The organism is Streptococcus nasisuis (genome assembly GCF_040836615.1).
GTDB lineage: Bacteria > Bacillota > Bacilli > Lactobacillales > Streptococcaceae > Streptococcus > Streptococcus suis_V.
The window spans coordinates 1-922,746 of record NZ_CP162268.1 but is presented as its reverse complement, the minus strand read 5'-3'; the positions used below and the strand labels follow the sequence as shown (position 1 = coordinate 922,746).

At 42.3% G+C, this 922,746-nt stretch carries 845 protein-coding genes, 36 tRNA genes, 9 rRNA genes, 1 other RNA gene, 46 pseudogenes, 2 riboswitches and 1 other annotated feature (1 of these 940 only partly in view); of the genes and pseudogenes, 159 read left to right on the top strand and 778 right to left on the bottom strand.

Features of this window, described 5'->3' with window-relative positions:
- A protein-coding gene (gene gyrA / locus AB1F57_RS04685; protein ID WP_174853091.1) for a DNA gyrase subunit A crosses the window boundary here: on the bottom strand, window positions 1–1,777 show its 5' portion. 680 nt of this gene lie to the left of the window's left edge; the window shows 1,777 of its 2,457 coding nt (coding positions 1–1,777); the start codon lies at window positions 1,775–1,777; its stop codon lies off the left edge, out of view.
- Between the two features lie 192 nt (window positions 1,778–1,969).
- On the opposite strand from gyrA, the gene AB1F57_RS04680 reads away from it, so the two are divergent.
- Window positions 1,970–2,953 carry an L-lactate dehydrogenase gene (locus AB1F57_RS04680; protein ID WP_105110897.1) on the top strand — a complete coding sequence of 328 codons (984 nt, stop codon included), beginning with the start codon at window positions 1,970–1,972 and terminating at the stop codon, window positions 2,951–2,953.
- Between the two features lie 32 nt (window positions 2,954–2,985).
- Here the strand turns inward: AB1F57_RS04680 and AB1F57_RS04675 are convergent, their stop codons facing one another.
- The 9 genes from AB1F57_RS04675 to AB1F57_RS04635 all read right to left on the bottom strand — a co-directional run bounded on the left by AB1F57_RS04675 (window position 2,986) and on the right by AB1F57_RS04635 (window position 11,362).
- Window positions 2,986–3,519: a dihydrofolate reductase family protein gene (locus tag AB1F57_RS04675; RefSeq protein WP_105110898.1), complete on the bottom strand. Its 534-nt coding sequence runs from the start codon at window positions 3,517–3,519 to the stop codon at window positions 2,986–2,988.
- 55 nt (window positions 3,520–3,574) lie between these two features.
- Window positions 3,575–4,528: an ABC transporter permease gene (locus AB1F57_RS04670; protein WP_105122587.1), complete on the bottom strand. Its 954-nt coding sequence runs from the start codon at window positions 4,526–4,528 to the stop codon at window positions 3,575–3,577.
- A gap of 1 nt (window position 4,529) precedes the next feature.
- Window positions 4,530–5,591 carry an ABC transporter permease gene (locus AB1F57_RS04665; protein WP_105110900.1) on the bottom strand — a complete coding sequence of 354 codons (1,062 nt, stop codon included), beginning with the start codon at window positions 5,589–5,591 and terminating at the stop codon, window positions 4,530–4,532.
- On the bottom strand, window positions 5,584–7,119 hold the full coding sequence (locus AB1F57_RS04660) for an ABC transporter ATP-binding protein (RefSeq protein ID WP_105110901.1): 1,536 nt from the start codon (window positions 7,117–7,119) through the stop codon (window positions 5,584–5,586). Before AB1F57_RS04660 ends, AB1F57_RS04665 begins: the two co-directional genes overlap by 8 nt.
- A 174-nt stretch (window positions 7,120–7,293) precedes the next feature.
- Window positions 7,294–8,364 (bottom strand): BMP family protein, encoded by a 1,071-nt coding sequence (locus AB1F57_RS04655; RefSeq protein WP_367986166.1) that lies wholly within the window; start codon window positions 8,362–8,364, stop codon window positions 7,294–7,296.
- Between the two features lie 78 nt (window positions 8,365–8,442).
- Window positions 8,443–8,832 carry a cytidine deaminase gene (locus tag AB1F57_RS04650; RefSeq protein ID WP_105122586.1) on the bottom strand — a complete coding sequence of 130 codons (390 nt, stop codon included), beginning with the start codon at window positions 8,830–8,832 and terminating at the stop codon, window positions 8,443–8,445.
- Window positions 8,819–9,481, bottom strand: coding sequence for a deoxyribose-phosphate aldolase (deoC, locus tag AB1F57_RS04645; RefSeq protein WP_167785655.1), 663 nt, complete (start codon window positions 9,479–9,481; stop codon window positions 8,819–8,821). Before deoC ends, AB1F57_RS04650 begins: the two co-directional genes overlap by 14 nt.
- A 16-nt stretch (window positions 9,482–9,497) precedes the next feature.
- Window positions 9,498–10,775 carry a pyrimidine-nucleoside phosphorylase gene (locus AB1F57_RS04640; RefSeq protein ID WP_367986165.1) on the bottom strand — a complete coding sequence of 426 codons (1,278 nt, stop codon included), beginning with the start codon at window positions 10,773–10,775 and terminating at the stop codon, window positions 9,498–9,500.
- Window positions 10,772–11,362: a class I SAM-dependent methyltransferase gene (locus AB1F57_RS04635; protein WP_105138219.1), complete on the bottom strand. Its 591-nt coding sequence runs from the start codon at window positions 11,360–11,362 to the stop codon at window positions 10,772–10,774. Before AB1F57_RS04635 ends, AB1F57_RS04640 begins: the two co-directional genes overlap by 4 nt.
- 108 nt (window positions 11,363–11,470) lie before the next feature.
- On the opposite strand from AB1F57_RS04635, the gene coaA reads away from it, so the two are divergent.
- The gene (coaA, locus tag AB1F57_RS04630; RefSeq protein WP_105122582.1) at window positions 11,471–12,391 is read left to right on the top strand and encodes a type I pantothenate kinase; all 921 of its coding nucleotides are present in this window, start codon (window positions 11,471–11,473) and stop codon (window positions 12,389–12,391) included.
- A 58-nt stretch (window positions 12,392–12,449) separates the two neighbouring features.
- Entirely contained in the window at window positions 12,450–12,698 is a 249-nt protein-coding gene (gene rpsT / locus AB1F57_RS04625; RefSeq protein ID WP_170239180.1) for a 30S ribosomal protein S20, read from the top strand.
- A gap of 61 nt (window positions 12,699–12,759) precedes the next feature.
- Here the strand turns inward: rpsT and AB1F57_RS04620 are convergent, their stop codons facing one another.
- From AB1F57_RS04620 to AB1F57_RS04590, 7 genes are all read right to left on the bottom strand, one after another.
- Window positions 12,760–14,118, bottom strand: coding sequence for a sensor histidine kinase (locus AB1F57_RS04620; protein ID WP_367986164.1), 1,359 nt, complete (start codon window positions 14,116–14,118; stop codon window positions 12,760–12,762).
- A complete protein-coding gene (locus AB1F57_RS04615) occupies window positions 14,108–14,782 on the bottom strand; it encodes a response regulator transcription factor (RefSeq protein WP_105138222.1) in 675 nt (224 codons plus the stop codon). Before AB1F57_RS04615 ends, AB1F57_RS04620 begins: the two co-directional genes overlap by 11 nt.
- A gap of 522 nt (window positions 14,783–15,304) precedes the next feature.
- Entirely contained in the window at window positions 15,305–15,664 is a 360-nt protein-coding gene (gene rplT / locus AB1F57_RS04610) for a 50S ribosomal protein L20 (RefSeq protein ID WP_105110910.1), read from the bottom strand.
- Between the two features lie 52 nt (window positions 15,665–15,716).
- Window positions 15,717–15,917, bottom strand: a complete 201-nt coding sequence (rpmI, locus tag AB1F57_RS04605; RefSeq protein ID WP_024375714.1) for a 50S ribosomal protein L35 — start codon at window positions 15,915–15,917, stop codon at window positions 15,717–15,719.
- Window positions 15,918–15,944: 27 nt separating this feature from the next.
- On the bottom strand, window positions 15,945–16,466 hold the full coding sequence (gene infC / locus AB1F57_RS04600) for a translation initiation factor IF-3 (RefSeq protein ID WP_161943039.1): 522 nt from the start codon (window positions 16,464–16,466) through the stop codon (window positions 15,945–15,947).
- A 25-nt stretch (window positions 16,467–16,491) separates the two neighbouring features.
- Window positions 16,492–16,620, bottom strand: a sequence feature (ribosomal protein L20 leader region).
- 26 nt (window positions 16,621–16,646) lie between these two features.
- Window positions 16,647–17,324 carry a (d)CMP kinase gene (cmk, locus tag AB1F57_RS04595; protein WP_125265821.1) on the bottom strand — a complete coding sequence of 226 codons (678 nt, stop codon included), beginning with the start codon at window positions 17,322–17,324 and terminating at the stop codon, window positions 16,647–16,649.
- Window positions 17,325–17,332: 8 nt separating this feature from the next.
- A complete protein-coding gene (locus tag AB1F57_RS04590; RefSeq protein ID WP_105138224.1) occupies window positions 17,333–17,863 on the bottom strand; it encodes an SAG1386/EF1546 family surface-associated protein in 531 nt (176 codons plus the stop codon).
- Window positions 17,864–17,911: 48 nt separating this feature from the next.
- Between AB1F57_RS04590 and AB1F57_RS04585 the strand changes: the two genes are divergently transcribed.
- The gene (locus AB1F57_RS04585; protein ID WP_105110914.1) at window positions 17,912–18,106 is read left to right on the top strand and encodes a ferredoxin; all 195 of its coding nucleotides are present in this window, start codon (window positions 17,912–17,914) and stop codon (window positions 18,104–18,106) included.
- On the opposite strand, the gene AB1F57_RS04580 is transcribed toward AB1F57_RS04585, so the two are convergent.
- The 26 genes from AB1F57_RS04580 to trpX form a co-directional block, all read right to left on the bottom strand.
- On the bottom strand, window positions 18,074–18,583 hold the full coding sequence (locus AB1F57_RS04580; RefSeq protein ID WP_167785661.1) for an EbsA family protein: 510 nt from the start codon (window positions 18,581–18,583) through the stop codon (window positions 18,074–18,076). The two genes, AB1F57_RS04585 and AB1F57_RS04580, sit on opposite strands and share 33 nt — an antisense overlap.
- 156 nt (window positions 18,584–18,739) lie before the next feature.
- Entirely contained in the window at window positions 18,740–20,740 is a 2,001-nt protein-coding gene (locus tag AB1F57_RS04575; protein ID WP_167785662.1) for a hypothetical protein, read from the bottom strand.
- Window positions 20,741–20,797: 57 nt separating this feature from the next.
- Window positions 20,798–21,721, bottom strand: a complete 924-nt coding sequence (locus AB1F57_RS04570) for a glycosyltransferase family 2 protein (protein WP_167785663.1) — start codon at window positions 21,719–21,721, stop codon at window positions 20,798–20,800.
- A 2-nt stretch (window positions 21,722–21,723) separates the two neighbouring features.
- Window positions 21,724–24,078 (bottom strand): LTA synthase family protein, encoded by a 2,355-nt coding sequence (locus AB1F57_RS04565; RefSeq protein ID WP_367986161.1) that lies wholly within the window; start codon window positions 24,076–24,078, stop codon window positions 21,724–21,726.
- Window positions 24,062–25,813 carry a rhamnan synthesis F family protein gene (locus tag AB1F57_RS04560; RefSeq protein ID WP_167785665.1) on the bottom strand — a complete coding sequence of 584 codons (1,752 nt, stop codon included), beginning with the start codon at window positions 25,811–25,813 and terminating at the stop codon, window positions 24,062–24,064. The genes AB1F57_RS04565 and AB1F57_RS04560 overlap by 17 nt, the downstream gene beginning before the upstream one ends.
- Complete coding sequence (locus tag AB1F57_RS04555; protein WP_167785666.1) at window positions 25,810–27,081, bottom strand: glycosyltransferase family 2 protein; 1,272 nt, start codon at window positions 27,079–27,081, stop codon at window positions 25,810–25,812. Before AB1F57_RS04555 ends, AB1F57_RS04560 begins: the two co-directional genes overlap by 4 nt.
- A gap of 1 nt (window position 27,082) precedes the next feature.
- Window positions 27,083–28,279 (bottom strand): ABC transporter ATP-binding protein, encoded by a 1,197-nt coding sequence (locus AB1F57_RS04550; RefSeq protein ID WP_167785667.1) that lies wholly within the window; start codon window positions 28,277–28,279, stop codon window positions 27,083–27,085.
- A complete protein-coding gene (locus tag AB1F57_RS04545) occupies window positions 28,279–29,085 on the bottom strand; it encodes an ABC transporter permease (protein ID WP_167785668.1) in 807 nt (268 codons plus the stop codon). Before AB1F57_RS04545 ends, AB1F57_RS04550 begins: the two co-directional genes overlap by 1 nt.
- Window positions 29,086–29,087: 2 nt before the next feature.
- Window positions 29,088–30,017, bottom strand: coding sequence for a glycosyltransferase family 2 protein (locus tag AB1F57_RS04540; protein WP_167785669.1), 930 nt, complete (start codon window positions 30,015–30,017; stop codon window positions 29,088–29,090).
- Window positions 30,007–31,161: a beta 1-4 rhamnosyltransferase Cps2T gene (gene cps2T, locus AB1F57_RS04535; protein WP_367986160.1), complete on the bottom strand. Its 1,155-nt coding sequence runs from the start codon at window positions 31,159–31,161 to the stop codon at window positions 30,007–30,009. Before cps2T ends, AB1F57_RS04540 begins: the two co-directional genes overlap by 11 nt.
- Before the next feature lie 123 nt (window positions 31,162–31,284).
- A complete protein-coding gene (locus AB1F57_RS04530) occupies window positions 31,285–31,830 on the bottom strand; it encodes a glycoside hydrolase family 73 protein (RefSeq protein WP_367986159.1) in 546 nt (181 codons plus the stop codon).
- Window positions 31,803–35,069: an N-acetylmuramoyl-L-alanine amidase gene (locus tag AB1F57_RS04525; RefSeq protein WP_367986158.1), complete on the bottom strand. Its 3,267-nt coding sequence runs from the start codon at window positions 35,067–35,069 to the stop codon at window positions 31,803–31,805. The genes AB1F57_RS04530 and AB1F57_RS04525 overlap by 28 nt, the downstream gene beginning before the upstream one ends.
- 278 nt (window positions 35,070–35,347) lie before the next feature.
- Window positions 35,348–36,259, bottom strand: a complete 912-nt coding sequence (gene whiA, locus AB1F57_RS04520) for a DNA-binding protein WhiA (protein WP_105138242.1) — start codon at window positions 36,257–36,259, stop codon at window positions 35,348–35,350.
- On the bottom strand, window positions 36,256–37,230 hold the full coding sequence (locus AB1F57_RS04515) for a YvcK family protein (RefSeq protein ID WP_367986157.1): 975 nt from the start codon (window positions 37,228–37,230) through the stop codon (window positions 36,256–36,258). Before AB1F57_RS04515 ends, whiA begins: the two co-directional genes overlap by 4 nt.
- Window positions 37,227–38,114: an RNase adapter RapZ gene (gene rapZ / locus AB1F57_RS04510; protein WP_367986156.1), complete on the bottom strand. Its 888-nt coding sequence runs from the start codon at window positions 38,112–38,114 to the stop codon at window positions 37,227–37,229. The genes AB1F57_RS04515 and rapZ overlap by 4 nt, the downstream gene beginning before the upstream one ends.
- Window positions 38,115–38,136: 22 nt before the next feature.
- Window positions 38,137–38,514 (bottom strand): RidA family protein, encoded by a 378-nt coding sequence (locus AB1F57_RS04505; protein WP_167785672.1) that lies wholly within the window; start codon window positions 38,512–38,514, stop codon window positions 38,137–38,139.
- 385 nt (window positions 38,515–38,899) lie between these two features.
- Window positions 38,900–39,067, bottom strand: a complete 168-nt coding sequence (locus tag AB1F57_RS04500; RefSeq protein ID WP_367986155.1) for a GNAT family N-acetyltransferase — start codon at window positions 39,065–39,067, stop codon at window positions 38,900–38,902.
- 192 nt (window positions 39,068–39,259) lie between these two features.
- Complete coding sequence (locus AB1F57_RS04495; RefSeq protein WP_367986154.1) at window positions 39,260–40,591, bottom strand: DUF438 domain-containing protein; 1,332 nt, start codon at window positions 40,589–40,591, stop codon at window positions 39,260–39,262.
- Complete coding sequence (locus AB1F57_RS04490) at window positions 40,584–40,823, bottom strand: DUF1858 domain-containing protein (protein ID WP_105138247.1); 240 nt, start codon at window positions 40,821–40,823, stop codon at window positions 40,584–40,586. Before AB1F57_RS04490 ends, AB1F57_RS04495 begins: the two co-directional genes overlap by 8 nt.
- Window positions 40,816–41,262 carry an N-acetyltransferase family protein gene (locus AB1F57_RS04485; RefSeq protein WP_367986153.1) on the bottom strand — a complete coding sequence of 149 codons (447 nt, stop codon included), beginning with the start codon at window positions 41,260–41,262 and terminating at the stop codon, window positions 40,816–40,818. Before AB1F57_RS04485 ends, AB1F57_RS04490 begins: the two co-directional genes overlap by 8 nt.
- Before the next feature lie 280 nt (window positions 41,263–41,542).
- A complete protein-coding gene (locus tag AB1F57_RS04480) occupies window positions 41,543–42,889 on the bottom strand; it encodes a DUF2130 domain-containing protein (protein WP_367986152.1) in 1,347 nt (448 codons plus the stop codon).
- Between the two features lie 9 nt (window positions 42,890–42,898).
- Entirely contained in the window at window positions 42,899–43,360 is a 462-nt protein-coding gene (locus tag AB1F57_RS04475) for an ATPase (RefSeq protein ID WP_367986150.1), read from the bottom strand.
- A 57-nt stretch (window positions 43,361–43,417) separates the two neighbouring features.
- The gene (locus tag AB1F57_RS04470; protein ID WP_167785675.1) at window positions 43,418–43,858 is read right to left on the bottom strand and encodes a hypothetical protein; all 441 of its coding nucleotides are present in this window, start codon (window positions 43,856–43,858) and stop codon (window positions 43,418–43,420) included.
- A 99-nt stretch (window positions 43,859–43,957) separates the two neighbouring features.
- Window positions 43,958–44,716, bottom strand: coding sequence for an ABC transporter ATP-binding protein (locus tag AB1F57_RS04465; protein WP_125265804.1), 759 nt, complete (start codon window positions 44,714–44,716; stop codon window positions 43,958–43,960).
- Window positions 44,713–45,579: an ABC transporter permease gene (locus AB1F57_RS04460; RefSeq protein ID WP_367986149.1), complete on the bottom strand. Its 867-nt coding sequence runs from the start codon at window positions 45,577–45,579 to the stop codon at window positions 44,713–44,715. The genes AB1F57_RS04465 and AB1F57_RS04460 overlap by 4 nt, the downstream gene beginning before the upstream one ends.
- A 20-nt stretch (window positions 45,580–45,599) precedes the next feature.
- Window positions 45,600–46,607 (bottom strand): tryptophan ABC transporter substrate-binding protein, encoded by a 1,008-nt coding sequence (trpX, locus tag AB1F57_RS04455; protein ID WP_367986147.1) that lies wholly within the window; start codon window positions 46,605–46,607, stop codon window positions 45,600–45,602.
- A 649-nt stretch (window positions 46,608–47,256) separates the two neighbouring features.
- On the opposite strand from trpX, the gene AB1F57_RS04450 reads away from it, so the two are divergent.
- Window positions 47,257–48,915 carry an NFACT family protein gene (locus AB1F57_RS04450; protein WP_367986145.1) on the top strand — a complete coding sequence of 553 codons (1,659 nt, stop codon included), beginning with the start codon at window positions 47,257–47,259 and terminating at the stop codon, window positions 48,913–48,915.
- Window positions 48,916–49,096: 181 nt separating this feature from the next.
- Here AB1F57_RS04450 and AB1F57_RS04445 read toward each other — a convergent pair whose 3' ends face one another.
- The 10 genes from AB1F57_RS04445 to AB1F57_RS04400 form a co-directional block, all read right to left on the bottom strand.
- A complete protein-coding gene (locus tag AB1F57_RS04445) occupies window positions 49,097–50,746 on the bottom strand; it encodes an ATP-binding protein (protein ID WP_367986144.1) in 1,650 nt (549 codons plus the stop codon).
- Window positions 50,739–51,413 (bottom strand): winged helix-turn-helix domain-containing protein, encoded by a 675-nt coding sequence (locus AB1F57_RS04440; protein ID WP_367986143.1) that lies wholly within the window; start codon window positions 51,411–51,413, stop codon window positions 50,739–50,741. The genes AB1F57_RS04445 and AB1F57_RS04440 overlap by 8 nt, the downstream gene beginning before the upstream one ends.
- Window positions 51,414–51,417: 4 nt before the next feature.
- Window positions 51,418–52,059: a phosphate signaling complex protein PhoU gene (gene phoU, locus AB1F57_RS04435; RefSeq protein ID WP_367986142.1), complete on the bottom strand. Its 642-nt coding sequence runs from the start codon at window positions 52,057–52,059 to the stop codon at window positions 51,418–51,420.
- Entirely contained in the window at window positions 52,059–52,808 is a 750-nt protein-coding gene (gene pstB / locus AB1F57_RS04430) for a phosphate ABC transporter ATP-binding protein PstB (protein WP_105138260.1), read from the bottom strand. Before pstB (AB1F57_RS04430) ends, phoU (AB1F57_RS04435) begins: the two co-directional genes overlap by 1 nt.
- Window positions 52,801–53,652: a phosphate ABC transporter permease PstA gene (gene pstA, locus AB1F57_RS04425; RefSeq protein WP_367986141.1), complete on the bottom strand. Its 852-nt coding sequence runs from the start codon at window positions 53,650–53,652 to the stop codon at window positions 52,801–52,803. Before pstA (AB1F57_RS04425) ends, pstB (AB1F57_RS04430) begins: the two co-directional genes overlap by 8 nt.
- Window position 53,653: 1 nt before the next feature.
- Window positions 53,654–54,502 carry a phosphate ABC transporter permease subunit PstC gene (pstC, locus tag AB1F57_RS04420; RefSeq protein WP_167785682.1) on the bottom strand — a complete coding sequence of 283 codons (849 nt, stop codon included), beginning with the start codon at window positions 54,500–54,502 and terminating at the stop codon, window positions 53,654–53,656.
- A 9-nt stretch (window positions 54,503–54,511) separates the two neighbouring features.
- Window positions 54,512–55,393: a substrate-binding domain-containing protein gene (locus AB1F57_RS04415; RefSeq protein ID WP_167785683.1), complete on the bottom strand. Its 882-nt coding sequence runs from the start codon at window positions 55,391–55,393 to the stop codon at window positions 54,512–54,514.
- Between the two features lie 190 nt (window positions 55,394–55,583).
- Window positions 55,584–56,300 (bottom strand): acetolactate decarboxylase, encoded by a 717-nt coding sequence (gene budA / locus AB1F57_RS04410; RefSeq protein ID WP_167785684.1) that lies wholly within the window; start codon window positions 56,298–56,300, stop codon window positions 55,584–55,586.
- 3 nt (window positions 56,301–56,303) lie between these two features.
- On the bottom strand, window positions 56,304–57,533 hold the full coding sequence (locus AB1F57_RS04405; RefSeq protein WP_367986140.1) for a hypothetical protein: 1,230 nt from the start codon (window positions 57,531–57,533) through the stop codon (window positions 56,304–56,306).
- Window positions 57,523–58,698, bottom strand: coding sequence for an AI-2E family transporter (locus tag AB1F57_RS04400; protein ID WP_367986139.1), 1,176 nt, complete (start codon window positions 58,696–58,698; stop codon window positions 57,523–57,525). Before AB1F57_RS04400 ends, AB1F57_RS04405 begins: the two co-directional genes overlap by 11 nt.
- 134 nt (window positions 58,699–58,832) lie before the next feature.
- On the opposite strand from AB1F57_RS04400, the gene AB1F57_RS04395 reads away from it, so the two are divergent.
- Window positions 58,833–59,834 (top strand): lactonase family protein, encoded by a 1,002-nt coding sequence (locus tag AB1F57_RS04395; protein WP_174853114.1) that lies wholly within the window; start codon window positions 58,833–58,835, stop codon window positions 59,832–59,834.
- Between the two features lie 66 nt (window positions 59,835–59,900).
- Complete coding sequence (locus AB1F57_RS04390) at window positions 59,901–60,086, top strand: hypothetical protein (RefSeq protein WP_024390256.1); 186 nt, start codon at window positions 59,901–59,903, stop codon at window positions 60,084–60,086.
- Window positions 60,087–60,118: 32 nt separating this feature from the next.
- On the opposite strand, the gene AB1F57_RS04385 is transcribed toward AB1F57_RS04390, so the two are convergent.
- Window positions 60,119–60,760 (bottom strand): HAD family hydrolase, encoded by a 642-nt coding sequence (locus AB1F57_RS04385; protein WP_367986138.1) that lies wholly within the window; start codon window positions 60,758–60,760, stop codon window positions 60,119–60,121.
- A gap of 51 nt (window positions 60,761–60,811) precedes the next feature.
- Window positions 60,812–61,252: an arsenate reductase ArsC gene (locus tag AB1F57_RS04380; RefSeq protein ID WP_105138267.1), complete on the bottom strand. Its 441-nt coding sequence runs from the start codon at window positions 61,250–61,252 to the stop codon at window positions 60,812–60,814.
- A gap of 260 nt (window positions 61,253–61,512) precedes the next feature.
- Between AB1F57_RS04380 and AB1F57_RS04375 the strand changes: the two genes are divergently transcribed.
- A protein-coding gene (locus tag AB1F57_RS04375; RefSeq protein WP_367985658.1) for an IS630 family transposase occupies window positions 61,513–62,359 on the top strand; the annotation gives its coding sequence in 2 pieces (ribosomal slippage) (window positions 61,513–61,820 and window positions 61,819–62,359; 849 coding nt in all).
- A gap of 439 nt (window positions 62,360–62,798) precedes the next feature.
- Here the strand turns inward: AB1F57_RS04375 and eno are convergent.
- Window positions 62,799–64,106 (bottom strand): surface-displayed alpha-enolase, encoded by a 1,308-nt coding sequence (gene eno, locus AB1F57_RS04370; protein WP_099871461.1) that lies wholly within the window; start codon window positions 64,104–64,106, stop codon window positions 62,799–62,801.
- 151 nt (window positions 64,107–64,257) lie between these two features.
- Between eno and AB1F57_RS04365 the strand changes: the two genes are divergently transcribed.
- Complete coding sequence (locus AB1F57_RS04365; protein WP_105138268.1) at window positions 64,258–64,707, top strand: DUF1694 domain-containing protein; 450 nt, start codon at window positions 64,258–64,260, stop codon at window positions 64,705–64,707.
- Window positions 64,708–64,757: 50 nt separating this feature from the next.
- Here AB1F57_RS04365 and AB1F57_RS04360 read toward each other — a convergent pair whose 3' ends face one another.
- From AB1F57_RS04360 to AB1F57_RS04345, 4 genes are all read right to left on the bottom strand, one after another.
- Window positions 64,758–65,291 (bottom strand): DUF6630 family protein, encoded by a 534-nt coding sequence (locus AB1F57_RS04360; RefSeq protein ID WP_167785686.1) that lies wholly within the window; start codon window positions 65,289–65,291, stop codon window positions 64,758–64,760.
- A 12-nt stretch (window positions 65,292–65,303) separates the two neighbouring features.
- Window positions 65,304–65,750 (bottom strand): hypothetical protein, encoded by a 447-nt coding sequence (locus tag AB1F57_RS04355; protein WP_167785687.1) that lies wholly within the window; start codon window positions 65,748–65,750, stop codon window positions 65,304–65,306.
- A 1-nt stretch (window position 65,751) separates the two neighbouring features.
- Window positions 65,752–67,554, bottom strand: a complete 1,803-nt coding sequence (gene pepF / locus AB1F57_RS04350; RefSeq protein WP_167785688.1) for an oligoendopeptidase F — start codon at window positions 67,552–67,554, stop codon at window positions 65,752–65,754.
- Window positions 67,555–67,626: 72 nt separating this feature from the next.
- Entirely contained in the window at window positions 67,627–68,568 is a 942-nt protein-coding gene (locus tag AB1F57_RS04345) for a competence protein CoiA family protein (protein ID WP_170239501.1), read from the bottom strand.
- Between the two features lie 60 nt (window positions 68,569–68,628).
- On the opposite strand from AB1F57_RS04345, the gene AB1F57_RS04340 reads away from it, so the two are divergent.
- Window positions 68,629–68,919 carry a hypothetical protein gene (locus tag AB1F57_RS04340; RefSeq protein WP_367986137.1) on the top strand — a complete coding sequence of 97 codons (291 nt, stop codon included), beginning with the start codon at window positions 68,629–68,631 and terminating at the stop codon, window positions 68,917–68,919.
- Window positions 68,920–69,017: 98 nt separating this feature from the next.
- On the opposite strand, the pseudogene AB1F57_RS04335 reads toward AB1F57_RS04340, so the two are convergent.
- Window positions 69,018–70,796, bottom strand: a pseudogene (locus tag AB1F57_RS04335) (reverse transcriptase domain-containing protein).
- 412 nt (window positions 70,797–71,208) lie between these two features.
- Between AB1F57_RS04335 and AB1F57_RS04330 the strand changes: the two are divergent.
- Entirely contained in the window at window positions 71,209–71,589 is a 381-nt protein-coding gene (locus AB1F57_RS04330) for a GNAT family N-acetyltransferase (RefSeq protein ID WP_367986136.1), read from the top strand.
- Between the two features lie 32 nt (window positions 71,590–71,621).
- Here the strand turns inward: AB1F57_RS04330 and metG are convergent, their stop codons facing one another.
- Entirely contained in the window at window positions 71,622–73,625 is a 2,004-nt protein-coding gene (metG, locus tag AB1F57_RS04325) for a methionine--tRNA ligase (protein WP_367986135.1), read from the bottom strand.
- Window positions 73,626–73,777: 152 nt separating this feature from the next.
- Here metG and AB1F57_RS04320 point away from each other — a divergent pair, with 152 nt between their 5' ends.
- Both AB1F57_RS04320 and AB1F57_RS04315 read left to right on the top strand, forming a co-directional pair.
- Entirely contained in the window at window positions 73,778–74,365 is a 588-nt protein-coding gene (locus tag AB1F57_RS04320; RefSeq protein ID WP_367986134.1) for a DUF1361 domain-containing protein, read from the top strand.
- 157 nt (window positions 74,366–74,522) lie between these two features.
- Window positions 74,523–75,128 (top strand): DUF1361 domain-containing protein, encoded by a 606-nt coding sequence (locus tag AB1F57_RS04315; protein WP_167785692.1) that lies wholly within the window; start codon window positions 74,523–74,525, stop codon window positions 75,126–75,128.
- A 49-nt stretch (window positions 75,129–75,177) separates the two neighbouring features.
- Here AB1F57_RS04315 and ltrA (AB1F57_RS04310) read toward each other — a convergent pair.
- From ltrA (AB1F57_RS04310) to AB1F57_RS04245, 14 genes and pseudogenes are all read right to left on the bottom strand, one after another.
- A pseudogene (gene ltrA, locus AB1F57_RS04310) lies at window positions 75,178–76,454 on the bottom strand (group II intron reverse transcriptase/maturase).
- A 620-nt stretch (window positions 76,455–77,074) separates the two neighbouring features.
- Complete coding sequence (locus AB1F57_RS04305; protein ID WP_367986133.1) at window positions 77,075–77,821, bottom strand: hypothetical protein; 747 nt, start codon at window positions 77,819–77,821, stop codon at window positions 77,075–77,077.
- Between the two features lie 324 nt (window positions 77,822–78,145).
- Entirely contained in the window at window positions 78,146–81,244 is a 3,099-nt protein-coding gene (locus tag AB1F57_RS04300; RefSeq protein WP_367986132.1) for a type III restriction-modification system endonuclease, read from the bottom strand.
- A complete protein-coding gene (locus AB1F57_RS04295; RefSeq protein WP_367986131.1) occupies window positions 81,228–82,073 on the bottom strand; it encodes a hypothetical protein in 846 nt (281 codons plus the stop codon). The genes AB1F57_RS04300 and AB1F57_RS04295 overlap by 17 nt, the downstream gene beginning before the upstream one ends.
- A 2-nt stretch (window positions 82,074–82,075) precedes the next feature.
- Window positions 82,076–83,941, bottom strand: a complete 1,866-nt coding sequence (locus AB1F57_RS04290) for a site-specific DNA-methyltransferase (RefSeq protein ID WP_367986332.1) — start codon at window positions 83,939–83,941, stop codon at window positions 82,076–82,078.
- Between the two features lie 403 nt (window positions 83,942–84,344).
- Window positions 84,345–84,437, bottom strand: coding sequence for a putative holin-like toxin (locus AB1F57_RS04285; protein ID WP_221622108.1), 93 nt, complete (start codon window positions 84,435–84,437; stop codon window positions 84,345–84,347).
- Between the two features lie 239 nt (window positions 84,438–84,676).
- Window positions 84,677–85,387: a DUF4391 domain-containing protein gene (locus AB1F57_RS04280; RefSeq protein WP_174853148.1), complete on the bottom strand. Its 711-nt coding sequence runs from the start codon at window positions 85,385–85,387 to the stop codon at window positions 84,677–84,679.
- A 1-nt stretch (window position 85,388) separates the two neighbouring features.
- Window positions 85,389–88,625, bottom strand: coding sequence for a helicase-related protein (locus AB1F57_RS04275; RefSeq protein ID WP_367986130.1), 3,237 nt, complete (start codon window positions 88,623–88,625; stop codon window positions 85,389–85,391).
- A gap of 87 nt (window positions 88,626–88,712) precedes the next feature.
- Entirely contained in the window at window positions 88,713–89,336 is a 624-nt protein-coding gene (locus tag AB1F57_RS04270; RefSeq protein WP_367986129.1) for a DUF3885 domain-containing protein, read from the bottom strand.
- A 53-nt stretch (window positions 89,337–89,389) separates the two neighbouring features.
- The gene (locus tag AB1F57_RS04265; protein WP_105110968.1) at window positions 89,390–89,728 is read right to left on the bottom strand and encodes a YlbF/YmcA family competence regulator; all 339 of its coding nucleotides are present in this window, start codon (window positions 89,726–89,728) and stop codon (window positions 89,390–89,392) included.
- Window positions 89,729–89,737: 9 nt separating this feature from the next.
- Entirely contained in the window at window positions 89,738–90,841 is a 1,104-nt protein-coding gene (locus AB1F57_RS04260; protein WP_105137178.1) for a prephenate dehydrogenase, read from the bottom strand.
- Between the two features lie 7 nt (window positions 90,842–90,848).
- Window positions 90,849–92,015 (bottom strand): chorismate synthase, encoded by a 1,167-nt coding sequence (aroC, locus tag AB1F57_RS04255; RefSeq protein WP_367986128.1) that lies wholly within the window; start codon window positions 92,013–92,015, stop codon window positions 90,849–90,851.
- A 1-nt stretch (window position 92,016) separates the two neighbouring features.
- Window positions 92,017–92,691, bottom strand: coding sequence for a type I 3-dehydroquinate dehydratase (aroD, locus tag AB1F57_RS04250; RefSeq protein WP_105123240.1), 675 nt, complete (start codon window positions 92,689–92,691; stop codon window positions 92,017–92,019).
- Window positions 92,688–93,848, bottom strand: coding sequence for a class I SAM-dependent rRNA methyltransferase (locus AB1F57_RS04245; protein WP_172079446.1), 1,161 nt, complete (start codon window positions 93,846–93,848; stop codon window positions 92,688–92,690). The genes aroD and AB1F57_RS04245 overlap by 4 nt, the downstream gene beginning before the upstream one ends.
- 194 nt (window positions 93,849–94,042) lie before the next feature.
- On the opposite strand from AB1F57_RS04245, the gene AB1F57_RS04240 reads away from it, so the two are divergent.
- Entirely contained in the window at window positions 94,043–96,238 is a 2,196-nt protein-coding gene (locus AB1F57_RS04240; RefSeq protein WP_174853151.1) for an LTA synthase family protein, read from the top strand.
- Window positions 96,239–96,450: 212 nt separating this feature from the next.
- On the opposite strand, the gene ezrA is transcribed toward AB1F57_RS04240, so the two are convergent.
- The 25 genes from ezrA to AB1F57_RS04115 form a co-directional block, all read right to left on the bottom strand.
- Window positions 96,451–98,175, bottom strand: coding sequence for a septation ring formation regulator EzrA (ezrA, locus tag AB1F57_RS04235; RefSeq protein ID WP_167785553.1), 1,725 nt, complete (start codon window positions 98,173–98,175; stop codon window positions 96,451–96,453).
- Window positions 98,176–98,273: 98 nt separating this feature from the next.
- Window positions 98,274–100,226: a DNA topoisomerase (ATP-hydrolyzing) subunit B gene (gene gyrB, locus AB1F57_RS04230; protein ID WP_367986331.1), complete on the bottom strand. Its 1,953-nt coding sequence runs from the start codon at window positions 100,224–100,226 to the stop codon at window positions 98,274–98,276.
- A gap of 351 nt (window positions 100,227–100,577) precedes the next feature.
- Entirely contained in the window at window positions 100,578–101,234 is a 657-nt protein-coding gene (phoU, locus tag AB1F57_RS04225; RefSeq protein WP_105137174.1) for a phosphate signaling complex protein PhoU, read from the bottom strand.
- 30 nt (window positions 101,235–101,264) lie between these two features.
- Window positions 101,265–102,023, bottom strand: coding sequence for a phosphate ABC transporter ATP-binding protein PstB (pstB, locus tag AB1F57_RS04220; protein WP_105137173.1), 759 nt, complete (start codon window positions 102,021–102,023; stop codon window positions 101,265–101,267).
- 12 nt (window positions 102,024–102,035) lie between these two features.
- On the bottom strand, window positions 102,036–102,839 hold the full coding sequence (gene pstB, locus AB1F57_RS04215; RefSeq protein WP_170238925.1) for a phosphate ABC transporter ATP-binding protein PstB: 804 nt from the start codon (window positions 102,837–102,839) through the stop codon (window positions 102,036–102,038).
- A gap of 24 nt (window positions 102,840–102,863) precedes the next feature.
- Window positions 102,864–103,751 (bottom strand): phosphate ABC transporter permease PstA, encoded by an 888-nt coding sequence (gene pstA / locus AB1F57_RS04210; RefSeq protein ID WP_174852922.1) that lies wholly within the window; start codon window positions 103,749–103,751, stop codon window positions 102,864–102,866.
- Window positions 103,741–104,658, bottom strand: a complete 918-nt coding sequence (gene pstC, locus AB1F57_RS04205) for a phosphate ABC transporter permease subunit PstC (RefSeq protein ID WP_105137171.1) — start codon at window positions 104,656–104,658, stop codon at window positions 103,741–103,743. Before pstC (AB1F57_RS04205) ends, pstA (AB1F57_RS04210) begins: the two co-directional genes overlap by 11 nt.
- A 2-nt stretch (window positions 104,659–104,660) precedes the next feature.
- A complete protein-coding gene (locus AB1F57_RS04200; RefSeq protein ID WP_367986126.1) occupies window positions 104,661–105,530 on the bottom strand; it encodes a phosphate ABC transporter substrate-binding protein PstS family protein in 870 nt (289 codons plus the stop codon).
- Window positions 105,531–105,665: 135 nt separating this feature from the next.
- Window positions 105,666–106,967 (bottom strand): RsmF rRNA methyltransferase first C-terminal domain-containing protein, encoded by a 1,302-nt coding sequence (locus AB1F57_RS04195; protein WP_367986124.1) that lies wholly within the window; start codon window positions 106,965–106,967, stop codon window positions 105,666–105,668.
- Window positions 106,964–107,725: an inositol monophosphatase family protein gene (locus AB1F57_RS04190; protein ID WP_367986122.1), complete on the bottom strand. Its 762-nt coding sequence runs from the start codon at window positions 107,723–107,725 to the stop codon at window positions 106,964–106,966. The genes AB1F57_RS04195 and AB1F57_RS04190 overlap by 4 nt, the downstream gene beginning before the upstream one ends.
- The gene (locus tag AB1F57_RS04185; RefSeq protein WP_167785548.1) at window positions 107,715–107,993 is read right to left on the bottom strand and encodes a UPF0223 family protein; all 279 of its coding nucleotides are present in this window, start codon (window positions 107,991–107,993) and stop codon (window positions 107,715–107,717) included. Before AB1F57_RS04185 ends, AB1F57_RS04190 begins: the two co-directional genes overlap by 11 nt.
- A gap of 6 nt (window positions 107,994–107,999) precedes the next feature.
- Window positions 108,000–108,401, bottom strand: a complete 402-nt coding sequence (locus tag AB1F57_RS04180; protein ID WP_105137167.1) for a Spx/MgsR family RNA polymerase-binding regulatory protein — start codon at window positions 108,399–108,401, stop codon at window positions 108,000–108,002.
- Window positions 108,402–108,480: 79 nt separating this feature from the next.
- Window positions 108,481–109,212, bottom strand: coding sequence for a potassium channel family protein (locus AB1F57_RS04175; RefSeq protein ID WP_105137166.1), 732 nt, complete (start codon window positions 109,210–109,212; stop codon window positions 108,481–108,483).
- Complete coding sequence (locus AB1F57_RS04170; RefSeq protein WP_167785547.1) at window positions 109,205–110,128, bottom strand: bifunctional riboflavin kinase/FAD synthetase; 924 nt, start codon at window positions 110,126–110,128, stop codon at window positions 109,205–109,207. The genes AB1F57_RS04175 and AB1F57_RS04170 overlap by 8 nt, the downstream gene beginning before the upstream one ends.
- Before the next feature lie 33 nt (window positions 110,129–110,161).
- Entirely contained in the window at window positions 110,162–111,037 is an 876-nt protein-coding gene (gene truB, locus AB1F57_RS04165) for a tRNA pseudouridine(55) synthase TruB (RefSeq protein WP_167785566.1), read from the bottom strand.
- Window positions 111,038–111,185: 148 nt separating this feature from the next.
- Window positions 111,186–112,214, bottom strand: coding sequence for a YeiH family protein (locus tag AB1F57_RS04160; RefSeq protein ID WP_105137189.1), 1,029 nt, complete (start codon window positions 112,212–112,214; stop codon window positions 111,186–111,188).
- A gap of 138 nt (window positions 112,215–112,352) precedes the next feature.
- Window positions 112,353–113,698 (bottom strand): IS3 family transposase gene (locus tag AB1F57_RS04155; protein ID WP_367985732.1). Its coding sequence is split into 2 segments (ribosomal slippage): window positions 112,353–113,257 and window positions 113,257–113,698, totalling 1,347 coding nucleotides; the frame shifts between segments, so codons are not numbered across the junction.
- An 82-nt stretch (window positions 113,699–113,780) separates the two neighbouring features.
- Entirely contained in the window at window positions 113,781–115,142 is a 1,362-nt protein-coding gene (locus tag AB1F57_RS04150; RefSeq protein ID WP_367986120.1) for a glycoside hydrolase family 32 protein, read from the bottom strand.
- A 17-nt stretch (window positions 115,143–115,159) separates the two neighbouring features.
- Window positions 115,160–116,770: an ABC transporter substrate-binding protein gene (locus AB1F57_RS04145; protein ID WP_105123227.1), complete on the bottom strand. Its 1,611-nt coding sequence runs from the start codon at window positions 116,768–116,770 to the stop codon at window positions 115,160–115,162.
- A gap of 46 nt (window positions 116,771–116,816) precedes the next feature.
- Window positions 116,817–117,704 carry a carbohydrate ABC transporter permease gene (locus AB1F57_RS04140; protein ID WP_023369721.1) on the bottom strand — a complete coding sequence of 296 codons (888 nt, stop codon included), beginning with the start codon at window positions 117,702–117,704 and terminating at the stop codon, window positions 116,817–116,819.
- A 9-nt stretch (window positions 117,705–117,713) separates the two neighbouring features.
- Window positions 117,714–118,634 (bottom strand): sugar ABC transporter permease, encoded by a 921-nt coding sequence (locus AB1F57_RS04135; RefSeq protein ID WP_105123226.1) that lies wholly within the window; start codon window positions 118,632–118,634, stop codon window positions 117,714–117,716.
- 157 nt (window positions 118,635–118,791) lie between these two features.
- The gene (locus AB1F57_RS04130) at window positions 118,792–119,781 is read right to left on the bottom strand and encodes a LacI family DNA-binding transcriptional regulator (RefSeq protein WP_367986119.1); all 990 of its coding nucleotides are present in this window, start codon (window positions 119,779–119,781) and stop codon (window positions 118,792–118,794) included.
- A gap of 375 nt (window positions 119,782–120,156) precedes the next feature.
- Entirely contained in the window at window positions 120,157–120,705 is a 549-nt protein-coding gene (locus tag AB1F57_RS04125; protein WP_105137161.1) for a hypothetical protein, read from the bottom strand.
- 82 nt (window positions 120,706–120,787) lie between these two features.
- Complete coding sequence (locus tag AB1F57_RS04120) at window positions 120,788–121,198, bottom strand: VOC family protein (protein ID WP_170238917.1); 411 nt, start codon at window positions 121,196–121,198, stop codon at window positions 120,788–120,790.
- Window positions 121,199–121,456: 258 nt separating this feature from the next.
- Window positions 121,457–121,813, bottom strand: a complete 357-nt coding sequence (locus AB1F57_RS04115; RefSeq protein ID WP_170238916.1) for a DUF2500 domain-containing protein — start codon at window positions 121,811–121,813, stop codon at window positions 121,457–121,459.
- A 122-nt stretch (window positions 121,814–121,935) separates the two neighbouring features.
- Here AB1F57_RS04115 and AB1F57_RS04110 point away from each other — a divergent pair, with 122 nt between their 5' ends.
- Window positions 121,936–122,739: a peptidylprolyl isomerase gene (locus AB1F57_RS04110; protein ID WP_367986118.1), complete on the top strand. Its 804-nt coding sequence runs from the start codon at window positions 121,936–121,938 to the stop codon at window positions 122,737–122,739.
- A 90-nt stretch (window positions 122,740–122,829) separates the two neighbouring features.
- Here AB1F57_RS04110 and AB1F57_RS04105 read toward each other — a convergent pair.
- The 11 genes from AB1F57_RS04105 to AB1F57_RS04055 form a co-directional block, all read right to left on the bottom strand.
- A protein-coding gene (locus AB1F57_RS04105) for an IS3 family transposase (RefSeq protein ID WP_367986117.1) occupies window positions 122,830–124,174 on the bottom strand; the annotation gives its coding sequence in 2 pieces (ribosomal slippage) (window positions 122,830–123,730 and window positions 123,729–124,174; 1,347 coding nt in all).
- Window positions 124,175–124,243: 69 nt separating this feature from the next.
- Window positions 124,244–127,471, bottom strand: a complete 3,228-nt coding sequence (locus AB1F57_RS04100) for a MucBP domain-containing protein (RefSeq protein ID WP_367986115.1) — start codon at window positions 127,469–127,471, stop codon at window positions 124,244–124,246.
- Window positions 127,472–127,642: 171 nt separating this feature from the next.
- Window positions 127,643–128,332 carry a 5'-methylthioadenosine/adenosylhomocysteine nucleosidase gene (locus tag AB1F57_RS04095; RefSeq protein WP_105137793.1) on the bottom strand — a complete coding sequence of 230 codons (690 nt, stop codon included), beginning with the start codon at window positions 128,330–128,332 and terminating at the stop codon, window positions 127,643–127,645.
- Window positions 128,333–128,340: 8 nt separating this feature from the next.
- Window positions 128,341–128,664 carry a cell wall synthase accessory phosphoprotein MacP gene (macP, locus tag AB1F57_RS04090; protein ID WP_105123220.1) on the bottom strand — a complete coding sequence of 108 codons (324 nt, stop codon included), beginning with the start codon at window positions 128,662–128,664 and terminating at the stop codon, window positions 128,341–128,343.
- A gap of 8 nt (window positions 128,665–128,672) precedes the next feature.
- Window positions 128,673–129,218 (bottom strand): NUDIX hydrolase, encoded by a 546-nt coding sequence (locus AB1F57_RS04085; RefSeq protein WP_105160653.1) that lies wholly within the window; start codon window positions 129,216–129,218, stop codon window positions 128,673–128,675.
- Between the two features lie 9 nt (window positions 129,219–129,227).
- Entirely contained in the window at window positions 129,228–130,610 is a 1,383-nt protein-coding gene (glmU, locus tag AB1F57_RS04080) for a bifunctional UDP-N-acetylglucosamine diphosphorylase/glucosamine-1-phosphate N-acetyltransferase GlmU (RefSeq protein WP_167786169.1), read from the bottom strand.
- A 300-nt stretch (window positions 130,611–130,910) separates the two neighbouring features.
- Window positions 130,911–131,222: a hypothetical protein gene (locus tag AB1F57_RS04075; RefSeq protein ID WP_167786171.1), complete on the bottom strand. Its 312-nt coding sequence runs from the start codon at window positions 131,220–131,222 to the stop codon at window positions 130,911–130,913.
- Window positions 131,223–131,423: 201 nt separating this feature from the next.
- The gene (locus AB1F57_RS04070) at window positions 131,424–131,864 is read right to left on the bottom strand and encodes an ASCH domain-containing protein (RefSeq protein ID WP_167786173.1); all 441 of its coding nucleotides are present in this window, start codon (window positions 131,862–131,864) and stop codon (window positions 131,424–131,426) included.
- Window positions 131,864–132,409, bottom strand: coding sequence for a GNAT family N-acetyltransferase (locus tag AB1F57_RS04065; RefSeq protein WP_167786174.1), 546 nt, complete (start codon window positions 132,407–132,409; stop codon window positions 131,864–131,866). Before AB1F57_RS04065 ends, AB1F57_RS04070 begins: the two co-directional genes overlap by 1 nt.
- A gap of 127 nt (window positions 132,410–132,536) precedes the next feature.
- A complete protein-coding gene (locus AB1F57_RS04060) occupies window positions 132,537–133,127 on the bottom strand; it encodes a DJ-1/PfpI family protein (RefSeq protein ID WP_167786176.1) in 591 nt (196 codons plus the stop codon).
- On the bottom strand, window positions 133,124–133,219 hold the full coding sequence (locus AB1F57_RS04055) for an LPXTG cell wall anchor domain-containing protein (RefSeq protein ID WP_367986112.1): 96 nt from the start codon (window positions 133,217–133,219) through the stop codon (window positions 133,124–133,126). The genes AB1F57_RS04060 and AB1F57_RS04055 overlap by 4 nt, the downstream gene beginning before the upstream one ends.
- Before the next feature lie 139 nt (window positions 133,220–133,358).
- Between AB1F57_RS04055 and AB1F57_RS04050 the strand changes: the two genes are divergently transcribed.
- Window positions 133,359–134,615: an ISL3 family transposase gene (locus tag AB1F57_RS04050; protein WP_174853283.1), complete on the top strand. Its 1,257-nt coding sequence runs from the start codon at window positions 133,359–133,361 to the stop codon at window positions 134,613–134,615.
- Between the two features lie 4 nt (window positions 134,616–134,619).
- On the opposite strand, the gene AB1F57_RS04045 is transcribed toward AB1F57_RS04050, so the two are convergent.
- From AB1F57_RS04045 to AB1F57_RS04005, 9 genes are all read right to left on the bottom strand, one after another.
- Complete coding sequence (locus AB1F57_RS04045; RefSeq protein ID WP_367986111.1) at window positions 134,620–134,928, bottom strand: hypothetical protein; 309 nt, start codon at window positions 134,926–134,928, stop codon at window positions 134,620–134,622.
- Entirely contained in the window at window positions 134,925–135,623 is a 699-nt protein-coding gene (locus AB1F57_RS04040; protein WP_167786180.1) for a 3-oxoacyl-ACP reductase, read from the bottom strand. The genes AB1F57_RS04045 and AB1F57_RS04040 overlap by 4 nt, the downstream gene beginning before the upstream one ends.
- Window positions 135,616–135,852: a DUF2829 domain-containing protein gene (locus AB1F57_RS04035; RefSeq protein ID WP_004194840.1), complete on the bottom strand. Its 237-nt coding sequence runs from the start codon at window positions 135,850–135,852 to the stop codon at window positions 135,616–135,618. Before AB1F57_RS04035 ends, AB1F57_RS04040 begins: the two co-directional genes overlap by 8 nt.
- Window positions 135,853–135,899: 47 nt before the next feature.
- Window positions 135,900–136,694: a hypothetical protein gene (locus tag AB1F57_RS04030; protein ID WP_367986109.1), complete on the bottom strand. Its 795-nt coding sequence runs from the start codon at window positions 136,692–136,694 to the stop codon at window positions 135,900–135,902.
- Window position 136,695: 1 nt separating this feature from the next.
- A complete protein-coding gene (locus tag AB1F57_RS04025; protein WP_167786184.1) occupies window positions 136,696–137,013 on the bottom strand; it encodes a PadR family transcriptional regulator in 318 nt (105 codons plus the stop codon).
- Between the two features lie 288 nt (window positions 137,014–137,301).
- Complete coding sequence (locus AB1F57_RS04020; protein WP_105137781.1) at window positions 137,302–139,305, bottom strand: FtsX-like permease family protein; 2,004 nt, start codon at window positions 139,303–139,305, stop codon at window positions 137,302–137,304.
- 1 nt (window position 139,306) lies between these two features.
- Window positions 139,307–140,065, bottom strand: coding sequence for an ABC transporter ATP-binding protein (locus AB1F57_RS04015; protein ID WP_105137780.1), 759 nt, complete (start codon window positions 140,063–140,065; stop codon window positions 139,307–139,309).
- A 210-nt stretch (window positions 140,066–140,275) separates the two neighbouring features.
- Complete coding sequence (locus AB1F57_RS04010; RefSeq protein ID WP_105137779.1) at window positions 140,276–141,256, bottom strand: sensor histidine kinase; 981 nt, start codon at window positions 141,254–141,256, stop codon at window positions 140,276–140,278.
- Window positions 141,249–141,932: a response regulator transcription factor gene (locus AB1F57_RS04005; protein WP_105137778.1), complete on the bottom strand. Its 684-nt coding sequence runs from the start codon at window positions 141,930–141,932 to the stop codon at window positions 141,249–141,251. Before AB1F57_RS04005 ends, AB1F57_RS04010 begins: the two co-directional genes overlap by 8 nt.
- A gap of 98 nt (window positions 141,933–142,030) precedes the next feature.
- On the opposite strand from AB1F57_RS04005, the gene AB1F57_RS04000 reads away from it, so the two are divergent.
- Window positions 142,031–143,299 (top strand): DUF2974 domain-containing protein, encoded by a 1,269-nt coding sequence (locus AB1F57_RS04000; RefSeq protein ID WP_367986107.1) that lies wholly within the window; start codon window positions 142,031–142,033, stop codon window positions 143,297–143,299.
- Between the two features lie 98 nt (window positions 143,300–143,397).
- Here AB1F57_RS04000 and AB1F57_RS03995 read toward each other — a convergent pair whose 3' ends face one another.
- From AB1F57_RS03995 to pyrH, 39 genes and pseudogenes are all read right to left on the bottom strand, one after another.
- The gene (locus tag AB1F57_RS03995; protein WP_174852913.1) at window positions 143,398–144,363 is read right to left on the bottom strand and encodes an ABC transporter substrate-binding protein; all 966 of its coding nucleotides are present in this window, start codon (window positions 144,361–144,363) and stop codon (window positions 143,398–143,400) included.
- 12 nt (window positions 144,364–144,375) lie between these two features.
- Window positions 144,376–145,131, bottom strand: coding sequence for an ATP-binding cassette domain-containing protein (locus AB1F57_RS03990; RefSeq protein ID WP_105137776.1), 756 nt, complete (start codon window positions 145,129–145,131; stop codon window positions 144,376–144,378).
- Window positions 145,128–146,096, bottom strand: a complete 969-nt coding sequence (locus AB1F57_RS03985; RefSeq protein ID WP_174852912.1) for an iron chelate uptake ABC transporter family permease subunit — start codon at window positions 146,094–146,096, stop codon at window positions 145,128–145,130. Before AB1F57_RS03985 ends, AB1F57_RS03990 begins: the two co-directional genes overlap by 4 nt.
- The gene (locus tag AB1F57_RS03980; protein ID WP_367986105.1) at window positions 146,093–147,046 is read right to left on the bottom strand and encodes an ABC transporter permease; all 954 of its coding nucleotides are present in this window, start codon (window positions 147,044–147,046) and stop codon (window positions 146,093–146,095) included. Before AB1F57_RS03980 ends, AB1F57_RS03985 begins: the two co-directional genes overlap by 4 nt.
- Window positions 147,047–147,246: 200 nt before the next feature.
- Window positions 147,247–147,780, bottom strand: a complete 534-nt coding sequence (locus AB1F57_RS03975; RefSeq protein WP_367986104.1) for a hypothetical protein — start codon at window positions 147,778–147,780, stop codon at window positions 147,247–147,249.
- 393 nt (window positions 147,781–148,173) lie between these two features.
- Complete coding sequence (locus AB1F57_RS03970) at window positions 148,174–148,800, bottom strand: hypothetical protein (protein ID WP_367986103.1); 627 nt, start codon at window positions 148,798–148,800, stop codon at window positions 148,174–148,176.
- A 476-nt stretch (window positions 148,801–149,276) separates the two neighbouring features.
- Window positions 149,277–149,772: pseudogene (locus AB1F57_RS03965) on the bottom strand (phage tail protein).
- Window positions 149,773–149,817: 45 nt separating this feature from the next.
- Window positions 149,818–150,753: a manganese-dependent inorganic pyrophosphatase gene (locus tag AB1F57_RS03960; protein ID WP_367986102.1), complete on the bottom strand. Its 936-nt coding sequence runs from the start codon at window positions 150,751–150,753 to the stop codon at window positions 149,818–149,820.
- Window positions 150,754–150,870: 117 nt separating this feature from the next.
- Complete coding sequence (locus AB1F57_RS03955) at window positions 150,871–151,839, bottom strand: acetylxylan esterase (protein ID WP_170238644.1); 969 nt, start codon at window positions 151,837–151,839, stop codon at window positions 150,871–150,873.
- Window positions 151,840–151,843: 4 nt separating this feature from the next.
- The gene (locus AB1F57_RS03950; RefSeq protein ID WP_167786198.1) at window positions 151,844–152,740 is read right to left on the bottom strand and encodes an ROK family protein; all 897 of its coding nucleotides are present in this window, start codon (window positions 152,738–152,740) and stop codon (window positions 151,844–151,846) included.
- 12 nt (window positions 152,741–152,752) lie between these two features.
- Window positions 152,753–153,673, bottom strand: a complete 921-nt coding sequence (locus AB1F57_RS03945; protein ID WP_167786200.1) for a dihydrodipicolinate synthase family protein — start codon at window positions 153,671–153,673, stop codon at window positions 152,753–152,755.
- A gap of 43 nt (window positions 153,674–153,716) precedes the next feature.
- Complete coding sequence (locus tag AB1F57_RS03940; RefSeq protein WP_105137766.1) at window positions 153,717–154,343, bottom strand: DUF624 domain-containing protein; 627 nt, start codon at window positions 154,341–154,343, stop codon at window positions 153,717–153,719.
- 9 nt (window positions 154,344–154,352) lie between these two features.
- Window positions 154,353–154,802 (bottom strand): YhcH/YjgK/YiaL family protein, encoded by a 450-nt coding sequence (locus tag AB1F57_RS03935; protein ID WP_105137765.1) that lies wholly within the window; start codon window positions 154,800–154,802, stop codon window positions 154,353–154,355.
- Window positions 154,803–155,133: 331 nt separating this feature from the next.
- Window positions 155,134–155,964 carry a carbohydrate ABC transporter permease gene (locus AB1F57_RS03930; protein WP_105110344.1) on the bottom strand — a complete coding sequence of 277 codons (831 nt, stop codon included), beginning with the start codon at window positions 155,962–155,964 and terminating at the stop codon, window positions 155,134–155,136.
- Between the two features lie 13 nt (window positions 155,965–155,977).
- Complete coding sequence (locus AB1F57_RS03925) at window positions 155,978–156,865, bottom strand: carbohydrate ABC transporter permease (protein WP_367986101.1); 888 nt, start codon at window positions 156,863–156,865, stop codon at window positions 155,978–155,980.
- A gap of 94 nt (window positions 156,866–156,959) precedes the next feature.
- A complete protein-coding gene (locus AB1F57_RS03920) occupies window positions 156,960–158,273 on the bottom strand; it encodes an ABC transporter substrate-binding protein (RefSeq protein WP_105123192.1) in 1,314 nt (437 codons plus the stop codon).
- A gap of 53 nt (window positions 158,274–158,326) precedes the next feature.
- Window positions 158,327–159,028, bottom strand: a complete 702-nt coding sequence (locus AB1F57_RS03915; RefSeq protein ID WP_105137764.1) for an N-acetylmannosamine-6-phosphate 2-epimerase — start codon at window positions 159,026–159,028, stop codon at window positions 158,327–158,329.
- 198 nt (window positions 159,029–159,226) lie between these two features.
- A complete protein-coding gene (locus AB1F57_RS03910; RefSeq protein WP_367986099.1) occupies window positions 159,227–160,735 on the bottom strand; it encodes a PTS transporter subunit EIIC in 1,509 nt (502 codons plus the stop codon).
- Window positions 160,736–160,934: 199 nt separating this feature from the next.
- Window positions 160,935–161,636, bottom strand: coding sequence for an HAD family hydrolase (locus AB1F57_RS03905; RefSeq protein WP_174853243.1), 702 nt, complete (start codon window positions 161,634–161,636; stop codon window positions 160,935–160,937).
- Between the two features lie 16 nt (window positions 161,637–161,652).
- Complete coding sequence (locus AB1F57_RS03900) at window positions 161,653–162,279, bottom strand: TrkA C-terminal domain-containing protein (protein ID WP_367986098.1); 627 nt, start codon at window positions 162,277–162,279, stop codon at window positions 161,653–161,655.
- Window positions 162,280–162,416: 137 nt separating this feature from the next.
- Window positions 162,417–162,941, bottom strand: a complete 525-nt coding sequence (locus AB1F57_RS03895) for an Asp23/Gls24 family envelope stress response protein (RefSeq protein WP_105110349.1) — start codon at window positions 162,939–162,941, stop codon at window positions 162,417–162,419.
- A gap of 29 nt (window positions 162,942–162,970) precedes the next feature.
- Window positions 162,971–163,162, bottom strand: a complete 192-nt coding sequence (locus tag AB1F57_RS03890; RefSeq protein WP_105101041.1) for a CsbD family protein — start codon at window positions 163,160–163,162, stop codon at window positions 162,971–162,973.
- 24 nt (window positions 163,163–163,186) lie between these two features.
- Window positions 163,187–163,684, bottom strand: a complete 498-nt coding sequence (locus tag AB1F57_RS03885) for an Asp23/Gls24 family envelope stress response protein (protein ID WP_105137761.1) — start codon at window positions 163,682–163,684, stop codon at window positions 163,187–163,189.
- Window positions 163,685–163,718: 34 nt separating this feature from the next.
- The gene (locus AB1F57_RS03880; RefSeq protein WP_105137760.1) at window positions 163,719–163,910 is read right to left on the bottom strand and encodes a DUF2273 domain-containing protein; all 192 of its coding nucleotides are present in this window, start codon (window positions 163,908–163,910) and stop codon (window positions 163,719–163,721) included.
- 8 nt (window positions 163,911–163,918) lie between these two features.
- Window positions 163,919–164,494 carry an alkaline shock response membrane anchor protein AmaP gene (gene amaP, locus AB1F57_RS03875; protein WP_105137759.1) on the bottom strand — a complete coding sequence of 192 codons (576 nt, stop codon included), beginning with the start codon at window positions 164,492–164,494 and terminating at the stop codon, window positions 163,919–163,921.
- A 21-nt stretch (window positions 164,495–164,515) separates the two neighbouring features.
- Window positions 164,516–164,755 carry a GlsB/YeaQ/YmgE family stress response membrane protein gene (locus tag AB1F57_RS03870; RefSeq protein WP_105123187.1) on the bottom strand — a complete coding sequence of 80 codons (240 nt, stop codon included), beginning with the start codon at window positions 164,753–164,755 and terminating at the stop codon, window positions 164,516–164,518.
- 429 nt (window positions 164,756–165,184) lie between these two features.
- On the bottom strand, window positions 165,185–165,343 hold the full coding sequence (locus tag AB1F57_RS03865; RefSeq protein ID WP_161497992.1) for a hypothetical protein: 159 nt from the start codon (window positions 165,341–165,343) through the stop codon (window positions 165,185–165,187).
- A 34-nt stretch (window positions 165,344–165,377) separates the two neighbouring features.
- Window positions 165,378–166,224, bottom strand: a protein-coding gene (locus tag AB1F57_RS03860) for an IS630 family transposase (RefSeq protein WP_367985658.1) whose coding sequence is annotated in 2 segments (ribosomal slippage) — window positions 165,378–165,918 and window positions 165,917–166,224 — 849 coding nt in all. Because the reading frame shifts where the segments join, the coding sequence is not laid out codon by codon here.
- A 242-nt stretch (window positions 166,225–166,466) separates the two neighbouring features.
- Entirely contained in the window at window positions 166,467–168,206 is a 1,740-nt protein-coding gene (locus AB1F57_RS03855; protein ID WP_174853241.1) for an ABC transporter ATP-binding protein, read from the bottom strand.
- Entirely contained in the window at window positions 168,203–169,933 is a 1,731-nt protein-coding gene (locus AB1F57_RS03850; protein ID WP_367986097.1) for an ABC transporter ATP-binding protein, read from the bottom strand. Before AB1F57_RS03850 ends, AB1F57_RS03855 begins: the two co-directional genes overlap by 4 nt.
- Before the next feature lie 278 nt (window positions 169,934–170,211).
- Window positions 170,212–170,284: transfer RNA gene (locus AB1F57_RS03845), tRNA-Thr, on the bottom strand.
- 61 nt (window positions 170,285–170,345) lie between these two features.
- Window positions 170,346–170,669 (bottom strand): GNAT family N-acetyltransferase, encoded by a 324-nt coding sequence (locus AB1F57_RS03840; RefSeq protein ID WP_280921715.1) that lies wholly within the window; start codon window positions 170,667–170,669, stop codon window positions 170,346–170,348.
- A gap of 163 nt (window positions 170,670–170,832) precedes the next feature.
- On the bottom strand, window positions 170,833–171,855 hold the full coding sequence (locus AB1F57_RS03835; protein ID WP_167786407.1) for a PhoH family protein: 1,023 nt from the start codon (window positions 171,853–171,855) through the stop codon (window positions 170,833–170,835).
- A gap of 319 nt (window positions 171,856–172,174) precedes the next feature.
- Window positions 172,175–172,390 (bottom strand): YozE family protein, encoded by a 216-nt coding sequence (locus tag AB1F57_RS03830; RefSeq protein ID WP_170239546.1) that lies wholly within the window; start codon window positions 172,388–172,390, stop codon window positions 172,175–172,177.
- Window positions 172,391–173,006: 616 nt separating this feature from the next.
- On the bottom strand, window positions 173,007–174,353 hold the full coding sequence (locus AB1F57_RS03825) for a DUF1958 domain-containing protein (RefSeq protein ID WP_167786409.1): 1,347 nt from the start codon (window positions 174,351–174,353) through the stop codon (window positions 173,007–173,009).
- Between the two features lie 61 nt (window positions 174,354–174,414).
- The gene (locus AB1F57_RS03820) at window positions 174,415–175,335 is read right to left on the bottom strand and encodes a 2-dehydropantoate 2-reductase (protein ID WP_170239548.1); all 921 of its coding nucleotides are present in this window, start codon (window positions 175,333–175,335) and stop codon (window positions 174,415–174,417) included.
- Between the two features lie 10 nt (window positions 175,336–175,345).
- The gene (gene cvfB / locus AB1F57_RS03815) at window positions 175,346–176,200 is read right to left on the bottom strand and encodes an RNA-binding virulence regulatory protein CvfB (protein ID WP_167786411.1); all 855 of its coding nucleotides are present in this window, start codon (window positions 176,198–176,200) and stop codon (window positions 175,346–175,348) included.
- Window positions 176,201–176,362: 162 nt separating this feature from the next.
- Window positions 176,363–176,920 carry a ribosome recycling factor gene (frr, locus tag AB1F57_RS03810; protein ID WP_170239549.1) on the bottom strand — a complete coding sequence of 186 codons (558 nt, stop codon included), beginning with the start codon at window positions 176,918–176,920 and terminating at the stop codon, window positions 176,363–176,365.
- Window positions 176,921–176,943: 23 nt separating this feature from the next.
- Entirely contained in the window at window positions 176,944–177,672 is a 729-nt protein-coding gene (gene pyrH, locus AB1F57_RS03805) for a UMP kinase (RefSeq protein WP_105137096.1), read from the bottom strand.
- 448 nt (window positions 177,673–178,120) lie between these two features.
- On the opposite strand from pyrH, the gene AB1F57_RS03800 reads away from it, so the two are divergent.
- Window positions 178,121–179,377: an ISL3 family transposase gene (locus AB1F57_RS03800; protein ID WP_167785830.1), complete on the top strand. Its 1,257-nt coding sequence runs from the start codon at window positions 178,121–178,123 to the stop codon at window positions 179,375–179,377.
- Between the two features lie 8 nt (window positions 179,378–179,385).
- Here AB1F57_RS03800 and AB1F57_RS03795 read toward each other — a convergent pair whose 3' ends face one another.
- From AB1F57_RS03795 to rplK, 3 genes are all read right to left on the bottom strand, one after another.
- On the bottom strand, window positions 179,386–179,508 hold the full coding sequence (locus tag AB1F57_RS03795) for a hypothetical protein (protein ID WP_367986096.1): 123 nt from the start codon (window positions 179,506–179,508) through the stop codon (window positions 179,386–179,388).
- A 95-nt stretch (window positions 179,509–179,603) separates the two neighbouring features.
- Window positions 179,604–180,293: a 50S ribosomal protein L1 gene (gene rplA, locus AB1F57_RS03790; protein ID WP_167786339.1), complete on the bottom strand. Its 690-nt coding sequence runs from the start codon at window positions 180,291–180,293 to the stop codon at window positions 179,604–179,606.
- A 43-nt stretch (window positions 180,294–180,336) separates the two neighbouring features.
- Entirely contained in the window at window positions 180,337–180,762 is a 426-nt protein-coding gene (gene rplK / locus AB1F57_RS03785; protein WP_105137102.1) for a 50S ribosomal protein L11, read from the bottom strand.
- A gap of 155 nt (window positions 180,763–180,917) precedes the next feature.
- Between rplK and AB1F57_RS03780 the strand changes: the two genes are divergently transcribed.
- A complete protein-coding gene (locus AB1F57_RS03780) occupies window positions 180,918–181,271 on the top strand; it encodes a DUF3397 family protein (protein ID WP_105161054.1) in 354 nt (117 codons plus the stop codon).
- A 37-nt stretch (window positions 181,272–181,308) separates the two neighbouring features.
- Here AB1F57_RS03780 and AB1F57_RS03775 read toward each other — a convergent pair whose 3' ends face one another.
- The 8 genes and pseudogenes from AB1F57_RS03775 to yaaA all read right to left on the bottom strand — a co-directional run bounded on the left by AB1F57_RS03775 (window position 181,309) and on the right by yaaA (window position 190,013).
- Window positions 181,309–181,695: a VOC family protein gene (locus AB1F57_RS03775; protein ID WP_167786340.1), complete on the bottom strand. Its 387-nt coding sequence runs from the start codon at window positions 181,693–181,695 to the stop codon at window positions 181,309–181,311.
- Entirely contained in the window at window positions 181,695–184,043 is a 2,349-nt protein-coding gene (locus tag AB1F57_RS03770) for a DNA translocase FtsK (protein WP_174853139.1), read from the bottom strand. Before AB1F57_RS03770 ends, AB1F57_RS03775 begins: the two co-directional genes overlap by 1 nt.
- Window positions 184,044–184,160: 117 nt before the next feature.
- Entirely contained in the window at window positions 184,161–184,643 is a 483-nt protein-coding gene (greA, locus tag AB1F57_RS03765) for a transcription elongation factor GreA (protein ID WP_105123129.1), read from the bottom strand.
- Window positions 184,644–184,717: 74 nt separating this feature from the next.
- Window positions 184,718–186,538, bottom strand: a complete 1,821-nt coding sequence (gene mltG / locus AB1F57_RS03760) for an endolytic transglycosylase MltG (RefSeq protein WP_170239519.1) — start codon at window positions 186,536–186,538, stop codon at window positions 184,718–184,720.
- Between the two features lie 226 nt (window positions 186,539–186,764).
- Window positions 186,765–186,941: pseudogene (locus AB1F57_RS03755) on the bottom strand (UDP-glucose 6-dehydrogenase); the annotation flags it as partial.
- A 47-nt stretch (window positions 186,942–186,988) separates the two neighbouring features.
- Window positions 186,989–187,717: a CpsB/CapC family capsule biosynthesis tyrosine phosphatase gene (locus tag AB1F57_RS03750; RefSeq protein ID WP_167786343.1), complete on the bottom strand. Its 729-nt coding sequence runs from the start codon at window positions 187,715–187,717 to the stop codon at window positions 186,989–186,991.
- Window position 187,718: 1 nt separating this feature from the next.
- Window positions 187,719–189,159: pseudogene (locus AB1F57_RS03745) on the bottom strand (LCP family protein).
- Window positions 189,160–189,281: 122 nt separating this feature from the next.
- Complete coding sequence (gene yaaA / locus AB1F57_RS03740; RefSeq protein ID WP_174853138.1) at window positions 189,282–190,013, bottom strand: peroxide stress protein YaaA; 732 nt, start codon at window positions 190,011–190,013, stop codon at window positions 189,282–189,284.
- A gap of 110 nt (window positions 190,014–190,123) precedes the next feature.
- On the opposite strand from yaaA, the gene AB1F57_RS03735 reads away from it, so the two are divergent.
- Window positions 190,124–191,374, top strand: a complete 1,251-nt coding sequence (locus AB1F57_RS03735; protein ID WP_367986095.1) for a PLP-dependent aminotransferase family protein — start codon at window positions 190,124–190,126, stop codon at window positions 191,372–191,374.
- A gap of 126 nt (window positions 191,375–191,500) precedes the next feature.
- On the opposite strand, the gene AB1F57_RS03730 is transcribed toward AB1F57_RS03735, so the two are convergent.
- Window positions 191,501–192,346 (bottom strand): DegV family protein, encoded by an 846-nt coding sequence (locus tag AB1F57_RS03730; protein WP_174853136.1) that lies wholly within the window; start codon window positions 192,344–192,346, stop codon window positions 191,501–191,503.
- Between the two features lie 129 nt (window positions 192,347–192,475).
- Between AB1F57_RS03730 and AB1F57_RS03725 the strand changes: the two are divergent.
- A pseudogene (locus AB1F57_RS03725) lies at window positions 192,476–192,724 on the top strand (TetR/AcrR family transcriptional regulator); the annotation flags it as partial.
- A 297-nt stretch (window positions 192,725–193,021) separates the two neighbouring features.
- Here AB1F57_RS03725 and proC read toward each other — a convergent pair.
- The 4 genes from proC to AB1F57_RS03705 form a co-directional block, all read right to left on the bottom strand.
- A complete protein-coding gene (gene proC / locus AB1F57_RS03720; protein WP_167786348.1) occupies window positions 193,022–193,813 on the bottom strand; it encodes a pyrroline-5-carboxylate reductase in 792 nt (263 codons plus the stop codon).
- Window positions 193,814–193,822: 9 nt separating this feature from the next.
- The gene (locus AB1F57_RS03715; protein ID WP_167786349.1) at window positions 193,823–195,061 is read right to left on the bottom strand and encodes a glutamate-5-semialdehyde dehydrogenase; all 1,239 of its coding nucleotides are present in this window, start codon (window positions 195,059–195,061) and stop codon (window positions 193,823–193,825) included.
- Window positions 195,062–195,125: 64 nt separating this feature from the next.
- A complete protein-coding gene (gene proB, locus AB1F57_RS03710) occupies window positions 195,126–196,202 on the bottom strand; it encodes a glutamate 5-kinase (RefSeq protein WP_167786350.1) in 1,077 nt (358 codons plus the stop codon).
- Between the two features lie 90 nt (window positions 196,203–196,292).
- Complete coding sequence (locus AB1F57_RS03705) at window positions 196,293–198,755, bottom strand: bifunctional DnaQ family exonuclease/ATP-dependent helicase (RefSeq protein ID WP_245170003.1); 2,463 nt, start codon at window positions 198,753–198,755, stop codon at window positions 196,293–196,295.
- Window positions 198,756–198,858: 103 nt separating this feature from the next.
- On the opposite strand from AB1F57_RS03705, the gene AB1F57_RS03700 reads away from it, so the two are divergent.
- Window positions 198,859–199,494: an MBL fold metallo-hydrolase gene (locus AB1F57_RS03700; RefSeq protein ID WP_167786352.1), complete on the top strand. Its 636-nt coding sequence runs from the start codon at window positions 198,859–198,861 to the stop codon at window positions 199,492–199,494.
- A gap of 44 nt (window positions 199,495–199,538) precedes the next feature.
- On the opposite strand, the gene ftsX is transcribed toward AB1F57_RS03700, so the two are convergent.
- The 9 genes and pseudogenes from ftsX to AB1F57_RS03655 all read right to left on the bottom strand — a co-directional run bounded on the left by ftsX (window position 199,539) and on the right by AB1F57_RS03655 (window position 208,927).
- Complete coding sequence (gene ftsX / locus AB1F57_RS03695; RefSeq protein WP_167786353.1) at window positions 199,539–200,468, bottom strand: permease-like cell division protein FtsX; 930 nt, start codon at window positions 200,466–200,468, stop codon at window positions 199,539–199,541.
- Window positions 200,461–201,138, bottom strand: a complete 678-nt coding sequence (gene ftsE, locus AB1F57_RS03690) for a cell division ATP-binding protein FtsE (RefSeq protein WP_105110314.1) — start codon at window positions 201,136–201,138, stop codon at window positions 200,461–200,463. Before ftsE ends, ftsX begins: the two co-directional genes overlap by 8 nt.
- 125 nt (window positions 201,139–201,263) lie before the next feature.
- Window positions 201,264–202,359, bottom strand: a protein-coding gene (gene prfB / locus AB1F57_RS03685; RefSeq protein WP_105137132.1) for a peptide chain release factor 2 whose coding sequence is annotated in 2 segments (ribosomal slippage) — window positions 201,264–202,286 and window positions 202,288–202,359 — 1,095 coding nt in all. Because the reading frame shifts where the segments join, the coding sequence is not laid out codon by codon here.
- A gap of 41 nt (window positions 202,360–202,400) precedes the next feature.
- Window positions 202,401–203,522, bottom strand: coding sequence for a tRNA epoxyqueuosine(34) reductase QueG (gene queG, locus AB1F57_RS03680; RefSeq protein ID WP_170239120.1), 1,122 nt, complete (start codon window positions 203,520–203,522; stop codon window positions 202,401–202,403).
- A 38-nt stretch (window positions 203,523–203,560) separates the two neighbouring features.
- Window positions 203,561–204,052 (bottom strand): VanZ family protein, encoded by a 492-nt coding sequence (locus AB1F57_RS03675; RefSeq protein ID WP_170239119.1) that lies wholly within the window; start codon window positions 204,050–204,052, stop codon window positions 203,561–203,563.
- A 187-nt stretch (window positions 204,053–204,239) separates the two neighbouring features.
- The gene (locus AB1F57_RS03670; protein ID WP_170239118.1) at window positions 204,240–204,653 is read right to left on the bottom strand and encodes a TM2 domain-containing protein; all 414 of its coding nucleotides are present in this window, start codon (window positions 204,651–204,653) and stop codon (window positions 204,240–204,242) included.
- 91 nt (window positions 204,654–204,744) lie between these two features.
- Window positions 204,745–207,429: a cation-translocating P-type ATPase gene (locus tag AB1F57_RS03665; protein WP_367986094.1), complete on the bottom strand. Its 2,685-nt coding sequence runs from the start codon at window positions 207,427–207,429 to the stop codon at window positions 204,745–204,747.
- Between the two features lie 211 nt (window positions 207,430–207,640).
- Complete coding sequence (locus AB1F57_RS03660) at window positions 207,641–208,027, bottom strand: DUF1934 domain-containing protein (protein WP_105123100.1); 387 nt, start codon at window positions 208,025–208,027, stop codon at window positions 207,641–207,643.
- A pseudogene (locus AB1F57_RS03655) lies at window positions 208,005–208,927 on the bottom strand (TSUP family transporter). Before AB1F57_RS03655 ends, AB1F57_RS03660 begins: the two are co-directional and overlap by 23 nt.
- Window positions 208,928–209,027: 100 nt before the next feature.
- Here AB1F57_RS03655 and AB1F57_RS03650 point away from each other — a divergent pair.
- The 7 genes and pseudogenes from AB1F57_RS03650 (at window position 209,028) to AB1F57_RS03620 (ending at window position 217,746) form a co-directional block, all read left to right on the top strand.
- The gene (locus AB1F57_RS03650) at window positions 209,028–210,341 is read left to right on the top strand and encodes an HD domain-containing protein (protein ID WP_167786010.1); all 1,314 of its coding nucleotides are present in this window, start codon (window positions 209,028–209,030) and stop codon (window positions 210,339–210,341) included.
- A complete protein-coding gene (gene yidA, locus AB1F57_RS03645; protein WP_105123098.1) occupies window positions 210,331–211,140 on the top strand; it encodes a sugar-phosphatase in 810 nt (269 codons plus the stop codon). Before AB1F57_RS03650 ends, yidA begins: the two co-directional genes overlap by 11 nt.
- Window positions 211,140–212,354, top strand: a complete 1,215-nt coding sequence (locus AB1F57_RS03640; RefSeq protein WP_167786011.1) for an aminoacyltransferase — start codon at window positions 211,140–211,142, stop codon at window positions 212,352–212,354. Before yidA ends, AB1F57_RS03640 begins: the two co-directional genes overlap by 1 nt.
- Entirely contained in the window at window positions 212,354–213,589 is a 1,236-nt protein-coding gene (locus AB1F57_RS03635; RefSeq protein ID WP_167786012.1) for an aminoacyltransferase, read from the top strand. Before AB1F57_RS03640 ends, AB1F57_RS03635 begins: the two co-directional genes overlap by 1 nt.
- Before the next feature lie 9 nt (window positions 213,590–213,598).
- A complete protein-coding gene (locus AB1F57_RS03630) occupies window positions 213,599–214,828 on the top strand; it encodes an aminoacyltransferase (protein WP_167786013.1) in 1,230 nt (409 codons plus the stop codon).
- 19 nt (window positions 214,829–214,847) lie between these two features.
- Window positions 214,848–216,077: pseudogene (locus AB1F57_RS03625) on the top strand (peptidoglycan bridge formation glycyltransferase FemA/FemB family protein).
- A gap of 28 nt (window positions 216,078–216,105) precedes the next feature.
- Entirely contained in the window at window positions 216,106–217,746 is a 1,641-nt protein-coding gene (locus tag AB1F57_RS03620; protein WP_167786015.1) for a polysaccharide biosynthesis protein, read from the top strand.
- Between the two features lie 53 nt (window positions 217,747–217,799).
- On the opposite strand, the gene tpiA is transcribed toward AB1F57_RS03620, so the two are convergent.
- The 9 genes from tpiA to AB1F57_RS03575 form a co-directional block, all read right to left on the bottom strand.
- The gene (gene tpiA, locus AB1F57_RS03615) at window positions 217,800–218,552 is read right to left on the bottom strand and encodes a triose-phosphate isomerase (RefSeq protein WP_167786016.1); all 753 of its coding nucleotides are present in this window, start codon (window positions 218,550–218,552) and stop codon (window positions 217,800–217,802) included.
- Window positions 218,553–218,725: 173 nt separating this feature from the next.
- Window positions 218,726–219,922 (bottom strand): elongation factor Tu, encoded by a 1,197-nt coding sequence (tuf, locus tag AB1F57_RS03610; protein WP_167786017.1) that lies wholly within the window; start codon window positions 219,920–219,922, stop codon window positions 218,726–218,728.
- 123 nt (window positions 219,923–220,045) lie between these two features.
- The gene (locus tag AB1F57_RS03605) at window positions 220,046–220,846 is read right to left on the bottom strand and encodes an anti sigma factor C-terminal domain-containing protein (RefSeq protein ID WP_245169982.1); all 801 of its coding nucleotides are present in this window, start codon (window positions 220,844–220,846) and stop codon (window positions 220,046–220,048) included.
- Window positions 220,847–220,855: 9 nt separating this feature from the next.
- Window positions 220,856–221,014, bottom strand: a complete 159-nt coding sequence (locus AB1F57_RS03600; RefSeq protein ID WP_245169983.1) for a hypothetical protein — start codon at window positions 221,012–221,014, stop codon at window positions 220,856–220,858.
- A complete protein-coding gene (locus tag AB1F57_RS03595; RefSeq protein ID WP_167786093.1) occupies window positions 221,001–221,498 on the bottom strand; it encodes an RNA polymerase sigma factor in 498 nt (165 codons plus the stop codon). Before AB1F57_RS03595 ends, AB1F57_RS03600 begins: the two co-directional genes overlap by 14 nt.
- 122 nt (window positions 221,499–221,620) lie before the next feature.
- Entirely contained in the window at window positions 221,621–224,317 is a 2,697-nt protein-coding gene (gene ppc / locus AB1F57_RS03590) for a phosphoenolpyruvate carboxylase (protein WP_167786018.1), read from the bottom strand.
- An 8-nt stretch (window positions 224,318–224,325) separates the two neighbouring features.
- Window positions 224,326–225,558 (bottom strand): FtsW/RodA/SpoVE family cell cycle protein, encoded by a 1,233-nt coding sequence (locus AB1F57_RS03585; protein ID WP_167786019.1) that lies wholly within the window; start codon window positions 225,556–225,558, stop codon window positions 224,326–224,328.
- A 270-nt stretch (window positions 225,559–225,828) separates the two neighbouring features.
- Entirely contained in the window at window positions 225,829–226,221 is a 393-nt protein-coding gene (locus tag AB1F57_RS03580) for a DUF4430 domain-containing protein (protein ID WP_167786020.1), read from the bottom strand.
- Window positions 226,218–226,706, bottom strand: a complete 489-nt coding sequence (locus AB1F57_RS03575; RefSeq protein ID WP_105137152.1) for a hypothetical protein — start codon at window positions 226,704–226,706, stop codon at window positions 226,218–226,220. The genes AB1F57_RS03580 and AB1F57_RS03575 overlap by 4 nt, the downstream gene beginning before the upstream one ends.
- A 222-nt stretch (window positions 226,707–226,928) precedes the next feature.
- Between AB1F57_RS03575 and AB1F57_RS03570 the strand changes: the two genes are divergently transcribed.
- From AB1F57_RS03570 to lysS, 6 genes and pseudogenes are all read left to right on the top strand, one after another.
- On the top strand, window positions 226,929–227,774 hold the full coding sequence (locus tag AB1F57_RS03570) for a glycoside hydrolase family 25 protein (protein ID WP_167786021.1): 846 nt from the start codon (window positions 226,929–226,931) through the stop codon (window positions 227,772–227,774).
- 9 nt (window positions 227,775–227,783) lie between these two features.
- Window positions 227,784–227,879: riboswitch (TPP riboswitch) on the top strand.
- A gap of 48 nt (window positions 227,880–227,927) precedes the next feature.
- Entirely contained in the window at window positions 227,928–228,485 is a 558-nt protein-coding gene (thiT, locus tag AB1F57_RS03565) for an energy-coupled thiamine transporter ThiT (RefSeq protein WP_105138152.1), read from the top strand.
- An 82-nt stretch (window positions 228,486–228,567) separates the two neighbouring features.
- Window positions 228,568–229,410 carry a DUF368 domain-containing protein gene (locus AB1F57_RS03560; RefSeq protein WP_167786022.1) on the top strand — a complete coding sequence of 281 codons (843 nt, stop codon included), beginning with the start codon at window positions 228,568–228,570 and terminating at the stop codon, window positions 229,408–229,410.
- Between the two features lie 11 nt (window positions 229,411–229,421).
- Entirely contained in the window at window positions 229,422–229,901 is a 480-nt protein-coding gene (locus tag AB1F57_RS03555) for an aminoacyl-tRNA deacylase (RefSeq protein WP_167786023.1), read from the top strand.
- A gap of 43 nt (window positions 229,902–229,944) precedes the next feature.
- Window positions 229,945–230,266, top strand: a pseudogene (locus AB1F57_RS03550) (histidine phosphatase family protein).
- 101 nt (window positions 230,267–230,367) lie between these two features.
- On the top strand, window positions 230,368–231,858 hold the full coding sequence (lysS, locus tag AB1F57_RS03545) for a lysine--tRNA ligase (RefSeq protein ID WP_167786024.1): 1,491 nt from the start codon (window positions 230,368–230,370) through the stop codon (window positions 231,856–231,858).
- A gap of 208 nt (window positions 231,859–232,066) precedes the next feature.
- Here the strand turns inward: lysS and AB1F57_RS03540 are convergent, their stop codons facing one another.
- The 5 genes from AB1F57_RS03540 to AB1F57_RS03520 all read right to left on the bottom strand — a co-directional run bounded on the left by AB1F57_RS03540 (window position 232,067) and on the right by AB1F57_RS03520 (window position 237,018).
- Entirely contained in the window at window positions 232,067–232,651 is a 585-nt protein-coding gene (locus AB1F57_RS03540) for a 3'-5' exonuclease (RefSeq protein ID WP_105138148.1), read from the bottom strand.
- A 104-nt stretch (window positions 232,652–232,755) separates the two neighbouring features.
- Window positions 232,756–233,814, bottom strand: coding sequence for an LLM class flavin-dependent oxidoreductase (locus AB1F57_RS03535; protein WP_105138147.1), 1,059 nt, complete (start codon window positions 233,812–233,814; stop codon window positions 232,756–232,758).
- 111 nt (window positions 233,815–233,925) lie between these two features.
- Window positions 233,926–235,176 carry an ABC transporter permease gene (locus AB1F57_RS03530; protein WP_105138146.1) on the bottom strand — a complete coding sequence of 417 codons (1,251 nt, stop codon included), beginning with the start codon at window positions 235,174–235,176 and terminating at the stop codon, window positions 233,926–233,928.
- Window positions 235,176–235,871 carry an ABC transporter ATP-binding protein gene (locus AB1F57_RS03525; RefSeq protein ID WP_105123079.1) on the bottom strand — a complete coding sequence of 232 codons (696 nt, stop codon included), beginning with the start codon at window positions 235,869–235,871 and terminating at the stop codon, window positions 235,176–235,178. The genes AB1F57_RS03530 and AB1F57_RS03525 overlap by 1 nt, the downstream gene beginning before the upstream one ends.
- On the bottom strand, window positions 235,852–237,018 hold the full coding sequence (locus AB1F57_RS03520) for an efflux RND transporter periplasmic adaptor subunit (RefSeq protein WP_105138145.1): 1,167 nt from the start codon (window positions 237,016–237,018) through the stop codon (window positions 235,852–235,854). Before AB1F57_RS03520 ends, AB1F57_RS03525 begins: the two co-directional genes overlap by 20 nt.
- A gap of 286 nt (window positions 237,019–237,304) precedes the next feature.
- On the opposite strand from AB1F57_RS03520, the gene gorA reads away from it, so the two are divergent.
- Window positions 237,305–238,654, top strand: a complete 1,350-nt coding sequence (gorA, locus tag AB1F57_RS03515) for a glutathione-disulfide reductase (RefSeq protein WP_167786025.1) — start codon at window positions 237,305–237,307, stop codon at window positions 238,652–238,654.
- A 46-nt stretch (window positions 238,655–238,700) separates the two neighbouring features.
- On the opposite strand, the gene AB1F57_RS03510 is transcribed toward gorA, so the two are convergent.
- Window positions 238,701–239,438, bottom strand: coding sequence for a cyclase family protein (locus tag AB1F57_RS03510; protein ID WP_170239234.1), 738 nt, complete (start codon window positions 239,436–239,438; stop codon window positions 238,701–238,703).
- A gap of 207 nt (window positions 239,439–239,645) precedes the next feature.
- Here AB1F57_RS03510 and AB1F57_RS03505 point away from each other — a divergent pair, with 207 nt between their 5' ends.
- On the top strand, window positions 239,646–240,185 hold the full coding sequence (locus AB1F57_RS03505; RefSeq protein ID WP_167786026.1) for a biotin transporter BioY: 540 nt from the start codon (window positions 239,646–239,648) through the stop codon (window positions 240,183–240,185).
- Window positions 240,186–240,195: 10 nt separating this feature from the next.
- Here AB1F57_RS03505 and AB1F57_RS03500 read toward each other — a convergent pair whose 3' ends face one another.
- Window positions 240,196–240,411: a YdbC family protein gene (locus AB1F57_RS03500; RefSeq protein WP_105110677.1), complete on the bottom strand. Its 216-nt coding sequence runs from the start codon at window positions 240,409–240,411 to the stop codon at window positions 240,196–240,198.
- A 92-nt stretch (window positions 240,412–240,503) separates the two neighbouring features.
- On the opposite strand from AB1F57_RS03500, the gene AB1F57_RS03495 reads away from it, so the two are divergent.
- Entirely contained in the window at window positions 240,504–240,824 is a 321-nt protein-coding gene (locus AB1F57_RS03495; RefSeq protein ID WP_318829800.1) for a hypothetical protein, read from the top strand.
- An 18-nt stretch (window positions 240,825–240,842) separates the two neighbouring features.
- Here AB1F57_RS03495 and AB1F57_RS03490 read toward each other — a convergent pair whose 3' ends face one another.
- Together AB1F57_RS03490 and AB1F57_RS03485 are read right to left on the bottom strand one after the other, a co-directional pair.
- Window positions 240,843–242,129 (bottom strand): U32 family peptidase, encoded by a 1,287-nt coding sequence (locus AB1F57_RS03490; RefSeq protein WP_367986092.1) that lies wholly within the window; start codon window positions 242,127–242,129, stop codon window positions 240,843–240,845.
- 456 nt (window positions 242,130–242,585) lie between these two features.
- Complete coding sequence (locus AB1F57_RS03485; protein ID WP_367986091.1) at window positions 242,586–243,515, bottom strand: peptidase U32 family protein; 930 nt, start codon at window positions 243,513–243,515, stop codon at window positions 242,586–242,588.
- A gap of 159 nt (window positions 243,516–243,674) precedes the next feature.
- On the opposite strand from AB1F57_RS03485, the gene AB1F57_RS03480 reads away from it, so the two are divergent.
- Entirely contained in the window at window positions 243,675–243,974 is a 300-nt protein-coding gene (locus tag AB1F57_RS03480; protein WP_105110673.1) for a DUF3270 family protein, read from the top strand.
- An 80-nt stretch (window positions 243,975–244,054) separates the two neighbouring features.
- Here AB1F57_RS03480 and AB1F57_RS03475 read toward each other — a convergent pair whose 3' ends face one another.
- The 7 genes from AB1F57_RS03475 to AB1F57_RS03445 form a co-directional block, all read right to left on the bottom strand.
- Window positions 244,055–245,311 carry an ISL3 family transposase gene (locus tag AB1F57_RS03475; protein ID WP_167785830.1) on the bottom strand — a complete coding sequence of 419 codons (1,257 nt, stop codon included), beginning with the start codon at window positions 245,309–245,311 and terminating at the stop codon, window positions 244,055–244,057.
- Window positions 245,312–245,518: 207 nt separating this feature from the next.
- On the bottom strand, window positions 245,519–246,250 hold the full coding sequence (locus AB1F57_RS03470) for a GntR family transcriptional regulator (RefSeq protein WP_170239526.1): 732 nt from the start codon (window positions 246,248–246,250) through the stop codon (window positions 245,519–245,521).
- Between the two features lie 152 nt (window positions 246,251–246,402).
- On the bottom strand, window positions 246,403–248,076 hold the full coding sequence (locus AB1F57_RS03465) for a recombinase family protein (protein ID WP_367986090.1): 1,674 nt from the start codon (window positions 248,074–248,076) through the stop codon (window positions 246,403–246,405).
- Between the two features lie 505 nt (window positions 248,077–248,581).
- On the bottom strand, window positions 248,582–251,125 hold the full coding sequence (locus tag AB1F57_RS03460; protein ID WP_167786031.1) for a DEAD/DEAH box helicase family protein: 2,544 nt from the start codon (window positions 251,123–251,125) through the stop codon (window positions 248,582–248,584).
- Window positions 251,125–253,038, bottom strand: a complete 1,914-nt coding sequence (locus tag AB1F57_RS03455; RefSeq protein ID WP_367986089.1) for a site-specific DNA-methyltransferase — start codon at window positions 253,036–253,038, stop codon at window positions 251,125–251,127. The genes AB1F57_RS03460 and AB1F57_RS03455 overlap by 1 nt, the downstream gene beginning before the upstream one ends.
- Before the next feature lie 125 nt (window positions 253,039–253,163).
- Window positions 253,164–253,478, bottom strand: coding sequence for a type II toxin-antitoxin system RelE/ParE family toxin (locus tag AB1F57_RS03450; RefSeq protein WP_167786033.1), 315 nt, complete (start codon window positions 253,476–253,478; stop codon window positions 253,164–253,166).
- A complete protein-coding gene (locus AB1F57_RS03445) occupies window positions 253,468–253,731 on the bottom strand; it encodes a type II toxin-antitoxin system Phd/YefM family antitoxin (RefSeq protein ID WP_105109671.1) in 264 nt (87 codons plus the stop codon). The genes AB1F57_RS03450 and AB1F57_RS03445 overlap by 11 nt, the downstream gene beginning before the upstream one ends.
- A gap of 993 nt (window positions 253,732–254,724) precedes the next feature.
- On the opposite strand from AB1F57_RS03445, the gene AB1F57_RS03440 reads away from it, so the two are divergent.
- Window positions 254,725–256,197: a plasmid recombination protein gene (locus tag AB1F57_RS03440; protein ID WP_367986088.1), complete on the top strand. Its 1,473-nt coding sequence runs from the start codon at window positions 254,725–254,727 to the stop codon at window positions 256,195–256,197.
- Between the two features lie 42 nt (window positions 256,198–256,239).
- Here AB1F57_RS03440 and AB1F57_RS03435 read toward each other — a convergent pair whose 3' ends face one another.
- The 4 genes and pseudogenes from AB1F57_RS03435 to AB1F57_RS03420 form a co-directional block, all read right to left on the bottom strand.
- Window positions 256,240–256,533 (bottom strand): RNA methyltransferase, encoded by a 294-nt coding sequence (locus AB1F57_RS03435; protein ID WP_367986087.1) that lies wholly within the window; start codon window positions 256,531–256,533, stop codon window positions 256,240–256,242.
- Window position 256,534: 1 nt separating this feature from the next.
- A pseudogene (locus AB1F57_RS03430) lies at window positions 256,535–258,309 on the bottom strand (recombinase family protein).
- Window positions 258,310–258,394: 85 nt separating this feature from the next.
- Window positions 258,395–258,502 (bottom strand): hypothetical protein, encoded by a 108-nt coding sequence (locus AB1F57_RS03425; protein ID WP_367986326.1) that lies wholly within the window; start codon window positions 258,500–258,502, stop codon window positions 258,395–258,397.
- A gap of 285 nt (window positions 258,503–258,787) precedes the next feature.
- Complete coding sequence (locus tag AB1F57_RS03420) at window positions 258,788–258,991, bottom strand: helix-turn-helix domain-containing protein (RefSeq protein WP_143877629.1); 204 nt, start codon at window positions 258,989–258,991, stop codon at window positions 258,788–258,790.
- Between the two features lie 265 nt (window positions 258,992–259,256).
- Between AB1F57_RS03420 and AB1F57_RS03415 the strand changes: the two genes are divergently transcribed.
- Complete coding sequence (locus AB1F57_RS03415) at window positions 259,257–259,370, top strand: hypothetical protein (protein ID WP_333779916.1); 114 nt, start codon at window positions 259,257–259,259, stop codon at window positions 259,368–259,370.
- 11 nt (window positions 259,371–259,381) lie between these two features.
- Window positions 259,382–259,864: pseudogene (locus AB1F57_RS03410) on the top strand (IS5 family transposase); the annotation flags it as partial.
- A 751-nt stretch (window positions 259,865–260,615) separates the two neighbouring features.
- Here the strand turns inward: AB1F57_RS03410 and AB1F57_RS03405 are convergent.
- Window positions 260,616–261,744, bottom strand: a pseudogene (locus tag AB1F57_RS03405) (IS3 family transposase).
- A 499-nt stretch (window positions 261,745–262,243) separates the two neighbouring features.
- Here AB1F57_RS03405 and AB1F57_RS03400 point away from each other — a divergent pair.
- Both AB1F57_RS03400 and AB1F57_RS03395 read left to right on the top strand, forming a co-directional pair.
- Window positions 262,244–262,363 carry a class III lanthipeptide gene (locus tag AB1F57_RS03400; RefSeq protein ID WP_201448055.1) on the top strand — a complete coding sequence of 40 codons (120 nt, stop codon included), beginning with the start codon at window positions 262,244–262,246 and terminating at the stop codon, window positions 262,361–262,363.
- 58 nt (window positions 262,364–262,421) lie between these two features.
- The gene (locus tag AB1F57_RS03395; protein WP_159723574.1) at window positions 262,422–262,559 is read left to right on the top strand and encodes a class III lanthipeptide; all 138 of its coding nucleotides are present in this window, start codon (window positions 262,422–262,424) and stop codon (window positions 262,557–262,559) included.
- Between the two features lie 151 nt (window positions 262,560–262,710).
- Here AB1F57_RS03395 and AB1F57_RS03390 read toward each other — a convergent pair whose 3' ends face one another.
- From AB1F57_RS03390 to AB1F57_RS03380, 3 genes are read right to left on the bottom strand one after another with little or no spacing between them, the layout of a single operon-like run.
- The gene (locus AB1F57_RS03390) at window positions 262,711–263,163 is read right to left on the bottom strand and encodes a hypothetical protein (RefSeq protein ID WP_170242987.1); all 453 of its coding nucleotides are present in this window, start codon (window positions 263,161–263,163) and stop codon (window positions 262,711–262,713) included.
- Window positions 263,153–263,377: a helix-turn-helix transcriptional regulator gene (locus tag AB1F57_RS03385; RefSeq protein WP_117647129.1), complete on the bottom strand. Its 225-nt coding sequence runs from the start codon at window positions 263,375–263,377 to the stop codon at window positions 263,153–263,155. Before AB1F57_RS03385 ends, AB1F57_RS03390 begins: the two co-directional genes overlap by 11 nt.
- A gap of 4 nt (window positions 263,378–263,381) precedes the next feature.
- On the bottom strand, window positions 263,382–263,903 hold the full coding sequence (locus tag AB1F57_RS03380) for a DUF2975 domain-containing protein (protein ID WP_170242986.1): 522 nt from the start codon (window positions 263,901–263,903) through the stop codon (window positions 263,382–263,384).
- A 339-nt stretch (window positions 263,904–264,242) separates the two neighbouring features.
- Here AB1F57_RS03380 and AB1F57_RS03375 point away from each other — a divergent pair, with 339 nt between their 5' ends.
- The 5 genes and pseudogenes from AB1F57_RS03375 to AB1F57_RS03355 form a co-directional block, all read left to right on the top strand.
- Window positions 264,243–264,428, top strand: a complete 186-nt coding sequence (locus AB1F57_RS03375; protein WP_159723591.1) for a hypothetical protein — start codon at window positions 264,243–264,245, stop codon at window positions 264,426–264,428.
- Window positions 264,409–264,759, top strand: coding sequence for an IS66 family insertion sequence element accessory protein TnpB (tnpB, locus tag AB1F57_RS03370; protein ID WP_170242985.1), 351 nt, complete (start codon window positions 264,409–264,411; stop codon window positions 264,757–264,759). The genes AB1F57_RS03375 and tnpB overlap by 20 nt, the downstream gene beginning before the upstream one ends.
- 163 nt (window positions 264,760–264,922) lie before the next feature.
- A pseudogene (locus AB1F57_RS03365) lies at window positions 264,923–266,191 on the top strand (IS4 family transposase).
- 144 nt (window positions 266,192–266,335) lie between these two features.
- Window positions 266,336–266,562: pseudogene (locus tag AB1F57_RS03360) on the top strand (transposase).
- Window positions 266,477–267,732 (top strand): annotated as a pseudogene (locus tag AB1F57_RS03355) (IS66 family transposase); the annotation flags it as partial. The pseudogenes AB1F57_RS03360 and AB1F57_RS03355, both read left to right, overlap by 86 nt.
- 580 nt (window positions 267,733–268,312) lie before the next feature.
- Here AB1F57_RS03355 and AB1F57_RS03350 read toward each other — a convergent pair.
- The 46 genes and pseudogenes from AB1F57_RS03350 to AB1F57_RS03125 all read right to left on the bottom strand — a co-directional run bounded on the left by AB1F57_RS03350 (window position 268,313) and on the right by AB1F57_RS03125 (window position 321,176).
- Window positions 268,313–269,992, bottom strand: a complete 1,680-nt coding sequence (locus tag AB1F57_RS03350) for an ABC transporter ATP-binding protein (protein WP_249338958.1) — start codon at window positions 269,990–269,992, stop codon at window positions 268,313–268,315.
- Between the two features lie 134 nt (window positions 269,993–270,126).
- Window positions 270,127–270,240 (bottom strand): class III lanthipeptide, encoded by a 114-nt coding sequence (locus tag AB1F57_RS03345; protein WP_201448058.1) that lies wholly within the window; start codon window positions 270,238–270,240, stop codon window positions 270,127–270,129.
- Between the two features lie 58 nt (window positions 270,241–270,298).
- Window positions 270,299–270,418 carry a class III lanthipeptide gene (locus AB1F57_RS03340; RefSeq protein WP_201448057.1) on the bottom strand — a complete coding sequence of 40 codons (120 nt, stop codon included), beginning with the start codon at window positions 270,416–270,418 and terminating at the stop codon, window positions 270,299–270,301.
- 128 nt (window positions 270,419–270,546) lie between these two features.
- On the bottom strand, window positions 270,547–271,698 hold the full coding sequence (locus AB1F57_RS03335) for a lanthionine synthetase C family protein (protein WP_367986086.1): 1,152 nt from the start codon (window positions 271,696–271,698) through the stop codon (window positions 270,547–270,549).
- A gap of 8 nt (window positions 271,699–271,706) precedes the next feature.
- The gene (locus AB1F57_RS03330) at window positions 271,707–272,093 is read right to left on the bottom strand and encodes a hypothetical protein (RefSeq protein WP_367986085.1); all 387 of its coding nucleotides are present in this window, start codon (window positions 272,091–272,093) and stop codon (window positions 271,707–271,709) included.
- The gene (locus tag AB1F57_RS03325) at window positions 272,069–273,106 is read right to left on the bottom strand and encodes a hypothetical protein (protein WP_367986083.1); all 1,038 of its coding nucleotides are present in this window, start codon (window positions 273,104–273,106) and stop codon (window positions 272,069–272,071) included. Before AB1F57_RS03325 ends, AB1F57_RS03330 begins: the two co-directional genes overlap by 25 nt.
- 15 nt (window positions 273,107–273,121) lie before the next feature.
- A complete protein-coding gene (locus AB1F57_RS03320; protein ID WP_170242981.1) occupies window positions 273,122–273,805 on the bottom strand; it encodes a serine protease in 684 nt (227 codons plus the stop codon).
- Between the two features lie 169 nt (window positions 273,806–273,974).
- A pseudogene (locus tag AB1F57_RS03315) lies at window positions 273,975–275,077 on the bottom strand (ISAs1 family transposase).
- A gap of 117 nt (window positions 275,078–275,194) precedes the next feature.
- A complete protein-coding gene (locus AB1F57_RS03310; protein ID WP_170242980.1) occupies window positions 275,195–277,075 on the bottom strand; it encodes an SAG1250 family conjugative relaxase in 1,881 nt (626 codons plus the stop codon).
- Window positions 277,062–277,427, bottom strand: a complete 366-nt coding sequence (locus AB1F57_RS03305) for a MobC family plasmid mobilization relaxosome protein (RefSeq protein WP_170242979.1) — start codon at window positions 277,425–277,427, stop codon at window positions 277,062–277,064. Before AB1F57_RS03305 ends, AB1F57_RS03310 begins: the two co-directional genes overlap by 14 nt.
- Window positions 277,428–277,436: 9 nt before the next feature.
- A complete protein-coding gene (locus AB1F57_RS03300) occupies window positions 277,437–277,796 on the bottom strand; it encodes an SAG1252 family conjugative relaxosome accessory protein (RefSeq protein WP_170242978.1) in 360 nt (119 codons plus the stop codon).
- A 348-nt stretch (window positions 277,797–278,144) separates the two neighbouring features.
- Window positions 278,145–279,830 (bottom strand): ATP-binding protein, encoded by a 1,686-nt coding sequence (locus tag AB1F57_RS03295; protein WP_170243832.1) that lies wholly within the window; start codon window positions 279,828–279,830, stop codon window positions 278,145–278,147.
- Window positions 279,823–281,109 carry an SIR2 family protein gene (locus tag AB1F57_RS03290; RefSeq protein ID WP_170242976.1) on the bottom strand — a complete coding sequence of 429 codons (1,287 nt, stop codon included), beginning with the start codon at window positions 281,107–281,109 and terminating at the stop codon, window positions 279,823–279,825. Before AB1F57_RS03290 ends, AB1F57_RS03295 begins: the two co-directional genes overlap by 8 nt.
- A 49-nt stretch (window positions 281,110–281,158) precedes the next feature.
- Window positions 281,159–281,923, bottom strand: a complete 765-nt coding sequence (pezT, locus tag AB1F57_RS03285; protein ID WP_170242975.1) for a type II toxin-antitoxin system toxin PezT — start codon at window positions 281,921–281,923, stop codon at window positions 281,159–281,161.
- Window positions 281,923–282,399, bottom strand: a complete 477-nt coding sequence (gene pezA / locus AB1F57_RS03280; RefSeq protein ID WP_170242974.1) for a type II toxin-antitoxin system antitoxin PezA — start codon at window positions 282,397–282,399, stop codon at window positions 281,923–281,925. Before pezA (AB1F57_RS03280) ends, pezT (AB1F57_RS03285) begins: the two co-directional genes overlap by 1 nt.
- A gap of 70 nt (window positions 282,400–282,469) precedes the next feature.
- Entirely contained in the window at window positions 282,470–282,757 is a 288-nt protein-coding gene (locus AB1F57_RS03275; protein ID WP_170242973.1) for a hypothetical protein, read from the bottom strand.
- 44 nt (window positions 282,758–282,801) lie between these two features.
- A complete protein-coding gene (locus AB1F57_RS03270; protein ID WP_170242972.1) occupies window positions 282,802–283,197 on the bottom strand; it encodes a DUF5945 family protein in 396 nt (131 codons plus the stop codon).
- A gap of 3 nt (window positions 283,198–283,200) precedes the next feature.
- A complete protein-coding gene (locus AB1F57_RS03265) occupies window positions 283,201–283,428 on the bottom strand; it encodes a DUF5965 family protein (RefSeq protein ID WP_010730311.1) in 228 nt (75 codons plus the stop codon).
- 53 nt (window positions 283,429–283,481) lie between these two features.
- A complete protein-coding gene (locus tag AB1F57_RS03260; RefSeq protein WP_367986081.1) occupies window positions 283,482–284,570 on the bottom strand; it encodes a DNA primase in 1,089 nt (362 codons plus the stop codon).
- Between the two features lie 39 nt (window positions 284,571–284,609).
- Window positions 284,610–285,248 (bottom strand): peptidylprolyl isomerase, encoded by a 639-nt coding sequence (locus AB1F57_RS03255; RefSeq protein WP_174852716.1) that lies wholly within the window; start codon window positions 285,246–285,248, stop codon window positions 284,610–284,612.
- A gap of 139 nt (window positions 285,249–285,387) precedes the next feature.
- A complete protein-coding gene (locus tag AB1F57_RS03250; RefSeq protein WP_367986080.1) occupies window positions 285,388–287,901 on the bottom strand; it encodes a hypothetical protein in 2,514 nt (837 codons plus the stop codon).
- A 285-nt stretch (window positions 287,902–288,186) separates the two neighbouring features.
- Window positions 288,187–288,477: a DUF5966 family protein gene (locus AB1F57_RS03245; protein ID WP_174852714.1), complete on the bottom strand. Its 291-nt coding sequence runs from the start codon at window positions 288,475–288,477 to the stop codon at window positions 288,187–288,189.
- Window positions 288,478–288,491: 14 nt separating this feature from the next.
- Window positions 288,492–288,791 (bottom strand): DUF5962 family protein, encoded by a 300-nt coding sequence (locus AB1F57_RS03240; RefSeq protein ID WP_018165737.1) that lies wholly within the window; start codon window positions 288,789–288,791, stop codon window positions 288,492–288,494.
- Between the two features lie 69 nt (window positions 288,792–288,860).
- A pseudogene (locus AB1F57_RS03235) lies at window positions 288,861–289,808 on the bottom strand (hypothetical protein); the annotation flags it as partial.
- A 104-nt stretch (window positions 289,809–289,912) separates the two neighbouring features.
- Window positions 289,913–291,724, bottom strand: coding sequence for a group II intron reverse transcriptase/maturase (gene ltrA, locus AB1F57_RS03230; protein WP_367985634.1), 1,812 nt, complete (start codon window positions 291,722–291,724; stop codon window positions 289,913–289,915).
- Between the two features lie 564 nt (window positions 291,725–292,288).
- Window positions 292,289–292,711, bottom strand: coding sequence for a hypothetical protein (locus tag AB1F57_RS03225; RefSeq protein WP_367986007.1), 423 nt, complete (start codon window positions 292,709–292,711; stop codon window positions 292,289–292,291).
- 137 nt (window positions 292,712–292,848) lie between these two features.
- Complete coding sequence (locus AB1F57_RS03220) at window positions 292,849–294,627, bottom strand: reverse transcriptase domain-containing protein (RefSeq protein WP_367986006.1); 1,779 nt, start codon at window positions 294,625–294,627, stop codon at window positions 292,849–292,851.
- 498 nt (window positions 294,628–295,125) lie between these two features.
- A pseudogene (locus tag AB1F57_RS03215) lies at window positions 295,126–300,587 on the bottom strand (SNF2-related protein).
- Between the two features lie 51 nt (window positions 300,588–300,638).
- Window positions 300,639–301,190 carry a hypothetical protein gene (locus AB1F57_RS03210; RefSeq protein ID WP_170242177.1) on the bottom strand — a complete coding sequence of 184 codons (552 nt, stop codon included), beginning with the start codon at window positions 301,188–301,190 and terminating at the stop codon, window positions 300,639–300,641.
- A complete protein-coding gene (locus AB1F57_RS03205) occupies window positions 301,174–301,365 on the bottom strand; it encodes a thrombospondin type 3 repeat-containing protein (RefSeq protein ID WP_170242178.1) in 192 nt (63 codons plus the stop codon). Before AB1F57_RS03205 ends, AB1F57_RS03210 begins: the two co-directional genes overlap by 17 nt.
- Entirely contained in the window at window positions 301,366–306,270 is a 4,905-nt protein-coding gene (locus AB1F57_RS03200) for an SspB-related isopeptide-forming adhesin (RefSeq protein ID WP_318830190.1), read from the bottom strand.
- A 192-nt stretch (window positions 306,271–306,462) separates the two neighbouring features.
- Entirely contained in the window at window positions 306,463–307,857 is a 1,395-nt protein-coding gene (locus AB1F57_RS03195) for a HEPN domain-containing protein (RefSeq protein WP_174852709.1), read from the bottom strand.
- A 3-nt stretch (window positions 307,858–307,860) separates the two neighbouring features.
- A complete protein-coding gene (locus AB1F57_RS03190) occupies window positions 307,861–308,706 on the bottom strand; it encodes a nucleotidyl transferase AbiEii/AbiGii toxin family protein (protein ID WP_367986005.1) in 846 nt (281 codons plus the stop codon).
- Window positions 308,703–309,296, bottom strand: coding sequence for a type IV toxin-antitoxin system AbiEi family antitoxin domain-containing protein (locus AB1F57_RS03185; RefSeq protein WP_014294884.1), 594 nt, complete (start codon window positions 309,294–309,296; stop codon window positions 308,703–308,705). Before AB1F57_RS03185 ends, AB1F57_RS03190 begins: the two co-directional genes overlap by 4 nt.
- Window positions 309,297–309,528: 232 nt before the next feature.
- Complete coding sequence (locus AB1F57_RS03180; RefSeq protein ID WP_170242182.1) at window positions 309,529–310,164, bottom strand: hypothetical protein; 636 nt, start codon at window positions 310,162–310,164, stop codon at window positions 309,529–309,531.
- Between the two features lie 333 nt (window positions 310,165–310,497).
- Window positions 310,498–313,301: pseudogene (locus AB1F57_RS03175) on the bottom strand (phage tail tip lysozyme).
- Complete coding sequence (locus tag AB1F57_RS03170; RefSeq protein ID WP_367986079.1) at window positions 313,298–315,649, bottom strand: VirB4-like conjugal transfer ATPase, CD1110 family; 2,352 nt, start codon at window positions 315,647–315,649, stop codon at window positions 313,298–313,300. Before AB1F57_RS03170 ends, AB1F57_RS03175 begins: the two are co-directional and overlap by 4 nt.
- Window positions 315,606–315,959, bottom strand: coding sequence for a PrgI family protein (locus AB1F57_RS03165; RefSeq protein WP_001097593.1), 354 nt, complete (start codon window positions 315,957–315,959; stop codon window positions 315,606–315,608). Before AB1F57_RS03165 ends, AB1F57_RS03170 begins: the two co-directional genes overlap by 44 nt.
- A gap of 61 nt (window positions 315,960–316,020) precedes the next feature.
- Window positions 316,021–316,875: a type IV secretion system protein gene (locus AB1F57_RS03160; protein ID WP_174852706.1), complete on the bottom strand. Its 855-nt coding sequence runs from the start codon at window positions 316,873–316,875 to the stop codon at window positions 316,021–316,023.
- A 16-nt stretch (window positions 316,876–316,891) separates the two neighbouring features.
- Window positions 316,892–317,134 carry a hypothetical protein gene (locus tag AB1F57_RS03155; protein WP_174852705.1) on the bottom strand — a complete coding sequence of 81 codons (243 nt, stop codon included), beginning with the start codon at window positions 317,132–317,134 and terminating at the stop codon, window positions 316,892–316,894.
- A 17-nt stretch (window positions 317,135–317,151) separates the two neighbouring features.
- Complete coding sequence (locus tag AB1F57_RS03150; RefSeq protein ID WP_367986078.1) at window positions 317,152–318,972, bottom strand: VirD4-like conjugal transfer protein, CD1115 family; 1,821 nt, start codon at window positions 318,970–318,972, stop codon at window positions 317,152–317,154.
- The gene (locus AB1F57_RS03145) at window positions 318,972–319,460 is read right to left on the bottom strand and encodes a hypothetical protein (protein ID WP_170242187.1); all 489 of its coding nucleotides are present in this window, start codon (window positions 319,458–319,460) and stop codon (window positions 318,972–318,974) included. The genes AB1F57_RS03150 and AB1F57_RS03145 overlap by 1 nt, the downstream gene beginning before the upstream one ends.
- A gap of 46 nt (window positions 319,461–319,506) precedes the next feature.
- Window positions 319,507–320,118, bottom strand: coding sequence for a lysostaphin resistance A-like protein (locus AB1F57_RS03140; protein WP_367986077.1), 612 nt, complete (start codon window positions 320,116–320,118; stop codon window positions 319,507–319,509).
- Between the two features lie 2 nt (window positions 320,119–320,120).
- Window positions 320,121–320,354 (bottom strand): transcriptional regulator, encoded by a 234-nt coding sequence (locus AB1F57_RS03135; protein ID WP_170242189.1) that lies wholly within the window; start codon window positions 320,352–320,354, stop codon window positions 320,121–320,123.
- A gap of 9 nt (window positions 320,355–320,363) precedes the next feature.
- Window positions 320,364–320,747 (bottom strand): hypothetical protein, encoded by a 384-nt coding sequence (locus AB1F57_RS03130; protein ID WP_170242190.1) that lies wholly within the window; start codon window positions 320,745–320,747, stop codon window positions 320,364–320,366.
- A 9-nt stretch (window positions 320,748–320,756) separates the two neighbouring features.
- Window positions 320,757–321,176 carry a hypothetical protein gene (locus tag AB1F57_RS03125; protein ID WP_367986076.1) on the bottom strand — a complete coding sequence of 140 codons (420 nt, stop codon included), beginning with the start codon at window positions 321,174–321,176 and terminating at the stop codon, window positions 320,757–320,759.
- Window positions 321,177–321,213: 37 nt separating this feature from the next.
- Between AB1F57_RS03125 and AB1F57_RS03120 the strand changes: the two genes are divergently transcribed.
- Window positions 321,214–322,060, top strand: a protein-coding gene (locus tag AB1F57_RS03120; RefSeq protein ID WP_367985596.1) for an IS630 family transposase whose coding sequence is annotated in 2 segments (ribosomal slippage) — window positions 321,214–321,521 and window positions 321,520–322,060 — 849 coding nt in all. Because the reading frame shifts where the segments join, the coding sequence is not laid out codon by codon here.
- Window positions 322,061–322,065: 5 nt separating this feature from the next.
- Here the strand turns inward: AB1F57_RS03120 and dcm (AB1F57_RS03115) are convergent.
- The 4 genes from dcm (AB1F57_RS03115) to rlmD all read right to left on the bottom strand — a co-directional run bounded on the left by dcm (AB1F57_RS03115) (window position 322,066) and on the right by rlmD (window position 326,135).
- Entirely contained in the window at window positions 322,066–323,421 is a 1,356-nt protein-coding gene (gene dcm, locus AB1F57_RS03115; protein WP_367986075.1) for a DNA (cytosine-5-)-methyltransferase, read from the bottom strand.
- Window positions 323,422–323,578: 157 nt separating this feature from the next.
- Complete coding sequence (locus tag AB1F57_RS03110) at window positions 323,579–324,403, bottom strand: replication initiator protein A (RefSeq protein ID WP_174852702.1); 825 nt, start codon at window positions 324,401–324,403, stop codon at window positions 323,579–323,581.
- A complete protein-coding gene (locus AB1F57_RS03105) occupies window positions 324,400–324,573 on the bottom strand; it encodes a hypothetical protein (protein WP_174852701.1) in 174 nt (57 codons plus the stop codon). Before AB1F57_RS03105 ends, AB1F57_RS03110 begins: the two co-directional genes overlap by 4 nt.
- A gap of 203 nt (window positions 324,574–324,776) precedes the next feature.
- Window positions 324,777–326,135 carry a 23S rRNA (uracil(1939)-C(5))-methyltransferase RlmD gene (gene rlmD, locus AB1F57_RS03100; protein ID WP_367986074.1) on the bottom strand — a complete coding sequence of 453 codons (1,359 nt, stop codon included), beginning with the start codon at window positions 326,133–326,135 and terminating at the stop codon, window positions 324,777–324,779.
- Between the two features lie 37 nt (window positions 326,136–326,172).
- Here rlmD and recX point away from each other — a divergent pair, with 37 nt between their 5' ends.
- From recX to AB1F57_RS03085, 3 genes are all read left to right on the top strand, one after another.
- Window positions 326,173–326,949, top strand: a complete 777-nt coding sequence (gene recX / locus AB1F57_RS03095) for a recombination regulator RecX (protein WP_367986073.1) — start codon at window positions 326,173–326,175, stop codon at window positions 326,947–326,949.
- 76 nt (window positions 326,950–327,025) lie between these two features.
- Window positions 327,026–327,559, top strand: a complete 534-nt coding sequence (locus AB1F57_RS03090; RefSeq protein WP_105110663.1) for a DUF402 domain-containing protein — start codon at window positions 327,026–327,028, stop codon at window positions 327,557–327,559.
- A 60-nt stretch (window positions 327,560–327,619) separates the two neighbouring features.
- Entirely contained in the window at window positions 327,620–327,949 is a 330-nt protein-coding gene (locus AB1F57_RS03085) for a DUF960 domain-containing protein (protein ID WP_367986072.1), read from the top strand.
- 49 nt (window positions 327,950–327,998) lie between these two features.
- Here AB1F57_RS03085 and ltrA (AB1F57_RS03080) read toward each other — a convergent pair whose 3' ends face one another.
- From ltrA (AB1F57_RS03080) to rsmH, 22 genes are all read right to left on the bottom strand, one after another.
- Window positions 327,999–329,276, bottom strand: a complete 1,278-nt coding sequence (gene ltrA, locus AB1F57_RS03080; RefSeq protein ID WP_367986071.1) for a group II intron reverse transcriptase/maturase — start codon at window positions 329,274–329,276, stop codon at window positions 327,999–328,001.
- 557 nt (window positions 329,277–329,833) lie between these two features.
- Entirely contained in the window at window positions 329,834–330,091 is a 258-nt protein-coding gene (locus AB1F57_RS03075) for a DUF896 family protein (protein ID WP_044681104.1), read from the bottom strand.
- A gap of 18 nt (window positions 330,092–330,109) precedes the next feature.
- Window positions 330,110–330,523: a hypothetical protein gene (locus AB1F57_RS03070; protein ID WP_167786036.1), complete on the bottom strand. Its 414-nt coding sequence runs from the start codon at window positions 330,521–330,523 to the stop codon at window positions 330,110–330,112.
- 29 nt (window positions 330,524–330,552) lie between these two features.
- Entirely contained in the window at window positions 330,553–332,589 is a 2,037-nt protein-coding gene (glyS, locus tag AB1F57_RS03065) for a glycine--tRNA ligase subunit beta (RefSeq protein WP_367986069.1), read from the bottom strand.
- Window positions 332,589–333,506 carry a glycine--tRNA ligase subunit alpha gene (gene glyQ, locus AB1F57_RS03060; RefSeq protein WP_024403586.1) on the bottom strand — a complete coding sequence of 306 codons (918 nt, stop codon included), beginning with the start codon at window positions 333,504–333,506 and terminating at the stop codon, window positions 332,589–332,591. Before glyQ ends, glyS begins: the two co-directional genes overlap by 1 nt.
- A gap of 19 nt (window positions 333,507–333,525) precedes the next feature.
- Window positions 333,526–334,287, bottom strand: coding sequence for an elongation factor Tu (locus tag AB1F57_RS03055; RefSeq protein WP_367986068.1), 762 nt, complete (start codon window positions 334,285–334,287; stop codon window positions 333,526–333,528).
- A gap of 255 nt (window positions 334,288–334,542) precedes the next feature.
- A complete protein-coding gene (locus AB1F57_RS03050) occupies window positions 334,543–335,484 on the bottom strand; it encodes an L-lactate dehydrogenase (RefSeq protein ID WP_367986067.1) in 942 nt (313 codons plus the stop codon).
- The gene (locus tag AB1F57_RS03045; protein WP_170239086.1) at window positions 335,477–336,562 is read right to left on the bottom strand and encodes an iron-containing alcohol dehydrogenase family protein; all 1,086 of its coding nucleotides are present in this window, start codon (window positions 336,560–336,562) and stop codon (window positions 335,477–335,479) included. Before AB1F57_RS03045 ends, AB1F57_RS03050 begins: the two co-directional genes overlap by 8 nt.
- Before the next feature lie 81 nt (window positions 336,563–336,643).
- The gene (locus tag AB1F57_RS03040) at window positions 336,644–337,336 is read right to left on the bottom strand and encodes a methionine ABC transporter permease (RefSeq protein WP_105137974.1); all 693 of its coding nucleotides are present in this window, start codon (window positions 337,334–337,336) and stop codon (window positions 336,644–336,646) included.
- Window position 337,337: 1 nt separating this feature from the next.
- Complete coding sequence (locus AB1F57_RS03035) at window positions 337,338–338,399, bottom strand: methionine ABC transporter ATP-binding protein (RefSeq protein ID WP_170242202.1); 1,062 nt, start codon at window positions 338,397–338,399, stop codon at window positions 337,338–337,340.
- The gene (locus tag AB1F57_RS03030; RefSeq protein WP_105160330.1) at window positions 338,392–339,771 is read right to left on the bottom strand and encodes a M20/M25/M40 family metallo-hydrolase; all 1,380 of its coding nucleotides are present in this window, start codon (window positions 339,769–339,771) and stop codon (window positions 338,392–338,394) included. Before AB1F57_RS03030 ends, AB1F57_RS03035 begins: the two co-directional genes overlap by 8 nt.
- Window positions 339,772–339,844: 73 nt before the next feature.
- Window positions 339,845–340,726 (bottom strand): MetQ/NlpA family ABC transporter substrate-binding protein, encoded by an 882-nt coding sequence (locus AB1F57_RS03025; RefSeq protein WP_167786043.1) that lies wholly within the window; start codon window positions 340,724–340,726, stop codon window positions 339,845–339,847.
- 173 nt (window positions 340,727–340,899) lie between these two features.
- Complete coding sequence (locus AB1F57_RS03020; protein ID WP_105138513.1) at window positions 340,900–341,589, bottom strand: gamma-glutamyl-gamma-aminobutyrate hydrolase family protein; 690 nt, start codon at window positions 341,587–341,589, stop codon at window positions 340,900–340,902.
- An 85-nt stretch (window positions 341,590–341,674) separates the two neighbouring features.
- Window positions 341,675–342,556 carry an ABC transporter ATP-binding protein gene (locus tag AB1F57_RS03015; protein ID WP_105138512.1) on the bottom strand — a complete coding sequence of 294 codons (882 nt, stop codon included), beginning with the start codon at window positions 342,554–342,556 and terminating at the stop codon, window positions 341,675–341,677.
- A complete protein-coding gene (locus AB1F57_RS03010; protein WP_367986066.1) occupies window positions 342,549–343,409 on the bottom strand; it encodes an ABC transporter ATP-binding protein in 861 nt (286 codons plus the stop codon). The genes AB1F57_RS03015 and AB1F57_RS03010 overlap by 8 nt, the downstream gene beginning before the upstream one ends.
- A complete protein-coding gene (locus tag AB1F57_RS03005; protein ID WP_367986064.1) occupies window positions 343,409–344,242 on the bottom strand; it encodes an ABC transporter permease in 834 nt (277 codons plus the stop codon). The genes AB1F57_RS03010 and AB1F57_RS03005 overlap by 1 nt, the downstream gene beginning before the upstream one ends.
- Window positions 344,242–345,201, bottom strand: a complete 960-nt coding sequence (locus AB1F57_RS03000) for an ABC transporter permease (RefSeq protein WP_174852694.1) — start codon at window positions 345,199–345,201, stop codon at window positions 344,242–344,244. Before AB1F57_RS03000 ends, AB1F57_RS03005 begins: the two co-directional genes overlap by 1 nt.
- Before the next feature lie 292 nt (window positions 345,202–345,493).
- On the bottom strand, window positions 345,494–347,071 hold the full coding sequence (locus tag AB1F57_RS02995; protein WP_105138508.1) for an ABC transporter substrate-binding protein: 1,578 nt from the start codon (window positions 347,069–347,071) through the stop codon (window positions 345,494–345,496).
- A gap of 167 nt (window positions 347,072–347,238) precedes the next feature.
- On the bottom strand, window positions 347,239–348,237 hold the full coding sequence (gene mraY, locus AB1F57_RS02990; RefSeq protein ID WP_167786050.1) for a phospho-N-acetylmuramoyl-pentapeptide-transferase: 999 nt from the start codon (window positions 348,235–348,237) through the stop codon (window positions 347,239–347,241).
- A 7-nt stretch (window positions 348,238–348,244) separates the two neighbouring features.
- Entirely contained in the window at window positions 348,245–350,494 is a 2,250-nt protein-coding gene (gene pbp2X, locus AB1F57_RS02985; protein WP_170239077.1) for a penicillin-binding protein PBP2X, read from the bottom strand.
- Window positions 350,494–350,817 carry a cell division protein FtsL gene (gene ftsL / locus AB1F57_RS02980; protein WP_167786052.1) on the bottom strand — a complete coding sequence of 108 codons (324 nt, stop codon included), beginning with the start codon at window positions 350,815–350,817 and terminating at the stop codon, window positions 350,494–350,496. Before ftsL ends, pbp2X begins: the two co-directional genes overlap by 1 nt.
- 9 nt (window positions 350,818–350,826) lie before the next feature.
- A complete protein-coding gene (gene rsmH, locus AB1F57_RS02975; protein WP_367986063.1) occupies window positions 350,827–351,777 on the bottom strand; it encodes a 16S rRNA (cytosine(1402)-N(4))-methyltransferase RsmH in 951 nt (316 codons plus the stop codon).
- Between the two features lie 207 nt (window positions 351,778–351,984).
- Between rsmH and AB1F57_RS02970 the strand changes: the two genes are divergently transcribed.
- From AB1F57_RS02970 to AB1F57_RS02950, 5 genes and pseudogenes are all read left to right on the top strand, one after another.
- Window positions 351,985–352,173 carry a helix-turn-helix transcriptional regulator gene (locus AB1F57_RS02970; RefSeq protein WP_105122471.1) on the top strand — a complete coding sequence of 63 codons (189 nt, stop codon included), beginning with the start codon at window positions 351,985–351,987 and terminating at the stop codon, window positions 352,171–352,173.
- 15 nt (window positions 352,174–352,188) lie between these two features.
- Entirely contained in the window at window positions 352,189–352,407 is a 219-nt protein-coding gene (locus AB1F57_RS02965; protein WP_167786054.1) for a hypothetical protein, read from the top strand.
- Window positions 352,408–352,418: 11 nt separating this feature from the next.
- Entirely contained in the window at window positions 352,419–353,522 is a 1,104-nt protein-coding gene (locus tag AB1F57_RS02960) for a DUF3278 domain-containing protein (RefSeq protein WP_367986062.1), read from the top strand.
- A complete protein-coding gene (locus AB1F57_RS02955; protein ID WP_167786056.1) occupies window positions 353,519–353,845 on the top strand; it encodes a hypothetical protein in 327 nt (108 codons plus the stop codon). The genes AB1F57_RS02960 and AB1F57_RS02955 overlap by 4 nt, the downstream gene beginning before the upstream one ends.
- A 428-nt stretch (window positions 353,846–354,273) precedes the next feature.
- Window positions 354,274–355,382, top strand: a pseudogene (locus AB1F57_RS02950) (IS630 family transposase).
- A 76-nt stretch (window positions 355,383–355,458) separates the two neighbouring features.
- On the opposite strand, the gene AB1F57_RS02945 reads toward AB1F57_RS02950, so the two are convergent.
- The 13 genes from AB1F57_RS02945 to AB1F57_RS02885 form a co-directional block, all read right to left on the bottom strand.
- On the bottom strand, window positions 355,459–356,442 hold the full coding sequence (locus AB1F57_RS02945; RefSeq protein ID WP_105138498.1) for a rhodanese-related sulfurtransferase: 984 nt from the start codon (window positions 356,440–356,442) through the stop codon (window positions 355,459–355,461).
- Window positions 356,443–356,716: 274 nt separating this feature from the next.
- On the bottom strand, window positions 356,717–357,268 hold the full coding sequence (locus tag AB1F57_RS02940; protein ID WP_167786057.1) for an ECF-type riboflavin transporter substrate-binding protein: 552 nt from the start codon (window positions 357,266–357,268) through the stop codon (window positions 356,717–356,719).
- A gap of 24 nt (window positions 357,269–357,292) precedes the next feature.
- A complete protein-coding gene (locus AB1F57_RS02935) occupies window positions 357,293–358,141 on the bottom strand; it encodes an S-adenosyl-l-methionine hydroxide adenosyltransferase family protein (protein ID WP_105110865.1) in 849 nt (282 codons plus the stop codon).
- Between the two features lie 149 nt (window positions 358,142–358,290).
- Window positions 358,291–359,280: a lipoate--protein ligase gene (locus tag AB1F57_RS02930; RefSeq protein WP_105110864.1), complete on the bottom strand. Its 990-nt coding sequence runs from the start codon at window positions 359,278–359,280 to the stop codon at window positions 358,291–358,293.
- Window positions 359,281–359,367: 87 nt separating this feature from the next.
- Window positions 359,368–360,804, bottom strand: coding sequence for a 6-phospho-beta-glucosidase (locus AB1F57_RS02925; RefSeq protein ID WP_367986061.1), 1,437 nt, complete (start codon window positions 360,802–360,804; stop codon window positions 359,368–359,370).
- Window positions 360,801–361,418 carry a histidine phosphatase family protein gene (locus AB1F57_RS02920; protein WP_167786059.1) on the bottom strand — a complete coding sequence of 206 codons (618 nt, stop codon included), beginning with the start codon at window positions 361,416–361,418 and terminating at the stop codon, window positions 360,801–360,803. The genes AB1F57_RS02925 and AB1F57_RS02920 overlap by 4 nt, the downstream gene beginning before the upstream one ends.
- 11 nt (window positions 361,419–361,429) lie before the next feature.
- Entirely contained in the window at window positions 361,430–362,032 is a 603-nt protein-coding gene (locus AB1F57_RS02915) for a histidine phosphatase family protein (RefSeq protein WP_367986060.1), read from the bottom strand.
- Between the two features lie 8 nt (window positions 362,033–362,040).
- On the bottom strand, window positions 362,041–363,507 hold the full coding sequence (locus AB1F57_RS02910; protein ID WP_167786061.1) for a 6-phospho-beta-glucosidase: 1,467 nt from the start codon (window positions 363,505–363,507) through the stop codon (window positions 362,041–362,043).
- Window positions 363,508–363,933: 426 nt separating this feature from the next.
- Window positions 363,934–365,283 carry a PTS cellobiose transporter subunit IIC gene (gene celB, locus AB1F57_RS02905; RefSeq protein WP_167786062.1) on the bottom strand — a complete coding sequence of 450 codons (1,350 nt, stop codon included), beginning with the start codon at window positions 365,281–365,283 and terminating at the stop codon, window positions 363,934–363,936.
- Window positions 365,284–365,302: 19 nt separating this feature from the next.
- On the bottom strand, window positions 365,303–365,815 hold the full coding sequence (locus AB1F57_RS02900) for a hypothetical protein (RefSeq protein WP_167786063.1): 513 nt from the start codon (window positions 365,813–365,815) through the stop codon (window positions 365,303–365,305).
- Window positions 365,816–365,829: 14 nt separating this feature from the next.
- Window positions 365,830–366,144: a PTS cellobiose transporter subunit IIA gene (locus AB1F57_RS02895; RefSeq protein ID WP_167786064.1), complete on the bottom strand. Its 315-nt coding sequence runs from the start codon at window positions 366,142–366,144 to the stop codon at window positions 365,830–365,832.
- Between the two features lie 10 nt (window positions 366,145–366,154).
- A complete protein-coding gene (locus AB1F57_RS02890) occupies window positions 366,155–368,128 on the bottom strand; it encodes a PRD domain-containing protein (protein ID WP_167786065.1) in 1,974 nt (657 codons plus the stop codon).
- Window positions 368,129–368,174: 46 nt separating this feature from the next.
- Window positions 368,175–368,489, bottom strand: coding sequence for a PTS cellobiose transporter subunit IIB (locus AB1F57_RS02885; protein WP_024380438.1), 315 nt, complete (start codon window positions 368,487–368,489; stop codon window positions 368,175–368,177).
- Window positions 368,490–368,770: 281 nt separating this feature from the next.
- Between AB1F57_RS02885 and AB1F57_RS02880 the strand changes: the two genes are divergently transcribed.
- Window positions 368,771–370,026, top strand: a protein-coding gene (locus tag AB1F57_RS02880) for an ISL3 family transposase (RefSeq protein ID WP_167785830.1) whose coding sequence is annotated in 2 segments (ribosomal slippage) — window positions 368,771–369,296 and window positions 369,296–370,026 — 1,257 coding nt in all. Because the reading frame shifts where the segments join, the coding sequence is not laid out codon by codon here.
- 65 nt (window positions 370,027–370,091) lie between these two features.
- Here the strand turns inward: AB1F57_RS02880 and AB1F57_RS02875 are convergent.
- The 4 genes from AB1F57_RS02875 to AB1F57_RS02860 form a co-directional block, all read right to left on the bottom strand.
- Entirely contained in the window at window positions 370,092–370,433 is a 342-nt protein-coding gene (locus AB1F57_RS02875; RefSeq protein WP_245169987.1) for a hypothetical protein, read from the bottom strand.
- A gap of 226 nt (window positions 370,434–370,659) precedes the next feature.
- The gene (locus AB1F57_RS02870) at window positions 370,660–370,899 is read right to left on the bottom strand and encodes a SemiSWEET transporter (RefSeq protein WP_167786066.1); all 240 of its coding nucleotides are present in this window, start codon (window positions 370,897–370,899) and stop codon (window positions 370,660–370,662) included.
- A 71-nt stretch (window positions 370,900–370,970) separates the two neighbouring features.
- Window positions 370,971–372,404: a 6-phospho-beta-glucosidase gene (locus AB1F57_RS02865; protein ID WP_167786067.1), complete on the bottom strand. Its 1,434-nt coding sequence runs from the start codon at window positions 372,402–372,404 to the stop codon at window positions 370,971–370,973.
- Window positions 372,405–372,747: 343 nt separating this feature from the next.
- Entirely contained in the window at window positions 372,748–374,229 is a 1,482-nt protein-coding gene (locus AB1F57_RS02860) for a family 1 glycosylhydrolase (RefSeq protein WP_167786068.1), read from the bottom strand.
- Window positions 374,230–374,338: 109 nt separating this feature from the next.
- Between AB1F57_RS02860 and AB1F57_RS02855 the strand changes: the two genes are divergently transcribed.
- Complete coding sequence (locus AB1F57_RS02855) at window positions 374,339–375,262, top strand: AraC family transcriptional regulator (protein WP_167786069.1); 924 nt, start codon at window positions 374,339–374,341, stop codon at window positions 375,260–375,262.
- Window positions 375,263–375,377: 115 nt separating this feature from the next.
- Entirely contained in the window at window positions 375,378–375,707 is a 330-nt protein-coding gene (locus tag AB1F57_RS02850; RefSeq protein ID WP_367986058.1) for a putative quinol monooxygenase, read from the top strand.
- Between the two features lie 69 nt (window positions 375,708–375,776).
- Here AB1F57_RS02850 and ltrA (AB1F57_RS02845) read toward each other — a convergent pair whose 3' ends face one another.
- From ltrA (AB1F57_RS02845) to AB1F57_RS02825, 5 genes and pseudogenes are all read right to left on the bottom strand, one after another.
- Window positions 375,777–377,054, bottom strand: coding sequence for a group II intron reverse transcriptase/maturase (ltrA, locus tag AB1F57_RS02845; protein WP_367985804.1), 1,278 nt, complete (start codon window positions 377,052–377,054; stop codon window positions 375,777–375,779).
- 557 nt (window positions 377,055–377,611) lie between these two features.
- Window positions 377,612–379,521, bottom strand: a pseudogene (locus tag AB1F57_RS02840) (beta-glucoside-specific PTS transporter subunit IIABC).
- Window positions 379,522–379,730: 209 nt separating this feature from the next.
- Window positions 379,731–380,564 (bottom strand): BglG family transcription antiterminator LicT, encoded by an 834-nt coding sequence (gene licT / locus AB1F57_RS02835; RefSeq protein WP_167786095.1) that lies wholly within the window; start codon window positions 380,562–380,564, stop codon window positions 379,731–379,733.
- 293 nt (window positions 380,565–380,857) lie between these two features.
- The gene (locus tag AB1F57_RS02830) at window positions 380,858–381,700 is read right to left on the bottom strand and encodes an HAD family hydrolase (RefSeq protein ID WP_167786071.1); all 843 of its coding nucleotides are present in this window, start codon (window positions 381,698–381,700) and stop codon (window positions 380,858–380,860) included.
- A 112-nt stretch (window positions 381,701–381,812) separates the two neighbouring features.
- Window positions 381,813–382,712, bottom strand: a complete 900-nt coding sequence (locus tag AB1F57_RS02825) for an ROK family protein (protein ID WP_367986057.1) — start codon at window positions 382,710–382,712, stop codon at window positions 381,813–381,815.
- 197 nt (window positions 382,713–382,909) lie between these two features.
- Between AB1F57_RS02825 and AB1F57_RS02820 the strand changes: the two genes are divergently transcribed.
- Both AB1F57_RS02820 and AB1F57_RS02815 read left to right on the top strand, forming a co-directional pair.
- Entirely contained in the window at window positions 382,910–383,200 is a 291-nt protein-coding gene (locus tag AB1F57_RS02820; RefSeq protein ID WP_167786073.1) for a helix-turn-helix transcriptional regulator, read from the top strand.
- Window positions 383,201–383,672: 472 nt separating this feature from the next.
- Window positions 383,673–383,834 carry a hypothetical protein gene (locus AB1F57_RS02815; protein WP_228475248.1) on the top strand — a complete coding sequence of 54 codons (162 nt, stop codon included), beginning with the start codon at window positions 383,673–383,675 and terminating at the stop codon, window positions 383,832–383,834.
- Between the two features lie 173 nt (window positions 383,835–384,007).
- Here AB1F57_RS02815 and AB1F57_RS02810 read toward each other — a convergent pair.
- The 13 genes and pseudogenes from AB1F57_RS02810 to rlmB form a co-directional block, all read right to left on the bottom strand.
- Window positions 384,008–384,691: pseudogene (locus AB1F57_RS02810) on the bottom strand (ATP-binding protein); the annotation flags it as partial.
- A gap of 4 nt (window positions 384,692–384,695) precedes the next feature.
- Window positions 384,696–385,542, bottom strand: a protein-coding gene (locus tag AB1F57_RS02805; RefSeq protein WP_367985596.1) for an IS630 family transposase whose coding sequence is annotated in 2 segments (ribosomal slippage) — window positions 384,696–385,236 and window positions 385,235–385,542 — 849 coding nt in all. Because the reading frame shifts where the segments join, the coding sequence is not laid out codon by codon here.
- 150 nt (window positions 385,543–385,692) lie between these two features.
- Window positions 385,693–386,142 (bottom strand): protein-export chaperone SecB, encoded by a 450-nt coding sequence (locus AB1F57_RS02800; RefSeq protein WP_029177401.1) that lies wholly within the window; start codon window positions 386,140–386,142, stop codon window positions 385,693–385,695.
- Complete coding sequence (locus AB1F57_RS02795) at window positions 386,142–386,405, bottom strand: hypothetical protein (protein ID WP_029999081.1); 264 nt, start codon at window positions 386,403–386,405, stop codon at window positions 386,142–386,144. The genes AB1F57_RS02800 and AB1F57_RS02795 overlap by 1 nt, the downstream gene beginning before the upstream one ends.
- A complete protein-coding gene (locus tag AB1F57_RS02790) occupies window positions 386,405–386,992 on the bottom strand; it encodes a hypothetical protein (RefSeq protein WP_029177399.1) in 588 nt (195 codons plus the stop codon). Before AB1F57_RS02790 ends, AB1F57_RS02795 begins: the two co-directional genes overlap by 1 nt.
- A 124-nt stretch (window positions 386,993–387,116) precedes the next feature.
- Window positions 387,117–391,621: pseudogene (locus AB1F57_RS02785) on the bottom strand (Eco57I restriction-modification methylase domain-containing protein).
- Window positions 391,622–391,624: 3 nt separating this feature from the next.
- Window positions 391,625–392,320 carry a methylase gene (locus AB1F57_RS02780; RefSeq protein ID WP_167786076.1) on the bottom strand — a complete coding sequence of 232 codons (696 nt, stop codon included), beginning with the start codon at window positions 392,318–392,320 and terminating at the stop codon, window positions 391,625–391,627.
- 205 nt (window positions 392,321–392,525) lie between these two features.
- Window positions 392,526–392,918, bottom strand: coding sequence for a 30S ribosomal protein S9 (rpsI, locus tag AB1F57_RS02775; protein WP_002942223.1), 393 nt, complete (start codon window positions 392,916–392,918; stop codon window positions 392,526–392,528).
- Between the two features lie 19 nt (window positions 392,919–392,937).
- On the bottom strand, window positions 392,938–393,384 hold the full coding sequence (gene rplM / locus AB1F57_RS02770; protein WP_002876943.1) for a 50S ribosomal protein L13: 447 nt from the start codon (window positions 393,382–393,384) through the stop codon (window positions 392,938–392,940).
- Window positions 393,385–393,568: 184 nt separating this feature from the next.
- Window positions 393,569–394,374 (bottom strand): annotated as a pseudogene (locus AB1F57_RS02765) (haloacid dehalogenase-like hydrolase).
- Between the two features lie 54 nt (window positions 394,375–394,428).
- Window positions 394,429–395,292, bottom strand: coding sequence for a DegV family protein (locus AB1F57_RS02760; RefSeq protein ID WP_367986055.1), 864 nt, complete (start codon window positions 395,290–395,292; stop codon window positions 394,429–394,431).
- On the bottom strand, window positions 395,289–395,810 hold the full coding sequence (locus AB1F57_RS02755; RefSeq protein ID WP_105138472.1) for an NYN domain-containing protein: 522 nt from the start codon (window positions 395,808–395,810) through the stop codon (window positions 395,289–395,291). The genes AB1F57_RS02760 and AB1F57_RS02755 overlap by 4 nt, the downstream gene beginning before the upstream one ends.
- Window positions 395,810–396,538, bottom strand: a complete 729-nt coding sequence (rlmB, locus tag AB1F57_RS02750) for a 23S rRNA (guanosine(2251)-2'-O)-methyltransferase RlmB (RefSeq protein WP_105138520.1) — start codon at window positions 396,536–396,538, stop codon at window positions 395,810–395,812. Before rlmB ends, AB1F57_RS02755 begins: the two co-directional genes overlap by 1 nt.
- A 146-nt stretch (window positions 396,539–396,684) precedes the next feature.
- Between rlmB and AB1F57_RS02745 the strand changes: the two genes are divergently transcribed.
- A complete protein-coding gene (locus AB1F57_RS02745; RefSeq protein ID WP_367986053.1) occupies window positions 396,685–397,074 on the top strand; it encodes a DUF1761 domain-containing protein in 390 nt (129 codons plus the stop codon).
- A 181-nt stretch (window positions 397,075–397,255) separates the two neighbouring features.
- On the opposite strand, the gene AB1F57_RS02740 is transcribed toward AB1F57_RS02745, so the two are convergent.
- Window positions 397,256–397,528, bottom strand: a complete 273-nt coding sequence (locus tag AB1F57_RS02740) for a KUP/HAK/KT family potassium transporter (RefSeq protein ID WP_105138470.1) — start codon at window positions 397,526–397,528, stop codon at window positions 397,256–397,258.
- Window positions 397,529–397,654: 126 nt separating this feature from the next.
- On the opposite strand from AB1F57_RS02740, the gene AB1F57_RS02735 reads away from it, so the two are divergent.
- On the top strand, window positions 397,655–398,626 hold the full coding sequence (locus AB1F57_RS02735; RefSeq protein ID WP_167786084.1) for an aromatic acid exporter family protein: 972 nt from the start codon (window positions 397,655–397,657) through the stop codon (window positions 398,624–398,626).
- Between the two features lie 10 nt (window positions 398,627–398,636).
- On the opposite strand, the gene AB1F57_RS02730 is transcribed toward AB1F57_RS02735, so the two are convergent.
- The 4 genes from AB1F57_RS02730 to AB1F57_RS02715 form a co-directional block, all read right to left on the bottom strand.
- A complete protein-coding gene (locus tag AB1F57_RS02730; RefSeq protein WP_167786085.1) occupies window positions 398,637–398,852 on the bottom strand; it encodes a hypothetical protein in 216 nt (71 codons plus the stop codon).
- A gap of 135 nt (window positions 398,853–398,987) precedes the next feature.
- Window positions 398,988–400,118, bottom strand: coding sequence for a sn-glycerol-3-phosphate ABC transporter ATP-binding protein UgpC (locus AB1F57_RS02725; RefSeq protein WP_167786086.1), 1,131 nt, complete (start codon window positions 400,116–400,118; stop codon window positions 398,988–398,990).
- 149 nt (window positions 400,119–400,267) lie between these two features.
- A complete protein-coding gene (locus AB1F57_RS02720; RefSeq protein WP_349308165.1) occupies window positions 400,268–400,423 on the bottom strand; it encodes a helix-turn-helix domain-containing protein in 156 nt (51 codons plus the stop codon).
- A gap of 126 nt (window positions 400,424–400,549) precedes the next feature.
- Window positions 400,550–401,005 carry a hypothetical protein gene (locus AB1F57_RS02715; RefSeq protein ID WP_367986051.1) on the bottom strand — a complete coding sequence of 152 codons (456 nt, stop codon included), beginning with the start codon at window positions 401,003–401,005 and terminating at the stop codon, window positions 400,550–400,552.
- Between the two features lie 250 nt (window positions 401,006–401,255).
- Between AB1F57_RS02715 and AB1F57_RS02710 the strand changes: the two genes are divergently transcribed.
- A complete protein-coding gene (locus AB1F57_RS02710) occupies window positions 401,256–401,420 on the top strand; it encodes a glycoside hydrolase domain-containing protein (protein ID WP_105138466.1) in 165 nt (54 codons plus the stop codon).
- Window positions 401,421–401,572: 152 nt separating this feature from the next.
- Here AB1F57_RS02710 and tig read toward each other — a convergent pair whose 3' ends face one another.
- From tig to AB1F57_RS02695, 3 genes are all read right to left on the bottom strand, one after another.
- Window positions 401,573–402,856, bottom strand: coding sequence for a trigger factor (tig, locus tag AB1F57_RS02705; RefSeq protein ID WP_367986050.1), 1,284 nt, complete (start codon window positions 402,854–402,856; stop codon window positions 401,573–401,575).
- Window positions 402,857–402,958: 102 nt separating this feature from the next.
- Complete coding sequence (locus AB1F57_RS02700) at window positions 402,959–403,558, bottom strand: DUF1349 domain-containing protein (protein WP_254610597.1); 600 nt, start codon at window positions 403,556–403,558, stop codon at window positions 402,959–402,961.
- 1 nt (window position 403,559) lies between these two features.
- Entirely contained in the window at window positions 403,560–404,579 is a 1,020-nt protein-coding gene (locus tag AB1F57_RS02695) for an alpha/beta hydrolase (protein ID WP_167786090.1), read from the bottom strand.
- 119 nt (window positions 404,580–404,698) lie between these two features.
- Between AB1F57_RS02695 and AB1F57_RS02690 the strand changes: the two genes are divergently transcribed.
- The gene (locus AB1F57_RS02690; protein WP_170239247.1) at window positions 404,699–405,229 is read left to right on the top strand and encodes a TetR/AcrR family transcriptional regulator; all 531 of its coding nucleotides are present in this window, start codon (window positions 404,699–404,701) and stop codon (window positions 405,227–405,229) included.
- Between the two features lie 6 nt (window positions 405,230–405,235).
- Here the strand turns inward: AB1F57_RS02690 and AB1F57_RS02685 are convergent, their stop codons facing one another.
- The 8 genes from AB1F57_RS02685 to truA all read right to left on the bottom strand — a co-directional run bounded on the left by AB1F57_RS02685 (window position 405,236) and on the right by truA (window position 411,278).
- Window positions 405,236–406,072, bottom strand: a complete 837-nt coding sequence (locus AB1F57_RS02685) for an alpha/beta fold hydrolase (protein WP_170239248.1) — start codon at window positions 406,070–406,072, stop codon at window positions 405,236–405,238.
- Window positions 406,073–406,097: 25 nt separating this feature from the next.
- Entirely contained in the window at window positions 406,098–407,099 is a 1,002-nt protein-coding gene (locus AB1F57_RS02680) for an NADP-dependent oxidoreductase (protein WP_170239249.1), read from the bottom strand.
- Between the two features lie 79 nt (window positions 407,100–407,178).
- Window positions 407,179–407,610, bottom strand: a complete 432-nt coding sequence (locus tag AB1F57_RS02675; RefSeq protein ID WP_167785873.1) for an Rrf2 family transcriptional regulator — start codon at window positions 407,608–407,610, stop codon at window positions 407,179–407,181.
- A gap of 280 nt (window positions 407,611–407,890) precedes the next feature.
- Window positions 407,891–408,655 (bottom strand): hypothetical protein, encoded by a 765-nt coding sequence (locus AB1F57_RS02670; protein WP_170242862.1) that lies wholly within the window; start codon window positions 408,653–408,655, stop codon window positions 407,891–407,893.
- A 103-nt stretch (window positions 408,656–408,758) separates the two neighbouring features.
- Window positions 408,759–409,322, bottom strand: coding sequence for a TIGR01440 family protein (locus AB1F57_RS02665; RefSeq protein WP_167785874.1), 564 nt, complete (start codon window positions 409,320–409,322; stop codon window positions 408,759–408,761).
- Entirely contained in the window at window positions 409,309–409,788 is a 480-nt protein-coding gene (locus AB1F57_RS02660; protein ID WP_167785875.1) for an ECF transporter S component, read from the bottom strand. The genes AB1F57_RS02665 and AB1F57_RS02660 overlap by 14 nt, the downstream gene beginning before the upstream one ends.
- The gene (locus AB1F57_RS02655; RefSeq protein WP_167785876.1) at window positions 409,778–410,539 is read right to left on the bottom strand and encodes a bifunctional hydroxymethylpyrimidine kinase/phosphomethylpyrimidine kinase; all 762 of its coding nucleotides are present in this window, start codon (window positions 410,537–410,539) and stop codon (window positions 409,778–409,780) included. Before AB1F57_RS02655 ends, AB1F57_RS02660 begins: the two co-directional genes overlap by 11 nt.
- Window positions 410,529–411,278, bottom strand: coding sequence for a tRNA pseudouridine(38-40) synthase TruA (truA, locus tag AB1F57_RS02650; RefSeq protein WP_367986047.1), 750 nt, complete (start codon window positions 411,276–411,278; stop codon window positions 410,529–410,531). The genes AB1F57_RS02655 and truA overlap by 11 nt, the downstream gene beginning before the upstream one ends.
- A gap of 161 nt (window positions 411,279–411,439) precedes the next feature.
- On the opposite strand from truA, the gene AB1F57_RS02645 reads away from it, so the two are divergent.
- The 3 genes from AB1F57_RS02645 (at window position 411,440) to AB1F57_RS02635 (ending at window position 414,735) form a co-directional block, all read left to right on the top strand.
- A complete protein-coding gene (locus AB1F57_RS02645; protein ID WP_167785878.1) occupies window positions 411,440–412,147 on the top strand; it encodes a B3/4 domain-containing protein in 708 nt (235 codons plus the stop codon).
- Between the two features lie 114 nt (window positions 412,148–412,261).
- Entirely contained in the window at window positions 412,262–412,720 is a 459-nt protein-coding gene (locus AB1F57_RS02640; protein ID WP_105138449.1) for a Fur family transcriptional regulator, read from the top strand.
- A 149-nt stretch (window positions 412,721–412,869) separates the two neighbouring features.
- Window positions 412,870–414,735 carry a heavy metal translocating P-type ATPase gene (locus AB1F57_RS02635; RefSeq protein ID WP_167785879.1) on the top strand — a complete coding sequence of 622 codons (1,866 nt, stop codon included), beginning with the start codon at window positions 412,870–412,872 and terminating at the stop codon, window positions 414,733–414,735.
- Window positions 414,736–414,820: 85 nt separating this feature from the next.
- On the opposite strand, the gene AB1F57_RS02630 is transcribed toward AB1F57_RS02635, so the two are convergent.
- The 16 genes from AB1F57_RS02630 to AB1F57_RS02555 form a co-directional block, all read right to left on the bottom strand.
- The gene (locus AB1F57_RS02630; protein ID WP_367986046.1) at window positions 414,821–418,081 is read right to left on the bottom strand and encodes a DEAD/DEAH box helicase family protein; all 3,261 of its coding nucleotides are present in this window, start codon (window positions 418,079–418,081) and stop codon (window positions 414,821–414,823) included.
- Between the two features lie 19 nt (window positions 418,082–418,100).
- Window positions 418,101–419,405, bottom strand: a complete 1,305-nt coding sequence (locus AB1F57_RS02625; protein WP_170239258.1) for an AbiH family protein — start codon at window positions 419,403–419,405, stop codon at window positions 418,101–418,103.
- On the bottom strand, window positions 419,405–421,294 hold the full coding sequence (locus AB1F57_RS02620) for an Eco57I restriction-modification methylase domain-containing protein (protein WP_367986045.1): 1,890 nt from the start codon (window positions 421,292–421,294) through the stop codon (window positions 419,405–419,407). Before AB1F57_RS02620 ends, AB1F57_RS02625 begins: the two co-directional genes overlap by 1 nt.
- Before the next feature lie 160 nt (window positions 421,295–421,454).
- Window positions 421,455–422,126 (bottom strand): amino acid ABC transporter permease, encoded by a 672-nt coding sequence (locus AB1F57_RS02615; RefSeq protein ID WP_367986044.1) that lies wholly within the window; start codon window positions 422,124–422,126, stop codon window positions 421,455–421,457.
- Window positions 422,127–422,217: 91 nt separating this feature from the next.
- Window positions 422,218–423,093 carry a transporter substrate-binding domain-containing protein gene (locus AB1F57_RS02610; protein ID WP_105138445.1) on the bottom strand — a complete coding sequence of 292 codons (876 nt, stop codon included), beginning with the start codon at window positions 423,091–423,093 and terminating at the stop codon, window positions 422,218–422,220.
- Between the two features lie 123 nt (window positions 423,094–423,216).
- Complete coding sequence (locus AB1F57_RS02605) at window positions 423,217–424,665, bottom strand: amidase (RefSeq protein WP_174853282.1); 1,449 nt, start codon at window positions 424,663–424,665, stop codon at window positions 423,217–423,219.
- Between the two features lie 66 nt (window positions 424,666–424,731).
- Window positions 424,732–425,559 carry a lipoate--protein ligase family protein gene (locus AB1F57_RS02600; RefSeq protein WP_105138443.1) on the bottom strand — a complete coding sequence of 276 codons (828 nt, stop codon included), beginning with the start codon at window positions 425,557–425,559 and terminating at the stop codon, window positions 424,732–424,734.
- Window positions 425,560–425,740: 181 nt separating this feature from the next.
- Complete coding sequence (dnaJ, locus tag AB1F57_RS02595; RefSeq protein WP_170239381.1) at window positions 425,741–426,871, bottom strand: molecular chaperone DnaJ; 1,131 nt, start codon at window positions 426,869–426,871, stop codon at window positions 425,741–425,743.
- Window positions 426,872–427,346: 475 nt separating this feature from the next.
- Window positions 427,347–429,170 (bottom strand): molecular chaperone DnaK, encoded by a 1,824-nt coding sequence (gene dnaK, locus AB1F57_RS02590; RefSeq protein WP_105138440.1) that lies wholly within the window; start codon window positions 429,168–429,170, stop codon window positions 427,347–427,349.
- Between the two features lie 188 nt (window positions 429,171–429,358).
- Entirely contained in the window at window positions 429,359–429,790 is a 432-nt protein-coding gene (locus AB1F57_RS02585; protein ID WP_105138439.1) for a GNAT family N-acetyltransferase, read from the bottom strand.
- Window positions 429,791–430,303 carry a nucleotide exchange factor GrpE gene (grpE, locus tag AB1F57_RS02580; RefSeq protein WP_105138438.1) on the bottom strand — a complete coding sequence of 171 codons (513 nt, stop codon included), beginning with the start codon at window positions 430,301–430,303 and terminating at the stop codon, window positions 429,791–429,793. It lies immediately after the preceding gene.
- A gap of 12 nt (window positions 430,304–430,315) precedes the next feature.
- Window positions 430,316–431,350: a heat-inducible transcriptional repressor HrcA gene (hrcA, locus tag AB1F57_RS02575; protein WP_367986329.1), complete on the bottom strand. Its 1,035-nt coding sequence runs from the start codon at window positions 431,348–431,350 to the stop codon at window positions 430,316–430,318.
- A gap of 165 nt (window positions 431,351–431,515) precedes the next feature.
- Window positions 431,516–432,016 carry a DUF2812 domain-containing protein gene (locus AB1F57_RS02570; protein ID WP_167785890.1) on the bottom strand — a complete coding sequence of 167 codons (501 nt, stop codon included), beginning with the start codon at window positions 432,014–432,016 and terminating at the stop codon, window positions 431,516–431,518.
- Window positions 432,006–432,329: a PadR family transcriptional regulator gene (locus AB1F57_RS02565; protein ID WP_167785891.1), complete on the bottom strand. Its 324-nt coding sequence runs from the start codon at window positions 432,327–432,329 to the stop codon at window positions 432,006–432,008. Before AB1F57_RS02565 ends, AB1F57_RS02570 begins: the two co-directional genes overlap by 11 nt.
- Window positions 432,330–432,429: 100 nt before the next feature.
- Window positions 432,430–432,693, bottom strand: a complete 264-nt coding sequence (locus AB1F57_RS02560; RefSeq protein WP_167785892.1) for a hypothetical protein — start codon at window positions 432,691–432,693, stop codon at window positions 432,430–432,432.
- A 253-nt stretch (window positions 432,694–432,946) separates the two neighbouring features.
- Window positions 432,947–433,807: an Rgg/GadR/MutR family transcriptional regulator gene (locus tag AB1F57_RS02555; protein WP_167785893.1), complete on the bottom strand. Its 861-nt coding sequence runs from the start codon at window positions 433,805–433,807 to the stop codon at window positions 432,947–432,949.
- A 97-nt stretch (window positions 433,808–433,904) separates the two neighbouring features.
- On the opposite strand from AB1F57_RS02555, the gene AB1F57_RS02550 reads away from it, so the two are divergent.
- Both AB1F57_RS02550 and AB1F57_RS02545 read left to right on the top strand, forming a co-directional pair.
- Entirely contained in the window at window positions 433,905–434,801 is an 897-nt protein-coding gene (locus AB1F57_RS02550; RefSeq protein WP_167785894.1) for an ATP-binding cassette domain-containing protein, read from the top strand.
- Entirely contained in the window at window positions 434,785–435,477 is a 693-nt protein-coding gene (locus AB1F57_RS02545; protein WP_167785895.1) for an ABC transporter permease, read from the top strand. The genes AB1F57_RS02550 and AB1F57_RS02545 overlap by 17 nt, the downstream gene beginning before the upstream one ends.
- 81 nt (window positions 435,478–435,558) lie before the next feature.
- Here the strand turns inward: AB1F57_RS02545 and AB1F57_RS02540 are convergent, their stop codons facing one another.
- The 3 genes from AB1F57_RS02540 to AB1F57_RS02530 all read right to left on the bottom strand — a co-directional run bounded on the left by AB1F57_RS02540 (window position 435,559) and on the right by AB1F57_RS02530 (window position 437,942).
- Window positions 435,559–436,254, bottom strand: coding sequence for a histidine phosphatase family protein (locus AB1F57_RS02540; protein WP_167785896.1), 696 nt, complete (start codon window positions 436,252–436,254; stop codon window positions 435,559–435,561).
- A 73-nt stretch (window positions 436,255–436,327) separates the two neighbouring features.
- Entirely contained in the window at window positions 436,328–437,665 is a 1,338-nt protein-coding gene (locus tag AB1F57_RS02535; RefSeq protein WP_167785897.1) for a PFL family protein, read from the bottom strand.
- Window positions 437,666–437,675: 10 nt separating this feature from the next.
- On the bottom strand, window positions 437,676–437,942 hold the full coding sequence (locus tag AB1F57_RS02530) for an ACT domain-containing protein (RefSeq protein ID WP_167785898.1): 267 nt from the start codon (window positions 437,940–437,942) through the stop codon (window positions 437,676–437,678).
- Window positions 437,943–438,354: 412 nt separating this feature from the next.
- Between AB1F57_RS02530 and AB1F57_RS02525 the strand changes: the two genes are divergently transcribed.
- Window positions 438,355–440,112, top strand: a complete 1,758-nt coding sequence (locus AB1F57_RS02525; RefSeq protein WP_167785899.1) for an ABC transporter transmembrane domain-containing protein — start codon at window positions 438,355–438,357, stop codon at window positions 440,110–440,112.
- Window positions 440,102–441,847 carry an ABC transporter ATP-binding protein gene (locus AB1F57_RS02520; protein ID WP_167785900.1) on the top strand — a complete coding sequence of 582 codons (1,746 nt, stop codon included), beginning with the start codon at window positions 440,102–440,104 and terminating at the stop codon, window positions 441,845–441,847. Before AB1F57_RS02525 ends, AB1F57_RS02520 begins: the two co-directional genes overlap by 11 nt.
- A gap of 137 nt (window positions 441,848–441,984) precedes the next feature.
- Here the strand turns inward: AB1F57_RS02520 and fni are convergent, their stop codons facing one another.
- The 10 genes from fni to spxB form a co-directional block, all read right to left on the bottom strand.
- On the bottom strand, window positions 441,985–443,079 hold the full coding sequence (gene fni / locus AB1F57_RS02515; protein WP_167785901.1) for a type 2 isopentenyl-diphosphate Delta-isomerase: 1,095 nt from the start codon (window positions 443,077–443,079) through the stop codon (window positions 441,985–441,987).
- A gap of 9 nt (window positions 443,080–443,088) precedes the next feature.
- Window positions 443,089–444,168 carry a phosphomevalonate kinase gene (locus AB1F57_RS02510; RefSeq protein WP_367986041.1) on the bottom strand — a complete coding sequence of 360 codons (1,080 nt, stop codon included), beginning with the start codon at window positions 444,166–444,168 and terminating at the stop codon, window positions 443,089–443,091.
- 1 nt (window position 444,169) lies between these two features.
- On the bottom strand, window positions 444,170–445,195 hold the full coding sequence (gene mvaD, locus AB1F57_RS02505) for a diphosphomevalonate decarboxylase (RefSeq protein ID WP_167785903.1): 1,026 nt from the start codon (window positions 445,193–445,195) through the stop codon (window positions 444,170–444,172).
- Between the two features lies 1 nt (window position 445,196).
- Window positions 445,197–446,123, bottom strand: a complete 927-nt coding sequence (gene mvk, locus AB1F57_RS02500) for a mevalonate kinase (protein WP_167785904.1) — start codon at window positions 446,121–446,123, stop codon at window positions 445,197–445,199.
- Window positions 446,124–446,283: 160 nt separating this feature from the next.
- Complete coding sequence (locus AB1F57_RS02495; protein WP_170239513.1) at window positions 446,284–447,543, bottom strand: MATE family efflux transporter; 1,260 nt, start codon at window positions 447,541–447,543, stop codon at window positions 446,284–446,286.
- Window positions 447,544–447,851: 308 nt separating this feature from the next.
- Window positions 447,852–449,336 carry a threonine synthase gene (gene thrC, locus AB1F57_RS02490; RefSeq protein WP_170239512.1) on the bottom strand — a complete coding sequence of 495 codons (1,485 nt, stop codon included), beginning with the start codon at window positions 449,334–449,336 and terminating at the stop codon, window positions 447,852–447,854.
- A 121-nt stretch (window positions 449,337–449,457) separates the two neighbouring features.
- On the bottom strand, window positions 449,458–449,823 hold the full coding sequence (locus AB1F57_RS02485; protein ID WP_105138421.1) for a PH domain-containing protein: 366 nt from the start codon (window positions 449,821–449,823) through the stop codon (window positions 449,458–449,460).
- 121 nt (window positions 449,824–449,944) lie between these two features.
- Window positions 449,945–451,222, bottom strand: coding sequence for a group II intron reverse transcriptase/maturase (gene ltrA / locus AB1F57_RS02480; RefSeq protein ID WP_152953742.1), 1,278 nt, complete (start codon window positions 451,220–451,222; stop codon window positions 449,945–449,947).
- Between the two features lie 733 nt (window positions 451,223–451,955).
- Window positions 451,956–454,607 (bottom strand): bifunctional acetaldehyde-CoA/alcohol dehydrogenase, encoded by a 2,652-nt coding sequence (adhE, locus tag AB1F57_RS02475; RefSeq protein WP_367986040.1) that lies wholly within the window; start codon window positions 454,605–454,607, stop codon window positions 451,956–451,958.
- A 251-nt stretch (window positions 454,608–454,858) separates the two neighbouring features.
- A complete protein-coding gene (gene spxB, locus AB1F57_RS02470) occupies window positions 454,859–456,637 on the bottom strand; it encodes a pyruvate oxidase (RefSeq protein WP_167785634.1) in 1,779 nt (592 codons plus the stop codon).
- Window positions 456,638–457,157: 520 nt separating this feature from the next.
- On the opposite strand from spxB, the gene AB1F57_RS02465 reads away from it, so the two are divergent.
- Genes AB1F57_RS02465 through AB1F57_RS02450 form a run of 4 tightly spaced genes read left to right on the top strand, consistent with a single transcriptional unit; the run spans window position 457,158 to window position 459,771 of the window.
- Complete coding sequence (locus AB1F57_RS02465) at window positions 457,158–457,484, top strand: PadR family transcriptional regulator (RefSeq protein WP_170238689.1); 327 nt, start codon at window positions 457,158–457,160, stop codon at window positions 457,482–457,484.
- Window positions 457,471–458,226 (top strand): DUF1700 domain-containing protein, encoded by a 756-nt coding sequence (locus tag AB1F57_RS02460; protein ID WP_170238688.1) that lies wholly within the window; start codon window positions 457,471–457,473, stop codon window positions 458,224–458,226. Before AB1F57_RS02465 ends, AB1F57_RS02460 begins: the two co-directional genes overlap by 14 nt.
- The gene (locus AB1F57_RS02455) at window positions 458,223–459,278 is read left to right on the top strand and encodes a hypothetical protein (RefSeq protein WP_170238687.1); all 1,056 of its coding nucleotides are present in this window, start codon (window positions 458,223–458,225) and stop codon (window positions 459,276–459,278) included. Before AB1F57_RS02460 ends, AB1F57_RS02455 begins: the two co-directional genes overlap by 4 nt.
- 1 nt (window position 459,279) lies before the next feature.
- Window positions 459,280–459,771 carry a phosphatidylglycerophosphatase A gene (locus AB1F57_RS02450; RefSeq protein ID WP_167785630.1) on the top strand — a complete coding sequence of 164 codons (492 nt, stop codon included), beginning with the start codon at window positions 459,280–459,282 and terminating at the stop codon, window positions 459,769–459,771.
- A 68-nt stretch (window positions 459,772–459,839) separates the two neighbouring features.
- On the opposite strand, the gene AB1F57_RS02445 is transcribed toward AB1F57_RS02450, so the two are convergent.
- Window positions 459,840–462,317, bottom strand: coding sequence for a YhgE/Pip domain-containing protein (locus tag AB1F57_RS02445; RefSeq protein ID WP_167785629.1), 2,478 nt, complete (start codon window positions 462,315–462,317; stop codon window positions 459,840–459,842).
- Window positions 462,318–462,442: 125 nt separating this feature from the next.
- On the opposite strand from AB1F57_RS02445, the gene AB1F57_RS02440 reads away from it, so the two are divergent.
- The 4 genes from AB1F57_RS02440 to AB1F57_RS02425 all read left to right on the top strand — a co-directional run bounded on the left by AB1F57_RS02440 (window position 462,443) and on the right by AB1F57_RS02425 (window position 465,596).
- Window positions 462,443–462,976, top strand: a complete 534-nt coding sequence (locus AB1F57_RS02440; RefSeq protein WP_170238685.1) for a TetR/AcrR family transcriptional regulator — start codon at window positions 462,443–462,445, stop codon at window positions 462,974–462,976.
- 80 nt (window positions 462,977–463,056) lie between these two features.
- Window positions 463,057–464,040, top strand: a complete 984-nt coding sequence (locus AB1F57_RS02435) for an ATP-binding cassette domain-containing protein (protein ID WP_105138413.1) — start codon at window positions 463,057–463,059, stop codon at window positions 464,038–464,040.
- On the top strand, window positions 464,033–464,812 hold the full coding sequence (locus AB1F57_RS02430) for an ABC-2 family transporter protein (protein ID WP_167785626.1): 780 nt from the start codon (window positions 464,033–464,035) through the stop codon (window positions 464,810–464,812). The genes AB1F57_RS02435 and AB1F57_RS02430 overlap by 8 nt, the downstream gene beginning before the upstream one ends.
- A 1-nt stretch (window position 464,813) precedes the next feature.
- Window positions 464,814–465,596, top strand: a complete 783-nt coding sequence (locus AB1F57_RS02425; protein ID WP_024396967.1) for an ABC transporter permease — start codon at window positions 464,814–464,816, stop codon at window positions 465,594–465,596.
- Between the two features lie 349 nt (window positions 465,597–465,945).
- Here AB1F57_RS02425 and AB1F57_RS02420 read toward each other — a convergent pair whose 3' ends face one another.
- Window positions 465,946–466,752 (bottom strand): Cof-type HAD-IIB family hydrolase, encoded by an 807-nt coding sequence (locus tag AB1F57_RS02420; RefSeq protein ID WP_367986039.1) that lies wholly within the window; start codon window positions 466,750–466,752, stop codon window positions 465,946–465,948.
- 1 nt (window position 466,753) lies between these two features.
- Window positions 466,754–467,590: a Cof-type HAD-IIB family hydrolase gene (locus AB1F57_RS02415; protein ID WP_254610591.1), complete on the bottom strand. Its 837-nt coding sequence runs from the start codon at window positions 467,588–467,590 to the stop codon at window positions 466,754–466,756.
- Between the two features lie 178 nt (window positions 467,591–467,768).
- Here AB1F57_RS02415 and AB1F57_RS02410 point away from each other — a divergent pair, with 178 nt between their 5' ends.
- A complete protein-coding gene (locus AB1F57_RS02410; protein ID WP_367986038.1) occupies window positions 467,769–468,044 on the top strand; it encodes a type II toxin-antitoxin system RelB/DinJ family antitoxin in 276 nt (91 codons plus the stop codon).
- A complete protein-coding gene (locus AB1F57_RS02405) occupies window positions 468,034–468,315 on the top strand; it encodes a type II toxin-antitoxin system YafQ family toxin (RefSeq protein WP_367986037.1) in 282 nt (93 codons plus the stop codon). Before AB1F57_RS02410 ends, AB1F57_RS02405 begins: the two co-directional genes overlap by 11 nt.
- A gap of 51 nt (window positions 468,316–468,366) precedes the next feature.
- On the opposite strand, the gene AB1F57_RS02400 is transcribed toward AB1F57_RS02405, so the two are convergent.
- Complete coding sequence (locus AB1F57_RS02400) at window positions 468,367–468,741, bottom strand: hypothetical protein (RefSeq protein ID WP_174852580.1); 375 nt, start codon at window positions 468,739–468,741, stop codon at window positions 468,367–468,369.
- A 129-nt stretch (window positions 468,742–468,870) separates the two neighbouring features.
- On the bottom strand, window positions 468,871–470,097 hold the full coding sequence (locus AB1F57_RS02395; protein WP_172010415.1) for a CapA family protein: 1,227 nt from the start codon (window positions 470,095–470,097) through the stop codon (window positions 468,871–468,873).
- Between the two features lie 239 nt (window positions 470,098–470,336).
- Here AB1F57_RS02395 and AB1F57_RS02390 point away from each other — a divergent pair, with 239 nt between their 5' ends.
- Window positions 470,337–471,524 (top strand): chromate transporter, encoded by a 1,188-nt coding sequence (locus tag AB1F57_RS02390; protein WP_367986036.1) that lies wholly within the window; start codon window positions 470,337–470,339, stop codon window positions 471,522–471,524.
- Between the two features lie 97 nt (window positions 471,525–471,621).
- Window positions 471,622–471,834: a hypothetical protein gene (locus tag AB1F57_RS02385; RefSeq protein ID WP_174852578.1), complete on the top strand. Its 213-nt coding sequence runs from the start codon at window positions 471,622–471,624 to the stop codon at window positions 471,832–471,834.
- 45 nt (window positions 471,835–471,879) lie between these two features.
- Here the strand turns inward: AB1F57_RS02385 and AB1F57_RS02380 are convergent, their stop codons facing one another.
- Window positions 471,880–472,818, bottom strand: a complete 939-nt coding sequence (locus tag AB1F57_RS02380) for a dihydroorotate oxidase (RefSeq protein ID WP_174852577.1) — start codon at window positions 472,816–472,818, stop codon at window positions 471,880–471,882.
- Window positions 472,819–473,031: 213 nt separating this feature from the next.
- Here AB1F57_RS02380 and gdhA point away from each other — a divergent pair, with 213 nt between their 5' ends.
- From gdhA to AB1F57_RS02365, 3 genes are all read left to right on the top strand, one after another.
- The gene (gene gdhA / locus AB1F57_RS02375) at window positions 473,032–474,378 is read left to right on the top strand and encodes an NADP-specific glutamate dehydrogenase (protein WP_367986035.1); all 1,347 of its coding nucleotides are present in this window, start codon (window positions 473,032–473,034) and stop codon (window positions 474,376–474,378) included.
- A 528-nt stretch (window positions 474,379–474,906) separates the two neighbouring features.
- The gene (locus AB1F57_RS02370; protein WP_174852575.1) at window positions 474,907–475,245 is read left to right on the top strand and encodes a thioredoxin domain-containing protein; all 339 of its coding nucleotides are present in this window, start codon (window positions 474,907–474,909) and stop codon (window positions 475,243–475,245) included.
- Window positions 475,245–475,946 carry a GNAT family acetyltransferase gene (locus AB1F57_RS02365; protein WP_174852574.1) on the top strand — a complete coding sequence of 234 codons (702 nt, stop codon included), beginning with the start codon at window positions 475,245–475,247 and terminating at the stop codon, window positions 475,944–475,946. The genes AB1F57_RS02370 and AB1F57_RS02365 overlap by 1 nt, the downstream gene beginning before the upstream one ends.
- A 335-nt stretch (window positions 475,947–476,281) precedes the next feature.
- Here the strand turns inward: AB1F57_RS02365 and tsf are convergent, their stop codons facing one another.
- The 4 genes from tsf to AB1F57_RS02345 form a co-directional block, all read right to left on the bottom strand.
- Window positions 476,282–477,322 (bottom strand): translation elongation factor Ts, encoded by a 1,041-nt coding sequence (gene tsf, locus AB1F57_RS02360; protein ID WP_167785617.1) that lies wholly within the window; start codon window positions 477,320–477,322, stop codon window positions 476,282–476,284.
- A gap of 79 nt (window positions 477,323–477,401) precedes the next feature.
- Entirely contained in the window at window positions 477,402–478,184 is a 783-nt protein-coding gene (rpsB, locus tag AB1F57_RS02355) for a 30S ribosomal protein S2 (RefSeq protein ID WP_167785616.1), read from the bottom strand.
- Between the two features lie 438 nt (window positions 478,185–478,622).
- Window positions 478,623–479,384, bottom strand: coding sequence for a DUF4767 domain-containing protein (locus AB1F57_RS02350; RefSeq protein ID WP_167785615.1), 762 nt, complete (start codon window positions 479,382–479,384; stop codon window positions 478,623–478,625).
- A 10-nt stretch (window positions 479,385–479,394) separates the two neighbouring features.
- Window positions 479,395–480,522, bottom strand: a complete 1,128-nt coding sequence (locus AB1F57_RS02345) for a DUF6287 domain-containing protein (RefSeq protein WP_105138396.1) — start codon at window positions 480,520–480,522, stop codon at window positions 479,395–479,397.
- 173 nt (window positions 480,523–480,695) lie between these two features.
- Between AB1F57_RS02345 and AB1F57_RS02340 the strand changes: the two genes are divergently transcribed.
- Window positions 480,696–480,766, top strand: a tRNA-Cys gene (locus AB1F57_RS02340).
- A gap of 263 nt (window positions 480,767–481,029) precedes the next feature.
- Here AB1F57_RS02340 and AB1F57_RS02335 read toward each other — a convergent pair.
- The 19 genes from AB1F57_RS02335 to AB1F57_RS02245 form a co-directional block, all read right to left on the bottom strand.
- Window positions 481,030–481,890 carry a helix-turn-helix domain-containing protein gene (locus AB1F57_RS02335; protein ID WP_367986034.1) on the bottom strand — a complete coding sequence of 287 codons (861 nt, stop codon included), beginning with the start codon at window positions 481,888–481,890 and terminating at the stop codon, window positions 481,030–481,032.
- 22 nt (window positions 481,891–481,912) lie between these two features.
- Window positions 481,913–482,311 (bottom strand): Mini-ribonuclease 3, encoded by a 399-nt coding sequence (locus AB1F57_RS02330; protein ID WP_105138394.1) that lies wholly within the window; start codon window positions 482,309–482,311, stop codon window positions 481,913–481,915.
- Entirely contained in the window at window positions 482,304–483,647 is a 1,344-nt protein-coding gene (cysS, locus tag AB1F57_RS02325) for a cysteine--tRNA ligase (RefSeq protein WP_167785612.1), read from the bottom strand. Before cysS ends, AB1F57_RS02330 begins: the two co-directional genes overlap by 8 nt.
- A gap of 10 nt (window positions 483,648–483,657) precedes the next feature.
- Window positions 483,658–483,843: a hypothetical protein gene (locus AB1F57_RS02320; protein WP_170238677.1), complete on the bottom strand. Its 186-nt coding sequence runs from the start codon at window positions 483,841–483,843 to the stop codon at window positions 483,658–483,660.
- Between the two features lie 84 nt (window positions 483,844–483,927).
- A complete protein-coding gene (locus tag AB1F57_RS02315; protein WP_170238676.1) occupies window positions 483,928–484,788 on the bottom strand; it encodes a GNAT family N-acetyltransferase in 861 nt (286 codons plus the stop codon).
- Between the two features lie 55 nt (window positions 484,789–484,843).
- The gene (cysE, locus tag AB1F57_RS02310) at window positions 484,844–485,461 is read right to left on the bottom strand and encodes a serine O-acetyltransferase (protein WP_170238675.1); all 618 of its coding nucleotides are present in this window, start codon (window positions 485,459–485,461) and stop codon (window positions 484,844–484,846) included.
- Window positions 485,462–485,514: 53 nt separating this feature from the next.
- Window positions 485,515–487,749 carry a polyribonucleotide nucleotidyltransferase gene (gene pnp / locus AB1F57_RS02305; RefSeq protein WP_170238674.1) on the bottom strand — a complete coding sequence of 745 codons (2,235 nt, stop codon included), beginning with the start codon at window positions 487,747–487,749 and terminating at the stop codon, window positions 485,515–485,517.
- 427 nt (window positions 487,750–488,176) lie between these two features.
- Entirely contained in the window at window positions 488,177–488,446 is a 270-nt protein-coding gene (rpsO, locus tag AB1F57_RS02300) for a 30S ribosomal protein S15 (RefSeq protein WP_367986033.1), read from the bottom strand.
- 151 nt (window positions 488,447–488,597) lie between these two features.
- The gene (locus tag AB1F57_RS02295) at window positions 488,598–488,948 is read right to left on the bottom strand and encodes a hypothetical protein (RefSeq protein ID WP_167785568.1); all 351 of its coding nucleotides are present in this window, start codon (window positions 488,946–488,948) and stop codon (window positions 488,598–488,600) included.
- Window positions 488,949–489,025: 77 nt separating this feature from the next.
- Window positions 489,026–490,303, bottom strand: a complete 1,278-nt coding sequence (locus AB1F57_RS02290) for a uracil-xanthine permease family protein (protein ID WP_367986032.1) — start codon at window positions 490,301–490,303, stop codon at window positions 489,026–489,028.
- 282 nt (window positions 490,304–490,585) lie between these two features.
- The gene (locus AB1F57_RS02285) at window positions 490,586–491,182 is read right to left on the bottom strand and encodes a YetF domain-containing protein (RefSeq protein ID WP_245169961.1); all 597 of its coding nucleotides are present in this window, start codon (window positions 491,180–491,182) and stop codon (window positions 490,586–490,588) included.
- Between the two features lie 3 nt (window positions 491,183–491,185).
- Window positions 491,186–491,509: a DUF3290 family protein gene (locus AB1F57_RS02280; protein ID WP_349308151.1), complete on the bottom strand. Its 324-nt coding sequence runs from the start codon at window positions 491,507–491,509 to the stop codon at window positions 491,186–491,188.
- Between the two features lie 223 nt (window positions 491,510–491,732).
- Entirely contained in the window at window positions 491,733–492,449 is a 717-nt protein-coding gene (locus AB1F57_RS02275) for a nuclear transport factor 2 family protein (RefSeq protein ID WP_367986327.1), read from the bottom strand.
- Window positions 492,450–492,505: 56 nt separating this feature from the next.
- On the bottom strand, window positions 492,506–494,020 hold the full coding sequence (locus tag AB1F57_RS02270) for an ABC transporter permease/substrate-binding protein (RefSeq protein WP_367986031.1): 1,515 nt from the start codon (window positions 494,018–494,020) through the stop codon (window positions 492,506–492,508).
- Entirely contained in the window at window positions 494,020–494,751 is a 732-nt protein-coding gene (locus AB1F57_RS02265; RefSeq protein WP_367986030.1) for an ABC transporter ATP-binding protein, read from the bottom strand. The genes AB1F57_RS02270 and AB1F57_RS02265 overlap by 1 nt, the downstream gene beginning before the upstream one ends.
- Entirely contained in the window at window positions 494,744–495,193 is a 450-nt protein-coding gene (locus tag AB1F57_RS02260) for a MarR family winged helix-turn-helix transcriptional regulator (protein WP_367986029.1), read from the bottom strand. Before AB1F57_RS02260 ends, AB1F57_RS02265 begins: the two co-directional genes overlap by 8 nt.
- Window positions 495,168–496,145 carry a zinc-binding dehydrogenase gene (locus tag AB1F57_RS02255; RefSeq protein ID WP_367986028.1) on the bottom strand — a complete coding sequence of 326 codons (978 nt, stop codon included), beginning with the start codon at window positions 496,143–496,145 and terminating at the stop codon, window positions 495,168–495,170. Before AB1F57_RS02255 ends, AB1F57_RS02260 begins: the two co-directional genes overlap by 26 nt.
- A gap of 102 nt (window positions 496,146–496,247) precedes the next feature.
- Window positions 496,248–497,012, bottom strand: coding sequence for an aspartate/glutamate racemase family protein (locus AB1F57_RS02250; protein ID WP_167785605.1), 765 nt, complete (start codon window positions 497,010–497,012; stop codon window positions 496,248–496,250).
- A 170-nt stretch (window positions 497,013–497,182) separates the two neighbouring features.
- The gene (locus tag AB1F57_RS02245; protein ID WP_167785604.1) at window positions 497,183–498,490 is read right to left on the bottom strand and encodes a nucleobase:cation symporter-2 family protein; all 1,308 of its coding nucleotides are present in this window, start codon (window positions 498,488–498,490) and stop codon (window positions 497,183–497,185) included.
- Window positions 498,491–498,702: 212 nt separating this feature from the next.
- On the opposite strand from AB1F57_RS02245, the gene AB1F57_RS02240 reads away from it, so the two are divergent.
- From AB1F57_RS02240 to AB1F57_RS02225, 4 genes are all read left to right on the top strand, one after another.
- Window positions 498,703–499,284, top strand: coding sequence for a xanthine phosphoribosyltransferase (locus tag AB1F57_RS02240; RefSeq protein ID WP_367986027.1), 582 nt, complete (start codon window positions 498,703–498,705; stop codon window positions 499,282–499,284).
- 183 nt (window positions 499,285–499,467) lie between these two features.
- Window positions 499,468–499,941 carry a DUF2975 domain-containing protein gene (locus AB1F57_RS02235; protein WP_367986026.1) on the top strand — a complete coding sequence of 158 codons (474 nt, stop codon included), beginning with the start codon at window positions 499,468–499,470 and terminating at the stop codon, window positions 499,939–499,941.
- Window positions 499,942–499,950: 9 nt separating this feature from the next.
- Window positions 499,951–500,175: a helix-turn-helix transcriptional regulator gene (locus AB1F57_RS02230; RefSeq protein ID WP_105111283.1), complete on the top strand. Its 225-nt coding sequence runs from the start codon at window positions 499,951–499,953 to the stop codon at window positions 500,173–500,175.
- On the top strand, window positions 500,165–501,538 hold the full coding sequence (locus AB1F57_RS02225; protein WP_170238668.1) for a DUF4153 domain-containing protein: 1,374 nt from the start codon (window positions 500,165–500,167) through the stop codon (window positions 501,536–501,538). Before AB1F57_RS02230 ends, AB1F57_RS02225 begins: the two co-directional genes overlap by 11 nt.
- A gap of 65 nt (window positions 501,539–501,603) precedes the next feature.
- Here AB1F57_RS02225 and AB1F57_RS02220 read toward each other — a convergent pair whose 3' ends face one another.
- Window positions 501,604–502,332, bottom strand: coding sequence for a pseudouridine synthase (locus AB1F57_RS02220; RefSeq protein WP_105138375.1), 729 nt, complete (start codon window positions 502,330–502,332; stop codon window positions 501,604–501,606).
- Window positions 502,333–502,346: 14 nt separating this feature from the next.
- Window positions 502,347–503,507 carry an MFS transporter gene (locus AB1F57_RS02215; RefSeq protein WP_170238667.1) on the bottom strand — a complete coding sequence of 387 codons (1,161 nt, stop codon included), beginning with the start codon at window positions 503,505–503,507 and terminating at the stop codon, window positions 502,347–502,349.
- Between the two features lie 508 nt (window positions 503,508–504,015).
- Here AB1F57_RS02215 and def point away from each other — a divergent pair.
- The gene (gene def / locus AB1F57_RS02210) at window positions 504,016–504,630 is read left to right on the top strand and encodes a peptide deformylase (protein ID WP_105138373.1); all 615 of its coding nucleotides are present in this window, start codon (window positions 504,016–504,018) and stop codon (window positions 504,628–504,630) included.
- A gap of 43 nt (window positions 504,631–504,673) precedes the next feature.
- Here the strand turns inward: def and AB1F57_RS02205 are convergent, their stop codons facing one another.
- The 7 genes and pseudogenes from AB1F57_RS02205 to AB1F57_RS02175 form a co-directional block, all read right to left on the bottom strand.
- Window positions 504,674–507,016 (bottom strand): hypothetical protein, encoded by a 2,343-nt coding sequence (locus tag AB1F57_RS02205; protein ID WP_167785599.1) that lies wholly within the window; start codon window positions 507,014–507,016, stop codon window positions 504,674–504,676.
- Window positions 507,013–507,897, bottom strand: a complete 885-nt coding sequence (locus AB1F57_RS02200; protein ID WP_167785598.1) for an ATP-binding cassette domain-containing protein — start codon at window positions 507,895–507,897, stop codon at window positions 507,013–507,015. Before AB1F57_RS02200 ends, AB1F57_RS02205 begins: the two co-directional genes overlap by 4 nt.
- A 590-nt stretch (window positions 507,898–508,487) precedes the next feature.
- On the bottom strand, window positions 508,488–509,120 hold the full coding sequence (locus AB1F57_RS02195) for an ABC transporter ATP-binding protein (protein ID WP_105138370.1): 633 nt from the start codon (window positions 509,118–509,120) through the stop codon (window positions 508,488–508,490).
- Between the two features lies 1 nt (window position 509,121).
- Window positions 509,122–509,865 (bottom strand): DUF1430 domain-containing protein, encoded by a 744-nt coding sequence (locus AB1F57_RS02190; protein WP_367986025.1) that lies wholly within the window; start codon window positions 509,863–509,865, stop codon window positions 509,122–509,124.
- Window positions 509,862–511,633 (bottom strand): annotated as a pseudogene (locus tag AB1F57_RS02185) (recombinase family protein). Before AB1F57_RS02185 ends, AB1F57_RS02190 begins: the two are co-directional and overlap by 4 nt.
- Before the next feature lie 85 nt (window positions 511,634–511,718).
- Window positions 511,719–511,826 carry a hypothetical protein gene (locus tag AB1F57_RS02180; RefSeq protein ID WP_367986326.1) on the bottom strand — a complete coding sequence of 36 codons (108 nt, stop codon included), beginning with the start codon at window positions 511,824–511,826 and terminating at the stop codon, window positions 511,719–511,721.
- A gap of 283 nt (window positions 511,827–512,109) precedes the next feature.
- Entirely contained in the window at window positions 512,110–512,313 is a 204-nt protein-coding gene (locus tag AB1F57_RS02175; protein ID WP_143877629.1) for a helix-turn-helix domain-containing protein, read from the bottom strand.
- A 265-nt stretch (window positions 512,314–512,578) separates the two neighbouring features.
- Between AB1F57_RS02175 and AB1F57_RS02170 the strand changes: the two genes are divergently transcribed.
- Complete coding sequence (locus AB1F57_RS02170; protein WP_367986024.1) at window positions 512,579–512,701, top strand: transposase; 123 nt, start codon at window positions 512,579–512,581, stop codon at window positions 512,699–512,701.
- Window position 512,702: 1 nt separating this feature from the next.
- Window positions 512,703–513,185, top strand: a pseudogene (locus tag AB1F57_RS02165) (IS5 family transposase); the annotation flags it as partial.
- A 212-nt stretch (window positions 513,186–513,397) separates the two neighbouring features.
- Here the strand turns inward: AB1F57_RS02165 and AB1F57_RS02160 are convergent.
- The gene (locus AB1F57_RS02160; protein ID WP_367986023.1) at window positions 513,398–513,595 is read right to left on the bottom strand and encodes a transposase; all 198 of its coding nucleotides are present in this window, start codon (window positions 513,593–513,595) and stop codon (window positions 513,398–513,400) included.
- A gap of 169 nt (window positions 513,596–513,764) precedes the next feature.
- Here AB1F57_RS02160 and AB1F57_RS02155 point away from each other — a divergent pair.
- Window positions 513,765–514,063: pseudogene (locus AB1F57_RS02155) on the top strand (transposase); the annotation flags it as partial.
- Window positions 514,064–514,171: 108 nt separating this feature from the next.
- Window positions 514,172–514,825 (top strand): annotated as a pseudogene (locus AB1F57_RS02150) (transposase); the annotation flags it as partial.
- Between the two features lie 172 nt (window positions 514,826–514,997).
- On the opposite strand, the gene AB1F57_RS02145 reads toward AB1F57_RS02150, so the two are convergent.
- The 3 genes and pseudogenes from AB1F57_RS02145 to AB1F57_RS02135 form a co-directional block, all read right to left on the bottom strand.
- Window positions 514,998–515,792 (bottom strand): class I SAM-dependent methyltransferase, encoded by a 795-nt coding sequence (locus AB1F57_RS02145; protein ID WP_318829805.1) that lies wholly within the window; start codon window positions 515,790–515,792, stop codon window positions 514,998–515,000.
- On the bottom strand, window positions 515,792–516,667 hold the full coding sequence (locus tag AB1F57_RS02140; protein WP_318829806.1) for an ATP-binding protein: 876 nt from the start codon (window positions 516,665–516,667) through the stop codon (window positions 515,792–515,794). Before AB1F57_RS02140 ends, AB1F57_RS02145 begins: the two co-directional genes overlap by 1 nt.
- A gap of 78 nt (window positions 516,668–516,745) precedes the next feature.
- Window positions 516,746–517,206, bottom strand: a pseudogene (locus AB1F57_RS02135) (TipAS antibiotic-recognition domain-containing protein).
- A gap of 303 nt (window positions 517,207–517,509) precedes the next feature.
- Here AB1F57_RS02135 and AB1F57_RS02130 point away from each other — a divergent pair.
- Entirely contained in the window at window positions 517,510–518,724 is a 1,215-nt protein-coding gene (locus AB1F57_RS02130) for an IS110 family transposase (RefSeq protein WP_318829808.1), read from the top strand.
- 153 nt (window positions 518,725–518,877) lie between these two features.
- On the opposite strand, the gene AB1F57_RS02125 is transcribed toward AB1F57_RS02130, so the two are convergent.
- The 15 genes from AB1F57_RS02125 to AB1F57_RS02055 all read right to left on the bottom strand — a co-directional run bounded on the left by AB1F57_RS02125 (window position 518,878) and on the right by AB1F57_RS02055 (window position 537,796).
- Window positions 518,878–519,753, bottom strand: coding sequence for an alpha/beta hydrolase (locus tag AB1F57_RS02125; protein WP_318829809.1), 876 nt, complete (start codon window positions 519,751–519,753; stop codon window positions 518,878–518,880).
- Window position 519,754: 1 nt separating this feature from the next.
- Window positions 519,755–521,413, bottom strand: a complete 1,659-nt coding sequence (locus AB1F57_RS02120; protein ID WP_318829810.1) for an AMP-binding protein — start codon at window positions 521,411–521,413, stop codon at window positions 519,755–519,757.
- The gene (locus AB1F57_RS02115; RefSeq protein WP_318829811.1) at window positions 521,410–522,798 is read right to left on the bottom strand and encodes a hypothetical protein; all 1,389 of its coding nucleotides are present in this window, start codon (window positions 522,796–522,798) and stop codon (window positions 521,410–521,412) included. The genes AB1F57_RS02120 and AB1F57_RS02115 overlap by 4 nt, the downstream gene beginning before the upstream one ends.
- A gap of 225 nt (window positions 522,799–523,023) precedes the next feature.
- A complete protein-coding gene (locus tag AB1F57_RS02110; RefSeq protein WP_367986022.1) occupies window positions 523,024–523,560 on the bottom strand; it encodes a hypothetical protein in 537 nt (178 codons plus the stop codon).
- Window positions 523,544–524,395: a lantibiotic dehydratase C-terminal domain-containing protein gene (locus tag AB1F57_RS02105; protein WP_367986020.1), complete on the bottom strand. Its 852-nt coding sequence runs from the start codon at window positions 524,393–524,395 to the stop codon at window positions 523,544–523,546. The genes AB1F57_RS02110 and AB1F57_RS02105 overlap by 17 nt, the downstream gene beginning before the upstream one ends.
- Window positions 524,396–524,633: 238 nt before the next feature.
- Window positions 524,634–527,039 (bottom strand): hypothetical protein, encoded by a 2,406-nt coding sequence (locus tag AB1F57_RS02100; protein ID WP_367986019.1) that lies wholly within the window; start codon window positions 527,037–527,039, stop codon window positions 524,634–524,636.
- 9 nt (window positions 527,040–527,048) lie between these two features.
- Window positions 527,049–528,785, bottom strand: coding sequence for a YcaO-like family protein (locus AB1F57_RS02095; protein WP_318829815.1), 1,737 nt, complete (start codon window positions 528,783–528,785; stop codon window positions 527,049–527,051).
- Between the two features lie 15 nt (window positions 528,786–528,800).
- Complete coding sequence (locus tag AB1F57_RS02090) at window positions 528,801–529,517, bottom strand: hypothetical protein (RefSeq protein WP_318829816.1); 717 nt, start codon at window positions 529,515–529,517, stop codon at window positions 528,801–528,803.
- Between the two features lie 70 nt (window positions 529,518–529,587).
- Window positions 529,588–530,322, bottom strand: coding sequence for a thiocillin/thiostrepton family thiazolyl peptide (locus AB1F57_RS02085; protein ID WP_367986018.1), 735 nt, complete (start codon window positions 530,320–530,322; stop codon window positions 529,588–529,590).
- Between the two features lie 420 nt (window positions 530,323–530,742).
- Window positions 530,743–532,599: an SAG1250 family conjugative relaxase gene (locus tag AB1F57_RS02080; RefSeq protein ID WP_367986016.1), complete on the bottom strand. Its 1,857-nt coding sequence runs from the start codon at window positions 532,597–532,599 to the stop codon at window positions 530,743–530,745.
- Entirely contained in the window at window positions 532,586–532,951 is a 366-nt protein-coding gene (mobC, locus tag AB1F57_RS02075) for a plasmid mobilization relaxosome protein MobC (RefSeq protein ID WP_318829819.1), read from the bottom strand. Before mobC ends, AB1F57_RS02080 begins: the two co-directional genes overlap by 14 nt.
- A 6-nt stretch (window positions 532,952–532,957) precedes the next feature.
- Complete coding sequence (locus tag AB1F57_RS02070; RefSeq protein ID WP_318829820.1) at window positions 532,958–533,317, bottom strand: SAG1252 family conjugative relaxosome accessory protein; 360 nt, start codon at window positions 533,315–533,317, stop codon at window positions 532,958–532,960.
- 440 nt (window positions 533,318–533,757) lie between these two features.
- Window positions 533,758–535,014, bottom strand: a complete 1,257-nt coding sequence (locus AB1F57_RS02065) for an ISL3 family transposase (protein ID WP_174853283.1) — start codon at window positions 535,012–535,014, stop codon at window positions 533,758–533,760.
- Window positions 535,015–535,178: 164 nt separating this feature from the next.
- Window positions 535,179–536,225, bottom strand: coding sequence for an RNA helicase (locus AB1F57_RS02060; RefSeq protein ID WP_367986015.1), 1,047 nt, complete (start codon window positions 536,223–536,225; stop codon window positions 535,179–535,181).
- A complete protein-coding gene (locus AB1F57_RS02055) occupies window positions 536,207–537,796 on the bottom strand; it encodes an ATP-dependent endonuclease (RefSeq protein ID WP_367986014.1) in 1,590 nt (529 codons plus the stop codon). Before AB1F57_RS02055 ends, AB1F57_RS02060 begins: the two co-directional genes overlap by 19 nt.
- A 179-nt stretch (window positions 537,797–537,975) precedes the next feature.
- On the opposite strand from AB1F57_RS02055, the gene AB1F57_RS02050 reads away from it, so the two are divergent.
- The 5 genes from AB1F57_RS02050 to AB1F57_RS02030 are packed head-to-tail and all read left to right on the top strand — an operon-like array spanning window position 537,976 to window position 540,876.
- Window positions 537,976–538,668: a helix-turn-helix domain-containing protein gene (locus AB1F57_RS02050; RefSeq protein ID WP_367986013.1), complete on the top strand. Its 693-nt coding sequence runs from the start codon at window positions 537,976–537,978 to the stop codon at window positions 538,666–538,668.
- 2 nt (window positions 538,669–538,670) lie between these two features.
- Window positions 538,671–538,805 (top strand): hypothetical protein, encoded by a 135-nt coding sequence (locus AB1F57_RS02045; RefSeq protein WP_367986012.1) that lies wholly within the window; start codon window positions 538,671–538,673, stop codon window positions 538,803–538,805.
- Between the two features lie 4 nt (window positions 538,806–538,809).
- Entirely contained in the window at window positions 538,810–540,225 is a 1,416-nt protein-coding gene (locus AB1F57_RS02040) for a Y-family DNA polymerase (protein WP_367986325.1), read from the top strand.
- The gene (locus AB1F57_RS02035; protein ID WP_017285406.1) at window positions 540,222–540,590 is read left to right on the top strand and encodes a hypothetical protein; all 369 of its coding nucleotides are present in this window, start codon (window positions 540,222–540,224) and stop codon (window positions 540,588–540,590) included. Before AB1F57_RS02040 ends, AB1F57_RS02035 begins: the two co-directional genes overlap by 4 nt.
- The gene (locus tag AB1F57_RS02030; RefSeq protein WP_367986010.1) at window positions 540,577–540,876 is read left to right on the top strand and encodes a DUF5960 family protein; all 300 of its coding nucleotides are present in this window, start codon (window positions 540,577–540,579) and stop codon (window positions 540,874–540,876) included. The genes AB1F57_RS02035 and AB1F57_RS02030 overlap by 14 nt, the downstream gene beginning before the upstream one ends.
- A 26-nt stretch (window positions 540,877–540,902) precedes the next feature.
- Here AB1F57_RS02030 and AB1F57_RS02025 read toward each other — a convergent pair whose 3' ends face one another.
- The 36 genes and pseudogenes from AB1F57_RS02025 to AB1F57_RS01850 form a co-directional block, all read right to left on the bottom strand.
- Window positions 540,903–541,190, bottom strand: a complete 288-nt coding sequence (locus tag AB1F57_RS02025; RefSeq protein WP_318831085.1) for a hypothetical protein — start codon at window positions 541,188–541,190, stop codon at window positions 540,903–540,905.
- Between the two features lie 43 nt (window positions 541,191–541,233).
- Window positions 541,234–541,629 carry a DUF5945 family protein gene (locus AB1F57_RS02020; protein ID WP_318831086.1) on the bottom strand — a complete coding sequence of 132 codons (396 nt, stop codon included), beginning with the start codon at window positions 541,627–541,629 and terminating at the stop codon, window positions 541,234–541,236.
- A gap of 3 nt (window positions 541,630–541,632) precedes the next feature.
- On the bottom strand, window positions 541,633–541,860 hold the full coding sequence (locus tag AB1F57_RS02015) for a DUF5965 family protein (protein ID WP_318831087.1): 228 nt from the start codon (window positions 541,858–541,860) through the stop codon (window positions 541,633–541,635).
- 53 nt (window positions 541,861–541,913) lie between these two features.
- A pseudogene (locus AB1F57_RS02010) lies at window positions 541,914–543,001 on the bottom strand (DNA primase).
- Window positions 543,002–543,040: 39 nt separating this feature from the next.
- Window positions 543,041–543,679 carry a peptidylprolyl isomerase gene (locus AB1F57_RS02005; protein WP_170242971.1) on the bottom strand — a complete coding sequence of 213 codons (639 nt, stop codon included), beginning with the start codon at window positions 543,677–543,679 and terminating at the stop codon, window positions 543,041–543,043.
- A 110-nt stretch (window positions 543,680–543,789) separates the two neighbouring features.
- A complete protein-coding gene (locus AB1F57_RS02000; protein WP_024382152.1) occupies window positions 543,790–544,080 on the bottom strand; it encodes a DUF5966 family protein in 291 nt (96 codons plus the stop codon).
- Between the two features lie 14 nt (window positions 544,081–544,094).
- The gene (locus tag AB1F57_RS01995) at window positions 544,095–544,394 is read right to left on the bottom strand and encodes a DUF5962 family protein (protein ID WP_170242970.1); all 300 of its coding nucleotides are present in this window, start codon (window positions 544,392–544,394) and stop codon (window positions 544,095–544,097) included.
- A gap of 69 nt (window positions 544,395–544,463) precedes the next feature.
- Window positions 544,464–545,411: pseudogene (locus AB1F57_RS01990) on the bottom strand (hypothetical protein); the annotation flags it as partial.
- Between the two features lie 104 nt (window positions 545,412–545,515).
- Window positions 545,516–547,327 carry a group II intron reverse transcriptase/maturase gene (gene ltrA, locus AB1F57_RS01985; RefSeq protein ID WP_367986008.1) on the bottom strand — a complete coding sequence of 604 codons (1,812 nt, stop codon included), beginning with the start codon at window positions 547,325–547,327 and terminating at the stop codon, window positions 545,516–545,518.
- A 564-nt stretch (window positions 547,328–547,891) separates the two neighbouring features.
- Window positions 547,892–548,314, bottom strand: coding sequence for a hypothetical protein (locus AB1F57_RS01980; RefSeq protein WP_367986007.1), 423 nt, complete (start codon window positions 548,312–548,314; stop codon window positions 547,892–547,894).
- Window positions 548,315–548,451: 137 nt separating this feature from the next.
- A complete protein-coding gene (locus AB1F57_RS01975; RefSeq protein WP_367986006.1) occupies window positions 548,452–550,230 on the bottom strand; it encodes a reverse transcriptase domain-containing protein in 1,779 nt (592 codons plus the stop codon).
- Window positions 550,231–550,740: 510 nt separating this feature from the next.
- Window positions 550,741–556,189 (bottom strand): annotated as a pseudogene (locus AB1F57_RS01970) (SNF2-related protein); the annotation flags it as partial.
- Between the two features lie 50 nt (window positions 556,190–556,239).
- On the bottom strand, window positions 556,240–556,791 hold the full coding sequence (locus tag AB1F57_RS01965) for a hypothetical protein (protein WP_170242177.1): 552 nt from the start codon (window positions 556,789–556,791) through the stop codon (window positions 556,240–556,242).
- Complete coding sequence (locus AB1F57_RS01960; protein ID WP_170242178.1) at window positions 556,775–556,966, bottom strand: thrombospondin type 3 repeat-containing protein; 192 nt, start codon at window positions 556,964–556,966, stop codon at window positions 556,775–556,777. Before AB1F57_RS01960 ends, AB1F57_RS01965 begins: the two co-directional genes overlap by 17 nt.
- On the bottom strand, window positions 556,967–561,871 hold the full coding sequence (locus tag AB1F57_RS01955) for an SspB-related isopeptide-forming adhesin (RefSeq protein ID WP_318830190.1): 4,905 nt from the start codon (window positions 561,869–561,871) through the stop codon (window positions 556,967–556,969). It lies immediately after the preceding gene.
- 192 nt (window positions 561,872–562,063) lie between these two features.
- Window positions 562,064–563,457 (bottom strand): annotated as a pseudogene (locus tag AB1F57_RS01950) (HEPN domain-containing protein).
- A gap of 3 nt (window positions 563,458–563,460) precedes the next feature.
- Window positions 563,461–564,306 carry a nucleotidyl transferase AbiEii/AbiGii toxin family protein gene (locus AB1F57_RS01945; protein ID WP_367986005.1) on the bottom strand — a complete coding sequence of 282 codons (846 nt, stop codon included), beginning with the start codon at window positions 564,304–564,306 and terminating at the stop codon, window positions 563,461–563,463.
- Complete coding sequence (locus AB1F57_RS01940) at window positions 564,303–564,896, bottom strand: type IV toxin-antitoxin system AbiEi family antitoxin domain-containing protein (protein WP_014294884.1); 594 nt, start codon at window positions 564,894–564,896, stop codon at window positions 564,303–564,305. Before AB1F57_RS01940 ends, AB1F57_RS01945 begins: the two co-directional genes overlap by 4 nt.
- A 231-nt stretch (window positions 564,897–565,127) precedes the next feature.
- On the bottom strand, window positions 565,128–565,763 hold the full coding sequence (locus AB1F57_RS01935) for a hypothetical protein (RefSeq protein ID WP_170242182.1): 636 nt from the start codon (window positions 565,761–565,763) through the stop codon (window positions 565,128–565,130).
- 334 nt (window positions 565,764–566,097) lie between these two features.
- Window positions 566,098–568,902: a phage tail tip lysozyme gene (locus tag AB1F57_RS01930; RefSeq protein WP_367986004.1), complete on the bottom strand. Its 2,805-nt coding sequence runs from the start codon at window positions 568,900–568,902 to the stop codon at window positions 566,098–566,100.
- Window positions 568,899–571,249 (bottom strand): annotated as a pseudogene (locus AB1F57_RS01925) (VirB4-like conjugal transfer ATPase, CD1110 family). Before AB1F57_RS01925 ends, AB1F57_RS01930 begins: the two are co-directional and overlap by 4 nt.
- Complete coding sequence (locus tag AB1F57_RS01920; protein ID WP_001097593.1) at window positions 571,206–571,559, bottom strand: PrgI family protein; 354 nt, start codon at window positions 571,557–571,559, stop codon at window positions 571,206–571,208. The pseudogene AB1F57_RS01925 and the gene AB1F57_RS01920 overlap by 44 nt, the downstream one beginning before the upstream one ends.
- A 61-nt stretch (window positions 571,560–571,620) precedes the next feature.
- Window positions 571,621–572,475, bottom strand: a complete 855-nt coding sequence (locus AB1F57_RS01915; protein WP_174852706.1) for a type IV secretion system protein — start codon at window positions 572,473–572,475, stop codon at window positions 571,621–571,623.
- 16 nt (window positions 572,476–572,491) lie between these two features.
- Complete coding sequence (locus AB1F57_RS01910; protein WP_174852705.1) at window positions 572,492–572,734, bottom strand: hypothetical protein; 243 nt, start codon at window positions 572,732–572,734, stop codon at window positions 572,492–572,494.
- A 17-nt stretch (window positions 572,735–572,751) separates the two neighbouring features.
- The gene (locus AB1F57_RS01905) at window positions 572,752–574,548 is read right to left on the bottom strand and encodes a VirD4-like conjugal transfer protein, CD1115 family (RefSeq protein WP_367986324.1); all 1,797 of its coding nucleotides are present in this window, start codon (window positions 574,546–574,548) and stop codon (window positions 572,752–572,754) included.
- A gap of 22 nt (window positions 574,549–574,570) precedes the next feature.
- On the bottom strand, window positions 574,571–575,059 hold the full coding sequence (locus AB1F57_RS01900) for a hypothetical protein (RefSeq protein ID WP_170242187.1): 489 nt from the start codon (window positions 575,057–575,059) through the stop codon (window positions 574,571–574,573).
- Window positions 575,060–575,136: 77 nt separating this feature from the next.
- The gene (locus tag AB1F57_RS01895; RefSeq protein WP_170242188.1) at window positions 575,137–575,718 is read right to left on the bottom strand and encodes a CPBP family intramembrane glutamic endopeptidase; all 582 of its coding nucleotides are present in this window, start codon (window positions 575,716–575,718) and stop codon (window positions 575,137–575,139) included.
- 2 nt (window positions 575,719–575,720) lie between these two features.
- On the bottom strand, window positions 575,721–575,954 hold the full coding sequence (locus AB1F57_RS01890; protein WP_170242189.1) for a transcriptional regulator: 234 nt from the start codon (window positions 575,952–575,954) through the stop codon (window positions 575,721–575,723).
- Window positions 575,955–575,963: 9 nt separating this feature from the next.
- Window positions 575,964–576,347 carry a hypothetical protein gene (locus tag AB1F57_RS01885; protein WP_170242190.1) on the bottom strand — a complete coding sequence of 128 codons (384 nt, stop codon included), beginning with the start codon at window positions 576,345–576,347 and terminating at the stop codon, window positions 575,964–575,966.
- A gap of 9 nt (window positions 576,348–576,356) precedes the next feature.
- Window positions 576,357–576,785: a hypothetical protein gene (locus AB1F57_RS01880; protein WP_367986003.1), complete on the bottom strand. Its 429-nt coding sequence runs from the start codon at window positions 576,783–576,785 to the stop codon at window positions 576,357–576,359.
- The gene (gene dcm / locus AB1F57_RS01875) at window positions 576,769–578,124 is read right to left on the bottom strand and encodes a DNA (cytosine-5-)-methyltransferase (protein WP_318830185.1); all 1,356 of its coding nucleotides are present in this window, start codon (window positions 578,122–578,124) and stop codon (window positions 576,769–576,771) included. Before dcm (AB1F57_RS01875) ends, AB1F57_RS01880 begins: the two co-directional genes overlap by 17 nt.
- Window positions 578,125–578,281: 157 nt before the next feature.
- Window positions 578,282–579,106, bottom strand: a complete 825-nt coding sequence (locus tag AB1F57_RS01870; RefSeq protein ID WP_367986002.1) for a replication initiator protein A — start codon at window positions 579,104–579,106, stop codon at window positions 578,282–578,284.
- Window positions 579,103–579,276 (bottom strand): hypothetical protein, encoded by a 174-nt coding sequence (locus AB1F57_RS01865; protein WP_170242194.1) that lies wholly within the window; start codon window positions 579,274–579,276, stop codon window positions 579,103–579,105. Before AB1F57_RS01865 ends, AB1F57_RS01870 begins: the two co-directional genes overlap by 4 nt.
- 229 nt (window positions 579,277–579,505) lie before the next feature.
- Entirely contained in the window at window positions 579,506–580,786 is a 1,281-nt protein-coding gene (locus AB1F57_RS01860; RefSeq protein WP_367986001.1) for a bacteriocin-associated integral membrane family protein, read from the bottom strand.
- A gap of 68 nt (window positions 580,787–580,854) precedes the next feature.
- A complete protein-coding gene (locus AB1F57_RS01855) occupies window positions 580,855–581,103 on the bottom strand; it encodes a lactococcin 972 family bacteriocin (protein WP_170238690.1) in 249 nt (82 codons plus the stop codon).
- A gap of 81 nt (window positions 581,104–581,184) precedes the next feature.
- Window positions 581,185–581,310 (bottom strand): hypothetical protein, encoded by a 126-nt coding sequence (locus AB1F57_RS01850; RefSeq protein ID WP_280921705.1) that lies wholly within the window; start codon window positions 581,308–581,310, stop codon window positions 581,185–581,187.
- A 191-nt stretch (window positions 581,311–581,501) separates the two neighbouring features.
- On the opposite strand from AB1F57_RS01850, the gene AB1F57_RS01845 reads away from it, so the two are divergent.
- A complete protein-coding gene (locus AB1F57_RS01845) occupies window positions 581,502–582,362 on the top strand; it encodes a helix-turn-helix domain-containing protein (protein ID WP_367986000.1) in 861 nt (286 codons plus the stop codon).
- A gap of 284 nt (window positions 582,363–582,646) precedes the next feature.
- Here AB1F57_RS01845 and AB1F57_RS01840 read toward each other — a convergent pair whose 3' ends face one another.
- From AB1F57_RS01840 to dhaS, 11 genes are all read right to left on the bottom strand, one after another.
- A complete protein-coding gene (locus AB1F57_RS01840) occupies window positions 582,647–583,432 on the bottom strand; it encodes an L-threonylcarbamoyladenylate synthase (protein ID WP_014638675.1) in 786 nt (261 codons plus the stop codon).
- Window positions 583,433–583,709: 277 nt separating this feature from the next.
- On the bottom strand, window positions 583,710–584,303 hold the full coding sequence (gene leuD / locus AB1F57_RS01835) for a 3-isopropylmalate dehydratase small subunit (RefSeq protein WP_167785594.1): 594 nt from the start codon (window positions 584,301–584,303) through the stop codon (window positions 583,710–583,712).
- Window positions 584,303–585,682, bottom strand: a complete 1,380-nt coding sequence (gene leuC / locus AB1F57_RS01830; RefSeq protein ID WP_367985999.1) for a 3-isopropylmalate dehydratase large subunit — start codon at window positions 585,680–585,682, stop codon at window positions 584,303–584,305. The genes leuD and leuC overlap by 1 nt, the downstream gene beginning before the upstream one ends.
- The gene (gene leuB / locus AB1F57_RS01825; protein ID WP_367985997.1) at window positions 585,679–586,731 is read right to left on the bottom strand and encodes a 3-isopropylmalate dehydrogenase; all 1,053 of its coding nucleotides are present in this window, start codon (window positions 586,729–586,731) and stop codon (window positions 585,679–585,681) included. The genes leuC and leuB overlap by 4 nt, the downstream gene beginning before the upstream one ends.
- A gap of 8 nt (window positions 586,732–586,739) precedes the next feature.
- The gene (locus tag AB1F57_RS01820) at window positions 586,740–588,302 is read right to left on the bottom strand and encodes a 2-isopropylmalate synthase (protein WP_367985996.1); all 1,563 of its coding nucleotides are present in this window, start codon (window positions 588,300–588,302) and stop codon (window positions 586,740–586,742) included.
- Between the two features lie 328 nt (window positions 588,303–588,630).
- Window positions 588,631–588,864: a GlsB/YeaQ/YmgE family stress response membrane protein gene (locus tag AB1F57_RS01815; RefSeq protein WP_024378839.1), complete on the bottom strand. Its 234-nt coding sequence runs from the start codon at window positions 588,862–588,864 to the stop codon at window positions 588,631–588,633.
- Between the two features lie 90 nt (window positions 588,865–588,954).
- Complete coding sequence (locus tag AB1F57_RS01810) at window positions 588,955–590,196, bottom strand: aminopeptidase (protein WP_105138361.1); 1,242 nt, start codon at window positions 590,194–590,196, stop codon at window positions 588,955–588,957.
- Window positions 590,197–590,391: 195 nt separating this feature from the next.
- Window positions 590,392–590,994, bottom strand: coding sequence for a nitroreductase family protein (locus AB1F57_RS01805; RefSeq protein ID WP_105138360.1), 603 nt, complete (start codon window positions 590,992–590,994; stop codon window positions 590,392–590,394).
- Between the two features lie 146 nt (window positions 590,995–591,140).
- Window positions 591,141–595,535 (bottom strand): PolC-type DNA polymerase III, encoded by a 4,395-nt coding sequence (locus AB1F57_RS01800; protein ID WP_367985995.1) that lies wholly within the window; start codon window positions 595,533–595,535, stop codon window positions 591,141–591,143.
- Window positions 595,536–595,631: 96 nt separating this feature from the next.
- On the bottom strand, window positions 595,632–596,627 hold the full coding sequence (gene dhaQ / locus AB1F57_RS01795) for a DhaKLM operon coactivator DhaQ (protein WP_367985994.1): 996 nt from the start codon (window positions 596,625–596,627) through the stop codon (window positions 595,632–595,634).
- Window positions 596,624–597,178: a dihydroxyacetone kinase transcriptional activator DhaS gene (dhaS, locus tag AB1F57_RS01790; RefSeq protein ID WP_167785585.1), complete on the bottom strand. Its 555-nt coding sequence runs from the start codon at window positions 597,176–597,178 to the stop codon at window positions 596,624–596,626. Before dhaS ends, dhaQ begins: the two co-directional genes overlap by 4 nt.
- 147 nt (window positions 597,179–597,325) lie before the next feature.
- On the opposite strand from dhaS, the gene dhaK reads away from it, so the two are divergent.
- Genes dhaK through dhaM form a run of 3 tightly spaced genes read left to right on the top strand, consistent with a single transcriptional unit; the run spans window position 597,326 to window position 599,275 of the window.
- On the top strand, window positions 597,326–598,315 hold the full coding sequence (gene dhaK, locus AB1F57_RS01785) for a dihydroxyacetone kinase subunit DhaK (RefSeq protein WP_105122618.1): 990 nt from the start codon (window positions 597,326–597,328) through the stop codon (window positions 598,313–598,315).
- Between the two features lie 10 nt (window positions 598,316–598,325).
- Window positions 598,326–598,904 (top strand): dihydroxyacetone kinase subunit DhaL, encoded by a 579-nt coding sequence (gene dhaL, locus AB1F57_RS01780; protein ID WP_318830961.1) that lies wholly within the window; start codon window positions 598,326–598,328, stop codon window positions 598,902–598,904.
- Window positions 598,901–599,275, top strand: coding sequence for a dihydroxyacetone kinase phosphoryl donor subunit DhaM (gene dhaM, locus AB1F57_RS01775; RefSeq protein WP_105111702.1), 375 nt, complete (start codon window positions 598,901–598,903; stop codon window positions 599,273–599,275). The genes dhaL and dhaM overlap by 4 nt, the downstream gene beginning before the upstream one ends.
- A 356-nt stretch (window positions 599,276–599,631) precedes the next feature.
- On the opposite strand, the gene AB1F57_RS01770 is transcribed toward dhaM, so the two are convergent.
- The 7 genes from AB1F57_RS01770 to AB1F57_RS01740 form a co-directional block, all read right to left on the bottom strand.
- On the bottom strand, window positions 599,632–601,485 hold the full coding sequence (locus AB1F57_RS01770; protein ID WP_367985993.1) for a proline--tRNA ligase: 1,854 nt from the start codon (window positions 601,483–601,485) through the stop codon (window positions 599,632–599,634).
- 433 nt (window positions 601,486–601,918) lie between these two features.
- Window positions 601,919–603,178: an RIP metalloprotease RseP gene (gene rseP / locus AB1F57_RS01765; RefSeq protein WP_367985991.1), complete on the bottom strand. Its 1,260-nt coding sequence runs from the start codon at window positions 603,176–603,178 to the stop codon at window positions 601,919–601,921.
- A gap of 9 nt (window positions 603,179–603,187) precedes the next feature.
- A complete protein-coding gene (locus AB1F57_RS01760; RefSeq protein WP_367985990.1) occupies window positions 603,188–603,994 on the bottom strand; it encodes a phosphatidate cytidylyltransferase in 807 nt (268 codons plus the stop codon).
- Window positions 603,995–604,003: 9 nt separating this feature from the next.
- A complete protein-coding gene (locus AB1F57_RS01755) occupies window positions 604,004–604,759 on the bottom strand; it encodes an isoprenyl transferase (protein ID WP_367985989.1) in 756 nt (251 codons plus the stop codon).
- A gap of 112 nt (window positions 604,760–604,871) precedes the next feature.
- Entirely contained in the window at window positions 604,872–605,195 is a 324-nt protein-coding gene (gene yajC, locus AB1F57_RS01750; protein WP_170239030.1) for a preprotein translocase subunit YajC, read from the bottom strand.
- Window positions 605,196–605,288: 93 nt separating this feature from the next.
- Complete coding sequence (locus tag AB1F57_RS01745) at window positions 605,289–605,624, bottom strand: hypothetical protein (RefSeq protein ID WP_105122234.1); 336 nt, start codon at window positions 605,622–605,624, stop codon at window positions 605,289–605,291.
- Between the two features lie 44 nt (window positions 605,625–605,668).
- Window positions 605,669–606,961: an adenylosuccinate synthase gene (locus AB1F57_RS01740; protein WP_170239029.1), complete on the bottom strand. Its 1,293-nt coding sequence runs from the start codon at window positions 606,959–606,961 to the stop codon at window positions 605,669–605,671.
- 363 nt (window positions 606,962–607,324) lie between these two features.
- Here AB1F57_RS01740 and gshAB point away from each other — a divergent pair, with 363 nt between their 5' ends.
- The 4 genes from gshAB (at window position 607,325) to AB1F57_RS01720 (ending at window position 612,144) form a co-directional block, all read left to right on the top strand.
- Complete coding sequence (gene gshAB / locus AB1F57_RS01735) at window positions 607,325–609,556, top strand: bifunctional glutamate--cysteine ligase GshA/glutathione synthetase GshB (protein ID WP_367985987.1); 2,232 nt, start codon at window positions 607,325–607,327, stop codon at window positions 609,554–609,556.
- Between the two features lie 65 nt (window positions 609,557–609,621).
- Window positions 609,622–610,488: an Hsp33 family molecular chaperone HslO gene (gene hslO / locus AB1F57_RS01730; protein WP_367985986.1), complete on the top strand. Its 867-nt coding sequence runs from the start codon at window positions 609,622–609,624 to the stop codon at window positions 610,486–610,488.
- Window positions 610,481–611,485, top strand: coding sequence for a tRNA dihydrouridine synthase DusB (dusB, locus tag AB1F57_RS01725; RefSeq protein WP_167785577.1), 1,005 nt, complete (start codon window positions 610,481–610,483; stop codon window positions 611,483–611,485). Before hslO ends, dusB begins: the two co-directional genes overlap by 8 nt.
- Window positions 611,486–611,670: 185 nt before the next feature.
- Entirely contained in the window at window positions 611,671–612,144 is a 474-nt protein-coding gene (locus AB1F57_RS01720) for a C39 family peptidase (protein ID WP_170239020.1), read from the top strand.
- A 416-nt stretch (window positions 612,145–612,560) separates the two neighbouring features.
- Here the strand turns inward: AB1F57_RS01720 and ltrA (AB1F57_RS01715) are convergent, their stop codons facing one another.
- From ltrA (AB1F57_RS01715) to AB1F57_RS01635, 17 genes are all read right to left on the bottom strand, one after another.
- Window positions 612,561–613,838, bottom strand: a complete 1,278-nt coding sequence (ltrA, locus tag AB1F57_RS01715; protein ID WP_367985804.1) for a group II intron reverse transcriptase/maturase — start codon at window positions 613,836–613,838, stop codon at window positions 612,561–612,563.
- Window positions 613,839–614,412: 574 nt separating this feature from the next.
- On the bottom strand, window positions 614,413–615,216 hold the full coding sequence (gene pnuC, locus AB1F57_RS01710) for a nicotinamide riboside transporter PnuC (protein ID WP_105138347.1): 804 nt from the start codon (window positions 615,214–615,216) through the stop codon (window positions 614,413–614,415).
- A 15-nt stretch (window positions 615,217–615,231) separates the two neighbouring features.
- The gene (locus AB1F57_RS01705) at window positions 615,232–616,269 is read right to left on the bottom strand and encodes an AAA family ATPase (RefSeq protein WP_170238778.1); all 1,038 of its coding nucleotides are present in this window, start codon (window positions 616,267–616,269) and stop codon (window positions 615,232–615,234) included.
- Window positions 616,270–616,329: 60 nt separating this feature from the next.
- On the bottom strand, window positions 616,330–618,780 hold the full coding sequence (locus AB1F57_RS01700; RefSeq protein WP_170238777.1) for an ATP-dependent Clp protease ATP-binding subunit: 2,451 nt from the start codon (window positions 618,778–618,780) through the stop codon (window positions 616,330–616,332).
- 4 nt (window positions 618,781–618,784) lie between these two features.
- The gene (locus AB1F57_RS01695; protein ID WP_105111716.1) at window positions 618,785–619,243 is read right to left on the bottom strand and encodes a CtsR family transcriptional regulator; all 459 of its coding nucleotides are present in this window, start codon (window positions 619,241–619,243) and stop codon (window positions 618,785–618,787) included.
- A gap of 469 nt (window positions 619,244–619,712) precedes the next feature.
- On the bottom strand, window positions 619,713–620,015 hold the full coding sequence (locus AB1F57_RS01690; RefSeq protein ID WP_318829996.1) for a DUF4176 domain-containing protein: 303 nt from the start codon (window positions 620,013–620,015) through the stop codon (window positions 619,713–619,715).
- Window positions 620,012–620,560, bottom strand: a complete 549-nt coding sequence (locus AB1F57_RS01685) for a hypothetical protein (protein ID WP_367985985.1) — start codon at window positions 620,558–620,560, stop codon at window positions 620,012–620,014. The genes AB1F57_RS01690 and AB1F57_RS01685 overlap by 4 nt, the downstream gene beginning before the upstream one ends.
- Before the next feature lie 144 nt (window positions 620,561–620,704).
- Entirely contained in the window at window positions 620,705–621,256 is a 552-nt protein-coding gene (locus tag AB1F57_RS01680; RefSeq protein ID WP_367985984.1) for a hypothetical protein, read from the bottom strand.
- 17 nt (window positions 621,257–621,273) lie between these two features.
- Complete coding sequence (locus tag AB1F57_RS01675) at window positions 621,274–621,690, bottom strand: hypothetical protein (RefSeq protein ID WP_367985983.1); 417 nt, start codon at window positions 621,688–621,690, stop codon at window positions 621,274–621,276.
- A 133-nt stretch (window positions 621,691–621,823) separates the two neighbouring features.
- Complete coding sequence (purR, locus tag AB1F57_RS01670) at window positions 621,824–622,636, bottom strand: pur operon repressor (RefSeq protein ID WP_105136988.1); 813 nt, start codon at window positions 622,634–622,636, stop codon at window positions 621,824–621,826.
- Between the two features lie 91 nt (window positions 622,637–622,727).
- Window positions 622,728–623,618 (bottom strand): aminoglycoside phosphotransferase family protein, encoded by an 891-nt coding sequence (locus tag AB1F57_RS01665; RefSeq protein ID WP_367985982.1) that lies wholly within the window; start codon window positions 623,616–623,618, stop codon window positions 622,728–622,730.
- Window positions 623,608–624,552, bottom strand: coding sequence for a 3'-5' exoribonuclease YhaM family protein (locus AB1F57_RS01660; protein ID WP_105122241.1), 945 nt, complete (start codon window positions 624,550–624,552; stop codon window positions 623,608–623,610). Before AB1F57_RS01660 ends, AB1F57_RS01665 begins: the two co-directional genes overlap by 11 nt.
- Window positions 624,542–625,780, bottom strand: coding sequence for a DNA recombination protein RmuC (locus AB1F57_RS01655; protein ID WP_174853125.1), 1,239 nt, complete (start codon window positions 625,778–625,780; stop codon window positions 624,542–624,544). Before AB1F57_RS01655 ends, AB1F57_RS01660 begins: the two co-directional genes overlap by 11 nt.
- A complete protein-coding gene (locus AB1F57_RS01650; protein ID WP_367985981.1) occupies window positions 625,781–626,413 on the bottom strand; it encodes a thiamine diphosphokinase in 633 nt (210 codons plus the stop codon). It lies immediately after the preceding gene.
- A complete protein-coding gene (gene rpe / locus AB1F57_RS01645; RefSeq protein ID WP_105136984.1) occupies window positions 626,406–627,065 on the bottom strand; it encodes a ribulose-phosphate 3-epimerase in 660 nt (219 codons plus the stop codon). Before rpe ends, AB1F57_RS01650 begins: the two co-directional genes overlap by 8 nt.
- Before the next feature lie 13 nt (window positions 627,066–627,078).
- On the bottom strand, window positions 627,079–627,954 hold the full coding sequence (gene rsgA / locus AB1F57_RS01640; RefSeq protein WP_105136983.1) for a ribosome small subunit-dependent GTPase A: 876 nt from the start codon (window positions 627,952–627,954) through the stop codon (window positions 627,079–627,081).
- A 134-nt stretch (window positions 627,955–628,088) separates the two neighbouring features.
- Window positions 628,089–629,279, bottom strand: coding sequence for a cation:proton antiporter (locus tag AB1F57_RS01635; protein WP_367985980.1), 1,191 nt, complete (start codon window positions 629,277–629,279; stop codon window positions 628,089–628,091).
- Between the two features lie 263 nt (window positions 629,280–629,542).
- On the opposite strand from AB1F57_RS01635, the gene AB1F57_RS01630 reads away from it, so the two are divergent.
- A tRNA-Leu gene (locus AB1F57_RS01630) sits at window positions 629,543–629,624 on the top strand.
- Window positions 629,625–629,683: 59 nt separating this feature from the next.
- On the opposite strand, the gene AB1F57_RS01625 is transcribed toward AB1F57_RS01630, so the two are convergent.
- The 27 genes and pseudogenes from AB1F57_RS01625 to AB1F57_RS01495 form a co-directional block, all read right to left on the bottom strand.
- Window positions 629,684–631,255, bottom strand: a complete 1,572-nt coding sequence (locus tag AB1F57_RS01625) for an ABC transporter ATP-binding protein (protein ID WP_170238773.1) — start codon at window positions 631,253–631,255, stop codon at window positions 629,684–629,686.
- On the bottom strand, window positions 631,252–632,490 hold the full coding sequence (locus tag AB1F57_RS01620) for a radical SAM protein (RefSeq protein ID WP_249339096.1): 1,239 nt from the start codon (window positions 632,488–632,490) through the stop codon (window positions 631,252–631,254). Before AB1F57_RS01620 ends, AB1F57_RS01625 begins: the two co-directional genes overlap by 4 nt.
- Window positions 632,491–632,803: 313 nt before the next feature.
- Window positions 632,804–633,673: a helix-turn-helix domain-containing protein gene (locus tag AB1F57_RS01615; protein ID WP_367985979.1), complete on the bottom strand. Its 870-nt coding sequence runs from the start codon at window positions 633,671–633,673 to the stop codon at window positions 632,804–632,806.
- A 297-nt stretch (window positions 633,674–633,970) separates the two neighbouring features.
- Window positions 633,971–636,403, bottom strand: a complete 2,433-nt coding sequence (locus AB1F57_RS01610) for an LTA synthase family protein (protein WP_367985977.1) — start codon at window positions 636,401–636,403, stop codon at window positions 633,971–633,973.
- A 12-nt stretch (window positions 636,404–636,415) separates the two neighbouring features.
- Window positions 636,416–638,146, bottom strand: a complete 1,731-nt coding sequence (locus AB1F57_RS01605; RefSeq protein ID WP_367985975.1) for a hypothetical protein — start codon at window positions 638,144–638,146, stop codon at window positions 636,416–636,418.
- Window positions 638,147–638,348: 202 nt separating this feature from the next.
- Window positions 638,349–639,221: a 16S rRNA (adenine(1518)-N(6)/adenine(1519)-N(6))-dimethyltransferase RsmA gene (gene rsmA / locus AB1F57_RS01600; RefSeq protein ID WP_367985974.1), complete on the bottom strand. Its 873-nt coding sequence runs from the start codon at window positions 639,219–639,221 to the stop codon at window positions 638,349–638,351.
- 11 nt (window positions 639,222–639,232) lie between these two features.
- The gene (locus tag AB1F57_RS01595; protein ID WP_167785231.1) at window positions 639,233–639,865 is read right to left on the bottom strand and encodes a tetratricopeptide repeat protein; all 633 of its coding nucleotides are present in this window, start codon (window positions 639,863–639,865) and stop codon (window positions 639,233–639,235) included.
- Window positions 639,866–639,950: 85 nt separating this feature from the next.
- Entirely contained in the window at window positions 639,951–640,208 is a 258-nt protein-coding gene (locus tag AB1F57_RS01590) for a Txe/YoeB family addiction module toxin (RefSeq protein WP_024384464.1), read from the bottom strand.
- A gap of 1 nt (window position 640,209) precedes the next feature.
- The gene (locus AB1F57_RS01585; protein WP_029693536.1) at window positions 640,210–640,470 is read right to left on the bottom strand and encodes a type II toxin-antitoxin system Phd/YefM family antitoxin; all 261 of its coding nucleotides are present in this window, start codon (window positions 640,468–640,470) and stop codon (window positions 640,210–640,212) included.
- Between the two features lie 75 nt (window positions 640,471–640,545).
- Window positions 640,546–640,887 (bottom strand): annotated as a pseudogene (locus AB1F57_RS01580) (8-oxo-dGTP diphosphatase); the annotation flags it as partial.
- 109 nt (window positions 640,888–640,996) lie between these two features.
- Window positions 640,997–642,439, bottom strand: coding sequence for a recombinase family protein (locus AB1F57_RS01575; RefSeq protein WP_228475522.1), 1,443 nt, complete (start codon window positions 642,437–642,439; stop codon window positions 640,997–640,999).
- Window positions 642,426–644,042, bottom strand: a complete 1,617-nt coding sequence (locus tag AB1F57_RS01570; protein WP_044980247.1) for a recombinase family protein — start codon at window positions 644,040–644,042, stop codon at window positions 642,426–642,428. The genes AB1F57_RS01575 and AB1F57_RS01570 overlap by 14 nt, the downstream gene beginning before the upstream one ends.
- Entirely contained in the window at window positions 644,042–645,616 is a 1,575-nt protein-coding gene (locus AB1F57_RS01565) for a recombinase family protein (RefSeq protein WP_044980248.1), read from the bottom strand. The genes AB1F57_RS01570 and AB1F57_RS01565 overlap by 1 nt, the downstream gene beginning before the upstream one ends.
- 98 nt (window positions 645,617–645,714) lie before the next feature.
- Window positions 645,715–645,855 (bottom strand): hypothetical protein, encoded by a 141-nt coding sequence (locus tag AB1F57_RS01560; RefSeq protein ID WP_032499446.1) that lies wholly within the window; start codon window positions 645,853–645,855, stop codon window positions 645,715–645,717.
- 273 nt (window positions 645,856–646,128) lie between these two features.
- On the bottom strand, window positions 646,129–646,344 hold the full coding sequence (locus AB1F57_RS01555) for a helix-turn-helix domain-containing protein (RefSeq protein ID WP_044680671.1): 216 nt from the start codon (window positions 646,342–646,344) through the stop codon (window positions 646,129–646,131).
- Window positions 646,345–646,422: 78 nt separating this feature from the next.
- Window positions 646,423–646,512, bottom strand: coding sequence for a hypothetical protein (locus AB1F57_RS01550; RefSeq protein WP_367985973.1), 90 nt, complete (start codon window positions 646,510–646,512; stop codon window positions 646,423–646,425).
- Between the two features lie 23 nt (window positions 646,513–646,535).
- Complete coding sequence (locus AB1F57_RS01545; RefSeq protein ID WP_367985972.1) at window positions 646,536–647,021, bottom strand: response regulator transcription factor; 486 nt, start codon at window positions 647,019–647,021, stop codon at window positions 646,536–646,538.
- Window positions 647,002–647,793, bottom strand: a complete 792-nt coding sequence (locus AB1F57_RS01540; RefSeq protein ID WP_367985971.1) for a sensor histidine kinase — start codon at window positions 647,791–647,793, stop codon at window positions 647,002–647,004. Before AB1F57_RS01540 ends, AB1F57_RS01545 begins: the two co-directional genes overlap by 20 nt.
- Before the next feature lie 876 nt (window positions 647,794–648,669).
- Window positions 648,670–649,023 (bottom strand): FtsX-like permease family protein, encoded by a 354-nt coding sequence (locus tag AB1F57_RS01535; RefSeq protein WP_367985969.1) that lies wholly within the window; start codon window positions 649,021–649,023, stop codon window positions 648,670–648,672.
- Between the two features lie 339 nt (window positions 649,024–649,362).
- On the bottom strand, window positions 649,363–650,697 hold the full coding sequence (locus AB1F57_RS01530; protein ID WP_367985968.1) for an FtsX-like permease family protein: 1,335 nt from the start codon (window positions 650,695–650,697) through the stop codon (window positions 649,363–649,365).
- 11 nt (window positions 650,698–650,708) lie between these two features.
- Window positions 650,709–651,443: an ABC transporter ATP-binding protein gene (locus AB1F57_RS01525; protein ID WP_024394055.1), complete on the bottom strand. Its 735-nt coding sequence runs from the start codon at window positions 651,441–651,443 to the stop codon at window positions 650,709–650,711.
- Window positions 651,444–651,706: 263 nt separating this feature from the next.
- Window positions 651,707–651,883, bottom strand: a complete 177-nt coding sequence (gene slmA / locus AB1F57_RS01520; RefSeq protein WP_024394056.1) for a salivaricin M family lantibiotic — start codon at window positions 651,881–651,883, stop codon at window positions 651,707–651,709.
- 93 nt (window positions 651,884–651,976) lie between these two features.
- Window positions 651,977–652,159, bottom strand: a complete 183-nt coding sequence (gene slmA, locus AB1F57_RS01515) for a salivaricin M family lantibiotic (RefSeq protein WP_024394057.1) — start codon at window positions 652,157–652,159, stop codon at window positions 651,977–651,979.
- Window positions 652,160–652,239: 80 nt separating this feature from the next.
- Window positions 652,240–652,422 carry a salivaricin M family lantibiotic gene (gene slmA, locus AB1F57_RS01510; protein WP_024394058.1) on the bottom strand — a complete coding sequence of 61 codons (183 nt, stop codon included), beginning with the start codon at window positions 652,420–652,422 and terminating at the stop codon, window positions 652,240–652,242.
- 15 nt (window positions 652,423–652,437) lie between these two features.
- On the bottom strand, window positions 652,438–652,626 hold the full coding sequence (slmA, locus tag AB1F57_RS01505) for a salivaricin M family lantibiotic (RefSeq protein WP_024394059.1): 189 nt from the start codon (window positions 652,624–652,626) through the stop codon (window positions 652,438–652,440).
- Window positions 652,627–654,283: 1,657 nt separating this feature from the next.
- Window positions 654,284–655,204 carry a peptidase domain-containing ABC transporter gene (locus AB1F57_RS01500; protein ID WP_367985965.1) on the bottom strand — a complete coding sequence of 307 codons (921 nt, stop codon included), beginning with the start codon at window positions 655,202–655,204 and terminating at the stop codon, window positions 654,284–654,286.
- 159 nt (window positions 655,205–655,363) lie between these two features.
- Window positions 655,364–656,404 (bottom strand): cysteine peptidase family C39 domain-containing protein, encoded by a 1,041-nt coding sequence (locus AB1F57_RS01495; protein ID WP_367985964.1) that lies wholly within the window; start codon window positions 656,402–656,404, stop codon window positions 655,364–655,366.
- A gap of 366 nt (window positions 656,405–656,770) precedes the next feature.
- Between AB1F57_RS01495 and AB1F57_RS01490 the strand changes: the two are divergent.
- Window positions 656,771–658,011, top strand: a pseudogene (locus AB1F57_RS01490) (IS110 family transposase).
- Window positions 658,012–658,134: 123 nt separating this feature from the next.
- Here the strand turns inward: AB1F57_RS01490 and lanM are convergent.
- The 15 genes and pseudogenes from lanM to AB1F57_RS01415 all read right to left on the bottom strand — a co-directional run bounded on the left by lanM (window position 658,135) and on the right by AB1F57_RS01415 (window position 673,033).
- A complete protein-coding gene (lanM, locus tag AB1F57_RS01485) occupies window positions 658,135–661,080 on the bottom strand; it encodes a type 2 lanthipeptide synthetase LanM (RefSeq protein ID WP_024395818.1) in 2,946 nt (981 codons plus the stop codon).
- Between the two features lie 131 nt (window positions 661,081–661,211).
- A complete protein-coding gene (locus tag AB1F57_RS01480; protein ID WP_024395817.1) occupies window positions 661,212–663,077 on the bottom strand; it encodes an SAG1250 family conjugative relaxase in 1,866 nt (621 codons plus the stop codon).
- Complete coding sequence (locus AB1F57_RS01475) at window positions 663,064–663,429, bottom strand: MobC family plasmid mobilization relaxosome protein (protein ID WP_024394063.1); 366 nt, start codon at window positions 663,427–663,429, stop codon at window positions 663,064–663,066. Before AB1F57_RS01475 ends, AB1F57_RS01480 begins: the two co-directional genes overlap by 14 nt.
- A 9-nt stretch (window positions 663,430–663,438) precedes the next feature.
- Entirely contained in the window at window positions 663,439–663,798 is a 360-nt protein-coding gene (locus tag AB1F57_RS01470) for an SAG1252 family conjugative relaxosome accessory protein (RefSeq protein ID WP_024394064.1), read from the bottom strand.
- A 336-nt stretch (window positions 663,799–664,134) separates the two neighbouring features.
- Window positions 664,135–664,377, bottom strand: a complete 243-nt coding sequence (locus AB1F57_RS01465) for a hypothetical protein (protein WP_044980253.1) — start codon at window positions 664,375–664,377, stop codon at window positions 664,135–664,137.
- 53 nt (window positions 664,378–664,430) lie between these two features.
- On the bottom strand, window positions 664,431–665,498 hold the full coding sequence (locus AB1F57_RS01460) for an Abi family protein (protein ID WP_017768987.1): 1,068 nt from the start codon (window positions 665,496–665,498) through the stop codon (window positions 664,431–664,433).
- A 298-nt stretch (window positions 665,499–665,796) separates the two neighbouring features.
- Window positions 665,797–666,075: a helix-turn-helix transcriptional regulator gene (locus AB1F57_RS01455; RefSeq protein ID WP_024407057.1), complete on the bottom strand. Its 279-nt coding sequence runs from the start codon at window positions 666,073–666,075 to the stop codon at window positions 665,797–665,799.
- 300 nt (window positions 666,076–666,375) lie between these two features.
- Window positions 666,376–666,651: pseudogene (locus AB1F57_RS01450) on the bottom strand (LPXTG cell wall anchor domain-containing protein); the annotation flags it as partial.
- Window positions 666,652–666,832: 181 nt separating this feature from the next.
- Complete coding sequence (locus tag AB1F57_RS01445; protein WP_367985963.1) at window positions 666,833–667,588, bottom strand: zeta toxin family protein; 756 nt, start codon at window positions 667,586–667,588, stop codon at window positions 666,833–666,835.
- 137 nt (window positions 667,589–667,725) lie between these two features.
- Entirely contained in the window at window positions 667,726–668,190 is a 465-nt protein-coding gene (gene tnpA, locus AB1F57_RS01440) for an IS200/IS605-like element ISSsu4 family transposase (protein ID WP_367985962.1), read from the bottom strand.
- A 263-nt stretch (window positions 668,191–668,453) separates the two neighbouring features.
- Complete coding sequence (locus AB1F57_RS01435; RefSeq protein ID WP_000301765.1) at window positions 668,454–668,726, bottom strand: antitoxin; 273 nt, start codon at window positions 668,724–668,726, stop codon at window positions 668,454–668,456.
- 16 nt (window positions 668,727–668,742) lie between these two features.
- On the bottom strand, window positions 668,743–668,958 hold the full coding sequence (locus AB1F57_RS01430; RefSeq protein WP_002295735.1) for a peptide-binding protein: 216 nt from the start codon (window positions 668,956–668,958) through the stop codon (window positions 668,743–668,745).
- 91 nt (window positions 668,959–669,049) lie between these two features.
- Complete coding sequence (locus tag AB1F57_RS01425) at window positions 669,050–669,946, bottom strand: ParA family protein (RefSeq protein WP_002326827.1); 897 nt, start codon at window positions 669,944–669,946, stop codon at window positions 669,050–669,052.
- Window positions 669,947–670,027: 81 nt separating this feature from the next.
- Window positions 670,028–671,554, bottom strand: coding sequence for a DNA topoisomerase (locus tag AB1F57_RS01420; protein ID WP_367985960.1), 1,527 nt, complete (start codon window positions 671,552–671,554; stop codon window positions 670,028–670,030).
- Window positions 671,555–671,705: 151 nt separating this feature from the next.
- A pseudogene (locus tag AB1F57_RS01415) lies at window positions 671,706–673,033 on the bottom strand (IS1380 family transposase).
- Window positions 673,034–673,399: 366 nt separating this feature from the next.
- Between AB1F57_RS01415 and AB1F57_RS01410 the strand changes: the two are divergent.
- The gene (locus AB1F57_RS01410) at window positions 673,400–674,080 is read left to right on the top strand and encodes an IS6-like element IS1216 family transposase (RefSeq protein WP_001015311.1); all 681 of its coding nucleotides are present in this window, start codon (window positions 673,400–673,402) and stop codon (window positions 674,078–674,080) included.
- 54 nt (window positions 674,081–674,134) lie between these two features.
- On the opposite strand, the pseudogene AB1F57_RS01405 reads toward AB1F57_RS01410, so the two are convergent.
- From AB1F57_RS01405 to AB1F57_RS01315, 19 genes and pseudogenes are all read right to left on the bottom strand, one after another.
- Window positions 674,135–674,913 (bottom strand): annotated as a pseudogene (locus AB1F57_RS01405) (IS630 family transposase); the annotation flags it as partial.
- Between the two features lie 44 nt (window positions 674,914–674,957).
- Window positions 674,958–675,239 (bottom strand): annotated as a pseudogene (locus AB1F57_RS01400) (CHAP domain-containing protein); the annotation flags it as partial.
- Window position 675,240: 1 nt separating this feature from the next.
- A complete protein-coding gene (locus AB1F57_RS01395; protein WP_367985959.1) occupies window positions 675,241–677,592 on the bottom strand; it encodes a VirB4-like conjugal transfer ATPase, CD1110 family in 2,352 nt (783 codons plus the stop codon).
- On the bottom strand, window positions 677,549–677,902 hold the full coding sequence (locus AB1F57_RS01390) for a PrgI family mobile element protein (RefSeq protein ID WP_001097580.1): 354 nt from the start codon (window positions 677,900–677,902) through the stop codon (window positions 677,549–677,551). Before AB1F57_RS01390 ends, AB1F57_RS01395 begins: the two co-directional genes overlap by 44 nt.
- 61 nt (window positions 677,903–677,963) lie before the next feature.
- On the bottom strand, window positions 677,964–678,818 hold the full coding sequence (locus AB1F57_RS01385) for a conjugal transfer protein TrbL (protein WP_024380768.1): 855 nt from the start codon (window positions 678,816–678,818) through the stop codon (window positions 677,964–677,966).
- Between the two features lie 18 nt (window positions 678,819–678,836).
- Window positions 678,837–679,079, bottom strand: coding sequence for a hypothetical protein (locus AB1F57_RS01380; RefSeq protein WP_074415222.1), 243 nt, complete (start codon window positions 679,077–679,079; stop codon window positions 678,837–678,839).
- Between the two features lie 17 nt (window positions 679,080–679,096).
- Window positions 679,097–680,914 carry a VirD4-like conjugal transfer protein, CD1115 family gene (locus AB1F57_RS01375; RefSeq protein ID WP_367985957.1) on the bottom strand — a complete coding sequence of 606 codons (1,818 nt, stop codon included), beginning with the start codon at window positions 680,912–680,914 and terminating at the stop codon, window positions 679,097–679,099.
- On the bottom strand, window positions 680,914–681,402 hold the full coding sequence (locus AB1F57_RS01370) for a hypothetical protein (protein ID WP_002936460.1): 489 nt from the start codon (window positions 681,400–681,402) through the stop codon (window positions 680,914–680,916). The genes AB1F57_RS01375 and AB1F57_RS01370 overlap by 1 nt, the downstream gene beginning before the upstream one ends.
- 77 nt (window positions 681,403–681,479) lie before the next feature.
- Window positions 681,480–682,064: a CPBP family intramembrane glutamic endopeptidase gene (locus AB1F57_RS01365; protein ID WP_367985956.1), complete on the bottom strand. Its 585-nt coding sequence runs from the start codon at window positions 682,062–682,064 to the stop codon at window positions 681,480–681,482.
- 2 nt (window positions 682,065–682,066) lie between these two features.
- A complete protein-coding gene (locus tag AB1F57_RS01360; RefSeq protein WP_001005708.1) occupies window positions 682,067–682,300 on the bottom strand; it encodes a hypothetical protein in 234 nt (77 codons plus the stop codon).
- A gap of 8 nt (window positions 682,301–682,308) precedes the next feature.
- A complete protein-coding gene (locus AB1F57_RS01355) occupies window positions 682,309–682,692 on the bottom strand; it encodes a hypothetical protein (RefSeq protein ID WP_238712650.1) in 384 nt (127 codons plus the stop codon).
- A 10-nt stretch (window positions 682,693–682,702) separates the two neighbouring features.
- On the bottom strand, window positions 682,703–683,131 hold the full coding sequence (locus tag AB1F57_RS01350; RefSeq protein ID WP_011922469.1) for a hypothetical protein: 429 nt from the start codon (window positions 683,129–683,131) through the stop codon (window positions 682,703–682,705).
- Window positions 683,115–684,470, bottom strand: a complete 1,356-nt coding sequence (dcm, locus tag AB1F57_RS01345; protein WP_367985954.1) for a DNA (cytosine-5-)-methyltransferase — start codon at window positions 684,468–684,470, stop codon at window positions 683,115–683,117. The genes AB1F57_RS01350 and dcm (AB1F57_RS01345) overlap by 17 nt, the downstream gene beginning before the upstream one ends.
- Before the next feature lie 148 nt (window positions 684,471–684,618).
- Complete coding sequence (locus AB1F57_RS01340; RefSeq protein ID WP_367985952.1) at window positions 684,619–685,437, bottom strand: replication initiator protein A; 819 nt, start codon at window positions 685,435–685,437, stop codon at window positions 684,619–684,621.
- The gene (locus tag AB1F57_RS01335) at window positions 685,434–685,607 is read right to left on the bottom strand and encodes a hypothetical protein (RefSeq protein ID WP_367985951.1); all 174 of its coding nucleotides are present in this window, start codon (window positions 685,605–685,607) and stop codon (window positions 685,434–685,436) included. The genes AB1F57_RS01340 and AB1F57_RS01335 overlap by 4 nt, the downstream gene beginning before the upstream one ends.
- A gap of 256 nt (window positions 685,608–685,863) precedes the next feature.
- Complete coding sequence (locus AB1F57_RS01330) at window positions 685,864–686,262, bottom strand: hypothetical protein (RefSeq protein ID WP_167785229.1); 399 nt, start codon at window positions 686,260–686,262, stop codon at window positions 685,864–685,866.
- Window positions 686,255–686,824, bottom strand: coding sequence for a ribonuclease M5 (rnmV, locus tag AB1F57_RS01325; protein ID WP_174853181.1), 570 nt, complete (start codon window positions 686,822–686,824; stop codon window positions 686,255–686,257). The genes AB1F57_RS01330 and rnmV overlap by 8 nt, the downstream gene beginning before the upstream one ends.
- Window positions 686,808–687,590 (bottom strand): TatD family hydrolase, encoded by a 783-nt coding sequence (locus AB1F57_RS01320; protein WP_170238779.1) that lies wholly within the window; start codon window positions 687,588–687,590, stop codon window positions 686,808–686,810. Before AB1F57_RS01320 ends, rnmV begins: the two co-directional genes overlap by 17 nt.
- Window positions 687,591–687,819: 229 nt before the next feature.
- Window positions 687,820–689,046 (bottom strand): ArgE/DapE family deacylase, encoded by a 1,227-nt coding sequence (locus tag AB1F57_RS01315; protein WP_170238764.1) that lies wholly within the window; start codon window positions 689,044–689,046, stop codon window positions 687,820–687,822.
- A gap of 146 nt (window positions 689,047–689,192) precedes the next feature.
- Here AB1F57_RS01315 and AB1F57_RS01310 point away from each other — a divergent pair, with 146 nt between their 5' ends.
- Window positions 689,193–690,074: a diacylglycerol kinase family protein gene (locus AB1F57_RS01310; protein ID WP_170238763.1), complete on the top strand. Its 882-nt coding sequence runs from the start codon at window positions 689,193–689,195 to the stop codon at window positions 690,072–690,074.
- Window positions 690,075–690,124: 50 nt separating this feature from the next.
- Here AB1F57_RS01310 and rpmH read toward each other — a convergent pair whose 3' ends face one another.
- The 10 genes from rpmH to AB1F57_RS01260 form a co-directional block, all read right to left on the bottom strand.
- Window positions 690,125–690,262, bottom strand: a complete 138-nt coding sequence (rpmH, locus tag AB1F57_RS01305; protein WP_018368178.1) for a 50S ribosomal protein L34 — start codon at window positions 690,260–690,262, stop codon at window positions 690,125–690,127.
- Window positions 690,263–690,431: 169 nt separating this feature from the next.
- Entirely contained in the window at window positions 690,432–691,385 is a 954-nt protein-coding gene (locus AB1F57_RS01300) for an IS30 family transposase (RefSeq protein ID WP_367985950.1), read from the bottom strand.
- A 284-nt stretch (window positions 691,386–691,669) separates the two neighbouring features.
- Window positions 691,670–692,680, bottom strand: coding sequence for an RNA-binding cell elongation regulator Jag/EloR (jag, locus tag AB1F57_RS01295; protein WP_105136969.1), 1,011 nt, complete (start codon window positions 692,678–692,680; stop codon window positions 691,670–691,672).
- Between the two features lie 18 nt (window positions 692,681–692,698).
- Window positions 692,699–693,508, bottom strand: a complete 810-nt coding sequence (locus tag AB1F57_RS01290; protein ID WP_367985949.1) for a YidC/Oxa1 family membrane protein insertase — start codon at window positions 693,506–693,508, stop codon at window positions 692,699–692,701.
- Window positions 693,492–693,851: a ribonuclease P protein component gene (gene rnpA, locus AB1F57_RS01285; protein WP_105122258.1), complete on the bottom strand. Its 360-nt coding sequence runs from the start codon at window positions 693,849–693,851 to the stop codon at window positions 693,492–693,494. The genes AB1F57_RS01290 and rnpA overlap by 17 nt, the downstream gene beginning before the upstream one ends.
- 86 nt (window positions 693,852–693,937) lie before the next feature.
- On the bottom strand, window positions 693,938–695,326 hold the full coding sequence (gene argH, locus AB1F57_RS01280; protein WP_174853208.1) for an argininosuccinate lyase: 1,389 nt from the start codon (window positions 695,324–695,326) through the stop codon (window positions 693,938–693,940).
- A gap of 6 nt (window positions 695,327–695,332) precedes the next feature.
- Window positions 695,333–696,529 (bottom strand): argininosuccinate synthase, encoded by a 1,197-nt coding sequence (locus AB1F57_RS01275; protein ID WP_105136967.1) that lies wholly within the window; start codon window positions 696,527–696,529, stop codon window positions 695,333–695,335.
- Between the two features lie 191 nt (window positions 696,530–696,720).
- Complete coding sequence (locus tag AB1F57_RS01270) at window positions 696,721–697,269, bottom strand: hypothetical protein (RefSeq protein ID WP_256779405.1); 549 nt, start codon at window positions 697,267–697,269, stop codon at window positions 696,721–696,723.
- A 70-nt stretch (window positions 697,270–697,339) separates the two neighbouring features.
- Window positions 697,340–697,867, bottom strand: coding sequence for a transcription repressor NadR (locus AB1F57_RS01265; protein ID WP_367985948.1), 528 nt, complete (start codon window positions 697,865–697,867; stop codon window positions 697,340–697,342).
- A gap of 103 nt (window positions 697,868–697,970) precedes the next feature.
- Entirely contained in the window at window positions 697,971–698,846 is an 876-nt protein-coding gene (locus AB1F57_RS01260) for a VOC family protein (protein WP_367985947.1), read from the bottom strand.
- Between AB1F57_RS01260 and AB1F57_RS01255 the strand changes: the two genes are divergently transcribed.
- On the top strand, window positions 698,836–699,309 hold the full coding sequence (locus tag AB1F57_RS01255; protein WP_367985945.1) for an NUDIX domain-containing protein: 474 nt from the start codon (window positions 698,836–698,838) through the stop codon (window positions 699,307–699,309). The genes AB1F57_RS01260 and AB1F57_RS01255 overlap by 11 nt on opposite strands.
- 132 nt (window positions 699,310–699,441) lie before the next feature.
- Here AB1F57_RS01255 and AB1F57_RS01250 read toward each other — a convergent pair whose 3' ends face one another.
- Complete coding sequence (locus tag AB1F57_RS01250; RefSeq protein WP_105121716.1) at window positions 699,442–699,732, bottom strand: hypothetical protein; 291 nt, start codon at window positions 699,730–699,732, stop codon at window positions 699,442–699,444.
- Between the two features lie 75 nt (window positions 699,733–699,807).
- Here AB1F57_RS01250 and AB1F57_RS01245 point away from each other — a divergent pair, with 75 nt between their 5' ends.
- Window positions 699,808–700,170 (top strand): MerR family transcriptional regulator, encoded by a 363-nt coding sequence (locus tag AB1F57_RS01245; RefSeq protein WP_367985944.1) that lies wholly within the window; start codon window positions 699,808–699,810, stop codon window positions 700,168–700,170.
- A gap of 36 nt (window positions 700,171–700,206) precedes the next feature.
- Here the strand turns inward: AB1F57_RS01245 and mmuM are convergent, their stop codons facing one another.
- From mmuM to AB1F57_RS01190, 11 genes are all read right to left on the bottom strand, one after another.
- Complete coding sequence (gene mmuM / locus AB1F57_RS01240; protein ID WP_367985943.1) at window positions 700,207–701,154, bottom strand: homocysteine S-methyltransferase; 948 nt, start codon at window positions 701,152–701,154, stop codon at window positions 700,207–700,209.
- An 11-nt stretch (window positions 701,155–701,165) separates the two neighbouring features.
- Window positions 701,166–702,542, bottom strand: a complete 1,377-nt coding sequence (locus AB1F57_RS01235; RefSeq protein WP_367985942.1) for an amino acid permease — start codon at window positions 702,540–702,542, stop codon at window positions 701,166–701,168.
- Between the two features lie 135 nt (window positions 702,543–702,677).
- Complete coding sequence (gltX, locus tag AB1F57_RS01230) at window positions 702,678–704,132, bottom strand: glutamate--tRNA ligase (RefSeq protein WP_367985941.1); 1,455 nt, start codon at window positions 704,130–704,132, stop codon at window positions 702,678–702,680.
- 71 nt (window positions 704,133–704,203) lie between these two features.
- Window positions 704,204–705,475, bottom strand: a complete 1,272-nt coding sequence (locus AB1F57_RS01225) for an MFS transporter (protein WP_367985940.1) — start codon at window positions 705,473–705,475, stop codon at window positions 704,204–704,206.
- 81 nt (window positions 705,476–705,556) lie between these two features.
- Complete coding sequence (locus AB1F57_RS01220) at window positions 705,557–706,306, bottom strand: hypothetical protein (RefSeq protein ID WP_105136960.1); 750 nt, start codon at window positions 706,304–706,306, stop codon at window positions 705,557–705,559.
- 3 nt (window positions 706,307–706,309) lie between these two features.
- Window positions 706,310–706,756 (bottom strand): LytTR family DNA-binding domain-containing protein, encoded by a 447-nt coding sequence (locus tag AB1F57_RS01215; RefSeq protein ID WP_167785218.1) that lies wholly within the window; start codon window positions 706,754–706,756, stop codon window positions 706,310–706,312.
- Between the two features lie 130 nt (window positions 706,757–706,886).
- On the bottom strand, window positions 706,887–707,645 hold the full coding sequence (locus AB1F57_RS01210; protein ID WP_367985939.1) for a TIGR00266 family protein: 759 nt from the start codon (window positions 707,643–707,645) through the stop codon (window positions 706,887–706,889).
- Window positions 707,646–707,926: 281 nt separating this feature from the next.
- Window positions 707,927–708,421: a carbonic anhydrase gene (locus AB1F57_RS01205; protein ID WP_105122268.1), complete on the bottom strand. Its 495-nt coding sequence runs from the start codon at window positions 708,419–708,421 to the stop codon at window positions 707,927–707,929.
- 137 nt (window positions 708,422–708,558) lie between these two features.
- Complete coding sequence (locus tag AB1F57_RS01200) at window positions 708,559–709,053, bottom strand: DUF536 domain-containing protein (RefSeq protein ID WP_105111069.1); 495 nt, start codon at window positions 709,051–709,053, stop codon at window positions 708,559–708,561.
- Between the two features lie 155 nt (window positions 709,054–709,208).
- The gene (gene ltrA / locus AB1F57_RS01195; protein WP_367985804.1) at window positions 709,209–710,486 is read right to left on the bottom strand and encodes a group II intron reverse transcriptase/maturase; all 1,278 of its coding nucleotides are present in this window, start codon (window positions 710,484–710,486) and stop codon (window positions 709,209–709,211) included.
- Between the two features lie 549 nt (window positions 710,487–711,035).
- Complete coding sequence (locus tag AB1F57_RS01190; protein WP_105122269.1) at window positions 711,036–711,236, bottom strand: cold-shock protein; 201 nt, start codon at window positions 711,234–711,236, stop codon at window positions 711,036–711,038.
- A gap of 170 nt (window positions 711,237–711,406) precedes the next feature.
- Between AB1F57_RS01190 and AB1F57_RS01185 the strand changes: the two genes are divergently transcribed.
- The 4 genes from AB1F57_RS01185 to AB1F57_RS01170 all read left to right on the top strand — a co-directional run bounded on the left by AB1F57_RS01185 (window position 711,407) and on the right by AB1F57_RS01170 (window position 715,696).
- Entirely contained in the window at window positions 711,407–712,579 is a 1,173-nt protein-coding gene (locus tag AB1F57_RS01185) for an NAD(P)/FAD-dependent oxidoreductase (RefSeq protein WP_167785216.1), read from the top strand.
- A 9-nt stretch (window positions 712,580–712,588) separates the two neighbouring features.
- On the top strand, window positions 712,589–713,281 hold the full coding sequence (locus AB1F57_RS01180) for a GNAT family N-acetyltransferase (protein ID WP_367985938.1): 693 nt from the start codon (window positions 712,589–712,591) through the stop codon (window positions 713,279–713,281).
- 81 nt (window positions 713,282–713,362) lie between these two features.
- Complete coding sequence (locus AB1F57_RS01175; RefSeq protein ID WP_105136952.1) at window positions 713,363–714,061, top strand: ABC transporter ATP-binding protein; 699 nt, start codon at window positions 713,363–713,365, stop codon at window positions 714,059–714,061.
- Between the two features lie 9 nt (window positions 714,062–714,070).
- Window positions 714,071–715,696, top strand: coding sequence for a hypothetical protein (locus AB1F57_RS01170; protein WP_105136951.1), 1,626 nt, complete (start codon window positions 714,071–714,073; stop codon window positions 715,694–715,696).
- Between the two features lie 121 nt (window positions 715,697–715,817).
- Here the strand turns inward: AB1F57_RS01170 and ltrA (AB1F57_RS01165) are convergent, their stop codons facing one another.
- The 7 genes from ltrA (AB1F57_RS01165) to AB1F57_RS01135 form a co-directional block, all read right to left on the bottom strand.
- Window positions 715,818–717,095 (bottom strand): group II intron reverse transcriptase/maturase, encoded by a 1,278-nt coding sequence (gene ltrA, locus AB1F57_RS01165; protein ID WP_172006496.1) that lies wholly within the window; start codon window positions 717,093–717,095, stop codon window positions 715,818–715,820.
- Window positions 717,096–717,700: 605 nt separating this feature from the next.
- On the bottom strand, window positions 717,701–718,441 hold the full coding sequence (locus AB1F57_RS01160) for a metallophosphoesterase family protein (RefSeq protein ID WP_170239437.1): 741 nt from the start codon (window positions 718,439–718,441) through the stop codon (window positions 717,701–717,703).
- Between the two features lie 80 nt (window positions 718,442–718,521).
- Window positions 718,522–719,871: a glucose-6-phosphate isomerase gene (locus tag AB1F57_RS01155; protein ID WP_029944251.1), complete on the bottom strand. Its 1,350-nt coding sequence runs from the start codon at window positions 719,869–719,871 to the stop codon at window positions 718,522–718,524.
- Between the two features lie 81 nt (window positions 719,872–719,952).
- The gene (locus AB1F57_RS01150; RefSeq protein ID WP_170239439.1) at window positions 719,953–720,495 is read right to left on the bottom strand and encodes a hypothetical protein; all 543 of its coding nucleotides are present in this window, start codon (window positions 720,493–720,495) and stop codon (window positions 719,953–719,955) included.
- A 134-nt stretch (window positions 720,496–720,629) separates the two neighbouring features.
- Window positions 720,630–721,421, bottom strand: coding sequence for a formate/nitrite transporter family protein (locus AB1F57_RS01145; RefSeq protein ID WP_170239440.1), 792 nt, complete (start codon window positions 721,419–721,421; stop codon window positions 720,630–720,632).
- A 63-nt stretch (window positions 721,422–721,484) separates the two neighbouring features.
- Window positions 721,485–722,735: an NAD(P)H-dependent oxidoreductase gene (locus tag AB1F57_RS01140; protein WP_367985936.1), complete on the bottom strand. Its 1,251-nt coding sequence runs from the start codon at window positions 722,733–722,735 to the stop codon at window positions 721,485–721,487.
- A 15-nt stretch (window positions 722,736–722,750) separates the two neighbouring features.
- Window positions 722,751–723,353, bottom strand: a complete 603-nt coding sequence (locus tag AB1F57_RS01135) for an NADPH-dependent FMN reductase (protein ID WP_105136945.1) — start codon at window positions 723,351–723,353, stop codon at window positions 722,751–722,753.
- Between the two features lie 117 nt (window positions 723,354–723,470).
- Here AB1F57_RS01135 and AB1F57_RS01130 point away from each other — a divergent pair, with 117 nt between their 5' ends.
- Entirely contained in the window at window positions 723,471–723,833 is a 363-nt protein-coding gene (locus AB1F57_RS01130; RefSeq protein WP_105136944.1) for a DUF454 family protein, read from the top strand.
- Window positions 723,834–723,873: 40 nt separating this feature from the next.
- Here AB1F57_RS01130 and AB1F57_RS01125 read toward each other — a convergent pair whose 3' ends face one another.
- From AB1F57_RS01125 to AB1F57_RS01105, 5 genes are all read right to left on the bottom strand, one after another.
- Window positions 723,874–724,287, bottom strand: coding sequence for a DUF2871 domain-containing protein (locus AB1F57_RS01125; protein WP_167784953.1), 414 nt, complete (start codon window positions 724,285–724,287; stop codon window positions 723,874–723,876).
- Window positions 724,288–724,299: 12 nt separating this feature from the next.
- Complete coding sequence (gene hisS / locus AB1F57_RS01120; protein WP_170239442.1) at window positions 724,300–725,583, bottom strand: histidine--tRNA ligase; 1,284 nt, start codon at window positions 725,581–725,583, stop codon at window positions 724,300–724,302.
- 107 nt (window positions 725,584–725,690) lie between these two features.
- Entirely contained in the window at window positions 725,691–726,392 is a 702-nt protein-coding gene (locus AB1F57_RS01115) for a hypothetical protein (protein WP_172009831.1), read from the bottom strand.
- Window positions 726,393–726,711: 319 nt separating this feature from the next.
- On the bottom strand, window positions 726,712–728,082 hold the full coding sequence (locus AB1F57_RS01110; RefSeq protein WP_367985934.1) for a PTS transporter subunit EIIC: 1,371 nt from the start codon (window positions 728,080–728,082) through the stop codon (window positions 726,712–726,714).
- 19 nt (window positions 728,083–728,101) lie between these two features.
- Complete coding sequence (locus tag AB1F57_RS01105; protein ID WP_367985933.1) at window positions 728,102–729,217, bottom strand: vitamin B12 independent methionine synthase; 1,116 nt, start codon at window positions 729,215–729,217, stop codon at window positions 728,102–728,104.
- Between the two features lie 264 nt (window positions 729,218–729,481).
- On the opposite strand from AB1F57_RS01105, the gene rpmF reads away from it, so the two are divergent.
- Entirely contained in the window at window positions 729,482–729,667 is a 186-nt protein-coding gene (gene rpmF / locus AB1F57_RS01100; RefSeq protein ID WP_367985932.1) for a 50S ribosomal protein L32, read from the top strand.
- A 12-nt stretch (window positions 729,668–729,679) separates the two neighbouring features.
- Complete coding sequence (gene rpmG, locus AB1F57_RS01095; RefSeq protein WP_002262412.1) at window positions 729,680–729,829, top strand: 50S ribosomal protein L33; 150 nt, start codon at window positions 729,680–729,682, stop codon at window positions 729,827–729,829.
- Between the two features lie 78 nt (window positions 729,830–729,907).
- Here the strand turns inward: rpmG and AB1F57_RS01090 are convergent, their stop codons facing one another.
- Entirely contained in the window at window positions 729,908–730,093 is a 186-nt protein-coding gene (locus tag AB1F57_RS01090; RefSeq protein ID WP_367985931.1) for a FanG protein, read from the bottom strand.
- A gap of 28 nt (window positions 730,094–730,121) precedes the next feature.
- Here AB1F57_RS01090 and AB1F57_RS01085 point away from each other — a divergent pair, with 28 nt between their 5' ends.
- The 3 genes and pseudogenes from AB1F57_RS01085 to AB1F57_RS01075 form a co-directional block, all read left to right on the top strand.
- Window positions 730,122–730,736, top strand: coding sequence for a CadD family cadmium resistance transporter (locus AB1F57_RS01085; protein WP_044668935.1), 615 nt, complete (start codon window positions 730,122–730,124; stop codon window positions 730,734–730,736).
- An 11-nt stretch (window positions 730,737–730,747) separates the two neighbouring features.
- On the top strand, window positions 730,748–731,086 hold the full coding sequence (gene cadX / locus AB1F57_RS01080; RefSeq protein WP_000711078.1) for a Cd(II)/Zn(II)-sensing metalloregulatory transcriptional regulator CadX: 339 nt from the start codon (window positions 730,748–730,750) through the stop codon (window positions 731,084–731,086).
- A 1-nt stretch (window position 731,087) separates the two neighbouring features.
- Window positions 731,088–731,477 (top strand): annotated as a pseudogene (locus AB1F57_RS01075) (tyrosine-type recombinase/integrase); the annotation flags it as partial.
- Window positions 731,478–731,817: 340 nt separating this feature from the next.
- Here the strand turns inward: AB1F57_RS01075 and AB1F57_RS01070 are convergent.
- The 4 genes from AB1F57_RS01070 to AB1F57_RS01055 all read right to left on the bottom strand — a co-directional run bounded on the left by AB1F57_RS01070 (window position 731,818) and on the right by AB1F57_RS01055 (window position 736,262).
- On the bottom strand, window positions 731,818–733,287 hold the full coding sequence (locus AB1F57_RS01070; RefSeq protein ID WP_367985929.1) for a serine/threonine-protein kinase: 1,470 nt from the start codon (window positions 733,285–733,287) through the stop codon (window positions 731,818–731,820).
- A 231-nt stretch (window positions 733,288–733,518) separates the two neighbouring features.
- On the bottom strand, window positions 733,519–734,796 hold the full coding sequence (gene ltrA, locus AB1F57_RS01065) for a group II intron reverse transcriptase/maturase (RefSeq protein ID WP_172006496.1): 1,278 nt from the start codon (window positions 734,794–734,796) through the stop codon (window positions 733,519–733,521).
- A 556-nt stretch (window positions 734,797–735,352) separates the two neighbouring features.
- Window positions 735,353–735,781, bottom strand: coding sequence for a hypothetical protein (locus AB1F57_RS01060; RefSeq protein WP_076995185.1), 429 nt, complete (start codon window positions 735,779–735,781; stop codon window positions 735,353–735,355).
- Window positions 735,765–736,262, bottom strand: a complete 498-nt coding sequence (locus AB1F57_RS01055) for a hypothetical protein (RefSeq protein WP_367985928.1) — start codon at window positions 736,260–736,262, stop codon at window positions 735,765–735,767. Before AB1F57_RS01055 ends, AB1F57_RS01060 begins: the two co-directional genes overlap by 17 nt.
- A gap of 252 nt (window positions 736,263–736,514) precedes the next feature.
- Between AB1F57_RS01055 and AB1F57_RS01050 the strand changes: the two genes are divergently transcribed.
- Window positions 736,515–737,717, top strand: a complete 1,203-nt coding sequence (locus tag AB1F57_RS01050; RefSeq protein WP_367985527.1) for an IS110 family transposase — start codon at window positions 736,515–736,517, stop codon at window positions 737,715–737,717.
- 42 nt (window positions 737,718–737,759) lie between these two features.
- Here the strand turns inward: AB1F57_RS01050 and AB1F57_RS01045 are convergent, their stop codons facing one another.
- Complete coding sequence (locus tag AB1F57_RS01045; protein WP_367985927.1) at window positions 737,760–738,233, bottom strand: hypothetical protein; 474 nt, start codon at window positions 738,231–738,233, stop codon at window positions 737,760–737,762.
- Between the two features lie 55 nt (window positions 738,234–738,288).
- On the bottom strand, window positions 738,289–738,606 hold the full coding sequence (locus AB1F57_RS01040) for a helix-turn-helix domain-containing protein (RefSeq protein ID WP_367985926.1): 318 nt from the start codon (window positions 738,604–738,606) through the stop codon (window positions 738,289–738,291).
- Window positions 738,607–738,792: 186 nt separating this feature from the next.
- Here AB1F57_RS01040 and AB1F57_RS01035 point away from each other — a divergent pair, with 186 nt between their 5' ends.
- Both AB1F57_RS01035 and AB1F57_RS01030 read left to right on the top strand, forming a co-directional pair.
- Window positions 738,793–739,818 carry a hypothetical protein gene (locus AB1F57_RS01035; protein ID WP_367985925.1) on the top strand — a complete coding sequence of 342 codons (1,026 nt, stop codon included), beginning with the start codon at window positions 738,793–738,795 and terminating at the stop codon, window positions 739,816–739,818.
- A gap of 16 nt (window positions 739,819–739,834) precedes the next feature.
- Window positions 739,835–740,170 carry a lipoprotein gene (locus tag AB1F57_RS01030; protein ID WP_024389158.1) on the top strand — a complete coding sequence of 112 codons (336 nt, stop codon included), beginning with the start codon at window positions 739,835–739,837 and terminating at the stop codon, window positions 740,168–740,170.
- A 94-nt stretch (window positions 740,171–740,264) separates the two neighbouring features.
- Here AB1F57_RS01030 and AB1F57_RS01025 read toward each other — a convergent pair.
- Both AB1F57_RS01025 and AB1F57_RS01020 read right to left on the bottom strand, forming a co-directional pair.
- Window positions 740,265–741,112, bottom strand: a protein-coding gene (locus tag AB1F57_RS01025) for an IS630 family transposase (protein ID WP_367985924.1) whose coding sequence is annotated in 2 segments (ribosomal slippage) — window positions 740,265–740,794 and window positions 740,794–741,112 — 849 coding nt in all. Because the reading frame shifts where the segments join, the coding sequence is not laid out codon by codon here.
- 24 nt (window positions 741,113–741,136) lie between these two features.
- On the bottom strand, window positions 741,137–742,492 hold the full coding sequence (locus AB1F57_RS01020; RefSeq protein WP_367985923.1) for a hypothetical protein: 1,356 nt from the start codon (window positions 742,490–742,492) through the stop codon (window positions 741,137–741,139).
- Window positions 742,493–742,709: 217 nt separating this feature from the next.
- Between AB1F57_RS01020 and AB1F57_RS01015 the strand changes: the two genes are divergently transcribed.
- The 5 genes from AB1F57_RS01015 (at window position 742,710) to AB1F57_RS00995 (ending at window position 747,150) form a co-directional block, all read left to right on the top strand.
- Complete coding sequence (locus AB1F57_RS01015; RefSeq protein ID WP_018376547.1) at window positions 742,710–743,219, top strand: hypothetical protein; 510 nt, start codon at window positions 742,710–742,712, stop codon at window positions 743,217–743,219.
- Window positions 743,220–743,719: 500 nt separating this feature from the next.
- Window positions 743,720–743,998, top strand: coding sequence for a hypothetical protein (locus tag AB1F57_RS01010; RefSeq protein WP_076995190.1), 279 nt, complete (start codon window positions 743,720–743,722; stop codon window positions 743,996–743,998).
- 98 nt (window positions 743,999–744,096) lie between these two features.
- The gene (locus AB1F57_RS01005; protein WP_367985922.1) at window positions 744,097–745,476 is read left to right on the top strand and encodes a Rep family protein; all 1,380 of its coding nucleotides are present in this window, start codon (window positions 744,097–744,099) and stop codon (window positions 745,474–745,476) included.
- A gap of 70 nt (window positions 745,477–745,546) precedes the next feature.
- Entirely contained in the window at window positions 745,547–745,798 is a 252-nt protein-coding gene (locus AB1F57_RS01000; protein WP_018376544.1) for an AlpA family transcriptional regulator, read from the top strand.
- Between the two features lie 86 nt (window positions 745,799–745,884).
- Window positions 745,885–747,150 carry a site-specific integrase gene (locus tag AB1F57_RS00995; RefSeq protein WP_076995191.1) on the top strand — a complete coding sequence of 422 codons (1,266 nt, stop codon included), beginning with the start codon at window positions 745,885–745,887 and terminating at the stop codon, window positions 747,148–747,150.
- 307 nt (window positions 747,151–747,457) lie between these two features.
- On the opposite strand, the gene AB1F57_RS00990 is transcribed toward AB1F57_RS00995, so the two are convergent.
- The 18 genes and pseudogenes from AB1F57_RS00990 to AB1F57_RS00905 form a co-directional block, all read right to left on the bottom strand.
- The gene (locus AB1F57_RS00990; RefSeq protein ID WP_367985921.1) at window positions 747,458–748,297 is read right to left on the bottom strand and encodes a metallophosphoesterase; all 840 of its coding nucleotides are present in this window, start codon (window positions 748,295–748,297) and stop codon (window positions 747,458–747,460) included.
- A gap of 51 nt (window positions 748,298–748,348) precedes the next feature.
- Window positions 748,349–749,242 (bottom strand): aldose 1-epimerase family protein, encoded by an 894-nt coding sequence (locus AB1F57_RS00985; RefSeq protein WP_170239300.1) that lies wholly within the window; start codon window positions 749,240–749,242, stop codon window positions 748,349–748,351.
- 64 nt (window positions 749,243–749,306) lie between these two features.
- Window positions 749,307–750,713 carry a 6-phospho-beta-galactosidase gene (gene lacG, locus AB1F57_RS00980; protein ID WP_367985920.1) on the bottom strand — a complete coding sequence of 469 codons (1,407 nt, stop codon included), beginning with the start codon at window positions 750,711–750,713 and terminating at the stop codon, window positions 749,307–749,309.
- Between the two features lie 234 nt (window positions 750,714–750,947).
- Window positions 750,948–752,627 (bottom strand): lactose-specific PTS transporter subunit EIIC, encoded by a 1,680-nt coding sequence (locus AB1F57_RS00975; RefSeq protein WP_367985919.1) that lies wholly within the window; start codon window positions 752,625–752,627, stop codon window positions 750,948–750,950.
- Window positions 752,627–752,944, bottom strand: a complete 318-nt coding sequence (locus tag AB1F57_RS00970; RefSeq protein ID WP_003048451.1) for a PTS lactose/cellobiose transporter subunit IIA — start codon at window positions 752,942–752,944, stop codon at window positions 752,627–752,629. Before AB1F57_RS00970 ends, AB1F57_RS00975 begins: the two co-directional genes overlap by 1 nt.
- 131 nt (window positions 752,945–753,075) lie before the next feature.
- The gene (locus AB1F57_RS00965) at window positions 753,076–753,909 is read right to left on the bottom strand and encodes a PRD domain-containing protein (RefSeq protein WP_367985917.1); all 834 of its coding nucleotides are present in this window, start codon (window positions 753,907–753,909) and stop codon (window positions 753,076–753,078) included.
- Window positions 753,910–754,097: 188 nt separating this feature from the next.
- Window positions 754,098–755,075 carry a tagatose-bisphosphate aldolase gene (lacD, locus tag AB1F57_RS00960; protein ID WP_170239303.1) on the bottom strand — a complete coding sequence of 326 codons (978 nt, stop codon included), beginning with the start codon at window positions 755,073–755,075 and terminating at the stop codon, window positions 754,098–754,100.
- Window position 755,076: 1 nt separating this feature from the next.
- On the bottom strand, window positions 755,077–756,009 hold the full coding sequence (locus AB1F57_RS00955; protein WP_367985916.1) for a tagatose-6-phosphate kinase: 933 nt from the start codon (window positions 756,007–756,009) through the stop codon (window positions 755,077–755,079).
- Between the two features lie 9 nt (window positions 756,010–756,018).
- Window positions 756,019–756,534 carry a galactose-6-phosphate isomerase subunit LacB gene (gene lacB, locus AB1F57_RS00950; RefSeq protein ID WP_002941130.1) on the bottom strand — a complete coding sequence of 172 codons (516 nt, stop codon included), beginning with the start codon at window positions 756,532–756,534 and terminating at the stop codon, window positions 756,019–756,021.
- Window positions 756,535–756,560: 26 nt separating this feature from the next.
- On the bottom strand, window positions 756,561–756,983 hold the full coding sequence (gene lacA / locus AB1F57_RS00945) for a galactose-6-phosphate isomerase subunit LacA (RefSeq protein ID WP_367985915.1): 423 nt from the start codon (window positions 756,981–756,983) through the stop codon (window positions 756,561–756,563).
- A gap of 195 nt (window positions 756,984–757,178) precedes the next feature.
- Complete coding sequence (locus AB1F57_RS00940) at window positions 757,179–757,946, bottom strand: DeoR/GlpR family DNA-binding transcription regulator (RefSeq protein ID WP_367985914.1); 768 nt, start codon at window positions 757,944–757,946, stop codon at window positions 757,179–757,181.
- Window positions 757,947–758,108: 162 nt separating this feature from the next.
- Window positions 758,109–759,002, bottom strand: coding sequence for a restriction endonuclease (locus AB1F57_RS00935; protein WP_170239305.1), 894 nt, complete (start codon window positions 759,000–759,002; stop codon window positions 758,109–758,111).
- 228 nt (window positions 759,003–759,230) lie between these two features.
- Window positions 759,231–760,007, bottom strand: coding sequence for a type II toxin-antitoxin system toxin PezT (pezT, locus tag AB1F57_RS00930; RefSeq protein ID WP_105137743.1), 777 nt, complete (start codon window positions 760,005–760,007; stop codon window positions 759,231–759,233).
- The gene (pezA, locus tag AB1F57_RS00925) at window positions 760,007–760,483 is read right to left on the bottom strand and encodes a type II toxin-antitoxin system antitoxin PezA (RefSeq protein ID WP_367985912.1); all 477 of its coding nucleotides are present in this window, start codon (window positions 760,481–760,483) and stop codon (window positions 760,007–760,009) included. Before pezA (AB1F57_RS00925) ends, pezT (AB1F57_RS00930) begins: the two co-directional genes overlap by 1 nt.
- 972 nt (window positions 760,484–761,455) lie before the next feature.
- A complete protein-coding gene (locus tag AB1F57_RS00920) occupies window positions 761,456–762,238 on the bottom strand; it encodes a sulfite exporter TauE/SafE family protein (protein WP_170239308.1) in 783 nt (260 codons plus the stop codon).
- A gap of 12 nt (window positions 762,239–762,250) precedes the next feature.
- Window positions 762,251–762,598, bottom strand: a pseudogene (locus tag AB1F57_RS00915) (formylglycine-generating enzyme family protein); the annotation flags it as partial.
- Window positions 762,599–762,723: 125 nt separating this feature from the next.
- Entirely contained in the window at window positions 762,724–763,920 is a 1,197-nt protein-coding gene (locus AB1F57_RS00910; protein ID WP_172063054.1) for an iron-containing alcohol dehydrogenase, read from the bottom strand.
- A 137-nt stretch (window positions 763,921–764,057) separates the two neighbouring features.
- Window positions 764,058–764,648 carry a CHAP domain-containing protein gene (locus AB1F57_RS00905; protein ID WP_170239310.1) on the bottom strand — a complete coding sequence of 197 codons (591 nt, stop codon included), beginning with the start codon at window positions 764,646–764,648 and terminating at the stop codon, window positions 764,058–764,060.
- A 218-nt stretch (window positions 764,649–764,866) separates the two neighbouring features.
- On the opposite strand from AB1F57_RS00905, the gene AB1F57_RS00900 reads away from it, so the two are divergent.
- Window positions 764,867–765,631, top strand: coding sequence for an alpha/beta fold hydrolase (locus tag AB1F57_RS00900; protein ID WP_105137754.1), 765 nt, complete (start codon window positions 764,867–764,869; stop codon window positions 765,629–765,631).
- Window positions 765,632–765,734: 103 nt separating this feature from the next.
- Window positions 765,735–766,886, top strand: a complete 1,152-nt coding sequence (locus AB1F57_RS00895; protein WP_170239311.1) for a glycerophosphodiester phosphodiesterase family protein — start codon at window positions 765,735–765,737, stop codon at window positions 766,884–766,886.
- Window positions 766,887–766,966: 80 nt separating this feature from the next.
- Here the strand turns inward: AB1F57_RS00895 and AB1F57_RS00890 are convergent, their stop codons facing one another.
- From AB1F57_RS00890 to pbp1b, 4 genes are all read right to left on the bottom strand, one after another.
- A complete protein-coding gene (locus AB1F57_RS00890) occupies window positions 766,967–768,223 on the bottom strand; it encodes an ISL3 family transposase (RefSeq protein ID WP_174853283.1) in 1,257 nt (418 codons plus the stop codon).
- A 183-nt stretch (window positions 768,224–768,406) separates the two neighbouring features.
- Complete coding sequence (gene rpoC / locus AB1F57_RS00885; RefSeq protein WP_367986323.1) at window positions 768,407–772,054, bottom strand: DNA-directed RNA polymerase subunit beta'; 3,648 nt, start codon at window positions 772,052–772,054, stop codon at window positions 768,407–768,409.
- A 104-nt stretch (window positions 772,055–772,158) separates the two neighbouring features.
- On the bottom strand, window positions 772,159–775,737 hold the full coding sequence (gene rpoB / locus AB1F57_RS00880; RefSeq protein WP_367985911.1) for a DNA-directed RNA polymerase subunit beta: 3,579 nt from the start codon (window positions 775,735–775,737) through the stop codon (window positions 772,159–772,161).
- 666 nt (window positions 775,738–776,403) lie between these two features.
- Complete coding sequence (pbp1b, locus tag AB1F57_RS00875) at window positions 776,404–778,824, bottom strand: penicillin-binding protein PBP1B (protein ID WP_367985910.1); 2,421 nt, start codon at window positions 778,822–778,824, stop codon at window positions 776,404–776,406.
- A gap of 121 nt (window positions 778,825–778,945) precedes the next feature.
- Here pbp1b and tyrS point away from each other — a divergent pair, with 121 nt between their 5' ends.
- Window positions 778,946–780,202, top strand: coding sequence for a tyrosine--tRNA ligase (gene tyrS, locus AB1F57_RS00870; protein WP_167785706.1), 1,257 nt, complete (start codon window positions 778,946–778,948; stop codon window positions 780,200–780,202).
- Between the two features lie 57 nt (window positions 780,203–780,259).
- Complete coding sequence (locus tag AB1F57_RS00865; RefSeq protein WP_170238603.1) at window positions 780,260–780,637, top strand: HIT family protein; 378 nt, start codon at window positions 780,260–780,262, stop codon at window positions 780,635–780,637.
- 76 nt (window positions 780,638–780,713) lie between these two features.
- Here AB1F57_RS00865 and AB1F57_RS00860 read toward each other — a convergent pair.
- Window positions 780,714–781,560, bottom strand: a protein-coding gene (locus AB1F57_RS00860) for an IS630 family transposase (protein WP_367985596.1) whose coding sequence is annotated in 2 segments (ribosomal slippage) — window positions 780,714–781,254 and window positions 781,253–781,560 — 849 coding nt in all. Because the reading frame shifts where the segments join, the coding sequence is not laid out codon by codon here.
- Between the two features lie 46 nt (window positions 781,561–781,606).
- Here AB1F57_RS00860 and AB1F57_RS00855 point away from each other — a divergent pair.
- Window positions 781,607–781,767 (top strand): annotated as a pseudogene (locus AB1F57_RS00855) (transposase); the annotation flags it as partial.
- A gap of 8 nt (window positions 781,768–781,775) precedes the next feature.
- Here the strand turns inward: AB1F57_RS00855 and AB1F57_RS00850 are convergent.
- From AB1F57_RS00850 to AB1F57_RS00740, 23 genes are all read right to left on the bottom strand, one after another.
- Entirely contained in the window at window positions 781,776–783,032 is a 1,257-nt protein-coding gene (locus AB1F57_RS00850; protein ID WP_174853283.1) for an ISL3 family transposase, read from the bottom strand.
- A 265-nt stretch (window positions 783,033–783,297) separates the two neighbouring features.
- Window positions 783,298–783,381: transfer RNA gene (locus AB1F57_RS00845), tRNA-Leu, on the bottom strand.
- Between the two features lie 12 nt (window positions 783,382–783,393).
- A tRNA-Gln gene (locus AB1F57_RS00840) sits at window positions 783,394–783,465 on the bottom strand.
- Window positions 783,466–783,475: 10 nt separating this feature from the next.
- Window positions 783,476–783,548, bottom strand: a tRNA-His gene (locus AB1F57_RS00835).
- 7 nt (window positions 783,549–783,555) lie between these two features.
- Window positions 783,556–783,626, bottom strand: a tRNA-Trp gene (locus AB1F57_RS00830).
- Window positions 783,627–783,633: 7 nt separating this feature from the next.
- A tRNA-Tyr gene (locus tag AB1F57_RS00825) sits at window positions 783,634–783,714 on the bottom strand.
- A gap of 15 nt (window positions 783,715–783,729) precedes the next feature.
- Window positions 783,730–783,802: transfer RNA gene (locus tag AB1F57_RS00820), tRNA-Phe, on the bottom strand.
- A gap of 4 nt (window positions 783,803–783,806) precedes the next feature.
- Window positions 783,807–783,880, bottom strand: a tRNA-Met gene (locus AB1F57_RS00815).
- A 9-nt stretch (window positions 783,881–783,889) separates the two neighbouring features.
- Window positions 783,890–783,979, bottom strand: a tRNA-Ser gene (locus tag AB1F57_RS00810).
- A 7-nt stretch (window positions 783,980–783,986) separates the two neighbouring features.
- Window positions 783,987–784,058 (bottom strand) — tRNA-Glu (locus AB1F57_RS00805).
- A gap of 5 nt (window positions 784,059–784,063) precedes the next feature.
- Window positions 784,064–784,137, bottom strand: a tRNA-Ile gene (locus AB1F57_RS00800).
- Window positions 784,138–784,172: 35 nt separating this feature from the next.
- Window positions 784,173–784,243: transfer RNA gene (locus AB1F57_RS00795), tRNA-Gly, on the bottom strand.
- A gap of 6 nt (window positions 784,244–784,249) precedes the next feature.
- Window positions 784,250–784,322, bottom strand: a tRNA-Val gene (locus AB1F57_RS00790).
- 142 nt (window positions 784,323–784,464) lie between these two features.
- Window positions 784,465–784,580, bottom strand: a 5S ribosomal RNA gene (rrf, locus tag AB1F57_RS00785).
- Between the two features lie 320 nt (window positions 784,581–784,900).
- Window positions 784,901–787,804: ribosomal RNA gene (locus AB1F57_RS00780) — 23S ribosomal RNA — on the bottom strand.
- 341 nt (window positions 787,805–788,145) lie between these two features.
- Window positions 788,146–788,218: transfer RNA gene (locus AB1F57_RS00775), tRNA-Ala, on the bottom strand.
- Between the two features lie 83 nt (window positions 788,219–788,301).
- A 16S ribosomal RNA gene (locus AB1F57_RS00770) occupies window positions 788,302–789,850 on the bottom strand.
- The 16S, 23S and 5S rRNA genes sit together here with 13 tRNA genes alongside, the layout of an rRNA operon.
- A gap of 326 nt (window positions 789,851–790,176) precedes the next feature.
- On the bottom strand, window positions 790,177–790,686 hold the full coding sequence (tadA, locus tag AB1F57_RS00765) for a tRNA adenosine(34) deaminase TadA (protein WP_167785098.1): 510 nt from the start codon (window positions 790,684–790,686) through the stop codon (window positions 790,177–790,179).
- 56 nt (window positions 790,687–790,742) lie between these two features.
- The gene (locus AB1F57_RS00760; protein WP_167785097.1) at window positions 790,743–791,645 is read right to left on the bottom strand and encodes an ABC transporter permease; all 903 of its coding nucleotides are present in this window, start codon (window positions 791,643–791,645) and stop codon (window positions 790,743–790,745) included.
- A gap of 14 nt (window positions 791,646–791,659) precedes the next feature.
- On the bottom strand, window positions 791,660–792,616 hold the full coding sequence (opp4B, locus tag AB1F57_RS00755; protein ID WP_167785096.1) for an oligopeptide ABC transporter permease: 957 nt from the start codon (window positions 792,614–792,616) through the stop codon (window positions 791,660–791,662).
- A gap of 1 nt (window position 792,617) precedes the next feature.
- Window positions 792,618–793,559 carry an ATP-binding cassette domain-containing protein gene (locus AB1F57_RS00750; RefSeq protein WP_167785095.1) on the bottom strand — a complete coding sequence of 314 codons (942 nt, stop codon included), beginning with the start codon at window positions 793,557–793,559 and terminating at the stop codon, window positions 792,618–792,620.
- A 2-nt stretch (window positions 793,560–793,561) separates the two neighbouring features.
- Entirely contained in the window at window positions 793,562–794,557 is a 996-nt protein-coding gene (locus AB1F57_RS00745; protein ID WP_167785094.1) for an ABC transporter ATP-binding protein, read from the bottom strand.
- Between the two features lie 211 nt (window positions 794,558–794,768).
- Window positions 794,769–796,562 carry an oligopeptide ABC transporter substrate-binding protein gene (locus tag AB1F57_RS00740; RefSeq protein ID WP_167785093.1) on the bottom strand — a complete coding sequence of 598 codons (1,794 nt, stop codon included), beginning with the start codon at window positions 796,560–796,562 and terminating at the stop codon, window positions 794,769–794,771.
- Window positions 796,563–796,775: 213 nt separating this feature from the next.
- On the opposite strand from AB1F57_RS00740, the gene pbp3 reads away from it, so the two are divergent.
- Window positions 796,776–798,026, top strand: a complete 1,251-nt coding sequence (gene pbp3 / locus AB1F57_RS00735; RefSeq protein WP_167785092.1) for a D-alanyl-D-alanine carboxypeptidase PBP3 — start codon at window positions 796,776–796,778, stop codon at window positions 798,024–798,026.
- 248 nt (window positions 798,027–798,274) lie between these two features.
- Here pbp3 and leuS read toward each other — a convergent pair whose 3' ends face one another.
- A complete protein-coding gene (leuS, locus tag AB1F57_RS00730) occupies window positions 798,275–800,776 on the bottom strand; it encodes a leucine--tRNA ligase (protein ID WP_167785091.1) in 2,502 nt (833 codons plus the stop codon).
- A gap of 139 nt (window positions 800,777–800,915) precedes the next feature.
- Window positions 800,916–801,758 (bottom strand): patatin family protein, encoded by an 843-nt coding sequence (locus AB1F57_RS00725; protein ID WP_367985908.1) that lies wholly within the window; start codon window positions 801,756–801,758, stop codon window positions 800,916–800,918.
- Between the two features lie 146 nt (window positions 801,759–801,904).
- Here AB1F57_RS00725 and AB1F57_RS00720 point away from each other — a divergent pair, with 146 nt between their 5' ends.
- Window positions 801,905–802,351: a GNAT family N-acetyltransferase gene (locus AB1F57_RS00720; RefSeq protein ID WP_367985907.1), complete on the top strand. Its 447-nt coding sequence runs from the start codon at window positions 801,905–801,907 to the stop codon at window positions 802,349–802,351.
- A 106-nt stretch (window positions 802,352–802,457) separates the two neighbouring features.
- On the opposite strand, the gene groL is transcribed toward AB1F57_RS00720, so the two are convergent.
- From groL to groES, 3 genes are read right to left on the bottom strand one after another with little or no spacing between them, the layout of a single operon-like run.
- Entirely contained in the window at window positions 802,458–804,083 is a 1,626-nt protein-coding gene (gene groL / locus AB1F57_RS00715; RefSeq protein ID WP_167785088.1) for a chaperonin GroEL, read from the bottom strand.
- Window positions 804,084–804,123: 40 nt separating this feature from the next.
- Window positions 804,124–804,474, bottom strand: a complete 351-nt coding sequence (locus AB1F57_RS00710) for a hypothetical protein (protein ID WP_167785087.1) — start codon at window positions 804,472–804,474, stop codon at window positions 804,124–804,126.
- A gap of 7 nt (window positions 804,475–804,481) precedes the next feature.
- A complete protein-coding gene (gene groES / locus AB1F57_RS00705; protein ID WP_105110716.1) occupies window positions 804,482–804,763 on the bottom strand; it encodes a co-chaperone GroES in 282 nt (93 codons plus the stop codon).
- A 190-nt stretch (window positions 804,764–804,953) separates the two neighbouring features.
- On the opposite strand from groES, the gene AB1F57_RS00700 reads away from it, so the two are divergent.
- Window positions 804,954–805,208 carry a hypothetical protein gene (locus AB1F57_RS00700; protein ID WP_105137581.1) on the top strand — a complete coding sequence of 85 codons (255 nt, stop codon included), beginning with the start codon at window positions 804,954–804,956 and terminating at the stop codon, window positions 805,206–805,208.
- A gap of 325 nt (window positions 805,209–805,533) precedes the next feature.
- Here AB1F57_RS00700 and AB1F57_RS00695 read toward each other — a convergent pair whose 3' ends face one another.
- Window positions 805,534–805,929 (bottom strand): single-stranded DNA-binding protein, encoded by a 396-nt coding sequence (locus AB1F57_RS00695; RefSeq protein ID WP_105110718.1) that lies wholly within the window; start codon window positions 805,927–805,929, stop codon window positions 805,534–805,536.
- Window positions 805,930–805,980: 51 nt separating this feature from the next.
- Between AB1F57_RS00695 and AB1F57_RS00690 the strand changes: the two genes are divergently transcribed.
- Window positions 805,981–806,751, top strand: a complete 771-nt coding sequence (locus AB1F57_RS00690; protein ID WP_367985905.1) for a DUF2785 domain-containing protein — start codon at window positions 805,981–805,983, stop codon at window positions 806,749–806,751.
- A 189-nt stretch (window positions 806,752–806,940) separates the two neighbouring features.
- Here the strand turns inward: AB1F57_RS00690 and ytpR are convergent, their stop codons facing one another.
- The 4 genes from ytpR to AB1F57_RS00670 are packed head-to-tail and all read right to left on the bottom strand — an operon-like array spanning window position 806,941 to window position 809,137.
- Complete coding sequence (gene ytpR / locus AB1F57_RS00685; protein WP_105137579.1) at window positions 806,941–807,564, bottom strand: YtpR family tRNA-binding protein; 624 nt, start codon at window positions 807,562–807,564, stop codon at window positions 806,941–806,943.
- Between the two features lie 18 nt (window positions 807,565–807,582).
- Complete coding sequence (locus AB1F57_RS00680; protein WP_167785085.1) at window positions 807,583–808,539, bottom strand: DUF1002 domain-containing protein; 957 nt, start codon at window positions 808,537–808,539, stop codon at window positions 807,583–807,585.
- Entirely contained in the window at window positions 808,536–808,856 is a 321-nt protein-coding gene (locus tag AB1F57_RS00675) for a thioredoxin family protein (RefSeq protein WP_105110722.1), read from the bottom strand. Before AB1F57_RS00675 ends, AB1F57_RS00680 begins: the two co-directional genes overlap by 4 nt.
- Complete coding sequence (locus AB1F57_RS00670) at window positions 808,853–809,137, bottom strand: DUF4651 domain-containing protein (RefSeq protein WP_105137577.1); 285 nt, start codon at window positions 809,135–809,137, stop codon at window positions 808,853–808,855. The genes AB1F57_RS00675 and AB1F57_RS00670 overlap by 4 nt, the downstream gene beginning before the upstream one ends.
- A gap of 63 nt (window positions 809,138–809,200) precedes the next feature.
- Between AB1F57_RS00670 and pepA the strand changes: the two genes are divergently transcribed.
- Together pepA and AB1F57_RS00660 are read left to right on the top strand one after the other, a co-directional pair.
- Window positions 809,201–810,262, top strand: a complete 1,062-nt coding sequence (pepA, locus tag AB1F57_RS00665) for a glutamyl aminopeptidase (protein ID WP_367985903.1) — start codon at window positions 809,201–809,203, stop codon at window positions 810,260–810,262.
- Window positions 810,263–810,271: 9 nt separating this feature from the next.
- Window positions 810,272–810,658 (top strand): DUF6176 family protein, encoded by a 387-nt coding sequence (locus AB1F57_RS00660; protein WP_167785083.1) that lies wholly within the window; start codon window positions 810,272–810,274, stop codon window positions 810,656–810,658.
- A gap of 226 nt (window positions 810,659–810,884) precedes the next feature.
- On the opposite strand, the gene AB1F57_RS00655 is transcribed toward AB1F57_RS00660, so the two are convergent.
- The 13 genes from AB1F57_RS00655 to AB1F57_RS00595 all read right to left on the bottom strand — a co-directional run bounded on the left by AB1F57_RS00655 (window position 810,885) and on the right by AB1F57_RS00595 (window position 820,150).
- Complete coding sequence (locus AB1F57_RS00655; RefSeq protein WP_105137574.1) at window positions 810,885–812,147, bottom strand: folylpolyglutamate synthase/dihydrofolate synthase family protein; 1,263 nt, start codon at window positions 812,145–812,147, stop codon at window positions 810,885–810,887.
- Window positions 812,148–812,201: 54 nt separating this feature from the next.
- A complete protein-coding gene (locus AB1F57_RS00650; protein WP_105137573.1) occupies window positions 812,202–812,753 on the bottom strand; it encodes a folate family ECF transporter S component in 552 nt (183 codons plus the stop codon).
- Between the two features lie 41 nt (window positions 812,754–812,794).
- Window positions 812,795–812,884, bottom strand: a riboswitch (THF riboswitch).
- Between the two features lie 123 nt (window positions 812,885–813,007).
- Window positions 813,008–814,195 carry an acetate kinase gene (locus AB1F57_RS00645; RefSeq protein ID WP_367985902.1) on the bottom strand — a complete coding sequence of 396 codons (1,188 nt, stop codon included), beginning with the start codon at window positions 814,193–814,195 and terminating at the stop codon, window positions 813,008–813,010.
- A 48-nt stretch (window positions 814,196–814,243) separates the two neighbouring features.
- The gene (locus AB1F57_RS00640) at window positions 814,244–815,197 is read right to left on the bottom strand and encodes a class I SAM-dependent methyltransferase (protein ID WP_367985901.1); all 954 of its coding nucleotides are present in this window, start codon (window positions 815,195–815,197) and stop codon (window positions 814,244–814,246) included.
- Between the two features lie 50 nt (window positions 815,198–815,247).
- Window positions 815,248–815,850: a competence type IV pilus minor pilin ComGG gene (gene comGG / locus AB1F57_RS00635; RefSeq protein ID WP_167785080.1), complete on the bottom strand. Its 603-nt coding sequence runs from the start codon at window positions 815,848–815,850 to the stop codon at window positions 815,248–815,250.
- The gene (gene comGF, locus AB1F57_RS00630) at window positions 815,828–816,262 is read right to left on the bottom strand and encodes a competence type IV pilus minor pilin ComGF (RefSeq protein ID WP_170239292.1); all 435 of its coding nucleotides are present in this window, start codon (window positions 816,260–816,262) and stop codon (window positions 815,828–815,830) included. Before comGF ends, comGG begins: the two co-directional genes overlap by 23 nt.
- On the bottom strand, window positions 816,249–816,542 hold the full coding sequence (comGE, locus tag AB1F57_RS00625; protein ID WP_367985900.1) for a competence type IV pilus minor pilin ComGE: 294 nt from the start codon (window positions 816,540–816,542) through the stop codon (window positions 816,249–816,251). Before comGE ends, comGF begins: the two co-directional genes overlap by 14 nt.
- Window positions 816,514–816,939, bottom strand: coding sequence for a competence type IV pilus minor pilin ComGD (gene comGD / locus AB1F57_RS00620; protein WP_170239294.1), 426 nt, complete (start codon window positions 816,937–816,939; stop codon window positions 816,514–816,516). Before comGD ends, comGE begins: the two co-directional genes overlap by 29 nt.
- Window positions 816,905–817,201, bottom strand: a complete 297-nt coding sequence (comGC, locus tag AB1F57_RS00615) for a competence type IV pilus major pilin ComGC (protein ID WP_105137567.1) — start codon at window positions 817,199–817,201, stop codon at window positions 816,905–816,907. Before comGC ends, comGD begins: the two co-directional genes overlap by 35 nt.
- On the bottom strand, window positions 817,202–818,239 hold the full coding sequence (gene comGB, locus AB1F57_RS00610; protein ID WP_367986322.1) for a competence type IV pilus assembly protein ComGB: 1,038 nt from the start codon (window positions 818,237–818,239) through the stop codon (window positions 817,202–817,204). It abuts the gene before it with no gap.
- Window positions 818,151–819,101, bottom strand: a complete 951-nt coding sequence (comGA, locus tag AB1F57_RS00605) for a competence type IV pilus ATPase ComGA (RefSeq protein WP_170239295.1) — start codon at window positions 819,099–819,101, stop codon at window positions 818,151–818,153. Before comGA ends, comGB begins: the two co-directional genes overlap by 89 nt.
- Before the next feature lie 94 nt (window positions 819,102–819,195).
- Window positions 819,196–819,549, bottom strand: a complete 354-nt coding sequence (locus AB1F57_RS00600; protein WP_170239296.1) for a DUF1033 family protein — start codon at window positions 819,547–819,549, stop codon at window positions 819,196–819,198.
- Between the two features lie 130 nt (window positions 819,550–819,679).
- Window positions 819,680–820,150: a transcriptional regulator gene (locus AB1F57_RS00595; protein ID WP_105137563.1), complete on the bottom strand. Its 471-nt coding sequence runs from the start codon at window positions 820,148–820,150 to the stop codon at window positions 819,680–819,682.
- 518 nt (window positions 820,151–820,668) lie between these two features.
- Between AB1F57_RS00595 and AB1F57_RS00590 the strand changes: the two genes are divergently transcribed.
- Together AB1F57_RS00590 and AB1F57_RS00585 are read left to right on the top strand one after the other, a co-directional pair.
- Window positions 820,669–821,925: an ISL3 family transposase gene (locus tag AB1F57_RS00590; RefSeq protein ID WP_172022804.1), complete on the top strand. Its 1,257-nt coding sequence runs from the start codon at window positions 820,669–820,671 to the stop codon at window positions 821,923–821,925.
- Window positions 821,926–822,255: 330 nt separating this feature from the next.
- A complete protein-coding gene (locus AB1F57_RS00585) occupies window positions 822,256–823,512 on the top strand; it encodes an ISL3 family transposase (RefSeq protein ID WP_174853283.1) in 1,257 nt (418 codons plus the stop codon).
- A gap of 92 nt (window positions 823,513–823,604) precedes the next feature.
- Here AB1F57_RS00585 and AB1F57_RS00580 read toward each other — a convergent pair.
- The 14 genes from AB1F57_RS00580 to AB1F57_RS00515 all read right to left on the bottom strand — a co-directional run bounded on the left by AB1F57_RS00580 (window position 823,605) and on the right by AB1F57_RS00515 (window position 838,461).
- Window positions 823,605–823,676, bottom strand: a tRNA-Glu gene (locus AB1F57_RS00580).
- A gap of 6 nt (window positions 823,677–823,682) precedes the next feature.
- Window positions 823,683–823,755 (bottom strand) — tRNA-Asn (locus AB1F57_RS00575).
- Between the two features lie 5 nt (window positions 823,756–823,760).
- Window positions 823,761–823,876, bottom strand: a 5S ribosomal RNA gene (gene rrf, locus AB1F57_RS00570).
- Between the two features lie 318 nt (window positions 823,877–824,194).
- Window positions 824,195–827,097, bottom strand: a 23S ribosomal RNA gene (locus AB1F57_RS00565).
- Window positions 827,098–827,438: 341 nt separating this feature from the next.
- Window positions 827,439–827,511: transfer RNA gene (locus AB1F57_RS00560), tRNA-Ala, on the bottom strand.
- An 83-nt stretch (window positions 827,512–827,594) separates the two neighbouring features.
- Window positions 827,595–829,142: ribosomal RNA gene (locus AB1F57_RS00555) — 16S ribosomal RNA — on the bottom strand.
- Window positions 829,143–829,644: 502 nt separating this feature from the next.
- On the bottom strand, window positions 829,645–831,726 hold the full coding sequence (gene fusA, locus AB1F57_RS00550; protein WP_318830847.1) for an elongation factor G: 2,082 nt from the start codon (window positions 831,724–831,726) through the stop codon (window positions 829,645–829,647).
- 259 nt (window positions 831,727–831,985) lie between these two features.
- Window positions 831,986–832,456 carry a 30S ribosomal protein S7 gene (gene rpsG, locus AB1F57_RS00545; RefSeq protein WP_105128342.1) on the bottom strand — a complete coding sequence of 157 codons (471 nt, stop codon included), beginning with the start codon at window positions 832,454–832,456 and terminating at the stop codon, window positions 831,986–831,988.
- A 16-nt stretch (window positions 832,457–832,472) separates the two neighbouring features.
- Window positions 832,473–832,886 carry a 30S ribosomal protein S12 gene (gene rpsL, locus AB1F57_RS00540; RefSeq protein ID WP_002940030.1) on the bottom strand — a complete coding sequence of 138 codons (414 nt, stop codon included), beginning with the start codon at window positions 832,884–832,886 and terminating at the stop codon, window positions 832,473–832,475.
- A 237-nt stretch (window positions 832,887–833,123) separates the two neighbouring features.
- Window positions 833,124–835,016 (bottom strand): M13-type metalloendopeptidase, encoded by a 1,893-nt coding sequence (locus tag AB1F57_RS00535; RefSeq protein WP_167785985.1) that lies wholly within the window; start codon window positions 835,014–835,016, stop codon window positions 833,124–833,126.
- Window positions 835,017–835,085: 69 nt separating this feature from the next.
- The gene (locus AB1F57_RS00530; protein ID WP_167785986.1) at window positions 835,086–835,913 is read right to left on the bottom strand and encodes a metal ABC transporter permease; all 828 of its coding nucleotides are present in this window, start codon (window positions 835,911–835,913) and stop codon (window positions 835,086–835,088) included.
- Window positions 835,906–836,766: a metal ABC transporter permease gene (locus AB1F57_RS00525; protein ID WP_167785987.1), complete on the bottom strand. Its 861-nt coding sequence runs from the start codon at window positions 836,764–836,766 to the stop codon at window positions 835,906–835,908. Before AB1F57_RS00525 ends, AB1F57_RS00530 begins: the two co-directional genes overlap by 8 nt.
- Window positions 836,759–837,523 (bottom strand): metal ABC transporter ATP-binding protein, encoded by a 765-nt coding sequence (locus tag AB1F57_RS00520; protein WP_167785988.1) that lies wholly within the window; start codon window positions 837,521–837,523, stop codon window positions 836,759–836,761. Before AB1F57_RS00520 ends, AB1F57_RS00525 begins: the two co-directional genes overlap by 8 nt.
- 14 nt (window positions 837,524–837,537) lie before the next feature.
- Window positions 837,538–838,461 carry a metal ABC transporter solute-binding protein, Zn/Mn family gene (locus tag AB1F57_RS00515; protein ID WP_105138335.1) on the bottom strand — a complete coding sequence of 308 codons (924 nt, stop codon included), beginning with the start codon at window positions 838,459–838,461 and terminating at the stop codon, window positions 837,538–837,540.
- A gap of 128 nt (window positions 838,462–838,589) precedes the next feature.
- On the opposite strand from AB1F57_RS00515, the gene AB1F57_RS00510 reads away from it, so the two are divergent.
- Window positions 838,590–839,249 carry a metal-dependent transcriptional regulator gene (locus AB1F57_RS00510; RefSeq protein ID WP_105138334.1) on the top strand — a complete coding sequence of 220 codons (660 nt, stop codon included), beginning with the start codon at window positions 838,590–838,592 and terminating at the stop codon, window positions 839,247–839,249.
- Between the two features lie 12 nt (window positions 839,250–839,261).
- On the opposite strand, the pseudogene AB1F57_RS00505 reads toward AB1F57_RS00510, so the two are convergent.
- From AB1F57_RS00505 to AB1F57_RS00490, 4 genes and pseudogenes are all read right to left on the bottom strand, one after another.
- A pseudogene (locus AB1F57_RS00505) lies at window positions 839,262–839,536 on the bottom strand (hypothetical protein).
- 104 nt (window positions 839,537–839,640) lie between these two features.
- Entirely contained in the window at window positions 839,641–839,826 is a 186-nt protein-coding gene (locus AB1F57_RS00500; RefSeq protein ID WP_367985898.1) for a hypothetical protein, read from the bottom strand.
- Between the two features lie 59 nt (window positions 839,827–839,885).
- Window positions 839,886–840,329: a D-aminoacyl-tRNA deacylase gene (dtd, locus tag AB1F57_RS00495; protein WP_105138331.1), complete on the bottom strand. Its 444-nt coding sequence runs from the start codon at window positions 840,327–840,329 to the stop codon at window positions 839,886–839,888.
- Window positions 840,330–842,540: a bifunctional (p)ppGpp synthetase/guanosine-3',5'-bis(diphosphate) 3'-pyrophosphohydrolase gene (locus AB1F57_RS00490; RefSeq protein ID WP_367985897.1), complete on the bottom strand. Its 2,211-nt coding sequence runs from the start codon at window positions 842,538–842,540 to the stop codon at window positions 840,330–840,332.
- Window positions 842,541–842,797: 257 nt separating this feature from the next.
- On the opposite strand from AB1F57_RS00490, the gene AB1F57_RS00485 reads away from it, so the two are divergent.
- Window positions 842,798–845,200, top strand: a complete 2,403-nt coding sequence (locus AB1F57_RS00485; protein WP_367985896.1) for a bifunctional 2',3'-cyclic-nucleotide 2'-phosphodiesterase/3'-nucleotidase — start codon at window positions 842,798–842,800, stop codon at window positions 845,198–845,200.
- Window positions 845,201–845,353: 153 nt separating this feature from the next.
- Window positions 845,354–845,503 carry a hypothetical protein gene (locus AB1F57_RS00480; RefSeq protein WP_161498038.1) on the top strand — a complete coding sequence of 50 codons (150 nt, stop codon included), beginning with the start codon at window positions 845,354–845,356 and terminating at the stop codon, window positions 845,501–845,503.
- Between the two features lie 34 nt (window positions 845,504–845,537).
- Here the strand turns inward: AB1F57_RS00480 and AB1F57_RS00475 are convergent, their stop codons facing one another.
- The 8 genes and pseudogenes from AB1F57_RS00475 to AB1F57_RS00440 all read right to left on the bottom strand — a co-directional run bounded on the left by AB1F57_RS00475 (window position 845,538) and on the right by AB1F57_RS00440 (window position 850,483).
- Window positions 845,538–845,993 carry a hypothetical protein gene (locus tag AB1F57_RS00475; protein WP_367985895.1) on the bottom strand — a complete coding sequence of 152 codons (456 nt, stop codon included), beginning with the start codon at window positions 845,991–845,993 and terminating at the stop codon, window positions 845,538–845,540.
- Entirely contained in the window at window positions 845,947–846,345 is a 399-nt protein-coding gene (locus AB1F57_RS00470; protein WP_167785995.1) for a hypothetical protein, read from the bottom strand. The genes AB1F57_RS00475 and AB1F57_RS00470 overlap by 47 nt, the downstream gene beginning before the upstream one ends.
- A 78-nt stretch (window positions 846,346–846,423) precedes the next feature.
- Window positions 846,424–847,140 (bottom strand): DUF554 domain-containing protein, encoded by a 717-nt coding sequence (locus AB1F57_RS00465; RefSeq protein ID WP_367985894.1) that lies wholly within the window; start codon window positions 847,138–847,140, stop codon window positions 846,424–846,426.
- An 8-nt stretch (window positions 847,141–847,148) separates the two neighbouring features.
- Window positions 847,149–847,895, bottom strand: coding sequence for a 16S rRNA (uracil(1498)-N(3))-methyltransferase (locus AB1F57_RS00460; RefSeq protein WP_367985893.1), 747 nt, complete (start codon window positions 847,893–847,895; stop codon window positions 847,149–847,151).
- A gap of 1 nt (window position 847,896) precedes the next feature.
- Window positions 847,897–848,850: a 50S ribosomal protein L11 methyltransferase gene (gene prmA / locus AB1F57_RS00455; protein ID WP_367985891.1), complete on the bottom strand. Its 954-nt coding sequence runs from the start codon at window positions 848,848–848,850 to the stop codon at window positions 847,897–847,899.
- Window positions 848,851–849,320: 470 nt separating this feature from the next.
- Window positions 849,321–849,674: an ASCH domain-containing protein gene (locus AB1F57_RS00450; protein WP_167785999.1), complete on the bottom strand. Its 354-nt coding sequence runs from the start codon at window positions 849,672–849,674 to the stop codon at window positions 849,321–849,323.
- A gap of 1 nt (window position 849,675) precedes the next feature.
- Entirely contained in the window at window positions 849,676–850,146 is a 471-nt protein-coding gene (locus AB1F57_RS00445) for a DUF3013 family protein (protein ID WP_367985890.1), read from the bottom strand.
- Window position 850,147: 1 nt separating this feature from the next.
- A pseudogene (locus AB1F57_RS00440) lies at window positions 850,148–850,483 on the bottom strand (MazG nucleotide pyrophosphohydrolase domain-containing protein).
- A 69-nt stretch (window positions 850,484–850,552) separates the two neighbouring features.
- Here AB1F57_RS00440 and AB1F57_RS00435 point away from each other — a divergent pair.
- The 3 genes from AB1F57_RS00435 to AB1F57_RS00425 all read left to right on the top strand — a co-directional run bounded on the left by AB1F57_RS00435 (window position 850,553) and on the right by AB1F57_RS00425 (window position 852,179).
- A complete protein-coding gene (locus AB1F57_RS00435) occupies window positions 850,553–851,833 on the top strand; it encodes a replication-associated recombination protein A (protein WP_167786002.1) in 1,281 nt (426 codons plus the stop codon).
- A gap of 72 nt (window positions 851,834–851,905) precedes the next feature.
- Window positions 851,906–852,099, top strand: a non-coding RNA gene (ssrS, locus tag AB1F57_RS00430) — 6S RNA.
- A gap of 7 nt (window positions 852,100–852,106) precedes the next feature.
- Window positions 852,107–852,179, top strand: a tRNA-Lys gene (locus AB1F57_RS00425).
- A gap of 150 nt (window positions 852,180–852,329) precedes the next feature.
- On the opposite strand, the gene nrdG is transcribed toward AB1F57_RS00425, so the two are convergent.
- From nrdG to AB1F57_RS00395, 6 genes are read right to left on the bottom strand one after another with little or no spacing between them, the layout of a single operon-like run.
- Complete coding sequence (nrdG, locus tag AB1F57_RS00420) at window positions 852,330–852,887, bottom strand: anaerobic ribonucleoside-triphosphate reductase activating protein (protein ID WP_167786003.1); 558 nt, start codon at window positions 852,885–852,887, stop codon at window positions 852,330–852,332.
- Window position 852,888: 1 nt separating this feature from the next.
- Window positions 852,889–853,386: a GNAT family N-acetyltransferase gene (locus tag AB1F57_RS00415; RefSeq protein ID WP_105160537.1), complete on the bottom strand. Its 498-nt coding sequence runs from the start codon at window positions 853,384–853,386 to the stop codon at window positions 852,889–852,891.
- A complete protein-coding gene (locus AB1F57_RS00410) occupies window positions 853,355–854,320 on the bottom strand; it encodes a Gfo/Idh/MocA family oxidoreductase (RefSeq protein ID WP_172059556.1) in 966 nt (321 codons plus the stop codon). The genes AB1F57_RS00415 and AB1F57_RS00410 overlap by 32 nt, the downstream gene beginning before the upstream one ends.
- A gap of 14 nt (window positions 854,321–854,334) precedes the next feature.
- Window positions 854,335–855,165, bottom strand: a complete 831-nt coding sequence (locus AB1F57_RS00405; protein ID WP_367985889.1) for a bifunctional UDP-sugar hydrolase/5'-nucleotidase — start codon at window positions 855,163–855,165, stop codon at window positions 854,335–854,337.
- Window positions 855,166–855,189: 24 nt separating this feature from the next.
- The gene (locus tag AB1F57_RS00400; RefSeq protein WP_367985888.1) at window positions 855,190–855,678 is read right to left on the bottom strand and encodes a metallophosphoesterase; all 489 of its coding nucleotides are present in this window, start codon (window positions 855,676–855,678) and stop codon (window positions 855,190–855,192) included.
- Window positions 855,671–855,820: a hypothetical protein gene (locus tag AB1F57_RS00395; RefSeq protein ID WP_167786006.1), complete on the bottom strand. Its 150-nt coding sequence runs from the start codon at window positions 855,818–855,820 to the stop codon at window positions 855,671–855,673. The genes AB1F57_RS00400 and AB1F57_RS00395 overlap by 8 nt, the downstream gene beginning before the upstream one ends.
- Before the next feature lie 135 nt (window positions 855,821–855,955).
- Here AB1F57_RS00395 and AB1F57_RS00390 point away from each other — a divergent pair, with 135 nt between their 5' ends.
- Window positions 855,956–856,054 carry a type I toxin-antitoxin system Fst family toxin gene (locus AB1F57_RS00390; protein ID WP_209306960.1) on the top strand — a complete coding sequence of 33 codons (99 nt, stop codon included), beginning with the start codon at window positions 855,956–855,958 and terminating at the stop codon, window positions 856,052–856,054.
- 76 nt (window positions 856,055–856,130) lie between these two features.
- Here AB1F57_RS00390 and ltrA (AB1F57_RS00385) read toward each other — a convergent pair whose 3' ends face one another.
- From ltrA (AB1F57_RS00385) to ruvB, 8 genes are all read right to left on the bottom strand, one after another.
- Entirely contained in the window at window positions 856,131–857,408 is a 1,278-nt protein-coding gene (ltrA, locus tag AB1F57_RS00385; RefSeq protein WP_367985804.1) for a group II intron reverse transcriptase/maturase, read from the bottom strand.
- Between the two features lie 640 nt (window positions 857,409–858,048).
- Window positions 858,049–860,220, bottom strand: coding sequence for an anaerobic ribonucleoside-triphosphate reductase (nrdD, locus tag AB1F57_RS00380; protein WP_174852973.1), 2,172 nt, complete (start codon window positions 860,218–860,220; stop codon window positions 858,049–858,051).
- 137 nt (window positions 860,221–860,357) lie between these two features.
- Window positions 860,358–861,908 carry a quinol oxidase gene (locus AB1F57_RS00375; RefSeq protein WP_174852974.1) on the bottom strand — a complete coding sequence of 517 codons (1,551 nt, stop codon included), beginning with the start codon at window positions 861,906–861,908 and terminating at the stop codon, window positions 860,358–860,360.
- A 52-nt stretch (window positions 861,909–861,960) separates the two neighbouring features.
- Window positions 861,961–862,185 (bottom strand): hypothetical protein, encoded by a 225-nt coding sequence (locus AB1F57_RS00370; protein WP_167785834.1) that lies wholly within the window; start codon window positions 862,183–862,185, stop codon window positions 861,961–861,963.
- A 35-nt stretch (window positions 862,186–862,220) separates the two neighbouring features.
- Complete coding sequence (locus tag AB1F57_RS00365) at window positions 862,221–863,456, bottom strand: folylpolyglutamate synthase/dihydrofolate synthase family protein (protein WP_367985887.1); 1,236 nt, start codon at window positions 863,454–863,456, stop codon at window positions 862,221–862,223.
- Window positions 863,457–863,720: 264 nt separating this feature from the next.
- The gene (locus AB1F57_RS00360; RefSeq protein ID WP_170238944.1) at window positions 863,721–864,629 is read right to left on the bottom strand and encodes a helix-turn-helix domain-containing protein; all 909 of its coding nucleotides are present in this window, start codon (window positions 864,627–864,629) and stop codon (window positions 863,721–863,723) included.
- A 119-nt stretch (window positions 864,630–864,748) separates the two neighbouring features.
- Window positions 864,749–865,357: an HAD-IA family hydrolase gene (locus AB1F57_RS00355; protein WP_170238945.1), complete on the bottom strand. Its 609-nt coding sequence runs from the start codon at window positions 865,355–865,357 to the stop codon at window positions 864,749–864,751.
- Window positions 865,358–865,380: 23 nt separating this feature from the next.
- Window positions 865,381–866,382, bottom strand: a complete 1,002-nt coding sequence (gene ruvB / locus AB1F57_RS00350) for a Holliday junction branch migration DNA helicase RuvB (RefSeq protein WP_167785838.1) — start codon at window positions 866,380–866,382, stop codon at window positions 865,381–865,383.
- Between the two features lie 103 nt (window positions 866,383–866,485).
- On the opposite strand from ruvB, the pseudogene AB1F57_RS00345 reads away from it, so the two are divergent.
- A pseudogene (locus AB1F57_RS00345) lies at window positions 866,486–867,145 on the top strand (amino acid ABC transporter ATP-binding protein); the annotation flags it as partial.
- An 18-nt stretch (window positions 867,146–867,163) separates the two neighbouring features.
- Window positions 867,164–868,012: a cysteine ABC transporter substrate-binding protein gene (locus AB1F57_RS00340; RefSeq protein ID WP_367985886.1), complete on the top strand. Its 849-nt coding sequence runs from the start codon at window positions 867,164–867,166 to the stop codon at window positions 868,010–868,012.
- Between the two features lie 174 nt (window positions 868,013–868,186).
- On the opposite strand, the gene AB1F57_RS00335 is transcribed toward AB1F57_RS00340, so the two are convergent.
- The 67 genes from AB1F57_RS00335 to dnaA all read right to left on the bottom strand — a co-directional run bounded on the left by AB1F57_RS00335 (window position 868,187) and on the right by dnaA (window position 922,746).
- On the bottom strand, window positions 868,187–868,357 hold the full coding sequence (locus tag AB1F57_RS00335; protein ID WP_172074598.1) for a hypothetical protein: 171 nt from the start codon (window positions 868,355–868,357) through the stop codon (window positions 868,187–868,189).
- A gap of 73 nt (window positions 868,358–868,430) precedes the next feature.
- A complete protein-coding gene (purB, locus tag AB1F57_RS00330; protein ID WP_170238949.1) occupies window positions 868,431–869,723 on the bottom strand; it encodes an adenylosuccinate lyase in 1,293 nt (430 codons plus the stop codon).
- Between the two features lie 14 nt (window positions 869,724–869,737).
- Window positions 869,738–871,159 (bottom strand): hypothetical protein, encoded by a 1,422-nt coding sequence (locus AB1F57_RS00325; RefSeq protein WP_167785841.1) that lies wholly within the window; start codon window positions 871,157–871,159, stop codon window positions 869,738–869,740.
- Window positions 871,160–871,161: 2 nt separating this feature from the next.
- The gene (purK, locus tag AB1F57_RS00320) at window positions 871,162–872,235 is read right to left on the bottom strand and encodes a 5-(carboxyamino)imidazole ribonucleotide synthase (protein WP_167785842.1); all 1,074 of its coding nucleotides are present in this window, start codon (window positions 872,233–872,235) and stop codon (window positions 871,162–871,164) included.
- On the bottom strand, window positions 872,222–872,710 hold the full coding sequence (gene purE / locus AB1F57_RS00315; RefSeq protein ID WP_024383089.1) for a 5-(carboxyamino)imidazole ribonucleotide mutase: 489 nt from the start codon (window positions 872,708–872,710) through the stop codon (window positions 872,222–872,224). The genes purK and purE overlap by 14 nt, the downstream gene beginning before the upstream one ends.
- Before the next feature lie 27 nt (window positions 872,711–872,737).
- Complete coding sequence (gene purD, locus AB1F57_RS00310) at window positions 872,738–874,000, bottom strand: phosphoribosylamine--glycine ligase (RefSeq protein ID WP_167785843.1); 1,263 nt, start codon at window positions 873,998–874,000, stop codon at window positions 872,738–872,740.
- Window positions 874,001–874,138: 138 nt separating this feature from the next.
- Window positions 874,139–874,414, bottom strand: coding sequence for a hypothetical protein (locus AB1F57_RS00305; RefSeq protein ID WP_044682511.1), 276 nt, complete (start codon window positions 874,412–874,414; stop codon window positions 874,139–874,141).
- Between the two features lie 116 nt (window positions 874,415–874,530).
- Complete coding sequence (gene purH / locus AB1F57_RS00300; RefSeq protein ID WP_174852978.1) at window positions 874,531–876,081, bottom strand: bifunctional phosphoribosylaminoimidazolecarboxamide formyltransferase/IMP cyclohydrolase; 1,551 nt, start codon at window positions 876,079–876,081, stop codon at window positions 874,531–874,533.
- 24 nt (window positions 876,082–876,105) lie between these two features.
- A complete protein-coding gene (locus AB1F57_RS00295) occupies window positions 876,106–876,264 on the bottom strand; it encodes a phosphoribosylaminoimidazolecarboxamide formyltransferase (RefSeq protein ID WP_105138304.1) in 159 nt (52 codons plus the stop codon).
- Window positions 876,257–876,814 carry a phosphoribosylglycinamide formyltransferase gene (gene purN / locus AB1F57_RS00290; RefSeq protein ID WP_174852980.1) on the bottom strand — a complete coding sequence of 186 codons (558 nt, stop codon included), beginning with the start codon at window positions 876,812–876,814 and terminating at the stop codon, window positions 876,257–876,259. The genes AB1F57_RS00295 and purN overlap by 8 nt, the downstream gene beginning before the upstream one ends.
- A complete protein-coding gene (gene purM, locus AB1F57_RS00285; protein WP_367986320.1) occupies window positions 876,811–877,833 on the bottom strand; it encodes a phosphoribosylformylglycinamidine cyclo-ligase in 1,023 nt (340 codons plus the stop codon). The genes purN and purM overlap by 4 nt, the downstream gene beginning before the upstream one ends.
- A 60-nt stretch (window positions 877,834–877,893) precedes the next feature.
- Window positions 877,894–879,345: an amidophosphoribosyltransferase gene (gene purF, locus AB1F57_RS00280; RefSeq protein ID WP_174852982.1), complete on the bottom strand. Its 1,452-nt coding sequence runs from the start codon at window positions 879,343–879,345 to the stop codon at window positions 877,894–877,896.
- Window positions 879,346–879,358: 13 nt separating this feature from the next.
- Window positions 879,359–883,078, bottom strand: a complete 3,720-nt coding sequence (locus AB1F57_RS00275) for a phosphoribosylformylglycinamidine synthase (protein ID WP_367985885.1) — start codon at window positions 883,076–883,078, stop codon at window positions 879,359–879,361.
- An 18-nt stretch (window positions 883,079–883,096) separates the two neighbouring features.
- Window positions 883,097–883,804, bottom strand: coding sequence for a phosphoribosylaminoimidazolesuccinocarboxamide synthase (gene purC / locus AB1F57_RS00270; protein ID WP_105138299.1), 708 nt, complete (start codon window positions 883,802–883,804; stop codon window positions 883,097–883,099).
- A gap of 117 nt (window positions 883,805–883,921) precedes the next feature.
- Window positions 883,922–884,170, bottom strand: a complete 249-nt coding sequence (locus AB1F57_RS00265) for a phosphopantetheine-binding protein (RefSeq protein WP_105138298.1) — start codon at window positions 884,168–884,170, stop codon at window positions 883,922–883,924.
- Window positions 884,163–885,170, bottom strand: a complete 1,008-nt coding sequence (plsX, locus tag AB1F57_RS00260; RefSeq protein ID WP_167785850.1) for a phosphate acyltransferase PlsX — start codon at window positions 885,168–885,170, stop codon at window positions 884,163–884,165. The genes AB1F57_RS00265 and plsX overlap by 8 nt, the downstream gene beginning before the upstream one ends.
- 121 nt (window positions 885,171–885,291) lie before the next feature.
- Window positions 885,292–886,062 (bottom strand): hypothetical protein, encoded by a 771-nt coding sequence (locus tag AB1F57_RS00255; RefSeq protein WP_367985883.1) that lies wholly within the window; start codon window positions 886,060–886,062, stop codon window positions 885,292–885,294.
- Between the two features lies 1 nt (window position 886,063).
- A complete protein-coding gene (locus AB1F57_RS00250) occupies window positions 886,064–886,939 on the bottom strand; it encodes an ABC transporter ATP-binding protein (RefSeq protein ID WP_105128650.1) in 876 nt (291 codons plus the stop codon).
- Between the two features lie 27 nt (window positions 886,940–886,966).
- Entirely contained in the window at window positions 886,967–887,701 is a 735-nt protein-coding gene (locus AB1F57_RS00245) for a hypothetical protein (RefSeq protein WP_167785852.1), read from the bottom strand.
- Between the two features lie 322 nt (window positions 887,702–888,023).
- Window positions 888,024–889,388, bottom strand: coding sequence for a GHKL domain-containing protein (locus AB1F57_RS00240; protein WP_167785853.1), 1,365 nt, complete (start codon window positions 889,386–889,388; stop codon window positions 888,024–888,026).
- Window positions 889,385–890,119, bottom strand: a complete 735-nt coding sequence (locus AB1F57_RS00235) for a response regulator transcription factor (RefSeq protein WP_167785854.1) — start codon at window positions 890,117–890,119, stop codon at window positions 889,385–889,387. Before AB1F57_RS00235 ends, AB1F57_RS00240 begins: the two co-directional genes overlap by 4 nt.
- A 157-nt stretch (window positions 890,120–890,276) precedes the next feature.
- The gene (locus AB1F57_RS00230) at window positions 890,277–890,486 is read right to left on the bottom strand and encodes a hypothetical protein (protein WP_367985881.1); all 210 of its coding nucleotides are present in this window, start codon (window positions 890,484–890,486) and stop codon (window positions 890,277–890,279) included.
- A 191-nt stretch (window positions 890,487–890,677) separates the two neighbouring features.
- Entirely contained in the window at window positions 890,678–891,442 is a 765-nt protein-coding gene (gene recO / locus AB1F57_RS00225; RefSeq protein ID WP_367985880.1) for a DNA repair protein RecO, read from the bottom strand.
- Complete coding sequence (locus AB1F57_RS00220; protein WP_105111632.1) at window positions 891,429–892,607, bottom strand: pyridoxal phosphate-dependent aminotransferase; 1,179 nt, start codon at window positions 892,605–892,607, stop codon at window positions 891,429–891,431. Before AB1F57_RS00220 ends, recO begins: the two co-directional genes overlap by 14 nt.
- A 93-nt stretch (window positions 892,608–892,700) precedes the next feature.
- Window positions 892,701–893,666, bottom strand: coding sequence for a ribose-phosphate diphosphokinase (locus tag AB1F57_RS00215; RefSeq protein ID WP_105111631.1), 966 nt, complete (start codon window positions 893,664–893,666; stop codon window positions 892,701–892,703).
- Window positions 893,667–893,763: 97 nt separating this feature from the next.
- A complete protein-coding gene (gene pcsB, locus AB1F57_RS00210) occupies window positions 893,764–895,008 on the bottom strand; it encodes a peptidoglycan hydrolase PcsB (RefSeq protein ID WP_367985879.1) in 1,245 nt (414 codons plus the stop codon).
- Window positions 895,009–895,092: 84 nt separating this feature from the next.
- On the bottom strand, window positions 895,093–895,608 hold the full coding sequence (gene mreD, locus AB1F57_RS00205) for a rod shape-determining protein MreD (RefSeq protein ID WP_167785858.1): 516 nt from the start codon (window positions 895,606–895,608) through the stop codon (window positions 895,093–895,095).
- Between the two features lies 1 nt (window position 895,609).
- On the bottom strand, window positions 895,610–896,428 hold the full coding sequence (mreC, locus tag AB1F57_RS00200) for a rod shape-determining protein MreC (RefSeq protein ID WP_367985878.1): 819 nt from the start codon (window positions 896,426–896,428) through the stop codon (window positions 895,610–895,612).
- A 58-nt stretch (window positions 896,429–896,486) separates the two neighbouring features.
- Window positions 896,487–896,574 (bottom strand) — tRNA-Ser (locus AB1F57_RS00195).
- A 16-nt stretch (window positions 896,575–896,590) separates the two neighbouring features.
- Window positions 896,591–896,664, bottom strand: a tRNA-Ile gene (locus AB1F57_RS00190).
- A 17-nt stretch (window positions 896,665–896,681) separates the two neighbouring features.
- Window positions 896,682–896,754 (bottom strand) — tRNA-Phe (locus tag AB1F57_RS00185).
- A gap of 3 nt (window positions 896,755–896,757) precedes the next feature.
- A tRNA-Ser gene (locus AB1F57_RS00180) sits at window positions 896,758–896,847 on the bottom strand.
- A 7-nt stretch (window positions 896,848–896,854) separates the two neighbouring features.
- A tRNA-Ile gene (locus AB1F57_RS00175) sits at window positions 896,855–896,928 on the bottom strand.
- Between the two features lie 17 nt (window positions 896,929–896,945).
- Window positions 896,946–897,019: transfer RNA gene (locus AB1F57_RS00170), tRNA-Met, on the bottom strand.
- Window positions 897,020–897,028: 9 nt separating this feature from the next.
- A tRNA-Pro gene (locus AB1F57_RS00165) sits at window positions 897,029–897,102 on the bottom strand.
- A gap of 46 nt (window positions 897,103–897,148) precedes the next feature.
- Window positions 897,149–897,222 (bottom strand) — tRNA-Arg (locus AB1F57_RS00160).
- A gap of 17 nt (window positions 897,223–897,239) precedes the next feature.
- Window positions 897,240–897,323: transfer RNA gene (locus tag AB1F57_RS00155), tRNA-Leu, on the bottom strand.
- 7 nt (window positions 897,324–897,330) lie between these two features.
- Window positions 897,331–897,402: transfer RNA gene (locus AB1F57_RS00150), tRNA-Gly, on the bottom strand.
- 15 nt (window positions 897,403–897,417) lie between these two features.
- Window positions 897,418–897,490 (bottom strand) — tRNA-Thr (locus AB1F57_RS00145).
- 15 nt (window positions 897,491–897,505) lie between these two features.
- A tRNA-Leu gene (locus AB1F57_RS00140) sits at window positions 897,506–897,587 on the bottom strand.
- Window positions 897,588–897,590: 3 nt separating this feature from the next.
- Window positions 897,591–897,663 (bottom strand) — tRNA-Lys (locus tag AB1F57_RS00135).
- Between the two features lie 69 nt (window positions 897,664–897,732).
- A tRNA-Asp gene (locus AB1F57_RS00130) sits at window positions 897,733–897,805 on the bottom strand.
- 2 nt (window positions 897,806–897,807) lie between these two features.
- A tRNA-Val gene (locus tag AB1F57_RS00125) sits at window positions 897,808–897,880 on the bottom strand.
- Window positions 897,881–898,022: 142 nt separating this feature from the next.
- Window positions 898,023–898,138, bottom strand: a 5S ribosomal RNA gene (gene rrf / locus AB1F57_RS00120).
- 320 nt (window positions 898,139–898,458) lie between these two features.
- Window positions 898,459–901,360, bottom strand: a 23S ribosomal RNA gene (locus tag AB1F57_RS00115).
- 340 nt (window positions 901,361–901,700) lie between these two features.
- Window positions 901,701–901,773: transfer RNA gene (locus AB1F57_RS00110), tRNA-Ala, on the bottom strand.
- Window positions 901,774–901,856: 83 nt separating this feature from the next.
- A 16S ribosomal RNA gene (locus AB1F57_RS00105) occupies window positions 901,857–903,403 on the bottom strand.
- A 322-nt stretch (window positions 903,404–903,725) separates the two neighbouring features.
- A complete protein-coding gene (gene srtB / locus AB1F57_RS00100; RefSeq protein WP_170239589.1) occupies window positions 903,726–904,574 on the bottom strand; it encodes a class B sortase, LPKTxAVK-specific in 849 nt (282 codons plus the stop codon).
- 60 nt (window positions 904,575–904,634) lie between these two features.
- Window positions 904,635–905,126, bottom strand: a complete 492-nt coding sequence (locus AB1F57_RS00095) for a hypothetical protein (protein WP_167786157.1) — start codon at window positions 905,124–905,126, stop codon at window positions 904,635–904,637.
- Between the two features lie 251 nt (window positions 905,127–905,377).
- Window positions 905,378–905,605, bottom strand: a complete 228-nt coding sequence (locus AB1F57_RS00090) for a hypothetical protein (RefSeq protein WP_170239588.1) — start codon at window positions 905,603–905,605, stop codon at window positions 905,378–905,380.
- A 10-nt stretch (window positions 905,606–905,615) separates the two neighbouring features.
- Window positions 905,616–905,867, bottom strand: a complete 252-nt coding sequence (locus AB1F57_RS00085) for a hypothetical protein (protein ID WP_367985876.1) — start codon at window positions 905,865–905,867, stop codon at window positions 905,616–905,618.
- 10 nt (window positions 905,868–905,877) lie between these two features.
- Entirely contained in the window at window positions 905,878–906,816 is a 939-nt protein-coding gene (locus AB1F57_RS00080) for an Rpn family recombination-promoting nuclease/putative transposase (RefSeq protein ID WP_367985875.1), read from the bottom strand.
- Window positions 906,817–906,991: 175 nt separating this feature from the next.
- Complete coding sequence (gene ftsH / locus AB1F57_RS00075) at window positions 906,992–908,956, bottom strand: ATP-dependent zinc metalloprotease FtsH (RefSeq protein WP_105138538.1); 1,965 nt, start codon at window positions 908,954–908,956, stop codon at window positions 906,992–906,994.
- A 21-nt stretch (window positions 908,957–908,977) separates the two neighbouring features.
- Window positions 908,978–909,520 carry a hypoxanthine phosphoribosyltransferase gene (hpt, locus tag AB1F57_RS00070; RefSeq protein WP_105138539.1) on the bottom strand — a complete coding sequence of 181 codons (543 nt, stop codon included), beginning with the start codon at window positions 909,518–909,520 and terminating at the stop codon, window positions 908,978–908,980.
- Between the two features lie 6 nt (window positions 909,521–909,526).
- Window positions 909,527–910,795, bottom strand: a complete 1,269-nt coding sequence (tilS, locus tag AB1F57_RS00065; protein ID WP_367985873.1) for a tRNA lysidine(34) synthetase TilS — start codon at window positions 910,793–910,795, stop codon at window positions 909,527–909,529.
- Window positions 910,795–912,075, bottom strand: coding sequence for a serine hydrolase (locus AB1F57_RS00060; RefSeq protein ID WP_367985872.1), 1,281 nt, complete (start codon window positions 912,073–912,075; stop codon window positions 910,795–910,797). Before AB1F57_RS00060 ends, tilS begins: the two co-directional genes overlap by 1 nt.
- A gap of 12 nt (window positions 912,076–912,087) precedes the next feature.
- Window positions 912,088–912,216, bottom strand: coding sequence for an SP_0009 family protein (locus AB1F57_RS00055; RefSeq protein WP_254610581.1), 129 nt, complete (start codon window positions 912,214–912,216; stop codon window positions 912,088–912,090).
- Window positions 912,213–912,584 (bottom strand): septum formation initiator family protein, encoded by a 372-nt coding sequence (locus AB1F57_RS00050; RefSeq protein ID WP_105111350.1) that lies wholly within the window; start codon window positions 912,582–912,584, stop codon window positions 912,213–912,215. The genes AB1F57_RS00055 and AB1F57_RS00050 overlap by 4 nt, the downstream gene beginning before the upstream one ends.
- Window positions 912,571–912,843, bottom strand: a complete 273-nt coding sequence (locus AB1F57_RS00045; protein WP_105111349.1) for an RNA-binding S4 domain-containing protein — start codon at window positions 912,841–912,843, stop codon at window positions 912,571–912,573. Before AB1F57_RS00045 ends, AB1F57_RS00050 begins: the two co-directional genes overlap by 14 nt.
- A 184-nt stretch (window positions 912,844–913,027) precedes the next feature.
- Entirely contained in the window at window positions 913,028–916,519 is a 3,492-nt protein-coding gene (gene mfd, locus AB1F57_RS00040; protein WP_367985871.1) for a transcription-repair coupling factor, read from the bottom strand.
- Window positions 916,519–917,088, bottom strand: a complete 570-nt coding sequence (gene pth, locus AB1F57_RS00035; protein WP_167786141.1) for an aminoacyl-tRNA hydrolase — start codon at window positions 917,086–917,088, stop codon at window positions 916,519–916,521. The genes mfd and pth overlap by 1 nt, the downstream gene beginning before the upstream one ends.
- A 162-nt stretch (window positions 917,089–917,250) precedes the next feature.
- The gene (gene ychF / locus AB1F57_RS00030; protein WP_167786140.1) at window positions 917,251–918,366 is read right to left on the bottom strand and encodes a redox-regulated ATPase YchF; all 1,116 of its coding nucleotides are present in this window, start codon (window positions 918,364–918,366) and stop codon (window positions 917,251–917,253) included.
- A gap of 85 nt (window positions 918,367–918,451) precedes the next feature.
- On the bottom strand, window positions 918,452–918,808 hold the full coding sequence (locus AB1F57_RS00025) for a helix-turn-helix domain-containing protein (protein WP_044687198.1): 357 nt from the start codon (window positions 918,806–918,808) through the stop codon (window positions 918,452–918,454).
- A gap of 101 nt (window positions 918,809–918,909) precedes the next feature.
- The gene (locus AB1F57_RS00020; protein ID WP_105138548.1) at window positions 918,910–919,113 is read right to left on the bottom strand and encodes a DUF951 domain-containing protein; all 204 of its coding nucleotides are present in this window, start codon (window positions 919,111–919,113) and stop codon (window positions 918,910–918,912) included.
- Between the two features lie 9 nt (window positions 919,114–919,122).
- A complete protein-coding gene (locus tag AB1F57_RS00015; RefSeq protein ID WP_167786139.1) occupies window positions 919,123–920,001 on the bottom strand; it encodes a diacylglycerol kinase family protein in 879 nt (292 codons plus the stop codon).
- Between the two features lie 51 nt (window positions 920,002–920,052).
- Window positions 920,053–921,189 (bottom strand): DNA polymerase III subunit beta, encoded by a 1,137-nt coding sequence (gene dnaN / locus AB1F57_RS00010; protein WP_167786138.1) that lies wholly within the window; start codon window positions 921,187–921,189, stop codon window positions 920,053–920,055.
- A gap of 141 nt (window positions 921,190–921,330) precedes the next feature.
- Window positions 921,331–922,746, bottom strand: coding sequence for a chromosomal replication initiator protein DnaA (dnaA, locus tag AB1F57_RS00005; protein WP_167786137.1), 1,416 nt, complete (start codon window positions 922,744–922,746; stop codon window positions 921,331–921,333).

The window sequence follows — 922,746 nt, the reverse complement described above, 5'->3', positions numbered from 1 at the left end:
CATTTTCCTCCAGTTTGAGGAGATTGACCACTGGCAAGCCCTTAGCGGTCCGACCGTATTCAGGAATTTCGTAACCTTTCAGACGGTAAACACGGCCTTTGTTGGTAAAGAAGAGCAGACGGTCATGGGTGCTGGTTGACACCAGTTCACGGACAAAGTCGTCGTCCTTGACACCTGTCCCCTGAACACCGCGTCCACCACGTTTCTGAGCGTGGAATTCATCCTGGGCCAAACGCTTGATATAGCCCTGGTTTGACAAGGTAATCAAGACATCTGCCTCTTCAATCAAGTCCTCGTCTTCTAGTGACAAGACCTCACCGACCATCAATTCTGTCCGACGTTCATCCGCATACTTGCGCTTCACTTCGTCCAGCTCTTCCTTGATGATGAGAATCACACGCTCTGGCTTGGCCAAAATATCCGCCAAATCAGCTATCAAAGCTATCAATTCATCATATTCAGACTGAATCTTATCACGTTCCAATCCTGTCAGACGACGGAGACGCATATCCAGAATAGCCTGGCTCTGACGCTCTGAAAGATTGAATTTGGCCATCAATTCTGCTTGGGCAATAGCATCCGTTTCCGAATTGCGGATGATACGAATAACCTCGTCTATATGATCCAGCGCAATCAGCAAGCCTTCTAAAATATGGGCACGTGCCTCAGCCTTCTCCTTGTCAAACTGGGTCCGACGGGTTACTACTTCTTTTTGATGCTCGATATAGGATTCCAAAATCTGACGAACAGAAAGGATTTTCGGAACACCATTTTGAATAGCCAACATGTTGAAACTAAAGTTAGTTTGGAGCTGGGTCTGCTTGAAGAGATTGTTCAAAATCACATTGGCAGAGGCATCACGACGCACCTCAATGACGAAGCGAACACCCTCACGGTTGGACTCATCACGGACCGCGGTAATACCGTCAATCCGTTTTTCCTGCACCAAGCGAACGATATGTTCTTGAACCTTGGATTTGTTGACCATGTAAGGAAATTCCGTTACGACAATCCGCTCACGGCCATTGCCATATTCTTCAATCTCCGTGCGCGAGCGCAGGGTAATCGATCCCTTACCAGTCTCGTAAGCACGGTGAATACCTGATTTACCCATAACCAGGGCTCCCGTTGGAAAGTCAGGCCCCGGTAAAACCTCCATAATTTCACGAGTGGTGACTTCTGGATTGTCCATAACCAGCTTGACCGCATCAATGGTTTCACCCAGATTATGCGGCGGAATATTGGTCGCCATACCAACGGCGATACCTGTCGTCCCGTTGACCAAAAGGTTGGGGAATCGTGCTGGCAATACCTCTGGCTCACGCTCGCTGGAATCATAGTTGTCCGCGAAATTAACGGTATTTTTGTTAATATCACGCAGCATTTCTAGCGCAATCTTGCTCATCCGAGCTTCAGTGTAACGCTGGGCAGCGGCACCGTCCCCGTCCATGGAACCAAAGTTCCCGTGACCATCAACTAACATGTGGCGATAAGACCACCACTGGGCCATACGGACCATGGCCTCATAGATGGCAGAATCCCCATGCGGATGGTATTTACCCATAACATCACCCGTGATACGGGCAGATTTCTTATGGGGCTTGTCAGGAGTGATTCCCAATTCATTCATTCCATACAAAATACGGCGATGAACCGGCTTAAGACCGTCACGCACATCTGGCAGTGCACGAGAAACAATGACACTCATCGCATAGTCAATGAATGAGCTTTTCATTTCGTTGGTCAGATTCACCGTCACTAAGTTTTTATCTTGCATTCTATGCCTCATTTCAACTGCATTCTTACTACTATTATACCATATTCTGGGGCTCTTTTCTGACTTGGGAATTGCTATGTAAACATTTTCAAGTCCCTATTTCCAAGTGACAAACCACAGGAAAAGTGCTAGAATGGAATGTGGTCAGGGGACAACATGCCCCCTAAATAAAACTAAGGAGATGTTTAGAAGATGACTGCAACTAAACAACACAAAAAAGTGATCCTTGTCGGTGATGGTGCCGTAGGTTCAGCTTATGCTTATGCCCTTGTCAACCAAGGTATTGGTCAAGAATTGGGTATCATTGATATCAATAAGGACCGTACACAAGGTGACGCGGAAGATTTGAGCCACGCTTTGGCCTTCACTTCACCAAAGAAAATTTATTCTGCTGAGTACTCTGATGCTCACGATGCTGACCTTGTTGTATTGACAGCAGGTTTGCCACAAAAACCAGGTGAAACTCGCCTTGAATTGGTAGAGAAAAACCTCCGTATCAACCAACAAATCGTTTCTGAAATCGTTAAGTCTGGTTTCGACGGTATCTTCCTCGTCGCTGCTAACCCAGTTGATATCTTGACTTACTCAACTTGGAAATTCTCAGGCTTCCCTAAAGAGCGCGTTATCGGTTCAGGTACTTCACTTGACTCAGCTCGTTTCCGTCAAGCCTTGGCTGACAAGATTGGTATCGATGCTCGTTCCGTCCATGCCTACATCATGGGTGAGCACGGTGACTCTGAGTTCGCTGTATGGTCACACGCTAACGTTGCTGGTGTGAAATTGTACGACTGGTTGCAAGACAACCGCGATATCGATGAGCAAGGTCTTGTTGACTTGTTTGTATCCGTTCGTGATGCTGCTTACTCAATCATCAACAAAAAAGGTGCTACTTACTACGGTATCGGTGTTGCCCTTGCCCGTATCACTAAAGCAATCTTTGATGATGAAAATGCTGTACTTCCATTGTCAGTTTACCAAGCTGGTCAATACGAAGGTGTTGAAGATGTCTTCATCGGTCAACCAGCTATCATCGGCGCACATGGTATCGTTCGTCCAGTAAACATCCCATTGAACGAAGCTGAATTGCAAAAAATGCAAGCTTCTGCAAAACAATTGAAAGATATCATGGACGACGCATTTGCTAACCCTGAAATCGCAGCTGCAATCAAAAACTAAGATAAAAAAGATGAGTTGATTTAGCTCATCTTTTATTTATCTCGCACATCATAGCGGAGCATGGCGATGCCATCTGTCACAGTTGATTCGACCAAAGTCAATGTCTGCTCTTCTGCTAAAAAATCAAAGAGACGAATGCCATTTCCTAAAATAGTTGGTATAATCCCGATAATAAAATGATCAATCAATCTTTCCTTAAGACAAATTTGAACGAGTTGAGCTCCACCAAACAACCAGATATCTGAACCATCTTCTCCTTTCAACTTTTTGATTACATCAACAATATTTGAAACAAAGCGGACATTGTCATAGCTGGGCTGTTGATGGCGACTAGCAATGATAAACTCCTTCTCCTCATATCCCGCAATCATTTCCAGAGGACAATCTTCTAGTGATTTTCTGCCCATGATAACCGTATCACACGATTTGAAAAAAGCTTCATTATCAAACTGCAGACTCGTATCATAATCAGTTGTTCCATGCCCTTGTATCCAATCGTAAGAACCATCCGTTCTGGCGATGTAGCCGTCTAAACTCATGGCAATATTTAATACTAACCGACGCATAAATCTCCTTTCAAAAGGCAGAACCCTCAACAAATACTGAGGGTTCTTTGTATAGCTATTTTGATTTGATATAGTTGATACCGTCGGCTTTTGGTGCCACAGCTTTACCGAAGAAGGCAGACAGGGCAATAACGGTAATCAAGTAAGGTGCAATTTGCAGGTAAACGGTCGGAATATCTTTCAAGCCTGGCAACTGGCTACCTATAACCGCCAAACTTTGTGACAAACCAAAGAAGAGACTGGCTAACATAGCACCAAGCGGATTCCATTTACCAAAGATAACAGCGGCCAAGGCAATGAAACCTGAACCAACGATGGTTGTCGCTGAAAAGTTGATGTTTACCGATTGAGCACTTACTGCTCCTCCAACACCGCCAAGGAAACCGGCAATCAATACACCCGCGTAACGCATAGCATAAACGTTAATACCCAGTGTATCAGCCGCTTGTGGGTGCTCACCAACTGAACGGAGACGCAAACCGAATTTCGTTTTATACAGGACAAACCAAGATAGGAAGGCTGTTGCAATCGCGACGTAGCCCATCAAACTGGTGTTCTTGAAGAAGAGGTCCCCCAAGACCGGAATATCTGCCAACACTGGGAAAGAGAATTTACCAAATGATTGACGAATACTATCTGTCTGACCTTTATTGTAAATAACCTTAACCAGGAAGACACCGAGAGCTGGTGCTAAGAGGTTGAGTACCGTACCTGACACGACGTGGTCCGCGCGGAAGTTAATGGTCGCCATGGCATGGATTGCTGCAAAGACAACTCCAGCCAAGCCACCAACAATCACTGCTAATAGTGGGGTAGCTTTACCAAAGGTCTCAGCAAATTCAATATTGAAGACAACTCCAGCAAAGGCACCAATAACCATGATCCCTTCCAGACCGACGTTGACAATACCACCACGCTCAGAGAACACACCACCTAGACTGGTGAAAATCAATGGCGCTGAATAAATCAGCATTTGCGAAATGAGTAGCGTTAAAATAGTCAAGTTCATCTTATTTTACCCCTTTCGCTTTCTTTTTTGAGTTGAGTAACTGCTCAAAGATAAATTTCACACCGATGAAGAAGATGATAGATGCTGTTACAACGTTTATCAATTCTGGTGGAATCTGAGCACGAACCATACCTGGAGCACCTACAGATAGGGCACCGAAGAGGAAGGCCGCAAATGGAATACCAAGCGGTGAGTTAGTTGCTAGAAGAGCAACAGACATACCGTTGAAACCAATATCCAGGTTACCACTTTGAATATAGACATTCTGGAAGGTACCCAAACCTTGGATAGCTCCACCTAGGCCAGCAAGTGCACCTGAAATAATCATAGACAAGATGATAGTCCGTTTTGCCGACATACCTGCATAATCAGACGCTGTCGGGTTGATACCAACCGAACGGATTTCAAAACCAAGTGTCGTCTTGGTCAAGAGGAACCAGATAACAATAACAGCGATAATGGCAAAGAAGATACCGATATTCATACGCGAATTGTCTGTCAAAGCCCGCAACCACTCTGTTTGATAGGAAGCATTGGCCGAAACGTTGATAGACGAGTCCGTATTTTTCATTAAATCATCTGAGAAAATATCACGGATAATGTAGTTCCCAGAATAGAGTAAGATGTAGTTCATCATGATGGTCACGATGACCTCACTGGTTCCCAGATAGGCACGGAGAACACCAGGAATGGCTCCAGCAATACCACCAGCTAACATAGCAATGATTACCGTTGCCAAAATCAAGACTGGACGAGGTAAATCTGGATTAGCCAAGGCAAACCAGCCTGCAAAAATCCAGCCTACATAAGCTTGACCTGACAAACCGACGTTGAAGAAACCAGCACGACTCGCCACCGCAAAACCAAGGGCAGTGAAAATCAGCGGTGCCATAGCACGGAAAATTTCACCGACAGACTTGATAGTACCGAAGGCTGAGTAGAACAATTCCTCATAGCCCCAGATTGGGTCATAGCCAAAAATCAACATGACAATTGATCCCAATACAAGACCGCTCACAACAGCAAGTAAAGGAAGGATCAGATTTTGATATTTCTTAAGCATGTTCTTCTCCTTTCTCAATGTGACCACCTGCCATCAACACACCGAGCTCTTGCTTGTTGGTCTTAGCAGGGTCAACGATACCATGGATGACACCATCATGGATAACTGCAATACGGTCTGAAACATCCAAGATTTCATCCAATTCAAAGCTGACAACCAAAACAGCTTTCCCTTTATCACGCTCGGCAATGAGACGCTTACGGATGTATTCAATGGCACCAACGTCCAAACCACGGGTCGGTTGGCTAACAATCAAGAGATCAGGATTACGGTCCACTTCACGAGCGATAATAGCTTTCTGCTGGTTACCACCAGAAAGTGCCTTGGCAGGAACCAATTCACTGGCACCGCGAACATCGAATTCTTGCATCAATTGACGGGCTTTTTCATTGATAACGTTGTAGTTCAAAATACCATTCTTAGAAACGGGTTCTTTATAGTAGGTCTGTAGAGAAATATTTTCGGCTACCGTCATTGGAAGGACCAAACCATCACGGTGACGGTCTTCTGGTACGTGGCTGACCTGCATCTCTGTAATCTTACGAGGGGTCTTACCAACCACTTCTTCACCCTTAATCTTGATAGAACCAGATTTGACCTTCCGGAGACCTGTAATGGCCTGAATGAGCTCACTCTGACCATTTCCATCGATACCTGCGATACCGACGACTTCGCCAGCACGGACTTCCAAATTCAAGCCCTTAACAGCTGGAATTCCACGGTTCTCATTAACAACCAGATCCTTAATAGACAAAATGACTTCTTTTGGATTGGCAGGAATTTTCTCTGTTTTAAAGGAAACAGAACGGCCTACCATCCACTCAGCCAAGTCTTGGTTGGTTGCATCCCCGACAGGAACTGTCTCGATTGATTTACCACGCCGGATAACCGTAACCGTATCAGCAACCGCACGAATCTCATCCAGCTTATGGGTAATCAAGATGATGGATTTGCCTTCAGAAACCAGGGTCTTCATAATCTTCAAGAGCTCTGCAATTTCCGCAGGAGTCAAAACAGCCGTAGGTTCGTCGAAAATGAGCAAGTCAGCTCCGCGATAGAGAGTTTTCAAGATTTCAACACGCTGTTGGGCACCGACCGAAATATCCGCAACCTTGGCAGTTGGGTCAACTTCCAAACCATATTTCTGGGAAAGCTCTTTAATCTCAACAATAGCCTTCTTGAGGTCAATCACACCGCCCTTGGTTGTCTCGCTGCCGAGGATAATATTTTCCGCAACTGTAAAGGCATCCACCAACATAAAGTGCTGGTGAACCATCCCGATACCCAAGTGGGCTGCCCTAGAAGGTGAATCAATGTTAACTGGTTGACCATTGATAACAATTTCACCGCTAGTCGGTTCCAAGAGACCAGCCAGCATGTTCATCAATGTTGATTTACCGGCACCATTCTCACCGAGCAGGGCATGGATTTCACCACGTCTGACATTCAAATTAATGTGGTCATTCGCAACAAACTCACCAAAAATTTTGGTGATTTCACGCATCTCAATGACATAATCCTTAGTCATAATCTATTTCCTTTCTGACTACAATCGCTAAACGAAAAATCGTTTTCACATAACTATTGTACCATTTTTGTCAGTAAAACCTACCACCATTTGATAGGCTTTACTGAGAAAAATCTCAGCTCCGAAAAGGGCGACCGATAGGCCGCCACTTCGGAAAAATAACTGTTATTCAGCTTATTTTTCTGGTGTTTCTGGAACTTCAACTTTACCATCCAAGATTGCTTGTTTAGCGTCTGCGACAGCTTTAGAAGCATCTTCAGAAAGGTTTGTTTCAGCCAATTCTACACCTTTGTCAGCAAGTGAGAATTGAACAACTGTACCACCAGGGAATTCACCTTTAACTGCTTTTTCAGTGATGTCTTTAACTGAAGTACCAACTTCTTTGATGGTTGATGCCAATACGAAGTTAGATTCTTTACCGTCTTTAGAAGTGTAAACACCTTCAGCAGATTGGTCACGGTCAACACCGATTACCCAAACTTTATCTGCCTCATCACGAGTTTCGTTTTCAGCTTTAGCAGCAGCAAATACACCATTACCAGTACCACCAGATGCGTGGAAGATAATGTCTGCACCTGCAGCATATTGAGCAGCAGCGATTGTTTGACCTTTAGCAGCATCACCGAATGAACCTGCATAATCGATTGTGATTTTGATGTCTGGGTTTACAGACTTAGCACCAGCTACGAAACCAGCTTCAAAGCGGTCGATAACGACACCTTCCATACCACCGATGAAACCAACGTGGTTTGTTTTAGTAGATTTAGCAGCTGCAACACCTGCCAAGTAAGAAGCTTGGTGGTCTGCAAATCCAACGCTGACTACGTTCTCTTGATCTGGAACAACTGAGTCAACGATTACAAAGTGAGTTTCTGGGTTATTTGGAGCTACTTCAGCAATCGCAGTTTCCAAGGCGAAACCAATACCGAATACAAGGTTGTAGCCACCAGCAACAGCTGAGTCAAGGTTTGTTACGTAATCTGATTCACTTTGTGATTGAATGTAGTCATAGCCGCTACCTTTTGACAAACCATTTTCGTCACCCCAAGCAGTCAAACCTTCCCAAGCTGACTGGTTAAATGAACGGTCATCAACACCACCGATGTCTGTTACGATCATTGGCTTAACTGATATTTCTGATGAGTCTGTTGATGCTGCTTCTTTGTTTGCAGTACGGCTTCCACAGGCAGCCAATGTAAGAGCTGCAACAGTAGCTAGACCAAATCCGACAAGTTTCTTGTTCATTTCTGAACCCTCCTAAAAAATTCTTTTTGCAACTTTCGTTGCGGTGATAATACTACAGTCTAACGACTGCCTTACAGACTAGTTTAGGTCTGTAAAAGAATATGGAAGTAATTCCCCGACTGTCATCTCGACTGTCGATAGATCTTTGGCAACAAGTGTCACCTTTAAATCCTTATCAAAAAATTCAGCCATGACCTGGCGACAAGCACCACATGGTGAAACTGGTTTCTCTGTCTGACCATAAACAATCAACTCAGAAAAATCCAAGACGCCCTCTGAAACAGCTTTGAAAATAGCTGTTCGTTCGCCACAGTTGGTCAAGCCAAAGCTGGCGTTTTCAATGTTAACACCTGTAAAGACTTGCCCATCCTTGGCAACCAAGACAGCGCCAATTGGAAAATGAGAATAGGGAACGTAGGCTTTCTTACTCACTTCCTCAGATAATTTTATCAACTCAGTAGTCGCCATCTGCTACAGCTCCATTCATAATCGCTACACCTGAAGATGCACCAATACGGGTTGCACCAGCTTCGATAAAGGCAAGGGCGTCCTCATAGGTACGCGCACCACCAGATGCTTTGACACCCATATCTGGTCCTACTGTTTTGCGCATCAAGGCAACATCAACCACCGTCGCACCACCTGTAGAAAATCCAGTAGAAGTCTTAACAAAATCAGCACCGGCCTCTTGAGACAATTGACAAGCCTTTACCTTTTCCTCATCGGTCAAAAGACAGGTTTCGATAATGACTTTGACCAATTTATCACCACTGGCTTCCACAACCGCCTGTATATCTTCCAATACTAGGGCATAGTTCTGAGATTTGAGGGCACCAATATTGATGACCATATCAATCTCGTCTGCACCATTTGCAATCGCATCCTTGGTCTCAAAAGCCTTGACAGCTGGCGTGTTAGCTCCCAGAGGAAAACCAATCACTGTACAAACCTTGACCTCCGTTCCAGCTAACCCCTTTGCAGCGTAGGCAACCCAAGTTGGATTAACACAGACGCTAGCAAAGTCGTATTCTTTTGCCTCTTCGATAATCTTTGCAACCTGTTGCTCAGTTGATTCAGGTTTCAAAATGGTATGGTCGATATATTTATTTAATTTCATAAGTTTTCTCCGTACATTAGGAAATGATTTCAATGATTTCCTTCGTATTTACACTTACATCATCTATTTTAACATTTTTTTGGAAATTTGTAAGCATATTTTCCGAAATATTTTCATTTGCATAGATGGTTGCAATCGGCTGACCTTTTTCGACTGCGTCCCCCACTTTTTTGTGGAAAACAATACCAGTCTCATAGTCCAGTTCATCTGTTTTTACCGCTCGACCTGCTCCTAGTTTCATGGCAAATAGACCAAATTCTAGAGCTGGCAAACCAACAATATAGCCATCTCGCTCTGCCAATACGTCCACCTTGTGGGAAACATCTGCCGGTCGGTAGAGGTCTTCTAAATCGCCTCCTTGAGCCTGAACCATTTCCTCAAATTTCTTAAGGGCAGCTCCATTTTCAATATGCTGACGAACTTCCGCAACCGTCTTTTCAACACCAGCAAGTCCCAACATGATTTGAGCCAATTCACAGATAAACTCTGTCACGTCTTCCCTACCCTTGCCTTGTAAAATTTCCAAGGCCTCAAGGATTTCCAGGCGATTACCAATGCTGGTTCCTACCGGCTGAGACATATTTGTCAAAACTGCAACAGTCTTACGTCCGACAGCCTTACCAAGGTCCACCATGGTCTGAGCCAGCACACGCGCCTCTTCTACTGTCTTCATGAAGGCACCTTCGCCCACCGTGACATCTAGGAGAATGGCATCTGCACCAGCCGCAATCTTCTTAGACATAACCGAGCTTGCAATCAGGGGAATAATGTCCACCGTCGCTGTCACATCGCGCAGAGCATAGAGCAACTTATCAGCCTTGACCAAATTATCTGATTGGCCAATAACCGCAACTCCCGTCTCCTGAACCTGCTTGATAAAGTCTTCCTGAGTCACCTCAATCTGATACCCTTTAATGGACTCCAATTTGTCCAGAGTGCCACCTGTGTGACCCAAACCGCGTCCGCTCATCTTGGCAACTGGCACTTCAAAACTAGCTACCAAAGGAGCTAAAATCAAGGTTACTTTGTCACCCACACCACCAGTCGAGTGCTTGTCTACCTTGATACCAGGAATAGCAGATAAGTCAATCTGGTCACCTGATGCCACCATATTCATAGTTAAATCAGAAATCTCTCGCGTTGACATGCCTTTAAAGTAAATGGCCATCGCCAGGGCTGACATTTGGTAGTCAGGCACTGTTCCAGCCACGTAGCCCTCAATCAACCATTTAATTTCCTCAGAAGACAATTCCAAACCATCTCGTTTTTTCTGAATTAAATCAACTGCTCTCATTCTTTCACACTTTCTAAAATATAATATCCCTTATCCTTTTTCTTTATTTGACAATTACCAAACACTTCTTCCATCTTGGTCTTGGCACTTGGTGCGCCCTGTTTCTTTTGGATCACAATGGTCAAGGTTCCACCGTCCACTAAGTATGCATGGGCACCTGAAATGACTTCGTGCACCACCGCCTTGCCAGCACGGATAGGTGGATTGGAGATAATATAATCAAAATTTCCGCTGACATTTTCATAGATATTGGACTGGAAGATAGTTGCTGGAACACCGTTTTTCTCAGCATTTTTTTCAGCCAACTCAAGCGCTCTGCTATTGATATCAATCAAGGTCACATCAACATTAAAGACCTTTGCCAAGGTTAATCCAAGTGGACCATAGCCACAGCCAACATCCAAGAGGGTCTTCCCAGTTTCTAATTCTAGGGATTGTAAAAGCACCTGACTTCCATAATCAACCATTTTCTTACTAAATACACCTGCATCTGTCAAGAATGTCATGTGGGTATCTAATAAACGGACACGGAGTTCATGAATATCATGTGCTGTACTGGGATTTTTTTCGTAATACATCTCTGACATATCTTTATTATAACATTTCCTAAAAACGTTTTCAAGAGGTTTTACTTACCTGAAAAGATATGTTAAAATAAATAACAAGAAATAATTACTAGATATGGAAAACAAAAAATGAAACATGAATTTTTAAATTTTGAAGAAATCGATCGCTCCACCTGGCAGCAACTTCACCGTAAAACCACCATCCCCTTGACTCAGAGTGAACTCAATTCCATCAAAAGTTTCAATGATAAGATCCAACTTCATGAGGTATCAGACGTCTACCTCCCCTTGGTCAACCTCATTCACATCTATCGCAAGGCCAGAAAAGATTTAACCTTTACAAAGAGTCTCTTCCTCCAGAAATCCATTAAGTCTCAACCATTTATCATCGGTATTTCCGGAAGTGTTGCTGTTGGTAAATCCACTACCAGTCGCTTGCTCCAGATTTTGATTGCCCGTACTTTCAAGCATTCAACTGTAGAACTGGTTACCACCGACGGTTTTCTTTACCCCAATGCTACCCTAGAGGAAATGAATCTATTGGACAAAAAAGGCTTTCCTGAGTCTTATGATATGGAAAAACTGATTGGATTCTTAGACAATATCAAAAATGGCATCAATTGTGAAATTCCTGTCTATTCTCACGAAACCTACGATATTGTCCCTGATAAAAGTCAAAAAATTCAGGTCCCTGATTTTCTAATTGTCGAGGGAATCAATGTCTTCCAGAACCCTCAAAACCAGCGACTCTATGTCAGCGATTATTTTGATGTGTCTATCTATGTGGATGCCGAGGTGGAGAATATCGAAACCTGGTACTTAGAACGCTTCCAAAAATTGCTGAAGCTTGCAAAAAATGACTCTAGCAACTACTACCATCGCTACACCCGGCTCTCCTATCCAGAAATCATCGCAGTCGCTCAAAATACTTGGAAAAATATCAACCTTGCCAACCTCGAAAAATACATCGAACCGACGCGCAATCGGGCGGATATTATCTTGCACAAGGCTGAAAACCATGAAATTGATAAAATTTATCTAAAAAAATAAATAACACTTGTCAAAACCAGTCTTTTCAGATATAATGGTATGGTTAGTACAAGAAAGGGTGGAGGTGAAACCATTGGCAAACATTAAGTCAGCTATCAAACGCGCTGAATTGAACGTTAAACAAAACGCTAAAAACTCAGCACAAAAATCAGCTATGCGTACTGCAATCAAAGCATTTGAAGCTAACCCATCTGAAGAGCTTTACCGCGCTGCTAGCTCAGCAATCGATAAGGCAGAAACTAAAGGTTTGATTCACAAAAACAAAGCAAGCCGCGACAAAGCACGTCTTGCAGCAAAACTTGCGTAATAAAATCGAAGTCGTCAAGACTTCTTTTTTTATTTTAAAAATAGGACTGGCGCTGCCAATCCTATCTCGGTATCTTGATTTCAAAAATAGTTCCTGTTGGCTGGTTATCACGAATTGAAATTTCCCCCTTCAAGGAATCACTAATTTGTTTAGCCAAGGACAAGCCGAGTCCAAAACCACCTTTTTGTCGCGTTCTAGCCTTATCTACCCGATAAAAACGATCGAAGACCTTGGTCTTATCATCCTGACTAATTCCTATTCCATTGTCCGCGACTGTAAAGTACGCAAATTTATCCTTTACTATTGCCTGAATGCTAATTTGTCCATCGTCTCCTGTATATTTCAAGGCATTATCAAAAATAATGGTCAGGAGTTGTTTTAACAGGGCCTTATCTGTCCGAATAGGCTGCTTAATATGATTCGTAACAAGTAAATCCTTGCCACTCTCTTCAGCGATAATGTTAAAATTGTCAAAGATTTCCTCGAGATATTGTGGATCCAAATCATCCATCACAATCTGGAAACCATCATCTCGCCGAGCCAGATTCAGCAAATTACTGGTTAAAATCCGCATGTTCCGCACTTCATCAAGACTGGAGGCAATGCTTTCACTAGATTCAATGATGGTCGCATTGGGATGACGGAAGAGCCCCTCTAGGCGATTCTGTAGGACAGTCAGTGGTGTCCTGAGCTCATGACTAGCATTCTCCACAAAATCCTTCTGCTTTTGATAGCTTAACAAAATTGGCCGCATACTGAGTTGAGCTAAATAAAGACTGGCAAACAGCGAAATAAACCAGAAGGAGACCATGACAATTGCCACTGTTCGCTCATAGGTCTGAATAGACATTTTAATCTGACTGACATTGACACAGATAGTCGCGTATTTCAAGTCTAGCGACGAATATTTTTCCGTTACCTCACTCGGCAACTCCAGGGTGGTATAACGGAAATCATCATCACCAAATGGCCCTTCGACGCTGACTTCCTTTACATTTTTCAAACTTTCCTTATCAAAAGCCAATTCAGACAAACCACTGAAGACATCAGAATTGACTAGCTCACCCACAGAATTATACAAGAGTACATGGAAATTGGTTCCCAAACGAATGGGCTCACCGGGACCACCATCAGTATCATCTGGGAGAGTATTTGCACTCGCATTACCTTGATTGCTCTGGTCCTGAAGAATAATTTCCGAATCTGGATTCAGCATCCTAGCTGCCGCAAAATTCAAAACCAAGTCAGGATCTTGCTTGATTTTGTCAAACTTGATATCTGTACTACGATACATGGTAGACCGCATCAGTTGAAAAATAATGGCTGTCATGGATATGAAAATCAGCGTAAATACGGCAAAATAGCGGATAAAGTAGGAAAAATTGTCCGACTTGGTGAGCTTTCTCATCTTATTGATCATTTTTCAAAATATACCCTACACTTCTTAAGGTCTGTAAACGGTCTGCGAAAACCGTTCCCTTTAATTTCTTTCGGACTTTTGAAACATAGACCTCTACTACTGAGATGGTCGTATCGCTGTCAAAGCCCCAAATACGATCAAAAATTTGAGTTTTAGGAAGAATAACGTTCTGGTTTTGCAAGAAATAAACCAGTAAATCAAATTCTTTTCCTAGGAACTCAATTTCACTGCCGTCCACATAGGTCATATTAGTAGACAAATCAACAGTTACATTGCCAAATTCTAGCTGATTATCATTGAATTTACCAGCTCGCTTCAAAAGCGCCTGAATACGCATCTTCAACTCCTCTAGATAAAATGGCTTGGTCAGGTAATCATCCGCCCCCAATTCAAAACCGTGGCCCTTATCATCCAAGCTTTCTTTAGCCGTCATAATCAGGACCGGAGTAGAAATTCCTTTTTCGCGGATTTCTTTTAAGACCTGAAATCCATCCTTCTCTGGCAACATCAGGTCCAAGAGAATCAGATCATAGACACCTGATTCTGCCTCATAGAGGCCCTCATCGCCATCAAAAACCTGCATAACATCAGCAAAATCATCTAGAAAGTCGAACACCGAATTAGATAGGCTTACATCGTCTTCAACAAGCAATATTTTAATCATATCTGTCTCCTTTTTACTCATTATAACATCTTCACATTCATATTTCTATTTAGAAAAAGCAAACTAGCAACAATTCCTACTATTAAATACAGCAGGTGCACGAATAGATGTTAGAACCTGTAGTCACAAGTGCGATACATTTCGATAAGGGATAGCTTCTTGCTAATCAAGGCCGTTTGAGATGGAATACCGACTGTATTTCGAGAAAAACTAGAACCTATAGTCGCAAAGGGGAAGTTTTCAGATTTGCTCTGATTTTTGTAGCAATCTAGGCAGAAATTTTTACAATACTCTAGTATTACAAAAATTTCTAACGACGAGTGGGCTAAAATCAGAACTAAGGTGAGAATTTAACCTGTGACTGTAGGTTCTACCAATGAGTGGCAGAAAAATATCCTTAGCTCAGGTTCTGAGCTGTGAAGGCAGGTTCTTATACTCCTAGCTTGACCTCTCTAGTATAAACGATGTAACTTAAAAGAAACTAAAACACAAAAAGACTTCCAAAAGGAAGCCTCCTGATAATTACTTACCAAGTTTTGCTTTTGCAGCGTCTGCAAGAGCTGTGAAACCTGCTGCATCGTTTACTGCGATATCTGCAAGCATTTTACGGTTCACTTCGATTTCAGCCAATTTCAAACCGTGCATCAATTGTGAGTATGATAAACCGTTCATACGAGCTGCCGCGTTGATACGAGTGATCCACAATTTACGGAAATCACGTTTTTTCTGACGGCGGTCACGGTATGCATAGTAGTAAGAGTTCATTACTTGTTCTTTCGCAGTGCGGAACAAGAGGTGCTTAGCACCGTAGTAACCTTTAGCTAATTTTAAAATACGTTTACGGCGTTTACGAGAAACAACGCCACCTTTAACACGTGCCATTTAATTTTCCTCCAAATAATTCAAATAGTAATTATGCAATACTGATGCTATATTAGCGCATTTGTGTAAGCATTGACTTGATACGCTTAAAGTCACCAGCATGTACCATACCTGCTTTACGAAGGTGACGACGTTGTTTTTTAGTTTTACCGTGGAAACGGTGTGAAGTATAAGCGCGGAAGCGTTTCAATCCACCAGAACCTGTACGTTTAAAACGTTTAGCTGATGCGCGGTGAGTTTTTTGTTTTGGCATTTTAATTCTCCTTTTAGCGTAAAAAGCTTATTTTTTATCTGAAGCTGGGGCCAACTGCATAAACATTTGACGACCGTCCATCTTAGCGCGTTGTTCGATAATGGCAATATCTTGGGTTGCTTCGGCGAACTCAGCTAATACTTTCGCGCCAACTTCTTTGTGGGTAATCATACGACCCTTGAAACGGATCGAAACCTTGACCTTATTTCCTTTTTCAAGGAATTTACGGGCATTACGAAGTTTCGTCTCGAAATCCCCTTTGTCAATAACTGGACTTAGACGCACTTCTTTGACAGTGACAACACTTTGTTTCTTGCGTTGTTCTTTCTGTTTCTTCTGATACTCAAATTTGAACTTACCGTAGTCCATAATTTTAGCAACTGGCGGTTTAGCTTGCGGTTGAATCAATACTAAATCCACATTTGCCTGATCAGCGATGGCCTGAGCCTCATTGAGCGGTTTGATTCCCAACTGTTCACCCTCAAGACCGATAAGACGAACTTCACGCACTCGAATTTCATCATTGATGAACAAATCTTGCTTTGCTATGGCTTTTCACCTCATTTTATTTTTTTCGAGAAAAACGAAACGGACTTGCTACACAAGTCCGCACTACACCATTATTCTTTCCGAAGAAATCTTAATCCGTAGGGCCAGACAACGTTAGTCGCAAGGCGAGAAGCTCTCACTTCTGCTTTTCTCAATACGACCATTCTATCATGTCCTACACTACTTGTCAAGGATTTCTTTCGCTTTTTCTGAAATAAATTGCACAACACCTTCAATAGAAACACCAGTTGTATCAAAGGTAATGGCATCTTCTGCTGCTTTGAGTGGTGAAACTGCTCGTGTACTATCTTTCAAGTCACGGGCCGCAATCTCCTCTTTCAAGGTTTCCAAATCCGTCTCAATGCCACGCGCCTTATTTTCCTTAAAACGGCGAAGGGCACGCTCTTCAACAGAGGCAATCAGGAAAATTTTCAACTCTGCCTGAGGCAAAACAACTGTGCCAATATCACGACCATCCATGACAATACCACCTGCCTGGGCAATTTCTTGCTGGAGTTCGACCAGTCTTTCACGAATAGGAGCCAATGCTGCCACCCAAGAAACATTGTTGGTCACGTCGTTATCACGAATGGCAAGACTGACATCCCGTTGACCGAGGAACACCAGTTGCTGGCCGTCTTCCGAACGGCCGAATGAAATCGGATGCTGAGCCAAGAGAGCTAAAATATCGTCAACCTTGTCAGCTGTCAGTTTATTTTCCAGAGCTAACAGTGTAACGGCACGATACATAGCTCCAGTGTCCAAATAGGTATAGCCAAAATTTTTCGCAATAATTTTTGCCACAGTCGACTTTCCGCTCGAAGCAGGTCCGTCGATGGCGATTTGAATTGATTTCATAAATCCTCTTATCTAATACGTACTACATCTCCCGGGTTGGCCCACCAAGTACCACCAGGTCCCACCATTTTTTCTGGATTCAAACGTTCCAACTCAGCCATAGAAACCCCTGCTCGGTTGGCAATACTTGCAAGACCTTCGCCAGGTTGGACAGTTGTGGTTGTACCATCTCCACGATCTACCAAATCGGCAGCGGAGCTTGCCTCTGTTGATGATTCCTCAGTGGCTGCTTCTGTAGTCTCAGTCGTTTCAGTTGCGTTTGAATCTTGCTCAGATGAACTCGAAGTTGCAACCTGGGCATTTTCAGCATTATAAAAACCTTCTGTCGAATCAGTATTACTGCCACCTGTAGATAGGTAAATAGCCAAAATGATAATGGCCAAAAGGAAGAAAACAAAGATTGAAGCTAAAATAGTAAACAAACGACTACTCGCCATCATACCTACTTTTCGATTTCTACGACTTACTGACACTTGCTCATCCTCAACTTCTTCCAATTCTTCTTCAAAAAGTTCATCATTCCATGGTTCTTGTGACATTGATAGCTTCTCCTTGTATTTTTTTCCTATTATGTTTACAATTATTCTATGAATATTAGACTGATTCCTGAAAAATGTATCGCCTGTGGTCTATGTCAGACCTACTCGCCCTTGTTTGACTATGATGATGACGGTATCGTTATCTTTAGCCATACTGAGGCTTTAGAAACAAGCATTCCAGCTGATAATCAGGCTCTCCTGGCTGCAAAATCATGCCCCACCAAGGCTATTCTTGCGGAGTGATTTCGCTTCATCTGAATAGTAGACTTCAAAATAATCCTGCTTGACCAAATGGTCGACAAGCTCTATTTCGCCTTGAAATTTGGGATGAAGGGCTAAGGCATTGATGAAGTATTTCTTAGGCCACTTCCTCATGCAGAATGTTAGCTCCTCAGCTTCATTTCTCCTACAGATACTGATAGATAAATAATTGACCTTGACCTTGCTGATGGCAGCAATGTCAATTTTTTTATTCTTAAATAGATTTGCTGATGCGATATATAGATTTTCATCTTCGATGAGAAAGTACCGATGACTGCCTAAAATCGCTAAGACAATCGTCGTAAACAGCAAGAGAAAAATGATAAATACCTGGCGACTTCTCTCCAAAATGAGGGATAGCCCTAGAAAGAGAGGAACAAAGGACAGAGACCAATAGATCATCGAGGTCGCAAAATCCGGTTGCCAATGGTATCTTAATTTTCCAAATAGTCGGATCATTTTATACCTCCTTTTTCTATTTTAGCACAAAAATGAGGATTTTCCTATGGAAAATCCTTAAATTGTGTGAAATTATTACAACGAGATTGCGATTGTGTTACAAAGTAAAATAGAAAGAGTAAATTAATTAACTTTAGGTATTTGAAAAAAGTTAAACTATGTTCCATACATTTTAAAGATAATATTTCCATCTAAATCGGGACCATATATTTTTCTGAACTGATTTCCAAACTGCGCCTCTAAGTCTCTATTTGTTAAAACATATTTAACATCTAAATTTTTTATTTCGTCAACATTCAAATGTATTTTCAAATTATCCGGCGCAGGATTCTCCATATACGTTTCATCTTCAATCAAAATAAAATGTATATGAGCATACCTATTCCAATAATTTTCAAATTTGTTCTCAGAGTCAATCTTTCTCATTAAATTAATATCTGGATAAAACCTAACTCCTCCAATTGTCTTCGCTCCGAATATTTGTGGAAATTGATACAAATTATTAGAATCAGTTATCCACGTACCTTCCGAATCTTTAGAAACAATTTCTTTTATCTTAACTGATAAAGATTTATTTTCAAGTACTCCCAATCCATGTACAACAGGGTTGACAGTCATTCCAGTTAAACAAATGACTAACGTTAAAAGTCCCAATCCCAAACGACTTCTGTTAATAATCAATACAGCTACACAGAAGTAAAATAATACTAAGATGAATGAGATGGACAAACTAATGTAATCTTGATTCAATAAACTAACTTGAACAAGGAATAAAATTAATAATACAGAATAAACGAAAAATTTTTTTCTATCTAAAAAATTTTTTGATTGATTCCAAATTGCTCCAATTATCCAAACAGATATCATGACACCAAGAATTGACAATGCTTGCCAAGCCCTACTACTTGTAACAAAGCTAAAAAGTGTAATCTTAGCTAGAGTTGTTGGAATACCTACAATACTATAAAAAATCAAGAAAATGAAGTAGGCAACTAATCCAAGTTCAAAAAGATTGTCTCTATAATTCTCTTTCTTTATATAAAATGGGATGAGTACCAGTAATATCGGAGCAAAATGAATTGCACTTGATAATTCCACTTGATTACTAAAAGACGGAATTTTAAAAGGGATAATAAAGTTGTATAAAAATTCCGAAATCTGTGAAATTGATATTTCTCCTCCAGTCGAAACTCTACTTCCTGGATACACTGTATTCAACGTCAGTCTTATGGCATCTATACTTTCGATTAGGCAATAAAAGATTATTAAACTTGTTAATAGTACTGTAATTGAAATTATGAAAACATCCCTTTTCTGGAATCGTTTTTCTTTTATCGACTTTGTTAATTCTACAACAAAGAATAACAAAACTACATATGCAAATGGAACTTGAAAGGCTGGATAAATAACAAATACAAAGCCAATCATACCTATGCTAATCAGTAAGGCATGTAATACTTTATTAACCATTTTACTAGAATTAAAAAAATGATAAATGCTTACAATTAATAATAGTGAATTAAAGAGTATATCACCTAGATGTTGCATGAACCACCACTGAACTGCTGGTGTAAATGTAATCCAAAGGCTACCAATAGAAGAAATAAGTTTATTTTTTCGAGTCAGTATCATCGAAATTTCAAAACTCAATAAAATCAATCCTATTATTTTAAAACACCAATACCAAGACAGTCCTTTTGACGAATCTAAAAAAAGAAATCCCCAGTTAAAAGGCTTACCTAATGCGGAAATGTGAAATATAGGTGCATTATATGAAATCAACATATTTTGACCAGACTCTAGGTAATTTGGATTGACCAATTGATTTCCAACTTGAGATTGTGACAGGTAGAAGGGTGTTTGAACAAGCCATTCATCAGTCCGAATCATTCTTGGAGTTCCTATTATTGTTCCATCTGGTTTGGGAGGAATACTAATCCAATTATTGGCTGTATTTGTAATAGCTTTTATTCCGGATTCCCCTTCAGACAAATCATTTTTTGTAGTAGATTTTGTACCCCAAATAGTTTCACTCACCCCATAATTATTCCAATTTCCTATTGAACTTCCGTGCAGTTCGAAAACAAGACCGAATATCAAAAAGAATATCCCTATAAAATACCTGTATCCAATAATTAAATCAAAAAATTTTTTCATAACTATCCTAATATTTTTATATCGAAAATGAAAAACTAATAATTAAGCAAATTTCGATCATTTAAAATAATCATATACCTTCAATTCATATTGAATACGATGTTGACGCACAACTGTATCAAGTATGAACCCCGCAACGAAAGAAAGTGCAGATAAAATCATTAACCCGGTGGCTAATACGGCAGATGGTAATTTGTCAATCATGCCTGTTCTAGCAAACTCTCCAATTACAGGCAATCCAACTATTAAGCCCAGTATAAAAAATAATAATGTCAATAAACTAAAGAATATAAGAGGTTTATAATCTTTGAAAAGATAAAAAATCATTCTTAAAACTTTAAAGCCGTCAGAAAAGGTACTAAGTTTAGACTCGCTTCCCTCCGGGCGGTCTTTATAGGTGATGGGAACTTCTACTAGTTTGAAACGTTTATCTAATGAATGAATTGATAGTTCAGTCTCTATTTCAAATCCTGGAGATAAAACTGGAAAATTCTTTACGAAAAGACGGTTGAACCCACGATAACCTGTCATAATATCATTGTAATTCCCCTTGTATAGTTTGTTGACCAAGAGACGGACCAAATTATTTCCAAAATCATGGAATCCACGCTTGTTTTCTTCAGCATACGTTCCGTTAGATAGACGATCTCCAATCGTCATATCTGCCAAACCATCTCGTAGTGGTTGCAATAATGCCTCAACTTCAGCAGCTGGATACGTGTCATCAGCATCTGCCATAATGTAATAATCCGCGTCTATCTCTCTGAACATAGAACGAACAACATTTCCTTTTCCTTGTCGCGGTTCAAAGCGTACTATCGCACCTGCTTGCCGAGCCAGTTCATTAGTTTTATCCTTAGAGTTATTATCATAGACATAGATATCAGCTTCAGGTAGAGCCTTTCTAAAATCTTCGATAACTTTTACGATGGTAATTTCTTCATTATAAGCAGGTAATAAGACTGCAATTTTTTCTTTCATACTTAATCTCCTAATCTAAAAAAGTCACTATTTGATTTAAGAAATCCATTTTTACTTAGTAAGTCGTATTCAATTAACTTTAAATCGTTTTCAATTTCTTCTGCCTCTAAACTAGAAAACATTGAACTCTCAACTTTAATCTCCATAATCTTTGTCAATAATGCAAAATAAGGTGAGACCTTTGAATTCGTGGAAGTGAACAAAGTAGCAGAAAAGTCACTAGAATTTATTAAATCAATGTCTATTTTTTTACTGTCAAAATTACTCCAAATAAAGAAGTCGGTTTGATATTGAAGCAAAGGATTTTCAGCAAAATTTTCAGGCTTATATAAACCAGGCAAGTGATCTCCATAAAATACAACAGAAATTTTCTTATTAACTTTTGATAGCTTATCCAAAAAATCTTTAGTTGCACCATCGGTAACATTTAGTAATCTAGCATAACTAGTTAATATTTCATTTTCTTCATCAGAAAAGAATTTATTTTTCGCTATTAAATCTTCAGGATGTCCTAGTGACCAAGGCATATGGTTTTGCATAGTAATCACCGAAAAGAACTGAGGACTATTATTCAAATTCTCCAAAACTAAATCATAAGTACTCTTATCACTTGGATACAATCCTTCTTTTTGATAATCCACAATAATTTCATCAGCATTGGATGTTCCAATAAACTTATCATACCCAAATTTATTATATATCGATTGTCTTGAATAATTTGATCCAGACTCTAAATGTATTACTATTTTATTCTTTTCAAGATAAAAATTACTAATGGACGGTAAGTACCTCATTGAACTTGCAACTTCAGTATAAATTGTTGAAATACTGTCTGACATATTGTACATCGGTAAACCAGTCAATGCCTGAAATTCCATATTCGCTGTTCCACCACCATATCCATCCGAACTCATAGTGCCACTAGTAAATTCGTCCATAAGTAAAGAAATTTGAGGTATTGGTTCTTTAGTTAATTCGGTACCTGGTATCCTTTTTAAATTGAAAAAACTTTCACTTAATAAAAAAATTACAGTCTGCTCCCGAATATCTTCACTTCTATCTTTATTTATCTCTTCAGCAATTTTTTTATATTTAGATACAATATCATCAATGGTTTTCTTGTTATAATTTACTGGTTTAACCATCACAGGTGTAACAACTTGTTTAATCCAAACATATGAAAGAGACTTCAAGCTAGCATTAACAGAATTCCCCATCCAATCTGTATCGTATTCTGAATGTATTGTTGACACAATTGGAATATTCAAAATTGGCTTACCATCTGTACTTTGTTGAGCTGTAAAAAATATTATAATAAACGGAGCGGAAAAAAATAATACTAAAACTGACCTAATAACTACTCCTACATTTTGTTTTACTAAAATTACTCTTTTTGAGATTAGCAAATAACTACCAATAAAAATGACTATCAGAATAATTGTTAACAACAATATATCCGGGGTAATAAATTTAATAAGTGTATTCCATTCTTTCAACCAAACCAAATCACTCGGTAGAATCGGTTCAAATCTTGATTCATATTTCAAAGTATTTGAAAACAAAATAATAAAAGAAATCGCAGTACAAACGTAAATCTGTTTTAGTAAGTTAAAAATCAAAATAGATAAAATTGAAAAAATGAAAAAAAAGATTGTAAATTGGAATAAAAAAATGAAAAAACGATAAGATTCATTAGGTAAAAAAACATCTTTATTGGAAATTGTTGTTTGTAGAAAAGTATTTGTTAAGTAAGCAAAGAAAATGTTTAACAAAAAAATACTATACAGACTCGTTTTTTTATTTAATAAATCACGAATTGCGAATTCAAAGAACGATACGAAAACATAAATAAGAACATAATATAACAAGAATTTTAAATAATGATTACCATTCTGCATTCTCAATAAATCTACTGAGCATATAATAACAGACAATAAACGTGAGATAAATCTTTCTTGCTTTAAAAGTTCAAATGAGAAGGAATAGGTTAAATTCTTAGTAAACTTAACGAAATATAGCAACCATATACAAATCAATAGCGGAATGAATTGCAAAACTTGTATTTCTTTGAATTGTGAAAATTCAAAAATATTGAAATCTTTATTGTTGACATTAATCGCATATTCAACTGAATACACTACTATTTGAAAGAGAATGAACGATAAAATTGTATTTCCAACAATCCAATAATTCACTCGATTGAGTTCAGTGAAGATAAAGTATGAAATCACTAAAAAGAAAGTTGAAATATAAACTATATATTTATTAGCATCGGTCAAATATAGGAAATGAGAGAATGAGCCAACCAACAAAAACAAGATTGTTAGAATAAATAACTTTTTATTTTGCCAAGTCATTTTGAATCCTCTTTAAAATATACTTAATCGCTTTCAAAGGTCCAACAAAGATATATTTAATTGCTCCCTTAATACCACCCAAATGATCGAAATTAACATATGTATGTGGGAGTGCATCTCCACGTAAATTAAGTAATTTATTATCAATAAATGCCGTCAAATCAGTTGGATTTTTAGAAATTCGAAAATCATATTGTTGATTCCAAGCAATATATACCAAGAGACGTTCTATTGCATGTAAGACTGAGTTCTGTGGCAACGGCTCTGCGGGCACATCCGCGTCCGTCAAATTGAGGTCAAACAGTGGTTTTAATGCATCGTACTTGAACCACACAAAGGTTCCATAGGACATAACAAATGTATGCATTGAGTTAAAATCAATCGGTTTAGTCATTCCCATTTTTTTCCACAATTCATTCATAACTGGAGCAATCTTATTTTCATTATACGCATCAACTATCTTGTTAAAACGGAAGAAGGTTGGTATATCAGCAATAACCAAACCTACATCATCATTCGCTACCATATTGGCAAGTATTGTATTAGCAGGGATAACTAGCATTTCAATCAATTCTTTCCTCCAGGATTCTCCTGCCCAAAAATCTGCTTCCTTAGACTTTTTGGTGTGGAAATGACCAACATAATCATAACCCTGTAAGACTTCTTTTAACTTCAACATAGGCAGAACATCGCGACCGATATTACCAGTCACCACAATCTCAGATGATCTACTATTTTCCACCAATATTTTCTCTATCTCCACCACTTTCTCTTTTCGATCAGTGGTGATAAAGAGGTCGTAATCGAAAGCGAAATATGTAAAGGCTGTCAAAAACTCCTGCAACAAATCCACATAGAAAACATGAAGATGCACGGCGACTTTTTTTGTAATTGAAAATGGTTGAATAATTGAACGAACATACTTCCTTGCCAATAAATAGTTTAAATCAGGAGTATGAATATTCGACATATGAGATATGATTAATTCAAGCGGATAATTTGAAGTTTTCTCTAATTCCTGTAAGAAATAATGCGCAATATGTTGGTTAGCATCAATTGTTTTAACCTTAATGAATGGAACCTTATTCCTAATAATCGCTGTTGGATTATAGTATGAGAAATCCGGGTGTAACATACCTGTGGTATCGACGTTAACTGTATTAAAAACTGAACTATAATGATAACCTGCGTTAAGAAAATGCGTCGTTATTTGAGTTTCATACTGTTCAATTACGTCCTGAACATTTGAATAATCAATAACTCTGGACCAAAATTGATAAAACTCCTCTGATTGTACAACTCGTTGCTTAAAACTGATGAAATAACTTTGCAAATGCTCTTTGAATCTTTTTGTAGCTCTATGATTGGTCATTCCCCAGAAATCAATCATTTTTTGATTTTCAAAAGACTGATAAACTGATTCCATATCCCAAAGTGGACCAAAACATGTGTCGTTCATCAATGTCACCGAGTCATATCTTTTTAACTCATCAAAACCAATTTTAAACATGCCTTCACGCCATGCTAAGAAATCAAATCCAATATTTTCTCGTTGTAGATAATTAGTTATTAAGCCCTCCGTTTCCAAATAATCTAATTCGTTTGCTGAAAGTTGACTATTAGAAATGAAAAAAATAGTTGAAAATAAAGGGGCCAATTTTTGTAATTGGTAAATTACATGTGAACTTAGTTTATTATACTTATTATAATGAACATACAATAATAGACGATTCATTGCTTTCTCCTAAAGAAGTTGATTATTTTAGTCGTAATAGTCCAACGACGTGAATTTAACATTAACAAATATTGTTGTTCAATGGTCGTTAATCTACTGTTCAATTTATGCAGATCATCATTCGCAATTTGTAATTCTTTTATATATTTGTAAACTCTATCAGGTAATCTGTTTTGATCTGTATGCATTATATATTTCAAAGTTAAATCTTTTTGGTTATAAAACTCCAAATTATATACTATCTGAGGGTCACATAAAGGAAAAATAAATCCATCTCCTTTACGAAAACCATTCGTTGATTCTGGTTCTATGATTTCTCCAGTTGCGTTATTTTTTAGTTGCACTAACTCATAATCAGAGGGAATCTCTGTTAAATCTATTCTAATCCGCTTCGTTTGTGGATTAATTTTAATTGGAATTTCCTGCCCATTCAATGGATACTGTTCTTTGTCAATTTCTAAAAAACCTTCACCATTGTCAAAATAGATTGTAATTAAATTGGTTCGCATACCACCCGATACTAAATCAAACAATCGTAGATAATTGACTCTCATAGCATTTTTTGCAAATTCAGGATTTGCCAAATAATACTTACTAAGAATATATGAGTATACTTCATAGTAGTATCTTAAGTCATTTCTATTACTCATTGAATTTTCAAGAACACGATAATTCAAATGTGTGGTTTTGCAGGGGTGAGCAGTATAATTATTATTGACTATTAGATTCAAAAAAAAGTCATAATCTTCTAATTTTTTATAGTTTAAATAATAGTCATATTTTATATTTTTATTATTATGGTTCCTAACTAATGAGCAAGACTCTATATAATTTTCAATATACAATTGCTCCAAATTAAAGTCTCTTGCATCAAGAATCAATTTTTTAGTTTCTGCATCAATAACCTTGGGATATACAATTTCTGAACTATGAACCTGAGCAACATTAAGCATTTCATAGATATAATTTTGTTCTAAAAAGTTATCACTATCAACGAATAGAAAATAATCTCCAGAAATATACTCAAAAGCCTTATTTCGTGTAGCTACTAAACCGATATTCTCTTGCTGAATAAACTTGGTGTTTGAGAATGGACTTCTCATCAAAGTACACTCAATTATACTGCCCGAATTATCTAAGGAGCCATCGTTAAAAACAAACAATTCAATATTAGTGTAAGTCTGATTAAAGATGCTCTCTAAACATTGTTCAATATATTTTTCATGGTTGTAACAGGTCACTACAACCGAAACCAATGAATTAATCATATTAAAATTTCCATGTACCATTTCTCTGGATCATACCAGTTGCTGAATCTAAAGCAGAAGTATCCGTATGATGAATATCATTTCTAGATACCATAATTATTGGAGTGTTTTCTTGATTGGCAAAAGCAACCATCTTATCGTTACTATCACGGACAGAAACTTGCAATTTCATTTTTAAGTTATTGACATTATCAATAGAGCACGTATAACGCACACTCTTTTTCCCTTTACCATTAGTCATAAAATCTAATGAATTGTCATTATAAATCCAAAAATTTCTATCGACATCAGTTAATGAAAAAGCAATATAAGTCTGAATATCAGCAATAACTTTGTAACTAATTTCAAACGTAATCTCACCACCTGGCTGTATTTGACCATCCGTTAATAGATTAACTTTCAAATCACCTACTTGAATTTCCTCTACAAGCTCTCCTTCATCTGTTTTTACTTGATTAGCATTATCAAAACTGTATTGATTCGCAACTTGGTCTGGTTCCCCATATGCTTTCACCAAACCTTTTTCAATTAAAACAGCCTTGTTACAATACTTCTTGACTGCACCCATATCATGGGTTACCAATATCGTAGTTTTACCGCTTTTCTTACGCTCTAGGAAATAGTCATTACACTTGCGCTGGAAGGCTTCGTCACCAACGGCCAGGACCTCATCCAGAATCAGTATATCTCCCTGAGCCTTGATAGCCACTGAGAAGGCTAGACGAACCTGCATACCACTTGAGTAGTTTTTGAGTTTTTGATTCATAAACTCTTCCAACTCAGCAAAGTCTACAATATCATCATACATGGCGTCAATTTCTTCGGTAGTAAAACCGAGCATGGCACCATTCAGATAGACATTTTCCTTACCTGTTAGCTCTGGGTTAAATCCAACACCGAGTTCAATAAAGGAAACCAATTTCCCATTGACCGTTACCTTACCTGTCTCTGGAACATAAATCTGAGAAATAATCTTCAGAAGGGTTGATTTGCCAGAACCATTGCGGCCAACAATCCCAAAGAAATCACCTTCTTCTACTTCAAAGGTAATATCTTTGAGGACATGTTGCTCCTTGTAACCCTTAATTCCCTTAAATCGATTAACCAGTGCTGTACGCAAGCTCTGTGTGCTTTCTGTCGGGAGCTTAAAGTATTTCCCAACATGCTCCACCTTTACAGCTATTTTTTTATCAGTCATTATAAAATCTCCGCAAAACGCTTAGCATTTTTAGTAAAAATCGCATAACCAAGTATAAACACCACTACTGGCAGGACATACGGAATAGCTACAATCGCTGGATTGGCAACTAAATCACGAATGGTCATACTACCAGAATAGATGATATAGTGACGCAAATCTTGGATAATTTGTGCGATTGGATTGAGCATCATAAACTTGGCAACTGTTTCTTGCCCACGCTGGATAATGAAGGTCAGCGAATAGATAATCGGAGTCGCATACATTCCAGCCTGTAAAAAGACCTCCCAAATGGGGCCGATGTCTCTGTATTTTACAAACAAGGTAGACAAAATAAATGCAACACCCGTTGCAAGCAAGACCAGCTCAAAAAATAGTGGAATAATCACCAAGATAGACCAAGAAAATGGAACACCGCTGATGAGTGCGAAAGTCAACACAACTAAAAGGTTGATAGCATAATTAATCGATGCTCCTGCAACAGATGAAAAGACAATGATTTCCTTAGAGAAATTCAATTTACGTAATAGATCTCCACGAGAAACAATTGACATCATACCCATACTAGTCGCTTCTGTAAAAAAGTTCCATGTAACCATTCCGAGTAAAATACTTACTGCGTAATGCGGAGTTCCGTCATCAAAGCGAAGAAAACGTACAAAGACCAGATACATGATAGCAAATAAAAGTAATGGCTTCAATATCGACCACAAATGGCCAATTAACGAGCCCTGATACCGTAATTTGAAATCAGTCTTAACCATTTCTCTAAGTAGTATCTGATTTTCTTTTTTAAATAAATTCATATTTATTCCTTATAAGCAAATTTGGTTAGGATGAGGCTGGTAAATACCAGTGTGTGAAAGGCTTTGTTTTTCCTCAATCCATATGTTTTCAATATTCGGTAGCGTTCTGGCATAGGCTTATCCATTATAGTCACAAAGGCCTCGACCAGATTTCTATCGGTTGGCGCCAAGGGCAGAGCCAGCAGATGACTTGCTTGCTTTTGACTATTGTGAATCAAGTCCCAGTAAACGGAGAAAAGTACATGGGGCCGAATCCATTTTTTGAATCGCTTGGACAAGGTTCTAGCTCCCAAGACATTTTCAGCATGCTGCCGGTACAATTCCGTAGGCTGGTTGATGTAGACTAATTTTCCAAAAGCTGTGGCCAGCAAGGCTAGATACCAGTCGTGCATGAGAATGTCGTCTGTCACCGTCCACAGTTCAGCCAAAGCTTGGTTAATCATGCTAGTTCCGCCTGTCACTGTATTTTCAGTCAATTCTTGAACCAGCTCGGTATTGGCATGATGAGACTGGCTGCGAATCATACTTTCATTCATGACCTGCAAGTCTTGATTAACAACTTTTAAGTCTGTGTAAACCATGAGCGGTTGATCGGCTGGATAGGCTTGAGCCGCCTCCAAAGTCACCTGTAATTTATCTGGTAACCAGACATCATCCTGATCACTGAAAAAATACACATCAGCCCTCTGGTATTGCACCAAGGCGTGAAAACTTGTGATGACGCCTAGATTTTCGGTGCTGTCGGGATTGATGAAGTGAATTCGGTTATCCTGCTGGGCGAAATCAGCGATAATTTCGCGTGTCCTGTCCTTAGAACCATCGTCTCGTATCAAGAGCGTCCAGTCCGTAAAAGTCTGCGCCTGAATAGAGCGGATTTGCTCTGCTAAAAACTCCTGACCATTGTAGGTCGACATGAGTATGTTAACGTTCATGTAAAAATAATTCCTCATATTGTTGGACAATTTTCTCCCAAGTATAGTCCTTTCGCATGTGCTCTTTAGCAATCTGCCCTAGCTCGACTGCCTCTTCTTGTCCATCAATTTGATCGATTAGTTGAGCTAGATTTCCACTTTCCTTGGTCCAATAGCGAGCGCCATTTTGTGCGACTTTGCGATTGAAATCCACACCTAAAACAAGATTTTCATTCGTTTGAGCTAGCGCCTCTAAAAGACTTGGATTGGTTCCACCCACTTCATGCCCATGAATATAAGCGCGACATTCCTGCCGCAGATACTTGAGTAAATCCTGATCATAGACCGTCCCGATGAACTTGATTCGCGCATCTCTCTCAAAGCCCGTTTCTTCCTTTAGCTTTTGGAAATAGGCAGAGCCTTCATGATTGGCTACGATAACCAAATCACGCTGGGTGCTCGACTTCATGAACTCCTTGATAGCTGTCGCGTAATTATTTTCAGGAACAAAACGCCCAATAATCAAATAATAATCCTTTTCGCGGATGGACCAGTTGGCAAAAGCCTGCCGTACTTGCTCTGATTGGCTAGTCAGACTGGTCTGACTCAAATCAGTCCCGTAAGCGATAAATGTGGTCTTAGTCCCCGGATAGGCTGATTGAATATAGTCCTCTATGCCTTCATTATCTGCAATGATGAGATTGGCCTGCTTGGCCATCGCTTTCTCAGCATGTTTCAGATAAGCCTGTACAGGTTTGGGCCATTTGGCACGTTTCCATTCTAAACCATCAGGATTGACATATAAAACACCGCCAACATCCTTAATTTTCTTGGCAAAAGGAGTTATGAAACCACCTATGGTATTTCCCAAAATATAGAAAATCGGGGACTGCATCTGCTGGTCCTTGACCAGGCGCAGAGCGTAGGAAATGGCCATCATGTCATAGGCGATAACGCGGGCCGGACCTAATTTAGGAGGATTGATGGTAAAGCAATCCGCCCCCAAATAAGTCGAATGTTCCTGATGGCTGGTATCGGACAAACAAGCCACATGGTATTGTATATTTTTTGATCTTTGGTGACTGACCAGTTGCTGGACGAAGGTCTCAAAGCCACCATACTTTGCAGGCAAGCCACGGCTGCCTATAATAAAAACGTGTTGCATAACCCTCTCCATTTAACTGCAGTTCTTTCTATTATAGCATTTTTTCAGGTAATCCGCTATTTTGACATTAGGCAACACAGAAAAAGCCATCAAAAACGATGACTTATCCTACGGGTAAAATCCTTAGTTATCAAACTTATTCAATCCATATCTTTGAATCAAGGACAGCAATTTTTCTCCATATTTTGGGTCTGTTGCATAGCCTGATTTTTGCAAAGCAGCAATTGCCGTTTGATAATCTTTAGCCTGGGTATAGGCTCTGTAATTTTGTGTTCTCCAAGGTGATGATGTAAAGAATTTACTGTAATCTTGGATACTTTCTGATACGGTGTTATAGGCTCTAAAATGTGCCGTTTCTTGGACTGCTTTTCCATTACGGAACTCTGTCGTTTGTTTTGATACCGTCTTACCTTTCCAAGAGGCGTCTGCCTTGATTCCAAAAAGGTTTTTCCCTTGGGTAGCCAATTGAGATGTGCCCCATGCTGACTCAAGAATAGCCTGGGCCATTACCACACTCGGAACTAGACCCGTGGTTTTAGCAGCTGATACAAGGCTATTGATAAATAATTGTTGATTTTTTGATGTCTGAACAAGAGTGTCATTAGATGACTGACGGAGATTTGTGCCTTGTTCAGAAACAACTACTTTCCCCCAACTGCACCATACCATTCATTGATTCCTTGCGCTAAAGCTTTTGCCAATCGAACATGATAAGAATCTTGTTTGATTTTTTGAAGCTCTGTTGGGTTATCCATGAAGCCCATCTCAACAAGAACAGCAGGAATTGCTGTCTCGCGAAGTACAGCAAATGTATTTCGTTTGACACCTCGGTTTACCGCACCAGTCTCGCGAACCAGGTTGGCTTGAACCTTATTAGCAAGAACCTGACTCTCTGCTAATCGTGTTGGATCGTTATGCTTGGCTTGATTGATTTTTGGTTGGTACTCAGGATAAGCTTGATACCAGTAGGTCTCAATACCACTTGCATTAGTAATTCCCGCACCAGTGGCATTGAAGTGCAAGCTAACAAACAAGTCCGCATTACTTTGATTTGCACGGCGAGAACGTTCTGTAACAAAGTCAACATAAGCATCACCTGTACGCGACATCAAAACGTTGTATCCCATTTGCAATAGATTATTTTTCAACTTGTTTGCAACTGACATAACAAGATTTTTCTCATATACTCCGCCATAAGACGCCCCTGAATCTCGACCACCATGACCTGGATCAATAAAGATTGTCTTTGAGCGAGCAGTCGTTGTCGTTTGAGGAGTTGTTATTACAGGTGTCGTTGCAGGCGTAGAAGGTTGGGACGGTTTGGCTGGTTGCGATGCTTGCGAGGTCGTTGATTTGACATCATGTTTGGTAGTTAGAAGTGTGTCTAGCTTTCTAGTTTGGCTATTCTGTCCGTAGACAATCATATTGTAGGTACCAGTGTCGTTTTTATGGTCCTTAGTCGCTACTGCAAAGGTATATTGACCATTTGACTGACGGCTAGCACGGTAGACCTTCATATCATCCTGACCACCATTAACTGACCATACCGGAACTACAACACTGGAAACTGTTGATGGAACATTAGAAAGTGCCACGTTGAAACCTGTTGATGTATTGGTAACACTAGCCGACACCTTACCTGCGATAACGGTTGCTTTTGGCGTTTCGGCCGGCTTGGCTACTGCCGGTGTAGTTGCCGGTTTAGAAATTTCTGCTGGTTTGGCTACTGTTGGTGTAGAGACCGGTTTAGAAGCTTCGGCTGGTTTAGATACGGCTGGAGCAGTCGATGATTGACTGGTAGCTGAATAGTTATGACTGCCACTGAGGAGTGTATCCAGCTTTCTTGTTTGGCTATTCTGTCCGTAGACAATCATATTGTAGGTACCAGTGTCGTTTTTATGTTCCTTAGTCGCTACTGCAAAAGTGTATTGACCGTTTGACTGACGGTTAGCACGGTAGACCTTCATATCATCCTGACCACCGTTAGCTGACCAAACTGGAACTACAACACTGGAAACTGTTGATGGAACATTAGAAAGTGCCACGTTGAAACCTGTTGCTGTATTGGTAACACTTGCCGATACCTTACCTGCGACAACAGTTGCTTTTGGCGTTTCGGCCGGCTTGGCTACTGCCGGTGTAGTTGCCGGTTTAGAAGTTTTGGCTGGTTTGGCTACTGTTGGTGTAGAGACCGGTTTAGAAGCTTCGGCTGGTTTAGATACGGCTGGAGCAGTCGATGATTGACTGGTAGCTGAATAGCTATGACTGCCACTGAGGAGTGTATCCAGCTTCCTAGTCTGAACATTTTGTCCGTAAACAATCATATTGTAAGTGCCAGTGTCGTTTTTATGGTCCTTAGTCGCTACTGCAAAGGTATATTGACCGTTTGACTGACGGTTAGCACGGTAGACCTTCATATCATCCTGACCACCATTAGCTGACCAAACTGGAACTACAACACTGGAAACTGTTGATGGAACATTAGAAAGTGCCACGTTGAAACCTGTTGCTGAATTGGTAACACTAGCCGATACCTTACCTGCGATAACGGTTGCTTTTGGCGTTTCGGCCGGCTTGGGTACTGCCGGTGTAGTTGCCGGTTTAGAAGTTTCGGCTGGTTTTGGCGCTGGGGTCGTTGCTGGCAGACCTGCATGTTTCTTATAATAGTCAGAAATTCCTTTGACAATTCCATCAACCAATTTTTCCTGATAAGCTGCGGACGAGATTTTTGCTGACTCTGCACTATTGGACATATAGCCCAACTCTAGCAAGACCGCGGGAGCAGTCGTCTCACGCAAGACCTGGAAAGTTCTCCGCATCACTCCACCGTTTCGAGCACCAGTATTGGTAATTAGATTAGATTGGATGCTGTTTGCCAAACTTGCACTCAAATTTATGCGCTGAGCATCATTGTGATACTGGCTATTGATTCGCGCAGGATACTCTGGAAAATACTGATAATAGTAAGTCTCAATTCCATTAGCAGAAGGAGACGTCGAAGCATTAAAATGAATACTTACAAAAATATCTGAAGAAGTTCGATTGGCTTTTTCAGAACGCGGCAATAAACCAACAGAGCTATCTGCCGTTCGAGTCAATTCCACTCGGAAACCTTGCGCTTCAAGCTTTGATTTTACACGATTCTGAATCTGTAGGTTCAAATCCTTTTCATTTTTACCAAAATAAACGGCACCGGGATCACTACCACCATGTCCTGCATCTAAGTAGACAACTTTATTGAAGACATTGTACTGCCCTTGAGATGCTGAACCACCGGATACTGATGTCCTAGATGCAGATGGCTGAACAGGGGTATTTACGGGCGTTGTCGGCGCAACCGTTCCTACAGAAACATAGCGTCGATTTCCACCATAAGAAATGTAGCTTAACCATTTATGCTGGTCCGCAGTTACCACACTGTCATAGTTAACCGTTTGCCCCTTTTCATAGCGTGCCAAATCTGGACTTGAAATCTTTGGCTCACTCTTGACACCTGTAGCCTGAGTAAAGACATAACTACCTGAAGGTGCTACATTTGGGGCTACTGGTTCTGTTGATGCTACAGCTGGCGTCGTTTGGCTTGCTTGATTTGAAACAGCTTGGGTGCTCCCTGACTGTGGCATCGATCTCAAAGAGGTCGTTCCTGTCGTGTCAGTTGGTTGAGTCACTGCTTCCGCTGTCGCTTCTGTAGTTACCGTAGTTTCTGTGGCAGCAATAGGATCAACTGAAGGAGCTGTCGCTACCGTTGATGTTGAAGGCGTAATCACTGGACTAACATCTGACGAAACCGGCACTTCCTCAGCAGATGCTGTTTGAGCGGCCATAAAGGACACGGTTGCCAATAAAACAGAAGCAGCACCAAATGAATACTTCCGAATCGAAAAACATTGTTTTTGATCAAATTTCATATAAATCTCCTATGTGTACAAACATATCTTTCAACAATCACAAGCTAAATCTGGTCCCAAAACGTCCATATCAATTCGACACCACATTTTGTTGTGAGCACAAAAACTTCTGCCAACATTCTACCATATATAGGAAAAACTTGCAATGATAAACAACTATTCTGTAACTATTATTTCGTTTAAACATTCTACTACAAAATTTACTGCCTACAGAACCTCAGTTTGGTAAAGGGCTAATTTTTACATAAAAAATAGCCTGAATACAGGCTATCCACTCCCTACAATTCCTCAGCTATCTTATTAATTTTCCGCAGGCGGTGATTGACACCACTCTTGGTAATCGGGTTTGTCAAGCTATCCGCCAATTGCTGGATAGAATAGTCAGGATGCTGGATGCGGAGCTGGGCCACTTCCTGCAAATCTCCAGGCAACTGGTCCAGTCCAATAGTCTCCATAATCTTACTGATATTGTTAATGGTTTTCATGCTGGCAGTGACTGTCTTGGCAATATTGGCCGCCTCGGCATTGGTCGCACGATTGAGATCGTTTCTGGCCTCGCGCAGGAGCTTGACATTTTCAAACTCGGTCTTTGCCTCTTCTGCCCCAATGACTAGGAGGAAATCCATGATATCCTCGGCTCGTTGCAGATAGGTAATGGTCCCTTTTTTTCGTTCAATCACCTTGGCATCCAGCAGAAATTTCTGCATCAAGTCCGCCAAGTCATGGGCATGGTCGCTGTAGACCGAGGCAATTTCCAGCTGGTACTTGCCTTTTTCAGGGTCCTTGACAGAGCCCGCCGCCAAAAAGGCACCACGCAGATAGGCCTGGCTCCAGGAATCATTTTCCAATACCAGCGGTGAAATCCCCGTCTCCAAGCCGAAAAAGCTATCTGCCAGATAGAGGTCGTTGAGAATATCATTGACCCCGTCTTCGATATGAACAGAATAAATCCTATTCTTTCTAAGGTTTTGCCGTTGGTGGTGACGGATTTCCGCCTTAATCTGGTAAAAGGTCTGGAGCATTTCATAGACATGCCGAGCAATCTTGGCATTTTCAGTCGTAATGGACAGGGTCAAGCCTGATGATGCCAGACCTAGACTACCTGCCAGCTTGATCATGGCCGACAACTCTGACTTATTTTGGCTGGGCTGAATCAGCAATTCTTCCTTGACTTGTATCGTAAAACTCATGACCGCACCTGCAATATACTGAGTAATTCTTCTACTACAAGGTCCCCATCGTGAAAAGCTCCGCCATTTTCCAAACGAAGAAAATTCGACGAAATCACGCGCCGCGCCTGGTCCTGAAGCCCTGTAAAATCGTGCTTGACCTGGACCAGATACTCGTCAAACTGGTGGGTATCCATGTAGTCCTGCGGCACAGGCTCGATGTTGACCAGGACGGTGTCAATAAAACGACAGGCCAGATGGGCATTGAGGACCGCAGCGTGGTCAGCATCTGAGAAGAACTCCGTCTCCCCGCGCTGGGTCATGATGTTGCAGACATAGACCACCTCCGCCTTGGTCTCCTTGAGAGCTTGTCCAATCTCGGGAATCATCAGGTTAGGTAGTATAGAGGTGTAGAGGGAGCCAGGTCCCAGCACCACCAAATCGCTGTCCATAATGGCATCCACTACCTGCGGGCTGGCTGTTGGGGTTTGATCATTGTAGATATTGGTGACAAATACATGCCCAATCATGCCTGGATGCTTGGAAATTTTACTTTCACCGACCACCTCAGTCCCGTCAGTAAAGACGGCATGGAGGGTCAGCGGATGCTCACTGGAAGGGTAGATTTTCCCTGTCGTATGGAAAAAGCGGGTCAAGAGCCGCATGGCATTGTAGGTCGATCCCTGCATCTCAGAAATCCCAGCGATGATGAGATTGCCCAGCGGATGCCCTGCCAAGGGACCGTCGCTAGCATCAAATCGGTACTGGAAAATCTGCTCATAGAGCTTGGGCATATCCGACATAGCCAGGAGGACATTGCGCAAATCACCCGGCGGTGTAACCTGGAGGGCATGGCGAATCTCACCAGACGAGCCTCCGTCATCTGCCACCGTCACGATAGCTGTAATGTCCGCATCCTTGTTGCGCAGGCTTTTGAGAATCACAGGAATCCCCGTTCCTCCTCCGATAACCGTAATCTTTGGCTTTCTCATGACCGATTGACCGTCTCTTTCCGCTTGTCTTTGTCCCGATGACTCAGGTTGACAAGCCAGTTTTTCTCTAGGTCTTCTGCTAGGCGTTTGGCAAAGGCTACGCTGCGGTGTTGACCGCCCGTGCATCCGACGGCTATGGTCAGAACTGATTTACCTTCCTTCTGGTAACCTGGCAGAATTGGCTCGATCAAGCTTATCAAATGGCCGTAGAACTCTTCGGATTCCTGGTGGTCCATAACGTAATCGTAAACCGGCTGGTCCATCCCTGTCAGATTGCGCAGCTCGGGATTGTAATATGGATTTGGCAAGAAACGCACGTCAAAGACCAGGTCCGCATCCAGAGGTAGGCCATACTTAAATCCGAAGGATAGGACTTCCACCCTGAAAGACGGCTGATTGTCCTGGCTAGCGAATTGCTCAGAGATGGCCATACGTAGGTTTCTCGGTGTCAAATCCGAGGTATCAATCACATTCTGACTCATATTTTTCAAGGGAGCTAGAAGTTCGCGTTCTAGATTGATACCGTCAAGAACTCGGCCATCTGCAGCCAGAGGGTGAGAACGGCGGGTCTCCTTATAGCGGGCCACCAATTCACTATCCGTGGCATCCAGGAAGAGAATCTTGAAGTCCAGGTCTTCTGCGGTTTCCAGGTCATCTAGAACTTCACGGATTTCCGCAAAGAAGGACCGGCTCCGCATGTCGACAACCAGGGCAATCTTGTTATTGTCCTTGCTGGCATGGATCAGCTCGATAAATTTCGGCAATAGGGTCGGTGGCATATTGTCAATGGTAAAGTAGCCCAGGTCCTCAAAGGACTGGATAGCGACTGTCTTACCGGCTCCCGACATCCCGGTCACGATAACTAGTTGGAGTTTATCTGCCATGGCTAGACCTCCTTTTTCTGATTTATTCAACAACGGCGATGACTTCGATTTCAACCTTCACATCACGTGGCAGGCGAGCAACTTCTACAGCTGAGCGGGCTGGAAAATCGGATGAGAAGGCTGTTTTATAGACCTCATTAAAAACTACAAAATCATTCATATCCTTGAGGAAACAAGTCGTTTTGACAACGTGGTCAAAGTCTGTTCCAGCTTCTGCTAGGATGGCTGCAATATTTTTCAAGACTTGATCGGTCTGTTCTTGAATGGTCTCACCAACCACTTCACCCGTTTCTGGTGAAAGGGGGACTTGGCCTGATGCGAAGAGCAGATTGCCTACGACCTTACCCTGAACGTACGGGCCGATAGCTGCTGGTGCTTTGTCTGTGTGAATAGTTTTCATAGTATATCTCCTTTGGTTTTCTAAATCTATTATAGCATAGGTTGCTAGGATTGAGGTAGTTTTGGGAATTCTTTCCATGGACAATCCCTGAGATTTTATGTAACAAAAAAGGCTGGACATGGATTCCAACCTTATCTAGAGCTTCTCATTTTTTCTATTAACATCTCAATACAGCATGATATCATGTTTCCAGTGGCTTGATAAAATACAGAGCTAGGTTATCGTCGTTGTAAGCAGAAGCTCCAATTGCCATAGGGCTGCCCTCATACCAAACACCAGTCCTATCCGGAATAAATCCGTTTTGCACATAAAGTTTCTGAGCCTTGCCACAATGAGCATTCAGACCAACACCTATCCCTATCTGGGATGTAAAATCGGATACAAGTTAGCAGATAGCATCCAATAATCTGTAGCCACTTCCCTGACCCTGAAAATGTTCAAAGACATTAAAATCGACAATTTCAGGAATACCTGTCTGAGAAAATCGCCCCTTCTTGGGACATTTGACAAGAGTAATATAGCCCAGACAGGCCTGCTCATTTTCAGCTACCAAGACCTGGGCTCGCCTTCTTCCTGCTCCGTCAAATAACTTTCCAGGATTGCCTTCCGCGACGGCCAGCCCTGCTCTAAAAAAGCCTAATCTAGCTTCTCAATATGACAAGCCTCTAAATGAACCATTCTAATCATGTCACGCTCCTCTGTATAGATAAACACAAGACATCTTTAAGTAAAATGATAGGTGTAACTAAATCTCTCTAGAAAAATCACTGTCTAGTTCCCGATAGGGTTGGATATTTTGAACATATTCTAAGACGCCTTGAAATTGGTCTTCTTGGTCACGAACCGCCTTGTAAACGACATAAACAAAGGTTTCTTCATCCTTTTTGAACCACATAGTCACTTCATTTTTCTGTCCACTGCGCAGGAGTTCAAAGATTTTTTTGACCTTGTCAACAATTTTCGGTGGATGACAGAGTTCGACATTGCGTCCGATTTGACTAGGTGTCCGCTTGAAAATCATTTCCTCAACTGGATGGCTATCATTGTAATATTGGAAAATGTCATCCTTGTTCACGAAGGTTAATTCCAATGGTAAATGATTAAGGATGAGATTCGCTTGTTCAAGAGTCAAATATCCATTGCCAAAAGGCTGTGGACTAGCAGGGTCCAGAACTGATGGGGTCGGTTCTTTTGGTGTGAAGGAGATAGTAAACTGTCCCTCTGGCGTATCAATCACCCGGACATTGGGATCACTTGCCTGCGGTGCAGATGATGCGTCCTTCTGCTCTGCTATTTCTCCAAAAGAAACCCGATGGGGAACCCATTTTGCTGTAGGTTTCACAATTGCATAGCCATAAGCATCACTTTCAGCGGCAATCTGCAACCAATCATCTTGTGTAAAAGTCTCCAGCAAAATCATTAGCAAAATCGCTTCTTCCTTGAAAATCATCTCTTCAAACTCAGTGGCGAAACTTTCAAAAGTTTGACGAACAGTTTCTATATCTCCATCTGGCAAGGTATCTAAAGCCTTGCGGGCTTCCTTAAAGAGCAGACGAATATCATCATCTACGCCCCACATAACCTTGGGTGGCGCATCATGACCGTAGCGCTCCATGATTGGAAAGAAGAGTTTTTCCTTGCGCGTATAATGATGGTCAAACTGACCTAACAATTTATATTGACGTTGCAAACCTTGGAGAAGTTGGTCGCGCACTTCTTCCTCCTCCACTTGCTCATACTTCTCTAAAATCCGGCGAATGCGCAATAAAGCTCCACGAAGTGCAAGATTTTCTTGTTTAAAGACATAAACAGGATGACCTTCTTGATCCATGTCTGCCACTTGGACATCCGATATAGCTCCCTTGAAAAGATTGGCATGAACATTACATAAGCCCATAACATCTTCGAAGGTAATCCCCGTATCGCTGGACATGAGTTCGTGTTCCATCATCGAAATCTCCAGCGCTGACACACCTGTAAAATGCTGATTAAATTGTTCCTGAACGGACTCCGCGCTAGCTCCGTTATGCAGGTCCAAGAGGATATTTTTTAAAATATCAATTCGCTGTTCACTCATCATTGCCTCCTACTACCTGATACCCATTCCACTCTAAGGTTTGTTGGATTTGTTTCAACGAAATCTTGGTCATTTTAGAACCCATTTTCAGACTGGTCACCTTTCCAACTGTGTGAAGCATGGCAGGATTGGCCAGTGGGGAAAAACCAAGCTCAATCAGCAAATCTTTAACCTCCGGATATGCTTTAATCACTTCCGCTACAGGTGCATTTAAATCAATTAAATTATCCATTCTTATCTCCCTCTGTTAGTCTATAGGTAAAGCCAGCTGTCTGCATGGAAAAGCCATATTGCTTATAGAATTGGTGCGCTCCAGAACGTTGGTCAGTCAATCCAGAATTCAAGGCTAAGGCCCGACAGCCTTCTGCCCTAGCAAAATCCGAAACCGCATCTAATAACTTGGTCGCAAGTCCCTTTCGACGATGCTCAGACGATACAACCAAGGCAAGGATGCGACAATAAGCGCCGTCTGCTTCAAAGAAATACATTTTGTGAAAGCCAACAAATCCAAGGACTTGATGATTTTCCTCAACTACCAATAAATGGTAATCTGCTTGTTGCAGCAAATGCCTCCATCTAGTCTGCAAACTCCGCTCGTCTGTCGGATAACCCAAGTCTGCCATTAGCTGTACGCAAGGAGTAATATCCTTGTCTTTAAAGGCTCTAATCACGCTCTATACCTCCGATGCGCCTAGGCAAAAAGCTTAGGTTCGTTTTCTTTAGTTTGTGTCAACATCACAGCGCAGTGGTTGATTGACAGTTTCGTTCGCGTTTTACGCTCCGAACCAGGTGGGCAGACGAACTATTTATAAATTTGTCAAGTTCTTGTCCACTCCCCTTATTTCTAATTTATCAAAAACGTTTTGAAGCAATCAAAGTTCGCTCTATCCAACCCCAAAAAGAGCTATCCCCAGCCCTTTTGAGCCATACAGGCTCGGGGGGCGAATTGTTTCATTCCCGATCCCCTCTCAAGGCCTCAAACTTGGCTTTCATGGTTGGATTGTTACGGGTTAGCTTTTTGACGGTGACGTCATCCAGTTTATTATTAGCCAGTCGGAGCTGATTTTCACTGGTAGTCAGGGCTGCCTTGACCGCCTCCATTCGCTTGATGGCTTTGTCAATTTCATCAATAGCCTTTTGGAAATTGGTACTGGCTGACTGGTAGTTCTTGGCAAAGGCTGTTTTGAAGGTCGCCAAATCTTCTTCAAAATGGGTAATGTCGATATGCTGTTCTCTGACTAAAGCCAGCTCCTGCTTGTACTTCAAACTGTTGAGCGCCGCATTGCGTAAAAGTCCTATCAACTGTATAAAGAACTGAGGGCGAACCACATACATTTTCTCGTACTTGTGGCTGACATCAACAATCCCCGTATTGTAGTAATCGTTATCCGCCTCTAGCATGGTCACTAGCACCGCATATTCACAGTTCTTCTCACGACGATCCTTGTCCAATTCCTTGAAAAAGTCCTCATTCTTATGCTTTTTAACCGTGTCATCCGCCTCATTTTTCATCTCAAACATGATGGAAATGATTTCGACACCATTTTCATCCGTCTCGCGATAGATGTAGTCGCCCTTGGACCCACGCGCCGACACTTGATTATCTTTTTCAAAATAAGCATTAGGAAAGGCTAACTGTCGAACCTTATTGAACTCCGACTCAGCATACAATTCCAAACTTTCACCGATAGCCTTGGTCGATTGCTGGGCCTTGAAGTTCTTATAGAACTCCACCTGCTCGCTAGCCGCCTTGAGCTGAACCTCATACTCCTGCCGAGTTGTCGCCAGCGCCAATTCCTGCTTTTGCTCCTGCAAAACCAAGGCATTCTGGGCCGCATCCCGCTCCTTCTCAACCTGAGCCACTGCCTGCTGCAACTCCAAATCCTTGGACAGACCCACTTGCTCCAATTTTGCCTTTAGCTCTTGGATTTCTTGGTCTTTTTGGGAAATAGCAGAGCTAATTTCATGTTCCGTCTGACTAGACAGTTTGTCCAGCTGAGCCTGAAGTGCCAGCAGCTCCTTATCCTTTTGAGCAATAGCAGAGCTGACCTCATGTTCCGTCTGACTAGACACCTGCTCAACCTTAGCTGTCAGTTCTAAAATAGCCTTATCCTTGTCAGCCAATTTAGCCTGCAAGTCATTTTCAGCCTTCTGAGCCAGCAACTCTGTCTCACGCGCCAAACGATCATGAACTTCCTTATCAAACTCCACACCACGAACCTGAGCCAAAAGCTGGCTGTATTCTGTTTCATTAACTTGAAAAGCCGTCCCACAATGCGGGCAAGTAATATTGTGCATGATTTTCTCCTAAATCTGTTCTTGAACAAAGTGCGACCACTTTTCTTGCAAGGGTTTCTGTTCTGGCACTTCAGCCCCCTCAAGCAAGGCTTGAATACATTCATGCTGGACCAGCCAACCGGTCATATCTTTTTCAGCCGTCGCAAATTCATTGCCAAAATCCTTAGGGATGATTTCCTCAAAGGCAATGTGACTCCCACCTTCTTGCTCTGTCAGAATAAAACCAACCCGAGCAGTATCCCAAGTATAGACAATCTCATGCGGTTCGCGATAGGCCAACAAGTCCATCTCCTCACGGAAATCCTCCATTTCAAAGACCAACTTTTGTCCTTCAATATGGAGTTCTGGAAACCATTTGGCAAAACCAGCGTCTGTAGCCAGTAAATCCCATGCTTCTGTCAAAGATGCAGAAACGGAGTATGCCACATTTAATTGATAGTGTGTAGAGGTTGTAGTAATTGAAATTTTCATATGTCTAGTATAGCAAAAAATCTCTAAAAAATGAAAAAACACCAGCAAAGCCAGTGTCTAACTGTTCCTTTCCCTCACTGAGACTAGGATACGTCTCGCAAGAGGATTGACAATAAAATAACTTAAGGGAAGTGATAGAATAATATTTCTCAAAAAGCGGAAACCATAAATCGGTAGATGAAAGGGAAGATGACTCATATACATGCCAAATACTCCCATAATTAACCCCATTGCAACAGACCGAAAACTAATCATAGCAAAGGAAGTATGCTTTTCAGAAGGCAATTTCGGTCCGATGAAATTGATCCATCTGATGGCTAAAGGATTGACAAATTGCGATGCTATAAAGGCAACAACCACTCCCAACAAATAAGATGGTATCAAAATAGTTAATTGCAAGCGACCTGCCCACCATAAATTATAAACAGTCATTACAAATCCCATCATCATCGACATTAACATGCCAAAAAACAAGCGTTCCTTTCGATTTTGAGGCATAAGCTACTCCTCCTATACAGCTTCGTTAGTTATAGTATAACACAAATCACTAATTATCGGTATTTATTGATAAGAAAAGCCTGAATCGCTCCAGACTTATTACTCAAAGAATTTATAGTAATCTTCCAATTGCATTTCCGCTTTTTGCTGGCGATTGAGGTCTTGGATAATTTGACCATCCTTCATGACAATCAAGCGATTGCCAAAGTTAAGGGCATCCTCCATCTGGTGAGTAACCATAAGGGCAGTCAGCTCCTGGTCGGCAATCAGGCTATCCGTCAAATTCATGAGGGACTGGCTGGTCTTTGGATCAAGGGCCGCCGTGTGTTCATCCAAGAGCAACAGCTCTGGCTTGACGATAGAGGCCATTAAGAGGCTGAGGGCCTGACGCTGGCCACCCGATAATAAACCAGCTGGAGTGGCGATATGCTTTTCCAGACCATTGCCAATTTTTTCTAGGGTCGCCTCAAACTCTTCCAAATGCTGGGGAAGTTGCCGAGGAACCAACCCACGACCTTGGCCACGGTACTTGGCAATCAAAAGATTTTCCGCCACAGTCATCCGAGGTGCCGTTCCCATCTTGGGATCCTGAAAGACCCGGGACAGGTACTTGGCCCGCTTTTCCGCTGGCCACTTGGTCACATCCTCGCCCAAGATAGACACTGTTCCACTGGTTAAGGGCAGGGTACCTGCTATGACATTGAAGAGGGTGGACTTACCAGCACCATTGCCACCGAGAATAGTGATAAAATCCCCTTGATAGATAGTCAGATTAACATCCTTTAGAATCACGCGCTCCTGGTCCAGGCCATTGTTGACCACCACACGCGCATTTTTTAGTTCAACGATTGCATTCATTTGGTCAAGCTGGCTCCTTTCAGGATGTTATTTTTGATTTCAGGGACCATGAGACAGACTGCCAAGATGAGGGCTGAGAAAATGCGGAGGTAGCTGGTATTGATTCCCAGGGAAATCACACCCAAAATCAAGAACTGGTAGAAAATCGCTCCCACCACAATGGTGATAAAACGCTCTGCCATTGTCACATTATCAAACAAAACCTCACCGATGATGAGACTGGCCATGCCGACCACGATGACACCGATACCACGCGAAACGTCCGCGTAACCCTCCTGCTGGGCGATGAGGGCACCAGCAAGGGCGATGACCCCATTGGAGAGGATCAGACCCATAAGCTCCATACGGCTGGTATGAATGCCAAAACTGCGCGCCATGTCGGGATTGTCACCCGTAGCGATAAAGGCCTGACCCAGGCGGGTATTTAGGAAGAATAGCAGAGCAGAGATGACAGCCACAACTGCCACCAGGCCTAGTATCAATCCATTTGTCTCCCTTTCAAAAGGCAGGAGGTCCTGCAAACTCTTGATATTGAGCAAGCCCAGATTGGCCCGCCCCATGATGAAGAGCATAATGGAATGGCAGGAAGACATAACCAGAATCCCTGACAAGAGGGTTGGAATTCTCCCCTTGGTATACAGGAGACCGGTCACAAGCCCTGCCAAACAGCCTGCCGAAACAGCAGCTAAGGTCGCCAGAATCGGGTGGACACCCTGAGTAAGTAAGGTCACAACCACTGCTCCGCCCAAGGGAAAGGAACCCTCTGTCGTCATATCTGGAAAGTTCAAAATACGGAAGGTCATGAAGATACCAAGACCAAGAATGGCCCAAAGCAGGGCCTGGGAAATGGTGGAAAGGATCATAATTCTCTCTAAAATTTCGTTTATTTAATCACGCGGCTTGCTTTTTCAACAATCTCCGCTGGAAGGGTAAGGCCAAGTTCATCAGCTACTTTTTGGTTGACGACAACGGTACCTTGGTTAAAGACTTCAACTGGTGTGTCAGCTGTTTTGGCACCGTCAAGAACCTTGGCAGCCATTTTACCAGTAGCAACACCTAGGTCAAATTGGCTGAGGGTTACAGATGCGATACCGCCACCTTCGACCATATCCTCTACAGAAGTGTAGATTGGTTTTTTAGACTTGTTGGCTGCAGAAATGACTGTTGAGAAAGCCGATGCAATGGTATTGTCAACTGGTGTGAAGAAGGCGTCTACCTTGGTTGAGGCAACTTCTACTGTTGAGGCAATTTCGTTTGAAGAAGGAACTGCATACTCGATAACTTCATAGCCTGCTGCCTCAGCTGCCGCCTTAAATTCAGCAACTTGGGCCTTTGAGTTGTCCTCGTTTGATGAGAAGAGAGCACCGATTGTTTTTGCCTCTGGGGTGATTTGTTTAATCAAGTCAATAGTATCTGCTACTGGTGTTTGGTCAGAAACGCCAGTGATATTGCCACCAGGATTTTTCAAATCAGCAACCAAGTTGGCACCGACCGGATCGGTTACAGCTCCCATGATGATTGGCAGATCGCTAGTCGCATTAGCCAAGCCTTGGGCTGCTGGTGTCGCAATACCAATCAGCAATTCGTTGCCATTATCGACCAATTTTTTACTCATGGTTTGCACTTTAGATTGGTCGCCTTCAGCGTTCATAAAGTCGATTTGTATATTGGCATCCTTATCGTAGCCGCCTTCTTTGAGACCAGCTTCGATCCCTTTGTAAATTTCATCCAAGGAAGCGTGGGTCACATATTGGAGAACTCCGATTTTAACGGTTTGAGATTCCGTCCCAGTCTCTGTTGTGGTCTCTTGTTTATTCTGATTTGAAATCACTACAGCCACAATAATCGCAAAAAATGCAATCAACACACCCATTAATTTTTTATTTTTCATCATAAACCTCTTTCTTATTAAAACAATTGTATCTATTTCGTCAATTCAAGATCTGTAAGCTACGCCATCGTTTCATCATAATGTAATCTCCTTTGTATAGAAAAAGCCCACGCATACTAAAATCGTATGCGAGGGCGTCAATGACACGGTGCCACCTCACTTATGGGAATGTCTAGAATCCTCCCATATCTCATCTCCTCAAACAAGGAGTTGCACTGTAAGGTGTGCGGACCGAACTATCATTGTTTTAAGTTCATTTACGTGACTGTTTTGCCTGAGTACTTTGTTAGCTCTCCTTGCTATACCGCCAGTATAAGCTGCATCGACCTGCCTCGTACTCAGCCAAAACAGTCTACGCAAAGTATTTATGCCAAACAATCGTTTGTGCACCTAAGTCTGAAGACAGACAATTCTGCACATCAGCCCATTTCATAAAACTCCGCCACCCGTTCTCAGTACCACAGGCTCCCTGAAGACTTCTGCTTTACTACTTCTTCTGATTACAGATGATTATACGGTATCAAAATCACTTTGTCAATACTTTTGACGTAATTTTCTGAAAATTTTTCTACCTAGTCTGCCCTACATCAAAAAGTCACTGATTTATGATATACTAGACAGAGTTAGACCAGTTAGAAAGAGGAAAACCATGTCTTTTGACGGATTTTTTTTACATCACATGACGGCTGAATTAAAGGCCAATTTAGAAGGCGGGCGGATTCAAAAAATCAACCAGCCCTTTGAACAGGAGATTGTCCTCAACATCCGAAGCAACCGTCAGAGCCATAAATTGCTCTTGTCTTCACATTCCGTTTTTGCCCGTGTCCAGCTTACTCAAACAGAATTTACAAATCCTAAGGTACCTAATACCTTTACCATGATTCTGAGGAAGTATTTACAAGGTGCGGTTATCGAGGAAATAAAACAGCTAGAAAACGACCGCATTTTAGAATTTTCGGTGTCCAACAAGGACGAGATTGGCGACCATATCCAAGCAACCTTAATTGTGGAAATCATGGGCAAGCACAGCAATATCATCTTGGTGGATAAGTCTGAACAACGGATTATCGAAGCTATTAAGCACGTAGGTTTCTCGCAAAATTCCTACCGAACTATCTTGCCTGGTTCCACCTACATTCGACCACCGGAGACGCATTCTTTCAATCCTTATACGGTGTCTGACGAGAAATTGTTTGAAATCTTATCGACTCAGGAACTGAGTCCTAAAAATCTCCAACGGGTCTTTCAAGGTTTGGGGAGAGATACGGCTTCTGAACTGGCCAATCATTTGCAGACAGACCGCCTGAAGAACTTTCGTGCCTTTTTTGACCATGCCACACATCCTAGCCTGACAGACAAGTCCTATGCTGCTCTGCCATTTGCCAATGGCCCTGAAAATCAGCCACACTTTGAAAGCCTGAGCAGTCTGCTGGACTTCTACTATCAGGACAAGGCGGAGCGGGATCGGGTGGCCCAACAGGCCAATGAGCTGATCAAGCGGGTAGCCAGTGAGTTGGAGAAAAATCGCAAGAAACTGGTCAAGCAGGAGCAGGAATTGGCGGATACGGAGACGGCGGAGTTGGTGCGGCAAAAGGGCGAGCTCCTGACCACCTATCTGCATCAGGTACCCAACGACCAGCCGAGCGTGAGGTTAGACAACTACTATACGGGCCAGGAGCTGGAGATTGAGTTGGATGTGGCTTTGACTCCTAGCCAGAATGCCCAGCGCTACTTCAAGAAGTACCAGAAACTCAAGGAGGCGGTCAAGCATCTGACCAGCTTGATTGGGGAAACCAAGGCGACCATTGTCTATCTGGAGTCCGTTGACACCATGCTGGGACAGGCGAGTCTGGCAGAAATCGATGAAATCCGTGAGGAATTGATTGAAACAGGCTACCTCAAACGTCGCCACCGTGAGAAAATCCATAAGCGTCAGAAACCTGAACGATACTTGGCAACGGACGGGAAGACCATTATTCTGGTAGGAAAAAATAACCTGCAAAATGATGAGTTGACCTTCAAAATGGCAAAGAAAGGCGAACTCTGGTTCCATGCCAAAGACATTCCAGGCAGTCATGTGGTTATCACAGATAACTTGGACCCAAGTGACGAAGTCAAGACAGATGCTGCTGAATTGGCTGCCTACTTCTCCAAGGCAAGGCATTCTAACTTGGTTCAAGTCGATATGATTGAAGCTAAGAAACTGCATAAGCCAACAGGTGGCAAGCCTGGTTTTGTGACCTACCGCGGTCAGAAAACCCTGCGCGTGACACCGACAGAAGAGAAAATAAAAAGCATGAAAATCTGATGATTTTCATGCTTTTTAAAACCTGTGTTCACAAGTAAAGTATATTTAGAAAAGAGATAGTTTTTTACAAATCAAGGCTGTTGTTTGATGCAATACTGACTGTATTTCGAGAAAAACGAACGCTGAGTGGCAGAAAACTAGCCTTAGCTAAAGATGCTGAGCTGCGAATACAGGTTTTATTTTATTTCGGAAACTTCACCTTCATCACAGTTCCCTGACCTAACTGGCTTTGGACGTGGATGGTAGCGCCATGAACTTGAAGGGCGTGTTTGACAATGGAGAGACCGAGACCGGTACCGCCCACTTGTTTGGAACGGCTCTTGTCGGCCCGATAAAAGCGCTCAAACATGCGTTCCTGGTCTATCGGTGAGATGCCCAGACCAGTGTCTTCTACGACCAGGCTAATAGCCTCATCTGTCTGACTGAGGCTAACATGGACCTGTCCATGCTCGGTATTGTATTTAATGGCATTGTCACACAGATTAAAAATAATAGACTGGAGCAGGACAGGATTTCCATGATAGGAAATCTGGGGACCCGTAAAGCTCAAAGCGATATTTTTCTGCACCGCCTTGTCTTCCAGACCAGCCAAAACCTGCTGGACCAGGTCAGTCAATTGCACATCCTCTTTTCGGATATGTCTACCTTCATCCAACTGGGCCAATTGGAGAATATCCTCTACCAGTTGAATCATGCGCTGGGATTCCTGGTGAATCTTCTCGGCAAAGACGACAACATCATCTGGCGAGGCAATACGCGACTGCAGGATTTCAGAATAGCCAGATAGAATGTGGAGCGGTGTCCGCAATTCGTGGGAAACCGTCGCAGTAAACTCCCTCCGCAATTTTTCCAGATAATACTGCTCGGTCACATCGAAAAAGAGAAGAACGGCCCCTGATTGCTGCTCCGACCAAATCGGACGTCCGATGACCTTGTATTGGTGGTCCTGCAATTCGACAATGGTCTCTGTTTTCTGACCATCCAGTAACTCCGTCAGCAAGTCCTTCAAGGCCGATTGGCGCTGAAAAATAGCAATGGGTCTGGAGAGGGCTGACTCTTCCAATTCTAAAAGATTACGAGCCGCCTCATTGTAGATGACTAACCGGCCCTGGTCATCAACGATGACTAACCCCTCCTTCATCTTAGAAATGATAGTATCAAATTCATCCTGTTTCTGCCGCAGGAGACTCTCTTTTTCAGCCAATTGAGACTGGTGAAAATCCAGTCGCTTGAGCAGGGGATGCAATTCCTTATAAACATCATTTTTCAAGGGTCGCTCTAAGTCAATGGTTTCCAAAGGCCGGAGTAATTTTTGAGCCGTGTATTTGGCAAGGACGTAGGAAGTCAGAAGCGACACAAACCCCAAGACGGCAAACCAGGGAAACATCCGCTGCATCAAATCAAAGACCGTACTGTGGGAAACTGAAAGACGGACGATACTGGCGTCTTGCAAGAGCCGTGCCGAGTAAATGAGGGTTTCAGACAGGGTACTAGAATACCTGACCCGCTGGCCGATTCCATTTTTTTTAGCCTGAATAACTTCTTCACGCTGGCTGTGATTGTCCATTTGTGAGGCATCATTTTCGGAGTCATAGATGACACTGCCATCAGGAGCTATCCAGGTAAAACGGTATTCACCAGGAGCAATGTGCTGCAGATAGTCTATACCTTCATTTTCAACCGCCTCTGCCACCAACTGGGTTTCTTGAACTAAATGATCGACCAGTTGACCGTTAAAATAATTATAAAGGTAGACCTGGACAGTGAGGATAGTCAGCAGAAAGACCCCCATAGCTGTCATAAATACTGCTTGAAAAATCCGTTTAGTCATGGTCTTGCTCCAAGAGATAGCCTACTCCACGTACTGTTTTGACCAGGTGACCGGCTTGGCCCAATTTCTGGCGCAGGGTTCCCACATGGACATCGACCGTCTGCGTCTCGCCCATAAAATCTTGTCCCCAGACCTTGTCCAAGAGTTCCTGACGGGTAAAGACTTTTTGAGGCGACCGCATGAAGAGGTGCAGTAATTCAAATTCTTTCAAGGTCAATTCAACCTTACTGTCTTGGACATAGACCTTGTGACTGGCTAGATTGATACGAATCGTGGCAAAGGCCAGCTCTTGCTCCTCCTGCTTTTGAGTCCTGCGCAAAACAGCCTTGATACGGGAAATCATTTCCATCATACCAAAGGGCTTGACCAGGTAATCATCAGCCCCCATGTCCAAACTCTGAACCTTGTCAATCTCAGTCCCCTTGGCCGTTGCCATAATGACGGGTATAGCCAGCCACCTGGTCTGCCTACGCAGGTCCTGGAGGACTGAAATTCCGTCCTGGCCTGGCATCATAACATCCAAGACCACTAAATCAGGACTTGCTTCCTCCAATCCTTCCCAAAAACTAGCAGCCTCTGGAAAACCCTTAGCCTCAAAACCAGCAGTCTTGAGGCTATAGATCATCAATTCACGAATGGCATCATCATCTTCTACACAGTAGATCATTTTCTTACCCTTCTAATTGACCCGTGATAGAAAATTGTACCCACTTGGCAATATTGACGGCGTGGTCACCGATGCGCTCCAGGTACTTGGCAATCATCAAGAGATCAATGGCCTGGTCACCATTTGCAGAGTGGCTCCCGATATATGTGGCCAGTTTTTCTTTTATTGTACCAAAATATTGGTCAACTGTATCGTCTTTTGCAACGACTTGGCTGGCCAAATCGTGACTTTCTTTGATAAAGGCATCCAGGGCCCCCACCACCATCTGACTGACCTGCTCTGCCATTTTCTTAACCAAAGGAATCTCTTCCACCAGGTCAATGGGATTGTTGCGAATCAGGTCCGCCACTTCAGAGGATTGGGCGCCGATTCGCTTCATGTCATAGACCATTTTAAGGGCGGATGAAATGGTGCGCAGGTCCCGAGCAACTGGTTGCTGGCGCAGGAGCAATTTGAGGCAACGGGCTTCGATATCCCGCTCTAGCTCCTCAATCTTCTGGTAGGTCTGCTGAATTTTTTCGTAGTTCAACTGCTCTGGCCCATTGAGACCGTCGGCAGAGCCTGCGATAATCTCCTCACAGAGACCGCCCATGTAGACCATGTCCTTTTGCAATTCTTCTAATTGGCTTTCAAAACGTGAACGCATTAACCAAACCTCCCTGTGATATAGTCTTCCGTACGTGGATCTTTTGGCATACTAAAGAGACTGCTTGTCTTGTCAAATTCAACGACCTCACCCAAGAGGAAAAAGGCAGTCCGGTCAGACACCCGCAAGGCCTGTTGCATATTGTGGGTGACCATGACAATAGTATAGTCCTTCTTCAATTCCAGGACCAATTCTTCTATCTTGGCGGTTGAAATCGGGTCGAGGGCTGACGTCGGCTCGTCCATCAAGAGAACTTCCGGCTCGATAGCCAGGGCACGGGCAATACAGAGACGCTGCTGCTGACCGCCCGACAAGCCCAGAGCAGACTTATTGAGGCGATCCTTGACCTCATCCCAGATAGCTGCCTGACGAAGAGAACGCTCGACAATCTTATCCAGTTCCAGCTTATTATGAATGCCGTGGGTACGAGGTCCGTAGGCTACATTATCATAAATGCTCATTGGAAAAGGGTTTGGTTTTTGAAAAACCATTCCGACCTTCTTACGGAGGACTGTCGTCTTCATCTCCGCATAAATATCTTCTTGGTCCAGCAGAACTTTGCCCGTTAAACGGCAGTTCTTGACCAAATCATTCATACGGTTCAGACTTTTTAAGAGGGTTGATTTCCCGCAACCAGAAGGCCCAATAAAGGCTGTAATCTGATTGCCTGGAATTTCTAAATTGATATTCTTCAAAGCCTGAAAATCCCCGTAGAAGAGATCCAGACCTTGGATACTTAGTTTACTCATTTCTATTTCTTCCTAATTTTTCTGCAATCCATTCGGACAAGAGGTTCATGACAATGACCAGAATCAAGAGAATGACAGCTGTTGCGTAGGTCTGATTGACATAAATACCTTCACCCGAAATCAAATACATGTGGACAGCCAGGGTCCTACCTGAGCTGGTGAGATTGGTCGCCACTTCTGCTACTGTCCCTGCTGTGAAGATCAAGGCTGCTGACTCACCGATAACCCGGCCCAGGGCCAATACGACACCTGAAAAAATTCCCGGTAAGGCAGAGGGCAGAACCACCTGAAATATGGTCCGCAATTTACCAGCGCCAAGGGCAAAACTTCCTTCCCGATAGCCATCTTCAACGGACAAGAGAGCCTCCTCGGTTGTTCGCATAATCAAGGGCAGAATCATGATACTAAGGGTCATAGCCCCTGCAATGATTGACAGGCCCAAGCCAAGGAATTTGACAAAGAAGAGGGCGCCAAACAAACCATAGATGATAGACGGAATCCCTGATAGTGTCTCCGTTGCCAAGCGAACAATGGTCACTAGGGGATTGTCCGGCTGGGCATACTCTGTTAGGTAGATAGAGGCACCAATCCCGATTGGCAAGGCAATCAAAAGGGCCAGAAGAGCCATCAAAACAGTGTTGAGAAGGGCTGGTAGCATGGACACGTTGGTAGAATTGTAGGTCCATGAAAAGAGATCCAGATTGAGATAGGGCAAGCCCTTGATCAAAATATAGAGAACGATAAAGCTGGTTACAAGGCCTGCCAGACCAGCCGCTAGAAATACCAGCCACCTCAAGATAAGAGAGGTCCGGTCAGTCGAAGCTTGGTGTTTTACTAATGACATCCTAGGCCTCCTTCTTATTCATGCTATAGAAGAGCAAGTTAATGAGTAATATAAAGACAAAGAGCACAACTGCAGTTCCAATCAGGGCCTCACGGTGGAGATCTGTTGAATAACCCATTTCCATAACGATGTTGGTCGTCAGTGTCCGTACTCCCGAGGTCAAGGAACTTGGTATCAAGGCCTGGTTACCAGCCACCATGATAACTGCCATGGTTTCTCCCATTGCACGACCAAGACCCAGAATAACACTGGCCATAATCCCCCGCCTTGCTGCTGGTAGGATAATAAAGAAGATAGACCGTTCATGGGAGGCTCCCAGGGCCAAGCCACCCTGATAATAGGTTTCTGGAACCGCACGTAGGGCTGCCTCAGAGACACTGATAATAGTCGGCAAAATCATGATTCCCAACAAAATGGATGCTGTCAAAACCCCCATCCCGTGACCACCGACATTGCTACGGATAAAAGGCACCAAGACCACTAAACCAAAGAAACCATAAACAACTGAGGGAATTCCCGCCATGAGACTGACCGCACGCTTGAAAATTGGATACCATTTTTCTGAACAGAAGAAGGCCAGAAAGACAGCTGTCAGAATACCAATTGGTACACCGAGCACCAGGGCACCAAAGGTCACATAGACGGAGCCCACAATCATCGGCAAGATACCGAAAAGTTGATTAGACGGTCGCCAATCTAAGCCAAACAGGAAATTTCCCCAACCGATTTCTTGGATGGCTGGCAAACCAGCTGAAAATAGAAAGATACAAATAAATACTACGGATAAAACGGAAATGCAGGCAGCCAGAAAAAAGACTGCTTGCATGCCGGTTTCTCGGAACTGACGCATAAACTCCCCTTATTTAGAAATGTAGGATGACCACTCGGCTTCTTTACCAGTGTAAATATCCTGCACTTCTTGTACTGTCAAACCTGACAATGGATTTTCCTTATTGACAATTACTGCAATACCATCGATGGCAATTGGTGTAGCTGATACACCAGCTGAACTTTCTGAATCCTTCAATTCACGCGATGCCATACCAATATCAGCAGAGCCCTCAATGGCGCTTGTCACACCTGTTGAGGAATCACTTTGCTGGATTTCCACAGTTACATCTGGATTGACTGCTTGATAAGCTTCTTTTAATTTTTCCATAACTGGGTTAACAGAGCTTGAACCTGCTACCACGACCTTACCTGATTTTGTCTTAGCCTGGTAAGCTGCTTTGGCATCGACTGGGATATAGCCGGATTTTTCAACTACTGCTTGACCATCAGAACTCATAATAAAGCTGATGAAGTCTTGAGCAGCTTCGCTAATAGAATCCTTTGTAACGATATTAAATGGACGGGCAATCTTGTATTCACCAGATTTGATAGTATCAATACTTGGAGCGACACCATCGATTTCCAATGGTTTGCTGTTGCCGTCAAGCGCACCAAGTGAGGCATAGCCGATAGCCGCGGTATCTCCGGTTACTGTCTGTAACATAACCGCTGTAGAGTTGGTTACAATAGCTTGGTTAGTTGTATTGTCCACCTTTTCACCATTGGCATCCTTAGACTCAATTCCCACCAACTCAATAAAGGCACCACGGGTTCCTGACCCTTCCTCACGGGAAACCACTGTAATAGGCTGGTCTGCTGTGTCCTTAGCAGCCTGACCACAGGCAGTCAGAAGGCCGACACTGGCCAAACCAAGAACAGCAAATTTTGTAAGACGATTCGTTAAAGACATAATCAATTCTCCTTTTTGTTATGACTCCATCTTACACCGTCAATATCAAATCTATTAGAGGGCTTTTGTAAAGTTTGTGTAAAATTAGGAGAATCATCACTAGCTCCTCTCACATCACTGTACCTATCGCACGAAAAAAGAATTCCACCTGTAAGTCGAATTCTTTCCTTCGTATTCTCATTTAGAAACGTCACTCCGCCTTCTCTATATCCTCTCGCACTTCCTTGGCATTAAATTTCGCAAAGAGGTACTGGCGGTCTTGGATTGGGAAGCGTTGGTCCAGCTGATCGACTGCCCCCACTTCCACATTGCCCTGGGCGATAACATAGTCCATAACGTGGCCGCCAAAGGTCAAATCATCTGAGATAAAGTGCAGGTGGTAACCCGCTACGCTGACGCCATGGAAAATTTCCGGTGTCCAGATACCTACAATGGTGCCCGAAATATCCTCAGCCGTGTATTCAGGCTGGTGGCTGGCCACCTCCGCAAACCGAACGCTGGAGGCTGACTTGGGAATCATGCGGACGTGCATGCGAGAAAAGGTCCCCTTAATCTTAATCGAACGGAAAAGATTCTCCCCATCATAATAGGACTCAATCCTTGCCTGCAGCTCCTCACTGGTCATCTCAAAGCGCTGCTTGAAAATGACCTCAGCTTCGTGGAAAATAACCGCTGCATAGGGTACCTTCATATCAGAAGGAACCTCCACCACTTCCGGTTTATCCCCTGCTCCCTTGGCCTGATAGGCCTTGCCATCTAGAACAATCAATTCTCCGTCGATAGAGTCCAAGGTCCCCAGCCCCAAATCACCGTGTTCCAAGAGCTCACCGACCGTCAAGGAACCACCGTAAAGACCAGCCATGAGAGCCCCTAAGGTATTGTATTGAAATAATCGATTTACTTGCATATCCTACTCTTCATTCAAAAATTCTTGCATGGCCAAATCATCTGGCACCAGGCTCAAATACCGACCAGCCTGGACACGCGCATCCTCTGCCCGCCCCATAATCCGTAAAGCCTCCACATAATCCGCCAAAAATTCTGGATTGTCTGCCAAATCTGCAACCAAGTCATCAAAGATAGCCAAAGCCTGCTCCACTTCTTCCAAAGCCATATAGGCCTTGGCAATATTCCAACGGGCCAGGACATTGTCCAAGTCATCGGTCAAGAATGGCAATACTTCCTCATAGCGCTCCTGCTCCAAATAAAGATTGGTCAAGCGCAAGGCCACTTCATTCTCATCATCAATGACCTCCCGGGCCTGCAGCAGGAAGTCCTCTGCCGCCGCCTCATCATGCAATTCATAGGCATACTGGGAAGCCTGCAGGAGCAGATTGGCATCAAAGTCATTTTTGGCCAGGCCTTGCTGGGTCATGGCCAGAGCCTCCTCCAACTGGTGTTCCGCATGGAGAGACTGCCCATAGGCGTACTCATAGCCCTCAAAGTCAGGATTGATGGTATCTAGCTGCTTAAAGTAGAGATTAGCCTTCTGGTATTCTTCTTGTTCAAATAGCAGAGCTGCCAACTCAAAAACCGTCTGGTCATCATATTCCAGCTCCACAGCCTTTTCCAGAAATTCGACAGCCGCCTCGAACTTGCCCAGACTAGCATAGGCTAGACCAATCCGCTGATAGGTCGACACCCCAGTCAATTCGTAGATTTCCCGATTGTCCAGCTGGGCGTAGAGGGAAACAGCTTCCTTGAAATTTTCCAATTCCATCTCCAACTCAGCTAGTCCAAAAGTGATAATGGGCTCATCCGACAGGTGACTAGCCTCCAGCAATTTTTCACGGGCTACATCCGATAGGCCCTCTGCCTGGTACAAATCTGCCTTGACCAAGAGTGCCTCTAAGTAGGCAGGGTGGCGCTCAGGAATGGCCTCTAGATAACCAAAAGCCTCTTCAACCAAGCCATCTTCAAAGGCAATCTGAGCCAAATTGATAGCCACTTCTGGGTATTGGCTCTGCAATTTCCCATAAATCTCCGCCGCCTGGGGGAGAAATCCAATGGACTCCAGGTAGGCAGCCAGGGCCAAGAGCGTCTCTTCATCGTCCTGGACCAAGGCCCGCTTGAAATATTTATTGGCTTTCGCCAAATCCTGCTGGTCCAAGCAAGCCAGCATCTTTTCACTATTGTTCATTATTCACTTCTAAACTCTCTATTGTATCTTCTTCGTATAATTCGCTATAAACCTTGTACCATTCAAAGGCTACCTTGACCAAGACCTTGATAGAGGCATAGATAGGAATTCCCAAAAGAACGCCCAGCACCCCAAACATCTGCCCTGAAGTCAAAAGGACAAAGAGAATAGTAATAGGGTGGATGTTCAAGGAAGAACCTATGATCAAAGGCGTCACAAATCGGCCCTCAATGGTTTGCTCAATAATAAAGACAATCAAGACCTTGACCAGCATGAAGGGACCTGCAATCAAGCCCAAAATGACAGCCGGAATCATGGCCAAAAAGGAACCCAGATAAGGGATCAGGTTGAGAAAACCAGCCAAAATCCCCAGGGTCACAGGATAGCTGAGACCAATGATGGAGAACATGATGGAAAACATAAGAGCCACAATCATGGCCACCGTCACCTGACCGCGCACATAGTTGGACAGCTGGCTATTGACATCCGACAAAACGGTTCCAATGGGCGCCCGCCACTTGGTCGGCAAGTATTGGGTGATATAAGCATTGAGCCCCTTACCATCTCGCAGGAGATAGAAGAGGATAAAGGGCATAATCAAGACCGCCACAATAATCTGCGATGCCGTTGAAATCAAATGACTAGCCCAGTTGACCACGCTGGATGAAAATCGCTGAGCAAAGGAAATAATCTGATCATTGACCTGATTGATCACCTGAAGGGCCGTCGGTCGGAATTGTTCAAACTGCTTATCCTGCAACAAGGAGGTCAACTGTAGCTCCAGCTTTTGAATGTTTGCAGGCAGATTTTGCACAAATGAAACTACCTGTTCCTGGATATTTGGAATTGCTACTGCCAAGCCCCAAACTAAGAGCAGTCCAATCAGAACAAAAACAATGGAAATACCAATCGTTCTGGAAACCTTCCTCTTCTCTAACCAATCCACAATGGGATTTAGGAGATAATAAAGCAAGCCTGTCAACAGCATAGGCAAGAGAATAATCTCCACAAAACTACCTATCGGTTTTAGCAAAAAACTAATCTTAGAAAATACAAGAATGGTCAGACTAATCAGCAGGGTCACTAGGAAAAAAGTCACCGCCTGATTGTTAATAAACCATTTAAAAAACCAGGTCACACTAAACTTTTGCTCTTTCTCGTCCATCTCATTTCTACCTTTCCTTTTTCTACTATTGTACCATGTAAATGCCGAAAATTTATGCTGGAAATCATGTCCAAGAAATTTTTTCATGCAGAATTGTGGTATAATTTAAACAATCACTATATAAGGAGAAACAAATGAACATTTATTTCGGAACCTACACCAAAAGAGACTCAAAAGGGATTTATAAGGCTAACTTCAATCCTGAAACTGGCTCACTGGCTCAATTAGAATTGGTCGCTGAAGAGCCAAACCCAACTTACCTTGCTTTCGATGCAGAGGGACGACTTTACTCCGTTGGCTCAGAAAACGGTCAGGGAGGGATTGCTGCCTTTACAGCTGATTTCCAACCACTCAACCATGTCGTTGAAGAAGGGGCTCCCCATTGTTATGTTGCAGTTGACGAAGAGCGCAATTTGGTCTATGGTGCCAATTACCATAAGGGACAGGTCTTGGTCTACAAACGTTTAGAAGACGGTTCTCTGGAACTGGCAGACCAGGCGCAACATGAAGGGTCTGGTCCTCATGAAAACCAAGCATCTCCTCATGTTCACTTTGCGGATTTGACACCAGATAAGTTATTGGTAACCTGCGATTTGGGAACGGACCAGGTCATCAGCTACAAGGTATCTGACCAAGGTAAATTGGAACAAGTAGGTAGCTATTCTTCTGCTCCTGGGGCAGGACCACGGCACATTGTCTTCCACCACCACGCAAAAATTGCCTATCTAATCTGCGAACTCAATTCGACCATTGAAGTTTTGATTTACGACGGTCTTGGTCAATTTGAACACATGCAGACCATCTCGACCCTGCCAGCTGACCACACTGGTTTCAACGGCACAGCTGCTGTTCGCATCAGTAAGGACGGGAAATTTGTCTACGGTTCTAACCGCGGTCACGACTCCATTGCTGTCTACAAGACCTTGGGTGATGCCAGCCTTGAGCTAGTGGAAATTGTCCCAACCAATGGCAAGACGCCACGTGATTTTGCCCTCAGCCCAGATGAAAAATTCCTGGTTGCGGTCCACCAAGACTCTGACAATGCGACAGTCTTTGCGAGAGATACAGAGAGCGGTCGTTTAACAGAACTATATCATGATTTCTATGTTCCTGAAGCTGTTTGCGTCACGTTTTAATAAGACATATTAATTGTGAAATTGAGACCATTTTGGTTTAATAGTTCCATAGGAGGTGTATTCAACATGAATCCAGTAGATCTTTTCAATGAAGTAAAAGACTTAATCGCAAACAAAGACTTTGATGGTGCAAAACAATTTATCGAAGAAAACAAGGACCAATTCGGTGAATACTTGGAACAAGCAAAAGGCTTGTTATCAGGTTCTGAAGGTGTTAGCGGTCTTTTAGATAAAGTTAAAGGCTTGTTCTAATACATGTAAAAACTAGGCTGAGAATGTTCAGTCTAGTTTTTTGTTTGTTCAAAAATATTTGTTATCTCCTGCAATGAAGGAATGACCCAATTACTCATCAATTTTTCATTTTCACTGGCATGCTTCCTGAAACCTGTCAGTATCCGTACAGTCCACATTCCCAAAGATTTAGCAGGTAGAATATCATTATCATACCTATCACCAACATAGACAACTCTATCTGCAGGGATGTTTGCTTTTTGCAAGGCAAGTGTGAAAATAGTTGTATCTGGTTTAGATAGCCCAACCTCTTCAGAGAGGATGATGAGTTGAAAATAAGACTCAATTCCCCACTCTTTAAGCAGTCCTCTAATACTACTAGACTGATTGGCAATAATCCCCAATTGATAGTTTTGTGATAACTTCTCTAGAACATCTATTGTTTCAGGATACAGGCTCACACCCTTATTTGTCCATAAAGGACGTGGCTCGGTCGGTGCAAAATGGTTCCAAGTTGCTCGAATAGGGTCCAAGCCTTCCCGAGCAAACTCCTCCATCTTGCCACGATAAACAGAGACGGAAATGTCCATTCCAAGAGAGCCTAGCATTTTCACACACTCTTCAGTGTACTCACGATAGGCTAACTTTTCATCCAGCAAAGTAGAACCCAAATCAAAAAATATCCATTTTATCACTCTGTTCACTCATTTCTATTTTTCATTGACAAATAACAGATGAATTCCTATTTACACTATCGCACCTTGTTTGTTACTTAAGCTTCGGTTGCTATTTTCTAAAAAAGTCGCCAGTTGCTGCAATTTTTCTTCAATTTGATGCATGGTAGCAAGGTAAACTTGATCACTCTGGCCACTCGGGTCGTCCAGTCCCCAATCTTCTCGATGTCGACAAGGAAGATAGGGACAATCAACATTGCAGCCCATGGTAATAACAATATCAACCGTCGGCAATTCATCAATTAACTTGGAATACTGTGTTTCCTCCATATCAATCTGGTACTGTCTCTTCATTAAACGAACCGCATCTTGATTGATTTGCGGTTTGGTTTCAGTCCCTGCCGAGTAGGCATCGAAAACATGTGCATAGTTCGCCTTAGCTAAGGCCTCCGCAATCTGACTTCGACATGAATTATGTACACAAACAAATGCAACTTTGGTTTTTTCTTTCATTCATCTCCTCCTTTTATCGTCAACTAACAAGTATTTCCATTACCTATTTTAACCTGCTTTTCTTAGATATTATACAATTTCTCGTTCCATTTGTACAATATCGGAGATAGGTACCACAATCACCAACATAAGATAATCAAGACTGTAAATACAACCAACGATATTGCCATAAAAATTCCATGTAAAATAGTGACCCTTATTTGCCCCACTTTATATAGCACAATGAAACAAAAACAGTACATTTGTGGTATAATGTACTTATGGCATATTCATTAGATTTTCGTAAAAAAGTTCTCGCATACTGTCAGAAAACCGGCAGTATTACTGAAGCATCTGTTGTTTTCGATATTTCACGCAACACCATCTATCAATGGCTAAAATTAATGGAGACTACTGGCGAGCTTCATCACCAAGTTAAGGGAACCAAACCAAGAAAAGTTGATAGAGTAAAATTAAAGAACTATCTTGAAGCTCATCCAGATGCTTTTTTGACTGAAATAGCTTCTGAATTTGGCTGTCATCCAACAGCTATTCATTACGCTCTCAAAGCTATGGGATATACTCGAAAAAAAGAGCTGTACCTACTATGAACAAGACCCTGAGAAAGTAAATCAGTTCCTTAAAGAATTTAATAACTTAAGTCACTTGACACCTGTTTATATTGACGAGACAGGGTTTGAGACATATTTTCATCGAGAATATGGTCGATCTTTGAAAGGTCAGTTGATCACAGGTCAGGTCTCTGGAAGAAGATTCCAGCGGCTATCTTTAGTCGCAGGTCTTATAAACGGTGAGATTATAGCCCCAATGACCTACAGAGAAACCATGACTAGTGACTTTTTCGAAGCTTGGTTTAAAACATTCTTACTACCCACTTTAGATAGACCATCTGTTATCATTATGGACAATGCAAGGTTTCATCGGATGAGTAAGCTAAAAGAGTTATGCAAGGAGCAGGGTCATAGACTTTTACCACTTCCTCCTTACTCACCTGAGTATAATCCCATTGAGAAAACATGGGCTCAAATGAAAAAACACCTCAGAAAAGTATTGCCAAATTGTGATACTTTTCTTGAGGCACTTTTGTCCTGCTCTTGTTTCAATTGACTATAAAAATACTCCCAATTAAATCAGAGGGCATCTTCATATCCTTAAAACCTTGCTAGTTCGAGAGCCATAGGGATAAGTTGTACACTGCACGACAAAAAACAAGTCTGGATAATTCCGAACTGCTTTCATTATAATCTTCGCTATTCTAGCTCAGGGATAAAACTGTCCACCAGACATTGAAAAACAAGTCCAGATAATTCCGAACTTGTTTCCACTATAACCCTAGCTATCCTAGTTTGGGGGTAAATTAGTACACTGTACTATGAAAAACAAGTCTGGATAATTCCGAACTGCTTTCATTATAATCTTCGCTATTCTAGCTCAGGGATAAAACTGTCCACCAGACATTGAAAAACAAGTCTGGAAATTTCCAGACTTGTTCTTATTATGACCCTCGCTATGCTAGCTCGGGGATAAAACAGTCTCCCAGACTGTTTTATTTTTTCAAGTTGTAGAATGAGTTCAAGCCTTTGTAGACTGCAACTTCACCCAATTGATCTTCGATACGAAGCAATTGGTTGTATTTAGCAATACGGTCTGTACGTGACAATGAACCTGTCTTGATTTGGCCAGCGTTAGTTGCAACTGCGATGTCAGCGATTGTTGAATCTTCAGTTTCACCTGAACGGTGTGATACAACGGCAGTGTAGCCAGCTTCTTTAGCCATTTCGATAGCTTCGAATGTTTCAGTAAGAGTACCGATTTGGTTAACTTTGATAAGGATTGAGTTAGCAGCACCTTCTTTGATACCACGTGCAAGGTAGTCAGTGTTTGTTACGAAGAAGTCGTCACCAACCAATTGAACGCGTTTGCCAAGACGCTCAGTAAGAGCTTTCCAGCCATCCCAGTCGTTTTCATCCATACCATCTTCGATAGTGATGATTGGGTATTTGTTAACCAATTCTTCAAGGTAGTCGATTTGTTCTGCAGATGTACGAACAGCAGCGCCTTCACCTTCGAATTTAGTGTAGTCGTAAACTTTACGCTCTTTGTCGTAGAATTCAGATGACGCACAGTCGAAACCGATCATGATGCCGTTTTCACCAGCTTCGTAACCAGCAGCTTCGATAGCTTCAATGATTGTTTCAACACCGTCTTCAGTTCCTTCGAACTTAGGAGCGAAACCACCTTCGTCACCAACAGCTGTTACCAAACCACGAGCTTTCAAGATTTTCTTCAAAGCGTGGAATACTTCAGCACCCCAACGAAGACCTTCTTTGAATGAAGGAGCGCCAACTGGCAAGATCATGAATTCTTGGAAAGCGATTGGAGCGTCTGAGTGAGAACCACCGTTGATGATGTTCATCATTGGAGTTGGCAATACTTTAGTGTTGAATCCGCCAAGGTAAGTGTAAAGTGGCACTTCAAGGTAGTCAGCAGCTGCACGTGCAACAGCGATAGAAACACCGAGGATTGCGTTTGCACCTAATTTACCTTTGTTAGGAGTACCGTCAAGAGCGATCATAGCGCGGTCGATAGCTTGTTGATCACGAACGTCGTAACCGATGATAGCGTCAGCAATCACGTTATTTACGTTGTCAACAGCTTTTTGAGTACCAAGACCAAGGTAACGAGACTTGTCACCATCGCGAAGCTCAACTGCTTCGTGCTCACCAGTAGAAGCTCCTGAAGGAACCATACCACGTCCGAAAGCACCTGATTCAGTATAAACTTCAACTTCAAGTGTAGGGTTACCGCGTGAGTCAAGGACTTCGCGAGCGTAAACATCAGTAATAATTGACATTATATTACTCTCCTTATGAGTTTAAAATTGTTACAAAGCTATCATACCTTAAAAGCAGGGATTTTTCAAGAAAAAATAGGTTATTTTGCTGAAAGAAATAATGTAAGCGTCTTCCTTGGCGAACTTTTTCAACTATGTTATACTAATCAACATGACTGATTTACATTCTACCATTTTACAAAAAGCATCTGGCGAGACCAGACTGGACCCTGACCAACAGCGTAAATACATGGGAACCTTCCGCGAACGGGTGGTCCTCATTCTCAATTTTGAAGAGGCCAATCATCCTGACCTGGCAAAGAACTTTGCTTCTATCTGCCAAAAACTCCTGTCAGAAACCAGTCCTCTCTTTCTCAAGTTGTCCCCTTCCCTGTCCGATAGCCTGCAAATCGCATTGATGAAAATTGCTCAGCAGGGTAGCATCACAGCCAGCATTATTGATGAGAAAGTTGGCGCTTCTCCTTATGCTCTCCTATTCCACACGGACCATGCTGTCGATAAGGAGGATATTGCATTCGCAGCAAACTTTCCAGAATGGATGACAAAAACAGAAAAAAAGGAAGATACAAAACCTTCCTTCTGGAAAAAATTATTTGGGTAAGCAAGGCTTGCCTTTTTTATTCCCCAAAATAACACATTCATACTCAATGATTAGACAATCACAATATCAAGTCCTTGTGCCAGCCGCTGCAACCGGGCTACTTTTTCAATCTGATTAAAGAAAACATAAAGCTTGTCTTCTGTAACTGACAGCAAGCCCGCAGCCAAGCCTTCAGCTTCAAACTTGGCATTGATCGTTACGAGCCACTGGGCAAGATTGGCGCCTGGATTGAGTCCATCCGGATCCAATTTTAGTAAAATACCTGCAGCACGTACCTGTTTGAGCTGATCGAAACTATTGATAAAATCCGTCAAGTCAACTTCTATATCACAAGGGAAAATATAGTCCTGCCTGGTTAACAGCGTGACTAAAATCAACCATAAATTGTCTTTTTCTGACTCCGTCACCTGGTCCAAAAATTGGTCAAACTCCTCAGCTGACAAATAGGATTCGAACATATTCAAAATATGATTGGGATCCGTTGCAAAAACTGCCTCTTTCAACTGTGCGAACAGGTCTCTGTCGCTATTTGACAGGATTTCAGCTATTTCAAAAATATCCTGCAATTGATTTTCAGTTAGCATGCTTCCTCCTTCTTAATTCGTAGGAAAATCCCACTGGACATGGGGAGCGACTTCTTGCACAAAATGGTAAATGTCGTTAAAGTCCGCTCCAGCCAGGGCATTCAAATTCACTTCAACTAACAAATTTCCTGTATTTCCAACAATCCTCAGCTTATGCGACAAAAAATCCCGATAAATAGGCCGAACGATATAGCGTATCTCTCCAATTTCTTCCATTGAAAAATGCTGGCGCGGCGAGCCGATTTTTTCCTGAAAGTCCAAGCCTTCAGCTGTTAAGAGAAAGACTTCACCCTGCTGGCGCAAGACATACGCATAGACAGCCGATAGGATAGCGACCAGGAGAAAGACAAGTCCTAGTCCAACTGCAGGTTCTGTTTTGGTCATCACACCGATGCCAATCAGCGCCGCAAGGTTAGAACTGACAATCGGATAGACTAAAGATCGTTTGTAGGAAATCATCTTATAGGTGCACACCTTTCTCAACAAGAGCTTCCAACTCTGTCAAGCGGGCTTCAAAGACCTTGAAGGCATCATTGAGATAGTCTTCCTTGGTCATATCCACGCCAGCTTTTGCAATGACATTGAGTGGATAATCAGAGCTACCAGCCTTGAGATAGTTGAGGTAGTTTTCCTTGTCCTCTGGGCTACCATTGACAATCTTGTCTGCCAAAGCAGACGCTGCCGCAAAGCCAGTTGAATATTGGTAAACATAGAAATTGTAATAGAAATGTGGAATACGAGCCCACTCATACTGAATCAATGGATTTTCTTCAGCAGACAAGCCATAATACTTCTCATTGAGTTCACCGTAAAGCTGGTTGAGGAAATCAGCAGTCAAGACTTGGCCTTCCTGGTCAGCCTTGTAAATAGCCTGCTCAAACTCAGCAAATTGGGTTTGACGGAAGACCGTTCCACGGAAGCCGTCGAGGTAGTGATTGAGAATGGCAAAGCGGGTCTTGTCATCTTCCACTTCTGCCAAGAGTTTCTCTGTCAGTAGATTTTCGTTGGTTGTTGACGCAATCTCAGCCAAGAAAATAGAATAGTGCCCATAGACATAAGGCTGGTTCTGACGAGTCAACATAGAATGAAGTGAATGTCCTGTTTCGTGAATCAGGGTGTACATATTGTCCAAATTGTCCTGCCAGTTGAGGAGCATGAAGGCATTAGTATCGTAAGCACCACCTGAATAGGCACCTGAACGCTTGCCTTCGTTGACATGGACATCAATCCAACGGTTTTCAAAAGCTTCTTTGACGATAGCTGCGTACTCATCACCAAAAATAGTCAAGGTATCCGCACAGGTAGAAAGAGCTTCTTCGTAGCTTACTTTGGTCTCTGCGCTAGAAAGCGGTGTGTACATATCGTACATTCTCAGGTCATCGATACCCAAGAGTTTCTTACGCAAATTGATATAGCGGTGCAAGAGCGGGAGATGCTTGTTGACTGCTGATACTAATGTATCGTAAACGGACTCTGGGATAAAGTTAGCAGAAAGTGCTGCGTGACGGCCTGAATCGTACTTCCGCAAACGAGCTTTCAGGTTATTGACCTTAACGTTAGACTGCAAGGTCTTTGCGTAGGTATGTTGGAACTGCTCGTAGGTTTCGTAGAGAGCCTCGTAAGCTTCTTGACGCACTTCGCGGTTTTTGGACTCCATGAAGGAGATGTAGTTGCCGTGAGAGAGGGGCACCAACTTGCCATCCTCGTCTGCGATTTCTGGGAAACGCAGGCTGGCATTGTCCAAGACAGAGAAGGTTTCAGACGGTGCATCGAAAATCTCGCTGGTCGCTGCAAGGACTTCTTCTACTTCCTGTGACAAGATATGGTCCTTGGCTGCCAAGAGTTTTTCAAACTGGTGGCTGTACTGGTTAAGAGCTGGCTCTTCTGCCTTGAAAGCCTCTAGCTGCTCCTCGGTAATGGCCATAAATTCTGGCTCATAGAAGGCAAAGGCTTGTGAAAAGGCTGAATAAAGGGCCAAAGCCTTGGCTTGAAATTCCTGGTACTTACCTTCGCGAGTATCCTGATCGTTCTTCATAGACGCATAAACATAGAGTTTTTCAATGCGACGCATGAGGCCAAGCTGGGTTTCACTGATTTCCAAGAGGCTCTTAGCTGAGTCCAAGAGGTGACCTGCAAAGTCCTTTGTTTTTTCTGTTTCTGCTTGGAGTTCAGCTAATTCCGATTCCCAAGCCTCATCTGTTGGGAAAATGGTGGTCAAATCCCACTGGTACTTTTCTTCGATTTCATGACGTTGTTTTGACATATCTAATCCTCCGTTCCTACTATTTTACCACAAAAAAGCCCCGCTTTCCATTGGAAAGTGAGGGCTTACATACTAGTTTTTCCAATAAACCGCTGGTGGATAGACCGACTGCTGTCGCTTGTCCTTGACCCCTGCATAATACTGGTCAAAGGCTGGGTAGATGGAGCTTAAGTCTTGGCGGATTTGTGCAAAGCCAATAGCAGAGCGGGGCAGGCGGATTTGGGGATAGAAGTCAGCCAAGGACTGACTGAGCAAGTTTTTCCCTTGCTGGTAGGCCTCTGCCTGCAAGTTCATCCACTTGGGTACGCGGTAATAGAGCTGTTTGGCAACATAATCCAGCAAATCCTGATCACTCAAACAAGTAAAATGGGACAAGGCTTGCTTGGCAAATGGTGACCGCAGAATAGCCAACAAATTGCCTTGACCAATTGGAAAGACCTTGCTCAACTTGTGGACCTTGCCATACCAGTCCTCATGAATCAGGTAGTGCAACCGCAACTCCTCCTTCTCCGCATCCAACTCCCATAGATGAAAACCCATATTCCTACTAAAATACAGAAATTGCTTGTGGAGATTTGTCAATCGTTCTCCAAGCCAGAGGTCTTTGCCCAGAAGCCACAGAACAGCCATACCTGCCTGCTGATAGGCAGCAGTCCGCTCCTGCAAGCGTGAAATGGACAGACTGGAACACTGAACTTCCAGGGCCAGTTGCTGATTGACTAAAAGATCTGCCACCTGCTTGGTTGCAGGCAGATAGGCCTCCAACTCTACTTCTTCCTGACCCTGTAACCACTGATACAGACTGGACTTGAGGCTCAGGTGCTGGGCGGACTCATTCTCGGACCAGAAATCGCAATCCCGCAGGGTTTGATGGGCAAAATGCGAACGCAGAATTTTTCCAGACCGATAACGGACCTTTCCAGCACAGGCTGGGCAGAAATAATCTTCCTTCTTCACCTCTGGTTTTTCCAAAAGATTGACGGTTTGTCCTTTTTGATTGACGGCTACTAACATAGACTCTCCTTTCCTTATTAGTTCGGAATTTGTGGTATAATGGTGGAAAGGAGATGGAAAATGACCAAAAAAATTGCCAGATGGGAAAGGGATGGCTTTGTCTTGCAGTCCTTCCAACCGGGCTTTGCAGAGAAGTATTATGAGGACTGTTTTACCAAGCTTTCCGCTGAAATTGATCGCCTGACGGGGAGTTCGGGAACTTATAAAAAAGAGGAGGTTGTCAGCTACTACAACCGGATTGTCACTGATCCTGACCGGTTTGATTTTATGCTGATTGCGCCTGATGGGACCTTTATCGGTGAAGCGGTCATCAATGAACTGGATAAGGAGAACCGCTCTGCTGTAGGGTAGGATACTAGCGAGGTAGTCATTGCGACCCCTTTTCCATTATCCCCCCACCGAACCGGACATGATACTTTCGCATCATCCGGCTCTCCAGTAATTTCATTTCATAAACGTGTATTTATTGAACCATTATGTATCGCATGGTGACAATCCCGACAGGTCACTAGCGTTTTTCGACGTCTTGCTGACATGACTTCTTTCCACTTTGGAACTAATTTCCCATTGTGTTTGTTCAAGTCTGCTAATTTTCTGATATGATGTACCTCTATGTTCTCCTCACTTCCACATAGCTCACACTTATTTGCGAGTAATCGCTTGATAAGCTCTGTTCGACCACCATAAACTTGATACGGAGCATCTTCTATTACAGTTTTCTTTTTATAAGAAAGTGAAATGCCACCCCACGTTGCAACTAGAGGAGGTTTATCTTCTCGAGGCACAACTACCTGTAAACACGGCACAGTTCGGCCATTCGTGCTAGTTGTGGTAGTCTTATATTTAGCTAACATTTTATTAATGGATGACTTATGTTTAAATGCTAATGTTTTAAGGAGTGATGTTTCCATATACCAATAGACTTTTGAGAACCATGACAAATTTTGTGCCAATATATAATATTGAACCAGCCCTCTATATTCTTGTTGGTAAGTTTGAACGATACTAAAGTCATCATCCTGCAATAAGTTATTACGATGAATAGCTTTACCATTTTTCATGTATTGGCGGCATTTGCTTTCAATAACTGATGCAGGTACAAATAATGCGATAACACCATTGGCACTCCGTCTCCCTTTGTTATCAATATAATCATTGACACGTTGTGCTTTTATCTCATATCCCAGAAATTTAGCTGATTCTCCAGTCGCATGGGTAATCAAAGTCTTTTCTTGAGAAAGTTCCAAAGATAACTTAGTATTTAAAAAGTCTCCAATTTGCTTCTTTATAGCCTTTGCCTCAGCTTTTGAACCTGTAAAGCCTAGAATAAAGTCATCCGCATACCGAACATATCTTAATCTCCGATAGCTGGTATCATAAGTATCAACTGAAGGGAGATTTCTTCTCTCAACAATTAACTGATGAGCTTTTTTATAATCTCCTTTATCCTGATAGCATTTAATTCTTCTACTCAAACGATTATAGGCTGAGTTTGCTTTCTGCTTTTTTACCTCTTGTATATTGAGGTATCAGTTCTTCACCGACCCACTTATCAAATTGATGTAAATAGATATTAGCTAATAAAGGACTAATAACTCCACCTTGCGGTGTTCCACTAATAGTCTTGTGAAACTTCCAATCATCAAGATATCCTGCCTCAAGCATATTTTTGATAAGCCTAATAAACCGACCATCCTGAATTTGTCTAGACAACATAGTGATTAATACATCGTGGTCAATCGTGTCAAAATAACTAGAGATATCTCCTTCTATGAACCAACGTGTCCCTTTCCAAGTCTGAATTTCTTGTAAAGCTGTATGACACCCTCTTTTTGGTCTAAAACCATGAGAATGTTCACTAAATTGTGGCTCATAATAGGCTTCTAATATCATGCGAATCACTTCCTGAAGAAGTTTATCACTCCATACTGGTATTCCCAAAGGACGGTGTTTTCCATTCTTTTTAGGAATGTACTCTCTCCTAGCTGGTCTCCAGTAATAGGTTTCTCGTCTTAATTGTTCAATAATCCTATCTATTTTTTGAATAGACATACCATCAATCGTTTCCTCTGTAACACCTTTGTCATTGCTCCGTTATTCGGGTATAACTTTGCATAGGCTATTAGATACAATTCACGATTAAATAGTAATTTATAAACCCTTTCAAGTGGTTTATCTTGTTTTCCACGTTCATGAATGACTGTTAAAATAGTTTTGGCTGTACGCATCTCACGCACCTAATCCTTTCTAACTAATCGAAATTACCTGTCACCCTTCGCCATGTACAAGGTTTTCCCTTGCTCAAACTACTACGGTGACTCCGTTACCATAAGGGTCTCCCTCTTAGGCAATCCTGCTATTCGTTAAAAATGTACGTTCTAGTAACCCTTAGGTTCCTCACTCATTCCTTTATTCATACTTATCGTATGCTCTTTTACTGTAGAAAGTTATTCGTCCAAAATCACAACAACGAATATACAGTAACATCGGTCTCAGTTACTTTCCGATGGGCGATGCTTTGCACCTAGTCAGAATTGATGTTCAAGCAGTTTAGCCTTAACCATAGGTTACGGAACTTGCGGCACATCAAAGCGTTGTAACTCACTCCTTATCCGCTTTACTAACATGCTATTGTCCCCTTTGGGTTTCCCCGCTAGGTTAGTTAGTTGTTCCTATTATTTACTTTCAATAATATCCCTCTGCGAGGGAGATACATTTTTACGCTTAACAGCGCACAACTTTCGGATTGTCATCTTTGACGAGGGCTATCTGGGACAAGGTCTGGGCTCTTGGGCAGTTGAGAAAACCAGGGACTTTGCTTTTGAACAGGTCAGCCTGCATCGCTTGGAACTGGAAGTTTTTTCCTTTAATCCGCGTGCCAAGCGTGCCTATGAAAAAGCTGGCTTTCGTTTGGAGGGCATCAAACGTGACAGTCAAAAGACCGCAGACGGCTACGCCGACACCCTCATCATGTCTATCCTTGAAGACGAATGGAAAACACTCAAAAAACCAGCTGATTAGGCTGGTTTTTGCTCTGCAATTTTTAGGCAATCTTACCCAATCTGACTGCCGTTTGGCACAGCTGGATCTACTGTTAAGAGTGTCAAATTGCCGTCGTGTTCGGCTGAGAGGATCATGCCCTGGCTGAGCAAGCCCATCATCTTACGCGGCTTGAGGTTGGCAACGATTTGGACTTTCTTTCCGACCAACTCTTGCTCATTTGGATAGTATTTGGCGATACCAGACAGGATTTGGCGGTCCTGACCGTCACCTGCGTCCAAGCGGAATTTGAGTAACTTATCAGACCCCTCCACTTTGGCCACTTCCTTAACTTCAGCCACGCGGATTTCAACTGCATCAAAGTCCTCGAACTTAATTGCGGACTTCTCGTTTTTCAGCTCCACATCAGCTGGGTTCCATTCTTTTTCTTCCTCTTTGGTAATAGCAAAGCTGCCACCCATTTGAGCTTGGATATAGGCGATTTCTTCTTCCATATCCAATCGTGGGAAGATAGGTGTACCTTTTGCGACCACTGTCAAACCTGCTGGAAGACCTGGAAAGTCAAGGTTTTCAAGGTCAAATGCTGTTCCCAAACCAAGCTGTCCCATAATAGCATTAGACGTTGTCATCATAAATGGTTGAATGAGGTGTGCCACCACACGAAGACCTGCCGTTAAGTGAGCCATGACTGCTGCCAACTTGTCTCGGTCCGCTTCGTCCTTAGCCAAGACCCAAGGTGCAGTTTCATCGATGTACTTGTTGGTACGGGAGATGATATTCCAAACAGCTTCCAAAGCGCGTGGGTAATCAACTGCTTCCATATACTTGTGGTATCTTGCCAAGTTGTCAGCTACTACTGCCGCCAAGTCCGCATCAAAATCTGTCACGTTGGCAACAAAAGTCGGTACCTGACCGCCGAAATACTTGTTAATCATAGCAACCGTTCGGTTGAGCAAGTTTCCAAGGTCGTTGGCCAGTTCGTAGTTAATACGACCAACATAGTCTTCTGGCGTGAAAGTTCCGTCAGAGCCAACTGGCAGACTACGCATGAGGTAGTAACGAAGTGGGTCCAAGCCGAAACGCTCAACCAGCATTTCTGGATATACCACATTGCCCTTGGACTTGGACATCTTGCCATCTTTCATGACAAACCAGCCATGAGCAACCAAGCGGTCTGGCAGCTTCATATCCAACATCATAAGCATGATTGGCCAGTAAATGGAGTGGAAGCGAAGAATGTCTTTTCCAACCATGTGGTAAACAGTTCCATTCCAGAACTTGTCATAGTTGGCTGTTTCTTCCTGACCATAGCCCAAAGCTGTCGCATAGTTAAGCAGAGCATCAATCCAAACATAGACAACGTGTTTAGGATTGGACGGTACAGGCACACCCCAGGTAAATGAGGTACGGGATACTGCCAAGTCTTCCAATCCTGGCTCGATGAAGTTTTTCATGATTTCATTCATACGACCGTCAGGCTGGATAAAGTCTGGATGAGCCTTGAAGAACTCGACCAACTTATCCTGATACTTGCTGAGGCGGAGGAAGTAGGATTCTTCTGATACCCAAGCAACCTCGTGACCGCTCGGAGCGATACCACCTATTACCTTGCCGTTCTCATCTCGGAAGACCTCTTCTAATTGGCTCTCGGTGAAGAATTCCTCGTCTGATACGGAATACCAACCAGAATACTCTCCCAAGTAAATGTCGTCCTGCGCCAGCAATTTTTCAAAAACATCTGCCACCACTTGTTCATGGTAATCGTCTGTTGTGCGAATAAACTTATCATATGAAATATCAAGAAGTTTCCAAAGTTCTTTCACTCCGACCGCCATGCCGTCAACGTAGGCTTGCGGTGTCAGACCAGCCTCTTTTGCCTTCTCCTCAATCTTCTGCCCATGCTCATCAAGACCTGTCAGATAGAAGACCTCGTGGCCCATGAGACGCTTGTAGCGAGCCAAGACATCGCAGGCAATGGTCGTGTAGGCCGAGCCGATGTGGAGCTTGCCAGACGGATAATAAATCGGTGTGGTAATGTAAAACGGTGTTTTTGTCATGTTCTTTCCTTTCAAATCAGAGCAAATGAAACCCTGTTATTGATAACACTCCATTTTATCATATTTTTGTGTAAAAACAAAGCGACTTCCCGTCCACAAGCTATCAAGATATGGTATACTAGAAGAAGTTATGAAAAAGAATGGGGTTATCTATGTTTTCACCAAAAAATCTCTTGATTCATTTATTTTACGCATTGATAGTAGTCGGACTATTTCTATATGGTGCACAAGATTCACCCCTAATTGGAAATATTACGATGGCCCTGATTGCTTTGGATTTAGCTATTTTAGTCAAGGAAAATAGCCACGTGGCAAGCAAACTGCTCCTGACACCTTTTTGGCTCTTCTTCTATCCCAACACCTTCTTTATGGTGACCCAGCTAACCAATCTCCAGCTGGCCAGCAATACCCTTTGGGAACAAAGCAGCTTGATACTCTTCATGTTGACCATTCCTGCAATTTTATTTGGCATTATGGCTGGCGTAGAAAGCGTAGAACTGATTTTCAAGGGATACAATATCAGACATTACAGCTTGCGACTCCTAGTAATTGGCACCCTGGCTCTGACATCTAGCTACGCTATCTATATCGCCCATTTTGCCAATCTTCATTCTTGGGATATTTTCGTTCAGCCCTTCATCGTCTTAAATTCTATGTTGGCAGCTATTTCTTGGGGAAACCTTCCCCTTCATCATCGGCTTCACCTTCATACAAATCATGGTCTTGGTCTTTGCCGTTGATGAATAAATGAGTTGAAAGAAACAGGTCAGCTGTTTCTTTTTTGTTTCCTAGGACTTTATCCATTCTTAAACATGTTCAAACAATACAATGCCTACTCCCCCTTTTCTGCCTGAATGTGATATACTAGCATTTATATTCTACAGAAAGAGGTTTGTCATGCTTACAAAGAAAAATGTTTTTATTCATATTTTTTTCCTCATCATCGCTGCCGGTCTAAAGCGTTATGGTGTCACCGCACCAGACTTGACTTGGAATATGTTTTTGGCTTTGGTGGCACTTGATTTTGCCATCCTCACCAACTACAGTAAATCTAAATACATAAAGATTATTGCTGCCCTTCTCTGGCTCTTTTTCTATCCTAATACCTTTTATATGGTGACCGACATCGTCCATATGCATTTTGCAAACACTGTACTCTGGCAACGCGAAAGCATGATCCTTTTCATGCTCTATGTCCCAAGTATTTTCTATGGGGTCATGACTGGCGTGGAAAGCCTGAGGCTGATTTTCTCTGCCTTTTCTATCAAGTCCTACTGGATCAGGCTGTTTCTGATTGGTGGTCTTTCCCTCCTATCCAGCTTTGCCATTCACATCGGACGCTATGCACGGCTCAATTCATGGGACATCTTTACCAGACCAAGCCTGGTCGTCAGTGAAATGATTGAAGTCATTTCTTGGGCTGCCCTGCCTTTCATCCTGGGCTTTACCTTTATTCAAATCATGGTCTTGGTCTTTTCCATAGACGAATCGAGTAGGGACTAATTTCTAGTCCCTCTCACACCACCGTGCGTGCCGTTCGGCACACGGCGGTTCAACTAACTTTTAACGCATGTCGTTTTAGATAATAATCTAGGCAAGAAACCAGTCCACGTTTAGCGAGGACTGGTTTTGATATGGCACGTTTCAGTACAGACCTCTGAGCCACTAATTGATAATGGTCTCCCCAGCCAGATACTTTATCCGCTATCCACTTCGGTACTCCTAATTTGAGAAGTCCCCATAATCGCCTAGATTTCTTCTTCCATTGTTTCCAGATAATAACTCTTATTCGAGTTCTTAGTCGTTCATCAATGCTTTCCATGACTGATTTCATTTTCGTCATAGAAAAGTAGTTTATCCAACCTCGGATGACCCAGTTTAGTCGCTCAATTCGGCTGTCTAAGTCAATACTCCACTTACGGGCCGTTAGTTTCTTGAGTTTTCTCTTGAAACTCTGTACGCTATCCTGATGCGGACGACTTTTCCAGCCCTCAGATGATTTCCAGAACCCAAATCCTAGGTACTTTAATTTGCTCGGTCTCACAATCTTGGTCTTGGTCATGTTGACTTTCAAACCTAATCGTTTTTCAATATAACGACTAATTGAATGCATCACACGTTTAGCCGCCGCATCACTACCGACTGTGATGACGCAGTCATCTGCGTAGCGAACGAAGCGAAGTCCACGATTTTCCAACTCTTTATCTAGCTCATTAAGCATGATATTGGACAGGAGCGGTGATAGGTTTCCTCCTGTGGAGTTCCAACTAGTGTTTTATACCGTTGTCCGTTGATGACTACACCTGAATGAAGGTACTTACGAATTAAAGATTCTGTATCTCCATCTTGGATAATGTTATGAACAAGCGACATCAGTCTATCTTGAGGAACGGTATCAAAGAACTTCTCCAGGTCTATGTCTACTATCCACTCATAACCGTCATTAAGGTATTCTAATAACTGGATAATAGCTTGTTCGCATGACCGATTGGGTCTGAATCCGTAACTCCTCTCAGAGAAATAGGGTTCACAAATAGGACTAATGACTTGGACAATAGCTTGTTGTATCATTCTATCCATGACCGTTGGGATACCTAACTGACGGTCTCCGCCGTTAGGTTTGGGAATTTCAACTCGTAAGACTGGCTGAGGTTTGTACTTCCTCTGCTTTATGAGTTCTTTAGTTGAACGCCAGTGTTTGCGGAGATAGTCATCTATTTCGTCAATAGTTACGCCGTCAATTCCTGCTGAACCTTTATTGGCTCTAACTTGATTGTAGGCTTCAAGCATATTGGACCGAGATAGGATATTATCTAGTAACTGTGACATGTGCGTATTCCTTTCTTGTTTCGGTGTCTGAGGGACGTCTTATATTGGTGAACTTTCCTCTAGTCAATACGTGACCGCACCCAGTTCTATCAGACCGCTAGTTTTACAGACACAAGTGAAGTAGGTATACTTCGGTTAATTGTTCAGCCCTTCGCTCCACCTCTATTACAGAAGTTTCATCGCTACTATGGCCTCGGCTGAGAGTCTGCCCCAGCCATTGTTGGCCAACGAAGAATGAGTTGATGACAACAATAGGCAAGGGTACTTCTCATGATTCGTTGTTACTACGTCTTTGACGCTCATGAGACCTCACGGGATAAGTCGTACATCTTTCCTCGTTTACTCTCGTGATTTACGTCTATAGGTTACGACTACCTTTTTGGACTTTAGAGTTGTATGCCCCCTCATCCCCTATATACGCCTTGTTATCACGTTTCTGTTCGTAGAGCCACGATTTCGCTATCCCTTCCTCTCCCCGCTACCTCACGATAGTCAGGCTTGGGAGTCGCTTTGGGGTTCACCGGTAGCGGGTGTCCACGGAGGACTTTCACCTCAGATGTACGACATGCCCGTCGTACATAACAAAACCGGCAACAGCCTTGTACTGTTACCGGTTTTTCTTATCCAAAATGGAGTTGTTCAAATAGATCTTCCAAGTCGGAAATGATCTCCCGATGAAAATCCAAATAATAGGTTTTCTGGTCAGAATCCGGAAGTTTTTCAATATCTGCCAAAATATCCTGATAGCGTCGAAGAAGCTTCTCACCAGCCACTTTATCTATCTCATCCATTTCACCGATACCTGCTGCTATGTCATCTAAGTTGTCATATTTTGTCAGCATAGCCTCAGTCCACTCCCGCTTGTCCTTGTTGAGATTGACAATCTTTTCTGTCAACCAGTCTTCAAACCATCTCTCTTCTGTCAAAGATTGGCTATTAGCAGCCTTAATCACTTGGTCAGTTCTACTTGAACGAAGGTAATTCCGATAAAACCAAACGGCAAAAAGAATGACTAGAATGATATTGACGGGGAAGACAAAGCTAAGGGTGAACAGTACCGTCAGCCACAAGATCAACTTGATATTTCTGGTCGTTTTCTCTGCAGGTCTTTTTTTCTCTTCCCAATCATCCAGTATAGCCTGGGCTTGTGCAGTATAGGTTTCAACCAATTTTGCCAGTCGCAATTTTTTCTCTGGGTCATCTTCTAGTTCCATTGCCAGATAGGCTTGATTGGCCCTAGCCTTGGCTGCTTCATAGGTCTGAACTGTCCCCAAATAGGCCGCATTGCTATTCATCTGATTCAGCAAGCGGTCCGTCTGACCTTTGATAAAAGACCGATCTCTTGATGTTAATTTACGGTAAGGCATAGCAACCCCTTCCTGTATATCTGAAATATACTACCATTGTACGATAGGTTCCATTCTTTTGCAATGCTTCAATATCATTATTTCCTTCAGCCAAATAATAGACTTAAAATGACAAAGCCACCTGCCAATGCACCAATGATTACAGGGAAGCACAGTTTATGATAAAAACCAAGGCAACAGTTTGTCCTTCTCCTACTTCCTAGGTACGATTGAGTTGGTAATTGCTATGGCAATAATGCCCACCAGGAAACAGATCGCAAATGTAAAAAATAGAAATGCCCCCATATATTTCTCCTTCTCTTGTGAGAAGGATTACTTGGTGACCTATCCCCTCACGATTTCTAATAATTTTTCATAGGAATCCACCACATCGTACATGTGGTCGTCCGTAATCAAACCTTTTTCTTTCAAGGCTTTGAAGTGGGCCTTGGCACACTCAATTTTTGCAAGCTCTGCCCCTTTCAGTTGCAAACTAGACATGGAACCCTTGGTTTCGGCTACAAAATAAACATGCTTAACTGAACCATCTCGGAAGGCAATTGCCCAGTCAGGGTTGTAAGCACCCAGCGGGGTGGAAATCTTAAAATTGCTAGGTAATTTGGTGTAGACCATGACATCTTCAAATTGATCCAGCTCTTCTTTGAACTTCCGCTCTGTATCCGAATCAACCTTCACATAATTATACACGCCTTTTTGCGATTCCAGTATCCGTTTGTCCGATAATTTTCCGCTTTCTGGGTTATCCGTAAAAACAGAAGTGTCAAAGGTTTCTTCCAAGATATTGTAGCGGATATGCTCAATCACCTGACTGGCCTTTTGTTCATTGATCAGGCGGCTTGTTCGTTGGATAAATGCCTCAGGGTTATAGGCGAACATGTCAAACTTGCTTGGTGAGATCTGTTTCAGGATAGCGGCAACTGTTTTCCGTTTCAACTCTGTGCGACTGGCGATTTCACCCAACAAATCATAGCGGAGTTGGATAGATGACTTGTCCAATTCAGCCTGACGCTTGCCGTCTTTATTGACCTTGAAATCCAAACCTTGTTCAGCTTTCATTTCCCTTGCCTCAGCTTCTGTAATCATATAGCTTGGCTTTTTGACAAACAGAGACTCATTCAATGCCTTAACAGATTTTTCAATCAATTCCTCATCGTCAAACTCGACATAGTAGGTGGACTTGTGATGAATGCTTTCCCACAAGCGCTTAAACTCTTGACGGTTGTAGTTGTCAGGATTGATTTCTCTAGCAAAGACAACTTCCGAATCATTTTCACGCTCAATCTGGTAACGATTGACATCATAAATAGACTCCAAAATGTCTTTTACAGCCACTTCATAGCCAGCCAGATTTTCCGATAAAGTAAACTGACTTGTTTCTTTTTGTTCAAAGTAAGTGGTGGTCAGATTTCCCTTGCTGTCGATATAATCTTGCTTAATCAACTGATGTTCAATCTCTTTAGCTACTTCCTTGGTGACAGTCAGTTTTTGACCAGCTTCATTTTCCAAGACCTTATTGACAAAAAGATCCACTTCCACCTTGCTTGGTCGATCAGCCAAGATCTCCTTGAGTTCTCTTTGCAAGTTCTTAGCAAAATCTTCATAGCTTTCATTGGCAATGACGGTCAATTTGTTAATGTTATGAACATCAGCTCCTAAAAGTTCCTCATCCTGACGGACACCTTTTTGGTCAACAGCAAGACGCATCCCACGACCAATCTTTTGCCGTTTTTCTGTCTCCGTACCCGTATTTTTCAGAGTACAAATCTGGAAGACATTGGGATTGTCCCAGCCTTCTTTGAGGGCTGAGTGGGAGAAGATAAAGCGTACTGGCTCATCAAAGGACAGCAGACGCTCCTTGTCCTTCATAATCAAATCAAAGGCATCCTTGTCGTTGGACTGGTTGTTTTTCTTCTCCGTTGCCGATTTGTAATCCACAAACTTGACCTTGTCCGATTTTTTCACCTTATCAACGGAGAAATAACCTGCGTGAACGGGATTGCCTTCCTGATGATTATTTAGATAGTGCCAAAAATTGCTGCCATGAAGGTTTGGATCGGCCAACAAGGTCTTGACCTGAGCTTCGTATTCTTCTTCAAACATCTGGGCATAGGTACCATTGTAGGCATCATTTTGCTCGTCGTAGCACTTGTACTTGGCTACCTCATCAATGAAGAAAAGGGAAAGCACCTTGATACCTCGTTTATATAGGCCTTCTTCTTTTTGCAGGTGACTGGCAATGGTTTCCCGAATCTGGATACGACGAATGTCATCTTCGTTGGTTTCCCCAATCACTTCGCCCACATGGAGTTTGCGATTGGCACCGATTTGAATGGAATTTTCACCCTCACGCGCATCAAAATGGCTCAAAGTCCAACCATCTTGATAGGCTGGAAGATTCCCAGACTCTTCATAGAGGGCAAACGGTTCTTCAACCAGCTTGGTCACTCGTTTGACATCGCCTGACTTGGTCCGCACCTCAAACTCAATCCGAGCCTTTGGAGCTCCTGATTTTTGCGGAACCAGTTCTTGCAGATAAAGGTAGCCTTGTGTACCTGTGGTAGAAGTCTGCTCCACGGTCTTAACGGCAATCTTCTTGACCAGCTTTTTATTATAGGCATCCAAGGCATCCAGACGATAAATCATATCGTGCTTGTCCTTATGGGTGGCTGAGTAGCGGAGGGTAAATAGGGGCTTGAAGTCCTCCAAGCGTTCTTTGGTCTTTTTCCCCTCAACCGACTGAGGCTCATCAATGATCAAAATGGGATTGGTCGCCGCGATGACATCGATGGGCTTTCTCCAGCGGAAACTTTCCTGCTCGGTGTGAATGCGACGAGCATCCGCTCCAGTGGCATTAAAAGCCTGGGAGTTGATAATCATGACCTGAATGTCCGAGGAGTTGGCGAACTTGTCCAGCTCTCCCAAACGGCTAGAGTCATAGACAAAGTAACGTGGTTTCTTGCCGTACTCCATCTGGAAATGGTCTGCCATAATCTCAAAGGACTTGAGCACCCCCTCACGAATGGCGATGCTGGGCACCACAATGATAAACTTGAGCCAGCCATACTGCTTGTTGAGCTCCATCAGGGTGCGGATATAGGTATAGGTCTTCCCTGTCCCTGTCTCCATCTCAATGGTCAAATTGTAAGACGGACGACCATCCACTTTTTGGATGGATAGGTTTTCTGAAGGTTTAATTCCATAGCGGAGCTGCTGACTTCGTACCTGCTGGCTGATAGTCTCCTGTGAAAGCTGGATAGGCGCATTGCGAAAACCGATAAAATTCATATCCAGTTCCGCACCTGTCCCTTGTCCTTTATCCATGTGGTAGTCAAAACCGCTGTGTTTGCCCTGACCAGCAAAAACATCCACAACAGAGGCCACCGCATCTAACTGAAATTGCTGCTGCTTAAATTGAAGTTTCATTGGTTAACTCCTGTTCCTTGAAAAACTCTATCATTTCCTTGCCAAACTTCGAAATTACTATTTTGTCTCTGGCTTTCAATTTAGAAACCTTTGCCCGTGTCTTGTTTTTAATTGAAGTAATCTTACCTTTAGAGTTAGAAAGAAATTCTTGAAGTTCAATGATAGCTTTTCGTAGTTCTTCCAAAGTCGAATTTGTTTTTCCTAAATCCTCTCCTAAGTCTTTTTCAAATTTATTTTCAGCTAGTCCCAAACGATATAAGTTCGATTTTATCGCCGAGAATTGTTCATCTTTTATTGTCGTATCAGGTTGTTCATCTGGATTCAAGTAATAATAAAAATGTGACTTACTGATTTCAACCAATACTTTTATATCCAGAAATGTCAACTGCTCCAATGTATCAAAATAAATATACGAAATATCTACATCAATTTCACTATGTCCAGTAAGATTAATAAATGCATTTGTTAAATATTGAATTTTCTGTTCTTGCTTCTCATTAACTGTTTTTTCAAGCATGTACAGAAATAGTTTATCTAACTCCTTTCTTACCTCAACTGACATGATATTTAGGTTTTTCTGTATGACTTCTTGATATTCTGCAAGCTGATGTACCTGTATTTCAAGATTGCGGATAGCTCGGTTTGTCCTATAAGATGATACTGCTCCACCTAATGCTGGTACAAATGATAAAGCTGTCTCAAATCCAATTTCTGAAATCAGTGACAGACCTTGTTCTTTTATAAAATCTGTACCTTGTGACTGTAAAATATCTAAAAAAGTTTCAATCATTGTATCTTTAGAAACATCTTTTAGTTGCTGTTTATTCAATTTTACACCACCTTCACTTTGGTATTTGGTGCTTCTTCTTTGAAGATTTGACCCAGGTTGATTTTAGCTGCGGAGTTGGCGAAGGATTCATCCTTGAAGACCGCACGGAGAGGTTCTTCTTTGGCGATTTGACGGAGGACGCTTTCTGAAATCTCATCTGCAAAGCAGGCAATCAAGGCACCGTCTGCCACATTGTAAACAACTGTACCGTCAATTTGAGTTTTCGCAATCGGAAGAGATAATTTCATGCCCCAAGTCAGCATAATCTGGAAGAGGAGGTCAAGGTCTGTCCGACCGTCTTTGATGTTGGAAACACTGTCAAATAGGCTTTCTTGGCTAAAGCTGTCTGGTGTTTGGCTGACATCCTTGAAGTTTGAACTGTCTAGCTTATAAGCTCTAAAACCAAAGTCTTGCTTGCCGACAGTTTCAGGATGTTCTTCCTGAATCTTTTTCGCAGCCCGACGAATCCGCTCACGAGAAATCTGGTCAATGGTTTCATAGCCAGCCTCCTTGGCAGCTGATTTGTCTGCCACCTGCTCATCCAGCGTACAGAGAATGTACTTGCGGTTACCGCCGTCTTCAGCGTTCAACTGCATAACTGCGTGTGCAGTAGTTGCGGAACCAGCGAAGAAGTCAAGGATTTTCATATTTTTATTCCCAACAATCTTCAACATATTCTTAATTAACCTAACAGGTTTTTTCCCGTTTGAGAATTTCACATCTCCTTCTTTTCCTATATTCCCCATGTCCTCATTGAAGGATTTCCACAAATCACCAACCAAGACACTACTAGTTAATTCTGACTTGTAATCACTAGTTATATTAGTCAATTGAGAAAAAGGGTATAAATATAATAACTTTCCTTTTTCATTTTGATAAACATAATAATTATTTATCCTATGTTTTTTCCCATCTTTTAATAACTCTTTCTCATCATTAGAAATTTTTAGAGTATAGTCTCTTATACGATAAATATTTTCTCTCTCAGATAATATGAAGTTTTTAACATCAGGAAATACGGACATCATAAAATGTAGATTAGCAATATTATTCGTGATACCCAATCTATTAGCGTAACTATTAACTAATTCTGAGTTTTGTAAAAATTCATTAAATTGACATTCAAATTCTCCCTTTTTATAAAAAGTAAAGTGAGTATCAAACATCTTCTTGCTCTTAGTGTAGATTGGAGAAAATCTAATAATTTCATGCTGTTTAGAATAAACATGTACATAATCCTTAGATTTTACAATTGTTCTATCGACATGTTTAGCTTTCATACCAAAAACACCGCTACTAGTTTCGACGCATATGGTAGATATATAGTTCTCCTCCCCAAATATCTCATCACAGATAGCTTTGAGGTTGGCTTGTTCGTTGTCATCAATGGAGATAAAGATGACGCCACTATCTTTAAGTAGATTGCGGGCAAGGACTAGGCGAGGGTACATCATATTGAGCCAGTCGGAGTGATAGCGGGCAGAGAATTTTTCATTTTTCACCAGACGTTGCCCAGTCTCATCCAGACTATCGGTCGCCTCATCCATCTCTCCCTTACTTATCTGGAATTTATCCGAATAGACAAAGTCCTGACCTGTATTATAAGGTGGGTCAATGTAAATCATGTCAATCTTGCCCAGATAAGACTCCTGCAAGACCTTGAGGACTTCCAGATTGTCCCCTGTTATAAAGATATTCTCAGACTTGTCAAAATCAACACTTTCCTCAAGATCTGGGCGAAGGGTCTGGGTCGTCGGTTTACCTGCCTCCGCAATCGCTCCGCGTTTGCCGACCCAGGTAAACTCATAGGACTCCCGCCCCTCAACAATCTCTCTTGAAAGAAATTGGCGTAGCTTGTCAAAGTCAATGGCTGGTCGTAACCTGCCATTTTCATCACTACTTTCTGTTAGAACCTCAGGAAAAAGCTGACCAATTTTTGCAATATTGTCTGATAAAATATCTTTTGAAGTCAGGTCTAACTTTTCAACTTGAGTGTAGTCTCCAAGCTTTTGCTGTGCTGTGCTGTGCTGTGCTGTGCTGTGCTGTGCTGTGCTGTGCTCATGGTAATCTCCTTTTCTTAGGCTGTCAAGCCTTTTTTGATGATGTAGATAAAAAATTGTCAAACGATTTTAGTTTGTGATATAATAAGGGTGAAAAAGGGATTGAGCGCCAACTCAATCCCAGTAGAACCGTTTTAAAGACGGGACGAATGAAGATTACAGTCAACCTGCTAGTTCACTCGGTCAAAGTTTCGTAGCGGTTGGCTGTCTTTTATTTTTTACGATTGTTAAAAATAAATGTCAGTAGCACGATTAGTAACGTGCCAAACTGAAACATCAGCCCGAGGGCCTCTGCGACAGACATTGCGGCAAACCTCTCTAGTTCGGTACTGCATAGGCACCACCTCCCAAAATAGATTTCCGCCCCGCTTTTGGAACTTTTCTACTGTTCTATTATACCATATCGTCCACAGAATTTACTGTGGATTTTTTTGAACCTGTATTCACTTGTGAAGTACTTTCATATAAGTAATAGTTTTTAGCTAATCCAGGCAGTTTTTTGAAGAAATACCTGTATTTTGAAAAAAACGAACGATGAATATCTTAAAAACTAGCCTTAGATGAAGGTGCTGAACTGTGAATGCTGGTTCTCAACTGTTGGATTTCTTCTTCTAGGGCTTTGTAGGCCTTTCGAAGTTCCATTTGTTTGCGCATGGCTTTTTCGGCAAACATCTTTTTCTTGAGCTGAGTTGCTTTCTTTTCCATTGCTGCTATGCGTTCCGTCTGCTCAATCTGGTCTTTGATAGAAGCTCCGCCCCCGACCAGTTCTTTTTCCCCCGCTTGTTTGACCAAGTTTTCATAAAACTGGTCCAAGTCCCTTTCTTGGTAGGTCAACGCCAGAGGTTTGTCTGTTTGAAAGTGACGAACAATCTTAAAATTCCGACCCCCTCTCAATTGCGCCAGCTTTTCCTTAAAATGAATCAAATACTGGCTAGTCCCATCTGGAAATACCAGATGAAAGAGGGTGTAAAATCCCAGATAAGTGTCCAGCTCTGCTAGTAAGTGCAGGTCTAGTTGCTGACTCAAGAGGTCAATCCGAAGAACGATGATTTGCTGAATGGTCTTGCCCGCTGGAATGGGGAGGGTCTTGGCATCTAGTTGATGGGTAGCGGTAATCTGGCCGATTTGCTGCCGTAGGAGCTGTTTATCAGCTGTAGATAGGCCAAAATTATCTAGAAAGTCCTTGTTGCCTTTTTGATAAGGCTTGTAGAGGACTTTGGGGCTTGGAATCTGAGTAGATGGTAAAAATGGCATCTTAGTCTTCTCCTTTCAAAACGGCAAAGAAGGCCATTAGTTCAAAATCATCACTTCCGTCCACCCCGCTATCCATAAAGTCAATGGTATCAGATGTGAAGAGGGACTCATTGAAGGTCTCCTCATCGCTCTCCACGAGATTTTCAAGACTTCTTTGCAAGAGGTCGGAGTAATGCTCCATTTTGGCACCATCATCAGTGGCACGATTGTAGGTTGCCACCAAATCTTTCTCAGGCTGATTTTTGCCCTTGGTAATCATGCGTAGGTGCTCCAGCAATGCTTTGGTATCTGCAATGGAGTAGACCGTCTCTCCCTCGTCACTGATATAGACCAGATAGTAGGGATGAAGTCGATTTTTCTTACTGAGATGGGTCTGGTGGGCAATATTCTTCAAGAGGAAGATGGCTCCAGCTGATTGCCCTTGCCCTGCCTGCACCACTGCTTGAAGACCTTTAGGCATAGCTTCTAACTCTGGGTGTTTGGCTAAATAGCTGAGCAGGTCCATACGGTAGTCTTCCAAACCTAGATCCATAATGGAAATCCCCTCATTCATATCTTCCAAATCAACGACCTCTGTCTGGAGGCGTTCAAGCTGTTTCTTCCGATAATTATTGTCCTCGATTTCCTCGTTGGTCAAGACATTGTCATCAGCCGTTGAAGTCAGTACAGAGATTTTCATTCTGGATTCCACACGCGCCTTGAGATCGATATAAGTATCCAAAGCAATGTTGGGCCAAAAATTGACCAGCTGGATGTATTTGTTCTGACTACCGATACGATCTACCCGACCAAAGCGCTGGACAATACGGACAGGATTCCAGTGAATGTCATAGTTTATCATGGTATCAGCGTCTTGTAGGTTTTGACCTTCTGAGATAACATCTGTCGCAATCAAGACATCAATTTCTCGATGATCATCAGGATAAAGCAAGTCCTTCTGCTTGGATCTCGGAGAGAAATAGGTCAGAAGGGTGTTCAAGTCCTTATTTTTGAGTGGCAAAGTGGTCGAAAAACCTTTAGTCCCTGAAATCTGGGCTGTATGAAGTCCATACTTATCCAAGAGATAATGGCTAATATTTTTATAAAGATAGTCTGTAGTCGTCGCAAAGGCTGAGAAGATAATCACTTTCTTGTTATCTGGATTGATTGGCTGTGCCAATTTGTCATCAATCAAGTTAAACAAGGTCTGTAATTTCTGATCTTCCTGTGGTGTGATTAAATTGACCAGGTCCTCTAATTCTCTCAACACTGTTTGGTCAGCCTGTAAATCCCTCTTCCAAGATAGGTAGTCCATGTCAGACAGCTTGATAGGGAATTTCTTTCCAACAAAGAAATCCGTGTTGCTATCTTCGACATCAAAATCATCTTCAGCCAACTCTTGCAACTGAACATTCCCTTCACCACCTGCAACTTCAAACTCTTCTATGCTCAGAATTGTTTTGTCTACATAAGCCTTGACCACGTCAATCAAGGTATAGCGAAAGGCCTCAATAGAACTTTCCAAGCGTTTCAAGAGGTTGATCATCATCAGTTTCTTAATCCCGGTTTCCCGCCCAAGCTGGGTCAAACCTTGCCCTTCCGCTTTTTCATAGCGGGAACGTTTTGAGGGATGAATGAATAGACTTGGCTGATAGATTGTTAATTGAAGTTGGTCTAACAGAGCATAAATCCGTTCGTAAGTAATATCTCTTCGATTGACCGTCAAGTCTGGATAGAAGTTTTTAGGGGCCAGTCGTTCTGGAAAATCACCAATCACATTTCTATCATAAAATTGTCGGATATGCTTACGGCTTCGTGCAATGGTCACGCTATCAAGGACTTTGAAGAAGTCAAAGTCTAGTTTGTCAAGTAGAGCAGCTGTTGTACGGGATTCTGCTGGTAGCTCTGTCCATTGATTATAAGCAGTTTGTGCCATACGAAAGATATCATTGATGGAAGATTTGGTGTCTAATTTGGCATCGAATTGTGCCGCATCGCCTTCATAGGCTAGGGCAATTTGATTTTTCAAATCATTGAAACGGTTATTTACAGGGGTTGCAGACAACATAAGAACCTTTGTCGGTACACCGCTTTTGATAATCCGATTCATCAAGCGGGAGTAGCGATTTTCTCGTCCAGCTTCCGTCTCAACATCCGATGAACCACCGTTTCTAAAGTTATGCGATTCATCAATAACGACTAAATCATAGGTATCCCAACGGTTGAGCGCCAAGTCAATACCATTTGATATTCCCTTGTCACGGCTGAGGTCTGTATGATAGAGGACGTCATACTGGAGATAGCGGTCATAAATGGGATTGTTGACATAATCGTGGCGGTACATGTTCCAGTTATGCTCCAACTTTTTGGGACAAAGAACCAAGATTCGTTTGCCGCGATAGGCATAGTAGGTCATGACAGCAAGAGCTGTAAAAGTCTTTCCTAGACCGACCGAGTCCGCTAGAATACAGCCATTGTATCGTTCCAATTTTGAAATCAGCGACTTGACCGCATCCTTTTGAAAATCATACAAGAGATTCCAAATCTTGGTTTCCTTATATTGAACATGTTCATTTGGCAGTTGGTCTTGATTGACATCTTCTAAAAATTCACTAAAGATATTATAGAGCATGACATAGTAGAGAAACTCTGGCGAATGCTCCTTATGGGCCAAGGTCAGATTTTCTAAAACTTCCTCGGTCACATCACGGAAATATTCATCATTTTCCCAGTAATCTTCAAAGTTTCGCAGATAGGTCAAGCTTTGTGGCTCTGTATACAAATTACGGCTGGACTTAAAAAGTGAATTTTCATAGCCCAGTTCCTTACGGTCAAAATTTTTCAGCTTGTCTACTGTGATGATTTGACCGTTGTCAATCCGAATGCCGTTGTCAATTTCTTCATGGACATTGATAGACTTAAACTGAGCCTTTCGACGCACCCAGTCGGCACATTCTCTAGCCAGAGATTTTTGGGTTAGTTCATTCATCAATTTGAGCTCGTACTCAGCTCCAAATATAGATGATTCTCGCTGTTTCTTGGGTATAGTATATTCACGGTATTCTTTGGCGACTTCGTTGGTCGTGAAGGTTGGGCTGGTAAAAATAAATTTCAGCTCGTCAATTTGCTCAAGCTCTTCTTTTAAAGACTGATACGCAAACATAGAAAAGGTTGCCGCAGCCATCTTGACTGTGCTTCCCTTTGTTATATGCTCTTTTAACTGGTCCCCAAGCAAGACCGTTCGGTTATCAATTTCCATAGGAACCTCTCTATTCTTTCTATATAAACTAGTATATCATATCAAATGGATAAAAATATATCCCCAGCTGCTGCCAAGGATACCTTTCTACTCCATCAACCTCATCCGTCTCCTCATCTCCTCCATATCATAGTCAAAAAGAAGGTCATGGCAGTCCGTAAAAAGCTGGCGACGCTTGTCATCATCCACCACCGCGATATCTACCCCCCTATCGTCATAGCAATGATACAGAACCTTGTCCTTGCTAGATAGAAAGATAACTGAAGCAGAAAGATAGTTAAAGCCACCATGGTCGGCCTTGATAATCTCCCACAACAGAGCTTTCAAATCTTGGTCAGCGACCGGAAAAAGATAACGTTCATAGACCAGCACTTCTCCCGTCCAGTCCTCCACTTCAATCAAGTCAGGCTCAGGACACTTGTCAAAGTTAAATTTCGATGTAAAATGCCAAAGGTAAGAGTCGATATCCCTATCTTCCTGTCGAAGCAGTGAAAGAACCACATAGTCGTATGCTGAACTAGCCCGCTCCAACAGCTCTACCGCACGCGCATAAGCATGGTCAAGATAAACTTTTCTAGGAAGAGTTTCAGCCTCATCCACAGGTCCAATCTCAAAACGCAAGGCTTTTTCTGTACTATAAAAGAAGGGGCCAACTAAAGGATAATTGTCTATACATTCAAACTGCTCAAGCCATTCATTAATCAATTTCATCAATAATCACCTTTCAAAAAAGCATGCCATTTTCATGACATACTTGATTTCTCTTATAACAATTCATTCAGCGGTGTGAAGATAATCCGCTCCAAATCAGCTACGTAGGTTCCCAACTGCTGTTGCTTGCTGAAGTACTCTGTCAAAAGAGCGTTACCTTGAACCTGCTTATTGAAGTCCAACATCTTTTTCTGGTCCACTTCAGTCGGAATGTCACCAGCCTGCAATTTAGCCTGGATAGACTTTTGGAACTCAATATAGCCTTCCAAAATAGACTTGGCTTCTGGATTGGCTTCCACAGACACCTTAACCGCTTCAACCGCCTTGTATTCAGGCAAATTGCGGATAGCACGCTCCAACTCATTGGCAATATCATAGATATTTGTTGACATAATTTTCTCCTAATCTAGGTGGATTTGGTAGTCCGTCTGCTGACGCAACCGTCCAGCAGCATCCTCCAAATCTTCCTTATTTTTAAACGTAATTTGCAAGATACCGTAAATATCCTCACGGTTTTCCTCGTTGATACGGATATTGACGATCGAAATGCCTCGCAGGACCTCCAGCACCTTCAAGACCGTGTCTTCCTCATCCGGAACATTGATAAACAAATCATAGAAGGAATCCACACCAGCCCGCTTATGAATTTCCATAGCCTTGCGCATCTTCCGTCCATGGTCGAAAAACTCCCAGATAGCATCCTGGTCTTTTGTGGACAATAGCTGAGCCACTTGGTCCAACCTCGCCTTAAATTCCTCAATCCGTCCCAGAATCGGCTCTGGATTGGTCACCAAAATACTGGTCCACATGCCAGGCTCACTCTCAGCAATCCGCGTCATATCCCTGAAACCACCTGCCGCAAAATTATTAGTGAAAGGATGGTCCAGAGCATAGTCCCCAGCCTGATTCATCAGACTAGATGCCAAAACGTGAGGAAAATGGGAAACCTGACTGGTCACCCGGTCGTGCTCCTCCGCATCGATTTGCACAAAACGAGCACCGGTCCCCGACAACAAATCTGTCAATCGTGGCACTGCATCTGGCTTGGTCAGACTAGAAGGCGTCATGATAAAATAGGCATTTTCAAAGAGCAAGCTATCTGCCGCCTCAGCGCCCGATTTATGGCTACCTGCCATGGGATGTCCACCAATAAAGTTGATACCTTTGGGTGCCAGGTATTCCTCAGCCGCTGCCACAATGGCCACCTTGGTCGAACCTGCGTCAGTCACAAGGACATTTTCTTTTAAGCCCAATTGGCTCAGTTCTTTGATAAATTCGATAGTCTGCTGGATAGGCACACAGAGGATAATCACATCTGCCTGACCTGCATACTGGGTAAAATTGTCTGTCGCCAGGTCCACCATGCCCCGCTCCAGAGCCACGCGCCGCGATTGCTCACCGCGATTGTAGCCAATGATTCGGTAATCTGGGTGGGCCTTCCGAATACCCAGGGCCAAAGAGGCCCCAATCAGACCCAAGCCTGCAATATAAATCGTTTTTGTCATGAGACTCCTAGAAATTCTTCACATAGTCACGGTGGCTAGCCACAGCTGCCTTGAGTTCTTCCAGGTTATCAGATGAGAACTTGTCCAAGATTTCTGTCGCAAGAACTGTCGCCACAACAGCCTCCATGACCACTCCCGCCGCTGGCAACGCCGTCGGATCGGAACGCTCCACCGTCGCCTTGTAAGGCTCGTGAGTGTCAATATCCACTGACATAAGCGGCTTGTAGAGGGTCGGAATTGGTTTCATCACTCCCTTGATGACCAGGGGCTGACCATTGGTCATGCCACCCTCAAAACCACCGAGATTGTTGGTGCGGCGAGTGTAGCCCTCTTCTGCATTCCACAGGATTTCGTCCATGACCTGGCTACCTCTCAAATAACCTGCTTGGAATCCTACTCCAAATTCTGCTCCCTTGAAGGCATTGATAGATACAACGGCCTGGGCCAATTTTGCATCTAATTTTCTATCCCATTGCACATAGGAACCAAGACCAGCAGGCACTCCACCGACAACTGTCTCGACAACACCACCAATCGTGTCTCCGTCGCGTTTGATTTGATCAATGTAATCCTTGATTTCCTGCTCACGTTCCTGGTTGACAATAGACACTTCAGACTTAGCAGCCAATTCACGAATTTCTGCAACAGTCAGACCATCTGGAATGTCGATTTCCTTGCCACCGAAGACGACAACGTGGTTGGCAATTTCAATGTCCAACTCAGCCAAAATGCGCTTGGCAACGGCACCTACCGCCACCCGCATGGTCGTCTCACGCGCAGATGACCGCTCCAAGGAATTACGAAGGTCGTCAAAACGGTATTTCATCCCGCCGACCAAGTCCGCATGACCTGGACGAGGATGCTTGATCCGGCGTTTTGACTTGAGCTTGTCCTCAATATCTTCCACTGCCATAATGTCCAGCCACTTCTGGTGGTCTTTGTTGGTCACATTGAGCGTAATCGGTGCCCCAGTCGTCTTACCATGACGAACACCAGCCGTGATTTCCACACGGTCTGTCTCGATTTTCATCCGACTTCCGCGACCGTAACCGCCCTGACGGCGAATCAAGTCTGCATTGATGTCATCTGCAGTCAATGGAAGACCGGCAGGCACTCCCTCAATAATAGCCGTCAAACGTGGTCCATGGGACTCTCCAGCAGTTAAATATCTCATCCTAATTCTCCAAAATCTCTAAAAACTTGCGGGTATTGGCCAGGGACATTTGCCCAGGCGCAGAAACCTCATCTAAACTTGCAAAGGTCCAGCATGAACCAGTTATGTGACCAGCGATGCGAGTGAGTTTACCCAGCTCACCCATGGAAATCGTCGCAAAGGTCTGCTCTGCATTGAGGGTTTTGAAACCTCGTGTGTAGTTCATCACATCCAGAACATCCTGCTCTGACTTAGCCATCACAGCAATCTTAACAACAGCTGGCGATAGACTAGTCAATTCAGACATGATTTCCAGATAGTTGGCCGGTGTCTCCTCAAAGTTGTGGTAGCTCAGCACCAAATTTGGAAAGTCCAGCATCTGGTCGAAGACGGCCTTATATGAATAGTATTCAAAATCAATGTACTCAGGCTGATAAAGTCCAGCAACTTCCTTGATTAAGTCCACATATTCCTGGGCATCTAGGTCCAGATAGCCACCCTCACGCGTCGTACGAACTGTGAAAATCACTTCCTTACCGTTGCATTTTTCAAAAATAGCAGGCGCAAGAGTCAAGATAGCTTCTTTTTGCAGATAATCTGCCCGCCATTCAATCAAGTCCGCTTCGGCCAGACGCTCAACGTCTAAGGCTTCCACTTCCTCAAAATTTCTAGGCATAATCGGAATAACTATTTTCATTTTTTCACCTGTATTGTAAAGACCTTTAGGTAATTACTACTTTCATCTTTTTTATTGTATACAAAATCCGACGGAAGACGATAGGTCGTCACATAGCGATGCTTGACAGCACCGAATCCTTTTTCAATCTGGTCCTTGAATTTCTCCAGGGAAAGATTGGCCGCATTGGTTGACAAAATCAAATGACCATTTGGCTCTAAAATTTCCACCGCCTGGCTGACCAGCTTATGGTAGTCCTTGGCAACCGAAAAAGTTTGTTTTTTATTACGGGCAAAACTTGGTGGATCAATAACGATAACATCGTAGGTCAAGCCCTTACGCTTGGCATATTTGAAGTATTCAAAAACATCCATGACCACAAAGCTATGTTGGTCAACATCCACACCATTTGCCTCAAAATGCGCCTGGGACAGCTCCCGAGATCGCTTAGCCAAATCAACAGAGGTCGTCTGGCTGGCTCCGCCCATAGCCGCTGCAATCGAGAAGGCTGCCGTATAGGAAAACATATTGAGCAGGGATTTTCCAGCTGCGAGACCATCTATTAGTGAGCCACGGACCTCATGCTGGTCCAGAAAAATTCCCGTCATCAATCCATCGTTCATAAAAACTTGATAGCGGACACCATTTTCCAAAACCGTAAAGGTATCTGGAGCCTCCTGACCGTATAGATGTGCACTCTCATAATCCAATCCCTTAAAACGAATCTTTTCATAGGCACCAGCAAGCTCTTGATAAACCTGGCTAAAGGCAGAAATAATCACCTCTTTGATGCCATAAACAAAGGAATTATACCAGGAGAATACAGCATAGTCAGCATACAAATCCACTGTAAAACCACCAAAACCATCGCCATCTTGATTGAAGAGACGGAAGGCAGTCGTCTGCTCAGAATGGAAATAGGCCTGCCGCTTAGATTTGGCTGTCTCAAAGAGTTTGACAAACCATTCCTCTGTCACTGCCTGCTTGGTAGAACTAACCAACCAGCCATAGCCCTTATTCTCTTTGGAAATATAGGCCTGACCAATAAACTGATTGGCTTGATTATAGAGTTCCACCCACTTGTCCAGCTCCGGTTGAACCAAAAAATCGTGTTCCAGAAGGCCATGCAGTCCTCTTTTTAGCCTTTTTTCAGCTTTGGGATGTAAAATCAATTTCATGGAAATATTATACCAAAAAATTATTCGATTCACAAAAATACTCCTAGAATTCAAGCATGTTTTGAAAATGTGGTATAATGATGAGAACCTATATTCACAGACCGGAACTCTTATATAGAGCTAGTTTCTAAATCTGCCTTCGGTGTGAAGGGGCTTATAAAATTTTTTGAAAGGACAGAGAGGACTTTAGAATGGTGAAAAAGATTAGCCAATGGATGAAACAGCACCTGAGTGGCCGACTGGCTTTTATTCTTGCCCTCCTGACCAGCTATTGGCTCAAGGCCTTGTGGGCCTATTTTGTTGACTTTAACCTGGACCTATCCAACCCCTACCAGTTGCTGATTGCCATTATCAACCCTATTCCACTGGGGCTGCTGCTGCTGGGGCTGGCCCTCTATATCAAAAATAGCAAGCTCTTTTACGCAACTGCAGGGACAATTTACTTTCTCCTCTTTGCCTGGCTGTTCGCAAATGCCGTCTACTACCGAGAATTTTCAGATTTCTTCTCCGTCTCGACTATTTTGGCATCTTCCAGCGTTTCCGAAGGGTTTAAGGGACAAGCAGTGACCAAGTTATTTCGTCCCTGGGACCTGGTTTATTTCTTAGATTTTGTTGGCCTGATTTTCCTGATTCGTGCAAAAAAAATAAGATTAGAACGTTCAGTTTTCCCTCAGAACCAGGCTCTGGCCCTAACGTCACTATCTGTTCTACTTTTTTCGGTCAACCTATTCTTAGCAGAAATTGATCGCCCAGAGCTCTTGTCCCGCGGTTTTTCCAATATCTATATCGTTCGGGCCCTGGGCTTGCCAGCCTACTTAAGCTATAATGCCAACCAGACCTATTCTGCGGAGAAGGACCGTTCCGGTGCCAGCGCAGCCGATTTGGAGCCTGTGCAAAGCTTCATCCAAACCAATTATGCAGCACCAAATCCTGAATTTTTTGGCAAGGCCAAGGGGAAAAATGTCATCTACCTGCACCTGGAAAGTCTACAGCAGTTCATCATTGATTACAAACTAGAGGTCGACGGCCAGGAATACGAGGTTACTCCCTTCCTCAACTCCCTCTACCATTCCAACTCTACCCTTGCTTTCTCAAACTTCTTCCACCAGGTCAAGGCGGGGAAAACCTCCGATGCTGAGACCATGATGGATACATCCTTATTCGGACTCGACCAGGGTTCCTTTATGGTCCAGTATGGGGGAAGCAATAGCCAGCAAGCTGCTCCCTATATCCTATCCAAGTTGGCCGGTTACGACTCAGCTGTCTTCCACGGAAATAGCGGCACCTTCTGGAACCGAAACAACACTTACAAGCGCTGGGGATACAACAACTTCTTTGATATTTCCTACTTCTCAGAACCGACGGAAGAAAATTCCTTCCAATACGGGCTCAATGACAAGGTTGTCCTGGCTGATTCCATTCAGTATCTGGAGCTTCTCCAGCAACCATTCTACGCCAAATACATTCTCGTATCCAATCACTATCCATTCACAACCAGCTTGAGCGGCGACGAAGTCGGCTTCCCACTGGCCAAGGGAGAGGATGCGACCATCAATAGCTACTTTGCTACAGCAAACTATCTCGATGCAGCAGTCAAGGCTTTCTTTGACTACCTGAAAGAAAGTGGCCTCTACGAAAATTCTATCATTGTCCTCTACAGTGACCATTACGGTATTTCTAATTCCCGTAACCCGGATTTGGCTGCCCTCATTGGCAAGGACCCAGAAACCTGGTCCGAATACGACAACGCCATGTTACAACGGGTTCCCTACATGATTGTGGTACCTGGAATGACAGAGGGACGAATCATTGATACCTACGGTGGCGAGATAGACTCCTTGCCAACCATTGAGCACTTACTAGGCATTGAAACCAATCAATTCCTACAAGTTGGACAAGATTTACTGTCACCGCAGAAACAACAGATTGTTGCCATGCGAACAGCAGATACCTTTGTTACACCAGAATATACATCCTATGCCGGCAAGCTCTACTACACCGATAGTGGCATCGAACTCACCAATCCAGATGAAACGACTTTGGCTAAAATCGAAAATATAAAAAATCGGGTAGCTTCTCAGTTAGCAACTAGCGATGCCATTCAAACTGGCGATCTCTTCCGCTTCTTAAAAAACGATATAGGATTCCCAGATGTTTCAACTTATTCCTATCAAGATTCCCTGAAAAAACTGCTAGAAAGAGAAAAAGCACTTGGTCAAGAGTCAACCAGCCTCTGGGCACGAAAAAATAAACAATCGACCGTCAGTCTCTTTAAAGCACCGAGCTATCAGGAATTGCATAAAGAAACAGCTGAGACAAGTGCGACAACTTCCAGCAACACAGATGATTCTGACACAACAACGGAAACCAGCACCAGCGCAGGGAATTAGGAAATGGGAGATAAGCTAACTTCCTTTCCCTGTGTCATTAATTTGAAACCTGTTGACATATTTCACTACTCCTTAGAATGACCATTCTGAGGAGTTTTTCTATGCAGATTGCACCTATACAACTGTCCTTTCAACCTTAATCCAATTGCTTCACTGCTATCTCCAAAGCGCAAACAAAGACCGAAGCTACTGCTTCAGTCCTTAATCTTCTATTAATAACGAATGCTTTCGCGAGTCTTTTCGTATGAACGAACAAAACGTTCTGTAACGCCTGGTTCAACTGCTTCCAAGGCAAATGAGATTTCTTCAAATGATGCTTGATAATCAAAATCTTTTTCAAAAATTGCAAGCGAACGATTGAAGGCTTTTTGAACATTCTCGTCGAATGAACGGTAGCGGTTAGAATACTGAAGCAACTGCTCTGTCAGTGTAGAATACTGAACGATTGAATAGGCGATTTCTTCTAATTTTTCCATATCATAGGTTGCATTCTCCAACAATCGATTGATGATTTCAATATTGATTTTAGAATACTCTAACTCTGCTGCCAAAGCTTCCACCTGATCGCTGGTACGGAAGAAACTTGAAAGGAAATATTCTGGGATACCAGGAAGATTTCGTTTTTCCATAAAGCGTTTAAGGGTGTGCAGCTTATGAATGTAGAGATTTGCTTTGATACGAGCCGATTTTTCTGAATCCTCTTGGGTCTTGAGATAGTCTGCCAAGACTAGCTGCTCTTCTTCAATTTCTTTCAAACTTGCAAGGGCATGTTCCAAGCGCTCCTGAAGAATTGAATAGGCTACCTGAGGATTGTCCAAATCTTCAACACCTTCTGTCACAACAGCATCCAGTGATGTCAAGCGATTTGCCAATTGTTGAATACGAGAAACCTTGCTATCCGCCAAAACGTAGGTAGCTTGAAGAAGGTTAACCTCTTCTGTCAATTTGTCTGAATTGCTGCGGATATGCTCCAAATACTTGGGCAGGGTTTTGCTGATTTTAACTGTCTCTTTGTGAGCATCAATTTCCTTCTGGAATACATCATAGAGATGGTCAATGCGCTCTTGAATGTGGGTATTTTCAGCCTCAGCCACATCCAAATCAAATGACACGATGAGGGCTGAATTTTCACGAATAGCAACACGGATTTCCTGGAAAGTCGACTCAATGTCCGTCTCTGTGAACAGGTAATTCTGTTCAACCAACTTACGGTAACCAGACTCCAAATCTTCTAACTGCTCTGGGAAGTCTACATCCACTTTCTCCACCAAGGCAGGGATTCGATCCATGATTTGATTGAGGGCAATCATGTGCTCCTCTGTCTTGTTCAGAATTTCAGCTGCCTCAAGCGGGTCACCAGAAGAATTGAGCATAACGAATTCTGAAAATTCAACTTCGATATTCTTAACTTGCTTTTCAAGCTCTGGAAGTGTATCGCCGTACTTGCCTGAATTTTTCTGCAGAGTTGCCTGCAATTCTTCAAACATATCCAAGGCGTATTTGACGCGACCAGTATTCTTCTCTTCTTGTTCGGAGAGCTCTGCCAAGCCTTGACGGATTGATGTGATATCTTCTTCAATTAGGTCAATCTGGCTCTCAATGCTGTCAATAGCATTCTTTGTGCTGACAAAGCGGAAAGCATTGTTAAACCCTTCTGCTTCAAAAATATGGTTCTCAATATCTGCAAATGAATTGAGGGAAAGGTCCACCCATTTTTGATTCCACTCGCGGAAGGAAATTTGACTCTGACCAATCAAGTGCAAGGTCTTTACCTGCTCCACTTCATCATTCACAGGCAGGTTAAATAGCTCTTCCTTACGATCCTCCAACTGGAGCAACTTCTGCTCGTTTCTCTTACGGATGATGAGGCAGGCTACATAGGCAACAATTAAAATGACAACAATCGCTATGATTAAATAGATTGTTCCTCTAGACATGTAGTTCTCCTTAGATAGTATAGTTATTTACTAGAATATATCGCCTTATTATACCATATATTGCTAGCTAGTGCACAATTTTTTTCAGTGAATATGTTCTAAATATCCAATGTTGAGTAAACCGCATTTTCCTCGATAAACTCGCGACGGGGTTCAACCTTGTCTCCCATCAACATATCAAAGATTTTATCTGCCTCTGCAGCATCATCTACTGAAACTTGTGCCATAAGACGATTTTCAGGATTCATGGTTGTTTCCCAGAGCTGGTGATCGTCCATTTCTCCCAAACCTTTGTAACGCTGAATGGTTGGCTTGGAACGTCCTGTACTATGTCTTTCTAAGGCTGCCTGGAGTTCTTGTTCTTGATTGGCTCCTGGTTGGATGTATTCCTTAATCTCACTTCCGACCTTGACACCATAGATTGGTGGCTGGGCAATATAGACGTAACCCGCTTCGACAATCGGACGCATGTAACGGTAAAAGAGGGTCAAGAGAAGGGTTCGTATATGAGCTCCGTCGACATCGGCATCGGTCATGATGACCAATTTTTGGTAGCGTGCTTTCTCAACATCAAAATCTGCCCCAAAACCAGTCCCCATAGCTGTAAAGAGACTACGGATCTCTTCGTTGGCCAGGATTTTATCCATGCTAGCCTTTTCCACGTTCAAAATCTTACCACGGATAGGCAGAATGGCCTGGAACTCACGGTCACGACCGGATTTAGCCGAACCACCAGCCGAATCCCCTTCGACGATAAAGAGCTCTGCCTTAGTCGCGTCATTTGACGAACAATCCGCCAATTTACCAGGCAGGTTGGAAATCTCCAAACCTGACTTCTTACGGGTGACTTCACGCGCCCGTTTGGCAGCAATACGAGCCTTGCTGGCCAGAATGCCTTTTTCTACAATTCGACGGGCAATCTGTGGATTTTCCAAAAGAAACTCCGCAAAGGCGTCTGAGAAGAGACGATTGGTGATTTTAACAACTTCGCTGTTGCCCAGCTTGGTCTTGGTCTGACCTTCAAACTGCGGTCCAGGGTGCTTGACAGAGATAACAGCGGTCAGACCCTCACGAACATCCTCACCAGTCAGATTGTCCTCATTTTCCTTGAGGATTTTATTTTTCTTAGCATAGTCATTGATAACACGAGTCAGGGCCGTACGGAAACCTTGCTCATGGGTACCGCCTTCATGGGTATGGATATTGTTGGCAAAGCTGACCACATTTTCGTGGTAGCTGGTCGTGTACTGCATGGCCACTTCCACCGTAATATCATCCATCTCACCATCCGTATAAATCGGCATTTCAAAGATGACATCCTTATTTTCATTGAGATATTCCACGTAGGAGGCAATACCGCCCTCATAGTGGTACTCCTTGGTCTGCTCCTGCCCCTCACGCTTATCGCTGATGGTCAACTGCAAACCACGGTTGAGGAAGGCCAATTCCTGGATACGTTTATTGAGCTTAGCAAAGTCAAACTCGGTCGTTTCCGTGAAGATTTCTGGGTCTGGAATAAAGTGAACGGTAGTACCATTGCGGTCTGTCTCACCAATGACCTTCAAATCATCTACCACTTCACCACGACGGTATTCTTGATAATATACCTGACCATTTTTATAGACATGAACATCCAGCTGGGTAGACAGGGCATTGACGACCGATGAACCTACACCGTGCAAACCACCTGACACCTTGTAGCCGCCACCGCCAAATTTACCACCGGCGTGGAGAACGGTAAAGACTGTCTCAACGGCCGGACGACCTGTTTTTTCCTGAATATCAACCGGGATACCACGGCCATTGTCAACAACCGTAATCGAATTATCCGGCTCAATAAAGACTTCAATCTTGCTGGCAAAGCCTGCCAGTGCCTCGTCAATCGAGTTGTCGACGATTTCCCAAACCAGGTGGTGGAGGCCTTCTTTAGAAGTAGACCCGATATACATACCCGGACGCATGCGAACAGCCTCTAGTCCCTCTAGGACCTGAATTTGACTGGCATCATATTCCTGGGCTTTTTCTTGTAAATCTTTGATTTCTTCTGTCATGTTCATCCCTTATTTTTCTAGTTATACTCAATGAAAATCAATCTAGCCTAGGAAACGACGCCGAAAGTAGAACTCTGTCGTTCTCTCGTTTCAAGGCGACAGGCTGAAAACCTCCCACGAAGCTTTTCACTCACCAAGGCACTTGACGACGGATATTTTTGATTTTCGAAGAGTATTAAAACATTCTAACGAATACCCTTCATTATACCATATTTTAGCGCTAATTCCTACTAAAAGCAGACGATTCCCCTGAGAAGCAGACCCTAACTCTCACCCCAACAATCAAGACACAGAACCCAAGAAAAAAGCCTCTAGACGAATGCTAAAGACTTCAATAGTTTATGGCTATTCTTACAATTCTGTGATATCACCTGTGCGGAGATAGACCATCCACTCACAGATATTTTTCGCGTAATCCCCTACACGCTCCAGGTAGGTCAAGACTTGGAAGTAATCACGTCCGGCAATCAAAGCGTCCGGATTTTTCTTGATTTCTTCAGTGGTCAATTCCTGGATTGTCGCGTAGAAATTATTGATGATTTCATCACGAGCTGCCACTTCGTAGGCTGTTTCGATTTCTGATGCGTTCAAGTAGAGATCCAGAGCCGCTTCTACCAGATTACGGACTTCTTTACCCATCTTCTTGATTTCATCTTCAACAATCTGGATACGAACTTCACCCTTCATGCGGATAGTCGCCTTGGCGATAGAAACAGCATGGTCTCCCATACGCTCCAAGTCGCTGGTTGCCTTCAAGACAGTGATAACACGGCGCAAGTCTGTTGATACAGGCTGTTGCAAGGCAATGATTTCAAGTGACTTTTTCTCAAGTTTGACTTCAAATTCATTGATTTTGCTATCTGCCTCGATGACTTCCTTAGCCAATTCACGGTCATGAGTTGTAAAGGCACGGACTGCATTGTTGATTTGCGCCTGTACTTCGTTCCCCATAGCATAGAATTGATTATGCAATTTTCCTAATTCTTCTTCAAATTGTGCTCTTAACATATATATCTCTTTTCTATATCTAAATGAAGATTAACCGAATTTACCAGTAATATAGTCTTCAGTTTCCTTGTGAGCTGGATTCAAGAACATTTCCTTGGTCTTATTGTACTCAATCAAGTCGCCATCCAAGAAGAAACCAGTACGGTCTGAGATACGGGACGCCTGCTGCATAGAGCGGGTAACCAGAACCATGGTGTACTTTTCTTTCAAGCCATAGAGCGTATCTTCAATCTTACCAGCCGAAATCGGGTCAAGGGCCGAGGTAGGCTCATCCATCAAAATAATCTTAGGACTGGTTGCCAATACACGGGCCACACAAACACGTTGCTGCTGACCACCTGACAAACCCAAGGCCGAGTCATGGAGACGATCCTTGACCTCATCCCAGATAGAAGCACCTTTGAGCGAACGTTCTACTGCCTCATCCAAGACGGCCTTATCCTTGATACCATTGATACGAAGACCATAGACAACATTCTCATAAATGGTCATTGGGAATGGGTTGGGTTGCTGAAAGACCATCCCGATTTCCTTGCGCAAGTCAACAGTATCTGTGCGTGGACTATAAATATTCTTGCCGTTGTAATCAATAGCTCCTGTCAAGGTTACTTCTGGGTTCAAATCGCCCATACGGTTGATAGACCGCAAAAGCGTTGATTTACCAGAACCTGAAGGACCAATCAAGGCTGTAATCTCATTTGGGTAGAAATCAATAGAGACGTTGTTCAAAGCCTTTTTCTTATTGTAGTAAACAGACAAATCTTTTACTTGTAAAATAGGTGTTGTCATGGTGTCTCCTTTCTATCCGAAGTGTCCTGAAACGTAGTCGCTGGTTGACTTGAGTTTGGCATTTTGGAAGACGTTTGATGTCTTATCATACTCAATCAAATCACCCAGGTAGAAGAAGGCTGTATAATCGCTGGCACGGGCTGCTTGTTGCATGTTGTGAGTCACGATGATAATCGTATAATTCTTCTTGAGCTCAAACATGGTTTCTTCCAACTGCATCGTCGCAATTGGGTCCAGGGCTGAAGCTGGCTCATCCATAAGCAAAATCTGTGGTTTTACAGAGATAGCACGCGCGATACAGAGGCGTTGCTGCTGACCACCTGACAAGGTAAAGGCTGACTTGTGCAAATCGTCTTTGACCTGATCCCAGAGCGCCGCTTGCTTGAGTGAGGTTTCAACGATTTCGTCCAAGACTTGCTTGTCCTTGACACCTGCACGCTCATGGGCAAAGGTGATGTTTTTGTAGATGGACTTAGCAAATGGGTTGGGACGTTGGAAAACCATACCGATGTGCTTACGGATTTCGTAAACGTTTATGTTTGGCTTATTAATGTCAATTCCTTCATAGAGGATCTGGCCGGTTACCTTGGCAATATCAATGGTATCATTCATCCGATTGAGACTGCGAAGGTAAGTCGATTTCCCACAACCTGACGGACCAATCAAGGCTGTGATTTTATTTTTCTCGAACTGCATATCAATGCCCTTGATAGCCTCATTTTTACCGTAGTAAACGTGGACATCCTTTGTCGAAAGGGCAATTTTTTCTTCTGGGAAGGTAATGATATGGCGTTCATTCCAGTTATATTCTGCCATTTTTTCTCCTTATAAGTCGACTGCTTATGCTGCAGAAGTCATTTTCGCATGAAGTTTCTTACCGATATAACGGGCAGAAAGGTTGAAAATCAAGATAAATACCAAGAGGATGGCTGCAGAACCTGCAGATACTTGTGTCGCATCAGGAATCGTTCCCTCACTGTTGACCTTCCAGATATGAACCGCTAGGGTTTCTGACTGACGGAAAATCGAAATCGGGCTGGTTACGCTGAGCGGGTTCCAGTTGGACCAATCAAGAGCCGGAGCTGATTGACCTGCAGTATAGATTAGTGCTGCTGCTTCACCGAAGATACGACCGGATGCAAGGACAATACCAGTAACAATACCTGGCAAAGCCTCAGGAATGACCACGTGGAGAACTGTTTCCCAGCGTGACAACCCAAGGGCCAAACCGGCCTCACGTTGTGTATGGTGAACGTGGCGCAGGCTATCCTCAACGTTACGGGTCATCTGTGGCAGATTGAATACAGTCAGGGCCAAGGCACCTGACAAGATAGAGAAACCATATTCAAACTGGACAACGAAAATCAAGTAACCAAACAAACCAACGACTACTGATGGCAGAGAGGACAAGATTTCAATACAGGTACGGATAAAGTTGGTCAACGGACCTTTCTTAGCATATTCCGCTAGGTAGATACCAGCACCAGTTGACAGAGGAACTGAAATCAAAAGTGTTACAACCAAGAGGAAGAAGGAATTGTAGAGTTGGATACCAACACCACCACCTGCTTTGTAGGAAGATGACTTGCTGGTCAAGAAATGCCAGTCTACATGAGGCAAGCCTCTTAATAGGATAAAGAGGATAAGGGCTGTCAAAATAGCGACGATAACTGTGGCGATAGAGTAAAGAATACCAGTCGCCAGTTTATCCATTTTCTTAGCGTGCATAGTTTTTCTTACCCTCTCTCGTAATAAATTTCATAATCATATTGAAGACCAAGCTCATCAAGAGCAGGACAAGGGCCAGTGACCAGAGGACGTTGTTCTGGACCGTTCCCATTACCGTGTTACCTATACCCATGGTCAAGATAGAGGTCAGGGTCGCAGCAGGTGTTGTCAAGGACGTTGGGATAACCGCTGAGTTACCCACCACCATCTGAATAGCCAAGGCCTCACCAAATGCACGGGCCATACCGAAGATAACAGCTGTGAAAATACCTGGTTTAGCTGCGTTCAGAATAACGCGCCAGATAGTCTGCCAACGCGTCGCACCCATGGCCAAACTCGCCTCACGGTAGTGACGAGGAACGGCCTTTAAGCTGTCCACTGTCATAAAGGTTACCGTTGGCAAAATCATGACGAAGAGTACGAATACACCTGACAAGATACCAAAACCTGTCCCACCAAAGATGGAGCGGACAAAGGGTACCACTACCTGCAAACCGATGAAACCATAAACTACTGATGGAATACCGACCAGCAATTCGATAACTGGCTGGAGAACCTTAGCACCACGTTTTGGTGAAATCTCTGTCATAAAGACTGCTGCTCCGATAGCAATCGGCGTTGCAATCACTGCTGACAGGATGGTAACGATAAAGGAACCAGAAATCATTGGTAGGGCACCAAAGGTTTTGGATGCCGGTTCCCACTTGTCACCGAACAAGAAATCTACAATGCTAATGCCATCCACAAAGAAGGTCGAAAGTCCGCGTTGGGCCACGAAAATCAAAATCATGGCAACGATGAAGACAATCAAGCTCAAGCAAAGGAAGGTCAAAATTTGACCAAATTTCTCTAAACGAGAGTTCTTGGAAGGGGTTGACAATTCTTTTTCAAGTTGTTGATTTTTCATTTCTACTCCTTCTCTGTGACCACGCCATCAGCTGTTTTTTCAACCTTCATGGCATTCATCGAAATATAGCCCATGCTGACAACGATACCTTCTTGAACTTCTTCTGAATACATGTAGTCCAAGAATTCCTTGGTTAAACCTTCAGGCTCGCCCTTGGTGTACATGTGCTCGTAAGCCCAGATTGGCCAGTCGTTGGTCGCTACATTTTCAATCGTCGGTTCAAACCCGTTCAATTTAATGGTACGAACTGACTCATCTAGATAGGCAAAGGCCAAATAAGAAATCGCTCCTGGCGTTTGGGCTACAATGGACTTAACCATCCCGTTTGAATCCTGTTCCTGACTTTGAATGGCTTTTTCACCTTGCATGATGATGCCGTCAAAGGTCGCACGAGAACCCGAACTTGCTGCACGGTTGATAATGGAAATTGGAAGGTCTTTACCACCTAGATCCTTCCAGTTGGTAATCTCACCAGTGAAGATTTTACGCAAGTCCTCTGTCGAGATGTCGTCTACTGTCACCTCTTCGTTGACAATGACCGCTAGACCTGCAACTGCTACCTGATGGTCCACCAGCTGGCTGGCATCAATCCCATCCTTCTCCTCAGCAAATACGTCTGAGTTACCAATTTGGACAGCTCCTGACTGAACCTGTGACAAACCAGTACCCGAACCACCACCTTGAACATTGACAGACTTACCGATGTTGACAGAGCCAAATTCATCCGCTGCCGCCTCGACCAGGGGTTGGAGGGCTGTCGACCCTACTGCTGTAATGGATTCTCCACGATCAATCCATGACGAGCAAGCAGAAAGGGCCAAACTAGAAACTAAAAATAAAGCTGCAATACCTAGCTTATGCTTTTTTTTCATGTCGTTTTTTCCTTTACATTTTTCAGTGGAACTCCTCTATTTTATGTATTTTTTACATAGAATTTACAAGATTTTTCCACCATTCCACTATAACATATAACCGTATAAGTTGCAAAAATAATCTGCTTTCATCTCTTAAAAACGAAGGCCTTTGGGAAAGCTGTTTTTCAAGGTCCCATTGACAATTTTTGCAAATCCCAGACCATTGCCAGCAACCGCTACCTGATACCAACCATTAGGCAAATCCTTGGACACTTCAAGAGGCTGACCAGCCACATAGGCGGAGAAATTATCCAAGCTAATGTCCACTCGTTTTTTCACCTCATGGCTATGCAGGGCAAGACCAAGGGCAAAACTTGGCTCAAAACGTTTCTTCTTGAAAACGCCCAGATGAAGACCATTTCGGGCAATCTTAACCTTGGATAAGTCTGGCAGACCGGCAGGCAAGAGATAGAGATTATCGCCAAAGACCTGCAGGAGACCGTCCAACTGAACCCGCAACTGCTGTTCCGCAAACTCCTTCCAGAGCTGGCTTTGTTCCCGGTTGAGATTGGACTTGCCAGACTTGACTTTCTTGCGTCTTCCCTGACCGACATAGCGGAACTTGGCCACAAACTGCCCTTCCCCCTTGAAATGGTGCGGATACATACGAGCTGTCTCAGGATAACCAATACCCTCCACCATTCCATTTATTTTAGGAATATCCACCAACTCTAGATGAAATTCTTCTACTAACCAGGCTACAATTTCTTCGTTTTCCTCAGGCGACCAGGTGCAGGTTGAATAAATCAGTTGTCCCTGGGGAGCCAGCATCTCTATTGCAGACTCCAAGATTTCTCTCTGTAGAGCCGCACACTGGGCCGGGTAGTCTGCCGACCAGTACTGAATGGCATCCAGATCCTTGCGGAACATGCCTTCACCTGAGCAGGGGGCATCCAGAACAATCATATCGAAATAGGAAGGGAAAACCTTTGCCAAACGGTCGGCCGATTCGTTGGTCACGATAATATTTCTGGCACCAAACCGTTCAATATTTTCAGCTAAAATCTTGGAACGCTTGGTCGATATTTCGTTACTGACCAAGAGGCCAGCATTATCCAGATAGGAAAGCAGGTAGGTCGACTTGCCTCCTGGGGCTGCCGCCAAGTCCAGGACTTTCATCCCTTTTGCAGGCGCAGCTACTTGACCGACAATCTGAGCGGCCGGTTCCTGGGAATAGACCAGACCTATCACGTGCTCAGGGGATTTTCCTGAAACCTTGCCATAGTAAGACCAGGGCATGTCCGGAATGGCATCCGCAAATTCCACCTGGGTCTCTTTAAGCGGATTGGTCCGAAACCCTGAAACAGCTGGCTGGTCAAAACTCTCAAAAAATGCTTGGGCTTCTGGTCCAAGCAATTCACTATATTTCTCAATAAAATCTTGTGGTAAATTCATGATGTCAGATACCTTTTTACTTCTTCAACATTGGCGTCGGCCACCAAGAGAACATACTCCCGTCCCTGGTAAAGTGGCTGGTCATTTTCCAAACTCAGGAGACTGAACCCAAGGGCCTGACCAAGTATGGCTGCTGCCGCATAATCCCAGGGATAAATATAGGAGGCATAGGCCAGAAGACGCCCCTTCAATACCTGTGAAAAGCCAATTCCAGCACTTCCTACCGATCGCGTCCCCAGGGTTTGCTGGGCCAAATCCCGCAAACCATAGGCATTTTCTGCATAAATCTTAGCATTGAGCCCCAGCAAACTGTAGGCAAAATCCTTCTTCTGGGGAGCAGGCAAGAGTTGGTCATTGAGCTTAACAGGATAGTTAGCACCACCATGCAAAATCTCATCATTCATGAGGTCGTAAATGATCGCAAAAATCCCTTTTCCTTCTTCAAAATAAGCCAGCATAATGGCAAAGTCCGCCTTCTGCGCGATAAAATTCGTGGTCCCGTCAATAGGGTCGATGACCCAGACATGACCAGTATCAATGCTGGAAACATCGCCACCTTCTTCACCCAAGATATGGTCGTCAGAATAATGCGATAAAATAGCCTGACTGAGACGCTCCTGGATAGCCATATCCACATGGGTTACCAAGTCCTGGGGATTAGTCTTTGCAGTGATTTCCAACTGGTCGTCCAGATGTTCCAGGAGAAAGTCCCCGGCTTCCTTGACAATCGTCAGGGCAAACTGGTATTTAGCGTCCAAGTCTGACCACCCCCTTCTGCCTTTCTTGGGCAGCCTTGACTACACGGTAGCTAGAGTAGCCAGAAACATCCTCAAAATCACGGTCAATTTGCTTTTCTTGGGCCTTACTGGGAACCACTTCCTTGAAGGTACGGTAGGCTGTCAAAACCTGTCCTGCATCAGCTCCCTTTTCATAGGCCAGCTCCACCTGATTCAAAAAAGAAAGCACGGAGGAAATCTCCTCTGTGCTCCACGAAAAATCAAGTGGATATGAATAATTTTTGTTCATATCAATTTATCCTATTTCTGCTCGCAATGTAGCATTTTTTAATTCTTGTTTACGGTATTTTCTAGGAAGGAAAGCACGGATTTCATCTTCGTTAAACCCTATCTGCATCCGCTTTTCATCCAAGATAATGGGACGACGCAAGAGACTCGGATGGGTTTCTATTAATTGAATCAATTGACCAATGGACAGGTCATCGACATCCACATTCAACTTTTGAAAAACCTTAGAACGTGTTGAAATGAGGTCGTCCGTTCCATTTTCTGTCAAGGCTAAAATTTGCTTAAGCTCGACAGCAGTCAGCGGACTGGTCATAATATTGTGCTCAATAAAAGGGACTTCATGATTGGTCAACCATGCACGCGCCTTGCGACAACTAGTACAGCTTGGCGATAAAAACAAGGTAATCATCTGTTTCAGCTCCCTTCTACATTCCTAATCACTTATATTATATCGCAACTTTAGAACGTTTTCAAGGTTATTCCTGGATTTATTCCTCTTTCTTAATCAAAATGTCGATTTTTTTCTCCAGCTCCTGAATCTTCAGACCTTGTTCCTCGATTTTAGCAAGGAGAATATCCATCTTGGTATCGCGCTCATTGTCGGTAAAAAAGCGGGTAATGGTCGAGGTCACCATACCGAAGGTGCAGATGCCAACCAACATCAGGAGGATGGCCATAATTTTTGAAACAGTATCCGTAGGAACAATATCCCCGTAACCAACCGTTGTCATGGTCACAATAGACCACCAGAGGGCATCAAAGAAGGACTTCTTCTCTATGATAGACAGGACCCCACTGGCCACTAGGACAGCTGATACATTGAGCATCAGAACCTTGGACAGGCTATTGGTATGGAGGAGCTTATTGAGCGTGTCCCAGAAACGATTGGACAGGGCAAAAATGCGGGCAACCTTGACCAGGCGAAAAAGCCGCGCCAGCCGACCAATCTGCAGGAAACGAAAGACCGAATCGAAGGGAATAATGGCAATCAATTCCAAGATATGGTCCTGTATGTATTGCAGATTATCTTCTGCATAATAAAGCTGAACGAAATAGTCCACTACAAAAATGAACCAGAGGCACCAATCCAAGGTCTGAAAGCCAGAATTATACACAAGGCTGGTGTCCAGCAGTTCCAAAACAATCAAAAAAACGTAGGCCAGGGCCAGATAGGTCATGACCTTTTCATAAATAGGGTGTTGGACCCATTTTTTAATCATGCTGCCCCCAGTTGAGTGAATAGGCTTCATCACTCTTCATCTGCTCCATCAGAGCCTCAATGCCATCAAACTTAATCATGTCACGGATTTTTTCCAGCCAGAAAATAGTCATGCTTTCTCCGTAGATAAAGTCTTCAAAGTCAAAAATATGGGCCTCAATCCGCAGTTCAGTCCCATCAAAGGTAACATTTTTCCCTACGCTGGTCATGGCTCGGTAACATCGGCCACCGACCTCTACATCTGCTACATAAACACCGTCCGACGGCAGATGAACTCTGTCGTAAGGAGCCAGATTAGCGGTAGGATAGCCAATGGCTCGACCTCTAGCATCCCCATGAACAACCAGGCCTTGAGTCGTAAAGGTGTGACCCAACAATTGATTAGCAAGGGTGACATTCCCTTCTTTAATAGCTTGGCGAATGCGGGTGGAAGAAATTTTTTCACCGCCCATGGTCACTGCCTCCACAACCTCAACCCGACCATCAAACAGTTCTGCCAAAGCCGCAACATCTGCTCTGCAATTGCCAAAATGATAGTCGAAACCTGCCACCAAGACCTGAGCCTTGAGCCCCTTGATGTAGCGTTCTACAAATTGCTCCGGCTGATTGCTGGCAAATTCACTGGTAAAGGGCGTCAAAAATAGCCGGTCTACACCATGGTCTGCCAAGAGCTGGTAGCGTTGCTCCGGGCTGGTCAAATGAAGGAGTAAGTCCGGCGAGAAGCGGGCAAAAGCCAACTTTGGTGACTCAGGAAAGGTCAAAACCGTCACGGTCAACCCCTCTTGATCCGCAATTTTTCTGGCCCGCTGCAAGAGTGCCTGGTGGCCCAGGTGAATCCCATCAAAATAACCCAAAACCAGCACCGTAGGCTCCTGCTGGTTCAAATCCCTGTAATCATTTATCTCTATAATTTCCATAACAGTTTATTTTATCATATTTTTGGACGAAAACTAGGCAAAAACCTTGCTTGGTTTGTAGAGTTCGTCTCGTTTTTCAAAAACAGCAATCAACTTGTCCTCATATAAGCCAGCTACTCGGTCTGCACTGGCATCCAATTGGAGAAAACGGCCAAAGCCAGCATCTGCCACCTGCTCTTCATTCAAGGTCACAATCGGCAGGTCACCAATGCCTTGCTCAATAGGGCGAAGGAAGGAGAAATCATCTCTAGCAACCAAGGCCGCTATTTCCTCCAAGGTCAGGGCATCATCCAGGTACATGCCTGCTGAACCAGTCCGCTCCAATTTGGACATGTGGCTGGCATAACCTAGCTTGGCACCCAGGTCCACAGACAAGGTCCGAACATAGGTTCCCTTGCCGCATTTGACACGGAACGTAAATCTGGCACAGCTGTCTGACAGCTGAATAGGGCTAGTGCGTTCAAAGCTGTAAATGTCCACCTGGCGTTGGGGACGCTCTACCTGCTCTCCTGCTCGTGCATATTCATAGAGCTTGCGGCCATTGACCTTGACAGCTGAGTACATAGGCGGAATCTGGGTAATCCGACCGACAAAGCTAGCCATAGCCTCATCCACTGCCTGCTCTGCTATTTCCAAAACAGGCGTCGTCTCTAAAGTTTCCCCGGACACATCTTCTGTCGTAGTCGAGTAGCCAATGGTAATCTCTCCCTCGTAGACCTTGCCCTCCTCCTGCATGAACTCAATCATGCGAGTAGCCTTGCCAACCGCAATGGGTAGAACACCTGTCACATCTGGGTCCAGGGTCCCGCCATGGCCAATTTTCTTTTCCTGTAGGATTTTGCGGAGCTTGAAAACCGCATCATGACTGGTCATGCCAGCCTCTTTTTTCAAATTGATAATTCCTGAGATCATAGATTTAATTATACCATAAAAGGACCGCTCTTGTGAGCAAGTCCTCGCTTACTTTCTAAGAAGCTGTATTTACAAGTAAATGTCATTTAGAAAATTTCCTTAGTTAAAGGTGTTGAACCGTAAATACAGGTTCATAAATTCCTGACTAGCCAATCATCCCTAGCAGATACTGCAAGAGGAGGGAGATACAGGTAATGCTAATCCAGCAGCTGGCTCCCAGCAGAATGGCTCTTCCACCTGTCCTGAGCAGATGAAGCAGGTCTGTCTTGAGTCCAATCGCTGCCATGGCCATGGTGATGAAGAACTTAGACAAATCCTTGATGGGCGCAAAAATTGCTTGAGAATAGCCCAGACCAGTCCAAATCGTCGTAAAAAGACTGGCCCCAAGGAAAAAGAGGATAAAGGTTGGAAAGACCGTTTTGAGCGAGAAATCTGACTGGCTGGACCGAGCTTTTTTGGCTTGCAGAATGGCCAGAAAAAGAGTAACCGGTATGATGGCCAGAGTTCGTGTCAATTTGACTGTTACACCTGTATCTAGGGTCTGATTTCCCAGCTGGTAAAGATTATCCCAGGTGCTTGCTGCCGCTGTGACAGAGGAAGTATCATTGATGGCAGTTCCTACAAACAAGCCAAATTCTTGACCCGATTGGGTGGAAAATCCCAGGATTTGTCCTAAACTGGGAAATAGCAGTGCTGCCAAGAGATTAAAGAAAAAAATCACCGAGATGGCTTGGGCAACCTCTTCATCCTTGGCCTTGATAACAGGCGCTGTTGCTGCAATGGCAGAACCCCCACAAATCGAAGAACCAACTCCGACCAAGATTGCAATCGGCGCTTCAATCGCAAAATACTTGTGCCCAAGATAGGCCACTAGCAGGGCTGTTGAAATCGTCGCAATGATAACAGGCAAGGACTGCTTGCCAGTCTCCCAGATGACACCCAGATTGAGACCAAACCCTAGTAGAATAACCGCATATTGCAATATTTTTTTAGATGTAAAGGCCAATCCAGCATCCAAAACATAGCTATCCTTGATAAAAAATGCTAAGACCAGTCCTATTATCAAGGAAAAGACTGCTCCACCAACCAGCGGAAATTGACTTCCCAGCCACTGACTAGCCAAGGCAATAATGGCACAAACACCGATACCAGCTGCTTTTCTCCTAAATTCCATCCTAACCTCCCCCAAAGGAAACTTTTCAATCATTATACTCTTTTTCTGTAAAAAATGCCTGGGAGGGATGATAAACATCTCAGGCCCATTAGAAAAGACCCGCACAAGTGTACTGACCCCCAAAAGTTGGACAAATAATTATTGAAAGGATTTAGTTCTGTATTGGACAGGACTAAGTCCTTTTAATTTTGCTTTGATGCGTTTGTTGTTGTAGTAAAAAATATAGTCTGTAATGGCTTGCTCAAGCTCATCAAGCGACTGGTAAGATGTCTCAAATCCATAGAACATCTCTGATTTGAGTATCCCAAAGAAGGATTCCATCATGCCATTATCTGGACTATTTCCCTTGCGGGACATGGACGGACGAATGCCTTTGGTTTCCAAAAAGTAATGGTAAGATTGGTGCTGGTATTGCCAACCTTGATCGCTGTGAAGAATAGTCCCACTGTATAAATCTGCTGGAAAAGCCTTCGCAAGCATGGTTTGAACCTGTTTCAAGTCAGGTGACCGAGACAAGGTAAAATCAATAATCTCACTATTATAGCCATCAAGAACAGGTGATAAGTAAAGTTTACCCTCCGGCAAAGCAAACTCCGTCACATCGGTATAACACTTTTCATAAGGCTTAGAGCCTTCAAACTGACGTTTAATCAGATTATCAGCCTTCTTACCAACCTCACCTTTGTAAGAAGCATACTTGCGTTTACGACGAATACGAGCGGTCAAGCCCAACTCTTTCATCAAGCGCTGCACCTTCTTGTGGTTGATGATGAAACCACGATTTCGTAATTCTAAATGAATCCGACGATAGCCATAATTACCTTTATGGTAATCATAAATGGCTTGAATTTCAGCCTTAATTGCTTTGTTCTTGTCGGGTTTATCCAGTTGCTTGACTTGATAATAGTAAGTTGAGCGAGGCATTTTAGCTGTCGCAAGTAGGAGGTCTAGTCGGAATCCTCCTTGGACCATATCTCTAATTGTTTCTGCTGTTCGCGCACGAGTGTTTCGTCCCTCAAGCGAAGTTCTCTCAACTTTTTTAGGAAGGCCACCTCAGTTCGAAGACGTTCATTTTCCTCTTGAAGGCGCTCTAATTCCGTCATCTCTTCCCAGGTTTTCTTGCGTTTACGTCCCATCTTGCTCGGTCTCCCTCTTGGTTTTTCAAGAATAGTATACCCGTTTTTCTTGTATTGTGCTATCCAATTGGGAAGCATTCCTCGATTTGAAAGAGCATAATCAAGGGAAACTGAGAGTTGAGAACACCCATGAATCAAGACCTTATCCATTATTTCTTGCTTTAGTTCAGGTGAATAATACCTATTTTTACCTTTTTTAACGATTTCCACGCCATATCGATCCATGAGATTTATCATGTAGGTGAGATTGGCAATAGTGACCTTGTATATCTGGCTAAGGTTGACCCACGACACGCCACTCTTTCTCAGCTCATATATTTCTAGTTTATCTTCATAACTTAATTTCATAAGAAAAACACCCCAATCGTTAGATTTTGTGTCTAACTTTTGGGGTGCAGTTCAAAGCAGGTCTTAAATTTTAGAGGGGCAGTTAATCTAGATCGGCGACTTGGTAGTCACTCTCAATATAGAAAGTCGATGTCAAGGTTTCATGACCGTCGTTGACAAGGATTTCCACACAGTTGGTGTCAACCAAGACCAGCAAGTCTGTCGCTTGAACAGTAACTGCTCGACGAACAGTTGGCCATTCCTCTTCACCAGCTTGCTGGATCTTTAGGTGGCTACGGTCAATATAGACTTCTTGACTTTCCTTGTCATAACCAAATTGCAGGTAATCTTGGTCGCTTCCAAGTTTTAGTTCCAAACTGTCTTCCAGTTTCAGAGAAAGCTTGCTTGGACCTTGGATGCTTTGTCCAATTTCAATATCCTTGAAGGCTTCCAAGACACTTGTTGGCAGAACTTGGTGCAATCCGTTTTCAGTCTTCTTGAGAATGCGTGGAAGGGTCATCTGACCGTACCACTTATGGCCTAGGTCATTGGTCACCAACTTGCGACCCCAGGTGTGCATCCAGGCTACCATGACACGTTCGCCTTCTGGACCTTGGGTAGTCTGAGCTGCGTAGAAGTCATGTCCGTGGTCAATTTCTTTAAAGGAATCTGCCACAAAAATCTTCTTATCCCAGTCCACATGACCTGTCACAAAGATGTTGGAGTTGATATTGATAAAGTCATTCCCATCTTTTTGGTAACGCATTGGAGAGATAATCAGGTACTCTTGACCGTCCACTTCAAAGTAGTCAGGACATTCCCAGACAAAGCCTTGGTTGGCCTCACCTTTCAAGAAGATAGACTCAAATTTCCAATCCGTCAGGTTGGGAGAGCTGAGTAAGACGATACAGCCGACATTGTCCTTGTGCTTGGTTGCGACAACAGAGTAGTAGTGACCATCTTTCTCAAAAATCTTCGGATCGCGGAAGTCATTGGCAATCACTTCTTCTGGCAGTCCATCTGCGGTTGCGACTGGATTCTGCTCGATTTTTTCAAAGTGAATACCGTCAGTCGAGAAAGCCATGTTCTGAACTTGACTAACTGTCCCGTCTTCATTGACGATGTGACCTGTGTACATGAGCCAGAGGACATCATCTTTGACAATAGCAGAGCCCGAGAAACAGCCGTCTTTATCGTAAGCTTTATCAGGAGCTAGGGCAACTGGAAGCTGTTCCCAGTTGACCAAGTCCTTACTTTTCGCATGACCCCAGTGCATCGGTCCCCAAACACTTTCGTAAGGGTTGAATTGGTAGAACAAATGGTATTCTCCACGAAAGTAGATAAATCCATTGGGGTCGTTCATCCAGCCTGTTTCTGGTGTTAAATGGGCTTGCGGTTTGAAAATCGGATTGACCTTTCCTTTTTCTGTCTGAATAAATTGATTGGCTTCTACTACTGTTTTCACAGGCAGCCTCCTTTTGATTACTGATTTTCTTTGTACTGATCGTAGTATTTTTGCTTGATAGCTAACCAGTCAGAAAGACCATAGCTTTCCAATTCTTTCAAGTAGCTATCCCATTCTTCTTCGACACCGCCGTTAACAATCCATTCTGCACGTTTGCGGTAGATGAAGTCGTTCATGTCTGCTTCAACTTGAGCAATCTTATCTAAATCTTCTTGTTCCATGAAGACACGAGGGTAGATGTCATCGTTGGTCACATAGTCAAGATAGGTTGCGTGCATCAAATCCAAACGCCATTTGGCATCGTCTGGCATGGTTGTTACTGTACCATAGTATTCATCAAGAATAGCAAGCGGTCCACCTACTTCTGTCTTCTGACGCAATTCACCCGGTGCAGTACCATTCAACGGCAAGTGTTTCAAGCTATTTGTCGCTGCATCGTATTCGAAGATGTTTTGTTGGGTTTCATCACCATAGGTACCCCAGTTGTTTTGGACAGACTGGATTGGTTTGTATTGGGCATCGATCCATTTTGCGGTCAATTCCAAGTTTTTGTTAGCTGAGGTAATGACCATGCGGTCACGCTGGAAGCCCATACCGTTTGTACGTGTGATGTGTTTGGTTCCGTCAGGACCTGCCAACACAGGCAAGATGTCATAAGTATCGTTCATCCCTGTAATGTTCGCTTTATCCCAAGTGAAGTAAACACCGTAGAGATTTTCACTACCTTTAGCAAGATAAGTATTCCAGTCATGCTCGAAGGCTTCTGGGTCAATGAGGCCTTTTTCTTGAAGGGTACGCATAAATTCAACACCTTCTTTGTAGTTTTCATTGTCCGCTGTAAAGTCAACGGTACCATCATTGTTTACGACGATATGTTCATCGTTATCACCGACGCCAAAGGCACCAAAGAGAATCTTGAAGTCTTCGCCGCCGTTACCGTTGACAAAGGACATCGGAATTTCATCCGCCTTGCCGTTGCCGTTTGGATCCTGTGTCTTAAAGGCTTCCAAGACCTTGATCAAGTCATCTGTTGTTTTTGGCATGTCAAGTCCAAGCTTGTCCAACCATTCCTTGTTAATCCAAGCAATATCGCTGACAGTATGGATAGACTCCTTGCCTTCACCTAGCTCTTCAATCCATGGGAATGAGTAGATATGACCGTCTGGTGCTGTAATCATGGAGCGGTACTCTGGATTTTCATCCAAAATTTTCTTGAGGTTTGGCATATGCTCATCAATCAAGTCTTCAACTGGTACGATGACTCCTTGTTTTGCCCAGTTCATCAATTCCACATCAGAAGCCCCATCATTATGGATAGCGTCTGGCAAATCACCTGAAGCAATGTCCAAGTTCCGCTTTTCACCAAAGTCAGACTGATAGTTGGTCCATTCGATATGAACGCCTGTTTCTTCCTCAAGACGTTGGAAAATCAACTTATCATTCGGATCAGCTGGAGCTAGAGGGGAGCTAGCTGTCATGAACTTAAGCGTAACTGATTTTTCAAGCGGGAATTGAACATCTTTCAATTCATAATCAGGGCTTGATGCAGTATTTTTTGAACCACAAGCAGCCAATAAAACGGTACTTGCTAGAAGCGTAACAACTGTTTTTCCAAATGTGTGTTTCATCAGAAACAACCTCCTGTTTTGTTTTCTATAAAAATTTTGAACAATTTTAACCTTTTAATGAACCAGCCATGATACCCTTGTCAAAGTATTTCTGGAAGAATGGATACATGACAATGAGTGGCAAACTTGAGATGACAATGGTTGCATATTTAATCATTTCTGCAATCCGTTTCATTTCATTCATGGCAGCCTGAGCACCAATCATGTCCTTAGCAGGCTCGCTTTGAATGAGGATTTTACGAAGTACTAGTTGGAGTGGCTCCAAGTCTGGATCCTTAATGTAAATCATGGCATCAAAGTAAGAATTCCATTGACCGACAAAGGCATAGAGGAAAAGCACAAACATGATTGGTTTAGCTAGTGGAATCATGATTTTCCAGAAAATCTGAAATTCATTGGCACCGTCCATAACGGCTGCTTCTACCAACTCATCTGGCAAGCCTTGGAAATAGGTCCGTGCCAAGATGATATTCCAAACATTGACTGCACCAGGGATAATGATGGCCCAGACGGTGTTCAACATTCCCAAATCTTTAACCAAGAGATAGGTCGGAACAAGCCCACCACCGAAGAACATGGTGAAGACTAGGAAGGCATTAATCCATTTTTTCCCAACCAAATCCTTTTTTGAAAGAGGATAAGCAGTCATGACCGAAATGGCTACAGTCACAAAGGCAAAGGAGAAGGAATAAAAGAGGGAGTTGAAGAATCCACGTAGGATAGACTTGTCTGAAAATACCCGTTGGTAACCTTCTACTGTCCAGTCCTTTGGATCAAAGCTAATGCCCTTGCTGACCAAGGCCTGCGGATCCATAAAGGAAGCGACTAAGATATAGACCATAGGCACAACTGTTATGAGAACAAGAAATGCTAGCAAGATTTTATTGACAATCAGCATTCGCTTGTCAAATTTTGTGTACATTTGCGTATTCATACGAACCTCCTATAAGCCTTGTCCATCGTTGATTCGTTGAACGAATTTGTTCACTGCAATCAGGAGAATAATATTGATCAAGGCATTGAACAAGCCAACCGCTGTTGAGTAAGAGTAGTCCCCGGACACCAAACCGATTTTATAGACATAGGTTGAAATGATTTCAGAACTGGTCAGGTTGAGAGAAGTCTGCATCAAGAACGCTTTTTCATACCCAACATTCATAATCCCACCGGCAGCAAGTATAAACTGAATGACCATAACTGGTTTTAGGGCTGGTAAGTCAATATGCCAAATACGTTGGAAGATATTGGCACCGTCTAGTTTCGCTGCTTCAATCAAGGCTGGATCGACATTGACCAAGGTTGCTGTGTAAAGCGTTGAGGCCCAACCCATTCCCTGCCATATACCACTGAGAATATAGAGAGGTCTGAAGTAATCAGGATTCGTCAGGAAGTTGGCTTCTAACCCAAACATACCTAGGATTGAATTGACCGGTCCTCCTACTGAGAAGAAGAGGAAAATCATACCGACGATGACCACGACTGAGATAAAGTTTGGAGCGTAGAGCACCAACTGAATCCGTTTTTTAGCCTTATCGCTCAATAATTGATTGAGCATGATGGCCAAAATAATGGGTGGGAGAAATCCTAGGAGCAGGCCGTAGACACTCAATTTCAAGGTGTTGGCAAGCAAGGTACCAAAGTTTGGAGAAGAGAGAAACTTGGTAAACTCTTCAAACCCAATCCACTCACTGCCAAGTACGCCTTTTAAAGGATTGTAGTCTTTAAAGGCGATCAGCACTCCGTACATGGGAATGTAACGGAAGATGAAAGTCAAGACCAAGCCCGGTAGTAACATCAGTAACAAGAGCTTCTGTTGCTTGATTCTATCCAATAGACTAGCTTGTTGCAGTTTTGATGTTTTCATAAGAACTCCTTTTTGAAACGTTTCAAAATTTTCTGTTTTAGAAAGAGGATGAACTCCTCAATTTTTTGAAACGTTTCATTTTTCTTGTAAAAATAAAACCAACTGTTTATTGATGATTTTATTCTAACATTGTAACCGTTTTCTGTCAACTACCTTTTTAAAAATTTTTTGTCGTTTTTCCTTCTAGGTAAGAAATTGGTAATGTAACTTGGAGAGGGCGCTCCCTTTTCTCAATAATGTCGACTAAACAGGCAACTGCTTCTTGAGCCATTCTTTCTAACGGCTGACGAATGGTCGATAGGAACATCGGACGATCTCTTGCGATTTGGATACCATCATAGCCAATGACCTGGACATCTTCAGGAATTCGTTTACCCAGTTTCTCCAAAACTTCTACCGTTTCCAAAGCTACAAAGTCATTGATGGTGAAAATGGCATCAATTTGCGGGTTGGCAATCAAAAATTTCTCTACTTCTCCAACAAAATCATTATAGGGTTCTTCCAAATCGAGAACATGGCAGGGATAGCCAGCTTCTGTGATTCGTTTTTCAAAATAAATTCTGCGTTTTTTGGTTTCGTTGATGGTTTTATTGTGCCCACCGATAAAGGCAAAATGGCGGCCACCTTTTGCTATCAAGGTGTCCGCTGCTAATTCTGCACCAGCTTGGTTGTCCGAGCTGACACAGGCAATAGCCATGTTTTCATAGGTGCGATCGATACTGACAAAGGGGATATTGGACGATAGATAATCGTCAATCGGGCTATAGGTGATGGCGATAATGCCGTCCACTTTATTTTGTTGCAGCATAGTCAGATAATCCAGTTCCCTTTTTGGACCAGAAATATTGCAAAGGAGCAACTTGTAATTTTTCTTACTCAGCTCCACTTCGACATGATAGGCAAACTCTCCAAAAAAAGGATGCCAAACAGTCGGAATAATCAAGGCGATGGTTTCGGTCTTGTTCTTCTTCATGCCACGGGCATAGACATCTGGAATGTAATTCAATTCCTTAATGGCTGCATTGACTTTTTCAAGAGTAGCTTCCTTAATGCCTGGCTCATTGTTGATTACTCTTGAAACTGTTCCAACGCTAACACCGGCAAGCCGTGCAACATCTTTCATAGTAATTGATTTTTGTTTTTCCACAAACGGCTCCTTTCCAAAATGTTTTTTGAAACGTTTCAATATTTGATACTAGGATATCATTGATAGCGTTTTCTGTCAAGAAAAAATAAAATAGACCAGCTGAGCCAGTCCATTGAGTTTAACAAAGTCTAATTATTTCTTTTTCTTTCTTTTCAAATAATCAAATAAATCCAACAAACAATAAGGAATAAGATAAACAAAATAAGCTAGAAAGAACCATCTTGAATCAAGATCGCTAAAATACAAAACAACCAAAACTAGAAGAGATAATACTAAATAGAAATTCTTATTTTTAAATAGTTTGCTCATTGTTATTTACCCCTAAAGTCCGTGAAATGTTTATAGCCTTTTGTTTTAAATAGAGCCGTCCATTCCTTACGATTTATACATCTTCTTCATCGGGTGCTTGGCAATGACTTCTGGGTGATTGTCCAGTGCTGCCTGGCCTTTTTCGGTCAAGGCGTAGCCACGAACCTTGAAGTAAGGTGCCAATTGCTCCTCCGTCAAATGGTCTTTGAGGGCTTGATCAACTTCTGCCGCCTTCATTTTCGACAAACCTGTCACACCTTCTGCCTTAAGAATATTTTTCTTGGCCGTTGAAGTAATGTGATCCAGCGACTCAAATGCTGTTTCGACGCGGGCATAGCCATCCGCAATCAGTTGTTCCATATGGGCAGGACCGTCAATCCCATAGCTGTACTCAAAATACTTGGAATAGGGCGTCGTCGTTTCAAAAGAACCTAGACTAATGCGCCAAAGCAAGATAATATCGCCCGGCAAAATTCCCTCTTCCAGACGGACCATATTGCGCTTGGGAACCGGCTTGGGTTCTAGCAACCATTGACCCAAATCGCGTTCAGGAGAAATATAAGGCTTGACCTCATGGTCTTTATACATTTCCTCAATGCGTTTCTCAAATGACATGTTCTCTTCCTCACCAAACTTAAACTTCTACTCAATTATAGCCTATTTATGGGCATAGAACAAGAAGAAGAACTGTAGACTGTTAGGCACCAACCATAATCTGCCAGCAGATACCAAATTGGTCCTCAAGGTTGGCATAGGCAGGAGCCCAAGGTGTTTCCTGGTATTCAGCAATAATCTTCCGTGCATCCCGGCTCAATTTCTCGTAAATACGTCTAGCATTGTCCGCCGTATCTACCACAATAGAGGCCGAAACATTGTAGCCCTGTCGGTATTCAAAGGCAGGATTTTCATCCGAAATCATCAGTCGATGCTCTCCGACCATTAATTCAGCGCTCAAGAGCAAATGTTCGTGCTCCTTGGGACAAGGATGGATAAAGTCTGCCCATTTCTTCAGATTACAGACCTCAGCCTGCAGGGCATCTTGGTAAAACTGGACCGCTTCCACCCCATTTCCATTCGTTACTAGATTGATTTCTAGCGCTTGTATCATTTTAACATCCTCACATCGATAAATAAACACTCTGCAACTTCTTCATTATGCAAAACGGTAATTTTTATTATACAATTTTTGTAGAAAATTTTAAAAACAAACGAATTTCAGATAATTAAAGTCAATTTATAAATATTGAAATAATCAACTTTTTATCGATATTTATTCAAAGATTAACTTAAAATCATTTGTAAATATTTAGTTATTTTTAATCAAATAAAATTCCTGCTAGCCAGAAAATGACTGCAGGAACTTGGTCTAATCTTGTCTTTTAAACTGGAGCAAGCGGCTGCCTTGGAAGGTCAATTCTCCCTGGTCACCTTCAGCAAGCAGGGCATATTCCTCAGGCTTGACACGAAATTCCCTGCGCTCCTTCTGCCATTCAAAGGTCACATAGTAATTGGTCCTAGCCATTTCATTGCCAAAGACATGAGTGCGCTTGGACACTAGCTTAGCCTGCCGAATTTCCACCGGAGACTGGTTATTGCGATGCCATTCCAAAAAATTTCGGACGATTTGATAGACAACAATCCCCAAAATAATGGCGGCAATTGCATAAATGAATAGCATAATTACATCCACACTTCCACCTGGACCTAAAAGATTGTCAAACATAGTAGATACTCCTTTTACATTTATAAGAATAGTATATCATAATTTGAATGGCCAGGAAATTGAATATTGACTAAAATCATGATAAAATGAAGCATAATTTTGAAATGAAAGTGATGATACAGATGAAAAAACTACTTTTTCTAGGCCTTGCTAGCAGCCTCCTACTGACAGCCTGCGCCAACTCAACAACGATACCAAGCAGCACTGAAGAGGCTAATTCAAGCTCTACCCTGCAAACAACTTCTGACTCGACAGCAACCAGCAAATTCAAAAAAGACCTGGCCTACGCTGTCAACAATCCTGACGCCGTTTTTCCACAGTTGAGCCCAGAGGTTGCTGACAATGAGGCCCTGGTCAAGATAAAAACAACCGAGGGAGACATCACCATCAAGCTCTTCCCTGAATTAGCCCCTATGACGGTGGAAAACTTCCTGACCCACGCCAAAGAAGGCTACTACGATGGTACGATTTTCCACAGGGTTATCAAGGACTTTATGATTCAAGGCGGAGATCCCCTGGGCAATGGTACCGGTGGCGAGTCCATTTGGGCTGGCAAGGGGACGACCAAGGATGCCGGCTATGGTTTCAAGGATGAAATTTCTGCCTTCCTCTACAATATCCGTGGCTCTCTTTCCATGGCCAATGCTGGCGCGGGGACAAACGGCAGCCAGTTCTTCATCAACCAAAACACAACCGATATGTCCGGTCAATTGGCTGGCGCAGGCTATCCTGAAAAAATCCTACAAGCCTACAAAAACGGGGGCAATCCAAACCTGGATACCAAGCACACCGTCTTTGGTCAAGTTACCGAAGGCATGGACGTTGTGGATAAAATCGCCGCTGTAGAAACCGGCGAAAACGATAAGCCCAAACAAGATGTTACAATCGAGGCAGTTGAAATTGTCAAAGATTATACATTCAACTAGTAGAGAGGCTAAGCCTTGCCAAGTTTTTTCTTAACAATTTTACAGAAAAAAGAGAAGCTATGTACTGACCCCCAAAAGTTGGACAAATAATTATTGAAAGGATTTAGTTCTGTATTGGACAGGACTAAGTCCTTTTAATTTTGCTTTGATGCGTTTGTTGTTGTAGTAAAAAATATAGTCTGTAATGGCTTGCTCAAGCTCATCAAGCGACTGGTAAGATGTCTCAAATCCATAGAACATCTCTGATTTGAGTATCCCAAAGAAGGATTCCATCATGCCATTATCTGGACTATTTCCCTTGCGGGACATGGACGGACGAATGCCTTTGGTTTCCAAAAAGTAATGGTAAGATTGGTGCTGGTATTGCCAACCTTGATCGCTGTGAAGAATAGTCCCACTGTATAAATCTGCTGGAAAAGCCTTCGCAAGCATGGTTTGAACCTGTTTCAAGTCAGGTGACCGAGACAAGGTAAAATCAATAATCTCACTATTATAGCCATCAAGAACAGGTGATAAGTAAAGTTTACCCTCCGGCAAAGCAAACTCCGTCACATCGGTATAACACTTTTCATAAGGCTTAGAGCCTTCAAACTGACGTTTAATCAGATTATCAGCCTTCTTACCAACCTCACCTTTGTAAGAAGCATACTTGCGTTTACGACGAATACGAGCGGTCAAGCCCAACTCTTTCATCAAACGCTGCACCTTCTTGTGGTTGATGATGAAACCACGATTTCGTAATTCTAAATGAATCCGACGATAGCCATAATTACCTTTATGGTAATCATAAATGGCTTGAATTTCAGCCTTAATTGCTTTGTTCTTGTCGGGTTTATCCAGTTGCTTGACTTGATAATAGTAAGTTGAGCGAGGCATTTTAGCTGTCGCAAGTAGGAGGTCTAGTCGGAATCCTCCTTGGACCATATCTCTAATTGTTTCTGCTGTTCGCGCACGAGTGTTTCGTCCCTCAAGCGAAGTTCTCTCAACTTTTTAGGAAGGCCACCTCAGTTCGAAGACGTTCATTTTCCTCTTGAAGGCGCTCTAATTCAGTCATCTCTTCCCAGGTTTTCTTGCGTTTACGTCCCATCTTGCTCGGTCTCCCTCTTGGTTTTTCAAGAATAGTATACCCGTTTTTCTTGTATTGTGCTATCCAATTGGGAAGCATTCCTCGATTTGAAAGAGCATAATCAAGGGAAACTGAGAGTTGAGAACACCCATGAATCAAGACCTTATCCATTATTTCTTGCTTTAGTTCAGGTGAATAATACCTATTTTTACCTTTTTTAACGATTTCCACGCCATATCGATCCATGAGATTTATCATGTAGGTGAGATTGGCAATAGTGACCTTGTATATCTGGCTAAGGTTGACCCACGACACGCCACTCTTTCTCAGCTCATATATTTCTAGTTTATCTTCATAACTTAATTTCATAAGAAAAACACCCCAATCGTTAGATTTTGTGTCTAACTTTTGGGGTGCAGTTCACTATGCTCCTCTTTTTTATTTCTCTTTTTTCTCAGTTCTACGACGAGCGATCCAGATACCAGCTAGTCCTAAGAAAAGTGCTCCACCAGCTACTGTAAGAGCTGAGCTAGCCGTTTGACCTGTCTTCGGTAAAACTTTCTTAGAAATAGGGGCAGATTCTGATGATACATCAATCGGCCCTGAACCTGTATTCGATGATGAAGAAGAATCTTCGGTCGGACTTGTCGTACGTGTTACTGTTTCAACAAGTTTGTAGACATAGACAACTGTTGTTTCCCCTTCAACAACTGTACCAGAAGCGTTTGCTGGAACTGCAATAAGTTCATAATGATAACTTGTCGTGATGGTAGTCGAACCATCTTTTTCAACCTTATCAGCTGGAGCAACTAGCTCACTATCCGTCAAAGGCTTGGTTTCATAAGTAGTTCCCACTGTCGCATCAGCTACCACAGTTTCCTTATCCTTCAAGACTGTGCCATCCTCAAGAACGTACTCAACCGTTACAGAGCCGACTTTAGCTACGCTTGTAACTGTTTCGACCAATTTGTAGGTATAGGTTACATATGTTGTGCCTTCCGTTACTTGACCTGTTGCATTTGCTGGTGTTTCGACCAACTCATAGCTGTAGGTTGTGGTAACAGTTTTATCCGCGAACTCTTCCACCTTAGGAGCTGGAGTAAGAGCGGCAAGCTCAGCATCCGTCAAGGCTGTTGTAGAATAATCTGTACCTACTGTCGCATCGGTTACCACAGTTTCCTTATCCTTCAAGACTGTTCCATCCTCAAGAACGTATTCAACCGTTACAGAGCCGACTTTAGCTACGCTTGTAACTGTTTCGACCAATTTGTAGGTATAGGTTACATCTGTCGTGCCTTCCGTTACTTGACCTGTTGCATTTGCTGGTGTTTCGACCAACTCATAGCTGTAGGTTGTGGTAACAGTTTTATCCGCGAACTCTTCCACCTTAGGAGCTGGAGTAAGAGCGGCAAGCTCAGCATCCGTCAAGGCTGTTGTAGAATAATCTGTACCTACTGTCGCATCAGCTACCACAGTTTCCTTATCCTTCAAGACTGTGCCATCCTCAAGAACGTACTCAACCGTTACAGAGCCGACTTTAGCTACGCTTGTAACTGTTTCGACCAATTTGTAGGTATAGGTTACATCTGTCGTGCCTTCCGTTACTTGACCTGTTGCATTTGCTGGTGTTTCGACCAACTCATAGCTGTAGGTTGTGGTAACAGTTTTATCCGCGAACTCTTCCACCTTAGGAGCTGGAGTAAGAGCGGCAAGCTCAGCATCCGTCAAGGCTGTTGTAGAATAATCTGTACCTACTGTCGCATCAGCTACCACAGTTTCCTTATCCTTCAAGACTGTTCCATCCTCAAGAACGTATTCAACCGTTACAGAGCCCACTTTAGCTACGCTTGTAACTGTTTCGACCAATTTGTAGGTATAGGTTACATCTGTTGTGCCTTCCGTTACTTGACCTGTTGCATTTGCTGGTGTTTCGACCAACTCATAGCTGTAGGTTGTGGTAACAGTTTTATCCGCGAACTCTTCCACCTTAGGGGCAGGTACAAGTGCAGATAATTCTGCATCCGTCAAGGCTGTTGTAGTATAGTCTGTACCTACAAACTCATCTGTCGCAATATTATTACGTTCTTTCAGAACTGTACCGTCTTCAAGAACATGTTCAACTGTTACGGAACCAATCTTACGGTACTGGTACTTGACAACTGTTGAAGTTGGAGTTGTTGTCCCAGAAGCATTGTTAGGAATGGCTACCAATTTGTAACCTGCTGGTGGAGTAGCTAATCCAGCTGTTTCATATGTCACTCCGATTTCATAGTTGGTCACAACAGGATCTTCAAGTGGCAAACCTGTATCAGCATCCTCAAATGTGGAGATGACAGTAGTTTGTTGACTTGATGAGCTGTTTGTAAACTGGTAAGTGTTACGAGCCTTGATATCAGGACGAGCCAGTACACCATCAACATAGACATTCATGCGCGCATTGTAGTACTCCGTAAATTGTTCTGCAATAGCTTGGCTTGTCAAGTTGACAGGAATGCTACTACCATTAATTCCCATACCTTCCGGAAGATTTGGAATAGTTAATGTTACCTTTGTTCCCTCATCATTTACAGTCGCTGTAATTCCAAGGTCATTGTTCAAAGTATTGATAGAGACACGATTTGAACGGCTAATTCCCATCAAAAAATTATAACCTTGTGTACGGATAGCATCCACATCATAACGAACATAAGGCTGTGTATCTGGATCAATCGTATATTCTACGACCATTTCATGGGCAGCATTTCGATCTATAATAGCTACCTCTGACTGGTGTAGCATCTTGTAAAGTTCTGTTGCCTGCCACAAACGGTTTGATGTACCGAAGTTCACTGCTGGACTGACATAGATGGAAACATTAACACCAGAAGAGTAGGTTGTTCCCGCGCCATCCTCAGCGATAGCTGTTAGATCTAGTGGTACCAAAACATCATTGTTTGCAGCACTGACTCCGACAGTACGAGTGTTGAAGGTGAAGTAAAGATTGTTGTTGATAGTTGTAGACATAGCGTCCGTAAAGACCAGTTTAGCAGTCGTTCCATCTACAGTTAATGTGGCTACTACTTCTCCCTTAGCATTTGTAATATCTGTTGTCTGAGCAACACCTTTAACTGCTGTTGGTAACTGCAAGGTCATGGTATCACCTGCTTTGATGACTTGGTTTGGCAAGACCAAATTTACTCCAAAATTAACAACAGCATCTGCCATTACTTGTGAGCCATCTACGATAGCATTGCCATCGCGCGCTTGACCATTGATGGAAACTGTAACACTCTCTGGGACGATGACTGTGCTAGCTGCTGTTGCTGTGACTCCAGCGAGAGGGGTCGCAGTGGCTTCTGAGGAAGTAGATGTTGCGCTTGCAGCTGTTGTGTCAGTTGATGCAGTTGTTGTGCTAGCTGCTGTTGTATCAGTTGATGTAGTAGTCGAACTTGCAGTACTAGTTGCTGTAGCATCTGAACCACTAGCAACTGTCGAAGTTTCAGTAGTTTCAGTAGTTTCAGTTGTTGCAGTATTTGAAGCATCTGTGGTTGAACTTGCAGTTGTTTCTGCCGCAACACTTTGTGTCACAGGCCCTGCAATGAGCAAACCAACTAAGACTGAGGCTGCTCCTTGTTTAAACTTTTTAATGCTGAATCGTTGTTTGTTGTTTTCTGTATTGTATTTCACAAAAAAAACTAACTTTCTTATATTTTTAAAAATTCACACCATTATCTCTTTATTCCCGACTCTTGTCAAGTATCTCGACTTATGTTTTTTTGTAAAGATAAATAAAAAAACAGTCTTTAGAGTAGAAATTAAAGAAGACTGTTTTCATATTTCATTTCTTTGATTTGTCCGTTAGAACTGCTGAAGAAAAGTTAGTAGGGTCCTTGCAGACCGCTCCCCTGCTTGTACAATGAATTCATCAAAGGTAATATTAGCATCGCCTTGAGCCGTGTCGCTCATGGCACGAATGACCAAGAAAGGCTTGCTCAGATTGACTGCTGCCTGGGCAATGGCAGCTCCTTCCATTTCAACAGCAAGGACCTGTGGAAAATGTCCTTTGATGGCCGCAATCTTGTCAGCACCTGCAATAAAACTGTCTCCTGTTGCGATCAGACCCACATGACTGTCGATTTCCTGCTCTGCCAAAACGGCTGTCACCTTCTCAAGCAAGGCCTGGTCAGCCGGGAAATACAGTTCCTGCCCTGACATTTGCCCATAGGCATAGCCGAAGGCTGTCAAATCCACGTCATGGTAAGCTAGCTTGTCAGCCACTACCACATCACCGATTGAAATGCCCTCTGCCACTGCACCAGCCGATCCTGTATTGACAATGGCATCAACCGCAAAGCGGTCCACCAAAATGGCCACCGACATGGCTGACATGACCTTACCGATGCCTGACTGGACCAAAACTACCTCATGCTGGCCAAGTTTGCCTTGATAATAGGTTCTACCAAGCACTTCTGTCTCGACCGGCTCCTGCAAATAGTCCACCAAAACCTTGAGTTCCTGGGGCATGGCTGCGATAATTCCAAATTTCATAATCTCTCCTACCAAAAAATAACCGCTACGATAAACAGAAGAACAAGAATCACTACCCAAAACAAGATTGTATTGACCTTGCTGCGAAAAGCTTCGCGCTTATTGGTCTCAATCCGTCGGCTTTTAACAACCGAGGGTTGGACAGGGATGCGGATGGTCTGCCCTTCTACATAGCCCTCGTATCCTTCCTCGTCCAGATAGTCCTGAAAATCATCTGGTTCCAAATAGACTTCCTTATCCGGATTGTAATGGCCAAACTGACTGGTATCTTCCAGTTTCTGACCCTTCTTAAATCGTTTTAGTATTTCATCTGTCAACAGGGGCTTGCCCATGTTTAGACCTACTTTCTCATTAGTTGTGCATATTGAATGGCCATGATGGTCTTAGCGTCGCAAATGTCACCACTTGCCACCAAGTCCAGGGCCTGATCCAAGGTCACTTCATAGAGCTCGATGACCTCGTCCTCGTCCATGGGACGGGGATTTTCTACCTTGACTAGATTTTCAGCCAGATAAAGATAGATGCGCTCGTTACAAAAACCAATAGCAGAATAGAAGTCTGCCAAGAGGGTCAGCTTGTCTGTCCGATAGCCGGTCTCCTCTTCCAATTCCCGCAGGGCTGCATCTTCTTGTGTAAATTCTTCACCCAGTTCCAGCTTGCCAGCGGGGATTTCATAAATAGCGCGTTCAATGGCCTTGCGATACTGCTTGACCAGGATAATCTTACCTTCCGCTGTCAGAGCCAGCACACAGACTGCTCCCTTGTGGAAAACCAGCTCACGCTTGCTGGTTCCGCCATTTGGCAGGGCAACATCATCGACAACGACGTCAAAAATTTTGCCCTTAAAAATCTCTGTCCGCTCAATAGTTTTTTCTTCAAAGTTCATGAAAAACTCCTACTTTTGACTAGGGTGGAAAGGAAAACGTTTGGCAGAGCCTTCCTTATTTTCCTGGCGACCGCGACCGATTCCAATCGAATCCGTCGGAACATCTTTGGTAATGGTTGAACCTGCTGCTAGGAGGGCATTATCGCCAACAGCTACCGGTGCAATGATGGTTGAGTTTGAACCGACAAATACACCATCACCAATCACTGTCTGGTACTTGTGTTGCCCGTCGTAATTGGCTGTAATCGTACCAGCACCGACGTTGACATCTTTTCCGATGGTTGCATTACCGAGATAAGTCAGATGACCAACCTTGGACTGTTCACCGATTGTCGTAGCTTTAACTTCAACAAAGTTGCCGACGTGGGCATCTTTACCCAGAATGGACTGAGGACGGATATGGGCGAATGGCCCCACTGTCACGCCTGTTTCAATGACAGATTCTTCAATATCGGAGTTTGTAATAACCACATCCGCTGCAATCTTGGAATCACGAACTCGGGTGCCGTTGGTCAACACTGTCCGCTCACCGATGGTCGTTGCGCCCTTGAGGACAACATTGGCCTCGATGACTGCCTCCGCACCGATTTCTACGTCAATGTCAATGTAAGTCGCATCTGGATTGATAAAGGTTACGCCGTTAATCATGTGTTTTTCATTGATGCGCTTGCGCATAACAGCTTCTGCCGTCGCAAGAGCAATACGGTCATTGACCCCCAAACTCTCATCAAAATCACGGAGGATATAGGCCCCGACCTTCTCACCAGCCTGACGGAAAATAGAAATAACGTCGGTCAAATAGTATTCCCCTTGGGCATTGTCCGTGTTGATATCCTTGAGAGCCTCGAAGAGACGCTTGTTGTCAAAGAGATAGGTACCTGTATTGATTTCCTTGACCTGTTGCTCGAAATCGCTGGCATCCTTTTGCTCAACGATTTTCAGAACTTCGCCGTCAGCGTTACGGATAATGCGACCGTAGCCAAAAGGATTGTCCGCCTGAGCTGTCAAAATCGTCGCCACATTCTTATGACTGATGTGGAAGTTAATCAGATTTTTCAAGCTCTCACCCGTAATCAAAGGTGTGTCACCTGCGATAACCAAAGTCTGGCCCTCAAGACCTGCTAAAGCAGGCTCCGCCATCATGACTGCATGGCCTGTTCCCAACTGCTCTGATTGCAGGGCAAACTCGGACTGACCTTCAAGGACCGCTTGGACCAATTCTGCTTTGTGGCCCACAATCGTCACGGTCTTGGCAGGATTGACAGCATCCACAGCTCGCTTGACATGCTCCAACATGGTGATACCTGCCACCTTATGGAGAACTTTTGGCAGGTCTGACTTCATGCGGGTTCCCTTGCCCGCCGCTAGGATGATTGCATAGTTATCGCTCATGATTACTCTCTTTTCATTGATACTGCTACCATTATAGCAAATTTTGATTGTTTTGGAAAATGGCAGAGCAAAAATCAAGTCTGCATTGGATAAAGAAAAAGAGGTCGAAACCTCTTTAGAATTTATGGAGCCATTTTCTATAGGCCAGTTCGGATAACAAAGTGGCACTAAAAACTGCTAGTAACATAGTGAACCAATTATCTGGTAAATCGAGCAGTCCGAAAAACACACCAAAGACGAACAAAAATATAACTATCATCATCAATAATCGCTTCATCTGGTCATCCTCCTGGCCGACAGTCAAAACAAGTGGACACCTAGAAAAATATCTGTCCGTTCCTTATCTGTCAAGCTTTTTAATTCCTCCCAGACAGGTTTTTCCTCGTCTGTGAAACGCAGTTCTGTTCCCGGTAGACCAGCATTGGAAACAGCTTGAACCAAGCCCTGCAAACTTATTCCCAGAGCCACCCCCTCGCTCTGCATTACTTCAGCCCGAGTCTGGTCAAGGGTTGCAGTCAGCTGTTTTGCCGTTTCAGCACCGATTGACTCTGCCTTACCAGCCAGTATGGGTTTCAATTGGTCCAACAAACCAAGCACTTTTTCTTTGTCCATAAAGACCTCCTTGTGAATCTTTTATTTATATTTATTATATCAAATCAACAAAAAAAATACAAGGAAATACAGAATGTAGACAAACTAAACTCTGGATAAATAAACTGAGTAGCTCTGCTAAGAAAAAATAAAAATTAAGTTTATTTTGCGAGCGGAGTGAGCCCTAAGTCGGGACTTTGTTTACAAACTCGGAAATATTCTCTATTTTGGATAGACTAATTCAAATTCTTCGCAGACCACCAGCATATCTTCAGAGAAGGTCAGACCTGCCTCTTCCAGCCAAATGGTGAAGAGTTCCTCATGAACCTGACGCCAATAGGACAGACTACGATCACCCTCGCCCTCTCTCCAAGCATGTTCTTCCGAAACCTGCGAAAAAGGGGTGACATAAACTTTTGTCGTTTTAATAATACAAACGGCATTATCTTGGCTATCCAGAATGATATCATATCCACCAGCCTGAGGGATTTCTTCGCCCTCTAATTCATAGAGTGCGTAGGCAGAGCTGGTCGCTGTCTTGATACCGCGCGCTACTAGGTCTGCTAATTCATCTGGTACCGCACCAAAAGCCCAGGCTTCTGGTTCAGGTCCTGCCTGCGGATTAACTGCCAAATATTCTTGCCATAATTGTGTTGGAGTCATTATTTCTCCTTACTTTCTAGCCAACTAGCTCTGGTCAGACGGGTCACATGCTCCGTCCGAACCTCACCAATCAGCGCACACTCAACATTCTCTAGCTTGTGATGATAGGTAAAACCACACTTGACCTGGGCACGTTTGGATTGCTCATTGCCCTCAAAATAGCCGCACCAGATTGTCTCTAATCCTAGGGTTTCAAAGGCATAGCAGAGCAGTTTTCGGATTGCCTCTGGAACCAAACCTTGTCCCCAGTAATCACGTCCTAGCCAGTAGCCCAGCTCCGCTTCCTTGTCCGAAGTCGTCAGTTTACTAGCACCGCCAATCATCAAACCGATGGCACCGACAGGCTTGCCGGAAACCTTATCCACAAGAGCATAGGTTCCTGACTGAGCAAAGACCGTTTCGACGATATTCCGACTTTCTTCTAAGGATTGGTGGGCTGGCCAGCCTGCACGCGGTCCGATTTCTGGGTCCGAGGCCAGAACAAAGAGATCCTCCGCATCATCCACCGTCCAAGGACGGAGCAATAAACGCGCTGTTTCTAGCATAAATGTCTTCTCCTATTTCAAAACTCTAACTATTGATAATCTGCCCTCTACGCAGCAACCAGTTCATCCCAAATAAATCTCTACCTTCTCAAGACTGAGTTCAACGGCCAAGATGCTTGTTTCCAAATTACCCGGCAGGAGCAAAAGCATCCCTGTCTGGGTCATCCTGCCAATGATATTCTGCCTGTCGGGCAATCTGCTCAGCCAATTCCTGACCAAATTGGTCCCGCACAAAACCGAGCACCATATCCATTCCCGCGGAGACACCTGAAGAAGTATAATACTTCCCATCATGGACCCAGCGTGCCTGTCTCTTCCAGTTGACCGCTGGACCTTGACTGGTCACCCAGTCAAAAGCAAGTTTATTGCTGGTCGCCTCCTTAGCATCGAGCAGACCCGCTTTTGCTAAGAGGGCGCTGCCAGTGCAAACAGACAAAACAAATGATGCCTGCTCAGCCAGTTGTCCTAAACTGGTCAAGAAGGCTTCATTTTCAACCAAGGTACGGGTTCCCCGACCACCCGGTAGGAGCAAAACGTCAATAGGACTAGTCAAATCAAGAGGCTGAGTCAGTATTTCTACTCCTTGACGATTGCGGACCAGACCACCAGCTAGAGACTTATAGGAAAAGTTAATAGCTGGAATACCAGCCAACAATTCCACCGGACCAAATAAATCCAAGGTTTCAAAATCTTCGAATACCAAGGCGACACATTTCATGACTGACCTTCTTCCTTTTTCTTCCATAGGAGCAGACTGATGACGATGGCTACTGCCAAGCCGACGATTAGAAAATTGACAGGATGGGCCATTTGCCAAAAACTCTGGCTCTATAATTTCTGTAGTGGGTAAAACCACCATGGAAATTATGGAGCCTTTTTGAGTATATACAAAAAGTCCCATATGACCTATAATGAAAAGTGCTCAAACTATCATTTTAGAAAGACTCATATGGAACAACTAAATCTTATCACTAATTTTCTCAGAATTAAAGACAAAAATATTACTATCACTGATGAATATGATATGGGAACTCACTTAGAACTCCACGGTTACTTGGATTACATGGCTCCTAAATGTCCAGAATGCAAGGGACAAATGGCTAAGTACGACTACCAGAAAGCATCAAAAATCCCTTACCTAGAAACTGCTGGTTACCCACTCCTTATCCGCCTTAAAAAGCGTCGTTTCAAGTGTAAAGAATGTGGGAAAATGGCTGTCGCTGAAACTCCTCTTGTTAAGAAAAACCATCAAATATCTGTCGCTGTTAGTCAGAAGATCGCCCAGTTACTCATCGAAAATCAAGCAATGACACATATTGCACACAGGCTAGCTATCTCAACATCATCAGTTATGAGAAAGCTCAATGAGTTCAAGTTTGAAACGGATTGGAATACCCTACCTGAGGTGATGAGTTGGGACGAGTATGCCTTCAAGAAGGGGAAAATGAGCTTCATCGCTCAAGATTTCGACTCCCTAAATGTCATCACCATTCTCGACGGAAGAACTCAAGCAACCATCCGAAACCACTTTCTACGCTATCCTAGAAAGGTTAGAAATCGAGTCAAAGTGATTACCATGGATATGTTTAGTCCCTATTATCAACTTGCTAAACAGCTTTTTCCGAATGCAAAAATTGTACTCGACCGCTTTCATATTGTTCAACACCTTAGCCGTGCTATGAACCGTGTCCGTATTCAAATCATGAATCAATTCGACAGAAAATCGCAGGAATACCGTGCTTTGAAACGCTACTGGAAATTGATACAACAAGATAGCCGTAAAATCAATGATAAACGATTTTATCGCCCTATGTTTCGAATGCATTTGACTAACAAGGAAATCCTGGAAAAACTCTTGTCTTTCTCTGAGGAACTACGACAGCACTATGAACTCTATCAGCTTCTCTTATTCCATTTCCAAGAGAAGAACTCAGACCATTTCTTTGACCTAATTGAACAAGAAATAACCACTGTTAATCCTATTTTCCAGACGGTATTTAAGACATTTCTAAAGGATAAAGACAAGGTTTTGAATGCCCTAGAATTGCCTTATTCCAACGCCAAACTGGAAGCTACCAATAATCTCATCAAAGTCATTAAAAGAAATGCCTTTGGTTTCAGGAACTTTGAGAACTTTAAAAAACGCATTTTGATTGCTTTGAACATAAAGAAAGAGAGAACGAAGTTCGTCCTCTCTAGGTGTTAGCTTTTCATCTACCCACTACAGTTGACAAAGAGCCAAAACTCTCACTGGTCTGACCATGTCGATTGGGCAGACCAATGGTGAGAAAGAAAGCCAAGAAAATCAACTGACACCAGAGCGCCGATCGGATAAAGGCCAACTTCCTTTTCAACTGCTGCTTTGGCACTTCAAACAGATAAAATGACATCAGATAGGCATTCAAAATGAGCAAATAAACCAAGGCGCTGGGCCAGCCCCACCAGAATTTTGTAATTAGCAACAAGACTATGGGAACAAGCATGGTCTTGACCAAGCCTAGTAAAACATTTTTCATCATTTCAAACTCCAACCACCATCAATGGTGATAATCTGTCCCTGCATGGATGCTAGTTTGCCAGAGGCTAGCATGAAAGTCAGCTCTGCGATTTCCTCAGGCTGGGTCCAGCGACCAATCGGTGTCTGATCTGCTACCCAATCCGCCAAGCCTCCCGGTTCAAAATCGGCAGCCGTCATACCTGTCTGAACCGCGCCCGGTGCAATGCCGAACACCTGGACCTTGTCCTTGGCATAGTCCAATGCCAACTGCTTGGTAAAACCTGCCAAAGCGTGCTTGGAGGCTGTATAGGCAGAACCGCCGCCACCAGCCAGACTAGAGGCAATGGAGCACATGGTAATGATAGTCCCCGATTTTCTAGCCACCATTTTTTCTAGATAGGGGCGGGTCAGTCTAGTCACCGAGAAAAAATTAACCGCGAAAATGCGAGCGAATTCTTCCTCCTCAATATCGAGGTGGGGACGGTAATCATCTAGAATGCCTGCGGTGTTACAGAGGACGTCGACTGTCTGGCACCATGAAAAGACCGACGATAAATCGCTTGTCAGGTCAAGCTGTAGAAAGTGGAAATCGCCTACCAAATCAGGCTTGCTGGCCTGGTCAATCCCGTAGACACGCCAGCCATTTTCCAAAAAAATCTTCGCCTGTGCTAGACCAATGCCGCTGGAAACGCCGGTGATGAGGGCTGTCTTAGTCATGGACTTCTACCCAGTCGGTCGCTAGAACATCGCATGGGGTCGGGCTCCACATGGAGAAGCCCTCGCCCTCGCCCGTCACGTTGATGAGGAAGTAGGGCGTCGCCTCCAGCTTTTGCCCGTGGACCTCAATGGTGTCAAAGAGCTGGACGTAGTTCTCCGCCCCGCCCCAGCCTGTGCGAACGTACTTTTTCTTGGCTTTTAAGCCCGGTAAAATCTCTTCAAATGTCATGGTTTACTCCCTATATTTTTCATTATTATACCAAAAATATCAATCCTTTACTTTCTCTTTCTCACCAACAAAACCGCAGTTCCAATCCAAAAGGCCATAGCTGGCAGAATGAGCAAAATCAGATTAAGCCAAACCGGAACGGTCATAGTCATATGTACGACTCCGCTCAACACTATAAAAAGATAAGTCGGTAAAAAGACATAGCGGACCAACTTTTCCTTATGGAAGAATAGCAGAGCAAGACCGATGAGGAGGACCGGAATCAGGCTTGGCCAACCAGTCAAAGAGATGTCTGCACCATCCGACAATAGGATGAAACGACCGGCCAAAATTGCTACATAGACCAGTGGAAAGCCAATATAGGTCGCCCAAATTTTCGGCTTCGAAGTTTGGTAAATCAAATTCCGCAACAAGAGCATGATGCCAGCCGGCAATAGAAAGGCTAGCAAACTATCACACACCAAAGCTAACCAATTAAATTGGACTGTGCCTGATCCTGCGAATTCCATGAGAAATTGACTGCCGACATATATCAGCCAGACAAGCCCTGCCAGGCGACCAACTTCCTTGACTCCAATCGAAGGCAAATAATTCAACAAATCATCCGCCATCTGCTTGCTGTCTTTTCCTAAGAATTCCTCGGCCGAAAGTCCGGCTTCTTGAGCTTCAAGGACATCTTGGTAAATGGATAAAAGCTGGGCAGTCACAGCTTCTTCCTGCCTGTGGAAGATCGAGGTAATCATCATGTAGCCATTGATTCGGCCCATATACTCCTTATTTTCCTTGGTCAGTTGGTCTTCAATCACCTCAATTTGCTTACGGTATTCCATGTGCTTCAACATCCTACTCTCCTTTCAATCGCTGAACCTTTTGAACCAATTCCGTCCATTGGCTCCAGAAATCTTCTAAATAAACTTTGCCTTGGTCTGTCAGATAAAAATACTTCCTATCGGGCCCATCCGAAGATGGTTTTATCTCTCCAAGGATATAACCATGCTTCTCTAATTTTTGCAAGAGGGGATAAACTGTACCGCCAACCATGTTTTCAAAGCCCTGATTTCTCAACTCCTGAACCAATTCATAACCATAAATCTCCTTCTGGCTGATAATTTGTAAGACACAGCCATCCAAGACACCTTTTAATAATTGCGTTTCTCTCACAAGATTCTCCACTTTTTTTCATCATCTGAAACAAGGTCTGTTAGGTAACACAGACCAACGACCGCCATTGGAATACCTATAAGCCACGATTTCGTAAGAAAACCTACAACAAATGCATTCACAATAAAAATGATCCCAATTATTTGACTCGTTTTCACAATGCCCTACTAGTTTGTTTTACCTATTAGGTTGTATCTATAGTGTAACACAACTCAACTAGTATGTAAAGCAAATTAGTGAAGATTTTCAAAAAATTTAAAAATAAAAAACTTGAGGTTGCCCCCAAGTTTACAGGTGAATGATTTTCTTATAGGCTCCTGTGGTAATAGCATAGATTAGCAGATAAACCAGCAGATAGCCCACACAGATAGCCAGAGTCACTTGCAGTATCAGCTCTGCATTGACCACACCGATAGACAACAAGATAGACGATAGCATCTTGTAGGCAAAGGATAGATGGACAAAGGCAAGTAGGATAGGCAGGAAGAAAACTGTCAGCAATTGCTTGCGAATGGACTGTCTGGTTTGTAGCTCGTCAAGGCCGACCTTTTGCATGATGACAAAGCGACTTCTGTCCTCGTGAGCCTCTGAAATCTGCTTGAAGTAGATAACCAGGGTTGTCGCCATGAGAAAGACTAGTGACAGGAGCAGGCCGATAAAGAAGAGCGAACCCGCAAAGCTGAAGTAATTCCGTATGCTCCAAGCGCGATAACCTAAACTAATGGATGAAAAACCATCTGTTAAACTATCTGACCAAAGCTGATTTTCAAAAGTGCTTGAAAGGAATAATTCCTGGACTGCAACCTGCTCTTCTTCCGATAGACTAGATGTATAACCTAGATAGGTATGTTCAATCCCGTCAACCTCTATACTATTCCTGTCCTTGACGATTAGGATAAGAAATTTGGGCAGAACTTCTGAAAGATGAAATGGAATATGCCCCTCCACTGGGTTTTTGCTGAAAACCTGACCAACCTGCCAGTCTTTATTGGCAAAGGATAGTATTTGACCACTTGTAAAAGTAGTCATTGGGCTAAAGATAGCGATTTGGTCCGAACCTAGCCCCAGAGACTGGCCTGTCATTTCTTGATAGGTTGCTTCATCCAAAATAGCTGCATAGCCAAAATCATCCTCAAAACCAATCTGTGCAACCTCTTCTTCTGACAGGACCTGCAGGGTCTGGTCGGTCACCTTAGAAAGTTGAACTTCCTTGTAGTCGTAGCGCACACGGTCCTTGACTGCTATGCCTGTATTTTCCATCAGCTGATCTGCCAATGCCGGTACCTGGTCCTGTTCAAGCTGATTCACAATTCCTACATCCAAGGAGAAATCATGGGGATTTTGCTTGTTCACATAATCCTTCCCACCGATATAAATATTTAGTCCCCCAACCAGGGTCACTAGAAACATGGTAGATAGGATAGTAATGGTCGCAAGACCCATGGCATTCTTCTTCATGCGGAAGACCAGATTGGAAATCGAAATGAAGTTAGCCGGCTTGTAGTAATAGGTCTGGCGTTTTTTCAGCCAATGGAGCCAGCTGATGATGCCTGCATTAAAGAGCAGATAGGTGGCGAGAATGACCAGCAAAACCGCTCCAAAGAAACCTGGAATGGCACTGATCGGCGATGTCACTGTCTGTGCAATGGTATAACCTGCCACCAGCAAGCCCAAACCAACTAGGGTCTGAAGCCAGAGGAACTTGTTCTTCTTATCTCCGCTCTTTCTATCCTTGACCAGCTGGAGCGAATCGGTCATGCCGAGTTTGCCAGCGTTAAATAGGTTGACCAGGAAGAAGATAGCCAGGAGATAGGCTGTCACCAGAAAGACATTTGACAGCTGAAATGTGGACACAAGAATCACTGGCATTTGCATGGCTTTGAGGAGAATGGCATAAAATAGCTTGTCCAAGGCCATTCCCAAAAGTAAGCCTAGGAAGATGGACAGGAGGGAAAAGACTAGATTTTCCAGGAAATTCATGAAGAGCAGGTGCTTTTTCTCCAGACCTAGGATGCTGTAGAGACCCAGCTCCTTGGACCGCTGTTTCATGACAAAGCCGTTGGCGTAGATAATCATAATGGCTACAGCAATCATGACCACAATCATGCCAAAGCCCAGCACCTGGATGACTCCGTTGGCCCCCTTGACTTGGCCCAGTTGGGGATGAAAGGCCAGGGAGGCGAAGATATAGGAGATGGCGGTGGACAGGACGGTCATGATGGCATAGGGCAGGTAGATAGTGTGGTTTTTCCGCAGATTGGTCAGGGCCAATCGTAAACTTAGTCCCAGCATATTACTCACCTCGATTCGCCATTAGGGTCAGAGTATCTGAAATAACCTGATACATTTCCTGGCTAGTCCGGTCGCCACGATAGACTTGATTGTAGAGGATGCCGTCCTTGATAAAGAGGACCCGCTTGGCCCGGCTGGCTGCCGCAACGGAGTGTGTCACCATGAGAATGGTCTGCCCTGCCTGATTAATCTGCTCAAAAATGTCCAGCAAAGTGGCAGATGACTTGGAATCTAGGGCTCCTGTCGGCTCATCCGCCAGCAGTAAATCCGGTCGGGTAATAATGGCACGCGCCACCGCTACCCGCTGCTGCTGACCACCGGAAATCTCGTAGGGCATCTTGTCCTGCAAGGTCGCAATTTCCAGACTATTTAGGGTATGGACCAGCCGCTTATTCATCTCATCAATCGGGTACTGGGACAGGACCAAGGGCAGGAGGACATTGTCCTTGACAGACAAGGTATCCAGCAGGTTGAAATCCTGAAAGACAAAGCCCAGTTTCTCCCGACGAAAGGCAGACGCCTCCTTACTCTTGATAGCCTGGGTATCCACCCCCTTAAGCAGGACCTTCCCCTGAGTGGGCTTGTCCAGGGTTGCCAGGATATTGAGCAGGGTGGTCTTACCAGAACCTGACTCACCCATGATGGCCAGGTATTCGCCCTCCTCCACCGTAAAATGGATATCCTTGAGAGCCTCGACCTGCCCCGCCTTAAACCGAGAACTATAAATCTTTTGTACATGTTGCACGTCTAGTAGAACCATGATACTTCTCCTTTGGAAACTGTAGTCACAAGTGCGGTCATTGAGATAAGAAATAGTTTTTGCTAATCAAGGGCTATGAGGGGCAGCAAACTAGCCTTAAATCAGGTACCAAACTGTGAATACAAGTTCTTATTTTTATAATCCCATTTTACAGTTTCAACCCAAGGCCTGCCATAGCCCAAACTTTCATTTGCCTTACAAAATTGTCACTTAATCCAAGGCCAGTTCTGTCTCTTTTATCCCAATCCGAACTTCAGTGCCTTGGCCTAACTTGGATTTGAGGGTGAGGGAATAGCCCAGCTCCGCAGCGATTTTCTTAGAGAGATAAAGCCCAAGGCCCGAAGACTGTTGGGTTCTACGACCGTTGAAACCTGAAAAACCACGCTCAAATATCCGCTGCAGGTCACTCTCCGCAATCCCCAGACCCGTATCTCGAATGACCAGGTCATGACCGTCTAGGAAAATGGAAATGGTCCCATTCTCACAATATTTGAGGGCATTGGAGAGGACTTGTTCAATCAAGAGACCCAGCCAGCGTTTGTCTGTTTTTAGGACTCGCGATAGGTCTCCCAAATCCAGCTTGGTTCTGGCCTGGATGAAAAAGAGGGAATATTTTTTAATCAGGCTCTTGACCAGTTCTTCCAGGTCCACCCGCTCAATAACCAGGTCGTCATGGAAGGATTGCAGGCGGAGATAATTGAGGACCAGACCTGTGTATTGCTCGATTTTGAAAAGTTGATTTTCCAGCTGGTAACGGATGTCTGGCTGGTCGATTTCCTTGGCCAGGAGCTGACTGGCAGCGATAGGAATCTTCATCTGGTGGGCCCAGAGGGTATAGTAGTCGTCCAATTCGGTCTTGGCTTGAAGTTGCTGCTCCTGCAAGAGCTTGTTTTGGGCTTCTAACTGCTGGACCTTTTCCTGCAAATACCGCTCTGCTGGGCTGCCTGATGCCGCCTGCTGGCCACGCCAGTATTTACCAAAGCGAGAAACATCCGCCAACAGGTCCCAGCCTAATGCCAAGAGCCAGACCAGGCTCAGGAGCAAGAGACCATAGGAGATGAGGGGGCGGTCCAGCTCAAAGAGGTAACTGAGGCCGTAGATGAAGAGGGCCAGGGCCGGGTAGGCCAGGAGATAGGGCAGGCGGTGGCGGATCCAGCTGGTCAGAAAGAGCCGATAATCTTCTCTAGTCATGAGCTTTCACCAGGCCGTAGCCGACCCCTTTCTTGGTAGCAATCAAGCCCGGTAGCCCCAGTTCATCCAACTTTTTCCGAAGGCGGGCCATGTTGACAGACAGGGTATTGTCATCTACGAAAATATCGCTATTCCAGAGCTGGCGCATGAGCTCCTCCCGGCTGACCACTTCCTGACCATGCTCGAAAAGAACCCGCAAAATCTGAAATTCGTTCTTGGTCAACTCCTCCAACTGGTGGTCGTACTGAACCTGCATGGTCTTGAGGTCAAGGGAAATCTCTCCAAACCAGAGTAGGCTCTGCTCACCAACAAAATCATAGGTCCGACGGAGCAAGCCTTGTATCTTGGCCAAGAGGACCGTCATCTCAAAAGGCTTGGTCACATAATCATCAGCCCCCATGTTAATGGCCATGACAATGTCCATGGGCTGGTCATGAGAGGACAAAAACATAATCGGAATGCGGGAGGTCTTGCGAATTTCCTGGCACCAATAGTAACCGTTGAAAAAGGGCAAACCGATATCCAGGAGAATCAAGTGTGGCTGAAAGCGGTCAATCTGGCTGAGAATATCCTGAAAGTCAGCCACTTCCTCCACCTCATAGCTCCAATTTCGTAAATTCTTGGCCACCAGCTGGCTGATGACCTTATCGTCTTCTATCAATAGTATCTTTTGCATAGGGACCTCCTTGACTATACTATTATTATATCGTAAAATTGCTCCAGAAACCTTTCAAATTTGTCATTTTCCACAATATCCGCTATACTAAGACTACTATGGCAAACCTACTTGATTACCTAAAAGAAAGTCAATTCGATAGTTTTTATGATCGGCCGCTCAACAAGCTAGATATTTTGGCCCTGACCGAGCTAGCCTATCTGCCCTTCGACAGTCTAGTCCCAGCTGACTTTACTGAAAAAGGCGTCCGAATCGACCAATTAGCAGAAGATTTCGCAGCTAAATACCAGGATGAATTCCCACCTTTTTCTATGGTGACAAAGAGCCGACTAGCCATGTTTCAGTTGCTAGCCCAGGCCAAGCGCTTCAAGCATCTACGGGCCTTTGCCTATGTCGACCAATATGAATTGGACCTGCAGAAACAGTTTGCGGTCATCAGCTACCGCCTAGACCGACAGACCATTATCACCTGCTTCCGGGGGACAGATGATACCATTATCGGCTGGAAGGAAGATTTCCACATGACCTACATGGAGGAGATTCCTGCCCAAAAGTCCGCCAAGGAATACTTGGAAGGGCTGATAGGGAGCCAGCCAGGACTGTTTTATATCTCTGGTCACTCCAAGGGGGGCAACCTGGCACTCTATGCCAGCAGCAAGCTTGCGGCTGACTTGCAGGAACGGATTTTGCAGGTCTATCCCTACGATGCTCCTGGACTCCATAAGAAACACCTGGAAAGTCCGAGCTACCTGATGCTTGCCGATCGGGTCCACCCCATTATCCCGCAAAATTCTGTGGTCGGTATGATGCTGGAAACTCCTGACCATGTTCAAATCGTCCAGAGCAATACCATTGGTCTCCTCCAGCATATTAGCTTTTCCTGGGAAATTAACGGCAACGACTTCAAGCCTGCTCCAGCCCTAACAGAGGATAGCTTGCAGGTTGACCAAACCCTCAAAACCTGGACAGCCAGCCTGACAGAGGAGGAATTACAGGAATTTTTCGACCTCTTCTTCGGGCTCATCATGGAGGCTGGTATTGAAAAACTAGCGGACTTGACCGTCAACCCCCTCCAAAAATTGCAGGAAATCGACCGACTGCGCAAGGAATTGCCAGATGAAAAGGCCCAGATGTTGGACAAATTGAGCCGCTTACTAATTGACACCCGCTATAAAATCTGGCTGGAAGGCCTCTACCAAAACCTGCCTCATACCCATTTCAAATTGCCTCAGTTCTCCCTCCGTTTTCCCAGTCCTGAATTGAAGGTTCCTGGTTTCAAAAACAACACAGAAAACCATGTAAACTATGGAAGGAAGGTCCAGCCGGACGATTTTCTCAGAGTACACAACTTCAAATTCCCGGATTGAAACGACTGGTTAAGAGGACCAAGCGATAAGAAAGACAAAGAAAACTAGCCTGGAAAAGCTAGTTTTTTCTATTATATTCGATGTTCTAGTCGAGCATTTTATTTTTCAAGATGAGCAACTACTTCTTCAAACATAAGCTTGGTTGACTCAAGACCACCACCTGAGAGGTACCAGAGGTCTGGTGTCAGCGTGATGATTTTCTTGTTCTTACCAGCATTGGTTTCCTGGATGAGGGCGTTGTTGAGAATGTCCGAATTTTGCGTATCGTCGCCACCGATGGCCAGGGTGCGGTCAACAACAAAGATGATGTCTGGGTTGATCTGGCTGACACTCTCTAAGCTCAGGCTGGAACCGTGACTTCTGCCTTGATTTCCTTGGGTGTTTTCTTCCAGTTTGAGGTCAGTTGGTTGAAAGCCCAGTGTCTTATAAATAAAGGAATAACGGCCGTCTGGAGCAATGCCTGCCATACTGCCTTCATTGAGCAGGACAGTTAGAGTGGTCAATTGGGTGTCCTTGTTTTTGTCTTGAGCCGTTTGAACAAGTGTGTCGATATCAGCCAGCTTGCTTTCAGCTTCTTTGACTGCCTCGTCTCCGAAGAGTTTTGCCAATTCAGTAGCATTGGTCTTGACAGAGTTCAAATAATCAGAAGTAGAGGTCTCAAAGTATATAGCTGGCGCAATTTTCTCAAACTCTGCCTGCTGGTCCTGCGTACGACTGGACAGGATAATCAAATCCGGTTCCAACTCCGCAACCGTTTCAAGGTTGACTTCGCGCAGATTACCAACGTTTATAATCTCTTTTTTATCCTTCAAGTCCTTCAAATAGGTTGGCAGGCTGTCTTTTGGCATCCCGACGATAGTGTCTTCCTTGCCAAGGGCACGCAGGCTGTCAGCCACACCGTAGTCCAAAACCACAATCTTTTGGGGATTACTTGGAACGGTTGTCTCACCCGTCGAGGTTTGAATAGTAATGTCCTGAGAGGTGCTGGCCTGCTCCGCTGACGAACAAGCAGCTAGAGCAATGATGCTAAAGAGTACTAAAAATGCGAGTGTGATGCGTTTCATAATTTTTCCTTTCTATTTATAGAGACAAATTTTCTTGCCGTCAATATCGGCGATGGTCAGCTCCATATCATAAAGGGAGCTGAGGATAGGCTCCGTCATGACCTCATGGGGTTGCCCCTGGGCATAGACCTTGCCGTCTTTAAAGGCGACCATCTGGTCGACAAATTGGCTGGCTACATTGATGTCGTGAATGACAACCACCACCGTCTTGTGCAGGTCATCCACCAGACGACGGAGGGTTTTCATCATCAAAATCCCTTGCTTGATGTCCAGATTATTGAGCGGCTCGTCCAAGAGGATAATCTCCGTATCCTGAGCCAAAATCATGGCAATGTTGACCCGCTGCAACTGCCCCCCCGATAACTGGTCAATAGGACGATGGCGGAAATTCTCCAATTCCATATAGGAAATGGCCTGATTGATATGCTCATGGTCGACAGCTGTCAAGCGCCCCTTGCTGTAGGGATAGCGACCGAAGGAAATTAGCTCCTCGACCGTTAATTTGACTTGATAATCCACCTTTTGCTTGAGCATGGATAATTCCTTGGCTAATTCAACCGAGTCCCAACTTTCGATTTCCTGCCCCTTGATATAGAGCAGCCCCTGCTCCTTGGGCAAAAGTCGGCTAATCAGCGATAAAAGCGTTGATTTGCCTGCGCCATTTGGTCCGATAAAGGCGGTAAACTTAGCTTTTTCGATGTTAAGACCAATTTCGTCTAAGATTGGATTGGTCCCATATTTCTTGGAAATATTTTCCATTTTAATCATAGCTTATTACGCTCCTTGTACAAGAGATAAAAAAAGAAAATGCCACCGATCAATTCAATGACCGTCCGAATGCTGATATTGAAGTTAAAGACTCTTTCGACCAAGGTTTGAGCCAGTAAAAGGTTAACAAAGCCGAGCAGAGAGCCAACTAAAAAGAGGGTTCGATGACGAAAATCATTAACCAGCTGATAGGTGAGATTGGCCAGAATGAAGCCCAAGAAAGACAAGGGACCGACCAAGGCTGTGGAGGCTGAAACTAACAGAGCAACCAACCAGAGAAGCTGTTGCTGCTCCTTTTCCACGTCCACGCCCAAGAGCCGAGCATTGTCTTTTCCCAGATAAAAGGTATCCAGTACCTTGCCCTTGCGGTAGAGCAAACAACAAATCAGAATGGCCAATCCCACAACCACAAGTAGGACGCCCTCATTGACATTCTGCAAGGAGGCAAAGAGTTTGGACTGCAGTTTGTCGTATTCATTGGGCTCCATCAAGACTTGTAGAAAGGTGGATGTGCTACGGAAAAAGGTTCCCAAGGTCATGCAAATGAGAAGAATAAGACCAATTCCCTTATTCAAAAGTGCTTTGATAGCTGGTTGCAAGAGCAAGAAAAATCCAGCCTGCAAGCCCAGCACCATGAAAAATTCGGTCAGGGAATTTGGTGCCAATCCCTGCGACCATTTCCAAAAGAAAAAGAGGAAAAGAGACTGCATAAGGACGTAGAAACTTTCCAGTCCCAGCACAGACGGGGTCAGGAAACGATTGCCCGTCACAGCCTGAAAGCTGAAGGTGGAAAAACTAGCAATGACAGCCACCACCAGATAGACCAGCAATTTTTTCAAGCGTAGGTTCAGGATGTAAGAATTGGGCAGGCTACCATCTGGCAGGAGATAAAATAGCGTTCCCAAAACAGCGATGGCCGACAAAATGCCAATCAGAAGCAAGGTTGAGCGTTTGATACGGTTCATGCACGCGCTCCTTGCCAGATAATGAGGAGAAAGGCTAGGGTGCCGACCACTCCCAAAATCAAAGAAACTGAGACCTCGTAAGGCCAGATGACCAAACGTGCCAAGATGTCACAGACCAAGACCAAGAGGATGCCCCAGATGACCACCAAGCCTTTGACTTTCTTGAAATAATCGCCTGCGTACTGCCGAACCAGATTGGGAATGATAACCCCCAGAAATGGCAGAGCGCCGACCGTAATCATGGTCACAGCCGAGGTCAGAGATACCAAGGCTAGATCCAAGGTCTCATAGGCTTGGTAAGGCAAACCCAAATTCCGACTGGTATCCTCACCCAGAGCCATGACCGAAAAGGCATCCGAATAGTACCAAATGGCAATCAAGACGAAAACCAACAAAAAGAGCCATTCGTACTGATTGCGCTGAATCATGGAAAAAGAACCCTGACTCCATGCGCTCATGGACTGAATGAGGTTAAACCGAAAGGCAATCATCTGGGCAAAAGAGCCGATAATACCACTGTAAATCAGCCCTACCAGGGGCAGAACCCACTTTTGCTTGAACTGCAAGCGCCGGATAACTTGGATAAAAACCGTTGTAAAGAGCAGGGCAGCAAGAAAGGCAAAACTCATTTTTTGAAAGAGAGTGGCCTTGGGAAAGGCAAATAAAGACAAGAGAATACCCAGCTGGGCTGCCTCTGTCGTCCCTGTTGTCGAGGGGGCTGCGTAGGGGTTTTGTGACACGGTCTGCATGAGCAAGCCCGACAGGGAAATGGCCCCACTGGCTAAGATAATGGCAAGAGTTCTGGGAAGACGCGATTCCCAAAAGAGGATCCTAGACGTATCCTGTCCCTGAAAAAGCCCAAGCCAGGAAAAGCCGGCATGACTGCCAATGGATAAAGAAAGAATGATTAAACTAGCCGTCAGACCAGCTAGGAGAATTTTATTTTTCATGATACCTCATTTTTCAATAGTACAAGCTTAACAGAAAAGCAGGTAAATGTCAATCTTTGATTATAATTGTCAGATAATTCTAATTTAATATAGAATCAGTCTCAAGAGCATAAAAAAATCCCAAGCATGGGCTTGGAATTACAGAATTATAAGGAAATCTTGGTCACTTCCTCTAAATTCAACAACTGAAAATGAGCAGCCTAGCAAAAGAGAAACTGTTTATAGCGATAGAGTCGCAGGTCGGGAATAGACCAGTCGCTTTTCTCAACCAAATCTTGACCAAGTAGCTCAGGATAAGTGCTGGTCAATTGCTTGACCCGTCTCAGATTATGGACCACTCTCAAAATGCCCAAGATGGCAGTTAGTAGCGCCAAAAATCCAAATACTCCAATGGTAATCTTGTCATCAGCAACCAGCTCTGCCCTGAAAAATGGACTGACATCAATTACAGCAAATACAACTATCGCCATGAGCGCAATCCAATAGCTGTTCCGCCAAGGGGCCATCAACCTATCAGACTTTCTTCGACTGACCAGCCGTTCATCCTCCAATCTAATGTCAGGGAAATGAGACTGAATGCTCTCGAACAAAGCCTTCTTCTCCTCCTCAAAGTCATTTATGGCTTCTGACTGTAAATCAATTCGATGGACTTTGCTGTCAAAATTAGCCTTAGGTACCAGGGTCAAGTAGTAAGTTTTCTTCCGATGATTGCGGCTGGTTTCCATCCGATACATGAGCGAAATACTGGCAATATCTCTCAAATCAATGACTGAAAAGCGACCATTTCGTGAAATCAGATGATGTTTGTAAATAAAAAGTTCCCAGAAAATATTCTTAAATGTAAAAGTATGCTAATAAATGGAACCCTGTTTCAGCTCAGGATAATGCTGGTAGAGTAGGCGGCTGTTTTGACAGGTTTCTTTGTATAAAGAAATCATCCAGACCAATTGCATCAAGATGAGTACAAACAGCAAAACTCCGGTGATTATACCAGGAATGGTTAGGAGGCCTTCTGGGTCAGATTGAATCAGGACCCAAATCGTATAGGAAAATAATCAATCACAATAGAGGGAATGATATAGGGAGTTATCGTTTGGGTTTCATACTTTTCCCTTTTAGCCTTCTCATCAGACGCTGTTTCTTTTTTCTACATCAATGACCAATTCTGGATATTTTGACTTGTAGGCTTGATAGAGTGCCGCTAGATTGTCTGAATAATCTGCCTTGGCATTTGGAAAAGCAAATTTAACCAACCGATGTAACCGACCATGCGCAATCTGAGCAAAATGTACCTGCAAAGACTGCTGAGAATGGATTCGAGCAACCTCCAAATAATGCTCCCTCCAAGAACCTCCTCGTCTTTGTTTCCAATCATAGTAATGGTAGATCAAATTTTTAGTATCGTTTAAGTCGACTACCTGGATGCTTTCAAAAAAGGAAATAAGATAATGCCCGTGATAGGCAAGTTGCATCTGCTTATCATAGTAGTCTAACTGAGCAAGAAACTCTTTCTTCGAACCCTCGAGCAGGGGATACTCTTCAAGGAAGCCAGCCAAAATACGGTGGTTTTGCGCAATTCTCCGCAAGCTCCTCCAGCCAAGCCCTGCAATCAACAACAGACAGAGAGCCACGATGACACTTGCACCAGCAGACCACTTACCTGCATTATCCGTCACCACAGCAAGCAACAGGATTAAGATTACCAAGATAAATAAAAGATTAGCCGCCTCACCTTTGAGCTTGAATAACCACATAACCTGCCCCCTTTTTGCATGTTTACATTATTATACCTTATTCTGTCTCCAAAGTCTTCCTCCGTTTATCGAAGCGCCAAGACAATAGAAAAACATCAACTGCATTTTCCTAGCTAATGGATGCAGTTAAAGGCACAATCTAAAATCACCCACAATTTTGATTGGAGTTGACGTTCAAGAACTAAAAAAGAGGCTGGGCATAAAGCCCAGGGTCGCTTCTCAGAGTTCGCATCCACATCTCAGCGCAGTGGTTGATTGGCAGATTTGTTCGTATTTTACACTCCAAATCTAACCTATACGACTGATGCGAACAGAGTTCGCTTCATCTCCAACCTCAAACTGTCTCCCAGACAGTTTGAGCTGTGCGGGGGTGGGAGTGAAACAGTCTGGGGATAGACTGTTTCAGCTCAACAACTGGAAATAAGGACTTGTTGACATACTCTTTTTATCTTGGTCGAGTTCTTTCCCACTCCCTTCTAACTTACTAAATATTCACCCTTAACATTAAAATAAGTCCCACGGATTTCACCAGCCAGTTTGCTGCGTTGGCGGGCAAACTTAAATTTCCCTTCAAATTCTTGGGGAATCTCAATGCCGTTGGACAATTTGAAGCCGACCGCTCGTTTGCCAGCGTCCTCTAGCGTATAGAGAACATTGACTGCCAGGCCATTGTCATAAAAAACAAAGGACCAGAGAATGCCGTCCACTTCAAGCTGGGCTATGTTGAGTGGTGTGTAGGGGAGTTTGATAGTCAGGGGAGTGACTATCAAAGCAAAAGGAGTCTGCCAGCACTTTCTCGATGAAAGGCAGGATTTCAGTTTTTTCTTCGGGCGTGAATACCTCAAAGGGGATTTTGTATTTGTTGTGGAAATAGCGGGCCTCATTGGCACGTAGACCAGCCAGCACATCAGCAACTGGCGACGTTTCAAGCCCAGTTGTCTCCACTTCCTTAAAATTTACGATATAAGACATAGGGTCTCCTTTCAAGCGAAAAGACCGCCGAAACGGTCTTGGAGATTAAGCATTAAAGCTCTCAGTTAATTGTGGTACCACTTGTTTCTTACGGGAAACGGCACCTGGCAAGAAGGCATGGTTGTTTTCCAATGTGAAATTAAAGGCTGCTTCTACCTTGTCCATGTTGCTACCAAGCGCAAGGATTTCAGAGTTTGAGTTGACGATGTCTGTGATCATGAGGACAAAATCACTGTAACCTTCTGTCACAATCGCTGCAGAGATCGCTGCTTCAATCTCTGCCTGGCGTTCCAAGACTTCTGCAATGTCTACTGTGTTAACCTGAGCCACACGGACTGGGTTACCATTGAGTTCAAAGGTCTTAGCGTCGATGTCAATCAATTCTTCTGCTGACTTGCTAGCCAAGTTTGTACCTGCCTTGAGAAGGGCCAAACCGTACTCTTCCAGGTTAACACCAGCAATTTCTGCCAATTCAGCCGCCACTTGTGAGTCAGATGCATGAGTCGTTGGGGATTTGAGAAGCAGAGTATCTGAAATCAAGCCTGACAAAAGCAGACCTGCTACTTCGCGCGGCAAGGTCACGCCGTTTTCCTTAGCGGCACGGTAGACGATAGAAGATGCTGAACCAACTGGCTCCAAGCGCATGTAGAGCGGGTTTGCTGTTTCAAAGTTGGCAACACGGTGGTGGTCGATGACTGCTGCCACTTCCACTTCCTTGATGTCTGCGATCGATTGTTGGAATTCGTTGTGGTCAGTCAAGATAACTTGGCTAACGCCTTCTGCCTTAGCTGATTCAACCACACGCGGTGCTGTTACACCAAAATAGTCAAGCGCAAAAGCTGTTTCTTCGTTAGGAGCTCCGAGGGCAACAGCTTCCGCATCACGGCCGAAAGCCTCACGCTCTAAGTAAGCCCAGCCGTATGATGATGCAATGGCATCTGTGTCAGGATTTTGGTGACCAAAAACTAAAAATTTTGACATGTCTTAAACCTCATTTTTTCTAATAATCTCCTACATTTTACCATAAAAGCTGACGCTTGAAAACAAAAGAAACCAGGCTTTTCACGACCTAGTTTCGGCATTCATTGTATCGTAAAATTAATCACCTAAAAATCGTGTCCCCACCAAGTAATCAAAGGCATAGTCATTAACCTTGACGTTGAGGGCATCGTGCCCATAGTCTGGTAGGATTTTCATTTCTTTTTCAACTTCCAGGCGGTTATAGGCCGCAAACTGGGTCGAAGGTGGACAAACTCCATCCTCCAGACCAGTCACCATGGCCACAGGGCATTTTACCAAATGAGCCAAGTTTTTAATGTCAATGTAGGACAGGCTCTGCAATACCTGCTCCTCCGTCTCATGGAAGGGATCCGAGTATTTGAAATAACGGAAGAGCTCATCATAGGCCTCGCTGTTATTGCCCAATTCCAAGACTCGCTTGAAGTCCGATAGGAAAGGATAAATAGACAGACATTTTGATAGGTCTGAATAGAGGCTGGCCGCTACCAGAGCCAAGGCCCCACCTTGGGAGGCCCCATAACTCATCAGCTGGTGCTCATCCACAAAATCAAAGCCAGCCACTAGCTTAATCAGCTGGTAGACATCCAGGTAAACATCCTTGTAGAAAAGATGGTCTGGTCCCTGCAACATGCCACGAATGACCTGCCCCTTGACTGTCAGGCCCTTAAATTGGCCCAAATCCTGGGAACAACCGGCCTGACCACGCACGTCCATGGCCACCACACCGTAGCCAGCTGTCGTAAACTTGAGCAATTCAGCCCAGTCAGGTGATTGGCCTTGGTAACCGTGGAAATAGAAGAGAACAGGCACAGGCTGTTCAGCTTTCGGAAAAATAGTTTTGGCAAAGACCCGTGAGCCGTTGGTACCTGTAAAATAGAGTTCATAGCAAATCACACCAGGCAAACCAGCTGGCTTTTCAAGCAAATCATAATCTGGCAGTTCTGGCAAAGCAGCTAGTTGCTGCTGCCAAAAACTATCAAAATCTTCTGGAAGCTCATGACGACCACGATAGGTACGCATAGCCTCCAGGGACATGGTATCAATCATAGACTCACCCAACTTTCAAGCCCTGTTTTTGGGCAAAATGATAGAAGGCACCTAGCATACCAGCCGCATTTTCATGCTCCGCAAAGGCAATCTTGGTCTTATCCACCAGACTAGGCAGGAGATGGCGTTTGAGCGCCTCCTCAATCATAGGCTGCAGGTATTCTTTCTGCCCCATGATGCCTCCACCCAGAATGACAATTTCTGGATTGACCACATAGGTAATGGTCGCAATTCCCTTACCAAGATTGTCCACTAGTTGATGAATAGCCACTTGACACTTGCTGTCGCCATTTTTAGCTTCTTGAAAAATCCGATAACCATCCCATTCGGATGGATTATCCCCATGCAGGTCTGCCACATGCTGGACCAGGGCTGTCGTAGAGGCAATATCCTGGAAGGCTCCGTCAGACAGGGGTAGATAGCCTACTTCACAGGCCGCATTGCTAGAACCATGGTAGATTTCCCGGTCAATGAGGAGGCAGCCACCGATGCCTGTTCCAATAGTCAGGCAGAGGCTAATCTGACTGCCCCGACCTGCTCCAGAAATCCCTTCGGCTAGGCCAGCACAATTGACATCATTTTCCATTTCACAGGGCAGGCCAAATGTTGCCTCAATTTCAGCCTTGAATTTTGTTCCGGCGTAGTTAGGAATTTGCGGTCCAGAGTAGAAGATTTCCCCCTTCTCATGGTCGACCATACCTGCCGAAGAAATAGCTACACCTGAAATATCAGAATTGTCCTTGTATTTTCTTACCAAATCCTTAACTGTCGCAAGGATATGCGGACCACCCAGATGAGCCTGGGTATCCATTTTATGTTGCTCTAGGAGCTGCCCTTCCTGGTCAACCAGGCCATACTTAATCTGGGTACCTCCTATATCTACTGCTAAATAGCGTGTCATAGGTCACCTCCATTAGCCAATAAAGACCGTCTTAGCCTGCACAATCATGTCTGCCGCCTCCTTGGCAATGACCAAATCTGCCTCATTTAGTGAAGACAGGGGGGCCCGAACAGAGCCGATGTCCAGGCCTTCATTGATGCGGAGAACTTCCTTGATGACAGCGTACATGTGACCGTGACCGGAGCAGAGTTTCGTAATAATTCGGTTGATTTCAGCCTGGAGTTCACGGGCTTTTTCCAGTTCTTTCTTGGCAATCAAGTCATCTAGGGCCAGGAAGAGTTCCGGCATAGAACCATAAGTACCACCGATACCACCGCCAGCTCCCATGAGACGACCGCCCAAGAATTGCTCATCTGGACCATTGAAGACAATATAGTCTGGACCAGCAATGTTGATAAAGGTGTCAATGTCCTGCACTGGCATGGATGAATTTTTCACCCCGATGACACGAGGATTCTTCAGCATTTCCTTGTAGAGGCTTGGCGTCAAAGCCACACCAGCCAACTGCGGAATGTTGTAAATCATGAAGTCCGTATTTGGTGCGGCACTGCTGATGCCATTCCAGTAGTCAGCGATGCCGTACTCTGGCAGTCGGAAATAAATAGGCGGAATGGCGGCAATGGCATCAACACCCAATTCTTCAGAGTGACGGGCCAATTCTTGACTGTCCTTGAGATTGTTGCAGGCCACATGGTTGATAATGGTCAATTTACCATGCGCCTCTTCCATAACTGCTTCAAGGACTTGCTTGCGGTCTGCTACACTCTGGTAGATGCATTCACCAGACGAACCATTGACATAAAGACCTTTCACACCCTTGTCAATAAAGTAACGGGTCAGGGCTTTGACACGTTGCGAATCAATTTCTCCATTTTCGCCGTAACAGGCATAAAATGCTGGGATAATTCCTTTGTATTTTTCTAAATGAGACATAAGATTCCTTTCAAATTTATCAGTTTTTCAGGATTTCAAGATTTCAGGATTTATAGTAAAGAAGGAAGAGATAGACCAGGCCCGCGTAGCCGAAAGTAGCCAGCAATGAGAGGACGACCAAAAAGGTCAGACCATTGAAGAAGGCTACAAAGGCTAGGACCAGAAGTACCACGACAATAGCCAAGGTCAACCAAAGGTTTCGAGCCGACTGCATCAGGGCGGTCAGGCCCAGCTGAACCAAGGGCAATTCTACTTGACTGGCCACTCGATAGAGGTAAGGAATCATCAACTGACTAAAGATGAGGGTCGCAAAGCAGACCAGGCGCAGAATTTGTATGGGCAGCGAGGTCACACCCGAAGTCAAGAATAAGTTCAGGATGCAGACTCCCACCAAGAGACCTTCCAGCAGACCCAAGGTCAAGCCCTGTTTCCAATACCGCTTCACCATGACAGGATAGGTCGCAAGAACAGCCACTTTTCCTTCCTTTCTAAGGATGTCCAGACTGGCAAAGAGAGCCAGGCGGGCAATTCCAAAGGTCAAGACAGGCAAACTGGTCACCACAAAGCAAATATTCAGAAGGAAAATGGTGAAGACCTTTTCCACCGATTGCCAAAATGGGTGATTGACATCGAATAAAGATTGTAATAACTGACCACCTGTCTTTTTCATGGAAATCTCCTATTCTATCAAAATTTTGTACACAAGTTTGCGGACCTGTTCTCCCTCGCCCGCTTTTTGGTTGGGCAAATGAGACTCTCCTGGCAGGAAAAAGGCAAAATACTGGTCATTGATGGTCAAATCAAGCTGACTGGATGCCGTCACAAAGCCAACATCTGACTGGGCTTGATAAGGTTCTAAGTCCTCCAGACCGTCATATCCGTAGGAAATCATTTCTTGACCAGCTAGAAGAAAATGCAGATCTGCATAATTTCTATGGTATTCAAAACGCTGCCCTGGCTCCGCCAGCTGATTGTCCTGAACAAAGCAGAAAACCTTGTTCCCAGCCAGCTCGTACCTGCCAGGATCTTGTGTCTTGAAGTCACCACTCAAAATACTATCGATGGCCAGATCCAGATGCGGATCCAGCCCCTTATATGTTGCAATATTTTCAATCAGATCGTAAATCATATACAACCTCTAATCTATATTTGCTTTAATACTCTGAGAAAATCAAAATCATCCGTTGTCAAGAGCCTTGGTGAGTAAAAAGCTCCGGTGGAGGTTTTTACTCACCAAACCAAATCGACTAAGTCTCGTACTATTTCCCACGAAGACTGAACAACCAACCCAACGGGATTTGGCAATGTAAATTTCTTTTAGCCTAGCTGAAACAGTCTTCACCAACACTCCAACGGGATGCTCTAAGAAAATGGCTTGGTATCTAGGCAAGGAAGTCAAAGGTTAAACTAAAGTTTACCGAGACGACTTAACGACGAGACAAAGCCATTTTCGACGAGCATCAGCCTTTCACAGCACCCATGGTAATCCCCTGTGTAAATGATTTCTGGAAGACAAGGAAGACGGTTACGATCGGTACGGCCGCCATGGCAGCACCCGCCATGATGAGACCGTAGTTGGTCGCCATCTCGGCCTGCATGGTCGCAACCCCCAGGGAAATGGTCAGGTTCTGACGAGAGGTCAACATAACCAATTGCATGAAGTAGTCGTTCCAAGAATTGATAAAGGTAAAGATTGCCAGGGCCGCAAAGCCAGGTTTTACGATTGGGAAGGCCACATTCCAAAAGGTAGATAGCTCGCCACAACCGTCAATCTTAGCTGATTCCAAAAGCTCGGTCGGGATATTTTCTGAGAATTGCTTCATGAGGAAGACACCGAATGGCCAGCCAACCAGTGGCAAAATAACCGCTGCCAGCGTATCGTGGATACCCATGAAATTGACAATCCGAACCAGCGGCACCAAGACTACCTGCTTAGGTAGGGCCATGGCCGCGATGAAGATAGAGAAAAGAATTTTCTGACCGTAGAAGCGTTTCTTGGCTAGAACATAGCCTGCCAAGGATGAGGTCGCACAGACCAAAATCATGGTAGCTAAGGAAATAAAGACTGAGTTCCACAACCATTGCAGGGCCGGGTTTTGCACAGTCAACTTGACAAAGTTTTCCAGGGTTGGCTCAGTTGGCCACCACTGGGGCGGAATGACAATGGTATGGGGTTGAGACTTGAAGGCCCCTGTCATAATCCAGTAGAAAGGAAAGATAAAGAGGACAGTCAAGGTCAACAAAATCACTGAAGATAGGATTGAAAATGGGGTAATGGTTTTCTTTTTCATCTTGACCTCCTTTCTAGTATTCCACATCATTTCCAAGAACCTTGAATTGGATAAAGGAAATGATAGCAATCAAGACTGCAAGGAAGACACCCATGGTATTGGCATAGCCATACTCAGAAAGCTTGAAGGCTTTTTCGTAGAGATAGTACATGAGGGTCGATGTTGCATAGTTTGGTCCACCAGATGTCAAGAGCTGGATAAGCGCGAAAATCTGGAAGGAGTTAATGGTTGTAATAACTGTAATGTAAAGGGTTGTAGGCAAGAGGCTAGGCCACTTGATTTGCCAGAAAACCTGGGTTTCATTGGCACCGTCTACCCGTGCTGCTTCTACCAAGGAATTATCAATATTTCCCAGAGCAGCGATATAGAGAATAATGGGCTGACCGACAGATGTAGTCAGGAGAATGATGACAATTGCCCAGAGGGCCCACTGTTTGTCCCCAAGCCAAGAGATATTTTGTTCAATAATACCACCTGATTTCAAAACAAAGTTAAGAATACCCGACAGAGTATCGTAAATCCATTTCCAGACAACCGTTACAGCTACCGAACCAGTAACCACCGGTAGGAAGAAGACTGCTCGATAGAAGGAACGAGCTATGACGTTTTTCTGGTAGGTATTGGCCGCTACAAAGAGCGAGAAAAAAATCACGACTGGCACTGATCCCACAACGATAACCAAGGTGTTAATCAAGGATTTGATGAAGATAGGATCGTTGAACATCCGCACATAGTTATCCAAGCCGACAAAGGTAAAGTCCGTCATGGTGTAGTTGAAGAAACTAGTCACAAATCCCATGACCATAGGTGCCAAGACAAAGACGGTAAAGAATACCAAAACTGGGGCCAAGAACGTGTAGGAAACAATGGTTTCCCGCATTCGTATTTTGTTGATTTGCAATGCAAACACCTCAATTCTTTCAAGTTAGAAAGCAAGAGCTCCCTTTCTAGATCTCGTTAGAAATGGGATTAGAAAAGGAGCCTACTTTCAAATATTATTTAATGGTTGCGTTCGCTTTTTCAGTGAAGTCTTTCAAAGCAGTTTCCGCGTCTTGTTCACCATTTGATACAGCTTGCAACATTGGGAACCAAAGAGTTCTCATTTCAGCAAAGCCATCAATTGTGTTGTAATATGGTGAGTAGTATTGAGTCCAACCGTTGATCATAGCCATACGGTCATCAGTGTACAATTCGCCAAAGGATGTACGAACTGGGAAAGCACCTGTACGAACAACGTTCTTAGGTCCCCACTCAGCATCATCTGCGATGAATTGAAGGAATTTCTTAGATGCTGCTACACGCGCTTCGTCGCCATTGTTGAAGACTGCAAAGCCGTTTACAAGGTATTCAAGGTCTGGTTTACCATCTTCTGATGGGAAGAGAACTTCAAGCACTTCTACGCCTGATGCTTCCAACAATTGTTGTTGGATACCATTTTGAGATGGTGCCCAAAGGATGGTGTAAGATGTTTGACCATTTGCAAAGTTTTGGATATCGTCACCACCAGCATATTGAGAACCGTTCATCATGTAGCCATCTTTGATCCAGCCAGCTGCCTTATCAAGGGCTTTAATCATTTGTTCTGAGTCAGTTGTGTACTTGGTTACTTCAGGGTCTGTGATGCTTCCGCTGTAAAGGTTAGCAAGGAAGGCACGAGTACCTTGGTCACCACCTTGACCATTCGAGAAGAGAGAACCTGGGTTGTAGCCCTTGTCTTTGAGAGCCTTGATAACTTTTTCAAAGTCATCTGTTGTCCAGCCGTCTTTTACAAGGTCAAGGACACCAGCATCTTCCAACATCGCTTTGTTGAAGGCCATGTAGAATGGAGCAGAGCTGATTGGATACATGTAGGCTGTATCACCAGCTTTAGACGCTTGGATGATGTTATCGTTGTTGACATCCTTAACAAAATCATCTGTAAAGAGGTCGTTCAAATCAGCCAATTTACCATTTTTTCCGTAGGTAATGATACGACCTGGCGCGTCAAAGAGCACATCTGGCGCAGTGCCCGCTTCAATAGCTGTCGTGATTTTTTCAGGTCCAGATGTGAAGTCGATGGTTTCCAATTTCACATCGATGTCTGGGTTTGCTTCCTCAAAAGCAGCAATAATTTTTTGCTCATAGGTACCCACACCATCTTCTGTTTTTTCTTGCGTGAAGACTGGGAAGGCCCACCAAGTGATTTCTGTCTTATCAGAGCTGCCTGACTCTGCTGCAGATGATGCGGTAGTGTCGCTTGCCTTATTGGCACAAGCTGCAAGTGACAAAATAGCTGCACCTGCTAACAATGAATGCATGATTTTTTTCATCATTCTACTCCTTTTATTTTTTAATTTTCCCCTGTGGGGAGTTTGATGACAATTTAAGCCTGCAAAGCCTTGATAAAACGCTCTGCGATTTCTTTTGGACGGGTAATGGCCCCACCAACCACAATTCCTGCTACACCAAGGTCGTGAATGGTCTTGACCTGGTCTGGATAGTGGATTTTCCCTTCAGCAATGACATCGACACCGGCCTTGACCAATCGATCTACTAGCTCGATATCTGGTCCATCTTCCTGACGACTGTATGAAGTATATCCAGAAAGTGTTGTCCCGACAAAATCAATTCCTGCTTCATAGGCTGTTATACCTTCTTCATAGGTGGAAACATCTGCCATGAAGAGCTGGTCTGGGTATTTTTCCTTGATTTGCTTGATAAACTCGACGATAGTCAAACCGTCGTACCGCTCCCGCTTGGTACAATCTAGTGCAATGACCTCAATGTCCAGGGCTGCCAGCTCATCGACCTCCTTCATGGTCGCTGTGATAAAAGGCTCCTGTGGTGGGTAATCCCGCTTGATAATACCGATAATAGGTAGATTGGTCACTTCTTTAATTTCTTTAATATCTCGAACACTGTTGGCCCGAATACCAACAGCTCCTGCTTCCTGGGCTGCCTTAACCATGAGGGGCATTATCCCGCCTTCTTCCCTATACAGTGGCTCACCTGGGAGGGCCTGGCAAGAAATGATGATTCCTGGTTTTATTTGTTCAATCAAGGCCTCCTTATTCAATTTAGCCATGAATTCTCCTTTCAATGACGGATCCGAGTTAGCGCTTACATTGTTATTATAACGTCTCGGATACAATAATTCAATATATTGCTATATATTAGATTTCAGTTTCAAAAATTGTAAAATCTAACATATTCCTAAAACTACTTTCAGAAGTCAGAAAATTTCAAAAAGAAAAAACCAGCCGAAGCTGGTCGATTGTCCTTGCTATTCTTCTCTGCCCAAAATCTGATTGATTTCTTGGCTATAAAGAATAGCCCGTCCGCCATAGATGGCTTGAATACCATCTTTCACATCCAGAACTGCTGTTGCTCCAATCGCTTTCAGGACATCCTTGTCAACCATTTGACTGTCCTTCAAGGATACTCTGAGGCGAGTCGCACAGGCTGTCACGTGTTCAATATTGGTTTCGCCACCCAAGGCATCAATGATCGAAATGGCACTATCATAGAGGGTTGAGCCGTTTTTCAATACCTTATCAGAATTTGCAGAACTATCACTCGTTTCCATACCAGGCACTAGAACATGGAACTTGGTCACTAGGAATTTGAAAACAACATAATACATAGCTGCCCAGGCCAAACCGACTGGAAGCACCAAGAGCCAGTTGGTTTTGTCATTGCCTTGGAAAACACCAAAGATAAGATAGTCAATCAAACCACCAGAGAAGGAATTTCCGATACGAATTTGTAGCAAGTCAGCTACCAAGAAAGAGACACCATCTAGGAAGGCATGGACGACGTACAACCATGGAGCAACAAATAGGAAGGAGAATTCAATTGGTTCTGTAATCCCTGTCAACAAGGACGTAAGGGCACTACTTGAATAGAAACTGCCAACTTTTTTACGATTTTCCTTTGGAATAGCATGGTACATGGCCAAACAAGAAGCCGGCAAACCAAAAATCATAGTCGCAAAACGACCGGCAAAGAAACGAGTCCCGTATGTAAATAATCCAGTATGGTTGGGATCAGCCAATTGTGCAAAGAAAATATTCTGAGCACCTTGAATCGTTTCGCCGGCAACTACTTCACTTCCACCCAGTGAAGTATACCAGAACATCGGATAGATAGTATGGTGTAAACCAAAAGCTCCGGTTAACCGTAAGCCAAATCCATAAAGGAACGTTCCTAGACTTCCCATTTCTGATATTGTTTCACCGAATGTCACCAAAAGCCCCTGAATCGGTGGACAAATCAAATAGAAAATCCCACCAAAGGCAATGGCTGCAAAAGACGACACTATTGGAATAAAGCGCGAACCTCCAAAGAAACCTAGGAAGGCTGGTAACTCAATTTTCCTATATTTATTGTGGAGATTTGCAACGGTAATCCCAATTGCTAGAGCTCCAACTACCCCTGTGTCAATACTAGCACCTTCTTCTGCAAATAACTGTAGAAAACCACTAATCGTAGCTGTATACACCAAGTAGGATACAGCCGCTGATAAACCGGCAGTTCCCTTATCAGCATCAGCCAATCCAACTGCCACTCCGACCGCAAAAATAAGGGCCAAATTAGCAAAAACAGCACTACCAGCTGTACTCATAATGGTGAAAGTTGCCTGTAACCAAGCCTGGTCTAATACAGGAAATTGAGAAACCGCATTGCTGTTGGACAAGGCACCCCCGATACCAAGGAGCAAACCAGCAACCGGTAAGATAGATATGGGCAGCATGAAAGCCTGCCCCAACTGAGAAAACTTCTTGAAGTTCATCAGAAACTCCTTTCTAAAGCATGGAGCGACATCATCGCTCTTTTATAAAATGTTAACGTTTACAAAAACATTATAAGCATAGTTTTTAGGAATTTCAACCATCTGAACTTGTTTAGAAAGTAGTTTTAAGATTGTAGATAAATTTTATAAATTGTGAAATTACTTTCGATTAGCTCCAAAATAAAAAAACCAGCCGAAGCTAGTTTCCCATCTCTATAATAGCTGTTTCTAAGTCAAGCCATTCGGTCACAACCTTATCCGGTTCCACACTTGTCTCCGGCTGCTGCCGTTTTCTGTGGTTGAACCAGATGGCTTGCCAGCCAGCTGACTTAGCACCGATGATATCATTTTCAAATGAATCACCGACATAACAGATTTCTTGACCCGCCATTCCCAGGCGCTCTTCCATCAGCTTGAAAATAGCTGGATTGGGTTTGGTTATCCCAACCTGCCCCGAGATAACCATCTTCTCCTGCTCTATCCAATCTTGTAGGCCCAAGGTTCGGATTTTCCGCAATTGATGCCGATGGGGACCGTTGGTAATGACGCCAAGAGTAATACCCCGCTGCTTGCAAGCCTCAAAAATAGCTGGATAAATCGGACTGAGTTCCAATTGCCCTTGATAATAGTCATAATCAATTTGAATGGTCAAAGCTAGAGCATCCGATACCTGAAATCCAAAATCAGCTAAGGCCGCCTTCATCCGATAAACATGACTGTCCTTGAGGCTGATCTTGCCAGTCGCAGCCGCTTCAAAAACCTGATCCGCATAGTGGCGAAAGGCCAGATACAGGTGAACCAATTGCTCCTCAGGCACCGACAAATGTCGTTTCAAGGCCCGTTCAAAGGGCCGAATCTGGTCATATAAGGTATCGTCTAAGTCAAATACAAGTGCCTTTATTGCCATTGCTCACCTCTTATAAACCGAAGAGATTTTTCATCCGCAGATAGGTCTGCTCTTCTCCGACAAAATACACCAGGTCATTTTTCTCCAAAGTCTGGTAGGGACTAGGAGAAATCAAGAGCTCTTCATTGCGCTCAATACCGACAATAATGGCTCCTGTGTGGTGCCAGATACGTGCATCCGCCAACTGCTTGCCCAGCAACTCACAGTCAGCTGTCAACTTTAAACCGTAGGGCTCCAAAGGGTATTTCTTTTGCACGCGCTTGGTCTGATCCAAGTAGACAGAAACCAAGCCACGCAATTCCTTGAGCATATTTTCCTGCTGGTCCATCTTCTCCAAAATCCGGTCTTTTTGCGAATTTAGGGAGCTGGTCATTTTGAAATTATCAATGAAATCGTGGGCCTTTTCCTTGGACAGGACGATGGCTCCACTACCATGCTTGACCGACACGATATGGAGGTCGGCCAGAATATTTAAGGCCTTACGAGTGGTCTCCGGCGAGACCCCAAACATACTAGCCAGGGTCGAACGAGATTTGATTCGCTCGCCTACCTCGTATTCTCCAGAGACGATTCGCTGCGCCACTCCGACCGCTATCTGCTGGTACTTGGATGCCTTTACAATTTTTCGATTTGGCATAAATCTACCTTCTTTCCATAGACAAAAGGAGCGGTACCGTATCACCTTCTATGATCCCGAAACGCACTCCTTTAATTGGTCCTAGGCAAGAATCATGCCCTGAACCCTATTTAATTGATGAACTGATTAGACTGAGTCTACTCTACGCGAGATGATTGGATTTGTTCCTTCACTTGTCCTGTTTTTTCTGAGACAAATTCACCAGCCTTGTTTGCTTGAGAAGCGATAGCCTGACCTGTAGCTTGACCTGCTTCAGTTACACGATCTTGCAAGGTAACAGATGCCGCTTCAAACTCTTCACGCGTTTGTACATCTACAACTTCTACGTTCACTTCTACTACTTGCAAGTGAGTCATAGCAGCAACTTCTTTGCTGATAACAGCTTTCATTTGTTCAACGATAGCTGGAATATCTTTACCATATTCTACCACAATCTTCAGGTCTGTTGCAACTTGTTTGGTACCAACTTCGACGTTGATACCTTCTCTCACATTGTCACTATTGACCAGCTTATTCTTGAAATCCGTCAAGAAACCACCGCTGACTGACAAAAGACCTGGAACAGTTTTCAAGGCATAGCCAATCATTTTTTCAATCACTTGGTCTGCGTATTCTACAGTACCTTTTACAGCTTCAACTTGTGTGTTTTTCGTTTCTTTCATTTCCTAATCTCTCTTTCTATAGATAATACTTATTTTTTCAAACCTTCAACAGCGCCTTTAACGGCATCTTTAGCGTCAGCGATAGCAGCCTTAGCCTTACCAGCCAATTGCTCTACCTTACCTTCTGCTTCTACTTCCTTGTTGCCAGTTGCCTTACCGACAAGGTTTTTAGCACCACCAACAAGTTCTTCTGCTTTTGCATTTACTTTTTCTTCTGACATAGGATTTCCTCTTTCTTTTATTTCTTAAATGACACGGGGTTCTTTAGCAGTCAATTCTTCAATACCTCTTGAAGTTTTCTTGACCTGACTACCTGTAAAATCTGCTACTGATTGGGTTGCATCTGAAACACGGTCCTGTAAGCTAACAGAATCAGCTTCAAATTGAGCTCGCGTCTTGATGTCAGATACTTCAACGTTGATTTCAACAACTTCCAAGTCCGTCATACGCTTGACTTCTGACTCAACAACTGTCTGGATAGCCTTGTAGATAGTCGGCAAATGTTTTTGGTATTCAGCCACAATCGACAAATCGACTGCAACCTGTTTTTTCCCAACTTCTACATTCACACCTGAACGGACATTTTCAGTGTTGACCAATTTATCCTTCAAGTTAGCTAAAAATCCGCCATCCACAGCCAATAAGCCGTCTACTGATTCCAAAGCTAAGCCAACAATTTTTTCAATGACCTTGTCCGCATAGGTCAATTCGCCATTGATTACCTGTGTATTTTGTTCTGTCATAATGACCTCCGAAAATATGAAATTCTATTTAAACTTAATAGCGCTTATTGAAATAGTTTTCCAAGAGACCTGTCTCCTGGAGGCCGTAGCCTACACCTACTCCGATTGCAACCAAAACTAAGACTAAGAGAGTTTTGAAAAATCCAAGACTCAGAAATAAGATAGATAATACAAGACCGACGGCACCTCCCACTAGAGGAAGAGTCCATTTATTGACTGTTTTCATGTACACCTCTATTCTACGCGAGAAGGACGCGACTGTTTACTGCTTGCAACATCCTTGACAAGAACAGTAAAGTTGATAGGCTGCTCCATTCCAAAGAATTGACGCAAACCATGTTGAATGCTTTTCTCCAAAAGACTAGTCTGCTCACCAAGGGAGCCAGCTTTAGCAAAATCACCCGCAAGCTTGACTTTAAGACGCTTCTTATAGGGAATAACTGTTGCACTTGCAGATTTCATATAGCCAGATTCTTCTGCTAGAGTCGCTACATAGGACTCGATAGCAGATTTTTTCATCAGAAGACTGCCACCATTTTCCTGGATGAGGTTAATCTCTGCATAGCGCTTAGGGTAGAAAAGGACTACCAGGAGCAGGACCGCAGTCAGAATTGCCAGTCCTATCAAGCCCCAAAATGCAAGGGGATTGAGGAAGGGAGCAACAACCTGATGGACAGGCCATTGAGGAATCCATGCTACTAGCTCCGCTGGGAGATGGCCCCCTCCTGCAAACTTCAAAGAAGTCAGCAAGAGGAAGAGCAAGACCAGCAATAAGAGGCTAGCAGTCAGTATTTTTTTTACTTTAGACATTGAGGCCTCTTTCTAGTTTCATTAACCCTTACGACCAAAGAAGAAGGATACAACTGCTACAACGATAACCGCACCAAGGATAGATGGGAACAAGGCCATACCTGCAAGGCTTGGACCGCCGTGACCAAACAAACTTTGACCAATAGATGATCCGACTAGACCAGCGATGATGTTCGCGATCCAACCCATTGAACCACCCTTTTTCGTAATCGCACCAGCGATAGCTCCAATAAATCCACCAACAATAAGTGACCAAATCATATAAATTCTCCTTTTAAATAAAAAATAGTAAAAATCGATTTTTGGGTTATAAAGATGAATAACAGCAACGTTACTTGATAAGTGACAACTTTTATTTATCTTTATATTGTCAGTATATCATCAATTTGGAGACTTGGCAAGTCTTTTTTCTTATTTTTTCAAAAAAAGTTGGAAAAATTCTTAAAAATGCCTATTTTATGCGATTTTTAGGTGCTATTTTTTTGATATTTCTTTTCAGAAGGAACTAGTTTCTAACCTAAAATGTCAGATAATGAGGAAAATAAGAGGAAAAAATAACACGATTTTTCGGTTTTTACTTCAAAAGAAATTACATTGACTAGCTTTTTAAATTTATAAGTTGTCACTTTTTCTAAACAAAAGAAAAAGCCGTTGAATATCCAACGACTTCCTCAAATGAGAAAACTTAAGCTACTTCTTCTTATAAAAGAGCACAAAGGGGAGCACAATTCCAACCGAAATCCACCATTTGACCTCCATATGGAGCAGATACTTGCCAAGACTGGCCACTAGGACATAGAACAAGGCCAAAGCGATGCGGATGTAGATATTCTTCAAATCAAATTTCATAGGCAGACCTCCTTATACTATCATTATACTATAGTCAATTGAAACAAGAGCAGGACAAAAGTGCCTCAAGAAAAGTATCACAATTTGGCAATACTTTTCTGAGGTGTTTTTTCATTTGAGCCCATGTTTTCTCAATGGGATTATACTCAGGTGAGTAAGGAGGAAGTGGTAAAAGTCTATGACCCTGCTCCTTGCATAACTCTTTTAGCTTACTCATCCGATGAAACCTTGCATTGTCCATAATGATAACAGATGGTCTATCTAAAGTGGGTAGTAAGAATGTTTTAAACCAAGCTTCGAAAAAGTCACTAGTCATGGTTTCTCTGTAGGTCATTGGGGCTATAATCTCACCGTTTATAAGACCTGCGACTAAAGATAGCCGCTGGAATCTTCTTCCAGAGACCTGACCTGTGATCAACTGACCTTTCAAAGATCGACCATATTCTCGATGAAAATATGTCTCAAACCCTGTCTCGTCAATATAAACAGGTGTCAAGTGACTTAAGTTATTAAATTCTTTAAGGAACTGATTTACTTTCTCAGGGTCTTGTTCATAGTAGGTACAGCTCTTTTTTTCGAGTATATCCCATAGCTTTGAGAGCGTAATGAATAGCTGTTGGATGACAGCCAAATTCAGAAGCTATTTCAGTCAAAAAAGCATCTGGATGAGCTTCAAGATAGTTCTTTAATTTTACTCTATCAACTTTTCTTGGTTTGGTTCCCTTAACTTGGTGATGAAGCTCGCCAGTAGTCTCCATTAATTTTAGCCATTGATAGATGGTGTTGCGTGAAATATCGAAAACAACAGATGCTTCAGTAATACTGCCGGTTTTCTGACAGTATGCGAGAACTTTTTTACGAAAATCTAATGAATATGCCATAAGTACATTATACCACAAATGTACTGTTTTTGTTTCATTGTGCTATATCTTTACTCTTGAAAAATCAAATCTATCCATTATCAACAGCCTTGGTGAGTGAAGAGTTTCGGGGGAAATTTTCAGCCTATCGCCTTGAAACAAGGGCACGACAGAGTTCAATCATGGACATTTTCATTGAGTATTATAGATAGAAATAAAGAAAATCCCAGTCCGTAGACTGAGATTCAATAGATTTATAAACACTAGACTTTAGACTGAATAGCCTGCATCTGGGCATAGACACCACCTAGAGCGACCAAGTCATCATGACGGCCTTGTTCAATGATGCGACCTTGGTCCAGGACCAGAATCTGGTCTGCATTTTGAATGGTCGACAGGCGGTGGGCGATGATAAAGGTTGTCCGCCCCTCCTTGACCACTTCCATGGCATGCTGGATGATTTCCTCAGTCTCCGTATCAATGTGGGAAGTCGCCTCATCCAGGATCAGAATCTTAGGGTCAGAATAAAGGGTCCGGGCAAAGGCAATCAACTGCCGCTCTCCACTGGAGAAGGCCGAACCTTTTTCGACAACAGGCTCATCGATTCCCTTTTCCAAACGAGCCAACATCGGCCCAGCTCCAACCTTTTCCAGAGCCTGGCGCACGCGCTCCCGGTCCATTTGGTCCACATCCATGGCCACATTGCTGGCAATGGTCCCCGTAAAGAGATAAGGATCTTGCAGGACAATCCCCATATGGCTGCGCAGGCTTTCGCGAGAATAGTCTCGAATATCCTGACCATCAATCAAGACCCGCCCAACCTGGGGATCGTAGAAGCGATAGAGTAGGTTCATAATCGACGTCTTACCCGAACCAGTATGGCCCACCAGAGCCACTGTCTGCCCCTTGTCCGCCTGGATAGAGATATCCTTCAAGATTGCCTTGCCTTCTTCGTAGGCAAACTGGACATGATCAAATATGACTTGACCATCAGTCACCTGCAAGATCTCTTCTCTATCTGGCTCCGTCTCTTCTTCCAAGAGGGCCATCAAACGCTTGCCCGTTTCAAAGGACCGCAGCATATTTGGAAATTGCTGTACCAAGGAACCCAGGGCAATAAAAATTCCCTCAATATAGTTGACATAGATAAAGAGCTTGCCTGGACTAACCCCCGGCTGGCCCTTGAGAAACTGATAGCCAACCACCGTAAGAATACCAGTGACCACCAAGTTTTGCAGGAAACCACTCAGGTTCCAGGTCGCCAAGGATTGGGCCCAGATAATTCGGTTATCGGCCCGTCGCATCTTGTCTGCCGTTGCCTCAAACTCTTCCATGACTGCCTCTTCCTGACCGAAAAGCTGGATCAGACTAGCCCCGTTCATGGTTTCATTGACCTGGGTATTGACATCACTCCTGGCATCATAAAAGTCCTTCATGGGTTTGTCTGTCATCCGCTTATAGGCATACTGGATAGCGATATAGAGTGGAATCAAGACCAGCATGAGCCAGCCCAGGGTGGCATTCATGTAAAAGAGGACACCATAGGTAAATGCCAGACGGATGAGGTTATTAAAGGCGTAGACCAGGGTCCCATAGAACTGGTTGCGCAGGGTCTCGGTATCATTGACAATCCGAGTCGCAATCTTACCTGCTGGTTTGTCATCAAAGTAGGAAATAGGCAGGCGCTGCATGACATCGTAGGCCTGATTTCGCAAAAGCTCCGCAATCCGATTGGCACAGTGCATAAGCAGGCGCATGGACAGATAAAAGCCCAGACTACCGATGACCGTCATCCCCATATACTGACTAGCCTTGGTCAAAAAAGCAGCCTGATCAAAGGGCAGCCCCTTGCTCAAATCCGTCAAGGGACCGTCAATAGCCTGCTGGACAATGAGCGGTGCCAAACGCACCATGGCAGAAGCCAGGAGATAGAAGGCTACCGCAATGACAAATAGCCATTTGACCTGCTTGATTTGTCGCAATAAAAATCCTAAAATCTTCATTCCTCTCCTCCTTCCTGGCTTTGTTGTCGCTGGTATTGCTCAAAGTACCAGCCACCTTGCACCAGCAAATCTGCTGGACGGCCCTCTTCAACGATGCGGCCCTCATCCAGGACCAGCACCCAGTCTGCATGGTTAACAGCCGACAGGCGGTGGGTGACGATGACATTGGTTTTACCCGCCCGTTCTTTTTGGATATTTTCAATAATCTGGCGTTCTGTACGAGCATCTACTGCCGACAGGGAATCATCCAGTATCAGCAGGTCTGGTTTTCGCAGAAAGGCCCGTGCAATGGAAATCCGTTGCTTCTGACCGCCCGAAATGGACACACCCCGCTCACCAATCATGGTCGACAGTCCATCACTCATCCGCTCCAAGTCTTGACTGAAGGCCGCTGTCGCAATGGATTGCTCAATCTCCTCAGGACTGGCATCCAGCTTACCAAGGGCAATATTTTCGCCGACCGACTTGGAAAAGAGAATGTGTTCTTGGGGAACATAGCCAATTTTTTCCTCGATAGATGCGCGTTTAAAGTCCAGAACTGACTGGCCATTTATCGTAAAACTGCCTTGACCGACTGGATATTGACGGAGGAATTGGCGGACCAGAGTGGTCTTGCCTGACCCTGTTTTCCCAACGATACCGACTGTCTGCCCTCTTTTCAGGGTCCAATGGATGTCCTGCAAACTCGGCCGGTCTGCCTGTGGATAGCTAAAGCTGTACCCTTCAAAAGCCAGACTGGACAGCTCTGCTATTTCCCCAAAACCATCAACTTCCAAATCATCCCCTGTATCAATCAGCTCCTGCAGCTTTTCAAATGAGGTCTTGCCGGTCTGGTAGACCAAGATGAAATCCGACAGCATCCAGAAAGGCTCGAGAAGTGAACCAACGTAGAGCTGGAGGGCGATGACCTGACCGATAGACAGTTGACCGGACTTGACAGCCACTGTCCCCATGACCAGGACCAAAATAGTGGACAAGCCCAGAGCCAAAGTAGCCAAGGGATTGTAGAGGGACTGGAGGGAGGTAATCCGGTCTCCACCCTTGGCAAGCTCCCGTGTCCGCTCCTGAAACTTGGCCTTCTGAGTGGCCTTCTTGCTGTAGGCGCGTGTGACCCGAATACCTTCTACTACTTCCAGAACCTCATTATTGAGCTGGGCGACAGCCTCCCGGTTGGCCTCAATGGCCTCATCCTGCTTGCGACCGATGAAAAAGATAGCCGCAGTCATAGCCAGCATAGGAAGCAGAGCCACCAGAGAAGTCTTCCAGTCGATGATAAACATATATGGAATGACAAAGGCAAACATGCCTCCTGCATAGACCACAATCATGATTCCGTAGCCAACCATTTCCATCAGCCCGTCCACGTCCGTTGAAAAGCGGGTCATGACATCCCCAGAGCGAAACTTCTCATAGAAGGGCGTCCGCATGACAACCATTTTTCGGAAGGCCCGTTGCTGCATATCAAATTTGAAATTGATAGAAGACTGAAAAAGCTTGAGATGCCAAATGAAGGCTGTAGCATAGTTGACCAGGGTCACCAGGAAAAGCAGGGTCATATCCTGGACCAACATTTTCTCGGTCAAGCCATTAGACGCCAGGGTGTCGACCATTCTTTGGATAATCTGGGTCGGCACCAAGAGCGTGGCGTCGTAAATAATCAAGGTCACAGCGATCAGCAAGTAGAGCCACTTGTGCCGCTTGACATAATCAAAAATTAAGCTGAACATATATCTCCCTTATCTAATAACCTTTCTAAGCACGCAAAAAAGCCTAGACGACACACTCCGCCTAGGCTCCCTCAAGTCCGTTCAAATAGACTATTATAGTTGCTTAAAAAGGAGTGGTTTATGAAAAACAGTTTGTTTTGTGATAAATACTGTATTGTTCATTGTAGTACTCCTTTCCTCATTCTACCCCTTATTTTATCAGAATATATTGACTTGTCAAGGTATTTTAGGTAAAAAAGTAAGAAAAAACGACCCATCCGGACCGTTTGTCAACTATATGCTAGTTGCCGGGATTGAACCGGCGACCTCATCCTTACCATGGATGCGCTCTACCGACTGAGCTAAACCAGCAGTACCTTATCAGTATATCATACTCTGGAAATTTGTCAATATTTTTTGAAAGAAAAAAAGCCTATAAAAGACTCTTTTCCGCTATACATAGCTGAATCGATTCTACAGTTTTCTCAGCAACTCTTTCAAAGCCCTGCTTTTGCCAAAATCGACTGGCCTGTGGATTGGCCACCACATAGCCAAGTCTGACTTTTTGGAAATACTGTCCTAACTGACTTTCTAGCTCTGCCATGATTTTGGAACCTATTCCCTGATCAGCCAAGCTACCGTCCACCATAAAGAGACCAATGTAAGCTATCTGGTCATCAGGATAGCCGGCAATCAAATCCAGCACTGCCACGAACTGATTGTCCCACCAGTAACCGACAAAATACTTATCTGACAGGTCCTTCCCAGGCGGTCAATCGACTAAATCTTGCCGCAAACCTTCCAAGCTCGGACTTGGCGGATAATGTTCAAAATAGAGGGGATTGGTCTGGTAAAGAACCAAAACCTGCTCTAAGTCAGCTTCAGTTAGCTTTCGGACTTGATAATGATTTGAAAATTGACTAATCTTTATCCTCTTCGCTCCCACTAGGCTCCCCAATCACCTCAAAACTCGCTCGGCTATCTGCTGCTAATGCATCTTGTTCGTAAGCATTGATAATCTGGGCAACAACCGGATGACGGACCACGTCCTTGGCAGAAAAATAGACAAAATCAATCTGCGAAATATTTTTCAATTTTTCCGTAGCATCAATTAAACCAGACTTGACCTTACGAGGTAGGTCAATCTGACTAATATCCCCGTTGACAATCATCTTGGAATTAAAACCGAGACGGGTCAAAAACATCTTCATCTGCATGATAGTAGTGTTTTGCGCCTCATCCAGAATGACAAAGGCATCTTCCAGCGTCCGCCCCCTCATATAAGCCAAAGGTGCAATTTCGATAATCTCCCGCTCCATGAGACGAGTGGTCTGCTCCTTACCCAAAATCTGATAGAGGGCATCGTAAACGGGACGCAGATAAGGATCAACCTTCTCCTTCAAATCCCCCGGCAAAAAGCCCAGACTTTCACCAGCCTCGACCGCAGGACGAGTCAGGACAATCCGCTTGACCTGGCCACGCTTGAGAGCGGTGACAGCCAAGGTCACAGCCAGGAAGGTTTTTCCAGTCCCAGCTGGACCGATACCAAAGACAATATCATGTCGTTTGACAGCATCCACATAAACCTTCTGTCCCAAGGTCTTGACACGAATAGGCTTGCCAGAATTGTCCTTGATGATTTCTTCCTCATAGAGGGCGACAAATCTTTCGATTTCATCATTTTTAGCCATGGAAATAGCCGTCACCACATCTGGCGTTGACACAGTTAGCCCGCGATTGACCAAGACCAAGAGGGACTGGATGACCAGACGGGCCTGCTCAACATGGTCAGCTTGACCAATGACCTGGACCTTTTCTGTCCGAGCATGAATGACCACACCCAGCTCCTGCTCCATCAGACGCAAATGGCGCTCATTGGATCCAAAAAGACTAAAACTATCATCCGGATGGCTGAGTTGAATATCAATAGAATGTTCTTGCAAAGACTTGCTCCTTTACCTGTGCTTTTCTATTATTATACCAAAAATCTATCAAACTGGCCTTGTGAAAACAAAAAGAACAGAGAAGATCACCTCTCTGCTCCTATGGAGACCGTATTCATTATATAAAGGGATTAGGTCATAAAGGAATAAGTAGATCTCCACGATTTTCGTAAGAAATTATTCTTACACTTGTATTATAATCCTATTTAGTGATAAATTGCAACTAAATGAACATTATTTTTTTATTTTTATGTATATTTTTACATTTTTGCATTTATATTGGTATGATTATATGAAACAATCCTATATACAGAGTAGGCTAATGGGCCATATAGTCCTCCCAAATGGCGTCAAAATCAGACATTGAAAAAGCAAAACTGGCAAACTCCTCCAAAAAGCGACTGACCTCATCAAAATCCATTGATTGCTTTGGGAAATCATACTCTTCAAAGGCGTAATCAGCCAAAATAGCCACAGGCTCGTTGGACTTGGGATTGCGATGGGTCATCAACCAGCTATAAAAGGTTCTTCTCATACTATCCTATTCTCCTTAATAATGAAAGAATCCTTCCATTCAGAACCAAAGGATTCTCCATAAAGTAAAACAAACTCAGTTTGTAGACAAAGTCTCTTTTCAGACTTTCCTGATGTGATGTCGGATGGCTCCGAAAGTCAGGGGAGTGACTTTCGGAGCTTGGAAATAGAACGAACGCAGTTCGGTTCATTTAGTCAGGGGAGTGACTTTCGGAGGTTGGAAACAGAACGAACGCAGTTCGGTTCATTTAGTCAGGGGTGTGACTTTCGGAGGTTGGAAACAGAACGAACGCAGTTCGGTTCATTTAGTCAGGGGTGTGACTTTCGGAGGTTGGAAACAGAACGAACGCAGTTCGGTTCATTTAGTCAGGGGAGTGACTTTCGGAGCTTGGAAATAGGGAACTGCTGAGCAGTTCCTCAAATCCTCTGTTACTTTGAGCCTAAGGTCTCAAATACTCCGAATACCTGAAACGACAGCGTTTCAGGTATTTTCATCACGGCGGAAAGTCCTGGTTTAGGGCTCGCTCCGCTCGCAAAATAAACTAAATTTTTGTTTTTTCTTAGCAGAGCTACTCAGTTAATTTATCCAGAATTTAGTTTATCGACGTCCTAACAAACTATTTATTTCTCGAACGACTCTTGCGTCTTTCCTTAAATTGGGCACGATTTTTCTGCTCATTCCTAAAAATAAAATAGGAAACCAGAGCCAGTGGTAACAAGACCAGACTAGAACCAATCCAAGTTAGGGTGAAACTTGTTTGATTGTCAGCTTCAGCGGATTGCTTTTTGACCAAGGCCTTATTGACCGTTGCCAAGACGCCTGTATCTTCAGCCTTCACAGAATCCTGAATCAAGGGACTGACCGAATCCAAGCCATTATCCGCATAGACCTGCCCATCCTTATATACCAATTTGGGACTAGTTCCAACGGGGACAGTCGCATATAGGTCCGACTCAACCTGGTAATGCTTTCCGTCCTGGCTATGTTTACCAGCTGTCAAGACTTTCTTGTATTCAAAGTCCTGATAAGCCTTATCAATCAAGGCGTTAGCAAAGGCATGGCGCTGGAAATCCGAATTCATATCAGACCAGGTACCCACACCCATAATGACTGCAATCATCTTTTGCCCGCCGCGATCGATGGTCATGGAAATATTGAAGGCCGCACGAGGACTGGAACCGGTTTTGAGACCAGTGACCCCTTCTAAACCGTAGATATTTCCTGGTAAAGAATAATTATAGGAATTATAGGCCTGCTGGTAGGGAGTGTCCACCATCGTAACAATGACCCGATGGCGCGTATATTCCAAAATGGCAGGATATTTTTTGGTCAAATGGTAGACCAAAATGGCCATATCACGCGCTGTTGTCTGGTTGGAAGCCGAATTGTCATAACGCTTGGGACTATAGTAACCTCTAAAGCCACTTGCCCCTGCTCCTCCTGGATTGTTCCAGACAGAATTGGTCATACCCAGCTCCTTGGCCTTGGCATTCATCATGTCCATAAAAGCATCCGGATCATTGTTAGACAAATAATTGGCCAACATGACTGTCGCTACATTGGAAGATGGTACCAAGGTCATGGCAATCAAATCACCAACTGTATAATCAACACTAGCATAGATCGGATTGTTCGAAATTTCATGGATAGCAGAAATCGCCTGGTCAGTCTCCGTTGCCCTGATAATCGTATCTTCTGTCAACTTTCCCTGACCAATGGCTTCATAGACCAGATACAAGGTCATGAGCTTACTCATACTAGCCGGATCCCTTGACTCATCAATATTATCTTGCCAAACAATATCCCCAGTATTTCCATCAATCAATATAGAAGACTTGGGCCTGTAGCCCTCATAAACCTCATAACCAGAAGCTCTAGCAATATCCATCAATTCATCTGCTTTTACTACCGGACCGCCCCAAACCAGGCCAATCAACAGTAGAGCAAGTAGTATTCTTTTCACTATAATCTCCATTGATTTTATTGATAAACGGGAGGATAACTACAAACCCTGCACCTTCCTCCTAACGCAATCCCAACATGGCTTCCTTGGCATGAACCATGTCCGTCATCATCTGGCAATAAGGCGTTGGAATACCAACCCGCTTGCTCTTGAAAACTACCGCTCCATTCAGATAGTCAACCTCCGTCTTGCGACCATGTTGGTTCAAGTCCTGATGCATGGACGGATAATGATGTGAAGCCTTTTTAGAAGTTTCCATGATGTACTTCCAAATTCCCTCTTCATCGATATTCCCTACTTCCGCGCGCGCCACAGCAATAAATTCCTTGAAAATCCCCTGAACCAGATTGAGCCCACCTTCCGTTCCAAAAAGTTCCCCAATGGTACAGTCCATAATGGTACAGGTCGGATTCATGACCCCATTGACACAGGCCTTGCGCCAGATAGATTCAATCACATTCTCATCATAGGTCGCATTGAGTCCCGCTTGGTTAAACATGTCCACGATGTGGGCAACAGCCTGACCGTCCCCAGACATATTTTGCAGGAAAATGGATCCTGGTCCCTCCAGATGAGCATGACCTGGCCCCTTGAGCCCAGCCAACCAAATGGTTACTCCAACCATGATAGACTCATCTGGCACATAGCGGCGCATGGTGGTCGCATGACCCAACCCATTCAAAAGACTGAGTACCTTGGTCTGTTCACCGATAATCCCCTTAATATCCTGCAACATTTTTGGTAACTGGTCTGCCTTGGTCAAGAGGATAATCAAATCCGCCACTTCCACAGCCTCAGTCGGTTTCATAATCGGCAGCTTGACCGTCTCGTCAAAATCCCCCGTCACCTTGAGCCCATTTTCACGGATAGCCTGAATATGGTCCTCCCAATTGTCCAGCAAAATCACCTCATGATCAGTCTTGGACAGAGAATAACCAAAACGGCAACCCATTGCTCCACTACCAGCAATATATACATGCATGATTCTTCTCCTAAATCAATTCTGTCCCAATCGCATCTTGCTTGATTTTACCGGCTTTCATCAGCCCACCCAGGGCTTTTTTGAATTGCCCCTTGGAAATGCCAAAGGTGGCCTTGATGTCTTCCGGAGCAGACTTGTCATTCAAGGTCATAAAACCGCCATTGCTTTCCAGATAAGTCAAAATCATCTGGGCATCATTTTCCAACATCTCAAATGAGCGTGGTTTGAGCGACAGATTGAGGGTCCGGTCAACAGCCCGATAGCCGATGACACGTGCCTCCAGGACCTGGCCCAAACGTGGCTCTGCATAACGCTCGCTAGGATGAATAAAACCCAGCATATTGTTGTCTGGCAAGTAAACAAAGGTCCCATTGAGTTTCAAGCGGTAGACAATGGCCTTGAGGGTCTGGTTTTGCATATTGTCATAAGCAGGACCTGCCATCTTTTGAAATTCCTCTTGAAAGGCAGGTAAAGCCCAAATTCGGTCTTTCTTGTCAACGTCCAACTTGACATAGAGCTGGTCGCCTTTCTTGGGCCAGAGTTCCTTGATGTCAGGAAGGATGTCTAAGGACACAACCACTTCCTTGTCCGGCAAACCCGTATCAATAAAGACACCCAAGTCCTTCCTCACTTCTGTTACCGTTCCCCAGCCAAAGGTATCGCGGGTTGCTCCCACTTCCTTGGTCGTCAAGCGCAATTTCTGCTTCATATCTGTGTAGGCAAAGCCCTTGACAGATTGACCCAGCTGAAAATCCCCTTCTTCCTTGGACAGGGCAAAGGTCTTACCATCCTTTTGGATGAAGTAAAACTGGTCATTTTGGTCGGTCACTAATCCGACAATATAGTGAGCTAGTAAATCATTCATAGCAATTTCTTTCTAGGCAACCACTGGGCGCCTGCATTTTTGGATGCTCTGCTGCTTACTCTCTAGACAAATCTCTAGGAAAACAATCAAGCAAAGCTAGCAAAAAAGGAAGGAAAGACAAGGATTCTGTAGATCTTTGTCCTCTCATTCCCCTTGTGTTGGTTAAACTTCTAAGAGTTCTTTTTCCTTGTCAGCTATCATCTTATCGATGGTCTTAATCGCATCATCCGTCACTTTTTGGATGTCTTTTTCAAGTGTCTTCAAGTCATCTTCTGTGATTTCTTTTGCCTTCTCAGCCTTCTTAGCCTCGTCCATGGCATCACGACGGATATTGCGGATTGCTACTTTAGAGTTTTCACCCACTTTTTTCACGTCTTTTGCCAAGTTCTTACGGGTTTCCTCAGTAAGAGCAGGGATAACCAAGCGGATAACCGTACCGTCAGACTGTGGTGTCAAGCCAAGGTCTGAAGCGTTCAAGGCACGCTCGATATCTTTCAAGATAGACTTATCAAACGGTGTGATAAGAAGAACACGCGCCTCTGGCACAGTGATACCAGCTAACTGGTTGAGCGGTGTTGGCGCTCCGTAGTAATCCACAGAGATACGGTCCAGGAGACTAGCATTGGCACGACCTGCACGGATATGGCTAAATTCACGCGCCAAGCTCTGGTGAGATTGATTCATACGCTCTTGCGCTTTGGCAATAATTTCTTTCGACATAAAATATCCTTTTCTTTTTGTTTTTATTTTTCTTCTTTGTTAGAAACGGTTGTACCGATTGGCTCACCGAAAACAACACGTTTAATATTGCCTGGCTCATTCATGTTAAAGACAACCAGGTCGATGTCATTGTCCATTGAAAGAGTTGATGCTGTGGCATCCATGATTTTAAGACCACGATGGATAACTTCACGGTGGGTCAATTCATTGAACTTAACCGCATTGGCATCCTTACGAGGGTCTGCATTGTAAACACCGTCGACCCCATTTTTAGCCATGAGAATCGCATCTGCTTCGATTTCTGCTGCACGAAGAGCAGCCGTCGTATCGGTTGAGAAATACGGTGAGCCGATACCAGCACCAAAGATAACGATACGACCTTTTTCCAAGTGACGTAGAGCACGACCGCGAATGTAAGGCTCTGCCACAGACTGCATAGAAATAGCTGTTTGCACACGAGTATCCACACCAAGTTGTTTGAGGGAATCCGCCATCACCAGGGCATTCATGACCGTACCAAGCATACCAGTATAGTCAGCCTGGACACGATCCATACCTGCTTCTGCAGCAGGCTCTCCACGCCAGAGGTTACCACCACCGATCACCAAAGCAATCTGAACACCTGAAGCAGCAACTTCTTGGATTTCCTTTGCCATCTTTTGTACTGTCGCAATATCGATACCGATACCACGATCGCCTGCCAAGGCCTCCCCAGAAAGTTTAATCAATATACGTTCATATTTTGGTTTCATTGTCTCACCCCTCTATTTTATCCCTACTATTCTATCATAATTTTTTCTTTTTTTATAGTAGAATCTTCTTCAAAAAAAGGAAATCAATCGATTCCCTTTACAAGCTATTTTTAGATCTATCTGGAGACATTTTAGTGATAAAAATCAAAGACTTGAAAATAAACTATTTACGCCGTTACTTCTTACTCATTCTCTTTTTCAGTAGAGTTGCTCACTGTTATCATCATTCCTTCATTTTTCCGATTATTCCTATACATAACTAAGACAAGCATGGCTGAAACCAGACTAATGAAAATTTCTATAAACAGGCATTAGACAATAAAAATGGCTCTATAATTTCTGTAGTGGGTAAAACCACCGTGGAGATTATGGAGCTTTTTAAGTATATACAAAAAGTCCCATATGACCTATAATGAAAAGCAACCAAACTCACATTAGAAAGGCTCATATGGAACAACTAAATTTTATCACAAATTTTCTCAGAATTAAAGACAAAAATATCCTTATCACTGATGAATATGATATGGGAACTCACTTAGAACTACATGGTCACTTGGATTACACAGCCCCTAAATGTCCTTCTTGTAAGGGACAAATGGCTAAATACGATTTCCAAAAAGCCTCCAAAATCCCCTACCTAGAAACTGCTGGTTATCCACTCCTCATCCGCCTTAAAAAGCGTCGGTTCAAGTGTAAAGATTGCGGAAAAATGGCTGTCGCTGAAACTCCTCTTGTCAAGAAGAACCACCAAATCTCTGTCGCTGTTAACCAGAAAATCGCCCAGTTACTCATCGAAAATCAAGCAATGACACATATTGCACACAGGCTATCTATCTCAACATCATCAGTTAGTCGAAAGCTTAATGAGTTCAAGTTTGAAACAGATTGGAATATCTTACCTGAGGTGATGAGCTGGGATGAATATGGCTTTAAGAAGGGGAAGATGAGCTTTATCGCACAAGATTTCAACTCCCTAAACGTCATTACTATCCTTGACGGAAGAACTCAAGCAACCATCCGAAACCACTTTCTACGCTATCCTAGAAAGGTTAGAAACCGCGTTAAAGTCATCACTATGGACATGTATAGCCCATACTACCAATTGGCTAAACAGCTTTTTCCGCATGCCAAAATCGTCCTTGATCGCTTTCATATCGTACAACACCTTAGCCGTGCTATGAACCGTGTCCGTATTCAAATTATGAATCAATTCGACAGAAAATCGCACGAATACCGTGCTTTGAAACGCTACTGGAAATTGATACAACAAGATAGCCGTAAAATCAATGATAAACGATTTTATCGCCCTATGTTTCGCATGCATTTGACTAATAAGGAAATCCTAGAAAAACTACTGTCTTTTTCAGAGGAACTACGACAACACTATCAACTCTATCAATTTCTCTTGTTCCATTTCCAAGAGAAAAACTCAGATCATTTCTTCAGTCTCATCGAACAGGAAATAGCCACTGTTAATCCTATTTTCCAGACGGTATTTAAGACATTTCTAAAGGATAAAGACAAGGTTTTGAATGCCCTAGAATTGCCTTATTCCAACGCCAAACTGGAAGCTACCAATAATCTCATCAAAGTCATTAAGAGAAATGCCTTTGGTTTCAGGAACTTTGAAAACTTTAAAAAACGAATTTTGATTGCTTTGAACATAAAGAAAGAGAGAACGAAGTTCGTCCTCTCTAGGTGTTAGCTTTTCATCTACCCACTACAGTTGACAAAGAGCCACAATTGCTCTCGAAGTCCGGAAGAAATGGCCTTCGTGGGTAGATTATAGACAGCTGCCAAATGCTGATAAAACGCTTTTCTTTGACTTGCTTCCATCCTACTCGCTCCTTATCCAAATTTATAGCTATTATAATGCTAACTGCTTTGCTTGTCAAATCAAAAAGACTGCCCGAAGACAGTCCCTCTACTCATTACAATGAGTTAGGATCAACTTTGATACCAACACCTTGTGTAGTAGTGATGGTTACAGAAGTCATGTAAGTACCTTTAGCTGTAGCAGGCTTAGCCTTAACCATTACATCGTTGAAAGCTTTGAAGTTTTCAACCAATTTGTCAGCTTCAAATGATACTTTACCGATAAGAGCTTGTACGATACCTGCTTTGTCCGCACGGTAAGTGATTTTACCACCTTTAGACTCTTCAACTGCTTTAGCAACATCCATTGTTACTGTACCAGTTTTAGGGTTTGGCATCAAGTTACGTGGACCAAGCACGCGACCAAGACGTCCAACAACAGCCATCATATCTGGTGTTGCGATAACAACGTCGAAGTCCAACCAACCGCCGTTGATTTTAGCAACAAGGTCATCTTCACCAACAAAGTCTGCACCAGCAGCTTTTGCTTCTTCTGCTTTTGCACCACGCGCGAATACCAATACACGAGCAGTTTTACCAGTACCGTTTGGCAATACCATTGCACCACGAATTTGTTGGTCTGCTTTACGAACGTCGATGTTCAAGTTGTAAGCAACTTCAACTGACGCATCAAATTTAGCGAAGTTAGTTTCTTTTGCAAGTGCTACAGCTTCTTCTACGCTGTACAATTTTGTGCTGTCGATTTTCTCAAGAGCAGCACGCAAGTTTTTGCTTTTTTTAGCCATGTTATATGTCTCCTTGTAATCAGATAATCTTGGGTGCTACTGCTTAGTCAGCAACAGTGAATCCCATAGAACGAGCAGTACCTTCGATCATACGCATTGCAGCTTCAAGAGATGCAGCGTTCAAGTCAGGCATTTTAGTTTCAGCAATTTCTTGTACTTGTGCACGAGTAACTGTTGCAACTTTAGTTTTGTTAGGTGTGCCTGAACCTTTTTCAACACCTGCAGCTTTTTTCAACAAAACAGCAGCTGGTGGTGTTTTAGTGATGAAATCGAAAGATTTATCTTCATACACAGAGATAACGACTGGGATAATCATACCAGCTTGATCAGCTGTACGAGCGTTGAACTCTTTAGTGAATCCCATGATGTTGATACCTGCTTGACCAAGTGCTGGACCAACCGGTGGAGCTGGAGTAGCTTTACCTGCAGGAATCTGAAGTTTTACGAGTTTTTCGACTTTTTTAGCCATGATATAAAATCCTCCTATTGTGGTTTTGGCGGTAATTAAAGATTTTTACCTCCCACAAATATGTGCATTTACACATACCTTTTTATTATACACGATTTCAGGAAAAATGCAAGCTTTATGTTTACTTTTTTTTATTTTTTTAATAGAATATAAGTATGTTATTACTGAAAATTGCAGCGGTTGTTTATCCAATTGTTACGCTGATTATTTCAATTCTATTTGTCAAATTATTAAAGTTAAATAAGAGGGGTTGGAACTTTGCTGACCTGGCTTTTCCTATGTTCGCTTTTGAATTTATCATCCTAACAGATAAGCTCTACTACAGCAGCCTACTACCCCACCTACTGCTAGCTCTTTCTCTGCTCTTGCTGATTCTGCTAACTGGCACTCTCTATAAAAAAAGAGAATTAGACTACAAGCGTTTTTTCAAGGTTTACTGGAGAGCTGGTTTTCTCCTGACCTTTCTCATGTACATAGGTCTTCTCGTCGCCATCTTTACCCAAAAATAAGCAATCCCTCCTGAGAAATTGTCAGAAGGGATTTTTTCTATTCATGAATTTCTAATGGTAGACCATCTGGGTCAAAGAAGAAGGCCATCTTCTTGCCATCAAAATCGTCATATCGCAGGGCTTCGTGGGGAATGTCCAAGCGGTCAAACTCCGCCAGACAGGCCTCGACATCTGCGACCTTAAAAGCTAAATGCCGCAGGCCAGTGTGTTCTGGTTGAGGCATTTTGGGGCGCAAGGGGGCGTCTGGCTTGATAAAGATTTCCAAGACCAGATTGCCCTTTCTGACATTGAAAAGAATGTCATTTTTTTCTGGGCGAATGTGCTCATCCAGCTGTTCAAAGCCCAATTTATCCACATAAAATTCTCTGGTTTTGTCATAACTACTACCGATAATGGCAATGTGGTGCACCGTTTCAAAAGTCATTACTGTGTCTCCAATACTTTTCTAGGTTTAGTCCCTTCGGCTGGCCCGATGACGCCAGCTGCCTCTAATTCTTCCATCAAACGGGTTGCACGGTTAAAACCGACCGATAGGCGGCGCTGGATCATAGATGCGGAAGCCTTTTGCGTTTCGATGACGAGGGCACGAGCCTCATTGAAGAGAGGGTCACCCTCAGAAGCTCCGCCATTGTCATCAAAACCACCATCACCTTCTGCCACTTCGCCCGGATCAAAGGACTCGTCGTATTCGGCATCGGCCTGGTCTTTGACAAAGCTGACAATCCGCTCGACATCATCGTCCGAGATAAAGGAGCCTTGTAAGCGAATTGGAGCCGACTCGCCAATAGGATGGAAGAGCATGTCCCCGCGACCGAGGAGTTTTTCGGCGCCATTTTCTCCCAAAATGGTCCGCGAATCCGTGCCCGATGCGACCGCAAAAGCCACACGAGACGGCACATTGGCCTTGATCAGACCTGAAATAACATCAACGGACGGACGCTGGGTCGCTAAAATCATGTGAATGCCCGCCGCACGAGCTTTTTGCCCCAGACGGATAATGGCATCCTCCACTTCCTTGCTGGCGACCATCATCAGGTCAGCCAACTCGTCCACGATGACGACAATCAAAGGTAGGGGAATTTGTTTTTCCTCGGAACGGCTGTTAAATTCCTCAACCTTGGCATTGTAGCCTTCAAGGTTACGGACGCCGATATGACTGAAGAGTTCGTAGCGTTTCTCCATCTCGTCTACCACCTTTTGCAGGGCGCGCGCTGCCTTACGAGGATTGGTCACAACAGGGATGAGCAGGTGGGGAATATCATTATAGACCGACAATTCAACCATTTTGGGATCAATCATCATAAACTTGACTTGGTCAGGACTGGCCTTCATCAAAATAGAAGAAATAATACCGTTGACCGCGACAGATTTACCAGAACCGGTCGATCCTGCCACCAGCAAGTGAGGCATTTTGGCAAGGTCAAAGGATTTGACAGAGCCGTTGACTGCCTTTCCAAGCGGAATTTCCAAGAGTTTGTTAGCATCCGTCTTAGATTGTTCCCAAAGTTCACGGAAGGGCACCGTAGCCACTTCGGAATTGGGCACCTCGATACCGACCAAGGATTTGCCCGGAATCGGCGCTTCGATACGGACATCTTTGGCAGCTAGAGCCAGAGCCAAATCATCCGCCAAATTGGAAATCCGATTGACACGGACACCGACAGCGGGCTTTAATTCATAACGGGTGACCGACGGTCCGATTTCTGCCCGCTCTACAACTACCTTGATACCAAAGCTAGCAAAGGTGTCTTCCAAAATCTTAATGTTCTGTCGGACCAGACGTTTTTCATTGGACTGGCTTTTGGCCTTGATTGGTGCAAAGAGGTCAATGGACGGCAATTTGTAGGCCAAGCGTTGCTTGAGCTTGGGTTTGAAGTCGATTTGAACTTCGACATCCTCCACTTCTTCTGGAAGGTCGGCACTTAGCTGTGGTTCCTCATCCTCAACCAGCATAACTGGAAATTCATCTTCTACCTCTTCTAAATGATCGTATTCTGAAATAATGGGCACTTGAACTGGTTCTGCGTCTAGAATTTCACCCGTTTCCAAATCGACTGGCCTATCCAAGGCTAATGATTCTTCTTCCTCCAAACGCAGGCGCTCTTCCTCCAAGCGAGCCAATTCTAGCTGGCGTTTTTCTTCTCGCTCGGCCCGCTTCAACTCCCGAAGCTCTGCCCTTTTTAACTGGCCCTCCGTCATCTTATCCTTGAGAACTGCCAGGCCATCGGCCACATCGTAGACAGACCATGGACTCATAAAGAAAATACCAAAGGCAATCAAGAGAAAACCGATGAAAAAGGAGCCTATATTAGAAAATAGGAAGGCAATGGGCATATAGAAGGCGCTACCCAGCAGACCTCCACCCAGAAACTCCTTGACCTGAAAACGCGACAGCTCATTTAAACTCAGCCGCAAACTATAGGTAAAGAGGTCCGCCCCACTGTAGGAAACATCCAAATAGGCCTGAAAGCCTATCAGGAGACCGGCCACAATCAGGTAAAAGCCCGAAATCATCCCTTCTCTGCGCTGCCAAAATTGGGGGAAGACAAAGTAGACTAGAAGTCCTGCCAGGACTAGATAAGATAGACTACCAAATAGCAGGCGGAAGACATTGTAGGCTGTCACACCAAAGGCACCCAGCCGACTAGCTGTCAAAATAATGAATAGGACGCCGAAAATCCGAATCAAGATTTTTTTGACCCTGTCTTGTTGGGCTAGTTCAGCCTTGGTCGGCCGCCTTGTTTTCTTTCCTTTTTTATTTGCTTGCTTCATCTCAACCTCAACTTTCTCAATCTCTTTATTCTACCATATTTTTAGTCCGAATTCAGGCTAGAAATGCAGGTGCTGACGAGACGAGAAAGAGAGAATCTTTCGACTCTCCCCACACTTTTATTTTGTCTTTTCAACATTCAAGATTTTCACCTGGTAGCTTCCAGCTGGTGTCTCAATCAGAGCAACATCTCCAGTCTTCTTACCAATCAAGGCATGACCGATTGGACTTTCATTTGAAATTTTATTGGCAAAGGCATCCGCGCCCGCAGCACCAACGATGTGATACACTTCTTCGTCTGTCTCGCCGATTTCTTGAACTGTAACGGTCTTGCCGATAGCCACTTCGTCTGCTGCAACAGCATCGCTATTGACAATTTCCGCATAACGAATCTTGTTCTCGATAGTTGAAATTTGACCTTCTACAAAAGCCTGCTCATCTTTAGCTGCTTCGTATTCAGAGTTTTCCGAAAGGTCTCCGTAAGAACGGGCGATTTTAATACGCTCCACAATCTCCGGACGACGGACCAACTTCAGTTCTTCTAATTCTTTTTCCAACAATTCCTTTTCTTCCAAGGTCATTGGATAGGTTTTTTCTGCCATTTTTACTTCCTTTTCCTGTTTGTCAGGGATGAAAACAAAATTATGCGGAAAATCCACATAATTTTGCCTCAACCTTACTGATTATTTAATTTGCTATTTACGTGTGTTTCAACGTTTTGATTGTGCTCGTCAAATGAAGCGGTAAAATACACTTCTCCAGTCGTCACATCTGCTACAAAGTAGAGATAGTCTGTCTGGTTTGGATTGATGGTCGCCTGAATAGCTGCCAAACTTGGACTTCCTACAGGACCAGGCATTAGACCCAGGTGTACGTAGTTGTTATAAGGTGAATCAATCGCAGTGTCGATTCCTGCATCCTCAGCCAAGGTTGTCTTCTCACCCAGTTTGCCCATTGCATACAAAACAGCGATGTTAGACTGCAAAGGCATGCCGATGTTCATACGATTGTAGAAAGTGCTTGCGATATTCCGACGGTCCTCGTCTGTAGAACCTTCCTTTTCAACCAGTGAAGCCATGGTCAATACTGAATTCACATCCAAGCCCTTGTTTGGAAGCTCTGCATAGTATGGTTGCAAGGCAGTATTGGTCGCCGCAATCATATCTTCTACCAATTGCTCAACAGTCGTGTCTTCGTAATACTCATAAGTAGCTGGAAAGAGATACCCTTCCAACTGATACTTGACACCACTATCCGCTGCAGGCAGGCTTGCAAAGAGGTCTGGATAAGTCTCTGTCATTCGCGTGATGAAAGCTGGGTCCTGAACCGTTGCCATAAAGGCATCCGAGCTAAATGGAGATTCCGTTTTTTCATCCTCTGAAGCACTATTTTGGGTAATCGCTTGGGCAATCTGCTCAATGGTGTACCCCTCAATAACCAGGATTTTACCTGATGCAGGTTTTTCAGCGACTGGAGTTCCACCCTCTTGCAACTTCTTAGCCAGATCTTCTACAGACATGGCCTGGTTCAAATTATAGAAACCACTCTGGAAGCTATTATAGCTCTTTAATTTAGAGAAGTAGTTAAAGACTGTCGCGTTCTTAATCAGCTTATTTTCTAAAAGAATTTGACCGATTTGACTAGTAGAAGAACCTTCTGGAATTTCCACTTGAATAGTCTCTGAAGCTTCCACATTGACTGGTTCTAAGCTTGACTTGACATAGAAGAAACCAGCAACCAAGGTAGCCACCAGGGCCAAGGCAACCAAGGAAACTATGGTCCCGACAATTTTCTTAACTGTTTTATCTTGTTTCTTCTTAACTTGCTTGGTCGCACCGCGTCTTCTTGCCAAGGGTTCTTCCTTTTCAACAACAGGAGTCACTGGTTCAGGTTGAGGAATTACTGCAGGAGCAACCTCTACCTCATCTCTTGTAAATACCGGCTCATCTTCCAATGGTGGTAAAACTACCGGTTCAGGTTGAGGAAGTGGCTCTTCTTTGGCTATTTCCGGATAATCCATTCCAGCCGCAATGGTCCGCAACTGTTGCAGACTGCGCTCAACCGTATCTTCCAATGGAGGTTCTACTGTCTCGTTCCCCTCTTCTTGAGAAAATTCTGGCGCGATTGGAGGCAGTTCAACTTCCTCTTCCTTGACCGACAAATCCACTTCAACCGCTTTCGGAGGCAAATCTTCTGCAATCTTTGGCATAACCTTTGTTTCTTCAAGGCCAGCCTCATCCTCAAAAGCAATCTTGTTAATCCGAATGGTTTGTGGCGCTGTTTCTTTTGTTTGTTCCAAGGCTTCTGTCAAAGGCAGATGCGTTGGAGTGGCTTGCTTCTTCTCTGTAGATTCTTGTAAGGATTCAACAGTATCCTGTCTAGTCGGAAGGTCCGAATCTGTGTTTTGGCGTTTTGATTTCAATTCCTCTAGTTCTCTTAATATCTGATCACGAAAACTAGCAGATTGTGTGTCTTTATCTTCAAAATCCTTTGGCACAATACTACTCCTTTCACACAATTACCCTTTATTATATCTTAAAAAAATTACAAAATCAAGGGATTTAAAGCCATTAACACGACATTGTATAAAAAAATGCATGCAACCATTTTCTGATAACATGCAACGTTTTTTATCATTATTTCATTCAATTCTCCAAGTTATTAGCGACAACTGAACGTTTTGCGGGATTCCCATAGCACACGTTGAGGAGACAGGAATTCCCTTAATCCCGTCTAAAAATATCCCGTGTATAGACTTTGTCTGCCACATCATCCAAATTAACATCATAGCAGTTGGCCACAATTGCCTGGCTCATTTCCTTAAATTTCTTTAAGTTGTTGACAACTTTGGAGCCAAAGAAGGTCGAACCATTTTCCAAGGTGGGTTCAAATATAATAACATTTCCATAACATTCGATTCTTGGTTGTTCATACTGTCTCCTAAAGTTTAAAGTTTATTTTGCATAAGGGCAATTGGGTTTTCTATAAGCAAGGCCTTGGCACGGTCGTGTCCGTATTCTTTCTCAATGAGTTGGAAGGCCTGGTCCATATAGGGTGGCCGACTGCTTGTATTGTGCATGTCACTTGCCACAAAGTGCACCAGTTCGTTGTCTAAGAAGTATTGGGCCCGTTGTTTATAGGTTTTGTGCCGATCTCCAAATAGTTTGGGTTTCAAGACACTAGAACTATTGATCTGCATATAGGCACCCATGGCGATGAGATCTGCAACTTTTCCACCTTCACCCGCCAAAGCATCGTAACGTTCGATATGAGCGAGAATGGGAGTCAAGCCCAACCGCAAGATGTCACGCACAGCTTCCTGAATTTTTTTGTAGCTAGTTGACCCGCTAAATTCAATCAAGACACTGCTAGAATTTCCATAGGTTGGCAGTTCTTTTCGTTCTAACTTACCAATGACATCATCGGTAAAGTAAATCTCCGCCCCGTAGAAGATAAAGAGATCTTCTGATATGGTTTTGGCCAGGGCCTGGACCTGCTTGAAGTTCTCTCTAATGACCGCCTCCGGGGTCTCAAACATGCCCTTGCGGCGATGAGAGGTGGCTACAATACCGCGCACCCCTTGTTGATAGCTGAGCTTTAAAAGCTCCAAACTCTCTTCTGCAGTTTTTGGACCATCGTCCACACCAAATATAATATGTGAATGAATATCTAACATCCTATTCTCCTGACATGACTGCCTGCATAGCTGCTTTCATTTGGTTGAGGCTATCTGGATTGACCTCCATCATATACAATTGATAACCTGGCATTGCATAAGAAGGCAAGAGACCTGTACTTCCAGTACCCTGCAAGGCTTGGGATTGAACTGTGTAACTGCCACTGCTTTCCATCTGGGTATTGACCAATTTCATCATGGTTTCCAAACTCATATTGGTCTGGATAGAATCTTGTAGGTTGTTGATGATGGATTGGTAATTGGTTAAATTTTCAGGTCTGCTTAACTTTTGAATGAGAGCCGCAATGACTTTCTCCTGGTTTTTTCCACGGTCATTGTCGCCGCCCTGTAGCGAATAGCGTTCGCGTACAAACATTAAAGCTTTTTCAGAATCCAAATGGATGGTTCCAACAGGGAAATCATGACTTCCTTTTGTAAAGGCCTGGTCGTTGACAACATCCACCCCTCCTACGAGGTCAATTAATTTTAGGAAGGAAGTAAAGTTCACACGCGCATAGTAATGGATATCGATGTCATAGAGATTTTCCAAGGTATGCATGGAGGCTTCAACACCGTAAATCCCTGCGTGGGTCAATTTGTCTTTTTGATTTTGCCCACCATCTGCGATCGCAACATAGCTATCACGAGGGGTGGTGGTTAAGAGTACCTGTTTGGTCGCCTGATTGATGGTCATGATGATATTGACGTCCGAACGGGAGACGGTCGATATTGGTCCATAGGTGTCAATCCCACTGATATAGATGTTCAAGACATCGCCAGTCGGTTGGTTGACTGCTGTTTCAACCTTTTTTGTCAAGGTGAAACTATAGATCTTTTTGACCTTGGTATCAAAGTCTGGGTCTTCCGCAGACAGGATATCTGCAAATACTCCGTTCAAGACCATAGCCTGACTCTCACCAGCAAGCATCTTCTGATAAGCATCCAGATAGGAATCCGTTTTAGTTGGTGTCAGAGATAGGTTTTTTGTCTGAGACAGGTTGTCCAACAAGGCTTGGATATTGTCGCCGTCATTTCCGGTAGGCGCCAACAATTCGGTCACTTGACTGATATCCGAGACCTGGCTATCTGCAGGAACCAGAACACTCATCTCATATTCAGAATAGGTAGCGTTTGAATTCAACTTGTTCGAAAGGTTGACGATACTCTGGACTCCATAGAGACCGACAGAACTAACGACAAGGCCTAGAATAAGCAGGAATGTGGTCACTACTTTTGCCCTTTTCCCTAAAATAAGGAACAAACAAACAAGTCCCAAGAAAATGGCCAACCCAGCCAGGACCAGGTTGAGATTGCGAAAGGCAAGAATGTCATACCGAAACACTTGATACAGTAAGATACCAACTGCTCCTGTGTAGAGGGAGCAAGACTAGGTTTGCCCAATGCAGCTGGTTTCTTCGGGATGATTTTTTTGTTCGACTCATGGTGTTTTAACCCTTTCATTCAAAACTGTAACATTACTATTATATCACAAGTTCTGTACCTCTTCTAACAAATTACTGCCCTAAGATTACGATTTTGTTACAAAACACACATGTAATGGTTTTCAAATGGTCTTTTTGACAAAAACAAGATTCATCTGATCAGAAAGTTCTGATTGATAAGAAAATCCATCAAAGGAAACTTGTTGAAGAGCTGCCAATTCAGTAATCCCTTCCTTGGCCATCACAGAAACAAGGCGTCCTCTGCCCTTTTTTGAAATGGTTGAGTGTATCCTTCGTTTGCCATCCTTTTCCTCCATAAAGGTCACCCGGACTAGTTTTTTCTGAATCTGGGGAGAAAATACCTGTTCAAATTCAGAAGAAGCGAGGGATAGGATCCAGTCTTCTTCTTCAACGACTTTGTCATAGGCCGGTCGCCAGTATTGCTTGAGGGATTTCCCTTCCACTTTGATCCCTGCTTGAAAATCAAGCCGATGGGGAGAAATAAGGTGGTCTGGGCTGATGAGCCCATACAAGGCTGTAGCTAGGAGGACATGTTTTTTTAGATAGACCTCCTCATCTATTGTCAGGTCTCTTCGGTCCATATACCGGTACATCAAACCGTCGTACAGCAACCAGGCTGGATAGGTTTTAGCTTGCTTGGCTTCAATCCGCTTCCAGCGATCCAACTCCAATCCAGCACGGTCATGAGAGATTTTATAAAATGAAGCTAATTCTTCCTGCTGGAATTGGCTACAGGTTTGAGCGACCGCTAAACTGGTTGGGTCCAAGGGGTGAAAGGGATGGTTATCAATTGTGGTATTGAGTTCTTTTGCATTTGGAAGTATGATTTTCATATTTCTAGTATACCACGAATGCTAGGGGCAGACACTTGAAAACACGCGCCACTTGTTCTCAGAACAGTTTTATACTATACTAGGACCATAGATCTGTAGGGGGACAGTTTATGGAGAAATATAAGCAAATCGTTCAAGACATTCTAGACGGAATCGAACGACAAGACTATAAGCGGGGAGAAAAACTACCTTCCATTCGCCAATTAAGTCTGCAGTACGAGTGCAGCAAGGATACTGTTCAAAAGGCTATGCAGGAACTTAAGTATCAAAACAAGATTTATGCGGTCGAAAAAAGTGGCTACTATGTTTTGGATGACCGCGACATTCTAGAAGAGCCCATTGATCTGGATCTGACTGATTTTGAAGAACTTCCTTATGAGGACTTCCGTATTTGTTTACACCAAAGTTTGATTGGCCGTGAAAATTACCTCTTCAATTATTACCATCAGCAGGCCGGTTTGACAGAATTAATCACATCTGTTCAACTGCTCCTAATGGACTACCATGTCTATAGCCGAAAAGACCAATTGGTCATCACTGCTGGAAGTCAACAAGCACTCTATATCCTGAGCCAATTGGATTTTGGTCCCGATCGAACCCATATCCTCATTGAGTCTCCTACTTATACTCGTATGGAGGAATTGATTCGCCAACAAGGCCTGCCTTACCTGACCATTCAACGCAGTATGGAAGGGATTGACTTGGACCGATTGGAATGTCTTTTTAAGACTGGAACGATTAAATTTTTCTATACCATTCCACGTTTGCATAACCCACTGGGGACAAGCTACGATAGAAAAACCATGGAGAGGATCGTTGAACTTGCCAAGCGCTATCAGGTCTATCTCATCGAAGATGACTACCTGGCTGATTTTGATGGAAACCGTCAACTACCCTTACATTACCTTGACAAGAACGACTTTGTCGTCTATATCAAGTCTTTCTCACCAACCTTATTTCCAGCTCTACGGATAGGTGCCGTTAGCCTGCCTCCCCTTCTTCTCAATGCTTTTTTAACCTATAAAGGATTGATTGACTACGATACCAACCTGATCATGCAAAAGGCACTTTCTTTGTATATCGATAATGGGATGTTCGCCCGTAATACGCAGCAGCTGCGGGAGCAATCCTTAAATGAAGAAGTTCAAATACACGATTTGATCAAAAAATATCCTCTTGCTTATCCCTATCAGGTGGTGCGTGACCAGTTAATCATTCAATTTCCAGATAATCCAAAAACTGCAAGACTTGAAGGACGATACCAGCTTATCAGTAACGGTACCTTTGCCTATCTTCTCCTCCGTCTCCATCCACATCTTGAAGACACATTAAAAGAGCTTAGCACCTTCTACAAGGACTAAGCTCTTTATTCTTATTTTAAAGGATAGCTTCCAGCCTTTCCATCAAAAAAAAACCAGTTAGTAATGAGCTGGCAAGTAGGATGCACTCCCTCTTGCTTAACCACCAACACATATTGTCCAGTGCGTCTATTTCTCATACCCCATCAAGAGGCCACCCTCTTCTGCATAGAAAGAGCAAAGGCCGGAAGTCGCAACTTCTTCGATACTAGCTTCTGGATAGGTTTCCTTAACCAAATCCGAAAATTGTTGGAAGAACTTCTCGTTATTACGATGAGCCATAATGATGCGTCCGCCCTTATAGCCAGCCTTTTTCATTTCGTCCCAAGCTGCGGTGACCGATTTTTTGTGACCACGAGCCTTTTGTAGCAATTCCAATTTGCCCTCGCTACTAGCTTCTCCCACCATACGGATATTGAGGAGACCAACGACTGCTCCGACTAGCTTGCTGAGTCGGCCATTTTTCACCAGATTGTCGACCTTAGCAAGGACAAACAATAATTTGCTATTTTCTTGATAGGTGGTAATTGCAGATACGACTTCTTCAAACTCCAATCCTGAAGCAATCAAACGATTGATTTCCGTAACCAGTAAGTCCATCTCGCCTCCAGCTGATAAACTATCAATCAGGTGAATATTGACATGAGGATGCTCTTCCAGGTACATGTCACGGGCAACACGAGCCGCATTAAAGGAGCCAGACAAACCACCGGTAATCGTCACAACGATAACATTTTCTGCACCTGCAAAAGCCTCCTCATAGGCCTGAGTGCTAGGACAGGCAGATGTCGCTGCCTCAGAAGTTGACTGCATGACAGAGACCATCTGATCAATATCCAGACTTGCATCATCAACAAAGGTCTGGTCCCCTATCTGTATACTCAGGGGAACACTGACAAACTCCGTATCCGGCGCAAGCTGAGCTAGTTGATGGTAATCACAGCCAGAATCAGCAACAATTTTCCATTTTGACATTTTCTTATCTCTTTTCTTTTGAATGATTTAATTAGTTGACAAGGTGCTCTATCTTACTCTACAATTGTATCATTAAATTATTAGTTATGAAAGCATTTCCAATCGGATGTCACAGTAGAAAGGAAGAGTATGACTGAGCGTAAAATTTCACCAAAATCCTTGAAAAATCTCTATCAATCCAACAAGGAGGCCAATCAGCTGACCAAGGAATCTCTCGAGACCGCTCTGCTATTTCTCCTTGAAAAAAAGGAACTCAAGAACATTTCCGTCTCTGAATTAGTGCGCAAGGCCGGTGTTTCGCGCAACGCCTTCTACCGCAACTATAAATCCAAGGAAGAAATTTTGGAAATCTACTACGAACGGACTTCCAGCAATCTCAAGAAAAAATGGCAGAGCCTGCAAGAAAAAGTCCACAAGGACGGCGTCAAACAGAGCTTTGTCGAATTTGTCCAGCAGAGCAAAAACAAATCTGAACCAAACAAAACCCTGTCCAACGTCAGCCAGTGGATCAAGGAAAAAACAAAACGGGATTAAGGGTCCCGTTTTTGTATGCCAAAAAACTTGACTAAAGTAGCCAAGTTTTTAAGGAGATTATGAAAAATATTTAGGATTGACTATAGTATATCTAATTCTCTAGTCCCTTACATCAGCCTTAAGACTGAAAATCTACCGTCATTAAGATTTTTTCTCCCCCAATTTCTTGGTCTTTTTGAGGGCAGCGGCAACGGCCTTAATAATGGCGTAGCGGAAACCTTCTTTTTCAAGGGCTACAACACCAGCAATAGTCGAGCCGCCTGGCGAGGTTACTTCCTGTCGGAGCTGAGCTGGATGCTTGTCACTGTTCAAGACCATTTGAGCTGTTCCTGCAAGAGTTTGAGCTGCCAAAACCTTGGCATCCTGAGCCGTGAGTCCGTTTTGCACACCAGCATCGGTCAGGGCCTCAATCATCTGATAGACAAAGGCTGGGCCACAACCTGCAATAGCCGTCGCTGCGTCAATCAAACTCTCTGGTACCTGTTGGATCTTGCCAGATTTTTCTAGGATTTTTTCCAATAGCGGAGCGAGCTCTTGATTGACCAAGCTGTAGGTTGTCATACCTTGTCCAATAGCAACAGGTGTATTGGGCATGATGCGGATGAGGTTGTCTGCCGACACAAATGCTGCCAGGCTGTCAAGGGTCACTCCTGCTGCCATGGAAATCCAAATGGCAGACGGATTTTGGCTAATCTGGTCCTCTAAGCCTGACAAGACTGACTGAATCAGGTGAGGCTTGACCCCAAGGAAAATCACCTCGGCCTGCTCTGCTATTTCTCCATTAGACAAGAGCTGACCGCCCAGCTGAGCTTGAAGAGCCTGGGCTTTTTCTGGGTTGTGGTTGCTGAGGAGGAGTTGGGTGTCCGCTTGTTGGCTGACCGCTTGGGCCAGAGCCGCTCCCATGTTGCCCAGTCCGATAAATCCAATCTTCATCTTGACCTCCTAACGAATATGACCGTCGCCTGTGATGATGTACTTGTAAGTGGTCATCTCACGCAGTCCCATTGGACCACGGGCGTGCATCTTCTGGGTGGAAATACCCAACTCACAGCCCAATCCGAACTCACCACCGTCTGTGAAGCGAGTTGATGCATTGACATAGACCGCCGCCGAATCCACATGGAGTGCGAAAATGTCTGCCGTTTGGCTGTTTTCCGTCACAATGGCCTCACTGTGCCCTGTCGAGTGTTGAGCAATGTGGCTGATAGCTTCTTCTACGTTTGATACGACTTTGACTGCCAAGATGTAGTCCAGAAACTCTGTGTCAAAATCTTGGTCGCCTGCTGGTGTGGATTGGTTGAGAAGAGACTGAGCCTGACTGTCTGCACGCAACTCCACCTGGCCAGAAAGAGCTTCTTCCAAGCGAGGTAAGAATTGACTGGCAATTAATTCGTGGACCAGCAAGACTTCAGCCGCATTACATGCTGAAGGACGGTTGACTTTGGCATTGACGGCAATTTGTAAAGCCTTGTCCAAGTCCGCATCCTTATCGACATAGACATGGCAGATACCTGTTCCGGTTTCGATAACTGGTACAGTTGCATTTTCCACAACAGCCTGAATCAAACCTGCGCCACCACGCGGTACCAAGAGGTCAATCTTACCTTTTGCGGTCATCAACTCAGTCGCAGAGGCTCGGCTGGTATCTTGGACTAACTCGATGACCTTAGGTGATAGGCCAACTTCTTCCAAACCAGTTTTCAAAGCTGAAACAATGGCCTGAGATGAATGAAAGGCATCCTTACCACCACGCATAATAACAGCATTGCCACTCTTGATAGCCAATCCTGCAACGTCGGATGTCACATTTGGACGGCTTTCGTAAATCATGCCCACCAATCCAAAAGGAATAGACTTCTTACGAATCTGCAAGCCATCTGCTCGAGTAGATTCTTCCAAGGTCAAACCAACTGGGTCTGGCAAGGTTATCAGGGCACGAAGACCCTCAGCCATAGCTTCAATTCGCTCTGCTGTCAAGAGCAATCTATCCTGCATGACTTGGCTAATCTTGCCTTGGGCATTCTCCATATCGATGGCATTGCCTGCTAGGATTTCCTCAGTTTGAGCAACCAACTGGTCTGCCATGGCTGATAGGGCCTGGTTTTTTTGTTCTGTTGTTGCAAGATTGATAGAGGCCTTGTGGGCCAATAAACTGTCTAATAATGCTTGTGTTGTTGTCATATCTTTCTCCTATTTAGTCTTTCAGTTTGCTCGTTCGTCAACATAATCAATACAAACTGAACGACTATAAGCTAACCCAATCGTTACGGTGAATGAACACACCTTCCGCTCTGCCATTTGCCAACCGGTCCTGCAAGTCCCGGGACGAGAGTTTGACCCGCCCTTTACCAATCAAGCGGTGGTCTGCTTGACTGTAAACTTCCACAACCTGCCCAACTTCAAAGTCGCCTTCTAGGGCTTTGACACCGGCAGCTAACAAACTGCGGCCTTGGTGTAACATAGCCTCAACCGCACCAGCATCCACCTCAACTGCTGCATCTGTCCGAGCGTAGAAGGCCATCCACTGCTTGCGCTGGTTCATGGCATGGTCGTCAGCTAAAAAGAGGGTGCCGCGATTGGCTTGGGTAACTGCTTGCAAAAGAGCTATGTCCTCTTTTGAAGAGCAGATAAAGACGGGCACGCCCGACTTAGTCGCAATCTGTGCCGCCTGCAATTTGGTGGTCATGCCACCCGTTCCGTTGGACGATCCTGCTCCTGCTGCCATGGCAAATAAATCTTCCGTAATTTCCTTGATTTCTGGCAAATGTTTAGCATTGGGATCACCGTTAGGATTGGCCGTGTAAAGTCCATCCACATCCGTCAAGAGCACCAAGAGATCCGCTTTCAAAAGGGAAGCCACCTGGGCTGATAAAGTATCATTGTCCCCTACCTTTATCTCTTCAATGGCAATGGTATCATTTTCATTGATAATGGGAATAGCACGTTGTTTCAGCAAGACCTGCAAGGCCTGAGAGGCATTTTGATAGCGTCTGGCATCCGCAAAATCATCCTGAGTCAGCAAAATCTGAGCTGACACAATGCCATCTTTCATCAGGTTCTGCGTGTATTCCTCAATCAGCAAGCCCTGCCCAACAGCCGCAGAAGCCTGCTTCTCCGCAATTTTGGTCGGTCGTTTATCAAAGCCCAATCTCCGAAAACCAGCAGCAATGGACCCTGAAGTCACCAGCACAATCTGGTAGCCTTTCTGGTGCAACTGAGCTAGCTGATTGGTAATCCTAGCAATCTTAATCCGGTCCAAACTACCATTTTCTTGGGTCAGAGAACTAGTCCCCACCTTAAATACAATCGTTTTTTCTACCATAGTCCCACTCTTTTTCCTAATATTTGAAAAATTATACCATAGTTTGCATGAATTTTCTATGTTCATGTTAGAAGAAAAGAGCCTTTCGGCTCACTCACTGAAAAAATAGCTCAGGGCATCCATGATTGCCGTCTCTTGCACCCCTTCTACCGGGTAGTCCTGCTCTAGAAAATCAATAACCTGTTGCCCATATTGCTTGGTCTGGAGGCGATTGTCCAGGAGAAGGACAGCAGATTCTTGGCGGTCATAGCGATTGGTGCGACCAATAGCCTGCTTGAGCTTTATCATCATCATAGGTAAATGGTAATCATAAAAAGGATTTTTCCCCTCTTGAATCAGTTTCCTATTTACCTTTTGAACAAAGGAATCCTTGGGATTTTCAAACGGCAGGCGGGGAATGACTTGAATCATCTGGTCCTGGTCGGCAAAATCTGCACCTTCCCAGAAGATGCCCGTTCCCAGAAGAATTTGACATTCTCCCCGTTCAAATCGTCGTTTTAAACTGGCATCTGCCCCATGTTTATGCTGGGCTAGATAGGGTAAACCTGCCTCTTCCAATAAATCCGCCACCTCCAAGAGCAGGGAAATAGAGGTAAAGAGAACCAAAATCGGTCGTCCCAGCTCTGCTATTTCCCCCAAACGCTCGGCAATAAATCCAGCATGATCCTCCTTGGTCAGGCTCTGAATATCCGGCAGCCCACGGGGAATGATAATCTGCTGGTTGGTGATCAGTTGATGAGGGAGACGGTCAAACGTGACTTCCTGAAAGCCCAGCAAATCCGCCAGGTTGACCTTACTACTAATGTCCAGTGTGGCACTGATACAGAAAATCTTACCCTGGGGCAGGTAGCTACTGACATCTAGCAAATCCTCCTTGGTCCCACGCAGGTAGGTCAGTCGCTTGTCGGCCAGGCGATGGTCTTCCAGCCAAAAACGCTCATAGTAGGTCAACAAATCCGTCAATTCCTGCAAATCATAATCCTGCAACTCTAGCAGATTCTGACGCAACTGGTCCAAGTCTGTCCGAGTGATTTCGCGGTCAGCCTGCTTGCGGAAATCTGTCATCAGATGCTGCAGCTCAAATTGGCAGGATTCATACAAGCGCTGGTCCAGCAGGTTGCTGGTCCTGTCTTTCTTGCTCTGCAGGGTTTGCAAAAGCTGGGTCATATTGACCTGTCCAGTGGCCAAATTCTCCGCTGCCAATAGCAATTTTTGCGCTTCATCAATGACCACCAGGCGCTGGTTCATCAAGGGGTCCTGGTCCTTAAGATGGCTCAAAAAATAGGCGTGGTTAGTGATTAAGAGCCGACTATCTACAGCTCTTCTCTGCACCTTTCTCCAGAAATCCTGGTCCCAAAAAAGGCTGTCCTCCGACAACTTGCCATCATGGGCAATTTCATCAAAATAGGCCTGGTAGCGCTGTTTCTGCTTGAGCTCGTCCAAGTCCCCTGTCTGCGTCTCACTGAGCCAGACCAGGACCTGCATCTTAAACTGATTGACCAGACGGTTGTCATCCTGGCGTTGCAGGGTCTGCCAATAGTTGTCTAGCTTAATAAAATGCTGGGGTGCCTTGAGGGAACTAATAGAAATGCGAAAAACTTCTGATAAGCGCTTGCCTTCCTTGGACATAATCTGTTCCTGCAAGAGCTTGGTTGGCACGGAGACCAGTAATTTTTGGTCAGTTTTAGCCAGGAGCGGCAAGAGATAACCGTAGGTCTTCCCAAGACCAGCCTGGGCCTGGATAAAATGAACCTGTTGTTCATCACTTAATCGTTCTTCAACCAAGCCTGCAAAGGCCGTTTGTTTTTTCCGCTCATAGAGACCCAGCAGTCCCAGATTGGTCACAAAATCATCCGAAAACTTGCGCGAAACCGGAACTTCAATAGATTCTTGCAAAAACAAGCCGTGGCAGTAAACCAAGTCTAACGAGACCTGATCCGACAGCTGTGGTAGCAATTCCTCAATGACTAAGCGAGACTCGTAGAGCAGGCAATCAGATAACTGCACTAGTTGTTCCACCATAGATTTGGGCAGGGAGAGGATTTTTTCCTGGATTTTCAAGAGCAAGTTGGCTGTCGCAGTAGCATCTGCCAAGGCCGTATGGGCCTGATCCAAACCCAGGTCCAATTTATCAGAAAGATTGCCCAAGCTGTACTTGTCAATGGTAGGGAAAAAGACCTGGGATAGCTCGACAGTATCTACCCGCGGTGTGCGGAGTTCATAACCCTCAAAAAACAAGGCTTCCGCCAGCAAATTGGCATCAAAGGTCACATTGTGGGCGACAAAAATAGCATCAGCCAGCATTTCATAAATCTGACCAGCCACCTGGCCCAGACTGGGGGCCTGGGACAATTGCTTGTCCGTAATCCCCGTCAAATCAACAATATGTTCATCCAGGGGCTCATAGGGATTGATGTCCGTTGAAAAAGTTTCGACAATCTGACCATTTTCAACAATGACAATTCCTATTTGAATAATTTTAGCCTCAATACCCGTACCCGTTGCTTCCAAATCAACAACAGCATACCGATTGCTTGATTTCGTCTCTTTCATAAAAACATTATAGCATAGATAGGCCATGAAAAACAAAATCCATGAAGGATGCCCCATTTTCTGTTAGACTATTAGATAGAATAAGGAGAGAAAGCGAGCCCCCATGAAAATCCACAAATCTGTCAACCAAGTTGCCACCCAAAACACTTATTATATCGAAAACGATAGCCATCTGCTGGTGGTCGATCCAGGCAGCGATTGGAATAAAATCCAGGCCACTATCGAAAAAATTGGCAAGCCTATCACAGCCATCCTGCTTACCCACACCCACTATGACCACATCCTAAGTCTAGACATCCTGCGTGAGACCTACGGTTTTCCACCCGTTTATGTGGCCGAAAGCGAGGCTAGTTGGCTCTATACTCCGGAGATGAACCTGTCTGGTCTACCCCGTCACGATGATATGGAAAATGTCGTCTGCAAGCCCGCAGAGCAAGTTTTCAAATATCAGGAAGACTACCAGCTTGACGACTTTCATTTCAAGGTTGTTCCTACGCCTGGCCACTCGATTGGCGGTGTTTCTTTCATTTTTCCTGAAGCCAAAGCTGTTGTCACCGGCGACGCCCTCTTCCGGGAAAACATCGGCCGCACAGACCTTCCAACCAGCAATTTTGATGATTTGATTGCCGGCATCCAGGAGCATATTTTCACCCTCCCCAACCACTACACAGTCCATCCAGGCCACGGTCAAAACACTACCGTTGCCCACGAGAAAAATTTCAATCCCTTTTTTAGATAAGCAAAAATCCTAGGAAGCCAAACTTCTTAGGATTTTTAGTATTCTTAAATTTTTAAATAGCGGTTCATTGAGATAACCGATCCGATTGAACCAATCAACACACCGATGACAACCAGCGCCCCCACCATGATGGGAACAAAGATATCAACCGGAAGTAGGGATAGGTCTTGACTGGCCAAGCTCGCATTCACGGATTTGTAAACCATTTGATAGAGGAAATAGACCAGGGCTGCTGGAAGAGCCGCTCCCAGCAAACCTACCCAAGCTCCCTCCCAGAGGAAAGGACCACGGATGTAGGAATTTTTCGCTCCAACCAGTCGCATAATCTGAATTTCACGACTGCGGGAAATGATGGTAATCCGAATGGTGTTGGAAATCAAGAAAATTGCTGTAAAGAGAAGCAAGGCTGCTGCAGCCAGACCCCAGGTCCGAACCATCCCAGCCAACTTAAAGATACGCTCCGTCTCAACCTCTCCATCTCGAACCTCTGTCACTCCATCAATTTTGGCAATTTCAGCCGCCACAGACTTGACATATTGAGGCTCAGTCGTATCAATGATATAGGCATCATAAAGCGGATTGGCATCCCCCTGGAAGAGATTCCAGGTATCACCCAAGGTCGCTGTCAACTTCTGCAACTGCTCATCCTTGCTAGAATAAGTCACCGTCTCAACGTTTGGCAGGGCTGTGATTTTATTGTAAACAGCCTTGAAGTTAGGATTGGCAACTGTCTTACCTTCGTCATCTACAATGGTTTCAGCCTGGTCTGTCGAATTGGCCCGCAAGAATACATTGATGCGGACATTGTTTTCCAAATCCGAAGCCAACTTAGCGGTATTGATAATGACAGAAGCAAAGATTCCCACCAAGGTCAGGGTAATGGCCACAGAAGAAATCGCCGCAACCGTCATCCAACCATTTCGTTTGAGACTCTTGAGCGACTCCCATAGATGTCTAAAAAATCGTTTAATCATCGTATCCGTAGTCTCCTTCCGCTTCGTCACGAACCACTCGACCATCTTCAATCGCAATAACGCGATGACGGAGAGTGTTTACAATCTGGCTGTTGTGGGTAGCCATGAGAACCGTTGTCCCCTGCAGATTGATGCGCTCCAGCAAGCTCATGATTTCCCATGAATTTTCCGGGTCCAAGTTACCTGTCGGCTCATCCGCAATCAAGACTTTGGGATTGTTGACAATGGCACGCGCAATGGCAATCCGCTGCTGCTCACCACCTGAAAGCTCATTCGGGAAGGTACGGATCTTGTGCTTAAGTCCCACCAGGTCCAAGACTTCCATGACACGTTTTTTGATGTTACGCGGTTTTTCACCGATAACTTCCATGGCATAGGCGATATTCTCATAGACCGTTTTCTTAGGCAAAAGCTTGTAGTCCTGGAAGACAACTCCCACACTACGGCGAAGGAGGGGAACATCCTTTTTCTTGATCTTAGCAAGGTTGAAATTCCCAACTGTCAAGCTACCTTTATCCAATTTTTCTTCACGGTAGAGGAGTTTGATGAAGGTAGACTTCCCTGCTCCTGATGGTCCAACGATGTAGGCAAACTCGCCCGCATCGACATTGATGGACACCCCGCGAAGAGCAGTCGTTCCGTTACTATATTTCTTGGTAACGTCCTTCATTTCAATAATACGTCTTGGAGCGGCCGGCTGGTCTGAGTCCAGATGGCGACCACTCGCATTTCTTCTATTTTTCTTTTTAAAAATTCCCATAGAATTTCCTGTCTGTGACAGTCCTTTCTGTATTCTTAGCTAATCCGCCATTTAAGATAGGCATCGATGAAACCTTCAATGTCTCCATCCATGACCTTATCAACTTGAGCCACTTCAAATCCCGTCCGATGGTCTTTGACCATAGTATAAGGCGTAAAGACGTAGGAGCGGATTTGGCTTCCCCAAGTGATTTCTTTCTTGTCACCCTTGAGCGAGTCGACTTCTGCCGCCTTCTTCTCCTGCTCCAACTGATACAATTTAGCCTGCAGGAGTTTCATAGCCCGGTCACGGTTGCCATACTGGGTACGATCCACGGTTGATTGGGTCACAATTCCTGTCGGAATGTGGGTCAAACGCACACCGGTTGACACCTTGTTGACATTCTGACCACCGGCACCACCCGAGCGGAAGGTATCCATCTTGACTTCATCATCACGGATTTCAATTTCAATGGTATCGTCCAACTCAGGCATGACTTCGACAGACGTGAAGGAGGTATGGCGACGCTTGGCTGAGTCAAAGGGAGAAATCCGCACCAAACGGTGGACACCCATTTCTGACTTAAGCAACCCGTAGGCATTTGGTCCCGTGAAACTAAGCGTCACAGACTTGATACCGGCCTCATCACCCGCTTGATAATCCAGCGTTTCGACTGTAAAACCTTTGGCATTGCCATAACGCTGATACATACGCAAGAGCATCTCGCCCCAGTCCTGTGCCTCTGTTCCACCAGAGCCCGGATGAATTTCCAAGATGGCATTGTTGTGATCATAAGGCTCAGACAGGAGCAAGGTCATCTCGTAGCTGGTCATGAGTTTGTCCAACTCTGCCAATTTTTCAACCAGTTCCTCACGAACTGACTCATCTTCCGCTAGGAAATCCAAGAGAATTTCAGCCTCGTCGTAGAGATCAATCATCTGATGGAAATTTCCATAGGTATTTTTCAGTTCATTTAATTCTTGAGAGATTTTCTGAGCCGCCAAATTATCATTCCAAAAATCTGGCTCCGTCATCTTATTCTCAAGAATGGCAATCTCTTCTTCCAGACCTTCTAAGTCAAAGAGACCCCCTAAATGATGTTAATTTGTTGCCAAGCTCTTCCAGCTTTTGGCGAATTTCTGCTGTATCCATAAGTACCTCGTTCAAAATTTTATCTTTTCATTATATCACAGTTACCTAGATTTCACCAGTTCTAAGAAAGCAGCCTGCTCCGCACGCACATCCTCATGATCAGAAGTCAGACTTGCGATAAAGTCTACCAGCTCCTGATTGGGTTGCTTAACCAGCTGGCTCAGAGCCCAAATCGCTGTCGCCATGTGGATCGGATTTTGCTTCTTATCAATGATTTCAATCAGTTTGGGAATGGCAGAGCGGTCATTTGCATTTGCCAGTGCAATAATAGCATTGCGCTGGAGAATATTTTTCCCCCGCCAAGAGCCTGCAATCATGCCAAATTTTTCCTTGAATTGCCCATTGGACAAGTCCAGAAAGGGAATTAACTCCGGCTCAGCCAAATCGGGATCCACTTCTACTACAGGGGGACTGGAAATTCCCTTGTTGTAAGGACAACAAATCTGGCAAATATCGCAACCGTAGATAACGGTCTTGATTTTCTTGCGAAATTCCAAGTCCATCATGCCCTTGTCCTGAGTTTGAAAGGACAGACAGCGTCGCGCATCCATGGTCGAATCTCCAATCAGGCAGGAGGTCGGACAGGCCTCAACGCAGCGGTTGCAATCACCACAGTCATAATCAACTGGCTGGTCGGGTTCAATGTCCAGATTGGTCACCAATTCCCCAAGAAACATATAGGAACCAAATTCCTTGGAGATGACCAAGCCATTTTTGCCGATAAAGCCAATACCTGCCCGTCTGGCTACAGCCGTATCAACGAGGGCGCCCGTATCTACCATGGCCTTGTATTCCAAGCCCTCGGTTAATTGTTCGATGCCACGAGCCAAGCGCTCCAACTTATCTTGGAGAATATAATGATAATCCAAGCCCCAAGAATTGGGCGTAATCTTACCGCGCTTGTACTGGGTTTTGGCCGGCTTGACCGGCAAGTGACGTGGATAGGCTACAGCAATGGAAATAATGGTCTTGGCGGATTCTAAACTTAATCTTGGCCGAATCCGTTCCTCAATATTCTTATGCTCAAAACCTGTTGTTCGCCCCTCTTCGACTCCAGCCCTCAGGGATTTTTCCAAATAATCAAAATCATCCGCTGTGGTGAAGCCAATTTTAGAAATGCCAATTTCTTGGGACAATTTGATAATTTCTTCTTTGATTGTCATTATGTCTATTGTAACAAATTTAGTATATGCTTTTCAAGCTAGTAGATATAAAAATAAGTTAAAAGAATGAAGAAAATTGTAGCCAGGCCAGCAAAAATAGTCATTCTCCAGTAGGCCTTTTCCCGCCAAACAGCCGTCGCCTGGTACATGAGATTAATCCCAATGGCTCCGCCCAGACTATTTGCCAGCAGGTCCGTGATGTCTGCCACCCCCAACAGGAGCAGGTATTGCACCACTTCAAATACCAGACTGGCCAGCAGAATAACAGCTAAGTTTCGCTCCCACTCGGCCTTCCGAAAGATTATTTCCATGTAGAACCCAAAGGGAATAAAGCTGGCAATATTAAAAATGATTTCTGGATAATCCAGAACACCATTATAAACAGCCGTCCCAGCAAAAGGAATGAGATTGAGACTGGCATAGCCATGGCGACCGTACAAAATGGACAAATCCATCTTAAAAACGATGATCCAAATCAGCGCCAGCAGATAGATAATAAAAGAAATTCGTGCTATCTTTCTTGTCATCATGACTCCTCCCTTCAAGCTACATATCAAACCCGAGTTCACCGTTAACTTATATAAAAGTGTCCATCTGTGAACACAAGCTCTATCATTATACCACAAATAGAAGGTTCAAAAATGACACTTCTGTGACAAAATCAGCTCAAACTTTCCACACCTGTAAAGAAAGAAAACCCGGTCAGACAGAGTTTCGCTAAACATGATGCCCTTCTTGAAAGGCCTTAAATTCATAAATCTGTTTCATCAGACGCTGGTAATTGGCCTCCTTACAAGCCTTCATAATCAAAAAGCAGTCGATTAGTTTCCAGAGGTAAATCAAAGGCAGAAGTAGAAAACCAATCACGACAAACATAAGGACAAAGGTAATGCCCATGGCAGCCAGCTTGAGAAATCCTAATTCCTTATTTCCAACATAAAAACGGTCCACTCCCAATTCACCAAAGAAAATAGCCAACAAGAGAGCCACCAGAGGATTCTTCAAGGGTACCATCATCAAAGCGTTGAGAGCTGAATCTTCAAGACCAGCCAGTTCCTGCTGCAAGAGGGGCAATTTTTCACTAGGGAAAGACGAGCTGTTGTTCAAAACATAGGTTTGTGGGTAATTCATAAAAACTCCTTTTCTCTAGTTTACCACTCCCTTATGCCAACTTCAACAAAAAAACTAACCCAGTTGCCTGAGTTAGCTCATTCTATTCAAATTAGATAGCTTTTTCATCCAAGCCCATCTTGCGTTGGACAAATTTAACAATCTCAACAATAACAACCATAAGTACAGAACCAACGATCGCTACAAGCCATTGAGTAGGCGTTAACACAGCTACGTGGAAGAACTTGCTAATAGCTGGAACAACAATAGTAACCATCAAGAGCAAGAAAGCACCGACGATGGACCAGTTGAAGAGCTTGTTCTTAAATGGTCCTACTGTAAAGATCGATTGGTAAACAGACTTCACGTTGAAGGCATGTACCAACTGAATCAAACCAAGGGTCAAGTAAGCCATTGTCAAAGCATCAGCGTGGATTTCTTCATAGGTTGCATGCTCTGGGAATACTAAGGCAAACCAGTACACGCCCAATACAAGGGCAGCTTGCAAAATACCTTGGTAGATGACAGAGCTGAGAACACCACCTGAGAAGAAGCTTGAGTTACGACCACGAGGTTTGTGCTGCATAACACCTGGCTCAGCAGGTTCAACACCAAGAGCGATGGCTGGAAGGGTATCTGTTACCAAGTTAATCCATAGAAGATGAACTGGCTCTAATACATCCCAACCAAAGAGGGTTGCAAGGAAGATACACAATACTTCTGCAGTGTTAGCTGACAAGAGATACTGAATAGTCTTTTGGATGTTTGAGAAGACCTTACGTCCTTCTTCAACCGCAACGATAATGGTCGCGAAGTTGTCATCAGCAAGGACCATGTCAGAAGCACCTTTCGAAACCTCCGTACCTGTGATCCCCATACCGATACCGATATCCGCTGTTTTAAGAGATGGTGCATCATTAACACCGTCACCAGTCATGGCAACAACCTTACCGTCATTTTGCCATGCTTTTACGATACGAACCTTGTGCTCTGGAGACACACGCGCATAAACTGAATATTGCTTGAAGACTTTTTGGAATTCTTCATCGGACAACTCATTGAGTTCTGCACCAGTGAAGACATGGTCTTCAGTGTCATTTTCATCAATGATACCAAGACGCTTAGCAATAGCCTCAGCTGTATCTTGGTGGTCACCGGTAATCATGATTGGACGGATACCCGCTTCTTTCGCGACACGAACAGCCTCAGCAGCTTCTGGACGCTCAGGGTCAATCATACCAACCAAACCTGAGAAGACAAGATCATTTTCAACGATGTCAGATTCCAATTCAGGAATCACATCCACATACTTGTAAGCCATCATAAGGACACGAAGTGCTTGCTTAGCAAGTGATTTGTTGGTTGCAAGAATAGCATCCTTGTCCGCATCTGTAATCGGACGGATAGTGCCGTTTTCTTCGATCTGAGTCACACGTTTGAGCAACTGATCTGGTGCACCTTTTACCGCTACAAAGAAATTGCCTGCAGCTTGTTGGTGAATGGTAGACATCAATTTACGTGTTGAATCGAATGGCAATTCAGCCACACGTGGCTCGCTAGCCAAAACTTCACGAACATCGAAGGATTTGTCCAAACCAAATTGAACAAGAGCTGTTTCAGTTGGGTCACCAATCAATTTACCAGTTGGGTCAACCTTTGTATCGTTGGCGAAGTTCATAACACGAAGCGTTGTATTGCTAGCATCCAAAGCTTCTTTAGCATCCACCAATTGACCGTTTGTATAGACTTTCTCAACCGTCATTTGGTTCATGGTCAAGGTACCAGTTTTATCTGATGCAATGATTTCAGTTGAACCAAGTGTTTCAACCGCTGGCAACTTACGGATAATAGAATTCCGTTTAGCCAATACTTGGGTGCCAAGCGAGAGGACAACAGTAACAATAGCTGGCAAACCTTCTGGAATCGCCGCAACCGCAAGGGCAACGGATGTCATAAGGGCTGGCAAGATACCTTCACCACGGACAAATACAGATACCAACATGGTGATAACTGCAATAATCAAAACGGCGTAGGTCAAGACCTTAGACAATTGGTGCAAGTTTTGCTTAAGTGGTGTGTCTGTCTCATCAGCATTTGCCAACATGCCCGCAATGTGACCAACCTCAGTAAACATACCTGTGTTGGTTACCACACCAAGACCGCGACCGTAGGTCACGTTTGAGTTTTGGTAGGCCATGTTGACACGGTCACCGATTGGCGCATCTTCTGCCAATTCAGCACTCAAGTCCTTATCAACAGGAACAGATTCACCAGTAAGAGCGGCTTCTTCGATTTTGAGGGAGTTAGCCTCCAAGAGACGCATATCGGCTGGAACGACATCACCTGCTTCGAGCAAGACGATATCACCTGGAACCAATTCTTTTGAATCCACCTCAGTGACATGGTTGTCGCGAAGGACACGCGCCACTGGGCTAGACATGTTTTTCAGCGCTTCAATGGCTGCCTCAGCTTGACCTTCTTGGTAAACACCGAAGGCTGCGTTGAGGATAACTACAGCCAAGATGATGATGGCATCTGTCAATCCGTGTGAGCCTTCAGTGATAACTGTAAGAATGGCTGCACCGATCAAGATAATAATCATCAAGTCCTTGAACTGGTCTAGGAATTTAGCCAGAAGGGTACGTTTTTCACCCTCATCCAATTCGTTACGACCATATTCTCCCAGACGCTTACCAGCTTCGTCGCTGGTCAAACCGTCCAAGGATGAACCTAAGCTAGACAATACTTGCTCTTCGCTTTGCGTATAAAACAAATCGCGTTTTTGTTCTTTTGACACTGTTTTTCTCCTTTTCGATCCCCTTTTTACTTAAAGAAATAAAAAAGAGACCTGTTGTATTAAAACAAGTCTCGCTATTTAAGATAGTGCCGGAAACGATTTTCGGATTGACGACACTATCACGGACAAGTCCGTTAGCTACTCCCTCGATTTGTCCTCTATTATACCAAAATTTTTTGCCAGGTCAAATAGATTTGCGCTTGAAAACGTTTTATTTCCAAGAAATTTCCATTTGATAGGAAGCAAAGAGTTGTTGGTTCTCTAGTCCCTTCAAATCGTAAGCCAGTAAAACCGATTGATTTTCCCTATCTAGCTGGTAGCCTTTGGTATGGGTCACAAAATGCTGGATACCCATGGGCGTGGGAATGGTCACGATAGCCTCACCATCCGCCAGAAAGCGCATAATGGACTTGGGATTGGAAAAGCGCGTCATGGTTAGCTCGGCCTCACCACATTTAATCGCTACTTTTTCTTTCTCGTCATTGGTATAGAGCAGATAGAGGGAACCGTCTTTTTCCTTGACATCTACCGGAAAGACCTGGTCTACCACTTCTAGCTGACCGTCCAGGTCAATTTCATTTCTCAAGCGAATCTGCATATTCTTTCTCCTGTTTGGCATTTTTGATAAAGGATGAGCGGAGCAACATGAGGCCTGTATAGGCTGCGATGAAAACAACCAGCACTTTCAGCTTGTTGATATCGAGGTTGGACAGGAAGAAGGCCGCTGTCAGAATGCCAAGCACTCCTCCCAGGATAATTCCTGGAACGCCTGGCCAATTGACACGACCAGACTGAATAAATTGTCGTGCACCTGCTGATAACATGACTGCCGCATTGAGCATCATAACAGGCAGAGCTACTGCTGGACTGATACCCATCAGGGAAAAGAAAATCAATTCCGGTGCATAATTTCCAAGGCCCATGCTAAGCAACATGCCAATGAAAAAGTCAAAGATGATGCCGACCAACAATTTCCAGCCCGTCAAACCGCGAACAGCGTTATCTAGGTCAGCACCAGGATTAGTTATCATACGATAGACCATGATGCCCGCCGCCACTAGCAACAAAATCCCCAAGACACGCTGAACCTTGCGGGTATCCCAATCTTGACTCACCCGTGCACCAACCGAGGCTCCAGCAAAGGCCGCTATAGCGAGAGGTACTAGGGTGGTCATTTCCACCTCAACAATAGCGATGAAAATCAAGGCCTTTATCAAAATTGGAATAATGTGGGCCGTGGTCATAGTTAATGGAATTTTCCGGTCGTCCTGGATGATTTTTGTCGCCTTGAGGAGACTGGTGGTCGTCGCAAAGGTTCCAATCCCCAAAGTATACAACAAGTCCATCACAAAGCCAATACCAAACCCTGTCCAAAAACGGTCTGTTATAGATATTTTATACTTGCAGATATGGGAAAAAATCAAATAAAGCAAAGCATGTAAATAATCAAGCCCATCAGCAAGAACTGAATGGCACGCAAAATATGTTGATCCGTCATTCCTCCATTATACTCAAAAACTGAACCGGGGTACATCTCAATATCCTTGTAGTGCCTCAAATTGAAGAAAAAAATCTATTTTTTTGCTATAATGAAGGTTATGATTGAAAAAGTTTTTCGTGATCCGGTTCATAACTACGTTCATGTGGACCATGAACTTATCTACAAACTAATTAACAGCAAAGAATTTCAACGACTGCGCCGCATCAAGCAATTGGGAACCACTTCCTATACCTTCCATGGTGGTGAGCACAGCCGTTTTTCCCACTGTCTCGGTGCCTACGAAATTGCCAGACGGATTACCCAAAAATTTGAAGACAAGTATGCCGAACTCTGGGACCCGTCTGATTCTATCCTGACCATGGTGGCTGCTCTCTTGCATGATGTGGGCCACGGGGCTTATTCCCACACTTTTGAGCGCCTTTTTGATACCGACCATGAGGAAATGACCTGCGCCATCATTAGCAGTCCAGAAACAGAAATAAACAGCATTCTGAGGCAGGTATCCCCTGATTTTCCAGATAAAGTAGCCAGTGTTATCAACCATACCTATCCCAATAAACAGGTGGTCCAGCTGATTTCCAGCCAGATTGATGTGGACAGAATGGACTACCTCCTGCGGGATTCCTACTTCACAGGAACCAACTATGGGGAATTCGATTTGACCCGCATTCTCCGAGTTATTCGTCCGACTGAAAATGGCATTGCCTTTAAGGAGTCGGGGATGCATGCGGTGGAAGACTATGTCCTCAGCCGTTACCAGATGTATATGCAGGTCTACTTCCACCCAGCTAGCCGCTCTATGGAAGTCCTGCTGCAAAACCTGCTCAACCGTGCTAAATTACTCTATACTAGCGAGCAGGATTTCTTTGCCAGAACCTCACCACGACTGCTGCCATTTTTCGAACATCGCATTACCCTAGCAGACTACTTGTCCTTGGACGACGGGGTTATGAATACCTACTTCCAGTCTTGGATTGACGGACCAGACCGCATTTTGTCGGACCTGGCCCAGCGCTATATCAATCGTAAGGTCTTCAAGTCCATTACCTTTAAGGCCGAGCAAGAGGCTCAATTAGACTCTCTTCGCAGCCTGGTGGCCGATGTAGGCTTTGACCCCGAATACTATACAGCTATCCACCATAATTTTGACCTACCTTACGATATCTACAGGCCCAATGCCGAGAAAAAACGGACACAGATTGAGATCCACCGCAAGGATGAGATTTTGGTAGAACTGTCTGCCCTCTCTCCTATCGTCGCTGCCCTATCTGGAACCATTCATGGCGACAGCCGTTTCTATTTCCCCAAGGAAATGCTGGATGAGTCTGGGATTTTCTCCCAGCAAACAGCGGCATTTATCAGCCATGTTCACAATGATCAATTTGTAATTGGAGACCAACATGACCATTAAACTAGTTGCTATCGACATCGACGGCACCCTCTTAAACAGCCAACACGAAATCACACCTGAGGTCTTCCAGGCTATTCAGGATGCTAAAAAAGCAGGTGTCAAAATTGTTATTGCCACAGGACGACCTATTTCTGGTGTCCGTGCAATCCTAGACCAGCTCAACCTGACAGAGGCTGGTGATTATGTAATCACCTTCAACGGTGGCTTAGTCCAGGATGCAGCTACCGGCGAGGATATTGTCAAAGACACGCTTTCATACGATGATTATTTGGATATTGAACTGGCTGCCCGCAAGCTAAACTTGCCTATGCATGCTAGCACCAAGGAAGGCATGTACACTGCTAACCGCAATATCGGCAAGTACACTGTCTATGAGGCCATGTTGGTGAGCTCGCCGGTCTTTTATAGAACCTCAGAGGAAATGGTGGGCAAGGAAATCATCAAATGCATGATGGTCGATGAGGCTGAAGTACTAGATGCTGCTATTCCACAACTACCTAGCAACCTGACAGATAAGTACAATGTCGCAAAATCAGCCCCATTTTACTTAGAAATCACACCTAAGACAGTCAATAAGGGCCAGGCCATTATTCAGCTGGCTGCTAAATTAGGCCTGACTATGGATCAGACCATGGCAATCGGCGACCAGGAAAACGACCGTTCTATGCTAGAGGTGGTTGGCAGTCCTGTTGTCATGGAAAATGGCAACTCCGAATTGAAAAAAATCGCCAAGTACATTACCAAATCAAATGACGAATCGGGCGTTGCCTACGCCCTTAGAGAGTGGGTATTAGACTAATGTTTACATATAAAATCGGTATCTCCGCCGAGGAACACGACCAATTTGTAAAAATCCATGAACAGGTCAACCTCCTGCAAAGCAGCTCCTGGGCAAAGATTAAGGACAACTGGGGGAATGAGCGGATTGGCTTTTATAAAGATAATCAGCAAATTGCATCTGCAAGTATCCTCATAAAGCCATTACCACTTGGCTTTACCATGCTCTACATCCCTCGTGGGCCTGTTATGGACTACTCAAACCAAGACTTGGTTCAATTTGTCCTTGCTTCTCTAAAAAAATTCGGAAAAACCAAGCGAGCCCTCTTCATTAAATTTGACCCAGCCCTTCTACTCAAACAGTACAAAATTGGGCAAGAAGTTGAAGAAAACCCTACAACCCTTTCTCAGCTAGCCATTCTCCAGAAGGCAGGAGCTGAATGGACAGGACGGACTCAGGATATGGCACAAAGTATCCAACCCCGCTTCCAAGCCAATGTCTATACCAGTAAGGATTTGCTTCAAGAATTCCCTAAACATACCAAGCGCTTGATGAAGGATGCTCTAAATCGAGGTGTTACAACCCACCGCGGAGGATTAGAAGATATTCAAGCCTTTGCAGATGTTGTCGCTTTAACAGAAGATAGAAAAGGAGTTGCACTTCGTAACCACGATTATTTCCAAAAAATGATGACCGTTTACGGAAAGGATGCTTATTTGCATCTAGCAACCGTTAACCTACCTAAACGTTTGGCAGAATACAAAGAGCAGTTAGCTCAGATTGAAAAGGATTTATCAGAAACAGCGGAACACCAGAAGAAACGTCTGACCAAGCTGAGTCAACAACAAGCCTCGATTAGCAAATACATCGCAGAATTTGAAGAGTATGTTAACAAGTACCCAGATGAACTTATTATCGCTGGAATCCTCTCCATCCGCTTTGGAAATGTGATGGAAATGCTCTATGCTGGTATGAACGACGAATTCAAAAAATTCTATCCCCAATATTCGCTTTATCCTCAAGTATTTGAAGATGCCTACCAAGATGGCATTATCTGGGCAAATATGGGCGGTGTCGAAGGCAGCCTCGATGACGGTTTGACTAAATTTAAGTCCAACTTTGCACCAACAATTGAAGAGTACATCGGTGAATTCAATATTCCAGTAAATCCTCTACTCTATCGTTTGTCCAACTTCGCCTATAACCTACGAAAACAATTAAGGAACCGACACTAATGCAGCTAATTGAACTGACCTTAGCAGATTTCCAGAAACATGCCAAGCAAGTCGCCCAGCGATCATTCATGCAGACGGAGGAAATGGCTGAGCTACTAAGAAGACGAGGCATGGATGTTCGCTTTATCGGCCTGACCAAGCAAGATCAAATTCTCGTATCTGCGGTTATCTATGCTATTCCAATGACCGGTGGTCTCCATTTGGAAATTAATTCTGGACCTGTTTGCCAAGACCCAGCACATTTGCGCCACTTCTACCGCTTGCTCAAAACCTATGCCAAAGAACGCGGTGCTTTGCAAGTCTTAATCAAACCCTATGACAGCTATCAAACCTTTGACAGTGATGGAAAGGCTACTGGACCTGAACAGCAAGATCGAATCAAGGATTTAACCGACAACGGATTCTTACATGACGGACTTTTGACAGGTTATCCAGGAGGGGAACCAGACTGGCACTATGTAAAAGACCTGTCAACCTTGACCCAAGATAGCTTGTTTGCATCCTTTAGTAAGAAAGGAAAAACACTCGTCAAGAAAACCAATAGTTTTGGACTAAAGATTCGTGAATTGGACAGAGACCAACTGGAACGATTCAAAGCCATCACTTCTGCCACCTCAGAAAGAAGAGAATATCCAGATAAATCTCTAGACTATTACCAAGACTTTTTCGATGCCTTTGGCGAAAAAGCTGCCTTCACTATGGCCAGCATTAACTTTCGCGTCTATCTCCAACACTTGGAAAATAACCAAAAGCAGGTCCAACAAAAATTGGATGCCATCCAAGAAGAACTAGATAAGAATTCAAATTCTAGAAAAAAACAAAACGAGCACCGCGAGTTGACCAGCCAGGTAATGAGCTTTGAAACCCGCAAAGAAGAAGCCTTGAAATGGATTGACCAGTATGGCGAAGCTGATATCGATCTAGCAGCCAGCCTTTTCGTCTATACCGACCATGAACTTGTCTATCTCTTCAGCGGTTCACTGACAGAATTCAATGCTTTTTATGCCCCTGTTGCCCTTCAAGAATTCGCTATGCGAAAAGCCCTAGATAAAAATATCCCTTTCTACAACCTTTTAGGCATTCGTGGAGAATTTGATGGCTCCGATGGCGTTCTCCGTTTCAAACAAAACTTTAATGGGACAATCGTACGAAAAATGGGAACCTTTCGTTACTACCCACATCCTATAAAATATAAACTCATTCGCTCCTTAAAAACTATTTTAGGCAGAAAATAAAGGAAAACTATGACATTAAGAGTAATCACTGAACAAGAATTTCAAGCCCACATTGATCAAGCAAAATCCCAACTTTTTGAGCAATCTCCAGAAATGGCCAGCCTGTTAAAAAAGCGGGGCTATGAAGTGACCATCCTAGGTTATGAAGTAGAAGGAGATTTGAAAGTATCCGCTATCTTATTTAGCACTCCAATTGCTGGTGGACTCCATATGGAACTTCACAATGGACCTATTTGTACTGATGAAACCTATCTTCAGGATTTTTATAAAGAGTTACAACACTTCGCAAAAAAAATGCAGGCTATTGAACTCAAGGTAAAACCCTACCAGTCCCTACAGGAATTTGATACCAATGGCAATCCAACTACGGACATCAATCATACCATCATTGACGAATTAACCTCGATTGGTTACCACCATCAAGGTTTACATGTCGGCTATTCTACGGGGGATTGGTACTACATCAAAGATCTGACCGGTCTGACTCAAGAAAATCTATTTCAATCTTTTAGTAAAAAAGGGAAGCCACTTATTAAGAAAGCTAAAACATTTGGCATCTCCATTCGTAAGTTAGAGCGGGATCAATTGGCACTTTTCCAAAAAATAACGGTTGCAACTTCCGATAGACGAGATTTTAATGACAAACCGTTAGAATATTATGAGTACCTATATGATAGTTTCGGTGATAAGGCAGAGTTTCTTATCGCTAGCTTGAATTTCAAGAACTATTTAGACAATTTGGCTCGAGAACAAGAGGGGCTATCAGGCAAGATCGATCAACTCCAAGCTAACTTGCTCCAAAATCCGACTTCAGAAAAAAAGCAAAATCAATTACGCGAACTCAAGAGTCAGTATGAAACATTTGAAATCCGTAAAGAAGAAGCACGAAACATGATAGAAAAATATGGTCAACAAGATGTCCCACTTTGTGCAAGCCTTTTTGTCTACCTAAAAAAGGAAGCCTACTATCTCAATAGTGGTTCCTATCCTGAATTTAATAAATTCTATGCGCCAGCAATACTTCAAGAACATGTAATGCTTGAAGCGATTAAGCGCGGATGCCAATCCTATAACTTCTTAGGAATAAGTGGACAGTTTGATGGAAGCGATGGGGTGCTACGATTTAAGCAGAATTTTAACGGCTATATTAAACGTACACCCGGCGTATTCATGTACTATCCAAATCCACTTAAGCACAGTCTAATTCAAGTTGTCAAGAAAATTACAGGTCGATATTGATAAATCTAGGAGGACTCCTATGACTTTAGAACTAATAACTGATGAATTGTTCCAGGAACATATCAAAAAAGCAAACCGTCAATTTTACGAACAATCACCCCAAATGGCGGCTCATTTACGGAAAAGGGGATATAGGGTACAAATTCTTGCCTACGTAGTCAAAAAGGAGATACAGATTTCTGCGATTGTGTACAGTCAGCCAATTGCAGGTGGCTATCGAATGGAGCTACACAATGGTCCCATAGTAACCGACAGCGCCTACTTGCTCGATTTTTTTAAACAACTCCAGGATTTTGCAAAAACAAACAATGTGATTGAATTGGTTGTCAAACCCTATATTCCATATCAATACTTTGCCAGCCAAGGTACACCAACTTCTGAACCAAATGATCTCTTCATCGAACAACTGACTAGCATTGGTTACACACACTCGGGATTACAGAAAGGATTTGATAGTGGGGATTGGTATTATCTCAAGGACCTTTCACAACTTGATTCTAAAACTCTGCTGCGTTCCTTTAACAAAAATGGTCAACAGCTAGTCAAAAAAGCTAGAGGGATGGGCATTCAAATCGAAAAGTTAACGAGAAATCAATTAAAACATTTTAAAGCAATTACAACTGAAACTGCCGAACGAAATGGCTTCTTAGACAAGGATTTAGAGTATTACTACTGCTTTTTTGATGCCTTTGGAGAAGATGCCTCGTTCCTAAGCGCTACAATCGATTTTCAATCATACCTCAACTCATTACTGAAGGAAAAGACCGACTATGAGTAACTACAAAACCAAATAGTATCTACTTATGGTGCAAGTCCAGCCGGTAAAAAACAAAAAAGCAAACTAGCTAGTATTCACGAGCAACTTCGGAAAATCGAAGAAACTATTGAAGAGGTCAATCGAATCATTGAGAAACATGGTCAAGGTGAAATAACACTAGCAGTAGGGCTCTTCGCTTATCTCGACAAGGAAGCCTACTATCTACATAGTGGATCATCTCCTGAATTTTGTCATTTTCCTGCACCTTCCCTTTTACAAGAATTTGTCATGTTGGAAGCCATTAAACGTGGTTGCCAAACGTATAATTTTCTTTGTTTTAGTGGCCTATTTGACGGAAAAGACGGCGTCCTTCGCTTTAAACAGAATTTTAATGGCTATATCATGAGAACTCCTGGCGTTTTTACCTACCTTCCAAGACCTTATAAGTATCAGTTCTATCAATTGATCAAAAAATTTTTGCGACGCTCGTAACTTCTTAGTAGAAAAAATTGAGAAACACATGAAACAAACACAAAATCAGCTTACACAAAAAGATCAAATGCTACGTGGAACATTTTGGTCCACTATCAGTGATTTCATCAGTAGATTACTTGGAGCACTTTATATTATTCCATGGTATTATTGGATGGGCCAATTTGCAAATGAAGCCAATGCCCTCTTTTCTATGGGTTATAATATTTATGCAACCATCCTACTTTTTTCAACATCTGGTATCAATGTCGCCCTTTCTAAACAAATTGCACGCTACAGCGTACAGAATCAAACCGAAACAATTGCAGCATTGATAAATGGCTTTTTGAAACTAATGGTTGTCTCTGGCCTCTTCTTTTCCACCTTGATGTACTTCACTTCTCCACTATTATCTGAAGGTATGGGACTCGGGCACGATTTAGTTCCAATTCTCCATAGTCTATGCCTTTCAGTCCTTGTATTCCCAGCAATGTCAACGATTCGTGGGATATTTCAGGGCTATGCCAATTTGAAACCAAATGCACTTAGTCAAATTTGGGAACAAATTATTCGCGTCATCTGGATGTTACTGACCACATATATGATTATGCAAGTGGGCAATGGAGACTATAAAGTTGCAGTTATGCAATCAACATTGGCAGCATTTATTGGTATGGTCGCCAGTGTTATTGTATTGCTTTATTTCCTAAAAAAAGAAGGACTTTTTCACCTTCTAAAAAAACCAAAAACGTCCACATTGGAAATTAATGTTACATCTTTAGTAATTGAAACCTTTAAAGAAGCTATTCCATTTATCATTATCGGATCTGCTATCCAAGCCTACCAGTTGATTGATCAAATGACCTATATACGAGTGATGGAATCCGTAACAAACTTTGATGTCAAACGGTTATTGGTTCTCTACTCCTATATGTCGGCCAATCCCAATAAAATTGTCATGATTTTAATTTCAATTGTCAATTCAATAGGTGGTATTAGCATTCCACTTTTAACGGCTAATTTCTTGAAAAAAGATCACGAAGCTTCTGCTAGTTTATTGCAACACAATATAAAATTGATGAATCTATTCATCATTCCAGCTCTTACTGGTGCCCTGCTCCTTTCAAATGAGATTTATACGATTTTCTATTCCCAACCTGAATCGATCGCCCTGCAATTATTCAACCATGCACTAATTCAGACATTATTCTTATCTGTATATGGACTTTTATCACCAACTCTATTAGCATTTTTCGAAGGCAAACGAGCGATTAGTTACTTCCTTATTAGTATCATCGTAAAACTTATTTTACAGATTCCATTCATCTACCTATTTCATTCAAATGGTCCCCTTGCAGCTACTAGTTTGGCTTCCTTAACCGCCATCATTCTTATGTATCGCCGTATCCACCAGTTGGTGGGACTTGATCAAAGCCGACTCATAAAGCACCTTATCCAAGTTCTATTTGCCACAATCCTAATGGGAACACTTGTCTTCCTTGGAAGAATTGGTTTGGATGTATTCCTAATCGGTACTGGAAAACTGACCATGTTGATTAAACTAGTGCTCTTATCTGGTATTGGTGTTCTTACTTACGGCTACCTAACTCTAAGATCACAGATTCTTGATGATATTCTTGGGACGAAGGCAAATTCTCTACGAAGAAAATTCAATATTACACCCAAATAATAAAAATAGGATTTCCAACCATCACGTCGTAGGAAATCCTATTTTTTATTTAATTAAAAATTTAATAATGCCAAGAAGCTTTCAGCTTCAAGTGATGCACCACCAACGAGGGCACCGTCAACGTCTGGGCAAGCCATGTATTCAGCAACGTTTGATGGGTTTACAGAACCACCGTATTGAACGCGAACCTTGTCTGCAACTTCTTGACCGAAGTCAGCTGCAACAACATCACGAACAGCCTTACACATTTTTTGTGCATCTTCTGAAGTAGCTGATTTACCAGTACCGATAGCCCAGATTGGTTCATAAGCAATAACTAGTGAAGCTACTTGCTCTGCTGAAAGGTCTTTAAGTGCTGCTGAAACTTGAGCACCTACGAATTCTACTGCTTTACCAGCTTCGTAAGTTTCAAGTGACTCACCGCAGCAGATGATTGGCGTCAAACCATTGCGGAAGATAGCGTGCGCTTTCTTGTTGATATCTTCATCTGTCTCGTGGAAGTAATCACGACGCTCAGAGTGACCGATGACAACATAGTTAACACCCATTTCAGCCAATACTTTTGGAGATGTTTCACCAGTGAAGGCACCTGCATCTTCAAAGTAACAGTTTTGCGCAGCAACTTTGAGTTCAGAATCCTTAGCGAACCACAAAAGAGCGTTCAAATCAACAGCTGGAGCTGCGATAGCTGCTTCGATTTTATCGCCAGCAGGCAATTTACCTGCAATCGCCTCAACGAAAGCTTGTGCTTCTTGAGGATTTTTGTTCATTTTCCAGTTACCGGCAATGATTGGTTTACGTGACATTTCACATACCTCTTCTATTTTTATTGTACAAGGTTCATTATATCACAAAGTCATGGAAGATTAAAGCATTTCATACCTTTTATGAAAGCATACAGAAAAACTCCCTGCCAGAGACAGAGAGTTTACAATTAAGTTGTCTGACTATAATTGTTATATCTGGGAACTCAATCGAATTAAGCTTCGATTGCTGTAACCATACCTGAACCAACAGTACGTCCACCTTCACGGATAGAGAAAGTAGTACCTTGTTCAACGGCGATTGGGTGGATCAATTCAACGTCGATAGTTACGTTATCACCAGGCATTACCATTTCAGTACCTTCTGGCAATTTGATTGAACCAGTTACGTCAGTTGTACGGAAGTAGAACTGTGGACGGTAGTTGTCGAAGAATGGAGTATGACGTCCACCTTCTTCTTTAGTAAGGATGTAAACCTCACCAAGGAATTTAGTGTGTGGGTTGATAGAACCTGGTTTAGAGATAACTTGACCACGTTCGATTTCGTCACGTTGAACACCACGAAGAAGTACACCAACGTTATCGCCGGCAAGACCTTCGTCAAGCTGTTTACGGAACATTTCAACGCCAGTAACAACTGCTTTAGTAGTTTCTTCTTTAAGACCTACGATTTCGATTTCGTCGTTGACACGAACTGTACCACGGTCAATACGACCTGAAGCTACTGTACCACGACCAGTGATTGAGAATACGTCCTCGACTGGAAGAAGCAATGGCTTGTCAGTATCGCGTTCTGGTTCTGGAATATAAGAGTCAACTGTAGCCATCAATTCCATGATGATGTCTTCGTATTTAGTATCACCTTCAAGGGCTTTAAGAGCTGAACCTTGGATAACTGGAAGATCGTCACCTGGGAAGTCGTATTCTGACAGGAGGTCACGGATTTCCATTTCAACCAACTCAAGCAATTCTTCATCGTCAACAAGGTCAATCTTGTTCATGAAGACGATAAGGTGTTTAACACCTACCTGACGAGAAAGAAGGATGTGCTCACGAGTTTGTGGCATTGGACCGTCTGTTGAAGCTACTACAAGGATCGCACCGTCCATCTGAGCGGCACCAGTGATCATGTTTTTAACGTAGTCCGCGTGTCCTGGAGCGTCGATGTGAGCATAGTGACGTTTTTCAGTTTCATACTCAACGTGTGCAGTGTTGATAGTGATACCGCGCTCGCGCTCTTCTGGAGCAGCATCGATAGACGCATAGTCTTTAGGTTGGTTAACTGATGAAGGCAAGCGACGTGCCAATACAGTTGTGATAGCTGCAGTCAAAGTAGTTTTACCGTGGTCAACGTGTCCAATTGTACCAATGTTAACGTGGGGTTTACTACGATCGTATTTTTCTTTTGCCATTTTGGTAAAAGCCTCCAATAAAATATATTTTATAGATAGACAGTAGGCAATACGGTCTAACTTTACCTTACTATTCTACCAAAATGTCGCAGAAATGCAAGCATTTTCTATTTTTTTTGTGATTTATTCCATGTAGAGCTGATAATAGGGCTGATTTTGGATGGAAGCACCGATGCTCGAAGCATAAATCCAGTCCTTGCCCTCCAACTGAGCAAAGTCCTCTGCTTTGCCCGTTAGGATAATGCCTGCGAACTCCAGCTGGTCAATCTCTTCTTGATTGGTGAAGTCTGTATCGCCAAACTTGACGACAAAGGCCTGCAAGTCATTCACTGGTATGTTTAAATACTCCGCCCTTTCCCAATCTCCTGTTTCTAAGAACTCTTTCATAAAGTCCATACCTGTCATATAGTCCTCTGGCATAGCTGAAAAGACCAGTTGAATATCCTCTGGCTCTAATCCCAATAACTGCTCTGGACGATAGTAATAGGTACTCTGCTTTCCTTCTGTCCCTATCCAATACCAATTTTGCTTGAGGTTGCTTGGGACCATGTTCCTTATCTCTGCCAAGTTATACTTCTTATCAAAAGTAATTGCCACTTCTACAAGCTGACCGCTCATATCTCTTAGATAGGCTAATTCATTGGCAATTTCTGACTTACTCCATACGATCTCATTTCGATTGTAAAAGACGGGTACCTTGGTATTGGTTGTATGATCATATAGGTATTTAAAACTATTTCCTGGTAAGTGTTGAGCAAAATCATAATGGCTGTCAAAAAGGTCATAGTAGATTTCATGTTGCCCAAAAGCCATTGGAACACCGTCTAAATCCTTATACAAATCGAAGTAGAGCTTCCCTGATACATAACTGGTGCTTTGAATTTTAATGCCATCATGGTTTATATTTGGATAGGCGATTTCCATTAACAGCGTTTATTCCCATACCTCACGACCTTCTCGTGCACCAACGATAATTTTTACAGTTTGAACGCCAATAAGCATTAAGATGAAACCGATGAGCGATGATAGCCCTATTGTCTTCCATAAATTCTTCCGCTTACTCTTCTTTGTCACTTCTTCAAAAGTCTTCATAGTCATACCCTCTCTCTTCTAGTATTTTCCTCAACTGCTTGCGTCCGCAGTAAAGGATAATTTTCACCCAACTTTGACCAGTCCCTAAGATATGGGCAACTTCTTTGACACTCATATCTTGAAAATAATAGAGGTCAATCACTTGCCGGTATTTTTCTGGCAAGTCCGCAACTGCTTGATAGAGTTCCTCATAACCTCCTTGGTCATAGACCAAAAGGTCTTCTCTTCTAAAAAACTCCTTTTGTAGAATTTCATAGTAGCGCTTATCTCGCCTGTATTTGTCAATGTAAGCTCGGACAGCCGATCGGTAAAGCCAGGCTCTTAGTTTTTCGAAAGGAAGGACAAGCTCTGCTTCTAAAATTTTCACAAGTATATCCTGTGCGATGTCCTGACTATCTGCAAAGTTGGCGCCAGATTTTTGTAGATAGTAGGAAATCTCCCCAGCAATACCAATGACTTCTTTTTCATAATCATCTAGTTTGATACTGCTCCCCTCCCTTCACTAATATAACGAATGAATCTGCAATCGGTTACACAACTTTTCTATATCCATTATACATTTTTTGACAAGCAAAAAACAACCTCCGCAGAAGTTGTTTTCGTCTCTTATCCTGAATTTCGGAGGCCTGTCGCCACACCGTTGATGGTGATGTGAATCAGGCTTTCCTGCTCCTTGCTGAGCTCCCCGCGACGGAGGCGGTTAATTAGCTCGATTTGAATATAGTTAAGAATATTGAAGTAAGGCATGCGGTAGTCCAGACTGGCCTTGAGGAAAGGCAGTTCGTCTAGCAACTCTTCATGTTGCTCAATAGACAAAATCATGTCTTTAGTCAGCTGCCACTCATCTAAAATGGCATGGAAGATACTGCGAACCTCCTCTGTCTCGCACATTTTGGCGTATTCAAAGGCGATGTTCATGTTGGACTTGGATAAGACCATGTCTACATTTGACAAGAGTGAACGGAAGAAAGGCCAGCTCTCGTACATTTTTTGTAGTTTAGCTAGGTTTTCAGGCGCCTTGTCAATATAGCGTTTGAAACTAGAACCAACACCATACCAGCCTGGCAGCATGACACGGTTTTGTGACCAAGAGAATACCCAAGGAATAGCACGGAGCCCACCGATTTCGGTAATGGTCTTACGGGCTGCTGGACGAGAACCGATATTCAAACTGGAAATCTCACGGATTGGCGTCGCGGCAAAGAAGTAATCGTAGAAATGAGGATTATTGAAGACCAGGTCGCGGTAAATAGTATAGCTATCCGCCACAATCTCATCCATGGTTTCACGGTAGCCACCAATTTCATCCGGATCCGTGATCATCTGCGTTACCATACGATCCAGCGTTGCAGACACCAGCATTTCCAAATTGTAGTAAGCTGCGTCCTTGTTACCATATTTATTACCAATCACCTCGCCCTGTTCGGTCAAACGGATACGGTCTTTGATAGAACCGAATGGCTGGGAGGTAATGGCATCATATGATGGACCACCACCACGACCAACCGTACCACCGCGGCCATGGAAGAAGGTAATCTTGACACCATTTTCTTGACCGATTTGGGTCAATTCATTCTGGGCCTTGTAGAGGGTCCAGCCTGATGACAGATAACCACCGTCTTTATTGGAATCCGAATAGCCCAACATGATTTCCTGGTAATATTTATTGCCAGCAATCCAGCGTTTGGCCAGGTCTAATTTCAGATAATCACGCATGGTAGCAGCAGCATTGTCCAAATCTTCAATGGTTTCAAAGAGTGGAACAATCTGAACACGGGCCTTGTCGACATCAACCAGACCAACCTCCTTGAGCAAGACTGCCAATTCTAGCAAGTCTGATACGCTCTCTGAGTGGGAAATGATGTGCTGTTTGATGACCTCTTCACCTAGCTTATCCTTGAGTTCACGCGCTGTAGCAAAGATTGCCAACTCTTTTTCCAACTGCTCTGACTTGGCTACATGGGTTGCTGACAGGATGCGTGGGTCTGTTTCCAATTGTTTGAGGAGCACATGGCACTTAGCCTCTTCTGACAGGCTTGAATAATCTTCAACGATCCGTGCAGATGCTAGGAGCTCTGCGACACTTGCTTCTAAGATAGATGAATCCTGGCGCATGTCGATGCTGGCCAAGTAGAAGCCGAAGGCTTCAATCGCTTCTAAAAGCTCTGTCAAATCTCCCTTAATCAGTGCCGCTGCTTTATTTTCTTTCAGGGATTTCTTAATAGCTAGCAGGTCAGACTTGAAAGCAGCAACATCTTCATAGCGGTCATCAGCTGGTTTGTTGTGCACGAGGTAATCACGCGTGTTTGCCAACTTCATCTGGATATAATGGAAGGCACGGCGGTAGGGTTCGTTTTCACGATAGACAGACTGATCCTGTGACAAATCAGCCAATTGCTGAACTGCCGGACTGACCTTGACAATAGTGGTCGACAGTGAGAAATTACGGTAGAGCTTGTAAAGCTGCTCATCGTAATAGTTCATAATCACTTGGCACTGGGTCAGGGCTGATAATTTCAAGGTTTCGGCCGTCACAAATGGGTTTCCGTCACGATCACCACCAATCCACATACCCATGGTAATAGGACGCGGATTATCCAACTCAATGCCCTTCGCGGCAGCCAGACGCTTGTACTCTCCTTGGAGCTTGGTCACTGCCTTAATAAAGGAGGAATTATAATACTCCATGACATTAGTAATTTCATTGGTAACCTTGAGTTTCTTCTCCCGCGTCATATCCGTCTGCATGATGATTTCGATATAAAGACGCAGTTGGTCTTCCCACTTGGTCCGGTTCATCAAGCCCAATTTGACATCGCGGTAACGACGGAGCAATTCGTGGATATGCTTGGTCAAATCCAGCATGGACTGGCGTTGAACCTGAGTTGGGTGGGCCGTCAAGACAGGAACGACATTGAGTTTTTCAAGGATTTCAGCCGCATCCTCATGTTTGGACACCATATCAATTGTTGTGGACATTTTTCCTAGATAGTCATGACCACTATTATTCTGATGGTTGATTTCATAGGCCAAGTCCACATCTTCAGAGATGTTAATCAAGAGAGGTAAGACAGCGAAATAGCGAGAAATCACAGCCAATTCGTCATTGTCTAACTGGCCGATAATATCAATCAAGGCCTGGTAATCATCCTCATGTGAGAGCTGAGAAAGCTCCAAAATCTTCTGAAAGGTCTCTGCAGACATCATCTGTCCAGCTACCTCTTCAAGGATAGTGGTTAGAATAGCGACTTCTTCCTTGATAGCATCCTTGTTGTTGTAGTTTTCTAACTTCTGAATTTTCATAGTTCTCCCTAACTTTCTGTTTTAGCCATGGTCTGCTCTATTTCCTCTTCCCAGAGCTCCCGTTTTTCATTTGCATCAATATTTAAAACAAAGGCAATTCCTATAGAAATAACTAACAAGCTATTCCCCCCTTGTGATAGGAAGGGGAAGGTCACTCCCGTAGCGGGAATCAAGCCGGAAATACCACCGACATTGACAAAGGTCTGAATCAGCATCATCCCTGCTACTCCCAAAGCCATCATGGAATTGAAGGGGCGTCTAGCCCGGATACCCACCACAATAATTCTCAATATCAAAAAGAATAAAAGGGCGAGAATCAGGGAGGATCCGACAAAGCCTAATTCTTCGATGACAATGGAAAAGACAAAGTCTGTATGAGCTTCTGGCAGATAGCCATTTTTCTCAATAGAATTTCCCAAGCCTCTACCCAGCCAACCGCCATTACTCATGGCGTAGTAAGAATTGGTCAGCTGCAAACCAGATTCTGTCGCGTTTTCAAAGGGATTGAAGTAGGCTGAGAAGCGACGGGCAATATAGCCAAAGACGGGAATTCGTGCCACCAAATCAACCCCTAAAATCCGAATGGATCCCAACAAAATGGTTGCTCCCAGGACCAAACCCAGCAGGACTGTTGAGAACCAGCGATAAGCCACACCACTGACCGTTACCATGACCAAAATAATCAAAACTACAATCGTAGCATTCCCCAAATCGGGTAGGCTGGCTACCAACCCCAGGAAAAACAGGCTGACAATCCGCCAATCATTAAAGGCCTTGGGTATCCAGCTTCCCTTAATCAAGGCCTGGTAATCATAGACCTGGATATCCCTTTGCATAGCGGAAAATCGTGCCGCCAGATACCAGACAATCAATAATTTCAAGTATTCCGCCGGCTGGAGACCGATGATTCCCCCCGGTCCCAAGCGAATCCAACCGTGGGCACCATTGACCGGATCAAAGAAACGCGACGCGACCAACATAGCTACTTCCAAGAGGAGAAAGAAGCGAATCAGCCCCCACTTCTTCAGGACTGTCAATTTCATCCGGTAGATGATAAACATGGCTACCAAACTCAGAATCCAGAAAAGTCCCTGGCTAATGACCATGCTAAAAGGATTTCCGCCCTTTTGTATTTGTAAGGCACTGGTTGTTGAATAGACAATAATCAAGCCAATCACTGAAAGAATCAGATAGGGCAAGAGAATAGAATAGTTTAGCAAATGCCGTTTATCAATCTTCATTGGTTCTCCTATAAAAATCAAGTTCTATGCTGTATATTATTTCTATTATAGCATAGTTTCGTCAAAAAACGAGAGAATAGCCAAGCAGATTCAAAAATAAGGAACATTATTCTGTTCACTCAATTTTAATAAAATATACCGGCCTATTTCTCTGCAAAATCAGGAATGTCAATTGACCATTTTCACAACTATAATTTGTTCTTCAAAGCATATAAAAAGCCAGAGGCAATCCTCTGACCTAGTTTGTTTAAGTGCTCTAGCTATTTGAGTTTATTGAAAGCTTTCAAGGTAGAATTCAACATCGTCGCCTTCTTGTAGAATTTGTTCTGCAGCACCTTTTTCTGCCAAGCTACCATTGACCTTATACATCCAGTAGGTATTGCTGGCTGGATCCTGACTTTTTCCGTCGATGACCGTAACCATGCCGTTTTCTTCCTCGATATCGTAGTACTCTTCCAGGACATCCATGACAGAATCACCAGCTTCAAATCGGACATTTTTGGTAGAAGTCTGACCATCAGTCGTAATCCTCAAAGTGGCCTCAAGTAGCTGACTGGTTTCCTCTATCTGACTGCTAGCTGTAGGCTGGTTGCTCGTTGTCGAACACCCTAGCAAAACCAAGGCAGATAGGACACTAACACAAATTCTTAGTAACCGTTTCATTTTATAAACCTCCGAAAAATCCCGTCAATAATTGGGTAAAATAAGGCAGTTGATACTGCATGGGCCACATCAAAACTCAAGCCATTTATCCAATAGACCCATGGATTGACCCCAAATTGTAGGGCTGACAGAAGACTAATGACCAATCCATATAGAAAAGTGACTACAGCAGCTAACAACATAGGTATGAGAACTGAATTCCAAGAGCTCAACCGCAGGCCGGACCATACCCATTTCCACACTAGCATGATAGCTGCAAAACTGAGAATCTGCCACAAAACAACTATCCCAAACCCCATATAAATAGCCGTCCCAACCATGGTCAAAGCCATGATGAGGAAAGCATCTGCCATGGGCAAAAAAAGGCTGGAGACTAAAAATATAGCTGTAATGGGCTTGATATTAGCAAAAGGAAAAAAGGCAAATCGAAGTGCTATGCAAAGGCTGGCTAAGATAGCAATTCTACTAATTTTCTGGGCAGTCATGCAACTCCTACTTCATTTTTAGGACCTGTATTCTCGTGCAAGAAACTTGTTGGACAAACTCGCAACGGAGAAAGGTTCCGTCCTCTAATGACAGGTTTTTATATTCATTAGTAGCTTACCCCAATAGCCAGGATATGTCAAGCGGATGAAAGTTAGCTATTTCCTGCATAAATGAGACTATTTTTTTTGATTTTTCCAGAGCTTTGAGTTAAAATAAAAAAGATGAGAAAAAGAATTAAACCTATCATTGTGATTGTTTTCTTTGCTCTATCCACTTCCTTGATTCTCCTGACTCGGACCATGGCTATCCAAGCTGAAAAACGGGCGACAGCAATTCAAGAAGCCCAAATAGAAAAAGAAGCAGAGAAAATCGCAAGCGAAAGCTCTACCTATGTCATAGAGAATGCTTTAGAAATGAAGCCAATCATTGACGTTTCCGCATGGCAACGACCTGAGGATATCGACTACGATACGCTCAGCGAACAGATTTCTGGAGCTATTATCCGGATTCAGAGTGGTTCCCATACAAAGAAAGAAAACTCTGCCACCGATAAAAATGGAATTGACAAGTCCTATAAGCAGCATATTGAAGAATTTCAAAAGCGGGGAGTTCCCATCGCTGTCTATGCTTATGTGACAGGAAATTCTATAGAGGCCATGAAAAAAGAAGCCCAATCCTTCTACAAGCTGTCTTCACCTTACAAGCCAACCTTCTATTGGATGGACGTTGAGGAAAAGACCATGGGCGATATGGATGCCGGCGTCGAGGCTTTCAGACAGGAGTTGGTAGACCTTGGTGCTAAAAATATTGGACTCTATATTGGAACCTACTTCATGGACGAGCATAGCATCTCAGTAGATAAGTTTGATGCCCTGTGGATTCCAACCTATGGGACGGACTCAGGTTACTACAATGCCGCTCCCAACACTGATTTGGCCTACGACCTTCACCAATATACTTCACGAGGTTACTTGAATGGCTTTAAATACCATCTGGACCTCAACCTCATCACTAGCTTAAAAGACCCTAACGAGGTCTATCAAAAGCTCTTTACCGTTCCTGAGTAACAACTAAATAATTCCACAAAGGAGTGCTTCGGCTGAGATCGCATCTGCGAAATCCTCGAACCTGATCTAGGTAAGACTAGCGTAGGGATTGTGTTTTATGGATATCATAAAAAGCCAAATCTCCTTTCATTGCAACCATAAAGGAGGTTTTTTATGTCCCATACTAAATTACGTACCCTGGCTGAAGTAGCCATCTTCTCTGCCATTGCCCTGGTCTTTGACAAACTGCCGCTCTTCACTATGCCCCAAGGTGGATCGGTTTCCTTGGTCATGCTGCCCATTCTCTTTCTGGCACTCAGACATGGCCTGGCTATCGGTGTGCTAGCAGGTGGAATTGTCGGTACCATCCAACTCTTCTACGGAGGCTACTTCCTCAATCTCTTCCAGGTCTTTCTGGATTACGCCCTATCCTATGCTGGAATTGGGTTGGCAGGGCTATTTACAAGACCTTTTAAAGCCAGTAAGACCAGCACAAGTGCAACCAGCTGGATTGGACTAGCCAGTCTACTTGGAGGCAACATTCGTTTCCTGGCCAACTTCCTGGCCGGAATCATCTTCTATGCTGACTACGCTACACCTGGTATGCCTGTCTGGCTCTACTCTCTTCAATACAATATCAGCTATATTCTGCCATCGACCCTGATTGCAGCAGGTCTGTTGATTATTCTCTACAAATCAAGACCTGCCTTCTTTAAGGTCAAATCATCCTAAGTCTGTCCGTTTTGGCAGGCTTTTTCGACGAAATTCGGTCTATGTGCTATAATGGGTCCATTACATAATTTTGGAGGAATTTATGTCATCTTGGATTTCAAGAATTATCAAGGGAATGATTATCGCCCTTGGATTTATTTTGCCCGGTGTTTCTGGTGGTGTATTGGCTGCGATTTTGGGCATCTATGAGCGGCTCATCGGCTTTTTAGCCAATATTCGCAAGGATTTTAAGGAAAATTTGCTCTATTTTATCCCTGTTGGAATCGGGGGGATTTTGGGTATTGCCCTCTTCTCCTTCCCGGTTGAATTCCTGCTCAAGCACTTCCAGGTACCCGTTCTCTGGGCCTTTGCCGGTGCCATTGTAGGAACCATTCCTAGCCTGCTCAAGGAATCTACTCAAAAGAGCCAGCGTGACAGCATTGACTGGATTTGGATGGTTGCAACCTTTATCGTCTCTGGTCTTTTGCTCTACAATTTGAACAGTTTGGTCGGAACCCTGCCAGCTAGCTTTGCTAGTTTTGTCTTGGCTGGTGCTCTGATTGCTCTGGGGATTTTGGTACCTGGGCTCAGCCCGTCTAATTTGCTTTTGATTTTAGGGATTTACGCGCCTATGCTCAATGGATTCAAGTCCATGGACCTGCTTGGCACTTTTCTGCCTATCGCTATCGGTGGGGCTCTAGCTATGGTGGCATTTTCTAAGTCCATGGACCATGCTCTCAAGGTCTACCACTCCCGCGTTTACCACTTTATCATCGGTATCGTCGCTTCATCCACCATTCTCATCCTTATCCCACAAGCTGGCAATGAGGAAGCCATTTCCTATGCTGGAGCTGGCATCGGAACCTGGCTTGCTGCCCTTGTCCTCTTTGTTCTTGGTGCCTGGCTAGGCCTATGGATGAGCAAACTCGAGGAAAAATACAAGTAGGAGGTCATCCTATGGCAAAGAAAGAAAAAATCAAGAAAACCTTGGTCGACCAGATTCTGGACAAGGCCAAAATTGCCCACGACAGTCTGGTCATCAATGCCCTTGAAGGCAAGGTACCTGAAGGTATCCAAATGGAACAAATCTACAAAACCCTGGCCCTAAAAGGCGATAAGACAGGGCCCATTATCGGAATTGTTCCCATTACCGAGCACCTGTCTGAGAAGAAATTGGCCAAGGTCTCTGGCAACAAGAAGGTCGCCATGATTCCACAAAAGGATCTGGAAAAGACGACCGGCTATGTCCACGGAGCCAACAACCCTGTCGGTATCCGGCAAAAGCACAATTTTCCTATCTACATAGACCAGTCAGCACTGGAAACGGGCTACATGATTGTCTCTGCTGGTGAAGTGGGCCGTTCCATCGGCATTGAGAGTCAGGTCCTGGCTGATTTTGTCAAGGCTAGTTTTTCCGATTTGACCGAGGGAGACTAGCATGAGGATTTACTTTATCCGCCACGGCAAGACCGAGTGAAATCTGGAAGGTCGATTTCAGGGTTATTCTGGCGACTCTGCCCTCCTGGCTCAATCCTATGAGGACTTGAAAAGAAACTGTTTACCAAGTCCGTCAACGTTTGGTCGATTTTGTCAAAAATCTGGAAGATTCCCAGCTGCCAACTGTTCTCATCGTGTCACATGGTTCAATATTAGTCGCTGGAATCATGACGCTGCTGGGCTATCCTGCCCACGAGGCTTGCTCTCGCGGTGGCTTGGACAATGCCTCCGTGACTATTCTTGAAACGTTTGATGTTGATCATTTTATGGAAATTTGCTGGAATGATACATCTTATAAACAGTAGAAAAATCTGCTGTTTTTTTGTTTCCCTGGCTATTTCCTGCTGATTTTTTAGGCTTTCTGTGATAAAATAAAAAGAACAGACTTTGGAGGAATGAAAATTTTATGTCTACTGAACATTTTGAAGAATTGAATGACCAACAGCTTGTCCGTCGTGAGAAAATGGCAGCTCTTGCAGAACAGGGCATTGACCCCTTCGGTAAGCGATTTGAACGCTCTGCTGATTCTGCTCAGTTGAAGGAACAATACGAAGACAAATCAAAAGAAGAATTGGAAGAGCTGGGTCAAACGGCTATTATCGCTGGTCGTATCATGACCAAACGCGGTAAGGGTAAGGCTGGCTTTGCCCATATCCAAGACCGTGAAGGGCAAATTCAAATTTATGTCCGTAAGGATGATGTTGGCGAAGAAAATTACGAAATCTTCAAAAAAGCTGACTTGGGTGACTTTGTCGGTGTTGAGGGCGACGTCTTCAAAACAAACGTGGGCGAATTGTCTATCCACGCTCGCAAGCTGACCCATCTGTCTAAGGCGCTCCGCCCATTGCCAGAAAAATTCCACGGTTTGACAGACATCGAAACCCGCTACCGCAAGCGTTATTTGGATTTGATTACAAACCGTGAGAGCTTTGACCGCTTTATCACGCGCTCAAAAATCATTTCTGAAATCCGCCGTTACCTGGACGGACTTGGTTTCTTGGAGGTGGAAACACCTGTCCTTCACAACGAAGCTGGTGGTGCTGCCGCTCGTCCATTCATCACCCACCATAATGCTCAAAACATTGACATGGTGCTTCGTATCGCGACCGAACTCCACCTCAAACGCTTGATTGTCGGCGGTATGGAACGCGTGTACGAAATCGGTCGTATCTTCCGCAACGAAGGGATGGATGCAACTCACAACCCTGAGTTTACTTCAATTGAGGTCTACCAGGCCTATGCTGACTACCAAGACATCATGGACTTGACCGAGGGCATCATCCAGCACGTGACCAAGGCTGTCAAGGGCGATGAGCCTGTCATTTACCAAGAAACAGAAATCAAGCTCAACGAGCCATTTAAACGTATCCACATGGTGGACGCAATCAAGGAACGGACTGGAGTTGACTTCTGGACGGACATGACCTTTGAAGAGGCAAAAGCTGTAGCAGCTGAGAAAAAGGTTCCTGTGGAAAAACACTATACTGAGGTTGGTCACATCATCAATGCCTTCTTTGAGGAATACGTGGAAGCTACTCTCATCCAGCCGACATTTGTCTACGGTCACCCCGTGGCAGTGTCCCCATTGGCTAAGAAAAATGACCTGGACCCACGTTTCACGGACCGCTTTGAGCTCTTCATCATGACCAAGGAATACGGAAATGCCTTTACAGAATTGAACGATCCAATCGACCAATTGGAACGCTTTGAAGCCCAAGCTAAAGCCAAAGAATTGGGTGATGACGAAGCGACAGGTGTGGACTACGACTATATCGAAGCCCTCGAATACGGTATGCCACCAACAGGTGGTCTAGGAATCGGTATCGACCGACTCTGCATGCTCTTGACAGATACTACTACTATTCGGGATGTACTTCTTTTCCCTACGATGAAGTAAGTTAGATATGAGTGCAGTTTTAGGGACTCATATCAATTCCAATCGTTCTCTTATTTCTCAGCGATTAGCTCCAATAGTCCACTGGACTATTGGACTCCCTAATATGAAATATGCTCTAGCTGAACGCAAATTTATAGCTTCACACCAATTCCAACTAGAAAATCAAAAAAATGAGTTACAGTTTCATTGCTGTAGCTCACTTTCTCTTCTAATCAAACAAATTTCCTAGTCCGGCAAAGGGATTGTTGGTCACGACTTCCTGCTGACCTAGCATCTGTTGGTTTTCATCAAACTCTAAAAATTTCTCATACACCTGGGCGGTCATACGAGCATCTTCTAGACTATTGTGCCCTCGTCCCTTGACACCCAGATAGTCCGCCACTGAGGTCAGCTTGAGATTGACGATACTGTTTAAGTCTGTTGACCGACGCTCCAAGGCCTCTTCATAGAGGTCAACCTGGTACTGGGCCTTCAAATTCAGACCATTTTCTGCCAGAATAGGTAGATCAGACTTCATAGCATTGTAACCGATGAGGGCTGCTTGTCCCACAAAGGCCTGAAAATCTGCTAAAACTGTCTCTATTTTAGGGGCAGTTTTAATCTTCTCTGCGGTGATACCTGTCAAACCGTTGATAAAGGACTGGAGGGGAACATCTGTGTAAACATAACTGTCGAACTGGTCCACTTCCTCATGGTTGACAAACTTGACTGCCGACAGCTGGATCAGCTGATAGGCACCGTTGGCCGCATTAAATTCCAAATCAAACGCTACATATTCCTGTAAATTTTCCATTTTGCACCCTCAAACATCTATTTCTACATCTATTATACACCATTTTTTCCTAAAATGGACAGATAAAAAGGCTGGCGAATACCAGCCTTTCAGTGAGGGCAAATTTACTTTTCAGCTTCTTCTTTTTTAGCAAAATATTCTCGCACAATCGGTGCGACTTCTTTACCATAAAGCTCGATAGCACGGAGGACATCCTCATGTGGCATAGAGCCGATTGGAAGATGGAGGAAGAAGCGATCCAAATCCAAGGTTTCGATAGTTTGGATAATTTTTGCAGCGACGTGCTGTGGATCACCAACAATGCTTGCTCCTTCATCTGTCAAAGAATAGAGGTATTGGGCCTTGGTCATTTCAGACCAGTGTGGCCGGTCCTTGGCGATATTGTTAGTGACCACTTTAGTTGGGTGGAAGTATTCCTCAACAGCCTTGTCATGGTCATCAGCAATCCAGCCCCAAGAATGGGCAGCAACCTTAGTTTTCTCAGGTGAGTGACCGGAATTGCGAGCCACCTTGCGGTAGGCATCTACCAGTGGTTTGAAACGATGAGCCCCTGCTCCAATGACTGCATAAACGATTGGTAGGCCTTTTTGGGCAATCTTGATGGTTGACTCGACATTACCACCAGTCGCTACCCAGATAGGAAAATCTTCCTGAACAGGTCGCGGATACACAGGCTTATTGTCCACCGACTGGGTGAATTTGCCACCCCAAGTCAAGTTGGTAGCCTTGTCAATCTCTAAAAGCATATCCAACTTTTCATCGAAGAGTTCTTCATAGTCATGGAGATCATAACCAAACAAGGGAAAAGACTCCGTAAAGGAACCACGACCCGCCATGATTTCCGCTCTGCCATTTGACAAAGCATCAATGGTGGTGTACTGCTGATAAAGTCGTACAGGGTCCATAGAGGAAAGGATAGAAACTGCTGATGTTAGCTTGATATGATTGGTATTGACTGCACCAGCTGCCAGCACAATCTCAGGTGCAGAGACCGCAAAATCCTCCCGGTGATGCTCCCCAATCCCATAGACATCCAGGCCAACCTGGTCTGCCAGTTCAATCTCTTTGACCAGCTGACGAATTCGCTCGTCGTGGCTGTACGTTTCTCCTGTCTTTTCAAGAGTGGTTGTTTCTCCGAATGTTGAAATACCTAATTCTACCATGATGTGACTCCTTTAATCTGAATGATGTCCTTATTTTATCTTTAACTAGTGACAATGTCAAGCCGTTTGCTCACAGAAAAACGACTAGGAAAAACCTAATCGTTTTGAATGTTATTCATATCGCAGTGCTTCAATTGGATCCAATTTAGAAGCCTTATTTGCTGGGAGGACACCGAAGATGATACCAACCAGGGCTGAGAAGGCGAGACTCCCCAGAACCACTGGGATAGAGATGACGGCGGACATACCCTCACCCATGACCTTGCTGATATTGAGTAAAACGACAGTCGTTTGGGCGATTAAGAGACCAATAGCACCGCCCAGAGTGGTCAAAACCATAGCCTCAATCAAGAACTGACTCAAGATATTGCCACGAGTCGCTCCCAGTGCCTTCCGCAGACCGATTTCCCGTGTCCGCTCGGTCACGGATACCAGCATAATGTTCATCACGCCGATACCGCCGACCAAGAGGGAAATACCTGCAACCGCACCTATAAAGGTGGTCACAATACCTAGCTCACTCTTGAAACTTTCAATCATAGCAGACATGTCAAAAATATCATAGCGAGCCTCTTTTAGACCAGAAACCCTAGTCAAATAGTCCGCGGCAGCCTGACCAACCTCTGTGGCCCTGGTCACGTCTTCGACATAGACATAAAGTCCAGAATTTTCTTTCATGCCCATCTCTGCAGCAACCTGAGTATTGGCCATAATGGCATTACCGCCTGAGTTCATCCCAAACATGGCCGTACCAGCATTGGGCTCCTTGTAAACACCGATAACTAGATAGGCATTGCCATTGAGAGAAACCGTCTGGTTGAGGGAGGCTTCCATGGAGCCAAACAGTTTTTCAGCCAGATTGACATCCAACATGATAATGCGAGCAAAGCGACTATAGTCATTAGGAGTGAACTTGCGTCCTGCCAAAATTTCTAGATTTTTGACATCAAAATAGGACTGGCTGACCCCATTGATGGTCACATTATCAGCTGATTTGTTACCGGCTTCTATTGTTCCCATATTACTCAAATTGATATAGTAGTTGCTTAAACCGTCAATTTCCAGAAGTCCTTGCAACATGCTATGAGTCAAGTCAGGCTCTTCTTCCATAGACATTTCCCCAGTGAAGCCAGCATTAAATAAACCCGACGAAACCTCTTCTAAATTTACATAAGGAGAAAAATGGACAGAGACATTATTTTGCTCACCAGCCAGGGCCTTCTCCATGGATTTCTGTAGGCCTTCACCTAGAGCCATGATGATAACAACAGCAGCCACACCGATAATGATACCCAGCATGGTGAGGAGGGAGCGCATCTTGTGGGCTAGGATTGATTTTAAGGCAAATTTCCAATTTTCCATTAAGCCTCCTCCCTTCTTCTGTCCTCAGTGATAACCCCGTCCCGAAGAACGATTTTCCGCTTGGCATAGGCGGCAATCTCTGGCTCGTGGGTGACCATGATAATGGTCTTACCTTCATTATTGAGCTCAGTCAAAAGCTCCATAATCTGCTGGCCAGTCTTGGTATCCAGGGCCCCTGTCGGCTCATCCGCCAAGATAATGGCTGGGCTATTGACCAGGGCACGCGCAATAGCCACCCGTTGCTTTTGACCTCCAGACAATTCCGACGGCAGGTGGTCCATACGTTCTGCCAATTCAACTTTTTCTAGGTAACGTTTGGCCTTTTTCTTACGTTGGTTGGACGGTACTCCTGCATAAATCAGGGGTAACTCCACATTCTGCAAGGCGTTGAGCTTGGCAAGGAGGAAGAATTGTTGGAAGACAAAACCGATTTGGTCATTGCGGACCTGGGCCAACTTTTTCTCCGATAACTGGCTGACTTCCTCGCCTTCTAGCCAATAGTTGCCAGAACTAGACCTGTCCAGCAAACCAATAATGTTCATGAGAGTGGATTTACCGGACCCGGACGGTCCCATAATGGCTAGAAATTCTCCCTCTTCGACTTCCAAATCAATATCCTTGAGAACTCGCAACTCCTGGTCACCGTTTTTATAGGATTTGTTGATTTGTGTGAGTTTAATTAGCTGGTTCTTCATCGGCTTCTACCTCTTGACCCTCTTGTAAGTCAAAATCTGGGAGGACAATGACATGGTCACCAACAGACAAGCCCTTGGTCACTTCCTGGTTAAGAGCATCTGCATTACCCAGAGTCACCTCTACTTTTTTAGCCTTACCATCTACCAATGTCCAAACAAAGGTCTTATCATCCTCATAGACAACAGCTGTCACAGGGACCAAGATATTTTTGCTGGTGTTGACCACTTCCATATTGACAGTGAAACCTTGCTTGAGGTCGCCGATATCGCTAGTCAAAGTCACCTTGAAAGGATACTTGGCACCACCGCCAGATCCGCCGCCACCCGGTACTGCTGCCGCAGCTTGATCATTGGCTGGATAGTTTGAAATATAGGAAATTTTACCAGTCCAGGTCTGTTCTGGATAGACTTTAGTGCTTAATTTCACTTCTTGGTCAACCTTGATATTGGCCAAATCATATTCTGTAAGCTGACCTGTCACCTGCAGGCTATTTTGGTTGACGATGTGAATGACTGTCTGGCTATTGGTCGAGCTCTTAGAAACAGACTTATTGACCTCAACAACTGTACCTGACACGGTGCTGGCAACAGTCGCTTCATTGACGGCCGTCCATGCCTTGTCTACCGCCGCTTGGGCATCCGCATAGGCATCATTCAAATCCGCCAATTGCAAATCAATGGAACGTTGGGCAGAGGCCGCTGCTTCTCCATCCAAGGATGGGTCACCTGTTGTTGGCAAGGTCTGACCACCATTTTGCACCTCATATATTTGACGTCCAATCTTATCCCGTCCGCGCACAGCCGAATCAAGAGCCGTCTGCAATTCATAAGCATCATAGCGAAGCAGGGCCGTCCCAGCCTCTACCTGGCTCCCCTGTTCAACGTAAAATTCACTGATATCGCCTTTAGAGGGGTCATAATAGACAAACTGCTCTTCACCCGCAGCCACTGTCCCCGTCAACAAGGTCGACGAAGCAATCGAACCTTCCTGAACCACCCTGTAGGTCATGGGTAATGTAAAGTCTTCACCTGCGCTACCTGAACCACCTAAGGCATTAGAGAAGAGCAAGGCCCCACCGACCAGGGCTACCGATGCAACCCCAAGACCAGAAAAAAGGGCAATTTTTGCTTTTTTGGACTTAAACATATCTGTCTCCTTTACATGTTACAAAAATAATTGTGTTATAAATACAATACACCAATACATCGTTTTTGGCAAGTGTTTTCCATACTAATTTTATATCATTTTTATCAATTATCCCACTTACATTTTTGTAAGAAATAGCTTTTATCAATCATGCAGGTATGGCCAGTATTTTTACAAAACAATAGTAAGAAAAACCTAAACAAGGTTTCACGATAGACGTAGCGGATTTTTGATTGAAAGATAAAAAAAGGGTAGAATGTAATCAAGAGATCTTTGGAGGAAGAAAATGAGAGAATTTGATATTATCAGCATTGGTGGAGGAAGTGGTGGTATTGCCACTATGAACCGAGCGGCTATGTATGGTGCCAAGGCTGCCGTTATTGAAGGCAGCTATATCGGTGGAACCTGTGTCAATCTAGGCTGTGTTCCTAAAAAAATCATGTGGTACGGTTCTCAAGTAGCTGAAGCCATTCACACTTATGGACCAGAATACGGCTTCACCAGCCAGGATGTTCACTTCAACTTCGCAACCCTGCGTCAGAACCGTGAGGCCTATATCGAGCGTTCTCGTTCCTCTTATGGCAATACCTTCAAAAACAATCAGGTTGAGGTCATTCAAGGTTTTGCCAAATTTGTAGATAGCCATACGATCGAGGTCAATGATGAGCGAATCAAGGCCAAACACATTGTCATCGCTACTGGTGGCCTTCCAGTTATTCCCGCCATTCCAGGTGCTGAATTGGGTGTCGTGTCCGACGACTTCTTTGCCTGGGAAGAATTACCAGAGTCTGTCGCTGTTATCGGCGCTGGCTATATTGCCGTTGAGGTGGCTGGCGTCCTACACGGTTTGGGAGTGGATGCCCAGCTCTTTGTCCGCGGTGACCGCCCATTGCGTAACTTCGATACCTACATTACCGATGCCCTCATGGAAGAGATGGAGCGGACCAAGCTCCCACTTCACACCCATAAAACGCCAAGCAAGCTGGAGAAAACGCCAGAAGGAAAAATCCAAATCTTCTTTGAGGACGGCACTTCCCACATTACTGACCAGGTTCTCTGGGCTGTTGGGCGCAAGCCAAATACCGACCAGCTTAACCTAGAAGCTGCTGGTGTGACACTAACAAAATCAGGCCACATCGAAGTCAACCAATACCAAGAAACAGTGGTTCCTGGCATCTATGCCTTGGGCGACGTGACGGGTGAAAAAGAGTTGACCCCCGTTGCTATCAAGGCTGGACGGCTCCTATCGGAACGCTTATTCAACGGTAAAACAGATGCCAAAATGGACTACACAGACATTCCAACTGTTGTCTTCTCCCACCCAGCTATCGGTACGGTCGGATTAACAGAAGACCAGGCCCTTGTTCAATACGGTGCGGACCAAGTCAAGTGCTACACTTCATCCTTTACCTCTATGTATACAGCCATGGCAGACAACCGCCAGCTGACCAAGATGAAACTAGTCACCGTTGGTCCTGAAGAACGAGTGGTCGGCCTCCACGGTATCGGCTACGGTGTCGACGAGATGATCCAAGGTTTCTCAGTTGCTATCAAAATGGGAGCTAGCAAGGAACAATTTGACGCCGTTGTGGCCATCCACCCAACTGGCTCAGAAGAATTTGTCACCATGCGATAAAAATTTTATAAAAACGCTCAGACTTTCATCTGGGCGTTTTATCATCTTATGGCAAAATAGCAATGGCTCTAACTGGTGAACCCGAGCCCTTTTCCCAATGTGGAAAGGCGATGGAGATCAAGCTCCCCGTCGCTGGAACCTGATCAAGATTGTTGAGGACTTCTACCTGGTAAATGTCTTTTGACAGAAGATAGTATTCCTCTGGAAGGCTACCACCATTCTCTGCTGCTGACACTCCTGAGTCTGTATCCAGGGTCTCATGACCAACGGCCTTGACCTTGCGTTCCTCAATCAGATACTCCAAGGCATCATGGCTCCAACCTGTGGCATGTTGCACTCCATTTTCATCCAAATTACGGATGGCATCATGGCTTGGCCAGCGTTTAGACCAGTCTGAGCGGAAGGCAACAAAGGACTCCTCTGCAATAGGACCATGTTCCTCTTCAAAATCCAAAATATCCTGCTTGGTGATTTGGTAATCTGGATTTGCTGCAACTGCCTGCGACTTATCGATAACATAAAGAGGCAGGAGCAAATCTTTCAAGCCAATCTCGTCCAAATAACGAGCCCCCTCCACAAAGTGAACAGGCGGGTCGATATGGGTACCATACTGGCCAACGACCGTGAACTGCTCTACGAAAAATCCGTCCTTGTGGTCAAACAAGGTCTTCTTCTCCAAGGCAGGCAGGGCAGGGAAATGAGGACTATTTTCATTGATTTGATGAGTCAAATCCACCCATTTTTTGGCTTTTAAGGTACGGTAAATAGCTAATAATTCTGACATCGGATGTCCCGCTTTCTTAATTTTATCCATTGTAGCATGAGAATGGACCAGTCTACTTAAAAAACATAGTTTTTTGCTTATATAACTTTTTATGAATAGCTATAGATTTTTCCTATAACTGTGACAGCTGATAGTCAATGGATTGACTTCCTTTGAAAATCAAACTATAATTTTGTTAACCAATTATTATAAAAGGATAACCATCTCATGAAACAAGAATCAACTCTCCATTTGATCTACACTGCAATCGGTGCGGCCCTCATTGCAGCTCTTTCACAAATCAGCCTTCCCATTGGTCCTGTTCCCTTTACTCTCCAAACCCTGGCTATCGCCCTGATTGCCTGCCTCTACCCAAGGAAACTGGCCCTGGCAAGTGTCGGAATTTATCTGACCTTGGGTGCCATTGGACTCCCTGTATTTGCAGGATTGTCAGGTGGATTGGCCAATCTTTTCGGACCGACTGCTGGATTTCTCTGGGGCTTTTTGGCCTACGCGGCTATCACATCCAGCTTGACGACAAATAATAGATCTCCACTCCAGGTCTTTCTGGCTTGTCTGCTGGGAACCGCTACTTGCTTTGGACTGGGATGTTTAGTATTCAAACTGGTCAGTGGTGCTAGCTGGACAGATACTCTTGGCTGGACAGTCCTGCCCTTCATCCTGCCTGATTTAGCAAAAATTTCCCTCGCCACAGTGGCACACAAACTCCTCCAACCAGTTATGAGAAAAAGGAACCTAATCGCTTAGGCTCCTCATCTTACTTATTGGTAAATGCATCCAGCATGACTTGAAATTCTTCATTGCTGAGGGTAATGCCCTTGCCCATCTTAGTATGGTCGGGACTCCAAGTGCGGATGTCATATTTGGCTGGTGCTCCGTTAAAGGACACACGGTTAAGCTCCTTGGTCCAGCCCTTGTCATTCTCAGATAGGACCAAGAGTTTTTCTTCGATTTCAAATGTAAATTCTGCCATTTGTTACCTCCTTCACTTATTTGTTCGCAAACACTTGTCATTTTTATAAAAATTGTATAAGATGATTATAGCAAGTTTGAAAGGATATTGCCATGAAGAGGTTTTTGGAATCCATTTTCGGTCATATAAATGATTTTCTGGTTTACAAATCCCAACCAAAGCCTTTGGAGTCTGCAACCAGAGAAGAGATTCAAGAGTATCTTGAGCTGGCCATTCAAAAGAAGGCTGCTATCCATGTTATTTATGGTGAACGTAGCTTTACCGGGGACATTGTCAAGTACGACAAGGAACGGCAACGCTTGATTATGAAAAATTTCAAACGGCGTGTAACCAGTATCATTCGGATTGATGAGATTAAAAAAATCTCTCTGGTTCCAGAAAACATCAAAAAATCACAACTATCAAAAGGCTGAATTTCTCCAGCCTTTTTCTTATGCACGAATAGTAACAGCCTTGCCGTCCTCTTGATAGAGATTGATGAGTCCTGACTTGCAGGCGCGGATCATATCGCCTGGATAGATTTCACGGTCTAGCTTAATAGTCAGCAGTTCCATAGGCTTATTGGCACGGTCAATCTTATCTCCATTGGAATCATGCAGGCCTTGAATGGTCGTCTCAAAATGACGGAAACCTGGCCCGTAGAACTCAATTTGGTCTCCTTCGTTGATGACATTGCGCTGACGAATAGTTGCTGTCATGGTTTCCTTGTCAAAGGCAACAACTTCAGCGATAAATTTGTACTCAGGAATTTTGCGACGGGCACCAAACAATTGCTCGTTTTCAGTTGGTGGATTGTAGTAAAAACCAGTTGCCAGTTCACGCTGGGCTACTTTCCACAACTCGTCAATCAAATCTTGCTTAATCGCTTCAAATTTCTCAGGGCTTTCCAGATAGGCATCGACCGCAGCCTTGTAGCAATTGGTTACGGTTGATACATAGTGGACAGACTTCATCCGACCTTCGATTTTCAAGCTATCAACACCATTTTCAATCATATCTGGAATATGCTCAATCATACACATATCAACCGCAGACATGGAGAACTCCTCTGGTATTTCCCCCTTAATGGAACGGCGTTCTTCGCCAAAAGGTAGGTCGTAGAGGTTGTACTTCCAGCGACAAGACTGGGAGCAGCCGCCGCGGTTGGCATCACGTTTGCTCATGTGGTTGGAGAGGACGCAACGTCCTGAGTAGGAGATACACATGGCACCGTGGACAAAGGCTTCGATTTCAACATCTGTCCGTTTGCGGATTTCAGCCACCTCTTCCATGGTTACTTCGCGAGCCAAGACGACACGGGTCAAGCCCAATTCCTTCCAGAACTCGAAGGTTTCATAGTTGGTTGATGAAGCTTGGGTGGATAGGTGGATTTCAAGGCCTGGTGCTTCAGTGGCACAGATGACTATGAGGGCTGGGTCGGATACGATGACGGCATCCAAGCCCATATCCCGCAATTCACGGAACCAAGCTCCTGCCCCTTCTTCATTACCCTCGTGGGTCACCATGTTGGCAGCAACATAGACCTTAGCGCCGCGGGCATGGGCGTATTCAATCCCTTCCCGCATCTGTTCCATGGTAAAATTGCCAGCTCGGCTACGCAGGCCGTAGGCTTGACCACCGACAAAGACAGCATCAGCACCATAATCGATGGCTACCTTTAATTTTTCCAAAGTCCCAGCAGGTGACAAGACCTCGGGACGCTTCAATGTTTTTGACATAATATTCCTCTTTCTATTTGCAGGATAGAATTAAGATAAAAATTAAGAATTGGCGACGGTTTTCAAGTGGAACGATATTTTTCCACTTGAAAACCTATTGCAGGGCCTAGGAACCCGCCTAAAGGCGGTTCCGTACTTGGATCTTACCTATAGTATGTGGCAAAGTTGGCTCTGCCAGTATAGATGTGATTTGAATTAAAATATGCGACGATAGCTAGATCAAAACGACACTTTTTGACCTAGCTGTCTAGTGTAACTGACAAGGAAAGGTTCAATGGAACTTTCCTTGTCAGTTACCAGGATAGAATTAAGATAAAATCTAAGAATTGACGACGACTAAAACAACCCTCTGGACCGGACTTTCCCATTGACAGGCTCGGGATAAAACAGTCCCCCGGACTGGCCTCGCTTCTCTATTTCTAGGCTCGGGATAAAACAGTCCCCCGGACTGTTTTATTACCTCACCTTGTTCCGGTCAAATTCGTAAAATCCGGTGTCCAAACCGCGTTGGCTTGGGTGGAACTTGCGTACTTGTTCGTCCAAGAGAAAGGCCTGGTCGTAGGTGAATTCTCCTTTTTCCAATAAATCACGCGCTTGGACGAATAATTTGGCAATCTCGACGAAGTTCTGACCTGGACAAAAAATACCATCCAACTTCCAATTTCGGTAGCCATGTTCATAAAGCTCTGTCAACTTGGTCATCATGTCGATATCATTGTTGATAAAAATATGCGTTCCGTGTTTATCCTCAAAAATGGAATAATGACTTTCTGGATCAGCAGGTTCTGCCAAGAAAAGTCCACGTTCCTTGGACAAATCCGTCTCATCCGCCTTAGTGAAGTTATAGTAGTTTTTGAGCAAGGTCCGCTTGGAATGGTGGATAACAGAGGCACCGTAAACCAATATTTCCGCAGGAATTTCCAGATTTTCCGAAATATCAAAGAGTTCTGCCGATGGGATTTCTCTGGCTAAGACAGCCTCGACAGCGCCGTGGTCCTTCCAGAAATTGATTTGTCGGCTGGATGTTACAAAGACAGAGGTGTCGTAAATAAGCTTGAAATTGTAGCCGTCCCGCTTATTGATATAGAAAACACCTGCATCCCCAACGACCAAATAATCGACCTTGATTTCTTTCATCAATTCCATAAAAGGCTTGATATTGTCCATCATATCTTGGTGCATGAGAGCGTTGGCTGCGACTGTCAATTCCTTACCTGCCTCGTGAACCAGCTCTGCAATTTGGCGGAGCTCATCGTATGAAAAATTGGTCGGAATGCGGAGGGCATGGTCTGCCTCACCAACATAAATACGGTCAACACCTGCTACTAACAGTTCTTTGACCTGTTCAATGCTTTCAGCTGTTGCTGTTATAATAATATTTTTCATAATGTTCATTATATCACAAAGATTTTTTAAAAACGGAAGCGGACCTGAATTTTAATCTTCAGACTTTTCTAATTTTTTTTGTAACAATATTGTAATAATCTTGTTACAGTTTCCACTCAATTTTATGGTATCCTTGAAAAGCAAAATAAAGGAGACGATATGGCACTTAGACAATATCGGCCTGACCAAATCCCCACTGAAGAGTATATCCCGAAAGAGAAACAGGCCCCTTATCAAGCGTACCAAGCAAGAGAATCCAGTCTTCCACGAATCAATGAATTATTATTTTTTGTGAATATTGTTGTTTTTAGTATTTTGACGGTTCTAGCAACTTACGTGTATCTTTCGCTGAACATCCCTGCCTTCCTGTCCTTCTGCTTGGCTATTCCAAGTGGTTTTATTGGTATGCAGCTGCTCAAATACTCATCAAATAAAATATTTAAACGATTATTCTCGTAAACATCACCTGAGGGCTCAAAGCCCTCTTTTTCTTGCAAAAAAGCCAGGCTCTTTGTCAACTGTAGTGGGTAGATGAAAAGCTAACACCTAGAGAGGACGAACTTCGTTCTCTCTTTCTTTATGTTCAAAGCAATCAAAATTCGTTTTTTAAAGTTTTCAAAGTTCCTGAAACCAAAGGCATTTCTCTTAATGACTTTGATGAGATTATTGGTAGCTTCCAGTTTGGCGTTGGAATAAGGCAATTCTAGGGCATTCAAAACCTTGTCTTTATCCTTTAGAAATGTCTTAAATACCGTCTGGAAAATAGGATTAACAGTGGCTATTTCCTGTTCGATGAGACTGAAGAAATGATCTGAGTTTTTCTCTTGGAAATGGAACAAGAGAAATTGATAGAGTTGATAGTGTTGTCGTAGTTCCTCTGAAAAAGACAGTAGTTTTTCTAGGATTTCCTTATTAGTCAAATGCATGCGAAACATAGGGCGATAAAATCGTTTATCATTGATTTTACGGCTATCTTGTTGTATCAATTTCCAGTAGCGTTTCAAAGCACGGTATTCGTGCGATTTTCTGTCGAATTGATTCATAATTTGAATACGGACACGGTTCATAGCACGGCTAAGGTGTTGTACGATATGAAAGCGATCAAGGACGATTTTGGCATGCGGAAAAAGCTGTTTAGCCAATTGGTAGTATGGGCTATACATGTCCATAGTGATGACTTTAACGCGGTTTCTAACCTTTCTAGGATAGCGTAGAAAGTGGTTTCGGATGGTTGCTTGAGTTCTTCCGTCAAGGATAGTAATGACGTTTAGGGAGTTGAAATCTTGTGCGATAAAGCTCATCTTCCCCTTCTTAAAGCCATATTCATCCCAGCTCATCACCTCAGGTAAGATATTCCAATCTGTTTCAAACTTGAACTCATTAAGCTTTCGACTAACTGATGATGTTGAGATAGATAGCCTGTGTGCAATATGTGTCATTGCTTGATTTTCGATGAGTAACTGGGCGATTTTCTGGTTAACAGCGACAGAGATTTGGTGGTTCTTCTTGACAAGAGGAGTTTCAGCGACAGCCATTTTTCCGCAATCTTTACACTTGAACCGACGCTTTTTAAGGCGGATGAGGAGTGGATAACCAGCAGTTTCTAGGTAGGGGATTTTGGAGGCTTTTTGGAAATCGTATTTAGCCATTTGTCCCTTACAAGAAGGACATTTAGGGGCTGTGTAATCCAAGTGACCATGTAGTTCTAAGTGAGTTCCCATATCATATTCATCAGTGATAAGGATATTTTTGTCTTTAATTCTGAGAAAATTTGTGATAAAATTTAGTTGTTCCATATGAGCCTTTCTAATGTGAGTTTGGTTGCTTTTCATTATAGGTCATATGGGACTTTTTGTATATACTTAAAAAGCTCCATAATCTCCACGGTGGTTTTACCCACTACAGAAATTATAGAGCCAAAAGCCAGGGCAGTAATCCTGTCCTAGCTCGCTGTCTTCGTTAAAAAACTAATATTGATTCAATAGCCTTGATGTAGAAATCCACTACTCTTGACGGATGTGGCTAATCTTATATCTGAACTGATCTGCCCGCGCAATACTAAAGGTAAACTCAATAATCTTATTTTTTTGATTGTAGGTCTTCCGAGTGATATGAAGTACAGGACTATTGTTTTTAATGCCCAGGACCTTGGCCTCATGGTCTAGTGCAATACTGGCATAAAATTCTTCTTCTGCCAGCCGAATGGTTTGATTGTAATCTTCAGCAAATATTTCATAGAGCGGCATGTGATTAAGGCGCTCTTCAGTCATTCCAGATACAACTTCAGCTGGAATATAAGTCTTTTCCAGCATCATTGGAACATTATCAGCCAGGCGAATCCGTTCTAATTCAACGACGGGCTCGTTGATGTCGATTTGCAGCTGCTTGGCCAGATACTCGGACGCATTTTTCTCAAGCAACGATAAAATCTGGGTCTTTGGGACCTTGCCGATTTTACGCATCTGCTCTGTAAAACTATAGGCAGAGGACAGATCAACAGCAGGTTCTCTTATCTCTGAAACATAGGTTCCCTTGCCATGTTTTTTATAAACAAGTCCCCTTCTTTCTAATTCTTGAATTGCCAGGCGGACTGTAATCCTACTCACCCCATGAATATGGGTTAACTCGCGCTCAGAAGATAATTTATCATTCGGTTCCATGGTATTCCGAATCTTCATCTCCAATTCGTCTACCAATTGTAAATATAGCGGTTTGTCACCTGCTTCGGTAACCATATTATCACCTCTTTCGTTGGTTATAACCACCATTAGTATAGTAAAAAAACGTTCGGAAATCAAGAGTTTGTAGGGATTTTCCCTACTTTTCATTTTCTAGGAAAATTTCAAGAAAAATGTCGGTAAATCATCCATGACTGCCAGTAATAGACTCATTTCCTCACCAACTTAACAACCGCTTCAACCGGTGTACTATTGTCCAAACTAATTTCTAAGTCTTCCTCAATGATTGGAAGCTTGAAATGAATGGCTTTTACCCAACGTCCTGCTTTATTTTTGTCATCATAAATTTCGACTTTTTCAATCAACATCTGACACAATCGCTTCTTGTCGATATCTTCCATGACGTCCATAAATGATGCAAAGTTAACTAATATTTTATAAATATTATCAGCGGTCATTTTATCTTTTAGGATTACCTCTCGTTTAGATTCACTTGTCTCAATTAGCATTTCTACATCTGCTAATTTATCATAAATAGTATTTAATCTCATATCTAAATCAATTGACTTTTGCTGAAAATGAGGATCTTCAAAATTTAAGGAGTCAATCTGTTGGATTAAATTCATTTTAGTTGCACTTAATTGGCGAAAGAGACTTTTATATTGTTCAATTTCACTGTCTATCCTACTTGTATCAACCTGAATATTTATTTTCTCTTGCAGTTTTCGTGCAAAATCAGGTCTTGAAACTAACTTACTAATGATTGATAATACTTCATGGTCTAAATTTCCTGTTTTAAGCTGTTTATTAAATGTGCACTTATGACCATCTACATGTTTTCTATGTTTACAAGCATAGTAGTAATAGTTTTTATAGTATTCATCTTTCTTATTTTTATTTCGCTTGATACTTTTATTTCCATAAAGCCCAGCATTGCATAATGGACATTTTATCAACCCTGAAAGTATATAGATAGAGTCGCCCTTGTTTGGATTCTCACGTTTATACTTATGGGCATTAGCTTCTCGTTTTTTCCTCACTTTTTTCCAAGTCTCATCGTCAATAATTGCTTCATGGATTCCGTCTGTTAGAATATAATTTTCAGACTGCGTGACTTTCGTTTCACCAGAAATTTTATCTCGAGTGCTTTCACGCCGTCCAAAAGCAATTTTTCCATTGTAAACTGGATTGTCTAAGATTCTTGCAATGCCACTTGATGAAAAATATGGAAGCGTACTATTGTGTCGAATTGGTTTCTTTATATCTAGGTTGGCTAAATGCTTGGCAATAGCTATAGTGCCCATATCACTGTTGGCAAATAAATCAAAAATCATCTTTACGGATTCAGCTTCTTCATGATTTACTTGTAATTGACCATTAACAAGGGAATATCCTACAGGCGCAAATCCACCATTCCATTGACCAGCTCTCGCTTTTTGTCTACGACCTTCCATAGCTTGAGAAATAATATTCTCTCTTTCCATTTCAGCAACTGCCGACAAGATCGTAATAACTAACTTTCCTGAATCCTTTGAACTATCCAGTCCATCATCAACGCAAATCAGATTTACACCATGAGATTCCATAATAGCTAGAGATTTTAAAGTATCCGCAGCATTCCGACCAAAACGTGATAATTTGAATACAAGTACATAGTCCACCTTATCTTTCTCTGCTTCGATGTCTGATATCATGTTCATAAATTCCGTTCGTCCTAACATGGTTTTACCAGATTTCCCAGCGTCTTGATAGGTTTTCACAATCTCAATATCAAAAGCATTGGCATATTGCTGAATTTTTGCTTCTTGAGCATCTAATGAAAATCCTTCAACCTGCATAGTCGTAGATACCCTTGTATAGATATAGGCTTTCTTTCGCTTCATTTAATTTCTCCTTGAAAAGTTTGACCAAAAAATACCCTTATAATCTTAAGGGTATTTTAACTCTTTTTAGAAAAGAATACAAGCAACTACTCATCAGAATACAGATTTTCTTCCTTGATTGGTAAATTTGAACAATCAATGTTATCTCCGTATTTCAGAAGCATTTCTTCCAAAAATCTCACTAGTTCATCCATAGATGGTCTCCAAGTGAAATTATTTGACTCAGATTACTCATTACAAAAGGCAGAAGTAGTTGCTTGTAGAAATGTAAATCATGTACAATCATGATAAACTCCTTCTATAACTCAACTACATTCTGCCATTTTTTGGAAATTATAAAAAAACTGTTTCTAATACTTTAAATCAAACACTTAACTCAAATCTTACAGCCATATTATTATTCATGTTTTTAGATTCTAAACATTAATTTTATTAAAAAATCTTCTCACACTGCAGTGAAAGAAGATTGATTGTAAATTTATTAAAAGGGCTCTACTAAAATAATCTAATATTTTATCAATTCCGTTAACTTGATATCTAAGTTACTATTAAATGTCATGATATTTTTTTCGGAAAGTCTTTTGAAAAAAATATCAAAATCTCTAGGAGTAAGGAATGTAAACTTATATCTTGTTAACTCACCCATTTTTTCAGAATAGTCATTAATTAGTTTGAAATGCTTGAGAGCAGCTTTATTTTTTCCAATATTCTCTGCATCAGGATCAGAAATTTGTGAGTCATCCTTAACCTCTACCGCTATAATATTATTACCTTGCTTAATAAACCAATCTGGGTTAAATTGTCCATTTTTATAATGTGTTCCTTTTTGCCAAGAATAGTCTATGCTATAAAAGGACATATCATCTGATTTTATAAATGAATCAATACTTTTGATAACTTCTACGTCTGTAGTCATTCTGTATAAAAATTCTTTTTCAGGATTGCCAGTTGTAACTATCCCATACTGAGGGGTTTTAAAATTGTATTTATTGTCTATATTTTTCGTTCTGTAGCCATTTGATGTATCAGTTAATTCTTTGAAAGTATCTAAACTTGCTTTGTCAGATGAAAGGCTATCTTCCAAATCAGAGCTATAGAAGAGAACTTTGCTCATTCTAAATCCGCTTATTTCAGAAGTGTTTTTGGGTAATTTAGTAGTTGAAACCAAATAAAATTCTTTGGGTTCTATATCATATGTAACCACTTTCGATCCATCCCTAAAGATAACATTCATTGATGACAAAAATTTATTCTTAAGATTTTTTGTAATGTACGAATTTCCGCTCTTCTTCAATGACTCCTCAATCATATTTTGTATCTTTGAAACTGGCCAAAGACTTTGATATTCACTCACATACTCACGATCTTCTAAGTCTTCAAAGCGACTATATAAGATGTTTGCCATTTCCTTCACTGTCACCAGCTCATGCTCATACTTTGTTTGAAATTGTCTGTCTGAGTTAGTTTTAATGTCTGTAAGGGTAATGGTACTCTTACCAAATTTATCATCTGTTGGTAGATTAACCCCATTTTCCCATAGATTATAAGTCCCCATTTTTGGATAATCTTTAGTGTCAGGTTTTGAAGAATATTTTACATTCGTCAAGCTAAAATTATAATTTGATTCATGATTAACAGATAAAGTAATTCGTTGTCTAATTTCTAGAACCTCATTTACGAGTACCTCTACATTGGCAGACCATTTTTCATGATTAAATACTGTTACGGTTGGAGTTCCCCACTTACTAGCATCCCAACCTTCTGGGACACGTAAACCCCTTCCAAGTACTTGTGCAATCAAAAGTTTTGAGTTAAACGCTCTTTCATCGTCTGGAACTATCTGAAATACTCGTTTAACATCCCAACCTTCAGTAAGCATTGAAACACTAAAAATGAATTCCACTGGATTACCTTTATCATTAACTTTAGACAGTTTCATTCTATCTATAGCTGCATTCTGCCCACTGTGAACTGAAAGAACCATGTTGTCAACTTCAGAATCAGTCAAATTTCTTTGTATTTTTAGAAATTTTTTAAATGCTTTAGCCTGACTATCGGCAAGGTTTTGTTTTGATGTTACTATAATAGTAATTGGCTTAATATTCAATTCCTCAGGTATATGCGATGCAACATCTTCATGAGAATTCAAAATAACTTGCCAACGTTCATCCTTATCTTTTGGAATATCTTCTTTTGAAATATATTCAATATCCTTAACAAAACCTTGTTCTATAGCATCTCGTAAAGAAAAACGATAAATGACATTTGAAAAATAGTCATTCCCACTTTTATTTTTCCCTTTATAAGCAGTACCAGTTACTCCAATAACATACTTGAAATTGATATTATTACTTCTTTCATCTTCTATGAAATTTTTCCATTCATTTGTTTCAGAATAATAAACATGATGAACTTCATCATTCAATACAAGTGTCTTCTCACCATTACCTTTCAAGCTATCAACTATTGAATTTCTAGCTGATTGGGCTTTATAAATAGCATTTCGGTTTTCAATCGCAATGGAATTCTCTACAAGTGTACTATCTCCATTTAAAATTTGAGGCGGTACAAAATTATCCCCGAGAGTCTTGAGAAGTTGCTGATTTCCTAATAAATCTTTAAATTTTTGAGTCAGCTCACTTTCGATGGTTACACTGGGAACTAATACGAGAACTCGAGAGACTTTTTTTGTGGCAAGCATAACAAGAGCTATCGCAAACATAACATATGATTTACCAGTTCCTGTTGCTAAATCTAGAGTTGCTGATAACTTGTCAGATAAATCTAAATCATCTTGCATCAAATTAAAATCATTGTTCCATCTTGCTCTTATAACTGGATTTTTTTCAAAATTCTCTTTTGCTAACGCCGATATATCTTGGTACTCACCCGAATTTAGAAAGCGTAATGCGACTTCTGCCGCTTCCTTCTGGTAGCTTCTCTTTCCGAATAATAATTCGAAAAAATTTTGAAAAAAACCTTCATCCCAAACAGCAGGATTTACATTTTTACTTACTTCCAATACTAAATCGCTATCTTTATATTCCATTATGCCATTTCTCCCTTCGTTGTTACAAATTCATTTCCGAACTTATCCACAAATATGAACATAGCTTGACCATCAATTTGGTTCTCATCAAATACTATAGATTGATTTTCATCAAAATCTTTGTGGTAGTAAACTTTATCTACATTGAAAGCTTGACTGTCATATGATAAGTCAACTAACAGCATTGAAAAGGCTTCAAATCCACTCACATTTTCTTTACCTTTCAATCTAGAGAATGATTCAAAAGTGCTGATTCGTAATTCTTCCCCAGTAATTTCAAAATCAACATTTGGTTTTCGCATAAAATCAAATCCATAGGCATCAACAACCGCATTCACTGAATCGGTATCTTCTGCTTGAATTGTACCTTTGAAATTCTCCGTGAATTTTTGATACATTGAGTAGGGAACACGTAAAATATTAAAAATAGTACTCCATTCTCCATCATTATCGTACTCATCAACAGCAAAAGAAAATTTTCCTTGTGGAGCAATAATGAATATCTCACTAGGGGAAGCAGAACCTAAACGAGAATAAATCTGTTCCAAAGTATCTTCTGATATTTTCGCTTTTAGTTCATTTAATTCATTAGGTGAGTAAACCTTAACTAATGAGCCATCTTTCATCCCATCAAAAGATAGGCCTTTAATTGACTGATAAGAGGGTTGGACATTATATAAAGCCATTGCAAACTGTTTCCATTGTGTACTATCAAAAGCATTTAGCTTTTCATTATCATAGAGGCCTGCATCATAAACTGCAAAAGGTTCATTGTTTTCAATTCCTAAAATTCTTTTTTGAATGGTGTAAATTGATAGCTTCCCTGCATCAACTGTAATCCATCTTCTACCTAACTTTTCAGCTACTGCAGCAGTTGTTCCGGAACCACCAAAGCTGTCTAGGATTAGGTCTCCCTCATTAGATGATGCACTAATTATTCTTTCCAGTAATTCTTCAGGTTTTTGTGTTGGATAACCAATTCTTTCTTTTGCCATTGGATTGACAGATTGAATTTCCCAAACAGAATCAACAAGTTTTCCCTCTACACTTAGTAGTAAATCATCCTCATTAGGCTCTCTACCGTTTTCTTTTTTGAATCTTCTTACATAGCCAGAAAATTTGGAATCGTCTTTAGGGTAATTTTTCCCAAGAATTTGATTATTTTCATCAAAGTAATTTTTCCACCTCTTATAATTTGCATCATTTTCAGGATTCCCGTCTCTCTGGGGATAGAAAATTCTATCTTTACCTTTACTATATAGGAAAATTGAATCATGCTTTCTTGGAAAATTATTTTTTGTATTACCTACATATGTTCCATAATGCCATATAATTTCGTTCCTAAAATTTCCTTCACCAAAAATTTCATCCATAAGAACTTTAATATAATGAGCTTTATGCCAATCTAAATGGATAAAGATTGAACCATCATCAGATAACACTTCCCTCAATAGAATTAGTCGTTTTCTTAACCACTCTAAAAATTCGGCACCAGCCAATTTATCAGAGTATGCCTTAGAATCTTTATTTGAAAAATCTTGCTTGGTTGCAAATGGTGGATCAATATAAATTAAGCGTACACCATCTGTCCCATCAGCATTCTTCAATTCACCTCGATGCTTCATCTCTACAAGAGTTTTTAAGACCTGCAAATTATCTCCAAATATAATTTTATTTAACCATTCATTGTCGAGTGCTTCCCCAAATCTTCGGTTTTCTTGTAAAGGAACTGCAAAAGTTTGACTAATGATAGCTTGCTCACTTTCTTTGCCATAATAAGTTAATTCATATTCTTTTCGTGCTGGCGGGAAAAGTACTCTTGCAAATTCTGTCGAAACCTCATTCCCGCTCATTACCTCTTCTTGAGCTTTAGCCAAAAGTTTCAAAAGTTCTTTTTGTCTGTTATTGTCCATGAATTCTCCTTATAAGAGAGACCATTAGGATTCCTTTGTTATATTCATAACAAAGGAGGCTAGCCTCCTTTGTTATATTCATAACAAAGGAGGCTAGCCTCGGTTTTTAATTTAATTATAGCATTTTATAGTAACCGTTCAAAATTACGTTTACTATAAAGAATCCGACGTATTTCCATAGTATTTTCAATTAGCACATAAAATATCGTAAAGTTCCTAACTTTGATTGTGTAATAATCATTAGGACGTTTTTTGAGTGTAGGAAATGGTGCGTAGCCAGAGGGATTCTTTAACCTTTCAAAAATAGCCTTTTCTACTTCATCAACTAGATTCAAAGCTGATTGGGGACTATTTAAAGTATTTGTAATATAGTCCACAGCTTCATTAAGATCTTGTTCAAAGAGTGGTAGAAAAGTAAGTTCATAATGTTTATTCTCCATCAATCCTATTTCTCACTCTTCCAAAAATTTCTTCGGCTGTGTATCGTTTTGAACTTATGGTTGCTTGCTGATCTGCTTCATCCAATGCTTTCTCCCTTGTGTCCGTCAAGAGTGAATATTGCTCTAAACTCATTACAACCATAGAACCATACCCATTTTTTGTCAAAAATACTGGTTCACCATTTTCTATAACATCTGATTCGATTTCACTGAATCGATTTCTTAAATCTGAGACTGGTCTAATATTAAGCATTTCTGCACCTCCTGTTTTTGATAAAATTATATCAAAATTTTATCAAAAATAACAGTGGAGAATAAGAGTTCCTTTTCTATTTCGTACTCGTTTTTCATAATCTTTAAACTAGCTTCCGCCTTATTCTCTGACAATGTCTTTGCGATTCTTGGACATTGTCTTTTCGTCCTTAGGGACGAATGTGCCGTCTGCAAGACCCCTCGGAGAGCGTTTGTAGTTTTGATGGACCACAGGGCTGTCAAAACTACAAAAACGTTACTTTTTGACAAAAAGTAACAAAAACCTCTGTTACTTGCTTATCAATTTTTTTAAGGAGAATCATTGAGTCTAATTTATTTGGCGAGGAATAGCGGTGCGCCTCGCCATTGCTCGTTATTCGAGCAATCATAGCACAAAATTTTCAGATATTAAAAATTTAGAAATTAAGATACCAATCTTAAATAATCACTTTTCTACTAAAATAATGGGTTTATTTATCTATCCATTTTTTACAGTCATAATGGGTATCTTTATAAGACCATTACCTGTTAAAGAATGGCTTACTTTATTGGTCCGCTGTTTTTGAAAACATGGACTTCTTTAATTAGCCCATTAATTTAGAGAATATGGTCTTCTTTATCTACCCATTATTTTAGAGAACGTGGCCTTCTTTATCTATCCATTATTTTAGAGAACGTGGTCTTCTTTATTTACCCATTATTTTAGAGAACGTGGTCTTTTTTTATCCAAAATTACAGCCAAAATAGTTAACTATACAAAACCATTATTTGTTTACATATGGATTACTTAAATACTCCACACAATTTTCAACTCTAAACTTATTCATTAGCCAATGCCATATCATTTATTTCCACAAATTTCTATGCTCAATAATATGACATTAATAATTAATTACATGATTCTAGAATAATCATCAACAAATTAATGCTTGAATTTTTTTAATTCGGTTTTAAGGCATACTAATAGTAAATAAATAATAAAGGAGCAATAGGAATGCCTAGCTTAACTATTTCATTTAAAACAAATCCGAGAATGACAAACATTCGACATAATAATCGAGATTTAACGGAAAAAGAATGGAAGAGCCCAGAACATTCACACATTCTTAGAGATAAAAGTCATCAAAATATTGTAGTGAAACAATTAGATATTCGAGAACTATATGAAAAGGAATTCGGGCCTGCTTTGAAGGAATACAATGAAAAGCAGATAAGAAATGATCTAAAAATCAAGGATTATTATAAACATGTTGGTAAACTTGATACCTTAGATCAACAGAGAGAGTTTATCATTGGTATTGGATCAAAAGCGGATTGGGATGAATTACCAGAAGGATATAAACTCAACATAGGGATATATTTAGCTAAATATGCACAAGATTTCGAAAAACGTCATCCACATTTCCGTGTTTATAATGCAGTAGTGCATCTGGATGAAAAAGGTGCTCCGCATTTACATCTAAATGTAGTTCCTGTCGCAACTGGCTACAAAAATGGTCTTTCAAAACAACCAAGCTTTTCAAAAACATTGAAGCAAGAGGGATTTACTGAAAAAGGAAAATTTCAATTGATGGCTTTTCGCAACAACGAAATTAAAATCCTTGAAGAAATGCTGAAAGAAATGGCAGTTGAACGCAAGCAGGTAGGTACGAATAATCTTAAGGATATGCGTGAATACAAAGAAATGATAGCAAAACTTGAGGAGGAAAAAGGAAAGAAACTGAATGAGATTAAAGCTGAAATCACTTCTGAGGTCTCAAAAGTAGAAAAAGAATTTGCAAAAAAGAAAGAGAAGTTGAATACACTTGAAAAAGAGATTGATAGAAAAACACAATCAATTGAACAATATGATAATGTCATCCATTCAAAGCAAGAGTCTGTTAATAAGTTAGATGAAAAGTTTGAAGCTAAAGCTGATAAACTAGAATTACTATTAGCTCAAGAAAAAGCTATAAATGCTATCAACGAACAATTATTAAAGGATATTGGAATTAAAGAGGATAAGAATTACCTATTTACCAAGGACTTTAAAGTAGAGGAACGTGGACTAATTGGAAAAAAAGAAAAATTTGCAGTTGTACCTTTAAAAATTTTTGAAAAAATGTTATACCAAGTAAATACTAAACCTATGAAACAAATTTTAGACGATTTTATTGATAAAGTCTTTAACAATAGTATCGTCAAAGGATTGAAACAGAAAATTAGCCAGTTGACAGGCGAATTAAAAAGAGCCAGGGAGCAGCTTCAACATGAGAGGTCAGTACGAATTGCTGAACAAAAAGAAGCTAAGAAAAAAATGGATTCACTATTGAAAGAAGTCCAACCTGCAATAAACCTTTACGACGATTTTCAAAAATATCTCACAGAAAATGATAAGAAAAAAGTATTTGAACGTATCGAAAAACACAAAAAGTTACACCGAGAGCAAATAAGTAAAAATCGCAATACAAATGATTATGAACGTTAAAAAGTGCAGAGAACAGTACTCTGCACTTTTTAATTTATTTAATTACTCAATCATTCCAAACCAACTTAACGCATCGATGATAGCTTGTTCTTTTTTGGGTGGACAATTTGGAACTCTTTGATTTTCTTTCTTAGAGTGATTATAGTTCTCTCGCTCAATTATCCCAAGTTTCCTTTTAACTTGTGCAATGTTAAGGGTAGATACTTTTAATTCAAATTTTCTAAAGACATAATCTTTGATTTCTGAATAAGTGGCATCCTTCTTAACAGAAATATCTTTGAGGTCGTCTTCATTGATTTCAAGATCAATATGATGGTTGATATCTCGTTTGGACAATTTAACAACCGCCTCTGTTCGTGGTGTCCGTGGACTGAGGAGACAATTTTTCATCAATGTTTGTATCATTACTACACAATTCTGACGAAGCATTTCCCGATTTTTTCGACTCATTTTTACGCTTATCTTTGAAATTTTTAGAATTCAAAGAAGTCTCATCTCCAGATTTATAAATAAAAGTAATCTTTGCTGGATCAACAACTCCATCATCAGATATACCTCCAATAATCACTTTCTCTACTAAACTTTCAAAGATTGCACGATCAAACTCGCTAATTAGTTGCTTAGATTTCAACAATTTTCTAAATGGTTCTAAACGTTCTTTAACACCTGAATCTGTATGTAGCCTAACCTCAAGATTTACTTTTGAAGCTGATAGTTTTTCTTTATCCTTTATAATAGCATGGAATTTTTCATCATACAAGTCATCACTGATCCTGCCATCAAGTTTCATTTGGATGATATCTCTTTCTTGCTGTTTCAGTTTTATTAGCTGTTTCTCAATACTTTGTAGCTCTAATTCTAGTGAATTATCACTAATTTCCTCTTCAACTGTTTGTAAAAATAGATCAATAATTTTATCGTTGTTTTGATAAAGCAATCTGAAACTTTCTAAAAAGCTTTCTCAATAGCGGACTCACTAATCCCCTTACTATGCTGACAATGACGTTTACCTTTTTTTATTGCAACTTGACAATGCCAAATAACCTTATGGTAAATCGTTCCACTATGCCAAGAACGTCTTGATAACACAGACTGACAAAATCCGCATTCTAGCATGCTACTGAACGCATACATTCTAGAAAAACGTTGTCGTTTTCCAGAAGTTGAACCAATTCTACCACGTCTCCCTGACCGGCGTAATCTGATTTCTTGTGCTTGATTGAACTCTTCTTCTGTCACAATCGGTTCATGATTCCCTTTTATGTAATATTGGTCCTCTTCGCCATAATTATCTAAACGTCGTTTGCTAATTGGATCTACGGTAAAGGTTTTTCCTTGTAAAACATCTCCTTTGTACTTCTCATTCTTTATTACTCCCAGGATAGTCGTCTCTGCCCAAGATTTATTTCCCCGTGGGGAAGTCACTCCCATCTCCTCCAATTCACGGGCAATGACACGCCCCCCGATTCCCTCTAAGTACCTATCGAATATATAGCGAACAATCTTTGCTTCTTCCTGATTAACTGTAATTTGACGAGTTTCCCAGTCAAAATCATACCCTAAGCAACGGGGACCACCAACAAGTTCTCCTCGTTGCATCTTCATTTTTAGCCCCTTTTTAACATGTGCTGATATATTTTCTACTTCTTGCTGAGCTACGGAACTTAGGATAGTCAACAATAGCTCCCCATCCATAGTTAAAGTATCAATGTTCTCTTCCTCAAAGTAAACTCCAATCTGTTTATCTTTTAGCATACGAACATACTTAAGAGTGTCAAGTGTATTTCTAGCAAACCTTGCAATAGCCTTGGTAACAATATAATCAATTTCACCATTTAAGCAATCGGTTATCAATCTTTGAAAGTCTTGACGTTTGCCAACTTGAGTGCCTGTAATACCTTCATCAGCATAAATATCAACAAGTTGCCAATCTGAACGTTGCGATATATACTCTTTGTAATGTTTCACTTGTGATTCATAACTATTTTTCTGATCTTCACTATCAGTGCTAACCCTACAATAAGCTGCGACTCTCTTTTGAGAAATTTCTATTTTCCCATGATTACGCCGAACATTTTCCTGAGCTCTGATTACTTCGATTTGTTTTACCATATCTCCAAATCCTTTCTACAAAATAGGAAACTCATTGAAAATATTTTACCGCGTTCAACTACTTATGTCCGCTATTTTGTGTTCCCTAATTAGTATTTTTGTATTTCCTATCTAGTTTAGCTTTAATATTTTGATACTCCACTTGGGTAACTAAATTTTTATGAAATAGAAGTTCTAAAAGAGACCTCTGCATTTGATATTCCAATATATCTTGTTTCATATAAATACCTCAAAAATTCATTCCTCCGTGGGTATGATTGGTTAAATCATTCATGGGCATTTCACCCGCTGTCCTTTTACGATGGCAGCCTGAACGGTCAGAAGTATCATTGTCCTTATTTATGGTCATGGCAGATAGAGAACCACTCTATTTTATAGCTAATAATTATCGCTCATATCACCGCGTATTTCACTAAATTGCTCAACAAATAAGAAAGTCCCACCTTGGTCTATTCAGTTTTCAATGAACTAGGATCTATTAATGACTAAATCTATCCATTTCTAAAATATAATCAGTAGTTACCTGATATAATTTTGCTAATTGTTTCAAAAATGGGGTAGGAATATCTTGCTTGCCACTTTCTATTCTAGAATAAGCAGACTGTGAACAATGAAGATATTCCGCAATCTGATTTTGTGACAAATCTTTGTCCTCTCTTAAATTTTTCAATCTGATATACATTAACAATCCTCTTACTATTATTGTAATTCGGTGAAAATAATAATCAGAATTTTATGCGAAATATGCATAAATTAATTTAGAACCTGTATTCACAAAAAAATGTTAAACTAAAGATATGGCACGAAAAGCATATGATACTGATTTAACCAATCAAGAATGGGCTCAACTTGAACCCTATTTCTCCAAACACCGCACCTATAAATGGTCTAAATGAGAACTCATGAATGTAACCCTATATATCACTAAAACAGGCTGCTAATGGCGCATGCTCCCTCATGATTTCCCTCCTTACCCAACTGTCTGGGGTTTCTTTCGTCGTGCCAAGGAGAGCGGACTGTGGGACACCATTTTGATAGAACTGGTTAAAAAAAGCAACTAAATGCTGGTAGAGCAGCCACTCCAACCTATGCTATCATTGATTCTCAAAGCGTGAAAACAGCAGATGCTGCAGAGGAACGTGGGATTGATGGCGGTAAAAAAGTCAAAGGGAGGAAGCGCCACATAGTTGTTGATACCATGGGCAATCTTCTTGATGTGGTGGTTCATGCAGCTAATTTGCACGATACAAAATCAGGCATTTTAGTGGCTCGCAAAGTGATGGTACAATTCCCAACCATCAAGGCTTTTTCAGCCGATGCTGGTTATCGGAAAAGTTTTGAGGAGATGATGATTGAAGAGTTTGGCTGCGCAGTAGATATTTCTGAAAAAATCAAGGGCAACTGGCAAATCATTCCCAAACGTTGGGTTATTGAGCGAACTTTTTCTTGGTTGAATCATTCTCGAAGATTAGCTAAGGATGTTGAAAAATCCGTATCGTCAGAGGTTGCTTTTGTCAAACTATCACACATTAGTCGTCTTTTAGGGGCTCTATAATATTGTGAATACAGGTTCTTAGAATTCTTTAGAACGATAAACATAAACAAGGCCACTAACTACGTCTTCTTAATTAAAAATTCAACAATATCTATAAAAATCACAAATTTTACGCTAAAACTAAATCTTTTCATTTATGTCAAACATATGAACAAATATAACTTTCATACGGCGAAGCGTTATGTAAAAAGATTTTTTATCGAAAATATATGCTATATCTCTGATACTAGAAAAGAGTAGCACAAATTGTGAATAAATATAATTCGTTCCATCCATAATTCTATCCCAGCCAAACTTCTAGCCAGAGAATGTTCTATATCATACACAGTACAGAGGAGTGAAACTTGTGTTTCAGTCATCCATCTAGCTTTCAATAGTTCCCACTTATTGTGTTTTCTCGCACTTGCCATATTCTTACAGGGAAGGGAGCCCAGAACTAATCTCCCTTTCGTGCCAAAGCATCTCTTAGCTCTTCCACAATATGGTCCGACATGATGACTAACATGTGAGCTTTAAAACCATAGTAATAATTCTTTTGCGAGGAATTCCAAATAATATCTGTCTGCCTACCGATATTACGCCCACCCTTATTCTTCTTGGGAAAGTGACACAAACAAGAACTACAATAAAATCATCTATCGTTGCTCGTCCAAAGGCACAAGAAAAACGACTTCTAAACAAGTCGCATTCATTGAAAACTGGATAAACAACGGCACTGCACCCCACTAATGGGAGAGAAGAAAAACACTTTTTATACGACCAGTTTTCTGTAATCTACAGGGGATTGGTCGTTGAATCTCCGTTGAATTCTATTTTCATTATAAATATGATTTAATATTAACAATATCTGTTATACTATCTTTGGTTAAGTTTCTCCAGTTATGGAGATAGAAGGTTCCAGACTTTAGTACGGAATGGAACCATTCGATACAGGCATTATCCGCTGGGGTTCCCTTACGGGACATGGATCGGGTGATGCCTTTTTCTGTACAAGCCTGATAGTATAACCTTGGAAGTGTAACCGATTCACCTGATCACTGTTTAAGATTACTCCTTGAGGAAAATCCAGTTGATTGAGCGTGTCCAGTACAAAGTCTGTATCCTGACAATCTGAAATGGTATAAGCCACAATCTCGCGATCGTAGAGATTCATGATAGAGGATAGGTAAAGTTTACATTTCCCAAAGTATAGATAAGTAATGTCTGCAACAAGCTTCTCCAATGGCTTGTCTGCTTGAAAATCGCGACCTAACTTATTTTTCGTCACATAGTAAGATTTCCCTAAATTTGGGACTTTCTTAGACCGTGTCCGACAGATCCAGCCGTTCTCCTTCATGATACGATAAACTTTCTTACGATTGACGACAAGACTATGAATTTTCTTGAGTAGTCGGCTGATAGTACGATAGCCTTAGATAAACTGATTTTCCATACAGAGTTGTTCTATTTTCTCTACAACCTCATCTCTTTCCTCAGATTGCTCTCCTCTTGCTTTCTAACGGTAGAAAGTGGAGCGTTTGACACCGAAACAGTCCACAATGACAGATACGGGATAGAATTCTCTATCTTCTTCCACAAGCTTGAGAAGACTCACTTTGTCGATTGTCTTACCTAGCTCCGACACTTTTTAGCAGTTCTACCTGCAAACGTAACTGTTCTACTTCAGATAACTGCTCAATCCCTTTGCCGTAGGTGTATTGTTTCCCTACAAGTTAGTGGAAACAATGTAGCTCATCATTCCGATACCAACACCTCCAAGTCTTTACTTGACTGACATTTTTGATACCTAAGGTCTCCATGATGACCTTGTTGAACTTCCCAGCCTTCTTCATTTCGATGCAGGCCAACTTAATTTCTACCGAATACACTTTTTTAACCATAACAAAACACTCCTGTTTCTAGTGTGTACTAGATTTCAACAGGAGTGTTTTTCTTGTGTCTCATTTTTAGGGGCTAGTGCCATGATCTTTTCTTTATACATTAATGTACTTTTTCATTGCTTTTTACTTCCCATATTGAACAATAGTATGGTATAATAGATAGGAAGAAAACGCTGACATTACTTAATACCATGCAGATGTATGCAATAGATACAGGACAGGAAGTAATGCTTCCTGGTGACTACGGTTATAGGTTATCGGGAGACTTATTTTCAGGTGCTTCGGGTGTCCTTCTTGCTCTAGAAGCGATTAGAGGAAAAAGTTGGAAAAGTTGGTTTCCTTTGATACCTGAAACACTAGATTTATTATTCTAATGGAAGAGTTTCAAAATTTATTGAGATATTATATTTTATATAATATAGGGTATTTTTAAGGAAGTCAATACTATTATAATAGATAAATAAGGTAGCTTAACTATAATTAAAAAAGGAGAACGAACATGAAAAACATTTTATCTTTACAACAACTCAAAGTGAAGGAAAACACAAAATTAATGGCTAAATCATCAAAAAGCGTAAACTGTAAGAACAGTAGTCATGCTAGTTGGTTTATTTGTTAATAAAATTTTCCGATAAGATTAATTCTCATTTTTATCTTAACTTTATAGGAGGGATTTAATGAAGAAAGTATTATCTTTGCAAACTATGGTCTCCACTGAACAAGCAAAATTTTGTAATGCTTCTAATCTCAGTGTAATGTGTAAAAAGCAAAGCTCAATTAGTCTATTTTTATGTGTTAAAACAACAAATAAATAGAAAGTATAAAGCTACTATACATATGTTATTATAATAGTTTTGAATTTTATGGGTTTCTCCACTATTCTGAATAATTTATTCGGAATAGTGGAGGCCCTTTTTGATTACTAACTGTAAGATTGATATAGGTCAAACTTACAGTTATTTCTTATCACTTTTCTTCTCTTAAAACCAATAAATTATTTTCTGAATAATTTGAAGAAATCTTTACTGAACTAACTGATTCAACTTTTATCTGTTTTACCGAAAAAAATGTCTTACTATTATAACGAATATTGAAATCATGCTCAGACCCTTTTTTAACATCTTGAAAAGAATCATTATTGATATTAAATTCTGATTTTCTAATTGATTCAATATTTTCTTTTGTGCTCATTATGTAAATATAGCCAGTAAAATCTTTAGTAGATATATCCACATTTTCACCGTTTTTTTGTACTAATACCTGTTTTATTCCTAAACCTTCAGTATCTTCTTTGGGAGTTTCTTGATGAATTTCTGATGTAACATCTTGTACTGTATCACTAATTCCTAGACCACACGATACAAGTATTATTGATGCTAAAAAACCAACTAGAATCATCAATATTTTTTTATTCTTCATTATCTTTACTCCTTTTATATTCAATAATTTCACCGGGTTGGCAATCAAGTTCTCTACAAATATTCAATAATGTCGAAAATCGTATCCCTTTGGCTTTTCCGGTCTTCAAAATTGATAAGTTTGCTTCGGTTATATCAATTCTTTTAGCTAGTTCTTTTGATGTAAGCTTCCTAGACTTAATCACTTCATCTAAATTTATTTTTATTTCTTCCATATCATTAAATTATCTCCTCATTATCCTTCTGTATCTTTTCTCCTTTTTTGAATACGATAATCAATAAATAATTCAATATCAGAAACGATATATTTACAAAATAATTCTTTATTGACAAATCAAATAATCCACTAACATTATCTATGTTCAAGTAATTAAATATTAGGTTAATTGAGAGTTGAAAAATTGTTAAGCAAAGCAAAAACAGAAAAGATTTCTTTAAATATTCTAAATTTTTAAAATTAAAGTATTTACCATCACTAAAATCTATCATCAGAATACTCCAAATTTTTAACAATTTAATAACAATAAAGCACATAGCTATTGTCATAAAAAGAACCAACAAAGGAAAAATAATTGGAATATTGATTATAAAATTTCCATAATCAAATATAAAACTTCCGTGGCTCGTCTGTCCTCCAAAGAAAATTCCCACTACTCCTATTAATAATAGAAAAACAAGCAACCAAATAACATATTGTGCAAGGGATAGACCATAACCGATTATTTTTAAAAATCTGTTCATATAAAACACCTCCATTATTGTGATACAATAATTTATTTTATGAAATTATTGTATCACAATAATGTATTTGTGTCAATTATTTTTAAATATTATTGGAACATAAAAAATGATAGCCAATATTAGATCAAATCAATGTATAGCTATTTATTTTTTATGTGAGTATTATCCAGAAAATCATAACCACCCTTTTTGGTATCTAATCACATATAGTGGGTGGTGGTTTATTTATTTTTCGCACCTCCGGAGCGAAACACGGTAAGCGCCCAATAACCAGGTATCTATCTTAATTGCGCGCCTTTAGTATACTGTTGTAAACAATGATTACAGGAGGTTATTTTGATTTCACAACCTATCGTCCCCTTGGATACACCACAAACTCGTCGGTTTGAATCCAATTCTAGAAATGATGTCTTACTGAAAATCCGACCGGATAAACTTGAACTGACCTTATTTCAATGCCTTAATCAAGACTGGCTAGAAGCTATTTTAAACAAGGTGCTAGGCTATGACAATCCAACTCAGTGATTTAGGACAAGTTTTCTTGGTTTGTGGAAAAACGGATATGAGACAAGGGATTGATTCACTGGTTTATTTGGTGAAAAGTCAATTTGCTTTAGATCCTTTTTCAGAGCAGGTTTTTCTCTTCTGCGGTGGACGTAAAGACCGTTTTAAGGCTCATTACTGGGATGGTCAAGGATTCTGGTTACTCTATAAACGGTTTGAAAATGGAAAACTGACTTGGCCAAACACAGAAACTGACATTAAAACCTTGACCTCTGAACAGGTTGACTGGCTGATGAAGGGATTTTCTATCTCTCCTAAAATAAATCTTGCAAAAAGCCATGATTTCTATTGAAATCATGGCTTTTCTTTCGATATAATAAAAGAAAAATAGCACAAAGAACAATCAAGAGGGCAAGACTATGGACAATGTCATTAAGTTAAATCCCCTACTACTCCAAATTATGAGTGGCAGGAGATTTTTTTCTATGTTAGACTAAAAATAAAAGGGAAAAATCATGTTTGACCAAATTAAAAGTCATTTGCTTAATAGTATTGATGACATCGTTTCAGATGCCAACCAGTTTGTCCGTCAACCAGAAAAAGATTTCAGCCGAAACAGCCCATTGACATGAAAACGATGTTGAAATCTCTCCTTGCCTTGGGTGGCAAGAGTTTAGCTAAAGAACTGCTGGATTTGGACTTTCCCGTCTCTCAGTCTGCTTTCGTTCAACGACGTTATCAGATTAAATTCCAAGCATTTGAAAGGCTTTTTAGAGATTTTACTGCTAAAATCCCCACTGTTAACCCTATGCCAATCTTAGCTGTGGATGTCAGTGATGTCATTTTGCCTAGAAATCGCTTTGATAAGTCGACCTGTATCCAAACGGGGGCAAATCGTACGCTTTACGATTTAGAAAACGGTGTTTATTGTGACCTGCGGATTCAAGACAAGGTCGATCATGATGAACGCGCTGCTTTCTTTGACATGATGGAAAATTCTCCCTTTCGCACGAGCACTTGTCATCATGGATAGAGGCTATAACTCTTACAATGTCATGGCCCATTGCCAAGAGAAAAATTGGTTGTATGTCATCCGAATTCGGGATGGAAATGCCTCCATCAAATCAGGTTTGAACCTGCCTGACACGCCTTGTTTTGATGAACATTTCAACCTCAAACTCTGTCGGAAACAAACCCATGAGATGAAGCAAAACTATCGAGACTTTCCCAACCAATATCACTATTTAACGCATCACTCCCCTTTTGATTTCTTACCGAGCTCTAGTCGAAAAGCAGACCCCATCAGCTTTTATGAGCTAACATTTCGTATGGTACGACTGGAAATCCAACCTGGTTGCTATGAAACCTTAGTTACGAATACAGATGATTCCGTGAAAAAATTAAAAGACCTCTATGCCAGCAGATGGGGCATAGAGACCCGTTTTCGTGACCTTAAATACAGTGTGGGGCTGACTCATTTTCATGCCAAAAAGAAGGAAGGGATTATCCAAGAAATCTATGCACTTTTTATTAATTTTAACTTTTGTAAATGGCTCATCTCACATGTTACCATTAAACAATCAAAGGCGAAAAAAACATATGAAATCAACTTTTCAGACGCTGTTTATGCCTGTCAAAAATTTCTCAGAGGTATCCTTGCTTCCTCCAAATTGAACACCTACATAGCCAAGCATTTATCCATTGTTCGACCCAATCGAACATTTCCAAGAAAGATAAAAAGCCAAAGTCCAGTAAGTTCAAGTTTAGCTTATAGAGTACCATAATTAATGAAAAATGGGAAAAAACCTTCCTTTTGTGCGGCCAAAATGCGATAAAAAGTACCACCTATCCCAGAATATGCACTAATATACGAGTGTAGGAATAGGTTGTTTGATGAAGGATGAGGTTAACTTAATGACATTGAGACTATGGAAGAATTACTAAACATTATCAAACAACAGTCTTCTACAATTAATCATTTATCCAACGAACTTGCTCTCCTTCGTGAACAAGTAGCTTACCTAACTCAAAAACTCTATGAGAAGTCATCAGAAAAGTGACTTATCCGTCTGGTCAAATCAGTCTCTTCGAAGAAGACCAGCTTCCAGAGGAAGATAAGGACTTACCCAGTTGGAACAGAAACGATTACCTATAAACGCAAAAAAGCTAAAGGGGTTCGCCAAGCTATTTTTAACCAATTCACTCCAGAAATAATCCATCAGAAACTAAAGGGTGAAGACTGCATTTGCCCAGACTCTCATAGCGACCTTAAAGAAATTGGTTCTTGTATTCAGAGGCAGGAATTGGTCTTTATTCCTGCCCAATTAAAACGTGTTGTCCATATCCAACATGCCTATAAATGTCAAAACTGTAGTGAAGAGGGGCTCACTGATAAGATTATTAAGGCTCCTATTCCTAAAGCTCCCTTATCACATAGTTTAGATTTTGCATCGATTATTGCTCACACAATCCATCAAAAGTTCAACCTTAAGGTACCCAATTATCGTCAGGAAGAGGATTAGAACAAGATGGGTTTACCGATTAGTCTCAAGGAAATAGCCAACTGGCATATGAGGTCTAGCCAATATTATTTTGATCCGATTTATGACCTTCTACACGAGAAGTTGCTGGAACAACCTGTCCTTCATGCGGATGAAACTTCCTATAAGGTCTTAGAAAGTGATCGACAATTGTCCTATTAGTGGACATTCTTATCTGGGAAGCAGGAAGACCAAGGCATTACCCTCTATCACCATGACTAGCGCCGAAGTGGTTTGGTTGTTCAGGAATTTCTTGGAGATTATGCCGGTTATGTGCAGTTTGACATGTGGAGTGCTTATCGGTAATTAGCTCATGCCAAGTTAGTCGGCTGTTGGGCTCATGTGAGAAGGAAGTTCTTTGAAGCAACACCGAAGCAGGCAGACAAGACTTCTTTATGGGCCAAAGGGTTGGCTTATTGTAAGTAGATGTTTAGCTTAGAAAGAGAATGGAGGCATTATCAGCTGAGGAGAGATACTATAAACGCCAGACAGAGTTAGCTCCCTTAATGACAGAATTCTTCGATTGGTGTAAGCAAGTTGTATTATCCAGGTCAAAGTTAGGTACTGCCTTGGAGTATAGCTTGACATACGAAAGCACCTTCCGAACGGTTTTAGCGGACTGGAATCTCGTTTTGTCGAACAACCTAGCAGGGCGAGCGATAAAGACCCTTGTCATCGGTCGGAAAAATTGGTTATTTTCTCAAAGTTTTGAGGGAGCCAAGGCGACAGCTATTATCTTAAGCCTTTTAGAAACGGCCAAGCGCCACGGACTTGATTCAAAGAAAGGGAACTATATATAAGTTTACACCAAATACAATATGTAGCGTTTTGAAATAACATTTCACTTGATTAAACAACTACATTTAGTGTTTGTGTAAACAAGTATATAGTTCCCCAAAGAAATATATGACATACCTTTAGACCATCTCCCTAACGAGGAGACCCTCGCCAAAAAAGAGGTTCTAGAGGCTTATTTACCATGGCATAAAACCATTCAACATCACTGCAAACAAAAAAGTTCCAAAGTCAGTTAAGTTTGGAACTTTTTCAATATACTCTATTATTGGGCGGTTACGAAACACGAACTGAAAGTCACATAAAAAGCATCTCAAAGCTATTCTAAATACTAGTATAGCTTTGAGATGCCAAATGTAAAAACAAAAATAGAACACTCCCTCCAAAAAAGAATATTGGAAGTAATTCATTAATTAACTGACAGAAGAGATACATACTAATCATTTCTACTTTTTTCCATCCGATTACTTCCTCTTTTTCTTATCTTTAACAAAAAAGTATAAATTAAACAATACCCCCTCACACCTATCCGGTTTTGAGTTCTTTTAGCTTAAATCTTTAAACTTTATTTTAGTGTACACTATCTTCTAATAATTGATTATACAGATTGCAAGATTTTTTTAACTCACTATGCTTTCCGTGATACTCGATTGTTTTATTATTCAATATAACAATTTCATCTGCAGCAGTTATAGTCTTCAATCTGTGCGCAATAACTAGAACAGTCTTTCCTTTCAAATATTTCTCTAAAGTAATTTGAACTAGTTTTTCTGTATGAGTGTCCAAGGCTGATGTTGGCTCATCAAGTAAATATATATCAGCATCCTTTAATATTGCTCTAATAAGAGCAATACGTTGTCTTTGTCCTCCCGAAAGAGTTATTCCCTTCTCTCCAACAATAGTATTATAGCCATATTCTAAATTATCAACAAAAGATTTTAGATCAAATTGTTCTACTAACTTATTTACCTCATCCATAGAGTAGTCTGATATGCCATAAGTTAAATTTTCTAACAATGACCCGAATGATAGATCAATATCTTGTGATAAATAGGCAATTTTACTCCTCCACTTTTTTAATGGAATACTTGTTATATCTTTATTCTGAAAAAAAATTCTTCCATTAGTTGGAGTATAGAATCTTTCAATCAGTGAAAATATGGTTGTTTTTCCAGCGCCACTAACTCCAATAATTGCTGTTGTTTTAAATAATTGAAATTCATAATTTATACCATTAAATACCGTCTTTTCATTTTCACTATAAGAAAACTCAATATCATCGAAAAACAATCCACCTCTATCTGTATTAACACTATCATCAGCTTCTGGAAAATAACTCTTTTCTAAAGGTTCTAAAAGTAACTCTTGTATCTTTTTTACTGAAGCCCTAAATTTTTGATAGTTAGTAAAGAAAGAAATAATTTGTGAGAAAGGATCAGCTAATTGAAATAAGTATACTATACTCGCGACCAGTGCTCCGTTTGATAACGTCCCATTTGATATTCGATATGTACCATAACCAAACGTTATAACTAGAAGTAACATAACAACCATTGATGATATAGGAGAAAGAATACCAAGTACTTTGCCTTCTTGAACTCCAACATTATACAGAGAACTAAACAATTCGCTCTCTTTTCGAAGCTCTGCCTCTTCTGAAGTAGTTGATTTTACTAACCTAATTTTTGAAAGAGTCGATGTTAGATTGTTTTGCAAATTCGAGATACTTTCTCTATATCTCATAGCAATAATATATTCTTGATTCCCAAAATAGCTAGTAATTAAAACAGCTATAGGGACAGCAATACCTAATAATATTGCTAACTTCCAATCTAACACCAAAAGTATTATAATTGAACCAATAATTGATACGATATTTGTAAAAAAAGAACTAACTTGACTATTTAAAAATTCTGATATTTCTTCAGTGTCATGGATAATATTTGTTACAACAGCTCCTGAACGATTTTTATCAAAATACGAAATAGGTAAATTCAAAATGTGATACCATATCTCTACTCGTATTTGTTTTACAATTCTCTCTGATGTTTTATTTATAAAATAAAATGAGAATGCAGTGAAACATAATTCCATAATAAACAGTGAAATAACTAGCATTATATCAGCAACATGTAGCCCATTTTTCATGTTATCAATTAATTTCATAATAAAAATTGGAATACTTAGAGACACAATAGTACCAGTAAATACTAATAAACTTAAAAAGAAAAGATACAAACTACTGGGCATATACTTCTTTAAGAATAAGATGTCTAAATTATTGTTTTTTCTCATAAATACACACTCTCTATACTATACAGCTAGCCTTGAAAATTTTTCAAGGCTAGCTAGGGTATTAATAGGTAAATTTTTATAAAACTATTTTAGCAGAAAAACCAACTATTATTACTACTCATGCGACAATTTAAACTCATGCTAGATTTAGCTCTAGTGCTATCTGTTTTTTTTAATTGTTGTAAAGATAATACTTTCTTCATTAAATCCCTCCTATAAAGTTAAGATAAAAATGAGAATTAATCTTATCGGAAAATTTAATTAACAAATAAACCAACTAGCATGACTACTGTTCTTACAGTTTGTGCTTTTTGATGATTTAGCCATTAATTTCGTGTTTTCCTTTACTTTAAGTTGTTGTAAAGATAAAATGTTTTTCATGTTCGTTCTCCTTTTCAAATTACAGTTAAAACGTCCTAAAAGTTATCCACTATAAAAATAATGATTTACTTAAAAATACCCTATATTATATAAAATATAATATCTCAATAAATTTTGAAACTCTTCCATTAGAATAATAAATCTAGTGTTTCAGGTATCAAAGGAAACCAACTTTTCCAACTTTTTCCTCTAATCGCTTCTAGAGCAAGAAGGACACCCGAAGCACCTGAAAATAAGTCTCCCGATAACCTATAACCGTAGTCACCAGGAAGCATTACTTCCTGTCCTGTATCTATTGCATACATCTGCATGGTATTAAGTAATGTCAGCGTTTTCTTCCTATCTATTATACCATACTCCTGTTCGATAAAGGAAGAAAAAAGTAAAAAACCAGCGAATCCCCTAAATAACCCACTATTATAGCAACAAATTGTCGAAGACAATGGTAAAGTTTGTTCAAATTTTTTAAAGTAAAATTCATTGTTTGTCTGCTTTGCGAGAGAAAGTAGAGCAATTGCAACACCTACTCCTCCACCTGCTAAATATGGAAGCAGCCTTTGCTCATCCTCTATATGCAGAATTCCCTCATCATCTAAGGTACAACTATCTAGTTCTCTACTCATCATGTCCTCAGCATAGTTAAGCCACTCTTTATTTCTAGTCACTTTATATAAAGCATTGAAAAAAATCGTAGCTCCACTCCATCCATCAAATAATCCTTTAGAAAAGAAATCAGGATCTTTTGAATAGATATCAACATTGCTAATAAATACTTTTTTAATTATACCAGCAACATTAATCGCCTTCTCCAAGTAGGCGGTGTCATTTAACGAAGAGTAAAATGATAAAAATGCAAGTCCAATCCCAGATAGACCAGTCATGATGGTAATATCTGAAGTTTCGTCTGAAATATTAATTGAATCTATAATTTCCTTTGAACGTTGAATCTCTCCTAACTCAAATAAGATACAAGCAATTCCTGATTTCCCAGAAAAAAGTCCATAATCTAATTCAGATAAATACTTTTCTTTTGAATATCTAAGTGCCCATTCTTTAATGGAAGGGGGAGTTTTTCCAGTTCTAATCAATGACATCACTACCCCAAAACCACCGGTTAAAACATTATATATTCCTCCCGAATATTCAAATTGTCTTATATCTCCCGGAATCAACTGCTTTTTACGAGGTTGTAGGTGTGACACTATCCCTTGACGAACTTTTAATATTAAATTTTCTAAGTCATACTCCTGATGATTGTCTTGATTATCAGAATTATACATACGCTTAGCTAAAGGAAGAAGTTTTTTAAAGTAATAACGTAATCGTATGCCTCTCTACCAAATGTTATTAAAATCCATTTGTCCATTTTTCTTTCATTTTTAATTTCAATATCTTGAATTGGAGCAATTGGAACTAACATAGAATATACAATTCTATAGAAGCTAAACCAGTCTGATTGTTTACGTGTTTTAGAGTACTTTGAAACAAATCCCGGAGTAGCTAAACTTGGAGAATACTCATCATTAATTGGCCCGGCAGTTTCAAAATCAATAAACTTGATTTCCAATGTATCATTGTTAATTAGTATATTAGATGGTGATAAATCTCCTATTCCAATATGTTTATTATGTATTTTTTGTAAACCAATTTTTATTTTTTCCGTGATATCCAACACCTTGTGAAGATAAGTTTGCTTTTTTCCTCCGAACCATTAAACGGATAATGCTGAGCAATCCAAGATTGAAGAGGTATACCGTTCACTACTTCCTCAACCAAATAAACATTCTCCCATGCTTTAAAAAATTCATATACATCCACAACTTCATCAACCTCTGACAATTTAGACAGAGTATCAAATTCCGTCGACAATCTTTTAAATCCGTCTTTTCCCGTACTATCTAGACCCGCTTCTGGTCTTCCTTCCTTTATTATCACTTTTTTTCCAGAAGATATAATGGTTGCTTTATAAACTCCACCTCCATTACTAAAATGCATAGCTTCATATATATTATAGGCATCTAATCTACTTGCATCCAAAGACCTACTTTCTTTTTCCAATTCCATCAACTTTAATTTCTCCGGAACTTCGACAAAGGAAGGTACTACATATCCAGGGATACGTTGATCTGGTATGATTTCTCCGTATTCATTAATTATACCAGATTCTCCCTCTCGAGTATGCATTTCTAAAAAACCACCATATCTAAAATATACATTTCCAAAGAACCAACGATTATCATTTAATATATAAGCTCCGTTTTCCAATCCAGAAAGTGCCTCATTCAATTCATCAAGCAAAGTATAAAATAAATAATCCGTCGCAGGATATATAGTAATAAATTTTCCTGAAGCACTTCTATCACCATATTTTGAATTTTTTACAAACAAATCCCATGTGCTCATTACAAATTTAAAATGAGTATTCCTAGAAATTAATATGTTTGATACAATGTCTAGTGTCTTTTGAGTGTTTTCTAATGTGGAACTAATATGTATTTTCCAGCCTTGTGGAGGTATAGGAATCCCAAATGGTCCACAATAGTGCCAGTGCTTTTCTTTATCAATTTTTGAATACCATCCCTCTGGCAAATTTTCCACATGAAGCAAAGTCTTCTTTTTGTTAACCTCTCCTGCTCGCTTATAAAATTTATAATTTGGGGTTAAATACATTTCATACCGTAAATCCATCGTTATCCTCCACTTCTATGATTTCCAGCTATGAATTACCATAAATTCTGGTTCAACTTTTTTATCTCCTGTAAGAAAATCAAGAATGATTTCGAAATCTTTATTCCATGGTGCACACCACAAAATTCCCTTTTCTGATACAAAAGATAAACTAATCGTCCCAACAATATTCAAACCATCTTTATTTTGACATATTAATGGTCCTCCCGACATACCTTCCTTTTTATTAGTTCTTATTCCTATTAAATTCGAGGAATATAAGCTGTCGCTAATTCCATTATTATCTTTCTTTATATATAATTTATTTCTGAATAATATTTTTCCAGGAAACCCAACAATCATAAATTTCTTATCAATTAAAGGTGCAAAACATGGTGTCAAATACATCCTATCCAAATTTGAAAAACTATCAGCACAGTTGATATTAAAAAAAGCAATATCGTATTCTGGTGCATATAAGCTCGGCCAAAATTTATGTAAAAAAACATCACCAAGGATATATTCCTTTTTACTACTTGGCTGAGTAAATTTAAAATCTGTATAGAACGTATCTTCATCTATGTTATAAACACAGTGTGCTGCTGTTGCTAAAATCCATCTCTCCTTATAGTGGAAAATACAGCCTGTTCCCTTTTGCCTTCCGTTACCTATCCCTCTATATGAAAGAATTCCAATATACATCTCGATTTTTTCTCGCATACTCTCCTCCGTAAAAGAAAACGCTTACTTGCCTTATTATAACATTTTTTTACCATTATTCAATCAAGAAGAAACTATATATCACGCCGTACGCATGAAAACTTTCTTTTCTACTTTTGAACGTGAATTTTGCTATTCTAACCCCAAGACCTATCTTTGCACTATCACATTATCCTCGACTTCCGAATAATTGTGGCAAACAATCCTCCAAATGGATAGAAATATAGCCTTGTTTACGGCGATAGCTGAGCTTCTCCTTAGGAAAGGTCAGCATTTGTAAGAGATGAAGACAAGCCTTACGAATAGCGTTCAAATTAAACATGGCTCGTTTATCTAAGGTTGGGTTTTTATCTTCTCGGTAAACCACATCTAACAACCAATGCAAAATCTCAACCGACCAATGACCACGAACTATCGAAAGTCTGCACATCCCCCTTGAAACTGAAGATAAAATAACGAACTTCTTCCGTGATGACGACATCTTTATCAAGGGTATTCTTAGTCATACCAGTTCCACGAAGCTTCTTCCATTTGGGGTGTCGTTGTCTTAGCCATTTCACATCGTGAGAAAGCCAGTAATCCCTTACCTCAATCTGACTGCGTGCCTTTTCGATGGTCTGATAATGACAGCCGCTTTCTGTCAACTTAGAGAATAATTTGGAATCACTAAAATAAAGGCAAATATCTTCTTGAAGACTCCTTTGATTGCCAAGCAATAGCCTCCTCTGCCTCTTACAATCGTAACTACGATGTTGGGCTAAGTTCCCATAGCATCAATCGTAACGACACTCTTGCGAAGGTCTAACTGACACAAGAGACGAGGAATGGCAGTAATCTCATTGCTTTTATTATCAACAGCTACCTGGCCATTCGTCCCTTCATAAGCAGTGACAATATGAGTTGGAGATTGAGACTTCCCTCGGTTCCCACAAATCGTTTTTCTATCAATGGCAATCAATTTGAAAAAAACAGTCGCTTCTGAACTGGCTTCGAAGGACAGCTTCAGTTCTTTTATGAAATCGGGATTAACCAGATTCACGACACGTTCCAAGGTATCGTGAGAAGGATAACCAATACTTAAATCAACATACTCTCCTAAAATCGACTCGTTCATTTCTATGAAATCTTCCATTTCTTTCTACGTTTCAATTCCGGCCAATTGACAAGCGAAAAAAGAAAGAGAATCGTAGATAAAGGATATCGAATCTTCCAAGCTTGACGACTATCATACTCCGCTTGGCACTCTTCTATAGATAAAAGAAAATCAATCATTGTAAGTCACCTATATTCTAATGAACTACTTTGATTGATTTTGGAGTATGATTTTCGATTTCTGAAAACAAAATTTTCTTTATGTATTTGTTGGAAGCTATATGCTATATAAAGAAATTAATCAATTATTTCATATTTGTCAACTTCTCTATCATGACCGTTTCTCCAATTTAACCCTTGCCTATTTAATATCTTTCTAAATGTTTCTAATCTTCTTACAACATCCTCATACTCATCAAGATAATGACCTAGTTCCTCTTGCAACACTTTTATTTCCTCGTTCACTTGTTCTACTGTAATTGATTCTGTTAAATTCAGTTTTGAAAAGTCATACCTTGCTAATTTTCGACTATTCGGGTCTTCACTCTTTAGGTTGATAAGCACTTCCGCAATCTTGTCTAAGGTAGTGATTTTTTCATTAGTTTGATTCAGTTTGATATCTAGCTCTGCTATTTCTGCAACCAGGTCGTCTTTAACATCCAGGTATTTTTTGTCTGTCTCGGTTAGCTCAATCAAGAGGTTAATCTCAGTAATCTTTTCTTGAATTCTTTCAACAGTCGGTCGTCTGTACGGTATTGCTCGACTATCGTTGGTTAGCTGTCTAATCAAGGTTCGCCCTTTAATATACTGATTCTTATCCGAATATTCTTTGTTATAGACAAAATATGAGGTTGTCTCACGGATATAAACTTTATATTTTTTCTGATTCTCTTCTTCAATGATATCTAATTGATAATTGGGAATGAAAATAAGACCGCTCTGCTTTATACCAAAAGACACCTTGATATAAACGCCATCATCAACCAACTTCTCAATTTGATGCTCTGCAAGTTCCACCTCAAATTCATGAACGGCATCTCGTTTTTCCTTAAATGTTTCAAAGCATTCTTCAATCTCTTCAGTGGATACCTTATCCTTATCTCGTTCTTCTTGAAAAGCATGGTACTGTTCCTGTAAATTTTCTAATCCTTCTGAATCACCGACTTCCATATTTTTAAAGTAATCTTGAAAAAAATTGACATCATATAATTTCTTGTCACTTATTTTTTTATGACTCAGACTTATCTGCTTGCCATTCTCTTCAAGAGTAAAGACAACATTTTTTTGTTTCAAGTCAATGGTTAGATTCAATTCTTTCGCTTTTGTCAGTAATGCTTTTAAAGAATTGACACGGTTCAATAAAAATTCTAAACGATTCTCAATCTCTTGCTTGGCAAAATGTGTACGGAAAAAGTCTTCATCATATAAATCTCGTTTGCTGAGTTGGCGTCCTCGAATTGGTTTTGTCATTGCTCTATCCGTCATTATGAATCGACTATGCTTCTGAGTGAAATCAATATGAACATGTAACTGCTCTGCTTTTTCCAAAAAATTATCAAAGGACTTTGAGTGCTGCATCAAAAAATAAAGACGTTGCTTTAATTCAAATTTATGACTAGACTGCCTATATTTTTGATAGTCACGATACGAGTAACGCTTCTCGATAATTTTTGCTCCTGCCATTTTAGAAATACGGTCTGAAATCATACGAAGGTTTCGTTCCAAGGCATAATTCCATATCAACTTTTTATCTGAATTACGGTCAATAGCATTGATTAGGATGTGATTATGAACATGATCTTTGTCTGTATGAGTCGCTACGATGAAACGAAAACGACCTCCTGTTAATTCCATCATGGTCTCATAACCAATGCGGTTAATTGCTTCAGGTGTCAGATTATCCTCGGGAGAAAATGATTGTATGAGGTGATGGGCATGAATATTTTGTTGGTGTTTTTCTTGTCGGTCATTTCTAGATTCGTACAACTTGTCGTTATTGGTAAAGTTGACATTGTACATTTCTACCATTTCTTCATAGCTAGGAAAGTCTAAGTAATTGCTCATGCCAAAATCAGATACCAATTTCAAATTGTCCGTTTTATCGGGATTGAGGATATACTTAATCAGACGCCTACGATATTTTTTTCCATGTGTCGCAAAGTGTTTAGTGACTACCATGAAACTCCTTCAGTCTTTTCACTTCCACTTGAAATTCTTTCTCTACTCCAGTAATTAATTCACTAACTCCCTTACTTAATTCTTGTAACTGTTCCTGGGAAATCAGATGGCTTTGATTGATGGCACGCGCAATTTGATTAATGTTATTTCCAATCCGTCTCAATTCAAATACTAACTGGTCATAGGTATCCGTGTTAATGGTGATAAATGACATATTGGGATTCAGCAACACTTTTCTGGCATAGACTGAAAAATTTTGACAATGACTCTTAGTAATTCGTTCATTCAATTGATGTAACTCTGAATCTGTTAAAAATACTTTTTTGAGATTGGTACGATAGCGATAAACCATTACACCCTCCTAGCCCATATATTTTTCACGAAACTCACGACTGAGTGGTTGTACTTGATTGACTTCCTCAATCAATTCTTGAACGCAGGTCAATAAGATTGACACGTGTTCTTGAGTCACTTGGTGATTTTCTCTTGCGACAACTAGGACTTCATGCACATCTCGACTAATTTGTTCAAACTTTTGAGATTGCCAAAGAGAAAACCAACTTTCAAAAATTCTATCCTGATAATTCTTTTTCAACAAATTTTGACGAAGAAATTCTGAGAAACTATCCAGTTTTTGTTCCCTCATCATTTCTTTGATCTGTTTTTCTTCTTGTCTCGTGATTCTAAATTGCTTACGAATCAACTTAATTTCTTGTCCCATCCTACTATCCTTTCAACATTATACTTGTCTGACAGTGTCAGGCTGCCTCACATTGTCAGTACGATTCCTAAAGACTTCGCTCTCTTCTTGTTCGGTCTTTGCGAGCTCAGGCATTGTGGTCACAATACCCAAAAAATCATATCGCCAGCCGACCAAAACCTTCCAGTTTTGACAGCCAACGATAAGATAACTTGGTGGCTTCGCCCCCAACCCCCCAGTAGAAAATCAACACTTGATTTTCATATGAATGATATAAGGATAACAAGGATGATTTGGAAAAGTTATCACAGTATGAAAATTAGAGTAAGAAAAAAAGAGAGCTTAGAGCTCTCGGAAAAATCACATTTTTTATTTAAAAATTATTTGTGGAGTAGTAGTCACATTGGAAGATATTTCTTCAAACACTTCAGCTTCAACTGGTATTGGAAATAGTTCCCCAACAAGAAAAGCTGTTCCAGTTGGTAAATAAGAGAATCTAGATAACTGATTTTTATTAATGTAAGGGATTGTTTGTAAAAGATACTCTAGATCAATATTATTTTTTATTCGATGTATAATATAATTGTTACACTGTGATAAAACTGTTGATGAAAGTTCACTCGGTCTCTGACTAGACAGCAATAAGAAACAACCAAACTTTCTCCCCTCTCGCGCGATTTTCTTAAATACTTCTACTTCATGAAACTGACTGTTCTCTTTTATTTTTGATATATAACGATGTGCTTCCTCCAAAATAAATACATTTACCGTTCTTTGCTTTAATGTTAAAATTTTATTCTTAGAAAATTCTTTCTTTAGGACATAGGTTGTAAAGAATAAAAGTAAATCATCGTCCATTTCAGATACTGAATATACAACAGTTTTCGAATCAATAGATATTTCACCATTTTCAAAAAGTTTAGAGTACCGTGTCTGTATATTTTTTATACGAGTTTCAAGTGTTCCTGAATATGCACGTGCTTGACTATTCCCTTTACTTTCTTCAAGAAGAAATACATAATTTAAAGCGATTAGTAAATTTTCAAAGCTATCCACCTGATAATTGGCTTTTTCAATTTTTCGACTTAAATAACTATACTCAACTTCTCTATTTGTAGCTTGTAGTAAATCATTTAGGAACTTTTTCTCATCTCCTTGAGGAAAACTCCCATATTGTGAGCTATACTTTGAAGTGTCTATGCCAGTACCATCTAGAATACCAACTATTTTAGTACGTTTTGTCACAGCATCAGTTTGCTGATTAGTATAAAGATTATAAGCAATGAAACATTTCAACCAAGATTCGTCAATCGATTTTGTCAATAAACAGTTAGCAATTTTTAAGGCCATCTCAATAACAGGTAATTGAACTAATTCAGAAGGCTTAACCAAATTCAACCAATCCTGATGATCCAAATTTAATATATCTATACCATAGTCTTCCAAGACATTAATAATTTTAACGCCTGGTAGTTGACCATATTCATCATGAACATCAAAAATATGTAGTTTTAAATTGTCTGAGTCTATCTTATTTATTTCTGAAATAATTTTACGTACAGTAGTAGACTTTCCTGAGCCTGTGTTACCTAATATAGCACTATGATGTGTCAACAGTTTATTAGGATCAATTTTAGCAACATATCTTTCTTCAATCAAGCCAAGCGAAAGACTGTGTTTTAGTTTATTCTCATTGAAAATAATATTAAATTCTTCAAGAGTTGTTAAATAAACTTTATCTTGCAGAAATGGATATTTCTTTAAATTAAACTCAACAAAATCATTCTTTATCATACCAATCGGAACACATTCAAAGTTTCCTGAATAACTAAACTTTGCGGATTCATCAGCCGATAACGGCTGTTCTTTATCGGAAACCTTTACAACCTGATAAATAAATCTTTCATCGAAACGATTTTTTATTGTTACATAATCAATAACTCCCTTAGCAAGATAAATTTGCCCTTTGAAATTATAATTTAATTTTTCAAAATCACTAACTTCAAAAATCAATCTGTCATAAGAAACACTGACGACCTTACCAATACTATTCATTATTATCCTCTTCTACATCACTTGAAACTTGTTTTTGATAATTCAAGAATTCTTCCGATATCACATTGAAGTGGTGAGCATTTTTATTATCAAATTGCCCACCAATTAGATGTAAGTCTCTATTCTTAAATTCTTCATAAAAATCGTTTAACTTACTTTCATTTTTATTTCCAAAAATTATCAGATTAAAATCTTGATTCTTTAAATTTTGTGAAATAATTGTATTAATGTGTTCATCTGGAAAACCATATCCCATAACAATCAAAGTTGTATTTTTCTTTTGCAAACAGTTCGAGAATTCTCTAAATAATTCAGAATAAGGAGCTTGAGCTGTCTCTTTGTGTTTCAACATAGTAGGATAAATAACCACGACATCATCATCCGTTACCATAGAATTTGACTGATATAAAAATCCATCTTCCCCACTAATCCAATTTATCGATCCGTGAATCTTATATAAATTCGCTTCTTTAAAGACCGGTTGCCATTTGTCTTTGTATCTGTTAGTATCATCTACTAGCCTATATTTAAATTGATTTATATCAAATCTCTTAGCTAAAGTAGAGGGGAAACCTGTTGTATAGACTATATTGTTGGCTTCCAAACTGTATTCATTAAAAAGGTCATAATTCGTTGTGAAAATCGAAATTTTTGAGCTTCCTTCAGTACGATTTGAAAAAACAAATTTATAGAAATCAGCGTAAGTTTGAAAAACATCTCCCTTATATGAATCCGAATCTAATTTAGGAATAGAAGCTATAAATTCATCTTTTAAAATTTGAAAAGCATTTAATAATTGTTCGTTATTTGGACTAAAGTTTAAGCCATTCTGTATCCAGTTTAAAAGAGATTCTATATCGGAGAAAGAACTACAAAAATTTTCATAAATCTCTAACAATTGTTCCTTATCCCACAGTTGACTCTGAATAATATGATTATATAAATTTGCAATTGTTTCCAAACTATGGCTTTCACATAATCGTACAATCACTCCCTTAAGAATCTCTTTATCATCAAGACTATTTATTAATAAGTTGACGTTCTTCGTACCCAAAAATTTTTTTATTACGCATAATATATCATCATATTTTCCAATTATAGTTTTCATAGTCTGTGACATAAGCGGGATTGCTGGTACAGAACAACCTGAACCAATAAAAAATACCAAATTTTCAGCGGAAAATTGTGCTTTGATAAAACTAGAAATATTTTGTTTTTGTTGATCTAAATCTAGTCCTTCGTTTTCATCTTTTCCTTGATAAAAGTGATATATTGACATAAATGTGACCTCCGATTAAATTAGTAACTACTTAAGTATTGTTATAAATCTACTTCAATTCTTGCATCTCCCTCAATCGTTCCTGTCCCACCTTCATCATCTCTTCCTCCACCTTGCTCCATTTTCCGAAGAGACAATCTTGTAACACATCAGCAGCTGAGCCTTCATCCATGCCAGAATCATAAACACAGGTTCTATCCCTTTGATAAATTTGAATCTGTTCAAAGAGTTTATCAGTTTCTAATTCTCGTAAGTTATCAACTAAATGCTCTACAATACCATCGTGATGTTCTTTAGGAGTTGCTCTAGCCTGACTTGGATTCACTGCATAGACTTCCTCATAACGGATTAAGGTGCTGAGATAGGACAATTCAGGCTTGGTTGCTATTATTGCTAATGAGACTTGATACCCCCTTGATTTCAATAGCTGTGCTGTTTTTCGTGGGACTTCTGTCGTTCTCAAAGTTCCTTCAATTAACAAATGATAACCTTGTTTACCTAGCTCATCTACAAGATGTTCCACCATTTTTCCTGCAAAACCTTTGGTATAATCCACGCTATTTTTACCGTATTCATCTTGTAAAGCTAGATAATTCGGGTATAAAGAACGATAGCTGTCACCGTCAATAATAATGATATTGCCTTGGAACTCTTTCTGCTTGATACGGTGTATCGTTGTCTTACCCGCTCCGCTTTGCCCACCAATTAAGATGGCTTTGGGGTTAACTGATGTCGTTTTACCACGAGTTAAGGAACGAAGAGTCCGTTTTAAGACTAATTCAAAGTCATCTTTGCTAAATTCTTCTAACCGCATTAAGCCACCACCTGATGATGAGCAAGCTCCAACATTCGCTCAATACCATCCAAATAACCATTGTAGCGCTCCACTTCATCAAACGATTGAACAAGATAAATCTTGGTATTGATAAGATCAGACAAATCATCACTCATCAAAATCCAAGGATTGGTTTCATCGTCAAATGCAATTTCTTGGCTATCTTGATAGCGATACAGTTGGGATAAAATCGCTGCGCCGCGCTCTTTAATAACTTCTATTTTTAACGTTAATTGATAATCTTCTACTGGTGTTAGCATTTTTTCTTCTCCTACAATATCGACATAAGACACGTTGAATTTCTGACAAATACGGTCTATCAGTTCTGTCGAAACAGAGCTTGTTCCATTTTCATAGCGACTAAGGCTATTCCTTGAAATACCAACAATTTTTGCGAATTCTGGTTGTGTCAAATCATGAGTTCTTCGTAAGGATTTGATATTCTCTCCAATCATAGTTAATAACCTCCTATTAAGTTACTTTCATTATAACACAAAAAACGGATAACGCACCAAAAATGGTGCGTTATCCGTTTTTAGGTTTCTTCGCCTGCCTAAACTGCTCTATCCGCTTTTCAAGTTGCTCAGTCTTCAATATATTCTTAGCTTCAGCTATGGTCTCATCTAATATTGGCTCCTTTGGCTTAGCTTTAGGAGACTTTTTGTCTTCACTGGTCGTTTGACTGGTTAAATCAAAAACGATATCTAATAATTGGTTGACCTTATGTAAGTCGGCTTCAGACATTCCTGATAGACGATGAATAAGTCGTTTAAAACTATCTTGGTTGTGTCTTTGCTTTTGGAATAACCTCATCTTATCTCCTTATAAAAAGCAGCCCTTGTAAGGACTGCCCGTACTTATAAGTCATCAATAGCTTCTGCAATGGCTTGTAATTTCTTATTCTGCTTATTCTTTTCGTCAATCAACTGGTGCAGCTCTTCAATTTTCTTCTGACTTTGACGAATGTCTTCATTATTCTGAGCCATCACATCAGCTAGATGTTGCTTGTAGTCACTGGTAATGGTTGAGGAGGGCTTATCTTCTGGTATGGATTGATCTTGAGTTTTTTGCTGTGGAGCCATCTGATTTTTAGATTTTTGTTGTTCCATTTCAAAGGCTGCCACATAGTCAACGTCTTCTACGCTCTCTTGGTTTTCTTTATGAAATAGTGCCGCAATCTTCGCACGTTCTTCTGTGGAAGATGTCGGTGTGTTATCATCTAGTGGTTGGTCAAAGGTCCAATCTTTTGTCATGTGTTATTCCTCATTTCTATTATCTGATGGTTTGAGTTCTTGTTCATCTTGGCCAAAGGCTTGCGTCAATGCTTCATCAAATGTCCAGGGACTATTTTGTTGGCGTTTGATAAAGGCTTGATACATCGCTGTTTGTAATTGACTGCGATAGGTTTCTAATTTTTCCGTTTCTTTCGCAACTTTTTCCTCTTGCCTAGCTACTCTTTCGGCTAGGCGTTCAATCACACTCATAGGGTGTCCTCCTTATCACTTTCTAGATTAAGCTAAGAAACTTGATTTTGTTATCACAACTCTAAAGCGGTATTTTTTCTAGGCGGAGGATTGTTTCGGATAACTTGTAACTTGGCAAATTGTATCACGTCCTTTAGAGAATGATTACTATAACCTTTCACAACATCATTCCAATCTGCTTTAGTTTCCAGTTCCTGTAATGGTGGTAAGTCTGTTTCAATGGGAAGTCCTTTCTCAGATAATTTCTGACAAAAGTCTCGCCCTGCTTCATCATTATCAACAGCTAAGGTTAATAAGCCTGGGTGCGTCTGAAAGAAGGTAGTCGTCTCTTGTATAGAATGAAGGTAATGCGTTAATCGACTTGGTTTTACAGTATCTAAAAACTCAAGTTTGCCTTGTTCCTCAGCTGCTAATCGTAGGGTCTGATAAGCAATCACAGAGAGTTTTAAGCCCTCCATAGAAACTAAACGCACATCTGATAACTGCTTCTGATGGAGTTGATAATAACTCATCATATCAATCACCGATTCACAAAAGATAAGGCGTTTCGGTTTTCCAATATCAAAGCTCATTCCCACATATCCATGAGAGTCTTTCATAATTTTTTTAAGATAGCCTCGATCATGTCTCTGATCATTTTTGACAAGCCCTTGAAGACTTGCCCCCTCTAGTTGTCCATGATGATTGTAACTCTTAAAGACAAGGACTGATTCTTGAAAGGTCTTTGTCTGGTAATGAGCCTGTGCTAATAGACCTTGTCTGCCAAAAGCATTTATAGTCTTGTCACTTAAACCACGAATGTCATTCAGATATATCCGTGCTTGGTCAAATGGTTCTTCCCTTAGATAATAACGAAAGGGTTGATAGGTCTCTTCGACTACCTTAGCTTGTTCAAAGTCTCCAGTTTCAAGGTACAACATGGCTTCTTTAAAAGACACTCCTGTCATTAACTGAACGAAATCAATCACATCTCCCTGGATGTCACGTGAAAACCATTTAAAAGTATTGGTATCCGCAAAAATCCTAAAAGAATCGTGTTCTGGATGTTCATAGACTTGCCCTGATAGTCGTTTAAAAGAATAGCCTAGACTTTCTGCCACCTCTAGAATTGCCTTTTGTTTCACTGCTTCAATTCTTGTCATCTCATCTCCCTATCAAAAAAAGCAGAAGAGTAACTCCTGCTAGTTGGTCTCACTTGTAGTAGTGCCTTGAATCTTTGGAATACTTGAGTTAACTCCCTCAGAAGTTTCTTTTAAATCCTCTAGTTTCCCATTCCAAATGGTTACCTGATTGACAAGGAGTTTATCTGACAATTTGGCATAAGATAATTTAAGAGTTCTTGTTTCTGTCTGTGTACTTCTCTGAGCCTTATCACTGACATCTGACACGTAAACAACCTGATAAGACACTTCCGCAAAAGCTTCATTTTCTTCTGTATTGACATAGATATTGGCAGACTCAAAGCGATAATCCAACATATAGTCTTTATAGACTTGGTTAATGGAATCTTCTTGACGAGATACCTCTTCCTTAAAGGCAGAATCTGTCATATAGGGCTTGATACGGTTGTTGTTCTCGCCTAACTTTTCCTTTGTATAGTATTGCGTGAGAAATTCCTTGACCAATTCATCAGAAAGGACATTTCTTTTTTCCTTTTCTTTCTCTTTGGTCAACAGTTTATGAGCCTCAGTCTGAATTTGTTTCTGTGTATGATTGGTTACAGACTGAGAACCAATAGTATAGCCCATCATCACCACAAAGCTGGTGACTGCTAGACCACCGAAGCCAATGAGTAACCGAGCCTTCATTTTGTTTAACATCACTAGTGCTACCTCCTTTTTCATAAGATAGCACCATCATAACAAGATGGACTTGAAAAAGTTATCACAAACAAAAAGGATTACCTAATTTAGGTAATCCAATAATTATTATTATGAAGTCTATATTTTATAATAGCAACTATTCAAGTGATAAATAATTTTCAAAAATTATTTTTTCTACCTCTTTTTTAATTAATTCTTTTTCATAAATACCAATCATTACACTATCATATTTTTTAAGTTCATCAGCAATTCCATCTAAATACGTATCTAGTGTCAATTGATTTCTATTAAGATGATTAAGTAAAGCAAACTTAAATTCTTTTTTAAAATCTTTATCATTAACAATTCTTAAATATTGATTCCCTTGACCTTCTGTCAATTTTAAAGTGAAAAATTTCAATAAAGACCCATCGAGGCTATACTTATAACCACTCAATCTATATTCAACTTCTTCTTTTATAAGATTAACCATAAATTCTTGTTCATCGTGCTTATTATCTCCCCACCACTTCCAATGTAAAAGTTTTTCGAACAACAAAATTGAACTTAAAGGTAACTGTCCAAAATCATAAGAGTTTAGTAACTCCATATTCTTCAATAAAAACTCACTCATAGATGAATTCAAAGTCTTATTATCATCAGTGTAGCTAGGAAATAATTTAGGGGTTATAGAAAGCCCTCTTATGTATTGTTCAACTAAATCTTGTTTTTCCCATCCGTCTTGCAACTCCACTCTTCTAAAACCATATGTATTGGTAGACAATATACTTTGAACTACTATGAGTTTTAATTTAGGAATCCCTTTGAAATCTTTCAAAAACTCATCATCAAACAGTTCAATATCTCTTGTCTTAAATACCTTTCCAAGAACTTCCGAACCAAGACTCTTACCATATTTAATCTCATTGATTATTGAAACCATATCATTATAGATTTTTTCTCTCTCTTCTTTTCTTGGTGGTAAAACTTCTGATAGAATCTCTATGTAACTTTCAACACTCGAATCCCAATTCGAATTTTCTGGATAAAGCAATTGGTACAAAGCAAATGCTCCACGATAATCAGCAGACATGGTTTTTACCATTTCTAACAAATTCGTAAATTGTGAGTTATTGTTATCGATATATTCAAAGTGATCAGTTAGGTACTTGAAGCAAGTTTTGGAATAACCAATCTTATTATCATAGTCTCGGATGGTTACTTCATCACTATCTCCAAAAGAACCTAATATAATTTCAGGTTCTCTTAAATTAGGAAGAAATACATCTGATAGATTATCCGAATCTCTAAATTTATCAAAAAGAATATTCCAAACATTTTCTTCATATTCATCATAATAGTCTCTAATCTCATTACGTTTAATATAATACTGTCTTCCGTCTTTAAAATGGAATTCAATTTTAAGTATATTTGGATACAAAGAAATATATATATTATTACTATCAGATTTATATTCAATCTCGGAATAGTATGATGAATAAAATACATCTATCTTTTCGATTTCCTCATAACAACTTTTAGAAATTCGGAGATTAGAAGTAGAGATTGTTTTTTCAAAAATAAATGCACCGCCTGGGCTATCCGTTTCCCAATAATTTTCCCTAATATTATTTTGAGAAATCTTTTCCTGAATTAGGTGTACCATCTGAGAAATTGATTGTTTATTTTTAGCCATTTTCGATATTTTTTTAAACATGTAAATATGTATATTATTAATCTCACTAAATTCATACGAATTAAGTGATAATCGTTTGATTTTATGGTTACACTCTACATCTAGAATAGGTTTCTTATTAAAAATACCACCCATGGATTCAAAGATACATTCACTCTCTATCCAGCGTGTATCCTTTTTAATCAATTTATCAAATATTTGAGCATCTAATTTAAATAAAGTAATAGCAAAAGAAATCATTTTGTCATCTTTAAAATCAATATTAGATATTAAATCGTATTTCTCTTTTATAAAGTACTTATAATTGACGATATCTCTATCTTCAAATTTGTCAAGAAGTTCAGTATCTATAATTTTTAAGTAAATAACTTTTAAAAATATAATTTTGTCTGTGTTATTGTCAATATTAGACAAATCCATCTTGACTTGTCTAAAATAACTCTCCCTTGCTCCGTAGGAAAATTTTTGCTTGATTAATTTATTAAAGTATTTATTATATCTATTTTCAATATCCGATTTAATAACTTCTTTCAGACCTCCATCTGTTTTTTTGTTAATAAATATGGTTATTTTTGCGACTTTTAAACTAAACTTCAAAAGAAAAATAAATAAAATCAGTAGGAACCCAACTACAGACTGCCAAATATATTGATAGTGAATAGCAACTGATAAGTTGACTTTAACCATGAGAGGAAGAACAATTGATAGTAATAATGAACCAAAGAATTCCCAACTATTTGTTAAATGGTACCAAACATTGCTTTTTGTCAAAAAATCCATTTTTTGATAGCCTAAGTAGGTTCCATTCTCTTTATTATCATACCCAGCCATGAATTGTAGAAAACCGACATAAACTCCAAAACTTGCCCATATTGTCAAGACTAGAGAAAATAGTGATAATAAATCTAAATTGTTATCGCTAGTTTGAAATAATAAAATCTCATATTGATTGCATACCCAATAAATATAACTCACAATTGACCAAAATAATATATGGGAAAAATTTTGATTTTAACACCTGAAATTAATTCATCTATAAAAATTGAAAATCTAAGCCAAAAAAACTTCATTATATAGGACAGTACAAAAATAATTATTGGGAAATATAGGATTAATTTTTCAAGCAAGCAAAACACCTCTTCTTTTTTCTAATCAATAATGATTATACCTGATATATAGAAGGCACACAATCACTATTACGAGTTCGTTTCAAAAATAATCTATAGAAAAGGACTACCTAACTTAGGTAATCCCATTACGTCATGCCATCCGACTTCTAACAACTTTTCTAACAAGTCCAAAGACAAGTAAAAGATTAAAAATAATATAGAAAGTGGTAAAGCTCAACATACCATTGGTGGCTAAATCTTCCACATAGAGGTATCGTTCTGTAAAAAAGAGGTAAATCCCATAGACTTCTGTGAAAGCTAAAAATCCGATTAATCCAATGACAAATAAGCTTCCAAGCATCTTCGCAATCTGGTAAAGGACAAGTAAAATTAGTCCTGTTGCTGCGATAATGAAAAGACTTTGAATAATTTGTTCAATCATATCTGTCCCTCTTTCTACGCTAATTGCTTACGATAATAATCTGCCTGTCCCTTATCTAGATTATCAAGTTGTTCAACCAGGTCAAGATACTCTTCTTTGGTGACCTCATCTAAGTCTGGAAAATCATTCTCACGAGTCGTGATAATAACTTCTAATTGACCAATAATTTCTCGCTTTGAAAAGCTGTAATCAAGGGTTTCATCCTCATACTGTTCCTTTAAGGCTTGATAGTTAGCTCTATCTTCAGGGCTTGTAAAACCTTGTGCTAGCCATTCTTCTAGTTGGTATCTTAATTCTTCTACTGTCTGGGTCATAATCAATTCTCCTTTGATGATTTCTTGACTTCATTTTACCGCGTTCATTATTTTTTGTCAGCCTTTTTCTTAAAAATCAAGCGAAAGTTGTTGGTCCTGTTGTGGTTGGATCGTTTCATTGAACTTAGCTAGGGCTGCATCAATTTCCTCAACCTCTGCTTCTTGTTCAACCAAAGGGGCAAGGATGTCATATTTGGCTTTAACCAGCTGATAATCTTCTTCTTTTGGAAAGACCTTCTCTACTTCAACCCTTGCGACTGCTAGCTTATCTTTCAAATTGTTAGCCATTTCTTCTGTTTTTTCTTGGTCCTCTAGGATATGGTCAATGGCATTAGTAATGCGTTGGATGGTTCCCACATCTGATTTCAAGTCTAAAGAGACAGAATACTGGTTGCTGCCTGAAATGGTTAAAGACACCATATCTGGCAAGGGCTCACTAGGACTTCTGGTTGCCATCTTAAGCTCAAACCCTCTAAAGGTCGCGAGCGTTCTTACTTCTTTGGTTTCAGAACGGTTATAGGTAATGAGTTTACGTAGATAGTCTCCAGCTTCTGCACGGTTATCCATTGTCTGATTATCAAATCGCATGGCAAAATCTTGTGACTTAGTTGCCAAAGATTGGGCAATATCTTGGTCATATTGACTAAGGCGTTTCTCAAGGGCAGGGAGGTTCTGCTCACAGTAAGAAATAGTATGGCGATACTCATCTTTAGTGCGATGAAAGGCACGCTTTTGATTGTCCAATACCGTCAACTCATTCTCTAGTTCCATCTTGAGTTTGAGATAAGGATTACCTGTCGCTAGAGCCTTAAAGTCTGAAGCAGTCATGGTTTGTTCATCAATGTCTTCTGCCGACCGTACAGGATCTTTAGAGGTCATGATTTGCGTGATATATTTGAGTTTATTCTCCTGAGTTTGCCAGAGGTAGTTATCGAAGCTCCCTTTCGTAATGTAATGGTAAATAGCTACCTCTTGGTGCATATTGCCTTGACGAATTAACCTACCATTGCGCTGTAGGCTAAGTACCCAGCGCCTTACCGTATTACTACGGCAGGTTTCCAAATACTCGCCCCCGAACCGTACGTACACCTTTCAATGTATACGGCTCTCCATTTATAAACTCAATCTAACTTGCCATAATGTAATTTCTTATGGCAATCTTTACACAATGCTATTGTTTTCCGTTGTCTAGAAATCATCAAACGTTCCCAAAAAGTCTTTTTCTTTAAATCCTTGAGTTTTTTCACATGATGAATTTCAATGAGACTATTGGTAGCTTGACAGTACTCACAACGGTTTGCTTTTAATCTATCAATTAAATTGGTTCGGCTAAAATATTTTGCCGTATTTGGTAAATTATCATTTTCTAGGAAAGATTTCTTTTGACGTTTAAAGCCTCCATTATAGAAATAACGGGTCATTGTATCTCCTTTACGTCCAATATACTGTATCCTGAATTGACCATCCTTTTTATATTTACGGATGATGTGAGATTTAGTCGTACGATACTTGGTCGCATAGGTTTTATACATGCTATATTCCATAATATACTTAAAGCGATGGAGGATAGAACTGTTGTTAGCGATACAATAATAGTTATAAAAACCTCTTATTTCTGCATTGTAGCGTTCTAAAATCTCTAAATCATCACAGTCTTTCATAAAATAACGAGCTGTTGGTTTCCAAACTTCGTGACCTCTATGATAAGTCATTTTCATAGCCCCATAGGACAACAATCTATCTCGAATCGTTTCAATAGAAACCTCTAAAACCAATCTACCTGTATAATTTCTGACCAATCGTCCTGACGAATCACGTTTGGCTAAATTGGATTGGCGAATGTACAGATGATAACCCAGAAACCTCGCTTTATCTCTTGCATTGGTAATCAGGGTTTTCTCTTCAGAGAGTTCCAATTTGAGAACCGTTTCCAAATAGTCCTTAATGTCTGCTTTAATACGACGAGCGTCCTCTTTACTTCCAATCACACCACAGATAAAATCATCTGCATATCGGGTATAGGTTAGACGCTTAAAACTACTATCCATAGGGTCGCTATGAGGAATCAATACTCTTTCTTTTTCTAATTGACGAATACGTTGAATGGCTTCTTGGCGTTGGTTTTCCGTCGAAGTACACTCTAGTGTTCTTCTTGCTTTTCCCAGTGCAATCTCATTTTGGCGATATTCTGGGGTACGTTTACGGTATTTCCCTTCACAGAAGTTCTTCACATAATCTGTCATATATTTATCAAACTTATCCAAATAGATATTGGCTAGAATTGGACTGATTATTCCTCCTTGTGGAGTTCCTGAGTAGGTTTTGTAGAATTTCCAATCTTCCACATATCCTGCATTGAGAAATTTACGAATCAGGCGTAAGAAACGCTCATCCGTAATTCTTTCTCGTAGAATTTGAATTATCACATCGTGGTTGATATTATCAAAAAACGATTTGATATCTCCTTCAATAAACCACTTTACTCCTGTATAGGTTTTCTGAATTTGAGTAAGTGCTGAATGACAGCTTTTATTCGGACGAAAACCATGGGAAGAGGATTCAAATTGTCCCTCGTAGATGGATTCCAAAATCATTTTGATAACCTGTTGTAAGAGCTTATCATCAAATGATGGAATACCTAGTGGACGTGGCTTCCCATTCTTTTTAGGAATATAGGTTCGTCTTGATGGATGTGGCTGATAAGATTCATCTTTCAGGGAATCAATCAATTGGTCAATTCTAGCCATACTCATACCATCAATCGTCAACTCATCTACTCCAGGTGTCATGTGTCCTGGGTTAGCGTAAATCGTTTGATAGGCAACTAAGTACATTTCTTTGTTGTAAAGTAAGCGATAAGGTCGCTCAAATTGATAGTTTTTATCTTTACTGTGTTTTGTTAGATTGTTTAACACATTTTGAGGATTTCTCATGGTGTCTCACACACCTTCCTTTCCATAATGTTAATGTTATAAACTGTTCCCCTTCGCCATGTACGTGCCATTAACACGCTCGAACTACTACGGGAACTCCGTTACCTTATCAAATATTCATAAACCTGATGTTTAATAGCTTTTACAAGCATTTTGACTTAGGTAATCTCCGTTTAGCTGGTATAGTAACATAGCTTGATAATTTCATCGGATAGGACGTTCATCTGTTTTCATTTACTATGAATACGCTATGGAATCCCTTTGCTTCACTACCTCGAACAGTGATAATGAAGTTCCATAGTATGAGGGTTTTAGTTATCTTACCTCACAGTCCCGACACAGACCGTTTAGACTATCCTTCAATCAGTTTAGATTTTATCCTTATAATTATCTCAGTAACAACTGTTACATTGTCATCTCCTCATTCAGTCGTGATGTGATAACTCATCAACTTATGAGTTTCCCAACGTGCTTTGTTCCCTGATATTTGGTTTCCCTCACAGGTCAGTTGGGTGATGATAGGCATTAAGGTCACGCCTACTACTTTGCCAAAAAGTAGATTCACTATACCGCCTTTACGGACGCACGGACAATGTCTGAGGGCCTCCAGGGAACGTCTAAATGGTGGACAGCTTTCATGCGAGACTGGACGTTTAATCCTGTTCCCCCTTTTTCCGTAGAAGCCATGAGAATCCGTACTTCTCCACTATTGACCTTGCGTGACAGAGAGTTTTTCTTGTCATCCGTATTAGCGTCATGGACAAAGGCTATTGCTTCTTTGGGAATCCCTCTATCCACTAAAAGGTCTTTCAATTCATTGTAAACATCAAACCCTTCTTCCTTACTTTTAGGCGTTCCAATATCTGAGAAAATCATCTGGGTAGCTTTCTCATTTTCTCCCTCACGGTAAATGCGTTCCACATTGTCCACTACTTGAAGAATCTTCTGATTGTCAGACAAGGTGTAAGCAGGATCAATGAGACGCATGTCAATGGCTAGTTTTCTGGCTTCTCCAGTGTAGGGTAGGATACTAGCGAGGTAGTCATTGCGACCCCTTTTCCATTATCCCCCCACCGAACCGGACATGATACTTTCGCATCATCCGGCTCTCCAGTAATTTCATTTCATAAACGTGTATTTATTGAACCATTATGTATTGCATGGTGACAATCCCGACAAGTCACTAGCGTTTTTCGACATCTTGCTGACATAATTTCTTTCCACTTTGGAACTAATTTTCCATTGTGTTTGTTCAAGTCTGCTAATTTTCTGATATGATGTACCTCTATGTTCTCCTCACTTCCACATAGCTCACACTTATTTGCGAGTAATCGCTTGATAAGCTCTGTTCGACCACCATAAACTTGATACGGAGCATCTTCTATTACAGCTTTCTTTTTATAAGAAAGTGAAATACCACCCCATGTTGCAACTAGAGGAGGTTTATCTTCTCGAGGCACAACTACCTGTAAACACGGCACAGTTCGGCCATTCGTGCTAGTTGTGGTAGTCTTATATTTAGCTAACATTTTATTAATGGATGACTTATGTTTAAATGCTAATGTTTTAAGGAGTGATGTTTCCATATACCAATAGACTTTTGAGAACCATGACAAATTTTGTGCCAATATATAATATTGAACCAGCCCTCTATATTCTTGTTGGTAAGTTTGTACGATACTAAAGTCATCATCATGCAATAAATTATTACGATGAATAGATTTACCATTTTTCATGTATTGGCGGCATTTGCTTTCAATAACTGATGCAGGTACAAATAATGCGATAACACCATTGGCACTTCGTCTTCCTTTGTTATCAATATAATCATTGACACGTTGTGCTTTTATCTCATATCCTAGAAATTTCGCTGATTCTTTAGTCGCATGGGTAATCAAAGTCTTTTCTTGAGAAAGTTCCAAATGTAACTTAATCTTTAAAAAGTCTCCAATTTGCTTCTTTATATCTTTTGCCTCAGCTTTTGAACCTGTAAAGCCTAGAATAAAGTCATCCGCATACCGAACATATCTTAACCTCCGATAGGTAGTATCATAAGTATCAACTGAAGGGAGATTTCTTCTCTCAACAATTAACTGATGAGCTTTTTTATAATCTCCTTTATCCTGATAGCATTTAATTCTTCTACTCAAACGATTATAGGCTGAGTTTGCTTTCTGCTTGTTACCTCTTGTATATTGAGGTATCAGTTCTTCACCGACCCACTTATCAAATTGATGTAAATAGATATTAGCTAATAAAGGACTAATAACTCCACCTTGCGGTGTTCCACTAATAGTCTTGTGAAACTTCCAATCATCAAGATATCCTGCCTCAAGCATATTTTTGATAAGCCTAATAAACCGACCATCCTGAATTTGTCTAGACAACATAGTGATTAATACATCGTGGTCAATCGTGTCAAAATAACTAGAGATATCTCCTTCTATGAACCAACGTGTCCCTTTCCAGGTCTGTATTTCTTGTAAAGCTGTATGACACCCTCTTTTTGGTCTAAAACCATGAGAATGTTCACTAAATTGTGGCTCGTAATAAGCTTCTAATATCATGCGAATCACTTCCTGAAGAAGTTTATCGCTCCATACTGGTATTCCCAAAGGACGGTGTTTTCCATTCTTTTTAGGAATGTACTCTCTCCTAGCTGGTCTCCAGTAATAGGTTTCTCGTCTTAATTGTTCAATAATCCTATCTATTTTTTGAATAGACATACCATCAATCGTTTCCTCTGTAACACCCTTTGTCATTGCTCCGTTATTCGGGTATAACTTTGCATAGGCTATTAGATACAGTTCACGATTAAATAGTAATTTATAAACCCTTTCAAGTGGTTTATCTTGTTTTCCACGTTCATGAATGACCGTTAAAATAGTTTTGGCTGTACGCATCTCACGCACCTAATCCTTTCTAACTAATCGAAATTACCTGTCACCCTTCGCCATGTACAAGGTTTTCCCTTGCTCAAACTACTACGGTGACTCCGTTACCATAAGGGTCTCCCCTCTTAGGCAATCCTGCTATTCGTTAAAAAATGTACGTTCTAGTAACCCTTAGGTTCCTCACTCATTCCTTTATTCATACTTATCGTATGCTCTTTTACTGTAGAAAGTTATTCGTCCAAAATCACAACAACGAATATACAGTAACATCGGTCTCAGTTACTTTCCGATGGGCGATGCTTTGCACCTAGTCAGAATTGAGGTTCAAGCAGTCTAGCCTTAACCATAGGTTACGGAACTTGCGGCACATCAAAGCGTTGTAACTCACTCCTTATCCGCTTTACTAACATGCTATTGTCCCCTTTGGGTTTCCCCGCTAGGTTAGTTAGTTGTTCCTATTATTTACTTTCAATAATATCCCTCTGCGAGGGAGATACATTTTTACGCTTAACAGCGCACTATCTTTAACATGTTATCTCTACTTGGGTCAACACTACCTGACTTGATAGCGTCTGAACGCTCTACCAGTTCTTCTAAATAGTATTTCTGAGCTTGCGTTAACTCGCTTTCCACCGCAATAATCTTAGCTTCAGGTACAGGTAAATCAAGCATATCTGAAGTCTGAATATCAGCTGTTTCCTTGTAAATTCGCATGAGTTCAGGAAGGTTGACAAATTTCTTGAACCGTTTCTTAGGTTGGTATTTATCTCCTGTCGGGGCTAGTTCCATAGAGTTTTCGATATTCCCAAAAGCTCCCACCCATGAGTCAAAGTTTGAGACTTGATAGCGTTCTAAGACATCTGGTTGGATATAACTCATCATGGTATAGAGTTCACTAATAGAGTTAGAGACTGGTGTTCCTGTCGCAAAGACCACATTACGATAGTCGTGTTCTCCTTGAACCTGTCTGACCTTCATTTCCATATCCACGTTCTTTTTAGAAGTCGTGTTGGTAATCCCTGCGACATTCCCAAGGCCTGTAATGGGTCTGATATTCTTAAAATGGTGAGCTTCGTCCACAAAGAGAAAGTCAATCCCAAGGTTTTCAAATTCAATAAAGGTATCACGTTCCAGTTTTTGGAGTTCTTCTAGTTGATGCTCCAATCCCTTAATAGAACGCTCTGCTTCTTTTACGGTATAATCACTGTCGCTACCTTGCTTAATTTCTCGTAATTGGTTCAGCTTATCTTGGATATAGGTGACCTGTTTTTCCTGACTCATGGGAATTTTTCAAACTGAGAATCCCCAATGACAATGGCATCATAGTCCCCTGTGATGATTCGTGACACAAATTGCTTGCGTTTAGCTTTCGCAAAATCTTTCTTGGTCGTCACGTAGACATTCTTGGTTGGGAAGAACTTCATGATTTCTTGGCCAAACTGAGCGGTCAGACTTGATGGCACCACATAAAGAGGTTTATGAACCATTCCCAGTTCTTTCAGTTTGAAACCTGCTCCAAGCATGGTTAAGGTCTTACCTGAACCGACTTCATGAGCTAGAAGTGCTCGTTTTTCTTCCACAATCCGTTGAATGGCATTCTTTTGGTGAGGGCGTAAGGAAATATTCTGGGCAAGCCCATCAATAGTTAAATGACTACCATCATAAACTTTTGAAACCGTACGGTTATAGAGGCTATTATATGTCTCTTCAATCATCTGTTGCACGTCTGGATAACTAGCCACAAAATCTTGAAAGAGTTCTTGTAGTTCAGTTTCCTTAGCACGAAGAACCGTTGTTTTCTCAACGTCAGTCACATGCTTTTTCTTATCCCCATCTTCCACTTGTTTCGTGATAGTTGGTTGATTGGAATTAAGGAGATTTTCAAAGATTTTACGACCACTATCATAGCGTGACCCAGGCACACCTAGACTTCTATCCGTTGCGGTAGAATACCGAAAGTCAAACTTGGATTGGTAGGACATTGTGCCATCAATTAGACTGACTGCAAGAACAGTTGATACTTCTTGGTCAGTCAAGTCAAATGTTTGTCCCATAAAGGTTTCTTGGGCAAATTTCCCATAGACGGCTAGAGGAATCCATCGTGAGCCAATCCGATAATCAATATCAGCCAAGGTCACACGTGGCGGTTTCACATCTTCTAAGAGACCTTGATAATAGACCCAAGGAAAATCAGAATTATCTTCTTTGATGAGTAAGTCCACAACCTCTAACTTAGTCACCACATCTCCTGATAAGAAATCCTGCCGAGATACATAGACCACTTCTCTATCGTTTAGATAGCGTTCTGGGTCTGGAATAATAGCGTCTCCTAATTCCTCAATCAAAGTCGCTTTAGAATCCGTCTGATAAATAGACATCATGTAATCCAAATCTACCCCACGACCATCTGCTAGACTAGAATTGAGAGCGTCAAGGGCAGAAGAAACTGCCGTCACTTCCTTTTCAGGACGAACCAAGGCTTTCTCAAAGGCAAGAGATTTGGTATAGATAACTGTCTTCCCACTCGGGTCAAGACTTTCATCTTCTAAACTCGCAAGGAGCGAATACTTATCATCACTATCGAAGAGGTTACGGTTTACGGCACTATTTACATAGCCAAAGCGTTTCACAAAACTATCATAGGTGCGATTGAGCTTTCCTAACAAGTGGTTAAACTCATCTCTGTCGTAATCATAGTAGCGCTGAATGGCAATCACCTCTTGGTAGGCGTTCCGAATATCAACCATCCCTTTAATTCGTGCCACTTCTTTCTCAGACAAAGGCGCTTCATAGAAAAGAGTCTTTTTGAAATAGCCCTTAAATTGCCCACGTTTGGTGGCTTCTTCGGTCACATACACATCAAGAGCGGTGCTATCAGTCACTTCTAAAGCATTAAAACGGTCAATTTGTTTTTGAGAATGCTTGGTATCCCAATCCTTAAAGTTACCCTCTTCGTCCACATAGTAGCTAATCTCCTCAGTTTTTTGTCCCTACACGAATGCCCTTATGATCACGGTAGTAAACCGTAGAATCTTTATAGCCAAAGCTATACTGGTCTAAGCTTTCTCTGATTTCAGGCGGAACAGAGGTATCAATGACTTGTCTTCTCATCACATCAGGACTGATGAAGATATCAGAAGGGTCAACAGTTCTAGGCGCTTTAACCTGTTTAAGAGCCATCTGAACATCTGCTAGCAAATTATCAGAAGTGCCTTTCACAGAAAGTGTCCCTCCGTTAAAGTTTCTAACCTCATAGGTCCCAAGAACCTGACTGTTGTAGTCTCCATCAAAGTAAGGATTGAGCCAAATACGGTCATCCTTGTCATAACGAATAGAACCTGAAAAAGCTAAATCATCTGCTTGGTAGCCCTTTTCCATATGTTTTTGGAAGAACAACATATCTGTTGTGACATTGGTACCTGCAATGGCCTTAAAGGCGCTATCTGGTAAACGCACACCACCTAGAAAATCAGTCGTCTCACGAATATCTTGGAGAATGTTTTCTGTCCGTTTGTCCATGGTTCCTGTTGAGGAAATGATAGCCACTTGCCCACCATCATGCACCAAATCTAATGATTTTTTGACAAAGTAATCATGAATCATATAGGGTTTGTCATAGCGATTATCCGCAATTCTGATATTGGCAAAAGGCACATTTGAGAGAACCAAATCAAAGCTATTGTCATTAAAGGCAATGGTCTCAAAGCCCTTTACTTCAATGTGGCTATTTGGATGAAGGTGTTTGGCAATAGCACCTGTAATCGTGTCTAACTCTACACCATACAACTCACTATTTTCTCTCAGGTGTTTAGGCATTGCCGCAAAGAAATTCCCTGTTCCCATCGAAGGGTCTAGGATTTTACCACCTGTAAAGCCATCACGTTCTAACTTCTCCCACATCTGACGAATCAAGTGAGGGTCTGTGTAATAAGCTGTCAAAGAAGATTGTTTCATGTCCGAATACTCTTTATCGGTGACTAGCGTTTTTAATGCCTCACGTTCCTTAGAAAACTTGGGGTTATACTCATCAAAGACCTCATTAGCAAGTCCTCCCCAGCCCACGTATTTGGCAAGGAGTTCTTGTTCACTTGGTGTGGCTTGACGGTGTTCAGATTCAAGACTTTTCACCAAACGAATAGCAGCAACATTCATATCAACCTTATCCCTTGTTGTCTTAGGGTAAAAGTCTGTTAGATCTTCTGGAAAGTGAAAATCAGTGGCTGGGGGCGTCTTAATGACTTTTGGTTCCAACTCATCTTCTGACAATGCTTCTTCTTGTTTAGCCTCTCTCTTATTTGATGATACAGAAGCCGTCACTTGAGAAACTGGCTCATTTTGTTCTTCCATATCCATAAAAGGAAAACAGGTCTAATTCCTGCTGAGTTTCTTCCACTTCCTCCTTTTCTTCGACAGAAGGAACATGAAGAGCTTGAGTGATGTCTTCTAGTGTCCGTAAGAAAAGAACCGGATTTTGTTCAATCACATCTGTGAAATCATTTTGTAATTCAATCCGAATCAGGTTATTAACGCCTGAGTCCTCAATGGCCATTACCTGAAACTCTTGCCCCTTATAAGTCACTCTAGAATCAATCGGATAGCGTTTAAGAGCTTCCTCTACGATAGCATTTTGAGGGATTGATGGAGGCGTGATGATTTCAGTTTCTGTTTGCGATAAGTGTTCTCGCCATTCTCTAAAGGATAGGTCTGATTGGGACAGTTTGTCCCTTTCAAAGGTTCTTGCTTCTTCAAGAGTGAGGTCTTCATGCAAGAAGGCGTAGGCAATGGGTCTTAACTCTTCTAAGTCTAGCTGACTGGTCAAGAAAAATTCTGTCTTGTCATGCGTTAATCCCATCTGAAGCAATTCTATCGCAAGGGCTAATTGAGTAACGGTTGCTTTAGGATAGCCCCCTAGTAAGGCTAGGTCCGCATTCTTCAAATGAAAACGTCCTGCAACATCTATCAGTATCCTACGTTGCTGCTCATCAACGTCAGCTAAGTCTATCCCTAAACGAGTCAGTTTTTCGGTATTTTCAGCCAAAATGGTTTGACCCATTTCAGCTAAGATTACTTCTTCTTGAGGTGTTAGAGGACGTTGTAAGTCATAGGCTGTCCCATCTGCTTCTAAATAGGTTAATAGCTCATTGTCCTCATAGATTGGCGTCATTTCCATTTCATGGTCAAACTCCCCACGTCTCAAGTTTGGTAGTTTTGGACGGCTATTTCGCACTTGGTCAAAGTGACTTAATATCTCAAATTTTTGGGACAAGTTTAGATGTTCATAGGCTGGTAAATGTTCTGTTTGCCCTGTTCGTAAATCGAGTTGTGATAAATCTTCCTCAAGACTTGCAATGACGATACCCCCTTCTTCACGAAAGGTGATGTCTTGAGGAGGTTCTGGAACTACTTTTTCTTCAGCTGCACCCTCTCTTTCCTCTACCGTTTCCTGGGTGCTTATTAGTTCAGGTTCAAAAGTGAGAAGAAATTGTTCAATATCACGGCTAATACGGTCAGACAAATTATTGGCCACTCGGTTGACATTGACCAAATTAGCAGCTTTGCTTTTATCCAAAAGAGAAGCTACCGAAATGGACTGATAGGCGCCTTCTTGGTCTAAGAGCTGAAAGCGAGTGGCTAGGTTAAAGAGGGCTACTTCAATCACCAAATCTTTCTCATCACTGTTTAACTGAGGTAACTTCTTTAAGCCAGCCTGACCAAAGGGTCTGTGTGTAGCTGCTTAGGTCAGTCACTCCATCAAAGGGGCTTGCCTTGACAAATGCAGAAACCTCTGTTTCAAACCGAACCACTTGAACAGGTGAGGTGACTACTCCTCTTTGGGTTGTAAAATTTTGGATAAGGCTATCCCAATCCTCATCAAAATGGACTGCTTGATAGCGTAAAAAGGATTCCAAAAGAATCTGGTCACGTGGCAATCTCGCCCGCAACATCTCAAGTAATTGTTCTTGAGTCATATGTTCCTCCCAATTAAAAAAGGAGCTGAGAGGTATTCTCAGCCCACTGCTTTAGTCTAGGACCAAGTCTCTTTGGTCTTTTTCTTGTGGCAACTTATCCATTAAAGTTGTCACATACTGTTGTAAGAAATGGCTTTTCTGGTCTAACAAATCCTTCTGCAAGGCGAGATAGGTCACATCTCCAAAATAATCTTGACTCGTTAAAGACAACTCCTTTTGGATAATGTCCTGCAAGGTCTCTAAGGTGAGAGGCGAATAATCCTCCTCATTCAAAACCTCATACTGAGCAAGGGACTCAGAAATGTTGTTGGACGCAATCACTTCCATAATGAAACTAGCTCCCTCACCTGTTCGATAGAGTTTATCCAAGAGGTCCGTCACTTCTTCTTGAAGCTGTTCCTGATAACCGTCTGCTCTTAGGCGCAGGTCTTCACTGACTAAAGACAAGTCATCAATGCCCATAAAGTCTTGATAGAGCATATCAAGAAGTGACTTATTTTTGATACTCAATTCCATGGCTAAAAAGGCTTTAACCATGTCTTCATAGTTTTCTCGTGCCATCTCAGAAAGGGCTCTAGAAATTGTGTCATAATTCCAAGCCATAGCTTCTCTCCTTACGCTGTTGAATTGGATTCAAGCCTTGTTGGACTTCTTCAAGGTCTGTCAGTCCATCACTATCCGTATCAATGCTAAAAGGATTGGTCCCTAAAGCTAACTCTTGAGCATCCGTTAGGCCATCTTGGTCTGAATCTCTTGTGTAAATGTTTTTGGGTTCCATTTAGTTGTCCTCCATTTTGCGTTTAGAAAGTCCGTAAGCTAGGCCTAAAAGAAGTCCTCCACCGACAAGCGCCAAGAGGGATTGACTCTCTCCTGTATTTGGTAAGACACTTGCTGGAACTGGTGGTTCTTGTGTTGGGATAGGTGGTTGTGGTGGGGTTGGTTGAGTCGGAGTTGGTGGCTCTGGTTCAGGTGTAGTTGTCTTAACCGTGTTTGAACTGATGGTGTAACCATTGACAGTATGTAACACCGTATTTTCTACTTCACCTGAAGCAATCCGTTTCATTTGCAAGTAAACATCTGCTTGAAACTCGGATTCTTCTGCTAGTTTTTCAAGGAATTCCTGATCAAAACTGATGGTAACTGTCCCTTTTGACGTGTCGACCTGTTGTAGCGTGTACTTAGTCACTTCTGTCCCTTTTGGTAAAACCGTTCCATCTTTTAGAGTGACATCTACCACAGTATAAGCCTTGTAAACACCATTATAGTCGTCATGGCTTTCATCATAATCATCGTCAAAGCGGTATTCGATGAGTGGTGTCGCACGATTACCAGGAATAAGTGCTCCCACCAAGCGGTAGTTAAAGACCTGATTCAAGGCAACTTCTTTTCCATCAAGACTTTTCTCCTTTTGTGACAAATCAATCACCACATCTTTTTGTGGGTCTAGTTTTGGCACATTATTGACCACTGTCTCTGTCACATAAGCCAAACCAAAGTCAATCTGATAAGCGGTGTTTTCATACTTCCCGCCAGTCTTTGTCAGCTCATTCTTAATGGTCATTGGAAGGGTCACCACTAAGGTTTGACCAGTTTTAACATAAGCCTCGTAGAACGCTTTTGGATCTTCAGCACTTAAAACTTGAATGGCTCCTTTGGGTGTGAACTGGCGTTTGGCCATAGCGTCTTGAACCACTTTAGGCGCTTCTGACAATGAGGCATAGGCTTTCACCGAAATCCCTTTGACAAGATTTCCTGCCTTATCCATCACTTGGACACCATCTGCATTGACGCTAAGCGCTTCTTCAGGGTAATCATCCACCATGTAAAAACCTTTGGCAAGAACATCCTCCGTCACTACCAAATCCTTGTACTGACTGTAATCCAGAACAATTTTGTAGTAATTAACGGTATTTGGAAGAACGGTCTTGCCATCAATAGACACGCCTTCTTTATTAGTATTAGTTTTATGTGGTGTTACTTTTGGCACGTGATTCGTTACCGTATTGGTTTCATAGGCTTTTCCAAAGTCTACTTGATAAGCTACATTATCATAAGACTTTCCTGAATTAAGCATAGACTCACGGACAGTCATAGGGGTGATGATGGTGATATTTTGGCCTTTCGTTACATAAGAATCGTAGAAGGCTTGTGGATCTTCTGCCATAAAGACTTGGAAGGCTCCTTTAGGCGCAATCTTGCGTTTCTCAAGGGCTACTTGTAGGTTTTTAGGAGCTTCTGATAAGCTCGTATAAGTTTTTACCGTCACACCTGACACTGCTTTACCATCAGTTGTCACAAGTTGAATGCCTGCATCATCTGGTAATAGAGCTTCTTCGGGATAATCATCCACAAAGTAAAAGCCTTTTGCGATTTGAGCGTTATCGGCTTTAATGCCACGGTATTGGTCCAAGTCCCATGACAAGGTATAGTGGTTCTGTGAACCGACTACCATCGGTTTTCCATTGATGTCCACCTTATCCTTATTAAGGTTTTGTTTTTTAGGTGTTGGGCTAACAAGGGTGTTGATCACCTCATCGGTTTCATAGCCATTGCCAAAATCCACTTGGTAAGCCTTGTTTCGATAGGTTGCCGTTTTCCCATAGAGGTCATCTTTCGCTGTCATTTTAGTGACAAGGTTTAAAGAGGTTCCTGTTTTGACATACTGGTCATAAAAGGCTTGATTGTCATTAGGCATAAAGACTTGGAAAGCCCCTTTAGGAGAAATCTTGGCATGAGCGAGTTTATCTTGAAGGTCTTTAGGAGCTTCTGACAGCGACGCATAAGCCTTAACAGTAATCCACGATACGGCTTTGCCATCAGGAGTGGTGATACTTGTTCCCTGGTCTACTAAATCCAACACTTCCTCTGGGTAATCATCTACAAAGAAGAAACCACGAGCAATTGTCTTTTTAGAAGACCTATCACCTTTATATTGATCTAAATCCCAGGTCAAACGGTAATGATTAGTCGTTCCTAAAGCCACTACCGTATCGTTAATGACCACACCGTCTTCATTTTCATTGCGTTTTTGAGGCTCAATACGGCTAGTGGTTGTTCCATCACCAGGCGTACGCACCGTCACGACATTGGAAGTCACGGTATAAGCATTTGGGGTTCCCTTATTGATGAGGAGCTGATAACTGTTGGAATAGGTTGCTCCATCATTTTGAAGGCTACCGTAAAGTTTCGGAGCCACCAGTTGGTAAGACTTGGTGAGGTCTTTATTGACCTCTTGAAGCAAGGCTTCCTTGGCGGTCAAGGTCACAAAGTTCTTAGCAGCATCAAAGCTAAGGGTATAATTTCCATTTTCTGCCTGCGTTTTTTCCTTGTCAAAGGCATAGCCTGCTGGAAGGTAATCTTCAAATGTGAGGCTAGTGGTTTTGGCTCGATTTGGAGAAAAAGCGTCTACGGTTAAAGGGTAAATGACCGTTGAATCTTTTGCGACCGTTTTGTCATGAAGGTTCACTTGGTCGGTATTGATAACTTCCTTAACAATTTCAGGAGTCGTTGTCAGACGATAGTCGTGGTAATGAACCGTTGGCACGTTTGGTGCTTTTGGTAACGGTTCTGGCGTAGGGTCTTTAGGCAAGGTCACCTTGGTAAGTGTTAGGCTAGGCTGAGTAACTTTCTCTAATGGTTTTTCCTTAAAGCTCACAGGTGGCTCTGGCGTAAAGGTCTTTGGGGTAAAGGTTTTTGGCACAACCTTAATCGGTTCTGGAATTGGCTCTAACTTTGGTGTCACATGTGGTTTTGGACTATAAGGTTTAACCGTCCGTGCAACTGGAAGGGTATTTAAGGCAAACCAATAAGAGAGACCAACATTTTGGGGCATATCCCCTTGACCAAAGGTCACTGTATAGGTGTTGCCTGATGTAACCGTTGAGACAATCGCTCCCTTATAGGCATACTTACTATATGACGTATCCCATTCTTCAGGAAGCTTCAAATCACTGGCACGGTTTGACCCAAGTGAACGAGCCAAACCTTCGTTAGTCACTTGAATGGTTGAGCCATTGATAGGAACAAACTTACCTGATGTGTCTTTTACATACTCTAAACCGATGTCATTGTGGTTGAGTGAGGAATGAGTAAAGACACCTGGTTTTTCCTTGGTGAAGCTGACTTGAGAGCCATCTTCTAAGAAATACTTGGCCTTGACACGAAACTCCATCTTGTCTGTTCGCCAATTGCCTGTCCCATCATTACGGTAGGCAATAAAGCCTTCTGTTGGGTCATTTGGTACAACCAACTGCACGGCATTAGTTCCAGCTGGAGAAACAAGGTTTGTAATGTCATAGGCTACTTTTGTGATTTTCTTACCATCAAAGCGAGCATTTTGAAGATTTTGATAGGTAAAGGAAAGGGTTTCTCCCGTTTTGAAAGTATCATAGACAAAGAAACCAGTAGAATCTAGGATTTTAGAATACCCACCAAGCATAGCGTCACCCTTAGCAACGATACGATTAGGATTTCTGGTATCAGCTGAATGACGTGCTTGCGGTTCTCCATTATTCAAGTTGAGTGCCTGAGCAAGAGCTTGAGAGATATAGCCTTCTTCTCCTTTTGAAATCTCAGTTAAATCACGTTTATAGCGCTCCATTTCCTTGGTGTTATAGGTGTCAATGGCAGCATTTTCTTTCTTGGCGGCTTCTTCTTTTTCCTTATTACGTTTCGTGATAGCAGCAATCTCAGCTTCACGGTCTGTCACCAATTTTTGTTGGTCTTTATTATAGGCATCAACAGCAGCTTGACCTGCCTTGTTTTCATCATCCACTGCTTTTTGTCCAGCTTGATTGCGTTTGTCAATTGCGTCATTATCAGCTTTTGCTTTAGCAAGACCCGCTTCATTTTCCATTTGAGTCACTAAGTTCTTTGCGACAATGGCATCTGCATCTTTTTTCTTTGATTCGTATTCAGATAGATTGTCCTTATTTTGCTTATCAATAGCAGCTACCGCAGAGGTATAATCCTGATAGCCTGAAACCGTTGAACCATCTCCTGATGTTACGGTTTGAGTTGTGACGGTCACATTAGCCGACGGATCTTGGTCTTTGATTTTTGAAGCTGTGCTATCTACTAAACTATTCAAGGCCTTTCCTGCTTGAGTGGCTTCTTTATGACTAGCAGCCAACGCAGCATTCCCTTGTTCAACACGTGTTTTATCTTGTTCATAAGTCGCTTTATCTGCTTTATAGGTATTGGTCACCTGAGTGATGACTTCAGCCTGCTTAGCAGCATCCGCTTCCGCTTTATCTAATTGCTTACTGGTATCACTAGCAGAGGTGGTGTTCCCTAAATCCATAGGCTTATCCTGAATGGTCATAACCCCTTCAGCAGTTGCTTGATTGACAGCCTGTGTCACAACATCATGAGGAACCGTAACCGTGATAGCCCCATCTGATTGACCAGTTGACGCAAGACTATTCGTTTGTTCAGCAACTGGTGTGGGCTGAGCTTCTGGTAAGTTGGTCGCAGGATTATCTGTCAACTGAACGGTTTTACCTTGCGAGGATGTTACCACTTCGTCAGCTTGTGCTACTTGGCCACCCCAAGCGACAACAGCTGTCACCATAGTTCCAAGAGCTACCGAACAAAGCGTACGGTACTTCTTACTTTTACGGAAGACGTGTTTTTCTGCTTTTTCCTGATTGACTAAAAAGTGATGATGACATTGTTTGGTCATAAAAAGTCCTTCTTTTCTTTTGATAAGTAGTAACATTCCGTCACTCTCTCCTCATCATAAAAAAGACGACTTGATTTTGGTATCACATCGAAGAAGGACAAAGAAAAAAGCTATCAGTAGCACTACCGATAACTTCTGAAAATCCCTATAAAAAAGGAGAGGACTGACGCATCAGACCCTCCCAGAACCACTCTATAATGCCAAATTATGGTGAAATACTTCATTTATAATTTTTTGGGTTTCTATTTCATCTATTCCAAAATATTGTAGTTGCATAGCTAGGACAATTTGTTCAAGGAACACCACATCTAGCAAAGACTCATTTATAAATTCCTTATCTAAATTTCCATGAGCAAAATTATTTCTTTGTTTGCCTATTCGCTCTGCAATTTCAGAGTGATCATAAGAAATATTGTTTAATTTATATATGGATTGTCCAAATAAATCCAATAAAGATGCACCGTATTCTTCAAATATTTGACCAATCTTTTGAGAAAGAGATAAATAGGATACAACTGATTTTTTCAAATCTTTGTAAATTTTTTTCAGCTTACCTGTTGAATTTTCAATCAAACGCTCTAATTCTTTACTAGCTTCTTCTTCCAGTTTTTTTCGTTGCTCGCTTTTCCATTCATCTTCTGAAAATAGTCTACTAAACTCCCATTCAAATGCAGCGGTTCTTAATACAAAACTAGCAGCATCAATTATCCGACTATCCCTAAAACTCTTACCTAGATGTCTAAGATATAGATTATTTTCAGCTATGTCATCTAATATCTTTCCCTCATAACCAGCAATATATTTTTGTTGAATATATCTTCCATCTTTCAATGGCTTCATCTCAATCTCAATACTTTCTTCAATCACATTGAATTCCCCAACCTTTCCTTGATTATTTGACAACCGAATATCAGTAAAATTAACATTTCTTCGATTACAAAGAAATTGGATAAACTCCTTTGCGATACGATATAACTCTCGTACAAAAGAATAATCTTGAGTTTCTTCAAAATGAAAAACCATTGACGATGATAACGCTAGAGGTGGCTTTTCGATAGATAAACTTGTTGTTCTAGTGACGCCGAAATAAACTTGAACTTCTTTTCCAAAAACATTAAACTTCTGTTCTTCTGTCGTTGTTGAGTCAAAATCATAGGTACTAATATTTATTTTCCCATCGTGTTCTTCAGGTTTATACGAAATTTCAAAAGTACGATTAATTGGATGAATATAGTTTAGCTCTAGCCCGCTAAATGATATTCGACTAATCCTAGGTCTGTCAGAATAACTAAAAAAATAGGCCAAAATCGGCACTGTAATGATACCGTTATTTTCCTGAAGTTGCGTGTGTTTATTTGTTAGAAATGTAATAACTCGATTTGTTTCATTTGTCCGTCCATAAAGAAAGTTTTCTTCTACGAATTTAGGCTTCCCTGGCCAAGAAAAGATTCCTGTTCCTAATTTAGTATAGAACCAAGAATGCCTAATCTCATCTTTTTCCCCTTCTTTGGGAATCAAGGATAATCTTTCTTCAGCGAACGTAAAGAAAAATTCATAACCCATCATCTGCAAAGTTCCTGTCAGCATACACTACTCCCCCTTTAATTGATTTAAAATAATTGCCACCACTTCCACTGATTCCTCAAAACTAATTTCACTGGCATATCTAAATGATTTTTGATAGCGAGACCAAAGCTGATTCTGATAGTCAGAACTACGGATTTCCTCTAGTTGACTTTCCCAATTTGTCAAAACATCTAAGCTTTCTCTTTTCTTAGCAGTATTGTTTAGAGCAGTTTTCAATATCGGGATATCAATCTCATCTTTTCGAAGGTGATATAATGTGAAGAGGTCATAGCGGTCACGAGGTCTAGTTGAAGCAGCTCCTCGACGAATAATAGTTTCCAATTTTTCAGCAAGAACAGTTTCTAAATTATAAGTCCAAACTTCTAGTTTATTCTCTGAAAAAACAGACTGCAATTGATAAGTAATTTCTCGTGGCGTTATCCGATCACCTGTTGTTATATCAATAAAGACAACTTCACGTAGGGTATCGAATGTCGCCTTGAGTTTGAGGGTAAAGCCCCCATATTCATCATCTTGTCGAATTGACTCTAACATATCAACTTCAAATTGAAAACCTTCGGAAGGTTGACTTACAATTTCTTTGAAGATTGTTTGAATATTTTCCTCGCTAAGAGGTTGACCTTTCAAAGTAACATCTAAATCCATAGTTGTTCGTTTATCTAAGCCAATCATCTGTCCGATAAGGAATCCACCTTTCACAATGAAAGAATCTTTATACCGACTTTCAGAGATGAGTTTTAAGATTTTTTCAATCAAATAGTTCTGCTGAACTTGTTGAGCAGGTATCCCTTTTTCTCTTGCGATATTCTTAATTTTCGCTTTGAAACTATTGGCATTTGAAAATTTCACGACAAGACCTCCACATAAGATTGTAGCTTTTCAGTGACTTTAAATAATTGTGCATAGTGGTACAACTTGGCATAATTCACAGCTCCTTTTTTAAAGTAAGCTTGAAACGCTGGAGCAACGACTTGAACATCAACATGATAAGCTGTTCTCAAACACTCTACCAAAGTTCGTTCCATATCATATACTGAGATAAACTGTCCAGCCTGTCGCTCTAGTTTTATAATACCGATTTCATGATGATTTCTAGCAACAATCGGCTTAACACCAGCTTCTTTCATTAGCCTCGTGTTCGTCCCAAAAGGAAAAGTCATTACAGGTTCAAATGGAACAGTAAGGGAAAGGCCATGTAACCAAAGTGCTGTGTCTAAGGAATAAATTCCTTTTGGAAAACGATACTGTAAACTAAAGAAATCATCAATATAGGTATCAGGCAGATGATAAATCCCTCTTTCAATTGATTCCACTTTACCTTTTGAGACCAATTGATTCAATTGTTGGTAAGAAAAGTTAAGCTCTTCTATATCACGAAAAGTTATAACTCCATGATTTTTTTTTATGTAATTATAGACAGGTTTCTCTAACAAATCCACATTACCACCTCCTAAATAATATGCTAACATTTCACTAAAATGTTAGCATATTATTTAGAAAAAATCAATCACAAATGAAACAATATGCTAACAACCTAATGGTTTGTTAGCATATCATTTTCTATTTCGTCGTAAAGACGACTTGATTTTGGTATCACATCAAAGAAGGACAAAGAAAAAAAGCCACCCTCAAAAAGTGGATGACCCAATGATTATCATATCAATATTTCCATTAAGACGGCCAATTAACCTTTCTAGCTTTAGCAGTCTTAAAGCGTTTCTTATCAACAAGTTTCAACTCTATTTCTCTACAATTTGTAATTAAGGTGTCGTTGATTTTAAGACTTCTTGGAAAGTATTGGTTCCCTTGTTCACGCGATAATTCAACTGTATAACTAATACCATTACTTAATTTGAAGACCACAAAATAAATATTATCTCTTCTAAATCGTTTGCCAACTTTTCTATTCAAAATACCATCCGTTGTGTAGAATTTACATTCCATCACATGTAACATTTGATAAAGTAATAATGTTCCAACGATTTTGAATTTATTTTCGTTAAACCAACCATTATCAGCCTTATTTAGACGCTCCAATGTCCAATCATCCTTTAATCCTTCAAAAATACTCCCTGCGTTATTAGTTGGTAAATTAACATGATGATTTCTTGATAATCCTAATAAATGGGGAATAGAGGAATTTGGGACAGAAAGAACAATTTCGGGATAGTCCTCCATATTTGTCTGATAAACGTATTTGTACTGAGAAACATATTTCTCAATAGTATTGGCTAGACAGGACATATCGACATTGAGAATATCAATTTCTCCATCAAAGGTCTCGAGCCATTCCAAAGTATATGTCATTCTATTTTTCTCCTAAAAAGAGAAGGAAGCAGGTGCTTCCTTCTCTTCCACGTATTGAGTTTCACCTCACGCTAGATATGCCCTATCTATTCCTCAAGGGTAGGCGGTCCTGCTATTCTTTTTCTCAACAAACAGTTTGAACTGAGTGCGGAGCCCACAGGCGGGTGCAGACCATATCCACTAGCCCACAAGTAATTTATAACCTTTATTTACTACTATTATACGGGATAATTCCTTATTTGTCAACTCGTTCACGCTTAAAGTTTAGATGAGATGATTACTTTGTCCCAAATATCATACAACATTTGGGACAAGAAGACAAGTATTCTAATATTATTTCGTCGTATAGGCAAAGCTAATCGTACTATCGACTCCTGATAATTTACGGAAGGTATAGTTAGGATTACCATTAACATTGGTCTCTGAGATGAGGAAAGAACCATCAGGGTAAACCTTCTCGACAAAGGCGACATGACCGTATTCTGTTGGCGATCCATGACCTCCTCCCGCAAAGGAAATAATCGCTCCTGCTTTTGGTAGCTTGCCTGTTTCACCACCAAGGCGTGCTGCTGTTGCCACCCAATCTTGACCATTCCCCATGGTACTAATGATTGGGATTTTCTCACCATTTCGTCCTTTGAGTTTCAAGCCCAATTGATTGATACGGGCGGCCACTCCCCAAGTACATTGCCCATAGGCATAACCCATACCGTCACCTCCACCTGGAATGGAGTTGTCATAAAGGTCTCCTCGAACCACTTCCAGCGCTTTTGGATCACTTTGAGCAGTTCCACCATTTGGTTGGCTAAAGCCTTTCTCAATTTGGTAATACCACTCGGTAGCTCTGGTCTGTCGCTCTAGAAGCTTGTCGCCACTATTTCCCTCCCAATAAATGAGAAAGACTTGGGCAAGACTGGCTGGGCTTCCTGAGTTTTTGAAAAAGTCTTTTAACCAGTTGGTATAGTAAGGATTGTCCCCATGGAGCATAAAATCCAGTTGTAAGCCTAAGTCATACCACTTCTGCTTTTTTCGGTTGGCATAATCTAATAATAAGGTATGTCTGCGTGACCCGTCTGCTGTATCTGTCCACTGCCCCAAGCCTAAGCCACGTCTTAAAATATTGGGGTACCTGCCATTATAGATAGCTGGACCATTAAGAGACAACCAGCCCTCATCGTCCCAAGAACTGGCACTTGCCCCAACAGGAGGCGATAAGTAGTCCCCTTCAGCTCGTTTAGGATTGATTGATGATTCTACTGACCAGTTTCCTAAAATTGCCGCAATGGCTTGATTAGTCGCTCCTTGGCTTTTCAAATACTCATAGATAGCTTTGGCTCTCGCAAACTCATCGCCTCCAAATTGTCCAATGGTAGGGAGAATAGTCGTTTGGAGTTGAATGACTTTAGGAAAGTAAAAGGCTGGATTGACGTAAACCAGTTTCTCTGAATCATCGTCAACCTTTTGATAGGTCACTTTAAGACCAGCACCATCCTTGGTTTGACCAATCACTTCCCCTGCTTGGACTTTCTGACCGTCTGTCACTCGACCAGTATGGATATTAAACAAGGTCAATTGAGACTTGTTTAGTCCCTTACCTGACGTAATGATAATGTTCTCTCCCTCTAGGGAAACCTTACCATCCATGGGAGCCACAATCACTTGATTCTCTTTGGCTTCTAGAATGATATGATGATGAAGCGTTGGCTGGTCATCAATCACATCATAGCCATATCGGACCGTCATGGTTAGCGCATCGTCTTCAGTCTGTCCCTGAAATGGATTATCCAATTCTTGGAGGGCAAGGTAGGTGCCTTCCTCACTTAATTCCTTTAAGTCTTCTCTATCGTCATCAGAGAGTTTGTAGGCAGGTTCCTTACTTAACTCAAGCATGGACTTTAAAGAATCCCCACCGTTTAAGTCCTGCCAAAGCTGACTCAAATAGGCTTGATAGGTTTTATCCCCTTCTTCCATGACTTCTTCTAAAGCATAATCTTGATACTTGAGATTCATAAAGCCCATGACGTCATCAATCTTGGTGTAGTAGGTAATGCCAGTGGGGTTGGTTCGGGTGTTTTCCGCATCTTCCCACGTCATGTGCGTATAGGCTTTTGTCAGTTCACTCTCATCCTGTTGAATGAGAGTGGTTCCTGAAACTCCTATCACAAAACTCATCATCAAAAGCAAGAAAAACAAAAGGCCTGACACGACCCAAGTCATAGGATTAAGGGCAATCGATGAAAAGAAGGTCAGGCTATTCTTAATCGCTTGAATACACCCTCTGATTCCTGACACACTGTGCCTTCTGGCTTGCTTGAGAAAGGTGTGGTATCTCCTTTTGGGCTTTAAGGGCTTCTGACGGGTGAACCCTTTCCCCTTTTTAAAGTTCTGATACCGCTCCTTACTATGAGCGGCTTTTGTCTTAGTAAACCGAAGACCTGTCTGCCCACTTTTGACAAGGAGTTTTCCTGACTGATAAGTAAATCTCCCATAGCGTCTTCCTTTAATCACAGACTCTTTTAGGGTTCTAATTCCCTCCAAGTCATCATCTTGAGCGACTAAATCCAGTGATTCTGAGGCGACATAGCGTAACCCTCGTTTGACCTTGGTCGAGGGGTTCTTAAACTGATGTGCTTTTTTCAGTTGTTTCACGTCACGCTTAGCTGATTTGACCTCTTTTTCTGCCTGAAGGCGTTCAAGAGGTTTTTCTTTTGAAACTGAAACCGTGATGTTTTTGATACTGTTGGCTTTTTCTGATCGGTAACCTTAGAGGTAACAGCCTCCTCTTTTTCGGCCATCTTGACCTCTGCCAAGTGTTTTCTCGCTACTGCTAGGCGCTGTCTGGCTTGAGGAAGCCGATACTTCTTAATTTCCTTACTTTTTAGCCATCTGGGAGACACATAGGCAATCGCTTCCTTAAAGGTATCTGTCGCTAGGTCTTTTTCCTCCTGATAGGTTTGCTTCAGAGCCTGACGTTGTTCCCTTGTTTCAGCTTTCTCAGCTCGACGCATGATAAAGCGTCGTTTCGGAAAAGAGCGTTTCAGCCCCTTCTTCTCCCTACGGTAATGGATACGGCTGGCCTTTAAACTACTCTGAAAGGTTTTACGGGCCTCCTTGACCTTCTGTTGTTCTCTTGTCATTGTTCAGCCCTCATCTTTTCTGGATCGGTACTCATGATGTCAAAGAGTTGGGTTTGAAGTGGGATTTTATTTCTAAAGGGAACAACCGTTGAGCCTGCCTTAATCAATCCAGCTCCCTTTTCTGGGTTAACCAAATATTTCTCAAGTTCTTTAGATAGGCCCAAGAGATGAACCAATTCTTCTCGGTCATTTTTAGCTTGTTTTAGAAGTATCATGAACTCGCTATTAGCGATAATGCGTCTGCCGTTGGCATCAAGCAATAAAGTTTCTACGTTTTGAGTAATGCCTGTTGGAATGGCTCCATACTTACGGACACGGCTCCATAATTTGAAGAAGAAATCAGAAGCGTACTTATCCAACAACAGAAGCTGCATTTCATCAAAGTAAATCCAGGTCTTCTTGCCAAGTTTTTGGTTTTTAACCACACGATTCCAAATCTGGTCAAAGATGACCATGAGGGCAATCTGCTTCAACTCATCTCCTAACTTTTTAACATTGTAAATGAGGAAATGGCTATCCGTTTTAATATTAGTACGGTGTGAGAAAATATCGAGTGAGCCTTCCACATAAAGTTCCATATCAAGGGCTAAGTCCTTGGCTTCTTGTTCAGGCTGTTTAGAGAGAACAAAGACCCATTCCACGAGAGATGGTGTGTCAAAATGCTTATAGGTTAACCGTGTCACACGGTCAATTAGGGACTTTTCTCGACCGTCCATTTTCCGGTCTAAGAGTTTCCCAATCCAAGACAATAGAAATTCCGATTTGACCTTAATAGGGTCTTCATCCATATTGTCATCGGATAAGTCTAAAACATTTAAGAAAGTAGTAGAGTCAGGCGCAATATCAATGCTCTCCCCACCAAAGGCTTGACCAATGATACTGTACTCATTTTCAGGGTCTACAATGATGATTTCGGTATTACTCTCTGCTTCTTTTAACTTGGTTGAGATGATTTCATGCTTAGTCGCCATCCCTTTACCAGCACCTGATGTCCCTAGAATCAAGCCTGATGGGGTATTGAGTTTCCCACGGTCAATAGTAATAATGTTACTTGAAATCTGGTTTATCCCATAGAATTTCCCTCCCTTATCTTGTAGGTCAACAGAGGTCCAGGGGGAATTAACGGCAATGTTTGAGGTCAAAAGAGACCGAGACACACCCTCAAGGTAGTTCTTGCCAAATGGCAATAAGCTATTAAAGGCAGCTTCTTGCATATAGGTCAGATTATCAATCACAAGGTCATTAGAACCTGCCACTTGTTTGATAATATCAAGGGAGTGCTTCAATTGGTCTTCGTTATCCGCAAAGACCCCAATCAAAAAAAGGGTGTCAAAGAGCTTGTCGCCTGTTTGCGTCATGGTTTTAATCAGCTCATCGGCTTCATCGATGTTACTTTCTAGGACCTGACTAACCTTTTCAAGATAAACGCCGGATCGTGCCATCTTTTGTTGTTCCCCGATTTTTTGCGATTCCATCAAAGTCTTCTTGGTGCGGAGCTTGGTCATGGCTTCTGACTTGGCTGCTCCTTTGGCATGAAGACTAATCATCACTTCCAAGTCCGACTGCATGAGTTCTCGTAAGAACTTATCTCCCAACTCCATCCCATAGTCACGAACATAGACAATCTGAAGCAGTCTATCATCCATTTCAATATGATTTTTGTGCTTAAAGGACAGACTGGTTGGGGCAATAAAGTGCTTAGTTGTTTGTCCTGAACGCACCAGATCTTGATAAGTAAAGGGCAAATGATTTTCCCCTCGCAACATATCAGCCAAGTGGTTCACACGGCTTTCTCCACTGAGGAGAGTAAAGTTCGCATCTATTTCCGAAAAACCACTCTTAAAATATTCCCCAATCTGAGACAGGGAGCGATAAGCGAGTTTCGGATTTTGGTCTGACTTCCCAAAAGAGATGAATTTAACCGCTGAAAAGTTATTTTCTCCAGCTTCAAGGTTATTCTCCATGATACGATTGAGTTCTTCACGATAGGTATCATACCCATCCTCATGAAAAGGATACAAGACACTTTTTCTAAACTTATCCAAGTTGACCCTTTGGTTAAAAATAGTGAGTTGGAAATTGGTCTTGTCATCCAAACTGTTAATCAAGTCTGAATAGGTTTCCATAATCGCTCCCTTATCTTCAAGTCCCACCGTTTGGTAATTGACATCCCCTAAAAGATAGGACTGGGAAAAATAATCTGGGGTGACTTGCATGAGACCATTAGGAAAAAGGCCTTGGTAAAGAAGCGTATTAACAGTTGTTGGCAGCACTTCTTCTTTTGGTTTACGTGTCTTCTTGTGTTTAGAAGAGGTCTTTGGTTTCATTGAGCGATTTGTTTTTTTCACGTTGTATTCCTTTCTGTCCAGTTAGTGTACGGTCTGGTATGGTCATTTCATAATGCCATCTATAATTAAGATACGTTTCAAAAGGTAAGTCATTAGGACGATAAACCCCAAATAACATGAGGGGAATAGTAAAGGTAAAGATAAGTCCGTAGACAAACCAATCCCCAAATTGCCAATAAAAGAGGTTTAACCCTAAAATCAGGATAGTAATGGCAATGGCTGGTAAGACAAAGATAACTTGTCGTGTAGTAAAGCCTAGCCAAGCCCTATGTTGGACTTTTGTGATGTCCTTAAAAACACGTGTATTCATAAGACTCCAATCTAATATGAGTATCAAAAAAGATTGGGAGGAACGTCCTTCCCAATCCTCCTTACATGCCTAGGATACTTCTGGCAGTCCGTTGACTGCCCACCAAGGCAATGATCAATAAAATAGCCTGGACTAAACCACCAAAGGCAGTCGCTAGCGTCTCCATCACTCCCGCACCATTTGAGAGTGCTAATTTCCCAGCTGATTCAAAGAGGGGAACAAGGGAGATGATTAAGAAAATCAAGACCCCTTGAAGGGCATAGACCATGATATTTTTCAGGTAGCCAATCCCAACGCTTCGCCAGTCATCACTAAGGAAAGTCGGAATCGTTAAAGGTGCAAAAGGAATCATGAGATAGAGTTGGATAAAGCGAATGGTAATGAGGAGATTCACCACCATCACACTCACTAATCGCACCAACCATATCAGAATGGCAAAAAAGCCAACAATCAGTTTTCCAATAATTCCTGACCCTTTAAGTCCTGAAATGGTCTCATAAGTCGTTCCCCCATGAGAAACGACACCAGCTACGCCTTCAATGATGTGAGAAGCAACGGCTAAGATGGCTTCTACAATAACGGTGGTGTTGGTAATGACCACAGCTACCATGATATAAGAGACAATCATTGGGGCAATAGCTTCAAAGGTCATGGCACCACCTGAATTGGCAATTTTCTTAGCCATCTTAGAAAACTCAAGGACTAAAACGACTGCTAAGATAGCCACTCCCAAGGGCTGCATCACTCCTTTTGTGACAGCTGACATATAAGACCACACGGTTGGGTTATAATCCGCAAGGGATTTGACCAAGTTGGCCGTCGATTCCAAGTCCACGTTAAAACCTTCAAAAAGGCTATCGCTCGAAATTTTCTCTGACGCTAGAAAGACAAAAGCTGAAGGTAATGTGTTGTTCATGTCATACTTAGCCCTCCTAAATGGTAATTTGAGTGATAAAGGCACCAGCGGCACCTACCATAACACCACCCACAATTTCTAAGATGGCATTTCGGACACCAGGTCCACCATCTTTGATATTGGTTGATAGGTTAATAATGCCCATGACGACAAGAAAGGTGCCTGTCGCAACCATTCCTTTTTGTAAGAGCGCCATGGCTTGGGCAAACATGGAACTAGCGTCCACGCCATAAACAAAGCCTATTAATTTTTGGTTCATACGATTACTCTTTTCTATTAGTGTAGTGTGGTTTCTTGGCTTAAATCCCTAACCTTGTGGTCTGAGGGTTCAAACGGAACTTCCTCTGTTTTGAGGGGGTCAATGTGGTAATGCCACCAACGTTCATCTGACTCCTTATCCGCTAAGTATTGCCAGTTCTTATGTTTCAAAGGAAAATACTTCTTTTCCTTAAAGACTGGAACCCCTGCAATTCTCACCAAGCACTCATCACGTTTCATGTTTCCGACTTCATCAGGGGTCATGAGATTCCTTGCGATTTTCTGATGAGACGTTGACCCAGACCCTGTTTGGCCATACGACCGACTGGTACTTCTCACATCAATGGTTTGTTTGCCTAAGAGACCACTCATGAACTTGAAGGTCTCTTCATCATTGCCTCCAAGATAAAGCAAGCTATCACAGTTTCCTAGAATGGTTTTCCAAGCCTCCTTCTCCTTATAAAGACCTTGAAGTTGGGCAATGTTTTGAAGAATGGGTACGAGACTCATGTTTCGTGAGCGAACCGTTGAGGTTTGTTCCGCAAAGTCTGGAATTTGGCCGACATTGGCAAATTCATCTAAATAACTTCTCACGTGGATAGGCAATTGTCCCTTGAAGTCCACATCAGCTTGTCTCGTTAAAGTTGAAAAGACGGTGGAGAAAAAGAGGGCTGAAAGAAAGCGAAAGGTGGTGTCATTATCTGGAATAACGAGATAGACCATAGTTTTCTGCGTTCCCCATGTTTTTAAGTCCAAGGTGTCACGTTTGGTTAAATCAATGACGGATTGGATATTAAAGAGGGAAAACTTAGCTGTTGTGACGGCAATTACTGAATCCAAGGTCTTATCCTTGTAGTTTTGGAAGTCTGCCCAGTTACGCATGGTGAAGTTTTCTGTCCCATATGTCTTGGCATAGGTCTCAAACATCACTTCTAAGACACTCTTATCTTGATTTTCTCCTTTGGATAAGAGCTTGATGAGTTTTCCAATTTCAGAAAAAGAGGGGTAACGCCCACGCTTACGGCGACTGTCTGCTTCTTCTTTGGTACTGCCTGGAGGATTGTAAAAATCCACCAAGTAAGAGGAAATAGCACGGACTAAGGTCATGGAAGCCTCATCCCAAAAGGGATCACTGCGACTGCCATTGCCTTTGGTATTATTGAAATAGACCGTAAGCATACGGTTCAAATCATTCTCCGTTTCCACATAACGAAAAGGGTTAAAACCATCTGAGTTGGTCATGTTTACGAGGTCTAAGACCTTGACCTGATAGCCATTTTCTAAAAAGAGCTTCCCTGTCTTTTCAGCCAAATGGTCTTTAGGGTCAACGACAATATTGGAACAGTTAAGCTGAATCAGATTGGGTTTGACAAACCGAAAGGTCTTCCCGCTACCAGACCCACCAATGACCACAAGGTTCTTGTTTCGGTCAAACTGTGGGGCTTTCTTTTCTAACAGGGTTAGCCTAACATTACGCGACAAAATGGTGTCATTAAAAGGATTCTTACTGAGAAAGGCTTTACGCTCACGACTATTCCCAAAGCGAGCAGAGCCATATTCAGCCCCTTCTCGGTAAACCTTTTGACCAGTTGAGACGTAAAGATAGACTAGGCCCATCGTCACAAGCCCAAAGCAAAAGCCTAAAACTGATCTACCAGTAAAATGACCATTCCACAAGGGATTTAAGACCTGATTCTGTCCTTCGCCTAAGAGATAGGCAAGGCGTTCCAAGGGCGGTTGATTAGGTAGGCTATCGTAAAGCAAGACTAGCCGATGGCAGAAATAGCCAAGAGCAAGCCCTAAAATACCAAAGATAAAAACTTTTTTCCCTGAGACCATTAGAGAATGACCTCCTTTGTTTTCACAGCAGAGGGTTCTGACATCACAATCTGTTCCTTGGCTTGTGCGATTTCCTCATCAAGAGTTTTATCCATAGTTAGCCCTTTCAGTTTTTCTGGATTGGAAATCAACTTCTGAAGCAACTCATCTAAGTGCTTGTCTAAGAGCGACTTATCCTTAGCATAGAAATGAAGGTAATCTCCTTGCCAACTAATGGCAATAGGAAGGTTTTCTGATTCCACCAATTCCTTAAATTTCTCGACATCAACGGGTTTATCCAAAATGTCTTTTGAGATGTTAAGCGACTCAATGGCATATGGACTTTGAAGGAGTTCTTCTAACTTTTGAACCCCAACTTTATATGCCGAGTCTTGTGCTAGGGCGTGTCTAGCTGACCACTCTAAAAGTTTGAGAAGGACCTTCACCGTAAACATAGCACTCCGTTCCGCATATTGAATCGCTTGGCGTTCCTGTTGTTCGGATGACATCATTTCCTCCTTTATGTGATTCCCTTATCAAAACAATAGGGTGCTTTCATGATACGAAAGTACCCTTGATTTTGGTATCACAATAAAGATAGGAAAAGACAATTCCGTTCCAAGACAGGTGAATAAGTGTGGACGTTAAGCAGTCTGTTTGCCCTCTCACCACACCAAGTGTGAGACCTAAACTCCCATAAAGCACCCAAGTGAATAGACTGGATGGGTGATGAGCTAAAGCAAAAAGGGAACTTGTTAACAAAACTTGAACCACTGGTTGAGACAAGACTCCCCACAACACCTCTCTATAAAAGACTTCTTCCACAACACTGGCATTAAGGAGAAAGAGAATGAAAGACAACATTGGTACTTGGCCTTGAACAGTCACTAACGTCTCTTGATTTGCCTCACTGCCTAAAAACATGTCACTCATGATAAGTGCCAGACTTACCATGACACCTAGACTACCAAGTACCCAAAGCCCTCTCTCCTTCAAGGATAGGTTTCTTTTAGGGAACTTAAACCTTTTCCAGCTCCACAATAGCAGGGCTAGAAACGTCACTTGTAAAACGTGTAACCATGCCCCATTTAGCCAACCAACCAAGTACAAACTCACAAGGAGGACATTGACATGAATGGCTCCGTACATCACTACTAGACGTTTCATCGCTATCTCCTAAACAAGTCTTCATAGTCAATCTCTAAGACAGTCACTATTTTCTCCACCCATTTGCCTTGTGGCATCAGGCGATGAGATTTGTAGTGGCGAAAGGTTTGGTAGAGGCGCTTAAACTCACTAGGATAAACGTATTGCCCCTTAAACATCTGTCGAGCAAGGTCAGCCCATGACAGTCCTTTTTCCATAACGATAATTTCCAAATTTTCCCAAAAGCGTTCGTTCATAACTCCTCCTTATGTCGTCATGTCCTTAAAAAGATGTTCACGAAAGGAAACTACTTTTTGACTTCTCGGAAGAAAGGTTCTCGCTTCTTCTAAACTCATATCGGGATACACGTTATCCTCACAAACCACAATCGGGAGACGAAGATTCTGGTCAGGTTTCCGTAGAACTAACGTCACTAACTCACTCAATTTCATCTCTCTATGACCTTTAAATCGTTGTAGCGAAGGGGATAAGAGCGTAAAACAATCACTGCTTTTGGTAAACAACCTCAGTAATTCCTCACGTGATAGATGACTCACTTCTTTACAGGAGTAGGAAATACCATGCGAGTCACAAAAAGACAGGAGTTTTTGATTCCGACTGGTATTTCGACTTAAATAGATTTCTAACATCGCTTCCTCCTACACAGATATCTCCTTCTCTAATGCTTGAGTTGGTGGGGTAAACACCTTACTCATATCAATAGGTGACCTGCCTTCACCAAAGCACTTCACTGTTATTAATGTGGTGACGACATCATTCTTATCATTCCAAGAATAGCCTTGCCCATATGCCCTAAAGGCGAGATTGTTCTCATCCGTTAGATAAGTATCAACACCATTTTTGATGTCTTGGGTTTCAATAAACTCAAAAATACGGTGTAAGTTGGACTCATAAGCTAACGGATAATTCATTTCTTTGTGGTAGTCATCTTCAAAAGTGACATCAATGTCACAATCATAATTGGGTAAAGAAGCAATCATTTCCGAAAATCTCTCTACTTCTGCTTGATGTATGACTTCTTCTAGCTCCGTGCAGTTCCTAATACTTTTATAGCACAATGAAACAAAAACAGTACATTTGTGGTATAATGTACTTATGGCATATTCATTAGATTTTCGTAAAAAAGTTCTCGCATACTGTCAGAAAACCGGCAGTATTACTGAAGCATCTGTTGTTTTCGATATTTCACGCAACACCATCTATCAATGGCTAAAATTAATGGAGACTACTGGCGAGCTTCATCACCAAGTTAAGGGAACCAAACCAAGAAAAGTTGATAGAGAAAAATTAAAGAACTATCTTGAAGCTCATCCAGATGCTTTTTTGACTGAAATAGCTTCTGAATTTGGCTGTCATCCAACAGCTATTCATTACGCTCTCAAAGCTATGGGATATACTCGAAAAAAAGAGCTGTACCTACTATGAACAAGACCCTGAGAAAGTAAATCAGTTCCTTAAAGAATTTAATAACTTAAGTCACTTGACACCTGTTTATATTGACGAGACAGGGTTTGAGACATATTTTCATCGAGAATATGGTCGATCTTTGAAAGGTCAGTTGATCACAGGTCAGGTCTCTGGAAGAAGATTCCAGCGGCTATCTTTAGTCGCAGGTCTTATAAACGGTGAGATTATAGCCCCAATGACCTACAGAGAAACCATGACGAGTGACTTTTTCGAAGCTTGGTTTAAAACATTCTTACTACCCACTTTAGATAGACCATCTGTTATCATTATGGACAATGCAAGGTTTCATCGGATGAGTAAGCTAAAAGAGTTATGCAAGGAGCAGGGTCATAGACTTTTACCACTTCCTCCTTACTCACCTGAGTATAATCCCATTGAGAAAACATGGGCTCAAATGAAAAAACACCTCAGAAAAGTATTGCCAAATTGTGATACTTTTCTTGAGGCACTTTTGTCCTGCTCTTGTTTCAATTGACTATACTATGTAATAATTTCATGTTTTTCTTCCTCTTCAATCTTTCTAAATTCTCTAGCAATGGCCTCGATAACGGTGACGGTCACGCTATTGCCTGCTTGTTTATACAACTGGCTTTTGCTGGATACGTTCTCAGCTCTGTCATAAGCCCAATCAGGAAACCCCTGAAGTCTAAAACACTCTCTTGGGGTTAGGCGTCTGATTCTTAACCGATACAGTTTTCCCTCTAGGATTATTCCAGTCACTTCATACCACTTGTCCTTACGGTATTCTAAAGCAGCAACTACCACACCCATATTGTCAAAAGTGGTTAAGGTATTTGAAATCCCCTTTCCCACTCGTCCTCTGCGTTTGGTAGACTCTGGGTAAGCAAGGTTGACAGAATCTCCCACTATTGCCTTGGCATAGCCTAGTTTGGTCGCTTCCCTAATTTTCAAATGTGGCGCTTCTTCACGACAGAGAATCTTAGGAACTTTATCCCCTCCTTGCATCGTGGTCAGTGTTGGAGAAAGCCCTGAAAGGTCATAAACTCGTCCAGTTTGGATAAAAGAGGTTGGTAAGGTTACTGCGACAACTACACCATGCCGATCTTGGCTAGTTAAAGTAAACATCGGATCATCGTTCCCTTTAAAGCGTCTCCCATGTTGGCGTTTTTCTAGCCTATCAGGGGTTAAAACTGGAATGGCAATTTTAGTTCCCTCACCTTTTCCTCTGGTTAAAGTTGGTGCTAGCCCACGTGATAAATAGACTTCTCCATTCATTCCTTTGCCTGACGGATTGACATTACCTAGTCGTTCAAGACCAGCTGAGCTGTTTTCTCCTCTGAGAGGAAATAGGAATCGGGGACGGTATCTTCTAGAATGTCCGATAATAAAAATTCTTTCACGGTTTTGCGGCACTTGGAAATCTTTACTGTTAAGCACCTGCCATTCAACATCATACCCCAACTCATCCAATGTGGTGAGGATTGTTCGAAATGTCTCTCCCTTGTCGTGACTGAGTAAGCCCTTGACATTTTCGAGAAATAAAAAACGTGGTTGGATCTGTTTGGCCGCTCGAGCAATCTCGAAGAACAAAGTTCCCCTAGTATCCTCAAATCCCAATCGTCTGCCTGCGAGTGAAAATGCCTGGCAAGGGAATCCCCCACAGATGATGTCCACTTGCCCTCTAAGTTGTCTAAAGTCCTGATCTGTGACTTGTCTAATATCATAAAATTCTATTTCTCCTTCGGTCTCATAGATGGCCTTATAAGATTTCCTCGCAAACTTATCAATCTCACAAAAGCCAATACACTCATGGCCTTGACGAGTTAACCCCAGTCGAAAGCCTCCAATTCCTGCAAACAAATCTAAAAACTTCATGTCTCTCATTCCTTTCTGACAAAATTAAAAAGGACCTTACTTCTTGCGTAACGTCCTTGCTTAACAATGGTCTTCCATTTCTGGGGCAGTGATAAGTTCAAAAATGAACCAAATCATTCCTAGTCCCCAAATACCTAATAATATCCACCAAAACATCTTACTCACCCCCTTTTAGTTCTTTTAAGCGTTGGACCTTGGTCCATTCGGATAAAACACCATTAAAGACATACTCCGCTATCGTTTCTGATCTATCCGCAAACCTCATATTCTCTAAAGCGTACTGATACCGATGATCAAAATAAATCATAGCATAATCACTAGCAGCCTGTGATAGACCAACTTGTCTCAACTGGTCATGTACCAAGCCCCAAATGTAATCTTTGTCGTATCTTGTGACTCGGTCTACTTTACGTTGAAAATTGTCATTGTCACTTTTCTTACTTGTTAGACTTTCTTTCTCCTCCTCGTCCTCAATGACTGACTCACTCTCTTTAGTTTCACTCGCATCAGTCTCACTAACTTCAGTCTCACTAGTGGCTGAATTTAAGACCGGCCCCGGCTGATTTTGACACCCCCCTAGTGTTTTTTGGACACTACCCACGTCTGAATTTGAGACTGGGGTAGGTTCATGTTCCAACTCACCTAAGTAAATTTTATTCGCCAAACGTCCTTTTTCACTGGAAGACTGTTGGACTTCATCAATCAAACCATACTCTCGTAAGGTTTTCTTAATCGTCAGCAATTTTGACTTGGAACAGCCAAGCAGTGCCATGAGTTTTGAGTTGGAATAGACCAAATAGATAGCCCCATCTTCATCAATCCAACCTTTACTCAGAGATAATTCCAAACGGTCTTTTAGAACAGCATAAGCAACCTTCACCTCAAGTTTCATGCCCTTATAGCGATTACTCTCAAACAAGAGTTTTGGGAGCTTATAGTAACGCTCTGACGTTTGATAGTGATCTGCGGTGATACGTTTCATGATTGTCCCTCCAAGACTAACAGAACAACATTTCCCAACTCATCAAATTGAATGAGTTCTTTCTCCTCCATTTCAGCAACTATCCGCTTTGCTTTCTCAATATCGATTCCCATGATAGCCATGAGATGACACATCACAATTTGTCGTGATGACTGTTCATTCTTTTGCATGATTTTCCTCCTGAAAATAAAAAAACGAGAACACTTATTAAAATGTTCTCGTTTACGTTGAAACATCTAATCTTTGTGTCTTCCACAGACAGGCAAGATAAAAACGCTAACTTCAATCTCCTTTTTTTGCACTTTTTTGAGTCCTCCTAGACCATCTGGAATAAATACAAAATGTTTAAAAAACTGCTTGAAATCAAGGATTCTCAGCATTCCTTCTTTTGTAGCTTCACTACAGCCTCGGTCCGTGCAGTATGAGGAAACATATCAACGGATTGGATATATTCTACCTGATAAGCTTTTGTAAGTTCAACCAAATCTCGAGCCAAGGTCGAAACATTGCAGGAAACATAAACCATTTTAGCTGGCTTGAACTTCAAAATTGTTTTGAGAAGTTTTTCATCCAGTCCAGTCCGAGGAGGATCCACCACCAGGGCATCAGCACGATAACCTTCCTGATACCATTTAGGAATAATCTCTTCAGCCTTACCAGCTTCATAGTGGGTATTTTTCAGTCCCAGACGGTCAGCATTTTTTCTAGCATCTTGAATAGCTTCCGGAATAATATCCATTCCCCGAACCGACTGAACCTTTCTTGCAAAGGCAAAGCCAATGGTTCCGACGCCACAGTAGGCATCAATCAGATGCTCCGTCCCATCAATATCCAGCGCCCTAACAGCCTCACCATAGAGAACCTCTGTCTGTTGCGGGTTCAATTGGTAAAATGCCCGAGGTGACAGTGAAAATTCATAGTCCAAAACAGCCTCGGAAATGGCTTCTTGTCCCCATAAAATCTCCGTCCGTTCCCCGTAAATCTCGCTGGATTTGGACTGGTTCCAGTTGAGGGCAACGGTGACAATGGCAGGAAATTGATTCGTCAATTGCTCAATCAATCGCGTCAAATTGACCTGGCAAGAAGTGACGAAAATCAGCTGCACCTGGCCAGTCTGGCGGGCCCTGCGGACCATCACCGTCCGAATCCCCTGCTCTCTTCGCTCATTGTAAATAGGAATCCGATGCTTGGTCAGTAAGTCTGACACGGCATTGATAATGGTCTGGGTTTCTTCATCTTGGACTAGACAATCTGTAATCCCAATCAAGCGGTGACTACCTTCTGCGTAGAGCCCAGCAGTCACCTTGCCCTTAAAGGAACGGGTCTGGAACTGCAGTTTTGCTCGGTAGTGGGTGGGCTGGTCCATGCCGATGGTCGGACGGATGTCAAAATGTTCATAGCCTGCTGGTTTGAATTTTTTCAGAGCTTGTAGCAGCAAATCTTGCTTGAAGTCCAGTTGCTTGTCATAGCGGAGGTGCATAATCTGGCAACCACCACAGGCCTGGTAAATCTCGCAGGCTGGCTGGACACGAAACTTGGACTCTTTATTGATTTTCAGAAGCTTGGCCTGGACAAAATTCCGCTTGACATCGGTAATTTGACAATAAATTTCTTCTCCCTTGAGAGCGCCAGGGACAAAAACGAGAGTTTTCTGGTAAAAGCCGATACCTTCGCCGTTAATGCCCATGCGCTTGATTTTTAGAGGAATTCGTTGGTTTACTTGTAGATTCATGTTTCTATTTTACCGAAAATTCCTGTATAATGAAAGAATGAGAGTAACAAAGATTGAAAAGAAAAAACGGCTCTATTTGCTGGAGTTGGATAGTTCAGACAAGCTCTATATCACTGAGGACACCATTGTACGCTTTATGCTGTCCAAGGACAAGGAAATTTCTGAACAGGAGTTGGCGGAGATTCGGGACTTTGCCCAATTTTCTTATGGGAAAAACCTGGCTCTTTATTTTATTTCCTTTAAGCAACGGACCAAGAAGGAAGTGGCTGACTATCTGCGAAAGTACGAAATTGATGAGAGCACCATCCCAGCGATTTTACGCAATCTAGAGGAGGAAAACTGGGTCAACGACCTAGCCTATGCGGAAACTTTTGTTCGGCAGAATTGCTTGAACGGGGACAAGGGGCCAGCTGTCCTTCAACAAAAATTGCATCTCAAGGGTCTTGAAAAATCCCTGATTGACCAGGCACTGACTGATACAGACTTTTCTGAGCTAGCGGCAAAGGTTGGAGACAAGATTGTGCGAAAATATGGTCACAAATTGCCTCTCCGCGCCCTACAGGATAAGATTGCCCAAGGACTGGTGACTAAGGGATTCTCCTATGAACTGGCCAAAAGCGTAGTAGCTAACTTGGACTTGGACAGTGATGAGGAGGCAGAAGCCGATTTGTTGGAAAAAGAACTGGACAAGCAATACCGAAAATATAGCCGAAAATATGAAGGTTATGAGCTTCAACAACGTCTGACCCAAGCCCTGGCCCGAAAAGGCTATGATTACGGTGACATTCGTTCGGCTTTACGCGACTATCTATAACAAAAATTTCGCCAAGGTGCCAAAAATATGATATAATAGTCAAGATAAATTGTAATAGTAGAAAGTTGGTAACAAGGTGAAATTACCAAAAGAAGGCGACTTTATTACAATTCAAAGTTATAAACATGATGGTGAAATTCATCGCGCCTGGCGTGACACCATGGTACTAAAAACAACAGAAAATGCCATCATTGGAGTCAATAATCATACATTAGTCACTGAAAATGATGGTCGACGTTGGGTGACAAGAGAACCTGCTATTGTCTATTTCCATAAAAAATATTGGTTCAATATCATCGCCATGATTCGAGAGAACGGGGTTTCTTACTACTGCAACCTTGCCAGCCCCTATGTCCTAGACAATGAGGCTTTGAAGTACATCGACTATGACCTAGACGTAAAAGTCTTTGCGGATGGAGAAAAGCGATTGCTGGATGTAGATGAGTACGAGCGCCACCGGAAATCGATGAATTATTCGACGGATATTGACTATATCTTGAAGGAAAATGTCAAAATCCTGGTAGACTGGATCAACAATCAGCGTGGCCCCTTCTCTCCAGCCTATGTCAACATTTGGTACAAACGCTATTTAGAACTGCGAAATCGATAAAGTCATTCATAAAGAAAATCCTGTTTTGCAGGCTTTTTTCTTACCTGAGAGGAGGTCACTATGGCATTTCAAGAGACAAAAGGGCGCTATGCCAGCTTCGGCGTCGTCACTTCCCTTCCTGGCGAAGTGATTGACCATTTTTGGTTTATCATTGATAATTATTTAAAAGGAGTCCTGCCTTTGAAAAAGGTTCTGCGCTTCTCCCTGAAAAATCGCAAGGGCAAACTCAGCATTACCTTTTCACAGGAAGGCTATAAAGAGGTTCTCACCATTGATTTCCAAAACAAATTCGACCCCTTCTTCCCGTCAACAGTATTGGTATTCGATAAAGAGGGGCAAGAAACCGTCGCCCTGCCGAAGGAATTGAATTATATATCGAGTAGGGACTAATTTCTAGTCCCTCTCACACCACCGTGCGTGCCGTTCGGCACACGGCGGTTCAACTAACTTTTAACGCATGTCGTTTTAGATAATAATCTAGGCAAGAAACCAGTCCACGTTTAGCGAGGACTGGTTTTGATATGGCACGTTTCAGTACAGACCTCTGAGCCACTAATTGATAATGGTCTCCCCAGCCAGATACTTTATCCGCTATCCACTTCGGTACTCCTAATTTGAGAAGTCCCCATAATCGCCTAGATTTCTTCTTCCATTGTTTCCAGATAATAACTCTTATTCGAGTTCTTAGTCGTTCATCAATGCTTTCCATGACTGATTTCATGTTCGTCATAGAAAAGTAGTTTATCCAACCTCGGATGACCCAGTTTAGTCGCTCAATTCGGCTGTCTAAGTCAATACTCCACTTACGGGCCGTTAGTTTCTTGAGTTTTCTCTTGAAACTCTGTACGCTATCCTGATGCGGACGACTTTTCCAGCCCTCAGATGATTTCCAGAACCCAAATCCTAGGTACTTTAATTTGCTCGGTCTCACAATCTTGGTCTTGGTCATGTTGACTTTCAAACCTAATCGTTTTTCAATATAACGACTAATTGAATGCATCACACGTTTAGCCGCCGCCTCACTACCAACTGTGATGACGCAGTCATCTGCGTAGCGAACGAAGCGAAGTCCACGATTTTCCCACTCTTTATCTAGCTCATTAAGCATGATATTGGACAGGAGCGGTGATAGGTTTCCTCCCTGTGGAGTTCCAACTAGTGTTTTATACCGTTGTCCGTTGATGACTACACCGGAATGAAGGTACTTACGAATTAAAGATTCTGTATCTCCATCTTGGATAATGTTATGAACAAGCGACATCAGTCTATCTTGAGGAACGGTATCAAAGAACTTCTCCAGGTCTATGTCTACTATCCACTCATAACCGTCATTAAGGTATTCTAATAACTGGATAATAGCTTGTTCGCATGACCGATTGGGTCTGAATCCGTAACTCCTCTCAGAGAAATAGGGCTCACAAATAGGACTAATGACTTGGACAATAGCTTGTTGTATCATTCTATCCATGACCGTTGGGATACCTAACTGACGGTCTCCGCCGTTAGGTTTGGGAATTTCAACTCGTAAGACTGGCTGAGGTTTGTACTTCCTCTGCTTTATGAGTTCTTTAGTTGAACGCCAGTGTTTGCGGAGATAGTCATCTATTTCGTCAATAGTTACGCCGTCAATTCCTGCTGAACCTTTATTGGCTCTAACTTGATTGTAGGCTTCAAGCATATTGGACCGAGATAGGATATTATCTAGTAACTGTGACATGTGCGTATTCCTTTCTTGTTTCGGTGTCTGAGGGACGTCTTATATTGGTGAACTTTCCTCTAGTCAATACGTGACCGCACCCAGTTCTATCAGACCGCTAGTTTTACAGACACAAGTGAAGTAGGTATACTTCGGTTAATTGTTCAGCCCTTCGCTCCACCTCTATTACAGAAGTTTCATCGCTACTATGGCCTCGGCTGACTTCTCATGATTCGTTGTTACTACGTCTTTGACGCTCATGAGACCTCACGGGATAAGTCGTACATCTTTCCTCGTTTACTCTCGTGATTTACGTCTATAGGTTACGACTACCTTTTTGGACTTTAGAGTTGTATGCCCCCTCATCCCCTATATACGCCTTGTTATCACGTTTCTGTTCGTAGAGCCACGATTTCGCTATCCCTTCCTCTCCCCGCTACCTCACGATAGTCAGGCTTGGGAGTCGCTTTGGGGTTCACCGGTAGCGGGTGTCCACGGAGGACTTTCACCTCAGATGTACGACATGCCCGTCGTACATAGCAAAAGACTTGAGCCGAAACTCAAGCCTTTTCTTTGTCTTAGGAATTAGGGTCGTCCAAACTACGCCCATGCAAGCCTTTTTCACGTTGGACTTGGCGGAGTTTTTCAGGGGTCACATCATTGCCGTCTTCATCGACGACCTTGATTCCTTCCACATGGGCACGCACACTACGGCGGTAGCCCTCGATGTACTCCTCACGAAGAGCTGCCTGTTCCTGCAACTCCTCCTCTGTCAAGCCTTCCGCCTTTTTCTTGCGGGCCAATTCATTGATACGATCAATTTTTGCTTGTTCCATAATAACTCCTTTTATCTCTTAAAACACGGTCCACTTCCCTTGATTGTCCGGTAAATACGCTTCCTGTGGCATCAGAGGATTATAGGCAATTCTCACCACATCAACATTCTCTAATTGTCTTTTGCCTGTATAACTAACCGGAATTGGACCTAACTTAATAACTTCACCTATCCTATAAATTATAACATCATAAATTTCATAGGTTTTTCCATCCACATCATAAGCATAAACATAGACATAATTCTTCTTAAAACGTAGTTGCCTCATAAAACGCCCTTGCGTTTCAGCAGTACAAAGTTTCTGTTTGGACTTTTTGCGAATAGCAGGTTTAGCATTGCCCTTTTCTATCTTAGATGTTCGCCACATCCAACGAATAAAGAAAAACATAAAAACAATCATCGCCAAAGCTTGCAATGGAATGATAACATACAACTCTATAATTCTGAAAAGAGACATACTATCTACTTGCTATTCAAGAGATTGAAAACAGCTACTACTGAAGCCTTATCCGCCAAGGCTTTCAAGAGAGCCAAGCGGTTGGCTTTGACTGCTGCGTCATCTGCCATAACCATGGTATTGTCGAAAAAGGCTGCGATGACTGGGCTGAGAGCAAAGAGCTTGTCCAAGTTTCCTGCCATGTCTTCCGTCAACTCTAAGCCAGCCACTGCTGCAGCAAGTGCTTTCTCCTGGTCATTTTCAAAGAGAGTCTCATCAATCGCTGTCGCCTCCGCCTTTTCAGCCAGGTTGAAGACCCGTGACAAGTTTTCCACAGCTTCCTTGTAGTCAGCCTCTTTTGATTTTTGGAAAATAGCAGAGCTGGCTGCCAGTTGCAGTCTGACCACAAAGGTTGAGCTAGCTAGCACAGCCTCGCGGACGTCTTTCGGAATCGCCTTGTCCATCATCTTCTCTACACGAGCACGGATAAAGTCCATCACAGCTGGCTGGTTGTCATAAGTCAAGCTAGCAAAGTTCAAGCTGTAGAGCTCCGCAATCAACTGATCCAATGGAATTTCCCAACCAAACGCTTCCAAAATCCGCACGATACCCTGTGTTGCACGACGAAGAGCGTAAGGGTCGTTCGAGCCAGAAGGAATCAAGCCAACTGAGAAGAAGGATAGGAGGGTATCAAATTTGTCAGCCAGTGCCAAGACCGCACCGACCTTGCTCTCAGGCAATTCGCCTTCTGCTGAGTTTGGCAAGTAGTGCTCACGAATCGCTGCTGCCACCGCAGGTTTTTCCCCTGCAAGAAGAGCATACTTCTCACCCATAATCCCTTGCAATTCATCAAACTCGCCGACCATGCCTGTCAAGAGGTCAAACTTGTAAATGTCCGCTGCACGTGCCACATCTGCTTTTTCATCCGCAGACAAGCCTGCCAAGTCAGCCAGTTTTTCTGCGATAACTTTGGTACGTTCCATGTGCTCGTAAAGCGAGCCAATTTTCTCATGGAAAGTCACGACTTTGAGGCGTTCCACCAGGTCAGCAATCTTGAGTTTTTGGTCTTCACGCCAGAAGAACTCACCATCTTCCAAACGGGCCACTAAAACTTTTTCGTTCCCTTTGATGACATTGTCAAGGTACTGATCGTTCCCGTTGCGGACAGAGATGAAGTTTGGCAAGAGTTTGCCAGCCTTATCACGCACCACAAAGTAACGTTGGTGATTTTTCATAGAAGTAACCAAAACTTCTTCTGGTACTTCCAAGTATTTGGTGTCAAAGGAACCCATGAAGGCAGTTGGGTACTCGACCAAGTTGAGAACTTCATTGAGCAAATCTTCATCAATCTCAACTGTCACATTGTGTTTGTCCTCGATAGCCTTGATCTGCTCAACAATCATATTTTGACGCTCTGCGGGGTCTGTAATGACAAACTGTGCACGCAAATCATCCTCGTAAGAATCTGCGCTTGCAATCTCGGTTTCGTTCCCAAGGAAACGATGACCACGGCTGATGCGAGCTGACGAAACGTCCAAGAAGTCCATATCCAATGCCTCGTCATCCAAGAGAACGGTCAAGGTGTGGACAGGACGGATGTAGGCGAATTTATTGGACGCCCAGTTCATGCTGACAGGGAAGGTCATAGCCTTCAAGACCTCTGGAATGCCCGCCAAAACTGCCTTAGCTGGCTGGCCTGCTTCGTGTTTGGTCACATACACATACTCTTCACCCTTGATCTCGCGGAATTCGATGTCAGCGGTCGTCAAGCCTTTACCACGGACAAAGCCTTCAGCAGCTTTAGTGAAGTTTCCGTCTACGTCCAAGGCAATCTTCTTAGCAGGACCCTTGAAATCTTCGGTTAAGTCAGTCTGCCGGTCTGCCAAACCACGCACACGAACAGCCAAACGGCGTGGCGTTGAAAAGACATCAATGCTATCAAAAGCCAAGCGGTTATCTGTCAAAAAAGTCGCCATGCGGTCACGCAACTGGTGCATGGCTAGGGTTACGATGTAGGCAGGAATTTCTTCCAAACCAAGTTCAACAAGTAAATTCTTTGTCATTATTCTGCGTCCTCCTTCAACAATTCTGCTCGTGTTGCTTCGTCTAAAAGTGGGAAGCCAAGTTTCTTCCGCTCTGCCACAAAGGTCTTGGCAACGACACGGGCAAGGTTACGGATACGGGCAATGTAGCCTGCACGCTCGGTTACAGACACAGCACCACGCGCATCCAGCAGGTTAAAGGTATGAGAGCATTTGAGTACATAGTCAAAGGCTGGATGAACCAAGCCCTCTTCCAAAGCCCGCTCTGCTTCTTTTTCAAACTTAGTGAAGTTTTCAAGGAGCATATCTTGGTCGGATACTTCAAAGGAATATTTTGAATGCTCATACTCTGGCTGGATGAAGATTTCACCATATTTAACGCCGTCTGCCCACTCAATGTCGTAAACGGAGTCAACTTCTTGGATATAGGATGCCAAACGCTCCAAACCATAGGTTACTTCGGCTGTGACAGGACCTGTCGCCAAGCCACCGACCTGTTGGAAGTAGGTAAACTGTGTGATTTCCATACCGTCCAACCAAACTTCCCAGCCCAAACCAGCTGAGCCTGTTGACGGATTTTCCCAGTTGTCCTCAACAAAACGAATGTCATGCTCCAAAGGATTGATGCCCAAACGCTCCAAAGATTCCAAGTAGAGTTCTTGGATATTAGATGGAGATGGTTTCATAACCACTTGGAACTGGTGGTGCTGATAGAGACGGTTTGGGTTTTCCCCGTAACGACCATCCGCAGGACGACGCGAAGGCTCAACATAAGCCGCATTCCAAGGCTCAGGGCCAATGGCTCGCAAGAAAGTGTAGGGACTCATAGTACCCGCACCTTTTTCCGTATCATAAGCCTGCATGAGCAAGCACCCCTGCTCATTCCAAAATTGTTGTAAGGTCAGGATGATTTCCTGAAATGTAAGTTTTTTTGCCATAAGTTACTCCTGTTTCTTTTTAAATTTCTTTTTCTAATAATTCTTCCTGCACAAACCAGTTGAGTAGCGAAATGCTTTGGTCTGACTGAGCCCATTTATGATAGGTTTCAAAAAGTGCTTGGACTGAACCTACTTTCTCTACTAACTGGTCAATGGTGAGAAAACTTCGCCAGTACTCGTAAAAAATACTCGCGTAATCTCCTTCGTAAGTGGATTTTCCAAAAGCATCCAAGGAATGCCAGCCGTGTTTTTCTTGAAAGAGGTCAACCAAGAGCTGATTACAGAACCGCTCTTGAGCAAACTCTTCTTCTGTCAAAAAATACTGTCTGCTGATGTACTCGACCATGCCCTCTTCAAACCAGATGTTTGCATCATAGTCCGCAAAGTCATCCAGAAAAAGGTCTGACCAATGTGCCAGCTCATGACCGATAATTTGCAACAGATGATTTTCCGACAAATCTTTGTAGTGAGCACACAATGTCTGCAAGTCTGGGCTGTTCTCGTAGCTATCTAGTTGATGCTGGTAAATCTTTTTCCAAACTGCTAAGTCTGGTGTCATGACCATGCGGATATCATTAGTGTAGGCTGGTACGGGACTTTGGCCAAGTAATTTTCTTGCTGCTTCTTCATTTGCCCAGATAAGGGCTTGGGGCAAATCACAAACTTGATATTCCTTCCTTAGAAAATGGATATAGTCATGCCATTTTGCCTCGTATTTTGAGACAAATTGCTGATAGTTAAACAGCTGTTCTTGGCTATCCACTAGATAAAAATTCTTCATATCCTCTCTTTCATCTCTGGCAAAACAGAAAAAGAACCACCTTCTCTCCCCCCTGCCTTGCGACATAGGGGCGTTGAGAACGCGGTTCCACCCTAATTTATTACTTCATTTTATATAATTTTTCACTGAAAGCGCCAATTATTTCCACCCCGGCTCGGCTCCCACTCTCCCAAGCTCGCTAAACAAAGATGCTGAAACAACCTTCTTTCTTGTTGAATAGTATAGCAGATTTGCTGGGCTTTGTCTACTACCATATCACAAACTCAAGCTATCCCAGTCTCCTGTCTGGGCAATCTCTACTCGACTACTGATTTGCTTTGCAGATGCTACTAGGAGGTCACATTCCTCCTGGGTCAAGTCTAGTCGCACCCTGTCTACAATGCCCGCTCTGCCGATGACTGCTGGATAACCTAGATAAACCCCGTACTTTTGCTGGTAATGAGAAACCGGTAGCACTGCTCTGCTATTGCCCAAAACCGCCTCAACCAAGCGTTTGGCCGCCGCTGCGATGGCAAAATTGGTATAGCCCTTGCCGAAAAAGACAGTGTGTCCGCCCATGCGCGCTTCCTCTGCCAGCTTGTCCAGCTCTTTCTTGGGCAAAAGTGCCTGAATAGGCTGACCCGCCACCACCACCTGGCTCCATGCAGTGAATTGGGAACTGCCATGCTCACCCAGATTGTAGCCTGAGATGGCTATCGGAGAGAGTCCAAACCGCCGCCCCACCGCACGCTTCATCCGCGCCGTATCCAGCAAGGTACCCGTGCCAATCACCCGCTCGCGAGGAAAGCCGGTATAGGTCTGATAGAGCTGACTGATGACATCGACGGGATTCGTAATGACAATCAAAATACCAGAAAAACCTGAAGCAACCAACTTGCTCGAGACTTCCTTGACCTCTTGACTAGTGAAAGGCAGTTCCGCAAAGCGGCTATTGGCCGCATTGGCCTGGAGACTGATTTTCCCAAGGCTCGACACGATAATATCTGCGTCCGATAGAGCACTGTAATCATTGGCAATGAAAGTGGCAGACTGCCCCGTATTGGCCACACGGTCCTCCATATCCAGAATATCTGCCGCAAGTTTCTCTTCATTCTTGTCAATCAGGACATAGTCGTCAAAGAGATTGCCTGCCACCAAATCATGCAGGAGGGTGGCTCCGACATGGCCCAGACCTATGATACCGATTTTTCTAGCCATAGACTTCCTCCACCAGACTTTCCAAGGTCAACATGGCCTTAACCACATCCTGAGTTTGAATATTCTGATCAATATTGATGTAGCTTTCCTTGCTAGAGGTCGCAAATTCAGCCACCTTTTGCATAGCAGCTGCCTTATCCTCCGTCACACCCAGCTGTTTCCAAGAATAGATATAGCCGTTCTTTTGGTAAAAAGGCAGGAGTTTTCTGACCTCATCCCTGTCACCCGTCAGGCATAATTGCACCAAAATCCCATAAGAAACCTTGAGTCCGTGGGCAATGCTGTGGGTTTCATGGAGCAGGGTCAATCCATTATGAAGAGCGTGAGCCCCCGATACATAGTCGCTGGTCTGACAGCCGACATTAGCCGCAATGGCAAAGGTTGTATCCACAATCCGCTGAAAGGCTGGACTAAGTTTGGTCTGGTCAAAATCCGCAACAGCTGTCTCCGTGTCCTGAAGTAAAATATCCAGCGAGACCTTGGCTGTCGCTAGCGCCAGTTGAACAAGGGCAGGCAAGTCCGCACGATTTTTCCCTCTGTGAATCGCCTCCAGCTCATACCATTTGGCCAGGGTATCCGAAATGCCTGAAATGAAAAACTCCCGTGGCGAATCCAACAGTAGGTCATAATCCACCACCGTCATAAAACCCGATCTTTGGCAGTAATCGATAGACTTGAAGGTATGGTCTGGATGATAGGCCACCAAGAGCGGGGTCGAGCAGGCACAGGTAGAAACCAGGGTCGGTACAAAAACTGCCTCAATACCCAGACGGTCGGCTGTCCCCTTGGTCGTATCCATGACCTTGCCGCCACCTACGCCAATCAAGACATCCGCACCTAGACTTTTAGCCTTTTCTGCCAAGCGATTCATATCTTCATGACTGGCTGTTTGGTCATAGAAGAGCACCGGCCAATTGGGTTGATTGCCACCGTGTTTGACAAAGGCCGCATAGGATTTCTGCCCTGTCACAATGACCGGCTGCTTGAAGATTACCAATCTTGCTGGCAATTCTTTAATGGCACCGCTGGATGCCACATATTGCCCCGGCTCACCCCGCACTAATTTTTCAAATTCCATACTATCCACCTCTTTTTTATTTATGATATGAAAAAAACAAAGATATATCAACCATTAGCCGACATCTTTGTTTTCTGTCTATTAACGATGGTTGATTTTCTTGGTCACAAAATCTCCGACAAACTGGATGAAGAAAATCATGATCAAGATGAGGAGTGTCGCAACCAAGGTTACATCATCATCCGAACGGTTATAACCATAGGAAATAGCGACGTTACCTAGGCCACCGGAACCAATGGCACCTGCCATAGCTGTGTAACCAACCAGGGAAATCAGAGTCAGGGTTGTTACACGAATCAAGTCTGGCAGACCTTCGCGTAGGTAAACCTTGATAATATCAGGAATAGTGGCTCCTACTGACTGGGCTGCCTCAATCACACCCCGGTCCAACTCTGACAAGACAACCTGAACCTGACGGGCATAGAATGGAAATACAGACAGGGACAGAGGGACCAAGGCAGCCTTGAGACCGATACCTGTTCCCACAATCGCACGGGTTACAGGGTTGAGGACAGCCAAAAGGATGATAAAGGGAACCGCCCGAAAAAGAGAGGCCACCTTGTCCAAAATCCAGAACACATACTTGTTTTCCAAAATGCCACGAGGGCCTGTCAATACCAAAAGAAGACCTCCGACCAGGCCCAAAAGGCCTCCAAAGATAAAGGACCAGAAGGTCATATAAATGGTCGCCTGAATGGCTGGCAACCAACCGTAAGGCGTATCCCAGCCCATTTTTATCACATTTTCAAATGTTGTTTCAATCCACTGATTCATCTTACGCTCCCTTCAAAACAGTCACTTCTACCTGTGCCTCTGCCACAGCCTCCAAGGCATGGTGCAATTGGGCAGGCTCACCTGATAAGATAACGACTAGCTCACCCACTGGCGTGTGGTCCAAAATCTCAATATTTCCATAAAGAATATTGGATGTCACCCGGTACATCTTATACAAATCATTGACAATAGCCGTATCCGTGCTGGCACCCGAATACTTGAGTTGGACCAGAAGACTGTCTTCCGGCAGATTTTGCACAATCCCCTGCTGGTAAATTTTGACCAGTGCTTCATCGATTCCTGTTGCTGTTTTGATAAAGTCCTGGGTCAATTCCTGCTTAGGATATGAGAAAATCTCAAGTACAGATCCTTCCTCAATCAACTGACCATCCTGCATCACCGCCACCCGGTTGCAAATGTCTTTGACAATCTGCATCTCATGGGTAATCATGACAATGGTCAAGCCCAATTTCTCATTGAGTTCTTGCAAGAGAGCCAGAATCTGCTTGGTTGTTTTAGGGTCCAAGGCAGAGGTTGACTCGTCAGAAATCAATATTTTGGGATCATTGGCAAGGGCACGCGCAATAGCAACCCGCTGCTTTTGGCCACCTGAGAGTTGAGACGGATAGTTTTCTGCTCGGTCCGCCAAACCAACCAGGTCCAAGAGCTTGGCAACCTTGGCTGCCTTTTCTTCCTTGGTCAAGCCAGAATGCTTGAGGGCAAAAGCCACATTTTCCGCAGCAGTCATCTGGGCCATCAGATTGAAATGCTGGAAAATCATCCCAATTTCACGGCGTTTGATTCGCAGTTGGGCTGGTGTCAACGTAACCTTATCACCTTCAAAAATCACATCTTCATCAATAGTGATTTTACCTGCTGTCGGCACCTGCAAGAGGTTGATGACACGGACCAGGGTTGATTTCCCCGCCCCAGAATAGCCGACAATTCCATAAATATCTCCTTGGTTAATATGGATGGTCACATCCTTAACTGCCTCAATCGTTCTCTTTTTCTGATGAAAGGTCACATCGATATTATCTAGCTTAATCATTTCCTTACTCATAACTTGCTATTAACTCCTCAATTAGTTGAACATGACTATAATAGTCAGCAATTTTTACATTTTCATCGCCCGCATGGTCTCGGCTATTGGCATTGCCCAGTCCAAATCCAGCAATTGGCACCTGCAGGGCATGAAAGACCGTATGCATAGGGCCTGTCCCCGGCGAGGTTGGCAGCACCGAAACCCCGTCAACCGTCAACTTTTTAGCTAACTCGATAACTTTGGCAATGGCTGGCGCAGTCATGTCGCTACGGTAACTCTTGATGCCTAGGGTGAAATCGACCTGAACCCTGTCAAAGCCATTCTTCACCAGCTGTTGACGGACCTTGTCCAGCACATCCTGAGGATCCAAATCCGGTACCAGACGAATCTCCATCTTGGCAGAAGCCTGGGCTGGAATAATGGTCTTGACTCCCTGGCCCAGATAGCCTGTGGAAAGACCCTCAATGGTAATGGACGGCTCAAAATAAAGGCGTTTCAAAAATGCTTTTCGCTCTTCCAAGAGTGTTGGCAGGGTCAAGCTGTAAATCTCCGTAAGATTTTCAGGACTGGTCAGGGCGAACTCCTCTACCAAGGCTAACTCCTGCTCATTCGGCTCCTGAACCTGGTCATAGAGACCATCCACCAGAACACGACCATCTGGACTTCGGAGGGACTGGAGGCCGGACAAGAGATACCAGCTAGCGGAGTCAATCACTCCGCCATAGGACGAATGAATGTCCAGCTCTGCCGATTGGACAGAGACATCGAAAGTCACGATTCCCTTGTTTCCACCAGCGATTTCTAGCTGATTGAGGGCATTTCGGTGACCTTGTTCCCAGATGAGCAGGTCTGCACCTGATAACTGGTCCTTGTACTTGACCAAATACTTATCCAAATCAACCGATGCCGACTCTTCAGCACCTTCCATGATGAAAATAACATTGACCGGTAGTTGACCGTCGTGCTTAGCCTGATAGCTCTGAAGGGCGGATAGGCGAGCCGTGATATGCCCCTTGTCGTCATCCACCCCGCGGCCATACATGTGGGTCTCGTCCATTGTCAGTTCAAAGGGTTGCCCCTTGAGCCAAATCTGGTCACTATCAGCCGGCACTGTGTCATAGTGGTTGTAGAAAATCAGGGTCTTGGCATTGGGCACCGTCGCTGCAAAACGAGCCATGACAAAAGGAGCCGTATGAGACTGGTCCAAGATAACCTCTGCCCCTGCACTTTCAAACAAATTCTTGAGGTAAGTAGCAACCTCCAAAAGACCAATCTGCTGGGCAAAGATAGATTTCATACTAATCAGTTTTCTCAGATGCCCAATCCCCTCCTGGACAATCTTGTCTTCCTGGAAGGCTGCGATTTGTGCCTGCTCATTTGTCTGTCCCATTTTTTCTACCTCCTCCAAAAATAGGAAGAGAAGCTGGGGGTCTCCCAGCCTCTATCCTGTTGTTTAATTCTTTTTATTCTGCTTCATTCCAGATTGGGAAATCTGTTTTCTTAGAGCCGTCCTCAATCAACTTACCAACTTCATCAGTGTTGTATGCTTTGACAAGGGCTTTGATCGCGTCAGCCTTGTCTGACTCTTCCCACTTGTCTTGAGCAGCGATAACATTGTACCAAACTTTTGTATTTGGACCTTTTTCCTCGATATACAAGGCAGTGTCTGTATCGATACCTGCTTCTTGAGCGTAGTTATTGTTGATAACTGCCCCGTCAACTGATTCCAATGAACGAGCTGTTTGGCTAGCATCCAATTCAGTGATTTTGATATTTTTTGGATTTTCAGTAATATCAGCAAGTGATGCCAAGTCACCGTCTTTCACTTCCAACTTGATCAAGCCAAGTGACTCAAGCAAGAAGAGGGCACGGCTACCGTTTGTTGGGTCGTTAGGAATTGCGATTTCAGCACCTTCTGGAAGGTCTTTGACATCTGTATACTTGTCTTTACCGTCTGCGATACCTGAGTAGAAACGAATTGGGCTGTAAAGAGTGTAGCCCGCAACCTGCAAGTTTTCACCGTTTTCTGTGTTCCAGTTATCCAAGAAGAAAATGTGTTGGAAGGCATTGACATCCACATCGCCCTCAGCCAAGGCCTTGTTTGGTTGTGAATAGTCTGTGAATTCTGTGAACTCCAACTTCACACCTTCTTTGGCAGCATTTTCCGTAACCTTGTTCCAAACATCAGTCGTGTAAGTGTTGCGCGTCATGATACCAACCTTCAAGGTTGTTTCCGCTGCATCTGAAGAAGTTGAACCTGATTCAGATGCTGGAGCACATGCTGCAAGTGTCGCAATGGATAGGGCAGCTGTTGCTGCAAAGGTAAATAATTTTTTAAGTTTCATAGAAAGTAACCTCCTTAATTTTTGAACTGTATTTATCTTAACACAGAAAATGAAATCTGACCAATTGGTATTTTTTATAGATAGTTATAAGTTTTAACTATACCAAAACCCAGTTTCACTATAGCTTTTGAAAACATGCAAAAACCAACCACTCTTACGAGCAGTTGGTTAATTTAAAATCGATCAACAATGTATTGGAAGAGTTCGCGGTGTTGACGGCAATCCTCAAACAAGAACTCTGGGTGCCACTGAAGGCCAAAGAGGGCCTGCTTGCCCTTGCTTTCATAAGCCTCAATGGTCCCATCTCGTGGATCACGTCCTGTTGCTACTAAACCAGGTGCCAATTCCTTGATCCGCTGGTGGTGGAAGGAATTGATTTGACTACCTTGAGCAAAGAGGTGGCTGACACGGCTATGGGCCTCGACTTCTAGCTGGTGAGAGGTTCCTGCCCAATCATTCTGCCAATGGTCCTCCAAGGACTGCTCCAGACTACCACCCAGGGCCACATTGAGCAACTGCATCCCACGGCAGACCGCAAAAATCGGTTTGCCCTGACGGAGAGCCTCCTTAATCAAGGCCAATTCAAACTCATCACGCGCCAACAAATAATCGTCACTGTCAATCTCTTTTTCCTGGCCATACAGGCTAGGGTCTACATGCTGACCACCAGATAAAATCAACTTGTCCACCATGTCAATGTAATCCTTGGCCGAATCCGGATTTCCCATAGGAATCACGATTGGCAAGCCACCAGCCTGGCGCACACCGTCTGATAATTCACGCGCCACCGTCACATAATGACGGCCCGATTTGCTTGGAAATTCTTGTTCATTACCCGAAATACCAATCACAACCTTCTTCATAGGAAATCCTCTCTATCAATTTTTTATTATTCTATCACGAGCAAGAAACATCGTCTAATATAGATTCTCAATCTCGTTATAAATTTTATTTATCAGGGATTGAAAGGACAAAATGTCCCTCCTCCACTTCTAACCACTGACCTTGAGTGACAAAGTCGTGGCTCTGCTTATTCTTTGCCAAATCAGCCAATTCCTGCCGGGCCTGGGCTGGATCCAAACTCAGATTGGACTTTAGCAGATAGCGGGTATAGGCGTGCTGGGGATTTTGGAAAATAGCTGACGCAGAACCCAGTTCGACCAGACTACCCTTATACATGACAGCAATCCGATCTGCAAAGTGCCGCACCAAGGTCAAATCGTGTGAGATGAAGAGATAGGTCAAACCAAATTCATCCTGCAAGCCCCGTAGCAAATCCAAAATGGTCGCCTGTATGGAAACATCCAAGGCTGATGTTGGCTCATCACAGACCACAAACTGAGGCTGCGAGACGACCGCCCGTGCAATCCCAATCCGCTGACGTTGACCACCTGAAAAGGATTTGGGACGCTTGTGGACCTCATTCCCACTGATTCCCACCCGCTCCAGAATAGCCAAGGCCCTGCTTTCCGCCTCTTCCTTGGGCAGGGCGTAGAGGGGTTCCTTGACCAATTCCAAGGCTGATAGGTAGGGATTGAGAGACGAATAGGGATCTTGGTAAATGACCTGCAAGGCCTGTTTTTTCAGCTCCTGATCCGATAGGCTTGGAAAACGAATGTCCCCTTGGCTGGCTGTTTCCAGTCCCAAAATAATCTTGGACAGGGTTGATTTCCCACTACCTGACTCACCTACCAAGCCCAGGGTTTCCCCCTTGAAAATGGACAGGTCAATATCTTTCAGGGCCTGAACCACCTGTTCTTGACCCAATAAGGATTTTTTCCGATAGGTCTTGCTGACACCAGCAACTTCTACCATAATATCTTTAGGCATCTGCTTGCTCCTTTCTTACCCAATGGTCCGGACCGACCTCAACCAACTGACTGGTCGGACTATCTACTGGCAAGCTGCCGTCAAAGGTTTCCAAACGAGCCGCCTTGAGCAGGGCCTGGGTATAAGCATGCTGCGGTTCAGCAAAAATGGTCTCCACATTAGCCTTCTCTACCACCTTGCCCTGACGCATAACATAGACCAGGTCACAAATGCCAGCAATCACACTGAAATCATGACTGACAATGGCAATGGTCAAGCCAAAGGACTCCTGCAACTCATTGAGCAGGGCCAAAATCTGAGCCTGAATAGTCACATCCAAGGCCGTTGTCGGCTCATCTGCAATCAAGAGCTGGGGTTTGGCTAATAAAGCCATAGCAATGACAATCCGCTGCCGCATACCACCTGAAAACTCAAAGGGAAATTGCTTGAGACGTAAAGCTGGGTCCGCAATACCAACCTTTTCTAGAATCGATAATATTTCTGTTTCCACCTGGTCCTTGCTCAAACCTGGCTGGAAACGACGCACCACTTCCCTCAGATGAAAACCAATGGTCCGCAAGGGATTGAGAGAGGTCATAGGATCCTGGAAAATCATGGACAAGGGCAGAGCTTTTGGATTGTCAACAGCCTGTCCGTTCATCTCAAAGCTGCTATAACTTGCCTCCAAACCTTTGGGCAAAATCCCCATCAGAGACTTCATGGTCAAGCTCTTTCCAGAACCCGACTCGCCAACGATACCGACGATTTTTCCCTTGGGAATGCTGAGGTCAATATCGTCCACCAAGACCATTTGAGAGGTCCGTTTCTGATTGGTAATGGTCAGGTTGTTTAAGCTAATCAAATTCTCTGTCATTAGTAGACCTCTCTTTCTAGGCAATCACGAATCAAGTCACCGATATTGTTAAAGGAATAAATGGTCAGAAGGATAGAAAGTCCAGGCAGGATTGCCATATGTGGAGCACTCTGCAAGGTTGACTGGGCATTTTGCAGGAGACTTCCCCAAGAAGCCAGCGGTTGCTGGATCCCCATTCCCAAGAAACTGAGGGCAGACTCCGTCATAATGGCCGACGAAATGCTGGTCGATGCCGTTACTATCAAGGTTGGGAGAATTGCTGGTAAAATATGGCGCCAGATGATTTTCCGCTTTTTTACACCGATAAAGGCTGCATAGCCAACATAGTCTGCCACCTTGGCTTTCATGGTCTCTGCCCGTAAAATTCGGGCAATGCTCATCCAAGAAAAGCCACCAATAACAATGATAATGGTTGACAAGCCAGGTTTCAAGAAGACGCTGAGCACGATGACCAAAACAAGCCAGGGAATAGAAGACAGAACTTCAACAATCCGCATGATGACATTGTCCCATTTTCCGCCAAGATAACCAGCCGTTATCCCGACCAGGCTGCCGATTGTCACCGAGGCGACCATGGCCATGAGACCGACTAAAAGGGAAATCCGTCCACCGTAGATAACGCGGATAAAGTAGTCACGCCCGACCTGGTCCGTTCCAAACCAATGCTCCGCACTCGGTCCCTGGTTCATCTGCGTCACATCCGTCAGATTGGGATCGATAGGGATAAGGGGGGCTAAGAGAGATAGGACTACCAAAAAGAGGATAAAGATAACTGAAAAGAGATAAAGGGGAGATTCTTTGAGTGTTGCCTTCAATTGTTTGAGTATCAACATTAGTTTTCTCCTCCTTTCCAGACACGGGGATCCACTAGGGCATACAAGACATCCGACAGGAGATTGCCCAGGATGACAAGGCTGGCAGACAGGAGCATAACCGCCATAATCACCGGATAGTCCAGGGCCTTGGTTGCTGCTGTCAGATAAGGTCCCACTCCCGGCCAGGCAAAAATGGTTTCTGTAATGATAGCTCCCGTCACCAACATAGGCAGGGCCATCCCCACCTGAGTGGCTACAGGAATCAAGACATTTCGTGCCACATGCTTGCCGAAGATTTCTGATTTTTTAGCCTTAAAAGCCTCTTGTACGGTCACATAGTCCTTGTCCACCTCCACAATGGCTGATGCCCGGATGAAACGAATTAATTCTGGCAGGAAAGCCATGGTCAAGGTCAGATAGGGCAGGGTGAAATGGGAGAGAAAATCCATAAAATCTCCTTCCTTGCCCAGGGTATACATACCGATAAAAGGAAAGAGGCGCCACTTATAACCAAAGAGGTAAATCAAAATCATGGCAAACCAGAAGGTCGGCATGGCAATCCCGATAGAGGCAAAGGCATCGATAACCTTATCAGCCCACTTCCCTCGCTGGGAGGCTGAAATCAAACCCAAGGCCACTGCCAAGACCAGGGCAGTCAAGTAAGAAGGCAAGACCAGCGAAATAGTATTAGGAATTTTCTCCGCCAAATCCTCCCCAATCGAATGCTGGGTCATCAGAGAAAAACCAAGGTCCCCTGTCAAGAGGCCCTTTAGCCAGATGCCGTACTGAACCAAGAAAGGTTGGTTGAGCCCATACCGTTCCTTGAGCAGGTCAATTTGCTCCTGATCCATATTGGGCGTTGTCATGGAATCAATCACATCAAAGGGGGCCAATTGAATCAGAGAAAAGACGATAAAGGAAATGAGTAATAAGAGAGGAATGGCCTGCAAAATCCTCTTTACAATATAACGAAACATAGTTCCTCCAAAAACACGAAAAGGGAGCCGGCCAAAACCCTAGAACCTGTATTCACAGCTCGGCACCTTTAGCTAAGGCTATTTTTCTGCCACTCAGCGTTCGTTTTTCTAGAAATACAGTCAGTATTTCTAGAAAAAACGGCCTTGATGTGCAAAAAACTATTTCCTATCTAAATGTACCATACTTGTGAATACAGGTTCTTATAAAGTTCGGACCTAACTTCCCACTATTGTTTGAATGGGCTGACTAAGATTAGTCAGGCCCATTCGTCTTGTTGAACAAGAAACTCCCTTATTCAATCGTCAATTTAGACGGATCTTCAAAGGTAAAGATTGGAATCAAACCAGCCTCTTCGACATTTTTCACACGCTTGTTAACAGCCAAGATTTTCTTGTTGTCCACAATTGGGTAGATAGCCGCTTGGTCAGCCAATTCTTTCTGCAAATTGTCATAGATTTCTTCACGCTTAGCCTTATCCAGCTCAACCGCGCCTTCTGCAAAGTAGCCGTCAATTTCTGGTGAAGTCAATTTGAAGTAGTTAGACGCTCCACCTGACTTGAAGAGACGAGCATATTGATCTGGGTCATTCCCCATGATGTAGCCACCCAGGAAGAGATTGTAGGCTGTTGAGCCTTCCTTGCGCAATTCTGTGAAGAGGGCAGATGAATCGCCACCAGCCAATTCAACCGTTACACCGATAGCAGCCAATTGCTGTTGGATCAAGGTTGCTTGTAGGGTTTGTGCTGCGTCAGATGAGTTGTAACCCAGGTTGAGGGTCAGATTGCTGACACCTGCTTCAGCCAAGAGCTCTTTGGCCTTCTCAACATTTTGCTCATATTTTTCAACATCATCTGTCTTGTATGGGTTGGCAACTGGAAGGAAAGAATAAGGTGTCTCATAGTATTCCTTATCCAAGTAAGCTGCCTGGTTGAATTCATCCTTGTTTAGTGCAAAGAGAATAGCCTTGCGGACCTTGACATCCTTCAACTCTTCAGTCGTCGTATTGAGACCCAGGTAGCCAACACGGTTTTCACTATAAGCATAGGTTTCAAGTGTATCTTTGTCCAAGTCCTTGATAACCGCTGGAAGAACAAAGGCTGCATCTACTTCACCTGTTTGAAGAGCAACCTTAGTCGTATCTGGGCTTTCGATAATACGAAGGACCAGATTGTCGATTTCTGCCTCACCCTTGTAGTAGTTCTCGTTGGCTTCCAACTTGATATACTCACCATTCTTGTACTCTACAAATTTGTAAGGTCCTGTACCGACAGGGGTTGCCTTCAATTGGTTAACAGACAGGTCTGCCTCATCTTTAAAGATGTGCTCTGGGATAATGTAGGTCTCTGCTACGATATTGTCCAAGGCAGGTGCAGACACTGCTGGAAGGACGAATTTGACCGTATAGTCATCTACCTTCTCAACCGTCACAGGTTGGTCGTTGATATAAAGGCCGTCTGAACCACCATTTTCTTTCTTCACTTTTTCATTGTAAGTAAAGACAACATCATCTGCGTTAAAGGCTTCGCCGTCTGACCATTTAACATCCTGGCGGAGTTTAACCGTGATGCTAAGGCCGTCTTCTGCAATCTCGTAAGATTCTGCCAATTCATTGACATAGCTACCGTCTGCCTCGATACGAATCAATGGCGAGTAGATAAAATTGGTCAAGGTCAAGCCCCAACGGTCGCTGGTGTTAAGCGGGTTGGTCGAACTTGGGTCGCCGTCGATAGCATAGGTAAAGGTTTCCGTATCTGCTGATGATGCAGCTTTTGAGCTAGAACCTGTATTGGACGCTCCGCCATTGGCGCAAGCCGCCAAGGTCAAAACTGCTACAGTTGATAAGAGGCCAGTAAGCCATTTCTTTTTCATGTCATTTTCCTCCATTTTACAAAAGTAGTACTAGTTTACCAAGAATCAGCTGACTTGACCAATATATAAAATTTATGAAGACTTAAAATTTATCTATACAGATCGTCTTCAAAGAAAAAACTCTCTGTCCTAGAAGCTACACGTCCAAGACTGAGAGTATTTGTTATTTACAGATATAAAATCGCAAGTGTCAATAGACTCATTCCAAGGCCAAGACCCCAAAGGAAGAAGTCTACCTTCCATTCGCTCCATTTTTCGGATTTGCCAGATAAACCGCCTAGTTCCAAGTGATGGTGGAAAGGAGTCATGCGGAAAATCCGACGACCTTCTCCAAACTTTTTCTTGCTGTATTTGAAATAGGACACCTGTAGCATAACGGATGACGTTTCAAGGACATAAACAAAGCCGATGAGGAGCAGGGTCCATTCCACACGCAGAGCGATTGAAATCGTAGCTAGCATGCCACCCAGTGCTAGCGAACCGACATCCCCCATAAAGATTTTTGCGGGTTTTCGGTTGTAGACAAAGAAGCCAAGCAGACTACCAATCATGGTCAGGCAGACCAGTAAAATGTCGAACTGCCTATTGATAAAAGCAATGATGGAATAGGCTGCCAAGCTAATCACGACCGAAATCGAAGCTAGGCCATCAATACCATCTGTCAGGTTGACCGCATTTGAGAAGCCGACCAACCAGAAAAGGACAAAGGCAATGTAGAAGGGGCCCAGGTCAAGCAGGTAACCAAAGACATTCAGTTCACCTCCCCCAGTAGCATTGACATGGACAAAGTAGAAAACAAGTCCACCTAAAATCTGTAAGGCTAATTTTTGTTTAGGGTTAAGACCTTCATTAATTTTTTTAAATATTTTTAAGAAATCATCCAAAAAACCAACCAATCCATAGAGTGCAAGGATGAAGAGAATGGCTAAAACACCGCCAGTTAACATGTTAAGGCTAGCAGCAAAAATAAATGTAACCAAGATAGCAACAACTAGAAAAACCGTCCCTCCCATGGTTGGGGTTCCTGCCTTAAATTGATGTTGTTTCACATCCTCGTGCATCTGTTGCCCTTCGATGCGTTTGGCTTGATAAAAAGTAATAAAGCGTGGTATCAGAATCACCGTTGCTAAAAAAGCAACCAATCCCGATAATAGTGTAAATTGCATTTTAATTTTACTCTCCTAGTGTAATCGTTATTTTTTTGTGTTTACTGATTTTTGTACCAAACTCAATACTCTGTTCAACAACCATCGAACCTGCTCCTTCATAAGTGACTTCAAGACCTAGCCATTCTGCAAGAATATCCATATTTTCTTTTGTCAAACCATATAAATCTGGCATATCCTCTACTGAATCTGTCAGCAAGAGAATTTGCTGGTTTGAAGTAAGATTTGTTCCAACATCTACGGATACTTTCTTTATTTTGGAACCATTCCCTACAATAACTGGCTGAATTAAATAACGACGCAATTCCTCAGCAGTTGTGCCTGGGCCTTGACCAATAACATCTGGCAACTTATACTCAGTTTCATTTTCCACAAACTGCAATGAAGGAGCAACATTATCCAAGTTTAAATTATCTTTCAATAACATAGCTTCTTTCAGTATTGGATTAAATATATCCTCCCACTCCAATCCAGTAAAGGATTCTGACTCTCTCAAGGCTACATACATGATAAATTCTGGATCTTCAGCAGGTATCATTGCAACTACTGAGTTTAGGTATTCCCCTTGAATATATCCTCCGCCCTCTTCCTTGGCAATCTCGGCAGTACCTGATTTTACTGCTACATCATAACCATTGACCTGAATAACAGGAGACATAGTCCACTTGTTATAGAGCGTACCAAAAACTGGATCAGTCCCAACTGTGATCATGTAATCCCGTGTATCTGAAGCTGCTTTTTCAGAAACAGGATGGCCAACCACCTCAGGTTTGGCAATACGCACCGAATCGGAATTTGGATCATACAAGCCTGAGATGAACTTGGGTTGCAACATGGTTCCGTCGTTACCAATAGCCGAGAAGGCCCGCAACATCTGGACCTGAGTCGCTGAAATACCCTGACCGAATGAAGACATGGCAATGGTTACGATGTTGTCGCCCGGCAGGAGGCCTGCACTTTCAGACCCCATTCCAAAACGTGTCGGATAGCCAAAACGGAACTTGGCTAGGTAGTCCAACCATTTCTCATTGCCCATTTTTTGTTCCAACATGGTCATCCCAACGTTACTAGATAGGGCAAATGCCTGGGCCATATTGAGGGAAACAGCAGACTCTCCCCCATTGACCGTCCAGTCGTTAATCGTTGCATCCGCAATGGTATAGCCATTATTGACATACATCTGATTAGGATCAAAGACATTGCTATCGATTGCTGATGCCAAGGTCATGACCTTCATGGTCGAACCTGGCTCCATACTGGCCTGATACAGAAGGGAGTACTGGAGCAAATCTTTATCAGCTAACCCTTCTTTTGTATCCGCATCATAGCTTGGTCGTTGAGTTGTTGCTAAAATTTCCCCAGTCTTGGCAGACATAATGGTAGCTGACGCATATTTTCCTTTAACATTTTCAATAAAAATGTCCATATTGGTTTCAAGAGAGCGTTGCAAATCAGCTGACAAGGTCGTGTAAACATCTTGGCCATCTACTGGCCGAACCCTGATGTCCTCTGTTCCAGGCAGAATCCGGCCCTTGTTATCTTTCTCGTAGATAATCTTGCCATCTTGACCTGCGAGAATGCTATTGAGGTAGTATTCCATGCCTGTCTTGCCGCTCAAGCTATAACTTCCATCTTCATTTTCATCAGGCGTCGCCAATCCAAGGAAAATTGAGGCAAAATTCCCATTTGGATACATTCGACCAGGGCTCATGTTAAACTTAATGCCCTTAATGCCGGCCGCTTCCATTTCCTGACTAATGGTCATCATGGTATTGTAGGAAATATTTTTCCCCTTAGCACCAAAGTAAATGTGGCTCAATTCTGGCTGCTTCAATTGCTTGAGAGCATACTCCTCATCAATATCTAGAAGATTTTTAAAAATAGAAGCCACCTTGGAGAATTGGCTCGACTCTACATATAAAATCTCATTGGAAGCTGATACATAATTCTTATCAACGACTGCATAGACCGTATAGGTGGTCGAATCTTCTGCGATTGGGAAGCCCAGTCGATCATAGATGGTCCCACGCCTTGCTTGAACTGTTACCTCTTGCTGGTGCACACGACTAGCGGCCACTGACAAATCCACTCCGAACTTGGAGTCGGTCCCAATAATGATAGCAAAGTTGATAAGGAAAACCAAAAAGGTAAAAATACTGAGTAAAATCAGGTTCTGACCGACCCTACGCCGGTTCTGCGAAGGCCGGTAGCGTTGTTTCAATATGTACCGTAATAATTTCTTTCGTCTCGTCTGCATTATTCGGCAACCCCTACATTATTATTGTCCAAGGTCAATCCTTCTTTTTCAGCAATTTCCATCAATCGACCCGAGCGCGTCAATTCCTGGATAGCCTGCTTAGTATCGTCAATTTCGACCTGCTTGGAGTTGATTTGCTGATTGACCCGTGCCATTTCGCCCTGCACCTGCAAGAGCTTGGTCTGGATGAAAATAACCCCAATAGCCAAGAACAGCGCTGTAAATACCAGGCTAGCATAAAAAGCCTTTTCAACGCGGTTAAAGGTTTTGATTTTTTCACTAATCAGACGCATGGTCGTTTCTCTACGTTTTTCCTGCAACATAGCTTACTCCTACTTATGCACTCTCTTTGCTACGCGCAATTTGGCTGAATGCGCACGGTTGTTACTGTCTAATTCTTCTTGACTTGGCAAGATTGGCTTTCTTATGACCAATTCAAGTGGTGCCTTCAAATCATCTGGGATACAGGGTAAGCCTTTGGGAACATCAATTGTCGAAGCCTCTTTGAACAATTGCTTGGTTAGGCGATCCTCCAGAGAATGGAAGGTAATGACCGAAATCCGTCCTCCCACCGCCAGCAAATCGATAGCCTGCTGAATGGACTCATCCGCTGCCCCCAGCTCATCATTGACCTCAATCCGAATGGCCTGGAAAATCTGCTTGGCAGGATGGCCTTTTTTCTTGAGTTCTTTGGCTGGCTTGGCCGACTTGATAAGCTCCGCCAATTCTGTCGTCGTTTCAATCGGCATGACCTGGCGAGCCTGCTCAATCTTGCGCGCAATTTGCTTGGAAAATTTATCTTCTCCATACTTGAAGAAAATCCGCACCAGGTCATGGTAGTCATAGCCATTGACCACATCATAGGCCGTCAAATGCCCTTCTCGGTTCATCCGCATGTCCAGAGGCGCATCTTGTTTATAGGAAAAGCCACGCTCTCGCTCATCCAACTGGGGACTGGAAACACCCAAATCATAGCAAATCCCATCAATCTCCGTCACACCCAGCTCAGCCAAACGCGCCCTTAGATTGCGGAAATTATCCTTGATAAAGGTCACCTGTCCCTTTTCAATATAGGGAGCCAGGCGGATGCGGGCATGGTCAATGGCCGTCTGATCCTGGTCAAAGGCATAAAGATGCCCACCTTCTGTCAGCTGGCTTAGCAGGTACTCGCTATGCCCTGCCCCACCCAGTGTCGCATCCACATAAATTCCATTTGGTTTGATGTCTAGCATGTCGATGGTCTCACGCAAGAGAACCGTCGTGTGATTAAATTCCTTGGTCATATCTTATCTATTGTACCACAAAACAATACAAAAAGTTGTTGCAAACTTTTTACAAAAAATATGTCAATTATAGTTGACATCTCTTTAAGATTTTCTTATAATAACATTAGGAAACATGTCAGATATATTTGACAAAAATGGAGGAGACGTCCTCAAAAAATTTTATACGGAGATGTCGCATATATGTGACATAAGTTAGGAGGTCATATGAATCGTGTCAAATCCTTCCGAACGGAACTCGGCTTGTCCCAGCTGGAATTAGCCAAGGCTATCGGAGTCTCACGTCAAACCATTAACATGATTGAAAATGACAAATATAACCCCTCGCTGGACCTCTGCATCAACCTAGCCAAGATCCTACAGACCGACCTCAACAGCCTTTTTTGGATTGATTAAAGAAAGGAGAACACTATGAAAAACAAAAGAACACTCGTATGCTCTAACCTCTCAACCATTCTCTTCCTTCTTCTGATGGCCATTTGGAATATCGCTGATTATAGCTTGGACCATTTCCTTGCTCAAGCAAGTAAACCAACCAGTTGGCTTCAGGTTGCCATTATGGGATTGGTCTACTTCCTAGCGACTCATCACATCACACCCTACCTCATCAAACGGTACAATCTCAACTAAGGAGACAGGCTATGAACAAGGAAACTTTTCAAAACAAGCTCATCAAACAATTTTACGGCATCGCAGGTCCGCTGGATGAATTTCGCCGCAAAGAGGTCATGAGATTGGGCAATATGGCCTTCATCTTCCTCTTCATCGGACTCCTGTTTACTCTTCTTCTGGCTCTCTCATTGTCCAAACGATTTCCGGAGCAGGTTGGCTACGGCTACCCAGTCTTTTTAGAAATCATCTTGCTAGGACTTCAGAGCTATCTGGCTCTCCAAAGCTATCGCAGCCAGCTGACTGCACTAGATAGGGAGGATTTGTCGGAGAAAGAGGTACGTGGCCTCAAGTGGGCTAGTGTGAAATTCGCTGTATATTTCACTCTGGTCATGTATCTCGGGAATGCCTTTTTCGGGGCCTGGATGGACAAAGACATGGACTTCATAACCAATCTGACCACTCCTCGCTTTTTCTTCGCAGCTTGTTTAGGCGGTATCTTCGTGGGGATTGTGACTCACATTCAGTTAGTTTATCGCCAGAAACAGGCTCAAAATCTGACTAGTAGCTCTGCTATTTCCAAAAAAGAAAAACCCTGGATGACCAAGCTTATCAAACATTTCTACGGTGTGCGAGGTCCCTTGGATGAATGCCGGCGGGAACAGGCTGATGAAATTGGCGGTCTTGCTTTTGTCTATCTAAGCTGGTTTCTTTTGATAAGCAATGCTGTCGCTTTTATGCTAGCTGTTCGCTATACAACCGAGGTTGCAACCTGGTATCCTATCCTGCTCGGTGCCATTCTCTTTATTCTCATCGCTGTGCTCAGCGTCCAGATGCTCAACTGTGATTTTAGTCAATTCGACCCTGAAGAAATCAGTCCAGAGGAGCAAGCCCGAACCTATCCCCACCCCTTTCGTTGGGGAATTGGTGTCAGCCTATTCAGCTTGATTTTTTCTAGTGTCTCAGACTTGTTTGACAGCAATGGTCCTGTCCTCGAAACTCTCTTCCAACCTAAAAACCTCTTCTACGCTGGTTTTATGGGACTATTTGCAAGCATCGTCATCTCTGCTACCAACTATGTCAAACGACTGGAAGACCAAGAAAACCAACGGAAAATGGAGAGGAGGAAAAAATGAAGAATCACCTATCAACTAAACGACAGTCCATTCTATACTGCATCATTTATATCTTCGTTGCCAGCATTTGCCTGGTCTCCTATTGGGCCCCAGAGCCCTTTGCCTCTCCTAGCCTCCTCACCGTCCCTATCACCATTAGCCTGCGTGTGTCACCTAGTCAAGAAGATATTGCCTACTACCTCCTCCAAATCGTCGTCGCTCTGCTAGCCTTGCTTCTGGTATTTGGTATTGGGGTCTGGCTAGGAAAGGTCAAGCCAATCGGACTCCTGTTCCCATTGGCAATGGGACTCTACCTCGTCTACCTTATTAACAAAAAGGAGTAGACACATGAAATCGAACCCCCCTCCTTCACTTCGCCATAGACTACCTGACATTTACTAGTCTGCTCATTGATGACTTTCTGACCAATCAGCCCAAACCCATGATAATATTGTTCATCCTGTCTATTCCTATCTTTACTCTCCATTTAGTGGAGACCAAGTCCTCAGTGGGATAGGTTCTATACAGACACAACAGTATTCTTCGTCTTATCGCTGCATTGGGAATCCTTTCAACCCCGGCAGTGGGCTATGCTACGGGGCATGTTGACCTGCTCTGCTCCTAGCCTCCCTGGTCTGGTTACTACTACTTTTACTGCCGTCAATTTTCAAAAGAACCTAGTTCGAGATGTACAAGCTCGAACTTTTTCTTTGTCTTCGGACAATTATTTCTTATACGTAACAAAAATCAAAAATAGTGGCTTAATGGTATTATGACAAACAAACTCACCCCCACTCAAGTTCACAAATTAAAACAAGCCCTCAGAGACAAGACAAATGCCCACATCACAGAAAAATTCAGGCTCTCATTCTTTACTCAGAAAACCAGAGCCTAACAGCTAGCGCAAAATCAGTGGGCTTTGTCCATCAAACAGTTCGAAACCTCTTGAATCGCTATCTTGACGGAGGCTTACAGGCACTCCTTACTGACAATCGTGGTGGATGTCGTCGCGCCTACATGACACAAGAAGAGGAAGAACAATTCCTGAATGAGCAACTTTCTTCTGCTCTTAAGGGAGAATTGGTGACATTAATTCTCTTTTGGCAGCCTATCAGGCAAAAGTTGGTCGAAAAACGACTCGAGAAGGATTATACGCTCTCTTAAAACGCCATGGTTGGGTCAAAGAATCAAGAGATTCTTTGAGGTGGGAGATAAAGCTTACGCAGTAAGCAACAAAAAGTCAGCCCACGCCCCCAACATCTTAAAAAAGCAGACGCGGAAGCCATTTTAGCGTCTAAAAATAAAATTTTTGTGCGAGAAGAGGTTGAGTAAGCGCTTTATTAATGGGAGATCGTATCAAAAAATCCGCCTTATGTATCAGGATGAGGCGGGTCTTTGTCCTATTAGTAAACTAGGAAAATCTTGGACTACAAAAGGTATAGACCTAGTGTAGCAAGTCACCATATCAGTGAATATCGCTATTGTTATGGTGCTGTGGACGCCCACTCAGGAGAATCATTTTTCATCATAGCAGGTGGTTGTAATAGTGATTGGATGAATGAATTTCTACACCAATTGTCTGAAGCTTATCCAGATGACTACATTATTCTAGTCATGGACAATGCCATCTGGCATAAATCTCAGACATTGAATATCCCTGAGAATATAGAATTTACCTTTATTCCACCTTACACACCAGAGATGAACCCTATTGAGCAAGTCTGGGCCGAAATCCGCAAACGTGGTTTCAAGAATAAGATATTTAGAAGCTTGAATGAGATTATTGATAAACTTCAAGAGGTTATTCAAAACCTATCTCCTTCTCAACTCAAATCAATTGTACGTAGAGATTGGAGCTTGGCTATTTTTGATTTTAGTTGAGTATGAGTATTAAGTGTAAGGTTCCAGAAAATGGCAGAAAAAAAGAGCTCGGATTTCTCCAAACTCCTACATATAATTAAGCATGCACTGGTGCCAAGCTCTCACCAATTGCCTCCAAACGTGCTGCCCATTCTTCGCGGGTCAAGCCGTTTTCAGAGATGTAACGGTTGCGCTCATGGGCACGGCATTCTGCAGAACATCCACGAACATACTTGTGCTCATTTTCTTCTGACATGAGCGTGCGGCGATTACAGAATGGATTGCCACAGTTGACATAGCGTTCGCATGGTGTGCCGTCAAACCAGTCCTTACCAACAACTGTCGGATCTACGTGGTTGACATCCACAGCGATACGCTCGTCAAAGACATACATCTTACCATCCCACAGTTCACCACGAACTTCTGGATCCTTACCATAAGTTGCGATACCGCCATGCAATTGGCCGACATCCTTGTAGCCTTCGCGGACCATCCAGCCAGAGAATTTCTCACAGCGGACGCCACCTGTACAGTAAACCACGACACGCTTGTCCATGAATTTTTCCTTATTGTCACGGACCCATTGTGGCAATTCACGGAAGTTGCGAATGTCAGGACGGATTGCGCCACGAAAATGACCTAGGTCGTACTCATAGTCGTTACGGGTGTCCAAAACAACGGTATCTTCGTCCAGAAGCGCCTCTTTGAATTCTTTTGGTGACAAGTAAGCACCTGTTGTTTCAAGCGGGTCAATATCACTATCGAAGTTATTGTCTTCTAGACCCAAATGTACGATTTCTTTCTTATAGCGAACGTGCATTTTCTTGAATGCTTGTTCATTTTCTTCATCAATTTTAAACCAAAGGTCGCTGAAAAGCGGGTTAGCATGGACATAATCCATGTACTTTTGAGTTGTTTCATAGTCACCAGAAACAGTACCGTTGATGCCCTCATCAGCAATCAAGATACGACCCTTGAGACCAATCGATTTACAGAATTCCAAGTGCTCAGCTGCATAAGCTTCCGCATTTTCGATTGGAACATATTTATAATATAGCAATACGCGAATGTCTTTTGACATGGTGTGATTCTCCTTTAATCTTTGCAATAGATTAGCGCTAATCAAGCGATTTGACCAGCTCGAAGCTCTGCTATTTTTCAATAACACAGTCTGTAAAATTATACCCCGAATCCGGCAGAAATACAAAAATCTTGATTGAAACTATTGGTCTGATAATTCTTCCCTCAATGCCTGCAATTTCCCAAGCTGCTCCGATGGTAGGACTATTTGCATGTTATTATGTTTTGAAGCTATAACAGAAAAATACCTGAGAATCTCTTCTCAGGCACATTTCTTAATCTTTTGACAAACTTCCAGTTTGAGTTTGTGATTTGGTATAAACGGCCACCAAAATTGTTCCTGCGATAGCCACTGTCAGCCCATTCACAATACCAGCAACCAAGCCTTGCGCAAAAACCTTATTTGCAGGCTCGCTATAAACCAGGATATCCAAAACAGGTGCAACTACTCCCCAAGCTACTACGTTAGCAATAATTTGGAAAAGGTTGAAGGAAAGAATATCTTTTTTCTCGAAAATTCCCTCTTGGACACGAAGACGATTTTTGGCAAAACCAAGCACTAAACCAAATACACCTGATGCCAAAACCCATGACCACCATGGTGAACCATACTGCAATGCATCCTTGAAAGCATGACCGATAAAGCCGACCAAGAAACCAACAACTGGACCAAAGATAACAGAAAAGAGGGATTGGACAGCATACTGAAGCTGAATCGAAGTATTTGGTACAACGAGTGTCGGAATGCTGATTAAAATCCCAATTACCACAAAGAGGGCTGCACCAATACCGGTTGCGACAACTGTTTTGATAGAATTATTTTTCATCCTAAATCTCCTTAAAAAATATGTTTAGTTAACAATGCGTTTGATTTCAATATGCCAGTTTTGACCGACACCAACGTTGTAGGCCTTGGCAAATGAACCCTGGTTGATAGCAAGACCAACACGGTAGAGGGAATTGATATACAAGAGTGGCTGACCGATGCGGACATCCGCAAAGGACTTGCCATAGGTCACTTGGTTTTGGTAGACCAGCATATCGTTGTTGTAAATGGTCACCTCAAAGCGGTCTTCAAACTGCGGGTTGAGGGTATAGAACTCCTCACGGGTAATCGAGGTCCAAAGAGAACCGAAGCGAACATCGAGAATGTCGATGGCGCCCTTGACAAAGTCTTGTCCAAGTTCTGTTGGAACGGTTGGAATTTCAACAACGTCTTCTACTCGCAGTTCTGGCCCCACTTCTTCAAAAGTGATATGCCCAGATGCCAACTTAGCACCGGTATAAGCATAGACATCGCGACCATGGAAAGTATAGGAATGCTCGGTATTAGCTCTGCGATTGGCTACTTCAGAAATCTCGCGTACTGCCTTGATACCAACGTGCTTCTTGATGAAAGACAGAGTACCGTTGTCAGGGGTAACGATATAGTGATTTTGCTCGGTCAATGCCACCACGCTCTTACGCTTGGAGCCAACACCTGGATCAACAACCGATACAAAAGTAGTGCCTTCTGGCCAGTATTCCACTGTCTGGAAGAGGCGGTAAGAGCCCTCAAAAATATTGTAAGGGGTGATATCGTGGGTCAAATTGTGAACCACAAGGTCACGTGATTCCTGGAGGGCTACACCAATCATGGCTGAAACCGCTCCGTCAACAAGACCAAAATCCGATTGTAAAACAAGTAAATTATTAGACATAAGTTCTCCTAGATTTGATACTGTTCTATGATAACAAAAAACACTTCAAGAATCCAATAGGTAATTTTTAAGCTCTGTTATAAGTTTTAACTATAACAAGAAAAGGAGCCTGAGTGTCTGATTAAAAATACACCCAAGTTCCTTATTCCTTAGGCTACAATAGCCTTAGCCACTTCTTCTGTCGTCATGCGCGAGAAGTAATGCGTGGTATCGATTTCTTGCAACTTGGCAAGGACGTCCGCATATTCGTAGCGTGTACCAATCAGCAATTTCTCAATATCCGAAACATCTCCGATACCAAAGAAGTCACCATAAATCTTGATATTTTCGATAACAGATTTCTCCGTTTTCACATAGGTTGTGATTTTACCTGCTGGGTAGCGAACGTTGCGCTCCACAGTGTACTCAGGCGTTTGACCGAAATTCCAGTCCCAAGTACCAAATTGGGTATCATGGATTTCTTGGATACGAGCCAAGTCCTCGTCAGTCAGGACATACTCGTCCATATCTGGATATTCCTTCTTCATTTGGTTGAGGATGGCATCCTTGAACTCCAGAACAGTCATTTTTTCTGGTAATTCATCATTGATATTGGTCACTCGCGCACGGACAGATTTAACCCCTTTAGACTCAATCTTGTCCTTGGAAACTTTGAGCGCATTGGCAAGGACGGTCATATCCACGTCAAAGAGGAGACAGCCGTGGTGCATCATACGACCTTTAGCATAGGCTTGGGCATTTCCACAGATTTTCTTCCCATCAATCTCAAGGTCGTTACGGCCGGTAAAATTCGCCTCAACACCTAGTGTCGCAAGAGTATCAATCACAGGTTTGGAGAAGGTTTTGAAGTCAAAAGCACCTTCTTCAGACTTATTGGAAATAATGGTGTAGTTGAGGTTGTTGAGGTCGTGGTAAACCGCGCCACCACCTGACAAACGACGAACAACATGAATGCCGTTTTCATCTGTGTACTCTTTGTTAATTTCTTGAATAGCATTCTGATGCTTACCGATGATAATGGCAGGCTCATTGATCCAGAGAATAAAGATTTCATCAATATCGGTCAATTCCTTGAAGGCATAGGCTTCGAGAGCGATATTGTAAGCAGGATTGTTACTGTTATTTACAATGTATTTCATGCTAGACTCCTTGATTTTATAAATTGTTAACTACCTTTTATTATATTGGAAACGATAACAAAAAACAAGCGCGAGGCTTGTTTTATATTAATCAATATCGGCACCGTTGCTGGCGATAACCTTCTTGTACCAGTCGAATGATTTTTTCTTAGAACGCTTGAGTGTTCCATTACCTTCATTGTCACGATCTACGTATATAAAGCCGTAGCGTTTTTTCATTTCACCGGTACCTGCAGACACCAGGTCAATACAGCCCCAAGTTGTGTAGCCCAGCAATTCTACGCCATCCTCAACAATGGCATCACGCATGGCTTCAACGTGCTTGCGGAGGTAATCAATCCGGTAGTCGTCTGCCACATAGCCGTTTTCATCCGGCGTATCGACAGCGCCCAGACCATTTTCCACAACGAACATTGGCTTCTGATAGCGATCCCAGATAGAGTTGATCGTGATACGGAAGCCAAGTGGGTCAATCTGCCAGCCCCACTCTGAGGCATCCAGATATGGGTTTTTGATAGAGGCAAAGATGTTACCAGCTGTCTTTTCATTGACTTCTGGGTCACCAGATGCCACACGGCTTGAATAATAAGAGAAGGAAATGAAATCAACTGTATAATCTTTCAAAAGGGTCAAATCTTCCTCTGTCATCACGATATTCAAGTTTTCGCGTTCAAAATGCTTCTTGGCATAATTTGGGTATTCCCCACGCGCTTGTACATCAATGAAGAAATAATTTTCACGGTCCTGGTTAATAGCCGCCCAGACATCGCGCGGATGACAAGCATTTGGATAATATTGACCCGCCGCCAACATACAGCCTACCTTGTTTTCTGGGTCGATTTCATGGGCAAGCTTGGTCGCAATAGCTGAAGCCACTAACTCATGGTGGGCCGCTTGGTATTTGACCTCTTCTACATTTTCACCTTCTTCAAAATACAGACCTGCCCCCATAAATGGCGCATGAAGAATCATATTGATTTCATTAAAGGTCAACCAATATTTAACCAAGCCCTTATAGCGTGTGAAGAGAGTACGGCAAAGGCGTTCGTAGAATTCCAGCATCTTGCGATTGCGCCAGCCACCATAGTGCTCAATCAAATGCATCGGACAGTCAAAATGAGTAATGGTCACCAAAGGCTCAATCCCGTATTTGTGACATTCCTTGAAGAGATCTTCGTAGAACTGCAAGCCTTTTTCATTTGGCTCTAACTCATCTCCCTTAGGGAAAATCCGTGTCCAAGCGATAGAAAGACGATAAGTCTTAAAGCCCATTTCGCCAAAGAGGGCAATATCTTCCTTGAAATGATGGTACATGTCGATAGACTCTTTAGCCGGATAGAAATAACCATCCTCAAAGTCAAACATTTTTTTGCGACCTGTGATAATTGGTCCACGGTCTTCGCCAATCGGCACAACATCAACGTTGGCAAGGCCACGTCCGTCTACATCGTAAGCTCCTTCACATTGGTTGGCAGCTGTAGCACCACCCCATAAAAATCCTTCTGGAAATACTTTTCTTGTCATCTTTTCTCCTTTTCCTGTCCTTCTTTTTGATAAAGAGTTTCTTTGTTAACGGGATCCACAATGCTTTGCAAATCGTAGTGACCGTCTTCATAAGTAAAAGTCAGTATGGCACAGTTCCGCATCCGTACTCGCGGAAAATCTGTCAATACCTGTCTGAAAAATTGGGCAATGGCGGCTCCATGGCTAACTACTAAAACAGATTGATTGTCCGCTTCTTCCATAATGCCCCCAATGGTTTCTTCCATACGCTTTCGGACATCTCGATAGGATTCGCCTCCAAAGGTGACAAAATAATCACCGTAGCCAATGTCTCCCTGTAAGGGAGGATTGAGGTATTCCTGTTGACCCTCGAAAGCTCCGAAATCCTGTTCTTTCAATCCTTTCAAGCGGACATAGTCCGTCCTCCCTGTAACCAATTCTGCCGTATCACAGGCCCGTTCTTGAGTGGAAGAATAAATCTTTTCAAAAGAGATAGCCTGCTCTTGAAAATACCGACCAGCAGCCCGTGCTTGTTCCTTTCCTTCATCTGTCAGAGGAGAATCGCAAGCACCTTGAATCCGTCCTTGGAGGTTGAACCGTGTCTGTCCATGACGCATCAAGTAAAGATAGTTCATACTAAACCTCCTTACTTAAAGTCATAAACCTTAAAATCATGTGCGGAATCAATCAGTTTTTCAAATCTTATTTGCTCATTTTCAACAGTCAGCTGGCAAATGGCACAGTTGGGCAGGAAGACGCCTGGTGGGAAGGTGACCTCCAAAACCTGCACCAATCCCCAAATGGCTGCACCATGACTGACCATGAGGATTGGATCAGCTGAATCGCTTTCCGCGACAGAGAGAATCGCCTCTTTGACACGACTTCCAACTGCTCGAATGTCCTCGCCTCCAAATGGCACCAAGAGGTCTTCAAAGGAACGAGCTCCAGGACGGTGCTTGGGAAGCAATTCTTCCTCTCTGGCTTCGAAAATCCCGAAGTTCATCTCCTTGAGCCCTTTGAGCTGTTGGTAGGGAGCATCCGTGACTAATTTTAGTGTATCAGTAGCCCTCTCTTGCGTGGAAGAATAGGCACTGGTAAAGACGATTCCCTGCTCCTTAAAATACTGACCAACGGCTTGGGCCTGAGCGATACCACGTTCTGTCAAGGGAGAATCCGACCAACCCTGCACTCGTTTTTGCGTATTAAAGAGAGTTTCACCATGACGCATGAGATAAATCTTTTTTGTCATAAGACCTCCTATTTTTCTGTCAATACATTGGCTCCATTGCTGGCAATGACATCTTTATACCAGTAGAATGATGCCTTCCGTGATCGGTCAAAACTGCCCTTTCCTTGATCGTCCGCATCCACATAGATAAAGCCGTAGCGTTTGGACATTTCACTGGTTGAAGCAGAAACCAGGTCGATACAGCCCCAAGGGGTATAGCCCATGAGTTCCACACCGTCTTCAATGGCTTCATACATTTGCTGGATGTGTTTTTCCAGGTAGGCAATACGGTAGCCGTCCTCAATACTGCCGTCTGCCTCAACCTTATCCAAGGCTCCCAGACCATTTTCTACAATGAAGAGGGGAACTTGGTAACGGTCATAGAGCTTGTTGAGGGTGATACGAAGTCCGACAGGGTCAATCTGCCAGCCCCAGTCCGACGCTTCCAGATAAGGATTGGCCTCTCCTAACATCAAATTACCTGCCGTTGCCTTGTCCTTGTCTGGAAGAACACGAGTGATGGATGTCATATAGTAAGAAAAACTCATGAAATCAACAGGATATTGTTTCAAAATCGCTTCGTCTCCCGGCTCGAACACGACCTGGATATTGTTTTCTTTGAAGAAGCGTTTCATATAACTTGGGTAGGCTCCACGCACCTGCACATCTGTATAGAAGAGATTTTCCTGGTCTTTTTTCAAGGCCGCCAAGACATCGTCTGGATTGCAGGTGGCTGCATAGTTCTCCATCCGTGCCAGCATGCAACCAACCTTGTTTTCTGGGTCAATCTCATGGGCAGCTTTTGTTGCCAAACTAGAAGCGATAAACTGATGGTGAACTGCTTGGTACATGGCTTCTAGGTCATTCTTTCCGTCTTCAAAGAGAAGACCGCCTGATAGATAACCAACCATGCCCAAAATATTGATCTCATTAAAAGTCAGCCAATACTTAACTTTACCCTGATAGCGTTTGAATACTGTCTCGGCATAGCGAACAAAGAACTCTATGACCTTACGGTTTTTCCAGCCGCCGTATTCCAGAGCAAGATGAAGAGGAAATTCATAGTGGGATAGGGTCACCAGTGGCTCGATACCATATTTATTCAGCTCATCGAAGACTGCATCATAAAAGGCCAGTCCTTCTTCATTCGGTTCTAACTCGTCTCCTTTTGGAAAAATACGAGACCAGGCAATCGACAAGCGGAAGGTCTTGAAGCCCATTTCTGCAAAGAGGGCGATGTCTTCCTTGTAGCGATGATAGAAATCAGAACCCCAACGTTTTGGGTAGAGCCCTTCTTGATCTGCCAAAGCAAATTCCACATCAGCCCGCGAAACAGGCTTACCAAAGTGGCTCATATCCTTCCGCTTATCTGGATCAACCGCTATATAGGTATCGGAAGTGGCTGGACCACGACCTCCCAAATTCCAACCACCTTCATATTGGTTGGCCGCTGTCGCACCGCCCCAAAGAAATCCTTTTGGAAATTGTTTTGTCATTGCATAATACTCCTTCTGATATTAATACTATTATAATAGCAGAACTCCTCCCATCATTCCTACAGGATAATATGGCAAATCAATACTATCCTATGATATAAGCTAGTTTAAAATCAGACTGATTTTTAAAAAACGGAGAGTGTTTCTACCTCAAATTTGGAAAAAGGATAAGATTTTCTACCGATATTGGTAGAAGTAGATAAATCATTTGTATCTAAATAAATTCGGATGTTGATAGTCATTTTTGCACCAATTTAACTGCCGAAATTCCTTTTCTCTTGTCCAACCGCATACTCCCACTAGTCTGGAATAAGAGATAGCAAATATAATACTATCTTACGATATTTATCCAAACTAATCAGTATTTTTCCATTTTTTATGTAAAAAACTCCTTGAACTTAAAAGAAGTCAAGGAGTTTCTCCAGCTTAAGCATTTGCTGCTTCTTCTTTGAGGAGCTGTTTGTCATATGCACGAATGAATGGGTAGTACACAAGGAAGGCAACAACTGCACAGACAAGTGAAACAACAATCGCACGCCAGTCAGCTGTTCCAAGGAAGGCTCCGATACCAACTGGAGTTGGCCATGGTACTTGAGCAACAACTGCGTTGATGAGATTCAACTTCATAGAGAAGTAATAAACTGTCATAGAGGCAATTGGGGCAAGCATGAATGGAATTGCAAGCGCTGGGTTATAGATGATTGGCAAACCAAAGATCAATGGTTCGTTGATATTAAAGATCCCTGGAACGATTGAAGCTTTCCCGATAGCACTCAACTGTTCTGAACGAGCACGTGTTGCAAGCCAGATACAGAGACCAAGAGTTGCACCAGAACCACCAGCGATAACAAACATATTTGAGAACTCACCAGCTACAATCATACGCTCACCTGCTGCGTTTAGTGACATATTGGCAAGAGCAATTGGACTAACAAATGCAAAGATAATATTTGCTCCATGGATACCTACTATCCAAAGGGCTTGTGTAAGTAAATAAATAATAACAAGACCAATCCATGTATTTGTCAAATTACCTACAAATCCAAAAGGAATTGCAATGACTTTAAAAATATCTGTCCCGAGCGCAACCAATGCTCCGTTCAAGAAAATCACAAAGAAGGCTACTACAAATGATGGAATCAAGGCAGTAAAACCACGCGATACACCTTCTGGTACTGAGTCAGGCATTTTAATAACCCAGTTCTTTTTCACACACATACGGTACAAAAGAACAGCTGCAACAGCCATAATAATCGCTGTAAAGATACCAGTTGTACCAAATCGTGATACACCGCCACCCATTGCCCAGCCATCAACAACAACTGCTCCTTCTTTAAGTGAGCTAACTGCTGACATAGCTCCTTTTTCAAAGACGATCTGTGGAACAGTCATAATGAAAGCAAAGAGTGACAAAAGAGCTCCATTGAGTGGCGTTAGATTAAGCTCTTCTTCTTCAGCGTAAATTTTAGTCAACTCATACCCAATGGCAAGAGCAAAGTAAAGTGAGAGTGTTCCCATGGTAGCTGTATTAGCAACCATGTAAAGTGGTGTAAATTTGTCAAAAGATGCTGCAAAAATATCTGCAACAATTGGCCAGAATGAAAATGCTTGAGGTAAAATGCTGAATACCAAGAACATTGAACCGACAATCGTAAATGGTACAGCTGCCATACCAGCTGCTGTGATGGCACGTACAACTTTGTATGATGCCAATTTGCCCATTGGACCCATTAGGTATTTATCCAAGAGACCAAAGAAACCTTTTTGTTCTTCCATGAGAAGACCTCCTAAAATATTAAAGATGTTTTTCAATTATTTGAAAACGTAGATAGTATTTGTCGGTATTTTGTTTTACCTGCTCCAACCGTTTCATATTGAGAGCAACTAAAGCAAAACCAAGTAGCTGTAAGCCAATGATAAAAATCATGGCCGAGGTATGGTTTGAAAAAGTTGGAAAGAGTGTTGAGGTCTGACCAAGGATTACCAAAACCACCGTCAATCCTTGCAGGATAGCCTGAGCCTTTAACACCAATTCCGTCTTTGTCAATCGAGGCTCTTTAGCACTATACAACTTAAATTGTTCTGCCGTCGCAAGGACTATTGCAATCAGCATAAACAAGGGTAGGATAAGATAGAGGCTTGGTTGAAATAATTGAACCAGAAACCAGTAGAGATTTGCAAAGAAGAAAGCAGCTAAACTATAGCGAAACAGCATATAGCGATTAAAGAGCTGGCTTTTGCGTTTCGCTTCCTGTTTTAATTGCTCAGGTGTTTTCTGTAGCTGTTTACTTGTCATTTCCTTACTCATCCCATATCCTCTTTCTAACCCACTTTACGATACAAGGCTAGCATTTCAAACGCTACCTCACGCAAGGTCATCGTTGTCATCAAGTGATCCTGCGCATGAACCATAATAATCTCCACCTTCACTTCAGTACCACTTGCATATTCTTGCAAGAGACCCGTTTGTGCATGGTGGGCTTCAAGCATATCTGCATTAGCAGCTTCCAACAGTTCTTCTGCCTTATCATAGTTACCCTCTCGCATAGCAGCGAAAGCTTCGTGAACAATAGTCCTCGCATTGCCACTACTCAGGATAATCCCAAAAGCAGCCATTTGTAATTCTTCCGTATTCATATGTCACCTTCTATTCTCTTTGTAAAAAAATATGCTTAAATGTTTCAAAATCAGGAGATGCAACTAAACTTTCCTTAACATCTGGCAAATCTACCAAATCAACCAGCCGATTGGTAATGGTTGATAGACCTTCATTTGAATATACAGATGGACTAACCAAGAAAACCAATCGAATCTTGTCATAGCCTTCTTCCCAATCTAGGCCATCCTTTATAACCGCAACAGAAATCGTATGTTTTTCACTAACTGGTTTTAAGGGATGAGGAACAGCTATATCTTTGTCAAACACTAATGTACTCAAGCGTTCACGAGCCTCAATTAACTTGTAAAACTCCTGCTGATTTTCTAGACCATCGTTCTCCAACTGCGAAATCATTTGCTTTAGTAGATTTTCTTTTTCAGCTGACTCAAGGACTAAAAATCGTTGTTCTGAGAAGTAATAATCAAAATATTTCTCCAAGCTAGTTTCTAATTTCACTACTGATGGCTGTTGGAGGGTTGGTCTCAAGTTTTCCAAACGTTTTTTGACTTCCTTGACTTCCTGATCCGTCAAAAAGACACTGACAGTGATAACAGGTATCTTAAAGACCAACCCTGATAAGTCAATAGTTGACATAATCACATCTATGCCCTGCAACTTTTGATTATCTAAGTCATAGTAACCAATGACATCTGCGATGGATACCTGTTGCCCAAGTTCATTTTTAATCCTATTCTTTAGCATCTGAGCACTACCATAGCCTGTTGCACAGATAACTAGAACATTTAGCTTGTATTTTTCCTTTTGGCGTTCCAATGAAGCCATCAAGTGTAGCGCTACATAGGCAATTTCTGCCTCGGACAAGGTATAGGAGTGAAAGACTGAAAGTTCCGCCATCAAGGATTGCGTCAAATTAAAGATATCATGGTAGGTTGTTTTGATATCTTCTAGCAAGGGGTTATCAATATGGAGGTTGTGTTGCAGTCGCTCTCTAAGCACCTCCAAATGAGTTAACAATCCCTCTATCAAGGAAAAGTCATGTGAAAACTGGTAGCCATATGCATCATCATAACGTCCTAAAACTTCAAAAAGCGCTTGCCGCAATAAGAGACGATCCGAGGACTTTTCCGCCTCCAACTGTGTTTTTGAAATCAAATGCAGAGCGATATAGGCTACCTCCTCGTCAGGAATCATATTTTTTGGTTCCAGTCGATTCGACAACCGTCTAGCAATCTTTGTAGCTACCGCCAATTCTTTAGCGTATCTTTTCTTATCAATGGTAACAGGAGAAATTTTAAAGCCTTTTTGATAGCGTTGAATAGCTAATCCTAGATGAATAACTAAATTTTGAATAATATAATCCGAAAGATTTAATTGACTATCGCGACATTCATCTAAAACCACTATGGTTAATTCTTCAAAAGATAGGGGTAATGCCAGACTATTATCATTAGTCAAAAAATGATGGATATTCTGATAAAAATGTTCACTAAAGAAATAGTCCATGATGAAATGACGTTTTTGTCTCTCTTCACCTACCACATAGACCCCCCGATAGGGCTTACTTTCGATAGTCAAACCATAAGAGGCAAGTTGCTCCCTAATATGCTTGAAATCATGAGATAGGGTTGACCGGCTGACGAAGAGCTGATCCGCCAAATCATCAAATAAGATACATTCTTCTTCAAATATCAGTTTGTTCAGAATTTGCTTGTAACGATTTTCCGCATCGCTATAATCCATCCCAAAAACTAGTTGGTTTTCAGATAAGAAACGATGGTATTTCTCTTCATCACTAATGTTGAGCTGGTAACCATAACCCTGTTTGGATAAAATGGTGAACCCTGCTTCTTCCTCGGATATTTCGGAAATCAGTTTTTTGATATAGGTTCGGATGGTACGATCCGTATAAGAAAGATGCTCTGCCAATACTTTACTGGTTGAAAAACCATTCTGGTGCTGATAAAGATACTGTAATATCATTTTTTCCTTAGTATTTAGCATAACTAGCCTCTTTTCAAATCAATATACCATCTATGATAGCAAAGAACTAGATATTATCCAAGACCAATTTTGCCATTTTTTCAATCCCCATCGGAATTGGGATATAGGCTTGAGGTGGAATTTGGACAACTGGCTTCCCTACCTTCTTACCTGCTTCTTCAAATTGCTTAAAATGCATTTTTGTCTGCGGGCTAATCAAGTACAAGTCATACTCTGCCGCATTTATTTTTTTGCCACCTTCTGGAACACCGACAGCATTCATTTCTACTGTATGCCCTTGTTCTTCCAAAAGAGTTTGTGTTTTTTTCGCAATAAGTGAAGAGGACATGCCTCCTGCACAGATAATCAAAGCTTTTGCCATAGGATTTTCCTCCATCTGTTTTATTATTTACTTATGTTATGATTTTATTATAATTGAACGCGCTTACATTTTCCATAGGAAGTATTTCCTTACCACTACGGAAAATTCGCTACTCATATAAACCTTTTTTCCGCTTCTCTCCAGAAACCAAAAAAAAAAGGCTCTATAATTTCTGTAGTGGGTAAAACCACCGTGGAGATTATGGAGCTTTTTAAGTATATACAAAAAGTCCCATATGACCTATAATGAAAAGCAACCAAACTCACATTAGAAAGGCTCATATGGAACAACTAAATTTTATCACAAATTTTCTCAGAATTAAAGACAAAAATATCCTTATCACTGATGAATATGATATGGGAACTCACTTAGAACTACATGGTCACTTGGATTACACAGCCCCTAAATGTCCTTCTTGTAAGGGACAAATGGCTAAATACGATTTCCAAAAAGCCTCCAAAATCCCCTACCTAGAAACTGCTGGTTATCCACTCCTCATCCGCCTTAAAAAGCGTCGGTTCAAGTGTAAAGATTGCGGAAAAATGGCTGTCGCTGAAACTCCTCTTGTCAAGAAGAACCACCAAATCTCTGTCGCTGTTAACCAGAAAATCGCCCAGTTACTCATCGAAAATCAAGCAATGACACATATTGCACACAGGCTATCTATCTCAACATCATCAGTTAGTCGAAAGCTTAATGAGTTCAAGTTTGAAACAGATTGGAATATCTTACCTGAGGTGATGAGCTGGGATGAATATGGCTTTAAGAAGGGGAAGATGAGCTTTATCGCACAAGATTTCAACTCCTAAACGTCATTACTATCCTTGACGGAAGAACTCAAGCAACCATCCGAAACCACTTTCTACGCTATCCTAGAAAGGTTAGAAACCGCGTTAAAGTCATCACTATGGACATGTATAGCCCATACTACCAATTGGCTAAACAGCTTTTTCCGCATGCCAAAATCGTCCTTGATCGCTTTCATATCGTACAACACCTTAGCCGTGCTATGAACCGTGTCCGTATTCAAATTATGAATCAATTCGACAGAAAATCGCACGAATACCGTGCTTTGAAACGCTACTGGAAATTGATACAACAAGATAGCCGTAAAATCAATGATAAACGATTTTATCGCCCTATGTTTCGCATGCATTTGACTAATAAGGAAATCCTAGAAAAACTACTGTCTTTTTCAGAGGAACTACGACAACACTATCAACTCTATCAATTTCTCTTGTTCCATTTCCAAGAGAAAAACTCAGATCATTTCTTCAGTCTCATCGAACAGGAAATAGCCACTGTTAATCCTATTTTCCAGACGGTATTTAAGACATTTCTAAAGGATAAAGACAAGGTTTTGAATGCCCTAGAATTGCCTTATTCCAACGCCAAACTGGAAGCTACCAATAATCTCATCAAAGTCATTAAGAGAAATGCCTTTGGTTTCAGGAACTTTGAAAACTTTAAAAAACGAATTTTGATTGCTTTGAACATAAAGAAAGAGAGAACGAAGTTCGTCCTCTCTAGGTGTTAGCTTTTCATCTACCCACTACAGTTGACAAAGAGCCAAAAAAAACAGCAACTCCGAAGAGTTGCTGGCTATGATATATGAAAGAAAAAATGAGGAGGATAGTAAACGACAACCTCGGAAGATTTGAGCTGGAACTCATCCATAATCAAGTCCCTCAGTTTCACATCATTGACTGTTGAGGTGACTTGATAGGTATCCCCTTTAGCACGTTGGATTTTGGCGACCCGATTAAAGACACTACTATTTGCTAAGTCTGGCGGATTTACCCCCTTAAACCTTACAAAGTAGAGTGTGGCACTGCCCTTCTGACCAGCTGAAGTCGCTATGAATTTCCACATATTAATTAATAAATAAACCAGAACAGCCATAACAACTACAATGACAACTATTTCAACTGCATATTCCATCATAAACCTCTTTTCAAAAATAAATACGTTTTAGCTATATGCAACTAATGAACCTGCTTATCTTGGTGGCTTAAAAAGATTAAATCTTAAAAAAAGTGGAACAAATAACATAACACTCACACTTTCAACCTTTATTTGTCACTATTATATTCCTTTTACAGAAAAAGTCAAGCGCTTTCAAAAACTTTTTCACTTTTTTATACACATTTTTTATTGATAGAATAGTATATTATTTGTAGATTAATTTATAAACCAAAATAATGCCTGCTAATGTTACAGATACGCTATTAGCAATAATGAGAGCTATATCTCCTTGGATAATACCATGGAATAACCAGAGAGACATCCCTGTCACAGACATGACATACATCCCTAGTGAGATTGACTCCGTATCCTTTGTCTTGACAACTTTGATTACCTGAGGAATAAATCCAAAAGTAGTTAAGCAAGCTGCAATAAAACCGACCATATAATTTCTCCTTTAATATAAGAAACATAAATGAAGACCTATGTAGCTATAACACTACAAAGGTCTTTCCATTAAACTTCCTCACCATTTGTTGCGATGACATTTTTATACCATGCAAATGAGCGTTTTGGAGAACGGGCATAGCTTCCATTGCCTTCATCATCCTTATCAACATAGATAAAGCCGTAGCGTTTGCGCATTTCACCTGTCCCTGCTGACACTAGGTCAATACAGCCCCATGGAGTGTAGCCGATTAAGTCCACTCCATCCTCAGCTACTGCTTTCTTCATCTCAATGATATGGGCTGCTAGGTAATCAATTCGGTAATCATCATGGACCATGCCATCTTCTTCTAACTGATCGATAGCTCCGAAACCATTCTCAACGATAAATAGAGGTAAATGATACATATCCGTTAACCAGTTTAGAGAGTACCGCAGGCCTTCTGGGTCAATCTGCCAGTCCCAATCTGACGCTTTCACATATTCATTTCTTACCAAATCTTCTGACTCCAAATAGTCATAGTGCGGATTGTTGGCGCGATGAGAGCTGATGGCAAAGCTCATATAGTAAGATAGACCGATGTAGTCAACTGTTCCCTCTAGCAAATCCGCCTTGTCTTGGTCTGTGATATCAATAGCGATGTCTTTGCGTTCCCAGTATTTGAAAATGTGTTCTGGATAAAATCCATGAACATGGACATCCGCAAAATAGTACCGTTTTTGCATCGCTTTTTGAGCCATCAGGATATCTGAAGGTTTACAGGTTGCTGGGTAAATCGGGCACATGGCGATCATACAGCCAATTTGAAAATCTGGATTAATGGCATGGCCTACTTTTACAGCACGGGCTGATGCAACCAATTCATAGTGGGCTGCCTGATACATTATCGCTTCCCGATTATCGTCTTCTTTGTAAACCAAGCCTGAATTAGTAAAAGGAGCAAAGTCACTCTGGTAGTTGGCTTGGTTATTAATTTCATTAAAGGTCATCCAATATTTGACCTTATCCTTGTAGCGTTTGAAACAAGTTTCAGCAAAGCGAACAAAGAAATCAATCAGTTTTCGATTTTTAAATCCACCGTACTCTGTCACAAGATGGAAAGGGAGTTCAAAGTGGGAGAGGGTAACCACTGGCTCAATCCCATGTTTCAAACACTCATCAAAGAGGTCGTCATAGAACTGAAGTCCTTCCTCATTTGGCTCTAATTCATCTCCTTTTGGAAAAATACGTGTCCACGCAATCGAGGTACGGAAACACTTGAAGCCCATCTCTGCAAAGAGTGCAATATCTTCTTTGTAGCGGTGATAGAAATCAATCGCTTCATGATTAGGATAATATTTTCCTTCTAATACACCAGCTGTAATTTCTCTAGGTACCCCGTGTCTTCCTGCAGTCATCACATCTGCTACAGAAATTCCTTTTCCACCTTCTTGCCAGCCACCTTCAAGTTGGTGAGCAGCTACTGCTCCACCCCATAAAAAATTCTTAGGTAATTTAGACATAGTTGCCTCCTGTATATTTTATAGTTATTAGTTTAGCAAACGGTTACAAAAATAACCACTGCAGTTTTTTCCGTAACAGTAAGGAAATAGCTGATGGACAAATCGCGCCTGCTTCCATTGAAAAAATTAGTCTGGCATCACCTATACACTGTTATAGTCGAATGAATTAGCTTTCAGACAAGGAACTGAGGCGTAGGCAGTACTAGAGTACGGCAAGCCGAAAGTGACGATATATCAAAGATAATTCAAATGACTATAATTCAACTGGTAGACTGCTACAACTAGTACTCTATCAATTTATCCTCTGCTCTCTCCAAAGAAAGACGGCACTTCGCCGCCTTCCTTATTCGACATCTTCACCATTGCTAGCAATGACTTTCTTGTACCAGTAGAATGAATCTTTTGGTGTTCGGTCAAGTGTTCCATTTCCAGCATCATCCATATCGACGTAGATAAAGCCGTAGCGTTTCCGCATTTCGCCTGTTCCTGCTGACACGAGGTCAATACAGCCCCAAGTGGTGTAGGCAATCAAGTCTACGCCGTTGGCAATAGCAGCTGCCATAGCATTGACATGGGAACGGTGGTAATCGATGCGGTAATCATCATGGATCGAGCCATCTTCTTCCACTGTATCAAAAGCTCCCAAGCCATTTTCCACAACCATGAGTGGAATTTCATAGCGGTCGTACATTTTTTCAAGGTAGTATTGGAGTCCAGACGGATCGTGTGCCCAGCCCCAGTCAGAGTAAGTCAAGTAAGGGTTTTTGGCACCTGCAGAGAAGTTGCCTGATACTGTATCATCTGACTGGTGAGTGGTGACAACGGTTGACATATAGTAAGAGAAGGTATACATATCCACTTTCCCTTTAGCAAGGATTTCTAGGTCTCCCTCTTCCATTTGCAATACAACATTGTGTTCCTTCCACAATCTGTTTGCATAGGAACCATAGCGACCTTTGGCTTGAGCATCACTACAATAGAAAATATTCTGTTCCCATTTGTGTTGATTTTCTAAAATATCCGCAGGGTCACAGGTTCCTGGGTAGAAGGTGATGCCACAAATCATGTTTCCGAATCGATAGTTCGGATCAATCTGATGTCCTAATTTTACAGCCTTGGCAGAGGCAACAAACTGGTGATGTAAGTGTTGGTAGGCATCTTGATAATCAGAATCCTTTGGTTCACTAAACATATCCAAAAACATGATCGTGTTGTTAATCTCGTTAAAGGTAATCCAATATTTCACCAACCCCTTATATTCGTTAAAAATTGTCTCAGCATAGCGGACATAGAAATCAATCAACTTACGATTGGTCCAACCACCATAGCGTTGCTCCAAGCTCAAAGGTGTATCGAAGTGCCAAATGGAAACCAATGGCTCAATGCCATATTTGCGGCATTCTTCAAAGACAGAACGATAGAAATCAAGACCTGCTTGGTTTGGCTCTGCATCATCACCATTGGGGAAAATCCGTGCCCATGAAATTGACAAGCGGAAAACAGAGTAACCCATTTCTGCGAAGAGCTTGATATCTTCTTTATAGCGGTGGTAGAAGTCCACAGCCTTGTGGTTTGGATAATAGTGGTCTTCTAGGACGGCATAGGTCGCCCCTTCTGGCAAATGACCTCCCATATGCCCCATTGAAGCATACTTACCTGGCTTGCCGTCCTTATCAATGTAGGTTGTATAGCGGGGGCTGTTGACAGTTCCTCCTGTTGTAACGTCTGTCTGGACTAAACCCCGTCCGTCCACATTATAGGCACCTTCTGCCTGGTTGGCTGCGATAGCTCCTCCCCAGAGGAAATTTTTTGGAAAACGCGACATGTTTCTTCTCCCTTATTTTTTCTAACAAATATAGTATAAACAGATTTGAAACCCTTTTCTTCTCAAATAATATGCTATAATGATACTATCCTACGAAAAGGAGGAAAGTATGCAACCGCCATTAACGGATAAACAGTTTAAGCACACCATTGACTACGATAGTCGTTTGTTACCCTACAAGTATTACCATACCTGTGTCATGGATGGCATTCCTGACATTCTCTTTCATTGGCATAATGAATTTGAAATCAACTATGTTTACGGAGGGACAGCCCGTTACCATATCGACTATGATTATTTCAATAGTGAAGCTGGTGATATTATCCTGATTCGACCCAATGCTGCGCATTCCATCCATCCGATTGAACAACGGGGACATGAAACGGATACCCTACTCTTTCACTTGGATATGCTGGGGGCATCTCACCTAGATCAGACCAGTATGCTCTACCTACAACCCTTACAGACAGATGTTTTCAAGTGTATTCCACGCATCCAGCCCCAAGACCCTGGCTACGCAGAGATTCGACAATGCCTGCTCACCATTTTTGAGTTGGTCAGACACCAGCCACCGTACTTTGAGCTACCTCTCAAGAGCCGACTCTTTGACTTCTTCTACTTGCTCTACCGCTACCGCTACATTGTCCGGAAAAATACCGATGATATGTATCGGAAAAATGAAAAACTGCGGTTGTTGATTGAATACATCCAACAACATTATGCAGAAAATCTCACCATCGAGCAGCTAGCAGAGCAAATGGGCTATACAAAAACCCATTTTATGACAATCTTCAAGCAACAAACAGGAACTTCCTGTATGGAATTTATCATCCAAGTCAGACTGCGGGCAGCTACCGAGCTCCTGACAAACACTCTCAAACCTGTGCTTGAAATTGCGACCGAAGTTGGCTTTAATAACCTGTCCAACTTCAACCGCCAGTTCAAGCAGTACTACCATACCACCCCTAGCAGCTACCGCAAGCAATTACTGAAAAATCGCGCCTATACTGGCATCGCCCCATTAGATAAATAATACTCTTCGAAAATCAAACCCAGACGTTGTTGACTTACCTTGATGAACCCAAGTTCTATCTGCATCTTCGTCGCCTAGTCTGAATTTGATTTTCATGGAGTAAAAGGAGACTACTATGATCACTATGCACCTTTACTATACTGGTAAAAACGGTTCTGCCCTGGCTTTTACTCAGGAAATGGAGTCTTCTGGAATTGCTGACCGCATTCGGATCCAGGCAGGAAACACACGTTATCAATACTTTGCACCGCTCGATGATCCTCATTCAATCCTCTTGGTTGATAGCTGGACAGACCAAGCTGCATTGGACATCCACCATGCTTCTCCAATGATGCAGGAAATCCTAGACTTGCGAAGTAAGTACCAGCTGACTGTCACCGCTGAACGCTATAAAAGTGATGAAGCAGGCATTCCTGAGCAAGATAAGGATTTTCTTCAACGCTAACAAAATCGAGTAGGGACTAATTTCTAGTCCCTCTCACACCACCGTGCGTGCCGTTCGGCACACGGCGGTTCAACTAACTTTTAACGCATGTCGTTTTAGATAATAATCTAGGCAAGAAACCAGTCCACGTTTAGCGAGGACTGGTTTTGATATGGCACGTTTCAGTACAGACCTCTGAGCCACTAATTGATAATGGTCTCCCCAGCCAGATACTTTATCCGCTATCCACTTCGGTACTCCTAATTTGAGAAGTCCCCATAATCGCCTAGATTTCTTCTTCCATTGTTTCCAGATAATAACTCTTATTCGAGTTCTTAGTCGTTCATCAATGCTTTCCATGACTGATTTCATGTTCGTCATAGAAAAGTAGTTTATCCAACCTCGGATGACCCAGTTTAGTCGCTCAATTCGGCTGTCTAAGTCAATACTCCACTTACGGGCCGTTAGTTTCTTGAGTTTTCTCTTGAAACTCTGTACGCTATCCTGATGCGGACGACTTTTCCAGCCCTCAGATGATTTCCAGAACCCAAATCCTAGGTACTTTAATTTGCTCGGTCTCACAATCTTGGTCTTGGTCATGTTGACTTTCAAACCTAATCGTTTTTCAATATAACGACAAATTGAATGCATCACACGTTTAGCCGCCGCATCACTACCGACTGTGATGACGCAGTCATCTGCGTAGCGAACGAAGCGAAGTCCACGATTTTCCAACTCTTTATCTAGCTCATTAAGCATGATATTGGACAGGAGCGGTGATAGGTTTCCTCCTTGTGGAGTTCCAACTAGTGTTTTATACCGTTGTCCGTTGATGACTACACCTGAATGAAGGTACTTACGAATTAAAGATTCTGTATCTCCATCTTGGATAATGTTATGAACAAGCGACATCAGTCTATCTTGAGGAACGGTATCAAAGAACTTCTCCAGGTCTATGTCTACTATCCACTCATAACCGTCATTAAGGTATTCTAATAACTGGATAATAGCTTGTTCGCATGACCGATTGGGTCTGAATCCGTAACTCCTCTCAGAGAAATAGGGTTCACAAATAGGACTAATGACTTGGACAATAGCTTGTTGTATCATTCTATCCATGACCGTTGGGATACCTAACTGACGGTCTCCGCCGTTAGGTTTGGGAATTTCAACTCGTAAGACTGGCTGAGGTTTGTACTTCCTCTGCTTTATGAGTTCTTTAGTTGAACGCCAGTGTTTGCGGAGATAGTCATCTATTTCGTCAATAGTTACGCCGTCAATTCCTGCTGAACCTTTATTGGCTCTAACTTGATTGTAGGCTTCAAGCATATTGGACCGAGATAGGATATTATCTAGTAACTGTGACATGTGCGTATTCCTTTCTTGTTTCGGTGTCTGAGGGACGTCTTATATTGGTGAACTTTCCTCTAGTCAATACGTGACCGCACCCAGTTCTATCAGACCGCTAGTTTTACAGACACAAGTGAAGTAGGTATACTTCGGTTAATTGTTCAGCCCTTCGCTCCACCTCTATTACAGAAGTTTCATCGCTACTATGGCCTCGGCTGACTTCTCATGATTCGTTGTTACTACGTCTTTGACGCTCATGAGACCTCACGGGATAAGTCGTACATCTTTCCTCGTTTACTCTCGTGATTTACGTCTATAGGTTACGACTACCTTTTTGGACTTTAGAGTTGTATGCCCCCTCATCCCCTATATACGCCTTGTTATCACGTTTCTGTTCGTAGAGCCACGATTTCGCTATCCCTTCCTCTCCCCGCTACCTCACGATAGTCAGGCTTGGGAGTCGCTTTGGGGTTCACCGGTAGCGGGTGTCCACGGAGGACTTTCACCTCAGATGTACGACATGCCCGTCGTACATTCAAAAAAGTGGTCGGCACAAATTGCCAACCACTTTATTTTTATTTCACCGTCGTCATCAGGTAATCTCCGATATTCAATTGACCTTCTTGTGTGACTAGAACATCTTCGTAGTCAGCTGAGTTGGTCACGATAATTGGAGTGATGACCGGTAGGTCAGCTGCTTTGATTTGGTGGAGATCAAATTCCAACAATTTTTGTCCTGCTTCAACTTGGTCACCTACTTGGACGAAGGATTCAAAGCCTTTACCAGCTAGAGAGACTGTGTCCATACCAATATGGATGAGAAGCTCTGCCCCATTTTCCGTCCGAAGACCAATGGCATGCTTGGTTGGGAAAACAAGGGTCACTTCAGCTTTAGCTGGTGAAACAAGAATACCATCTAGGGGATCGATAGCAATTCCTTTCCCCATAGCTCCTGAAGCAAAGACTGCATCTGGAACATCTTCCAATTTTACAATCTTACCGATAAGGGGACTTGCAAGAATTTCTTGCTTGATTTCTTTTAATTCTGGGATAGACTCCTGTGGAGTCTCAACTACTTTTTTTCAGTTGGCTCTCCGTACAAGTAAGGAACTGGAAGGGCCATTTGGATAGCGAAGGATGCGACGATTGCAACTACTGTCAAAATAATCGCAGCAATCATACCTGACATGTCACCGTTTGCTGGATTAACCAGAGATGGATACAAGAAGACACCCATACCACCTACAGAGTAACCTGTTACATTGAAGAACATAGTGGCAGCACCAATTACACCTGAAACAGCACAAGAGATAAAGAACGGTGTTTTCATAGGAAGGGTCACACCGTAGATAGCTGGCTCAGTCACACCAAAAATAGATGAAACCAATGCAGGCATAGAAACTGTTTTAACCTTAGACTCCTTGGTCTTCAACATGATTGCCAAAAGAACGCCGGTCTGTGTAAAGTTTGGAAGCAAGGCCGGTACAAGAATTGAAGACAAACCATTTGATGCTACTTGCATAATTGCCAATGGGACAACTGCCCAGTGCATTCCAAACATAACCAAAACTTGCCAAGTCGCACCAAGAATCAAACCATAAAGCAATGGACTAAAGTTCATGATAGCAGTAAATGTATTTGACAAGACATCAGAGATGAAGTTTGCGACAGGACCAACCACTAAGAAAGTCAGTGGAACAGCAAGCAAGATAGTCACAAATGGAACAACGAAGAGTTTGACAACATCTGGTGTTACTTTACGGATGTTTTTCTCAATAATTGAAGCCACCCACGTTGCGAGAATAGCTGGGATAACCGTTGACAAGTAGCTACCTGCTGTTGGCAAAACAAATGGAATACCAAATACATTATCCAGTCCTGCCTCTTTCAATGCTGCAAGCGATCCTGGCAAGGTTGGGTAAATCAAGGCCATACCGATTGCTAGGGCAGTAAATTCATTCATCTTGAACTTACGAGCAGATGTCAGAGCCACTAACAAAGGTAAGTATTGGAAGAAACCGTCGCCCGCTGCATTTAATATAGCATATACAGCACTATTATCACTCGTCAAGCCTCGCGAAGCCATAATGGCAACAAGACCTTTAATGATACCAGCAGCAGCCAAAGGTCCCAAAAAGGCTTGGAAGATACCTGATAACAAATCAATAAAGCGTTCAAAGAGATTTCCTTTTGGACCATCGCCTTCATCAATATTTAGTGCCCCATCTCCTGCAATACCTGCTGCTTTTTGCACCGCTGCATAAACATCTGGGACATGGTTACCAATAACCACTTGGTATTGTCCACCAGCTTGTACCACAGTAACGACACCGTCACGCGACTTCAAGTAGTCTGTATCAGCCTTGCTCTCATCCTTGAGACCAAAACGAAGACGAGTCACGCAGTGTTTGAGACTGCTGATGTTTTCTTTTCCACCAACATGAGCTACAATATCTGTAGCTAAATCTGTATAATCCTTAGCCATTTTTCGGCTCCTTTCTTTTTTCCTGATAAACAGAAAAACCTAAACATATACCAAACACTATCCCCAGCCTATGCTGAAAAATATGCCTTGTATATATTTAGGTTTTGCCTGCCTACCAGTAACAATCCTTTTGATGAATTTATGATAACACATTGCAAACTCTTTTGCAAGCGTTTTCTGAAGTTTTTTTTGATTTTTTATAAACTTTTTTACATAGGTTTGAGACGCTGAATGTGGATGGTCAGATAGACTTGTTCATCCTTGGACATTTCAAAGTCGTATTCAGCACTGATGTAGCGACGGATTTTCTGAGTACATTCAAAGGCGCTCGGATAATTGGCCTTGACTTGTTCATAAAGGAAGGCATCGTTAACCCCTTCGATTTTGCCATTTGCCACCCTCTGTGCAAAATACTGGACATGAGTGACAAAGCGGTGGTAGCTGGTATCATCCTCATCCAGACCCTGGCCGAAATGCAAGCGCACAATCGATAAAATCTGTCCTACAATCCGACTAATTTTCTGCGTTTCTCGTCCCAAGGAACCATTCTTCTGAGCATTGATAATATGGAGGGCGATAGAAGCCGCCTCTACCTTGTCCAAATCCAAACCCAGTTTATCTCTGATTAAATCTAGAGAATCCAAACCAATCTGGTATTCTTGGGGATAGAATTTACGCACCTCCCAAGCCAATGGATTTTCCATCTCTAGGCCTTCCCGACTACGCTGGAAGACAAAGTTAAGATGATCACCCAGGGCAATGTAGAAAGACAAATCCAGTTGAATATCCAAGGTCTGCTCAGCCATAAAAGCAATCTGATTGACCACTTCCAACTCTCCTGGCTTCATGGTCAAATTGAGGGCCAACAAGTCCTGGACCTGATGATCATTTTGCGAGGCGAAAGTCTTTTCGATTTTGCTTTCGTCTAGGTCATCACCCGTACGCTTTTGAAAACCCAGCCCCTTTCCCATAACAATCAATTCCCGTCCATGATTATCCAGAACTTGAACCACATTGTTATTGTAGACCTTATCAATTTTCATGTCTAACCCCTTCCCTACTGGCAAATAAAAGCCCTCAACCCCATAGTAAAGAATGGCCTGGGCCAAACTAGCTATGAAGTTGAGGTTTTGCCTGCTTACCAGTAACAATCCTGAGATTATTCTAACAGATTGAAAGCGTTTTTGCAAGCCTTTAAAAAAAGCAATTTAAATTTAAAATTTATCGTCACAACTTTCGAAAGTTCTATAATGAATGAAGTTAGCCACCCCAACCTAGCCAAAAATCAGCTATTTCAACTGGTTCAGCTGTCTGTTCTGGTTTCAAGTGAACGCTCCTAGTCTAACAACCCCAATTTTTCAAAGGCATTGTAGAGGCCATCCTCCTCCACATCGTCTGTTACCATATCAGCCATGGCTAGAATCTCAGGGCCGCCATTTCCCATAGAAACACCAATCGCACAGTATTCCAACATCGGAATGTCAATTTTAGCATCCCCGAACGCAATGGTATCTGCCTGCGAGACTCCCAAATGCTCCAGGAGGACCTCAACAGCACGGGCCTTGTCAATATTGGCTACCCCCAGGTCACCGAACAAGGCCGTCTCGCCGCGTCCTCCCCAAGTATTGGCCTTCAAGTGTGGAAAGGCTGCTTTTGAATCCAGATGATCCTGATAAGAATCGAGGACAAAGCTGACTTTATTGAGGTCATTGCGATAGAGCTGACCACCAAATACCATGCCATGCATGACATCTTCTACTTCTTGATGAGCCACCTCTTCGGCCGTTTTCCCCTTAGACATACTGTAAATCTTGAGCGTTTCACGCGCACGTTCACGGAAATTCTCGCTGGCAAATAGACCGTTGTTGCTCTCCAAATAAAATTCCAAGCCACGGCCTTGGAGCCAATCCACAATGGCCTTGGAATCCTCTTCTGAAATCATTTGGTGCATGACCACTTCCTCGTGGTGCTCTACATAGGATCCATTGCCACCAATCATGCCATCCAAGCCGATATCCCACAATTCTGGCTGCATTTCAGCTCGGCTGCGACCTGTACAAACATAGACAAGGTGCCCATTTTGGCGTGCCTGCTGGATGGCCTCGATAGCCGATTGAGGAAGACGATTGTGGTAATCAACCAAGGTACCATCTACATCTAGAAAAATAATTTTCGACATTTCTTCACCTCATGTTTTTCTTAATTCTAGTATAGTATGTATTTATAGAAAAAAATAGTAAAATAATGTGATAAAGTGATACTATTCTATGAAAAAAACTAGACACATGGGCCTAGTTTTCCTGCAATAATTGATACAAAGAACCCATTAGGTTCGCATTACCGCCAAATTTACATGGTAAAATTTCTACCGGAGTAATCATAGCTCCTACAAAAGGCAGGCCTGCTAGCAGGTCTCTATATTGCTTTTCAATTTCTTGGAGCAAAATAGGCTGGGCGCTAATGCCTCCCCCGATTACAACCCTCTGGGTATCGATAATCGCTTGGGTATTATAAATGAGAATAGCCAAGTATTTACAAAATTGCTTAAAGATAGCAAGAGCTTCTTCATTTCCTGCGTTAATGTACTCAAATACTTGTCGGCCGTCCTTCTTATCTGGCAAGCCAAGTACATCTGCAATTTTCCCAATCATTTGCACAGGCGAATAACGAAAGCCAGCACCGTGTTCACCATCTGGGTGTTCATCATTTGGAAGGAGAAAACTGAATTCTCCAGCCTGGAAATGGTGGCCCTGCACGAGCTGATTATTCAAAATAATCCCTCCTCCAAGCCCTGTTCCAAGGACAAGAGCCATACCATTTTCAACGTCTGCTAAATTTCCCTGCCATTTTTCAGCTAGGGCAGCAGCCTTGCCATCATTGATAGCGACGACAGATTTGCCACTCAAATTCTTCATGAAATCTGCGATAGGAAATTGATGAAGATAGGTCAGCGCTCCTCCATAATAAACGACTCCCTCCCGGCTATCTACCTTGCCTGGACAGGAAATGGCAATTCCTTCCAGCTCCTCGTTAGCCGCAATCTCACGATAGATAGACTCTAGCGCCAGCTTCATTGCTTCCAAGTCTGAAGGCGTTGGTCTATCCTTCTTATAAAGTAGCTCCCCGGTCTCTAACAGCACCCCATATTTAATTAGAGTGCCCCCAATGTCAATGGAAAGATATTTTTTCATAACTTGCTCCTTTCTCTTTTCATTCTATTGTATCAAAAGCTAGGTAAATGACAAGGCCGTGATACAGCACTTCATTCCCTAAATTTTGGTACCAATTGATACAAAGAGTATTTCCTGATGAAATCATTTTCTTGACACAATTTTGCCTTTTTTGTTTCAAGCAATATATATTACTTTTTTGTTTATTGGAGGATTTTATGATGATAAATAATTTACAATATTTCATTGCTAACAGAATAAAAATATTACGCATTCAGACCGGTATGACGCAGACAGAGTTGGAAGTAAAAGCTGATTTTGGTTTCAATTACATCAATAAGCTAGAGAACAAGAGAAGCAGCATCACCATCCACACACTGCATAAAATTATTGATGCGCTCGAAATAGATATCCCTGCTTTCTTTGATGTACAAGTCAACCAAGATGAAAATATCAACGAATTGATACTGCTATTGGCTGAACTGCCTAAAAATAAAAGGAGACTGTAAAAGCAATCATTCACATTATCAAAACGCTTCATTAGTGTTAATAAGCTACCTGAATATTAAATAACTAGAAGAAAACGTAGTGAATTTTTATGAAGAAACACAAAAAACACCCCATGGTGTGAACCATGAAGTGCTGATAAATGCTGTATTGTAGCTGGTTCTTAACGTTTAGAGAACTGGCTAGCTTTACGAGCTTTCTTAAGACCTGGTTGGAGCATTGTTTATTTCAACTAATTTTAAAAGCCTTTAGAATCAACGTTTTTACGGGTTTTCAAAACTTAATATTTCATCCAATTTCAACTAATTTCATCAAAATAAGGTAAATTTTCAAGCAAAATAAGCAAAATCGAACCAGAAAATATAAAAGTTTACCTTACTATTGATTCTAGAAAATGCACCACCCCAAAGTATTCATTTTTAATTTTCACACATTCTATGTATAATATAGTTACAAAATTGGGAGGCGTAGCTAATGAATGTTCCACTGAGTATCAGTACTACAAAAGTTTGCAAAGAGGAACCGAATGTAGAAACCAGCATTCTCAAAGCTGGGCCAACTTTTGACTTTGACAAAGAATTAGAAAATGCTAGGAATCAATACGATGAATTATTGAAAGAATTAGCGGATAAGTGAAAAAAAGTGGTTATCGACCTGATTGTTGATAACCGCTTTTTCTGTATTCTACTGTATTCTGTATTCTACTGTATTCTACTGTATTCTACTGTATTCTACTGTATTCTACTGTATTCTACTGTATTCTACTGTATTCTACTGTATTCTTATTACTAATAGTATCCTGACTGCAATCATTTATCAACTAAAAGATAATACTGATTGCGGTCATTTTTACTTGAACCAAACCAAGTAATGATTTCTAGGTCACGAAGATTATGAAGTAATTTAACAACAAATGATCGACTCCTACCTGTAAGCTCAATGGCTTTTGCAGTTGTCATTTTATTGCCTGAGTTATACATATAGTGGACAATCAATTGCTCGTCTGCTGTTAATTCAACAAAATCAGAGAACTGTTTTTCCAAGCTGTCTCTTGTACGGAGATGTCGGCTGACAATGTTGTTCTCAAGCGTCAGGACAACCTTATTCCCAGGTTCTGAGAATTTAGGTTCATGGAGAAAAGCAGATTCCATCTCAGAATAGATACGCTTTACTCCTTCATTCATCTCACGTACCCAACCGAACTCTGTCAAGGTTCTGGCAATGCGAGGGTTTCGTGAAAAACGTTCATGCTTGATATTGTCAACGGTGACGATATTGGGTAATTTCCCTGGGCTATGAATCTCTAGTCGATCATCAAACATAAGCACACGAATGTGATCGCCATAGACGGAATAATCACGGTGCGTTACAGCATTGACAACACCTTCAAACCAAGCAAATTCAGGATACTCAGGTAAAATTTTGAATTGCCCACTGTCATCCAAATACTGAAATTCCCGAAGCTGGGTGCGAATAAAATCTCTAACCTTGATATAGTCAATTGAAACAAGAGCAGGACAAAAGTGCCTCAAGAAAAGTATCACAATTTGGCAATACTTTTCTGAGGTGTTTTTTCATTTGAGCCCATGTTTTCTCAATGGGATTATACTCAGGTGAGTAAGGAGGAAGTGGTAAAAGTCTATGACCCTGCTCCTTGCATAACTCTTTTAGCTTACTCATCCGATGAAACCTTGCATTGTCCATAATGATAACAGATGGTCTATCTAAAGTGGGTAGTAAGAATGTTTTAAACCAAGCTTCGAAAAAGTCACTCGTCATGGTTTCTCTGTAGGTCATTGGGGCTATAATCTCACCGTTTATAAGACCTGCGACTAAAGATAGCCGCTGGAATCTTCTTCCAGAGACCTGACCTGTGATCAACTGACCTTTCAAAGATCGACCATATTCTCGATGAAAATATGTCTCAAACCCTGTCTCGTCAATATAAACAGGTGTCAAGTGACTTAAGTTATTAAATTCTTTAAGGAACTGATTTACTTTCTCAGGGTCTTGTTCATAGTAGGTACAGCTCTTTTTTTCGAGTATATCCCATAGCTTTGAGAGCGTAATGAATAGCTGTTGGATGACAGCCAAATTCAGAAGCTATTTCAGTCAAAAAAGCATCTGGATGAGCTTCAAGATAGTTCTTTAATTTTTCTCTATCAACTTTTCTTGGTTTGGTTCCCTTAACTTGGTGATGAAGCTCGCCAGTAGTCTCCATTAATTTTAGCCATTGATAGATGGTGTTGCGTGAAATATCGAAAACAACAGATGCTTCAGTAATACTGCCGGTTTTCTGACAGTATGCGAGAACTTTTTTACGAAAATCTAATGAATATGCCATAAGTACATTATACCACAAATGTACTGTTTTTGTTTCATTGTGCTATAATTAAGGTAGACAAAGCACCGTCAAATAGTGTAACAATAAAGAAAAAGGAATGATAAACCACTCCCCCTTCTTTAACTATAAAATCTTAATCAATATCTATTTCTAGTCATCAAAACCAATAAAAGTAATCAAATCATTCTCCCGAATTATTTCAGCAAAATTCATAACTGGTAATGTATATACTGGGAATTGATTCCCTAAATTGGTCAACGCAGAAATATAGGTGCGCACATAAGGGTAGAGAATAGCTACAGCATTCTTCCCTAAAACATCTTTTAAATCATTATTTGTTTCAAAAGCTTCTGACTGATAACCATAGATTCCTCTAACAGAAACTTTACAAGTAAAAGGAATGTGTTTTTCTGACTCTTCTTCCAATTCACCTAAGGAAACATTGATGATGACATAGGCTTTTTCTTGAGATTTATCTATACCGATTTCTGCAGAAAACGATACAGGCATACTCAATTTTTCCTCTGTATTTTCAAATAAATCATTAACCCTGTAATAAGATTCATCAATTACATAATTTTCAAATGATATAACTGCCACTATGCTACCTGCCCTCCAGTTAGTTGATAATCAATAAAACTAGGCATTGTGTTTGAGTATTCTTTTATTTTTACAGTTGGTTCTGGAAATTTTTTCTTATCAAAAGTTTCTAGTTTGTATTGGCTATTTTTAAATGATTGCATTTCAATCGGGGTCTTTGCATGAGTCTTAATGATCTCAACAATCTCATCAATTGCTTCTTGGGGAAACCAGGAATCAACATCAAGAATTGAATCGTCTAAAATAATATTTTTATATGTCATTATTCTACCTCCTTAGTAGCTTCCCAATTTATTGCATCAGTATTTCTCAAACAAAGTTCTCGACCATTTGGAAAATTAGATAATGTACTTCTTGAACTATAAAAAGGTGTATAGGTGTCTTTCACAACCCCATCAACCTGAATTTTTAGACCATGCTGAATAAGATACTCTATAAATATACCATCCAAATTAGCTCGTCTCAACGAATTAGTCTCTTTGAAAGTCGTCAAACTCTGTTCTATTTTCCGATATAGCTTATCACGAAGCTTTACAAATCGTTTAAAGTTCTCCGGCTCGTTAAAATCTAGAATATAGAGAGTAGTCTCATCAAAGCAAAATTGAATAAGTGCTGTTTTATTCCTATCACTTTTCCATTTCTGTGCATATTGCTTTGCGCATTTTTTCCCGTCAAATTCTAGTAATTCATTGTCCAAAAAAAGATATAATCCTTGACCTAAATCATTCGGTAAACGCTGCCCAGGAGGTATAACTACATCAGATTTTATAGAAAATGGTTTAATTTTTACTTCTTTTGTTTGAATAATAGCTTGTGCATTTTGAGGAGTGGTGCCATGATAACCTTCCAACAGTATCTCCTTACAGCCTCAATTTACTGTAGTAAGCTCTGCTTACTACAGTAAATTATAATATTTTTATTGTATCTTGTCAAAAAAGATACAGATTATTATGACTCTGAATCTCTATCCACAATCATTCCACCATCTCCTTCACTTTACTTTCAATAAAGGCAATTTCATCATCTGAAAGTCCATATTTTCGGTAGAGTTGTGCGTCTATCTCAGCTTAAATGAATTGCTACCGTAAATTATCTACTCTATCTTCAATTCTATTAACTTCTTCATTCGTCAAAGCCAATATTTTTATGAATTGCTCATCAATATCCCTAGTAAAATCAATTATTTTTTGATTTTGTGTATAGTCTAATAAGTCAGGGACTAACTTTGCAAGCGAAGAAAGATTTTCATCAGTTAATAAGAATGCAAAACGTATGAATTTCGAAGAAACATAGTTATAGAAATTTGTAGATTCTATTCTCGTATCAAAGGCCTTTAAAGCAAGACGACTCCTACCGAATGCAGTATATGGCTCTAATATTGCCAATTGGTTATCCCTCTTCTGACCACCAGCATTAGCACTAGATACAACAACTTTATATTTATCGATCAAATCTTGCTTAACTTTAATAACTTCTCGTTGTGCGATAAACCAAGTTGCACGTCCAGCCTTACCTGCTTTGTCATTTGCAAGAAGTTTAATCTGAGTTTTTTTATCAAATTCCTGACCATTGTAAATCTCAACTTTATCAGGATTTAGTTCAACAAAATTACTTTCAATTTGGAAAAGCTTTTGATTAATCGTTGAGGAAGATGAAAGAAAGTTTAAATTATTATCAGTAACAAACTTTTTAATTTTTTGAACAATCGTTTCATCAGTAGGATAAATTACAAATGTCTCCTTGCCTGGATAATTTCTCTGAATAGCCAAAGTTTTCCCACCCTCAACTAGCGAATACTCAAATGTATCGGATGTTTTACTATAGTCTTTATGAACAATTGAAATACCATCTGAGATTGCCACTTCTCCAAAAATTTCATTTGCATTTGGATAATAAATCAAGTGACTTAGGTTAGTACTGTTTATTAGCTCTATTCCGAATTCATTCATTCCACGACCAGATTGTTGCATCCAGCGTCCCCCAGGATAAATAAGTACAGAATGATTAGGATTCAATTTATCAGTAAGTTTTTGAAACAATTGAAAAACATTATTAACCCTTTGCTGCTGACCAGAAACCATATCTTTGTCTGTTGCACTTTCCTGATAAGGAGGATTTCCTATCACTACATCAAATCTCACCTTGTTAAATGCCTCCTCAACTAGTTTTTTACCTTGTTCACTATCTGTTTTTAGGGTATCTGTCAGGCTTTCTATATAAGTCACATTGGTTTTGTACTTCCGATAGCCTGTCAGTGTACGTTCAGTAATAGTTTTTGCCATTGGCGTTTTGGCAATAGCGTAGATATTATTCGCTAAAATCTTTTGATAGACTTGGTCAGCTTCAAAATGGTTGTCATCATTTTCTGTCACTCTTTGATAATACAAGCTAATGGCGCTATGAAGAGGGTAGAGACCTGTCTTCGAGTTAATGTCTAAGATTTTCGTATCTCGTTGATAGATTGATGGAGTCACTTCATTAGACACCCAGTGAAGATTTGACCTCGCACCATCTGTCGTCGACTCAAAGTTATCATCATAGAAGTTCAATCCGCCTACTGACTTAGATACTTGTAGATTGACCACGCGCCAAGGTGTCAGTACGGTTTCCTTGTCAGGATTCTTAAAGGTACCAAACAGCTCTGCAATCTGCTCTGCCCGCTCGATGAAATCCAGGTCATCAAATGATTTAGCACGCTGACGGATAATACGACCCGCTTCGATAAAGACCTCAGTATCATAATACTTGGTAATCTCACTAAACATTCCCTTGGTGAAACCTTTTGGCATGAACTCTTTCCACGATTCATCATCCACCTGCTTGATAAAGTCTTGAATGGTAATATCTTTTGATAAATCGACCGCCATGCCGTAAATCATCATTGGAATACGGATAGAAACCCCGCGTAAAATAGAAATCATATTTTTTCGCTTTTCTTCGCTTCTTTTTGTTTTTCGATAACCTCTAGATCTTCTGATGTTCGTTTAGCTTTTGGTTTCTTTTTAGCTTTTTCAGCTTGCTCATGCTCTTCAGTTGTCAAGCCATTTTCATTGATAACAACTTTCTTAGGCGTTTTTTGACTCTGCGTTTTGCCGACAATCGCATTGAGTTTGGTAAACATAGACGCATCATCAGCGGTCAAAGTTAGTAGATTATCATTATAGAGACTGTCGTCTTCGAAACCTGACCGCACTGCCTTTTCAGCATAAACTTTCTTGAGCTGTGTCAGCATTCTATCCACATCGTAGGTCTTCATTCCATTGTCTGAAGCCCCTAAGATTGGCATAAAGTTTAGAAGACGAGCCATGGCTTGTTTTTGAGCCTGCGTATTCTTTTTCCCTACACCTGAGTTAATCTGGGCACTCTCAGCCATGACAGTCAAGGCTCTATCAGGAGCAAAATCAAAGACATAACAATTTGTCTTCATTCCCAATTTCTCATGAGAAAAAGGCGTCTGGGCACGAAAGGCAGCTTGTAGGTAGTTCATGGCACTATTGGTATTTGACAAAAACAAGACTGCTGTCCACTCTGGGATATTAACACCTGTAGTTAGTTTACGAACCGTCAGGGTAATGGTTTTTGTCTGCGAAGGGTCTTTACCAATAGCAGAACGAACTTTCTCTATGTCCGCATCGTTAGCAATTCCATCATCACTACTTGCACCTCGAACAACGTTAACAATTTTATATTCTTTACCGAAAATAGGGTGTTCTTTAAGCAAGTCCTCAAAAGCATTTGCTTCCTTAACACCTGGCATGAGCCAAAGCGTATGACGCAACTCTTCACGATAAGACTTCGTTGAAAAAGGGTAGTTCGTACGACTATCTGGATGTGTGATATTATCTAAGAATTGGCGAACCTCTTGCTTATAAACAAGTTGACCATCCTCAGCCACACGGAAAAATTCCCTAAAGTTAAACGACTTACTCTCATCAGAAAAACGTTCCTTATGCTTCATTTCAAAAGTGTACATTGATACTTTTGGCAAAGTTTCATAAGGATTTGGCTCACTTGGACGTTCTAATTCCCACTTCTTCTTAGCCTGTTGTTCCATGACATAGTCCCAAGTATAAACTTGCTCCTCGTCAAATTGATCCAGAAGATTGAAGGGGGTTCCTGATAATTCAAATATCTTTTTATGCTCTTTGACCAATTCTTTCATAACGGTGTCACTGAGCTCGGTTTGCGTTCCCTCGTGCGCCTCATCAATGATAATCAAATCCCAATCCACATCTGCAAAATCTTTCAGATTGGTTTGTCCGCCATTGTACCGAAGCAATTGGATTGAAGCAAAATACACAAAAGGTTTTTCTCCTCGCTTCAGGTTTTCAAGCGTTTCTCCTTGATTGACTGAGCCATAATCATACCCATCAGCGCTCATCTTCATTTTCTTGAAATCATCAAACCAAGAATCCGCCACAACAGGACGATGAGTCATGATGAGAACTTTTTGAAAAGCCTCATTCTTGACTAATTGCAAGGACGTCAGAGTTTTGCCAAAACGCATTTTAGCATTCCAGAGCATTCGGTCTTTTTTCTTAAAGACTTTTTGCGTCTGCTCGACCGCTGCCTCTTGTTCTGGACGAAGGGTGATAACTGGTTCTTCAATAAATGATTCTTTGGCAGTAATATTTAGATAATTTCTACCTTCTTTAACAGCTTTAATAGCAGCCTTAGCTGTCTCTAAATCCGTCTTGAACCACTCTGTTCCTTCCAGTTGTTCAGCCTGTTTAATCCCTGAACGCTTCAAGACATTATGCACATCATAATCATGAAACCAGGACTTGGTCGCCTTTTTGTAAGCAAGCTCTACCCAACCAAGCGTGTAAGGCAGACCAGATGTTTTCATGTATTGATTAATACGTTTTGGGGCAACAGTACGTAAAAAGTCACTATTTGGCGACCAATCTGTCTCAATATCATCCGAAGAAACGCTACCCTCACCAATTTTTTGAGTCCCTTCGAAGGCATTAAATAGTCCACTTTCATTGTTAACTGTTTGAATATAGATAAACTTCCGCTCAGCCGTAGTGTACATTTCTTGTGCTCTCGGTTCTAAAAACTGACCAATTGCACTGGCTTTAATACCCGGTTCAATATAGGTCAGCATGACCCAAGCTAATATGTCAAAGACTTGTTTTAGTGATTTTAGGGCATTTTCTTTTGTCGCATCTTCTGGATTAAGGACATGGGCAGAATTATTCCCTTTTCCCTTGATATCATAAAAGTGATCAACGATTGTTTTATTGGGAATAAAATCTCTTATCTCTCTTAGTACGTCATTAAAGGTGGCGCGCTCAATAATATCTAAATATTCTCTATCGGCAACCAACCTCGCTGTATTCTCAGCAACTTTTCTAACCTTAGTCAGCGTGCCTTCATAGTCCCCATGTGTATAATTTTCTTCAGCCATATTTATGGTTCTAAAAAGCTCGGCTGTATCTATATCAATTGCCAAAAATTCAAAATTTGAAATCATAGCCTAATCTCCTAGTAAATACACTTTTTGAATGGTTATCTCTTTTATCACATCTGTTTTTTTAACAGATTCATTCTCAATAATAAATTCATCATCTATATCAAAAAAACTCAGTTGTCCTTCCACGACTGTCCGATTGTCTTCTACTTCCTTACCCAAAAGTTCTGAAAGTGCAAAAGGAATTTTTCTCACCAAACTGGGATGACCTTTGACCAGTTGCCACTCATTGAACCTAATAGGCTCCCCTGTGACTGGATGCTGCTGAGTCAAGGTATTTCCTCTCACAATATTTTTATGAATAAGATAGTGTGCTGATTGATAGATATCGTTTTTGCTATTTAGTCTAGTTCCAAAAGCTTGCTCGTACCAGTCTAAATAACAAAGAAACATCCGTGAACGTGCCACTTCCAAATTATCTTCTAAAAACTCTATGCCATATATGGACGAGAGAGCAATCAAAGACTTTGTTTTCCAATTTCGTTTGTCATACTGTCTGACCACAGCCTCTAGCTTTCTCTCTAAAATAGCTTGCAAAAAATTTCCATCGCCTGCAGATGGCTCTAAAAAGGTCTTATATACACTTTCACAAGCTTCCTTCACTCCAGGAGAATCCAGCATTTTCTGAACCATCCAAGCAGGTGTAAAGACTTCTCCATGTTTTTGAACACGTTGTTTTGATTTAATTAAGCTCTCTTCCAAAACCTACTCCTTGAAAACGTTTATATCTCCACCTATTATATCATTTTCCAACGAACACTACTAGATTTCATTAGCCCTTATCCAAAGAAAGCATCAAATAAAATTGGTATACGATTTTTGAAAAAATATTTTTCAAAAAAACACGAAAAAAGCACCCATGAGGTAAACTCTTGAGTGCTTTGAAACGTTGATATATCGCTGATAATTAACGTTTTGAGAATTGTGATGCCTTGCGGGCTTTTTTGAGACCTGGCTTTTTACGTTCAACCATACGAGCGTCACGTGTAAGTAGGCCAGCGCGTTTCAATGAATCGCGGAAATCTGGGTCAACTTGAAGCAACGCACGCGCGATACCGTGACGGATCGCACCTGATTGACCACCGTAACCACCACCGTTCACGTTAACGAAAACGTCGTATGAACCTTGAGTTGAAGTTACTGCGAATGGTTGGTTGATAACCAAACGAAGGTCAGCGTGTGGGATGTACTCTTCTACATCTTTTTTGTTAACTGTGATTTTACCAGTACCTGGGACCAAACGTACGCGTGCAACCGCGTTTTTACGACGACCAGTACCTGTGTATTGTGCTTGTGCCATTTAGATTACGTCCTTTCCCTTAGATAAGACCTGAAATATCAAGTACTTCTGGTTGTTGTGCAGCGTGAGTGTGCTCAGCGCCTACAAACACTTTCAATTTCATGCCTTGTGCACGACCCAAAGTGTTGTGTGGAAGCATACCTTTAACTGATTTCTCAATCAAACGAACAGCGTTTTTAGAACGCAATTCACCAGCAGAGATTGACTTCAATCCACCTGGGTGGTTTGAGTGAGTGTAGTAAATCTTGTCAGTCGCTTTTTTACCAGTCAATTTCACTTTTTCAGCATTGATAACGATAACGAAGTCACCAGTATCAGTGTGGGGTGTGAAAGTTGGTTTGTTTTTTCCGCGAAGTACGCTAGCAACTACTGCAGAAAGACGTCCAAGAGGTACATCAGTAGCGTCTACTACGTACCATTTGCGTTCAACTTGGCCTGGTTTAGCCATGAAAGTTGTTTTGTTCATGATTTCTCCTATACGAATTCGTAATATTTGTTTACAGGGCGATGGGTGTTCCGTCCCATCGAAGGTATTTGGAAGGTTCCGGGGCCTTTCAAATGGGGTAAACAATACCGTCTACCATTGTATCAAATCTAGCAGTCGGCGTCAAGATATTTTACTTTACTTTTTTCACTTTTTGAACCGCGTTTTATCGTCTCACAGATTGTCCCATCTTAAAGTAAGTATGGCGCTTGCCACGGACAGCTAGCGATAGGGCAAGGATGTTTTCAGGGTCTGGCATACGGCCAAAACCGCCGTCTCCGATATGATGAATGTCCGCACCGACCCGCTTGTTACTAAGCCCAAATTCCCGCACGGTCTGCGGATCCGCACTCCCGGAACCGTCCCGACAGCAGGAACTAAAACACCATCTGCTCCCAAAGCAACAAAGTCCAGCAGAACCTCTTCATTGACCACCGACTCGCCCAGACCAGCACCGTGCATTTTCCCAGCAAAGACCAGCCCCTTGAAGTGCTCTTTTGCTAGGGAAATGGCAGAGCGGATAGCCGACAAGGATACCCCCGTAGCTGGATTTCCAGTTAGCATGATGAAGTCTACGCCCAGCTCCTCTGCCCTAATAAGACTGTCTGGACTGACCAGACGACCTGCGGAGAGGGAGATGCGTTCTTCAAGTAAATCCTGCTCCTCATCAACTGGCTCTAAGTTAATCCCAATGGGCCGACCTGTCAATCGTTTCAGCTCTGCAATGGGATTGTCGCAATCATAAAAACCGACAATCTGGGGAGAAAAAACATCCAATTCATTGAGCACCAGCAAATCACAGCTAAAAGCTGCCATCATCTCGGCATTGGAAACACCCGCAATCAGCGGGGCAGCCGTAACGACCGTTTCCCCCAGAACAGTCCGGCCTTCGCTGGCCAAAATAGCCTGCTTGAGCTGGGCAGGAGTCATCTGAGCAATCTCGCTGGCATAAGCAGATAGTAAACGTTTCATATGCATTCTCCTTGTAAGCGCTTTATTCCAAAACTGGTAAAAAGAGAGCTGATACTAGGCTCTCTTCTCGGTAGAAATAGACAAAATGGCTAGGGAACCTGTACCTGTATGTGTAGCAATAATAGGTCCCAACTCGGTCAAGATAACATCGGTTACCTGGTCATTTTCCAAAAGGGTAGACTGAATGTCCTGGGCTGCTGCCAAATCACCTGTGTAAGCGACCATAACCGTTGAATGATCCAAATTATCCAAGGTCAGGTTCAACATTTCCTTGATTCCTTTTTTGCGACCACGGATTTTAGCAATGGCTTCTAACTTCCCTTCCGCATTGAGCGCAAGGAGAGGTTTGATATTGACTAGACCGCCAATGAGAGCAGCTGCCTTGGACAAGCGACCACCACGCACCAGGTGGTTGAGGTCATCAACCAAGAGATAGGTCCGCAAACGAGGAGCTAAGTCCTCAACCAGCTTCTTGACCTCAGCCAAACTCTTACCCTCCGCACGCGCTGCTGCCGCCTGCATAACCAAGTACCCTTCACCAATAGCCGCCGCCTTAGTATCTACAATTTCAATAACAGCATTAGGATAAGCATCCAAGACCATATCGCGTGCAATGGTTCCACTCTGATAGGTTCCTGAAAGAGCAGATGAAAAGGCTAGGTAAAGCACATCTTGTCCTACCTTAGCAGCCTCTTCGAATACCTCTTCAAATTGACCAACATTGACCTGGCTGGTCGTCGGCTGACCACCCGCCTCCATTTTTTTGAGTAGCTCTGCACTTGTTAGTCGATTGGATCCTACCGTTTCATAGGTTGTTCCGTCCAAATTGATGGTCAAACCGAGCACGTTCACATCATTTTCTGCTAACCACTCCTGTGACAAATCAGACGTTGAATCTGTTACAATCTTAAAAGTCACGAATCCAATTCCTCCATTAAATGTTGCAAATCTTGTAAATTTCCTTGGGACCAGGGAGATAGTCTAGGCGTATAGAGGTCCACCTGATCCACAAATTTGTCTAAATCTTTTTTGACCACCCTGGTCCGTTCCTCTAGTTCTCGCGCAGAAACACGCAGGGCACCTTGCGAGAAAACCACCCACTGTTCATTGAGGTCGCTGGTTGCCACCGAAACCTGCCTGTGCCGGTCGCTATTAAGCTCTGCACTCAAACGCTCAATATAGCTGTCAGCTGTTTCCTCTTCCTCAGTGAAAATCACCGTCAGCCTATATTCATCATAGGTCTGTCGAAGGCCGGGCACATGTTGGGCATCAAAAACACAGATGATTTCTAAATGTTCAAAGGCTGCGTAATGGGACAAGGTCCTCAGTAAATACGTCCTAGCTGCATCCAGATTTCCCTTCTTAAAATCCTGCTTGGTTGACTGCCAGAAGGCAATCATATTGTAGCCATCGACAATGAGCACTTTTTCCTTCATCAGATTTTCTTCCGAAACACTTCATACATGAGAATAGCGGCTGCCACGCTGGCATTGAGGGACTGGACATGCCCTTTCATGGGAATGGTAATCATCTCGTCCACCTGTTTTTTGATATTGGGCGAAATCCCCTTGCCTTCATTGCCAATAATCAGCGCCAACTTACCAGCTGTATTCCACTTGTGGCTGGACGTACCATTCATATCGGTCCCAAAAATCCAGAAACCAGCCTCTTTTAATTTGTCCAAGGTCTGGCTGAGATTGGTCACACGGGCAATGGGCACATGGGCCACCGCACCTGTCGACGTCTTGGCCACAACCGGCGTCACGCCAACGGCACGATGCTTGGGAATGATAATCCCAGCTACCTGAGTAGCGTCTGCCGTCCGCAAAATCGAGCCGAAGTTGTGGGGGTCTGTCAGACCATCCAAGATGAGAATGAGGGGATTGTCTTGCTGCTCTGCTATGTCCAAAATAGTCGAAAGTTCCGCATAGGCGAACTCAGAGACGCGGAGGACAAAACCTTGGTGGACAGCACCTTCTGTCATGTCAGACAGGGTCTTTTTGGGCGTCCAAGAAATGGACACCTTCTTTTCTGCTGCCAGATTTTTAATTTTTTCTACATTTTTACCGCGCAGATCGTCCTGGATGTAGAGCTTGTTGCCAGTGTTGGCCTCCAAACTCTCCACAACGGCGTGCACGCCATATACGATGTCATTTGTTTCCATATTGCCATTATAGCATAGATTGCCCGCAAAAAAGGTCAAAGTCACTTTTGACTATCGATTTATTTTCTAATCTTGACTTTCCCATCTCCCTGTGGTATCCTTATCTCAAAAATTGTCCGTACAAGCGGAACTATTAAGGAGAACTTATGTCGATTATTTTAGGTATTGTTGCAGGGCTTGTAGCCTTTGCCATTGGTGGTTTGTGGTATGGTTTGATTTTCCGCGATGCTTGGATTAAGGCCTCTGGCATTGATATGAAAAAGATTGAGGCTGATCGTCAGGCTGGTAAAAATGGACAAAAAGAAATGATGCTGTCCGCCATTATTGAAGTCATCTTTGCAGTCTTGTTGATGATTTACATCCAAACGCTTGGTGTATCGCCACTTCATGCAGCAGGTGGCATGGGGATTTTTGCTATTATTTCTTCTATCAAGAATTACCTCTTCGAGCAACGCCCTATCCAACTCATTCTCATTAACGAAACCTACAAATTGGTCTGCTACTTGGTAGTTGGTGTCTTTGCTTTGTTTCTTTAATTGTTAAAACCGCTCTGAAAGAGATTTTCAAAGCGGTTTTTTCTTGCTATTTTTTTTTGAATGGGTAGGAGTTGAACATCCGCAGCAATCATCGGTACACGTTCAGTTGTGATTTCTGAAAATTACAGGCCAAACCAACGGACAGGCGATGCTGTATAGCGCTGAATGGTTACTTTACAACTCAAAATGAAGCGCTGGAAACCGCTGATGGTCGATGAAGGAGCCATCGCCTCTTCCATGATAACAAAGCCGAAATCTCCAATTTCCTTATAATCAGCGAAATCGAACCCAAAACGAAATCCTGATTGACCTGAGCCAGTCCGCCCTGTCCGCGCACCAAAGCCTGCATGGTATAAAGAGGACTGGTCCCAATGTCCCCATAAACAACGCCTAAAGCGACTAAAAAACCAGCCTTGCTGGCCTTATCAAATTGCACACTATCCTTATGTTCCATTTCTCATACCCCAATTCTATTCACCACAGTATAGCGAAGAAGGCAGGCAGGTGCAAACAGTTTTTGTCAGAAAGATTAAGTTCACTTTATGATACAATAGGTCTATCCTATAGAAAGAGAATGCCTATGCCCCTCCTCCACCGCACGATCAAGCTCATTATTGCAACGGTTGTCGCCATTTATCTGGCCGATTGGCTGGGAATGTCCTATGCGACGTCGGCTGGGATTATCGCCATCCTCAGCATCTTGGACACCCGCAAGTCCAGCTTCAAAATGGCCCGCAACCGCTTTTACTCCACCCTACTAGCCCTGACTGTCGCGACCGCGACCTTCTCCCTGCTGGGCTTTGAGATTTGGACCCTCAGCATCTACCTGGCCATCTACATTCCCTTGGCCTATCGCTTCCGCTGGGAGGCAGGCATTGCGCCTGCGACCGTCCTCGTCACCCACCTTATGCTGGAAACCAATCTTTCTCCCGCTTTTTGGGGAAATGAGCTGGCGCTTTTTCTGATTGGAGCAGGGAGTGCCCTGATTTCCAATGCCTACATGCCCTCGCAGGACCAGCAAATTCAAGCCTATCATGTTCAAGTTGAGGACTTGCTCAAGCAGATTCTCCTGCGTTTTGAGGCCTTCCTGCTCCAGGGAGACGGGCGTAACGAGGCAGAATTGATCAATCAGCTGGACCAGACACTGGAAGAGGCCTTGAAAGTCGTCTACCTGGACCGCCACAACCAGGTCTTCCACCGCACCAATTACCAGGTCCATTATTTTGAAATGCGGGCTGCCCAAAGCAAAATCCTACGCACCATGGCCAAGACCATCAATAAATGCTTCCTGGAGAGCCGGGAAAATATTATTTTGGCCAGCCTCTTTGAACGAACCGCCCAGCAACTGAGTCGGGAAAATTCTGCCCAGGACCTCCTGCTCGACATCGAGCTCTTTCACGCCATGTTCCGCGAGAGGCCTCTCCCTCAGACACGGGAAGAATTTGAAACCAGGGCCACCCTCTTCCAACTTCTCCACGACATGGAACACTTTATCCAACTCAAGGTGGATTTCTATCAAGCCTATAAAGAAAATGAAGAACCGTCAGCTTAAACTGGCGGTTCTATTCAATATCCTTGATTTTTCCGTGAAATTCATCTGATACTTGGTTGTGCAAATGCAAGAAAGACAGGCCCATCATGACCGCATTCCCTGCAACTGCAATCATAAATTCTTCCTTGGAAGATACCTTTCCTAGCCAAATGGAGAGGATTAAAATGAGATTGTAAAGAAGGATAGACAGAGCTGCCAGACGAATTTTTTTCAGTAGTGTCTTCATAAGAACCTCCTGTAAGTGTTTTCTATATTTATTATATAGAATTTGATAAAAAAACAAGTATTTATGCGTTCTCAACCCCAAAAAACCGCCAGATTTTCATCTAGCGGTCAGGTGTTTTATGAACAGTGTAAAACCTTAAACAATTGCTTGGCTGGTCTCATCGTCAAAAAAGTGAGCCTTGTTAAGGTTGAAGGTCAAGCGAACAGTTTCGCCTGGGTTGTGGTAATCACGCGCATCCACGCGAGATACAAACTCTGTGCTACCGACTTTAGAGTAAAGCATGGTTTCTGCACCGAGAAGCTCAGATACCACCACTTCTGCTTCCACGATAGAAGAAGGGTATGTGTCTAATTCCAACTGAGAAGCCTTGATGTCTTCTGGACGAATTCCGAGGGTAAATGATTTGCCATTGTAGCCTTTTTCTTCCAAGTGTTTGCGACGTCCTTCTGGAAGATCCACTTTGAAACCATCTCCAACAAGAACGCCATCTTGAAGCGTAACTGTGAAGAAGTTCATAGCAGGGCTACCGATGAAGCTAGCAACAAACTTGTTAACTGGGCGGTTGTAGAGCTCTTCTGGGCTACCAATTTGCTCGATACGACCGATTGTACCTGTACCTGCTGGGTTTTTAGTCGCAGACATGATAACAATACGGTCAGCCAAGGTCATGGCTTCTGTTTGGTCGTGGGTTACGTAGATGGTTGTCGCACCGATACGGCGGTGGATTTTGGCAATCTCTGTCCGCATGGACACACGCAATTTCGCATCCAAGTTTGACAAAGGTTCATCCATCAAGAATACTTTTGCATCACGGACAATAGCACGACCCATGGCAACACGCTGACGCTGACCACCTGAAAGGTCTGCTGGTTTTCGCTCCAAGAATTCTGTCAAGCCAAGGATTTGTGCAGCTTCTTCTACACGTTTTTTGATTTCGTCCTTGCTGTATTTACGCAATTTCAAACCAAAAGCCATGTTGTCAAATACAGTCATGTGTGGGTAAAGGGCATAGTTCTGGAAGACCATGGCAATGTCGCGGTCTTTTGGAGCCACATCGTTCATGAGGACGCCGTCGATGTAAGCTTCACCTTCTGTGATATCTTCCAAACCAGCAATCATACGAAGAGTTGTTGACTTACCACATCCTGAAGGACCTACGAATACGATAAACTCCTTATCCTTGATGTCCAAGTTGAAACCTTCAACTGAGTAGTGCTCGCTGTTTGGGTATTTTTTGTAGATATTTTTCAGATTGAGTTGTACCATGATGTAACCTCTTTTTTTTATTGATAGATTTAGTATATATGAAAGCGTTTTATTTTTCTAGGTCAAGCTGAACAAAAAGAAAAGCATCTTTTGTACAAGTTGCACAAAAGATGCTAGGGAGAAGCAAATAGTTTGAATAAGAGAAACAATCAGTCCAATTTCCTCATCTTTTGACGGTAATTCTTAGGTGATTTCCCACAGATGCGTTTGAAAATCTTGTAAAAATGGCCGACGTTAGTATAGCCTACCTTGAAGTAAATTTCCTCTATTCCGAGATGGCCGCTAAGGAGGAGCTGTTGGGCCACCTATATCCGCTGATGATTGAGCAATTCTGCAAAGCTGTGCCCAGTCTCCTTCTTAATCAGCTAACCCAGATAAACCGTGTTCAGATAGAGAGCGGCACCGATGTCCTTGAGACTCAATTCTTCCTGCTACTGCTCACGAAGGATACGGACAACCTCCTCTACATGGGGACTGTAAGAAGACTGCTCAGAAAATTTCCCTAAGGACTGATAGAAAATATCAATCAAATCCGGTAGGGACCTGCTGTCCGCCACCTGTAGATAGAAGTCCTCCAGGCACTCATGTTTGCTGTCATTGAAATAATGAAAAACATCTGACATCAACTGGTTGAAGAACTGCTTGATCAGATAGATGGCCGGTGTCGTTTGCATCAGCCTGCTGGCCAAATTGGGAACCTGCTCCATGAGCTCGGGGAGGCGTCCTGCCCTGAGCAGGGGTTCGATTTCCATGTAGAGGTCCGTCGTGGTCGCAGCTAAATCCTTGGACAGATTGCCATAAAATAGCTGACGTTCCACCCTGTCCAAAATAGCCTGCAAATCGCCGGTAGGCTGAAGAGCCTCTTGATAGAGACTGGCTGCTACCATATCCTGAACCAGCTATACATAGTAGACCTGCTGGAAAATCTTTTTCCACGATAATAGCCCTGGTCTGGCTTATCCTCAAAAACTGCCAGCCAGCGCTTGGATGTTTTTTGAATAAGTTCTCCAATTGGTGTCACTTTAGACTCCGGCATTTTCCGACCAGACCTATTGGAAATCAAATCCAATCGCTACCAACTGACGAGTCGCCTGACGCCCAGCCTCTACGGAGCCAACCTGGACATCTGCTCCCAAAATGAACAGACAGTTAACCTGGTACATTTTCTCCTGCCTAGGCTTCTACCCCGTCTGTCCAGGAAAACCTAGCTATCAAGTAGGCCTACCTCAATTTAAGGAAGTCAGATTGAAACTGCCAAGCGGGCAAGTCACCATTCTGACCCCCAAAGCTGGCCAGAGTTAGGCCTTTGTGAATCGACTCAAATTGGACTGCCTGTCCGTAGAAAATCTACTCCATTCTGACCTAGTCAAAGCCAAGCAGCTTCGATTTGATTTGTCCATCTTGCCATGAAAAAGAGCCTAGGAAAATTTTCTAGACTCTTTTCTCATGTCTTATTATTTTACAGTTGCAGTGCTTGTGATCACTTCTACTGCTTTCTTCACAGCGATATCGTGTTTAAGCATTTCTGATGAAAGCAAGTTACGAACTTGTTCCACTTCCATGTTGTATGTTGCTGCCAAGTCTTCGATTTCTTTGTTGATTTCTTCTTCAGTTGCTTCAAAGCCTTCTGCTTGAGCTACTGCTTCAACAACCAAGTTTGTCTTAGTACGTTTTTCAGCATCGGCTTCGTATTGTTTATGCAAGTCATCTTGAGTTGTACCAGTGATTTGGAAGTACATATCAGGTGAGATACCTTGTTGTTTCAAACCACCTAAGAATTCGTTGATTGCACGATGAACTTCTTCGTGAATCATTTCTTCTGGCAATTCAACGATTTCAGCGTTTTCAACTGCCAATTCAAGAGCTGCTGATTCAACTGCATCATCAAATGCAATTTCTTTTGCTGCTTCTAATTCTTTACGGTATTTCGCTTTCAACTCATCAAGTGTTTCCACTTCTTCGTCGATGTCTTTTGCCAATTCGTCATCCAAAGCTGGAACTTCTTTTGCTTTTACTTCGTGGATTTTTGTTACGAAGAGTGCTGGTTTACCTGCAAGGTCAGCTGCTTGATAATCTTCTGGGAAAGTAACTTCAACATTTACTTCTTCACCAGCTGCATGACCTACCAATTGTGCTTCAAAACCTGGGATGAATTGACCTGAACCAAGTCCAAGTGAGAAGTTTTCACCTTTACCACCGTCAAATTCAACTCCATCAACAGAACCAACAAAGTCGATGACAACAGTGTCACCTTCTTCAGCAGCACCTTCTTTGATGACCAATTCTGCCAAGTTATTGCGTTCACGTTCGATTTTCGCATCTACTTCTTCATCAGATACTTCTTTAGTTGCTTCTACTGAGACTGCCAAGTTTTTGTAGTCACCCAATTTTACTTCAGGTTTTGTCACAACTTCCGCAGTGATTGTCCAGTCTTGGCCTTTTTCCATAGACACAACGTCGATTTTTGGTTGTGCAACGACTTCAAGACCAGCTTCAGCAACTGCTGCTTCATAAGCTGCAGGTAAAAGTGCATTTACAACATCTTGGTAAAGTGCTTCTTCACCAAATTTTTGGTTAAATACGGCACGTGGCAAGTGACCTTTACGGAAACCTGGAAGATTGATATCTTTCTTAACTTTGTTGAAAACGCGGTCCAATTCTGGTTTAATCGTATCTTGACCGATTGTGAAAGTCAATACACCGCGGTTTGTTTCTTTTGCTTCAAATGATACAGACATTCTGTCATTCTCCTTAAAATTTTATTGCATACTCTTCATTATAACACAATTGACAAGGATTTCAACGATTTTATAACGGACTTTTGGGAAATGGCGGAGCTTCTAATCTGGTTGCTGACCGTCGTGGGCCAACCACTTGCAGTCTGTCAAGCTCATTTTGGAAAAGACCGCTTCAAAAGAAGAATCTTCTGGCGAGCAAGCATAGATACCAAAATGGATTTGACCATTACCTTCATGTAAGTGGCAAATCCGCATCTGCTCAAAATGAACACCGTCTTTAGAATTTTCGATGCAAAAATCACTGCCTCTTCGGCTCAAGCGGTAATAGATAGACTTGACAGAAGCAGGGATTTCCTGAGTTGCCCAGTCCGAAAAACCCTGATTGGTTACGACGCTACCTAGGTGCTGAAAATCTTCATTTTCATACTCAATCGATCCCTTGATCCAGTTTTCCGAATCCTGATAGACCACGACACCGCACTGATCAAAACGAGTATGGCTATTGGAAAAATCCGTCTTAACCGTAAAGGAAAAATACTCTTCCTCCGTGTCCATCAAGAGCAAAGGAGCATTGTCATTGACAAAATGGTAATAGGTCTTCTGCCACAAGTCTGTACGGGCTTGGGTTGTGATTCTGATTTCCTTATCTGAAATCTGGTAGTTTTCTGGCTCTCGTACCCAGTAAAAGTTCTTTGTGTTCATGTTACTCCTTCGTTCGTTCATCGATAAAAGTCATCATCCGCTCAAATGCTTTGGCAGACACAGGGTCAGTTCGCAAATTCGCCACAAAACCATGAGGCTTTTCAAGCCCTTCTTCTGCTAAAGGATCGACCAATTCATTTTCAACTCCCGCTTGCTTCAAGGCCTTATTGAGCGACACCATATCTGTCCGATACTCGCTACCCAGAAGGAAACTAGCTGGGTAGTCCTTGTTCACATGGGAAATCGGGTTATAGGCATTGATTTCTTCCTCACTTAGATAAATGGTTTCTGAAACATAATTTCCAACCAACATCTTCGTTCCTAAGCTGAATTTGGCATAATCTAAGGGAGCATCGTCAATGACCAGAGCTTTGACATGTTCTTTTGCAATAGTTGGTTCAATGTTCAATTGCTGAGCGTAATCATTGTTGGCTAAGAGGCTACCGTATTGCGCTACCATGATGGCACCTGCTGATGAGCCCATCAAGACGACGTTGTCCATGTTCAAATGGTATTCTTCAGCGTGTTCCTTTATGTAGGCAATAGCCTGATTCATCTGAATTACAGGCGTTGGGAAATGGTGATCTGGCACAAGCGCATAGTCAACATTGACCACATTATATCCTTTTGACACGATATCGTCAATGAGATAGGTCGCTTGGCTGGCAGCCAGAGGGTCCCCCATATTTTTACTCCCTCCAAAGAATCCACCGCCGTGGAAATAGAAGAGGGTTGGTCGATCAGCTTCAAGATTTTGGTCTGGATAGGTAATATCTAAAAAACTGTTAGGGTAGTCCTTGCTATAGGCAATCTCACTTTTCAGATACTGACCATTTTCTTTCAAGCCGTCAATGGGATCATAAAGGGGACTGTAGGAGTTGGGTGAACTGGACTTGTAAATCATCTTTTGAATAGCACCCACTACTAACTGTGGATGATTGGTACCTGTCACATAAGCAATTGCCCCCAAACATACGACTATTCCAACTAACCATAAGAGGCATTTTTTAATCTTATTCATGATCCATTCCTTTCTTTTTTCACATCAGAACTTGTGAAAAAACTAGGAGTATTATACAATGAAAAAAAGAGTGAGACAAGTGTCTCACGCGAAATAAGACAGAAAGCGAAAAATGTCTCATGAAAGAATACTATGTAGAAAACCAGCTGAGTCAGACCCTGATTCAACTTTTACAAGAAAAAGACCTCCACAACCTGACGGTCAAGGAGGTTTGCTTGAAAGCCCAAATCGGACGAGCATCCTTTTATCGTTACTATTCTTCGCTAGAAGATGTCCTCTCCCAGCAATCCCGCCGACTCATGCAGGAGTGGGGACGAGAGTTTGAAGCCAACCCACAGTCAACACCTGGTACTGTCTTTCAAAGCCTCTTTCAGCATTTTCAAGAGTACAAGGAATTTTACAGCATCCTCTACCGCTACCAGCTAACTCAGGTCATCGTGGATACCATAAAGGAAAAGATTGAATTAACAGCTGACCTTCCAAACGGCATCGCCTACGGCAAATCCTTTTTTGCCTACGCCATTTTCGGCTGGATCAATGAGTGGATCTCACGCGGTATGCCAGAAAATCCGACCCAACTCAATCAGCTCTTTCAAGAACAGGCTAAGGTGATTTTGGGGACTTTGCAGGCCTTGTATAAGCAAGAGTAATAGGGACTATTCCTCCAAAAAGTCTATCAAGGCTGTTGAAAACTCTTCTGCATTTTGGAAGATAGAGCCGTGACCTGCATTTGGATAGATGATCAGTTGGCTATTTTTGATCTTCTCATGCATGGTATAAGAATTTTCTGTTGGAACCTGCATATCCTTATCACCGTTGACGATAAGTGTTGGTTGGGTGATAAAGGTCATGTCATCTTGCGGCTCTCTTCCCCAGCGTTTGATAGCTTTGAGCTGGGTCAAAAATCCTGGAACATTCATGTCCTTGTCTGCATGAGTAGCACTTCTTTGCCCCATACGACCCAAGACTTTTTCCGCCTCCAAACGACCTGTTTCATCATGATTGTAGAAGATGTAGCGTTTTGGATCCACACGCTCCAAACCAGCCTTCAGCATATAGCGGAAGGTTTTTCCAGTTACCTTATCGACTTCAAAACCACCACGAGGACCTGTACCTGCTAAAATCAAACGGTTAACCAGCTGACTATCCAGACGAACGATTTCTTGAGCAATAAAACCACCCATAGACAGACCCAGCAAATTGATTTTCTCATGACCCAAAGCCTTGATAATGGAAACAGCCTGCTCAGCCATTCCTGGAATAGTCGGAGCTACCTTGCCTTGACTAGCTCCTACGCCAGGAAGGTCTAGGACAATCACATGGTGCTTTTCAGCTAGCAAATCCAGCAATTTTGGATCCCAGTTGTCCAAGGTCGCCGCTAGGTGAACTAGCATGACCAAAGGAATGTCAGACTTGCCCTTGCTGAGCTCACGATAGGCGATTTTATTGTTTGAAACGGTGATGTATTGGTTTTTGGTTGTAATATATGACATGATATTCCCCTGTATATTTTATTTTTTAGTTGAAACTGAGAACGGTTTTTCCGCGTGAACGTCCGTTGGCAACCTTATCAAGTGCTGCGTTGACTTCTTCAAATGGATAAACGGTATCGATTGACGGTTTGATTTCGAGCTTGCTGAAAATGTCTGCTACTTCTTGCAGTTGACGACCATTGCTCTCTACGAAAATAAAATGGTAGTGAACACCGTATTTTTTCGCCATTTTGTCAAATGAACGACCAGCTAGGCCAAACAAGATTTGTTTCCATTTTGGCAAATTCATGCGTTTGGCAAATTCACCATTTGGCATGGCACGAAGGGAAACCAGCTGTCCACCTTTTTTCATGATTGACATTTGTTTTTCCGTTTCTGCTCCACCAAGTGTGTCCAAGACGTAGTCAACATTGCTAAGTGTTTTGGTATAATCTTCTGTCTTGTAATCGATAAACTGGTCTGCACCCAGTGACAACACCCGCTCTGCACTTGCCCCATCGCCATTAGTAATGACGGTCAAGCCTTTGGCTTTGGCAATCGGAATAGCCATACCGCCGACACCACCAGTTCCACCTGAGATGAAGATGGTCTTGCCTGCCTCAGCACCCATGAGGTCAAGGGCCTGCATGATGGTCAAGGCTGTCAAAGGAATAGCAGCCGCTTCTTCATCAGTCAAGTAGGCCGGAACCTTAGCAAGAGCTTTAGCGTCAACCGCTACATACTCAGCAAAAGCACCGATATTATCAAGCGGAAGACGACCGAAGACACGATCACCTGCTGCAAATGTCGTCACACTTGAGCCTACTTCTTCAACCAAGCCAACTACTTCATTTCCAGCTGTTTGGGGCAATTTGTAAGGGACAATCAATTTCACATCTCCGCGTGAGATCATATTATCCAATGGATTAACGCCTGCTGCAGTCACTTTGACAAGGACTTGGTTGGGTTTAATTTGTGGCTTAGCAATTTCGGTAAGGTTAAGGGTGATCTTGTTTTTGTTATAAGATGTATGTTGTGCTACTTTCATGTTCTTCTCTTTTCTATTTTTTTATTTGTTCCTGTATCAATTACAGGTCTATGTTTGAGTTGATAAAATCTGACCGAGGTCAGATTCGGGTTTCATGTGCGGATTGATAGAGATTATCAATCACATTATCTAAGGATTGACTACTCAGTTGATTTTCCAGTTCTTGTTCAACGCTGGAAAAAATGGGAACCATTGCACCTTCTATATGTTGCCCAACCGGACAAGAAAGATTGGCATTCTGGTGTATCTGAAATAGACGAATATGCTCCACTTCTTGCGTCGCAAGGTAGATTTCTAATAAGCTAATATCCTTAGGGGACTTGCTCAATTGGTAGCCTGATCGCCCTTGGTGCGAAGTAATTAAGCCTGCATTTTTCAAAAGTGCAATCACCTTGCGGATGTAGCTGGCATTGGTGCCAACGCTCTCAGCTAAGGCTTGCGAGCTAAGTATTTCCTTGCTCTCACTGATCATGGTCAGTATATGAAGGGCTACTGAAAACTTTGTATCCATTCTGTCTCCTTTCTGTTCTTGTATCATTTACAAGAACAAGTTTACCATAAGCTAAACTTCTTGGCAAGTCTTTTGCTTTATAGTCATTTGAATTAACTTTGATACATCGTCACTTTCGGCTTGCTGTACTCTACGAATGTGACTTGCTTCGCAAGTCTTATTTCCAACCTAGAACAGCCTCTATGCTATTCTAGCAACCTGCACCTCAGTTCCTTGTCTGAAAGCTAATTCATTCGACTATGTTTTTTTAATAAAGCATTCTACCAAGAAGTTGCTTGTCTTACATGCGTTTGCCGTCTAGGACGAAAGGCAAGGTTTTTTCTATATGATAGGCGTGAGCTGCTGAGGCGTATTGCACCACTTCTGCATTCAACTGCGGAGCTAGGTTGGCATAGAAGGCCTCTCTTGCCGTTTGATCCGCAAAACCTAGGATGATGGAAGCATGAAGGTGGTCTTCTTTAGGATTGTCATGGGCAACATTTGGGGTATTCCAAGTCGCTTTATTCCAAGGAAGATAGACCTGTGTCCGTACTTCCGTTACTCCAGGGACTGTCACCAGTTGACTGGCGAGTCCATCTTGAACAAATTTTTTGAAGCTGCCGCTCTTCACACCATCTTTGCGACGGAAGTAAAGGACATCACGCAGTTGGGTTTGGGCCTGAGTACTAGTATGGTACCAGCGTGATGAATAAGGGAAGCCCATGTGCATCAAAGTCCGACGGAAAACATTGACCTCATCTTCAAAAGCAAGAGCAGTCTGACGGCGACCGCCTATTGGTGCCAATAACTTTTGATAGGTCACTTCCGCAATGCCATCAATCCGATGGTCTTCTGGAACAGCCGTCTCCAAGCCTGTCGCTTTCGACCAAAAACTATGTTCTGTCGCACTCAAATGTTGCTGGCGGTATTCTAATAGACCCGGTGAAGCTGCAATAATCTGTGCATGACCGCCACTCCAGTAGTCCATCCCCTCTTGGCGCGGTTTATCTTGACGCATCCATAATAAAATGGACAGTGAAAATCGTTGTTGGTATCCTTTTGTCATGTTTCCCCCTTTTGTTCTTGTATCATTTACAGGAACAAATTTATCACAAGCCAGACTTCTTGGCAAGGATTTGGCTCAAAAAATCACAACCTTCTGGCTGTGACTAATTTTTCCGTATTTTATCCTCTACATACGCTGCACGAGCTCCACCGATTAGTTTGGGACGGCTGGCGAGAGCGGTGACATGGGCCTGACCAATCTCACGCAGGCTAGGCCTAATCGGAACTTGAACGTGCTTGATGTGCATGCCGATAGCTGTGTCGCCGATGTCTACACCAGCCTGAGCGGTGATAAACTCGACTTCCACCGGATCCTTCATATACTTGAAGGCCGCCAGCTGTCCAGAACCACCTGCATGGAGGGTGGGTAAGACATTGACTATTTCCAAGTCCTTCTGGATAGCCAATTCACGCTCCACCACCAAGGCACGATTGAGGTGTTCGCAGCCTTGGACAGCTAGATAGATACCTTTTGGCTCCAGAATTCCCAAGATAGTTTCAACGACCACCTCACCAACTTCCAGACTGGAATTTTTACCAATATGCCCTCCAATGACCTCACTAGAAGACAAACCTAGGACAAACATCTGTCCCTTTTGAAGATTGCTGAGTTCTAGGACTTCTTGCACAACTTGTTGGGTTTGAACTTTGATCTTATCGAGTGACATAGCGAATAGCTCCACTTTTCTCTACTAATTTAGCCACTGCAAACCCTAAGCCCATCCCGACAAAGTTTTGCATGCTATTGCCAAAAACACTTTCAATGGCTTTAAGGTCATTAAAATAAATCCGAGATGCTAGGTAGTAGCCCCCAACCATAGAGAGTGTTGCCAAGACTAAACCGAGAATCCGTTTCTTGCCTGTCCAACCTGCAAAATAACCCTGAGCCCCGTGGAAGACTAGACTAAAGAATGCCCACTGGGGATAGCCCAGCAAGAAATCTATCAAGAGTCCAGACAAACCGCCGACAATGGCTCCTTCTTTCTTGCCCAAGTAAAAGGCCGTAAAGAAAACTCCCACATCCAAGAGTGTCACAAACCCCGAAGGTGTTGGTAAATGGAAGTAGGCTAAGACCAAGCTCAAGGCTGTTAAGATGGCTAATAATACTAATTCCTGTGTTTTTTTATTTCTCATATTGAATCACCCCGTAATCATCTGATTTTTCAATCGCTGCATGGACAAAGTCCTTGGACAGTCTGACCGCCTCGAAAGGTTCTCTTCCCAGCAAAAGCTGACTGGCAATACTGGACGCAAAGGTACAGCCTGCCCCCACATTGTTTTCTGACAGCAGAGGCGACTGGAGTACCACCACTTCCTGACCGTCGTAGAAAACATCCACAGCCTGCTGGCCACCCAAGCGATTGCCTCCCTTGATGACCACCGCCTTGGCTCCCAAGTCATACAAGGCCACTGCCGACTGCTTCATCTCCTCCACCGTTTTGATGTCCTTTTGGAGCAATAGCTGAGCTTCTGCCAGATTTGGCGTGATAATGCTGACATAGGGAAGGAACTTCAAGAGTTCATCTCGCAGCTGGCTGACCTCAGTATCATGCGTTTCCTTGCAAACTAAGACCGGATCCAAGACCACAGGAATCTCCTGGTGAGCCTTGATAAACTCCAAGACTTGCTCTGCTATTTCCACCGTCGGAAGCAAGCCAATCTTAATAGCTGAAAAAGGCACATCCTTCAAACTAGTCAGTTGCTGGGCAAATACCGCAGCCTCCGTCGGAATGACCTCGAAGCCTTTTTCCGTCATAGCTGTCAAGCAGGTCACTGCCACAAAGCCATGCAGGCCATGAACCGTATAGGTAGTCAAGTCTGCATGGAGTCCCCCACCGCTAAAAATATCATTACCTGAAAGTGCCAAAATGTATCTAGTCTTCATAGATAATCTCCTTTAGATAGAGGCCATTGCCTGCCGCAGTCGGACCCGCCAAACCACGATCCTTTTCTTCTAAAATCCGCTTAATCTGCCCCACAGGCATGCGACCATTGCCAATTTTCAGTAAGGTCCCGACCATATTCCGCACCTGCTTGTATAAAAAACCGTTGCCCGAAAAGGTAAAAATCAAAAACTGCCGCCGCTGGTCGTACTCCATTGTCGCCGCCGTGATGGTCCGTACCTTGTCCTCGACCGAGGTCCCTGAAGCCGTAAAGCCTGTAAAATCATGGGTCCCCACCAAGTCCTGAATGGCTTCTTCTATCAAGCTCAAGTCCAAATCATAGGGATAAAAGGTCGCATAGTGCCGCATCATGGGATTCCTGGGTCGCCCAATATCCACCAAAAACTCGTAGGTCTTGCTATGCTTGGCATAGCGGCAATGAAAATCATCCGCCACCTGCTCCACACTGACCACATCAATATCCTCAGGTGTTTGAGTGTCCAGAGCAAAGCGGAGCTTTTCAGCATCTCGACTGCCAGCCAAATCAAAGTGAATCACCTGACCGTAAGCATGCACCCCCGCATCTGTCCGACCCGCACCATGCACTGTCACCAGCTGGCCACTGTTCAATCTTACTAATGTTTTTTCGATTTCTTCCTGAACCGTCCGAGCATGAGGCTGGCGCTGAAAACCAGAAAAATCATGTCCGTCATAGGAAATAATTGCCTTATATCGTGTCATGGTCTGATTGTAGCACAAAAGATACTGGAAAAAAAGAGAAGGAAACCACAACTGTCCTAGCACAGATATTCTCATTCCAGTTGACAAGGAGAAAATCAATTTTCTATAATAAGAGAAAAGATAGCCAACTCACAAATCCACAGGCTATCAAGGAGGCAAACATGACCCAATTCATCATCGACCAATCCTTTTGGAATCTCTTTCCCCAAGCCAAAATCGGCGTTCTCTTGCTCAAAAATTACCAGAACAGTGACCAATCCTCCCAAGAAATCATTCAATTACTAGAAGATAGCCTGCCACTGGCTCAGGCTCACCTGACCGAAGATGTCTTCAGCGACAATCCTGTTATCCAAGTTTACCGCAAGGCCTATCAACAGTTCAAGACCAAGAAGGGAGCCCGCTCCAGCATCGAAGCCCTGCTCAAACGAGTCAGCGGCAACAACCCTGTCCGTTCTATCAATCCCTTGGTTGATATTTATAATGCTGCCAGCCTCCGATACGCTCTTCCGGTCGGTGCAGAAGATTTGGATACCTTTGTCGGCAATCTGCAACTAACCATTACAGAAGGCGGCGATGAATTTTATCTGATTGGCGACGATACCAACCAACCTACTCTGCCTGGTGAGCTTTGTTATAAGGATCAAGCTGGTGCCGTCTGCCGTTGCTTCAACTGGCGGGACGGTGAGAGGACTATGATTACAGACCAGACAAAAAATGCCTTTCTAGTGATTGAATTGCTGGACATCGAGCGACTGGATGCTTTACAAGAAGCCCTCAATTTCATCGAAGAAGCTGCCCAACAATACCTTCAGGCAGAAACCAGCCAGTTTATCCTGGATCACGCTAATCCTCATATCAGCCTTAGCTAAATCACATCTGGAGCAAGCCAGATATTTCTCCATCCATATTTGACAGCCCTGAAAAAAAAGTCTATAATGAAGACAAATAAATTAGAATTATTATAAAAAGAAAAGGAGGCTGGAATGGAGCTACATTCTCACCTGAATGCAGAAAACCAAACTGCCTTTGAGCACGTTATTCGACACTTAAAGGAAAAAGGCGTCCGCATCACAGAAACACGTAAAGCTGTCGTGGCTTATATCATCGAAACCGATGCCCATCCTAGTGCAGAAATGATTTACCAAGATCTTCTACCAGACTACCCGGGAATGAGCCTAGCCACTGTTTACAACAATCTGAAACTTCTGTTGGAAGAAGGATTTGTAACAGAAATCAAACGAACCAATGACAATACGACTTATTACGATTTTATGGGCCACGAACATCTCAATGTCATCTGCGAAAAATGCGGGAAGATTACCGACTTCATGGACGTAGAAATCCCTAGCCTCAAACGCGAAGCCCACGAACAAACAGGTTACAAGATTACCAAGGAAGTCCTGTCTATCTACGGGATTTGCCCGGATTGCCAAACTAAGTGAGAATCCGAAAAAACGACCGCTGTGGTCGTTTTTTCGTTTTATGGGAATTGTCTGACAACTCTTATTTAAAATAATTCTAAATAAGTATTGACTTCTTTATTTAGAATTGTTATAATTAACTTATCCTAAGAGATAAGGAACTTGAAACAATGTTAGACAAATTAAAGAAAAATATCCATATCATCACGACTGCACTCTGTCTCTTCTTCATTATCGTTGGTATCATCTTGCTCAACACAGGACAAGAGGCACTTGCAGCACCTTCCTTCATTTTGGCCTTTGTCATCGGTGGCTACCTGTCTGCCAAGGCAGGACTTTCTGAGCTGATTTTCGACAAGCACCTGTCTGTCGACGTTCTCATGATTTTGGCAGCCATCGGCTCTGGCATTATCGGCTACTGGATGGAAGGTGCCCTGCTCATTTTTATCTTCTCCCTTTCTTCTACTCTGGAAGAATTGGCCATGGAAAAGAGCAGAAATGCTATCGCCTCACTCATGAATATGACACCGCCAACTGCACGAAAAGTCGATGAAAATGGTGAGATTACTGTTCTGGATACGGCATCTATTCATGTCGGTGATACCATTCAGGTTCGTAAAGGCGACACCGTTCCACTTGACGGCACCTTGCTCAGCCCTCAGTCTATTTTTGATGAATCTATGATTACTGGTGAACCATTGCCTGCGGAAAAAGTAGAAGGCGCGACGGTCATCGGAGGGACCATCAACCAAGGTCCAACTGTTCTGGTGCAAGTAACTGCCGAAAAGGGCGACGCCCTTTTTGATAAGATTGTTCAGATGGTGGAAAACGCCCAAGAGAACAAGTCAAAAACAGCTACTTTTATTGAAAACATGGAAGATACATACGTCAAGATTGTGCTTGCTGTAGTTCCACTGTTCATCCTCTTTGCTCATTTTGCTTTGGGCTGGGAATGGTTGACCGCCTTCTATCGCGGTATGATTTTATTGACGATTGCTTCTCCTTGCGCCTTGGTGGCATCTTCTTCTCCAGCTACCTTGGCAGCCATCAGCCGAGCTGCTCGTAAGGGCATGATTATCAAGGGCGGTGATATTGCAGATAATATCGCTGGACTGGAAGCCATTGTCTTTGACAAGACAGGCACCTTAACCATCGGGAAACCTCAGGTTGTCGATGCTACTTATCTTGGGGATCAAGATTCGATCAAAGAGGTGGTCCAAGCTGTCGAAAAACAATCTAGCCACCCGATTGCTCAGGCCCTCATGACCTATACGGCTGACAGCTCTGCCATTGACCTAGAAGACATCCAAGACATTACAGGAAATGGATTTAGCGCTCGTTACCAAGGGCAAAACTGGAAAATCGGTAAAGCAGACTTTGTCCTATCCCAACTGGCACAGCCCCTGTCTGTGGACCTTCGCAACCAAATCCACGCTGCTGAAAGCACTGGTAAAACGCTGGTCTATGTCAGTCAAAATGATGCAATCGCTGCTATTTTCTTTATCGAAGATAGCCTCAAACCAGAGAGCAAACAACTGATTGCCCAGCTCAAGGAAATGGGCGTCACTCCCATCCTCTTGACGGGCGACCAAGAAAAAACTGCCCGCTATGTAGCCAGTCAAGTCGGTATCGACCGCGTCATTGCTAACTGCCTGCCGACGGACAAGGCCTCTGTCATCCAAGAGCTGCAAAAGGAATTTTCAGCTGTCGGTATGGTCGGCGACGGTATCAACGATGCTCCCGCTCTAGCTCAAGCCAATGTCAGCTATGCCATGGGGTCCGGTACGGATATCGCTATGGAATCAGCCGATATTGTCCTCATGGAAGATTTGACCCGCATCCCTTATTCCATTCGCCTGTCCAAGAAAATGCGGACCACTATCAAGCAAAATATCGTCTTTGCTCTGGCTGTCATTGCTGTTCTCATCATTTCCAACCTCTTCCAATCCATCAACCTCCCTCTCGGCGTTGTCGGACATGAAGGCTCAACCATTTTAGTGATTTTGAATGGGTTGAGATTACTGTATTTTAAATAGCTGAAAACCGCCAGGTAGTTGGCGGTTTTCTTTTGTGATTTTGAATTTAGAAAAACTTGCCAAAAATGACAAGTTTTCCTTCAATTTACCCAAAAGATTTATCTATCAACTCCAGCATCCTGCCTTCTTTGGCATATGGAACAGTATCCACTTGTAAGAAGTTTTTCCGACTGATGGTGTCAGGTAGGGTGCCAAAGATGAACTCCAAAGCGATCTTATGGATAATAGCCGTTGGCGCAAAGCCATATACTTGCTCTTCCAAGATATGCTTGAGCCGATCATGCCTTTCTGGAAAGGCTGCTTGTAAGCCTTGGCTATTATAGAGGCGTTTGACCAACTCTGTGATATAGAGGCCTGACTTCATATAGAGGTCAATAAAAGTTTTGGACGGGTCATCGAAGATACCAGGATTTTCCTTTTCCAACTCATCCACCATTTTCTGAACAAGCTTCTTCGGTGTGAAGATTTGGTTGGTCTTTTGAGGTGGAATATAGTCAAAGATGTCTTCTGTCCTATCTTCAAAATAGTTTGCCAGCTCTGCTTTTTTCCGTAAAAATTCTTGGATGGCCTGATCAAAGGTCGGCTGGTCAAAGAGGTGGCCGGCAAATTCAGGTCCACCATCACGCAAATAACGGAACTGGTTAAGGTTGATGCCCGTTACCTCGATAAAGACTTCATCTGGTACGTAGCTATCGAAGTTTGCTAGGGTCAGATGTTCATCGCCATAAGCCATGATGAAGCTTGGAATGGTGCGTGCAAAACCACGTAAGTGACCGCGAATCTCGTCCTCAGCCTGAGCCTTGGTGCGTTCTCGCTGTTTGACTTCCTGTTGTTTGACCAGATCATGCGGCAAATCCTGCACTTTTTCTGCCAGCCGTTGCCGTAACTCTGCTTGATGGGCTTGGTGCGCTTCTATCTTCTTGACTTGATAGGCCTGCTCCAGTTCCTCTTGTTGCTGACTATCCACCGTTTCCTTCAAGGCTTCTTGGTATTCATTTTCGAGATGAGCCTGCTGAATATCAAATTCTTTTTCGCTACGCTGGATGAGGGTCTCAATCTCCGTATGAATCTGTTTCTCAATTTGCTTACTTTCCCGATTGGTCAAGTCATAGCCAGCAGTTAGGTCTGCCACCAAGGTAGAAGATATTTCTTTCTGAACAGTTTTTACAAAAGCCTTGTCAACGGTTTCCACCTGGTCAACCATCTCTTCCACCGTATCCAACAAGTCATAAACTTTTGTCCCAAAAAGGACTTCCTGACGGTTGATGACCAAGTCTTCTGCCACCTGAACCTGTCCTTCTTCATCCACCTCAATATCTGGAAATTCAAGTGTGTCAGGTGCATGACTGATTTTCCCTTGTTGCTCAACAGGCAGTTCATCCAAGATGTCCAAGACCAGCTGACTAGCACGGAAAATACCAGCAATATTGTCAAATAGGAAGTTGGACATAAAGCCACGCTTGATGACTTCTGCTGCACGTATCTGGCTTGGAATGGTCATGACTGCCTGAGCGTCAATTTCCACCATCTTGCCTTCCCTATCTTCTGCGATAACTGGGAAGAAGTTGAGCAGGTTGCGGATATTTTCTTCTCTGGTTTGACTGGTTCCTGCACCGCCAGCAGTCGCTAGACTGAGATTGTTGGCAAAGTCACTAAAGAGTGACAGGGTTCGCTCAGGAGCAAAATCAAAGACATAGGCCCGCTCTTTGCGGTAAACCTTGTCTCCTTCCACCCAACTGTAAGGGTTTTGGGCACGAAAGGCAGCCTGCATATAGAGGGCTGGAGATTGAAGATTGCTCAGCATCAAGACTGCTGTCCACTCTGGAATGGTCACACCAGTCGTCAACTGACCGACAGATAGGGTGATGGTATAGTCATGTTCAGCAATGGCCTTCCTAACCATATCGAGTGATTTGCCATTTGCTTCAGTATCCTCAACTTCTCGTTGACTGGCAGAACCTGCAGCCAGCACAATCTTATACCGGTCAAAGGTTGGATGGTCTTCCAACAAGTCTTTCAAGGCCTTGGCAGAGGCCACTCGGTCTAATAGCCAAAAGCTGTGCTTGATTTCTCGGCGTAGCTCCCTAGTTGAAAATGGGTATTTTTCACTAGAGGTCAAGGTGTTCAGCCATTCTTTGACTTCTCTCTCATGGATAAAGCTACCTGATTCATTGGTCGCAAAAAATTCATTCAAGTCAAAGGCAAAATCAACCGTTTCACTGCCAAAATCCGCACCATCTCGAACCCTGTCCGTGATCATCTTGGACATCTGGTAGGTAAACATGTTGAGCTGGGGAAGGTTTTCATAGGGATTTTCTTGCTCGGAGCTTGTGAGCCAATCTTGCTTGGCAGCCTGCTCATCCGCATAGGACCAGTTGTATATCTGGTTTTCCGCAAACTTGCCCTTGGCTAGCGCCTTAAAGGGAGTCCCTGACAAGTGGAGGGTAAAGTTGCGCTGGATTTGGTGAAAGGCAACATCTGTTTTTTCCGTATCCACTCCTTCATGGGCCTCATCAATGACCAAGAGATCCCACTGGGTCTTGGCTACCCACTGCAATTTATCATAAGCTCCGCCGAAGTATTTGGATCCTTTCAAATCTTGAAGACTTAAAAAGGCGATTTCCTTAGCGTCTTCCTCGGTAAAGAGGAGTTTATGGAAGTCCTCTCGTGATAGGGCTGGTCTGCCCTTGAGGGAATCCGATTCTGAAACGAATTTATAGGAGGTCGTGCCAGCGATAAACTTATGAAAATCATCAAACCAAGAATTGGCGATGGCTGGGCGGTTGGTCACAATCAAGACTCGGTCACAGTTGAGTCGTTTGACTAAGTCATAGGTGGCTAGGGTCTTGCCAAAGCGTGGCTTGGCGTTCCAGAGAAACTCTTTCTTGCGTGCGTCCTGATTGGTCTGGATATAGGTCAAGGTTTGCTGGACAGCTTCTTCCTGCTCCTGTCTGAGCTGGTAGTCTACCTGCTCCCCAGGCTGGTAACCTGAAACATCATGACGGACAAACCTGTCAAATAGGAGGTTGGCCTGTTCTGGATGCCCATTGAAATAAAACCACTCGGTCTTGGGACGGCGTTCGATGGCATGGAAATTCAAAAACTGGTGAAAATCGTGGTCTTTAAAGGGCTTGCCCTTGTCTGGCTCTTCGATGTACCTAGCCTCTTGCTGCCACAAAATAGACGGCTCAATCCCCGCCGTGTGGGTCTGCTCCTTAATCCTCTGCTCCACCTGACGCTCGGTATAGCCAATCTTGATCCAGCCGTCATTGGTCGTCACATGGGGTGTGGTATAGGCGTAGATTTTTGGAGAAATCTCTTCTGAAGTTTTAATCAAAACGGACATAGATTACCTCTTGTTTGCATTAAATCTTAATCATTTGTAATCGTTTAGTTTGTATCAGTCGTGTTAATAAGTTCTTTCCGTGATCTTTATTATCTAAAGTTTGACCGTATTTCTCAATCAACCGTGAAATCGCCATAATTTGTTCATGCTCAATTTCATGACTTTTGCTTTTATCATAAATACTATAAAAGAAAATTAAGCTAAGATTTGGATTGGAGTATAAATCATAGTAATCAAACAACTGCTGAAAATAGGCATAATCCGCTTCTGCTAGAGAATGACCATAGAACTTAATAGTTTGAATATCTTTTGTATAAATATCACGACCCTCACCTATTTTTTCAAAACCTTGTGTATAGGATTTTAATGTACGATATGTCTTTGTGAATCGATATTCCAATTCACTAGCTTGAAACAATGAATGATCCACACCAAAAATAATATTTGAAAACCTCAAACCTTCATCATCTGGAATTTTACCATGTACGTCCAAAAATTTTACTGGAGAGAATTTCGGCCGAAACATTTGAGACCAAAGTGATGAGTAATTAAAACTAAGTAAATGATAAGGAATTGGGACAGCAGTAAATATTTCCTTTTCTGGGTCAACCATCCTTCTCAAAAGACTGTTTATTTTTTCATTGTAGTTTGGAGTTTCAGACAATCTATATCGTAAAAAGCATTGAAAGTCGTATTCCAATTCATTTAATTCATGTAGCAAAACATCTGCAACTAAAGACTGAATATCCTCTAATTCATATTCAACAACATTATCATAGATTTCTTGAATCTTTTGATAAGATTCCGTTTCTGGAAGTTGTAGTAAAGTCAAATCTTTTTTAACCAACACATATGCTAATTTTGCAAAAAAGTTAGTCTGACTCCCCTGCATACTTGGAACTCTGTAAACCGTTTGCTTTCCAAGGGAAACTATTTTTCTTTTCTTGTACTTAATGACACTTGCAATATTATAAATGAGATGTTCTTCTTTCAAATAATGAGCAATCATACTTTCAACGTTTGACCAATTTCGATTTTCCAACATTTTTTCATGTAGAAAAATTTGATACCAAATATTTACAAACGAATAAACTTCTTTTCCACTATGCTCGAACCAATTAGTGCTATAAAAATCAAATCTATTCTCAAACCTATCAGCTACAATACTCAAATCAATTTCTTCTGTATCGATAGATAGCTCACTTTTTTTCTGCGAAAAAACATATTTTAAAAAGTTTTCATATGTCGTTTCGAGACCACATTGTAAATCCAGACCATTCCCAACCACAAATAATTCAGTGGCTACTTGCTGATTGTCTGTCATCAGTCCATCTCCCTAACTTTGGATTCAATAAAGTCAATCTCTTCCTGAGAAAGGCCGTATTTTTTATACAACTGCGCGTCAATCTCCGCCACCGACTGGGACCAGTCGATGTCCGAGCTTGACGTAAAATCTTGGAGAGGGACGTTTTCAAAAACTTCTTTATTTAGCCTTGATGTTGCCTTTAAAGTTCCAATCAAAAACCTTGAAAATTTGCACTTTAGATATTTGCTCAAATTTTCTGCTTCTTCTAAACAATCAAAATTTCCAATCGAAATAAACGTTTGAGTAAAACCCTCATATGGATGAATTATTTTGGGTTGTCCAATAATATTTACAATTGTTGATCCAAGTTTTCCAGCTCCCCCGTTGGTAGCTCCTAATATTACTTTATACCGAGGCAAATTTACTTGAGAGCTGTCAATATATTTGTTATGTATAAATCGAAAACTTAAATTCCCATCTCTATCATTTCCCCAAATTTTAATAAAATTATCATCTAACTTTGAATCCATAAAAAATGAAAAATCTTTTTGAAGAATTGATGTTATTAATCTTCTTTCAGATCCAATTTTCTTAGAATCATCCGGAAAATCTTGCACTAATTTAGAGAGATCAAATTTAGATTGTAAGGTAACACTATTCATTAAAGAATGCTTCCTTGGAATCGTCTGTACTTTATTTACAATCGTTCTCATTCTTTCATCAGCATAAAATTTTACAATTGGATTTCCTGGTTTCTCAATATTTCTAATAGTAATGACAAGAGAACTAGAAAGGCTAGTATTTGTAAATATTTTCCTGGAATCCGGTTCATACATCACAACTCTCAGATATCTATCAGTAAGCATTTTATTATTCCATGCTTTGGGCGTCTTTCCTGCATTAAACAGAAACTTTCCTGGAGTAATAAAGATTCCTATTTTGCCAATTTTATAACCTGACTCCATAAATAAATTATAGATTTGCTTATCACTTGTACCTTCCAATTCTTCCTGATACGGTGGGTTTCCAATGACAACATCAAATTTCATAGGGCTTTCTCCTTGTGATAGATGCTCAAAATCTATCAACTTATTTGTTTTCCAATCTTTGATTTGTGCCTTTTGTGGCTGGCTGGTCTGCTCTGCTATTTCCTCAAAAAGGCTGAGTTGAACAGCTTCCTTTGCTTGCTGGGAGTAGGGGCTGGTATAGGTCAGGCCGTCCATCTGCAGGACATTGTAGGAAATAATCTGGGCAATGGTCTGTTTCTGGCTGGGGCTGGGTTCCTGGTCAAACTTGGCTTGATAGTAGTCGATGAAGCTGGCTAGGAGGTTTTCTCGCGCCAAGAGCAGGGAATCTCCTTGATATTCATAACCATAGGCGTTCTGGTAGGCAGTCACTGCTCCTTGGAACCAAGCTTCTTCCTCGTGGACTTCCTCAGATAGACGATGGAGCTTGCGGTCCAAAAAACCGACCCGCTCTTCAAGGTCGAGAGCTTGTCCAGTCACGGTATCGTAGCGGGAGACCATGTAAGGGGCTTCCCCGCAGGTGATTTCCAACCATTTGAGGTCCAGGTAGGTCTCTAGGTCTTGGTCTTGGAAGTCTTGGTCCACGGCATCAATCTGCTGTTTGACCAACCAGGTTGGGGTGAAAACTTCTGCTCGAACTTTAGTACGGTCTTTTTGCTCGTACTTGGACTTTTCTGAGCGTGGCTGGATGAGGTTGGCATAGGGACCCGTCACTTTACTTGGGGTGATGCGATCATACAAGCCAAACCCTTTTCCCAATAACTCATAGGAATGGGTCGCCCACACAATGGACTTGTTGGTCGTTCGATCTTTCAAGAGGGTCCGAAGAAGACCAGTGGACTCTCTTGCTAATGATTCTTCGCTAATATCTATGGTCGTCATATGGCACCTTTTCTCTTTATTTACCTTCTATTATACCATTTCTTTACAAGTAATAAAATCGTTTTCAGAGGAGTGTAAAAAATAAAAAAAGCATTGGGTGTGAAAAGAACCTCCTTATATGAACAGTATAAGGAGGTTCTTTTCAGGGCTTTTTCTTTTTTTAATAAGTAGCCAGACGTTTTTCCAAGCGTAACTGCCCCACAGCATAGAGTGTACAAATGACCCAATAAATCAAGGCTACGCAGATATAGACCGTCATGTAGTCAGACTTAGCACCGCCGACTATCTTGGCCTTGTTGAAAATTTCAGGCACTGTAATCATAGCTGTCAGAGAGGTACTTTTTACCATATCCAAGAGAACATTGCTCAATGGAGGGAGAGCAATTCGGAAGGCTTGGGGAATAATGATTTTTCGATAAATCACATTGGTCTTGAGGCCCAGACTGCGTGCCGCCTCCCATTGACCCTTATCAATAGCCGACAGGGAAGAACGGATGATTTCCGAGATGTAGGCCGATGACATGGAAGTAAAGGCAATGATGGACGCTGATATCGCATCCAGCTGAATGCCCATAAAGGGCAGACCAAAATAGATAAAGAAAAGCAAGACCATAAGCGGAATACCCCGCATGAGGGAAATATGAGCCATAGCCAACCAGCGGAGGACGGCAAGCTTAGACATACGCATCAAGGCTACAAAAAAGCCACAAAAGGTCCCTAGGGCAAAGCCGATAAGAGAGAGAGCCAATGTATAGGGCAAGCCCTCTAGAATAAGCGGAATAGCCTCAAAAGCTAGTTTTGGATCAAAAACTCCCTGCCAATTGATAGACATAGAGAAATACCATGGAGGCGCCGACCAGGTCAACACCCGTCCTTTCTTTACTAGATAAAAAGGTAGGAATCACTTCCAACCTTTCTGATGTTTAGTCAACGTCTACTACTGGCAACTCATCTGCACCTTCAGCAGGTTTGGTCAAGTCTTGTCCAGCATAGTGTTTTTCAGAGATAGCTTTCAAACTACCATCTTCCTTCATTTCTTTGATGACCTTATCCAACTCTTGCTTCAAGCTGTCATCTTCCTTGCTCATGACAATCACAGATTCGTTTGGATTGTAACGAACATCACCCATCTTCACTTTGATATCTGGGAATTTTGCAGTAATCATCTTAACTGCGACCACTTGTGTGAAGTAGTCATTTGGAATAAAGTCTGTTCGACCAGTGGATACATCGCGAAGGTAAACGTCGTTGGTTACGTTATCGTAGATAACTGGCTCTGCGCCTTGCTTTTCAGCAATCTTCATGAAGGTTGTACCAGCACCACCACCAGCTTTTTTACCCTTCCAGTCTGAAAGGTCCTTTGCGGTGATGTTTGATGAACCATCTTCACGGACAATCATACCAGATACAGAATACTTGTAAGCCTCAGAGAGGTTGTATTTTTCCTTACGCTCAGCTGTTGGCTGCAGGTTGTTTACTGAAACATCTACCTTGCCTGAGTCTACTGATGTCAGAGCTTCTGCTACACCGATTTCTTGGAATTCAATTTCGAGATCCAAGCGCTTGCCGATTTCCTTCATCATATCGACTTCATAACCGACCAATTCCTTCTTGTCATTGTAGTATGACGTTGGGAAAAGCGTACCTGGGGTCGCAACTTTCAAGACACCTGCTTCCTTGACTTGTTCCCATTTGGTTGGTTCTGCAGCTGCTTCTTCTGTCTTCGAAGCGTTGCTTGAGCAAGCTGCCAGCGTTAGTGTAGATACAAGAAAGGCTGATGCCAACAATTTTTTCAACATGTCAATCTCCTCTGGAAGTGACAAACTTCCTTTTTATTTATTTTTGGTGTTAACCCACCAACTTTAATAGGGTAACATTTTGAAAAAGATTTGGCAAGAATTTGGTACCGTTTTTTGTAGCATTTACATTCTAAACAAATGGGCATCTTCCAAGTCCTGGGCTAACTGTAAAAGGATATCTTCTCGGCCCTTAGCTGCTGTCAATTGGACCCCTATCGGTAGGCCTTCTTTGGTAACATGCGTCGGCAAGCTAATGGATGGTTGACCTGTAATATTGGCCTGTTGCGTAAAGGGAGTAAGAGCGAGACTGTCCGCAAACATCTCCCAAATCAAGTCCTGCTGAGCAGCCATTGAATATTCCTGGGTCTGCTTGAGGCGGGTTTCTAAATCAACAGACGGCTGAAATTGACCATGAAGAGGAGCCACATCTGCCACCGTGGGAGTCAGGAGAATATCGTAGGTCTGGTGAAATTCCTGCATGCTGGCACTGTAGCGGTCCCAATCCTGTAAAACCTTTGAATAAAGCTTGGCCGGTATGGTTTGACCGCTCTGATAAATGGCCCAGGTCATGGGCTCCATGTCATCCAGAGTCATTGGGCGTCCAAAAGCCGCTTCAATTTCATCAAACATCTGAGCAGTCTCTACGCTATTCATAATATAATAGGACTGCATCACTTCACTCCCGTCCAAGGGCTGTCGCTGTAATTCCTCCACTTGATGACCCATCCCTAGAAGGTGGTCGACCAGCTGAAGAACCGCCGTCTGCGCTTCCAGACTAACCTTGCTACCAATAGGGGACTGACAGGTAAAGGCAATTTTCAAAGGGCGATTAAGAGGCCTGAAAATCGACTCTTCCGAAAGGGTTGCCAAGGGAAAAGGCGCCTCAACCTGATAGGTTTGAAAATGATAAAGCAGCCGCTTGGTGTCCCGCACGGACTTGGTCAAGGCAAAGTTGCTAGAAGCCCCCTGCCAACCTCGGAAAGACTTGGGACCAACAGGAATGCGCCCACGACTGGGCTTGAGACCAATCAAACTATTGAAGGACGCGGGAATCCGAATGGAACCACCACCGTCCGATGCTGCCGCAATGCTGACCATTCCAGAAGCCAGGGCTGCAGCTGCTCCTCCGCTTGAACCGCCAGCATTGCGCTTGACATCTGATGGGAGATTAACCGGACCATGGACCAGAGCATCCGAGATATTTTTAAAGCCAAACTCCGGAGTATTGGTCCGACCCAGAATAATAAAGCCCAGGTCCTTGAGAGCTTGCACATACCTATCCGTATGGCCGACCGAATGCCCCTGAAACAACCGAGAACCCGCTGAAGAGGGATGCCCCTTTTTATTTTGCCCTAAATCCTTTAACAGCAAAGGAACCCCAGCAAAAGGTTTACCCAAAAAACCTTGCTCTTCTGCCTCAGCTAGAGCCTGGTCATACTGGGTGTAGACCACCGCATTAAACTGCGGATTTAGCACCTCTATCTTCTTGATAGCCTCTTGGACCAGTTCCTTGGCCGAAACCTGTCCGCCATTGACAGCCTGAGCCTGAGCTGTCGCATCCATCCATTCCATATCTATACCTTTCTCTTTTGTAAATAGCAGAGCTGCTAGCTAGCCTGAGGGCAAAACTTGATACGACTATATGCCATACTTCTCCTGAAACTCCTTAATTCCTCGTCCCAGGTCCATAAAGTCAGCCATATTGTCCGACGAAGGATAATAGTTTGAAAGCCTAGCACCATTTCTCTCTAGGACGACTTCAATTCGCTTCTGCATATCCTCGACTGTCAATTCACGACCAACCAGGTCTGAGAGATTGGCCATAGAATCTGGATTGACCTGGGGATAGCGGTCTAGTATCGGTTGACCACCACTACTCTCCTGGTAAAAATCAGCCACCAGCTGGCCTCGAGCTGCTTGATTGCCATGAACACTGATATAGGCTGAAATAGCAATGGCCTGCTTATAGACCCGCTGGGCCAAGCCAGCAAACTTCCGCCCCTGGATAGACAAATCATAGGTGCCTGGGCAGTAGGAAGTCGCTATTTCGCCACTCTCCACTTGAACTGGAAAATCCGCCAAAGACTGGCTAATCAAGTCCACCATGACCTGATAGCTTTCGTGGAGGTTGACCTGATGCCCTTGAGCATTCGGCAAAATCAAGGTCAGATTGAGTACGCCTTGGTCAGCCACCACTGCCAAACCACCCAGACTACGGATAATAGGGCTGTAGCCAGCCTGTTTAATATGAGCCAGACCAGCCGCCAAGTCCGGCACCTGACTGTCCATCATACCCAATATGACCGTAGTATCCATGGGCCAGTAGTGCAGAATGCCTTGCTGGGTCTGTCGATTGACCTCGCGCAAAAAGACTTCTGTCCAGACCAAGGGGCCCTGCTTACTCCCTGCCAGACCCGAACGGTCCTGGTATTTTTTCAGGTCAAGACCAGTCAACCACTTGTCCATCCGTAATCCCTTTCATTTCTACTAATGCTCTTATTTTACCATAAGACTGTTGGAACTATTTGAAAAAAAATACTGATATAGAAAAAGAGGTTTGATATAACATCCAACCTCGCATTATTTAATTTGATTTTTCATTGAGTATGATACAGAAAAAGGACTGGCAGTGCCAATCCAATCTCTCTTATAAATCTTCAAAAGCGTCCTTGACCTTGTCGAAAAAGCCTTTTTTCTGCGGATGCACATTGATATTGCCTGCTGCCGCAAAGTCTTTTAAAGCTGCTTTCTGGCGGTCATTGAGCCCTGTTGGTGTCACTACATTGACAGTGACATACTGGTCACCCATGGCACCCCCGCGGATACTTGGCGCACCCTTGCCTTTAAGACGGAAGGTCTTGCCTGTCTGGGTTCCTTCCGGAATAACCATATCCACATCACCATGAACCGTTGGCACATGGACGGTGTCACCTAGTGCAGCTTGAACAAAGTTGAGGTCCAATTTGTAAAGAATGGTCGTACCTTCACGCTCAAATTTATCCGATGCCTCGACTTGAACGACTACATAGAGATCTCCGTAAGAGCCTCCGTTAAATCCAGCTTCACCTTGACCAGCCAGACGGATACGCTGACCAGTTTCGACACCTGCAGGAACCTTGACCGTAACAGTGTGAGCCTGTTTCTCATGACCAGTTCCACGACAGGTCGTACACGGATCCTTAATCTGCTTGCCACGACCGTGACAGACATCACAGGTCATCTGACGGCGCATGGTTCCAAGTGGTGTCTGTGTATCAACATTGATAACACCAGAGCCATGACAGCGTCCACAAGTTACAGGACTGGTCCCAGGTTTGGCACCCGAACCAGTACAGGTACGACAAGTTGCCTCACGGTTGTAGGAAACTTCTTTTTCAGCACCGAAAATAGCCTCTTCAAATTTCAAATTGACACGGTACTGCAAATCATCTCCCTGACGAGGTGCATTAGGATTACGTTGAGCAGTTCCACCGCCGAAGAAACTAGAGAAGATATCCTCGAAACCGCCGAAACCAGCACCGTCAAAGCCACCAAATCCGCCACCGCCGAAGCCACCATTGGCTCCAGCCGCACCAAATTGGTCATAAGAGGCACGTTTTTGAGGATCGCTCAAGGTCTCGTAGGCCTCTTGAACTTCCTTATATTTATCTTCCGCACCAGCATCCTTGTTAATGTCTGGGTGATATTTTTTTGATAGCTTACGATAAGCTTTTTTAATTTCGTCCTGTGAGGCGTCCTTAGAGACGCCGAGACGATCATAGTATTCTGTATTGTTCATATAAGATACCTTATCTTTTATTTTTGATAGTTGCCTTAGGCTGCGGGGACGCTGTGAGCTTTTCCTCGCTTATGGCTAGAGGTTTCTTATTGTCAACTTTGTTGCCAATAAAACCTCTTCCCTAAGTCTCAAAAATCTCTCTAGCTAAGTTTCAAGCCTAAGGTATTGAAACTTCCCGAAATACCACAGCGGCGGTAACTATCGTTTTAGCGACCCCTGGTCGCTCTTGCTGACGCACATTACCCAAAAACAGAGGCTGGGTTGCAACCTCTGTGATTGGAAATTTTATTGACGAATGATTTCTATTCTCGGGTAGATGAGAACTGAGTTCGAGCTAAGAACTTCAGAAAAAAGATAACTTTCCTTGTTCTAGATACTCAAAGAAATTCAAGACTAGGCTAGGCAACTGGACGAAGATTGAACTGGAGTTCATCGAGGAGAGTTAACGAAGCCTAGTGAAGAATTTCGAGGAGTACTACTTTTCAGTAAACTCGCCGTCTACCACATCATCGCCTGCATTGTCAGCAGTTTGTGCACCCTCTTGGCCTGCGGCTGCTTGTTGTGCTGCTGCGGCTTGCTCATAGAGTTTCACTGCAAGGGCTTGGGCTTTTTCGTTGAGGTTTTCAAGTTTAGCCTTCATGTCGTCCAAGTTGTTTGCTTCTTGAGCTGCTTTCAACTCGTCAAGAGCTGCTTGGGCTTGGTCGCGTTCTGCGTCGAAGCCTTTGCCTTCAGTTTCTTTCAGAGTTTTCTCAGTCGCAAAGATTGCTTGGTCCACATCGTTACGAAGGTCCACTTCTTCCTTACGTTTCTTATCTGCTTCAGCGTTAGCTTCTGCATCTTTCATCATGCGGTCGATTTCTTCATCTGTCAAACCTGAGTTAGACTGGATAACGATAGTTTGTTCTTTTTGTGTACCAAGGTCTTTGGCTTTTACAGAAACGATACCGTTCTTATCGATATCAAATGTTACTTCGATTTGTGGAATACCACGAGGTGCTGCTGGAATGTCAGTCAATTGGAAACGACCAAGAGTCTTGTTGTCCGCTGCCATTGGGCGCTCACCTTGAAGCACGTGGATGTCAACAGCTGGCTGGTTGTCTGCAGCAGTTGAGAAGACTTGTGATTTAGAAGTTGGGATCGTTGTGTTGCGGTCGATGAGTTTTGTAAATACACCACCCATTGTTTCAATACCAAGTGATAATGGTGTTACGTCAAGAAGGACAACGTCTTTCACATCACCAGTGATAACACCACCTTGGATTGCCGCACCCATAGCAACGACTTCGTCAGGGTTTACAGATTTGTTTGGTTCTTTGCCAGTTTCAGCCTTAACAGCTTCTACAACAGCTGGGATACGAGTTGAACCACCAACAAGGATTACTTCGTCAATTTCTGACAAGCTAAGGCCTGCATCTGAAAGGGCTTGACGAACTGGAGTCTTTGTACGTTCTACAAGATCGTAAGTCAATTCATCAAATTTCGCACGAGTCAATGTCATTTCCAAGTGAAGCGGACCAGCTGCACCTGCAGTGATGAACGGCAAGCTGATTTGAGTTGAAGTGACACCTGAAAGATCTTTCTTGGCTTTTTCAGCCGCATCTTTCAAACGTTGAAGGGCCATCTTGTCAGCTGACAAGTCGATACCGTTTTCTTTCTTAAATTCTGCTACCATGTGGTCGATGATCTTTTGGTCAAAGTCGTCACCACCGAGCTTGTTGTCACCTGCTGTTGCAAGTACATCGAAGACACCGTCACCAAGCTCAAGGATTGATACGTCAAAGGTACCACCACCAAGGTCGAATACCAAGATTTTTTCATCTTTGTCAGTCTTGTCTAAACCGTAAGCGAGGGCTGCTGCAGTTGGCTCGTTGACGATACGTTCTACTTCAAGACCAGCGATTTTACCAGCATCTTTGGTTGCTTGACGTTGAGCATCGTTGAAGTAAGCAGGAACAGTGATAACGGCTTTAGTTACTTTTTCACCAAGGTACTCTTCAGCGTAGCCTTTCAAGTATTGAAGGATCATTGCTGAGATTTCTTGTGGTGTGTATTCTTTGCCATTTGCTGAAACTTTTTCAGAAGTTCCCATTTTTGATTTGATAGAGATGATGGTATCTGGGTTGGTTACTGCTTGGCGTTTTGCCGCATCACCAACGATGATTTCACCATTTTTGAAAGACACAACAGACGGAGTTGTGCGGTTTCCTTCTGGGTTTGCGATAATTTTTGATTCAGTTCCTTCAAGAACTGCAACTGCTGAGTTTGTTGTACCTAAGTCAATACCGATAATTTTAGACATGTGTGTTACCTCTTTTTAAGTTTTTTCTACTACATCATTAGTTAGGTTTTACCCTATATAATATTTTCGCAGTAGCTGACTGAACTTTCTACGCCTGATAGGCTATGAAAATTCTAGTCAGCCTTGCGGGGGGTGCGTCAACGAAATCAAAGATTTCTGACTTACCGCCTAGTTTAATGACATTTCGGTCAGGTTGTTCGACGCATGAAGATATAGTCATCTTCAATGTTGTTTGATTCTTGAAAGCCGAACTTCTTCCAGAAATTTCTAGCTTCCAAATGTTCTTTATGAACTGGTAGGGAAATTTGGGCTAGACTGTACTCTGTTTTCAGATAGTCTATACAGACTTCTACTGCTTTTCTCCCAAGCCCTTTTCTTTGATGTTGCTTATCAATTACAAAATTGATGATTTCACCATTTCTGTCTTTGCAGTAAAGCGAAACGTAGCCTATCAAATCCATCCCATTGTAAATGGCTTTCGGATGCGAGAACGGTCGGAGACTCCAAGCCTCTGCCAATGAAAACTCAACTGAATCGACATAATCTTCTTTAGATATACCAGAATCAATATGTAAGCAATCGTAAAAATTTTCATCGCTAATTTCGCGTAGCTCTATCATTTATTCCGACACCACCACCATAGCCGGTCTCAACAGACGTTCATGCAGCTTGTAGCCTTTTTGGAAGACTTGTGCGATGTGTTCTGCTGGGCAATCGTCTGTAGCTGGGACTGTTTGAATGGCCATGTGAAGATTTGGGTCAAAGACATCGGTTGCGACTTCTTCCACCCCTTCTTCTTTGAGGGCTTGAATCAAGCTTTCCTGTACCATTTCCAAGCCTTTTTTTACATCTTCTGTCAGACCTTCGACTTGAAGGGCACGTTCCAAGTTATCCAAGCTCGGCAAGATTTTCTTGGCCAAGTCTTGCGAACGGTAACGCTGAATGGTTTGGCGTTCCTCGTTGGCACGGCGTTGGATATTTTGCATTTCAGCGTGGGCACGGAGGTACTTGTTTTCAAATTCCTCTGCCCGCTCATTTGCCAAATCCAATTCTGATTTTTCAGTCGTTTCCACAACTTCTTCTGTTATTTCAACCTCTTCTACAATTTCTTCATTTTTGATTTCTTCTGACAAAGCATTCTCCTTCTAATTGACTTCATAATGATTACTGCTCAAATATCGGTAGTAATCGGTTAATTTCATAAATAGGACGCGACTGATGATGTTGATTAAGCTCATCTGCCTACGATAGTCCATGTCAACAGGACCAAGCAAACTCATCTGAGCCATGCCCCGATAGGGGATTGGAAAGCGATGATGAATCACCGTTATGTCTGCAAGAGCAGGTTCTCTATGTTCCGCCACTGTGATACTGGTCTGCTGTTCCTGCTCCAGCCCCTGCCGCAACTCGCTAGCAAGTACCTGCGGACTATCCAAGAGCTGGTAGGTAGCGAGATTGCCATAGGTCAGCGAGGCTACCTTGCCACCGATAAAGACCAATTCTTGGAAGAGGCTGGAAAAAATATATTCCATCAAATCCAAAACATTGTCCGTCGTGGTAAAGTAACGCTGAACAATCTGAGGCACTTCCGTCCGCAACTTATAATGAATGTTCAAGACCGTCTGATCCAGAAATCGTTCATTGACCAAGCGCTTGAGCACTTCCAAATCGCGCCCCAAGAAATTCTTGGGGATGGCAAATTGAACAGTGACAGGTTTGGACTGGTCCAGAGTTAAGACTGCCAGAGCATCGTGGCTGCTGAGCTGCACGATGTCAAAGGAAGTCAGCTGCTGACTGGTCGGTTCCACATCTAAAATGACCGAGGTGTAGCCTGTCAAATCCGCTAGAACCTGACTTGCCCGCTCCAAGATGTCCTCCAGCTTGAAGGCTTCAAAGTCGAAGGCCTTAACCACCTGATAAACATCTTCTTCATCAATGTGTTCCAGATTGAGCGAGTGGTTGACAAAGTATTGAAAACCAGCCCTACTGGGCATCCGACCACTTGATGTGTGAGCCTTTTCTAGCAAGCCCAACTGCTCTAGCTTGGCCATATCATTGCGAATAGTAGCAGAGCTAGAAGCAATCATTTCCTGCAAGGCCTTAGAACCAACTGGCTCATGATGACGCGTAAACAATTCAACAATCAGATTCAAAATATCATTTTGACGTTGGGTAATCATCTCCGCTCCTTTCATGAACATGGTTGATTTCTTAGCATTAGCACTCTTGTATGTCGAGTGCTAATATTTATACTCCCATTATACGCCGAAAAAATAGATTGTCAAGAGAAAAAGACAAAAAATTAGCACTCTTTTGCTTAGAGTGCTAAAAATCAGTCTGAGGACCTAGTTTCCAGTCTTCATCATACGATAAAAACGCAGGCCAAGTATAGTTAAGAGGGGCAAATAGAGAAGAGAAATAGCTAGAGCTAAAATCGGACTGTGTCTAAGGAAAATCGGCAAGGTCAATCCGTAAACAGCCAAAATAAAGAGATAGCGCTGTTTGAAAATCCGTGACACCATGGCCTTCTTTGTCTTTAGATCACTGTATAATTCTGTATCCCCTCCTCCCTTTTTTCTAAAGATACCAAAGTGATTACAGTCCGTGACATGTTCCCAACCATAATCATGATACATCTGTTCATAAACAGCTTGCTCTTCCTTCTTTTCTGGTCGAAAATCCACTTGATAGACCACATTTTCTGGTGGGCAGGATTCAAATACATACCACATCCCCATTTGGATTTCTACTAATGCCCATCCCTTATGATGCATAGTGCTCAGGTAAGCTGCTTCCTGTTCAAAATCTGTGATAAAAAACACTTTCCATTCTGTCTTAGTTTCCATAACTTTCCCCCTTACTATTTCGATAAAGTCGTTCAATTCGAGCCAATTCTATATCCAGAATTTCTCGACCCGTTGCTGTTATTTGGTAAAACTTTCGCTTGTCTTCTTCTCTGACAAAGGCAATCAAGCCATCCTTTTCCATTTTCGACAGGGTGCCGTACATGGTTCCAGGACTAATCACGACCTGACCTGCCGTGACTTCCTTAGTCTTCTGTGTAATATCGTAACCATGTCGTTCCTGCTGTAAATGAAAGAGAATATAGAAGGCTGTCTCTGTCATGGGAACATAGACACGTTTTAACTTATCGTTCATAAAACTCCCTTCGCACTGCGATATATCGTACTTCGATATGTAAAGTATATCGCATCTCGATATACATGTCAAGAAAAAAATCAGAGAAAACTCCCTGATTTCATTTCTTGATTATTTTAGAAAATGGTGTTTTATGTGTCGTAATAAAGTTTTCAAGCCAGCTAGCATCATCGCTCTCCGTCGCTACTTCTTCCCTTTCCTCATCCGTGTCTTGTTCTTCATCGTATGAAAAATCGACTTTTCCAAACAGAACTACCTTGCCCTCCGTTTCAGAACTTGCTGAATTGCTATTAGTTGTTAGAAGCCCAAAAGTTACAAAACCTAGCATTGCAAGAGCACCTAAAACAAGTAATTTCTTCATCATTATTTCCTCCAAGATAATTAAGAAACTGTATTCACAGTTCAGCACTTCTAGCTAAGGCTAGTTTTTCAGCTACTCATCGTTCTTTTTTTCAAAATACAGTCAGTATTCCCTCAAAAAACTGCCTTGATTAGCGAAAACCCATCTCTTCTCTAAAAGCACTTTTCTTATGAATACAGTTTCTAAACATTGTTTTGTAAAGTTGTAAAACTTACTAGTATTATCTTACAGGAAATGACGAGCCGCTTAAAATTCATTACATATCTGTAACTTTCTCAATTTCCTTATTGACCTGGTGGATTAAATCATAGCAATCTAAAAATTTGGCAATATGCAGGCATTCCTTCATTATTTCTAGGCCACCATCATTTCCATTCATGTAGGACAAGCGTGCTTTTAGGAGCTTAAGCAGCAAGCGATCCCGCATATTCTTTTCCATGATATTGACAGAGTCAAGAATTTTGAGAAAGCGAATCGCAGCAATCTCCTCTCCCCTATCTAACAAAGTGCTCGAAATATTGATGAGTACCTTATAGACATTATCTCTGTTTTCTGTGATATCCATATAAAACTTTGTTCGATTGAGGACTTCCATTCCCAGAACTTCCAACATCTTGCTAGGAAGACCTCTGCTACAATTTCCGAAAATCCAGAGTTCAAATTTCCCCCAATCATCTATGGACATTAAATAGTCCGATAGAATAGCTTTTTCATCCTCAGAAACATCATAATCAGGATCGCACCATTGTTGCTTGAAAATATGAAAGGCCGCAACCATCACCCTATCAAACGGACGTCCATCCCTATCATACTCTGCTTGATGGTACAAAATTCTATCATCCATATACTGAGCATTATGACTATAAACTGCACGGACAAATTCCTCTGATGAAAACAAATTATCTATCTGAAAGTAGGACTGGTAGAGGGTAGAAAATTCGCCCTCTACCACATTCATCCGTCTCAAGCAATAAAAAAATGTATCTACAGAAAGATTGCTCTTTCCATTTTCAAAGCGTGATAACTGAGCAGGTGTCACGAAATCCCCTGCCACTTCTTTTAGAGACATATTTTTTGATTCACGAATGATTTTAAAAATTTTTCCGTAAGTTCCCATTATATTCTCCACGCGTTACATTTATGTAACGAAATTCGCTAACTTTTGAATCTAGTATATCATAGATTTATCATTTTTTATAGAAAGGCAGGTAGTTATGTCATCTCTCTTATCTACCCAAGAATTATCAAAGCAATATGGAAAACAAAAGGCCGTTCAGCAGGTTTCTTTAACGATTAATAAAGGAGAAATCTGTGGCTTAGTCGGTGAAAATGGTGCTGGGAAAACAACGCTTCTCCGAATGTTATCGGGCCTCATTTCCCAAACTTCAGGTACCATTACTAGTTCAAAAGATTGTCGTATTGGAGCTTTAATTGAATCCCCTGCTCTACAACCCAATTTATCTGCAATCGATAATCTTCGTTACATGGCTCTACAGTTAAACCTTAAGCAAGCTGATGAAAAAATATTAGAGACATTAGCAATTGTTGGTTTAGAGGATGTGGATCCTAAGAAAAAATCCAAAGATTTTTCACTGGGAATGCGTCAACGTTTAGCTATTGCCTTAGCTATTCTAGATAAGCCTGACTTTTTAATCCTAGACGAACCGATTAATGGTCTTGACCCTGTTGGAATCAAAGAAATGAGAAGCATTATTTTAAATCTTCGCAATCAATATGGGATGACCATCCTTATCTCCAGTCATATCCTATCAGAGCTTGAGATGGTGGTTGATCGATACATTATTATGCATAAGGGCCTTATCGTCAAAGAATTCTCAAAGCAAGAGCTTGAACAAACTTTAGAGGAACAACTCTATCTACAAACAAACAACCATCCTAAGACCTTTACTATCCTTGAAGAGCAGGGCATCGCTTACAAAATCGATAAGGATTATATCAGTCTGTCATCAGATACGAATGTTATGAGCCTCATTCATCTCTTGATAAACCATGAGATTGAGGTCAAAGAAATTTTTAAACAACAAATGTCATTTGAAGATTATTATCTGACATTGCTTCAAGAAGGAGAAGAGCATGATACATTACTTTAAAGCTGATTTATTTAAGATTCAAAAAGAACAGAGATTAACGATTTCATTGGGAATATTGGCTTTACTGTCCTTTTTATCCGCTTTTTTGTTGCATGGCAACGAAGACTTCACTAGCTCTTTTATTCAATTGCTTTCTCAATTTATCACACTATTTTTTATCGTCCCGACAAACCTATTCTTTGGAGAAGATTTTACTTACCGTACCATCAATCATATTATTATCAAGCAACAAACAAGAAAAAGGGTGTTTTTCTATAAAGTCTTAGCAACCCTTGTACTAGATCTCGCTTATATCCTTCTAGCCTATTTATTGAGTAGCAGTATTGGCTTACTTCTGGGTGACCCTGTTGATTTTGCAGTGATAATACAAAGTTTCATTGTTCAAACACCTTTATTTATCTGTATCTCTCTGTTATCCATCCTGATATTTGTCAAGTCCAATAAGGTCAATCAAGCCTATCTTGCCTTTAGTTTAATTAGCCTTCTTTTTGACAATATCTCCAACCTCATTACTGGTAACCTACTCCATATGAAATTACCAACAGATTATTTTCTATTTCTTTCGCTTCAACAAGGAGAACATATTTCAAGACTATCCATGGGCGTTAGCTTTATGGCTACTATACTATATCTCTATCTGAGTTACTTTATCTTCAGCAGGAAAGAGTTAAAATGATGTAACTTAGATTTCATATATAAAAAACAGGTATGTCACACATCCGAAAAAACGTATGACATACCTGTTTTCATTTCACATTTATTTCCCTTGGGCAATCAATTCTGCTCCACGTTGGCGGTAGGACATATCCCCAACCGCCTCAATCAAGAGCTTACCATTTTCGTATTTGAGGACGGTGATTGAACCGTTATCGAGAAAGACATTGGCACCACGCTCTGGCTCCAACAGATGAGCCAGGGTTGCAATGGTCATACCATGACTGACTACAAGGGCATTGCCCCCACCTTGCTTTTCCAAGTCTAGAGCAATCGATTCAAAACCTGTCAAAATACGATTGCTAAGCACTTCCCATGATTCAGACCAACCAGCTGTGTCTGCTTCTTGAATCCCTGTCGCTATTTCTGCAAATGACATTCCATTCGTATCCACAGTTCCTTTCAAGCGAGGAAGAACTCCTTGAAATAGTTCAGCATCATACATACCCTCAAAACTACCAAAACACCATTCACGGATGCGTTTGTCCTGATAATATGGAATTTTCCCTAATTTTTCCAATTCCCGCAAAGCAATGGTCATCGTTTGAACTGTTCGTCCCAAGTCGCTTGACACAGCTAATTTGAAATCAACTCCGGTATCTTTCAGTCCAAGCCCTAACTCACGAATACCTTCTTCTCCCTTTTTGGTAAGAGGCGTATCACACCAACCTTGTACCCGACCAATTGTATTAAACATCGTTTTTCCATGACGGGAAATGTATAATCTTACGTCTGCCATAGTATTCTCCTTGTCATTTCTTACTATATAGTATAACAAAAAACCGACTGCTTGGGCAATCGGTCTACGTTTTTTAATTCTTAAAACTATGAATTGGCGCAGGAATCTGACCACCTCGGTTGATAAAATCAACAGAAGATGCTTGGTTGACTTTCATAACAGGAGCTGTTCCTAGAAGACCTCCAAATTCGATCATGTCACCTTCCTTACCCAATGGAATAATACGGACTGCTGTTGTTTTTTGATTAATTACCCCAATGGCTGCCTCATCTGCAATCATTGCTGCAATGGTTTCGGCTGGAGTCGTTTCTGGAATGGCAATCATGTCCAAACCGACAGAACAAATCGCAGTCATAGCTTCTAATTTTTCAAGATTGAGCGATCCACTTTGTACCGCTGCAATCATCCCTTCATCTTCAGATACAGGAATGAATGCGCCGGATAAACCACCTACTTGGTTACAAGCCATAACCCCACCTTTTTTGACAGCGTCATTGAGCAAAGCCAGGGCAGCAGTCGTTCCGTGGGTACCGACTGTTTCCAGTCCCATTTCCTCTAAGACACGTGCCACTGAGTCCCCAACCGCTGGCGTTGGAGCAAGCGACAGGTCCACAATACCGAACTTGACACCCAGGCGTTCGCTAGCCATATTGCCGACCAACTGACCGATACGGGTAATCTTGAAGGCCGTTTTCTTGACGGTCTCCGCCACCACATCAAAGCTCTCACCACGGACTTTTTCAAGAGCACGCTTGACCACACCGGGACCTGACACGCCGACGTTGATGACCACGTCTGCCTCGCCGACACCGTGGAAGGCGCCCGCCATGAAAGGATTGTCCTCGACCGCATTGGCAAAGACTACAAGTTTAGCCGCCCCCATATCAGAAGCCTCCGCCGTCTCCTTGATGATCCGCCCCATGTCCCGCACAGCCGTCATATTGATACCCGTCTTGGTTGAGCCGATATTGACCGACGAGCAGACCTTAGAGGTTTGGGCCAATGCCTGCGGTATAGAGTTGATGAGGATTTCATCTCCTTTTTGGTAGCCCTTTTGAACGAGAGCTGAAAAGCCTCCGATAAAATCGATGCCGATCTCATGAGCCGCCTTGTCCAAGGCATGAGCCAAGGGAAGATAATCCGTCGCATCCGTCGATGCACCAATCAAAGCAATAGGCGTCACCGATACCCGTTTGTTGACAATGGGAATGCCCAATTCTGCCGCAATCTCATCACCGACTGCTACCAAGTTCTTGGCCTTAGTCGTAATTTTTGTATAAATCTTCTCCGCAGCCTTATCAATATCCGAATCAATACAGTCTAGGAGGGAAATTCCCATAGTAATGGTCCGAATATCGAAGTGCTGCTCCTCGATCATCTCAATGGTTTCAGTAACTTGTCTAATATCCATGGTCTACCTCTTACAAATTGTGCATCGCATCAAAAATTGCTGCACTTTGAATATTGATTTTAATGTTTAAAGCCTCACCGTAAGCTTCCAATTCTGCACGAAGCTTTGTAAAGTCCTTCTTTTCTTCGGCAGATACCACCGCCATCATAGTGAAATACTGGTCTAAAACGGTCTGTGAAATGTCATCGATATTGAGCCCCAAGGCCGCAAGTTTGCTTGCAACACCTGCCACGATACCTGTCTTATCTTTTCCTACAACAGTAACAATTGCTTTCATGTTTCTACCTCATAAAATTTTCTCCTATTTTACCACAAATAAGAGGAAAACGGAATTGCTAGGACATATTGACCTCGAAATGTTCGCATCTCCAGTTTATCTGAAAGACAAGGACAATCTCAAAAAATAGTCCTCACGGCTACTTACTTTCCTTTTTCTGAATAGTATGTTACACTGGAATGTACATTTATAACCTGTATGACTCCACAGTCTGGGAGAGACTGTTGGAAGTTGGAGAGGGAGCGAACAGAGTCCGTATCATTCGTTATGACTGGTTCGGAGCCTAAAACGCGAACAAACGGAATTTGCTACGCTACCTCAATCTCTAACAAAAAACAGGAACTATCCGTTGGAGTCTTAGAAAGGATATCCAGCCTTTATTTTGCCCAAACTCTATGAAATAAAAGAAAGGATGATTATGAAAATTGTCAAACAACTCTGGTGGTTTTTTAAGCTAGAGAAAAAGCGCTACCTCCTTGGCATTATATCTCTGTGTCTGGTCAGTCTCCTCAACCTGCTGCCGGCCTATATTATGGGAGAAATCATTGACCAAATCGACAGCCGTGCACTGACAGGACAGGAACTCCTCTTGGGCGTTCTGGGGCTTATCCTATCTGGCTTTGGCATGTACGCCCTCCGCTATGTCTGGCGAATGAATATCCTAGCCACCTCTTTTCGTCTAGGAAAAATTATGCGGGCTCGTCTCTTTGAGCATTTTATGAATATGTCGCCCTCATTTTTCCAAAATCACAGGACCGGTGACCTCATGGCCCATGCCACCAATGATATCAATGCCTTGACCCGTCTCGCAGGAGGCGGTGTTATGTCCTTCGTCGATGCGACCGTGACCGCTGTGGTGACCCTGGTAACCATGAGTTTTCTGATTTCTTGGCAAATGACCCTGGTAGCTATCCTGCCCCTGCCCTTCATGGCTATGGCGACCAGCTATCTGGGCCGCCGCACTCATGAAAATTTCAAGGCCTCTCAAGCTGCCTTTTCAGAGCTGAACAATAAGGTCCAGGAATCTGTGTCTGGTATCAAAGTCACCAAGTCCTTCGGCTACCAAGAGCAGGAAAGCAAGGCCTTTCAAGAGGTCAACCAGGCAGCCTACCTCCAAAACCTCAAGACCATGCGCTACGATTCCCTCTTCGACCCAGCTGTCCTCTTCTTTGTCGGACTCTCCTATGTTCTCACCTTGATTTTTGGCTCCCAATTCATCGCCCAGGGCCAGGTTACCTTAGGGCAATTGGTCACCTTTATGACTTACCTGGACCTGCTGGTCTGGCCCCTCATGGCTATCGGTTTCCTCTTTAATATTACCCAGCGTGGTGCTGTTTCCTACGACCGCATCCAGAGTTTACTGGATGTTCATTCTGATGTAAAAGAGGCCAGCAAGCCTCTGCCAGCACCAGAAAATGGACAAATCTCCTACAAGGTCGACCGCTTTTCTTACGATAAGGATTCTGAGCAGCCTACCTTAGAAGATATTCACTTCAGCATTGAAAAAGGTCAGACTATCGGCCTGGTTGGTCCAACAGGTTCTGGTAAGACCAGTCTCATCAAGCTTCTCCTACGGGAATATGATGTAGACCAGGGCGCTATTTCCCTAAACGGGCAGGACATCAAAAACTACCGCCTGGCAGACCTGCGTGCCCTTATGGGCTATGTTCCCCAGGACCAATTTCTCTTTGCGGCCAGTGTTGCGGACAATATCAGCTTTGGCGACCCTGATTTGGAATTGCAGCACATCAAAGAGGCGGCCAAAACTGTCCATGTCTATGCAGACATCGAAGATATGCCTGACGGCTTTGCGACCATGGTCGGTGAGAAAGGGATTTCCCTATCTGGTGGGCAGAAACAACGTCTAGCCATGGCCCGTGCCATGATTCTCAACCCTGACATCCTGATTTTGGATGATTCCCTATCAGCAGTCGATGCCAAGACAGAACATGCTATTATCGAAAATATCAAGAGCAGCCGTCTGGACAAGACCACTATTATCACAGCCCACCGGCTCTCAGCTGTAGTCCATGCTGACTTGATTTTGGTTATGGAAGACGGAAAAATCGCCGAGCGGGGTACCCACCAGGAACTCTTGGAAAATCAAGCCTGGTACTACGACACCTACATGATGCAACAACTGGAAATGGAGGAAGAAAATGCAAGCTAAATCAAAAGAAAAAGGCGTTTTCTGGCGCCTCCTATCCTATCTCAAACCCTACTCGCTCCTGACCGGGGCAGCCCTGACCTTTCTCTTGCTGACGACTGTTGTTCGCAGCATCATTCCCCTTCTAGCCTCCCACTTTATTGACAATTATATCGGCCATATCTCCCAGTCTGGGACCATGATTCTGGCTGCCTACTTTGGGCTTTATCTGGTGCAGATGCTCTTTCAGTATCTAGGCAATATTTGGTTTGCCAAGGTTTCCTATAGCGTAGTCCGAGATATTCGTCGGGATGCCTTTGGCAAGGTCCAATCTCTAGGCATGGCCTATTTCGACCAAACACCGAGCGGTTCTATCGTGTCTCGCCTAACCAATGACACGGAAAGTATCTCAGAGATGTTCTCAGGAATCCTATCCAGCTTTATTTCAGCCCTCTTTGTCATCGTGGTTACTCTCTATACCATGTTTGCCCTGGACTGGAAATTGACCTCCATGCTGGTACTTTTCCTGCCCGTCATCTTCACCCTGGTCAATCTTTACCGCAAAAAATCCGCTCCTGTCGTCGCTAAGACACGCAGTCTCCTCAGCAACATCAACAGCAAGCTAGCAGAGTCTATCGAGGGCATCCGGATTATTCAGGCCTTTTCTCAGGAAAAACGTCTAACTGAGGAATTTGAGGCTATCAACCAGGAACACCTGGCCTATGCCAGCAAGTCTATGGCCCTGGACAGTCTCTTCCTCCGTCCTGCCCTATCGCTGATTAAGATTTTGACCTATGCCCTGCTGATTAGCTACTTCGGCTTGGACTGGTCAGACGCTACTGTATCTGCTGGGATGATTTACGCCTTCATCCAATATGCTAACCGCCTCTTCGACCCGCTTTTGGAGGTCACCCAGCATTTCTCTACCCTGCAAACCTCCATGGTTTCGGCCGGTCGTGTCTTTACCCTTATGGACCAGACCATTGAGGAACCCCAGCAGGTTGACCAGGGAGCCCGTATCAGCCAGGGAGATATCGTTTTTGAGGACGTTTCCTTCTCCTACGACGGCAAACGGAAAATCCTTGACAAAGTTTCTTTTCAGGTCAAGAAAGGCCAGACTATCGCCTTTGTCGGCGCGACCGGTTCTGGAAAATCATCTATTATCAACGTCTTCATGCGTTTTTACGAATTTGAATCCGGGCGGATTCTGATTGACGGTCAGGATATCCGGACCTTCCCTGCCCAGGAATTGCGGTCAAATATCGGTCTGGTCTTGCAGGACCCCTTCCTCTATCACGGAACCGTTGCCTCCAATATCCAGATGTATCAGGATATCAGTAGAGAGCAGGTCGAGGAGGCAGCCCGTTTTGTGGACGCTGCTCCCTTTATCGAAAAATTACCAGACGGCTATGACCACCTGGTTACCGAAAAAGGTTCCGCCTTCTCAACTGGACAACGTCAATTGCTGGCCTTTGCTCGCACCATGGCCAGCCAGCCTAAAATCCTGATTTTAGATGAGGCCACAGCCAATATTGACTCCGAAACCGAGCAAACTGTCCAGCATTCCCTGGAAAAAATGCGTCAAGGACGGACCACCATTGCCATCGCCCACCGCCTATCCACCATCCAAGATGCCGATTGCATCTATGTCTTGGACAAGGGCAAGATTATCGAGTCGGGCAACCACGAGCAACTCTTGGCCATGAAAGGCACCTACCAACGCATGTACCAATTGCAAGCAGGCCAATTGGCAGAGTAAAGATTGTAAAAGGAGCACCTCAGCCAGGTGCTCCTCTTTCTATTCTATATATATTCCATAAAAATCAATCTAGCCTAGCTCCCTCGGAGCCTTTCAGTCACCGAGGCTCCGAGGGATAAGGTGATTTTCTAAGAGTATTATTTTTCTGCTGACCGTCTTGCATAGGCCGTCCAGTCAATACCACGTGCCTGACACCAATTCTGCACAGCCGGTGCTAGAATCAGGTCGGTCTTTCTCAAGTCTGCCACAGTTTTAGCACCCAGCATGGTCATGATTTCCGCAATCTGTGTCTGGTAGCGGTTGATAGCCTGCATGGCCTCTTCCAGGCGGTCTGCCTTGCCGTCTTTTACAAATTGCAGGAAGTGATTGGACATCCCGACCAGGTCAGCACCAAGGGCCAGGGCTTTGACAATATCTAGCGGATTTTTAATACCACCTGAGGCGATGACCTGAGGACGACGGTCAGCCGGCAGAGACATGACCTCCACCAGAGACACCACCGTCGATTGGCCCCAACCCTCCAGGTAGTCGTAATCATGAAAGACCCGACGGGCATTCTCAATCTTGGCAAAATCCGTCCCACCAGTCCCCGAAACATCAACTGTCTGGACACCAACCGAGGCCAATTTTGCCACCGTTTCCCGGCTCATACCAAAGCCAACTTCCTTGGCAATGACAGGCACATCCAGCTCCCGCACCAGGATTTCGATATTCTTCAACCACATAGAAAAATCTCGGTCCCCCTCTGGCATAACAATCTCCTGAGGAGCATTGACATGAATCTGAATGGCATTGGCCTCCAGCAAATCCACAGCCCGCTTGGCATTGTCCACATCGTGGTGGGCACCTAAGTTAGCAAAAATGATTCCGTGAGGATTTTCTCGACGCATGACAGAAAAGGTCTCCGCCACAGAAGGATCCTTAATGGCCGCACTAACAGAGCCCGACGCCAGCGGAATCTTCCCAAAGCACCCCAAAATCCCCAGCATCTGATTGATTTTCCCAGTCTTTTCACTTCCGCCCGTCATGGCATTGATGAAAAATGGGTGGGCAAAATCCAAACCAGCCACACTGGTCGCAAGGGACACATCCTCCAGCTTAAGCTCTGGCAAAGAATGGTGCACAAAACGAGTCTGGGCAAAGTCCGACGCCGACTGACTACTATACTGCTGGTTGGCCAGACCCACATGCTGGTCCTTACGATCCAAGCCAAATTGTCCAAAATAATACATAAAGTCTCCTTATTCACGCATGGCGATGTTTAGTTGGAGTGGAAGAATCCCGGCTTGTCGCCAAGCCGTCTCAATCATCTCTTTTTGTTCCCTACTGTCTACCAGGCAGATGCCGCAGTCACCTCCACCTGCACCTGAGGATTTGGCCACCGCCCCATAAGCCTGGGCCCGATTAGCCAGTTGACTCAGTATAGGCGTCTCGATGACCAGGCCCATATCAGCTGAAAAATCCTGCAAGAGCCTGCGATTTTCTGCCACAGCCTGCTTGACCGCTGCCACTTGTCCTGTCTGACAGGCCAGGATAAACTGCTCCACACAGGCCTTTGAGTCGGCCAGAAACTGGCTATGGATACGATCCTTCTGCTCCTGGCTTTTCTGACTTTCCAGCTGCTGGACCAAACTGTCAGTCGAGGCCGCCGACCCCGTCCAACCAACCAGGAGTTGCAGGGGAGCGGGTAGCTGGATAGATTCAATCTTCAGGCCCAGCCAGTCAGAGACTAACAAGTCCTCCAAGGACTGCTCTGCCATTGCCTGCAAAAGCCAAGCCCGGTCCAAAGAATGGTAGGCCACAAGTCCCCCAAAGCTAGAAGCTGCCAGGTCACCAAAGGAACCGGTCATGCCCAGCTGGGTCTGAGCCAGGGCAGCCAACTTGTAAACCAAGAGGGGCTCAGCTGACTGTTGGTAATAGGCCAAAACCGCCTTGACCGTCGCCACCGTAACCGCACCTGAAGAACCCAGTCCGTACTTGGTAGCTGATACCTGGTCGTCCAGGTCTGACTGGATGTCTAGGGCATAAGCTCCTTGACAGGCCAAGCCCTTGGTCCGCAGATAGGCCTCGGTCACCTGTATGGCTGTCGTAATCAGTGGATAGGGATTTTCCCCATGGGTAACAATAGTCGCTCCCTGACGGCTCCAAGGCAGATAGAGGTCTGCCTGCTGGCTAGAATGAATATTGGCCTGGTCTGACGTTTGAACGGTCACGGTCAGATACTGGTCCACTGCTGCAATGACAGCTGGCTGACCAGCCTCGACCACCGCATATTCCCCTGCCAGAAAGAGCTTGCCTGGTGCTTGTACTTGTACCTGCATCCTAAGACCTCTCTTCAAATGCCTGCTGGGAGCCTTGCCAGTCCTCTTCTGTCAAAACATAGGCCGCAGGACCTGGTAGGCTAGTAATGATTTTTTCTTTGGGGAGGTACTGAGATAGGGCATCGACCAGCTCTGCCATTTGACTGGCTCTGCAAAGAACCTTGACATTTGGTCCCGCATCCATGGTCATGTAGGCTGATAGGCCGCTTTCCTCACGGACCTGACGGACAGCCTCCTGGGCCAGCAAACTATCTGCCGACCAATAAGTAAACGGCGGATTGGCAGACAGGGTGGTCGCATGCATCTTCATGCCATTATGCTCGGTAATCTGACCGACCTGTTCAAAATCCCGGTCCGCAATAGCCTGCTTAATAGCCTGCAAATCTTCCTTGGCGGTGTCCACCCAGGCCTGGTAAAAGGGGGACGTTGCGACCGTATGGTCCATGCCTTCACGGCTGGCAATCTTTTTCTGACCTGTATTGACCGCAAGAACAATCATGCCAATATCCCAGTCCGCATCATCGATGGGATGGGCCATAGAATCTGCCGAACCTGTCCCCATATCCCACTCGACAAAACCTCCGAAAAGGCTACGGGTGCTGGAGCCTGAACCACGACGGGCAAGGGTTGACAATTCCTCTCGACTCAAATTCAGACCTAGAGCTGTCGCGGTAGCCAAGGTAAGGGCCGCAAAGGCTGAGGCGGAGCTGGCTAATCCTGCCGCAGTCGGAACAAAATTGAGACTTTCCACTCGGGCAAAAGTCCTCTCACCTATATATTCGCAAAATAAATCCAAAAATCGCGAAATTTTTAAAATTTCTTTTGAATCTTGCAAGATTCCATTTAAATAAAACTCATCAGCCGTCAAATCGCTGTCAAAAATCACCTTGGTATCTGTGTAAAAGGCATCCAAGGTCAGTGACAGGCTGGAGTTCATGGGCAAGAAGAGTTGCTTGTCTCGCTTACCCCAGTATTTGATCAGGGCGATATTGGTATGGGCACGGGCAATGCCGATTTTCTGGCTCATCTTATTCTCCTAAGTATTGGATCCAGGTTTGCTTGGCGCCTGCTTGGGCGAGGATGCGGGCCAATTCCTGGGCTTTTTGTTCTGTTTTTACAAGGGCAATCATACAGCCACCACGTCCGCCTCCGGTCAGCTTGGCTCCTAGAGCTCCATGGGTCTGGGCTAGGCTGACCAGTTTATCTAGGCTGGGGTCTGACACGCCTAATTTTTGTAAGAGGACATGGGCTCGACTCATCTTTTGACCTAGAAGCTCTGCCTGATCATTGGCTAAATCCTCTCGAGCAGCCTGGGTTAAAGAACCTAGTTCTTCCACTAGCTGAACGGCCTTTGGCTCATTTTCCAAAAGAGTCGCAACATCAAGGATAGCCTCAAGGGTATTTCCGGTGACGCCGGTGTCAGCCACGACCAAATAGGCCTGGAGGTTGAGGGTCAAAGGTTGGATGGGCTGGTTTTTGACGAAATAAATGGGGGACTTGCCGCTAGTCGTAGCTGCATCAATGCCTGAGGGGTTACCGTGGGCAATCTTTTCCGAGGACTGGACGATGTCCCAGAGCTCGCTGTCAGTCAGCTCCTTTTGGTAGTAGGCAAAGAGGGCGCGTGCCACCGCTACTGCCACTGCGGCACTGGAGCCCATGCCCCGCTCTGCTGGTATAGTGGAACTAATCTGGATATGAATGGCCGGGTCGGTCGGTGCTCCGATGCGGTAGAGGGAAAAGCGAATGGCGTGCTTAAGACTCTCCCAAATTTTGGGCATCTTGTGGACAAATCCCTGGTAAAAATCACAGGTCACGGTTAGAGCAGTCCCTTGGGCCGCAATGGTCGCAGTAATCTGGACAGCAGAAAAAGGCATGGCAATGGCCGGCTGACCGTACACCACCGCATGCTCTCCCATTAAAATAATCTTTCCTGCCGAAGCTCCTACTGCTGTCATATCTGTCTCCTTGTCAATCAGCTCTATTATACCACTTTTTTAAATCAATAGAAAATGTGAAAACAGCCGACCATCGCCGACTGTTTTCTAGGAGATTATATGAAAAAGATTTCGCTATTTCTAGCTTGACTATAGTATACCCCTTCAAGCTTAAAGAAAGCTAAAGCCATTTTTTATAACCAATATACAAAAATCCAGCCCGAAAGGCATTGTCCAGGATAGTCGCAATCCAGATGGCATCTAATCCTAGCTTGAAAACCTTGACCAAGATTAGGGCGCCAAGTATCCGCACCAGCCACATGCCCAGACTAGTGGCGAAAAATGGAAGTTTGGCATTGCCCAAGCCCTGCCAAAGAGCCGTCAGAATCAAGGTGGCCGCCGTAACCGGCACACCGAGCAGAGAATAAAACAAAACAGTCTGACTGGCTTTCGCCACTAGAATGTCTTCGGTATAGAGTCCAGTAAGCTGCGGGCCAAATAAATAGGCTAATCCAGCAACCAAAACCATACAGACCATTGACAAAAGTAAACCTGCTTGCAACAATCGGGCAACCTGTGCCTTATCCTTGCGGTATCTAGCCGTCAAGATGACCAGGGCCGTCGCCACTCCCATGGCTGTCATGTAGTTAAACTGGGTCAGGGTTTCCCCAATAGCATTTCCCGCTAGAACAGCCGTCCCCAGACTGACAATAAGGCTGACCACCACGACATCCCCCGCCCGCATCATCAGCCTTTCTCCAGCAGCGGGTAGGGCAAGTCTGACCAAATCCTTATCCATGGACCAGGTCCATTCTGCCAGGGGCACTGGCAACTGCGACCAAAGGAGCAGGCAACCTATGAGACGAGATAGAACTGTTCCGACAGCAATTCCAGCCACGCCAGCATGGAGCACAAAAACGGTAAAAGCGGAGAGCAGGATGTTGAGGAGATTGCTCAAGAGGCTGACATACATGGGGAGGGCAGGCCTACCAAGAGACCTGAGAATGGCGCTGAGGCTGGTCATAAGACCTAGAAAAACGACAGCACCGCCGACTAGGGTAAAATAGAGACCGCCCGTTTCTACGACCGCTGCCTCTGCTCCCAATAGAGCCAGCAAGCTAGGGCCTGCCAAAATAGCGACTAAACCAAAAATGCCGCTGACAAGTAGGGTCAATTTGAGACTTTCCGTCATCCTGGTTCCGACCACTTGCTCACCTTGGTTGCTGGATTGGGCCAGACGTGCAGAAATAGCAGCAGCCAGGGCGATGAAAAGGGCCTGGTAAATAGCCAGAATATTGTTGGCGACGGAAACACCTGACAGGGCAACCATCCCCAGACCTGCCACCAGGTAGGAATCTACCATTCCCATCAGCATCTGCAGGACATTTTCTCCCATGGCAGGTAGGGCAATAGAGATTATTTCTTTATAAATTTTTTTCATAAGGCATAGAAAAAGGGAGTGGGCAAGAACTCGACAAAGCTAAGAAGAGTTCGTCTGCCCACCCCCGCACAGCTCCAACGATTTGGGGAACCTTTGGAGGTTGAAAATAGAGCGAACAAAGTTCGCATCATTCATTAGGTCTGATTCGGAGCGTAAAACGCGAACGAAATGAGGTTTGCTACGCAATCCTTATTTCCAACCTTTCACAGTTCCCCAAACTGTGAAAGCCAATCAACCACTGCGCTGAGATGTTGACATGAACTATAAAAAGCGATTCTAGGCTTTTGCCCACTCCTTGAATATTCCAATTATACTCCCAAATAACGCTCGACTTCGACCTGCATATCCGCTGCTGCAACGATTGTGGTGTGGCGGACAGGAGCTATTTCTAAGCCGTCCACCGCCGGTGGCAAGGCAACACCTGAAATTTCATGGAGTTTAGCCAGCGCCTCAAAGTCTGATAGACCTGTTTCCCCTGTCACAGACTGGACTGCCACAACTGGGAACTTGTAAGGACTAGCTGTAGAGGCGATAACTGTCGGTGTCTGGTCGCCTGTTTTCTCCACATACTTCTTATAGACAGCGGAGGCAACAGCCGTGTGTGGGTCCTCGATATAGTCTGACTCTTCATAAACACGCTTGATTTCCGTCGCTGTCTCCTCTTCCGTCGCAAAGGCGGCATCAAAGAGAGATAGGATAGACGCGTCAGCCCCTTGGATGTCATACTGGCCATCTGTCGCCAAACGATCCATAAGCTCAGCTGTTTTTGCTGCATCATTTCCAAAGAGATGGAAAATCAGGCGCTCCAAGTTAGACGACACCAGGATGTCCATGGACGGGCTAGTCGTCACGCGGAAGGTGCGTTTCTTGTCGTAAACGCCGGTCGTGAAGAAATCAGTCAAGACATTGTTGTCGTTGGATGCACAAATCAGTTTGTTAATCGGAAGGCCAATTTGCTGGGCATAGTAGGCAGCCAGGATGTTTCCGAAGTTACCAGTCGGTACAGTAAAGTTGACCTTGTCGCCAGCCGCAATCTCGCCAGTCTTGACCAGCTGAGCGTAGGCGTAGACATAATAGACAATCTGTGGCACCAGACGGCCGATGTTCATAGAGTTGGCTGATGAAAATTGTAGTTTCTTAGCTGCCAATTTTTCACGCAAGTCCACATCGTTGAACATGTATTTGACCGCTGTTTGGGCATCATCAAAATTACCGTCAATAGCTACAACGTGAGTATTATCACCAGTCTGGGTCGTCATCTGCAGCTCTTGCACCTTGGAAACACCGTCACGTGGATAAAAGACCACGATACGGGTGCCAGGCACATCCGCAAAACCTGCCATGGCCGCCTTCCCAGTATCGCCAGAAGTCGCGGTCAGGATGACAATTTCATTTTCCAGACCATGCTTTTTGGCGGCCGTCGTCATCAGATAAGGCAGGATAGACAGAGCCATATCCTTAAAGGCAATGGTCGAACCACGGAAGAGCTCCAGGTTGTATTGGCCCTTTAGTTTTACCACTGGGGCAATGTCTGGCGTATCAAACTTGCTGTCGTAGGCATTGGTGATACAGTAATCCAGCTCATCTGCCGTGAAATCATCTAGGAAGGCAGACAAAATCAGCTTAGCCACTTCTTGGTAGGAAGCGTCCTTGAGCCGGTCAAAATTCAAGTCAACTGCTGGTGCAGAAAGCGGTGTAAAGAGACCACCGTCTGTCGCCAAGCCCTGCAAGATAGCCTGGCTGGCAGAAACACGGTTGTTAGCATCGCGGGTGGATTGGTAAACTAAAGTCATGGGCGAATATCCTCTAAAAATCTATTTCCCCTATTCTACCATAAATTGACAGAAAATTGGAAAGATTTGAGAAAAAACCGAACAGCGGTTCGGTTTTATTCACTTACTTACTGGTTTAGTATCACAAAATCGCTTCCGCAATCAGACGGTCAAAGCGACGGATGTCAATCCCTTTTTTCAGGTTTATCTTGATGTGACCTGCCCTAGTCCAGAGCTCTACTTCTGCATTGAAATCTAAGAATTTCCCTGCATTTTCCGTTGACCACATATTGATGGAACTGTACGGCAGCGAGTACATCTCTACCTTCTTACCCGTCAGCCCCTGAGCGTCACGCACAATCAAGCGACGATTGGTAAAAATAGCACTATCCCTTATGGTAGCGTAGGCCGCCTTAGGTTCTTCTCCAGGTAACAAGATGTCATTAATATCAGCAGGTACAGGGCATTCACGGACAAAGGTCCAAGTTAAAGGGGTTAATTCTGCCATAGAGGCCTCCATATTATATTTTTCTTTTAGTATATCATAATACAAACATTTCCTCAATCGAGTAGGGACTAATTTCTAGTCCCTCTCACACCACCGTGCGTGCCGTTCGGCACACGGCGGTTCAACTAACTTTTAACGCATGTCGTTTTAGATAATAATCTAGGCAAGAAACCAGTCCACGTTTAGCGAGGACTGGTTTTGATATGGCACGTTTCAGTACAGACCTCTGAGCCACTAATTGATAATGGTCTCCCCAGCCAGATACTTTATCCGCTATCCACTTCGGTACTCCTAATTTGAGAAGTCCCCATAATCGCCTAGATTTCTTCTTCCATTGTTTCCAGATAATAACTCTTATTCGAGTTCTTAGTCGTTCATCAATGCTTTCCATGACTGATTTCATGTTCGTCATAGAAAAGTAGTTTATCCAACCTCGGATGACCCAGTTTAGTCGCTCAATTCGGCTGTCTAAGTCAATACTCCACTTACGGGCCGTTAGTTTCTTGAGTTTTCTCTTGAAACTCTGTGCGCTATCCTGATGCGGACGACTTTTCCAGCCCTCAGATGATTTCCAGAACCCAAATCCTAGGTACTTTAATTTGCTCGGTCTCACAATCTTGGTCTTGGTCATGTTGACTTTCAAACCTAATCGTTTTTCAATATAACGACAAATTGAATGCATCACACGTTTAGCCGCCGCATCACTACCGACTGTGATGACGCAGTCATCTGCGTAGCGAACGAAGCGAAGTCCACGATTTTCCAACTCTTTATCTAGCTCATTAAGCATGATATTGGACAGGAGCGGTGATAGGTTTCCTCCTTGTGGAGTTCCAACTAGTGTTTTATACCGTTGTCCGTTGATGACTACACCTGAATGAAGGTACTTACGAATTAAAGATTCTGTATCTCCATCTTGGATAATGTTATGAACAAGCGACATCAGTCTATCTTGAGGAACGGTATCAAAGAACTTCTCCAGGTCTATGTCTACTATCCACTCATAACCGTCATTAAGGTATTCTAATAACTGGATAATAGCTTGTTCGCATGACCGATTGGGTCTGAATCCGTAACTCCTCTCAGAGAAATAGGGTTCACAAATAGGACTAATGACTTGGACAATAGCTTGTTGTATCATTCTATCCATGACCGTTGGGATACCTAACTGACGGTCTCCGCCGTTAGGTTTGGGAATTTCAACTCGTAAGACTGGCTGAGGTTTGTACTTCCTCTGCTTTATGAGTTCTTTAGTTGAACGCCAGTGTTTGCGGAGATAGTCATCTATTTCGTCAATAGTTACGCCGTCAATTCCTGCTGAACCTTTATTGGCTCTAACTTGATTGTAGGCTTCAAGCATATTGGACCGAGATAGGATATTATCTAGTAACTGTGACATGTGCGTATTCCTTTCTTGTTTCGGTGTCTGAGGGACGTCTTATATTGGTGAACTTTCCTCTAGTCAATACGTGACCGCACCCAGTTCTATCAGACCGCTAGTTTTACAGACACAAGTGAAGTAGGTATACTTCGGTTAATTGTTCAGCCCTTCGCTCCACCTCTATTACAGAAGTTTCATCGCTACTATGGCCTCGGCTGACTTCTCATGATTCGTTGTTACTACGTCTTTGACGCTCATGAAACCTCACGGGATAAGTCGTACATCTTTCCTCGTTTACTCTCGTGATTTACGTCTATAGGTTACGACTACCTTTTTGGACTTTAGAGTTGTATGCCCCCTCATCCCCTATATACGCCTTGTTATCACGTTTCTGTTCGTAGAGCCACGATTTCGCTATCCCTTCCTCTCCCCGCTACCTCACGATAGTCAGGCTTGGGAGTCGCTTTGGGGTTCACCGGTAGCGGGTGTCCACGGAGGACTTTCACCTCAGATGTACGACATGCCCGTCGTACATAGCAAAAACACCGACTTGCCAAATGCAAGCCAGTGCTTCAAAAAGTTTTGGAGGCTAGTCCATTGTCTATACAAAGGTTGTTGAGAAACACTTTTTCTAAACGAACCCAGATAGATGACCGAAATCATTCTAGTCCTAAGTCTTTCTAGGCAGATTGACGAAGGTAGAACTAAAGTTCACCGAGGAAATCTAACGACGAAAAGCGTCGAAGTAGGATTATTTCAAGCGTCCTGGACGTTCTTTGTAACCGTAGTAAGCGTCATTCATGATTTCTTCCATATCTGCTACCATTGGCAAGCGTGGGTTAGCAGGTGAACATTGATCTTCATATGCAAGAAGAGCCAATTCATGAGTGTATTTCTTCCATTCTTGTTCGTCAATACCTTGATCTTTGAAGTTCATCTTGATACCAACTTTTTCACCCAATTCGTAAACTGCTTTAGCATAAGCTGCAACAGCTTCTTCTGGAGTAGAATGTGGCAAACCTAACATACGAGCGATGTCTTGGAATTTTTCATCCGCTTTCCAGTAGTTGTACTTAGGCCATGTAGTTGTCTTAGACGGACGAGTACCATTGTAACGGATAACGTATGGCAACAAGATTGCGTTTGTACGTCCATGAACTGTGTGGAAGCGACCACCAATCTTATGGGCCATAGAGTGGCTCATACCCAAGAAGGCATTTGCAAAAGCCATACCAGCCATTGTAGAAGCGTTGTGGATTTTTTCACGTGCTTCTGGATCACCAGTCAAGACAGATTTTTCAAGGTATTGGAATACCAACTTAATTGTTTGAAGGGCAATACCATCAGTGTAGTCGTTAGCAAAGTTAGAAGTGTATGCTTCTGTCGCATGAGTTAATACGTCCATACCAGTATCAGCTGCGATGAAGGCTGGAACTGACTCAACCAATGCTGGGTCTACGATTGCAATTGTTGGTGTCAATGAGTAGTCAGCAAGTGGGTATTTGCGGTTATTTTTCTTATCAGAAATAACGGCAAACGGTGTTACTTCTGAACCTGTACCAGATGTAGTTGGGATACCGATGTATTTAGCTTTTTGACCCAATGATGGGAATTTGAAGGCACGTTTACGGATATCCATGAATTTTTGAACAAGGTCACGGAAGTCGATTTCTGGTTGTTCATAGAAGAGCCACATTACTTTAGCAGCATCCATTGGTGAACCACCACCGAGCGCAATAATTGTATCCGGTTGGAATGCACGCATTACTTCAGCACCGCGTTCAACTGTTGTAATATCTGGATCTGGTTCAACATCTGAGAAGACTTGAATAGTCACTTGATTTGAACGAGCATTCAATTGATCGATGACACGTTGAACAAAACCAAGACGTTCGATTGATTTGTCTGTTACGATCATAACACGTTCAAGGCCTTCTGCTGTTTGAAGGTATTGAATAGAGTTACGTTCGAAGTAAATTTTTGAAGGAACTTTAAACCATTGCATATTATTTCTACGTTTCCCTACTTTCTTGATGTTAAGAAGGTTGATAGCAGATACGTTATCACCAACTGAGTTACGTCCATATGAACCACATCCGAGTGTTAATGATGGAATAAATGCATTATAAACGTCACCTATACCACCGAAAGTAGAAGGTGAGTTCCAGATAATACGCATTGCTTTCATTTCAGTACCGAAACGTTTTGCAAGTTCCTCATCTTTAGTATGAATTGCAGCAGAGTGTCCAAGACCGTTGAACTCTACCATTTGACGAGCTTTTTTAAGACCATCTTCTACGTCTTCAGCTTTCAATACAGCAATTACTGGAGAAAGTTTTTCACGTGTAAGAGGCTCATTTGGTCCAACTTCAGCACATTCAGCAGCCAAGATATTTGTTCCTTCTGGAACTTTGAAACCTGCTTGTTCCGCAATCCATGCAGCTGGTTTACCAACGATATCAGCATTCAATTTACCTTCTGCACAGTTTTTGCTATTTGCTTTTACACCGAAGCAGTACTCTTCAAGAAGTGCCTTTTCTTTTTTGTTAACAAAGTAAGTTTTGTATGATTTAAATTCTTCAACGAATTCATCATAAATTTCTTTGTCGATGATGACTGCTTGCTCAGACGCACATACCATACCGTTGTCAAATGATTTAGACATAACGATATCGTGAGCTGCTTGACGAATATCTGCAGATTTTTCGATATATGCTGGAACGTTACCTGCACCAACACCAAGAGCTGGTTTACCACATGAATACGCTGCACGTACCATTGCGTTACCACCTGTTGCCAAGATAGTTGAGATACCATCGTGGTTCATGAGTGCATTTGTTGCAGCAATAGATGGCTCAGTAATCCATTGGATACAGTTTTCAGGGGCACCTGCTTTTACAGCAGCTTCATAAACGATACGTGCTGCATGTGCAGAAGATTCTTGTGCAGATGGGTGGAAACCAAATACGATTGGGTTACGAGTTTTAAGTGCGATAAGTGATTTGAAAATAGCTGTTGAAGTTGGGTTAGTTGTTGGAGTAACACCACAGATAACACCGACAGGTTCCGCAATTTTTGTCAAACCAGTAATAGGATCATCTTCGATAACACCAACTGTTTTTACACCGCGCATGTTATTTACAACGTGTTCACACGCAAATAAGTTTTTTGTAGCTTTGTCTTCAAAGACACCGCGACCTGTTTCTTCTACAGCGTGTGCTGCCAAGATGCCATGAGCGTCAAGCGCTGCTACAGAGGCTTTCGCAACAATGTAGTCAACTTGTTCTTGGTTCAATTTGCGAAACTCATCCAAGGCCACCAAACCTTTTTGAACAAGTTCGTCAACATGTTTTTGAGCTGCTGCCATTTTTTCTTCAGGTGATACTACTTTTTTATCAGCCATTTTAGTCCTCCATTTACAAAACAGATGTTTGTTAATTTTTTCACATGTTTATGATACAATAACTTTTTAATTTTGTAAAGCACTTTTGTTAATTTTTTCACAAGTTTTTTTAAAAAATTTTTGGAATAGTAAAGAAGGACAAATTATTTCTGGCTGGACATCTAATTGAGCAACAAAAAGAGCCAGGCAACTAAGCCAAGCTCTTCATCTAAAATCTTTCTTAATCGTGCTAAAAGCCGTCTTGTTCTTCTTTATTTTTTAACAGTGTGACTTTCCAAGCCTTCTTCTTCCAAGAAGATGCGGAATGGCACCAGTTCTTCTGCTTCGTAGCGTTCTTTGAAGGCTGCGATTTCTTCTTCAGAAGCGAGAGCTGGGTCCAACTTCATAGCCTCTACTGGTATTGGACGTTCTTTGGTAATTTTGGCATCAATGACGACCGTTTTACCGTTTTTATTGTCCTCAACCGCCTTGCGCATGACTTCGTCCATTTCTTCAATCCGACGAACAGTGTAACCAACGGCACCTTGGGCTTCACCAATTTTGGCATAATCAACATCAATAAAGTCTGTACCGAAGAGGTGTTTGTTGGTGTCCTCGTATTTATTCTTAATATATCCGTACTCTGTATTAGCAAAGACAATATTGATGACCGGAAGGTTGTACTGAACATTGGTCACGACATCTGGATAGGACATGTTGAAGGCACCGTCACCCATAATGTTCCATACTTGACGGTCAGGATTGTCTTTTTTAGCTGCAATACCACCCGGAAGCGCGATTCCCATTGTCGCAAAGAGTGGAGAAGTCCGCCACATATTTTTCGGTGTCATGTGGAGGTGGCGAATAGAAGTTTGAGTAGAATTACCGACATCAATAGAGAAAATGGCATCCTCATCGGCATATTTATTGATGGCATTGTAGACTTGGTAAAGTTGCAATGGACCTTCTTCTTTGGTCTCAATTTTCTTCATGTAATCATGCCAGTTTTGGTTGTTTTTCAAATTAGCACGCCACCAAGCGGTTTCTTCTACTTCGTTGACCTTGTCTAAAATAGCTTGAACAGCCTGACCAGCATCTCCTAAAATCGCTACGTCCAATTCATGGCGTTTGCCCAGTTTGTAAGGGTCGATATCCACTTGGATAAAGGTCTTCTTCGCCTTGAAAGCTGGGAAAATTTCAGCAAATGGGTAGTTAGAACCCAAGAAGAGAACGGTGTCAGCCTCAGCCAAGACTTCATTAGCTGGTTTCCAAGCCACGCGCCCTGCAGAACCTGTCAAGGCTGGTTCATCCCAGTGGAATGCGTCAAAGTTTTTACCCGTTACAATGATGGGAGCCTTGATTTTATGAGCCAATTTTGTGACTAAATCGCCGGATTGATTGGTACCAATCCCCGCATAAATGACTGTTCGCTCTGCCTTATTGAGCAAGGCAACTGCTGCATCAATGTCCTCTTGATTGAGGGCTGGCAAAAGATAGTCGCGTTGGTAGGTACCTGAACCATAATAGGCATCCGCTGTGATTTCCGCATAGCCGTAGTCATTTGGAATTTCCACCACGGCAGGTCCTTTTCTGGAAATGGCCGCCCGAGCTGCTTCGTCGATGATTTTTGGCAATTGTTCCGCGTAGGCAACGCGTTTGTTGTAAACAGCCACATTGTCATACATTGGGTTTTGATTAAGTTCTTGGAAGGCATCCAAGTTGAGCTCGTATTCGGGACGTGAACCCAAAATAGCAATCATGGGAATTCGGTCCATAGCCGCGTCATAAATCCCGTTGATCAAGTGAGTAGCACCCGGTCCACCTGAACCGATTGCGACAGCCAAGGGACCGCCAAATTTCTTCTGCATAACGGCCGCCAAGGAACCTGTTTCCTCATGACGAACTTGCAAGAAACGAATGTCATCATCTTCCGCAAGAGCATCCATGAGTCCACCAAGCGTACCGGATGGGATACCGTAGATGGTGTCAACACCCCAAGTTTTCAATACATTCAACATCGCCGCTGCTGCGGTAATTTTATCAGTAGTCATAAAAAGCACCTCCTAATTATCACTAACTATCGATAAATATATTCTACTACTTTTTAAAAATAATGCAAGGATTTTGACAAAGTTTTTTTATTTTTTTAGTTTTATTAGACTTTCCTGAAGCGATGTCGGACGCCCTTGATAGTCAGGGGAGTGACTATCAAGGGTTGGAAATAGGGAACTGCAGAGCAGGTTCTCCAAATACTCCGAGTGGTGGAGAAAGTTTCACTTTCTTGATTTCCAACCCCAAACAGTCCCCCCGGACTGTTTGAGCACAGCAGAAAGTCTCGGTTTAAGGTCGCTCCGCTCGCAAATAATATTACTTTTCTCAACAGTGCTGCCCAGTTTTATTTATTCCAAAGCATCATTTCCCTACATTCTAAAAAAAATTTTTACATAATCGCTTGACAAGTTTTGGGTATTAGGTGTATATTTAATATATAATAAATTTTGATATATAGAAAAATACATTATATTACAAATTCAGACCTACCCTTATCCATCAGAAAGGAGTGACCAGCCCATGCATTTTCCCGTTCCTGCAGTGCTAACGGAATTTCTCATCATGGCCATACTGGAATCGGACGATTCCTACGGCTACGAAATTGGTCAAACTATCAAATTGCTGACCAATATCAAGGAATCCGCCCTCTATCCCATTCTCAAAAAATTGGAGCAAAAAGAATTCCTGACCACCTACTCGCGAGAATACCAAGGTCGTATGCGAAAATACTATAGCTTGACCCAGCTGGGACACGAAGAATTGGTCCAACTCAAAGAGGACTGGGATATTTATACCAATACTATTAACGGCATCATAGAAGGGAGTATCCGCCATGACAAGAACTGAATACATGGCCCAACTGGAAAAACACTTGAAAAAACTACCACGCAAGGAGTACCAAGAGGCCATTACCTTTTTCAATGAATACTTCGACGAGGCGGGTCCAGACAATGAGGACGCCATCATGGAAGAATTAGGTTCACCAAAAGAGGCTGCCAGCGACTTGATTAACAACATTTTGGACCGCCATATACAAGGCGAGGACGACCAAGCAGACTCCAACCAGCCCATCAACCGCAGACCGCTCTACATGATTGTCGGGCTTGTCTTGGCCCTACTACTATCCATTTTCTTCCTATTTGTGGAGCCACTCCTCGGTCTACTGGGATTGTCCCTAACCGGCATCGTCGGCGCCTTCTATCTGGGACGCAACTTCCAAGAAGTCAAGGAAGCCAAAAAAACCATTTGGCTAGCCCTGCTCGCCATCTTCTCACTACCGATTGCTATTCCAGCCCTACTTTTCTTAGTCGGAGCCTTGATTTTTCTCATTCTTCTGGTATTGGGCTTCATCTTAGGCGGCTTTATCCTCAGCGTCGGTCTCTTCGTCAGCGGAGGTTTCCTCATCTGGGAAGGCTTTAGTTTAATGCCAGAGGGCTTTAACGTCTTTCTACTGGGTTCAGGTAGTGGATTGGCTATGTTAGGTGGCGCCTTGATTGTCTGCCTAGTGACCCTGATTTTTACCTACTGGGCTTGGAGATTGGTAAAGACCTTCTTCCAATGGATTTTGAAACGAGGTAAACGAGCATGAAAAAGAAATTGATTATCACAGCTATCACAGGCTTTGTCAGTCTGATACTGGGTTTGATACTGGCAGGAATTGGCTTTTTCTCAGGTGGTATTGACCAACTCAACAATGTGGTCAGACCAGAATATAAAGAGGAAACCTACAAGCAATTGGACCAGTTAACCATCAACGCCGGTTACAATCGCCCTATCCGCATCATCCAATCGCCCGACGACCTCTACCATGTGCGCTACCATGATTTTAAAAATAGTAGCTTGATGCCCTTGCATGTGAATGAAACAGAGGGGCAACTGACTATTGATAGCATTGTTCCAAAATTCAAAATTGACGGCATCATGCAATATGCAGCCGAAGGCGTCGCCGCCCATAATCCTGACTATCTTGAGTTGACCATTGAAATTCCAAAAGGAAAAACCTTGAAAAAACTGGATACAAGTGTTGATGGCTTACTGATTGACGGTGTTCATATCCAAGAAATCGCACTCTATGGCAGTCCAAGCATCATCAATTCAACCATTGACAAGGGAAGCATCAACGGTGGCTACAGTCAGATTTATGTTGAAAAATCTATCCTGAAAAACCTGACAGTTAACAGCTACACCAGTAGTATCCACATTTCAGACAGCCAGCTGGAAAACACGCGCTGGGAAAACTACGATAGCATGGAAACATCCAATATCACTGTCATCGGGGACAACATGTTCACAAGTAATACTGAAAATTCCTATTCGATAGCAAATATCAACCTCTCTGAAAAGAGTCAGAAGGAGGCCCTGCTGACTGCGGAAGTCGTGATTGAGAAGAAGAAACTCTTCCAATTTATGGACAGCGGTATGACGGATGAAGAAATCGAAAACTTGCTAGAAAATGACTACCATGTTCAAGAACAACTCAAAGAAATCGGCATTTTCCCAGAGGACGTTTACAAAGACCAAAAGGTGACGGGGACTGACGACAAGCAGAGCCTTACCGTTGGCAATAAAGACAGCAAAAATAAATTGACCATCACCGCCACAAACGGTACAATCAATCTTGGAAAGAAATGGAGACCCTAATATGAAAACACAAGCACTAACCCTACTAGACGAACGTGGCGTACCGCTCGAGCGCATTGCCGAATTGGTCATGCACCTACAAAACAAATACATTCCTGACTTGGAATTTGCGGAGTGTTTGGAAAATGTTCAGGCCGTCCTAGAAAAACGCGAGGTACAAAATGCTATCGTGACGGGGATTGAAATAGACAAATTGGCTGAACAGGGCTTGGTATCCCAACCCCTTCAATCCGTCCTCATGAATGACGAAGGACTCTACGGAATTGATGAAATCCTCGGTCTCTCCATCGTCAATCTCTACGGGACTATCGGTTTTACCAACTATGGCTTTCTGGACAAGTCCAAGCCCGGCATCATCTCTGAACTTAATAGTAAGGATGGCCAGCATTGCCATACCTTCCTAGACGACATTGTCTGTGCCATTGCTGCGGCAGCGGCCAGTCGGATTGCCCACAACGACCCAGATAAGAGCGCCATCGCCAACCAGAAATAATGTTTACGATAGAAAAAGCGAGTAGGAGACCTCTTTGGTAAAGGTCAACCACTCGCTTTTTTATCTTCTTATTTGTTCTCTTCACCCGTTTGACTGTCCTGACGGTAAATCAATAGACCTGCCAGCAGGAAAACCATCAAAAAGATGAACAAGCTTGTGACCTGATGACTTACTTGCCCTGCGATAGAAATGGTTTGTCGCAAACCAGAGACAGAGTAGGTCATCGGTAGGAAGGGTTGGATGGTCGAATAGATGTGTGGGCTTAATTCGATTGGATAGGTTCCTGCGCTAGACCCCAGTTGCAAGAGTAACAAAATCAGCGAAGCAAAGGAACCAAAACGATTGCTCCAACCGAGTAAGGCGGTGACAAGGGCCATAAAGGTCCACGAGGTCAACAGCATCAGTCCAAACGTTGCCAGTGGATGACTAGGTTCGACCCCAATCCATCCCAAGACAAAGTAGAGAATGAGCGCCGCCGCACTGGCGATAAGTCCATTTAAGACCAGCTTGCTCTTAGCCCAATCCCACCGATTTCGATAAGGACGGTCATCCAAATGCTTAACAAAAATAACGTTGGCAGAGAGGGCGACAACCATGAGAGATACAGAAATCATGTAAGGCGCCATGCCGACACCATTGGTCGCTACATCATCTTCATCCTTATGGGTCAGAGTAACAGGATTCGCTATTGCTTGGGCATTTTTTTCGGTAAAGGATACCAGTGACAATCGATGCCCGGCACCTGTCAGAGCTTGGTCGAGACTGGAAATTCCTGTTCCCAAATCATTCAAACCAGACCCCAAACGCTCATCACCGTCCACTAATTGCCCCGCACCGCTAACCAATTGATCAGATCCAGTCGCCAGGGCTTGGGCACCTGTCTGCAAATTAGGACTATTACTGTTTAATTGAGCCAGACCAGCTGCCAAGTCACGACTGCCTCCCAAGAGTTCCGCATTTTTGCCTACCAAGGTCTGGCTGCCAGCAGCAAGCTGGTCTACTGCTTGCGTGTATTGACCGACGCCTGCTGTCAATTGACCGACACCTGCTGTTAACTGGTTAGCTAATTGATTGGCACCGTCTACCAATTGGTTGCTGGCTGGAAGGACTTGTTGGGTCAGGGCTTGATGGACTTGGGTCAAACCAGATGATAGGCTGGTCAAGGCTGCGCTCGCTCCCGGTAAGGCTTGACTAGCAAGACCGTTGATTTGGGCAATAGATCCTTGCAAAACTGACACCTGTCCGGCCATGCTTGATAAACCTTGGAGACTGGACAAGGCCGTTTGTAGGTTCTGCACTTCGCCTAAAATGGCCTGGGCCTGACTCGCGACACTTGATGGACTGGCATCAAGGGCAGCGAGTAATTCCGCCTGCTGGTCTGCTGACAAGGACTGATAGGCGCTGGTTGCCTGCAAGGATTGCACTTGACTAGCACGGTCATTCTGACCGGTAGCCAACAGCAATTGGGCTTGAGCTGAAATATTGGTCAAACTCGTCGTCAAAGCAGTCGGATCAATCGGCTCTATGGTCAAACCAGAAACAGAACTATTTAGCTGGTCAATCGCTGTCGCCAACTGAGGCAAGCCCGCAATCAAACTGTCCATTTGAGCTTGTTCTTCCGCAGAAAGACTTGTCTTTTCTGCCAATTGCCCCAAACCTGCTTGCAAATTGCTCATACCATTGGCCAATTCAGTGACTTTATCAGCACCTGTTGTCAAACCTGCCATACCAGATACCAGTTGCGCAGACTTGTCTGAAATGGCCTGACTACCGGTCGCCACTTGAGTGACGGCATGGGTGTAAGCTGTCAAACCAGACAAGAGCTTAGTGCTTCCAGCTGCTGTTTGTCCAACGCCATCTGTATAAGTCGCCACACCTGTCGCTAATTGATTCGCACCGTTTGCTAGAGTCTGGGTGCCATCCGACAAATCCACCAAACCGCTATGAAGGCTCTGATTTCCTGTGACCAATTGGTCTGCTCCGGTTAATAATTGATGGCTACCTGAAGCTGCCTTATCCATTCCATTACCAAGCTCGGTCATGCTGGCAAAAACTGACTTGGTATAGGTTTCTGTAATCGTTTGGGACAGGCTGTTTTTGAGCTGCGTCATGGCAGATTCACCTATTTTCGATGCCACAAAACTGTGACCTTTTGAGGTCTGATAGGCAATATCGACTGGTTCCGGGTGGTCGGTCATCAGACTTGCCGCCTTTTTAGAAGTATTTTCCGGCAGGGTGACAATCATATAGTAGTCCCCATCTGCTAGACCGTCCTCTGCCTCTTTTTGAGATACAAAATGAAAATCCAAGCTCGGATTTTCATTCATGGACTCTACCATATCTTGCCCGATGGTCAATTGTATATCATCAAGCGTGGCTGGCTTATCTTGATTGACCACCGCGACCGGCAACTGATCCACGCGCCCGTAAGTGTCCCACATGGAGGTCAAAAAACTAATATTGTAGAGACTGGGTATGATTGCAATCCCCACCATGGTAATCCAAACCATCGGTTTTTTAATAATTCGTTTCACTTGTTCAAACATAGCATTCTCCTTTAGACATCCTGTCCAAAAACTGATAAAATACATTATACAAGTATCATTTTCAAAATCAAGTAGAAAGAATCGTTTTTAGACAATGTGTCTAAAAATGTTCAAAAGGAGAAAATATGGGAACAGATAATCGAAAAGAACGAACTCGTCAAGCCATTTTAGAAGCAATGGTGACTTGCTTAGAAACTCAAGGATTTAATGAGATTACAACCACCCATCTCGCTCAGACAGCAGGAATTAGTCGCTCTAGTTTTTATACCCATTATAAGGATAAATATGAATTGATTGACTCCTACCAACAAGGCTTATTTCTCAAGTTAGAGACCATATTTGATCACTATGATGGAAATCGACAGTCCTCTTGCTTAGAAATTTTTGAACTACTCTACCGTGAAGAATTACTGTCATCCTTATTGACCCATAACGGAACTCAAGAAATCCAAAATTTCCTTATCAACAAAGTTAGATTATTGATCGCAAACGATTTAGCTGAGCGTTTGGGAAAAGAAGATTTATCACCACTTGAAAAAGAATATCGGAGTATCTACTTTTCCCACGCCTTCTTTGGAATCATTCAAGTATGGATAAAAAATGGGAAGCAAGAATCTCCTCAATATATGACCGATTTCCTTATTAAAATGTTACCGTAATGCTTCATTTTTCGTTGCAAATCTCTTTAATTGTGTTATACTAAACACTGTGCAAACGTTTTCAGTGAGGAGATTTAGATATGATTCAAGCAGAGCATCTATCAAAAACTTATTCAGTTATAGATAAGGAAGTCGGTTTAAAAGGATCAATCAAAGCCTTTTTCAAACCAAAGAAAAAATTAATCCCAGCGGTTCAAGACATTTCCTTGCAAGTTGAGAAAGGAGAAATTATTGGATATATAGGCTCAAATGGTTCTGGTAAGTCAACCACAATCAAAATGTTAACTGGAGTCTTATTTCCTGACAAAGGACAAGTCCGCATTAACGGGTTGAATCCGCAAGAGCAACGTAAGGAAGTGAATAAGCAAATTGGCGTCCTCTTTGGGCAAAAATCGCATCTTGACTGGAATTTACCCGTACAGGAATCTTTTATTCTACACGCCAAAATTTATGATGTTCCAGATCAGCTATTTAAAGAGAGATTAGCTGTATTGATTGACTTATTGGATTTGGCAGACATCATGAAGCAACCTATCCGTAACCTCTCTTTAGGACAACGAGTTCGCTGTGAATTTGCGGCTATCTTTATTCACCAACCTGCCGTTGTCTTTTTGGACGAACCAACCATCGGCTTGGATGCCAGCGTAAAGGAGACTATTCGCTCCTTTATTCGCTACATGAATCAGCAATATCAAACCACCTTTTTGATTACTTCCCACGATATGAAGGACATTGAGAGTCTCTGTGAGCGGATTTTCATCATTGATAAAGGCAAAAAAGTTTACGATGGTTCTCTGACCATTCTAAAAGAACGGTTTTCCACTATCAAAACCATCCTTTTTTCCACAGAAAAACCAATTGAACAGGACTTACAATTGGAAGGCTTGGAATTTGTTCGAAAAGATGATTTTCACTTTGAAATCCACTACCAAAGTAAATTTTGGACCAGTGCTCAGGTGATTGAGCAAGTCTTCAATCACTTTACTGTGGAAGATGTTACCATGAAAGAATTGGAAATTGAAACCATGGTCCGCCAAATTTATGAGGAGGGTATTCATGCGTAAATATTTCTATATGACCCGCCTGACTATGATGACTGCCATGCAATACAAGGCTTTCTTTCTAGCGACCTTCGTTTCACTGGTAGTGAAGATCTTGGTGGCTCTCTATGTCTGGAAAACTATTTTCTTTACTCAATCTGAAGTCAACGGTTTTACCTTGCAAACTTTTACCACTTATATTATTTTCGCCAATTTACTAGCCAGTTTGAATTCTTTCTCACTAGGTGAAGATTTATCTTATAGTATTTTGAAAGGGAGCATTGCTGGAGAATTTCTCAGACCCTACTCCTTTATCCTAGCCCTCTTTTTCAAAGATTTAGGAAATAAACTGTTGGAACTCTTTAAATTTGGACTAGTATTTATCGGAATCTTGCTTGTTCATCAAGATTTCTATTTGCCTGATGGGAAAACATTGCTCCTTTTTCTCGTCAGCTCCATCCTCGGCATGTTTATCGTCCAACTACTTGATATGGCTTTTGGATTTTTGGCTTTTTTTACAGTCAACGCTTGGGGCGTTATGCTCTTGAGAACCGGTCTCTTCAATCTAGCCTCTGGGGCACTCTTGCCACTCAGCTTTTATCCAAAAGCCGTAGAAAACTTTTTAAAGCTATTGCCCTATAATTATGCTGTTAATGTCCCTATCTCCATTTTACTTGGGCAAGAAAGCGATCTAAGGGCTTTGGGCTTGCAAGTTCTTTGGATACCTTTTCTTGCTATTTTTATTGCAGGCCTTTGGTCTCAAGCCAAACGACGCATTGTCATTTTTGGAGGTTAACATGAAAAAATATATCAGCCTCTACTTGTATAATATCAAAGTCTTCATGATGGCTCAGATGTCATTTCGCGTGGACTTCTTTATCGGGCTCTTCTCCTCTTTGATTGAACAAATTGTCTATCTCATTTTCCTCAACATTCTATTTGGAAACATTAAAGAAATTGCCGGTTTCAATTACGGCCAAATGCTTTTCATCTATGGAATTGCAACAGTCGGTCGATCTATTCACTTAATTTTCTTTGATAATCTTTGGATGTTCGGTAGTCGCTATATCCGACAGGGTGAATTTGAACGACTCTTGCTGATGCCTGTCAATCCACTCTTTCAACTCATTTGTGAACGAATTCAGCCACAAGGAATTGGAACGACGCTTATCGGTTCCATTGCCCTCTTTCAAGCTTCCAAAGAACTTGGCCTGGAATGGAGTCTTGGCAAACTAATCTTACTCATTTTTATTACAATTTGTATTGGCTTACTCTATGCAGCAATACAACTTGGACCTACTGCTCTTGCTTTTTGGATTGTAGAGTCTTTTCCATTAACTATGGGTATTTTTGCCCTTAATCAGATGGCCCAATATCCTCTAAATATCTATCCAAAAATCATTCAAATTCTTCTAATTTTTGTCTTTCCTTACGCCTTCACAGCTTATTTCCCAGCACTCTATTTTTTAGATTTGTCTATGTGGGGACTAGCCTTGCCACTTGTCCTTATCGTCATATTTAGCATCAATTACAAAATCTTCCGCTACGGCATGACCAAATTCACCAGTGTAGGTGGTTAAAGACAGCGGAGCTGGATGTCAGTAGAGACTAGGAAGTGGCTAAGGCATGTTGGAAATTAAGTCAGTGACCGTTGCTTTTAGAGTCTGTTAGTTTGCTTTTAGTACTAGGCGACATGCTACAGACAGTCCGGCCTACACCTCAGTTCCTTGTCTGACTAGGCGACGCTGATGCAGATAGAACCCTGTTACTATTTTGTTTCAAGGTAACAGACTGAAAGGCTCCAGTGGAGCCTTTCACTCATCAAATCAAGTCAACAACGTCTGCTTTTGATTTTTGAAGAGTATAAACTAAATGACGATATCATTACCTACTAAAACAGCTTGACCGCCTTTAAGCAGTCAAGCTGTTTTAGTTTGAGGTCAGCAGTACTTGTTCAACCACTTCTAATACTCCTGATTGATTATTTGAAGGAACAACAAACTTTGCTGCTCTAATCACTTCCTCTGGACTACCTTCCATCGCATAGGAATATGTAGCATATTCGAGCATTTCTAAATCGTTACCACTATCACCAAATACCATTATTTCACTTGGAGAAATCTCCCATCGACGGGCAAGAAAGTCTAAAGCGATCCCCTTGTTAATTCCTGAAGGGATAATATCAATAAATCCAAACCCACTAGACACCGCACGGGCTTTTCCTTGACCAACTTGATTAAGCTCTTTCAACAAATCCGGAACAACTTCTTCTGGTAAATGAAGAGTGATTATCGTCATCTTATCATTCGGTAATTGTAAGAGGCTTTCCACCTCCTCACAGACAAAATTATGAACTTGAATAAGTTGTTTAAAATCAAGATTTACATCTTTTGCATAATAAAGTGCTTTAAAACCGCTAACTGAACAGGACCTTAGCAAATCCTTTTGATTTAATATTTCTAATATTCCCTCTACAATATCTTTCTCAAAATGAGATTCAAATATTCTGACACCGTTTTCTACTATAACAGCACCAACTTCGGAAACAATGGTCATTTGATTTGCTTCTTCCGTAAAAAAGGAACGAATCTGTTGGTATTGGTTTCCAGAAATGGCCGCCATCCGTACCCCCATTTCTTGCATTTTCTTGAATATTTTCTGAAATCTTGGACGGTCATAATCATTTTGAGAATTGAGGAATGTCCCATCCATATCAAAGGCAATTAATCGAATCATTTTACTCCCTCTCTTGTCTAATATAGGTCTCTATTACTCGGAAAACTCCTGACTCTAGATGGCTAGGCGCCCTATATTTGGCAATTGCCTTAACTCTATCTGTCGCATTTTCCATGGCATAGGAATACCCTACGTAGGACAATAATTCGATATCGTTGTCTGAATCACCAAAGGCCATCACGTGCTCAGGGGCAATCCCTAATCTGTTCAAAACCTGCTCCAAGCCCCAAGCCTTATGAATTCCATGTGGTAAGATATCAATTGAGCCGTAACCACTCGTTACTGCAACTAATCGACCTTGAAAAGCCTGATTAAACTGCTCAGTTAGTTGATCTACGCGATTTTCAGGCACCCATAGACCGACCTTATAAATCGGTTCAGAGGTAGGATAAGTACTGAGATTTTCTAAGTATTTTACTCGATTTTGGAAAGCAGCCATTTGTGCAGGCTCGATTGGTAAATCAGTTCCTGCAAAAGGCATGTTTGCTCCTACCTGCATATAAATATTTTCTTCATTTGATAACATCAGACACACGTCAGCCCATTGTCCGCTGAAAAAATCTAAAATAGCCTTCGTTTCCTCTTGCAGAATAGTACGACGAATAAGTGTTTTACCATTCTGATAGACATGAGCCCCATTATCTGCTACAAATATTAGTCGGTCTTCAAATCCTTTACAAAGTTGCAGTAATCTACCCATTCCATTGCCGCTAGCGATCACAAAAGGAATATTTTTTTGATCTAACTGATTCAAAATGATAGAAAAACGTTCTTTATCAAAACTTCCCTGACCATCTAAAAATGTTCCATCCATATCTGTTGCTATTAGTTTAATCATACATCAATCCTTTCCCTTTCAATGGAATTTCAAATCAAAGGCCCACAATTCTTACCTCATTATATCAGTTCTTAATCTATATTTTACAATTATAAAACAGAAAACTCTCTTGTGTTGCTTAATAAGTCTACAAAGTAATGCATTTGTAGTAAGATATGATAAGAAAGAGGTGTATCAAATGGCCACAAGTCCAACTCAAATCAGAATTGAAACAACCGTTAAAGAAGACGCTAATGCCTTGTTTGCAAGACTGGGCTTAGATATGTCCAGTGCAGTGAATATCTTCTTACGCCAATGCGTGTTGCGCGGCGGTTTACCATTTTCCGTGGAGCTACCAAAATACAATCAAGAAACCTTGGAGGCAATGGAAGAAGCACGAAAGAATTCACGTGATCAAAATGTACCAAGTTATGCAACTGTCCAAGATTTATTTAAGGTATTGGATGAAGAATAATGTATCAAATAAAGTTCACGAACAAATTCAAAAAAGCTACAAGTTAATGAAGAAACTTGGATACGATCTGGGTTTGTTGGAAGAAATTATTACGAAACTAAGCCAAGGTATCCCACTTGAAGACAAACATCAAAATCATATGCTGACAGGAAATTTTTCCGGATATTATGAGTGCCATATTATACCAGATTGGCTCCTAATCTATTTAATAGAGAATGATATTCTAACCTTGACCTTGATTGATACTGGCGCACACTCAGATTTATTTTAGTCACTCACTAGAGTGGCTGTTTTTATTTTATAACTCATTCCAACTAGTCGACTAGATAAAATCAGCCTGTATAATTTCTGAAATAGCACTGCAAAGCTGGTCAAATGTTTTTGGATAAGCATTCGAACCTTCAATTCTCAACGGCGCATTTCTTTTAAATAGAATGTCTACATACCATTGAGTGCCATCTAGAACGTATGGATTTACGTATTCTTCATCCCACTCAAGCAGTTTACAATTTTCTAAATCATATCTAAACTGAGAGGCAGAAAAACTTAATTCTAGCTCACTCCTTGAATCATGGTCATCTATATGAGTATAAATAACTTCCTCATCTTCAAAATCCATTTCAACAGAATTAATCGGACCGAAATATCCTCCAATCCAAACCCTCATACATTGTATATCTTGATAGCCCCTACTCATGTTTAACTCCTTCTTATCTACAGGAATTTCAGACTATACCTATTTATCTTATAACTGTCTGGCATCGTTTTGCTGAACCTTACTTGGTCAACTGCAGATGTTCTTCATTCAGAATTTAGATAGACTCTACTATTCCTTCTCCTCAGTTACCCAATCCAAAGCCATAAATTCATTCATCTCAGCATAGGCTGTATCTACCCGCTCCTGGGTTACTGCATCCAATTGACCATAATGCTTGCCACCTTGGACAAAATCTTCCAAAATCAAGGTTTGATAGGTATAGAGCTCGTAGCCTTCCGGTGAAAAACGTCCCTTAGGTTCCTTGCTGACCCAGGTCGGATGGGCCTGGGCTGTTTTGATGCGGGTCACGCCGTCCTTCTTCTCTATCGTCACGTCCATCAGCACCCCACGCTCGGTCCACTGGGCATTGGCAACACCCGCCATGGTCTCAATCCGCTGGTTAGAAATAAAATTCCCCATAGAGTAGATGATTAACTTCTTCTCACCGTCTTTTTCAACCGTCTCAGAAGGCTCCGCTACATGGGGATGCCCGCCAAACACCAGGTCTGCTCCCCAGTTAATCATGTCATGATAGAGACTAACCTGCTCCTCCGTCGGCTCCAGCTGGTATTCTACACCCGTCTGAGGCATGACGATAGTAATGTCCGCCTCTTTCTCAGCCAGTTCAATCTCAGCCTTCATCTTCTTGCGGTCAAAATCCGATAGATAGGCATTGTATTCTTCCTGGGTCAATGATGCCTCCATCCCATTGAATCCATAGGCATAGGCAAGAATTGCTACCTTGATACCATTGACATCACGAATATAGATGGGAGCCGTCGCCCGATTGCCCTCCGCATAGACGCCAACTGCATCTACATTGACATCCTTAAAGGTCTCCACTGTGGAAATGAGGCCCGACAACTGTGAATCCAGAATATGATTATGGGCCAAATCCACCACATCATAGCCTGCATCACGAATATCCTTTGCCACCTGGGCCGGCGCATTAAACAAAGGATAGCCAGCCAAAGGAAAATCAGGAGAAATAGTCCCCTCAAAGTCCGCAATAGCCAAATCAGCCTGCTCAATCCAGGGTTTCACATAGGTAAAATTCTCAGAAAAATCATAGGTCCCATCCGCCTGGAGAGCACTCCAATAGAGGAGATCATGGTAAAGCAAGTCCCCATGAGCCATGATACGGGCGGTCTGCACCTCATCCTGCTTGCCTGAAAACCAAGAACCTATCCCAGATGATTGCTGGCTGGTCCTATCCGCCTTACCAAACAAGGGCAAAACATGATCATGCACGAGAATAATGGACAGGATGACCGCAGCCAAAAGGCAGATAAACATAAATTGGCGCTTGTTTCGTGCCTTTCTAGCAAGTTTCCGACGTTCCTGTAATGATGTTCTAGACATAGAAGGCGACCTCTCTCTTTCCTATAATCCCTTTCATTATACGCCTTTTTACCTCAAAAATCCAGACAATACCTGTGTACTTTTACAAGAATTTTACACATATTTCTCCTAGATTCCCTGGCTAATCTGTCAATTTATGATAGACTGAAATAAGAATAGATTTGGAGAACACTATGCCGCAGCACATACAAAACAAACAATTTTTAAAAGATGTCTTTCTCTGTTCACTAGCCTCCTACGGCGGGCCCGAAGCTCACTACGGTGTCTTTAGCAGGGAATTGATTGACAAAAAGAAGTATATCAGCCAGGAGGAGATGACGGAACTCATCGGAATTTTTTCGCTCTTGCCTGGACCTTCCAGCACACAAACCATTACTGCCATCGGCTATCGTGTAGGCGGGCCATGGATTGCCTTGGCTAGCTTTCTCATCTGGATTCTTCCTGCCTCAGTCATCATGACCAGCTTAGGAATCGGTCTGGAATGGGTAGCTCAAAACCAGGCTTGGAACAAGCTACTGATTTTCTTACCTACCGTAGCGGTCTCCTTCATTCTCTACGCAGCCATTCAACTGACCAGGAAGGTCGTCACGTCCAAAAAAGACCTCATCCTATACATCTCTTTCTGTCTTCTGAGTTTTGTTCTTATTCCACTTTCTAGCTGGTCTATTCTCTTGCTTCTACTTGCAGGAGGTCTAGCAGGCTTGGTGCCCGTCTGGGGGCAAGCCGGACAAGAATTGCAAAATATCCCCAAAACCAGCAAGGTCAGATGGCAATTGCCAGCCACCATTATCATCCTAGCTATTCTATTTTCTGCAATGGCAAACTATTTTGGTGGCGATAGTCGCTTGTTTGCATCTATTTATCGCTATGGCTATTCCATCATTGGCGGTGGACAAATCATGATTCCGCTAATGATTCAAGACCTGGTCAAACAAGAAGGATTTCTCAGCCAGGCTGATTTTCTAGCGGGCTATAGCTTGGATCAGGCAGTTCCTGGGCCACTCTTCAGCTTTGCTTCCTTTGTCGCTGCCCGCTCTGTGACAGGAGGAATAGTGGTAAAATTCCTAGCTGGCCTATTGGGTGGAGGACTCATTTTCCTTCCTGGAATCTTGCTTGTCTATTTCGCAACCCCCCTTTGGCAGGTCTATCGTCAGTTACATTATGTTTCCTCATTCTTAAAGGGCATCTCCTGGGCGGTCGCTGCCATCATCAGCTGGACAGCTTTGAATCAGTTGCAGGGCCTATCATCAGGAGGGGAGTACTTCATCTGTATTCTGGCAACCCTACTCCTCCTATCCAAACGCATCCCGTCTCCACTACTAGTCATCGCCGTTATGCTATTAGGATTTTTCATCGGTTAAAAGTATTGAATAATAACTAATTAGTGATATAATAAGAGATAGATAAAACTCGACTGGAGGTGGATGAGTCCCAAGCAGTCACGAACGGAGGTCTATTATGTTACACATTCGGTATTATCAATCACAAATTGCCCATCCATCAGAAAAGCAGTATGGAAGTCCAGAAGAATTTCTGATGCTCCAATCTCGGGAAGTTCAGCAACTACAGGATTTCTTCGTGATTGATAGTGTCACCCTTGATGGCCAGGAGCTAGTGGATATGCACCAAAAAACCATCGGTGATTTGTTTAATTATTTTAACCGTAAGTAAAAGAGTTTGGAAGCCCCAAACTCTTTTACTGTTTCTTTTTTACGCTTAGTCATCCAAATGGTGCAATTTCCCACGGAAATCTTCGATGGTTTCATAGCCTTTTTCAGCCATAATGTCTCGGAGTTCTTGGGTAATGCGGTCAAAGGCTACTAGCCCTTCTTTTTGCAGAGTTGTCCCGATTTGAACCATACTGGCACCGCAGAGAATGTGTTCAAAGGCATCGCGTCCTGTCAAGACACCACCCGTTCCCACAATTTGAATTTCTGGCTTAAGACGTTGGTAAAAGGCATGGACGTTTGCCAAAGCAGTCGGCTTGATGTATTCGCCACCGATACCACCAAATCCATTTTTAGGCTTGATAATTACGCTCTCATCTTCTATATAAAGACCGTTGCCAATCGAATTCACACAGTTGACAAACTTGAGCGGAAATTGATTGAAAATCGCAGCAGCCTGGTCAAAATGTACAATATCAAAATAAGGTGGCAACTTGATGCCCAGCGGTTTGGTGAAATAGGCAAAGACTTCCCGCAAGATGGTTTCTGTCGTTTCAAAATCATAGGCAATCTGCGGTTTCCCCGGAACATTCGGACAAGAAAGATTGAGTTCAACTAACCCTTGAAAGGTGCTATCCTGCACTTTTTTGAGAATGGTGTGGGTCTCGTCTGGCGACATGCCTACTAATGAAAGAACAAAGGTGCGTTCTGGTTCCTCTTCCTGTAACCCCAAAAGATAATCCAAATAATAATCCAGACCTTGATTGGGCAAGCCCATGGAATTAATAGACCCCAGCGGTACATTTTTGTAGCGCGGCTCTGGATTCCCCGCCCGGTATTCCAGTGTAGCGGTCTTTGTGACAAAGGTTCCTGCTGCTGAGTTTTTCACACCGTCCAACTCTTCCTTGGTCATGCACCAGACACCTGCCGCATTCATCAAACAATTGTCAAAAGAAAATCCACCCAATGTCGTCGCTGTTGAAACCATTCTATAACTCCTTTTTGCGTTTTCTAGCTTGATTATACCATAGAAAACATACGGATTTTCCCTATTTACTGCCATTGTTCGGCTTTTATCAGGGAATTTTGAAAATTTTTTCATTTTCTTCTTTACATTTAAAAATCATAGTGCTATAATAATTTTCAGATAAATTAAATTGTCAGACAATTTAATAATAAATAAAGAAATCAGGTGACTCCTATGACAAATGCAAAAGCATACATCCAAGCATCATTTGAAGCTGTAAAAGCTCGCAATCCACACGAAACAGAATTCCTCCAAGCTGTTGAAGAACTCTTCTCTACACTTGAGCCTGTATTTGAAGCTCACCCAGAGTATATCGAAGAAAACATCTTGGCACGTATCGTTGAACCAGAACGCGTAATTTCTTTCCGTGTTCCTTGGACTGACAAAGACGGCAAGGTGCAAGTCAACCGCGGCTACCGCGTTCAATTTAACTCAGCTGTAGGTCCATACAAGGGCGGTCTTCGTTTCCACCCAACTGTTACACAGTCCATCTTGAAATTCCTCGGTTTCGAGCAAATCTTCAAAAACGTCTTGACTGGTCTACCAATCGGCGGTGGTAAAGGTGGATCAGACTTTGATCCTAAAGGCAAAACAGATGCTGAAATCATGCGTTTCTGCCAAAGCTTCATGACAGAATTGCAAAAACACATCGGCCCATCACTTGACGTGCCTGCTGGTGACATCGGTGTTGGCGGTCGCGAAATCGGCTACATGTACGGTCAGTACAAACGCCTTCGCCAATTTGATGCAGGTGTCTTGACTGGTAAACCTCTTGGCTTCGGTGGCTCTCTCATCCGTCCAGAAGCAACAGGCTATGGCTTGGTTTACTTCACTGACAACATGCTTGCTGCCAACGGTAAATCATTCAAAGACCAAACAGTCCTCATCTCAGGTTCTGGTAACGTTGCCCAGTATGCTGTTCAAAAAGCAACTGAACTCGGTGCCAAAGTTATCTCTGTTTCTGACTCAAATGGTTACATCATCGACGAAACAGGTATCGACTTCGACCTCTTGGTAGACATCAAAGAAAAACGTCGCGCTCGTTTGACAGAATACGCTGCAGAAAAAGCAACTGCTAAATACTTCGAAGGTTCTGTATGGAACTACGATGGCAAAGCTGACATTGCTCTGCCATGTGCGACTCAAAACGAAATCAACGGCGAGCAAGCTGCTGCCCTTGTGAAAAACGGTGTATACTGTGTGGCTGAAGGTGCCAACATGCCATCTGATCTTGATGCTATCAAAGTTTATAAAGAAAACGGCGTTCTTTACGGTCTTGCTAAAGCTGCCAACGCTGGCGGTGTAGCCGTATCAGCCCTTGAAATGAGCCAAAACAGCCTTCGTCTTTCATGGACTCGTGAAGAAGTAGACGGCCGTCTTAAAGACATCATGGCCAACATCTTCAACACAGCTAAAGAAACCGCTGAGAAATATAACCTCGGCACTGACTACCTTGCAGGTGCTAACATCGCAGCATTCGAACAAGTTGCAGATGCTATGATTGCCCAAGGTTTGGTGTAAATAGATTAAAACGAGCTGGAAGTCCCAGCTCGTTTTAATTGTGATTCATTTCGTATACTCTAACATATTTCTGATAGCAAATCAAGCGCTTTTCTTTTCCGCCAGTTTGTCTCCAGGCATTACTTTTCAGGAAAAGGTTAATATACGTCAACCATCAAGCTACCATCACAATATCATGTCCGGTGTTCGTCCTATCTCTAGTATACAAATCTGTAACTCCCTAATTTATATAAGTTATCATGCCATACATATCCTCTTATCTATACTTGAATAAATCTGAAACCACCAATTGCGGCATTGGTTTACTTGACACCACCGTTCATTCCTCATCCGTAGCAGAATTTTGAAATCTTCTCTACTTTATCCTATAATAAAAGAAAAAATAGAAAGGACTAGGGCTTCCGTATTTAGTTGAACTGAATACGGGCTAGGGACTGGGTCAAAAAGATAAACGAGAACAGGACGCTTGCATCGTCCTTCTGGCTCCTATTTTTTTGTGTCCGCTTACCCCCTTTTATATCTTATACCATGAACTTTCAAGACTACATCCAAGATTTTACTAGCGTAGCTGTGGAGCAGGCACAGAGCCTGCTAACTGCTCAAGAGGGCGCCATTCTCTTCATCGGAAGAGCAACCTGCCCTTACTGCAACCGCTTTGCGCCAAAACTCCACAAGGTAGCCCAAGACAAGCAAGTGACCGTCCACTTCCTTGACTCCAGCCAAGTCAGCCCTCAACTCCAGGCCCTTCGCGACCACTACCAAGTTCCTACCGTCCCAGGTCTCCTCGTCGCTAAATCGACTGGTGTCCAAGTCCGCTGCGACTCCAGCATGACTGAAGAAGAAATTGCAGCTTTTATTCAAGGCTAATGCTAGACATTTCCTACCAAGCCAATACCTTCCATATCTCTCATCACGGAAGACCACTCGGCAAGATTCACAGCTACCAAAATCCCTACCACCAGACCAATATCTATCTGCGACTAGATTTGGTTGATTTCGATTGGACCATAGCAAAGCAGCTCTTCCAGTCCCTACAGACTTCCTTAGACGGAAAACCTCTTCAAGTTATGCTCTCCTCAGCAGAGCAGGAAAGAATCCATCTCCTCACCGCAGCAGGCTTTGTCTGCAAACGAAAATGTTACGAATTTGAAGTGACCAAGCAAGACTATCTCAGTCAAACAGGCACTTCCAACTTAAGCATAGTCCGCAAAGGCACCGCACTCTACCAAAGAGCTAGCCAGCAAATTTTTGATCACTATCAAACAGTCCACCAAGACATCAATCCTTGGACTGCCAGTCAAGAAGAATTTGAAAAGGGCTTACCTGATCTGGTTTATACAGACTCAGAAAATTGTGCCTTCGTAGAAAACAATGAAATTGCCTACGTATGCGGAAAAGATGAACAAAGCTTTGATTCCTTCATCCAAGCAGTTATTTGCCAACTATTTGAACAGTATGAACAAATTAGCTTTGAGGTAGATGATTGCGATTCTATCGCCATGTGTTTGGCTGACCAATTCCGACAACCAAACAAGCCTAGCTGGGATACTTATATTTTAGAAATCTAACAAAAAGCACCGGCCTTGTGGTCGGTGCTTTTTAAGGAGATTATGAAAAATATTTAGGATTGATACTAGTATAACCGAATCAAACATAGCCGACATCCGCCCTAAGACCGATTTTGCAAAAAGAACTCCCTTTCGGAAGTTCTTGAATTGTCGAGTAGTCTTTCAGTTTGCTTTTAGTACTCGCTTCAAAGGTTTGGGGAACCTTTGAAGGCTGGAGATAGTGCGAACCAAGTTCACCTCAAAAAGAGCCGTACAGCTTGTAAAGCAAGTCACATTCGTGAAGGACAGCTCTCAATATGAAAAGAACTCCCATTCGGAAGTTCTTCTAAAAATGATTATTTACCAAGAGCTGCCGCCATTGTCGCTGCAACTTCTGCTTCAAAGTCGTTTGAAGCTTTCTCGATACCTTCACCCACTTCGAAACGAGCAAATTCTACAACTGAAGCGTTCACTGAGTTCAAGTAAGCTTCAACTGTTTTGCTGTCGTCCATGATGTAAACTTGTGCAAGAAGTGTGTAAGCTTGGTCAACTTGAGTGTTGTCAAGTAAGAAGCGATCCATTTTACCTGGGATGATTTTGTCCCAGATTTTTTCTGGTTTGCCTTCAGCTACCAATTCAGCCTTGATTGCTTCTTCAGCTGCTGCAATGATTTCGTCTGTCAACTGAGCTTTTGAACCATATTGCAAGAGTGGCAATGCTGGTTTGTCAACCATTGCACGGCTTTCGTTGTCTTGTTCAATCTTGTGGTTGATTTGTGCCAACTCATCTTTAACGAATTGCTCATCCAATTCTGTGTAAGAAAGAACAGTTGGTTTCATCGCAGCGATGTGCATTGAGATTTGTTTTGCAAGAGTTTCGTCGCCACCGTCGATTACTGAGATAACACCGATACGTCCACCATTGTGTTGGTAAGCACCAAATGCTTGAGCATCTGTTTTTTCAACCAATGCAAAGCGACGGAATGAGATTTTCTCACCGATAGTTGCAGTTGCGTTTACATATGCTTCTTCAAGAGTTTCACCTGAAGGCATTGTCAATTTAAGAGCTGCTTCGTTATCAGCTGGTTTACCTTCTGCAATTACTTTAGCAGTTGTATTTACCAATTCAACGAATTGAGCGTTTTTCGCAACGAAGTCTGTTTCAGCGTTGACTTCAACAACTGCTGCTACGTTACCATTCACGTAAACACCTGTCAAACCTTCAGCTGCTACACGGTCAGCTTTCTTAGCTGCCTTAGCCATACCTTTTTCGCGAAGCAATTCAATCGCTTTTTCGATATCACCGTCAGTTTCTACCAATGCTTTTTTCGCGTCCATAACGCCAGCACCTGATTTTTCACGCAATTCTTTAACGAGAGCTGCTGTAATTTCTGCCATGTCTATTCTCCTTGTTTGTTTTTTTATAAAAATAGAGGGCGCGGGCTCAGCCCTGCCCCTCTAGGATTGTTGTTATTTATTAAGCGTTGCCACCTTCAACAACTTCAACCAATTCTTCGATTGATTCTGTAGATGCTGGCTCAGCTGCCAATTCAGCTTCAACTGCTGCTACACTGTCTTCACCTTGGTTGCCTTCGATGATAGCGTCAGCCATTTTAGCTGTAATCAATTTAACAGCGCGGATAGCGTCATCGTTAGCTGGGATGATAACATCAATATCATCTGGATCTGTGTTTGTGTCAACCATCGCTACAACTGGGATACCCAATTTTTTAGCTTCTTTAACAGCGATTTGCTCTTTATGTGGGTCAACAACGAACATTACGTCTGGAATACGTGGCATGTCAGCGATACCGCCCAAGAATTTTTCAAGACGTGCACGTTGTTTGTTCAACAATGCTACTTCTTTCTTAGGAAGTACTTCGAAAGTCCCATCTTCTTCCATACGGTTGATTTCTTTCAAACGAGCGATACGTTTTTGGATTGTACCCCAGTTTGTAAGAGTTCCACCTAACCAACGGTGGTTGATGAAGTATTGACCAGCGCGGATAGCTTCGTCTTTAACAGCTTCAGCAGCTTGTTTTTTAGTACCTACGAACAAGATAACTGCGTCGTTTGCTGCAGCATCACGAATGAATTCGTAAGCTTGGTCAGCCAATTTTACAGTTTGTTGCAAGTCGATAACGTGGATACCGTTACGCTCTGTGAAGATGTACTTAGCCATCTTAGGATTCCAGCGACGAGTTTGGTGACCGAAGTGTACACCAGCCTCAAGAAGTTGTTTCATTGAAATTACTGCCATGAGTATTTCTCCTTTTTGTTTTTTCTCCTCTCCCAGACGTCAGCTCGCAGGCCAACCCGTAGGCAACCGGACCACGATTGGTCTAGGATGAGTATTTGTTGCTACAGCAACTTTATTAGTATATCAGAAAAACGGCCTGTTTTCAAGAAAAACAATAGATAAATTCACCAAAAATCTGAACGATGACCTTTGACTCCAATTTTACTCAAAATATGTTTCTGTTACGACAGAATAGGACCCTGCAACAACATCCATTCTTTCTAACTGTCCACTAGCATTTATTCTATAAAAACCAGCTGATGGAGCAACATTGGGATCTGTTCCCTGCATATTAGGGCTATTATGGTCTTTTCTTACCTCAATATAGACCAATCCATCCGAAGATTGCGCATTGGAAACCACTTGGGCTAGAAAATCCGCTTTGGTAAATGGAGCCCCCTAACGAGAAGCTGCGTGTGCCTTGGCCCAATTAGTTGCTTGTTCGACTGTCAAGTTCTTGGTGTCTACTGAAGACTTAGTAGCCATCGCTGAACTGGTTTCAGTCGCTGCAATCGAACTACCATCGAGGACCAAGTTTTCAAAGAAGGCTTGTAATTCCTGGTTTTTGGTTGGTCGGAAATACAAACGTTTTTCTGGATTGCCCTGATTTTGCTCGGTAATCCAAGCAATACCTTGACCATCCTTGATAGTAAAGAGATAGAGGTGGGCCAATTGGGATTTTGATGCTTCAATATCTGAATAGATTCCGACCACGGCTGTCTGACCTGCCGCCACTTGACCGTTCTCGCTCCAAACCAATTCCAGAGTCTCCCCTTGAAAATCGGGTGTCATTTGCTGACCAGGACCACTTAGAACCCCTGACGGCAAGCTCACCCCAAAAAAGCTTCCCTCATTTCTTGGATGATAGGATAAATAGTACTGAGGTGGCGAGAAGGATGGCCCCCATTGCTCAATCACGAAATTCCTTAACGCCTCTGACTTATCAGCATCCCAGGGACCAGCCTGGCTACTTGAACTACTTGTCAAAGATGTCGTGGAACCGGTGCTTGATGTACTGAAACTCGTGCTTGTCAAGCTAGAACTTGAAGATGAAGTCGACGAAGAGGTTGAGGTCGCCTCCTGTTTCTGATGACCACATGCCACCAACAAGCCAACACTAGCTACCAAAACCAAGCACAAAATGAGTTTATTCTTTTTCATTCCGTCTCTCCTAATCGTCTACTCGATAAAAGACACCTTTACTAAAATCTTCTGTTGTCGTAACACTCTGAGTACTGAAGATTCTATCCTTACTGGTGTCCGTCTGATCGCTATGTCCTTCTAGAAATCCATAAGTATTCTGTACACCTTTTGGAATCAATAAGGTCGGTACACTAGCAGAGGCCCGACCATTCGGATCGGTAATACTTACAATTAGGATAGCCCCTTCAACTTTATGATATTTTAAATCAATAAAGCCAACAAATTGACCATCATTATAAGAGACATTCCCTTGACTGTCAATCTCCATTCGATCCCCTCGTCCATTAAGCCAATCACCTTCTAAACTTGAAACATCCCCAGCTTGAATCTGCTCCAAATTCATGGACTGGACTCCATCGGTTTGCTCTGAACTACTCGTTTCTGTTTCTAATTTTGTTCTGTCAATCTCAAATTCTTCCCAATCAAATTGATTGGGATTCAAAATGTCTGCTTCTGTCTTTCCAAAAACGGAAACCAATTCATCTCTCATATGAAAATCGATCGGAGCGCCCTCTATCAATTGACCCATTTCATCAATCCGATTCAGTGTACCGACAGCCTCCCCTGTTCCTGAATACCATCCGTAACTCACATATTCCCCACCTTGGAAGAGAACCATGGCATTTCTTGCACCACCGTGTCCAGCCACAAAACCTTCGGCTAACAATGATACCTGGTCAGCAATTATCCCATAAAAACCCGTCACAAACATAGAGCCATCTGGATTTTCTGACCCGAAAAATAATTCATTTTGACCATCGTTATTGAAATCATAAAAGGCATATCTAATGGAATCCGACGTATTTATTGCACTTTCCACCACCCAAGAATTCATCGGAAACTGAAGTTCATTCAATACCGTTAGCACACCATCTACATTACTTGGATCAGCTGTAGCTGCAAAGTCCACGATTTTCTGATAGTCAGCAAAGACTGCCTGATACAACTCATTATCGTCTATCTTTAGCTCACTTGAACTGGTCGAACTTTCCTGACTTGTCGAAGAAGAGTTCTCTGTTTCAGCCGGAATATTGGATTGAGCACAAGCCGATAAAGTCATCAAGCACACCAGACCTAGTAAAAAATGTTTTTTCATTCTAACCCCAAAATAAAATATACACCGACAAAAGATCGAAATCTTTTGTTAAACTCTCGGACTCTCTACATACGACATACTTCCAAACGCCAATTTCCTTTTTCAATAATATCTAAATATTGATTTTACCACTTGACCCTTTTCGCTTTTTAAGGTACAATATTCTTTGTTATGGCGGTATAGCCAAGTGGTAAGGCACGGCTCTGCAAAAGCTTGATCGTCGGTTCAAATCCGTCTACCGCCTTTATTATAGGATTTTATCCGAATTTATACAAGTCAAAAGCCCGATTTTTCGGGCTTTTTTGATTTTTAATTCGGTTAAGTTTGAAAATAATTTCGGACGAATTTCGGACGAAAACCTTTTGAAAAAGAGAAAAACTCTCTGCAAAGAAAATAGCCCCCAGCAAACGCTGAGGGGCTTTTGAAATACAATGATAGCGGTTGGGCGGCGCATCCAACATCTAAGGTAGCCTCACAGGTGCGTCAGGATCCTTTCTGACCTCGTCATCATCCCAATGCCTGGCTCTCCACTATATAGTATAGGAGCGCCAAATCCGTCAATTCCCTCAGCTGCAAGCCTGTCAATTCGAACCATTTGTCCAATCGGTACTGCAAGGTATTCCTATGAACAAACAAACTTTGCGCCGCCTTGGTCAACACTGCACCATTGTCCCAAAGTGCACGAATCACATCTTCCATCTCATGTTTCGCAATCATATCCGATAAAATGCGCATGACCGCCTTGTCCTTAGCCCCATCCAAAAAGAATAATTGACTAAAGGTTAAAAAGCTAGCAGAAAGATTCTTTTGCATCCAACTACGGAATAAATCCATTTCAGCCCTTATGGCATCTGGCCACCATTCTTGAACCTGATCCGGCCAAATTTGCCCCAGAAAAGCAGTCATCTTTATGCCAAAGTCATATTCCATGACTCCAATTGTATCTCTGAGAATCTCCTGATAGTCAATAAAAGGACGCTGGTCCATGATAAATACAAAATAATCCGATGCTGAGGCATAGTGACTAACCAAATTCGGTAACAAGGTTTCCATGAATTCTAACCAAGCCTGCACAACCTCCTCGCTAGGATTGGACCATAACTTTATTTGAAGGACCTGCAACTGCCCAACCAAAGTCGGCATCGGACCTTGCCCATCAAAAAAATCTTGCCACGGAGCGCGAGGAATATTGTCCTGATTTTCCTGCAGAAGTTCCAACAAATAGCGCTCTCTATCTGTCAGACTGTTTAATTCTAGATTCAAGAAAAACCGTTCTCCCAAGCTCAAACTAGCCATCCCCTCCCTTTTCTGAGGAGAATCAGCAAGTGATGCCGTCGGAAAATATTGCTTTAACTTATTCTTATCCACACTTGCCTCCATGAAATAGTCCCTAGTCACTCTCCACCTGCGCGATACACCAAGCGATCAATTCTTCCAGCCGCTGAATTTGGTCTGTCATGTGCAGAAAGCCCAAGACCGCCTCAAAGCCTGTCGACATGCGGTAGGTCACAATGTCCGCATTTTTAGCCTTGGTGTGGCTGTTGGCATTTCGCCCACGCTTGTAGATTTCTTCTTCTTTTTCGGTCAATAGCTGAGCTTCTAACATCGCTGCAATCAGGCTTGCCTGGGCCTTGGCCGACACATACTTGTTGGCCTGACCGTGCAGCTGATTGGGCTTGGTCAAGCCCTTGAAAATCAAGTGCCTACGGACATACATGGAATAGACCGCATCACCCTCAAAAGCAAGAGCGATACCGTTAATGAGATTGACATCGACTGACTTAGTCACGAGTCCACCTCACACCATCCTTGGTATCTAGGAGCTTGATACCCTGGGCCGCCAATTCGTCTCGAATCCGGTCTGCCGTCGCAAAATCACGATTAGCACGCGCCACTTGTCGTTCTTCAATCAGAGCTTCTATGTTCGCATCCAGCACTTCCTCTTCAAAGACAATCCCGAAAACTTCCAACAGCTTGCCAAATTCCGCTTTGACAGTTTCATCGTAGTTGCCAGAGTTGATCCATTTTGCCATGTCGAAAATGGCGGTAATCCCGTTGGCTGCGTTGAAATCATCATCCATAGCCGCCGTGAAAGCAGCAATATACTTGTCCAGCTCTGCCTTATCAACAGACTTATCCACAGCTTGTGTATAAGTATTTTTCAGATACTTGAGATTGGTTTCCGCATCCGAAATGGCCTTTTCCGTATAATTCAACGGACGGCGGTAATGTTGGGTAGATAGGAAGAAACGCAGGACCTGACCATCAATTTTGGTCAGCATCTCATGAGCCGTCAGGAAATTCCCCAGCGACTTAGACATTTTCTCGTCGTTGATATTAAGCATGGCATTGTGCATCCAGTAATTGGCAAAGGTCTGACCTGTCTTGCACTCCGACTGGGCGATTTCATTGGTATGATGCGGAAATTCTAGGTCGGCACCGCCACCGTGAATATCGATTGTGTCCCCTAAAATCTCTGTCGCCATGACCGAGCACTCGATATGCCAACCCGGACGGCCTACACCCCACGGACTTTCCCAAGAAACTTCGCCCGGCTTAGCCGATTTCCATAGGGCAAAGTCAAAAGGATGCTCCTTGAGCTGACCTTCTCCCTCAACCCGACCAGAAGCCCCTGCCTCAAGGTCTGACAAGGTTTTATTAGCCAAGCGTGCATAATTTTCCGCCTTTTGCACACGGAAATACACATCGCCAGAAGCTTCATAGGCATAGCCCTTGTCGATCAAGACCTGCACAAAGTCAATGATTTCATCCATAAAGTCGATGACACGAGGGTTCTGCGTCGCAGGTTTGACACCCAACTGAGCCACATCTTCCTTGAAGGCCGCGATAAATTTATCCGACAACTCCTTGGTCGTCATGCCTGCCTCATTGGCCGCCTTGATAATCTTATCATCCACATCGGTAAAGTTGGAAATGTAGGTGACATCATAGCCACGATATTCAAAATAACGGCGCACCGTATCAAATGCCACGACGCTACGCGCATTGCCAATATGAATATAATTATAAACCGTTGGACCGCAGACGTACATTTTCACCTTGCCCTCTTCCAAAGGCACAAAGTCACGCAGACTGCGGGTCATGGTATCGTAAATTTTAATCATAGTTTCTCCATTACTTCTGAATATTCTTTAGGACTTGATACTTTTGATACAATTTTACTAGCCAATAGGCTGTTGCTGCCAACCAGATCATCCCAACCTGCCAATTACCTTGTAAAAATTTAACGATAAATAGAATCGTTCCAACGATGGAAGTCAAGATATAGGGCCAATTCTGTTTCACTAATTCTTTTAACATACTGCACTTTCTAATTTTCTTGCAATGGCCTTATCCGTCGGTTCAATGACTGCAGAGGTATTTTCAAATTCTTCTAGTAGCACATCATTCTCCCTTTGGGTCTAGGTAAACTACTTGTGTCTGCTTTATAAAACCGATATTTTCATACAGCCGCTTAGCGATGAGGTTATCATCTTCGACAGCGATTTGAAAAGGTTTGTCGTTTTTCGTGATAAGGTCATTGATGACAGCTTTGACTAAGTAGGTGCCGTAACCTTTTTGTTGCTGGTCTGGGGCGATAGCTAAACCGTAAAGATAGTTATCATCGGTTGATATATCTACTGTGCAAGAACCGATAACCGCTCCGCTATGTTCCAAAAGATAAAGTAAACTATCTGTATCCGCAATGGCTTCACGCACGTAGCGGAGCGCCACCTCATAGTCGTTACCGAATGCCGCAGTCTTACAGCGTGCAATACTGTCTGCATGGTGAGCCTGTGCCAAGCTTACTGTGAGTTCAGCCTGTTGCGAGAACTGATAAGGCTCTCGCTCACGTCCCAGCCATGTCTCAGTATCCGTATCTTCTACCAAGTTCCATGCTGGCGCAAGGTCTGGGTGCTTGTCCAGAAAGACGCGTTCGGTCTGAAAGGTCACACTAGCGATAGGATAGTTTGCCGTCTTCGTCTGGTAGCAATCATAGAGCTTGCGTGCCAGCCCCTGTCTGCGGTAGTCTGGGTGCACGATAATCGCAAGCTCCACATCCTCATCATCGGCATACACAGTCAAGAGTCCCACCAACTGTTCGCCTTGATAAGCCAAGAAAAAAGCTGGCATTTCAGGGTCAAAGTTGAGCATATTTGACAAGTAAGGGTCACGATAGGTTCCGTCATGGGATTGTACAGTACTTATCAGAGTTTTTGCTGCGGATAACTGCTGGGGATTTAGGACATTAGTTGCTATTATCATGCTTATTTTTCCTCTCTATGGCTAACTCACATAGGACTTACCATATGTGGCTTTCCTACAAATGTGAGGAGCGATGGCTAGCTTCTCTCAGTTCTGCTAGCTTGGTTGTGTAGTATTCACGACCGCCTTCCATATCATGAATGGCTTGCTCATCTTTTTTCCCATGAACACGGACTATTTTAGCCGGCATACCGACCACTGTCACATCAGCTGGCACATCGGCTAGGACAACGGCAGCTGCACCCACCTTGGCATTTTCACCGATTTCCACAGGACCGATGACCTGAGCGTGAGCGGAAACAAGAGCCCCTTTACGAACGGTCGGATGGCGCTTTCCTGTATCCTTCCCTGTTCCTCCAAGAGTTACTCCATGGTATAACATTACACCAGATTCGACAATTGCAGTCTCACCAATTACCAATCCTGCACCATGATCAATAAAGACTCCCGAGGCAATTTCTGCACCTGGATGAATTTCAATGTTGGTCCAAAATCGCCAAAACTGACTGTGCATCCGAGCCAGTAATTTAAAGCCTTTTTTCCACATCCAGTGGGACAGACGGTGGGCAGCCAAGGCCTTGACACCTGGGTAAGTCAAAAGAACTTCCAAGCTGGTCCGGGCTGCCGGATCTTTTTCTTTTACAATCTCAATGGTGTCCTTCCACCAACCCATAGTCACTCCTTCTAGCGAGAAGACAAGCCCGCTACCGAACTTGTCTACTCAGCTTATTTCTTTTCAACCTTGTGGAATTTGAACTCGCCAAAGTTGTTATCTTTTTTCTCTTTGTGGTCTTTTTTGTCGTGATCTTTATGACGGCGTGGTCTGTCAGAACGCTCGCGTTTTTCTGGCTCTACATAGCCTTCTGGTTTTGGTAGAAGAGCTTTCATAGAAGCGTCAATACGTCCTTTATCATCAATCTTGATAACTTTAACATCGACAATATCGCCGATTTCAACTAAATCTTCTGGCTTATTGACACGGGTCCAAGCCATTTCAGAAACGTGAACGAGGGCATCTGTCTTGTCAAAAAGGTTGACAAAGGCACCGAATTTCTCCAAACGAACCACTTTTGCTTGGAAGACTTCACCCACTTTTGCTTCACGAACAAGACCTGCGATGATTTCCTTGGTCCGTTCAATCGCATCGCGATCTGGTGAGAAGATAGCTACAAGACCGTCTTCGTCGATATCAATTTTCACGCCAGTTTCTGCAATAATCTTATCGATGGTTTCGCCACCCTTACCGATGACAATCTTGATTTTATCCACATCAATCTTGATAGTGTCAATCTTCGGTGCGGTTGGTGCCAAGTCAGGACGAACTTCTGGGATAGTTGCTTCAATCACATCAAGGATTTCAAAACGAGCTTTCTTAGCCTGTTCCAAGGCTTCTTCCAAGATTTGCGGTGTGATACCGTCAATCTTGATATCCATTTGAAGGGCTGTGATACCGTCACGGGTACCAGCTACCTTGAAGTCCATGTCGCCAAAGTGGTCCTCAAGACCTTGAATATCGGTCAAAACAGTATAGTTGGTACCGTCTGAAATCAGACCCATGGCAATCCCTGCAACTGGTGCCTTGATTGGCACACCACCTGCCATGAGGGCAAGGGTACCAGCTGTGATAGAAGCCTGTGATGAAGAACCGTTTGATTCCAAGACTTCTGCTACCAAGCGGATCGCGTAAGGGAAGTCTTCCAAGCTCGGCAAGACTTGCTCAAGGGCACGCTCACCAAGGGCTCCGTGACCAATTTCACGACGACCAGGTGCTCCGTAACGACCTGTTGACCCCACTGAGTATTGTGGGAAATTGTAGTGGTGCAAGAAGCGTTTCTTGTACTCATCGTCCAATCCGTCGATGATTTGGGTTTCGCCCATTGGCGCCAAGGTCAAGACAGACAAGGCCTGGGTTTGTCCACGAGTGAAGAGACCAGAACCATGCACGTTTGGCAGGAAGTCGACTTCCGCATCCAGCGGACGAATCTCATCGACACGGCGTCCGTCTGGGCGGACCTTGTCTTCTGTAATCAAACGACGAACTTCTGCGTGTTCCATGAGTTCCAAGATTTCATGGACATCCCGCATGATACGGTCAAATTCTTCGTGTTCAGCGTATTTTTCTTGGTAGGCTGCGATGACAGTTTCACGCACGGCATTGGTCGCATCTTCACGGGCCAATTTTTCTTCAACCTGCACCGCTTTTTTCAAATCGTCATTGTAAGCTGCAACAATCTCAGCCTGCAATTCTGGGTCCACTTGAAGAAGCTCCACATCTGCTTTTTCCTTACCAACTGCTGCCACGATTTGATTTTGGAAATCCAAAAGTTCTTGAATAGCCGCATGACCTTTCAAGAGTGCTTCCAACATCACTTCTTCTGATAATTCTTTGGCACCCGATTCAACCATGTTGATAGCGTCTTTGTTACCAGCAACTGTCAATTCTAAAAGGGAGGCTTCTTGTTGGGCTTGATCTGGGTTAATAATCAATTCGCCATTAACATAACCAACCTGAACACCAGCAATTGGACCATTGAACGGAATGTCTGAAATCGCTAGAGCCAATGAGGAACCAAACATGGCTGCCATTGGAGCTGAAGCATCTGGATCGTAAGAAAGCACTGTGTTGATGACTTGAACTTCGTTACGGAAGCCTTCCGCAAACATTGGACGGATCGGACGGTCAATCAAACGAGCTGTCAAAGTCGCATCGGTTGATGGACGGCCCTCACGCTTCATCCAGCCACCCGGGAACTTCCCAGCAGCGTACATTTTCTCTTCATAGTTGACTTGGAGGGGGAAGAAATCACCCGTCGCCATTTTCTTGGACATAACTGCCGCAGTCAAGACGGTTGAGTCACCATAGCGAACGACCACCGCACCATTTGCTTGCTTGGCAACCTGACCAGTCTCAACGACTAATTTCTTACCAGCAAAAACCGTTTCAAACACTTGTTTTGACATGAATTGTCTCCTGTTTTTTTGAAAATTTTCTTGCGTGTTTTCTACAAAGTTCAACCCAATAACCATATCGGATTCAGCTTTGCACAAAACCACGCATATCTACTATTTTATCATATATAGAAGAAAAAGTGAGCCTGAGACTATCAATTTAAAGAAAGAATGTACGAGTTTGTAGGCAAGGCAAATTTCATCCACTGGATAATTTTTCTCCTCCTTTCGCTTTACAATAGGCTTGAACACCTTTATTGTATCGCGTTTGGAGTTTTTTTGTATAACCTGCGATGCGCACCCGCATAGCGGGTGGTTTATTTGTCTCGCACCTTACGGAGCGAGACGGACTAAAAGTCACATAACAAAAACTGCCTAGTATCCAAGGACACTGGCAGTTCTTTATTTTCAGTCGTCTGTAACGGCTTTTGTGCCTATCTTAACGACGGAGTCCGAGTGAGTTGATTAACTCGCGGTAACGGTTAACGTCTGTACAGCGGAGGTATGCCAACAAGTTACGACGGCGACCGATTTTTTTCATCAAACCACGGTAAGTAGCGTGGTCTTTTTTGTGTTGTTTGATGTGGTCATTGAGGTGGTTGATTTCCCAAGTAAGTACAGCTACTTGTACTTCAACTGAACCAGTGTCGCCTTCATGACGAGCATATTGCGCCATGATTTCATTTTTTTTCTCTTTTGAGATTGCCATGAGTATTTCTCCTTTATTTTGAGCCTAATCCGAGTGACAGGTTGGCGACCTACAACCAAGAAAAAGCTAGATGTGTCCTTTAGGACCTTAACCATTCTATCAAGGAATAGTCTTTTTGTCAACTGATTTGGGCAATCGCTAAGCTGCTCTGCTATTTTTCCAAAAGACTTTCTTGGACTGCTGTAATCAGGTCGTTTTTCCAAGCCGCCACCGCATCCAGATGCAGGGCAAAATCAAAGTCCTTGAGGTTGACCTGAACCTGCAGACTTCCTTGCTGATAACGGGCCATGAGTGTCAGCTGATCCAGTCCTTTGCCCATATACCAATAAACCGCCTCAACGTTTGGATTATCTGCCACATCTGCCTGTATTCTGGTCGCAATCTTGTCCAGACTGCTTGAGCTGGTGTCGAAAATCTCCCCATACTCATGGGTATTCGTGACATCTGTCTGGTACCAGATATGGAGGGTGTTATCATAAACTTCTTTAGCTAATTCTTTCATGTTTGCTCCTTTTTACTCTTAATATAACATAATTCACCAAAAAAGCCAGCCGTGGCTGACTTTCATTTATATCCCTATTACTCAGCTTTTTCTGCTTTTGGCAAGATGAGATTGAGGACAATGCCGACAATGGCTGAGAGGGCTGTTCCTGACAGGGTGATGGCACTGATGTTGAGAACTGCTCCACCAAGACCCAGTACCAGCATAGAACTTGCAATAATCAGGTTGCGGACTTGACCGAAATCAACACGACTTTCAATCAAAACTTTCAAACCGTTTGAAGCGATAACTCCGTAAAGCAAGATAGACATCCCACCAAGTACGGCACTTGGAATGGTGGAGATAAGAGCTGTAAATTTACCCAAGAATGAGAAGGCAATGGCAATCAGGGCTGCGTTACGGATAACAGATACTGAGGCAATACGAGTCATACCGATAACCCCTGTGTTCTCACCGTAAGTCGTGTTAGCAGGTCCGCCGATAAAGGCTGATACAGCAGTAGCCACACCGTCACCAATCAAGGTACGGCTGAGACCTGGGTCTTTCAAGAACTGGCGACCACAGATTTGGCTAAGAACGGTGTGGTCTCCGATGTGTTCTGCGATGGTCACGACTGCAATTGGTAAAATGGCAATCATCTCTGGACCGAAGTAAAAATTGTAGGTTTTGAAGGTCCCTGTTTCAAATGGTAGGTAGAAACCTGGTAATTCAAACCAAGCTGCTTCTAAAACAGGTGTAAAGTCAACCAGTCCAAGGAAGAGGGCAATCACGTAACCACCGATGATGGCAATCAAGAAAGGCACAATCTTGGCGAAGCCTTTCCCTTTGGTATTGACAAAAGCCGCTATCAAAAAGGTTGCGATGGCCACGACGACATTTTTCCAGTCCCCGTCTGCGACGAAGCCGGCTGAAGTCACGGCAGAGTTGGCAAGACCAAGACCGATAACGATAATCATAGGGCCGATAACAATCGGTGGCAAGAGGGTATCAATCCACTTAGTTCCGATAACTTTGACAAGTGCTGCGATCAACACATAAATCAAACCGACGAAAAGAATACCTGTCTGAGCAGCTGACACATCGCCACCCATTTCTTTGATAGCGAGCGCCATAGCCGAAATGTAGGCGAAGGAAGAGCCTAGGTAAACAGGCACCTTAAACTGCGTCGCTACTTGGTAAATCAGGGTTCCAATACCAGATGCAAATAGGGCCACGGATACGGGCATTCCCAAAATCAAAGGTACTAAAATCGTTGCACCAAACATGGCGAATACATGTTGGAAACTCAACAAAATCCCTTGCAAGGGTGCTGGCTTCTCATGGACATCAAACAAAAGATTGGCTTTTGTACTCATAAATCTCCCTTCTGGGTACACAAAAAGACCCAGACTTTCTAAATATACATAGTCATAGGCCCTTAATTGATTTTCCTGTTGTCTTTCTCACCTCACGGGATGAGTTTAAAAACCTACGCTTTTGGTATTGTAACACATGGATTCAGTTTTAGGCAAGGAATTTTATAAAATTTTATTTTTTAGGAAAATGGCAGAGCGGGGGGAGCGAGTCCTATTCTGCCAGGTGATTTCTGCTATTTATCCGATCCCTTCTCCACATAAGGCGTGATATAAACCTGTCCGTCAAGGTATTCTGCTAAAAAAAATATCTTTGAGTTGATAACCTTCCCGTTCCAATTGTTTTTGTAACCAGTCCTGATTTTTACCAATCAAATCCAACACATCTTCGTTGATATGGGTATTGCTGATAAGTGGAAACTTGGGATTCTGGGAATGTTTATCCAAAATTGTCAAGCTACCATTTGGCTCCATAATAGCACTTTTAATATCTCTAGTTGACTGTAAACCAGCCATGCGAATATGGAGCATGAGCTGGTCAGCCGACAGACCGACACGAGCACAATTTTCGACATTTACCCGACCGTTCTTCACCAGAACGACAGGATTTCCCACCACCAAAGACTTAATCCACTTTTGATTGACCAATAATTTCACGACAATGACCACCAAGGACCAGATTAAGAGGACAATGATAAAAGTCAGTAGGGAAATGGTACTATTGTAAATAACCCCGCCGATAATCCCACCGAGGACATAGTTTTGAATTTGATTGAGGGGCGTGTTGGCAGAAAACTCATACTTTCCTAAGATATTAATCTGCAAAATCATCACAAAAATACCAATAATAAATTTACAGGCTACCAATAAATACAAATTCATATTCTACTTCTCCCCGTTGATATAAACATTATGATCAATAACGTGCGTACGAACCAAGGTGTAGGAATTATTGTCACTATTGAGGTTTACTGTGTAATTTTCCTCATTGTACCGCACGATGATGCCGTTCTTGAGAGTGGTTGAATTGACATAAACCTCTTTCTCCGACACATGATTATCAATGGCGACACTTTTGATGAATTGTGTCAATACCTGGGACTGTGTAAAGTCTTGGTTGTTTTGCATATAGTCTTCAATCTGAATACCCAAGATAATGAACATTAAAATCACCATACCGATACTGATGTCCCGCAAGCGAGTGTTGATACGATTTCACTTATAGTAGAGTCCCGTCGCCGTCGCCACAATCAGCAAACCAATCAGTATGATAGACCGTAGAACAAGATTGAAGGATTGGTTCTGAATAATGTAATCTAAATCATAAAAGTTCATGCAACTAATAGTCCTTTCCAAATAGATTTTCCCATTATAGCATATTTTTACAATAAGAAAACAGGCAGAAAATTTCTGCCTGCTCCTCTTTTTTCTCCTAAAACTTCCCTAAATTCGTCAAGTCTTTTTTCTCTGGCATGACTTCCTTGTTATCCCAGTGCTCAACAATCTTACCCTCTTTGAGCCGGTAGATATCAAAGTGGGCGTAGTCCTGACCTGCAATCCAGACTTTAGAATAAGCCACCACATAGTCACCCTGTCCCATCACCTTAAAGACAAAGTCGTAGTTGACTTGATTGTCGACAAGATAGTCCTTATAGGCCGCACCGCCTTGGGCAATCTCTTGGTTGTGCTGAATCAGATCCGCTGCCACATAGTCGTCAAATTTCTCGATTTCCCCATTTTGAAGGACATCGACCAAGAAACGACGGACGATCTTCTTGTTGTCTTCGGTCTTATCTAAGTCAGTCAGCTCAAAGTCTGCGTAAATCGGGTCTGTTTCACCAATGGTTTTTGGATAGGCATCGATAACATCCCAATGCTCAACGATACGACCTTTTTCATCCGAACGGAAGATGTCCGCCGTTACCCACTCAGCCTCACCGTCATTGAGTTTCTGGTGGACATGGACGAAGACAAAATTTCTGTCTTCAATGGCACGCACGATATTGATTTCCCGCTTGGGATTGCGTTTGAAAAAGTCCTCAAAGAAAGCCGCAAAGCCCTCTTTCTCATCCGGCACTCCTGTACTATGCTGGGTGTAAGTAGCACCCATGTAGTGCTCATGAACTTCCTTGATTTCCCCGTCGCGAATGCCACGAAGGTAAAGATTTTAAGCGTTTTCTAGTTGATGTGACATAGTATTTTCTCCTACTTTAGTAGATTTTCTTTCTCGAGGTATTCCCTCGCCACTTGCTCTGCCGACTTGCCTTCCACATCGACCGCATAGTTCATCTGGGTCATTTCCTCGGTCGAGATTTTGCCCGCCAAAGCCCCTAGGACTTGCTCCAACTCGGGATATTTGTCTAAGGTTTCTTTGGTCAATAGCGGAGCGGCCTGATAGGGTGGGAAGAGCTGCTTGTCGTCTTCCAGGATTTTCAGCTTGTAAGTGACCACCTTGCTATCTGTCGAGAAGGCTTCGACAATTTGCACATCTCCGTTTTTAATGGCTTCATAGCGAAGAGCAGGCTCCATGGTTTTGACATTGAGTTTTAGTCCATAAAGATTGGTCAACCCGACATTACCATCCTCACGGTCGTTAAACTCCAAAGAGAAGCCTGCGACAGCTGTCTGCTGCACTTTTGCCAAATCCGAAATCTTTTCAATCCCATTTTTTTGAGCATAGTCTTCCGTTACCGCCAAGGCAAAGGTATTTTGAAAGTCTGTCGAAGCTAGGTAGACCAAGCCGTCCTGCTCCAAAATTGCTTCCTTGGCGTAAGTGTAAACCTCCTCAGGGTTATTGGACAGATTAGACGGCGGATTGGTCAAAAGGGTGGTCGTAATGGTACCAGTGTACTCTGGATAAATATCAATCGAGCCTGACTTGAGGGCTTCATAGAGGAAGCTGGTCTTGCCAAAGTTAGGCTCCAGCTCCACCTCGATATCCGTCTGGTCTTCAATCAAGAGTTTATACATATTGATAAGAATCTCAGGCTCTGCCCCCAATTTCCCTGCGATGCCCAGCTTTTTCGATGACGACTGATTGAGTGGAACATAACTAGCTCCGACTGTCAAGAGTGTCACTAAAAGAGCCACCAAAATGGTCCCTGGTTTCTTGTCCTGCAAGAACTTGATAATCGAGCCGAAGAGAACTGCCAAGACAGCTGACGACACTGCTCCAATCAAAATCAGGGCTGAGTCATTTCGGTCAATTCCCAAGAGAATAAAAGAGCCAAGACCACCTGCACCGACCAAGGCAGCAAGCGTTGCCGTCCCGATAATCATAATGGAAGCCGTCCGAATGCCAGACATGAGAATAGGCATGGCCAGAGCCAACTGAAACTTACGCAGTTTTTCTAGCTTGGTCATCCCAAAGGCTGTCGCAGCTTCTTCCAGCGAAGGATCGATTTCCGAAAGTCCAGTTAAAGTCCCTTGTAAAATGGGGAAAATTGCATAGATGACCAAGGCAACTACAGCAGGTAAAGTGCCGATACCCATAAAGGGAATAAAAAGCCCTAAAAGTGCCAAGGATGGAATGGTTTGGAAAACACCTGTCACCTGCAAGCTCCACTCGGTCAGTTTTTTCTTGTTGGACAAGACCAAGCCCAGTGGCACCGCAAGAGCAATAGCGATGATCAAAGCCAAGAGGGAAATCCGCAGGTGTTCAAAGAGGGCTGTCAACCAGTCGGACTTACGTTCTAGAAAGGTTACAATCAACTGATCCACTAGTCACCTCCCCGATTTTTCATAAACTCGCTGACAAAGTCGTTGGCAGGCTGGTTACGAAGTTCATCAGGCCTGCCCAATTGAACCACTTCTCCTGCCTTCATCAAGCAAATACGGTCTGCCAGCTTAACTGCCTCATCCATATCATGGGTAACGAAAACCGTTGTCATCTTGAATTCCTCATGCAAGTCCTTGATCAAGTCCTGCAACTGACCCTTGCTGATTGGGTCCAAGGCTGAGAAAGGCTCATCCATCAGCAAGACCTTGGGATTGGCAATAATGGCCCGCAGAATCCCAATCCGCTGTTTTTCTCCCCCAGACAAGTCCTTAGGCAAACGGTCCAGGTAACTGTCTGGATCCAAGCCTACCTTGGTCAAAAGTTCCCTGGTTTTGGCTAAGATTTCAGTCTTGTTCAAGCCCTTCATCTCAGGAATGAGAGCGATATTTTCAGCCACTGTCATGTTTGGAAAAAGGGCAATCTGCTGGAGAACATAGCCTGTTTCCAAGCGTAGCTCACGCAAGTCAAAGTCTTTCAGCCGCTTGCCCTGAATCCGAATATCTCCGTCTGTCTGCTCAATCAGGCGGTTAATCAATTTCAGCGTCGTTGTTTTTCCGCTACCGCTTGGTCCAATCAAAACAAAGAATTCTCCCTCTTGAATGTCAAAAGTCAAGTTCTTCAAGATTGGTTCGTTGACCTGATAGGTCAAGGACACATTTTGGTAATCAATCATTGGTTTCTCCTCCCAAAATTTCCGTCAAGGCATGCCCATAGCAACCAAAGAGGTCTAGTAACTGCTCCTGTTCTTCCAAGCTGAACTGGGACAGGGCTGTTTTTTCTGCCTCTTCCAAGGGATCCAAAATCCGACTGGCATAGACACGGCCTTCCTCAGTCAGCTTGACCTTCTTATGCCGCTTATCTGCCGGATTTTCCTCAAAAAAGACATAGCCCTTATCAAGAAATTTCTTAATGGTGGCATTGACCACCTGCTTGCTAGAGTAAGTCTTCTTACTGACCCAATTCTGTGTCATACCTCCGGGATTATAATAAAGCCACATAAGGATCGATAGGCACTTGCCGTTGAGGCTCTGCCGCCGTGCATAACCCTCGTAAAGCCCGACCTGCTGGTCAAAAATACGGGCCAAGTCCTTACTCCGCTGTCTCAATTCTGTCATTATCTTCCTCCCTATTCAGCACAATCACCTTGCCAAAAGCCTCCGCCCCCTCTAAATAGCGGTGAGCCTCCTGTATGGTATCCAAACTAAAAATCTTCTCCGGCCCAACTGGCACCTGATAATGAGCTAGGTAGTCAAACATCTCCTGCAACTTGTCCTGATTGACATTCCCCGAATAAAAAGTAGTCAAATAGACATTCTGCCGCAACTGCTCAATGGGATCAAAGTTCTCCAGATACCACTTGCCACCCAGCTGACCAGTCGAGCAGATGATACCACCCTCCTCCAGATGAGCTAGTGAATCCGACAGGGTAGCAGGCCCGACCAATTCAAAAATTTTGGTAAAGGTCAGGCCCGTCTGCAAACGCCCCTCTTTTTCAAGGATGACTTGGCTAAAACCAGAGTCAAGCAGCTTATCTGTCTTTTCTAACTTACGGACAGAAGCGTAGATTGGCAGGTCTGGAAACTGGCTCCGCACCAATTTGACAAAGGCCTGTCCAACCCCGCTAGCCCCCGCACGCACCAAGATTCGATCTGTCGCTTCCAGCTTGAGATTTTTCATGGAGCCGTAGGCAGTGTAGTAGGTTTCAGGGACGCTAGCTAGCTCCGCCCAGCCCAAATCAGTCTGAACAGGGTAGAGGATTTGATTAGGCACCAGGGCGTACTCTGCATAGCCACCGTCAAAGGCTCGACCCAGCTCGCCCATGATAGATATAACCTTTTGCCCGACTGGCAACCTGTCTGGCTCCGTCGTTTCCTCAATCACGCCGACCAATTCAATCCCCAAAATCCGTGGAAATACTACACTTGGTGACAGGCCCTGTCTGGTAAAAATCTCCGAATGGTTGATGCCAAAGCCCTTGATGTTCACCAAAGACCAGCCTGTTTTAACCTGAGGTTTAGCCACTTCTTTTACTTCCAAAACTTCTGGACCACCAGCTTTTGAAACCACAACTGCTTTCCTAGACTTCTCCTGTTTTGTAATTAGTCAATCTTTTTTACTATTTTACCAGAAAAAGAAAGATAGTCAAGTTTTTTGACTATCTACTTCCTCTTATATATACCCGTAAAATTCCCTGCGGACCACGGCCGAATGCACCCAGTTAATCAGGGTAGTAAAATCAAAAACTGGAAGTCCTGTTTCTCTATGAATAGCAGCTGCGTAAGGAGGAAGGTCACTACATTCCAGCAAAATGGCACCAATTTCTGGGTGGTTAGTTCGCAAGTCCTGAACGACTGTGATCAGATCAGCCTTCAAGCGACCATTGTCCAGATAGGGCTTATTGTAGCGAATAGGAGCAAAACTCTCCAAACTGCCGATTTCCTTGATGATACAGTCGTCAATGGAAGCGTTGGCTTTGGCGAAAAAGTCTGCATTGGCACCTGCACCGTCTGCCACCAGAACGGCAATCTTTTGGTCTGGCTTCAGCCCCATTTTAATCAAAGGAATTTGAAGCACACTAGACAAATAGACAGGAACCGCTACAGCATCTCGCACCTGCTCCTGAAAATGGTTAAAGTAACCACAGGCGCCTACAATGGCTCGCACACCCTTTTTCTCTAACTTCTTAGCTGCCTCAATGACCATTCCCAACAGTTTCTCCTCACCATTGAACAGATCCTCAATTTCCAAAACAATATCCTCATAGACAACAGGAAAAGAAAAAGTAGTCGCGTTGGCCACATTGCCCGGCAGCTTGACATAGTTAAAGTCAATGGTAATAATTCCAATCGAAAATCCTGCCACAGAAGCATCCTGCACCTGATAAAACTGGTCCAGCTGCCCTGCATTCTCAATACTGGCTCTGAAATGTGTCATATAATCCTCCTTGGCACGAAAACTGCATGTTTCTAAATACTTCCTTGGGCCTGTGATTTTCAGACATCACAAATCTTTTCTCTAGTATATCAAACCACGACTGTCCCGACCAATAGGATTTAGCTATCAAAAGCTATAAGAAAAGACTATCACGAGGATAGTCCAGACCCTTATTTCTCTTTTAGGACAATGTTCAATAGTAGAGCTGCCAAGGTTCCTGTGGAAATACCAGATGAGAAAATCATCTGCAAGGCAGACGGGAGGTGACTGAGCAATTCTGGACGCACAGTTACACCAATTCCCAAGGCAAAGGCAATGGAGATAATCAAGAGTTCACGGTCACCGATTTTGATAGTGGCAAGGGTCTTAATTCCCTGAGCCGCCACGAGACCGAACATGATGACACCGACACCACCCAAGACAGGTTGGGGCATGATCGAAATCAAGGCAGATAACTTAGGAAAGACACCCAAGATAGCCAAAATCAAGCCCGCTAAAATCATGACATAGCGGCTGGCAACCTTGGTCAGGGTAATCAATCCAACGTTTTGCGAGAAGGCTGTGTTGGGACCTGCTCCAAAAACACCCGCAATCATGGAACCAACACCATCCGCCAAAACACCATTGGCAGCACGCTCGGATGAAATTTTTTCATTAGATGCTTCACCGATAGCCATCATAATCCCCACCGTACCAATCAAAGATACAACATAGGCAGGAACAAATGCTAGAATGGACGACACATCAAAAGTCACACCGTAGTGGAAAATTTTCGGAAGGGCAAACCAAGCTGCATCTTTAACCGCAGTCATATCAACTTTTCCAAGGAAAATGCAGAGAATATACCCAAAAACCATTCCAAAAAAGACAGAGGCTGTTGACAACATGCCCTTACCATAGTGATTGAGGGTAAGAGTGAAAATCATAACCACGACTGCAATGCTGACATTTTCAACAGAAGCATAGTCCGCCGCACCGACACCACCCGCTGCCCAATCCATGCTGACCGGCAAGAGGGTAATCCCAATAAGAGCGACAACTGTTCCTGTAATCAGTGGCGGGAAGAAACGCATGAGCGGCTTAATAAAGCGACTAAGGACAATTTCCACCAACGATCCGACAATGGTCGCACCAACAATTCCTGCAATACCAAACTGGCTACCGACAGTGATGGCTGGATTGGCAAAGGTAAAATCCGTTCCCATCATACCAGACACGCGCGAACCAATCGGACCGAGCCCCTTGGACTGCAAGAGGGTCGCAAGACCGGCTACGAAAATGGACGCCGAAACCATAATGGACGTATCTTCAACCGATAAGCCCAAGGCCGTCGCCACCACCAAAGGAACCGCAATAATACCTGCAAAAGCAGCTAAAATATGTTGCAGGGCCAACAAAATCGCAACCCCAACAGGTGGCTTTTCTTCAATCCCGTAGAGCATGTCTGATTGGACTTCATGTGTTTGTTCTTTGGACATAATAACCTCTTTTTCATAAAATAGATGGTTTATTCTATCAAAAACTATCCGTTTTTACAATATATTTTTAAAAAACCATATATAATCATTCGGATTTTAAGCTAAAGCTCTCTTTATAAACTATTATTTATTCACAATGTTCCTATTTTTCTTTTTCTATTTCGAAAAACGTGTTATAATACCAAAAAAGATTTTACGAGGTTAAATATAGTATGCAAGCATTGGAAGAACGTATTCTCAAAGACGGAAATGTGTTGGGCGAGACGATTTTGAAGGTTGATTCTTTCTTGACCCATCAGGTTGATTACAAACTAATGAAAGAAATGGGGCAGGTTCTAGCGGATGCCTACCGCACAAAAGGGATTACCAAGGTCGTGACCATCGAAGCATCTGGTATTGCACCGGCGGTCTACGTCGCAGAAAGTCTGGATGTTCCTATGATTTTCGCTAAAAAACACAAAAATATCACTATGACAGAAGGCATTTTGACGGCAGAGGTCTATTCCTTCACCAAACAAGTCACTTCGACCGTCTCCATCGCCAGCAAATTCCTCAGTCCAGAGGACAAGGTTCTGATTGTCGATGATTTCTTGGCCAACGGACAGGCAGCCAAGGGCTTGATTGACATTATCCAGCAAGCGGGCGCTACCGTGGTCGGTGTCGGCATTGTCATCGAAAAATCCTTCCAAGACGGGCGTCAACTACTCATTGATGCCGGCGTTCCTGTCACATCTCTGGCTAGAATTGACCGTTTTGAAAATGGACAGGTCGTCTTTGCACCAGCAGATATTTAAACTAGAAATCGGTTGTTCTGACCGATTTTTTTCTTTTGTTTTGGCAAATGGCAGAGCTTCCTAGACGACTTACTCTGTTTATTTTTTATTCTTTTTAATAAAAATATATCATTTTTCATTATTTTTTTATTGAAATTCGATAAATTCTGTGGTATGCTAGAGAAAAATCACAAAGGAGTTTTTATGTCACAACCACATCCGACCTATGAAGACTGGAGTATCCGTCTGACCAAAACTTGTTTAACCCTTCTTTTCTTGGCCTCCATCCTGCTCATGTGCACGGGTACATGGGTAGTTGATTTGGTTATCATCTACCCTTCTCCTTTGCTCCAAGGAGACACGCGCTACCTGACCCTGCTGATTTTCGGTTATCTTTTGGGCTTTTTGGCGCTGATTTTTCTCTTCCATCTCTACCAATTAGTGGCGCGCATCGGGAAAAATCAAGTATTCATCGCAGAAAATGTCCGCAGTTTACAAGTCTTGGGCTGGGAAATAGCGCTTGCTACCCTGATTTCATTCGGTCTGGGGGTCACTTGCTACGTGCCCATGCTCTTAATTACAGTTGCTGGTCTCGCCTTGACCTTGGTCATTCGCGTTGTTCGCAATGCCTTTGGTAAAGCCGTCGAACTGCAAGATGAAGTCGACTATACGATTTAAGGAGGGATTATGATACAGATCAATTTAGATATTATTATGGCTCAAAAGCGGATTAGCGCCGGTCGTCTGGCAGAATTGATTGAGCTAACGCCTGCCAACCTGTCGATTTTGAAAAATAACAAGGCCAAGGCCATCCGTTTTTCGACCTTAAATGCCCTCTGCCGTGAATTGGGCTGCCAACCGGGGGATATTTTAGAATATGTCCCCGATGAGGAGGATGAACATGAAGGTTAAAAGCATTTCTGACCAGACCATCTCCCCAATCAATCCCGCTCTTTCCCCGAAAAAGAACCGGATTGCCCAGCTGACTCCGGCTGAAAGACAGGTCTTTAACACTGGACGCTGGCTCAGCTACCTACTGGCCTATCTCTATGTCTATATTTTTTTCGATTACCAGCCTCAACTTCTCCTTCTCTTTAGCTTGGGAATAATAGCGCTGGTGGAGCTCGGACAATTTTTATCCACGGAAAAAAGATTGAGCAAGCCTAACTTAGAAAGTATCATCTTTGCCAGCTCCTGCCTGCTGCAAGCCTTAGCCCTATCGATTTGGGACTTTCGCGAATCGATTGAGATTTTACAACTGCTGGCTCTCCACACCAGTTTCGTCTGTTATGTTCTCGCACGAAATGGTTGGTTGGCACAAGGACGAATTGGTGTTCTCTTCTGGTATGATGTGCTACAAGGTTTTATCCTCTTGCCCTTCAAACACTTCTTACTTCGCCTGCATTTTGCGACTTTTAAAGAAGATAAACCAGAACAGACCGGACAATCACTTGCCCGCTTCCGCTTTATCCTTCTCTTAACTGTCAGCTCCATTCTCACCTTTTTCCTTGTTTACTTTGTTTGGCAGCAACTGTCGCAGGTATCACCAACCTTCTCTCTAGCAACTGGCGATCTTGGGAAATGGGTTGACAATTTCATTCAAGGTTTGCTTTCTGGCTGGGATTTCAATCTCCTTTTCGGACGCTTTATCTTCTCTCTACCTGTCGGTGCTTGGTTATTCGGCTTGGTAGCTGGCACCTTGCTCTATTATCCGAAAAAATCACTGACCTATTCGCAATTTCAGGACCAACTGAAACCGCTACGTATCTTTCCTGCCCTGTCTGCCTATCTCCTACTGGGCAGTTTATTGACCATCTACCTGCTCTTTTTCGTCACCAGTTTGACCGAAATTGGGGATTTGCTGGCACTCAATGGCATTTCTCCTCAGACTGCCTCGACAGTTGCTGTTACAGGTTTTTGGCAATTGGTCCGGGTCTGCTTGGTCAACTTTGCAGTCTTAGCAGGGGCCTATATCTTTGCGGACAAACCACTCTGGGAGCGAAAAAGTACCCGCTTGCTCCTGACCTTGGTCTTTATCAGCGCCAGTCTCTTTGCCCTATTAGCTGCTTGGAAATTGTTTGGCATCTATATCTACCTCTACGGACCAACACCCCTGCGACTCCTATCAGGTTGGTTCATTACCGTTCTGATTGTTTGGTGCGCTTTGGCTCTCATCCGTTTCCACAAACCTATCCAAGCCATCCGCTACGGCATCTTCTATGCCCTCATCAGTTTTACCCTCTTGACCTATCTCCATCCCATTATTTTGGGATAAAGAAAAATCTGCCAGTGAGCAGATTTTTTTCATTTACTTCAAAGTAGGCATAGAAGCCACAGAGTTTACAGCTCCACTCCGAATCCTTCCAAACTGGTCAACTCCTCCACTGTCAACCTTCTGTAAGCTCCCAGAGCCAATTGCGAATCCAAGCGCAAGGGCCCCATGGACAAGCGTTGTAAATCCGTAACCGTCTTACCACGCGCCTGCACCATACGTTTGACCTGGTGAAATTTGCCCTCTCGAATCGTGATGCGGACGGTAGATTGATTTTTTTCCTCATCTAGGGCAAGAATCTCCAGCTTGGCTGGTTGACAGGCAAAATCTTTCAGCTCAATCCCATTTTCAAAAGCAAGCCTATCTGCCTCATCCATGATTCCGTCAACCTGAGCTTGATAGATCTTATCCACATGTTTCTTGGGCGACAGCATGACATGAGCCAAGGGACCATTATTGGTCAAGAGCAGGAGTCCGTGGGTGTCAATGTCTAGTCGCCCAACTGGAAAAACTCCCTTGTGACGATTCGTGTCATCCAGCAAATCCAAAACCGTCCGATGCCTGTCGTCCTCTGTCGCCGAAATGACGCCCTTGGGCTTGTTGAGTAGATAGTAGACATATTTTTCATGCGTCAATCCTTGACCTGCAACTGCTATCTGGTCAGCCTGCTCATCGATCTGAGCCTTGGGCGACGTCTCCACTTGTCCGTTGACCGTGACTTGCTTGCTTTTCAAGATTTTTTTGACCTCGGTCCGACTGCCGACACCGCAGTCCACCAAAAATTTATCTAATCGCATGGTATTTCCTATTTCTATTTACGAATTTGTTGGGCAATCAGACCAGCACTAATGAGGATACAGCCCAGCGCATAAATACCAAAAGCACCTGTTGGCGTTGGATTTAGTTTCTCCAAAAGATTTGGCAAAATAGCTGACGTTGCCCCGCCAATATTGCAGCCAATCAAGACAATAGTCATCACGGCATTGAGCAAGGCCTTGGGCACGCGGTCGGTCACACTGCTAAAGACAATGGTCAGGATAATACTGTAGAAAAATCCTGAGACCATGCCGCCCAGCCCCAAAATCCAGAGATTGTTGGCAAAGGTAATACCGATAACTGCCAGGCCGAAAATAACATAGGATGTCGCAAGCAACCAGTCTTTAAGCCTGTTGACAAGGAGACTAAAGAGAGTCCCCGCAACAATCCCCATAATCTGCATCAGACTGAGAATAAGACTAGCCTGCTGGGCCGTCCCGATGCCCTTATCAATGACAATCTGGGGAATACGAATGGTCAAAAATGTATTGACATTGATGACAAAGAAGGCCAGAAAAGCCAAGTAAATCCCCATTTTCCACATGGATTTATCCAGTTTGACTTTATCAGCTACTCCTGACTCCCTCTGGCCATGGATTACCAATTGATCCTGTGGAACAAAGAATAGAAAGAGGACTAAAATAACCAAGGCAAAGAGATAGACCAGAAAAGCAGGTTGCCAGCCAAATTGAATCAGCCAACCCACCAAGAGGGTTAAACCTGCTGAGCCCAAGACTTCTGCGGAACCACGAAATCCCATCATCTGGGTGCGTTCATTGCCAGTAAAAAAGAGACCAATGATATTGATAGCACGCGCATTGATTAGACCCAGTCCAAATCCCAGCAAAATCCGAGCCAGAAAAATCAAGGGATAGGCTGCCACAAAAGCTGGCAGGGACCCCCCCAGCGCGACCAAGAGCAAGCCGACAATAAAGACAGCTCTCTCTGATAAAAATCGCACTACCAAGCTATTCATTAGAAGGCTAGCCATAATAGCAAAGGAAGTTACGGTAATCAGATTTTCAACTTGACCAGCCGAAATTCCCTGCCCTGCAAAATGCTCAATCATCTGCGGAATGGCTGGCGATACCGCAAATGTAGATACCAACATAGTCGACAGAGCCAACAAACTCACTTTTTCTAAAAAAACTTTCACAATTTCTCCTTTTCACCAATCATCTCTATTCAGTATAACAGATTTTTTCACAGAAGTAATGTTCGTCTCCCTATTTCCTACCAAATCCGCTGGAACAACTGGTCCATTATACTTTTTAAATCCAATAAAACAAAATGATATAATAATACTTAACAAAAAAATCAAAAATAGCGGCTTTATGGTATTATGACAATCGTGGCGGACGTCGTCGCGCCTACATGACACAAGAAGAGGAGGAACAATTCCTGAATGAGCAACTTTCTTCTGATCTTATTACTAGTTTATCTTCCAGAGAGTCTTCCTAGTATTGGGCGCGTCTTTGGTCATTCTAGCAATCGCACTCAAAAAAATCAGCCTCTTTCTCCTGGTCATAGCTATCATCTTTGCCTTTTGGATCAATTTCTTTCTACTCTTTGCCATCCTCCTAGGCCTGGTCGGCAACTGATTTTCCTTTTCTTCTCCTCCATTTCGTGCTATACTAAATGAAAGCAATTCAAAGGAGAGAAGAATGTCTGTAATTGAAAATCTTACAAAACCTGCCCATTTGATTGACATGGATGACATCATCCGTGAAGGGCATCCAACCCTACGCCAAGTTGCAGAGGAAGTCCAATTTCCACTTTCTGATCAAGAAGTGATTTTAGGTGAGAAAATGATGCAATTCCTCAAACATTCTCAGGACCCTGTCATGGCTGAAAAAATGAAACTCCGTGGCGGAGTTGGTCTTGCAGCTCCCCAATTGGATGTTTCTAAACGCATCATCGCTGTTTTAGTACCAAACCCAGAGGACGAAGAAGGAAATCCACCTGCCCAAGCCTACTCTCTACAAGAAGTATTGTACAATCCTAAAATCGTGGCTCATTCTGTCCAAGAAGCAGCTATAGAAGGGGGCGAAGGTTGCCTATCTGTTGACCGCGAAGTCCAAGGCTACGTAGTCCGCCACGCGCGCGTGACTGTTGATTACATGGACAAAAATGGAGAAAAGCACCGCATCAAACTCAAGGGATATAATGCCATCGTGGTCCAACACGAAATCGACCACCTCAACGGTGTCATGTTCTACGACCGCATTGACCCGGAACACCCATTTGCCGTTAAAGAAGGCATGCTGGTGATTGAATAAACGTAGGAAACTGACTGAAAATTTTCAGCCAGTTTTTCTTTTTTCATGAAAATAGCAGAGCTAACTGCCTAAAGATCTCCTGCCCATCCAAGACTAAATCTTGAAAGAGGAGGTAGTCCAGCAGAACCAGCAAACCAGCTAGTAGGATGAAAACCACTAAACGGTTTGAAAACCGAACTTGTAAAAGATGATTGAGACTGACTAGAACAATTTCCAAGACAAGCAAGCCAAGCACCATCCACAAGAGATAAGGAGCATTGGGCAGGAACCAAGCCCAGAGGTCTTGTCCCATCAGGAGTTCAAGAAAAATACCCCTCTCCGAATGCGAAAGCAAGATAAGGCCATCTTCCAGATAACCGATTCCTCCGACCAGACTATTGACTAGGAAAAGGCTAACGAGAAAGAACACTGTAAATCCTAGTGCCTGCCCCAGTCCCAGCAACCACTTGGTAAGCAGAACCTTGCGCAAATCCACAGGCTGGGTCTGATAGAGACGCCAGTTTTTTCCAGAGACTTCCACCGCCTTGCCCCGACTGCCAATCCAAACCGCCAGTAATAGCACCACCAAATAGGCCGGACCATCAAAAAGAGAGCGCAGGCTGCCGATACCTGACAAATCTCTGGAACGGTCCCAAGTGGGATCGTCTACTGGAACCAAGGCATCATTTGTGTCAAAACGATTTTCCAAGCTAGTCAAAATGACATCCTTGCCCCGCTTAGTTGCAGGTACCCCAGCCTCCATCAGCTGCTGCCAGTAATACTGACTGACCTGATTGCGGGTCTGGTAACGGCGAAGATTGTCCACCGTCTGGCTAGCCCCAATATCACCATTGGCAAAAGCCTTCTCCTCTCTAGCCCATAAATAGACCTGATCTGCCCTCAGAAAAGCCAGGTGACTGGCTGGCAAAGCATTAGGATTGTCCTGATAAACCTGCCACTGCTTGACATATAGGTCTTTATAGACACGATATTCTTGCAAGAGACCAAGCCTCAGCTCCAACTCCTCCTGATAGCTCACGTCCTCTTTGACCAACTGCCTCAGACGGTTGATTTCCGACTGCAAAACCTCCACATATGCCCCAGCCTGCTCATAGGACTGGGCAACTAACTCCATCGAAACCCTCTCCTCCTGGGCAACCTCTTGCTTTTCTAGTCCCGTCAGTAGGGAAAATAGCAGAGCTAATAGCAAGTTGCCCAAGACGAGCCCTTTCCAAGAATTGAGCCGACTAAGGATGAGAACATCAAAAGACCAAACCTTGTCCAAACGCCCTGTGTCTAACTCCTTCTGATGCCCCACGGTCAGGACCAGCCTTTTCTTTTCTGTCAGCAGATAATAAGCAAAGAAAAGCCCAATGGTCAGCAGGAGCAAGACATCCACCTCTACAAAGACCTGTGAAAATCCAGCTGTGTCTAAAAAACTAGGAAAGGCCAGCAAGGGAAATACTTGACCTGACCAACCAGCTACTGCACCTGCCTGATAGGAAAGCCCCAGAGCCAATAGTAACCCCATCACCACAAAAGTTAGCCGACTGGCTAACAAGTGGTCCAAAAATCCAAAAAGTAGGCGAATAGCTAGGAGTAAGATTAGCCAAAAACCAATCAAGATAAGCCCGTAAAGCCAAGAGCCGACCAACTGACTCTGACCCAAAATCTCAACAGGAGCTTGAACACTAGATACAGCCAACTGACCTGTCAGCCCATCATAGACCAGGATAAAGAGCAAACCTATCCCCACAGCCAGCAAAAGCGAAAGCAAGGAAGCAACCAAACGCCTCATCCCCTGCAAACTCAGACTATCCCATTGCCGCAACTGCCAAACTTGATGCGCCAGTGTCTTTTCTGCCAGCTGATTGGCAAGCAAAAAACCAAGCACCAAAAATACAGGAAGAAAACCAAACAAACTTTCTAAGTAGGCTTGAACAATACGCCCTGTTGACCAAGCTTGATTTTCAGGACCATCAGGCAATTGGTAGGCAAGCAACCAATCATTCCATCTGGCTAAACGCTTGACTTCACTAAGCGTCAAGGATTGCCGCGTTTGAAAAAGCTGTCGATTGCGACTGATAAAATAGTCCAAATCCTGATACATGAGCTTTCGATAGTTGGGGATAGCTTCAAACTTTTCCTCATCTAAGGCCTGACCGACACTTTCTATATCGGATTTCAAGCCCAGCATCCGCGGTGCTACTTCTGAATCCTCCTCAATTTTTATATCTGCCAAGACACTGGCCAATTCACTCAGTTCTTTTTTATAGGTTTCCACATAGGTCGCTTGGTGGACTTGGCGCTGAGAAATAGGAAGGTAAGCCAGACCCAGAAAACCCAGCACGAGCAGGCAGTAAAGAGGCGACCTGAGGATTTTCTTGATTTCAAAGTTCAGCCTCATGTCTCCTCACCACCTTCCTCCACGTAGAGATCACGATAGAGGGACTCCATATAGTCGCTGGCTTTTGTAAGACCTACCAACTGCTGGATTGGAATACAATCCAAACAATCCAGTAAATCTCGCTCAGGCAAGAAGATTTCCACCAGACCCTGCTCTGCCTTTTTCCACAAGAGTTGAGGATAATCCCGTAAAAATTCCTGAACCTGCTTGGAGTCTTCCACAGCAAGATGGTAATCATAATCAGCAGTCAACTCCACTTCTGTGGCAATCAACTTGCTGGCCTTGAGGAAATAAACCTGATTGGTCAGCTTCTCAATCTCCGACAGATGGTGGGAAGAAAGCAAGATTGCCACCCCTTCTGCCTGTAAGTTCAGAAGAAATTCCCGCTGCTGGATGATATTGGTCGGATCCAAGCCGATATGGGGTTCATCCAGCAACAAGAGCTTAGGCTTGGGAAGGACAGCCATGGCAAAGAGAAGTTTCTGCTTCATGCCCATGGAATAGCCAGCCACCCGTTTTTTGACATAGTAGCCCATCCCCAACTCTTCCACCAGGACATCCACTTCCTTCTTCCCCATCTTATGGGTCGCAGCCACATAGGTCAGATGGTCGTAACCCGTCAACTGCGGATAAAGGGCTTGGGCGTCCAACATGACAGACATATCTTGAAAAATCGCTCGGTCACTATTGGGTCTACCATTGATGGTTACTGACCCACGGTCAGCTGTTTCTGTATTGCTGATGATATTCAGGAGGGTGGATTTCCCCACACCATTGGGACCTACTAGGGCCACCAAGTCCCCCGCTTGCAGTTCAAAGGACACATAGGACAAGACCTGGTGGCTACCATAGCATTTACAGATATCACGAACTTTTAGCATAGAAACTCCTTTCTTAGGGAAATGGCAGAGCGGTACAGCAGACTTTCATCAGCTTAGTTAGCTCGACTACTTCTTGAGAGCCTTGTATAGCAGGTAAAGCCCCACAAGAAAGCCTAGACTAGCAACAGGTTTTAAAAATAGCACATGAATAAATGAATTTATCTAGAGCCAAATCTCTCTATCTACAATCCGAATCGGGTCCATATGAAATAATAGGACACTACACGAAAGAACAATAACTGCACTTAAAAATAAGGTGTTTTTATCAATCTGTTTCATTATGTTACACCCCGTAAAATAAGTTTATGGGGATGTTTCAATCCCAAATTGTTAATAATTGTTATAACCTATTGCAGGTTTTCCAGAACAATAGAGTCATGGAATGGACTCATGGTGGTGTCTTTTCCTCCTTGTCATAACTGACTGATTCCAATTCAAGTCTACACCCTTGTAAGCTATTGATACAATGATAACACTTTTTATTTGAGTAAGCAAGGAAAAAAAAGGATTGCTGTAGCAAAAGTGAAGACTGTAACAATCTTCTCTATCTGGATATTGCATTTTCTATTCTTATTAAAACTACATTTTCTCTACAGGTCTTCCATACGAACTACTACATCTGCTTTTTCCCAAACAGCAGGATTATGTGTAGCGATAATAATGATTTTATTCTCTGTTTTGAGCGAGGTCAAGAGTTCTATAACTTCTTGAGAATTGACAGGATCTAAGGAAGCCGTCGGTTCGTCTGCTAAGATTAAAGGAGGATTTTTTAAAAAGATTTTTGCCAAGGCAACCCGTTGTGCTTCACCACCCGAAAGTTCATATATTTTCTGATTTATGGTTAGATGGGAGAGATTTACCTTCTCTAAAACTTCCAATTTGCGAGCTAGCTTATCCTTTTTGGAAAGTTTTTGACCAATAAATCCTAATTCCAAATTCTGACCAATTGATTCATTTTCAATTAAACCAAAATGTTGAAATAAATAGCCTAAGTAATCACGATAAAATATATGCTCATTAATCTTTTTGATGTCTTTACCATCATATTCAACTGATCCATCATCAAAAGGGATTAGCTTGGCAATGATATTCAGTAGTGTTGACTTCCCACTCCCGCTTTTGCCAATAAGAGCGTAAATTTTTCCCTCCTCAAAAGTCAAATTGATTTTTTCCAATATCACTCGATTGGAAAATTGCTTCTGTAAATTTCTAATTTCAATCATATTATCCTCCTTGCAAGACTGTATAGGCTACCATACTTTCTTTTCTTTCTTGTAGAAACAAAATCAAGAATAAATTGGTTAGGAAAATAGATCCAGTTCCAACACTCAATCCCAGCTCACTTGTTACGAAAAGCAAACCGAGCATTCCGACTCCAAGCACTAAAAGCTGAGTAATTAGATAGATAAAATGAAGTTCTATGAACGTCATACCTGCTAGACGACGAATAAAAATTTCCCTACGAAATTGTTCAAAATATACCAAATTCATTGTATTAAATAACAGTATGGAGGTAGCAATACCAATCAAGGCTCCCAACAAAAGAAAGAGAAACTGATTCCGAATAGTATTCAAGTTTTCATAGTATGTAGACTTACTATTTAGCAAATAGGAAACCCACTGATAAACACCCTGCTCTTTCAGTAGCTGGACACTCTGCTGATAATCTAACAAGAAAAGGGATTGGAGGGAAGTTCCCCAGAGTATTTGCGATGCCGGAGTATCCCCTGTTGATTCTGGTGTTATGACTACAATAATCGGGTCTATCAGATGTTGTTCTAATATATAGGGTACTGTATTGTAGAGAAATCTACTCTGATTACTTTCTACATAGCTTATATAAGGTTTAAATTCAAATAATTGTGAACTCTCTATATCAAGATTCTCACGACCAAATGAATTCAAGTAGTCTACATAAAGTTGAACCAGCGTTTCTTCTTGTCCTTTCAATTTATCAGGAATAATCAACCCAAACTCCCCTTGGTGTCCGTGGACTGAGGAGACAATTTTTCATCAATGTTTGTATCATTACTACACAATTCTGACGAAGCATTTCCCGATTTTTTCGACTCATTTTTACGCTTATCTTTGAAATTTTTAGAATTCAAAGAAGTCTCATCTCCAGATTTATAAATAAAAGTAATCTTTGCTGGATCAACAACTCCATCATCAGATATACCTCCAATAATCACTTTCTCTACTAAACTTTCAAAGATTGCACGATCAAACTCGCTAATTAGTTGCTTAGATTTCAACAATTTTCTAAATGATTCTAAACGTTCTTTAACACCTGAATCTGTATGTAGCCTAACCTCAAGATTTACTTTTGAAGCTGATAGTTTTTCTTTATCCTTTATAATAGCATGGAATTTTTCATCATACAAGTCATCACTGATCCTGCCATCAAGTTTCATTTGGATGATATCTCTTTCTTGCTGTTTCAGTTTTATTAGCTGTTTCTCAATACTTTGTAGCTCTAATTCTAGTGAATTATCACTAATTTCCTCTTCAACTGTTTGTAAAAATAGATCAATAATTTTATCGTTGTTTTGATAAAGCAATCTGAAACTTTCTAAAAAAGCTTTCTCAATAGCGGACTCACTAATCCCCTTACTATGCTGACAATGACGTTTACCTTTTTTTATTGCAACTTGACAATGCCAAATAACCTTATGGTAAATCGTTCCACTATGCCAAGAACGTCTTGATAACACAGACTGACAAAATCCGCATTCTAGCATGCTACTGAACGCATACATTCTAGAAATACGTTGTCGTTTTCCAGAAGTTGAACCAATTCTACCACGTCTCCCTGACCGGCGTAATCTGATTTCTTGTGCTTGATTGAACTCTTCTTCTGTCACAATCGGTTCATGATTCCCTTTTATGTAATATTGGTCCTCTTCGCCATAATTATCTAAACGTCGTTTGCTAATTGGATCTACGGTAAAGGTTTTTCCTTGTAAAACATCTCCTTTGTACTTCTCATTCTTTATTACTCCCAGGATAGTCGTCTCTGCCCAAGATTTATTTCCCCGTGGGGAAGTCACTCCCATCTCCTCCAATTCACGGGCAATGACACGCCCCCGATTCCCTCTAAGTACCTATCGAATATATAGCGAACAATCTTTGCTTCTTCCTGATTAACTGTAATTTGACGAGTTTCCCAGTCAAAATCATACCCTAAGCAACGGGGACCACCAACAAGTTCTCCTCGTTGCATCTTCATTTTTAGCCCCTTTTTAACATGTGCTGATATATTTTCTACTTCTTGCTGAGCTACGGAACTTAGGATAGTCAACAATAGCTCCCCATCCATAGTTAAAGTATCAATGTTCTCTTCCTCAAAGTAAACTCCAATCTGTTTATCTTTTAGCATACGAACATACTTAAGAGTGTCAAGTGTATTTCTAGCAAACCTTGCAATAGCCTTGGTAACAATATAATCAATTTCACCATTTAAGCAATCGGTTATCAATCTTTGAAAGTCTTGACGTTTGCCAACTTGAGTGCCTGTAATACCTTCATCAGCATAAATATCAACAAGTTGCCAATCTGAACGTTGCGATATATACTCTTTGTAATGTTTCACTTGTGATTCATAACTATTTTTCTGATCTTCACTATCAGTGCTAACCCTACAATAAGCTGCGACTCTCTTTTGAGAAATTTCTATTTTCCCATGATTACGCCGAACATTTTCCTGAGCTCTGATTACTTCGATTTGTTTTACCATATCTCCAAATCCTTTCTACAAAATAGGAAACTCATTGAAAATATTTTACCGCGTTCAACTACTTATGTCCGCTATTTTGTGTTCCCTAATTAGTATTTTTGTATTTCCTATCTAGTTTAGCTTTAATATTTTGATACTCCACTTGGGTAACTAAATTTTTATGAAATAGAAGTTCTAAAAGAGACCTCTGCATTTGATATTCCAATATATCTTGTTTCATATAAATACCTCAAAATTCATTCCTCCGTGGGTATGATTGGTTAAATCATTCATGGGCATTTCACCCGCTGTCCTTTTACGATGGCAGCCTGAACGGTCAGAAGTATCATTGTCCTTATTTATGGTCATGGCAGATAGAGAACCACTCTATTTTATAGCTAATAATTATCGCTCATATCACCGCGTATTTCACTAAATTGCTCAACAAATAAGAAAGTCCCACCTTGGTCTATTCAGTTTTCAATGAACTAGATCTATTAATGACTAAATCTATCCATTTCTAAAATATAATCAGTAGTTACCTGATATAATTTTGCTAATTGTTTCAAAAATGGGGTAGGAATATCTTGCTTGCCACTTTCTATTCTAGAATAAGCAGACTGTGAACAATGAAGATATTCCGCAATCTGATTTTGTGACAAATCTTTGTCCTCTCTTAAATTTTTCAATCTGATATACATTAACAATCCTCTTACTATTATTGTAATTCGGTGAAAATAATAATCAGAATTTTATGCGAAATATGCATAAATTAATTTAGAACCTGTATTCACAAAAAAATGTTAAACTAAAGATATGGCACGAAAAGCATATGATACTGATTTAACCAATCAAGAATGGGCTCAACTTGAACCCTATTTCTCCAAACACCGCACCTATAAATGGTCTAAATGAGAACTCATGAATGTAACCCTGTATATCACTAAAACAGGCTGCTAATGGCGCATGCTCCCTCATGATTTCCCTCCTTACCCAACTGTCTGGGGTTTCTTTCGTCGTGCCAAGGAGAGCGGACTGTGGGACACCATTTTGATAGAACTGGTTAAAAAAGCAACTAAATGCTGGTAGAGCAGCCACTCCAACCTATGCTATCATTGATTCTCAAAGCGTGAAAACAGCAGATGCTGCAGAGGAACGTGGGATTGATGGCGGTAAAAAAGTCAAAGGGAGGAAGCGCCACATAGTTGTTGATACCATGGGCAATCTTCTTGATGTGGTGGTTCATGCAGCTAATTTGCACGATACAAAATCAGGCATTTTAGTGGCTCGCAAAGTGATGGTACAATTCCCAACCATCAAGGCTTTTTCAGCCGATGCTGGTTATCGGAAAAGTTTTGAGGAGATGATGATTGAAGAGTTTGGCTGCGCAGTAGATATTTCTGAAAAAATCAAGGGCAACTGGCAAATCATTCCCAAACGTTGGGTTATTGAGCGAACTTTTTCTTGGTTGAATCATTCTCGAAGATTAGCTAAGGATGTTGAAAAATCCGTATCGTCAGAGGTTGCTTTTGTCAAACTATCACACATTAGTCGTCTTTTAGGGGCTCTATAATATTGTGAATACAGGTTCTTAGAATTCTTTAGAACGATAAACATAAACAAGGCCACTAACTACGTCTTCTTAATTAAAAATTCAACAATATCTATAAAAATCACAAATTTTACGCTAAAACTAAATCTTTTCATTTATGTCAAACATATGAACAAATATAACTTTCAGACGGCGAAGCGTTACGTAAAAAGATTTTTTATCGAAAATATATGCTACATCTCTGATACTAGAAAAGAGTAGCACAAATTGTGAGTAAATATAATTCGTTCCATCCATAATTCTATCCCAGCCAAACTTCTAGCCAGAAAATGTTCTATATCAAACACAGTACAGAGGAGTGAAAATCGTGTTTCAGTCATCCATCTAGCTTTCAATAGTTCCCACTTATTGTGTTTTCTCGCACTTGCCATATTCTTACAGGGAAGTGAGTCCAGAACTAATTTCCCTTTCGTGCCAAAGCATCACTTAGCTCTTCCACAATATGGTCCGACATGATGACTAACATGTGAGCTTTAAAACCATAGTAATAATTCTTTTGCGAGGAATTCCAAATAATATCTGCCTGCCTATCGATATTACGCCCACACAATTCATCAGAAGCTCAATCTTAAGGTGCCGAATTACCGTCAGCATAAGCTTGGCCTGCCAATCAGCCGGAAGGAAATAGCCAACTGGCACATCAATTCTAGTCAGTATTATTTCAAACCAATTTATAACCTAGTGCACGAGAAATTGTTGGAGCAGCCTATTATCCATGCGGATGAAAACTCCTAGAAAGTCCTAGAAAATGATAGCGAGTTAACCTTCTAATGGACCTTCTTGTCTGGGAAAATGAGAAAAAGGGGATCACCCTTTATCATCATGACAAACGACGGAGTAGCTTATACTCAATAAAAATCGAAAGTAGACTAGGAAACGAAGCCGAAGGTAGAACTAGCGTTCACCGAGACAAGTTGACGACGTATCCTTTTGATTTTTAAAGAGTATTAGTTATGGAGGAATTTCTTGGAGATTATGGGGCTACGTACATTGTGACATGCGGAGTGCTTATCGCCAATTAGACAAGGCACAGCTGGTTGGTTGTTGGACTCACGTCAGACGAAAGTTTTTTGAGACGACTCCTAAGAAGACTGACAAGAATTCTCTAGGCGATAAGGGCTTAGCCTATTACGACCGCCTATTTGCCTTAGAGAATGACTGGGCAGATTTGTCTAGCGAGGAGCGACTGCATAAACGCCAGACAGAGTTTGCCCCTTTGATGGATGAGTTCTTTGATTGGTATCGCAATCAGGTCGTATTGCCAGGTTCCAAATTGGGTACTGCAACTTGAATACGAAATCACCTTCCGAACCGTTCTCTCGGATGGTAACTTAGTCCTATCTAACAATATGGCTGAGAGGGCTATGAAGACCTTGGTTATGACTCGTAAAAATTGGTTGTTCTCCCAAAGTTTTGAGGGAGCCAAGTCGACAGCTATCATTTTGAGTTTTTTGGAAACGGCTAAGCGATGTGGCCTTGATTCAGAGAAATATATGACCTATCTTCTAGAACACTTACCTAATGAGGAGACGCTCGCAAAAAAGGAGGTTCTAGAAGCCTATTTGCCATGGGACGAAACAATTAAGAGAGCACGTAAATAGAAAAAGGTTCCAAGGTCGACTTTGGAGCCTTTTTCAATATACTTCGTTATTGGGCGGTTACTTTTGTCGCAAGTCATAAATTTGAATCTTATCTTCATAGCTAAGTTTCATAAAAATAGCACCCCAGTCGTTAGATTTTGTATCTAACGATTGGGGTGCAACTCAAATCTCATTAAAACTTTTTATTAAAGATAGCAATATGATTATTAATTTTTTCCATTTTTTTAGAAAATAATTTAAGGAATATTGAACGTTTTTTCATAAAATACGTTAGATTGATACTTTCTGATAATTGATAATTAGGACAAATATCTTCGAAATCTTTAGTTTTATCAACTCCCCATTTAAAAATAATTTTATCTGAATCTGTTATGTCATGAAATTTTTGGTTCTGAACCATCCAACTACTCATTAATTCTAGATACAAGGTCAAATTATTAAATTTAGATGCAATATTTATAAATAATTCTTTTACTTCTTTCTCTTCAAGATACATCAATAATCCTTCTGCTATAATCAAAATGTTATCAGAATGATTATATGAAATTTTATCTAACCAAATGTAATCCAAAACTGATTGAGCCAAATTTATAACTCGTTCATCATTTTGAATATATTTATCTCTTAAAGAAATCACTTCTGGGAAATCTATATTATACCAATGTATCCTGCCATTATCAACACGTCGATATCTATCATCTAATCCACATCCTAAATTTATTATTCTAGCTTCTGGATTTTTTGCTATATATTCCTTAACTTTATCATCTAAAATTTTAGTCCGAGCAATGCAACCCAAAGTAGAGAAATTTGATTTATTATATTTCGAAGGAGCAATTTCTAAATCCTTTAATATTTTTATTGCTGTAAAATCTTTAAATAAAGCATCTGTTCTTTGAGTTTCTTCAGCTCTTGCATAAAGAGGAAGAAGTAAAGACTGTGAAATTCCACTAAGTTTCGTTTCCATCACTTATTACCTACTTCCTTTTTAGCCTGATGTAAAATATTGATAGCAGCCAAGAAATCTGAATTCAAAACTTCACAGTATTCCCCATCTCTATTAACCGCTGTAGAACTAGCATATAATACCATATTTAGCATGTCACCACCTGAGAATCCTTCTGTCTGAGTAATAATTTGATCTATATCACTTTCAGAGAGTCGTACAGGTAGCGCAGATGGAATCAATTGCTTTAATAATGAACGTCTCAATTCTTCATTAGGTAATTCTAATTTTATATGGCCAATAATCCTTCTAACAAAAGCAGGATCATAGTTTTCTCCAAAATTTGTTGTAAAGATAACAATCCCAGAGAAAGCATCTAATTCTAATAACAATACTGATTTGGTCACATTAACCGCGTGATCTGTACTTTGATTTACTGATGATAGTCGCTTACTTAGCAATGAATCTGCTTCATCAAAAATTAAAATTGAATCATTTTTTGCTGCTTCTGAAAATAAAACTTTGATATTTTTAGGCGTTTCCCCAACAAATTTCGATTCTATCTCAGCGTAATTTGCTCTTATAACTTTTTTTCCCAATTCCTTTGCAATCGCTTCAGCAGTAACACTCTTTCCAGTTCCTGGAGGACCGTATAAGTTAATTGCCGTTCTTCCACCTGATGGATCAATTTCTTTTAATCCAAATTTATTATATAGAATATCATAATTCTTTATCTTGGTTATCAAGCTCTCAATTTGCTCTCTAGCACTCTCTTCCAAAATTAAATCATCTAAACTTTTCTTTGGTTCAACTATCTCAAAAAGAGACTCTGTTCCATTATTGGATACTACTTTATCAGGAGATACATACCTTCCCTTTTTTTGAATCTTACTCAAATTTATTCCTCTCATTCTTACTTCTTAGATTCACCTTAACATTTTTCAAAAGGTAAATGATAATACCTATTTTAAAATTTATAATTCGTTATTATTTTCAAGAGTTTCATATTGTTCCTGCAACCAAATATCCTCTAATTCATCTACATAATAATCAATAGCTGATTTTAAAAAATCTGGTAAATTAGGATCAATTTCTTCAAATTTAACTCTAAATCTTTCATCGTCCGCATACAGATAGCCTAACCCCTTAACACCTCTAATGAAGGCTCATAAAAATATTGGATAAATTTATGCCATCTTACTAGGAGAGCCTTGATTTCTTCGCTTTCAACCCCTTCTTTTTGAAAATTAGCAATTTCTAAAAAAATCTTCTCACATTCCTCTAGTATATCTTCTTGCTGTGTATCACTATAAGAGTTCCAATTTTTATTAGACTCTTTAACAAGACTAGATCCCCAATCATTTGTTAGTTCTGCTACTCTGGTTTTTTCCTCAATTTTTTTGTTCTTTTTTAGTTTTTTATCTTTTTTCTTCATAATTATAATTTATTCCTTTCGTTTCACTCAAGGCACAACACTGAATGAAAAGGTGTTATGCTCTTTATTTTTGTCTATAATAACAGTGAGAAGCCCTATCACTACTACAAATCACGGGGAGGAGAGTAAGTGAGTAGTTCAGCTACTACCTCGAATAATTATAGGTGTGGTTCTTCCTATCAAGCACATCTAACTGTGACTAAGAGCACGTAAACTTATACTTGGATAAGCGACTCGTTTGTGAAAAGGAAGAGCAGTCAAGGGATAGGAGCTTCTCTACTTTTGAGAAAGGAGTTTCCTCCTATGTTAAAAATCGTTTATCCTAATTGTTGTGAAATTGATGTGCATAAAACTTTTGTCGTAGCAGTTATTGCCATCGCCAATAATCAAGGAATTACTGAGTACCATCGTAAACGCTTCTCCACCTTTACCAATGGACTCACTCAGCTACGTGATTGGTTGGAATATTATTCCTGCTTCGATGTCTGTATGGAATCTACTGGTAAATACTGGATTCCTGTTTTCAATATCCTAGAAGAACAGACCAATGTCTGCTTAGCTCATCCCAAATATGTCAAAGCTATTCGAGGAAAGAAAACCGACAAGAAAGATGCGCAATGGATAGCCGACCTCTTCAAGCATGATTTAGTTGCTTCTAGCTTTATTCCCCCGCTCAAAATCAGACAACTCCGTGACCTTTTCAGATATCGCATGAAGCTAACACAACTTCAGGTTGGCGAGAAAAATCGGTATCAGAACTGTCTCATTTGGTCTAATCTTCAAATTGCAAGTGTCGTTTCCGAAGTTTTCGGAAAAAGTGCTCAAGCTATTATTAAGAGCATCCTTGACAATCCACAAGATAAACCCAATATTGAGCAACTGGTTCACAAGAGAATGAAGAATAAAGTCCAAGACTTGGAAATCGCTATGGCAGGTGCTTTAACACCTGAACAAGCTGAGAAAATCAGAGTTATCCAATCTCATTATGATGCCTTAGCTATCTGTAAAGAAGATTTGGAACAGATGATTCGGGAACTGGGACAAGACTATCAACATCAAGTAAAACTAATTCAAACCGTACCTGGTTTCAAAGAGGACTTATCTGCTCTCAGAATCATCTCAGAAATTGGTTGCGATATGACAGTCTTTGATTCAGCTGCCAAACTGTGTTCCTGGGCTGGACTTGTCCCTGCCAACAATGAAAGTGCTGGGAAAAAGTTTTCTACGCGCATTTCTAAAGGGGGAAAATACCTGAAACCTTTCCTTGTTCAAGTCGCAAACGCTGTTGTCAAATCTGATAAGCATCCAGAATTGAGAAACAAGTATCTTAAACTCAAGAAACGCCGTGGACACCGAAAAACAATTATCGCTATCTGTCGCAGATTACTGGTTTCTGTGTACCAAGTGCTACGGAAACAAGAAGACTACAATCCTGTTTTACAAGGACTGACCGAAATACGAAATCCTGATAAAACGATATCTGTTCAAGACGCTGTTCGTTTTGCACAACAGCACTGATTCAATGTCGCTTAATCTCAAAAATCAGGTTTCAACACCTCTTTTAGTGCGCCCAAAATCAGGATAAACAATAAATCAATTAGCTTTTATTTTTTTCAAACTTTTTCTCTACTATATTGACTATTCTATACTTAAGTATTAACTATTAGTGCTTTAATCTTTATTAAAAAAATTAATTACTGTATCATAATATTTCTGCGCTTCATCAATATGAATCCAATGCTTACTATTCTGAAAATATATTATTTCACATGTCAGAGCTCTTTTTTCAATGTTCTCTAAAGTTTTAGTGTTCATGCTAATATCTTTAGATGAATACAAGACCAATAATGGAAGTTTGATTAGATAATCCTCTTCAATAGAATATAGTGACTCTGCTCTACTCATCATTATTTCTGTTTCCCTAGATTTTAGTGAATTATTATAATCATAAAATTTCTTTAGCTTTTTTAATTCCTTAACTGTCTTTTCACCCATGATTAAGTGATTAGTATCCATCTCAATTGCCTTAGAGAGTTGTTCACTGAAACACTCTAAGTCTGAAATCGTATGAATTTCATTACATATAGGTAATAATCTATTGTACTCATTAATATTTTTATTTTTTAATATCTTCAACTGTAATGGAATAATATTTTCAAATGGCTCAATCGAAGTTATTATCGGATTCTCAAAAACAATTTTCTCAAATACCTCAGGAAATTTTCTATAATATTCGATAAATATTCTTGCACCAAAGCAATGCGTAAGTACATTCCATTTTTTTATACCTAAGTTCTTTCTTATAGTTTCATAGCCGTTAATAATCTTCTCTATACTATATTCTTTGACCGCATCAGATCTCCAAACTCCCCGTTGTTCAGGAGCTACTACATAGAAATCTGATTCAAAATTTTCACCTTGAAAATAAATAAAATCTAGAACTCCAATTCCAGGTGCTCCATGTATGTAGAGTATCGGAGGGTTACAGTCATTTCCTAACGTCTCAAAAAACAATAATTCATTATCAACTAAAATCTCATTCCTCATATCACAATTCTTCTATCCAATATTTGTTAGGGACTCTTTCTCTAACTATCTTTCCATTAACATTCCTTGGTAAACTTTCAACTCTAATTATTTTTGATGGAAAAATTTTCGAATTGAAATCTTTAATAAAAATATTTCGAATATCATTAAGAGTTACTTGATCGTCTTTATTTATAGTAAAATAACAATATAATTCTAAGTCAAACGTATGAATTAAACATTCGGAAATATTAGTATTTTCTATAAGCGCCTTTTCAACTTCTTGAGGATTTAACCATGTTCCATTATATTTTACAATGAAATTAGAACGTCCCATATACCAATAATAGCCCTCTTGATCAACTTTAAATATATCATTTGTTGCTATTTTTTTACTACCAGAAAACTCTTCCCCAAAAATATTGTTAGATATGCTAGGTCCCTCAATGATTAATTCACCTTTATCAGTAAATGTTACCTCAAAACCATTCAATAATTTTCCTGAACTTCCTTTTTTGAAATATTGTAATGAATTTGATATAACACCAACTAGCAACTCTGACGAACCATATCCCTCTATAATTGGTTGTTTAAATAAATCATACCATTCATTCCATATTTTCATGGATAATGCTTCTCCACTGCTTAAAGCTAATCTAACAGAGTTTTCATTCAGTTTTGATACAGCTTGTAACTCAATAATTAATGAATAAATTTTTGGTATACCTGCTATCACTGTTGGTTTAAAACGGTTAATGTTGTCAACGATTTTCCAAATATTTTTGGAATCTAATATTAAAGAAGTTGCTCCTGCATAAAAAGTCTGGAACGTAGCCGTACAGAATGAGAAGGCATAACCTAAATTTGACATTGCATATACACTATCACTTGGTTTTAAATCAAGTATTTCTTTTCCATACGTAATACAGGCATAGTACATATCAATTTGATCATGTAGCACCCCTTTTGGTATTCCTGTACTACCAGATGAATAGACGACAAAACCACCTTCTTGTATTGTATGATTTTTCTGTTTAGAGTTAACAATTTTAGAATACTCTAGACTATTTTCTTTAAGAATAATTATATTACACAATGAGGAAATCATTTGTAAATCAATAGTGCCTGCGTATGTTTCTGAAACCACTAAATAATCATATTCTCCGATATTTATAATACTTTCAAGTTGATAACTATCAATATTTTGAAAATTTATTAAACCAACTGTTGTTTTATATTTTAATAATCCCCAATAAACAACAACAGGGTAGACAGAATCATTTGTTAACAATAAACACCTATTACTGTTAATTAACTCATTAAAAATACCGGATTCATCAATATTTATTAACTCCCAAAATTTATTATATGTAATAGAATCACTCTCTGATCTAAGAGCTATATTATCTCCTTTACCACTATTTATATTTCTCTCTAATATGAAATACTCTGCCGCATTAAAATTTGAGCTCTCTATTTTATATAAGAGTCTTCTTTTTAATTCTGATACTGTTATATCATCGTATAATTCTATAACAACTTTAAAAGTATTTTTAATAAAAATAGCTAAATCAACTAACTGACGTGAAGTAAGATGTAAATCCTCTACCAAAAAATCATCATCAGAAATAGTAATAATTCCAGTTCGTTCTGATAAATAAGCTACTAATTTATCCATCATACTCCTCTTTCTATATATATTTTATGTAAAATAGAATTCTTTGCATCTGATAATAAAACAAGATTCAATACTATTTCATCTGTTAAGAAAAACTTCTCTAATTTACCTATATCATATCCCAGTATTGGATGAGTATAACAACAATATTGACAAGCAACATATGTGAGTATTTGGCTAATAAAACCTACCTTTACCTGAGTATTTTTATAATCAGATAATTTAAATGCTGAATCATATAAATCTATTTCCGAAGCAAAAAAGAACATGACTTGAACCTCATTTAAATTAAAATTTTTCTTTCTCAATATATTCTGAAACTTATAACTTTCTACCTTATCTATAAAAGATAAGCCTCTAGAATCAAAAGTATAAAATCCAGATTCCAAACACTCTACTTTATTTATGTATATATAAAACTTAATTCCCTCAGATAAATTATGATATTTAGTCATTAATTGATAAAAATCCGATAGTAAATATAATAATTTATTCTGACTAAATTTCTTACGAGAAATCATAGCTCCACCACCTGGAGATACTCTATATTTTTTCCAGTTATTGTTAAACTTGATTGAAGAAGTAATATCACAGTCTATCATTTGAATAATTCTATAATCTTCCGATAAAATATTTTTTTCAATACTATCATACAATAAGTTATCCTCGCTATCCCAATCATCTGATAAACTATATTCAATTATATTTTTATCCTCCATAATTATTGAAGTTAAGTCAAAAGGATAAAACATTTTAATAACTCCCACTAGGGATTCAAAACTAGTATCAATTTGTAAAATTTTATATAATTCATTATGAAGATTTGAATCTAGATGAACTTCATGCCTTTTCGATTTACCACTAAGCAATATGCTAGCATGAGCCATTAAATACCCACTATCAACTAGCATTAATCGATATCCAAAGTAATTATATTTTGGCCAGTTTTTCCAATAGTATTCACTGAATACAAGGAAGCTCTCTTCTTCCAATAATATATTGTTTTCATCTAAAATAGAAGCAATAAAATTTAAACTGTTAAACCAAGGATTGTATTGATAAATAAATAATTTATCTTTTTGTTTTTTTATTAGATAAATATTATTCGGATAAAGTCCTCCACCACATGCAACATCTCTTTTAAAAAAATGAAGCAATTTATTTTCAATTATAGTTGGACAATATTTTGTTAATCCAAACACTTCATTAATAAATATAGAAAATTCATTTCGAGAATTACTCAAATCAAATTGATATATATTTTTCTTAATACCTCTAGTCGGATTAATTTTGTACCATTTTTGTTTTGGAAGATCTACACTAAGTTTATCAGGATTATACAATGTTTCATTTAAAAATTGTATAATGTCATATTTACTATCTTTCATAATCAACTCCTAGAAACTAGAAATATTTATAGTTTTTTTCTATCTCAATGATTTTATATGCCATATAACATAGCAATGTTCTCATTTTATAGTCAATACCTAAGCAACAATACAAATATTCATACTGACAAATAGTCATAAATCTAGAACATTTAAAAGAAATAGAATTAAGACTTTTTTCCCAATTAGGATTAACTAATAAATCTTTATGAAATTTGCTCTTATCTAATTGATTTGATAAATCATCATCATTATTTTTAAAAAAATCTTTTGACATTCAATTTTAGATTGAACCTCTTGTTTTAGTTTTGGAATAAAGTTGCAATATTTTTGGTAAAATATTTCTTTTTTTACATAAGGTATGTTATTAAAAATTTTAGATAACTCATTCCTATGCTGTTTAAAAATTCTATTGTAATATTCCTCTACCTCTTGGTTATTCTTAAAAAAAGTAAAAAAACCTTGGGAATGTGAGCAAAGTGATTTGCCACCATTGATCATATCATCAAAATTAGTCTCTACAAAAATTAATAGTAATGAAATTAACATTTCAGTTTTATTTGAGGTTGTAGCATATAATTTGGTGTAAGGATTCATAAACATTAGAAATTCTGACAAAATATTATCTGCCTCTCTCCCCATTTCCTTTTTTAATATATTAATTCCGCTACTATTAACTTTTTTCAACGTATTACCACTAACTTTTAAAAAATAGTCATTATCTATTTCATTTATAGTGTTATCTTTATGATAATTTTTCATTTATTATTTTCTCTCCTAGTAATGACACAACAATTTCATCCTCAGGTTTAATTCCTAACCTATTATTAAATAAATGGATAAAATTGAATAAAAACTGAGCTACCGAAACTGATGTTTCTTGAATCTTCAGTTGTTCAAAAATTTCACTATGTATAATATTGAAATGTGTCTGCTTGAATACACCTTCTATTTCGTTTACAAATTCTATAGGTATTAACCCCGGGTCAAACTTATTTAAATTATCTTTTACCTTTAATAAGCTATCTTCTACTAAATATTTTGACCAATAACTAGTATAGTATTCAAAAAAACTAGTCATCTGTTTCTTATCGAGCGTTATCAACACTAAGTTTACACTAAATAATGCTGCAATAAGCTTTTTTTCAATACTATTATTTACAAAATTAAGAAATAAAAGAGCTAAATGACTACTATAAACAAACTCTTTTTCTGCAAATTTTATACCAACATTTCCATATTTACCAATCTCAGGTAGATAATCATCTATAATAACACTATTATCTGCTATAAGATCAATACTATGAGTATCTATATTCTCTTGCAAAGCTAAATTTTCCATACTTTTCAAAAGATATTCTTCATTAATTACAGCTACAGATGGAACTTTCTCCATGTAGTCTTTAATTTTTTGTATAAAATCTTTTTCGGAAAAACTACTGTTCTTCTTAACACGTAAACGAATATGAGGACCTCCTTCCCAATATCGAATAAAGAAGAAATCTGTAATTGAATTGTTATCAAAATACGCACTAATCATATTCGTCAAAAGCTCATCTTGATTTTTATAATAATAAATTTTGAAATTATACCACATTGCTTCTCCTATAATTCATTAATTTCAATTAGAAATTCCTCTGCTGGATGGGTATTAGGATATAATTCTTGGGCTGTAATTATCCCAGAACAATTAAAAATTATACTATCCAAATTTTTAAAATCATTGTAACTAGCTAAATCATATAATTGAGGCTTCCGCAATTTATTGTTCGTTATTTTTTGGAGCCATTCATTCATAACTTCCGTACTAGGAGTTTCTTTTACGTTTATATCTTCTACTGCACGAACAAAAATTTTTCTGATGGTATATTTAATTTCTTGAAGAAATCTATATATCTTAAATATCGCTCTAACTCATTAAGATGTCTTGGGTTACTTAGCTTGTATTCCATAGAATCAAATTTCCATGTTTTACGTTCAATAATAAATGTATTCTCTACGGTAATCTGTGGAAAAAATTTTGTCTCATCAAATCCAAAGTATCCTGAAAAACTATCCCATATATTTAATTCAATCCCCTGAGAACTTGATAATAATGATAAAAAACAATATAAGTCTGGAGCTGTTCTATGAAATTGAAATCCCATTGGAGAAATATCTATTATATTATTTTTTTCATCAATCAATTTTATATTTTCGATATCTGAGTCATAAAATACTCTTAGTTGTGAAATGTCTATATTAGAATTTGTATAAGCATGTGGATATCCTATAGTATAATTAGCTAACTCAGTATGCTTATTAATGTTTAATCCTAAGGTTGTACCAATATCTGCAAACTTCTTATTTTGTGTTTTTTCAAGTGTATCAATATACTCTTTTGAAATTTTAGTGAATTTAACTTTTTCTTCAACATCAAGATATTCAATATATCTACTGAAATGGCGCAAAGATCCTGGAGCAAATTTATTTACTATCAATTCACCACTTTGACTTTGTTGAAAATAAACTCCATAATTTACTTTCTGATTGAAGATCTTTGGCATTCTTTTGATATAACTATCAATTTTCTCCAATGAGAAATTGATTTTATCCTTTTTTAAGGAAAGTTTTAAATATTCTAAAATATCTTTTCTTAATGTTTCAATAGTAGCATAATCTTTACTATCTTTTAAATAAATATGTGATTCATTTAATTTTACGACTTTCATATATTCCATGTAAAGATCAAGCAAAGTTACACTATCAGATTGTTTAAACTTAGCCAAAAATATATTTCTTATTAAGATTTTGCTAATAATACTATTATCCAATATCCGAAATATCTTCTCTATACCATATAAACTTTCTAAAAAAGTAACATTCGGTATCTTAGTTCGGCCTAAAACAGGGACAATATTATTCTCGTAAATAATATTTTTATAATCTAGACCTTCGACATTAGGTTCATCATCCCCAGATTCTCTTAGAATCTCTTTAGCTAATCTTATAAGTTTATTTTTTATCGATCCTATATCAAAATTAGATTTTTCTATATTAATTCTATTCAAAACGGTGGTCAATTCCATTACTTTTGATGACAATTTATCCAGACTATTTTCATTAGCTTTTAAAGACACATTCCCCATTTTCTCTAAGCCATTATAGTCAAACTGAGATATGTTAAAATTTCGATGTAAAAAACCAATTTCAGATAAGTATAGAATGTAATTTATTGTGTCTGATATATTACTAAAGTTTTTATTATCCAACATAGCAAGTTCTTTAGCCAATTCAATTAACAGATTGTTTTTTGACTGTAATTTACCTATAAGTAAATTTAACTTTTCATTTTGTGAAATTGTTCTTATTTTTTCTCTATAGTAATAATATTCAATACCTGTCTCTGTCGATTCTAAAGTAAAATATAAATATTGATCCCTTAATTTAATAATGGTAGGATTCAGTTTTACATAAAAACTATCTATTAAGCTAAAATTATTTAATAAGTTATGGCTTAATTGAAAGAATATTTGCTCGTTTAGCATAACTTTAGAAAATTGGCTGCTCGTTTTATTGAGAGAGGAATACTCAAGTTGTTCATCAATGCAAAGTATTTCTGTACTCACAAACGTACTAAACGGAGTTGGTTTGAACATCATTCTATTCTTATAATTTTGGAGAGCACGACAAACTTTTAGTTTTTTATTTTTATCGTTTAAATTTTTTAAGACAAATTTATCTAACTGCTCCAAAAATGTTGCATCGCCAGAATGATAAACACCATTTCTAAAATTAAAATTATTAATAAGTAAATGCCGTAAGTTTTCTTCCTCACTCTCTTTTATACTTTCAAAAATATCGCTTTGTGTCTTGTGACAATCAATTATTTCAAGAGATAATTCTTTACATCTGAAAAATAATTCCTGAGTCTCTTTTGTAAAATACTTTTTTAATTGTTCTTCAGAAACATTAAAATTCCTCTTTCTAACTTTTTTCCTTATATAAACAGCTTCCTTATAAACAGCTTCATCTAAATTACCTATTTCAAAATACATATTATCTAGAAGTTTCTCAAGAGTTTTCTCTAATTCATATTCCAAATCCGAGGTTTTAGAATTTTGAGCCAAAAGTTTCTTATATTGAGCAAAAAAACTCTTTTCTTCCAAAAATAGGCACTTTCTTTTTAACATAACTGGAGAGGGATATAACTTCCTCAAATTTTTTTTAATATTCCTGGAATCCTTTTTTTCTTCTTTCACAAGCAGTTCCTAGGGAAATGGATGAGGTTGAAAGTTTACCTTTAGTCTCTTTTGCTCATACCTTTCCAAATCCTCTACCCTTTCTTGAGAGATTCTTAAATTATTATAGCCGAAAGTCATCGGCAGTAAGCCGGGCACCATAGTTTTGGTACAATATAGACCAATTTTTTTCATTTCCTCAGTAGTTTGATCAAAGACCAAAATATCCTTATCTTGCTTCCTGAGTTCATCTATCAAGATAGAATAAGCTTTATTTAAAGAGAAATTGGGTCTTTCCATGTAGTCCTCTACTTTTTTTATTTCAGTTATTCTATCCCAAAAAGTAATATCTTTTATCTTTTCAAAGTGTCCATATACTAAACAGTGATCTGTCATATTATGAATAAGGGTTATATCTTTTGATTTTTTTACAACCTCATCATACTCCTCTATAAATCTCTCTTCTAGACCAAAAAAGATGCTTGTTATCTCATGCATTGCTTTACACATTGCTTCTTCAATAGAAAAATCAGATGAAGTTGCACACATAAAATTCATTTTTTTCTTATCCACACTAATTCGCTGAATAGTACACATCACTGTTTTAACTGTCAGATTTGTTGAAATATCAAAAAATCTTAGTTTAAATTCCTGATACTTTTTAGAGAAAAAAACTAAATTATCAATTAATTCCTCATGCATTAAATTACCAGAAAAATCGATTTCAATTATTCGCCTATCAAAGTACCACATTGTTAAAAAATTATCTCTCTCAATAACTTCTAACAAGCCATAATAACTAGATTCTAATAAACTTCCTCCTGTAGAGCAACCATTTGAAATTTCATAGGTGAAAATTTCGTCTTTATAAGACGAATCTTTAAGTACTAGACCATAGTAAACTAATGTTTCTGGAATTAAAACAGCATTCTGACTAGTTAAATTATATCCATAAACCCAATGATACTTTTTATGTGAATCAAATATGAATTTATTATTAGTCGTAATCCCTTTATTTGAAATAGAATTTTGATTTAATATAAATTTCTGAATCTCAAATACTGGATAATTCTCCTGTTCTAGCTGATATAAGCTATCAAAAATTTTTGTTTTTTTACCTCTAGGTCTAAATCCAGCATATCTCTCCAAAGCTTCTATCATTGCAATGGCTCTACTAGTATCAATACTACTTGTTCGACCACTTCCTGGTTCATCAATTCCATTCTCTAAAGGTAACATTGCAATAGCAGTAGGAAAAGAGCCACCAAAATAATCCAACAAGCAACTTATAACTCCAAAATTTTTATCTAAGAACAATTTATCTATCCAATTTCCCCAAAACACACTCTTATGTTTTCGAAATGGGAGATTACTTTTCGAGTTTATCTCCTGTAACATCTGCTTTCCTGCATCGTAAGCTAATTCTTCAGAATCAATAGGCAAAGTAGAACAGTATTCACAATCTGGGACAGGGTTACAATATGAAGTCTCTAAATTAAGCGTTCTGCTATCAATTTTTACAACTTTACGTCTTCCAAATTCATCTACTAAATTTATATCTTTATTTAATAATAACTCTATATTACGAGCCATATCTTGAAAAATAAAATCATAATCGCCTGCACTGCCTAGTGCAGCATTAGATTTTTTCAAAATAGCTCTATCTTTTCTAGTATTAAAATAACGTGTTAAAATACATGATAAACAACATCCTTCACCTTCATAATGAGAAACCAACAACTCTCCAAAATACAAAAACGATACCATATATCCTCCTGAAATTTATGATATTTGTAACAGTTTCGTGTCTAGCACATAGTAATCTTTAAATTGCTCTATTCGCTGTCCATAATACAAATCAATTAAAATATTAATTGTCACTACGTTAAATAATAACTTCAAAAATTCTTTTGGAAATGTTTGTAAATTAATAGGGGGAGTATTATCAATCATAGATTTACTAGCTACTAAATCTCCATTCACACAATAAATATTCCAACTTTTTAAACATTCTTCTTTACAACCATAGGAGATTTTGATACAATTAATCTCGTTATTTTCTTTAAATCTTATTTCATCAAAATATTTTAAAGAATCTAGACAGAATATGTTATATATTTGAGAATTACTTGCCTCCACTTCAACTAGACTTTTGAGAGTGTTATGAGTTATAAAATCTAGATTACTGATAAAAGGAAGAAGAGCTTTTTCTGGAAGCTGGAATGAATGTAAGTCAATTTTTGCTTCTGAATAGTACAAAAAATTTCTGCCGACTAATATTTCTAATATACTTTTATATGTTTGTTTTATGTTTGAGTTATCAATTTCGTTGATTGCTTGCTCAATATCCTGTTGTCCATCGAGTAACGATATGAGGTTTAGAAAAACATTGTATGCTCCCTTTTTATCAATTTTAATCGCGCCAAACTCATTTTTCAAATAAATACCACCATTATCTAGTTCCAAATAAAAATTATTTTCCTTAAATAAATAATACATATTAATCTCCCTTCGTTTTCTAAAAAATAACGGGAAGTAGTCACCACTTCCCGTTATCAAAAAAATATTTTTATCCACAACAACTACATGTGCAAGCGCACGTAGTACATGATGCACCTAAAATAGCTTTTTCATCAGCCTCAGAAAGCGAATTATCATCAATAAGTTCAAAATCAGAAAGATTTAGTTCATTAATAATATTCTCATCAATACTCAACAAAGATTTTTTCATCTGTTTTTCCTCCTTTCTAGTCCTAGTAGCTGGGGCATAAATAATTGTCAATAGATACTCATCTATATTATAAATAAGTACTAATACACTTTGAAATGAAGAAAGCATTATTTTATTAGCGCTGAATAACTTTAAATTAAAAACTTTTATCAACGATTCCTTAAGTGTCCAAAAGATAGTAAATCTCACCTTACTATCTGATGAAGCTATGATTGTTTTAATTTCATCAACAGAGAAAAACATATCATAACTACTTATTGGATATTGAATAGCTTTTTTTTCTATATCTAATCCAATTATTCTATCAGCTATGCAAATAACTATATAATCGGAACATTTAGATTTACTAAAATATTTAGTTTTGTTATGCAAAAGCAATGATATCCTATCAATCATTTTTACGCTATCTATTCCAATATTCTTAAAAATTATCTTAAAAATATCGCTATTAGAGGGCATTTTAACACCTATTTCTCTTGTCGGTATTAAAAAAATGTCAATCGGTTCTTTCTCTAGGAAGATGTGATAATACTTCACTTCTGATTTATTACTCCAACGTTTTATTTTGGACAATCCCATTCTAGCACTAAAACATATTTATGTCAATAAAAATCTTGACAAGATTACACCAAACGCATGAAGAAAATGCATGTAACCATTTTTGAGTTACATGCATTTTTTCAATAAATTTTAAGTTATTTTACATTTTTTCGTCATCATTTCTTTATCTCTATTAGAGATTATAACATAAATTTAGAGATAAAAATGAGTTTACATATTGAAAATCTGACTGAAAATCTGACTTCTGAAAGTTATATTTTCTTCATGCGTTTGTCCTGTGAAAAGGCACGACAAAAAGATGTTGATTTATTCGGCTCTATAATTTCTGTAGTAGGTAAATCCCCAGTCACAGAGATTATAGCGTCTTTTTTGAGTACACAAAAATCCTATAAGAGTTATAAGGCTCTTTGTAGTGGGTTGACAAAGAGCCATTTATTCTAGATTAACATCTTTTTGTAGTTTGGAAATATACTTATTGTTCAGCAGTTTTGTAAACACTTCTAATCTTCCTACTTGTTCCTCATATTTAACAATATCGTTATCAAGTTCCTGTTGTAATATTAGCACGCCCTTATTAAGTTGATCTAAAGTTATTGACTCTGTCATGTTCAATTTAGAAAAGTCGTACTTAGCTAAAGCCCTACTCTCATAATCATCACTCTTTAGATTGATGAGAACTTCCGCCATCTTGTTTAAGGTAGCGATTTTTTCTTGTGTTTCTTCCAGTTTCATATCAAGCTCTGCAATTTCTAATACAAACTCATCTTTGATTTCTTGGTATTGTTTGTCCATCTTGGACAACTCAATCAAAAGGTTAATCTCAGAAATCTTCTCTTGCAGATTTTTTAGTGTTGACCGTCTGTATGGGAAATTTTGGCTATCGTTGGTCAATTGTCTGATTAACGTTCTCCCCTTGATATAACAATTTTTATCCGAGTTTTCTTGGTTATAGACAAAATAAGTGGATGTCTCTCGAATGTAAACTTTATATTTTTTTTGGTTTTCTTCTTGGATATCCAACTGATAGTTGGGAATAAAGATGAGGCCACTTTGGTTGATACCAAATGAAACCTTGATATAGATACCATCATCAACTAATTTTTCAATCTGATTATCCGAAAGTTCAACTTCAAACTCATGGATAGCATCTCGTTTTTCCTTGTATTTCTTGAAGGCTTCCTCGATTTCTTCTGCGGAGACTTTTTCCTTATGCTGCTCCTCTCGAAAAGTCTGATAATCTTTCTGAAGATTTTCTAATGCCTGAATATCTCTAACTTCTCTATCTTCAAAATAACGATTAAAAAATTGAACATCGTACAATTTTTTATCGCTAATTTTTTTATGACTTAGACTTATCTTTTTGCCATCTTCTTCTAGGGTAAACATCACATTTTTCTGTTTTAACTCGATGGTTAGATTCAACTCTTTAGCTTTTACATGCAATTCTTCTAGTGAATGAACATGCTTTAATAAAAATACTAAACGATTTTCAATCTCTTGTTTGGCAAAATGTGTTCGAAAAAAGTCTTCATCATATAAGTCTCGCTTACTAAGTTGGCGACCGCGAATAGGTTTTGTCATTGCTCTATCTGTCATCATAAAACGACTATGTTTCCGACTAAAATCAATATGAACATGTAACTGATTTGCTTTCTCTAAAAAATCATCAAACGATTTAGATTGCTGTATCAAAAAATAGAGACGTTGTTTCAATTCATACTTATGACTAGATTCCCTATATTTTTTATAATCACGATAGGAATAACGCTTCTCAATAATTTTTGCACCAGCTATTTTTGAAATACGGTCAGAAATCATCCGAAGATTGCGTTCCAAATGATAATCCCAAATCAATTTCTTTTCAGAACTCCTATCGACAGAATTGATAATGATATGATTGTGGGTATGCGACTGATCAACGTGAGTTGCTACAATAAAACGAAAACGGCCACCAGTTAATTCCATCATAGTCTCATAACCAATACGGTTGATTTCTTCTGGTGTTAAGTTATCCTCTGGCGAAAAAGATTGTATCACATGATGAGCATGAATTTTTTGTTGTTTTCTTTCCAATCGGTCATTTCTTGAATCATACAATTCATCATTATTGATGAAATTGATGTTGTACATCTTGACCATTTCTTCGTAAGTTGGAAAGTCCAAGTAATTACTCATTCCAAAATCAGAAATGAGTTCAAGATTATTGGTCTTCTCAGGATTGAGAATGTACTTGATTAAGCGTCTACGATATTTTTTTCCATGCGTCGCAAAATGCTTAGTGACTACCATAAAACTCCTTTAATGTTTTGAGGTTCACATAAAACTGTTTATCGACTTCAGAAATCAGTTCGTCAATCCCTTGATTCAAGCTTTTTAGTTGTTCCTGAGAAATGAGATGACTTTGGTTAATGGCACGTGCAATCTGATTGATGTTATTTCCAATTCGTCTCAATTCAAAAACGAGTTCCTGGTAATTTGAAGTGTCAATCGTTAAAAATGTCATGCTTGGATTAAGCAATACTTTTCTAGCATAGTCGGAAAAATTTTTACTTCTACTTTCTGCTATACGATCATTAAGTTGGTTTAATTCGCCATCTGTTAAAAAGACTTTTTTCAAGTTAGTTCTGTAACGATATTCCATATTATCCTACCTCATATACTTATCACGAAATGGTTGACTTAAAGAATGAGATTGACTCACTTCTGCGATCAACTCTTGAACACAGGTCAATAAGATTGAAACATGCTCTTGAGTCACTTGATGATTCAGTTTCGCAACGACTAATATCTCATGTAAATCACGGCTAACCTGTTCTAACTTTTGTGATTGCCATAGGGAAAACCATAGCTCAATGTTTTTATCATCGTCATCGGTTTTAAAAAGTTTATAGCGAAGAAATTCTGAAAAACTCTCTATCTGCTGGTCTTTCATCATCTCCTTTATCATACTTTCTTCATGTCTCGTCATTCTAAACTGCTTTCGAACCAGTCTGATATCTTGTTTCATTCTATTCATCCTTTCAAATTTGTCATTGCCTGACATTGTGAGGCGGCCTGACATTGTGAGGCGGCCTGACATTGTGAGGCGCCCCTCGAAAGACCTCACTCGTTCCTTGTTCGGTCTTTGCGAGCTCAGGCATTGTGGTCACAATACCCAAAAAAATCATATCGCCAGCCGACCAAAACCTTTCAGTTTTGACAGCCAACGATAAGATAACTTGGTGGCTTCGCCCCCAAACCCCCAGTAGAAAATCAACACTTGATTTTCATATGAATGATATAAGGATAACAAGGATGATTTGTAAAAGTTATCACATTACAGAAGAAGGTAAGAAAAAAGAGAGCTAGATGCTCTCAAAAAACCTATATAATTTTGATTTTCTCTGGAGAGACATTTGTAGTTATAAAATAACGGCTCTTTGTCAACTGTAGTGGGTAGATGAAAAGCTAACACCTAGAGAGGACGAACTTCGTTCTCTCTTTCTTTATGTTCAAAGCAATCAAAATGCGTTTTTTAAAGTTCTCAAAGTTCCTGAAACCAAAGGCATTTCTTTTAATGACTTTGATGAGATTATTGGTAGCTTCCAGTTTGGCGTTGGAATAAGGCAATTCTAGGGCATTCAAAACCTTGTCTTTATCCTTTAGAAATGTCTTAAATACCGTCTGGAAAATAGGATTAACAGTGGTTATTTCTTGTTCAATTAGGTCAAAGAAATGGTCTGAGTTCTTCTCTTGGAAATGGAATAAGAGAAGCTGATAGAGTTCATAGTGCTGTCGTAGTTCCTCAGAGAAAGACAAGAGTTTTTCCAGGATTTCCTTGTTAGTCAAATGCATTCGAAACATAGGGCGATAAAATCGTTTATCATTGATTTTACGGCTATCTTGTTGTATCAATTTCCAGTAGCGTTTCAAAGCACGGTATTCCTGCGATTTTCTGTCGAATTGATTCATGATTTGAATACGGACACGGTTCATAGCACGGCTAAGGTGTTGAACAATATGAAAGCGGTCGAGTACAATTTTTGCATTCGGAAAAAGCTGTTTAGCAAGTTGATAATAGGGACTAAACATATCCATGGTAATCACTTTGACTCGATTTCTAACCTTTCTAGGATAGCGTAGAAAGTGGTTTCGGATGGTTGCTTGAGTTCTTCCGTCGAGAATGGTGATGACATTTAGGGAGTCGAAATCTTGAGCGATGAAGCTCATTTTCCCCTTCTTGAAGGCATACTCGTCCCAACTCATCACCTCAGGTAGGGTATTCCAATCCGTTTCAAACTTGAACTCATTGAGCTTTCTCATAACTGATGATGTTGAGATAGCTAGCCTGTGTGCAATATGTGTCATTGCTTGATTTTCGATGAGTAACTGGGCGATCTTCTGACTAACAGCGACAGATATTTGATGGTTTTTCTTAACAAGAGGAGTTTCAGCGACAGCCATTTTCCCACATTCTTTACACTTGAAACGACGCTTTTTAAGGCGGATAAGGAGTGGGTAACCAGCAGTTTCTAGGTAAGGGATTTTTGATGCTTTCTGGTAGTCGTACTTAGCCATTTGTCCCTTGCATTCTGGACATTTAGGAGCCATGTAATCCAAGTAACCGTGGAGTTCTAAGTGAGTTCCCATATCATATTCATCAGTGATAGTAATATTTTTGTCTTTAATTCTGAGAAAATTAGTGATAAGATTTAGTTGTTCCATATGAGTCTTTCTAAAATGATAGTTTGAGCACTTTTCATTATAGGTCATATGGGACTTTTTGTATATACTCAAAAAGGCTCCATAATTTCCATGGTGGTTTTACCCACTACAGAAATTATAGAGCCAAAATAACTTACAAATGGTATATAAAAAATTTTACTCCTTTATTGTATCCTCTTATATTTTTCTAAATCGGATTGATTTACAAAATATAGATTCCCTCTCGTACGTGTACATGCAACATAAAATTTACTTTTAGTTTGTGAAGAAAGTTCATTTAAGCGATCAGCTGCGAATAATTTATATGTTGTTGGATTTAATACTACACAAACATTGTCATATTCAGAACCTTTACTATCCCCCCAATTCTGACTTTTGCAATCATAATCATAAGATTTTTGATAAAAAAGTTTCATAACATTGTCATCTGTCATTATTGATTCTATTTTATCCTGTGAATCTATGAGAGTAATTTGGGCAGAATACTTCTCTTCTAGCTGCGATGAAATTTCAATAGATAATTTTTCAACAATAAAGTCACAAACTATTTTTGGGCAACGATAACTTTTTGACAAACTTGATAAATCAATTTCAAACCCTGAATCAGAAATAACTTTTATCCAATTATCAAAATTAGAATGAACACCTTTCCCCTTATTTCCTCGCCTTGAAGTACTAAAGGTTTTTTGATAAAAATCTCCAAGTAAAGACACTTCTGCATTAAGATTACTTAAACTTAGGAGCCAATCAAAATCATCTGATGCAAAATCCTGACACTCATCTACATAAATACAATCAAAAAATTTATCAATTCTCTCCAAATATGAATTCTCAAATGGGATATTGTTCTTTTTATAAATTAACTCCCCCCTCATTAAAGACTTAGAAAGTTGATTCTGAATAATTCTACCAGTAGTATCTATAGAATTATTGTCAATCTTTCCTTGAGTTTTATAATCAAAATTTATTCCTTTTGGTCGTTTCCCTAAATAGGGCACTAAGCAAAAACTATATAGAAACTCAAAAACACCAAAAATAAAAGTAGACTCAGGAATGTAGCCAAATTTGTCAATCAGTTTTGCTCTGATTGTATTCTGGTTCGTCTCTGTGTACGTAAGGATAAGATTTCTTTTTTGAGGGTCAATACTTTCAATTATTTTAGTTGTTTTGCCACTTCCAGCAACCGCATGAATCAATCTTTTATTATCCATTCAATCGCCTCTCTAATATAATCAGGTATAATAAATTTGTCACTTATAATATCAGTTTCCAAGTGTTCTAATAATCGCAATGCAAATTCAGCCTTTTCTCTGAGCATGTATCCTTGTAAATCTTTGGATTTAGTTAAACCTGAAGAATCTAACAAAGCTTTGTTATTTTTATAAATACATATTTCAAATGTTTGATTATCATTATCTAAATCAGAAGAAACTTTTATATTCTGGAATTGCTGATAGGAACTATATTTTAACTGTACATTTCCTGCATAATCACTATCGTTATCCGTAATTACTACCACCTTCTTATCTCCAAAACAAGCGGCAATTTCTAAATACCTTTCAAAACTTAATCCATCTACAGAGATAATTGATACGTTAAAATCCTCAGGCTTTTTTGAATGAATCATTTCAAAAAATTTTTCCATTAAAATATACTCTGCATTCCCTTCAACAAGCATAATCTTCTTACCAAGAGAAAAATTTAATAAATTCTGATTCGTAGATTTTTGGAAAAATCGTATCGTATCTCTATTCAGTCCTTCAAGTTTAGATATCTGACCATTGTCTAAGAAATGCAGATTATCTACTCCTAATCTTGAAGCAATCATATTTGAATGTGTTCCAATAAAAACTTGAACTCCAGTATTTGAACTCAACATATTGACTAATTTCTGGAGATTTTGGAAACTCAAATGATTTTCAGGCTCTTCAATAAGTAGTGTTTTAACTGTTTCCTTGAGGTGACTATATGCATTCTCTACCCCTAATAATACCTTTTCACCCTGACCTAAATTTTTTATATCTACACCATTTTTTACGGCTGATATTGAATCTCTAAATGAATTTTCTGATTCATCAAAATGAAGTTGGAATTCTGAACCATTCTCCTTCAATAATTCGTCCTTCCTTAAAGTATGTAAAAAATTAAGTGAATTTATCCTGTACTGATGATTAACTTTTGCCCTATTTTCTGCTGATATATTACCTAAGTACACCTCATGGATCCGTTTTTGAATTTCTTGTTGTGTATCAATTAGACTGGTATTTACTATTAAATGTATAAACTTATACGGTTTATTATATGAAGAGTAAGATTTTCCTGAAAATCTCAAAAATTCAACTCTATAGAATTCAAATGGAAAAACTGTCCAATTACTATCATTTAAGACGGAGTTCATTTCAGTAATATAATCTTGATTGGGAGTTATTTTTAATGAAAGTCCAAAAGCTTTGATATTTTGAGAATTATGTTTCCCTTCAAGATTAAAATTAGATGAAATTTCAGCATTTATCTCATCAAAAAAAATTTCTATGATAACCTCAGGGAGCTGCTTGATATCCTTTGTACTCATAAATTCTAAAATTGCTTCTTGATTAAAGATATTAGCCAAACTGCTTCTTTCAATCAGACTGTGGCTACCACTCAGAACCAATCCTATTGCGTATAACAATGTCGACTTGCCCGCACCATTCTCCCCAACAAAAATATTTATATCTGAATTACAAATAAAATCAACTCTTTTATAACGTTTAAAATTTTGTAAAATTATCCTAGAAATCATATATGTCCCCTAACATCAATTAGTATAAACTACTCAACAAAATTATATCATACTAATGATAAATGGTACTTAATCACCACTATTTAATAACCAATAATCACGTAAATATAGTTCTTTCTTGCATCTTAAAAATTTTTTGATATAATTGTTGCATAATAAAGCAACAGGGGTTTTAGCTTATGTTTTCTGGTAGCCGTCTTAAAGTACGTAGAATGGAAAAGCAGTATTCTCAATCAGAGTTAGCTAATCTATTAAAAATCAATAGAGCGTCATACAACAAATGGGAATCTGGTAAATCCGTTCCTAATCAAAAGAATCTTTCTGCTCTCGCAACAATACTTGATGTTCCAACAACCTATTTTGAATCGGAATACAAGATTGTGAATACCTATCTCCAACTCTCAATAGAAAATCAAGGAAAGGTTGATGACTATGCTGATGAGTTACTTCAAAAACAACAATCACAAGAGAAAGTAATTCCTCTTTTTGCAGTTGAGGTCTTATCTGATGTTTCACTTTCTGCTGGTCTTGGAGAAGCACTCTTTGATGAATACGAGACTGAAACCGTCTATGCTGAGGAAGAACAATATGGTTATGATATTGCTGCTTGGATTAAAGGAGATTCTATGGAACCCATCTATCTTGATGGCGAAGTAGCTCTTATCCGTGCTAGCGGTTTTGATTACGATGGTGCAGTCTACGCCCTATCTTGGAATGATTCTGTCTATATTAAAAAACTTTATCGAGAAGAACATGGCTTTAGAATGGTGTCACTCAACGATAATTACCCTGATAAATGGATTCCTTATGAAGACAATCCTCGTATCGTAGGGCTTGTTGTGAGTCACTTTATGCCTGTTATAGGAGCTTAAATATGTCAGTAAATATTAAAGAAATGATTTATCTCAGAGACAACCGTATCTATTTTACACCCTATCTCAAAGAGTATGATATTACTGATCATATTCAAGAACTGATGGAAGAATTAGAAATGCTTAAAAAAGGATAAGATGATGGGCTATATCGATTATTCAAAAGAACCTCAGTCTGATATAGCTTTCGTTGATATGAAATCATTCTATGCTTCGGTTGAATGTGTGGATAGAGGATTGAATCCCCTTCATACCTCTCTCTGTGTCATGAGTCGAGCAGATAACGCTGGAGGCTTAATTTTAGCCTCTTCTCCTATGTTCAAAAAGGTCTTTGGAAAAAATAATGTTGGACGTGCCTACGATTTACCGTTTGACATCAGCACAAGAAAATTTGACCACTATAATGCCAAACGTCAAGGCTTAGACATATCACCGCGCTATATTTCCTATATTGAACATTGGGCTAAGCGAACGCTTATTGTCCCTCCTAGAATGGATAGATATATTGAAAAGAATATTGATATTCAGCACATTTTCCAAGATTATGCTGCCCCTGAAGATATTCTCCCCTACTCCATCGATGAAGGGTTTATTGATTTAACCTCCTCGCTCAATTACTTTGTAAGTGATAAACAGATGGATAGAAAGGCAAAATTAGATGTGGTCTCTGCAAAACTACAACATGACATCTGGCAAAAGACTGGTATCTATTCTACTATTGGAATGAGTAACGCCAACCCATTATTGGCCAAACTTGCACTAGACAATGAAGCCAAACGAACACCTACTATGCGTGCCAATTGGTCCTACGAAGATGTAGAAACAAAAGTTTGGTCAATTCCTAACCTAACTGATTTTTGGGGTATTGGTTCTAGAACAGAGAAACGCCTTCACAAACTAGGGATTACCTCTATCAAGGAACTTGCCAATAGTAATCCAGACCTATTGAAAAAAGAATTTGGAAAGGTTGGGGTACAGTTGTGGTTTCATGCTAATGGTGTTGACGAGAGTAATGTTCATCAACCCTATAAACCAAAGTCACACGGACTTGGCAACTCTCAGGTGCTACCTCGTGACTATGTCAAGCAGCGTGATATTGAGATTGTTCTTAGTGAAATGGCTGAACAAGTTGCCATCCGAATGAGGCGAGAACATCAGAAAGCTACTATTGTTTCCATCTTTGTGACCTACTCTAAAACAGAAATGAAACAGCCAATCAACGCTCAAATGAAGATAGAACCCACTAATCATACACGACTGCTTACCGATACCGTATTAACGCTTTTTCGTAAAAAATACACGTCAGGAGCCGTTCGGGGTATTGCAGTCAATTACTCAGGATTTGTCGATGAAAGCTATGCCTTAATCTCATTATTTGATGATATCGAAGCAACCGAAAAAGAAGAAAAGTTACAACAAACTATTGACCATATTAGAGACCAATTCGGTTTTTTAGCGGTTCAAAAAGGAACTGCCCTCTTAGACAGTTCCAGGAATATTGCAAGAAGTAAACTAATAGGAGGCCACTCAGCAGGTGGCTTGGAGGGATTACAATGATTGACCGATCATACTTACCATTTCAATCCGCAAGAGACTATCAAGACGTTAACATGCAAAAGTGGATGGGGTTCTTTTTATCGGAACATACCTCTGCCTTATCAGATGATGATAAGCAAGTCAGCTACCTTTCTGACCTATCGCTGAATCAAAAATTAATGTTACTCAGTCAGAGTTACGCTAATCAATTGACCATACAGGTGACTAGAAAACAGAAAAATGACTATCAAACTATTATCGGAACCATTCCGACACTTTCAACAAATGAGGTCATTCTAAAAACCAATGACGGACATATCGCTATCGCTTTAGAAGATATTATGGCTATCACATTAGTTGAGGAGGTCTACCATGAATCAGCTTGACTTTTATAAAAACGAATTACAGATGGACTACTTCAGTGAAAATTACCGTAAATTTGAAAGTGACTTCTATCGCTACTCAGCACTTGCTACACCACTGACTTTTCTAACAGATGATATCATGTTAGCAATGGCGAAATCTGCTAAAAACTATTTCAAGCTCAATAAAGAAAATGCTAAAGACAATCGTGATCATTATTTCATCTTTGACATAGAAAACCTAAATGATAGTAAATTGACAAAAAAATATGTGTATCAGCGAACAACAAGCATCAGACAAAAAGATTAGGCCTTCATCACAATGCCTAATCTTTTTTACTCATTTTTAGGTTTCTTTGCCTGCCTAAATTGCTCTATCCGCTTTTCAAGTTGCTCAGTCTTCAATTTATTCTTAGCTTCAGTTATGGTCTCATCTAATATAGGCTCCTTTAGCAATATTTCAGGAGACATTTTTTCATCTCGGTTAGTTTGACTTGTAGCGTCAAAAACGACATCCAATAATTGGTTGACCTTATGTAAATCCGATTCAGACATTCCTGATAAGCGATGAATGAGACGTTTAAAACTATCTTGATTTTGCGTTTGCTTTTTGAATAACTTCATCTTATCTCCTTATAAAAAGCAGCCCTTGTAAGGACTGCCTCACTTACAAGTCATCAATAGCTGCTGAAATGGCCTGTAATTTCTTATTTTGCTTATTTTTGTCATCAATCAACTGGTGCAACTCTTCGATTTTCTTCTGACTTTGAAGAATGTCTTCATTATTCTGAGCCATCACATCAGCTAGATGTTGCTTGTAGTCGTTTGTAATGTTAGAGGAGGACACCACTTTTGGTGTGGATTGCTCTTGAGTTTTTGGTTGTGAAACGGATTTCTCCTTAGCTTTTTGTTGTTCCATTTCAAAAGCTGCCACATAGTCAACATCTCCAGTACCCTCTTTCTCTTCCTTATGAAATAGTGCCGCAATCTTCGCACGTTCTTCTGATGAAGACGTTGGTGTTTTATCATCTAAGGGTTGGTCAAAGGTCCAGTCTTTTGTCATGTGTTATTCCTCATTTCTATTATCTGATGGTATTGGTTTTTGTTCTTCTTGGCCAAAAGCCTGCGTCAATGCCTCATCAAAAGTCCAGGGACTATTTTGTTGGCGTTTGATAAAGGCTTGATACATGGCTGTTTGTAATTGACTGCGATAAGTTTCTAGTTTTTCCATCTCTTTCGCAACCTTTTCCTCTTGCCTAGCCACTCTTTCAGCTAGGCGTTCAATCACACTCATAGGGTGTCCTCCTTATCACTTTCTAGATTAAGCTAAGAAACTTGATTTTGTTATCACAACTCTAAAACGGTATTTTTTCTAGGTGGAGGGTTACTTCTTAAAACTTGTAACTTGGCAGATTGTATCATGTCCTTTAGAGAATGATTACAATGACCTTTCACAATATCGTTCCAATCTGCTTTAGTTTCCAGTTCCTGTAATGGTGGTAAGTCTGTTTCAATGGGAAGTCCTTTCTCAGATAATTTCTGACAAAAGTCTCGCCCTGCGTCATCATTATCAACAGCTAAGGTTAATAACCCTGTGTGCGTCTGAAAGAAAGTAGTCGTCTCTTGTATAGCATGAAGGTAATGCGTTAAACGACTTGGTTTGACAGTATCTAAAAACTCAAGTTTGCCTTGTTCCTCAGCTGCTAATCGTAAGGACTGATACGCAATCACAGAGAGTTTTAGACCTTCCATAGAAACTAAACGCACATCTGATAACTGCTTCTGATGGAGTTGATAATAACTCATCATATCAATCACCGATTCACAAAAGATAAGACGTTTCGGTTTTCCAATATCAAAGCTCATTCCCACATATCCATGTGAGTCTTTCATGATTTTTTTGAGGTAACCTCGAACATGTCTCTGATCATTTTTGACAAGTCCTTGAAGACTTGCCCCTTCTAATTGCCCTGATGATTGTAACTCTTAAAGACAAGGACTGATTCTTGAAAGGTCTTTGTCTGGTAATGGGCCTGTGCTAATAGACCTTGTCTGCCAAAAGCATTGATAGTGTCATCACTTAAACCACGAATGTCATTCAGATATATCCGTGCTTGGTCAAATGGTTCTTCTCTTAGATAATAACGAAAGGGTTGGTAAGTCTCTTCGACGATTTTAGCTTGTTCAAAGTCTCCAGTTTCAAGGTAAGACAGGGCTTTTTTAAAAGACACTCCTGTCATTAACTGAACAAAATCAATCACATCTCCCTGTACGTCACGTGAAAACCATTTAAAGGTATTGGTGTCCGCAAAAATCCTAAAGGAATCGTGTTCTGGATGTTCATAGACTTGCCCTGATAGTCGTTTAAAAGAATAACCTATACTTTCTGCCACCTCTAAAATCGCCTTTTGTTTCACTTTTTCAATTCTTGTCATGCCATCTCCTTATCAAAAAAAGCAGAAGAGTAACTCCTGCTAGTTGGTCTCACTTGTAGTAGTTCCTTGAATCTTTGGAATGCTTGAATTTACTTCATCAGAAGACTCTTTTAAGTCCTCTAGCTTCCCATTCCAAATGGTTACCTGATTGACAAAGAGTTTATCTGACATTTTGGCATAAGAGAGTTTAAGAGTTCTTGTTTCTGTCTGTGTGCTTTTCTGAGCCTTATCACTGACATCTGACACGTAAACAACCTGATAAGACACTTCCGCAAAAGCTTCATTTTCTTCTGCATTGACATAGATATTGGCAGACTCAAAGCGATAATCCAACATATAGTCTTTATAGACTTGGTTGATGGAATCTTCTTGACGAGCTACTTCTTCCTTAAAGGCAGAATCTGTCATATAGGGTTTAATACGGTTGTTATTCTCGCCCAGCTTTTCCTTAGTATAGTATTGGGTGAGAAATTCCTTGACTAACTCATCAGAGAGGACACTTGCCTTCTCTTTTTCTTTCTCTTTGGTCAGTAATTTTTGAGCCTCAGATTGGATTTGTTTCTGCGTGTGATTGGTGACAGACTGAGAACCAATGGTGTAACCCATCATCACCATAAAGCTAGTCACAGCTAGACCTCCTAAACCAATCAATAGCTGAGCCTTCAATTTATTTAACATCACTATTGCTATCTCCTTTTTCCATAAGATAGCACCATGATAACAAGATGGACTTGGAAAAGTTATCACAATAAAGAAAAGGACTACCTAACTTAGGTAATCCCATTACGTCATGCCATCCGACTTCTAACAACTTTTCTAACAAGTCCGAAGACAAGTAACAGATTAAAAATAATATAGAAAGTGGTAAAGCTGAAAATTCCATTGGTGGCTAAATCTTCCACATAGAGGTATCGTTCTGTAAAAAAGAGGTAAATTCCATAGACTTCTGTGAAAGCTAAAAATCCGATTAAACCAATGACAAATAAGCTTCCAAGCATCTTCGCAATCTGGTAAAGGACAAGCAAAATCAGCCCTGTTGCTGCGATAATGAAAAGACTTTGAATAATTTGTTCAATCATATCTGTACCTCTTTCTACGCTAATTGCTTACGATAATAATCTGCCTGTCCCTTGTCTATATTATCAAGTTGTTCAACCAGGTCTAGATACTCTCCTTTAGTCACTTCATCTAAGTCTGGAAAGTCATTCTCTCGAGTCGTGATGATAACTTCTAATTGACCAATAATTTCTCGCTTTGAAAAACTGTAATCAAGGGTTTCATCCTCATACTGTTCCTTTAAGGCTTGATAGTTAGCTCTATCTTCAGGGCTTGTAAAACCTTGTGCTAGCCATTCTTCTAGTTGGTATCTTAATTCTTCTACTGTCTGGGTCATAATCAATTCTCCTTTGATGATTTCTTAATGTCATTTTACCGCGTTCATTATTTTTTGTCAGCCTTTTTCTTAAAAATCAAGCGAAAGTTGTTGGTCCTGTTGCGGTTGGATCGTTTCATTGAACTTAGCTAGGGCTGCATCAATTTCCTCAACCTCTGCTTCTTGTTCAACCAAAGGGGCAAGGATGTCATATTTGGCTTTAACCAGCTGATAATCTTCTTCTTTTGGAAAGACCTTCTCTACTTCAACCCTTGCGACTGCTAGCTTATCTTTCAAATTGTTAGCCATTTCTTCTGTCTTTTCTTGGTCCTCTAGGATATGGTCTATGGCATTAGTAATGCGTTGGATGGTTCCCACATCTGATTTCAAATCTAAAGAGACAGAATACTGGTTGCTGCCTGAAATGGTTAAAGACACCATATCTGGCAAGGGCTCACTAGGACTTCTGGTTGCCATTTTAAGCTCAAACCCTCTAAAGGTCGCAAGCGTTCTGACTTCTTTGGTTTCAGAACGGTTATAGGTAATGAGTTTACGTAGATAGTCTCCAGCTTCTGCACGGTTATCCATCATTTGATTGTCAAACCGCATGATAAAATCTTGTGACTTAGTTGCCAAAGATTGGGCAATATCACGGTCATATTGGGTAAGGCGTTTCTCTAATACAGGGAGGTTCTGCTCACAGTAAGAAATGGTATGGCGATACTCATCTTTGGAGCGATTAAAGGCACGCTTTTGATTGTCCAATACCGTCAACTCATTCTCTAGTTCCATTTTTAGTTTGAGATAAGGATTACCTGTCGCTAAAGCCTTAAAGTCTGAAGCGGTCATGGTTTGTTCATCAATGTCTTCTGCCGACCGTACAGGATCTTTAGAGGTCATGATTTGCGTGATGTATTTGAGTTTATTCTCCTGAGTTTGCCAGAGGTAGTTGTCGAAGCTCCCTTTCGTAATGTAATGGTAAATATCTACCTCTTGGTGCATATTGCCTTGACGAATTAGCCTACCATTGCGCTGTAGGCTAAGTACCCAGCGCCTTACCGTATTACTACGGCAGGTTTCCAAATACTCGCCCCCGAACCGTACGTACACCTTTCAATGTATACGGCTCTCCATTTATAAACTCAATCTAACTTGCCATAATGTAATTTCTTATGGCAATCTTTACACAATGCTATTGTTTTCCGTTGTCTAGAAATCATCAAACGTTCCCAAAAAGTCTTTTTCTTTAAATCCTTGAGTTTTTTCACATGATGAATTTCAATGAGACTATTGGTAGCTTGACAGTACTCACAACGGTTTGCTTTTAATCTATCAATTAAATTGGTTCGGCTAAAATATTTTGCCGTATTTGGTAAATTATCATTTTCTAGGAAAGATTTCTTTTGACGTTTAAAGCCTCCATTATAGAAATAACGGGTCATTGTATCTCCTTTACGTCCAATATACTGTATCCTGAATTGACCATCCTTTTTATATTTACGGATGATGTGAGATTTAGTCGTACGATACTTGGTCGCATAGGTTTTATACATGCTATATTCCATAATATACTTAAAGCGATGGAGGATAGAACTGTTGTTAGCGATACAATAATAGTTATAAAAACCTCTTATTTCTGCATTGTAGCGTTCTAAAATCTCTAAATCATCACAGTCTTTCATAAAATAACGAGCTGTTGGTTTCCAAACTTCGTGACCTCTATGATAAGTCATTTTCATAGCCCCATAGGACAACAATCTATCTCGAATCGTTTCAATAGAAACCTCTAAAACCAATCTACCTGTATAATTTCTGACCAATCGTCCTGACGAATCACGTTTGGCTAAATTGGATTGGCGAATGTACAGATGATAACCCAGAAACCTCGCTTTATCTCTTGCATTGGTAATCAGGGTTTTCTCTTCAGAGAGTTCCAATTTGAGAACCGTTTCCAAATAGTCCTTAATGTCTGCTTTAATACGACGAGCGTCCTCTTTACTTCCAATCACACCACAGATAAAATCATCTGCATATCGGGTATAGGTTAGACGCTTAAAACTACTATCCATAGGGTCGCTATGAGGAATCAATACTCTTTCTTTTTCTAATTGACGAATACGTTGAATGGCTTCTTGGCGTTGGTTTTCCGTCGAAGTACACTCTAGTGTTCTTCTTGCTTTTCCCAGTGCAATCTCATTTTGGCGATATTCTGGGGTACGTTTACGGTATTTCCCTTCACAGAAGTTCTTCACATAATCTGTCATATATTTATCAAACTTATCCAAATAGATATTGGCTAGAATTGGACTGATTATTCCTCCTTGTGGAGTTCCTGAGTAGGTTTTGTAGAATTTCCAATCTTCCACATATCCTGCATTGAGAAATTTACGAATCAGGCGTAAGAAACGCTCATCCGTAATTCTTTCTCGTAGAATTTGAATTATCACATCGTGGTTGATATTATCAAAAAACGATTTGATATCTCCTTCAATAAACCACTTTACTCCTGTATAGGTTTTCTGAATTTGAGTAAGTGCTGAATGACAGCTTTTATTCGGACGAAAACCATGGGAAGAGGATTCAAATTGTCCCTCGTAGATGGATTCCAAAATCATTTTGATAACCTGTTGTAAGAGCTTATCATCAAATGATGGAATACCTAGTGGACGTGGCTTCCCATTCTTTTTAGGAATATAGGTTCGTCTTGATGGATGTGGCTGATAAGATTCATCTTTCAGGGAATCAATCAATTGGTCAATTCTAGCCATACTCATACCATCAATCGTCAACTCATCTACTCCAGGTGTCATGTGTCCTGGGTTAGCGTAAATCGTTTGATAGGCAACTAAGTACATTTCTTTGTTGTAAAGTAAGCGATAAAGTCGCTCAAATTGATAGTTTTTATCTTTACTGTGTTTTGTTAGATTGTTTAACACATTTTGAGGATTTCTCATGGTGTCTCACACACCTTCCTTTCCATAATGTTAATGTTATAAACTGTTCCCCTTCGCCATGTACGTGCCATTAACACGCTCGAACTACTACGGGAACTCCGTTACCTTATCAAATATTCATAAACCTGATGTTTAATAGCTTTTACAAGCATTTTGACTTAGGTAATCTCCGTTTAGCTGGTATAGTAACATAGCTTGATAATTTCATCGGATAGGACGTTCATCTGTTTTCATTTACTATGAATACGCTATGGAATCCCTTTGCTTCACTACCTCGAACAGTGATAATGAAGTTCCATAGTATGAGGGTTTTAGTTATCTTACCTCACAGTCCCGACACAGACCGTTTAGACTATCCTTCAATCAGTTTAGATTTTATCCTTATAATTATCTCAGTAACAACTGTTACATTGTCATCTCCTCATTCAGTCGTGATGTGATAACTCATCAACTTATGAGTTTCCCAACGTGCTTTGTTCCCTGATATTTGGTTTCCCTCACAGGTCAGTTGGGTGATGATAGGCATTAAGGTCACGCCTACTACTTTGCCAAAAAGTAGATTCACTATACCGCCTTTACGGACGCACGGACAATGTCTGAGGGCCTCCAGGGAACGTCTAAATGGTGGACAGCTTTCATGCGAGACTGGACGTTTAATCCTGTTCCCCCTTTTTCCGTAGAAGCCATGAGAATCCGTACTTCTCCACTATTGACCTTGCGTGACAGAGAGTTTTTCTTGTCATCCGTATTAGCGTCATGGACAAAGGCTATTGCTTCTTTGGGAATCCCTCTATCCACTAAAAGGTCTTTCAATTCATTGTAAACATCAAACCCTTCTTCCTTACTTTTAGGCGTTCCAATATCTGAGAAAATCATCTGGGTAGCTTTCTCATTTTCTCCCTCACGGTAAATGCGTTCCACATTGTCCACTACTTGAAGAATCTTCTGATTGTCAGACAAGGTGTAAGCAGGATCAATGAGACGCATGTCAATGGCTAGTTTTCTGGCTTCTCCAGTGTAGGGTAGGATACTAGCGAGGTAGTCATTGCGACCCCTTTTCCATTATCCCCCCACCGAACCGGACATGATACTTTCGCATCATCCGGCTCTCCAGTAATTTCATTTCATAAACGTGTATTTATTGAACCATTATGTATTGCATGGTGACAATCCCGACAAGTCACTAGCGTTTTTCGACATCTTGCTGACATAATTTCTTTCCACTTTGGAACTAATTTTCCATTGTGTTTGTTCAAGTCTGCTAATTTTCTGATATGATGTACCTCTATGTTCTCCTCACTTCCACATAGCTCACACTTATTTGCGAGTAATCGCTTGATAAGCTCTGTTCGACCACCATAAACTTGATACGGAGCATCTTCTATTACAGCTTTCTTTTTATAAGAAAGTGAAATACCACCCCATGTTGCAACTAGAGGAGGTTTATCTTCTCGAGGCACAACTACCTGTAAACACGGCACAGTTCGGCCATTCGTGCTAGTTGTGGTAGTCTTATATTTAGCTAACATTTTATTAATGGATGACTTATGTTTAAATGCTAATGTTTTAAGGAGTGATGTTTCCATATACCAATAGACTTTTGAGAACCATGACAAATTTTGTGCCAATATATAATATTGAACCAGCCCTCTATATTCTTGTTGGTAAGTTTGTACGATACTAAAGTCATCATCATGCAATAAATTATTACGATGAATAGATTTACCATTTTTCATGTATTGGCGGCATTTGCTTTCAATAACTGATGCAGGTACAAATAATGCGATAACACCATTGGCACTTCGTCTTCCTTTGTTATCAATATAATCATTGACACGTTGTGCTTTTATCTCATATCCTAGAAATTTCGCTGATTCTTTAGTCGCATGGGTAATCAAAGTCTTTTCTTGAGAAAGTTCCAAATGTAACTTAATCTTTAAAAAGTCTCCAATTTGCTTCTTTATATCTTTTGCCTCAGCTTTTGAACCTGTAAAGCCTAGAATAAAGTCATCCGCATACCGAACATATCTTAACCTCCGATAGGTAGTATCATAAGTATCAACTGAAGGGAGATTTCTTCTCTCAACAATTAACTGATGAGCTTTTTTATAATCTCCTTTATCCTGATAGCATTTAATTCTTCTACTCAAACGATTATAGGCTGAGTTTGCTTTCTGCTTGTTACCTCTTGTATATTGAGGTATCAGTTCTTCACCGACCCACTTATCAAATTGATGTAAATAGATATTAGCTAATAAAGGACTAATAACTCCACCTTGCGGTGTTCCACTAATAGTCTTGTGAAACTTCCAATCATCAAGATATCCTGCCTCAAGCATATTTTTGATAAGCCTAATAAACCGACCATCCTGAATTTGTCTAGACAACATAGTGATTAATACATCGTGGTCAATCGTGTCAAAATAACTAGAGATATCTCCTTCTATGAACCAACGTGTCCCTTTCCAGGTCTGTATTTCTTGTAAAGCTGTATGACACCCTCTTTTTGGTCTAAAACCATGAGAATGTTCACTAAATTGTGGCTCGTAATAAGCTTCTAATATCATGCGAATCACTTCCTGAAGAAGTTTATCGCTCCATACTGGTATTCCCAAAGGACGGTGTTTTCCATTCTTTTTAGGAATGTACTCTCTCCTAGCTGGTCTCCAGTAATAGGTTTCTCGTCTTAATTGTTCAATAATCCTATCTATTTTTTGAATAGACATACCATCAATCGTTTCCTCTGTAACACCCTTTGTCATTGCTCCGTTATTCGGGTATAACTTTGCATAGGCTATTAGATACAGTTCACGATTAAATAGTAATTTATAAACCCTTTCAAGTGGTTTATCTTGTTTTCCACGTTCATGAATGACCGTTAAAATAGTTTTGGCTGTACGCATCTCACGCACCTAATCCTTTCTAACTAATCGAAATTACCTGTCACCCTTCGCCATGTACAAGGTTTTCCCTTGCTCAAACTACTACGGTGACTCCGTTACCATAAGGGTCTCCCCTCTTAGGCAATCCTGCTATTCGTTAAAAAATGTACGTTCTAGTAACCCTTAGGTTCCTCACTCATTCCTTTATTCATACTTATCGTATGCTCTTTTACTGTAGAAAGTTATTCGTCCAAAATCACAACAACGAATATACAGTAACATCGGTCTCAGTTACTTTCCGATGGGCGATGCTTTGCACCTAGTCAGAATTGAGGTTCAAGCAGTCTAGCCTTAACCATAGGTTACGGAACTTGCGGCACATCAAAGCGTTGTAACTCACTCCTTATCCGCTTTACTAACATGCTATTGTCCCCTTTGGGTTTCCCCGCTAGGTTAGTTAGTTGTTCCTATTATTTACTTTCAATAATATCCCTCTGCGAGGGAGATACATTTTTACGCTTAACAGCGCACTATCTTTAACATGTTATCTCTACTTGGGTCAACACTACCTGACTTGATAGCGTCTGAACGCTCTACCAGTTCTTCTAAATAGTATTTCTGAGCTTGCGTTAACTCGCTTTCCACCGCAATAATCTTAGCTTCAGGTACAGGTAAATCAAGCATATCTGAAGTCTGAATATCAGCTGTTTCCTTGTAAATTCGCATGAGTTCAGGAAGGTTGACAAATTTCTTGAACCGTTTCTTAGGTTGGTATTTATCTCCTGTCGGGGCTAGTTCCATAGAGTTTTCGATATTCCCAAAAGCTCCCACCCATGAGTCAAAGTTTGAGACTTGATAGCGTTCTAAGACATCTGGTTGGATATAACTCATCATGGTATAGAGTTCACTAATAGAGTTAGAGACTGGTGTTCCTGTCGCAAAGACCACATTACGATAGTCGTGTTCTCCTTGAACCTGTCTGACCTTCATTTCCATATCCACGTTCTTTTTAGAAGTCGTGTTGGTAATCCCTGCGACATTCCCAAGGCCTGTAATGGGTCTGATATTCTTAAAATGGTGAGCTTCGTCCACAAAGAGAAAGTCAATCCCAAGGTTTTCAAATTCAATAAAGGTATCACGTTCCAGTTTTTGGAGTTCTTCTAGTTGATGCTCCAATCCCTTAATAGAACGCTCTGCTTCTTTTACGGTATAATCACTGTCGCTACCTTGCTTAATTTCTCGTAATTGGTTCAGCTTATCTTGGATATAGGTGACCTGTTTTTCCTGACTCATGGGAATTTTTTCAAACTGAGAATCCCCAATGACAATGGCATCGTAGTCCCCTGTGATGATTCGTGACACAAATTGCTTGCGTTTAGCTTTCGCAAAATCTTTCTTGGTCGTCACGTAGACATTCTTGGTTGGGAAGAACTTCATGATTTCTTGGCCAAACTGAGCGGTCAGACTTGATGGCACCACATAAAGAGGTTTATGAACCATTCCCAGTTCTTTCAGTTTGAAACCTGCTCCAAGCATGGTTAAGGTCTTACCTGAACCGACTTCATGAGCTAGAAGTGCTCGTTTTTCTTCCACAATCCGTTGAATGGCATTCTTTTGGTGAGGGCGTAAGGAAATATTCTGGGCAAGCCCATCAATAGTTAAATGACTACCATCATAAACTTTTGAAACCGTACGGTTATAGAGGCTATTATATGTCTCTTCAATCATCTGTTGCACGTCTGGATAACTAGCCACAAAATCTTGAAAGAGTTCTTGTAGTTCAGTTTCCTTAGCACGAAGAACCGTTGTTTTCTCAACGTCAGTCACATGCTTTTTCTTATCCCCATCTTCCACTTGTTTCGTGATAGTTGGTTGATTGGAATTAAGGAGATTTTCAAAGATTTTACGACCACTATCATAGCGTGACCCAGGCACACCTAGACTTCTATCCGTTGCGGTAGAATACCGAAAGTCAAACTTGGATTGGTAGGACATTGTGCCATCAATTAGACTGACTGCAAGAACAGTTGATACTTCTTGGTCAGTCAAGTCAAATGTTTGTCCCATAAAGGTTTCTTGGGCAAATTTCCCATAGACGGCTAGAGGAATCCATCGTGAGCCAATCCGATAATCAATATCAGCCAAGGTCACACGTGGCGGTTTCACATCTTCTAAGAGACCTTGATAATAGACCCAAGGAAAATCAGAATTATCTTCTTTGATGAGTAAGTCCACAACCTCTAACTTAGTCACCACATCTCCTGATAAGAAATCCTGCCGAGATACATAGACCACTTCTCTATCGTTTAGATAGCGTTCTGGGTCTGGAATAATAGCGTCTCCTAATTCCTCAATCAAAGTCGCTTTAGAATCCGTCTGATAAATAGACATCATGTAATCCAAATCTACCCCACGACCATCTGCTAGACTAGAATTGAGAGCGTCAAGGGCAGAAGAAACTGCCGTCACTTCCTTTTCAGGACGAACCAAGGCTTTCTCAAAGGCAAGAGATTTGGTATAGATAACTGTCTTCCCACTCGGGTCAAGACTTTCATCTTCTAAACTCGCAAGGAGCGAATACTTATCATCACTATCGAAGAGGTTACGGTTTACGGCACTATTTACATAGCCAAAGCGTTTCACAAAACTATCATAGGTGCGATTGAGCTTTCCTAACAAGTGGTTAAACTCATCTCTGTCGTAATCATAGTAGCGCTGAATGGCAATCACCTCTTGGTAGGCGTTCCGAATATCAACCATCCCTTTAATTCGTGCCACTTCTTTCTCAGACAAAGGCGCTTCATAGAAAAGAGTCTTTTTGAAATAGCCCTTAAATTGCCCACGTTTGGTGGCTTCTTCGGTCACATACACATCAAGAGCGGTGCTATCAGTCACTTCTAAAGCATTAAAACGGTCAATTTGTTTTTGAGAATGCTTGGTATCCCAATCCTTAAAGTTACCCTCTTCGTCCACATAGTAGCTAATCTCCTCAGTTTTTGTCCCTACACGAATGCCCTTATGATCACGGTAGTAAACCGTAGAATCTTTATAGCCAAAGCTATACTGGTCTAAGCTTTCTCTGATTTCAGGCGGAACAGAGGTATCAATGACTTGTCTTCTCATCACATCAGGACTGATGAAGATATCAGAAGGGTCAACAGTTCTAGGCGCTTTAACCTGTTTAAGAGCCATCTGAACATCTGCTAGCAAATTATCAGAAGTGCCTTTCACAGAAAGTGTCCCTCCGTTAAAGTTTCTAACCTCATAGGTCCCAAGAACCTGACTGTTGTAGTCTCCATCAAAGTAAGGATTGAGCCAAATACGGTCATCCTTGTCATAACGAATAGAACCTGAAAAAGCTAAATCATCTGCTTGGTAGCCCTTTTCCATATGTTTTTGGAAGAACAACATATCTGTTGTGACATTGGTACCTGCAATGGCCTTAAAGGCGCTATCTGGTAAACGCACACCACCTAGAAAATCAGTCGTCTCACGAATATCTTGGAGAATGTTTTCTGTCCGTTTGTCCATGGTTCCTGTTGAGGAAATGATAGCCACTTGCCCACCATCATGCACCAAATCTAATGATTTTTTGACAAAGTAATCATGAATCATATAGGGTTTGTCATAGCGATTATCCGCAATTCTGATATTGGCAAAAGGCACATTTGAGAGAACCAAATCAAAGCTATTGTCATTAAAGGCAATGGTCTCAAAGCCCTTTACTTCAATGTGGCTATTTGGATGAAGGTGTTTGGCAATAGCACCTGTAATCGTGTCTAACTCTACACCATACAACTCACTATTTTCTCTCAGGTGTTTAGGCATTGCCGCAAAGAAATTCCCTGTTCCCATCGAAGGGTCTAGGATTTTACCACCTGTAAAGCCATCACGTTCTAACTTCTCCCACATCTGACGAATCAAGTGAGGGTCTGTGTAATAAGCTGTCAAAGAAGATTGTTTCATGTCCGAATACTCTTTATCGGTGACTAGCGTTTTTAATGCCTCACGTTCCTTAGAAAACTTGGGGTTATACTCATCAAAGACCTCATTAGCAAGTCCTCCCCAGCCCACGTATTTGGCAAGGAGTTCTTGTTCACTTGGTGTGGCTTGACGGTGTTCAGATTCAAGACTTTTCACCAAACGAATAGCAGCAACATTCATATCAACCTTATCCCTTGTTGTCTTAGGGTAAAAGTCTGTTAGATCTTCTGGAAAGTGAAAATCAGTGGCTGGGGGCGTCTTAATGACTTTTGGTTCCAACTCATCTTCTGACAATGCTTCTTCTTGTTTAGCCTCTCTCTTATTTGATGATACAGAAGCCGTCACTTGAGAAACTGGCTCATTTTGTTCTTCCATATCCATAAAGGAAAACAGGTCTAATTCCTGCTGAGTTTCTTCCACTTCCTCCTTTTCTTCGACAGAAGGAACATGAAGAGCTTGAGTGATGTCTTCTAGTGTCCGTAAGAAAAGAACCGGATTTTGTTCAATCACATCTGTGAAATCATTTTGTAATTCAATCCGAATCAGGTTATTAACGCCTGAGTCCTCAATGGCCATTACCTGAAACTCTTGCCCCTTATAAGTCACTCTAGAATCAATCGGATAGCGTTTAAGAGCTTCCTCTACGATAGCATTTTGAGGGATTGATGGAGGCGTGATGATTTCAGTTTCTGTTTGCGATAAGTGTTCTCGCCATTCTCTAAAGGATAGGTCTGATTGGGACAGTTTGTCCCTTTCAAAGGTTCTTGCTTCTTCAAGAGTGAGGTCTTCATGCAAGAAGGCGTAGGCAATGGGTCTTAACTCTTCTAAGTCTAGCTGACTGGTCAAGAAAAATTCTGTCTTGTCATGCGTTAATCCCATCTGAAGCAATTCTATCGCAAGGGCTAATTGAGTAACGGTTGCTTTAGGATAGCCCCCTAGTAAGGCTAGGTCCGCATTCTTCAAATGAAAACGTCCTGCAACATCTATCAGTATCCTACGTTGCTGCTCATCAACGTCAGCTAAGTCTATCCCTAAACGAGTCAGTTTTTCGGTATTTTCAGCCAAAATGGTTTGACCCATTTCAGCTAAGATTACTTCTTCTTGAGGTGTTAGAGGACGTTGTAAGTCATAGGCTGTCCCATCTGCTTCTAAATAGGTTAATAGCTCATTGTCCTCATAGATTGGCGTCATTTCCCATTTCATGGTCAAACTCCCCACGTCTCAAGTTTGGTAGTTTTGGACGGCTATTTCGCACTTGGTCAAAGTGACTTAATATCTCAAATTTTTGGGACAAGTTTAGATGTTCATAGGCTGGTAAATGTTCTGTTTGCCCTGTTCGTAAATCGAGTTGTGATAAATCTTCCTCAAGACTTGCAATGACGATACCCCCTTCTTCACGAAAGGTGATGTCTTGAGGAGGTTCTGGAACTACTTTTTCTTCAGCTGCACCCTCTCTTTCCTCTACCGTTTCCTGGGTGCTTATTAGTTCAGGTTCAAAAGTGAGAAGAAATTGTTCAATATCACGGCTAATACGGTCAGACAAATTATTGGCCACTCGGTTGACATTGACCAAATTAGCAGCTTTGCTTTTATCCAAAAGAGAAGCTACCGAAATGGACTGATAGGCGCCTTCTTGGTCTAAGAGCTGAAAGCGAGTGGCTAGGTTAAAGAGGGCTACTTCAATCACCAAATCTTTCTCATCACTGTTTAACTGAGGTAACTTCTTTAAGCCAGCCTGACCAAAGGTCTGTGTGTAGCTGCTTAGGTCAGTCACTCCATCAAAGGGGCTTGCCTTGACAAATGCAGAAACCTCTGTTTCAAACCGAACCACTTGAACAGGTGAGGTGACTACTCCTCTTTGGGTTGTAAAATTTTGGATAAGGCTATCCCAATCCTCATCAAAATGGACTGCTTGATAGCGTAAAAAGGATTCCAAAAGAATCTGGTCACGTGGCAATCTCGCCCGCAACATCTCAAGTAATTGTTCTTGAGTCATATGTTCCTCCAATTAAAAAAGGAGCTGAGAGGTATTCTCAGCCCACTGCTTTAGTCTAGGACCAAGTCTCTTTGGTCTTTTTCTTGTGGCAACTTATCCATTAAAGTTGTCACATACTGTTGTAAGAAATGGCTTTTCTGGTCTAACAAATCCTTCTGCAAGGCGAGATAGGTCACATCTCCAAAATAATCTTGACTCGTTAAAGACAACTCCTTTTGGATAATGTCCTGCAAGGTCTCTAAGGTGAGAGGCGAATAATCCTCCTCATTCAAAACCTCATACTGAGCAAGGGACTCAGAAATGTTGTTGGACGCAATCACTTCCATAATGAAACTAGCTCCCTCACCTGTTCGATAGAGTTTATCCAAGAGGTCCGTCACTTCTTCTTGAAGCTGTTCCTGATAACCGTCTGCTCTTAGGCGCAGGTCTTCACTGACTAAAGACAAGTCATCAATGCCCATAAAGTCTTGATAGAGCATATCAAGAAGTGACTTATTTTTGATACTCAATTCCATGGCTAAAAAGGCTTTAACCATGTCTTCATAGTTTTCTCGTGCCATCTCAGAAAGGGCTCTAGAAATTGTGTCATAATTCCAAGCCATAGCTTCTCTCCTTACGCTGTTGAATTGGATTCAAGCCTTGTTGGACTTCTTCAAGGTCTGTCAGTCCATCACTATCCGTATCAATGCTAAAAGGATTGGTCCCTAAAGCTAACTCTTGAGCATCCGTTAGGCCATCTTGGTCTGAATCTCTTGTGTAAATGTTTTTGGGTTCCATTTAGTTGTCCTCCATTTTGCGTTTAGAAAGTCCGTAAGCTAGGCCTAAAAGAAGTCCTCCACCGACAAGCGCCAAGAGGGATTGACTCTCTCCTGTATTTGGTAAGACACTTGCTGGAACTGGTGGTTCTTGTGTTGGGATAGGTGGTTGTGGTGGGGTTGGTTGAGTCGGAGTTGGTGGCTCTGGTTCAGGTGTAGTTGTCTTAACCGTGTTTGAACTGATGGTGTAACCATTGACAGTATGTAACACCGTATTTTCTACTTCACCTGAAGCAATCCGTTTCATTTGCAAGTAAACATCTGCTTGAAACTCGGATTCTTCTGCTAGTTTTTCAAGGAATTCCTGATCAAAACTGATGGTAACTGTCCCTTTTGACGTGTCGACCTGTTGTAGCGTGTACTTAGTCACTTCTGTCCCTTTTGGTAAAACCGTTCCATCTTTTAGAGTGACATCTACCACAGTATAAGCCTTGTAAACACCATTATAGTCGTCATGGCTTTCATCATAATCATCGTCAAAGCGGTATTCGATGAGTGGTGTCGCACGATTACCAGGAATAAGTGCTCCCACCAAGCGGTAGTTAAAGACCTGATTCAAGGCAACTTCTTTTCCATCAAGACTTTTCTCCTTTTGTGACAAATCAATCACCACATCTTTTTGTGGGTCTAGTTTTGGCACATTATTGACCACTGTCTCTGTCACATAAGCCAAACCAAAGTCAATCTGATAAGCGGTGTTTTCATACTTCCCGCCAGTCTTTGTCAGCTCATTCTTAATGGTCATTGGAAGGGTCACCACTAAGGTTTGACCAGTTTTAACATAAGCCTCGTAGAACGCTTTTGGATCTTCAGCACTTAAAACTTGAATGGCTCCTTTGGGTGTGAACTGGCGTTTGGCCATAGCGTCTTGAACCACTTTAGGCGCTTCTGACAATGAGGCATAGGCTTTCACCGAAATCCCTTTGACAAGATTTCCTGCCTTATCCATCACTTGGACACCATCTGCATTGACGCTAAGCGCTTCTTCAGGGTAATCATCCACCATGTAAAAACCTTTGGCAAGAACATCCTCCGTCACTACCAAATCCTTGTACTGACTGTAATCCAGAACAATTTTGTAGTAATTAACGGTATTTGGAAGAACGGTCTTGCCATCAATAGACACGCCTTCTTTATTAGTATTAGTTTTATGTGGTGTTACTTTTGGCACGTGATTCGTTACCGTATTGGTTTCATAGGCTTTTCCAAAGTCTACTTGATAAGCTACATTATCATAAGACTTTCCTGAATTAAGCATAGACTCACGGACAGTCATAGGGGTGATGATGGTGATATTTTGGCCTTTCGTTACATAAGAATCGTAGAAGGCTTGTGGATCTTCTGCCATAAAGACTTGGAAGGCTCCTTTAGGCGCAATCTTGCGTTTCTCAAGGGCTACTTGTAGGTTTTTAGGAGCTTCTGATAAGCTCGTATAAGTTTTTACCGTCACACCTGACACTGCTTTACCATCAGTTGTCACAAGTTGAATGCCTGCATCATCTGGTAATAGAGCTTCTTCGGGATAATCATCCACAAAGTAAAAGCCTTTTGCGATTTGAGCGTTATCGGCTTTAATGCCACGGTATTGGTCCAAGTCCCATGACAAGGTATAGTGGTTCTGTGAACCGACTACCATCGGTTTTCCATTGATGTCCACCTTATCCTTATTAAGGTTTTGTTTTTTAGGTGTTGGGCTAACAAGGGTGTTGATCACCTCATCGGTTTCATAGCCATTGCCAAAATCCACTTGGTAAGCCTTGTTTCGATAGGTTGCCGTTTTCCCATAGAGGTCATCTTTCGCTGTCATTTTAGTGACAAGGTTTAAAGAGGTTCCTGTTTTGACATACTGGTCATAAAAGGCTTGATTGTCATTAGGCATAAAGACTTGGAAAGCCCCTTTAGGAGAAATCTTGGCATGAGCGAGTTTATCTTGAAGGTCTTTAGGAGCTTCTGACAGCGACGCATAAGCCTTAACAGTAATCCACGATACGGCTTTGCCATCAGGAGTGGTGATACTTGTTCCCTGGTCTACTAAATCCAACACTTCCTCTGGGTAATCATCTACAAAGAAGAAACCACGAGCAATTGTCTTTTTAGAAGACCTATCACCTTTATATTGATCTAAATCCCAGGTCAAACGGTAATGATTAGTCGTTCCTAAAGCCACTACCGTATCGTTAATGACCACACCGTCTTCATTTTCATTGCGTTTTTGAGGCTCAATACGGCTAGTGGTTGTTCCATCACCAGGCGTACGCACCGTCACGACATTGGAAGTCACGGTATAAGCATTTGGGGTTCCCTTATTGATGAGGAGCTGATAACTGTTGGAATAGGTTGCTCCATCATTTTGAAGGCTACCGTAAAGTTTCGGAGCCACCAGTTGGTAAGACTTGGTGAGGTCTTTATTGACCTCTTGAAGCAAGGCTTCCTTGGCGGTCAAGGTCACAAAGTTCTTAGCAGCATCAAAGCTAAGGGTATAATTTCCATTTTCTGCCTGCGTTTTTTCCTTGTCAAAGGCATAGCCTGCTGGAAGGTAATCTTCAAATGTGAGGCTAGTGGTTTTGGCTCGATTTGGAGAAAAAGCGTCTACGGTTAAAGGGTAAATGACCGTTGAATCTTTTGCGACCGTTTTGTCATGAAGGTTCACTTGGTCGGTATTGATAACTTCCTTAACAATTTCAGGAGTCGTTGTCAGACGATAGTCGTGGTAATGAACCGTTGGCACGTTTGGTGCTTTTGGTAACGGTTCTGGCGTAGGGTCTTTAGGCAAGGTCACCTTGGTAAGTGTTAGGCTAGGCTGAGTAACTTTCTCTAATGGTTTTTCCTTAAAGCTCACAGGTGGCTCTGGCGTAAAGGTCTTTGGGGTAAAGGTTTTTGGCACAACCTTAATCGGTTCTGGAATTGGCTCTAACTTTGGTGTCACATGTGGTTTTGGACTATAAGGTTTAACCGTCCGTGCAACTGGAAGGGTATTTAAGGCAAACCAATAAGAGAGACCAACATTTTGGGGCATATCCCCTTGACCAAAGGTCACTGTATAGGTGTTGCCTGATGTAACCGTTGAGACAATCGCTCCCTTATAGGCATACTTACTATATGACGTATCCCATTCTTCAGGAAGCTTCAAATCACTGGCACGGTTTGACCCAAGTGAACGAGCCAAACCTTCGTTAGTCACTTGAATGGTTGAGCCATTGATAGGAACAAACTTACCTGATGTGTCTTTTACATACTCTAAACCGATGTCATTGTGGTTGAGTGAGGAATGAGTAAAGACACCTGGTTTTTCCTTGGTGAAGCTGACTTGAGAGCCATCTTCTAAGAAATACTTGGCCTTGACACGAAACTCCATCTTGTCTGTTCGCCAATTGCCTGTCCCATCATTACGGTAGGCAATAAAGCCTTCTGTTGGGTCATTTGGTACAACCAACTGCACGGCATTAGTTCCAGCTGGAGAAACAAGGTTTGTAATGTCATAGGCTACTTTTGTGATTTTCTTACCATCAAAGCGAGCATTTTGAAGATTTTGATAGGTAAAGGAAAGGGTTTCTCCCGTTTTGAAAGTATCATAGACAAAGAAACCAGTAGAATCTAGGATTTTAGAATACCCACCAAGCATAGCGTCACCCTTAGCAACGATACGATTAGGATTTCTGGTATCAGCTGAATGACGTGCTTGCGGTTCTCCATTATTCAAGTTGAGTGCCTGAGCAAGAGCTTGAGAGATATAGCCTTCTTCTCCTTTTGAAATCTCAGTTAAATCACGTTTATAGCGCTCCATTTCCTTGGTGTTATAGGTGTCAATGGCAGCATTTTCTTTCTTGGCGGCTTCTTCTTTTTCCTTATTACGTTTCGTGATAGCAGCAATCTCAGCTTCACGGTCTGTCACCAATTTTTGTTGGTCTTTATTATAGGCATCAACAGCAGCTTGACCTGCCTTGTTTTCATCATCCACTGCTTTTTGTCCAGCTTGATTGCGTTTGTCAATTGCGTCATTATCAGCTTTTGCTTTAGCAAGACCCGCTTCATTTTCCATTTGAGTCACTAAGTTCTTTGCGACAATGGCATCTGCATCTTTTTTCTTTGATTCGTATTCAGATAGATTGTCCTTATTTTGCTTATCAATAGCAGCTACCGCAGAGGTATAATCCTGATAGCCTGAAACCGTTGAACCATCTCCTGATGTTACGGTTTGAGTTGTGACGGTCACATTAGCCGACGGATCTTGGTCTTTGATTTTTGAAGCTGTGCTATCTACTAAACTATTCAAGGCCTTTCCTGCTTGAGTGGCTTCTTTATGACTAGCAGCCAACGCAGCATTCCCTTGTTCAACACGTGTTTTATCTTGTTCATAAGTCGCTTTATCTGCTTTATAGGTATTGGTCACCTGAGTGATGACTTCAGCCTGCTTAGCAGCATCCGCTTCCGCTTTATCTAATTGCTTACTGGTATCACTAGCAGAGGTGGTGTTCCCTAAATCCATAGGCTTATCCTGAATGGTCATAACCCCTTCAGCAGTTGCTTGATTGACAGCCTGTGTCACAACATCATGAGGAACCGTAACCGTGATAGCCCCATCTGATTGACCAGTTGACGCAAGACTATTCGTTTGTTCAGCAACTGGTGTGGGCTGAGCTTCTGGTAAGTTGGTCGCAGGATTATCTGTCAACTGAACGGTTTTACCTTGCGAGGATGTTACCACTTCGTCAGCTTGTGCTACTTGGCCACCCCAAGCGACAACAGCTGTCACCATAGTTCCAAGAGCTACCGAACAAAGCGTACGGTACTTCTTACTTTTACGGAAGACGTGTTTTTCTGCTTTTTCCTGATTGACTAAAAAGTGATGATGACATTGTTTGGTCATAAAAAGTCCTTCTTTTCTTTTGATAAGTAGTAACATTCCGTCACTCTCTCCTCATCATAAAAAAGACGACTTGATTTTGGTATCACATCGAAGAAGGACAAAGAAAAAAGCTATCAGTAGCACTACCGATAACTTCTGAAAATCCCTATAAAAAAGGAGAGGACTGACGCATCAGACCCTCCCAGAACCACTCTATAATGCCAAATTATGGTGAAATACTTCATTTATAATTTTTTGGGTTTCTATTTCATCTATTCCAAAATATTGTAGTTGCATAGCTAGGACAATTTGTTCAAGGAACACCACATCTAGCAAAGACTCATTTATAAATTCCTTATCTAAATTTCCATGAGCAAAATTATTTCTTTGTTTGCCTATTCGCTCTGCAATTTCAGAGTGATCATAAGAAATATTGTTTAATTTATATATGGATTGTCCAAATAAATCCAATAAAGATGCACCGTATTCTTCAAATATTTGACCAATCTTTTGAGAAAGAGATAAATAGGATACAACTGATTTTTTCAAATCTTTGTAAATTTTTTCAGCTTACCTGTTGAATTTTCAATCAAACGCTCTAATTCTTTACTAGCTTCTTCTTCCAGTTTTTTTCGTTGCTCGCTTTTCCATTCATCTTCTGAAAATAGTCTACTAAACTCCCATTCAAATGCAGCGGTTCTTAATACAAAACTAGCAGCATCAATTATCCGACTATCCCTAAAACTCTTACCTAGATGTCTAAGATATAGATTATTTTCAGCTATGTCATCTAATATCTTTCCCTCATAACCAGCAATATATTTTTGTTGAATATATCTTCCATCTTTCAATGGCTTCATCTCAATCTCAATACTTTCTTCAATCACATTGAATTCCCCAACCTTTCCTTGATTATTTGACAACCGAATATCAGTAAAATTAACATTTCTTCGATTACAAAGAAATTGGATAAACTCCTTTGCGATACGATATAACTCTCGTACAAAAGAATAATCTTGAGTTTCTTCAAAATGAAAAACCATTGACGATGATAACGCTAGAGGTGGCTTTTCGATAGATAAACTTGTTGTTCTAGTGACGCCGAAATAAACTTGAACTTCTTTTCCAAAAACATTAAACTTCTGTTCTTCTGTCGTTGTTGAGTCAAAATCATAGGTACTAATATTTATTTTCCCATCGTGTTCTTCAGGTTTATACGAAATTTCAAAAGTACGATTAATTGGATGAATATAGTTTAGCTCTAGCCCGCTAAATGATATTCGACTAATCCTAGGTCTGTCAGAATAACTAAAAAAATAGGCCAAAATCGGCACTGTAATGATACCGTTATTTTCCTGAAGTTGCGTGTGTTTATTTGTTAGAAATGTAATAACTCGATTTGTTTCATTTGTCCGTCCATAAAGAAAGTTTTCTTCTACGAATTTAGGCTTCCCTGGCCAAGAAAAGATTCCTGTTCCTAATTTAGTATAGAACCAAGAATGCCTAATCTCATCTTTTTCCCCTTCTTTGGGAATCAAGGATAATCTTTCTTCAGCGAACGTAAAGAAAAATTCATAACCCATCATCTGCAAAGTTCCTGTCAGCATACACTACTCCCCCTTTAATTGATTTAAAATAATTGCCACCACTTCCACTGATTCCTCAAAACTAATTTCACTGGCATATCTAAATGATTTTTGATAGCGAGACCAAAGCTGATTCTGATAGTCAGAACTACGGATTTCCTCTAGTTGACTTTCCCAATTTGTCAAAACATCTAAGCTTTCTCTTTTCTTAGCAGTATTGTTTAGAGCAGTTTTCAATATCGGGATATCAATCTCATCTTTTCGAAGGTGATATAATGTGAAGAGGTCATAGCGGTCACGAGGTCTAGTTGAAGCAGCTCCTCGACGAATAATAGTTTCCAATTTTTCAGCAAGAACAGTTTCTAAATTATAAGTCCAAACTTCTAGTTTATTCTCTGAAAAAACAGACTGCAATTGATAAGTAATTTCTCGTGGCGTTATCCGATCACCTGTTGTTATATCAATAAAGACAACTTCACGTAGGGTATCGAATGTCGCCTTGAGTTTGAGGGTAAAGCCCCCATATTCATCATCTTGTCGAATTGACTCTAACATATCAACTTCAAATTGAAAACCTTCGGAAGGTTGACTTACAATTTCTTTGAAGATTGTTTGAATATTTTCCTCGCTAAGAGGTTGACCTTTCAAAGTAACATCTAAATCCATAGTTGTTCGTTTATCTAAGCCAATCATCTGTCCGATAAGGAATCCACCTTTCACAATGAAAGAATCTTTATACCGACTTTCAGAGATGAGTTTTAAGATTTTTTCAATCAAATAGTTCTGCTGAACTTGTTGAGCAGGTATCCCTTTTTCTCTTGCGATATTCTTAATTTTCGCTTTGAAACTATTGGCATTTGAAAATTTCACGACAAGACCTCCACATAAGATTGTAGCTTTTCAGTGACTTTAAATAATTGTGCATAGTGGTACAACTTGGCATAATTCACAGCTCCTTTTTTAAAGTAAGCTTGAAACGCTGGAGCAACGACTTGAACATCAACATGATAAGCTGTTCTCAAACACTCTACCAAAGTTCGTTCCATATCATATACTGAGATAAACTGTCCAGCCTGTCGCTCTAGTTTTATAATACCGATTTCATGATGATTTCTAGCAACAATCGGCTTAACACCAGCTTCTTTCATTAGCCTCGTGTTCGTCCCAAAAGGAAAAGTCATTACAGGTTCAAATGGAACAGTAAGGGAAAGGCCATGTAACCAAAGTGCTGTGTCTAAGGAATAAATTCCTTTTGGAAAACGATACTGTAAACTAAAGAAATCATCAATATAGGTATCAGGCAGATGATAAATCCCTCTTTCAATTGATTCCACTTTACCTTTTGAGACCAATTGATTCAATTGTTGGTAAGAAAAGTTAAGCTCTTCTATATCACGAAAAGTTATAACTCCATGATTTTTTTTTATGTAATTATAGACAGGTTTCTCTAACAAATCCACATTACCACCTCCTAAATAATATGCTAACATTTCACTAAAATGTTAGCATATTATTTAGAAAAATCAATCACAAATGAAACAATATGCTAACAACCTAATGGTTTGTTAGCATATCATTTTCTATTTCGTCGTAAAGACGACTTGATTTTGGTATCACATCAAAGAAGGACAAAGAAAAAAAGCCACCCTCAAAAAGTGGATGACCCAATGATTATCATATCAATATTTCCATTAAGACGGCCAATTAACCTTTCTAGCTTTAGCAGTCTTAAAGCGTTTCTTATCAACAAGTTTCAACTCTATTTCTCTACAATTTGTAATTAAGGTGTCGTTGATTTTAAGACTTCTTGGAAAGTATTGGTTCCCTTGTTCACGCGATAATTCAACTGTATAACTAATACCATTACTTAATTTGAAGACCACAAAATAAATATTATCTCTTCTAAATCGTTTGCCAACTTTTCTATTCAAAATACCATCCGTTGTGTAGAATTTACATTCCATCACATGTAACATTTGATAAAGTAATAATGTTCCAACGATTTTGAATTTATTTTCGTTAAACCAACCATTATCAGCCTTATTTAGACGCTCCAATGTCCAATCATCCTTTAATCCTTCAAAAATACTCCCTGCGTTATTAGTTGGTAAATTAACATGATGATTTCTTGATAATCCTAATAAATGGGGAATAGAGGAATTTGGGACAGAAAGAACAATTTCGGGATAGTCCTCCATATTTGTCTGATAAACGTATTTGTACTGAGAAACATATTTCTCAATAGTATTGGCTAGACAGGACATATCGACATTGAGAATATCAATTTCTCCATCAAAGGTCTCGAGCCATTCCAAAGTATATGTCATTCTATTTTTCTCCTAAAAAAGAGAAGGAAGCAGGTGCTTCCTTCTCTTCCACGTATTGAGTTTCACCTCACGCTAGATATGCCCTATCTATTCCTCAAGGGTAGGCGGTCCTGCTATTCTTTTTCTCAACAAACAGTTTGAACTGAGTGCGGAGCCCACAGGCGGGTGCAGACCATATCCACTAGCCCACAAGTAATTTATAACCTTTATTTACTACTATTATACGGGATAATTCCTTATTTGTCAACTCGTTCACGCTTAAAGTTTAGATGAGATGATTACTTTGTCCCAAATATCATACAACATTTGGGACAAGAAGACAAGTATTCTAATATTATTTCGTCGTATAGGCAAAGCTAATCGTACTATCGACTCCTGATAATTTACGGAAGGTATAGTTAGGATTACCATTAACATTGGTCTCTGAGATGAGGAAAGAACCATCAGGGTAAACCTTCTCGACAAAGGCGACATGACCGTATTCTGTTGGCGATCCATGACCTCCTCCCGCAAAGGAAATAATCGCTCCTGCTTTTGGTAGCTTGCCTGTTTCACCACCAAGGCGTGCTGCTGTTGCCACCCAATCTTGACCATTCCCCATGGTACTAATGATTGGGATTTTCTCACCATTTCGTCCTTTGAGTTTCAAGCCCAATTGATTGATACGGGCGGCCACTCCCCAAGTACATTGCCCATAGGCATAACCCATACCGTCACCTCCACCTGGAATGGAGTTGTCATAAAGGTCTCCTCGAACCACTTCCAGCGCTTTTGGATCACTTTGAGCAGTTCCACCATTTGGTTGGCTAAAGCCTTTCTCAATTTGGTAATACCACTCGGTAGCTCTGGTCTGTCGCTCTAGAAGCTTGTCGCCACTATTTCCCTCCCAATAAATGAGAAAGACTTGGGCAAGACTGGCTGGGCTTCCTGAGTTTTTGAAAAAGTCTTTTAACCAGTTGGTATAGTAAGGATTGTCCCCATGGAGCATAAAATCCAGTTGTAAGCCTAAGTCATACCACTTCTGCTTTTTTCGGTTGGCATAATCTAATAATAAGGTATGTCTGCGTGACCCGTCTGCTGTATCTGTCCACTGCCCCAAGCCTAAGCCACGTCTTAAAATATTGGGGTACCTGCCATTATAGATAGCTGGACCATTAAGAGACAACCAGCCCTCATCGTCCCAAGAACTGGCACTTGCCCCAACAGGAGGCGATAAGTAGTCCCCTTCAGCTCGTTTAGGATTGATTGATGATTCTACTGACCAGTTTCCTAAAATTGCCGCAATGGCTTGATTAGTCGCTCCTTGGCTTTTCAAATACTCATAGATAGCTTTGGCTCTCGCAAACTCATCGCCTCCAAATTGTCCAATGGTAGGGAGAATAGTCGTTTGGAGTTGAATGACTTTAGGAAAGTAAAAGGCTGGATTGACGTAAACCAGTTTCTCTGAATCATCGTCAACCTTTTGATAGGTCACTTTAAGACCAGCACCATCCTTGGTTTGACCAATCACTTCCCCTGCTTGGACTTTCTGACCGTCTGTCACTCGACCAGTATGGATATTAAACAAGGTCAATTGAGACTTGTTTAGTCCCTTACCTGACGTAATGATAATGTTCTCTCCCTCTAGGGAAACCTTACCATCCATGGGAGCCACAATCACTTGATTCTCTTTGGCTTCTAGAATGATATGATGATGAAGCGTTGGCTGGTCATCAATCACATCATAGCCATATCGGACCGTCATGGTTAGCGCATCGTCTTCAGTCTGTCCCTGAAATGGATTATCCAATTCTTGGAGGGCAAGGTAGGTGCCTTCCTCACTTAATTCCTTTAAGTCTTCTCTATCGTCATCAGAGAGTTTGTAGGCAGGTTCCTTACTTAACTCAAGCATGGACTTTAAAGAATCCCCACCGTTTAAGTCCTGCCAAAGCTGACTCAAATAGGCTTGATAGGTTTTATCCCCTTCTTCCATGACTTCTTCTAAAGCATAATCTTGATACTTGAGATTCATAAAGCCCATGACGTCATCAATCTTGGTGTAGTAGGTAATGCCAGTGGGGTTGGTTCGGGTGTTTTCCGCATCTTCCCACGTCATGTGCGTATAGGCTTTTGTCAGTTCACTCTCATCCTGTTGAATGAGAGTGGTTCCTGAAACTCCTATCACAAAACTCATCATCAAAAGCAAGAAAAACAAAAGGCCTGACACGACCCAAGTCATAGGATTAAGGGCAATCGATGAAAAGAAGGTCAGGCTATTCTTAATCGCTTGAATACACCCTCTGATTCCTGACACACTGTGCCTTCTGGCTTGCTTGAGAAAGGTGTGGTATCTCCTTTTGGGCTTTAAGGGCTTCTGACGGGTGAACCCTTTCCCCTTTTTAAAGTTCTGATACCGCTCCTTACTATGAGCGGCTTTTGTCTTAGTAAACCGAAGACCTGTCTGCCCACTTTTGACAAGGAGTTTTCCTGACTGATAAGTAAATCTCCCATAGCGTCTTCCTTTAATCACAGACTCTTTTAGGGTTCTAATTCCCTCCAAGTCATCATCTTGAGCGACTAAATCCAGTGATTCTGAGGCGACATAGCGTAACCCTCGTTTGACCTTGGTCGAGGGGTTCTTAAACTGATGTGCTTTTTTCAGTTGTTTCACGTCACGCTTAGCTGATTTGACCTCTTTTTCTGCCTGAAGGCGTTCAAGAGGTTTTTCTTTTTGAAACTGAAACCGTGATGTTTTTGATACTGTTGGCTTTTTCTGATCGGTAACCTTAGAGGTAACAGCCTCCTCTTTTTCGGCCATCTTGACCTCTGCCAAGTGTTTTCTCGCTACTGCTAGGCGCTGTCTGGCTTGAGGAAGCCGATACTTCTTAATTTCCTTACTTTTTAGCCATCTGGGAGACACATAGGCAATCGCTTCCTTAAAGGTATCTGTCGCTAGGTCTTTTTCCTCCTGATAGGTTTGCTTCAGAGCCTGACGTTGTTCCCTTGTTTCAGCTTTCTCAGCTCGACGCATGATAAAGCGTCGTTTCGGAAAAGAGCGTTTCAGCCCCTTCTTCTCCCTACGGTAATGGATACGGCTGGCCTTTAAACTACTCTGAAAGGTTTTACGGGCCTCCTTGACCTTCTGTTGTTCTCTTGTCATTGTTCAGCCCTCATCTTTTCTGGATCGGTACTCATGATGTCAAAGAGTTGGGTTTGAAGTGGGATTTTATTTCTAAAGGGAACAACCGTTGAGCCTGCCTTAATCAATCCAGCTCCCTTTTCTGGGTTAACCAAATATTTCTCAAGTTCTTTAGATAGGCCCAAGAGATGAACCAATTCTTCTCGGTCATTTTTAGCTTGTTTTAGAAGTATCATGAACTCGCTATTAGCGATAATGCGTCTGCCGTTGGCATCAAGCAATAAAGTTTCTACGTTTTGAGTAATGCCTGTTGGAATGGCTCCATACTTACGGACACGGCTCCATAATTTGAAGAAGAAATCAGAAGCGTACTTATCCAACAACAGAAGCTGCATTTCATCAAAGTAAATCCAGGTCTTCTTGCCAAGTTTTTGGTTTTTAACCACACGATTCCAAATCTGGTCAAAGATGACCATGAGGGCAATCTGCTTCAACTCATCTCCTAACTTTTTAACATTGTAAATGAGGAAATGGCTATCCGTTTTAATATTAGTACGGTGTGAGAAAATATCGAGTGAGCCTTCCACATAAAGTTCCATATCAAGGGCTAAGTCCTTGGCTTCTTGTTCAGGCTGTTTAGAGAGAACAAAGACCCATTCCACGAGAGATGGTGTGTCAAAATGCTTATAGGTTAACCGTGTCACACGGTCAATTAGGGACTTTTCTCGACCGTCCATTTTCCGGTCTAAGAGTTTCCCAATCCAAGACAATAGAAATTCCGATTTGACCTTAATAGGGTCTTCATCCATATTGTCATCGGATAAGTCTAAAACATTTAAGAAAGTAGTAGAGTCAGGCGCAATATCAATGCTCTCCCCACCAAAGGCTTGACCAATGATACTGTACTCATTTTCAGGGTCTACAATGATGATTTCGGTATTACTCTCTGCTTCTTTTAACTTGGTTGAGATGATTTCATGCTTAGTCGCCATCCCTTTACCAGCACCTGATGTCCCTAGAATCAAGCCTGATGGGGTATTGAGTTTCCCACGGTCAATAGTAATAATGTTACTTGAAATCTGGTTTATCCCATAGAATTTCCCTCCCTTATCTTGTAGGTCAACAGAGGTCCAGGGGGAATTAACGGCAATGTTTGAGGTCAAAAGAGACCGAGACACACCCTCAAGGTAGTTCTTGCCAAATGGCAATAAGCTATTAAAGGCAGCTTCTTGCATATAGGTCAGATTATCAATCACAAGGTCATTAGAACCTGCCACTTGTTTGATAATATCAAGGGAGTGCTTCAATTGGTCTTCGTTATCCGCAAAGACCCCAATCAAAAAAAGGGTGTCAAAGAGCTTGTCGCCTGTTTGCGTCATGGTTTTAATCAGCTCATCGGCTTCATCGATGTTACTTTCTAGGACCTGACTAACCTTTTCAAGATAAACGCCGGATCGTGCCATCTTTTGTTGTTCCCCGATTTTTTGCGATTCCATCAAAGTCTTCTTGGTGCGGAGCTTGGTCATGGCTTCTGACTTGGCTGCTCCTTTGGCATGAAGACTAATCATCACTTCCAAGTCCGACTGCATGAGTTCTCGTAAGAACTTATCTCCCAACTCCATCCCATAGTCACGAACATAGACAATCTGAAGCAGTCTATCATCCATTTCAATATGATTTTTGTGCTTAAAGGACAGACTGGTTGGGGCAATAAAGTGCTTAGTTGTTTGTCCTGAACGCACCAGATCTTGATAAGTAAAGGGCAAATGATTTTCCCCTCGCAACATATCAGCCAAGTGGTTCACACGGCTTTCTCCACTGAGGAGAGTAAAGTTCGCATCTATTTCCGAAAAACCACTCTTAAAATATTCCCCAATCTGAGACAGGGAGCGATAAGCGAGTTTCGGATTTTGGTCTGACTTCCCAAAAGAGATGAATTTAACCGCTGAAAAGTTATTTTCTCCAGCTTCAAGGTTATTCTCCATGATACGATTGAGTTCTTCACGATAGGTATCATACCCATCCTCATGAAAAGGATACAAGACACTTTTTCTAAACTTATCCAAGTTGACCCTTTGGTTAAAAATAGTGAGTTGGAAATTGGTCTTGTCATCCAAACTGTTAATCAAGTCTGAATAGGTTTCCATAATCGCTCCCTTATCTTCAAGTCCCACCGTTTGGTAATTGACATCCCTAAAAGATAGGACTGGGAAAAATAATCTGGGGTGACTTGCATGAGACCATTAGGAAAAAGGCCTTGGTAAAGAAGCGTATTAACAGTTGTTGGCAGCACTTCTTCTTTTGGTTTACGTGTCTTCTTGTGTTTAGAAGAGGTCTTTGGTTTCATTGAGCGATTTGTTTTTTTCACGTTGTATTCCTTTCTGTCCAGTTAGTGTACGGTCTGGTATGGTCATTTCATAATGCCATCTATAATTAAGATACGTTTCAAAAGGTAAGTCATTAGGACGATAAACCCCAAATAACATGAGGGGAATAGTAAAGGTAAAGATAAGTCCGTAGACAAACCAATCCCCAAATTGCCAATAAAAGAGGTTTAACCCTAAAATCAGGATAGTAATGGCAATGGCTGGTAAGACAAAGATAACTTGTCGTGTAGTAAAGCCTAGCCAAGCCCTATGTTGGACTTTTGTGATGTCCTTAAAAACACGTGTATTCATAAGACTCCAATCTAATATGAGTATCAAAAAAGATTGGGAGGAACGTCCTTCCCAATCCTCCTTACATGCCTAGGATACTTCTGGCAGTCCGTTGACTGCCCACCAAGGCAATGATCAATAAAATAGCCTGGACTAAACCACCAAAGGCAGTCGCTAGCGTCTCCATCACTCCCGCACCATTTGAGAGTGCTAATTTCCCAGCTGATTCAAAGAGGGGAACAAGGGAGATGATTAAGAAAATCAAGACCCCTTGAAGGGCATAGACCATGATATTTTTCAGGTAGCCAATCCCAACGCTTCGCCAGTCATCACTAAGGAAAGTCGGAATCGTTAAAGGTGCAAAAGGAATCATGAGATAGAGTTGGATAAAGCGAATGGTAATGAGGAGATTCACCACCATCACACTCACTAATCGCACCAACCATATCAGAATGGCAAAAAAGCCAACAATCAGTTTTCCAATAATTCCTGACCCTTTAAGTCCTGAAATGGTCTCATAAGTCGTTCCCCCATGAGAAACGACACCAGCTACGCCTTCAATGATGTGAGAAGCAACGGCTAAGATGGCTTCTACAATAACGGTGGTGTTGGTAATGACCACAGCTACCATGATATAAGAGACAATCATTGGGGCAATAGCTTCAAAGGTCATGGCACCACCTGAATTGGCAATTTTCTTAGCCATCTTAGAAAACTCAAGGACTAAAACGACTGCTAAGATAGCCACTCCCAAGGGCTGCATCACTCCTTTTGTGACAGCTGACATATAAGACCACACGGTTGGGTTATAATCCGCAAGGGATTTGACCAAGTTGGCCGTCGATTCCAAGTCCACGTTAAAACCTTCAAAAAGGCTATCGCTCGAAATTTTCTCTGACGCTAGAAAGACAAAAGCTGAAGGTAATGTGTTGTTCATGTCATACTTAGCCCTCCTAAATGGTAATTTGAGTGATAAAGGCACCAGCGGCACCTACCATAACACCACCCACAATTTCTAAGATGGCATTTCGGACACCAGGTCCACCATCTTTGATATTGGTTGATAGGTTAATAATGCCCATGACGACAAGAAAGGTGCCTGTCGCAACCATTCCTTTTTGTAAGAGCGCCATGGCTTGGGCAAACATGGAACTAGCGTCCACGCCATAAACAAAGCCTATTAATTTTTGGTTCATACGATTACTCTTTTCTATTAGTGTAGTGTGGTTTCTTGGCTTAAATCCCTAACCTTGTGGTCTGAGGGTTCAAACGGAACTTCCTCTGTTTTGAGGGGGTCAATGTGGTAATGCCACCAACGTTCATCTGACTCCTTATCCGCTAAGTATTGCCAGTTCTTATGTTTCAAAGGAAAATACTTCTTTTCCTTAAAGACTGGAACCCCTGCAATTCTCACCAAGCACTCATCACGTTTCATGTTTCCGACTTCATCAGGGGTCATGAGATTCCTTGCGATTTTCTGATGAGACGTTGACCCAGACCCTGTTTGGCCATACGACCGACTGGTACTTCTCACATCAATGGTTTGTTTGCCTAAGAGACCACTCATGAACTTGAAGGTCTCTTCATCATTGCCTCCAAGATAAAGCAAGCTATCACAGTTTCCTAGAATGGTTTTCCAAGCCTCCTTCTCCTTATAAAGACCTTGAAGTTGGGCAATGTTTTGAAGAATGGGTACGAGACTCATGTTTCGTGAGCGAACCGTTGAGGTTTGTTCCGCAAAGTCTGGAATTTCGCCGACATTGGCAAATTCATCTAAATAACTTCTCACGTGGATAGGCAATTGTCCCTTGAAGTCCACATCAGCTTGTCTCGTTAAAGTTGAAAAGACGGTGGAGAAAAAGAGGGCTGAAAGAAAGCGAAAGGTGGTGTCATTATCTGGAATAACGAGATAGACCATAGTTTTCTGCGTTCCCCATGTTTTTAAGTCCAAGGTGTCACGTTTGGTTAAATCAATGACGGATTGGATATTAAAGAGGGAAAACTTAGCTGTTGTGACGGCAATTACTGAATCCAAGGTCTTATCCTTGTAGTTTTGGAAGTCTGCCCAGTTACGCATGGTGAAGTTTTCTGTCCCATATGTCTTGGCATAGGTCTCAAACATCACTTCTAAGACACTCTTATCTTGATTTTCTCCTTTGGATAAGAGCTTGATGAGTTTTCCAATTTCAGAAAAAGAGGGGTAACGCCCACGCTTACGGCGACTGTCTGCTTCTTCTTTGGTACTGCCTGGAGGATTGTAAAAATCCACCAAGTAAGAGGAAATAGCACGGACTAAGGTCATGGAAGCCTCATCCCAAAAGGGATCACTGCGACTGCCATTGCCTTTGGTATTATTGAAATAGACCGTAAGCATACGGTTCAAATCATTCTCCGTTTCCACATAACGAAAAGGGTTAAAACCATCTGAGTTGGTCATGTTTACGAGGTCTAAGACCTTGACCTGATAGCCATTTTCTAAAAAGAGCTTCCCTGTCTTTTCAGCCAAATGGTCTTTAGGGTCAACGACAATATTGGAACAGTTAAGCTGAATCAGATTGGGTTTGACAAACCGAAAGGTCTTCCCGCTACCAGACCCACCAATGACCACAAGGTTCTTGTTTCGGTCAAACTGTGGGGCTTTCTTTTCTAACAGGGTTAGCCTAACATTACGCGACAAAATGGTGTCATTAAAAGGATTCTTACTGAGAAAGGCTTTACGCTCACGACTATTCCCAAAGCGAGCAGAGCCATATTCAGCCCCTTCTCGGTAAACCTTTTGACCAGTTGAGACGTAAAGATAGACTAGGCCCATCGTCACAAGCCCAAAGCAAAAGCCTAAAACTGATCTACCAGTAAAATGACCATTCCACAAGGGATTTAAGACCTGATTCTGTCCTTCGCCTAAGAGATAGGCAAGGCGTTCCAAGGGCGGTTGATTAGGTAGGCTATCGTAAAGCAAGACTAGCCGATGGCAGAAATAGCCAAGAGCAAGCCCTAAAATACCAAAGATAAAAACTTTTTCCCTGAGACCATTAGAGAATGACCTCCTTTGTTTTCACAGCAGAGGGTTCTGACATCACAATCTGTTCCTTGGCTTGTGCGATTTCCTCATCAAGAGTTTTATCCATAGTTAGCCCTTTCAGTTTTTCTGGATTGGAAATCAACTTCTGAAGCAACTCATCTAAGTGCTTGTCTAAGAGCGACTTATCCTTAGCATAGAAATGAAGGTAATCTCCTTGCCAACTAATGGCAATAGGAAGGTTTTCTGATTCCACCAATTCCTTAAATTTCTCGACATCAACGGGTTTATCCAAAATGTCTTTTGAGATGTTAAGCGACTCAATGGCATATGGACTTTGAAGGAGTTCTTCTAACTTTTGAACCCCAACTTTATATGCCGAGTCTTGTGCTAGGGCGTGTCTAGCTGACCACTCTAAAAGTTTGAGAAGGACCTTCACCGTAAACATAGCACTCCGTTCCGCATATTGAATCGCTTGGCGTTCCTGTTGTTCGGATGACATCATTTCCTCCTTTATGTGATTCCCTTATCAAAACAATAGGGTGCTTTCATGATACGAAAGTACCCTTGATTTTGGTATCACAATAAAGATAGGAAAAAGACAATTCCGTTCCAAGACAGGTGAATAAGTGTGGACGTTAAGCAGTCTGTTTGCCCTCTCACCACACCAAGTGTGAGACCTAAACTCCCATAAAGCACCCAAGTGAATAGACTGGATGGGTGATGAGCTAAAGCAAAAAGGGAACTTGTTAACAAAACTTGAACCACTGGTTGAGACAAGACTCCCCACAACACCTCTCTATAAAAGACTTCTTCCACAACACTGGCATTAAGGAGAAAGAGAATGAAAGACAACATTGGTACTTGGCCTTGAACAGTCACTAACGTCTCTTGATTTGCCTCACTGCCTAAAAACATGTCACTCATGATAAGTGCCAGACTTACCATGACACCTAGACTACCAAGTACCCAAAGCCCTCTCTCCTTCAAGGATAGGTTTCTTTTAGGGAACTTAAACCTTTTCCAGCTCCACAATAGCAGGGCTAGAAACGTCACTTGTAAAACGTGTAACCATGCCCCATTTAGCCAACCAACCAAGTACAAACTCACAAGGAGGACATTGACATGAATGGCTCCGTACATCACTACTAGACGTTTCATCGCTATCTCCTAAACAAGTCTTCATAGTCAATCTCTAAGACAGTCACTATTTTCTCCACCCATTTGCCTTGTGGCATCAGGCGATGAGATTTGTAGTGGCGAAAGGTTTGGTAGAGGCGCTTAAACTCACTAGGATAAACGTATTGCCCCTTAAACATCTGTCGAGCAAGGTCAGCCCATGACAGTCCTTTTTCCATAACGATAATTTCCAAATTTTCCCAAAAGCGTTCGTTCATAACTCCTCCTTATGTCGTCATGTCCTTAAAAAGATGTTCACGAAAGGAAACTACTTTTTGACTTCTCGGAAGAAAGGTTCTCGCTTCTTCTAAACTCATATCGGGATACACGTTATCCTCACAAACCACAATCGGGAGACGAAGATTCTGGTCAGGTTTCCGTAGAACTAACGTCACTAACTCACTCAATTTCATCTCTCTATGACCTTTAAATCGTTGTAGCGAAGGGGATAAGAGCGTAAAACAATCACTGCTTTTGGTAAACAACCTCAGTAATTCCTCACGTGATAGATGACTCACTTCTTTACAGGAGTAGGAAATACCATGCGAGTCACAAAAAGACAGGAGTTTTTGATTCCGACTGGTATTTCGACTTAAATAGATTTCTAACATCGCTTCCTCCTACACAGATATCTCCTTCTCTAATGCTTGAGTTGGTGGGGTAAACACCTTACTCATATCAATAGGTGACCTGCCTTCACCAAAGCACTTCACTGTTATTAATGTGGTGACGACATCATTCTTATCATTCCAAGAATAGCCTTGCCCATATGCCCTAAAGGCGAGATTGTTCTCATCCGTTAGATAAGTATCAACACCATTTTTGATGTCTTGGGTTTCAATAAACTTAAAAATACGGTGTAAGTTGGACTCATAAGCTAACGGATAATTCATTTCTTTGTGGTAGTCATCTTCAAAAGTGACATCAATGTCACAATCATAATTGGGTAAAGAAGCAATCATTTCCGAAAATCTCTCTACTTCTGCTTGATGTATGACTTCTTCTAGCTCCGTGCAGTTCCTAATACTTTTACTATGTAATAATTTCATGTTTTTCTTCCTCTTCAATCTTTCTAAATTCTCTAGCAATGGCCTCGATAACGGTGACGGTCACGCTATTGCCTGCTTGTTTATACAACTGGCTTTTACTGGATACGTTCTCAGCTCTGTCATAAGCCCAATCAGGAAACCCCTGAAGTCTAAAACACTCTCTTGGGGTTAGGCGTCTGATTCTCAAACGATACAGTTTTCCATCTAGGATTATTCCAGTCACTTCATACCACTTGTCCTTACGGTATTCCAAAGCAGCAACAACCACTCCCATATTGTCAGAAGTGGTTAAAGTATTTGAAATCCCCTTTCCCACTCGTCCTCTGCGTTTGGTAGACTCTGGGTAAGCAAGGTTGACAGAATCTCCCACTATTGCCTTGGCATACCCTAGTTTAGTCGCTTCCCTAATTTTCAAATGTGGCGCTTCTTCACGACAGAGAATCTTAGGAACTTTATCCCCTCCTTGCATGGTTGTCAACGTTGGAGAAAGCCCTGAAAGGTCATAGACACGTCCAGTTTGGATAAAAGAAGTTGGTAAAGTTCCTGCGACAACTACACCATGCCGATCTTGGCTAGTTAAAGTAAACATCGGATCATCGTTCCCTTTAAAACGTCTCCCATGTTGACGTTTTTCTAGCCTATCAGGGGTTAAGACAGGAATGGCAATTTTAGTTCCCTCACCTTTTCCTCTGGTTAAGGTTGGTGCTAGCCCACGTGATAAATAGACTTCCCCATTCATGCCATTTCCTGATGGATTAACATTACCTAATCGTTCAAGACGAGTTGAGCTACTTTCTCCTCTGAGAGGAAATAGGAATCGGGGACGGTATCTTCTAGAATGTCCGATAATAAAAATTCTTTCACGGTTTTGCGGCACTTGGAAATCTTTACTGTTAAGCACCTGCCATTCGACATCATACCCCAACTCATCCAATGTGGTGAGGATTGTTCGAAATGTCTCTCCCTTGTCGTGACTGAGTAAGCCCTTGACATTTTCGAGGAATAAAAAACGTGGTTGGATCTGTTTGGCCGCTCGAGCAATCTCGAAGAACAAAGTTCCCCTAGTATCCTCAAATCCCAATCGTCTGCCTGCGAGTGAAAATGCCTGGCAAGGGAATCCCCCACAGATGATGTCCACTTGCCCTCTAAGTTGTCTAAAGTCCTGATCTGTGACTTGTCTAATATCATGAAATTCTATTTCTCCTTTGGTCTCATAGATGGCCTTGTAAGATTTCCTCGCAAACTTGTCAATCTCACAAAAGCCAATACACTCATGGCCCTGACGAGTTAACCCCAGTCGAAAGCCTCCAATTCCTGCAAATAAATCTAAAAACTTCATGTCTCTCATTCCTTTCTGACAAAATTAAAAAGGACCTTACTTCTTGCGTAACGTCCTTTCTTAACAATGATCTTCCATTTCTGGGGCAGTGATTAGTTCAAAAATGAACCAAATCATTCCTAATCCCCAAATACCTAATAATATCCACCAAAACATCTTACTCACCCCCTTTTAGTTCTTTTAAGCGTTGGACCTTGGTCCATTCGGATAAGACGCCATTAAAGACGTATTCCGCTATCGTTTCTGATTTATCCGCAAACCTCATATTCTCTAAAGCGTACTGATACCGATTATCAAAATAAATCATGGCGTAATCACTAGCAGCCTGTGAAAGACCAACTTGTCTCAACTGGTCATGAACCAAGCCCCAAATGTAATCTCTGTCGTATCTTGTGACTCGGTCTACTTTACGTTGAAAATTGTCGTTGTCACATTTCTTACTTGTTTGACTTTCTTTCTCCTCCTCTTCCTCAATGACTGACTCACTCTCTTTAGTTTCACTCATATCAGTCTCACTAACTTCAGTCTCACTAGTGGCTGAATTTAAGACTGGCCCCGGCTGATTTTGATACCCCCCTAGTATTTTTTGAACACTACCCCCGTTTGAATTTGAGACTGGGGTAGGTTCATGTTCCAACTCACCTAAGTAAATTTTATTCGCCAAACGTCCTTTTTCACTGGAAGATTGTTGGACTTCATCTATCAAACCATACTCTCGTAAGGTTTTCTTAATCGTCAATAATTTTGACTTGGAACAGCCAAGAAGTGCCATGAGTTTGGAGTTGGAATAGACCAAATAAATAGCTCCATCTTCATCTATCCAACCTTTACTCAAGGACAACTCTAAACGGTCTTTTAGAACAGCATAAGCAACCTTAACCTCAAGTTTCATGTCCTTGTAGCGCTCACTCTCAAACAAGAGTTTAGGGAGCTTATAATAACGCTCTGACGTTTGATAGTGATTTGCGGTGATACGTTTCATGATTGTCCCTCCAACACTAATAAACCAACATTCCCCATGTCATCAAACTGGATTAAGCCAGACTCTTCCATCTCACCAACTATCCATGTCGCTTTCTCAATATCGATTCCCATGATAGCCATGAGATGACACATCACAATTTGTCGTGATGACTGTTCATTCTTATGCATGATTTTCCTCCTGAAAATAAAAAAACGAGAACACTTATTAAAATGTTCTCGTTTACGTTGAAACATCTAATCTTTGTGTCTTCCACAGACAGGCAAGATAAAAACGCTAACTTCAATCTCCTTTTTTTGCACTTTTTTGAGTCCTCCTAGACCATCTGGAATAAATACAAAATGTTTAAAAAACTGCTTGAAATCAAGGATTCTCAGCATTCCTTCTTTTGTAGCTTCACTACAGCCTCGGTCCTTGTTGTAAGGAGGACATTTTGCTCTTAAATTCTTCTGAAACCTGTATATTCTGAAGTTCTAAATAGTTGGGAGTAACAAAGATTGTATGACCAGAAGGAGCGTAATCAAATTTGTTGATTCCATCCGATTCATCACCTTGTAAATATCTGTTCAAATTATTCTTAACAAATAAGGCACCGTGGTTTTGTATAGCCACCTTAGCAAACTGATACCAACGACTATCTTGCTCTTCTTTGCTCATTTCTCCATTAAAAGCAGCACCATAGCTGTAAGAAGCTTGGTAGTAGTCCTTATTCTTATCCCATGCTTCCACACCTTTCTCCACCGTCTGTAATTCATTAAAGTGTATGAGTGTTCGATTTACCGTCCAGCCAACAACTAAAATCGAAGCTAATTGACCTAACAACATGAGAGCCAGCAAGCGTTTTAACGGAAGTTTCCCTTTTAAAACTTCAACTAAAGTTATAACCTTTAAGCCTAGAACATATACTAAACTCAAGGAAAGAGATAAGATAAACAATGTCACCACAAACAGAGCAATACTTAGTAAAATTATTGAGAGAGTTAAATCATTTAGCAACTGTAGATAAAAAAGAATTGATACTGCTAGACTAGCATTGATAAGATAAGTCAATCCCAGTATCACTCCGTCTGTCGTTAAGGGCAAGAATATAATTTTTGCAAAACTCTGTCCGGACACTCTTCGGATTCCTGCGCTTCTTAAGTCTTTGATGCGATAAATTAGGGTCAATGAAACAAATGTCAAGAGACAAAGAGCAATACTGACGAGAAATTCTTCGCTCATCAAGAGTGAATAAATAGAATAATAAATAGAATAGCCTGACGAAATCCAGGGGCTATAACCTTCCTGTTTGATTACCTCAGCTAATTTGTCACTTGTCAGAGAACCAGATACAATCAAATAACTATTTACTAGGTCACTTGTCTCCACACTGACTTTAGAAGCACGCTCCCAACCTTTTGGTAAACTTCCTTCTCCGTACACTTCGTATACAAACTTGACCTTTCCATTTTCTTGTGGCTCGACAATACGCCTTGCAATAACGCTATCTGTCTGAATTGCTAAGCCGTTTAAAGCATCTGTAAATTCTTCGCGACTGGATAATTCTGAATTGCCACTACGACCGACAATATCAACAGCATTGTAGCTTAAAAATTGTAATTGTTGATTTTCCTGCTGGATTCTGATCACTATAAATACAGATAGCAACACTGTTGATAGGAAAATAAACCACTTCCTCATCTCTATCTCCTTACTTAAAAAAAAACAGCTAGGCTAAGAACTACTCAACCTAGCTGTTGCTAATAATATCACCAGTAATTGTAATAAAATGCAGCGGGTTCCCCAAATTCGGTTCGAATATAGGCACGAGAAGTTTTACCAGGATCTGCGAACGCTTTCGCTGAGTTAGAATTTTTACGGCTAACTACTGTCGAACTATGGTGCTTACTGCCGTGATAGTAATTAGAAAAAGCTCCATTATTTGTAGCTCCATAGGTCCAAACACCACCATCAGGATACTGTACCGCTGCAGCTACTGTTGGAATCACTGTAAACATTGTCAAAATAGCACCGAATAAAGCGAATGACTTTTTTCATAATAGTCCCTTCTTTCTATTTCTACCAATTTAAGTATATAGTTACCCCACCAGATGAGTTGTCGGTTGGGTTTCTAATGGATTTTCTTCTGGCAGACCAAAAATACGAATGACCGAGATAAGTAAGACCAATATAGCAATTGTCATATATGCAACCTTCTTTTTCATCCTTCCCCTCCTCCTCTCTGATGGGATCTTTTCTTGTATACCTCAACTCCTACCAAGAATATCGTTTCCGCTCTTCTTTTTCCTTTCTACTTGATAGAAATCTCTGTATATTTTCTATCAATATGATATACTATTTTTATAAAGCTTATTCATTTTGTTGCATATAATCACATTTTTTCAAGGAGTATATTATGCGGTGGGATTACGGAAGTGTCTATAAGAGCATTCGGAAAAGCAAGCATTTGAGTCAAGAGCAGGTTTGTGGTGATTATCTCAATCGCACGACCTTGGTTCGCTTTGAGAATAATCAAACCATTCCCAGCTATGAGCTCATGCGCTTCTTGCTCAAGCAAGTAGATATGACCTTCGAGGAATTTGAATACCTCTGTAACTACTACCAACCCAGCCAACGCCAACAGTTACTCTATGATATAGATAATCTCAGAAATCCAACCACTAAGACCATGGAGGATTTGATAAACCGTTGCCAGGACCACTTGAAAAAAGAGCCCAATGATGTTCCTATCCGTCGAAAATGTCAACTTTTAGAAACTGTAGTAGCTGTTCGAAAAAGTACTTCTTTCAATCAACTTTCCGACGAGGCTGAAGCCCTGTCCAAACTCCTCTGGTCCCAACTAGAACGATATGACAACTGGTACCATAACGATATTATCTTAGTAGGCACTCTTTTGTCCAAGATTTCTTCATTTGATACCCTTGAAGAAACTGCCAATCTTCTTCTTAAACGATTGGAAAAATACAAGGATTACAAGAAAATTCAACCCACTATACTGTCACATTATCGTTCACTTTCTTATTTTTTCTTGGAACAAAAACAGTACAACAAGTCTACTTTTTTTGCCACCAAACTCATGAACCTAGCCAAGAAAGAAAAACGCTATGACCAACTAGCCCGTGCCTATGTCTATCTAGGTATAGCCCAAAACAAGCAAGAACTAATGGAAAAAGGGTTACAAATCTTAGAACTGACAGACGAGAAAAGGCTAGTCGACAACCTCCAATTTCTTATCAAACAGCACAAAACTGACTGAAATATCGGTCAGTTTTTTATGTGAGTACGAAAAAACGACCCTTTCGGATCGTTCCTATTTATAGTTTATAGTCTTCAGTTTGCTTTTAGTACTTGCTCTAACTGTCTGGGAGACAGTTAGAGGTTGGAAATAAAACGAACACTGTTCGTGTCAACGAGCTGCAGGCATAACTGGAGTTAGGCAAGGTGAGTTCAAATAATGATGAAATTATTTGAAGTTGGAAATAAGGAAACGGAGTTTCCTCGTTCGTCGAAGTAATAAAAGATAAACTGAATGATTATATCTTAATAGTATTCCCCTTGTCTATAGTCCCAAGAGTTGAAATGGTCAGACAGGTGCATCATGATTTTATCAATGTCCAGACCCTTACGGATAACAACTGGGCATGGGCTGATAGAACGGCTATCTGCACCTTGTTCTGGAATGAGTTTACCATCTTTGTCTACCATAGACACCATAACCCCTTGCTCATAGCGGGTTTCAATGGTCTTATCTGGCTGGATAGATGCCACATAGTCATCCGCCTCGATAATCAAGTCTACTTTAGACGCGATACGCTCACCGATACCTTCTACCTTACCACGATTTCCCTTACCTGATGGATTGGCAGAAGAAGCGTAGACCATACGACCTTCTTTTTCCCACATTTCCTTGGCAATCTGCTCGCCCGCCACGCCAAACTTGATTACAAAGCAAGAAGTCCCACGAACGTCGGTCATCAACTCTTCACGACCATCGCCATAGGCTTGCAACTTAGCATAAGCCTCTGGTTTCCACGGTAGGATACAACCCAACAAAATGTCCTCATCCCAATGTTTTTGGTAGAAGGCATCAATCTCAGGCGTCAGCTGCGCCAACTCACGAAGCTCCTCCATGCTACCACAAAGGACCACACCCGGCTTATTACGCTTACGCTCTTTGGCATCAAACTTCCGCTCCAAGCCAGCCTTGTCAGCAGTCATGATGATGTAACCAACCTTCGTCGGGCAGACAATCACGCCTCCCTCACCCTTAATAATGTCAAATCCTTCTTGTGAAAGTGCGCCATCCCAGTGAATTTGTTTCGTCATAATAGTTTCCTCTTTTCTTTTGTTTCATAGCAGAGCGACCTGCTTGTTTTTTTCATATTTCGTAGGAGTCTTTCAGTTTGCTTTTAGTACTAGCTCTAACTGTCTGGGAGACAGTTAGAGGTTGGAGATAAAACGAACATTGTTCGTGTCAACGAGCTGCAGACAGTACTAAAGTACGGCAAAGCGAGTTCAAATAATGATGAAATTATTTGAAGTTGGAAATAGGGAAACGGAGTTTCCTCGTTCGTCGAAGTAATAAAAGATAAAATGAAAGACTCTATTCTTGCCAGTAGCTTGGGCGATTCCCCTCATACTCCTCAATCAAATCCTGATACTGAAGGGTAATCCCAATATCATCTAGACCGTTGAGTAATTTGTGTTTCCAATCTGCATCGATTTCAAAATCAAATTCTCCGACTGGTGAGATAATCTTTTGCTGGTAGAGATCCACAGTCACCTCATCAGTTGATGCCAGCGAAGCCAATTTCTCCCGAACCTCACGAGGCTGAACGATTGGCAAGATGCCATTGTTGAGATCATTGTTATAATGAATATCCCCGAAGGAACCAGCAATGATAACCTTGAAGCCATAGTCAGCTAGTGCCCAAGCGGCGTGCTCCCTAGACGAACCTGCCCCAAAGTTATCCCCTGTAATCAAGATCGTTGCCTGACGATATGGGGCCGTATTAAAGATAAAATCAGGGTCCTCAGTGTACTTGTTATCCAAATAACGCCACTCATACATGAGGTACTTGCCAAACCCCTTCTTATCAATCAACTTAAGAAACTGCTTGGGCAAAATCTGATCGGTATCAATGTTGTCATTCATGAGTGGAACGGTCGTACCAGTATAGATTGTAAACTTTTCCATCAGACCACCTCCAATTCACGGACATCCACAAAGCGTCCGGCAATTGCGGCAGCGGCGGCCATAGCTGGGCTGCACAGGTGGGTTCGCGATCCAACACCCTGTCGATCCTCAAAGTTTCGGTTACTAGTCGATGCACAGTGGACACCTGTCGGCACCTTATCTGGGTTCATCCCCAGACACATAGAGCAACCCGGATCCCGCCATTCAAAGCCAGCTTCCAAGAAAATCTTATCTAAGCCTAGTGCTTCTGCAGCTGACTTAACCGGCCTAGAACCAGGAACCACAATTGCAGTCACATGATCTGCCACACGTTTGCCTTCAACAATCTTTGCGGCCACCTGCAAGTCAGAAAGACGGGCATTGGTACAGGACCCCAGGAAAACATAGCCAATTTCAATATCCTTTGGACTTTGTCCAGGCTGTAAGTTCATGTACTTATACGCTCGTTCATCATTCATATCGCGAACCTCAGGAAAGGTCTCATCAAAGGATACCCCCATGGAAGGGTTGGTTCCCCATGTTACCATCGGTGCTAGATTCGAAACATCCATCTCGATGACCTTGTCATAAACTGCATCCGGGTCGGATACCAATGTCTTCCAATCAGCCACCGCTGCCTCAAAGTCTTTGGGGCGTTTTTCCTTGTCTGCTAGATAATCAAAAGTGGTTTGATCAGGGTTCATAATCCCCATCTTGGATCCGAACTCGATGGACATGTTACAAATCGTCATCCGTTCTTCCATGGTCAGAGCATCAATAGCCTCACCCACATACTCGACTACATAACCAACCCCCAGTGCCACACCATACTTAGCAATCAATGCTAAGACATAATCCTTGGAGTATATCCCCTTTTTCGGCTTACCAGTAAACCTTACTAAGAGCTTTTTGGGTTTGACCTGCCACAGGGTTTGAGTCGCAAAGACATGCTCTACTTCTGTTGTCCCAATCCCAAAGGCAATGGCGCCGAATGCTCCGTGGGTTGCCGTATGGCTATCTCCACAGACGATGAATTTCCCCGGCTGGGTCAAGCCGGTCTCTGGTCCCACCATGTGGACAATGCCTTGGTTGGCAGATCCATGTGGTGCATGTGGAATGCCGAACTCCGCCACATTGCGAGCTAAAGCATCCATCTGAGCCTTGGAAATGACATCACGAATATCATAAATATTAACCGTTGGAACATTATGGTCAAATGTACCAAAGGTCAATTCTGGCCGACGGACTTGACGTCCAGCCTCTCGCAGACCATCAAAGGCCTGGGGACTAGTCACCTCATGGATATAGTGTTGGTCCACATAAAGGAGTTGGGGCTGACCTTCTTGCCCTGTAATCACATGGCGGTCCCAGAGCTTATCGAAAATGGATTTTCCACTCATGGCGATCTCCTTTCAAGCTGTTCAATAATAGCCTCCGTCATTTCTTTGGTAGAGGCGCTACCACCTAGATCTTTAGTGAAAATGCCCTGTGCAAAGACCGCTTCGACAGCTTGGCGAATGGTCTGACCTGCTTGGACCAAATCAAAACTTTCTTCCAGCATCATGGCAACAGATAGGATCATACTGACCGGATTGGCAATGCCCTGACCTGCAATATCTGGAGCCGAACCATGAATAGGCTCGTAGAGACTTGGTCCGGCGACCGCATGACTGGCTGACGGCAAGACGCCCAAGGTTCCTGTCAAAACACTCGCCTCATCTGACAAAATATCTCCGAAAAGATTTTCGGTCACCAAGACATCAAATCGACTAGGATTGGTAATCAAGAGCATGGCTGCACTATCCACCAACTGGTGCTCCAATACCACATCTGGATAGTCCTTAGCCACCTCATCCGCTACCTTCCGCCACAATTTTGACGTTGCCAGCACATTTTGCTTATCAATGCTGGTGACTTTTTTTCGTCTTTTTTGGGCTAGGTCAAAGGCAGAGCGGACAACTCGTTCAATCTCTTTTGCCTGATAGGTATTGCTATCGCTGGCTTGGTCTGTTTCCAGAATATGCTCTCCAAAATAAATCCCACCTGTCAACTCCCGTACCATGACCAAATCCACACCGTCCAGCCGGTCGGCCTTCAGAGGAGAATAGTCTCTCAAGCTATCAAAAATTTTGACCGGACGGATATTGGCAAAGAGACCTAATTCCTTCCTAAGTTGAAGCAGACCTTGTTCTGGTCGAACAGCTGCATCATCATACTGAGGGCTACCGATAGCTGCTAACAAAATCGCATCCGCCTGACGGCAGGCTTGTAAGGTAGCATTTGGTAGAGGATGGCCAGCCGCATCAATCCCAGCGCCACCAAAAGCTCTCTCCTCAATCTCATAATCAAATCCTACTTGCCCAGCAACAGCCTTAAGGACTGCTAGGCCAGCCTCCATGATTTCAGGACCGATTCCATCACCAGCCAAGGCTACAATTTTTTTCGTCATATTTCCTCCTAGCTAGTTGGCAACTCTTTCTCAGATAATTTCTTATCAATCTGTCCGCTATTTTCTTTCTGTACCATGACATTGGCATGAATATAGGCAATTGCAGAAGCCTTCACCACGTCAAAGTCAATACCAGAGGCATTGAAGATAGTTTCCGTTGCCTTGTTTTCTACAGCGACAAGTACACGCGCCTGGGCATCGATACCGTCGGTAATAGCATCAATATGATACCGTTCCAAGCTGATTTCCTGCTGGAAGAATTGGTCAATGGCATTGAAGACTGCCTCAACCGAGCCCTTACCAGTCTCAGCAACAACCACTTCTTCCTCATCCAGATTGATAAAGGTCACCTGAGCCTGGATGCTACCGTCGTCCTGGGTATCCAGACGCAGGTCCTTGAATTGGAAACCGTCACGATTGGTAATCTCTGTTCCAACTACCAGAGCACGAATATCGGTATCGGTAACCTTTTCCTTCTTGTCGGCCAGGCTCTTGAAACGAGCAAAGAGAGTCGCTACATCCGCCTCTTCAAAATAGAGATCCAGCTCTTTCAGTTTCTCCACAAAGGCATGGCGACCTGAGAGTTTACCGAGTGGCAGAGAATTTTTCTTGACTCCGACCAACTCTGGCGTGATGATTTCATAGGTCAATGGATTTTTCAAGACACCATCCTGGTGAATGCCGGACTCATGAGAGAAGGCATTGCCACCGACCACGGCCTTGTTGCGCGGAATGGCAATTCCTGAAAAGCGTGATACTAGCTCAGACGTATTGAGCGTCTCGGCAAGGACGATTGGACTAGTCACGTTGTAGAAATCTTTCCGAATTTCAAGGGCAACGGCCACTTCTTCCAGCGCCGCATTCCCCGCCCGCTCACCAATCCCGTTGATGGTTCCTTCCACACGACCCGCACCATTTTTGATGGCCGCCAGCGTGTTGGCAACAGCCATTCCTAGGTCATTGTGGCAATGAGGACTAAAGATAATCTCGCGGTCTGACTTGACATTTGTGGTCAAATATTTGAAAATCTCACCGTAATGCTGGGGCGTTGTAAAGCCGACCGTGTCAGGGATATTGATGTAGGTCGCACCTGCATCTACCGCTGTCTGCACAACTTCTAGCAAATAATCCAACTCCGTCCGCGTCGCATCCTCTGGCGAGAACTCGACCACTTCAAAACGCTCGCGTGCATAGCTGACATGTTCAGTGATTTGCGCCAAAATTTCTTCTTTGGACTTTTGAAGTTTAAATTCACGGTGAATCGGACTGGTCGCAATGAAAACATGAATCTGCGGATACTTAGCATCTTTCAGAGCCTCATAACAAGCATCAATGTCTGATTTGACCGAACGGGCCAAACCAGTGACGGCCGTCTTGGTCATGGCTGCCGCAATCTGCTTGACCGCCTCAAAGGAATCTGGACTGGCCGCCGGGAACCCCGCCTCAATGGCTGAAATGCCCCATTTCTCCAATTGCTTGGCGATGGTAACCTTTTCCTTAATGGAAAAATTGACCCCCGGCGTCTGCTCACCGTCCCGCAGACTGGTATCTAGAAATTCAATAACTCGCATAAACATACCTTTCTAAGTTAAAAGAAAAACACCTCGAAGACCAGCGAGATGTTTTTCAACAGCGCCCGCTTGGTAAGCCAAACAGGACTAATGCATTCTTTCAGCACTAGCCCGACCGTCGCAACAACAAAGTAAAGAATTTTGTAGTGACAGTGTTCATTTGACTTTTCCTCTCTGTATTCTAATTGTTTACTATGATACCTCACTTATTTTCACTTGTCAACAGAAAAGTGGAAATTTTCTGAAAAATCCGAACAATGCGTCAATTCGTACAAATTATGATTAAAGAAAACCAAACCTCATCCGAAGTTTGGTTTTAAAGTTCATTCTAATTCCGTCTGGAACTGCTAAAAATCGCCACCAACAGTACTGCTCCAAAGACAGATGGAACCAAGGCCATGCCAGCAAATTGTGGTCCCCAATCACCAAAGAGCAACTGTCCAATCCATGAACCTGCAAGTCCAAGGATGATATTTCCAAGACAGCCACGACGGTCATCTGATGAGGTCAAAGCCCCAGCAATTAAGCCAATAATGGCTCCAGCGATAATACTTGATAACATCTTATTTTCCTGCTATTTTTACAAAATGGGAGTGGGAAAGAACTCTGAGAAGTGATCCTGGGCTTTTTGCCCAGTTTCATTCAAATATCATTAGATAGCCCATTCACCGTCACGGAAGATTGGTACACGGGTACCGTCTTCACGGATACCGTCAATGTTCATCTTGTTAGAACCAATCATGAAGTCCACATGGACATCAGAACGGTTGAGACCTGCTTCTTTGAGCTCTTCTTGGCTCATTTCCGTACCACCTTCGATAGAAAAGGCATAGGCTTGCCCAATCGCTAAGTGGTTTGAGGCATTTTCATCAAAGAGAGTGTTGAAGAAGGTTACACCTGATTGAGAGATTGGGCTCTTATCTGGTACAAGGGCAACTTCACCCAGACCGCGCGCTCCAGCGTTGTCAAAGACCAATTTCTTCATGACTTCGTCACCTTTTTCAGCAGTTACATCCACGATTTCACCGTCCTTGAAGGTTACCTTGATGCCTTCGATGATGTTACCGTTGTAGCTGAGTGGTTTGGTTGATGTTACATAGCCGTCTGCCACACGGTAGTCAGGTGCTGTGAAGACCTCTTCTGTTGGCATATTGGCGATAAACTTCTCACCTTGGGCATTGATCGAGCCAGCTGCTTCCCACAAGTGGTTTTTCGGCATACCGAGAACGAGGTCAGTTCCTGGTGCTGTATAGTGTAATTTGACAAACTGCTCGTCGTTAAGGACCTTGGCCTTAGCTACCAAGCGTGCCTCGTGCTCTTCCCAAGCCTTGATTGGATCTTCTTCATAGACACGGCAGGTCTTGAAGATTTGGTCCCAAAGGAGGTCCACTGCTTCTTCGTCAGAGGCTGCATTTGGGAAGACTTTTTTAGCCCATTCCAAACCAGAGGCTGCCCCAAGTGTCCAGCTGATCTTGTTAGCTTGAGATGCTTGTCGCATTGGGTTCAAAGCCTGGCTGAGAGCCCGTGCGTTGCGAGACAATTTCTCAGGATCAACACCATCGTAAGCACCTGGATCTTCTGACAAGACAACCAAACGGCTGGCCTTACGCTCCAAGAGGTAGTTCATTTCAGTTATGCGTTGTGGATGAACTTGTTCCAAGAGTTCCACATCAACATTAACCAATCGCTCACGTGCAATCACATCGTCCAACCAGTTGACCAAGACTTCAGCCGCACCGTGCGCATAAGCCTCTTTAACAATCAAACGAGCCAATTCAGCCTGTTCCACACCGATTGTCAATTGCACCGTGTGACCTGGCTGCACATTGATACCAGTTGAAACCAAGAGTTTAGCATATTTAGCGAGATTTTCTTTAAAATTTGGTAGTACCATTTTATTCTCCTTTGAAATGTAATACTAGATTATTGTATCATATTTTGAAGCTGGGCTGACAAAAAAACTTCCTGACTGAGACAGGAAGTTTAATTCATATTCATTTATAGATTCGGTTTTTATCCATCACCACTCTAGAACTTTACACTTATTAAGATAAGCTTACAAGGGGAAAGTTCCAATTTTCACAGGGTATTAGTTACCAAAAACTTTTACACGGTCACTATCCGCCATATAGTCTTTGTCTGCTGCTGGAGCTGCGATGCTACCGAATGGTGCTTGTGCACGGAGTTTCCAGTTAGCTGGGATACCGTATTTCTCAGCTACTTGTGCATCCACCAATGGGTTGTAGTGTTGTACGTTCATGCCGATATTTTTCTCAGCGAAAGCCAACCATACTGCGTACAAGTTGATACCGTGAGCTTGTTCAGACCAGATTGGGAAGTTTTCAGCGTAAAGTGGGAAACTTTCTTGCAAGCCTTTGACAACATCTTGATCTTCGAAGAACAAGATCGTACCAGCACCAGCTGCAAAGTTAGCCAAACGGCCTTTTGTGCCTTCAAAAGCTTCTGCTGGTGTTACTTTTTCTAATTCGCTGTAGGCAATTTCATTCCAAAAAGCTTCTGATTCTGCACCAAACAATACAACTGCACGGCTAGATTGTGAGTTGAAAGCCGATGGAGATTCTTTCATGGCTTTCTCAACAAGGGCTACTACTTCTTCATTTGATACTGGTATGTCTTTACCAAGTGCATAAATCGTACGACGTTTTTCTTGTAAGTTTGCAAAGTTTGACATAGGATTTCCTCTTTTCTAAATTATTACTACCTAGTAGTATTTATCACTATGTAGAGATTATATACCTATCCAACACAATAGTCAAGAGTGTTGACTTCTTTATATAAAAAAATTCACTGCCCCAAAAACAGAGACAGTGAACAAACTTAAAACAATTCATCAAAGAGACTCAGTTGGTTATCCTCTGGCATTTTACCGAGGATACCCATCTCGTCCATTTTTTCAACCAGCGTTGTGGACAAGCCGCCCCGTTTGCGGAGCTCTGTTTTGGAAAGGAATTCCCCTTCTTCACGGGCTGCAACCAACTGCTTGGCTACGTTCTCACCCAGACCGTCCATGGCTACAAAAGGCGGTATCAAGGTATCTTCTTCAATCAAAAACTCGGTCGCATGGGACTTGTAGAGGTCCAGCTTGCCAAACTTGAAGCCACGCTCCAGCATTTCATTGACCAATTCTAGGGTAGTATAGAGATCTTGCTCGACGTTGGAGGCCTCGTTATTCTTCTTCTTGAGGGCGATTTCTTCCATCTTGGCCTTGACCCGGTCCAAACCACCTGACATGGTCGCCAAATCAAAGGCCTTGGCACGGATAGAGAAATAGGCCGTGTAGTAATAAAGCGGATGATGAACCTTGAAGTAGGCTACCCGCAGGGCCATCATAACGTAGGCCGCCGCATGGGCTTTGGGGAACATGTACTTGATTTTTCCACAGGATTCGATGTACCAGTCCGGCACCTTATTGTCCTTCATGGCTTGGATGTAGCCGTTGCGCTCTTCCTCGGAAATTTTCAGCCAGAGGCCCTTCCGCACCCGCTCCATGATGTTAAAGGCCATTTTCGGTGGTAGACCTGCGTGCATAAGGTAAACCATGATGTCATCCCGACAACCAATAACGGTGGATAGGTCGGCAATTCCTGCCTTAATCAAGTCCTGGGCATTGCCCAACCATACGTCCGTACCGTGAGACAGTCCAGACAGCTGGAGTAATTCAGAGAAGGTGGTCGGCTTGGTTTCCTCCACCATGCCTCGAACGAAGTTGGTCCCAAACTCGGGAATGCCTAGCATACCTGTCGGTGTGCCAATCTGCTCTGGTGTAACGCCCAGAATTTCCGTACCAGAGAAGAGGGCCATTACTCCCTTGTCGTCAGCAGGAATGGTCTGCGGATCGATACCTGACAAGTCCTGCAACTTCCGTACCATGGTCGGATCATCGTGTCCCAGGACATCGAGCTTGAGGACGTTCTCGTCAATATCGTGGAAGTTGAAGTGAGTAGTCTGCCAGTTGGCGGTCACATCATCGGCAGGATATTGGACAGGCGTAAAGTCATAGACATCCATGTAATCAGGGAATACGATAATTCCCCCTGGGTGCTGACCAGTCGTCCGTTTGACACCAGCCGCTCCTGCCGCTAAGCGCTCCACCTCTACATCCCGATAGAATTTACCATAGTCCCGCTCGTAGCCACGGACAAAACCGTAGGCTGTCTTGGCCGCAACCGTACCTACCGTTCCTGCCCGAAAGGCATTTTCCGCGCCGAAAATATCTCGCACATCCAAGTGGGCAGAGGGTTGGTCATCACCAGAGAAGTTCAAGTCAATATCAGGTACCTTGTCTCCATCAAAACCAAGGAAGGTCTCGAAGGGAATATCCTGGCCGTCCTTGTTGTACTTGTTGCCACACTGGGGACAAGGTTTGTCCGGCATATCAAAGCCCGAACCGTAGGAACCGTCTGTGATAAATTCACTGTGTTGACAAGAAGGACAGACATAGTGCGGTGGCATAGGATTGACCTCGGTAATCCCAATCATGGTCGCAACGAAGCTGGACCCGACAGAGCCACGAGAACCGACCAGGTAGCCCCGCTCATTTGACCGCTGTACCAACATCTGAGAAGCCAGGTAAATCACGGCGAAGCCATTACCCAGAATGGACGTCAATTCCTTCTCAATCCGCAAGTCGATAATATCTGGCAGAGGATTACCATATATTTCAAAGGCCTTTTGGTAGGTCAGCTCGGCAACCGTCTCCTCTGCTTTTTCGATATAGGGCGTGTAGAGGTCAGTCTTGACCACTTCCACATCCTCGAAACGGTCCAGCATGGCATTTGGATTAGTGATGACAATCTCACGCGCCTGCGCCTCGCCTAAGAAGGCAAATTCATCCAGCATTTCACTGGTGGTACGGAAATGCGCCTTGGGCAGGGGAGCCGGCTGGGCATTCTCACCATTGCCGATAGTCCAGTTAATCGGCGAACTTTGGCCCAGGGCACGGACAATGATTTCCCGATAAATTTCTTCCTCGGGGTCAATATAGTGGACATTACCCGTCGCAAGAACAGGCAGATTAGCCCTGCGACCGACCTCAATCAACTGCTTGATGGTCTCCTCAATCTCGCCCATGTTCTTGAATTGCTCCTTGGCAATCATGGGCGCGTAGAGGGCTGGAGGCATGACCTCTATAAAGTCATAGTAGGCAGCCTTCTTAACTGCATCGTCAATGCCCTTGGACAAGAGTTCGTCGAAGACTTCGCCCTCTTGGCAGGCCGTTCCCAAAATCAAGCCTTCTCGATGAGCATCCAGCACCGTCCGTGGAATACGTGGAACTCCCTCAAAATACTTGGTATTGGACAGGGAAACCAGTTTGAACATATTTTTCAAACCAACCTGATTAATCACATAGACCGTCGCATGCTTGACGCGGGCTTTTTTGTAGGAATCCTCAGCAATCAGGTCACGATTGAGCTGATTGAGATTGGCAATAGCGTGCTTTTCGAATGCATCTTTCAAGAAAATAAAGAGTAGACGACCAGTCGCCTCGGCATCGTAGTTGGCCATGTGGTGGTGCTCCAAGGCAACCCCAAACCGCTTGGTCAGCGGCCCCAAACCGTGCCGTTTGAAATCTGGATAGAGATTGCGGGCAAATTCCAGCGTATCAATGACCGGCTGCGTAATGGTCGGCAGACCCGCCCGTTCATAGTTGACATCCATAAAGCCGACGTCAAAGCTGGCATTGTGGGCAACCAGAACGCTGTCCTGACAGAATTCCTGAAACTCCCGCAGGACCTGCTCCAAGGGCTTGGACCCCTGCACATGCTGGTCCGTAATTCCCGTCAACTCGGTCGTGAACTGGCTGAGTGGGTGCCCCGGATCAATAAATTCATCAAATTCTGCAATGATATTGCCCTTGTACATCTTAGATGCCGCAATCTGAATCAGAGCATTGTTGACCGCAGAAAGACCGGTCGTCTCCACGTCAAAGACTACGTAAGTCCCATCTGACAAGACCAAATCCGTCTCATTGTAGACAATAGGCACCGAGTCCTCAACGATATTGGCCTCCATCCCGAAAATCGGCTTGATACCCGCTTTTCTGGCAGCGTGGTAACCATGAGGGAAGGACTGGACATTGCCGTGGTCGGTAATAGCAACCGCCTTGTGCCCCCAGGCTGCAGCCCGTGCCACCAAGTCCTCAACGGCAGGAAGGGCATCCATGGTTGACATGTTGGTATGGGCATGAAATTCGACCCGTTTCTCACCTTCTGGCATCAGGTCCTTGCGGATTTCCTTCTTGACTTCTTGGATTTCCTGGACATTCATGGTCAGATCACGGGTGAAATTGTTGGTCTCCACATTTCCCCGCACCCGGAGCCATTGCCCCTTCTTTATCATGCTAAATTTCTGGGCCTCTTCCTCATTTTTAGCCCATTTTTGCAGGGTAAACGAAGAGGTATAGTCGGTCATCTTGAAGTTGATAATGACCCGTCCCGTCTTAGTTGTCTTGTGCTCCGCCTCAAAGACCAGCCCCTCAAAGACCACGCGGTTTTCCTCACTGTCGACCTCAATCATAGGCGTAATCTCCGCCTTATCGATGGCTACCTTGGCAGGCCGGTTGGCCTTCTTATATTCTGGGACAAATGGCTGAGCTGCCTCTGGTGGTGGCGCCATCTGTGCTAGTTGTTCCAGAGCAGCCAGATTTTCCTCATTGGCCTGCTGGTAAATTTGCTCATTCTGATTCTGGAAGTCCGCAGCCTGTTGCTCGGTCATGGTTTGACAAGCTTCGATGTCCACCTTGAGATTTGCAAAGCCGAAACGGGCGTATTGCTCGACTAGATTTGGCAGATGATTCTTGCGAAAATGAACCGTGTCAATGGTTTCAGGTCCCTTGATCCAGAGAACACCATCCCGATAGACGACTTCCAGCGGCTGAAAGAGGGCCTTGAAACCAGCACTCTGGCAGAGCTCCTCCGTAAAGGCCTCCGGATAGTAGGCCACCAGCAAGTCACCGTCGTAGGCTTCCAAATCCGTCACAATGGCAAAACGGACCCTATTGCCCATCTTTTCAAACTCAGTAGCTAGCCTTGCCTTGAAAAGCTGATAATCCAGAAGGGGCAAGGGAGCAGGCAAGCGGAAGGTAAATTCCCAGAGCTTGCTGACCTTGTGCAGGACAACCTTCTCAATCTTTCCAGATGAAAAAGCCTCTGATTGCCGAGCATCAAGAGGCATATTGATCTGTTGGAGCAAGAGTTGAAATTTATCTGACATGTTGATTTCCTTTGAATGTTGTTAGGATTATTTTACCACAATCCAGCCCAATTTTCGAGGGGAAGACTATGACAAGTCCTGACCGCATTCACCTTTCTACCAGGCAGCCGCATCCGTATCCGCCAGCAGATAATCCAGCCACTTCCGGTCTTTCAAGCGACAGAGGGTCACCGAAATCCCAGCCATGTCTAAGCTGGTCATCAATCTTCCCTGCTTGATAAAAGGAAGCTGCAGGCCCTGCAAATCTAGAAATTGGCAGATAGCATTCGTGAAGATTCCCAATTCCAACTCTGAAACAGTACCCAAATTGTTGACCAAAAGGATATAATCTTCACCCTCTCGCCAGTGGAATTTTATCTTTAATTTGTTGACGATTTCATTGGCCAACTGCTCAGCCGATTCAAAAGTGACCGTCCGGTAACCTTCCTCCCCGTGAATCCCCATACCATAGGAAATCTTGCCCTTTTCCAGCTGAAAGAGGGGTTGGTTATGCCCAGGAAAATGAGCAGACCTGGTCGCAAAGCCAATGGTAGCAATCTCCGTCGCCAATTCTAGGCCAAGGGCCTCCAGTTCAGCCAAACTGGCCCCAGCCTGAGCCGCAGCACCTAATATTTTATGCAAGAAAATAGTACCCGCCAGCCCCCGATGCCGCATCTGAAATTGCTTTTTGGGCTCGACAGAAATATCATCGTGGGAAACAATATAGCGGACATCGATTCCTTCCTGACGCGCCTGTTTAATGGCCTGGCCGAAGTCTGCTAAATCAGCCTCGAAATTCTTGACAATGACAAAAACACCTTGGCCTCTATTGATATGGCGGATAGCTCTTAAAATCTGCTCTGGAGTCGGCGGAATAAAGATTTTCCCATAGACAGCGGCAGTCAGCATACCCTGGCCGACAAAACCAATATGGGCCGGTTCATGCCCGGAACCACCACCCGACAAAATCGGCACCCGATCCTCGGCCTGATGTTTATCCACAATAATGGGATAATTCTCCAGTTGCTCCAAATGAGGATGAGCCAGCAAGAGCCCATCTATATAGGATTGTAGCAAATCTTCCTCCTGATAAAATAGTGGCAATTGACTCATTGTCCTCTCCCTCCTTCAAGTGATTGCAACAAGACGGAAACTAGGTTCCGATAGGAAGTATGTAGCTGGCGATGGGGGTCAACCACCCCCGCCTCAATAAAGCCCACCAAACCCTTGATATGGTAGTCTAATAGGAAGAGCCTTAACGAGCCTACTACTTCTACCTCTTGCTTAACAGACCACTCATCTATGATTTTTTCCAGCAAAAGCCTAACATAGTCAGATAAATAGCTCCTGAAGTCATTCTGCTCATTGACCGAAAAAATCCGTGCATAAAAAGACTGGTTGCTGTCGAAATAGTAAAGTAACTCATCCAACAACTTCCATCCACTGATATAATTCAAATTATCCGTAATCTGCTCTTCCAGCTCCGTCTTAAAAATCCAATCTAAGAGCTCATACTTGTCTAGGAAATGATTGTAGAAGGTCTGGCGACGGATAGCAGCCTCCTGCATAACCTCTACCACAGACACCTTCTCAAATCCCTTTTCAATCAACTGCTTTTTAAATGCCTTTGCGATGCGCTTTTTGGTCAGCAATGAAGTGCCCATGCTGCCTCCCTTCTGGTCTCTCCTATCTTATTATACATTATCAGATACACTTATGTAAAAAAAGGGACAAAATTGACCAATTGTCCCTTTAATTTGTCTACACAATACAATATAATAATCTTAGTATTATATCACGGAGGTTTTCTCATGAAAAAAATTATCAATCAACCTGAAAATGTTGTTGACGAAATGCTCAATGGCCTGGTCTTTATGCACAATGACCTGGTAGAACGTCTAGAGGGCTTTGAAGTCATTGTCCGCAAGGCAGAAAAGACTGGCAAGGTCGGTATCATCTCTGGAGGAGGCTCTGGCCACGAACCATCTCATGCAGGCTTTGTCGGTAAAGGTATGCTGTCTGCTGCTGTCTGTGGCGCAGTATTTACCTCCCCAACACCGGACCAAATCCTAGAGGCAATCAAGGCAGCCGATGAAGGTGCCGGGGTCTTCATGGTCATCAAGAACTACTCTGGTGACATCATGAACTTTGAAATGGCCCAAGAATTGGCAGAAATGGAAGGCATCGAGGTCGCAAGTGTAGTTGTCGACGATGATATTGCCGTAGAAAATAGCCTCTATACCCAAGGTCGACGCGGGGTTGCTGGAACCATCCTAGTTCATAAAATTCTCGGACATGCAGCTGAACAAGGCCAGTCTCTCGCTGCCATCAAAGAGTTGGCCGACAAATTAGTTCCACAGATTAAGACAATTGGTCTGGCCCTATCTGGTGCAACCGTTCCTGAAGTAGGAAAACCAGGCTTCGTTTTAGAAGAAGATGAGTTTGAATATGGGGTCGGCATCCACGGCGAACCTGGCTATAAGAAGGAAAAATTGCAACCGTCCGCAACATTGGCAGCCGAATTGGTTGAAAAATTAGCCCAAGGCTTTGAGCTCAAAGAAGGCGAACATTACGGTCTTCTCATCAATGGTCTAGGCGCAACCCCACTCATGGAGCAGTATGTCTTTGCCAACGACGTAGCTAAACTATTACTGGAAAAAGGCATTGAGGTAGACTACAAGAAAATCGGCGATTACATGACATCAATTGATATGGCTGGCCTATCATTGACCCTTATCAAATTAGAAGAACCAAGCTGGCTAGAGGCTCTAAACGCCCCTGTACAAGTAGCCGGCTGGTAGGAGAAAAACTATGGATGTAAGAACAGCATTGACTTGGATGACACGATTCAACGAAAAAATTCAAGCAAACAAGGATTACCTAAGCGAGCTGGACACCCCTATTGGTGATGGTGACCATGGAGGCAATATGGCCCGTGGGATGGCTGCTGTGATGACTGAACTGGATGGCAAGGAATTTGCCAGTGCGGACCAGATTTTCAAAATTGTAGCCATGCAACTACTCAGTAAGGTAGGTGGTGCCTCTGGTCCCCTCTACGGTTCGGCCTTTATGGGTTTGTCCAAGGCTAGCCAAGCTGGTGCTGAACTGGCTTCTATGTTACAAGAAGGCCTGGATATGATTCAAAAACGCGGCAAGGCGGAGCTGGGCGAAAAAACCATGGTCGACGTCTGGACCCCTGTCATCTCTGCCATTAGGGAAGACAAACTCACTCCTAATCTGATTCAGGAAATTGTCCAAGCTACTGCTGATACACTTGCGACTAAGGGACGTGCTTCCTATGTTGGCGAACGTTCTGTCGGCCACATCGATCCTGGTTCTTACTCATCTGGCCTACTCTTTGAATCCCTCCTGGAGGTGACAGGTTCATGACAAAAACTGGCATTTTACTAGTCTCCCATTCCAAAAATCTTGCCCAGGGGATTATCGATTTAGTCTCGGAAGTAACTCAGGACGTTTCTTTGACCTACTGCGGTGGCTTGGAGGATGGTTCAATCGGCACTAGCTTTGAGACCGTCCAGGCAAAGTTAGAAGAAAATGATGCAGACACCATCTTAGCCTTTTTCGACCTAGGAAGCGCTCGGATGAATATCGAAATGGTTGCTGATTTTTCAGAAAAAGAAGTCCTGATTCAGACTGTTCCCGTCGTTGAAGGCTGCTATACAGCTGCCGCTCTCCTGCAGGCAGGAGCTGATTTAGAAACCATTTTGCACCAATTACAGGAGCTTGAAATCAAAAAATAGATTCATTATTAAAAGAGCCTGGGCAAAAAGCCTAGGCTCGCTTTCTTTAGTTTGTGTCAACATCTCAGCTCAGGGTTGATTGGCTTTCACAGTTTGGGGAACTGTGAAAGGTGGGAAATTGGGATTGTGAAACAATCCTCAGCACTTCGCGTTTTACGCTCCGAACCAGACCTTTACGTATGATGCGAACTGCGTTCGCTCAATTTCCAACCTTCAACCGTCTCCTAAACAGTTGAAGCTGTGCGAGGAAAACGAACTCTCTTTTCATCTATCGAGTTCTTTCTCGCTCCCGAACTAAAAATCACATAATAAAATAGTTAGAGGCTGGACTTTATGCCCAACCTCTCCTTTATTTGTTACTTATTCAAAATTTTCAAAGTTTCCAAGAGCTGGTCGACATGGACTTCGACAGTGTCGCCAGTGCCCTTGATTTTGACTTCGACCACGCCGTCGGCAGCTTTCTTACCAACTGTCACACGGATTGGCAAGCCAATCAAGTCACTATCAGAGAACTTCACGCCGACACGCTCGTTGCGGTCGTCTGTCAAGACTTCATAACCAGCACCGATTAAGCTAGCTTCGATTGACTGAGTCAATGCCATAGCTTCTTCGTCCTTAACATTGACTGGGATCAAATGTACATCAAACGGTGCCAATTCTTTAGGGAAGTTGATGCCCCAAGCGTAACGGTATTCGCCTTTTGGTGTCTTGTTGACGAAGAGGCGAGCGTGTTGTTCAAGAACGGCTGACAAGAGGCGGCTAACACCGATTCCATAGCATCCCATGATAATCGGCATGGCACGACCATTCTCATCCAAGATGTTGGCATTCATGCTGTCTGAGTAGCGCGTACCCAGCTTGAAGATGTGACCAATCTCGATACCGCGGGCAAAGTTGAGCACACCGTGACCGTCTGGCGAAGGCTCGCCTTCCTTGACTTCACGAATGTCCACATACTCAGTCACTTGGAAATCACGTCCCGCATTGGCACCTATATAGTGGAAACCATCTTCATTGGCACCGACAACAGCGTTTTTCACGTCCTGCACCTTGCGGTCAGCGATAATCTTGATATTTTCTGGCAAGCCGACTGGTCCAAGGGAACCAAAACCTGCACCGAAGATTTTTTCAGCATCCGCTGGACTGGCTACATCAAAGAAATCTGCTGCCAAGTAGTTTTTCAACTTGATATCGTTGACCTGATCATTGCCAACAAGGAGGGCAACAACTGGCTCTCCATCAGCCATGAAGAGCATGGTTTTGATGGTTTGCTCTTCCGCAACATTCAAGAAGGCTGCGACTTCATCGATGGTTTTGGCATCAGGCGTTGCGACTTTGGTCAATTCCTCTTCGACCACAACAGCGGTGCTTGGTTTGTAGGCGCTAGTCGCCATTTCCAAGTTGGCTGCGTAGCCAGATTCGCTAGAGTAGGCAATGGTATCTTCACCAGAAACATTCCAAGCCAAAAGTTCCGCCTTGATGGCTGTCAATACGTCCTCTGGAATTTCGTCAAAAGAAGCTACCGACTTGTCCAAGACAACCCAGCGGTCCAAGTCCGTACGATCAGGGGTAATGGCCATAAATTCTTGACTGTCCTTACCACCCATGGCACCACCATCACCGATGATAGCCTTGAATTCCAGACCAGCACGCGTAAAAATCGCCTCGTAGGCACGCTTGTAATCGTCGTAGGTTTCATCCAAACTCTCGTAGCTAGCGTGGAAACTGTAGCCGTCCTTCATGATGAATTCGCGACCGCGCAAGAGACCGTTACGTGGACGTTTTTCGTCGCGGTATTTTGGTTGGATTTGATAGATATTAAGCGGCAACTGCTTATAAGATTGAACCGCATCACGCGCCAATAATGTCACTGTTTCTTCATGGGTTGGACCCAAGATAAAGTCGGAACCCTCGCGGTTTTTGAGCTTGTAGAGGTCGTCGCCGTAGGTATCGTAACGACCAGACTCGCGCCAAATGTCGGCTGACAAGAGAGCAGGCGCCAAAAATTCGATGGCGTCAATCTTGTCAAATTCCTCTCGCATGATATTTTTGGCTTTTTCAATCACACGGTTGGCCAACGGCAAATAGCTGTAAATCCCAGCGGAAATCTGACGCACATAACCAGCACGCACCATAAGCGCATGACTGATGACCTGCGCATCAGAAGGCATCTCCCGCAAAGTCGGGATAATCATTTTAGATTGTTTCATAATAAGATACGGAGGTCGTAAAAAACGACTGAAAATTAGGAAACTGGCGCAATGTGCTTGCACATCAGTCAGTTTATCTATTTTCCGAGTTTTTAGACCGAGTTCAATTACGAACCTCCTCTGTTCCTTTCATCATTGGTTGTTAGGAAGACACAGGTTTCAGCCCGTGTTCAGTTCCTTTCATAGTTTTCAGAACATCCTACGTATAGCACGCATTCAATTCCTTTCTTAATCTTTATTGTCAGGAGGACACAGGTTTCAACCCGTGTTCAATTCCTTTCATAGTTTATTTGATTAGAAATCACAGATATTGTTTCTCTAAATTCCAAGCTGACGCTCGAGTTCAAATCTAAAAACTCTCTGTTCCTTTCTTTTTCTTAGTTTTCAGAACTTCCTGCGTTTAGCACGCATTCAGTTCCTTGCAAATTTTATTTTAGAAAAATACCCGCATAATGTCATTCCAGGTCACAACCAGCATGAGAACGACCATGATTGCAACGCCTGCCAGCGTGATGTAGGATTCCGTTTCTGGCTTGAGCGGTTTGCGACGAATTCCTTCCAGGATATTCATAACAATTTTACCACCATCAAGGGCCGGAATCGGAATGAGATTGAAGATTCCTACGTTTATCGACAACATAGCCATCAGTCTAATAATGGACATCCAACCATCTTGAGCCGCTTGATTGCTGACAGAGTAAATAGCCACAGGACCACCTAGTTGCTTGACATCAAAGCTGGCAATCAGATTTTTCAAGGCTGTGACAATCATGAGAGCTGTCGCTCCGGCCTGCTGGACACCACCAATAATCTTGTCCAAGACACCCGTCTTCAAAATAGGGGAAACACCTAGTCTGTAGGTGCCATCTTCCTGCTTGGCAGTCACAGACACATTCTTCTCAGTCCCGCCCTGCTCCACAAGCAAGTCAAACTTAGGAGCACTGCTAGCATCCTGCACTGCCTGCCCAATCATCTTAGAAATATCGGCGTAAGAATCTGTTGCCTGACCATTGACCGAGAGAATCTTATCTCCAGTCTCTAATCCAGCAGCTGCAAGAGCACTACCCTCTACAACTGTCACCTGATTGCTAGACGTATCGGCCACACCGCCCTGCATGAACATAAGCAAGATGAATGCCAAAACACCGAGGATAAAGTTGTTCATGGGACCCGCAAAGTTAGTCATGAGCCGACCCCAGATCGTCGCATTTTGATACTGGACATCCAGCGGTGCAATGCGGACTTCCGTCCCATCTTCCTCGACAATGGTCGCGTCGTGGTCCACCTTATAGGTCTTGGTCTCATCCAGGACCAGACCAGTGATTTCCAGCTTATCATCAAAGTCAAAGCCGGTCACATTCATGGGTAGACTGTTGACATCAAAGCCCTTACCCGATAGGTTGATTCGAGTCACAATGCCGTCTGAATTGAGGGTCAAACTGGCCGGTGTCCCGGTCTTAATCTCCGTTTTGTCCTCGCCCCAGCCAGCCATACGAACATAGCCACCAAGCGGAAGAATACGAATCGTATAGACCGTCCCGTCCTTGCCCGTATGAGCGAAAATTTTCGGACCCATACCAATGGCAAATTCCCGAACCAGGATGCCTGCTTTTTTTGCGAAATAGAAGTGACCAAATTCATGGATAACCACAATCACGCCAAAGATAAAAATAAATGCTAAAATTCCCTTCATGGAACCTCCTTAAAATAAGCCGAAGAAGTGCATGATTGGAAAGACAAAAATGACACTGTCAAGACGATCCAAGATTCCACCATGCCCTGGAATCAGATTACCGGAATCCTTAACACCAAAACGGCGCTTGATAGCACTCTCAACCAGATCTCCAAACTGGGCCACGACAGAAAATACAGCCGCCAAGACCAGCATCAAGGGAATTGAATAGACGTCACGAATTTCCTTGGAGAAGATGAGATAGATGGCTGCCACTACAACTGCCGAAGCAATCCCACCGAGAAAACCTTCAATAGATTTATTAGGTGATACCAGAGGAGCCAGCTTGCGTTTGCCAAACTGACGACCAAGCATATAGGCACCGATATCCGTCGCCCAGACAAGCAGCAGGGCAAAGAATAGCTTGTTGAGACTATCCATACGCGCCAGGGCCAGATTGTGGAAACCAACCCCGATATAAAAACTGCTGGCAATAGGATAGACCACTTCTGAGTAAGTATAGGTGCCTGTATGGAAGACGATGGAACCCATCAGAATAAAGACAATGACCGTAAAGGCCACATAGTTCCCATCCGTCGGCAAAAATGGCAGATAGTTCTCAAGCGGAAGGGTCAAGACAAAACTTCCCAGCATGGACAGGATACCCTCAATGGAATTAGGCGCCAGCTTGTACATCCGCATCAATTCCGCAGTAGCCAGCATGGCCAAGAGCCCCAGCACCAACTGGAAGGTCACCCCACCAATATATATAACAGGGATAAAGAGGGCCAGTGCAACGACCGCCGATATCACCCGTGTTCTTAGTTCCTTTGTCATCATTTCTCCTTACACACCACCAAATCTTCTATGGCGACGATTGTATTCTTTTATGGATAATAGCAGAGCTTCTCCATCAAAGTCCGGCCAGGCCACGTCAGTGAAGTAGAGCTCACTGTAGGCTATCTGCCAGGGCAAAAAATTACTGAGACGGAGTTCACCACTGGTCCGAATGACCAAATCAGGGTCTCGCAAGGAAACCGGCAAACTACCTGTATACAGATAATCAGCAATCAGCTTGTCATCAATATCCCCTGGATTGAACTTAGCATCCAAAATATCCTGCGAAATCGCCTTAATCGCACGAGACAGCTCATCACGACCGCCATAATTCAAGGCAAAATTGAGGATGAGACCGGTATTTCTCCTGGTCTTTTCTTCTGCCATCCGCAGTGCCTTCAAGGTCGCCTCTGGCAGGCGAGAATGGTCACCAATCATCTGGACTTTCACATTGTTGGCATGAAGCTCCGGCACGTATTTATCGTAAAATTCAACCGGCAAATTCATGATAAATTTGACTTCCTTCTCAGGGCGAGACCAATTTTCCGTTGAGAAGGCATAGACTGTCAGGACCTTGACCCCTAGTTTAGACGCTGTTTTTGTTACCTTTTGCAGGGCATCCATACCGGCCTTATGACCCATAATCCGAGGCTGCATCCGTTTTTTGGCCCAGCGCCCATTCCCATCCATAATGATGGCAATATGTTTGGGCACCTCCACAGGCGTCTCAAACTTCTCTTTTTTCTTAAAATTCCACTTAAACATGACTTATTCCTCAAGCTATAATCAGTCTATTATACCACAGTCTCTAGTTTTTAAGCAAAAAGCACATCATGAGGATAAGATAAAAACCAAGGATTCCCCTGGTTTTTCGTCTTTATTCCTCAATGACTGATTCTTGAACTGGCTCAACCGTTTCTAGAGCTGGTTCTTCTGCCACTACTGTTGTCGTTGCAGCCGGTGTCACACGATTGCGAATGGCTCCGCGTTCAAAAGTCAAATAGACACCGTCCACATCCAGAACGACCTTCTTGTCGTCGATTTCATCAACGATACCAAACAAGCCACCGATGGTCACGATTTCGTCACCTTTTTTGATTTGACTAAGGGCGTCTTGGCGCTGTTTCTGTTGCTTACGCTGTGAATAAAACATGAAACCAACCATAGCCACCATGATTAGGGGTAAAAATAAACCTTCCATTTGTAAACCTCTTTATTTTATAGAATCTAGTAAAATCTATTATAGCAGAATATCAAAAAAGAACAAGTTCAGATAGAACTTGCCCTTCAATCTTTAATTTGAATATAGATCCAACACGGTTTCGGCAATCCAAAAAAGAGCTAGACCTGAACAAAGCAGCAATACCACCCCTACTATTATCAAGAAGGTTCTCCATCCTTTTGACAGTGGAGCAGAAATTCCATAACCAAGGCTAAAGCCAAATATAGGAAAGACCAAGGGGCCAATAAAGGGAAATAGGAGCAGACTTAGTAAGGAGCCTATCAAATAGTAACGATGTTGCTGTTTATCCTCCATACGTGGCAAACTCCAAGCAACCACGAAAACCAGGTAGCCCACCAATATGCTGAATAAGAACAGGACTCCAGTAACACCCAATATGAGGAACATACTATTTTTCTCCTCCTAACTCTACTGATTTCTCGCTCAATATCCTATTTAGAACTCCAGACACTCTCAAGGATGTTGGTTTGTTCACGACCAGGACCTACTGAGAAAGTTGAGATACGAACCCCTACCAATTCGCTGATGCGACGAACATAGTTGCGAGCCGCTTCTGGCAATTCATCCAAGCTACGTACACCTGTGATGTCTTCAGACCAACCTGGCATCTCTTCATAAATTGGTTTACAACGTTTCAATTGCTCCAAACTTGCAGGATAGTGGTCAATACGCTCACCATCCAAATCATAAGCCACACAGATTTTCACTGTTTCAAGGCCTGATAGAACGTCAATAGAATTGAGTGACAAGTTTGTAATACCTGATACACGACGGCTATGGCGCATGACAACAGAGTCAAACCAACCGACACGGCGAGGACGACCTGTTGTCGTACCGTATTCTTTACCGATTTCACGGATGCGGTCTCCGATTTCATCGTTCAATTCAGTTGGGAATGGTCCGTCACCAACACGGCTAGTGTAGGCCTTACATACACCAACCACCTTGTCAATCTTGCTTGGTCCGACACCACTACCGATCGTCACACCACCGGCAACAGGGTTTGAAGAGGTAACGAATGGATAAGTACCTTGGTCAATATCCAACATAACCCCTTGCGCACCTTCAAACAAGACGCGTTTGCCTTGATCCAAAGCATCGTTGAGGATGACAGACGTATCGGTCACATATTGCTTGATTTCTTGACCGTAGGCGTAGTATTCTTCAAAAATCTCGTCAAATTCGATTGGCGTTGATTCATACATTTTCTCGAAAAGACGATTTTTCTCAACCAAGTTGGTACGGAGACGTTCTGCAAAAATCTCCTTGTCCAGGAGGTCGGCGATACGGATACCCACACGCGCAGCCTTGTCCATGTAAGCAGGACCAATACCCTTGTTGGTTGTCCCGATTTTATTATCCCCCTTGGCTTCTTCCTGCAATTGGTCCAATTTGATATGGTATGGCAAAATGACATGAGCGCGGTCTGAAATACGCAGATTGTCTGTCGTCACACCTGAATCATGGAGATAGTTGATTTCCTTAACCAAGGATTTTGGATTGACCACGACACCGTTACCGATGACAGAGATTTTTTCTGGAAAGAAAATTCCTGATGGAATCAGATGCAATTTGTACTTGGTGCCATCGATGACGATGGTGTGACCGGCATTGTCACCACCTTGATAACGTGCGATGACTTCCGCATTGGCAGAGAGGAAATCCGTGATTTTGCCTTTTCCTTCGTCGCCCCATTGGGTTCCTACAACAACTACTGATGTCATATTCACTCTTTCTCTGAACTGGCTAACCAGCCCAGCCTTTCTTCTACTTCTGGCAGGAATCTCACCTGCAAGTTTCGTTTTACAATCCATTTTACCAAAAAACGAACATTTTTTCAAGAATTTCCCATATTTTTGTATATAACGAATATTACATAGATAATGACAAGTAAATCAATAACAGAACGAACATTCTAGCTTGCAAAACCTTTTTAAAGTTGTTTTTGACAGAAAAAACCGAAATCTCTCCCTCCTTCCTTCTATTTGCACCATTTTTTTCCTTAAAAACGTAGCAGAAATTTGTATTTGTTTTTTAAACTAGATAAAATTGGAAGTAGAATTTATCAGAAATAAGAAGGACCAAATATGTTACAAAAATTATCCCCAAACAGCCCTATTCTTCAGGCCACCTTTGGAATTGAACGAGAATCCTTACGCATCAACTCCGACAACCGTGTGGCTCAAACGCCCCACCCTGAGAGCTTGGGCTCGCGCAGCTTTCATCCCTATATCCAAACGGACTACAGCGAGCCACAGTTGGAGCTGATTACACCAGTGGCTCATTCGACCAAGGAGGCCCACCGTTTCCTTGGAGCTATTACCGATGTGGCGGTACGGTCCATGAACAAAAGCGAATATCTTTGGCCCCTATCCATGCCGCCTGTGATTTCAGAAGATGAGATTCAGATTGCCCAGTTGGAAAGCGACTACGAATACCAGTACCGTGTTGGTTTGGCAGAGCGATACGGCAAGCTGCTCCAGTCCATGTCTGGTATCCACTACAACTTTGAGCTAGGCAAGGACCTGACCCAGCAACTCTTTGAAGCAAGTGATTATGGGGACCTCATCAGCTTCAAAAATGCTCTCTATCTTAAATTGGCTCAGAATTTCTTGCGTTATCGCTGGTTTCTCACCTATCTCTACGGGGCAAGCTCCCTAGCAGAGAAAGGGTTCTTGGCTGACGAGATTGGTTGCGTGCGGTCTATTCGCAATTCCAACTACGGCTATGTCAATGCACCCGATGTCCACATTTCTTTCGCTTCTCTGGAACAATATGTAACCGACATCGAACAAGCTGTGGCTAGTGGTCAGTTATCCGCCGAAAAAGAATTTTACTCTGCTGTCCGCCTCCGTGGTGCTAAGACCAGCCGAGACTTCTTGACCAAGGGCATCACCTATCTGGAGTTCCGCAACTTCGACCTCAACCCCTTTGAGCCACTTGCTATTAGCCAAGAGACCCTTGACACCACCCACCTCTTTGCCCTGGCACTGCTCTGGCTTGATGACATGGAGCGGGTTGACGAGGAACTGGCAACAGCGGCAGACCTCAACAACCGCATCGCCCTCAGCCATCCCCACACTCTCCTACCAGCAGAGGCAGACGCCAACCCTATCCTGACTGCCATGAAGTCTATCGTTCAGCATTTCCGACTGGATGATTACTACAGTCAGCTCATTGCTCAGGTAGAGGCAGCCCTTCAAGACCCTCGTCTGACCCTTTCTGGAAAAATAGCAGAGCAGGTTGAAGACGGGTCTTTGGAACGATTTGGCCAGCAGCAAGGTCAGCTCTTCCATGACTATGCTTGGACAGCGCCTTACGCCCTCAAGGGCTATGAAAACATGGAACTCTCCACCCAGATGATTCTCTTTGACGCCATTCAAATGGGCTTGCATGTCGAGATTTTGGATGAAGAAGACCAGTTTCTCAAGCTCTGGCATGGTAACCATGTTGAGTACATCAAAAATGGCAACATGACCTCCAAGGACAACTACGTCATTCCTCTGGCCATGGCCAACAAGGTGGTGACCAAGAAGATTCTGAATCAGGCTGGTTTCCCAGTGCCTGCGGGAGCGGAATTTGCTAACAAGGAAGAGGCCCTGCGGTATTACGGGCAGGTCGCCAGCTCTGCTATTGTGGTCAAACCAAAATCCACCAACTTCGGCCTAGGCATCTCTATCTTCCAAGAGCCAGCCAGCCAAGCGGACTATGAAAAAGCTCTGGATATCGCCTTTTCGGAGGACAGCCATGTGCTGGTGGAGGAATTCGTAGCGGGAACAGAGTACCGCTTCTTTATCCTTGATGGCAAGTGCGAGGCTGTCCTGCTCCGCGTCGCAGCCAATGTCGTAGGAGATGGGCAGTCAACCATCCGAGAATTGGTGGACCAAAAAAACCAAGATCCTCTAAGAGGACGTGACCATCGTTCACCACTTGAGATCATCAATCTCGGTGAAATTGAACTACTTATGTTAGAACAGCAGGGCTATACTCCAGATACAGTACTTCCCGAGGGCATTCAAGCCTTTCTACGCGGTAATTCTAATATCTCAACGGGTGGTGACTCTATCGATATGACTGACCAGATGGGTGAATCTTACAAGCAATTAGCTGCCGACATGGCACGCGCAATGGGGGCCTGGGCTTGCGGTGTAGATTTGATTATCCCAGATATACATCAGGCAACCAGCAAAGAAAAACCGAACTGCACTTGTATCGAACTCAACTTTAACCCAGCTATGTACCTGCACACCTATACCTTTGCAGGACCTGGGCAGATTATCACCAGAAAGATTTTAGAGAAATTATTTCCGGAAGCCTAACTGATTGCCTAGCGATCAGTTTTTCTATTGCTTAAAATATTCTATTCTATGCTATAATATTCCTTATGGACAAAATTATAAAGACACTATCAAACAGCGGGCATTTCCGTGCCTATGTGCTGGACAGCACTGAAACGGTTCGAACAGCCCAGGAGAAACACGGTACCTGGCCATCGTCAACAGTGGCGCTGGGCCGGACCCTGATTGCCAACCAGATTCTCGCCGCCAACGAAAAGGGCGATACCAAGATTACCCTCAAAATCTTGGCTGAGGGGGCCTCTAAGGCTATCATCTCAGTGGCCAATACCAAAGGTGAGGTCAAGGGCTACATCCAGAACCCTGACTTGGACTACAAGCGTGCCTCGACTGGGGAAGTCATCGTTGGACCTCTTGTGGGGAACGGACAATTCCTAGTCATCACAGACTACGGAACAGGTCATCCTTACAACTCCATGACACCTTTGATTTCTGGTGAAATCGGTGAAGACTTTGCCTATTTCTTGACGGATAGTCAGCAGACACCGTCTGCGGTGGGGCTCAATGTATTGCTGGACGAGGAAGACAAGGTCAAGGTAGCTGGCGGATTCTTGCTGCAAGTTTTACCAGGTGCGACCGAGGTTGAAATTGCTCGTTTTGAAAAACGCATCCAAGAAATGCCTGCCATTTCGAGCTTGCTGGCTTCTGAAAACCACATAGAAGCTCTCCTATCCGCCATTTATGGCGACGACGACTTCAAACGCCTGTCAGAAGAAGAAATCGGTTTTGTCTGCGACTGCTCTAAAGACCGCTTCCTCGATGCTCTGGCTAGCCTACCCAAAACGGACCTGCAAGAGATGAAAGAAGAAGACAAGGGCGTGGACATCACCTGCCAATTCTGCCAGACCCATTACCACTTTGACGAAAACGATTTGGAGGAACTCATCAATGGCTAATCTCAACACTCCTTTCATGATTGGTGATGTGGAAATCCCCAATCGCTGCGTGCTGGCCCCAATGGCCGGCGTGACTAACTCGGCCTTCCGCACCATTGCCAAAGAAATGGGGGCAGGTCTGGTCGTTATGGAAATGATTTCTGAAAAAGGCCTTCTCTACAACAACGAGAAGACCCTCCACATGCTCCATATCGACGACAACGAATACCCTATGTCTATCCAGCTCTTCGGTGGCGAGGCCGAGGGCCTCAAACGTGCAGCTGACTTCATTCAGAAAAACACCAAGGCCAATATCGTGGACATCAACATGGGCTGCCCGGTCAACAAGGTCATCAAGAACGAGGCTGGTGCCAAGTGGCTCAAGGACCCTGACAAGATTTACCACATCATCAAGGAAGTGACTTCCGTCCTTGACATTCCCCTGACCGTTAAGATGCGGACCGGTTGGAATAATACCGACCTGGCGGTCGAAAATGCCCTGGCCGCAGAAAGTGCCGGTGTGGCTGCCCTGGCCATGCACGGACGGACCCGCGAGCAGATGTACACTGGAACTGTTGACCTGGAAACCTTGACCAAGGTGGCTGGCAGCATGACCAAGATTCCATTTATCGCAAACGGCGACATCCGAAATGTGGAAGACGCCCGTCAGCGTATCGAGGAAGTTGGGGCTGACGCTGTCATGGTCGGCCGGACCGCTATGGGAAATCCCTACATCTTCAACCAGATTAACCACTATCTGGAAACGGGTGAAATCCTACCCGACCTATCCTTTGAGGACAAGCTCAATGTCGCCTTTGACCACCTAACTCGCTTGACAAATCTCAAGGGCGAAAGCATTGCCGTCCGCGAATTCCGTGGCCTAGCTCCCCACTATCTCCGTGGCTCGGCAGGTGCTGCCAAGATCCGTGGCGCCGTATCCCGTGCCGAAACCATCGAAGAAGTCCAAGAACTCTTCGACCAAGCACGCGCTGCCTATCAAGCAAAACAAGTTAAATAAACAAAAGGAGATCAGTTCCAGCTGGTCTCCTTTGTCATCTCCGCAAAAGACGTGTTACTAAATAAAATATAAGGAAATGGTTGGGCATGCCTCAGCCATTTTTTATGGATAGTTCTTGCTAAATACATATAATTATAATATGTTAATATTGTGAAATGATTTACAATATCCTCCAGGAGGTAGCTATGAAATCAAAAGCTATTCTTATCAGTCTCTGTCTGTCTTCTTTAGCTCTCATTCTTGCCTCTACCAGCTTTTTTCTGCTTATCCCTCGGCAGGAGCAGACCTCCCCTGAAGTAAAGGTGACAAGTAGCTCTGTTGTCAAAACAAGTGGAGAACAGACTAAAAACCCTAGCTCTTCAAACTCCAGTAGCTCTGCCATTACCCAAGAAAATGAACCAAATGAGACCACACCGAGTTCCGAACCAGAGCAGGTGAAGCCGGCATCCAAGCGAATCAAAATACAGCTGAGTGTCCAACCGCAAATCCAAACTGTCTGGAACTACTGCGCTCCGACGACTGTCAGTATGATGCTATCTAGTCAGGGCGTCCATGTTGGGCAGAAGCAGTTGGCGTTTGAAATGAGAACCTATGAGCCTTTTGACACCCATAATCGTGACGCCATTCGCATCCTCAATAAACATCTTTTCAGCTATTAATATCCTACAGATGGTCAGGCTGGCTATCAGCTGGCGACGGGACGGACCCTATCCAGCTGGACAAGAGATGGCCTTGTTTAAGCAGAGGGTCAGGGAAAATATTGATGCTGGCTACCCTATGTACTATACTTTTGACTCCGCTGTGATGTATCCTAGTAAAAAGGGGAGCACAACGTCATTGGCATTGGCTATCTGACCACAGAAGACGGGAAGGATATTGAGCAGCTCTACTACCTCGACCCCTCTCCCAATGTCCAGGACCCTAGATACGGTGGGCTGAAAGGTCATTACGCTCGAAGAACTATTCCAAGCCCTGATGACCTGTGAAGAGCCAAATTATGGCTGGTTGCAATCGAGTAGGGACTAATTTCTAGTCCCTCTCACACCACCGTGCGTGCCGTTCGGCACACGGCGGTTCAACTAACTTTTAACGCATGTCGTTTTAGATAATAATCTAGGCAAGAAACCAGTCCACGTTTAGCGAGGACTGGTTTTGATATGGCACGTTTCAGTACAGACCTCTGAGCCACTAATTGATAATGGTCTCCCCAGCCAGATACTTTATCCGCTATCCACTTCGGTACTCCTAATTTGAGAAGTCCCCATAATCGCCTAGATTTCTTCTTCCATTGTTTCCAGATAATAACTCTTATTCGAGTTCTTAGTCGTTCATCAATGCTTTCCATGACTGATTTCATGTTCGTCATAGAAAAGTAGTTTATCCAACCTCGGATGACCCAGTTTAGTCGCTCAATTCGGCTGTCTAAGTCAATACTCCACTTACGGGCCGTTAGTTTCTTGAGTTTTCTCTTGAAACTCTGTACGCTATCCTGATGCGGACGACTTTTCCAGCCCTCAGATGATTTCCAGAACCCAAATCCTAGGTACTTTAATTTGCTCGGTCTCACAATCTTGGTCTTGGTCATGTTGACTTTCAAACCTAATCGTTTTTCAATATAACGACAAATTGAATGCATCACACGTTTAGCCGCCGCATCACTACCGACTGTGATGACGCAGTCATCTGCGTAGCGAACGAAGCGAAGTCCACGATTTTCCAACTCTTTATCTAGCTCATTAAGCATGATATTGGACAGGAGCGGTGATAGGTTTCCTCCTTGTGGAGTTCCAACTAGTGTTTTATACCGTTGTCCGTTGATGACTACACCTGAATGAAGGTACTTACGAATTAAAGATTCTGTATCTCCATCTTGGATAATGTTATGAACAAGCGACATCAGTCTATCTTGAGGAACGGTATCAAAGAACTTCTCCAGGTCTATGTCTACTATCCACTCATAACCGTCATTAAGGTATTCTAATAACTGGATAATAGCTTGTTCGCATGACCGATTGGGTCTGAATCCGTAACTCCTCTCAGAGAAATAGGGTTCACAAATAGGACTAATGACTTGGACAATAGCTTGTTGTATCATTCTATCCATGACCGTTGGGATACCTAACTGACGGTCTCCGCCGTTAGGTTTGGGAATTTCAACTCGTAAGACTGGCTGAGGTTTGTACTTCCTCTGCTTTATGAGTTCTTTAGTTGAACGCCAGTGTTTGCGGAGATAGTCATCTATTTCGTCAATAGTTACGCCGTCAATTCCTGCTGAACCTTTATTGGCTCTAACTTGATTGTAGGCTTCAAGCATATTGGACCGAGATAGGATATTATCTAGTAACTGTGACATGTGCGTATTCCTTTCTTGTTTCGGTGTCTGAGGGACGTCTTATATTGGTGAACTTTCCTCTAGTCAATACGTGACCGCACCCAGTTCTATCAGACCGCTAGTTTTACAGACACAAGTGAAGTAGGTATACTTCGGTTAATTGTTCAGCCCTTCGCTCCACCTCTATTACAGAAGTTTCATCGCTACTATGGCCTCGGCTGACTTCTCATGATTCGTTGTTACTACGTCTTTGACGCTCATGAGACCTCACGGGATAAGTCGTACATCTTTCCTCGTTTACTCTCGTGATTTACGTCTATAGGTTACGACTACCTTTTTGGACTTTAGAGTTGTATGCCCCCTCATCCCCTATATACGCCTTGTTATCACGTTTCTGTTCGTAGAGCCACGATTTCGCTATCCCTTCCTCTCCCCGCTACCTCACGATAGTCAGGCTTGGGAGTCGCTTTGGGGTTCACCGGTAGCGGGTGTCCACGGAGGACTTTCACCTCAGATGTACGACATGCCCGTCGTACATAGCAAAACCTCCGAATGCTGACTCGGAGGTTGTTTTTGTATTTATGTTTTTAATTTCCTATCCCTTTTTCATAGCCTTGGACCATTGGTACCAGCCGACGACACTATTGAGAGCGTAGACCCAGTACATGGCCTGCATGTGGATGGAATTTCCCCACCAGAGGTAGATAGAAAAGAGGTTGGTCGCAATCCAGAAGAGCCACTGTTCCCTATAAAGATAAGTCATGAGAAATTGCCCTGTCCAGTTGGTTCCGTCTGTCACAGAATCTCGGAAGGGTCTGGCAGATCCGATAGATTGGTAGAGAAGACCAAAAATCCCCCAGACAAGAGCTGTGAAGCTCAGCCATTTGACCCAGCCAAAGAAAGACAGACTGCGAGTTTCAAATTCGCTGATTTCAGGCGTCTCATCCTCGGTTTCATTGACACGGGCAGCCAACCAAGTATAAAGGCCAATAGGCTGCATGACCAAGAAGAAAACAGCTGTCATCACTTCCCCATAAAAGGCACTATTATAGGAAAGCACAAAGTAAATCAGACTGTTGATAAAACCAAAAACATAGTTACTAGCCCGGCCTTCTGCTACCATGATGACGCAAACAATCCCTGTCCAGGAGGCAAAGAGCCCCATCCAGTCGTGTTTGTCGCTACCGCTGGTAAACTCTAAAATCAGCGGCACACTGGATAGGCCGATGAGATAGAGCCACTGAAAGGCTGTTCGTCCCAAAAACATATCCGCAAAGGCTGCCTTCAAGAGCCCGAAAAATCCTAATTCCTTGGCTGCCTGGCCTAATTTCGCAAAGGTGGCAGGGACATTTCGGATGCCCTCCACCCAGCCAATCAGCATCTGTTTTATTTTTTCCATATCTCCTCTTTTCTCCTAAAATTCCTGATAGATGGCATCAATCAGATCAATGGATTTTTGATAGTTTTCCAGATAGGACCCACCGATAAAGGCCAAATGCGCATCTGGGTGATTTTTTGCCACTAATTTTTTCAATAACTCCGTAAAAGCATGGCGAACTTCCTGGTCGGCCATAGACATGTCCCGAAAACCGTCGTCCACATAGTTACCTGTCGGCAGGACAAAGATAATCAAGTCCCACTTTTCATTCTTGACCGTGTCAGCACAGAGGGAATGGAAGGAGCTGGAGCTTTCGCCGATATAGTAATTATAGTAGGCCTCGGTCACAGTCGCATTGGTATCCGCAATGACCAGCCCGCGGTTGGTGTCTGAGTCAATCAAGTCAGAAGTCTGGCGATACTGGCCCGTCAGCAGGTAATTGTAATCCTTGCCTGTCAACTCATCGTCACGAACATTGTAGCGCTTTTGGTAATAGCGGGCGTACTCTAGGGAGACAGGACAGGAATAATAGCGTCCCAAATCCTTGACCAGGGTAGTCTTGCCGTTTGAGGCCGAACCAACCACCAAGACATTTTTTGAAAAATGCCGTCTGAAGGGCTTGGCAATAGAATTCCAATACTTAGCAGGGTTTCCCCGAATCAGGGTAGCCGAAATACCGAAATTACGCTCGGTGAAAGATGCTCTGAAGCCACGCTCTTCCAGCTCCGCAGAGTATTCTTTTTCAGAAACATAGAAGACCAATTCCTCGTCTTCGCCAGCCTGCACCAGCTGTTGTAAGGCCTCTAGCCAGGGCGTCCAACCTTCTGGATAAGGAGGCATGCCTGTTTCGTCTAGCTTATAAACCGAAATCAAGGACTCGTCATTAAAAGTTTCACGAATATAGCGAAAACGCTTTTGCAGACCCAGGCCAATCTTGTCCCCACGGTCATTTTCATAACCAGATACGATGACCACCGCTCGGTCACAGGCTCGCTTGGCCCGCTGGATCAGGTCAATGTGACCCTTGTGCATAGGCGCAAAGGTCCCAAAAATAACAGCAACAGTTTTTTTCATAAGATACCTATTTACATTTTATATTTTAGGAAAATGGCGAATTCGTTCTCCCTTTTCTTCTTACACTATGTCAAATTTCAATTGGCCAGCTTTGACGCCCACTTTAAGGGTTTGACCGCCAACCAGGTCACCACGCAAGAGCATTTCTGCCAATGAATCTTCCAGCTTGGTCTGCAAGAGACGGCGGAGCGGACGGGCACCCATTTCTGGATCGTAGCCTTCTGTCGCTAGGAGTTTGAGAGCAGACGGTTGCAACTTGAGGGTCAGACCACGCTCGGCCGTGATGGCTATCAGCGGCTGCACCATGACCTTGACAATATCCTGCATATCCGCTTCAGATAGGCTGTGGAAGACAACCTTTTCATCAATACGGTTGATAAACTCTGGGCGGTAGGCCTTTTTCAATTCCTCGAAAATCCGTTTTTCCACATGCTCCTGGCTCTTGGACAAATCAAGGGCACCAAAACCAACCGTCTTATCGTCCCTCAGGGCAGTTGCCCCAAGGTTGGAGGTCATGATAATAATCGTATTAGAGAAATCTACCTTACGCCCCTTGTTGTCTGTCAAGACACCATCGTCCAAGACCTGGAGGAGGATATTGAAAATATCTGGGTGGGCCTTTTCAACCTCGTCAAAGAGAAGGACAGAGTAAGGCTTGTTGCGGACTTTTTCCGTCAACTCGCCACCCTCTTCATAGCCAACATAGCCTGGAGGCGCACCGTTGAGGCGGCTGGCCGCAAATTTCTCCATATACTCGGACATATCAAAGCGGATTAGTGCCGACTCATCATCAAAGAGGACTTCTGCCAGGGCCTTAGCCAGCTCGGTCTTGCCGACACCTGTTGGCCCCAGGAACATAAAGGAACCGATTGGACGGCGACCGGTCCGAATGCCAGACTGATTGCGTCGAATGGCTCTGCTGACGGCTGAGATGGCCTGGTCCTGACCGATGACCCGCTTGTGGAGTTCTGCTTCCAGGTTCAGGTATTTCTTGGCATCTGTCTGGCTGAGTTTCTGCACTGGGATACCCGACAGGCGACTGAGGGTCTCCAAAATATCTGCCTCCGTCACTTCTAAGTCGTAACCTTGGCCGGCTTTAACAGCCTCTTTCTCAGCCAGGAGGAGCTTGCTGACCGTTTTGTATTTGCCAGCCATGAGGGCCTGGTCAAGGACTGTCAAGCCTGTCGCAACTGGCTGACCCTTGACACGGTTCTGCACCCTTGCCGCTGATTCGTCTAGTAAGTCAATTGCTGAATCCGGCAGGCGTTTGCTGGTCAAATACCGCTTGGCATAGGTCACGGCTGTCTCTACAGCACTATCTGTGATTTGGACCCTGTGGTATTTTTCAAAAGTCCCTTTGAGACCTGCCAAAATGGCAATGCTGTCCGCCATTGTTGGCTCTTCGATGATGACCTTGGCAAAACGGCGAACCAGAGCAGCATCCTTCTCGATATGTTTCTGATATTCCGACTGGGTCGTCGCACCAAGCGTCCGCAGAGTGCCACGTGCCAGAGCAGGCTTGAGGATATTGGCCGCATCCATGGTCGAATCAATCCCAGAACCAGAGCCCATAATGGTATGAAGCTCATCGATGAAAAGAATCACCTGACCATCTTCTTCGATGTCGTTGATGATATTGTTCATCCGCTCCTCAAAATCCCCACGGAAACGGGTCCCAGAAACCACACTCATCAAATCCAGCTCCAAGACCCGCATCTTGGCCAGGGTAGGAGGAACATCTCCCGACGCTACACGCTGAGCAAGTCCCAGAGCCAGGGCTGTTTTCCCGACACCCGCATCACCGACCAAGACAGGATTATTCTTGGTCTTGCGCGATAAAATCTGCACCATACGCGAAATCTCAGTATCACGACCGATAACAGGATCCATCTTGCCTTCACGAGCCAAGGCAGTCAAGTCACGGGTGTAATCTTCCAAACCACCTGTCTGGGGCTGAGGCATACCGCCACCCATCATCTGCCCCATGGTCTGTTGAGAAGCCTTGCGCCCCTTCAAGGCCAGACGAATGGCCTTAATATCTTCCTTGTTGAAGCCTGCACGGGCCTCAAGATTTTTCCGCAAATCTAGCAGGCGAATCTTATCATCCGAGTCTTCATGGTGAAAACCAACCTTGTCCAAAATCTGGCTGGCCACTGTTTTCTTGTCCAAAAGCATGGCTAGGAAAAGATGCTCTGTTCCTACTTCCTTGGCCTTGACGGCCTGCGCAATGGTTTTGGCATTGGCTGCCTTCTCATCCAAACGCTTGGACGACGGCAAAATCTTGAAGAACTCTATGTCCTCCTGATAGACTTTTTCGGTCACGACAAAGGTAGCATGCTCATAGTCTGCCACACTAGGTGGATAATCTGCCAGGACCGCTCCAGCTACCGTATCTTGGTTGATAACAAAGGCCAAGAGCACATGCCAGGTCTCCAACAAGTCACTACTATAACGTTGAGCAATCAGCTGGGCATCCTCAAAGACCCGTTTCAATCCCTTTGAAATATTCATTCCCCTAATCCTCTTTCCTATCTAAGCGCCGTAAAATCTGACGCATCATGCGGGCCCGGATACCTGCCGCTTCCTTGCCGAGCACCTCATCTGTACCCGTCGCAAGAAACAAATTGCCCTCGCGCTCTGTCATCAACTTCTCATCAAACAAGAGCTGTAAAATATCATTATAAACGGTCGCAGACAACTGGTCGCCCATATTATTTAACAAATCACGAACCAATTCATGCTTGTCCGAAAAGGTAATGCGGCCAATTCGGATATAGCCTCCGCCACCGCGTTTACTTTCCACAATATAACCCCGACTGGCTGTAAACCGTGTCTTTATGACATAGTTTATCTGACTGGGCACGACCTCAAACCGACTGGCCAATTCACTCCGACGTAGTTCCGCCACATTGACCTGCTCCAAGATCGCCTTGATATGCTCTTCGATATAGTCTGATGTATTTTTCATCGCCATAGTGTCGCCTCTTTCTTTGACTATCTTTGACCATTATACCTTAAAAAATAAAATAATAAAAGTAAAAGACTGGGCCAGAGAGTTCCAGAGTCCCCCAAAGTGATCGTCACCATCCCAAATTCACTTTGGTCTCTGCTGTTTTTGAAATAAGCAGAGCTCCTCAACTGTTTTCTAGTTCGAAGTCAGTTTGTCAAGTCCAACTCTGTCACATCCATCAGCTCCGCTCAGACCAAGTCTAGCCTCGCTGTTTATGTATCAAGGAAGAACCTACCCTTCCATTATAAAAAAAATCCAGACAAGGTAATCTTGTCTGGATAGAAATAGCTTGACCCGACCACCGAAATGGTCCTACTTCAAATCAAAGTCTTATTTGACTTGTTTACGGGGAATTTGTAAATCAGACTCCCATTGTCCGTAGATCTCCATAAATCTACTTTCTTCGTCATCGGAATAACCTTTGAAAAGCTACCTAATTTTTGATATTCTCTAAAGTAAATCTAGGATAAGTTATCTTACCAACTTCATTCCTAGCAATTTTGCGGTATTCTTCTTCTTGACCATCTACATAGCCTTCAAACCAAATTGTTTTAATATCTTCCTCATTAAAATAATAAAACTGGTTATCAGCTGTTCCTTGAGGATAAATGCATCCTGAATAATCGAAGTATCCAATTTCTCCTTGATTATCATATAGGGGGAATCGGCTTACTATCATTAATTTGACTTGACCATTATTTAACTGTACAACCGTTCCAATTGGTAAATATTTCATCGAATCAACTCTTTTTTAATTTTATGTAAAACGAACATACGCTTGAAAATCTGGTATTTTGCCAAAAGTGCTGTACAAACGAACATCCCTAACGAAAGAAAAAGGAAAATAAATAGATGCATATATAAATACAAGATAGCAAAAATCAATGTTACTAGTAAAAATACTATAAAAAATTTCATTAAGGTATTATTCCGTTTCGTAGCATCTATTAACACTTCTTCAAGCGATATATTTTCAAAATGAAATTCTTCCACTTCCAAAATAGTATGAGGGAATTTTCGATAAATCCATTCGACTGATAAAAAGACCACCAAGAAACCAACTAATAAAAGTGGCATACTCGCTTGAAAATTTTTCGAATCAATATTTCGAATCAAAACTGTTACCGCAAAAGTCATACCCGCTGGAATTTTCCACCCATTTGATTCTGTGTCATCTTCTTCAGTAGCAATATAGAATGGCTTCTGTAAATCTTTGTGGATTAGTAACGCACGTTTTCCGATTGCACCAATAACATGGTAATCTCTTAATTTGACTTTCATATTTACCCCTTCTAACCGATTGCAGAACCGAGATTACTAAACCACCCCGAAACGGCATCGCCGACATCTTCAACAATTTCTTTAGCTTTGTCTACTGCATTGTCAACATGCTCTCCTATATAGGTGTCATAGATGATAAATATTTCATCGAATTAGCTCTTTTTTAATTTTATGTAAAACAAACATGCGCTTGAAAATCTGGTATTTTGACCATAATGTAAAGCAAAAAAATGATAGTACCGAGAATAATAGGAATAAAAATGAGTTTGTTTTAAAGTAAAGCAATCCGAATAGCAGAGTAAAAATGAATAAAACGATTAGAATCAACAGCATCATGTTGTTACGCTTTTGGTTCTCATTGACAAATGTTAGAAGAGCTTCATCATCTGAAAAAGTATACACATCAGCATCGTGTGTCTCCTCTGCATGGCGACGAAGCATCCATTCAACTGAAAAATAGACCAAAACAAAACCAATTAATAGAAAAATTGGATTTGGGGTCATGTTCCTTGAATCCATTCTTCGGATCAACATCGTAGTTGCAAACGTTACACCAGTTGGTACTTTCATCACACCACTTCTAGCCACTATATCATTTTGACTAACATAATAGGGTAACGTATAGTCTTTACTAATAAAAACAGATTTTTGACCAAATCCCCCTATTACAAAATAATTATTTGGATTAATTTTCATATAACCTCTTACTCTAATCAACCGAAGGCAGAACCTAATCCACCAAACCAGCCAGATACGGCATCACCGACATCTTCAACAATTTCTTTAGCCTTGTCTACTGCATTGTCAACATGTTCTCCTATATAAGTGTCATATACTACATCAAATACAGCTGTTCCCACAATTAGATAATGAACGATTACTAATAAGCCAAGCCATACGGGGATTGAAAATAGGATTTTTGCCTCCACAAATAATATATTTCCAACTTCTTTATCAGAGTAGGGGCCAATAAAGGAAAATAAAAACATAAAAAACTCGACCGTTAAAAATCCCAAAATTTTCTTTTTGTAGCCATTTTTTTCAATATCTTCTAGGGAAGTCTGTATATATTTATCCGTTACAAGATTCAAACTCTCTTCTAAAGAGGCATTCCATACTGTTTTTTTCATGTTTTCTCATCCTTATCAGATTATCATACTTGTCTATTATACCAAAAAAAGCTGATCACTCAGCTTTTTCTTTCTGCACGCATAATCTAAGTAGGGGGCAGCTTACGTCTCTTTAAATATCGGAGGATAAAAGTTATTCAAAAATATTTCCCAACTCAACGTCCACTCGGTTTTCTTTGACATTGATATCGGTCACGGCTAGCAGAGACTTGTAGTTAGCCACACTGCGGTCGCCTTTTTGATTTTCCGCAAAAACTGCTACACCAACCAAGGTCGAGTCAAACTCTGTCAAGAGGCTAATCATACCGTTGATAGTACCACCATTTTTCAAAAAGTCATCGACAATGAGCACCCGGCTACCGGCCTTGAGACTGCGCTTAGAGAGGAACATCTTCTCGATCCGGTCACTAGAACCCGACACATAGTTGACCGAAACGGTCGAACCTTCAGTAATTTTCAAGTCCCGACGAACGATAACAAAGGGAACATTGAGGACGTTGGCAACGGCATTGGCCAAAGGAACCCCCTTGGTCGCCACGGTCATAACAGCATCAATCTTCTCTGCCTTAAAGGCATCCGCGATAATGCGGCCAACATTTTTTAATACATGGGGCGTCGACAGCAAATCCGACGAATAAATATAGCCACCAGGCAGGATACGGCTACTTTCCGCCATCTGATTGCGAAGGCTCTGGGCAATCTCGATCGACTCTTCCTTAGAAATAGACGGCGTAAAGACAACACCCCCACTAGCACCCGTAATGGTCTCGATATGTCCGATAGAGCTCTCTTCAAAAGCTTTTTTGATAATGGCAATGTCCTCTGAAATCGAAGACTTGGCTGATTCGTACTTTTCCGCAAAGGTATTCAAACTGGTTAATTCATAGGGGTGGTTAATCAGGTAATTGGAAATAACCACCATCCGTTCACTTCTTCTTAATTTCATAACAATTTCCTCTTTCACTTTTTTTCATTATACCACACCAACACACAAAAAGCGAACTTTTTCTATCAATAAAGTCCGCTTTTTTCGTTTTTTATCTGTTTTTACCTAGATACCAGGAGGGAATGACCTCCTTATAGCCCTGATACCAATCAAAAAGCTGTTTAGCCTGCGTTTTCATCAGAGGAATCTGGTCTGGATTCACCTCTTCCGCCCAGACCAAGGCTCCAATGCTATTGACCGTCAGATAAAGGGCCAGCAGCTGCCAAAATTCTTCTGGAATAGCCTCTTCAAAATAGGCATCCAGCATCCCTCGTGCCAAAGCTGGAGAAGTTTCCACTGTAAATATCAGTCGATTGAACTCCTCCCAAGGATCGCCCTTGTCAAAACGATCAAAATCTAGCAAGTAAAGCTGACCATCCTGGCTCACCAACATATTCCCATCATGGAAGTCCCCGTGGTGATAAGCAATCGGACGACCCGCTACCAAGTGACGACTGCGCTCGATGAACTCCAACATGGCCTGCCCCTGCTCATAAGCATGGCTAGCAGTCTGGTAAGCCGCAGTCTTTTTATCAATTTTAGCCTGATAATAGCTCTCCCAATCCAAGCTAGTCTGGTCAATTGGGATTTGATGAAGGACTTTTAATAGCTTTCCCGCTTGGCAACCTAGCTCATAGAGAGTTTCATCCGACAAATTCGGAGCCGCTTGTCTCAAATCCTCCCCCTCAATCCACTCAAAAATCTGGTAGACTGACTGACCATCATAAGTCAATTCGACTGTTTTTTGCACTGGCAAATTCCTCTCAAACAAGATTTTGAGTAGGGCAAATTCAGCCTGCTTATCAGCCAACTTTTCCACAAGCGCAATACGTAATAAAAATTTCTGACCATGTTCATCCACAGCCAGAAACTTTTGGTCAGCAGACCAGCCCTTGGTGATGGGCTGCACGCAATCAATTTGGTTTTCATCTTCATTGGTCAATATCCGGTTTGTAGAAGGCGCGATTGTCCATGGCAAAGATACGGCTGGTCATCTCGCCCGGTCCCACCTTTTCCAGAGCCGTCAGCATCATCATCATTTCCGCATCAATGTTGTCAATCATGTGGAGAATTTCTGCCTCCATGATTTGCGGACGAACAGGACTACCATATTCCAGCAAACCATGGTGGCTGAGAATAACATGGCGGAGAACGGTTACTTCTTCCAGACTATCATCAATGCCCAATTCCATCAGAACCTTGGTAATTTCTTCATCAATCAAGGAAATGTGCCCAATCAGATTGCCCCGAACAGTATAGCCCGTATTGTCTGGACCTGTCAATTCAATGACCTTGGCTAAGTCGTGCAACATAATCCCGGCAAAGAGCAGGCTCTTGTTGAGCTGCGGATAGACATCGCCAATCTTGTCCGCCAGACGAACCATGGTCGCCGTGTGGAAAGACAAACCGGAGTAAAAGGCATGGTGATTTGTCTTGGCCGCTGGATAGGAATAAAATTCCTTTTCGTACTTGCTGTAGAGAGCCCGAACGATGCGCTGCCAAGTCGCATTTTCAATCTGGAAAATCATCTGACTCAGGTAGTCCTTGGTGTCCTTGACATCAACAGGCGGTTTTTCCTTGAAATCCGCTGGATCATTTGGCTCGCCAGCTTTCGGCAAACGGATCACCAACTGATTGACCTGAGGCGTATTATTGTAAACCTCGCGGCGTCCTTGGACATGAACGACCACTCCAGCCACAAAATCCTTGATTTTTCCCGGTTGGGCATCCCAAACCTTGCCATCAATTTCGCCCGTATCGTCTTGGAAAGTCAGGGCTAGATAATCCTTGCCAGCTCTGGTCTGACGAACATCGGATGACTTGATCAGATAAAATCCTTCGAAGAACTCATCTACTTTCATTTGGTTAATTTTCATCTAAATCCTCTTCTAATGGAGAAATGCCGAGCAGACCCTTGGTCTGATCGTCTTCGTAGAGTTCAATGGTGCGCAGGGTCCGCTCAATGGCTGACGTCCGTGTCGTCAGGAGCTTGTCAATATTGGAGCTAGCTTGGTTAATCTGGCGCTGGGCCTTGATTAATAGATCGCTGAACTTGCCAAATTCCAGCTTGACATTGCCTAAGACCTTGCTGATGTCGTCGGCCGACCGCTGAATATTGAGGGTCTTAAAGCCGACGGACAGGGAATTGAGCAAGGCAGATAGGGTCGTCGGACCTGCCACTACAATGTTTTCCTGCCGGCGCAGGTCATCAAAGAAAATGGGATTGCGGACCACTTCCGCATAGAGCCCCTCGGTTGGCAAAAAGAGCACACCAAAATTGGTCGTTTCAGGCGGGTTCAAATACTTGCTCTGAATATCCTTGGCAAAGCGCTTGATAGCCGCCAACAGTTGCTTGCGGTGAAAGTCAATTTGGTCCCTGTCGCCGGTTTCATAAGCATCTTCCAAACGGTAATAATCCGCCAGTGGAAACTTGGAGTCAATGGGCAGGTAGACATAATCCTCTGCTGATTGCCCCGGCAACTTGACAGCATATTCGACCCGCTCTCCGGAACCCTTAACCGTCGCAAATTCCCTCTCGTACTGGCTGGGCGTCAAAATATCCTCGATAATCTGTCCCAGCTGGAGCTCACCCATGATGCCTCGCGACTTGGTTCCGGACAAAACCTTATTGAGGCTACCAACATCACGCGCCACTGTCTGCATCTCACCCAATCCACGATTGACAGATTCCAACTGCTTGGACACTGTTTCAAATGAGGCTTGCAGGCGAGTTTGCAGGGTTTTCTCTAATTTTTCTTCCACCGTCTGGCGCATCTCTTCCAAGCGTTTTTCGTTGGACTCCTGAATGGCTTGGAGGCGCTGGTCAGTAGCATCACGAGTTTGCAGGAGACTGTGGTGAATATCCTGCCGAATGTCTGTTAATTGTTGATAGAGTTCGCGCCGGAGTTCATTGACTTCGCGGCCGAGAACCTGTTGCTGCTTGAGACTGGTTGATTCCAATTGATAGGTCAACTGGTCCGACAATTGGTCAGCAGTGTCCTCGGCCTGGTCTTGCAACATCAGAGACAAGCTCTGCCATTTTCCATAGAGAAAGACCAAACCGACCACCACCAAAAGCAGCAAGATGATTTGTAGTATTTCCATCTAATCCTTATCCTTGCTGTAAATCAGGACCACATAGCCTGTGTCCAGACTGATGTCCATGTCCCTACCTATAAATTCGTTAGAGGCGTAGCATTTTTTGTAAAAATAATTTTTGTCGTCCAAGGGATACTTGGCATGTTTGATGGTCAAGCGACTGCCGTCGGACGGCATGAAGGAAATATAGGTCATACCCGCAATCGGTGAAATCCTGTGCTGTCCAGCCGGCCGAAAACGAATGACATTCTGCTGGTCCACTAGCTCGATATGCTCCATAAATGGCGCCAAATCAGGTTCTGCTGCCAGAAACAAATTGGTCATGGCATGGTCCATTCGACCGCCAAAGGCTGCGTAAATCTGAACCTGTGCCGTTTGATGCCGCTTGAAAATCTCCTTGAGCGCCAATTCCAAATCCGTATCATCCTTCTCAGCTGGGGCCTTGATAACCAGCTCTGCTCTTTCCTCAATCCGCGATAAATCCGCTGGACTGACCGAGTCAAAATCGCCAACTGCCATATCAAGAGGAAGGTCATTTTCCAAAAGCCGTAAACAACCCGCATCTACGCCCACATAGAGGTCCGCAGGCGCAGGAAAGCTGTCAAACTGTCCACCAGCGACGGCTGCGACCCTAATCATGAAGAGCCGCTCTCAACTTGGCAACATTGGTCTCCAAGTCACCCTTGAAGAGGAAGGAGCCAGCCACAAAGACGTTAGCACCCGCGTCCTTGGCAGAATGAATGGTCTTATCGTCAATACCACCGTCGACCTCGATGTCAAAATCCAATCCCTTAGCCTTGCGCATTTCCACCAAGGCTGCAATCTTTTCAGCCACCTCTGGAATGTAGGCCTGTCCGCCGAAGCCCGGATTGACTGTCATCAGGAGCACTTGGTCCACCAAATTGAGCACAGGCTCAATGGTCACCAAAGGCGTACCCGGATTGATAACCACGCCAACCTTCATACCCGCCGCATGGATTTTCTGCAAGGTTCCATGCAGATGTAGGGTCGCCTCAGCGTGAATGGTTAAAATGTCCGCACCCGCACGGGCAAAGGTTTCGATATGATTTTCTGGATTGGACACCATCAAATGGCAGTCAAAGACCAGTTTGCTATGGGGACGCATGGCAGCCACCACGTCGGCACCGAAACTGATATTGGGCACAAAATGACCATCCATGACGTCGATGTGGACATATTCAACACCAACCGCCTCTAGGCGCTCCAGTTCTGATTGAAAATTTGCATAATCTGCCGCCAAGATAGATGGCGCAATCTTGTAATGTGACATAGGAACCAACTTTCTATTTGAATTTCTTACTAACTTTGCTATAGGTTTCGCGCTGATTTTGGATTTCGCTCAAAAATTGCAGGTAATTGTCAAAGCGACTTTGGGAAATGGCAGAGCTTTCTACCGCAGCCTTGACTGCACAGTCCGGCTCGTGGGTATGAGTACAAGTTCTGAATTTGCAAGCCTGACTGGCCTCCGCAATTTCTGGGAAACAATCCGTCAGAGCCTCTGCCTCCTTGACCTCGTAGTCCAAGGATGAAAAGCCCGGTGTATCCGCAATTTTCCCGCCGAATACATTGTAAAAACTGACCGCACGTGTCGTATGGCGACCGCGACCAAGGCTGTCTGAAATCGCCCCTGTTTCTAAGGCCAAATCTGGCGCAAGGCGATTGAGCAGGGTCGACTTGCCCACACCTGTCTGACCCATAAAGACCGTGACCTTGTCGGTCAAGAGCGGCGTCAGCTCCTCCAAGCTGTAAATGAAGGGGTAGCCAATTTTTTCATAGATAGCCTTGAAGGCATCCATTTCCGCATGGTCCTCCAGCAAATCCATCTTGGAAATGTAAACAATCGGCTCCATCTCCTTTTGCTCCAAGAGCACCAAAAAACGGTCTAAGAGATTGGCATTAAAATCCGGCTCCTTGGCCGACATAATCACGACCGCTTGGTCAATATTGACAATAGGTGGCCGCACCAAGCTATTCTTGCGCTCATGGATTTTTAAAATGTAGCCCTCCGACTGCTCCTCAGCCGAAAAGTCCACAAAATCTCCAACGTAGGGCGTCTGGCCTTTCTTGCGAAAATTTCCCCGCGCTCGGGTCTGATAAATCTGTCCATCCGCCTCGACATAGTAAAAACCAGCCAAGGCCTTAATAATTCTTCCTTGCAAACAAGACTCCTTTGGGTATTCTTATAAGTATTATACCAAAATTCCCTAGAAAAAAGGGAATAACAGGTGTTTAACTGCTACTCCCTCATCTAAAACTGATTCTTTTTATCCATCGTGCGTTTTTCTACTTACGGCTATTTTTCTAGTAATTCTTTGCCAAATCGGTCCAGCAGGATAGCCCCTAGAGGTGCGGTGACTAGAATACCCAAAATAGCCACAGATAAAATCAATTGCCCACTAGCCAGACCGGCCGCCAGGGGAATACCACCGATAGCCGCCTGAACAGTTGCCTTGGGCAGATAGGCAATGACACAGAACAGCTTTTCCCGCTTACAAAAGCCATTGCCACTGACGCTAAGCCAGACAGCCAGGGAGCGGATGACCAGGGTCAGAGCAATCAAGCCCAGCGCTGGCAAACCAGCCACTGCAACGTAGGAAATATCCACGATGGACCCGACCAAGACAAAGAGGAAAATTTCCCCAATGACCCACAAACGGCTAAAGAAACCAGCAAACCCTGCAACCTCAACCGGCAAGGCCTGACGATTGACCACCATGGTCGCCAACAGAATAGCCAACAAGCCTGAGAATGGAAACTGATTGGCATAGCGGGCCTCAATCGTCGCCAACAAGAAGGACAAGCTAAAGAGCAAGAGGTATTGGTAGATAGGAGGAAGGCTGTCAGACTGGCGAATTGTTTTCAAGAACCTGGCAAAGGCTAAGCCTGCCAAGACCCCCACTAGCATACTGGTCAGAATAGTCAGTGGAATATTGACCAGGGATAGGACTTGGTAATCCCCCTTCTGAACCAGGCTAAGGAAGGCCGTAAACAGGACAATCACCACCACATCGTCAAAGGAGGCCCCCGCCAGTATCAATTGGGGAATTTTCTTCTGATGGCCAACTTTATTTTCAATCAAGTCCACCATGCGCGGAACAACAACCGCAGGAGATACTGCTGCCATGACACTGCCCATCAGAGCGGCCTCCCCATAGGACAGGTCAAAGAAAAGAGGCGCCAACAGGGTATAGCCGACCAACTCTGCACAGGCTGGCAGGAAGGACATAAGCACGGCTGACCGACCAATGGACTTGAAATCCGATAGTTTTATGGTCAACCCCGCCTTTATTAAAATTATAATGAGGGCAATCTTACGTATATCCGCCGAATTATCCAATAAACTCCTATCAATCCAATTCCCAACATAGGGTCCCAGCAGCATACCAACAAGCAGGAAACCAATGATTTTAGGCAGACCACCCTTTTGGCATAGCCAAGAAACAGCATCCGCTGCTATACAAATTAAGGCCAAAGACAATAACATAAGCACCCTCATTTCTTCAAGAAAAATTCAAATCTAGATTGGTATAAACTCCCTACACCAAACTATTTGATTAGGAGAAACACATTAGTGCAGGGGTTGATTGTTCAAAAGGTTCGGGGAACCTTTGAAGCTGTGGGGGCAAACGAACTCTTTCAACTTTCTGAGTTCTGGCCCACTCCCAGAATAAGCTAAATAAAGAAAGATGCAAAGTTGCATTTGCCTCTAGCCAAATGAAGAAAAACATAGTATAATAGAATCTATAAGCGGAGGTGGTGGAACGGCAGACACGCATGCTTCAGGCGCATGTGCCCATCGGGTGTGAGGGTTCAAATCCCTTCCTCCGCATATCATGATAAAAACTCAAAACCCAAGTCAGGCAACTGACTTGGGTTTTAGTATGCCACTCAGAGGCGAATCAATTCATCATATAGATTCACAGTATCATCTGATAACCTGTGCGAAATATGTATCAGCATCACATTGGGAAGAGAGGTAAGATATTCCTCCACACGGCGATAGGTTTCCGCATCCAAGGCTGACAGACTTTCATCCAATAGGAGAACCTCCTTCTCCTCAAGCAAGACCCGAATCAAGTTCAGCCGCTGTTTTTGCCCACCCGACAGACCCGACTCATCCGAAACCAACTCCATCAAAGACGGATAGGTCGGAAAACGACTAGTCAGCCCCATCACCGCAAGCAACTGCATGACCTTCTCCTCCGCCACCTCCCGACCCAAGGTCAGATTATAGAGGACTGTATCGTGAAAAAGATAGCCCTCCTGTGGCAGATAGGCCAGCTTCTCCTGAACCTCTTGGTAGGACAACTCATGAATTGGTGTCTGATTAAAAAGAATATCCCCATCTTGCAGTTGGCTGTTTTTGGTCAATAGCAGAGCGAGAGAGGATTTCCCAGCTCCGCTTTCGCCGACGACGACATACTTTTTCCCTCTCTCAAACCGAATATTAAGCCCATCAAAGACCAACTTGTCACCAAGCGTCAACCGCCCATTGCAAATCTCAAGAGTTTGAACAGGCTGGGAAACGGATGATAGGCCTTGGCTGTCAGAGATAGAAGTCAGCTCTGCCTGAAATTCCTTGCGTAAGTCCTTGACCGCATGCCGGTCCAAAAAGGCATTCGCAACACTGTTAATCGGATCCACCAACTGCTCTGAAATGGTCAAGATAGCTGTCAGACCGCCAACAGTCAAACTCCCTGCAAACACTTGATAACCACCGATGAGAATAATCAGCAAGGTCGTCACATAAAAGACCAAACCAACCAGCAAGCGCATGGTGACCGTCGTTTGATTGGCCAGACTGATTTGCCGATTGGCCTGCTGGTAGCGGCTATCTAGCTCCTCCACAATGGCAGACCTACGGTCACTATTTTTTACCTGCAAGTAACTAAAGAAAATATCTGTCACACGGGTATTGTAATCCTGCTGGGCTTCGGATATGGCCAGCTGATTCTGCCTGCGTTTCTCCTTAAAAAGATAGGGGATTAGCACAGGTAAAAAAGAAATCAAAATGATAAAGATAGCTGTCCAGCCATCCAAACTCAAGAGGGCAAAACTAGCGATAACAAAGGTGCAAGAGCCTTGAAAAATCGTGAAAAAGGCATCATAATACTCGTCTTTGACCCGCTCCAAATCATTGTTTATCTGGGAAATATAGGCTCCAGCTCCCTGCTCTGCAAATTGCCCGTAGGAGAGGTTCAATATCTTACCTATAAAGGTAGCCTGCAAGTCAAACCCAATCTGGTTCAGATAAATCACATTAACAATCTGGCGAACATACTCAAAGACCAACATGGCCAGAACCGTCACACTCATGCTGACCAGATAAAGAATAAAGGCCTGCATATCCTTTCCAGCAATAGCATCAATAATGTAGCTATACTGATACAAAAAAGCAACATTCAACAGGGATACTGTAAAGATGCACATTAGAGTTATCCAAAAGCTTTTACGTTTCATTTATTTTCCACCACTCTATAAATCTCTTCGCAAACATTTTTTGTCGAAAGTCCAACTGTACGCAGTAAACTCTCCCAATCATTAATTTTCGAAATAATACTACTCTCGTTATTTAAACTGGCATACTCTTGATAATTTTCAATACTATATCCTAAAAAATCATTATCAGGGAAGAAGGGACATGGTTTCAGTTCCCCATACTCATTTATTGTCCATTCAATAATCCCGGCTCCACACTTCATCACCTCGCCAGTTGTATCCTCAAAAAAACTTGAACATGTATCACTTTCCCAAGTATGAATATTTATTTGATTTTTGTAATCCTTACTCTTTTCGATAAGCATATCATAAAATTTTTCTATTTCTTTGGCGTTTAAAAACCACTCCGAACCTACACTTTTTCCTCTTCCAAGATGACTAAACAATCCAAATCTTATAGATTTGACTTGATTATAAATTAAATAATCAATAAAATCATCAAATTCATCAATCAAATTTTTACGTACGATATTTGTCACGGAATAATCAACACCACTCTCGTTAAGAAACTTAATCCCTCTAAGAGTTTTAAGTAAGGTATCTTTACCATTTGTAATGCTATCATTTTGCTCTGGATTATAGTGATATAAGGATACCTGGACATATGACAGTCGCTTAATATACTCTATATTCTTAGAATTTATTAAATGACCAGTAGTTGTCATTGATACATCAGAAAAGTTATCTAAAACATATTCTATAATTTTCTTGAAATGTGGATGAGCCATCGGTTCTCCACCTGTTAGCTGGATACTATAAACTTTATCTTTTATTTCATCCAAAAATCTAATCAAATCACTTGAAGTCAAATGATCTCTGTTCACAGGAGATGCCTCTTTAAAGCAGTGTACACATTGCAAATGACATTTATTAGTTAACTCTATTGTTATTTTTTTAGGATAATATTTCCCTGATTCCCCGTAGATAGGCACTTTCTCTCTCTTATTGGAAGGAACAACGAACCCTGTTTTTAATAGCAAAACTAGCGCACTATCTAACAATTCCTCCACTTTGTGTCTATCTTCGTCAGTTACCTGGGCAAAGTAATCCACAATACTATCAATACTACCAGTTTCATTTATTTGACTAACTATGAACGCTTGATACTCATTCAATAAATATCTACGATCACTATTAATAACAACCATATCATGCCCAAAATAATGATAATAAAAATTACAATTAAGTTTATACATAACCTCTATTCTCCTAGTAAAATGCATAAATCCCTTTACTAGAATGGGCTACTATATTAATTTCTTCAATTAGTTCTAATAATTTAATTAAAACTAGTATGTTCCTTTTGTTTGCTGAGTTCTTTTTGTTCCACACCCACCTAAAGTTTCAATTTTATTAACTTTTAATAATTTTGATGATAATGCTTTCAATTCAATTGCTGACATATTCGTTCTCCTTTAATGCGTTTACTATATCCAATAAAGAGATTTATGCATCTCAATTCTACACAAAAAAATTTTTAAGGGATAGATGTCCCATATCTGCAATATCTCACTCATCTCCATTTAAGATTTTCTCTAAATATTTCTCATACCAATCCGCTATGCCATGACTTTCAACCTCACGAAACAAGCCTATACACTTCCTCATCTCCATAATTGAACTCGTGCTATTGTTTTTCTTAAACTCATATAAGGCTTTACCATATTTGTACAATATACGTTCAAATATCTCCGTTTCATCAAAAAAAAGACTATTTATGGTTTTATCAAGATAGAGAGCATCTACAAATCTATCTCGATGAATACACACCAAGTATGCACCCAGTAAAATCTGTGAAATGACTGTCCGATGCTGCTTCATCTCTCTGTAAAATTGAGTACGCCTAAGAATTTCCCTACAAAAAATAAGGAGACTGTCTTGTGATAAATCATCCATCGAATTAGCAAATAACAACAATTCATAATAGCCCCAGTTTTCAACCTGAAACAGATAGTCTGTCAGCAACAGTAGCTCCTCTGGATGAACGACTATTTCCTTATCCAAATCAGCCAAGCGTAACTTAATTAAAAGAGCGTTCAATTCATGAAACTCTTGATGTATCCCTCCCTGAGCCTTACGCATTTGCTCTGATAATAACTGTTTAAAAGTCACTACGTCTCTGTCATATATCGCTTTTTTCATCTTTTCTAAGATTTTTGTCAATTCATCTTTTTTAAAATCTTGACTAGCATAAACAAATTCATCCAAACCAACATTCAATTCTTCTAAAACCAAGATAAGTTTACTAACTGTTATGTCAGATTGCCCATTTTCAAAACGGGATAACTGAGAGGTTGAAAGGTGGTCCTTGGCAACTTCAGAAAGACTCTTTCCTTTCCCCTCTCTTAAATATTTAAATATTTTTCCAAAATTTTCCATAAATCTACCTCAAATTGCATATAGGGGACAACATCCAACTCAGCAAATAGATGTGTTATGCTAATACTTATAAAAATACTTATTAACAGGAGAATTAACATGAGAATAAATAGATTAACCTATGCTGTTTTTATTGCGTCACTAATACCAATCGTTGGTATTTTAGAAAAACTCCCACCCATCATTATTATAAAATAATTATCACTCACAGTTATATTGATTACCTATATTTTATCACAACAAAATAGATTTTAAAACATCAACAACCCCAAGCCATACTTCGACTTGGGGTTCTGTTTATTCCTTAACCTTAAAGAAATTCTTTTGTTTGAGCAGGTAGCCCTTGCCTGTCGATAGGTCGTACTGGACCATCTTGAGTTCTTCTGCTACCTTGGCATCGCGCTCGGTCAAACCCACTCGGTCCTTGTGGAGGACTTCCGTCAAGAGGGCATAGTAAGGGCTGACCTTGGCATTAGTGGTCTCTAGCATGAGGGCATTCATATCGCTGGAATTGACCAACTCGTAATGGCGGTCCTCCGTCTCAAAATTGCTCCAAATGAAGTAATCCGTCTTGTATTGGAGGCTAGGGTCTGTCACAAAAGCTGACTCAGGATAGAGCCCCGGCAGGTGGTCGCCATAGAAGACAACCGTTACCTTTTGATCCAACTGCTTGAGCTGGTCCAAGAAATCGCGGGTCGACTGGTCCGTAAAGGACAAAAGTCTTGCATAGCTGGTCAAATTGGCGTTTTCCTCAGCCGTGAAATTGACCCCTGTACCTGTAATGGCAACAGGCTCCTCTGAGTGCCACTGGACATGGTTTTGCATGGTTATAGCCGAGACAAATCGAGGATTACCTGACCGCACCTGCTCCAGTATCAAATCATAGGTCTTCTTGTCGCTGACAAAATTCCCCTGATAATCCTCAGCCGTCACCGCAATAGGATGGGTCGTAGAGTTCAAGGTGTAAAATTGCTCAATCCCCAGCTGCTTGTAGATGGCATTGCGGTTGTAACTGGTATCAAAATAAGGATGGATGGCCACACGCGCCGTATCCGCATACAGATCACTGATACTTGGCAACTTCTTCATCCGAGGTGCCACATCCAGATAGACAGACGAAATGGACGAATTGTAATTGTAAAAAGGCAAGCCACTGTAAACCTGAAACTCAATATTAGCCGTACCCCCACCATAATGGTCACTCTTCATGAGACCGCTGGTCGTCTGGCTCATAATCTGCTCAATATTTGGCAGGACATTCTGGCTCAAGGTCACACCCGGAATCCGTCTCGGATCCGCCAGACTCTCGCTGAGAATGTAAATAACGGTCTGGTCGGTCAGCTGATTGGCACGTTCAGCGTTGATTTCCTCTGCCAGCTTTTCATATTTCTTGACGATAGCCTTAATGGTTTTCTCCGAATATCCCTGCGGTTCTTCCATGCTGGTCTTACTCAACTGCTGCAGCCAGAGGAAGGATAGCGTGCGATAACGAGCCACGAAAGCATAGCCCTTCCAATCCACGTTCCGCCAATTATTGACCTGGGACAAAATCGGTATCCAACTGGCAATCTTGTGGTCTTTTTCCTTGCGGATAGCAAAGCCCATTCCCACAATCAAGAAAACAATCATGGCAACCGTCACCAAGCGCTTCCAGAAGGTCTTTACAATTGGCCCCAGGAAATAGCGCCTGTGAATACGATGATAGAAATAAGCGGCGATCATTAGAAAGACGACTGATACAAGGACAATGCGCAAACTGATGAAGCTGAGAATCATCCCCATATTTCCAATCCACTTGAAATCATTTGGAGTCAGAGGCTCTGACCGGTAGCGGAATTTGAGGAAATTGGCTGTAATCAAGGTCACATTGAGGCTGGCAATAACAGCCGCCGACAGGACCTGACGATTGAGCACTAGGCTGATGATGACGTTGAGCAAAAAGAGACAGCCTATCTGAAAAATGATGGCACCAGGGAAGAGATGGCGGGTAAAATAAGACCCCGTCGCCCCAGCCATAGAGACCTGATAGCCGATATGGGACAGGCTTGCCAGCACCAGACTGATAAAGACCATGCTGTGGACATTGGTCCTGTGGGCCCGAAACTCCTGCCAGGTCTTGACCAGATAGCGTAGGAAGAAATAGATCGCCACAAAGTGTAGCACCGCAAAAATCGGTACCTGTACGAAGAAGTCCGTGTAGATGCCTTTTTCCACCAGCGTTTCATAGTGGCTGTCCTTCCAGTAGGAAATGGCCAGAGGGCTCAAGGACAAGAGACTGGTCAAAAGCAGGTAGCCATCTGCCACCAGATACTTGTCTGACCAGCTCCTCAATTTCCCACGGATTCGCCCATTATTTCGCCAGTAAATAGCCAGCAAAAGAGGCAGGAGCAACATAAGCACCAACTCATACTGGAAGAGATTGTTGCGGAAGATGTTCCAGGGCTGGAATTTCTTAGCGTTGAGGCGATAGACCAGATTGACCAGATAGAGGCCACCGATGAAGCAGCCCACATACTTGGCAAAGAACTTGGTTTTGATAAAGTCTTCATACCTATCCAGCAGGGCTAAGATATAAAAAGTAAAAATAAGATAGGCAAGCAAGGATAGGGGGATAAACCAGAGTGGGAAAGATACTCCACTTAGCAATAGAGCCCGACCCATCGCAAGCAAAATGGTCATAATCATGACTAGAATAAATTGCTTGCTTGCCTTTGGATTGATTTGTTTCATAACATTTCTCTCTTAGGAAAGGTTTGATTTTCGGTAAATAAAGCTGTAGTACATCGACCAGACTAGCCATCCAGTCAAGCTAATCGCGATAACCGGTAACAACCACCACTGTTGCTTATAGGATAAGACAAGGGTATTCTGCCCTTTTTTGCTGGTAACCGTTGGTACACCAATAGTGGAAAGCTCCATTTCCTCTCTATCCAAGACCTGGTCATTCAAAACAAGCTGACTATCTTGGTAAACAATAACTGGTACCGCAGTCTCTTTTGCTTCCGACGCCGTCCAAGTCACCACCAGCTGATCACCATCAACTTCTTTGATAAACTCTTGATTAGGTAAAATCACTTGGTCACGATAGGTAAAGTAGGTATTATCCGACTCTTCATTGGTGATGTGACCTGTGCTATCTGACAAGTCTGGTACGTAGTCTGGCGTTGATTTCTGAGCAATGTGGATAAATTCACCCAAGTCTTTGGAATAGAAAGAAGCCCGTAACTCTTCCGTCGTCCCGTACAAGGTTGTATGAATTCGTTTTTGCAGGAAAGTATCACTGTAATAATGCCCATTGATTTCCTTATAACTTTCATTCCAGAGGAAACCAACCGAAACAAGCAAAGAAATAACAGTCAAACCAGAAAAGATTTTCTGCATTTTTTCTGACAAACCAGAAACCTGTACCCCCACAACTGCCAACAACAAGGCATTGGCATAGAGGAAGAAGCGGAAAGGAAATTGGATCAACTCGACAAGTGTAATTCCTTTACCTGCAAATAACTGCCAAGGGAAGAGGTTGGTTGACAAGATTAAAAATACTGCGTAGGTCAAAGCAAGACCACCCAGAACCAGTGATTGTTTCTTCCAATTTTTCACCAAGAAATAGAGATAAATTCCAAAGAAAATTGGCAATGGATATGGATAGTAGAGAAAGGCTGTTTTGAGCCATGTTACGGTATTGAGGACAAATTTCTTGTTAACAAATGGTGGCACCAAAGTATTGGTCGCGTTGATATAGACAAGCGGCAACCAGATGTTGATGGTCAGAAGCAAAAAAATTCCTACCGATAGAGCTACTTGCCCAATAATCTTCATTTTTTGGTCTGATTTCCACCAACCAATAAGGAAGAGAACACCATAGGCAATGACCAAGAACAAGGTCGATAGCATATGAACCTGCAACATGAGCCCTACCGCTCCTGCCATGAGGAATATCGGTACTTTTTTAGTCTGTAAGAAACGAACCGCAGGAATCAAACAAAGCGGAAAGAGAGCCACTCCCCAGCTGGTAAATCCTTGGGTTGCCCACCAATACTGAATAGAATAGGTCGTCACAAAGAACATGGACAAGAGAATAGAGTGAGCATATTTGACCTTGACCTCGCGCATGAGGAGATAGAGAGAGGTGGCACTCAGAGTTCCCAAGAGAAGATTGGACAAAATCTGATAGCGGAACCAGGTCCCACTTAAAAGAACTAGCACCCCCTGTAAATAGGCAAAATAAGGACCATAGAGAGCATTGACAATCCGTCCTGACTGCTGGTAGCCATACAAACTGATGATATAGGAGAAATTCCCCTCCTTCATCTGCATAGCCGCATCATAGAAACGATTGTAGTGGAAAATCAAGTCCGCACCTGTCACCATGCCCTTAGTAAGCAAGTGGGGAACTAATAATAATAAAGAAAAGCCCACAAATAGGCCCAGGGCTACTAAATGGGGATGCTTTTTCAGCATAGTTTTTAACATATAGATACCTTCATAAAAAAAGAGGGAAACCCTCTCTTGTTTTTGTAAATATTCTGCCAATTTGCAGACAATATTTTTCAAAAGTTAGTCACATTTCAGTATAGCAAGCTTTCCACCCACTGTCAACGAACAAGGCAAACAGGAAAACAATTTTCCATTAAAATAAATATTGATTGCAGATTTCTCCGCAATCAATACTTGCTTATAAACCAACTTCCTGGAGGCTGTCAGACAAGCGTGCGAAGTCAGCCATGGAAAGGGCTTCTCCACGGACACTGGCTTCCAGCTCTGCCATGCCAAGTGCCTGTGTCAGCTTGTCCTTGACCTCTTCGGACTTATCGAAATGATTGGTCAGGTTGTTCCACAGGGTCTTACGACGGTGCACAAAGCTGGCCTTGGACACCCGGAAGAAGAAATCTTCGTCCTTGACGCTCACCAGAGGTTGCTCGCGGCGGACCATTTTGAGAATGGCGGAGTCCACGTTTGGTGCAGGCACAAAGACGGTGCGAGGCACGATAAAGGCCACCTTGGCAGTCATGTAGTACTGGACCGCAATGGACAGGCTGCCGTAAGCCTTGGTGTTTGGCTCGGCAGAAATGCGGTCGGCCACCTCCCGCTGCATCATGACCACGAACTCGCTGAAGGGAATCTTGCTCTCAATCAGGTGCATGAGGATAGGGGTGGTGATGTAGTAGGGCAGGTTGGCCACAACCTTGATGGGCAGGTCAGGATTTTTGAAATTCTGAATCTGGGTCTGCAGGTCGGTTTTCAAGATGTCTTGGTTGACCACGGTCACATTGTCAAAGCGATCCAAGGTATCCGCCAAAATCGGAATCAGGCGGTCGTCAATCTCAAAAGCCATGACCTCAGCGGCACGCTCTGCCAAAAATTCAGTCAGTGCCCCGATTCCAGGACCAATCTCAATAACATTGACATTCCGATCAATCTCAGCCGTGTCCACAATCTTCTGTAAAATATTGGTATCGGTCAAAAAGTTCTGACCGAAGGATTTTTTAAAGGTAAACCCGTGGCGTTCCAAGACGGCACGAGTAACGTTTTTGTCTGCGATTCTCATGTGTGTTCTTTCTAAATTATTTGATAGGTAGCCATCAATTCTCTAACTTCGTTCGCTCCAATATCATCTCCTGCTTCCTCAAAAGCAGTAATAGACTGTTCAAAAGCTTGTTCAGCCAGGGTAGTCGCTGTATTTGTTGCATAAATTTCACCCAGTCCTCGATAAGCACAGGCTTGAGCAATGAGGTCGTCTGTCATTAATGCATTTTCTAAACTTCGTTTCATAAAATGCTGAGCAGATTCTAGCTCTCCTAGTTGCAATCGCAAATAACCTTGTTCATACTCATTAACGGACCATTTCAATTTGTCGTCTGAAAAATCAGTTGCTAATAACGCAGCCTCTTCCTCGATTAACTCCAAAGCCTTCTTAAAGTTACCTTGACTCCGATATACCATGGCCAGTTGGTGCAGACCGATATGCTCTTGTTCTGTATTCTGTTCATTTCTAGCTAATTGAATATAGCGTTGACAAGCTAATAAAGCTTTTTCAAAGTTTTGTTCGTCTAGAAAAATGTAGGCAAATAAATTGAGACCAGCATAATCCAAACAAGTTTCAACTTGATACTCTTTCTCAATCAACTGCTTTGCTTCTACTATTTTTCCTTCAAAAAAATACTCCCATGCCTTGTCTATAGTATTACTCATATACATCTCCTATCGTATCTTCACATTATTCTGAGTTCATAATCTTGATTTTACCAACGGTTACTAGATAGTCTCTATTCTATCCTCACCCATAATGATCCTTCAGCGACAGGATACACAACCGATCAGCCTCCACCATATAAATCAAGCGATTCTCCGCATCAATCCGTCTCGACCAGGCACCTTGATAATCATACTTCAAAGGTTCTGGCTTGGCAATGCCTTCAAAAGGATGTCGCTGCATATCCTTGATAATCTTATTGATTCTCTTCAGTGTTTTCTTATCCTGACCTTGCCAATAAAGATAGTCTTCCCAGGCATCCTCTGTGAAATGGATTCCCATGTTAGTCCGCCTCTATCAGATTGCGTTCTTGAGTTTGTCCCGCTTTGACTTGAGCCATACCACGTAGGACTTTTTGGGACAAATAAGTGTTCCGAGCAACAGCGAGGGTTTCTTGTAAACTATCCCACTCGCTCTTTGAGAGTACAACAATATCTTCCTCTGGATTTTTATTAACCACGACCAAAGGCTCAAACTCGTCATTGACCTTTTTCATATAGTCCTTTAAGTGATTTCGAAAATGGGAATATACAATAGCTTCCATATGCAATACCTCTCATCATTTCTAGGCTTACTATAACATAGAAAAAAAGAGTTGTCAAACTTATTGTACAACTCTTTAGCGATTCTCCACCTTCCACTCGCCGTCTTCAAACCAGTAGAAATTCTCTGTCAGTTGTGGATGTTCAAAGATTTCCAACATGGATTCAAAACCGTCAGCCAGCTGAACATTCTTCAGGTCCGCACGATCAATCCAAAAGACTTCTCCCTCATCAGAAGATTGGAGAACACCTGAAAACTGGTTGGTTTTGTAGCAAAATACCAGATAGCGATAATGGTCAGTAGGATCTGTCCAGTTTTGAATGCCACAGAGTTCGAGATTGGATACTGTCAAACCTGTTTCTTCTTTGACCTCGCGAATGACGGAGGAAATAATCGACTCATTTGGCTCAACATGGCCCTCTTATGTCAAGTAACTGACACTATTTATTTGCTAGATTACACACTCATTATACCACAAACTATCCCATCAAGAAAGAGACTTGCTAGGATACAAGTCTCCTCCTCAGCTATTTGTAGATGACTGTAAAAAAACCAAGACAATCAACCACAACTTTGTCAACGTGTGCAACTACAATTTCTTTGCTTAACCTCTTGTCAGTTGGTAACTGAACATAGCTAGCTTCTTTCAACTGCTCTTCCAAAGCCTGAACAGATTTATCCACTTCCTTTTTCTTGGCAATATAATCTTCTCTGGTCAACAGGCTATCCTTATAGTCCTGAAAGCAGGCAAGTTTTTCTGTCTTCAATCGTTCAATTTCCCGAAGAACAAGGGTCTTAGATACCTTTTGATGAGGTTTTACCGCTTCATCTCCTAGTTTCCCTTTGATTGCTTGTTCAATCCTATCCACTCGACAAGACTTCATTTTTTCTCCCTGCCCCTTACAATAACGACAGGAAAAATATTGGTAACCTTGATGGTTGTAATGTCCAATCAAAGAATGATCACAATGCTCACAACGAATCAGACCTGTCAATACAGATGATGTTTTAGGTATCTGATGCTGTTTTCTTTTAGTGGCTTTTGATCCTTTTAATTGGACAACTTGTTCAAATAGTTCTGATGAAATAATCGCTTCGTGATTGTTCTCAATCCGCTCCCACTCTGATTTCGGTCTGAAAACATGCTTCCCCCTTACATACGTCCGAGTATTAAAAAGATAAGTTCCCTTATAGGCTTCATTCTTTAAAATTTGACCAACGGTAGTGCTACTCCAAACATTTCGTTTTTTCTCAGTTGTTAAACGGAGTGACTTTGCGTAACGTGCCTGACTGATTTGCATCTTTCGTTCTGCTGGAGTAATGACTTGTTCTTCATTCAGGAGTCGAGCAATTGTTTGGTAACTATTACCATCAAGGTACAAGGCGAAAATCCGTCGAACAATTGGTGCAACTGTCTCATCAATAATAATCTTGAAACGGTCCTCTGGATCCTTGAGATAACCAAATGGGGGCAACCAGCTCATGTTTTTGCCCGAGCGTTTCATGCTGTTCATCGCACTCTTAACCTTTTCAGAAACATCTTTGGCATAGAAATCATTGAGTAAATTCCGAAAAGGCACATCAATATCTAGTCCATTCTGTTCAGACGTCAAACTGTCATAGTGGTCATTGAGAGCGATGAAGCGAACCCCAAGAAAAGGAAAGATATTTTCCAAATAGTTCCCTAACTCCAGATAATCACGCATAAATCGGGACAAGTCTTTAACAAGGATATGTCGGATAGTTCCCACCTTCACAGCAGCCATCAACCGTTGAAAAGACGGACGATTCAGGCTTGTTCCTGAAAAACCATCGTCCACAAATTCCAAGCGCTCCCAGTTCTTAAACTCAGGTGTTTGGTCAAGATAATGGTTTAACAAGTACCGTTGATTCGTGATTGAGTTACTTTCATCTGTTTCAGCCTCATCTACTGACAAACGGAGGTACAGAGCAATTTTAGTCACGTTCATTACCTCCAATCTGGCAAGTAAAAGTGACTGTTACAGACTTATCCACATCAACCTCAATCCGTTCTATTAAAACATTTAAGAGTTCTCCCGTTAAAACAACTTGATTTTGGCTCTTAGCTAGATGTCTAACCCAGTTCACTTGCTGGCTATGTTTCTCCTCAATCTGCCTCATCAAAGCCTCATAATGAGCTATCTCTTGTGAGAGGGTTTCAATCTTTGAGGTGATAGTAGCCTTTTGAGACAGATAGGTCTCTCTCTCCTGAGCTTCAAGGCGGTAGTTCTGGTAAAGTTCGCTTTGCTCAGCTTGCAAGCTAGTCAAAGCCCTTTGATGGTTTTTGATTTGTTTTTGATAGACTTTAAGGCATTCCTCCCTCTTTGTTTCTAATCTTGGCAACAAGTATTTCATCGTACCAAGCCGATTCATCTCTGTCTGAACTACGCTCAACACAATCTTATCTAAGGCTTGTTCACTGATATAGACAGTCTGTCTTTCCAATGATTCTGAATCATAAAGGTAATCCATAAAGTAATAGTAATCATACTCTGAATTGAGAGTTGAGAAATGCTTGCAATATCTTGGCATTTGAGTTGCTTTTCCCTTAGCATAAACAAGCCCCCTATACCGATTAGCTGTTCTAAGTTGAGTATGCTTTCTTGTTTGGCGACGTTCACGACTGAGTCTCCGAAGGGTCTGGTAGTCTTCCTTAGTGATATAAGCCTCATGACAATCATCTACCTGGATGTAATCTTTTTCTGATAAGGTCTTATTATGCCGACGTTGAATCAGACTACCATAAAATGCAGGATTTTGCACCAGTCGCTGAAGATTAGCGCTTCTCCATTGTCGATTGTCTTGTTCTGCTCTATAGACTTTTCCTGTTTGGCGATAAGACATTGGCGTAGCAACATTCTGTTGATTAAGGTATTTTGTCACCTGTTTAATAGATAGGCCTGCTAATAACTTTTCAAAGACATCTGCCATAATTGGTTGAACCACTGAATCAATGAGCAATCGATTGCCACCATTTTGTTTCCTTAATTGGTAACCATATGGGGCAAAACCAGCGATGACATAACCTTGTTTGGCTTTCTGAATGTGACTAGCGGTAACTTTCTTTGAAATATCCTTAGAATAAAGGTCATTGACCAAATTCTTAATTTCCACCTCAAAGGATTTCTTATCTCCTAACCCATTGAGAGTGTCTAGGTTATCATTGATTGAGATAAAGCGAACCCCCATAAAAGGGAATACTTTATCAATCAGTCGTCCCATCTCAATATAGTTACGACCCAGACGAGATAAGTCTCGAATTAAGATACAGTTGATGATACCTTTTTTGAGGTCATCCATCATGTCCTGGTAGGCAGGTCGGTTAAAAGTTGTGCCTGAATACTCGTAGTCGATGTAACACTTGGTTACAACTAAACCTTTCTCCTTAGCAAAAGCTCTAGCTAGACTTTCTTGCGTTTCTAAGGAGTGCGATTTGTTTCGCCAACTTTCTGTACGTTCATTCGACAAACGAATGTAAATGCCTGTAAGATAAGTTTGAAGTGGTGTCTCTTCGCTCGTTTGCTTGCGGTAGCGGTTCTTGGTACGGGCCATTAGATCACCTCCGTCTCTTTATGAGAAAACTGCTGGAGGATTTCTAATTCTGCCACATCATGAAACACTAAGGTCAACTCCTGATTCTCATGAATGACAATCCGGTCAAGTAAGGTCACTAAAGTGAGACGATTGAGTTCTTTATCTTTTTGGATTTCACTCAACTGGTTTAACCACCGTTCCTTATCCTGAAGTTTGTCATACAGGGTTTGAGCCAGTGCTTTCTTTTGAATGATGGTGTCCTCAATCTGTTTTAGCTTTTGCCGATAGCTTCGCTGAAACTCTTGGTATTCTGTATCATTGATCAAACCGTCGTCTAAATCCAAGTACAAGGACTGGAGCAACTGTTCATACTTCTTGCGATTCGCAAGCAAAGAAGTAAAATCAACTTCCAAAAACTGTTCTTGGTCTAAATAATCAGGAACAGCTTTAATCAGAAAAGACTTCCAGTCAAGGTGTTGATGAATAACGGTCGATACTAAGTCAAGCAATCTCTCTTGTTTAATTGCATGGCGGCTACAGCCTCGTCCATTATTGTAGGTGCTACAAATATATTGAACAGTCTCTTTGTCCTTGTAGCGGAGTTTTCGTTGTACAAGTTGAGCCTGACAGTCGCTGCAAAATAATAATCCTGCAAATATGTCAGGCAGCTTCTTCCCATGTTTGACATCTCTGAGTAAGAGATTATTAGCAAGCTCAAACGTACTTTTTGAGATAATCGCCTCATGTGTATCATCAACTCGTACCCAATCTGCTGGATTCACAGCTACAGACTTTTGAGACTTGTAGTTGAGTTTGGTTTGCTTCCCCTGTTCCAAAGTGCCAGTATAGACACGATTAATCAGGATACGATTGACCATTTTGGTATCCCACTTGTAGTTATGACCATGAAAGCCTTTAATCTTTTCTTGACAGGCTTTCTTACGTTGTAGAGGCGTTTCTACCCCAGCTTGATTAAGAAACTCTGCAATAGCGTTTGACGAATATCCCTCTAATTTAAGAGTAAAGATTTTCTCAATAGTAGGGCGTACATTCTCATCAACCACTAGATGATTCCGTTGCTTTTCATCTTTGCGATAGCCATAAGGGGCAAAAGCTCCAATAAACTCGCCCTTTTGTCGTTTAGCTTTTTGAGTGCTTCGAACTTTGGTTGAAATGTCTCGACAGTAGCTATCGTTAATTAGACTTTTAATGGGCATAACCAAGTGTGTTTCATTTGTATCAGCAGTCATACTATCATAGTGATCATTAACCGAGATAAACCTAACTCCCATAGCAGGAAAAATTCGCTGAAGGTATTTCCCAGTCTCAATATAGTCACGACCGAAGCGTGACAAGTCCTTAACAATAATAGTATCAATTGTCTTATCATTCACCATAGCCATCATACGGTTAAAGTCAGGGCGGTTAAAGGTTAAGCCACTAATACCATCATCCATAAATTCTTCTAAAATGGTGAAATCATGATTTCTGGCATAATCTCTCAAAAGTGAGCGTTGGTTGATGATGGAATTACTTTCCACATTATCCCCATCATCTCGTGATAAGCGTAAATAAATACAGGTTTTTGTCATATGTATCTCCTTAATCAGTATTTAGGTGCTTACCGATTAAGGATTGAGGTTCTACAACTCTATTTTACATCATTTCTAAAAACATGTCCGCTAAAACCTCAAATTTTTTCAAGCTTTCGACCTAATAAATCATCTAAAATATCCGTCAGACTAAGTGACTTATTCGTCACTTGCACCGTCACCTTATAACCCTCAATCACAACCTGCGGTAATTCCGCACCTGTTTGTATTTTTTCCATAAACGTTTTTCCTTTACTTCAAAATATTGACCTCAGTGGGAAGAACTGGTTAAGTCCTACATGGGGATTGCACCCGCTGTCCTTTCTCGATGGCAGCCTGAACGTTCAGAAGTATCATTATCCTCATTTGTCTCATGGCAGATAGGTAACCAACCTATTTTATAGCCGATAATTCTCGCTCATCTCACGGCGTACCAGGCTAAATTGCTCCACAAATGATTAAAGTCCCACCTTGGTTTATTCAGTTGTCAATGAACAAACAAGGAGAGACTTCTATTTTTGTATTCTTTTACGAAAATCTGTTAGATGTAACAAATAATCCGTGCTCACACTATAAAGATTTGAAAGCTTAATCAAAATATCTACTGGCAATTCTCTGGTGCCACTTTCTATTCTAGAATAAAAGGATTGACTACAACTCAAATAATTTGAAATAAACTCTTGACTATAGTCAGAATCCTCCCTCATATCTCTTAGTCGCCTATACATTCGTTCACTCCTAATGAAATTATAATTAAGATTTGAACGAATCTTAAATTTTATGCCAAATTGGCATAAAAGATAATCCTACTCTGGAGAGAAATATCCTAAAAGTTCTGCTTTATGGATTGCCTCCTGCCTATTATTAACACCTAGCTTTGAAAATACATTTGCCAAATGATTCGAAACAGTCCGTTTGCTTAAAAATAAGGTTTCACAATTGTTAAACCATTTCTGACCGATTCTCTGACCGATTCTAACACTTCTATCTCTCGTTCAGACAAGATATCCACGATTTCTTCTACCGAAAAATACTTTTTTCCACTATATATACCTTTTAATTGAGTAAGAAGCTTATCTGGATCGATACTTTTATCAATAAAAGCATAAGCTCCCATCTTCTGAGCTCGATATTCATAAATTTTTTTGCTATATCCTGTTAAAATAACGATTTTAATACCTCGTTCTTTTTTTATCATTTCTTCTGCCAAGGCTAATCCATCTGTTTCATAAATACTAGTCAAATTAATATCTATCAAAATGATATCGTATCGACTATAATCAATATCATCTACTGATTGAAAATTTTCAACTAAATCAACATAATCAATTGTTTCTGATAGCTCTAAAATCATTTTTATGCTCTGACTAAACAACTTGTGATCATCAATTAATAAAATTTTCATAGCATAACTCCTTATCTATTGGTAATTGGATTTCTACTTGAAACATAGCATCCATTGTCTGAATTTCTATTGTTCCACCTAAAACACTGACACGATTTTCTAAATTCTTTAACCCATAACCAAGATGGTTACTAGAAATATCATAATCATTTTTACAAGATAAATAAATAATATCGTCAGATACAGAGAGAGATAACGAAATAATATGGCCTGACGAATATTTAACAGCATTGGTCACTAACTCTTCAATAAAGCGATAAAGAATCTTATCATACGGTTCCATTAGAAAAAAATCAGACTGAAAATCTGTTTCAACTTTTTTCATAGTCTCATATCTCCTCAATATTCTATCAATTAATGATGTATATTTTTTAGTTAACTCCTCATTGCCACTACTCATTGGTTGATAATAATCCATTCTCTCTCGGATACGTTGAACTAGTTCATCTGAGACATATCCAATCTGAGTTCTAAACTTCTCATCTTCTCCATATTTATTAAAGTTTTTAATAGCCATCACACTTTGTAATACTTCGTTATGAAGAAATTCTGCGAATTGTTGCTCTATATCTTCATTAGCTAACAAATTCTTCACCATCTTATTTCTTTTCAAAAATAAAACTTCTAAATAATCTTTTGCACCCGTTAGCCGCTTACCTCTAAATAATCTAATAAATTCTTCCGTTAGAAATCCAACTATCAGCACAAGTAAATTAAAACAAATAAAACTTTGTTTTAAGTCTAGTCTTACAATAATAAATGTAGTAACCAAAAGGATACTTACCCCCCAGTAGTACTTTTAAACTTGCCCTCAATATATAATAGTTTCAACTCATCTATCTTTTTTTGAAAACTCATATAAATTGTTTTCAAGTGGAACGCAACAAGTACCAAAAGAATTTCTACATACCATAAAAAGTTTAAAATACCAATATCAGTCGTATTAATATATAAAATAATATAAGTAACTGGTAGGAAAAATGAAAGGAAGGTTAAATTTTTCCTCTGGTAATTTTAAAAAAGATTTCAACTCTTTTTTATACATCATTAACAGAATAATAGGTAAGTAAGAAATGAAAAATGATGTAAATATAGATAAAAATAAAAAGAGGGGCTTGCTAAAAAAATAAGATATCTCTGTAATAATTATAACAATAAAAGTTACAAAAAATAGTTCCTCACCTATTTTTTTTACCTAACAAAAATAATAGATACTGAACTATAAACTAATAGAAAAGAATTAATGGGATGAAGTAAATTTAAAAAATGGAATAATGTGTGTGTTCAACATTCAAATTCAGAGCCAATTGCCAACTAATTAAAAATAGCGATAGTAATAGCCACAACTTCAATTCACTATATTTAAACTTTAAGAAATTACAAATGTAAGTAGAAATAATCAACAAAATAATAAAAACAACTGCAAATTTTTGAGTAAAAGTTGATGAAAAGTCAAATGGAATTTGAAGGTATATATAAATCATTAATATAAAATGATTTATTAAAGTGATCCACCATAACAATAGTGAGTTATCAGAAATATTCTTTAACCACGTCTTCATATTTAAAATTTCCTACTATGATTTTTTATTATCATTATATCACAAAACCAGAATAAGGATAGCTAATATCCTATTCTGGTTTTCACTCATCGGGTCTGATTACTAGCCTTTAAACAAACTTTATAGGTAAAATAGATATAAACTGCAAATAAGCCAATCATAAACAATAAATATTTTGCATCAATGACAACTGTCGTATTCGCGAAATTTTCAAAGTAGCCTAATAAGCTGTTACTAAGTGAATAACTCAATGGAACAGCTATTAGCAACGGGATTAGAAAATAGGCAAGAATCTGTTGAAAAATAATTTTTTTATTTTGCTTTCTTTGATTTCCTAGTAAATAAAGTATATTGTAATCATTAACGCTTTCTAATGCATTTGTAGAAGCCTGCAACGACAGAATACTCAATGTGATGACTGTAAAAATAACTCCCCACAAAAATTAGAACTAACACAATGACTCCCATAAATCCTAGATATAGTTCTGCTGATCGAACTTTTTGTTTGATATACAAAATCAGATTGATTTCCTTCTTGATCCGTAAAATAATAATTTTCAATCCAGTTCTCTAAAAATGATTCAACATTTCGTTTATCAATCCCCCTTTTTTATATAAGGCTACATAATGTAAACTGTTAACAGTCAATTTTTTCGCTACTTTATCAGGGAACGATCAATGTCCCTCGATCATTATTTTCTACTGTAGTAACAAAATAAACATTTTCCAAAGCACTTTTAGAACTTGACCTTAACTTTACACCGGAAACAGTCAATTCGTTATTTTTTAGAGAGAAATTCCCTAATCTGCTTCCTAGTACCTTTATAGTTTGCATTTATTAAAAATTCATTGTCTGACAAACTGACTTCTTTTTTCCCTTGAAGTCTTAATAAAGAATTGTAATCAGTAAGCGAAACAATATTAACGAACGAATCTCCTAATTCTTTATCTAAATCCCATAAATTGCTTGTATCAATAATATCTTTATAAGTCAATTCACTTATATAAGTTGGATACTCAAGCTCTTTATCAATAATCGAAAAGTCAAAACCATCTTCTTTTAACTTACTCTTTACATCTATATTGTTATAATGGTATTTTTCTCCCTTAAACATCTGCACATCAATATCATAAGGAATAAATTTATTTAAATCATTACTCAATGAACTGTAGGCGCTACCACTAAAAATCAATAAGCTAGTTGCTAATGTCAAGGAAAGCGATAATACCGATATAGTCACCGAATTACGATCTGCCTGTTTAGATAGTTGTCTGAGTTTAAATGAATTATATTTCTTGAAATACCAATTTGGCAATGAATAAGTTAAGCGGATCAAAGAATGGCTTAATGTACTGTAAAAAATAAATATAACTAATACAAACAGTGTTATAAGTAACATTCCCCAATTTCTAAGAATTGAAATATGAGTATAGTCTGATAGATAGACACATCCAAAGCAAATAACTAGTGCCGATAAGATAAATAATAGCACTTGCCACTTTGTTTCTCCTTTCGAAAAAATAGAACTTTTAACACCATTTTCTTGAATAAGAGAAATAATAGCTTGCTTTCTAAAGGTAAATATGTCCATCACACCAATAATTACACTTGTTGCTAAATATGATATTCCTAGTAAATTCACTGATTTCATGTCTAGGAAAAACATATTACCAAAATAATTCCCCATAAAAAAATTAGAGGCAATATGTGCTAGAACAATCAGTACTCCTAGCCCTAAAATAAATCCTGCAAACAAAGCAAACAGATTAACAACCATTGTCTCACAGAAAAGCGTTCCTACAATATGACGTTTTTTCATCCCCAATGTTGCGTATAGACCTAGCTCTTGTTTTCTTCGGCCTAATACGAAACCAGTGGAGTAAACAACTAAAAAAGCAATTGTACTCAATACAACATAAGATAATAGCCCCATATATTGTGACATAATGGTTGTCATCATCTCCTTAGCACCTGATAAACTTTGCATGACAGGATGACTTGGCAAAGCATTAAATGCATAGAGTAGACTATAAATTAACGTCAAACTAAGAAAGTAAACTGTGTATGTCTGTAAATTTCTTTGAACATTTCTAAGAATTAATTTTAGATACATCTTACTTCTCCTTATCGTGTATGTTTATAAATTTCTTGTAAATATTCTTCATTTGATAAAGAGTGGCGGTACATATCTGCTGTAACTTGCCCATCCTTTAATAGAATAATCCGTGATGAATATTTAGCTGCTGCTGGATCATGTGTCACCATTAAAATGGTAATGCCAAAATCTTGATTAATATCTTGCAGAAGAGCCATTAAATTTTCTGAGTTAGCCGAATCTAAAGCACCTGTTGGTTCATCTGCAATAAGCAGTTTAGATTCATCAATTAGAGCACGTGCAGTTGCAACACGCTGTCTTTGTCCTCCTGATAATTGATTGGGAAATTTATTTCGTAATTGACCAATTGATAATTTTTCTAGGATATTTTCTATTTTTAAATGACAATCAGAAACTTTTTTTCCTTGAATCTGTAACGGTAAGACAATATTCTCATAAACTGTTAAAGTTTCAACTAAATTATAAGATTGAAAGATATAGGAAATATTTTGTGAGCGATAGTTTGCCAACTGATTATCTGTTGCATTGATTATATCAAATCCCTCAAAGGAAATATCACCTGACGTCGGCTTATCAATTGTTGAAATACAGTTTAACAAAGTTGTTTTTCCACTGCCGCTTGCTCCCATGATAGCAAGAAATTCTCCTGTCTTTACAGAGAGATTAACATCCGATAAAGCATGAACTAGACTATCTCCCTCCCCAAACTCTTTATTTAAATTTTTTACAACTAATTGTGACATAAGTATTCCTCCATTTCTATTTTACAAGACTATTATAATCAATCTGTTCTTTAATATCATGAGTAATTCGTGCATAATCTCTCTAAAGACAAGTAAAAAAGCCATAAACTAGTATGGCTTTTTAAATATACATCATTTCCGTTCTTTCCGTTTTTTCATAACGTAGACGACACCAATAATGGATACTCCTAAAATCAATACGGGAGCATAAAACTCAAGTGTTCCAATAATTCCTTCCATCTTACCCTCCAATCTTGTTCATTCTATCCACAGCGGACATTTGGTGATGTACATTCATAAGAAAAAGTGAAAGCCCACCCACAGCGACCTTGACTAGTCATTCGAACTGCAGTTCTGAATCCAGCTGCGGAATTACCTGATAGTTCTTGATTGTCAATTTCATGACGCAAGCTATCAACTTCTACATAATTTTCTTTCATTTTATTCCTCCTATAATTTATCATTTAACTCTATCTCTGTCAACTATAACAAGGAAAGTTTACACATCTCAAGAAACATATATACTTCCTAAATTAACAATTAACATTATTACTTGTACATTCATAAGAACATGTGAAACATCGACCGCAGCGACCAGCCAGAGTCATTTTAAATGCTGAATACCAGCCTCCTGCACCAGAAGTTCCTTCCAATTCTTGAGTGCTAATTTCAAAGTCTAAAGTGTCAATTTCTGAATTATATTGCTTATTTTTCATATTGTCCCTCGCAAAACTTTCCTTGTTTATAGTAAATTTAACAAACGCTATTTATCAGAATAAAATTTTCTAATCCTTAGTTAACCACATTTTACATGATTACTAGTACATTCAAATGAACCCGTAAACCATCGACCACAACGACCTGCTAGACTTAATTGAACTGCCGTAAACCAGCCTGAACCTGATTTACCCGAAAGTTCTTGTTCTTTTACTTCAAAATCCAAATTATCAATCTCTGATGACATTTTCTTGTTTTCCATCGTTTTCTCCTATTTTTATTTACCACAACTTACGTTGTTACTAGTACATTCAAATGAACCCGTAAACCATCGACCGCAACGACCTGCTAGACTTAATTGAACTGCCGTGAACCAGCCTGAACCTGATTTGCCTGAAAGCTCTTGCTCGTTTACTTCAAAATCAAGACTATCAATTTCTTCACGTTTATGAATATCTTTAGTCATAAACAACTCTCCTTTCTTTTTTTAGATGATCATCTTTACACTACTAAGTATACATCGTTAAATAGCTTTAGTAATGAGTAAATCGTGCAATAATATTGAACGCTTTAAAAATGACAATACAGATTGATTAGCTATATATTCTAATATAGTAATAGACTCCGTGTAAAGTATCTTTTTCTAGCTATGTCAAGCTAGCTTGAACAATTAAAATGGAACAATCAATTTAGCTCTATGACAATGTATCTATCATAATTCTCACACCTTCAGCATACTGCTAATAGAAAATAAAGTTGGAGGCTATATTGATGTCACAACGGAGTATTTCTTTGGAAATTCCACAATCTTGTCGTTGTTATCAGAAAAACAAAAATAATCTGTTCTTAAAGTTTGTATTAGAAAATTAAATTAAAACTTACCTTGTTTCAAGCTCTCAATCAAGAAACAATAGAAACCATTTTGAATAAGGTATTAATCTATGGCAATTCGACTAACAAAATTGGCTATTCTTTCAGAGAAATATCATTATGAACCTCTTGGCAATTACCAAGCAACATAAGCTTGATTTAGAAAAATATACCACCGATCTTCTAAAACATTTTCCCAATGAGAATACACTAACAAAAAGAAGTTCTAAGAACCTATTTACATAAGCTAAGATTATACAAGACAATCGCCGATAACGAAAAATCTCCAATTGCCCCATGAGGATAAATTAGAGATATACAAGCTAAAAAAACAAGGAGTTAGTTGGTCACAGATTTGTAGCCAATTTGATGTCAACGTCAGTGGACTGAAGTATTTGATTCGCTTGATGGACCGCTATGGTATTGAAGTGGTTAAAAAGACCAAAAATACATACTACTCTCTTGAGTTAAAGAAAGAAATAATGGATACAGTGTTCCTTCAGAGCTATTCTTTAAGACAAGTTTCACGCGATCACGCTCTCCCAACTGACAGTATACTCTCAGTTAGTGTAAAATAAATCTCGGAAACACCTTTACAAAACAAAAAAAGTCCTATATCCTAGGAGAACACCACATTCCCTTAGAAAGATATAAAACTTATGACTATTGTAACAGAGATTTCCGAGATTTTAAAGTCTAGCAAGCATTTATTAAGTGTCCAACTTTTGGGGGTCAATACAACCCCTTGGTTAACGAGGTTTCAATGAACATCCTAGCTCACTACGGAAACATGGGCTTCCAAATCAGATAGCCTTCAATAAGATTTCCCAAGAATTATTATCAGCTATAATCGGTAAAAGAAATCTAATTTCTAGAAAATCCTTGAACTATCAAACTCTACACCAAGTTTTTCTGAGTTATTTCAAAATATCTAACTTAATTTGACAAATGAGGTTTTGCAAAATTTTCTAAAATTCTAAATAATTATTTTGTTTTGCAGGAAATCTAATAAAAAGAGAGAACCATCTTGATTCTCTCGTATGTTATGGTAAATCACTCACTATCCTTGACGAAGTAGGATTCTTTTCAATTTTTTTACATTTTCCATTGTTAGTAAGTGATACTATAAAACTAAACTCCATATCTCTGAAACATAAGATTATTCTTTCTTTTCTTGGAAGTATGATACAAATGATAAGCATAATCAACTCATTTGATGCAAAATAACTTAAACTTGAGATTTTTTATTAAAATTAATAATTCATTTGATAAAGTTGACTGTATAAACCATCTCTATTATTTAATAGCTCTCTATGCGTCCCTCTCTCAGAAATTTTTCCATTGTCCATAACAAAAATCTGATCAGAGTCAATAATTGTAGATAAACGATGTGCAATCAAAATTATAGTAATATTCTGCTCTTTAAATTTTCTCATTATTTGTTTTTCGTTTACATTATCTAAATAGCTTGTCGCTTCATCTAAGAGCATAATTCGAGGTTTCTTGACTAATGCTCTAGCCAAAATAATTCTTTGACGTTGCCCACCAGACAAGTTCAATCCCATCTCCGAAACTATCGTATGATACCCCATAGGCATATTTTGGATTTCATCGTGAATATTTACTAATTTACAAATTTCCTCTACTTCTTCTTGTGAAATAATATTATCACCTATAATATTTTCAAGAATAGTTTTATTAAAAAGCGTCATATCTTGAGGCACAATTCCAATTTGTTGACGTAAGTATTTTTTCTCAAATTCATCATAATCTATATTATCAAACAATATTTTTCCTGAACTTGCTGGATATAGACCAATTAATAACTTAGATAGAGTGCTTTTTCCAGAACCAGATGATCCGACAATTGCAACCTGCTCTCCTTGTTTTATTTCTAAAGAAATATTTTCTAAAACTTTTTTACTATCTTTTGTATATGAAAATGATACATTTCTTAATTCAATATCACCTTTTAAATCAAATTTTAATTGTCCATTTTCCTCCATGTCTTCTTCTAAAATTTCAACTATCCTAGCTAAAAACGTTTTACTATTATAAAATGATACTACTGTTTCAAAAATATTATTAGTTTTACTGAATAAAAGAGTACTTAAAGAATAAAGTGCAAATACACTTCCTATACCAACACTACTATTTGATTGTAAGGGAAACAAATAGCAATACAAAAGGTGAAATAAATGTGATAATAGTAAATAACGAATTCACAAATCCTGAAAAAATTTCGCTACATTTATACCTATATATATTTTTATCAAATAAACTCTTCCACTGCTTATATGTCTGGTCTTCAAAACCTTCCATTTTAATTCCCATCATAGAATAAACCATTTCAATTTGTTTATTCTGTAAGTCATTTTTTGAGAAATTATAAATGACTTATTTCTTTGTTCTAAACTCTGTTTGGTCAAGAATAATATAGAAAGATTCAAAAAAAGCAATAGAATAGCTAATAAGGATATAATATAATTAAATCTAGCAAAATAGATTAAAATGCAAATAGCAAACCCTATATCTAAAATCCCAAGTATAAACTGATTTGTAAATAACTGTCTGATTCTAGACAAACCATTTATTGAGTAGATTAAATCTCCGCTACTTCTAGTAGAAAAAAATTTATAAGGTAATTTAAAGAGGTTACTTATCACACTATTGTTTAGTCCCTCATCAATAGTACTTGTTAATATAATTGCAAAATATCTCTGGCACAACATGATAATAAAATATATGGAGACAAAACCTAAGAATCTAAGTAATAAATCGAATTGTTTAATAGATACTCCCTGCGATACTTCGTTTAAAATTTGTTGCATCCATAGAGGAAAAATAAAATTTACTCCATAACTACCTAGTGTTAAAAAAAGTAATGGAATAAAATATGACCAAGTTTTTAACAACTGTTTATAAACTACTTGAAAGTTTTCTTTACTCTTTCTACTAGATACTTGTGAACTATCTACTATACTGATTAGATACTCTGAAAAACCTTCTGAAAATTCTTCCAAACTATATCTAATTCTACCAAGCTCTGGATCGACAACCCATACAAATTTTTTATTTGCCTTCTCAATTACTACAAAATGTTTACTTTGCCATAAGGCAATTGCTGGAGTCAAAATTTTAGAGAAATTTTCAACTTGTTCTTTAGGATAACGAAACGACTTAATAGAAAATCCAATATTCTCTAATATATCAATTAAATTTCCAAAATTTGTTCCATCCCTTCCGGTTTCTTGAATATTACGTAAAGCTTTGACAGAAATCTCATGATCAAAATAACTTGATACCATTGCTACACAACATAAACCGCACTCTGTTTTTTGATGCTGTTCTATAAATGGTACTCTTCTCTTCATTACATTCCTCCTCGTAAAATAAGTTTATGGGGATTTTTCAATTCCAAATTTTTAATAATCGTAAAAACGTTAACTTGACTATTGCAAGGTTTTCCAGAACAATAGAGTCATGGAATGGACTCATGGTTGTTTCTTTTCCTTCTTGTTGCTTAGACTTCATTTTAAAGTCTGTTACCCAAGCGTTGTTCCTACTTCCAACACACTAGCTATTTCCATTATGCTCACTTCTGTACGTAGTAGCGTACAGGCGGCAAGTGAGCTAGTGATTAGAATTCTCTTATGCGAGGCTGTTGGTCCAACGTGTTTCTGGGGAACCTTACAGTAGTCAAGAAACTTTCCAATTACAAATGAAAGGAGACCTTCCAAATGAAATGTTTTGTCGGTTTAGATGTTAGCTCTACCAAATTAGATGTCTGTATCATGCTTAGTGATACAACAACTCCCTTTACAGCTTCTCTTCCCAATGACCTAGTAGGTGCTTCTGAAATCAAGAAACAAATTCTTGAACTCAATGACTCCTATTCATTTGAACGCATCGTCATTGGTATGGAAGCCACCAGTCTCTACAGCTTTCACCCTGCTATGTTCTTTCATGAAGACAGCGACTTGAAAGCTCTAAAGGTTGAGGTCATGGTCGAACAGCCCAATAAGATTAAGAAATACCGGGAAGCCTTTGAAGAAAACAAGAATGATACCCTTGATGCCTTCTATATTGCCGATTATTTCCGTATCAAGCGATTCTCACCTGCTTTTCTCAAGGAAGAGAAATACATGGCGCTCCAGCACTTGACCAGAACCAGGCTTCAACTCATTGAGCAGTTGACCAAGACCAAGCAGCACTTTATTGAGAATATCTACTACAAGTGCAATACCTTATCAACTGAAATCAAGAATGAGAACCTCTCAACCAATCTCTGGTCTAGCACAATCATCTCTCTTATGACAGAAGACTACTCCCTAGACGAATTAGCCACTATTGCTCTCGAAGATCTGGCAGAATTTCTCCAGAAACTAGGAAGAGGACGATTCAAAGCTTCTGAAAAGCTAGCGAAAGCTATTCAAGCGGCCATTCGTGGTTCTTATCGTCTCTAAACTCCAACAGGATTCTGTCAATGTCATTCTTGGGCTATTAGCTCGAGAAATCAGAAATCTGGAACAAATGATTAAGGATATTGATAAAGCTATTGAAGACATGGTAGAAGTCATTCCCGAATACCAGTGTTTAACTTCTGTGCCTGGTGTTGGTAAAGTTTACGCTGCAGGAATTATCACTGAAATTGGACAGATTGAGCGATTTAGAGATCATCCTCAAGTCGCAAAATATGCAGGATTGAATTGGAAACAGTATCAATCTGGGAACACTAACTCTCAAAATACGGAACTTGTAAAACGAGGCAATCGCTATCTTCGCTATTACTTAGTTGAAGCCGCCAACTCGGTGAGGCGACATGATAGTGAGTATCAAACCTTTTATATGAAGAAGTATCAAGAAGTTCCTAAACATCAACACAAACGAGCCATCGTCTTAACCGCTAGAAAATTTGTGCGTCTGGTGGATCAACCGCCAACTCTATACGCCACCAAGAAGGCTTATGGAAGATAAGTGATTATCGGCACATGTCCTTGGATAAGCTGGCGAAAAAAGCGTTTTTCGCTAGGTGTTTTTAGTGCACCCTTTTTTCTAAAAAATCAACTAAAAATTAATCAACTTTCTATTGACTTTTTAGCACTTAATTTAATAATAGCAATTCATTAAGACATTTTCTACCTGCCTTATAATTAGCCATCAATATTCCCATTTCACCTGTCAAAACACCCCAATCATCAGTTTCATAGGTCATTTTTTCTAATAAATATTGATTGCTTTCCTGATGTATCGCATTTTCAAATTGATTAGTTTGAACAGGTAAAATTGAATCCAAAATCACCAAATTACCCACATTCCCATGACAAATTGAATTATCCAAATTTAATCCATTAGTTAGTATATCTTTGCTGTAATATTCCACTTCTTCAGATAACAATTTGTCTGATAAACCATTAATTAACAAATAATGCTTAGCTTTTACAATACCAACAATACCATTACACCATGAGTAGTATTTAGCATTTTTTCTTATTTTTAGAACTCTATTGTGATCTAGCTCCTCTCTCTCTTTCCTTAAATAGTCTTGTACACACTGAATAATCATTTTTCTAATATTTGAATCTGTACTTAAACTTAAACTATATTTATATAACTGAACAATTACACCGTAATTCCCGTGAGCATACCCTGGATCTTCTGAAATCCAGCTCCCTTCTTCAGCATATATTTTAAGCAGACGTTGAACAATTAGTTTCATCAACTTATCTGTTAAATTTAATATATCTAAATTTCCTTTAAATGTACTATTGACTTTCAATAAAACACCTAAAATACCAGAAATCCCACCTATAATATCCAAATTATCTAAATTTGAAACTATATCTTTAGTTCTAAAAATGGTTTCAAAGATAAATGTTTCAATCTCTAAAGGAATATCTTTATTACTCTCCTTTAATACACACAATGCATATAGATAGCCATAAATTCCAGTAAAAGCCCCAATATTTTGATACGTAATATCAGAACTAAAATCCTTTATGTAGTTAACAGTGTATTTCATTACTCCAGAAAAAAGTTCTTCTAACTCCTTGATTTCTAAACTATTGATTCCAAGTAAAATACCTGCTGTACCTGAATATAAATCATACTTCATAGGTGATATGTCATAATTTTTATCCATAGCTAGCATTGCTAACCAACTAATTTCGCCATCATGTTCAAACCTACTAGATAATAGTCTTTTTACAAATAATTCTCTTCCAAAGTCTTTTCTTTTAAGTGGTTCAATATTTTTTACAAATAATTCTGTTCCCATAAAAGACATATTAATGATTCTCTTCTGACGAACTAAATTTGAAGTAGATGCTATTTTTATTCTATTTAAAATTTTCTCTACAATACTTTCACCCTCAAGTGATAAAATATACTCCTTAACTCCATTTGAAATATTATTATTAGATGAATCGGAATAAAAAATCGGAACATCATCATTTTTCAATTGATTAATCTCATCATGAATCATTTTACTATCAAATTCATTTGAAATATCACCATATTCATATAATCTAAGAAAATACATTTCAAAATCATAACGATTTTTTAATAGTTCTGGGTGATGACTTGTCTCTAGTAATTGTACATATATATTAGTATTCCTATAAATGTATCTCGTTTCACAATTATTAAAATATTTCTTAATCATTTTTGAAATAACTGACTTATTATCAACAAAGATTCTATAAATCTCTTCAAATCCCTGTTGAACTTGAGGTAAATAATTAGAACAAGAGATATTCTCACCCTCGTATCTAACAGTACTAGGAAAGCTTCCAACCTCTTTAAAAACTTTTTCAATTCTGATTTCATCAGTGCCAACATTAGACAGCTTATGAGTTAAATAAGGAGATTCTCTTCTTGCTCCAGAATTTAATGCACCTATTTCCATTCCTTTGTTATTATTAATTGAATATAGTGTCATTGGCAAAATACCTGTACTATATACTGAGTTAGCTACAAAGTCATACATTTTATGTACAGATGTATTAATTTTCTCATTTTCGCTAAAATGAAGAATTGTTTCATTATCAATTAAATAAGGAAATCTCCCGGACGCTAATACATTTTCTCCATGATAATCTTTTGCACCAAACAAATGTAAAAATGCTAAAATTTTCCCCATATTTTCAAAATATATTTTAACATCTTCTAAAGTAGAACATTCTTGAATTTCAATCATTTCTACATAGCTATATCCTTTCTTAATTAAAGTCTTAGGGATAAATAATGTATCCGAGATTCCAAATGTCTTTTCAAATTCTTCTGCAAATAATTTTAAATTAACATCCAATATCATATTACGAGGCTTATACACAATATCCTTATCTTTGAAATTTAATATACAAACTGTCTTACCTTTAGAATGAGTATCACCGGCATTAAAATTAATTTTGAATAATTGTAAATCCGATACTTTAAAATAATTCTGAATATCTTGAATGTCGTCTTCTAAATTATTTAAAATTTCTTGGATATAAAAACTTATATTTTTTAATTTTTGATCTAATACCTCATATAACATTGGGTATCTTTTATAAAAATCAACAATATACTCTTTATCTCGTAATAAAATATCTATATAGTATTTATATCTATCCTCTCTACTCTCCCCCAGAAGTTTTGAATTTCTGCGTAAATCATTAATTTCTAAGACAACTGTACGATAACTGATATTCATACAAATATCAAAAAAATATTCTTCAATACTTTCTATAAAAGTCTGTTTATCAGAAATATAATTCTTAGTTTCAACAATACTATAAATCTTTTGGACATATTTATAACACAATGGTTTATATAAATCTAACCAATTAATTCTAGTCTTAAGCCTTTGCTGTGGAATATATAAAATCCATTCACATTGTTCTAATGCTTCTTCAATAAGTAAATTTTTACTTTCATCATAGTCATTATATAGTTGTTCCCATTCATTGAGCCCTTTCCCTGAAACATTCTTTAAAAATGTATCTAACTCCTGAGAATTATTGACATTATTAAATAGTTTTATCCATTTATCTGTAATTGCTGACATAGTAATTCCTCCTTATAATTACTTTAAGATTATCAAATTTTCAAGTAATGATAATGAGTATTCTATGCACTTTTGAGATTGAGAGAAATCTATTTTTAAAAATTTATATTTATTGTCATCAACAAACCTTTTTACTCCATTGAAATATTATCTCGTTGTTTGAGTTTAAGAGTTCCTCCTATATTTAACACTTTTACAAATGTTTCTAACTTTCTGGCTAATCCCTCATATTCATCAATTTCTTTATCAAATTCCTGTTGCATTATCAGTATGTCTTTATTAAGCTGATTTAGAGTTATCGATTCTGTCATGTTCATTTTAGAGAAGTCGTACTTAGCTAATTTCTTACTTTCGTGATCCTCACTCTTCAGATTAATAAATACTTCTGCCATCTTGTTCAAGGTGGCGATTTTTTCTTGTGTTTCTTCCAGCTTCATATCAAGCTCTGCAATTTCTAATACAAACTCATCTTTGATTTCTTGGTATTGTTTGTTTGTGTTAGACAGTTCAATCATAAGATTAATTTCAGAAATCTTCTCTTGAAGACTTTTTAAAGTTGGTCGTCTATAAGGGAGTTTTTGGCTATCGTTGGTCAATTGCCTGATTAAAGTTCTCCCTTTGATAAAACAATTTTTATCCGAGTTTACTTTGTTATAGACAAAGTAAGAGGACGTTTCTCGAATGTAAACTTTATATTTTTTCTGATTTTCTCCTTCTAGGATATCCAACTGATAGTTGGGAATAAAGATGAGCCCACTTTGTTTGATACCAAATGAAACCTTGATATAGATACCATCATCAACTAATTTCTCAATCTGATTATCCGTAAGTTCAACTTCAAACTCATGAACGGCATCTCGTTTTTCCTTGTATTTCTTGAAGGCTTCCTCGATTTCTTCTGCGGAGACTTTCTCCTTATGCTGCTTCTCTCGAAAAGTCTGATAATCTTCCTGAATATTTTCTAATGCTTGAATATCTCTTGCCTCTTTGTCTTCAAAGTAATGGTTAAAAAATGGAATGTCGTACAATTTCTTATCACTAACTTTTTTATGGCTTAGAGTAATCTTTTGACCATCTTCTTCTAGGGTAAAAATCACATTTTTTTGTTTTAACTCTATGGTTAGATTCAACTCTTTTGCTTTTACATGCAATTCTTCTAGTGAATGAACAGACTCTAATAAAAATTCTAAACGACTTTCAATCTCTTGTTTGGCAAAATGTGTTCGAAAAAATTCTTCATCATATAAGTCCCGTTTACTAAGTTGGCGACCTCGAATTGGTTTTGTCATTGCTCTATCAGTCATCAAAAAACGACTATGCTTCTGACTAAAATCAATCTGGACATGCAGCTGCTTTGCTTTCTCTAAAAAATCATCAAACGCTTTAGATTGCTGCATCAAAAAATAGAGACGTTGTTTCAATTCAAACTTATGACTAAATTCCCTATATTTTTTATAATCTCGGTAGGAATAACGCTTTTCAATAATTTTTGCACCAGCCATTTTAGAAATACGATCAGAAATCATCCGTAAGTTCCGCTCCTGGGCATAATCCCATTTGAGTTTCTTATCTGAATTGAGATCAACAGAATTGATAAGAATATGATTATGGGTATGTAACTTGTCTGTATGAGTTGCTACGATGAAGCGATAATTTCCACCAGTCAATTCTTTCACTGTTTCATAGCCAATACGATTAATTTCTTCAGGAGTGAGGCTGTCCTCAGGAGAAAAAGATTGAATCACATGATGGGCATGAATTTTTTGTTGTTTTCTTTCCAAACGGTCATTTCTCGAATCATACAATTCATCATTATTGATGAAATTGATATTGTACATCTTGACCATCTCTTCATAAGTTGGAAAGTCCAAGTAATTACTCATTCCAAAATCAGAAACGAATTCAAGATTATTGGTCTTCTCAGGATTGAGAATATATTTGATTAAGCGTCTACGATATTTTTTCCCATGAGTCGCAAAGTGTTTAGTGACTACCATGAAACTCCTTTAGCGCTTTAACATTCATATGAAACTCTTTCTCAACTTCAGAAATCATCTCGTCAATCCCTTGACTCAAACTTTTTAGTTGTTCCTGAGAAATGAGATGACTTTGGTTAATCGCACGTGTAATCTGATTGATGTTATTTCCAATCCTTCTCAATTCAAAAACGAGTTCCTTATAATTTGAAGTGTCAATTGTTAAAAATGTCATGTTTGGATTAAGCAATACTTTTCTAGCATATTCGGAAAAATTTTTACTCCTACTTTCTGCAATACGATTATTCAGTTGTTTTAATTCACTATCTGTTAAAAAGACTTTTTTCAAGTTGGTTCTGTAACGATATTCCATACTAACCTCTTATCTCATATACTTGTCACGAAATGATTGACTTAGAGAATGTGATTGGCTTACTTCCACAATCAACTCCTGAACACAGGTCAATAAGATTGAAACATGCTCTTGAGTCACTTGATGATTTTGCTTAGCGATGACTAGTACCTCATATAAATCACGGCTAACCTGTTCTAACTTTTGTGATTGCCATAGGGAAAACCACATCTCAATACTTTTGTCATCGTCATCAGTTTTAAAGAGGTTATGCCGAAGAAATTCTGAAAAACTCTCTATCTGCTGATCTTTCATCATCTCTTTTATCTGTTTTTCTTCTTGTCTCGTCATTCTAAACTGCTTTCTAACGAGCCTAATATCTTGTTTCATTCTATCCATCCTTTCAAATCAGGCATTGTCTGACAATGTGAGGCAGCCTGACATTGTCAGACACCCCTCGAAAGACCTCACTCGTTCCTTGTTCGGTCTTTGCGAGCTCAGTTATTGTGTCCACAATAACCTAAAATCTAATCGCCAGCTGAACCCAAACCTTACAGGTTGGTCAGCCGACGATAAGAAAACATGGTGGCTTCGCCCCCAAACCCCCAAGAAAAAGTCAAGGGTTGATTTTCTAAAACTAGATAGAGTGTAACAAGAGAGAGCTGAAAAAATTATCACAGGAAAAGAAAAAGAGCCATTTGGCTCTCGAAAAATTTCTGAAATAGCTTAACCTAAAACTTCAAAATCATCACTACCATCGGCTTCACCTGTTAGACACGTGAAGCACATGTAGCTCCCTACCAGTGCACTCCCTGCTACCCAAATAGGATATCCACAATTCATACACCTTGCCCCTCCTTCTTTTTCTTCAAGTACTGCACGCAAGGTTTCTTCAAGCTCTTTGGGATTGATGTCTGGATTATTATTGATAGTCAATTCGACAAATTCTTTGATTGAAATAAGATTCAATACTTTACCTCCGTTCTAATCTATTTTTTAGTCCGTGTCCATCTAAGCACTTATCATATCTTTATTGCCAATAAATCCATCCAATTTTTTGGAAAACCATAGTGTCTCAAATCCACTTGTTCTTGATTACTTTCTTCCAGAAGCTTTTGTAATTTTTTATTCCAAAAATTCTTAGTTTCTATGGACATTGACAAGATAAGATGTCTCATTGCTATAAAATAGATAAATAGTGTCTTGCTATCATTCTCTGAGTCTGTCACTAGCAACTCTCTGTCAGAATGATGAAAAGCTGGCAGTGTATGGTGTAAGCGACCATATAATCTGCCATTGTGTGAGCAAATATTCCTAAGATAACGAAGAGCGTTACACCAAGACAATAAGATTTTAGCTGGAATGTTATCATCCTTGTCCAAGGGAAGACTAATATAGGCAGCAACCTTATTTCGATATTCTGGTTGTAGGGCAACGAGGAAGGACGCTATGTTTCCAAATGTCATTAAACGAAAAACGGTCCAAGGTAACACGACCCCATATTGGTTAATCTGATTCTTGATTGTGGCATCATCTTGTTTTTCCAAAATCAATCGTGACAAATGATATTTTGTTTTCAAAACAATATCCAGCCTCTTAGGATTTTCTTTTCGGTATTTAGATTGTTCTGAATAATAGAGAGTATCATCTTCAAAAATATAAGAAGTTTTATTGTATCCAATCGTCAGAGCATCAGCTGTACTCTTCTTCAAAAAAACTTCGATACGCTCCAATATCTCTTGAAGAAAATTTCTAAAGTAGCTATCAAATAAGTAAACTCTTTTTGCTTCTATGTATTTTCTGTCCACCAACTTCCCATATTGAGAGAATGATTGGAAGTCTATATCTCTTAAAAAGTCAATACAATCCTGTTTATAAAAATCATCATTCCCATTGTATTTGAAAGACCAGTTAGAGTTTTCTTTCATATGGACATATAACTGTTCTTCAGTTAAAGCCGGCTCAAGAGAACATTTTAATTGAGTTGGTGCTAATACTGGTCTATAAACCAACCTAGTTTTATCAGTAATATCTAAATCTAACGGCAAATAGTCCTTAAAATTTATTAATTCAAATACATTATTAGGCATAAAATATCTCTCCGCAATATGAAAAAAGGCCACCTAGTTATACATTGCTGTACCTTCGATGACTTCTAATCTAACTAAATTATACCACAACACCTCCTACTAAGCAAGAAAATACTTTACCAAATTTTGGGTCTCGACTTCTTTAATTGATTGGTGGTAATCAATTAAGGCTCGCAGTTAAAGTTTCTCAGGCTTTAACTGGTCGTGGCTCTTTTTTTGTATTCTTTATTCAGTTCGTTGTTTCGTTATATCTAGTATATCGCTTTTTAAAAAAATAAGCAATGATTTCGTGCATTATTCACACGAAATCATTGCTTTTTTCTTCTTCCATTTCTAACTCCAATGTTACTTGTTCTGTTTCTGGTTCTGGTTCTGTTGGCTCATTTGGGATTAAATCCACTACTAGCGTTGAGTTAGTTAACTTTGCAATTTGTTCTAGTGTTTTTATGGTTGGATCTGATTTTCCTGATTCTATTCGTGAATAATTTGATCTACTCATTTCTAATTCTTGGGAGAATTTTTCTTTTGATTTGGTACCTCTCATCTTTTTTAAGCTTTCTCTAAATGCTAGTTCCAAGTTTCTCCCCCCTCTTTTTGTGTCATAAAATTCACGCTTTATTTAAATTATAGCTTTTAATATCTTAATAAACAAGTGATTAATCACTTGTGATTTGTGATTATTCCAAAAGTAGGTAATTTCACCAACCTTTTTCAAAAGTTTTTATCGACGATTATTGGACTGGATCGTGTTTCCTAGAACGATTCTAAGCACATGTTTAATTTTAAAGTGGGCAATTATCTTTAAAATGTCCTACAATGATTCAATAAAAGCATGGCTGCTAGTGAAACTTGCGACCATGCTTTTATAAATACTTAATTAGATTCTCTTTTTAAAAATGAATGCTGATCCTAATACCATTAATGACCCTAGGACAGACAATGCAATATTTTCTGTTTCTCCTGTTTTTGGTAAAACTTTCATTTTTCCGTCTGAACCTTTAACCGTTACTGTTCCGTCTTTTTGAACGTTTGCGCCAATTTCTTTCGCTTCAACTTTCTTTGTTGTTCCGTCTGCTAATTGAATGATTGGTTTACTATCTTCAACTGCAACAATCACTTCGCCTGTATCTGTATTAACTGGGTTTTCGACTGGATATGTTAAGGTAACAAACAGTAAATGGCACGTTACAGACTGCAAAATGTACCAACTGAAAAAAGAAAGAATACAGTTGTGTGCTTTATTTCTCGATCAGCTTTTAAAAAATGAGGAAATGTTTTTATAAAAAAAGAGTAGTTACCGTTTTTTGGTAACTACTCTTTTACTTTTTTAAGGTTTAAATCCCTGGAAGTTTAGGTGTTTTGGGTATTGGTGGTGTAGGTGGCTGCAAGCTTTCCATTTTTTGTTGAATTGCTTTAAATTCAGGGGTTTCTTGGTGTTGATTTTGAACCATTTTTTGCTCTATTCTCTCCAAAGTCGGTTGAATTTCTTTCCCTGATACTTTACGATTTAATTCTCTTTCTAAGGTCTCTTTCGGACTAATGGAAGGCGTTTCTAAGCTTGAATAGAGTTTCACTCCTTCTCTATTGTAAAGCCTTATATCGCTAAATAAGCCCGTTTTATGAAGGGTTTCTAAATTGGTCGGTAAGTTTTTGACAACAATATCATGCGCTTGTTTTGGTGTTGCCCTGGCTGTCATTGGATCATCTGCATACATAGTTTCATACCGTTCAATTGTTCCTAAATATGAGTTGATTTTAGGTACTGCCATGACATACATTTTTGTTTCATAATCTTTGGCTTGAAGCATTGTTGCGGTTTGAATAGGAACGTCTGTTGTTCGTCCTGTACCTTCAATCACCAAGTTATAGCCTTGATCGCTTAAACGGCTTATGATCGCTTCTGTCATGCGATTAGAATAAGGGGTAACGTGTTTTACTACGTCTTTCTCATAAAGTTTCGCTAGTTCATCAAAATTAGGGTGCTGTTGTTTAAAGGTATCATTATCAATGACAATAACATTCCCTTGTGTTTCTTCAAGAATTGCTGATCGCAAACTCGTTTTCCCTGACCCTGGTTGCCCACCAATCATGACCACCCGTCAAACGGGTGGTTTGAACAAGGGCTATAAGCCCACATCACCAGCCAGCGCCTAAAGACGCTGGCTTTCACTTTGTTCAAGCCTCACTGCTTTTGACTCGTCACTAGCCTCTTAAAGAGGCATTTGTACTACTTGCCATTATCCCTAAAGGGATCTTCATACTCTTTTACACTCAATTTATCAAGTACTATATCATGCTTTTCCTGCTCTTGAATATACTTCTTAATTGTGGCTTCATTAAGTCCAACTGTACTTACATAATAGCCCTCTGCCCAGAAATGGCGATTGCCAAATTTATATTTGAGATTGGCGTGTTTATCAAACATCATAAGAGCACTCTTGCCTTTTAAATATCCCATAAAGCTGGATACACTTAATCGCGGAGGAATACTGACTAACATATGAACATGATCCGGCATCAGATGTCCTTCGATAATTTCTACGCCTTTGTAACTACACAAACGTCGGAATATTTCTCCCAAACTACTTCGATATTGATTATAGATGATTTTTCGTCTATACTTAGGGGTGAAGACAATGTGGTATTTACACAGCCACTTTGTATGTGATAAACTATGTGCCTTTTGTGCCATACTTTTCTCCTCTCGCTTTACAATAGGCTTGAACACCTTTATTGTATCGCGTTTGGAGTTTTTTTGGTATAACCTTCGTCGCGCACCCGCATAGCGGGTGGTTTATTTGTCACGCACCTTACGGAGCGTGACGGACTAAAAGTCACATAAGTAAAAAAGCGGTTGGCGATTCAACCGCTTTTTTTCCTTGAACCAATTCTTCTAAATTATCATTTAAGCGATTTTCAAATTGTTTGTCAGTAAAATTGACTATATTTGCCATATTAAGCCACTTTCTCTTTATTCAAAACTTGTTTTGAATAGCGATTCATTGACCGCCAATACTCATGAACGGCTTGTAATTCTTCTAAAGAATAATCAAAAAGATTTACACGTTTTGCAAGCTTTAATTGGTTTAATAAATTGACTTCCAATAATTGAGAGTCATTTTTATTTAATTCATGATTCAAAACATAGTTTAATACTCGATTATAAACGCTTGCCGATAATTCGTTAATGATCTCTATTTCAAATGTTTTTTCATAAGTAACTGCCATTTCATTTTCACTCCTTTTAAAGTTTGTCAGGTAAATATTTCCGAATATATTCTTCTAAGGCTTTATCCATAACTTCTTTTACGTTTCCGCCATTCTTTGCTGTTTCGATTTTTATAATATGGTGCAAGTCAGCACGAACACGAACCGTCTTATCCCCCATAATATCTTTTTTTGCACTGATTGGTGTATCATTTCGTTTTGCTTTTTGTGCGCCTAAATTTCCCACAATCACTCACTTCTTTCTATTTCTTCTTATTCTTATTTTATCATCAACAATCACAAATCACAAGTGATTTGTGATTAATCACTTGTGATTTGTGATTCTATTCTTTTTCGTTTTCTAATTGAATAATTCGCTCAAGCATTTCAAAAAATACGTTCTCATACATGGATAAAACTTTTTTGTCATAGCCTTTGTGTTCTGTAATTCCATTTTTAGACCAGGTACTTACTTTATTACTTCGCTTGATAATATTTTGGAAAACCAAGTTATCTTCTTTATGTTGCTTGTACAGTTCTTCCAGGTTTGATTTTATCGTTGCGCTGTCCGTATCAACTAAATAAGGAACAAAACCGATCATATCTAGTCCAGGGTTAAATTGTTCTTGTAAATCAATCAAATAGGAAATATAGTTTTGAATGTTGTTTGTACTTTCTTCTTCTGCTTGTAAAGGGATCATAACGTAATCACTCGCCACGATTGCATTATTTGTATAAACGCTTGGCGTTGGTACAGTATCAATAATAATGAGATCATAGTCACTTTTTAAAGGTGCTAAAAGAGTAGCAAGCAATCTACTTTCATTTTCAAAAGTCCATGAGCGAGTTAATTTTGGCAGTAACATCAAATCAAACGTGCCAGGGATCAAGTCTAAATTATCAGTCAAATGAACAATAGAAGAAGCCAAGTTTCCATTTTTCAAGCCTTCATAAAAATTGACACGTGGCAATTCTACCTCAAAAGTTTTTGCTAAGTCTTTTGTCAATGTTGCCTGTAAGTCCTTATCGATCATTAAAACTTTTAAATTCAATTTGTCTGTCAAGTAAGCAAACATAGTCGATAATTTGGACTTTCCAACACCACCTTTAAAGTAATTATTCAAGATAATAATTGCTTCATTTTTATTGTTTAAAATACGTCTTAATTCTTCAAGTATTTTTAGTTTTTCCTTCTCCATAACTACGCCCCATTCTTTTTTTGTATAGTAATATTGTATCATTAAGAATCACAAATCACAAGTGATTTGTGATAAGTGATTTGTGATTAATATATAAAAGCCCTCTTTAAAGGGCTTTTATGTTTATTTTGAGAAAGATATAAAATCAATATATCCCTTTTCCCCAATTTTTACAACGGCATTGTAGGGCTTTTTCTCTTTGTTTTTGATTCCTTTTACCAGGGTTTCTTTTCCCTCCAGTAATTCTTTTACATTCGTTTTGGTTAGTTTTTTCTTTCTAAAATGTTCAGCTAAAGTAAACTTACATTCAGGATAATTTGAACAACCATAAAACGATTTTTTTAATACAATATTGTTGCCACACTTAGGACATTTTCCTACAATACTTTTTTCTGCTTCTTTTTCTTTCTGTTCCTGGTAATCAGAAAAATTTAGTTTTTCTATATCGTTAGGTACAGCTTCCAGTAAATGAACAATGAATTTTTTGATATTCGTAATAAAGTTCTCTTGATTGCCTTCTCTTTTACCGATTTTTTTTAAATACGTTTCCCATTTAGCCGTCATTTCAGCACTCGTTAAAAGGTGCTGACTTTCAACTGCCTGGCACAATAATTTTCCTTTTTCAGTTACAACAAGCTTATTCTTAATCACTTGGATATATTCTTTTTGTTTTAACGCTTCAATAATACTTGCTCTTGTCGCTTCTGTTCCAATCCCCTCAACTTCTTGTAAAATCTTGATTGCTTCTTCATCATCAACCGTTTTATTCGCCGTTTTCATAGCAGTTAATAATGTACCCTCTGTAAAAGCTTTTGGCGGTTGCGTTTCTTTTTCAACACTCTTAACACCAACTTCGGCACGTTCGCCAATGATAACGAGTGGTAACGTTTGAACGTCCTCTTTTTCTTCTTTGGTTTGTTGTTTGAAAAGAATTTTCCACCCTTCTTGCTTTGGTGTCTTTCCGATCGATTGAAACAGCAAATCAGCTACTTTCGTTTGTATCTTGGTTTCTTCATACAAGTAATCAGGTAAAAACATGGCAACGGTCGTTTTAACGACTAAAGCATATATTTTTCGTTGTAAATCGTCCATTTTTGCTAATGCAGATTCGGTAGGTACTTGTTTTGTTGGGATAATGGCGTGGTGTTCCTGTACCTTACTACCGTCCACATAACGCTTTCTAGGCTCTGTTTGAACCATTTCGAGATCAAGTCCTAAAAAACCGCTATATTTGCCAAAATTTGCTTTTAAATAAGCAAATTCGTTCTCTGTAATAAATGGTGTATCTGTTCTTGGATAACTCAATAATTTTGCTTCATACAGTCCTTGCATAGCTTTTAAAGTTTGGCTTGCTGTCGCTTTATAAAGCTGATTGACTTTTGATTGTAAACCACTTAAAGAAAACAAACTCGGACTATTCGTTTTCTTCTCTTTGGTTTGAACATCAGCAATTATCCCCTCTTGATTGCCTATTTTAGCTTGTTTAGAAGAAACAAAGGATAAAAGTTCCTCTTGGCTCTTAAAACGCTGTGTGGGGCTTAGAACGCCCTTAAACGACCCTTGGTTTACTTTTATACTAGCTTCCACCTCGAAAAAACCTGAATAATTCATAGCTCTAAATTTAACCTGTTTTTTTGAACAAATTGCCAATTTTTAAATTAGGCAGATACTTTCTTCCAAAATAATGTGTTTTCGAACAGGATGCCTACGGAAGAAGATCATAATAAAAATTATTTGTCTATTTAAGGGCAGACGAATCCCTTGAAAAAGAATCGGTTAAAAAATTTGTGTGATAACTAGTCTAAATCCATTGTTTGGATCGCCGCAGGCGTTCAAAAACCTTATAAAATTCAGTTTGATACACATGATAACTTGACAGTTTGAGATAGACCTGTCTCCCAGTCTGAACAAGTTTACCGGCTACTTTAAGCAATATCAGCCGGATGGAATGAATCGTCATGCCCTGGTTCACTTTATCAAAACCAATGCTTTTTAAAAAATTAACGAGGTTGTATGCAAGGACACTGATCATCATTCTGACATGATTTTCTAAGAAACGCGGGCTATCTGTTTTATCGAAGTAAAAGCCACCTTTCGCTTCTTTGATGTAATTTTCCATGGCACCTCGCTTATTATAAGTTTCAAAAACTCTTTTAGGAGAAATGTTTTTAGAGAAACTCGTGATAATAAAGACATGATTAAATAATAACTCTCCGGCTTCTCGAGTTGAACGAATACATACTCGACGGGATTTAGACCACGAATCTGCTTGGTATGGAACTGAATGATAATAAATTTCTTTTTCATCCCAAGGATGATTATCATAGTAATAGACAAGTTCTTCAGCTAGACGAGTTAGTTTTCGATTGCTCTTTAAACGGATAACGTACTGGCTTTCAGTTGCTTCACAAGACTCATACACCTCTGGTGTGGCGAAGCCGCTGTCACCCCGAACCAATATCTCGGTATGAGGTAACGTGCTCTTGTAGTGGTGTAAAAGCGGGTTGATAAAGGCTTTTACCCCTTTAGATGTGTACTGATTGCCTGAACGCAGTTCAGCTTTTAAGAAATCTCCGGTCAGTCCATCAAAGGCAACTAATGGGTGATAGCCGTAGGTTTGATAATGGGCATTATAATCTGTTTGTTCTTGGCGTCCAAAGGTATCCGAATGTGTGGAATCGACATCAATGATTAACTCGGTGTCATTGCGAATTAAACGTGCTTTATCAATCAATGACTGATTTAATGCTTGGAGTTGATCGATGTTCTCCTCGGTGAAACGATCCAGAAACCGTGAGATTGAGGATTGTGATGCCAACTGTTTTTTACCGAGTACAGCTTGAAAGACAGGATCCCGTCTTAATAGATTAGCTGATGAGTCTGCCGAGTAACCAGCAATTAATTGCATAATAAGCTGTTCCAATATCGCTAAGTTATCATGGGTAAAATAAGCCCGATGATCTGTAATATGGAGCCATTGTTTAGCTAAGTGCGAAAAGCCGAAGGTATTCATTAATTCTTTAACCAGGACTAACCCCGAATCACTTGATAGACGACCACCGGTATGTGAAATAGTGAAATAGTGATATTTGAATTGAATTTAACTTGATTTTTGTGTAAGCTAGTCATGAGAAGAACTCCTTTCTTATGGTTGGTTTCGTCACCTTTACCATAGCAGAATGGGGTTCTTTTTTCATCACTTAAGGGGTGAAACTAAAAAAGTAATTATCAGACTGCCGTTAGGCAGTTTCAGACGGTTTCAATTAAAAAGTATGAATTATTCAGGGTAAACATCTTTCGTTGTATTGTAAATTAACGCCATCCAAAATTTTGATTCAAGATTTTCTTTCGGTTTATTATATGTTTGAGCCAATATAAGCTACAAAACTGCTGTCTATCCATTTTTGAGTAACCTCATTTAGGTTCTGTTGCAAAGTTTTAAATCTACTATCAAATAAGGTAGAATAATAGAAAAAGATAGCAGGAGGAATGACGATGAATCATTTTAAAGGAAAGCAATTTCAGCAGGATGTGATTATTGTAGCCGTGGGCTACTATCTTCGTTATAACCTTAGCTATCGTGAAGTTCAAGAAATCTTATATGATCGTGGCATTAACGTTTCTCATACGACGATTTATCGTTGGGTGCAAGAATATGGCAAACTACTCTATCAAATTTGGAAAAAGAAAAATAAAAAATCCTTTTATTCATGGAAAATGGATGAAACGTACATCAAAATTAAAGGAAAATGGCATTATTTGTATCGAGCCATCGATGCAGATGGTTTAACCTTGGATATTTGGTTACGTAAAAAACGGGACACACAAGCAGCCTATGCTTTTCTTAAGCGGTTAGTGAAGCAGTTTGATGAACCGAAGGTTGTAGTCACAGATAAAGCCCCCTCTATTACAAGTGCCTTTAAGAAACTAAAAGAATACGGCTTTTATCAAGGGACAGAACATCGTACCATTAAATACCTGAATAATTTGATTGAACAAGACCATCGTCCAGTAAAGAGACGCAATAAATTCTATCGAAGTTTACGCACTGCCTCTACCACGATTAAAGGTATGGAAGCCATCCGAGGATTATATAAGAAAACCCGAAAAGAAGGCACTCTCTTCGGGTTTTCGGTCTGTACTGAAATCAAGGTATTATTGGGAATCCCAGCTTAAATCATAGATACCGTAAGGGATTTTATTCTTTATTTAAAACTTTGCAACAGAACCGTATTTTTTAATTTGAGCCCATGTTTTCTCAATGGGATTATACTCAGGTGAGTAAGGAGGAAGTGGTAAAAGTCTATGACCCTGCTCCTTGCATAACTCTTTTAGCTTACTCATCCGATGAAACCTTGCATTGTCCATAATGATAACAGATGGTCTATCTAAAGTGGGCAGTAAGAATGTTTTAAACCAAGCTTCGAAAAAGTCACTAGTCATGGTTTCTTTGTAGGTCATTGGGGCTATAATCTCACCGTTTATAAGACCTGCGACTAAAGATATCCGCTGGAATCTTCTTCCAGAGACCTGACCAGTGATCAACTGACCTTTCAAAGATCGACCATATTCTCGATGAAAATATATCTCAAACCCTGTCTCGTCAATATAAACAGGTGTCAAGTGACTTAAGTTATTAAATTCTTTAAGGAACTGATTTACTTTCTCAGGATCTTGTTCATAGTAGGTACAGCTCTTTTTTTTCGAGTATAACCCATAGCTTTGAGAGCGTAATGAATAGCTGTTGGATGGCAACCAAATTCAGAAGCTATTTCAGTCAAAAAAGCATCTGGATGAGCTTCAAGATAGTTCTTTAATTTTTCTCTATCAACTTTTCTTGGTTTGGTTCCCTTAACTTGGTGATGAAGCTCGCCAGTAGTCTCCATTAATTTTAGCCATTGATAGATGGTGTTGCGTGAAATATCGAAAACAACAGATGCTTCAGTAATACTGCCTGTTTTCTCACAGTATGCGAGAACTTTTTTACGAAAATCTAATGAATATGCCATAAATACATTATACCACAAATGTACTGTTTTTGTTTCATTTTATTATAGTTCTTGATTTCCTTTACCTTCAACAGTCTAGGAGACACATAGGTAATTTCTTTTAGGAACTTCTCTTCTGCTTCCTTTTGGCTACTGAGTAGATTTTCTTTTAACTCTGTTTTCTTTCCCTGAAACAGAGAATTTTTGGCTGATTTCCGAAATCGTCCTTTTTTAGGAACAGTCTGCTTTAAGGCCCTAACTTCTTTCCGATAATGCATACGGGCTGATTTTAAGTTACTTCGAAAGTTTTGCCTAGCCTGTTTGACTAGCTTTTTATCCTCTTTCATCTCATGTCCTCATTTTTTCAGGGTCCGTACTCATGATGTCAAAGAGCTTGGTGTGTTGTGGAATCTTATTCTTGAATGGGACAACGGTGGAACCGGCCTTAATTAAGCCTGCCCCTTTTTCAGGATTAACTAAGTACTTCTCCAGCTCTTTAGAAAGCCCAAGCATATGTACCAATTCTTCGCGATCGCTCTTGGCCTGTTTTAAAAGAATCATAAACTCGCTATTGGCAATAATGCGTCTGCCATTAGCATCCAAAAGAAGTGTCTCTACATTTTGAGTAATGCCTGTCGGTATCGCCCCATACTTACGGACACGACTCCAAAGTTTAAAGAAGAAATCAGAGGCATATTTGTCCAATAAGAGTAGCTGCATTTCATCAAAATAAATCCAGGTCTTCTTCCCTAGCTTTTGGTTTTTGACCACCCGATTCCAAATTTGGTCAAAGATAACCATGAGGGCAATCTGTTTTAATTCATCGCCTAACTTTTTGACATTGTAAATCAGGAAATGACTGTCTGTTTTAATATTGGTCCGATGTGAAAATATGTCCAGCGACCCTTCCACATAGAGTTCCATATCCAGTGCCAAGTCCTTAGCTTCCTGTTCAGGTTGTTGAGCTAAGACAAAGACCCATTCGACCAAGGACGGTGTGTCAAAATGCTTATAGGTGAGTCGTGTCACACGGTCAATCAAGGACTTCTCACGACCATCCATTTTGCGGTCCAGGAGCTTTCCTATCCAAGACAAGAGAAATTCTGACTTGACCTTGACTGGATCCTCATCCATATTCTCATCGGATAGATCGAGGACATTTAAGAAGGTAGTAGAATCTGGGGCAATATCAATACTTTCTCCACCAAAGGCTTGACCGATAATACTGTACTCATTTTCTGGGTCAACAATAATAATTTCAGTTTCACTATCTGCTTCCTTGAGCTTAGTAGAGATGATTTCATGTTTTGTCGCCATTCCTTTACCAGCTCCAGAAGTCCCTAAAATCAAACCTGACGGAGTATTTAACTTGCCACGGTCAATACTGATGATATTACTTGAGATTTGATTGATCCCATAAAATTTCCCACCCTTGTCCTGAATATCAACGGAAGTCCAAGGTGCATTCATGGCAATGTTTGAAGTCAATAGAGACCGAGAAATACCTTCAAGATAGTTCTTCCCAAATGGCAAGAGACTATTAAAGGCAGCTTCTTGCATATAGGTCAAATTATCAATAATCATATCATTAGACCCTGCAACTTGCTTGATAATATCAAGAGATTGTTTGAGTTGGTCTTCAGTATCCGCCAGCACTCCAATTAGAAATACGGTGTCAAACAGCTTATCTCCTGTTTGGGTCATGGTTTGAAGAAGAGCCTCAGCTTCATCGATGTTGTTTTCAAGAACATGCCCGACCTTTTCCAAATAGATGCCTGTCCGAGCCATCTTTTGTTGTTCCCCAATCTTTTGCGATTCCATCAAGGTCTTCTTGGTTCGTAGCTTGGTCATGGTTTCAGACTTGGTAGAGCCTTTAGCATGTAGACTAATCATCACTTCCAAATCTGACTGTATTAAGTCTCGAATAAATTTATCCCCTAGCTCCATACCATAATCACGAACATAGACAATCTGTAATAATCGATCGTCCAATTCAATGTGATTCTTGTGTTTAAAGGAAAGGTAGGTTGGGGCAATAAAGTGTTTGGTGGATTGACCTGAGAGAGTCAAATCCTTGTAAGAGAACGGTAAATGATTTTCACCTCGTAACATATCCGCAAGGACATTCACTCGCTCCTCTCCACCAAGTAAACCAAGAGATACATCAATCTCTGAAAAGCCACTCTTGAAATATTCCCCAATCTGTGACAGAGAACGAAAAGCTAGTTTTGGTGTTTGGTCGCTCTTGCCAAATGAAAGAAACTTGACAGCTGAAAAATTGTTCTCACCCGCCTCTAAGTTGGCATCCATCATGCGATTCAATTCATCACGATAAGCATCAAACCCATCTTCCTGCAAGGGATAGAGAATACTCTTACGGAATTTTTCCAGATTGAGCTTTTGATTAAAAATGGTCAGTTGGAAATTTGTCTTATCATCTAGTGAATTGATTAAATCCGAATATTTCTCAACAATAGCTCCCTTATCGTCTAAGCCAACTGTTTGATAATTAACATCTCCTAAAAGATAGGTTTGTGAGAAATAGCTTGGGCTGACCTGCATAAGGCCATTCTGAAAAAGCCCTTGATAGGCTAACGTATTTACGGTAGAAGGTCTGATCTCCTGCTTCTGTGTTTTCGTCTTTTGCTTTTGGTCATTAGAAGGTGTCTTTGGTTTCATTGAGTGTTTTAATTTTTTCACGTTGGTCTCCTTTTCTTCCAGTAAATGTGCGGTCTGGCACCGTTAGTTCATAATGAAAACGGTACTTGAGGTAGGTTTCAAATGGTAAATCGTTGGGGCGATAGACCCCAAATAACATGAGTGGAATGGTAAAGCTAAAAACAAAACCATAGACAAACCAATCCCCAAATTGCCAGTAAAATAGGTTCAAGCCCAATACCAAAATGGTTAGGGCGACGGCTGGAAATACAAAAATAACCTGTCTAGTTGTAAATCCCAGCCATGCCCTGTGTTGAACCTTTGAAATGTCCTTAAAGACACGAGTGTTCATAAATGTTCTCCAATCTAAGTAAGCTATAAAAAGAGGAGGCGGGCAATTTACTCCCATCCTCCTACATCCCCAAAATACTTCGGGCGGTCCGTTGACTGCCAACCAAGGCAATGATTAACAATATGGCCTGTACCAAGCCACCAAACATAATGGCGAGTGATTCCATAACTCCAGCTCCATTTGATACGGCAATCTTTCCAGCCGATTCAAACAAGGGAACAAGAGATACAATTAGAAAAATCAAAATACCTTGAACGGCATAGACCATGATGTTTTTAAGGTAACCAATCCCAACACTTCTCCAGTCATCACTAAGGAAGGTCGGAATGGTAACAGGGGCAAAAGGAATCATCAGATAGAGTTGGATAAAGCGAATGGTAATCAAGATATTGACAACCATGATGCTGGCCATTCGTACCAACCAAATGAGAATCGCAAAAAAGCCAATAATCATTTTTCCTACAATTCCAGATCCCTTAATGCCTGAGATGGTATCATAATTAGCACCACCATTCGTGACAAGACTTGCCACTTGTTCAATAACATAAGAGGCAATGGCAATAATGGCTTCCACAATAACCGTCGTATTGGTAATCACGACCGCGACCATGATGTAGCTGACAATCATAGGTGCTATGGCTTCAAAGGTCATTGCACCACCTGAGTTTGCGATTTTCTTGGCCATTTTTGAAAATTCGAGTACGAGAACAACCGCAAGAATAGCTACTCCCAAGGGCTGCATAATCCCCTTGGTAATGGCTGTCATGTAAGACCACACCGTCGGATTAAAGTCCGCTAGTGATTTAACTAGGTTAGCGGTTGATTCTAAATCCACTTGAAATCCTTCAAAAAGGCTATCGCTAGATACTTTTTCAGAGGCTAGAAATACAAAAGGTGACGTAAAATTCATTATCATGTCATATGCTGTCCTCCCTTAAATGGTAATCTGAGTCACAAAAGCACCCGCGGCTCCCACCATGACTCCACCAACAATTTCTAGAATGGCATTTCGGACACCTGGCCCACCATCTTTAATGTTGGTGGAAAGGTTGATAATGCCCATGACAACAAGAAAGGCTCCTACTGCAATTAAGCCTTTTTGTAATAGAGACATGGCTTGGGAGAACATGGAGCTGGCGTCCACTCCGTAAACAAAGCCTGATAGTGTTTGATTCATATTATTCCTCATTTCTATTAATGTAGTGTCGTTTCTGTGCTTAAATCCCTTATTTTATGGCCTGACAAATCTACCTCTTCCTCAGCGGTTAGGGGATTGATGCGATAATGCCACCAGCGTTCATCAGTTTCCTTATCCGAAAGCCATTTCCAATTCTTATGTTTGAGTGGAAAATATTTCTTGGTTCGAAAAACAGGAACCCCTGCAATGCGTACAAGACACTCATCTCGTTTCATATTCCCGACTTCATCAGCCGTCATCAAGTCACGGGCAATTTTCTGGTGAGAGGTAGAACTTGAACCTGTTTGCCCAAAAGAGCGACTGGTGCTTCTGACATCAACGGTTTGTTTGCCTAAAAGTCCACTCATAAATTTGAAAGTTTCCTCGTCATTCCCACCCAAATAGAGGAGACTGTCACAGTTCCCCAGTATAGTTTTCCAAGCCTCTTTTTCCTTATAAAGTCCTTGGAGTTGAGCAATATTTTGCAAGATTGGAACTAGACTCATGTTCCTAGAGCGAACTGTTGAGGTTTGTTCAGCAAAGTCTGGGATTTCTCCGACATTCGCAAACTCATCCAGATAGCTTCTAACATGAATAGGCAGTTGCCCTTTAAAGTCCACATCAGCCTGTCTGGTCAAAGTGGAGAAAACCGTAGAGAAAAATAATGCAGATAGAAAACGAAAGGTCGTATCATTATCTGGAATAACAAGATATACCATGGTCTTTTGAGTGCCCCACGTTTTCAAATCCATAGTGTCTTTTTGCGTCAAATCAATCACCGATTGAATATTAAAAAGGGCGAACTTAGCGGTCGTCACAGCAATGACCGAATCCAAGGTCTTGTCCTTGTAGTTCTGAAAATCCGCCCAGTTTCTCATGGTAAAGTTCTCGTGACCATATTTTTTAGCATAGTCTTCAAACAGGACTTCAAGAACACTTTTGTCCTGATTGTCTCCCTTTGATAAGAGTTTGATGAGTTTCCCAATCTCAGAAAAGGCTGGATAACGGCCACGCTTACGTCTTGCTTCCTGCTCTTGCTTGGAACTTCCTGGAGGATTGTAAAAATCCACCAAATAAGAGGCAATAGCTCTCACCAATGTCATAGAAGCCTCGTCCCAAAATGGATCACTGCGAGAACCATTTCCTTTGGTATTATTAAAATAGACCGTTAACATACGGTTCAAATCATTCTCTGTTTCTACATAACGAAAGGGATTAAAACCGTCTGAATTGGTCATATTAACCAAGTCTAAAACCTTGACCTGATAACCGTTTTCTAAAAAGAGTTTACCTGTCTTCTCAGCCAAATGGTCTTTCGGATCTACGACAATATTGGAACAGTTAAGTTGGATAAGGTTTGGTTTCACAAAGCGAAAGGTCTTACCTGCCCCAGAACCCCCAATGACAATCAAATTTTTATTTCGGTCAAACTGGGGTTTCTTCTTTTCCAACAAGGTTAGACGAACATCACGAGCCAAAATCGTGTCATTGAAAGGATTCTTACTGTAAAAGTTCCGCTTTTCCTTACTGGTTCCAAATCGTGCAGAACCGTATTCTTCCCCTTCTCGATACACCTTTTGTCCTGTTGAAACATAAAGATAGATTAACATCATCGTTAGAATTCCAAGGATAAAGGCAAAAAGAGATTTTTGAGTAAAAGTAAAAAGCCATAAAGGATTGAAAACCTGATTTAACCCCTCTCCTAAGAGGTAGGCTAAACGTTCCATAGGTGGGACATTGGTTAAACTATCATAGAGTAGGGTTAGACGATGGCAGAAATAGCCAAAGGCAAGACCCAAGAGTCCAAAGACAAATGCTTTTTGCCTGGAATACATTACAAGGTCACCTCCTTGGTTTTGACTGCCGAAGGTTCTGTCACTCTAATTTTCTCTTTGGCCAGTTCTATCTCTTGGTCCAAGGTTTTATCAAAGGTTAAACCTTCTAGCTTCTCTGGATTAGACATCAGTTTCTTCAACAATTCATCCAAGTGATGATCGAGCAAGGTCTTATCCTTGGCATAAAAGTAGAGATAGTCTTTTTGCCAACTAATTGCGATTGGCAGTTTTTCTGACTCCATCAACTCCTTAAATTTCTCCACATCTATTGGCTTATCCAATATGTCTTTACTAACATCAATCGCTTCAATGGCGTAAGGGCTTTGAAGAAGTTCTTCCAGTTTTTGAACCCCAATCTTATAAGCTGAATCTTGAGCTAAGGCTTGCCTAGCCGACCATTCTAAGAGCTTTAAGAGGGTTCTGACTGTCAATAAACTACTTCTTTCCACGTATTGCATCGCTTGACGTTCTTGTTGTTCAGATGACATGGTGACCTCCTCTTTTTTTCGATTCCCTATCAAACATAAGGTGTTTCCATAATACGGAAGCACTCTTGATTTTGGTATCACAAGAAAGTTACGACATAAGCCAAACTATTCCAAAGTAAATGTAAGGCGATTGCCGTCATACAATCAGTTTTCAATCGAACAGCAGCCAAGGTCAAGCCAAGACAGCTATACATGAGCCAACTCCCTAACTGATTGGGGCCATGGGATAGAACAAAGAGAAAACTGGTTACGCCTATTTGTACAAAAGGGAATGTCAATTTTTCCCAGAGCAATTGCCTATAAACAATCTCTTCAAGGATACTTGCATTGACCAGAAACAATAAAAAGATAATAGGGGGAACCTGTTTTCCTACTTGTACCAATACCGCTTGATTCCTAGTCTGACCTGGAAATAGGAAGCTGATGAAGACTGCAAAAGCAACCATACACACAAAGCCAAGAAGCAACCATCTTAGGCGATTTCTCAAGGTTATATTTTTTGCTTGAACAGTTTTATGACGGGCAATCTCTAAGCAAGTCACACTTAATAGGACCAATTGTAGCAAGACTATACCCTCTATTGTCAGATACTCTTTCAGGTATAAACTCACCAGAAGACTGTTAAGCTGTATGGCTAGAAAAAACACAACTATCCTTATCATTGTCACCTCTTGAATAAATCTTCATAATCAATATCTAAGACTAGAACGATTCGCTCAACCCATCTAGTTTGTGGCATCAGACGATTGGATTTGTAATGTCGCAGTTTTTGATAGAGGCGATTAAACTCACTTGGATAAACGTATTGACCGTTGAATACTTTGCGAGCTAGTTCTGCCCAAGTGAGGTCTTTTTCTGCCAGAATGATTTCTAAATTGTCCCAAAATCGTTCATTCATCTTCACACCTACCCTGTCACCTGTTTCATCAGACTAGCCTGAAACAGCTCTTCTTTTACCTGTCTGGGAAGAAAGGTTCGCACTTCGTCTAGCCCAATAGCTGGATAGACATGATTCTGACAAACAATGAGTGGCAACCGAAGATTCTGGTCTGGCTTTTGGAGAATGAGCTGAATCATTTCATTCAAACTTATCGTATATTGACGCTTAAAGCGAAGAAATCGTGGCGACAATAACTCAAAACAATCCATTGTTTTGGCAAAGAGTGACAGTAAGATTTCACGGTTTACATCACACGCTTTTATACAACGATAAGTCACACCATAGGTCGTCAAAATGGTTAGTAAATCTTGATTTGTATTGGCATTATTTCCTAGATATACCTCAAGCATAGGCTCCTCCTTATAGGGTTAGGCTATTTTCAACTGTTGGTTCAGGAGTTGAGAAATAGCGACTCATATCAATTGGCATCCGTCCTTCACCAAAGCACTTGACCGTCACTAAAGTCGTTAAAATGCCATCCTTTCCTCTAGCAGAATAATTTTCACCAAAGGCACGAAAGGCCAGGTGATTGTCTTTCGTCAATAGTGTATCTACACCATTTTTAATATCCCTAGTTTCCATAAAATCCGAAATCCGATGAAGATTGGATTCGTAGAATAGGGGATCATTCATCTCTTTGTGGTAATCATCTTCAAAAGTCACCTCAAAGTCACAATCAAAATTGGGGAGCGACAGTATCTTTTGTAATAACTGATTGGTTTCAACTTGGTGAATATGTTCTTCTAATTCAGTACAATCTAGGATACTTTTCTTATGTAGTAGGTTCATGTTTTTCATCCTCTTCCGTTCTTCTAAATTCTCTGGCAATGGCTTCAATAACTGTGACAGTCACGCTATTGCCGGCCTGTTTGTATAGTTGGCTCTTACTAGAAACACTCTCTGCTCTTTCATAAGCCCAGTCAGGAAAGCCTTGAAGTCTGAAACACTCTCTTGGTGTCAGTCGTCTTATTTTCAGGCGATAAAGTTTCCCCTCTAAGACAATGCCTGTGACTTCATACCACTTATCCTGTCGATATTCCAGAGCAGCAACCACCACTCCCATATTGTCTGAAGTCGTTAGAGTATTTGATATTCCCTTTCCCACTCGTCCCCTACGTTTGGTTGAGTCTGGATAAGCAAGATTGACAGAGTCTCCAAGAGTCGCCTTTGCGTACCCTGTTTTTGTGGCTTCCTTGATTTTCAGAAATGGCAGCTCATCCCTCAGCAAAATCTTTGGCACCTTGTCTCCACCTTGCATGGTGGTCAAGGTCGGTGACAAGCCAGAAGTGTCGAATACTCTTCCAGTCTGGTCAAAGTTAGTCGGCAGATTTCCTGCGACAACAACTCCGTGTCTGTCTTGACTTGTCAAAGTAAACATAGGGTCTTGATTGTCCTTAAATCGACGACCATGTTGCCGTTTTTCTAGTCTATCTGGTGTTAAGACTGGAATGGCGATTTTTGCCCCCTCTCCTTTACCTCTTGTTAGTGTAGGAGCAAGTCCATTCGTCAGATAGACTTCACCATTCAAACCACGTTTAGAGGGATTGATATTTCCTAGCCTTTCAAGATGAGCTGGGCTGTTTTCTCTTCTGAGAGGAAATATGAATCTGGAACGGTATCTTCTAGAATGTCCGATAATAAAGACCCGCTCTCTGTTTTGCGGGACTTGGAAGTCCTTACTGTTAAGCACCTGCCATTCGACATCATACCCCAATTCATCCAACGTGGAGAGGATAGTGGCAAACGTCCGTCCCTCGTCGTGATTGAGTAGGCCTTTGACGTTTTCCAAAAATAGAAAACGTGGTTGGATTTGTTTGGCCGCTCGAGCAATCTCAAAAAAGAGAGTCCCTCGAGTATCTTCAAATCCCAGTCGTCTTCCTGCGAGAGAAAAAGCTTGGCAAGGAAATCCCCCGCAGATGATGTCCACTTGCCCTCTAAATTGTCTAAAGTCATGGTCTGTGACCTCTTTAATGTCATGGTATTCTATTTCCCCTTCTGTGTTAAACATGGCTTTATAAGATGTTCTGGCGAATTTATCAATTTCACAAAAGCCCAGGCATTTATGACCCTGTGATTCCATCCCTAGCCTAAAACCGCCTATCCCAGCAAATAAATCTAAAAATTTCATTTTTCCTCTCTTTCCAACTAAAAAAGAGCCTTACACATGTAAAACTCTTGCCTATATATGATCATCCATATCTGGTGCACGGATGATTTCAACAATCAAAATGATGATAGAAATCAGATAGATTCCACCTAGTATCCACCAAATCAACTTAATCACCTCCTTTTACTTCTTGTCGTCTCAGTTGCTTGGTCCACTCTGACAGCACACCATTAAATACGTATTCAGCTATTACTTCCGCTGACCGAGCAAATCGCATATGTTCCAAAGCATACTGATAACGGTCACTAAAATAAATCATGGCATAGTCACTAGCTGACTGAGATAGACCTGTCTGTCTTAACTGGTCATGAACCAAACCCCAAATATAGTCTCGATCGTACTTGGTCACGCCATCGACTTTTGAAGTAAAGTTTTCTTCTTGTTTCTCATCTACTAGCTGCCTCTCCTCCTCGTCCTCAATAAGGAAATCACTCCCTTTAGTTTCACTATATTTAGTCTCACTTCCTTCAGTCTCACTAGTGGCTGAATTTAAGACTGGCCCCGGCTGATTTTGATACCCCCCTGGTATTTTTTGAACACTACCCCCGTCTGAATTTGAGACTGGGGTAGGTTCATGTTCCAACTCCCCCAAATAAATCTTATTGGCCATTCGTCCTTTTTCACTGGAAGACTGTTGGACTTCATCAATCAAACCATACTCTCGTAAGGTTTTCTTAATCGTCAATAATTTTGACTTTGAACAACCTAATAGTGCCATCAGATTTGAATTGGAATAAATCAAGTAAATTGCTCCATCCTCATCAATCCAGCCCTTACTCAAAGACAGCTCCAACCTATCTTTTAAAACCGCGTAGGCTACCTTAACTTCCAGCTTCATATCCGTATAACGTTCACTCTCAAACAAAATTTTAGGGAGTTTATAATAACGCTCTGATGTCTGATATTGATTAGCGGTAATTCGTTTCATGATTGTCCCTCCAAGACTAAAACGCCAACATTTCCGAATTCATCAAATCGGATTAAACCTGGTTGTTCCATTTCATCAATTAGCTGTGTTGCTTTCACAATATCAACTCCAAAAATAGTCACGAGATGACATATCACGATTTGGCGTGATGATTGTTCCTTCTTTTTCATGAATTCCTCCTGAAAATAAAAAAAGCGAGAACACTTATTAAAATGTTCTCGCTTATGCGATATTATAAATAATAAAATAAATTTTTCCTCCTTAACGACAGATTGTAGAACGCTCAAATCCTTGATTTATCAGCGTTTTAAGCACCTGTCATTATTATGACACAATCCCCCCCAGGGAAACTCACACCAGGCCACTTTGCTGACTTTCGTTCCTGGACCAACACCCGCTGATTGTCTGTAATCATACACATATTGGTTAGGATGACTTGTTCTCGTCTAGACATTCCCTATTCCCCAAATCATCAAAATAATAGAGATTCAAAAATTCTTCCTCAGTAACTGGACGTTCAAAATTGTAAAACCAGCGATAGACTTCCACGGCTAGTCCATCAAACTCTACCCTGTCGTCCATTTCTTGCACACCGGCAATATGAAACAAACGGCTCTGCTTCCAAATACCATCCGCATTGACATAGCCATCTTCAACTGAACCACGCAAATAGTCAGCTAGTTTGTTCTTAGCAACCTGCTCATTCTCCCAAACAAGGACATTAGCCGGCAGCAAGTAGGTCACTTCTTCATAAGATGAGTAATTCTCATAAGTAGGCTCAAACTCGTTTTTTACTAAGCACTTAACAGCGTAGACCCTATCCATGATAGCTCTCCATACACTCCTCAACTTCCGCCAAACTTATCCCAAATAACTCCAAGCGTTTGAGGAGTTGCTTACCATTGCAGTAGCCGATACGTAGTCTTTCTCCCAGATATTCCCTACGCTTACGGCTGTCGCCACCCATCAGCAAGCCAAGGCGCATCAGGTCTGACTTGCTAATGTCAAAGTTATTTTCATCATCATAGTAGCCACGAACGCCTGCGAGGGCCTTTTCCAAGTCTTCAAAGCTGGCGTGCTCAATGCCCAAGGACCGCCCTTTTGTCTTAGACTTGGGGGCAGCCTCGTCCCGCTGTAAGAAGGCGTGTTTGACCGTGGGAATGGCCTGCATAATGATTTTTCGAATCCGCTCCCCATTGTAGTCGGGGTCGGTAAAGACAATAACGCCTCGCAGGTTATGGAGTTTCTCGATACGCTCCAAATCATCATCTGAAATGGCAGAACCTCTGGTTTCGTAGGTGTCCACCTCGTAAAACCGTTTTAAGTTTGCCGTATCGTCCTTTCCCTCGACAACGAGGACTTCTTGTATCTTAATTTTCTGAGTCAATTCTGAACAAGCTCCTTGCATTCTCGTAGGTCACTTTCGCCACTTCTTCGACCGACTGGTTGCGAAGCTGGGCCAGCATTTCCACCACATATCTGGTGTAGCCAGTGCGATTTTCCCGACCCCGCTTTGGAACTGGGGCCAGGTAAGGTGCATCTGTTTCGACCAGGATTTTTTCTAGGGGCAATGTCTGCGCCGCTTCTTGAAGTTCGACAGCTTTTTTGAAAGTCACTACTCCCGAGAAGGAGATGTGCATCCCCAAGTCCATGAAGGCCTGAGCCTCCTCCAGCGTTCCAGAGAAGGAGTGCATGATGCCTCCACGCGGACCGACACCGACTTCCTTGATGATCTGGTAAGTATCTTCCAAAGCATCACGAGTATGAACCACAAAGGGTAAATCCAACTGCTTGGCCAGCTCCATCTGTCGCTTGAAAACACGAGCCTGGGTTTCCTTATCTGCCGTCATCCAGTAGTAGTCCAGCCCAATCTCCCCCAGGGCAATGACCTTGGGATGTTTGAGTGCATCAAGCAAGTAGCTTTCTACTTCCTCGTCATAGGTGCCAGCCTCTGTCGGATGCCAACCCAATGTCAGATAGATTTCGGGATGCTGGTCAGCAAGCTCCATAGCCTTGTCAATGGTTGCACGGTCAAAACCGACCACATTGTGGAGGGTGACCCCCATCTCCTTGGCAAAGTCTAATTCTTCTTGGACCCGACCGTCAAACTGTTCAACGTTGAGGTGGGTGTGGGTGTCAAATATTTGTATCATCATGCTTTTCTTTCTTTTCTATCATTATACCATAAGCCAACTCTGTCTTTGGCTGAGAAAAAGCATCAAACCTTGTTCGATGCATTCTTTTATGGTTATTCTTCAAACTGGCCATCTTTAAATCCTGTGAGACCTTTTCTGTCTCTAGTATATTATATTTTGAATAGAGTATAAACAGATGACACCTATAACAGTTTTATCTTTCATCAGTATCCGGCAAACATTCCAATTATGAAAGATAGTCGGATAGAATGGCTTGATAAATCGCAATAAAATCCCAGTATTGATCCACTGGTAGACGTTCATCAATCTTGTGGTTGAGCATGGGAATGCCCGGGCCATAGACGGCCACATCAAACGTTTTCTTCGACTGAGTAAATTGGGCTGCATCGGTTGTTCCCGATACCGCTAGAGGGGCTAAGGTGGTTGGCAGATCGTTTTGACCTGACAGGTCACCTCCTAAAACCTCTTCCATCTGCTTCAACTGGGCAGGAACCTGTAAACTAGGGAACTGCTGCTGTACTTTCAAAATAGACTGAATAAGTGGAGAATGCTTATCACTAACAACTGGTTTTTGATCAGCAGTCACCTCTAGATTTAAATCAAATCCTTCTTGCTCATTCAGCTCCTCAATCACGTGCTTGACTGTCCGAATCACGTCTTGGTTATCATAAGCAGGAATCGTCCTGGCATTAGCCTCAAAGCTTGCCCAATCGGGAATAGAATTCACCTGTTGGCCCCCTGTTACCACCGTAATATTATGAAAGGTTTGACCCAACTCTGGATCAGTATGCTTTGTTGTTTCTTTTGCAATAGCTTCTGATATCTTCAGCATCGCATGATTGAGGTGCTCAATGGCATTGTTACCGAGTTCTGGCATTGAAGAATGGGCTGCCGTACCCTTAGAAGTGACCTTGTAGTTCAAAGAGCCTTTATGAGCATAAATAATTCCAATATTACAAGGCTCTGCAATTAGCAGGCCATCTAAATCATCCACATAGCCCAGCTTCGTTAGCTGCTTGGAACCATATTCTCCAACTTCTTCACCAACAGTCGCCAACAATCGAATGGTCCCTGAATAGTCTTGTGATTCATGGAGGGCAACCATAGCCAGAACAAGAGCTGCAAGACCCGACTTCATATCTGAAGCTCCCCGTCCCCAAAGAATCTTGTTTTCATCAACGAAACCTGAAAAAGGAGGGTGGGTCCAATCCTCGGCATTTCCAGCACTGACAACATCCAAGTGACCAGTTAGGCCCAATTTTTTCCCAGGACCATTTGAAATTTCCGCTACTAAACTGGCACGCTTAGGCGCAAATTCCACTAACTCACTCTCAATGCCATGAGCAGTTAAAAACTCTTGAATATAGCGAGCCAGTTCTTCTTCATTATCATTTTCTGTATTAATCTGTATCATGTCCTGTAACAATTGGACTGCTTCTTCTTTGGTTACCATAACGACTCCTCCTTATAATATACTAGTATATCACTTTTAATTGTTTTTCGAAAGCTTGAATTCACGGGAGAAAGAGCTCCTCTTTGCAATCACAGTCTAAATACCTTATAATATAGAGGTAACTTGTATTTTGAAAGGAGATTCGCATGAAAAAAGCTTTATTAGTTGTGAATCCTAGTTCAGGTGGTGAACGGGCACCCGAGTTTAGAGACTTGGCCCAGGCCAAATTGGAGGAATATTTTGACCAAGTCCTTATAAAAGAAACTCAAAAAGGCGGAGATGCTTGCCAATTTGCCAAGGAGGCTGCGCAAGAAGGTTTTGACAGTGTCTTTGTAATGGGCGGAGATGGGACAGTTAACGAGGGCATTAGTGGTCTGGCTAAGGAAGAATATCGACCAAATTTTGGATTTTTCCCACTGGGTACAGTCAATGATTTGGCACGCGCCTTAGGCATTCCCCTTGATCCAGCGCAAGCTATTAAACAATTTGATCCAAACCGTAAGCGCCCTCTTGATATTGGCCAGGTCAACGATAGCTACTTTATGAACGTCGTAGCAATCGGCGCTATTCCACAAGCCATCAATAATGTTGACCCAGATGAGAAAACCCGCTATGGGAAGATGGCCTATTTCATCAATGGCTTCAAGGAATTGATCAACAACCAACGCTATGAGTTTCAAATTCAATTAGACGGTGAAACTAAGGAAATTACCTCGACAACCATCCTGATTGGACTGACTAACTCCATCGGTGGCTTTGAAACCCTTCTTCCAGATGCCAAGGTAGATGACGGCCTTTTACACCTCCTCTATCTGAAAGATAGCCACTTCTTAGATACGGTATCTGCTATTCCTCAGCTGATGGGCGGTGTCACAGAAGAAAGTAATAGCCTGGGTTATGAAACCTTCAAAGAAGGGGAAATCAAACTTCTCGATGGGGACCTACAAATCAACATTGATGGAGACGCGGGAGATAGTCTTCCTATTCGTATCTCGGTCCTTCCATCTCACCTATCTGTTTATTATTAAAAAAGAAAAACCAGCAGACTCGAGTTTCTGCTGGTTTTACATTCGTCTTCTTATGCCACTGCAAGCACTTTGCGTCCTTTACGACGACGAGCTGCTAATACACGACGGCCGTTTTTAGTTGACATACGGTTACGGAATCCGTGTTTACGAGCACGACGGATTTTACTTGGTTGAAAAGTACGTTTCACGATGAATACCTCCTCTTAGATTCTTGTATTCGTTTAGCCGGCTAGTTTTGATCAGTTACTAAACATACCAATCTATTTTATAAGAATTCTGACTGTTTGTCAAGGCATTTTGACCTATTTTCAGTAAGGAGTGTGAAAAAAAGAGGCTAAGGCAAATTTCAATTCAGAGTTAGCCACCTATAAGAAATTCTCTCGGTGAACTGTAGCCCAAACATTTTTTGGGATAGTTATTGATCCAATTTTCGATAAAAGCGACTTCTTTCGGGGTCGTTTTTGTGATTCCTTTCGGCAACCACCGTCGGATAAGCCTATTGTGATTCTCGTTCGTGCCTCTCTCCCAAGAGGAGTAAGGGTGAGCGTAGTAGATATATTCCTCCGGAAACACTTCTGACAAGCGACTAAACTCGCTTCCATTATCTGTAGTAATGGATTTGATTTGGAACTCCTTCAAGACGATTTTCAAGGCCTGATTCACAGCCTCAGCCGATTTATTTGGAATCAATCGAATGATTTGGTGGCGACTTCGCCTGTCCGTCAAGACCAAAAGGCATTTGTTTCTCGCTCTCGTCAATAGAACCGTGTCGATTTCATAGTGTCTAAGCTCCAGTCGAAGATTGACCACCTCTGGCCGCTCTTCAATTGACTTTCCAGCAGGCTTAAAGTTTGGACTCGCCTGTTTTTTGGTAGCCCTCCCTTTTCTAGGATAGAGCATATCCTTCTTGGTCAAGCCTAGATACCCCTTGTGAATCCAGTAGTAGATGGTTGAAATCCCCACATTGATGTCCTTGGTTCTAACCATCATTTCAGGAGAGAATTTTTCCATATTGTAGTGCCGAATTTTAACAGCGAGTTCCTTTGTTAAGCTCAGTTTTCTGACGGACTTTTTCCGATTTTTCTCATACAGATTTTGGGCATAATCAGCGGAATAGAGTTTTTTGAAGCGACCTTTTCGGACTTGTTGTAGGGTCGTCCCTCGTACCACTTCATTGTGAATGGTCTGCGGAGCCTTTCCCAATAAGCGAGCGATTTCCCGATTGGATTTCCCTTCGCCTTTCCACCGTTCAATTTGTCTTCGGTTTTCGATTGCCAAATGTTTTCCTTTTGGTGTATAATGTGTATGCATCTCCGTGTCTTCCTACCTTGTGTTTGTGGTGAACTACAAGTATAACACGGAGGTGTTTTCTTTTACCTACAAGGAGCTTTCATTTGTCAACAGGAACCCTTGAAACTGTTTTGTTGGCTCAGCCAAGGCTCTCATTCGCCTTGGTAAACCAGCCTAACAGGTTCAAGCCTGTTAACAAATGAAACCAGAACAGACAGCTGAACCAGTTGAGACAGCTGATTTTTGACTAGGTTGGGGTGGCTAACTTCATTATAGAACTTTCAAAAAAAGAGGCTAAACCTCTTTTAATCGTTGTGTCCTTCAATGTCCACGACCACATAGCGGTTAGGCTCGCTACCTTCAGAATAGCTGGTCAAGCCGTCCATTTTGGAAATAATCCGATGGATAATCTTGCGCTCGCTGCTAGACATCGGATCTGTGTGATAGGCCTCTTGTTCAGCCAGGACCCGCTCCGCCAATTTTTGAGCATAGCCTTGCAAGACTTCTGCACGATGTTCCACATAGTCATTAACGTTGATACTGATGTAGAAATTGCGCTCATAGCGGTTGTAGAGGAAGTTCTGCGCCAACAATTGCAACGCCTTCAAGACCTTGCCGTGGTAGCCGATTACGCGACCAGGCTCATTTGTATCAACCTGAATGTTGATAGTACGGCGGTTATGGCTGGTCTCGATCCGTGCCTCAACGTCCATGTCATCCAAGATTTCCTGCACATAAGCTGATACTTCTGCCACCACCTGCTCAATGTCATGCTGGTGCTCGATTTTAATGTCTAAGTCTGAAAATTCTTCCGATTTTGAAACTGGCTCTGTCTCCTCAGTAGCCTCGGGAGTTTCAACAACTTCTTCAATTGTCTCTTCTGCAGTGGCCGGTTGCAGGAGTTCTTCTGGCAAAATTTCGATACGACCTGTTTCTTCTAAAATCGTAGTCGCTTCTTTTTCATTTTTCAGAATCTGAGCCTTGATATCATCCTCTAAGACCTCACCAGACTTTTCGTATTCCTTAACAGCGGCAACAACCTTACCAAGGTCAATCGTCGCTTCTGATACGCTTTTCACTGGCTCGTTTTGCTCGTTGATTTCATCTGGAACACCACGAACAGCCTTCTGGTTAGCTTTGACAACCGTTGTTTCATTGATAACATCAATATCGACGACCGCTGGTTTCTTACCAAAACCAAGGAAACCTTTTTTCTCACGAGCAACGACAGTAATATGTGCCTTCTTACGAGGGATATTTAATTCTGCCAAACCATTTTGGATGGCTTCTTCAACATTTGCACCTGTAAATTTCATCTTTTCTCTCCTACTATCCTATTTCTTTTTCTGGGCTTTTTTCTGAGCTTTCCTGATTTTAGCCTGGCGCGCTTTCTCTGCATCAATCTTAGCTTGACGCTCTGCTATAATTTTAAAAGGATTATTGAAAATCAAGGTTTGAACAACTTGGTAGGCGTTGGACACGGTCCAATAAAGGGCAACCCCGCTAGCTGACGTCACCGCAAAGAAGAAAATGAGAAACGGCATGACGTACATCATCACGGTCAGAGCACCATTTTTCTCTGGCGCAGCCTTATTGGTCAACCAGGTACTAAGGAAGGTGAAGACCGCAGCCAGAATCGGCAAGATAAAGTACGGGTCCTGCTGACCCAAGTTCATCCAGAGAAACTGGCCAACCTTGAGAGCATCCACCTTAGTAAGGGCTTGGAAAAGAGCCAAAAGAATGGGCATCTGGATCAAAAGCGGTATAAAGGATGACCCCATGCTGACGCCGTTTTCTTTGTAAAGACGCTGGGTCGCTTCAGCCAATAATTGGCGGCTTTCCATATCCTTTCCTGGATAGCGTTCCTGCAACTCTCTCAGCTGCGGCTGAATTTCCTGCATCTTGCGAGAGGATTTTGCCTGAATCTGAAAGAGTGGTAACAATAAGGTCCGAATCAAGATAGTGAAAAGGATAATCCCAATACCGATATGACCATTGATAGACAAGAATTGGATGATGCTGGCAAACCACTCAATGAGTGAATCCCAGGCACCCGAAGATTGGTTGCTGGCTTGATTTCCACAGGCCGCTAACACGACAAGGGACAGGGTCAAGAGGCCCGCCCATTTAATTTTCTTTTTCAATCTCAACACCTTCCTGGTAGAGTTTCGCAAGTTTCAAAACATGGAGCAGATTCTTCTTGATTTCTTGGTAGGTCAATTCCTCCACACCCTTACGGGCAATGATGACAAAATCCTCTGCCTGTATATCCTCTTTCAATTCAAGCAGAACATGCCGCAGGCGACGCTTGATTTTATTGCGTGTGACGGCATTTCCTAACTTCTTGCTGACAGATAAACCTACACGAAAATGCTCTTTTTGATTGGCCAATCGGTAGACCACAAAGCGTCGATTGGCAACATTGTGTCCCTTGGAAAAAATATCATTGAAATCTCGTTCGCGCTTGACACGGTAGCTTTTTCTCAAACTGTCACTCCATCTTTCAAAATTACCTCTATTATACCATAAAATTCAAAAAAGCCAATAAACATCACGTTTAGAGGCATTTTTCATTATTTATCTGGGTTTAATTCCGCTGTCGCTTGCTGAATTTGGTGTTGAACTGACTCAAATCCTGTCCCACCCAGTGAGGTTCTGCGTTCCACCGCTGTACGTGATTGCAGGGCCTGGTAGATGTCCTCCTCAATCAAGTCCGTCACTTCTTGGTAACGTTCCAGCGGAATATCCTGCAAGTAGTGACCAGCCTTGGTGCATTCCAAGACTAGCTTGCCGACCACTTCATGGGCCTGGCGGAAAGGCATTCCCTTGCTGGCCAAGTAGTCTGCCAACTCAGTCGCATTGGAGAAGTCTTTCTCGGTTGAAACAGCCATTCTATCCTTGTGAACGGTCATGGATTCCAGCATACCGGCCAGAATGTCAATGGCAACTGTAACGGTCTCCGCCGTGTCAAACATGCCCTCTTTATCTTCCTGGAGGTCTTTGTTGTAGGCCAATGGCAGAGCCTTCATGACGGTCAGTAAACCAACCAAATTGCCCACTACCCGACCCGATTTTCCTCTGATCAACTCTGCCATGTCAGGATTTTTCTTCTGCGGCATGATAGAGGAACCTGTTGAGAAGGTGTCCGATAGGGTGACAAATTGGTACTCGTGGGAACACCAGTTGATGATTTCCTCGCATAAACGAGAAGCATGCATCATGAGAATAGAGCTATTGGACAAAAATTCCAAGATGAAATCACGATCAGACACCGCATCCAATGAATTGCTGTAAGGTTTGGCAAAGCCCATCAAATCAGAAGTCAGTTGACGGTCAATGGGAAAAGTAGTGCCTGCAAGGGCCGCTGCGCCCAGCGGTGACATGTCCGCATGCTGGATATTGAAAGTAAAGCGCTCGCTGTCACGGGTGAACATTTGATAGTAGGCCATGAGATGGTGACCAAAAGAAATGGGTTGGGCATGCTGCAAGTGCGTATAGCCCGGCATAATGGTCTCCACATGTTCCTCAGCTAAATGGACCAAGACCTGACGTAGATTGGCCAATTTCTCAATCACCTCATGGAGCTTGTCCTTGAGATAGAGGTGCATGTCTGTCGCGACCTGGTCATTCCGTGAACGGGCCGTGTGGAGCTTGCCAGCCACTGGACCGATTTTTTCCGTCAAGAGCGATTCCATGTTCATGTGGATGTCTTCGTTGGTCACGTCGAATTCCAGCTGACCAGTCTCATACTCAGCCAAAAGCTCTTCCAGACCATCCTTGATAATGTCTGCTTCAGCCTGCTCAATGATACCTGTCTGACCTAGCATGGTCACATGGGCAATGGATCCTTGAATATCAAACTTGGCTAGTTTCTGGTCGAAGCGGATAGAGGCACCAAATTCCTCCACCCAGGCCTCCAAGCTGGCCTCAAAACGACCGCCCCATAATTTCTTTTCCATCAAAATCTCCTATTGGTTTTGGTGATGTACTTCCGCATTTACCTTGGTTGGCAAGCCCCAGAGCTTGATAAAGCCGACTGCTGCTGCCTGGTCAAAGGTATCTGCACTTGTGTAGGTTGCAAGATTTTCATCATAGAGTGAGTTTGGTGATTTTCTAGCAACGACTTGAGCTGTACCCTTGAACAATTTAACCTTGGCAGTGCCGTTTACCACTGACTGGGTTTGTTTCAAGTAAGCCTTCAAGGCATCTGTCGCTGGATTGAACCACAAACCGTTATAAATCAAGTTTGACAATTCATTGGAAATGATTGGTTTGAAGTGAGCCACTTCACGAACCAGGGTCAAATCTTCAATTTCCTTATGAGCTGTCAAGAGGGTAATGGCACCTGGGCACTCGTAGATTTCACGCGACTTGATACCCACCAAACGGTTCTCAACGTGGTCGATACGACCAACACCATGGGCACCCGCAATCACATTGAGTTTCTGAATCAAATTAGCCAGGCTCAGCTCTTCTCCATTGACGGCAACAGGTACACCAGCCTTAAATTCGATTTCGACATATTCAGGCGTATCTGGTGCCTTTTCTGGAGCAGTCGTGATACCGAATGCATCTTCTGGCGCCTCGTTCCATGGATTTTCCAAGACACCACACTCATTGGCACGACCCCAAAGGTTTTGGTCGATTGAGTAAGGGCTGTCCAAATTAGCTGGAACCGGCACACCATTTTCCTTGGCAAAGATAATCTCTTCCTCACGAGACCAGTGCCATTCACGAACCGGTGCCACAACCTTCAAGTTTGGATCCAGGGCAGCGATTGCCACCTCAAAACGAACCTGGTCATTTCCCTTACCGGTACAACCGTGGGCAATAGTCGTCGCGCCAGTCTGGTGGGCAATTTCAACCAATTTTTTAGAAATCAAAGGACGGCTGAGAGCGGATACCAATGGGTATTTTTGCTCATAGTAGGCTTGAGCTTGGAGGGCAGGAAGCACGTAGTCATAGGCAAACTCTTCCTTAACATCGATAACATGGGACTCAACCGCACCGATCGACAAGGCCTTGTCATGGATAAATTCCAAATCCTTACCCTCACCCACATCCATGCAGACAGCGACAACATCATAATCCTTCTTCAACCATGCAATAGCAACCGAAGTATCCAAACCACCTGAATAGGCTAGGATTAATTTTTCTTTCGACATAAGCATTCTCATTTCTATTTAAATTAGCAAATAAAACTTAGTGACTATTATAATGTATATTTATACTTTTTGCAACATATTTATACACATTTTTTCAAAAAATTGAATAAATCTCGTACATTTAAAGAAAAAACAAGAAAAAGCCAGAGACTTTTCTCCGACTTCTAGACTATATTTTATCTCAACTCACATTAAGGTTGATAAATTTTCCGTTCTTTCAAGATTTTCCAAAAATAATATGCCAAACTAAAATCGAGCAATCCATGAAGTGCAGAACCTAGACCAACTAAGCCAAGCATAGTCATCCAATAAGTATCTGAAGTCTGCCCGCCCGAAGTCAGGGCCATGACCACAATATACTCCCCTAAGCCATGAAGTAGATTGAGACCAATCCCTAATATGAAGAAACGCTTAGTGTCCATAAAACTTGGAAATTGTTTTATTAAAAAAGCTCCCAGAGTAAGAAAAATCAAGTGAGTTAATGCACGAAATACGATGACAATAGGAAATCCTGCTAAAAAGAAGCCTAGACTGGAGCCCAATGCTACCAAAATGGCCGTTGCTGGTGAAATAAACATTGCAATAAACAACGGAATATGACTAGCAAGTGTGTAAGATGCTGGACCAATAACAATTTTAATCGGCATCATCAATGGAATCAAAATAGCAAATGCAGTAAGGATCGCACTAATGGAAAGCTGCTTGACGGAACTTTTAGATGATAGTGTTAATTGGGACATAAGGAACCTCTCTTTCTATAGGTTCGATTATAAACCAAAACATTACAGGTGTCAAGACACCTGTAATGTTTTATTGATTTTCTAGCAAAATTCCTGCAGCCTTTAATACCAAAGAAAGTTCTTTGTAGGCTTGAACGGAGGGAAATGAGACAGTATGAGTATGAACTCCTTCTGTTAAATTACTCAATAGTACTCCTTTATAATGACTCAAATCATCTAAAAAACGGTCCCGATCTTCAAAACTGGTAATATTTAGTTTGCCAGATAATAGACCGTAAATAGGATGTTCAATTTCGACATCAAGGATTTGAGCTCCTCCCTCTAATAGGATAGTCAACTCTTTTTCAACATCTTCTGGTCCATGTTGACAAGCTATTTTACGAATATAAGCACCTTCAAGAGGCGCCAGAGAAGACTGCAGTAGGTAGCCTCTCGGAGTCGCCAAAACCAGATCACCCTCTGCTCGAAGCAAGGCTATATCTCCCACAATCACCTGACGGCTCACTCCAAATTCTTTTGCTAGGTAATTCGCTGAAAGTGGTTGAGATGTTTCCTGTAAAAGTGATAAAATGTGCTTTCGTCTTTCTATTGCTTTCATGTGGTCTCCCCTCTACTTTCTTTCATTATACCAAAAACCGAGCCAATTCATTCTTGTCTAATAGAAAAAACAGAAACTGCTATCCAGTTCCTGCCAATCTTGACTAATTTAATATCGTTTGAATAGTTGCGAAATCTAGACGTTTCATGGTCAACACTGCATCATTAACAGCCTTGACGGTTTCTGGGCTAGCCGTATCGTATGCTTCCATCAAAATACGTGGCACAATCTGCCAAGAAATCCCAAACTGATCCTTGGCCCAACCACAAATTTCTGCTTCAGGAACTGCCGACACTATTTCATACCAACTATCCGCTTCTTCCTGATTATCCACATAGACCATTAGCGAAAAGGCTTCGTTAAAAGAGGCCACACCACCATATCCATGGTCCATAGCAATAATTTTTTGGTCTCCGATTAAAAGCTCCGCATAATTCAGCTTGGCAGCCTCAACAGGAGCCTCCCCTTCACCGTAGTAGGAAATTTGACCGACACTAGCCTGAGGGAGCTTGTCCTTGTAGTAGTCCAACATAGGCTGGGCCAAACCAACCTGTTCCTGCGAGAAGAGCAGGCAGATGTCGAACTGATAAGGCTTGTCCAAGTCCGGTGCATAAGACAGTTGCCAAGACAGACCAAAGCGGTCTTCCAACCAGACATAGTAAGGGCTGAAAGGATATTCTCCCAAAGGCATGAGAATACGACCGCCTTCTGACAAGGCTTGGTACAAACGTGTCACTTCATCCTTGCTAGCCACATTGACCATAAGGGACATGGACTCATTGAGCTTAAAGTATGGACCCGCACTAATAGCCGCCAAGGTCATATCCCCCAATTGAAACTGAATCAAATCCGAATCACCCGAAGGCGTATCCGTAATGGTGTAGGTCCAGTCAATCTTGCCACCGAAGAGTTCTACATAGAAAGCTACCGCTTCTTTTGCCTCTGTATCGTACCAGAGATGTGGGATAATGGTTTGCATTGATTTCTCCTTTTCTTTCGTCTGCCCATTATACCACACACTTGTCCGTACAAGTTCACAGGAAAACTTCCTATGGTATAATAGAAGTATAGAAAAGGAGCAAGCTATGGAAATCTGGAACGCCTACACAGCCGACGGTCACTTGACCGACCACACTCTCACACGCGGAGAACCCATTCCCCACGGCCTCTACCACCTGGTCGTCGAGTGCATCATCCGCCACCACGACGGCAGCACCCTCTTCATGAAACGCGACAGCACCAAGCCCTCCTACCCTGACTATTATGAAGCGACAGCAGGAGGTTCGGCGTTGTTTGGGGAAATAGCAGAGCAGGCTATTTTGCGCGAAGTCCGCGAAGAAACAGGCATTGAGCTGACAGCTGACCAACTCCGCCACCATACACACTTTGTCGCCCATGATGATCAGTGTATCTTCCACTGCTACTGGGCTGAAACCGACTAGGACAAATCCACAATCCAACTCCAAACGGATGAAACCAGCAACTACATCTGGGTCTCACAAGAAAATTTGAAAGATTTTCTTGGAACAGAACTGGTCATTCCAAGGCAGAAGGAGTATGTGGAGAGGTTGTTTTTAGACCAAGAAAAGTGCAAGAGCGAGAACCAAGCTCAGTAGAAAATGAGCTAAGAAGTGGCTAAGACGATTTTTTCCAAAAAGAACACGACCGCCTATCACTCTCACCCCACAAGCTAATAATAAGCCTAATATAAATCCCAAAACCATCTGCCATTCCAACAGACTGATTAAAACTGGGCAGACATATAAAACCAGTAACCAGTTAGGAAGTTGCTTACGATATACCCAAGCAGATACAGGCAGTAGCCCCAAGTAGAGCACAATCAACCATTTAACAACAATAATCATATAGAACTCCTTTCCCCACCAATTTATCATGAGGGGGTGACCCCCTGTCAAACGAAATGAGTAAAAGAGGAAGTTATGAAAACAGGACAAGTCATGCAACAATTCGGTATTAAACGGGATACGCTTCGTTTCTACACAGAACAAGGACTGCTACAACCGCAACTAATTGACGGCAATTACTTTTGGAGTACCGAAGAAATCAACAACCTAGAAAACATCCTAGGACTTCGCCAATTAGGTTTGTCAGTCAAAGCCATTATCCGCATCAAGGAACTACATGACACCAAATGCGGCAGTCTCGAACAGCTAAAAGAAAACAAACAGGTCATACTGGATGAAATTGCCGACCGCGAAAAACAAATCCTCATGTTCCAAGAACAGAAGGAAAATTTACAGAACTTACTCAAACAAATCGAGGAAAAATTACAGAACTTCTAGCAAAATCCCCGCTATCACAGGACAGCGGGGATTCATTTATTTCAAACCTGCAACTAGACTTGCAATATCAGCTGGTCGGGTGCGACAACACCCTCCAACCACTTTAGCTCCTAACTTGTGCCAAGCCAGAGTACTGTCCAAAAGGCTGTGGCTCTGGTCAGCTTCTTCATTCCAGGTTTGAGTGGCTCCATCATAGGCTTCCCCAGAATTCGGATAAGTCACAAATGGTTTATCCGTTTTTTCTCTCAACTGACTGAGAAAGGCTGGATAGAGCGAGGGAGCCGTACAGTTAAGACCAACCGCCAAAATCTGCTCACTGCTGTTGACCAGCTCTGCTATTTTTTCAATAGACGTTCCGTCAGAAATCGACTGCCCGTCTTGTGAAGTGAAGCTAATATAGGCCTCTATCTCTGGAAAATCCTCTGCCAGCAACTCTACTAAAGCTTGTGCTTCAAGAACATTTGGAATAGTCTCCAAGGCTAAGAGTTCAGCCCCCTGTTCTAAGAGGAGTTCGATTCTGCGACGGTGGAAATCTTTTAACTCTGACAGACTAATGTTGCCATAATCGCCTGTATATTCAGCACCGTTGGCCAAATAGGCTGCGTAGGGACCCACGTCACCTGAAATGAGAGGATAGGTTCGTTGTGCTTTTTCAGCTTCAGACAATTCTGCCCAGACCTCATCACGCGCTTCCTTGGCCAAATCAACGGTCAAGCGGATGAGGTCCTCTGCCTCTGCTTGTGACAAGCCAACTTCTGCTAATCCTTCAAAGGTTGCCTGATAGGTGGAGGTTGTTACCAAGTCTGCCCCGGCACGAATATAATCCTTGTGAATGTCCTTGATAAATTGAGGATTTTCAAACAGATACTTGGCCGACCAGAGCTTGCCCGACACATCATGCCCACGAAATTCCAGCTCCGTTCCCAGCGCCCCATGCAAAATTACATAATCTTGCTCTTCCAATAATTCTTTAAAACGCCCCATAACCAAATCTCCTACCACTTTTTAAAGCGCAAATAATGATAAATATAGCAACCAATCATAAACGGCACACCGAAATACAGCCCTGCCCGCTGCGACGGATCCCAGCCAATTCCAACGATCGAAACCACTAGCAAAATGACTGTTATCCACGGCAAAATAGGAGAAAACGGCGTCTTGTACTCCAATTCATTTTCGCTATGGTTTTTGAGAAATTCCTTGCGGAAGCCTAGCTGAGCCAAGGGAATAGCCAACCAAGCGATGACCACGGCAAATCCTGCGATGGAAACCAGTGCCAAGAAAATCGTATCTTCCGCGTAAATTGAAGCCACCAGTGCAACTACAACCGCAATCATGGACAAAATCATCCCGCGCATTGGCACACCATGCTTGTTAATCTTCACTAATTCCTTACTAATCATGCCTTCATTGGCCAAAGACCAAAGCATACGGCTTGAAGCATAGAGCCCTGAAGTCGATGCAGATAAGATAGCTGTCAAGATGATGAAGTTCATAATATCAGCAGCATATGGGAAGCCAATCTTGTCCAAGACAAGTACGAATGGCGCTTCTGTCACACCTGCTTCTGACATAGGAAGTAGAGCTGCCAAAACTACAATTGTCAAGACAAAGAAGATAACCAATAGACCGATAGTTGACTTAATAGCTTGCGGTACAGCTTTCTTGGGATTATCTGTCTCCCCTGCCGCGATTCCGATCATTTCCACACCTGAAAAAGCATAGTTGACGGACAACATGACCGTGATAAAGCCAACTAGACCGTTAGGAAGTAAGCCGTTACTTGTGATATTGTTAAATAGCGGCGCAGCATTGGTTCCCTCAAATGGCAAGAGACCAAAAATAGCCAAAGTCCCAAGCACGATAAAGGCCGCAATAGCATAGACCTTGATAGACGAAAGTGCATCTTCTGCCTTGGCAAACCAGCCAATTGAAAGAGTATTGAGACCAAAGACAATGACAGCAAAAATCGTCGCAAAAATCCACAGTGGTACACTAGGAAACCAGCGTTGCATGAGCTGGGCAGCGCCGACAAATTGTGATGCTAGAGCAACAACCCAACAAAGCCAGTACATCCAGGCCACCATAAAACCCGTTCCCGGACTGATAAACTTAGTCGCATAAGTGTGAAACGAGCCTGTCACAGGCATTGCAACCGACAATTCACCTAAAGAGAACATGACCAAGTAAACCATTACAGCTCCAAATAGATAGGCCGCAATAGCTCCAAATGGCCCAGCCTGTGCAATGGTATAGCCTGAACTTAAGAATAAACCAGTTCCGATTACCCCACCGATGGACAACATCCGTAAATGGCGGCTGTTCATCTCACGGTTAAAAGTTCCCTCATTTTGAAAATTATGATTTTCCATACTATCTCCTAAAAAGTTAATACCTCTATCTTATCATACATTTTCTGGGAGGAGCTGTTGGATTTACACTCGGCTTTCCATAGTTTCAGGCTATAACAAAACCCACAATCAGCTGACTGTGGGAATGGTTTACTCTTACAATCTCTCCAACATATCCTCAATATGCTGGAGAGATTTTTCACGGCCGAGCAGATAGATGGTATTTGGTAACTCTGGTCCGTGCATTTCGCCTGAAACGGCGATACGGATTGGCATGAAGAGGTTTTTACCCTTGATGCCTGTTTCTTTTTGGATAGCCTTGATTTGTGGGAAGATGTTTTCTACGACAAATTCCTCGTCCGTCATGGCCTCCAATTTTTCCTTGAGGGCTGTCAAAACAGTCGGCACGGTTTCGCCTGCCATGACTGCTTTCTCATCCTCGGTCAATTCTGGGAAGTCTGAGAAGAAGAGGTCTGTCAAAGGAACAATCTCATCTGCTGATGACATCTGTGGCTTGTAGAGCTCGACCAATTTCTCCGCCTTATCCGTCAAGCGACCTGCCTCTTCCAAGAATGGCTTAGCCAAGTCAAAAATCGTTGCCAAATCAGCTGCCTTGATGTACTCATTGCTCATCCAATCCATCTTCTTCTGGTCAAAGGCTGCTGGTGACTTGCTCAGACGATGTTCGTCAAAGAGTTGGATAATCTCATCTTTGGAGAAGATTTCTTCCTCACCACCTGGGGTCCAACCCAAAAGCGTGATAAAGTTGAAAACAGCTTCTGGCAGGTAGCCTTTTTTGCGGTAATCTTCGATAAAGGCCAGGGTATTGGTATCACGTTTAGACAGCTTTTTACCCGTAGCAGAGTTGATAATCAAGGTCATGTGGGCAAATTCTGGAGCTTCCCAGCCTAGTGCTTCATAGACCATGAGTTGCTTAGGTGTGTTGGCAATGTGGTCGTCTCCGCGGATAACGTGCGAAATCTCCATCAAATGATCATCAATAACCACGGCAAAGTTGTAGGTTGGGTAACCGTCGCGTTTCTGGATAACCCAGTCACCACCGATGTTGCCACCTTCAAACTCAATCTCACCCTTAACCATGTCATTCCACTTGTAGATACCAGCTTCATTGACAGCCAAGCGGACAGTTGGGACAATGCCAGCCGCCTCACGCTCTGCGATATAGGCTGTTTTTTCATCTTCAGACATGCCAAGGTATTCGTTGATGTAGCGAGGTGTTTCACCAGCCGCCTCTTGGCGCTCACGCTCTGCTGCCAGTTCTTCCTCAGTCACGTAAGACTTGTAGGCCTTGCCTTCTGCCAAAAGCTGGTCGATGTATTTTTGGTAAAGTTCCAAGCGCTCAGACTGACGGTAGTTTTCATGGGTTTCTGGACTTTCATCCCAGTCAATGCCCAACCAACGCAGGTTTTCCAACTGCGAACGCTCACCATCTTCTACATGGCGCTTGCGGTCCGTATCCTCGATACGAATGATAAAATCACCACCGTGATGGCGGGCAAAAAGATAGTTAAACAATGCTGTACGGGCATTTCCGATATGCAAAAGTCCCGTTGGACTAGGTGCGTAACGCACACGAATATTGTTAGTCATGTTTCTCTCCTGTAAAGTTTCAATCAACACCATTATACCACAGAAAGCCCATTTCACCAGAAAAAATCAGCCTAGGCAGACTGATTTTGAAGGGGCTTATTTGATAAAAGCCAACTAAGGGTATAAAGTAAGAGCAAACCACTAGCTAGAAGGAAGGTCAGACTGAGTTGGTCAGCAGATAAAACCAAGACCAGACCTGATACCAGCAGGCGAGTGACAGCATTTCCACACATGAAATAGGTGGAGACCCCACCACCAATGGTCGCTAGCTGCTCCTCTGGCAGAACCGTAATAAACTTGGCATTAAACTTAGGACTGCTGCCGCCTGTTCCTATCCCTGCTAAAAAGAGAGCAAACAAGGCAATGGGCAGCTGATGAAGATAAAGGCCTAGATAGACACCTGCTATGGCCAGGACACTGACCGTTTCCAGATGGACCATGCTAACATTTTTAAATAGCGTAAAGACCAGACTAGATCCCAGTATATTTCCGATAAAAAAAGCGGTAATAAAAAGAGCCAATGTTGTTTCGGAATTTTGGATAGCTAAGGACGGACTTTCGCTGATTTGCAGGACTAAAATGGTGGTCAGGACTGCTGAAAAGGCATTGATAAGGGGGCTGGTCACCAGAATCATCCGAAACTCTGGTACCTTGCGGAGCTCGATAATCGCCTGCTTGGTTGCAGCCAGGAGACCTGGTCCCTTGCCCTCAGACGAGCTGGACTGCTCTGCTATTTTCAAAGGCTGCTCCTTGAGGAGCTTATGAAATGCGGGTGTCATAGCCTGCATAATGAGGAGTGAGGCTAAAAAGGTGCCAGCGTTGAGGAAGGCTAGCTGCTGGTAGCTGAGGAGACCGACCAGGATGGCTGACAGGCCCTGAAAGGCGATGTTAAGGGTGCTGGTCACGGTCATACGGAAGGCCGAATACTGCTCACGGTCCTCCTTGGGTGCATAGCGGAGCCCCAGCGGTGTGAATAGGCCATTTTCGTAAAAGCCTGAAAAATCAGAAAAGAGGTTGAAGCTGGCTGACACGACGACAATCCATAAGGCTGGGTCAAAGCCCATGCAGACACCGAGAATGAGGTAGAGGGCGACCCGAATGATGAGGGTCAGCTTGATACCCTTGAGCTTGTTGACCGTCCGGTCCGCCAAATAGCCTGTGATCAAGCCCATAAAGCTCGGAAAAATTTCGGAGAAGGTGACAATGGCCAAGGCCAGCCTGTGGTTAGGAACCTGCAGCACATAATTCATCAGAGCCAGGTAGTAGACAATGTCACCGAAATTGGACAGCATGTCCGACGTGAGAATCCAGAGATAGAGATGGTTTTTCAAAATCTTTTTCATGCGTATTTCCTTTCTTTCGTTGAAAAAAATATTTTTTGAAAATTCTGGAAATTTTGTCTGATAAAAAGCTTGAAAGACTTTTTATACGGAGTAGATAGTGATAGTGGAGAAAGCTGCATCACCCTTGATATGGAGGAGCTTGTCGCCATCTGGTCTAGGATACTGATTGACCGTCGTCAACATGCCGTCCACATCCACTTCTGCTCGCCAGTTGGCTGGCAGATAGAGGTCAACTGTGGAGAAGGCAGCATCCACATGGAAGGTTGCCTCCTGGCCAAGCATGACCGCATGATCAAAATAGATGCTGGCTGTTCCAAAGGCAATTTCTAGGCTGTCTTGGACAAAGGCTTGGTCTTGGATGTAGCGGGTCGTGGTACTAAAGGCCGTTGACTTACCGTCCTTGATACCCGACGCTTGCTTGATGACCGGTTGGTCCTGAGCTTCAAATTGTTCTTGTATTTCCTGCTCAATGGGTGCTTGACTGTCGTCTTGCCAGACGGATTTGGACTTGTCAAAATGGACAAACTTTCTGGTCTTATTTTTCCGGAAAAGGAAGGTTGCACCGATATAGGCCAAGCCTGCCGCTAAGAGAATCATGCTTAGCTTGAGATGGATGAGCTTAAACTGATAATTGACCAGGACAAAGAGCAGGGTTGCCCAGATAAAGCTGGGTGTCCACTGTTTTTTAAAGAGGCTGTGGACAAGGCTGTAAACCAAGCCCAGTCCAGAGAGAATGACCCAGAGGGGAATTTTGATAGCCGGCAGATAGTCTTGAAAAAGGACCAACCCAGCTAGGGCGATAAAGCCCGTTCCAATCAATTTTTGTTTCATGATTTACCTCACTTCTTGCAACGTTTCTTTTAGTAAATGGTAATAATGCCGAGACACGTGGACTTCCTTGTGGGTCTGGAAAAAGCGGATACGGCTGGTTCCCGAAAAGGATTTTTCCAGTGAATAAACTGCCTTGGCATTGGCAATCGTAGACTTGGACACCCGACAGAAATAGGCTGGCAGACAATCCTGAAGCTCGTAAAGTTTGAGCTTCATTTCATAGGCATCATCGCGGGTATGGGCATAGATTTTGCTGCCGTCCGTCTCGAAAAAGAGCAGATCTTCCAGTTTCAAAAAATACTCGCTAGACCCCTTGTAAAAAATCAAGGACGGTCGTTGAAGTTGGCTCAAGGCCTGCTGGATACGCTCGATTCCGGGACCGAGTTGATTGGCTCGGATAATAACTTCCAGCTGGTCCAGACTATCGTCTAGTTCAATCTTAATCTTCATAGGACCTCCTTTCTTGATACTATTATATCAAGTTTGAAAACCATTACAAGCCCTTTTGGGTAAGTGGTTAGATTTTACAAGTAAGTGGTAAAAATGTGCAGATAAAAACCAGCCAAAGCTGGTCGACTGGTTAAAATATCGCATCTAAAAGTGTTGTGGAACCGCCACCTCCGTCGCCACCCGAAACAGTCAAATGACTACCGATGACCTTGGCAAAGGTCTCGATATTAAGGCTTTGTACATAGATTTCACCGTAGCCCGAGAAGGTATTGACAATTCCCTCGCCTGTCCCGATAGACTGGAGAAAACCATTTTCCATGTGAATATCGTAGTTAAGTTCCCGGCTCCAAGCCACCACATGGGCATTATCGATCGTGATGCTATCACCCTGTAGATCGATTTTCTTGATAGAGCCAAAGGCGTTGGCCAAGAGCGTTCCCTGACCTTCTGTCGTCATGACAAAGAGACCACCTTGCCCACCGAAGAAGGCGCGACCAACCGACTGGCGTTCCATTTTGTACTGGGCAGAGCCGTCCAAAGCCAAGAAAGCTCCATCATTGAGGCGGTATTGTTTGGCACCCAGCTCTAGAGCAATAACCTGACCAGGTGTGGACGGCGCCAGGGCGATTTTCCCATCATAGCTATTAGATACAGCCTGGGTGATAAACATAGACTCACCCGACACCATGGAGCAACCGATAGCTCCCAGCAACTTGCCAAAACCTGAGCCACCACGCGCATTGAGCTTTGTATTGAGGGTCACACTAGAAGTGTGATAAATCATAGATCCCTGCTGGATGTAGGCCGACTCCCCTGCCTCGAGGGCAATTTCAACCAGTGGAAACTGCATATTGCTATCAATTGTGTATTTCATACGATTATCAGACATGAGAGGACTCCTTTGTTCCTTTGTATTATTTTTATAAAACAATTCTACATCAACTCCGAATGACTGTCAAGCATTTTTACAAAAAAAGCCGGAAATAATCCGACTTCACAACTCTGCTCTTAGAGCCTGTATTCATAAGTAAGGTACATGTAGATAAGAGATAGTTTTTTGCTAATCAAGACCGTTTATTGCTGGAATACTGACTGTATTTCGAGAAAAACGAATACTGAGTAGCAGAAAACTAGCCTTAGCTAAAGATGGTGAGCTGTGAATACAGGTTCTTAGCTAACCTCTGTCATCCGACCCGTATCCACATCATAGACAGCACCTGAAATGACCACATCCTCAGGAATGAGCGGTGATTTCCGCAGTAGCTCCATATCCTCACGAACACTCTCTTCCACATCTGTAAATGGCAAGAAATCCTGCCCAGCAACGTCCACACCCAGCTCCCTGTGGATATGCTCCGCAAAAGCCTCATTGGTAAAGGTCTGCGCACCGCAGTCCGTGTGGTGGAGAACCACAATCTCCCGCGTTCCCATTTGTTGCTGGGAAATGACTAAAGACCGAATCATGTCCTCAGTGACACGTCCGCCAGCATTCCGCAAGATATGGGCATCCCCTAGAGCCAGCCCCAAGGCCTGGGCAACGTGCAGGCGCGAATCCATACAGGTCACAATGGCCACCTTGGTCTTAGGACGCAAGGGCAAATGCTGGGTTCCATGCAAGTCAACATAGGCCTTATTGGCCTTCATAAAATTTTGAAAATAGGACATAAAGCAACCTCCTCTAGAATAGTTTCCGAAATTTTCAGAAAATTATCTGTTTCTAGCTTACCACAATCACTCCTTTATGTCGCAAAAAAGAGAGCGACAACTTGTCACTCCCGAACATTTCCTAAAATAGGATTCCTCTATTTGCCAAATAATCTAGCAAAGAAACCTTTCGGTTTTACCTCTTCCGCCTGGGCCTTAACCTCGTCTAATTCTAACTTGAGAACTTCCTTGTCCGCCATAGCCTTGGCTGTCAACTGCTGCTGTTGGTCCAGCTGCTTATCCTTCTCCGCAATCTGGATATCCTTGACCCGCAACTGCTCATCTTTCTCAGCCAATTGTTGGTCCTTAACCTTGAGTTGGGCATACAAGCGCTCGATTTCTTCATTTTTTCCATCGATGACAATCTCAATCATTTCACGGTGAAGAACCTCGTCGCTGACTGGCTCATCTTCAAAAATCGTGGTCTTGTAAATCTCTTCCAGCTTGACCAGACCCTGACGATTGACCACCGTCACGCCCTTATCATTCTTCTCAACAAACTCATCTGGAAGTGATTTTACCCGGTTATTCATAGCCTGACGGCTGACACCTAAAATCTCAGCCAATTCGCTGACTGTTTTTTCAATTCCCATATTATCCTCAAATACTTGATTTTTTCTACTGACTGTATCATTAAAATATTACCACAAGAGGGGGTTGCTGTCAAATTTCCCTAGACAGGCATCGAGTAGGGACTAATTTCTAGTCCCTCTCACACCACCGTGCGTGCCGTTCGGCACACGGCGGTTCAACTAACTTTTAACGCATGTCGTTTTAGATAATAATCTAGGCAAGAAACCAGTCCACGTTTAGCGAGGACTGGTTTTGATATGGCACGTTTCAGTACAGACCTCTGAGCCACTAATTGATAATGGTCTCCCCAGCCAGATACTTTATCCGCTATCCACTTCGGTACTCCTAATTTGAGAAGTCCCCATAATCGCCTAGATTTCTTCTTCCATTGTTTCCAGATAATAACTCTTATTCGAGTTCTTAGTCGTTCATCAATGCTTTCCATGACTGATTTCATGTTCGTCATAGAAAAGTAGTTTATCCAACCTCGGATGACCCAGTTTAGTCGCTCAATTCGGCTGTCTAAGTCAATACTCCACTTACGGGCCGTTAGTTTCTTGAGTTTTCTCTTGAAACTCTGTACGCTATCCTGATGCGGACGACTTTTCCAGCCCTCAGATGATTTCCAGAACCCAAATCCTAGGTACTTTAATTTGCTCGGTCTCACAATCTTGGTCTTGGTCATGTTGACTTTCAAACCTAATCGTTTTTCAATATAACGACAAATTGAATGCATCACACGTTTAGCCGCCGCATCACTACCGACTGTGATGACGCAGTCATCTGCGTAGCGAACGAAGCGAAGTCCACGATTTTCCAACTCTTTATCTAGCTCATTAAGCATGATATTGGACAGGAGCGGTGATAGGTTTCCTCCTTGTGGAGTTCCAACTAGTGTTTTATACCGTTGTCCGTTGATGACTACACCTGAATGAAGGTACTTACGAATTAAAGATTCTGTATCTCCATCTTGGATAATGTTATGAACAAGCGACATCAGTCTATCTTGAGGAACGGTATCAAAGAACTTCTCCAGGTCTATGTCTACTATCCACTCATAACCGTCATTAAGGTATTCTAATAACTGGATAATAGCTTGTTCGCATGACCGATTGGGTCTGAATCCGTAACTCCTCTCAGAGAAATAGGGTTCACAAATAGGACTAATGACTTGGACAATAGCTTGTTGTATCATTCTATCCATGACCGTTGGGATACCTAACTGACGGTCTCCGCCGTTAGGTTTGGGAATTTCAACTCGTAAGACTGGCTGAGGTTTGTACTTCCTCTGCTTTATGAGTTCTTTAGTTGAACGCCAGTGTTTGCGGAGATAGTCATCTATTTCGTCAATAGTTACGCCGTCAATTCCTGCTGAACCTTTATTGGCTCTAACTTGATTGTAGGCTTCAAGCATATTGGACCGAGATAGGATATTATCTAGTAACTGTGACATGTGCGTATTCCTTTCTTGTTTCGGTGTCTGAGGGACGTCTTATATTGGTGAACTTTCCTCTAGTCAATACGTGACCGCACCCAGTTCTATCAGACCGCTAGTTTTACAGACACAAGTGAAGTAGGTATACTTCGGTTAATTGTTCAGCCCTTCGCTCCACCTCTATTACAGAAGTTTCATCGCTACTATGGCCTCGGCTGACTTCTCATGATTCGTTGTTACTACGTCTTTGACGCTCATGAGACCTCACGGGATAAGTCGTACATCTTTCCTCGTTTACTCTCGTGATTTACGTCTATAGGTTACGACTACCTTTTTGGACTTTAGAGTTGTATGCCCCCTCATCCCCTATATACGCCTTGTTATCACGTTTCTGTTCGTAGAGCCACGATTTCGCTATCCCTTCCTCTCCCCGCTACCTCACGATAGTCAGGCTTGGGAGTCGCTTTGGGGTTCACCGGTAGCGGGTGTCCACGGAGGACTTTCACCTCAGATGTACGACATGCCCGTCGTACATACAAAAAACCTTCCATTTGGAAGGTTTTTATTTTACAATTTCACGATATTGCTCGCTTGAGGGCCACGTTGACCTTCTGTCACATCAAAAGTCACTTTTTGACCTTCATCCAATGATTTGAAACCATTGGTTTGGATTTCTGAAAAGTGAGCAAATACATCTGGTCCGTTTTCCTGAGCGATGAAGCCGAAGCCCTTCTCAGCGTTGAACCATTTTACTGTTCCTTGTGCCATGTCACTACTTCCTTTCTCTAGATTTGTAAAACTAGAAAGGGTAAAGCAGGTGAAACACAAACAGAACTCAAAAACTAATTCACTTCCCTACTCTAACAGGAACGGAGAGTAAAGTCAAGGACAAGCCCTCATTTTGAAAAACTTTCCTAAATTTATGATACAATAAAGGCATGAATACAGTAGATACCATTATTATCGGAGCGGGGCCAGCTGGCATGATGGCCGCTATTTCTTCCAGCTTTTACGGCAAGAAGACCCTGCTCCTTGAAAAAAACAAGCGTTTGGGCAAGAAACTCTCAGGAACAGGTGGCGGACGTTGCAATGTGACCAATAACGGCACACTGGAAGACCTGCTGACTGGCATTCCAGGAAACGGCCGCTTTCTTTACAGCGTCTTCTCCCAGTTTGACAACCACGACATCATGAATTTCTTTCAGGAAAACGGGGTCAAGCTCAAGGTCGAGGACCACGGCCGTGTCTTTCCGACCACCGATCGCTCCCAGACCGTTATCAAGTGCTTGGAGATGAAGATGTTGGAAAACGGCGTGGATATCCGCACAGGAACTGAGGTGGTGTCCGTTCGCAAGATGGACGACCTCTTCCATGTCAAGACCAGCGAGGAAATCTTTTCCGCTCCTCAGCTGATTGTTACCACCGGCGGCAAGACCTATCCTTCCACTGGCTCGACTGGATTTGGTCACGACATTGCCCGCCACTTCAAGCTGGAAGTTACAGAGATCGAAGCCGCAGAAAGCCCTGTCCTGACCGACTTCCCCCACAAGAAGCTTCAAGGCATTTCCCTAGACGACGTCACCCTGACCTACGGCAAGCACGTCATCACCCACGACCTGCTCTTTACTCACTTTGGCCTGTCGGGTCCCGCTGCTCTTCGTCTGTCTAGTTTTGTCAAAGGCGGCGAAACAGCATTTCTCGATGCTCTGCCGACCCATTCTGAACAGGACTTGTTTGAGCATTTAGAAAAGAACAGGGAAAAATCCGTCAAGAACGCCCTCCGAGAGCTCCTGCCAGACCGCCTAGCAGATTTTTTCGCTGAAAACTATGATAGCAGGGTCAAACAAGTTTCCCAGAAAGACCTAACTGACCTGGTCACTCTCCTCAAAGCCCTCCCTATCAAGATTACAGGCAAGATGTCCCTAGCCAAGTCCTTTGTGACTAAGGGTGGCGTTGATCTGAAAGAAATCAATCCCAAAACCCTGGAAAGCAAGAAAGTCCCAGGCCTCCACTTCGCTGGTGAGGTCTTGGACATCAACGCCCACACAGGCGGCTTTAACATCACCTACTGTCTGGCAACTGGCTGGGTGGCTGGAAGCTTGCATTATTAGGAGGGAACCATGCCTATCAATTCATTCGGTCAAGAAATTGGTATGCCCTTACCGCATTATAGCAGCGGTGAGCGGCCAAGGCTGGATATTCTTCAAGGAAAAACAGTCCGCTTAGAAAAACTGAGCCTGCACCATGCAGATGATCTCTATCAGTTTTATGGACCGAGTGCTAAAAAAGCCGATTGGACCTACTTAGCTCTTGAACCCTTTGAGAACAGAGCGACATTTCAGGACTATTTCCAAACTCTTTTGGACTCGACCGATCCCTATTATTTTGCCATCATTGACCAAGCAACCAATCAAGCAGTCGGAACCTTTGCACTCATGCGAATAGATTCCAACCATCGTACAATTGAAGTGGGCTGGGTCATCTTTTCTCCGCAACTGCAACGAACCCGACAAGCGACAGAAGCCCACTATCTTCTCATGAACTATGTGTTTGAAGAACTGAGCTATCGACGCTACGAATGGAAATGCGACTCGCTCAACCAAGCCAGTCAAGCTGCTGCCAAACGCCTGGGATTTACCTACGAAGGCACCTTCCGTCAGGCTCTAGTCTACAAGGAACGCAATCGGGATACCGCCTGGTTTTCTCTATTAGACCATGCATGGCCTGACCGCAAGCATGCCCTTGAAAACTGGCTAAAGGATAGTAACTTTGATGAACTGGGCCAGCAAAAACAACCCCTATCCTCTTTCTAAATTCAAGCAAAAACATGCTTGAATTTTTTTGTTTTTTATTGTATGATAAAATCATAACAATATAACAAAAGGAGATTGGCTATGCAACTGAAACTGTCTTCTATTTCTAAAAAATTTGACCATAAAATCATTTTGGAAGATACTTCCTTTACCTTCGAACAAGGCAAGATCTACGGCTTGCTAGGGCGAAATGGGGCTGGTAAGACGACCTTGTTCAACTGCATTGCTCGCAACCTGACCTTGGATAGTGGCTCAATTCAGTTTGTGAAGGACGAGGAACTATTTGACTACGACAACACGGACATCGGATTTACCCAAACCTACCCACAACTTCCTGCCTTTATGACAGCCTATGAGTTTGTCCGTTTCTATATGGATATTCACAAGGATAAGCTCAAATCTCCTCGCAGTCCAGAAGAATGGCTGAACTTAGTCGGTATCGGAGAAGAAGACCAACATCGCCTGCTCAAGGATTTTTCCCACGGTATGCAGAACAAGGTTCAGTTACTCCTGTCTTTGATTGTTCAGCCTCCTGTTCTTCTCTTGGATGAGCCACTGACTTCCTTTGACCCTGTGGCTGCCCACGAGTTCAAACAGCTGATTCGGGAGGCTAAAAAGGATTCCGTTATTATCTTTTCCACCCATATTCTACAGCTGGCTCAGGATCTCTGTGACGAGATTGTGTTGCTCCATCACCAAGAATTGCAGGCTGTTCCGAGTGACAAGCTCCACGATCCTGATTTTGAACAGGAAGTGGTTGCCCTCTTGACAGCAGACTAGGAGGGGCTTATGAAAACCATTCTACGTTATTTTTGGTATCAGGAAAAGTACAACCTCTATCGGACCGTCAACGGATTTTTCTACTATCTGCGAAAACTGCCACTTGTGGGCAAGAAGATTCCAGAGAGTATTTTCAAGTCTTATAGTTTTAAGTCTGGTCTCTTTTTGATCCTGCACATCCTCTCCATCCCCAGTCGCTTTCTGGTCAAGGGTTTCTGGTTGCTCTTTCATTTCTATCATGCTTCTTTCTGGATGAATATCCTAGCTACCGGAGAACCGACTTTTTGGAAGGTTCTCCCAAATACTTGGCTCCTTGGCTTTATTTCCTGGATTTTGTTTATTGGGCTGGCTAATCGTTTTAGCAAGGGCTTAGACCCAGTTATCTCTAAATCAGATAGAGAATTTTTGCAGAACTTTGGTCTATCACAATCTAACTTTTTGCAAAGCCAACTCTTTATCGAACCCATTCTGACTACCATTTATTACCTTCCTACCCTAGTTATTTTTTGCCTAATGACTAATCAATGGCTTGTCTTTCCAATTGGTCTGATGACAGTAATAGCAGGCCATCTATCTGGTCATGCTCTCAATCGTTGGTTCTTTGAACATCATATATTAACCCGTCGCAATTCTTGGCATTCTTGGCTGTGGCTCACATTTGTTTTTGCTTTATATGTTTTGGTTACTATATTCCGCAATACCTTTTCACTAAGAATGCTAGTACCTATCCTAATCATCCAACCCTTGCTAACCTGGTTAAGCTATTACTATTTAAAACAACAAACCAATAATATAGACTACCTCCAGTATTGCATGGACCAGTCCTTGCAGATGGATAAGAAAATTTTGGAGATGACCAAAGGGAACGAGTACACCCGACAAGGTTTACAGATGCAGGCTAAGCTGAGTACAGAAAAAGGAAAAGACCTGTCCCATCTATCAGGCATGACCTACCTAAACGCTCTGCTATTTGACCGCTACCGCTCCATCCTTACGAAAAAACTGCATTTTCGCTTGGGTTGTCTTTTGGCTATTGTCCTTTTTATTGAAGGAATTCGTTGGTTTTCAAAAGATGACATTCATATAAGCAATACCAACTATATCGAGGGGCTGCCTTTTGCGTTCATGGTTATATATATCGCCTCCATGGGTAAAGCTGTCGCACAGATGGTCTTTGTTAATTGCGATATTTCCATGCTCCACTATCCATTTTACCGCGAAGCAAAAACCATTATTGCAGGCTTTCATTATCGTTTTCTGCAAACTGTAAAATTAAATGCTGCATTCTCAGGATCTCTATTATTGGCCCTCATCATCTTTACTAGAGCGCAGCTACCTATTGAAAGCTATCTCCTAACTGCTCTGCTTTTGTTGAGTCTAACAGCCCTCTTTTCCTTCCACGACCTTTTTATCTACTATATCCTCCAGCCCTTTACCAAGGACATGGAAGTGGTCAATCCTGTCTATAAATTTCTCAGTGGAGCCCTCTACTGGGTGGCCTACCTCAATATCAAGCTGGATTTAGGCAGTCACTTGTACATCCTACTCATTTCGCTAGCCATGATTGCCTATGTCAGTATCGGTTACTGGATTTTATTGAAAAAAGCTCCGCAGACTTTTCGGTTGAAGGCATAGTACCTTCTGCAAACAACTCTCGTGACCACTCAGACTTTTTAGACAATTTTATCTGAATCGAGTAGGGACTAATTTCTAGTCCCTCTCACACCACCGTGCGTGCCGTTCGGCACACGGCGGTTCAACTAACTTTTAACGCATGTCGTTTTAGATAATAATCTAGGCAAGAAACCAGTCCACGTTTAGCGAGGACTGGTTTTGATATGGCACGTTTCAGTACAGACCTCTGAGCCACTAATTGATAATGGTCTCCCCAGCCAGATACTTTATCCGCTATCCACTTCGGTACTCCTAATTTGAGAAGTCCCCATAATCGCCTAGATTTCTTCTTCCATTGTTTCCAGATAATAACTCTTATTCGAGTTCTTAGTCGTTCATCAATGCTTTCCATGACTGATTTCATGTTCGTCATAGAAAAGTAGTTTATCCAACCTCGGATGACCCAGTTTAGTCGCTCAATTCGGCTGTCTAAGTCAATACTCCACTTACGGGCCGTTAGTTTCTTGAGTTTTCTCTTGAAACTCTGTACGCTATCCTGATGCGGACGACTTTTCCAGCCCTCAGATGATTTCCAGAACCCAAATCCTAGGTACTTTAATTTGCTCGGTCTCACAATCTTGGTCTTGGTCATGTTGACTTTCAAACCTAATCGTTTTTCAATATAACGACTAATTGAATGCATCACACGTTTAGCCGCCGCCTCACTACCAACTGTGATGACGCAGTCATCTGCGTAGCGAACGAAGCGAAGTCCACGATTTTCCAACTCTTTATCTAGCTCATTAAGCATGATATTGGACAGGAGCGGTGATAGGTTTCCTCCCTGTGGAGTTCCAACTAGTGTTTTATACCGTTGTCCGTTGATGACTACACCGGAATGAAGGTACTTACGAATTAAAGATTCTGTATCTCCATCTTGGATAATGTTATGAACAAGCGACATCAGTCTATCTTGAGGAACGGTATCAAAGAACTTCTCCAGGTCTATGTCTACTATCCACTCATAACCGTCATTAAGGTATTCTAATAACTGGATAATAGCTTGTTCGCATGACCGATTGGGTCTGAATCCGTAACTCCTCTCAGAGAAATAGGGCTCACAAATAGGACTAATGACTTGGACAATAGCTTGTTGTATCATTCTATCCATGACCGTTGGGATACCTAACTGACGGTCTCCGCCGTTAGGTTTGGGAATTTCAACTCGTAAGACTGGCTGAGGTTTGTACTTCCTCTGCTTTATGAGTTCTTTAGTTGAACGCCAGTGTTTGCGGAGATAGTCATCTATTTCGTCAATAGTTACGCCGTCAATTCCTGCTGAACCTTTATTGGCTCTAACTTGATTGTAGGCTTCAAGCATATTGGACCGAGATAGGATATTATCTAGTAACTGTGACATGTGCGTATTCCTTTCTTGTTTCGGTGTCTGAGGGACGTCTTATATTGGTGAACTTTCCTCTAGTCAATACGTGACCGCACCCAGTTCTATCAGACCGCTAGTTTTACAGACACAAGTGAAGTAGGTATACTTCGGTTAATTGTTCAGCCCTTCGCTCCACCTCTATTACAGAAGTTTCATCGCTACTATGGCCTCGGCTGACTTCTCATGATTCGTTGTTACTACGTCTTTGACGCTCATGAGACCTCACGGGATAAGTCGTACATCTTTCCTCGTTTACTCTCGTGATTTACGTCTATAGGTTACGACTACCTTTTTGGACTTTAGAGTTGTATGCCCCCTCATCCCCTATATACGCCTTGTTATCACGTTTCTGTTCGTAGAGCCACGATTTCGCTATCCCTTCCTCTCCCCGCTACCTCACGATAGTCAGGCTTGGGAGTCGCTTTGGGGTTCACCGGTAGCGGGTGTCCACGGAGGACTTTCACCTCAGATGTACGACATGCCCGTCGTACATACACAAAAAGGCGACCACAATCGCCTTTTTTAATATGTCTATTTACAAAATCTTGTTCTCCCCTGTTTCACGGTGGAGCTGATAAAAACTAATCTTCTATCTGCAACTGGAATCGGGTGTGACCCACCACATAGTCTTCGATTGGCCCGTCTTGATTGCAGACCAGTCCATGGAGGACACCGCCATAGACAGCACCGCCATCCATGCCAATTTTTCCATCACCACTGTCCCAAATCTGACTGATCCGCGTCTTAGTTCCAAACAAATTATAGACTGGTGTATGGCCGAAAATAATCCACTTGCCAGTTTCATTAGCTGCCTCGTGGAACTTGGATCGCAACCAAACCATGTCATGCTCACTGGTTTCCCGCCAATCATCCAAGGTCAGATCAACCCCCGCGTGAACAAAGATATAGAGCTCCGTTTCTAGGTAGTAGGGACAAGATTTGAGAAAGTCAATCAATTCCCCATATTGCTCCGAAACCTGATGGGCATCCACCATACCATCCACCGACGCATCCAAGGAACGCCCCATCAATGAATTGATGGTCGTATCACCACCATTTCTCTGATAATGGTCATAGCGGTCTTGAGGGTCCCGCAACCAGGCCAGGAACATCCGCTCATGATTGCCTGTCAGGCAAATGGCTCCCTGATTCTGCACCAAATCCATGACCAATTCCAAACAAGCCTTGGAGTCCTCACCCCTGTCAATCAAATCCCCTAAAAAAATCAATTGCTGACGCTCAGGATTCCACTTCTGCAACAAATCAACCAAGAGTTGATACTTACCATGAACATCCCCGACTACAAAATACTCTGGTTTCATAGACCTATCTCCTTGTAAAACCATTGTACCATAATTTGAGGCATAAGAAAAACCGACCGTTTCCGATCAGTTTCATTCTATTACAAACGTGCGTTCAATTCTGCACCCAGTTCTTCAAAGCCTGGCTTGCCAAGAAGAGCAAACATGTTTTTCTTGTAGGCTTCTACACCTGGTTGGTCAAATGGGTTGATGGCATTGAGGTAACCAGAGATCGCAATCGCCAACTCGAAGAAGTAGAAGGTATAACCAAGTGTAAACTCATCTTGTTGTGGAAGAGTCACAAACATGTTTGGTACGCCACCATCTGTGTGAGCAAGAAGCACACCGTCCGTTGCTTTTTTGTTTACAAAGTCAACGTCTTTTCCTTGCAAGTAGCCCAGACCGTCAAGGTCCTCTGCCATTTCAGGAATCAAGATATTTTTTCTAGGTTTGTCAACACGAACAACTGTTTCAAAGATGTTGCGGTTTCCTTCTTGGATAAATTGTCCAAGAGAGTGCAAGTCCGTTGAGAAGTTAGCAGATGTTGGGTTGATCCCTTTTTGGTCCTTACCTTCTGACTCACCCGCCAACTGTTTCCACCACTCGCTGAAGTATTGAAGTGATGGCTCGTAGTTTGCCAGGATTTCTGTCACATAGCCTTTTCTGTAAAGGATATTACGAACAGCTGCATATTGGTAAGCTTCATTCTCAGCAATCTTATCTGATGTGTAAGTCTTACGAGCAGCGTTTGCGCCTTCCATAAGGGCATCAATGTCTGCACCAGCTGCTGCGATTGGCAAAAGACCAACTGCAGTCAAGACTGAAAAACGGCCACCGACATCATCTGGCACAACGAAGGTTTCCCAACCATTGGCATCCGCTTCAACCTTAACAGCACCTTTTGCCTTATCTGTTGTCGCATAGATACGCTTGTTGGCTTCTTCTTGACCGTATTTCTTCACCAGCAATTCTTTGAAGACGCGGAAAGCAATGGCAGGCTCAGTTGTTGTCCCTGATTTTGAAATCACATTGACTGAGAAATCTTTATCAGCAACATAGTCCACTAAATCAGCAAGGTAGCTTGATGAGATAGAGTTTCCTGCGTAAAGGATTTGTGGAGCTTTACGCTCTTCGCGAGTTTGCAAGTTTACAAAGGCATTGCTTAAGAAATCAATAGCTGCTTTAGCACCAAGGTAAGAACCACCGATACCGATAACTACCAAAACTTCACTTTCATTTTGGATTTTAGCAGCCGCTTCCTTGATACGAGCAAATTCTTCTTTGTCATAGTTTTCTGGTAAATCCAACCAGCCGATAAAGTCGCTACCAGGACCTGTTCCTTGACGAAGCATTTGGTCAGCTAGGGTAACTTGTGGTTGCATATAATCAACTTCTTGTGCACCAACAAATTGGCCCAAGACTTTTGAATAGTCAAATGTAATATGTGTCATCTTTTTCCTCCATTCGTGTACCATAATATGATAACGCTTTATCATATTTTTTTCAAGGGATTTGTGAATTTTCATTCATTTTCATGAAATGGTTTGCGCTAGACCTGCTTTTTGATTGGATTTCCGATGATTTTTAGCGAATATCTTGTCTGACAATGTCTCACCCTCTCCCAAGACAGTGATACATTTTGGCAGGCATATGGATAGTAGATAAAAAGGGAGCAACACTAAATACCAAATAAACATCACCTCAAAAATAAAGCGAGAATTGTTTCCTCTTTGAATATAGCGCTTCCTGTATTCTTCTTTCAAGGAAAAGTGAGGAATGTAAATATGGAAGGGGACACAGCCTCGAACCAGCATGACCGCCAGCATCCTGACCAGAAAATTCATAGCTACGAGAACCGTCTTGCCCTCACGCTCCAGGGCATAGGCCCTATCAATATAAGTCTGACGGTAGCCCTTGTCCTTAATAGGTCGCGGCACAGACTTCCTCTCTTCTTTGGTCAAATGGCTAACGCTCGAATTGTCATATTTGATATCAGACATCTCTAAGTCTACGATGGCTGACGACTGTTTCGCAAGGGTCGATTTTCCCGTACCAGGAAAGGCAAAAATAAACATAGAATATCCTCCTTTTCCCAGTAGAATAGCAGAGTAGACTAAAAAATACCTTAATGTAAATACATTATAGGCATTTTAGAGTATTTTTCAAGACCTATTTGAAAAAATCGGTCTGGGGTCTGAGAGCTTGTTTTCTAACCTTCCCTATGCACTGTTTTGGTCTCATTGAGCCAAGCATAGGCAATCCCGATAAAGAGACCTCCACCTATCCAGTTGCCAAAGAAAACTACGGTCCACTGGCGAAGAATATTGACCAAATCAAAACCTTTGATGTTGTCAACAGGGCTAAATCCAGCCAGCGAAAAAGAAGCAAAGTTGGCAATCAAGTGCTCATTGATGAGGAAAACAAACATGAAAATGGCAGATAGGGCCACAAAGAACTTTGCAGATTCCTCCTTCAGGAGCATATATCCCATAATAGCCATATTGACAAACATATTGGCAGTAATGCCCTCGATGAAGTTCATCCAATCTGTCTTGGCCAACTTGAGCTGGACCGCATTGATTACAAAACTCTTATCTGTCAGTTGCTGGAAGGAAAAAGATTGATTGAATAGATAGGCCAAGACAATAGCACCAATCAAGTTAAAGAAGGTACAATAAAGCAATATCGTGCAGACCTTCTTCCAGGAAATTCGCTTGTAGTAACCTCCTACTGTTAGATACATCATATTGGATGTCGCTAATTCGCCATTGAAAATCAAGACAAAAATCAAACCGATAGCAAAGATAAAGGTAAAGACAAAGCGAGCCAGGGCCGGAAATTGGCTAGAAATGACATCCGCACCGATAATTCCCACAGCCGTTGACATGGTCAGATAGGCCCCAGCAAACATAGAACGCAGGGCATACCGACCCAAACTCTCATCAAAGAGAGCCTCTTTTTTGGCACAAGCCGCACCGATTTTTTCCTTAAAAACTGTCATAATCTCCTCTTTCTAATAAAATAAGAAAGGAAAAGTGCCCTGATGGCACCTTTCATTACAAATCTAATAGGCTTCTGATGCACCAGAGCTTGCATCCACATCGGAAGCAGCTGGAGCAGCACCTGCATCCGATGCACCGGATGTCGCATCGATATGGGCAGCTGCATGACCGTGACCAGCAGCTGGCATAGCCTTACCACCAACCAACTGTTGACCAGTTTCATTGAGGTACCAATCCAACCATGGCCTGAAGTTGAAGATAATCTCGTTGATACCTGCAAAGGAGCCATCCGGATAGTACATAGCCTGATAGTTGTGGGTATTGATAACTTCTGGCGGTGTACCTGGAACAATGGTCCGAACATATTCTTGGTTACCGTTACGGAGCGTTCCAACAACCCACTCCACGTTCTTCATGCGAGCTGGTGGCAGGGTACCGTGTAGGGTTGCCAAACGACCACCGACATGCTCTGGCAGACGTTTTCCAAGCATGGCTTCAGGATCTTGGTGAGCGGCATTATAGTAGAGGAACTGGTTGTTATCGTCTGTGAAAGTCAATTCAAAAGGCATGGCCTTGAGGAATTGATTGAGCTGATTAACCGTCAGTAGACCATTGTCCAATTTGACATAGGTGTCTCCTTCAACAGCTCCAACCTGGGCAGCAGCCTTCTCCAACCAGTTTGGATCATCTGGGTCAATGCCCTGAACAGTCGTTGCAATTGGCTTACCGCAGTAAAGATCTTCTGGTTCAATTGGTTTTGGTTTTTTCAACTGAGATACTACTCCTACATATTTGATAAAGTTATCGAGACAGCTTTCTAGGAATTTCACTGTCCCCTCATTGATGATATTTCCTTTCTCATCAAATGCCTCTTTTGCCTTGCCAAGTAGGAATTCATTTCCTGGAAGGGTATAGGCATTGACACCTGGAGCATCTAAAATCTTACGGAGATGGACCTGGGCACGGGATGTTCCTTGGTCATAGTAAGAAGCACCGACAATCATGACAGGCTTATCTGTCAGTGGGTGGAGCTTGAAGGACAACCATTCCAAGGTGCTCTTGAGGGCTGGTGTAATCGTATGGTTGTGCTCTGGTGTTGCAATGATGACACCGTCTGCACGAGTAATCTTATTGTACAAATACTGGATAGCAAAGCAGTCCGATTGGTCTTCGTCTTGATTGAACATCGGAACATCCTTGATTTCCAAGACTTCTAGTTCAAACTTCAACTTAAATTGACGGCGGATGTATTCCAAGAGCATACGGTTGTATGATTGGTCCGCATTTGATCCTACAATACCAACAAATTTCATCTTTTCGTCCTCTTCCTATAAACTTTCCCAGTCGAAATTCTCTGCCTCTTTGTGCAAGAGTTCCTTGGCATGAGACAATTTTCCAGTCATTTTCACAAATAAGCGGTAGTCGTCAAACATAGCCTCCAATTTTTGGATTGTTTCAATATCCACTAAATGACCTTTTTTATCAAAGGCAGTCAGGGAATTTGACAAGAGAAACTCATCAGGCAAAACGCTGGCTTTGAGCTCAGGAGCATTCAAAATCTGACGTAACTGCAACTGGGCACGGGAAGAACCCAAGGTACCATAAGATGCACCTGTAATCATAATCGGCTTGTTCAACAAGGGATAGATGCCATAAGACAACCAAGCCAAGGCATTCATCAAAACTGCTGGAATAGAGTGGTCATATTCGGGTGTTCCAATGATAACCCCTTCTGCCCCTTCAATTTTCTTAGCCAATTCCAAGACAGCTTCTGGTAATTGACGGGTGGCAGGCTTGTTAAACATTGGCAAATCCTTAATTTCTACCAATTCAATTTCAGCCTTCTCACTAAAATGTGTAGCCATAAACTGCAATAATTTCCTGTTGGTGGATGCGGCGGAGTTTGTTCCAACCAATGCAATCAATTTCATCTTGGTCCCTCTTTTCATCGTCTTTGTGACAGAAATCACGTTACCTCATTATGATAACGTTTTCTTTCTTAAAATGCAAGTCTTTTTTTCATTTTCCTTTTATGATACAATCGTAACATGAAAAAATATCTCTACTTTCTTTCCGGCTGCCTCAGCTTGCTTGTCGGAGTCATCGGCATTTTCCTGCCCATCCTCCCTACCACTCCCCTGCTACTCTTAGCTGGCTTTTGTTTTGCCAATAGTTCAAAGAAGTTTGAGACCTGGCTCAGGACAACCAAGCTCTATCAATTTTATGTCGCTGACTATGCGGAGACCAAGTCTATCAGCAAGAGTCGGAAAAAACGAATTATCCTGCAAATTTACATCCTCATGGGGATTTCTATCTATTTAGCCCCACTCCTACCAGTCAAAATCCTCTTAGTTGCTTTGACTATTTTCATTACCTACTATCTCTTCTTTATTATTCCAGATAAACAATAAAAGCAAGTTCCAAAACGGAGCTTGCTTTACTGTTTATATGTTAATCTTCAGCTACTTTTTTCAAGGCAAGGAGTAGACTGATAATACCAACTGAAACCAGGAAATGGCTGATACCTGCCAAGCCTGCAATACTAGCATTGACAGCTTTTGACAAATCCATTTCTAGAACCTGGGTCATACCGCGGACAGCCAGCATGATAGCAGAAAGAGGCAAGCCGATGTGGTAGGTCACTAGGAAGACACGAAAAGACTTGATTTTTTCCAATTCATGGTGCTGGGCAAAGAGCGCCACAATCATAAAGAGGAACATGCCCAATGTAAACAGGTGGGTGTGAACCAAATTAAGAGATGTCTGACCAGTAAAACCGGTTAATTTGATGATCTCACGGTAAGCAAGACCGCTGAGAAGACCTGCAATGGCGTAAATTAAGGCAATATTGATGTATTTTTTCATCCTCTACCTCCCCTACTCTGCTCCAAGCTCTGGCAAGAGGCTGGCAAACTCATTTTTGATGGTATCCAGGCTAGTCTTGACTTCCTGGCGGGTCTGATTATTCTTGACAGTAATCTGTCCGCTTTCCAGCTCGCTTCCACCAAGGGTGATGATGTATTTGGCACCAAAGACATCCGCAGACTTAAATTGGGCTTTGAGCTTGCGGTCTAGGTAATCACGCTCGGCAGACAGGCCTTGCTTGCGGAGGGCTTGAACCAGCTCCAAAGCTCCGCCATTGGCCTCCTGACCCAAAACAGCGATATAAACATCCAGAGACTGGTCAATCGGCAGCTCAATTTCCTGCTTTTCAAGGACCAGAATCAGGCGCTCAATCCCCATACCGAAGCCAATACCTGGCGTCTCAGGTCCGTCAAAATAACTGATCAAGCCGTCATAGCGACCACCAGCACAGATGGTCAAATCATTGCCCCCCACCTCGGTGATGAACTCGAAAATGGTGTGGTTGTAATAGTCCAAACCGCGAACCATATTCGTGTCAATGACATAGGTGATACCCAGGCTGTCCAACATAGACTGGACCCCTTCAAAGTAGGCCGCGCTCTCTTCATCCAAGTAATCCAAGATAGACGGAGCATTTTCAACTGCCGCCTTGTCCTCTTTTTCCTTGGAATCCAGCACGCGCAAAGGATTTTCCTCCAAACGGCGCTGGCTATCCTTGGACAACCGGTCCTTGAGCGGTGTCAGATAATCAATCAAGGCCTGGCGATAGGCTGCACGACTCTCTGGATTGCCCAGGCTATTAAGGTGAAGGGTGATGTTTTGAATCCCCAGTTCCTCAAAGAAATGATAGGCCATGGCCATGATTTCCACATCCGTCGCAGGATTGTTGGAACCAAAACACTCCACACCAATCTGGTGGAACTGGCGCAGACGACCAGCCTGAGGACGCTCATAACGGAACATTGGGCCCATGTAGTAAAACTTGCTTGGCTTTTGTACTTCTGGAGCAAACAACTTGTTTTCCACATACGAACGAACCACCGGGGCAGTCCCTTCCGGACGAAGGGTAATATGGCGGTCGCCCTTGTCATAGAAGTCATACATTTCCTTGGTCACGATGTCCGTCGTGTCGCCAACAGAACGGCTGATAACCTCGTAATGCTCAAAAATCGGCGTGCGAATCTCTGCGTAATTGTATCGCTTAAAAATACTGCGGGCAAAGCCTTCCACATACTGCCACTTGACCGTATCCTGTGGCAATAGATCCTGGGTTCCCTTAGGTTTTTGAAGTTTCATCTCGTCTCTCATTTCTACAGTTTGTTTCCTATTTTACCATATTCCCAGGCTTTTTGGAAATGGCAGAGCGAGCAAAAAACCATGTCTGCTTGACACGGTTTCCACTGCTATTTCTTATCAACGATGACAAAGTTGAGGTCATCCAGAGATAAATCAACTTCTAACTTTTCATCGGAATTTAAATTGAGTAGACTTTCAAGAGAATTTTCCGCAAAGCCGACCACCTTTTCCTGACGTTCAGCGTCATTCAGGACATACTCACTGGTCTTGTAAATTGCCTCCTGGGACTTATCAGACAGAAATTCTTGCGCCTTTTGTCCGGCAGTAAAGACATCGACAGCCTTGTCAATCAAACCATTGCTATTATTGGAAATCTTGATTTCCCCATGTTGCTGAGAGTCCACCTCAACAGTCAGAGAATTTTGGAAGGTCAAGGTATTGTCCTCAATGCGAATATCATCCTTGGTCAAGCCTTCCAAATCCAGCTTAAACTCGGTCTGAACAGGAATCTCGACCGACATTTCTCGTCCGACAAAGAGCTTGGTGATAGGCTCTGTCCAGTCTGGCCACTCCTTCATTTTATTGTTTTCAAAGGTATGATTGGCAGTCGTTTCCACATCTGCACCTGCCACTATCAGCTTGGTCTCCTGCTCAAACCGCTTGATGACAAATTCATACTGGACCGTATGAGTGCCTCGGAACCAGGCAAAGATGCTATTTCTAAACCAGATGACACCAATTGCTAGGACCAATAAAACAACCAGGAGGCTCGCCAACTTTTTAGCAAAAAATTTTCCAACTGTCTTCATACAGTTCTCCTTAAAAGTAGTTAATATGGATTTCTTCTTACAACCATTATATATATGTTGTATCAAGTATTTTCTGATGTTATTGTAAAAAATTTTGCCAACCTGTGCAAGCCCTTTTTCTCATAAAGAAAAAGCGGTTTGCACCACTTTTAGGATCTGTGTTTACTAGTGAGGTACATTTAGATATGAGATAGTTTTTTGCAAGTCAAGGCCGTTTGAGCAGGAATACTGACTGTATTTCGAGAAAAACAACGCTGAGTGGTAGAAAACTAGCCTTAGCTAAAAGTGCCGAACAGTGAATACAGGTTCTTAATCTTCCTTATAGAGAACAAAGGTCACCACAATAGAGAACAAAGGTCACCACAAAGGGAATTAGAACGGAAATGACCAGGCCGGCTACCGCTGTATAAAAATACTTGAGCGTGTCCTCACCGATATAGGCAGCAATGGTCAGAAGCCCTGGAGAACCACCAGAAAAGTTGCGAGCCCCCATAATCCCCATAAAGAAACCACCAATACCACCGGCAACCATGGTCCCAATCAAGGCAGGACGGTGACGCAGGGTCACACCATACAGGGCAGGCTCTGTGATACCAAAAATCGCGGTAATACCAGCCGATGAAGCCAAGGCACGCTTATTGACATCCTTCGTTTTCAGTGCAATAGCTAAAGCTGCCCCACCCTGGGCCACATTGGACGGAAACATGCCAGGCTGAGCGATAGTATCATAGCCAATGGTCATGCGGTTGTTGATGCCAATCGATACTAGACCGTAGTGGGTACCAGTCATCACCAAGAAAGGCGACACTGTTCCTACAATAGTTGGCACAACCCAAGGACCAAATTCTTCCAACCAGAGGAAGAAAGCACCCAGCCAATTGCCCACAATAGCACCAAGTGGCCCCAGCACAATCAGAGTAACCAGGGCAGTCACCAGAGTTGTCAAGAGTGGAACAGAGAAGAATTTGATAGCCGTGGGCGAAATCTTATCCGCAACTCTTTCCACACAGCTCATGAACCATACTACTAAAATTACCGGAATAACGGTCGAAGAGTAGCTTGATAGGGTAATCGGAATGGAGAAGAAATCCAGACCCGTCCCAGCCTCCTTGGCCGCTGTCACCAAGGCCACAAAGCTAGGGTGGAGCAAAATCGCCCCGATTAACATCCCCAGCTGCTGATTGGTCTTAAACTGTCGGGCAGCCGAGCCGCCAAGAAAGATAGGCAGGAAGAAGAAACCAGCATCCCCAATAAAGTTGAGAATTTGATAGTTGGTATCATCAGTAGCCACCACGCCAAACACCGTCAGCAAGGACAGCACAGCCTTGATCATCCCGGCTGCCGTAATGACTGGTAAAATCGGGGTAAAGATACCTGAGATAGTAGCCAGAACAGTCGCAAAAATTCCCTGCTTGCTCGAAGCTTCTTGGTCTGCGACTACTTGCTCTTCCAAATCCTCTGCTAAAGGACGATAGACCTGGGCCACGTCATTTCCGATAACAACTTGGAATTGACCACCCTTGTCAATCACACCCAAAACACCCTCTAACTGTTCCAGGCCAGCTTGGTCTGCCTTAGACTTATCCACCAAGGTAAAACGCAGGCGTGTCGCACAATGGGTCAGACTGGACACATTGGCCTTGCCTCCTACACCTTCTAAAATCGCTCTTCCTAAATCCCTATGACTCATCCTATCTCCTTTTTCTCTCCTAATTTCCCCAGACCTTGTCCGTAATCGTCTTAATCAATTGTAATTTTTTCCACTCGTCTTCCTCAGTCAGAATATTTCCTTCTTCCGTAGAAGCAAAGCCGCACTGGGTTGAGATGCCAATGTTCTTGAGTGGAATCAATTTCGCTGCTTCTTCAATACGGGCAACCACCGCATCAATATCCTCTAACTGAGGATTTTTAGATGTAATCACTCCTAGCACCAATTCGACATTCTCACGGCCATTCCAGATGTCCACAATCGGTGAAAAATCGCCTGAACGCTCATCGTCATATTCTAAGAAGAAGATGTCATAGTTGAGTTGGCCTAGATACTTGGCAACCGTCTGGTAGCTTCCTTCAAAAAGGTAGGTTGACTTGAAGTTGCCTCGACAGATATGGGTCGCCACCGTCAAATCCTCTGGCAGGCCCTCCAAGGCCTTATTGATCACGTAGACATCATCTTCAGCAATCTGCTCAAATTCCGCCCGTTTTTCCTGTTGGTCATGATAGGTCTCCAATTGCTGAATCAAATAAGCCCAGGTTGTGTCGTCCAATTGAACATAGCGGGCACCCAGATCATAAAAATGCTGAATGGTATCATGATAGGCTTTTGCCAAACCGTCTAGGAAATCACTCCAATTTTCGTAGTAATCCGCATAGAGATCGCTGCGATGGTCACGCTTGATAACCAGTGACGGGCTTGGAATAGTCACCTTTGGTGTAACTCCCTCAGGCACGATAGACTGAAGGTATTGGAAATCACGGTAAAACGGGTGGTCTGGATTTTCAGCTACCTTGCCATTGAGGCGGACATTGGTCGTGCGAGTCTTAGCCCCGTGAAACTTGTAAGAATCCTCCTGCAAGTAAGCTTCAAACCCTGTCAATTCCCAGAGGAAGTCCAGGTGCCACCAAGAACGGCCGAACTCACCGTCAGAAACTACCTTGAGCCCATTGTCAACCTGGTGATGGACCAATTCAGCGACCAATTTGTCCTGAATAGCGAGCAGGTCTTCGTGGCTGATTTTGCCTTGGGCGAATTGCTCACGGGCATCCTTCAAAGCTTGTGGACGAAGATAAGAACCGACATGATCGAAATGGTAATGTGTTTTTGACATGATGAAAACTCCTTGAAAAATTTTGATAGGTTCATTTTATTCCCAAAAGTTATCATTGTAAAATATATATTTTCTATACATTTCGATAGTTTTTGGCTATATCTGACCATTCACCTTGCTTGATTGCAAAAAATAGAAAAAAATCTGTCAAGTAACTTTACTTTACAAAAAACTTTTGTTATACTACTAAAGTTGGCGAAAGTCATACGCATTATTTTAGATTATAAGGGGCTTGGCCCTGATATTTAATGGAGGAAGAAAGAAATGGCAGTACCTGCACGTCGCACTTCAAAAGCGAAGAAAAACAAACGTCGTACCCACTATAAAGTAGCAGCTCCAACTGTGAAATTTGACGAAACTACTGGAGATTACTCACGTTCTCACCGTGTATCTTTGAAAGGATACTACAAAGGACGTAAAATCGCTAAAGCAGCTTCAGCTGAACAATAGAAGGGAGATACCATGCGCGTAAATATTACACTTGAACACAAAGAATCTGGTGAGCGTTTGTACCTTACTTCAAAAAACAAACGTAACACTCCAGACCGTCTTCAATTGAAAAAATACTCACCAAAATTGCGTAAGCACGTGATTTTTACCGAGGTTAAGTAAGGGTCTCAGTACACGTCAATAGACGTCAAAATATTGATTTTAAGCGATTTTTGATTTTTTGAAACTCATTATATCGCACTACAAATCAATAAAAACTCTACCTTTTACTCTACCTTTTTTAGATAAATATATCATCTGGATATTGAAGTTAAGCCCTGCTATCATTTGGATGGCAGGGCTTTTTAATATTTGGTACACTAACTTCTTATCTATATTTTGGTGGATTTTAAGTTGACATCTACAAAGTTTAATGTTAGAATACATTCAAAAATATATTTGAATGAGGTGTTTTATGATTCAAAATGTTGTTACTTCAATAATCCTGTATTCTGGGACAGCCGTAGACTTACTTATTATCCTAATGTTATTTTTTGCCAAAAGAAAAAGCAGAAAAGACATCATTAACATCTATTTAGGACAATTTCTAGGCTCTGTTAGTCTAATATTGCTAAGTTTGCTTTTTGCATTTGTCTTAAATTATATTCCTAGTAAAGAGATTTTAGGTTTACTCGGTTTGATTCCAATTTTCCTAGGCCTCAAAGTTTTGCTTTTAGGAGATTCTGATGGAGAAGCTATTGCCAAAGATGGTTTGCGAAAAGACAATAAAAACCTGATTTTTCTAGTCGCTATGATTACTTTTGCAAGTTGTGGCGCTGACAATATTGGTGTCTTTGTCCCATATTTTACCACCTTAAATTTAGCGAATTTGATAGTGACTTTACTTACTTTTCTAGTCATGATTTATCTCTTGGTTTTTTCTGCCCAAAAATTGGCACAAGTCCCTTCTGTTGGAGAAACTTTGGAAAAATATAGCAGGTGGTTTATTGCCGTTGTCTATTTAGGATTGGGGATGTATATCCTGATTGAAAACAACAGCTTTGACATGCTATGGGCTGTGTTAGGCTAGGAGAAAAAATTATGAAAAAAGATAGTATCTGTCAAGTGGATGTTATTAATCAACAAAATGTCACAACCGCAACGAACTACCTTGAAAAGGAAAAAGTCCAAAAATCACTTCGCATTTTATCAAAATTTACCGATAATAAACAGATAAATATCATCTTTTATCTCCTTGCCGTCGAAGAACTCTGTGTCTGCGATATAGCCTGTTTACTAAATCTCAGTATGGCATCTGCCTCCCACCATCTTCGTAAACTAGCCAATCAAAACATCTTGGACACTAGAAGAGAGGGGAAAATTATATATTATTTTATAAAAGATGAGGAAATCAGAGATTTTTTTAATCAACTAGGATAACAATCGCTCTATTCCAGTTCCTTTGTCTATACTTGAAGAACTTCGAGATTTTCACAATGAAATGAACGAGTATCTTAAATTACACAATAGACCTGAAACAAAACTGATTTTCCCAACAATATACGGAAACTATATGTGTGATAGAAACGAGCGAACAACTCTCAAGAATAGATTAGCTGGTCTAGGATTACCAGATTATGGTTTCCATTTATTCCGACACACTCATGCTTCAATGTTGCTTAATGCTGGCACAAATTGGAAAGAGCTTCAAGTGAGAATGGGACATAAATCAATTTCAACCACAATGGATACTTACGCTGAATTAGCACCTCAACGAATGTTAGAAGCTGTGGGTATTTATCTTGATAAGATTGCTGAACTAACGCAATAACTACTCTACCATTCACTCTACCTTTTGCTAAGGAACATTACAAAAACGTTGATATATAAACGTTTCTAACAGCTAAAATAGACAATACTTAATCTTTACTGAGGTGAAATAGGGATTCACTACACGTCAATAGACGGTAGAAACCTTGATTTTATGCGATTTTTGAAATGTTGAATTTCAGTAGATTGCATTACAAATCAATCGAATCACTACATTTTTCTCTACACTTTTTAGATAATAAAATTTAAGTAGAACATGCAGATAATAAAAGGCACACTTCGTATGAGGTGTTCCTTTTTTTGGCTTCTTATTTACCAACTGAAGAAAACCGACACAGTTATTAACCGTCTAAAATATTTTCTAACATTGGTTCGATAGAACTACGTTTCAAGTCCTCTATAAGCCTCTGGGCAGAGAAACGATTTACTTCCCGAGCTACATAACATAACATCCGTGCAGCCATTTCTTTACTCAAATAGTCAAAATGCTCATCTTTTAATACATCAAACGCAAGAGATGCAAAAATATCATTTGAAGAAAAAGAGGTTGCAACTTCTTTTAATGATGGAAAAAGTTTTTGAATTAAGAATAATGCATTTTCTGGGCTTACTTTCATAAATTTAATACAAGCCAATTTGTAATCATCTCCTACATCAATAAGTTCCCGACACAAATCCACATTTGAAATATTATTAAGATATATCGTTATTGTTTCATCATATTCGCTCTGTTGAATCGTTTTTAATATTTTCTGCTTTGAATCCTTTTGATGAAAAATTCGCAGGTGATAACTTAATTGTTCAAGCATTTCTCCTGCATCTCCAAACCTTAATTCTGGTTGATAAGAAGTAGCTTTTTGAACAAAAGTTCGCAGAACATGTTTTTCATTAGTTGGATTTCCAGTTAAACAAAAATTAACCACCTTCCCTAGCGAATAAACATCACTCATTTTAGTTGCATTTTTTAGACCAGTTATCTGTTCTGGGGCACAATAATAAAACTGCCCATAGTTATTTGTGTTCATAGTCAAATGAGAATGATTGACCGTAGAATCTTTAGCTAATCCAAAATCAGATATCTTTATTAGCCCATCACATAGAAAAATATTGCTTGGACTCAAATCTCTATGATAAATATCTCGAGAATGAACCTCAGCCATTATTGTCAATATTTGGAACAATAAATTAAATATTTGGTTTAATTCCAACTCATTATCTACGATATAATCATTTAGAGTAAAGTCAGCCTTTTCCATCGTATAGCTAAGCTCTGTTTCATTAAATTCGTAAACCTTAATAACCCCATTAATTTGTGAGAGAGACTGCATAATTTCAAACTCTCTTTTAAAACGGCTTCTAAGAGTGGGGTCGCGTTTATACTCATTCTTCAACTTTTTTACAATTCGTTGAGAATGATTTTGTAAATAAATTTCAGCAAATCCACCTTTAGTGAGAAAAGACTCGTCAGTTTTTACTATTTCTTTCTCTATATGGGAATAAGAATTTAGTTTTTCTTTCAACTTATCTGCTTGTTTATTCTTAATATCACTCTTTTCAGAACTATTATCTGGGAGGTCATCATAATAGATTAGTAAATCTCTTACCAACTTTATAATATCGTTATCAAGAGCTTCATCTATATATGCTTCAAATGACTTCCCTTTTGATAAACCGTATTTCTCCTGAATTTTTACACCAATAGAGTGATATGTAAATTCATCAAACGTACGATTTGAAAAATCCAGAACATATCCACCGTTATTAAAAAATTTTTTTATGATATTTTTATCATGAAATGTAATTTTTGTCATTGTAACTCCATTCTAACTTATAATCTTTTTTATAAAACAACTCTCAACTAAACTGTAAAATTACTGTACTTCGATTTTATTACTATTATACCAAATCAAATTCTACTCTATTTACCATTTCAATTTATTTAGCGATGATAAATTGTAAAATATAGAACTTATTCCAATCGAGTAGGGACTAATTTCTAGTCCCTCTCACACCACCGTGCGTGCCGTTCGGCACACGGCGGTTCAACTAACTTTTAACGCATGTCGTTTTAGATAATAATCTAGGCAAGAAACCAGTCCACGTTTAGCGAGGACTGGTTTTGATATGGCACGTTTCAGTACAGACCTCTGAGCCACTAATTGATAATGGTCTCCCCAGCCAGATACTTTATCCGCTATCCACTTCGGTACTCCTAATTTGAGAAGTCCCCATAATCGCCTAGATTTCTTCTTCCATTGTTTCCAGATAATAACTCTTATTCGAGTTCTTAGTCGTTCATCAATGCTTTCCATGACTGATTTCATGTTCGTCATAGAAAAGTAGTTTATCCAACCTCGGATGACCCAGTTTAGTCGCTCAATTCGGCTGTCTAAGTCAATACTCCACTTACGGGCCGTTAGTTTCTTGAGTTTTCTCTTGAAACTCTGTACGCTATCCTGATGCGGACGACTTTTCCAGCCCTCAGATGATTTCCAGAACCCAAATCCTAGGTACTTTAATTTGCTCGGTCTCACAATCTTGGTCTTGGTCATGTTGACTTTCAAACCTAATCGTTTTTCAATATAACGACTAATTGAATGCATCACACGTTTAGCCGCCGCCTCACTACCAACTGTGATGACGCAGTCATCTGCGTAGCGAACGAAGCGAAGTCCACGATTTTCCAACTCTTTATCTAGCTCATTAAGCATGATATTGGACAGGAGCGGTGATAGGTTTCCTCCCTGTGGAGTTCCAACTAGTGTTTTATACCGTTGTCCGTTGATGACTACACCGGAATGAAGGTACTTACGAATTAAAGATTCTGTATCTCCATCTTGGATAATGTTATGAACAAGCGACATCAGTCTATCTTGAGGAACGGTATCAAAGAACTTCTCCAGGTCTATGTCTACTATCCACTCATAACCGTCATTAAGGTATTCTAATAACTGGATAATAGCTTGTTCGCATGACCGATTGGGTCTGAATCCGTAACTCCTCTCAGAGAAATAGGGCTCACAAATAGGACTAATGACTTGGACAATAGCTTGTTGTATCATTCTATCCATGACCGTTGGGATACCTAACTGACGGTCTCCGCCGTTAGGTTTGGGAATTTCAACTCGTAAGACTGGCTGAGGTTTGTACTTCCTCTGCTTTATGAGTTCTTTAGTTGAACGCCAGTGTTTGCGGAGATAGTCATCTATTTCGTCAATAGTTACGCCGTCAATTCCTGCTGAACCTTTATTGGCTCTAACTTGATTGTAGGCTTCAAGCATATTGGACCGAGATAGGATATTATCTAGTAACTGTGACATGTGCGTATTCCTTTCTTGTTTCGGTGTCTGAGGGACGTCTTATATTGGTGAACTTTCCTCTAGTCAATACGTGACCGCACCCAGTTCTATCAGACCGCTAGTTTTACAGACACAAGTGAAGTAGGTATACTTCGGTTAATTGTTCAGCCCTTCGCTCCACCTCTATTACAGAAGTTTCATCGCTACTATGGCCTCGGCTGACTTCTCATGATTCGTTGTTACTACGTCTTTGACGCTCATGAGACCTCACGGGATAAGTCGTACATCTTTCCTCGTTTACTCTCGTGATTTACGTCTATAGGTTACGACTACCTTTTTGGACTTTAGAGTTGTATGCCCCCTCATCCCCTATATACGCCTTGTTATCACGTTTCTGTTCGTAGAGCCACGATTTCGCTATCCCTTCCTCTCCCCGCTACCTCACGATAGTCAGGCTTGGGAGTCGCTTTGGGGTTCACCGGTAGCGGGTGTCCACGGAGGACTTTCACCTCAGATGTACGACATGCCCGTCGTACATATAAAAAGGAATACCAAAAGCATTCCTTTTACACATATATCACTTAGAGTTTATCTCAACCGTCAACAAGTAGAACAAACTTACTACTATTTTCAAAACCCAATAAACTCCTTCTATCAATACAGCTAAATAAATTTCTTGATATAAACCATCTGGTATGCAATCTATCTTAACAACTAAAACTAAGATTAAGAATAAAAAATATATAATTGCTACACGATAGTAGGAAATTATTTTATACCAATAATTGGGATAACCTTCACTTTTAGTGTTATACAATACTATCCTGATATTAGAAGAATGCAACAGAGCTATAGCGCTAATCAAAAATCCGATTATAATCGAAAAAAATTCTACAATATAATCAATTTCTAGCGTTATAAATGGAGAGAAAAAATATGAAAATATAATGCTCACTAACACTGAAAAGTAGAGATTTTTTCTATCTTTTTTACTTAACCAAGTCATCAGACAACCTCTCTATTTCAGACAATATTTTTTTGAGTATATATTCAAAAGAAAACTTACCATTTTCTTCTTTATCAATATCTTTTAATTTGATTTTCTTAATAAACTCATCCTGATTAAGTAGTCTTTCAAATCCAGTAGAGTCCGTCCCTCTTATCAACAAACCCTTTATTTGAAAATTCTCTCTTTCTTTTCTGAGCTTTTTCAAAAAACTTTTAAATTGCTGTATTGGCTCCTGTTTATATTCAACACTAAATATTACGTCATTTTCTGGCTTTCCACCTATTAACTTCTCTAAACTATTTTTACTATCAGAATCAGTAGAAAACATATCGTTGGTCGTAGTAAAGCGAACCTCGGAAAGAGTTTTTAGTTTACTTATAAACTCCTCTTCATTAACATATATTCCTCGGATATCAACATCTAAATTATCATCTAGTTGTTTCAGAATTTTCTTAAATATTCCTCTTTTTCTCAACACTGAAATAAAAACATACTAAGATTAGTAGTGAGGAAATCTCCGACGGGAGAAAGTACTCACTACTTTTTCTTTATGATAAAGTAGAGGTGTCTTGTTAAGTCGAGAACTCTTTTGACGCTAGACGTCGCATCAAAAACTGGCAAGGCACCTGTTTTAGAAAGAATGTTATCAAAGTATGTGGGACGCCAGACGTCGAGTATTGAAAATGACATCACTAAAACAAGGAATCATTCAAGACAAAGAGGTAATATCATGCGAGTAGTATTTGGGATTGACGTGAGTAAGGTAAGTTCAGAAGTAGCCATTCTAGTCAACGGCGAGAAGGTTCATAACTACACCATGTCCAATGATGCCATTGGCTTTTCTCGGCTACTTGGCGATTTGAAAACCGTCCACAAGCCAGAAATCATCTTTGAAGCAACAGGCGTCTATTCTCGTCGTCTTCAAGCTTTTCTGGATGAACATAGCTACGCTTATACACGACTCAATCCCTTAGAAGCCAAGAAGCAACTGGATAGCTTGCGTGTGAGAAAAACAGATCAAATTGACGCCGAAAAACTAGCTCAATCTCAGTTTGTACTGAATCGTAAATCGACGTATGTCCAAGAAGAAGTCTACCAAAACTTGCGGGATCTCAGTCGATTCTATCAGAACTTAACTGAGGACATCGTTCGAGCTAAAAACCGCCTGCACAAGGTCTTACAGGTCACTTTCCCTGAATTGGAAACTATCTTGTCAACACCAACTGGGGAACAATACTGGAACTTAGTTATAGCTTTTCCTTGCAAGGACTTCGTGCTTGAGTTAAGCAAGGATGAACTCTCAAAGAGCATCCGTCTGTCCACTTCAAAACGGATTTCTGACAAGCGTGTGGCTTACTTAGTTGAGAAGCTGACAGCACTAGCTAATCAATCTTATTGTGCCGTTAAGAAAACCTCTCCGATCATGGAAGAGGTGCGTTACTATGCAAAAGAATTGCTTAGACTTTCTGAACAGAGACAAACTGTCTTAGACGAAATGGTGGAACTAGCTCAGCCATTACCAGAATATGAGATTCTGCTTTCTATTCCTGGTATCGCTGAGACGACTGCAACAAGTATTATTGGCGAACTGGGAGATATTCGCCGTTTTCAGTCTGCCAATCAAATCAATGCCTTTATCGGTATTGACCTAAGACACTATGAATCTGGAAGCTTCCTCGCTAAGGAGCACATTACCAAGCGTGGCAATCCCTACGCTAGAAAGATTCTGTTCAAGTGCATTCACAATATCGCTTCAGCTAGTCACACTAATCCTTGCCATATCGCAGACTTTTATGAGAAACGAAAAAGACAATCGCAAACGACTTCAACCAAGCCACACACGATTGCCTCCATACATCGACTCATTCGGACAATGTATTACCTCATTATGCATAACAAACTTTACGATTACGCTTCAACCCAAAATCGATAAAACTGTTTATGCTCTATCATTGTAACACCTTATCAAAAAATTTCAACATAAGGTGTTGGTTTTGTATACACTTTTTTCACTAAACTTTAGTCCAAAAGAAAACAATTTCCTTATTTTGACTATTGAACTCAAAATATTTTTCGTCAAATACCTTGATGGACTTGACAAATGGTAGAAAAATAGTTCCCTATCATAATCATAGAGAGCGAAGAACTGTTCCATAAATTCCAATTCTTTCTTCGTTCTAGGATTTTTCCTAGTACGCTTTGTCTCTGCGTCGTAGACAGTTTCGTCCCTTGGTTGTGTATTTCCATGCTCAATCATCCAAAAAATATAATCATTCGTGTTTTTTATACTCACTGAAAATGCTTCTTTATCATTAGGATGAATTCGTATGGGGTCAATAGTTGTTGTTATTAATTTAGCAAAAGTATCCCTATTAGCTAGTTTGCTCATTAAACCAGCATCCTTGTTCTCAACAACTAGCCTCCATATAGAAAATGTCATTTCCGCCATTTCAGTAGTCCCCTCCAAATATTTAATAAATGCTATCACTCATTATGTCGCTATACTACTTCAACTCTATATCCAATATCTTGTTAAAAATTTCAAGATACTTTTCTTCATCATCCACTAATGACAATTTAGCAATTAATTTAGCTACCTCATTGTCACTATCAGTGAAGGCAAAAAACGTTTGATAATCTAACTCTAAGGCTTCAATTAGTTTATTTAGAGTTCCCAATTTAATATTAGAATTTTGTCCTCTTTCAATTCGACCAAGAGCATTGACATCCATCCCCGCCTTATCAGCCAACATCTCTTGAGTTAGTTGCTTTTTTATCCTCAATTCATAGATTCGGTTAGATACACTTTTTCCTAATGACATAGCACTGCTCCCTTTTCTAATTCTATACACTAAGACTATGACTTATCAGAAATTATTTGTAGGTTTTTAGTGTATTTTTTTATTAAAAAACAATACTCAAGATATGTTTTTGTGGTAAAATAAAAGATAACTAAGTATTATTTTTGAAAATAATAATACTTAAAATACTAAAGGAGACTTTTCAAAATGAAAAAGCGAAACAAATATCTATTAATTGGTGCAACCTTTTTGGCCTCGACAACAATTCTCTTGGCCTGTTCAAATACCAGCAACCCCTCCACAACTACTTCTCACTCTCAAGAGATGACTTCTTCTGAAAAAATAAAAGAAGTCAGTATCGGAAACTATATAAACCAATCCAAAAAAGCTCCCCAACTCTGGTATGAAATCGACGGAGAAGAAGTTATCAAGGGAGTATACGTCTTTGAAGATAATCAAGTAACTTATTATGATACTTCTTATGAAGCTACTACAAATACTGAAACAACCATTTCTTCTGCACAATTTAAAGCTGACTATGTTGGAAAGAATGTTTATTCAACTGGTCAACACGCTCAAGGTTTCATTGACAGTTTTTATGGAACAGATTCAGCAGAAAAAATTTCTGAAGAAATGCTAACTGATATTATCAAGAAATACGATACTGAAGATGGTAATGCTGATGGAATAATTGATGTTACGATTCCAGATACTCTTACTCTTGAAAGCATTTCAACTTTATCAGATGATGAAATTATTGAACAAGCTAAAGCATTTGAAAAGGCTAGTACCCATAAACAAATTATTTTTGAAAAAGTATCACTTGCGCTTAGACAATTGGTTGATGGAAAAGATACTACTTCAGCAATAGACAAGTTGACAGAAATTGAAAACCAATATAACCAAAAGGTAGCTTCAGATTATCAATTAAAAATTTTACCTGATGAGGACTTAGCGGAAACACTAGAGGAAACTCTAACAATTCCTATCAAAAAACTTAGCTATGATAATGTTATTGATTATACATATGTTATTAAGGAAGAATCTTTCTCTGCACATTTAGCCTATTCTCAATTTGCTTCAGAATCAGTAGATGATGTAAAATATATTGGTTTCCCATCGTTTGTCACAAAGCAAAAAGACGGCGAAAATGTGACTCTAGTTTATGACACCTACGATTTGAGACCTGACAATGTTCAAGTAACTTCAAACAGCGTTGACGATGACGAGTAATTTTAAGGAGAAAACGATGAAAAAAATTAAAGCACTTTTACTGACACTTACAGCCGTACTGTTACTTACTGCTTGTTCTGCTAGTAATCAAAGTTTGGACGGAACATATACTTACGAAGAAGATGGAAGTAGCATGACAATTATAATTGATGGTCAAGATGGTTCACTTAGTATTGAAGCAGGTGATGGCTCAGGTTCACTATTTGTAGACAATATTAGCACAGATTTTACAGTAGACAAAGAAAACAAAACATTTAACGTAGAAGGAGAAGAGCTTGAATATTCTCTTTCAGGAAATACTCTAACTGTAAGTGGAAATGGCTTCGGAACTGTTAAATTGAAGAGAGAATAATACAGAGTACATATAAAATTAGCACTTCCGTTTTGAACGGAGGTGCTTTTTACTCTCTTCTTTTCTTTAAAAAGTCTTCAATCGGAATGTATAGTTAATTGAAACAAGGACAGGACAAAACAGCTTCAAGAAAAGTATCACAATTTGGCAATACTTTTCTGAGGTGTTTTTTGATATGAGCCCATGTTTTCTCAATAGGATTATACTCAGGTGAGTATGGAGGAAGTGGTAAAAGTTTATGCCCATACTCTTCACATAAGTGCTCTAGCCTACTCATTCTATGGAATCTTGCGTTATCCATAATAATAACTGATGGTGTGCTTAATGTTGGCAACAGAAATTTCTGAAACCAGGCTTCAAAAAAGTCGCTCGTCATTGTTTCTTCATAAGTCATCGGAGCGATTATCTCACCATTTATCAGCCCTGCAACTAAAGAAATCCTCCGATACCTTCTTCCAAATACTTTACCTTTTATCAATTGTCCTCTTAATGAGCGACCATATTCTCGATAAAAATAAGTATCGAATCCTGTTTCATCAATATAAACAGGTGTTAAGTGCTTTAAACGATTAAAATGTTTAAGGAATAAAGCTACTTTTTCTGGATCTTGTTCATAGTAGGTATGGTTCTTTTTTTTCGAGTATATCCCATAGATTTGAGAGCATAGTGAATCGCCGTTGGATGACAGTCAAATTCAGAAGCTATTTCAGTCAAATAAGCATCCGGATGGTCATTAAGATATTTTTTGAGTCTATCTCTATCAACTTTTCTTGGTTTTGTTCCTTTTGCTTGATGGTTTAGGTTCCCTGTTTTCTCTTTTAGTTTTAACCAGCCATAAATGGTATTTCGTGAGATTTGGAAAACATCTGATGCTTCTGTGATACTACCTGTTCGCTTACAATAGGCGAGAACTTTTTTACGAAAATCTAATGAATATGCCATAAAAACATTATATCACATTGTGTACTATTTGTGTTTCATTTTACTATAGTCTAGTTGTTTTTTTGACGATTCTTGTACCAGATATTGAAGGTTATTTTCTATATTTTCAATATGTTTCGTTGCAGATTTATCCATGAAGCTCTTGTAAGAGTACAGCGTATTTTTCAAAAAATCGTGATACCAGTAATAATCACTATCAAATACGTTAGCATCCCTTGCTAATTTATAAAGATTTATTTCATTACGAGTAGTATTCAAATCTAAAATAGACTGGTGCATACCATGTAAATCTTGAATCTTCGAAAACTCGGCTAATGTATTTTCAAAAAGATTTCCCTCCGATATATTTTCAATAAACTCATGAACCTTATCTGACATGTTTCTTAAAAGCGATTCATTGTTTTTAAGAAATTCACGAAAATCAGTTTCTTTCTGAAATTGATATTCCATCTGAGTAATAATTTCATCAACAGTAAGTGGTAGCGAGGAGTTTTGAATTTTAATAAATAGCTGAATATAAAAATCAACAAAAATTACTTTATACAGAAGATGGTTCGAGCTTTGAAAATATTGCTTCACATTAGACTTCCAAAAACTACTATCCGCCTTTAAATCAACTAATCCCCTCTGCTTTTTTGATAATGTCCTCTCTATGTCAAGTATAGTCTCCTCCATAGAGGACAGCTTACCTAATGAATCTGATACACGAGGTATCCTCCGTTCTAGTTCTTTAATAGCATTTATTGAAACATAATTCTTTCTACCAAATAAGATTATTTCACCATCAAGGTGTGTAATTTCAGCTAATTTTCTACCAATCCAATTTATCGATATTTCTTTATTATTGACTCCTTGAAATTGCTGAAATTCATAAACTAACGATGGCAGGTAACGATGTGTAAACAAATACGCCACCTCTTTTTGTGTGTAGTAAATTTTTGATTTTATAATATCTCTATTTAGTCTTAAGATAAGCTCAATCGCTAACACTTGAACATGACATTTTAAGCATAAATCACTAGCTTCTATTTTGGATTCTAGTATTTTTGAGCAAATATTAACCAATATCTCAGTAGTCTTGCCAAAAATTTCCCGTTCTTTGACAGTATTTACAGCATTAGCTTCTGATAATTTAATCAAAAATTCAGTAGCAAAATATAAGTCGTTTACTGTATATGTATTGCTACTTAAGACATTGTATACGAATTTACATTGTTCATAAATTTTTCTCTGCTTTGATACCCTAAAACGATTTGCTGTAGAATCCATTATCTTTTGCAAGTCAGCAATTATCTCAACATAATCTGTTAAATCCTGAATAGAATTACAAAGTTGCTCTAAAGAAATGACTTTATTTCGATTTTTAATTATTAATAACATGTTCTACCTCAATCATTTCTCTAATGTATTCTTTAACTGATGAGTATTTATGCTCTACTACTCTGTTTTTTTGATAAAAATTTAGGAATCAAAATTTACTAGTTCTAGTAAACTTAATAGTGTAAGAGATAGAGCTCATCAATTACACTATTTATTCTATCACAACTTCAGCTAGAAAAAAGTTAGAGGTTTGTGAAAAAGGAAAGGAGGTAGATTTATGCTAACGTTTCCAACTTGGTATGGCATCCCAGATGAGTTGCGAGGAAAGATTATTTTATTTGATATGGATGAAACGAAGAAGGCTCGTGGCGGTATTGAAATCAAACCAGAAGAACATTACATTAATGTCGGTTTTTCAAACGATAACCATGCACCAATTTTTCTAGGCATAGTGGTAGGCGAACATAAAGGAACTCTGCGTGTTGCTAGCACAGACACAAGACTCGATTCATTTTTGAGTGAGTATGTTTCAAAAAAAGACAAACTGATAAAAGAAATTGCTTCTCTTGAGTCTGAGCTTGAAGAAAAAGTTGATTTGAAAGACAGTGAGATTTTCAATTTAGATATTGAAATTGACGAGCTAAAAAATAAACTTGAAGAACTACAGCAAACATACAAAAAACGTAAAAAATTAGTTGATGCTGAACTTCGAAAAAATTTTTTCAGCTGGATTGACAGCAACTTGGTTCTTAGAATCTTGTATTCGCTTTATGAAAACTTCTCATAAGTTGAATTTCCTTCAGATTTAATCAGTTAATTTTATAAAATTGAAAAAGCTGACATGAACTAATGCGCAGTTTGAAGAAAGCATAGATTGTGAAGCGAATGAATCTGCTTTGCAGACAGCATTATGCATCAAGTCTGAACGGTTGTGAAGACGCAGAAAGTAATGCGTCAGAATGAGTGTAACAATCTATGCTTTCTAGAACTCGCATTATCAATCAGCGACAGTTTCAATTTTATAATTACGATTAAACGAAGTATTCAACTTATGACATTTTCTTAGCGTACAAGATTTAAAAACCTGCTAAAATACAGCTAAAATTTTAACTGTTCAGCAACTAATTTTACAACTTTGTATTTAGATGTTTCTTTTGATTTTTTTATCGTCAAGAAAATCTAAATGTTATCTACAGCTGAAAATCTACTTTACTCTCATCAGGAGAAATAGTCTTTTCAGTTTATCGAATTGAAAAAACAAACAAATAAAGAAAGAGGAATAATATTATGACGCAGACAAAAGAAATCATAACAGTAACTGGTATTAGTAATAAAGAAGAAAAAAAGGATGGGTGGGTATCTTGTCTTAAAACCAATGCACCATCCTGGAAAACCTTGCTGATACCATTCAAAAAAGAAATTTTGGGTTCTGTCATCAATCAGCTAGGGGTTTATGAGGTATCCCTAAAAAATACATCTAATACTTTCGGTGCGAAGCCAAGATTTGAAATTGCTGAAGCAAGACTCATCGCATCAGTGGATTCAATCTTGAAGACATTTAAGTGATTTTAACTCTAATTATTCTAACGGGTGTACGAAAGGGCTTGTCAACAGTAGTACACCTTAGAATAGTTAGGGAATAGTTAAAGGAAGGACATCAAACTATGGGAAAAAACAAAGCTATTTTAACCGTTATAGCAGGTTCTCAGCAGTTAAGAACTGAGCTATGGCAAAGTTATTCTGAAAAAGCAATCCAGAAAGCAATAGAGGGGGCTCCAGATGAATTACTTAAAGAGATGATAGAACATTTATCCTCCGTAGCAAAAATTTCAGATGCTTATATTATCGTTCATGACAAAGATACCAAATATGTATGGAATCCAGAACTAAAAAAATATGAACAAATATTGAAATCGTTTCACGTTCATTTTCTTTTCAAATTTTCAGAAGGGGCGACTTTAACTGAAATTGCAAATGCGCTAAATCTTGAAATACAGTATTTAGAAAAACCGAAATCTGGTAGATATGCTTATGATAATCTGTTGTCTTACCTAGTACATGCTAAAGACCACAATAAATTCCTTTATTCTCCTTCTGAAGTTGTTACTTTACTAGGTGAAGATTATGAAACAATTTATAATGAAAGAATCCATGTATGGGAAAAAGGTCGTGCTAAAAAGACTTCTCAACAAGCAAAATTTGATGTAGAAGCACTCATTATGGACATTATTGTAGGAAAAATCAAAAAGACAGAGGTTCTAAGTAGCCCTGACTTGTATCCTATATATGCATTTAACAAATCAAAATTGAATGAAGCATTTGAAACCTACGCTGAACGAAAGTCACTAAAAACTCTCAAAGATTTAGAACTTGGATTGTTCCAAAAAACTATTATATTTTTTCAAGGTGCATCTGGATTAGGTAAAACTACATTAGCTAAAGAACTAACTCATGAGATTCAGTTGTTGTCAAAAGCTAATGGAGAGGATTGGGAAGCCATCATTACTGCGGCAACAAACCCTTTTGATGATGTTAAAGGAGAGGAGATTATTCTCTTGGACGACGTCCGTGGGCAGGCATTGTCCGCCTCAGATTGGCTAAAATTACTAGACCCTTTTACAGCTTCTCCGATTTCTTCACGCTTTAAAAATCGTTCTGGTGCTGTAAAAACAATAATTATCACGAGTAGAAAGCCTCCACTTGAATTTTTCTTTAAAACCAAAGATAGTGGCTATGAAGACCTCAGTCAGTTTATCAGACGAATTCATCATTTCATAACATTACGAACAGATGGTACTGGTAATACCATTTATAGTAGTTCATTTCCCGAGCGTAAACAGACTCCAATAAGAAGAAAAATCCCTCACAAAGATATTACAGTATCCTTGGACTATGATTTTTCAACAGCTAAAGAAATGGGCTCTAAAGATTTACTTAAATTTCTCATTGAGACTGTTCGATTAAATAATCGTTGGGAAATTTCTTATGAGGAAAGTAAAAAAGCCATCACTTCAAAACCGACTAAAGCTGAAAGTGAAGGCTAGTATTGACGAGATAAGCGATAGCACATCTCTATCGCTATTATCTCATTTTCATCAAAAAAGGACAATAGACATGAATAAAGATGAATTGAAACAAATCGAAAACCTGCTCACTGTATTAGTAACTCTAGTTAAGCAACAAGTCAAGAATAATTCCAAGTTAGGAATAGTTACCCAAAAACAACTATTGATACTTTTAGATATTTCTCCTAACACATTGAAAAGTTGGGAGAAAAAAGGCTTGCCACGACTTGAACCCCCAATTGAAGGTACTAGAACAGTATATTACAAACTATCAGATGTACTTAATTTTTTGGAAAACTAGGTAAGAATGTGCTAAAATAGATTCATCTAATTAGGAAAAGAGGATAGTCTATTTTAGCCTTTTCATTATCTGCATGAAGAGGCATTATGAAAACTGAAACAATTATCTATAAAAATAAAAAAGTAATTAAGAAGACCAAAAACAATGGTGAGGTCAACTACGTTTTAAGAGGTGTTTATCTAGGACTAGATGAAAAAACTGGTAAACAAGTCACTACCTCCATTACCGCTAAAACTCTTCGCCAATTGGATAGAAAGTATATTCAAGCTAAACTGGATTTCGAGGAGCGGGGAAGCACCCGAAAAGAAGTTATAAGAATTAATACTTTAGAAGAGCTTGCTGAAGAGTGGTTTAAAAACTATCAAAATTGGGTTACATCTGCTAATACACTAAATCGAGTAAGAGGTTATCTTGACACTTACATCATTCCAAGATTTGGAGAATACACACCAGATAAAATTGAATCTTCTGAAATCCAATCATGGGTTAATGAGCTTGCTGAAAAGGCAAAAAAATCTGTTGAATCTGGGGTGAAAAGAGCAGAGAAAGGAAGTGCAAAAGATTTCGGAGCTGTGACTCATAAGTTGAGCGATATTTTCGACTTCGGAATAACGAGCTATGGACTGTCAAAAAATCCAGTATCCACTGTTAAAATACCTCCAAAGCCAAAAGCCAATAAAAAACGAATTATGGTACTTCATGATGACGATTTATCACATTGGTTAAAATTTTTGTCAGATTTACCAGATACACGAGCTAATCGTAGATTTAAAGTCATTTGTAGCACTCTGCTCGCTTCAGCTTGCCGTATCAATGAATTACTAGCATTAGAAATTCATGATTTGGATTTAGAAACAAGCGAAATTATTGTAAATAAGACTCTGATGTGGAAAAGAGCGAATAAGAAGTTAGGAATAAAGGGGGAAATGGTTTGTAAACCAACTCCCAAAACCGATGCAGGAAATAGGAGAATTCCTGTGCCTTCAGATACAATTGCTTCACTCGTCGAATTTCATAACGAGATGAATACTTATTTTGAAAAGCATGGATTGCCTAAGTCCGACCTAATATTCCCAACAATTTATGGTAATTATATGTGTGATAGAAATGAGCGTGCCACACTTAAGAAACGTCTATCCTCACTTGGACTACCTGATTATGGTTTTCATTTATTCCGTCACACTCATGCTTCTTTGATGTTGAATGCAGGAGCAAACTGGAAAGAATTACAAACTAGAATGGGGCATCAGTCTATATCCACTACTATGGATACCTATGCAGAAATCGCTCCAAAACGAAAATTTGAAGCAGTTAATATTTATCTTGATAAAGTTGCTAAATTAACAGTTTAAGTTATCTCTACATTTTTCTCTACACTTTTTAGGACAATTCATAAAAGTCTTGCTATATCAAGGCTTTCGATAGCTAAAATAGACATTATTAGACCCTTACTGAGGTGAAATAGGGATTCACTACACGTCAATAGACGGTAGAAACCTTGATTTTAAGCGATTTTTGAAGGATGAACTTTCATTACATTGCAGTACAAATCAGTCGAATCACTACCTTTTTTGAAATAAGATTTTGATTCGAATAAGTAATAAACCCACTGGCTCATTAAAAGTCAGTGGGTTTTTGAGTGATTAGAAAGAAGTGAAATTACGGATTAACAAGATCTACAATGATAATTTCTGGGCGATTAAAGAATCTTGGTACTCGTGTAGATTCTTTAGCCAGACCCCTGCTTACAATAAAATACGAATTTTCAACTTCATATAAACCACCTGCATATTTCGGAAGAAAACCTTGATTAGGCGCAAATACACCATTAACCAAATAAGGCACTCTCCATTGTCCTCCATGCGCATGACCAGATAACACTAAATCAAATCCATACTTTTGATAAGTATCAATTAGTTCTGGTCGGTGCGCTAGTAAAACTTGAAAGTCAGTGCTTATTTGCTTCCCTTTTATGTCTTCAAGTTGGTCTAGCAAACTCCCACTAGCATCATACTTTTGAAAATATTCAGGATCATCAATGCCTGAAATAGTGATGGACTGCCCCCTTACATCAACTCTACTACTATTTCCAGATAATACGACCACATTCTGCTGTCGCAGATGTTCTAACATCTGTTCATATCGATTACTCCATATTTCATGATTACCTGACACATAGTAAGTATGATTAAATTTTCCTAGCCCGCTTAACAATTCTAGAGTTTTTCTGTCAGAAAGTTCATCATCAAAAATATCTCCACCCAATAAAATGATATCTGGCTTTTCTTTCTCTAATGTTTCCACGATTTGTATCTGATTTTTACCGTAATTTGATGAGTGTAAATCAGTAATTAGAGCAAGTCTGATTGGCTGAGATATTTTGGGACTGACAAGCCTGTAATGAGTTACTTGAAGCCGACTGTCAAAACCTAAAGCAAGAAAAATTAGGATACAAATAAAAAGAAAGCATCGTGGCTTAATATTTTTTAGTTTTTTCATTATACGAACTATTTTACCAAATTTCTGTAACGAACAAACATTTTCAAAAGGTTACTCAATAATAATATCAAAATATTTTGTATCAACTTCTTTTGGAGCAACATAGCTAATACTTCGTTTGGCATTGAAAATATCAGATTCTTCCAATGAAGTAGAGAGTCCGCTCCAAGGTTCTAATGCGATAAAGGGACTCTGATTTGTAGTTGACCAAATCACTAAATATGGAAAATCATCAAATGCAATCGAAAGTTTCTTCTGATGATTTTTTGATTTCAAGGTTACCTTTCGTGATGCTAATTGATCCAATGTTATGGCATCATGCTCAAACAGTTTATAGGACAAGTCCAAGGTCTTTTGATTTTCCAAGAATGGCCGGCGGTCTCGCAGATCAAGTAAGCCAGTTTCTGGAAAACCTCTAGGTACTGTACAAGATTCTACTTTTTCAAATTCTAAATAATAGTCTTCATAACTCTCACCATCCAACAAGGGACAATTAAAACCTGGGTGACCCCCAATAAAGTAAGGTAGCTTTCTATGTCCCTCAAGGTTTTTCACCCGATATTCAGTTCGAATTGTATTGCCAAGTAGTGAGTAGTTAATGGAAAGTTCAAATTCAAAAGGGTAATTTTTTACGGTTTCTTCGTTTGATGAAATGGAAAATTCCAAAGAGTTTTCATTACTATTTACATTTTTGAACATCATTTTTCGAACAAGTCCATGCCTTGGAATTGTGCCTGTAAATGTCGGTCTTTCTGCAGGTTCATAGATAGCCCAATCATTTCGTAAACTTCCACAAATCGGAAATAGAACTGGTGCTTGACCGCTCCAATAGGTCGGATCTCCTTGCCAAAGATACTCGATACCATCCTTGTCTTTAATAGAAATAATTTGACCACCAAATTCAGAAAATTGTACTGTTAAGTTCTCATTTTTTAATTCGAGCATAAAAACTGCCTCCCTTATATGAAAACAAGGATGCTAACTTGAGCTAGGCATCCTTGTATTAGTTTTATTCAATAACCTGTGTTTTTGCTACTTTTTTATACCAATAAGCACTTTTCTTTGGATAACGTTCTTGGGTATCAAAGTCAACATAGAACAAACCATATCGTTTCTCGTATCCATTTGACCAAGAAAATACATCCATCAAGGACCAGATGAAATAACCTTTAACATTGGCACCATCTGAGATAGCATCTGAAATCACTTCTAAATGCTTTTTCACGTAGTCGATTCGACCATCGTCATAGACTGTACCATCTACAAACTCATCTTTATAGCCTAGACCATTTTCAGTGATGTAGATTTTCTTATAGTTTGGATAGTCATTTTTTACACGCATGATTTGATCATAAAGGCCTTGCGGATAGATAATCCAATCCCAGTCCGTTTTTGGAATATCAACTGGAGATTCTCTACGACCAACTCCCTTGATTTGATACTTAGAACTTCCCTTTTCACCTTTACCATTATGGATAATTTCAGTCTCACCGTCATGAGCCCTCATCCAATCACTCATATAGTAATTGATGCCCAAGAAGTCGTTCAAATCTTTTGCGGCATCTAAGGCAGCGAAGTCTTCATCACGAAGGTCTAATTCCCCACCATTTACTTTCAGAATATGTCGAACGCCTTCAAGCGTTTTTTCAGAATAGTAACCCAAGTATGTAGCATCGAGGATAAATTTATTATGAATAATATCTTCTAGTTCCGCTGCACGAACATCGTCAGGATTGGTTGGATCATAAGGATATTTCGTTGGTAATGCGTGTACAACACCAATTTCTCCACTATAACCAGCATCCTTGTAGAGCTTAACTGCCCTGGCATGTGAAACCATCATATTATGATGGGATTGGAATACTTTAGACAAGTCATACTGAATCCCTGGTGGGAACTTCCCAACTAGATATTGCCCGTCACCAATTGGACCGATTTCATTAAAGGTTGTCCAGTAATTAACTTCAGGGAATTCCTTGAAGCAAAACGCTGCATAATTGACGAAGTGCTCAATGTTTTCACGATTTAGAAAGTCACCATTAGAATGTAGCGTTTCTGGTGTATCAAAATGGTGAAGTGTTACAAATGGTTCTACGTGACGTTTATGGCATTCCGCAAATAATTTATGGTAATACTCTACTCCCTTTGGATTCACTTCTCCAAAGCCTGTTGGGAAAATACGAGACCACGCAATTGAAATACGAATGCCGTTTACCCCAAATTGTTCACTTAGTTCTAAATCAACTGGATAACGATTATAAAAATCAGAAGCTGGTTCCGCAGTGTACCAGTAATTATCTTCTAGATACTTGTCCCACGCAACACGACCTTTTCCATCCGTCTGTGTAGCACCCTCTGCTTGATATGCAGCAGTTGCTCCACCAAATATAAAATCTTTCGGTAATGTTTTAACCATATGCCTACCTTCTTCTAGCAAAAATAAATAAAGGGGGAGGAGTTGGAGATGATAACTCCCTCCCCTTTTGATTAAGAGACTGTATTCACAAGTGAAGTGCTTGTATATAAGAGATAGTTTTTCGCTAATCAAGGCGGTTTTTTGAGGGAATACTGACTGTATTTTGAAAAAAACTAACGATGAGTAGCTGAAAAACTAGCCTTAGATGGAAGTGCTGAACCGTAAATATAGTTTCTAAAACTGTTGTTTGACAAAGTCAAGAGCACCTTGACCATCACGTGTGAGTTTAATGTATTGAGCCCCTTCAGTTTTGGCAAGTTTAATACCTAATGCATCGGTTTCTTGTTTAATGTCATCGTAGTTTGATGCTACTTGAGGTGCAAGGATGACTAATTGATACTCTGGCAAAATCTCACGGTGCGCCCCATAGCTTCCTGCTGTAGCTGTAACTGGAACACCATATTCTTTTGCAGCTTTAGTTAGAGCGTTGGCAAGCAATCCGCTTGTACCACCCCCTGCACAAAGTACCAAAACATTGGTTTGTTCAGAAATTTCGGTATCGACTGCAGCCTTTTCAAGAATAGCATCTGCTTTGGCAGTATTAAAGTTAGCCGCCACTTTCTCTTTCAAGCTATTTTCAACTTTCCCTGATTGTTCTTCAGCAAGAATTTGCTCATCATAAACTTTCAAGAATGGGTAGTAGATAAGTACATCGACAACGACCAACAAGGCAGCTAGTGCAAAGGCAAGTGGAGCAAAGTTTGTTCCCATGATAATGCCCAACGGTCCTGGAGTTGTCCATGGTAAGTTGACGCTGAAACTGTTCATTTTTAGCGTATCAACAAAGAATTTGAAAATCCATACGTTAGCAATTGGAGCTAAGATGAATGGAACAAAGAATACGGGGTTGAGTACAAGTGGTGCACCGAACAAGATCGGTTCATTTACACCAAAGAAGGTTGGAACAACTGAAGCACGTCCAATTGCTTTATTTCGTTTAGATTTAGTCAACCACATAAACATGAATGGCACAACCAAGGTAGCACCTGTACCACCCATTGTCACGATAAACATTTGAGTACCTGAAGTCAGGATTTTGTCCGCGTGTTGACCGGCTTGTAAAAGCTGGAAGTTGGTTTCAATATTAGCATAAGTAATGGCTGCAATTGCTGGTTCAACAATAGATGGACCATGAATCCCTACAAACCAGAACAAAGCATAGGCACCAAAGATAATTGTAATACCAACATAACCATCTGCGGCTGTAAATAGAGGCTCAAATAATTTCAGAATCGCCTCAGCAACGTTTGTTCCAAGGAATTGACGTGTCACAAGATCAATTCCATACAAGACAAAGATAGACAATGCATATGGAATCACATCTTTAAATGCCTGGGATACGTTCGGTGGAACTTCGTCTGGCATACGAATGGTGACATTGTTTTTCACACAGACCTTATAGATATTAACCGTAATGAAGGCTGCCAGAAAGGCTGTTAAAAGTCCCTTAGTTCCCATATAACCATTGGCAAACCCACCTTCAATACCATCAGAAGCCAGTAATAAGAAACCTGAAATTGAGGCAATCATGGTTGAAATGAAGTTAATCTGATTGGTTTTTGGCAATTGACGGTTAAACGCATCTGTCAAAGATTTTGCGGTCGTTCCTGCAACTAAGACAGCTACAATACCCATTGTATAACCGTAAGGTTTCATGATAGCTGCAACTACTTCATCAGACCAAGTAAAACCAAAGATATTAGGAACAAAAGCCACCAATAGGAAGATACTTGAGAACAAGATAACCGGCATGGCTGCGATAAAGCCATCACGGATAGCCCTTAAATAAGGGTTCCTCGAAATCTTTTCAAAGAAAGGCTTCCCTTTCTCAATGAATTCAATCAATTTATTCATTACTTATCACCTCGTTTGTACAGTTCAATCATATGACTCATCATATCTTTCAATAATAATGTCGTCATGAGATGGTCTTGACCATGCATGAGCGTCACACTAAAGGCTAAATCCTCACCTGCCGCTTCTTTTTGCAACAAGCTAGTCTGAGCATGGTGGGCTTCAACAATACAAGCATTGGCGGCTTCAACTAGTTCTTCTGCTTTTGCATAATCACCTTTTTGAGCAGCAGCCAGTGCCTCCATCAAACGAGAACGAGCATCACCAGCGAATGCAACAATCTCAAAACCTAATAACGTAATTTCTTCTCTGTTCATAATATGAACCTCCTATTTTTTTATGTACTCAATGGAAATTCAATTCAGACTAGGCGACGAAAACGCAGATAGAACTAAAGTTCATCAAGTTGAGGCAACAACGTCTGAATTGGATTTACGAAGAGTATGATTTACAATAACCGTTGAATATGTAACACAATATAGAACCTTTCACTATCATTTACTGGCTCATCAACCAATGATGTAATCATCTCAAAAATCTGACTTCCAACCTGATGGGCTCTTGGATTCTGGAGCTTGATGTACTGTTCCAAACTAGCAATCGATTCATTTGACTGATGGGATCTGTCTAAGTAATTCAGAAAATAGGACAAATGAATCATAAAGCGATCATAAAAATTGCTATTTTCTTTTGAGCGTTTAATCCCATTCTCTATCAAAATTTGTTCAACCTCAGCAATAATTTTCTTACTGATGTCATGTTCTTCACTTGTGGGATGAATCGTTTCACCCTTTGCATTGATTAAGTGAAGTGCAATTTTACCAATCTCATCATTTGGAAAATCTTTTAGCAACTTTTCACGAAACATAGCTAAGGCTTCACGCGCCATTTTATATTCCAATGGATATTCGGCTGAAATATTGGGTAGTCTACTTTCTTGATAGGTATTCTTTAAAACCGCCTGATATGCACAATAGATATGATCTGTCAGTGTCACATATAGATATTCTTGTACAGGGTAATGATAAGTTTCTACCAGATGATTAATAACCGTGTAGGTTGCCGAAATAAAATCTAATGGAATATCTTTTAATAAGGTTAGAAAATTTTCTTTGGCTTCATCATTTTTCAGTGAAAAAATATTTTCTATCTTGTCCTTAACAATTAAATCCCCTTTTTTCTTTTGAAAGGTTATACCTAATCCCATCACGACTGCCTGTTCCCCATGTTCATTTTTCACCAGTGCAGCGTTATTATTTAGTGACTGTATAATCCTAAACATATATCCCTCCTATATTTTTAAGCAAAAAAAGACTACAAACAAACCGAGAATATCCTACTCTCAAATCCATTTGTAGTCTTGCCTAATCGAATTAGTTACAATCCACTCTATTCTTGCTGATGAGATTATTATAGCATATTCTCAGAAAATGTAAACCCTTTCTTTTAAGAAAATGGTTATTTTTTCAATTATTTTTCTAGCCAAGAAGTTGCTGTTTGAGACAAGACTGCATCAAGTCCCTCGATATTTTCACGACCAACAGTACGTAACCATTCACGCGCAGCTTCTTCACCCTGTTCAATATAGACTGGCACAACACCCGCCCACGTCGCACGACCACAGAGAACACCGTTAAATTTAGCACCTGCTTCATGTGCAAACACTAGAGTATCTTGGAAGAGTTTAGCAGAAACACCTGCACTTAGATAAATGTAGGGTAAGTTAGTTGACGCTTCTTGCTGACGGAAATATTCAGCTGCTTCTTCTTTTGTATAGACGACTTCCCCTGTTCCAAAGCCTTCTACAAAATTCATGTTCACAGGTACTTCTACCTTGAGAACATCCACTCCAAAGCGTTCATCCGAAAATACTTTCATAGCCTCATTTACTTTTCGAGGTTTGACTTTTGCAAATTCCACACTGGCATTGTCTTCAATCGTTTCATCGTAGCTCAAAATTTCCAGGAAGAATGGTAAACCTTCAGCCTGACATTCTGAACCCAAGCGTTCAATATAGGCATGTTTTTGAAGGTTGACATATGGATCACCATCAACATCATAATAGAGTAAGAACTTGATAGCATCTGCCCCTTCTTCTTTTAATCGTTTTACAGACCACTCCACTAGGCAATCTGGTAAGCGACTAGTAGAGCTGGTATCATAGCCAGTTTTTTCATAAGCTAGGAGCAAACCGCACTGTTCGTCACGGGCGCGTGATGCAGGCAAACCAAATTCAGGATCTAACAGAATTGAGGAAGAAAACTGTGTTAATTCCTCTGAAACTAGTTTCTTTAGTTCTTCCATCTGCTCCACAGTAGGCTCTTCTATCTGATGTTTTGCCATCATTTTTTTCAGGGCTCCACGTTGGTCAAAAGCTAAAGCTGAAATAATACCTGCTTCATTGCTTACTTTTTCCATGTATTTTCTTTTGTCTGCTGTTACTACCATATTATACCTCTTCGACTTCGATTTGAGAATACAACGATTCTGCATTTTCTAAATTGACGTAACCCGTCTGTTCTTCCTGGGCATTTAACATGCCTAAAACATTAGCATTTTTTAATAATTCTGCTTCAGGTAAAGCATGTACCAAACCTGCTGCAATACCTGCAACAGTTGAATCTCCTGATCCTACTGGATTGACGACATTTATTTTTGGAATTGTTACACGATAGAACTTATCATTGTGCTTGGCAAAAGCCCCCTGTGCCCCTAATGAGACGACTATCCAATCAATTCCTTGGAAAAGTTGACCAGACAAAACTGATTTCAACTCTTGAATATCATCAGTAACTTCTTTACCAATCAGTTGTGATAACTCTTCTGTATTCGGCTTAATAACTGTGGGCTTCTGCTGGCTTTCTAAAACGTTTTTCAGCGCCTCACCAGAACAATCCAAAACAACAGCTACACCGAATTTTTTACAAAGTTCTACAATCTCAACATAATAATTGCTAGCAAGTCCCTTAGGCAAACTTCCTGAAATGACAACTACATCTACATTGTTCAGAATAATTTCAAGATGTTCTATAAAATTCAAGGCTTCATGTTCTTGAATAGTTGGTCCTTGTTCTAAAATCTCCGTCTGTTTGCCATCATGAAGGACCGCAATGCAATTACGTGTTTCATTCCCAATCTCCACAAAGGAATTTTTAATATCATTTCGAGTGAGTTGTTTCTTTACATAACTTCCAATCTCGCCGCCAATAAAGCCTGTTGCTACAACATCTTCACCGATTTGCTTCAAAACTCGTGTGACATTGAGCCCCTTACCGCCAGCTGTTTTTTGAACTTTTTCTACTCGATTGACCGTATCCAAATGAAAGGTATCCAGTTGATAAGCAATATCAACCGACGGATTTAAAGTGATTGTTAAAATCATGAGAGCCTCCTAGTCGTGGTATTCTCCACGATCCCACTTTTCAAGAAATTCCGTAAAGAACTCTGGATTAGCCTGCTCTTGATTGAGCGTTTCAACTGCAGCAATCTTTTCAATTAAACGTTTGTTTGCTTCAGTTGGTTTGTATTCTGCTTTAATGAAGGCTTCAATGATGTCGCACATGAGCAACTCACCTGTAATCTTTCCTCCAAAACCAATGACGTTGGCATTTAACTCTTCTTTTGCATAGAGTGCAGAGGTCATATCACGAACCAGGGCTGATCGAACACCAGGTACCTTGTTTACAGCATTGTTGATTCCAACACCTGTTCCACAAATACAAATTCCCAAATCTGCTTGCCCGCTTGCAACAGCTTCACCAACTTTTTTACCAAAGATTGGGTAATGAGTACGAACATTGTCATAAGTCCCAAAGTCCAATACTTCATATCCTTGATTTTTCAAATAATCTACCACAGCGATTTTTTCATAGGTTACAATGTGGTCACAACCGATTGCAATTTTCATCTCTTATTCTCCTTTGTTTACAACAATTAGCACATTTTATTTAGCATATCAACACGAATTTGGTGACGGCCACCATCATACTCACCTTCAACAAATCCTTTAACGATATTTTTAGCAATGCCTTCTCCTACAATCTCACTACCGATTGTAATAATACGCGAATTGTTGTGGCCTCTTGTCATATAGGCAGAACGTTCGTCTGAAACTTCTGCAGCGATCATGCCTTTGACTTTAGTTGCAGTCATAAATGGACCAACACCATAAGCATCAATCACAATGCCAAGATTTCCTTCCTGTTGATTAACTTCTGCAACTACTGCCAAAGTTGTATCAACAAAATCTCTTCCATCACTGACATCTTTAAAGTCATATGATTTTTCTAGCAAATAATCTTTAATAACGTCTTTTAGTTTTGAACCTGCTGGATCAGCACCGATAATGATTGTCATAACCTATCTCCTAACAAAAATAGAAAGTTGTAGCCATATTTGGCAGAAAATCTTTGTTTTGCAAAACTTAGAAAAAGCGTTTTCGCTTTTTTATGTTTAAATTATACAACCAAACAAACATAAAGTCAACATATTTTGTTTATTTTTTTCGCATACAAACAAAAAACCAACATTTCGCTGTTGGTTTTGATAACTTTATGATTTTGTAGTGATAATTTCGATGTGCTTACTTAATAATTGGTAATTTTCATCCTTTGCATTCATATCTGTCACTAGAGCAGTTACATCATTCAAATCACAAAAGGAAGTAAAATCATCTTTTCCAATTTTCGAGGCATCTAGCAGTAGATATTTTTCTAAAGAATGTTTAATGGCAATATTTTGCGTATAGGCTTCCGCTAGGGTAGAGGTCATGACATCAGTTCCCTTAAGTCCGTTACCTGAAAAGAAAATCTTGCTGAATCGCATTTTTTCTAAACTTGTATTGGTAATTTCTCCTACAAAAGATTCTGTCACTTGGCGATATTCTCCTCCAAGGAGAAAGACTTGAAACTCCTCTGTCTTCTTTTGAGATAGGATGGTAAAAACAGGCATACAGTTTGTGATGACTGTTAGGCGAGGATTTTTAATGGCCTCAGCCAGACAGGCCACTGTTGTTCCTGGACCTAAAAATACCGTGTCTCCATCTTCTATCAGTTGGGCAGCCCTTTCTGCTATCTCTTGCTTAGCTTCCTTATTCTGAATGTGTTTCTCAGAATGGGAATATTCCCGATATTGAAAAGCCTTATTACTTCTAGCACCACCGTGAATTTTTGTTAAGACACCTTGCTCTTCCAATTCAATAAAATCACGTCGAACAGTCATATCAGTAACATTTAGCAATTCTACTATCTCAGAAATTCGAACTGTGCCTTTTTTGTTTACCAATCGTGTAATTTCTTCTAGTCGTTCTCGTTTATTCATGTTTAATCCTTTGTTGTTTTTTACATTATATCAAAAATAAATAAGAATATGTTGGAATTTTGAACATTTGTTCTAGGGGAATTGAAGCTTCTTATCCAAATCTCAGTTCAGAATTTTGTTACATCATTAAGATAGAGCCAAGCCCTTCTTTGATAAAGGTTACTATTGATTAACAATTGATACATAGGGATTACCCGTTTTAGAAGCACCAACTATCTTTACTTTTAAAGCTTCGTATAAAGTAATCCTATTTTCTAGAATATAAGATAACTCTTGTCCATCCATAAATAAAATTTTAGAATCTCTATTTGCAAAGTCTTGAATTACCTCATCTCTAAAACCGTTTATTGAAAGAAACAGTCCTCGAGTTGAAGTTAGTTTTGTATCAACTTTTTGTTTTAAAGAAGCAATTTTTGGAGAATTTACTGGATTCTTTTCCCATTTCATTTCAACTAGATAATCAAAGCCTTCAAACCTAAAATAGCCATCTAACTGTTGAGTATTTGAGCTATTTCGATACGAATCATGGTAATCAATCTCGTTAATTTTGAATAAATTAGCAACAATTTTTTCTAGACGATATCCTCTTTCTTGAGGATTCTCACTTGAAAATAGCGAATAATACTCCGTTTTTAGTTCTTCAATTTTTTGAAGGCGTTGTTGCTTGAGTTGTATTTTCATTTCCTGTTTTGAACGATGATAAGAATTATTAAGTGTCTCGTTAACCTTGTTCTGTTGAGTATCAACTATCAATCGCTTTAATTTTCTTAACGCATCTAATCCTCTATCTCTATCTTGAACTTCATCAGGAATATTTTTCATCTCATAAAATTCAGTTGCTATTCGTCTAATTATCAATCTTCCATTTTCTGTTTTATTAAGTTCATTTATAACATTTTTCCCCCAAACAAACTTCGGTTCCGATTTCCATTTTAATATTAAATCATTAGGAACTCCCGAAGTTTGCATAAATGAAACGACAGTATCTTTATAGTGAAAACATAATCCAAAACATTGAATAATTTGTTGTTGGATTTCAAAAGATATTTTAGTCATTTTTTCTCCTATCTATCAACAATATTACATTTCGTTAATTATCTGTGTATAATAACTTGGAAAATCACTCAATTTATCTTCTAGTCTAGCTGATTTCCGTTTGATTTCATTTCTAATTTGATTCTTACTTACAGAATTAATCTCTTGACCAATAACTTGGACCACAATTCTATCTGAAAAACCCAATTCATAGATATAGGTTCTTCTTGAATTAGATACTGCATATAACTATACATCGTTTCCATTACTTTTACTCATCTCTCTCAACCTTTCCTGCCCCGTCCTCATCATCTCCTCCTCTACTTTACTCCACTCTCCGAAAAGGCAATTTTGAAGAACTTCTGCTGCGGAACCTTCATCAGTTTCAGAATCATAGATACAAGTTCTATCTCTTTGATAAATCTGAATGCTGTCAAAGAGTTCCTCACTTTCTAGCTCCTTTAGGTTATCCACCAAGTTCTCTACAATCCCATCATGGTGTTCTTTCGGTGTTGCTCTGGCCTGATTGGGATCGATGGCATAAAGTTCTTCGTAACGAATCAAGGTACTGAGATAGGACAGCTCTGGTTTGGTACCAATAATAGCTAAGGAAACTTGGTAGCCTTTTGATGCTAATATTTGAGCAGTATGACGAGGAACTTGAGTAGTTCGCAAGGTTCCCTCAATCAGCAAATGATAACCTTGCGTGCTGAGTTCATCAACCAGATGCTCTACCATTTTTCCTGCAAATCCCTTGGTATAGTTCACGCTGTCCTTGCCATACTTTTCTTGCAGGGCTAAGTAATTAGGATGTTGGGAACGATAGCTATCACCATCGATGATAATGATATTTCCCTGAAATTCTTTTTGTTTAATTCGATGAATAGTCGTCTTACCTGCTCCGCTCTGACCTCCAAGTAAAATAGCTCTCGGTTGATCTGGAATCATCTTTCCTCGGGTTAAAGCCCGAATGGTTCGCTGCAAGCCCTTCTGAAAGTCAGCCTCACTGAATTCTTCCAATCTCATTAAGCCACCACCCGATGATTCACTATATCTAACATCCGCTCGATACCGTCTAAATAGCCATTGTAACGCTCAATTTCATCGAAGGTATCGACAAGGTAAATCTTTGTATTGATCAATTCAGCCAAATCATCACTCATCAAAATCCAAGGGTTGGATTCATCATCAAAAGCAATATCTTGACTATCCTGGTATCTATAAAGCTGTGATAGTATTGCTGCTCCACGTTCTTTGATCACTTCTATTCTTAATGTCAGTTGGTAATCTTCAACAGGTGTTAACATCTTGTCCTCCCCTACAATATCGACATAAGAAACGTTAAATTTCTGACAAATGCGGTCAATGAGTTCTGTTGAAACAGTGCTGGTTCCATTTTCGTAACGACTCAAGCTATTGCGTGAAATCCCGACCATTTTCGCAAATTCTGGCTGTGTTAAATCGTGTGTATGGCGTAGTGATTTTATATTGTCTCCAATCATAGATAAAGACCTCCTCATATTTAATTTCATTATAGCACAAAAAATACTGACGCACCATTTTTGGTGCATTCTTTGTTTTCTTATTTTTGGATTAGCCATCTGCAAGACCCCTCGGAGAGCGTTTGTAGTTTTGATGGACCACAGGGCTGTCAAAACTACAAAAACGTTACTTTTTGGCAAAAAGTAACAAAAAGCTATCTTGAATCGAAGTCAATTGTTTATCTTACAGCCCAAAAATATCGAACTTAGGCTAGCGGGGAATAGCAAAGCGCCCCGCTGTTGCCCGTCATTCGGGCAATCGGGCATGAATTTTCAGTTTCATAATAATAAAAATGGAGTTCTACTTTATCCATTTATTGGAAAAACATGGACTTTATAAATTTAGACCATTTTTCGATTATTAATGGACTTCATACATATCCAATTTTTATTCAAAGATGGATTACTTTAACCATCCATCTTAGTATCTATAAAATAATGGATAACTAAGTATTTCATAAAATCGCTATTCATAGTCCTCTTCATAACCCAAGTATTTACTAAAAGATGGAAAACTTAAGTCTTCCATCTTAGCATCAGTTAAAACAATGGATTACTAGGTACTCCATAAAATCTCAATCTATGGTCTATTTAATTTTCCATTTTTATTGGATTCGTGGTACGTTCTATAATCCACTTTTTATTAAAAAATGGATTACTTTAACCGTCCATCTTAGCGTCTATAAAATAATGGATAACTAGGTAGTCCAGAAAAATTCTATCCATGGTCTATCTAGTTATCCATTTTATTACCATTCATAGTCCAAGTGTTACTTAGAGATTACATTGCAGTACAAATCAGTCGAATCACTACCTTTTTTGAAATAAGATTTTGATTCGGATAAGTAATAAAACCCACTGGCTAATTAAGGCAGTGGGTTTTTGAGTGATTAGAAAAGAGCAATGGATTCTTCGTAATCGTAAGAATCATATTCACCTCACTAATAATAAAAATAGATTATAAAAATTTAGAAATAACACTAGCAAAACAACGATTTGAAAAATGAAAGAAACTTTATTTTCTGAAAGTACACTACTAAATTTAGCACCTAGCAATCCACCTAATGCACCAGCACAAATGATATAAATTAATACTCTGTAATTATAGTCATTAAAATTGGAAAATATTAGTAACGAAAAAATTTTAGAAAACTGTGAGAATAGAATCGTTGTAATTGAATAGACTGTAGCTATTTTGATTGGAATACCAAAAAAAATGATAAAGACTGCTACATTAATCGGACCACCACCTATTCCTAGGAAACTGGATAAAAATCCTAATATAATTCCTGCTGAATAGTACCAATATATCTTTCTTAAAAAATATTGCTTAAATATATTTTTTGTTGAAAGTATCGAAAAAATCAATACCACAATTGTCAGTATTATTTGAACTAATTGACTATTTTGTGGTCCACTTAGTGATAAAAGGTAGTCAAATGTTAGACTACCCAAATATCCTCCTATAATCGAACCTAGAGCAAGATTAAAAATAATAACAAAGTCAATCTTATGTCCTGCTTGTACTTGTCTTATGGTGGAGACTATTGACATTACAAAAACTGCAACTGAAGAATAAAATGAGGTTGTCATTACAGAATCAAAAGCAATGTAATCAAAAATAGGTTTAATTATAACACCGCCACCCATACCTGAAATTGATCCAATTGTATTTGCCAAGATTATCACAATAAAATAAATCAACTCTTGTTTCATATCACCTATCCCTCAGTGAATAATATCTCTTACGCATCGAAATCCTAAGTTCTGACTACTAGACATAGCCGATGAACTATTCCTTGCACACATTCTATACCTATTACAGTAACTATAATGGCATAAAAACGAACCACCTTTTATAGCATAATTCTCATCATCAACACTCTGATGCTCCTCCCAGAATTCCCTTCCTTTTACCTTTTGAAAGGATATCAACTCTATTTTGGCAGGATTAACGCACCATTCCCAAACATTTCCAATCATCTGATATAATCCGAACTGATTAGGTGGATAGGTTCTAACTGGCGCAGTACCAATAAATCCATCATCTTGAGTATTCTGGAACGGAAAGTTGCCTTGCCAAGTATTGCAACAACATTAATCGAGATGTTTGTCTTCATTCTGAACGCACCAAATTTGGTGCGTTTTTAATCGATTTTTTCACAAAATAGCTCTCGTGCTCTTTTTAAACCTACTTAGGCCTAAAACTCCTCCATCTCCACAAAGGAGGCAAGAATAATCTCTTCCACATGGTCCACTGAAAGAGGCACAAAAACATTTCCATCCAAGCGACCATGCAACACAGCCTGCTCGCTCATTTCTCTCACCAAATCTTGGACTGGGATACCTACTTCAGGCAGGGTCATCGGAATTTCCATCTCATTTTTGAAGAAATGATAGGTTTTCTCAATAGCCTGTCTAGCCAATTCTTCATCTGAACCTTCTGTCAGTCCCCAAACATTGCGGGCATAAGTTGCAAATTTCGCATGTGTCGTCGGATCAGTATCAACACAGAATTTCATCCAGCGCGGTGTCAAGACAGCCAAACCAATACCGTGCGTAATATCATAATAGGCCGACAATTCATGCTCGATAGCATGGCAAGTCCAGCCGCCCGCACGTCCACTAGCAACCAAGCCATTCAAAGCTAGGGTCGAGGTCCAAAGCAAGTTGGCACGCGCCTCATAATTTTCTGGTTCTGCAAGAGCCACCGGACCATGTTTGATGGCCGTCTTCAACAAGCCCTCTGCAATGCTATCCTGAACATCCACTCCAACTGTGCGATTAAAATATTGCTCAAAAAGATGGCTCATCATATCCGCCGTACCAGCTGCCGTCTGCCATTTTGAAACCGTGTAAGTCAAGGTCGGATCTAAGAAAGAGGCCCGCGGAATGAGCTCCCAGCCACCTGTACCCAATTTTTCATTGGTCTCCATATTGGAAATCACAGCCCCACGGTTCATTTCTGTACCGGTTGCCGCCAGCGTCAGAATATCTACAATCGGAACTGCCTGGCCAATCAGGCGAGGATTTTTGACCAAATCCCAGGCATCACCATCGTAATAAGCTGCCGCAGCCATAACCTTACTGGCATCAACGACTGAACCGCCACCGACAGCCAAAAGCATGTCTAGGCTATTTTCGCGAATCAACCTTCCACCTTCACGGACTGAATCAATCCGCGGATTGGGCTCGACACCTGCCAGCTCCACCCACTCAAAATCATTGTCTTTCAGTAAGGCCGTAACCTTATCATAGAGACCAGAGCGTTTGATGGAGCCACCACCGTAGACCAAAAGTACCTTCTTGCCGAATTGTTCCAAGACCTCTGGCAATTCAGCTAAGCGGTCACGTCCGAAACGGATGTCTGTCGGAATCTGTAAACGAAAATTATTCATCATGTCTCCTTTCAACGACGAGAAATGTATAAATTAGTGAAAACGTTACACTCTTAGTATATCATTCTTGGCTCCAAAAATCAGCTGCTGGAGATAGGAAAGAAAAAAGAGGCCAAGACCTCTTTCCTATCCCTTACCTAAGCATCCGCTGGTGGGTAGATATAGCTAACCGTACCTGCCCCGGTAGTCGTCGGGTTAAACCATCCACGGTAGTTTCCAATGGACATATTGCCATTAAAATTCGATTCCATCACCTGAATGGTTCCGTCTGCTGTTACGTCTGTCACATAAGCCACATGCCCATAGCCACCATCTGTCCACACGATAACGGCACCTACCTGAGGAGTTGTCCCAACCGTATAGCCCTGAGCCGCAGCACTTGCTGCCCAATCACCTCCATTGCCCCAATAGTTACCGACCCATGGCGCTAGCTCCTTTACACCCCAGGTACATTGGCCGACTGGATAGGTGTTGGCAGTATAAGTGGCCGCTACAGCGGAACTATAGGTCGTATAGGCTGAAGAGACCGTCTCCGAAATAACAGCGCTACTGTTATCAGCCACTCCAAATGATTGGTAGATTGGAGCTGGATGCTCTCCCAGATAGCGCGGACCATAGGAATCAAAGGTATCTGCACTTGCCGAGGATTGTCCCAGCATGGCCATACCTGCAACTAAGCTTGCAGCGATTCCCAATTTCAACTTCTTGTTTGCAAAAAATGTATTCATTTCAATACTTCCTTTCTTCTAGAACCTATATTCCCAAGCGAAGCACATTTATATAAAAAATAAAGATGCCGAGCCATAAAGGTGGGTTCAGATATTACCCTATCTATCCTAAGGCAGAAAGCTTGAAGAAGCCTTAAATAAATATGACAACTGTTACAGCTGACTCACAAGCAGATGACAAACATGTTATAATGGAAAAAATGATTGGAGGAAAGTTTATGAAACATATGGTCTTGATTCACGGAACCTGGTGCGATGGGGCTGTCTGGGGAGAATTTGCCACAAAATTAGAAAAAATGGGCATCATTGTTCACACGCCTAGCCTGCGCTACCACGACTTACCCTATGAGCAAGCGATGGAAAGGGTTGGTGCCGTCAGCCTGACCGACTACGCTGATGATTTGGTTACCCTGGTCGAAAGTCTGGAAGAGCCTCCTCTACTACTAGGGCATTCCCTGGGCTGTCTCTTGGCACAAATGGTCGCCGAGCGCACAGAAATCGCCGGCATGATTCTCATGGGACCTGCCCCTACTGCCGACATCTTTGCCCTCTATCCGACCATGATTCGTTGTTTCATCCGCCACTTCCTGCGCTGGGGCTTCTGGAAAAAGCCCATGCCACCATACAAGGATGAGTTTTTCACCTATTGCCTCAACGTCCAGGATCCTAGCCTCAAGGAGGATATCTTCAAGACCCTGGTTCCTGAATCCGGCAAGGTTTACACTCAGATGGCCTTTCCTTTCTTTGACAAAAGCAGAGCAGGCTATGTGGATTTCAGCAAGATTTCGGGTCCAGTACTGGTCATCACGGGCAGCGAAGACAAGATGACCGTATCCGCCATCGCCAGAAAAACAGCTCAGAACTACGCCGAATCAGTGCTCGTATCCCTAACAGGAGCCGACCACATGTACGAATCCGGCAAATTCCAAGACAAAACCCTCTCTGTTATCCGCGCCTGGTTAACCGAGAAGAATTTCATCTGATTCCCCACACCAATTGCACCTAGGTTTCTCAAAAATACAGTAGATTATTTGATGGTTTTAAAGTATAATAAGCTAGTACGTAAAATTAGAAAGTTCCGCAAGCATGAAGCAATCTATCAAATCAAACATCCGAAAACGAAAAATACAAAGACCTCTGTGGAAAAAATTAGCCATTGGACTCCTGGTCCCCCTATTGGCCCTGGGACTTTGGTACTCTGTCAGTCTGGTTAATTACTATCTCCAAGCACATCTGACAGAAAGATTTCCCCAGCATGTGCAAGAAATTTACTTCATTCTCTTCGCCCTGCTCTATAGTGGCCTTGTTCTGGTCCTGTCTTTCTCGCTCTGGCTCTGGTGGAAAGTCATTTTTGACGAAAAATTCACCTGGTGGAAACCAGCTTCCTTACTGGTCGTCTGGCTACCCGTCTTTCCAGTCTTCTACCTTGTTAAACAAGAGGCCAGACAGATTATCCCAAAGTCTCCACAGGTCATTTCCCACCGGGCCCTCAACGGTCCTAGCGCAGTTGAAAATAGTCTCGAGGCCTTCCAAATTTCCAGCAAAAGCAAGTTTGACTACATAGAAATTGACATCTGGGAAACAGCAGATTTGGAATATGTGGTCTTTCACGACCCTAATCTATCCGGCTGGACAAGGCTCCACTATCGGCCACACGACCTGCCCTTAAGCACTCTAACCAACATTAGCTTGACCGATCAAGAGGGGCACACAGCTCATGTCGCCAGCTTTGATCAGATTCTGAAAGAGGCCGAAAAGTCTGGTCAAAAGCTCCTGATTGATTTTAAAACTTCTGAGCTAGACAGTCCACAGATTGTGGAAAACTTTCTAGGAAAATACCAACAGCGTTTAGAGCGAGGCCAGCATCAACTACAAACAGCTGACCAAGAATTTATGAAGAGGGTCCTCAGCCACTCACCTAAATTTGAAACGGTTTTGATTATGAATTCCATCCTTGAGGAGCAATTTCCAGGTCTGACTGGATTCAGCGTCCCTTTGAGCGACCTGTCTCCCGAATTACATGATTACATCAAAGCCTCCAAGAAATTTCTCTATGTCTGGACAGTCAATGATGAAGCTGGCGTGACCCAGGCAGATGATTTAGCGGTTGATGGCATCATTTCAGACTTTCCTGGCAAGACAAAAGACCAACTAAACCACACCTTGGTGTATTCTAAGTACAAGGATTATTATCACAAGCAATTGGAGAACCTTCTCATCTTTCCAAGCTTAAAATAAAGACAGCATAGTAGCAATCAGGTGGACAGCATCTGGTTGTTTTTTTGGCTCTTTGTCAACTGTAGTGGGTAGATGAAAAGCTAACACCTAGAGAGGACGAACTTCGTTCTCTCTTTCTTTATGTTCAAAGCAATCAAAATGCGTTTTTTAAAGTTCTCAAAGTTCCTGAAACCAAAGGCATTTCTTTTAATGACTTTGATGAGATTATTGGTAGCTTCCAGTTTGGCGTTGGAATAAGGCAATTCTAGGGCATTCAAAACCTTGTCTTTATCCTTTAGAAATGTCTTAAATACCGTCTGGAAAATAGGATTAACAGTGGTTATTTCTTGTTCAATTAGGTCAAAGAAATGGTCTGAGTTCTTCTCTTGGAAATGGAATAAGAGAAGCTGATAGAGTTCATAGTGCTGTCGTAGTTCCTCAGAGAAAGACAAGAGTTTTTCCAGGATTTCCTTGTTAGTCAAATGCATTCGAAACATAGGGCGATAAAATCGTTTATCATTGATTTTACGGCTATCTTGTTGTATCAATTTCCAGTAGCGTTTCAAAGCACGGTATTCCTGCGATTTTCTGTCGAATTGATTCATGATTTGAATACGGACACGGTTCATAGCACGGCTAAGGTGTTGAACAATATGAAAGCGGTCGAGTACAATTTTTGCATTCGGAAAAAGCTGTTTAGCAAGTTGATAATAGGGACTAAACATATCCATGGTAATCACTTTGACTCGATTTCTAACCTTTCTAGGATAGCGTAGAAAGTGGTTTCGGATGGTTGCTTGAGTTCTTCCGTCGAGAATGGTGATGACATTTAGGGAGTCGAAATCTTGAGCGATGAAGCTCATTTTCCCCTTCTTGAAGGCATACTCGTCCCAACTCATCACCTCAGGTAGGGTATTCCAATCCGTTTCAAACTTGAACTCATTGAGCTTTCTCATAACTGATGATGTTGAGATAGCTAGCCTGTGTGCAATATGTGTCATTGCTTGATTTTCGATGAGTAACTGGGCGATCTTCTGACTAACAGCGACAGATATTTGATGGTTTTTCTTAACAAGAGGAGTTTCAGCGACAGCCATTTTCCCACATTCTTTACACTTGAAACGACGCTTTTTAAGGCGGATAAGGAGTGGGTAACCAGCAGTTTCTAGGTAAGGGATTTTTGATGCTTTCTGGTAGTCGTACTTAGCCATTTGTCCCTTGCATTCTGGACATTTAGGAGCCATGTAATCCAAGTAACCGTGGAGTTCTAAGTGAGTTCCCATATCATATTCATCAGTGATAGTAATATTTTTGTCTTTAATTCTGAGAAAATTAGTGATAAGATTTAGTTGTTCCATATGAGTCTTTCTAAAATGATAGTTTGAGCACTTTTCATTATAGGTCATATGGGACTTTTTGTATATACTCAAAAAGGCTCCATAATTTCCATGGTGGTTTTACCCACTACAGAAATTATAGAGCCGTTTTTTTGAACAGGTTACACAAAAAGAGAAGACCAAACGGTCTTCCCTTAAAGCTTATTATTCAGTTACTGCCTGTACTTCAGCTTCTGCTGCGAGTTCTTGTGCTACAGTGTCTTCAATGATTTCAACTTCATTGATGGCTTGTGGTTCAAGATTACGGTAGCGGGCCATACCTGTACCTGCTGGGATAATCTTACCGATAATAACGTTCTCTTTAAGACCGAGAAGGTTATCACGTTTACCACGGATGGCAGCATCTGTCAGGACACGAGTTGTTTCCTGGAAGGATGCGGCAGACAAGAATGAGTTGGTTTCAAGAGAGGCTTTGGTAATACCCATGAGGACTGGACGGGCTGTCGCTGGAATACCACCTGCAATAACCACCTCCGCATTGGCATCGGTAAAGTCTGTGATGTCCATAAGGGTACCCATGAGAAGATCAGTATCACCTGGATCCATGACACGCACTTTACGAAGCATTTGGCGAACCATTACCTCGATGTGCTTGTCACCGATTTCTACACCCTGACTTCTATATACTTTTTGAACTTCAGAAAGTAGATAGGTCTCAACGGCCAAGACGTCACGCACTTCCAGCAAGCGTTTCGGTTGGATAGAACCTTCCGTAAGTGCTGCACCACGCGCTACTTGGTCACCGACTTCAACCTTCATACGGGCTGTAAATGGCACCACGTATTCGCCTTCGCCAGTTTTACCCTTAACAAAGACTTTCTTGGTACGCGTTGAAGCATCTTCTTGGATGTCAACAACTTCACCCTTAACCTCAGTGATGACCGCTTCCCCTTTCGGATTGCGGGCTTCAAAGATCTCTTGGACACGAGGAAGACCCTGCGTGATATCGCTGTTTGAGGCTACACCACCCGTGTGGAAGGTACGCATTGTAAGCTGTGTACCAGGCTCACCGATAGATTGGGCTGCAATCGTACCAACTGCTTCACCGACTTCAACCGCATCACCAGTCGCCAAGTTGATACCGTAACAATGACGGCAGACACCGTGGCGAGTATTACATGTAAATACGCTACGGATAGTTACTTGTTCCACGCCAGCGTTGACAATTTCACGGGCAATATCTTCGGTAATCAATTGGTTTGGACCGATGATAACTGCACCCGTTTCAGGGTGCTTAACAGTTTTCTTAGTGTAACGACCTTGCAAACGCTCTTCAAGTGGCTCGATCATTTCCTTGCCATCTGTGATTGAACGGATGTCAAGACCACGGTCTGTTCCACAGTCGTCTTCACGGATGATGACATCTTGGGCAACGTCAACCAAACGACGAGTCAAGTATCCTGAGTCGGCTGTCTTCAAGGCCGTATCCGTCATACCCTTACGGGCACCGTGAGTTGAGAAGAACATTTCCAATACAGAAAGACCTTCACGGAAGTTAGACAAGATAGGCAATTCCATGATACGTCCATTCGGAGCTGACATGAGTCCACGCATACCGGCCAGCTGGGAGAAGTTGGAAATGTTACCACGGGCACCGGAGTCCATCATCATAACGATAGGGTTCTTCGGATCTTGTTTTTCAACCAAGCGTTTTTCCAATTTTTCCTTAGCAGAACGCCATTCATCTGTAACAGCTGTGTAGCGCTCGTCCTCGGTGATCATACCACGACGGAATTGTTTCTTGATTTGTTCCACACGTTCGTGAGATTCTTCAATGATTTCAGCCTTGTTGTCGATGACTGGGATATCGGCAATACCCACTGTCAAACCAGCAAGTGTTGAGTGGTAGTAACCCAAGTCTTTCAAACGGTCAAGAAGGGCTGATGTTTCAGTTGTACGGAAACGCTTGAAGATTTCAGCGATGATGTTACCAAGATTTTTCTTCTTGAATGGTGGGTTGATTGGTAATTCTGCAATGGCAGCCTTAATATCTGATCCTGGTTCCAAGAAGTATTTATCAGGAGTTCCTTCTGTCAAGTTTGCATTGTTTGGCTCTTGCAGGTAAGGAAGGCCTTCCGGCATAATCGCGTTGAACAAGATTTTTCCGACAGTTGTCATCATAATCTTGTGTTTTTGATTGTCTTTCCAAGGTTTGTCAAGGCTACCTGTTGCGATACCAACACGAGTATGCAAGTGAACATAGCCATTGCGGTAAGCCATAACAGCCTCATCCGCATCCTTGAAGACCATACCTTCACCTTCACGACCAGCATCTTCCATGGTCAAGTAGTAGTTACCCAAAACCATATCCTGAGATGGTGTTACGACTGGTTTACCATCTTTAGGGTTAAGGATGTGTTCTGCCGCGAGCATAAGGATACGTGCTTCTGCTTGTGCTTCTTCTGACAATGGAACGTGAATCGCCATCTGGTCACCGTCAAAGTCGGCGTTGTAGGCTTCACAGACAAGCGGGTGCAAACGAAGGGCTTTACCGTCGATTAGAACTGGCTCAAAAGCCTGGATACCCAAACGGTGAAGGGTAGGTGCGCGGTTCAAAAGAACTGGGTGTTCTTTGATCACTTCTTCCAAGATATCCCAGATACGATCATCCCCACGTTCAATCAAACGTTTTGCAGCTTTTACGTTACCAGCAATATCACAGGCAACGATTTCGCGCATAACAAACGGTTTGAAGAGCTCGATAGCCATTTCGCGTGGCACACCACATTGGTACATTTTAAGCGTTGGACCAACAGCGATAACGGAACGTCCTGAGAAGTCAACACGCTTTCCAAGCAAGTTTTGACGGAAACGACCTTGTTTACCTTTAAGCATGTGGCTGAGTGATTTAAGTGGACGGCTACCTGGTCCTGTAATTGGACGACCACGGCGACCGTTGTCAATCAAAGCATCCACAGCTTCTTGGAGCATCCGTTTTTCGTTTTGTACGATGATCCCTGGAGCGTTAAGTTCCAATAGACGAGCCAAACGGTTGTTACGGTTGATAACACGGCGATATAATTCATTCAAATCAGATGCAGCAAAACGGCCACCATCCAACTGAACCATCGGACGCAAATCTGGTGGAATAACTGGCAAGATATTGAGAATCATCCACTCAGGTTTATTTCCAGATTTGTAGAAAGCATCCAATACATCCAAACGACGCACAGCTTTAATCCGTTTTTGTCCAGTAGCAGTTTTTAACTCTTCTTTCAACGCAGCGATTTCTTTTGGAAGATCAACTTGTTTCAAGAGGTCTTGGATCGCTTCTGCACCCATTTTGGCAACGAATGAACCATAGCCATATTCACGTAAACGCTCACGGTATTCGCGCTCAGTCATGATTGACTTGTGCTCAAGCGGTGTATCTTTAGGATCGATCACCACGTAAGCCGCGAAGTAGATAACTTCCTCAAGCGCACGTGGGCTCATATCCAAGGTCAAGCCCATACGACTTGGAATACCTTTGAAATACCAAATGTGTGAAATTGGTGCTTTCAACTCAATGTGTCCCATACGTTCACGACGTACTTTTGCACGAGTCACTTCAACACCACAGCGGTCACAAGTAATCCCTTTATAACGGATACGTTTGTATTTACCGCATGAACACTCCCAGTCTTTTGTTGGACCGAAGATGACTTCGTCAAAAAGTCCATCACGTTCTGGTTTAAGTGTACGATAGTTGATTGTTTCAGGTTTTTTAACCTCACCGTAAGACCATGAACGAACCTTACTTGGTGAAGCTAACGTGATTTGCATACTTTTAAATCGATTTACGTCAACCACTAATAATCCCTTTCTTTTCTTGTGAATGGCGGAAAATCCACCTCTAGCTCTTGAAAATCCAAAGCAGGACAGAGGAATGCGCTTAGGCACGCACTCCTTACTTCCTACTCCTGGTCTTTGCCTGCCTCTTCTTCAGCCGCAAAGGCTGCGGCTGCGTCAGCTGCGGCTTTTGCACGTGCTTTTTCAAGATCATCTACGTGGATGATGTCATCATCTTCACCCTCATCGAGGTCACGCAATTCTACTTCATTATTGTCTTCGTCAAGGACACGCATATCCAAACCAAGTGATTGCAATTCTTTGACAAGAACGCGGAAGGATTCTGGAACACCTGGTTTTGGAATTGGTTTACCTTTTGTAATCGCCTCATAGGCTTTGAGACGGCCTGTCACATCATCTGACTTGTAAGTCAAGATTTCTTGAAGGACGTTTGAAGCACCGTAGGCTTCAAGGGCCCAAACCTCCATCTCACCGAAACGCTGACCACCAAACTGGGCCTTACCTCCGAGCGGCTGTTGGGTAACGAGTGAGTATGGTCCGACTGAACGAGCGTGGAGCTTGTCATCAACCATGTGGTGGAGTTTGATCATGTACATGACACCGACAGAAACGCGGTTGTCAAACGGCTCACCAGTACGACCATCGTACAAGATAGTCTTGGCATCGCTATCCATGCCTGCTTCTTTAACAGTTGACCAGAGGTCTTCAGAAGATGCTCCATCGAAAACTGGTGTCGCGATATGGATCCCCAAGTTACGAGCCGCCATACCCAAGTGGAGTTCCATAACCTGACCGATATTCATACGTGATGGCACCCCGAGTGGGTTCAACATGATGTCAACTGGTGTTCCGTCTGGAAGATATGGCATATCCTCAACCGGTACAATACGTGAAACGACACCCTTGTTACCGTGACGACCGGCCATCTTATCTCCGACCTTGATCTTACGTTTTTGAGCGATGTAAACACGAACCAGCATGTTGACACCTGATTGTAATTCATCACCGTTGGCACGGGTAAAGATTTTCACATCACGAACGACACCATCGGCACCGTGAGGTACACGAAGAGAGGTATCACGGACTTCACGTGATTTGTCACCGAAGATTGCATGCAAGAGACGCTCTTCAGCAGAAAGATCTTTTTCACCTTTTGGTGTGACTTTACCAACAAGAATGTCGCCCTCTTTAACTTCGGCACCAATACGGATAATCCCCATTTCGTCCAAGTTGCGAAGAGCATCTTCACCAACGTTTGGAATTTCGCGAGTGATTTCTTCAGGGCCTAACTTAGTATCACGTGTTTCTGATTCGTATTCTTCCAAGTGAACAGATGTATAGACATCTTCTTTCACCAGCCGCTCAGACATGATAACCGCATCCTCGAAGTTGTAACCTTCCCAAGTCATGTAGGCAACGATAGGGTTTTGACCAAGAGCCATTTCCCCATTTTCCATGGAAGGTCCATCTGCGATGAAGTCACCTTTTTCAACGATGTCGCCTAATTTTACAAGGGTACGTTGGTTGTAGGCAGTACCAGAGTTTGAACGGCGGAATTTCTGAATGTGGTAAACATCCAGCGAACCATCTTCGCGACGAACTTCTACCTTATCTGCATCCGCATAGGTAACCTTACCGTCATGCTGAGCAATGACCGCTGCACCTGAATCGTGGGCAGCCTGATATTCCATACCTGTACCAACGTAAGGTGCTTTTGGATCAATCAATGGGACAGCCTGACGTTGCATGTTGGCACCCATGAGGGCACGGTTGGAGTCATCGTTTTCCAAGAAAGGAATACATGCTGTCGCAACGGCAACTACCTGTTTAGGAGAAACGTCCATGAAGTCTGCTGAATCTGCTGGGAACTCTTGGTTATTACCTTGGTGACGTCCCATTACAATCTTATCAACGAAACGGTTGTTTTCATCAAGTGATGATGTTGATTGCGCTACGATGTAGGCATCTTCTTCATCCGCTGTCAACCAAACGATTTCGTTCGTTACTGTACCAGTTGCACGGTCAATCTTGCGGTATGGTGTTTGAATGAAACCATACTTGTTGAGATGACCATAAGATGACAAGTTGTTAATCAAACCGATGTTTGGTCCCTCAGGCGTTTCAATCGGACACATACGACCATAGTGAGTGTAGTGAACGTCTCGAACCTCGTAGCCAGCACGGTCACGAGTCAAACCACCAGGTCCCAAGGCTGACAAACGGCGTTTGTGAGACAACTCAGAAAGCGGGTTATGTTGGTCCATGAACTGTGACAACTGAGATGAACCAAAGAATTCTTTGATTGCGGCTGTAACAGGGCGGAAATTGATGATTTGTTGTGGCGTCAATACTTCATTGTCTTGAACAGACATACGCTCACGCAAGTTACGTTCCATACGAGTCAAACCGATACGTACTTGGTTAGCAAGCAATTCACCAACGGCACGAATACGACGGTTACCCAAGTGGTCAATATCATCTACACGACCAAGACCTTCAGCCAAGTTGAGGAAGTAGCTCATTTCAGCCAAGATGTCCGCAGGTGTTACTGTACGTACGTTTTCTGCTGGATTAGCATTACCAATCACCGTCACAACACGTTCTGGATCCTTAGGAGCTACAATCTTGAATTTCTGCAAAAGAACTGGCTCAAGAAGAACAGCGTTGTCATTTGGAATATATTCTACCAAGTTGAGCTCATCGAATTGTGCTTCTACTTTTTCAAGCACATCACGACTCAGTACAGTACCAGCTTCCAAGACGATTTCGCCTGTCTCACCGTTAATCACATGCTCAGCAAGTATTTGGTTGAGCAAACGAGTACGGAGATTAAGTTTTTTATTAATCTTGTAACGACCAACAGGTGCCAAGTCGTAACGACGTGGGTCAAAGAAACGAGCTGTCAAAAGACTACGAGAGCTTTCAGCTGTCTTTGGTTCACCTGGACGAAGGCGCTCATAGATTTCCTTAAGCGCTTCATCTGTACGAGAATCTGCTGGGTTTTTATGAATATCTTTTTCGATGGTATTGCGGACCAATTCGCTATCGCCAAAGATGTCAAAGATTTCATCATCGCCTGAGAAACCAAGGGCACGAACAAGTGTCGTGAACGGAATCTTACGCGTACGGTCAATACGAGTGTAGGCAATGTCTTTTGAGTCGGTTTCCAATTCCAACCAGGCACCACGGTTAGGGATGACAGTCGAACCGTAGCCAACCTTACCATTCTTATCTACCTTGTCATTAAAGTAAACACCCGGTGAACGCACCAACTGAGAAACGATAATCCGCTCTGCACCGTTGATGATAAAGGTACCCATTTCAGTCATGATTGGGAATTCGCCAAAGAAAACTTCCTGTGTCTTGATTTCACCCGTTTCCTTGTTGACCAAGCGGAAGGTCACATAGATAGGCGCAGAATAGTTGGCATCGTGCGAACGTGCCTCTTCCAAAGTGTATTTTGGAGTCTTCAATTCGTAGCCAACAAATTCCAATTCCATGGTATCTGTGAAGTTTGATACTGGAAGTACATCTTCAAAGACTTCCTTCAAACCAGAATCCAAGAAATCTTTGAAAGAATCTGTCTGGATTTCGATCAAATTTGGTAAATCAAGAACTTCCTTGATTCTTGAAAAACTACGACGGGTACGGTGCTTACCGTACTGAACTTCATGTCCTGCCAAAAGTTTTCTCCTTTGTAATAAGATACGAGGGCGTATAGCACTCCAAAAGAAAATAGGACATCGACAAAGCAATCAAAAGATTGCAAGGAGATGTATCTTTTTCTACAGGAGTGTAGCCCGAGTTCAATTAAAGATACTAAGCCGTAAGCAACTCAAAGAAAAATAAGCGGTAAGTCAGAAATCTTTGATTTCGTTGACGCACCCTCGTCAGAACGACTAGGACTTTCTAGACAAATCGTCGAAGAAAGTTCAGTCGTTTACGACGCCACGAAGTAAACAAAACCAAAGCTCTACAAACCTTATCTTTTTTCACAGAGTTGTAGGCGAGTTCAATTAAAAGATACGAGGGCGTCAAATTTGAGAGAAAAATAGGAAATCGACGAAGTGTCATCAGACACCAGGAGATTTATCTTTTTTCCGACAAATTTAGCCCGAATTCAATTATATTCAGCCATATAATGACCTACACTTGTCCTTTTTCTGAATATTTAGAATCTTTAAGAATGGATAACAATCTTAAAAAATTCTGTACATAGACACAAAAAGAGCAGCTAAATCTTCCTTTGAAAAGTGTGATTTAACTGCTGCAAGTCTTGTTTGGACAAGATTTCAAACAAGACAGACGACAAATTATTTATAAAATTATAACACAAGACCGCTGGAAAATCAAGGATTATCTTCTTCACCAGAGTCCGAGCTTGGTTCGGAATCTTCGTCATTATTATTTGCTGAGGATGATGAGCTCGAACTGCTAGAAGAACCTGTCCTGCTGTTACTGCTTGAGGAGGTCGTCCTACGCTGCTGGTTGCCAAACAAACTATTCCAAGCTGTCTGATAATCAGCCTCTGTTCCACCTAACATAAATCGATAGTTGGTCACCGGCGCCCCATTTTTGGCCCAATAACTAGTCGTAGTAGCACCTGATACGTTAATCGTACGGCCATTGACCTGCACACTACCTGGCCGTTGCCCAGTAGAGGTGACTACATTAGATGCAATCACACTATCATCCAGTGTAAATCGTCCAGAGAATAATTCCGGTGCCACTTGATAGATGGCATTGGACAAATAAGCAACATAGTGAGAATTGCTATTATAGCTTGCAAAAACATCCAAACTTGTATTATCATCATAGCCTGCCCAGGAGCCCAAGGTAACCTGAGGGGTCGAAAGCATGAGCCAAGCATCTCCAGCGTAATTACTCGTACCAGTCTTGCCAGCTATATCTGTATTGGCCAATACTTGAGGGTTGATAGCCCTGATACGGTTTGCATAGGTTGTGGTCAAGCCAGAGGAAATAACCCCCTTGAGCAGGTTCATCATGATACTCGAAGTTGCCTTAGAGTAAACCTGAACAGGTGCCGCCTGGTGCTGGTAAACAACTGTCCCATCAGCCTTCTTGATATTCTCAACCAGATAATGCTTGTTGTAGACGCCACCGTTTGCCAAGGTTTGATAGGCGTTGGTATTGGTAGCTACAGAAACATCAATCCCCCCTCCGAGAGGCAGACTTTCAATGTCATACATCGGAATGTGGTAGTCCATCTTCTCCATATAGGACTTGACATCCACACCAGACTGTTGCAGCATCTTATAGGTCCAAAAGACAGGTATATTGACCGAGCGATTGAGTGCCGTCTGCAAATCAATCATACCTGAACCTCGGTTATTGACGTTCATGATTTGCTCGCCACTGGAGAAACGAGCTGGGTAATCTGAGAAGATACTAGCCGATCCGATTAGGCCCTGGTCCATAGCAATACCGTAGGCCAAAATAGGCTTAATGGTTGATGCGGGAGAACGAACAGTATCGAAAGCATGATTGTTCTTGTTCTGTGAAAAATCACGGCCACCAACAAAGCCAAGCACTGCACCTGTCTTGTTATCTAGCAAGACCGAACCGGTCTCTACAACTCCGTTTCCTTCATCCAGCAAGTAGCCATTGTCACGCGCTACAGCATTCATGGCATTGTGAATGGCAGGATTGACCGTAGAAGTGACGGTATAGCCCCCTTGGCTAATTTCTTGGGCGGCAAGCTCTCTGTATTCTTGAACGGTCTCATCATTTTTCAGCTTGGCATCTGAAACCTTATCCCGCTCCACCAGATAATCATACATGACGTCAATAGCTTCATCCAGAACAGCATAGTATAGAAAATCCTTGGTATCCTCTGTTACCGGACTAGGAGGAAGGAAGTCCTGGCGAATATCATAATCCTTATAGTTCTCGTACTCTTCCTTGGTCAGAAATTCTGCTCGGTACATATTATAGAGTACATCTTGGTGTCGAGCCAGGCCGTAAGACATATACTCATCCGACTTGAGACTACCGTCTGCCGCATAGGGCGAGTAGACAATGGGACTCTGTGGCAAACCTGCGATAAAGGCTGCCTGAGGAACTGTTAATTCCTTGGTTGATTTTCCGAAAATTCCCCGCGCAGCTTCCTCTACACCGGCAATATTCTTGCCCTGATTATTTCGACCAAAAGGCGAGACATTGAGATAAGTAGTCAAAATATCTTCCTTGGACATGTCCCGCTCCAGAGCCAAGGCTGTGATAATTTCATTGGCCTTACGTGTAAAAGTCGGAGCGTCGCCTACAATCTGCTGCTTAATCAACTGCTGGGTAATGGTCGAACCACCGCTGGAAGAACCAAAACCAACCGAACCCAGAGCCGCACGCAATACCGCCTTAGGCACAACACCATTGTGGCTTTCAAAGGTGACATCCTCCGTAGCAATCACAGCCTGCTTGATATAGTCAGAAATATCTGCATTTTCAATAGGGCTCCGCAACAAGTCTGAATTGATATCTGCTACAGGAGAACCATCCGAAAAGACAATATGAGAATTTCTACTGATATTGGCGATATTGGACAGCAGCTCTTCCTTACTAGGCGCCTCTACTTGGTCAAATAGGCTAAAGACATAGCCAACTCCAACCCCGGCACCCAGACTGCCCAAGACTAGGAAAATGACCGCCAAATAATCCACCAATAATTTGATGCTTCTTAACATGATACCCAATCCATTGGTCAGGCTAAAAGAAGTCAGCATCCTTTTGAATTTAGAATGTTTCGTCGTCATAGTAACTCCTTATTCCTTTTATTATACCAAACTTTGCCCACTTTCTACAATTTCATGGTATAATAGGGAATAATTTTTATTGGTTAGATGTGATTTCGCATCGACATTTAAGGAGAAACGCATGAACATTTTTGAAGAACTAAAAGCGCGTGGCTTGGTCTTTCAAACGACAGACGAAGAAGCCTTGGTAAAAGCCTTAACAGAAGGGCAGGTTTCTTATTACACAGGCTACGACCCAACAGCTGACAGTTTGCACTTGGGGCACTTGGTTGCTATCTTAACTAGCCGTCGTTTGCAGTTAGCTGGTCACAAGCCTTACGCCCTGGTTGGCGGTGCAACTGGTCTGATTGGCGACCCTTCCTTCAAGGATGCGGAGCGTAGCTTGCAAACCAAAGATACCGTGGACGGCTGGGTAACAAAAATCCAAGGGCAGCTCTCTCGCTTCTTGGATTTTGAAAATGGTGACAACAAGGCCGAAATGGTCAACAACTACGACTGGTTCTCAGACATCAGCTTTATCGACTTCCTCCGTGATGTTGGTAAATACTACACGGTCAACTACATGATGAGCAAAGACTCTGTGAAAAAACGGATTGAAACAGGGATCTCCTACACCGAGTTTGCCTACCAAATCATGCAGGGCTATGACTTCTACGAACTCAATGACAAGCACAATGTAACCCTACAAATCGGTGGTTCTGACCAATGGGGTAACATGACTGCAGGCACCGAGTTGCTTCGCCGCAAGGCTGACAAGTCTGGTCACGTTATGACTGTTCCTCTCATTACCGACTCAACAGGTAAGAAGTTTGGTAAGTCAGAAGGCAACGCCGTTTGGTTAGATGCCGACAAGACTTCCCCTTATGAAATGTACCAATTCTGGCTCAATGTCATGGATGACGATGCCGTTCGTTTCTTGAAAATCTTTACTTTCTTGTCATTGGATGAGATTGCTGAAATCGAGAAACAATTTGACGCTGCCCGTCATGAACGTCTGGCTCAGAAGATTTTGGCTAAGGAAGTCGTGACATTGGTTCACGGTGAAGAGGCCTATAACCAAGCTCTTAACATCACCGAGCAATTGTTCGCAGGCAATATCAAAAAACTGTCCGCAAAAGAGCTCAAGCAGGGCCTCAGCAACGTTCCAAACTACGCTGTACAGGCTGAAGACAACCTTAACATCGTTGAACTTCTAGTCACCTCTGGCATTGTCTCTTCAAAACGCCAGGCTCGTGAAGATGTGCAAAATGGTGCCATTTATGTCAACGGTGAGCGTGTGCAGGACTTGGACTATACCCTTTCTGACAGCGACAAGATTGACGGCGAGCTGACCGTTATCCGCCGCGGGAAGAAGAAGTATTCTGTGTTGACGTATTAACATCTCCCAAGGAAATCCTATGTGATTTCCTTTTGTTCTATCAACAGGAGGACAGCTATGACCTGTATTTTTTGCCACCAGCTCAAAGAAGAAGATATTCTCTACCAGACGGAATATTTCAAGGTCGTCTGGGATATTGACCCTGTCCAAACGGGGCATCTACTGATTATCAGCAAAGACCACTATGACACGCTCAGCCAAATCCCACCTGCTGTTCGCTACGAATTATCGGACTTGGAAGTCTTTTTGACTGAAAAACTCTGTCAGGAATTAGCGATTGACGGTATGACCATAGCTTGCAATGACCGCTTGTTTGACACTGGTACCCATTTCCATGTCCACTTGATTCCACGCTTTCAATCAGATGGCTTCTGGGACCAAATTTCACTTGAACAAGTGCAACTAGACCTGACTCACTTTCTTCAAGCATTATAAAATCAGCCCGACAAGGATATTATTCAGATAATATATTTTGAGTTTATTGACAAAAAACTTTCCAGTGCTTATATAGTCAATTGAAACAAGAGCAGGACAAAAGTGCCTCAAGAAAAGTATCACAATTTGGCAATACTTTTCTGAGGTGTTTTTTCATTTGAGCCCATGTTTTCTCAATGGGATTATACTCAGGTGAGTAAGGAGGAAGTGGTAAAAGTCTATGACCCTGCTCCTTGCATAACTCTTTTAGCTTACTCATCCGATGAAACCTTGCATTGTCCATAATGATAACAGATGGTCTATCTAAAGTGGGTAGTAAGAATGTTTTAAACCAAGCTTCGAAAAAGTCACTCGTCATGGTTTCTCTGTAGGTCATTGGGGCTATAATCTCACCGTTTATAAGACCTGCGACTAAAGATAGCCGCTGGAATCTTCTTCCAGAGACCTGACCTGTGATCAACTGACCTTTCAAAGATCGACCATATTCTCGATGAAAATATGTCTCAAACCCTGTCTCGTCAATATAAACAGGTGTCAAGTGACTTAAGTTATTAAATTCTTTAAGGAACTGATTTACTTTCTCAGGGTCTTGTTCATAGTAGGTACAGCTCTTTTTTTCGAGTATATCCCATAGCTTTGAGAGCGTAATGAATAGCTGTTGGATGACAGCCAAATTCAGAAGCTATTTCAGTCAAAAAAGCATCTGGATGAGCTTCAAGATAGTTCTTTAATTTTTCTCTATCAACTTTTCTTGGTTTGGTTCCCTTAACTTGGTGATGAAGCTCGCCAGTAGTCTCCATTAATTTTAGCCATTGATAGATGGTGTTGCGTGAAATATCGAAAACAACAGATGCTTCAGTAATACTGCCGGTTTTCTGACAGTATGCGAGAACTTTTTTACGAAAATCTAATGAATATGCCATAAGTACATTATACCACAAATGTACTGTTTTTGTTTCATTGTGCTATACTAACAATCTCATCAAAGTCATTAAGAGAAATGCCTTTGGTTTCAGGAAGATGAAAATTTTAAAAAACGAATTTTGATTGCTTTGAACAGTGAAAAGGGCTGGGGAGAGCCCTTTTCAGCTTATCTCATAAAAAGGCTCTTTGTCAACTGTAGTGGGTAGATGAAAAGCTAACACCTAGAGAGGACGAACTTCGTTCTCTCTTTCTTTATGTTCAAAGCAATCAAAATGCGTTTTTTAAAGTTCTCAAAGTTCCTGAAACCAAAGGCATTTCTCTTAATGACTTTGATGAGATTATTGGTAGCTTCCAGTTTGGCGTTGGAATAAGGCAATTCTAGGGCATTCAAAACCTTGTCTTTATCCTTTAGAAATGTCTTAAATACCGTCTGGAAAATAGGATTAACAGTGGTTATTTCTTGTTCAATTAGGTCAAAGAAATGGTCTGAGTTCTTCTCTTGGAAATGGAATAAGAGAAGCTGATAGAGTTCATAGTGCTGTCGTAGTTCCTCAGAGAAAGACAAGAGTTTTTCCAGGATTTCCTTGTTAGTCAAATGCATTCGAAACATAGGGCGATAAAATCGTTTATCATTGATTTTACGGCTATCTTGTTGTATCAATTTCCAGTAGCGTTTCAAAGCACGGTATTCCTGCGATTTTCTGTCGAATTGATTCATGATTTGAATACGGACACGGTTCATAGCACGGCTAAGGTGTTGAACAATATGAAAGCGGTCGAGTACAATTTTTGCATTCGGAAAAAGCTGTTTAGCAAGTTGATAATAGGGACTAAACATATCCATGGTAATCACTTTGACTCGATTTCTAACCTTTCTAGGATAGCGTAGAAAGTGGTTTCGGATGGTTGCTTGAGTTCTTCCGTCGAGAATGGTGATGACATTTAGGGAGTCGAAATCTTGAGCGATGAAGCTCATTTTCCCCTTCTTGAAGGCATACTCGTCCCAACTCATCACCTCAGGTAGGGTATTCCAATCCGTTTCAAACTTGAACTCATTGAGCTTTCTCATAACTGATGATGTTGAGATAGCTAGCCTGTGTGCAATATGTGTCATTGCTTGATTTTCGATGAGTAACTGGGCGATCTTCTGACTAACAGCGACAGATATTTGATGGTTTTTCTTAACAAGAGGAGTTTCAGCGACAGCCATTTTCCCACATTCTTTACACTTGAAACGACGCTTTTTAAGGCGGATAAGGAGTGGGTAACCAGCAGTTTCTAGGTAAGGGATTTTTGATGCTTTCTGGTAGTCGTACTTAGCCATTTGTCCCTTGCATTCTGGACATTTAGGAGCCATGTAATCCAAGTAACCGTGGAGTTCTAAGTGAGTTCCCATATCATATTCATCAGTGATAGTAATATTTTTGTCTTTAATTCTGAGAAAATTAGTGATAAGATTTAGTTGTTCCATATGAGTCTTTCTAAAATGATAGTTTGAGCACTTTTCATTATAGGTCATATGGGACTTTTTGTATATACTCAAAAAGGCTCCATAATTTCCATGGTGGTTTTACCCACTACAGAAATTATAGAGCCCATAAAAACAAGAAAGAGAGAACGAATTTCGTCCTCTCTAGGTGTTGACTTTTCATCTACCCACTACAGTTGACAAAGAGCCATAATTTCCATGGTGGTTTTACCCACTACAGAAATTATAGAGCCAATATTTTTAACTATACCGGCGGCCGGGGTCGAACCGGCACGTCCTTGCGGACACTGGATTTTGAGTCCAGCGCGTCTGCCAATTCCGCCACGCCGGCAAATAGTTATAACTGGGGTAGCTGGATTCGAACCAACGCATGAGGGAGTCAAAGTCCCTTGCCTTACCGCTTGGCGATACCCCAATATAAAATAGGCGAGTGAGGGGAATCGAACCCCCGAATGTCAGAGCCACAATCTGATGTGTTAACCACTTCACCACACCCGCCATAGAACACGGGCAGTAGGAATTGAACCCACACTGAAGGTTTTGGAGACCTTAGTTCTACCTTTAAACTATGCCCGTAAAGGTATGGAGAGAGAGGGATTCGAACCCCCGAACCCGAAGGAGCGGATTTACAGTCCGCCGCGTTTAGCCTCTTCGCTATCTCTCCAAAATATTAAGTTAATGGCGCGAGACGGAATCGAACCGCCGACACATGGAGCTTCAATCCATTGCTCTACCAACTGAGCTACCGAGCCAAAATTGCGGGAGCAGGATTTGAACCTACGACCTTCGGGTTATGAGCCCGACGAGCTACCTAGCTGCTCCATCCCGCGATAATAAAAAGGAGGATGTGGGATTCGAACCCACGCACGCTTTTACACGCCTGACGGTTTTCAAGACCGTTCCCTTCAGCCGGACTTGGGTAATCCTCCATAAATATAGTCCGTACGGGATTCGAACCCGTGTTACCGCCGTGAAAAGGCGGTGTCTTAACCCCTTGACCAACGGACCATATATGGGCACGAGTGGAATCGAACCACCGACCTCACGCTTATCAGGCGTGCGCTCTAACCATCTGAGCTACGCGCCCAAACCTAAGTTTGGTAAAATGAACGATAAGTTCAAAGCGGGTGACGAGAATCGAACTCGCGACAACAGCTTGGAAGGCTGTAGTTTTACCACTAAACTACACCCGCTTATAATGGGAGTTAACGGGATCGAACCGCTGACCCTCTGCTTGTAAGGCAGATGCTCTCCCAGCTGAGCTAAACTCCCCTTCTGGTCATTCAACTCAACGGTCGAGCATCTGTAGTGTGGAAAGCTACGCTTTCTTCATCCACAACCTGAAACAATCACTAGATCGTTTCAGCTCTCCCAGTGAGCTAAACTCCCAAATGGAATCATCTGATTCCTATGCGCTAAGCGACTACCGTATCTAACAGGGGGCAACCCCCAACTACTTCAGGCGTTCTAGGGCTTAACTGCTGTGTTCGGCATGGGTACAGGTGTATCTCCTAGGCTATCGTCACTTAACTACTGTTGAATGGAATTGTACTCGGACTAAAATCCTAGTGAAAAAGATAAACTTTCTAGAGTCTACAGACTCTGCGTCAGTTTCCTATTTTCTTACGGATTTCGTAACGCCCTCGTTACTTCACTTTATCCACTCAAAATTGAATATCTATATTCTAACAAGAAACAACCACGCTGTCAATATTGACTTCGTTGAATTTTACTGTAATTGTATTCGAACTAAAAAGCTAGTGATTTAGATAAATCCACTTGAAGTCTATCCGACTTCCGCGTTGATTTCCTAAAACCATACGCTTTTCTTAACGTCCTCATTACTTACTTTGGATAAGTCCTCGAGCGATTAGTATTGGTCCGCTACATGTGTCGCCACACTTCCACTTCCAACCTATCTACCTGATCTTCTCTCAGGGCTCTTACTGACATAAAGTCATGGGAAATCTCATCTTGAGGTGGGTTTCACACTTAGATGCTTTCAGCGTTTATCCCTTCCCTACATAGCTACCCAGCGATGCCTCTGGCGAGACAACTGGTACACCAGCGGTAAGTCCACTCTGGTCCTCTCGTACTAGGAGCAGATCCTCTCAAATTTCCTACGCCCGCGACGGATAGGGACCGAACTGTCTCACGACGTTCTGAACCCAGCTCGCGTGCCGCTTTAATGGGCGAACAGCCCAACCCTTGGGACCGACTACAGCCCCAGGATGCGACGAGCCGACATCGAGGTGCCAAACCTCCCCGTCGATGTGAACTCTTGGGGGAGATAAGCCTGTTATCCCCAGGGTAGCTTTTATCCGTTGAGCGATGGCCCTTCCATACGGAACCACCGGATCACTAAGCCCGACTCTTCGTCCCTGCTCGAGTTGTAGCTCTCGCAGTCAAGCTCCCTTATACCTTTACACTCTGCGAATGATTTCCAACCATTCTGAGGGAACCTTTGGGCGCCTCCGTTACCTTTTAGGAGGCGACCGCCCCAGTCAAACTGCCCGTCAGACACTGTCTCCGATAGGGATAACCTATCCGGGTTAGAGTAGCCATAACACAAGGGTAGTATCCCAACAGCGCCTCCTCCGAAACTGGCGTTCCGGTATCATAGGCTCCTACCTATCCTGTACATGTGGTACAGATACTCAATATCAAACTGCAGTAAAGCTCCATGGGGTCTTTCCGTCCTGTCGCGGGTAACCTGCATCTTCACAGGTACTAAAATTTCACCGAGTCTCTCGTTGAGACAGTGCCCAAATCATTACGCCTTTCGTGCGGGTCGGAACTTACCCGACAAGGAATTTCGCTACCTTAGGACCGTTATAGTTACGGCCGCCGTTTACTGGGGCTTCAATTCAGATCTTCGCTTACGCTAAACCCTCCTCTTAACCTTCCAGCACCGGGCAGGCGTCACCCCCTATACATCATCTTATGATTTAGCAGAGAGCTGTGTTTTTGATAAACAGTTGCTTGGGCCTATTCACTGCGGCTGCCTTTAAGACAGCACCCCTTCTCCCGAAGTTACGGGGTCATTTTGCCGAGTTCCTTAACGAGAGTTCTCTCGCTCACCTGAGGCTACTCGCCTCGACTACCTGTGTCGGTTTGCGGTACGGGTAGAGTATGATACAACGCTAGAAGATTTTCTCGGCAGTGTGACGTCACTAACTTCGCTACTAAACTTCGCTCCCCATCACAGCTCAATGTTACAGATACAAGCATTTGACTCATATCACACCTCACTGCTTAGACGGGCACTTCCAATCGCCCGCTTTAGTTAGCCTACTGCGTCCCTCCATCACTTCATACTCTAGTACAGGAATATCAACCTGTTGTCCATCGGATACACCTTTCGGTCTCTCCTTAGGTCCCGACTAACCCAGGGCGGACGAGCCTTCCCCTGGAAACCTTAGTCTTACGGTGGATGGGATTCTCACCCATCTTGCGCTACTCATACCGGCATTCTCACTTCTATACGCTCCAGCGCTCCTCACGGTACACCTTCATCGCCTATAGAACGCTCTCCTACCATACCACATTGTGGTATCCACAGCTTCGGTAATATGTTTTAGCCCCGGTACATTTTCGGCGCAGGGTCACTCGACTAGTGAGCTATTACGCACTCTTTGAATGAATAGCTGCTTCTAAGCTAACATCCTAGTTGTCTGTGCAACCCCACATCCTTTTCCACTTAACATATATTTTGGGACCTTAGCTGGTGGTCTGGGCTGTTTCCCTTTCGACTACGGATCTTAGCACTCGCAGTCTGACTGCCGACCATAAATCATTGGCATTCGGAGTTTATCTGAAATCAGTAAACCGAGATGGCCCCCTCATCCAAACAGTGCTCTACCTCCAAGATTCTTAATGTCGACGCTAGCCCTAAAGCTATTTCGGAGAGAACCAGCTATCTCCAAGTTCGTTTGGAATTTCTCCGCTACCCACAAGTCATCCAAGCACTTTTCAACGTGCCCTGGTTCGGTCCTCCAGTGCGTCTTACCGCACCTTCAACCTGCTCATGGGTAGGTCACATGGTTTCGGGTCTACGTCATAATACTAATCCGCCCTATTAAGACTCGGTTTCCCTACGGCTCCGTCTCTTCAACTTAACCTCGCATCATAACGTAACTCGCCGGTTCATTCTACAAAAGGCACGCTCTCACCCATTAACGGGCTCGAACTTGTTGTAGGCACACGGTTTCAGGTTCTATTTCACTCCCCTTCCGGGGTGCTTTTCACCTTTCCCTCACGGTACTGGTTCACTATCGGTCACTAGAGAGTATTTAGGGTTGGGAGATGGTCCTCCCAGATTCCGACGAGATTTCGCGTGTCTCGCCGTACTCAGGATACTGCTAGGTATAAAGACTATTTCAAATACGAGGCTATTACTCTCTTTGGCCTACCTTCCCAGGTAGTTCTTCTATACTCTTTAAGTCCACATTGCAGTCCTACAACCCCGAAGAGTAAACTCTTCGGTTTGCCCTCCTGCCGTTTCGCTCGCCGCTACTAAGGCAATCGCTTTTGCTTTCTCTTCCTGCAGCTACTTAGATGTTTCAGTTCACTGCGTCTTCCTCTACACTACCTTAACAGTAGTGAGTGACAGGCATCAACCTGCCGGGTTCCCCCATTCGGACATCTCTGGATCTACGCTCACTTACAGCTCCCCAAAGCATTTCGTCGTTTGTCACGTCCTTCATCGGCTTCTAGTGCCAAGGCATCCACCGTGCGCCCTTATTAACTTAACCTTATTAACCTAATTTTTTCAAAAATTAGAAATTGTACTCAGACTAGAAAACTAGTGATTTAGATAAATCCTCTTGTAGTCCTAAGACTACTGCGATGATTTCCTAAAATCATACGTTTTCTTTAACGTCTTCGTAACTTAATTAAACTCATTAAATATTCACAGCGTTTCGGTTTATTTTCTTGTTACTATTTCTATATGTACTTTCATACATAAAGGAATGTTTGATAGATATTCAATTTTCAATGGACAAGTTTAGGATAGGAACGACGGTCGCTTCTACAGAAGTTAGTCGTGAATTCAACTTCACTGTTATTCAGTTTAGTAGGATTTCTATCCTAATGGAGCCTAGCGGGATCGAACCGCTGACCTCCTGCGTGCAAAGCAGGCGCTCTCCCAGCTGAGCTAAGGCCCCGTACACTTTATGTGTCTTGGGTAGGTTTTTAACAAAACCTCTCAAAATTAAAGAAGACTAACGTACAGGTTCCTTATCCTTAGAAAGGAGGTGATCCAGCCGCACCTTCCGATACGGCTACCTTGTTACGACTTCACCCCAATCATCTATCCCACCTTAGGCGGCTGGCTCCAAATGGTTACCTCACCGACTTCGGGTGTTACAAACTCTCGTGGTGTGACGGGCGGTGTGTACAAGGCCCGGGAACGTATTCACCGCGGCGTGCTGATCCGCGATTACTAGCGATTCCGACTTCATGTAGGCGAGTTGCAGCCTACAATCCGAACTGAGACTGGCTTTAAGAGATTAGCTTGCCGTCACCGACTTGCGACTCGTTGTACCAGCCATTGTAGCACGTGTGTAGCCCAGGTCATAAGGGGCATGATGATTTGACGTCATCCCCACCTTCCTCCGGTTTATTACCGGCAGTCTCGCTAGAGTGCCCAACTTAATGATGGCAACTAACAATAGGGGTTGCGCTCGTTGCGGGACTTAACCCAACATCTCACGACACGAGCTGACGACAACCATGCACCACCTGTCACCAGTGTTCCGAAGAAAAATCCTATCTCTAGGACGGTCACTGGGATGTCAAGACCTGGTAAGGTTCTTCGCGTTGCTTCGAATTAAACCACATGCTCCACCGCTTGTGCGGGCCCCCGTCAATTCCTTTGAGTTTCAACCTTGCGGTCGTACTCCCCAGGCGGAGTGCTTAATGCGTTAGCTGCGGCACTGAGTCCCGGAAAGGACCCAACGCCTAGCACTCATCGTTTACGGCGTGGACTACCAGGGTATCTAATCCTGTTCGCTCCCCACGCTTTCGAGCCTCAGCGTCAGTTACAGACCAGAGAGCCGCTTTCGCCACCGGTGTTCCTCCATATATCTACGCATTTCACCGCTACACATGGAATTCCACTCTCCCCTTCTGCACTCAAGTTTGACAGTTTCCAAAGCGTACTATGGTTAAGCCACAGCCTTTTACTTCAGACTTATCAAACCGCCTGCGCTCGCTTTACGCCCAATAAATCCGGACAACGCTCGGGACCTACGTATTACCGCGGCTGCTGGCACGTAGTTAGCCGTCCCTTTCTGGTAAGATACCGTCAAGTGAGAAACTTTCCACTCTTCTCACAGTTCTTCTCTTACAACAGAGCTTTGATGATCCGAAAACCTTCTTCACTCACGCGGCGTTGCTCGGTCAGGGTTGCCCCCATTGCCGAAGATTCCCTACTGCTGCCTCCCGTAGGAGTCTGGGCCGTGTCTCAGTCCCAGTGTGGCCGATCACCCTCTCAGGTCGGCTATGTATCGTTGCCTTGGTGGGCCATTACCCCACCAACTAGCTAATACAACGCAGGTCCATCTCATAGTGAAGCAGTTGCTCCTTTCAAGCATCTACCATGCGGTAAATACTGTTATGCGGTATTAGCTATCGTTTCCAATAGTTATCCCCCGCTATGAGGCAGGTTACCTACGCGTTACTCACCCGTTCGCAACTCATCCGGAAGAAGCAAGCTCCCTCCTTCAGCGTTCTACTTGCATGTATTAGGCACGCCGCCAGCGTTCGTCCTGAGCCAGGATCAAACTCTCATTAAAATTAGTTTGTCCGACTAAGCACTCTGGCTTATCCGTTTATTGTTTTTTTGTCATTGACGATTTATATTTCTATAAATCACCCTGCACGTTTGGTTCGTCTTCTTTAATTTTCAAAGGTCTTGTCGTCTATCGCGACAACTATATCAGTATATCACATCCACGATTTCCTGTCAACTGCTTTTTGAAACTTTTTTTCGTTTCTCCTGCATCAACAGTCCCGCGCGAGACAACTTCATTATTCTATCATCTATTACTATTACTGTCAATAGCTTTTGAATACTTTTTTGAAAAAATTTTCTATTGCCTTATTCTAACAGTCTGCCGGGCTATAAATCTGTTCCTTGGCTTGCTTTTTCTTTCAACTCTGACTGCTTGGCGCGCCGTTGTCTGAAGAAGTCCTGCATGATTTTTACGCAGTCATCCTCCAAGATTCCCGACTCGACTTCAACTCGATGATTGAGACGTGTATCTCGCAGTACATCATATAGGCTACCTGCTGCACCAAATTTTTGATTTGGGGCTCCGTAGATAACTTGTGGGATTCGGGCTAGTCCGATGGCCCCGCTACACATAACACAGGGTTCAATGGTTACAAAAAGGATTGTATCTAGCAAACGCCAGTTCCCTTCAAAGCAATTAGCTTCTTGGATGGCCATGATTTCCGCATGCATGATTGCCTGGTTCAGTTCCTCACGTGCATTGTGACCTCTACCAATAATATTACCATCTTTGACAATTACACATCCAATCGGTATCTCATCCTTGGCAAGTGATTTTTCTGCTTCCTCCAATGCGGCCCGCATGAAGCGTTCTTTTTCTTCTAATGTAAATTCCATACTTCCATTATAACAGAAAAAGAGCTCTCAAAAGAACTCTTCTATAGAATAAACAATTAACCTAAACGTTGCTTAGCGTCTGCTGCACGTTGGAAGGCTTGACCAATATAGTTGATACACAGCATCATCACGAGGATGAAGATAGCAGCTGGCAACCAAATCCATGGCTTATTTTCCAAGATATCTGCATTACGCGCATTGGCAATCAAGGTACCCAAACTTGGCACTGTCGATGGAAGACCGAAACCTAAATAGGTCAATGATGTCTCGATACCGATATTCCCAGCAAAGTTGAGAGTCAGGTTAACGATAATCAAAGAACTTAAGTTTGGCAAGATTTCACGGAACATAATCATGAAATCGCTGGTACCTAGGGTCTTAGAGGCACTCACATAATCCAAACGCGCTTCAGACAAGGTTCTCGTACGGAATAGGCGAGCCTTGCCCGTCCAGAAGAAGGCGCTCATAATCGCGATAAAGTGGAAAATCGTGTAGTTTTTGATGACTGTTACGAAGACGATAATCATCATCAAGTAAGGCAAAATCATGATGAAATCAACGATACGCATCATGAAGCCATCCAAACGACCACCGTAATAACCTGAGATGACACCCAAGGATACCCCAAGGATACTTGTAATGATGGTGATGGCAAAACCAATGACAATGGAATTACGGGCGCCGATAATCAACTGACCTAAAATGTCCTTACCACCTTCATCTGTACCCAGAATATGGCCATCCACACCAGGCGCTAGGTAGCGACCAAGAAGATTGACCTTCATCACTTCCTCTTGATTCAAAACCAGGGCACCAATAAAGACTGTTAACAGTACGGTAACCAAGACAATCAATGAAGCAAGAGCCAGACGGTCTTTCATGAACTCACGCGCAATGACCTTAAAACTTCCCGGAGGAGTTGAGGTCGGTTGAACTTGTTGCTTGTTTTCTTTACTCATTAAACTCCTCCTTTCTATTTCACACGGATACGTGGGTCGACGATACTCATGATAATATCCGAAATCAAGGTACCCAACAATGTACCGAATCCGAAAATCAAGAGCAAGGCCAAGATGACACTGTAATCACGGCTTGACAATGAATTGTAGAACAGCTGACCGATACCTGGATAGGTGAAGATATTTTCAATAAAGATTGAACCACCAATCAAACCAGTTAACTCATAGCCCAAGAATGAGGCAATCGGCAAGATAGAGTTACGGAAAATGTGGCGGTTGTAAACCACTTTTTCTGGCACACCCTTAGCACGAGCTGTACGAACATAGTCCTGACTCTTGGCATCGATAATCCCGGTACGCAAATATTGGATGGTAACCGTTGTGGACAAAATCGCCATGGTTACAGCCGGCAAAATCATGTGATGAATACGGCTCAAGAACATAGCCATACCTTCTAAACCAGAACCAACCGAACCACGAGTAGGGAACCAGCCCAGGCTGAAACCGAACAACCACAGCATAACAATGGCAAAGATAAAGGTTGGAGTTGAAAAGGTCAAGAAGTTATAAACTGTGATGATTTTATCCGCAAGTGAGTTTTGGTAACGACCCGCAATCATCCCCAAAGGAAGGGCGATAAGATAGGTCAAGACCATAGTCAAAAGTGATAACCAAATCGTGTTGTTCAGGCGCTGCATGATAACAGACAAGACTGGCTGTTTAAAGAGAATACTCTGACCAAAATCCCCCTGCAATACATTCCCAATCCAACGGAAGTACTGGACAGGAATTGGGTCATAGTAACCAGCCTCGATACGCATCTTTTCAATAACTGCTGGATCGATCGATGGGTCAATCATCCCAGTGAAGGGATCCCCTGGCATCATTTTTGCAACAAAGAATGCAATGACACTCAGAATGATAATCTGAGGAATCATCATGAGTAAACGTCGTAATACTGTTTTCCACATCTTAGTTCTTACCTCCTTCTGGAAGGGCTACTTGATGAGTTGCTGAAAAAGCTTTTAAATCGTATACACGACCGTTTTCATCATAGTACTGACCTTGTTTTTCTTGGTACTCCTTTTCTGCAGCCAAACGTTTTTCCTTATTTTTCAAACGATTCACCGGATCAATTGATGGAATCGCTGACAAGAGACGTTTGGTGTAGATATGCTGTGGATTACTATAAATATCATGTTTATTTCCTGTTTCTACAAAACGACCACGGTACATGATAAAGAGTTCATCACACATGTGTTGCACCACGCCCAAGTCATGTGAAATGAAAAGGTAAGACAGTTTAAACTCATCCTGGATGCGTTTCATGTAGTTCAATACCTGGGCCTGAACGGATAAGTCCAAGGCTGAAACAGGCTCATCCGCAATAATCAAACGTGGATTACTAGCAAGCGCGCGAGCTACGCCAATACGCTGACGCTGACCACCTGAGAACTCATGCGGATACTTGATAAGAGCATCTTCGTTGAGACCAATGGTATCCAGCAAAGATCGGACACGTTTGCGTTCCTCATCTGGAGAAAGGCGGTCAAAGTTACGAATTGGCTCTGCAATGATATCCAAGATACGCTTTTTAGGGTTAAAACTCGACAAAGAGTCCTGGAAAATCATCTGCACATCACGGTTGAAATTACCTTTTTTCCCACGTGACTTATTGGTCACATTTTGACCTTCATAAATAACCTGTCCAGATGTAGCACGCTCCAAGCCAATAATGGCTTTACCGATGGTCGACTTACCTGAACCAGATTCGCCAACCAAACCGTAGGTCTTGCCTTCTTCAAATTCGAGATTGACACCATCCACCGCATAGACATGGTCTGTCACACGGTTAAAGAAGCCACTACGAATTGGATAATGGACTTTTAAATCTTTTACTTCAATAAATCCCACTCTTAGGCCTCCTCTTTAAAATAGAATGTCTCATGACAGCTACAACGAACAAAATGATTTGGTGAAATCTCGTGCATTTCAGGATTTTCTTCGTGAGCTGCAGCATCCAACCATGGAATACGTGGAGCAAAACGACAGCCTTGACGAATCATTTTAGTAATTGGTGGTACAATCCCTTCAATAACGTGCAAATCTCCCTCGCTACCTGACTGCGGATTAGATTTCAATAATGAACGAGTATAAGGGTGCTTCGGATTTGTAAAGAGCTCTTCAACAGGAGCTACTTCTACGAACTGACCGCCATACATCACGGCCACACGATCCGCAGTTTCTGCTACTACACCTAGGTCATGGGTAATCAGGATAATTCCTGAACCGGTTTCTGCTTGAATGTCGTTCAACAAGTCCAAAATCTGAGCCTGAATCGTCACGTCCAGGGCAGTCGTAGGCTCATCTGCGATAATAATCGGTGGCTTACATGACAAGGCCATGGCAATGATAATACGCTGGCGCATACCACCTGACAGTTCATGTGGGTATTGCTTGAAGGTCCGTTTAGGATTTGGGATACCTACTTGGTCCAAGAGTTCCAAGACACGCTCTGTACGCTGGTTAGCATCCAAATCTGTATGGTAGTACAAGGCCTCATCAATCTGAGCACCGATGGTCATCAAGGGGTTGAGGGATGCCAAGGGATCTTGGAAGATCATACCGATATCATTTCCACGAACCGTATTATAGGCCGCCTCATCCATACCAATCAATTCCTTATCATTGTACTGGATACTGCCTGTAATCTTAGTATTGAGAGGGTTGTGCAATCCCATGATGGTTGTTGCCAAGGTTGACTTTCCACAGCCTGATTCTCCAACGATGGCCAGAATTTCATTTTTTTGCAATGTCAAGTCTACACCGTCTACAGCATCGTAAAACTCATCGCCGATACGGAAGCCAACGTGTAGATTTTTAATGTCTAAAAGCGGTTTTTCAGTTGCCACGCTTTTTCCTCCTTTTATGTCTAATTCACTTATCCATTTACTAGTCTTACAAAATGCGGAAGAAGCTTCCTTAGACAATTCAATCTTGTTAATATAGCAAATGTATTTTTAGAATACTACGTCTACTATACCATAATTATCTGAAAATTCCAATAGCCATCTGAAAAAAGCCAACAAGTTGGCTTTTTTCTCACTATTTTGTTTGAGTTACTTATTCAGCTGCGACACCTTTATCAGCAGTCAATTCGATATTTTCAAGAGCAATACCCTTACCTGAAGCTGAACCATAGTTTGAATCATAGTTTTTCACGCGTTTGTTAAGCGCAGTAATTGACTCAGACTCAAATGTTGGAATCGCAAATGCTTGCTCATGAGCGTATTTTTGCCAAGCCTTATAGTTTTCAAGGTTTGTTTTCTCATCGAATGAAGCAGTAGAACTAATTGCATCCAACAATTTCGTATTTTCTTCAGATACGAAACGTGACATGTTGAAGGCAGCGATAGGACCCCAAGTACCTGTTGGGTTTGGATCGTAACCAGTAGACCAACCACCAGCATACATATCAATTGAAGCATCATTGGCTTGAATTGCATCGTAGAAAGTATTTACTTCAACAGTACGGCCAGTGTACAATTCAACATTCAAGCCAACTTCTTTCCACCAAGCAATGTATTGTTGTACAAGTGCTTCGTTCGCTTCTGTACGTTTACGAGCAGCAAAGGTAATCTTGAATTCCTTACCATCTTTACCTTCACGGATACCATCGCCATCTACATCTTTGTAGCCAGCTTCATCCAAGAGTTTTTTAGCTTTTTCTGGATCGTATGTGTATCCTTCCAATTCAGAATCATGAATATCGCCGAAGAATGAGATAATCAATGAGTTAGCTGGGTGGTATAGACCATTATAGAGTGATTCCCCAGCTGTCTTCGTATCAATCGCATACGCAATCGCTTGGCGAAGATTCACATCATTCATCTTAGCGTTCTCATCCATAACGTTCTTACCAGCAGCTTCGTCATATTTACCAAGGTTGAATGAAATATATTCGTAAGCTGAACCCAAAGATCCAACGATATTCAAGTTAGAAGCATCTTTATATGAATCCAACTGGTCAACAGGCATATCTGCGATATCGTAGTTACCAGCCTTCATTTCAGATACGATAGTATCAGGAGACACGATATCAATCTTGAATGAGCTTGTTTTTGGTGTTGTCCCCTTGAAGAAGTGTTCGTTTGGAACGTAAGTGATAGACTCACCGTTTACGATTTCCTTGATTTTCCAAGGTCCCATACCTACAAGTTTAGCAGTACGTGAATACTCGCTCTTTTCCCAATCAGCTACAGGGATGTCTTTGTAGATGTGTTCTGGTTGGATATAGGCAGGTACATCACCACCGGCATACATCATAGAAGGTGACATTTCTTTCACAGTCAGTTCAACTGTATAATCATCGATTTTCTTGATACCTGAAATGTCTGATGCTTTACCGTCAACAAATTCTTGCATACCCACAATGTTCAAGAATTTATCATCAAAACGAACACCTGTATAGTCTTTGCTTGCCATTGACTTGATAGTGAAGATGTAATCATTAATAGTAAATGGCTCACCATCTGACCACTTGTAATCTTTACCTGTCAAACTAACAGTGATTTTTTTACCTTCTACATCAAATTCAGCTTTAGCAAGACCTGAGTCATCTAATTTACGATCTCCATCGTAACCAAACATTGAAATATCAACCATTCCACCAAATGTTGAATCAATATTATTTTCAGTCAATTCATCGATCAAAAGTCCTGATGAAGTTGTAGCTGAAACCAAAGCGTATTTCAATTGTGCGTCCGCAACAGCTGAACCATCTTGTTTCACTTCTGACGGGAATGATAATTCTTGTTTTTGTGAGCTAGAAGATGACTTAGAGCCACAAGCTGCCAAAACAGATGCAGATAAAAGAGTAATACCTGCTAGAGCAAAGAGTTTTGTTGTCTTTTTCATAAAACACCTCTGTTTTCTTTTTTTTGGGACATAGATTTATGTCTATGAATAATATTATATCATAAAATTTTATTAAAGAAAGCGTTTTTGTCAGAAAATTTTGTAAAAAACCAAATTTTCTATATTTTCTAATAATTTCTAGCCTTTTTTCATGTGTCTAGCCCCTTTACAATATGATATAATAGGAAATAATCGATTAAAAAGGAATTTTATATGAAAAAATACAGTTCTTTCTTGATAGTTTTTCTGCTTTCCATTATTCTAGGAGGCCAAACCAGTCTGGCCGAGGAGCAGGTTTACCAGGCGGCGGCTGAGCATGCCATCGCTATTGAAGTCGAAACAGGAAAAATTTTATACGAAAAAAATGCCCATAGCCCAGCCAGCGTTGCTTCTATCAGTCAGTTGTTGACGGCCTACTTGGTCTATGAAGCTATTGAAGAAGGAAAATTGACAATGGACAGCCCTGTGGCCATATCTGATTTTCCCTATAAGCTGACTCTCAATACAGAAATCAGTAACGTTCTTTTAGAAAGTAGGGAATACACGGTCGAACAGCTGCTCCGGGCATCATTGATTGTTTCTGCCAATAGCGCAACAATTGCTCTGGCTGAGAAGGTGGCAGGTAGTGAGAAAGCCTTTGTGGATTTGATGAGAGAAAAAGTCCAATCCTGGGGTATTGGTGATGCCACGATTGTCAATGCGACTGGCTTGAATAATTCCTACCTCGGGGATGAACGCTATCCCGGCACTGGTAAAGAGGATGAAAATAAATTTTCTGCTGCGGCAATCGCCCTTATTGCCCGTCGTCTGGTCTTGGATTATCCTCAGGTACTAGACATCACCAGCCAACAAAGCTTAACCATGGATGGGCATACCTATTATGGTGGGCATGGGATGTTGGAAGGTAAACCCTATCAGCGTGCAGGTGTAGATGGTTTGAAAACGGGATACTCTGCTACTTCTGGCGCCTCCCTGGTGACAACTGTTGACCAGCAAAATATGCGTGTCCTGACGGTTATCCTCAACGCCGACCACAGCGATATTGATCCCGATTACCGCTATATCGCAACGACCAATTTGCTCAACTATGTTGCCCAGCATTTCCAATCTATTACCTATCTAGGGCAGGGGCAAGCCTTTGATGACAGCTCTATTGAGATTTTCAATGGGCGCGTCGACACTAGTCCAGTTGTTGCCCAAAGAGACTTTAGAATTCCAATCAAACGCTCGGCTGTCGAATTGCCAACCGCTTCTTTTAAATCAGTCGAAGGCCCTCTTGAGGCACCACTTAAAAAAGGAACAGCAGCCGGAAGACTGTGGCTCCATGACTCCGACTTGATCGGCAAGGGTTACATTCAAGAACAGCCAAGCCTTGAAATGGTCATCGAAAAAGAAGTCAAGGCTGATATTTGGCCCGTCTCTTGGTGGAATTACTTCGTCCGCTATGTCAATGAAAAACTGTAATAACAGCAAAACGACTCCCGCTTTTCGCACGGAAGTCGTTTTTTGTATATGTCGATAAGCTAGAAAAGAAACCAGTCGCTTTGCTTAACTGTTTATTTGGCTCAGACAATCATAGGAGAGATTGGCTGAGGTGGGAAATAGGAACTGACGGAAGTCAGTTTACTTCACAGCGACGTTTACTAATTTATTCGGATACAACAGTCTAGGAATAGACTGTTGCTGATAGGAAATAGGGCTAACAAGCGAGTTTATTTCACAACAATATTAACGAGCTTGTTCGGTACCGATATTACCTTAACAACTGTCTGTCCTGCAATTTCAGCTTGGACTTTTTCGTCTGCAAGGGCAACTTTTTCAAGGTCTGCTGGTGCTAGGTCTTTGGCTACGGTCAAGCGAGCTTTTACTTTACCCTTGATTTGGACAACGATTTCCACTTCGCTTTCTACTAGCTTGCTTTCGTCATAGACTGGCCATGCGACATAGCTGATTGACTGGCCTGTTGCTGCCAGACCCTGCCAGAGTTCTTCTGCCAAGTGTGGTGCAAATGGGGCAATCAATTGGACAAAGCCTTTGGCGTAGTCAACATAAAGCTTGTCTTCCTTGTTGGCTGCGTTGACAAAAATCATGAGCTGGGCGATAGCCGTGTTGAATTTCAGGTCTTCGATATGCTCTGTCACCGTCTTCACAGTTTCATTGTAAACCTTATCAAGCGCTCCGCTATTGTCCACCACAAGCTCCTTGGTAGTCAAGAGGCGATAAACACGGTCCAGGAACTTACGGCTGCCTTCAAGGCCTTCTTCTGACCAAGCGATTGACGCATCAAGTGGACCCATGAACATTTCATAAACGCGGAGGGTGTCCGCACCGAATTGCTCGACCACATCATCTGGGTTAACCACGTTTTTAAGAGACTTAGACATCTTAGCTGGTGCCTGCTCCAACTCCTCACCAGTTTCGATGTTGAAGAAGGAACCGTCGCGTTTTTCCACCTTGTCAGTCGCCACAAGGGCACCACGGCTGTCACGGTAGCTAGTTCCCAAAATCATGCCCTGGTTAAAGAGTTTTTGGAATGGCTCTTTGGTCGGCACAACGCCAAGGTCATAGAGGAACTTGTGCCAGAAGCGAGCGTAGAGCAGGTGAAGGACTGCGTGCTCGGCACCACCGATGTAGATGTCCACTGGCAACCAAGCTTTGAGAAGTTCCTCGTCTGCTAATTTCTCATCGTTGTGCGGGTCGATGTAGCGGAGGTAGTACCAGCTAGAACCCGCCCATTGTGGCATGGTGTTGGTCTCACGGCGACCTTTTACGCCGTCTTCCCGCACCACTTCCAACCAGTCTGTCAAGTTAGCAAGAGGTGACTCCCCTGTACCTGAAGGCTTGATATCTGAGGTTTTTGGCAATACCAGAGGTAACTCATTTTCTGTTACTGCTGTGGAAGTTCCGTCTTCCCAGTGGATGATTGGAATTGGCTCACCCCAATAGCGCTGACGGCTGAAGAGCCAGTCGCGGAGGCGGTAGGAAATTTTTTCTTGACCAACACCATTTTCTTCCAACCAAGCCACCATTTTGGCAATGGCTTCTTCCTTGTTAAGACCATCTAGGAAGTCCGAATTGATATGGGCACCGTCCTCAGTGTAAGGCGCTTCATCTACATTGCCACCTTCCAAAACTGGAATGATGTCCAAGTTAAACTGCTTGGCAAATTCCCAGTCTCGCTCGTCATGAGCAGGAACGGCCATGATAGCACCTGTTCCGTAGCTTGCCAGTACATAGTCGGCAATCCAGATTGGAATTTCTTTACCGTTGACAGGGTTGATGGCATAGGCACCAGTCCAAACACCTGTCTTGTCTTTTGCCAAATCTGTACGAGCCAGGTCTGATTTAAGAGAAGCTTGGCGTTTGTATTCTGCCACAGCTTCTGCTTGTTCAGCTGATGTGATACTATCTACCAAGTCATGCTCAGGGGCAAGAACTGCGTAGGTGGTCCCGAAAAGGGTGTCAGGACGAGTGGTAAAGACTGTGAAGTCCTTGTCTGTGTCCTTGATTTTGAAGGTGACATTGGCACCCGTTGACTTGCCGATCCAGTTGCGTTGCATGTCCTTGATAGACTCTGGCCAATCAACATCTTCCAAGTCATTGAGCAAGCGTTCTGCATAGGCAGTGATTTTCAGCATCCATTGACGCATTGGCTTGCGAACAACTGGGTAGCCACCACGCTCAGATGTTCCGTCAGGAAGGACCTCTTCATTGGCGATCGCTGTTCCCAATTCTTCTACCCAGTTAACAGGCACTTCTGCCTCGTAGGCTAGGCCTTTTTCATACAACTTGGTGAAAATCCACTGGGTCCACTTGTAGTAGTTAGGGTCTGTCGTATTGACCTCACGGTCCCAGTCGTAAGAAAAGCCAAGGGAGTTAATCTGACGTTTGAAGTTGGCAATGTTTTCTGCCGTAAAATCAGCTGGGTCATTTCCCGTGTCCATAGCGTATTGCTCTGCTGGCAGGCCAAAGGCATCCCAACCCATTGGGTGAAGAACGTTATAGCCTTGGGCACGCTTGTAACGGCTGAGAATGTCTGTCGCCGTATAGCCCTCAGGGTGACCAACGTGCAAGCCCGCACCAGACGGATAAGGGAACATATCTAGGGCATAAAAGTTTGGCTTGTCCGCATCTGTTCCTGTCTTGAAGGTATGGTTTTTTGCCCAAAATTCCTGCCATTTTGGTTCAATTTCCTTGTGATTATAGAAACTCATATCATTTCTCCATGTCAAAAAATTATCTTTACTATTATATCACGAAATAAGGAAAGAAAAAAGGTAGAAATAAACGCAAACTGCCGGGTATCCAGAGGAAAAAAACAAAAATAATGTTGTTTTTTACATCAATCGATCATCATTTCTCCAAGTATCCCTTTAAATCCTCAATCGCTCCCATTCCATCCTGTAATCCAGCCTGATAAATTTCTTCAAATTTTTCTGGATTCTTCTCTAAACGGCCAATTTGTAAAGCTTGATGAGGCCTGATAACATAAATCTGGCCTTCATTTTCTAGCTGGATGATTTTTTCGACAGTTTGATTATAATGTTGATACCGTTTTGATGCGACAGATACAAATTTAGGATACTTTCTATAAAACATGCGGTAAATCCTTCCGATTGAAGCCTTTTTACGATAAGTAATTGGCTGCGTCAAGATAACAATGAGTTTGTCAAACCCCAGGCTTCTAGCAAAATCCACAGGGATGGAGTCCGAAAGACCACCGTCTAAATATTTTTTCCCATCAACTTCGATAATTTTTGAAACCACTGGAAGAGCCGAGCTGGCTCGCAAGAGCTCCATCTGCTCAAAGACATGGTCAATTTTGTAATACTCAGGCAGACCAGTTTCGACATTGGTCACTGTCACATAGAAAGGCACGCCGGACTTGGCAAAGGCCTCTTGGTCAAATTTGTCCAGCTCCATAGGCACCTTGTAGTAGGTAAAATCCTTGTTGACCACATTACCCGTCAGCAACCAAGACCGCAAGCTCATATAGTTCTTGTCCTTGATGAAACGCTTATTGTAGCGGAGAGCTCTCCCACGTTGCTTGGATAGAAAATTGACACCAAAAAGCGCTCCAGCCGATACACTGACAATCCCGTCCACCTTGATGCCTGCATCCAAAAACGCATCTAGCACACCAGCCGTGTAGAGCCCACGCATACCGCCACCCTCTAAAACCAGACCAACCTTCATCCGACACCTCCACAAAAAAATATGATTCTATTGTAACAGAAAAAACTCTCTAGGGTATATTTTAGCCAATCAACAAGATGCACGCTCTTTCCATCAAAAGTGATGACAAGCTATAATAGGTCAATCAATATAAAATGAGGACGAACATGATTGGCATTAAAGAAATCACCCACGAAAACCAGCAAGATATCAACATCCCCAATCAACCCTTCCCTCTGATTGGTCGGCTTATCCCATCCTATCAGAACCAGGCTTGGGCCAGCCAAGCAGTCCTTTTTGAGCCAACCGAATGGGTGACCTTTCCTGATGAAAACTACGATTTTGAACAAATACAGGATAGCCATATCTTCATCGGCGCCTATGATGACAACAAATGTGTCGGCTTTGCTAGCATGCTGATAGACAAGACCAAGGAAATTGCTCAGTCAAATGGTTACCAGGGAATTTATACCATCGCTCAAGACAACAATCTCATCGCCTGTCAATTTTACCAAAAGGTCGGTTTTGAAATTGGTGGTCTAGATACCAGGGGTTACAAAGGAACTACTCAAGAAGGCAAGGCTGACATCTATTTTTATTTGGATTGTGACTAAGACATGGCAATGTCCATGAATCTCTACTTTCCTCGTCTGGGGCAGATAAGGATTTTCTCTGTATCAAAAAACTTGGCCAGGTGACCAAGTTTTTATTTGTTTCTCTTTAGTAGCCCATGCCACCCATGCCATCCATACCTGCTGGCATAGCTGGAGCAGCTGGTTCTGGTTTGTTGGCAACAACTGCCTCGGTAGTCAAGATGAGACTGGCAACAGATGCCGCATTTTGAAGAGCTGAACGAGTCACCTTAACAGGGTCGATAATTCCTTCTTCCATCATATTGACCCATTCACCTGTTGCAGCGTTGAAACCTGTGCCAAGCTCAGAATGTTTCAACTTGTCAATCACAACAGAGCCTTCGTAACCAGCATTGTAAGCAATCTGACGAACTGGTTCTTCCAAGGCACGCAGAACAATATTGCGACCTGTCTCATCATCACCAGACAAGTCCAACTTAGCCACGCTGTCAATCACGTTGACAAGGGCTGTACCGCCACCGGCTACAATTCCTTCTTCGACCGCAGCACGGGTTGCGTTGAGAGCATCTTCGATACGGAGTTTCATTTCTTTCAACTCAGTCTCAGTTGCCGCGCCGACCTTAATTACTGCCACACCGCCAGACAATTTAGCCAAGCGTTCTTGGAGTTTTTCGCGGTCAAATTCAGAAGTTGTTGACTCGATTTGTGACTTGATAACTGCCACACGATTGCTGATAGTCTCAGGATTGCCAGCGCCTTCCACAATAGTTGTGCCGTCTTTATCAACTACGACCTTGGCAGCTTGACCAAGCGACTCGATAGTCGCATCTTTTAGGTCCAGCCCCAAGTCCTCTGTAATCACGGTACCGCCTGTCAAGATAGCAATATCTTCCAACATAGCCTTGCGACGGTCACCAAATCCAGGCGCCTTAACCGCTACAACGTTGAAAGTACCGCGGATTTTATTAAGAACAAGCGTTGGCAGAGCCTCACCATCCACATCATCCGCCACTATCAAAAGCGGTCGATTGGTTTGAAGAATGCTTTCCAAGAGTGGCAAAATCTCTTGAATATGAGAAATCTTCTTATCCGTCAAGAGGATAAATGGATTTTCCAGTTCTGCCACCATTTTTTCATTGTCCGTTACCATGTATTGAGACAGATAACCGCGGTCGAACTGCATACCTTCTACGACATCCAACTCTGTTTCCATACCGCGAGATTCTTCAATGGTAATGACACCATCTGTTCCCACGCGCTCCATGGCCTCTGAAATATACTCACCGACTTTTTCAGAACGGGATGAAACTGCCGCAACCTGAGCAATTTCTGCCTTGTTTGAAACAGGAATAGCTTGCGCTTTCAAGGCATCCACTGCTGTCGCGACCGCAGCTTCAATCCCTCGACGGATACCGATTGGGTTGGCACCAGCTGTCACGTTTTTCAAGCCTTCACGGACAATAGCTTGGGTCAAAACAGTCGCTGTTGTCGTACCGTCACCTGCAATATCGTTGGTCTTAGATGCGACTTCCGATACCAATTTGGCACCCATGTTTTCAAAATGATCTTCAAGCTCGATTTCTTTGGCAATGGTTACCCCGTCATTAGTAATCAAGGGTGAGCCATAAGCTTTTTCCAAGACTACATTGCGGCCTTTAGGACCCAAGGTTACTTTTACAGTATCTGCCAAAATATCAACACCGCGTACCATGCTCTCACGCGCATCTGCTGCAAATTTAATTTCTTTTGCCATTTTATTTCCATCCTTTGTATCAATTAAATATTATAAAGTGCTATATTTCTTCCAATTTCCATAAAAATATCAGATTATCCCAAAAAAAGTGTTCAAAGTAGACCACAAGATAATCACAAATTTGCTCTAGTGATTGTTCTGTTACATCTAAAGTAATATATCGTTTGGAGCGATAATCCAAAATTGTCATACCATCTAACAAGGGCGGCAAGACTGTTTCCAAGGATTGAAACCAAGGTTTCTTAATTGGAAAAGCTAAGTTTAGCATATCGTCTGACGTCAATTGAAACCAAATTTGCTGCTGGTTTCCTTGTTCCCAGGCAGTTATACAGTTTCCGGACGTGCTAGCTTGCAAAAAATTCTGAAGAATCTCACTTAGCTGTTCTTTCAAGTCTATCTTACTCAACCACTGCTACAATATCCGCCTCACGGACAATAGTCACTTTTTCTTCACCATCTTTGACTTCCAGACCAGCGTGGGCCTCGACCAAGACCTTGTCACCGACTGCCACAGACGGTGCAATCAATTCTCCGTTCAAGGTGCGAATTCCTTGACCAACCGCCAAGACCTGCGCCTCTTTGGTCGCTGCTTGGCTAGTACCTGCAAGGACAAAGCCCCCTACTGTCTGTTCTTTTTCTTCGATTTTTACAACGATGCGATCGCCTAATGGTTTCAACATATCAATGCCTCCTTCATTTTTAGCACTCTGATATAGCGAGTGCTAATTCACAATTCTTATTGTATCACTTGGTCAAAAATAGTCAAGAAAATTCTACCAAGTTTTTTGAAATCCGTCCCAGGTCGGACGAAAAACCAACTAGTCTTACTTATGAGAATATGCTATACTCTTCTCAGGAAAGGAGGTCTCTATGACATTCTTCAAAAATCTATACAAAGACTATCAGGAAAGCAGATATTCTACCTACGAAGGTTTTTTAGAGTGGTTTTTGAAACGGAAATTAAACTTCCTGGGAAAAATCATTTTCGCCTACCTACTCTGGGCCATTTGGATTGTCTTTTTTCTACATCCCCACTGGTTTATCTTTTTCTTCTATGGTGTGATTGTTCTATCAATTATGGTTATCCTTCTCGAATGGTGGAATGAACGTAAAAAAGGGCGCTAAAAAACGCCAACTTTCGCCAGCGTTCCTTAAGGAGATTATGAAAAATATTTAGGATTGATATTAGTATAAACGACTTAGCCACTATTCACATCCGTCCTGAGACTGATTCTCACATTTTTGGATAAAAATAAGTACCTTCAGTTGTTCAGACGCAAAAAATGCCAGCTTACACCGGCATTCTAAGGAGATATGAAAAATATTTAGGATTGATATTAGTATAAACGACTTTTCACATCCTATCATCAGTCCTAGGACCGATTTACCAGACATTATTTCATTATTTATAGGGAAAATATTTGAGACGTCAAAAAATTGTCACTTTCTGTTAAAAGGGCAGTTCCTCCTCTTCTAGAACCAGGTCAGCCAGGTCTTCGCCAGCATTATTTTCACGCATGGCGCGTTGGGCACGACTTTCGAGCAACTGGAAACTGTTTCCAAGGACTTCAGTCACATAATGGTTATTACCATCTTTTTCATATTTACGAGTACGGAGCTCTCCGTCAAGGGAAATCAAGCTGCCCTTGCTACCGTAGGACACCAGAGTTTCAGCCAATTTACCCCAGAAAATGATATTGATGAAATCCGCTTCGCGCTCACCAGACTCTGTCTTGAAGCGACGATTGACAGCAACTGTAACGCGGGTTAAATTTTTTCCCGACGGCGTCTGCGTCAACTCAGGCTGGGCCGTCAAACGACCAATTAAGATAACTTTATTGTACATTTTTTATCCTCCTACCTATCTATTCGCAAAAGAAAGGAAAAAATACAAAAAATGAAAGAAATTTTAGAAAAAAAGTTAGAAAGCAATGAACATTACAGCACTGAGCAAATCAATTGGCTCTTAGACCATATCGGCGACCCTGACCCTATCATTCGTGACCAGCTGGTCTATGCCAGTTTCTGCCACCTTTTTCTGGATGAAATCATTAGCAAAGACCAGGCTCGGCAACTTTTTGAACAGAGCCAGCAAAGGCAACTTCTCTCACAAGATAGTCTAACTCGCAGTTTTGCCAGCCTGCTCTATGCTTTGATTATAGCCATAGATGAGGACCATCCTCGCTATCAGAATTTTCTGACTAACAGCCAGCTCCAAATCCTCTTTGAACAAGCCTTGGACATTTTTACTTTTGAAAATGACTCGCGTGGCTACGATGAAAATCTGGGCTGGATACATGCTGGTGCCCATGGAGCGGATTTTCTCCTCGCTGCTACCTGCCACCAAGCCTTCCCAGCCGACAAGTTTGAGCAGGCTTGGCAAGCTCTTATAGACTACTGCCTCAAGCAAAACAGCACATTTTCAGCAGGTGAAGAGACGAGATTGGCCCAGATACCTGTTTATCTCATCCTCAATCAAAAGGTTTCGGCTTCAACCCTAGCCACATGGATGGAGCAATTAGATGTCCCTAATCAAGAGCCGGTTGAGTATTTCCGTTGGCTCAATATTCAACGATTTCTATCCAGCATCTATTTCCAACTCAAGTCGCACCAAGCTTTGGCACCAGAAGTTGAGCAAGCCATTGAAAAACAAATACGGCTATACTAGAACCTGCATTCACAACTCAGCATCTCTAGCCAAGGCTAGTTTTCTGCCACTCATCGTTCACTTTTCTCGAAATACAGTCAGTATTCCATCAAAAAATGGTCTTGATTGGCAAAAAATTATCTCTTGTCTAAACATACTTTTCTTGTGAATGGAGGTTCTAAAAAGAATTGGCAAGCAACCAATTCTTTTTTAGTTTTTCCAATGTTTAGCAGGCTCAAACGAATCGCCCACGACTGCGCTATCGTCCAATTCGATAATACCGCGAACTTGCGGTGCGTTTGGCAGGCCCAATTCACGCGGACTACACATCATACCAAAGCTATCCTCGCCACGGAGTTTACCAGGGAAAATCAAGCTACCGCTCGGCATCATAGCTCCTGGCAGTGCAACAATGGTTTTGAGGCCTTGGGCTGCGTTTGGCGCGCCAGCTACGATTTGCACCGTTTTGTCGCCAACGTTGACTTGACAAATATTGAGGTGGTCGCTGTCTGGGTGCGGTGTCAATTCCACAATCTGACCGACCACAAATTTTGGTTCCTTGTCATTGACCAAACTTTCCGCAAAACCTTCTTGACTCAATTCTGCATTCAAGGCTGCAATCTGCTCGTCTGTCAAGAAGACCTGACCATTTCCGCTCAAATCAATCAGACTAGACACTTCAAAAATATTCCAAGCTACCGTCTGCCCCGTCTCTTCGATATAGACACGCGCAACCTTGCCCTTGCGTTCAACTGTTACATCTTGTCCTTTGCCATCAGCCACGATGACCATGAGCACATCACCGACATATTCTTTATTATATGTAAAAATCATTCATCTACCTTTTCTATGTTATGAAAATAATCCGATAAGCCCCTTCCAAAGACCTTCAAAGAAGGAACCAATCTTCTCTAGAATGCCTGAATCCTGGAGATTTTTGTAGGCATCTGAAATTTGTTGCTCGGCCTGGCTCTTGAATTGCTTGAGCTGGGCAGCGACTTCTTCCGAATCAATGGCACTGGTTTCCTGATAAGCTTTGGCAAAAGTGACCAGCTTGGAAATCTCATCAACCGTAATTACTGTATCCAGACCATTTTGTTTCAAGACATCATTGATAATAGTGTTGATTTGGTCCTCAGAGGCAATTTGACCTTGAGAATCCTTGTATTCTGCCAAGCCAGTCTTGATTTCTGCGATAGCCTTGTCAAAGGCAGAGCTGTCAAAATTTTCTTGACCTGCGTGGGCAGTCGCCACTTCATTAACGGTTTCCAATTCCTGCTGGGCAACCACTGTCCGCTCAGGATCTACCGTTTCGCCATTGGCCTCCAAAGCCTTGTAAACACCCGTCAAGGCAGACTCACCTGTCACCTGAATGGGAGCTGCAACGTCAATCAAGACATCTGTCGCTCCCGCGGTAATGGCCGCATTAGCATACTGAGTTGAGGTAATGAGGGTGATATTCTGCGGTGTCTTGATGTCAACAACAACTCCCTTGCCCGACTCCTGCTTCTGCACCAAAACAGATGAAAAGAGCGAGGCTGTATCTGCACCAGAAGTCCCTAAATATTGGTCCATATCCTGACCCTGCACCACTTGACGGCTGACATTTTCAATATTCTTGATATTGAGTAGCCTATTGACTTCCGTCACTTGAGCATCTGACAAACCACCGCCATAGACCATGGTTGGCTTGCCCCATTTTTCATTGATGACATCTGTCTGAATGTCTGCATGGGCAGCTGTCATCGGTGCTCCAACCAGGCCAATCACAAGGGTTGCTAGAGCAAGTTTACTTACTGTTTTTTTCATACTGGTAATCCTTCTAAAAAGTCAATGATTTGCTGCTTGGTTTTACGGTTTTTATCGACAAATCGTCCGATTTCCTGACCATTTTCCAAGACAACCAAGCTAGGAATGCCGAAAATATTCCATTCTTGAGCCAGGGGCATGAAGTCATCCCGATCTAACTGGACAAAGGTCATGTCGGGAAAAGCAGCCTCGATAGCTGGCAAATGCGGCTTGATATAGTGGCAATCCCCACACCAGCTGGTCATAAAGAGAAAAACTGTCCGCTGACCAGACTGGACGAGCACGGCCACTTCCTCGTAATTCTGTGGAAAAATCATCTCGCTTCCTCCTCAAATGTGATGTCACCTTTGGTATTTTCAAATAGAAAAATGCGACCATCTTCCATGATGACCCCGCCTACCAAATAGTCGGACTGGGACTGGGTTTCATCCACATAGACCGTGGCAATGCTGCCCAAATCGGCGAAGTAAGCCCGAACCTGCTGGAGAGCCTGAGCCTTTTTACGGTCTTCCTGAACCTTGCGGTAAAATTGAGCGCTAGCGGTGAGCACACCTGCCCCCACTAAGCCGGCTAGCACGGCTACCTTTTTCTTATTCATGGTCCCTATTTTATCATAAAAAATGGTAAAATAGTAGCAAGTTATCATTGGAGGAAATTTGATATGACCCTTTTTGACAAGATTAAAGAAGTGACCGAATTGCAGAGCCTGCCTGGTTTTGAGAGTGAAGTGCGCAACCATATCCGCCAGAAAATCACACCTCACGTTGACCGCATTGAAACAGATGGTTTGGGTGGAATTTTTGGGATTAAGGACACGACAGCTGAACAAGCACCGCGAATCTTGGTTGCAGGTCACATGGATGAGGTCGGCTTTATGATTAGCCAAATCAAGCCTGACGGCACCTTCCGTGTGGTGGAACTAGGCGGTTGGAACCCACTGGTCGTATCCAGTCAAGCCTTTACCCTGCATTTGCAAGACGGACGTAAAATCCCTGCCATTTCCGGCTCTGTCCCACCTCACCTTTCTCGCGGTGGAAATACTCCGGGTCTACCAGCCATCGGCGATATTATTTTTGATGCTGGTTTTGCTGACTACGACGAGGCTTGGTCTTACGGTGTGCGCCCGGGTGATGTCTTGGTTCCGAAAAACGAGACCATCCTATCAGCCAACGGTAAAAATGTCATTTCCAAGGCTTGGGACAATCGTTTCGGCGTTCTCATGGTCACTGAGTTGCTCGAAAGTCTGTCTGGTCAAACCCTGCCTAACCAACTAATCGCTGGTGCCAATGTCCAAGAGGAAGTCGGTCTACGTGGAGCTCATGCCTCTACTACTAAGTTCAATCCAGACATTTTCCTTGCTGTTGATTGCTCACCTGCGGGCGATATTTATGGCGACCAGGGCAAAATCGGTGACGGTACTCTGCTTCGTTTCTACGATCCTGGACATATCATGTTAAAAAATATGAAAGACTTCCTCCTCACAACTGCTGAGGAAGCTGGTATTAAATATCAATACTACTGCGGCAAGGGGGGCACCGATGCTGGTGCAGCCCACTTGAAAAATCAGGGTGTGCCATCTACAACAATCGGCGTCTGCGTCCGCTATATCCACTCCCACCAAACTCTTTACAGCATGGATGATTTCCTAGAGGCCCAAGCCTTCCTACAAGCTCTCCTGAAGAAATTGGACCGCTCGACCGTTGATTTGATAAAAAACTATTAGGAGAAAAATATGAAGCTAAATGTAGAATTGTCCCGCTTTCGTGTCAAAGAAGGGAAATCTGCCAAGGTTGACGAGTGGATGCAGTTCCTCAATGCCAACATGAAAGAAACCCTCCTTACTCTTGAAGACGAGAAAATGTACGTCGAGACCATCTTCCGCGAAACCATGGACGGTCAAGAATTTCTCTACTGGTATTCTATCCAAGCTGAAGGTGGTATCGCCGTAGAAGATTCCCAGTCTGAAATTGATAAAAAACACTTGGAATACTGGGCAGAATGCATTGACCCAAGCTATGGCATGCAGGACCTGGAACCACAGGTCGTCATGATTCCAGATGCCATCTACCAGACCATGGAAGAATTGGACAGGAATTATGAACCGTCAACAGAGCAATAAAATCTATCTTTAAAAGACCTCCGCCATTTCGGCCAAGGTCTTTTCTGTTATACTCAGTTAAAATCAATCTAGCAATTCTGAGAAAGGGAGGACTTCCATAGAAAATTTGGGGAATTTTCCAAAGGCAGATAGACATGCTAATTAGGTTTTAATAAAACTTAACATATATAGATGCTATAGTTGAGAACTCGAACTGATGTCCGCTATTTTTGAATTCTACTGAGTATTAGCTCGATAAAAAATGCTCCACAAGGTACTTCCGAACCTGGGCGATAAAATAAAGTGATCCTGTGATGACGTAGATCTTGTCAGGATTATCCAAATCCGCCTGCGCTAGCCAGTCTTGAAACCGCTCCGCACGCGCATAGCCAGCTGGATAGTCAGCCAGTTCTACCGCTCGAACATCATCAAAGCTGGTCACCGTAACTGGACCATATTGACTGAGCGCTTCCAACATCTGATCTACTGGTTTGGTGTTAATAGCCGCAAAGAGAAACGCAATTTTCTTATCTGAGTATTGTTCTCTTAGCAAATCCGTCAAGACAGCGATGCTTTCATTATTGTGGGCTCCGTCTATCAACAGATTGGGGAGTATCAGTTCCTGACGGCCTGGCCAGATGGCTTGGGACAAGCCCTGGCAGATGGTCTGGGGCTGAATGGCTGGAAATCTGTCCGATAAAACTTGGGCTGTCATCACTGCCAAGGCCGCGTTAGCCTCTTGATGGCGCCCCTGCATGACCAAGGTTAGGTCAGAAACTTCCCCATAGGGAGTGGTAACTGCAAATCTCGCTCTGCCATGTTCCAAAACAATCTCCCGACCAAGAGCAAAGGTCGGACTCTGAAGCCGGCGAGCATAGTCCTCAAAAACCTCCACTACTTCTGGCTGGTCGGTCGCATAGAGGAGGGGGACCCGCTCACGCAAGACAGCAACCTTGTGACGGGCTATAGCAGCAGGAGTCTCCCCTAAAAAGGATTGATGGTCTAGACCAATAGAGGGGCACACTACCGCCAATGGACTTAAGACATTCGTGGCATCCAGTAAACCACCCATGCCTGCTTCCACCAAAAGAATATCGGGATGCTGGTAGTGAGCAAAATAGACAAACATAGCCACTACAACAATCTCAAACTCTGAGATGGCGTCTAGTTCTGCTGTCTGGTCCAAGTTATCAATCAAGGGTTGCAAGTCTGTCACAATCCTCGCAAAATCTTCCTCTGAAATCATATCCTGCTCAAAGACAATTTGTTCTCGAAAATCAATGATAGACGGCGATGTAAACCGGCCAACGGTATACCCAGAAGCTTGCATGATAAACTGCAGGGCATTAAGGGTCGATCCCTTACCATTTGTTCCCACAAAGTGAACCGTTGGTACACGATGCTGGGGTTTGTCCAAGCGCTCCAAGAGCCAGTTGACACGTGCAACACCATTTTCTAAATCTGATGCAGGACGATTCGATAGCCACCGGCGAGTTTCTAGGTAATTCATCATTTCACCTCTACAAAAGAGCAACAGGGGGATGACCTGTTGCTGGATACTATATTATTTAATACCCATTAGTTTTGCGAACTCAGGTATTTTTTGTAAATTTGGTAAGACAAGCATGGTTACGACGATGCGTAATGGTATTTCAAAAATTGCCTTAATCAAGCGACTACTGTATAAAGCAATCCAAGGTGTTCCAAAATGGAAATGGAGGGCAATCGGTGTCATGATAAAGGAAATCACAACCTGAATCAAAACAACAACCCCAGCAACATAGAACCAGTCAGCTTTATTTTTAATATTTAGTGGTTTTTGATAAAAGAACCAGCCATAGATAAATGCCGATACCGCTTCTATTAATATCCAAGTAAAGAGAACAGTTTGTCCGCTAAACAAGACAAAGACTGGGTCTGAAATAGCTGCAAAGACAGCCGCCCAAACTGGACCCGCAATAGCTCCCAAAATCGTGTTTGGAATAAAGGTAAACTGAACCTGCAAAGTGTCCGAAAGACGGATTGAGAAATAATTCTCTACAATCATGACCAGGGCAAGGGTCACTGCAATGGCAGTCAATAACTGCACAGTCAGTTTTGGAATTTTCTTTTCCATAAAAACGCTCCTTTTAAGAAATGGAGCTGTCGTATTCATTCGACAGCGGATGCAATGGTTTACCGCGCTGACGCTTCGTTATGTGGCAACATCCCATCCACATACACTTAACGCAAACCACCTACTCTGTGCAAATTTCTTTGCTAGTCTATTTTATCATATCAAGGTCAGTTTGACCAATTGCCAAAATCTATTACTCCTAACAGTTACTGACTATAAGAAAAACTGGCAGGGTTACTGCCAATTTCCTTCTATTATTTCAAGCGTTCAACTTCACGCGCAATAACCAATTCTTCATCCGTTGGAATAACCAAGACGCGAACTTTTGATTCTGGTGTTGTAATGTCGCCATAGTTGCCAAAAACATTTTTCGCTGGGTCTAGTTCAATACCAAACCAAGACAGGCCTGCGATAACATCGTTACGCATGAGGGGAGCATTTTCACCCATACCTGCTGTGAAGACAATGGCATCTGCACCATTTAGCACAGCCATGTATTGACCGATGAATTTCTTGATACGGTCAATGAAGACATTGTAAGCAAGGACTGCGCCTGGATGTTTTTCCTGCAAACCATTTTCGATATCACGCATATCGCTAGAAATACCGGATAGACCAAGCAGACCAGATTGTTTGTTGAGTACGTTGACAACGTCCGACGCGTCTTTCAACTCATCGACATTCTCAATCAAGTAAGGAATAATCGCTGGGTCAATATCACCTGAACGAGTCCCCATCATAGGACCAGCAAGCGGTGTGAAGCCCATAGAAGTGTCAACAGATTCCCCATGGTAGTTGGCTGTGATGGATACCCCGTTTCCGATGTGAGCTGTAATCAATTTCAACTCCTCAATCGGACGTCCCAAAACCTTAGCGGCTTCGTGAGCTACATAGTAGTGACTCGTTCCGTGGGCACCGTATTTACGAACTTTGTTTTCCTTGTAGTATTTCTGAGGAATTGGGTACATATAGGCATGCTCAGGCATAGTCGTATGGAAGGCTGTATCAAAGACTGCCACACTCGTAATATCAGGCAAGATATCCTTGAAGGCACGGATTCCGGCAGCATTGGCTGGGTTATGCAAAGGCGCCAAGCTAGACAGGTCCTCGATTTGTGTCAACACTTGGTCATCAATGAGGGCTGATTCTTTGAAAATTTCACCACCAGCTACTACACGGTGACCAACCCCAGTAATTTCTGAGAAGTCAGCAATGATGTTATGCTTGAGCAAATCATCCAAAAGGATTTTAACAGCCTGCACATGGTCAGCAATATCCAGAGTTTCACTCTCTTTCTTGCCATCATACTTAACTGTTGAAATAGAGTCCTTGAGACCAATACGTTCGATAATTCCGGCCGCTAATACCATTTCTTCTGGCATTTGGTACAGTTGCCATTTAAGACTTGAACTACCGGCGTTAATCGCAATTGTTTTTGACATAAGTTTCCCCTTTTAAGCGTTTTCCTACTTAGTATATCAGATTTTTACCTAAATTGCATTCCCTTGTTTCCAATTTTTGAATTTGACCATAAATTCTTGGATAACATCCTTGTCTTTGAGACTTTGGAGTGGATAAACAAAAGGCACCAGTTGACGAGCTGTCTTTTTCTGTAGAACAAAAATCGACTTAGCCACAGCAGCCTTACCAAAGAGTTCTGGCGGCAGGGCAATCATAGAAACAATATTGGCTTGGTCCTGCAACCAATTTTTCAATAAATCACTTTGCGGACTAGTCAAAAGGTCATTGGGAGCCAAAAGAATGGCAAAACCATCCTTTTCCAGATACTTGAGCGACTGCTCCATCAGCAAATGATGAGCGTAGGTATGCTCGGTCGAACTGGCCACCTGGTAACGACTGGCAATCTGATCATCAGGATAATAACCAATCGGCAAATCTGCGATGATGACCTGACTTTCCTTGAGAATCTGCGGACGTACCGCATCCCCCTGGGCAAAGGAAATGTCCGCCTGCATGACATCTGCCATACTGGCCGACAAGTCGATCAAGAGATCATCCACTTCAATCCCCAGATAATCCAATTTTTTGGGGCTAGCATTGAGAATAGTCTGCGCCAAATTCCCCGTCCCCGAACCGATTTCCAAGACCGTGATTTCTGGTGTGCTGACCAACTGTTCTACTAAGAAAGACAGGATAAAGCCAATCGAGTCTGGTGTAAACTGATGATTGTACTGCATAGGCTCAGTCTGGTTGGCCTTAATCAGTAGGAATTGAAAAGCTCTGCGCCATTCCTCCTTGGTCAATTCTAAGCTCTTCAAAGTCTGATTGTTGGCCACAACAGTTTCCAACTCATGCTGACCAGCCATATAAGCCGCATTTTGCTCAATCATGGCATCGTAAATATTGGTGCCCAGCTGGTTTTGGATGTTCTGTACGTTTTCTAACAGCAGGTCGTAGGCCTGCTCAATGTTTTCAAAATTCATGGTTCTATCTTATCAAAATTTGGGCAAATTTGCACTAAAAGAGGAGCCTCTTATGACTCCTCTACCCTTTCTTTTTCCTCCTTCATCATAAATTGATACTGATAGGTCCGACCGCTTGATAACTGGATTGTCACGGTCAGCTTTTCTTTCTTGACCTGGTACTGAGCCTGCCCTTGGACAAAGGACAGCTGACCAGACGTTTCAATTGATTTTGGCTTACTTTCTTTCTTCACCTCTTCTTTTTGACTGGTCTGCGCGGTCTCATTATTTGACCTTTCCATATCTTCTGCAGATACCGATTCTTGCCCACTTTCAGATGGTCTCTCCTTCGTTTGAGAAGTCACACTTTCTTCCGATGTCTCTCCTTTCTTTTCTTCCTGCTCCTTCCTAGCTTGCTCAGCCTTTTCCGCCAAGAATTTTTCTTGACTCTCTTTTGCTGCTTCTTCCTTAGCCAAGCGTGACACTTCCTCAACCACCTGGTCCTTGGCCATCTGGGCTATGAGATAGGCTTGCGTGGATTCTCGACTGGCTCCAATCAACTGACCTTCAGACACTTGCTGATTGAGGTAAAATTGCAGCAAGAGAACGAAAACTGCCAGCATGAGCAGGGCATAGAGTAGGATACCAGCCTTAACCTTTTTCTTCAAAATCATAGACGAAACTCCTCTCCTCGCCAGTTTCAAACGTCACATCCAATCGAACAATCTGACCAGATTGACTATAGCTAGCCGACTTGACACCGTAAAGCATGGGCTGGTAGCCCTGCCCCCGGTCATTGGTTTTACGAAAATCATCTGACCGTGACTTGCCAAAGGACAGGGCCTGACCATCATGCCTGATATAAACCCGACCCGCATCAACTCTGTCTAAACTGGCCCCCTCCCATTCACTGCGCAGCTGGTCACAGAAGAGTAACCAGTTCTTCTCAACACGCTGGTCCTGGTAGCGAACTTCGTGGACCACCAATTTTGACAAGCCCTCAAAGACCAGCAAACTGCCTGAAACGATGACCAATGCCACCAGACATTCCAGAAGAGTAAAGGCAGCACACCTAGTTTTTCTCAACACGCGCCACCTCTCTTCCCTCATGATAGACAGCCAAAACCTTGTCCGACCGCTGGACCGTTACCTTGACACCATTGAGAGACAGATTATCCTGACCCATCTGCACCGCCATCTTGGCAACATTGAGGACCTCCTGTTGATACAAGCCCTCCGCCTGTTGTCTGCGACTGACCTCCATGGCCGAAAGAAAGAGGCTGGTAATAGTGACTAGAACCGACAAGGCCACCAGCCCCTCCAGCAAGATATAGGCCTTATTTTTCCGATTTCTTATAACGACCACTCCCTATATATAATTGATACGACACCGTCTTTCCCCCCGCCTCAAAGGACAGCTTGGCAAGCGAGGAATTCCCACCTTTTTTATCGAAAACAATAGCCTGATCAGTCAGTACATCGATACTAGCAGGCACCTGCACGGACTGATGACCGTTGGACAGTTGGCTATCCGTCAGTTGCAAATGGATTTCCTGCTGACTGTTGACCGCCAGACGCTGGCTATCTTTATAAAGCTCCTCAAACTCCCAGAAGAAAACCGTCTCCTGCACCGACCGAAAAGCCGACTGGACAGAACCCGACAAAGCCAGAGCAAGAAAGCTCACGATAAAAAGAACCAACAGACTTTCTAGCAGAGTAAAGGCATTATTATTTATCTGGATTAGAGGCTTTGGCTTTCTCATATTCTTCTGCCTGTTTTTTGTCAATGTAGCCAGCAGATTGCAAATCGGCTACTGTTGCTTTCTTGTCATGTTCCAATTCATAGAGCTCCATCTGACTCTCTACTACTTTGACAACTGCCTGATCTCCTTTTTTCCGTACCGCCTCTTTCTGCTTGCTCAAATTTGGCACAAACAAGAGTAAAAGCACACTAATAATTCCAAGGACGACTAACATTTCCACCAGAGTGAAACCTTTTTTCTTCATTTTTAGTAATTTCTTCATTTACATCTCCATATTTTGATAAATTGGCAGCAACATGGCTGCGTAGATAAGAACAACAACGAGAGCGACAAAGAGAAAGACCAGCGGTTGAATGAGCTGCATGGCACGATTAACGCGAGAGAAAAATTCCTCCCAACACTCATTGGCATAGACGGCAAGCTCGCTACCCAACTTGGACTTGACTTGCCCGTACTCCACAATCAAACTCAGTTCCCTCTTGAAAAATGGATAGGAACGGATATGCTGGTCAAAGCTCTGCCCATTGCCCAAAGCATCCGCCATATCTCGCCCAATCTCGATAAAGAGCTGGGACTGCTGCTCCTGCATCAGCCGAACCACCTGTTGCATATCCAATCCTTGCCCGATGAGGCTACCCCACTCCCGCGCGTAGTAGGCGGTCAGGTAGGTTTGGATGAGTTTTCCGAAAAATGGCAGAGCGGACAGACGACTAAAGACAGTGATTTTAGCCGTCCTGCGGTACCAGATGTAGCCTGCTAAAGTGCAGAGCAAGATGGTTAAAACCAACCCGAGAAAGATGGTCGGTAAATGGTTGATGAGCATGGTCGCGGCATTACCCTCCTCCAACTGTGGCAGGAGATAGTTTTTCAGAGCCAGCATAATCAACACCAAAAATCCTAATAGAATAACGGGATAGGTCCCCACCTCAATCAATTTTTTCCGTACTTTGGATAAGTTACTTAGATAGGTCTCGATGTGTTGCAGACTGAGACTGGTATTGCCATGAATTTCTGCCAATGACACCTGAGTGACAACTGTGTCGGAAAAGGCCAAATCAGCTAAAAGGCTCGAAAAAGGCTTCCCCGCTACCAGACCGTCTGATAGGATTTGCGTATATTGGTCTGCCAAGAGCTGACTGCGCCTGAGAAAATCAACAATCTCTCCCAAGTGAAAGCCACTGGCAAAGAGATTGTTAAAAAGCTCGATGACTTTACGCTGACGCTCCAAGGATAATTTTTTCGGCCTCTGCCTGCCGAGGACTGATATGTCCTGCTGCAAGAAGGCTATCAATCTGTGCATTCCACTGGTCTGCGGAATGGTTTTGGAAATCTTCTCTGGCAAAATCAACAACACCTCCTCCCCCTATCAAGCGCTGGTAGGCAATACCTTGCAGGGCATTATTGAGCTCTTCTGGACTAACACCCAATTCCAACATCCGAGCATAGACACCCGAAATGGACTTGGCATGCACCGTCGAAAAGACTGTCGCTCCGGTCAAACTGGCCCTAATAACTGATCGAGCTGTCTCTGCATCACGGATTTCCCCGATGATAAGCAGGTCAGGACGATGGCGCAGGGACAGTTTGATGAGATTGTCATAAGTCGCGCCAATAGTTTCATTGAGCTGAAGTTGCAACATATCGTCCTGCTTGATTTCCACCGGATCTTCGATGGTCAAAATTTGCTTGTCTGGGAATTTCATCCTGGCTAAATGGTACATAAGCGTGGTCTTGCCAGAGCCGACTGGACCCGAAAAAAGGTAGAGCCCACGACCTTTGATTTCCTTGGCAATTTCCTCTACTGCCTGAAACCAGAATTTCAACTCCTTGTCATTATCATAGAGCAGTCGGATGACCAAACTTTCCTTGCCACGATAATCCCCGACCGTCGACAGACGCAGAGAAATCTCGCCTTTGCCATAATCATAATCGCAGGACCCCTGCTGACTACGGCGCTTCTCACCGACATTGAGACCAGCTAGAAACTTGAAATGCCCAATCAGAGCGTCTACTTCCGTTTCCTCCAGCTCTCGGACAAATTCCCGTTCGTCCATGATACGATAATAGAGCTGATATGTCTCACCTTTGGGAACCAGATAAATGTCACTGACTCGACCGGTTACCGCCTCCTCTATCATTTGTTTTGCTTTTTCTTGAATCATAAATCCTCCTCACCTATCAGTTCGGAAAAAATGAGAATTTTTGTAAAAATTTTTTTAAAAAAATAAGAAGGACTGAACCATCAATCCTTCTCTCTTAATAATTTACGCAATTCCCTTTCTTGAGTTTGCACGGCCTTACTCTCGGTACAAGGTCCTTCTTCTTGGAATCTTCCTTAGCTTCTAGCAACAGCAAAGAATGGTAACGTTGCAAATACTCATCACATTCCTCGCACCAATACTGATCCGCTTCATCCCAAAAGGCTGTCATCATCCCACCCTTCGATTCTTCCTTAGGAAAGCGACTAGCCAAATCTGTCCACTCTTTCTGAAAGGCAAGAACAGCATCCTCATAATTTTCAAAAACTAACTTGTCAGTGATGCCTTCTTCCCAACCTTCAATAAACCACCAGGGTTCAAAATCCCCATACATTTTAATGACTTGATACATAACTATACACTCTACTTTCTCTGTTCCAACAATTATACCGAAAATAATAAGAATTTTGAAAACATCTGCTTAGAAAATACAAATTCAATAAATAAAGTGCCGTTATAGGTAATACCAACAATTCTTTCTTCTACTTAAAATCTCGCAGGTAGTCTTGCAGTTCACGTATCATATTCCTCCGCCCATGGAAACTCTGACCTGTGATTAGCTTCTCGTATTTTTCTAACTGTTCCGGCGACAGCTGACTTCTATAAGTCCGCAACATATCTCGCAAAACAATAAAATCGTCATTTAACAATCCCGGCGACTTTACTAGATGCGACAAATCATGAATATCTTCATGGGGCATACGGTCAAACTTCCGCTTATGGCTTTCTTGCCTGCGCACAACATCCCGAACACGATTTCGGAACTGAACCTTAAAGTAACTGCAGAGCTTATCCTTATCTTCCTCCAATTCTGGAAAACTGCATAGTAATTTGTATAGAACCAACATCCCCTCCTGGTCCCAATCCTCACGTTCCCATAACTTCACGTAGAAATCCTTACGCGCGCGGTGAACAATCCCCTGAACTTCAAAATAAATCTTTTCAAATTGCATAAAACTATGCCTCCTTTAATTGATAGACCTAGTTTATCTAATTTTGAAAAAATCAAACAGGACATTTTTGTCAGTATAAAATAATAGTAAATAAATCTAAGTGAAAACAATATACCTGAGGTAGTGCAAAAGAGCATTCAAACGCGCAGTCTAACCTGCCCTTTGAAGCCATTTAAGACGCACATCCTAACAATCAGACATTTTACAATAGCATTAAATCAATTCCTGTCCTATTTAAATACAATACTTGGGACCTGTAATAACCTTATCTATATCATCAAGCGAAATGCCTTCAGTCCTCAGCAATAGAACAAATTATACACTTCGAAAATCGGTTTAACTTGCTATGATAATGAGTATATCATACAATAAAAAATGCATGCACCTATTTTTTGGGCTCTATAATTTCTGTAGTGGGTAAATCCACTGTAGAGATTATGTAGCCTTTTTGAGTGTATACAAAAAATCCCATATGACCTATAATGAAAAGCAACCACACTCACATTAGAAAGACTCATATGGAACTACTTCATCATACCACAGAACTAATCGGAATCAAAGACAAAAACATCAAAATTCTCTTCGTTTTAAAACATCAGACCCATCTGGAAATTCGAGCAAGGCTGGATTATGACAGCCCTAGCTGTCCTCATTGCCAAGGGAAGTGTATCAAGTACGATTTTCAAAAGTCGTCAAAGATTCCGATTTTGGATTGTCAGGGCTTTCCGACCCTCCTCTTGCTTAAGAAACGACGGTTTCAATGCAAATCTTGCCAAAAAGTGACTGTATCTGAGACACCTCTAGTCAAGAAAAACTGTCAGATTTCCCAACCTATTTGGGAGAAAATCACACAACTCCATACAGAAAACATGACCAATATAGCCATCGCTAGGAGACTACATATCTCCGTGTCAGTTGTCCAGAGGAAACTGGCTCAATTTCAATTTGAGCATGATTTTATGAAATTACCAAAAGTCTTGAGCTGGGATGAATTTAGTCGGAACAAGGGAAAACTCGCCTTTATTGCTCAGGATTTTGAGACGAGATCGATTGTGACCATTCTTGACAACAACCGCCAAACCACCATCAAGAACTATTTCTACAAGTATCCTAGGGCGGTCAGAGAAACTGTCGAGGTCGTAACAGTGGACATGTCGGGTAGCTATATTCCTATCATCAAACAGTTATTTCCAAATGCGAAAATTGTTCTTGATAGATTTCACATTATCCAACACCTGAGCCGTGCTATGATGACGACTAGAATTGATATTATGAAGACTTTCGATACGCGTTCCCTACCTTATCGATCCATGAAAAATCACTGGCGTATTCTCCAAAAAGATAGTCGTAAACTGTCTCTGAATCGCTTCTTTTCTCGCACTTTCGGGCAAACAGTAACACCGAAAGAGGTTGTCCAGAAGACATTGAATTTCTCTGTGGAACTGAAATTCTATTACGAACTCTACCAGGTCCTTCTCTTCCATTTCCAAGAGAAGAACTCGAAACATTTCTTCGAACTTCTAGAGGACAATCTGAATCTTGTCAATTCAACCTTTAGGACTGTTTTTAAGACATTTCTAAAATATAAAACTTACATCACGAACGCCATGGAGCTTCCATATTCCAACGCTAAACTGGAAGCGACCAATAAACTCATCAAAGACATTAAGAGGCAAGCGTTTGGCTTTAGGAACTTTACGAACTTTAAAACCAAGATATATATTGCTTTAAACATCAAAAATGAGAGAACGAATTTCGTCCTCTCTAGGTGTTAGCTTTTCATCTACCCACTACAGTTGACAAAGAGCCATTTTTTGGATACATGCATTTTTCAAAATGTTGTCACATAACAGTTTCTTTGCTCAAGTAGAGACTCTATTTTCCTTTATATATTTCCAATGGCAGACTGATTCCAATAAAATATAAAAGAGGAAAATAAGATGAAGCTGAACAGTAACTGCCCAATAACAAAAGAATTTGGGCTCTATAATTTCTGTAGTGGGTAAAACCACCATGGAAATTATGGAGCCTTTTTGAGTATATACAAAAAGTCCCATATGACCTATAATGAAAAGTGCTCAAACTATCATTTTAGAAAGACTCATATGGAACAACTAAATCTTATCACTAATTTTCTCAGAATTAAAGACAAAAATATTACTATCACTGATGAATATGATATGGGAACTCACTTAGAACTCCACGGTTACTTGGATTACATGGCTCCTAAATGTCCAGAATGCAAGGGACAAATGGCTAAGTACGACTACCAGAAAGCATCAAAAATCCCTTACCTAGAAACTGCTGGTTACCCACTCCTTATCCGCCTTAAAAAGCGTCGTTTCAAGTGTAAAGAATGTGGGAAAATGGCTGTCGCTGAAACTCCTCTTGTTAAGAAAAACCATCAAATATCTGTCGCTGTTAGTCAGAAGATCGCCCAGTTACTCATCGAAAATCAAGCAATGACACATATTGCACACAGGCTAGCTATCTCAACATCATCAGTTATGAGAAAGCTCAATGAGTTCAAGTTTGAAACGGATTGGAATACCCTACCTGAGGTGATGAGTTGGGACGAGTATGCCTTCAAGAAGGGGAAAATGAGCTTCATCGCTCAAGATTTCGACTCCCTAAATGTCATCACCATTCTCGACGGAAGAACTCAAGCAACCATCCGAAACCACTTTCTACGCTATCCTAGAAAGGTTAGAAATCGAGTCAAAGTGATTACCATGGATATGTTTAGTCCCTATTATCAACTTGCTAAACAGCTTTTTCCGAATGCAAAAATTGTACTCGACCGCTTTCATATTGTTCAACACCTTAGCCGTGCTATGAACCGTGTCCGTATTCAAATCATGAATCAATTCGACAGAAAATCGCAGGAATACCGTGCTTTGAAACGCTACTGGAAATTGATACAACAAGATAGCCGTAAAATCAATGATAAACGATTTTATCGCCCTATGTTTCGAATGCATTTGACTAACAAGGAAATCCTGGAAAAACTCTTGTCTTTCTCTGAGGAACTACGACAGCACTATGAACTCTATCAGCTTCTCTTATTCCATTTCCAAGAGAAGAACTCAGACCATTTCTTTGACCTAATTGAACAAGAAATAACCACTGTTAATCCTATTTTCCAGACGGTATTTAAGACATTTCTAAAGGATAAAGACAAGGTTTTGAATGCCCTAGAATTGCCTTATTCCAACGCCAAACTGGAAGCTACCAATAATCTCATCAAAGTCATTAAAAGAAATGCCTTTGGTTTCAGGAACTTTGAGAACTTTAAAAAACGCATTTTGATTGCTTTGAACATAAAGAAAGAGAGAACGAAGTTCGTCCTCTCTAGGTGTTAGCTTTTCATCTACCCACTACAGTTGACAAAGAGCCAGAATTTGGATGGCAGTAAATATCAAAAAAGAAGACCAAACAGATCTTCTCAAAAATATAGTCCGTACGGGATTCGAACCCGTGTTACCGCCGTGAAAAGGCGGTGTCTTAACCCCTTGACCAACGGACCATATAACTCCGCCAACAGGGCTCGAACCTGTGACATCATGATTAACAGTCATGCGCTCTACCAACTGAGCTATGGCGGAATTTCGCTAAGCGACTACCGTATCTAACAGGGGGCAACCCCCAACTACTTCAGGCGTTCTAGGGCTTAACTGCTGTGTTCGGCATGGGTACAGGTGTATCTCCTAGGCTATCGTCACTTAACTACTGTTGAATGGAATTGTACTCGGACTAAAATCCTAGTGAAAAAGATAAACTTCCTAGAGTCTACAGACTCTGCGTCAGTTTCCTATTTTCTTACGGATTTCGTAACGCCCTCGTTACTTCACTTTATCCACTCAAAATTGAATATCTATATTCTAACAAGAAACAACCACGCTGTCAATATTGACTTCGTTGAATTTTACTGTAATTGTATTCGAACTAAAGCTAGTGATTTAGATAAATCCACTTGAAGTCTATCCGACTTCCGCGTTGATTTCCTAAAATCATACGCTTTTCTTAACGTTCTCATTACTTACTTCGGATAAGTCCTCGAGCGATTAGTATTGGTCCGCTACATGTGTCGCCACACTTCCACTTCCAACCTATCTACCTGATCTTCTCTCAGGGCTCTTACTGACATAAAGTCATGGGAAATCTCATCTTGAGGTGGGTTTCACACTTAGATGCTTTCAGCGTTTATCCCTTCCCTACATAGCTACCCAGCGATGCCTCTGGCGAGACAACTGGTACACCAGCGGTAAGTCCACTCTGGTCCTCTCGTACTAGGAGCAGATCCTCTCAAATTTCCTACGCCCGCGACGGATAGGGACCGAACTGTCTCACGACGTTCTGAACCCAGCTCGCGTGCCGCTTTAATGGGCGAACAGCCCAACCCTTGGGACCGACTACAGCCCCAGGATGCGACGAGCCGACATCGAGGTGCCAAACCTCCCCGTCGATGTGAACTCTTGGGGGAGATAAGCCTGTTATCCCCAGGGTAGCTTTTATCCGTTGAGCGATGGCCCTTCCATACGGAACCACCGGATCACTAAGCCCGACTTTCGTCCCTGCTCGAGTTGTAGCTCTCGCAGTCAAGCTCCCTTATACCTTTACACTCTGCGAATGATTTCCAACCATTCTGAGGGAACCTTTGGGCGCCTCCGTTACCTTTTAGGAGGCGACCGCCCCAGTCAAACTGCCCGTCAGACACTGTCTCCGATAGGGATAACCTATCCGGGTTAGAGTAGCCATAACACAAGGGTAGTATCCCAACAGCGCCTCCTCCGAAACTGGCGTTCCGGTATCATAGGCTCCTACCTATCCTGTACATGTGGTACAGATACTCAATATCAAACTGCAGTAAAGCTCCATGGGGTCTTTCCGTCCTGTCGCGGGTAACCTGCATCTTCACAGGTACTAAAATTTCACCGAGTCTCTCGTTGAGACAGTGCCCAAATCATTACGCCTTTCGTGCGGGTCGGAACTTACCCGACAAGGAATTTCGCTACCTTAGGACCGTTATAGTTACGGCCGCCGTTTACTGGGGCTTCAATTCAGATCTTCGCTTACGCTAAACCCTCCTCTTAACCTTCCAGCACCGGGCAGGCGTCACCCCCTATACATCATCTTACGATTTAGCAGAGAGCTGTGTTTTTGATAAACAGTTGCTTGGGCCTATTCACTGCGGCTGCCTTTAAGACAGCACCCCTTCTCCCGAAGTTACGGGGTCATTTTGCCGAGTTCCTTAACGAGAGTTCTCTCGCTCACCTGAGGCTACTCGCCTCGACTACCTGTGTCGGTTTGCGGTACGGGTAGAGTATGATACAACGCTAGAAGATTTTCTCGGCAGTGTGACGTCACTAACTTCGCTACTAAACTTCGCTCCCCATCACAGCTCAATGTTACAGATACAAGCATTTGACTCATATCACACCTCACTGCTTAGACGGGCACTTCCAATCGCCCGCTTTAGTTAGCCTACTGCGTCCCTCCATCACTTCATACTCTAGTACAGGAATATCAACCTGTTGTCCATCGGATACACCTTTCGGTCTCTCCTTAGGTCCCGACTAACCCAGGGCGGACGAGCCTTCCCCTGGAAACCTTAGTCTTACGGTGGATGGGATTCTCACCCATCTTGCGCTACTCATACCGGCATTCTCACTTCTATACGCTCCAGCGCTCCTCACGGTACACCTTCATCGCCTATAGAACGCTCTCCTACCATACCACATTGTGGTATCCACAGCTTCGGTAATATGTTTTAGCCCCGGTACATTTTCGGCGCAGGGTCACTCGACTAGTGAGCTATTACGCACTCTTTGAATGAATAGCTGCTTCTAAGCTAACATCCTAGTTGTCTGTGCAACCCCACATCCTTTTCCACTTAACATATATTTTGGGACCTTAGCTGGTGGTCTGGGCTGTTTCCCTTTCGACTACGGATCTTAGCACTCGCAGTCTGACTGCCGACCATAAATCATTGGCATTCGGAGTTTATCTGAAATCAGTAAACCGAGATGGCCCCCTCATCCAAACAGTGCTCTACCTCCAAGATTCTTAATGTCGACGCTAGCCCTAAAGCTATTTCGGAGAGAACCAGCTATCTCCAAGTTCGTTTGGAATTTCTCCGCTACCCACAAGTCATCCAAGCACTTTTCAACGTGCCCTGGTTCGGTCCTCCAGTGCGTCTTACCGCACCTTCAACCTGCTCATGGGTAGGTCACATGGTTTCGGGTCTACGTCATAATACTAATCCGCCCTATTAAGACTCGGTTTCCCTACGGCTCCGTCTCTTCAACTTAACCTCGCATCATAACGTAACTCGCCGGTTCATTCTACAAAAGGCACGCTCTCACCCATTAACGGGCTCGAACTTGTTGTAGGCACACGGTTTCAGGTTCTATTTCACTCCCCTTCCGGGGTGCTTTTCACCTTTCCCTCACGGTACTGGTTCACTATCGGTCACTAGAGAGTATTTAGGGTTGGGAGATGGTCCTCCCAGATTCCGACGAGATTTCGCGTGTCTCGCCGTACTCAGGATACTGCTAGGTATAAAGACTATTTCAAATACGAGGCTATTACTCTCTTTGGCCTACCTTCCCAGGTAGTTCTTCTATACTCTTTAAGTCCACATTGCAGTCCTACAACCCCGAAGAGTAAACTCTTCGGTTTGCCCTCCTGCCGTTTCGCTCGCCGCTACTAAGGCAATCGCTTTTGCTTTCTCTTCCTGCAGCTACTTAGATGTTTCAGTTCACTGCGTCTTCCTCTACACTACCTTAACAGTAGTGAGTGACAGGCATCAACCTGCCGGGTTCCCCCATTCGGACATCTCTGGATCTACGCTCACTTACAGCTCCCCAAAGCATTTCGTCGTTTGTCACGTCCTTCATCGGCTTCTAGTGCCAAGGCATCCACCGTGCGCCCTTATTAACTTAACCTTATTAACCTAATTTTTTCAAAAATTAGAAATTGTACTCAGACTAGAAAACTAGTGATTTAGATAAATCCTCTTGTAGTCCTAAGACTACTGCGATGATTTCCTAAAATCATACGTTTTCTTTAACGTCTTCGTAACTTAATTAAACTCATTAAATATTCACAGCGTTTCGGTTTATTTTCTTGTTACTATTTCTATATGTACTTTCATACATAAAGGAATGTTTGATAGATATTCAATTTTCAATGGACAAGTTTAGGATAGGAACGACGGTCGCTTCTACAGAAGTTAGTCGTGAATTCAACTTCACTGTTATTCAGTTTTGTAGGATTTCTATCCTAATGGAGCCTAGCGGGATCGAACCGCTGACCTCCTGCGTGCAAAGCAGGCGCTCTCCCAGCTGAGCTAAGGCCCCGTACACTTTATGTGTCTTGGGTAGGTTTTTAACAAAACCTCTCAAAATTAAAGAAGACTAACGTACAGGTTCCTTATCCTTAGAAAGGAGGTGATCCAGCCGCACCTTCCGATACGGCTACCTTGTTACGACTTCACCCCAATCATCTATCCCACCTTAGGCGGCTGGCTCCAAATGGTTACCTCACCGACTTCGGGTGTTACAAACTCTCGTGGTGTGACGGGCGGTGTGTACAAGGCCCGGGAACGTATTCACCGCGGCGTGCTGATCCGCGATTACTAGCGATTCCGACTTCATGTAGGCGAGTTGCAGCCTACAATCCGAACTGAGACTGGCTTTAAGAGATTAGCTTGCCGTCACCGACTTGCGACTCGTTGTACCAGCCATTGTAGCACGTGTGTAGCCCAGGTCATAAGGGGCATGATGATTTGACGTCATCCCCACCTTCCTCCGGTTTATTACCGGCAGTCTCGCTAGAGTGCCCAACTTAATGATGGCAACTAACAATAGGGGTTGCGCTCGTTGCGGGACTTAACCCAACATCTCACGACACGAGCTGACGACAACCATGCACCACCTGTCACCAGTGTTCCGAAGAAAAATCCTATCTCTAGGACGGTCACTGGGATGTCAAGACCTGGTAAGGTTCTTCGCGTTGCTTCGAATTAAACCACATGCTCCACCGCTTGTGCGGGCCCCCGTCAATTCCTTTGAGTTTCAACCTTGCGGTCGTACTCCCCAGGCGGAGTGCTTAATGCGTTAGCTGCGGCACTGAGTCCCGGAAAGGACCCAACACCTAGCACTCATCGTTTACGGCGTGGACTACCAGGGTATCTAATCCTGTTCGCTCCCCACGCTTTCGAGCCTCAGCGTCAGTTACAGACCAGAGAGCCGCTTTCGCCACCGGTGTTCCTCCATATATCTACGCATTTCACCGCTACACATGGAATTCCACTCTCCCCTTCTGCACTCAAGTTTGACAGTTTCCAAAGCGTACTATGGTTAAGCCACAGCCTTTTACTTCAGACTTATCAAACCGCCTGCGCTCGCTTTACGCCCAATAAATCCGGACAACGCTCGGGACCTACGTATTACCGCGGCTGCTGGCACGTAGTTAGCCGTCCCTTTCTGGTAAGATACCGTCAAGTGAGAAACTTTCCACTCTTCTCACAGTTCTTCTCTTACAACAGAGCTTTACGATCCGAAAACCTTCTTCACTCACGCGGCGTTGCTCGGTCAGGGTTGCCCCCATTGCCGAAGATTCCCTACTGCTGCCTCCCGTAGGAGTCTGGGCCGTGTCTCAGTCCCAGTGTGGCCGATCACCCTCTCAGGTCGGCTATGTATCGTTGCCTTGGTGGGCCATTACCCCACCAACTAGCTAATACAACGCAGGTCCATCTCATAGTGAAGCAGTTGCTCCTTTCAAGCATCTACCATGCGGTAAATACTGTTATGCGGTATTAGCTATCGTTTCCAATAGTTATCCCCCGCTATGAGGCAGGTTACCTACGCGTTACTCACCCGTTCGCAACTCATCCGGAAGAAGCAAGCTCCCTCCTTCAGCGTTCTACTTGCATGTATTAGGCACGCCGCCAGCGTTCGTCCTGAGCCAGGATCAAACTCTCATTAAAATTAGTTTGTCCGACTAAGCACTCTGGCTTATCCGTTTATTGTTTTTTTATCATTGACGATTTATATTACTATAAATCACCCTGCACGTTTGGTTCGTCTTCTTTAATTTTCAAAGGTCTTGTCGTCTATCGCGACAACTATATCAGTATATCACATCCACGATTTCCTGTCAACTACTTTTTGAAACTTTTTTTCGTTTCTCCTGCATCAACAGTCCCGCGCGAGACAACTTCATTATTCTATCATCTATTACTATTACTGTCAATAACTTTTTTTCAAAAATTTTTATTTTTTTCATCGGCTAGGTTCTAAAAGCCTGATCAGCAAATGCTTCAAATGATAGCTTGATTATTCTATCAGCTAAAGGGTCAATTGTCAATAAAGAAAATTGGGTTTTAAGCAAAAAAGAAGACCAAGGGTCTTCTCGTGAATGTAGCTGTTCATCAGCCTACTACAATTGACAGAGACAAAAAAGACGCCTGAAGGCGTCCTGGCTAGCAATTATGCATTGCCACCGTTTTTCTTAATGATTTCATCTTGTACAGATTTTGGTACATCTTCGTAATGGTCAAATACCATCATGAAGGTACCACGACCTTGAGTTGCTGAACGAAGAACAGTTGCGTAACCGAACATTTCAGCAAGTGGCACATAAGCACGAACGATTTGTGTGTTACCACGAGCTTCCATACCGTCAACGCGACCACGACGTGCAGTAACGTGACCCATAACGTCACCAAGGTTATCTTCTGGTGCAGTGATCGTTACAAGCATCATTGGCTCAAGGATAGTTGGTTGAGCTGATTTAGCTGCTTCTTTAAGGGCAAGAGATGCTGCTACTTTGAAGGCAGTTTCAGATGAGTCGACATCGTGGTATGAACCATCGTAAAGCTTCGCTTTAACGTCAACGATTGGATAACCAGCAAGAACACCGTTCGCCATAGATTCTACGAGACCTTTTTCAACCGCTGGGATGAATTCACGTGGAACCACACCACCGACGATAGCGTTCTCGAACTCGAAACCTTTACCTTCTTCGTTTGGTGTGAATTCGATCCAAACGTCACCGAATTGACCTTTACCACCAGATTGGCGTTTGAAGAAACCACGAGCTTGTGTAGAAGCGCGGAATGTTTCACGGTAAGATACTTGAGGAGCACCTACGTTTGCTTCAACTTTGAATTCACGACGCATACGGTCAACAAGGACATCCAAGTGCAACTCACCCATACCTGAGATAACTGTTTCACCAGTTTCAACGTTTGTTTCAACTCGGAATGTTGGATCTTCTTCAGCCAATTTAGAAAGGGCGATACCCATCTTGTCTTGGTCAGCTTTAGATTTAGGCTCAACCATCAATTGGATAACTGGTTCTGGAACGTGGATAGACTCAAGGATGATTTTTGCTTTTTCATCTGTCAATGAGTCACCTGTTGTAGTATCTTTCAAACCAACTGCAGCGGCGATATCACCTGAGTAAACTACGTCGATTTCTTGACGGCTGTTTGCGTGCATTTGAAGGATACGTCCGATACGCTCACGCTTCCCTTTAGAAGTGTTCAATACGTAAGAACCTGAGTTCAAGACACCTGAGTACACACGGAAGAATGTCAAACGACCTACGAATGGGTCAGTCATGATCTTGAAGGCAAGGGCCGCAAATGGCTCTTCATCAGAAGCATGGCGCTCTTCTTCAGCATCAGTATCTGGGTTTACGCCCTTGATTGCAGGGATGTCAAGTGGGCTTGGAAGGTAGTCAATAACCGCGTCAAGCATCAATTGAACACCTTTGTTCTTGAAGGCAGAGCCACACAATACTGGGAAGAATTCAACGTTGATAGTCGCTTTACGGATAGCAGCTTTCAATTCTTCGTTTGTGATTTCTTCACCTTCAAGGTATTTCATCATCAATTCTTCATCAGTTTCAGCTACTGCTTCAACCAATTTTTCACGGTATTCTTGTGCCATTTCAAGCATGTCAGCTGGAATATCTTCTTCAAGAATATCTGTACCAAGGTCGTTAGTATAGATTTCAGCCTTCATCTTGATCAAGTCAATGATTCCACGGAACTCATCTTCAGATCCGATTGGCAATTGGATTGGATGAGCATTTGCTTGAAGACGCTCATGAAGTGTGCTTACTGAGTAAAGGAAGTCTGCACCGATTTTATCCATTTTGTTAGCGAATACGATACGTGGAACACCGTATTCAGTTGCTTGGCGCCATACTGTTTCAGTTTGTGGCTCAACACCTGATTGTGAGTCAAGAACGGTAACCGCACCATCAAGAACGCGAAGTGAACGTTGTACTTCGATTGTGAAGTCCACGTGTCCTGGTGTGTCGATGATGTTTACGCGGTGATCGTTCCATTGAGCGGTTGTCGCAGCAGATGTGATTGTGATACCACGCTCTTGCTCTTGCTCCATCCAGTCCATTTGTGATGCACCTTCGTGAGTTTCACCAATTTTGTGGATTTTACCAGTGTAGTAAAGAATACGCTCAGTCGTCGTTGTTTTACCAGCGTCAACGTGCGCCATGATACCGATATTACGAGTTTTTTCTAGTGAAAATTCGCGTGCCATGAGGTTTGTTCTCCTATATTTTTAGATTTCTATTTTGATTATACCATATTTTAAGAAAAGCGAGTGGGCTAATCCCACCCGCTTGGTTTCTTAATTCTGGTGTGAAGTGGATGAGGCAAGCCTCAATCCGATTTGTGATGGTTTAGTTGAATTTTAGCTACAAATGTCTGCCAAAAAGATAAAATCTCCTAGAAACTGAAGTTTCTTCGTCGCTTTTCCTATTTTGGCTAGCATTTGCTTAACGCTAAAATATCCTGTCTTACCAGCGGAAGTGTGCGAATGCGCGGTTCGCCTCTGCCATTTTGTGGGTGTCTTCACGTTTCTTAACTGCCGCACCAGTGTTGTTTGCAGCATCCAAGATTTCTTTCGCAAGACGGTCTACCATAGTGTGCTCACCACGGTTACGAGCGATTGTTACCAACCAACGAAGACCAAGTGTTGTACGACGCTCTGGACGAACTTCAACTGGGACTTGGTAGTTAGAACCACCGACACGACGTGCACGTACTTCAAGTACAGGCATGATGTTTTCCATTGCTGTTTCAAATACTTCAAGTGCATCATTGCCAGTTGCTTCTTTGATTTGATCAAAGGCACCGTATACGATTGATGCAGCAGTACCACGTTTACCGTCCAACATAACACGGTTAATCAAACGAGTTACCAATTTTGAGTTATACAATGGATCTGGCAATACTTCGCGCTTAGGCGCTTGATTTTTACGACTCATTTATATTTCCCCCTTCTTAGCCTTTTGGACGTTTAGTACCGTATTTAGAACGGCCTTGCTTACGATCGTTTACACCAGCAGTATCAAGTGCACCACGAACGATATGGTAACGTACCCCTGGAAGGTCTTTTACACGTCCACCACGAAGAAGAACCACACTGTGTTCTTGCAAGTTGTGACCGATACCTGGGATGTAAGCAGTAACTTCGATAAGGTTGCTCAAACGTACACGAGCAAATTTACGAAGGGCTGAGTTAGGTTTTTTAGGTGTCATTGTTCCGACACGAGTTGCAACACCGCGTTTTTGTGGTGATGAAACGTTTGTTTGAACTTTTTTACGGCTGTTGTAACCAACGTTCAAAGCTGGTGATTTAGATTTTTCTACTTTAGACTTACGTGGTTTACGTACCAACTGGTTAATTGTAGGCATCTACATTCTCCTGTATATATTTTTTATTTTTGGTGATAGGGCATTGGTGACAACCCCTATCTGTGTGTACTTTTGCAACATTTGTCAGCACGTCCCTGTACACTCTTGAGAGACCAAAAGTAAAAAGTACCGTTTAGTATAATACCATAGATGAGTAACCGTGTCAAATAGATATGCTTTATTTTTTCTTGTCCAAAGCGACAAAAACAGCCAACAAAAGTTAGCTGTTCAAAACTTCTACCAAATAATCACACGGTCTTCTTTTGCACGCCACATGCCGTCGCCTTCTTGAACGCCAAAGGTTTCATGGAATTCGTCGAAGTTTGGCAACTGGATGTTGGTGCGCAGATGACCTGGCGCATGGACATCCACACTTGCCAACATCTGCATGAACTCAGGACGGGCCTTCATTCGCCAGATACGAGCAAAGTTGGTGAAGAATTCCTCAGCGGAGAAGTCTTCTTCTGACTTGGCTGCTTCCAAGGCCGCTGCAATCCCACCAAGGTCGGCAATGTTTTCTGACACGGTCAATTTCCCGTTAACCTTGGCACCATAAGAATCCTGACCTTCAAACTGATCGATGACCTGCTGGGTCCGGGATTCAAAGGCTGCATAGTCTTCCTCTGTCCACCAGTTGTTAAGGCTACCATGCTCATCGAAGGAAGCACCGTTTGAGTCAAAGGCATGGGAAATCTCGTGGGCAATGACAGCACCAATACCGCCGTAGTTAGCTGATGAAGACTGCTCCAGCGAGTAGAATGGCGCCTGCAAAATGGCTGCTGGAAAGACAATCAAGTTTTTCTGTGGATTGTAGTAGGCGTTGACCATATGAGCTGGCATGCCCCATTCCTTCATGTCCACAGGCTTGTTCCACTTGCTCCAACCATGAGCAATGTCAATCTTGTTTAGTTCGATAGCATTTTCCACCAAGGACTTGCTTGGGTCAACAATCTTCTTATAATAACGCTCTGGCAAGGCATCTGGGTAACCAATGTAAGGCTTGATAACATTGAGTTTGACAATGGCTTTGTCACGCGTTTCCTGAGCCAACCAGTCTGCCGTTTCCAAACGAGATTTGTAGACCTCAATCATCTTGGCAACTTTGGCTTCCACATCGGCCTTGGCTTCTGGTGAGAATTTTTCTCCAGCATACCAAAGACCGAGGGCTTGGTTAAAGTAACCTTGTGCCAGATTGTAGGCTGCTTTTTCTTGGTTTTGAGCCTGCGGTGTACCAGAAAGGGCACGGCTATAGGCTCCTGCTAGAATACGAATTTCATCCGACAGAAAGGCTGTATAGGCGCCAGCCGCTTTCAAAATCAAGGTCGCCTTCAAAAGTTCCCAGTTATCCGCACTGTAAATGTCCTTGGCAGCCTGCCAGAAGCGTTCCTCAGGCACGATAATCTTGTCTGGCGTTTGCCCTAAAATAGCTGTAAAAAAAGCATCCAACGGCAACTCTGGTGCCAAGGCAGTAAAATCTGCCCATTCGTAGGGGTGGTAAAGTTTGGCGTACTCAGAACCCTCTTCATTTGACAGAACATACTTGGCAATCGTGGCATCTAGTTCCAAACGCTTGTCCAAGAGATCCTTGATTTCCTCATCACTGAAACCGAACTTAGGCAGGAGGGCTTCCTGGCTTTCTCTCCAGATTCTCAGCAATTCAACTCCTTTTTCATTACCTTCAGCATAATAGGTCGTATCTGGTAGAATGATGCCTAGCGAGTCCGCCCAGAGGACATTGATGGTCGCATCCATGAAGTCTGGTGCAACACCAAAAGGCATAAGATTGGGTTTGCCGGCCAGCTCAAATTCCGCCAATTTGCTGGTAAATTCTTCGAAAGAGGCAAGATTTTTGTACTCTTCAATCAGGGCCTTAGCTGGCTCTGCGCCCAAGCGGTCACGGGTTTCATAGTCAGCCACTTGCTTGTGGAAGGCTACAAAGTTTTGCAAAACGCTATCTTCTGGGACATTTTCCCCAGCCAACCATGCGTTTGTCGTGTCAATCATGAGTTTTTCAATATCATCCGCCAGGTCTGAAAAACCTCCAGTTCTTGGCTTATCGTCTGGAATCACAGCTGTTTTTGCCCATTCGCCATTGACGTATTCGTAAAAATCATCTTGTAAACGTGTCATTATTTTCTCCTTTGCTTGTGTGATTACTTACTATAATAACAAAAAAGTCTGACAATTTCATTTGTCAAACTAAATTTTTAGGGTATTTTTTAGGAAAAAGCTGACGCAGACTGTCAGAAGGCCCATGACCGAACAGGTCCCAGACATGGTCAGGTCAAGCCAGCTGGCAAGACCAAAGCCTAGAACAATAATCAGAATGGCGCAGCATTGCCCCAAAACTAAAAACTGACAGAAATGCTTCGACCAAGGTAAGGCTGCCATACTGGGTGCTAGCAAGAAAACAATGACCGCCATAGAGCCAACCGCTTCAAAGGACGAGACCGTTGTCAAGGAAACCAGAAAAATCAATCCCAACTCCAGTCTTTTGGTGGCAATCCCTTGGAGTTTTGCCTGCTCCTTGTCCAAGAGATAGAGGGGCAAAGCTCGAAAATTCAAGGAAAAGAAGCCCAGTAAGACTAACAAGAGTCCGACAGACTTGACCAAGGCCAAGGGTAGCGATAGACCAAAGAGGTCCAACCTATTAAGTGGGGCAAAGAGCACCTCGCCCATCAAGACCATATCCAAGTCCAGATGGACATTACGGGCAAAGAGGGAGATGAGAATAACAGCTAGGGCAAAGAAAAAGGTAAAGAGCAAGCCCGTCGCCGCATCCTGAGCCAACTTGCGACTGTGTAGTCCCTCAATAGCTAGAATTGTCAGTAGACCAAAAAACGCCGCCCCAAGCAAGAGCAGGGGGGAATCTAGGCTGTGACTGACAAAGAAGCCCAGTACAATCCCCAAGAGGACCGAGTGGGACAAGGCATCTGCCAGCATGGCCTGGTTGCGCACCACCAAGACAGACCCAATCAAGCCACAAGAAGAACCAGCAGCCAGTAAAATCAACAAGACCTCAAGCACCTGCATTCTCCTTTCTGATATAGGTCACATAAGCAAAAGCCACTAAAGAGGACAAACTCAAGCAAACAATAATAGCCGGTCCAGTCGATAAACCCGTCACCACCGAACTCACATAACTTCCAAGTAGGGCTGAAAATCCAGCAATTCCCGCTGCTAATACCAAGGTCTGGCCATAGGACTTTCCTAGAAGCAAGCCAAAGACAGCCGGTGCTATCAAGAAACTACTCATCAGGATAGCCCCAACCACCTTCAAGCCAACCGCAATCAAACTCATCATCAGAAACAAGGTCATACGGTCAATCTTTTCCACAGGAATCCCCACTAGCTTGGCAAACTGTTTATCAAACAGATAGAGCTTGAGCGACTGGTAGTGCCAGCCAAATAGGAACAAGGCCAGCAAGGCTACCAAGCAAATAAGCAGGACATCGTCCAGCTGCATAAAGGCAGCCTGACCAAAAACATAGTTTTCCAAGCCTGCCTGGGCAGCTCCTTGAAAGGCGGTATTGCCCTGAACATACTGCTTGAGAACCAAACCTAGTCCAAAAAAAGCCGCTGAAACCAGTGCCAAGGCATTGACCCGACTGGTCCGCCCTCCTCGACAGAGCCAGCTGACCAGAACATAGGACAGGTAACCCGAAGCCACCGCTCCAATCAAGAGGAGCAGGGGTTGGCGTGACTGAAAGACCATATAGGACAGAATAATACCTGGATAGGCCGCATGCCCCAAACTATCCCCGATTAAACTCTGCCTGGTCAAGACGCTAATGGTCCCGATTTGACTAGCCGCCAAGGCTAAAACAAGAGTTCCCAGAGCTACCGTCCAAAATGAATAGTCCTGCAAGAGATCAAGCATGATCGAGCCCCTCCTTTAGAAATAAGGCAGGTTCCTGACCATAGGCAGCCTGATAGGCTTGCAGCAAATCCACCTGATCCATAGGACCCTCTGCCACCAAGCGACCATTGAGCCAGAGGACATAGTCAAAATACTTTTCCAAGGTCAAAAGGTCATGGTGGATGACCAGGGAGGTCTTACCTTCTTGCTGGAACTTCTTCAAACAGTCCATGATGACTTGCTCTGTCACCTGATCAATCCCAGCCAAGGGCTCATCCATCATGTAGAGTTCAGCTTCCTGAGCCAAGGCCCTAGCAAGAAAGACTCGTTGCCGTTGACCTCCCGATAGCTGGTCAATCTGCCGATTGCGTAAATCGCTGATCTTCATCTCTTCCAGAGCCTGCTCTGCCTTTTCCTTATCCAAGGAACTTGGTCGGCGGAAGAAACCGCTGGTATGGGCAAACCGCCCCATCAGGACAATATCCAAAACCCTTGCAGGAAACTGCCAGTTGACCTGGCTGGCTTGGGGAATATAGGCAACATTTTTTTGAATAACTTGGTCCAGTTTCTCTGACTGACCCAGTAGCGAAACCTTGCCACTTACCCCCTTCTCCAATCCCAAAATCGCCTTAAACAAGCTCGATTTCCCTGCACCATTTGGTCCGACCAGGGCTGCACGACAAGCCTTGGGCAGTTGAAAACTGACCTGATCTAGAGCCTTGACCTGTCCTGCACCATAGTGCAAGGACAAGTCCTCCACTCTCAGAATTTCTTCCATTCTTCCAACCTTTCTTACTGCAAATGCTCCACAATTAACTGGATATTGTGCTTGTACATATCGATAAATGTTGCTCCCTTTTGCCCTTCTGGTGCTAAGGAATCTGAGAATAACTCTTTTCCTTCACCGCTTACAATCGCTACTTGACCACCCTTGGCCTTGACAGCTTCCTGCAATTTTTCCATGCGTTCTGGACTGGTTGTTGACTCGGTAAAGATAGCCTTGATCCCATGTTCTAAAATCATATTGACCGTTTCAATCATATCGCTGTTGGCAACTTCAGACTCGGTGCTAATGCCCTGCGGTGCATAAAGAGTAAAGTCATAGCTGGCTGCGAAGTAGTTAAAGGCATCATGTGGGGTAACTAGGTAACGGCTCTCAGCAGGCAAGACACTCAACTCTTTTTCAATCCAAGTGTGCAAGTAATCCAACTGAGCTAGGTAGCTTTCCGTATTTTTCTGAATCAGCTCTGCTTTTTCCGGAAGAAGTTTTTGCAACTCCTCAGAAGCTACCGCTACCGCTGATTTATAGAGGGGAATGGAAAACCAGAAGTGAGGGTCCACAGTCTGCTGGCCATCCTCATCCATGGTAGTCAAATCCGACTGGGCAAAGTTCTTAGACACTGCTACACCCGTCTTTTCCAGGACCTCCACCATCTTGCCCTCAAAGTGCAAACCATGGTAGAGAACTAAATCTGCCTGCTGCAACTTGGACAGGTCGCTGGTCTTGGCAACATAGAGGTGCGGGTCTTCCCCCGCTGGAATTAGTAGATCCCGCTCCACCTCATCTCCTGCCAGCTGATAGACCATATCGCTGAGGAAAGAGGTCGTGACTGCCACTCGTGGCTTGCTGGAAGCCTCTGGGCTTTGCGTTGAACGACAGGCTCCTAGTCCGATAAGGGACAATAGCAGAGCCAAACTGAAAATCAGTTTTTTCATGATGGGTTCTCCTTATATTTTTGTTAGGTGTGCTTAATTTTAGTTTTATTATATATTAAAAAAAATCTTTCTGTCAATAACTTTTATAAAATTTTGGTATACTATTCTTAACTAGAAAGTGAGAGAATATGACACCAAACAAAGAAGATTACCTGAAAGTCATCTATGAACTAGGACAGGCAGAACAAAAAATCACTAATAAGCAGATTGCTGAAAAGATGAATTTTTCCGCTCCAGCCGTTTCCGAAATGCTAAAAAAATTGGTCACGGAAGAGCTGATTGAAAAAGATAAATCAGCAGGTTACCTCCTCAGCCAAGCTGCCTTGGAAATGGTAGCCAACCTCTACCGCAAGCATCGCCTGATAGAAGTCTTTTTAGTTGAACAGCTGGGCTATTCCCCTGAGCAAGTCCATGAAGAAGCTGAAATTTTAGAACACACCGTTTCAGACCATTTTATCAACCAACTGGACAAACTGTTGGGCTATCCCCAAACCTGCCCACACGGTGGCAGTATTCCTAAAGAAAACCAGTTGCTTGTGGAACGCTACCAGACCCGGCTGTCCCAACTGACCGAAACCGGCAGCTACCAACTGGTTCGTATCCATGATTTCTACCAACTTCTCCAATACCTGGAACAACATGAGTTAACTGTTGGCGATCAACTACTTGTGACAGCCTTCGACCAGTTTGCCCAGACCATCACCATCCAATACAAGGACAAAGAACTGGCTATTCCTACAGCCATCGCCCAAGAATTATTCGTAGAAAAAACCAATCGCCCAGCCTAATAAGCTGAGCGATTATTTTTTCTTCCAATTGCGGAAAATGGAACTGGCTGCCAAAATCAGTTGCCCACATACATACACTGACCCAAGTAGGAAACCTATATAAAAACAGCCAATAGAAAGTGAGGGTTATAGGTTAAAGGCTGCAAGACAAACATGAGAATCCCTACCAACCCCCACCGCATGCCCCAGGTCATCTTTCTCTGGATAATCCACTCCAGACTATCTTCTCCAACTGAACTTCTGCTTTCCAGATACTCTTGATTAAGATCTTGAAAAAATTTTCTCATGTCCTTGATTACCTCATCCTAACTTCAAAGCACAAACTACCACTTTGCGACAACATTATTATAGCACATTTTATTCAAGTAGCCAATACTGCCAAAAAACCAGCCTACTTGGGCTGGTCTTCTTGTAGTCGCTCTTTAAGGCGGCGACGGTATAAAATCTGCGAAGGAATGAAATAGAGAAAACTAGCCAGAATAATCCAGCGATTGTCCAGACTACTATAGAAAATCACCAAAATCAGGATAAAAGCAAGGGTCAGATAAAAGAAATGATTGGTCAGTAGTTTTTTCATGGGACACTCCACCTTTCTTTATTTTAGTATATCAAAACAGACACAAAAAGTATAGAGGTCTAGCGATTTTTGGTATCTAACACAATGGTCACCGGACCATCATTGACTAAGCTGACCGCCATGTCCGCCCCAAAAACGCCCACTTCAACCGGCACAAAGGCCGACAAGGCCTGGTTAAAGGCATCATAGAGTTGGCTGGCTAGGGCAGGAGCTGCCGCTCCTGTAAAGGCAGGGCGATTACCTTTTTTTGTATCCGCAAAGAGAGTAAATTGGGAAATGGATAAAATCTTGCCCGCCACATCTTGGACAGATTTATTCATCTTGCCTGCCTCATCTGAAAAAATCCGCATGTTGACAATTTTACGAACAGCATAGTCCAGGTCTTCCTGGCTGTCATCTGGCCCCACACCGACTAGGAGCAAAAGTCCCTGGTCAATCTGGCCATGAACCGTTCCCTCGATGGTCACACTGGCCTGCGTCACGCGCTGTATAATCACTTTCATCTATCCATTGGTCCTTTTCACTGAGTAAACTTCTGGTACCGACTTGATCTTGTCCACCAGACTGGTCAAGGTTGCCAGGTTGGAAATGCCGAAGGAGACATGAATGGTCGCAAACTTCATATCCTTGGTTGGCTGGGCATTGACCGAGGAAATGTTCTTGCTAGCATTGGTCAAGACCTTGAGGACATCGTTGAGCAGACCAGAGCGATTGAGCCCATAAATGTCGATATTGGCCATGTATTCCTTGGTTGAATTATCATCCTCTTCCCAACCGACATCAATCAGTCGTTGCTCCACATTTTCCTGGCTCTTGAGGTTCATACAATCCACCCGGTGGACAGCTACCCCACGCCCCTTGGTAATGTAGCCGACAATCTCATCACCAGGTACCGGATTACAGCACTTGGCAATCCGGATGAGGAGACCGGATGCCCCCTCGATAACCACACCACCCTCGTGACGGATTTTGAGACTGTCTTTCTTATTATCATGCTTGACTTCGCCACCGTTGACCAATTCGTCCGCGACAGCCTTGGCTTTGGCGCGCTCAGCCTCCTTACGCTCTTTCTCCGTCAGGCGATTGAAAACAGAGATAGCCGAAACCTCACCGAAACCAACTGCGGCAAAGAGGGCCTCATCCGTCTTGTAGCTGGCCTTCTGCAAAACGGCATCCATGTGCTTTCTGTCCAAATATTGATTTGGAGCGTAGCCATTTTCCAACAGCAAGGCCTGAATCATCTCTCGACCCTTGGAAACAGACAGTTCCTTGTCTTGGTTTTTGAAGAACTGCTTGATCCGGTTACGAGCCTTGTGGGTCTTGACGATGTTGACCCAATCACGACTTGGTCCGAAGGAATTGGCCGAGGTGATGATTTCCACCTGGTCGCCTGTCTTGAGCTTGGTAGTCAGTGGCACCATGCGACCATTGACCTTGGCTCCGGTTGCACGCTCGCCGACCTTGGTATGAATCTCATAGGCAAAGTCAATGGGAACGGAGTCTTTAGGCAATTCACGAACGGCACCGTCGGGAGTGAAAACGTAAATCCGCTCAGTAAAAATATCATCTTTCACAGAGTCCACAAAGGTCTGGGCATCTCCGCCAGCTCCCTCCTGCAGCTCAATCAGGTTGTTAATCCAGCGCAATTCTTTTTCAGAAGCCTTGGCAGTACCACCACGCTTGTAGGCCCAGTGGGCCGCAACCCCGTACTCCGCCACCTGGTGCATTTCCATGGTCCGAATCTGGAACTCGATAGGGCCTTTTGGTCCGTAAACTGTGGTGTGGATGGACTGGTAGCCATTGGCCTTGGGGCTGGCAATGTAGTCCTTGAACCGACCTGGCATTGGTTTCCAGAGTTCATGAATGTAGCCCAGCATGGCATAAACATCGCTCGGCGTGTCCATAATGCAGCGAATGGCCGTCAAGTCGTAGAGCTCGTCAAACCGCTTTTTCTTGTCGTGCATCTTGCGGTAAATAGAGTAAATATGCTTTGGCCGGCCATAAATCTGCCCGTGAAGGTGGCGCTCCTCCGTGTACTCACGCAGTTTGTCCACTACTTCTGTGACCAGAGCCTCCCTCTCCCGACGTTTCTCTCGCATCATGTGGGTAATCTTATAGAACTCCACTTCATTGAGGTATCGGAAGGACATATCCTCCAGCTCCCATTTGACAGAGGAAATCCCCAGACGGTGGGCAAGAGGAGCATAGATTTCCATTGTTTCACGTGAAATCCGCTCCCGCTTGTCTGGTCGGAGATGCTTGAGGGTCCGCATATTATGAAGGCGGTCAGCCAGTTTGACCAGGATAACCCGCATATCCTGAGACATGGCAATCAGCATATTGCGGTGGTTTTCAGCCAACTGCTCTTCATGGGACTTGTATTCTACCTTGCCCAGCTTGGTCACACCGCCGACGATGTGACGAACCTCAGGGCCAAATTCTGCCTCCATCTGGTCCAGGGTAATGTCTGTATCCTCCACCACATCATGCAAAAAACCGCAGGCAACCGTTACCGCATCCAGCTTCAGACCTGCCAAGATACCTGCCACCTGTATAGGATGGAGAATGTAGGGCTCACCGGACTTACGAAACTGTGTTTTATGGGCCTCGGTCGCATAGTCCAAAGCTTTTTTGACAAAAGCAACATCCTCTTCTGGCAAATAAGTGGCTGTTAGGGCAACGACTTCCTCTCCTGTATAATTGACTTCTTTCATTTACTTCTCTCCCTAGCTATTTCCTATTATTTTACCATTTTCATAGGAAAAGAGGAAGAAATCAGATACATTCCTAGTTGTCCGCTACAAATGAACGAATTATTTTCTTAATTAAAAAGTTAATGTTTGTTTATCAAGCGGTTACATAGTTGTTTTGTTCTTATTTTTTAATCCATTGTTCCTAAAACGGTTGAAAAAATCCTTCTGAACCTGTATAATGTTTCTTGCACACCTTAATAGAAAGTAGAGGATTTCTTATGAAATTTCCTTTTAGTAAATCGGCTACAGCCTTGACCTTGGCAGTCTTGGCAACTAGTAGCGCACAATTGGTCCAGGCTGAAGAGGTAACAACACCAGCAAGTCAACCAACGGTGACAAACGAAACTGCACCAGCACCAACTGAGGGAACTGGGGAAGATACTAGTCAGCCTGTCCTCGCTGCTGAACCAATCACAACGACCACAACAGAAGTTGCCCCTCCAGTAGAAGGCCAGACGGTCGATGTCCGCATCCTGTCTACAACAGACCTCCACACCAACCTGGTCAACTACGATTACTACCAGGACAAGGAGTCACAAAACCTTGGCTTGGCCAAGACAGCTGTCCTCATCGAAGAGGCACGCGCTGAAAATCCAAACACCGTTACGGTCGACAATGGAGACCTGATCCAAGGTACACCACTGGGCACCTACAAGGCTATCGTTGACCCTGTTGAGACTGGCGAAAAACACCCTATGTACGCTGCACTGGAAGAGCTTGATTTTGACGCATCGACACTGGGTAACCATGAATTTAACTACGGCTTGGACTTCCTTCATACTGTATTAGCTTCAACCAGCCTTCCGGTGGTCAATGCCAACGTAGTGGATGCAAAATCCCTCCAACCTGTCTTTAAAACCTACGAATTGGTGACCAAGACCTTTACCGACACAACTGGTCGCCCTGTCAACCTCAACATCGGTATTACCGGTATTGTTCCGCCTCAGATTCTCAATTGGGACAAGGCAAACCTAGAAGGCAAGGTAGTGGTCAACGATGCCGTCCAAGCTGTGAAAGAAATTGTGCCCGTTATCAAGCAAGTTGGTGCAGACATCGTTCTGGTTCTTTCCCACTCTGGTATCGGTGATGATACTTACGAAGTTGGCGAAGAAAATGTGGGCTACCATATCGCAGGGATCGACGGTGTCGATGCGGTTGTGACTGGACATTCTCATGCCCTCTTCCCAACCATGAACCCTGAAAAGCCTGGTTTCTATGCCCAATACGCTGGTGTTGATGATGTGAACGGCACCATTAACGGCACTCCAGTGACCATGGCAGGTAAATACGGTGACCACCTGGGTATCATTGACCTCAAGGTGACCTACACCGACGGCAAGTGGAATGTGGTAGACGGCAAGGGACAAATCCGCAAGATTGATACCAAGTCTCCTGTGGCTGACCCAGAAATCCTTGCCCTTGCGAAAGAGGCTCACGATGCGACAGTTACTTATGTCAATGAAAAAGTTGGTGAAACCAGCGCCCGCATTCACAGCTACTTCTCCCTAGTAAAAGATGACCCGTCTGTTCAGATTGTCAACAAGGCCCAGCTCTGGTACTTGGAAAAAGAATTGGCTGGCACAGAGGAAGGCAAGTTGCCACTCCTTTCTGCAGCAGCTCCGTTCAAGGCTGGTGGTCGCGGTATTTCTGAGGGCGATAACTACACAGACATCCCAGCTGGTTCCATTGCTATCAAAAACGTAGCCGACCTCTATCTTTATGATAATGTCACCGCTATTCTGAAAATCACTGGTGCTGACCTGAAAGAATGGTTGGAAATGTCTGCTGGTCAATTCAACCAAGTGGACCGAAACAACAAAGAGCCTCAGGAGTTGCTCAACATTAACTTCCGTAACTATAACTTCGATGTTATAGACGGTGTAACCTATACCTACGATATTACCCAGCCAAACAAATACGATACCAGCGGTAAGCTTGTCAATAAAGATGCTAGCCGTGTCCGTGACCTCAAGTACAATGGTCAGCCTGTTACGGATGACATGGAATTCATGGTGGCGACCAATAACTACCGCGCTAGTGGTACTTTCCCTGGTGTGAAAAATGCGACGGTCAACCGCCTGCTCAACCTGGAAAACCGCCAAGTAATCATCAACTATATCCTAGAGGAGAAAAATATCAACCCTTCTGCCGATAGCAACTGGCGTTTTGCGGATACTATCAAGGGCCTAGACCTTCGTTTCCGTACATCAAACTCTGCTAAGGATTTGATTGCTGCAGAGAAGTTGGAAGATGTGGAATATATTGAAGAATTTGTAGGTGACGGAGTCAACGGCATGGGCGTTTACCGCTTCCTCTACACTGAGCCTAAACCAGAATCTGCGACTCCTCCAACCATTGACATTATCATCCCAACTCCTCAAACACCTAATCCAAAACCACAAAAACCAATCAAGCCTGGTCAAGCAAATGCTGGTGGCCAAGTCATCACCCTTTCATCTGGTCAGAAAATTACCTTGCCAGCTGACAAGCCTGTCGAGACCACACCAGCTCCAGGAGTGAAAACATTGCCAAACACAGGCGATGCGACTTCTGTGCTCAGCTTGATTGGTATCGGACTTGCAGGATTAGCAGGACTGGCTGCTAAACGCAGGGAAGATTAAATCTGATTGATTAGATAAGGAAAACGAACAAATCCGCAAGGAAATGTTCGTTTTTATATGTATCTGAACCCCAAAGCACATCTCCTTGACAAGTCTCAAAAAAACTTTATAATAAGAGTTAGATAACCCAAGAAAAAGGAAGTGAAAAAAATAATGGCTGAAATTATTACTACTGTTGGGGTATTCCTTGTTGTAGGTTGGTTGCTGGTTAAACTCCACCCTCACACAGAGGAACAAACTGAGTACAAACGTAGAGCACTAATTGACAAAATGTATCGCGATACATTTGGAGATGACGACTAAGGATTTAGAAAGCAAGCCCGATTGGACTTGCTTTTTATGATGTCGTATAGATAGGGACGAGGTACTCTTCTTGTGGAGTTTTCACTGTATAGGTACCCAGAAGTTTGCCCTCTTGCTCCAGACGGTAGGTCTCATTTTTATAGCGTGTTTCCAAGCGAATGATCCCGTATTCCCCAGCAGGCACGGGATAGGATATCGTTGAGCTGAACCAATTCCAACCAAAGCCCTTGCTTTCGGTCCACTCCATCATCTGCCCCTCCTCGCCACCATAGACCTTATCCACCAGATCCTCACCCATTTCTCTCGTTTCAAAGTTTTTTTCTAAAACCGCTTGGTCTTCCTCGATTCCGGACACAAAGGCGGTCCTAACTTCCAGATTTTCAAAAGTATAGATGACCCCTGTCTCCCGGTCCTGTAAGACCAGGTCGGACAAGATTTTATAGTTAGTTCCTGGGATAACCCCTACCTGTCGCCACAGCAGAAAGGCCAAACCTGCCACCAGTAACAGGATCAGATACCACGATTTCCAAATGCGGCTCTACCAAACCATTGAAAGCCGGATCTACAAAGGACTGACCACGGAAGGGTTCATAGAACCTCTTCTCCTCCAAAAGTCCCGTCAATAAGACCTCCTTGGACTCTGGCTGACTTGCTAAGCGATCCCATTGATTGGCAAGGGCTCCCCCGGCCGCATGAAACAGTTCAAAATGCAGGATTTCCTGCTCAGCAGCCTGGACGGATTGCTCCGCTGGACTGGAGGGAATATAGCTGACACTCATCCGACAGGAAGCTAGGCACAGACTGGCAACACATAGTAGAGAAAAGGAAAACCACTTACGCATAAAATCACCTACTTTCAACTGTATTATAACAACACTTATATGGAAAAGGCAGTCAATTATGTGTAAATGGTGACGAATTTATTGGAAATAAGCCCAGACAACAGCAACCAGCACCGCAGGCAACATATTGGCCACACGAATTTTCCGGTCCCAGACGATATTGACCCCGACGCAGAAAATAAGGACCGAGCCGACCATAGATAGATTGCTCAGTGCCTGCTCTGTCATCAAGGGCTCAATCAAGCGGGCTAGCATTGTCAGCGAACCTTGAAAGAGAAAGACCGGTACAGCTGAAAAGCCAGCTCCCTTGCCCAGACTAGAGGTCATTATCAAGATAATGATGAAATCCAAAATACTCTTGATAGCCAAGAGGCGGTAATCACCCGTCAGTCCGTCTTGGATGGATCCAATAATGGCCATAGCACCGATACAGACCGTCAGAGAGGCTGTTAGAAAAGCGTCGATAAAATGCGGATCCTTGCTATTACCAGATTTCTCCCGCAGCCAAATGCCCAGTCGCTCAAACCAGCCCTCAATATGGAGCAACTCTCCAATCAGAGTTCCTAGAGCCAAACTGATGACCAAGAGCATGGAATTCCGACCAGTCAAGTTGCCATCTGCTACAGCCAGCAGACCTTCCAGACTGCCTGAAATTCCTAAAAAGAGGACCGCAATCCCGCTGGCCATGGTTAGACCGGACTGATGGCGTTCCTTGAGCAAATGACCAAACCAAGACCCTAGCACACCTGCTAGGGCGATGGCGATGGTATTGATAATGGTTCCTAAGGCGAACATGAATCTCCTTATTTCAACAATTCCCTTGCGTAGCTAATAGCAGAAAGAGCATAGAGTGGAGCCGTTTCCGCTCGAAGAATGCGAGGTCCAAGGCCTGTCTTGATAGCTCCTGCTCCTTCAAATGCGACTACTTCCTCAGGCGACACGCCACCTTCTGGACCGACGATGACCAGAACTGATTGTCCAACTTCTAAGCCAGATAACATTTTCACTAGATTGACTTGTTCGCCCTCTTTTGCAGCCTCTTCGTAGGCTAAGATAATCTGGTCAAATGCTGCCAGTTGAGATAGAAAATCCACTTTTTTCTCAAATAAACGAACAGCTGGAATCCGATTGCGTTTGCTTTGCTCGGCTGCGCCTTGAGCAATTTTTTCTAACTTTTCTGCTTTTTTTGCCAGTTTTTTACCGTCCCATTTGACCACAGACCAGTCAGCTGGAAAGGCCCAGAGGGCTGTCATGCCTAATTCCGTTGCCTTTTGGGCGACAAATTCGAGCTTATCTCCCTTAGGAAAGCCCATGGCAATAGTGACGGAAACGGGTAATTCGACATTGTCTGCCAGTTCTTCGATGATTTCAACAGATTGGTCCTGGCTATCTACTACCCGTGCCAAGCGTTTAATCTCATCATCAAAGACCAGGACAATCTGGTCGTCTGCCTGCAAGCGCATGACAGAAAACATGTGCTTGGCAGTGTCCTTATCCTTAATCTGGAAAATGCCCTGCGGTGCTCTGCCATTGACAAAATACTGCTGCATCCTAGCCTCCAATCATACCTGAGCGGTCAGCGGTTTTCTTGAAGATACAGCAATTCCACTCGCCCTGAATCATGTGGGTCTCAAGGAAGAAGCCAGCCGCCTCCGCAGATGCTCGCACCATGTCCCACTTGTCCGCGATGATGCCGCTCATAATCAGGTAGCCCTCGTCCTTGACCAGACGGTAGGCATCCTCGGTCAGATGGATGAGAATATCCGCCAAGATGTTGGCAACGATGACTTCCGCTTCAATGTTGACGCCACGGAGGAGGTCGCCTGCCGCAACATGAATATTGCTGGTGTGGGCGTTGAGGTCAATGTTTTCCTGGGCCACACGCACCGCCACTTCATCCAAGTCATAGGCGTAAATCTCCTTGGCGCCCAAGAGAGAACTGGCAATAGAGAGGACGCCCGAGCCTGTGCCGACGTCAATGACCGTTTCACCACCACGCAAGACCTGAGAAAGAGCAAAGAGGCTCATTTTGGTCGTCGGGTGAGTTCCCGTACCGAAAGCCATGCCTGGATCCAGGCGGATAATCTTCTCACCAGCAGTCGCCTCATAGTCGGTCCAAGATGGCACAATGGTCAAATCATGGGTAATGCGGGCTGGCTCATAGTATTTCTTCCAGTTGTCCGCCCAGTCTTCCTCTGCCAGTTCCTGACTTTCTAGGCTGACCTGACCCGTTTCCAAGCCAAATCCTGTCAACTCCGCCAATTGAGTCGCCAAGTCTGCCTTAACTTCCTCAATATCCACAGTGTCAGGATAGTAGGCCGTAATCGCAATCATATCCGACTGCTCCACCTCGGGATAAAGTTCACCGAAACGGTCCTCCTGTCCCACATAGTCAGCGGAGTCGCTAATGGCCACCCCCTGACTGCCCGTTTCAATCATCAGATTTGAAACTGCTTCTTCTGCATCACGATGCACGTGAATCGTTAATTCTTGCCATGAGTTCATGTTTGTCGTTCCTTTTCTTTTCTATGCGTCAATCACTGTATTATTGTACCGATTTCTAGCCCATTTTACAAGTTAATGTTATAAGGTAAGTAAAATCAAAATAATTTTCGAATAAATGAAATGACAGGAAAATCTGAGCGGTGGTTCTGATTTCTGAAAGGTGGTGGTGCCTATGCAAATAGACACAAAATCCAACGGAAAGGAGAACCTGATTTGTCAGCAGATGAACTAATGGTCATCATAGCTTTTGCAAGCTTACTTGTAAGTATGCTTGATTTGATCATTACAATCATCGTAACCATGCTAGATAAAAAATAGACCGCCCAAGATTTCAAGCTGGCGGTCTATTTTGTCCAAAAGCTGAACCATCGCTATGGTCCTACTGGGCGTTGAGCTGGAACTCAACGCCTTTTCTATTTTTATAATAGCAAAAGTTTCGCCTGCAGTCAAGCAAGAGAGAAAACGGAATGTCAAATAGAATCTATTACCCTCAATTCTATACCCACTGCACCATATTGTTCTAATTGTTCTCGCGAATAGTAAACTTCCATATCTTCTGGTTTCGCCTCTCTGATACTGCTTTGCGTATACCCACAAGACAATAAATCTAGTTCTTTGTATAACTGAGCAAAATTATCAAATATGTGAAGATTTAATACTTGCACCTCGATCGTTTGCATCTGATTTTCTGTACAATAAAAACGGATGCGATCTCCAATTTGTATATGCTTGCGTTTCTCGTCATAAAGTCGTAGCTCAATAGTCTTCTGACCAGACTTCATCATTGCAAAAGGTTTTGGAGCCAGTAACATTTCATGAACCATCTCAATACCTCGGATATGGGTAAAATTCCCCCTCCACCAAGTCTGCTCTGCCTTTTTCAAAGGCCTCTCCGTCCCAAGCAATCGCAAATTCTTGGGCTTCTGGGTCCGCCAAAAAGTCCATGAGATCATCTAGGCCTTGGTCGGCGGTATCTTTGAGAAAACCTGCGAAATAGGTCAGAAACTCTGCTGAAAAGCCCTTCTTGGCGTCAAATGGCAGAGCGACCAGATAGTCTTCCTCATCAAAGTGAGACTTATCCTGGTTGTAGAAAAGGACATACTCCTCTAGGAAAATATCCTCCGCAGACGCATTGCCTTCGTCATCTACTGTTTCTATCCCAGCCGCATTTTGTGCTTCCAAGATAAAAGCCAACTCAACTGCGTGGTTTTTCTTGTCCCAATTGAGCTCGTAATCATAAGTAAAATGTTTGTCCAATGCTGCTTCCAGCACATCTAAAAAGCCATGTTTTGCCATTCTATTTCCTCTTTTCTATAAATTCCAATAAATTTATTTCTCGCCCGTATTTGACGGAAGCCCGCTTGTCTTTCTCCAAAATGGACTTGGTTAAATCTAGTTGATTCACCGCTGCCAAGGCTACAGCATAGTGAATGACATCAGCTAATTCTTCTGCCAGACAAGCAGAGCTGTCTTCTTCGCTATCCATCATCTTGCGGCCTGCACGTTGATTCAGTAGCTATGCCACTTCACCAATTTCTTCCACTAATTTCATAAAGAGACTTTGCTCTGGAACTGTCGTCCCATAGTGGTCACGCAAGTATTCTTCCAAAACACTCACCGTCAACTCCGCCATCTTCGTTTCTCTCCAAATCCTAAAATTGTAGTATAATGATTATACCATAAATGTACTGAAAGGAAGCCTATGCCAGCCAATCTCGCCCTTCGTATGCGGCCCAAATCCATTGATGAAGTGATCGGTCAGGAGCACCTGGTCGGCCCTGGAAAGATTATTCGCCGCATGATTGATGCCAATATGCTGTCGTCCATGATTCTCTACGGCCCGCCCGGCATCGGGAAAACCTCCATCGCATCGGCCATTGCGGGCACTACCAAGTATGCCTTTCGGACCTTTAATGCCACGACCGATAACCAGAAACGCTTGCAGGAGATTGCTGAGGAGGCCAAATTCTCAGGTGGTCTGGTCCTGCTCCTAGACGAGATCCACAGACTCAATAAAACCAAGCAGGACTTCCTGCTTCCCCTCCTAGAAAGTGGTAATATCATTCTCATCGGAGCCACGACTGAAAATCCCTTCTTCTCCATTTTACCCGCCATTCGCAGTCGGGTCCAGATTTTTCAGCTCCAACCTCTGGAAATTTCGGACATCCGTAAGGCGCTAGAGCAAGCCATAGAGGACAGGGATCGCGGCTTTGATTTTCCAGTCACTATTGATTCAGAGGCGCTGGACTTTCTAGCCCGGTCCACCAACGGAGACCTACGGGCAGCCTTCAACTCGCTGGAACTGGCTGTCTTATCCACTCAGGAAATCGATGGCGATCGCCATGTGGACTTGGATGCGGTTGAAAACAGCCTGCAAAAATCCTATATCAGCATGGACAAGAGCGGCGATGCCCACTATGACATCGTCTCAGCCCTGCAAAAATCCATTCGCGGGAGCGACGTCAATGCCAGTCTCCATTACGCCGCACGCTTGATAGAGGCTGAGGACCTGCCAAGCCTAGCTCGTCGCCTGACCATCATTGCTTACGAAGATATTGGTCTGGCCAATCCCGACGCTCAGGTCTACACCGTGACGGCCCTTGAGGCAGCCCAGAAAATTGGTTTCCCAGAGGCGCGGATTTTGATTGCCAATGTCGTGGTCAATCTGGCCCTTTCTCCCAAGTCAAACTCCGCCTACACAGCTATGGATGCGGCGCTGGCAGATTTGCGGAAATACGGGCATCTACCTATCCCCAACCATCTGCGGGACGGTCATTATGCCGGCAGCAAGGAGCTAGGCAACGCTCAAGGCTATCTTTACCCCCACAACTATCCAGAAAAATGGGTGGACCAGCAATACCTGCCCGATAAGTTAGCCCATGCGGACTACTACACGGCCAACGACACCGGCAAATACGAGCGGGCCTTGGGCATGACCCAAGAAAAAATCAAAGATCTCAAGCGAAAAAACAAAAAAAATTGAGAACGTTTACATTTTTTTGCCCATTTCCTCTTGATTTTTTTCAAAAAAGTGGTATTATTAAATCATAAATAAGAACTGCTGTGGTATACGAATTCATACCTATGTGTTGACCGACTATTTTTGTATTACTAGGGAGACAAAGATCTTTTGGCAGTATGCAAGCTGGATCACCCAGAAGCAACTAAGTCAGAAACACGTCACCCACCTGCTTCTAGCGTGCGGGATCAATACAATTCATGGATAACCGGTACCAATACAGCATTTTTATTTTTACCTTCCTTAGCTCAGCTGGCAGAGCAGCGGACTCTTAATCCGTGGGTCGTAGGTTCGATCCCTACAGGGAGGATCATGATGGGAAACATCTCCTTGAGCCTTGGAAACAAGGCTTTTTATGTGTCCAGAAATCAGAAAACCAGCTCCACTTGAAAGCTGGTTCGAGCCAATAAATATCACTATCAGACCATGCAAAAAATCTAGATTTGATGTTAGCAAAATGTCAATTTTCCAACCTCTCCCACAAGACAACTTTCCCTTCTTGGAGAGACTTTTTCACGTCAATGATGCGTTGGTTAGAAGAGCCGCGAAATTGGAGCATGAGGTTCCGTTTTGTCTTGTCATAGCGGCCATCGACTAGGATATCCAAATGGGATAACAACTCCAGCTTGTCTGGGGTTTCCTGCATCAATTCTTCCCATGTGTAGCCTGTCCAGGACCAAATATCCTTTTCTGGCAATTCCGTCCGCACCCGCTTGACCAGGGGAAGGACGGTCCCCGTATTGAGAAAAGGCTCGCCGCCCAAAAGGGTCAAGCCCTGCACATAGGGCTGGGCCAAGTCTGCTAAGATGCGGTCTTCCAGCTCCTGAGTGTAGGGAATGCCGGCCTTGAAGGACCAGGTGGCAACATTGTAGCAGCCCTCGCAGTGAAAGAGACAGCCGCTGACGTAGAGAGAGCAGCGCACGCCTTCACCATCCACAAAATTAAAGGCCTTGTAGTCCATAATCCGTCCCTGACTGAGTTCTTCGGATTTCCATTCTTGGGGTTTGGGATTGTTCATATCAGCACTCTTCTATATAGTATCTCTCCGTGCCATGACGGACGTCTTCGAGGCTACCTCCGCAGGCTAGGATAGTTCGCTTGCTGGCTGTATTGGTCTCATCACAGGTCACAAGGACCTTAGGGATGTTTTTGGAAAATGCTTCCTGCACACCAAGGCGCAACTGCTCCTTGGCATAGCCCTTCTGCCGCTGGCTAGGGCGGATAGAATAGCCAATGTGTCCACCAATGTTGAGCAGATAATCACTGAGACGCAGGCGTAGACTGAGAAAACCGACTGCTTGCCCAGCATCATCAAAGGAGACATACTGGATAGAAGGGACAAAGCCCTCTGGCAAATTCAGTCCCATTTCCCAGTCCTGACCTTGCTGCAACCAGCTTTCAAAGTCAAAATTCGCAAAGAGATTGCCGCCGTCTGTTGCGGACTCTTCTCGCTCAAATTCAGCAATCATATCCAAAATCGTTTCTTTATCTACTAAGGTTGGTCGTCTTAAAGTCAATTTCGTTTGGGATGGTGACATGTAATTCTCCTATTCCTTTATCTGCGTATACAATTTGGTGACAGATCCAGTGGCTGAGTAGGCTCGAGCTTGGGCTGACTGGATTTTTCTTGCTTTCTAGGGCTTGGAAAAACTCTTCGACAATGCTTTCAAAGCCGCGTTTGTAAAGAGTTGTGTCCCAAGAACCAAAGCCTTCTATGATTTCTTGGTTGGCGGTAAAGGTGCGCAATTCTTCTAAGTTTTTAACCTGATGGGTCGCTTGCGGTGTCTGGACTTCCATGATTTCCCGACGGCTGCCCGACTGGAGATTCATGGATACGACCACAGAAGTTTGAGCGGTTTGAAGGGTCACATTGACCTGACTGAGTTTATTATTTTCCAGATAGTAGGCATAGGAACCTGACAGAGGCTGGTCATCCAGCAAGTAAAGGGCTGTATCCAGCGGGTGGATAAAGAGGTCAAAGAGCTTGAATTGCAGGTCGCCCAAGCCATTGACTTCATTTTTCTCGACAACAATTCTCCGCTTGTTGGGCTTGGTTTTCAATTCTTGAACCTTGGGAGCAAAGCGACGATTGAAACCAGCCATGAGTAGGACTCCCTTGGACTGGGCTAATTTGTAAAGCTCTGCCGACTGGTAAAAATCCTCGGCCAGTGGCTTGTCCATGTAGACAGGAATGCCACGCTCCAAAAACAGCTCTGCCATTTCCACATGGGCCTGAGTCGCCACATGAATCATGACACCGTCCAAGTCTGCCTCGGCCAAATCTTGTGCTGTCGCATAGGTCTGACTGCGGGGCAAACTGGCCGCAATGCTTGACAGAACTTCTTGATTGCGGGTGAACAAATGCCAGTCAATGCCTGACAAACTCCGCAGATAGGTCAGGTAGGCCTTTTGAAAAATACCTCCTAAACCGACGAGACCGATTTTTAGCATGGACATGTCTCCTCTTACTTTCCAAATCTTTTCCTTAAAAATTCACTCAAAATATCCACATCCAGGCCCAAATCTCGGATAATAATCGCCTTGTGGAAATCATCATAGTTATCCTTACCAGACCAGACAAAGGAGTTAGTCACAATCTGGTAGCTGGTATCCGGCTCAATCGCTCTGCCATTGACCAAAAAATCATCGCCTTGGCGAGAAATGCCATGAAGCTGTGGATGGAGACCGGTCGAGAGGCTGGACATCAAATCTTGACCCTTGATACTGACCAGGAGCACGCGCTTGGAGAAGGGCAAAACCTTGACCACATCGCTATAGTAAATCGGGCCTGCGTTGAGCGACATCCGAATACCAAAACCATTGATGACCGCTCCGTCCGGCTGATAACCGAGAGCAACCGCCTGCTCAAAAAGGGCCTGCGTAATCAGAGGTGCCAGCGTAGACTGTCCCTGACGGATGTTCTCCCGCTCACCATCCAAGGTTTGAGGCAGGTTCGCAATAGAATGGGCAAAGCGAGCATTGCGCTCCGCCTGCATCTGCTCGATAAATTCCCGAATGGTCGGCTCTTCTGTTGTCAGCTGCTCAATCTCCACCAAGTCATAGGACAGCACCTCATGACTGCCGTCATCGTAGCAACGGAGCAGAAGATTGCCCAGAAAACGCCCATACTGTCCCGCTTGGAAAATGCTGACGCTACCGACCTGACTGGGTTCTTTCAAAATCGTATGGGTGTGACCACCGAAAATGACATTGATTTCCGGAAACTCCGCCGCCAGCTGAACATCTTGGTCATAGCCCAAATGACTGAGCAAGACAATGTGCGCCTGCTTATCCATCTCGGACAAGGTCCGCTTGAGCGCCTATCCGTGGTCCTCAAAGACCACATTGTCCGTCGGTGAAGCCACTTCCTCGGTCTCCAAGGTCGTTAAGCCCAAGACATAGAGCGGTCGACCCGCCATATCAAAGACCAACTTGTCTTTCAAGGGCACCAATTCGTCTGCATCGGCTGGATTGCGGTAGGAAATATTGGTGGAGACAATCGGAAAAGCCGCAAAGTCGTCCAAGCGACTGAGCAACTCGTCTCCGTGGTCAAATTCGTGATTACCCAAGGTCATGGCCTGACAACCAATGGCATTCATGAGCTGGATTTCCTTTACCCCACGGTACATATTGAAGAAAATATTCCCCGAAAAAAGGTCGCCACTGTCAAAGACAAAAGTCGGAATGTTTTTCGCCCGGTTTGTCTCCTTAATCTCAGCAATCAGCGCTGCCTTCTTGGGAAAATTCTCTATATAAGAGTGCATATCATTGCTGTGGAGAATGGTAATATCGCGATAGTTCTTAGACATTACGTTTCTTCTGCGCCTTTTGTAAAAATTGTTGACGAAGGGTGGCTAGCTTGTCTTGCTTGCTGTCTCCCCCCTTTGCATTCTTCTCATGATAACGCTGCACCAAGGCCTTGCCCTTATCATCTAGTTGGTATTTACCCATTTTTCTCCTTTTCCTTTCTAAATCATTGCCTAGCAATACCCCATTATAGCATATTTTCTAAATCCAATTGACAAGACCGTCGTCTATTTACTATGATAATCAAGCCCCGTAACAATATGAAGGGAGGAGAATTGCTTGGATATAGAAACAATCTTTACCCTTTATCTTGCACCATTGTTGGTCGGTATTCTTACAACCTTGCTTGAATATTGGCTAAACAATCGTAACAAGTAACTCTTCGGGGAATCGAGTAGGGACTAATTTCTAGTCCCTCTCACACCACCGTGCGTGCCGTTCGGCACACGGCGGTTCAACTAACTTTTAACGCATGTCGTTTTAGATAATAATCTAGGCAAGAAACCAGTCCACGTTTAGCGAGGACTGGTTTTGATATGGCACGTTTCAGTACAGACCTCTGAGCCACTAATTGATAATGGTCTCCCCAGCCAGATACTTTATCCGCTATCCACTTCGGTACTCCTAATTTGAGAAGTCCCCATAATCGCCTAGATTTCTTCTTCCATTGTTTCCAGATAATAACTCTTATTCGAGTTCTTAGTCGTTCATCAATGCTTTCCATGACTGATTTCATGTTCGTCATAGAAAAGTAGTTTATCCAACCTCGGATGACCCAGTTTAGTCGCTCAATTCGGCTGTCTAAGTCAATACTCCACTTACGGGCCGTTAGTTTCTTGAGTTTTCTCTTGAAACTCTGTACGCTATCCTGATGCGGACGACTTTTCCAGCCCTCAGATGATTTCCAGAACCCAAATCCTAGGTACTTTAATTTGCTCGGTCTCACAATCTTGGTCTTGGTCATGTTGACTTTCAAACCTAATCGTTTTTCAATATAACGACAAATTGAATGCATCACACGTTTAGCCGCCGCATCACTACCGACTGTGATGACGCAGTCATCTGCGTAGCGAACGAAGCGAAGTCCACGATTTTCCAACTCTTTATCTAGCTCATTAAGCATGATATTGGACAGGAGCGGTGATAGGTTTCCTCCTTGTGGAGTTCCAACTAGTGTTTTATACCGTTGTCCGTTGATGACTACACCTGAATGAAGGTACTTACGAATTAAAGATTCTGTATCTCCATCTTGGATAATGTTATGAACAAGCGACATCAGTCTATCTTGAGGAACGGTATCAAAGAACTTCTCCAGGTCTATGTCTACTATCCACTCATAACCGTCATTAAGGTATTCTAATAACTGGATAATAGCTTGTTCGCATGACCGATTGGGTCTGAATCCGTAACTCCTCTCAGAGAAATAGGGTTCACAAATAGGACTAATGACTTGGACAATAGCTTGTTGTATCATTCTATCCATGACCGTTGGGATACCTAACTGACGGTCTCCGCCGTTAGGTTTGGGAATTTCAACTCGTAAGACTGGCTGAGGTTTGTACTTCCTCTGCTTTATGAGTTCTTTAGTTGAACGCCAGTGTTTGCGGAGATAGTCATCTATTTCGTCAATAGTTACGCCGTCAATTCCTGCTGAACCTTTATTGGCTCTAACTTGATTGTAGGCTTCAAGCATATTGGACCGAGATAGGATATTATCTAGTAACTGTGACATGTGCGTATTCCTTTCTTGTTTCGGTGTCTGAGGGACGTCTTATATTGGTGAACTTTCCTCTAGTCAATACGTGACCGCACCCAGTTCTATCAGACCGCTAGTTTTACAGACACAAGTGAAGTAGGTATACTTCGGTTAATTGTTCAGCCCTTCGCTCCACCTCTATTACAGAAGTTTCATCGCTACTATGGCCTCGGCTGACTTCTCATGATTCGTTGTTACTACGTCTTTGACGCTCATGAGACCTCACGGGATAAGTCGTACATCTTTCCTCGTTTACTCTCGTGATTTACGTCTATAGGTTACGACTACCTTTTTGGACTTTAGAGTTGTATGCCCCCTCATCCCCTATATACGCCTTGTTATCACGTTTCTGTTCGTAGAGCCACGATTTCGCTATCCCTTCCTCTCCCCGCTACCTCACGATAGTCAGGCTTGGGAGTCGCTTTGGGGTTCACCGGTAGCGGGTGTCCACGGAGGACTTTCACCTCAGATGTACGACATGCCCGTCGTACATAAAAAAGCCCTCAACGTTGCAATGTTGAGGGCTTTTTGAATCACTTGAACAAGTGAAACAATCTTTACCTTATGACTAAAGCATAGCACCCCGTGATGTTCTTGTCAATGAATTTCTATTTTCCTACAAACTCGACCCGTTCATGTGTTTGACGCGGGCGGAGATTTCTTTGTGTCGACCATTGACCATGGGACGGGCTTGAGGGTTGCCCAGATAACCACAGGTCCGTTTGACAACATCTACTAGTTTTGGATCGCTATTGCCACAGCTTGGACACTTGAACCCACGCTCAGTCGGCTCGAAGTCGCCTTCAAAACCGCAGGCATAACAATGATCAATCGGCGTATTGGTCCCCAAATAACCGACACGGTCATAGGCATAGTCCCACACCGCCTCGAGAGCCTTAGGATTTTGCTGTAGAACAGGGTATTCGCAATAATGGATGAAGCCACCGCTAGCACCCGCCTCCGGATAAACCTTTTCAAAATCCAGCTTTTCAAACGGCGTCGGATTTTTCCGCACATCATAATGGAAGGAATTTGTATAGTATTCCTTATCCGTAATGTCCTTGACCAACCCGAATTTCTCCGTATCCAAACGGCAGAAACGGTCTGTCAAACTTTCTGATGGGGTTGAGTAAACAGAAAAATGGTAGCCGTATTCGTCAGACCAGTCGCCAGCCAACTCCTTCATCCGCTTGATAATAGAAACCGTGAAGTCCTTGGCTTCAGGATTTCCTTCCCAGGCACCGCCGTAAAACACAGTCGCCACTTCGTAGAGACCGATATAGCCTAGAGAAACAGTTGCACGACGGTTCTTAAAGACCTGATCAACAGCGTCCGTCTTGGCCAAACGTTTCCCAAAAGCTCCGTACTGATAGAGAATAGGCGCATTTGCCGGCGTCGCTTCCTTGACCCGCTCGACACGATAGACCAAGGCATCCTTGACAATAGCCATGCGTTCTGCAAAAATTTCCCAGAATTTTTCTTTACTACCCCCACTTTCAAGGGCAATACGTGGTAGATTGACGGTCACCACACCCAAATTCATCCGACCGGAATTGACTTCAAGGCCATTTTCATCCTTCCAACCTTGCAAGAAAGAGCGGCAACCCATAGGAACCTTGAAAGAACCCGTTAACTCAATAATCTTGTCATAGGACAGCATATCTGGATACATGCGCTTGGTTGCACACTCAATCGCCAGTTGCTTAATATCATAATTGGGCGAATCGGGCTCCAAATTTAGCCCGCGTTTGACAGTGAAAATCAATTTTGGAAAGATGGCTGTCCGTCCTTCGCGCCCCAAACCCTTGATACGGATGTTGAGAATCGCCTTCTGGATTTCCCGCTCAAACCAAGAAGTTCCTAAACCGAAACCAAGCGAAGTAAAGGGCGTTTGACCATTGGACGTAAAGAGAGTGTTAATTTCGTATTCCAAAGACTGCATAGCGTCATAAATATCCTTCTGGGTCTTGGCACGCGCATATTCTTCAGCCTTGTCTGGCAGCACCCATTCCGCCGCATCCTTCAAATGCTTTCGATAATTGAGCTCAGCATAAGGCGCCAACACCTCGTCAATACGGTCCGCCGAGCAGCCACCGTACTGGCTAGAAGCCACATTGGCAATAATTTGCGAAATCTGCGCCGTCGCTGTCTGGATGGACTTAGGACTTTCCACATCGGCATTTCCAATCTTAAACCCTTGCGCTAACATGCCCTTGAAATCAATCAAGCAGCAGTTGGTCATGGGCGTGTAAGGACTATAATCCAAATCGTGGTAATGAATATCCCCCTTCTGGTGAGCGTTGGCAACGTGGGCTGGCAGGAGCTTGAGCCCGATAGATTTGCCAACAATCCCAGCCGTCAAATCACGTTGCGTATTAAAGACATCCGCATCCTTATTGGCGTTTTCATTGACGACAGACTGATCTTTGCTGAGCAATTTGTGGATTTCAAAGTTGATGTCCGTCGCTTGATGCCGGCGAAAATCGCGTTGCGTTCGGTACTGGATATAACGCTCTGCCAAGTCATAGAGGTGGGACTTGAGCAATTCCTGTTCGACAACCGTCTGAATTTCATAAATTTGCACATCCTTGGTAAAACGACGGGCAATTTCCTGCAGGGCCCCTGCCAAAACGACTGACAGACCCACATCTGACACAGGATGGTCCAATTCTTGATTAGCCCGCTGCAAGGCAGAATAAATCTTTTCTTGTTCAAAAGCGACCGTTCGACCGTCACGCTTTAAGACCGCTAATTCTAATTCGGGTAAGATTGTTTCTTGCACTTTCATCTGGCTATCCTCCATTTTTCTCACTGCTTATAGTCTAGCACTTTGAATGACGAAAATCAATATCTAGTATACATTTTCGAAAATTTTCATTTTTTACACAATATATAGATAAAAAGCAACTACTTTCATAGTCGCTTTCATTCTTTTTCTTGATATAGTTTGAAGTGATTGAAGCTGAGTTGGACAGGGTCATAATTGTCTTCTAGGGTCGCTGAGACCTGTTCCAAGAGCGGAATCTCCGAATTTACCAAGATATACTTGGCTCCCCCTTGATTCAAATCATAGATTAAATTGTTTCGGTTGTCTTCCGTGTTAAGATAGGGTTGAGCTGTAATCAGACTAGCAGACGAGATCCGCTGACTTTCTAGATAGGCTTGTGCACTATTATCCCAGGCATAAATCTGGTCATCACTGGTCGTGTTATCCCGGATATAGCGGGCTATTTCCTGCCTCTCCACACGGACCGGTTCTTCAAACAGATAGGCGTAGGTTGGTTGCAAAAATAGGGCTAGAAGCATCAAAATAGGCAGATAATAACTAGCTTTTAGATAGCTATAATCCTCATTCTCCTCCTCATCCAGCATCTCAAACTCTTCATCAGTTTCTGGACCATGCAAAGATGCTGCAGCTAGCACAAAACCATACGGAATCAAGGCCGTCAATTGGCTCCATTCAAAATTTGGATTCCCAATCAGGAAAACCATTTGAACAAGAAAAACCAGTAACATTATCAGCTTAATTTCTGTCTGTTGCCCCTTGCTAATAGACAATAGGGTTGTCAAAATATGATTTAAAAATCCTGAAATCAGCAGGAAACCAAAAACCACAGCCAGGGTAATCAAAATGCCTTCATAGGTAAATTGTAGGCTAATATTGTAGAGAAAAGTCTGTTGAATTGCCATTCCCAGAATCTGCTCGATGAATGTGTAATAGCCTACAGCGTAGACAACGAGAAGAAAACCAAATACAGCTGCTAAAAACTGATAAACACCTCTCGCCAACCTCTTGTTTCGACTATTGTACACAAATAAAACCAGGGGCGATACCAGCCATAAAATCAGACTTTTAGGGTAAATCATAAATACAATCGCCGCATCAATCCCGTAGAGAATGAAACCTTCGTCACTGACTGCATCATTTATATAGCGAATCAAAAACCAGATACTGGTCAGCACAAAAGGTAGAGCAAAGATGCTGGCATAGAGTCCACCCAAGTCCACCACCAGCAAGAAACAATAGAACCAAAAATTGATATGGTGGGCAACCCGCTGTGAACGACTAAAATATGCACTAATCTTATTGAGATAAATCCCTGCTATCAAGAGAGCGATGAACTGAAAAATCATCAAGCCAATGGTCGTATTGAACAGGGAACCAACAGCCAAGATTAGGTAATAGAGGACACCATTGGTTCCAAAAAAATACTCATAAGGCTTATGACCAGCCTGCATTGCCATGCCTGCATAGAGTGCCTGTGACTGCAAATTGGTCGCAAAGGAACTCAAAAGAGGATTGGCAACATTCAATACACTCAGAAATAAACTCCACAGTAGGGTCGGCCAAATAGGCACATCCGGCACATTCCGTATAAATTCATGGTAGGCTTGCTTTCTCCGTTTAGAACGATGCCTGCGGCCACCCCACAAACTTTTATCTCCCAAATTTACACTTGACTCTACTTCTGTCATAACTCACTCCTTGGATTTACTTTACTCATTATATCAAAAAGCTCGAGGCATGTCATTGACTTTCGGAAGTTGTTTGGTCATTTCCGACCCTGTACCTTTCTCCGTCCAGCTCTTGTACTTGGACCATAGCCTCCAAGGGATAGCGGATGGTCCTATAGCTAATCTGGCCCCCATTCTGATTGGAAAACAGACTGGCATAGCGTTCAATCTGACGAAATGTATGGCGTTGGGCACGCTTGTACTCTATCAAAAATTCCTCATTATTTTTCTGTCTCATACCTATTTATTCGCAAAAAGCGGTCCAAAAACCGCTTAGTTCAGATATTTTTTTCGGACTTCCGAGATGAAATAGAGGGAACCTGTGACAATCAGGATGCCCTGGTCTTGTTCCTGAAATTCCTGTATAAAGCCTTCATAATCAGCTACGTAGGTCAGCCCCTGACGCTGCTCCTCTTTCAAGGCTCCGTCGTAGGCAAAGCTGGTCAAGACAAGCTGGATACCTGGCAATATTTCCTCTAATAAATCCAGCATTTCCTGAAAATCCTTGCGCTGCAGGGCTGAAAATAAGAGGGTCACAGGCTGGTCCTGCATCTCAATGAACTCAATCAAGCGTTCCATGGCAGGAACGTTATGGGCGCCGTCTAGGTATATCTTGGGGTTTTCGGCTATCAATTCCAAACGTCCTGCCCAGCTGGTTTGGGCTAGAGCCTGTCTGACCAAATCCGCAGAAACAGTTTGCCCAATTTGCTCCATATAAAGCAAGAAACTCTGCAGAGCCAGGGCCGCATTTTCTTGCTGGTGCTGACCTGGGAGACCCAAGACTAATTCTGACAGCTGAAAACTTGGACTATTGAAAGTAGCTGCTTTAGAGGTAAATTCTTGACCCAGCTGGTAGATTGGAGCTTTTTTTTCAGCAGCAATTTGGCGAATTTGCTGGCTGATGTCGGCAGAAAATGGTCCCAGAACGACAGGCATCTCTGGCTTGATAATTCCTGCTTTCTGCTCTGCTATTTCTCCCAAAGTCGCGCCTAATAAATCCTGGTGATCCAGACCTATGGAAGTGATGATGCTGAGGGCCGGGGAGACTACATTGGTCGTGTCCAGAAGGCCGCCGATGCCAACTTCGATAAGTGCCAGGTCAGGCTGCTGCTCGCGAAAATAGAGGAACATGATTAGAACCATGACCTCGAAATAGCGGAAGGGTTCATAGACCGTAGCAACCTCCTGCTCCAACTCATAGACCTGCTGGAGAAGGCGCTGAAAATCCTGGTCTGAAATCGGTGTCTGATCAATGCAAATCCTGTCGTGTACCGTGACCATGTGAGGGGAGACAAAACTGCCGACCCGCAGTCCGTGAGCCTGAAAGAGCTGGCGCATAAAGGCAATCGTTGAGCCCTTGCCATTGGTCCCCGCCACATGAATGGCCGGCAAATCCAAGTGAGGCTTGCCCAACAAATCCAGGGCATAGGTAATTTTCTCTAACTTGTAATGAAATAGCTGACCCTGCTTACTGTTGAGCCAGGTGTCTAATTTGTGAAAAGTTTGCATGTATTAAGTATAGCAAAAAACCAACAATTGCGTTGGTTTTTGACGGATATGATATTAGCCTTTCCACCACCAATCCCAGCCAGTTCCGAACGTTGTAAATGCCTTAATAAAATTCATAATCTTTAGTCTCCTTTATTTTGATGAGACTATTATAGAATTTTATTGGGTCAGTAAACAGGACAAAAATGTCACTTGTTTTTTATAGTTCTCTCATCCCAACTTGCTCCTCTTCTGCAGGTTGTCACAATGCTCTTCATAAGCATCTTACACTTTTCCAGTGGAATCCCCTTTCCATGATTCTTCTAGTTTAGCCACCAAATGATCATCACCTATTAATTTCGCAAACATAACAGCCTCTTCGTACAATTTTTGTGCCTCTTCACGGTCACTGTTGGTATATAGTACGTATTTCCACTTTAATAGATTCAGAATCGGTTTCTTTTGGAAATCGTGCGTCTGGACCATTATCTGGTCTAGAGTATCAAAAATAGGCGGAATATAGTCATAACACTCCTTAGTCCCAAGGATACCAATAGAAGCTAGCATCACATCACGCAAAATAAATAGCTCATTTGAATCTATAGCTTCCACCTGTACCGGAAAATGCTGGGTAATATCTAAAAAATGTTGAAATCTTGGCGAGGTCATGTCCTCATCCTGTAAATGCTCCAAATATAGCCGCACAACCAATAAATCATTGACAGTAAATTTATCTTTACGATGAACCTGCTCGAAATAATCATCTAAGATAGCTTTCCCAAAATGGACAGACTTTGTTTCATATATGTCAACAAAAGACTGAAAAGCATCAATTGCTATCTGCTCTTCCTCTGGCAGGTCGTCGTAATAGTCGTCATAAATTTCTTCCATCAGACGATTGCGTTTTTCTATCAAGTCCGTATTTTCATAGGTCGGTGTGCGGAGAACCTCAAACTTTAATTTCGAGTATCTATCTGGGAGCTTAACATAGTCTGGCATCAATTCATACAAGGTCATTCCCAAACGTGTGGCAATGTACTGGATTTTAGACAACGTGGGTTTTGAGCTGCCAGTCTCAATCCGAATCAATTGCCGGACTGAAAGTTCAACCTCATCACCACAAAACTGTTCGCGCGTCAAATTAATCTGCTCTCTCAGCTGGCGAATACGTTGCCCAAATTCCTTATCGTTCATATAATTCCCCTTTATTTATACTAAAATATGGTTAATTATACCAAATTTTTCAAGAAAAAAACAAACTTTCTTTTGTAAACTACGGTAGAAAGTTTATTTTTTATGTGAAATTTCTAAATTCATACTGACGGAACAATCTGCAATAAACTCTCGATTTTTATATTCCCTTCCACCCCGTCAATCTGCAAGTTTATACTGCCAATCCCTGCAGCCAGAGCGGTTTCCACGTCTAGCAGGCGGTCGCCAACATAGTAGGTGGTCGATTTATCTAAGTCATATTTTTCAATCAAATACAGCAAAGCCTCCGGGGCCGGCTTTCTGGCAAAACCCGAGTCACTGGTCAGAATTTCCGTAAAATAATGGTCGACGCCCAAATCCTCCAAAACCTGAAAAGCATTGTCACTCTTGTGGGTGTAAATAAAGTTTTGAATGCCCTCCTGCACGGTCCATTCCAGCAGCTCACGCGCGCCCTCCATCAACTGGATAGCCGTGTTCTTCTCACGGAGAGAGTTGGCTCGGGCTTGATTGAGCTGCGCCAAGTCCTTACCATATTTCTGAGCATCTAGCGCCAGCAAATCCTTGACTGAATAAGTGAGAATAAAGGCATGAATTTCCTCGCGGTCAAAGGGAATATCAAATTGGGCATAGGTTTCTTCGATACCTGCTAGAATCGCCTGGTAGGAGTCTAGCAGGGTACCGTCTAAGTCCCAGATAAAAGTCGGTTTCATGTCGCTTCTCCCTTTCCGCTCTGCTATTTTCCATCCGGATAAGGATAGCCCAAATGCTCATAAGCCTTGGCTGTCGCAACCCGACCGGTCCGTGTCCGCATCAGAAAGCCCTGCTGGATGAGATAAGGTTCATACATATCCTCGACCGTCTCACGTTCCTCGGCGATGTTGACTGACAGGGTATTGAGCCCGACAGGTCCACCACCGTACATCTCAATCATGGTCCGTAAAATCTTCTGGTCCACATAGTCCAGCCCCTCTCGGTCCACGTCCAGCATGGTCAGGGCCTTATCCGTGATAGCATCGTCAATCAGACCGTCGCCCATAATCTGGGCAAAATCCCGCACCCGCTTGAGCAGGCGATTGGCGATACGGGGTGTTCCTCGAGATCGACGAGCCAGCTCAATAGCCGCCTCATGAGTAATCTCCATCTCAAAGATGTCCGCCGTCCGCTCAACAATCTCCGTCAAATCAGCCAGCTCATAATATTCCATGTGGCCTGTAATCCCGAAACGAGCCCGTAGAGGATTTGACAGCATGCCCGCCCGAGTCGTCGCCCCAATCAAAGTAAAAGGTGGCAATTCCAAATGGACGGAGCGGCTGGCTTCACCAGCTCCAATCATGATGTCAATGTAGAAATCCTCCATGGCACTGTAAAGGATTTCCTCCACAGCCATGGGCATGCGGTGGATTTCATCGATAAAGAGAACGTCGCCTGGCTCTAGGTCGTTGAGAAGCGCCACCAAATCACCCGCCTTTTCAATGACGGGGCCGCTGGTTTGCTTGATATTAACGCCCAGTTCATTGGCAATCACAAAAGCCATAGTGGTCTTACCCAAACCCGGAGGACCGAAGAGCAGGGTGTGGTCCAGAGCCTCGTCGCGCAATTTGGCTGCCTCGATAAAAATTTTCAGCTGGTCCTTGACCTTGTCCTGACCGATGTATTCATTTAATTTCTGCGGACGCAGGGTGCGCTCAACGTACTCCTCATCCTGCATTTGTTCCGTATCTAAAATTCTTGTCATGAGATTATTATAGCACAAAAGAAAAGACCAGACTAAGTCTGGCATTTTCCGGAGATTATATGATACCTAGCTCTTGTCGCTGGCAACTTAGAGATAGCGGAATGAGGGAGAAGTCGTTGTCATTCTAGGACCTTCCGGCTGTGGCAAGAGCACCTTGTTGCGTTGTATCAACAAATTAGAAACCATCCAAGGCGGGGACATTCTCCTAGACGGCCAATCCATCCTTTCTGGAAACCTGTCTCTGCAGGATATTCGCCAGAAAATCGGCATGGTATTCCAAGACTATGAGCTCTTCCCCCACATGAATGTCTTGCAAAATCTTACTCTGGCACCAACCAAAGCCTTAAAACGCAATAAGGCAGAGGTACAGACCGAAGCCGAAAGCCTCCTCAAACGAGTTGGACTGGAAAATAAAAAAGATAGCTTTGCACGAGAATTATCCGGTGGACAGAAGCAACGGGTCGCCATTATCCGCTCCCTGCTGATGCACCCCGACATCATTCTCTTTGACGAAGTAACAGCATCCCTCGACCCTGAGATGGTTCGTGAAGTCTTGATGTTGATCAATGACCTTGCCAAAGAAGGACGAACCATGCTGATTGTCACCCATGAATTAGAATTCGCACGCGCCATTGCCGACCGTATTATTTTCATGGACAAGGGCCAAATTATTGAGGAAAACACCGCCCAAGAGTTCTTCCAATCACCCAAAACCGAACGGGCTCAAGCCTTTCTAACTACCTTTGATTTCAACCATTTTTAAAACAAAAAGGAGATTATGATGAAAATTTTTAAACCACTTCTAGCTGTCCTCAGTTTACTTGCAGCCGTCATTCTCGTTGCTTGCGGTAATTCTTCAACTTCTACCAGCGGCGCGACTGCTCGTACGCTCGAACAGATCAAAGAAAGCGGAACAGTCAAAATTGGTGTTTTTAGTGATAAAAAACCTTTCGGCTATGTCGATGAAAACGGTGAATACCAAGGATACGATATTTATCTCGGCAACCGCTTGGCTGAAGAATTGGGCGTAAAAGTCGAATACGTTCCTGTCGAGGCAGCCAACCGCGTCGAATACCTCACTTCTGCGAAGGTTGACATTATCCTAGCCAACTTTACCGTAACGGATGAACGCAAAGAACAGGTCGACTTTGCTCTGCCGTATATGAAGGTCTCTCTCGGTGTCGTTTCACCAAGTTCCGCACTTATTACAGATCCAGAGCAGCTGAATGGCAAAACACTCATTGTCAGCAAAGGAACGACTGCCGAAGTGTATTTTGAGAAAAATCACCCAGAAGTCAAACTCCAAAAATACAATCAGTACAGCGAAGCCTATGAGGCTCTCCTAGACGGACGTGGTGACGCAATGAGTACAGACAACACTGAAGTTCTGGCTTGGGCTTTGGAAAATAAAGGCTTTGAAGTCGGTATCAAAACTCTTGGCGATGTCGATACAATTGCTCCTGCAGTCCAAAAAGGCAATAAGGAATTGCTAGATTTCATCAATCAAACCATTGAGAAACTCGGTCAAAAACAATTCTTCCACAAGGCCTACGAAGAAACTCTCCATCCTGTTTACGGTGACGCTGCTAAAGCAGACGACCTCGTCGTAGAAGGCGGAGTAGTCGAATAATACAAAGCGAAAAGGTGCAGATAATCTGTGCCTTTTACTGTAGCAAAAAACGACCAGCCAATGGATAAGGCTGGTCATTTTTCGGAGTTTTATATGAAAAAGAAATTTCGCTATTTCTAGCTTGGATATAGTATAGAATATCAAACTTAAAGAAAGCTGAAAAAATTTTTCAAGTTATTCTTCAATCTTCACACGGATAAACCATTTTTTGAAATGTTTGTTGCCCGATTTTATCTGTCTATCTACCAGGTTTTCTACATATTTCTCAAACTTGCTCTCTAGTTTTGAAACTTTTTCTCCTCCAGCATCTGGTTGACCAAAGAATAAAATATTGTTTTTTGACATTTGGGTTCCTCCTCACTTATATTATTCGCAAGTAAAGAAAAAATTCTCTGGAAATCCAAAGAATTTTGATTTTTTATAATCCAAGTCGGTCAAAGATGTCATCCACCCGCTTAGCATAGTAGTCTGGGTTGAAGAGTTCATCGATTTCTTCCTGGCTAAGTTTGGCAGTCACACGCTCATCCGCTTCGAGGAGGGGCTTGAAGTCCACTTGATTATCCCATGAATGAGCTGTTTTTGGTTGCACCAAGTCATAGGCTTCCTCACGGGTCATGCCTTTTTCAATCAAGCTGAGCATGACACGCTGACTGTAAATCAAGCCAAAAGTTGACTCCATATTGCGTTTCATATTTTCAGGAAAGACCGTCAAATTCTTAACAATATTGCCAAAACGATTGAGCATGTAGTTGATGAGGGTAGTCGTATCCGGCGTGATAATACGCTCCGCTGACGAGTGGGAGATATCGCGTTCGTGCCAGAGAGCCACATTCTCAAAAGCCGTCACCAAGTGACCACGCACCACACGAGCCAGACCAGTCATATTTTCAGAGCCGATAGGGTTGCGTTTATGGGGCATAGCAGAGCTACCTTTTTGGCCTTTGGCAAAGAACTCTTCGACTTCGCGTTGTTCAGATTTTTGTAGTCCACGGATTTCTGTCGCCATACGCTCGATAGACGTTGCAATCAAGGCTAGGGCTGAGAAATATTCTGCGTGGAGGTCACGAGGAAGGACCTGGGTCGAAATTTCTTGCGGACGAATGCCCAATTTGCCACAAACATACTCTTCCACAAACGGAGGAATGTTGGCAAAGTTTCCAACCGCACCTGAAATTTTACCAGCCTCAACGCCCTTAGCCGCCACATCAAAACGCTCCATATTGCGTTTCATTTCGCTATACCAAGTCGCCAACTTCAGACCGAAGGTCGTTGGCTCCGCATGGACGCCGTGGGTCCGCCCCATCATGATGGTGTACTTGTGCTCACGCGCCTTGTCAGCGATGATAGTGGTAAAGTTTTCAAGGTCGCGACGGATGATGTCGTTGGCCTGCTTGTAGAGGTAGCCGTAAGCCGTATCCACCACGTCGGTCGAGGTCAGACCATAGTGGACCCACTTCCGTTCCTCGCCAAGACTTTCCGAAACCGCACGCGTGAAAGCCACCACATCGTGACGGGTTTCCTCTTCAATCTCTAAAATGCGGTCGATGTCAAAAGTCGCCTTCTCACGAATCAGCGCCACATCAGCCTTCGGAATCTCACCCAACTCAGCCCAAGCCTCATCAGCGAGGATTTCCACCTCCAACCAAGCCTTATACTTGTTCTCTTCACTCCAAATAGCCGCCATCTCTGGGCGGGAATAACGTGTTAGCATGTTTTCTCCTTAAATTAAAAAATATCTGATAAAACTTTAGCTTCATCCAAAGCTTTTTTGGATACGTATCTACTATTTTGAGGCGGCCACGTATCTCCCAACTTTTTATACTCTGGATATTCCTGCACTTCTCCTTTAAAGATAACTTTCCAGTAACCTACATAGTTATCTGACGGAACTATTTTATCCACTTCAGCCCAATATTTCACACCACTCTCAGGTGAAACTTCATAGCCTGCAATGTACTTAATCTTATTTCTTCTTAATTTCCCTATTCTTATATCATACCATTCTTTTTTACCTAGAAAAACTCGTTGGAACCCATCCTTTTGTGCAGGAACTATGATAGTTAAGTCATCTAAATTTTCATCTTTATCTACATCAGTGAAATTTATTTTTTCTAACATTTGAATTTCTTCGGTGATTTCATCATCTGTTTTTTCACTAATTAATTCATAAAATTGATGATGCATCTCTAAAGACTTTATATCCTCAGAAACATTTTCCCAATCAATTTCTGACAAACCTGTCCTAGCTAAAATATCCTTTTCAAAAATATCATATACCGTAAAATATTTCTGTTTAAGAAAATCATCATCTGATTGCAAGGAATTATTTATTCGTGACACTTCTCGAGACATTTTAGAAACATCTGTAGACTCTATGGACTCTATTATTTTAGTCAGCGCTTTTTTCAATTTTTCAACTTGTACTATACAGCTATTATAATCTTGTCTTTTAAAATCTTTACAATGAGCAATTGTATTTCTTGTTGAGCGAATTTCATTTAATAAATTATTAATCTCTAAACCTTGCTCTTTATCATCCAATAAAGAATCATCTACACTATCCCATAAACTTTTTGGCAATAAATCTCTATTAGGAACTGTTCCAGATTCAACACAAGCTCTAACATGATTAATAAATTCATCAGTTATATCACTTTCTTTAAAAATTTCATTAATCAATTTGCTAAACGAAAAATCATTACTATCCATTTTTTTGATAGTCGCTTGGTATTCCTTTAATTCTCCACTTTTATCACTTAAGAAAAATACCTCTCTTAAAAATTCTTGTGTACGACGCTCAATTTCATGAAGTTCGGAATAAATTTGTGTTGAATAGTGTGCACTTATCCCATCATATATGCATGTAAATTTCCCAAATCTATTTTCATTTCCAACTATTTCTTTTATAGTTTTATCAAACAACTCTAATTCTTCAACTGAGTTTGACACAACTTTTATTATTCCAGTAGGAAATTTTGTATCCTTTCCTTGATAATATATTTCTATTTGAATTTTTTTATCTCCAATGGATACGTTATTATCTTCAATCTTTAATTTATTACGATTTATTGTCAGATTTCTGATCAAAGCATCACGATCAGATACTATATTACTATCCTTTATTTTAAACGCATACTTTTGATACATTTTTAAAACTCCTCCACACTATCCACATCCTCCCCCAACACCGTCACGTGTCCCATTTTGCGATTGTGCTTCGCTTCTAGTTTACCATAAAAGTGGGGATGGGCGGTAGGGTTTTCTTGAAGAAAGGTTTGAACTGCTTCCATATCTTGTCCGAGGACGTTGATCATAACGGCTGGAGAGAGCAGACGGATAGGAGGTAGGGGTTGACCAAGGATACCCTGTATATGGGTATCAAACTGTGAAAAATTACAAGCTTCAATAGAATAATGTCCTGAATTGTGAGGTCGAGGGGCAATCTCATTCACAAGAATTTCCTGCCCTGCCACAAACATTTCAACACAAAGGGTGCCTGCTAATTGAAGTTTATCTGCTATTTGCAAGGCCATAGTTTTGGCTTTTTCAGCTAGTTCATCTGAAATACGGGCAGGAACGATGGTTTTGTAAAGAATATTATTGCGGTGGATATTTTCCTGTACAGGAAAGACGGTGTAGTCGGAGCCATTCCCAGACACAAGGACGGAGATTTCCAGGTCGAAATTCACAAACTCTTCCAAAACACACTCGGCAGAGTTGGCTAGTTGACTAGCCTCTACCAAGTCCGCTTCTTCTCGAACAACCTTCTGGCCATGTCCATCATAGCCCCCAGTAGCTGTCTTCAAAACGTAGTTTTTGCTGAGGTCCAGACCTTCTAGGTCTAGGCTAGAAGTGACGACTTTGTAGGGTGCGACTTGCACGCCAGCTTTTTTTGCCAAAAAATCCTTCTCAAAAATGCGGTTCTGGGAAATGCGGAGGAGGTCTGTCCCTTGTGGAAGTTGACCGTCCTTGATGACCGCGTCCAGTCCGTCGGCATCGACATTTTCAAACTCGTAGGTCAGGACATGGCACCGCTCCGCCAACTGTTTGAGGGCCGCCACATCGTGATAGGGAGCGACGATAACCTCGCTAACCTTGGAGGCTGGGCAGTCCGCCGCAGGATCCAGCGTGATCACCTTGTGACCCATGTAAATAGCCGAAATAGCCATCATCTGACCCAGCTGACCGCCACCGATAATTCCGATTGTCTTAGATGAGGTCATCTGTCATCGCCTCCGCAATTTTTTCCTGTTCCTTGGCAAAGTCTGCCAGCTGAGCTGCAATGGTTTGGTCTTCAATGGAGAGAATGCGAAGAGCTGTCAGAGCCGCGTTGGTCGCACCTGCTTCACCAATAGCCATGGTCGCAACAGGCACACCGCCTGGCATTTGCACGATAGAATAAAGCGAATCCACACCGCTAAGGGCACGGGACTGGACAGGGACGCCGATGACAGGCAGGGTTGTCTTAGCTGCTACCATACCTGGTAAATGAGCCGCACCGCCCGCTCCTGCGATAATAACCTTGATGCCACGACCACGCGCTTCCTCGGCATGACGGAACATGAGGTCTGGTGTGCGGTGGGCAGAGACCACTTTCTTTTCATAGGCTACGCCAAATTTATCCAGCACATCGGCTGCTTTTTTCATGGTTTTCCAGTCGGAACTAGAGCCCATGATGATGGAAATTGGAATGTTCATATTTGCACTTCCTTTTCTTATACCAAGTTATTTAACAGCTTTACTTCCAATATCTGTCCGATAAAAGAGGCCTGTCGTATCTTGATTTTTCAACTCCGAGTAAATTTTCTCTTGGGCTTCTTGGACGGTATCTGCTGTGGTGACCAACATATAGACCCGACCGCCGTTTGATAGCAGTGCTCTGCTATTTTCCGCAAAACGAGCCCCTGCATAATAGGTCGTGATATCGCCCTCGGTCTTTGCTGGCAACTCTACGCCTTTCTCATAGTCCAGAGGGTAGCCGTTTGAAGCCACGACTACGCCCAGCGTCACGCCACTATCCAGCCAAGTCAGCTGTGTCGGGCGTTTATGGAGGATATCGTCGATGTTCTGAGCAAAGTCAGAGGTCAGGCGAGGAAGGATAATCTGGGTTTCTGGGTCGCCAAAACGGGCGTTGAACTCGATGACCTTGGGACCTTGGTCGGTCAGAATCAAGCCAGCATAGAGCACACCAAGATAAGGTCGCTCTTCAGCAATCATGCCCGCAAGAATCGGCTTGACAATGGTGTCAACTGCTGTTTCCACCACACTTTGAGATAGGTGAGGCACTGGAGCGTAGGCACCCATGCCGCCTGTATTAGGACCTTGGTCGCCGTCAAAGGCACGCTTGTGGTCCTGGGCTGTCGGCAGGATATTGAACTGGTCGCCGTTGACCAAGGCAAAGAGCGAGAACTCCTCACCCTCCAAAAACTCCTCGATGACTACGCGGGCACCCGAGTCACCGAACTTGTTGTCCAAGAGCATCTCCCGTGCCGCTTCGACCGCCTGCTCGACGGTTTCCGCCACGACCACACCCTTGCCCAGTGCCAATCCGTCCGCCTTGACCACGATTGGTGCACCCTGCTCTTCGATGTAGGCTTTGGCTTCTTCGAAGTTAGAAAAAGTGCCAAAGGCTGCTGTTGGAATGCCGTATTTGACCATGATTTGTTTAGCAAAGTCTTTTGACCACTCTAGCTCCGCGGCGAGACGACTCGGACCAAATGCCTTTAACCCAGCCTGTTCAAAATCATCAACGATACCTGCTGCCAGAGCATCATCTGGACCAACAAAAGTCCATGCAATATCATTTTCCTTTGCAAAGTTAATCAATGCAGAATGTTCGGAAATACCGATATTCACTAATTCAATCCCATCTAAAGTCATTCCATCATTTCCAGGAGCAACAAAGACCTGTTCTACCTGATCAGATGCCAACAACTTCTTTGCAATCGCATGTTCACGACCACCAGACCCAACAACCAAAAGTTTCATTTTTTATACCTCAAAAACGGATTTTCTATAAACAGTATAGCAAAAACAGACGGATTTTAATAGAAAAAACAGGAGAATGTTCGGGAATGGAAAAAGCTCACACAAGGTGAGCAAATTAGCTTAAAAAAAAATGAACAGTTATTGAATAGTATTCTCTACTTGTCTGGCCTCCTTTTCCAACTCCTCCATTTCAGAAAATAGTTTACAAGCTACATCATCTATACGATTGATGACAGCCTGTAAGTTGCTGTGAAGGGCATCTGTAATATTATGAAGGTGGAGTCGTACCAATTCACTATTCTCTGGCTTATTCAAAGAATGCAGTAAATCTACAGTAGCAACCTGTAAACGCAAGTTTTCTGTTGCCACTCCTAATTCCAGCCCTAATGCACAAAACTGATCTTTATTTAACATTGCGATTATCCTCACTTTCATATTGATGAGAATAGATTAATGGAATAAGCTGAAAATAGTCTAAAAATATAACACCCCAACTTCTCCAGCTGGGGTGCTATGTTTATTTCTCAATCTCAATGTCTAAAATGTCTGACTCCTGTAAAGACCATTGTTAAGCCATATTTATTGGCCATGTCAATGGAATCCTGGTCACGGACAGATCCACCAGGCTGAATGATGGCCTTAATACCTGCTGCAGCAATCTCTTCCACATTATCTGCAAATGGGAAGAATGCATCCGATGCTAAAACAGCACCATCCAAACGGTCCTTAGCTTGCTCGATAGCAATGCGGACGGAAGCTACACGGTTGGTTTGCCCCGGTCCCACTCCCAAGGTCATCTTGTCGTTGGTGATGATGATCCCGTTGGATTTGACATACTTAGAAGACTTCCAGGCGAACTCCATAGCTGCCCACTCTTGCTCGGACGGTTGACGCTCAGTCACAACCTGCCAGTCCGCTGGGTTTTCCACTACTACGTCCTGATCCTGCACCAAGAGACCACCAACAACGCCTGTGAATTCCTTTTCTACTTCACTAGCATCTTGAGCATCAAAAGCCAATTCTAAAATGCGAAGATTTTTCTTTTTATTTGTCAAAATTGCTAACGCTTCTGTCGAGTAGCTCGGTGCGATGATGATTTCTAAGAAAATCGGATGCATCTTTTCAGCAGTCGCAGCGTCTACTTCTCTGTTAAGTACAACGATTCCTCCGAAAATCGATACTGGATCAGCCTCATAAGCATAATCCCACGCCTTTTCAATAGTATCTGCTTGTCCGATACCACATGGATTCATATGTTTAAGAGCTACAACAGTTGGACGGTCCTTGAAATCACGGATAATACGAATAGCGGCATCCGCATCACGAATGTTATTGAAGGATAGTTCCTTCCCGTTTAACTGCTTAGCAGATGCAATCGAATAGTCCGTCGGAAGGGCGTTTTGGTAGAAATCAGCATTCTGTTGTGGATTTTCTCCATAGCGCATTGGCTGATTAAGGTCATAAGTAAGAGTAAGTTTCTCAGGTTTCTCTTCACCTACTTGCTTAGTGAAATAATCAGCTATTAAAGCGTCGTAAGCTGCGGTATGACGAAAGACCTTCGCTGCTAATCGCTGACGCGTTGAGTAGCTAGTTTCCCCCTGCTCTGCTATTTCTCCTAAAACTATCGGATAATCAGCCGGATCCACAACAACGGTCACGCTGGCATGGTTCTTAGCCGCCGAACGAAGCATAGACGGTCCGCCAATGTCAATATTTTCCACTGCCAAATCATAGGTTACATCCGGGCGAAGAATTGTTTCTTTGAATGGATAAAGGTTAACTACCACCAAATCAATCAAGCCAATTTCATGGTCGCTGGCAGCTTGCAAATGGCTGTCCAAATCCCGACGAGCGAGCAAGCCCCCGTGGATTTTGGGGTGAAGTGTCTTGACACGGCCGTCCATCATCTCAGGAAAACCTGTCACATCATCAATAGCAATCGTCGGCACCCCTGCCTGATCCAAAGCTGTCTTTGTACCACCAGTCGAGATAATTTCCCAACCAAAAGCTGTCAATTCTTTAGCAAATTCTACAATACCTGTCTTATCTGAGACGCTGATTAAGGCACGTTTTGCTGTCATGTTTTCTCCTTTTTATACAATCAATTATTTGACTTGGGTCATTAGAAATCCTGACAAAATCAATGATAGACCGTAGGCTAAAATCAGTCGTGCAGGATTTTCCAAATTGGCAAAAATAAAGCTATTAAAGAGCAGGGCTGCTAAGATGAAGGTTAGAATAAATGAAATGATTCTCTTAATCATCAGATTTTCTCACTCCCAAACTCTCCAGTACCTCTGGGTAGAGCTGATATTCCGCATCATGAATGCGCTCTTCGAAACTCTCACGAGTGTCGTTTGTGCATCTCGGCACACGCACCTGTTTGATAATCTTCCCCGTGTCAATACCGCTGTCCACCCAGTGAATGGTAACGCCACTTTCTGCCACACCTGCAATCCAAGCGTCTTCAATTCCATGAGCTCCTGGGAATTCAGGCAAATAAGCCGGGTGGATATTGATGATACGACCTTCATATTGAGCTAACAAGGTCGGACCCACAATTTTCATATAGCCTGCCAAGACCACCAAGTCAATCTGGTGTTGGTCTAAGAGTTGGATGAGGGCTTCTTCATATGCCTGCTTATCCGCAAATTCTTTTAATTCAAAAGTAAAGGCTGGCACGCCAAGTTTTTCAGCCCGTTCCAAGACATGGGCATTTCTACGGTCTGAAAAGACGAAGGCAACTTCAAACTGCTCAGCGATGACTTGAAAATTAGAACCAGACCCACTGGCAAAAACAGCTATTCGTTTCATTTGATGACCACACTCTTGTCTTCTTTGGCAATAATACGGCCAATTTCATAGACTTCCTCGCCTACAAGTTCACGGACTTTCTCCACCTGCTCTGGACTGACAGCCAGGACCAAACCGATTCCCATATTGAAAATCTCAAACATTTCCTCGTGTTTGATATTGCCATATTTTTCAAGGGCTGTAAAGATTGGAAGGACAGGAATCTTGTCTTCTTCGATTTCAGCAGCGAGATTGTCAGCAAACATACGGGGAATATTTTCAATGAAACCACCGCCTGTGATATGAGCAATGCCGTCGACCAGCCCTGCTTTTACCAGAGGCAACACCTGCTGGACATAGATACGGGTCGGCTCTAAGAGGACATCCTTTAGAGCTCTGCCATTGAGCTCTGGCAACAGAGCGTCCCCATCAAAATCTGCAAAGACCCGACGCACCAGCGAGTAACCGTTGGAGTGGATACCACTTGAGGCCAAGCCGAGCAAGACATCGCCTTCTTTGACCTTACTGCCGTCGATGAGCTGGGATTTTTCTGCAATACCAACCGCAAAACCTGCCAAGTCATAGTCGTCCTCGCCGTACATGCCAGGCATCTCAGCCGTCTCGCCACCAATCAGCCCACAACCTGCCTGGACACAGCCCTCAGCCACACCGGCAACAACCTGCTCCAACTTTTCAGGAACATTTTTGCCAGTGGCAATGTAGTCCAAAAAATAGAGCGGCTCTGCACCAGCAGCAATGATGTCGTTGACACACATGGCCACACAATCCTGACCGATGGTATCGTGTTTGTCGTACTGGATAGCCAGCATGAGCTTGGTGCCGACACCATCCGTCCCAGAAACCAGCACAGGCTCCTTGACGTCTAATTGCGTCAAATCAAACATACCACCAAAACCACCGAGGGCCCCCATGACACCTAGTCGTTCAGTACGGGCTACATGCTTTTTAATCCGCTCAACAACCTCATAACCAGCCTCGACATCAACTCCCGACTGAGCATAAGCATTTTTTGACATAATAAATTTCCTTCTTTTTCATTTACATAAGGTTGACAGAGCTGTCAATCTCTTGATATGGCATTACTTAACCTTCTCAATGTAAAAACTTGTCTTTTCTTCTAAACTGCGTAGGTATTCTTCTTCGTAGTCATAGAGAGGGGTTGGGTACTTACCATCAAAGTAAGCAACACACAGACCACCATTTGGCGCATCCGTGTCCAATCCAATAGCCTCAATCATCCCATCCAAGGAAAGGTAGGTCAGGCTGTCAGCCCCGATAATCTCACACACTTCCTCAGCACTATGGTTAGCCGAAATCAGTTCCCGACGGGTCTGAATATCAATGCCATAAAAACATGGATACTTGAGTTCTGGGCTACCAATCGCCACATGGACTTCCGCTGCCCCTGCCTCTCGCAAGAGCTGAACAATCCGACGGCTGGTCGTTCCACGAACAATCGAATCATCAATCATGACCACGCGCTTGCCCTTGACCACACCAGAAACGGCAGACAACTTCATGCGCACACCCTGCTCACGCAATTCCTGCGTCGGCTGGATAAAGGTCCGCTGGGTGTACTGATTTTTTACCAGCCCCATCTCGTTTGGCAAGCCTGATTCTTCGGCAAAGCCCATGGCTGCGCTGAGAGAAGAGTTTGGCACGCCGACCACAATATCGACCTCATGTTGAAATTCCTGCGCCAAGCGTTTGCCCATGTTTTTACGTGCCGTGTGAATATTGACCCCATGAATGGTCGAGTCGGGACGAGCAAAATAGACATATTCCATAGAGCAGATAGCCAACTGGGTATCATCTGTATAGCAATCATAATGAATGCCTGTATCGTCCACAATGACAATTTCCCCAGGCTCCACATCGCGTACCCACTCAGCACCAACCACTTCAAAGGCACAGGTTTCGCTAGCAATGACCCAGGCACCATTTTTCATCTTCCCTATAGACAGGGGACGAAAACCATTTGGATCCAGTGCCGCAATCAGCTTGTCCTCCGTCATCAAGAGATAGGCAAATCCACCTTTGACAATGCTCAAGGCCTCCTTGACCTTGCCCATAAAGCTAGGATTGTGACTACGACGGATCAGATGCATGAGGATTTCAGTGTCCGATGAGGCATTGAAAATAGCTCCTTGCTCTTCCAGCTTTTTCTTGAGAGAAATAGCGTTTGTCAGGTTGCCATTATGGCAAAGACCAAATTCCCCATCATGAAATTTATAAAGGAAGGGCTGGATGTTGCGAATATCCGCCGATCCAGCTGTGGCATAGCGGACATGACCAATAGCTGCGCTCCCTTTCAATCGGTCCAAATCAGCCTGATTTTTGAAAACCTCCGACAGGAGCCCCGTCGCACGATGGCCATGGAGCTTACCGGCATCATTAGAGACAATCCCAGCACCTTCTTGCCCACGGTGCTGCAAACTGTGGAGACCAAAATAGGTGACTTGGGCTGCTTGAGGGTGTCCCCAGATACCAAAAACGCCACATTCTTCATTAAGTGATTTTACTTCGTTCATCGTATTTCCCTAATTATTTTCCAGTAAAATAGCTTACCGCTGCTGCGAAGAGACCTTGATCTTTCTTACCAGGAATATTTTGGAAAAGCCCATCCTCATAGCGTTCGGAGTGTCCCATTTTTCCGATAATTTGACCGTTCTTGCTTGTGATTCCCTCGATAGCATGGCTAGAGCCATTCGGATTGTAACGACTATCCATGGAAGGTTGACCGTCAAAGTCCACATACTGACTGAAAATTTGTCCATTGTCACGCAAGATTGCAAATTCCTCATCTGTCACGACAAATTTCCCTTCGCCATGCGATACCGGAATAGCATGAATATCTCCGACCTGCACACCTGCCAACCACGGTGAATTGACATTGGCAATCCGCGTCTCCACCATCTTAGCAACGTGCTGATTGGCATCATTGTAAAAGAGGGTTGGACTGGTTTCATTTGCCTCTTCAAAGTTTCCGTATGGTAAGAGTCCAGATTTGACAAGTGCTTGGAAACCATTACAAATACCGATGATCAGGCCGCCCTTTTCGATAAAGCTGTCAATAGCAGAACGAACCTTGGCATTGCGCAAAATGGTCACGATAAACTTAGCTGATCCGTCTGGCTCATCTGCCGCAGAAAATCCACCAGCAAAGAAGATAATATTTGCTTTGTCAATGTTGTCAACCATGTTGTCAACCGACTGCTCAATACTTGCCGCATCCAGCGTTACGAAAGGAACCAATTTGACCTTAGCACCAGACTGTTCAAAAGCCTTGGCCGAGTCATATTCCGAGTTAGTTCCCGGGAATACTGGAATGTAAACCAATGGTTGATCAACTTTTTCTGTGGCCCTGATAACTGCTTCTGAGGCAATGGCTGGAACTTCCTGCAAGTCACTTGCTTGATCAAATGTTGTTGGATAGACTTCTTCTAATGTCCCTTCAAAAGCCGCTTGCAATTCTGCTCCTGATAAGTTGACACCATTGACAACCAATGTAAAGTCGGCTGTCGTTTGACCGATTTTCAGGGCTCCGTCAATTTCTTCTGCTGAAGTAAAGACAAATCCACCCAACTGACCTGTCAAACTAGTGTCAACTTGATCTAATTGGACAGCGGCACCGATATGATTTCCAAAGGTCATCAGAGCCAGATTTTCTAAGACACCACCGTACTTGACGGCGCTAGCAGCCGTAATTGAATACTGGCTCTGCCATTTTTCAAAAGTCTCAAAATTAGACTTGACCAAGTCAAAATCAATGTCTGCTGATAAGGCTTGACCAGGCAGATAATAAATGTACTGGCCTGCTGCCTTAAACTCAGGTGAGAGAACCTTGCGACTATCCGCAGTCGTTACCCCAAACGCAACCAAGGTTGGCGGAACCGTCAACTCCTCGAAGGTTCCTGACATGGAGTCCTTGCCCCCAATAGATGGTAGACCGAGCTGGATCTGCGCCTCAATGGAGCCCAGAAGAGCTGCTACTGGCTGACCAAAGCGCTCCGCCTGCTTATCCATCCGCTCAAAATACTCCTGATAAGAGAAACGAGCCTTGGACCAGTTGGCACCTGCCGCAACCAAGCGAGCTGTCGCTTCAATAACAGCATAGGCAGCCCCATGATAAGGCGACCACTCCGCTAAATAAGGATGATAGCCTTGGGCCATGACAGATGCTGTGCTAGTGATCCCATTCTGTACCGGTATTTTTTGGACAGAAGCCTCTGTAGGCGTCAACTGATGACGACCACCGAGTGGATGGTTGACTGTTGACCGACCAACAGAAGAGTCGAAAATAGTCTGTAGCCCTTTTTGACTGGTATGATTGAGGTCTGACAGGACAACTTTCACATCTGATGCTAGGGTTTCTATAGAGGTTTGACGGTTTTCTGGAAGGTTAACAGGCTTGTCAAGGACCTTGGCATCAACCACCACGCGCACACCGTTAGTATCTAGGAAAGCTCGTTCAATATCGACAATCCGCTGACCATTCCAAGTCATCACCAAGTTGGCCTTCTCAGTGACTGTTGCCACAACCACCGCATGAATATTTTCTGTCGCACAGGCTGCGATGAAGGTTTCCACATCTTGAGGACGGACAACAACTGCCATGCGCTCTTGCGATTCAGAAATCGCAATTTCAGTCCCATTGAGACCGGCATATTTGAGGGGTACCTTGTCCAAATCAATTTCCAGACCATCTGCCAATTCGCCGATAGCAACACAGACACCGCCTGCACCGAAGTCGTTGGACTTCTTGATTAGACGCGTTACATCGCCATTGCGGAAGAGGCGCTGGATTTTGCGCTCTTCGATGGCATTTCCTTTTTGAACTTCTGCACCAGCTGTTTCAACGGACTCAACCGTCTGAACCTTGGATGATCCTGTTGCACCACCAATGCCGTCACGACCAGTCTTACCGCCTAGCAAGATGACCACATCTCCTGCAACAGGTTTCTCACGGACTACATTTTCCTTAGGAGCCGCACCGACAACTGCTCCCAATTCCATCCGTTTGGCTACAAATCCTGGATGGAAATACTCACGGACATAGGTCGTTGCCAGACCAATCTGGTTGCCGTAAGAAGAATAACCGTGTGCAGCCGTTTTCGAAATGATTTGCTGCGGTAACTTGCCCTCTCGCGTCTCAGACAGAGGCTGTGTAATATCACCCGCACCTGAAATCCGCATGGCCTGATAGACGTATGAACGACCAGAAAGCGGGTCACGGATGGCACCACCGATACAGGTCGCAGCACCACCAAAGGGTTCAATTTCCGTCGGATGGTTGTGAGTTTCGTTCTTAAACATGAGTAACCAAGGCTCTTTGACACCGTCCACATCCACTTCAATCTCAACCGAGCAGGCATTGATTTCGTCCGATACTTCCATATCATCCAAGCGACCATTGGCACGCTCGTAGCGACCGAAAATGGTTGCCATGTCCATGAGGGTTTGTGGCTTATCAGACCGCCCTAATTCCTCTCGCATAACCAAGTATTTGTCATAGGTTGCCTGCAATTGCTTTTGGAATTGTGACGCTGAAAAATCAATAGTACGCAATTCAGTCTCGAAAGTCGTATGACGGCAGTGGTCAGACCAGTAAGTATCCAATACCTTGAGTTCTGTCTCGGTCGGCACACGTCCGATGGATTTGAAATAGTCCTGAATGAAGAGCAAGTCTGCCACTTCCATTGCTAAACCAACTTCTCGCTTGTAGGCCGCAAAATCTGCTTCCGTATAGGTTTCAAAAAAGTCCAAGGTCGGAATTGTCGCATCAGATACAGAAAATTCCTGAGCCAAGAGAGGCGCATCCATATCCTTGAAGCGAGAATCAACTGGGTTGAGCAAATATTTCTTAATCGCAGTTAAGTCTGCCTCTGTCACATCAGCATTCAAAATGTAAAGCTGACCTGTATTGACACGAACATCCTGACGGCTGCCCAAGAGCAAGAGAGCTTCCTGGGCACTCGCTGCTCGCTGGTCAAATTGTCCCGGCAAGGCCTCAATCGCAAAAGAAACAGCCTGATCCAGCGCCAAATCTTGCTCGGTCAAGACCTTATCCGTCACCTGCTCAGTAAAAATATGCTTGACTGCCTGCTCAAACAAGCCTTCCTCCAAGCCAAAGACATCGTAAACCTGCACCAAACGCAGACTAGACAGACTGTTCAACTGCAAATTGTGGACTAATTCCTTGAGCAAAACCTCCGCCTTAATCTGAAAATCTGCCTTCTTCTCAACAAAAATCCGTTTCGCCATATCTAAGCTACCAATCCCCTATTTCACTTCCTGCAATTTTGCCAATACCAACTCATAGACATCCGTTAGAGACCCAAGATTTCTCCGGAAAACATCCTTGTCCAGATGATTGCCCTCCGCATCCCACAGACGGCAATTGTCCGGCGAAAATTCATCCGCCAATAGAATATGACCATCCTTGTCATAGCCAAATTCCAGTTTAAAATCGACTAAGCGCAGACCAATCTGAGAAAACAAATCCTTCAATAAATCATTGATTTTCCGCGTTTCTGTCTTGATATAGGCAAGGTCTTCCGTACTTGCCAAATCCAGAAAAGCAACGTGCTCGTCATTGATAAAAGGATCATCTAAGTCATCGTTTTTATAGTAAAATTCCACAATCGGCGTCGCAAGTTCGATCCCTTCTTCCACCCCAAAGCGTTTGGAAAAAGAACCAGCCGTGATATTGCGCAAGACCACTTCCAGCGGAATAATGTCCACCTTTTTATTGAGCTGCTCGGTATCAGACAGGCGCTTGATAAAGTGGGTTGCAATTCCTGCAGCCTCCATCTTTTCAAAAATCAAGGAAGAAATCAGATTGTTGAGTCGCCCCTTGCCAACTACCTCTTCTTTCTTCCCACCATTAAAAGCCGTTGCCTGATCCTTGTAAACCGCCACAATTTGCTGGTCATCCGTCGTTGCGTAAATATCCTTAGCTTTTCCTGAATAGATAAGGTCTGTTTTCATGAGAATGTTCGCCTTTCATAAGATATACTAGTCTATTACTCTATCTTATCAGATAATATTCGTTAATTCAAAACATAACCTAATCATTTACAAAAAATAAAGAAAAACGCTCGTAAACTACGAACGTTTTTGTTTTTCATCATAAATAAAATCTGCTATATCAGCCAAAGTCTCGAATCGCTCAATGGCAGCATCCGGCACATCGACACCAAATTCATCTTCCAAATTAAGAACAAATTCCATAACCTCAACCGAATCTTGGGCAATATTGTCCATCAAGGAAGAATCAGGATGGACAAGAAAGTCCTCTCCCTTCTCCTCTTGAATCATCTCCACAATCTTCTGATAAACTTGCTCCCTAGTCATGATTGTCCTCCACTGGTGAAAATTTAGCTACAGATTTTTCTACTATATTCGCATCCAAAATTTGACGAACCTGCTTTATCGTATAGAAAATAGCTGTTGCATCGCTAGACCCGTGTGCCTTAATAACCGGAGCTTTGAGTCCCAATAAGACCGCACCGCCTGCTGTCTTGTAATCCAAGGCTCCTAGAGCCTTCTTCAAGGTCGGTTTGAGCAAGAGACCACCGATTTTGGCTAGGAAACTACCTGATTTGATAGCACCTGTCAACTGACCGACGATAGACTTAGCCGTTCCTTCAACTGTTTTCAACACAGCGTTTCCCGTGAAACCATCGGTTACAACCACATTAGCAACGCCGTTGAGCAACTCACGCGCCTCCACATTGCCGATAAAGTTGATAGACGGTTCCTGACTGAGAAGAGCAAAAGCCTCTTGATGCACAGGTGTTCCCTTTGTTTCCTCCGTACCATTGTTCAAGAGAGCCACGCGCGGATTCTTGACCCCACGCACATGCTCTGCGTAGAAGGAGCCCATAATCCCATACTGATAGAGGTGGTGGGCTGTATTTTCTGCATTGGCCCCCAAATCCATCATATCAAAGCCCTTGCCATCCATAGTCGGCAGAGTGGACATGAGTCCGGGACGATCAATATTCTTAATGCGACCGACAACAAAGACACCTGCCGCCAGAAGAGCCCCCGTATTTCCAGCTGATAGCACTGCATCCGCCTGCCCATCCTTAACAGCCTGAGTCGCCAAAACCATAGAAGAGTTTTTCTTGCGACGAATAGCTCGAACTGGTTCATCATCCGAATTGATTTTCTCATCCGTATGGATAATGGTCACTCGCTCCGACGCTGTCAAATAGGGCTTGATTTTAGCCTCATCCCCATAGAGCTGAATTTCAATATCCGAAAATTCCTTGAGGGCCTGATTAACCCCTTCAATGACCGCCTGAGGGGCATGGTCCCCACCCATAGCATCTACTGCAATACGTTTCATTTATCTAGTTCCTTCACTTTAGTCTTAGGGATATTATAGCACGATTTCAGCTTTTTTCCTATTATTGAAATAGCAGAGCAAAACAAATACCCTCTCTAATCACTAGAAAGGGCATAGCACCTTAAAACTCCATCTTTTTAAAACACTTCAATGTCAGATAGGCTAATACCGTCGAATAAACCAAAGTAACCAAAACAGATGTTCCTAATGTTGAAAACAGGCTTGCTCCTTCATACAAGACATTAATGTTACCAGTTGGAAAGAAACTAGCCAAACCAAATACTGCTAAAATACTTGACCCAAGTGAGTAACCAAAGGCAACTGCCATAGTCGCTCCGACCCCTGAGTACAAGGAAACACAAGCAGCCAGCAAGATACAGACAAACATATCTAGCATACCGCCAAGGATCCTTTGAGCAAACCCTGCATTTTCATCCGCCAGATGATCCCAGAAGGTCAAGGTAACATAATCCAAATAACCAATACGAGTATAGTAATATACCACCATCACCAATAGGAAGATTCCTGTATAAATAAGGACAATCGTCACCAGACTCAAGACCTTGGCCCAAAAGATGTCCTGACGCTTGATGTCCTTATAGAGAAACATGGTATGGCTATCCGCCTCACCCTTAAAGACCGTATAGGTCAGATAGAAAAGGGCTAAAATCGGGAGAACAAAGTCACTAGCAGATTTAAACATTATACCAGTTAGAGTAACAAATGAGAAAAGATAGCCACCGCTCACACTTGGCACCATAAAGTTGGAAGCTTTTGGTAAAAAGGTTGAAGCCAGAAAAAGGGTCGGAAAGAGGAAGGCAAAGGCAAGGAAAATCTTGGTTTCCTTCCTCTTCCAAACACTGGCAAAAACAGGTTTAAAAATTGCTAACATACTATTCACCTCGACTAAAGATTTCTTTCAAGTGGTTTTCTTTTACATGAAGCTTGCTGATCAAGTTTTGACTAGCTAGGTAGGCTAGGACAGCATTGAGTTCTCCACTGCTTGCCTGAGTGGAAATCTCTAGGATATCCCCATCCAGAGTGATTGCCTCTGTCAGATAGGCTGAGAGAGCTTCCTTATCTGCTCTGCTATTGACCTCTACCAAGACACTCGGAGCTGACTGCCCAGCAAACTCATCTGCCAACTGACCTTTTTCGATATAGACATAACGCTCACAGAGAGCTTCCAACTCGCCAAGCTGGTGACTGGAAATCAGCATAGAGATATTGCGTTCCTGTGACCAAGATTTTAGAATATCAATCAACTGTTGGACACCGACAGGGTCCAAGCCCACGAAAGGCTCATCTAAGATAAGGAAGTCTGGCTCTGCTACCATCGCAATAGCCAAAGCTGTCCGCTGTTTCATACCAAATGAGAACCCTTTTGGTTTACGGTTGCGCGCCTCCCACAAGTCTAAGAGCTTGAGAGTCTTTTCAATATTTGGAAACATCTCTGTTCTACCATGCAAGGTCAGGTAAAACTTCAAATTATCAATAACCGACATCTCTGGATAGAAAACAGGGTCAATCATAATCCCAAAATCCTTGAGCAAGTTATCTGCCGTATGAATATCCACACCATTATAGGTAATGCTTCCTGTTGTCGGCTTGAGGGATTTAGCCATTAATTTCATCAAGGTCGATTTCCCAGCACCATTTTTACCGATAAGGCCGACGATTTCACCTTTTTTAATTTCCAAACTCACATCTTTTAATGAGTAAAAGTCATTTCCAGCAAATTGTTTTGATAGGTTCTTGATTGTAAGCATTGTTATTCTCTCTTTCTTAGGTATCTTTTAATATTCAATTTTTTCAAAATTCTTGCGTGCCGAACGATAAGCCAATCCAAAATATAACAGGATCAAACCTAGACTAATGGCAAGAGCAAGTCCAAATGGAAACTGTCCAGCCAGTTTGGTCGCATAGGTCTGTGGGAAAGTATAGCGAAAACCATTTAAAAGTGGAGCGATTTGAGCAAAAAGGTTAAAAAGTACCCCAGTCAAGACAGCCATTATGGTTGTTCGCTTGATAGATACTGCCGCTACCAGACTAAGCAAAATCAGATTTAAGCCAATCATCGTCAGGATATAAAGCCAACTATAGGCAGCTTGATGAGCAGGAAGCCAGTGGAAACCATACTGGGGAGCAATGGTAACAACATAAGTCAGGCTAGCGATAAGAACCGTCCCAAAGAAGTAAATCGTATAGACAGTAAAGAGACTGAGCAACTTGGCATGAAGAATGCTGGATTTCTTGATATCCTTGTAAAGAAACAGGATTCCTGAACCAATCTCATCACGAAAGACCGACGATACGATAAAACCCATGATTAAGGCAGGTAAGACCAACTGGAATTGCAACTCCAAAGCCGACACGATAAAGGAAAGCCAACTACTTGCCACATCTGTGTTGATTTGAGCTCCTATACCAGCCAAGCTAGATACTAGCAAGGGCAAGAAGGCAAATGCTAAAAGAATATTCACATCACGTCTTTTAAAAACGGATTGAAATACTGAAGGAAACAGATTCATAATTTAACTCCTTAGGACTACTACTCAATGAAAATCAAATTCAGGCTAGCTCCAAAGGTTTGGGGAACCTTTGGAGGTTGGAAATAGAGCGAACATCGTTCGTGTCTATATGGCGCAGATAGAACTCTGTTACTTTTCATATTTTCAAGTAACAGGCTGAAAACCTCCACTGGAGCTTTTCAGTCATCAAATCAAGTCAACAACGCCTGATTTTGATTTTCGAAGAGTATTGATTTGTATTACAAGAAGAGTATAAACCAAAAGAGCAATAAAAAATGACCACTCTAATGAATGGTCGTTTATTTGTCATGAACGGTAAATATTATGTTTTAACCGTATGTGGCACATGTAGTTCTTGACGGAATCGAAAAGCCTGACTAGTCGTCACCAGTCTAATAGATGGATAGTGTGACAGGATTTTCTGCACATTGGCCAAACCAATCCCTCGCCCTTCTCCCTTACTGGATTTTCCATAAGAAAAGATAGATTTTGTTTGAAGCCGTTCTTCCACTGTACTATTTTCGATGATAAGGATTTTTTCACCTTGGTCTTCAAAATAGGCCACAAGCAGACTCTCCTCAGCTGACAAACTGGCTGCCTCTATGGCATTGTCTAAAAAGATTGATAAGATGGTCACCATATCCAGCAATTCGATTCCTACTGGAGCGGTGCTAACTTCTTCTATCTCAACGGTCAGCTGAATCCCCCGACTTTGAGCTTCCATCAGCTTAGCAGATAAAATACTTTTCATCGCAGTATTATCCAGATGTGCTAGATTTCCAATATCATAGGCATCTTGATACAATTTCTGGTCTGTCCCTGCTAAAACCGTTTGATAGATAGCCTTGATTTCACTGACATCTTCCTGCTTGATAGCTTCATTCAGACTGACTAGAATATTGGTATAGTCATGTCGAAAACTCCTGATGTCCTTATACAGGCTTTCCACATGCTGACTGTAGTCTTCCAAAGAAGATAATTGAGCATCCTTTGCTTCCTGCAATTCCTCAGTCAACTGCTCTTTTAACTTGGCATTGAGGAAAAAGAGACTCCCAATAAAGTAAGCAAAATAAATCTTGATAAAATCCAGAACAACTAGGCTATCGCCAATACCAAGCGACACCGAAAAACTCATTTCTCCTACTGACTGTCCAAAAACAAGCAACGTATGCACCACAAGAATATAGAAGAGCATAGAATAAATTAGGTTCTTGAGACTCTTTTTAAACTTAGGATAGGCAAAGACCTTCTTCATGTGCTGAAAATCAATTCCCAGCAAACGGATAAAGGTCCGATAAAAAGGAATAAAGAGCAAAAGGACCACTACCACAAAGAGAATATCAAGCCATTCCATATGTGTCTGCCATAGTTGAAAGGTTGTCCACTTAAGCTGGTAAATCCCAAAGGTTCGCTGAAATAAATCAACTAAGACAAAAGGTACCAAACCGTAGAACAAGGATTGAGACCAAGTCCAAGACCGTTGAAATATCAAAAGATAGACCAAGAAATAAAAGGGTTCAAGGTAAGGAACACTGTCTGGAAAAAGGAGGAATAATCCCGAGAATAGACCTGAGAAAACAAACAATCGCCACCATTTCAAGCTCAGTTGACTCAACTGATTAAAAACTCCAAGCTTGATAAACCAGTCGATGAAGGATACTAGAAATACTAAACCAATAGCCATCATTTCCCAACCCTCTCTAGCAAACCTTTCAGTTTCATTCGAGAGACCAAGCAAGATTCCTCCTGTTCAAAATAAACCATCCGCTCCACAGCATCCACACGAAGAATATTAGCTGGATTGACCACATAAGCCCGATGGCTCTGGTACAAACGTTCATCCGTTTTTGCAATATCTGACACCTTGCCATAAAACTCCGTATGACCTGACTTGGTTGTCAAGACGACCTTATGAGGCGTTGAAGAAGTTTCAAAATACAAAATATCTGAAAACGACACCTGAATCTGAGAAAACTCACTCTTGAAAACAAAAGCATCATCGCTCACAGTCTGACTAATATGACTATAAGCATGTTGGAGAACATCTGCCACCGCTTCTTTAAAGGCAGGCTCATCCAACCCCTTATCAATAAAATCAAGAGCTGACACACGGTATTTATAGGTCAAAGGCATAAATTCCGAATGCGTCGTCACAAAAACAATCACAGCATGCGGATCACGCGCCCTTATCTCCCGTGCTATCTCCATCCCTTTCTTCTCCTCACCTCTAATCTCAATATCTAGGAAAAAGAGCTGATGATTTCCAGTCTCTGTCACAGCCTCTAATAACTGCTGAGGTTTACCAAACACTTCTAAGGTCTTATAGGCAACGTCACTCGTTTTTACAGCTTCCTCAATCGCCTGCTCCAACCTAGCTTGTTGTATAAAATCATCTTCCAAGATAAAAATCCGTAACATCTCATCCCCCATTCATGACAAAATAAAGACTGTTCATGACAGCTCCACCCCATTTTCTCTAAAATCTCCTATACTAAGATATATCAAAGAAAGGAAAGAAGCCTACATGATCTATATCCTAAAACCATTCTTCTATCCAAATACGATAGAAAGGATTTTAAACCAACTGGGGCGACCCTTCCAAGTCAAACACAAAGAAGATTTTCCCGTCGCCCATCAAATTAACTACTATTTTATCATAAATACCCCTCAAAACATATTCTGGGATGGAATGAAGGTAGCAAAAACCATTCGCCAGCGAGATGACACTGGACAGCTCATCTTGATTGATGAAGAGCCTGACTACCAAGTCTGCTTCCGAAGCCATCTGTCCTTCCTAGCTGTCCTGACACCACACCAAGCCCAAACAGAATTAAGGGAATACCTACAAAACAGCCCTCTCCACTGAGAAGGCTGTTTCTATCGTTTTATTGGTTTACTTTTGATACGAAGCAACGAATCATATACAACGCTGAAATTAGTCAAGATGCATGTAAAAGATAGACTAGAAGACTATATTTATTCTTCTGGCTTCATAATCTGCCCCCAAGACGACAAATCATCGATAAATTTCTTGGACTTCAAGTGAATACCGACATATTCCTCATAGAGCTGGTCTATAAAGAGCCGCAACTTCCGTTTCATGTCCGGCTTGATCGAAATGGTTTCTAAATCATCAAAAGAAATGGCCTGAAATTGGTCCAGCAAGTAGGGCACATTGGGGTCCAGATGAGCCCTTCGTTCATCCTTATGGTAATGTTGCGGACAGAGAACGCCACTGTATTGATAGGAATAGTCAAAAGGCAGGCCAACTCGGTGACAAAAAGCACACTCGTGAAAATTAAGCCCAATTCCAAACCGCTCCAGCAGTTGAATTTCAAAAATATTGGTCAAAATCTCATAGTCCAAGCCCGATTCCATCAAATCCAAAGTCTTAACCAAAAAGGCAAAGAGCGGCGCATCATGAACCCTATCCTGCAAGGCAGCATCCGCCAAGGCCATCAAATAAGTTGCGTAGCTGAGCTTGAAAATATCCCCATTGATTTCCTTGAAGGGCTGGACCTGATGAAAATCCTCGATGTAGCACAGACCCTCTTCATTGATTTTGACAATAAAATCCGCATAGGTCAAGGGCTGAATAGCCGCAACCAGCTTGGACTTAGAGGCATGTTTCACGAAAAACATCCGCTTGCCAGCCTGTTCCGTAAAAATCTTGACCAACTTGTCGTCTTCTCGGTAATTGCGATTATAAAGGACTAATCCCCTTGTCTCAATTCGCTCCATTTTCTTCTAAAAACTCTTTTAGACGGACCATGGCTGTTTGGATAGACTCCATGCTGGCTGCATAGGAAATCCGCACATAGCCCTCACCATATTGACCGAAAGCCGCACCCGGAATAAAGGCCACCGCCTTTTTCTGGGCAAATTCCTGTAAGAAGCTAAAGGAATCTTGACTATAGCCCGCAGGAATTTTCGCAAAAATGTAAAAGGCGCCGTCTGGCTTGATAATCTTAAAGCCCAACTCCGTCATCTTCTCGATAATATAATCCCGACGCTTGATGTACTCCGCCCGCATCGGTAGAGCATCATCCTTACCATTTTTCAAAGCCTCAACCGCACCGTACTGCATAGCTGTCGATGCCGCTGTCACCAAGTACTGGTGGCTCTTGATAATCTGCGCAATAATAGGCGCCTGACTCATGATTAAACCAATCCGCCATCCCGTCATAGCATGGGATTTGGACAGACCTTGAATGAGAATGGTCTGCTCAGGCAAAAACTCTGCAATCGACGTATGAGGCTGACCTGTGTAGGTCAATTCAGCATAAACCTCATCAGACAAGACAAAGATTGGGTATTTGCGCAAAACGTCCGCAAAGGCCGCAATCTGTTCACGTGAATAGGTCACACCAGTCGGATTAGCAGGATAGTTGAGAATGACCGCCTTGAGCTTGTCTCCCTGCTCGATAATGGCTTGTTCCAGCATCTCTGGTGTCAATACAAAATCATTGGCCGTCGTATCAATTTCCACAATATCTGCCCCGACCATATTAACAATCGGCTCATAACCAGGATACGCTGGCGCAGGCAAGAGCACCGTATCTCCAGCTTCTAAGATAGCCACCAAGCTAGCCGACAAAGCCTCTGTCGCTCCAATAGTTGACAGGATTTCTGTTTCTGGATTGTAGGACAGATTGTACTTTTCAAATACAAATTCCGCTGCCGCCTGACGCAATTCCAAAAGACCTGCCATACCAGTATAATAACTCTTGTTGTCATCAATGGCCGCCTTGGCCGCTTCCTTGACATGGTCTGGCGTCGTAAAATCAGGCTCGCCCAGCGTTAATTTCAAAACTCCAGGAATATGAGAAATCGACTGATCAAACTGACGAATCATAGACACTTCAATTCGATTGAGATTTTTATTAAAACGATCTAATAAATTCATACATTCACCTCAAAAAGATATAGGTTTATTATAATACATTTCCAGCAGAATGAACAGAAAAAGAAGAGAAGCTTGCGCTCCCCTTTACCCTCATTATCTTTTATGTGATTCAAACAGCGGTGACAGCGGACGTTTTTCATGGATACGAATAATCGCTTCCGCCAACAAATGCGCTATAGAAATCTGCTCAATCTTATCAATCAAACGGTCTTGTGGAATCTCAATGGTATCCAAGACAACCAGTTTCTCTATGGCTGACTTACTGATATTATCCATAGCAGGTCCAGACAAGACAGGGTGGGTACAAGATGCATAGACAGCTGTTGCACCAGCTTCGGCCAGAGCATCTGCCGCATGGCAAATTGTTCCTGCCGTATCAATCATATCATCAATCAAGATACAGGTCTTGCCCTTAATATCACCGATGATATTCATAACCTCAGAAGTATTCATCTTATCGACACTACGGCGCTTATCAATAATGGCAATCGGTGTTTTCAAGAATTGAGCCAACTTCCGTGCACGCGTCACACCACCATGGTCTGGAGATACAACTACATAACCATCTCCCATCATGCCACGACGCTCAAAATAATCTGCAATCAAAGGCGCACCCATCAAATGGTCGACCGGAATATCAAAGAAACCTTGAATTTGTGCCGCATGGAGGTCAATGGTCAAGAGACGATTTACACCTGCGGTCTCTAACATATTAGCTACTAGTTTTGACGTAATTGGCTCACGAGAACGAGCCTTACGGTCCTGGCGTGCATAACCATAGTATGGCATCACAACGTTAACTGACTCAGCAGAGGCCCTCTTCAAGGCATCTACCATAATTAAAATCTCCATCAAGTTATCATTTACAGGAGAACTTGTTGATTGAAGGATGTACACATGGCTACCACGAATCGATTCTTCGATATTTACCTGGATTTCACCATCAGAAAATTGACGAACACTTGACTTCCCTAAGGGAATTCCCATTTCTTTTGCTACTTCAGCTGCAAGCTTTTGATTGGATGATAAAGCAAACAACATTAAGTCAGAAAACGCCATGACTGCCTCCTAAAAATTTCTACTTATCTATTTTAAACCTTTTTTCTCCATTTTTCAAATAAAAATAGAACGCCTCCAATAGACGTCCTATGAAATTTTAATTTGGATAAATGTAGGCAGCAATTCCTGAGGAGCTAGCATTAAACCAGCCACGGAAATTACCTATATAACGATTACCGTTAACGTTTGATTCCATTACCTGAATTTCAGATCCATTTACAGCCGTTACTACTGCAACGTGACCATAGTAAGAATTGGTCCATACTGCAACTGCGCCAACTTGTGGTGTCGAACCAGTTCTGAAACCAGCTGCCGCTGCAGAACCAAGCCATTGACCACCATTACCCCAGTAGTTTCCTACCCAAGGAGCAAGCTGTTTAACACCCCATGTACATTCACCTACAGGATAAGTATTACCTGCAGAGTAAGTAACAACTGGTGTGGCAACCGTTGTCGCTTCAGCAGCCGGTGTAGCTGCCGCAACTGCTGGAGCAGGAGCCGGTGTAGCTGCCTGTGCTTGAGCTGGCGTCTCTGTCGCAGGAGCTGGTGTGGCAGCTGCAACAGTATTAGAAATAACTGGCGCTACAGCCTGTCTTTGTTTAGCCGCAAGCTCAGCTTGACGAGCCTGATAAGCTGCTTGCTCTTCAGCCGCCTTACGCGCTGCTTCTTCAGCAGCTGCTTTTTGAGCAAGCAAAGATGCTTTTTCATTTTCAGCAGTTGCTTTTTCAGCAGCCAAGTTCAATTGAGCTGCTTTCAAAGATGCTTCTTGTGTTTTCAACTCAACCGCTGTATCTTCTAATTTTTGCTTGTTAGCATATACAACGTTAATCGCTTCTTGGTTAGCGATTTGTTTTTCTTCAATAGCTTCTTTATCTAATTTTTGTTGTTCCAACATACGTTTGTTTGCCGAAACAATTTCACGCATAGCGTTAACACGAGATACTGCATCAACGAGCGATTTTGAATCCAATACAGTATTGATATAGCTAGTTGCAGAACCATTTACTTGAGCACTACGAGCTTGCTCTTTTAAGACACCATCACGTGAAACAATATCCGCAGACAGGCGCTCAATTTCAGCGCTCAATTGAGCAGATTCTTCTTCTAACCGTTCATTTTCTGCGTTCAATGCATCCTGTTCTGCATAGATGGCATTAACTTTTCCTTGAAGTGCTTCAACCTCTGCTTGTGCTGAAGCTTGTTGAGCGGCAATTGAATTTATTTTCTCATCTTGAGCTGCAATTTTACTATCAGTATCATTTGCACTGATTGTCGCTACATTACCTACTTGAGAAAGAACGATTGTGCTCAAAAATAGTGTAGCAATTACTTGTTTCTTCATATTGCAAGATACTCCTCTATACTTTCTGACTTCTATTATTCTATCACAAAAAATGCGCCCTAATATTACGCGTTTATTACACTTTTATGTCTTAACTGTGATGGCAAAAAATCGGCCTAGCCATGGATAAATAAAAATAAAAATCAGAGTATTGATAATCAGAGTTGGAAGTAAATGATAGAAGAGAAAAATGAAAATAGACAGATGAGATAAGCTAAATACTCGTGCCAAAAGAAAGCCAATCATTTCAAAAAAGAAAATCATGACAAACTGTATCATAAGCAAGGTCCCAAATTTCCAAGGTAACTTATCACTAAAATAATAAACGAAATACAAGAGAACTGGGAATAATACCGTAGCTACACCAATAAGATCTAAGTAATAAATATCAAAAAGAAAACCTAAAATGGCCACTGGAAGAACTGTCTGAGAAAATCGACATTGCAAACTAACATACAAGGCATAGAAAAAAAGAAGATAGGAACTCGCTGATAAAAATCCCGGTAAAAAATTTGTATACAAGAGGGCTAGTTGCCCATCCAATAGAAAAATCAGCACAGATAAACTTAGGAGTAGAATAGGAAACCATTTATTTCTCATATTATTTACCAACCATTAACACCGAATATAGATTGGAAAAATCAGCCGCAGGTGAGACAAATACAGACTTTTCACTGCTACTTGCATTTTCCTGCACAGACTGAACCTTCCCCACTGGCAGATTTGCCGGCACAGTTCCACCAAAATCGCTAGTCACAACCTGACTCCCTACCTTTATCTCCCTTTCTTCATTCAACTGCGAAATGATAAAGCTATTTGATTCAACATCATAACCAGATAGAATACCATAAACCGAGTCAGATCCCAGAATAATCTTGACGGGCACTTTTAACTCAAAAGAGTCATTCGTAAACAAGGAAACTACTGAACTAGTCGACGTCATATCTGAAACAAAACCAATCAAACCATTATTTGACAATACCAAGCTGTTTAAGGTTATTCCATCATTTTCCCCCATATCGACCGTTAGGGTCTGGTTCCAAGCCATTGGCGAACGAGAAACAACCATAGCAGCTGTAAAATCTAAGCTAGAATACTCCTCCTTCATAGCAAGATTCTTTCTCAAGTTTTCGTTTTCTTTCACCAAACTTTCATTCTGTGATTGAACATTGCCAAGTGCCATAATTGAAGACTTAAGGTCACTATTTTCATCGTAACTGGCAAATAAGTCTTCTACAATATTCTTCTGTCGCGTTAAGGATTGAAAAGGCCAACCAACAAACCCATGAACAGTTGAAAGTCCATTAGTAACGACTGAAAATCCGTTAACTATATTGACCCTCGTCGAAAGAAAAAGCAAAGAGAACGACATAATTACAACTGAAAGAGCGTATAAGAGATAGCGAAAAAATTTATTCATGACTGTCACCCAATTTGTGTAAAATAAAAAGAGATTATCTAACGATATCTCTTTACTACGGAGAATAAGGGATTCGAACCCTTGCGCCAGTTACCCGACCTAACGATTTAGCAAACCGTCCTCTTCAGCCTCTTGAGTAATTCTCCTTAATAACGAATGAAATGGGCACGAGTGGAATCGAACCACCGACCTCACGCTTATCAGGCGTGCGCTCTAACCATCTGAGCTACGCGCCCAAGATGATCTTGGGTAATGGCGCGAGACGGAATCGAACCGCCGACACATGGAGCTTCAATCCATTGCTCTACCAACTGAGCTACCGAGCCAAAAGGAGGATGTGGGATTCGAACCCACGCACGCTTTTACACGCCTGACGGTTTTCAAGACCGTTCCCTTCAGCCGGACTTGGGTAATCCTCCATAAATATGGACCTTGTAGGACTTGAACCTACGACCGCTCGGTTATGAGCCGAGAGCTCTAACCAGCTGAGCTAAAGGTCCAGCAAACAAGATAAAAATAGCGGCGAAGGGGATCGAACCCCCGACCTCCCGGGTATGAACCGGACGCTCTAGCCAGCTGAGCTACACCGCCAAAATAACATCGGGAAGACAGGATTCGAACCTGCGACACCTTGGTCCCAAACCAAGTACTCTACCAAGCTGAGCTACTTCCCGTTATCACTAAAAATAAAGCTCCCCTAATGAAGCATTAAGCGAGTCATGCACCCTAGAGGATTCGAACCTCTAACCGCCTGATTCGTAGTCAGGTACTCTATCCAGTTGAGCTAAGGGTGCTTCCTATAATACGGCCATGCCGAGGACCGGAATCGAACCGGTACGATGTTGCCATCGCAGGATTTTAAGTCCTGTGCGTCTGCCTGTTCCGCCACCCCGGCCTCTCAAAGCGAACGACGGGATTCGAACCCGCGACCCCCACCTTGGCAAGGTGGTGTTCTACCACTGAACTACGTTCGCAACCTATTCAGTTAATGCCGGCTACATGACTTGAACACGCGACCCTCTGATTACAAATCAGATGCTCTACCAACTGAGCTAAGCCGGCTTACTATTATTCTTATGCGGGTTAAGGGACTTGAACCCCCACGCCCGAAAGCGCCAGATCCTAAATCTGGTGCGTCTGCCAATTCCGCCAAACCCGCATATGACTCGTGCTGGGCTCGAACCAGCGACCCATTGATTAAAAGTCAATTGCTCTACCAACTGAGCTAACGAGTCTCAAAATATGACACAAACTACGTTTGTTTTATTTCAAACTTTTAACAGCCTATTCACAGGATGTTAAAACGGTCCCGACGGGAATCGAACCCGCGATCTTCGCCGTGACAGGGCGACGTGATAACCGCTACACTACGGGACCTATGGGAGTTAACGGGATCGAACCGCTGACCCTCTGCTTGTAAGGCAGATGCTCTCCCAGCTGAGCTAAACTCCCCTTCTGGTCATTCAACTCAACGGTCGAGCATCTGTAGTGTGGAAAGCTACGCTTTCTTCATCCACAACCTGAAACAATCACTAGATCGTTTCAGCTCTCCCAGTGAGCTAAACTCCCAAATGGAATCATCTGATTCCTATGCGCTAAGCGACTACCGTATCTAACAGGGGGCAACCCCCAACTACTTCAGGCGTTCTAGGGCTTAACTGCTGTGTTCGGCATGGGTACAGGTGTATCTCCTAGGCTATCGTCACTTAACTACTGTTGAATGGAATTGTACTCGGACTAAAATCCTAGTGAAAAAGATAAACTTCCTAGAGTCTACAGACTCTGCGTCAGTTTCCTATTTTCTTACGGATTTCGTAACGCCCTCGTTACTTCACTTTATCCACTCAAAATTGAATATCTATATTCTAACAAGAAACAACCACGCTGTCAATATTGACTTCGTTGAATTTTACTGTAATTGTATTCGAACTAAAAAGCTAGTGATTTAGATAAATCCACTTGAAGTCTATCCGACTTCCGCGTTGATTTCCTAAAATCATACGCTTTTCTTAACGTTCTCATTACTTACTTCGGATAAGTCCTCGAGCGATTAGTATTGGTCCGCTACATGTGTCGCCACACTTCCACTTCCAACCTATCTACCTGATCTTCTCTCAGGGCTCTTACTGACATAAAGTCATGGGAAATCTCATCTTGAGGTGGGTTTCACACTTAGATGCTTTCAGCGTTTATCCCTTCCCTACATAGCTACCCAGCGATGCCTCTGGCGAGACAACTGGTACACCAGCGGTAAGTCCACTCTGGTCCTCTCGTACTAGGAGCAGATCCTCTCAAATTTCCTACGCCCGCGACGGATAGGGACCGAACTGTCTCACGACGTTCTGAACCCAGCTCGCGTGCCGCTTTAATGGGCGAACAGCCCAACCCTTGGGACCGACTACAGCCCCAGGATGCGACGAGCCGACATCGAGGTGCCAAACCTCCCCGTCGATGTGAACTCTTGGGGAGATAAGCCTGTTATCCCCAGGGTAGCTTTTATCCGTTGAGCGATGGCCCTTCCATACGGAACCACCGGATCACTAAGCCCGACTTTCGTCCCTGCTCGAGTTGTAGCTCTCGCAGTCAAGCTCCCTTATACCTTTACACTCTGCGAATGATTTCCAACCATTCTGAGGGAACCTTTGGGCGCCTCCGTTACCTTTTAGGAGGCGACCGCCCCAGTCAAACTGCCCGTCAGACACTGTCTCCGATAGGGATAACCTATCCGGGTTAGAGTAGCCATAACACAAGGGTAGTATCCCAACAGCGCCTCCTCCGAAACTGGCGTTCCGGTATCATAGGCTCCTACCTATCCTGTACATGTGGTACAGATACTCAATATCAAACTGCAGTAAAGCTCCATGGGGTCTTTCCGTCCTGTCGCGGGTAACCTGCATCTTCACAGGTACTAAAATTTCACCGAGTCTCTCGTTGAGACAGTGCCCAAATCATTACGCCTTTCGTGCGGGTCGGAACTTACCCGACAAGGAATTTCGCTACCTTAGGACCGTTATAGTTACGGCCGCCGTTTACTGGGGCTTCAATTCAGATCTTCGCTTACGCTAAACCCTCCTCTTAACCTTCCAGCACCGGGCAGGCGTCACCCCCTATACATCATCTTACGATTTAGCAGAGAGCTGTGTTTTTGATAAACAGTTGCTTGGGCCTATTCACTGCGGCTGCCTTTAAGACAGCACCCCTTCTCCCGAAGTTACGGGGTCATTTTGCCGAGTTCCTTAACGAGAGTTCTCTCGCTCACCTGAGGCTACTCGCCTCGACTACCTGTGTCGGTTTGCGGTACGGGTAGAGTATGATACAACGCTAGAAGATTTTCTCGGCAGTGTGACGTCACTAACTTCGCTACTAAACTTCGCTCCCCATCACAGCTCAATGTTACAGATACAAGCATTTGACTCATATCACACCTCACTGCTTAGACGGGCACTTCCAATCGCCCGCTTTAGTTAGCCTACTGCGTCCCTCCATCACTTCATACTCTAGTACAGGAATATCAACCTGTTGTCCATCGGATACACCTTTCGGTCTCTCCTTAGGTCCCGACTAACCCAGGGCGGACGAGCCTTCCCCTGGAAACCTTAGTCTTACGGTGGATGGGATTCTCACCCATCTTGCGCTACTCATACCGGCATTCTCACTTCTATACGCTCCAGCGCTCCTCACGGTACACCTTCATCGCCTATAGAACGCTCTCCTACCATACCACATTGTGGTATCCACAGCTTCGGTAATATGTTTTAGCCCCGGTACATTTTCGGCGCAGGGTCACTCGACTAGTGAGCTATTACGCACTCTTTGAATGAATAGCTGCTTCTAAGCTAACATCCTAGTTGTCTGTGCAACCCCACATCCTTTTCCACTTAACATATATTTTGGGACCTTAGCTGGTGGTCTGGGCTGTTTCCCTTTCGACTACGGATCTTAGCACTCGCAGTCTGACTGCCGACCATAAATCATTGGCATTCGGAGTTTATCTGAAATCAGTAAACCGAGATGGCCCCCTCATCCAAACAGTGCTCTACCTCCAAGATTCTTAATGTCGACGCTAGCCCTAAAGCTATTTCGGAGAGAACCAGCTATCTCCAAGTTCGTTTGGAATTTCTCCGCTACCCACAAGTCATCCAAGCACTTTTCAACGTGCCCTGGTTCGGTCCTCCAGTGCGTCTTACCGCACCTTCAACCTGCTCATGGGTAGGTCACATGGTTTCGGGTCTACGTCATAATACTAATCCGCCCTATTAAGACTCGGTTTCCCTACGGCTCCGTCTCTTCAACTTAACCTCGCATCATAACGTAACTCGCCGGTTCATTCTACAAAAGGCACGCTCTCACCCATTAACGGGCTCGAACTTGTTGTAGGCACACGGTTTCAGGTTCTATTTCACTCCCCTTCCGGGGTGCTTTTCACCTTTCCCTCACGGTACTGGTTCACTATCGGTCACTAGAGAGTATTTAGGGTTGGGAGATGGTCCTCCCAGATTCCGACGAGATTTCGCGTGTCTCGCCGTACTCAGGATACTGCTAGGTATAAAGACTATTTCAAATACGAGGCTATTACTCTCTTTGGCCTACCTTCCCAGGTAGTTCTTCTATACTCTTTAAGTCCACATTGCAGTCCTACAACCCCGAAGAGTAAACTCTTCGGTTTGCCCTCCTGCCGTTTCGCTCGCCGCTACTAAGGCAATCGCTTTTGCTTTCTCTTCCTGCAGCTACTTAGATGTTTCAGTTCACTGCGTCTTCCTCTACACTACCTTAACAGTAGTGAGTGACAGGCATCAACCTGCCGGGTTCCCCCATTCGGACATCTCTGGATCTACGCTCACTTACAGCTCCCCAAAGCATTTCGTCGTTTGTCACGTCCTTCATCGGCTTCTAGTGCCAAGGCATCCACCGTGCGCCCTTATTAACTTAACCTTATTAACCTAATTTTTTCAAAATTAGAAATTGTACTCAGACTAGAAAACTAGTGATTTAGATAAATCCTCTTGTAGTCCTAAGACTACTGCGATGATTTCCTAAAATCATACGTTTTCTTTAACGTCTTCGTAACTTAATTAAACTCATTAAATATTCACAGCGTTTCGGTTTATTTTCTTGTTACTATTTCTATATGTACTTTCATACATAAAGGAATGTTTGATAGATATTCAATTTTCAATGGACAAGTTTAGGATAGGAACGACGGTCGCTTCTACAGAAGTTAGTCGTGAATTCAACTTCACTGTTATTCAGTTTTGTAGGATTTCTATCCTAATGGAGCCTAGCGGGATCGAACCGCTGACCTCCTGCGTGCAAAGCAGGCGCTCTCCCAGCTGAGCTAAGGCCCCGTACACTTTATGTGTCTTGGGTAGGTTTTTAACAAAACCTCTCAAAATTAAAGAAGACTAACGTACAGGTTCCTTATCCTTAGAAAGGAGGTGATCCAGCCGCACCTTCCGATACGGCTACCTTGTTACGACTTCACCCCAATCATCTATCCCACCTTAGGCGGCTGGCTCCAAATGGTTACCTCACCGACTTCGGGTGTTACAAACTCTCGTGGTGTGACGGGCGGTGTGTACAAGGCCCGGGAACGTATTCACCGCGGCGTGCTGATCCGCGATTACTAGCGATTCCGACTTCATGTAGGCGAGTTGCAGCCTACAATCCGAACTGAGACTGGCTTTAAGAGATTAGCTTGCCGTCACCGACTTGCGACTCGTTGTACCAGCCATTGTAGCACGTGTGTAGCCCAGGTCATAAGGGGCATGATGATTTGACGTCATCCCCACCTTCCTCCGGTTTATTACCGGCAGTCTCGCTAGAGTGCCCAACTTAATGATGGCAACTAACAATAGGGGTTGCGCTCGTTGCGGGACTTAACCCAACATCTCACGACACGAGCTGACGACAACCATGCACCACCTGTCACCAGTGTTCCGAAGAAAAATCCTATCTCTAGGACGGTCACTGGGATGTCAAGACCTGGTAAGGTTCTTCGCGTTGCTTCGAATTAAACCACATGCTCCACCGCTTGTGCGGGCCCCCGTCAATTCCTTTGAGTTTCAACCTTGCGGTCGTACTCCCCAGGCGGAGTGCTTAATGCGTTAGCTGCGGCACTGAGTCCCGGAAAGGACCCAACACCTAGCACTCATCGTTTACGGCGTGGACTACCAGGGTATCTAATCCTGTTCGCTCCCCACGCTTTCGAGCCTCAGCGTCAGTTACAGACCAGAGAGCCGCTTTCGCCACCGGTGTTCCTCCATATATCTACGCATTTCACCGCTACACATGGAATTCCACTCTCCCCTTCTGCACTCAAGTTTGACAGTTTCCAAAGCGTACTATGGTTAAGCCACAGCCTTTTACTTCAGACTTATCAAACCGCCTGCGCTCGCTTTACGCCCAATAAATCCGGACAACGCTCGGGACCTACGTATTACCGCGGCTGCTGGCACGTAGTTAGCCGTCCCTTTCTGGTAAGATACCGTCAAGTGAGAAACTTTCCACTCTTCTCACAGTTCTTCTCTTACAACAGAGCTTTACGATCCGAAAACCTTCTTCACTCACGCGGCGTTGCTCGGTCAGGGTTGCCCCATTGCCGAAGATTCCCTACTGCTGCCTCCCGTAGGAGTCTGGGCCGTGTCTCAGTCCCAGTGTGGCCGATCACCCTCTCAGGTCGGCTATGTATCGTTGCCTTGGTGGGCCATTACCCCACCAACTAGCTAATACAACGCAGGTCCATCTCATAGTGAAGCAGTTGCTCCTTTCAAGCATCTACCATGCGGTAAATACTGTTATGCGGTATTAGCTATCGTTTCCAATAGTTATCCCCCGCTATGAGGCAGGTTACCTACGCGTTACTCACCCGTTCGCAACTCATCCGGAAGAAGCAAGCTCCCTCCTTCAGCGTTCTACTTGCATGTATTAGGCACGCCGCCAGCGTTCGTCCTGAGCCAGGATCAAACTCTCATTAAAATTAGTTTGTCCGACTAAGCACTCTGGCTTATCCGTTTATTGTTTTTTTATCATTGACGATTTATATTACTATAAATCACCCTGCACGTTTGGTTCGTCTTCTTTAATTTTCAAAGGTCTTGTCGTCTATCGCGACAACTATATCAGTATATCACATCCACGATTTCCTGTCAACTGCTTTTTGAAACTTTTTTTCGTTTCTCCTGCATCAACAGTCCCGCGCGAGACAACTTCATTATTCTATCATCTATTACTATTACTGTCAATAGCTTTTGAATACTTTTTTGAAAAAAATAAGCCGGTCATGTGACCAGCTTAGTGATTAGCGTGTTGGAACGTAATTTAGTTCATCTTTATGTTCTGCAAGGAAGTCTCCGAGCTCTGACTCAGGGATTTCGCGGAGGTAGAGGTTGGCACGAATGGTTACGTCATCTTCACGACAAGTTGAGAGAACCAGGTAGTTGTCTGATGCTTTAATCTCAATATTATCATTTTTTGCTACTGCACCTTCACGAACTGCTGTCAACTGCTCTTCGAACTGTTGGTCGCTATCGAAACTTGTGCGATAGAAGGCTGTCGACTCATGAACAATAATCATAAAAGCGGCCTGATAGTAATGAACTTTTTCCGGAGTACGGACGACAACATAGGGATGGGCATCAAAGTAGGCCTGATCATCGTAGAAGTTGACATCGTTAAACATACGGCTATCTGGTACTTGAGAGCCACGAGCGTGACCAAAGAGCCAGGTCAACTTGTCACTAAAGTCTGTTTTGTTGTCCATATCCATGAAGACAGTGCCCATATATGGATCTTGCCCAGAACCATCAAACAGTTTTGATAGATAGGTCTCGTTATCACCACTATAGACAACTGGCTCATCGAGATTTGTCCCCGGAGCATAAACGTAACCAATGGTATCTGGGTTGACTCCTTTCAGACCATCGAACTGCTCTTTTAGTGCTGCCTTTTCTTCCTCTGAAATCTGGTAGGTAGCTGCAGTAGACGATGATGTCGCCTGCTGACTTGAGTTCGGCTGGCTGTTTACTGATGAGGTAGTATTATTGCCACCTTGAAAAAAGAAAAATGCTGAAATAGCAATTCCTGCAACTGCCAATAGGCCTAGGAGGGCAGGAAGTAGTTTATTTGTTTTTTTTCTTGAATTTCTCATGTTTCACCTTAAAAAATAAAGTTGCCCTGAGGCAACTTTATATATGATAGCTTAAGCTAATTATTTAGCTGCGCTTGTTTTTGGAAGTGTTTTAGTACCAGTTGCTGTTTTAGCTGCTGCTACAGGTTTAGCTGCTGGCTTCACTTCTTTATCGGTTACAGAATTACCATAAACATAACCTTTGCCGTTTTCGTCAATTCCACCTTTCAAGTTGGTACCTTGTGCAGTTGGAGCTGTTGCTGGTTTGGCGATGATAGTCGCTTCTCCGTTTTCATCCAACACAGGATTGCCGTTCTCATCTTTTAGAACATCGTAAGTCAAATCAGATGTTTGTGACGGTGCGGTCACAGAATCTCCTTTTTGAGTGATTTCAACTGTTCCATCTGCTAGGAATTTATCAATATTTAATTCAGGTTTTTTAGGTGCAGTAACACCTCCAAGAGCAGCATGGTCCTCTTTATTTACAGTAGTTCCATTGTCAAGAGCAAGTACTGGAGCTGCTGCTGCAACCAATGCTGCAACTGTAGCCAAAGTTACGAATGTTTTTTTCATGATAAAAAACTCCTTTTGTTTTTCTTTTATTTTATTACTGCCACTGCAGATACCTATATTATAAGCTGATTTTTTATCTATGTCAAGAGTTTTTTAAAAAAATTAAGGATTTTTTTCAAAAGTTATTTGTGATTATTTGATATGAATGGATAGGGTGTAACTATGACAACTATATTGAGTGATTTACCTTACTAAAAAGAAAGACTGTTATCTTATCTTAAATTATCTTTTGGCTTTATAGTTGTTCTTGATTAAGCTCCGGTTTCTAATTGACTGCGGAGCTGGGCGATGGTTGTCAGGGGAAGTGCTGTCAATTCTGCTATATCTTCGTCTGACATGTGCTTAGTGAGCATGTTGCGCGCTATTGAGTAGCTGGCTTGAAGTTGACCTTCTTCTCTGCCTTCTTCACGACCTTCTTCTCTTGCCCAGTAGATGCTACTGTAATTAACTTCTAGAATATCTAGTTCGTCATTGAACATGGCTTGTTCCTCAACTATTTGTTAGTAGCTCGCCTTGGAGCTCGTGAATTTGGGACAGGGAAAGACCCGTACTTTGCGCAATGAGCTCTGGGGATAGATTGGCTGACAATAAATTGCGTGCTATCGAGTAGCTGGCTTGAAGTTGTCCTTCTTCACGACCTTCTGCTCTGCCTTCTTCTCTACCTTCTTCGCGACCTTCTTCTCTTGCCCAGTAGATTCTACTATAATTAACTTCTAGAATATCTAGTTCGTCATTGAACATGGCTTGTTCCTCAACTATTCGTTAGTAGCTCGCCTTGGAGCTCGTGAATTTGGGACAGGGAAAGACCCGTACTTTGCGCAATGAGCTCTGGGGATAGATTGGCTGACAATAAATTGCGTGCTATCGAGTAGCTGGCTTGAAGTTGTCCTTCTTCACGACCTTCTGCTCTGCCTTCTTCTCTACCTTCTTCTCTACCTTCTTCGCGACCTTCTTCTCTTGCCCAGTAGATTCTACTATAATTAACTTCTAGAATGTCTAATTCGTCATTGAACATGGCTTGTTCCTCCTTACTCCAGCTGGCGAAGTCCAGGGCATGCTCGGCTTGGTGGATGATTTTATCTAGAGGAGCTGTAAATTCTCGGTTCCCAAAAAATTCAAACCATTTCTTAAGCTGGTTTTTATCGAAAGTTTCGGGCTGGTATTTGTCCAACTCTAGAAAAGCCATTTTGAGCAAGCTGTGGTCCTTGGGACTATCCTTTAGCTTGATGGTTAGTTCTTGATTAGTGGTTTCTTCTCGAATGGAGAAGATATGAAAGGCCTTATCGTCTGGGAAATAATTTTTCTCCAAAAGGGCGATACCGTAGACCGGATAAAGCCGTTCATGGATCAAATGTGTCTCCTGAAATTCCTTGCGGATATTTTCAAAATTATCATGCACCTGGCTACAAATATAGGTCCATAGCCGATTCACAAAGGACCGTTGCTTGACAATCTGGATTTCAATGATGACTTGCGTGCCGTCATCCAGCTCAACCAAGATATCTGTGACGGTATAAAATCCTCTCGGCAGTCCGTCCTGTGGTAGGCGAATCTGGTGACCGTCTAGTAATTCTACAGATTTGACAGGTAGGTCTAATATATCTGCTATAAAGTGCTTGGTAACTTCCTTATTTTGGAAGATTTTTTTTGCTACGGTGTCGTAGGTGGGTTTGAGTCTGGTATGTCGCATAGGTTTTCTCCTATAAGTATAGAATTCCTTGAACATTCCAAACTATTTCCTACTTATATTTTAGCAGTTTTCATTAAAAAGTTCAAGGTTGATAATGTGGGACATGGTCCTCTATCTTATTTATTCGTATTTAGTAAGGAGAAAAAAAGAGAAACCTTGCGATTTCTCTCTTGAATTATTTCATTTTTTCTTTGATTTCATCGTATGAGAGGGGGTGGACATCTTCTTCATCGTGCTCTGTTTTTTCAGGCATTTGGCCTTTTTCATAGAGCGATTTGATTTGAACGCTGTCCAATGTTTCATACTTGAGTAGGGCTTCTGCAATCAACTGGTGTTTTTCACGGTTGTCCTGGATGATTTCAGCTGCTTTGTTATGGGCTTCTGTCAGGAGATTACGTACTTCTGTGTCCAGTTCGTAAGCAGTTTGCTCAGAAATGTATTTTTGAGTAGTTTGGGCACCGAACATAGCATGGCTACCTTCGTACTGCATTGGTCCCATTTTTTCACTCATACCATATTCAGCAACCATAGCACGCGCCATTTGCGTTGCTTGCTCAAAGTCATTTGAGGCACCTGTGGTTTGAGTATTAAAGATAATTTCTTCTGCTACACGACCACCCATAAGCCCAGCCAATTGCTCCTTCATATCTTCTTTAGAAAGTAGCATTTGATCTTCTTTAGGAAGGGCAATCATATAACCACCAGCGCGACCGCGAGGGACAATAGTAACCTTGTGAACTTCACGTGCATTTGATAGGACAAGGCCGACAATGGTATGACCTGCCTCATGGTAGGCAACAATTTCACGCTCTTTAGCTGAAATCTGACGGTCTTTCTTAGAAGGTCCGGCGATAACCCGGTCTTCCGCCTCGTCAATATCCGAAGCGTCGATAACGGTTTTATTGCGTCGAGCTGCAACAAGAGCAGCTTCGTTGAGGACATTTTCCAAATCGGCTCCGACGAAACCTGGTGTTTGTTGGGCAACCAATTTCAAATCAACATCATCAGCCAGCGGTTTATTCTTGGCGTGCACCTTGAGAATAGCTTCGCGGCCCTTGACATCTGGACGACCAACCAAGACCTTGCGGTCAAAACGACCTGGACGAAGAAGAGCTGGGTCTAAAACATCACTGCGGTTTGTAGCTGCGATAACGATAATGCCTTCATTTCCTTCAAAACCATCCATTTCAATCAGGAGTTGGTTGAGGGTCTGCTCACGCTCATCGTTACCACCGCCCATGCCGACACCACGTTGGCGACCGACAGCATCAATCTCGTCGATGAAAATGATGGCTGGAGCTGCTTTTTTAGCGTCTTCAAAGAGGGAACGAACACGGCTGGCACCGACACCGACAAACATTTCAACGAAGTCTGAACCAGAAATCGAGAAGAATGGGACACCTGCTTCGCCGGCCACTGCCTTGGCAAGAAGGGTTTTACCAGTCCCTGGAGGGCCTTCCAAGAGGACACCTGCTGGAATACGGGCACCGAGTTTGGTAAAGCGTTTTGGTTCTTTCAGAAACTCAACAACTTCGACCAACTCTTGCTTTTCTTCTTCCGCACCTGCTACGTCTGAGAAGCGGACCTTGACATTGTTCTTTTCAAAGGCTCTGGCCTTGCTACGACCGAAGTTCATAGCGCCTCGGGCACCTCCACCTCCTTGATTCATCATCATCATGAAGAATCCACCGAAAATAATCAAGGGAAGGAAGTTGAGGATAATGCTAAACCAGAGACTATTGGAGCTTTCTGGCTTTATCGTGACTTTAATCCCTTTTTCATTGGCCAGGGTTTGAAGTTCTGATAGATTTGTCTCGGAAGGTAAAATCAGGGATTTGAAGTTTTTGTACTTGATTGTCTCTGAAACTTGGAACAATTTAATAGAAGAGGCTAGCTCGTCTTTGGCTGTTTGTTCCTTTTTGTACTTACCTGTAATTTCGATAACGCTTGAATCAGGCTGGTAGGTTAGTTCTGATACATTGTCATTTTTAAGCTCGGTAATGACTTGAGAATAGGGAATTTCTTGCACCGTTACTTGTTTGCCAGCGTTAAAAAATTGGAAGGCTGTCAAAAGAGTCGCAATGACAAGAATAATGAGAAAAGGATTTTTTATAAATCCTTTATTTGGTTGTTTGTTCATAATAATAGTAGGAAACCTTTTCTATTTTGTATAAACTTCCTCTTTCAGTACTCCAACATAAGGAAGATTACGGTAATTTTCGTTGTAATCTAGACCAAAACCGACTACAAACTCATTTGGAATAGTGAAGCAGGTATAGTCTGGCTCAATTTCAACAACACGGCCTTCTGGTTTATCCAAAAGAGTCGCAATTTTGATAGAAGCTGCTTGACGGAGGGCAAAAAGCTCCTTGAGTTCTTTCAGGGTACGGCCAGTATCAATAATGTCCTCTACAAAGATAATGTGACGACCAGCGACGCTATTATCCAAATCCTTGATGATTTTTACGGTACCGCTACTTTCTGTACCACCGTGGTAGCTAGAAACGACCATGTAGTCTGTCTCTACGTGGGAATCGATATGCTTCATCAATTCAGCCATGAAAGGAATAGATCCTTTCAAAATACCCACAAGAAGAGGATTTTTGTCTGCATAATCCTGGGCCAAGATTTGACCTAACTCTTTGCTTTTTGCAATGATTTCTTCTTCTGAAACGAGAACTTTTTTAATATCATTATCCAACATAATGTTTTACTCTTTCTGTTTGATATATAAGATAGCTTTCATTATACCATTTTTTGCAGATTTACTCAAATCAGTGATAAGCAGATTGGCAATTCCATAAATTTTTTCAGCCTGTTGGACAACTATGGCTTCTTGTCGTACTTGCTGAGGAATTTTTTGGTCAATAAACCAGCGACGAAGTTTCTTCTGAACACCATTTATGAGAATGCTGTCTCCTGCCTGTCTACTGCGTAAGGTAATGGGGCTATCTGGTTGCAGATAAAGGATTTGTTGGGCATCTTCCAGTGGTTGATTGAGGGAAAATAGGTAGTCCCCATAAGTGAAGATACCGTCTGATTCTATCACAAGGGGAGCTAGTGCTTCATCCGTCTGAGGTTGGATTTTGCTGATGCAAAACTGATGATAATCTTTTTCTAATTGGTAGCCGTTTTTTAGGCTGTGACGATAATTGGCCTTGGATCGTAAAATATGGAGGACTTGGTCAAACTGAGCAGCTGTCAATTGAAGGTCTGGAAATTGTTCTAAATATTCTTCCAGAAGAAAACTTTGTACAGCCTGGGTTTGCTGCTGAAAGTGCTGGAGGTTGGTGATTTCTACATTTTTGGTCAAATCACGCAGGGCTTGGACCAACTGTTGGCTTTCGGATGCTAACTGGAGGAGATTCTTATCTAGCTGAGGATTTTCCTGTCTCAATTGTGGTAAATAGGTATTTCGGATACGGTTTCGTAAATAAGCTGGACTGGTATTGCTAGAATCTTCAAAATGAACTGTTGCTGGAAAATCAGATTTTTGAAAGGTCAGCAAGGGACGAATCAGCTGGCCAGGTCCGAAGTCTTGGACTGGCTGAATGGCTGAGATGTGACGCAGTCGATTGCCGCGGAGAATCCGCATGAAAACTGTCTCAGCCTGGTCGTCCGCATGATGCCCCGTGACCAGAGCAGTATAGCCTTTCTGGTCCATGACTTGTTTGAAAAAGTCATAGCGCCATTTCCGCGCAGCATTTTCCGAGAAAGCTCCTTGAAAATGTGAAATATAAACAGGAAGTCGTAGTTGAGTCGCTAATTCTTTGATATAGCTCTCCTCTTCCTGGGATTCTGGTCGTTGCTGGTGGTTGATATGTGCTATGCCTAGTTCGATATCTAGCTTCTCCCTGCTGTCGTATAGGAGTTGCAAAAGTGTCAGGGAATCCAGTCCACCGGATACAGCCACCAAAACTTTTCTGTGTTTATCAAAAAAGTGACCTTGGCGTGTCACTTTTATAAATCTTTCTTTCATTACTTCAAAATCTCGTAAATATCCTTGGCAATTTGTGAAATGTCGTCGTAGCTTGCCTTGTCCGTGAAGATGGACAAGATGAAGGGTGAGTCTGTGTAGACAAGAGCAACGTCGTGCCTGAAATCATAGGCGTCACCTATCTTATGGGCCACCGGAACCGGAATGTCCTTGGGAATGCGCTGGTCATCGAATCTGGTTTCCTTGAGACTATCAAGTACGAACCCACCTTGATGGTAAATAGCTTCCATCATTAGTCCAGCTACTTTTGGAGATGTTTCACGTGTAACCATGTCCCATTTTTGACCAGTGATGGAGGTGATGTCATCGTAAAACTGCTGATTAAACTTGTCAGCCAGGTAGTAGCCGACAATATTGCTTGCGACATTGTCAGACTCTTTGGCGATACGGTTGAGCAGGTCGTCAACTTGGTATTCTTTATTGTCAACTCGCTTGCTGATGGATCCACTGCCTGCAGGGTCATAGGCTCCATCAAAGTTCTCTGTCTCCTTTACATACTTGACCTTATCTGTCAATTTAAAACGCCCTAAATCAATTTGTTTTTGGGCATAATAGAGTGTAGGAAGCTTAGAAACACTGGCTGCATATAGAATCTTATCCTGATTGATACCTGCTTCTAACTGACTTGACACTTGCTTGACATATATAGAGTAGTTGTCTTTGTTGTATTTTGTGTCTAGGAGTTTTTGAACTCCTTCCATCCTATTATCTTGGGTTGACAAGTGGTCAAGTAGAGCCCAGCCCTTGCCGACAATCTGAACAAACTGACCTCTCGGTGTCTTCACGAGTGTGTCAACCTGAACAGGCTGATAAGGAGGAAGGGTACTTTCTTTTTCATCCTGCTTTGTAGAAACAGGACTGGTTAAAATTCGAGTATTCTCCTTGGTCCAATAGGTCTGTTCAAGACCTACCTGGTTTAAAATCCTGTCATCTGCTACTTGGTCTTGACTAGCCAAAACATAGGTGCCATCCGATAGTGTGAAAACCTGCTGGTGGTGGTTATTTACCTCTAAACCTGCTAGTTCCAAACTGGAATTAGGCCCTATCTTGTGACTATAGTGGGTCAGGTCCATATCCTTAAACACATGGAGTTCTTTCAGGGAAATCGGGTTGCTAGGTAGGCTATGAAAGATGGGTTGGTATTCTTTTTGATTGAAAGTTACGTACTCTTCTTGCGTGATTTCAAAGGGGACTTCTGTGCTGTCCACAATGGTTGCAGAAAATAAAATTGGCAAGAGGAGTATGACTAATTTTTCCTTCATTCTCCATTCTTTCTATTTGGAAATTTCTTGTTGTGGATCAACGGACACTTTTAGCTGTTGATTTTTTTCAGTGAGTTCTTCTAATTTGTCATCGGAATAGGACAAAAATAACTCAACATTTTTCAATAAATCTTCTGTCATTTGGGCAATAATCCTGGAATATTGTAGATAAACTCGCCATCTTTTGAAAACTGATACTTGGCACGGACATATTTTGCAGCATATTCTTCATCCTGCAATTTTTTGACTAGGGCGTCACGAAGTTCCTTCTCACGAGAAAGGTCTTTGTACTGATTTTCCAATTCAACTAGTTTGGCTTCATTTTGCTTCAATTTCTGATGAGTAGCCACTAGATTATAGGTTGGCAACATAAAGAGAAAAATCACCAAGACAATGACCGTCGCTAAAAAACGGTTTTTTTGTTGTTTTTCTAGCTCTTTGCGGTGAAATCTTTCCTTCTCAGCATCAATAAAACGATTGCTGATTTGAAGAACCTTAGATTTTTTCATCTGCTTCTATCCTTTTTTCGCTAACGATTTCGTACATTTTCAGAGCGTCTTCCTTCTTGGTCGAGTCTTTCATTTCCAAGACCTTAACTGTCAAGAGTTTGTTTCCAAATTGGATTTCGATTTGATCATTGATTTTGACATCCGTTGAAGACTTTGCCAAAATGCCGTTTATTTTGATACGGCCCTTGTCTGCCACTTCTTTTGCAACTGTCCGGCGCTTGATAATACGGGATACTTTTAAATATTTATCTAGTCTCATTTGAATTACCTCAACTAAATATTATATCATTTTTTAAAGGTTTTGGTAGAATAGGATAACTTTGTTACCAAAATGTAAAAAGAGAGTTTGGAAACTCTCTCACCAAAATATGAGTGCTGAAATGACTGCTCCTGCTAAGAAAATGAGAATTGATGCATTCAATGAAATAAACAGTTCGGCACAATCAACCTTTACTTAACTTAATTTGGGCCAATTTTTCTGCGAATTGGATCAATTCCTCCAAGATTTCATAATCCTTCTGTTTTTGAAGGGTAAAAATCACTTCTAAACGGCCCCGATTCTCTGCAATTTGGACCTTGAGATTGGTCACCGATAGGGCCTGGAAATAATCCTGGGTCAGGAAAATTTGACCAGCCATGGGCTCAAAGGAAATTGTAATCTGCTGTTTCTTTCTAAGGACACTATGACAGAAAACCTGGTCCAGATAAGATTTGAGGAGACCAATTTCTAGCAAATAGGCTACAACATCCGGATAGTCTCCGAAGCGATCGACCAACTCTTCCTGCAATTCTTGATAGTTTACACGGCTGTCAATGTTCTTGATCCGCTTGTAAATCTCGATTTTTTGATGCTGGTCTGAAATGTATTCACTCGGCAAATAGGCATCAATCTGCAAATTGATTTCCGTATTACTCTTCTGACGCTGGCCAGCTTTACCTTGCTTTTCAAGAATGGCCTGTTCCAAAAGCTGAGAGTACATTTCATAGCCAACTGAGTCAATAAAGCCAGACTGGGCTGCACCGAGAATATTTCCCGCACCGCGGATGGACAGGTCCTGCATAGCAATCTTGAAGCCAGACCCCAGTTCTGTAAAGCCTTTGATGGCTTCTAGGCGTTTTTCAGCCACTTCTGTTAAGGACTTGTCAGGCCGATACATGAGATAGGCATAGGCGATACGATTGGAACGGCCGACACGACCACGAAGTTGATAGAGGGTTGACAGTCCCATATGGTCGGCGTTTTCAATAAAGAGGGTATTGGCATTTGGAATATCAACCCCTGTTTCAATAATGGTAGTCGTAACGAGAACATCGTACTCCCCTTCCACAAAGGCATAGAGGGTGTTTTCCAGTTGGATTTCAGACATTTGTCCGTGAACATAACCGATGCTGGCCTCTGGAACCAACTCTTTCAGCTCTGAAACTTTTTGCTCAATGGTGTCAACTTTATTGTAAAGATAGTAAACCTGTCCGTCCCGGTCTAATTCACGGATAATGGCATCGCGAATGACTGTTGGATTGGTTTCCATGACATAGGTTTGGACAGGATAGCGATTAGTTGGCGGTGTTTCAATAACAGACAAATCACGAATTCCAAGCATGGACATTTGCAGGGTCCGAGGTATAGGAGTTGCAGTCAAGGTCAGGACATCGATTTTCTTTTTCAGCTCTTTAAGGCGTTCCTTGTGCTTGACACCAAAGCGCTGTTCCTCGTCAATGACCAGTAAACCTAAATCGGAAAAGACCACATCTTTGGAGAGCAGGCGATGAGTACCAATGATAATATCCACCTGACCTTTTTTGAGCTTCTCCAGCGTTTTCTCCTGCTCTGCCTTGGTCTTGAATCGGCTCATCACATCAACATTGACAGGAAACTCAGCAAAGCGCTCTTGGAAATTTGCAAAATGTTGCTGGGCTAGGACCGTTGTCGGCACTAAAATTGCAACCTGTTTACCATCATTGACCGCCTTAAAGGCTGCCCGCATGGCTACTTCTGTCTTACCAAATCCAACATCCCCGACCAAGAGCCGATCCATGGGCGAATCCTTCTCCATATCCTTTTTGATTTCGTCAATCGAGCGAAGTTGATCATCGGTTTCCACATGTGTAAAGTAGTTGTCAAACTCTTCTTGACTGGCATCATCAGGTGAAAAGGCAAAACCTTTGAGCTGACTGCGCTCTGCATAGAGCTTAATCAAATCATCCGCAATGTCTTCAACCTGCTTTTGCACCTTCTGCTTGGTCTTTTGGAAACGACCGTCGTTTAGCTTATTGACCTTAGGTGCCTTGCCGTCTGAGGCCAGGTATTTGGACAGGAGGTCAATCTGCTCTACTGGAATGGAAATGCGGTCAGCATTCTGATACTGCACAGTAACATAGTCCCTGTGAACACCCGATATTTCAATGGTTTCAATCCCTAAATACTGACCGATGCCGTGAACATGGTGGACTACATAATCTCCGACAGAAAGCTCACTATAATCCTTAATCCGCTCCGCATTGGACATGTTTGTCCTGCGGATTTTGCGCTTGATTTTCTTATTAAAAATTTCCTTTTCAGTGATGACAACCAGCTTTTCATCCATAAGATGAAAACCAGCTGACAGCTGAGCGACGGTGATTTGCTGCTGCCCTGCGACTAATTGTGATGCTGAATGGACTGGTAAATGAATCTCGTATTCCTGTAAAGATTTCTGTAAAGCTTGTAAACTTGTTTCAGAAGAAGCCTGGATAATGACCGTATTGTTTGATTTGGCATAGCGAGCCAGTTCATCTTTTAAAAGCGGAATTTGGTGGAAAAATTCCTGCATGGGATGCTGGTTAAATTGGTAAAGTCCGTAAAACTTGACATTGCCCAGACCTTTCTGGAAACTAGAAAAGAAGGTGGCTGGCTTGTATTTTCTCAAATCAGCATAGGTTGACGCGAAGTAATTCAAACTTGACACTGATTTACCATTCTGTAAATCCTGTGTCAAGACATCCGCAACTTCTTTCTCAAACTGGGCCTGTTTATCAGAAATTTTATGGAAATCATCTAGAAAAATAGGTGAACCTTTTGGAAGGTAATCCAAAATAGTCCAGCTATCCTCATATAAGAAGGACAGGAATTTTCTGAGATCCGGATGACGGTAGGAAGACTGCATGTCTGCCAAGACTTCCTTGAGATAGGAAATCTGTTCTTCTTGATTGGAACGCTCAATCGTTTTCTGAATGATAGGAATAGCTCGTTGGTAGTCCTCTTCTGTCACAATCATTTCTGATGCTGGTGAAACGGTAATCTGTTCACAATTTTCCAGAGACTTCTGGCTATCGATGTCAAAAGTTCGGATGCCATCTATTTCATCACCGAAAAACTCCAGACGATAAGGATGCTCAGCCTGCATATCATAAATATCTAAGATGTCTCCTCGCTGGCTAAATTCTCCCTGGGTCAAGACACGAGAAACCTTCTTATAACCTGTATTGACAAGTGACTTGACAAGGGTGTCAACTTCCATTTCCTGACCAACTGAAAGTTCTAATCTAGCAGATTGATAGGCAGAAGGACTAGGTAACAAAACACGGCAGGCAGCCATACTAGCTACCAGAATACCTGATGAAGTCTGGTCTTGTAGGAAATTCAAACTATCAATTCGAGACTGGGTTCGCTCTTTGGAGGCAAAAATAAACTCGGAAACAGGACTGTCATCTGTAAAGAAGTTGTAAACAGAGTCGCTACCAATAATAGCTGACAAATCTGTTGCCAAGCGCTCGGCCTCATTTTGATTCGCCGTCACAATTAAAATCTTTTCTGTCAAGCTATCAAAGGCAGTTGCCATGACCAAGGACTTGCTGGTTCCTGATAGTCCTAGGATGAGTTGGCGAGTGGATTTATTCAATCCTGCCTGCCACTGATTGATTTGCTTATTTTGGTGTAATAAATCCAGGATATTCATTAGCCGTTAAACTTTCTCATGATGATATCAAAGTCATCTTCCTGTAAATAGAAGTTGACAGCCTTGTCAAGTTTTTCAAGAGCTAGGTCAATGTCAATGCGGTCCTCCGTATCAAATCCAGATAAAACATGATGAACCACACTCATCTTGCCTTTAGGACGACCAATGCCAATCTTGATGCGGTCAAATTGATCTGTTCCTAGATACTTGATGATAGACTTAATACCATTGTGGCCACCGGCCGAGCCTTTTTGACGGAAACGGATTTTTCCAACAGCCATGTCCAAATCGTCATAAGCTACGAGAATATCAGTCTCATCCAGACCATAGTAGGTCATCAGGGCATGAACAGCCTTACCTGATTCATTCATAAAGGTCGTCGGCTTGACCAGAAAAATCTTCTCTCCGTCAATAAAGGTAGTTGCAAGGTCCGCTTGGAAAATCTTATCGTGCGTAAAAGTCACATTTTCACGCGCAGCAATCTTATCAATCAGCATAAAGCCGACATTGTGCTTGGTTTCAAAATAGCGGTCACCGGGATTGCCTAGACCTATTATCAATCGTGTCATTTTTTCTCCTTAAACACCAAAAGGGTTGGAAGTCTTTCCAACCTACTATTTTTATAGTTGTTTTTTGATTGCTAAACATTTGCTTAGTCTAGGCATCAAAGTCACAGGCAGTACTGATAGTACGGCAAGACGAGATAACAACGAATAAGCGAATGTTAGGCATCAGACATTGAAGCGGAACTCCATGATGTCCCCATCCTGAACCACGTACTCCTTACCTTCTTCACGAAGGCGTCCAGCCTCTTTAACAGCCTTCTCAGAGCCGTAGTGCATCAAATCATCATAGGACATGGTTACGGCGCGGATAAATCCTTTTTCGAAGTCTGAGTGGATGATACCGGCCGCTTGAGGTGCCTTGATACCTCGCTTGAAGGTCCAAGCACGGACTTCTTTTTCACCTGCTGTAAAGTAAGTACCAAGACCAAGTAAATGATAAGCTGCACGAGTAAGTTTGTCAACACCAGACTCAGTCAAACCAATTGCCTCCAAGAATTCTGCCTTGTCCTCGTCGTCGAGTTCCGAAATTTCTTCTTCAGCACGCGCTGAAATGACTACCACTTCTGCATTTTCTGTCGCTGCAAAATCGCGGATTTGTTGAACATACTTGATGCCGTCTGGGTCAGCGACCTTGTCCTCATCAACGTTAGCTACATAAAGGACTGGCTTGGTGGTCAAGAGGAAAAGCTGCTTGACAATTTTTTGCTCTTCGTCTGTAAAAGCTACTGTACGAGCTGATTTACCATCTTCCAAGACGGGCTTGATTTTTTCGAGAACGGCAAATTCTGCCACAGAATCCTTGTCTTTCTGGGTACGAGCCATCTTCTCCACACGCGCATAGCGTTTGTTGATACTCTCCAAGTCAGCCAAAATCAATTCTAGGTTAATCGTATCAATATCAGCAAGCGGATCAACGAAGGCATCTTCACGCCCCTGCTCCCGCATGACATTTTCATCGTCAAAGGCACGAACCACGTGAATAATGGCATCCACCTCGCGGATATTGGCCAAGAATTTATTTCCCAAACCTTCCCCTTTTGAGGCACCTTTTACGATACCGGCAATGTCTGTAAATTCAAAGGTGGTCGGCACGGTTTTCTTTGGTGTAATCAACTCTGTCAACTTGGTCAAGCGCTCATCTGGCACCTCCACCATACCCACGTTTGGATCAATGGTCGCGAAAGGATAGTTGGCAGCCTCTGCTCCTGCTTTGGTAATTGCGTTAAATAGGGTTGATTTACCAACGTTTGGCAAACCGACGATACCTGCTGTTAAAGCCATATTTTTAGTTCTCCATATAAAAATTCAATCATGACTATTATAGCAGAAAATTTGAAAAAAAGCTTGCGAATCAACAAGCTTTGTATCATCCAAAAATAGATGGCAAAATATGAGGTAGAAACCAAGATAAATATCCCAAAATAGAGAGCACTATCCACCAATAGCCAGCAATAAATTGCCAAATATCCATTTTTTGCTCTGCTGTTTGATATGTTCCTGTTTCCTTGGTATTGTTCTCAGGTTCTTTTCCTAAAACCAGATAGTCTAGACTGACATCAAAAATTTCTGCCAGCTGGACCAGTTTATCAATATCTGGCGTTGCTTCACCATTTTCCCATTTGGAAATAGCCTGACGGGAAATATAGAGTTTTTCTGCCAATCCATCTTGGGATAAATTCTTAGCTGTGCGTAAAGCTCGAATTTGTTGGGCTAATTGAGTCATGATAGATTCCTCCTGATTTCTAAATTCAGTATAACTTAAGCATGAGTCGCTGACTAGCAATACTTTAGAAATTTTCTCAACCAGCAGTTGCAAACTGTCAACTAGGACTCGCTTTCAAGAACTTTCTTCATTTTCCGCTCAAAATCATACCGGCTCATCATGACCACATGGTCACAGTTGCTGCAACGGATTTTAATATCTGCACCTAAACGAATGACTTCCCACTTATTGGCTTTTTTGCCAGTCGATTTGATGACACAGGCATGAGGCTTTTTCATTTCAACAAATGTTCCTAATTGATACATGGTAACTCCTTATAGATAGATTTTTCTTTCTTGGCAAGTCAATGCACACTCTGTCCCCGCCAGCATTTCACCATCCGTTTGAAATAGGATTTGCTGACTGGTTTTGATAGAAATGGTTTGGCACTGGAGATGTTTGATATATTTGGATTTCTTATGACGCTTAAGGACCAAATCGAGCAAGGCCAGCACCCGTCTATGAATTGGGCCGTTTTCAATATAAACCAGATCGATTTTCTGCTCATGAGCAGAGGCTTCCGGCCAAATCATGATACCACCGCCAAAGTAGGTATTGTTGGCAAGAGACAGGAAAAAGAGATTCTTCAACTGTTGTTCCTGGCCATCAATGACCGCGTCCACTGTCAAGGACTGCGCATCTAAAAGACTTCTGATAGCCATTATCAGATAGGTCAATTTGCCAACTTTCACGCGCTTAAGCCATTTTTTGAGCTTAGAGGATTCTGAGCGTGCAATCACCTGGGCAGCAAAACCAGCATCCATGCTATTGACAATAATCCCAAAGTACGTCTTCAAAACACAAATAGACTGTGTTTTTTCTGTCAAGAGGGCAGTTAGGACAGTATCTATCTCTCTGATTTTCATTGATTTGGCGAAATCATTGCCCGAACCTGTCGGATAATAAGCAAAAGGTAGTTGGCTTGGCCAATCCGTCAGGCTTTTAGATAGCGTACCGTCTCCACCTAAAATGAGCAGTCTATCCCCGTCTCCATAGCCTTCTAAAATCTTTTGAATCTGAACTTTCTCATCATGCTTACCCTGGGTCAGATAGGTCTTAAATTCTACTTGTGGATAAGTTTTTTTAAGCTGGTCTATTATACTCTCTGCAGAATGACTGCCAGCATTTGGATTTGCTAAAATGTGTACAATCATAGGTAATTTTAGTATAACATAAAAACGGCTCAATGGCCGCTTTTACTGTTATTAGTTGGTACGAACAGGGGTTACCAATTGGATAAAATCGTCATCCTCACTGTTTGGCACCAGAGTAAATGGACGAACGTTGGAAATAAAGCTCACCTTCACCTGCTCATTGTTGGTCGCTTTGAGGGCTTCAATCAGATAAGTTGGGTTGAAGCTGATCACCAGATCCTCACCTGAAACGTCCAAGGTATCGATTTCTTCATTGACGCGGCCTACTTCTGGAGAATTGACATGGGCTGAGACAATACCCTTGGTAATTTCCAGTTTCACCGTTCCATTCTGAGTAGCATTGGACAAGAGACGAGCACGCTCCATAGACTGACGGAGGTGGGAGGTGTCAAAAACAGCTGTCGTCTTAAATTCTTTTGGAATGAGACGGTCGGTATCTGGATAGGTCCCTTCCAAAAGACGGGTATAGAAACTAATATACTCGCTTCTGAAGAGGATTTGGTTGTTGGAGAAGAAAACCTCTACCTTTTCAATTTCATCGGTAAATACGGCCGTAAATTCGCGGAGTGAGCGGCTTGGGATGACCACATTGAAATCATCTCCTGCAGTCTCCAAGACCAATTTACGCTGGCTGAGACGGTGGGAGTCGGTCGCCACTGTTTTGAGCTGTTTATTATCTGTTAGCACAAAGTGCACACCAGTTAGGATTGGACGACTTTCCTGAGTTGAGGCCGCAAAGGCTGTTTCGTTGATGGTTTGCTTAAGGACTTTTGTTTCCAATACCAGAGGTTTTGAAGTTGGCACTTCTTGTAAGCGTGGGTATTGCTCAGCTTCTTTTCCTTTGAGGGTAATTTCAGATTTACCACTAGTCAAGACAATCTGCTTTTGTTCGATTTCATTAAAATCAAGAACTAAATCTGGCATGCTAGAAACTACGTTGATAAAGAAAGCTGCTTCCAGAAGGATAGCTCCGGTTGAGCTAATCAAAAGACCAGCATTTTCATCTTGAACAGAAATAAAGTGTTCGATAGAAATTTGACCATTAGAACCAATCAGGCTAATACCTTCCGTATTAACAGCAATTTTAACAGTCGATAAAATAGGAATAGCATTCTTGGTACTGATAGCACGTTTGGTAATATTTAATGCTTGTAGGAAAACAGTTTTGTTAATGGAAAATTGAATCATGGATTCTCCTTTATTTATATATAATAAGGGTTAGTAATAGTAGTAGAGCCTGTGCATTCTGTGGAAAAGTGTAAGCAAGCGTATCAGAATAGGAAAAAAGGCTTGTTTACAACTTGTGGAAAACTGTGCACAAGTATGGGATTACAGGATCTTGTTTTTGATATTTGTAATTTCAATCAGGAAGCTTTCGTTATTCTTGAGCATGTCCCTTATTTTTTTATAGGCATGCATGACAGTTGTGTGGTCTCGATTACCGAAGGCCTTGCCAATTTTTGGAAGGGAGTTGTCCGTCATTTCCCTTGCTAGATACATGGCTACCTGGCGGGCTAGGACAATATTTTGCAATCTCTTGCTTCCCTTTATTTCCTTGAGGCTAACGCCGTAGAATTTTCCGACCTCAGTCTGGATGGTCTCAATTGGGATAACAGAATTTTTTGGTGCTGCCTGATTGCGTCCTCGGATGGCCTCAGCTGCAATGTCGACGGTGATAGTGGTCAAATTTCTCATTCCAGCCAGGAGGCTGATATCTTTGAGAATACCTTCTAAATTTCTGACATTGGACTGGATTTGGCCTGCTAGATAGGTCAGGGTATCATTTGGAAACTCAAATGGATAGGTGGCACACTTGGTTCTGAGGATGGCCTCGCGCGTTTCGATATCTGGTGGATAAATCTGGCAGGTAGCTCCCCAACTAAAGCGGGATACCAAGCGGTCTTCCAAATTATCCAGGCTATCTGGATTTCGATCGCTGGTTAGGACAATCTGTTTTCCTTGGCTCAAGAGAGCATCAAAGGTGTGGAAGAATTCTTCCTGTGTTGAAGCCTTCCCCTTTAAGAGCTGGATGTCATCAATGAGCAACAGGTCAAGATTTCTATAGTGCTCCTTAAATTCTTCCATGTCCAGTTCTTTTTTGGTGAGATAGTTGACAAATTCGTTAAGGAAGGATTCAGATGTGACATATTGAACACGCGCGTGTGGATTGTCTCCCAGGACTTGGTTACCAATTCCGTTGAGCAAGTGAGTTTTCCCAAGACCAGGTCCTCCCCAGATAAAGAGAGGATTGTAGAGCTGTCCAGGTGAATGGGCTACAGCTAGAGCAGCAGATTTGGCCATCATATTACTACCACCTTGGACAAAGTTATCAAAGGTGTATTGGGGCTGGATGCCTGATTGAATCGGAAGAAAACTGGATTTGCTGGGCTTGCCTATCGGAGCTGGAGTATCTGCTTCTGCTGGTGTTGTAACGACCTTATCAGTTTTATAGGCCTTGTCAGATTTGGGTTCTGATACAGATTGATAGGTATGGTAGGTGACGGAAATTTGCTCACCCAACACTTCTAAACCAGCAATCAGTATCAGTTCTTCAATATTTTGTTTCCATAATTTTTTCTTACTGGCCAGGATACTGTCGCTAGTTCCAGCGAGAAAAATTGTTGCAACGCCATCCTGCAATTCAATCAGGCGCGCTTCTTCAACCAGTAGCTCGTAGACAGAATTGGAAAGACTGGACTGTGCTAGTTCAATAAATCGATTCCAAAATTCTTGTTCCTTGTCCAT

Coding starts and splice junctions, on each gene's coding strand:
- AB1F57_RS04680 (WP_105110897.1), top strand. CDS start 1,970: ATGACTGCAACTAAACAACACAAAAAAGTGATCCTTGTCGGTGATGGT.
- AB1F57_RS04675 (WP_105110898.1), bottom strand. CDS start 3,519: ATGCGTCGGTTAGTATTAAATATTGCCATGAGTTTAGACGGCTACATC.
- AB1F57_RS04670 (WP_105122587.1), bottom strand. CDS start 4,528: ATGAACTTGACTATTTTAACGCTACTCATTTCGCAAATGCTGATTTAT.
- AB1F57_RS04665 (WP_105110900.1), bottom strand. CDS start 5,591: ATGCTTAAGAAATATCAAAATCTGATCCTTCCTTTACTTGCTGTTGTG.
- AB1F57_RS04660 (WP_105110901.1), bottom strand. CDS start 7,119: ATGACTAAGGATTATGTCATTGAGATGCGTGAAATCACCAAAATTTTT.
- AB1F57_RS04655 (WP_367986166.1), bottom strand. CDS start 8,364: ATGAACAAGAAACTTGTCGGATTTGGTCTAGCTACTGTTGCAGCTCTT.
- AB1F57_RS04650 (WP_105122586.1), bottom strand. CDS start 8,832: ATGGCGACTACTGAGTTGATAAAATTATCTGAGGAAGTGAGTAAGAAA.
- deoC (WP_167785655.1), bottom strand. CDS start 9,481: ATGAAATTAAATAAATATATCGACCATACCATTTTGAAACCTGAATCA.
- AB1F57_RS04640 (WP_367986165.1), bottom strand. CDS start 10,775: ATGAGAGCAGTTGATTTAATTCAGAAAAAACGAGATGGTTTGGAATTG.
- AB1F57_RS04635 (WP_105138219.1), bottom strand. CDS start 11,362: ATGTCAGAGATGTATTACGAAAAAAATCCCAGTACAGCACATGATATT.
- coaA (WP_105122582.1), top strand. CDS start 11,471: ATGAAACATGAATTTTTAAATTTTGAAGAAATCGATCGCTCCACCTGG.
- AB1F57_RS04620 (WP_367986164.1), bottom strand. CDS start 14,118: ATGATCAATAAGATGAGAAAGCTCACCAAGTCGGACAATTTTTCCTAC.
- AB1F57_RS04615 (WP_105138222.1), bottom strand. CDS start 14,782: ATGATTAAAATATTGCTTGTTGAAGACGATGTAAGCCTATCTAATTCG.
- rplT (WP_105110910.1), bottom strand. CDS start 15,664: ATGGCACGTGTTAAAGGTGGCGTTGTTTCTCGTAAACGCCGTAAACGT.
- rpmI (WP_024375714.1), bottom strand. CDS start 15,917: ATGCCAAAACAAAAAACTCACCGCGCATCAGCTAAACGTTTTAAACGT.
- cmk (WP_125265821.1), bottom strand. CDS start 17,324: ATGAAATCAATTCAAATCGCCATCGACGGACCTGCTTCGAGCGGAAAG.
- AB1F57_RS04590 (WP_105138224.1), bottom strand. CDS start 17,863: ATGTCACAAGAACCATGGAATGATGAACTTTTTGAAGAAGAATTGGAA.
- AB1F57_RS04585 (WP_105110914.1), top strand. CDS start 17,912: ATGAATATTAGACTGATTCCTGAAAAATGTATCGCCTGTGGTCTATGT.
- AB1F57_RS04580 (WP_167785661.1), bottom strand. CDS start 18,583: ATGATCCGACTATTTGGAAAATTAAGATACCATTGGCAACCGGATTTT.
- AB1F57_RS04575 (WP_167785662.1), bottom strand. CDS start 20,740: ATGAAAAAATTTTTTGATTTAATTATTGGATACAGGTATTTTATAGGG.
- AB1F57_RS04570 (WP_167785663.1), bottom strand. CDS start 21,721: ATGAAAGAAAAAATTGCAGTCTTATTACCTGCTTATAATGAAGAAATT.
- AB1F57_RS04565 (WP_367986161.1), bottom strand. CDS start 24,078: ATGACTTGGCAAAATAAAAAGTTATTTATTCTAACAATCTTGTTTTTG.
- AB1F57_RS04560 (WP_167785665.1), bottom strand. CDS start 25,813: ATGAATCGTCTATTATTGTATGTTCATTATAATAAGTATAATAAACTA.
- AB1F57_RS04555 (WP_167785666.1), bottom strand. CDS start 27,081: ATGATTAATTCATTGGTTTCGGTTGTAGTGACCTGTTACAACCATGAA.
- AB1F57_RS04550 (WP_167785667.1), bottom strand. CDS start 28,279: ATGACTGATAAAAAAATAGCTGTAAAGGTGGAGCATGTTGGGAAATAC.
- AB1F57_RS04545 (WP_167785668.1), bottom strand. CDS start 29,085: ATGAATTTATTTAAAAAAGAAAATCAGATACTACTTAGAGAAATGGTT.
- AB1F57_RS04540 (WP_167785669.1), bottom strand. CDS start 30,017: ATGAACGTTAACATACTCATGTCGACCTACAATGGTCAGGAGTTTTTA.
- cps2T (WP_367986160.1), bottom strand. CDS start 31,161: ATGCAACACGTTTTTATTATAGGCAGCCGTGGCTTGCCTGCAAAGTAT.
- AB1F57_RS04530 (WP_367986159.1), bottom strand. CDS start 31,830: ATGGTATGGTGCAGTTGGGGGAAAGTAGTTGTTTCTGAACAAGGCACA.
- AB1F57_RS04525 (WP_367986158.1), bottom strand. CDS start 35,069: ATGAAATTTGATCAAAAACAATGTTTTTCGATTCGGAAGTATTCATTT.
- whiA (WP_105138242.1), bottom strand. CDS start 36,259: ATGAGTTTTACGATACAAGTCAAGGAAGAATTGCTGATTCAGCCCAGC.
- AB1F57_RS04515 (WP_367986157.1), bottom strand. CDS start 37,230: ATGAGAAAGCCAAAGATTACGGTTATCGGAGGAGGAACGGGGATTCCT.
- rapZ (WP_367986156.1), bottom strand. CDS start 38,114: ATGGCAGATAAACTCCAACTAGTTATCGTGACCGGGATGTCGGGAGCC.
- AB1F57_RS04505 (WP_167785672.1), bottom strand. CDS start 38,514: ATGAAAACTATTCACACAGACAAAGCACCAGCAGCTATCGGCCCGTAC.
- AB1F57_RS04495 (WP_367986154.1), bottom strand. CDS start 40,591: ATGAGTGAACAGCGAATTGATATTTTAAAAAATATCCTCTTGGACCTG.
- AB1F57_RS04490 (WP_105138247.1), bottom strand. CDS start 40,823: ATGGATAATTTAATTGATTTAAATGCACCTGTAGCGGAAGTGATTAAA.
- AB1F57_RS04480 (WP_367986152.1), bottom strand. CDS start 42,889: ATGCACAATATTACTTGCCCGCATTGTGGGACGGCTTTTCAAGTTAAT.
- AB1F57_RS04475 (WP_367986150.1), bottom strand. CDS start 43,360: ATGAAAATTTCAATTACTACAACCTCTACACACTATCAATTAAATGTG.
- AB1F57_RS04470 (WP_167785675.1), bottom strand. CDS start 43,858: ATGCCTCAAAATCGAAAGGAACGCTTGTTTTTTGGCATGTTAATGTCG.
- AB1F57_RS04465 (WP_125265804.1), bottom strand. CDS start 44,716: ATGAATGCAATCGTTGAACTAAAAAATGCGCGTGTGGTGGTCAACAAT.
- AB1F57_RS04460 (WP_367986149.1), bottom strand. CDS start 45,579: ATGATCCTTTCCACCATTTCCCAGGCCCTGCTTTGGGCCATTCTTGGT.
- trpX (WP_367986147.1), bottom strand. CDS start 46,607: ATGAAAAATAAAAAATTAATGGGTGTGTTGATTGCATTTTTTGCGATT.
- AB1F57_RS04450 (WP_367986145.1), top strand. CDS start 47,257: ATGTCTTTTGACGGATTTTTTTTACATCACATGACGGCTGAATTAAAG.
- AB1F57_RS04445 (WP_367986144.1), bottom strand. CDS start 50,746: ATGACTAAACGGATTTTTCAAGCAGTATTTATGACAGCTATGGGGGTC.
- AB1F57_RS04440 (WP_367986143.1), bottom strand. CDS start 51,413: ATGATCTACTGTGTAGAAGATGATGATGCCATTCGTGAATTGATGATC.
- phoU (WP_367986142.1), bottom strand. CDS start 52,059: ATGCGTTCACGTTTTGAAAGCCAATTAGAAGAATTGCAAAAGGACATG.
- pstB (WP_105138260.1), bottom strand. CDS start 52,808: ATGAGTAAACTAAGTATCCAAGGTCTGGATCTCTTCTACGGGGATTTT.
- pstA (WP_367986141.1), bottom strand. CDS start 53,652: ATGTCATTAGTAAAACACCAAGCTTCGACTGACCGGACCTCTCTTATC.
- pstC (WP_167785682.1), bottom strand. CDS start 54,502: ATGCGTCAGTTCCGAGAAACCGGCATGCAAGCAGTCTTTTTTCTGGCT.
- AB1F57_RS04415 (WP_167785683.1), bottom strand. CDS start 55,393: ATGTCTTTAACGAATCGTCTTACAAAATTTGCTGTTCTTGGTTTGGCC.
- budA (WP_167785684.1), bottom strand. CDS start 56,300: ATGCAAGTAAATCGATTATTTCAATACAATACCTTAGGGGCTCTCATG.
- AB1F57_RS04405 (WP_367986140.1), bottom strand. CDS start 57,533: ATGAACAATAGTGAAAAGATGCTGGCTTGCTTGGACCAGCAGGATTTG.
- AB1F57_RS04400 (WP_367986139.1), bottom strand. CDS start 58,698: ATGGACGAGAAAGAGCAAAAGTTTAGTGTGACCTGGTTTTTTAAATGG.
- AB1F57_RS04395 (WP_174853114.1), top strand. CDS start 58,833: ATGAACATTTATTTCGGAACCTACACCAAAAGAGACTCAAAAGGGATT.
- AB1F57_RS04390 (WP_024390256.1), top strand. CDS start 59,901: ATGAATCCAGTAGATCTTTTCAATGAAGTAAAAGACTTAATCGCAAAC.
- AB1F57_RS04380 (WP_105138267.1), bottom strand. CDS start 61,252: ATGAAAGAAAAAACCAAAGTTGCATTTGTTTGTGTACATAATTCATGT.
- eno (WP_099871461.1), bottom strand. CDS start 64,106: ATGTCAATTATTACTGATGTTTACGCTCGCGAAGTCCTTGACTCACGC.
- AB1F57_RS04365 (WP_105138268.1), top strand. CDS start 64,258: ATGACTGATTTACATTCTACCATTTTACAAAAAGCATCTGGCGAGACC.
- AB1F57_RS04360 (WP_167785686.1), bottom strand. CDS start 65,291: ATGCTAACTGAAAATCAATTGCAGGATATTTTTGAAATAGCTGAAATC.
- AB1F57_RS04355 (WP_167785687.1), bottom strand. CDS start 65,750: ATGATTTCCTACAAACGATCTTTAGTCTATCCGATTGTCAGTTCTAAC.
- pepF (WP_167785688.1), bottom strand. CDS start 67,554: ATGTCAAAACAACGTCATGAAATCGAAGAAAAGTACCAGTGGGATTTG.
- AB1F57_RS04345 (WP_170239501.1), bottom strand. CDS start 68,568: ATGTTAGTAGCCGTCAATCAAAAAGGACAAACCGTCAATCTTTTGGAA.
- AB1F57_RS04340 (WP_367986137.1), top strand. CDS start 68,629: ATGACCAAAAAAATTGCCAGATGGGAAAGGGATGGCTTTGTCTTGCAG.
- metG (WP_367986135.1), bottom strand. CDS start 73,625: ATGACAAAAACACCGTTTTACATTACCACACCGATTTATTATCCGTCT.
- AB1F57_RS04320 (WP_367986134.1), top strand. CDS start 73,778: ATGTTTTCACCAAAAAATCTCTTGATTCATTTATTTTACGCATTGATA.
- AB1F57_RS04315 (WP_167785692.1), top strand. CDS start 74,523: ATGCTTACAAAGAAAAATGTTTTTATTCATATTTTTTTCCTCATCATC.
- AB1F57_RS04305 (WP_367986133.1), bottom strand. CDS start 77,821: ATGCCTTACCGTAAATTAACATCAAGAGATCGGTCTTTTATCAAAGGT.
- AB1F57_RS04300 (WP_367986132.1), bottom strand. CDS start 81,244: ATGAAACTTCAATTTAAGCAGCAGCAATTTCAGTTAGATGCGGTGGCC.
- AB1F57_RS04285 (WP_221622108.1), bottom strand. CDS start 84,437: ATGTCTGTCGCAGAGGCCCTCGGGCTGATGTTTCAGTTTGGCACGTTA.
- AB1F57_RS04280 (WP_174853148.1), bottom strand. CDS start 85,387: ATGCCATTTTTACCATCTACTCAGATTCCAAGCCCCAAAGTCCTCTAC.
- AB1F57_RS04275 (WP_367986130.1), bottom strand. CDS start 88,625: ATGGAAATTGATAACCGAACGGTCTTGCTTGGGGACCAGTTAAAAGAG.
- AB1F57_RS04270 (WP_367986129.1), bottom strand. CDS start 89,336: ATGAAATTGATTAATGAATGGCTTGAGCAGTTTGAATGTATAGACAAT.
- AB1F57_RS04265 (WP_105110968.1), bottom strand. CDS start 89,728: ATGTCAACAAATATCTATGATATTGCCAATGAGTTGGAGCGTGCTATC.
- AB1F57_RS04260 (WP_105137178.1), bottom strand. CDS start 90,841: ATGACAAAAACGATTTATATTGCAGGCTTGGGTCTGATTGGGGCCTCT.
- aroC (WP_367986128.1), bottom strand. CDS start 92,015: ATGAGATATTTAACTGCTGGAGAGTCCCATGGACCACGTTTGACGGCT.
- aroD (WP_105123240.1), bottom strand. CDS start 92,691: ATGAAAATAGTTATTCCGATTATGCCTAGAAATTTTGAGGAAGTGGAA.
- AB1F57_RS04245 (WP_172079446.1), bottom strand. CDS start 93,848: ATGAAATTGATTTTACATCCCAAAGCTGAAAAAAGGCTAAAAAGAGGA.
- ezrA (WP_167785553.1), bottom strand. CDS start 98,175: ATGTCTAGAGGAACAATCTATTTAATCATAGCGATTGTTGTCATTTTA.
- gyrB (WP_367986331.1), bottom strand. CDS start 100,226: ATGACAGAAGAAATCAAAGATTTACAAGAAAAAGCCCAGGAATATGAT.
- phoU (WP_105137174.1), bottom strand. CDS start 101,234: ATGTTAAGAGCACAATTTGAAGAAGAATTAGGAAAATTGCATAATCAA.
- pstB (WP_105137173.1), bottom strand. CDS start 102,023: ATGACAACACCTATTTTACAAGTAAAAGATTTGTCTGTTTACTACAAT.
- pstB (WP_170238925.1), bottom strand. CDS start 102,839: ATGGCAGAATATAACTGGAATGAACGCCATATCATTACCTTCCCAGAA.
- pstA (WP_174852922.1), bottom strand. CDS start 103,751: ATGCACGCTAAGAAAATGGATAAACTGGCGACTGGTATTCTTTACTCT.
- pstC (WP_105137171.1), bottom strand. CDS start 104,658: ATGAAAAATCAACAACTTGAAAAAGAATTGTCAACCCCTTCCAAGAAC.
- AB1F57_RS04200 (WP_367986126.1), bottom strand. CDS start 105,530: ATGAAAAAAAAGCATAAGCTAGGTATTGCAGCTTTATTTTTAGTTTCT.
- AB1F57_RS04195 (WP_367986124.1), bottom strand. CDS start 106,967: ATGAATTTACCACAAGATTTTATTGAGAAATATAGTGAATTGCTTGGA.
- AB1F57_RS04185 (WP_167785548.1), bottom strand. CDS start 107,993: ATGAACAAAAATTATTCATATCCACTTGATTTTTCGTGGAGCACAGAG.
- AB1F57_RS04180 (WP_105137167.1), bottom strand. CDS start 108,401: ATGATTACCTTGTTTTTATCGCCAAGCTGTACTAGTTGTCGCAAGGCG.
- AB1F57_RS04175 (WP_105137166.1), bottom strand. CDS start 109,212: ATGATTAAAAAATGGGTCCAACACCCTATTTATGAAAAGGTCATGACC.
- AB1F57_RS04170 (WP_167785547.1), bottom strand. CDS start 110,128: ATGGAAATTATAGAGATAAATGATTACAGGGATTTGAACCAGCAGGAG.
- AB1F57_RS04160 (WP_105137189.1), bottom strand. CDS start 112,214: ATGGAATTTAGGAGAAAAGCAGCTGGTATCGGTGTTTGTGCCATTATT.
- AB1F57_RS04145 (WP_105123227.1), bottom strand. CDS start 116,770: ATGAAACACACATTTGGAAAAACAGTTGTTACGCTTCTAGCAAGTACC.
- AB1F57_RS04140 (WP_023369721.1), bottom strand. CDS start 117,704: ATGAATACGCAAATGTACACAAAATTTGACAAGCGAATGCTGATTGTC.
- AB1F57_RS04135 (WP_105123226.1), bottom strand. CDS start 118,634: ATGAAAACATCAAAACTGCAACAAGCTAGTCTATTGGATAGAATCAAG.
- AB1F57_RS04125 (WP_105137161.1), bottom strand. CDS start 120,705: ATGTCATTTGAGAAACGCATTGAGGAAATGTATAAAGACCATGAGGTC.
- AB1F57_RS04120 (WP_170238917.1), bottom strand. CDS start 121,198: ATGATACAAGCGCTAGAAATCAATCTAGTAACGAATGGAAATGGGGTG.
- AB1F57_RS04115 (WP_170238916.1), bottom strand. CDS start 121,813: ATGTTTGACAATCTTTTAGGTCCAGGTGGAAGTGTGGATGTAATTATG.
- AB1F57_RS04110 (WP_367986118.1), top strand. CDS start 121,936: ATGAAAAAACTACTTTTTCTAGGCCTTGCTAGCAGCCTCCTACTGACA.
- AB1F57_RS04095 (WP_105137793.1), bottom strand. CDS start 128,332: ATGAAATTTGGAATTATCGCAGCCATGCCCCAGGAACTCAAGGTTTTG.
- macP (WP_105123220.1), bottom strand. CDS start 128,664: ATGGGCAAGCCCCTGTTGACAGATGAAATACTAAAACGATTTAAGAAG.
- AB1F57_RS04085 (WP_105160653.1), bottom strand. CDS start 129,218: ATGAACTTTGAAGAAAAAACTATTGAGCGGACAGAGATTTTTAAGGGC.
- glmU (WP_167786169.1), bottom strand. CDS start 130,610: ATGAGCGATAACTATGCAATCATCCTAGCGGCGGGCAAGGGAACCCGC.
- AB1F57_RS04075 (WP_167786171.1), bottom strand. CDS start 131,222: ATGGACAAAGAAAAAGTGCTTGGTTTGTTGGACCAATTGAAACCCATA.
- AB1F57_RS04070 (WP_167786173.1), bottom strand. CDS start 131,864: ATGACTCCAACACAATTATGGCAAGAATATTTGGCAGTTAATCCGCAG.
- AB1F57_RS04065 (WP_167786174.1), bottom strand. CDS start 132,409: ATGCTAGAAACAGCGCGTTTATTGCTCCGTCCTTGGACGGTGGATGAT.
- AB1F57_RS04060 (WP_167786176.1), bottom strand. CDS start 133,127: ATGAAATGTGTCGCCTTGGTATTCGAAGATTTTGAAACCTTGGATTTA.
- AB1F57_RS04055 (WP_367986112.1), bottom strand. CDS start 133,219: ATGGCCCATCCTGTCAATTTTCTAATCGTCGGCTTGGCAGTAGCCATC.
- AB1F57_RS04050 (WP_174853283.1), top strand. CDS start 133,359: ATGGAACAACTAAATCTTATCACTAATTTTCTCAGAATTAAAGACAAA.
- AB1F57_RS04045 (WP_367986111.1), bottom strand. CDS start 134,928: ATGATGAAAAATGTTTTACTAGGCTTGGTCAAGACCATGCTTGTTCCC.
- AB1F57_RS04040 (WP_167786180.1), bottom strand. CDS start 135,623: ATGACTAAGACAGCCCTCATCACCGGCGTTTCCAGCGGCATTGGTCTA.
- AB1F57_RS04035 (WP_004194840.1), bottom strand. CDS start 135,852: ATGACATTTGAAGAGATTTTACCGGGCTTAAAAGCCAAGAAAAAGTAC.
- AB1F57_RS04030 (WP_367986109.1), bottom strand. CDS start 136,694: ATGTTGAAGCACATGGAATACCGTAAGCAAATTGAGGTGATTGAAGAC.
- AB1F57_RS04020 (WP_105137781.1), bottom strand. CDS start 139,305: ATGCTGGGACTAAGTTTACGATTGGCCCTGACCAATCTGCGGAAAAAC.
- AB1F57_RS04015 (WP_105137780.1), bottom strand. CDS start 140,065: ATGGTTCTACTAGACGTGCAACATGTACAAAAGATTTATAGTTCTCGG.
- AB1F57_RS04010 (WP_105137779.1), bottom strand. CDS start 141,256: ATGACTAGAGAAGATTATCGGCTCTTTCTGACCAGCTGGATCCGCCAC.
- AB1F57_RS04005 (WP_105137778.1), bottom strand. CDS start 141,932: ATGCAAAAGATACTATTGATAGAAGACGATAAGGTCATCAGCCAGCTG.
- AB1F57_RS04000 (WP_367986107.1), top strand. CDS start 142,031: ATGGCAAACCTACTTGATTACCTAAAAGAAAGTCAATTCGATAGTTTT.
- AB1F57_RS03995 (WP_174852913.1), bottom strand. CDS start 144,363: ATGAAACGCATCACACTCGCATTTTTAGTACTCTTTAGCATCATTGCT.
- AB1F57_RS03990 (WP_105137776.1), bottom strand. CDS start 145,131: ATGATTAAAATGGAAAATATTTCCAAGAAATATGGGACCAATCCAATC.
- AB1F57_RS03985 (WP_174852912.1), bottom strand. CDS start 146,096: ATGAACCGTATCAAACGCTCAACCTTGCTTCTGATTGGCATTTTGTCG.
- AB1F57_RS03980 (WP_367986105.1), bottom strand. CDS start 147,046: ATGAAAAATAAAATTCTCCTAGCTGGTCTGACGGCTAGTTTAATCATT.
- AB1F57_RS03975 (WP_367986104.1), bottom strand. CDS start 147,780: ATGTATCGGATGGAAACCAGCCGCAATCATCGGAAGAAAACTTACTAC.
- AB1F57_RS03970 (WP_367986103.1), bottom strand. CDS start 148,800: ATGTGGTTATTCAAGCTCAAAGGTGAGGCGGCTAATCTTTTATTTATC.
- AB1F57_RS03960 (WP_367986102.1), bottom strand. CDS start 150,753: ATGTCAAAATTTTTAGTTTTTGGTCACCAAAATCCTGACACAGATGCC.
- AB1F57_RS03955 (WP_170238644.1), bottom strand. CDS start 151,839: ATGATTGATACCATGTCCCTGGAGGCTATGCGTACCTATCGTGGTCGT.
- AB1F57_RS03950 (WP_167786198.1), bottom strand. CDS start 152,740: ATGACACGCTATTTAGCAGTAGATATAGGAGGTACCCAGATTAAGTAT.
- AB1F57_RS03945 (WP_167786200.1), bottom strand. CDS start 153,673: ATGTCTCATTTAGAAAAATACAAAGGAATTATCCCAGCATTTTATGCC.
- AB1F57_RS03940 (WP_105137766.1), bottom strand. CDS start 154,343: ATGAAAAAGACAGGTGGTCAGTTATTACAATCTTTATTCGATGTCAAT.
- AB1F57_RS03935 (WP_105137765.1), bottom strand. CDS start 154,802: ATGATTTACGATCTGATTGAAAATATTGCAACATATAAGGGGCTGGAT.
- AB1F57_RS03930 (WP_105110344.1), bottom strand. CDS start 155,964: ATGAAAAAGAAAACCATTACCCCATTTTCAATCCTATCTTCAGTGATT.
- AB1F57_RS03920 (WP_105123192.1), bottom strand. CDS start 158,273: ATGAAAAAAATCATGCATTCATTGTTAGCAGGTGCAGCTATTTTGTCA.
- AB1F57_RS03915 (WP_105137764.1), bottom strand. CDS start 159,028: ATGGCTAAATTGAATAAGGAGGCCTTGATTGAACAAATAAAACCAGGA.
- AB1F57_RS03910 (WP_367986099.1), bottom strand. CDS start 160,735: ATGAACTTCAAGAAGTTTTCTCAGTTGGGGCAGGCTTTCATGCTGCCC.
- AB1F57_RS03900 (WP_367986098.1), bottom strand. CDS start 162,279: ATGCCAAATCGAAAAATTGTAAAGGCATCCAAGTACCAGCAGATAGCG.
- AB1F57_RS03895 (WP_105110349.1), bottom strand. CDS start 162,941: ATGAAAGAAACGAAAAACACACAAGTTGAAGCTGTAAAAGGTACTGTA.
- AB1F57_RS03890 (WP_105101041.1), bottom strand. CDS start 163,162: ATGTCAGAAGAAAAAGTAAATGCAAAAGCAGAAGAACTTGTTGGTGGT.
- AB1F57_RS03885 (WP_105137761.1), bottom strand. CDS start 163,684: ATGACAGAACAAAATACACAGGTAATCAATGGCGAATTGACCTATGCG.
- AB1F57_RS03880 (WP_105137760.1), bottom strand. CDS start 163,910: ATGAAAACAGTCAATAAATGGACTCTTCCTCTAGTGGGAGGTGCCGTC.
- amaP (WP_105137759.1), bottom strand. CDS start 164,494: ATGTCTAAAGTAAAAAAAATACTGACTGCTAGCCTCTTATTGCTGGTC.
- AB1F57_RS03870 (WP_105123187.1), bottom strand. CDS start 164,755: ATGATTTGGTCACTTATTGTTGGTGGATTTATTGGAGCTATCGCTGGT.
- AB1F57_RS03865 (WP_161497992.1), bottom strand. CDS start 165,343: ATGAAATTTGATTTGAAGAATATCTACATCCGCATCGCTTTGGCCTTG.
- AB1F57_RS03855 (WP_174853241.1), bottom strand. CDS start 168,206: ATGAAGATTTTAGGATTTTTATTGCGACAAATCAAGCAGGTCAAATGG.
- AB1F57_RS03850 (WP_367986097.1), bottom strand. CDS start 169,933: ATGTTCAGCTTAATTTTTGATTATGTCAAGCGGCACAAGTGGCTCTAC.
- AB1F57_RS03830 (WP_170239546.1), bottom strand. CDS start 172,390: ATGAGAAGAACCTTTTATAGCTGGTTGATGACCCATCGCAATCCCAAG.
- AB1F57_RS03820 (WP_170239548.1), bottom strand. CDS start 175,335: ATGCATGTATATATTGCTGGTAGTGGAGCAATGGGTTGCCGTTTTGGT.
- cvfB (WP_167786411.1), bottom strand. CDS start 176,200: ATGAATGATTTACTAGCTCACTATATTGTCGGATTAGTGACCGACCAA.
- frr (WP_170239549.1), bottom strand. CDS start 176,920: ATGTCGAAAGAAATTATTGCCAAAGCGCAAGAGCGTATGAATCAATCT.
- pyrH (WP_105137096.1), bottom strand. CDS start 177,672: ATGAAACCAAAATATGAACGTATATTGATTAAACTTTCTGGGGAGGCC.
- AB1F57_RS03800 (WP_167785830.1), top strand. CDS start 178,121: ATGGAACAACTAAATTTTATCACAAATTTTCTCAGAATTAAAGACAAA.
- AB1F57_RS03795 (WP_367986096.1), bottom strand. CDS start 179,508: ATGGAAGCAAGTCAAAGAAAAGCGTTTTATCAGCATTTGGCAGCTGTC.
- rplA (WP_167786339.1), bottom strand. CDS start 180,293: ATGGCTAAAAAAAGCAAAAACTTGCGTGCTGCTCTTGAGAAAATCGAC.
- rplK (WP_105137102.1), bottom strand. CDS start 180,762: ATGGCTAAAAAAGTCGAAAAACTCGTAAAACTTCAGATTCCTGCAGGT.
- AB1F57_RS03780 (WP_105161054.1), top strand. CDS start 180,918: ATGTTATTACTGAAAATTGCAGCGGTTGTTTATCCAATTGTTACGCTG.
- AB1F57_RS03775 (WP_167786340.1), bottom strand. CDS start 181,695: ATGACTTTTGAAACGGTGCACCACATTGCCATTATCGGTAGTAGTTAT.
- AB1F57_RS03770 (WP_174853139.1), bottom strand. CDS start 184,043: ATGAAGCAAGCAAATAAAAAAGGAAAGAAAACAAGGCGGCCGACCAAG.
- greA (WP_105123129.1), bottom strand. CDS start 184,643: ATGGCAGAAAAAACCTATCCAATGACCTTGGAAGAAAAGGAATTGTTG.
- AB1F57_RS03750 (WP_167786343.1), bottom strand. CDS start 187,717: ATGTTAGATATTCATTCACATATTATATTTGGTGTGGACGATGGTCCA.
- yaaA (WP_174853138.1), bottom strand. CDS start 190,013: ATGAAAATCATACTTCCAAATGCAAAAGAACTCAATACCACAATTGAT.
- AB1F57_RS03735 (WP_367986095.1), top strand. CDS start 190,124: ATGGAGAAATATAAGCAAATCGTTCAAGACATTCTAGACGGAATCGAA.
- AB1F57_RS03730 (WP_174853136.1), bottom strand. CDS start 192,346: ATGTCAAAATGGAAAATTGTTGCTGATTCTGGCTGTGATTACCATCAA.
- proC (WP_167786348.1), bottom strand. CDS start 193,813: ATGAAGATTGGATTTATCGGACTGGGCAACATGGGAGCGGCTCTGGCC.
- AB1F57_RS03715 (WP_167786349.1), bottom strand. CDS start 195,061: ATGACAACAACACAAGCATTATTAGACAGTTTATTGGCCCACAAGGCC.
- proB (WP_167786350.1), bottom strand. CDS start 196,202: ATGGTAGAAAAAACGATTGTATTTAAGGTGGGGACTAGTTCTCTGACC.
- AB1F57_RS03705 (WP_245170003.1), bottom strand. CDS start 198,755: ATGAAAGAGACGAAATCAAGCAATCGGTATGCTGTTGTTGATTTGGAA.
- AB1F57_RS03700 (WP_167786352.1), top strand. CDS start 198,859: ATGAAAATCCACAAATCTGTCAACCAAGTTGCCACCCAAAACACTTAT.
- ftsX (WP_167786353.1), bottom strand. CDS start 200,468: ATGATTAAACGATTTTTTAGACATCTATGGGAGTCGCTCAAGAGTCTC.
- ftsE (WP_105110314.1), bottom strand. CDS start 201,138: ATGAAGGACGTTACCAAGAAATATAGTAACGGAACGACTGCTCTTCGC.
- queG (WP_170239120.1), bottom strand. CDS start 203,522: ATGACAATCAAAGAAGAAATTATCAAATTGTCCCAAGAAATTGGCATT.
- AB1F57_RS03675 (WP_170239119.1), bottom strand. CDS start 204,052: ATGATGACAAGAAAGATAGCACGAATTTCTTTTATTATCTATCTGCTG.
- AB1F57_RS03670 (WP_170239118.1), bottom strand. CDS start 204,653: ATGAATTACCCACAAACCTATGTTTTGAACAACAGCTCGTCTTTCCCT.
- AB1F57_RS03660 (WP_105123100.1), bottom strand. CDS start 208,027: ATGCAGATTCGCTTGAGAAATGAAATTGACCTGGACGGTCAGCTAGAA.
- AB1F57_RS03650 (WP_167786010.1), top strand. CDS start 209,028: ATGATTGAAAAAGTTTTTCGTGATCCGGTTCATAACTACGTTCATGTG.
- yidA (WP_105123098.1), top strand. CDS start 210,331: ATGACCATTAAACTAGTTGCTATCGACATCGACGGCACCCTCTTAAAC.
- AB1F57_RS03640 (WP_167786011.1), top strand. CDS start 211,140: ATGTTTACATATAAAATCGGTATCTCCGCCGAGGAACACGACCAATTT.
- AB1F57_RS03635 (WP_167786012.1), top strand. CDS start 212,354: ATGCAGCTAATTGAACTGACCTTAGCAGATTTCCAGAAACATGCCAAG.
- AB1F57_RS03630 (WP_167786013.1), top strand. CDS start 213,599: ATGACATTAAGAGTAATCACTGAACAAGAATTTCAAGCCCACATTGAT.
- AB1F57_RS03620 (WP_167786015.1), top strand. CDS start 216,106: ATGAAACAAACACAAAATCAGCTTACACAAAAAGATCAAATGCTACGT.
- tpiA (WP_167786016.1), bottom strand. CDS start 218,552: ATGTCACGTAAACCAATCATTGCCGGTAACTGGAAAATGAACAAAAAT.
- tuf (WP_167786017.1), bottom strand. CDS start 219,922: ATGGCAAAAGAAAAATACGATCGTAGTAAACCCCACGTTAACATTGGT.
- AB1F57_RS03605 (WP_245169982.1), bottom strand. CDS start 220,846: ATGGAAATCGCCTATCCAAATATAAACCATGATGGCATTAAAATTCAA.
- AB1F57_RS03600 (WP_245169983.1), bottom strand. CDS start 221,014: ATGAAGACTTTTGAAGAAGTGACAAAGAAGAGTAAGCGGAAGAATTTA.
- ppc (WP_167786018.1), bottom strand. CDS start 224,317: ATGAAAATTCAGAAGTTAGAAAACTACAACAACAAGGATGCTATCAAG.
- AB1F57_RS03585 (WP_167786019.1), bottom strand. CDS start 225,558: ATGAAGATTGATAAACGGCATTTGCTAAACTATTCTATTCTCTTGCCC.
- AB1F57_RS03580 (WP_167786020.1), bottom strand. CDS start 226,221: ATGAAACGGTTACTAAGAATTTGTGTTAGTGTCCTATCTGCCTTGGTT.
- AB1F57_RS03575 (WP_105137152.1), bottom strand. CDS start 226,706: ATGACTGCCCAGAAAATTAGTAGAATTGCTATCTTAGCCAGCCTTTGC.
- AB1F57_RS03570 (WP_167786021.1), top strand. CDS start 226,929: ATGAGAAAAAGAATTAAACCTATCATTGTGATTGTTTTCTTTGCTCTA.
- thiT (WP_105138152.1), top strand. CDS start 227,928: ATGTCCCATACTAAATTACGTACCCTGGCTGAAGTAGCCATCTTCTCT.
- AB1F57_RS03560 (WP_167786022.1), top strand. CDS start 228,568: ATGTCATCTTGGATTTCAAGAATTATCAAGGGAATGATTATCGCCCTT.
- AB1F57_RS03555 (WP_167786023.1), top strand. CDS start 229,422: ATGGCAAAGAAAGAAAAAATCAAGAAAACCTTGGTCGACCAGATTCTG.
- lysS (WP_167786024.1), top strand. CDS start 230,368: ATGTCTACTGAACATTTTGAAGAATTGAATGACCAACAGCTTGTCCGT.
- AB1F57_RS03540 (WP_105138148.1), bottom strand. CDS start 232,651: ATGGAAAATTTACAGGAATATGTAGCGTTTGATTTGGAATTTAATGCG.
- AB1F57_RS03535 (WP_105138147.1), bottom strand. CDS start 233,814: ATGGTAGAATTAGGTATTTCAACATTCGGAGAAACAACCACTCTTGAA.
- AB1F57_RS03530 (WP_105138146.1), bottom strand. CDS start 235,176: ATGGAAAATTGGAAATTTGCCTTAAAATCAATCCTAGCCCACAAGATG.
- AB1F57_RS03525 (WP_105123079.1), bottom strand. CDS start 235,871: ATGAAGAACCAGCTAATTAAACTCACACAAATCAACAAATCCTATAAA.
- AB1F57_RS03520 (WP_105138145.1), bottom strand. CDS start 237,018: ATGTTTAAGTCCAAAAAAGCAAAAATTGCCCTTTTTTCTGGTCTTGGG.
- gorA (WP_167786025.1), top strand. CDS start 237,305: ATGAGAGAATTTGATATTATCAGCATTGGTGGAGGAAGTGGTGGTATT.
- AB1F57_RS03510 (WP_170239234.1), bottom strand. CDS start 239,438: ATGTCAGAATTATTAGCTATTTACCGTACCTTAAAAGCCAAAAAATGG.
- AB1F57_RS03505 (WP_167786026.1), top strand. CDS start 239,646: ATGAAACAAGAATCAACTCTCCATTTGATCTACACTGCAATCGGTGCG.
- AB1F57_RS03500 (WP_105110677.1), bottom strand. CDS start 240,411: ATGGCAGAATTTACATTTGAAATCGAAGAAAAACTCTTGGTCCTATCT.
- AB1F57_RS03495 (WP_318829800.1), top strand. CDS start 240,504: ATGAAGAGGTTTTTGGAATCCATTTTCGGTCATATAAATGATTTTCTG.
- AB1F57_RS03490 (WP_367986092.1), bottom strand. CDS start 242,129: ATGTCAAAAACATTGAAGCGTCCCGAGGTCTTGTCACCTGCTGGGACT.
- AB1F57_RS03485 (WP_367986091.1), bottom strand. CDS start 243,515: ATGAAAAATATTATTATAACAGCAACAGCTGAAAGCATTGAACAGGTC.
- AB1F57_RS03480 (WP_105110673.1), top strand. CDS start 243,675: ATGGCACTTAGACAATATCGGCCTGACCAAATCCCCACTGAAGAGTAT.
- AB1F57_RS03475 (WP_167785830.1), bottom strand. CDS start 245,311: ATGGAACAACTAAATTTTATCACAAATTTTCTCAGAATTAAAGACAAA.
- AB1F57_RS03470 (WP_170239526.1), bottom strand. CDS start 246,250: ATGGTTACCGAAGCAGGTGACAAACCGCTATATTTACAATTGGTAGAC.
- AB1F57_RS03465 (WP_367986090.1), bottom strand. CDS start 248,076: ATGAAGCGAAAGAAAGCCTATATCTATACAAGGGTATCTACGACTATG.
- AB1F57_RS03460 (WP_167786031.1), bottom strand. CDS start 251,125: ATGGAATATAAAGATAGCGATTTAGTATTGGAAGTAAGTAAAAATGTA.
- AB1F57_RS03455 (WP_367986089.1), bottom strand. CDS start 253,038: ATGGACAATAACAGACAAAAAGAACTTTTGAAACTTTTGGCTAAAGCT.
- AB1F57_RS03450 (WP_167786033.1), bottom strand. CDS start 253,478: ATGGAGAATAAACATTATGAACTTACTTTTCTACCACTCTTTGAACAA.
- AB1F57_RS03445 (WP_105109671.1), bottom strand. CDS start 253,731: ATGCTTAATATTAGACCAGTCTCAGATTTAAGAAATCGATTCAGTGAA.
- AB1F57_RS03440 (WP_367986088.1), top strand. CDS start 254,725: ATGCCTAGCTTAACTATTTCATTTAAAACAAATCCGAGAATGACAAAC.
- AB1F57_RS03425 (WP_367986326.1), bottom strand. CDS start 258,502: ATGCAGAGGTCTCTTTTAGAACTTCTATTTCATAAAAATTTAGTTACC.
- AB1F57_RS03420 (WP_143877629.1), bottom strand. CDS start 258,991: ATGTATATCAGATTGAAAAATTTAAGAGAGGACAAAGATTTGTCACAA.
- AB1F57_RS03415 (WP_333779916.1), top strand. CDS start 259,257: ATGCTCCCTCATGATTTCCCTCCTTACCCAACTGTCTGGGGTTTCTTT.
- AB1F57_RS03400 (WP_201448055.1), top strand. CDS start 262,244: ATGAAAAACATTTTATCTTTACAACAACTCAAAGTGAAGGAAAACACA.
- AB1F57_RS03395 (WP_159723574.1), top strand. CDS start 262,422: ATGAAGAAAGTATTATCTTTGCAAACTATGGTCTCCACTGAACAAGCA.
- AB1F57_RS03390 (WP_170242987.1), bottom strand. CDS start 263,163: ATGAAGAATAAAAAAATATTGATGATTCTAGTTGGTTTTTTAGCATCA.
- AB1F57_RS03385 (WP_117647129.1), bottom strand. CDS start 263,377: ATGGAAGAAATAAAAATAAATTTAGATGAAGTGATTAAGTCTAGGAAG.
- AB1F57_RS03380 (WP_170242986.1), bottom strand. CDS start 263,903: ATGAACAGATTTTTAAAAATAATCGGTTATGGTCTATCCCTTGCACAA.
- tnpB (WP_170242985.1), top strand. CDS start 264,409: ATGACAATCCAACTCAGTGATTTAGGACAAGTTTTCTTGGTTTGTGGA.
- AB1F57_RS03350 (WP_249338958.1), bottom strand. CDS start 269,992: ATGCCCAGTAGTTTGTATCTTTTCTTTTTAAGTTTATTAGTATTTACT.
- AB1F57_RS03345 (WP_201448058.1), bottom strand. CDS start 270,240: ATGAAGAAAGTATTATCTTTACAACAATTAAAAAAAACAGATAGCACT.
- AB1F57_RS03340 (WP_201448057.1), bottom strand. CDS start 270,418: ATGAAAAACATTTTATCTTTACAACAACTTAAAGTAAAGGAAAACACG.
- AB1F57_RS03335 (WP_367986086.1), bottom strand. CDS start 271,698: ATGTATAATTCTGATAATCAAGACAATCATCAGGAGTATGACTTAGAA.
- AB1F57_RS03325 (WP_367986083.1), bottom strand. CDS start 273,106: ATGGATTTACGGTATGAAATGTATTTAACCCCAAATTATAAATTTTAT.
- AB1F57_RS03320 (WP_170242981.1), bottom strand. CDS start 273,805: ATGCGAGAAAAAATCGAGATGTATATTGGAATTCTTTCATATAGAGGG.
- AB1F57_RS03310 (WP_170242980.1), bottom strand. CDS start 277,075: ATGGTAGTCACTAAACACTTTGCGACACATGGAAAAAAATATCGTAGG.
- AB1F57_RS03305 (WP_170242979.1), bottom strand. CDS start 277,427: ATGGTTTATCGCTATCGTACCAATCTCAAAAAAGTATTTTTAACAGAT.
- AB1F57_RS03300 (WP_170242978.1), bottom strand. CDS start 277,796: ATGGGACAAGAAATTAAGTTGATTCGTAAGCAATTTAGAATCACGAGA.
- AB1F57_RS03295 (WP_170243832.1), bottom strand. CDS start 279,830: ATGAATAGTATTGGTAAGGTCGTCAGTGTTTCTTATGACAGATTGATT.
- AB1F57_RS03290 (WP_170242976.1), bottom strand. CDS start 281,109: ATGTCAATATATCACTTTTATCAAGGAAAAGATGAAAACGAAGGACTA.
- pezT (WP_170242975.1), bottom strand. CDS start 281,923: ATGCGGTTAGAAGAATTTAGCAAAGATGACTTTGAATTAGTCTTAAAA.
- pezA (WP_170242974.1), bottom strand. CDS start 282,399: ATGATTGGAGAGAATATCAAATCCTTACGAAGAACTCATGATTTGACA.
- AB1F57_RS03275 (WP_170242973.1), bottom strand. CDS start 282,757: ATGAGGTTATTCCAAAAGCAAAGACACAACCAAGATAGTTTTAAACGA.
- AB1F57_RS03270 (WP_170242972.1), bottom strand. CDS start 283,197: ATGACAAAAGATTGGACCTTTGACCAACCACTAGATGATAACACACCG.
- AB1F57_RS03265 (WP_010730311.1), bottom strand. CDS start 283,428: ATGAGTGTGATTGAACGCCTAGCCGAAAGAGTAGCTAGGCAAGAGGAA.
- AB1F57_RS03260 (WP_367986081.1), bottom strand. CDS start 284,570: ATGACAAGAATTGAAGCAGTGAAACAAAAGGCAATTCTAGAGGTGGCA.
- AB1F57_RS03255 (WP_174852716.1), bottom strand. CDS start 285,248: ATGTTAAACAAAATGAAGGCTCGGTTACTCATTGGCTTCGGTGGTCTA.
- AB1F57_RS03245 (WP_174852714.1), bottom strand. CDS start 288,477: ATGATTGAACAAATTATTCAAAGTCTTTTCATTATCGCAGCAACAGGA.
- AB1F57_RS03240 (WP_018165737.1), bottom strand. CDS start 288,791: ATGACCCAGACAGTAGAAGAATTAAGATACCAACTAGAAGAATGGCTA.
- ltrA (WP_367985634.1), bottom strand. CDS start 291,724: ATGAGAAATCCTCAAAATGTGTTAAACAATCTAACAAAACACAGTAAA.
- AB1F57_RS03225 (WP_367986007.1), bottom strand. CDS start 292,711: ATGCGTCTCATTGATCCTGCTTACACCTTGTCTGACAATCAGAAGATT.
- AB1F57_RS03220 (WP_367986006.1), bottom strand. CDS start 294,627: ATGCGTACAGCCAAAACTATTTTAACGGTCATTCATGAACGTGGAAAA.
- AB1F57_RS03210 (WP_170242177.1), bottom strand. CDS start 301,190: ATGGCTTGGAATTATGACACAATTTCTAGAGCCCTTTCTGAGATGGCA.
- AB1F57_RS03205 (WP_170242178.1), bottom strand. CDS start 301,365: ATGGAACCCAAAAACATTTACACAAGAGATTCAGACCAAGATGGCCTA.
- AB1F57_RS03200 (WP_318830190.1), bottom strand. CDS start 306,270: ATGACCAAACAATGTCATCATCACTTTTTAGTCAATCAGGAAAAAGCA.
- AB1F57_RS03195 (WP_174852709.1), bottom strand. CDS start 307,857: ATGCTGACAGGAACTTTGCAGATGATGGGTTATGAATTTTTCTTTACG.
- AB1F57_RS03180 (WP_170242182.1), bottom strand. CDS start 310,164: ATGACATATACTTTGGAATGGCTCGAGACCTTTGATGGAGAAATTGAT.
- AB1F57_RS03165 (WP_001097593.1), bottom strand. CDS start 315,959: ATGAATACACGTGTTTTTAAGGACATCACAAAAGTCCAACATAGGGCT.
- AB1F57_RS03160 (WP_174852706.1), bottom strand. CDS start 316,875: ATGAACAACACATTACCTTCAGCTTTTGTCTTTCTAGCGTCAGAGAAA.
- AB1F57_RS03155 (WP_174852705.1), bottom strand. CDS start 317,134: ATGAACCAAAAATTAATAGGCTTTGTTTATGGCGTGGACGCTAGTTCC.
- AB1F57_RS03150 (WP_367986078.1), bottom strand. CDS start 318,972: ATGGTCTCAGGGAAAAAAGTTTTTATCTTTGGTATTTTAGGGCTTGCT.
- AB1F57_RS03145 (WP_170242187.1), bottom strand. CDS start 319,460: ATGTCATCCGAACAACAGGAACGCCAAGCGATTCAATATGCGGAACGG.
- AB1F57_RS03140 (WP_367986077.1), bottom strand. CDS start 320,118: ATGAAACGTCTAGTAGTGATGTACGGAGCCATTCATGTCAATGTCCTC.
- AB1F57_RS03135 (WP_170242189.1), bottom strand. CDS start 320,354: ATGAACGAACGCTTTTGGGAAAATTTGGAAATTATCGTTATGGAAAAA.
- AB1F57_RS03130 (WP_170242190.1), bottom strand. CDS start 320,747: ATGTTAGAAATCTATTTAAGTCGAAATACCAGTCGGAATCAAAAACTC.
- dcm (WP_367986075.1), bottom strand. CDS start 323,421: ATGAAGTTTTTAGATTTGTTTGCAGGAATTGGAGGCTTTCGACTGGGG.
- AB1F57_RS03110 (WP_174852702.1), bottom strand. CDS start 324,403: ATGAAACGTATCACCGCAGATCACTATCAAACGTCAGAGCGTTACTAT.
- AB1F57_RS03105 (WP_174852701.1), bottom strand. CDS start 324,573: ATGCAAAAGAATGAACAGTCATCACGACAAATTGTGATGTGTCATCTC.
- rlmD (WP_367986074.1), bottom strand. CDS start 326,135: ATGAATCTACAAGTAAACCAACGAATTCCTCTAAAAATCAAGCGCATG.
- recX (WP_367986073.1), top strand. CDS start 326,173: ATGAGAGTAACAAAGATTGAAAAGAAAAAACGGCTCTATTTGCTGGAG.
- AB1F57_RS03085 (WP_367986072.1), top strand. CDS start 327,620: ATGGCATTTCAAGAGACAAAAGGGCGCTATGCCAGCTTCGGCGTCGTC.
- ltrA (WP_367986071.1), bottom strand. CDS start 329,276: ATGTCACAGTTACTAGATAATATCCTATCTCGGTCCAATATGCTTGAA.
- AB1F57_RS03075 (WP_044681104.1), bottom strand. CDS start 330,091: ATGGAACAAGCAAAAATTGATCGTATCAATGAATTGGCCCGCAAGAAA.
- glyS (WP_367986069.1), bottom strand. CDS start 332,589: ATGACAAAGAATTTACTTGTTGAACTTGGTTTGGAAGAAATTCCTGCC.
- glyQ (WP_024403586.1), bottom strand. CDS start 333,506: ATGGCAAAAAAACTTACATTTCAGGAAATCATCCTGACCTTACAACAA.
- AB1F57_RS03055 (WP_367986068.1), bottom strand. CDS start 334,287: ATGAAGAATTTTTATCTAGTGGATAGCCAAGAACAGCTGTTTAACTAT.
- AB1F57_RS03050 (WP_367986067.1), bottom strand. CDS start 335,484: ATGGCTAGAAAAATCGGTATCATAGGTCTGGGCCATGTCGGAGCCACC.
- AB1F57_RS03045 (WP_170239086.1), bottom strand. CDS start 336,562: ATGGAATTTGAAAAATTAGTGCGGGGTGAGCCGGGGCAATATGTGGCA.
- AB1F57_RS03040 (WP_105137974.1), bottom strand. CDS start 337,336: ATGAATCAGTGGATTGAAACAACATTTGAAAATGTGATAAAAATGGGC.
- AB1F57_RS03035 (WP_170242202.1), bottom strand. CDS start 338,399: ATGAGTAAGGAAATGATTAAGCTAGATAATATCGATGTGACCTTTCAT.
- AB1F57_RS03030 (WP_105160330.1), bottom strand. CDS start 339,771: ATGGGACAGACAAATGAGCAGGCACAAATCGCAGCCTTCCAGGAAGAC.
- AB1F57_RS03025 (WP_167786043.1), bottom strand. CDS start 340,726: ATGAAACTTAAAAAATTATTTACCTTTGCAGCAACAGCTGCCCTATCC.
- AB1F57_RS03020 (WP_105138513.1), bottom strand. CDS start 341,589: ATGAAGAAGGTTGTGATTGGTATTTCGGGTAATGAACAAGAATTTCCA.
- AB1F57_RS03015 (WP_105138512.1), bottom strand. CDS start 342,556: ATGCCTAAAGATATTATGGTAGAAGTTGCTGGTGTCAGCAAGACCTAT.
- AB1F57_RS03010 (WP_367986066.1), bottom strand. CDS start 343,409: ATGACAGAGAATTTGATTAGCTTAAACAACCTGACCATTACCAATCAG.
- AB1F57_RS03005 (WP_367986064.1), bottom strand. CDS start 344,242: ATGTTGATACTCAAACAATTGAAGGCAACACTCAAAGAATCTCCCCTT.
- AB1F57_RS03000 (WP_174852694.1), bottom strand. CDS start 345,201: ATGTTTCGTTATATTGTAAAGAGGATTTTGCAGGCCATTCCTCTCTTA.
- AB1F57_RS02995 (WP_105138508.1), bottom strand. CDS start 347,071: ATGAAAAAGAAATGGCTTACTGGCCTCTTATCAACTGTAGCAGTTTTG.
- mraY (WP_167786050.1), bottom strand. CDS start 348,237: ATGCAATTTACACTATTATCGGGATTGGTTGCTTTTTTAGCAACGGTG.
- pbp2X (WP_170239077.1), bottom strand. CDS start 350,494: ATGCAGACGAGACGAAAGAAATTATTACGGTACATATTGAAACAACGC.
- ftsL (WP_167786052.1), bottom strand. CDS start 350,817: ATGTTGCAGGAAAAACGTAGAGAAACGACCATGCGTCTGATTAGTGAA.
- rsmH (WP_367986063.1), bottom strand. CDS start 351,777: ATGACCAAGGAATTTAATCACACGACGGTTCTCTTGCGTGAGACCATC.
- AB1F57_RS02970 (WP_105122471.1), top strand. CDS start 351,985: ATGAATCGTGTCAAATCCTTCCGAACGGAACTCGGCTTGTCCCAGCTG.
- AB1F57_RS02965 (WP_167786054.1), top strand. CDS start 352,189: ATGAAAAACAAAAGAACACTCGTATGCTCTAACCTCTCAACCATTCTC.
- AB1F57_RS02960 (WP_367986062.1), top strand. CDS start 352,419: ATGAACAAGGAAACTTTTCAAAACAAGCTCATCAAACAATTTTACGGC.
- AB1F57_RS02955 (WP_167786056.1), top strand. CDS start 353,519: ATGAAGAATCACCTATCAACTAAACGACAGTCCATTCTATACTGCATC.
- AB1F57_RS02945 (WP_105138498.1), bottom strand. CDS start 356,442: ATGTCAAAAGACATTCGCGTATTGCTATATTATAAATATGTTCCAATC.
- AB1F57_RS02940 (WP_167786057.1), bottom strand. CDS start 357,268: ATGAAAAATAATTCTATCAAAACAGTTGTCGCAACCGGTATTGGTGCA.
- AB1F57_RS02935 (WP_105110865.1), bottom strand. CDS start 358,141: ATGTCTAATAATTTACTTGTTTTACAATCGGATTTTGGTCTTGTTGAC.
- AB1F57_RS02930 (WP_105110864.1), bottom strand. CDS start 359,280: ATGAAATACATTGTAAATAACAGTAACAATCCTGCTTACAATATCGCT.
- AB1F57_RS02925 (WP_367986061.1), bottom strand. CDS start 360,804: ATGACAAGAAAAGTATTTCCAGAAGGATTTTTATGGGGTGGTGCTACA.
- AB1F57_RS02920 (WP_167786059.1), bottom strand. CDS start 361,418: ATGAACTATCTTTACTTGATGCGTCATGGACAGACACGGTTCAACCTC.
- AB1F57_RS02915 (WP_367986060.1), bottom strand. CDS start 362,032: ATGACAAAAAAGATTTATCTCATGCGTCATGGTGAAACTCTCTTTAAT.
- AB1F57_RS02910 (WP_167786061.1), bottom strand. CDS start 363,507: ATGACAAAACAATTTCCAAAAGGATTTCTTTGGGGCGGTGCGACAGCG.
- celB (WP_167786062.1), bottom strand. CDS start 365,283: ATGGAAGAACAAAAAGGTTTCTTTGGTCTCTTGGATAAATACCTAATG.
- AB1F57_RS02900 (WP_167786063.1), bottom strand. CDS start 365,815: ATGAGTAAGGAAATGACAAGTAAACAGCTACAGAAAACACCTGAGCAA.
- AB1F57_RS02895 (WP_167786064.1), bottom strand. CDS start 366,144: ATGAATACGGAAGAATTACAAATGGCTGCTTTTGGGATTATCCTGAGT.
- AB1F57_RS02890 (WP_167786065.1), bottom strand. CDS start 368,128: ATGCTAAATACTAAGGAAAAAATGATATTACAGTATCTTTATCAGCAC.
- AB1F57_RS02885 (WP_024380438.1), bottom strand. CDS start 368,489: ATGGCAAAAGCTTTGATTATCTGTGCAGGAGGCATGTCCTCTTCACTT.
- AB1F57_RS02875 (WP_245169987.1), bottom strand. CDS start 370,433: ATGATGGAATATGCAGTTGAAATAGTTGTCATTGTAGTTGTTATGGCT.
- AB1F57_RS02870 (WP_167786066.1), bottom strand. CDS start 370,899: ATGGTCGGTTTTATTGCAGCTTGCTTAACTACTTTTGGATTTATTCCT.
- AB1F57_RS02865 (WP_167786067.1), bottom strand. CDS start 372,404: ATGTCTAAATTACCTAAGAATTTTTTATGGGGTGGAGCAGTAGCTGCT.
- AB1F57_RS02860 (WP_167786068.1), bottom strand. CDS start 374,229: ATGTCGCGTTTTCCAAAAAATTTCCTCTGGGGAGGAGCTATCGCAGCC.
- AB1F57_RS02855 (WP_167786069.1), top strand. CDS start 374,339: ATGCAACCGCCATTAACGGATAAACAGTTTAAGCACACCATTGACTAC.
- AB1F57_RS02850 (WP_367986058.1), top strand. CDS start 375,378: ATGATCACTATGCACCTTTACTATACTGGTAAAAACGGTTCTGCCCTG.
- ltrA (WP_367985804.1), bottom strand. CDS start 377,054: ATGTCACAGTTACTAGATAATATCCTATCTCGGTCCAATATGCTTGAA.
- licT (WP_167786095.1), bottom strand. CDS start 380,564: ATGAAAATTGATAAGGTCTACAATAACAATGTGGTTCAAGTTCTGGAT.
- AB1F57_RS02830 (WP_167786071.1), bottom strand. CDS start 381,700: ATGTCGAAAATTATTTTTCTAGATGTAGATGGTACCTTGGTTGATTAC.
- AB1F57_RS02825 (WP_367986057.1), bottom strand. CDS start 382,712: ATGAAAAAATATCTTTCCATTGACATTGGGGGCACTCTAATTAAATAT.
- AB1F57_RS02820 (WP_167786073.1), top strand. CDS start 382,910: ATGATGATAAATAATTTACAATATTTCATTGCTAACAGAATAAAAATA.
- AB1F57_RS02815 (WP_228475248.1), top strand. CDS start 383,673: ATGAATGTTCCACTGAGTATCAGTACTACAAAAGTTTGCAAAGAGGAA.
- AB1F57_RS02795 (WP_029999081.1), bottom strand. CDS start 386,405: ATGACATATAAAAATATTATTTTAGACGATTCAATTCTTGATGTTGAT.
- rpsI (WP_002942223.1), bottom strand. CDS start 392,918: ATGGCACAAGCACAATACACAGGTACTGGTCGTCGTAAAAACGCGGTT.
- rplM (WP_002876943.1), bottom strand. CDS start 393,384: ATGAACAAAACAACTTTCATGGCTAAACCAGGCCAAGTTGAACGCAAA.
- AB1F57_RS02755 (WP_105138472.1), bottom strand. CDS start 395,810: ATGAAGGAAAAAGTGCTCATTGTCGATGGCTACAATATGATTGCCTTC.
- rlmB (WP_105138520.1), bottom strand. CDS start 396,538: ATGGAAACAAATGACATCGTATATGGCGTGCACGCCGTTGTGGAGAGT.
- AB1F57_RS02745 (WP_367986053.1), top strand. CDS start 396,685: ATGTCGATTATTTTAGGTATTGTTGCAGGGCTTGTAGCCTTTGCCATT.
- AB1F57_RS02740 (WP_105138470.1), bottom strand. CDS start 397,528: ATGGAACATAAGGATAGTGTGCAATTTGATAAGGCCAGCAAGGCTGGT.
- AB1F57_RS02735 (WP_167786084.1), top strand. CDS start 397,655: ATGCCCCTCCTCCACCGCACGATCAAGCTCATTATTGCAACGGTTGTC.
- AB1F57_RS02730 (WP_167786085.1), bottom strand. CDS start 398,852: ATGAAGACACTACTGAAAAAAATTCGTCTGGCAGCTCTGTCTATCCTT.
- AB1F57_RS02725 (WP_167786086.1), bottom strand. CDS start 400,118: ATGGTACAACTCAATCTGAAAAATATCTACAAAAAATACCCAAACAGC.
- AB1F57_RS02715 (WP_367986051.1), bottom strand. CDS start 401,005: ATGGTAGCAGCCAGTCTCTATCAAGAGGCTCTTCAGCCTACCGGCGAT.
- AB1F57_RS02710 (WP_105138466.1), top strand. CDS start 401,256: ATGAACAGACAGTTAACCTGGTACATTTTCTCCTGCCTAGGCTTCTAC.
- tig (WP_367986050.1), bottom strand. CDS start 402,856: ATGTCTGTATCATTTGAAGCAAAAGAAACAAACCGCGGTGTATTGACT.
- AB1F57_RS02700 (WP_254610597.1), bottom strand. CDS start 403,558: ATGAACACAAAGAACTTTTACTGGGTACGAGAGCCAGAAAACTACCAG.
- AB1F57_RS02695 (WP_167786090.1), bottom strand. CDS start 404,579: ATGAATAAGATTAAAAAATGCCTCTTATGGTTAGTTGGAATAGTCGTA.
- AB1F57_RS02690 (WP_170239247.1), top strand. CDS start 404,699: ATGAAAGAATACTATGTAGAAAACCAGCTGAGTCAGACCCTGATTCAA.
- AB1F57_RS02685 (WP_170239248.1), bottom strand. CDS start 406,072: ATGTCATATATTACAACCAAAAACCAATACATCACCGTTTCAAACAAT.
- AB1F57_RS02680 (WP_170239249.1), bottom strand. CDS start 407,099: ATGAAAGTAGCACAACATACATCTTATAACAAAAACAAGATCACCCTT.
- AB1F57_RS02675 (WP_167785873.1), bottom strand. CDS start 407,610: ATGGATACAAAGTTTTCAGTAGCCCTTCATATACTGACCATGATCAGT.
- AB1F57_RS02670 (WP_170242862.1), bottom strand. CDS start 408,655: ATGACAAAAGGATACCAACAACGATTTTCACTGTCCATTTTATTATGG.
- AB1F57_RS02665 (WP_167785874.1), bottom strand. CDS start 409,322: ATGTCACTCGATAAGATCAAAGTTCAAACCCAACAAGTTGTGCAAGAA.
- AB1F57_RS02660 (WP_167785875.1), bottom strand. CDS start 409,788: ATGAGAAATAAAAAAACACAGGAATTAGTATTATTAGCCATCTTAACA.
- AB1F57_RS02655 (WP_167785876.1), bottom strand. CDS start 410,539: ATGAAGACTAGATACATTTTGGCACTTTCAGGTAATGATATTTTTAGC.
- truA (WP_367986047.1), bottom strand. CDS start 411,278: ATGACACGATATAAGGCAATTATTTCCTATGACGGACATGATTTTTCT.
- AB1F57_RS02645 (WP_167785878.1), top strand. CDS start 411,440: ATGACCCAATTCATCATCGACCAATCCTTTTGGAATCTCTTTCCCCAA.
- AB1F57_RS02640 (WP_105138449.1), top strand. CDS start 412,262: ATGGAGCTACATTCTCACCTGAATGCAGAAAACCAAACTGCCTTTGAG.
- AB1F57_RS02635 (WP_167785879.1), top strand. CDS start 412,870: ATGTTAGACAAATTAAAGAAAAATATCCATATCATCACGACTGCACTC.
- AB1F57_RS02630 (WP_367986046.1), bottom strand. CDS start 418,081: ATGTCCGTTTTGATTAAAACTTCAGAAGAGATTTCTCCAAAAATCTAC.
- AB1F57_RS02625 (WP_170239258.1), bottom strand. CDS start 419,405: ATGACAGACAATCAGCAAGTAGCCACTGAATTATTTGTGGTTGGGAAT.
- AB1F57_RS02620 (WP_367986045.1), bottom strand. CDS start 421,294: ATGACGACCATAGATATTAGCGAAGAATCATTAGCAAGAGAGTCCACT.
- AB1F57_RS02615 (WP_367986044.1), bottom strand. CDS start 422,126: ATGTCTATCAATTGGCAGGGAGTTTTTGATCCAAAACTAGCTTTTGAG.
- AB1F57_RS02610 (WP_105138445.1), bottom strand. CDS start 423,093: ATGTTGAAAAAATTGTTGGCATCAGCCTTTCTTGTATCTACACTAACG.
- AB1F57_RS02605 (WP_174853282.1), bottom strand. CDS start 424,665: ATGGAATGGATGGATGCGACAGCTCAGGCTCAGGCTGTCAATGGCGGA.
- AB1F57_RS02600 (WP_105138443.1), bottom strand. CDS start 425,559: ATGGACAAGTGGTTGACTGGTCTTGACCTGAAAAAATACCAGGACCGT.
- dnaJ (WP_170239381.1), bottom strand. CDS start 426,871: ATGAACAATACAGAATACTATGATCGTCTCGGCGTCTCTAAGGACGCC.
- dnaK (WP_105138440.1), bottom strand. CDS start 429,170: ATGTCTAAAATTATCGGTATTGACTTAGGTACAACAAACTCAGCAGTT.
- AB1F57_RS02585 (WP_105138439.1), bottom strand. CDS start 429,790: ATGATAGAGCTACGCGAAATTAGCGATGAAAATTTTTACGATTGCTTA.
- hrcA (WP_367986329.1), bottom strand. CDS start 431,350: ATGATTACCCAACGTCAAAATGATATTTTGAATCTGATTGTTGAATTG.
- AB1F57_RS02570 (WP_167785890.1), bottom strand. CDS start 432,016: ATGGAAACTAAGACAGAATGGAAAGTGTTTTTTATCACAGATTTTGAA.
- AB1F57_RS02565 (WP_167785891.1), bottom strand. CDS start 432,329: ATGAACGATAAGTTAAAACGTGTCTATGTTCCCATGACAGAGACAGCC.
- AB1F57_RS02560 (WP_167785892.1), bottom strand. CDS start 432,693: ATGATGAAGAAATTACTTGTTTTAGGTGCTCTTGCAATGCTAGGTTTT.
- AB1F57_RS02555 (WP_167785893.1), bottom strand. CDS start 433,807: ATGGGAACTTACGGAAAAATTTTTAAAATCATTCGTGAATCAAAAAAT.
- AB1F57_RS02550 (WP_167785894.1), top strand. CDS start 433,905: ATGTCATCTCTCTTATCTACCCAAGAATTATCAAAGCAATATGGAAAA.
- AB1F57_RS02545 (WP_167785895.1), top strand. CDS start 434,785: ATGATACATTACTTTAAAGCTGATTTATTTAAGATTCAAAAAGAACAG.
- AB1F57_RS02540 (WP_167785896.1), bottom strand. CDS start 436,254: ATGGCAGACGTAAGATTATACATTTCCCGTCATGGAAAAACGATGTTT.
- AB1F57_RS02535 (WP_167785897.1), bottom strand. CDS start 437,665: ATGGATATTAGACAAGTTACTGAAACCATTGAGATGATCGAGGAGCAG.
- AB1F57_RS02530 (WP_167785898.1), bottom strand. CDS start 437,942: ATGAAAGCAATTGTTACTGTTGTAGGAAAAGATAAGACAGGTATCGTG.
- AB1F57_RS02525 (WP_167785899.1), top strand. CDS start 438,355: ATGATTATGAAAATTGTCAAACAACTCTGGTGGTTTTTTAAGCTAGAG.
- AB1F57_RS02520 (WP_167785900.1), top strand. CDS start 440,102: ATGCAAGCTAAATCAAAAGAAAAAGGCGTTTTCTGGCGCCTCCTATCC.
- fni (WP_167785901.1), bottom strand. CDS start 443,079: ATGTATTATTTTGGACAATTTGGCTTGGATCGTAAGGACCAGCATGTG.
- AB1F57_RS02510 (WP_367986041.1), bottom strand. CDS start 444,168: ATGCAGGTACAAGTACAAGCACCAGGCAAGCTCTTTCTGGCAGGGGAA.
- mvaD (WP_167785903.1), bottom strand. CDS start 445,195: ATGAGCCAGAAAATCGGCATTGCCCGTGCCCATACCAATATCGCCCTG.
- mvk (WP_167785904.1), bottom strand. CDS start 446,123: ATGACAGCAGTAGGAGCTTCGGCAGGAAAGATTATTTTAATGGGAGAG.
- AB1F57_RS02495 (WP_170239513.1), bottom strand. CDS start 447,543: ATGAAAAAAATTTATAAAGAAATAATCTCTATTGCCCTACCTGCCATG.
- thrC (WP_170239512.1), bottom strand. CDS start 449,336: ATGACTTTAGTTTACCAATCCACCCGCGATGCTAACAACCGTGTTTCT.
- AB1F57_RS02485 (WP_105138421.1), bottom strand. CDS start 449,823: ATGGCAGAATTAACCCCTTTAACTTGGACCTTTGTCCGTGAATGCCCT.
- ltrA (WP_152953742.1), bottom strand. CDS start 451,222: ATGTCACAGTTACTAGATAATATCCTATCTCGGTCCAATATGCTTGAA.
- adhE (WP_367986040.1), bottom strand. CDS start 454,607: ATGGCTGATAAAAAAGTAGTATCACCTGAAGAAAAAATGGCAGCAGCT.
- spxB (WP_167785634.1), bottom strand. CDS start 456,637: ATGACTACTGATAAAATTACCGCAGCAGCGGCGATGTTGAATGTATTG.
- AB1F57_RS02465 (WP_170238689.1), top strand. CDS start 457,158: ATGCATTTTCCCGTTCCTGCAGTGCTAACGGAATTTCTCATCATGGCC.
- AB1F57_RS02460 (WP_170238688.1), top strand. CDS start 457,471: ATGACAAGAACTGAATACATGGCCCAACTGGAAAAACACTTGAAAAAA.
- AB1F57_RS02455 (WP_170238687.1), top strand. CDS start 458,223: ATGAAAAAGAAATTGATTATCACAGCTATCACAGGCTTTGTCAGTCTG.
- AB1F57_RS02450 (WP_167785630.1), top strand. CDS start 459,280: ATGAAAACACAAGCACTAACCCTACTAGACGAACGTGGCGTACCGCTC.
- AB1F57_RS02445 (WP_167785629.1), bottom strand. CDS start 462,317: ATGTTTGAACAAGTGAAACGAATTATTAAAAAACCGATGGTTTGGATT.
- AB1F57_RS02440 (WP_170238685.1), top strand. CDS start 462,443: ATGGGAACAGATAATCGAAAAGAACGAACTCGTCAAGCCATTTTAGAA.
- AB1F57_RS02435 (WP_105138413.1), top strand. CDS start 463,057: ATGATTCAAGCAGAGCATCTATCAAAAACTTATTCAGTTATAGATAAG.
- AB1F57_RS02430 (WP_167785626.1), top strand. CDS start 464,033: ATGCGTAAATATTTCTATATGACCCGCCTGACTATGATGACTGCCATG.
- AB1F57_RS02425 (WP_024396967.1), top strand. CDS start 464,814: ATGAAAAAATATATCAGCCTCTACTTGTATAATATCAAAGTCTTCATG.
- AB1F57_RS02420 (WP_367986039.1), bottom strand. CDS start 466,752: ATGATTCGATTAATTGCCTTTGATATGGATGGGACATTCCTCAATTCT.
- AB1F57_RS02415 (WP_254610591.1), bottom strand. CDS start 467,590: ATGATTAAACTAATAGCAACAGATATGGATGGAACATTTTTAGATGGT.
- AB1F57_RS02410 (WP_367986038.1), top strand. CDS start 467,769: ATGGCCACAAGTCCAACTCAAATCAGAATTGAAACAACCGTTAAAGAA.
- AB1F57_RS02405 (WP_367986037.1), top strand. CDS start 468,034: ATGAAGAATAATGTATCAAATAAAGTTCACGAACAAATTCAAAAAAGC.
- AB1F57_RS02400 (WP_174852580.1), bottom strand. CDS start 468,741: ATGAGTAGGGGCTATCAAGATATACAATGTATGAGGGTTTGGATTGGA.
- AB1F57_RS02395 (WP_172010415.1), bottom strand. CDS start 470,097: ATGTTTATCTGCCTTTTGGCTGCGGTCATCCTGTCCATTATTCTCGTG.
- AB1F57_RS02390 (WP_367986036.1), top strand. CDS start 470,337: ATGCCGCAGCACATACAAAACAAACAATTTTTAAAAGATGTCTTTCTC.
- AB1F57_RS02385 (WP_174852578.1), top strand. CDS start 471,622: ATGTTACACATTCGGTATTATCAATCACAAATTGCCCATCCATCAGAA.
- AB1F57_RS02380 (WP_174852577.1), bottom strand. CDS start 472,818: ATGGTTTCAACAGCGACGACATTGGGTGGATTTTCTTTTGACAATTGT.
- gdhA (WP_367986035.1), top strand. CDS start 473,032: ATGACAAATGCAAAAGCATACATCCAAGCATCATTTGAAGCTGTAAAA.
- AB1F57_RS02370 (WP_174852575.1), top strand. CDS start 474,907: ATGAACTTTCAAGACTACATCCAAGATTTTACTAGCGTAGCTGTGGAG.
- AB1F57_RS02365 (WP_174852574.1), top strand. CDS start 475,245: ATGCTAGACATTTCCTACCAAGCCAATACCTTCCATATCTCTCATCAC.
- tsf (WP_167785617.1), bottom strand. CDS start 477,322: ATGGCAGAAATTACAGCAGCTCTCGTTAAAGAATTGCGTGAAAAATCA.
- rpsB (WP_167785616.1), bottom strand. CDS start 478,184: ATGGCAGTAATTTCAATGAAACAACTTCTTGAGGCTGGTGTACACTTC.
- AB1F57_RS02350 (WP_167785615.1), bottom strand. CDS start 479,384: ATGAAAAAGAATAAACTCATTTTGTGCTTGGTTTTGGTAGCTAGTGTT.
- AB1F57_RS02345 (WP_105138396.1), bottom strand. CDS start 480,522: ATGAAAAAACATTTTTTACTAGGTCTGGTGTGCTTGATGACTTTATCG.
- cysS (WP_167785612.1), bottom strand. CDS start 483,647: ATGATTAAAATTTACGATACCATGACCCGCAGTCTGCGTGACTTTGTG.
- AB1F57_RS02320 (WP_170238677.1), bottom strand. CDS start 483,843: ATGTTAAAAGAATTAGTGAAACAGAATTGGCCCTATATCTTGACTTCC.
- AB1F57_RS02315 (WP_170238676.1), bottom strand. CDS start 484,788: ATGATAATAGCAACTAATGTCCTAAATCCCCAGCAGTTATCCGCAGCA.
- cysE (WP_170238675.1), bottom strand. CDS start 485,461: ATGGGTTGGTGGAAGGACACCATTGAGATTGTAAAAGAAAAAGATCCG.
- pnp (WP_170238674.1), bottom strand. CDS start 487,749: ATGTCAAAACAAGTGTTTGAAACGGTTTTTGCTGGTAAGAAATTAGTC.
- rpsO (WP_367986033.1), bottom strand. CDS start 488,446: ATGGCAATCTCAAAAGAGAAAAAAAATGAAATCATGGCGCAATATGCT.
- AB1F57_RS02295 (WP_167785568.1), bottom strand. CDS start 488,948: ATGAAAGAATTAGCTAAAGAAGTTTATGATAACACCCTCCATATCTGG.
- AB1F57_RS02290 (WP_367986032.1), bottom strand. CDS start 490,303: ATGAGTACAAAAGCCAATCTTTTGTTTGATGTCCATGAGAAGCCAGCA.
- AB1F57_RS02285 (WP_245169961.1), bottom strand. CDS start 491,182: ATGAATTTGTATTTATTGGTAGCCTGTAAATTTATTATTGGTATTTTT.
- AB1F57_RS02265 (WP_367986030.1), bottom strand. CDS start 494,751: ATGATTGATTACCAAAATGTGTCCTTGACCTATCAGGTCAACGAACCA.
- AB1F57_RS02260 (WP_367986029.1), bottom strand. CDS start 495,193: ATGACAGAATTGAGACAGCGGAGTAAGGACTTGGCCCGTATTTTTGAC.
- AB1F57_RS02250 (WP_167785605.1), bottom strand. CDS start 497,012: ATGACACATTTCAGAGCCAGTATTGAGAATGCAGGGCAGCTGGACCAG.
- AB1F57_RS02245 (WP_167785604.1), bottom strand. CDS start 498,490: ATGTCCAAAGAACAAACACATGAAGTCCAATCAGACATGCTCTACGGG.
- AB1F57_RS02240 (WP_367986027.1), top strand. CDS start 498,703: ATGCAAGCATTGGAAGAACGTATTCTCAAAGACGGAAATGTGTTGGGC.
- AB1F57_RS02235 (WP_367986026.1), top strand. CDS start 499,468: ATGTCACAACCACATCCGACCTATGAAGACTGGAGTATCCGTCTGACC.
- AB1F57_RS02230 (WP_105111283.1), top strand. CDS start 499,951: ATGATACAGATCAATTTAGATATTATTATGGCTCAAAAGCGGATTAGC.
- AB1F57_RS02225 (WP_170238668.1), top strand. CDS start 500,165: ATGAAGGTTAAAAGCATTTCTGACCAGACCATCTCCCCAATCAATCCC.
- AB1F57_RS02220 (WP_105138375.1), bottom strand. CDS start 502,332: ATGCGATTAGATAAATTTTTGGTGGACTGCGGTGTCGGCAGTCGGACC.
- def (WP_105138373.1), top strand. CDS start 504,016: ATGTCTGTAATTGAAAATCTTACAAAACCTGCCCATTTGATTGACATG.
- AB1F57_RS02205 (WP_167785599.1), bottom strand. CDS start 507,016: ATGAGGCTGAACTTTGAAATCAAGAAAATCCTCAGGTCGCCTCTTTAC.
- AB1F57_RS02200 (WP_167785598.1), bottom strand. CDS start 507,897: ATGCTAAAAGTTCGTGATATCTGTAAATGCTATGGTAGCCACCAGGTC.
- AB1F57_RS02195 (WP_105138370.1), bottom strand. CDS start 509,120: ATGATTGAAATTAGAAATTTACAGAAGCAATTTTCCAATCGAGTGATA.
- AB1F57_RS02180 (WP_367986326.1), bottom strand. CDS start 511,826: ATGCAGAGGTCTCTTTTAGAACTTCTATTTCATAAAAATTTAGTTACC.
- AB1F57_RS02175 (WP_143877629.1), bottom strand. CDS start 512,313: ATGTATATCAGATTGAAAAATTTAAGAGAGGACAAAGATTTGTCACAA.
- AB1F57_RS02170 (WP_367986024.1), top strand. CDS start 512,579: ATGCTCCCTCATGATTTCCCTCCTTACCCAACTGTCTGGGGTTTCTTT.
- AB1F57_RS02160 (WP_367986023.1), bottom strand. CDS start 513,595: ATGGCAAGTGCGAGAAAACACAATAAGTGGGAACTATTGAAAGCTAGA.
- AB1F57_RS02145 (WP_318829805.1), bottom strand. CDS start 515,792: ATGGAAACGAAACTTAGTGGAATTTCACAGTCTTTACTTCTTCCTCTT.
- AB1F57_RS02130 (WP_318829808.1), top strand. CDS start 517,510: ATGTTAAAAATCGTTTATCCTAATTGTTGTGAAATTGATGTGCATAAA.
- AB1F57_RS02125 (WP_318829809.1), bottom strand. CDS start 519,753: ATGAGGAATGAGATTTTAGTTGATAATGAATTATTGTTTTTTGAGACG.
- AB1F57_RS02120 (WP_318829810.1), bottom strand. CDS start 521,413: ATGATGGATAAATTAGTAGCTTATTTATCAGAACGAACTGGAATTATT.
- AB1F57_RS02115 (WP_318829811.1), bottom strand. CDS start 522,798: ATGAAAGATAGTAAATATGACATTATACAATTTTTAAATGAAACATTG.
- AB1F57_RS02110 (WP_367986022.1), bottom strand. CDS start 523,560: ATGAAAAATTATCATAAAGATAACACTATAAATGAAATAGATAATGAC.
- AB1F57_RS02105 (WP_367986020.1), bottom strand. CDS start 524,395: ATGTGGTATAATTTCAAAATTTATTATTATAAAAATCAAGATGAGCTT.
- AB1F57_RS02095 (WP_318829815.1), bottom strand. CDS start 528,785: ATGGTATCGTTTTTGTATTTTGGAGAGTTGTTGGTTTCTCATTATGAA.
- AB1F57_RS02090 (WP_318829816.1), bottom strand. CDS start 529,517: ATGTATTATTTATTTAAGGAAAATAATTTTTATTTGGAACTAGATAAT.
- AB1F57_RS02080 (WP_367986016.1), bottom strand. CDS start 532,599: ATGGTAGTCACTAAGCATTTTGCGACGCATGGAAAAAAATATCGTAGA.
- mobC (WP_318829819.1), bottom strand. CDS start 532,951: ATGGAATATCGTTACAGAACTAACTTGAAAAAAGTCTTTTTAACAGAT.
- AB1F57_RS02070 (WP_318829820.1), bottom strand. CDS start 533,317: ATGAAACAAGATATCAGACTGGTTCGAAAGCAGTTTAGAATGACGAGA.
- AB1F57_RS02065 (WP_174853283.1), bottom strand. CDS start 535,014: ATGGAACAACTAAATCTTATCACTAATTTTCTCAGAATTAAAGACAAA.
- AB1F57_RS02060 (WP_367986015.1), bottom strand. CDS start 536,225: ATGGATAATAAAAGATTGATTCATGCGGTTGCTGGAAGTGGCAAAACA.
- AB1F57_RS02055 (WP_367986014.1), bottom strand. CDS start 537,796: ATGATTTCTAGGATAATTTTACAAAATTTTAAACGTTATAAAAGAGTT.
- AB1F57_RS02050 (WP_367986013.1), top strand. CDS start 537,976: ATGTTTTCTGGTAGCCGTCTTAAAGTACGTAGAATGGAAAAGCAGTAT.
- AB1F57_RS02045 (WP_367986012.1), top strand. CDS start 538,671: ATGTCAGTAAATATTAAAGAAATGATTTATCTCAGAGACAACCGTATC.
- AB1F57_RS02040 (WP_367986325.1), top strand. CDS start 538,810: ATGGGCTATATCGATTATTCAAAAGAACCTCAGTCTGATATAGCTTTC.
- AB1F57_RS02035 (WP_017285406.1), top strand. CDS start 540,222: ATGATTGACCGATCATACTTACCATTTCAATCCGCAAGAGACTATCAA.
- AB1F57_RS02030 (WP_367986010.1), top strand. CDS start 540,577: ATGAATCAGCTTGACTTTTATAAAAACGAATTACAGATGGACTACTTC.
- AB1F57_RS02025 (WP_318831085.1), bottom strand. CDS start 541,190: ATGAAGTTATTCAAAAAGCAAACGCAAAATCAAGATAGTTTTAAACGT.
- AB1F57_RS02020 (WP_318831086.1), bottom strand. CDS start 541,629: ATGACAAAAGACTGGACCTTTGACCAACCCTTAGATGATAAAACACCA.
- AB1F57_RS02015 (WP_318831087.1), bottom strand. CDS start 541,860: ATGAGTGTGATTGAACGCCTAGCTGAAAGAGTGGCTAGGCAAGAGGAA.
- AB1F57_RS02005 (WP_170242971.1), bottom strand. CDS start 543,679: ATGTTAAATAAATTGAAGGCTCAGCTATTGATTGGTTTAGGAGGTCTA.
- AB1F57_RS02000 (WP_024382152.1), bottom strand. CDS start 544,080: ATGATTGAACAAATTATTCAAAGTCTTTTCATTATCGCAGCAACAGGG.
- AB1F57_RS01995 (WP_170242970.1), bottom strand. CDS start 544,394: ATGACCCAGACAGTAGAAGAATTAAGATACCAACTAGAAGAATGGCTA.
- ltrA (WP_367986008.1), bottom strand. CDS start 547,327: ATGAGAAATCCTCAAAATGTGTTAAACAATCTAACAAAACACAGTAAA.
- AB1F57_RS01980 (WP_367986007.1), bottom strand. CDS start 548,314: ATGCGTCTCATTGATCCTGCTTACACCTTGTCTGACAATCAGAAGATT.
- AB1F57_RS01975 (WP_367986006.1), bottom strand. CDS start 550,230: ATGCGTACAGCCAAAACTATTTTAACGGTCATTCATGAACGTGGAAAA.
- AB1F57_RS01965 (WP_170242177.1), bottom strand. CDS start 556,791: ATGGCTTGGAATTATGACACAATTTCTAGAGCCCTTTCTGAGATGGCA.
- AB1F57_RS01960 (WP_170242178.1), bottom strand. CDS start 556,966: ATGGAACCCAAAAACATTTACACAAGAGATTCAGACCAAGATGGCCTA.
- AB1F57_RS01955 (WP_318830190.1), bottom strand. CDS start 561,871: ATGACCAAACAATGTCATCATCACTTTTTAGTCAATCAGGAAAAAGCA.
- AB1F57_RS01935 (WP_170242182.1), bottom strand. CDS start 565,763: ATGACATATACTTTGGAATGGCTCGAGACCTTTGATGGAGAAATTGAT.
- AB1F57_RS01930 (WP_367986004.1), bottom strand. CDS start 568,902: ATGACAAGAGAACAACAGAAGGTCAAGGAGGCCCGTAAAACCTTTCAG.
- AB1F57_RS01920 (WP_001097593.1), bottom strand. CDS start 571,559: ATGAATACACGTGTTTTTAAGGACATCACAAAAGTCCAACATAGGGCT.
- AB1F57_RS01915 (WP_174852706.1), bottom strand. CDS start 572,475: ATGAACAACACATTACCTTCAGCTTTTGTCTTTCTAGCGTCAGAGAAA.
- AB1F57_RS01910 (WP_174852705.1), bottom strand. CDS start 572,734: ATGAACCAAAAATTAATAGGCTTTGTTTATGGCGTGGACGCTAGTTCC.
- AB1F57_RS01900 (WP_170242187.1), bottom strand. CDS start 575,059: ATGTCATCCGAACAACAGGAACGCCAAGCGATTCAATATGCGGAACGG.
- AB1F57_RS01895 (WP_170242188.1), bottom strand. CDS start 575,718: ATGAAACGTCTAGTAGTGATGTACGGAGCCATTCATGTCAATGTCCTC.
- AB1F57_RS01890 (WP_170242189.1), bottom strand. CDS start 575,954: ATGAACGAACGCTTTTGGGAAAATTTGGAAATTATCGTTATGGAAAAA.
- AB1F57_RS01885 (WP_170242190.1), bottom strand. CDS start 576,347: ATGTTAGAAATCTATTTAAGTCGAAATACCAGTCGGAATCAAAAACTC.
- AB1F57_RS01880 (WP_367986003.1), bottom strand. CDS start 576,785: ATGAAATTATTACATAGTAAAAGTATTAGGAACTGCACGGAGCTAGAA.
- dcm (WP_318830185.1), bottom strand. CDS start 578,124: ATGAAGTTTTTAGATTTATTTGCAGGAATTGGAGGCTTTCGACTGGGG.
- AB1F57_RS01870 (WP_367986002.1), bottom strand. CDS start 579,106: ATGAAACGTATCACCGCAAATCACTATCAAACGTCAGAGCGTTATTAT.
- AB1F57_RS01865 (WP_170242194.1), bottom strand. CDS start 579,276: ATGCATAAGAATGAACAGTCATCACGACAAATTGTGATGTGTCATCTC.
- AB1F57_RS01860 (WP_367986001.1), bottom strand. CDS start 580,786: ATGAGGAAGTGGTTTATTTTCCTATCAACAGTGTTGCTATCTGTATTT.
- AB1F57_RS01855 (WP_170238690.1), bottom strand. CDS start 581,103: ATGTTTACAGTGATTCCAACAGTAGCTGCAGCGGTACAGTATCCTGAT.
- AB1F57_RS01850 (WP_280921705.1), bottom strand. CDS start 581,310: ATGAAAAAGAAGGTTGCATATATGACAATTGCTATATTGGTCTTACTT.
- AB1F57_RS01845 (WP_367986000.1), top strand. CDS start 581,502: ATGCGGTGGGATTACGGAAGTGTCTATAAGAGCATTCGGAAAAGCAAG.
- AB1F57_RS01840 (WP_014638675.1), bottom strand. CDS start 583,432: ATGACGAAACAAATTCACTGGGATGGCGCACTTTCACAAGAAGGATTT.
- leuD (WP_167785594.1), bottom strand. CDS start 584,303: ATGGAAAAGTTTACAATCTATACTGGTACGACCGTTCCACTCATGAAT.
- leuC (WP_367985999.1), bottom strand. CDS start 585,682: ATGAGTGGAAAATCCATTTTCGATAAGCTCTGGGACCGCCATGTGATT.
- leuB (WP_367985997.1), bottom strand. CDS start 586,731: ATGACGAAAAAAATTGTAGCCTTGGCTGGTGATGGAATCGGTCCTGAA.
- AB1F57_RS01820 (WP_367985996.1), bottom strand. CDS start 588,302: ATGCGAGTTATTGAATTTCTAGATACCAGTCTGCGGGACGGTGAGCAG.
- AB1F57_RS01815 (WP_024378839.1), bottom strand. CDS start 588,864: ATGTTATCAAGTATTATCGCTGGAGCCATTATTGGCTTAATTGCTGGG.
- AB1F57_RS01810 (WP_105138361.1), bottom strand. CDS start 590,196: ATGGTACTACCAAATTTTAAAGAAAATCTCGCTAAATATGCTAAACTC.
- AB1F57_RS01805 (WP_105138360.1), bottom strand. CDS start 590,994: ATGTCAAACTTTGCAAACTTACAAGAAAAACGTCGTACGATTTATGCA.
- AB1F57_RS01800 (WP_367985995.1), bottom strand. CDS start 595,535: ATGTCAGATAAATTTCAACTCTTGCTCCAACAGATCAATATGCCTCTT.
- dhaQ (WP_367985994.1), bottom strand. CDS start 596,627: ATGAGTCAATTGCCACTATTTTATCAGGAGGAAGATTTGCTACAATCC.
- dhaS (WP_167785585.1), bottom strand. CDS start 597,178: ATGGGCACTTCATTGCTGACCAAAAAGCGCATCGCAAAGGCATTTAAA.
- dhaK (WP_105122618.1), top strand. CDS start 597,326: ATGAAAAAAATTATCAATCAACCTGAAAATGTTGTTGACGAAATGCTC.
- dhaL (WP_318830961.1), top strand. CDS start 598,326: ATGGATGTAAGAACAGCATTGACTTGGATGACACGATTCAACGAAAAA.
- dhaM (WP_105111702.1), top strand. CDS start 598,901: ATGACAAAAACTGGCATTTTACTAGTCTCCCATTCCAAAAATCTTGCC.
- AB1F57_RS01770 (WP_367985993.1), bottom strand. CDS start 601,485: ATGAAACAATCTAAAATGATTATCCCGACTTTGCGGGAGATGCCTTCT.
- rseP (WP_367985991.1), bottom strand. CDS start 603,178: ATGAAGGGAATTTTAGCATTTATTTTTATCTTTGGCGTGATTGTGGTT.
- AB1F57_RS01760 (WP_367985990.1), bottom strand. CDS start 603,994: ATGACAAAGGAACTAAGAACACGGGTGATATCGGCGGTCGTTGCACTG.
- AB1F57_RS01755 (WP_367985989.1), bottom strand. CDS start 604,759: ATGTTTAAGTGGAATTTTAAGAAAAAAGAGAAGTTTGAGACGCCTGTG.
- yajC (WP_170239030.1), bottom strand. CDS start 605,195: ATGGAAGGTTTATTTTTACCCCTAATCATGGTGGCTATGGTTGGTTTC.
- AB1F57_RS01745 (WP_105122234.1), bottom strand. CDS start 605,624: ATGTTCCTCATATTGGGTGTTACTGGAGTCCTGTTCTTATTCAGCATA.
- AB1F57_RS01740 (WP_170239029.1), bottom strand. CDS start 606,961: ATGACATCAGTAGTTGTTGTAGGAACCCAATGGGGCGACGAAGGAAAA.
- gshAB (WP_367985987.1), top strand. CDS start 607,325: ATGTTACAAAAATTATCCCCAAACAGCCCTATTCTTCAGGCCACCTTT.
- hslO (WP_367985986.1), top strand. CDS start 609,622: ATGGACAAAATTATAAAGACACTATCAAACAGCGGGCATTTCCGTGCC.
- dusB (WP_167785577.1), top strand. CDS start 610,481: ATGGCTAATCTCAACACTCCTTTCATGATTGGTGATGTGGAAATCCCC.
- AB1F57_RS01720 (WP_170239020.1), top strand. CDS start 611,671: ATGAAATCAAAAGCTATTCTTATCAGTCTCTGTCTGTCTTCTTTAGCT.
- ltrA (WP_367985804.1), bottom strand. CDS start 613,838: ATGTCACAGTTACTAGATAATATCCTATCTCGGTCCAATATGCTTGAA.
- pnuC (WP_105138347.1), bottom strand. CDS start 615,216: ATGGAAAAAATAAAACAGATGCTGATTGGCTGGGTGGAGGGCATCCGA.
- AB1F57_RS01705 (WP_170238778.1), bottom strand. CDS start 616,269: ATGAAAAAAACTGTTGCTGTTATTTTTGGGACCTTTGCGCCTATGCAC.
- AB1F57_RS01700 (WP_170238777.1), bottom strand. CDS start 618,780: ATGAATATTTCAAAGGGATTGAAACGGGTCTTTGAGGATGCCCAGCTG.
- AB1F57_RS01695 (WP_105111716.1), bottom strand. CDS start 619,243: ATGGCGATGAAAAATACATCAGACTATATCGAAGAGCATATCAAGGCG.
- AB1F57_RS01690 (WP_318829996.1), bottom strand. CDS start 620,015: ATGAAATATTTACCAATTGGAACGGTTGTACAGTTAAATAATGGTCAA.
- AB1F57_RS01685 (WP_367985985.1), bottom strand. CDS start 620,560: ATGAAAGTCAAATTAAGAGATTACCATGTTATTGGTGCAATCGGAAAA.
- AB1F57_RS01680 (WP_367985984.1), bottom strand. CDS start 621,256: ATGAAAATTAATCCAAATAATTATTTTGTAATAGGGGGATTTGGTCAA.
- AB1F57_RS01675 (WP_367985983.1), bottom strand. CDS start 621,690: ATGAAAAAAACAGTATGGAATGCCTCTTTAGAAGAGAGTTTGAATCTT.
- purR (WP_105136988.1), bottom strand. CDS start 622,636: ATGAAATTAAGAAGAAGTGAACGGATGGTGGTTATTTCCAATTACCTG.
- AB1F57_RS01660 (WP_105122241.1), bottom strand. CDS start 624,552: ATGAAAATTAACCAAATGAAAGTAGATGAGTTCTTCGAAGGATTTTAT.
- AB1F57_RS01655 (WP_174853125.1), bottom strand. CDS start 625,780: ATGGAAATACTACAAATCATCTTGCTGCTTTTGGTGGTGGTCGGTTTG.
- AB1F57_RS01650 (WP_367985981.1), bottom strand. CDS start 626,413: ATGATTAGGGTCGCAGCCGTCGCTGGTGGACAGTTTGACAGCTTTCCT.
- rpe (WP_105136984.1), bottom strand. CDS start 627,065: ATGTCACATTACAAGATTGCGCCATCTATCTTGGCGGCAGATTATGCA.
- AB1F57_RS01635 (WP_367985980.1), bottom strand. CDS start 629,279: ATGTTATTGTCTTTGGCCTTAATTTGTATAGCAGCGGATGCTGTTTCT.
- AB1F57_RS01625 (WP_170238773.1), bottom strand. CDS start 631,255: ATGAAACGTAAAAGCTTTTGGATAACTCTAATGTGCATCTTTACAGTA.
- AB1F57_RS01620 (WP_249339096.1), bottom strand. CDS start 632,490: ATGTATAAACTTAATTGTAATTTTTATTATCATTATTTTGGGCATGAT.
- AB1F57_RS01615 (WP_367985979.1), bottom strand. CDS start 633,673: ATGGAAAATTTTGGAAAAATATTTAAATATTTAAGAGAGGGGAAAGGA.
- AB1F57_RS01610 (WP_367985977.1), bottom strand. CDS start 636,403: ATGAAACAAATCAATCCAAAGGCAAGCAAGCAATTTATTCTAGTCATG.
- AB1F57_RS01605 (WP_367985975.1), bottom strand. CDS start 638,146: ATGTTAAAAACTATGCTGAAAAAGCATCCCCATTTAGTAGCCCTGGGC.
- rsmA (WP_367985974.1), bottom strand. CDS start 639,221: ATGAGAATCGCAGACAAAAACGTTACTCGTGCCGTCTTGGAACGCCAC.
- AB1F57_RS01595 (WP_167785231.1), bottom strand. CDS start 639,865: ATGAGTAATACTATAGACAAGGCATGGGAGTATTTTTTTGAAGGAAAA.
- AB1F57_RS01590 (WP_024384464.1), bottom strand. CDS start 640,208: ATGGGAATCCATTTCACAGAGGATGCCTGGGAAGACTATCTTTATTGG.
- AB1F57_RS01585 (WP_029693536.1), bottom strand. CDS start 640,470: ATGGAAGCTATTGTATATTCCCATTTTCGAAATCACTTAAAGGACTAT.
- AB1F57_RS01575 (WP_228475522.1), bottom strand. CDS start 642,439: ATGAACGTGACTAAAATTGCTCTGTACCTCCGTTTGTCAGTAGATGAG.
- AB1F57_RS01570 (WP_044980247.1), bottom strand. CDS start 644,042: ATGGCCCGTACCAAGAACCGCTACCGCAAGCAAACGAGCGAAGAGACA.
- AB1F57_RS01565 (WP_044980248.1), bottom strand. CDS start 645,616: ATGACAAAAACCTGTATTTATTTACGCTTATCACGAGATGATGGGGAT.
- AB1F57_RS01560 (WP_032499446.1), bottom strand. CDS start 645,855: ATGGAAAAAATACAAACAGGTGCGGAATTACCGCAGGTTGTGATTGAG.
- AB1F57_RS01555 (WP_044680671.1), bottom strand. CDS start 646,344: ATGTATAGGCGACTAAGAGATATGAGGGAGGATTCTGACTATAGTCAA.
- AB1F57_RS01545 (WP_367985972.1), bottom strand. CDS start 647,021: ATGAAAATTTTATTAATTGATGATCACAAGTTGTTTAGTCAGAGCATA.
- AB1F57_RS01530 (WP_367985968.1), bottom strand. CDS start 650,697: ATGTATCTAAAATTAATTCTTAGAAATGTTCAAAGAAATTTACAGACA.
- AB1F57_RS01525 (WP_024394055.1), bottom strand. CDS start 651,443: ATGTCACAATTAGTTGTAAAAAATTTAAATAAAGAGTTTGGGGAGGGA.
- slmA (WP_024394056.1), bottom strand. CDS start 651,883: ATGAAAGAAAATTATGTAGAAGTTGATAGCTTGCGTCATGAAATTGAC.
- slmA (WP_024394057.1), bottom strand. CDS start 652,159: ATGAAAAATAAGCAATATAATTCAGAAATTGACACTTTAGACTTTGAA.
- slmA (WP_024394058.1), bottom strand. CDS start 652,422: ATGGAAAACAAGAAAATGTCATCAGAGATTGATAATTTGGATTTTGAA.
- slmA (WP_024394059.1), bottom strand. CDS start 652,626: ATGACTAAAGATATTCATAAACGTGAAGAAATTGATAGTCTTGATTTT.
- AB1F57_RS01495 (WP_367985964.1), bottom strand. CDS start 656,404: ATGAAGAGAAGAGTACCATTTATAGAACAGCATCAAAAAACAGAGTGC.
- lanM (WP_024395818.1), bottom strand. CDS start 661,080: ATGTCAGCAATTACAGATAAATGGATAAAACTATTTAATAATGTCAAT.
- AB1F57_RS01480 (WP_024395817.1), bottom strand. CDS start 663,077: ATGGTAGTCACTAAACACTTTGCGACTCATGGGAAAAAATATCGTAGA.
- AB1F57_RS01475 (WP_024394063.1), bottom strand. CDS start 663,429: ATGGAATATCGTTACAGAACCAACTTGAAAAAAGTCTTTTTAACAGAT.
- AB1F57_RS01470 (WP_024394064.1), bottom strand. CDS start 663,798: ATGAAACAAGATATTAGGCTCGTTAGAAAGCAGTTTAGAATGACGAGA.
- AB1F57_RS01460 (WP_017768987.1), bottom strand. CDS start 665,498: ATGCCTAATAATGTATTTGAATTAATAAATTTTAAGGACTATTTGCCG.
- AB1F57_RS01445 (WP_367985963.1), bottom strand. CDS start 667,588: ATGATTGGTGGGCAACCAGGGTCAGGGAAAACGAGTTTGCGATCAGCA.
- tnpA (WP_367985962.1), bottom strand. CDS start 668,190: ATGGCACAAAAGGCACATAGTTTATCACATACAAAGTGGCTGTGTAAA.
- AB1F57_RS01435 (WP_000301765.1), bottom strand. CDS start 668,726: ATGGCAGTTACTTATGAAAAAACATTTGAAATAGAGATCATTAACGAA.
- AB1F57_RS01425 (WP_002326827.1), bottom strand. CDS start 669,946: ATGATACAATATTACTATACAAAAAAAGAATGGGGCGTAGTTATGGAG.
- AB1F57_RS01410 (WP_001015311.1), top strand. CDS start 673,400: ATGAATCATTTTAAAGGAAAGCAATTTCAGCAGGATGTGATTATTGTA.
- AB1F57_RS01390 (WP_001097580.1), bottom strand. CDS start 677,902: ATGAACACTCGTGTCTTTAAGGACATTTCAAAGGTTCAACACAGGGCA.
- AB1F57_RS01385 (WP_024380768.1), bottom strand. CDS start 678,818: ATGATAATGAATTTTACGTCACCTTTTGTATTTCTAGCCTCTGAAAAA.
- AB1F57_RS01380 (WP_074415222.1), bottom strand. CDS start 679,079: ATGAATCAAACACTATCAGGCTTTGTTTACGGAGTGGACGCCAGCTCC.
- AB1F57_RS01375 (WP_367985957.1), bottom strand. CDS start 680,914: ATGTATTCCAGGCAAAAAGCATTTGTCTTTGGACTCTTGGGTCTTGCC.
- AB1F57_RS01370 (WP_002936460.1), bottom strand. CDS start 681,402: ATGTCATCTGAACAACAAGAACGTCAAGCGATGCAATACGTGGAAAGA.
- AB1F57_RS01365 (WP_367985956.1), bottom strand. CDS start 682,064: ATGATAAGGATAGTTGTGTTTTTTCTAGCCATACAGCTTAACAGTCTT.
- AB1F57_RS01360 (WP_001005708.1), bottom strand. CDS start 682,300: ATGAATGAACGATTTTGGGACAATTTAGAAATCATTCTGGCAGAAAAA.
- AB1F57_RS01355 (WP_238712650.1), bottom strand. CDS start 682,692: ATGCTTGAGGTATATCTAGGAAATAATGCCAATACAAATCAAGATTTA.
- AB1F57_RS01350 (WP_011922469.1), bottom strand. CDS start 683,131: ATGAACCTACTACATAAGAAAAGTATCCTAGATTGTACTGAATTAGAA.
- dcm (WP_367985954.1), bottom strand. CDS start 684,470: ATGAAATTTTTAGATTTATTTGCTGGGATAGGCGGTTTTAGGCTAGGG.
- AB1F57_RS01340 (WP_367985952.1), bottom strand. CDS start 685,437: ATGAAACGAATTACCGCTAATCAATATCAGACATCAGAGCGTTATTAT.
- AB1F57_RS01335 (WP_367985951.1), bottom strand. CDS start 685,607: ATGAAAAAGAAGGAACAATCATCACGCCAAATCGTGATATGTCATCTC.
- AB1F57_RS01330 (WP_167785229.1), bottom strand. CDS start 686,262: ATGGATAGGGTCTACGCTGTTAAGTGCTTAGTAAAAAACGAGTTTGAG.
- AB1F57_RS01320 (WP_170238779.1), bottom strand. CDS start 687,590: ATGATACAAATATTTGACACCCACACCCACCTCAACGTTGAACAGTTT.
- AB1F57_RS01315 (WP_170238764.1), bottom strand. CDS start 689,046: ATGGTAACCAAAGAAGAAGCAGTCCAATTGTTACAGGACATGATACAG.
- AB1F57_RS01310 (WP_170238763.1), top strand. CDS start 689,193: ATGAAAAAAGCTTTATTAGTTGTGAATCCTAGTTCAGGTGGTGAACGG.
- AB1F57_RS01300 (WP_367985950.1), bottom strand. CDS start 691,385: ATGCATACACATTATACACCAAAAGGAAAACATTTGGCAATCGAAAAC.
- jag (WP_105136969.1), bottom strand. CDS start 692,680: ATGAAATTTACAGGTGCAAATGTTGAAGAAGCCATCCAAAATGGTTTG.
- AB1F57_RS01275 (WP_105136967.1), bottom strand. CDS start 696,529: ATGTCGAAAGAAAAATTAATCCTAGCCTATTCAGGTGGTTTGGATACT.
- AB1F57_RS01270 (WP_256779405.1), bottom strand. CDS start 697,269: ATGTCCCAATTAACACTATCATCTAAAAGTTCCGTCAAGCAGCTTTCC.
- AB1F57_RS01265 (WP_367985948.1), bottom strand. CDS start 697,867: ATGAAAGCAATAGAAAGACGAAAGCACATTTTATCACTTTTACAGGAA.
- AB1F57_RS01255 (WP_367985945.1), top strand. CDS start 698,836: ATGGTTTGCATTGATTTCTCCTTTTCTTTCGTCTGCCCATTATACCAC.
- AB1F57_RS01260 (WP_367985947.1), bottom strand. CDS start 698,846: ATGCAAACCATTATCCCACATCTCTGGTACGATACAGAGGCAAAAGAA.
- AB1F57_RS01250 (WP_105121716.1), bottom strand. CDS start 699,732: ATGATTATTGTTGTTAAATGGTTGATTGTGCTCTACTTGGGGCTACTG.
- AB1F57_RS01245 (WP_367985944.1), top strand. CDS start 699,808: ATGAAAACAGGACAAGTCATGCAACAATTCGGTATTAAACGGGATACG.
- mmuM (WP_367985943.1), bottom strand. CDS start 701,154: ATGGGGCGTTTTAAAGAATTATTGGAAGAGCAAGATTATGTAATTTTG.
- AB1F57_RS01235 (WP_367985942.1), bottom strand. CDS start 702,542: ATGGAAAATCATAATTTTCAAAATGAGGGAACTTTTAACCGTGAGATG.
- gltX (WP_367985941.1), bottom strand. CDS start 704,132: ATGACTAACAATATTCGTGTGCGTTACGCACCTAGTCCAACGGGACTT.
- AB1F57_RS01225 (WP_367985940.1), bottom strand. CDS start 705,475: ATGAAAAAGATTTTGAAAAACCATCTCTATCTCTGGATTCTCACGTCG.
- AB1F57_RS01220 (WP_105136960.1), bottom strand. CDS start 706,306: ATGAAACAAAAATTGATTGGAACGGGCTTTATCGCCCTAGCTGGGTTG.
- AB1F57_RS01215 (WP_167785218.1), bottom strand. CDS start 706,756: ATGAAGATTAAGATTGAACTAGACGATAGTCTGGACCAGCTGGAAGTT.
- AB1F57_RS01210 (WP_367985939.1), bottom strand. CDS start 707,645: ATGTCTGATAATCGTATGAAATACACAATTGATAGCAATATGCAGTTT.
- AB1F57_RS01205 (WP_105122268.1), bottom strand. CDS start 708,421: ATGTCCTATTTTCAAAATTTTATGAAGGCCAATAAGGCCTATGTTGAC.
- AB1F57_RS01200 (WP_105111069.1), bottom strand. CDS start 709,053: ATGGGAATTGAAAAAACAGTCAGCGAATTGGCTGAGATTTTAGGTGTC.
- ltrA (WP_367985804.1), bottom strand. CDS start 710,486: ATGTCACAGTTACTAGATAATATCCTATCTCGGTCCAATATGCTTGAA.
- AB1F57_RS01190 (WP_105122269.1), bottom strand. CDS start 711,236: ATGGCACAAGGAACAGTAAAATGGTTCAACGCTGAGAAGGGCTTCGGC.
- AB1F57_RS01185 (WP_167785216.1), top strand. CDS start 711,407: ATGAATACAGTAGATACCATTATTATCGGAGCGGGGCCAGCTGGCATG.
- AB1F57_RS01180 (WP_367985938.1), top strand. CDS start 712,589: ATGCCTATCAATTCATTCGGTCAAGAAATTGGTATGCCCTTACCGCAT.
- AB1F57_RS01175 (WP_105136952.1), top strand. CDS start 713,363: ATGCAACTGAAACTGTCTTCTATTTCTAAAAAATTTGACCATAAAATC.
- AB1F57_RS01170 (WP_105136951.1), top strand. CDS start 714,071: ATGAAAACCATTCTACGTTATTTTTGGTATCAGGAAAAGTACAACCTC.
- ltrA (WP_172006496.1), bottom strand. CDS start 717,095: ATGTCACAGTTACTAGATAATATCCTATCTCGGTCCAATATGCTTGAA.
- AB1F57_RS01160 (WP_170239437.1), bottom strand. CDS start 718,441: ATGAAACCAGAGTATTTTGTAGTCGGGGATGTTCATGGTAAGTATCAA.
- AB1F57_RS01155 (WP_029944251.1), bottom strand. CDS start 719,871: ATGACACATATTACATTTGACTATTCAAAAGTCTTGGGCCAATTTGTT.
- AB1F57_RS01150 (WP_170239439.1), bottom strand. CDS start 720,495: ATGTTTATTTTTGCCTTTCCTGGTACGGGAAAATCGACCCTTGCGAAA.
- AB1F57_RS01145 (WP_170239440.1), bottom strand. CDS start 721,421: ATGACAGTTTTTAAGGAAAAAATCGGTGCGGCTTGTGCCAAAAAAGAG.
- AB1F57_RS01140 (WP_367985936.1), bottom strand. CDS start 722,735: ATGAAATTTGTTGGTATTGTAGGATCAAATGCGGACCAATCATACAAC.
- AB1F57_RS01135 (WP_105136945.1), bottom strand. CDS start 723,353: ATGAAATTGATTGCATTGGTTGGAACAAACTCCGCCGCATCCACCAAC.
- AB1F57_RS01130 (WP_105136944.1), top strand. CDS start 723,471: ATGAAAAAATATCTCTACTTTCTTTCCGGCTGCCTCAGCTTGCTTGTC.
- AB1F57_RS01125 (WP_167784953.1), bottom strand. CDS start 724,287: ATGAAAAAATACATCAATATTGCCTTAATTTACGCCATTGCAGGTCTT.
- hisS (WP_170239442.1), bottom strand. CDS start 725,583: ATGAAACTTCAAAAACCTAAGGGAACCCAGGATCTATTGCCACAGGAT.
- AB1F57_RS01115 (WP_172009831.1), bottom strand. CDS start 726,392: ATGAAGACAGTTGGAAAATTTTTTGCTAAAAAGTTGGCGAGCCTCCTG.
- AB1F57_RS01110 (WP_367985934.1), bottom strand. CDS start 728,082: ATGAGTCATAGGGATTTAGGAAGAGCGATTTTAGAAGGTGTAGGAGGC.
- AB1F57_RS01105 (WP_367985933.1), bottom strand. CDS start 729,217: ATGTCAAAAACACATTACCATTTCGATCATGTCGGTTCTTATCTTCGT.
- rpmF (WP_367985932.1), top strand. CDS start 729,482: ATGGCAGTACCTGCACGTCGCACTTCAAAAGCGAAGAAAAACAAACGT.
- rpmG (WP_002262412.1), top strand. CDS start 729,680: ATGCGCGTAAATATTACACTTGAACACAAAGAATCTGGTGAGCGTTTG.
- AB1F57_RS01090 (WP_367985931.1), bottom strand. CDS start 730,093: ATGTATTCTAACATTAAACTTTGTAGATGTCAACTTAAAATCCACCAA.
- AB1F57_RS01085 (WP_044668935.1), top strand. CDS start 730,122: ATGATTCAAAATGTTGTTACTTCAATAATCCTGTATTCTGGGACAGCC.
- cadX (WP_000711078.1), top strand. CDS start 730,748: ATGAAAAAAGATAGTATCTGTCAAGTGGATGTTATTAATCAACAAAAT.
- AB1F57_RS01070 (WP_367985929.1), bottom strand. CDS start 733,287: ATGACAAAAATTACATTTCATGATAAAAATATCATAAAAAAATTTTTT.
- ltrA (WP_172006496.1), bottom strand. CDS start 734,796: ATGTCACAGTTACTAGATAATATCCTATCTCGGTCCAATATGCTTGAA.
- AB1F57_RS01060 (WP_076995185.1), bottom strand. CDS start 735,781: ATGACTTGGTTAAGTAAAAAAGATAGAAAAAATCTCTACTTTTCAGTG.
- AB1F57_RS01050 (WP_367985527.1), top strand. CDS start 736,515: ATGCGAGTAGTATTTGGGATTGACGTGAGTAAGGTAAGTTCAGAAGTA.
- AB1F57_RS01045 (WP_367985927.1), bottom strand. CDS start 738,233: ATGGCGGAAATGACATTTTCTATATGGAGGCTAGTTGTTGAGAACAAG.
- AB1F57_RS01040 (WP_367985926.1), bottom strand. CDS start 738,606: ATGTCATTAGGAAAAAGTGTATCTAACCGAATCTATGAATTGAGGATA.
- AB1F57_RS01035 (WP_367985925.1), top strand. CDS start 738,793: ATGAAAAAGCGAAACAAATATCTATTAATTGGTGCAACCTTTTTGGCC.
- AB1F57_RS01030 (WP_024389158.1), top strand. CDS start 739,835: ATGAAAAAAATTAAAGCACTTTTACTGACACTTACAGCCGTACTGTTA.
- AB1F57_RS01020 (WP_367985923.1), bottom strand. CDS start 742,492: ATGTTATTAATAATTAAAAATCGAAATAAAGTCATTTCTTTAGAGCAA.
- AB1F57_RS01015 (WP_018376547.1), top strand. CDS start 742,710: ATGCTAACGTTTCCAACTTGGTATGGCATCCCAGATGAGTTGCGAGGA.
- AB1F57_RS01010 (WP_076995190.1), top strand. CDS start 743,720: ATGACGCAGACAAAAGAAATCATAACAGTAACTGGTATTAGTAATAAA.
- AB1F57_RS01005 (WP_367985922.1), top strand. CDS start 744,097: ATGGGAAAAAACAAAGCTATTTTAACCGTTATAGCAGGTTCTCAGCAG.
- AB1F57_RS01000 (WP_018376544.1), top strand. CDS start 745,547: ATGAATAAAGATGAATTGAAACAAATCGAAAACCTGCTCACTGTATTA.
- AB1F57_RS00995 (WP_076995191.1), top strand. CDS start 745,885: ATGAAAACTGAAACAATTATCTATAAAAATAAAAAAGTAATTAAGAAG.
- AB1F57_RS00990 (WP_367985921.1), bottom strand. CDS start 748,297: ATGAAAAAACTAAAAAATATTAAGCCACGATGCTTTCTTTTTATTTGT.
- AB1F57_RS00985 (WP_170239300.1), bottom strand. CDS start 749,242: ATGCTCGAATTAAAAAATGAGAACTTAACAGTACAATTTTCTGAATTT.
- lacG (WP_367985920.1), bottom strand. CDS start 750,713: ATGGTTAAAACATTACCGAAAGATTTTATATTTGGTGGAGCAACTGCT.
- AB1F57_RS00975 (WP_367985919.1), bottom strand. CDS start 752,627: ATGAATAAATTGATTGAATTCATTGAGAAAGGGAAGCCTTTCTTTGAA.
- AB1F57_RS00970 (WP_003048451.1), bottom strand. CDS start 752,944: ATGAACAGAGAAGAAATTACGTTATTAGGTTTTGAGATTGTTGCATTC.
- AB1F57_RS00965 (WP_367985917.1), bottom strand. CDS start 753,909: ATGTTTAGGATTATACAGTCACTAAATAATAACGCTGCACTGGTGAAA.
- lacD (WP_170239303.1), bottom strand. CDS start 755,075: ATGGTAGTAACAGCAGACAAAAGAAAATACATGGAAAAAGTAAGCAAT.
- AB1F57_RS00955 (WP_367985916.1), bottom strand. CDS start 756,009: ATGATTTTAACAATCACTTTAAATCCGTCGGTTGATATTGCTTATCAA.
- lacB (WP_002941130.1), bottom strand. CDS start 756,534: ATGAAAATTGCAATCGGTTGTGACCACATTGTAACCTATGAAAAAATC.
- lacA (WP_367985915.1), bottom strand. CDS start 756,983: ATGACAATCATTATCGGTGCTGATCCAGCAGGTTCAAAACTAAAAGAC.
- AB1F57_RS00940 (WP_367985914.1), bottom strand. CDS start 757,946: ATGAATAAACGAGAACGACTAGAAGAAATTACACGATTGGTAAACAAA.
- AB1F57_RS00935 (WP_170239305.1), bottom strand. CDS start 759,002: ATGACTAAAATATCTTTTGAAATCCAACAACAAATTATTCAATGTTTT.
- pezT (WP_105137743.1), bottom strand. CDS start 760,007: ATGAGATTGGAAGAATTCAGTGAGGCTGACTTTCAGAAGGGCTTGCAG.
- pezA (WP_367985912.1), bottom strand. CDS start 760,483: ATGATTGGAGACAATATAAAATCACTACGCCATACACACGATTTAACA.
- AB1F57_RS00920 (WP_170239308.1), bottom strand. CDS start 762,238: ATGAAACAAGAGTTGATTTATTTTATTGTGATAATCTTGGCAAATACA.
- AB1F57_RS00910 (WP_172063054.1), bottom strand. CDS start 763,920: ATGAATAATTTTCGTTTACAGATTCCGACAGACATCCGTTTCGGACGT.
- AB1F57_RS00905 (WP_170239310.1), bottom strand. CDS start 764,648: ATGAATACATTTTTTGCAAACAAGAAGTTGAAATTGGGAATCGCTGCA.
- AB1F57_RS00900 (WP_105137754.1), top strand. CDS start 764,867: ATGAAACATATGGTCTTGATTCACGGAACCTGGTGCGATGGGGCTGTC.
- AB1F57_RS00895 (WP_170239311.1), top strand. CDS start 765,735: ATGAAGCAATCTATCAAATCAAACATCCGAAAACGAAAAATACAAAGA.
- AB1F57_RS00890 (WP_174853283.1), bottom strand. CDS start 768,223: ATGGAACAACTAAATCTTATCACTAATTTTCTCAGAATTAAAGACAAA.
- pbp1b (WP_367985910.1), bottom strand. CDS start 778,824: ATGACGACGAAACATTCTAAATTCAAAAGGATGCTGACTTCTTTTAGC.
- tyrS (WP_167785706.1), top strand. CDS start 778,946: ATGAACATTTTTGAAGAACTAAAAGCGCGTGGCTTGGTCTTTCAAACG.
- AB1F57_RS00865 (WP_170238603.1), top strand. CDS start 780,260: ATGACCTGTATTTTTTGCCACCAGCTCAAAGAAGAAGATATTCTCTAC.
- AB1F57_RS00850 (WP_174853283.1), bottom strand. CDS start 783,032: ATGGAACAACTAAATCTTATCACTAATTTTCTCAGAATTAAAGACAAA.
- tadA (WP_167785098.1), bottom strand. CDS start 790,686: ATGGAATTTACATTAGAAGAAAAAGAACGCTTCATGCGGGCCGCATTG.
- AB1F57_RS00760 (WP_167785097.1), bottom strand. CDS start 791,645: ATGAGTAAAGAAAACAAGCAACAAGTTCAACCGACCTCAACTCCTCCG.
- opp4B (WP_167785096.1), bottom strand. CDS start 792,616: ATGTGGAAAACAGTATTACGACGTTTACTCATGATGATTCCTCAGATT.
- AB1F57_RS00740 (WP_167785093.1), bottom strand. CDS start 796,562: ATGAAAAAGACAACAAAACTCTTTGCTCTAGCAGGTATTACTCTTTTA.
- pbp3 (WP_167785092.1), top strand. CDS start 796,776: ATGAAAAAATACAGTTCTTTCTTGATAGTTTTTCTGCTTTCCATTATT.
- leuS (WP_167785091.1), bottom strand. CDS start 800,776: ATGAGTTTCTATAATCACAAGGAAATTGAACCAAAATGGCAGGAATTT.
- AB1F57_RS00725 (WP_367985908.1), bottom strand. CDS start 801,758: ATGAAGGTTGGTCTGGTTTTAGAGGGTGGCGGTATGCGTGGGCTCTAC.
- AB1F57_RS00720 (WP_367985907.1), top strand. CDS start 801,905: ATGATTGGCATTAAAGAAATCACCCACGAAAACCAGCAAGATATCAAC.
- groL (WP_167785088.1), bottom strand. CDS start 804,083: ATGGCAAAAGAAATTAAATTTGCAGCAGATGCGCGTGAGAGCATGGTA.
- groES (WP_105110716.1), bottom strand. CDS start 804,763: ATGTTGAAACCATTAGGCGATCGCATCGTTGTAAAAATCGAAGAAAAA.
- AB1F57_RS00700 (WP_105137581.1), top strand. CDS start 804,954: ATGACATTCTTCAAAAATCTATACAAAGACTATCAGGAAAGCAGATAT.
- AB1F57_RS00695 (WP_105110718.1), bottom strand. CDS start 805,929: ATGTACAATAAAGTTATCTTAATTGGTCGTTTGACGGCCCAGCCTGAG.
- AB1F57_RS00690 (WP_367985905.1), top strand. CDS start 805,981: ATGAAAGAAATTTTAGAAAAAAAGTTAGAAAGCAATGAACATTACAGC.
- ytpR (WP_105137579.1), bottom strand. CDS start 807,564: ATGATTTTTACATATAATAAAGAATATGTCGGTGATGTGCTCATGGTC.
- AB1F57_RS00680 (WP_167785085.1), bottom strand. CDS start 808,539: ATGAAAAAAACAGTAAGTAAACTTGCTCTAGCAACCCTTGTGATTGGC.
- AB1F57_RS00675 (WP_105110722.1), bottom strand. CDS start 808,856: ATGATTTTTCCACAGAATTACGAGGAAGTGGCCGTGCTCGTCCAGTCT.
- AB1F57_RS00670 (WP_105137577.1), bottom strand. CDS start 809,137: ATGAATAAGAAAAAGGTAGCCGTGCTAGCCGGCTTAGTGGGGGCAGGT.
- pepA (WP_367985903.1), top strand. CDS start 809,201: ATGACCCTTTTTGACAAGATTAAAGAAGTGACCGAATTGCAGAGCCTG.
- AB1F57_RS00660 (WP_167785083.1), top strand. CDS start 810,272: ATGAAGCTAAATGTAGAATTGTCCCGCTTTCGTGTCAAAGAAGGGAAA.
- AB1F57_RS00655 (WP_105137574.1), bottom strand. CDS start 812,147: ATGAATTACCTAGAAACTCGCCGGTGGCTATCGAATCGTCCTGCATCA.
- AB1F57_RS00650 (WP_105137573.1), bottom strand. CDS start 812,753: ATGGAAAAGAAAATTCCAAAACTGACTGTGCAGTTATTGACTGCCATT.
- AB1F57_RS00645 (WP_367985902.1), bottom strand. CDS start 814,195: ATGTCAAAAACAATTGCGATTAACGCCGGTAGTTCAAGTCTTAAATGG.
- AB1F57_RS00640 (WP_367985901.1), bottom strand. CDS start 815,197: ATGAATTTTGAAAACATTGAGCAGGCCTACGACCTGCTGTTAGAAAAC.
- comGG (WP_167785080.1), bottom strand. CDS start 815,850: ATGATTTTGAAGAAAAAGGTTAAGGCTGGTATCCTACTCTATGCCCTG.
- comGD (WP_170239294.1), bottom strand. CDS start 816,939: ATGAGAAAGCCAAAGCCTCTAATCCAGATAAATAATAATGCCTTTACT.
- comGC (WP_105137567.1), bottom strand. CDS start 817,201: ATGAAGAAATTACTAAAAATGAAGAAAAAAGGTTTCACTCTGGTGGAA.
- comGB (WP_367986322.1), bottom strand. CDS start 818,239: ATGCACAGATTGATAGCCTTCTTGCAGCAGGACATATCAGTCCTCGGC.
- comGA (WP_170239295.1), bottom strand. CDS start 819,101: ATGATTCAAGAAAAAGCAAAACAAATGATAGAGGAGGCGGTAACCGGT.
- AB1F57_RS00600 (WP_170239296.1), bottom strand. CDS start 819,549: ATGTATCAAGTCATTAAAATGTATGGGGATTTTGAACCCTGGTGGTTT.
- AB1F57_RS00595 (WP_105137563.1), bottom strand. CDS start 820,150: ATGCAATTTGAAAAGATTTATTTTGAAGTTCAGGGGATTGTTCACCGC.
- AB1F57_RS00590 (WP_172022804.1), top strand. CDS start 820,669: ATGGAACTACTTCATCATACCACAGAACTAATCGGAATCAAAGACAAA.
- AB1F57_RS00585 (WP_174853283.1), top strand. CDS start 822,256: ATGGAACAACTAAATCTTATCACTAATTTTCTCAGAATTAAAGACAAA.
- fusA (WP_318830847.1), bottom strand. CDS start 831,726: ATGGCACGCGAATTTTCACTAGAAAAAACTCGTAATATCGGTATCATG.
- rpsG (WP_105128342.1), bottom strand. CDS start 832,456: ATGAGTCGTAAAAATCAAGCGCCTAAGCGCGAAGTATTGCCAGATCCA.
- rpsL (WP_002940030.1), bottom strand. CDS start 832,886: ATGCCTACAATTAACCAGTTGGTACGTAAACCACGTAAGTCTAAAGTA.
- AB1F57_RS00535 (WP_167785985.1), bottom strand. CDS start 835,016: ATGACACGTTTACAAGATGATTTTTACGAATACGTCAATGGCGAATGG.
- AB1F57_RS00525 (WP_167785987.1), bottom strand. CDS start 836,766: ATGCTTGATCTCTTGCAGGACTATTCATTTTGGACGGTAGCTCTGGGA.
- AB1F57_RS00520 (WP_167785988.1), bottom strand. CDS start 837,523: ATGGAAGAAATTCTGAGAGTGGAGGACTTGTCCTTGCACTATGGTGCA.
- AB1F57_RS00515 (WP_105138335.1), bottom strand. CDS start 838,461: ATGAAAAAACTGATTTTCAGTTTGGCTCTGCTATTGTCCCTTATCGGA.
- AB1F57_RS00510 (WP_105138334.1), top strand. CDS start 838,590: ATGACACCAAACAAAGAAGATTACCTGAAAGTCATCTATGAACTAGGA.
- AB1F57_RS00500 (WP_367985898.1), bottom strand. CDS start 839,826: ATGAAAAAACTACTGACCAATCATTTCTTTTATCTGACCCTTGCTTTT.
- dtd (WP_105138331.1), bottom strand. CDS start 840,329: ATGAAAGTGATTATACAGCGCGTGACGCAGGCCAGTGTGACCATCGAG.
- AB1F57_RS00490 (WP_367985897.1), bottom strand. CDS start 842,540: ATGAAAGAAGTCAATTATACAGGAGAGGAAGTCGTTGCCCTAACAGCC.
- AB1F57_RS00485 (WP_367985896.1), top strand. CDS start 842,798: ATGAAATTTCCTTTTAGTAAATCGGCTACAGCCTTGACCTTGGCAGTC.
- AB1F57_RS00480 (WP_161498038.1), top strand. CDS start 845,354: ATGGCTGAAATTATTACTACTGTTGGGGTATTCCTTGTTGTAGGTTGG.
- AB1F57_RS00470 (WP_167785995.1), bottom strand. CDS start 846,345: ATGCGTAAGTGGTTTTCCTTTTCTCTACTATGTGTTGCCAGTCTGTGC.
- AB1F57_RS00465 (WP_367985894.1), bottom strand. CDS start 847,140: ATGTTCGCCTTAGGAACCATTATCAATACCATCGCCATCGCCCTAGCA.
- AB1F57_RS00460 (WP_367985893.1), bottom strand. CDS start 847,895: ATGCAGCAGTATTTTGTCAATGGCAGAGCACCGCAGGGCATTTTCCAG.
- prmA (WP_367985891.1), bottom strand. CDS start 848,850: ATGAACTCATGGCAAGAATTAACGATTCACGTGCATCGTGATGCAGAA.
- AB1F57_RS00450 (WP_167785999.1), bottom strand. CDS start 849,674: ATGGTTCATGAAATGTTACTGGCTCCAAAACCTTTTGCAATGATGAAG.
- AB1F57_RS00445 (WP_367985890.1), bottom strand. CDS start 850,146: ATGGCAAAACATGGCTTTTTAGATGTGCTGGAAGCAGCATTGGACAAA.
- AB1F57_RS00435 (WP_167786002.1), top strand. CDS start 850,553: ATGCCAGCCAATCTCGCCCTTCGTATGCGGCCCAAATCCATTGATGAA.
- nrdG (WP_167786003.1), bottom strand. CDS start 852,887: ATGAACAATCCCAAACCCCAAGAATGGAAATCCGAAGAACTCAGTCAG.
- AB1F57_RS00410 (WP_172059556.1), bottom strand. CDS start 854,320: ATGCTAAAAATCGGTCTCGTCGGTTTAGGAGGTATTTTTCAAAAGGCC.
- AB1F57_RS00405 (WP_367985889.1), bottom strand. CDS start 855,165: ATGGATAAGCAGGCGCACATTGTCTTGCTCAGTCATTTGGGCTATGAC.
- AB1F57_RS00400 (WP_367985888.1), bottom strand. CDS start 855,678: ATGTCTAAGAACTATCGCGATATTACCATTCTCCACAGCAATGATATG.
- AB1F57_RS00395 (WP_167786006.1), bottom strand. CDS start 855,820: ATGGGTAAATACCAACTAGATGATAAGGGCAAGGCCTTGGTGCAGCGT.
- ltrA (WP_367985804.1), bottom strand. CDS start 857,408: ATGTCACAGTTACTAGATAATATCCTATCTCGGTCCAATATGCTTGAA.
- nrdD (WP_174852973.1), bottom strand. CDS start 860,220: ATGAAAGTGCAAGAAACAATCTTACCCGAATTAGAATTAGCGGTCTTA.
- AB1F57_RS00375 (WP_174852974.1), bottom strand. CDS start 861,908: ATGACAGAAGTAGAGTCAAGTGTAAATTTGGGAGATAAAAGTTTGTGG.
- AB1F57_RS00370 (WP_167785834.1), bottom strand. CDS start 862,185: ATGAGACAGAAAAATAATGAGGAATTTTTGATAGAGTACAAGCGTGCC.
- AB1F57_RS00365 (WP_367985887.1), bottom strand. CDS start 863,456: ATGCAAACTTTTCACAAATTAGACACCTGGCTCAACAGTAAGCAGGGT.
- AB1F57_RS00360 (WP_170238944.1), bottom strand. CDS start 864,629: ATGAACGATAAGGAATTTGGGCAACGTATTCGCCAGCTGAGAGAGCAG.
- AB1F57_RS00355 (WP_170238945.1), bottom strand. CDS start 865,357: ATGAAACCGACTTTTATCTGGGACTTAGACGGTACCCTGCTAGACTCC.
- ruvB (WP_167785838.1), bottom strand. CDS start 866,382: ATGACAAGAATTTTAGATACGGAACAAATGCAGGATGAGGAGTACGTT.
- AB1F57_RS00340 (WP_367985886.1), top strand. CDS start 867,164: ATGAAAATTTTTAAACCACTTCTAGCTGTCCTCAGTTTACTTGCAGCC.
- AB1F57_RS00335 (WP_172074598.1), bottom strand. CDS start 868,357: ATGTCAAAAAACAATATTTTATTCTTTGGTCAACCAGATGCTGGAGGA.
- purB (WP_170238949.1), bottom strand. CDS start 869,723: ATGCTAACACGTTATTCCCGCCCAGAGATGGCGGCTATTTGGAGTGAA.
- AB1F57_RS00325 (WP_167785841.1), bottom strand. CDS start 871,159: ATGTATCAAAAGTATGCGTTTAAAATAAAGGATAGTAATATAGTATCT.
- purK (WP_167785842.1), bottom strand. CDS start 872,235: ATGACCTCATCTAAGACAATCGGAATTATCGGTGGCGGTCAGCTGGGT.
- purE (WP_024383089.1), bottom strand. CDS start 872,710: ATGAACATTCCAATTTCCATCATCATGGGCTCTAGTTCCGACTGGAAA.
- purD (WP_167785843.1), bottom strand. CDS start 874,000: ATGAAACTTTTGGTTGTTGGGTCTGGTGGTCGTGAACATGCGATTGCA.
- AB1F57_RS00305 (WP_044682511.1), bottom strand. CDS start 874,414: ATGTTAAATAAAGATCAGTTTTGTGCATTAGGGCTGGAATTAGGAGTG.
- purH (WP_174852978.1), bottom strand. CDS start 876,081: ATGACAGCAAAACGTGCCTTAATCAGCGTCTCAGATAAGACAGGTATT.
- AB1F57_RS00295 (WP_105138304.1), bottom strand. CDS start 876,264: ATGATTAAGAGAATCATTTCATTTATTCTAACCTTCATCTTAGCAGCC.
- purN (WP_174852980.1), bottom strand. CDS start 876,814: ATGAAACGAATAGCTGTTTTTGCCAGTGGGTCTGGTTCTAATTTTCAA.
- purF (WP_174852982.1), bottom strand. CDS start 879,345: ATGAACGAAGTAAAATCACTTAATGAAGAATGTGGCGTTTTTGGTATC.
- AB1F57_RS00275 (WP_367985885.1), bottom strand. CDS start 883,078: ATGGCGAAACGGATTTTTGTTGAGAAGAAGGCAGATTTTCAGATTAAG.
- purC (WP_105138299.1), bottom strand. CDS start 883,804: ATGAAAACAGACCTTATCTATTCAGGAAAAGCTAAGGATATTTACGCA.
- AB1F57_RS00265 (WP_105138298.1), bottom strand. CDS start 884,170: ATGACTAGGGAGCAAGTTTATCAGAAGATTGTGGAGATGATTCAAGAG.
- plsX (WP_167785850.1), bottom strand. CDS start 885,170: ATGAAACGTATTGCAGTAGATGCTATGGGTGGGGACCATGCCCCTCAG.
- AB1F57_RS00255 (WP_367985883.1), bottom strand. CDS start 886,062: ATGTTAGCAATTTTTAAACCTGTTTTTGCCAGTGTTTGGAAGAGGAAG.
- AB1F57_RS00250 (WP_105128650.1), bottom strand. CDS start 886,939: ATGCTTACAATCAAGAACCTATCAAAACAATTTGCTGGAAATGACTTT.
- AB1F57_RS00245 (WP_167785852.1), bottom strand. CDS start 887,701: ATGAATCTGTTTCCTTCAGTATTTCAATCCGTTTTTAAAAGACGTGAT.
- AB1F57_RS00240 (WP_167785853.1), bottom strand. CDS start 889,388: ATGATGGCTATTGGTTTAGTATTTCTAGTATCCTTCATCGACTGGTTT.
- AB1F57_RS00235 (WP_167785854.1), bottom strand. CDS start 890,119: ATGTTACGGATTTTTATCTTGGAAGATGATTTTATACAACAAGCTAGG.
- AB1F57_RS00230 (WP_367985881.1), bottom strand. CDS start 890,486: ATGGCTTCGGAAGCAGACTTGGTAGTCAGGCTCTTCATCAATCAAGAT.
- recO (WP_367985880.1), bottom strand. CDS start 891,442: ATGGAGCGAATTGAGACAAGGGGATTAGTCCTTTATAATCGCAATTAC.
- AB1F57_RS00220 (WP_105111632.1), bottom strand. CDS start 892,607: ATGAATTTATTAGATCGTTTTAATAAAAATCTCAATCGAATTGAAGTG.
- AB1F57_RS00215 (WP_105111631.1), bottom strand. CDS start 893,666: ATGGCGTTTTCTGACTTAATGTTGTTTGCTTTATCATCCAATCAAAAG.
- pcsB (WP_367985879.1), bottom strand. CDS start 895,008: ATGAAGAAACAAGTAATTGCTACACTATTTTTGAGCACAATCGTTCTT.
- mreD (WP_167785858.1), bottom strand. CDS start 895,608: ATGAGAAATAAATGGTTTCCTATTCTACTCCTAAGTTTATCTGTGCTG.
- mreC (WP_367985878.1), bottom strand. CDS start 896,428: ATGAATAAATTTTTTCGCTATCTCTTATACGCTCTTTCAGTTGTAATT.
- srtB (WP_170239589.1), bottom strand. CDS start 904,574: ATGAGAAATTCAAGAAAAAAAACAAATAAACTACTTCCTGCCCTCCTA.
- AB1F57_RS00095 (WP_167786157.1), bottom strand. CDS start 905,126: ATGAAAAAAACATTCGTAACTTTGGCTACAGTTGCAGCATTGGTTGCA.
- AB1F57_RS00090 (WP_170239588.1), bottom strand. CDS start 905,605: ATGTTCAATGACGAACTAGATATTCTAGAAGTTAATTACAGTAGCATC.
- AB1F57_RS00085 (WP_367985876.1), bottom strand. CDS start 905,867: ATGTTCAATGACGAACTAGATATTCTAGAAGTTAATTATAGTAGAATC.
- AB1F57_RS00080 (WP_367985875.1), bottom strand. CDS start 906,816: ATGCGACATACCAGACTCAAACCCACCTACGACACCGTAGCAAAAAAA.
- ftsH (WP_105138538.1), bottom strand. CDS start 908,956: ATGAACAAACAACCAAATAAAGGATTTATAAAAAATCCTTTTCTCATT.
- hpt (WP_105138539.1), bottom strand. CDS start 909,520: ATGTTGGATAATGATATTAAAAAAGTTCTCGTTTCAGAAGAAGAAATC.
- tilS (WP_367985873.1), bottom strand. CDS start 910,795: ATGAAAGAAAGATTTATAAAAGTGACACGCCAAGGTCACTTTTTTGAT.
- AB1F57_RS00060 (WP_367985872.1), bottom strand. CDS start 912,075: ATGAAGGAAAAATTAGTCATACTCCTCTTGCCAATTTTATTTTCTGCA.
- AB1F57_RS00055 (WP_254610581.1), bottom strand. CDS start 912,216: ATGACAGAAGATTTATTGAAAAATGTTGAGTTATTTTTGTCCTATTCC.
- AB1F57_RS00050 (WP_105111350.1), bottom strand. CDS start 912,584: ATGAAAAAATCTAAGGTTCTTCAAATCAGCAATCGTTTTATTGATGCT.
- AB1F57_RS00045 (WP_105111349.1), bottom strand. CDS start 912,843: ATGAGACTAGATAAATATTTAAAAGTATCCCGTATTATCAAGCGCCGG.
- mfd (WP_367985871.1), bottom strand. CDS start 916,519: ATGAATATCCTGGATTTATTACACCAAAATAAGCAAATCAATCAGTGG.
- pth (WP_167786141.1), bottom strand. CDS start 917,088: ATGACACGATTGATAATAGGTCTAGGCAATCCCGGTGACCGCTATTTT.
- ychF (WP_167786140.1), bottom strand. CDS start 918,366: ATGGCTTTAACAGCAGGTATCGTCGGTTTGCCAAACGTTGGTAAATCA.
- AB1F57_RS00025 (WP_044687198.1), bottom strand. CDS start 918,808: ATGACTCAATTAGCCCAACAAATTCGAGCTTTACGCACAGCTAAGAAT.
- AB1F57_RS00020 (WP_105138548.1), bottom strand. CDS start 919,113: ATGTATCAATTAGGAACATTTGTTGAAATGAAAAAGCCTCATGCCTGT.
- AB1F57_RS00015 (WP_167786139.1), bottom strand. CDS start 920,001: ATGATTGTACACATTTTAGCAAATCCAAATGCTGGCAGTCATTCTGCA.
- dnaN (WP_167786138.1), bottom strand. CDS start 921,189: ATGATTCAATTTTCCATTAACAAAACTGTTTTCCTACAAGCATTAAAT.
- dnaA (WP_167786137.1), bottom strand. CDS start 922,746: ATGGACAAGGAACAAGAATTTTGGAATCGATTTATTGAACTAGCACAG.